Genomic DNA, 922,746 nt, shown 5'->3' on the forward strand with positions numbered 1-922,746 from the left:
GTCAAAGCAATGATTCAGTTACTGCATGGCATGTACTGCAAGTAGTTTGTGCGGGTTGGGACGGTAATTTCTGACCAGTAATTGACCCGACATAAAGAAGTGTCAGTATTTTCGTCGAACGTGGGAGCCTGTTTGTTGATTCGCGTGTTTGTTGCATTACCTCTTTTTTATTGCTTATCAGCAAGTCGAGTGTCGACTGGTCATCAAAAAAAGCGGCTGACTCAATATTTAGATATAAAAAAACCGGCCAAGGCCGGTTTTTTTCGTTTTGCGTTGTAATCAAATTTCTATTAAAGAGCTTTGATTGCAGCTGCGAAACGAGACTTATGACGTGCAGCTTTATTCTTATGAATAAGGCCTTTAGTCGCCATGCGGTCTAGAAGAGGTGTAACTTCTACAAGAGCAGCAGTTGCAGCTTCTTTATTGCCAGCTTCAATAGCTGCAATCGTTTTTTTCATGTAAGTGCGCATCATAGAACGACGGCTAGCATTGTGCTGGCGACGTTTCTCAGCTTGGATAGCGCGCTTCTTAGCAGATTTACTGTTTGCCAAGGGTCTAACTCCCAAAAACTTAGTTCGGTGACAATTTAAGGGCGAGGACTATCCCTCATTAGCGCTTAATTGTCAAATGATTTGTGCAAAAACCAATCGTAGCCAAACAAACTTTGGTATAGAAAGGTCATCGCGGTTAAGATGGCGGGGATTCTAACAGCATTTTTAGACCAATGCTAATAATTATGCTTCTAAGGGGAGGATAGTATTTATCCTTGCTTGAAAGCAATCAACCAGTGTCAGAGGTTTCTGTGAGTAAACGACTATTAAAGTCAGGCCTGATTGTCAGTGCAATGACTTTTGTTTCCCGTGTTTTGGGGCTAGTACGTGATGTAGTAGTAGCAAATTTGATGGGGGCTGGAGCAAGTGCTGACGTATTTTTCTTCGCTAATAAAATTCCTAACTTCTTACGTCGACTTTTTGCAGAAGGTGCGTTTTCTCAAGCGTTTGTTCCTGTATTAACGGAATATCACGCTGCAGGTGATAAAGATAAAACTCGAGATTTAATTGCTAAGGTGTCGGGGACACTCGGGGTATTAGTCTCTATTGTCACGGTAATTGGGGTATTGGGTTCTGGTGTGATCACTGCGATGTTTGGTGCGGGGTGGTTTATCGATTGGCTCAACGATGGCCCAGCTGCGCCAAAGTTTGAATTGGCGAGCTTTATGCTCAAGATTACCTTTCCTTACTTGTGGTTTATCACCTTTGTTGCTTTATCTGGTGCCATCCTCAATACGTTAGGTAAGTTTGCCGTCTCTTCTTTTACACCTGTGTTCTTGAACGTAATGATCATTGCGTGTGCTTGGTTTCTTGCACCTAATTTAGAACAGCCTGAAATTGGCTTAGCCATCGGTGTGTTTCTTGGGGGGCTCGTTCAATTCTTATTCCAAATGCCTTTTTTGATCAAAGCAGGGGTATTTGTTAAACCGCAGTGGGGTTGGAGAGATCCCGGTGTCGTTAAGATCCGCACATTAATGATCCCGGCTTTATTTGGTGTATCGGTCAGTCAAATCAACTTATTGTTTGATACCTTTATTGCCAGCTTCCTAGCTACAGGCTCTATCAGTTGGTTGTACTATTCAGATCGACTGCTTGAATTTCCTCTTGGCTTATTCGGTATTGCGATTGCTACCGTGATTCTTCCCGCCTTGTCGCGTAAACACGTAGATGCCCAAGGGGAAGGGTTTGCGCATACCATGGATTGGGGCGTGCGCATGGTTTTATTGCTTGGCATTCCTGCTATGTTAGGTCTTATTGTTTTAGCTAAGCCCATGTTGATGGTGCTCTTTATGCGTGGTGAGTTTTCGGCGCACGATGTTCAACAGGCATCGATGTCGTTGGTCGCGTACGCTTCTGGTTTACTAAACTTCATGCTCATTAAAGTTTTAGCTCCGGGCTATTACTCTCGCCAAGACACTAAAACGCCCGTTAAGTATGGCATTATTGCGATGCTTACTAACATGGTGTTTAACGCAATATTCGCTTATTTCTTTGGCTATATCGGTTTGGCGATGGCGACGGCATTGTCTGCTTTTGTGAACATGGCCTTGTTATATCGCGGATTGCATCTGGCTGGAGTGTATCAATTAACGAAGACAACCTTGCTGTTTAGTGGCAAATTGATTCTCTCGGGTGTGGTGATGGTGGCTGTAATTTTATGGCAATTGGAACATATGGACCAATGGCTTGAATGGGCGTTTCGCCAGAGAGCGCTGACATTAACAGCCTTGATTGGACTCGGTGGCTTTGTTTATATTGTGTCGATACTGATTTTAGGTATCCGAGTAAAACATTTAAAAGCAGCGACAGATTAATACTGATTAGTATATAATCCGTCGGTTTCACACAATAAATGATGTCAATAACAGGTTTTAGCTGGTCATAATGGAACTGATCCGAGGTATACACAATATTAAAGCACAGCATCATGGCTGTGTATTAACCATAGGTAACTTCGATGGTGTTCATTTAGGTCATCAAGAGGTTCTAAGCCAGGTGTCTAAACAAGCAGCAGCATTAGGGCTCCCTTCTGTTGTTATGACGTTTGAACCGCAGCCGATGGAATTGTTTGCTAAAGAGAAAGCGCCAGCACGTTTAACTCGCTTACGAGATAAGTACGTGCAATTGAGTAAGCTGGATATTAGTCGTTTATTGTGCGTAAACTTTAATCAGTATTTTGCCAACTTATCAGCAGAAGCATTCATTAAAGATCTGTTGGTTGATAAGCTTGGTGTGAAGTTCTTGGTGGTTGGTGACGACTTTTGCTTCGGCAAGGGGCGGACGGGTCATTTCGCTATGCTTCAAGATGCAGGCGAGAAGTATGGTTTTGAGGTGGTGAGCACCCAAAGCTATTGCTTAAACCAATTACGAGTAAGCAGTACTGAGATACGGAATGCCTTAGCAGCCAATGATTTGGCTGCCAGCGTGACCATGTTAGGGCGTGACTACAGTATCAGTGGTCGTGTTTCTCATGGTCGTAAACTTGGGAGAACCATAGGTTTTCCTACCGCTAATATTCCATTAAAGCGTTGTGTTTCTCCTGTTTCGGGAGTCTATGTTGTTGAAGCATTGGATATCGATGGTGTTCCTGTCGGTGGGGTTGCTAATATTGGACAACGACCAACGGTTAATGGTGTAAGGCAGCAATTAGAAGTGCATTTTTTTGACTTTAAAGCCGATTTATATGGTAAACAGTTAGAAGTGCGACTTCTGCACAAACTGCGCGACGAGATAAAGTTTGAATCGTTCGACGCATTAAAGAATCAAATAGAATTGGATGCTGAAGCCGCAAGGGTGTGGCTGCTTCAGCTAAAGAATTAGTCGGATGATTCCACCGATTAACATAATGTCTAACTTCGCCCAATATAACGGAATTAAGAATCGATGAGTGATTATAAAGATACCCTGAACTTACCAGAAACAGGGTTCCCAATGCGCGGCAATCTGGCAAATCGTGAACCAGAAATGCTTAAGCGTTGGTACAAAGAAGACCTTTACGGTGAAATCCGTAAGGCAAAGAAAGGTAAAAAATCTTTCGTGCTGCATGACGGCCCTCCATACGCGAACGGCGACATTCACATTGGCCACGCGCTGAACAAGATTCTTAAAGACATTATTATCAAATCTAAGACCCTTTCTGGCTTTGATGCACCGTACATCCCTGGTTGGGACTGTCACGGTCTTCCAATCGAGCTAATGGTTGAGAAGAAGAAAGGTAAGCCAGGTCAAAAGATTTCGGCTGCTGAATTCCGCGAAGAGTGTCGTAAATACGCTGCGGGCCAAGTTGAAGGTCAGAAAGAGAGCTTCAAACGTCTTGGTATCATGGGCGAGTGGGACAAACCATACCGCACGATGGATTTCGGCACTGAAGCGAACATCATTCGTTCTCTAGGCAAAATCGCAGATAAAGGTCACCTTCTTAAAGGTTTCAAACCCGTTCACTGGTGTACTGACTGTGGTTCTGCTCTGGCTGAAGCTGAAGTTGAATACAAAGATAAAGTTTCTCCATCTATCGATGTGAAATTTACAGCAGCTGACGAAGCGGCTCTTCTAGAGAAATTTACTCTAGCGGAAGGTCATGCGGGTCAAGGCGAAATCTCTATCGTTATCTGGACAACAACACCATGGACTCTGCCGGCTAACCGCGCAGTATGTCTACGTGATGATCTTGAATACGTATTGATCCAAGTTGAAGCGAATGGCGACCAGCCTGCTCAACGTATCGTTGTTGCTTCTGATCTAGCAAAAGACGTAATGGACCATGCAGGTATCGAGCATTTCCACAATCTTGGTTTTGCTACAGGTGCTGATCTTGAGCTTTCTCAGTTCAACCACCCGTTCTACGATTTTACTGTTCCTGCTGTTCTTGGCGATCACGTAACAACGGATTCAGGTACTGGTGTGGTTCACACTGCGCCTGGCCACGGTCAGGAGGATTTCGTGGTTGGTAAGAAGTACAACCTAGAAATCGCTAACCCAGTTGGTTCAAACGGCGTTTACCTGCCAGATACTGAGCTATTTGCTGGTCAGCACGTATTCAAAGCGAACGACTCTGTTTTAGACGTTCTAAAAGAGAAAGGTGCACTTCTGCATCACCACGCTTACGAGCACAGCTACCCACATTGTTGGAGACACAAAACGCCAATCATCTTCCGCGCAACACCACAATGGTTCATCTCTATGGATCAAGCTGGCCTACGTGCTAAAGCACTAGAGTCAATCAAGAATGTTGAGTGGTTGCCTGAATGGGGTCAAAGCCGTATCGAAGGTATGGTTGAAGGTCGCCCTGAGTGGTGTATCTCTCGTCAACGTACTTGGGGTGTGCCAATTGCTCTGTTCGTTCATAAAGAAACAGCTGAACTTCACCCAGAAAGCCCAGCGCTTATTGAAAAAGTTGCGAAGCTAGTTGAAGAGAAAGGCATTCAAGCTTGGTGGGATGTAGACGCTGCTGAACTTATGGGCGCAGAAGACGCTGATAAGTACGAAAAAGTAATGGATACGCTAGACGTATGGTTCGACTCCGGTGTGACGCACTTCTCAGTGGTTGACTCTCGTGAAGAGTACAACTTCCCGAACGAAGAGCGTACTCACAGTGCTGATCTTTACCTTGAAGGTTCAGACCAACACCGTGGCTGGTTCCAGTCTTCTCTAATTTCATCGATTGCGATGAAAGACGAAGCACCGTACAAGCAAGTACTCACACACGGTTTCGTGGTGGATGGTAACGGCCGTAAGATGTCTAAATCTATCGGTAACGTGGTTGCGCCTAAAGACGTCACCAACAAACTAGGTGCAGATATCCTGCGTCTATGGGTTGCTTCTACAGACTACACGGGTGAAGTGGCGGTTTCTGATGAAATCCTGAAGCGTTCAGCGGATGCTTACCGTCGTATTCGTAATACAGCTCGTTTCTTCCTAGCGAACTTGAACGGTTTCAACCCAGCAACGGACCTAGTGCCAGCAGAAGAGATGGTTGCGCTTGATCGCTGGGCGGTTGGCCGTGCTCAAGCTGCACAAGAAGAGATCGTTAAAGCATACGGCGAATACAACACTCACGGTGTGACTCAGCGTCTAATGCATTTCTGCTCTATCGAAATGGGTTCTTTCTACCTAGACGTAATTAAAGATCGTCAGTACACAGCGAAGCAGGGCAGCCATGCTCAACGCAGCTGTCAAACGGCACTTTACTACATCGTAGAAGCTCTCGTTCGTTGGATGGCGCCTATCATGTCGTTCACGGCAGATGAAATCTGGAACGAGATGCCAAGCTCTTTGCCAACAGGAGAGCAGCGTGACACGTTCGTATTCACCGGTGAGTGGTTCGAAGATCTATTCGGTCTTGCTGCTGACGAAGAGCTAAGCAACGAATTCTGGGCTGAAATTCAGTCTGTTCGTGGCGCCGTGAACAAGCTTCTTGAAGATGCTCGTAAAGAGAAAACGATCGGTGGTGCACTGCAAGCTGAAGTGACTCTATACGCTGACGACGCACTCGCGGCTAAAATCAATAAGCTAGAAGATGAACTACGTTTCGTGCTGATTACTTCTGCTGCTGTTGTTAAGCCACTGAGTGAGAAGTCTGATGCAGCGCAAGCGACAGACGTTGCTGGCCTATTCGTTGAAGTTGCGGCTACTGAAGCTGAGAAGTGTGACCGTTGCTGGCACCACACTCCAGATGTCGGTACTATCGAAGGTCATGAAAAAGTTTGTGGCCGTTGTGTGTCGAACATCGACGGTGAAGGCGAAGTGCGCAAGTTCGCATAACGATTCAGAGATAAACTGAACTTTTTGTAAAAATCATAGCCCCAGTATCAACTGGGGTTATTTTTAATTATAGGAAATGTGTTTCGCCAAGTTGAGTACTTATGACCACTTATCGTGGGTAATAATCAATACCTGCTTCGTCGATACTAGGAATAGAAATGAGTGAAGTTTCGTTAAAACAATCGGGTGTGCGTTGGTTATGGTTAGCTCTGCTGGTTTTCGTTGCAGATATTGCTATCAAGCTATTTGTTATGGACAACATGGAGTATGGCTGGGCAAACCGTATTGAGGTGCTACCATTCTTTAATTTGCTGTATGTACATAACTATGGTGCAGCATTCAGCTTTTTAAGCGATCAAGCTGGTTGGCAGCGTTGGTTGTTTACTGGTATCGCATTTGTGGTAACGGGCGTGCTGACATACTGGATGAGCAAATCACACGCGACAGAAAAGTGGAGTAATATTGCTTATGCGATCATCATTGGTGGTGCGGTTGGCAACGTGTTCGACCGTGTTGTGCATGGTTTTGTGGTTGATTACCTAGACTTCTACTGGGGTACTTACCACTGGCCGGCATTTAACTTGGCTGATATGGCGATCTGTATTGGTGCCGCGATGATCATCTTGGATAGTTTCCGCAAGAAAGACGAAAGCAACTAGCTTGAAATAGATGACTTTAAAGTCAGTCTATGACTCACAGAATAGAATAGCCCTAAGCGCTGTCGGTTGATTCCGACGGCGCTTTTTTTTATGCTTCAGTCAACAAGGAAGCAAAGTACAATGTATCCTCAAATAATAAAAAATCTAAGGAAAGTAACGTGGCAGCAATTAAAAATGATTCAGCAGTAACTCTACATTTTACGATCAAAATGAAGGATGGCTCAGTTGCCGATAGTACGGAAAATATGGGTAAACCAGCCAAGTTCGTGATGGGTGATGGTAGCTTAAGTGAGAACTTTGAAGCGTGCTTACTTGGACTTGAAACGGGGACGGAAAAGTCTATCGAACTGAAAGCCGAAGACGCGTTTGGTATGCCAAATCCAGATCATATTCACTATATGGATCGTGCTAAGTTTGTTGGCGATGCTGAAGTGGAAGTTGGCACTATCATGGCATTCTCGGGGCCGGATGGTATCGAAATTCCAGGCATTATTACCGAGATCGCAGGTGATTCTGTGACGGTTGATTTTAATCACCCGCTCGCAGGCCAAGATGTTACGTTTGACGTCAATATCTTAGCGGTAGAATAACTCTCTTAACGTTAGAATAGCACTGCCTTACAGTTGTAAGGTATCCCAGCGCTTCACTGTCTAAGCGCTTCACTGTAGAATGCGAGCCTCGCTGACGGCGAACTCTGTAGAAACAACCATAGTACCGCAGTAAATAATGAGCAATGAAATGAAAATAATGTTAGCTAATCCTCGTGGCTTTTGTGCCGGTGTCGATCGTGCGATCAGCATCGTAGAGCGCGCACTTGAAATGTATCAGCCACCGATTTATGTTCGGCATGAAGTGGTTCATAACCGTTTTGTTGTTGAAGGGCTTAAGCAACGTGGTGCTATTTTTGTCGAAGAGTTAAGTGAAGTGCCTGACGATAACATCGTGATCTTCTCGGCTCACGGTGTGTCTCAGGCGGTCCGCAAAGAAGCAAAAGAGCGCGAGTTAACGGTATTTGATGCGACCTGTCCTTTGGTGACGAAAGTTCATATGGAGGTTGCTCGAGCCAGCCGCAAACATATGGAAGTGGTACTGATTGGTCATGCTGGTCACCCAGAAGTGGAAGGTACGATGGGGCAGTACGCGAGCCAAACCGGTGGTATGTACTTGGTTGAACGACCAGAGGATGTACAGAACCTAGTAGTGAATGACCCGAGTAACCTGCACTACGTTAGCCAAACAACGCTATCAGTTGATGAAACAGCTGATGTGATTGAAGAGCTACGTCGAGTGTTCCCGGAAATTCAAGGCCCACGCAAAGACGACATCTGTTACGCAACTCAAAACCGTCAAGACGCAGTGCGAGAGATGGCGAATGACGTTGATGTGGTGATTGTAGTTGGTTCTAAGAACTCGTCTAACTCAACACGTTTAAAAGAGCTGGCTGAGAAGCTAGGCACGCCAGGCTACCTGACGGATTGCCCTGAAGACATTCAAACAGAGTGGGTTGAAGGGAAAAAGAAAATCGGTGTAACAGCCGGTGCTTCTGCGCCTGAAGAGCTGGTAAACCAAATTCTAGACCGTATTCGTGAACTGGGTGCGACTGACGTTGAAGAGATTCAAGGTTGTGAAGAGAACATGTTCTTCGAAGTGCCAAAAGAGTTACAGATTAAGCAAGTCGACTGATCTCGATTGATTTGTGACAAGATCGATTCATAAATAGTTGATTTATAAACAAGAAAAAGCCAACGTTGATGCGTTGGCTTTTTTGATCGTGCTTTGGAATAAGGCATCGAACTTGTAATGCGTTACTGGAGACCGAGTTGCTCTTTCAATGTCTTTAAGTAACGACGACTGACAGGCACTTCAAAGCCCGTCAGGGTAATGATCTCCGCTAATCCATTCTCTAACAGTTTGATCTCTTGGATCGATTTTATGTTGATCAAGTATTGGCGATGACAGCGGATCAAATCGGTTTTTTCTTCCAAGATCTTTAGCGTTAACTGTGAGGTCGCGGTTTGCGATGAGCTACGTACATGCACACCACTGATATCGGAATAAGCGCACTCGACGGTTTGGCTTGCCATGATCACTATGCGATTATGACCGATACACGGGATTTGCTCTAAGTGACAGGGAGTAATTGCTGAGATGTTCTGTTCTGGGGCTTGCTGATTTTGTTTGATGACCTTATTCAGGCGACAAACACTCTTGTTTAATCGACAAGGCTCGACGGGCTTAAGTAGGTAATCAAAAGCGTTATCTTCAAAGGCTTGAATCGCATATTGGTCGTAGGCGGTGACGAAGACCACGTAAGGCATCGTGTCTGGGTCAAGCATGCTGAGCAGTTCAATTCCGGTAACCTGCGGCATTTGGATATCCAAATACACCACATCAGGCTTGAGTAGGTTGATCTGTTTCAGTCCTTCGATCGCGTTACTCGCTTGGCCAATGATTTCCACTTCTCCGGTTTCGGTCAGCAGCTCAATCAGCTCTTCGCGAGCAAAAAGCTCATCATCGACGACTAATGCTTTTAACATCCTATAACCTTCATCTTGGTTCTATCCCTGCTTGATTCACGCTTATCTTTTAAGTGTCTGCTTCTAAATGTTTCAACTCGGAGCTATTTGTCTCCGAAAATGCCATTATTTGAGTATAGGTATGATAAAGCTCATTCGAGTAAATTGCTGTGGTTGAGATTCTATTTTTAGTGCTGAATCTTGTCCAAAGAAATTAGTCAGCCGTTTATCAACAATTTCCATACCTAATCCTACGTGATCTTGAGATGGCTTCTGATAATTGCCCGCGTTGTCTTCAACGGTTAACTTGAACCCACCTTCGAAAGCTTCGCTATAGATCTTCACTTTGCCGCCTTCCAACATATTAGAAATGCCATGTTTGATGGCATTCTCTACCAGCGGTTGCAGGGTAAAGCTCGGCAATTGAGATTCATATAACTGCGGGTCGATATCCCATTCTACTTCTAGTCGATCGGTAAAGCGTGCTTTCTCTATGGTCAGGTAAGCGTTGACGTGTGCTAGCTCGTCTTTGAGCTTCACCGTGTTGATGTTCTGCTTTAGGTTACTTCTAAAGAAGTGAGACAAGTGCTGTATTAACTCTCGTGCTTTATCTGGGTCACGACGGGTGACTGCGCTGATGGTGTTGAGCGCATTAAACAAGAAGTGTGGGTTTACTTGAGCGTGCAGCAGTTTGATTTCCGCTTGGGTGAGCAGTGTTTGCTGTAGCTGATAGTTACTAAACAGGATCTGGCTTGATAACAGCTGGGCGATGCCTTCTCCCATTGACATATTGATGGTCGAGAACAGTTTGAGTTTTGGCTCATACAACTTAATGGTACCGATCACTTCATTACCTGCACGCAGTGGAATAATCAGCGCAGAGCCCAATTTACAATTTGCAGACAGAGAGCATTGGTATGGGTTCTCTTTACCATCAAGATAGATAATGTCGTTCTGTTCCATCGAAGTGAGTGTGCTTTGCGATGAAATCGGGGTGTTGGGAATATGGTGTTCAGCACCAATGCCGACGAACGCGAGAATTTTTTCTCGATCGGTGATCGCCACGGCACCAACCTTGGTCTCTTCGTAAATGATACGCACGATTTTTTGCGCGTTATCCGAATTGAACCCGCCATGCAAAATGCCCACCGAGCGTTCTGCAATGGTCAGTGCGCGGCGTGAGAAGGTAGCCGAGTACTTCTCGAAAATGGTTTTTCGATCTTGGATGATACTCATGAACAGCGCTGCCCCAACCGAGTTAGCGATGATCATTGGCGCAGCAATATCGGAAACCAGAGCATAGGATTGTTCGAAGGGTTTTGCGACCGCCAGTAGAATCAGCATTTGAATGATCTCTGCAAACAGGGTTACCGAGAAAACCACCAACGGATTAAACAATTGGCTGGCTTTATTTTTTCTGACTAAATAAACGTGCAGCAAACCACCAATCAGCCCCTCTGCGGTGGTGGAAATTGCACAAGCTAAATCGGTAAAACCACCAAGTGAATAGCGATGGATACCGCCAGTAAAACCGACAGCAAAGCCGACAACTGGGCCGCCAAACAAGCCTCCCATTACCGCACCCATTGCGCGAGTGTTGGCGATAGCATCATTGATTTGCAATCCGAAATAGGTGCCCATAATGCAGAACAGGGAAAACAGAACATAACAGCTGACTTTATGGCTTAAGCGTGAAGAGATGCTCAATAAAGGCAGAATCAGCGGAGTTTTACTTAGCATGTAAGCGATCACTAAGTAGATACAGGTTTGTTGCAGCAAAGAGAGAATGAGTTCCATATTTTCACCTATTGAGACGCGGGTTAAGTGTAAAGCTCATTGCGTGGTAACGGTAGTTTTGCTTGTGTTTTTGTTAGTTATATCGAGCGACGATTGCTTCTCAATGTTGGGATACAGTAAAGCCCATCACAGAGGATGGGCTTTCGTCTTAATTTCCACGAATCACTGGGTGATGACGGGAGCAAGCGAAGTGTGTTTGGCTGTTCTTTTGTCTCTCTATGAAGACCTGTCTCTTTTATCAAGAGTCTGAAAGAACTAGGCAGTTTTGGTTACGCCTTTTGCTTCTTTTTCTTCTTCATCAGCAAGGTCGATATCACCTTTGCCTTTTGAAATTTTGATAACGTAAGCCGCAACACCTAATGCACTCACTACACCAATGATGGTTGAGATTTGCATTGATAGACCGAAGCCGAGTTGGCTGTTGTTCAGGATGAATGTGATACACACAGATGTCATGAACACAGCTGGAACCGTAGTTACCCAGTGTAATTTGTTGTGGCGAAGTAGGTAAGCTGAAGCGGTCCATAGCATCATCACTGCTGTGGTTTGGTTAGCAAAACCGAAATAGCGCCAGATGATACCGAAATCGACTTGAGTCAGGATGCCACCGATAACGAACAGTGGTAGAGCCATCAGTAGGCGATTACGCAGTGTTTTCTGCTCCATGTTGAAGTATTCAGCAAGAATAAGACGGCTTGAGCGGAACGCGGTATCACCAGAAGTGATAGGCAGGATAACCACACCAAGGAACGCTAGGACACCGCCGAATACACCCAGTAGACCAAATGAAGCGCTGTATACCACATTACCCGGGCCGCCGTTTGCAACCGCGTCAGATAGAGATTCAATGGAACCGAAGAAAGACAGAGCCAGTGCACACCAGATTAGAGCGATGATGCCTTCACCAATCATTGCGCCGTAGAAGACAAAGCGACCGTTTTTCTCGTTTTCCATACAACGTGCCATCAGTGGTGACTGAGTGGCGTGGAAGCCTGAGATAGCACCACAAGCGATAGTGATGAATAGAGCGGGCCATAGTGGCAGATCATTCGGATTCATGTTGGTGAACATGTCTTTCATCTCGAATCCACCCATGATTTGGTGCTCGTCAGAAAGACCAATCGCAGTGATTAGGCCAACAGACATGAAGATAAGCAGTGCACCGAACAGTGGGTAGAAGCGACCAATGATTTTATCGACAGGGACAATCGTTGCGATGATGTAGTAAGCAAAGATGATAACAACCATGGTGGTTGTAGACATCGCGAAATCAGTTTGGTCGTTGATTAGGTTAGTGATCATACCTGCAGGAGCAGAGACGAAGACCACGCCAACAAGAAGCAGTAGAACAATGGCAAAGATGTTCATAAAGTGTTTTGCGCCATTGCCTAGGTAACGTCCAGTGATGGTTGGAACTGAAGCACCACCATTACGGATAGATAACATACCTGAGAAGTAGTCGTGTACCGCACCGGCGAAGATACAACCGAGCACGATCCATAGCATTGCTGCCGGGCCGTATAGGGCACCCATGATCGGGCCGAAGATTGGACCGACACCTGCAATGTTAAGCAGTTGAACTAGGTAAACCTTTGGTGTCGACATTGGAACGTAGTCCACGCCATCTTGCTTGGTGTGAGCCGGTGTTTGACGCTTTTCATTGATACCGAAAATCTTCTCGATAAAGGCACCGTAAATAAAGTAGCCACCAATGAGTGCTGCAACACAGGTAAGAAACCACATCATAATTTGTTATCCCTGAATGTATTAATTAAGTCAGGGTGTATATTAAATAGGTGGATGAGAAGAAGCTTCCGCTATGAGAGTGAGTGGTCGAATAGCAAATTTAGTGGTGCTATAACGGATTGAGTGGTTTGGCTGGTTTGTCGTTCGGTTGGTGAGAGATCTTGAACGGTCAGTATTCCCTTAAAGGGGCAAACATCAGACAATGAGTGGACATCGGCCGGTGTTCAGCGGAGAATTACAAACAAAGGTAACGCTTCGTCAGGAAGTGGTCAGGTAAATATAAAGGACTAAAATGAAAAAAATAATCGCACTATTCGCCGTCGCATTTAGCCTTGCAGGATGCAGCGCCAATGTTCAAGATTTAGCGGCAGAAGGTAATTGGCAAGAGATTGGCTATCGTGATGGTCTCAAAGGCCATACTCAACGTTCGTATTCAGAGATGACCGAGCTTGGCAGCGTCGATCAAGCGAGCTACACAGAGGGTTACCATCTCGGTGTGACTGAGTATTGTAATCCCAACCATGCTTATCATATTGGTTTATCTGGTCAGGTGTATGAAGGTGTGTGTTCTGGCACCGAAGACGCTCAACGTTTCCGTATGGAATGGCAACGTGGCTGGGATGAGTTCTCAAACGACTATTAAGCCGAAGCTAGCGGTAAGAGCATTCAATATAAAAAGACCAGTACCGTATGTGGACTGGTCTTTTTGTATGTCGCGAGTGTCACGCTCAGAATGAGACGTTACAAAAGCAGAATCGAGATTACTGATTACTCTCGACGGCTTTTCTCAAGAAGCCATTTTGCTTATCAAGCTGATCCTTGGCCAATTCTAAATCTAGCCCTGTCAGAATCATCAAAATAGATAACTTCACATCGTAATCGGTCGCTTTCAGTGTCGACACTGCCAGTGCTCTCTCACACTCAGTGGCTTGGATAACGATACGAGCAGCACGAGCAACCAACTTTTCATTGGTCGCTTTTACGTCGACCATCAGGTTTTGGTAGCTCTTACCGATACGAATCATGCTGGCAGTGGTCAGCATATTAAGTACCAATTTTTGCGCCGTACCCGATTTTAATCGTGTTGAACCGGTTAATGCTTCGGGGCCAACCACAGGGCTAATGGCAATTTGAGCGATTTCAGCAATGGGTGAATCTGGGTTACAAGACAGCGCAACGGTCACTGCACCAACCTGATTAGCATAGTTGAGGGCACCGATTACGTAAGGCGTGCGACCACTTGCGGCAATGCCTACCACAACATCCTTTTCTGAAAACTGAATCGCTTTGAGATCTTCAATACCGAGAGTCAGTGAGTCTTCCGCGCCTTCTTTGGCTTTTAAAATCGCTTCTGGCCCACCTGCGATTAGGCCAATCACCATCTTGTCTGAAACACCGAAAGTCGGCGGACACTCGGAGGCATCTAATACTCCTAATCGACCACTGGTGCCGGCCCCCATATAGATCAATCGGCCACCGTTTTGAAAAGCATAAGCAATGTGATCCACCGCTTTAGCGATCTGTGGCAGTTCCGCTTCGATCGCTAAAGGGACTTGTTTGTCTTGTTGGTTAATCTTTTCAACCACTTGGAGAGAGGTGAGCAGATCAATATCCATAGTATCAGGGTTTCTCCCCTCCGAAACGAGGTGCGAGAGCGCTGATATGAGAGCGTCGTTACTCATAATGATCCTTAAATGATGGTTTATAATAGTTTAGTCAGCACGGTATAGCACGCCGAGAGAGGCGGCTCTGCTTGCACCTGTCACTTCAGGTAAATTGCTTGGCTGTTGATGAACATGACGTTGAGCAAGCCACGCAAAGGCCATCGCTTCCATGTAGTCGGCATCCACGCCTTTGCTAGTGGTTGAGTCAACCTCCCAACTTGGAAGCAGTTCAGACAGTCGTTTCATCAACAATGGGTTTCTTGTACCACCGCCACATACGTATAGTGCAGGTTGGTTACCTAAGCGATAGGTGTCCACTTCATTGGCTATCGTTAATGCGGTGTATTCACAAAGCGTGCGCTGAACATCTTCTGCTGCAAGATCTTTAAATTCTGTCAGTTGTTGCTCTAACCAAGGTAGGTTAAACAACTCTCTACCGGTACTTTTCGGTGGCATTTGAGATAGATAAGATTCACTTAACAGCTGTTCGAGCAAGGCTTGATTGGTTTGACCTTTCAATGCGAATTGCGCCTCACGGTCAAACTTTTCGCCAGTGTGCTTATCAACCCAAGCGTCCATCAACATATTGCCCGGGCCAGTATCATATCCCAATGTTGGTTGGTTTGGGCGCAGCACTGAAATATTTGAGATCCCCCCAATATTCAACACCACAACTGAGCTGTCTTGTGGGTGGAAAATCGTATGGTGGAAAGCGGGGACTAATGGCGCACCTTGTCCGCCTAATGCCATGTCTTTACGTCTGAAATCAGCAACCGTTTGAATCTCTGTTTTAGCGGCAATGATGTTGGCATCACCCAATTGCATGGTAAAGGGCGAATCGCCGGTTGGCTGGTGGAATACGGTTTGGCCATGATTGCCGATCGCAGTCACAGAAGAGGCTAGCGTACCTGATTTGTCGAGCAGTTGCAGAACCGCATCAGCAAACAGGTGGCCAAGCTGGTGGTCGAGTTCGCCAATCGCAATCAAATCGGTTTTCTGACCAATACACACTTCAAGCAGGCGCGCTTTGAGATCGTCAGGCATTGGGAACTCATCATGAGCAAGCAATGTAATGCTATCGCCTTCAATTGAAACTAATGCGGTATCAACGCCATCCATACTCGTTCCCGACATCACGCCAATATACAGTTCCTTATGATCCACTCTTAAGCTCTTGCGCAGCATTCCTAAACTCTTATCCAGATTGGTTTAAAAACATTGTAAAGCAAATTTAAAGAGAATAATCTCGGGAAGTTGATGAAATTGGGTTTAATAAGGGATAAATATGGGACCGTTGTGGGTTGATGTTGCAGGCTACGAACTGACCGCTGAAGACCGAGAGATTTTAGAGCATCCAACTGTAGGTGGCCTCATCTTATTTTCTCGAAACTATCACGATAGCAAACAGTTATCGGCATTAAATAAAGAGATTCGTAAAGTTGCAAAACGTCCTATTTTAATCGGCGTTGACCAAGAAGGCGGCCGAGTTCAGCGTTTTCGTGACGGCTTTTCAATTATCCCAGCGGCTCAGGAATTTGCGACTAAGAATCATGGTGAGCAGTTAGCGGAACAAGCAGGTTGGTTGATGGCGGCGGAATTGATTGCCCATGATATCGATTTGAGCTTTGCGCCAGTACTAGACAAAGGCCACGACTGCAAAGCGATTGGTAGCCGCGCGTTTGGTGAAGATATTGATACCATCGTTCGTCACAGTAGCGCTTTTATTAAGGGCATGAAGTCGGTTGGCATGGCGACAACAGGAAAGCACTTCCCTGGACACGGTGGGGTGATTGCAGACTCACACCTTGAAACGCCTTACGATCCTAGAGATGACATCTTTGACACCGATATGGCCATCTTCAAGGCGCAAATTGAAGCCGGAATATTGGATGCGATGATGCCTGCGCATGTGGTTTTCTCTCACTATGATGATCAGCCAGCGAGTGGTTCACAGTATTGGCTTCAAAAGGTATTGAAGCAACAGCTTGGATTTAGAGGCTTGGTGTTCTCTGACGATTTAACAATGGAAGGTGCTGCCATAATGGGCGGGCCAGCAGACAGAGCGAAGGCGGCTTTGAATGCCGGTTGTGATATGGTGTTGATGTGTAACAAACGAGATGCACAAATTGAGGCTCTTGATCAATTAGCGATTCAAGAGGTACCTTTAGCCAACTCATTGCTTAAAAAACACAGCTTTGATTTGCCAACTCTTCATTCGGATAGTCGATGGAAAGAGGCCTCAGAGCAAATCAAACGAATGTTAAACGCTGGGTGATAAATAAACACGCTATAAGTTTTAAGAAGGTGATATGAGAAATATCGCCTTTTTTGTATGTGTGAAGTACCGTTTAGTTCTGTTTGTACTAGGTAATGAGCTAAACAGTGCATGTATATAAAAGTTTACATCAAATGTTTTTTATTGTTTACACTTGCAATCGTTTTTATAGCTGTTATTGTGTTTTTAAAGATTGTTAGCCCATATTGATATTCAGGGTGTAAAAATAAATATACAGGTTGAGTTATGCAGAAAAGTGAATTAAGCAATGTCAATATCATCGACGAACAGGTACTGATTACTCCAGAGGAGTTAAAAGCGAAATTACCTTTGAGCGATAATGCTCGTCGTTTTATTCAAGAGTCTCGTGAAACGATTGCGAACATCATTCATAAGAAAGATCACCGTATGCTTATCGTGTGTGGACCATGTTCTATCCATGATATCGAAGCGGCGAAAGAGTATGCGAAACGCCTTAAAGCACTGTCTGAAGAACTGAGCGATCAACTGTATATTGTTATGCGAGTGTACTTTGAGAAGCCTCGTACTACGGTGGGTTGGAAAGGTTTGATCAATGACCCGCATCTAGACGGCAGTTTCGATATTGAGCATGGCCTGCATGTTGGCCGTGAGCTGCTTGTTGAACTCGCTGAGATGGAAATTCCACTAGCGACAGAAGCACTCGATCCAATCAGCCCACAATACCTAGCCGATACATTCAGCTGGGCGGCGATTGGTGCACGTACGACTGAATCTCAAACTCACCGTGAAATGGCAAGTGGTCTTTCAATGCCAATCGGTTTTAAAAACGGCACTGATGGCAACCTAGGTACGGCAATCAATGCGATGCAGGCGGCGTCTTCTAGTCACCGCTTCATGGGCATCAGCCGTGAAGGTGAGGTTGCACTGCTAACGACTCAGGGTAACCCAAATGGTCACGTTATTTTACGTGGTGGTAAGCAGACAAACTACGATTCAGTGTCAGTACATGAGTGTGAAGAAGAGTTGGGTAAGTTTGATTTAGATGCCGCGTTGATGGTGGATTGCAGTCACGCTAACTCTCGTAAAGATTTCCGTCGCCAGCCACTTGTTGCAGAAGATGTAATTCACCAAATTCGTGAAGGCAACAAGTCGATTATCGGCCTAATGATTGAGAGCCATATTAACGAAGGAAATCAGCCGTCAGATATTCCTCTCAATGAGATGAAATACGGCGTTTCTATTACCGACGCATGTATCAATTGGGAGTCAACTGAGGCACTATTGAAGCATGCACATACGGAGTTAGTTCCGTTTTTAGAAAACCGCTTGAAAGGTTAGTCAGAGTTTGAATTTAAGTGCCTCATATAATGGGGCATTTTAAGATCTGTCGCTAACGAACCTGCATCAGTGCGGGCCTTTAGATTAGCACGGGCTTATAGATGAGTAAGGAATAAAATGGCCGTTGAACTGAACGAATTACGCGACCAAATCGATGCTGTTGATAAACAAATGTTGGATTTACTGGCTCAACGCCTTGCTTTAGTCGAGAAAGTCGGCGAAGTAAAAAGTGAACATGGTTTACCTATTTATGTCCCAGAGCGTGAAGCTGCGATGCTGGCATCTCGTCGTCAAGAAGCTGAGAAAATAGGGGTTCCGCCACAGTTAATTGAAGATATTTTGCGTCGAACTATGCGTGAGTCCTATGCCAGTGAGAAAGACTCTGGCTTTAAGTGTCTTAACCCAGAGTTACGTTCAGTGGTTATCGTTGGCGGTAATGGCCAACTTGGTGGCTTGTTTGGCCGTATGTTCAAGCTCTCTGGTTACCAAGTGAAAATTCTTGGCAGCCAAGACTGGGACCGAGCCGATGAAATCTTAGAGAGTGCTGGCCTTGTGGTTGTTACGGTTCCAATTCATCTAACTGAAGGTGTGATTGCGAAGCTAGGTAACCTACCAAGCGATTGTATTCTATGTGATTTGACCTCAATTAAATCGAAACCTCTACAAGCCATGATGAACATACACCAAGGTCCAGTGGTTGGATTACACCCAATGTTTGGCCCTGATGTTCCAAGCTTAGCTAAGCAGGTGATTGTTTACAGTGATGGTCGAGGCTCCGAAAGCTACCAATGGCTACTGAATCAATTTGGTATTTGGGGCGCGAGCCTTTGCCAGATGGATGCTGCTGAACACGATCACGGCATGACTCTGATTCAAGCACTACGCCACTTCACCTCTTTTGCTTACGGATTGCACCTGAGTAAAGAGAACCCGAACATCGATCAGCTTCTGAAGCTAAGCTCGCCAATCTACCGACTTGAGATTGCGATGGTCGGTCGTCTGTTTGCTCAAGACCCGAACTTGTACGGTGATATCATTCTTTCTTCAGATGAGAACATTGAAATGATTCGACGTTTCCATCGTCGTTTCGGTGAAGCATTAGAAATCTTGGATGGCAAAGATAAAGCCAAGTTTGTTGAGAGCTTTAATCAAGTCAGTGATTGGTTTGGCGACTACTCGCAGCAGTTCTTGCAAGAGAGCCAAAGTCTTCTAAAGCAAGCTCATGATTCGATTCATCGTGGTTAAAACCCGTTTAAAATCATAAAAAAGAGCGACCAGACGGTCGCTCTTTTTGTTGGTGTGGAACGCTATCAAAGCATTTGGCCTACAGTAGTCTAAAAGCGATTAGATCATCATAGGCCAAACCAATAGGCTCTAGTTCGTCGTGATAGGTTTCTTGCTATCTTCGCTTGATACGGTGTCGATGGTCGAGCTAATGTAAGGTACGTTCGTTAGGTTGATCTGTAAGCGAACCACATTATCAATCAGTTGAACCAGTGGGCCCCATTTAACCTTTTTCTCTTTTTCGAACACGTAGTTGAAGTTTTCCGGTGTCCAATCCATCAAGTATTGAGGGTTCAGTGAACGACCAAGGAAGCGTACTTCATAATGCAAGTGTGGGCCGGTTGAGTTACCTGAGTTACCGCAGCTTGCAATCACATCACCTTTACTCACAAACTGACCGCTGCGAACTTTGAACTTTTGTAGGTGCGCGTAAGAACTCATGAAACCGAACGAGTGGCGCACAGTAATAAAGTTACCGAAGCCTTTGTTACTTGGGCGTACCGTTTCAATCACTCCATCGGCGGGCGCGACAATATCTTCACCACGCTTACACGTCAGATCGATACCAGTATGTACATGGCGTTTACCTGAAATAGGGTTAGTGCGGCTACCATAAGAAGAAGAGATACGTTGATAAGCCATCGGGCTGTCGTTTGGAATCAAACGGAACATTGTGGCTCTTACTGCTGAATCGACTGCAGCCGCATCAATACGTTCTTCTAAAGAGACATCATCAGTAAGCAGTTCCTCATCGGCAAGACCCAGTACAGATTCCACATCAAAGACGCGCTTACCAAGCAGTTGGATCGTGCTTTCTTTCTCGGTGAGTGCCTGTGATAGCGAGTGGTTGGTTTCTACCTGCTCAGCGTAAAGATCTTCAGTTTGCTCTTTTTCAACAATCAGCGTTTCAATCAACTGTTGGGCATCACCCGCTTGCAGTGCGAGTTCTTGTTTATTCTCGAAGTGCATGTATGCCATTCCGCCAATGAATAACGGCACTGAAAAGAGTGCTGTCGTGCATATGAGTACGGTTTTACGGCCGAAATAAAACGTCTGTTCCCCCTGACGAGAGGGAATCGTAATGGAAATTTTTCTAGACATGATTCTGTATTAGCTAAATGCTTCTAATCGAAAAAAGGTAGTGGCGGTATTATTCCTGACCTAAATCAGTAAGGTGTTCCATCTCTCTATAAAGCAGTTCATCGTCACCCACATTAAGCTCAATAAGGCGCTTAAGGTGGCTGATACTATCAATATCTAAATGTTCTATACGCAAACGCATTGAGGTATTGATGGTTGAGACTATCGTTGCTTCTAACTGAATATTGATATCACTGTTTTCGAGCTTAAAGCTCACTTCAACAGGAGAGTCATGGCTGAGCTGTTGCCCATCATCACATCGAAGGAGCAAACCATGAAGAGATAAGTCTTGCACTGAGCCGGATACCTTTACTTGTCCTTGTGATATTTCAGTCGGAGCTTGATAAATAACTCGTGAAAATTGACGTCTTTCAATCATAATTAATCTCTTTATATCGATGGATAACACGTAAGCCAGATATATCAAAGGCCGCTATTATTGCGGCCTTTGTTCAAAATGCAAGCGAATTTACTTAGCAATACGCTTGTATTTGATACGGTGTGGTTCAGCCGCTTGTGCGCCAAGAGTTTTCTTCAGCCACTCTGTATATTCAGTATAGTTACCTTCGTAGAAGTTAACTTGACCTTCATCGCGGTAGTCTAAGATATGGGTCGCAATACGGTCGAGGAACCAACGGTCATGCGAGATAACCATTGCACAGCCTGGGAACTCAAGCAGCGCTTCTTCAAGTGCTCGTAGTGTTTCGACATCAAGATCATTGGTTGGTTCATCGAGTAACAGTACGTTACCGCCTGCTTTGAGCAGTTTCGCTAAGTGAACACGGTTACGTTCACCACCAGAAAGCTGACCGATGATTTTCTGTTGGTCGTTGCCTTTGAAGTTGAAGCGAGAGCAGTAGGCACGTGCAGGGATTTCGAAGTTGTTGATCTTAATGATATCAGCACCTTCAGAGATCTCTTGGAATACTGTTTTTGTGTCGTCCATGCTGTCACGGAACTGATCAACAGACGCAAGCTTAACCGTTTCGCCAAGCTCAACAGTGCCTGAATCGGGCTGTTCAGCGCCACTTAGCATCTTAAACAGTGTTGATTTACCCGCACCGTTAGCACCAACGATACCGACGATAGCACCTTTAGGCATGCTGAAAGATAGGTCGTCGATAAGAACGCGATCACCAAATGACTTCGTGAGGTTCTTAACTTCAAGCACCTTGTCACCTAAACGCTCACCCGGTGGGATGAACAGTTCATTGGTTTCGTTACGCTTCTGGTATTGGCCAGTTGTCATCTCTTCAAAACGAGCCATACGAGCTTTAGACTTAGCTTGACGACCTTTAGGGTTTTGACGAACCCATTCAAGTTCTTTCTCAATCGTTTTTTGGCGCGCGCTTTCGCCCGCTTTTTCTTGCTTAAGACGCTCGTCTTTCTGCTCTAGCCAAGATGTGTAGTTACCTTGCCATGGGATACCTTCACCACGGTCAAGCTCTAGAATCCAGCCAGCAGCATTGTCTAGGAAGTAACGGTCGTGGGTAATCGCCACCACAGTACCGCTGTAATCAACTAGAAAGTGCTCAAGCCATGCTACTGATTCTGCATCCAAGTGGTTGGTTGGTTCATCAAGAAGCAGCATGTCTGGCTTTTCAAGAAGTAGACGGCAGATAGCAACACGACGACGTTCACCACCTGATAGGAACTCGATTTTCGCATCCCACTCTGGCAGACGAAGTGCATCAGCAGCACGCTCTAGTGCTGTCTCTAGGTTGTGACCGTCTTTTGCTTGAATCAGAGCTTCCAGTTCGCCTTGCTCTTTCGCAAGTGCATCGAAGTCGGCATCTGGTTCAGCGTAGGCTGCGTAAACTGCATCAATACGCTTAAGTGCGTCAGCGACGTCAGAAACCGCTTCTTCTACGATTTCACGCACGGTTTTTGATTCATCTAGTACCGGCTCTTGCGGTAGGTAACCGACTTTAAGGCCTTGTTGTGCACGAGCTTCACCATCAATATCAGTATCAATACCAGCCATGATACGCAGTAGGGTAGATTTACCTGAACCATTGAGACCTAAAACACCGATTTTAGCGCCAGGAAAAAAGCTAAGAGAAATGTCTTTAAGAATTTGACGCTTAGGTGGAACAGTTTTGCTCACCCGAGACATGGTATATACGTATTCAGCCATTGCCGATCAATCCTAATTATTGTTCAAAATTGTCGGTTATTTTATACCAATATCCCTAAAGATGTTACTCCTAGGACAGAAAAGCCATTCTTGAATCAATCCTTACCTATTATTGTCACAGTGATCATTAAAACTGTATTTAATTGGCTTTTGAGGTGGGGTGTTAAATGTTAATAATATTTAACATTCAAATCCTTTACATTTGATGTGATGTCGGGCGTAAATAGACTTCACGTATCCATACACGCACTAAGGAAAGAGCGAATGTTTTTCCGCATTGGTAATACGAAAATGGCTGTGGTTGCATCTGCAATGTTGTTTTCATTTTCACAGGCTCCGATAACGATGGCTAGCAATGCCTCAGAGCTTGAGATGCAGCGTGATGTTTATGATAGAGCGCAAGAGGTTTTAGACAACCATGATCTAAAAGCCTACTCTGTGCTGCGTAACCAAATTCAAACATACCCTTTAACACCATATACCGATTATCGAGCCTTTCTTATTGACCTTGGTGAGCGTACTCCTGCTGAAGTGGACGCTTTTATTGAAGAGAATAAAGCCTTACCGTTTTCCAATCGAATGCGCGCGCCTTATTTAGATTCATTGGCTTCTCAAAAACAGTGGAAGACAATCCTTGAGTTTCAAACGAAAGAACCGGTGGGTGAAAAATATCAATGTATCTATTACCGCGCGCATTACGAACAGGGCAATCAAGAGCTTGCCTTTAAAGGGGCTAAGCAACTTTGGTTGAGTGGTCGCGGTGTTGATGATGCCTGTACTCCTCTATTTAAGAGCTGGGACCAAGCCGGTTTAAGAACCGATAAGCTCATTCTTGATCGGATGCTGCTAGCGTTTGAAGAGAATAATGGCAAGCTGATGATCTATTTAATAAAACAATTAGATGATGATGAGTCAGTGGCTAAAGCGAAACAGATGAAGGTGTTGTTCAACCACCCTGAAGATGTGCTTACCTTCGCCAAGGAGCACCCCGCTAATCAATTCTACCAAACTCAAACACAGCTTGGTTTCGAAAAATTAGCAAGAACATCAGCGAGTCGCGCTCAAGAAGTGTTCGATGACGTTGTGGTCGCTCAAAATTTTTCCAAAGAGAAAGCACAGGAGTTAGCGGATTACTTAGCACTTCGTTTGATCAATACTGATTCTGAAGTTTTGATGGCATGGCGAGACAAAATGTTGGCTCGCTCATCACAATCGATATTGCTTGAACGACGTGCACGTTTGGCGATTCAACATGCCGATTGGGTGGGTTTGAAAGAGTGGATAGCTCGTTTGGATGATAAGCACCAAGCCTCAATCCTCTGGCAATATTGGCAGGGCAGGGCAGAAATTGCGACGGGCGATACTGACAAAGGCAATAAGCGACTATCCAATATCTTGGGTCAACGTAACTTCTACAGTGTGGCGGCAGCTAAGCAGTTAGGTCAGCCGATTCATTATCCAACCTCGACACTTAAGTTCAACGCTGAAACAGTGAAGCCATTTACCACCTCTTTGGTGCGCATTGGTGAGCTGATTGACCGAGATAAAATTGCTGCGGCGAAGAGTGAATGGCGTTGGTTACTAACTCATGCTGACAAAAATCAAAAAGCGATGCTTGCCGCGTATGCTGCGACACGAGGTTGGAATCACTTTATGGTAACGGCCAGTATCTCCGCGAAGATATGGAGTAACATCGCCTTACGTTTCCCGGTTGCTCATAAATGGTGGTTTGATTTCTACGCAGAAAAACATGACATTGATCCTATCACCTTGATGTCTTTAGCGAGACAAGAGAGTGCGATGGATTCAGAAGCTCGCTCTCCAGTTGGTGCGCGTGGCATCATGCAAATCATGCCAAAGACTGCTCAATATACCGCTAACAAGTACAAGATTAAGTACCAAGGCAGCGAGGAGCTTTATGATGTTGGTAAGAATATTGAGATTGGCAGTTATTACTTAGAGAGCTTACTTTCTCAGTATGACAATAACCGTATTCTTGCTTTTGCTGCATACAACGCGGGGCCAGGCCGTGTGAAACAATGGCGTTCACGCAGTGATGAAAAGCTCGATGCGTATGCTTTTATTGAAATGATCCCATTCAAAGAGACGCGGGGCTACGTTCAGAATATCTTGATGTTTGAGACCTACTATCGAGATATCTTGGGGGAAAAGGGACCGTTTTTAGCTCCTCATGAGGCGACCACTCAGTATTAATGGGTCACTATCAAAAGCGGTGAGTGCGAAGCATCCCCACTTTGTGTCTTTTTACATTGGATCACATTAAGTGTTGCGGTATAAAGTGTTAAACGCTTTATACCGTTAAGCGACGCTTTAAAGTCAGAATTTAAAAGTAAGTGTAGATATATGGCATCACAACCTGAATATGATAATTGGCAACAACTGATGGCAGTGGTTAAAGCGGCTGTTGAAAAAGATCAGCATGAACTATTGTTGACCATGATGATGACACCAGACGAGCGAGATGCTCTGGTCGCTCGAATTAATATCTTCTGTGAGCTGATGAAAGGCGAGCTGTCTCAAAGGCAGGTCAGTCAAATGTTGGGGGTCGGGGTTGCGACGATAACCAGAGGCTCAAATGAGCTAAAGGCTAAATCTGAACAAGAGAAAGCGGTGATCGCCGACTTATTGCTAAAGTCATCACGGAGTTAAGCGAGCACTGGAGAGTGCGAACACGAATTCGATAACAAACGCTAACTGGATGTTAGCGTTTTTTGTTTCTGATGATGATTCTCTGAATCTTTCGCCGTTTAACTGAGCATTAGATAGGAAAGTGTTCAGGATTCACAAATGGGATCAGAGCTAAGATTAGCGCTTGATGATAGACAGAACTACGTGACAGTTGGTTGTGTGTCAGGAGACCTATCGCCCCCCCTTTTTGTTTGATGTTGTCTGTTCCGAAGACTTCATCCATAACATCGCCCAACTCATTGGCATGTTCAAGCTTTGCAAGTACCGTTGGTGGTAACATCAGACTTGCGGAACGAGACTCTCCTCGTTGACCATTCGCATCAATAATCATCCAAGCAAAAGTCATATTACCTTCAATTCCCGCTTCTAACCCCACATAAAAATCGGCATTTGGTTGCGCTTGAGTGGCATTGTTCACGCGGTTGATTGCACCTTGATAGGTTTCGCTGTTGCTCATCGGTTGATCTGATACCCCACTCGCGACGTTGATGCCAGTGAATTCAAATTCTGTCTCTGGGAAAGCCGATATGAACGCACTTTTAACAGCGTTGATCTTAGCGGGATTTAGCGAAGCAATGATAACGGATTTCATTGATTAGATTCTTCTGTTCGTGAATTAAATTGAAGTTTGTGAGTTCGAAGGTTTGTCGCTTCATTCGTATCTAAGGAGTGCTGATTATGGCGTCTTCCTGACTGTTGGGGGACTTCACTGACCGTCAGTTTCTATCACATGGATAGAAACTGGCCAACGGTTCATGACGACGAGAAGTTACGACAACTTAACTTGAGTCGCCTTGATGTTCTCGCTAGGGTAACAGCCTAAGACTTTCAGATGACGAGTAATCGCCGTTAATTCTGTTATCGCTTGCTGCATGTTATCTGAATCGAGGTGTGCCTCTAAATCCACATAGAACATCTCTTCCCATGGATTACCCATAATAGGGCGAGATTCTAGCTTAGTCATGTTGATACCTAAGCGTTGCAGAATCAGCAGTGTCTCTACCAAAGAGCCCGCCTCTTGCGATGTTGACATGATGAGTGTGGTTTTGGCTGGAATCTGAGTCGATACTTCAACCGGTTTACGTGCGACAACAATAAAACGAGTGTGATTTTCTGTCTGATTCGCAATGTTACCTTGGATAGGTTGTAGGCCATAAAGCTTACCGCTCGATGCGTTGCCAATCGCTGCCACATCATCGCTATTTAGTTCTTTTACTTTTTTCATTGCATCAGCTGTGCTTGCGCAAGATTCAAGGGTGACACCATTAAGACGGCTCAAGAACTCACTGCACTGTTGATGTGGTTGTGGGTGTGAATAGAGTGTTTTGATGTCTTCTAAACGAAGATCGTTTTTCGCAACAAGGCAATGCTCAATAGGCTGAGAAAGCTCACCAACGATGTAAAGCGTCGTATGTTGCAGCAGATCGTAGACTTCGTTGATGGACCCTGAGCTCGTGTTCTCGATAGGCAGAACACCATAGTCAGCATGGCCTGACTCTACCGTTAAGGCGACTTCTTTGAAGTGATTGCAGTTTAATTCAATTAATTCCATATTCTTGCGGCTGAAATACTCGCGGCTAGCAAGGTGGGAATATGAACCTTTAGAGCCTAAAAATGCAACGCGCGCGAGCGGCTTGCGGCTTTGTGGATTCGCAAGGTTTTGCAAGTATGACTGTTGCAGTAGTACCGAGTCTTCAATGATGGTGTGAAACAGTTTGGTAATGTACTGCGCATCAAGCTCGTATTTATCTTTGCCGTTGTTAATCAGCTTAACCAGAAGTTGTTGTTCTCTTACTGCATCACGAACTGGCTTTGATGTTTCTACCTTGCTTTTAGCAACTTCGATGCTTAGCTTGCGACGTTCTGAAAGTAGCTTCAGTAGTTCGTCATCTAAATCATTAAGGCGAAGGCGGATATCATCCAGTGAAATTGAGCGGTCAGTCATAAATGTGTCCTTATAAAAAAGCCTCCCTAATGTGGGAGGCTTCTTGTTCGTTTTTGACTTGTTTTTCTAAAACGACTCAGCCTCCGATTTACGGAAGAAAAAAGAAGTCAAAAATAAACAAAGATTGAGTGTGCATAAAAAGTGATTGTTTTATGAATGTTTAAACACAATAAGCAAGCGAGCTGCGAGCGTCAAGCAAAAAAATAGCGCCCTGAGGCGCTATTTTTTAATCTGTTCTCTTTCCTTAATCGACTTCAGATTCTAACTCTTCTATTTCAGGCTTTTCAGCGCGACGTGCTTCTGGTTTATGGCGTAGCTTGTTGAGTTGACGTTCTAGTTTTTGTTCTACTTCGTTGATAGCCGCGTAGAGGTCGTCATGAATGGATGAAGCAACAAGTTGCCCTTTGGGTACAGTGAGTACCGCTTCAAATTTCTTCTTCTTGTTTGGTTCTTCACTAAAGCTCGCTTGGCAGCCAATGATATCCACTTGCCATTTATCCAGCTTTTTAAATTTGCTTTCTATGTGATCACGGATTGCAGAGGTAATGTCGATATTTTTGCCAGTGATATTCATTTTCATAGAAGTTTTCCTCTGTTGTATCCCTCATGGGTTAACTTCAGATTACGACTTTTGGGAATAAAGAATGTGATCTAGATCTTGTTCTTGTTGGGTGGGATAAGCATTAAAATCAAATGTGATCTTACGCAAGTCTTTATATATTTTTGGCGAAAAATGCTTGTTATCCTTATGAAAAACGATAACTTGGAGGCAAGGCTTCGCTAAAAATTCCATCCGTTTTTAGGGGCATCTTACAGCCCATAGAAAGTACTTGATGAAAATTCACTCAATAGTGTTGTGTGATATAGATCTCGTGTTGTAGGTGATTACGTAAGCTTCTTCAGAATCCCATCAGCAAAAGCCGCATAAATTTTTTTATGCGGCTTTTGTGTTTTTAGTTTTACCTCATACTCATACCGTTGTTCTCCAAACTCTGGGATTGAAGGGAAGTTAATCGTTGGCGTTCTGTAATCTCGCTGTACTTTCTTCTCGGATAGCATTGATGGCCTGTAGTTGCTTGTATATGACATAGTAACGGTTGATGTTGGCGACATACGTGACGGGCTCTTTACTGACATACTTTCGCGTAACGATTTCGACGTTTTTAAACCAGATGTTAGGGTTGTATCCTTTCTTCTTAGCTATCTGTCTCATTTTTCTGATCTTAGCGGGGCCTGCATTGTAAGAAGCTAAAGTGAAGTAGATTTGATTGTCTGGTGATATCGCCGGGTCGTCAAAATATCGGTCTTTGATGAAGCGCATATATTTCACCCCCGCATGGATGTTGTTATCTACCTTATGGATGTTTTTGATGTTGACGTTTTTGTCTTTGGCTGTACTCGGCAATACCTGCATCACACCAATTGCACCTCGATGAGAAACCCTGCTTTGATCCAATCCTGATTCTTGAAAACCTTGTGCAGACATCATTAAAGGATCGAATTCATACTTTTTCGAGTATTTTTCAAACACATCGGCCAGTTTCGTTACCCTGTCGACTTTATTTGGGTTGAGCGCCCGGCCTAACCAACGAGTGTTGTCGATGTATTTTTTATAGATAACATTTCCAAGTAAGGTGCCTGTTCGTGCGGTCTTGACGTATTTGTTGATCTCTTTCTTGAGTTGCGGGCTGTTTTTCCTCAATGCCCACGCTATTTGGCCATTTTCACGTAAGGGGAAATCGTGATGGATCTGAATGTTTTCCATTACGTCAGTCCACAGCTTTACTTTATGGCTATCTAGGATAGTGCCTTGTATGTAGCCTTGGTTGACGAGCTCTATCAATTCGTAGTCCTGTAGTGACTCTTCGATGAAGTGAACGTATAGGGGAGGCAAATCCAATTTATTGAGCTCTTTATTCATTTTTTGCACGCTTTCGAAATAACTCGAGCTTGCACGGATCCAAACTTCTTTGCCGCTCAATTGCTTGATATCGGTAATAGGTTCAGCTTTTTTTTCTGTGATAATGAGTTCTTTACCCTCTTTCATCATCGGATCTGAAAAATCGATGGTTCGTAATCGTTTGTCGGTGATCGTTAGGTTAGCGACAGCGATATCACCATAACCAGATTCTAAAGAGGGAAGTAGATCATCTCGTTGCACGGGGATGATTTGAACATTGAGATAGGGGTGTTTCTTATGAAGGCTCTTCTCAAAGTGATAGAGCATTTCTGCGACAATACCTTTTGGTTTGCCATCTTCTATGTAATAAAAGCCAAGATCGGCCGACACGAGTACCCGCACTGCTCCTTTGGTTTTGAGTACATCCAGATCGCCGGTATAAGGCTTGTTGCTTAATGGGGACAGTTCTAGCGCGTGGATTATTTGGCTAAATAGCACGATCCCGATAAGGAATAACAACCTACTCACATCCACACTCCGTGTTAATGTTGTGTTAAGTTTTATTTATTCAAGATACTGTGGAAAGTGGGATTCATCAAGTTGACCTGATGAATTAAAAAAGCGCGCTAAGAAATTAGCACGCTTTTGACGTCGTTATGTGGGCTGCGGATTAAGGCAGTGGGTTTAACTCAATTAACTTTTCTGTTCTTTTTATGGCGTCTTCTAGCCCAAGTTGCTTATAGGCTTCTAACTGTATTTTTAGAGACTTACGTGCAGCAATGGTGTCAGGGTAAGTTTTTTGCAGTTCTTGTGTTCTGTTTACCGTAGCAATCCAAGCTTTACGTCGTAGATAGAAGTCAGCCGTGGCTAAATCATAATCTGCCAGACGATTCTTAAGAGCAAACATGCGTTTTTGCGAATCTTCAGCGTAAGGGCTGTTAGGGAAACGTTCGAGCAATCGTTTGAAATCAGCAAAGGCAAGCTTTACGGGTTCCGGATCACGGTCACTTCGGTCGATATTAAAAAGATCATGCATGAAGTTTCTATCTTGAGCCATGTGTGTCAGACCACGCATGTATAAAATCCAGTCTTGTTTTTCATGCGTTGGGTTTAAGCGTAGGAATCGAGAAATGGTCGCAAGGCCCAGTGCTAAGTCATCATTTTTGTAGTACGCATAAATGAGATCCAATTGTACTTGTTCTGAATAGGCGCCAAATGGGTAACGAGAGTCTAGGGCTTCTAGCTTTTCAATTGCAGTAAGCCAACTACCGCTCTGCAGTGATTCTTGAGCGTCAGAGTAGAGAACCGATGGTGGTACATCTGGCACTATCTCTTCACTACTTGAACAACCAACCAAGAGTGATACGGCTAATAGACCCGATAAAGTAAGGTGTTTCATGTCAGGCGTCGATTCCTTGAATTAAATATTTCGTAAGCTCCGTTACTTTCTAACCAGTAACAGATACAATGATGCAATTATTCTATTTTATCCATACTAATGGGTATTAGTCTCACGGTTTTTAAAAAAGTTCGATATGGCTCAGCAGATAACATTAACAGACACAGTAAAAAGCAGCCAGTTAGGTCAACGTTTAGACCAAGCTGTCGCGGAACTATTTACCGATTTTTCTCGCTCTCGTATTAAAGAGTGGCTTCTTGACGGCAAAATCCAAGTGGATGGCGAAGTTATCACCAAACCGCGTGTCAAAGTTTTCGGCGGGGAAGAGATCATCCTGCAAGCTGAACTTGCAGATGAAGAGCGCTGGGAGGCACAAGATATTCCATTAAACATTGTCTATGAAGATGATGACATACTGGTTATCAATAAACCTCGAGACTTAGTCGTACACCCAGGTGCAGGCACACCGGATGGAACCATACTAAACGCATTACTTTTCCACTACCCTCAGATTGCTGAAGTGCCTCGTGCGGGTATTGTGCATCGTCTTGATAAAGACACAACAGGCCTTATGGTTGTGGCTAAAACGGTTCCAGCTCAGACTCGTCTTGTACGTGCTCTTGCTAAACGTCGCATTACTCGTGAATATGAAGCCATTGCCATTGGCAAAATGACAGCGGGTGGTGTGGTAGAAAAAGGCATTAGTCGTCATGCAACTAAACGTACTTTGATGGACGTCAATGAATTAGGTAAGCCTGCGGTCACTCACTACCGTGTTGCAGAGCACTTCCGCGAACATACTCGTATTCGTCTGCGTCTAGAAACCGGTCGTACTCACCAAATCCGTGTCCACATGTCATATATTCAGCATCCACTGTTAGGTGATATTGCATATGGTGGCCGTGCTCGTATTCCAAAAGGGGCATCTGAAGAGCTGACAACAATGATTCGTTCTTTTGATCGCCAAGCACTGCATGCTGTCATGCTTAAATTTGTTCACCCTATTACTGGTGAAGACGTTGAGTTTCACGCACCTGTGCCAAACGATATGGTTGTGATGGCTGAAGCGTTACGTGTTGATGCTCGTGAAAACAAAGAAGACGATATTTAATCATGTCGCTGATCATCCCTGACTGGAACGCGCCAAAAAACGTGAAAGCATTTGCTTCGACACGTTTTGAGGGTTGTTCTACTGGTGCGTATCAAGGATTAAACCTAGGTACGCATGTTGGGGATGATGCCTCGCTTGTTGAAAATAACAGAGCCTGGCTCAAGCAACACGCGAATATGCCTGTAGCTCCAGTGTGGCTAAACCAAACGCATTCAACAGACGTCGTTACTGTGTTAGAGCCTACGGCCGATATTCTTGATGCTGACGGTGTATTTACCACAGCTAAAGGGGTTGTGTGTTCTGCGATGACAGCCGATTGCTTACCGGTCATTTTAACGGATAGCCAAGGCACTCAAGTTGCTGCGGTTCATGCCGGTTGGCGTGGTCTTGCTGGTGGTATACTTGAAAATGCCATTGCAAAGTTTTTAAACCTAGACTCCGAGAATCAGGTCATGGCTTGGCTTGGCCCTGCAATTGGTCAAGAGGCGTTCGAGGTTGGTGACGATGTACTGGCTGCTTTTGTTGATGCCGATCCTCAAGCTAAATCAGCATTCAGAGCTAAAACTGAGCCTGGTAAATGGTTGGCAAACATGTCCCAACTTGCAACGCAACGACTGAACAAAGCTGGCGTGACTTTGGTGACAGATTCCAATCTCTGTACTTTCACGGATGCCGATGCGTTCTATTCTTATCGCCGCGATGGCATTACGGGTCGTCAGGCTACCTTTATTTGGTTGGAGTAACTTTTCACGAGTGCAACCAGCCATCCAGTTCATTTATATTTTTATATCAGCTCTATTCTTCATTCTTATCCCTTGAAAATCTGCGTTACCGTATCCATCTTCTAATCATAAGATAAACATATCTAAGAGTAGGAAGGTTGGCATGCGTCTCGATCGATTCACCAGTAAATTCCAAATTGCGATATCTGATGCTCAGTCGCTCGCATTAGGTCGTGATCACCAATATATAGAACCGGTACACCTCATGGTGTCTTTGCTTAATCAAGAGGGTAGTGCGATCCGTCCATTACTCACCATGTTGAATGTTGACGTGGTCCAACTGCGTTCAAAATTAAGTGAGATATTAGATCGGGTGCCAAAGGTGAGTGGCATCGGTGGGGATGTTCAGCTTTCTAGTGCGATGGGAGTGCTATTTAACTTGTGTGATAAGGTCGCACAAAAGCGCCAAGACAGTTACATCTCTTCAGAGGTATTCCTACTTGCAGCCATTGAAGACAAAGGGCCTTTAGGAAGTTTACTTAAAGAGCTCGGTCTTACCGAACAAAAATTATCTCAAGCTATCGAGCAAGTTCGAGGTGGTCAAAAAGTGGATGACCCGAATGCTGAAGATAGACGCCAAGCATTAGAGAAGTTCACCATTGATCTGACCGAAAGAGCAGAGCAAGGCAAGCTCGATCCTGTCATTGGTCGAGACGACGAGATTCGTCGCACAATTCAAGTACTTCAACGGCGTACTAAGAATAACCCTGTCATTATCGGTGAACCGGGTGTCGGTAAAACAGCAATAGTTGAAGGTTTAGCGCAGCGTATTATCAACAATGAAGTCCCCGAAGGTTTAAGAGGCCGACGTGTACTTTCGTTAGATATGGGCTCTTTGATTGCCGGTGCGAAATATCGTGGTGAATTCGAAGAGCGTTTAAAATCTGTGCTTAATGAATTATCGAAAGAAGAGGGCAATGTCATTCTCTTTATTGATGAAATTCATACTATGGTCGGGGCGGGTAAAGGCGAAGGCTCGATGGATGCTGGCAACATGTTAAAGCCTGCATTAGCTCGTGGTGAATTGCATTGCGTCGGCGCGACTACGCTTGATGAATATCGTCAATATCTAGAGAAAGATCCAGCATTAGAGCGTCGATTCCAAAAAGTGCTAGTGGATGAACCGACAGTTGAAGACACTGTCGCTATTCTTCGGGGGTTAAAAGAGCGCTATGAACTTCATCACCACGTGGAAATTACTGACCCTGCTATCGTAGCAGCGGCAACGCTATCACACCGTTATGTTTCAGATCGTCAATTACCAGACAAGGCGATTGATCTCATTGATGAAGCAGCTTCGAGTATTCGAATGCAGATTGACTCAAAACCTGAGTCATTAGATAAGTTGGAGCGCAAAATCATTCAATTGAAGATTGAGCAGCAAGCACTAACTAACGAAAACGACGAAGCCAGTGAAAAGCGCCTTCGTACACTGCAAGCCGAGCTTTCTGATAAAGAACGAGAATTTGCCGAACTTGAAGAAGTATGGAACGCAGAAAAAGCGGCATTATCTGGAACGCAACATATTAAATCAGAGCTAGAACAAGCTCGTATGGATATGGATTTTGCACGGCGCGCTGGTGATCTTAATCGTATGTCTGAATTGCAATATGGCCGAATCCCGGAGTTAGAAAAGCAGTTAGATCTTGCAGCTCAAGCTGAAATGCAAGAGATGACCCTATTACGTAATAAAGTGACGGACACTGAGATTGCTGATGTTCTGTCAAAGCAAACCGGGATTCCGGTTTCTAAAATGTTAGAAGCAGAAAAAGAGAAGCTTCTGAAAATGGAAGGTGTCCTGCACAAGCGTGTTATCGGGCAAGCGGAAGCGGTCGAAGTCGTTTCTAATGCGATTCGTCGTAGTCGTGCTGGTTTGTCTGACCCGAATAGGCCAATTGGTTCGTTCTTATTTCTTGGTCCTACTGGCGTCGGTAAAACAGAACTGTGTAAAACATTAGCCAATTTCATGTTCGATAGTGAAGATGCCATGGTGCGCATCGATATGTCAGAATTTATGGAAAAGCACTCAGTTGCGCGTTTAGTTGGTGCTCCTCCTGGTTACGTTGGTTATGACGAGGGTGGCTATTTAACTGAAGCTGTTCGTCGAAAACCTTATTCTGTTATTTTGCTTGATGAAGTAGAGAAAGCACATCCAGATGTTTTCAATATTCTATTGCAGGTTCTTGATGATGGGCGTTTAACCGATGGACAAGGTCGCACGGTCGACTTTAGGAATACCGTTGTGATCATGACGTCTAACCTCGGTTCATCGAGAATTCAAGAAAACTTCAATACGTTGGATTACCAAGGGATTAAAAATGAGGTTATGGAAGTGGTGGGTAAACATTTCCGACCTGAGTTTTTGAATCGTGTCGATGAAAGTGTCGTGTTCCATCCATTAGGGCAAGAGCATATTGAGTCGATTGCTGCGATTCAACTCGAGCATTTGAAAAAACGAATGGAAGGCAGCGGTTATGAACTCGAAGTTTCAGAAAAAGCACTTAAGCTAATTTCTCAAGTTGGTTTTGATCCTGTCTATGGCGCAAGACCTCTTAAAAGAGCGATTCAACAAACGGTTGAGAACCCGCTAGCGAAAGCGATATTGGCAGGAAAGGTCAATCCGGATAAAAAAGTGCAGCTATTAGTCAATAACGACCGCATTATTGCTCACCAATAGTTGAAGTAAGAATTGTAGGTACGATTAGCCGAAATTAGGGCTTAATCGTACCTATTTTAAACGTTTTGTGTGAATAGTGTTCGAACGGTCGCCGGTGGCGGCTTTTTTTCGTTTTTGGCCTTGTGCAAAGGATTATTCTCTCTATAATACGCCTCCGTTGCTAAGGATAACCAAGCGGTTTGAACTGAGTAACAAGACGGTGATAAGCATTTAAGATGCTTTGAAAAATTAGCTGGAAAAAGTGTTTGACACTGGAATCCAATTCGCTAGAATGGCCGTCCACTTCGAGAGGTGCCTTAGATAAAAGGAACGCTCAACAAGTAAAGCTCTTTAACAATTTAAACCTATCAATCTGTGTGGGCACTCGTTGATGAATATCAAAACGTTTTATCGTTAGATAAAACAGATTCTTCGGAATCAAAATTGATTTCAATGAACTGAGTGACCAATCGAGATTAAGTTTACTTAGTCTTGGCACAGTCAATTCATTATCATTCTGTTGGAATGGTAATAGCTTTAGAATTACATGTTTTTTTGTTTATTTTCGAATAGGCGAATGAATATTAGTTTTGAAGTCAGTATTCGTTGAGTCGACAAAATCTTAAATTGAAGAGTTTGATCATGGCTCAGATTGAACGCTGGCGGCAGGCCTAACACATGCAAGTCGAGCGGAAACGACACTAACAATCCTTCGGGTGCGTTAATGGGCGTCGAGCGGCGGACGGGTGAGTAATGCCTAGGAAATTGCCTTGATGTGGGGGATAACCATTGGAAACGATGGCTAATACCGCATAATGCCTACGGGCCAAAGAGGGGGACCTTCGGGCCTCTCGCGTCAAGATATGCCTAGGTGGGATTAGCTAGTTGGTGAGGTAATGGCTCACCAAGGCGACGATCCCTAGCTGGTCTGAGAGGATGATCAGCCACACTGGAACTGAGACACGGTCCAGACTCCTACGGGAGGCAGCAGTGGGGAATATTGCACAATGGGCGCAAGCCTGATGCAGCCATGCCGCGTGTATGAAGAAGGCCTTCGGGTTGTAAAGTACTTTCAGTTGTGAGGAAGGGGGTAGTGTTAATAGCGCTATCTCTTGACGTTAGCAACAGAAGAAGCACCGGCTAACTCCGTGCCAGCAGCCGCGGTAATACGGAGGGTGCGAGCGTTAATCGGAATTACTGGGCGTAAAGCGCATGCAGGTGGTTCATTAAGTCAGATGTGAAAGCCCGGGGCTCAACCTCGGAACTGCATTTGAAACTGGTGAACTAGAGTACTGTAGAGGGGGGTAGAATTTCAGGTGTAGCGGTGAAATGCGTAGAGATCTGAAGGAATACCAGTGGCGAAGGCGGCCCCCTGGACAGATACTGACACTCAGATGCGAAAGCGTGGGGAGCAAACAGGATTAGATACCCTGGTAGTCCACGCCGTAAACGATGTCTACTTGGAGGTTGTGGCCTTGAGCCGTGGCTTTCGGAGCTAACGCGTTAAGTAGACCGCCTGGGGAGTACGGTCGCAAGATTAAAACTCAAATGAATTGACGGGGGCCCGCACAAGCGGTGGAGCATGTGGTTTAATTCGATGCAACGCGAAGAACCTTACCTACTCTTGACATCCAGAGAAGCCAGTGGAGACACAGGTGTGCCTTCGGGAGCTCTGAGACAGGTGCTGCATGGCTGTCGTCAGCTCGTGTTGTGAAATGTTGGGTTAAGTCCCGCAACGAGCGCAACCCTTATCCTTGTTTGCCAGCGAGTAATGTCGGGAACTCCAGGGAGACTGCCGGTGATAAACCGGAGGAAGGTGGGGACGACGTCAAGTCATCATGGCCCTTACGAGTAGGGCTACACACGTGCTACAATGGCGCATACAGAGGGCAGCAAGCTAGCGATAGTGAGCGAATCCCAAAAAGTGCGTCGTAGTCCGGATTGGAGTCTGCAACTCGACTCCATGAAGTCGGAATCGCTAGTAATCGTGAATCAGAATGTCACGGTGAATACGTTCCCGGGCCTTGTACACACCGCCCGTCACACCATGGGAGTGGGCTGCAAAAGAAGTGGGTAGTTTAACCTTTCGGGGAGGACGCTCACCACTTTGTGGTTCATGACTGGGGTGAAGTCGTAACAAGGTAGCCCTAGGGGAACCTGGGGCTGGATCACCTCCTTATACGAAGATACTTACGATGAGTGTCCACACAGATTGATTAGGTTTAGAAAAGTTAAGAGACGATATTGGGTCTGTAGCTCAGCTGGTTAGAGCGCTCGCCTGATAAGCGGGAGGTCGGTGGTTCAAGTCCACTCAGACCCACCAATATCGACCTAGATGGGGCTATAGCTCAGCTGGGAGAGCGCCTGCCTTGCACGCAGGAGGTCTGCGGTTCGATCCCGCATAGCTCCACCATCTTTAAGCGTTCTTGTTAGATAAAAAGTCTTACGAGAGTCTTTAAAAATGGTTCAATTTATTGAATCAAGCTCTTTAACAATTTGGAAAGCTGACTGATTACTTAATTGGTTTTCACTTTAAAAAGTGAAATCAAACAGCTCAAGGCTGTGATTAAGTTAATCAAATTTAAAAGTTCTCAATGTTTATCTTTCATTAGATAAACACAACAAACACATTCAAGTGTCTTGTATTCGATTCAAACTTGTTTGAATCACAATTGAGTCCGGCAAACAGTTATTAAGAATTAACCCTTCTTAATGACAACCAAAAACCTTGGTTGCTTTTTGTCTTCACTTTTTGAAAGTGAAAGCAAATTTGTATCATACACAAGACCCTTTCGGGTTGTATGGTTAAGTGACTAAGCGTACACGGTGGATGCCTTGGCAGTCAGAGGCGATGAAAGGCGTAATAACTTGCGATAAGCCCAGATTAGGTAGTAATAACCTTTTGAGTCTGGGATTCCTGAATGGGGAAACCCACTTACATAAGTAAGTATCCTGTTGTGAATACATAGCAGCAGGAGGCAAACCGGGGGAACTGAAACATCTAAGTACCCCGAGGAAGAGAAATCAACCGAGATTCCGAAAGTAGCGGCGAGCGAAATTGGATTAGCCCTTAAGCTTTTAATGATGCAGGTGAAGAGTCTGGAAAGTCTCGCAGTAAAGGGTGATAGCCCCGTAACCGACACATCATAATCAGTGAAAACGAGTAGGGCGGGACACGTGATATCCTGTCTGAATATGGGGGGACCATCCTCCAAGGCTAAATACTACTGACTGACCGATAGTGAACCAGTACCGTGAGGGAAAGGCGAAAAGAACCCCTGTGAGGGGAGTGAAATAGAACCTGAAACCGTGTACGTACAAGCAGTAGGAGCACCTTCGTGGTGTGACTGCGTACCTTTTGTATAATGGGTCAGCGACTTAATTTTAGTAGCAAGGTTAACCGTTTAGGGGAGCCGTAGGGAAACCGAGTCTTAACTGGGCGTACAGTTGCTAGGATTAGACCCGAAACCAGGTGATCTAGCCATGGGCAGGTTGAAGGTTGAGTAACATCAACTGGAGGACCGAACCGACTAATGTTGAAAAATTAGCGGATGACTTGTGGCTAGGGGTGAAAGGCCAATCAAACCTGGAGATAGCTGGTTCTCCCCGAAAGCTATTTAGGTAGCGCCTCGGACGAATACTACTGGGGGTAGAGCACTGTTAAGGCTAGGGGGTCATCCCGACTTACCAACCCTTTGCAAACTCCGAATACCAGTAAGTACTATCCGGGAGACACACGGCGGGTGCTAACGTCCGTCGTGGAGAGGGAAACAACCCAGACCGCCAGCTAAGGTCCCAAAGTATAGCTAAGTGGGAAACGATGTGGGAAGGCTCAGACAGCCAGGATGTTGGCTTAGAAGCAGCCATCATTTAAAGAAAGCGTAATAGCTCACTGGTCGAGTCGGCCTGCGCGGAAGATGTAACGGGGCTAAGCTATACACCGAAGCTGCGGCTATGTACCTTAGGGTATGTGGGGTAGGGGAGCGTTCTGTAAGCCGTTGAAGGTGGTCTGTAAGGGCTGCTGGAGGTATCAGAAGTGCGAATGCTGACATGAGTAACGATAAAGGGAGTGAAAAACTCCCTCGCCGGAAGACCAAGGGTTCCTGTCCAACGTTAATCGGGGCAGGGTAAGTCGACTCCTAAGGCGAGGCCGAAAGGCGTAGTCGATGGGAAACGGGTTAATATTCCCGTACTTCTTACAATTGCGATGGGGGGACGGAGAAGGCTAGGTGGGCCTGGCGACGGTTGTCCAGGTTCAAGTACGTAGGCGGGTGGTTTAGGTAAATCCGGACCGCTACTAACGCTGAGATACGATGTCGAGCTACTACGGTAGTGAAGTCATTGATGCCATGCTTCCAGGAAAAGCCTCTAAGCTTCAGATTGTAAGGAATCGTACCCCAAACCGACACAGGTGGTCGGGTAGAGAATACCAAGGCGCTTGAGAGAACTCGGGTGAAGGAACTAGGCAAAATGGTACCGTAACTTCGGGAGAAGGTACGCTCTTATCAGTGAAGTCCCTTGCGGATGGAGCAGACGAGAGTCGCAGATACCAGGTGGCTGCAACTGTTTATTAAAAACACAGCACTGTGCAAAATCGTAAGATGACGTATACGGTGTGACGCCTGCCCGGTGCCGGAAGGTTAATTGATGGGGTTAGACTTCGGTCGAAGCTCTTGATCGAAGCCCCGGTAAACGGCGGCCGTAACTATAACGGTCCTAAGGTAGCGAAATTCCTTGTCGGGTAAGTTCCGACCTGCACGAATGGCGTAATGATGGCCACGCTGTCTCCACCCGAGACTCAGTGAAATTGAAATCGCTGTGAAGATGCAGTGTACCCGCGGCTAGACGGAAAGACCCCGTGAACCTTTACTACAGCTTGGCACTGAACATTGAACCTACATGTGTAGGATAGGTGGGAGACTTTGAAACCGCGTCGCTAGATGTGGTGGAGTCGTCCTTGAAATACCACCCTTGTAGTTTTGATGTTCTAACGTTGGCCCCTGAATCGGGGTTACGGACAGTGCCTGGTGGGTAGTTTGACTGGGGCGGTCTCCTCCCAAAGAGTAACGGAGGAGCACGAAGGTGGGCTAAACACGGTTGGACATCGTGTGGTTAGTGCAATGGCATAAGCCCGCTTGACTGCGAGAATGACAATTCGAGCAGGTGCGAAAGCAGGTCATAGTGATCCGGTGGTTCTGAATGGAAGGGCCATCGCTCAACGGATAAAAGGTACTCCGGGGATAACAGGCTGATACCGCCCAAGAGTTCATATCGACGGCGGTGTTTGGCACCTCGATGTCGGCTCATCACATCCTGGGGCTGAAGTCGGTCCCAAGGGTATGGCTGTTCGCCATTTAAAGTGGTACGCGAGCTGGGTTTAGAACGTCGTGAGACAGTTCGGTCCCTATCTGCCGTGGGCGTTGGAAAATTGAAAGGGGCTGCTCCTAGTACGAGAGGACCGGAGTGGACGAACCTCTGGTGTTCGGGTTGTCATGCCAATGGCATTGCCCGGTAGCTAAGTTCGGAATCGATAACCGCTGAAAGCATCTAAGCGGGAAGCGAGCCTTGAGATGAGTTTTCCCTGGCACTATAAGTGTCCTAAAGGGTTGTCGTAGACTACGACGTTGATAGGCAGGGTGTGTAAGTGCTGCGAGGCATTGAGCTAACCTGTACTAATTGCCCGTGAGGCTTAACCATACAACACCCAAGGGGTTTTGTGGGCTCAATAGAAAGACAGACCTTGAATGCGTTTGAAGAGATAGACTTTTAAATCAGTTTTCCAGATTATTTTGCCTTCAGTTTTTAAAAAACTGAAAGTAAAAGCAAAATTTGCTTGGCGACCATAGCATTGTGGACCCACCTGATTCCATGCCGAACTCAGAAGTGAAACACAATAGCGCCGATGGTAGTGTGGGGCTTCCCCATGTGAGAGTAGGACATCGCCAGGCTTTAAATTAAATCTTTAGGTTGACCGACCTGGAGATATGGACGCTCACTTAGTGAGTTGACCACTGCGGAGTGGTAGTTCAGTTGGTTAGAATACCGGCCTGTCACGCCGGGGGTCGCGGGTTCGAGTCCCGTCCACTCCGCCACTTATTCAGAGTTTCAGCTCTTTAAAACTGAAAATAGGGGTGTAGCTCCAATTGGCAGAGCAGCGGATTCCAAATCCGCGTGTTGGGAGTTCGAATCTCTCCACCCCTGCCATATTTAAGGCTCTAGCAGAAATGCTAGGGCCTTTTTGCTTTTATGTGTTGAAATCTTCAACTGGTAGAGCAGCGGATTCCCCGACTTCCCAAAAATAGCGCGTGTTGGGAGTTCGAATCTCTCCACCCCTGCCATATTTAAGGCTCTAGCAGAAATGCTAGGGCCTTTTTGCTTTTATGTGTTGAAATCTTCAACTGGTAGAGCAGCGGATTCTCCGACTTCCCAAAAACAGCGCGTGTTGGGAGTTCGAATCTCTCCACCCCTGCCATATTAATAGCAATCTGGAAAATTAACTGATCAGGTTAATCCAATCCCTTGTACACATTTTTGTGACGCGATCTTTGCACTCAAGAAATCCATTCCAAGCGCGACAGACCTTCGAAACAATGTCGCTATAATCAATGAAGTTTTGATTTGCTAGATAGTGTTGTCTATACCTAGCTTCGTAAATGATGTTGATTATGAATTGATGCAGTGTGGAATGGCATTTGTGACTGATACCAGTAGGGAAAGCTTTTATCTTGTTCCGATAGCTCAATGAATAAACTGGCGAGAACGACTCGAATATCAATTTGAAAAAGAGCTCTTCTACAATATTTATCCAATCGAGAAATCAGAATGAAAAAAAGGTTCAACTTATGGTTAAGTTGAACCTTTCTTTTTTAGGTCAAGCCTTGAATGATAACAAACTTCTCAAGTAGCTCGTCATCAGTTTCAATATGGTTTGGGTCAGTAATGATGCATTTTGTTATGGGGCATACAGACTGACATGTTGGCTTTTCATAGTGACCTTTGCACTCAGTGCATAAATCAGGATTGATCTCGAAGATGCTGTCACCCATCGAAATTGCGCCATTCGGGCATTCAGGATCACACATATCGCAGTTTATGCACTTGTCAGTAATTAACAGAGCCATTGTTTTCTTCTCAAGTAAGTCGCTTAAGTGAAAATTATTTGCCTGATGCGTTACGTGTATCTTGGCCTTCGCTCAAGTTACGCATCAGCAAGCCGTACTCGAGATCGAAATCTGCTGGTACAGGAATAAATACAAAGTGACCGTTACCTTTCGCATCGTCGACTGCTTCAGATTTACGGTTTTCCATAACTTCTAGTTTGAAAACAACGTTACCTTTCGGTGTCATCAACTCTAAGCTGTCACCAAGCAGGAACTTATTTTTCACTTCTACTTCCGCTAGGTCGCCACGGCGTTTGCCCGTGAATTCACCAACAAACTGTTGAGTGTCAGAGATAGAGTAACCGTATTCGTAGTTTTGGTATGCATCGTGTGTATGACGACGTAGGAAGCCTTCAGTGTAACCACGGTGAGCTAGGCTCTCTAGTGTACCCATTAAGCTTTCATCGAATGGTTTGCCAGCCACAGCATCGTCGATAGCTTTGCGGTAAACCTGTGCAGTACGCGCACAGTAGTAGAAAGACTTAGTGCGACCTTCAATTTTCAGAGAGTGAACCCCCATCTTAGTGAGACGCTCAACGTGTTGGATTGCACGAAGGTCTTTTGAGTTCATGATGTAAGTACCATGCTCATCTTCAAACGCAGCCATTTTCTCTTCTGGCTTGTGTGATTCAGAAAGTAGAACCACTTCGTCTGTTGGTTTACCTAGACCTAGTGTGTTGTCTGGACGTTCATCTTGAACTTCTACTTCTTGAATAGCAACACCAGTAGGATTTGCTTCAACGATCTGACCATTTTCGTCTTCTTTTGCAGCTTCGGTTTTGTATTCCCAACGACAAGCGTTAGTGCAAGTGCCTTGGTTTGGATCGCGCTTGTTCATGTAACCCGAAAGTAGGCAGCGACCAGAGTACGCCATGCAAAGAGCACCATGAACAAAGATCTCTAGTTCGGTTTCTGGACAGTGTTCGCGAATCTCTTCGATCTCTTCAAGCGATAGCTCACGAGATAGGATTACACGTTCAACGCCTTGGGTTGACCAGAACTTAACGGTCGCCCAGTTTACTGCGTTTGCTTGAACAGAAAGGTGAATTGGCATTTCAGGGAATGCTTCACGAACCATCATGATAAGACCTGGGTCCGACATGATAAGGGCGTCAGGGCCCATATCTACAACGGGTTTAAGGTCGCGAATGAATGTTTTTAATTTAGAGTTGTGCGGCTGAATGTTACATACAACATATAACTTTTTGCCTTGAGCATGAGCTTCATCGATACCAATTTGTAGGTTTTCGTGATTGAACTCGTTGTTACGAACGCGAAGGCTGTAACGTGGCTGGCCTGCGTATACTGCGTCTGCGCCATAGGCGAATGCGTAACGCATGTTTTTAAGGCTTCCTGCCGGTGATAATAGTTCAGGTACAAATGGTTTTTGTGTTGTCATTGCTTCGTTCTCTAATTCTGATTTCAAGTCAGGTTGATACCACCAAGTGATATCAAATGGGCGCAAATTTTACGCTAAAATGAGTTTGGTTGATAGCCCTAAAGGTAGCTATAACATTAACAAGAGGGGAGAGAGGCCGATATAAGCGGGAATTTGGAGAATAATAAGCTCAGGTATCGTTTGCACCTGAGCTTACCGTTTGGCTGATTAAGCGTTAGGTTGGGTTAAACCGCCTAATGACTCGTACAGGTTTGGAAGGAAAACACTGAGCTCCCCACAAAGTAGAGAGAAGTCGGCATCAAAACGCGCCGCTTGGTCTTCACGTGGAATATCGTCGTTTTCGTCTTTGAGTTCATCACTGAATTTTAGGCGCTTGATGCTGCCATCATCGGCAAGAATGAATTCAATACGATCTTGCCAGTTGATCAGCAGCTTCGTTACCATTTTGTTGGCTTCGATGTGGTTCTTAATTTCATCCGCTTCTAGTTCTTGTTTCTTAACTCGAACAATACCGCCGTCTTCTTGGATAGATTTTAATTCTGCTTCATCAAGTAGAGTGATACCTTGAGGTGTTTCGCCTGACTTCACCCATTCAGTTAACGTTGTTTCAATCGCTTGCTCAGGAATCGCCGGTACTACGGGGAGGCTGCCCATCGTTTTACGTAACAATGCCAATACATCTTCCGCTTTTTTGTAGCTGCTTGCATCAACCACGATAAAGCCTTCTTTCGGCATGATCAGCGCGTAAGTGAAGTTACTGCGGCTGAAAGCTCGAGGAAGTAGATCAATGATGATGTCTTCTTTTAGGCTGTCTTTTTCTTTCTTTTTCAGAGGTGTTCCGGACTCTGCCTCCAGCGTTTCTACTTTTGCATTCAATGAGTCTTTGATCACAGAAGCTGGCAGCATTTTCTCTTCTTTCTTTGCACAGATTAGAATGCGGTTTTCTGATACGTGCGTCATCATATCGCCGTGTCGCCCCATCGCATTTACCCAACCAAACTTCTGTTTGTCTTGGCTACCACAAGGGGTAAAACGGAACTCTTCAAGTTGTTTCTCTAGCTGATCTGCGTTGAAGTCTATATCACGATTAAAGCGATAGACGAGGCAATTCTTAAACCACATAAATATTACTCATACCTTTATCTGAAGACGCTCATCATAGGAGATTTCGCTCCATTTGTCTTTTACCTGTAATAAAAATTAAAAGTGAAATGTTTGAGACAGTTATATGAAAATTTGTTTTCAAAGGTCACAAAAGTGTCATAATTAAACCAGATAATGCAATGCGTTGATTAAATACTAAGGCTATTCAATTATGTCGAGAAGGATTCTGGTCGTTGAAGATGAAGCACCTATTCGTGAGATGCTGTGTTTCGTGCTTGAACAAAAAGGCTACCAAGCAGTCGAGGCTGAAGATTACGATACAGCAGTAAACAAGCTATGTGAACCTTTCCCAGATCTAGTATTACTAGATTGGATGCTACCAGGTGGTAGCGGGATAAACTTTATCAAGCACATGAAGCGTGAAGAGTTAACTCGCAACATTCCTGTGGTGATGCTAACGGCTCGTGGCGAAGAAGAAGATAAGGTGCGTGGTTTAGAAGTGGGCGCTGATGACTACATTACTAAGCCATTTTCACCAAAAGAACTTGTCGCTCGTCTGAAAGCGGTGATTCGCCGTGTGACACCGACGGCATTGGAAGACGTGATTGATGTACAAGGTCTTAAATTAGACCCTGTATCTCACCGCGTTACCGCAAGCGAAGGTCCTGTTGATATGGGGCCAACAGAGTTCAAAATGTTGCACTTCTTTATGACACACCAAGAGCGTGTATACAGTCGAGAGCAACTTCTGAATAACGTTTGGGGTACCAATGTTTATGTGGAAGATCGTACGGTTGATGTGCACATTCGACGTCTGCGTAAAGCGCTTGAATCAGCCGGTCATGATAAGCTAATCCAAACGGTTCGCGGCGCGGGCTACCGTTTTTCTACAAAAGCTTAGTGTGGCTTCGCTACCCAGTTTACGGAGTCCTGAATGGTTGAAAAGTTAACCTGGAAAAAGCTGGCTTGGGAGCTGGCTTTTTTTTACGCACCTTGGGTTTTAGTCGGATGGATATTCGGCTACCTACCTTGGTTACTGCTGGCTGCTACGGTATTGCAGCTCGGCTGGCATCTACATAATCAAATGCGTTTGTCCGCATGGTTGTGGGATGAGAAGCGTCTAACGCCACCATCAGGTTCTGGGAATTGGGAGTCTCTGTTCAACGGTATTTATCGTATGCAGCAGAGACAGCGTCGCAAACGTAAAGAGCTGACCAACCTGATCCGCCGTTTCAGAAACGGTGCCGAATCCCTTCCTGATGCTGTTGTGGTATTTCGCGGTGAAGGCAATATCGTTTGGTGTAACAAGCTTGCTCAGTATTTACTTGGGTTTCGCTGGCCAGACGATTCAGGGCAACCGATTTCTAACTTGATCCGCACGCCGGACTTTATCAAGTATCTTAATAAACAAGATTTTTCAGAACCGTTAGAGATGCCTTCGCCGCTTAACGTGGAACGTATGCTTGAGCTTCGTATTGTGCCGTATACCGAGGGTGAACATCTAATGGTGGTACGTGATGTTACTCAGCTAAAACAGCTAGAAGGCATGCGTCGTAATTTCTTTGCCAATGTCTCTCACGAACTGCGTACGCCAATGACTGTACTTCAGGGCTACCTTGAAATGACGGAAGATCCAGACATGATCGTTGGTCCTATGTGGCCTAAGGCTCATGGTGTGATGACCGAGCAACTGAATCGCATGAACAGCCTGGTTAATCAGCTTCTAACGCTTTCAAAAATCGAAGCAGCGCCGATGCATGAGTTGGATGAAGTCGTCAATGTTCCCGCGATGTTAGAAGTACTTGAGAAGGAAGCGGCAAGTTTAAGTGGCGATCGTGAACATAAACTTGAGTTTGATATTGATAGGAGTTTATGCGTCTTCGCTGATGAAGATCAGTTAAGAAGTGCAATATCGAATTTGGTTTATAACGCCGTGAAATACACACCACCGGGTGCAACAATTAAGGTGCGTTGGTACCAAACGAGTCAAGGGGCTCATTTGGATGTGTCAGACACCGGAGACGGTATCGAGCCACAGCATTTACATCGACTCACTGAACGTTTCTATCGCGTAGATAAAGCACGCTCACGCGATACTGGTGGCAGTGGTCTTGGCTTGGCAATTGTGAAACATGCGCTGAGTCACCATGATTCGCATTTAGAAATTCAAAGTGAAGTAGGTGTCGGTAGTCGATTCCATTTCACATTGCCAAACCGACTGACAGTATCATGAGTTGTTTGATACGTAGGATGCGTTTCCCTGCCAGCTCATTGCTCGCGTTTGTTTTAGCAACCTCTGTTCATGCCGAACAGAGTGTCGACTCTCTGCCTGATTACGCTAAGGTTTCGGGGGTTTCTGGGAGCTTATTATCGGTGGGTTCGGATACCTTGGCCGGTATGACGACATTATGGATGGAAGAGTTCAAATCTTACTACCCGAATGTGAACGCCCAAGTTCAAGCATCTGGTTCTTCCACCGCTCCTCCTGCTTTAACGGAAGGAACGGCTCAGCTTGGACCTATGAGTCGTCCAATGCGTCTACGAGAAGTTGAAGCGTTTGAAAGAGTGCATGGCTATAAGCCGACAGCGCTGCGAGTCGCTATCGATGCGATTGGCCTTTTTGTGCATCGTGATAACCCCATTGAAGGGCTAAACTTTCGTCAGATCGATGGCATATTTTCTGAAACATTGCGTTGCGGTGGTGTTAAACATATCGAAAGCTGGCAAGCGTTAGGCATTAAACAACCTTGGGCGAAACATCGCTTCCAGCTGTTTGGTCGAAACTCTGTTTCTGGTACCTATGGTTACTTTAAGCAGAACGCTTTGTGTGGCGGTGATTTCAAAAATAGAGTCAATGAGCAGCCTGGTTCTGCTTCTGTCGTTCAATCTGTCGCATCGTCAATCAGTGGGATAGGTTACTCGGGGATTGGTTATCGAGTTGCGGGCGTAAAATTAATTCCGATTGCGGAACGAGGTTCACAATACGTTCAACCAACTCGCGCCAACATTTTGAGTGGTGATTATCCATTATCGCGTTTTTTATATGTCTATGTTAACAAGCACCCTGACAAGCCGCTTTCTCCTATAGAGAGAGAGTTCCTCACTTTTATTTTCTCTAAGCAAGGCCAGAAGCTGGTAGAGGAAGACGGCTATCTGGCGATACCACCGAAGTTTGCAAAGCAAGAGTTGGCAAAGATCGGGCTATAAGGCTTGCTCACGAGTACCGCAGCCTGCTCTACAGAAACTCGACGAATCAGCTACACATGACGGGTTCTTTTTATTGAATGATATTCATCCTGTCTGTGGTTTTATTTTAAGTAATAGGGTTAATAAACTTGTTATTAGTTTCAGTTGTTTAACGTTACTTGTAATATAACTGTCATCTAAAGTACATATTATGTCAGTAGCTAGAAAAGGTAGATAAACAGATGGCTTTAGCCCAATTTTCATTGAAAGAACGTGATAAAAAAAGATGGTTGAAAGATCGTCTCGTTCGTTTTTCAGTGACATGTGGTGGTGTCAGTGTTTTAGCCGCTTTGGTATTGATCTTTGTTTATTTGGCCATCGTCATTTTACCGATTTTTTCTGACACTGGATTAGAGACAAAACAGGCCGTTAAAACCGTTAGCGTAGACAAGCCGATTGCTTTATCCGTTGATGAGTACGGTCAACATGCATTCACCATCGAAAAATCAGGCTTGGTACAATTTTGGGATTTAGGTACTCAAAATACACGCCCTTACTTTGAGCTTAATGTAGCAAGTAACCCCATCGCCTTTTCTCGAAATACCCCCTCTGAAAACTGGTTCGCCTTTGCTGATAGTGCCAGTCATATCACCCTGTTTTCTCCAGAGTATAGTGTGCCCGTATTGCAAAATGGCGGACATAAGAAGCCAAAAGTCGAGAAAATCACGCTATCTGCCCCATTCTTGAATGATAAACTATCTAATGAGGCGACGATTGCGCAGTTCGCATTCTCTAAAAGTGGACGTGAACTCACCGTTGTTGCTCAGTTAACTGACCAGCGTCTCCTTGTTAAGTGGTATCAAAGAGATCTTGCTGGTGGGTATGTTTTTAAGAAAAGCCAATGGCTATCGGACAAGTTCGGTTTACAACAACAGTTATTAGCGACACCTGATGGGCAAACGTTATATTTAAGATCTCAATCAGATTTGGTGGTATTGAAACTAACGGAAGTGGGGTTCATTGTTCGTGAAGTGATTGATCTTAGTTTGAATGACGCGAAGCACGCAGTGAAAAGTATCAACTTATTATCTGGTGCATATTCTCTGTTGGTAACGCATCAAGATGGACAGGTTTCCCAATGGTTTGATGTACTAAAAAATAAAAAACGCAGCCTGACCCATATCCGTGATTTTCAGCTCGCGGAAGAAGTGCAATTTATTTTGCCAGATACTTACCGAAAAGGTTTCTACAGTTTCTATAAGAATGGCACGTTACAAAGCCATTATACGACCAGTGAAAAGCTCTCTTTATTTGAACGAGCATTTGATAAATCACCACAATTAGCCGCCATGTCCGCTAATGAATTGCATTTGGCGACACTTATCGATGACAAAATCAGCGTGGCTAAGGTCGACAATGAATATCCAGAGATTTCATTTTCATCGCTCTGGCAAAAAGTGTGGTATGAAAGTTACCCAGAGCCTCAATATGTTTGGCAATCAACGTCGGCTAATGATAATTTTGAAGAGAAATTCAGTTTAGTTCCGATCACTTTTGGGACCATCAAGGCCGCTCTGTTTGCCATGATGTTTGCCGTACCTGTTGCGGTGCTCGGGGCCATTTATACCGCCTATTTTATGTCTCCACGAATGCGAAGAGTGGTCAAACCTTCAATTGAACTTATGGAAGCCTTACCGACGGTTATTATTGGTTTTTTGGCTGGGCTTTGGTTTGCCCCTATCGTTGAAACCCATTTGACGGCTGTTTTTTCATTAATGGTGTTGCTGCCATTGAGTACATTAGTTTCTGGGCTGGCTTGGTTCTGTTTGCCAAAGATAGTAACGAGTCGTTTTTCTAATGGTTGGCATGCGCTGATCTTGATCCCGGTATTGGTGATTACGGTGGTGGCCGTCTTTGCGGGTGGCAACAGTATCGAAGCGCTGCTGTTTAATGGTGATATTCGAACTTTCTTGGCCAGTTATGGCATCGACTTTGACCAACGTAACGCGTTAGTCGTTGGTTTTGCTATGGGGTTTGCGATTATTCCTACCATCTTCACTATTGCAGAAGATGCGATTTTTTCCGTACCTAAACACTTATCCGATGGCTCATTAGCGTTGGGAGCAACAGCGTGGCAGACCCTGATTCATGTCGTATTACTTACGGCGAGTCCAGGTATATTCTCAGCTATTATGATGGGATTAGGGCGTGCTGTTGGCGAAACGATGATTGTATTGATGGCGACCGGCAATACGCCAATCCTTGATTGGAATATTTTGGAAGGGATGAGAACATTATCGGCAACGATTGCCGTCGAATTACCAGAGTCAGAAGTGGGAGGCTCTCACTTCCGTTTACTGTTCTTAGCGGCACTCTTGCTGTTTATTTTCACGTTCGCAGTCAACTCAGTCGCAGAGTGGGTTAGACAAAGACTGAGAGATAAATATCGTGCGCTGTAGTTTTATAGGTTTCCCTCAATGTGTCTCAATGGCTTTTCGTTATTTGGCTAGCGTACCTCGTGAGCTAGGCTATTTCTTGGTTTCAGCATACCAAGAGCAGGGGCGTTGATGATGAATAAACTGAAGTCATTATTATCTTGGGTTAAATCTGGCTCTCCATGGATTTGGTTAACGGGTGGGGCGGTGAGTATTAGTATGCTTTCTGTTCTTGGCCTAATGTTACTGATTGGCTGGAAAGGGTTAACCTACTTTTGGCCGGCCCCTTTGTATCAATGGCATGTTGACTCTAAAGAGCGCTCGCTGGTTGTTGATCTTGACAAAATGGTGTCGAAGCAAGATGTGCTGGTAGGTCAGTTGTATGAGCGAAAGTACATTCCGATCGAGCAAGTACCACAAGTGCATGATCTTTTGTCTCCTCAAAATCTATCCATGGGACTAATACAGCGATTAAGCATCAAAGTCGGCAACAGAGAGCTTTATCCGGCTGATTTTGTTTCAATACTGGATATTAACTTACGAGAGCCCACAACTCCGCCTGAGTGGGCGGTGATTGAGCGAAGTCGAGGAGGGGATTTCTTTGGTAAACCGGTTGGTTTTAAAACGGCTTCAGGAACATTCTATTCGAACATTGATCAAAAGCTAGAAGACGGCTTGTTGTTTGCTGATTCGCTTCGTGAAGAAACATCACGCGTTGTCAATCAAGAGATCAGCAATGTGAGTTGGCAATTAGAAAACCTGCGTTTAGAAAAGCGTAAACTAGAACTCAATGAGTCTGTTAGTGATGACTATCTTAAAACGTATACAGAAACCAAACTCAAATTACAGCACCAATTAGACGATGCTGAAATCAAGTTAGAGCATCTCAGAACACAACTAAATGTCGAAAGTTTGCTTGTTGAAGATATGACTGGTAAGCAGGTTGAGATACCACTCAGTCATATATTGGACTATTGGTATCCCAATAAGATGTCTTACCTTGAAAAAGTAGGGCATTGGGGGAAGCAAGTGTGGAAGTTTGTATCTGAAAACCCCCGAGATTCGAACTCTGAAGGTGGTGTTTTCCCAGCCATTTTTGGTACCGTATTACTGGTGATATTAATGTCGATTGTTGTGATGCCTTTAGGGGTTGTTGCTGCGATCTATCTACATGAATACGCTCAAAGTAATGCATTAACCCGTTTAATTCGTATTGCGGTTATCAATTTAGCCGGGGTTCCGTCGATCGTTTATGGCGTTTTTGGTTTAGGCTTTTTCGTTTATACGATTGGTGGCTCTATCGATAGCCTGTTTTATGCTGAGCGATTACCGGCTCCAACATTCGGTACGCCGGGGCTACTTTGGTCGGCTCTAACCTTAGCTGTATTGACACTTCCGGTTGTGATTGTGACAACGGAAGAAGGTTTAACGCGAATTCCTAGCTCAGTGAGGCATGGCTCTTTGGCTCTCGGGGCCACTCAATTTGAGACGCTATGGCGAATTGTGTTACCGATGGCCAGCCCTGCCATTATTACGGGGTTAATCTTGGCGGTTGCGAGAGCTGCGGGTGAAGTGGCGCCATTAATGCTCGTGGGGGCGGTTAAGCTTGCCTCCAGTTTGCCTGTTGATGGTCAATTCCCCTACCTACACTTAGAACGAAAGTTCATGCATTTAGGTTTTCATATCTACGATGTGGGCTTTCAAACCTCTAATATCGAAGCTGCTCGCCCTCTCGTTTATGCGACGTCATTTTTATTGGTTACAGTGATTGTTGGGTTGAATTTAACAGCCATTAATATTCGTAATAACTTGCGTGAAAAATACCGAACCTTAGGACAAGATTAAATGTTCTCGATTAATGAAACTTTGGGTTACCAAGCACCACTTGATGTTAATAACCTAACCGATGAGCAGACGGCTATCTCTATTGAAGGGTTGAATCTTTATTATAAAGAGAGCCAAGCGCTTGATGATATCTCCATGCAAATACCGAAAGGGCAAGTAACGGCTTTTATCGGTCCATCTGGGTGTGGTAAGTCAACCTTGTTGCGCTGCATTAATCGAATGAACGATTTAGTTGAGGGCTGTAAGGTTTCAGGGAAAGTGAAGCTGCATGGTAAGAATGTGTACCACCCTAAGGTTGATGTTGCTACGTTGAGACGTCGAGTTGGAATGGTTTTCCAGCGCCCGAATCCCTTTCCTAAATCTATCTATGAGAATGTCGTTTATGGATTGAGGCTACAAGGCATGAGTAATCGGCGAGATCTGGATGACGCAGTTGAACGTTCTTTACGTGCCGCTGCATTATGGGATGAAGTTAAAGACAGATTACATGAAAATGCATTTGGTCTATCAGGCGGTCAGCAGCAGCGTTTGGTTATCGCTCGTGCGGTCGCGATCGAACCAGAAGTTTTATTGTTAGACGAACCGACATCGGCACTCGATCCTATTTCTACTTTGACAATTGAAGAGCTGATCAATGATCTGAAAACACAGTACACAGTGGTTATTGTTACTCATAACATGCAGCAGGCCGCTCGCGTGAGTGACCACACGGCTTTTATCCATATGGGTAAGTTGATCGAGTACTCAGATACGGACTCAATCTTCACGTCTCCATTGAAAAATCAAACAGAAGACTACATAACAGGTAGGTATGGCTAACCGTTTGGATTGGAGTCATCTAGAGCTAAGCCACTCTTATATCAATGGCTTGTTTCATTTCTTTTCAAGGAGCTGATATGCATTTCGGTCGCCATATTTCAGGGCAATTCAATGTCGAACTAGAGTCGATCCGTACCCATGTACTGACCATGGGGGGATTGGTGGAGCAACAACTTTCTTTCGCGATGCAAGCGCTTCACAAAGACGATGTTGAGTTGGCGAAAAAAGTCATTCGTGACGACCATAAAGTGAATGCAATGGAAGTGTCGATTGATGAGGCTTGCACGCGTATTATTGCCAAACGTCAGCCAACAGCGAAAGACCTACGTTTGATAATGGCGATCATAAAAACCATTACTGATCTCGAAAGAATTGGTGATGTGGCTTCTAAGATTGCCCAAGGTGCGATAGATATTCCTTCAACGAAAGAGCAGAAGTTTCATGTCTCTTTAGAGCCACTGTGTCGACAAGCGATCACTATGCTTCATCAGGTTTTAGATGCGTTTGCGCGAATGGATGTCGATGCTGCGGCTGAAGTGCATAAGCTCGATGATAAGCTCGATGCGGAATACGAAGCCGTGATTCGTCAGTTGATGACTTACATGATGGAAGACCCTAAGAACATTCCTAACATCTTACAAGTGATGTGGTCTGCAAGGGCGATTGAGCGGGTGGGCGATCGTTGTCAGAATATTTGTGAATACATCATCTATTTCGTTAAAGGTAAAGATGTACGCCACCTAGGTGATCAAAGCCTAGATGACGCACTGAAGTGATATGTTTATTGAGCTCATGCTCGTTTTTATTTACAACGCCTTTCTGTTATTGGTAAGAGTCATCTGTTATTGATAAGAGCTATCTGTTATCGATGAGAGCGGCCCTTACAGCGGATATCTTACTCGTGTCCGTCACGGGGATCTGATAATCATCAATGTCATCACTGCCCATTTGAGCCTTCGAATTGTTTTCCATTAGGCTCGGTCTTGTCGATTTACCGGAAAGGTGAAGAGCAGGTACTTGAGTAGCGCTTTGAATCCTTTTGGCATTCGCAGCGTTAACACCAGCCCCCGCCATGATATCAATTCGTCCATCGGCTTGCTTGACCATTGCCGCCAATACATCGATGCCTTGCTCAGCATTCACAGCAAACCCTGATGTTAGAACACGCTCACAGCCAAGTTCGATAATTCGTTCCAGTGCTACTTTATAATCCTGAAGTTGGTCAATGGCGCGGTGGAAGGTAATGCCTAATTTGAGTTGATGAGCCTTAGTTGCGAGGGTTTGCATCGTCGGCATGTCAATTTCCCCTTTCGGCGTTAATGCACCCAGTACTACCCCATTTAAACCGGCATCGGCAGCGGCTTGAATATCGTGAAGCATAGACATTACGTCATCGGCATCGAAAATGAAGTCGCCTTGTCTTGGTCTTATCATAGCGTAGACCGGAACCGACGAAATTCGAGCTGCTTGCTTCATCATTCCGAAGCTTGGAGTTAATCCGCCAAGTGCTAATGACGAGCAAAGCTCAATTCGATTCGCACCACCAGATAGGGCGTTATGCAGAGATTCTAAGTTATCGATACAGACTTCAATTTCGGTGTTCATCGTGTTTATCCGTTTAAATAGATACTGATGAAATCATAGCAATCTAGATACAGATATGAATAGGTGGTAGCAGAGGAAAATAGAGGTAAAGTTTGGGTTTAGCGCTACCTCAATTATGTATCACAAGAGACAGTTTAGGATGGAGGTTAGTGGGAAAACAAAAAGCCCGAAGCGTTAACTTCGGGCTTTTAATAGGACTTTACTTCTTAACTGATTGGCGGTGCGCTTTGCGCTATTAGCTTATGCTTTATGTCTCTTTATAGAGAGTCTTCCAACCATTAACCCGTGTTGAGTTCGGGCTTAAGAGGTCATTACTTGCTTAGGTCGTCAGCGTGCTCAGATAGGAATGCTGCAACACCTTTTGGAGATGCGTCCATACCTGATTTACCTTCTTCCCATTGTGCAGGACAAACTTCACCGTTCTTCTCGTGGAAGTTTAGTGCGTCTACCATGCGTAGCATTTCGTCGATGTTACGACCGAGTGGAAGATCGTTAACTACTTGGTGACGTACAAGACCGTCAGCGTCGATTAGGAAAGAACCACGGAAAGCAACGCCTGCTTCTGGGTGCTCAACATCGTATGCTTTGCAGATCTCGTGCTTAACGTCAGCAACAAGAGGGTATTTAACTGGACCGATACCGCCATCAGAGATAGCAGTGTTACGCCATGCGTTGTGAGAGAATTGTGAATCGATAGAAACACCGATTACTTCAACGCCTTTAGCTTGGAAATCTTCAAGACGGTTGTCGAAAGCGATCAGCTCTGAAGGACAAACGAAAGTGAAGTCTAGTGGGTAGAAGAAAACAACCGCTTTCTTACCTTTAGTGAATTCTGCGAAGTTGAAGTTATCAACGATCTCACCGTTACCTAGAACAGCTGCTGCAGTAAAGTCAGGGGCTTGACGACCTACTAGTACCATTTTGGAATCTCCTAAAAAATTAGTTGGCCCAACACATCTTTGTTTGGGCTCCTTTGTACGGGACAAACTATAGTACAATCGGTACTATAGAAAAAAGCGAATTAAATAGATTAAGCTAATCGAAAAAAGCGATGAGTGTAATCTTTGCTTAATCCTGAGGTCTGCGGACCTTTACATAACTTATCCTACTCATATTACAAAGTAATTTCATGAATAAATGGCCAAGTCTTAAGCAGCTTCACTATCTTGTTACCCTTCACGAAACTCGTCACTTTAGCGATGCTGCTGATCGCTGTTTCGTCAGTCAATCGACGTTAAGTAAAGGGATTCAAAACCTCGAAGAGTTGATTGGTTGCCCACTTTATGAGAAGAAAGATAAAAAGAGTCCTTTGGTTTTCACTCAAGCTGGTGAGCTGGTGGTTAAACATGGACGAGAGCTACTGGCAAAAGGGCAAGATCTGGTTGAACTCGGAAGTTTATGTACCGGAGACGCCATGCAAGGTCAGTTACGAGTGGGATGTATACCAACAATAGCGCCGTTCCTTTTGTGCGATTTGGTACAAGAAGTGAACCAACGCTTTCCACAGTTGAACTTACTGCTACGTGAAGATACCACGACCAACCTGTTGGCTGCGCTACGTCATGGTGATTTAGATGTGCTGATTCTGGCTTTGCCTGTCGACATCGACAATATGGAAAGCAGAGTGGTTGGGCAAGATCCTTTTCGAATGGTGATAAGTCGCAATCAAGCAGATGGTATTCGTGTGCCGATTAAATACGATGACCTGCCAGACGAATCTGTATTCTTGTTGGAGAATGAGCATTGCTTAACAGAACATGCAGTGTCGGCTTGTAAGTTAACGGATAAAGAGAAGATCAACCCGTTCACGGCAACGAGTCTTCATACGTTAGTTCAAATGGTCGCCAATGGGCTAGGTACGACCTTTATTCCTCAGATGGCGATCGACCATGGTTTGCTTGAAAATCAGAACCTTGTGGTGATCGATCCTCCAGGTCAACAGGCGCACCGAGATATTGGCCTTGTATGGCGCCCAAGCTCTTCACGCCGCGAAACCTTTCATCAGTTAGCCGATGTGGTCTCTGGGCTTCTATAATCGCCCACAATACTCCACATTGATAAACAAACCCTTCGAGCGGCTTGATTGGCCGCTCTTCTTATATCACTTCCGAGTGTTATTCAACTTCCGCTTCTTCTGGCTCGACTTCTTCTTGCAGTTCCAGCAAATTGATCGCGATGGTAACGAAATCACTGTCAGTGATAATACCGACTAATTCATGATGATCGACAACAGGCAAACAACCCACTTTGTGTTTTTGCATATAAACCGCCGACTCTTTCAACCCCGCTCGCGGCTCTACTGACATAACGCTTTTATGCATAATATCGTTGAGTGGTGTAGCCAGAGTAAATGATTGAGCTTGGGGAATGTTTTGTAAGCTAGACTCTTGAGCGGCAAGAATGTCTCGTTGTGTGACGACGCCTAATAACTTTCTGTCGGCATCAACAACGGGGATATGGCGGATGTCGAGCGCTTCCATCATGTGTTTTGCGTCGGCCAGTGAGTGTGAGCGCAATAGGGTATGAGGGTTACGAGTCATCATATCTTCAACCTTTATCATACTAACCTCCTTTTTTTATTTGTTATTATTACTATAGTTTCTTATCTAAAAAATAACTGAGAGCTAGCGCATTTTTGTATGAGTTTTCGGCCACTAATTATTAAGGTCTAAGGTGGTAATCCGTTGTACTATTTTACGCCTCATTACAATAATCCCTTTCTGTAAACCTTGCTATTGCGGCTCGTGTGCCTATACTAGCCCACTGCGAAATTTTTAGTCGTGTTTGCGATAGACTTACGGTAACGTTTTCTTTACGGTAACGATTTATTCGCGACAGTGGCTTATTCGTCAACGGCACAAATCTCATCAACTAAGACAAGACCAGACACATGCAAGTTTCAGATTTTCACTTTGATCTACCAGATGAGCTCATCGCTCGCTACCCTCAACAAGAGCGTACAGCTAGCCGTCTACTTAAATTAGACGGCAATAATGGCAACCTGGCTGATGGTTCATTTAAAGACGTTTTGGATTTGGTTGAGCCTGGCGATCTTGTCGTATTCAATAACACCCGTGTGATACCTGCTCGTGTATTTGGGCGTAAGGCTTCAGGTGGTAAGCTTGAAGTGTTAGTCGAGCGAATGCTTGATGAGAAAAGTATCCTAGCGCATGTTCGTTGTTCAAAATCACCGAAGCCGGGGACCAAGCTGTTCCTGGGTGAAAACGATGAATATGAAGCTGAAATGGTGGCGCGACATGATGCGCTGTTTGAAATCCATTTCACGTCTGATCAAAGCGTTTTAGAGATTCTTAACAGCGTGGGTCACATGCCTCTGCCTCCCTATATTGATCGCCCCGATGAAGACGCTGATAAAGAACGCTACCAGACGGTCTATAATGAGAAACCGGGGGCCGTTGCGGCGCCAACTGCAGGGCTGCACTTTGATGACAAGTTGATGGCTGACATGAAGGATAAAGGCGTTGAATTTGCTTATGTCACCCTTCACGTTGGTGCTGGTACATTCCAGCCGGTTAAAGTGGATAACATCAATGATCACCATATGCACGCTGAATACGTTGAAGTACCGCAAGACGTGGTTGATGCGGTAGCGGCGGCAAAAGCACGTGGCGGGCGTATTATTGCCGTTGGTACAACATCAGTTCGCTCCCTAGAAAGTGCTGCGCAAGATGCCTTGAAGAAAGGTACGGAGTTAGTGCCGTTCTTTGGTGATACCGATATCTTCATTTTCCCAGGGTATGAATACCAACTGATCGACTGTTTGATTACCAATTTTCACTTACCTGAATCGACACTGATTATGTTGGTGAGTGCATTTGCGGGTTATGATCATGTGATGGGCGCCTATGATCACGCAGTGAAGAGCAAATACCGCTTCTTCAGCTACGGCGATGCGATGTTCATCCACAAGAAAACAGCATAGTTTAAAGCTTGGTGACTTTACCAACTTACCAATAAAGAAAAGTATTTACGGGTGCTAGCAGTAGGCTAGGAGTCGGGCTGGTAACGGCCTAATCTCTCGCAAGGAATACGCGACCGCTCCTCATAGAACTTGCTAGATTGAACTTATGACTAGCTTAAGGTTCTGAATTATCAGTCAGATTGTTTCTCTGGCATATTGGAGGCTTCGTGAAATTAAAATACGAACTTAAGAAAACAAACAGCGGCGCACGTCGTGGCCAACTTCAGTTTGAACGCGGTAGCGTTGAAACACCAGCATTTATGCCTGTCGGTACCTACGGTACGGTGAAAGGTATGACGCCTGAAGAAGTGAAAGACACAGGTGCTGAAATTCTGCTAGGTAATACGTTCCACTTATGGTTACGTCCTGGACAAGAGATCATGAAACTGCACGGCGATTTGCACGATTTCATGAATTGGAAAGGACCGATCCTAACCGATTCAGGCGGCTTCCAAGTATTCAGCCTAGGTGCGACGCGTAAAATTACTGAAGAAGGCGTTCACTTCCGTAACCCTGTCAACGGTGACAAAATCTTCATGGACGCTGAAAAGTCGATGGAAATCCAAAAGGATCTAGGTTCAGATATCGTCATGATCTTTGATGAATGTACGCCTTATCCTGCAACGCATAAAGAAGCGAAAGACTCGATGGAGATGTCTCTCCGTTGGGCTCAGCGCTCACGTGATCACTTTGACCAACTTGAAAACCCGAATTCACTGTTCGGCATTGTTCAAGGTGGCGTGTACGAAGACCTTCGTGATATCTCCGTTAAAGGGCTAACCGAAATTGGTTTTGACGGTTATGCTGTTGGTGGTCTAGCTGTAGGCGAACCAAAAGAAGACATGCACCGTATTCTGGAACACACATGTCCTCAACTGCCTGAAGATAAGCCTCGTTACCTGATGGGTGTAGGCAAACCGGAAGATTTAGTTGAAGGTGTTCGTCGTGGTATCGACATGTTTGACTGTGTAATGCCAACGCGAAATGCTCGTAACGGCCACCTATTTGTCACTGAAGGTGTGATCAAGATCCGCAATGCGAAGCATAAAACGGATACAACACCACTAGATTCAGAGTGTGACTGTTACACTTGTCAGAACTACAGCAAATCTTACTTACACCATTTGGATCGTTGTAACGAAATCCTAGGCGCTCGACTGAACACGATTCACAACTTGCGTTTCTATCAACGAGTTATGTCTGACATTCGTCAGTCTATCGATGACGATCGTTTTGAAGAGTTCGTTGCAGAGTTCTATGCAAGAATGGGACGTGAAGTGCCACCACTAGGTAAAGAGTCTTAGTATTGCTTTTTTGCGAGCCCCATCTCTCTTCCGAGCGTTGGGGCTTGAAAATAAAGGGATGCAACCCAATTAGACAATCAATTACAAAAATATAATAGAGGATGTTTTAAATGTTTATTATTTCTCAAGCTCACGCAGCAACAGAAGGTGCACCAGCAGGCGGCGGTTTCGAAATGCTAATCATGCTAGGTATGTTCGCTGTGATCTTCTACTTCATGATCTACCGCCCACAAGCTAAGCGTGTTAAAGAGCACAAGAACCTTATGTCTTCAATGGGTAAAGGTGATGAAGTTCTGACCAGCGGTGGTCTAATCGGCAAGATTACTAAGATTGCAGAAGACAGCGACTACGTGGCTATCGAACTGAACACAAGCAATGAAGTTGTGATCAAAAAAGACTTCATTACAGCAGTGCTACCAAAAGGTACTCTGAAATCTCTATAAACAGCTAGAGGATCCTCGCTGTGCTAAACCGTTATCCGTTATGGAAGTATTTAATGGTGATGTTTACCATCGCTATTGCTGCGTTGTACGCACTTCCAAATATATACGGTGAAGATCCAGCAGTTCAAGTTACAGGGGCGCGCGGCGCCTCTGTAGATCTGTCTACGCTGGATGCTGTCACCGATGCTCTTAAAGCAGAGAGTCTTTCTACTAAATCCGTTGCTCTAGAAAACGGTTCAATTCTTGTTCGCTTTAACGATACAGATACGCAAATTAGCGCTCGTGATGTCATCACAGAAGCGTTAGGCGATGATGTTATCGTTGCTTTAAACCTTGCGGCTTCAACGCCCGATTGGCTTGAATCTATTGGTGCTGCACCAATGAAACTCGGTCTTGACCTACGTGGTGGTGTTCACTTCTTAATGGAAGTGGATATGGATGCTGCAATGGAAAAACTGGTTGGCCAACAAGAGGAAGCGTTCCGTAGTGAACTTCGTGAAGAAAAAGTGCGTTATCGTGCGATTCGCCCATTAGGTAAAGATGCGGTTGAAGTGATCTTACGTAACGAAGAGCAGCTCGCGCAAGCGAAATCGCTACTGCAATCGAAACACCAAGATATGACGTTCGTCGATTCTGCATCTAATGGTCGTTTCTCTTTGGTTGCGAACTTCACAGAGGCTCGTCTTCAAGAAATCCGTAACTACGCAGTAGAGCAAAATATTACTATTCTACGTAACCGTGTTAACGAACTGGGCGTTGCAGAACCTTTGGTTCAGCGTCAAGGTGCTAGCCGTATCGTAGTGGAATTGCCTGGTGTTCAAGACACCGCTCGCGCTAAAGAAATTTTAGGTGCTACGGCAACTCTTGAATTCCGAGAGGTGGACAGCAGTGCCGATTTGGCTGCCGCTGCTTCTGGACGAGCGCCTGCGGGTAGTGAAATCAAGCAAGATCGTGATGGTCGCCCTGTGGTACTTAAGAAGCGCGTTATCTTAGGCGGTTCTAGCATCACAGATGCAAGCTCAAGTGTTGATGAATATGGGCGCCCGCAAGTTAACATCTCGCTTGATAGCGAAGGTGGTAGCAAAATGTCGACATTCTCTCGTCAAAATATCGGTAAGCTAATGGCGACCGTATTTGCAGAGTATAAAGACAGCGGCCGTAAAACACCTGAAGGTCGAGTTATCTTAAGTAAACACGAAGAAGTGATCAACCAAGCCACGATTCAATCTGCACTTGGCCGTAACTTCCGTATTACAGGTATCGACTCAACGGCTGAAGCTCATAACCTGGCGCTTCTACTTCGTGCTGGTGCACTGATTGCACCTATCTCGATTGTTGAAGAACGTACAATTGGTCCATCTATGGGTCAACAAAACATCGATATGGGAATCATGGCGATGGTTTGGGGTATGGCTGCGGTAATGCTATTTACACTGCTTTACTACCGTACTTTCGGTCTGATTGCGAACGTTGCGCTGATGGCGAACTTGGTGTTGATCATTGGTGTGATGTCGATGATTCCTGGTGCGACCATGACGCTACCCGGTATCGCCGGTATCGTATTGACGGTCGGTATGGCTGTCGATGCCAACGTGCTTATCTTTGAGCGAATACGTGAAGAGCTTCGAGATGGACGCAGTCCACAACAAGCGATTCACCAAGGTTATGCAAACGCATTTAGCACCATCGCCGATGCCAACATCACCACGCTACTAACAGCCATCATTCTATTCGCTGTCGGTACGGGTGCGATTAAAGGCTTCGCGGTAACGTTATCTATTGGTATCTTGACTTCAATGTTTACAGCTATTGTCGGAACACGTTGTATCGTGAACCTGATGTACGGCAGTAAACGCGTTAAGAAACTGTCGATCTAAGGCTAGGAATTAATATGTTTCAGATTCTAAAAGCAGAAAAAATGATCGACTTTATGCGTTGGTCAAAGGTTGCCTTTCTATTTTCTATCTTGATGATTGGTACTGCTATCTTTACCTTAACAACGAAGTCGTTGAACTGGGGTCTAGACTTTACTGGCGGTACTTTGATTGAGGTAGGTTTTGAGCATCCTGCAAATCTACCGGATATCCGTAGTGCACTAGAAGCTGAAGGTTTCGGTGATGCAACGGTACAGAACTTTGGTTCTGCACGTGAAGTAATGGTTCGTCTGCGTCCACGTGAGGGGGTTGCTGGTGAAACGCTTGGTAATCAAATTCTGTCTGCAATTAAAGCCGGTACTGGTGAGCAAGTTGATATGCGCCGTATCGAGTTCGTTGGTCCAAACGTAGGAGACGAACTCACGGAAGCGGGTGGCCTTGCTATCTTGGTTTCTCTTATCTGTATCTTGATCTACGTTTCGGTGCGATTTGAATGGCGATTGGCAGCAGGTGCGGTATTAGCACTGGCACACGACGTTATCATTACACTGGGTGTCTTCTCTCTAATGCAAATTGAGGTGGATCTTACCATTGTGGCAGCCTTGCTGACCGTGGTTGGTTACTCCCTCAATGATACCATCGTTGTATTTGACCGGATTCGTGAGAATTTCCGTAAGATACGTAAAGGTGAAGCCGCAGAAGTATTGAACAGCTCAATCACACAAACATTGAGCCGGACATTAATCACTTCTGGCACGACGCTATTTGTAGTTATAGCTCTGTTCGCACAGGGCGGCGCTATGATTCACGGCTTCGCGACTGCACTTCTATTGGGTATTACGGTAGGTACTTACTCTTCTATCTATGTTGCATCTGCACTGGCAATGAAGTTGGGTATTACGCGTGAGCACCTCATGCCACCAAAAGTGGAAAAAGAAGGTGAGGAGTTTGACGAAATGCCTTAAGCCTCGGCTTAACAAGTTTCGTTAAACAAAAAAACCGCTAGGCAACTAGCGGTTTTTTTATGTCGGTATTTTATGGGCAAGCTTATGTATCTGAACGATGCTGCCCACTCTTTCCAAGATGAATCAAATTACATGAGTGGATGTTCTAAATGGGACAGATCTCCGTAGTGAACGAATGTTGAGTCGCAGATACAAAAAAGCCTCGCAATCGCGAGGCTTTGAAAGTCTTTGGCTCTTAATTAAAGAGCATTAACATAAGGTCTGAATTACTTCAGCATACCTTCGTTTGAGTTCTCACGAACATGCTTAAGAATTGACTTAACACCACGAGCGCTTGAAGCAACAACATTGCCAGACGTCATGTAGTCAGTACCGCCAGCAAAGTCAGTCATGATAGCACCAGCTTCACGAGCGATGAGATCACCAGCAGCTAGATCCCATGGCTTAAGGCCGAGTTCTAGGTAACCGTCAACACGGCCAGCGGCTAGGTAACATAGATCAAGAGCTGGAGAACCAGTACGACGGAAATCAGCACAATCTACGAATAGTGCTGAGATGATCTTCATGAAAGATTCAGAGTGTTGTTTTTGCTTGAATGGGAAACCAGTCGCTAGAACCGTACCTTGAAGGTCTTTAAGTTGAGTGACACGCATACGAGCATTGTTAAGTTGAGCGCCAGCGCCACGTTGAGCTGTGAATAGCTCGTTTAGCATTGGGTCATAAACACAAGCCACTTCTGTGCGACCGTTCATGCGAACAGCGATAGAAACAGAGAAGTGAGGGAAACCTTTTACAAAGTTGTTGGTGCCATCTAGTGGGTCAACGATCCATTGTACGTCAGAGTCTTTACCTTCAGTTAGGCCTGACTCTTCAGAAATAATGCTGTGCTCTGGGTAAGATGATTTGATTGTCTCAATGATCATGTACTCAGCTTCTTGAGCAATGTTCGTAACGTAATCATTGTTACCTTTTAGAGACGATTCGATCTTATCAGTTGTTTCTAGAGATTTAGCAATATGGTTGCCAGCTTTACGCGCAGCGCGTATCGCAATGTTTAGCATTGGATGCATATGGTTTTTCCCACAAGATGTTAAAGAACAGTTTAAAGCGGCGGCGAGTATACCAAAGTTTCCGCAAAAAGGAAGTGGTTATTTTTTGAACTCTTGGTTTCACATTCCGTGAAGGGTCTGACCATTTTACTTTGCTATGTGTTAATATCTCGCGATTATTTTTAAAGTGGTGTCATATAGCATGTTAGACAATGTAAAAGTCGTTCTGGTCGGTACGTCTCATTCGGGAAATATCGGTTCAGCAGCTCGCGCAATGAAAGTGATGGGTTTAAGTCAATTAGTTCTTGTCGACCCTCAATGTGAAGTTGACGAGCAGACCTTAGCACTGGCAGCGGGTGCGGGTGACATCGCAGAAAGTGCAACCATCGTTTCAACGCTTGATGAAGCGGTGAAGGATTGTGGTTTAGTGGTTGGTTCAAGTGCTCGCTCAAGAACACTTGAATGGCCAATGCTTGAGCCTCGTGAGTGCGGACAAAAGTTTGCAATTGAAGGTCAAAAGCACCCAGTTGCATTAGTGTTCGGCCGTGAACGTACTGGCTTGACTAACGATGAACTTCAAAAGTGCCACTTCCATGTATGTATCCCAGCTAACCCTGAATACAGCTCGCTAAACCTAGCGATGGCAGTACAGACTCTGAGCTACGAAGTGCGTGTCGCTCACCTTGATATGGTGGCGAGCCAATATCAGCCACAGCAACAAGATGAGTACCCTCGTCACGAAGAACTAGAAATGTTCTACGAGCACCTTGAAAAAGTGATCATTGATACCCAATTTATCTCTAAGGATAAGCCGGGTCAGGTGATGAATAAACTACGCCGTTTATTCAGCCGTGCTCGCCCAGAGTTACAAGAGATCAATACGTTGCGCGGTATTTTGACGTCGATTGAGAAGCGTCAAAAAAGCCAATAAATGCCGCATAAAGCTTAGGGATAAATACCCGACCAATATAGTCAACTAAATACTTGACCAATTTGGTCGGGTATGGGAAGATTCCATCCACATAAACAATGTGGATACGGCGTGATATGAAACTTACATCTAAAGGAAGATATGCGGTAACAGCTATGCTAGATGTAGCACTGCATTCGCAAAAAAGCCCGGTTCCTCTGGCAGACATTTCAGAGCGACAAGGCATCTCGTTATCTTACTTAGAGCAACTCTTTTCTAAGTTGCGTAAAGCGGGCTTAGTGGCTAGTGTTCGCGGACCTGGTGGTGGTTATCGCTTAGGCGCTGAAGCGCACGATATTGCTGTCGGAACAGTGATTGCTGCAGTCGATGAATCTGTTGATGCAACTAAGTGTCACGGTCGAGCTGATTGCCAAGGTGGCAGTCGTTGTTTAACGCACACTCTGTGGCGTGATTTAAGCTCCCGTATTAGCAGTTTCTTAAACGACATTACGCTCGGTGAGCTAATGAAAGATAACGAAGTTTTACAAATTTCGGATCGTCAAGATATCGATCTTGCGGTCAATAATGGTTTTGCACATAGAAATACGAGCACTACAACGATTAGTGCAGCACCTCACGGTGTTAATGCCCGCTCTTAGCGGTCAGTTTTTACATTGGAGTAGAAAATGAAACTGCCTATTTACTTTGACTATTCAGCTACATGTCCAGTCGATCCACGTGTTGCTGAAAAAATGGTTCAGTGTATGACGATGGACGGTAACTTCGGTAACCCTGCATCTCGTTCACACCGTTACGGCTGGCAGGCAGAAGAATCAGTAGATAATGCTCGTGAGCAAATTGCCGATCTACTAAATGCAGACCCACGTGAGATTGTTTTCACGTCAGGTGCTACAGAATCAGACAACCTTGCGATTAAAGGTGCCGCGCACTTTTACGAGAAGAAAGGTAAACACGTAATCACGTGTAAAACCGAACACAAAGCGGTTCTTGATCCCTGTCGCCAACTAGAGCGTGAAGGTTTTGAGGTGACTTACCTAGAGCCTGAAGCCAATGGCATCATCGATCTAGACAAGCTACAGGCAGCAATGCGTGAAGATACGGTTCTTGTTTCTATCATGCACGTAAACAACGAGATTGGTGTCATTCAAGATATTGCTGCAATCGGCGAACTGTGTCGTCCACGCAAGATCATTTTCCACGTTGATGCGGCGCAATCTGCGGGTAAAATCCCTCTAGATGTAAAAGAGATGAAAGTTGATCTTATCTCTCTTTCTGCGCACAAAGCATACGGCCCTAAAGGCATTGGTGCTTTGTACGTTCGTCGTAAGCCGCGTATTCGTCTTGAAGCGCAAATGCACGGTGGTGGCCATGAGCGTGGTTTCCGTTCTGGCACGCTTGCGACTCACCAAATCGTGGGCATGGGTGAAGCGTTTACTATCGCCAAACAAGACATGCAGAAAGATTACGACCACGCACTCGCACTTCGCGAACGCCTATTGAAAGGTGTTCAAGATCTAGAAGCAGTAACAGTAAACGGTGACTTAGACCAACGAGTACCACATAACCTTAACGTGAGCTTTGCTTTTGTTGAAGGTGAGTCTCTGCTTATGTCTTTGAAAGATCTAGCGGTATCATCGGGTTCTGCATGTACATCTGCAAGCCTAGAGCCTTCATACGTTCTACGCGCTCTTGGTTTGAACGATGAACTGGCACACAGCTCAGTACGTTTCTCATTCGGCCGTTTCACAACGGAAGAAGAAATCGACTACGCGATTGCACAAATTCGTGTAGCGGTAAATAAATTACGCGACATGTCTCCTCTATGGGATATGTATAAAGAAGGGATTGATTTGAACACGGTTGAGTGGGCTCATCACTAATCTCACGGAAATAGAGGATTCGAGGTAACTATCATGGCATATAGCGAAAAAGTAATTGACCACTACGAAAACCCACGTAACGTAGGTTCGTTTGATAAAGAAGACCCAAGTGTAGGCAGTGGCATGGTTGGCGCTCCAGCTTGTGGTGACGTAATGAAACTGCAAATCAAAGTATCTGCAGAAGGGATTATTGAAGACGCAAAATTCAAAACTTACGGTTGCGGTAGTGCAATCGCTTCTAGCTCACTCGTCACCGAGTGGGTTAAAGGTAAAAGTATTGATGAAGCTGCGGCAATCAAAAACTCTGAAATCGCAGAAGAGCTTGAGTTGCCACCAGTGAAAGTTCACTGTTCAATTCTTGCTGAAGATGCAATCAAAGCGGCGGTTGCGGATTACAAGAAGAAGCACTAATCGCTTCGACGAACGTAATCACTTTTAAAAAATAAGTAATATTTGGGAGCACCCTTTGTGCTCCCCCTGAGTTCTCAATTTATATAAAACACAAGGTTGTAGTATGGCCATCACCATGACAGATACGGCAGCGAGCCGAGTTCAAGCTTTCCTAGATAACCGTGGTAAAGGTATCGGGTTGCGCTTAGCGGTAAAAACGACTGGCTGTTCGGGTATGGCGTACGTACTAGAATTCGTTGACGAGCTTAACGAAGAAGACCAAGTGTTCGAGCATTCGGGGGTTAAGGTCATTATTGATTCAAAGAGCCTCGTTTACCTAGACGGTACTGAGCTTGATTACGTAAAAGAAGGCCTAAACGAAGGTTTTGAATTCAACAACCCTAACGCGAAAGGCGAATGCGGTTGTGGTGAGAGCTTCAATGTTTAAACGCCTCGCTCGTTAAGCGTTGTAAGCGAAGAATAAAATTAGGCTCTGGAACAAGAGCCTAAACTTAGGACCACCGTTACATGAATCATTTCGAATTATTTGGGCTACCACTTCAGTTTCAACTGGATGGTAGCCTTCTTTCTTCTCAATTTAGAGATCTGCAACGCCAATTCCATCCTGATAAATTTGCTACGGCTTCTGAGCGCGACCGCTTATTGGCCGTACAAAAAGCGGCACAAATCAATGATGCGTATCAGGTATTGAAGAATCCACTCAGCCGAGCTGAATACCTGTTAGTGCAACATGGTGAGGATATTCGTGGTGAGCAGCAGACCCTGCAAGATCCTATGTTCCTAATGGAGCAAATGGAATTGCGTGAAGAGCTTGAAGACATCGCCGACAGTTCTGATCCTGAAGATGCTTTGTTTGCATTTGAAGGAAAGGTTAGCAAGATGTATAAACAACAATTAACTGCTATCCAACAAGAACTCGATAGTGAGGCTTGGTTAGAAGCTGCAGACCGAGTGAGAAAGCTTAAATTTATTGCAAAATTAAAGAATGAAATCGAATTAGTTGAAGATCGTCTGATCGGCTAGTTTGTATAACAAGGACACCATCCATGGCACTACTTCAGATTGCAGAACCAGGGCAAAGCGCCGCTCCTCACCAGCATAAGCTTGCTGTGGGTATTGATTTAGGGACAACAAACTCGCTGGTTGCGTCAGTGCGCAGTGGCAAGGCGAGTACACTCAAAGATCCACAAGGTCGAAGTATTTTACCTTCCGTTGTTCATTACCAGTCTGAATCTTATACGACTGGCGATGAAGCGCGTGCAAATGCGCAGACAGATCCTAAAAATACCATTATCTCAATAAAGCGATTAATTGGTCGCTCACTGTCGGATATTCAACAGCGATACCCGTCTCTGCCTTATCAGTTCGAAGAGAGTGATAATGGTTTGCCAGTGATTCGTACAGAGCAAGGCAATAAAAATCCAATCCAGGTTTCTGCCGATATTCTGCGAGCGCTCGGGCAACGTGCTGAGTCTACCTTAAGTGGCGAGTTATCTGGGGCTGTGATTACGGTTCCTGCGTATTTTGATGATGCACAACGTGCGGGCACCAAAGACGCGGCGCAACTGGCTGGACTTCACGTGTTACGTCTTCTCAATGAACCCACTGCCGCTGCGATTGCTTACGGTTTGGATTCTGGTAACGAAGGCGTCATCGCTGTTTATGACTTAGGTGGTGGTACGTTTGATATCTCTATCTTGCGTTTATCGAAAGGTGTCTTTGAGGTGCTGGCTACGGGCGGAGATTCTGCATTAGGCGGCGACGACTTTGACCATTTAATTGCGGAACATTTCCAAGAGAAAATGGGCTTATCAGCGCTAACGGCGGAACAGAACCGTATTCTTCTCGATGCAGCAACAGAAGCGAAAGTTGGCTTATCTGAAGCTGAAAGTGTTGATGTTGACGTGTTAGGTTGGTCTGGTTCATTAACTCGTGAAGAGTTTGAAGAGATCATCAAACCGCTGGTTAAGAAAACACTGCTTTCTTGCCGTCGTGCACTTAAAGATGCGCAAGTTGATGCGGATGAAGTACTAGAAGTCGTGATGGTCGGCGGTTCAACTCGCACATTACTTGTACGTGAAATGGTCGGTGACTTCTTTGGTCGTACGCCACTAACCAGTATTAACCCTGATGAAGTGGTTGCGATTGGTGCATCGATTCAAGCGGATATCTTAGTCGGTAATAAGCCTGACTCTGAAATGCTACTACTGGACGTTATCCCGCTGTCTCTTGGCATTGAAACCATGGGGGGATTGGTTGAAAAGATCATCCCACGTAACACGACAATCCCTGTTGCTCGCGCACAAGAGTTTACCACGTTTAAAGACGGCCAAACGGCAATGACAGTACACACGGTACAAGGTGAGCGTGAAATGGTTGACGACTGTCGTTCACTGGCTCGTTTTGCCCTTAAAGGCATTCCACCAATGACGGCCGGTGCTGCACATATTCGTGTGACTTACCAAGTGGATGCTGACGGTCTGCTATCGGTTACCGCGATGGAGAAGAGCACCGGCGTGCAAGCTGAAATTCAAGTTAAGCCTTCTTACGGCCTAAGCGACAACGAAGTCGCTAATATGCTGAAAGATTCGATGACGTTTGCAAAAGAAGACATGCAAGCACGTGCTCTTGCTGAGCAGCGTGTAGAAGCGGATCGCGTGATCGAAGGCCTGATTGCTGCCATGCAAGCCGATGGCGATGAACTGCTTGATGAGCAAGGCAAGCAACAACTGGTTCAAGCGATTGAAGCTCTGATTGAAGTGCGTAATGGCGACAATGCTGATGCCATTGAACTCGAAATTAAGAACACCGACAAAGCAAGCCAAGACTTTGCTTCTCGTCGTATGGATAAATCAATTCGTGCTGCGCTGTCAGGTCAGTCAGTCGATAATATTTAATAGTTAGAGAATAGATAAACATGCCAAAGATTATTGTTTTACCTCACGAAGATCTATGTCCAGAAGGCGCTGTTTTAGAAGCAAAAACTGGTGAGACGGTTCTTGATGTTGCACTGAAGGCCGGTATTGGTATTGAACACGCATGTGAAAAATCGTGTGCATGTACAACATGTCACGTTGTGATTCGTGAAGGTTTTGATTCTTTAGAAGAGAGTGACGATCTAGAAGACGACATGCTAGATAAAGCATGGGGCTTAGAGATGGAATCTCGCCTTGGTTGCCAAGCTAAAGTCGCTGATACCGATCTTGTTGTTGAGATTCCAAAGTACACGTTGAATCTCGCGTCTGAAGATCATTAATCATTTAGCTAACTAAGCTAAATGTGTGAGTAAAACTGGCAGAGAATATAGATCATCACAGATAAATATAAGGAAATGTTATGAGTTTGAAGTGGATTGATTCGCGAGATATTGCGATTGAGTTATGTGATTTATATCCAGATACGGATCCTAAAGCCGTACGTTTTACCGATCTACATCAATGGGTACTGGACCTTGAAGAATTTGACGACGAGCCGAACCACTCGAATGAAAAAATTTTAGAGGCTATTATTTTGTGCTGGATGGATGAGATGGATTAGTCATGACTTCTCATGATTTGGTCGCAAGGTGGCATCAAGCCAAGGTAAAACGCAGCCAAGTTAACAATTTTTGTCAAAAAAAGCGGACCTTATGGTCCGTTTTTTTATCAACGTGACATTTTACGCCTACATAATGGTAACATCGGAGGATGGTAAAGAAATATAATCAGAATCACTCACACAGGGTGGTTCATGACAAGGAGAAATCATGTCTACACAGATGTCAGTATTTTTAAGTCAAGAAGCTGCCCAGCCTCAGTGGGGAGCAAGAGCTATTTTGTCGTTTTCTGAATCAGGCGCGACAATTCACATTGGTGAAGGCCACGATTTAGGCGCAGTTCAACGTGCTGGTCGTACGCTTGATGGGCAAGGCATCGCATTCGTTTCACTTCGTGGTGAAGGTTGGGATTTAGAAAGCGTTTGGGCTTTCCACCAAGGCTATCGTGGACCAAAGAAAAAGAATGTACTGGAATGGGATACACTTTCAGAAGCCGATCAAACTGAGCTTGAATCTCGTATTCGCGCGACGGATTGGACGCGTGACATTATCAATAAAACCGCTGAAGAAGTTGCCCCTCGCCAACTCGCGGCAATGGCGGCTGAATACATCAAGTCAGTGGCACCTGCAGGTACCGTTACAGCGAAAATCGTTAAAGATAAAGATCTCCTCACCGAAGGTTGGGAAGGCATCTACGCGGTCGGTCGCGGCTCTGAACGCACATCTGCAATGCTGCAACTGGATTTCAACCCAACCGGCGACGAAAACGCTCCTGTATTTGCTTGTTTAGTCGGTAAAGGGATTACTTTCGATTCGGGTGGTTACAGCATCAAGCCTGGTCAATTTATGACAGCGATGAAAGCTGACATGGGCGGTGCAGCAACGATTACTGGTGGATTAGGTCTGGCGATTGAACGTGGCCTGAACAAGCGCATCAAGCTTATCTTATGTTGTGCAGAGAACATGATCTCTGGTCGTGCACTGAAGCTGGGTGACATCATTACCTACAAAAATGGTAAGACGGTTGAGATCATGAACACCGATGCGGAAGGTCGCTTGGTGCTTGCTGATGGCTTAATGTACGCAAGTGCACAAAACCCAGAGCTGATCATTGATTGTGCAACGCTAACAGGCGCGGCTAAAAATGCACTAGGTAACGACTACCATGCACTATTAAGCTTTGATGATGAGTTGTCTCACCAAGCGCTAACGGCGGCAAATCAAGAGAAAGAAGGCTTATGGCCACTGCCACTTGCTGATTTCCACCGTGGCATGTTGCCTTCAAACTTTGCTGATCTTTCCAACATCAGCAGTGGTGATTACACACCAGGCGCAAGTACGGCAGCAGCCTTCCTATCTTACTTTGTCGATGACTACAAAAAGGGCTGGGTCCATATGGATTGCGCGGGGACTTACCGTAAGTCTGCAAGTGATAAGTGGGCGGCTGGCGCAACGGGGATGGGGGTTCGTACATTAGCTCGCCTTCTTATTGACCAAGCAAAATAATAATAAGAGTAAACGGCATTTCGATGCCGTTTATTCACAAACTCAGATTGAATGATCTCAGTATTTAATGACAAAAATGAAGTGAAGGAATCCCTATGGCTCTAGAAAGAACGTTCTCAATTGTTAAGCCGGATGCTGTTAAGCGTAACCTTATTGGTGAGATCTACCACCGCATTGAAAAAGCGGGCTTAGAAATTATTGCCGCAAAGATGGTTCGTCTTAATGAAGATCAAGCGAGCGGTTTCTATGCAGAACATGAAGGCAAAGAATTCTTTCCGGCTCTTAAAGAGTTTATGACTTCTGGTCCTATCATGGTTCAAGTACTTGAAGGCGAAAACGCAATTGCTCGTTATCGCGAACTCATGGGTAAAACAAACCCTGAAGAAGCGGCATGTGGCACAATTCGAGCTGATTATGCCATCAGTTTGCGTTATAACTCAGTACACGGCAGTGACAGCCCTGAATCTGCGGCTCGTGAAATCGAGTTCTTTTTTCCTGAGTCTGAAATTTGCCCGCGTCCAGCTCAATAATCGGCACTGCAAATTATTCCAAAGGCTTCACTTCGGTGAGGCCTTTTTCGTATGTGGACTTTGCATTCTCGATAATCAACTTAGTCGTCATTCCCGAGAGCAACGGAGGAGCGTAATCGGGAATCTTTTCTTTAATTTAGGTATTCTCAGACCGAACAAAACAATTGTTCAAGTTTTAACCGCTTAACTTTGAATGTCTTAGTAAACTCAGGCTTTACAGAGCTTGTTGAAGTTGCGTAAAGGCTGTACAATTCGCGCCCTTAATTATTGTTCCGTCATTGAGAGGCATCATGACCACAGCTAAAGTCAATCTACTCGATTTTGATCGTAAAGGTCTTCGTAAATTTTTCACAGAAGAACTGAATGAGAAAGCGTTTCGAGCAGAGCAAGTGATGAAGTGGATTTATCACTTCGGTGTCGATGACTTCGAAAAAATGAACAACATCAACAAGAAGCTACGCGAGAAACTGCAGCATCGCTGTGAGATTGTTGCACCGACCGTTTCTGAAGCACAGCACTCAGCAGATGGCACCATTAAATGGGCGATGAGCGTAGGTGACCAAGATGTTGAGACGGTATACATCCCAGATGGTGACCGTGCGACGCTATGTGTCTCTTCGCAAGTCGGTTGTGCACTCGAATGTAAATTTTGCTCTACCGCACAACAAGGCTTCAACCGTAACCTGAAAGTTTCAGAGATCGTTGGCCAAATCTGGCGTGCTGCTCGTGAAATCGGCCTAGAAAAAGAAACGGGTCGTCGTCCAATTACTAACGTGGTTATGATGGGAATGGGTGAACCTCTTCTCAACATGAAAAACCTTATACCATCATTAGAAATTATGCTGGATGATTTAGGGTTTTCACTGTCTAAGCGTCGTGTGACAGTATCAACGTCTGGTGTGGTTTCAGGCCTTGATCAAATGACAGACAATATCGATGTCGCATTGGCTATCTCTCTACATGCGCCTAATGATGCACTACGTAGCCAAATTATGCCGATCAATGATCGTTGGGATATCCAAGACTTCCTTGCGTCTGTTCGTCGTTACATTGCATCGTCAAATGCTAACCGCGGTAAAGTAACGGTTGAGTACGTGCTATTGGATCATGTGAATGATGACATGGACCACGCTCGTGAACTTGCAGAGCTAATGAAAGAGACACCTTGTAAGATAAATTTGATTCCATTTAATCCTTACCCGGGGTCGCCTTATAAGAAGCCAAGTAACTCTCGCATTGATCGTTTCCAAAAAACACTGATGGAATACGATTACACAGTCACAATTCGTAAAACTCGTGGCGACGATATTGATGCCGCATGTGGTCAGTTGGTTGGTGATGTTATTGACAGAACCAAGCGTACCAAAATGTTGAAAGCCGCTTCTGAAGCTAACTTAGTCGCAGGTGATGTGATTCAAGTTAAAGCGGTTTAAATACCCTTTAGATCTAAACAAGCCAGAGGGATTCCTTCTGGCTTGTTGCTTTTCTGGAAGGTGCATTTCCAATAATGGGATTTTTTTCCTCCGCTTTTTTACATTTTTCGTTAAATTTTGGACAAAACCATGAGCTGACGGTAAATTTTGTTTAAAGTGTTTTTGCCTTGCAACGGCATTCGCTTATGATTGACTCATCTTAAATTAATTTAAGTGCTCGCTTGCTACTGATCATCAACCGGTCTATTTAGGTCGACGATTTGATAAACTGGCTTCCTGATAATATTGCTCGTAACACGATGACTGATATTTGTCTTTAAGGGTTGATGATTCAAGTAGCAGAAATAATTTCATATAAAGTAGGTTGCTAGATTGAGCTTAAACGATAATAAGAAAATGCTCTCATTAACCTACGATAATACATTAGAAGTTCACCCTCTATGAACACAGAACAGAAGACACAAACACCAGAAATGGTTGTACCGGCTTTGGAAGCTGGTACATTGCTTAAAAATAAACGTAAATCTCTTGGGTTAACACAAAAACAGGTTTCTGACCGTTTGAGGTTACGCGTTACTTTGATTCAACAAATTGAAGAAAACCAATTTGAGTCAGATCAAGTCGCGACGTTTATGCGCGGCTACGTTCGTTCATACGCAAAATACGTTAACCTTGATGAGAAAGTGGTGTTGAGTGCGCTTCATCATACTGGTGATGCTCAGCATCAAGAGCAAGAAATGCTAAGCTTTTCAGGCAAGACAAAAACTCAAAAGCACAACAGTCGTATTATGCTTCTAACTTGGAGTATTTTTGCGGTTATTGCTGGTATCTCTTCACTTTGGTGGTGGCAGAATCAACAGCAAGATACCTTATCTCAGTCTTTGGTTAATACTGAAAGTTCAGAAGAACAGTTGCTAGAAAAAGCGATTGATCCTGAATTAACTTCGGTAGAGGTGATTGAAGCCGATCAAAACACAGAGGCCGCTCCAATTACTGAAAATACGACTGAAGATTCCAGTACGCTTGAGCCAGAGAAAGAGACGACAGAGATTGCCCCTGTTGCGACACAATCAGAGCCAGCAACGACTGAATCTGTGACCAACGAACTCGTGATGCAGTTCTCTGCAGATTGTTGGATCCAAGTGAAAGATGCAACGGGCAAAACCTTGTCGACAGGCATCAAAAAAGCGGGTCAGTCGCTAAATCTATCAGGAACTGCGCCATACAAAGTGATTCTGGGAGCACCAGAGGGCGTATCAATGACATTTGCAAGTGAACCTGTTGACCTTTCTGGGTATACTTCAGGCAAAGTCGCTAGAATAACCTTACCTTAGAGTTTATATGCAACACGAATCTCCTATTATTCGTCGCAAATCAACCCGTATTTATGTGGGTGATGTGCCGATCGGTGATGGTGCACCTATTGCTGTGCAATCCATGACCAACACAAGAACAACCGACGTTGCCGCGACCGTTGCTCAAATTAGAGCGTTAGAAAAAGTTGGCGCTGATATTGTTCGCGTATCTGTACCGACTATGGATGCCGCTGAAGCCTTTAAGCTAATCAAACAGCAGGTCTCTGTTCCTTTGGTTGCCGATATTCACTTCGACTACCGTATTGCCCTTAAAGTGGCAGAGTACGGCGTAGACTGTCTGCGTATCAACCCTGGTAACATTGGTAACGAAAGCCGCATTCGCTCCGTTGTGGATTGTGCTCGTGATATGAATATTCCGATTCGTATTGGTGTTAACGGCGGTTCTCTTGAGAAAGAGATCCAAGAGAAATACACAGAACCGACAGCTGAAGCGCTTGTTGAATCCGCAATGCGTCATGTCGATATCTTAGATCGCCTGAACTTTGATCAGTTTAAAGTCAGCGTTAAGGCTTCTGATGTATTCCTTGCCGTTGGCTCTTACCGTTTGCTTGCTAAGCAGATTGATCAACCTCTTCACCTGGGTATTACTGAAGCAGGCGGTGCGCGTGCTGGTTCAGTGAAGTCCGCTGTCGGTTTGGGCATGTTATTGTCTGAAGGTATCGGCGATACATTACGTATCTCGTTAGCGGCCGATCCTGTTGAAGAGATCAAAGTTGGCTTTGATATTCTCAAATCTTTGCGTATTCGCTCACGTGGTATCAACTTTATTGCTTGCCCAAGCTGTTCTCGTCAAGAGTTTGATGTAATCAACACCGTTAATGCACTTGAAGAGCGCCTAGAAGACGTGATTACCCCAATGGATGTCTCTATCATCGGTTGTGTCGTTAACGGCCCTGGTGAAGCTGAAGTGTCTCACTTAGGCCTTGCGGGTAGTGCTCGTAAGAGTGCCTTCTACGAAGACGGTAAGCGTCAGAAAGAGCGTTTTGACAACGATGACCTTGTCGACAAGCTTGAAGCGAAGATCCGAGCAAAAGCATCGGTGCTTGATAAAGCAAATCGCATTGATGTCGAAAACTTAGAAAATTAATACAACGCGATGGGGTGTGATGGTCTATTCGCACTAACACCTGGTCGTGAGAAATTATGGAATAAATACTGTGGCTAAAAATATCCAAGCAGTTCGAGGCATGAACGACTGCCTTCCAACTCAATCACCCCTGTGGCAGAAAGTAGAAAGCGCAGTTAAAAAAGTGGTGAGTGCATACGGCTACAACGAAGTACGTATGCCTATCGTTGAAGAAACGAAGCTATTTAGCCGTGCGGTTGGTGAAGAGACTGACGTTGTTTCAAAAGAGATGTACACCTTTGATGACCGTAACGGTGATAGCCTATCGCTGCGCCCGGAAGGCACAGCCGGTTGTGTTCGTTCATGTATTCAAAATAGCCTTATCAACCGTGATGAACAGCGCCTATGGTACATGGGACCAATGTTCCGTCACGAGCGTCCTCAAAAAGGTCGTTACCGTCAATTCCACCAATGTGGTGTTGAGGTGTTTGGCCTAGACGGTCCAGACGTAGACGCTGAGCTTATTATGATGACAGCACGTTTATGGCGTGAACTCGGTATCGATAAGCATGTTCGCCTAGAGCTAAACTCAATTGGTTCCCAAGAAGATCGCGTAAGCTACCGCGCTGCGCTAGTGGCTTTCTTAGAGCAACACATTGATGTGCTGGATGACGACTGCAAGCGTCGCATGCACACGAACCCTCTGCGTGTACTTGATACTAAGAACCCAGATGTTCAAGCTATTTTAGGTGATGCACCTCGATTGTCTGAATATCTAGGTGAAGAATCAAAGCAACATTTTGCGGGTTTGTGTGAACTTCTTGACGCAGTTGGTATCGAATACCAAGTTAATGAGCGTCTAGTCCGTGGCCTAGATTACTACAACCGCACCGTATTTGAGTGGATCACGGATAGCCTAGGTGCGCAAGGTACAGTCTGTGGTGGCGGCCGTTACGATGGTCTTGTCGAGCAACTAGGCGGTAAAGCGACCAATGCTGTCGGTTTTGCAATGGGGTTAGAACGTCTGGTTCTGATGATGGAAACACTCGAGCTAACAGAGGTTCGCCGCAGCGTTGATGTATACGTAGTTGCTGCTGGCGAAGGTACGATGCTCGCGGGCATGCAGTTAGCGAATCAATTACGCGACACCGTTGAAGGTGTGCGTGTGATGAACCACTTTGGTGGTGGTAACTTCAAGAAGCAATTCAAACGTGCTGATAAAGTCGGTGCTGTTGTCGCGCTGGTACTGGGTGAGAACGAAGTGGCTGACAATACCGTTGTATTAAAAGATCTGGTTGGCGGCGAGCAAGAGACCGTGTCTCAAACGGAAGTTGCAGAGAAAGTTGCTGCGCTAATCTAATCCGCCATGAGCAAACCACAATAAATACTAACGTCAGCACTATGCTGACGTTTAAAGAATTAAAGAGGACAGGAAGTGGAACTTTACGATAGCGAAGAGCAACAAGTTGAAGCCATTAAAGATTGGTGGAAAGAGAACGGCAAAGCCGTCATCTTTGGTGCGGTTATTGGTCTGGGGGGGCTATTTGGTTGGCGCTACTACCAAGATTCCGTTGTTGAAGCACGCGAAGCCGCTTCAGAAAACTACACCTCTGTTATTTCGACTCTTGCTGCTAAAGGCGTTGATGCTCAATCTGATATTCAAGCTTTCATCGACGCAAACAAAGACGCTGAGTACTCAGTACTTGCTGCGATGCAATTAGCAAAAGTACAAGTACAAGCGGGTGAGCTAGCGGCTGCACTAGAACAGCTTGAGTGGGCAAAGTCGGCCACTAAAGATGTGGCACTTGAGCCACTGCTGACTTATCGTGTCGTTCGTATCAAAGCTGAGCAAGGTGAATTTGATGCAGCATTGAAGGATCTAGAATCGCTTAAGGATGAATCTTGGAAAGGCCGAGCAGCAGAACTGCGTGGTGATATCTTACTTCGTAAAGGTGACACCGCTGCAGCTTACACCGCTTACTCTGAAGCACAGCAAGCTGCTGATGCGAGCCAAACGCTTCAAATCAAACTTGACGACCTAGCTAAATAAGGCACTTGGCATGAAGAAGATCTTTCCAAAAGTGGCGTTGTGTGCGATTGCTCTTAGCTTATTAGCTGGCTGTGCGAGCGAAGAAGACACGGTTATCATGGCTCCCTTACCAACAGTCAATAGTGAGTTCACGCCTCAACAGGAGTGGTCTACATCGGTTGGTGATGGAGTAGGTCATTATTTTTCAAAACTAACGCCAGAATTGGCTTACGGCAAAGTGTTTGTTGCAAGCCGTGAAGGTATGGTTAAAGCGCTTGACCCTGAAACAGGCAAAGAGCTGTGGAAAGTCGATCTTGAGAAAGAAGTACAGGCTCGTTTATCGGGAGGCTTAACAGCAGCATACGGTAAAGTGTTTGTTGGTTCTGAAAATGGCGAAGTGATCGCGATGGATGAATCAACGGGCGAAGAGCTGTGGCGTGTACCAGTAAAAGGCGAGGTGCTTGCCTCTCCCGCGACCGATAGCAATATGGTACTCGTTCACACGAGTCGCGGTATGATGATCGCATTAGATCAAGAGAGCGGTGAGCAAAAGTGGACAATCAGTACTGAAGTGCCAAGCTTAACACTGCGTGGTGACAGTACACCTGTTGCGGTTTCTGGTGGTGTATTCTGGGGGACAGCAAATGGTCGTTTAGCTGCTGCTATCATTGACCATGGTCAGTTAATTTGGCAACAGCCTGTCGGTACACCTAAAGGGGCAACGGAAATTGATCGCTTGGTTGATGTTGATGCATCTCCTGTCGTTCTTGGTGGTACTTTGTATACCGTTGGCATCAATGGGCAGCTGATTGCTATCGACCTTCGTTCTGGTAAGCCGATTTGGAAACGGAACTATTCGTCTGCGATCGATCTTGCCAGTGATGGTAGCCGTTTGTTTGTCGTGACAGATAAAGATCATGTGGTTGCCGTTGATGCTCGCAGTGGTACTGAACTTTGGAGTACTTCATTGCTAGAAAATCGCTTACTGACAGCTCCTGTTATTATTAACGGTTATGTCGTTGTGGGCGACAGTGAAGGTTATCTGCATTGGTTAGATCGTTCATCTGGCGAGTTTGTTGCTCAACAATTCGTTGATGATAGCGGCTTTTCAGTTGCGCCAATTGAATTACCGGAAGGCTACTTAGTGACAACTCGCAATGGCGATGTGAAGAAACTGACGATTAGCCAATAAAAGCGTGATATAATTCACAGTCGGCTCCTGGTTGGTAACAGTCAGGAGCCGTTTTGTTGTTAAAAATTAATAAACCGTGTGGTTATAGGTAAGAGTTTAAACTTGCGAACAAGTGCTTACCTATAACTACATTTAGAGAAAAATTGTAGAGGTTGTTATGGTACCTGTTGTTGCTCTAGTAGGGCGTCCAAACGTAGGAAAATCTACGTTGTTTAACCGATTGACTCGAACTCGTGATGCATTGGTTGCGGATTTCCCTGGCTTAACGCGTGACCGTAAATATGGTCACGCTCATTTCAGTGAGCATGACTTTATTGTTATTGACACTGGTGGTATCGACGGTACTGAAGAAGGCGTTGAAACGAAAATGGCTCAACAGTCGCTAGCAGCGATTGATGAAGCTGATGTCGTTCTATTTATGGTCGATGGCCGTGCAGGTCTAACACCGTCTGACGTAGCGATTGCAAAGCACCTACGTCAACTAGAAAAGCCTTCAATGCTGGTCGTAAACAAAGTTGATGGTATCGACCCTGATGCAGCAAGTGCTGACTTTTGGCAACTTGGTGTAGAAGACATGTACCAAATCGCTGCGGCGCACGGTCGTGGCGTTACAGCACTCATCGACCTTGCGCTTAATCCATTCGCAGAAGCACTAAAAGCTGAGAATGGCGAAGTAAGCGATTTGACTGAGTTTGAAGACGAAGATGAAGAAGAGCAGGTTGAATTTACTGAAGAAGAAGCTGAAGAAGAATTCAAGCGCCTTCAAGATCAACCGATCAAACTCGCGATCATTGGCCGTCCTAACGTAGGTAAATCAACGTTAACAAACCGTATTCTTGGTGAAGAGCGTGTGGTTGTTTACGATATGCCAGGTACGACTCGTGACTCTATCTACATCCCAATGCAGCGTGATGAGCGTGAATACGTTCTAATCGATACTGCGGGTGTTCGTCGTCGTAAAAACATCAACGAAACGGTAGAGAAGTTCTCAGTGGTTAAAACACTGAAAGCGATTGAAGATGCTAACGTTGTATTGCTGCTTATCGATGCTCGCGAAAACATCTCTGATCAAGATCTAAGCTTGTTAGGCTTTGCGTTGAATGCTGGTCGTTCAATTGTTATTGCCGTAAACAAGTGGGATGGCCTAGATAACGACGTTAAAGAACGCGTTAAGAAAGAGCTAGACCGTCGCTTAGGTTTCGTTGACTTCGCACGTATTCACTTTATCTCGGCACTTCACGGTACCGGTGTGGGTCACTTGTTTGAGTCTGTACAAGAAGCTTACAAGTCAGCGACGACTCGTGTTGGTACTTCGGTTCTCACTCGTATCATGAAGATGGCGACGGATGATCACCAACCGCCGATGGTTCGTGGCCGTCGTGTCAAACTGAAATACGCACACGCTGGTGGCTACAACCCACCGATTATCGTTATCCACGGTAACCAAGTTCGTAACTTGCCAGATTCATACAAACGATTTTTGATGAACTACTACCGTCGTTCACTAGAAATTATGGGTACCCCTATTCGCATTCAATTCCAGAACAGCGAGAACCCATTTGAAGCTAAGACAAACAAGCTGACAATTTCTCAAGAACGTAAACGTAAGCGTATGATGAGCATGGTTAAAGGTCGTAAGTAAACCTTTCCAATAGATTTGATACCCGAGCCTGCCTCGGGTATTTTTTTAAGCAAAATTCACGTTAAGCCATAACAATATTTTTTTATCATCATGGCTTAACGAATCCGACTAGATTCCAAAAGAAGAACGATATGACAACTAGCGATTCAATAACCTCAACGACTGCCGTCACTCCAACTATCACTCAGTTTTGCCATCAAACTTGGCAACTTGATGCTAAGGTATTGCATATTGACAGCGATGAGAGCAAAACTTATCTGATCACAGATATGACTCCTTTTCATCCTGTAAGCCATATTTGGCCAGATCATCCAGCAGACAAAGGTGTTGTGAGTATGGGTGACACGCACTACCAAGTCGAAGATTGTCTGGTTGGTGCAGTAGAACAATCCACTGGAAAACTTTTAGTATCAGCAGATATCCCTGTTAAGCGCGATACGGAAGGTTGGGCGTTCGTGGTTGTCCATCAGTTACCGCCATCCGCTTCTATGATTCATGTTGACGACGAAGTCATGTTATCCGTTGATAAAGCGTATCAAGCCAGTTTGAGCCGTGGTCATAGTGCTGGCCACATCGCTTTCTTAGCATTGAATAGAGTATTGGCTGAAAGCTACTGGCGTAAAGATGCGGACCGAAAAGATCCGTTAGGTAACTATGACTTTAATAGTTATGCGCAAGTGACCAGTTTTGTAACACCAGATCTGTGTACCGATAAGTATCGTTTAGGCAAAACTTTGAAGAAACGTGGTTTGAATGTCGCTAATATGCTGGAAAACCTTGCAGGTATTGAAGCGAATGTGAATCAAGTGATTGCTGACTGGCTTGCCGAATCAACGTCAGTCGCAATGAAGTTAGAGGGTCAGGCACTGACCGATTCTCGTTACTGGGAATGGCAACTTGATGCTGACACTTTGGTCTCCATTCCTTGTGGTGGAACCCATATTGAGCGCATGTCAGAACTTAAAGCACTATCGGTAAGGTTAACCCAGTTAGATGAGCAGCATATTGAAATGCTCACGCATGTAATTCGATGATTCAACGTATCACTCGAAATTACTTATTCTGTTTTTGTGGTTTTTAACTAACTTTTTCAGTGTGAAAGTCTGTTAAAAATTGAAATGCAGCACATGTAACTTATGCTTTCGGTGAGTGGTGATATAAATGTTCTTTTTGGGGTAGATCGCTGATCAAAATAGATAAAGCAAAAGATCAACCAATGATCTTCGATCTAACATGCCACTTATTTCGTGTGTTATTATTAACCAATAACAAGTTTGCATCAGAACAAGCATGAATCCATTGACACAATTGAAAGCTTTAGCCAATGAAACAACAATTTTTATTAGAAGGACATCGCGCGGTAAACAGTTTACTTCGAAAGCTTGCTCTTGGAATGGATCGTCAGGATTTAAACCATAAGATCATTCAGCTTACCGAACAACTTTTTGGGCAACGTGTTGCTTCAATATTACTGCTCAACTCAGAGTCGAATACCTTGCACCTCGAATGTGCTCCTAACTTGCCCGATTTTTATAATCAGCAGATAGAAGGGATCGAAATTGGTATTGGGGTCGGTTCTTGTGGAGAGGCGGCAGCACTTAAGAAAGGCGTTATTGTCTCCAATATTAATACCCATCCAAACTGGGCACCTTTTTTAACCCTAACCAATCAAGCAAACTTACACGCTTGTTGGTCAGTGCCCATAATCTCATCCCATGGCCAAGTGTTGGGTACATTCGCGATTTACAGTCGCACTCCCTCTAACCCTCATGAGTTTGAATTAGAGATCTTGGAGCTACTGGCTTCCTTGTATTCGGTAGCGTTAGAGAAGTATGAACTTGAGAACCAGCTTAATTTTTTTGCTAACCATGATTCTCTAACCCATTGCTTGAATCGCCGTGCACTGCTAAGTGAAGTTGAGAAAGTTTTAACGAAACGGTGTTTTGCGAATAAAGAGTTGGCGTGCTTGTTTGTTGATGTCGATAAATTCAAATCAATAAACGATACATTTGGTCATAGTTTTGGTGATAGGGTGCTATTGATTATCGCTAAAGTTCTTGATGAGGAAACCTCAACATGTTCTAAAGTTGGCCGTTATGGGGGGGATGAGTTTGTGGTGTTTTCTTGCTTTGATAATCAAGTCAGTGTAGTTAACTTCTATCACGGCCTACAGCGAGCCTTGGAGCAAGCACTCTTTATTAACGGCATTCAGTTTACAGTCAGTATGGGTTTTTCTTATACGAAGGATCCGGAGTCGTTAGAAGCTTTGATCGCACAAGCGGATCAGAGCATGTACCAAATCAAGCAAGCTAAATCTCAGCAGCCGTAGGTTGTAACAATAGTAATGAATTAGGAAATGCTAATGAGTGAAAATATCTGCCCTAAGTGCCAGTCGGAATTAGATTGGGATGGTAAGTACCATTGTGGAAGTTGTCAGGTCCACTTTAATAAAATTGGTTTTTGCCCAGAGTGCAACGATCAATTAGAGAAGCTTCAAGCTTGTGGGGCTGCAAGCTACTTCTGTAACGGCGATTGCAACGAACTTAAATCTAAGTCGCGAGTAAAATTCGAATTTCAACAAACTGAGTAGTCTTATCTAGCGATTGCAGGACGATAATCAGTGATGCTTTTTGAGGCCCAATATCAAGTTACTGGGCCTTTTTGGTATTATTCTGGTTGCGCTGGTATTCATGTGCACATTGTTTGTACGTTTACATGTGTCTGTTGAATTGAGAGCTAGGCCTTGGCAACTCTTGCTGTCACTTGCGATTCAATCACACCGTCTTCAACTTGGGTCGTGATCACTTCACCCACCTCCACATCGTTAATGGATGACACTGTCTTGCTCGATGCCGAATGAGTAATGCTGTAGCCACGCTTGAGGGTTGCCAGTGGGCTCACCGTCTCTAACTTCTCAGCGGCCATGGCTAAGTGGTGGCGAGTAGTCAATAAGGTCTTATCCATCGCATCCAACAGCTTTTGCTCAGAGCGTTGCAAATGCAGCTTTTGTTCACCAAGGCGTTTTACTGGCGAGTTTAACTGAAGCTGATGTTGCTTGCGCTCAACACCTTGTGCATGTTGCTTTAGGTATTGAGCCATACCACGACGCAAACGCATGTCTAAGTCATCAAGCTGCTGACTCTGCTTTTGCAGTTGATAGCTCGGGTGTTGTTTTTCTAAGCGGTATTTCAATGTTTGAGTGGATTGCGCTTGTTTGATTAACAGATGACGAATCGCACCAACTAAGCGAGCGCGTTTCGAGGCAAAGGCTTGCTCTTTATGACTGTTGTCACGGCTAACCAATTCAGCAGCGGCTGACGGCGTTGGCGCACGCATATCGGCAACGAAATCAGCGATAGTGACGTCCACTTCGTGGCCAACCGCACTGATAATCGGGATCTGGCTTGCTGCCATTGTGCGAGCAACGATCTCATTATTGAAGCACCATAAGTCTTCTAATGAACCACCGCCACGACCCACAATCAACACATCACACTCGTTGCGCTCATTGGCACGTCCAATCGCTTGAGCAATCTGAATTGCCGCTTCTTCGCCTTGAACCATGGTTGGGTAAATCACAACCGGTAATGAAGGATCGCGTCTTTTCAGGACATCAAGAATATCAAACAGCGCAGCGCCTGTTTTTGAGGTGATAACACCAACGCGTTTTGGGTGTTCAGGAAGCGGTTGTTTACTCGATTGAGCAAAGAGTCCTTCTGCTGCCAAGCTCATCTTCAGTTTTTCAAACTCTTGCTGAAGCTTACCGTCACCTTCTGGCTGCATGCTTTCGATGATCAGTTGATAGTCACCGCGTGGCTCATAAAGAGACAGACGAGCTTTAACGAGAACTTGATTGCCGTTCTGGGGCTTAAAAGTGACACGGCGGTTATTGCCACGAAACATCGCGCACTTAACTTGAGCGCGAGAGTCTTTAAGCGTGAGGTACCAGTGACCAGAGACCGGTGCCGAGAAGTTTGAGATTTCACCAACGAGCCAGACTATCCCCATTTCGTTTTCTAATAGGAGACGAACCTCTGAGTTGAGGCGAGAAACAGTGAAGATGTTTGGATTAGTCATAGAAGCACTATCTTTCCTTGAAGGAGGCTCTTTCTTGGTATCTCACAGGGCGTGAGTATGGAAGATAGCGGCAATATAATACATAGCAAGGGGGTAAATGCAAATTAAAAATACAAAAATGTGTAGCCAAGCGATTTCGCCGTGCGTATAATCCGTCTGCAATATCAAATCCAAATCACTTTATTATGCGAAACGATAAAGTTGGATTTACTCCTTTTAACACCTTTGTTGTGAGATATTGCAAATGCTACGAATCGCAAAAGAAGCTTTAACTTTTGATGACGTTTTACTCGTCCCAGCACACTCAACCGTTCTTCCGAACACCGCTGATCTTCGCACTCAGTTAACGAAAAACATTTCTTTAAACATCCCAATGATCTCTGCATCAATGGATACTGTTACGGAAGCGCGCCTAGCAATTGCCCTTGCGCAAGAAGGTGGTATTGGCTTTATTCATAAGAATATGTCAATCGAGCAGCAAGCTGAAATGGTTCGCCAGGTTAAAATTTACGAAGCGGGTGTGGTTTCTCACCCAGTAACCGTAAGTCCTGACGCGACAATCGCTGATGTTATCGCCCTTACCCAAAAACACGGCTTTGCCGGTTTCCCTGTTGTTACTGAAACAAACGAACTTGTCGGTATTATTACTGGCCGTGACGTTCGCTTTGTGACTGACCTTTCTAAGAAAGTGGATGTTGTAATGACACCTAAAGCTCGCCTTGCTTCTGTTAAAGAAGGTGCAACTCGTGAAGAAGTTCAAGAGAAAATGCACGAAGCGCGTGTTGAAAAAGTTCTTGTTGTCAATGATGACTTCCAACTGACTGGAATGATCACTGCAAAAGATTTCCACAAAGCAGAACGTAAACCAAACGCTTGTAAAGATGAGCGCGGCAGCCTACGTGTTGGTGCAGCTGTTGGTGCTGGTGCTGGTAATGAAGAGCGCGTTGCTGCTCTTGTTGAAGCGGGCGTAGACGTTCTACTTATCGACTCTTCACACGGTCACTCTGAAGGCGTACTTAACCGTATCCGCGAAACTCGCGCTGCATACCCTGATCTACAAATCATCGGTGGTAACGTCGCAACTGGCGCTGGCGCTCGTGCTCTTATCGAAGCGGGTGTTAGTGCGGTTAAAGTTGGTATCGGCCCGGGTTCAATCTGTACGACTCGTATCGTTACGGGTGTTGGTGTTCCTCAAGTAACAGCAATCGCAGACGCGGCTGAAGTGGCTAACGAATATGGTATTCCAGTAATCGCAGATGGCGGTATCCGCTTCTCTGGCGATATCTGTAAAGCTATCGTTGCTGGCGCATCTTGTGTGATGGTTGGTTCTATGTTCGCGGGTACGGAAGAAGCACCGGGTGAAGTGATTCTTTACAACGGTCGCTCGTACAAGTCTTACCGTGGTATGGGTTCTCTTGGCGCTATGTCTCAAGGTTCTTCTGACCGTTACTTCCAATCTGACAACGCTGCAGACAAGCTTGTTCCAGAAGGTATTGAAGGTCGTATCGCATACAAAGGTCGCCTCAAAGAGATCGTTCACCAACAGATGGGCGGTCTACGCTCAAGCATGGGCCTAACCGGTTCTGCAACGATTGAAGATATGCGTACTAAAGCTGAGTTTGTTCGTATCTCTGGTGCGGGTATGAAAGAATCTCACGTACACGATGTTCAAATCACAAAAGAAGCACCTAACTACCGTTTAGGTTAATAATACGTCCAAACGTTTGAATAATGTGCTGATTTAGTCGGCACATTATTTTATCTACCGCCTGTTTTGTTAAAAGTCCGATTTTCTCAAAACACGGGGTTAAAGATATCTAACGAAAACGTTTGCTTTATATCTTGAAGAGTTAATCTGAGGTGAGTAAACTCGCCTCCGTTTTATCACATAGCCAATAAGACTGCTTACAATGACTAAAAATATTCATGACCAACGTATTCTAATTCTGGACTTCGGTTCTCAATACACACAGCTAGTCGCTCGTCGTATTCGTGAGATCGGTGTTTACTGTGAACTTTGGAGCTGGGACGTAGAAGAAGCGGATATTCGTGAATTCAAACCAGACGGTATCATCCTATCTGGTGGCCCTGAAAGTGTAACGGAAGAGAACTCTCCGCGTGCACCTCAGTACGTATTTGATTCTGGTGTTCCTGTTTTCGGTATCTGCTACGGCATGCAAACCATGGCTGAGCAACTTGGCGGTAAAGTCGCAACGTCTACCGAGCGTGAGTTCGGCTACGCAGCGGTACAAGTGACGGGTGAATCGGCACTTTTCGCTGACCTTGAGTCGACTCAAGATGTTTGGATGAGCCACGGTGACAAAGTGGTTGAGATCCCTGCTGATTTCACAAAGATCGCTGAAACAGACACTTGCCCATACGCAGCAATGGCAAACGAAGAGAAGAAGTACTACGGTGTACAATTCCACCCAGAAGTAACACACACTAAGAACGGCCTAAAAATGCTAGAGAACTTCGTTCTTAATGCATGTGGTTGTGAAGGCCTGTGGACTTCAGCTTCAATCATTGAAGATGCCGTTGCACGTATTAAAGAACAAGTAGGTGACGACGAAGTTATCCTTGGTCTTTCTGGTGGTGTTGATTCATCTGTCGTTGCGATGCTGGCTCACCGCGCTATCGGCGACAAATTAACATGTGTATTTGTAGATAACGGCCTTCTTCGTCTGAACGAAGCTGAGCAGGTTATGGATATGTTCGGCAACAAGTTTGGCCTAAACATCATCAAAGTCGATGCAGAGCAACGCTTCCTTGACGCTCTAGAAGGCGAAGCTGAACCAGAAGCTAAGCGTAAGATCATCGGTCACGTATTCGTTGATATCTTCGATGAAGAGTCTAAGAAACTGAAGAATGCTAAATGGCTTGCTCAGGGTACTATCTACCCAGACGTCATTGAGTCTGCTGCATCTAAGACCGGTAAAGCACACGTAATCAAATCTCACCACAACGTTGGTGGTCTTCCTGATGATATGGAAATGGGTCTTGTTGAGCCTCTACGTGAGCTATTCAAAGATGAAGTACGTAAGATCGGTCTAGAGCTTGGTCTTCCATACAACATGCTTTACCGCCACCCATTCCCGGGTCCAGGTCTAGGTGTTCGTGTACTTGGCGAAGTGAAGAAAGAGTACTGTGATTTACTGCGTCGTGCTGATGCTATCTTCATTGAAGAGCTTCACGCTGCTGACCTTTACCACAAAGTATCTCAAGCATTCACGGTATTCCTACCAGTGCGTTCAGTGGGTGTAATGGGCGATGGCCGTAAGTACGATTGGGTAGTCTCTCTACGTGCTGTAGAAACTATCGACTTCATGACGGCTCACTGGGCACACCTACCATACGATTTCCTAGGTAAGGTATCTAACCGTATTATCAACGAAGTTAACGGCATTTCACGTGTTGTTTACGATATTTCTGGTAAGCCACCAGCCACTATCGAGTGGGAATAATCTCTTAGAGATTTAACCAACTTTGACTAAGATCTTAAGCCTCGAACTCAGTTCGGGGCTTTTTTTATTAAGACTCAAAGCATGAAGGGGCGGTAACTGACGATCAGAAAATCAATCGTTCGGAAACTCGATATCGCTTTAAGAAAACATGAGATGTACCGTTGCGTTGAACGAAACATAAAACTATCACTCGCACTTTTTATAAATTCATATCGCAACGACTAGGCCATTTCACATGTGCGGCATACTCTTTAATGGACTTATTAAGGACAGATAAGAGAATCCATCATGTTAAAAATCAAATATTTGGCAACAGTGGTTGGCTGCACATTGGCAGCACACAGTTACGCGTCTTTGAATATCCAACCTGATCCGCAAAATCCGAATGGTTACCTTGTTGAAAAGTCAGCCCTACAAGCGGCTGAACAAGCGAAAACGTCCGATCCTATGTATGCGATTTGGTCACAAGCACTGCAGACTCGCCCCAACAGTATTGTTGAAGCGATTGAGCCTGGCTTAGCCTCTAACCCCGAAAACGTGAAACGAGTCGAGCGTGTATTCCCTCAATCTGAATGGGATTTTCTCACTCAGATGGCAGCACCAGAATATACTTATACTCGCTTTTTACGTGCGATTGGTAAATTTCCCGCCTTCTGTGGAGAGTATACCGATGGCCGTGATTCCGACGCCATTTGTAAGAAATCCATTATCACGGCCTTTGCTCATTTCTCACAAGAGACGGGCGGCCATATCGCGATAGACAACACCTCTGATAACCCATTAGCTCTCGAAGAGTGGCAGCAAGCGCTGGTGCATGTTCGTGAAATGGGTTGGTCGGAAGGCCAAGAAGGTTACACCACTGGTTGTGGTCAGAACGATTGGCAGAATACTCGCTGGCCATGTGCTGCGGGGCAGGGTTACTTCGGACGTGGTGCTAAACAACTTTCTTACCATTTTAATTACGGCGCGTTCTCTGAAGTGATGTTTGATGGTGATGCGACGGTGCTTCTCAATAATCCGGGCTTAGTGGCGGACTCTTGGTTGAACTTAGCTTCTGCTATTTGGTTCTTCCTTACCCCTCAAGCCCCTAAACCCGCTATGCTGCATGTTATTGACCGCACATGGGCGCCATCTCAACGCGAATTGGATGCCGGCATTGGTTATGGGTTTGGTACCACAATCAACGTGATTAATGGTGGTATCGAGTGTGGGGAGCAGAACAAAGATAAAGGCCAACCCGTTAACCGCATTCGTTACTGGGAAGGCTTAGCAGCGCACTATGAAATTCCTATAGAAGCGGATGAAGTCAATACTTGTTGGCAGCAAACGCCTTACGGAAGCTTGAACCTCAACGGTGCAACCGATGTGCTATACACCAACTGGGATGGCAACTGGAAATACTATGCAGATCGTCCTGAAGGTAATTCGTTTGAGTGTGATCTTGTTGGTTTCCAAACGGCATACTCCGCCCTGGTGGCTGGCGATTACGAGAAGTGTGTGACCAATTTTTATGGGTCACATGCGAGTTGGCCGGAAGTGAAAGTGGTCGATAAGCTGGATCCGGTAGACCCTGGAACGGATCCTGGTGGTAATGGTTGGAGTGCGACCAAGGTTTACAACGCGGGTGACCAAGTGACTCATAATGGCGCAACCTACGAAGCGAAATGGTGGACACAAGGGGATGACCCTGCCAATGGCGGCCCTTGGAAATTAGTGGCGGGTGAGCTACCACCGCCAGTTGTAACAGACCCCGATCCAGTCGAGCCGAATCCGGTAGACCCAACACCTGTTGACCCATCGGTGTTTATCACATGGCAAGCGGGTGTTAGCCAGGTGAGTAACGGTGACAAAGTGACACATAACGGTAAGTGCTTCGTGGCCAAAAACGGCCCGGGTGTATGGGAAAGCCCGGTTCAATCGAATTGGTTTTGGGATGAAATCAGTTGTCATTAATGCCTGAACTCACCGAGTTTTTGCGCCATTAGTTTCTACTTTGAGTTATCTGACGCATTTTTAAATTAGCAAAAGCCGGAAGTATTCAACTTTCGGCTTTTTGGTCTACGCATCGAGCTGCAAATGTTGTGTTTAAGTGGGATATAACATTACCTATTATTCCGTTAGACAATATTGATGCCACCGTCGGCGGAGTGGTTATATGCTTCACGGATATCATCACGGTATAGCGATAAATAAAGAGGGCTAGGGCACGGGTCATAAAAAAGCCGCTATTAGGGCGACAGTCTCGTCAGCCTTCAAACTGGTATTTCAACCGTCATTTCTCACCACGAGGGGAGGGATTTTAGTGAGCAGAATTGGCGTATTATGACACTGTATTTTTAATGCGTGTATTTGTGCAATCTTAGTTTGCGTCTGATCTGTTACCTAATTGTGTGGTTTATCGATTAAAATTTTCTTACAACTATTATCGGTTTTTTTTAATCAATCATTTCAATAAGGTAAATTCGCAATGTCGACCAAACTAGCTAACCCAGCGCCATTAGGCTTAACGGGTTTCGGTATGACCACCATTCTTCTTAATATCCACAATGCAGGTTTCTTTCCAATGGATTCAATGATCCTTGCGATGGGTATTTTTTATGGTGGTTTGAGCCAAGTTATCGTGGGCACTATGTGTTTCAAACGTGGTGACACGTTCGGTACAACAGCGTTTACTTCTTACGGCCTATTCTGGCTGTCTTTAGTTGGATTGATTGTAATGCCTTACATGGGGCTACCAGCAAGCCCAGCAAGCTTCATGGGTTGGTACCTATTGTTATGGGGTATCTTTACCGGCTTCATGTTCATCGGTTCTCTATGCTACCCAGTAGCGAAGCAAGTGGTATTTGGTTCACTGACCATCTTGTTCTTCCTACTGGCTGCGAATCATTTCACAGGCAACGCACTGATCGGCACTATCGCTGGCTTTGAAGGTATCTTCTGTGGTGCTTCTGCTATTTACTTTGCAATGGCACAAGTGATCAACAACGAATACGGCCGTACCGTTCTGCCTATTGGTGAGAAGAAAGCACCTCAACTAGCACCTCAAGAAATTGCAGCGTAAACGCTTAATATTGAGAAAAACGGTTTATTGTGAACAATCCATCGTTTGACGAGTGACTGGTAACAGAGAAAATAAGAGGGGTTAGCCGAAATGGTTAACCCCTTTTTTATGTGCGAGGGAAAGTTCTCAATTTATTAAATCGTTCGATGTATTCAAACAATCTTAAGATGCGGGTTGCTTATCGGTTGAGTGTTTACCGCCTCTGCTTCAGGAGACTTATCGGTTTTAAACTACGCTAAAACCTTTTCTGACCAAAGCTTGAGTGAAATCCGATTGAGTATTTGGCTCACCGTGGATCAAATGCACCTCTTTTGGCTGAACAGATATCCCTTCTATAAATCGACAAAGATCCTCTTTATCCGCATGAGCCGAATAACCAGACATGCCATGGATTTGAGCGTTAACCTCAACGTCTTTGTTATCAATAACAACCTGCATTTCGCCTTGTTGCAGCTCTCGCCCGAGGGTGCCGTGCGCTTGATAGCCCGCTAAGATGACATCGGTCCTTTTATCGGCAAGTAAGGCGGATAAGTAATTCATTATTCTGCCACCCTGACACATGCCAGAAGCGGCGACCACAATCGCGGGTTCACCTGTCGACTTGAGGCGATTCACGATTTTCTTGTGCATCCGATGTCCATCAACCGTAATGCACTGCTCAAAAGCAAGGGGGTGACGTTTCATTTCTAGACGCTGCTTAGCTTCTTGTCCCCACAACTCTTTAAAGCGTCGGTAGGAGCGTGTCACTTTCTCTGCCATAGGAGAGTCGAGGATGATAGGAATATCGCGACTGAGTTGATGCTCAAAGATCAGGTGTTCGATATCAAACAGCAGCTCCTGTGTTCTGCCAATGCTAAAAGCTGGAATGAGGATAACGCCACCATCGAGTAGGGAGCGATCAATGATCGCTTTGAGACGCTCAGACCGCGTCGCAATATCATCATGTGTACTGGTGCCATAAGTGGATTCGATAAACAGATAATCGGCTTGCTGTGGTGACTTTGGATCCGGCAGCAGTGGTGTGTTACTCGGGCCCAAGTCGCCAGAAAACACAACTACTTCTTGGTTGGGTAACTTAATCTCGATATAGGCGGAACCTAAGATGTGCCCAGCAGGTTGAAAGCGAGCATGCAGAGTATTTGGCCTATGATGATCCTTTCCGTTGTTTTGCTGTTTAGACGTGATTGGAAACCATTCCCCGTAAGGCTTGGGAGCAACTAACGAATGAATTTTTTTGAGTATCAGCTTCGACTGTTTATTGCTGAGTCCTTGCAGCTTTAAGCCATCCTCAATCATTAAAGGGGCGAGTTCAGCGGTGGCTTGCGTGCAATAAATGGGTTGGTTAAATCCACTGGCAAGTAACCAAGGTAAGCGGCCAATATGATCAATGTGAGTATGGGTCAGCAGCAGAGCGTTAAGGTGGGACGTTGCAAATTCAATATCAAGAGGGCGAGCATCCGCACCTTGAAGCTTTTTATCTTGAAGATCTAAACCTTGAAAAAGGCCACAATCGATGAGCACCGCTTGGCCTGAATCTCTTAGCTCGTGACAAGATCCGGTGACGCTATGTTTGCCGCCATGGTGAATCACTTCCATTGTTTACTCCCATTGCTCGATAAAGCTGTGAACGCCTGTTTCTATTTTGCGGATAAGCGCCAGCATGTAAAACAAGAACAATGAGAGTTGCGATCCTTGAGCGTCTTTTTAAGTAATTGAGCGATGACTCAGCATGGTCGTTGTGAGTTAGTTTGTAGAAGAATGATCTGAATCCAATTCTGGGTTTTGTTGCGCCTCTAAACGAGCGATTTCGGCATCCAACGCCGCTATTTTCTCAGCCATCAATGCATGACAACGATCGGCCAACTCTCTTGCATCACTAAGCTCGTACCCTGTCACATCGATAGGCTCCAGCATCTCGGTGATCACGATGCCATTATTGGCTCGATTAAAGTCGATCTTATTGTGTGTGGTGCTGGTACACATTGGGGTGATAGGCACGCCAGCTTGAATTGCCATTCGAAAAGCGCCCGTTTTGAACGGCAGTAGTCCACGCCCTTTACTACGGGTTCCTTCTGGGTAAATCCAAACAGACAGATCTCTCTGATGAATCGCTGCAGCCACTTGCTTGATGGTATTACGCGCTTTGGACTTGTCTTCGCGATTAATCAAAATGTTACCGGTGATCCAATACAATAGGCCAAAGAAAGGTATGTACAATAAATCGCGCTTGCCTAATGAAACGGTGCGAGGTCTTAGCATTCCTGGATCGGTCGCAAAGTCCAGTATGCTTTGGTGGTTAGAGATGTAGACGCTTTTTTCGGGAGTCGGCGCATTGTCTAGGCCGCGCTGCACCAGTTTTACGCCGATGATCTTGTGGAGCTGATTGAACCAGCGGCAGAAAACGTACACATGCTTAGGGTTCTTAGGGCTAAATAAGCAGTAAACAAAAGCACATAGCGTGGTGAAAATAATAAACACCGTAGCCAAAATAATACGAAGAACAGCCAGCACAATACACTCCTTACTCACTATATGATTGCAGTGATTAAATAGTTTAGGTGTTTAAAGTTTTCACTCTATTTAACTGAATTGCAATAATTAACTGTAATAGGGGGCTATTTTTAGATTTTTATATAAAACAAGCACTAAAATGAGTGTTTGGCTTAGCAGTCAAGCTTACACGTGTTCACCAGTAATAGCTTATGATCACCAATACTGTTTATTTGGATCCGATTTTTCTACCCATTCCGGATCTTGACGCGATTCTAAGTAGAGTTGTAGGCCGTTATAAGACATAAAAGCAGCAGGACCGCCGAGGTGTTCGAAATAGTCAAAATACTCATCTTCGAGAGCACACAGGTGGGCCAAATCTTTAACCTTGTTAGCCAGCGCCCACTGAATGGCAAATACAGGCGCTATTGCCCCTAAAATATTCACCTCTTCGACGTTTGGGTTAAACATGGAATTCGCTTGCTCAAGCAATATCTCTTCTTGTTCAGACTCCTGTTGCAGCACCTCTTCGATGATCTCCGAGCGCTTGGTATTGGAGACACTCTTGTTGAGCTTGGCGATTCGCAGTGCGTAGCTAAATCGGTCTGAGGAAACGATGTCGACAAGCTGCGACAACAGCTCTTTGTCTACACCCGCTGCTTTGGTGAAATAGTCGATACATGAATTGATTGAGGCATAACGCGTACCGTCAAACTCAAAGCCACTGGTTTCGTCGTATACCTCAAGTGGGATGTCATCAACCGACAAAGGCCAGCCTTTATAATCGACGCGTTGCTTGGCAATTTGATACATCTTCCAAGCGCTGCGTCCAAACCCACCAAGTGTCGAGCCCGAGAAATCAGAATCAATAAGCTCTTGCTCCGTCCAGTTCTCACCGATGCCAAGGTGCTTAGCGTACTTGTCTATCAGAGTGTGTTTTATCTGATCGCGCACCGACCAAATTGAGGTCAGATTCTTTGAATAGTTAATTCTCGCGCACTCATTACAAGCCGGCAGTGCTATCGGTAAATGGCCAATCTTGGCAACTGCCTGCGCAGTCTTAGGAAATTCAACAACGTTACTGGAAGGTTCACCACAAAACCAACAGGTGTGGCGTAGATTGAACGGGGTATCTATGTGTGAGTATGTGTTCATTAGTCTTTATCAGCTAGGTGCTTGAGGCGAGTTAATCATCTTCAAACAATTATCTCTGTTCGCACGTCACCTTGCACCTTGTTTGTTTTTGTTTTTGTTTTTGTTTTGCTGACGAAACTGATTCACGATGTGACTCGCCTGATGACATCATTCGGTGGATATTGATATAAAACAATCACTAATGATTAAGGTTGATTGGTGTAGCTGAACTTACATGAGCTGCTAGCAATCACCCAAGCTCCCGATTACTATTGAGACAGACTCCTTACTCCAATAGCGCATATGTCCTCATCGATTCCTTTTTACGATAAAAATGCTCACATACTTTGTGAACAGTACAACTCAGTGGCGTTCGAGACGGTGCATAAAAGCTGGCAAGCTTATTGGCCTTTAGAGGGCGATAAAGTATTAGATGTCGGTGCAGGGAGCGGTCGTGATGCGCTATGGATGTACAAAGCCGGAGGTGATGTTATTGCGATAGAACCAAGTGCTTCACTACGCGAACAAGGCTCTAAATATACAGGCCCAAGTGTTACCTGGATTGATGATTCACTTCCCTCCCTTAGCCGCACCGAAAACCTCGGAATGCGTTTTGACTTGATATTGGTCAGTGCGGTTTGGATGCATCTCGCCCCGTCTCATCGAGAGCGTGCATTTAGAAAGCTGTCTAACTTACTCGCTCCAAACGGCAAGTTGGTGATCACTCTGCGTCATGGGGAGTTTCAAGACAGTCGACAAGGCTATCAAGTATCGGTTGAAGAGCTTGAGCGTTTATCAAAAAACAGTGCCTTGTTAGTTCGTCATGTCGATGATAGCCAAGATACATTGAACCGCAGTGAAGTGTGGTGGCAAACCGTGGTGATGACATTGCCAGACGATGGCTCCGGTGATTTGAACAAGGTGCGCCACATTATTGTTAATGACAACAAGTCGGCCACATACAAGTTGGCTTTGTTGAGAACATTACTGCGAATTGCGGATGCGCATTCAGGCGCTGTGATTGATCGAACGGATGGAAAAATTTCTCTACCAGTGGGTTTGGTCGCTCTATATTGGGTTAGGCAGTTTAAGCGTTTGATTGATATCGATATCGGTGGTACTGGGATTCAGCAAAATAGCAGCACAACGAAGGGACTTGGGTTCGTAAAAGAGGATGGTTGGAATAAACTCAAACACCTAAGTGCTGATGATCTAGCGATAGGCGCTATGTTTCTCGGCGATGAAGCCAAGGCTCTACAAAAGCTATTTTCACAAACGATCAGTACCATTAAATCAGGACCTGTGACTTTTATTTATCAAGGTTCGAAAGACAACCGGCTATTCGATATATACCCACCTCAGAAACGACGGAAAAATCGAGAATCGTTGGTCATTGATAGTGAGTTCTTAGCAAGCTTTGGTTATTTCGCTCTCGATGAAAGCTTGTGGGAGTGCTTTAGAATCTACCACTCTTGGATTGAACCGCTGGTGGTCAATCAATGGGTCATGGAGATGCAGCGTTTCGAGTTGAACCGACAGCGAAGTATCTCACTACAGACTTATCACGACTGCTTGGTATGGATCGATCAAAACCACGATACTCGTGATGTGCGTAAACGTGTCGAGCAACTTAGATCTAATCATGCCGACATTGTCAGCGTCTGGAGTGGAAAATCATTAAAAAATGAGTATCACGTTGATCACTGTTTGCCTTTCGCTTACTGGCCAAACAACGATAAGTGGAACCTCTTTCCAACGACGAGCAAAGAGAACCTAAGCAAAAGTGATAAAGTTCCAACCGCAGAAAAGCTGCGCTCGTCTAAGTCGCGAATTCTAGCGTGGTGGCAACTCGCATGGAACGATTCTGCTCATTTTGAACAACAATTCTTTTCAGAAGCAGTGCTTTCGCTGCCTAATATTCCACCACAGTGTCGAGATTTTGAAGAGGTGTTCGATGCAATGGGATTGCAAGTGCGTGGAGTAAAAAGCCGACTGTTGATTAGAGAGTGGCACTGATCATTAAATGGGTTAGCTATCTCAAATAGCCCTCAACAAACTCATCATCGAGAACATAATGAAATACATCGGAATTGATGGCTGCAAGGCCGGTTGGATCGCTTGGATTGTCTCTGGCAATGAGCTACCTACGTTCAAAGTGATAAACACGCTCGATGAGTTGGTTGATGATCTTACGGGATCAACAACGTTAATCGATATGCCGATTGGCTTTAGCGATTCACTGACTCCAGATAGATTATGCGATAAAGCAGCAAGGCGTTTTCTCACTAGCAAGCGTGGTTCTTCCGTGTTTCCAGTGCCGTGCCGAGAGGCGGTTTACCAAACCGATTACATTGCAGCGTGCAGCGCTAATGTGCAGCAGCTGGATAAGAAATTTTCTAAACAGACTTGGGGCATTGTGCCTAAGATCCGCGAGCTTGATGAACTCATTGAAGCTTATCCCAACCTTTCGATAAGAGAGTCACACCCTGAGGTAGTGTTTGCAGCTTTGAAAGGGGAACCGCTGACCTTTTCCAAACGAACCCAAGAAGGCAAAGAGGAACGGCTTTCTATTATTCAGCAACTCGCCCCCAAGTGGTGTGAACGCTTGTCGTTGGCCATTTCAAACACCAAACGTAAAGACGTTGCGATAGACGATATTTACGATGCGTTGGTGCTTATGTTGGTTGCCTATTACGCTCCGCAATTATCAACCTTACCAGAGCCTTCTGAGGTTGGTGAAAAAGCGGATGTCGACCAGAGTGGACGAGTTCGAGAGATTGTTTATTGGGACAAAACGCGCTAACAAAGCGTGCGCTCAACTTGGCTTAATATGCTATTTTCCAACTTATGCTATTTTCCAACATCTGCTACTTTTCACACTTACTATTTTGAGTCTTTGATATGAAACGTTTTATTGTCGGCTGGCTGGCCATTGTGCTCAGTGCTGCGAGTTATGCCCAAGTTGCCCCCATATCTCAATGGCAATGCGACATGATGAAAAAGAACAATGTCTTGAGTAGTGGTGCGCCTGTTGGTTGTGAGCGACTATCCAAAGTGGATTTCGATTTCATTAACTTCAAAGGGGAAACGCAACAGGGCAATATGATCGTGCTTGATGTGGTTGCGCCTGCTGTTGAACAAATCTTTGCAGAGCTTAAACAGCGTAATTTCCCGCTTCATTCCGCTCGCCTAATGCGTGAGTTTAAAGGTGACGACAACGCCTCAATGGACGCAAACAACAGCAGTGCGTTTAATGCTCGTCCTATCACGGGTAGAGGGGGCTGGTCGAAGCATGCTTATGGTGTGGCGATAGACATCAACCCAGTTCAAAACCCTTTCTTAGAGTTCGATGGCCACGGAACGATCACGGTAAAGCCAGCACAAGCAGCGACAAGCTATGTGAACCGTACTCGCTTTCGTGCGCGTGATGAAATAGAACGCCGTGGCATGGCTGAAAGTGTGGTGGCGCTGTTTGCCGATCACGGATTTATGATCTGGGGAGGGGATTGGAATAGCCCAATCGATACTCAGCATTTTGAGGTCGGCTCAAGAAAGTTCGTTAACCAACTGCTCTCTAAACCACAACCTGAAGCCAAAGTACTATTTGAGCGCTATATCGAATCTTATCGACAGTGTTTTAATAGCAATAAAGGCGAGGGCGCAGAAAAAGCTCGTGCTATCTGTGCCAAGAAAACCGTCAGAACTTTTTAGTGTTATGTTTACCCAGAGCCGTTTGTGCTTTTTGCATCTTTTGTTTCGATTTTTAGAGTGAGACTGAATGCGTGGACGAGCTTGAACATGGTTGAAATGGTTTCTCATGTTTCATCAATTCAGTCACTTATATCGATGTTACCTATTTGGTGTTACATCAATTTCCTACTGAAAAAGGAACTGAACCCGTGTTCGCTTATTTCTCATTCATTTAAAAAGATTGAGTTTTTATGACAACTCAATCTAAAACAAGCAAGCTGATACAGGACATTTTACTGAGCCTTACCATCTATTAATAGCGATTTTAACACATCGGGAGAAGACGGTAGCATTCCGACTTTTAAGCCAAATGGTTTGAATACTTTGTTGAGAATCTCTGTATTGTAGCTACCCCGATCGTTCTCTATATCTGAGAGTGTTTTTCTTGAGACATCGACAAGTCTTGCGAACACATCCTGTTTGAGTCCCAGTATATTAATGCGTAAACTTTTCAACGCTTGGCCTTGTGTTAGCTCTCCAAGTAATAAGTGTTTAATGATTTTGTTTGCCTCGGTTTTGCGTTCTGCTGCACTGACTGCTTTGGCGTTTTTTGAGGCTTTCGATCTAGTCGGCGTATTAAATTGCGATCGTTCTTTGGTCGAATGAATTGCATTCGTCCCAGTCTTGGACTGATGTTGATTTCGGTTTGCTCTTAGACGAGCGACCGTATCTTGTACGGACTCTTTATTGCTTGGCTTATTCATAGTAGCCCCCATTTAGTGAGCTTTTCTGATATATGATTGAGTCCAACGGCTGGCATCTCCAAGATTTGTTCTGGTACTCCTCGTAATGCTAGTCTCTGCTTTAAGTCAATGCATTTACTTGCCGTAACCTTTAGCTCTTGTAATAACACTTTCTTTGGCACGAGATCAGATAAGGTGTCTGCTATTCCGACGAAGTCGTAAGTTCCGCCCACCTCTAGTGGGGCTTTCCATTTTGTTGTTCTTGGAATGCCTTCGGGATCAGCTTTCATTGGTGCGAAGTCGTAAACGGGAGCAAGCTTTATGACGCCATCACCCTTTAAGAATGAAGTATTTCTGCCATGGTTGTCACTATTACCAAACAAGATGTTGAGTAGATCTCTCTTCACCCATTCAATGACGAAAGCTTGGGTATCAAACCTATACCCTTGGTGTTTAACCATATTGCTTTCAGTCATTTTTTCTATGAGAGCTCGGATGGTCGTTTCGTGATCAAGAGTGACCCCAGCGCCTTTGTTCAAAATGGAATACACAGATTCCATGCCAAATCTCTCTATTTGTTGATCAATAATTTGAACATCAAATCGAGGAAGCCATAAGGAAGGGTAGTTTAATCCTTCCTCCAAGCGCATACCGTCGGTGGCGATCGTTTCAACGCCCATTTCAGCTAGCTCGTGGTAGAAGTAGAACTCAGCTCTTAGAATATTACAGTCGATGGTGCTTCTTGAGCCTCTAGGGTACTTTACTAAGTAATGTAAGTCGTGGTTGCTATTGTCATCTTGGTATGGATCAATCCATATTTTTTCGCTGCCAGATCCGTGATCGAAACCATATCGGAGGATCAGTTTTGGCGCTTCACCTCCAGCCCCTGTTGCACCACCTGCGGCTGCCCCTCTTTGTTGTGCATAGTCGAGGAAATCACCGGCTCGATTTTTAACATCATCAACAGAGAAGTAGAGGTTGTCTGCTACTTTGTAGCGCTCAGGAAGAGAGTCTTTTATTCTTAAGTTACCAATAGGCGACATTGTGCCAAACTTGAGCAAAACATAGTCTTGTTCATCAGAACTAAGATCTTCAATATCTAGGTGTTTGACCCAGTATCGTCTACTAGCGCCACTAGGCATAATATCGTCTAGAAACTTTAACCATCCAGGTTTACCCATGTCATCAAAAAAGAATGAGACAGGATGGTTTAGTGAAACAGCGTGAAAGTCATCTTTATCGTGATGTTCTAGCGCATAGTCGCTGAGGTAGTTGAGTTCAGTTTCTCGGAAATTATGTTGGCTACTTTTAGGGAGTGAGATGATACCAATATCTATCCATTCACCCCTGATAAAAGCTTGTACGGTTAGTTCTTCCATCGATAACACCTCTACTTATCAATGAGTAAAACTTTACTCGTAAAGTCGTTTTTTTTCAAGTTGTGAGTGATTATTTACTCATTAATGTGTGGTGAGACTCTTTGTGAGTAAATTATTACTCATTACTTGTAAGCCAAAATTGTTGATGAGCTGAATGGATTGTTTTAGCTATGAAAGCTGCGATAGGGGGGGGCGTTAATTGTTTGTTCAAACAAAGTGGAGTGATCTGCTCCAGTAAGACTGGACACTGCATTAAGCGACATATTGTTTTTCAAAGTTAACTGGGCTTAGATACCCAAGAGCACTGTGCCTTCTTGTTCGATTATAATCAACTTCGATGTATTCAAAGAGTGCTTGACGCATCTCTTCTCGGGTCATTATCGGCTCGTATTGGACGGCTTCTACTTTCATTGAGTGGAAAAAGCTTTCAACACAAGCGTTGTCCCAGCAATTTCCCTTCCTACTCATACTTTACTTTAGATTATGAGCTGCGATTAAGTCGCGGTAGTCTTTTGAACAATATTGGCTACCTCTATAACTATATATTGGTATCAAGGTTTCTGTCGATAGAGCTTCTTTTGCAAAATTAAAACTTACATAAGACAAAACGTAAGTTTAATATCACCCACAATATTGACTAGAAAAACCTTAGTCTAAGTCCCACGAAAAGCTGACATTTACGTCCCCTTCTTCATTGGACAGCATGCTAGTTCTCAGATCGCTTTCTGGGAAGTCAGTGATATAGCATTCTACATATTGATTTCTATTGGAATGAGGGGGAGAAAGAAAGTACTCTTTTGTTCCTTTAGTGCACTTGTCGCCAGACAAAATTGTACCTTTCGACGTATTGCTTGATGCGTAGGGAGAAGGGGAGTTACTGTCATTAGTATCATATTGAGTAGTTAACTCATCTAAAAAGGTACCTTTCGCTAAACTAGGTGTCGTGATTACAAGTAGCATAATGGATAGAATTATATGATTTTTCACAATTGACGTTCCTTATTTGTGTTTCTTATAAACTCAATGATGTGACGATATCACAATAAAAACTTATCGCAAAGCGATAAGTTTTTATTGTGATATCGTCACATTCGAATTAATATGATAAAAATTGGTCAACAGAAGAGGTCTATAATGTCACACATTTCAATCAGCAATTTTAGCCGTAAGTTATTGGTTTTGTTTTGGTTATCTATGATATTTTCAATAGTGTTAAATACAGGCTTCTGGTTTGCTGCCACGATGTTTAATGTAGATTGGTTCAATTCTAGCTTTCCTATCGAAGTAACACTTCCCCTTTCTACCACCCGCTCATTACTTGGTTACTTCCCAAGTATGATATCCACTATGCTGACGGTTGCTTTGCTTTGGCAATTGATCGTGCTGTTTCGCTTGTATGACAAGGGCATCATTTTCGAACGCAAAAATACCGAGTGTTTTAAAAGGCTTAGCTATTTGCTTATTGCAACTCCTTTTGTTGAGTTGTTAAAGGACGTACTGCTTAGCTTGGTTTTGTCCTATCATGATACTAATTGGAATGTTTCATTAGAAGTCGATGATAACGATGTTACTATGATGGTAATAGGCTTTGTTGTACAAGTTATCGCAGTGGTTATGGAAAGAGCAGCTGAGTTAAAAGAAGAAAATGAGTTGACAATTTAAGTGGATACATTATGGCTATCGTAATCAATGTGGACGTAATGTTGGCGAAGCGAAAGATGCGTTCGAATGAGTTAGCAAAGCTAATTGGCATTACTGAGCAAAACTTATCGGTTCTAAAAAATGGTCGGGCAAAAGCGATAAAACTGACAACTTTAGAAGCGATATGCAAGCACTTGGACTGTCAACCTGGCGATATTCTAGAATATGTATAGGGACATCAATGTGGATAACTATTTTGGAGACTCTATAATAATCTAGTAGCCTTAGAAAACATCGAAGAAATCTATAATGGGTTTTGTTACGTAATTCAATAGAACTAAGTCAGCAACCTATGCTCTGAACATCTACCTCCCTAGCGTCGCCTCATGTCTAAACCTCGTTGAAAACAATCAACAGGAAATGCTACAACCATTCCTTATTTGTGGTTCTCTGGCTTTTTGAGGGGGTGAAAAGGTGATAACTGGGGGGCGCGCAAAGTAAACAGAACCAGCGTGGCAAGCGTAGAGTCTGACGAAAGCTACATTTGGCTGTAGATATAAGCACTCATGAAACTATTGCAGCCTAGCTAAGTTTATCGACGGTTACAGTCGGATGAGAGTGTCCTAACTTACTGAAACAAACACACGGAAGTATCCCGAGATGTCTGTTGATAGTGCTTACTTTTGGGTTCACCCTTCTCATGAAATCTAGCAATAATGGGTTGCCAGAAGTTATACGGCTCAAATAAGTATTGGAAAAGCGTTATGGTTTCCAAAGACGTCCAGTCTCAGAAACAGCGAGGTATTGAGTAAAACAGTGCCTGATGGTTGTTTAAGATATTACAATGCTCAGATAGGTGAAATTTACGTGATGATAAAAGCGTTGAACAAGCTTATTGGGGGAGGTATGCCTGAAATTCGTTGTATTGACTGAGAAATGGACAAAATGGGACGTTTCAGTCTTTAACTGCATTACACAATAAAGCTTATACGAAGTTACAGGCCGCGTAAGGTGTCTCAAAAGCGTATCTTACTGAAAAAGTAGTTAACTTATTCTTATAAAGGTCTAGTAGGTAAGGTTTTTCTCGACACCTCTCATGTATCCCATAAAGATAAATATGTTCGTATTAAGGAAGTAACTGATTAAATATCAATTTTAGCTGGGATATTTGTGTTTCATTTAATCCTTTGAACAGTTTTCCAATTTCATCAAAAAACTCGGGGCTAGCATTAGACATTAATTCAATACCATCATTGGTTAATGAGATAATTACGGATCTCTTGTCTATAGCATCATGTCTTCTCGCCACCAGGCCTTTATTATCTAGTCGCTCTATCCTGTTGGACAAAGCGCCGGATGATGGTAACAACGTGCGTTCTTTTAGTTCCTTTGCTGTCAGCTCAAATGGAATACCAGAGCGAAAAAGCGTAGCAAGAACATCAAATTCAGAAACGTTAACCCCATACCCCTTACAGAAGTTATTTCTAATGTCAGATAGTAGTGAGCCAAATCGTACAAAAAATGTAGCAAGCTCAACTGTGTCTCTATTCAGCTTCATATCTACTGAAAGCCATTGCTCTATCACTTCTTCAATGCTGATGTTCAAATTCAGTCCTTATTCTATTGATTACTGTTTTTGTGCTGTTGCTTCACAACACTTAATTTTACACCATAAACAACAATCTTCACCAACGCACCAATTACTCGAAAAAATATATAAGCCAAAGATATAACTTCAATCAGAAGAAAGATAATTATTTTGATTCCAGCCCTAACTATTATTGTAAGTATTGATAACGTTTTCATGTTGTTCCCTAATTTCATTGGCATTTGAGTCTAGCTATCAACTCTTGATGCATATAGCGATAAGTAATCGGTCAGCCTAAATTTACTTTACCAATCAGTTTAGTTTAAGTAAAGTATGTTTAAGTAAACCTAATGGAGTGTGATATGAAAATTTTTCTGGCAATGTTAGCGCCTATTCTTTGGGGGACAACTTATGCAGTAGTGTCTTCAGAATTTGTTGGCTGGTCACCGTTTGCTTTATCAGTTTGGAGAGCGCTACCGGCGGGATTTTTACTCCTATTGTTAAAACCTACATTTCCAAAGTTATCTGAATTACCTGCTTTACTATTAATCGGATTTCTTAATATCGCTCTATTTTTTGGTCTGTTATTCGCTGCGGCAATGCAGATTCCTAGCACATTGGTTGGTGTTGGCATGGTCGCTTTACCTGTTGTTGGGTTAGCGATCATGGGAATATTTCACCAAGTTAAACCTTCGGTGATTCAATTGATATCAGCACTGGTTCTAATCAGTTGCTCTACGTATTTATTTACTACCAGTTCGGTTCCAATAAGCTTAAGTGCAGTACTTCTTTTAATTGGAGCTATGACAGCTTTAATTAGTGGGAGTGTCGTCGCAAAGCATGTTATGAAAAAAATACATTGGTGGAAGCTGCTAACTTGGAAGCTGATATTTGGCGGTCTTATCTTGATTCCGATGGCTTATTGGGAAATGTCATTAAGTGGGCAGTCTTATGTTAATGCAATTCCAATTAGTGTCGAGCAGTGGGCTGCGATGACCTGGTTAACTGTAGGGTTAACTTCACTGGCTTACGGTGCTTATATCTACACTATACCGATGATCTCAACTAATGAACTAAGCTTTTTTGGAACGTTGAATCCTATTCTTGCGATGATTCTTGGTGCTACCTTGATGGGTGAGTCATTTAGCGTAATCCAAGTTTTTGTCATGGTTATAATGGTAGCTAGCAATATTATTGCTCAGTTTTTTGAGTACCGGAAAAACTTGCCAACCGAACAAGTTATTATTAATTACTGACTCTACGCAGCATTTAAACAACATAAGTGAAAATGTAGTGACACGTTGAGTTTAGTCATCAGGCTAAAGGTTTTTGATACTCAAGGTTAATTCTCTAAATGTAAATTTAATAAAATAGTTGACAGGGTTTTCCGGCTTTGTTGCGTAATTCAATGGAACTAAATCAAGAACCTACGATCTGATCAGCTACCTCCACCCTCTCTCGTAGCCCTATGCCTAAGCCTCGTTACAAAACAACCAACTGGAAGCAATACAACCAATCACTCATTAACCGTGGCTCTCTGACCTTTTGGATTGATGAAGAAGCAATAAGCGGGTGGGCGCAAAGTAAACAGAATAAGCGCGGGAAGCCGCGTCGGTTCAGTGATTTAGCTATCACGACAGCACTCATGGTGAAACGAGTTTTTCTATGCCATTGAGAGCGCTTCAAGGATTTATCGACTCGATATTTAAGTTAGCCCATGTACCGTTAAGTTGTCCGCATTACACCTGCATAAGTCGTAGAGCCAAGCAAGTTGAGGTTTCATTTAAGACTAAAACGAGAGGAGCGATACAGCACCTAGCTATTGATGCTACTGGCCTTAAGGTTTATGGCGAAGGTGAATGGAAAGTCAAAAAACATGGGACGGATGGCAAGCGTAGAGTCTGGCGAAAGCTTCATATTGCCGTCGATACCAACACTCATGAGATCATTGCCGCCGAGCTAAGTTTATCGACAGTTACAGATGGAGAAGTACTCCCTAACTTACTGAAACAAACACGCCGAAGTAACCTTGAGGTGTCTGGTGATGGCGCTACGACACGAGAGCGTGTCACGCTGCTATTAAGATTAAGGGAGCCATTGCGCTTATTCCCCCAAGAGAAGGGGCAGCCTTCTGGGAGCGTGGTCACCTTCGAAATCTCGCCGTGGGTTGCCAGAAATTATACGGCTCAAATAAGTATTGGAAAGAGCGGTATGGATACCACAAACGTTCACTCTCAGAAACAGCGATGTATCGAGTTAAACAGTTGCTAGGAGGGAAACTGAGTTTAAGAAATTACAATGCACAGGTGGGTGAAACTTACGCGATGATAAAAGCGTTGAACAAGCTTACTGGGTTAGGTATGCCTGAAACTTGTCGTGTTGACTAAAAACCAAGCAAAACGGGTTGCTCTATCTCTAAATTTAATTACGCAACAAAGCCCAGTTTGTTGGATAACCGGTCCTTAACGAGTTAGCGAAATTATCTGTAATCAGCCGGTGATCTACTTTTTTCTAAGTTAAGTCAGAACTGGTGAGTGGAAATTTCTTTTTTCTTAAAAACAACGGTATTGCAATGAGATATGTGTTTAAGATATTAAGTTGTCATCGGAACATGCATTTACATTAATCGATATCGTCGAATTAATGTAAGGGGCCCTTCATAAAGAGCATAAGTATCTACACAGATTGGTCCCATATTGAGTAATCGATTTTATAAAGGGAACTGATCCAAAATTCAATGTTCAAGAGAGTCAAGACTCGCTAAACGGTATCAGACCATTGTTAAGGAACATGTGACTGTGAATTCGACTAATGTCTTTGCGGCTAAATCATTAGAGTACAATGTAATCTTGGGCTTTTACCCAAGCAACATGGCGCTTTACCACAATGAAAAAGGGACCTTTCCTATGCTGAATAGTCCGGAGAACTGGCTGGCAAGAGCTGTAGTAAAAGAGATTCAAAGTCTCTGTGTTCTATAGCTCATGACTGGTGTCGTATCAATTCTTCTAAATATCAGAGTAAGTTCGATAAGATTTGGATATAAGTTACAAGCCACTCTATTCGTTGACGCTGATACGGGGTGGTGTATTGCTCTGGCAGGTCTGAATTTATTGACTGAGAAAGGAATTTATCAATACCGGTCTGAGGAGATTCAACCGAAAAAAGCCATTTGGACTCACTTTTTGAAAGTACTCCGTAGTAAGAACAATTACGCTTAGATAAGCATTTAGTCTACGTTGTCGGCAGGGAAGTGGATTCAGCAAAAGATCTAAGCCGCTTAGGGTCTACATATTGGCTAACGCCAACAAAAAAGAATCCACCTTCCGTCATTAAGGGCAATTTAAAACGCCCGAATCAATTGGTCGAAATCTAAATCCAGATATCAAAGGGGTGTTTCAATACAATGGAGAGAAGGTTATTTTTTGTCGGAGATACGAAGGTTGAGTTACAGAGGAAGTCGGAAACGTTGGTATCGCGAGTTCAAGAAAGTCGACATGAAGTGTGAATATTTGAGCTAACCTTGGTGGTTAGCTCCTTTTTTATTTTTTATCCGACAGCTCGAAGTGTACGCGTACCTGTAACTGAAAGGTTACCTTGTGATGCGTCTGTTATGTGATTGCTCCACCAGGCCATTAGCTTTTTACGTCGGTCTAGGTAGTCAGCTCTGTTGTACGCTTTACGTACTTCATTTGAATCAATATGAGAGAGTGCAGCCTCTATAACGTCTGAATCAAACCCTTGCTCATTGAGCGTCGTACTTGCTAAAGCTCTGAGTCCATGTGCAACTAACTTCCCTTTGTAGTTCATACGCTTTAATGCCATATTTGCTGTTTGAGGGTTGATATGAGTCTTTGGATTTCTATCTGAAGGAAAGATAAACTCACGATGACCACTGATTGGTTGCATTACATCCAATAATCCCAAGGTTTGCTCTGTGAGCGGTATCACGTGTTCTTTGCGCATTTTCATACGCTCGACAGGTACCCCCCAACATTTATTATCAAAATCAATTTCATCCCACTTAGCTCCAGCAGCTTCATTTGGGCGCGACATAGTATGAAGTTGCCATTCAATAAGACATCGAGTCGTGAGTTTTATATTGGCTTTGTTAATGGCGAGCATTAAACCAGGTAACTCTTTCGGTGTTATTGTCGGCATGTGTTTTTTCTTCGGTGTTTCAAATGCCGCCTTTATACCGGTTAGGCGGTTTGCATCCACCAGCCCTGTATTCAATGCAAAGGTCATAATCTCATTGAGACGTTGAGAAAGCCGCTTGATGGTCTCTAAGTTACCTTTGTGGGCTAGAGGCTTCATTGTATCGATAGCATGCTGAGGGCGTAGCTCTGATACTGGATACGGTCCAAGAGCGGGGAAGATATGAAGCTTAAGAGAGCTCCAAATATCATCGGCATAGTTTGGTGTTACTTTTTTTCTTTTTATTTCGAACCAATCTTTAGCGACAACTTCGAGTGTTGCGCTACGGTGGCCTTGTTGCTCTAAAGCGATTTGTTCTCGGTGTTCTTTTGGATCGATATTATCCGATAGTAGCTTTCGTGATTGTGCTCTAAGTTCACGAGCTTCAGCTAGAGAGACTTCTGGGTAGCTACCAAAGCTTAGGGTAGTACGCTTTTTGGTGTATGGTCGATAGTAATCAAATAGCCATAGTTTTGATGAATTAGGCTTTATACGGAGGACAAGCCCTTGACCATCTCGCAGGTCATAAACCTTATCTTTTGGCTTCGCTTGTTTAATTTCCGTATTGGTTAGAGGTTTCGTTGTTCTCGCCATAGCAGTACCAAAGTTAGCATTATCGAATCGGTACTGCTAAGCGTACTGCTAAAAAAATGAGCTGTCCAGAACGAGATAGGACTAGTGTGCACGCTAAGTTATTGATTTAATTTTTATTGGGTATAAAAAAAGACGCCCTAGGACGTCTTTCTCTATGAATTGGTGGGCTGGCGTAATTTGACTTTAACTTTTAACTTTATGAATTATAAGGTTATTGCTCGATTTGAGTTTTATTTATGGGTAACGAATTGGGTAACAAGTGCTTAGGATGTTAAAAAACACTGTTAGACGTTATATGACATTGAGCCTGTTATACTGTACTTTTCTTGTTGTTTTTTGAACGACAATGGTTTGCTTACTCTAGTGCAGATTGTTCTCTGTTCAGCTCCCTCTTTCACAATTTTAACAGGGAGTTCAGTTCCTCAATCTTAAGCGTTTTACATCAAATCCTTAAACTCACTATTTAGCCTTTTAATTTCGATAATATTTTCAACTTGGCATGCCGAAGTTAAATTCATAAATGTAGTGAGCAAGTTGTCACTCACGCACCACATGGAAGCAGGAGTCCTGTTGGAACTTAAGGATCAATAAGTTAACTCAGATTTAACAAGATAAAAGATTGTGCTGGGTATGGCTCTAGGTACGGGAACAAAAAATTTCATCACTACACTGCTGAGACTAGAGCTTACCCACCTGAAAATTCTTCATCAGCTTTTCATCAATGCAACTACGTAAAAACTGATTCATAGGTTGCATATTGTTCGTTGTGTAGAAGTCCAACATCAATGTGTTGAACTCTTGCTGCCTTTTAGCTGGGACATTAATAATCGGATAGCCTTTACTTAATAAAATCCCATTCATCATAAACCGTCCCGTTCGCTTATTTACATCCCAAAAAAATTGGTTTCTAGCCATTTGTAAGAAAGCCGTGATAGCTCGATCGTAAACATCGAGTTGTACGAAAACATTAGCTTCTACTTCTAACCATTTTTCATCCAACTCACTTGGAGCTGGTGGTTCATACTCTGAGCCTGTAATAGACACATACCCTGTACGAAACTTACCCCACTCCAATGCTTCCTCTTCCGCTGCAATAGAATGAAGCGTTAAAGCAGTTTCTTTGGTAAACGAAAAACTGCCATTATTAACTAACTCAAAAATACACTGCCAAGTCTTGGCTTGGTTTTGAGCCATGTTTTGATCGCTGATCCTATGCCCACCAACCGTTACCCCATCAAGAATGGTTTGCACTTCCGGTAACGTCATAGCAACGCCTTCGAGATTAACAGCGTTATACACCAAAGAAGGGACATCACGTTTTGCTAGCTGCTTTGCAAGAGGAATATTGGGAGTCATCCCCCACTTAGTATCAGTACACATGGCTTTTCTATTTGTTATTGAGTCAGAACCCTGATTATACATTGATTACTCCGACTTAGTTAGCAACTAGGTTTATGAGTAGAACCGATTAAGGTTTAGCTAGACGGCTAGCATACTGCCACATATAGCCAACAAGAACTTTACGAGTAATATTGACGCTTAGCGTGAGATATCAGAGCAAGAGGAATGCTCATCGTTGCTTTCTGTGCTTGATTACGAGAATAACAGAGCTTTACACCCTCTGGTTCATCAAGGTTTAAGTGAATAGGCCAAATGACTTCTGTCAAAGGAGTGCTGTTCGTTTCTGTCTGATAAGTAATTTCTAACCATTGCTCGGTATATAAAGCACCAAGAATACTATCAAGCTCTGGCGTCATTGCCTGCTTGGACCAATGGTGAGCACTTTTCTTATCGACGGGTAGTTTATTTAACCAACGCTTATCTCGATTCCCATCATGCAGCTTTTCAAACTGCTCAAGATAAGGAGAAATCGCTTCAAGGAAACGACTTCTTACTTTGTCTGGTAAATAATGAAGAAGCATGTTTGAGGATAAGTAGGCGACAAGAGCCGCATGGGGAAAGCCTTCTAGATAATTAGCACGATATCGCACAGCATGAGAGGTTCCCACCGTCAGAACCTCAATACCCAATAACTCTTGTAAACGCCTATTCTTTAAGATCCGCCTAACGGAGTGATAACTCGCAGATGTACCACGAGAGATGACAGTATCAGCAAGAGCTTGGTAGCCTAATGGTTGAGATGTGTGCTTGGGAATGACATCACAAAGAGTCAGTAAGAGCTCCATCGTTTTGATTGGGTGTTTATCAGGCAAAGAAGTGCCATTTTCTATTTCAAAGATGGCTTCCCAGAGTAATGACTGACTTTGCACATTATGCAAAGTTGGTTTTTTACGACGGATGAGATGATTAATCGTGATGTTAATCACAACTTAAACCTTCAACGTCAGTGTTTGCAAATAGTGCAAAGCCAATATGTAGCCTGCTTACTTCTAATTTAGGTGTAAGAGGTTCTAATGAAAAGGTCAGGTTTATGGTTAACTTTATCTTTATTTATCCTACCAACCGCAAACGCATCAATTAAGAGTGATATTGAGCAGCAGTGGCGAGTAGCTAATGAAGTCGTTAATGATGAAAGCATAAAGGTAACGATACAAGCGGCTGATTTTAACGAGGACGGTGTCTTAGATTACGCAGCTTACAGTTCGTACTTTTGCGGTAGTCAAGGATGTATTTATGACATTTATTCAAAGATTAATGGGCAGTATTGTCAAGTAGGAAAATATGACCTTGATATTGCTCTATTTGAATATCAAGGGGAGTTTAAACAATGCAGCGACAACTTTCTCTCAGTAGCGAATCAAAAGCGTTCCCCTCAAGAGCCTAAAGCAACGGACAACCAAAAGAGTCACACTTCTGAAGCGGATACTAACTATCGCAATACAGGTTTAGTTTCAATCTCTCTAAAAACGACTTATGCAAGAGATATTACGCTTCGCCAAGTTCCAATCCCGACCCTGATTATTCAAGCTGTGACTGATTCCGTTACTTTGCAAGGAGTCACTATTAATAGAGGGCACTGTCCAACGATGAGTAAAACACTGGATGGTAGGCCACTTAGCTTTTTTCCTAGCTCACTGAAATTTGGCCAAAAGAAAGCAGTAGGGTTTCGATGCTCAATTGAGGACGTATTAGAAGTAAAGGTTCATACCAATCTTGGCAATGAATCTTTTGAAGTAACCGATTAATGTGAGGCTAGTAAGTACGATGATAATAAAAAATAACGAAAAACCTTCAGTAGAATCTCTTAAAGCTTTTGTTGAAGAGGTGAGAAATTTCAAGCCTAAAGTCGCGATAATGGGGAAGTCTGGAGCAGGAAAATCAAGCTTAGTCAACGCTCTTTTTGGGGAGTCTGTTTCAACGGTAAGTGATATTGGTACTGGAACAAAAGAAGTCAATTACTTTGATTATGAAGGTATCACATTAATCGACTTTCCGGGCTTAGCAGATCTTAATAAAGAAAATGAAGCTCAATTTCTCAAAATGTACGAAGAAGAATTGAGTGATGTCGATCTGGCTTTGTGGATTATTCCTGCTAATGACCGTGCAAATGCACCTGACATTGCAATATATGAGCAGCTTTTGAAGCCTGAGCGTGAAAGAATGCCAACGATGGTTATATTATCAAAACAGGATAATGTGGGTACACCACATAAAAAGTTCTGGGATGATGATGACTTCAGGCCTACCGATAAACTTGTTCAAGCTATTCTGGAAAAAGAAAATTTGTTATCAAATGAGTTCGATCTGTCTACTCGGTATATCTCATCTGTTGCTACAGAGTATGATGATGATACGAAAGTTTATCGCTCATTTAACTTGGATGGCCTTGTCAATAAAATCGTCAGCGTGTTGCCTAATGAAAAAAAGTATGCAATCACAAGAGAAGTCGATGATAAAAATGTAACTTCAGAAACACGAATAGCTGCTGAACAGGGGCTTTGGGAATCAATGAAAAGCTTTATGGGGGATGCGTTTGATAGTGCTAAGGATGTAGCTTCTGATATCATTATCGCTTCTCTTCCTAGCGCCCTTAGTTGGGTAACAAAGAAGTTTAAATTTTGGTGAACGATAATGTTTACACTGAATAATAAGATGTTAATGTGTCAAGTTTGCGGCAAAAAAGCCACTATAGAAGTCCTTTCATTTTGTTTATTGAAACTCACGAAGTGCCCCCACTGTGGTGTTCGAGGTAAGTTACTTCCGTTGCAGTAGTCACTATCATTATCAAAAAATAACAGGTCTATATTACCTAGGTGTATCTCTATTCTTAATCGCCCGTAACGCTCTTATGCGCTGCGGGCTTTTTTGTGCCTGTAACCTAAGAGGATTGACCTATGCCTACCCAATTACCTATTGCAACCTATGAGTTTCCTGTGCCTATTACGGCCATGCAAGTACTCGAAAAAGCCGCTGATATCTTAGCTCAAAGCTTTGAAGTCGGTGATACCTATACAAACCCCAATAACGTTAAACAGTTTCTCGGTTGTAAACTCGCTCATTATGAGCGTGAAGTGTTTGCCGTGATGTTTCTGGATAACCAACATCAACTGATAGCCTTTGAAGAGCTGTTTCAAGGTACGGTGGATGCCGCTTCCGTGTATCCCCGTGAAGTCGTGAAAGCCGCGCTTAAGCATAATGCCTCAGCGGTTATATTTTCACACAATCACCCATCTGGTGTCGCAGAACCATCTCAAGCGGATAGAAAGATTACCCGCCGTCTCGTCGATGCCTTAGCGTTGATTGATGTTCGTGTACTGGACCATATAGTGATTGGCAAAGAAAGCGTCTCTTTTGCCGAGCGAGGGTGGTTGTGATGAATACTGTTGCGTCTTGCTATGACAATGAGGTGACCTTATTGCCTTCATTGGTTGAGGGTTTAAGTGCGGCGCTGGACAGTGCCCCAATACCTATCAATGTCGATAAGCTCTCCATGAACTTTCGTCATACGCCTTACTATCAAACTCGTCGTGGCACTCACCCTGTTGAAGTGCGTTTAGAGCGTCATGACAAGCAGTGGCGTGTGGTGTTTATGGCCAGCTTTGCTTATTCCGATGAAACGCACCGTAGTGTGGCACCAGAGTTGTACTTTAACTTCAAACGCGGCTGGTTTTATCAGCCAGACATCAAAGGCTGTGAGCTGGCTAGGCCTGAAGTCATGGATGTCTTGCTCAGTTGGTCTCGGATGTTTTGTCGTCAGTTAAGGGATGAACACTTTGATGATGTGAGGTTTACCGAGGTGAAAACATGATGCGGAAGAGATCGTTTTTATTGAGGCGGCCTGTCATTCTGATGGGTCGTTTTTGTTATTTTGAAAGGGAGAGTATTCATCATGTCTTATGACATTGTGTATGAACAACTGGCACTTCGCGTGCCAGAGAAAGACATCGAGCAGCAGGTGCGTCAGTTATTTACTGAGCGCTTGAATCAAGACGTGACAGCCATTAGTGACCATCAGCTTAAGCAACGTCTGTATGAGCGTTATCAATGCCTATTGAGAAGCGATGACCTCATCATGCTTCACATGTTGATAGGCTGTAGTAATCTTTTTGACCCAGACACCAATAAGCGGTGTCGTGATTGGCAGTTTTGTGGTGTCGATACGCAACATAACCTGCTGGTGAAGTACGGCTGTGATTGGTCCGCGCAAGCTGAGTCGGGAGGGTTAAAACTTAATGGCCGTGATACCAAAGCCGAGGGGTGGATACGCGTTGTGCGTCAGACATTAGACCAAGCTCGTGACTATCGTGTGATGCCACATTGTCATCGTCTTTCTGTTTGGCTGCGCTCACCGAGAGAGGCAAACGAGCGGGATGCGTATGAAGTGCTGACTGCCCACCTACGGGACTTAAATGCAGTATGGCAAGATCGTGCACGTGGTGATGAAGACGGTTTTGATGTCTCCATCACGCCAATTTCGGCGTTTGAGATGTGGCTCTTTCAACAGTTAGTGACTCGTTACCAAGGCAAGTGTTGGTTCAATGGCTCTGCACCGCCTTACCACGCTGTGAAAAAGCACGCCATCTAGCCCTTAGTCACCTCGGTCAATGACCGCTTTATCATGAGTCGCTCTGGCTCGAACTCAACCGTTCTATTTTAAATTACCTTATCTTATTGCCTGTAGGAGGGCGCATTATGTCTAAACAATTGTTAATCCGAAGCCAAATAGGGTTTCTTACCACAAACGTCAAATCGTCATTGCTGCCTGTCTCTGATGCACTGACGCAATCTCTCGTGACAACACTGGCGCATCAATTAACACAAAATGATGAGCTTGCTGATTCACTAATTGATGCTGACGGTATCATCTTTAATTTTCGAGATGCCAGTTACAGCGCTGAAAAGGGCGGTTTTCATCCTGTTGAAATTTGTCTCAATAAACACAGTGATGGAGCATGGCATTATAGCTACATCACGGACTTTGCTTATATCGGCAATCACTACCCTGAACTAGAGCGAGGACTCGATTTTGATTTCAGCCGAGGAGAATGGTTTGCCCACCACCAGCAAGGCTGGGCACCCATTAAAGAGGACAGTGCAGCAAAAGAGCTGTATCAGCTTTGGGAGCATAACTTTCTGGCGTACATAGAGATGGAAGCCTATGACCACATCACAGTGAGCCGCCAGTGATAAAGCGTATTCACTCTAACCGTCACTACCCTAATCATAACAACACCCGATAAGGCCATCTCATCTCGAGGTGGCCTTTTCATTTCACTCAACAAAAAAAGGAGACACACATGTCTTGGTATCACACGGTAGGTAAAGCTGTCGCAGGAACGGCAAGCGTCGCCGGTATTATTACTGCCGCCCCGGTCTTTGGAGCCATTGGCACCATTACGGCCGCAGGGTTTGCGGTGTCAACCGCTATTGGCACATCAGCCGCATTGATTGATAAAGCGTTAGAGGAAGACCGTCCAGATGTACCGGACTATCCAACGCCACATCACCCATTAATTACACACGAGCATTACGACGAAGAGCGATGATACACGATTAAATCCATTCAGCCACAACCATCACGGTTGTGGCTTTTTCATTTTACAGGAGCCGATTATGTCCAGAGCCTCCAATATTGAAGCCGTCTTTCTATTATTAGCCCAACTTCCTACTCGTTACTCTAAATCATTAGAGAGCTTGTGTGATGTCTCACTGGCATTAGGAATAGGGAAATCCCCTGATACGATTCGACGATGGTTGAACATCCTCGTGGATTTAGGTTATGCAGAAAAAACGCAACAAGAGGGCAAAGACAGCTTTAAACGCACTACGCCATTGCCGTGGGTCACCGCGCAATACGACAGTCTAATTTTAACGCTCACCACTCGCTACTTTGCTTGCTTACTACCTGAACGCACCAAACAGCAATATCAATCCCTGTTTAAACAGAGTGAGATGGATACCCAAGAGAGTGACACGTATCGACAGTGGCTAAAGTGCATTGAGGTGGACTTACCTACAGAGCACATGAGTTACTCCCCACACCTTGTGACCATCAAGCAAGCACTCATCCAGAAACAGACGCTGCGTTTCACCCTCGTAGGCCAGTGCCTTAACACACTCCCCATCAAGCTACGCCTAAGTACTCAAGGCTTGAGCTTGTTCTATATCGATAACCAACAACTCAAACAGACACCGATGCTCGGTGTACTGGCTGTCTATGAGCCATAAGAGAAAAGGAAACCAAAGATGCTTAGCCAATCACCACTGATATCTTCATTTAACAAGGCAGCACTGCCTATCTCTCAGGCTCTTCTGGGGATACTCAATAGCGCTCTGAGCAAACACCCAGAGCTTATTGAGAGGCATCACATCATCTATTTTAGCAATAAGCACTATTGTGCTGAGCAGGGCGGTTATCACCCAATTGAGATTGCACTCGCGCAAGGCGGTCATAACTTCTATTCCATCCTTTGCATCACGGACTCTAGCTTCAATGGATACCCTTACCCAACATTGGAGCGAGATATTGAATTCGATTTCATTCATAGCACGGTTTTTACTCGATACTCCGGCATAAAGAGCATGTCCTCTCCCAACATCGTCAAGCTCTATGCCCTATGGGAATCAACATTCATCGCGAACTTTAGAGAGGGCGCCTACAACTCAATCGAGCTGCGCAGTCACTAATTCTCATCCGTTAACACTCTACAGGCCATCTTGTTTTCAAGGTGGCCTTTTTATTGATTCATCAACAGGACACCCTAATGCCAATCACAACACAAGAGAGTCACAATGGCTCATCCAGCAATCCATCCGGTTCATTACTCACGCCAGAGGAAAGTAAAATCAAACCGCTTTCGGTATTCGTTCATTGGTCAGAATCCAGAGCCTTTGATTCTGACACCGAGTATGATTTTGCAGATTTTGAAGCTAAAGCGTTAGAAGTGGCAAAGACCAATCCATTAGGCGGGTACGATAAAACCAAAGTGACGGTCACCTTTGATAATGACCACCAGCACGAATGTCGCTTAGATTTAGGCTGTGGGGGTAATGACCAAGGATTTGCGGAGCACTGTTTAAGTACGCTCAATTACTATCATGTACACAAAGATGAAGCAGATAAGCGATGGCTGCATGACAAGCACCACCAGCAGCTCAGCCGATTCATTAGGACGTACGCACTGGACTACACGCTCGTTGACTTAGGTCGTATGCAGATTAAACAGGTCGAAGCGCAAACCAAAGCTGAGGAGACGGCGAAAGAAGAAGCCAAACAAAAGGAGCGGGAAAAAGCATGGCGCGAGCACCAACAAGCAGAGGAGGCGTTTCAAGAAACTTTGGAAGTACCGATATGTGCTAAGGGCGTGATTGTTGCCACTCTCACCGACTATGACGCTGAAATCAGTGAGCCGTATGCAGGCGAGTTTCATACCAAAACTTTGAAGACCATCATACTGGCATGGTCGAAGCACAATCGACATCTGTTTTCGGAAATGCGTAAAGCGAGTCTGAATCACCCAGAGACGGTTTTTCTTAATGACAAAGAAAAAAGTGTGGAGCATCGAGAGCGGTTTTCAATGGGAGAGGGCTACTATCTGACCGACACCAAGTATCTGCGTTACGGCTGGAAGGTAAAGAAAATCAGCTTTTATCGAACAGAAAACAAGGCGCGATACGTGCCATTAGGGGAGGTGGCGATACCAGGATAAACAAAAGAGAGGCGATCAATCCGCCTCTCTCAGGAGTGGATTTTATGTATTATTGACATTTTCATGACATAGCAAGCTGGTAAAACTTCAAAATTATATATAATGTTATAACATAACAAAAGTGCTTAAGGTTTTATTAATATGGAGTGTGGTAATAATGATTAAGGTAGATAGAAACGTATTATCAATGTCTGGCTCGGTCCGTATCGGACTGCTGTCTCCTTTAATTATCTTGCTTTGGTTGGGTATCACTTGGGCCATCTCGTTAGCATGATTACTCTTCAAGATTTAGTGATTGGTTACCAAAATAACCCGCTGTGTTGCGCGATTAGTGGTCAGATCACACAAGGCAGTTTAACAGCGATTGTCGGTTGTAATGGTAGTGGTAAAACGACCTTTTCAAAGACACTATGTGGTCTATTAGCTCCTATAGAAGGCAGTATCAACTGTTCAATCGATTTGCATAAAAATTTGGCCTGGTTACCGCAACGCTCACATATTGATCGTGATTTTCCCATCAACGTTTATGAAGTGGTGGCAATGGGATGCTGGCCAAGAAAAGGAATCATAGATTGGTTATCTTCGGATAAAAAACGCATGTTTACTGCTTTAGAGCAAGTTGGCATCTCGCATCTTGCATCTGTGAGTATCAATTCTTTGTCTGGTGGCGAATTTCAAAGAATGTTATTTGCACGTATGCTTGTGCAAGACTTGCCAGTCATGTTAATGGATGAACCTTTTGCCGCGATTGATGAGCAAACCCAACAATTATTGTTAGCATTAATAATGAAATTGCATAAACAAGGTAAGACTATCATTGCGGTACTACACGATAGTCATATTGTCAGTAATAATTTTACGCAACTTATTAAGTTTAAACGTCAAGACAACCATCAACATGTGGAATTTAGTAAAATAATGCCAACTGTTGAAAAATAGTGAAATAACCATGTCTATTCATATTTTTGATGCTTATGTCCAATTTGGATTTATGCGCCGCTCTATCTTTGCGTGTATAGCTCTTTCATTAAGTTTGCCTCCTCTTGGTATCTTTTTGCTATTAAGAAGAATGAGCTTAGTTGGGGATGCTTTATCCCATGCGGTATTACCAGGTGTAGCCATTGGGTATTTATTTTCAGGTATGTCATTGTTATTCATGGGAATTGGTGGATTTATAGCTGGTCTGTTTGTGACCTTATTATCCGGAGTGATTAGTCGTAAATCTCGGTTAAATGAAGATTCTACGTTTGCCGCTCTGTACTTAGGTTCCTTAGCGCTTGGCGTTATATTAGTGTCTTACCGGAAAAACAGTATTGACTTACTGCATTTATTATTTGGATCATTATTAGCAGTAGATAACGGCTCGTTAATTTTTATTGGTAGTGTTGTTACGATTACATTACTTGTGATTGGTTTGTTATATCGTCCTATTGTTTATGAATCATTCAATAGTAGTTTTTTTACAATTAGATCGCCTCGGTATTCAACTTATATTCATGGCTTATTTATGGGTTTAGTGGTTTTAAACTTAATCGCTGGATTCCAAGTTTTAGGCACATTAATGTCGGTAGGTTTAATGATGTTACCGGCTATCTCTGCACGGTGTTGGACCGATAGATTAATAAACATGATGATCTTATCCGTTATTATCGGAATTTTAAGCTCATTAATTGGTTTAACATGGTCTTGGTATCAATCAATACCTGCAGGTCCTGCCATTATTTTATCAGCAACCGTTTTTTTTATTGTATCTATTCTATCCGGAAATAAAAAAGGCATATTAAGACAATCATAATCAACGAGAGAGAATCAATGATGAAAGTTACAAAAGCACTTAAATATCCAAGCGTGGTATTAGCCTTAGTTTGCAGCACCTCTGTAATGGCAAAGACTGTAAATACAGTGACAAGTTTTTCTGTATTAGGTGATATAGTTCAAGAAGTGGGTGGAGAACATGTACAAGTGCTCTCATTGATTGGCCCAGATAGCGATCCACATGTTTTTTCACCAACACCAAAAGACAGTGTGACACTAAATAAAGCTGATGTTGTATTTATTAGTGGCCTTGGGTTAGAAGGGTGGATTGAGCGTCTTGTAAAAGCATCAGGGTATAAGGGACAAGTGATCACTGCGTCAAACGGAATCCAGACTCGTAGTATGATTGATGATGGTAAAACAATTGTCGATCCACATGCTTGGAATAGTATGGCAAATGGCATCATTTATGCAACTAATATTATGAACGCATTAATTGCCGCTGACCCACAGGATGCAACTTACTTTAAAGAACATGGTCAAAACTATATTGCGAAGTTGACTAAGTTAGATAACTGGGCGAAGGATACATTTAATGCAATTCCAAAAGAAAAGCGTAGAGTGTTAACTAGTCATGATGCCTTTGGTTACTTTGGTGCAGAGTATGGCGTTGAATTCTTAGCGCCACAAGGCTACTCTACAGAGTCTGAGGCAAGTACTCAAAAAGTAGCCAGCTTAATTAATCAAATTAAAGCTAAAAGTGTAAATACCTACTTCATGGAAGATCAAACCGATCCTCGATTAGTTAAACAAATTGGTGCCGCAACAAATGCTAAAGAAGGTGGAAGCTTGTTCCCTGAAGCGCTGTCTACTACAGATGTTGCCAATACCTATGCAAAAGCATTTAAGCATAATGTCACAATTATTACTGATAGTATGAAATAGTAAAATAATATGGAATAAGTAATGATAAGTTCTGTCAAATGTACACAAATTTTGCATGTGAAAATTTTGATCGTTTTAATGAGTTTTATGTCGTATTCAGCTTGGGCACACCCTCATTCATGGATTGATATGAAAACACAAGTGTTAGGTAACAACCATACGGTCACAGGTTTTAACATGCAGTGGACTTTTGACCGAATGACAACAGCTTATTTATTTGATGGGGAGGATATGTCACCTTCCCATCAAAAACAGACGTTAAATAAGATTGCTATTTCTGTTTTAGAAAAAATGATTAAATCTCATTATTTTACCAATGTAACTGATAATGGGAAAAACATATCATTTCAACCAATCGACACCGGAAAACTTACAACGGATAAAGGTAAAGCAACACTTTATTTTATAATTATGCTAAAGAAACCTTATCAGTTTAATAACAATAAATTAAAAATACAGGTTTTTGATCCAACTTATTATGTAGATATTACTTGGAATTCACAGCATGAATTTGAATTGACCAAAAATTTAAAGTCACATTGCAATGTGCAACTGATTAAGCCGCACCCTACACTAGCTCAAATTAACCGAGCGATGACGTTACCCATTGATGAAAATCCAGATTATCAATTAGGTCAGATATTTACACAGACAGTTAATTTAACCTGCCAATCATAAAGTCTAGGGCATATTATGAAAATATATAATATAAAACCATTAGCTGTAGAAGAGCGTAAAGAAAGTGTGGTAAAACCAACACTCTTGATCACCAGTGTTTTAACGCTCTCTATTTTAGCACTTTGGCATTTTTGGCCAGTAATTTTAGTTAATAGCATTCATTGGCAGAAAGTATCGTTAGATTATTTAACTGATCAGTTTTACTCTGGAGATATGCATTCAAAGTTTGTTATCGTCGGTGTGTGCTTTTTGTATGGTGTTCTTCATGCACTAGGGCCAGGGCATGGCAAGGTTGTTGTGAGCACTTATTTAGCAACAAGTAATACGAAACTTAAAGCGGGTATTTTGATTACAATCTGTGCGGCAATTATGCAGGCGATTGTTGCGATTGTCTTAGTATCGACTTTTCTTTTTGTGTTGCAAAAAACGATGCATAAATTAAATGCGACCGTGAGTGATTTCGCTGTTTATAGTGGTTGTGTTGTCGGTGTTTTAGGTTTGCAGTTAATGTATAAAGCGATTAAATTATTTTATATAGCGCACTCAACTAAGCATATAACCCAAGCTAATGGTCAATGTAGTTGTGGTCATAATCATTCACCAGATCCTGAGGAACTCTCATCAGCATCTAACTTTAAAGAGTATTTTATGATTGTGCTGAGTATTGGATTGAGACCTTGCTCTGGCGCAATTCTAGTCCTGTTTTTTGCTCATTTGACACATGTTTTTTGGGTCGGTGTCATTGGTACTTTTTTGATGTCGATCGGTACTGCTATTACAACATCAACGGTAGCATTTTTAACTGTGTCAGGAAGAAAAATTATTCAAATCTATTCGAACTTTTCCTTCCAAGTAAACATTATAATCCCAATATTTATTAAATGTTTCGCAGGGTTGTTTTTTATTATGATTGCATTGGTGTTAATTTTTACACCATCGTATGGACTTTCTCCGATACTATCCTGATTAAACTTTACAATCAGAATGGTGAATTATAGTCTGGTAAGTTATTTAATGTAAATATTGTACTATTTTGGGTAAAGTTCATCATTAGCGGTTTATAACTGAGATTTTAGCTCTCGATTTCACTTTTAAGGCTTTTGATTGATCATTTATACGGCTACATGGATTCCCCCGGTTGTCAAACATCCGCTAAACTTATGTTGATGGGTTTTGGACTGCCGCTCTACATTCGGCCTACTTATCGACGATTCGCATACGTCGTGGCCCTGATGACTTGCGCGACTGCGGTGCCTTATTCGTTAGATGACATCTAGTGTGTCCGCCGCATTAACAGGCTCTCCGCAAGTGGTCTTAACCTATCTCCATCATTAGCGTCTGCAATGACCCGGTGGTTTTAACTCTTTATGCTGCTTAAGTTTCTACTTAAGCAGCATAGTTTTCATATTCGGTTTGATTGTGTAAAAGCGACCATATAATTCGTGCGTTCTTCGCGGCAAGTGCCACTATCGCTCGGTTCATTCCTCTTCGTTCTAGAACGCCTCGACACCACTGACTTAGCTTATCTTGCTTGTCGCCAAGGTTAGCAATGACTGTCCTTGCCCCGTGAACTAATAGTGTTCGCAAGTATTTGTCGCCGTGTTTGGTTATCCGACCTAAGCGAGGCTTTCCTCCCGTCGAATATTGCTTTGGTACGAGTCCTAGCCAAGCAGAGAAATCACGGCTTTTATCAAATTGAGAACCATTGCCTATCGAAGCAAGTATCGCAGTAGCGGTTTGCGGTCCAATGCCACGAACCTTCATCACTCGTTGAACATTAGCGCTGACCTTAGCAAAAGACTCGAAGACTTGTTCAGTATCGGCGATACGTTGATTCAACTCTCCAAGGTGGTGATAAGCATCGGCAATCACCGTTCTTGCGAGATGTGGCAGTTCATTTTCTGCATCTTCAAGGATTAAGGGAACGTGTTTCATTAATGAAGAGCGGCCAACAGGAATGATTAACCCGAACTCAGAGAGTAGGGCGCGCATGCGATTCATAAGGGCGGTGCGTTCACGAACCCAATGCTCTCTCATTCTATGTACCGATAAGATGGCTTGTTGCTCGGGGGATTTTACGGGTACAAAGCGAGTTGATGGACGCTGAACAGCTTCGCATATGGCAACAGCATCATTAAGGTCGTTTTTTCCTTTAGTTCGATAAGGAATTACGTATTTAACGGCCATAATGCGGGCGTCGTGCCCAAGTTTATTGAGTGTTCTTGCCCAATAATGTGCACCACCACACGCTTCAACGCCTATACGCATGAGTGGCATATTTGCTATTGTAGTCAGTAGTTTAGAGCGAGTTACCGACTTATGAAGTATGACCTTACCATTTTGGTCTACGGCATGAAGACTGAAGTGGTTTTTAGCTAGGTCGATACCGCAGAAATAAGAATAATCAGACATAGTGCCTCCGGTGCAATTAAGTACCACATAAGTGTGGCATATCCTCGGTAGGGGGAATCCATGTCATTCGTTGTTGATCAAATCAGCTTGAGGTTCAACAACGCCATATTTGACTAATCGTTAGCTTCTAACAGGCATACCTAGTCCTATGACTTTGTTTATAGCTTTGACATTCGCCATGATTTCTCCCACTTGGGCGTTGTAACATCTCAAGCTCAATTTACCGCTGGTTAATCCTTTATATCGAGACATTGCGGTCTCAGATATTGAGCGATTGTGGTAACCAGACTCAGATTTCCACTCCGTTATTGTTCCGTTTTTAAGAGCTTCTACAGCTTCATTTCTGGGATGCCCATCTTCCCAAAGAGCTGCATTCTTTCGAGGTGGTATCAACGGAGTACAGCCCTTATTTTTCAGAGTCTCATGGCAACTTTTTGTGTCATATGCTCCATCAGCAGATACTGATCTGCTCCAGTCAGACTGGACACCGCATTAAGCGACATATTGTTTTTCAAAGTTAACTGGGCTTAGATACCCAAGAGCACTGTGCCTTCTTGTTCGATTATAATCAACTTCGATATATTCAAAAAGCGCTTGGCGCATCTCTTCTCGCGTCATTATCGGCTCGTATTGGATGGCTTCTACTTTCATTGTGTGGAAAAAGCTTTCAACACAGGCGTTATCCCAGCAATTTCCCTTCCTACTCATACTTTGTTTTAAATTATGAGCTGCGATTAAGTCTCGGTAGTCTTTTGAGCAATATTGGCTGCCTCTATCACTATGGATAATCATTCCTTCTGGCATGCCTCTGCGGAACAAAGCCATTGATAGCGCATCACAGACAAGAGTTGCGGTCATTCTTGTACTCATTGACCAACCAACGACTTGCCGTGAATACAGGTCGATAATAACAGCTAAATACATCCAGCCTTCGCTAGTCGCGAGATAGGTGATATCTCCAGCCCATTTTTGATTTGGGGCTGTCGCATTAAAGTCTTGGTCAAGCAAGTTCGGGGCAACGGGAAGCCTATGCTTACTGTCTGTCGTGCTTTTGAACTTACGGGCGGCCTTCGCAACGAGTCCCTGACGCTTCATGCTCGCGGCGATGGTTTTTACATCGTGCTTATTACCATTTTCTTCAAGTTCTTTTTGAATACGCCTTGCACCATCACGTTCCTTTTTATCATCAAAGACTTCGCGAACTTTGATATCAAGTTGCTTGCGGTGCTCGTTTCGTTGAGTGACTTTATTGCGATTATCAATCCAGTAATAAAACCCACTTCGAGAAACCCCAAACACCTTAGCCATACGGACAATCCTATATTGCATAAGGTGTTTGAGCATAAACTCATAGCAATCTACTTTAGATTTTTCGCGAAGTAGGTGGCGGCCTTTTTTACGATATCTAGCTCTTCAGCTTGCTCTGCCAATAATCGTTTGAGTTTGGCATTTTCGGTGGCGAGCTCTCTTTCTCTATCACTGACTTTCGCGTCTTTTTTGACGGCTTTACGCCATCCATAGCTCTGGGATTCATATAACGATAGCTGCCGTGCAGCCGCAGCGACCCCCACTTTCTCTGCTAACTTAAGTGCTTCAGCTTTAAATTCAGGAGCATGTTTGATTCGTGTTTTCTTAGTTGTCATTGTTCACCTCGTTAGTGATTGTACTCACTTAACTCAGTGTCCAAAACTTTTGGTGTGGATCAAAGCCCGATCACACCGCAATAGTTAACTTATTTGTATAAACTAAATTTCTTTGTCATCTCTCGAATTACTTCTGTTTCACCAAATAGACATATTCCTAAGTAATTCAGTTCTAATTCTGGCGTTTCCTTTGTCTTAGACTGTTGTACTAATGAACCACCTACAATCATGGTATTAGTAAAAACTGTAAATTTGATTCCTTGGGTAATCGCTTCTTCTCTTACCTTCCTAATTTTATTGGAGTTGTTAGCTTTCAAAACAATAAATGGGTAATGAGATATACAACGGTGTAGGTTGTTGTCCTGATCCTCATAGTCAACATAGATCGCATCATCTGATGCCAGTAAGTGCGATAAGCCAACACTAAGGTGACCGAGCACATTAACAGTACGCCCGACATCCATTTTTTTATCCAGAATCGCAACAAATCGTTTTTTCGTTTCATTTGGTAGATTATTCATTGCTTTACCTTATTGGTGATAGATTGTTCATATGGATATTAGATATATTATAGATGGCTTTACACGAAATATTCTTGCATATATTGTAATGATTGAATAAATTACGCAATAAAAGTGATGTATGGATAGATATAACGAAAGAATCTTGCAATAATTGAGTGTAAATGGAAGAGTCACAAATGCACAGTTTGCACAAAAGATAGGTCTGTCTGCATCTGCATGCTTACGCCGTGTCCAAGAGTTAGAGAGTAAAGGGATCATTAAAGGCTATCGTGTATACTTGACTCCAAAAGACTTGGTCGTGGTTTTGTTGCATACGTTACAGTTGGTCTTTCTACACATACAAGTAAAGCACAGAAAAGTTTTGAAGATGCTATTTATCTATCACACGAAGTTGTGGAATGTCATAACGTAACGGGGAGATTTGAATACTTATTACGTGTAGAAACTACAGATTTAAAAAGCTACAAAGCATTCCATTCTGACACCCTTGGAATGCTACCTCACGTAACCATGATTACAACTCATGTAGTTATGGCGTCTACCAAGGATGAGCGAGCATGAACTGACGAGAATGTAACTTTTTTATATTGCTTTTCATATTCTACAGGCGACAGTTGATTATTGGAAACATGTCTTTGATTCGCAATGTCATGGCTTGTATATTGGGCATCCTGATCTGAATGTGAGTGTTTTTTTATCGAAGAACGCCGCCATATCTCCATCAGATAGAGCGTCTAATGCTAGATGCTTCAATCATGCGTAAAAGCCACTTGGATAGACGTCAAGTACGCTGCACATTCGTCGTACAGACCAGATAGGCATATAGGCTTTTATCTTACGAATCCCCTCATAAATTTCTATATAAAACAATGATTAGACGCACATCGCTCATTCTTATCTAGTGAGTTTCGCCAAAAACACACCTGATTAAATGGATTTAATAGGAAGTTCTAACGATGCACGATGTGCAAATGCTACAGCAAAATATTGAGAATCAATACCCTGAAATTCACAAAAAATGACTTAAATATCTGATGGTTGCAACCAAAACGGTACTTGATGGCTCTGACCTCACACTTACCAAAATTGGATGAGCTCTCGACACTGATACCACTGTGAAACATGCCATCAAACGTATCGACCAATTGCTTGGTGATAGCAATCTACACCGTGAAAAAGAATCCATATATGAATGGCATGCCTTCTTTATTGGTAAGCCCCTGATTCCCTACACACTAAATAGTTATATAATTGAACAAACTATGAGGTGTCATCATGAGCGGAAAACGCTATCCAGAAGAATTTAAAATCCAGGCCGTTGAACAGGTGACTAAACAAGGTCACACACTCAGTTCTACAGCAGAGCGACTTGGCATAAGTTACAAATCTCTGTGCGATTGGGTTAAGAAATACGATAAACCAGATAAACAGTGCAAGTATGAAGATGACCAAAGTGCTGAGTTACGCAAACTGAAAGCCGAACTTAAGCGTGTTACTATGGAGAGGGACATTCTAAAGGAAGCCGCGGTGTACTTTGCAGGGGAGTCAAAGAAAAGTACACGTTCATAATTGAACGGCTCCAACGCTATCCAGTTAAAGTTGTTTGCTGTGCTCTAGGCATTGAGCGTAGTGGGTTTTACGCGTGGCGTCGTCAGCCACTCAGTGCTCGAGCCAAAGAAGACCAACGCTTACTTGGCAAAATAAAACAATTTTGTCTAGAAAGTGGATGCGTCTACGGCTATCGAAATATCACAATCGATCTGAAAAGTGATGGAGAAATCTGTGGTAAAAACCGAGTATACAGACTGATGAAATCCGCCAATATTAAAGCTATTCGTGGCTATAAGAGGCATAAGGGATTTTATTCTGGGAAAGTTGACTTGGCTGCTCCAAACCTTCTGGAACGAGAATTTATGGTCGATAAACCAGACCTACGTTGGGTAACCGACTTTACTTATATACTGACTTACGAGGGTTGGCTTACTTTACCGTTGTTATTGATTTATTCTCCAGAAAAGTCGTCGGGTGGACGATGAAAAGTAGCCCAAAAACTGATCTTGTTATTGATGCCTTGTTGATGGTGATTTGGCGTAGACGACCAAGTGAACAGGTACTCGTTCACTCAGATCAAGGCGTGCAATATACCTAGAGCGACTGGCGCAGTTTCCTAAAAGAGCACAATATGGAAATTAGCATGAGTCGAAAGGGAAACTGTCACGACAACGCCGTTGCTGAGAGTTTTTTCTCGCTGCTCAAGAAAGATAGAGTAAAGCGAAGAATTTACAAAACCCGTGATGAAGCCCGCTCTGAGATATTTGAATATATCGAGTGCTTCTACAATCCAAAACGGAATCATGGTACTAATGGTGGGCTGTCACCGAATGAGTATGAAAGACAGTATTATCAGAAACTTGAAAGTGTGTAGAGTTCTGGGGTCTTACCAGTTTGTGGTTGGACGGAAAGCGTGGTTATTTACTAAAAGTGAGCGTGGTGCCCGTAGCAGCTGCATCTTATATAGCTTTAGTTGAGATAGCTAAAGCGAATGGCTTAGTCTTAGTACTGGCAGAGTATTTGACCCATTGCTTTAAGCGACTGGCGGTCGAACCAGATAACTTAGAAGCATTGATGCCATGGAACATCAAAGGGTTAAAAGCCGTTAAGTAAGAAAGATACGGAAGGCTAATCACCTTCCGTATCTTATTGCAGTAGGGTGTTTACCGCCAGCTTACAGTATACCTAAAACCCAATATTTTGTTTTAGAATTAAGTACCGTTATCTCCGATCTGAATTAGGAAGCAAAGCTCCTTTCACCACTATGTTTCAATGATAGTTGGGAGCCTCTTCAAGAAGATTGTTCAGTTAACTTCTTGTCAGGTTCTTGAAAAGGGCTCCTACGTGTCTCAGGTAGAATTGTTGAACAGTCTATTGAGTTTGTTCTAGTAAGTGCGTTTTTAGGAAGCGATCCATTGCTTGATAACCATCAAGACGGTTTTCTAGAGAGCGAAAACCATGTCCTTCGTTTTCTTTTACTATGTATTTCACATTAACGCCACGATCACGTAATGCTTTGACGATCTGGTCTGATTCACTTTTTACTACACGTGGGTCCTGGGCACCTTGTAGGACTAACAATGGTGCTTTAATTTGATCCACATGAAACACTGGAGAGTAAGCTTTCATCATTTCTGCATCTTCAGGGTCATTTGGGTTACCCACTTGTTCATGCAGCATAGCTAGGATTGGTATCCAGTACGATGGAATAGAATTCATGAAGGTCATTAGGTTGGAAATACCAACGTAGTCAATACCACATTTGTACAGATCAGGAGTAAATGTCACGCCTGCCAATGCTGCATATCCACCATATGATGCTCCGTAAATGCACACGTCGCCATCCTTGGCATAACCTTGGTTAATCGCCCATTTTACTCCGTCAGTAATGTCGTCTTGCATCGACTGCCCCCATTGCTTGAATGACTTCTCCCAGAATTCACGTCCATAGCCAGTTGACCCTCGAAAGTTCATTTGTAGTACGGCAATACCACGGTTAGCAAATAGTTGTACTTCAGGTTGGAATCCCCAATTATCACGCTCCCACGGACCACCGTGTGGCAATACAATTAAAGGTAAGTTTTTTGCTTCACGACCTTTTGGTAGTGTTAAATAACCATGAATGGTTTCGCCATCACGAGCGGTGTAAGAAATAGGTTTCATCTTCGCCATATCTTCTGGCTTGTGCCATGGAGCATTTTCTGCCAATTTTTCTAGTATGTCTCTATCACGATCGTAATAATAATAGTTTGGACGATCAACGTCACTGTATGTAACAACAATCATCTTACGTTCGTCACGGGTCATGTTGCTGACTGCTATTTCTACTCCTGGTAACTTTTCTTGTAGACGGTTAAATGTTTTTTCGTAACCTTTATCAAGGAAGTGGTAATGAAGCTTATCGGTTACATACGAGATAGTTGTCAACTTATTGAGGGCATTTGAGTAACTTGCATTGGTCACGTCGACCTTTGGGTGAGTGAATATCTCACGAACCTCTTTGTTGGCTTTCACGTCGTACTCAACAATAGCAGATTTATCGCGGGTGATCCGAGACGCAACATACAGATTCTTATTATCTGGTGTGAACGAGATTGGTGAAAATTGATCCTTAAAAGTTAGTTTTTTTAAAGGATGAAACTCTTCGTTCACTGTATTCCGATACAGAACGGTGGTATTGACGCCGTCTGAGGTTAAAATTACACGAATATTCCCTTTATGGTCAGTTCCCCAATAACGTACGTTGCCCGGATTTTGTGCAACAAGTGTATTTTTGCCGGTTTTCAAATTATGACGATAAACATCAAATATTTGTGAATTACGTTCATTGGTTGATATAAGGATATCATCAGGTTGGTTATCTAGTGGATCGAGTACGTAAGCCTTTACCCCTGATGTAGGTGTGATGGCTTGTTCTTTGCCTGTTTTGACATTGACGGCCACAAGATAGAAATTTTCATCACCACTAGTATCGCGTGAGTAAATAATTGTGTCATCACCAACCCAATAGTAGTTATCTATATCACGTGTGGAAACTGAAGTAATGCGTTTAATGTCTTCTGGTTTTCCTATCGGATGAACAAACACGTTGCGGCGGTCTTGCCATGGTTTCATCATTGAGATGTACTCACCAGCTGGAGATATCTGGTAGTTAGATACTTCTGAATTTCGAAAGAAGTAGTCAACGGGATACTCAGGTGGAATAGTCTCGGTATTTGTGATAGCGGAGGTTTGACTGCAACCTACCAGTAGTAGTCCAAAAGCGGTAGCAAGAATGAATCGGCGAATCGTCATTGTATAATACTCCTTGTGTTGAAAATCTGCCTGTATCATTTATGTCGGTTTGAGAGGATAAATTATCATCATCAAAAAAGAGGAGAGACAAAGCAGCGAAAGAAAATCCAGAATTGAATAGATGAATAGATGAATAGATGAATAGAGCTTACCTTGTAAGCATTTTTAAATCTATACATAACGACTATACAATATTCGAACTTTCTTCCTGAAATTAACATTGGCTGGAGGTGTAGATACCATCTCTCAGAAACGACCACAAACTTAATTTAAGGTTAATTCAGACTGATATCTTGTCTGATTTTTTATAACGCCAAAACATATTTGAATTAGCTTTCTCATAGCTGCACCTAACGCTTGCATTTTTGTTTTACCAGCGGCTAATAGCCGCTTTTTTTGTGCTTTGATATCGGGATTGTATTTGCCAGCGCTAACTGCGGCCAAAAATATTTTTGACCGAATTCGAGATGGTCCAATTTTACTCAATGTGGTTCTACCTTTAAATGAGCCAGACTCATTAAGCCTTGGCGTAAGACCTACAAATGCAGCCGCTTGCTTGGCTGTTGAGAAGCTCTTAGCTGAAAATAAATACACCAGCTCTCTCGACATTACCTTTCCGATACCTACAACACTCATAAGTAAATCATGATTTTTACTCATGACGGGACAAGCCGAAATGATGACATCAATTTCACGTTCAATGTCCTTAATTTCATCATCTAAAATGTGGACAATTCGTTTAATTGATAACAGAACTCGCTCATGAGAAGCACTGATTGTGCAAGCTTCAAGTCGGTTGCTTTCTCTCAAACGATCTTTTTCCAACGCTGACAGCCTACGAACTAACGCTTTGATTGACCTTATGTTCTCGGCATCTGGTTTCCACAAAGAAGTATGCTCATATTGTGCATCACCGTATCTTGCAAGCATATATGAGTCTGATTTATCAGTTTTATGAATTAACCCTAGCGATTGAGAGAATTTCTTCGCTTTACCTGGGTTTGAAATGATGATTTGAAAACCTGACGTGTGTAAATATAAAGCGATGGCTTCATGATAAACGCCTGTAGATTCCATCGTAATGACGATTTCGTTGGGTTGGCATCTAGCTTGCCTTAACAACCAATCATTGATTATTGAATAATCGACTTTCCGATTTTTAAAACACCGAAATTTTCGACCGCTCTTGGTTTGATTTAGTAATAAACAGAAATCTAAAGAATCTTTACTCACATCAATTCCAACATTTACTCTCATATCAACGAGGCTTTGTTGCGTAATTAAATTTAGAGATAGAGCCACCCCGTTTCGCGTATTCCTTAGTCAATACGACAAGTTTCAGGCATACCTAACCCAGTAAGCTTGTTCAACGCTTTTATCATCGCGTAAGTTTCACCCACCTGTGCATTGTAATTTCTTAAGCTCAGTTGCCCTCCTAGCAACTGTTTAACTCGATACATTGCTGTTTCTGAGAGTGAACGTTTGTGGTATCCATACCGCTCTTTCCAATACTTATTTGAGCCGTATAATTTCTGGCAACCCACGGCGAGATTTCGAGGGTGACCACGCTCCCAGAAGGCTGCCCCTTCTCTTGGGGGAATAAGCGCAATGGCTCCCTTAATCTTAATAGCAGCGTGACACGCTCTCGTGTCGTAAGCGCCATCACCAGACACCTCAAGGATACTTCGGCGTGTTTGTTTCAGTAAGTTAGGGAATACTTCTCCATCTGTAACCGTCGATAAACTTAGCTCGGCGGCAATGATCTCATGAGTGTTGGTATCGACGGCAATATGAAGCTTTCTCCAGACTCTACGCTTGCCATCCGTCCCGTGTTTTTTGACTTTCCATTCACCTTCGCCATAAACCTTAAGGCCAGTTGAATCAATGGCTAGGTGTTGTATCGCTCCTCTCGTTTTAGTCTTAAATGAAACCTCAACTTGCTTGGCTCTACGACTGATGCAGGTGTAATGCGGACAACTTAACGGTACATGGGCTAACCTAAATATCGAGTCGATAAATCCTTGAAGCGCTCTCAATGGCATAGAAAAAACTCGTTTCACCATGAGTGCTGTCGTGATAGCTAAATCACTGAACCGACGCGGCCTCCCGCGCTTATTCTGTTTACTTTGCGCCCACCCGCTTATTGCTTCTTCATCAATCCAAAAGGTCAGAGAGCCACGGTTAATGAGTGATTGGTTGTATTGCTTCCAGTTGGTTGTTTTGTAACGAGGCTTAGGCATAGGGCTACGAGAGAGGGGGGAGGTAGCTGATCAGATCGTAGGTTCTTGATTTAGTTCCATTGAATTACGCAACAAAGCCTATCAACGACTCCACTTGTGCATACAGCGTCATTAGTTAATAACTAAGCGCTCGGATACCATCCAGTATTAGAGAAAGTAAAATCAGGGGATAATCTACAGCTCAATGTTAAACATTACGTGGTCAAACATCCTCACTGATTTTAGAGCTTGGAGGATAGCTAATCATCCAAAACTTCAATGGCTTTTAGATAATAAGCATTCAATTAAATAACCAAGGTTACCGTATGAACTTAAAGTCTATCGCTTTATCAATAACAACGTTATCAGCACTTGCAATGAGTGGCTGTGCGTCTAATGATGATTTAATCGCAGCACAAGAAAAACAACAGCAACAAATTACTCAACTCGAATCTCAAATCGAAAAAGTTGAGCAAAAGACGCAAAAGCAAGAGCGCGCTATTCAAATGGCGAACCAGCAAACCAATAAACTTCTGACAGACCAAGCAAAAGAGAAAGAGCAGAAGAGTATGCGCTATGTCGTAAAAGAAAACGATACATTATATAGCATTGCTAAAGAGCACCGTATGGGAGTGGATGCATTAACACAGCTTAACCCACAACTTTCTAACCCTAACCTATTGCTTATTGGGAGCACGATTAACGTTAAGTAATATTTTTTAGTAAAGACGGGGTTCTGCTGTTCAATTACCAGAACCCTATTCCTAGTTTATGAACGGCTGTGCTTAAAGGAAATACAATTTACCTTTCACCGAGCACTAAGGCTGACAGTCTTGAATAAACACAGTCGACCGAAATAAAAATGTGTGCGTGTGATACGCAGTTGTTAAAAATAACCCCCTTTTAATTACTACTTGTTCCAAAACAACGATGTCCTTCGCCATAATGCTTTGTGTCAAGCTTGGCTAAGTAAGTGGCCCTCCCATAGGCATCGAATAACTTCTCTTGCCAACCCAGTTGATTACGCCTGATCACGTATCCCGACTTATCTGGAAACTCCACCAGCGGCATGTAATTTTCCATGTCATCGGACAATGACAATAGAAATAACCTCCTCTCCATGTTCTGCATGGCTCTTGCCCAAGCCGTGTAGACTTTACCGCTCAAGTGCTCAGGATTAAGCCTCGTATAATCACCCAAGCCACTGTAGTACTCATTACTGACAATAATCATTACGTGATAATGATCTTTCTCAGCACTCTTACGCTCTCTTGCCCAAATGTAACGCACTGGACATGCGTGTACCTTTTGACCGTAACGTTGCTTACGTTTCCGTTCAGCTTCAATTTGACTGCGTAATGACTCTATAAATAACGTCATTGGATTCAAATCATAAAGAGCATAACCATCAATAGAACAGGTTGACGGCAAACGTAAATCCACTCGAAACACTAAAATACGAGCACTATGATTCGCTAATGCTTTATTAAATACCTTCTGTATTGATAACAAGTAATCCTTGTTATGTACGTATTGAGTAAATATAGGGTAATTAATATTTTCCATACCTATCCTCATTGAACTTATTCTTAACTAATATATACACGTGCATTAGCATACACCTTAGTATATATGCATTAAGGTATTATTATTGAGTTGGTATTAATGTATTGCTTTAAATGTATTACTGATTGTTAGATGTATATTACCAATAACCGACCCGAACGATAATGAAATAAACATTAAAAATCCAAACAACCATTGGTTATTATTTAAAATAGATCATTACAAACAACTCCGAAGTTAATTTATATGAGGCGTTTAATTTAAAAGGAATCTAAGAAATGAAACTATTTAAATTTATATACATCATCTTTTTGTCAACTTTACTTGCTGTAGGTTTCCTTAAACTTGCAGGACTCCCATTGATACAACCTCTTGTTCTCATTGGGTAAGCGCCCGATACATTGACTCTCAACCATGCCTAAATGTTTAGTAATGAGACATAGGCAAGGGTGGAATCGAAACCGTTGATAAATCTACTTGCTGTTTAGGTAAGTCTTGTGGATGCGCAGGAAATAGATCAATGACCTTCGTTTGGCCTACTAGCAACTGTGAGAACCGAGGGTCGGGCCCCAAATAGTCTAATGCTGCCTTTAGAGCTTTACTCTTTCGCAAACAATTGGGACCATACTGGAGAATATAGTTATTCTTGATGTACCGAGTCCCTGCATTTGCTCTTTGTGCTAACCAATTCGCTAATACCTCCGCATCAAGTACATACTGTGGGGGACTTGGTGGTGAACAAAATAGCCCCATAAACTCTGACGAATAATAGGCCACAATGTTGATGGCATCCCAGAGCGTCGAGAGCGGTATCTCTGAGAGAGTTTCATCCTCTGAGTAGACTTCAAAACAATGCAATATTGCAGCAACACGAACTGTGTTTTCAACAAGCTTAGAAGCATGGTCTTTAGCAAACTCAAATCGTCCACCTGGCTTCATGCTCGTTTCAATTTCATTTGAAATTTCCGTAAGGACCTTTTTAGCGTCATAGCAGAATTTAACGACTCTTCGTTTGCGCTCGTCGATTTCTAGTGGCAATAGCTGAAGTAATGAATAGACTCGTTCATTGAATTCATCGATTGCTTCCGTTGGAATCTTTATGCCGTACGATTGACGGTTGCCACAGTTTGAAGGCGGATAGCAGAGTAAGAAACGAGCGAAGAAGCCATTATCACGTACATCATCTGTAGATTTTGTGATAAACTTTTTCACGGTACTTACTTGAGTCATGATCGCTACGGTCAAGCGAGCATCTTCAATGATGATATCATTGCTTGATTTTCTGCTTACTCTGGTGTCTTCGCCTGACCAAAGATCGTTCAAAAAGCTAGTGTTTCTCATGAGTAGAGAATTTAGGATCTTGGCCCCTTCGCTGCTGCTAAGTATTGCATTAGCCCCCACACCTTGTAGCTCAGCCTGCAAAGCTTGCGGCGTGACGTCTTCAAACCGGATAACTCTCGGCTTAGGCGCTTGCGGCTCGTTCAATTGATGATCGACAAGCCTTTCAATGGCAATGTCTTTCTCTTCATTAGAAGCATCAAGCATTTCTTGCATTAAATACTTCTCTACCTCTCGATATTCACTTATGATTAGGGCATGCCTAACTAAGGCTCGCTTTAAGCGCTTAGTATCATCAAGCATGAACCTCTTGAGTCCTTTAATTACTTTCGATTCAAGACTCGATTTTCGCTCGCCAGAACCAGCAACAGTCAATATGTTCAAAGAAATTGGACCTGCTTTGCCTGTTAATGGATTCTCCACATCCACTAATCCCTGAAGGGAGGTTGAGGACGCGGCTAGAGCTGCCGACAAATTCATTGCGCGTGGCGTTTGAGTCATCTGCTCAAGATTGTCTAAGGCTCTAAAAATAGTAGAATCGTTTCTGAAGTAGGGCGGTACGGATTGGTAAGGAAACCAAGCTGTGCCCTGAAGGCCTATAGGAAGCACATTGCTCATTGAATGCCCCCCTCATCATCAGACTGACGCGCTCTAGTTCTAGAGTATATCCACGCATGGATTTCGGACGACAACCAACCGACAGCTCGCGAACCAAGAGCTACGGGGTTAGGAAAAGTTGAATCGTATCTGGGTGAGTTGTGATTGAGCTTGTCGTAAATAGACGATCTAGAAAGCCCCGTGATTTTTATTAGGTCATGAATACGATAGATGTGTGTGTCATTGCTATTCATTTATGTTCCTCCTATTTGTAACCAGAGAGTACACTTTAAATCAAAGCAAAAATCGAATCATCGTACTTAGGAAACTCCATAAACTCCAAAGTGGCATTAAGAACTGTTTTTTTGAAGCCCATCACAACTAAGCTATAAAACGGCGCATGGGAGTTTGGAATTAGGAAAGGCTATTGACAGGGGGCTAGTTCTATCGGTTGATTATCGTTCTCACGAACGTGCAGCACATTGCCAATGTCAAAGCCATAAGGTGAGGAATTGCTGCTAGTACAGGGGCTGTAAAGCCGAAAGTACCATAGTTGAAACCACCGACTAAAGTCGGTGGTTTCAATCTTCTAGAAATCAATGAACAATTCCGATCTAGAATGGTGTTATTGCAGCTGACCATTCAGTTTCGTCTATTGAAAAGTGCCATACAATAGCTTTTGTACTCGTTATTCGAAAAAACGACATTATCTAGTTTGTTATTTAAACTTAAATTGATCAAATGCGGTAAGATTGGTGGTTCTAAAAAAGGTTCTTCCGGTTTATCGTTACTATCTACGCTCTCACTTATCGTCACTCTCACCTTTGGATTGATAAACCGTTCATAAGCCTGCGCCTTTCTGCTAGCTTTAAGCTTTTCCTCATTTTTCAGTACGTATTTATCTATTAACTTTGCCTTTTCGCTTGATTCTTTAGTGCCCAACAAAGGATTTTTTTCATAGATAAAATGAGCAAAAGCTGCCAGAGAGCACAATATTTTATAATCCTCATTTCTATAACTCACACCTACTTTATAAAGTGAATCTTTATAATCATCTATATCTTCAACTGAAGGAAGGGAGGATAGCGAAATGCTATCCTTCAAAGCATCTTCATGTTTTTTATCACAAAAGATATCATCCATTTTCATATTCAAGAATGAGATATTACTCACTTCAGAAAATACTTTTTCTCCTTGTTGCGATATATAATACTTACCAAAAAACTTAAGACTAAAAGTGGTTCCCAGTATCCTGCGCCATTTTTCTCTTTCAGAAAAACAGCTTATCCCTATCTTATTATTTATTAATTCCTCTATATGGGAAAATGCATCAAATTCTTTTTCGCCATGCTCATCAAATAAAAAAACCAGCGGTGATTCTTTAATCTGGCATTTTCCAAAATTTATAATATTGTGTACATCAGGTAATTGCAGACTTAATTCAACCAAAAAACCTTGAGTGGCATTGTTACCAATAATTTCCGATAAGTTATAATTCAAGGGGTGTCTATATGAATTCAGTAAACAAATGGCTTCGTATGGTTTTTTATTCCATTCATCGCCATCACTACCAACACCAAACCAGAGATAGGACTGTTCAGGTGGACGGTAATAAAGTGGTATGCCTGACTTGATGGATCGTTGAAGGATGGTATCTAGTGTACTACCTAATTTTGAAATGTGAGTAAATGGCAAACCATTCTCCCCTATAAGACTGCTATTCCTGCTACAAATAGCAAAAGTAGCAGGTTATATACCAAAGTGTCGACGCAAAAAAGTTGCTTTTGTCGGCGATATCGTCTCTTTCTTCTTAGGAGCAAGAGCTTGTAACTTTCTTCCCCACACCTGCATTACAAGCAATTGCTCATCAAAGTAGTCGTAGTGATTGTAGACTCGCAACATACCAGGTAATTGATGCCTGACAGCTTTTTCGACTGCGACTATATCAAGCTTCATTTCATTGACTAAAGGATCGACGTGAAACTAAAAAGATTTATCGTTTTATCCCAAGAGCCGAATATGTTCATGAACCCTGCTAAGGGAAATACTCTCTATAATGTACAAAAAATTGAAATAACCAAAGATGTTAATTAGGGAAAATGAAAGCCTAAACATTGGCTTTCATTCCAATTTTAGATTAAACAACTAACTTAATATTTACTGTCCCTGTCACACTATAGCTCCCTCGACTAGCTTTCTCTATATGCTCACTCCACCAGCACATTACTTTACGGCGACGCTCTAGGTAGTCGGTACGATTATAGGCGCTACGAACTTGGTTTTTATCAACATGAGCAAGACAAGTCTCAATCACATCATAATCAAAACCTTGCTCATTTAGTGTCGTACTAGCTATTGAGCGCATCCCATGGGATACAAGGCGGCCACCATAGCCCATACGCTTTAGGGCGGCATTTGCCGTTTGGCTGTTACATGGTTTTTTCGGATCTTTGTCTGAAGGAAATATAAACTCTCTATGCCCACTAATCGGCTTAATGACCTCAAGTATATCAAGCATTTGGGGAGTTAAAGGAACTCGATGTTCTTTTCGTTTTTTCATTCGTTCAGCCGGAATAATCCACACCTCATTTTCTAGATCTAGTTCATCCCAACGAGCGTTACTTGCTTCAGCAGGGCGTGTAATCGTGTGTAGTTGCCATTCTAAGAGACAACGGGTCGTTTTCTTGATATTGGCGTTAGCAATGGCTTGCATTAGTTCAGGAAGCTCTTGAGGGGTAATCGCCTTCATATGTTTCTTTTCAGGTCTTTGAAAAACGGCTTTGATATTGGTTAGAGGGTTCGCATGAATAATGCCTGCGTTAACGGCGTAGCCCATAATCTCATTCATACGCTGGCTTAATCGCTTAATTGTTTCTAAGCTGCCTTTTGCCTCTATCGGACGTAGCAATTCTATCACCATAGGGGCTGTGATCTGGCTGATTGGTGTTTGGGCAAGGGTAGGGAAGATATTTCTTTCCAGAGAACGCCAAATGTCATCAGCGTAATTCTGAGTAACTTGGGTTTTCTTGAGCTTAAACCATTCGGAAGCAATATTGATAAAGGTATGCTCGGTGAGTGCTTTTTGCTGTTCTTTTTCTTGAGCTTTTTTAGTTCGGGGGTCAATACCTTCAGCTAATAGTTGTCTATGCTCGAAGTTGAGCTGTTTTGCTTTGGAGAAACTCAGGGAAGGGTAAGTGCCTAAACTCAGCTTGGCACGCTTACCAGTTTCTGGACTTGTATAAGTAGTGCGCCATGATTTAGTTCCGTTCGGCAATACACGCAGTTGTAAACCGTCACCCACAGAAATCGTGTATTCCCCCTCCTGTGGTTTTGCGTTCTTTAGCTTGGTATCCGTTATTCTACCTGTGGTCTTAGCCATTTTTACCCTCGTATAGTTACCCAATATTTTGGGTTATTTTACATTGGGTAACGTATTGGGTAAACGATAACGAATAAGTTACTGGGCGTTAAAAAACACTAATGGACGCTAAGGTATTGATCATAAAGGGTTACAGGCACAAAAAAAGACGTCCTAGGACGTCTTTAGATACTGAGTTGGTGGAGCTGGCGGGAGTTGAACCCGCGTCCAAAAATCATTCATCATTGGTACTACATGCTTAGTCGATCTTTAATTTCACCAGCAACCTGCGAACCGACACGCTAGTTAAAGGCTAACCTGAATTATAATTCGCGCTTTTCCTCTCAGGTGGGAGAATCCGCGCTAGCTAGTTTGGGTTTGATCTCTTATTGGTCCCCGTCTTACGAGCGGAAGCTAGGGTAAGAGAGCTCTGAGCAGGTTATTAAGCTGCTAGTGCGTAGTTTTCGTCGTTTGCGACTATTTTTTTGCGGCTTTTAACGTGGCCAACCGCCCCACGGCATGCACCTCAGACTTCAAAATTCCTGTCGAATCCTAAATCAGCCCCAAGTGTTATTTGCATAGTACCAGAAAAGCATTACCTGTCTAGCTCTGTGCGTTTAAGTGCTTAAAATTAGCGCAAATTACTCTTCATAATTCGTGCTTTATCTCTCGCCCAATCTTTTTCTTTCATATCAGTACGTTTATCGTGCAGCTTTTTACCTTTCGCTACGCCAACTTTAATCTTAGCCCAAGAGCGAGACCAGTATAGTGCGGTTGCGACAAGTGTCATGCCTTCACGGTTAATACGACCGATCAGGTTATCGAGTTCTTTTCTCGACATCAGTAATTTACGGATACGTGTTGGGTTCGCCACGATATGAGTACTCGCTTGAGTCAGCGGAGTGATCGTCATACCACTAATGAAAGCTTCACCATCTCGGATGTAGACGTAGCTTTCTGCGATGTTGGTTTTGCCTTCACGTAGGGATTTGACTTCCCAGCCTTGTAGCTCAAGCCCCGCTTCTATCTCATCATCGATGAAATATTCGTGGCGAGCTTTCTTATTAAGCGCAATGGTATTGCTACCGGCTTTTGATTTTGATTTATTCTTTGCCATAATGGCCCCATTATACGGATTGCACCCTAATTGGGGAATCCTTTTTATTTGCGCTCTAGCCCAATACAATTAAAATTGCAGTTTGTGTTAATGTAACGCTGTCTTTAACAGGAGTCTATATGCCAAAGGTTACTCGTTCAGCATTAGTGTCTTTTAGTGCCGACCAGATGTTCAGCTTGGTCAATGATGTTGCTCGTTATCCTGAGTTTTTGCCAGGGTGTTCTGGTTCTCGTGTGATCGAATCTTCAGATTCCGCGATGGTGGCTTCGGTTGATGTCTCTAAAGCGGGGATCAGCAAAACATTCACCACGTCGAATCGCATGGCGGATGGCGCCGAGATTTTAATGGAGCTGGTGGACGGCCCGTTTAAAAAGTTGCAGGGGGGGTGGTATTTTACTCCACTCGACGAGCAAGCGTGTAAGGTTGAACTTAAGTTGGAGTTTGAATTTTCTAGCCGCATGATTGAAATGGCATTTGGTAAGATTTTTAATGAGCTGACAAGCAATATGGTCAGTGCTTTTACTCAACGAGCAAAACAGGTTTATTAAACCATGACGATTGAATCGGATATGATCCACGTAGAGGTGGTGTTTGCGCTTCCCCATGAGCAGCGTGTATTTACCTTAGTGGTGAACAAGAACGCAACCGTTGAAGAGATTATTGCGCAGTCTGGTGTCTTAGAGTTGTACCCAGAGATCGACTTAACGAAAAACAAGGTTGGCGTATTTAGCCGCAATGTTAAGCTAGATGCGACGGTTCGTGATAAAGATCGTATCGAAATTTATCGCGCACTATTGGCTGATCCTAAAGAGATTCGCCGTAAGCGGGCTGAACAAGCCAAAGCGGCCGCAGCTAAATCGTGATACCAAACAAATTTGAGTAACAAGAGAGCTCGCGACATCGGCGAGCTTTTTTGTGCTTAGGCGATAAAGATTAACGTGTATGCTGATATGAAAAAGCCTGTTCAATGTGAACAGGCTTTTGCGATTCTTGCTTGAGGGCTTTGTTTACTCAAGCTAGCGAAGGCTTTCGAAGAACTCATCACTGGCTTTAAAATCGCCATTGATCGTGACTAAGGTACCCGCAGCACTAAACTTAACGACGAGGTTTTTCTGAATAGGGTCTTCATGGCCTTTGGTGTGGTGATAAATGTAGTACCACGTATCTGGGTAGCCATTTTCGATAAGCATAGGTGAGCCCATAACGTAACGAACTTGGGTTTTTGTCATGCCAAACTTGAGCTGATCGACCGCTTCTTGTTCAACGTAGTTACCCTGATTGATGTCAATTCGATAAACCAACTTCTCTAGTACAGAGCAACCGGTCAACATTGTTAGTGCAAGTGGAACTGCAACTAACCACTTTTTAATTCGCATAGTCTGAGATCTTTCTTCGCTAAAATACAGCCTGATAATAAACAAGCTCCAGCAAGAAGTAAAAAGCTCCTTGCCCTTTGAGCTTGTTATGACTGGCAATTTTGAATTAAGTTGCAAAATTGCCAATATTTTTCGGTAAATTATCAGAAAGTTGCTGAAGATGTAACCTAAGCGGCGATAAGTAATTCTTTTGCATTGGCGAGTGTCGACTCAGTGATCTGGCTGCCACCAAGCAGACGAGCAAGTTCTGAAATGCGTTGTTGCTCATCCAAGGTGTGCATTTGGGTCTCTGTTTTGCCTGATTTCGTGTTCTTAGCAACGAACAGTTGTTGATGCCCACAACCGGCCACTTGAGGTAGGTGGGTCACACACATCACTTGGGTCGATTCACCCAGTGTGCGCAGCATTTTCCCAACAACCGCAGCGGTTGGCCCGCTGATACCCACATCGACTTCATCGAAAATCAGGCTTGGTGTATCGACTTTTTGTGCCGTGATCACCTGAATCGCCAGTGAGATTCGTGATAACTCACCACCAGAAGCTACTTTAGCAATGGGCTGCATTGGTTGGCCTGGGTTGGTCGAAACAATGAAGGTCACGTTATCCATACCCAATGGCGATGGGTGGGTGTTGGTGTTGTTCACTTCTATTGCAAACTGCGCTTTTTCCATGCTGAGTTCGTGCATGCTTTGTGTGATCAGTTTGTTGAGCTCTTTGGCGTAACGAACGCGAGACTTGTGCAGTTTCTCTGATTTAGCAACGAACGATTGGTATTGGTGCTCAACATCGTTGGCTAATTCTTCTAGCTTTTCATCTGAGCAATCCAGTGCTTCAACTTGTTGCAATAAGTCTTGATGGTGCTTATATAACTCTTCTGGCAACACATGATGCTTGCGAGACATTGACATCACTTTTGAAAAGCGCTCTTCAACGTAAGCCATACGGCCAGGATCGACATCGATGCTGTCTAGGTAAGATCTTAATTCGTTATTGGTTTCTTCAATCTGAATGATGGCTTCAGAGAGCAGATTTGGCAGTTCAGCCAGTCTTTCATCAAGATCTGCTAACTGAATTAAGGCGTTATTGGCCGATTGCAAAATACCAAGCGCATTAACTTCTTCACCTTCATAAATAAGCTCGATAGCTTGTTGGCAGGTTGTGGCCAGCTCTCCGCTATTGGAGAGGCGCTTATGCTCTTGTTCGAGGTCTTCATATTCTTCCTCCCCAATAGATAGCTCATTTAACTCTTTGATTTGGTACTCAAGTAGTTGTTTTTGAGCTTGGTTTTGCTGGCTATTTTCACGTAACTCTTTTAAGTGGTTATCCGCTTGTCGCCATGCTTGGTAGGCATGACGAGTCGATTTTAATAGGTTCAAGTGGCCTGCGTATTGGTCAAGCATCGCCATTTGATAATCACTTTTCATTAATTGATGGTGCGCGTGTTGACCATGAATGTTGATCAACAGCTGACCCAGAGACTTCAATTGTGAAAGAGGGACAGGACTGCCGTTGATGAATGCGCGAGAACGACCTTCTTTAGAGATGGTTCTGCGTAATATGCATTCACCGCCATCCAGCAGTTCATTATCCTCTAACCAGCGGGTAGCATGCAGATTGTTCTCAAGTAAAAAAGCGGCACTGACTTCGGTTTTTTGTTCACCTTGTCGAACCATTCCTGCATCGGATCTTCCTCCAAGACATAAACCTAATGCATCGATAGCGATAGATTTACCCGCCCCCGTTTCACCGGTGATTGTTGTCATGCCTTTAGAGAGTTCTAGCTGTAAAGACTTAACAATAGCGAAATTATTAACACTTAAATGAGCCAGCATTTTTATTTACCTGTATAACTGAACAATACTGTATATAAGTTCAGTATATACTGTTTCTTTATACAGTAAAGTCGACAGGTAAAAATTTTTGTGAAGAGGATCTAAACCTTACGGGACGAGGAGTGGGTTTCTGAGTGTCATTCCATAGAGCTACAAAGGAAAGAGATCGGGAATCGGTTATCGTTTTCGACTCGCTTCGAGAGATCCCCAACTCGGTCGTGCCTCCCTCTTGAGGATGACGTTGTTTGTTTTGCTGTAGTGGCGGTGAGTCAGAAGTGTCATTCCATAGAGTGACGAAGGAGTGAGTCGGGAATCTGTTTTCGCCTCGCTTTGAGAGCTCTCCAACTCTGTTGTTCTTCCCTCTTGAGGATGACGTTGTTTGTTTTGCTGTAGTGGCGGTGAGTCAGAAGTGTCATTCCATAGAGTGACGAAGGAGTGAGTCGGGAATCTGTTTTCGCCTCGCTTTGAGAGCTCTCCAACTCTGTTGTTCTTCCCTCTTGAGGATGACGTTGTTTGTTTTGCTGTAGTGGCGGTGAGTTAGAAGTGTCACTCCATAGAGCGACGAGGGAGTGAGTCGGGAATCTGTTTTCGACTCGCTTCGAGAGATCCGCAACTCGGTCGTACCTCCCTCTCAGGAATGTCGTTGTTTGTCATGGTGTCGTGGCGGTGAGCTAGAAGTGTCATTCCATAGAGCGACGAAGGAGAGAGTAGGGAATCTGTTTTCGACTCGTTTTGAGAGATCCCCAACTCGGTCGTGCCTCCCTCTTGAGGATGACGTTGTTTGTTTGGGGGTAGTGGCGGTGAGCTAGAAGTGTCATTCCATAGAGCGACGAAGGAGTGAGTAGGGAATCTGTTTTCGACTCGTTTTGAGAGATCCGCAACTCGGTCGTACCTCCCTCTTGAGGATGACGTTGTTTGTTTTGCTGTAGTGGCGGTGAGCTAGAAGTGTCATTCCATAGAGTGACGAAGGAGTGAGTAGGGAATCTCCAAAGGCTTGGCATCTTAGTTCTTTTTTCAAACTTATTCGTCAGACACCCATCTATCATTGGTATTGCCTATGTTGAGATGGAAGGAATGGATGTGAAACAACCAGCGATATACATACTGGCTAACCCGTCGGGGAGCTGCTTATATATTGGCGTGACGAGTAATTTAAAAGCGCGAATATGGCAGCACAAAAATGGCAGTGTCGATGGATTTAGTAAGCGGTATAACATTGACCGTTTGGTCTACTTTGAGCTTTATCTCGATATCACAGACGCCATCAAAAGAGAGAAGCAACTGAAAAAGTGGAAGCGAGAATGGAAAGAGAATTTAATTGCGGAAACGAATCGTAGCTGGAGTGATTTATACGATCACTTTTGAGAGATTCCTGACTCGGTCGTGCCTCCCTCTCAGGAATGACAGAACAATCTATCTTGTTCTGTCATTTGTTATTCGGAGCTTAAAACAGCTTACTCGACCAACCGAGTTTGTTACGTAAGACGTGATAGTAGCTGTAGTCTTTAGGGTGGATCAGTTTGAGTACATTTGGGCTTTGGTAGATGTGAATCTCATCGCCGGGAGAAACTGGCAATGAAATTTGACCATCACAACTGACTTCCTGAGTTCCGCGGTTGTCCGGCGATACAATTAGCTTGATGTGACGCTTGCCATCCACCACAAGTGGTCGGCTTGAAAGGGTGTGCGGGAACATTGGCACTAAAGAGATAGCATTCAGGCTTGATGACAGAATAGGGCCGCCGCCAGAAAGTGAATAGGCGGTTGAACCTGTTGGGGTTGATACGATCAGGCCATCTGACCGTTGTGAGAAGGCGAAGCTGTCATCGATATACACTTCAAACTCGATCATGCGCGCGACTTGACCAGGGTGGAGCACGGCTTCATTGAGAGCCGCATTATGGCTTTTTATTTGGCCGTGACGATGTATCTCTGTTTCGAGTAGGAATCGCTCTTCTTCGACGAATTCTCCCTTAAGCACGTCGGTTAGCGCGCGCTGGAAGTTTTCAGGATTTAGGTCAGTTAGAAAGCCAAGGTTGCCTCGGTTAACACCAATCACTGAAATATCGAAACGTGACAAGATTCTCGCGGCACCGAGCATATTTCCATCGCCACCCACCACAATCGCGAGATCAGCCCGTTTACCTAATTCAACTAGGCTGGAAAAATGTTCTTGTGGGATATCATTCAAAATAGCGGAGAGCCGGTCGTCCACAAATACTTGATAACCCTCGGAACTTAACCACTGATAAAGCTCTCGGTGAGTCTGAATTGCTTGCTGATCTCGAGGTTTACCAATAATAGCGATGACTTCAAATGGCTTTTTCATAACGTTTCCAAACGAATTAGGCTTGAATCAAAATTCTTCATCCCCATAATAAAGGCAAGTTGAACGTCTATGCGAGTGTTTTATATCAATTTGGGGTGTAAACACACCTGTCACTGGCATTGAAAACGAATTCTGGAGAGATCATGAGCAACGAAGAAAACAAAGTCACTGAAGCAGAGCTAGATCAAATCATTGCAGAAGCAGAGAAAGTTGAAGAAGCTGAACTGAATGAAGAGTCTGTTGATGAGCAAGAAGCAAAAATTGCTCAACTAGAAGCAGCATTGCTTTCTAGCGAATCTAAAGTGAAAGAACAACAAGATTCTGTTCTTCGCGCAAAAGCTGAAGTTGAAAATATGCGTCGTCGCAGCGAGCAAGAAATTGACAAAGCGCGTAAATTCGCTTTGAACAAGTTTGCTGAAGGCCTGCTTCCTGTTATCGATAACCTTGAGCGCGCTATGCAAGCAGCAGACGCTGAGAATGAAGTGGTTAAGCCATTATACGAAGGTGTTGAACTTACGCATAAAACGTTCGTAGACACGGTTGCTAAGTTTGGTCTTAAAGAGATCAATCCTGAAGGTGAGGCGTTCAACCCTGAATTCCACCAAGCAATGTCGATTCAAGAAAGCCCTGATCACGAATCAAACACGGTGATGTTCGTGATGCAAAAAGGCTACGAGCTAAATGGTCGTGTCGTTCGTCCTGCAATGGTTATGGTTGCTAAATAATTACGTATTACGTTGCCAAGTGATTGATTGGCGCATTGACTGAGTAAGTTGCTACGACAAAATAAATCACGGGTTTACGTAAAATAAAAAGAGAGGCATCGGCCTCTCTTTTTTTGTGCCTATAGCTTGAGAGTCTATATAAATAAGCATCAAAATCGCATTGAGAATGTCATTATTTTTATTTTATCCAGATCAATAATTTGGAGCTTTATATTATGAAATTGGTTGTTAATGGCAATGTGTTTTAGTGTTGCGGTTGTAGTGTTTTTGTAAATAAGTGCTTTTAATTGTTACCTTTGTATGTAAGATTCACTGCGGTATGGCGATCTTAGTCGCACATATAACTATAAAAGTACAAATTTTAAACACAACAGACTGGAGAAGAACGATGGACAAATCGCTCTCAAGTAAGATTTTTGTAGGCTTGTTTACCGGCCTACTTATTGGTACTGCTATTCAGTACCTATTCAGCGGCATTGCTATTTTTGATACCTACTTACTCGGCACTGCTGAAGGGGCTGGTGGTATGTTCGTATCACTGATTAAGCTGCTCGTCGTACCTCTGGTATACGTATCTATTGTTTGCGGTATCGTTGAGCTCAAAGATATTCGTTCATTTGGTCGTCTTGGTGGTAAAACCTTTGGTCTTTACATTATTAATACCATCATTGCGATTTCAGCCGCGCTAACGATTGGTCTCATTTTTCAACCGGGTGCGGGTGCGAATCTGGCGGGCACGGTTTCTGAAACCGTTGCGCTGACCACAACAGAAACACCGGATATCTTCTCTCTGGTTGTGAATATCGTTCCTAGTAACCCTGTAGAAGCGTTCGCCAGCGGTGACATGCTGCAAATCATCTTTATGGCAATTTTGACCGGTCTTGCGATTCAAGCGCTTGATTCTCGTGGTGGCCCAGCGATTAAGACCTTTAAGATGGCTAATGAAATCATGATGAAGCTTATCGGTTTGGTAATGAGCCTTGCACCTTACGGTGTATTCGCGCTGATGATTCAACTGGGTGCAACACTGGATGCAGACACGCTAATGTCAGTTGCTGGCTATGTGGCGCTTGTGGTTACTATGCTTGTGTTCTGGATTTTCTTCTTCTACCCAATGATGGTAGGGGCATTCACTCGCATTTCTCCAAAGCAGTTCTTACGTGCAACTCGTGAGCAGGTTCTATTTTCACTATCGACGGCAAGTTCGAATGCGACCATTCCAGTAACCATGCGTACGTTAACTGACAAATTGAACGTATCGAAGTCAGTGGCAGGTTTCGGGGTGCCACTTGGTGCAACCATGAACATGTCTGGTGTCTCTATCTATATCGCATTAGCAACGATGTTCGTAGCTAACGCCTTTGGTCAGCCAATCAATACTGCTGACATCTTCACTCTAGGTCTAACTATCTTGTTACTGTCTATCGGTGCTGGTGGTGTTCCTGGCGGTGGTGTTGTTATGGTCGGGGTTCTATTGCACCAACTAGGCTTGCCACCAGAAGGTCTAGCGATTGTGGCGGCTGTTGACCGTATTTGTGACATGTTCTGTACTTCTTCCAACGTTGTTGGTGATACTGCGGTTAACACTATCGTTGCGAAAACGGAAGGCGAAATTGGTAAAGAAGAAGTGGAAGTAGAAGCGAAACCAGTAGAAGCTTAATCTTCAAACTATCCAAAGCTAAAAGCGAGCCCAAGGGTTCGCTTTTTGTTTTAAACGACTTATAGGTCATTCCATAGAGCGAAGAATGAGCGAGTAGGGAATCTCTAAAAATTATCTATATTGCTGTTTGAGATCCCCAACTCGTTCGTGCCTCGCTCTTGAGGATGAAAGATAACTTCGAGAGTGAGGTTGAAATGCACCTAGGTGCAATTTAGTCGCATTTCCCGACAATCTTTTTTCATTTTTTTTCAATCTTTCCCTTGAAAAGCCATTTGCCGCCCTTATCTATGGTGCATACGAAAGCAAATTACATTTGCACTTTAATTTTGTGTATTAGGGTTGATTCCCTGATTACCACCCCCACATATGTGGGTATAGCAAAAACTTAATAGAAAATATTTCGGAGATGGCCTGATGGGTAAAATCATTGGTATTGATTTAGGTACTACTAACTCTTGTGTTGCTGTTCTTGACGGCGACAAACCACGCGTAATTGAAAATGCTGAAGGCGAACGCACAACTGCATCAGTAATCGCATACACAGAAGGCGAAACGCTAGTTGGTCAACCTGCGAAACGTCAAGCTGTTACTAACCCTCAAAACACACTATTCGCTATCAAGCGTCTAATCGGTCGTCGTTTTGAAGATGAAGAAGTTCAACGCGATATCGAAATCATGCCTTTCAACATCATTAAGGCTGATAACGGTGATGCATGGGTTGAAGCGCAAGGCCAAAAAATGGCTGCTCCTCAAGTATCTGCTGAAGTTCTTAAAAAGATGAAGAAAACAGCTGAAGACTTCCTAGGCGAAGAAGTAACTGGCGCAGTAGTAACGGTTCCTGCTTACTTTAACGATGCTCAACGTCAAGCAACTAAAGATGCTGGCCGTATCGCTGGTCTAGATGTTAAACGTATCATCAACGAACCAACTGCTGCTGCTCTAGCTTACGGTCTAGACAAGCAAGGTGGTGATCGCACTATCGCTGTATACGACCTTGGTGGTGGTACATTCGATATCTCTATCATCGAAATCGATGAAGTAGAAGGCGAGAAGACTTTCGAAGTTCTTTCAACTAACGGTGACACTCACCTTGGTGGTGAAGATTTCGATAACCGCATGATCAACTACCTAGTTGATGAGTTCAAGAAAGAGCAAGGTATCGACCTTAAAACTGATCCACTAGCAATGCAGCGTGTGAAAGAAGCAGCAGAAAAAGCGAAAATCGAGCTTTCTTCTACTACTCAAACTGACGTAAACCTACCTTACGTTACGGCTGATGCGACTGGTCCTAAGCACATGAACATCAAAGTGACTCGTGCGAAGCTTGAGTCTCTAGTTGAAGACCTAGTTCAACGTTCTCTTGAGCCATTAAAAGTAGCTCTAGCAGATGCTGACCTATCTGTAGGCGAAATCACTGACGTTATCCTAGTTGGTGGTCAGACTCGTATGCCTATGGTTCAAGCTAAAGTAACTGAATTTTTCGGTAAAGAGCCACGTAAAGACGTGAACCCTGACGAAGCTGTTGCAATGGGTGCGGCTGTTCAAGGTGGTGTACTAGCGGGTGACGTTAAAGACGTTCTACTACTAGACGTTACTCCTCTATCTTTCGGTATCGAAACGATGGGCGGCGTGATGACTAAGCTTATCGAGAAAAACACAACTATCCCTACTAAAGCGGATCAAGTGTTCTCTACAGCTGAAGACAACCAAAACGCAGTAACTATCCACGTTCTTCAAGGTGAGCGTAAGCAAGCGACTTACAACAAGTCTCTTGGTCAGTTCAACCTAGAAGGTATCCAACCAGCACCACGTGGCATGCCACAAATCGAAGTAACATTCGACCTAGATGCTGATGGTATCCTGAATGTATCTGCTAAAGATAAAGCGACGGGTAAAGAGCAGAAGATCACTATCCAAGCATCAGGCGGCCTGTCTGAGGAAGAGATCGAAGCAATGGTACAAGAAGCAGAAGCTAACAAAGAAGCGGACAAAAAGTTCGAAGAGCTAGTAACTGCACGTAACCAAGCTGACCAAATGATTCACGGTACTCGTAAGCAAGTAGAAGAAGCTGGTGAAGCTCTACCTGCAGACGAGAAAGAGAAGATCGAAGCGGCTATTACGGCACTAGAAGAAGTTAAGTCTGGTAACGACAAAGAAGCTATCGACGCTAAAGTTCAAGAACTTATGCAAGCCGCTCAAAAGCTAATGGAAATTGCTCAACAACAAGCTCAAGCACAGCAAGCTGGCGCTGAAGCGGGTGAGCAACCTAAGCAAGACGACGACGTTGTTGACGCTGAGTTTGAAGAAGTTAAAGACGACAAAAAATAATTTCGTTGCAGAGTAGCCTAATTTCGTTGTCGGAAGTGCTCACCTACTAACGTAGGCTCCGCGCTTCCACTTAGGACTCAAGCTATCTGCTTAGAAATTTGTCTCAAAGACTTATTAATACGGGCGTCAGAGGTAACTCTCACGCCCGTAAATTTGTATTTAGACTTGTCGATCTAGATAATAGCTTTATTCGGTGATTCAGCCGGCAGAACTTTTATCTAGATTGATACACAGACTACTGAAGTGATCATTCGGTAGTAGCAATTATTTTGGTGACCAAGAACATGTCAAAACGTGATTTTTACGAAGTATTAGGCGTAAGCCGCGATGCATCAGAGCGCGATATTAAAAAAGCGTACAAACGCTTAGCGATGAAGTTTCACCCGGATCGTAACCAAGGTGACGATATCTCAGCCGATAAGTTTAAAGAAGTAAAAGTAGCGTACGAGACCTTAACCGATCCTCAAAAGAAAGCTGCTTATGACCAGTACGGTCACGCTGCTTTTGAACAAGGCGGTATGGGCGGCGGTGGTTTTGGCGGCGGCCAAGGTGATTTTGGCGATATTTTCGGTGACGTATTTGGTGACATCTTCGGCGGCGGTCGTCGAGGTGGTGGTCAAGCGCGTGCACAACGTGGTTCCGATTTACGTTACAACATGGAACTGACGCTAGAAGAAGCGGTTCGTGGTGTTTCTAAAGAGATCGAAGTACCAACACTGGTTGAGTGTGATATTTGTGATGGTAGCGGCGCGAAGAAAGGTTCTTCTGCGCAAACTTGTGGCACTTGTCATGGCCATGGTCAAGTACAAATGCGTCAAGGTTTCTTCGCGGTTCAACAGACTTGTCCTACTTGTAACGGTAAAGGCAAGATCATCAAGGACCCATGTAACTCTTGTCACGGTCAAGGTCGTAAACAGAAAACCAAAACACTTAACGTTAAGATCCCAGCAGGTGTTGATACTGGTGATCGCATTCGTCTATCTGGCGAAGGCGAAGCCGGTGAACATGGCGCACCAGCAGGCGACCTATACGTACAAGTACATGTAAAAGAGCACAACATCTTTGAACGTGACGGTAACAACCTTTACTGTGAAGTGCCTGTCAGCTTCTCTATGGCAGCTTTGGGCGGTGAAGTGGAAGTTCCAACCCTGGATGGTCGCGTGAACCTTAAAGTGCCAGAAGAGACACAAACGGGCCGTATGTTCCGTATGCGTGGCAAAGGCGTGAAAGGTGTTCGTGGCGGTGGTGTGGGTGACTTAATCGTTAAGCTAGTGGTTGAAACACCGGTTAAGCTAAGCTCTCGTCAAAAAGAGCTACTGCGTGAATTTGAAGATACCTGTGGTGGTGAAGCGGCAAGCAAGCATAAGCCAAAGTCTGAAGGCTTCTTCAGCGGTGTTAAAAACTTCTTCGATGACCTAACTAAGTAATCAATGCAGTACTTGGTAACTCGTTAAGCTAATTCTTAGAGTTATTGATAACATTAGAAAGCCTGCTCATGTAGCAGGCTTTTTTGTGTCTATAGATTAGAGAACAACAAGATTAGAGAACAAGATGACGAGAGAAAAAGGGGTTTAAAGCATAAAGAACGGAGATTATTGTAGATAAGATCTCACGTCTTTTTGATGGTTTGGCTCGTTACCTCCAACACGCTTCTGGTTGTGACATACCTGAGTGGTGTAATTCCAAAATATCGGTGTTTGAATCTAAGCAGTTATCTTTGGTTTGTGGTGAAAGTGGTTCAGCCTGAATCGAATAGGTGGTGCTACTCGCCGAGATCGCAAGTGTGTATCGGCGAGTATCAGTCGCGCAAAACAAGCATGTCCCGCCTGAAATTATATTCGCTGCTGCCGATGCGTAACTTCCCGAATATAAGGTTTCTATCTCTAATTGAATTTTTGTCATGTCAGCTAACGCGGTAACTCGGTGTGCCTTGATAACATGGCTAGTATAGCTTGGATACGCAATGGCACCGAGTATCCCTACGATGATGACGGCGATCAATAATTCGATCAATGTCATTCCTTTCATACTTAAGTTGTTGTTGTTGCATTTCTTTATTCGAATCATCGCGAGTAGTTTCCTTTCATCACTCTGTCTATTTTTCTCTGGTGATAGCATCAGAGCAAGACTAAATACGGTTACGCATTGGATTACATAGGAATTTGGGAAATGACTCGCGGGTTTACTTTATTAGAGCTGTTAATCACGGTATTGGTGTTATCGATACTGATCGTTGCGGCTGCCCCGAGTTTTAGTTCGGTAACTGAAACCGTCAAGATGCAGCGACTCGCGGGTGAGTTGAATGGTTTTCTTATTCAGGCCAAGTCTGAATCGGTCAACAGGAATCAAGATCTGTGGGTGCATTTCTCTATGGAAAAGAACACGGTGCAATCAACCGGAGAGTGGACGGTTTGGTTAAAGCCTACCGAGGATCTTTCTGGTGAAACTTTATTGGTGTTGTCGGGTAAGCCGTTTCGTGATGTTTCTTTTTCTCACAACTACACCGGAGAGCGCATCTCTTTTGAGAGTGTTAGAGGAAGGCCAAGCAGAGGGACGATTTATCTCTTTCCGAATGGCGCATCAAACGATCGACTGCTGATCAAGTTATCTAGCCCTCCGGGGCGAATTAAGGTTTGCGGCGAATCGAGTGCGCAGTATGGCTATGATGCGTGTTAAGGCGATAGCGGTCGCGCCTAGCAAACAACAAGGTGCATCATTGATTGAATTGATGGTGGCTGCTGTGATTGGCGTGTTCGCCATTTCGATCATTGGCAGTGTGTTCATCACTGGGCAGAGAATAGCCAAAGATAAGGGGATTGAATTATTACTGCTGCAAAACCTCACCAGTACCATGCAGGTCATGAAGGAAGATATCCAACGAGCGGGCTATGATGGTTCAAACGGTCATTCAATCAAGTTGTCCGGTGCAAGTCATACCATCCAAGTGAGTGGCGGTAGTGCGGTAGGTTTTGTCTATTACCGTGAAGGTTCTAGCAGCAATAAAAATTACCGGAATATCGTTTATCAAAAAAAGGGCACTAAGCTGCAAATATGTGAAAAAGGCACACAGGTTTCAGCTGGTCTTCCTTCTTTCAATGAAGTCACCGGGTGTTATTCGTTGTTTGATGACAGTCTCATCGAAGTGGATGAACTCGATATCCACTCGCAGGTATTAGAGAAAAATGCGATTAAAACAACACTCACAGAGATCAGTATTGCGGCTTCAATTCCAACCGCAGGTGTCTCCAAATCGATTTCAGTGACGGTTAAACAAAGGAACTGGCAATGATGACCTTCACAAAACAGTGTGGTGTAGTGACGTTATTGATTACGTCGGTGCTTTTAATGGCGGCTTTAGTGGTGACGTTAGGCACGTACCGTAGTGTTTTTCATCAAATTAAAGTGGCTCAAAATGAGGTGGAAGGGCGTAAAGCTCATTGGTTAGCTGAAGGTGGTTTAGAGTGTACTTATTCCTATTTACGGGAACTTGATAAAACCATTTTAGAGATCAAAGAGGCCAGTACACGCCCAGCCCACTTTTCAGATTGGTGCTCCCCTTATGATAATCAACCCCAAATCACCATCTCTGATAGTGTGACGGCTAAGGCTTATATCGTGAGATCGTCGAAGAGGACACAATCACTTTATAAGACAATAAAAGAAACCTCTCAGCTAGGCCGTGGGGCTATCCAGTCGACAGGCCCTATTGAACTCATTGGCACTCTGAGTCTGAAACCTACAGTAAAGGAAGAACCGATCAGAGGTAATGAATATGAATGCGTGAGTGTTACTTTTGCTGATCTTTTAACTTATCAATACGATTCTGTACATGGTGATTCAGGGCAATCGTTAGGATTAGAAGTCCTTGATCCAAGTGCGGATGGTCCGTTCTCTGGTTTTGATGGTGTGTGTGATAGCGACTATAAAACAGCGATCCCTAAAGCCAGTTCGGGAAGTCGTTATTCAATCTATGCTCCTGATTCCTATCAAGGAACCAATCCGCCGCCGTTCAAAAAAGACTTTAATCCTGATCCGAATATGAACCCGTTTTATACCTTCTTTGGTATGGCTAAGACGGATCAAAATATTGTGGACCTTTCTCAAGATACTGAACTCTTTAAACACACCATATTGACTAACGCGACAGACTGCGCAACGGAAATTATGGATCACTTTACTTTGGGACAAACCCAAGGTCTGTGGATTGAAGGTAATTGCTATGTTGATACCGCGGTTGTCGCGACAAACAATCAATCACAGCTGTTGGTGATTCAAGATGGTGCGCTCGCGTTGAGGGGGGCGATGACATACAACGGTGTGATTTATCATTTGGTCGATTATCAAAAGAGCCATGTTAAAACTCGTATCGATAACTTCTGGAAGACCCTTGCTGCTCCGAACGTATTCGCGCCTTTTATCAAAGACATCGACGACGCCAGTGTGGTTAAAAAAAGTGTCGGGATTCAATTTGCTTCTGGTTTACCTTCCGGTGGCCTTATCTTTGATTCGCCACAGGGGGTAACGACCATTGTGGGTGACATGGATTTGGATTTTCGTGCTGAGTCTAATCCAAGTGACCCACCTTCGAGTTATCAATGGAAGCGAGGATCATGGAATGATTTTTAATCAGCGAGGCTTTAGTTTGATAGAGGTGCTGATCTCTTTTCTGCTCATCGGAGTGGCGTCACTTGGGTTGGTTAAATTGCAGGTTTATGTCGAGCAAAAGTCAGAGTTTGCGATTCAAAGCATCGAAGCACTGCACTTTGCTGAAAGGCAGATGGAATTTTATCGAACTCGAGTATCGGAGATGAGTGGGGCGGTTGGGTTAATCCCTTTTTCCGATCTCAACCAAGCCCGTTATTGTCTCAATTCGACAAATTCAGCGCCCTTGTCAGGGTTATCCGGCTCAGATTATGCGATGACATGTGAAGTGACCAATGCTGATGATGCTTTATCGGGAGCTTTAAAAAATATTACGGTCACCATGACATGGCAAGATCGCATGAACCGTGCACAAAACATTCGCCTAGAGACCATGCTCTCTAAATACAGTGAGTTTGATTAAGCAACCAAGCAAACGTTTACTGGATACGAAGGCTCCCCCCCTCCTTTTTTATTGATATTTCTCTGTTCTCGGACATTGTTTGCAAGGTGGTTAATGGGATGTATAGGGTATGGTGTGCTTTGTGTTTTTATATTGTTGTGGTTGCATTGTATTTTTGCAAAATATGTCTCCATTTATGGAAAATAGTGCGGGTTCTTGTGCTTTTTAATGGTGGTTTTAATAGAATATGTGCTGTGCCAATAGGTCATGGTCCAAATGTATATTCGGCCTAAATAAAAACAACATCACATATGGAGTTCCAATGAGTAGTCAAGCCGTAAAAAAAGCCCCATCGACTGAGAATATCAGTGGTATGGATCGCTTTCTAAACTTCATTGAACGCGCCGGAAACAAAATTCCAGATCCCGCTCTGCTCTTTTTTTGGGGGCTTATTATTGTCTGGGTATTATCGGCAGTACTTTCACGTTTTACTTTTGATTTGATTCATCCTGTATCTGGCGAAGCCATTGTCGTTTCGAACTTATTGACGGGTGAGGCCTTTGCGAGCTTTTTAGCGAATATGGTGACTAACTTTACTGGGTTTGCACCTCTTGGAATCGTACTGGTTGCTATGCTAGGTGTTGGTGTTGCTGAAGCTTCAGGCTTTATTAATACCGGACTGAAAAAGATGCTCAACGTGACTCCAGCGAAGCTACTAACGCCGATGCTTATCTTAGTCGCGATTGTGTCTCACACTGCTGCAGATGCCGGTTACGTGCTGGTTATTCCTCTTGGTGGTATCATTTTCCATGCTGCGGGGCGTCACCCTCTAGCGGGTATTGCTGCGGCCTTTGCGGGTGTATCCGGTGGCTTTGCCGCGAACTTCTTGCCATCAGGTATTGATCCTCTTTTGGCTGGCTTTACACAAGAAGCCGCTCAAATTCTTGACCCAAATTACATAGTAAACCCTCTTTCCAATATCTTTTTTACCGGTTTATCTTCTCTATTAATTGTATCGATTGGTTGGTACGTCACGGATAAGATTATTTCACCACGTCTTGCGAAAACGGCGATTGATGAAGATGCAGAAGAAGCGCCAGATATGGGGTCATTTACTGAAATTGAAAGTAAGGCTTTTTCTCGCGCGGGTTGGGCTATGCTTGCTGGTATTGCAGCTTTGGTTGTTGCTTTAGTACCTGAAAGCTCACCACTTCGTTCTCCAGCGGGGGAAATTACGTCTTTTAATGCGCCAATTATGCAATCTATTGTGCCGCTTATCTTCATCCTGTTTATCATTCCAGGGGTGGTTTACGGCCGTATTGTTGGGACTTTTAAAGCGAGCGACGACATCATTAAATCGATGTCTGCAACCATGGCTACTATGGGAAGCTTTATGGTAATGGCTTTCTTTATTGCTCAGTTCTTGGTGGCTTTCTCTCAATCTAACTTGGGTACATTACTGGCGTTGTCGGGTGCTCAGTTATTGCAAGCGATGAATCTACCCGGGCAAGTGACGATTGTTGGTATGATTTTACTTACCGCATTTGTTAACTTATTGGTCGGTTCGGCTTCTGCTAAGTGGGCGCTGATTGGTCCTATTATGGTTCCAATGCTGATGGCTGTGGGTATTTCTCCTGAGCTGACTCAAGCGGCGTATCGTGTCGGGGATTCAGTGTCTAATATCATTTCTCCGATGATGGTTTTCTTCCCGTTAGTGGTTGTTTACATGCAGCGTTACGTGAAGGGTTCAGGCATTGGTTCACTCGCTTCTATGATGATGCCATACTCGATTGCAATGCTAATCGGTTGGTCTCTCTTCTTGCTGGCTTACTGGGCTCTTGGTATCCCACTGGGTATCCAAGCTCCTTACACTTACACGATGTAAGCAAAGTAAGTCTGAAAAGTAAGTCAGATAAAACCATCGAAGCCCGCACTGAAATGTGCGGGTTTTTTTTGCAAATTTTTGCTACTTTTTTTATATCCAAGATAAAGGTACTCAGCTTATACTCCGCCTTACGGCTAATTGTTGGCCGGTAAAATTAGGAAATCCAATCCACATGAAAATTCTGCTTTTAGTAGGGTTAATTGTTTTAAATGGTCTGTTTGCCATGTCAGAGATTGCACTGGTAGCAGCAAAAAATAGTCGGCTGAAACGCTTAGCTGAAAAACATCGCTCGGCTCAGGTTGCCCTTGAGCTCAAAGAAAATCCAACACGCTTCCTTTCAACCATTCAAATCGGTATTACGGTCATCGGTCTACTCAGCGGTATTGTAGGTGAAGCGACGTTATCGGCTCCACTGGCAGTTCAACTGGAGCTTTGGGGTTTAGACCCAACACAAGCGAATATCTTGTCTACTGCGGTTGTCGTGGTGGGGATTACCTATTTCGCGATTGTTGTGGGTGAGCTCGTGCCAAAACGTTTTGCTCAATCTCAAGCCGAAAATATTGCTGTGCTAGTGGCTCTACCCATCTTTTGGTTATCTAAAATTGCGACGCCATTTGTGTTTGCGTTGTCGGCTTCAACCGAGGGCATTCTTAAATTGATGGGGCGTAGCGGTGAAGAAGACAGTGTGACAGAAGATGATATTCATGCACTCGTGAAAGAGGGCTCTGAATCTGGCGTAATTGAGCGTGGTGAGCAAGAGATGATTCGCAATATATTGCAGTTGGATGATCGTCTTGTGAGCTCGTTAATGACCCCGCGAAGAGAAGTCGACTTTTTGGATATCGAGCAACCTGTTGATCAGATATTCAAGAAATTACGTTCATCAAAGCACAGTGTCTTCCCATTGTGCCAAGAACACCTCAATAAAGTGGTCGGTACGGTGTCAGCTAAAGCCTTGCTGAATCAAGCGGGCAATTTAAGTATTCAAGTTATCATGGGGCTGTCGAGATCCCCAATCTATGTTCCAGAGTCGATGAAGGCGCTGCGCTTACTGAGTTACTTTAAAGAGTCAGGGGCTGAGATGGCGTTCATCGTTGATGAATATGGTGACGTACAAGGCTTGGTCACTCATTACGACATTCTTGAAGCGATTGCTGGTGAGTTATCGAATAACCCTAAAGATCTTTGGACGGAGCAAGTAGAAGGCGGATTGCTAGTGGATGGGTTAATCCCTCTCAGTGAACTGAAGAACCGTTTAGAGCTGGCCGATTTTGAAGGTGAAAGCGAGAGTTTCCAGACCTTGAATGGCCTTGTGACTTGGTTGATAGGGCGTTTACCTGATGCTGGTGAAGTTGTTCAATATCAGCAGTGGCAGTTTGAGGTCATCTCCGTTGAAAATAACCGTATTGTGAGTGTTAAAGCGACCCCTATCGTCAGTGATTTAGACGATACTGTTGGTTAACGATTTAACGAACAAGCCATCGTTATTGTTCATCATCTCTTTATTGTTCATTATTACGAAGATTAGGTATGCTTTATGGCATACCTATTTTTGTTCTTATCCTTTGTATTCTGGAGTTTCCTTTGTCAGACCATCAATTCAGCCCTCAAGATGAAATCTTCATGCGACGCGCCATCGAGGTCGCCAAGCAAGCAGAGAAAGAGGGAGAGGTTCCGGTTGGAGCGGTGTTGGTCAAAGATGGAGCCATTATAGCGGAAGGGTGGAACCGTTCGATTGGCAGCCACGATGCCACAGCACATGCTGAAATCGAAACTTTGCGTAAAGCAGGTCAAACCTTAGAAAATTATCGCTTACTTGATACCACGTTATACGTCACGCTTGAACCTTGCCCTATGTGTGCTGGAGCTTTGTTGCATAGCCGCGTAAAACGGATCGTATTTGGTGCGCCGGATTTAAAAGCTGGGGCGGCGGGGACGGTATTGAATCTCTTCGAAAGCCAAGCTTCATACCATTATGCTGATGTTGAGCATGGTTTGTTGGAAGAAGAGTGCCGAGGACAGTTGCAGGCCTTTTTTAAGCGTCGTAGAAATGAGATAAAAGAGAAAAGGAAGCAAGACCGTTTGTTGGAAGCGCAGCGTTTAGAAGCAGACAAGGTCAGTAACAAGAGATAGCAACGAGCTTTCGGCACTCTCAATGATAAGAGTGCTAAGCAAACGTACTTGGTCATTATATTTACTCAGCAATCATCTGCATGAAAGCACGGTTGCGCCAAATGATTTTTTTCTTATTATTTGAAAGCATACGCTTACGACGGTTGGCGGCAACGGTCTTATCAAGGCGTTTCGATTTCAGTTTGTTCTTCATCATTTCAACGATTTCCTCTTGGTCGTTTGGCTTGTTAACTATGGCTTCAGTTGTAACTATGGCTTCAGTTGTAATTATTGGCGGATTGGTTCTAAGCGTTTTGCTGAGAACTTAATATTGCCTTTCTCAGCCGCTCTCATACTGAATGCAATCAAGCATCCTCTCGTTTGTGGAGTGCTGTTATAACGTTGAATGGTTACTGCAATATGACACCTCAAATTTAACGGTCACTCTGTTATTGAGTCTCTCAACGCTCACCAGTCTCTCGGGAATAAAAAAAAAGAGCAATGCGAAATGGCATTGCTCTTTTTTATTTATTTGGAAGACTCAGCGTTGTTGATTGCGGATTCAGCTGCATTGATTGTCGATTCAGCGCCAGAGGTTTCTAAAGGTGGAATAACCACTAAACCTTCAAGGTTGACCTCTTGGTCTTTATTGCGCTTATTGACATGACCAATAATACTTTGGTAATAACGGCGAATATTTTCTACGTAGTTCCTCGCTTCATCACCACGAGCGTAACCGTAACGGGTGTAGCGGTAGTATTTTCGCTGTTTTAACAGCGGCAGTCGGTCTTTTACGTCTCCCCACGCATCCGGGTCACCACCTTGTGCTTTGGTTATACGTCGAGCATCCATCATATGTCCATAACCCACATTATATGAGGCGAGGGCGAACCAGATTTTTTCATGTTGATCAATAGAGTCAGGAACTCGATTGACAATACGACGCAGGTATTCGACGCCACCTTGTACCGACTGTTTCGGATCAAGACGATTGGTTACACCGACACTTTTCGCCGTCGGTAGCGTCAACATCATCATGCCACGAACACCTGTTGGAGAGCGCGCGACAGGGTTCCAATGCGACTCTTGGTAGGCCAAAGCGGCAATCAAACGCCAGTCAAATTCTTGCGAGTACTGTTGAAATAGCGGCGACCATTTTGGCAGTTTGCTGTCCAGTGCTCGAATAAAGGCACGGGTGTCAACGTAGTCAAAGGTACCAATGTGACCGATGTATTTCTCTTCTAGTGAGGCTAGCTCACCCGATTGTTTTAGATTGCCGAAAAACTCAATCAGCAACGCATACAGGCTTTCATCTTCAGACTTCTGTAAGTACCAAGAGATCGGTTGATCTTCAGTTAACTCAAACGCTAACGCAACGTCAGGGTATAAACGCTGCGCCAGAGACAGTTCGATAGAATCAGCCACGGTAAATAAGCGCTCACCGGTCGAGACTTCTTTGAGTAGGTCATTGATATCTGCGTTCTCTACCGCGTCATAGATAAAGTCATTATGGGTGTTCTGTAGCTCTTTGAGTGTCGGTTCAAAGTGAGAGTCTTTGACCACAACCAAAGAGGGGGTCAGTGTTTCACTCGATATGGCTCCTTCGGACTCTGCGTGTTTCTTTGCAAACTTAGCCTGACGCTTATTTTCAAACTTAATCAGTTGCTTGAGGTTTCTTGGTCGCCAATGCCCCTTTTTATACACGACTTGTTGGCTGACATAATAATAAGCGGGCGCGGCGCGATAGACACGTGTCAGGTCGCTATTTTGTGTTAACCCTGTTGCGATGAGATCGATTTCACCTTTCTTTAAGGCGGGGAATAGATCGGATAGGCGATATGCAGGCCTAACCTCAAGTTTGACACCAAGCTCTTGTGAAAACTCACGAGCCAACTCGTAATCCAAACCTGCTGGGCCATCAGGACCAATGTAATAGGATAGTTGATTGTTTAGAGTGCCGACACGAAGCACACCGCGTTCTTGTATCTGCTCAAGGACACTTTTGGGATCAGATTCAATCTGGCACCCCGTTATCCCCAACAGAGCGATAACAAGCAGAAGGAATTTAGACGAAAAGGCGAGCGTAAATTTAGGCATCAAAATGAAATCTCAAAAAGTGGAAGCCCCTTTATACCAAACCCCGCAAGACTGGCAAAGCAGGTTTAATTAAACAGAGGTAAAAGTGCGGATAAATGCAGTAAAAGTGGCATTTATACAGAAAGATAAAAAAAATAACGCAAACGGTTGCTTTTGGTGTTACGTCACAAAAAGAAATGCTTTATAATGCGCTCGCATTGAAGAGGTGGGATCGGCATAGGTTTGGCAACCTTCGGGAATAGCTTCGAAGAAAACAGTTAGGTTGTTCCTATAACCCACTGAATTTATTCCAATACTACCTTAATCAACTGCATAAGAGACCTAAGCACATGAGAATTTTGCGTGGCTCCCCAGCTCTATCTGAGTTTCGTGTTAACAAGCTTTTAGAGCTTTGTCGTGAATTAAGCTTGCCTGTTACAGGTATTTACGCTGAGTTTGCCCACTTTGCTGATCTAACGGCAGACCTAGATGAGTCTGAAGTTGAGAAGCTAGAAAAGCTACTGACTTACGGTCCAACGATTGAAGAGCATGAACCAGAAGGTTTACTGCTACTTGCAACGCCACGCCCTGGCACTATCTCGCCTTGGTCTTCAAAATCAACAGATATCGCACACAACTGTGGACTGGCTAAAGTGTCACGTCTAGAGCGCGGTACTGCTTTCTACATTGAAACCTCTGCTGAACTTTCTGAACTTCAACTTGTTGAGCTAAAAGCCATTCTACACGATCGTATGATGGAAGTGGTTTTCACTGACTTCGAATCAGCGGCGGCGCTGTTCACGGTGGCTGAACCGGCCCCTTATACCGAAGTTGATCTACTGGCTGGCGGACGTAAAGCGCTTGAAAAAGCAAACGTTACCCTAGGTCTTGCACTTGCAGAAGATGAGATTGATTACCTGCTTGAAAGCTTCACTGAAAAACTCGAACGTAATCCGACTGACATTGAATTGATGATGTTTGCACAAGCGAACTCTGAACACTGTCGTCATAAAATCTTTAACGCTGATTGGACTATCGATGGCGTTAAGCAAGAAAAATCATTGTTCAAGATGATTAAAAATACGTTTGAAGTCACCCCTGATAACGTACTGTCGGCTTACAAAGATAACGCAGCAGTCATGACGGGTTCTGAAGTGGGTCGTTTCTTCCCAGATCCAGAAACTCGCCAGTACAACTACCATCAAGAGAAAACACACATATTGATGAAAGTTGAAACGCACAACCACCCAACGGCGATTTCTCCATGGCCGGGTGCATCAACAGGTTCAGGCGGTGAAATCCGTGATGAAGGCGCAACCGGTATTGGTGGTAAGCCAAAAGCGGGTCTTGTGGCGTTCTCTGTATCTAACCTTAAGATCCCGAACTTTGTTCAACCTTGGGAAACTGACTTTGGCAAGCCAAGCCGTATCGTTACTGCTCTGGATATCATGCTTGAAGGTCCTCTTGGTGGCGCGGCATTCAACAACGAATTTGGTCGTCCAAACCTACTTGGCTACTTCCGTACTTACGAAGAGAAAGTCAACTCTCACGCCGGTGAAGAAGTGCGTGGTTACCACAAACCAATCATGCTGGCTGGTGGTCTTGGTAACATCCGTGATGAGCACGTTCAGAAGAAAGAGATCCCAGTAGGAGCAAGCCTAATCGTTCTTGGCGGTCCTGCGATGAACATCGGCCTTGGCGGCGGTGCGGCATCTTCAATGGATTCGGGTTCTTCTTCTGAAGATCTTGATTTCGCTTCTGTACAACGTGAAAACCCAGAAATGGAGCGTCGTTGTCAGGAAGTGATCGACCGTTGTTGGCAGCTAGGTGATGCGAACCCAATCGCATTCATCCACGATGTGGGCGCGGGTGGTATCTCGAATGCACTTCCTGAGCTAGTAGACGATGGTGAGCGTGGCGGTATCTTCAACCTACGTGATGTACCAAACGATGAGCCGGGCATGAGCCCACTTGAGATCTGGTGTAACGAATCTCAAGAGCGTTACGTAATGGCCGTTGCTGATAAAGACATGGCAACATTCGACGCGATTTGTAAGCGTGAACGTGCACCATACGCAGTGGTGGGTAAAGCAACGGAAGAGCGTGAACTTAAACTAGAAGATTCACACTTCGACAACACGCCAATCGACATGCCAATGGACATCCTGTTAGGTAAAACGCCTAAGATGCACCGTGACGCGAAAACGCTAAAAGCAAACAACCCTGCGATTGACCGTTCTGGCATCGAAATGAACGAAGCGGTTGACCGTGTTCTTCGCCTACCAACAGTCGCAGAGAAAACATTCCTTATCACCATCGGTGACCGCTCGGTAACAGGCCTTGTCGCTCGTGACCAAATGGTTGGCCCATGGCAGGTTCCTGTTGCTAACTGTGCGGTAACGGCAGCAAGCTATGACTCTTACCACGGTGAAGCGATGTCTCTTGGTGAGCGTACGCCAGTGGCATTGCTAGACTTCGGCGCATCGGCTCGCCTAGCGGTTGGTGAAGCAATCACAAACATCGCAGCGACTAACATCGGCGATATCAAACACATTAAACTGTCGGCGAACTGGATGTCTCCAGCGGGTCACCCCGGTGAAGATGCCGGTCTTTACGAAGCGGTGAAAGCCGTCGGTGAAGAATTATGTCCAGCACTGGGTCTAACTATCCCTGTGGGTAAAGACTCAATGTCGATGAAGACTAAGTGGGAAGAGAATGGCGAGCAGAAAGAAGTCACGTCTCCGCTATCTCTTGTTATCACTGCGTTCGCACGTGTTGAAGACGTTCGTAAGACGATTACGCCTCAACTGCGCACTGACAAAGGTGACACTTCACTGGTTCTTATCGACCTAGGTAACGGCAAAAACCGTCTAGGTGCGACAGCACTTGCACAGGTTTACAAGCAGCTTGGTGATAAGCCAGCAGACGTAGACAACGCAGCGCAACTAAAAGGTTTCTACGAAGGTGTTCAAGCACTGGTAGCGAACGATCAAGTTGTCGCTTACCACGATAAAGGTGACGGTGGTCTATTGGTAACGCTAGCAGAAATGGCGTTCGCAGGTCACTGTGGTATTAATGCTGATATTGCGGCGCTTTTATCTGCATCAGAGAATAGCGAAGATACGCTTGCGGCACTATTCAACGAAGAGCTCGGTGCTGTCATCCAAGTGCGTAACGATGATTTAGATGCGGTTCTTTCTACTCTTGCGGCTCATGGCCTAGATACGTGTTCACACGTAATTGGCAGCGTTGTTGGTGAAGGGGAAGCGTCTGATGAGCTAGTGATTAAGTCTGGTGAGTCTGTAGTAATTGAACGTAACCGTACTGAACTACGTACTATCTGGGCTGAAACCACGCACAAGATGCAAGGTCTACGTGATAACCCAGTATGTGCAGACCAAGAACACGAAGCGAAGAAAGACAACTCAGACCCAGGTCTGAACGTGAAACTGAGCTTTGACGTAAACGAAGATATCGCTGCTCCTTATATTAATAAAGGCGCGAAACCTAAAATGGCGATTCTACGTGAGCAGGGTGTTAACTCTCACGTTGAAATGGCAGCAGCATTTGACCGTGCAGGCTTCGAAGCAACCGACATTCACATGAGCGATATCCTCACGGGTCAAGCAGTTCTAGAAGAGTACAACGGCCTTGTGGCTTGTGGTGGTTTCTCTTACGGTGACGTACTAGGCGCGGGTGAAGGTTGGGCTAAGTCGGTTCTGTTTAACGATTCGACTCGTGACCAGTTTGAAAACTTCTTCAAACGTGAAGATACCTTCTCTCTCGGTGTGTGTAACGGTTGTCAGATGTTGTCAAACCTGCGTGAACTTATCCCGGGTGCAGAGTACTGGCCACGTTTTGTTCGCAATGAATCTGAGCGTTTCGAAGCGCGTTTCAGCCTAGTTGAGGTTCAGAAGTCTGACTCTGTCTTCTTCAACGGCATGGAAGGCTCTCGTATGCCAATCGCCGTTTCTCACGGTGAAGGCCGCGTAGAAGTGCGTGACAACGACCACCTAAACGCGATAGAAAACTCAGGTACGGTTGCTCTTCGTTACGTTGATAACAACGGTAACCCAACGCAGCAATACCCGAACAACCCGAACGGTTCACCAAACGCTATCACGGGTTTAACGACGACAGATGGCCGCGTGACTATCATGATGCCGCACCCAGAGCGTGTATTCCGTACCGTTGCAAACTCTTGGTCTCCAGAAGGTTGGGGCGAGAATGGCGCTTGGATGCGTATGTTCCAAAACGCACGTAAGAATGTGGGTTAATCACTTTCTTACTAGCCGCATTAATCTAGGCTAGGTTATGCAAAAATGAAAAGCGCAGATCGAAAGGTCTGCGCTTTTTTATCGTCTATTGCTTTTTCGGCGGCTTTCTGATGAAAAAAAGCCGCTGGATTTAACCCCAACGGCTTTATATGTTCTAGCATCTAGCATCTAGCATCTAGCATCTAGCATCTAGCATCTAGCGCTTAGATTAGTTGTTGCTGTGTAGCTCGCTGTTCAGTTCAATAGCAGACTTGTTTGCAATACATTCGATTTGGCCAGTCACAGAGTTACGACGGAACAGCAGATCAGAAACGCCAGCGAGGTCGCGAGCTTTGATGATTTCTACTTCGTTGCCTTCTTTATCTAGCATACGAACCTTAGTACCCGCAGTCACGTAAAGACCAGACTCAACCGTGCAACGGTCGCCCATAGGGAAGCCAAGACCCGCGTTTGCACCTAGTAGGCAGTTTTCGCCGATAGAGATAACCATAGTACCGCCACCAGACAGAGTACCCATGATCGAAGCGCCGCCGCCGATGTCTGAACCGTTACCGACAACAACACCTGCAGAGATACGACCTTCAACCATGCTCACGCCAGTTGTACCAGCATTGAAGTTGATGAAACCTTCGTGCATGACTGTTGTGCCTTCGCCCACATGTGCGCCAAGACGAACACGAGAGGTGTCAGCAATACGAATACCTGTTGGTACCACGTAATCGACCATTTTAGGGAACTTGTCTACGCAATCTACAGACAGAGCGCGACCCGCAAGGCGAGCTTCGATTTGACGCTCAGCTAGCTCTGGAAGATCGATAGGGCCTTCGTTTGTCCATGCGATGTTGTGCAGTAGACCGAAGATGCCGTCCAGTACCGTACCGTGTGGTTGTACTAGGCGGTTAGAGATAAGTTGTAGCTTGAGGAACCCTTCAGCCACTGATGCTGGCTTGTCGTCCGTTGCAAGAATAACCAGCACAAGTGGCTGTTCAGACGCTGCCGCTTTTTCTGCGAAGGATGCATTAGCTGCATCATCGTTTGCTGCGAATGCTTTCGCCAGTTCTGCGCTTTGTGCAGCAGAGATTTCGATAGCTTGGTTGCCTTCAGTGTAACCTGCAACTTCACCAATCGCTGAGACTAAAGCGTCGCTTGGGTTGAGATGTGGGTTAGGGAAGAACGCTTCAATGATTTTATTGTCGCGATTTTTGGTTGCCGTACCGAAGGCTAGTGAAAAGTAAGCCATGTTGAATCTCCATGTGTTGAGTCTTGATTTTGCTATTTATAACAATGGCTCAAATAAAAAGCGTTGCCGTTAGCAAAGTTAATTTAATGACATTCATCATAAAGAGAGCGCCCTCGTTATGAAAGGGCGCATTGGGATAAAGTCTGTAAAATGATATTGCTTGTCTTTTAAGAGATAGTTTCTCGAAATGAGAAATGAGAAATGAGAAATGAGTGCTGACAGGTACACTTGTTATCGAACGGAGCCACGATCATCGTCTTACAGAACGACTATCGCCTCACGGGCTCCTTATCTTGGTACTTTTATGACTAGCACCTCTAAATAAAGAGCGCTTTATAAGCCTGCTCTATCCCTTCAATTAACATCTGCATACCGATAACGGCAAGGATCAACCCCATCATTCGGGTTATCACATTTAATGCACTTGGGCCGACAGCTTTCACGAAGCGTTCGCCAAACACAAACAGCACGTAGGTTAAGGTACACAGTAGGCCAAAGGCGACGATGGTAATGACGGTTTCGTAAATCCCCTCTGTACTCGCAAAATTCATCGCGGTAGCAATGGTGCCAGGGCCAGCCAGTATCGGCATAGCGAGTGGTGATACGGCGATACTGAGTGCGGCATCTTGTTGAGCGTCTGAGTTGACCTTCTCTTTTGCCTTCGAGTGTGTTGAGTCACCTTGCAGCATGTGAAAGCCAATCAAGAACACTAGGATCCCGCCTGTGATGCGAAGTGCGTAAAGTGTGATACCAAACAGGTCGAAGATCAGTTTGCCAGAAATGGCAAAAGTACTGACGATGATAAAAGCGAGTAGTACTGAGCGGAAAGCGATCGATTTTACCGTTTCTCTATCATTATCACCGGTTAATCCGAGAAAGATTGGTGTATTGGCGACAGGGTTCATAATAGCAAAGAAGCCCATGAACACGGTAATGGTATGAATGATGAGCTCTTTCATATTATTCCTTCGAAAAGATTCAGTTAAATACCGATGGCTTGTGTATTTAATCTTAGTGACAAATCATCTTTAGACATAGATAGTAGAGCAATAGTGGATAAAAAACAGCCAACATAAGGCGGGCTCTTTGGTTTTAGTGATAGGCGTAGCGTTTTGGTCTTCCGCTAGGATCGATTAACGGTTTTTTTCGGTAGGTTCAGGCATTTCCCGCTTGTTGTTCGGCGCTTTGAGATTCGCTAATGTCGTCGTTAGCATGAGCTCATCATATCAATGAAGTATAAAAAAACGCCAATAACGGACTCTGATGGGAGAGGTTATTGGCGTTTTTTAGAGAAAGGTATCAGCTAGTTATGCTGCATCTTCTTCTGCATCTTCAACAGCTTCAAGCTTCTTCGCTTTTTTCGGAGCGGGTTTGCGCTTAGCACCTAATGCGTAAAGCACTTCTTCTTTGTTCTTCGCTAGATACATAGCAAGTTCTTCTTGCTTGCCTTCATCTTCAACTAAATCGCTTTTGCTTAACAGTTCAAAAAGCTCATCAGCCATATCCAGCATTTTGTCGTATGCGTCAGCTTCGGCTTTAGAGGTAAAAGTCATTTTCTCTTCTCCGTTGCGTTCCACCACGTACTTGACGATAACAGCCATGGTTAATCCTCTAAGTTTGATAAATTTTACTGGCTTTTTATACAGTTTATGATGTGAAAAGTCCAGTTGATGGCCGAACTATGCGGCCTCAATCTTGATGTGTAGCCCAGTCTTCACAATAACTCATGAAAGATTTCAGCAGTGGGCTTTGATATTTGTCTTTGTGGACCAGTATCCAGAATCGGCGTTTCATGTCGAGTGGGACATCGAGTACTTTAACTCGGCCGGAATCAATCGCTCGTTGTGCGGCTAATCGTGATAAACAGGCAAGCCCAAGCCCAGCAGATACCGAATTGATAATCGCTTCTGTGGTGTTGAGCTCAAAGGATTCATACCAGTGCTCGATACGCGGCGCGACGGTACGCAGGAAAAACTCTCGAGTCCCTGATCCTGATTCACGCAGAATCCAGTGACTGCCTTCTAAATCTTGTAATGAAACTTTATTCTGTGACACCAGAGGGTGTTGATTACTCACGATAATACACATTTCATCGCTACTGAACTGACTAGAGAGCAGCTCTGGATGGAGCGTTTTTCCTTCAATTAACGCGATATCCAGTTCGTAATCCACCAACTTTTGGCAGATCAAGGCACTGTTTGAAATGAATAAACTTTGATCTTGATGCTGAGTGAGCTCACGAAAACCAGACAAAATAAACGGCGCAACCTGATTACCAATCGTGTCGCTCGCACCAACCTTTAGATTGCCGCTTAAGGGTTGATCATCTCGGAACAAAACATCAATACCAGCAGCACGATGTAATATCTCATCCGCTAAAGGGAGTAACTTATGTCCCTCTTGGTTGAGAATCAATCGGTTGTTGACCCGGTCAAATAGCGAGTGGCCGAGTTGTTTTTCCATTTCGCTTAGCGCCATGCTGACAGCGGCCTTAGATAGAAACAGAGCCTCAGAGGCCGCCGTCAATGTCGAGTGCTGGGTAATAGTGACAAATACTTTGAGTTGTTTGATTGAAATATTGGCCATCAGCTTCCTAGCTTTACATGAGGGGAGAAATTTATGTTTAGTTTTTATAAACGCTTGTTATATATAATTGGATATTATTTAACGAAGTGCAAGCTTATTATGGCTTCAACAAGCTGATGATTTCACAAGTTTAGTGGATTAAGTTTAAGAGAGGCTGACATGATTCAACGTATTAAATATCGATTAACCGGTGCTCCAACACCTATGGCTGGGTTAGCTCTTGCCATTGCCAGCTTAGGTTGGTGTTGGGATGGGGTTTTAACTACACAAGGTATTTTACCCACTCCGGGCTTGGTGCAGTGGTCCAGTGCCGCTATTGCGGCAGTGTTACTTCTTGTTTTAGCTGTGAAGTTTCTGATTCACGGTCACTTATTACGTGAAGATCTTGCTCACCCCGTTGTTGGAAGTGTTGTGCCAACATTCGCGATGGGGTGTATGGTCGTGTCGGCTTCGTTAGCGCCAATCTCTCCATTCTTACAAGAAGCGCTGTGGTTAGTTTCGGTTGCTTTACATGTCGTGTTCTTAGTGAGTTTCTTATACCACAGAGCAAAACAGTTTGAGATTCACCACATGGTGCCAAGTTGGTTTGTCCCTCCGATTGGTATTATCGTCGCAGATGTGTCTTTCTCAGGTAATCCAACCTTAGAGCCCGTTGCGAATGCTGTGTTGATGTTCGGTTTGTGGGCTTATGCTGTTATGTTGCCTCTCATGGTTTATCGTCTGATCTTCTCTGACGAAGTGCCTGATGGAGCAAAACCAACGATTGCGATTATGGCCGCGCCAGCCAGTCTATCTTTAGCCGGCTACCTAACGGTTTCTGTGAATCCATCGCCGGTTATCATCGGTCTATTGTTTGGTATTGCAGTGCTAATGACGCTCATCATTTATGTAGCATTTTTCAAACTACTACGCTTACCATTTAGCCCAGGTTATGCGGCGTTTACCTTCCCCATGGTGATTGGTGCAACGGCCTTGTTAAAATTGGCAGCATGGATGCAAGTACAAGGGATTGAAGCACATTACATCAACCAAGTGTTCAGCCTAGCGTATCTTGAACTCATCGTTGCTACTGGGGTGGTTGGTTATGTCGCCGTTCGTTATTACATGAATTACAAACCTCATCGTGTTCTAAGCGTGGTAGCCGGTAGATTGTAATCTGCATTAGTTCAAAAGATAAACGGACCTTAAGTTTTCAGTATTTCATCAGCTTATATTGCTAATCCAAACTCAGCACTTATGCTAATCTGGCTTTATATTGTGGCAAGATTAGCGTGAGTGCACTTTGTTTACTGTTTACCATTCCAATAAAGTTGATACTTTAAAAATTCTTCTCGTTCACTTAATCAAAAGTGAGCCTTTAGCCAATCCTTTCGAAAAAGAGCAAATCTTGGTGCAGAGCCCGGGTATGTCTCAATGGCTTAAGATGGAACTCGCTAAAGAGTTTGGTGTAGCAGCAAATATCGATTTTCCTCTTCCTGCGACTTTCATTTGGGATATGTTTACCCAAGTGCTTCCTGATGTACCGAAACGCAGTGCTTTTAACAAAGAAGCGATGACGTGGAAGCTGATGAGTTTGCTACCCGCTAAGCTTGACGACCCTGATTTTTTACCCCTACAGCGCTATCTTGAAAACGACGAAGACAGCTCTAAGTTGTACCAATTAGCCGAAAAAATTGCCGATATTTTCGATGGCTACTTAGTGTATCGACCTGAATGGATGGCGATGTGGGAAGCGGGAGAGCCCGTTGCAGAACTGATCGATGATGAGGGACAGCAAGAGCACCCTTGGCAACCTATATTGTGGCAAGCGCTCTATGAGCAAACGCTGTCCCAAGGCCAATCTAAATACCACCGTGGCAACTTGTATCACGACTTCATTGAAGCGCTAGCCAATCAACAAGGTCAACTGCAGCACCTACCTAAACGCCTGTTTGTGTTTGGTATTTCTTCGTTACCGCCTCGTTATATGGACGCGTTGAAAGCACTCGGTGATCAGATTGATGTTCATTTGATGTTTACCAACCCCTGTCAGCATTACTGGGGCGATATTCGTGACCGTAAATACTTGGCAAGAGTCGAAGCGCAGCGCCGCAAGCAGTTTGCTCTGGTTGATGGTCTACCTCAGCTTGAAGGCGAAGCCTCACCGTTGAAAGATGGCATTGAAGCCAATATTGAAGACGAACTGCATACCAGCCAAGCTGTCGGTAATAGCTTGTTGGCGTCTATGGGTAAATTAGGCAGGGATAACCTGTTCTTGCTATCTCAATCAGACAGCGAAGAGCACGAATTCTTTATTGATGTTGAGAGAGACAGCCTACTGCATCAGCTGCAAGCCGATATTCTCCAGCTAGAAGAACATCAAGACGACCACATCTTAGATTCCAGCCACCATAAACAGGTGGTTGAACTGGGTGACCGCTCGCTGACCGTGCACGCTTGTCACAGCCCAATGCGTGAGGTTGAAGTTCTTCATGATCAGCTGTTGGCGATGTTTGATGCCGACCCGACCCTGAAACCACGCGATATCATCGTGATGGTGTCTGACATTAATGCTTATAGCCCAGCGATTCAGGCGGTATTTGGTAATGCCCCAGGTGAGCGTTATATCCCTTACTCGATCTCGGATAGAACCGCCGACCAAGAAAGCCCAATTCTGACCGCCTTCATGCAGTTGGTCGCGCTACCGAATACGCGTTGTTTAGCGTCTGAGTTGTTAGAGCTGTTAGAAATCCCAGCAATGATGGCGCGTTTTGGTATTGATGAGTTTCAATTCGAGCAAGCCAAGCAGTGGGTTGAAGAAGCGGGCATCCGTTGGGGTGTCGACTCTTCTACCGCAACGGAATTTGATCTACCTGCAACCGAGCAAAATACGTGGTTGTTTGGTATCCAGCGCATGTTACTGGGCTATGCGATGTCCGATTCTGCGGGTTTATTTGAAACCGAACACTCTCCGATTGCCGCTTATAACGAAGTTCAAGGCATTAACGCCGAACTTGCGGGTAAGTTAGCGCACTTTATCGATCGTATCGCTCATTACCGACAGCGCCTGACTGAAACTCAATCGATCGATATGTGGCGTGAAACCTTGCTGACAATGATGGATGATTTCTTTGCGGTTGAGCTGGAAGGCGAGGTAGTACTTAAGTCGATTCGTGATGCACTTTCACAACTGAACGAACAGCTTGATGATGCCTTGTACGAGCAAGAACTGTCGCCAAGCATTATCTACCAGTACTTGAATAATAAACTGTCGGGTGCGCGTATTAGCCAACGCTTCTTAGCGGGGCAAGTTAACTTTTGCACTCTGATGCCGATGCGTTCCATTCCGTTCAAAACCGTCTGTTTGTTAGGTATGAATGATGGCGTTTATCCTCGCTCAATGCCTCCTGAGGGTTTTGATTTAATCAACGGACGCTCTCGGCCGGGTGACCGTTCTCGTCGTGATGATGACCGTTACCTATTCTTAGAAGCGATACTGTCGGCGCAAGAGTGTCTGTACATCAGTTATGTCGGCCGTTCGATTCAAGACAATACTGAGCGAGTGCCGTCGGTGCTGGTTTCTGAGTTGATGGAATACTGCCAGCAGAACTACTGTTTAAGCGAAGACCAAGCCTTACCAAGTGATGACTCAGGTATTAAGCTGACTCAAGCGATCAGCTTTGAACACACCATGACACCGTTCAGCCCAGCTGCGTTTACTCAAGGTGATGCGAGCCATGTGCTGAGTTACGCCAAAGAGTGGCTTCCAGCGGCTAACCGTTCCGGTGAACGCAGTGGTGAATTCAACCGTGCATTGGATGATTATTTGTTGGGGGCAACGTATCCGTTAGAACTCGACTTGGTTGAGTTGCAGCGTTTCTGGCGTTTACCGGTGCAGTACTTCTTTAATCGTCGCCTAAAAGTGGTGTTTGAACCGCCACTTCCTGTAATGGAAGACGATGAACCGTTTGTACTTAATGGCCTAGAGAGTTTCCAACTTAAAGATGCGCTGTTGCAAGTGTTGCTGGAGCACCCAGAAGGTGCAGATGAAGCCGTTCGACAGTTTGTCTCTGAGCAAAAAGCGCAAGGTCGATTACCGATTGGCGCTTTCGGTGATATCGAATTTGAAACCAACCGTGTGCAAGCAGAAGACTTAGCCAAAGAGATTCGATTTGTCAGCGGTTCACCACAGCAAGATCTTGAAGTGAATATCGAATTTGATGTATTGGGTGAAGGTAAGCCTGTTCGTATGATGGGGTGGTTAACTCAAAACTATCAATCAGGTTTAGTGCGTTTTCGTAGCGGAAAAATCCGCGCTCAAGATTACTTAGCGGCTTGGATTGACCATTTGTGTTGTGCGGTGATGGGGCATGGAAAAAGCACCCATATTATTGGTTACGACAGAAAAGAAGGTGTGGTTCATCAAACGCTACAACCGATTGGTGATGCGCAGCAGGCAAAGAGTTTGCTGGCTGAGCTAGTGCGATTGTTTTATCAGGGTATGACCACACCATTGCCGTACTTTCCGAAAACGGCATTAGCTGGGGTTGAAGCGGGTTTTAGCCGTGGTAAATGGGTCGATGATGAAGAAAAATCACTCAAGAAAATGGCTGATACCTTTAATGACAGCTTCGCCTTTACGGGCGAGGGCAGAGATACTTACATCTCTCGAATCTGGCCTAAGTGGGATGATGAACTGGCTGCTCAGTCGCGTCTGTATTCGACGCTTGTGTTGCAAGCGGCCAGACTGGCCGCTGCCGATCTGGAAGATCAGGAGTAAGTCATGGTGATCCGTAAGATCGCCAACGATACGAGCGGTAAAGCGATGCGCTTATCAAAAGATTCGCGGAAGTTGGGCGTAGACTCGATAAAAGCGATAGAAAACGGATTGCAGGAAGTCTGGGTACAGGAAATAAAGTGGCCGCCAGTAAATCATTATTAGTGTAGGGCGTTTGCTGTACGGCCACAGGTCAGAGGGACCATTATTCTGTGGTTCAAAGTTACGCATGAGTATAAAACTCTTAAGCGCTTCCGAACTCGTGGCCGCATAGTAGCGAGTCGATCGGAATGGGTCCGTGAGTGAGATCGCACTAACTATTAACTAATTTGTGTGGGCGTTAATTGAATGACGTTTTCCATGTTAGGTCACGTTTGTAACAATACATTTATCAGAAGGCAGTAAGGCATGACGACCACAAGCAGTGTTCAGGTAATTGCTCCAAAAACACTCGATACGATGACGTTTCCACTTCATGGTGCGCGTTTAATTGAAGCATCGGCCGGTACGGGGAAAACATTCACCATTGCTGGCTTGTACTTGCGCTTACTGCTCGGACACGGTACGGCCGCGCCGCAAGGTGATCTGACGGAAGCCACTCGACATCATGAGCCACTCACCGTAGACCAAATACTGGTGGTGACTTTTACTGAAGCAGCAACCGCAGAGCTACGTGATCGTATTCGTGCGCGAATTCATGATGCACGCATTGCGTTTGCACGTGGGCAAAGTGACGACCCGGTGATTGCGCCTTTGTTACAAGCCATCGATGATCATGCTGGCGCGGCGAAAACCCTACTTAACGCAGAAAGACAAATGGATGAGGCTGCGGTCTACACCATTCACGGTTTCTGTCAACGGATGTTGACTCAAAATGCCTTCGAGTCTGGAAGCCGTTTTGACAATGAATTTGTAACCGATGAAAGCCATCTGAAAGCGCAAGTGGTCGCCGATTACTGGCGTAAGCAGTTTTACCCGCTACCTATTCAACTGGCAGGTGAGGTTCGCAATATCTGGGGTTCCCCTGCTGCGTTATTAGCGGACGTAAATCGTTATTTAACGGGGTCTCCGCTCAAGTTGACAGTCGATGCGATGTCGGGCGACCTGCAAACTCTGCACAATCAAAACTTAGATAAAGTGAAGCAACTTAAGGCGTTGTGGTGTGAATCTGAAGCGGATTTTTTAGCTTTGATCTCTGGATCGGATGTGAATAAGCGCAGCTACACCAAGAAGTCTTTGCCGACTTGGTTAGAAGCGGTAACAGCATGGGCGCAGAGCGACACCCATGATTACCAGTTCCCAGATAAATTAGAGAAGTTCTCACAAGCCACTCTAAGCGAAAAAACAGCAAAAGGTACCGCACCTCAACACGTGGTGTTTGAGGCGATTGAGGAGTTCTTAAACTCTCCTGCAGACCTGAAAGCCCCGTTATTGGCACATGCGATCACCCATTGTCGAACTATGTTAGCCAAGGCTAAGCAGCAGAAGCAGTGGTTATCATTTGATGATTTGCTGACTCAGTTATCCGCGTCGATTGATGTCGATGAGCAATCCCTGCTGGTGGAGAGAATCCGCACCTTATACCCAGTCGCGATGATCGATGAATTCCAAGATACCGATCCGCTGCAGTACAGTATTTTTAGCCGAATCTATCTTGATAATCCGCAGTGTGGTCTGTTTATGATCGGTGACCCTAAACAGGCTATTTACGGATTCCGTGGCGCAGACATCTTTACCTATATCAAGGCGAGAAACCAAGTTAGTGCTCACTATACGTTAGGCACTAACTGGCGTTCGAGTGCTGACATGGTCAGTGCGGTAAACCAAGTGTTTATGAATTCGGATAGCCCGTTTATCTACGACCAAGACATTCCATTTTTGCCCGTCGCAGCCAGTCCATCGGCCGACAAACGCCAATGGGTGATGAATGGTCAAACTCAGCATGCACTGACCTTTTGGCTGCAGGATGCAGAAGATAAGCCATTGCCGAAAGGCGAATATCACAAAGCCATGGCCGAGGCGACCGCCAGTCAAATTCAAACCATTCTGACTGCATCTCAAAATCAACAGGCCTATTTTGATAACGGCAAAAAACAACATGCCGTGAATGCGGGTGATATTGCTGTCTTAGTTCGAACCGGTAGTGAAGGTCGCCTGATCAAGAACGCACTATCGGAGCAAGGCATCGCGAGTGTGTATTTGTCGAACCGAGACAGTGTATTCACCAGTTTGGTCGCGCAAGATATTCAGCGTTTGTTGCAGGCGGTGCTGACGCCTGAAAATGACCGTGCATTGCGCGCCAGTTTAGCGTCGGAATTGTTTGCTCTGGATGCGGCCTCATTGGACGAACTCAACAATGATGAAGTGGTATGGGAAAACGTCGTTAACGAGTTTAGAGAATATCGTAAGTTGTGGCTACAGCGTGGCGTGTTACCCATGCTGCGCAGCGTGATCAGTAAACGACATCTCGCGGAACGCTTACTGGAAGAAGAAAATGGTGAGCGCTCACTTACTGATTTGATGCACATTGGCGAATTGCTACAGCAAGCCAGGCAAGAGCTCGACAGTGACTATGGTTTGTTGCGTTGGTTGGCAGAAGCGATTTCCGATGCTCAAAATGGTTTAGGCGGCAATGAAGATGACATTCAACGCCTTGAATCAGAAAGAAACTTGGTTCAAATCGTTACCATTCACAAATCAAAAGGCTTGGAATATGATCTCGTATTTTTGCCGTTTGTCGCGAGCTACCGTGAAGCGAGCGAAGGCAAGTTCTACGATCATGATTCAGATACCACAGTACTGGATATCACTGGCAGCGATAGTGCCTTAGCACAAGCCGATAAAGAGCGATTGGCGGAAGACTTACGCTTGATTTACGTGGCGCTGACTCGTGCAGTATATGGCTGTTTCATTGGCATGGCACCGCTACGTAAAGGGCGTTCAACCAAAGAGCCAACTGGCGTTCACTTGAGTGCTATGGGCTATTTGGTTCAAAACGGACAAGAGCAAGGCATTGCCGAGTTGCATCAAGCTCTATCGGCAATTGAGGGTAAGAATTCAAGTGTATTACTGTCTGAAACACCTACCGCTCACCAACAAATTTTTGTGCAAACAGAGCAAGTGAGTGACGACTTACAGGCCAATGAACTCAAGACTTCAATTGACCGAGCTTGGCGTATCACCAGTTACTCAGGGTTAGTCAAACAGGGCAGTCACGGTGCGAGCCATGATGCGACTATTGAGGTGTCTGGTTTCGATATTGACTCGGCGGATGAACAAGACGAGTCGGAATTGATTGAGCCTGAACGTTCGATATTCACATTCCCTCGCGGCGCTCGTCCGGGCACTTTCTTACACACCCTATTTGAGGATGTTGAATTTACTGAGCCTGCAACCAGCGAACATAATACGCAAGTCATCACTCACTTATTAGAGTCCGAACAATACGAACTCGAGTGGTTACCCGTGCTTCAACAGCTTGTCGATACGGTGCTGAACACCGCGTTGGATGGCAAAAATCTAAAACTTAGCGAGAAAGACTCAACGCAACGCTTAGTCGAGATGGAATTCTTGTTGCCGATCGAAGTGTTAGCCGCATCGGAATTGAATCAAACCATTCAGTACCATGATCCGCTATCAGCAAAAGCCGGCGACTTAGGCTTCCAGACCGTGCAAGGCATGCTGAAAGGCTTCATCGATTTAGTGTTTGAACATCAAGGTAAATACTATGTTCTTGACTGGAAATCGAATCATTTAGGTGATGATGTTGCCGTCTACCATGGTGAAGCATTGAAATCGGCGATGGCCGACCATCGTTACGATCTTCAATATCAAATCTATGCGTTGGCACTGCACCGCTTCCTGCGCAGCCGCGTTGCAGATTACAGCTATGAGCTCCATTTTGGTGGGGTTTATTACTTGTTCTTAAGAGGAATGGACGGTCAATCACAACAAGGTATTTTCTCGGCGAAACCCACATTGGCTTTGCTCGATGAAATGGATCAATTGATTGACGGTAAAGTGATAGACAGACGCTCAGTACAATTGAATGACGGTGAAAGTGGACAGATGGGGCTTTTATAATGATAACGACTATGCAAAATGCGAACACGGTAAAGCCTGTTTCACTTATCCCTGATCAGCTTATGGATATACTTAATTTCCTAGCAGATAAGGGTTCGATTCGCCAATTGGATTATCAATTTGCCCGTTTTATTGCGCAGCAAGCCACGAGTCATTCTCAAGAGATTGGCTTTCTGGCTGGCGTTGTAAGCCATGAATTAGGCAAGGGGCACATTTGTACTCAGCTTATACAGCAGCATACGATAGGCCCTGCACAAACGGCAGATATAGCCCAGTTACTTGGGTTGTACGGTGAAACGGCGCTGCAATTGAATCAAAAGCTATTAGGTATTGATTGGGTGACTGTTTTGCAATCATCTAACCTCGTTGGCGCAACTAATGACTGTGTTAAGCCTCTGATGTTTGATGGACGGCGCGTCTACTTACAGCGTTACTGGAACTATGAGGTTGTGCTGGCTGACACCTTAAATCGTTTAAGTAAGCCGGTAGAGTTCAATATTGAACAGAAAAAGGCGCTGACGGAAACACTCAATCAGCTTTTCGCACGTAGTTATCACTTTCTGTTTAACGCCTTAACCAAGGCCGAAGAAAACCAACAAACTTCGCAGGTGTTACGCCAACAGTTGGTGTGTGACCATCTTGATATTGTTGATGAACAGGCTCTAGATTGGGGGGCAATCGACCAAGCTATTGTACACGTTAAGCAAGTGACAGACTTAGATGTACTGGACGGCTTGGTTCCGTTATCGGCATGTTTGAACTGGCAAAAAGTCGCCGCAGCGGTAGCGCTGAGTCGTCGCTTTGCGGTGATTTCCGGTGGGCCGGGTACCGGTAAAACCACCACGGTAACCAAATTACTGTCGGCGATGGTTGAGCAATCTCTCAGCCAAGGAAAAACACCGACGATTAAGCTGGTGGCTCCGACGGGTAAAGCGGCAGCACGTTTAACAGAGTCGATTGGTAAAGCGATTGAGCAGCTGCCTTTAGCGCCTGAAGTTAAGGCCAACATACCGACAGAATCCAGTACTTTACATCGATTACTCGGTGCGATTCCTAATCGAGCGGAATTCAGACATAACCGACGCAATCCACTTCATCTGGATATCTTGGTGGTGGACGAAGCTTCAATGGTCGATCTGTCGATGATGTATAAGCTGGTGGATGCACTTCCTGAGCACGCAAGGCTCATCTTATTGGGTGATAAAGACCAACTTGCTTCAGTAGAGGCAGGTGCTGTGCTCGGTGATATCTGTTCGTTCAACTCAGCAGGGTACAGCACAGCGCAAGGCAATTTAATTGCAGAGATGACTGGCTTTGATGCGATAGCCAAACCGAGGCAAGTCAAAGGTGGATTGATGAATCCACCTGCGATTGCAGACAGTTTATGCATGCTGCAGAAGAGTTATCGTTTCGATGCACGCTCCGGTATCGGTCAACTGGCCAAAGCGATCAATAACGGCTCTGCTAATCAGGTCGATCAAGTGTTTGCGAAAGGGTTTGCGGATATTGAGAATCATCCCTTGTCGAGTGACAGCTATAACTTGATGCTGCGTACCTTGGTTAATGAGTATGGTGTGTATCTCAACCGAATGAATGTGCCGCTAGAAGAGCTAGAGACCCAAGAAGCACGCGCAAAATCGGTTCTTGACCTGTTTAGTCAGTGTCGATTGTTGTGCTCCATTCGTGAAGGGGACTTTGGTGTTAAAGGTCTCAATCATAGAATTGAAAGGGCGCTTGCCGCAAGACGTTTAGTGAATCCGCATAACGATGAGCTTTGGTATCATGGGCGCCCAGTCATGGTGACGCGCAATGATCATGGCTTGGGTTTGTACAATGGTGATATTGGCATTTGTATGCTTGAAGCCGACTCAACGAATCTAGAGTCAAATGAGGCGAATGCCACGCCTCGACTGAAGGTCTATTTTGAGTTGCCAGATGGCAGCGTGAAAGCGGTACTACCAAGCCGAGTGCCTGATCATGAAACGGCTTATGCGATGACGATACACAAATCTCAAGGTAGTGAATTTGATCTGACCTTAATGATCTTGCCGCCAGATTTCAGCCCTATTTTAACGCGAGAGCTTATCTATACCGGTATTACACGCGCAAAGAAACGACTGATGATATTCAGCGATACAAACGTGTTGAAACGTGGGATTAAGGTGAAAACAGAGCGGGTCAGTGGGTTAGGCCGTCGCTTAACGAACTAGTGGTTAATGGCCGCGAGAAAGGGCTTGAATTTAGAGCGAGATAAACACAAAGCAACCATCCCTGGTTGCTTTGAACGTGATTAAGACTCTTTGCTTAAAAACGCTCGAGTAAACGATATGTGGTTTATCTTGTACTTTGCTTGGCAATTCAAAATAAACTCTTTTAGATTCTCGCTCACAGGGAACACGCAGTGTACGTCTAGCCCTTCTAAGAATTGGTTATCAGCCATATCCCAAAAACTTTGCAGCGAGTTACAAACAATGGTTCTCATATCAATGTTGCTCTTTTTGCTGTCTATATTAACGAGCAGAGCTAATGTTAGCGTGCTGACCGTCAACGGGTATAGCAATCCGTGCAGTGACCACCACAATGAGTTCGATACGACCATTTAGATGGCAATTCCAATAAAAACATTTGTTAATATTATTAAAGCGCAGAAATTCTATACAATTAATTGCGTGAGTGGAAGTGCATATTTTATTAATTTCACATAGTAAACGATTACATGTGCAATTATTTTTCTATAAATTTGAGAACTTGATCAATAAATTTATTTATACATTTAGCGCTAAGATCTTAGAGTTTCTCTGATAGTTGTATAGACCTTGTTTTTTCATCGGTAACTCATCCACCCCTATTTCGTAAAAGCCCTGCTCGCGGAACCAATGAAGACTGTGCGTAGTAAGCACAAATATTTGCTCGATATTGAGAGATTTGGATTGATGACGCATGTAATCCAGCAGTATCTGTCCACGGTCTCCATCTCGGTAATCTGGGTGGATAGCCACGCAGGCCATCTCTGCCATGTGATCTTCTGGGTAAGCATATAACGCAGCGCAACCAATAATCAGTCCATCTTTTTCGATGATAGTAAAACGGTGGATCTCTTGTTCTAACTGTTCTCTTGAACGGCGAACGAGGATGCCTTGTTCTTCTAATGGACGAATCAGGTCAAAGATGCCACCAATATCATCAATTTGTGCTTGCCTTACTTGCTCGGCACTCGCCATGACCACTTGAGTTCCAATACCATCAAAAGAGAACAGCTCTTGGATTAATGCACCGTCCACTTTATAGCTGATTAGATGGCAACGAGGTACACCTGCCCGGCAAGCGGCAATCGCCCCCTTTAAAAAACGCAGTGTGCCAGTGCTCATGTCTTCGGCAGGGTTTTGAGATTGAGTTAGGCGTTGTAGTATTTGTTTGGCGTCTGTTGGGAAAAGTTCGGCGAGCACATTTCCGTTTTGATCCATCACCCCCTGTTCGGAGCAAAAGCCAATCAGCTTGTCGGCTTCTAAACGAATAGCGACTTGAGTCGCGACCTCTTCAGAAAGTAAGTTAAAGCTTTCCCCAGTGACGGAACTGGCAATCGGGCCGAGCAAGACGATAGAGCCTTGGTTAAGCGCACGATTAATCCCTTCAATGTCGATGCGACGAATGCGTCCGCTGTGACAGTAATCCGTACCGTCATCCACACCTAGCGGCTGAGCGGTAATGAAGTTACCACTCATCACATTGAGTTGAGTACCAGCCATCGGGGTGTTATTGAGACTCATTGAAAGCCGAGCCGTGATAGCAAGTTGCAATTGGCCAGCAGCCTGCATCGCAACCCCCAAAGAATATTCGTCAGTGACCCTAATATTCTTGTGATAAGGCGTATGGCAATCTTGTTTTGCCAACAGTTGATTGATCTGTGGCCTTGCTCCATGGACGAGAACAATCTTTACCCCAAGACTGTGGAGCAGAGCAATATCATTAATAATGTTGCCAAAATTTCTATCAGCAACCGCTTCGCCTCCCAGCATAATGACCATGGTTTTGCCACGGTGCGCATTGACGTAAGGGGTTGATTGTCTAAAGCCTTTTACTAGCGCTGTACTTCTTAATTTCACAGAACAAGTCCATTTGTTTATTTATTCGATAATTTAGCATTTAAATTCACTTTCAAACAACCTGTTTTTGATGTGAAGAGCAAACTATTCTTATCGAGATTCCATTATCTGAGCGGTCTCAGTGTCAAAGGTGCACGGCGTCATTATGAGTAGCCTCTGAGTGCAGCAAGCTCTTGCACACAGAATAAGAACGATGAAATAACCCAAGGTCTCGCTCTCGACAGCAAGGCACAGCAACGAAAGCAATTTAATTTGAATCACACATTATGTGATGGGTGAATTTGTACTGAATATCAGTAGTGTGTCGGTGTGGGGGATCGGTTATCTTATTGTAAACTCTTACAATCTAAGATTGTGTTATCGGGCCATTTTTGTCATCCTCGCGGCATAGAATTTTTAGGATAATTTTTGTGATTAAAAAATGGCTTCCCCTTGTTGCCGCCTCTTTCTTATTTGGCTGTGCTCAAACAACCGATCGCGCTCAACAACATCTTGATGGTGAGTTTCCTCGTATCTTAAATAAGGTCGATCTGGTTGAATCCAATAAACCAAGAGACTACACCGCCTTTGCCGAACAAGCTGAGATAGTGGTTTCAAAATCGCCTTCGATGGCTAAGATCTACGGACCGCTTTATCAGCAACTCAATGAATGGGCGATGCTAAGTGGTGATCCTAGCGAACTCGCGAACTTTGGCATTCAAACTGCTCAACTTGGTGGGGGGGATAAGCAAGGTAATGTTTTATTTACAGGCTACTTTTCGCCTGTGATGGAACTGCGCCATGAAGCGAATGAAGATTACCGATTCCCGGTTTATGGCCTTCCTGATTGTGATAAAGAGTGCCCAACTCGTGAAGAGATCTACAACGGTGCACTAGAAGGTCAAGGTCTTGAGCTCGGTTACGCTGCAAATCGTATTGATCCGTTTATGATGGAAGTGCAGGGCAGTGGCTTTGTTCACTTTGGTGACGACGATACGCTTAAATATTTCGCTTATGCTGGTAAGAACAACAAAGCTTACGTGAGTATAGGTCGAGTATTGATCGATCGAGGCTTAGTTCCACGTGAAAAAATGTCGCTAAAAGCCATCAAAGAGTGGGTACTGGCAAACGATCCTGAAGTGGTCAAAGAGTTGCTTGAGCAAAACCCTTCTTTTGTTTTCTTTAGTTCCAGAGAAGACTTGTCGGTGATGGGCAGTGCCGGTATTCCATTATTACCCATGGCCGCGGTCGCTGGGGACCGATCTATTCTTCCGATGGGAACGCCAATTCTGGCAGAGGTTCCACTATTGAATGCTGATGGTACTTGGAGCGGCGCGCACCAATTAAGACTGTTATTGGTTTTGGATACGGGCGGCGCGGTTAAGCAAAACCATTTGGATCTCTATCATGGTATGGGCCCACGAGCGGGTACTGAAGCCGGTCATTACAAACATTTTGGTCGAGTGTGGAAACTTGGCTTAGATGGCAGCGCAACCGAAGCGCCTTGGGCTTTACCTCCTGAGAAGATCGAGTAAATGAGAATGAAATAGGGCATTGAAAGCGAATCGCTAATCCCCTAGACTTTTTATTCAAGAGTGCGTATAAAACGCACTCTTTTCTTTTTCTCAGAAATAAATTGGCGGCAATAATGCGTGAATTGACCACTCCTGCTTCAGAAAACTATGACCAACGATTTGGTGGCACTCGTCGCCTATATGGCAATAGTGAAGTCGACATACTCAGAGCCGCACACGTGTGTGTGATCGGTATTGGTGGGGTAGGTTCGTGGGCGGTTGAAGCGCTTGCTCGTACTGGTTTAGGTGAGCTGACTTTGATCGATATGGATGATGTATGTGTGACCAACATCAACCGTCAGATTCATGCTATGTCGGGTACCGTCGGTAAGAGTAAAATCGAAGTGATGGCTGAGCGCGTTAAGTTGATTAACCCTGAGTGTAAAGTTAACCTGATTGACGACTTCATCGGGCCTGACAATCAGGCTGAATATCTATCGAAAGAGTTCGATTTTGTGTTAGATGCGATTGATAGCATGAAAGCTAAGGCTTCACTGCTGGCCTATTGTCGTAGCAACAAAATCAAAGTGATCACCACAGGTGGTGCGGGTGGTCAAATCGATCCGACTCAAATCAAGGTGGCCGATCTGACGAAGACGATTCAAGATCCGCTCGCGAAGAAGCTCAAAGATACCCTTCGTCGTCATCATAACTTCCCGAAGAACCCAGCACGTAAGTTTGGTATCGATTGTGTGTTCTCAACTGAACAGCTGAAATACCCTCAAGCTGACGGCAGCGTATGTGCTGCGAAAGCGACAGCAGAAGGTCCAAAACGCATGGATTGTGCGACGGGTTTTGGTGCAGCAACGGTTGTAACGGCGACATTTGGTTTTGTGGCGGTTTCGCGTATTGTCGAAAAGCTGATTCAAAAGCACGCTAAGTAATCTCTTCTACTCAATTAAAAATCGACTGGATATTAAAATGACCACATTCCCAAGCTCTCCGTTCGGCACTGAAATTACCCATGATGATATTGTCGCGAAAATGCAGACATTCAGCGGCTGGGAAGACCGTTATCGGCAAGTGATTCAATGGGGTAAGAAACTGCCAACGATGCCTGATGAACTGAAAAGTGAGCAGGTGATTGTCTCTGGTTGTGAAAGCCAAGTGTGGTTGGTTTCTCAAAATATCGACGGTGTTTGGCGCTTTTGTGCTGATTCTGATGCGCGTATCGTTCGCGGCCTGATTGCCTTAGTGATGGCTGCGTATGATGGAAAAACATCAGAGCAGGTTCAAGCGTTCGATATTGATGGTTACTTTGAACAAATCGGTCTAATTACCCATTTAAGCCCATCTCGCGGGAACGGCTTAAAAGCGATTGTTGCTCAAATCCAAGAGCTAAGTGCTTAACATCTCTTAGGTACACAGAAACAAAAAGGGTTGACGCTAAACGCCAACCCTAAATAATGTCGCTACTCGCTACTCGCTACTCGCTACTCGCTACTCGCTACTCGCTACTCGCTACTCGCTACTCGCTACTCGCTACTCGCTACTCGCTACTCGCTAAAGCATATCAACGGCTTTTTCTATCGCCGCGACGAGCTTTTCAACATCATCCATGTTGTTGTAAATACCAAATGAAATTCGAACCGTTCCTTTCACATTAAGTGCATCCATTAATGGGTGAGCACAATGATGTCCTGCACGTACTGCGATACCTTGCTGATCCAGTAGGGTCGCGATATCTTGATGGTGAACGCCATCCATCACAAAAGTAATCACACTTGCGTTGGGTTGATACCCTAAAATCTGAATGTCATCCAGTTTACTGAGCGAAAGATAAGTCTCGTGTTGTAGTTGGTGGATATGATTTTCGATATCTTGTTGTGCAAACCCACTCAACCATTCTATTGCAGTGCTTAATGCTATCGCTCCTGCTACATTTGGTGTGCCCGCTTCGAATTTGCCAGGCAGTTCAGAAAAAGTAGTGCCAGAGAAAGAGACGCGCTCAACCATTTTGCCACCACCGTGCCAAGGGGGCATGGCTTCGAGCAGTTCTAGTTTGCCGTAAAGTACGCCAATCCCCGCGGGTGCGTAGAGTTTGTGGCCTGAGAATACGTAGAAATCCGCACCTAAAGCAGTAACATCAGTCGGCTCATGAACGATTCCTTGCGCGCCATCGACCACCACAATGGCATTCATCTTGTGTGCTTTTTCGATGACGGCTTCAATTGGTTGACGAGAACCTGTCACGTTGGTTATCTGAGCTAATGCAACAATCTTGGTTTGTTCATTTAATCGATCAGCAAAGGCTGTTAGGTCAAATTCGCACTCCGATGTCATTGGTACTTTAACAACTTTAGCCCCGGTCTGTTGTGCCACAATTTGCCAAGGCACAATGTTGGCGTGATGCTCCATTTCGCTGACCAAGATCTCATCGCCGGGCTGAAGGGTGCTTCTTGCATACGTTTGAGCAATTAGGTTGAGTGCTTCGGTGGCTCCGCGAGTCCAGATGATCTCTTTCGATGATGTCGCCCCTATAAATTGGGCGACTTTGTCTCTGGCTGCTTCAAATTGACTGGTCGCGTTCGCTGTTAAGCTATGGCTGCCACGGTGAACATTGGCATTTTGTTTGGAGTAATATTGGCTAATGGCATCAATCACAACCTGAGGTTTTTGTGTGGTGGCCGCGCTGTCTAAGTAAATCAATGGTTGTTGATTGATGGTTTGTGATAGCGCAGGGAACTGCTCTCGGATGTGATTGATATCAAGCATCTATTCTTACCTAAAATCTTGAAAATTGGTGCTAGCGTTATGCTTAGCGGTATTGTTATTTTATCGCGACTTGTAAACCGTTGCTGACTAATCTTGCTGACTAATCTTGCTGATTCCAGCGATTTTCTTGCTCTTTGACCTGAGCGAACAGCTTTTGGTTAACCGGAACGTCGATCTGATGTTTAAGCGCTGTTTTTATTAGGTATCCAGTGATGAAGTCGACCTCTGTTTTGCGCTGGTAAAACATATCCTGCTTCATGGATGAGTTGTTTTGCGCTGTGGCTTGGATGACCTGTTTGACGCTTGCGGCTAATTCGTCGAATGAACAAGTGATCCCTTTGGCTTGCATAACCTGTGTGAGCTCTTTAATGATAGAGCTTAAAACACCTTCAAACTTTTGATCTGCAAGCGCACCATTCTTGATTTGTTCCAACCCAGTGAGTGGGTTGATGGCACAATTGATGGCAAGTTTAGTCCATAGTGCGGTTTTTATCTCTGGGTTCCAACTCACGGCAGGGAGAGCGTTATCTAATACATCGACTAAAAACGTACACTGCTGACCCGTTTGGTTAAAAGCACCCAATTGGGTTTGGCCCAATCCAGTATGAGAGACACGATAACGGTCCGGTTTGAATGCCGCTTGAGTGGTGGTCGCCAAGATTACCGGATGCGCATTAATGTGAGTAGCGATCTTATCGACCGCGCCCATTCCGTTGTGCAGGAACATGAGAATAGTGTCTGAGTCGAGATATGGAAGTAACGAAATAGAGGCTTCTTCGACTTGCCAAGCTTTGACCGTGAAGATCACCAAGTCACTTGCTGCTAGCTTTTCGATATTGTTATTACTGAAGGGAAGGGAAGCTTGTCCATCAAGCGATAAATCAATTGTGGTGTCAGTGGCGCGACTCCACAAAGAGACATTATGACCAGCTTGAAGCAGTTTTATCGCCCATAAAGAGCCGATGGCTCCGGGCCCAACAATCGTGATGTTCACAGCAATACCGAGATAAGAAAGTGATGCTGCAAGGATAACGAGGCATTAAATGAAAGCAATAAAAAATGGCACCCGAGGGTGCCATTTAGGAAACTTTCTTAGAAGTTCGATTAGAACTTGTAAGTGACAGCTACGTAGTGACCGAAACCAGAAGATTTCAGAGCGTCGCTATCTTTGATGCCATATACGTCTTTGTAGGCTTTAAGACCGTAACCGACTGCGAAACGATCTGAGTGCCAGTAGATACCGTTAAACATCGCACCACCGTTACTCGCTGTAACGTATTCGTCTTTCATACCAAATTGGTAGTCGATGTAACCTTGGTAAGAGATGAATGAACCATTTTCGAAGAAGTAGAATGGTTTGAACCAGTTTGCAGAGATTTGGTAACCGTTCCAGTCTTTACGGTTGCCATCGTAAGTACCGTAAAGGTTTACGCCAACTTTACCAAACCATGGAACCATCACGTCAGAACCAAGACCAATTTTCTGGTTGTTCACAGAGAATGGGTTAGTTTTGTAATCTGTACCATCCCACTCCATTAACGAAGCAACGTATAGTTCTTGTACTGGGCCGAAAGATAAATCTTTACCAGTTAGACCATCAATCGACATGCGTGGCGCAAATTTCATGAAAATCTTAGGAGAGCCAACTTTATCGCTGCCTTTGTCTGACGTTAGGTTGAATACGTCAACGTAACCGTAAAGATCAAAGATCCCAGAGCGACCACCAAATTCCATCTCTAGGTAATCATGAGTTGATTCACCAGGAAGCTCGTCGATAGCACCCATAAGGTTGAACTGCATCCATTTGTAGTCGTTCTTATGGATGTCGCCGTCAGAATAATCTGCTGCCATTACTGGAGTCGATGCCGCTGCAAGTAGGCCAAGAGTTAAAAGTGATTTACGCATAATGGAACTCTCTATGTTTGAAATAAGTAACCCGCTAATTTGTGCGTGTTGTATATGTCCGAATGCCGAGCATAATAGCGATTTTGTTCTCAAATAAAAGTGAGACAGAGTGAAAAATACAATTATTAAGGTGAGTGTGATCACACTAATAACCTAAAAAACGGAACTATTACGTGGCACTGCATACTGATGCACCACGAATTTTATTGATTTTGTGAAATCAGAATAATTTATAGTTAAATAGCTGAATTATCGATCTACGCAAACGATTTCACTAAATGTCGTGACATATGTAGCAAAATCAACAGTATTTCTTCCCAAGCGTTTTATTGCAAAAAATGGCTTATTTACTTCACTTTTCTATCCAGTTTTTGATCCATTTGTAATCCACTTCGTAGTGAAGTCTGAATCAATGGATGGACAAATCATTTGATGACTGACTAGGAGTTTTAACCTAGCTATTTTTTGAATCACGAAAAATTACAGACAGTTCACTGCACTATGTTTTGAGGCGGTTGTTATAGATGGGTTACTGGATCTATCTTCTGTGTATGAGCTGGTCTAATTTTTTTGGAGAGAAGACCAATGAAATATTCACCGATATTCGTTGTGGCAATGTCAGCCCTGTTCATTGCTGGGTGTGATGATGATCCAACAACACAACTTCAAGCTGTGCACGCATCGCCAGATGCTCCTCGAGCTAATATTGTGGTAAACAGCCAAGCTCGCTGGAGCGGTGTCGATTATGCTCAAGCATCCGGATACGCTTCGGTCGATCAGGGCCAAACCACTCTGCAAGTCGACGTGCAACTCCAAGGTGAGGGCGTCGCGACTGTGATACCTCAAAGCCAATTCGATTTGACTGGTGATTTAGATTACACCGTCATGGTGGTCGGCGATGCTGATGGTTCTAACAACCCTGTGGAGGCACTAGTGGTGACACGCCCTGCAGCGGGAACAGCAACCCGTTCCAGTTCTGATGTGCAAATTGTCCACGCGGCAACAGGGGTTGGAGACGTGAACTTATATGTAACGGCACCGAATGATCCATTGGGCACCCCACTTGGTACTCTAGGCTATAAGGACTTTACCGACGTGCTCAATATTCCTGCAGGGCAATATCGAGTGAGATTAGAAACCGTGAGTGGCAGTGCCATTGCTTTTGACTCTGGAGAAATCACTCTGTCTGGCGGTAGTGAGCTAACCATTGCGGCGGTACCAAGAGCGGACTCCAACAGTGCATCTCCAGTCAAATTGATGGTGATGGATGGTCAAGGTTCATCTTTAATCTACGATAAGGCAGAAACGGCGGAAGTAAGAGTCGGGCATTTAGTTGATGGCGCACCGGCTGTCGATGTGTTTGTTAACTCAGCTCAGTTTGCTCCTCTTGATGCTCTGATGTTTAAACAGGTTCGTGGCTTTTTAGACTTGGCTGTAGGTAGTTACGATATTGATATATACGAAACGGCAACGACAAATCCAACATTGATCGATGTCGATGGTTTAGCCGTGTTTGCTGGTATGGATTACAGTATTTATGCGGTAGGGACAGTAAGCCCACTGAATTTGGAAACATTGGTCGTTCCTGAGAATCGACGACCTGTTGCTACCAGTGCTGTGTTGAACATTACTCATGCTGCGGCTAATCCAATTGCAGCGTCGGTTGATATTTACTTGACTGAAAACGTGGGTATCTCTGGTAGCACGCCTGCGCTGAGTGATGTGAAATTTAAAGATTACGCGAATGGTATTTATGTTGCTGCAGGGTCTTACTACGTGACGATAACGGTGGCAGGCCAACCATCGGTTGTAGCCATTGATTCTGCCCCTGCTACCTTGGCTGATGGTGTTGTTTATCAAGTGGTGGCGATTGACGATTCGATGGGAACTGGGTTTGACCTCATTGTGAGTGAAACGACAGATTAGCTCTGATGTCTCTTAAGATAGAAAGTAAAAGAGGGCAGCTCAGTACTGCCCTTTTACTATTATCCTTGATCTTACTATTACTCTTGATTGTGTTTGGCTTTTTCGAGTAAATCCGTGAAAAAATGGCGTAACGAATAGAGCATGATCAAGCTTGGAATGACCATCAATGAAGTCAGTATAAAGAAGGTTGACCAATCATTGAGATAATCGACAAGCTCTCCGCTCAAAGAGGCTAATGTCGTTCGGCCTAAGTTTCCCAGTGATGCAAGCAGTGCGTATTGGGTGGCAGAGAATGCTTGGCCTGTCACCATTGTAAGAAAAGAGACGAACGCGACCGTAGAGAAGGCAGACGTAAAGTTATCAACCATCAGAGTAGCCAAGAACAAGTGTTCATTTGGGCCAACATGAGCAATCCAAGCAAACATCAGATTACTTGCCGACATCGCTATACCACCGATCATGAGCCCTCGAACAATGCCAAACTTCACGTTGACCATACTGCCCATCAGCGTAAATAACATGGTGAGCCCCCAACCGATTAATTTTGAATAGTAACCGATCTGCTCATTGGAAAAGCCAACCTCTTTATAAAAGGTGATAGACATTCTTCCCAAGAAGGCTTCACCTATCTTAAATAAAAATACGAAAAGGATTAACGTTAAAGCGACTCTAAATCCATTACGCTTGAAGAAATCAAGGAAAGGTTCTGCAACGGTAACGGTAAGCCAGACAAGAATAGGGTTGCCTACGATCTTACTATGACGACGTTCAGCTTCTGCTTGTAAGCGATCTCGTTTTGTTTTTGGTTCCCCAACCAATACAGTGAACAGCATTAGAAGCGCAACAATGCCAGCCATCCCGTAATAGACACCATTCCAACCAATAACATCGGCGTTAACAAAGGCGAGATAGCCAGGTAGTGAATAACCTGTCCACCAGCCGATGACCGCCATAGCTGAGGCTTGAGGGAGTTTCGATGTGTCAGATTTTGGAAACGTGTCAATCCGAAAGGCGTCGATTGCGATATCTTGAGTTGATGATGCAATCGCGATACCCAATGCCAACATTGAGGCTAGAACAAGGTCATTAGCTGGGTTTACCCCGGCAATGAAAAGCGTACAGATCAAGACTAAGCTTTGGCAGAGGAAAATCCAACTGCGTCGTTGGCCTAACATCGCATGCAGGATTGGCAGTTTTACGCGGTCTACTAATGGTGCCCATAAAAAGTTAATGGCATAGACCGCGAATACGCTACCAAAATAACCAATAGCTGTGCGAGTTAAGCCTGCATCTTTTAGCCAACCAGACATGTTGGATCCGATCAGAACCCACGGGAAGCCACTCGAACAACCTAGCATAAACACCCAAAGTAAGCGTTTATCGAGGTAACTACGAAAAGTCTGCATCCACGTAAGAGAGGGAGTGCCTGATGACATAGGGCGTCCTTGTATAGAAAAACACCCTTAAGGAGTTAAGGGCGTTTAATAAGATTACTTAAGAAGGGTTACTTTGGTGATGACAATTGGGGCGACAGGGATATCTGACATACGACCCATGCGCTTGGTTGGTATGGTGGCCATTTTTTGAACAACATCAAAGCCCTCAGTGACTGTGCCAAACACTGCGTAACCTGGGTTATTGCCTTTTGCGTTTAAAAAATCGTTATCAACCAAGTTAATGAAGAACTGACGAGTTGCAGAATCAGGCGCATTGGTACGAGCCATTGCCACTGTTGCAGTGTTGTTCTTCAGACCATTGCGGCCTTCATTCTTGATTGGAGCATAAGTCGACTGTTGATTCATCTCTTGATCGAAGCCGCCACCCTGTGCCATAAAGCCAGGAATAACACGGTGGAAGATGGTGCCTTCGTAGCTGCCGTCTGCCACGTATTTTAGGAAGTTCTCAGTCGTAACCGGAGCTTGCTCTTGGTTAAGCTCAATAGTGAAGTTGCCTAATGTTGTTTCCACATTCACTTTAGGCCCCGCCCAAACGCTTAGGCTCACAAGCATTAATGCTATAGACGATAAAATACGGCCCATTAGAAACGTTCCTTCATGTAATTTTGTAGCTCTTCATCGTTAGCGATTTCAGTCAGAACTAGGTTAATCACGTCATTAAGAACCTTAGAGATATCATCATTTGATGCGCTCAATGCCCCCGTACGCGTTGCCGTACCTTTGAATGTTTTTACTAGCTTACCTTGCGGGGTTTCAGCCGTGACTTGAAGTGTCACTTTGCCGTCCATTTGGTTTTCTAGTATGGTGTGATTAACAGTAACAAGTGCCTCTTGAATCTCTAAAACAACGGAGTTTTCACTGTTGACGCTTGCACGATAACCTTGAGATTCCAGTTGTTTTGCGAGAGTGTTTTCGAGTGAAATGCGCATGTTTCTTTTAGCGTGAATCGGCTGAATATTAGAATGACCACTATCAACTAACGCGACATATTGAGCTGCGCGAACATCTTTACTGGTTAGCGTATAGGTTTTGTCTTGCACAAGGTTACTTGAGCTTAGTGAAGCTTCTGGCATTACGTCGATCTGTTCTTGCTTAGGAGCTGAACATGCAGTCAAAGCCATAATAGAGGCCACCAAAATCAGTTTTTTCATTCCTTTATCCTTTCTAAATTCACACCAGAAGCTCGGTATCTTAAATTTTTAAAACAGTCTACTGCCTATTTGTTAAAATTAGCAGGTTCTCTTGTTGCTTGTAATATCTCAAATTTTTGGTTTAGTTCAAGCGTTTCAACGTTCGCTTCACCAAATAGTCTTGCTAATTTGACATCGTATCCGAGGTGTCGGTTGCCAATAACGATTAATTTCCCCCCATTACTGAGAACATGCTTTGCATCACAGAACATTTGCCACGCAATGTGATCGGTAATCGCTTGTTGCTGATGAAATGGAGGATTACACATGACGAGGTAAGTGCTGTTTTTCTTAAAACCATCTAAACAGTTGTTGGCGATAAACTGGAAGTTGCCTTCTTCACCAAGGTTATCCTTGACGTTTTGGCGTGCTGATTCCACGGCCATAAAGCTTTCATCCACACAAGTAATACGAGCTTGTGGGTTCAATTGTCCTGCTTTGACACTCAATACACCGTTGCCACACCCAAGATCAATGATATGACGTAGTTCGGGATCTTGAGGGATATGATCTAGCATATAGCGAGCACCTTGATCGAGAGCTTCCCCTGAGTAAACATTGGGTAAATTTTTCAGGCGGATATCTTCTCCGTCTACATCCCATTCAACAAAGGGTTCTACTGTTTGAATTGGCTGGCAGTTTGGAGAAGAGAATACAAGGCGGTGCTTTTTCTTAGCCAGAGAGGTTTTGGTTTCACCGAGATACTTTTCAAACAGATTAAGCGTTGAAGTGTGGATTTCTTTGACTTTATTGACTCCGATAACTTGGCAACCTTCAGGCAACGCTTGGCGCAATTGGCTCAATTGCCAGATCAGGTGACGATTGGTCTTAGGCAGTTGCATAATCACCAGATCAATTCCGTGTGGGATGTTATCCATTGTGTTCAAGAAATTGACACGATTACTTTGATTGCGCTGTAAGTTTTTTAGTGTACCTCGGTGAGAGATAAACGAATCACTCATCATGGTGACATCATGATCTTTCGAGAACCAAGTTGAAAGAGCGCCAAAACTGTCGTTCATGATCAGAATGTGTTTGCCTGGTTCAAGATTCATCTCTTCTACATGGCTAATGATGTATTCGTCGCCCGCATCCCAAGCTTGAAGCGTTTCATTTGAACGTTTAGGAAAACGATGTAAGGTCAAGGTTCTATCGTGAAGGGTAAGTTCGGTTTTCATTACTTGAGATACTTATATTGGAATTAACCAATATATTGTCTCAAATGCGGACAGAACAAGATAGAAAAAACTCCACCAAGCCGATGCGGTTCGCTATGTAACACTCAGACAGTTGACTCTTTAGGGGGTATACTCAGTTAATAGTAAGGCCAATATGTTATTAAGGAATCATAATGATCCAAGAAGTTATCGAAACAAAATTGCAAAGTGAGTTTTCACCAAGTCATTTGAACGTGGTAAACGAAAGCTTTATGCACAATGTTCCGGCCGGTTCTGAGAGTCATTTTAAAGTGATCGTTGTCAGTGATGTGTTTGAAGGTTTACGCCTTATTGCTCGTCATCGAGCGGTAAATAAAGCACTTTCAGAAGAGCTAGCGAACCATATTCATGCATTATCCATTCACACTTATACACAAGATGAATGGAGTAAGCAGTTAAATAATGTGCCAGATAGCCCAATGTGTATGGGTGGTAGTAAGTCATAAAGCGAACGCATATCGAGAAGGTGGATATACCACCTTTTTTGTTGTCAAAGTTATACATTTTCCGTTCTTATATCATCGAGAATGATGGTCAAATTAAATCGCAATAAATACCTACAATAAGTGATGTTTCTATTAACAGTGTTTCAACATAACTCATAAAATATGAGTTTGTGACAGAGTATTAATCTCTTGTTTAAAACACGATTCAAAAGCTATTTTATCTGTGCGGCTCGTCAAATTTATACATATTTGAGAGGCCATATACTTCAAATCTTGCCAAATAAAGACCGCATTCAAGTTATTGATCATGGCGTCAAGTTGTCAAAAAATGCTAGAATACCGCACCTGATAAATCTCTCATGATTCTAGTGATGAGTTTATTAAGATAATGTTGCGATTTTGGTATCTCAAATTTACCAAAACCCGACACTCTAATGTCGTGTCTAAGGGCGATTTTTAAACGCCCTGAATTTACGCAATTAAAAGAATCTTTTTCCCGATAAAGTAGTGCAAGTGCGTATGATTACAATAAAGAAGGGTTTGGATCTTCCTATCGCAGGAACTCCATCCCAGGTGATTAATGATGGTAAGTCCATCACTAAAGTCGCCTTGCTTGGCGAAGAGTACGTTGGTATGCGTCCTACGATGCATGCTCGCGTTGGTGATGAAGTGAAGAAAGGCCAAGTTCTTTTTGCAGATAAAAAGAACCCAGGTGTTGTATTTACTTCTCCAGCAAGCGGTAAAGTTATTGAAGTGAACCGTGGTGCTAAGCGTGTTCTTCAATCCGTCGTGATTGAAGTCGCAGGCAATGAGCAAATCACGTTCAATAGCTATGAAGCTAACCAATTAACCAGTCTTGACCGTGAAACGGTTAAAACTCAGTTAGTTGAGTCTGGCGCATGGACCGCTTTGCGTACTCGTCCGTTCAGCAAGGTTCCAGCTATTGATTCTGAAACTCAGGCTATTTTCGTTACTGCTATGGATACCAATCCGTTAGCAGCTGAGCCAGAATTAATCATTAATGAGCAATCTGATGCTTTCGTTGCTGGTTTAGATCTTCTTTCAACTCTGACTAACGGTAAAGTGTACGTTTGTAAAAAAGGTACGAGTTTACCTCGTTCAGGTCAGTCTAACGTTGAAGAACATGTTTTTGATGGCCCACACCCTGCAGGTCTTGCAGGCACGCATATGCATTTCCTATACCCAGTAAATGCACAAAATGTAGCGTGGAGCATTAACTATCAAGACGTTATCGCATTCGGTAAACTTTTCCTAACGGGCGAAATTTACTCTGAGCGTGTTGTTTCTCTGGCAGGTCCAGTGGTGAATAACCCACGTCTAGTTCGTACTCAAATTGGTGCTAGCCTTGAAGAGTTAACGGACAATGAGTTAATGCCAGGTGAAGTTCGTCTTATTTCTGGTTCTGTGTTAGCTGGTGTTCATGCATCAGGTCCCCATGCTTACCTTGGCCGTTACCATCAGCAGGTTTCCGTTCTTCGTGAAGGTCGTGATAAAGAGCTATTCGGCTGGGCTATGCCGGGCAAGAACAAGTTCTCTGTTACTCGGTCATTCCTTGGTCACATGTTTAAAGGTCAGTTGTTCAACATGACAACGACAACAAACGGCAGTGATCGCGCGATGGTTCCAATTGGTAACTACGAGAAGGTCATGCCATTAGATATGGAGCCGACTTTGCTGCTTCGTGATCTATGCGCTGGTGACGTTGATAGTGCGCAAGCACTTGGTGCACTAGAGCTAGATGAAGAAGATTTAGCACTGTGTACCTTTGTATGTCCAGGTAAGTACGAGTACGGTCAGCTACTTCGTGAATGCCTAGATACAATTGTGAAGGAAGGGTAATTTTCATGGGCCTTAAAAAGTTTATTGAAGACATCGAGCATCATTTTGAACCCGGTGGTAAGCATGAAACGTGGTTTGCGCTTTACGAAGCTGCAGCAACACTTTTCTACACACCAGGTACTGTTACAAAGAAAAGCTCGCATGTCCGTGATAGCGTCGACTTAAAACGCATCATGATCATGGTTTGGCTTGCGGTATTCCCAGCAATGTTCTGGGGTATGTACAACGCAGGCGGACAAGCTATCGCCGCACTAAACCACATGTATTCCGGTGCTGAACTGGTTTCTATCATTGATGGTAACTGGCACTACTGGTTCACCGAAATGCTAGGAGCCACCTTAGGTTCCGATGCAGGTTGGGGCAGTAAGATGCTCTTGGGTGCGACTTACTTCCTACCTATCTATGCAACGGTATTTCTCGTTGGTGGTTTCTGGGAAGTACTGTTTTGTATGGTGCGTAAGCATGAAGTCAACGAAGGTTTCTTTGTTACTTCTATCTTATTTGCGCTTATTGTTCCGCCAACGCTTCCTCTTTGGCAAGCGGCTCTGGGTATTACTTTCGGTGTTGTTGTTGCCAAAGAGATCTTTGGTGGCACGGGTCGTAACTTCTTGAACCCTGCGCTTGCCGGTCGTGCGTTCCTATTCTTTGCATACCCTGCACAGATTTCAGGTGACGTAGTTTGGACTGCTGCTGACGGTTTTTCTGGTGCAACGGCTCTTAGCCAATGGGCTCAAGGCGGTGGTAGTGCACTAATGAACGTAACATCGGGTGAAGCAATCACTTGGATGGATGCATTCGTTGGTAACATTCCTGGTTCTATCGGTGAAGTTTCAACGCTTGCACTTATGATTGGTGCAGCAATGATCGTTTACATGGGCATTGCTTCATGGCGCATCATTGCGGGTGTTATGGTCGGTATGATTGCAGTATCAACACTATTTAACGTGATTGGTTCTGACACGAACGCAATGTTTAGCATGCCTTGGCATTGGCACCTAGTTTTAGGTGGCTTCGCATTCGGTATGTTCTTCATGGCGACTGACCCAGTATCGGCTTCATTTACCAATAAAGGTAAGTGGTGGTACGGCATCCTCATCGGCGCAATGTGTGTAATGATTCGTGTCGTTAACCCGGCATATCCAGAAGGCATGATGCTTGCGATTCTATTCGCAAACCTATTTGCTCCTCTGTTTGACCACGTTGTAATCGAGAAGAACATTAAGCGGAGACTAGCGCGCTATGGCAAGCAATAACGATAGCATTAAAAAGACGCTGTTTGTTGTTATCGCATTGAGCTTAGTGTGCTCAATTATCGTTTCAACAGCTGCAGTTGTTCTTAAACCTAAGCAACAAGCTAACGCAGTTCTGGATCAGCAAACTAAGATCCTTGAAGTTGCGGGTATCGAACTTGATGGTGATATTCCAGCGTTGTACGCAGAGAACATCGAACCACGTTTAGTTGATCTTGCGACGGGTGATTTCATTGATGGTGATGCTGCTGCATACGACCAACGTAAAGCGGCAAAAGATCCAGCTCAGTCAATCAAGCTTTCAGCTGGAGATGACGTTGCTAAGATCATTCGCCGTGCTAATACGGGTACGGTATACCTAGTGAAAGATGGTGCTGAGACGTCTAAAGTTATCATCCCTATCCATGGTAACGGTCTTTGGTCAATGATGTACGCATTCGTTGCGGTAGAAACTGATGGCAACACAGTTGCTGGTATCACTTACTACGAGCAAGGTGAAACTCCTGGGCTTGGTGGTGAAGTTGAAAACCCAACTTGGCGTGCTCAATTCGTTGGTAAGAAACTGTTTGATGAAAACCACAAACCCGCTATTAAGATAGTTAAAGGTGGCGCTCCTCAAGGTTCTGAGCACGGTGTTGATGGCCTTTCAGGTGCAACATTGACCAGCGTTGGCGTTCAACATACATTTGACTTCTGGTTAGGTGATATGGGCTTTGGTCCGTTCCTAGCAAAAGTTCGTGACGGAGGTCTGAACTAATGTCTAGTGCAAAAGAAATTAAAAAGAGCATCTTAGCGCCTGTGTTGGACAACAACCCAATCGCGTTACAGGTTCTTGGTGTGTGTTCTGCTCTGGCGGTAACCACTAAATTAGAAACAGCTTTTGTTATGACTATCGCGGTAATGTTCGTTACTGCCTTGTCGAACTTCTTCGTTTCTTTGATCCGTAATCACATTCCTAACAGTGTGCGTATCATCGTTCAGATGGCAATTATCGCATCATTAGTAATCGTGGTAGACCAAGTGCTTAAAGCATACCTATACGATATCTCTAAGCAGTTATCTGTATTCGTAGGCCTAATCATTACTAACTGTATTGTTATGGGACGCGCGGAAGCATTCGCCATGAAGTCTGCACCAATCCCATCTTTTATTGATGGTATTGGTAACGGCCTTGGTTATGGTTTCGTTCTGATCACTGTTGGTTTCTTCCGTGAGCTTCTAGGCTCTGGCAAACTATTTGGTATGGAAGTATTACCTCTAGTGAGCAACGGTGGTTGGTATCAGCCAAACGGCTTGATGCTTCTAGCACCTTCTGCGTTCTTCCTAATTGGTTTCATGATTTGGGCAATTCGTGTGTTCAAACCAGAACAAGTAGAAGCGAAGGGGTAAGGTAGTCATGGAACATTATATTAGTCTGCTGGTTAAATCGATTTTCATCGAAAACATGGCGCTTTCTTTCTTCCTAGGTATGTGTACATTCCTAGCGGTATCTAAGAAAGTTAAAACTTCTTTTGGTCTTGGTGTTGCGGTCGTTGTCGTACTTACCATCGCTGTGCCTGTAAACAACCTTGTTTACACACACATCCTGAAAGAAAACGCGCTTGTTGAAGGTGTCGATTTAAGTTTCCTTAACTTCATCGCATTCATCGGTGTTATCGCAGCACTTGTACAAATCCTAGAGATGGTTCTAGACCGTTTCTTCCCACCTTTGTACAACGCACTGGGTATCTTCCTGCCACTGATCACAGTTAACTGTGCAATCTTTGGTGGTGTATCTTTCATGGTAACGCGTGATTACAACTTTGCTGAATCCGTTGTTTACGGCTTCGGTTCTGGTGTCGGTTGGATGTTAGCTATCGTTGCTCTTGCGGGTATCCGTGAGAAGATGAAGTACTCTGACGTACCTCCAGGTCTACGTGGCCTTGGTATCACGTTCATTACTGTTGGTCTGATGGCGTTAGGCTTTATGTCTTTCTCTGGTGTTCAACTGTAGGGTAAGCACCCAGTAATAAGGAATAACAAATGCAAAGCATTATTCTTGGCGTAGCGATGTTTACCATTATTGTATTGGCTTTAGTACTAGTGATTCTGTTCGCTAAGTCTAAGCTAGTACCATCAGGTGACATCACTATTTCAGTAAACGGCGACCCTGAAAAGGCGATCGTTACTCAACCTGGTAGCAAGCTACTTGGTGCCCTTGCTGGCGCTGGTATCTTCGTATCGTCTGCTTGTGGTGGCGGTGGCTCTTGTGGTCAGTGTCGTGTGAAAGTTAAGTCTGGTGGTGGCGACATCCTGCCGACTGAACTTGATCACATCACAAAAGGCGAAGCTCGCGAAGGCGAACGTCTTGCATGTCAAGTTGCGATGAAAACGGACATGGAGATTGAACTAGACGAAGATATCTTTGGTGTTAAAAAGTGGGAATGTACTGTTATCTCGAATAACAACGAAGCGACTTTCATCAAAGAATTGGCTCTAGCGATCCCTGAAGGTGAAGAAGTACCTTTCCGCGCGGGTGGTTACATTCAGATTGAAGCTGAACCACATCACGTGAAATACGCAGATTACGATATTCCTGAGGAATACCGTGGTGACTGGGATAAGTTCAACCTATTCCGTTACGAGTCTATCGTTAAAGAACATTCAATCCGTGCTTACTCAATGGCTTCATACCCAGAAGAGAAAGGCATCATCAAGTTGAACGTTCGTATCGCGACTCCGCCGCCAAACAACCCAGACGTAGCTCCAGGTGTGATGTCTTCATACATCTGGTCTCTTAAGCCTGGTGACAAGTGTACTATTTCTGGTCCATTTGGTGAGTTCTTTGCTAAAGACACAGACAATGAAATGGTATTCATCGGTGGTGGTGCAGGTATGGCGCCTATGCGTTCTCATATCTTCGACCAACTTAAGCGTCTTAAGTCTACTCGTAAGATGTCTTACTGGTATGGCGCACGTTCTAAGCGTGAGATGTTCTACATTGAAGATTTCGATGGCCTAGCGGCTGCAAACGAAAACTTCGTGTGGCACTGTGCACTGTCTGATCCTCAACCAGAGGACAACTGGGACGGTTACACTGGTTTCATCCACAACGTACTGTACGAAAACTATCTGAAGGATCACGAAGCTCCTGAAGATTGTGAGTACTACATGTGTGGTCCACCGATGATGAACGCAGCTGTTATCGGCATGCTGAAAGATCTTGGTGTAGAAGATGAAAACATCCTATTAGATGACTTTGGTGGTTGATCCATTTAAGTGATTGATATTATGGCTGACTCTTACGAGTCAGCCATTTGTTTTTCTAAGACTTTCTTTAACAATACAATGGCTTATATAAGAAAGAGTAAGACGTTAAAATGTCCGTATTTACTCTTATTTTTTGTTATATAAACCCTCAACATTAGACAGGAGTAAGCAAGTGAGAATTTGGCTTGTTGCATTCACTTCTTTGATTTTTCTTGCTGGCTGCGAAAAGCCAATAGAGCAAGTACATTTAAGTGGCCCAACGATGGGTACCAGTTATAATATTAAGTACATCAATAGTGATGAGTTACCTGAATCTAAAGAGATTCATACCGAGATTGATCGCATACTTGAAGATGTTAACGATAAGATGTCAACATATCGCGATGACTCAGAGTTAAGTCGCTTTAATCAATACAAAGGTTCGGACGCATTCAAAGTGTCTGAGCAAATGGCGACTGTCGTGAAAGAAGCGATTCGTTTGAACGGTCTTACTCAAGGTGCATTGGATGTGACTGTGGGCCCTTTGGTCAATTTGTGGGGCTTTGGCCCTGAAGCACGTCGAGACATCGTTCCAACAGAAGAAGAGCTTGCCGCTCGTAAAGCAAGAGTGGGGATTCAGCACTTAAGCATTAAGGGCAATATGCTGAGTAAGGATCTACCTGATCTGTATGTTGATCTTTCGACTATTGCTAAAGGTTGGGGAGTTGATGTGGTTGCTGACTACCTTGATTCCATTGGAATTCATGACTATATGGTTGAAGTTGGTGGTGAAATTCGCTTAAAAGGTCTTAACCGTGACGGTGTCGGTTGGCGTATCGCCATTGAAAAACCCACTGTAGATAAGCGTACTGTTCAAGAAATCATCGAACCGGGCGATATGGCGATTGCCACATCTGGTGATTACCGTAACTATTTTGAACGTGACGGTGTTCGATATTCGCACATCATCAATCCAGAAACCGGTAATCCAATTCGTCACAAAGTGGTTTCTGTTACTGTTTTAAATTCGTCGTCAATGACAGCGGACGGTTTATCGACTGGTCTTATGGTCTTAGGCGAGAAGAAAGGAATGGAAGTTGCTAATCAATATGGCATCCCTGCATTCATGATCGTAAAAACAGCCGATGGCTTTAAAGAAATGGCTTCAGAAGCCTTTAAGCCATATTTAGGTAAATAAGGTAAGCGAGATAATTATGAATACATTTCTGATTACATTTGGTGTTTTTCTTGCTGTCATCGCAGCGATGTCCATTGGCTATATTATCCAAAAGAAAGTGGTGAAAGGGAGCTGTGGTGGTTTAGGAGCGGTCGGTATCGATAAAGTATGCAACTGTCCTGAACCTTGTGATGCGCGTAAAAAGCGCGAAGCACGTGAAGCATACCGTGAAGAGAGACTGGCGGAGCGCCAGCAGAAAGAAGCATCTTGGAATAAAGACCGTATTGCTTAACTGACGAATGCTGAGCCGATGTTATCGAGCTCCTCAAAATGCAAAGAGCTCAAAACCTAGTGTTTGAGCTCTTTTTCATTTTAGGCCGCTATGACGGTTTTCTGTTACTGGGATTTGGATAAGTTCTCGGTGAGGGGGATGTAGGCTATTCACTGGTACTTTCCCCCCAATTTGTTAATCGCTATACTGTATGTAACAACAGTTATGGTGGTTTATGACAACGAAAATCATTCATGTAGATCTTGATTGCTATTATGCAGCAGTAGAGGCGAGAGACAATCCCTCTCTACGAGGTATACCACTCGCTATCGGCGGCTCTCAATATGGTCGAGGGGTACTTTCAACATGTAATTATGAAGCCAGAAAATTTGGAATTCGCTCCGCAATGCCGACGGGACAAGCGCTTAAGTTATGCCCTAATTTAACGGTTGTTCCAGGTGACATGGAAAAATACAAATCGGTGTCTAAGCAAATACAGGCTATTTTTTTGCGTTATACGGATGTAATTGAGCCTTTATCGTTAGATGAAGCCTACTTAGATGTGACGGGTTCCCCTTACTTCAATGGGTCTGCAACCTTAATTGCGCAAGATATAAGGAAGACGATTGAGACGGAGTTACAGTTGACGGCTAGTGCTGGGGTTGCTCCGATTAAATTTGTCGCGAAAATCGCCTCTGACATTAACAAGCCGAATGGTATTTGTGTGATTCCCCCGGATCAAATAGAGAGCTTTGTTGAGGAGCTTTCGTTAGGTAAGATCCCCGGCGTTGGGAAAGTAACGCTGGAAAAACTTAATAAGTTAGGCCTTTATAAAGGGAGGGATGTAAAAGCGTACGAGCAGAGCTTGTTACTCAAGCAGTTTGGTAAGTTTGGCCAATCTTTATGGGAAAAGTGTCACGGGATTGATAACAGAGAAATAGAAACATCAAGAGTGCGGAAGTCTGTTGGGGTTGAAAAAACATTCAATACGGACATTTTTACTCAACAAGAGTGTCATAGTGCTATCGAGCGTTTATACCCATCTTTATTAAGCCGGCTTGAAAAGGCATCCCCAGAGAAAAAGATCATAAAACAAGGAATGAAATTAAAGTTTGATGATTTTAAACAAACCACCGTCGAGCATAAAAAAAACACTTTAGATAAAGTGTTTTTCAATGAATTGTTGGAAGAGGCATTAAAACGACAGAAAGGCCGAGGGATTCGTCTCATCGGATTGAGCGTGGGGTTAGACACGGAACAAAAAAACAAAGAGCAAATGAGTTTTGATTGGTAGAGGGAGCCTTATCTTGGTAGACGTTTCACTAATGCTAGAGTGTCACTGAATGGCTGCTGTTCGAGCTTTCCGTAACCGACCATTTTGCTGGCTTTTAGTTTTGTTGAAAGCGGAGTGGCTATCCCACATAAAAAGCGAGTAATAGCTTCATCGGTAATCAACGGTTGGCTCTTTGCTGCAAATTCATGAATCCACGCCAGCACGGTTTTATCATCTACGGGTTCAATATCGACGGTAGGTAATATCGCAATTTCTCCTCGACATACCGAGCAATGACCACAGTTTTTTGGGGCTTGGTCATCGGCAAAATAGCTCGCAAGGCGTGAGCTTAGGCAAGTATCCGCCTCAAAGAAATTCAGCATTTGGTTAAGGCGGTTTATCTCACTGTGCTCTTTTGCTTTAAATAACTCAGTAAGGCGCTCTGACAGTTGCATCATATCTTCAGAAGTATTGTGGATCGCGTAGACATCGGTGATCTGCTTGCTCTCCAGTTCAATCCAACCTTGTTCATTGAAGTAGTCGATAGCCGCAATCACACGCTGACGATCGGCTTGGAAGTGCGTCCAAAGCGCATCAAAATCGACTTGGCACCACACTCTTGCTTGCGGAGAGCATTGGAAAATCGCTTCGACAAATTGACGACGCTCACTTTGAAATTGCTCTGTGATCTGCTGTTTCGGGCGAATGAACTTAAATTTGTAGTCTGCGAAGTAGCTGTACTTCGGCTCGATCACGCCTTCAATTTCCAGATACACCAGTAGTGTTTTTAGCGGTAATTGACGAATGTTGGATTCACGTGACAGCTGGTTAAGCATGATCTCCCATTGATTCGAGCCAGAAGCGCGAATGTTTTGATTTTCGTAGATCTCTTTTAATACCGCTTGGATCGATATATTGTCTGGCGTATCACCAAAAACGAAGTTCTCGAGTGTGCTTAAACCATGTTTGTTAGCGAGTAAAATACATTCAGACGCTTGCCCATCTCGACCTGCTCGCCCAATTTCTTGCGAGTAGTTCTCTATCGATTTTGGTAAGTCAAAGTGAATAACTCTACGAATATTGGATTTGTCGACCCCCATACCAAACGCAATCGTGGCGACAATACAATTGACATCATCGGTCATAAATTGGTGTTGAATGGCATCTCTATTTTCTGGCTTAAGACCCGCATGATAAGCCACAGCATTAACGCCAGCATTACGAAGTTGTTGAGCGACCATCTCTGCCGTTTGTTGAAGGGTGACATAAACAATAGTCGGAGCGAGAGAAGCTTGGTTAACCACATTGCACAAGGTTTCTAGCTTGCTGGTTTGTTCACAAGGTTGAATCGACAGGTCGAGGTTTTGACGATAGAAACCCGTCACCACAACGCGCTCTTCATCAATTTCAAACTTTGACTTCATGTCTTGGATAACCGAGGTGGTTGCGGTGGCTGTCAGTAGCAGAACCTGAGGAATATTGAGCTGTTTTTGGTACTGAGGAAGCTTCAGGTAATCGGGTCTGAAGTTGTGTCCCCACTCTGAAATACAGTGCGCTTCATCGACCACAAGCAGTGAGATCGGCACTTGGGAGATAAACTGACGAAAGCGTTCGTTCTTCAAACGTTCAACGGAAATCATTAGGATCTTGGTGTCGCCGTTACGTACAGACTGCATTACCTGTTGAGTGGTTTGTCTATCTTGGCTTGATTCGATGGCGGCAGCACTGATGCCTTTACTGTGCAAGAAGCTAAGTTGGTCTTTCATTAATGCCAACAGGGGCGATATCACCAAGGTTAAGTGTGGTAACTCTAAGGCGGGTAATTGATAGCAAAGCGATTTACCTGAGCCCGTCGGGAATATCGCTGCAGTGGAGTGCCCCGATAGAACATTATCAATGACTTGCTTTTGCCCATGACGTAGTGAATCGAATCCGAATACTTGTTTTAGCTTCTGCTCAATCATTTATGCTCTACCTGAATTATGAAGTATCGTTTGGGTGCTAAAGCGGGTGCTTATCTAAGATAGCATCACTTAACGGATCAAATGCCTTGCACCTGATTGTACCTAATTCTATTCTGTAGCTCCTATAGAAAAGCACGCCAAAAGTATGATTAAGTCTGAGCTTCGCCAAATAATTTTAGAGCAACTCGAATCCCGATTACGTATCGCACAATCTGCGACTCAACGCGCGATTGATGCGGCGACCGATGAAGAGACTGTGCCTGAGCATAAGTACGATACATTGGCACTAGAAGCGTCGTATCTTGCACATGGTCAAGCGATGAGAGTGCAAGAGTGTGAAGAGGATATTCAGTGTTATCGTCACTTAGTGCTGCGTGATAGTGAAAAGGTTACAGTGAGCAGTTATGTCGTGGTCATTGACGAACATGATCAATATAAACACTTTTTTATGGGACCAAGAGTCGGAGGACTTTCTGTTGTGTGGAATCATCATGACGTTGTTATCGTAACGGCAAATGCCCCATTTGGTCAGGCTCTAATGGGAAAAAGCGTTGGTGACGAGGTTGAATTTATGGTCGCTGAAAAACAGTTTTACTATGAAGTGATATCTGTCGAGTGATCTTGAGATATTAGACGTTTCTCTGACAAAGAGCGATGAACCAAGGGTATAGTAATTCGTCAGATTGATGAGAGAATGTTATGAAAAGCAATGTATTTATGAAAAACAGTGTATTAATCGCATCGTTAACAGCAGCCATCGCTGTTGTGAGTCTGCCTACTTATGCGGCGCAATGTCGAATTGATTTAAAAAATGAATTACACATCGATGACAATAAAGTCGAAATTCATCAGGTCAATGGTGATACCGCCATTTTTGATGGTAATAATGACTTGTATATTCATGGCGAAAAGGTTGAGCTTGACGCTAACCAACAAGCCGCTATCGAAAAGTACCGCGAGACCATGAGTGAATACCTACCTCGAGCCAAAAAAATGGCTAACGATAGCCTAGCATTAGCCGATGACGTTATTGATGAGATTGCCGCCGGTTTAGATGCCCCAGAATCGTTTGATAACGTAAAAGAATCAATGAAAACGTATATGACTGAACTCGAAGCCCGTTATTACAAAGGTGGCGAGTTAGTGCTGCCTGCCGATAGTTTTGACTCGATGGCGAGTGGTTGGTCTGAAGATTTTAAAAAGGCTAAGGAGATCTTTAATCGCGAGTTTATCGCCAGTGCTTTTAATGTGATGTCAGAAAAGATGAAGCAAGAGGGCGGGCTAAACTTTTCTGAACTGGCGGACAAAATGGCTGAATTAAAGCTAAAAGTTCAAGAGCGAATGAAAGAACACTCTCAACAAGTCGAAGAGGAAGCGAATGATTTCTGTGATTCTCTGGATGAGATGGCAGAGCAAGAGCAAGAGTTACATAAGATCGTTCCGAATCTAAAAGACTACCAAGTATTCACGATCTAATTTGAGTTTTGTTATGAATGAAAAAGGCGCTCAACCAATGGGGAGAGCGCCTTTTTTCATTTAGAATGAGCGTTAGATATCGATTACTTGATTTCCATACCTTGAGCTTGTAGGTCTGCGTGGTAAGACGAACGTACAAACGGCCCACACGCTGCGTGAGTAAAGCCTAGCTCTAATGCTATCTCTTTTAGCTCATCAAACTCTGAAGGCGGTACATAGCGTTCTACGGGCAAGTGGTGGCGGCTTGGTGCTAGGTATTGGCCTAGTGTCAGCATGGTTACGCCATGTTCGCGAAGGTCTTTGAGTACTTGGATGATCTCTTCTTTGGTCTCACCAAGCCCCATCATTACCCCTGATTTTGTAGGAATATCAGGATGCTGCTCTTTGAATTTCTTCAGTAGATTCAGTGACCACTTGTAGTTCGCACCTGGACGCGCTTTACGGTATAGACGTGGCGCTGTCTCTAGGTTGTGGTTGAAAACATCGGGTGGGTTGTCTTTCAGTAGTTCAAGAGCCACGTCCATACGACCACGGAAGTCTGGCACTAATGTTTCGATGCGAATATTTGGGTTTAGTTCGCGAATCTCACGATTACAGTCAGCGAAATGTTGCGCACCACCATCACGTAAGTCATCACGATCAACGGAAGTGATGACGACGTACTTCAGTTTCATGTCTTGAATTGTCTTAGCCAGTTTCTTCGGCTCTTCGGCTTCAGGAGCAACAGGGCGACCATGAGCGACATCACAGAACGGGCAGCGACGAGTACAGATAGCGCCAAGAATCATAAACGTTGCCGTACCGTGGTTGAAACACTCGGCTAGGTTAGGACAAGACGCTTCTTCACATACGGAGTGCAGGTTATTTTTGCGCATTGCTGATTTGATTTCTTGGATACGATGGCTGTCTGAAGGAAGTTTAATCTTCATCCATTCCGGCTTACGTAGTACTTCTTTCTGTTCAGCAGGCATATTCTTTACGGGAATTAATGCCATTTTGTCAGCGTCACGATATTTAACGCCTTTTTCCATTTGGATTGGTTTGCTCATGATTTTATGCTTCTGCTGTAATGTTACTGGTGGCTTGAATGTCTACTTGGTCATAGCCGAGTAGCTCTACGAGCTCTTGTATTAACTGTTGCTCAACGTTTTCTAGTTCACTTGGTCCGCCGAGTTGGCTTACCTGTGCCATTTCCATACCTTGATAACCACATGGGTTAATACGTAGGAATGGAGACAGGTCCATATCGACGTTGAGTGCTAGCCCATGGAACGAGCAGCCACGTCGAATACGTAATCCGAGTGAACAGATTTTCTTGCCATCGACATACACACCCGGAGCGTCAGGTCGGGCTGTAGAATCTATATTGTAAGCGTTCAGAGTATTGATTACGAGATTCTCAATATGAGTCACTAAATCACGCACTCCGAATTTTTTGCGGCGGATGTTAATCAGAAAGTAAGCCACTAATTGGCCAGGGCCATGGTAAGTCACTTGGCCACCGCGATCGCTTTGAATGACAGGGATATCACCGGCGTTGAGTATGTGCTCAGCTTTGCCTGCTTGTCCTTGAGTAAAGACAGGGTTGTGTTCAACCAACCAAACTTGGTCTACATCTTCATCCGTGCGTTCGTCTGTGAACCTATGCATGGCTTTCCATACTGGTTCGTAATCCTGACGGCCTAATTTTTTTACGATTAGCTTATTTTGCAAAATTGCACTCCCTCAAGGATTAATAAAGTGAACGCATTATAAACGCGAAACTGGTTTCTAACTACAGACGGACTGCAAGGTTTTTCAACTTTCTTTGTATTTATTGAAAATTCAGTTGAATGAATTTGACGTCAATAGGGGGCTTTAAACAAAAACAGCGGCAATAAGCCGCTGTTTTTCATGTGTCATCGGAGATTACAGTACCATACGAACGATTTCGATCTCACCGAGTTCTTTATACAGCGTTTCGACTTGCTCAATTGATGTCGCAGTAATATTGATAGAAACTGAGTGGTAGTTGCCTTTTGCACTCGGTTTTAGCGTTGGGCTGTAGTCACCAGGAGCATGACGCTGGATCACTTCTAGTACTAACTCAGTCAGCTCTGGTTTAGCGTAGCCCATTACTTTGTAAGTGAATGAACAAGGGAACTCTAAGAGGTCTTTTAGTTTTGCATCAGAATTGATGTTCATGATTAGCTCCAAAAGGCTAGACTCTCGCAAATTGGCGAAATGTCGATAAAAAGCGTGTTCGGTCAACAGACACGAGTAATAAGGCGGAATATTACGTGTAAATATCACCGAACTCAAGATCAACAAAAGCCGCACATGGCGGCTTTTGTTTAACTGAAGAGTAAATTATGAGCTTACTCATCCAGTTAGTTTTGCAATAAGCGAGTCTATTGCTTAGAACAAACTTTTGACTTATTTAGAATAAACCTTTGAACAGCAGTACTAGGTAGTCCCATAGGCGGCTAAATAGGCTACCTTGGTCTACATCTTCAAGTGCGAGCAGTGGGTATTCTGCAACGTCTTCACCATCTACTTGGTAGAACAGCTTACCGACAACATCGCCCTTACTGATTGGTGCTTCTAGCTCTTTATCAAGAACGAAGCTTGCTTTTAGGTTCTTGGCTTGGCCACGAGGTAGAGTCACGAACGTATCTTCATCCACACCTAAAGCAACCGTGTCTTGGCTACCCATCCAAATTTTCTCATCAACGAAAGTTTCACCCGCTTTATGTGGTGCAACTGTTTCGAAGAAACGGAAACCATAGCTCAGTAGCTTCTTGCTTTCTGTTTTACGAGCGTTAGCACTTTTCGTGCCCATCACCACAGCAACTAGGCGCATTTTACCTTCTGTTGCTGAGCTTACTAGGTTAAATCCAGCATGGCTGGTATGGCCTGTCTTAATGCCATCCACGTTCATGCTTTTATCCCACAACAAACCATTTCGGTTGTATTGGGTAATACCGTTGTAAGTGAATTTTTTCTGTGAATAGATTCGATACTCGTCAGGGACGTCACGAATTAGGGCTTGACCCAGTAGCGCCATATCATAAGGCGTTGAGCGTAGGTTTGGGTTATCTAGACCATGAACATTTGCAAAGTGCGTGTTGTCCATACCGATAGAGCTTGCCCAAGCGTTCATTAGGTCAACGAACGCATCTTCAGAGCCTGCAATATGCTCAGCCATCGCCACACAGGCGTCGTTACCTGATTGGATGATAATGCCTTGGTTCAACTCTTTAACTTTAACCGTTGTACCAACTTCGATGAACATCTTAGATGAGTCTGGGAAATTTTTAGCCCAAGCGTTTTCACTGATCACTACATCGTCGTCTGAGGTGATGTTGCCACGTTTTAGCTCTTGGCCAATGACGTAGCTTGTCATCATCTTGGTTAAACTTGCTGGAGAAAGTTGAGTGTTCATCTCTTTCTCTGCTAGTACTTTACCCGAATGGTAATCCATCAAAACAAAACCCTTAGCGGCGATTTGTGGTGCATCAGGTACAACAATTGGAGCGGCGAATGACGATGTCGCTATCGTTGCTGAAAGTGCAACAGAAGTAGCAAAAATCGATTTAACAAGTTTATTAGATTTTTTCATTTTGAATGCAATTATTTGGTGAACTATTGGTATATTAACAGAATCACTCTGTCACACCAGAGCGTTGATTACCAGAAGTAACTTTTAAGTTAATTAGCGATTTAGCGTCTGTTTTTTTATATAAGCTGACGGGTAACCCATTAACTTAACTTGTTTTAACTTCTCTTGAGTCAGAGCATAGTCATGAAATGGCCCAAGCATTAATCGGTAGTTGTCGTCATTTGACTGCAAGAAGGTGGCTACTGCTAGTTTTTCACCGAGATCTTTGGCTAACTTCTCTGTTCTATCTTTATAAGAAGACGTGGCGACCTGAATAATAAATTGCGGTAAAGTGGCCTTTTTATTTACGTCGTTTGGCATCGCAACAGTGATGACCTCAATCTCGACATTTGCAGTGCCTGTTCTCAATACATCGAGTTTGTAAGCTGCCGCATAACTAAGATCAATGATTCGCCCTTCATGAAATGGGCCGCGGTCATTGATACGAACAATTGTCGTTTTGTTGTTATCGGTGTTGGTTACTTTTACATAGCTTGGAATAGGCAATGTTTTGTGTGCTGCCGACATGGAATACATGTCGTAGATCTCGCCATTTGAGGTTAAGTGGCCATGAAATTTTTTACCGTACCAGGATGCTTTGCCTCGCTCTTTAAACCCTTCCGCTTTTTTGACTATTTTATAGTCTTTACCCCGCAGAGTGTAATCACTATTCCCCCCTAAACTGTATGGTTCATATTGAGGGTGAGCATCCTCTATGTGCTCCACTGAAATAGGAGAATCGGGCGCAATATCAGCGTCGATATCATAGCGACCGCTGGGCTTATTTGAAGAACAACCATTGATGAAAATAGCAAGGCCAACAATAGAGACTATTTTTTTGATTGGCAGTGTATCAGCCAAGATGTTTTTTTTTGGAGACGTTAAAGTAGACATCGATTAGGTCGCCTTTGAGAATGCTTTTCTGTGTGTATGAATTGACATTAAAATACCAAAGCCCGCCATCAAGGTAACCATTGAAGTACCGCCATAACTGACTAGAGGAAGAGGGACGCCCACGACGGGCAGAATGCCACTCACCATGCCAATGTTTACGAAAATATAGACAAAGAAACTCAGTACAATACTGCCGCCCATCATTCGACCAAATGCGGTTTGAGCTTGGCTGGCAAGTACTAAACCGCGTCCAATAATGAACAGATAGATGGCGAGTAAGCACAAAATGCCGATCATGCCCCATTCTTCAGCAATCACGGCAAAAATAAAGTCAGTGTGTCGTTCTGGAATGAACTCCAATTGAGATTGAGTGCCCTGTAGCCAGCCTTTTCCTGAGATACCCCCGGAGCCTATCGCTATTTTACTCTGGATAATGTGGTAACCCGCTCCTAATGGATCGGACTCAGGATTAAAAAGGGTTCTTACGCGTACTTTTTGATATTCGCGCATCAAGAAAAACCACAAAATGGGAATAAACCCACCCAGTGCAATTGCCGCACTGGCGATGATCTTCCAGCTAATACCTGCAAGGAATATCACGAATATACCGGACGCAGCGATAAGGATAGAGGTGCCTAAATCAGGTTGCTTTGCGATTAAAATCGTCGGTACAAACACCATCACGAGAGAGATCGCTAACGTTTGGAAAGTCGGTGGAAGCGAGCGCTTACCGATAAATCGCGCCAACATTAAAGGTACGGCTAGCTTTAATAACTCGGAAGGTTGAAATCGAACAAAACCGAAATTCAGCCAGCGCTGAGCGCCTTTAGAGGCTTCACCAAAGAACAGTACGCCGAGTAGCAAAATGACCCCTCCAGCAAATAATAAGGGAGCTAAGCTTTCATAGGTTCGCGGTGAGATTTGAGCCAAGAAGATCATCACACCGAGAGACAGAGCCATGCGCATCGCCTGACGATCCATCATTACAAGGCTTTTTCCGCTTGCGCTGTACATGATCAGTAGGGCAAAGCCCATTAAAACCAGAATGCCAAGCAAGAGTGGTAGGTCGATATGCAGCCTTTCAAATAGAGCTCTATTTCGTCCAGTTGATGGATCAAGTTTCATTATTTTATTGCCTTACTTTCATAATCATCTGCAAGGATAATATGGTCTAAAATTCTTCTTACTACCGGGCCGCCATTTGACGAACCGCCACCGGCGTTCTCTAGAACGATAGTCACAACCGCTTCAGGAGCCTCAAAAGGTGCATAACCGGTAAAGAGAGCGTGATCGCGTAAGTGCTCCGCGATTTCGTCTGCGTTGTACTCTTCATCTTCTTTTAGGCCGAATACCTGTGCTGTACCGGATTTACCTGCAGTTTGGTAAGACATCTTCTGGAATGAGCGCCTTGCCGTACCTTTCTTACCATGGTTAGCCCGTCGCATGCCTTCCTGAGCGATTTCCCAATACTTTTTCTTAACGCCGGTCAGCGGTGGGTAAGTTTCAATGTCCGACATGACTTGTTCATCGAACGGGCGACTGTTATCTATGGTTGCACGCAATAGATGAGGGGCTCTGACTTCCCCTTCATTAACTAATACTGATGTCGCTTTTGCAATCTGCATAGGGGTCGCAGTCCAGTAACCTTGACCAATGCCAACGGGGATGGTGTCACCTTGGTACCAAGGCACACGGTGTCTTGCCATCTTCCAATCACGGGTTGGCATATTGGCTTTACTCTCTTCATAGATATCGATGCCAGTATAATCACCAAATCCGAACATCATCATCCATTTAGATATGCGATCAATACCAAGATCGTAAGCTATTTGGTAAAAGAAAGTATCCACCGACTCTTCAATCGCTTTTTCTATATCAACCACGCCGTGTCCCCAGCGTAGCCAATCACGGAATGGTCTTGTTTTTGAGTTAGGGATCTTCCAATAACCTGGGTCATTACGCGTTGTCTTCGGTGTAATAACGCCTTCTTGCAAAGCAGCAACTGCAATGAAGGGCTTGATCGTCGAAGCTGGTGGATAGATCCCTAGCGTTGCACGGTTAACCAAAGGTCGGTCTTTGTCTTGAAGCAGCGCGTTATAACCTTTAGACGAAATACCATGTACGAATGCATTTGGGTCGTAGCTTGGACTCGACACCATGGCTAATACGCCATTGTCTTTCGGGTCGAGAACAATGGCTGAACCACGGCGGTTATCCAGTAATTTATGTACATACAGCTGCAGTTTGATATCCAAATTGAGCACGATATCTTTACCCGGAACTGAAGGGACAAACTTCAGGGTGCGGATCACTCGTCCACGGCTGTTGACTTCGACTTCTTGATAGCCCGCGGTACCGTGCAGTATGTCTTCGTAGTAGCGCTCAATGCCAAGTTTACCGATGTCGCGAGTCGCTTGGTAATTTGCGTCTTTTTCTTCTCTCGCTAAGCGTTGCATATCACGATCATTGATGCGAGATACGTAGCCGATTACATGAGTCAGCACATCACCATAAGGGTAGAAACGTTTCAATGTTCCTGTTACTTCAACGCCAGGAAATTTGTGTTGATTTGCAGAAAAGACGGCCACTTGCTCTTCGGTCAGCTGATTTAAAATCGGGACTGATTTAAAGCGTCGTGAATTCAGACGCTCACGATTAAAGCGTTCGATACGTTCTGGTGGGATCTCGATTAACGCTTGTAAGCGACGCAGCGTCCCCTCCATATCTTGAATTTTTTCAGGTATGATTTCCAGGTTGAAAACAGGGCGGTTTTCGGCCAAAAGCACCCCATTTCGGTCGTAAATTAAACCTCGGGTAGGGGCAATTGGAACGACCTTAATTCGGTTATCGTTCGATCGTGTTTTATAGTCCTGATATTGATTGATCTGGATATGGTACAGGTTAGCCACCAATATCGACATCATCACAATGATCCCTATAAACGCAACAAAAGCACGGCCAGTAAATAGTCGTGCTTCTGCTTTGTAATCACGGATTTGGCTACGTTTACGTAACATTAACGGATTATTCTCGATGATAAGGGTGGTTAGCTGTGATACTCCAAGCTCGATACAAGCTTTCGGCCATGATCACGCGTACTAATGGGTGAGGAAGCGTCAGTGCTGATAAAGACCAGCTTTGGTCTGCTGCCGATTTACAAGCTGGTGCTAATCCTTCAGGGCCCCCAATAAGGATAGACACATCACGTCCATCCAACTTCCAACTTTCTAGCTGCTCAGCCAGTTGAGGGGTATCCCACTTTCTACCTGGGATATCAAGCGTGACAATGCGGTTACCTTTTGGAACCGCAGCCAGCATGGCTTCGCCTTCTTTTTGAAGAATGCGTGCAATGTCGGCATTTTTACCGCGCTTTCCTGCCGTGATCTCAACGAGCTCTAATGGCATATCGTGAGGGAAGCGGCGTTTGTATTCTTGAAACCCTTCTTCAACCCACTTTGGCATTTTTGTACCAACTGCGATTAACTGGATCTTCAAAGCTTAGCCCCAAAGTTTTTCGAGTTGGTACAGTTCACGATGCTCTTCTTGCATAACGTGAAGCATGCTTGTGCCCATATCTAGAACAACCCATTCACCTTCTTGCTGGCCGTCCATACCGAGTGGTTGCATACCCGCTTTACGCACTTCATCAGCAACATGCTGTGCAATAGAGGCAACATGGCGTTTCGAGGTGCCAGTACAAACAATCATGTAATCAGTCACACTTGATTTACCTTCGACATCGATAGTCACAATCGATTCTGCTTTCATGTCGTCGGCTTTGTCGGCAAGAAAATCTTTTAATTCTTCACGTAACACGGGGTGTTCCTTTAATCTGAATTTAGCTTTGTTTAGGATCTATTGACCCTAGAATATAACACGCTTTTATACGTGAGATGGTATTGAAGCTGAAGGGAGACAAAACTCCACACTCAACTGATGAATTAGTGGCCAAGGCGACTGCTCATACTGGGTTTTTGTGATCAATTCAGCTTGAGTAAGCAACGCAAACAGGGAGTGTAATTGAGACATTGAAACTCTAGTTAGCGCCGCGTTATAAAGAGGCTTCTTTGATTGCCAGATACGCTGTTTCTCGAAGACCTGACCAATCGGCATCTGCTGCATTTGTTGCTGCATTTGTAATAGCAAAACAAGCTCACGTTGTACGCTACGCAGTAAAATAACGGGCTCAATACCTTCCGCTTCCAATTGTCTTAGAATTCGTTGTGCTCGATTCCCTTTACCTGCCAGTAGGGCGTCACTCCAATGGAATGGAGTAAAATGGTTATGTCGGCTTAGTGACTCTTGAAGGCGGACTAATGTGAGCTTTCCATCGGGATACTGAAGCGCCAATTTTTCTAAGCTTTGTGTCAGAGCAAAAAGATTGCCTTCGTGCCATTGCGCGAGCATCTGAATGGCTTCAGGATCGGGTGATAAACCGATTTTACGGCAGCGTGCTTGGACAAACTGAGGTAATCGACCGACATCTGGCGTTAAACAGCTTACCCAATGCCCTTGGTTCGAGAGTGCCTTAAACCATTTAGCATTCTCCTGAGCCTTCGTCAGTTTCGTTCCTATTAATATCAATAAGATATCGTTGTGGATATGCTCAGAAATCGCGAGTAATTCTTTCGCTATCGCCGCATTAACCCCAGATTCCGGCAGCTCAAGCTCGATGATCTGGCGACTTGAAAATAGGCTCAGTGCTTGAGTACAGTCGTAGACTTGATTCCAATCTAGACTGCTATCAATTGCAAAGCGGTGACGTTCTTCGAAGCCTTGTTGTTTTGCCGCTTGTTGAATCGCTTCTCGGCTCTCTTGCAGCAGTAGTGGCTCGTTACCAAAAATGAGGTAAACATGACTCAACTGTTTAGCGAGTTGCTCAGACAAGCGGTCAGCAAAAATACGCATCAAATAGACCTATTATTCAACAGATTCAATTGATTGTGATTGATCGGTTGAGCTTGAAGTGCTCTCAACGTCGTCAATTTCGATGTTCTTGATGTCATACTGCTGCTCAAGGTCTTTCACTTGTACGTTTTCCAAAGCTTCATGCTCCATGCTCCCTGCCGCAATCGTGGCTTTCAATCGAGCCATCTGACGAAGGATCTGGCTTGTCGCAAGTTTTCGCATTTCATCTTCGATCATGTCTCGTTCAACCGATTTCGCGAGTGCGGTTAACGGGTTATCAAGATAACTACGGGTTACACTGGTTGAGAATGTTTTTGAGCCAATTTCAGGAATCGTTACTCGATATGAAGCTCGAAATGTTAGTTCTTTCTCTGCTGCACGAGTGTTTTGGTAGAGAGACAGCGTTCTCTCACCAACGCTCTCACTAATAATATGCAGGTTAGGGGTGTTCTCAGCCGGTGGCACAATTTCAACATCATTCAGACGCAGTTGACCTTTCATCATACGCGTAAACGTACTGTATTGGTCGTAACTGGTTACTGAGATCTTGTTAAGCTCTTCAGGCACTGAGTAATCACCACGTAGGTGGAAACCACACGCACTTAATAGGCTAACGGTTAAAACAACAACAGTAACTTTCAATGAAGATAGTGAAATCAGGCGCATTATTGGATGGCTCTCATGACGGTAGAATACTTATTTAAAAGCTTTAGTTTGTTTGAGTGGTTAGGCTCAAGTCTAAAGCGCTTAAATAAGTAGACAGGGTAATTAGTTACCCTGTCTACAGACTGCTTTTGATGAATTAAGTTCGTTAATTCTTTAGCAATGGCATTGTGCTAACAAAATTAGTTAGCAACGATGTTTAGAAGCTTACCGGGTACGAAGATAACTTTACGAATCGTTAAGCCATCTAGGAACTTCTTAGCGTTCTCATCGTTTAGACCAAGCTCACGAACTTGCTCTTCTGTGGCATCTGCAGCAACCGTTAGTTTCGCACGTAGCTTACCGTTGATCATGACAACGATCGTTTTCTCGTCTTCAACTAGCGCTTTCTCATCGAAAGTTGGCCATGTTGCTGAGTCTACGTTTGATTCACCAAGCGCAATCCACATTTCGTATGAGATGTGTGGAGTCATTGGGTAAAGCATGCGAACCACGGCTTTAAGTGCTTCGTCAAGAATGGCACGGTCTTGTGCTGATTCTTGTGGCGCTTTCGCTAGCTTGTTCATCAGTTCCATGATCGCAGCGATTGCTGTGTTGAACGTTTGGCGTCGGCCAATATCGTCCGTTACTTTCGCGATGGTCTTGTGGACATCACGACGCAGTGCTTTTTGGTCGCCAGATAGCGCAGAAGCATCAACCGATTCAGCCACCCCTTTAGAAGAGTGAGCGTGAACCAGTTTCCATACACGTTTAAGGAAGCGGTTTGCCCCTTCAACACCAGATTCTTGCCATTCAAGCGTCATATCAGCAGGTGATGCAAACATCATGAATAGACGCACTGTATCTGCACCGTACTTGTCGACCATCTCTTGTGGGTCGATACCGTTATTCTTAGACTTAGACATTTTGATCATGCCTGAGTGCTCTACGTCACGGCCTTGGTTGTCGACGGCTTTTTCAATGCGACCTTTTGCGTCACGTTCAACTGTGACATCTGTCGGTGCAATCCACTCTTTAGTGCCTTTGTCGTTTTCGTGATAGAACGCGTCAGCCAGAACCATGCCTTGACATAGCAGTTGCTTGAACGGTTCGTCAGACGTTACGTAACCCGCATCACGCAGAAGCTTGTGGAAGAAACGAGAGTAAAGCAGGTGCATACAAGCGTGTTCGATACCACCAACGTATTGGTCAACGGGTAGCCAGTAGTTTGCTTTTTCAGGATCTAGAATGTCGTCAGCTTGTGGTGAACAGTAACGTGCGTAGTACCATGAAGACTCCATGAACGTATCGAACGTATCCGTCTCACGGAGAGCAGGTTCGCCATTGAATGTGGTTTCAGCCCAAGACTTGTCTGCCTTGATAGGGCTCGTTACGCCATCCATTACCACGTCTTCAGGTAGAATAACGGGCAGTTGGTCCGCGGGTACTGGGTGAACTTGACCGTCTTCAGTAGTGACCATTGGGATTGGCGCACCCCAGTAACGCTGACGAGAAACGCCCCAGTCACGTAGACGGAAGTTTACTGTCTTCTTACCTTTGCCTTCAGCTTCAAGCTTCGTAGCGATTGCATCGAATGCTTCTTGGAATGCAAGGCCATCGAATTCACCAGAGTCGAACAGGACACCTTTTTCAGTGTAAGCCGCTTCAGACACATCCAGTTCAGAACCGTCTTCAGGTTTGATGACTGGGATGATATCGATGCCGTACTTAGTTGCGAACTCGTAGTCACGTTGATCGTGAGCAGGAACCGCCATTACCGCACCTGTGCCGTAATCCATAAGTACGAAGTTTGCTACGTATACAGGAACAACACGACCGTTAAGAGGGTGGATAGCCGTTAGGCCGGTATCCATACCTTTCTTTTCCATCGTTGCAAGTTCAGCTTCAGCGACTTTAGTGTTACGACACTCTTCAACGAAGGCCGCAAGTTCTGGGTTGCTCTTCGCTGCTTTCTCTGCCAGAGGGTGACCAGCTGCGATACCTACGTAAGTGACGCCCATCAGTGTATCTGGACGTGTTGTGTAGACTTCTAATGGTGTTTCTTCGCCGTTAACAGCGAAAGATAGCTCAACACCTTCAGAGCGACCGATCCAGTTGCGCTGCATGGTCTTAACCATTTCAGGCCAACCTTCAAGGTTGTCTAGATCGTCGAGTAGCTCTTGAGCGTATTCAGTGATTTTAATGAACCACTGTGGAATTTTCTTTTGCTCTACCGGCGTATCACAACGCCAGCAGCAACCATCTTCTACTTGCTCATTTGCCAGAACCGTTTGGTCATTTGGGCACCAGTTCACAGAAGAAGTCTTCTTGTAAACGAGGCCTTGTTGGTAAAGCTTAGTGAAGAACTCTTGCTCCCAACGGTAGTACTCAGGCGTACAGGTTGCGAATTCACGGTTCCAGTCGTAACCAAAGCCTAGAAGTTTAAGCTGGTTCTTCATGTACTCAATATTTTCGTAAGTCCATGGTGCCGGTGCTGTGTTGTTTTTAACTGCTGCGTTTTCAGCAGGCAGGCCGAACGCATCCCAACCAATTGGTTGCATTACGTTTTTGCCTTGTAGACGTTGAAAGCGAGATACCACATCACCGATGGTGTAGTTACGCACGTGGCCCATGTGCAGTCGGCCACTTGGGTAAGGGAACATAGAAAGACAGTAGAATTTTTCTTTGTTTGGGTCTTCACTTACAACGAAAGTCTCGCTGTTATCCCAGTGTTGTTGAACCTTTTGTTCAATCTCTTGCGGGTTATATTGTTCTTGCATCGATGGTATCCGGTTATCTTGGAATTTGTGAGTTCGGTTAGAACAGAATCTTACAGATCATCATAGAATACCTAAAGGAGCTGAGTACAACAATAGTTATACCCTGCATACTTGCAGTTGTAGTCTGGTTGATGGCCTAAATTTCATCTAATTGCTAAGAAGAGCTATGCTAAAAGGTATGAATTACATTTGTTTGTTAAAGGTTTGTAATCTTAAGGAGGTCGTTTATGTCGATAAAAAAAACGCTCTATGAAGACGTCGTTGAAGAGGTCATTGAAACGCTGAAGCATAGTCCTGAAGAGCTCAACCACAAAATTGAAACGTCAGGTAAATTCGCCCAAGCCGCCAATGACATGACAAAAGATGAGCTTGCATTAATTTCCGCTTACGTAAAGTCGGATTTAAAAGAGTTCTCCGAAAGCTATGAAGAGAGTAAGAGTAGTCCATTTTATTTGATGATTACGGACTCTATTTGGCAGGGGTTACTCGATATTACTGATCGTACTAAGGTGGAGTGGGTTGAATTATTTCAAGATCTGGAGCAACAAGGGTTATACCAAGCAAATGAGGTTATTGGACTCGGCACCCTGATATGTGATGATTGTGGGCATCAAACTGAATACAACCATCCAACGACGATCATTCCATGCATTAAATGTGGTTCTAAAGGGTTTAGTCGTAAAGCCCTTAAGCCGTAAGCTCCTGAACCATAGCATATCAAGGTAAAACAACAGTAATAAAAAAGGGTTGACCCAGCCAGTCAACCCTCAAATCACTTTTCTACGAATGTCTAATCTAGCTTTTTGGCTTTCTTATTACCCAACCAATCACCAAGCTGAGCATCGCCCAGATATACAGTGGCCAAGTACCGACTGTGTGGTAAGGCGTTTGACCATCTGTTGAAATGAGTTCAGCTTTCAGTACTGCCGTTTCAAACTGAGGTATCTGCTTGATGATGTTGCCTTTGTAATCGGTTACGGCCGTCACCCCATTGTTAGTCGAGCGAATAACGGGTTTACCAAGCTCCAGAGCGCGCATCTGTGCGATCTCCATATGTTGTAATGGCCCAATCGAATGTCCAAACCAAGTATCGTTAGAAAGCGTTAAAATGAAGTCGGTATCATCCGTTACGCTTTGCCTTACTTGCTCATTAAAGATGATTTCGTAACACAATGCAGGAGCCAAGTGTCGTCCATTAGCTACGATGTTTGGTTGAACAAAGTCGCCACGGCTGAACGATGACATCGGCAAGTTAAATAATGGTGCTAATGGGCGTAAGATCTTTTCAAACGGCACAAACTCACCAAACGGCAAAAGGTGATGTTTATGATAGCGTTCGTCTGGGTCGTAGCTGTAGTCACCATAAGGATTCACCCCTAGAGAAAGGATACTGTTGTAGTATTTTTTATCTTCAGACTGATTAAGCACACCTGTGATGATCGAGCTGTTGTTCATCTTCGCTGCGCTATCTAAGTTACGTAGGAAAGATGGGATCTCGACTTCAAACGCGGGAATTGCAGCTTCAGGCCAAATGATGATATCCGCATCCCAGTTTTCTCTGCTTAGGTCGGTATATTTCATCATGGTTGGCCAGCGATGACTTGGTAACCATTTGCTGTCTTGATCGATGTTGCCTTGTATTAAAACGACAGACGTAGTTTTCTCAGGGTTTGGCGTGACCCAATCGATATTTCGAATACCAAAACCGGTACTAAATACGACAGCAGGGATGAGGCCAACACTCCATCGTTTGTTGATCACCATATAGGCAAGTGCAGAGGCGGAAACAATCACAGCCAGAGTCACTAACTCGACGCCGCCAAGCGGTGCAAATGACCCCAAAGGCGAATCGATTTGGCTGTAGCCTAACCAAAGCCAAGGGAAGCCCGTCATGACCCATCCGCGTAACCAATCACTGATTAGCCACAGGACTGGAGCTGCTAGGAAAAAGCGGCTTAAGTTATTGGTCGGGAAGTACTTGTTCAAGCTCCAGGTAAACAGACCAGAATAAACGGCTAGGTAGCCAATGAGCAATGCCATCAAAAAGAGGTTGGCGGCCTGGGGCATACCGCCAAAATGTTCAATACTGACGTAAACCCAACTGACGCCCGTTGTAAATTGACCTAAACCCCAAGCGTAACCAATCCAAAGTGCGTGTTTAGGCGAACGGTTATGGATCAGTAGCAGCAGTAATGCGGGGCTGAGAATCGCAAGAGGCCATATTGAGTATGGTGCGAATGAAAGAGTGGTTATAGCGCCAACAAAAACGGCCGCAAGCGGCCGTAATAGGCGATGAATAAAGGTATTAGTCATCTGATTTCTGTCATCTCTTTAGAGAGAAGTTGTTATTCTTCGATAGTCGGAAGAGGCTGCTCGTCAGGAATGGTTACCTGAAGCTGAATCACACGACGGTTATCTGCGGATGTTATTTTGAAATGGTAGTTATCGATTTCTACAATTTCGCCACGAACCGGCAAGTGACCGAGTGCTGTCATGACCATCCCACCGATTGTATCCACTTCGTCATCATTGAAGGCTGTGTTAAACGTATCGTTGAACTCTTCAATGGTTGTTAAAGCTTTAACAGAGAAAGTATGCTTACTCAGCTTACGAATATCTAGCTCTTCCTCATCGTCGAACTCGTCTTCAATTTCACCAACGATTTCTTCGAGGATATCTTCAATGGTTACTAGGCCAGAGACACCGCCAAACTCATCGACAACGATAGACATGTGATAACGCTCTTCTTGGAACTCCTTCAGTAGGCGATCAACACGCTTACTTTCAGGAACAACAACAACAGGGCGAATCACTTGTTCGATGTCAAATGGAGCACTGTCTGAACCTAAGTACTTAAGTAGGTCCTTCGCTAATAGAATGCCTTCAACATGGTCTTTGTCTTCACTGATCACTGGGTAGCGAGAGTGTTGAGCATCAGTAATCAGCGCAATCAATGTGTCTAAGTCATCGGTGCGTTCAACTGTAACCATTTGAGATCGAGGCAGCATAATATCGCGGACTCGCATCTCTGAAATTTCCATAACACCCTCGAGCATGTCGCGCGTGTCGTGGTCAATTAGGTCATTGATTTCTGAGTCGCGAATTACATCGACGAGCTCTTGGCGATCTTTCATCTCACCTTGAAATAGTTGGCCTAGGCGTTCAAAGAAGGACTTTCTACTCGGACCTTCAGATTTTTTACTTCCCTCAGAAGTGGGGGGGTTACCTTCGTTCATGATTTCTCAAAAAATAACGCTATCAGAAGTGTGATAGCACACATCACAACTCAGATTCCTGTAAAAATAACAGGTTCGATGAGTTATTGTTTCTCTGCAATCTACTTAACTAGAATCAATTTATTTTTCTAGAATATAAGGGTCTTCAAACCCCATAGCTTGCATGATTTCTGTTTCGAGTGACTCCATCTCTTCAGCTTCATCATCTTCGATATGATCATAACCTAGCAGATGCAGGCTGCCATGTACAACCATATGAGCCCAGTGTGCTAGCAGAGGCTTATTTTGCTCTTCTGCTTCTTTTTCGACAACTTGGCGGCAGATAATAAGGTCGCCCAGTAGATCTAAATCGATCCCTGGAGGAGCCTCGAATGGAAAAGACAGCACGTTAGTTGGCTTGTCTTTTCCACGATATTCATGGTTGAGTTGGTGGCTTTCTTTGGTATCTACGATACGAACCGTCAACTCGGCGTTCTCTTGAAACTGAGGAATTGTCTTGTTTAGCCAAAGCTGAATATCCTGTTTGGTTGGAAGACCTTGCTCATTTTCGACCGCTAATTGTAGGTCTAGTTCAATAGACATCTATTTATCACCTTGCTCTGTAATTACAGAGCTATTTTGTGTTGCTAATTGTGTCGTAACCGCCTGCTGAGCCTCAAGAAGTTTAGCTTCGCGCTCTTCACGTTTGCGCTTTTCAAACTCTTTACGCTCTTTTTGGTCTTTTGCTTCCCATTTTTCGTACGCATTGACGATACGAGCTACTACAGGGTGGCGAACGACGTCTTCGGACATGAAGAAGTTAAAGCTAATGTCATCCACTTCGCTCAGTACTTCTGTTGCATGACGTAAGCCTGATTTAGCCCCACGAGGCAAATCGATTTGCGTGATATCACCGGTGATCACGGCTCGTGAGTTAAAGCCAATACGGGTTAAGAACATTTTCATCTGTTCTACCGTGGTGTTTTGGCTCTCATCAAGAATGATAAACGCATCATTCAATGTTCGACCACGCATGTAAGCCAGTGGCGCGACTTCAATTACGTTACGCTCAATCAGCTTTTCAACACGCTCAAAGCCGAGCATTTCAAACAGTGCATCGTAAAGTGGACGCAAATAGGGGTCGACTTTCTGGCTTAAATCACCCGGTAAGAAACCAAGTTTCTCACCAGCTTCAACAGCAGGACGAGTGAGTAGGATTCGGCGAACCTCTTGGCGTTCAAGTGCATCAACGGCTGCCGCAACAGCTAAGTACGTTTTACCGGTACCTGCCGGCCCAATACCAAAGGTGATGTCATGGGTGACCATGTTCATTAGGTATTGGGCTTGGTTTGGGGTACGAGGTTTGATGATGCCTTTCTTGGTCTTAATCGTCACTTCTTTGCCATAGTCAATTTCCGACTCGGCATGCTGTTCCAAAATACCAGATTCTGTGATCGCCAGATGCACTTGCTCGGGTTCGATATCAATTATCTTGCCTTTAACTGGAGCCGTTTCCACATAGAGGTGTTTGATGATGTCTAAAGCCGCGGCTGTCGTATGAGGTTTACCAACCATCGTGAAGAAGTTGCTGCGGTAATTAATCTCAACACCTAGGCGACGCTCAAGATGCTTGATGTTGTCGTCGAATGGGCCACACAAACTTGCTAAACGTTGGTTGTCGGCAGGTTCTAGATTGATCTCTAAAGTAACGATTTTATTGCTCAAATTAGCCTCTCATTTTGTATCACTTGCTCTTAAATAAGAAAAAGAGCAAGAAGCCCGATTTAGACCGGGCTTCTGATGGTGATTCCCTATTTCTAAGATGGTCACTCAGTTAGGTAATTTCAAGCTTTGTGTTTGCACTTTGTGCTCAAACCGTAGTATTGCCTATGGCGTAAATGTCGCGACACCTAGGTCGTCTTCACGTTTTGTTTTTTCCATCATTTCTGCAGGAGTCATTACAACGCGTAAGCCCATGTCTTTTTCGGTACGGACTAATTCACCACGTAGTGAGTTGGTGTAAACCTCAGTGATCTTCACGTCGACGAATTGACCGATAAGATCAGCCGAACCTTCGAAGTTCACAACACGGCTGTTTTCAGTTCGGCCACGCAGTTCCATTAGGTTCTTTCTTGATGGACCTTCAACAAGAATACGTTGTTCCGTGCCTAACATTAGACGAGAAAAACGCATCGCTTGTGTGTTTATCGTTTGCTGCAGTTCGTACAGACGCTCTTTCTTCTCTTGTTCTGGTACATCACATGGGTAGTCTGCTGCCGGTGTTCCTGGACGAGGAGAGAAGACAAAGCTGAAGCTCATATCGAAATCCACTTCTTTAATCAGTTTCATCGTATCTTGGAAGTCTTGCTTAGTTTCACCAGGGAAGCCAACAATAAAGTCCGAGCTGATCTGAATGTCAGGGCGAGCTTTACGCAGTTTACGGATGATAGATTTGTATTCGATTGCAGTGTGTGGACGCTTCATCATCGTGAGAATACGGTCACTACCACTTTGAACTGGTAAGTGTAAGAAACTCACCAGTTCAGGCGTGTCTTTATACACCTCAATGATGTCGTCACCAAATTCGAGTGGGTGGCTTGTCGTGAAACGAATGCGGTCGATACCATCGATAGAAGCCACAAGGCGAAGAAGCTCAGCAAATGAACAGATCTCACCCTCATGAGTTGGGCCACGGTATGCGTTGACGTTCTGCCCAAGTAGGTTTACTTCACGTACGCCTTGCTCGGCAAGTTGTGCGATTTCGAACAAAACGTCATCCATCGGACGGCTCACTTCTTCACCACGTGTGTATGGTACAACGCAGTAAGTGCAGTATTTAGAACAGCCTTCCATAATAGACACGAATGCCGTCGCTCCGTCTGCTTTTGGCTCCGGTAGGTTATCGAACTTTTCGATCTCTGGGAACGAGATGTCCATTACTGGCTTTTCGTTAGACAGTGATGATTTAATCATCTCTGGCAGACGGTGTAATGTTTGTGGACCAAAGATAACGTCGACATAAGGTGCACGTTGGCGAATATGATCGCCTTCTTGAGTTGCTACACAGCCACCCACACCGATCACGACACCTTCTTTTTTATCCTTTAGCGTTTTCCAACGACCAAGCTGGTGGAATACTTTTTCTTGTGCTTTTTCGCGAATAGAACAAGTATTCAATAGGAGTACGTCTGCTTCCTCAGGTACATCTGTTAGCTCATAGCCATTTGCAGCGTTAAGCAGGTCGGCCATTTTTGATGAATCGTATTCATTCATCTGACAGCCCCAAGTTTTAATTAGCAGTTTCTTACTCATTTTTTGTTCGCTCGATCGTTAGTTTAATTTAAGGGAGCAAATCGCCCAGTTTTTATCCGCAAGCCTGTTTGTCATAGTCAGGTATTGATTTGATGACGGCTCTAGCGGCAAGCGGCGTATTGTACTGGTTTAAAAACCGACTGACTAGTGGTCTGATTAAATCTCTTCGCAAGTGGTTTCTATTATCGTTGGCGCTATACCCTATAAGGGATCGCGCTTTTTTCAAATAAGGTTTTTGGTTACAAGTTAGTTATGAAAAAGTACAATCAAAAACAGTCAAAGAATCAAATTGATAAGTACAAAATATGAACAATTACGACGTTGTGGTCGTCGGTGGTGGCATGATTGGTGCGGCAACGGCGATTGGTCTTGCTAAACAAGGGTTGCGTGTTGCGGTCATTGAAGGCTTTTCTCCGGAAGCTTTCCATCAGTCACAAGCGATGGATATCCGTGTATCTGCGATTTCTCAAGCATCCGCTGATTTGCTCGAAGAGCTCGGTGCGTGGCAGAGTATTGCTGCAATGCGTATTTGTTCTTATAAGCGCTTAGAAACGTGGGAGCACTCTGAGTGTCGCACTCGGTTTAATGCCGAATCTCTTGATTTACCTCGTTTGGGTTACATCATTGAGAATCGATTAATTCAATTGGGTTTATGGGCTCAGTTTGATACCTACGACAATTTAACGCTGTTGTGCCCAGAGAAGTTAGACACTATCGAGTTTGGTAAAACCAACATCGTCAAACTTCAATCCGGTTTGCAAGTATCAGCACAGTGGGTGGTTGGTGCGGATGGTGCAAATTCCAAAGTTCGACAGCAAGCCGGGATAGGAATTACGGCTTGGGATTACCGACAACACTGTATGCTTATCAATGTCGCAACGACGTTACCGCAGCAAGACATTACTTGGCAGCAGTTTTTACCAAGTGGCCCTCGCTCATTCCTGCCATTGTGTTCGCTCATGTCTGAAGGTAAAGAGGTGGGGCAAGGGTCTTTAGTATGGTATGACTCACCGTCTCGCATTCAGCAACTTTCTGCGATGAGCCCAGAAAAATTACGGGATGAAGTCCTCGCTCATTTTCCTTCTGAGTTGGGGGATATCAAAGTGTTGAATGCAGGTTCATTCCCTCTAACGCGACGTCATGCTCAATCCTATTCGAAGAATAACTGTATTCTTGTCGGGGACTCTGCACATACGATTAACCCTCTAGCAGGACAGGGGGTTAACTTAGGCTTTAAAGATGTGGCAGCACTATTGGATATCAGCAAAGAGAAAGGTGAATTGAGTCAATCGGTGACGAGGCGCTATGAAGTGATGAGAAGAGGCGACAATCTACTTATGCAAAGCGGAATGGACTTTTTCTACAAAGCCTTTAGTAATGACATTGGCCCACTCAAGTTTGTACGTAATGCCGCGCTAAAACTTGCAGAGAACTCTGGGCCGATTAAAGCTCAAGTCTTGAAATACGCCTTGGGGCTGTGATTGATTCGTTCAAATGACTGAGCGATACAAAAGAAGGAGAGCAGAGGCTCTCCTTTTTTATTGGGGTGCTTATGGTTGCTGAGTGACACAAACGGGCACATCAATCTCTAAAGAGTAGCCCGTATAGATGAGAGAGCCATCTTGAATATTTCGTCTGAATGAAGTGAGGTTATTGGAGTGCTGGTTGGCGGCGATAAGCCATTTCCCATCGTCAGTTATATGGAAGTCTCTTGGGAATTTACCTTCAGTGTCGTAGCTATCAATGAAAGTCAGCTTTTGAGTCTCAGAATCGACTTTGAAGCTGCTGATTCTTGATTGGTGTCGACATGACACATAAAGGAATTGCTCATCAGGCGATAGCTTAATCGCAGCTGCGGCTTCTCCCTTCTCCATATTAGGCAATGCATCAATCTCTTCCACTACATTCCAAATGCCTAAAACCTTGTCCAAAATCAGTAATGTTTCAGAGAGTTCACAGACCACATAGGCTCTGTCTTCAGCTTTGTTAAAGATTAAATGGCGAGGTCCATTGCCGGCTGGCACTTTGATGGACTGCATTGGCTCATCAAGGAACTCCTCTTGCTCTTCGTCAAAGCAATAGAAGTTGATGCGATCGGTGCCGAGATCGACGGTCACAAATTGTGGTGAGTTTTTTAAGAACAGGCATTGATGAGCGTGTGGGCTGGTTTGTCTCTCTTTGTTCGGTCCTGAACCAAGCATCTTGATTGTTTTAAGTCGTCTATCGATATTGCCATTGATATTTAAGCTAAAGATATCGAATGTCCCTGTTGAATATTGCGATGTAATAGCAAACTTATTGTGGGGATCTATCGCAATATGGCAGGGGTGCTCGCCTGAAATTAGCCCGCTATTGGGTGCTACTTTTGAATCAGTATTAGGTATATGGATTAGCTGTGGTTGTCTATTCTGGTCTACTTCTGAAGCGGTATAGATCCCAAGCTTTGTCGTGGTAACAAACGAGGGATTAGAACATGCAACGATAAGCTCTAAAGGTAACAGCGCTCCCATTTCTCGATCTAACTGAGTTTGATATACACCTTGGCTGTTACTTGGAGAATCTGTGTAGCAACCGATCATTAAAGGGAGATATTTCATAGGTCGTCATACTCGGTTAGAAAATAGAGCAGACATTGTCTAATAAAATTACAGAAAAAGTGAGGCTATATAAGAGAATACTTGGTGACTTGGCTTGCAGATTTACATCTTTCAGATAAAACAAAACCCAGCTAAAAAGCCGGGTTCTATTAAATAATGGTGCGGTCGGAGAGACTTGAACTCTCACACCTCTCGGCGCCAGAACCTAAATCTGGTGCGTCTACCAATTCCGCCACGACCGCAGCAAATCTTTATAGTCATATCAATATTGGTGGTTCGATATAACGTTGTCTTCTTATTTAAAGAAAAAGTGGTGGCTACTGCGGGATTTGAACCTGCGACCCCATCATTATGAGTGATGTGCTCTAACCAACTGAGCTAAGTAGCCATAATAAATCGAATAGATTCACTATTTGTTCTCTAATGAAAGAGAAATAATGGTGCGGTCGGAGAGACTTGAACTCTCACACCTCTCGGCGCCAGAACCTAAATCTGGTGCGTCTACCAATTCCGCCACGACCGCAGCAAAGCTTTTACTCTAGCGAAGAGTATAGTTAAGAAGACTTATGGTTTGTCTAAGTAACGTTGTAGTGGCTGGGCTACCTGGATTCGAACCAGGGAATGCTGGCATCAAAAGCCAGTGCCTTACCGCTTGGCGATAGCCCAACAATAATATCAATTAAGATATCTAAATAATGGTGCGGTCGGAGAGACTTGAACTCTCACACCTCTCGGCGCCAGAACCTAAATCTGGTGCGTCTACCAATTCCGCCACGACCGCAGCAAATCTTTATAGTCATATCGAATATTGGTGATTCAATATGACGTTGTTTGTTCTTCTTTCATAAAGAAAGAATGGTGGCTACTGCGGGATTTGAACCTGCGACCCCATCATTATGAGTGATGTGCTCTAACCAACTGAGCTAAGTAGCCATAATAAATCGAATAGATTCACTATTTGTTCTCTAATGAAAGAGAAATAATGGTGCGGTCGGAGAGACTTGAACTCTCACACCTCTCGGCGCCAGAACCTAAATCTGGTGCGTCTACCAATTCCGCCACGACCGCAGCAAAGCTTTTACTCTAGCGAAGAGTATAGTTAAGAAGACTTATGGTTTGTCTAAGTAACGTTGTAGTGGCTGGGCTACCTGGATTCGAACCAGGGAATGCTGGCATCAAAAGCCAGTGCCTTACCGCTTGGCGATAGCCCAACAATGATATCAATTAAGATATCTAAATAATGGTGCGGTCGGAGAGACTTGAACTCTCACACCTCTCGGCGCCAGAACCTAAATCTGGTGCGTCTACCAATTCCGCCACGACCGCAGCAAAGCTTTTACTCTAGCGAAGAGTATAGTTAAGAAGACTTATGGTTTGTCTAAGTAACGTTGTAATGGCTGGGCTACCTGGATTCGAACCAGGGAATGCTGGCATCAAAAGCCAGTGCCTTACCGCTTGGCGATAGCCCAACAGGATATCAATTAAGATATCTAAATAATGGTGCGGTCGGAGAGACTTGAACTCTCACACCTCTCGGCGCCAGAACCTAAATCTGGTGCGTCTACCAATTCCGCCACGACCGCAGCAAAGCTTTTACTCTAGCGAAGAGTATAGTTATATCGACATTGGTGATTCGAAATAACGTTGTGCTCTTAGTTAACTACTTAAGTAATTAAACAAAGAGTTTAAATAGTGGCTGGGCTACCTGGATTCGAACCAGGGAATGCTGGCATCAAAAGCCAGTGCCTTACCGCTTGGCGATAGCCCAACAATGATATCAATTAAGATATCTAAATAATGGTGCGGTCGGAGAGACTTGAACTCTCACACCTCTCGGCGCCAGAACCTAAATCTGGTGCGTCTACCAATTCCGCCACGACCGCAGCAAAGCTTTTACTCTAGCGAAGAGTATAGTTAAGAAGACTTATGGTTTGTCTAAGTAACGTTGTAATGGCTGGGCTACCTGGATTCGAACCAGGGAATGCTGGCATCAAAAGCCAGTGCCTTACCGCTTGGCGATAGCCCAACAGGATATCAATTAAGACATCTAAATAATGGTGCGGTCGGAGAGACTTGAACTCTCACACCTCTCGGCGCCAGAACCTAAATCTGGTGCGTCTACCAATTCCGCCACGACCGCAGCAAATCTTTATAGTCATATCGAATATTGGTGATTCAATATGACGTTGTTTGTTCTTCTTCTTTCATAAAGAAAGAATGGTGGCTACTGCGGGATTTGAACCTGCGACCCCATCATTATGAGTGATGTGCTCTAACCAACTGAGCTAAGTAGCCATCTGAGAGCGAAGTAATATAATATAATCTCGCTTTCAATGCCATTATCTTTTTCTAGACAATGCCATTTGAATTGTGGCTGGGCTACCTGGATTCGAACCAGGGAATGCTGGCATCAAAAGCCAGTGCCTTACCGCTTGGCGATAGCCCAACAATGATATCAATTAAGACATCTCAATATGGTGCGGTCGGAGAGACTTGAACTCTCACACCTCTCGGCGCCAGAACCTAAATCTGGTGCGTCTACCAATTCCGCCACGACCGCTTTATTTTCCTAAAAACTCTTTATTGTTAAGACAATCTATCTAACCACAAACAGAGTGCTTAGGAAATGGTGGCTACTGCGGGATTTGAACCTGCGACCCCATCATTATGAGTGATGTGCTCTAACCAACTGAGCTAAGTAGCCATTTCCAAATTGTGGTTCATTTCAAAGCCTCTCAGCTTCGTTGTGAACGGGGCGCATTATGCGGAGTTGAGCGAAACCCGTCAACTTTTTTTTTGAATAAATCACGAATAAACATCTGTTCGGTTTCTTTTTAGGCAAAGAGACGTATTTGTCGACAAAAAACAGACCTAAAAGACGATATATAGAGGAAGTTAAGCTTCTGATACGAGATTGTTGGGATAGGGGAAAAACAAAAAGGCCAGTGAATTCACTGGCCTTTTTATTAGATGTTTAATCAGAATTATACGTTGAAGCGGAAGTGAACAACGTCACCATCTTTAACGATGTATTCCTTACCTTCAAGACGCCATTTCCCAGCTTCTTTAGCGCCGCTTTCACCGTTAAATTCGATGAAATGATCGAAGCCAACGACTTCAGCTCGGATGAAACCTTTCTCGAAGTCGGTGTGGATCTTACCCGCGGCTTGTGGTGCTGTTGCACCTACAGGGATGGTCCAAGCGCGAACTTCTTTTACACCAGCAGTGAAGTAAGTTTGAAGAGTCAGTAGTTCGTAACCAGAGCGGATCACTCGATTAAGACCTGGTTCTTCGATCCCCATATCTGCTAGGAACTCTTCGCGGTCTTCGTCATCAAGCTCAGACAGTTCAGATTCGATAGCTGCACAAACGGCAACAACAACGTTGTTTTCGTTTTCAGCGTATTCACGAACAGCATCTAAGTAAGGGTTATTTTCGAAACCGTCTTCCGCTACGTTTGCGATGTACATTGTTGGCTTAAGCGTTAGGAAGTTTAGGTAGCCGATTGCTGCCGCTTCTTCTTTGCTGAGTTCAACAGTACGCGCCATACCACCTTCAGTGAGCACTGGAAGGAGTTTTTCTAGTACGGTGATTTCGAATTTAGCGTCTTTGTCGCCGCCTTTTGCTTTCTTCGCGTTACGTTGAATTGCACGTTCACAGCTGTCTAAATCGGCCAGTGCAAGTTCAAGGTTGATCACTTCGATATCTTCGATTGGAGATACTTTACCCGCAACGTGGACAATGTTTTCATTTTCAAAGCAGCGTACAACGTGACCGATAGCATCAGTTTCGCGGATGTTAGCTAGGAATTTGTTACCAAGACCTTCACCTTTAGATGCGCCAGCAACGAGGCCTGCGATATCTACGAATTCCATTGTCGTTGGAAGGATCTTCTGTGGATTAACAATTTTTGCTAATGCATCTAAGCGTAGATCGGGAACCGGAACGATACCTGTGTTTGGTTCGATCGTACAAAATGGAAAGTTTGCTGCTTCGATGCCTGCTTTAGTCAGTGCGTTAAACAGAGTTGACTTACCAACGTTTGGTAGACCAACGATGCCACATTTAAAACCCATGATATAAACCTTATTCTGCTTTGAACGTATGTAAGCGATTTTGTGCTTTTGGTAGGCCATCTTTTAATAAGATGTCTAGGCTGCGAACCGATTCGTCAACGACGGCCTCGATACACTCTTGCTCTTTTTGAGGAGCTTTGCCTAATACATAACCTGCAACTTTATCTTTGTGTCCTGGATGGCCGATGCCTAATCTAAGACGATAGAATTCTTTATTGTTACCCTGCTTGCTGATGATGTCTTTCAGACCATTGTGTCCACCATGCCCCCCCCCTTTTTTAAACTTTCCAATACCAGGAGGTAGATCTAACTCATCGTGAGCGACCATGATCTCTTCTGGTTTAATTTGGTAGAACTTTGCTAAGGCTGCAACGGCTTTGCCTGACAAGTTCATAAAAGTCGTTGGGATCAGCAAACGAAGATCTTCACCGTGAACCATGATACGACCCGTTAGGCCAAAGAACTTTGGTTCGTTCTTCAGCGTTACGTTATGTACACGTGCTAATTCTTCCACGACCCAAGCCCCCGCATTGTGGCGAGTTTTGGCGTATTCTGGACCTGGATTAGCCAGTCCAACGAGAAGTTTTATTTGTTGGCTCAAGGTATGGATCTCTCTTGGGATTTCAAAAAGCGCCGTATGATATCACAGTTTATGAAAAAGGTGCGAGCTAGCTGATAGCGACGCGATTATTCCTGCTTGTGATAATTAGCAATGCAATATGACTTAGACATAAAAAAAGCACTTCATTGAATGAAGTGCTTAATGTCTTTCTCTAACGCGTTTCTAAAACTAAGCTTTTGTAAAAAACAAAAAGGCTTTGATTAGTTGAACATCGCTGAGATTGATTCTTCGTTGCTGATACGACGAATCGCTTCAGCAAGCATGCGAGAAAGGCTAAGTGTTGTCACTTTACCCGTCGCAGCCATCTCTGGAGATAGAGAGATAGAATCCGTTACGATCACTTGGTCTAGAACAGAGTTCTTGATGTTGTTCGCAGCAGTACCAGAGAAAACCGCGTGAGTTGCGTAAGCGAATACACGCTTAGCACCGCGCTCTTTAAGCGCTTCAGCAGCTTTACATAGTGTGCCGCCCGTATCGATCATGTCATCAACGATAACACAGTCACGGCCTTCAACATCACCGATTAGGTTCATTACTTCAGAAACGTTAGCACGTGGACGACGCTTATCAACGATAGCGATGTCAACATCCCCTAGCGCTTTAGCCGTTGCACGAGCACGTACAACACCACCAAGGTCTGGAGAAACCACGACTGGGTTTTCTAGGCCACGGTTCGCCATATCTTCTAGAAGAACGGGTGTACCGAAGATGTTATCAACAGGTACATCGAAGAAGCCTTGGATTTGCTCTGCGTGTAGGTCGATAGTAAGAACGCGGTCAACGCCAACGTTAGAAAGGAAATCAGCAACAACTTTTGCAGTGATTGGCACACGAGCAGAACGTACACGACGATCTTGACGGGCATAACCGAAGTAAGGGATTACAGCAGTAATACGGCCAGCAGAAGCACGGCGCATTGCGTCAATCATTACCACCAACTCCATAAGGTTGTCATTGGTTGGTGCACAAGTTGATTGAATCAGGAATACATCGCTACCACGAACGTTTTCATTGATTTGAACAGCGACTTCGCCATCAGAAAAACGGTCTACAGTAGCATCGCCAAGAGAGATGTATAGACGGTCAGCAATACGTTGGGCTAGTTCAGGTGTTGCGTTACCAGCAAATAGCTTCATATCAGGCACGGTGGAAACCTCGGGTTGCGTCCAGTTTTAAATAGATTGTGGGTGGGCTGATTGGTATTCAGCCAGAGTTTCTTTTAAAGGCGAAACGTTTCGTCCTTTCGCGATAAACGCGGAAACTGTGTCAGGCAGTTGTTCTAGTAATGATTCGGCTTCTTGTTTATTGCTAAATTCAGCAAAAACGCATGAACCCGTACCAGTCAATCTCGACGGCGCGTATTGTAGCAGCCATGAAAGTTGCTTATCAACCTCTGGGTACAGCATTCGTACAATTTTTTCGCAATCGTTTACGTATTCCTGCTTGAGAAGTGTTGATAGTGCGCGTTTTGGCGTATTTCGAGTTAATTCTGGATGTGTGAATATGTCGACAGTTGCTATGCTCACTTGTGGTTTGACGACGAGGTACCATTTTTCGTCTGGAGTCGCCAATGATAACTGTTCGCCAACCCCTTCAGCAAAAGCGGCGTGTCCTCTAACAAACACCGGTACGTCAGCACCAAGCGTTAATCCTATTTCCGCCAATTGGTCCTCTGATAGATCGAGTTGCCATAAATGATTTAGGGCAACTAGCACTGTAGCTGCATTTGAAGAGCCGCCACCAATGCCTCCTCCCATGGGTAAGACTTTCTTGAGTTCAATATCGGCACCAAACGATGTTGAAGTGTAGTGCTGAAGCGCTGTAGCAGCTTTCCAGATAAGGTTGTCTTCTAGTGCTACGTTAGGAATTTCGGGCGTTATCGTAATTGAATTCGATGCTTTATTCGCCGTCACCGTCAGTTCATCGCCAAAGTCGACAAACTGGAACAGAGTTTGAAGCTCGTGATAGCCATTATCACGTCGGCCTGTGATGTAAAGAAATAGATTCAGCTTGGCAGGGGAGGGCCAGAGTGTTGGCGTAGTAATCATTTGTTCAGTGTCCACTTGGAAACGATAATGTTGATTTTGTTCTGGTCTTGCTTGAAGGCTAATCGAGTCGGGAGGGGAATGATCTCTACTCTTGCATTGCCTTCATCAGAGCGTTGTGACCTTGGTATCTCCGTATTTTGATAGCGATCAAAATGTAGAGTCCATAGTTGATTATCGACCTGCTTAGAGAGTGATTCAAGCGTATTAGAGTCGTTTAATTGGTAAGCATCAGCTTGCTCTGGGATACCAAGGAACCATTGTGGCAAATGATCAATTGGGATCAGTAAACCTGTCAGTTGCTCAACCAGAACGGTAGCACTGGCGTCGGTAAACACTCGATCATCATAGGTCACGACTTTAGCGCCTGATGAGTCAATGGTTAGGTTCAATGCGGTTTGACCAAGAAAGGTTGTTAACCTCAATTGGCTCTGGTTCGATGAGTGTTTCCACATGAAGTTAAGGCTTTGGCGTTGCGCTGGGGAGATATAAGCGAGTTTGCCAGAGGCTTGGTAGCTTTCTATCTGTAGAAGCTGATTTTGGTAACTTTGCCACTCAACACTGGTGGGTTGTTCTGGGATAGACGAGCAACCCACCATGATTATGGTCATAAAAAGAAGAAACGTGATTTTGCGAAGCTTGCTCATATTTGCTCACAACTTGTTCAAATTTATCTAAAAAACGCTTCAACTATAGCATTGAATTCACGAAGTCAGGAAAACAAATCCCGCTTGCTCTTTAAATAGAGTCATGCATCAAGTAAAATTCGCCTCTTGTTTCCATTCCTTGATCGAGAACTTCTGATACATGTCTTTGCTTGCCGTAGGTATCAATCACAATACAGCGTCGGTTGAATTGCGAGAAAAAGTTGCTTTTGGTCCAGACAAATTGTCTGAGGCACTTAAGCAACTTAACGCAAATGCACACGTGAATGGAAGTGTCATACTTTCAACCTGTAATCGCACTGAAATTTATTGTGACGTCAAAGGCGTAGCAAAAAATCAGCTCATTGATTGGTTGTCTGAATTTCATCAAATTAACCCGGAAGAATTAAAACCGAGTATTTATATCCATGAAGAGCAAGCTGCGATTAAACACTTAATGCGCGTTGCTTGTGGGTTAGACTCACTGGTTTTAGGTGAACCGCAAATCTTAGGCCAAGTAAAGCAAGCTTATATGGATTCGCGGGAGAACCAATCTGTGGATGCTTCCATGGAAAAGCTGTTCCAAAAATCATTCTCTGTAGCAAAACGTGTTCGAACTGAAACGGAAATCGGCGGTAGTGCGGTTTCTGTGGCCTATGCTGCTTGTACGTTAGCTAAGCACATTTTTGAATCTATTACAGAGTTGACGGTGTTACTGGTTGGTGCGGGTGAGACGATTGAGTTGGTGTCAAAGCATCTTTCTGCGAATGGTTGTGCCAAAATGATAGTGGCCAACCGAACTCGTGAACGAGCTTTGGGTCTTGCTGAAGAGTTTGGGGCTGAAGTGATCAGCTTGAATGAAATTCCCGACCATCTGCATAGAGCGGATATCGTGATCAGCTCCACCGCAAGTCCGCTGCCTATTATTGGTAAAGGGATGGTCGAGAGTGCGCTCGAAAGAAGAAAGCACCAACCCATGTTGTTGGTTGATATTGCCGTTCCACGCGACGTAGAGTCTGAGGTCGGTAAGTTGAACGACGCGTACCTATACTCAGTCGATGATCTGCAATCGATTGTTGACGGTAATATTGAGCAACGTAGAGTTGAAGCGATTCAAGCCGAAGCGATAGTCAGTGAGGAAAGTACCGCGTTCATGAGTTGGATGCGATCGCTAGAAGCCGTTGACAGTATCCGTGACTATCGTAAATCGGCCAATGAAATCCGAGAAGAATTATTGAGTAAGAGTTTGCAATCACTTGCCGCTGGCGGTGACCCTGAAAAAGTCTTACTTGAACTAAGCAATAAGCTCACAAACAAATTGATCCATGCTCCAACGCGTGCACTTCAAAGTGCCGCAGAGCAAGGAGAACCTGCAAAATTAACGGTCATTAGACAGAGTTTGGGACTAGAAAACCCTCAATAATATACGACCCCTATTAAGATAAGACATTATGAAAGCCTCGATTCTAACAAAGCTTGAAACACTGGTTGAACGCTATGAAGAAGTTCAACATCTACTTGGTGATCCCGATGTACTTGGGAATCAAGACAAATTCCGTGCCTTGTCAAAAGAGTATTCTCAATTAGAAGAGGTGACGGGATGCTTTAAATCATACCAGCAAGCTCAAGAAGATTTAGAAGCTGCTGAAGAGATGGCAAATGAAGACGACGCAGAGATGCGTGAAATGGCTCAAGAAGAAATCAAAGATGCGAAAGCGAACATTGAACGTCTGACTGATGAGCTACAAATTCTTCTTATTCCAAAAGATCCAAACGATGAACGTAACTGTTTCTTAGAGATTCGTGCCGGTGCGGGTGGTGATGAAGCGGGTATCTTTGCGGGTAACCTTTTCCGTATGTACTCTAAATTTGCTGAGAAAAAAGGCTGGCGCGTCGAAGTGATGAGCAGCAATGTTTCAGAGCAGGGCGGCTTTAAAGAGATGATCGCTAAAATCAGTGGCGACAGTGTGTACGGTACCATGAAGTTCGAGTCTGGCGGTCACCGTGTGCAACGTGTACCGGAGACTGAATCTCAAGGTCGAGTTCATACGTCAGCGTGTACGGTTGCAGTGATGCCAGAGATCCCTGAAGCGGATCTACCAGAAATTAAAGCGGGCGATCTGAAAATTGATACTTTCCGTGCATCTGGCGCGGGTGGTCAGCACGTTAACACCACGGATTCAGCTATTCGTATTACGCACTTACCTACTGGTACGGTAGTCGAATGTCAAGATGAGCGTTCTCAGCATAAAAATAAAGCGAAAGCGATGGCTGTTCTCGCGGCTCGTATCGTTCAAGCTGAAGAGGAGCGTCGTGCTGCTGCGATTTCAGATACACGTCGAAACCTACTCGGTTCTGGTGACCGTAGTGACCGTATTCGTACCTACAACTACCCACAAGGTCGTGTTTCTGATCACCGAATTAACCTCACGATCTATCGTTTGAATGAAGTATTGGAAGGTGATATGCAGAGTCTGCTTGATCCTGTTCTACAAGAGCATCAAGCTGACCAACTCGCGGCACTTGCCGAACAACATTAATGACCATGCAGTCGGTATATACGCTTGAAAGTGCGTTAAAGTCAGCAATCGCACAACTACAAGAGGGTGAAAATACATCACCCTCGATTGATGCAGCGGTGCTGCTTTGCCATGTCTTAGATAAACCAAGGTCTTACCTGCTGACTTGGCCTGAAAAGCATCTATCTTTAGAGCAAGAATCTGAATTTAATGCCCTTCTAAAGCGCCGTCTCACGGGGGAGCCTGTTGCTTATATTGTGGGTGAACGTGAGTTTTGGTCATTGCCGTTAAAAGTCTCTCCTGCGACATTGATCCCGCGGCCCGATACCGAGCGTTTAGTTGAAGTGGTGTTAGACAAAACGTATGGCAAACAAGGGGCGATTCTCGATTTAGGGACTGGTACCGGTGCGATTGCTTTGGCACTGGCATCGGAGCTGCCGAACCGACAAGTGACAGGGATTGATCTTCGCCCTGAAGCACAAGAAATCGCGATAGAAAACGCGCAACGGCTAAATATTACGAATGCCACATTTTTGCATGGCAGTTGGTTTGAGCCTTTAATTTCAGAGCATTCTGAAGTGAGCGATGTTAAGTTCTCTTTGATCGTCTCTAATCCACCTTACATTGAAAAAAATGATCCTCATTTATCTCAAGGTGATGTGCGTTTTGAACCGATTACAGCGTTAGTTGCAGAAGAGAAAGGTTTAGCTGATATTCGGTACATTGCTGAAAACGCACGAAGTTTTTTAGAAAACGAAGGTTGGTTGGCATTTGAACACGGCTATGACCAAGGTTTGGCGGTACGTGAAATCATGCAGACACTGGGTTATGTCGATATTGTGACAGAGAAAGACTACGGTGGTAATGACCGGGTGACATTGGGTCGTTACGACTTCTAGCTTGTTCTTTTCTACTGGCTGATAGGGTCAATAGAGAATCGGTTTGGACGAATTTGATACATTTAGCTCGATAATGCATTTAACGCAGAAATACAGGGCATTAACGGGTATTGTTTGGTTCGTGTTAACGAATGCACATATAAAAATATAAAGGAATACCATGTACGAAGGTTTAAAACATTTTCACCTATTAACGATAGCTCTAAGCGCGCTACTGCTTTCGATTCGTTTCGCTCTGATGATGGCGAATTCACCGATGCTGAAACACCCTTTCTTACAGCGTTTTCCTCATATTAATGACTCGTTACTGCTGTTATCGGGTATTGGTTTAATTTTTATGACGGGCTTTATTCCGTTTACCCCTGCTGCTCCCTGGTTAACAGAAAAACTGACCTGTGTAATGGCTTACATCGCATTAGGTTTCTTCGCGCTTAAATTAGGTCAGAACAAGTTATTGAGAGTGTTCTCATTTTTCGGAGCTCTAGGTTGGTTAGTGATGGCTGGAAAAATCGCGATGACGAAAACACCAACATTTTTCGGTTAATGATCTCCTTATTTCGGTTAACTATCTATGTACGAATTTTTTGATGAAGACTTTGACCAGCTAGAATTAGCGGAAGGTGCATTGATCTTAAACAAAGCGATTAATCCAGAGACTCAAGATCGTTGGGCTGAGCAAGAGCTAGCAAGGTTGTTAAAAGAAGCTGAGTTGACTTTGGTGGATGAAACCAATGAACAGCAAAAGTTTGAATCTTTTATCCGACTGTTTTTCTATGAGTGGGGTTTTGCTGGAGATAAAGACGCATACTTCTCTTCGGAGAACGCATTTCTCGATAAAGTGCTTGAGAGAAAGAAAGGGATTCCGGTAAGTCTTGGAGCTATCTTTCTTTTTCTGGGTCGCAAGCTAGGGTTTCCTGTTGAGGGAGTCTCTTTTCCGACTCAGTTTCTCCTTAAGATCAGTTGGTATGGTCAAACTCCGGTCTATATTAACCCTTACAATGGTGAGTATGTCGGTGAGCAAACGTTGCGAGCATGGCTTATTGGTCATAATGGACCACTCGCGAAACTAAAAAGCGATCATTTGAAAGTTGCCGACCACCCAACAATTATTGGGAAGTGGTTAGCGTTAATCAAAAGTGCACTGCTGCGGGAAGAGCATTATACGCTGGCGTTAAAGTGCACAGACCTTGCTTTAACATTTGTCCCCGATGATCCTTATGAAATCCGCGATCGTGGTTTTATTTATCAACAATTGGATTGTCATCAGGTTGCTGTAGCCGATTATCAATATTTTATCGCTCAGTGTCCAAATGACCCGGCATCTGAGTTATTGAAATCTCAAGTGAACGCCATGAACGAAAAGACCGTGGTTGTTCACTAATCCGTAATTATTTAGAGAGAATATCATGGAACAGAAGACAGTTTATATTGGCGATATGCCAATTGCTAACGACAAGCCATTTACGCTATTTGCAGGCATGAATGTTCTTGAATCTCGCGATCTTGCAATGCAGATCTGTGAGCACTACGTGAAGGTAACAGAGAAGTTGGGTATCCCTTATGTATTTAAGGCGTCTTTTGACAAAGCGAACCGCAGCTCTGTTCATTCATACCGTGGTCCAGGTATGGAGGAAGGTCTTAAAATCTTCCAAGAGTTGAAAGATACATTTGGCGTGAAGATCATCACTGATATTCACACTGAAGCACAAGCTCAGCCTGTTGCTGATGTGGTTGATGTCATCCAACTTCCTGCCTTCCTTGCTCGTCAAACTGACCTTGTCGAAGCGATGGCTAAGACAGGTTCGGTTATCAATGTGAAGAAGCCTCAGTTCATGAGCCCTGATCAAGTGGGTAATATCGTTGATAAATTTGCGGAATGTGGCAACGAAAATATCATTCTTTGTGAACGTGGCTCTTGCATGGGTTATGACAACCTCGTTGTTGATATGCTGGGTTTTGGTGTCATGAAAAAAGTATCAAACGGCAGTCCAATCATTTTTGATGTGACACACGCGCTGCAAATGCGTGACCCATCAGGTGCTGCATCTGGTGGTCGTCGTGAGCAAACGGTTGAACTTGCTAAAGCGGGCCTTGCTACTGGTGTTGCTGGTCTGTTTCTTGAGGCGCATCCAAACCCTGATCAAGCGCGTTGTGATGGTCCGTCGGCCCTACCTCTAGATAAACTAGAGCCGTTCTTGAAGCAAATGAAAGCGCTTGATGACCTTATTAAAGGCTTCGAGCACATTGATATAAAGTAATCCGAAGACGGTTATTTAACACTGATCAAAACCATAAACGCCTACTTTTAGAAGTGGGCGTTTTTTTATCTTAAAGAGAGTGCTGAGTTCGTTTTTTGGATTTAACGGGTTGTAATTGAAGCATTTAATATCTACTGAGTTGAACATATGAGTGTGACGCCTGTCTTGTTAATCGCAAATTATAGATATGCATCACATTTTCTAGGTAAACGATTGCTTGTGATGCAGGGGAAGTTTGAGTGCAATCTCATAAATTTGTTACACTCAACTCGTGATCTATGCGTGACCAATTCGACAGAAACATGAAATCGTCGTGTTACATCGAGCATGTTAATTTAAAATAACTCACGTTGAAGTCTTATTGTTCGCACTCTAATAAGGGGGCGCAATAGGTCATAAAAAAGCAGTGGATTCCCCTAAAAAGTTCAAAGGTATGACAATGAAGCAACGCCTTATTCTAAAGACAGCACTCAGTGCTGCAATCCTAGCGACACTTGCTGGGTGTGCATCTCAATCAACTCATGATTGGAAGCAAGACCAAACTTACAAGCTTACTATCCTGCACACAAATGACAATCATGGTCGTTTCTGGCAGAACAAATATGGCGAGTACGGCATGTCTGCACGTAAAACGCTTGTTGATCAAATTCGTGCAGAAGTTAAAGCTGAAGGCGGTAGCGTATTGCTTTTATCTGGTGGTGACATTAACACGGGTGTACCAGAATCAGATCTGCTGGATGCTGAACCGGATTTTAAAGGGATGAATAAAATTGGTTACGATGCGATGGCATTAGGTAACCACGAGTTTGATAACGCACCAGACGTACTTAAAAAACAGATTGACTGGGCTAACTTCCCGGTATTGTCGGCAAACATTTACGATAAAGCGACAGGCAAACGTAAGTTCCAAGCTTACGAGATACTAGAAAAGCAAGGTATTAAAATTGCGATTATCGGTCTAACAACGGAAGATACAGCAAAAATTGGTAACCCTGAGTTTATTGCCGGTATCGATTTCCGTGACCCGAAAGAAGAAGCGAAGAAATTGATCGCAGAACTTAAAGAGACTGAGAAACCAGATTTGATTTTTGCTGTGACTCACATGGGTCACTACGAAAATGGTCAACGTGGCATCAACGCTCCGGGTGATGTAGCACTGGCACGTTACCTAAATGAAGGCGATCTAGATATGATCGTGGGCGGTCATTCCCAAGAGCCTGTCTGTATGGAAGGCCCGAACGTTGTAAATAAAAACTTCAAGCCGGGTGATGAATGTAAACCTGATATTCAAAACGGTACTTATATCGTTCAAGCTCACGAATGGGGTAAGTATGTAGGTCGTGCTGATTACGAATTCCGCAACGGTGAGTTGAAAATGGTGAGCTACAATCTAGTCCCTGTTAACCTTAAGAAAACCATTAATGTTGATGGCAAGAAAGAACGTGTGCTGATTCAAGATAAAATCGAGCAAGACCCAGAGATGCTTAATTTCTTGCGCCCTTTCCAAGAGCAAGGTAAAGCACAGCTAGATGTTAAAATTGCAGAAACAAACGGTAAGCTTGAAGGTGATCGTGATGTCGTTCGTTTCCAACAGACTAATCTAGGTCGTTTGATCGCAACCGCTCATATGGAAAGAGCAAAAGCAGACTTCGCAGTGATGAACTCGGGTGGTGTGCGTGACTCAATCGAAGCTGGCAATGTCACTTACAAAGATGTGCTGAAGGTTCAACCTTTTGCAAACATCGTGACTTACACAGACATGACTGGTAAAGACGTGCTGGATTACCTAAATGTTGTTGCGACGAAACCTGTCGACTCTGGTGCTTATGCGCAGTTTGCTGGCATTTCAATGACCGTCGCAAACGGTAAAGTATCGAATGTATTCATCGGTGGTAAGCAGCTTCGTTTAGATGAAACATACCGTTTCACAGTGCCAAGTTTCAACGCGGCAGGTGGTGACGGCTATCCTAAACTAACGGATAACCCAGGTTACGTGAATACCGGTTTTGTGGATGCTGAAGTACTAAAAGAGTACCTAGAAAAGAACAGCCCTGTTGACGTGAATAAATTTGCACCTTCAGGTCAAATTGTTTACAAATAACTGAATCAATAGGTGTGAAAGTAGATTGACTCTAGCACCATGATAAATTTAACTAAAGCGACGCTAAGGCGTCGCTTTTTGTTTATCTATCGTTTGGACTTGTTATGACCCCAGCAATCAATCTTGCCAAGAAAAAGAAAATTCCTCATACCGTGCATCAGTATCATCACGATGCGAATAATACCAATTATGGCTTAGAAGCGGTTGAAGCGTTGGGGCAGGATCCTCAACGTGTATTCAAAACACTTTTATTTTGTTTGAACGGTGTTGCTAAAGATTTAGCAGTGGCCGTTATTCCAGTCGATCAAAAGCTAAACCTCAAGCTTGCAGCAAAAGCGGCGAAAGGTAAAAAAGCAGAGATGGCGAATCCTGATATTGCACAGAAAACCACGGGTTATGTGGTGGGGGGAATCAGCCCACTTGGTCAGAAGAAAGCCTTACCGACCTTTGTTCACTCGACGGCCACCAGTTTTGAAACGATATGTGTGAGTGCAGGGAAGCGAGGACTAGAAATTGAATTAGCCCCACAAGACTTAGCACTGCTGACTCGCGGCCAGTTTGCAGATCTATGTTTGTAGATTGCCGTCGTTATGGCGATAAGATTATCGAATGACAAATAGAAACGCCCACTAGGCTAACCGAGTGGGCGTTTCTATATCGAGTGTCAATCCTGAAATGTGTTTGCACATTGAGGATGAATGGTGACTACTTCTTCAGGCCTAAAGTACCGCCAACACGCTTGGGTGCCGGTTTGTTTTGTCTGTTTGAATCTGACTTACTGCTGCTATGGTTGCGATTGCGATCTGAACGGTTTTTGTCTGAATTTGGACGCTCTGAACGAGAGTTCGATTTCCAGTTTTCGGTGTTGCCACCCGTTTCATTATTCGACGAATTACGGCCACGCTTCGAGTTTGGCGCGTGACGGAATTCATCCGCATTGTTACCGCGGTAAGTGCGCGTGCGGTTCTCGTTTTGATTGCGGCGCGCTGTTGAAGTTTGGTTCTCTTCACGGCTGTCAAACAGCTTCGCGTCAGTCGCTTTACGAATACGTTGACCTTTTGCGTTCACTTTTGACGCATCCTCAGTACTGACTGAGCCTTCACACATCGCCAAGATCTCAGTGATCTCTGCGTCGCTTAGATAGCGCCATTTCCCGTTAGGAATGCCGTCTAGTGAGATGTTCATAATACGAACGCGGCGCAACTTAAAGACTTCGTAACCCAATGCCTCACACATACGGCGAATTTGGCGGTTAAGGCCTTGCGTTAATGTGATTCGGAACGAAAACTTGGTCTCTTTCTCTACTTTACAGGGTAAAGTAACCGTATCAAGAATAGGCACACCAGCGCCCATTTGCTTCAAGAACTCCGTTGTAATCGGCTTATCGACACGTACCACATATTCTTTCTCGTGGTTATTACCGGCACGTAGGATTTTGTTTACGATGTCGCCGTCATTGGTCAAGAAGATAAGGCCGTCAGAGGGCTTATCTAGGCGACCAATCGGGAAGATGCGTTTGTGGTGGCCGATGAAGTCGACGATGTTGCCAGGAATATCACGCTCAGTTGTACAGGTAATGCCCGTCGGTTTATTGAGGGCAATATAGATCGGCTTCTCTTTTGAACGTACCGGTTTATTGTCGATCTCAACATCATCACCAGGCAAGACTTTCGTCCCCATCTCAGGGATCTTACCATTAATAGTGACTCGCCCTGCATCGATCAGTTTATCGGCTTCACGACGTGAACAAAAACCAGTTTCACTGATGTATTTATTAAGGCGTTTAGCTTGGGATTCTTGTGACATGATATTCTCTTAGCGTTTCACAACGGAAATATAGATAAGCAAAAAGCAACTATGGACAGTTGCTTTTGCGTTTTAATTGGTTAACTGGCGCAATTTTAACATTTAGTGTGGGCTTCGGCACTAAATATCTATTTCGCTGTTTAATATGCTTAACAGATCAATATGCTGAACAGAATGCTCGAAGAAGATGGCCTCTTTTTTACTCAGTTTTTGCTGGTTTAGCGAGTTCGCTTTTGGTGACGCTCTCTATTTTCTAGTTTTTTGTCATTACTTTTTCTAAGCATGACATAAACAGCACCAGTGCCACCATGAAAGGGTTGTGCTGAGTGAACACATTGAACATCATTAATTTGCGACAACCAATTGGCCACATAGCTTTTCATCATGGCTGGTGGGTTCGAACGTTCACCCTTACCATGAACAATGATGACGGTGCGAACATCCATTCTTAGACACTGGCGTAAAAATGAAAGCACTTCGTTACGCGCATCTTTTAATGTTTTCCGATGGAGATCGAGCTTGGCTTGAATGGGGTACTTACCTAAGCGCAGCTTTTTATACACGCCTTCTTGAACGCCGTCTTTTTTATACTCAATAACGTCTTCAGGTTTCAACATCGGGGCGTAGTCGAGAGAGAGGTAATCTTTTTCATCCTCTGACAGCCACATCGCCGCTTCACGCTTTGCCAGTTGAGACTCGGTTACTCGATGCACTTTTTGATGCTCAGCGGTGTCATGGTCGATACGTTTGACATCGCCCATCATTTCTTGGAATAGATCTAAGTCGTTATCATGAGACATAGTGTTTATCTCAAGTTGGAGAAGGATTGGTTAAGTATACCTAAGTTGGTATTGGGTTTAAAAATGAAAAAACAGAAGTGGTGAGAGAAGTCTATTCTGGTGTAAAGCGTGAGGACGCTTTTCAGAAAGAGATGGCATTTATTGATGGCGGTCGGTTTTTCGGCATATTGGCCTCTATCTTGTACGTCTTTTGTTCTAACGGATAATGATTGTAAAAAAGAGTGGAAAAAGCGCTTGCGGATAAATTTAGAATCCGTATTATACGCTTCATCGACAGGCAATTAGCTTGTTAGATGTCTCGGTGAATAGCGCAGCTTGGTAGCGCATCTGGTTTGGGACCAGAGGGTCGGGGGTTCGAATCCCTCTTCACCGACCACATTAAGAAAAAGGCTCCTCAGAAATGAGGAGCCTTTTTCGTTTCTTCTCTTTGCGTTGCGAGATCTCATCGCAGGGTATCTAGTCTCTCAACGCTTTGTTTTTTCTGTGTACGGCTTACTTACGATCGGAAAATTGGCATTGCGCTGGTTGGCTTTGTGACTGTTGAGTAACATTGAACCCTTTCTCTTCTAATCGCTGCAAAAGGTTGCCTTCTCCAATTAGATGCAAGGCGCCAACCACGACCAAGTAGCTTCCTTTTGGGGTGAGTTTCCAATCATTGGCCGATAGTTTGTTTGCCCAGTCTATATTGCGATCAGTTAAGAATGCTTTCTCCAGTTCTGGTGACATCTCAGACAACTCTGCGAAGTCTGACAGGTTGACTAAATCACCGGCTTTCCAACTTTCAATTAGGCAATGAGCCACACGATCAGCTTGGTCAAACTCATTGAGGCTGCTGACTAACCACTCCTTACCGTCATCCTTTTGTTTTGTCATCAGATCGATTTGGAATTGAAGAGGCTCTAAACTGATCAGCGGAATATCTTGGGTGGTCGCTTTGTGGACTAGCGAGGCATCAACACCGTCGGCAGAACCATACCCCAGGTTCTTTAACTGTTGCATTTGTATCGAAAGAGAAGTTGCCCAAGGCGGTGAGATGAGCAGTTGTTGCGTCGGCATACCGAGTGATTTTGATATGTCGGTTAATAATTGCAGCTGTTCTGTATTGAGTACATCGGCAGTCGTGAGTTTATTGTGGGGATACACGATGCCATCAGACTTTCTGATGTCCGTTTCGATCACTAACCCATCACTGTTTTTTAGTGCGTCGGTGATTGCTAAAGGAAGTGGGTACATACTCTCGTCCCCAACGTGCACCGAACCCAAAATAGTGAGAGTTACCCCCTCTTTTTTTGCCTGCCAATAAAGAGGCTCAGCGACCGCTTGCTGTGCTGAACAAGCGAGAGTGAGTAACATAAGGGACAAAAATGCGCGCAAATAAAACTCCTTAGGGAATATAAACTCGTTAAAAGAAAATTGACGGCGTTTTTTAACGGTTTTTTTTGAGGACGATGTCACGTTGTTTGTACGAAAAGTATAACAACCTAAGCAAGCGCTTAAACCTTTCTCTCTATTAACGGCTCTATTTTATTCAATCCTTTAAAAAGAGTGTGATTCAATTCTCAATTTTTACGTCAAAATAAAACTGACGTAAGTGTCGTTTGGCATAACTATCTGATTTTTATTTGATTAATTTTATCACTGTTTTTGGGATTTGAAGCCGATCACTGTATTTACTTAATTTAATTCACGGCAAAAAATAAGCCCATATAGTTTATTTAACTTTTGAAGCGCTCCACTTTGCTTCTTACTCGATTTTTAAATTTATGGGTGAATACGATGTTGAAGAGAAACTTACTATCGGTCGCGGTATTGGCGGGTTTGGCGGGTTGTGCGGTGACACAAGCGCCAGAACAAAAGGTGGTGAATACACTGGCTGATAACCTGGATGTGCAATACGAAATCTTGACCAACCACGGTGCAAACGAAGGCATGGCTTGTCAGGACTTAGGCGCAGAGTGGGCGTCATGCAATAAAGTTAACATGACGCTAACTAATGATGGTGAAGCGATTGACTCAAAAGATTGGGCCATCTACTTCCACAGCATTCGTCTTATCTTAGATGTTGATAATGAACAGTTTAAAATCACTCGTGTAACCGGTGACTTACACAAGCTAGAACCAACAGAAAAATTTGACGGCTTTGCGGCGGGTGAAGAAGTGATTCTTCCACTAACTAGCGAGTACTGGCAACTGTTTGAAACCGACTTTATGCCTGGCGCATTTGTAACAGCGCCAAACGCCGAACCTAAGATGATCGCTTCATTGAACACGGAAGATGTCGCGTCGTTTGTAACCGGTTTAGAAGGCAACAACCTTAAGCGTACACCGGATGACAACAACGTCATGGCGACGGCTGTTACGCGTTTCGAAAAGAATGCGGATCTAGCAACGCAAGACGTATCCACCACTTTACTACCAACGCCAATGTCGGTAGAAGCCGGTGAAGGTTCAGTCAGCATTGCTGGTGGTATTGCTCTACCTAAAGACGCATTCGATGCTGAGCAATTCGCAGCAATTGAAGAACGTGCAGATGTGGTAAACGTAGATGTGAGTGGCGACCTACCTGTGAGTGTTGCTGTTGTTCCTACTCAGTTTACGGGTGATTTAGCGAAATCTGGCGCTTATGAACTCAGCATCTCGGAAGAGGGGATTGCAATTAAAGCGTTTGATAAAACAGGCGCTTTCTACGCAGTTCAGTCTATTTTTGGCCTAATAGACAGTCAGAACGCTGAATCATTACCACAACTGTCGATCCAAGATGCGCCACGCTTTGACTACCGTGGTGTGATGGTGGATGTTGCTCGAAACTTCCACTCAAAAGATGCCATCCTAGCGACGCTGGATCAAATGGCAGCCTACAAGATGAACAAACTGCACCTTCACTTAACGGATGATGAAGGTTGGCGTTTAGAAATCCCAGGTTTACCAGAGCTAACGGATGTGGGGTCTAATCGTTGTTTCGATTTGGAAGAGCAAAGCTGTTTACTGCCTCAGCTAGGTTCAGGTCCAACAACAGACAACTTCGGCTCTGGTTTCTTTAGTAAAGCGGATTACGTCGAGATCTTAAGCTACGCAAAAGCGCGCAGCATCGAAGTTATCCCAGAGATTGATATGCCAGCACACGCTCGTTCTGCTGTGGTATCAATGGAAGCACGTTACACTCGCCTAATGGCGGAAGGGAAAGAAGCGGAAGCGAACGAATACCGTCTGATGGATCCACAAGATACATCGAACGTGACCACGGTTCAGTTCTACGATAAGCAAAGCTTCATTAACCCATGTATGGAATCGTCGACTCACTTTGTTGATAAAGTGATCTCTGAAGTGGCAGCAATGCACCAAGAAGCGGGTGTTCCGCTAACGACTTGGCACTTTGGTGGCGATGAAGCGAAAAACATTAAGTTAGGCGCTGGCTTACAAGATATTAATGCAGAAGACAAAGTGGCATGGAAAGGTAACATTGATTTATCTAAGCAAGATAAGCCGTTCCAACAGTCTCCACAATGTCAGAAATTAATTGTTGACGGTACAGTCAGCGATTTCGGTCACCTGCCAAGCCACTTTGCAGAAGAGGTGTCTAAAATTGTGGCAGAGAAGGGCATTCCACACTTCCAAGCGTGGCAAGATGGCCTGAAATACAGTGAAGGTGAAGAAGCGTTTGCAACAGAAAGTACGCGCGTTAACTTCTGGGATGTTCTTTACTGGGGCGGAACTTCATCCGTTTACGACTGGTCTGCGAAAGGTTATGACGTCATTGTTTCTAACCCAGATTACGTATACATGGATATGCCATACGAAGTAGACGCAGCAGAACGTGGTTACTACTGGGCAACGCGTGCAACCGACACTCGTAAGATGTTTGGCTTTGCTCCAGAGAACATGCCACAAAACGCAGAAACGTCATTAGACCGCGATGGCAATGGTTTCTCTGGTAAAGGTGAGATTGAAGCGAAACCTTTCTACGGTTTATCAGCGCAACTTTGGTCTGAAACCGTACGTACCGATGAGCAGTATGAATACATGGTATTCCCACGCGTTCTTGCTGCAGCTGAGCGAGCATGGCACCGAGCGGATTGGGAAAACGACTACAAAGTGGGGGTTGAGTACTCTCAAGATACTGACTTAGTGAATAAGCAGGCTCTAAACAGTGACTTTAATCGTTTCGCGAATATTGTTGGCCAACGTGAGCTGGCTAAGCTTGAAAAGGCGGGTATCGATTACCGACTGCCAGTTCCGGGTGCAAAAGTGGTTGATGGCAAGCTTGCAATGAACGTTCAATTCCCTGGTGTAGAGCTTCAATACTCAACGGATGGTGAACATTGGCTGACTTATGATGAGCAGCAACGTCCATTGGTTTCTGGTGAAACGTACATCCGCTCCATCTCTGAAAGTGGCCAGAAAGTCAGTCGAGTGACTTCGGTTAAATAATCAATAAGTAACATTAATAGAAAAGCTCTCTAGCTTTTATCTGACTTAGATAAAAAGCGGGAGCTTTTTCCGTCTCAGTCATGTTGGGTGTTTGTTTTAAATTGAAATACCTAGACACTGTCTTTGTTTATATCGTCAACAATGCACACAAAGTGACTTTCGTCGCAAAAGTGACGCGCTTCTCATTATTCTCATTGAAAAATAAGTCTCTCATAAAAAACTCTAAATTCGGTGTGACTGAACCATCTTAATCCAGTTTTTTTAGCATGAAATAACGTGATCTCGATCTGTTATTTTTATCATTTAGCTTTTTATGATTTTTTTATGTTTTTAAGTGATTGTTTTTTAACGTGTAAATAACTTTTTATTTTTTTATAGTGAGAGAGATCACTCTACTTATACTTTTATTTTGAAACGCAAATTAATTCGAGCAACATAGATTTCATGCCAGGAAGGCTATCAATTACTCAAGCGGTGAAGGTGTATGATATACCGAAGATATGCCGCTAAAAATCAAACTAAGGCAGTTTACTATGAAAAAAATTATCGCTCTAAGTGCACTTTCTCTTGCTTTCGCTTCTAGTGCTTTTGCTGGTTCTTCTTACGTTACAGGTAACGTTCAATTACACTCTGATTTCCAACCAAACGTGAGTTCTACTCTAGAAGCCGGTCACACGTTTGATTCAGGTACAACGCTACTAACTGAGTTCGATGGTATTTCACTTGGTAAATACGATGATGCTGCTCTTCAGGATAAGAACATCGGGAACTCGCCATACATCACTTTAGGTGTTGAGCAAATGTACCACGTCAACGATAACCTATGGGTTGCTATTGGTTACCACCACCTACTGAATAACGGTGAAACGGTTCAGTACCGCCCACTAGTTAAGATTGGTTACAACTTCGATAACGGTATTTCTATCAGTAACCGTACTCGTTACCACGCAATGGAAGACAGCAAAGCCGATGACCAAACTCGTTTTGATAACCGCATTGCTTACGCAGTAAATGATGAATTATCTCTAAGCTACAACAACGTATACGTTATTAGTGATGCTGACAACACAATGGACCACGAGCTTCGTGCTACATGGACTCGCCAAGGTGTTCAACCTTACTTTGAGTACCGTAACCAAGCTGATAATGCAAACAACGCATTCGTATTCGGTGCTTCTTACGGCTTCTAAGCCGATTCACTTGGCTACTTAGTCGATAAGATGATTAGCCAAATGAGCTTCTTAGCTAAATCGTTTTTTTGTTCAATAACGTCTTAGCTAATTAGCGAGAGGAGCATAGCGGTACTAACAGCCCGGTTGGTACCGCAAAAAATTGCTTTACTGCCCAAGACAAAGAGCCTAGAAAGAAAATCCGGTATTGGTTTTTCTTTCTAGGCTCTATCTTTATGGCTTCTTTAATATTGCTTGGTGTCAGTTCTTTTGTGCTCTACTTTCCGTTGTAGTGGCGGTATTCAAATTTCTGACCTTGCTTATTAAACGCATACACCGAGTACTCGTCTTTCTTATCGCCATACTCCATACCTGATGATCCTATAGGCATACCCGGAACGGCTAAGCCAATCGCGTTGTTTGGTGGGTTATCTAAAAATGCTTTGACGTCTTCTGGTGAAATATGACCCTCAAATACGTAACCGTTGATCTCTGCTGTGTGGCAGGCGGTGAGTTCTGACGGTATCCCCATTTTTTGTTTGATTGGGTTCATGTCATTATGGAGTTTCTCTGTGACATTGAAACCAGCATCTCTCATATGCTCAGTCCATTGTGTACAACAGCCGCAGTTTGGTGATTTATGGTTGATCACATCGGTAGCTAAAGCTTGGCCTGAAATGACAGCGAGTGCCGTAAGCGTCATAAGTTTACGAATCATGGTTAACCTCGTGAATGTGGTGTTTAGTAATATTGGAATGAGTGGGTTTGAACAATCTCAGCCGATTGGCATTGCTGACAACAGTAATTGACGACATCGCCATTGCCGCACCTGCCACGACAGGGCTGAGCATAAAGCCGAAAAATGGGTAAAGCACGCCGGCCGCGATGGGAATACCGAGCGAGTTGTAAATGAAGGCTCCAAACAGGTTTTGTTTCATATTTCTCACCGTCGCTTGGGATAGCTCGATCGCGTTGCTGACCGATAATGGCGATGAGTTAAGGAGTGTCATTTGTGCACTTTCGATCGCGACATCACTGCCACTGCCCATTGCGATACCTATATCTGCTTGAGCAAGAGCGGGGGCGTCGTTAATGCCGTCTCCGACCATAGCGACACTCTTATATTGCTGCTGAAGCTGAACAATGTGTTGCGCTTTCTGATCAGGAAGCACTTCCGAGATAACTTCGTCTATACCCACGATATGACCAATTGCTTGAGCTACAGAGTCGTTGTCGCCTGTTAACAGTACAGTGTGAATTCCAGCGGATTTCAGTTGAGCTATCGCCTGTTTGCTGTCTACTTTTAATGCGTCTGAAATGCCCAATATGCCTTCCAGTTTTTGGTCAATCACGACGAAAATAGGAGTCCATGCTTGCGAGCGGCAAAGCTCGATAAAATCGGCACCAATGTCGGTATTAATGCCTAATTGGGCTAGGTATTTAAGCGAGCCAACTTGCACGTTCTTACCGTTAATCGTTGCTTGAACCCCAAGCCCTCGTTGGTTCTCAAATTGGCGGTATGGGAGAGCTGAAATGTCCAAACTCTCTGCATATTGGCAAACGGCTTTGGCGAGTGGGTGCTCAGAACCTACTTCTACTGAGTAAGCGTAAGCCAGTAATTCTTGTTCCGTTAGATTAGAGTAAAAAGCTTGTTGGACGGTTGGTTTGCCTTGGGTTAACGTGCCTGTTTTGTCAAACACAACCGCATCAATCTTGCTGGCAGACTGTAATACATCCGCATCTTTAATAAGAACCCCAAACTCAGCCGCTTTACCCACGCCAACCGTAATCGAAAGCGGTGTCGCTAGGCCTAATGCACAAGGACAAGCGATGATCAGTACGGTGGTTGATACCACTAACATGTAACTGGCGCTTGGTTGCGGCCCCACAAAAAACCAAACTAAGGCGGCAACGACTGCGATTGTGACGACAACCGGAACGAAAACAGCTGAGATAGAATCGGCTAGCTTAGCAATCGCCGGTTTACTGCTTTGTGCTTGGCGTACCATCTGAATGATTCGAGCCAGCATGGTACTTGAACCAATCCCTGTCGCCTCAATGATCAGGCTACCATCACCATTTATGGTGCCAGCAGAAACGCCATCATTAATTGATTTAACGTTGGGCAGTGGTTCACCGGTCAGCATCGATTCATCGATATAAGATTCCCCCGATACCACCACACCATCAACCGGTATTTTTTCTCCGGGTTTTACTCGAACTTGCATGCCGACTTGGATCGCTTCTACGGCGATGGTTTGATCTTTGCCATCGACGATAACCACCGCTTTTTGAGGCTGTAAGTTGATCAGGGCTTGTAACGATTTTGTGGTCCGCGCTTTGGCCTTAGCTTCAATGTAGTGCCCTAAAGAGATAAGGCCGATAATCATCGCACTGGCTTCAAAGTAAACATGACGGGATGCTTCAGGAAACCATGATGGAATCAGTACCACCAGCATAGAATAGAACCATGCTGCGCCAGTACCTAAGGCGACCAAAGTATCCATGGTCGCGCGTTTATGCATGAGAGACTGCCAAGCATTAGTGAAGAAACTACGACCTGAGGTAGCCAGCAGTATGAAACAAACGACACCAACCAAGCCCCAAGCCAGTTGCTCGTTAAATGTAGTAATGGTCATGCTGCCGCCAAATAGGCCCCATGCCATTAACGGAGCACCGATAACCAGCGCGCTAACGGAATTTTTTAGGAAAGCTTTTTGGGTGCGAAATTGTTGCTCTTGTTGTTTTTGTTGTTGAGTTGCCATGTCATCAACAAACTCGGCACCATAACCGGCTGATTTCACAGACTCTATTAGTGCGTTTTCGATGACGTCTCGAGTTTTTGAGGTAAAAATCAAAGCGGTTTGTTCTGCCAGGTTGATCTGAGCTTGGTCAACGAACTCGTTCTTTTTCAGTGCTTTTTCTACAGAAGAAACACAACTCGCACACGTCATTCCCTCAATCACAAGGTGATAGGTATATTGGCTAGCGGCAGGTTTAGCCGCTTTGGGTTCTACTGACGTCGGTTTTTTCGTTTCTTCTGAATCTGAACTTGGTAAAAGCTCATCCGTGGCAGAGTCGGAGGTTGCCTGATAGCCAACACTTTCAACTACCTCAATCACTTCTGATTCTGAAAGCAGGGTCACCAGCGATAATTCATGCTTGCTGACGGCTAGGTTTGAGGCTTGTTCGGTTTGCTCAAGAGCTTGTGTCAGTTTGTTGACACACTTACCACAGTTAAGACCTGAGAGCGAAAAATGCAGCTTATTGCCCATGCTATAACCCAGAGTCGTTAATTGCTCGCTGAGTTGAGCGTAACTAAATGGAGTCGAAATATCGATGTAGGTCGGTGATATATCATTGATCGTTGTGTTGTCGAGATCGGCAAACAATGTGCGAACTTTCTTCGCACAACCCATGCAATTTAGGCCGTTGAGCGCGGTTGTGTAATGGTTCATATCGATACCTCCAATTCTCATCTATGCCTAACATAAACCTTCCTGTAAGGGTAAGGTCAAACATAAATTCAAGAATTTTGTCTTAGTGGTCTATGAAGGGGGGAGCTAAGTTTGTGGAATGGGCGAGAGTGGAAGAAAAGCATGACTATAATCGACTGGTTTCGGTTGTCGGTTTGTAGGTCGAGGCAGAATTTGACCTGTCTACACAGGCTTTCGTACAAGATAAGCGCATTAATCATTCACTACTGATTGTAGATTTAAACGTTGGTGATAAAATAGCGCCCAAAATTTAGTGATATTTGTTGATTACAGGTTTTGTAATGATGAGCACTAAAAGAATCACCTACATAATCAAGGTATTTAAATGACGGTTAAAACTCGTTTTGCTCCTAGCCCAACTGGCTATCTTCACGTTGGTGGTGCACGTACTGCACTTTACTCTTGGCTATTCGCTAAAAACCAAGGCGGTGAATTCGTTCTGCGTATCGAAGACACAGACCTTGAGCGTAACTCTCAAGAAGCGGTTGATGCAATTCTAGAAGGCATGCAATGGATGGGTATGGAATGGGATGAAGGTCCTTACTACCAATCTCAGCGTTTTGACCGTTACAACGAAATGGTTGATAAGCTACTAGCTGAAGACAAAGCATTCAAATGCTATGCGTCTAAAGAACTGCTTGATGAAATTCGAGCAGAGCAAGAAGCAAATAAAGAGATGGCTCGTTACGATGCGAATCACCCTAAAATTGTTGCAGCAAACGAAGCAGCAAAAGAAGGTGATGCGTGCGTTATCCGTTTCCGTAACCCTAAAGAAGGCAGCGTAGTTTTTGATGACCAAATCCGTGGTCGCATTGAAATTGCGAACAGCCAACTTGATGACCTCATCATTCGTCGTACAGACGGTGCACCAACATACAACTTCGTAGTGGTAGTGGATGACTGGGATATGGGTATTACACACGTTGTTCGTGGTGAAGACCACATCAACAACACACCTCGTCAAATCAACATCTATGAAGCACTAGGCGCGCCAGTGCCAACTTTCGCTCACTGTGCAATGATTCTTGGTGACGACGGTGCGAAACTGTCTAAGCGTCACGGTGCTGTATCGGTAATGCAATACCGCGACGAAGGTTACCTACCAAATGCACTCAACAACTACCTCGTTCGTTTAGGGTGGTCTCACGGTGACCAAGAGATCTTCTCTCAAGAAGAGATGATTGAATTCTTCAGCCTGAATGCTATCAGCAAGTCTGCTTCTGCATTCAACACGGAAAAGCTGCGTTGGTTGAACAACCACTACATCAAGACTTCTGAGCCTGAGTACGTTGCGAAATACCTGCAATGGCACCTAGACGCACAGAAGATCGACACAACCAATGGCCCAGCGATCACTGAAGTGATCAAGCTCGTTGGCGAGCGTTGTAATACGCTTATCGAACTTGCCGAGCAATCTCGTTACTTCTACGAAGACTTCTCTGAGTTTGAAGCGGGCGCAGCGAAGAAGCATCTACGTGGCGTGGCTAAAGGCCCACTAGAGCTTGCTCTTGCGAAGGTTGAAGTGCTTGAAGATTTCACTACTGCAAACATCAAAGAGGGTGTGATTGCTGCCGTATGTGAAGAGCTAGAGATCGGTATGGGTAAAATCGGTATGCCACTTCGCGTAGCAGTAACTGGCGGTGGTCAGTCTCCTTCTGTTGATGCCGTGATGGAGCTTGTGGGTAAAGAGCGGGTAATCGCTCGCATCAAGATGGCTCTTGAGTTCATCGCTGAGCGTGAAGCTAACGCTTAATTGAGCAATCGCTAGATTTAGAAAAGGGTCAGTAACTTAGTTGCTGACCCTTTTTATTTGCCTCGAATTTTATCTTACTAATGTTTAGATTTTTTTGAAGATGATAGAAGTGTTGATGCCGCCAAAGGCAAAGTTGTTGCTCATCAGATAGTTAACATCCAATTCGCGGCCTAAGCCTGTAATGTAGTCAAGCTTGCCACACTGTTCATCGATGTTCTCAAGGTTTAAGGTTGGACTGAACCAACCGCTGTGCATCATCTCTAAACTTAACCAAGCTTCAATGGCACCACACGCGCCAAGCGTATGACCAAAGTAGCTTTTCAATGAGCTGATCGGCACTTCACCGAAAATATTGGCCGTCGCATTACTCTCTGCAATATCGCCTTTTTCGGTTGCCGTGCCGTGCGCAGAAACATAGCCAATCTTCTCAGCTGGAAGCTGTGCGTCTTTCAGCGCTTTCTCCATACAAATTTGCATGGTTTCCATTTGCGGTTGGGTTACATGAGCAGCATCGCAGTTGCTAGCAAAACCAATGATTTCTGCGTAGATCTTTGCACCACGAGCGACAGCATGTTCATACTCTTCAAGTATCAGCGTGCCTGCACCCTCACCAATAACAAGGCCGTCGCGATCACGATCATATGGACTTGGAGACTTCTTTGGTGTGTCGTTTTTTAAACTGGTCGCAAAAAGGGTATCGAAAACGGCAGATTCAGTTGGGCATAGCTCTTCACCACCACCAGCCACCATCACGGTTTGGTAGCCGTGCTTAATGGCTTCATAGGCATAACCAATCGCCTGGCTTCCTGAAGTACACGCACTGCTGGTGGGAATCACGCGGCCGCGCAGACCGAAGAAGAGACCCACGTTTACCGCAGCGGTGTGTGGCATCATTTGAACGTAAGTGGTTGCTGTGATCGCTCGTGTCGACTTATCGTTCAGCATCACGCCAAACGCACCAATGGCGTCGGTACTGCCGGTTGAAGAACCGTAAGCGATACCCGTCTCACCATTGGTCAACACATCGTGACCAATTAAGCCGGCTTGCTCTAATGCATTCTCAGTAGCAACCGTTGCTAGGCGTGATACACGGCCCATGCCACGCACTTGTTTACGCTTATAGTGTTTTGGCAGCTGGAAGTCATTAATTGGCGCGGCAAGCTTAGTGTTGAGACCATCGTACTGCTCAAAGTTTGGCATATATTGGGTGGCGTTTTCACAGGCTTTTAGTTTCGGCTCGATCTGCTGCCAGTCATTACCAAAGGCAGTAACACCAGACATGCCCGTTACAACGACGCGGCGGGTCATACTAAGCCTCCATTAACGGATATGACTTGGCGAGTGACGTAACCTGCAATATCAGACATTAAGTAGCTCACTAGGCCTGCGACTTCTTCTGACTCGCCCATTCGGCGCAGTGGTACTTGAGGAAGAGCATGATCTTTCACGTGTTCGTCAACCATACCGGTATCGATTAAGCCAGGAGCCACGCAGTTAACGGTGATTTTGCGTTTTGCGAGCTCTAAAGCCAAAGACTTAGTCGCGCCAATTACACCGGCTTTTGCCGCCGCATAGTTAGTTTGACCGCGGTTACCCATGATGCCAGATACCGACGCTAGAGTGACAATACGACCGCCTTTGCGTTTTTGAACCATAGGCATCACACACGGGTGGAGCACATTGTAGAAGCTGTCGAGGTTGGTGTGAATCACGCCGTCCCACTCTTCTTCAGTCATCGCAGGAAATGCCGTGTCACGAGTAATGCCCGCGTTGTTCACTACACCATAGTAAGCGCCGTGTTCAGCGATATCAGACTCAAGCTTTTCGCGACACTCGCTGCGGTTGCTGATATCAAATTGGATAAGACGACCTGATCCACCCAGTTCGGTGATCGACTGCAGCGTCTCTTCTGCACCTTGCTTGTCACTCATGTAATGAACGGCGATTTCAAATCCGTCGTTCGCGAGTTGAATAGCGATCGCTTTACCAATGCCTTTGCTGGCACCAGTGACTAAAACCTGACGAGTCATGATGGGCTCCTAGTTTTCATTTCTTGTAATTTTTGTTCGGTTGGTACGTAGACGTTGAGTTGGCATTGAGCCACTAGCTCACCTTGGTCTTCAACTCTGGCAGTGAACACGGCCATGCCATTGTCTTCCATTAGTTGCTCGGCATAGATATCAAGGGTCTGACCTTGAGTAAATTCATCACACAGTGACTTGTAGCGACGAGAACCGAGTAAGAAACCGATGGGTGGAGTGGTGTCATTTTTCAGTGCATGGTATCCAGACCACGCAGCAACAGACTGTGCCATAAACTCGATACCAACATAAGCTGGGACCGTTTGTGATTCGGCATTAAAGAACAGATTATGAGCACCAATATCGACTTGGCAGTGGATCGACAACGGCTCTACGCTGATTGCACGATCGATTAATATCATCGGTTCATCGTGAGGGAGGAGTTGCTCTACAGAAGGGATATCAGTCATTTACGACACCAAAAATCAGGCTAATGTTGTTACCACCAAAAGCAAACGAGTTGCTTAAGATGTTCTTTACTTTAAGTTTCTGGGTACAGTTTACCAAATCAATCTCAATATCTTCAGCTTTATCCTGACATTTTTGTAAGGGAAGCGGTAAGTCATACTTTAAAATATGCCATGCAATGGCGGCTTCTATCGCACTGGCGGCTCCAAGAGTATGCCCGGTAAGCGGCTTGGTGGAGCTGACGGGAACCTTGTTTGCAAAAATACGATGAATGGCTTTGCTTTCCATAGAATCATTGAGTGGCGTTGCGGTGCCATGGGCATTGATGTACCCAATGTCTTCTGCTTGTAACTGCGCTGAATCTAATGCTTTTCTCATTGCTTGCTCGGCGCCGTTTCCTTCAGGGTGAGGTGCTGAAATGTGGTGTGCATCGGAGCTATCACCGCATCCAAGTAAAGCGATGTTCGCTGTGTTTTGGGGAGAACTCCCCCCCATCAGCTTTGTTTTACTGAGCAACATAAATGCGGCGGCTTCACCGATGTTGATGCCGTCCCTAGTTGCGCTAAAAGGCTTACAATCGGTCGTTGATAGTGCTTCAAGACCATGAAAACCATTGAGTGTTAGTTTACATAAGGTATCGACCCCACCCACTAAGACAGCCTCAACCATCCCAGAATCTAACAAGCGCTGTGCGGTAAGAAATGCCCGACCACTCGATGAGCAAGCCGTTGAAATAACGTAACTTGGGCCGGTTAATGAACAGTGTTGGCTGATGAACTCCGAGGTATTCCCCAACTCTTGCTTAAAATAATGGTAATCCTCAGGAAATGTGTTGTGCGTCAGTTTGTTTTTGAAAGCCGCTTCGCCATCGGAGATCCCTGATGTGCTAGTACCAATAACCACAGCAATTCTATCCGCACCAAATTGCGTTTTCGCTTGCTCGATAGAATCTTTGATTTGATTGAGAGCCGATAGTGCGAGCTGGTTGTTACGAGAGGCGTATTGAGCTTGGTTTGATGGTATTTGGGGCAGTTTTTCTGATATTTTGCCCACGACAGTTTGCTTACCATCGTTGAGCATATTCTCCACTTTAACCATGTTGGATTTGCACTCATTTTTGAGGCAACCATGAATATCAGCGATGCTTGAGCCTAATGCTGAATGGAAACCACAGTCTTGGATGTAAATAGGCATAGTGTTCAGCTCTTACTTGGGTTGTCAGTAATCGTTGAGTTCAACGTTTGAATGGTGATGGTGTAACCTTGGAGTAAGTGTTTGAAAATAATGTCTCCCGATACTTTGGGTTCTCCAGTGGTTGCTTGATAATCAATTCGAATAATGGCTTGTTGGTTGTCGTCAAACACGGTTCTTGTTGTCTGAGTATCGACTAAATGCCAACCGATGTTTTGCAATGGTTTTGCCCAAGCTTCAGCGGGCCATAGGGTCAACATTAAATTAAATAGCACCTGTTCCGGTTGTGGCAAAGCCGCCCCAAGCCCAGATAAAATCTGAGTATCAATTTGTTGATTTTGATATTGCAGCGACAGGATACGAGTTCCCCAAGAAGAAAAACCAGCCAAAACGACTTTCCCTTCTGTAATTTCAACTTGAACAGGTAGCTGTTGTGTATCGTTTTGCCACGTAGCACTGATGAGCTGGCTAGCGATGAGGGAGTATCCGAGCTGATCCGGCTGCGGAAGTGCTAATTGGATATCATCATTGATGAACACACTTGCCCCCGTTGGTTGCTGAGAGGTCATCGAACAAGCACTGAGTACAAGCCCTACGACCATGGCGAATGTTATCTTCAGTATCTTTATCATCGAGAAGTCTCACGAGAGGTTTGCCTTTCTATGGCATGGTTGGTGTTGAGTGCGAGTGGCGAAAGCAGCCATGCCACAAAAATACCCGTCAGGACGGTAATACCGAAACTGTGAATGGCGTGAGTCTGACTCAGTGACAATAAGCCAAATGAAAGCAGCGTTGTGAGGCCAGATAAGGTGATCGCTAATAAGGTACTTAATGACTTCTTCTGCTCTGCAAAGAACAGAGTGTAGTCAATGCCAATCCCTAAAATCAGGATCAGACCAAGCAAGTTAAATAGGTTCAGTGTCGAACCTAAAATACCGGTCACCGCTAAACCTGCCACTCCAGCAATCAATGACGGTAAAAGCATCAGCAGACTTTGCTTAACTCCGTAACGCCAACCTAAAACCATGCCAATGACCGCAAATGCGATTAATAATAACTCGGTGATTTTGACGCGGTACTCAGCAAAAAGGGATGAGATTTCATCGGCTTTGTTGAGGAATCGAACACCTTGCTGCTGGGCGAAGCTTGAATTCAGCCATTGCGAGAATTGATCTGAGTTTGTGACGTCTTTAATTAAAATAACGGATGCCGCTTGCCCATTGATCGGGGTCAGCCACAGTGGTCGAACCGGCTCTGACACCGGAGATGCCAAAAACTCATTCAGGGTGATCGGTTGATATTTTGGTAGCTCGGGGAAGCTCGGCCAACCCAGTGTTGTTTGTAATTGGGTGCTTTGGTTGGCATAAAGTTGCTTAACCAATTGATAGTTATTGTATTGCTCTTGTTTGCTGGGTAGGTGTTGATTGATGCTGCGATACCCAGAGATGCCTTGTCGATCGACTAACGCATCTAATTCAGTACTGATCAGGGTTAATTTTTCGAGTAACGCCTGATTATTTTTGGCCGTGATCAGTAACATATTTTGCGCATTGCCTAAGCCTGAGAGTTCGGCGATGGCTTGTTCTTGTTGTTTTAGGTGTTCAGGCATTGCCTGCAATTGTCGAATGTCATCGTCGTAGCGAACGAGGCTGAGCGATGCCACGCTTAAGATCGTGACGACCAATGGTAAGCCGATTCTGAACTTAGGTTGGCTCCATAAATTGAGCCAAGTTAGCCAAAGTGTCGCAAAGGGAAGCGGGCGATCTTGGCTTGGTTTCGCGGCTAAAATAGGGTACCAACACACCACACTGGCGTAAGCGGCGATAAGGCCAATCGACGAAAATAAAGCCAGTTGCTGTAAGCCGGGAAAAGGTGCAACCAGCAAGCCTAAATAGCCGATTAAGCTGGTGAGTAGGCCCAATGTGATGGCGACGAAGATATGCTTTAGACCTTTGTCACTTTGCCATTGATTACCCGCCGCCAAACGGTCGGTTAAAAAGTGAAAAGAGTAATCGATGGATACGCCTATCAAGCTTGCTCCGAACACTAAGCTGAACAGATGAATCTTGCCGAAGATAGCGACGGTGCTTACCAAGGCGACTAATAACCCCGTACTGATTGAAAGCAAAGATAAAGTCAGTGGAAGGGCACTACGAAACGTTAACCACACTAATAAAATAACACCAGCCAGTGAACCTAAGCCGATAGTGCTGATTTCTGATTTCGCGCTTTGAGTTCCATAATTGGCGTAAAAAACCACACCAGTATGTTGAATTTTGACGTTAAATTGCTTCTCGATGCCTCGCTCTAAATCGTCGAGCGCGGGCAGTTGTTCTTGAAGGGCCAAGCTGTAGGGAGAGCCTGCTAACGTTGCGGTAACCAGAATGTGTGACTGGCCTTTTGACTGCGCCGTTAGGTAGCCATCTTTAATCCCAAAGTTGCTCGAACGGGTGCCAACTGCACTGATGTAGTCGCGAAACAATAAAAATGGGTCATGGGTCAGCTCCGCTGCCGTAACGCCTGAAAATGGATTGTACAATGACTGAATCACATGTTGAGCTCGTGACTCTGGTGAGTGAGTGAGAGTCTCTTGTTGAGATTGGGTTAACAGTTGAGCTCGGTGACGAAAATAGAAGTGACTCCATTGGCTTTGTGTGCTGGCGTTGATCTTGCCTTGAACATGTTGAAACAGCGTAGGCTTTCCTGAAGAAGGATTTTGATTGAGCGAGTTCTCAAAGGCTTTGGTCGCCGCTATGGTGTTGTTGATGTCAGAACTGCTCAAGACAAACACCACTTGCTCGCTCATTGAGTTGGAAATCTGTTGAAAGGCTTGCTCTACCATCGGATCTTGCTGATTTTCTGGCAGCAATTTCATAATGTTGCTTTCAATCGGTACTGAGGAAGAAAAAGCGAACTGTTTGACCAATAATCCGCTAAATAGCATGACAACCACAAGCCAAACAAGGGCAAGGCTAGAGTTGGAATTGTTGCGCTTCAGCATCTGATAGTCTTTCCGGTTGATGGCTTAACTGACTAAATTCGATCACCGTGCTGTCTCCACGAATCTCTTTTAACTCAATACGTTCGATATCATGCTTGCCTTGTAGTGTGATGGCTTCGAACACGGCATTCATCGGTGCACTTTTAGGCGTTAGGGTCAGTTTCCATAGCGTGTTATCTACATTAGCAGTAGAGCTTTGCTGAGTTGTTGGCTCAAATGACAGTGAAAATTGCTCTTGAAGCTTTTTGGTATCACCGTGGAACACGGATAAGAAGACATGGCTGAAATAAAATGCCATCGGGTTTTCTTTATCTGTGATGATTTTAGCGGGTTGATCGGCAAACTTTTGGCTCAGTTTGTTATTGGTCAGCACCAAGCTCACAGGAAAGGGGGTGACTTGTGTCCAGAGCAAGCCGTTCGATTTATCTAATAGGAATGAACCTTGTGATATCAGCGGCTGAGCGAACATGTCCATATTGCGTGTTTGAGTAAAACTACCCCGAACCATGCTGTTTGCGCTGAGTACGGTTTGCAGTTCTGAAAGAGAACCGACGGCACTTGTATTTTCAGTCGCGATGGCAAAGTTACTCGCCATTATTGAGGCAAGCCCTAGTAGCGCAATGCTGATTTGCTTACGTCCATGTTTAAACAGACTCATGTTTCACCTGCTGCTGTGTGTGAGATACCTGCGATTGATGCTCTGCCGGTTGGGACAAGCAACCAAACTGGTGCCAGTGCTCGACTTTATTGGTAAACACTTTTGGCGAAGCGAAGCGCATTTCTTGCTCTTCGATGGTTACCGCCACCTGTATGGTGTGAGCACGTGTCATCCGCGCACCTGTGTTTGCATCGTGGATCTCGTAGTCAACGCGCAAGCGGTTTTCCCATTCGGTCAACTTAGCTGATACCTTGATCTGATGATTAAACGGTATCGCCTTAATGTATTTTACACGTGTATCGATGATCGGCCACATGTAGCCAGAATCCTTCATCTCATGATAGTTGTACTTAATCTTATTCATCATGATGCTCCTGACTTCTTCAAAAAAACGAAAGTAGTTGCCATGATAGATCACGCCCATAGGGTCGGCATCTTGGAATGAGGTGACTAAAGTCACCTCAGATTGTAATGGATGAAGGATCTCTGACATAAACCGTTCTCAACAATATTGCGTAAAGGGTGGCTACTTTATGAAGTTAGCTACTTTATGAGGTTAGCGACGCTATGAGTAAAGTGGCCAATGCTGACTTTGAATACGAGCAATGAAGTGGCGTAGATCGTCTTCAAGCGGACGATCCTCGACAATAAACTCAAACTCTTTCAATACTTCGTCGCGAATGTGCTTTAGGTTTTTACTCATATGGCGCTCATCCAACTCATTTTGGCGTTTACGAAGCTCAAGCGCTTGTGTACCAGCCAGAAGTGATGCAGCGGCAACTTGCTCGGTCAGTTCAAGAACACGTAAGCAATCACGAGCGGCAATGGTTCCCATGCTAACTTTATCTTGGTTGTGACACTCAGTTGAACGAGAGAACACACTTGCTGGCATAGTGTGTTTCAATGCTTCAGCTGTCCAAGCTGACACGCCAATCTGTACCGCTTTGAAGCCGTGGTTAATTGGTTTGCGTTCGCCTTCTGCACCGGTTAGGTTGAATGGCAAACCATTATTGAACTTGTAATCCATCAACTGCGCCATTTGGCGGTCAAGTAGGTCGGCAAGGTTGGCGACTGCTGTTTTTAGCGTGTCCATTGCCATTGCAATATGCCCACCATAGAAGTGCCCACCGTGCAGTATGCGCTCATTATCACCGTCGATGATTGGGTTGTCGTTGGCACTGTTGAGTTCATTCTCGATCATTTGACGTAGCCAAGGTAGAGCGTCTTGGACAACACCGATCACATGCGGAGCACAACGTAGCGAGTAACGATCTTGTAGACGGTCACTATTACGTGGCGGGCGATCAGCTTGAAGGTCGTCGCGCAGCCACGATGCAATTTGTTGTTGGCCAGGGTGAGGTTTCACTGCGAATAGAGCTTCATCGAAGTGGAAGTCATTACCCTGCATACCCACTGACACCATCGCCGTGATTTTTGTCGACAGTTGAGCTAGGTATTCTGCACGTTTGTAGGCGATACAAGCGAGAGCGGTCATCACTGATGTACCGTTCATCAGTGCTAAGCCTTCTTTAGGCTTGAGCTTGATAGGGCGAATGCCGAGCTCTTTATAGACGTCACTGGTTGGGCGAACTTCGCCTTTATAAATAACATCGCGCTCACCAATCAGGGCCGCTGCCAGATAAGATAAAGGTGTTAGGTCGCCACTGGCCCCCACCGATCCTTCTTGAGGGATACGTGGAGAGATATCTTGATTGATTAGCGTGACGATTTGATTCAGTAGATCGTGAGTAACACCGGATACCCCTTGTGATAATGAACAAAGTCGCGTTGCAAGTACTGCTCGAGCTTGTTCGTGAGACAGGATTTCACCTAAACCACAACCGTGAAAGCGCGTGAGATGCAGTGGTAATTCATCAACAAGGTTGGGTGGAATGGCAACAGTACATGAGTCTCCATAGCCTGTTGTGACCCCATAGATCACGCCTTCTTCTTTTAGTAAGCGCTCTAGAAACGCGACACCGCGGTCGATTTTAGAGGTAAATTTGTCGCAGGTATTCATCGAGGCTTTTGCGCCTTGAGAGATAGCGACAACATCTTCAATAGTGAGACGTTCTGCACCAAAGGTGATGCTATTTGGATTCTTTTTCGTCATGGTGCTGGTTGCTCAATGTCCAAAAGTTATAAAAGTTGTACCACTGAAGCGGCGCTTTCAGTGTGTAGTGTTGAAGTCGGTCTGCGTATTGCTGCACGACTTGTTGTAAAGATTGTTCGCGAACGTTTCTTGGTAGCGCTATCTTGTCGCTAAAATGCTCGAAATAGACATTAAAATGTGGCTTAGGTTGTGAGTCGTCACGCAGTCCAAACAATAAAAATACGGGGGCTTTGAGGACTGAGGCTAACATAAATGGCCCCTGAGGGAAGGGGGCTTGTTTGCCCAAGAATTCAGCCCATACTGAACGACTCTCTTTGCTGGTGGAGGTTCTATCGCCAACAATCACAATCCATTCGCCTTGCTCCAACTTCTGTTGTAACAAGATAGCCGTATCCGGCCCCATCGAAGTTACCTGAATCAGGTTCAAATCAGACTGCGGGTTAACCGCTTTCATTACGGAATTAAAACGTTCGGCGTGTTCTGTAAAAACCAGCGCGTTGATTTTGATGTTTGAGTGCCTACGACCCAAAGCTCGACACAGTTCAATATTGCCAAGGTGAGATCCCAGGATTAGCACACCTTGCTTATTGGCCACCATGCTTTCGAACTGATCTTGGCCATGGATGGTCAGGTTATCGACTGAGAAATCACCTTTCCATGCTGCGAGCTTGTCTAACATGGTATGACCAAAAGAAAGTAGGTGGTTATAGCTGGTTAACTCCGCGGGTAACGCTATATTCTGCTGCTCTGCGTACGCTTTTAATTGGAATAGATATTGTTCAGAAGCATTTCGCGCGCGTTTGCCCGTTAAGTGGTAGTAACACATCACACCACGCAAGATCAGGTTGAATACACTGCGACCTAGTAGGGTGTAAACAGCCAGCAGTAACTTGATGCCAAGTACGGTACCGCGTTCTTGAGTGCGAGACCAATGGGGTTGTTCTGACGCGTTGTTGTTTGATTCAGCCAAGAAATCTTGGGTTTGACCACTTTTAGTAGAATCGGATTTGAAATGACGAGCTATCAGCTTGGGTGCTCTTGGCAGCATGCCAAAGAACAATCGTGTGTGCATCCAGCTGATTTTTACATTATCCCACAGTGCATCAAAATGAGAGACGCCGTTTTCAGGATAGATAACGCGCGTTTCAATAAAGTCGATGTCGCAGCCTTCCCAATACAGACGGACCAGAACCTCGATATCAAAGTCCATTCTCGATCCCACATCGTATTTGTTGAGTACCGCTTGAGTTTGGTTTATCGGATAGGCTCGAAAGCCACACATACTGTCTTTGATCGATAGAGATAGGGTCTCTATCCACACCCAGATGTGTGTTGCGTAGCGTCCGTAAAGCCTAGCTTTAGGCACACTCTCGTCATAGACGGGTTGGCCTGATATCAGGCGTTGTGGGCGCTCTTGAGACGCTTGGATTAATGCGGGCAAGGCTTCTAGATCGTGTTGACCGTCAGCATCAATCTGAATAGCGTGGCTAAAGCCAAGTGCTTGTGCTTTCTTAATGCCAGCTTTTACTGCACCGCCTTTTCCTTGGTTGTGCTTAAGTGTCACCAGAGTGACATTTGAGTTATCAGCAAGGGGAGTCAAAAACTGTTTGGTCTCGAGTTCACTCCCATCATCAACAATAATGATCGGAAGCTCGAAATTAAGAAGTGATGAGACCACCGAGGGCATGGTTGCGCCGTGGTTAAAGCACGGAATTAGGAAGCAAGCCTTGTAGTTGCTTTCGCTTGCTGCGTGTTGAGAAACAGCCTCGTTCGGAGTGCTATTCACTTTTCTCTCCCAGCTTCATTTTGCCTGAAGAGTGGGTCTGTTCGCCGTGGTTCGAGGTGTAGCTGAAGCTCAGTTTATTTTTGTCGGCGTCCCACTTGAGTGATAGCTGAATGGTTGAGTCAGGTAGGATCGGCTCTTGGAACTTGATGACCTCCATGCCTTTAAAAAAACCTGGGACACTCATTTCTTGCACAGCATAGTGGAGCGCCCAATCAATCTGAGTAACACCCGGAAGAATAGGGAAGCGCTTGAAGTGCCCCTTAAAATCGGTGATGTCTCCGCTAACATGGAGAGTCAGAGTCGATTCCTTCTCTGTAGTGTCAACAGCAATAACGTTTGGCTTTCTCTTATTCATAGCGGGTGCTTAGAATCCTTAGGCTGAAAATGGGTGTTGTGACAAAAATATAAAAAGACAGTCTCAGTGTAAAACACGATAAGCGATTTCTATGATTTTACGAGTTGCTCTATGTGAGAGGTTAATCGCTTGCCTTGGCTGTTAAGGGGAATCTCATCAACCACACGATACTTTCTCGGGATTGCAATTGGCTCTAACCATTTTCTGAGCTCTGAACGTAGCATCAACCAGAACTTGCCTTTACTCATGGCCGCAAGTGTCGCTCGGCCTTCATCGGATAATACCAAAACTGACGCTAAGATTAAGCGTTGCGGCTCTTCAAATGGAATCACCACACATTCACTTATCCAAGGCAGTTGTTCTAGTCGCTTTTCGACTTCAACCAGTGATACTCGTTTTTCTTCTATTTTGATCACTCGATCGGTTCGCCCTTTCAATACAAATTGATTTTTTGAGATCATTTCGCACTCATCAGCCGTTTGATACCAGTTGTTTTTGTCGATGTATGGCGACAATAACTTAATGCAATTCTCACTGTTAAGCTTAGCCTCAATACAGTCAAAAAGCTGCCAAGGTGTTTGAGCGCTCTCTTGCTGACGGAATGCAATGCCGCCGGTCTCAGTGCTACCGAACACCTCGATAGGTAATTGACCAAGCAGGCTGCGAGCTTGGTGAGCCGATTCGGTTGGCAACGGGCCGCCTGAAGAAAACACCCCCGCTAGGCGCGCGGACTTTGTTTCGTGCTTCAATCGTTTGAGCAGAGCAGGGCTGCTGATCAACACGCTGTTTTTATTGGCATGAGACAGAATTTGTTCAGGGTACTCAAGGTTGTGTCGAGCAAATGGAACGCCGGAGCAGAGCGGCCATAAGAGTCGAAACAACAGGCCATAGATATGTTGGTGTGAGACCGTGCTGTGGATTTGATTACTCTTTAGCATCTCGCCCCAATTTTTATTTAATTGAGCGGTCTCAATATCGAGGTGTTCTAATGTTTTATTGATTGCCTTGGGGCTGCCGCTTGAACCTGAGGTAAACAGGGTTAATTGGACCTTTGATAAATCAATGAGAGCGAGAGCGTTTGCTCGAAATGTCGATGTTTTGGTGTTTGAATCCAACAGTGTTTGGATATTGCGAACGTCATCAACCTCTACGGTTCCAATCGAATTATCGACCAGCAGGCAATCAAAATGTTCACTTAACTCGGCCAGTGCACAAGGTTGGTAGTTGCCCGGTAAGATGATGTGTTTGTTGCTGATAGCCGATGCCAAAAAGGCCACCGAAAATAAGTAGCTGTCTTCGGTGCAAATTGCAACTCGTTGAAAAGGGGATGAAGATAAAAGGTGTACGAGTTGAGAGAAGTCGTCGTTAAATGTTTGCCATGTAATTTCGCTATTGTCATCAAAGCAGACAATCGATTCAGGGGCTCTGGTTTGATGGAGAAGCTCAGATAACGAGATGTAAGATACGGTTTGGGTCATAACAATTTAACTCTGACGAATGCGCTGCCTTACTATCCACTCTCCGGCAAAGAGTAACCCTGCGAATAAATAGCTGAGTAAGCCATTGTATAGGGTCCATATTTCAAGAGATTGAAAGCAGGTATAAAGGGCAATAGAGCCATTGATAACAAAGAATAGGCACCAAACTTTGGTGACTTTCCGAGTGTAATCAATGCCACTTTGCGGTAGTTCCGGCTCTTGGAGGCGAGCAAGGCGTTCGATAATGGTTTGCGGTTGCCAAAGGCTTGAAGCGAACACCGTTAACATACAAACATTAACGATGACCGGATAATAGGTTAACCAGCCATGTTGCTTAAAGGTTAACCCTAATGCCAGTAGAATAATGCCGGCACTGCCACTTATCCAAGCTAAGTGTTTTAACTCTTTGATCTTGGCCTGACCACCTGTGAAAATACGGACAGCAAAGATAACGGCTAAGACGAGCCCAACGGTTTGGAGCCCAAACTTGTTGAGCCCAAAGTAAACCGCGATTGGATAAGTGAACAGTACGATTGCCGACAATAAAGTCAGCAGAGGACGCATTATGCGTCCTTCATGAGTTCAACCACAGAGTTAACAACGTCATTGACGGTGCGTACTGCTTTGAACTCTTCTGGTTTGATCTTTTGGCCTGTTACATTCTGTAGGTGAACAACCAAATCAACCGCATCAATACTGTCGAGATCTAAGTCGAGATAAAGATGAGCTTCTGGAGTGATATCTTCAGCATCAAGCTCGAACAACTCAATCAGTGTATCTTTGACCTGGTTGTATACTTCTTGTTGGTTCGTTTGTGTCATAAGAGCTACCTAGTTGTTCGTTTGAGATGAGATGTAGTTCGCTAGGTTTTCAACCGAGGCAAAATGTTGGCGAGTGTTCGAATCGTCGGCATCAATAACAATGTTGTACTTTTTCTTGATAGCAAGACCCAGTTCTAACGCATCAATCGAATCTAACCCAAGTCCATCTGCAAATAGTGGTGCTTCAGTCTCAATTTCATCAATACTCATGTCTTCAAGATTTAATGCATCGATGATCAGTTGTTTCAGTTCGTTGTGTAATGTTTCCACTTTGGCCTACTTAATACTTTATTTAAATGCTGCTTTAAGGGGGATTCTACATTATGTGATGTATTTTAAAAATGCGATATCGCCAGTTGTTTTATTGAAACGCTAAATACTTTCTTCTGAGGGGAAAATCGTTTGTGCAAGATGATGATTAAGACGTCTTGCTGCTGAAGTTAAGTTATTCGAGCTTGTAATAAAGGGTGCGACTTCTATTTTACCTTTCACCGCGATATGAAAAAAGGGCTTTGTCGTTGGAACTTGATACCATTTTTTCTCTTTGGTTAAGAATGTCGGAGAAACCGTAATATGAATCACGCGCAAATCGGTTTGTGTTCGAGTGGCAATTTGCGCGGCCCCACGTTGTAAGGATGGTTTAATTCCGGGCGTTGTGCGAGTTCCTTCGGGAAAAACCAGCAGCACATTGCCACGTGAGAAACGTTCTTCACAGCGCTCTAAAAGATCGTCAGGGGCTTGGTTAGGTATATAACCGGCCGCTTTGACAATCCTTTTCATAAAAGGGTTTTTCCATATCGCGGCTTTTACGAGACAGTCACACTGAGGCAGTTGGGAGGCGATCAACACATAATCAATTAAGCTTGGGTGATTGGCCACGATGATGCAGTTGCGATCTTCTCGGAGCCGTTCAGCACCATCAATTCGGTAATCAATTGCGCCCGTAAACTTCATGATCTGGCAAAAAACATGGAATGAGAAACGAATCAATCGTTGTGCTTTAAGCTCTCTTTTAATGGTATTGGGAGTGGTTAGCGCGATAGCGGGTAAGATTAAGAAGCTTAATACTAAGCCGCCTAGACCAAAGATGGTAAAGCAGAGCCCTGTCGCGAACACTCGCCAATATTGGTCGACTTTGCTCATCGTGCTATTCCCGGTTTTTCGTTATTTACCCATGACCAAACTTGGTGTGTGCCTGCAATTGTCCAATAAGGGGGATCTAACAGGATATGCTGTAGAGCTTGCAAGCCTTGTGGCAATTCTGTGGTTGATCTTTCTTTGGTTACGGTTCTTGATACTGAGTAGTCATTCCCTGAGGTGATCACCAAACCCAAAGCATAATCGGTATAATTTTGCGTTTCGAACTCTTGATAGAGCTCAGGCAAAGGTTGGTCAAAGTCTATCACGAGTACACGGTGTGATGGGTGCTGGTGAAGGTAAAGATAAGCTTCCATCAGTGCACAATGGAAAGTATCTTGCCCTGCGGCTATTGAGGTCAGTGGAATCGGTGCTTGGGCAGCAATCGTGGTGAGTCCCGCTGCGGTATTGTGTACTGACTGAGAAAACGCCATTGGTGAAGCGTCATCGCCGTCTAATATCGATTGAATTAATAGGGCGGTTCTGTGTAACTCACCATGCCGACTGGCAAAGACCAGATAATCAATCGAAGTGTCTTTTAATAGAGTCAATGCGGTTTGGACAGCAAGCTTACTTAGCACACTCATGCGACGACGCATCATCGGCGGGATGGCTTTAAATTCAGTGGTGCCATTGTCTGGCCAAGCTAAATTAGCGCTCCACCTCTTCCAGTCGACATCGGAATTGAGCCCTGCAGAATTGGCCGTCCATTTCTCAATATTAAACGACATTAATTGTGATTGATTTGACATAGAGTATTGATTTGCTTTGAGTCTGACTAAATACTAGGGTGTTCATAAATAAACACAGAATAAGAAATTTAAATGAAATTACTAAAAATAGCCGTTTCAATGATATTCATATTTGTTCTTGCTGGTTGCGGGCGTGTTCACCTGTAATGAATGTTGAGGATACTCCAGTTGCACTGAATCTTCAAAGTAAACAGGTGAAATCAGCCATTTATGAATCGGCGGAAAAGCGAGGTTGGTTGGTTTCAGAAATAAAGCCAGGTTTGATCCGTGCTGAATTGTATGTGCGTTCACACCACGCTGTGGTTGAAATTCCTTATAGTAATAAGTTTTACTCTATTCTTTACGTTACATCAGAGAATTTGAAGTATGACGATGGTGAAATACACCGTAATTACAACCGCTGGGTTAATAACTTAAACGTTGATATTAAACGTAAGCTGGCACAAATGGCAGCTGAGTAACTTCCTCTTAATTTTAAAGTTAGGTTTTTCGTGTCGGAATATAAATTAGATCCATTCAATGCATTAGAGGCAAAAACAGAAGCGCAAAAATTGTCTTTCGCTCCTATTGTTTTTCATACTGCTCGTACACTCCGTGATTTAGGTATTTTAAAAGCGTTAGATAATTCGGGTAACGGTGGCTTACCTGCAGAGACGATCTCTGAAATAACGGGGATATCCGAGTACGGCGTTAAAGTTCTGCTCGATATGGCGTTAAGTGCGCATATTGTTACTTGGGATAAGCCTAACTATAAAATGGCCAACCTTGGTTTCTATCTTCTGCACGATGGTATGACCAACGCAAACATGGATTTTACCGCTGATGTTTGTTACGCCGCGATGATGCATTTAACCGAAGCCATTGAAGAAGGCACACCAGCAGGCTTGAAAGAGCTAGGAGATTGGGAAACCATTTACCAAGGTTTGTCTCAATTGCCAGAAAAAGCAAAAGAGAGCTGGTTCAAGTTCGACCACTTCTATTCGGACCGTTCGTTCCCTGTGTTGCTCGAGAAAGTCTTCAGCAAGAAACCTAAATCGCTGGTGGATATCGGTGGTAACACGGGTAAGTGGGCGATGCAGTGTTGTCATCATGATTCGGACGTTGAGGTGACGATTGTAGATTTGCCACAGCAACTAGAAATGGCGATGGCAAACGCGGCAAAGCATGGTCATCAAGATAGAGTAACGCCATTCCCCGCTAACATGCTCGATAAACAGCAAGCATTGCCAACGGGCGCCGATGTGTGGTGGATGAGTCAGTTTCTGGACTGTTTCTCGCCAATGGAGATTCTGAGCATATTAAAGCGTGTTCGCTCTCATATGTCAGAGGAGGCGACTGTCTATATTCTTGAACTGTTTTGGGATGCACAGAAATACGATGCGGCTTCTTATAGCTTAAATGCGACGTCTCTCTACTTTACCTGCTTGGCCAACGGCAACAGTCGCTTTTACCGCAGTGAAGATTTCTTAGAGATCGTTGAAGAAGCGGGCTTCGAAGTGGTGACCCGTACGGATGATATTGGCCTTGGCCACACGCTTCTTGAATTGAAAGCGGGCGAGCAATAAAAAATAACAAACATGGCTTAAATTAATGAAAAAACTAGCAACTCAAGTGGTGATCATTGGAGCAGGGCCTTCTGGGTCTATTGCTGCGTCTTTGTTACACCAAAAAGGTATCGACGTTCGAGTGATTGAAAAGAGCCTATTTCCGCGTTTTTCTATTGGTGAAAGCCTATTACCAGCTTGTATGGAAGTGATTGAACAGGCTGGGATGACTGACGCAGTAATCAACGCCAACTTTCAATACAAAGATGGCGCTGCCTTTCGCAAAAAGGGTGTTTATACGGCGTTCAATTTTGAAGATAAGTTCTCTTCTGGTCCAGGAACCACGTTTCAGGTTCAGCGAGGTGCCTTTGATAAGGTATTAGCTGATAGTGCCGAAGTGCAAGGCGTTGCCATTGATTACCAGCATGAGTTGGTGGGCATTCATTTTGCCGAAGATAGCACTGTTTTAGAGGTGCAAGAGCTTAATGGAGAGCGCTATCAGCTAGAAGCGCAATATGTATTGGATGGCAGTGGCTTTGGTCGAGTGTTACCGAAAATGCTTAACTTGGAAGAGCCGTCATCACTTCCTCCACGCAAAGCTATTTTTACGCACATTAACGATCATATTGCTGAGGTGGATTCCGACTTAGAATATGATCGCAATAAAATACTTATCTCTGTGCACCCAACCAACCCTGATGTTTGGTATTGGTTGATTCCGTTTAGCAACGGTGTCTCGTCATTTGGTGTAGTCGGAGAGCCTGAGTTTTTTGAGTCCTATCCAGAAGACAAAATTGCTGCGATTAAACAACTGGCAATGGAAGAGCCTGGTTTAGCCGAGATTCTGGCAAATGCAGAGTATCCGAACCCAGCCGGTGACATCGGTGGCTATTCTGCCAATGTAAAACATCTGGCGACGGATAAGTACGCGTTGCTTGGCAATGCTGGTGAGTTCCTTGACCCGGTATTTTCATCCGGCGTGACAATTGCGATGAAGTCGGCTCAGTTTGCGGTTGAGTGTGTGGAAAAGCAGCTTAACGGTGAAAAAGTCGATTGGGAACGCGAGTATGCGGATCCGTTGATGGTTGGTGTCAACACTTTTAGAACGTATGTCGAGGGGTGGTATTCAGGTACTTTGCAGGATGTGATTTTCTATCAGGATCCAAACCCAAAGATTAAGCAAATGGTGTGCTCTATTTTGGCCGGCTACGCATGGGATCAAACCAATCCTTATGTTAAAGAGTCAAAACGCCGATTGACAACACTGGCTGAGATATGTCGAAGCTAGAGGTATGTAGCCATATGCGAGAAGTGTTAAGCCCGTTAATCTAACTATAAAAACAGCCGCGATGACGGCTGTTTTTATATCTGCTCAGTCTGGGTCACGGATTCTATTTTAAGTTAATACTGTTCAATCGACCCATAAAGATAAGGAGCTCTATCACATCTTTGTGGGCATCAAGCAGGGCGCGTTTGGTTTGGCTGTAGGCTGCAAGTCGTCCGTGTTTCTTTATAGAACAGACCTTTGTTTTGTATTTGTAATCGCCATTCTCAGAAAATACGCGCCACTTAGCGATATAGCATTCGTCTCTATGCTCGGGATCCGTTTGAGTCGGGTTTGGCTTGAATACTATTTTAGGTTCTAAACTATGCGGCAAGCGCGTCATTAAATAGGGATCTTTAAGGACTTTTGGCCAAAATTTCCCCCACAGCTCTCTGCCGAGTTCATCTCTCAATTTAATGGTTTTTTTTAGTGCTTTCTTTTCACCCAAACGAACAAAACCGACAGAACGATGTAAGACTGTATCATCTGGGGTATGAATATGGATTTTAAAAGCGGTCTTGCCTTTTGATATAAAGCGATAACCGGTCGCACCAATGAGATTATTCTGGTTCATAGTTTGCTAAATGATGATTATGTTATTAATAAGATTACGACAAATACGCTAAAACCGAAACTCATCATCATGAAAAAATAAAGCCTTAACAACAGTGCTAAGGCTTTATTCAACAGTATGATTGTCGCTAACTACATGATTTTCTGCATGACATCGCCAATTTGAATACTTGCGGCAAGGCTTGGTTGATCAATCGTGAGTTCCGCTTCGTTTTCGTATACGCGAGAAACCGTCAATGTGATATCACTTTGCGATACTTTGTTACGTGGTAAGCCTCTTTGGTCGATAAATGAACCCGTATGCCACAATTTAAGTTTGTCACCTTGCTGTACGCCATGTATTCGACCTAAATCAATGGTGACAGTGTTGTCAAAAACCGCGGCCACTTCCGGAAGTGTAATCTTACATGACACTTCAGATTCCAAGTCCAACATAATATCGCGGCTGACGCGAAGCAACATATTGCCGTAGGTGGATGACCAGAAACGAGCACTACGCGTATCGACTTCACTGGTCTTAGCAAATGGCCACTTTGCCACTTCACGGTAGTTACGGCTGTAAACTTGCTGTCCTGTTTTACCATCAAATACTTGCATTTCTAACGCAAACTGGCGGTTGATGATGTCGTCTTTTAAAAGTTTAGATTCCACCGTTGCGGTTAAATCGGTAATCTCGCCTCCAATAATGTATTGTGCGCCGGTGTCTTGAGCGATCATCTTGATGACTTCTGGTCGACGTTTATCTATTTCGTAATTTGTCGTGCCGACAGAAACAAAGCTGCGTGATTCTTGTGCCAGTTGTCGGTCAATGATATGGCTGAAATCATCTCCGATGTTATAAACCCTTCCCATCACGGCTTGTTGAGGGGAGGTGACATCAATGTTCCCGACCAAAAATGTCTTTTTGTATTGGTTGTCATGGCAAGCATTTGCCGAAGGGTAGATATCGATTCTTGCGGTGACCGTTAAATTGCCACCGCGAGTCTTCTCTTTTTCAACTAATATGTAGCGTACTTCGTGGTTGGTAAACTGGAACTCTTTTTTGTTCGAATCTAGATAGGGCGTAAGGTTAGATATACTGCCAATATCGGCACCTGAAAACTGCACGGCCTTATATAGGGCGTCTTCTAGCGCGTGGATCCTTGCGGTTTCTTCCGACGATACGATGGTTGCAGTGCCGGTAACCTCATACCAAGAGGCATGAGCATTGAAACTTATTGTTATCAGTGAACTTATTGAAAATAAGTAAGAAATTATTTTTTTCATTTATTCGTTACCAGTTGGGTATAAATATTGCTTAACAAATAACTATAAGCTTGAAGCTGACTTAAGTGCGTTTTTCTTAATCTGAACCATTAGTGAAAAGCAAAGACTGTTCCAACATTGTAATCCATTGAAAAGAATAATGGTGAGAACATGTTAATACAGTAAGCACGAAATATATCTGGAGATAAGAGAATGAAAAAATGGCTCGTAGTAATGAGTGTCATGTTAATGACATCATGCGCTTATTCGCCAATCTATAACGGTAAGTCTGAATACTCAGGCAGCCAGTTTATGTTGATGGACAGCCCTCGTCATACCATGGATTTTTTCGTGGAAAGTATGACCGAAGATTTGATTATTTCGAATACCGGTATTTCAGCAAGAACACCGATTGCGATCACCTCTTTTGTTGATCTACAGCATATGGACACCACAAACTGGCTTGGAAACTCAGTATCAGAAGGTTTTATTCACCAGTTTCAGCGTCGAGGTTTCAAGGTTGTTGATTTTAAAACAACAGGTTCTATCCAAGTTACTCACCAAGGTGACTTTGCACTCAGCCGTGATTGGAAAGATCTCGCTCAAGAGCAAGATGTCCAATATGTTTTGACGGGAACGATGCTTCGCCAAGAAGGCGGTGTTCTAGTGAATGCTCGCGTGGTTGGAATGCAAACTCGTATTGTGGTTGCTTCAGCGCAAGGTTTCTTACCCGCAGATCGTATCGGTCGTGACCTCGATACCCTGAACAGCATTCGAACTCAAGATGGTGTGATTATTCGTTCGGACCCAACGATCACTCAGCCTTATACTGTGATTCTTCGCCCTTAGGAGTTTGAAATGAAGAAGTTAATATTTGTTGTTGCTGCTTTATTGCTTGTGGGTTGTCAGCCTATTCAAAGTATGAGAACAGACGATTCTTTGGTTGCTGTTGGTTACGCAAGTATCAGTGAGCAAAAAGGACGTACCGACGAAGAGAAACGTATCCGTGCGATGAGAGCGTCTAAGGTTGATGCTTACCGTGAACTTGCGGAACAAGTCTATGGCATGCGAGTGAGTGGCCGAGCTGAACTTGAAGATCAACGTCTTGGTATCGAACGAACTTCAGGTGCAGTTGATGGTGTCATTCGTGGAGCCGAAGTGGTGCGCAGTTACCCGGTTGGCGATAGTTACGTCACAGAGCTTCAGTTAGATATCCGTAAAATGAACCAGCTACGTAGTTACGGTGAAGTTCAAGCCGTACCAGAGAAGAGACAGAAAACATTATTCTAGATTCATGAGGATTTTGTTTCAGGTTCTTTGAGTTATATGAATGGCGACTCGTTTTCCAGATGGCGTAGCGGCAATCATTAACAGTCAATAAAATAAAGCGGCAAGTATGAAAATACTTGCCGCTTTTGTGTCTTTGCGGGTTTGTTGACGTATTTTATAGGGGCGTAAAAATGCTGGCTAAGAGCTAAGAGCTAAGAGCTAAGAGCTAAGAGCTAAGAGCTAAGAGCTAAGAGCTAAGAGTTAAGTGTGAGATAAAAAGCAGGACTCGTGAAGGGGGGCTAGGCTTTTATATTGGTTCCCAGAGTTGAAATCGTATGGGTTTGACCACCGGCATTGTAAGTCATACCAATCTTTCCGTGGCTTTGCTGCATCATGTTGCTGAGTTTTTTGAAGCTAAGGTGTGCTCGATTCAGTGCTTCACCATTGACGAGATTCGATTGATGACAATCATGAACTATGGACTTGATTGTCTTGACTAACTCGACAAGTTCCGGATTTTCGGTGAGTTCTGAGATATTACTATGGGCTGCAATGCGCTGATCGGTCAACCGAAGTTGTTCGACAAGGACTACTTTTTCTTTGGCGATTCGCTCAATATCGTTTGATTGTCGGCTAGTGATAGCAATTTTCTCTGAATTCAATAATTCAGATAAGGCTTTGGCATTTTGAAGTTGAAAATTAACTAAATCTGCTAGTGCCGCCATAATGTAAACCTATTTATAACCTCATGTACTTTAAGACAATAACTTCAATTGAAAGTGAGTATTGTCTTAAAAGCTTTTTAATTCATGTCCAAATTTTGTCATGCTGTCGGCCAGTTTTTCCGGATCGACAGTGTATGAACCATTGGCTATCGCTTCTTTGATCGCTGCGACTTTTGCTGAGTCAAAGCTTGGCTGTGCTGCCATATCTTGATGGAGTTGACCTATCGCTTTGCCTTGCTTGCTCAGTGAAACCGCATCTTTGCTTGCGGGTGATTTCGCTGCAACATCGGAGCGTGATGCCTCAGAGCTAGAATTAGAACGTACTGCTGATCGGTTTGTGGTCGTTAGGGTTTGCCCTGAACGAATCGTATCAATGCCAGCCATAGTTAAGCCTTTTTTCAAAAAATGGGAACCTGTACAGTCAATATCGACCTAGGGTTCAATTACTTTAGCAATTTTTCGCCTAATAGTCGAAAAAGGACAAAACTCCGCAGCCGTAATATTCAGCACGAGCTTGAGAGTAAACTAACCGGCTATTGCTACTCATTTAGAACTGGACTGTGACTTCAGACATATTGGTCACAATCCCCTCGATTATACGCTGTGATTTGTCATTTTTCACTCTGACTTGATCGCCCATTGAGCCATCGGTGAGAGCGGTCCCTTTTGTGGTAATGCTCATGCCACCTTTTACTGCTTGTATGATCACTTTCTCGTTTCGACAGACAACGCAAATATCGCCCCTTTCAACGACCTCTCCTGGTCTCAAGTTCTTTTTTACTTTGGCGCCAACGACTTGTTGCGGAGTGGTGAAACCTTGACGACGAAACTTATTAAGAGAAATCATGTCGATGGTAACATCATATTGACCAACGATTTCACCTCTTGAGATTGAACGAGTCGTGGTCACGAGTGGCACCGACATAGAGAGTCGTACCGGCACATACACTTGCCATTCATCGGGTATACATTGTACTAAAACCGTGATACTACTTCGGGTGTTAGTGGTTGTTGACGCGCTGGTTTTAAGAGGAGTCGGGCAGTGAGTTGCTCTAATTCTTGAGTCAATATTGGCCGGATTGACAAAGAGTTCGCCGCCTTGTGGCTGTTCAACCGTATCAAGAATGTGTTGTTTCGCAGCCGATTGAATCATTTCAATTTGCTCTGGGGTAGCCGCTTGTATAAAAAAACTAAACAATATTGATAAAATGCCGATAAACTTAGCGACAGTTTTAAATGCAGCTCTACACATTGCTATGGAAAAATTAGGCAGATTTGTTTTATAATACATTATCCTGTTTCTCAAGTGGTTCGTAGCCTGCAGTAGACTAACACTTTTTATTCAAAAAAGTTTGATATGGAGATGAGCTCATGACGGGTATTCTTGATTCAGTGAATCAGCGTACGCAACTCGTCGGTCAAAACCGATTAGAATTACTAACCTTTCGCCTAATGGGCCGTCAGCGTTACGGCATTAATGTCTTTAAAGTAAAAGAAGTGCTTCAATGCCCTAAGCTGACAAAAATGCCGAATTTGAACCCACTGGTTAAAGGTGTAGCACACATTCGCGGGCAAACAATCTCTGTGATCGATTTGAGCTTAGCGACGGGGGGACGCCCGACCGTAGATGTTGAAAAGTGTTTTGTGGTTATCTCTGAGTTTAACCGAACCATTCAAGGTTTCTTGGTCAGTTCAGTAGAACGCATTATTAACATGCACTGGGAATCGATTCTTCCACCGCCGGATGGAGCAGGTCGAGCGAACTATCTGACCGCAGTAACCAACATTGATAATGAATTGGTAGAAATTCTGGATGTTGAAAAAATCCTTGCAGAAATTTCTCCTGTTGATGAAACAATGGACAGCAAGATTGCTGAAGATATTGCGAAAGTAGAACAAGAGAAACCACTGGTTCGCCGTATCTTAATTGCTGACGATTCAACGGTTGCTCGTAAGCAAGTGCAACGAGCGATTGAATCCATCGGTTTTGAGGTTATCTCAGCGAAAGATGGTAAAGACGCCTATGAGAAACTGATGAAGATGTCATCAGAAGGCAGTATTTATGACCAGATTTCATTGGTTATTTCTGATATCGAAATGCCAGAAATGGATGGATACACGTTGACTGCTGAGATTCGTCGTCATGCTGAACTCAAAGATCTATACGTAATTTTACACTCATCATTGAGTGGTGTATTTAACCAAGCCATGGTTGAGCGTGTTGGAGCCAACTCCTTTATCGCTAAATTCAATCCTGATGAGCTTGGTGCAGCGGTTAAAGCTGCGTTAACTAACTAAAAGAGACATTAATGACTGCTATAACAATAAGTGATCAAGAGTATCGCGATTTCAGCCGTTTCTTAGAATCTCAATGTGGCATTGTATTAGGTGACAGCAAACAGTATTTAGTGCGCAGCCGTTTAAGCCCATTAGTAACCAAATTTAATGTAGCTTCGCTATCTGATTTGTTAAGAGATGTTGTAACAGGACGAAACCGAGAGTTGCGAGTGGCAGCTGTGGATGCGATGACGACGAATGAGACACTTTGGTTCCGAGATACTTACCCGTTTGCTGTTTTGGCGGATAAGCTTCTGCCGGAAATAGCGGCAAATAAACGTCCTATTAAAATTTGGTCTGCGGCAAGCTCTTCAGGACAAGAAGCATACTCAATGGCAATGACGATTCTTGAGACTCAAGCGCGTAAGCCGGGTATGTTGCCAAACGTGTCTATCACGGGTACGGATATATCTGCAAGCATGTTGGATATGTGTCGAAAAGGTGTTTATGACAACTTAGCGCTAGGGCGAGGCCTTTCTCCTGAGCGACGTCGTGCTTTCTTTGAAGATGCGGGTGATGGTCGCATGAAAGTCAAAGATAATTTAAAGCGCATGGTGAACTTCCGTCCACAGAACTTGATGGATAGCTATGCATTGTTAGGTAAGTTCGACATCATTTTCTGTCGTAATGTGTTGATATACTTCTCGCCTGACATGAAGTCAAAGGTGCTGAATCAGATGGCTAACAGCCTTAATCCTGGTGGTTATCTGTTGTTGGGCGCGTCAGAATCACTAACCGGCTTAACGGATCGTTTTGAAATGGTTCGCTGTAATCCAGGCATCATCTATAAATTAAAGTAATTATTAGCACACATTATAAGGTGTGGCGTTACTGCCTAAATTTGAAACCCAGCTCAGCGCTGGGTTTTCTTTTTTCTGCTTAACCTATATCTTTAAGTTAGAGCGACATTCCAATCGACTCTATTTTTGGCTTGTATATTGCTAGTTGGTATGTGAGTTATCTATGAAATGATTTGTCCTTAGCGGGTCTTTAAAAGTTGGTATAGATATTGCTTTTATTTCATAACAGTCAGTTCTTGAGTTGAGGTTTACATGGCTATTTCTTTTGATAATGCTTTAGGCATTCACCAATACACAGTAGGTGTACGTGAACGTAATGCTGAGGTGATTTCTACGAATATCGCACAAGCAAACACGCCTGGGTATAAAGCAAAGGGACTGGACTTTAATAAATCACTGCAAGCGGCAAGCTCTGGGGCAAGTATTGGTCTTAGTCGCACAGACGGTCGGCATATTTCTGCCTCAACAACAGTGAATGGGGAAACGAAGTATCGAATTCCTACTCAGCCTGATACTGGAGATGGCAACACGGTTGATTTGGATTTGGAAAGAAACCTTTTCATGCAAAACCAAATTAGGCATCAAGCTTCTCTCGATTTTCTAGGCAGTAAGTTCAAGAATTTAACTAAAGCGATTAAAGGGGAATAATTAGATGAGCTTATTTAATGTATTCAATGTCACTGGTTCTGCGATGAGTGCTGAATCTGTTCGTCTAAATACAACCTCAAGCAACCTTGCCAACGCGGGCAGTGTAAGCAGCTCTGCTGAAGAAACTTACAAGGCGCGTCACGCAGTGTTCGGAGCTGAGTTAAACCGGGCAAGTAATAGCGATTATACCGTGCCGGTGAAAGTTCTCGGTATCGTAGAAAGCGATAAGCCGCTAAGTGCGGAGTACAATCCAGATCATCCATTAGCGAACGATGAAGGCTATATCTATAAGCCTAATGTGAATGTTATGGAAGAGATGGCAAATATGATTTCGGCATCACGTGCGTACCAAACAAATGTACAGGTTGCCGACTCGAGTAAACAAATGCTGCTGCGTACGCTGCAGATGGGTCAATAAGGATAAGGAGGTAGCATATGGCTGGAATCAACAACAATGTTGGTCAAAGCGGCTTGTCCTATGTTGACCAGCTAAAGAGTCTTCAAGATGGCGCTAAGAAGCCCGACGAAACAACAGGTAAACAAGATCTTAAACAAGAAGATTTTTTATCTTTGTTAACTAAGCAACTTGCACAACAAGACCCTTTCAAGCCGGTTAGCAATGACCAGATGATTGCGCAAATGGCTTCATTTGCGACCGTAGACGGTATTGGCAAAATGAATACACAGTTTGAAAGCTTGAATTCATCAATGACCTCTAACCAAGCATTACAAGCCTCTTCTTTAGTGGGACGAGATGTATTGGTTCCTGGTGCGGCAGGCGTAAAACCTGGTGATGGCGGTATGGCGGCTATGGTTAAGCTTCCTCAAGCAATGGACAATGTTATCGTCCGTGTTGAGAACGAAGTTGGCCAGTTGGTTCGCACCTTTGATATCGGATCTAAACCATCAGGTGATACACGTGTTGAATGGGACGGAAAAGACGAAGACGGTAATCCATTGCCGGCTGGTAAATACAATGTGAAAGCGTCGGGTTTACTGGATGGCGAGAACACCGAGTTCCAAGTGTCGAGTTATGCGAACGTGAACAGTGTGCTTCTTGGTAAGGGTGATGGCAACGTACTACTCAATCTGGCTGGTTTCACATCGCCAGTACGACTTGCTGAAGTACTCGAAGTAGGTAAAGCGTAGCTTTTGATAAAGTAACGATGCTAGCTAGATAGATTAGGAGAATATTGGAATGTCATATGTAGCTTTAAGCGGTCTATCCGCTGCACAATTAGACTTGAATACAACCAGTAACAACATTGCGAATGCAAACACATTTGGCTTTAAAGAGTCTCGTGCCGAGTTCGGCGATGTGTATTCAAACTCGTTGTTCACTAATGCAAAAACAGCGTCAGGCGGCGGTGCACAAGTTGGTCAAGTGGCACAGCAATTTCATGAAGGTTCAAGTATTTATACGAATAACCCAATGGACTTACGTGTCAGTGGAACGGGTTTCTTTGCGGTGTCGAAAGACCGTATGGTGCCAGAGACCAACGAACTAACACGTAATGGTGCCTTTCACCTAAATAAAGACAACTACATGGTTACGGCTAACGATGAGTTTCTTTTAGGTTACGATGTCGATCCTACTTCTGGTGAGGTGCTTTCTTACGCACCAAAGCCTTTGGACATTCCAGCTGAGTTTGGTAAGCCTAAACAGACAGAAAACATTGAAGTAGGAGTGAACCTTCCTGCAAACGGTGATCTTAAAGATCCTGCTGCGTTTAACTTCAAAGATCCTGACACCTATAATCGTGCAACATCTTCGACGGTATACGATTCTATGGGGCAGTCTTACAAGTTAACGACTTACTACCTGAAAGATCAGACTCAACCCAATACTTGGCAGGCCTACTACACCATGGCGGATGAAAATGGTGAGAAGCCAGTGAACATTGCTGGTGGTGATGCGACGAATGCTCGAGGACACGTTGGTCACACTATGAAGTTTAATAATGACGGCACATTAGCAAGCCTCAATAATGGTCAGCCAATTAAATCTGAAGCATTAGGCGCTGGTGCTAACCCAATTGATTTGAATGGTGCTGATCCCACTCAAGTACTTAATTTTGGGCTAGAGTCTTCAACTCAGTTTGCTGCTCCTTTTGAACTCACTAAGTTTGATGAAGATGGTGCGACAACCGGTTTCTTAACCAAAATCGATTTTGATGAGTACGGCAGTGTTCTAGGGACTTACTCAAATGGTGAAAACGTGATGCTTGGTCGTGTAGGCTTGGTTCGTGTACCTAATGAGCAAGGTCTAGACAAGAAAGGCAGTACCCAGTGGGACTCGACTAACACATCGGGCGCAAAAATTTGGGGTGAATCAAACAAAGGTTCATTTGGTAGTATCAACAATGGTTCGCTAGAGCAGTCTAATATCGATATGACTCAAGAACTGGTGGATTTGATTTCTGCTCAACGTAACTTCCAAGCGAACTCGCGTTCTTTAGAAGTACACAACCAATTACAACAGAATATTCTTCAGATTCGCTAATCATTTCGAACGTCTGAATCCTCTGCAAATACCCAAGTCAATGTTATTGAGTTGGGTATTGTCGTTTGCCTTCCTATTTGCCACCCTGATTGCCGCACAGTGATATCACTGGCAACAATTCTTCCTTAATGATCGTTTAATGATCATTCTTTCTATTTTATTTATTTAACTTATTGATAAATAACACTTAAAAATATTGGCATAATGTTTGCTTTATTAGTCTCAGAAGATGATTTTTGGAGCAAAATTATGGATCGCGCACTGTTTCTTGCCATGAGTGGCGCTAAGCAAAACATGCAAGCTTTGCAGCTACGTGCAAACAACCTTGCCAACGTCAGTACAACGGGTTTCCGTGCTGATTTAGCACAAGCTCGTTCGATGCAAGCATACGGTGAAGGTTTGCCGACTCGTGTTTTCGCTATGACAGAGCGTCCGGGACATAATTTTTCGCAAGGTAGTGTGATCACCACTGGTCGAGATCTCGACGTTACGATTCAAGGGGATGGTTGGATTTCAGTTATGGACAAAACCGGCAGTGAAGGTTTAACGCGTAACGGTAACCTAAAGATCAGCTCAAATGGTTTGCTCACCAACGCCAGCGGCCACTTGGTATTAGGTGAAAACGACGCACCCATTACGATCCCTATTCCGGTCAGTAAAGTCGAAATTGGCACCGACGGAACCGTTTCCGTCATTCCACAAGGCGCGCCAGCTGAAGAATTAGCTGCGGTAGGCCGTATTAAACTTGTACGTCCAGACAACCAAAGTTTGTTTAAAGATACGAATGGTCTATTCCGTTCGAAGAACCCAGATCAGGCATACGAAGCAGATGCAGGGGTAACCTTGTTAAAAGGTGCTATCGAAGGCAGTAACGTCAATGCTGTCGGTGAAATGACCAGCCTCATTGACTTACAACGTCAGTTTGAAATGCAGGTCAAAATGATGAGCACTGCAGAGAAAATGGACAAGGCGTCCGATTCACTGCTTCGTATGAGCTAATAGAATTTAAAGGAAATTGCTATGCAACCAGCATTATGGGTAAGTAAAACAGGGTTAGACGCCCAGCAAACCAATATATCAACCATTTCAAACAACCTTGCCAACGCATCCACTATTGGTTTTAAAAAGAGTCGTGCGGTGTTTGAAGATCTGTTCTATCAGAATATCAATCAGCCGGGTGGACAGTCGTCTCAAAATACTGAATTGCCAAGCGGGCTGATGTTAGGTGCAGGTTCTAAAGTCGTGGCAACTCAAAAAGTGCACACTCACGGTAATGCACAAACGACCTCGAACAGTCTCGATATGATGATCGAAGGTGATGGTTTCTTCCAAGTTGAAATGCCAGATGGCGAGACAGGCTACAGTCGAAATGGTCAGTTCACGCTTAACGGTGATGGCGCTATCGTAACATCGGGACAAGGTTATGCTTTGCAACCAGAAATTGTTATTCCTGAAGATGCAATTTCAGTGACAGTCGGTAACGATGGTGAAGTTTCAGTTCGTTTACGAGGCCAGCAAAACAACGTTGTGGTCGGGCAGATTACTATTACTGATTTTGTAAACCCTGGTGGTTTAGAACCGGTTGGGCAAAACCTTTACTTGCCTACAGGTGCAAGTGGCGATCCGCAAGAGGGCGTGCCGGGTTTCGATGGCTTAGGTAATATCCGTCAGTCGATGCTTGAAACATCGAACGTAAACGTAACCGAAGAGTTGGTTAATATGATCGAGGCTCAACGAGTATACGAAATGAATTCGAAAGTCATCTCGACCGTCGATAAGATGATGGGCTTTATTAATCAACAGTTGTAATTGGTTTATCAACTGATTACTTGTTTTCATCCATTGACGTGTTTTTTATCACTGCTGAGAGTAGATCGCCATGAAACGTATTTTTTGTTTAGCTCTGTTGATGTCTATGACAGGCTGTTCTGTATTGACGCCTATTGAAACTCCAGCGACAGAAACCGCAACCACAGTGGTTGATGCTGTAGAAGGGGATAAGTCGTCTGAAGAGAGCTCTGGTATTCTCGATACGCTTCGTAATCGAACCGATCCGGTTGCTGGTGATCCTGCATGGGCACCAATCAATCCAAAGCAGAAACCAGAACATTATGCGGCGGCCACCGGTTCACTGTTCAATGTTAACCACATTGGCAGTATGTATGACGACTCAAAACCTCACGGCATTGGTGACATCATTACAGTGGCGTTGGATGAAAATACTCGAGCGACCAAGAAAGCCAACGCAGACATGTCTAAGTCGAATGATGCATCGATGGAGCCACTGGCTGTGGGTGGTCAAGAGCTGTCTATCGATAAATACAACTTCTCCTACGATCTGAGCAACACCAACACCTTTGCTGGTGATGCGTCAGCCAATCAAAGTAACAGTATCAGCGGTTACATTACCGTTGAAGTCATCGAAGTGTTAGCCAATGGTAACCTCGTGGTTCGTGGTGAAAAATGGATGACATTGAACACCGGTGATGAGTATATCCGCCTAAGTGGCACCATTCGTCCTGAAGATATTGACTTCGAAAATACCATCGCTTCAAACCGTGTTTCTAACGCACGAATTCAGTACTCAGGGACTGGCGTGCAAAAAGATATGCAAGAGCCTGGATTCTTGGCACGATTCTTTAATGTATCACTGTAGAGCTTGAGAGGGTGTCGATATACTGACAGCTTCTATCACGCAGCCCTATTTAGTTAAGCCATTATAAATTAAAGCAATACAGACAGGTTACTCAATGAAAAAACTGACACTCGTACTATTCGGCATGCTATTTCTTGCCACCAGTGCCCATGCTGCGCGTATCAAAGACGTGGCAAAAGTGGCGGGTGTTCGTAGTAACCAACTTGTTGGTTACGGTTTGGTGACGGGTTTGCCGGGTACTGGTGAGACAACTCCCTTTACCGATCAAACGTTTAACGCGATGCTGCAAAATTTTGGCATTCAATTGCCGCCTGGCACTAAGCCAAAAACCAAAAACGTAGCGGCAGTCATTGTGACCGCTGAACTGCCGGCATTCTCTAAGCAGGGCCAAGAAGTTGACGTAACCGTTTCTTCTATCGGTTCAGCAAAAAGCCTGCGTGGTGGTACCTTGCTGCAGACCTTCCTGAAAGGTCTAGACGGTCAAGTGTATGCGGTAGCGCAGGGTAACTTGGTGGTCAGTGGCTTTAGTGCACAAGGTAACGACGGTTCTAAGATTGTCGGTAACAACCCTAACGTCGGTATCATCTCTAGCGGTGCGACAGTCGAGCAAGAGATCCCAACCCCATTTGGTCGTGGCGACTACATCACCTTTAACCTAATCCAATCTGACTTCACGACAGCTCAACGTTTAGCTGATGCAGTGAATAATTTTCTAGGCCCACAAATGGCGTCTGCGGTAGATTCCGTTTCAGTAAAAGTACGTGCTCCTCGGGAAATTAGTCAACGTGTGGCTTTCTTATCTGCTATCGAAAACATTGAATTCGACCCCGCAGAAGGTTCTGCAAAAATCATCGTGAACTCTCGTACTGGTACTATCGTTGTTGGTAAGCATGTTCGCCTGAAATCGGCAGCGGTTACCCACGGTGGTATGACAGTAGCAATAAAAGAAAACCTCAATGTTAGCCAGCCCAATGCATTCTCTGGTGGTCAAACGGTGGTGACTCCGGATTCTGATATCGAAGTAACAGAAGCTGATGGCAAGATGTTCAAGTTTGAACCGGGTTTAACGCTCGATGATTTGGTTCGCGCAGTCAATGAAGTTGGCGCTGCCCCCTCTGATCTCATGGCCATTCTTCAAGCACTGAAACAAGCCGGTGCGATTGAAGGTCAATTGATCATTATTTAAGGAGTAAAGCATGATTAAAAATAACAACGATATCGGCTTTATTCATGACATCGGTAGCCTCGATCGTCTTCGTCAACAAGCAATCAATGGTGATGAAGGCAGTGAGAAAGAAGCATTAACCGCTGCAGCAAAACAGTTTGAATCTATTTTTACATCGATGCTATTTAAGTCGATGCGCGATGCGAACTCAACGTTTAAATCCGACCTTTTGAATAGTCAAAACGAGCAATTCTATCGTCAGATGCAAGATGACCAAATGGCGAGTGAGTTAAGTGCATCGGGTTCATTAGGCCTTGCAGATATGATTGTTGCTCAACTTAGTTCAGGTCAAACGAGTGATGCATCTGAAGAAAAGATTCGTAGTGAAGGTTTTGATACTTCACTACAAAGGCCTCGATTCTCCGGTCGTTCAGAAGAGAGCGCATCGAATGTTCAACCAGCGCTAGCGGATGCGGCAACCAAAAAACCGGTTTCCTTCGATTCGCCTGAATCGTTTGTCAAGTCAATGAGACCTTATGCTGAAAAAGCTGCGAGCGCACTCGGTGTGGATCCATCGTTGCTATTAGCTCAAGCAGCTCTTGAAACAGGTTGGGGGTCTAAAATGGTTAAAAACTCTTTGGGCAACAGTCATAACCTATTTAACATCAAAGCGGATAGAAGTTGGAAGGGCGATAAAGTTGCGACTCAAACGCTTGAGTATCAAGGCAAAACAGCGGTCAAAGAGTCGGCCTCTTTCCGTTCTTACCCTAGTTTCGAAGACAGTTTTAACGACTATGTTAAGTTCTTAAATGAAAACCCAAGGTACAACACCGCACTTCAACATCAGGGGAATGCAGAGAACTTCATTAACGGTATCCATCAAGCGGGTTATGCAACAGACCCTGGCTATGCGAATAAGGTATTACGAGTGAAAGCCAAAATTGATCAGATGGATTAGAGTATAAATTGCACATCTAGGGCTTGCCATTGGCAAGCTTTTTTTGTTTTTTAATGCCAGATTTATGTGATTATGCGTTCCCTTTCTTTGTCGTTCTTTACTCCGTTTTATCGCTAGCAACACTGAGTTATTTGTTGGCATATAACTTGCTTTTATTGTAATGGTTAATCAGCACATCCTGATTTTGTTACGTTTTTTGGGGGCATTATGGCGTCGGATCTTTTGAATGTAGGAGCACAAAGTGTTCTTACGGCTCAAAGACAGTTGAACACCACCGGTCATAACATTTCTAACGCCAACACAGAGGGCTATAGCCGCCAATCTGTGATCCAAGGTACGAACGACCCACGACAGTTCGGTGGTCAAACTTACGGTATGGGCGTGCATGTGGACAATGTTCGCCGCTCTTGGGATCAGTTTGCCGTCAAAGAACTTAATCTATCGACAACCAATGCCGCTAATAAGAGTGATAATGAGGCTAACCTCGACTTATTATCTGGAATGTTGTCATCGGTTGCTTCAAAGAAAATTCCAGAAAACCTTAATGAGTGGTTTGATTCTGTTAAAACATTGGCGGATACCCCGAATGATGTGGGTGCGCGTCAAGTGGTGTTGGAAGATGCAGGGCAGATCAGCAAAACATTAAATGAGTTTCATGAAACAGTACGGCAACAGTCTGAATCTACGAATAAAAAGTTAGATATGGGTATTAAACGACTGAACCAGCTCGCCTACGAGATTCGTGATGTACAGCGTTTAATGATGCGAACTCCAGGGCCTCATAATGACCTACTAGATAAACATGAAAAGCTGATTAATGAGCTTTCTGGTTATACCAAAGTGACCGTGACGCCACGTTCTAATGCCGAAGGGTTTAATGTTCATATCGGGAACGGCCATACCTTGGTCTCTGGCAGTGAAGCAAGCCAATTAAAAATGATTGATGGAGTACCGGATGCTCATCAACGTCGTTTGGCGATTGTCGAAGGCAAGTCTTTGAAACCGATCACAAGCCGTGACATTGATGGAAAAATTGGGGCCATGTTAGACATGCGAGACGAACATATTCCAGCCGTCATGGACGAATTGGGTCGTTTGGCGACCGCTTTTTCATATGAAGTTAATGCGTTGCAATCGCAAGGCCTGGATCTTGATGGCAATGTTGGTAAAAACTTGTTTACCGATGTGAACTCTGAGCGAGTAGCGAAATCTCGTGTAACGGCCAGTGGACCATCTAAGGCGGATATCGCGGTATATATCGATAAAATATCGGCCCTAAAAGGCGGCGAATATGGCCTGAGGTATGATGGCAGCGATTACATCGTAACGAAGCCGAATGGCGAAGCCGTTAAAGTGGGTGTCAATTCAAGTGACAACTCTTTTTATCTCGATGGGATGCGAGTCGAGGTGCGCAATCCGCCTGAAATCGGAGAAAAATTACTGTTGCGTCCAACCCGTAATTTTGCGGCTCAAATACAAATAGAAACGGAAGATCCGCGAGACATTGCCGCGCAAAGCTATGAGGCGTCCACGACATTTGCCAAAGGGACGGCTGATTTTAATATTTTAGCGGCCGGTCAACTGCGTGAGTTTGAAGTCGTTGTGTCGCCAAAAGGAGAACAGTTCGCGGTAACCGATCCTAAGGGTAACATTCTAATGCAGCCTCAACCGTACCCGCCCAAAGGGCCTGTGACCATCAATGGCACAACGTTTGAGTTGACTTCGGGGGCTCTGGCAAACGATAAGTTTACCGTCAATCTGGTCCCATCTGAAGGTGATAATGGCAACTTGCGTAAGCTACAAAATCTACAAACTGGAAAACTACTGAACAATGGTGAGTCTACGATTTTAGATATTTACCATAACTTAAATACCAATACGGGTTTAAAGGCTTCAACGGCAAACCGTTTGAGCGATATGGCGACATTGGAAAAAGAGTCAGCCCAAGAGCGGATAGCTTCGGTATCGGGAGTAAACCTCGATGAAGAAGCGGCAAATATGATGAAATTTCAGCAAGCGTACATGGCTTCTTCTCGCATCATGCAAGCGGCCAACGATACGTTCAATACTATTTTAGCTCTGAGGTAGGAGGTATAAATGTTGAGTCGTATTTCTAGCTTCCATAATTATCAATCTGTTCAGAATGACTTGCGCCGTCAAGAGAACAAGATACATCACAACCAAGCACAATTGGCTTCAGGCAAGAAGTTACAATCGCCAAGTGATGATCCTCTGGCAATCCATTATATACAAAATATTGGGCAGCAATCCGAGCAGTTAAAACAATATATTGACGCGATCACACTGGTTCGAAATCGTCTAGAACATCATGAAGTTATGCTCGCTAACTCAGAAGAGTTCGCTGATGGCGCTAAACGAACGGTAATGGAAATGATCAACGGTTCACTTTCACCGGATGATCGTTTGGCAAAGAGGCGTGAAATTCAAGAGATAGCGAATAATTTTCTACACTTAGCTAATTCTCAAGATGAGTCGGGTAACTACACTTTCGCAGGGACTAAACCGAAAAATCAACCTTTCTTTCGAGATAACGAAGGGAAGGTGACCTATCATGGTGATGACTATCAACGCAAGATGCGTGTGGCGAGTAGCTATGAAATGGCGATGAATGATCCGGGCAGTAAGTTATTTATGGAAATCGATAACCCCTTCGGCGATTACGAACCTCAGTATGAACTGGAGCCAGCCTCTGAATTGTTATTGGAGCGAGCAACCAATACGGCTAAAGATGACTCAACGTATAAAGTCACGTTTGTAGATATGCAGACGGGTAAGTTCGCCTATCAGCTTGAAAAAGACGGCAAAGTGGTGGCGGCAGAAGATTTTGATCCTTCTACTGGTATTCAATATGAAGGGTTGAATATTCAGATTAAAGGTCAAATCACCAAAGGTGACTCGATTACGTTAGAGCCAAGGGAAACATTTTCGATTTTTGACACGTTCAAAGAAGCGATAGAGCAGGCCGAAAAACCCGTATCGGATTCATCGGCAACCGCAAAATTGCAACAGGTGACCGAAGAATTTAATGCCGCCTTTATCCATTTAACAAAGGCGCGAACCGATGTCGGTGCGCGTTTGAGTACGCTTGATATTCAAGAGCAACAACATGAAGATTTTAAGTTGTCTTTAGCGAAAGCCAAAAGCAATTTCGAAGATTTAGATTATTCGAAAGCGATCATTGAATTCAATGAAAACTCTCGTGCATTACAAGCTTCACAACTCGCGTTTGGTAAAACCAAAGATCTCACCTTGTTTAATTACATTTAGTGGTGGGTTAACGCTCGATAGAAGTCGATTCTTTGCCATATGTGCTATGCCTTATGTGCGAATTGCTTCACATTGACTGGTTTTTACACCGGACGCAACAGGGATTGATATCAGCGGCAAAAGCGGCAATGAGTGTACGAACGCGATTTAGACGCTTCAGTTATTATGCAATGTTATCTTTGATGTTTTTTGTTTAAGCTGTTGATTTTTATGTTTTTATAAAAATAATCAATTGATTTTAAAACTTGGCATATAACTTGTATCTATATTGTCATGATTGATTTATACAGTTCTTAAGCCTTGAAATGGGCTTAACGAGTAATACACGGTCAGTGCTTATCCATATGAGAGTAAAGCTGACCGCTTCGCAGAAACTTTGCGAACTCATAAGGAGAGCAAAATGGCTATCAATGTAAATACTAACGTTTCGGCTATGACAGCACAGCGTTATCTGAATAAAGCGTCTAATGATCTAGCGACTTCGATGGAGCGTTTATCATCGGGCCAAAAAATCAATAGTGCCAAAGATGATGCGGCAGGCCTGCAAATCTCGAATCGCTTAACGTCACAGTCTCGTGGCCTTGATGTCGCAATGCGTAATGCCAATGACGGTATTTCAATTGCTCAAACGGCTGAAGGCGCGATGAACGAATCAACCAACATATTACAGCGTATGCGTGATCTCGCGATTCAATCATCAAACGGCACGAACTCGCCAGCTGAGCGTACAGCACTAAACGAAGAGTCAACGGCACTTCAAGATGAGCTAAACCGTATCGCAGAAACGACATCTTTTGGTGGCCGTCGTCTATTAAACGGTTCATTTGGTGATGCTTCATTCCAGATTGGTTCTAACTCAGGCGAAGCGATGATTATGTCGTTAACCAGTATACGTGCCGATGATCCTCGAATGGGAGGGACGACGTTTGATTCAGAAAATGCTAAAGACAAGAGCTGGGAAGTGCCACCGAAAGCAAGCGATATCAAATTTGAATTCACAACCAAAGCAGGTGAAGACATTGTTCTAGATATCAACGCCAAAGCGGGTGACGATATTGAAGAATTGGCGACGTACATTAATGGTCAATCTGATTTAGTGAATGCATCGGTGACAGAAGAAGGGCGTTTGCAACTTTTTGTTGCTGAACCTGATCTGGAAGGGGCAATGTCTATCTCGGGTGGTCTAGCGTCTGAGTTAGGCATTAAGAGCGAAGGTCGTCCTACATCAGTTCAAGATATAAGCTTAACCACTGTTGCCGGTTCACAAAACGCAATCAGTGTGATTGATTCCGCAATGCAGTACGTCGATTCTCAGCGAGCCGATTTGGGTGCAAAACAGAACCGTCTAAGCCACAGTATTAGTAACTTGGCGAACGTTCAAGAGAATGTGGACGCTTCAAATAGCCGAATCAAAGATACGGACTTTGCGAAAGAAACGACGCAAATGACCAAATCACAAATTCTGCAACAAGCAGGTACTTCAATACTTGCTCAAGCAAAACAGTTGCCTAACTCTGCATTATCATTATTGCAATAGTTATTGGTTGAACTTGTTGCTCGTGTTCAGACGTGAGCCATGCAACAAGCGAAACTGGCAAGCATACTTACTATTGAATGTTTAGCTCTCTCATCTCTCACCTGCTATCCATTTTTACAGTAAGAATGCAACGGCAAGTCGGAAATGTGTTCATTTCTCGATGATCTCCACACAAGCTCTGACGCGCCAACTAGCCCCGGTTCTCTCAAAGGAAAAGGGGCTTTTTTCTATCTTTCTTATTTGTCCTTCTGCTTTTTATTCTTCGTTATCCCCCGACTTAACCCATCGACACTGCGCTCGTTTTTCGTCTCTGAAATAGCGGATCTATACGAAGCTGAAAGGTTCTGTGATCGTTCATTTTTAGATGTTGGCGAATAGGTGACACCATTCGTGTTTTTTTTGGTCAATTTGATGGCTTTTTACGTTTGAATCTTCAGAGGTAATGTTTAAGTGTGATTTATTTAAGTTTTTGATAGTTATAAGTTTAATATTTATTTTGTGTTTTTTTTAAAATTTATCTAAAGCTTCGGACTTTCGCGCCGTTATTAAAAGTAACTTTGAGAGAACTACTTGGTTTTCCGAGACGTCGGAAACCGTTATACCGGAAAATCAATTGGAGAAATCACCATGGCAGTGAATGTAAATACCAACGTTTCAGCGATGACAGCGCAACGTTACCTAAACAGCGCAAACAACGCACAACAAACATCAATGGAACGCTTATCTTCAGGTTCTAAAATCAACAGCGCGAAAGATGACGCTGCGGGTCTACAAATCTCTAACCGTTTGAATGTTCAGAGCCGCGGTCTTGATGTTGCGGTACGTAACGCAAATGATGGTATCTCTATTGCACAAACCGCGGAAGGTGCAATGAACGAGACAACTAACATCTTGCAACGCATGCGTGATTTGTCTCTACAATCTTCAAATGGCTCGAACTCAAAATCTGAGCGTGTTGCGATTCAAGAAGAAGTCACAGCACTGAACGACGAACTTAACCGTATCGCAGAAACGACGTCTTTCGGCGGTAACAAGCTACTTAACGGTACTGCCGGTACTCGCTCATTCCAAATCGGCGCGGATAGCGGTGAAGCGGTTATGCTTGAACTGAAAGGCATGCGTTCTGATAACGCACAAATGGGTGGTAAGAGCTACCAAACTGAGAACGCGAAAGACAAAAACTGGAACGTTCAAGCTGGCTCTAACGATTTGAAAATGTCTTTCACTGATAACTTTGGTCAAGCACAAGAAATCGATATCAACGCAAAAGCGGGTGACGATATTGAAGAGCTTGCGACGTACATCAACGGTCAACAAGACTCAATCAAAGCGTCTGTCACTGAAGATGGCAAGTTACAATTGTTTGGCGGCAGCAATAAAGTGACTGGCGATGTCTCTTTCTCTGGCGGTCTAGCGGGTGAGCTAGGCATGCAACCGGGCAAAGATGTCACCGTTGATTCGATTGACGTAACGACGGTTGGCGGCGCACAAGAGTCTGTAGCGATTATTGATACGGCCCTGAAATATGTAGATAGTACTCGTGCTGAACTGGGTGCTTTCCAAAACCGTTTCGAGCACGCTATCAGTAATTTAGATAACATTAACGAGAACGTTAACGCATCTAAGAGCCGCATTAAAGATACCGATTTCGCGAAAGAAACGACTCAGATGACGAAGTCTCAGATCCTTTCTCAAGCTTCAAGTTCGATTCTTGCTCAAGCGAAACAAGCACCGAACGCAGCCCTTAGCCTGCTCGGTTAATCGATTGAAAAGCCGCGTTGACTATAAGCGTTGTTGATCACAAGCGTGAACGCTAGGCTTCCACAAATTGGCTCGTGGTGAGAGATGAGCGCTAAACAAACCCAGCTTCGGCTGGGTTTTTTATTGCCTACTGTTTAGTCAATGAAGAGTTTTGGTTTTTATGTGCGACGATACACTTATCAATAAGTGGAGATAGTCAATGTTAGTACGTGTCGCTCGATTAATTGAATCTTGGCCACATTTTTCTTTGCTGTTGAAAATAAAACGAAAATAATGACATTTTTTATTAAAGCTTCCAATTAAGTGGCCGTTAAAGGGATTGAGAGAAATGATATGTACTGATGTAAGGTGAGAGAGACATTGGTACATAAAAAATTGATATGTATTTGTGTGAGGTGAGAGTCACACAAATACATTAAAAATGCCTAAAGGAGATCAACTATGGCGATTAATGTAAGCACTAATGTGTCTGCAATGACGGCTCAGCGTTACCTAAACAACGCGGCTGAAGGTACTCAAAAATCAATGGAGCGTTTGTCTTCTGGCTATAAAATCAATAGCGCAAAAGATGATGCTGCAGGCCTACAAATTTCTAACCGCTTAACGTCGCAAAGCCGTGGCCTAGACATGGCTGTGAAGAATGCGAATGACGGTATCTCTATTGCACAGACCGCTGAAGGTGCAATGAATGAGTCAACCAACATCCTGCAACGTATGCGTGACCTTTCTCTTCAATCTTCAAATGGTTCAAACACTAAATCTGAACGTGTTGCGATCCAAGAAGAAGTCTCTGCGTTAAACAAAGAACTGAACCGTATCGCAGAAACCACCTCTTTTGGTGGTAATAAGCTGCTTAACGGCACTTACGGCAGTCAGTCATTCCAAATCGGTGCAGATTCCGGTGAAGCAGTGATGCTTTCCATGACAAACATGCGTACCGACACTCAAGGTATGGGCGGTAAAAGTTATACTGTTGAAGAAGGCAAAGATTCATCTTGGCGCGTAGGTGCTGGTGCTGATTTGACTATCAAATACAACGATAAGTTTGGTGACGCACACGAGTTGACGCTTGCTGCGAAGGAAGGCAACGACATTGAAGAGCTAGCGACTTACATTAATGGTCAAAGCCAAGATGTTAAAGCGTCTGTAGGTGAAGGTGGTAAACTGCAACTTTTCGCTTCAAGTCAAAAAGTTGACGGTGATGTTGCCTTCGGTGGCAGTCTTGCTAGTGAGTTAGGTATCGGTGCGGGTAAAGACGTCACTGTTAATGATATCGATGTTACTTCGGTTGCGGGTGCAAACGAAGCGGTATCTATCATTGATGGAGCGTTAAAATCTGTGGATAGTAGCCGTGCTTCTCTTGGTGCTTTCCAAAACCGTTTCGATCATGCAATCAGCAACTTAGATAACATCAACGAAAACGTTAATGCATCTAAGAGTCGTATCAAAGATACCGATTATGCGAAAGAAACAACGGCTATGACCAAGTCGCAAATCCTACAACAAGCGAGTACTTCTATCTTAGCTCAAGCAAAACAGTCACCATCAGCAGCTCTAAGCTTATTGGGCTAAACTTATCTCGGTAAGTAGCGGTAAGCTCTACTTTAGGTAGGGTTTTACTGTTTGGCTTATAGAAGGAGGGAGGGAGAGTGTTATGGAAATATCATCCAACGCATCGAACATCCAGCCTTATGGCTCACCTAATGGCACTAAATTTGCAAGCGATAAAGGTAGTAGTGCATCGAGCATTTCACGGCTGAAAGAAGCAAGAACTTATGGCGTGGTAGAAACATCGAAAGAAGAAGCTACCGAAGCTGCGAGTCAATTAGCTCACGATAGACAAGAGTTAAATGATAAAGAGCGAGTCAAGATGGTCGAGAAGGTAAACGAGTTTATCTCCTCTATCAACAAGGGTGTTGCTTTTAAAGTTGATGAAGAGTCAGGCAGGGATGTGGTGACCATTTATGAGACCACAACGGGTGATATTATTCGCCAGATCCCCGATGAAGAAATGCTTGAGATTTTGAGGCGCCTAGCAGCCCAAGCCTCAAATGGTGGAATACTGGAGGCTAAGGTTTAAGTCGTATTATTGAGGTGGTTTAATGAGTATTGGCCCAATGGGGGGTTCGTCTGGCATGGATATCAACACCATGGTCAGCAAAATTGTTGATTCGGAGCGTGTACCCAAACAGCAGCGAATCGATAATGAACGAGCGCGAATCGATACCAGTATTAGTGCCTATGGAAGACTCAGAGAATCCCTTGATTCGATGAAAAACCTGATGACAAACTTTCGTCAAGAAAAAGCTTTCGCTGCGCGAACAGTAGAGAGCACCGATGAAGGACTTGTGTCTGCAACTGCGACTACCGAAGCGATCGCTGGCAAATATGCCATCGATGTGTTGCAGCTTGCCCAAAGCCATAAAGTGGCTTCTGATGTGCTATCAGAGGACATGAAATTTGGCCCAGGTAAGCTGCAGGTTTCGCTTGGCGATGACAGCTTTGATGTGCAAGTGGGTGACCGTTCGAAACTTATCGACGTCGTTCGCAGTATCAATGGCTCAGACAACAACCCAGGCGTTCGTGCATCTATTATCAATGATGTTGAAGGTCCTCGACTTATTGTCGCTTCGAACCAATCAGGTTCAGATCAGCAGATCAGCATTAATGTCGAGTCTGACGCTGATAATCCTCTCAAAAAACTTGAATACAAAACTCTTGAAGAGCGTGCTAAAGCGCTAGAGAAAGCGCGCCTTGCTGCTCAAGAGATTCTTTCCCAGCCCGCCCCCGGGCAAGATATTGCACCCTTAGACAAGTCTATTGAGGCAAGTGGTAACCAAATTCCGCCGTCAAAAGCTCAAGCCGATAAGGGGACAGATGACAGTCTTAGTTACGGTGAACAAGCGGCCGCCGATGGACAGGCAGCTTTAGACGCAGCTCAGGCTGCAACATTATTGAAGCCTGAAGACAGGATTCCAGGTTGGACTAAAACAGCTTCAGGTACACTTTTAGATTCATATTACTCTCCAGCCCCCGAGCTTGATGAAAAAGCCATAGAGAAAGCGTCGGATGTCTCTGGTTGGTCAAATGCCGCATCAGGTACGCTGACGGATTCTTATGTGACGCCGAAAGAGGCCCAGGCAAAACTAGAAGCAGAACAAGCGCGTATCGAAGAAAAGGCCGCAACAGAAAAAGCGGAACTGCAAGAGAAAGTTAAAACTGGCGAATTGACCGCTGAACAAGCTAAAGATATCGAGCGTGCGAAATTAGATCCAGAAGAGCGTGAGCGCTTAGATAAGATAGACAAAGCGCAAGCTGACCTTATTCAGGCTCAACAGTCTTTTGATCACTACAGTGGTATGACTGAAGTACAAGCGGGACAAGATTCGAAGGTTGTGCTCGATGGCGTAGCCCAGCTTTCAAGTAAAAACAACGTGATTGAAGATGCTATTGAAGGGATTGATATCACGTTGAAAGGAAAAACACCCAAAGATAAGCCACCGACAGAAATTGGTGTAGAGTACGACCGAAATCGTGTTCGCCAAGATATTGAGGCTTTTGTTAATTCTTATAATCAGTTTTATCAAACCTCAAAAAGTTTGGCTGGCGTTGATCCCGCGACGGGGCAAAAAGGCCCACTCTCTGGCGACAGTGCGGTACGTAACGCCGACTCGCGTTTGAAAAGTGTATTCTCATCAAGTGTTGAAGGGGCTCCTGTGAACCTCAAGTCTTTGACTGAGTTTGGTATTACGACCACAAGACAAGGTTCGTTAGAAATAAACTACGATATGCTCGACCGTCAACTGAACAATAACTTTGATAAGTTGGGGGAGTTCTTTGGTGGTAACAATGGTTTCGCTAAAAAAGTGGAAGATGCGATTCAAGGCATTACCGGATTTACTGGTTCTATTCGCACTCGAGAAAAGAGCTTGGTAGAACAAAACTATCGTTTGGCCGATGATCAAAGCGCACTCGATCGCCGCATGGCGAGCCTTGAGAGTCGCACGCACTCAAAGTTCGCTGCGATGCAAGATGCGACTGGGAAGATGCAATCTCAATTGGGTAGCATGATGAATGCACTAGGTTAGTAAATGAACAATCAGCTCAAAGCGCTTTGTGAACTCGATCAATTAATAATATCCCAACTTGAATTAAGCGAAATTAATGCTGAAGAAATAACGCAGCTTGTCGATAACAGAGAACAGTTATTGCAAAACGTACTTCGATTAATCGATTTATACCCTGACGTTAAGCAAAGTCCCGAGTGGTGTGATGCCATTTCGAGAACCCAAAAATTGGTCGAATTGATGCAGTCCGAGACTGGCCGGTTAGGTAAAACCCTACATAAATACCGACACGGTGCCAAATCAGTTCAGCAATATAAAAAGTTTTTATAAAAAGAGGTTTACTATGCGCGGTTCTTTACAGGCATATAAAAAGGTATCAGTGGATAGTCAACTAACGGCTGCTTCACCGCATAAAATTGTACAAATGTTAATGGCAGGGGCTATTGAGCGTTTGATTCAAGGCAAAGCGGCGATGCAAGCTGGCAATATCCCGGTAAAAGGAGAGCGACTGGGTAAGGCGCTCGATATCATTATTAGCCTACGCAGTTGCCTATCTATGGCCGACGGTGGCGACATTGCTAAAAACCTAGATCAACTTTATGAGTACATGATCACACAAATTTCTGCGGCAAATCACAAAAATGATCCCCAGCCTATCGATGAGGTTATTGATATCATCCGCGAAATTAAGAGTGCATGGGACCAAATCCCGAATGAATATCACAATTTAACGTCTGCTGATGTAGGTATTTAAAGAAGAACTGCTGTTTTAGCCAATCTCATTTCCTCTAATTGGTTGGTTGCCTTATTTTTTTATTCAAATAAAATAGAAGCCATTAGATAGCCTAATGGCTTTTTTTCGTTGTTGATTACCGAAACTTGTCTTCGTGATATATAATTATTGATACTTTCCTCATTTTATCGATGACATTGTTCATGGTCTTCCTCATCGAACCCAAATAAAGGCAATAATTCCTACTTATGCAAGGTTTGACAAAACTGCTTGTCGTTGATGATAATGCCCAATATCGTCACAACTTAAGCACCATATTAGAGTTTGTAGGAGAAAGCTGCGAAGTTGTTAGCTCTGAACAAGCACACAAGGTTGATTGGTCACTTCCGTGGGCCGGCTGTATTGTCGGTTCAGTTAAAAGTAACGATTTCAACACACTACTCAATGAAAAGCTTGTTCATGCCAGTCACATACCTTTACTGGTTATTAGTCACAATCATCACCAGGTTGATGAGCTTACGAACTTTGTTGGCGAACTCGAACTGCCACTTAATTACCCACAATTAAGTGATGCATTAAGACACTGTAAAGAATTCTTAGGACGCAAAGGTGTTCAAGTAGCATCGACTTCACGCAAGAATACTTTGTTTCGCAGCCTAGTTGGACAAAGTGCAGGTATCCAAGAGGTACGCCACCTCATTGAACAAGTTTCTTCTACGGAAGCGAATGTATTGATTCTTGGGGAGTCAGGCACGGGGAAGGAAGTGGTAGCGCGTAATGTTCACTATCACTCTAAACGCCGTTCAGGGCCTTTTGTACCAGTGAACTGCGGTGCGATCCCACCTGATTTGCTCGAAAGTGAACTGTTTGGTCATGAGAAGGGCGCGTTTACCGGGGCGATTACCGCTCGTAAAGGTCGCTTTGAATTGGCCGAGGGTGGCACGCTGTTTCTGGATGAAATTGGCGATATGCCAATGACGATGCAAGTGAAGTTATTACGTGTATTACAAGAGCGATGCTTTGAGCGTGTCGGAGGAAATAACACGATTCAAGTTGATGTTCGAGTGATTGCTGCCACACACCGTAATCTTGAAAATATGATCGATGATGATTCGTTTCGTGAAGATCTTTATTATCGCTTGAACGTATTCCCGATTGAAATGCCGGCACTTCAAGACCGTAAAGAAGATATTCCTTTGCTGCTTCAAGAGCTGATGACCCGAATGGAAGCGGAAGGGAGTATGCCTATCTGTTTCACGGCTCGTGCGATTAATTCTTTGATGGAGCATTATTGGCCAGGTAATGTACGTGAATTGGCAAACTTGGTGGAGCGAATGGTTATTCTTTATCCTAATAGCTTGGTCGATGTCAATCACCTTCCAACAAAGTATCGTTACAGTGATATTCCTGAATTCCAACCAGAGTTTAATAGTGTTGTTCCAGAGGAAGAGCTGGAGCGTGATGCATTGGCTGAGTTGTTTTCTGAGGATTTCAGTTTTGAACGGCAAGATGATATTGCTGACAATGTGAATGCTCCTCAAGAGTTACCGCCAGAAGGGGTTAACCTGAAAGAGTTACTTGCCGATCTGGAAGTGAATATGATCAGTCAGGCCTTGGAAGCGCAAGGAGGAATCGTAGCTCGTGCGGCTGATATGCTTGGAATGCGCAGAACTACTCTGGTTGAGAAAATGCGTAAGTATAATTTGCAACGTTAGTTCGTTTTTACCGTCAGAGGCAAACAATAAAACTAGCGTGCATTGTGGCTATTAAACACTCTAGTGAGCGAACCGATGAACTATCGTCGGGTGTTTAGATGAAGAATATAGCAAATAGCCTGGTTCGCATTGTGTGTGTCAGGCTGTTTTAGTCTTTGAGGCAAATTTTTGACATGCAATTATCGAATCAACCAGAAAACCAATCACACTTAGATTCTGTTGAGCAGCAAGTTGAACGCTATAAGCAAGTACTCGATGTGATGCCCGCTGGTGTCATCTTGTTAGATACGCAAGGTGAAGTGAGAGAAGCGAACCCAGAAGCGCACCGTATCCTCGGCGTTGAATTAGTGGGTGAGAAGTGGTTTTCTGTCATTCAAAGTGCCTTTGACCCAAAAGATGACGATGGTCATGAGATCTCATTGAAGAACGGCCGAAAAGTGCGTTTGGCGATTTCAGCCTCTACGACCGGTCAGCTTATATTGATTACCGACCTGACAGAAACACGTCTGCTGCAATCTCGTGTTAGTGATCTTCAACGTTTGTCGTCATTAGGCAGGATGGTGGCTTCGCTTGCACATCAGGTTCGTACTCCACTTTCTAGCGCAATGCTGTATGCATCAAACCTTGCCGCACCCAACCTACCACTTACAACAAAAACACGTTTTCAATCTAAGCTTATGGATAGACTCCATGATTTAGAGAAACAAGTGAATGATATGTTGTTGTTTGCTAAAGGTGGTGATAATAAAGTAGTTAAGCCATTTACTGTCACTGAGTTGATCTCGGAATTTCATCCCATGGTCGAGGCCGCATTAAAAACCAACCAGATTGATTATTGTCAAGAGGTCGAGAGTGAAGGTACTCAAATGTTTGGCAACGCAAATGCGATTGCTTCAGCTTTAAGTAATCTGGTTTTGAATGCGGTTCAAATTGCCGGTAAAGAATCGCAGATAGATGTTTTCTTTCGGCCAGTAAACGGCGAGCTTAAGATATCTGTACAAGACAGTGGGCCCGGCGTACCGAAAGCGCTTCAAAGTAAAATTATGGAACCATTCTTTACCACCCGTTCACAAGGTACAGGCTTGGGCTTAGCCGTTGTACAAATGGTTTGTCGCGCACATGAAGGCCGACTGGAATTGATCTCAGAAGAAGGTGACGGGGCATGTTTTACTATGTGCTTACCATTGGAAAGACAACTTTCAACTGAAGATTAATACGTTTTAATAGAATTATACTGGAGAATCTTATGGCTCAAAGTAAAGTGTTAATCGTCGAAGATGATGAAGGTCTACGCGAAGCCCTTGTCGATACTCTCGCGCTTGCAGGTTATGAATGGCTAGAAGCGGATTGTGCGGAAGATGCTCTAGTTAAGTTAAAATCTAACTCTGTTGATATTGTTGTTTCTGATGTTCAAATGGCAGGCATGGGGGGGTTGACGTTATTAAGAAACATTAAGCAGCATTGGCCCAACCTGCCTGTATTATTGATGACAGCGTACGCTAATATTGAAGATGCAGTTGCGGCAATGAGAGAAGGTGCGATTGATTACATGGCGAAGCCATTCGCCCCTGAAGTTCTGTTGAACATGGTCAGTCGCTATGCACCCATTAAATCGGATGATAATGGTGATGCCATTGTTGCTGATGAAAAAAGTATTAAATTAATGATGTTGGCTGATAAAGTCGCAAAAACGGATGCTAACGTCATGGTGTTGGGCCCCAGTGGTTCAGGTAAAGAAGTGATGTCTCGTTATATTCACAATGCCTCAAACCGTAAAGACGGCCCATTTATTGCGATTAACTGCGCCGCGATCCCAGACAACATGCTAGAAGCAACACTGTTCGGATATGAAAAAGGTGCCTTTACTGGTGCGATTCAAGCTTGTCCTGGTAAGTTTGAACAAGCACAGGGCGGTACTATTTTATTGGATGAGATCAGTGAAATGGATCTTGGCCTGCAAGCTAAATTATTACGTGTATTGCAAGAGCGTGAAGTGGAGCGCTTGGGGAGCCGCAAGAGTATCAAGCTTGATGTTCGCGTGTTAGCGACCAGTAACCGTGATTTAAAACAGTATGTGTCTGAAGGCAACTTCCGAGAAGACCTATACTACCGACTGAATGTTTTTCCTATTTCATGGCCGCCTCTTTGTGAGCGTAAAGGGGATATTGAGCCTTTAGCTAAGCACCTGGTTGAACGCCATTGCACCAAACTCGGTATGCCGGTCCCTGTCGTGTCAGCGCTGGCCATTCATAAGCTTGTCAATTATCCGTGGCCGGGTAACGTTCGTGAATTAGATAATGTCATCCAACGAGCGTTAATTTTGAGCGAGCAAGATCATATATCGGGTGAGCATATTCTTCTTGAAGGCGTTGATTGGCAAGATGCAAGCGGGTTACAGCACATTGTTGAAGGTAATGATGTTGCCGCGCCAGACATTAAGCCTATTGCGGAAGTTAATCCAATTTACAAAGCCGTTGCGAGCAGTGAGGGGCTTGGTAATGAGCTTAGAGATCAAGAGTATGCAATCATTCTTGAAACGTTGATCGCTTGCAATGGTCGACGTAAAGATATGGCTGAAAAGTTAGGAATTAGCCCCCGCACATTACGTTATAAGTTAGCTAAAATGCGCGATGCTGGAATAGATATCCCAAACTGAGGACAGATTAATAGTGCTAGCCTTCTGACTATTGTAGTACGATGTCTAGTCAAATCATGTCTGGCACGCTAATTGCTCTGTCAATAATACAGCGAAATAGATGGTCATTTTTTTGACTTCCGAGGTAGTAAATGAGAATAGATGGTTTACAAGGCGAAATGCAAGCAATGATGGTTGAAGCTGCCAGTGCCCGTCCCACTACAACGGGGCAAGCAGTCGGTGCAGATTTTGGCAACATGCTGACTCAGGCCATCAATAATGTGAACTCATTACAAAAGACCTCGGGTGATCTTCAAACGCGTTTTGATAGTGGTGACCAAAGCGTGTCCCTATCCGATGTTATGATTGCTCGTAATAAATCGAGTGTGGCTTTTGAGGCGACGATTCAAATTAGAAATAAATTGGTCGAATCGTACAAACAGCTGATGAATATGCCGGTATAAGTTAGGTAGTTAAATAGTGGCAGATAATAGTCAAACAACAGATTTAGCCGTAAGTGACAGCAACGACCACGCCCTTATTGCGCGATCTGAGCTCGACGAAGAAGGGCAAAATCCTGATCTGGGTGAACGCAGTTCGTCTAAGTTCGATATGGCCGTGGGTGATCTCGACTTACTTCGTCAGGTCGTCTTAGTCCTTTCCATCTCAATTTGTGTTGCGCTTATAGTGATGCTTTTTTTCTGGGTAAAAGAGCCAGAAATGCGTCCATTAGGAGCGTATGAAACAGAAGAGTTGATCCCCGTTCTTGATTACTTAGATCAACAAAAAATCGAGTACGCTCTTGAGGGGAATACGATTTCAGTGCCTGCGAGTGAGTACAACTCTTTGAAGTTGAATATGGTACGAGCGGGGTTAAATCAAGAACGTAATGCCGGTGATGATATCCTCATGCAAGATATGGGGTTCGGTGTATCACAACGTTTAGAAAAAGAGCGTCTTAAATTAAGTCGTGAACGACAACTTGCAAAAGCCATTGAGCAAATGCAACAGGTGCGTAAAGCTCAGGTTTTATTAGCGTTACCAAAACAAAGTGTGTTTGTTCGCCACAATCAAGAAGCTTCTGCTTCGGTGTTCCTAACACTGAGAACCGGCAACAACCTTAAGCAACAAGAAGTGGATTCTGTTGTGGATATGGTGGCGAGTGCGGTTCCGGGAATGAAAACCTCACGAATTACGGTGACCGATCAACATGGTCGACTTCTGAACTCAGGCTCTCAAGATCCGATGTCAACAGCGCGCCGTAAAGAACATGAATTAGAGCGCAACCAAGAACAAGCGCTGCGTGAGAAAATTGACTCCGTTTTGATTCCTATCTTGGGTTTTGGCAACTATACCGCTCAGGTTGATATTCAGCTCGACTTTAGCGCGGTAGAGCAAACGAGCAAACGCTATGATCCGAACACGCCGGCGACACGCAGTGAATATACCTTAGAAGACTACAATAACGGGAATACTGTCGCTGGTATTCCGGGAGCCTTGAGCAATCAGCCGCCTGCTTCGGCCACCATTCCTCAGGATGTTGCCCAGATGAAAAATGGTGCGACAGGGCAAGGCTCAGTTCACAAAGAAGCAACTCGAAATTTTGAGTTAGACACCACGATCAGCCATGAACGAAAACAGAGCGGCGCAGTTAATCGTCAGACAGTATCGGTGGCAATCAAAGACCATCAATCCGTGAACCCAGACACGGGTGAAGTGGTTCATACGCCCATTCCTGAGAGTGAAATTAATGCGATTCGTCAGGTGCTTATTGGTACGGTAGGGTTTGATGAAAGCCGTGGTGATTTACTTAACGTGTTGAGTATGCAGTTTGCGCCTCAAGTCGTTGATGTTGTGCCAGATGTGCCAATTTGGGAAAACCCGAGCTTTAATAATTGGGTTCGTTGGTTTGCGAGTGCCCTTGTTATTATTGTGGTTATTTTGGTGCTTGTTCGCCCTGCTATGAAAAAACTGCTCAATCCAGCAGCCGATGATGATGAGCAAATGTACGGCCCTGATGGCATGCCAATTGGTGCTGACGGTGAAACCAGCTTAATTGGTGGTGATATTGAAGGGGGAGAGTTGTTTGAATTTGGCTCAAGTATCGACTTACCAAACCTTCATAAAGATGAAGATGTATTGAAAGCAGTGCGTGCACTTGTCGCGAATGAACCCGAGCTAGCAGCTCAAGTAGTTAAGAATTGGATGGCAGATGGCTAACGAAATTGTTCCACAACAAACCGAAGGCGGTGAAGTGCTTGATGTTGCTGGCGTGGATATCACTTCTATCTCTGGTGATGAGCGTGCTGCGATCTTGTTGCTCAGTTTAAACGAAGAAGATGCTGCTGGTATTATTCGTCATTTAGAGCCAAAGCAGGTTCAACGTGTGGGTAGTGCCATGGCACGCGCTGCGGATTTGTCTCAGGAAAAAGTGGGTGCGGTTCACCGTGCTTTCTTAGATGATATTCAAAAGTACACCAATATTGGCATGGGCAGTGAAGATTTCATGCGTAACGCACTGGTGGCGGCTTTGGGTGAAGACAAAGCGAATAACCTTGTCGATCAAATTCTACTTGGCACTGGATCGAAAGGTTTGGACTCACTTAAATGGATGGACCCTCGTCAGGTCGCGAGTATCATCATCAACGAGCATCCTCAGATCCAAACCATTGTTTTGTCGTACCTTGATGCTGATCAATCGGCTGAGATCCTGTCTCAGTTCCCAGAACGCGTTCGTCTTGATTTGATGATGCGTATTGCTAACCTAGAAGAAGTTCAACCTTCAGCACTTGCTGAACTGAATGAAATCATGGAGAAACAATTTGCGGGTCAAGCGGGTGCTCAAGCAGCGAAAATTGGTGGTCTGAAAGCCGCTGCTGAGATCATGAACTACATGGACAATAACGTGGAAGGCGTCTTGATGGATCAAATCCGCGATCAAGACGAAGACATGGCAACCCAGATTCAAGATCTTATGTTTGTCTTTGAAAACCTTATTGAAGTGGATGATCAAGGTGTTCAACGACTGCTGCGTGATGTTCCACAGGACGTTCTTCAGAAAGCGCTTAAGGGTGCTGATGAAGGTTTACGCGAGAAGATCTATAAGAATATGTCAAAACGTGCGGCTGATATGATGAGAGACGATATTGAGGCGATGCCGCCAGTGAAAGTCTCTGATGTGGAAGCGGCTCAAAAAGAGATATTGGGTATTGCAAGGAAGATGGCCGACAGTGGCGAGATCATGCTGTCAGGTGGCGCCGACGAGTTCCTTTAATACAGAAATCTCCAAAGCCCCACTCTGTTGGGGCTTTTCTTTATCCAATCTCGAACCACAGATTAACGAAGTCTAACCGATTGAATTTACAATACAGTTTGACTCACTCATAGATAGGTACTGATATGTCAGGTGATAGAAAACGCGGCTTCCTGCGCCCCGAAGAAGATAATACGGTTGCCCAACCTCAGAAATGGGGGCTGCCTGACTACACCTCTGATGTGAATAAACAAGCCAAAGAAACCGCCTTTAACTATGATCCTGGCTGGATGCCTACGGTTGAAGAAGCCATCGAAGATGAAGCGTTGATTTTGACTGAAGAGCAAATCGAATTGATCAAGAAAGGCGCTTATCAGGAAGGGTTTCACCAAGGGCAAGAGGCTGGCTTCAAGCAGGGCTATGAAAAAGGCAAAGAAGAAGGGTTTACCGCAGGTCATCAAGAGGGCAACGAAGCCGGTAAGCTTGAAGGCGTTACGGCTGGACAAGAATACATTCAACAACAAGTGGCTATCTTTATGGGGCTTGCTAACCAATTTGCTCAGCCGTTGGAACTCATGAATGCTCAGGTTGAAAAGCAACTGGTCGACATGGTGCTGACCATGGTCAAAGAAGTGGTGCATGTTGAAGTACAAACCAACCAACAAATCATCTTGGATAGCGTCAAAGAATCGGTCGAGTCATTGCCTATTTCTGGTCACGCGATCACTCTGAAGTTGAACCCTGAAGATGTCGCCATTATTCGCTCTGCCTATGGTGAAACAGAATTGGATTGTCGTAATTGGGAGTTGGTCGCGGAACCCGCCCTTAACCGTGGTGATGTTCAAATCGAAGCGGGTGAGTCGAGTGTTAACTATCGTATGGAAGAGCGCATCAAGAACGTCATTCAAAACTTCTGTGGTGTAAACCGCTATCAGGGGCATGAATAATGCTCGAGCTTGCGGATCGCCTGAGTCAATACAAAGTCGAAGGGCTAAAGTCCCGACCAATTGCATCCGGTAAATTGGTGCGTGTGGTTGGTCTAACACTCGAAGCGACTGGCTGTAAAGCGCCAATCGGTAGCTTGTGTTTAGTTGAAACGATGTCTGGTCAAATGGAAGCTGAAGTCGTGGGCTTCTCTGGTGATAACCTTTTTTTGATGCCAAGTGAGCAAATTACCGGGATCTTACCCGGCGCTCGTGTGACTCCGTTGACGTCAGAGAGCGGTATTCCTGTTGGAATGGAGTTGCTTGGACGTGTTATCGATGGTGTGGGTAACCCACTTGATGGGTTAGGACCGATTTACACCGAGCAACGCGCTTCATTTAATGCGGAGCCAATTAACCCCTTAGCGCGTAAGCCTATTTCTGAGCCGCTTGATGTTGGCTTGAAAGCGATCAATGGTTTGCTTACCGTTGGTAAAGGGCAACGTATTGGTTTGTTTGCTGGATCGGGTGTTGGTAAGTCGGTCACGCTTGGTATGATGACTCGAGGTACTACCGCGCAAGTGGTTGTGGTCGGGCTTATTGGTGAGCGTGGACGAGAAGTAAAAGAATTTATTGAAGAAATTCTTGGTGAAGATGGGCGTAAACGTTCGGTTGTTGTTGCCGCACCGGCGGATTCTTCGCCATTGATGCGCTTAAAAGGCTGTCAAACCGCGCTAGCGGTTGCAGAATACTTCCGAGATCAAGGTTTAGATGTTCTATTATTGATGGACTCGTTGACGCGTTTTGCTCAAGCACAACGTGAAATTGCTTTGTCTGTGGGTGAGCCGCCAGCAACCAAAGGTTATCCACCATCGGTATTTGCTAAACTTCCCGCATTGGTTGAACGTGCTGGTAACGGTAATGATGAACAAGGTTCTATCACCGCTTTCTTTACCGTTTTAACCGAAGGTGATGATTTACAAGATCCTATTGCGGATGCGTCGCGAGCGATTCTTGATGGTCATATTGTGCTGTCACGTGAGATGGCTGATGCCGGTCATTACCCTGCGATTGATGTAGAGAAATCGGTCAGTCGTGTTATGCCTCAAATCACGACAGAAGAGCACGTTTTGATGTCGAAAGCGGTGCGACAAGTGCTGTCTATTTGCCGAAAAAATCAAGATTTAGTTTCGATTGGTGCTTATAAGGCGGGCACCGATCCTGCCATTGATAGTGCCTTCACCCTGAAGCCGAGATTAGATGAATACTTGCAACAGAAGATGAAAGAAACCGTGCCATACGACATGTGCGTCAATATGTTGAAACATGTATTAGGGGGGTAACGGGTGAATAAGGTCAGCCATGGATAACGCACTAGAATTTCTTCTCGAGCAAGCGAAAGACAAAGAGAATCAAGCGGTATTAGCGCTCAATAAAGCAAATACTGAATTAGAAGGGTATTATGAGCAGGTCGCACAGATCGAAAAATATCGACTGGATTATTGCCAACAACTGGTCGACCGTGGCAAAGCGGGTTTGACGGCCAGTCAGTATGGTCACTTAAATCGTTTTTTAACTCAATTGGATGAGACGCTCTCAAAGCAAAGAGAAGCGGAACATCATTTTAAAAATCAGGTCGATAACTGCCAAAACTACTGGATGGAGTTGCGTAAAAAGCGTAAGTCTTACGAGTGGCTAATGGAAAAAAAGCAGAAAGAGAAAGTAAAATTGCAAGATCAAAGAGAACAAAAGCAAATGGATGAGTTCTCAACTCTGCTCTACAGCCGAAAGAAGGTGTGACCCTTAGTTACGATTGACATCAATGTTGTGCGTCAGGGGGGATGAAAAAATATAGGCATGTTTCTTGCTGCATTACTACAAAACTGCGTTTTATGCCCTTAATGGTATGAAAAGCCCCCGACTTTCTTTTTGTTGCCTAACAAAGTGGCGGCAAAGCTAGTAGATAGAGCTTGTATATATGAATGTTAGTCTTTCTTCAAATTCAGCGACCAGCAAAACGTCACCGTTGTTGGACTCCGGTTCTGCTTCTTCCAAGGTAGAAGAGACCGGTGATTCAAAAGGTTTCTTTGAGTCTTTTAAAGAAGCGCTCGGCTTTGAAGAAAGTGATAGCAAAGCTGCAGTAAAAGACACAGCAACCGCCTTAAAATCCGAAGAAAAACAGACGATTGACGGCGAACCTTCAGCGGATAAGACCAACGATGATTCAGCTGAGGCTAGCGAAGAGCAAACTAAGCAAGCGACGGGTGTTGAAAATACGACGACGGATAAAATAGCCACTGAACAAACATCCGATCAGGATTCAGAGTCGAAAGCCAAAGCTTCCTCGACTTCGTCGGATGACGGAACGTTAGCTGCGGTTCCGAATCAAGGTGTCCAATCTGAGCAAACAGCGGTCGATAGCGATTCTGACGGGCCGAAGGTTCAGGGTGCATCTCAAGCTAATGCAGCAATGAGCGAAGGCAATAAGTTGCTTGATCAGTTGGATGAGGCAAGCAAAACACTGAAGCAACCAACAAACGGCAAAGGCTTGCCCCAACAAGCTCAAATGGGTCAAGTTCAAGGCGATATTTCAGGAGCTCCTGCTGCTGGTGTTTCTGATAGCAATGCCGTGGACAACATGGCACAACAAACAAATGCAGCCAATCAAGAGAAGAGTCTTGAAGTCGATTCTGAAATTGCTGTACTTACCGGTGGTAAGGGGGTTTCTCAGTTGACGGATACTGAAATTCGACAGTTAATGGATAAAGGTATCACCCCAGAGCAAATTGAAGCGAGTATGAGCAGAGAACTGAGCCAAAAGAATACGGTCAGTGGGCGAGCTGTAGATCAGAGCCAAGCTCTGTCAGCGGCAGATATTGAACTTGCCAAGCAGGTCGATGCTCAAACCAAAGCGCTCAACCAACTGAATGAACAAATTGAATCAGAACAATCGGTTGTCGATGGATTGGTTCAAAAGCAACAAAGTGGCGCTACATTGACGGTTGATGAACAAGCTGCTCTGGCGACTGCGACCGCAAATTTAGACTTGTTGAATCAACAGTTAGTCAATGTTCAGCAGCAAGCAAAGGCTTTACTGAGCCAAGATCCGAACGAGAGCAGCCTATCTGGTAAGCCAGTCGCCATTGATTGGGATAATACGGATTCAAATGAAACTAAAGCGGTCGCTTCGGCAGCATCAACAGCGGCCGTAGCGACGGCAACACAGCAAGTGTCAGCGCAGGCAGCTTCTCAATCAACCAACAATGCGTTCACGGATAAAGCGGCAATGCAACATGCCAGTAACGCACATGCGGCAGCTCAGCAATTGGTGTCTCAACAAGGGAATGCAGCCACAACACCGCAGCAAACCGCTTTGGATCCAAGTCTAGCAGCGCAAAACCCTGTGATGAATGCCGCGTCAGCAGCCACAAAAGCAGGCTCGACGGAAGCAATTCTTAAAGCGGAAGCTGGTGTCGAAGCACTGTCTGGTTTGGGTAAGGCAGGGACTAAAGAAGATTCTAAAGACTCGTCCTTGGCCCAGCAGATCGCTTCTGCGGCTGGCGTACAAGGAACAGCAACGGTTGGTTCAGCACCGACACGAGCAGAAATTCAAGCTGCCCAACAGGTGCCTTTGCAGCTCACTAAAGAGCTCGCCAATGAGCAAGTGGCTGAAAAAATACAAATGATGATGTCTAAGAACCTTAAGAGTTTGGATATTCGTCTCGACCCACCCGAATTGGGTCATATGAAAATCAGAATGACCATGAATAATGATGTGGCGAACGTGCACTTTACAGTGACGAATCAACAAGCGAGAGATGTGATTGACCAAACATTACCTCGCTTGAGAGAAATGTTTGCTCAACAAGGTATACAGCTTGCTGATTCGTCAGTTCAGCAACAGAACTCTGGTCAAGGGCAAGAGAGATATAGCCATGGTGAGCAACAAACAGGCTCTAACCGCACAAATGGTACTCAAGGTGCGGAAAACCTTGATAGCGGCAGCAATCTTGAATTGAATGTCGCATCAAAGCGTGATGGAATCAGTTATTATGCCTAATATCAGCGCATAACAAGCTCATTAAAAGAATAGGACGTTAGGAAACAATATGTCTGAAGAACAAGATCCAGCTAAAAAGAAAAGTAAGCTTCCTATTATCATTATTGCCGTTGTCGTTGTATTGCTCGGAGTTGGCGCAGCACTGTTCTTTTTCCTCGGTTCCGATGATGGTAGTGTTTCTGAATCACAGTCGCAGCCCGTTAACACGGTCGTCGCTGTAGAACCTGTGATGTATGTTAATATTCCTCAACCCTTTTTGTTCAATGTTACGGGTGATAAAAAAGATCGTCTCGTTCAAATAAAAGTACAGCTCATGGTTCGTGGAAGTAAGAATGAAGATTTAGCTCGCTACCATACGCCGCTCATCGAAAGTACGTTACTGGCAACATTTGCGTCTGCAACGGTTGATCAATTGCGCTCCCTAACAGGACGAGTTGAACTGCGTGACAAGGCGACGGAAGATATTAAAGCAAGCCTAACTCAAGCTGTTGGCCTGCCTGTGATTGAAAAAGTGCTATTCACTGACTTCGTAATTCAATAGGTAATTTGTGACCGATTTATTAAGCCAAGACGAAATTGATGCGCTGTTACACGGCGTTGATGATGTTGACGACGTTGAAGATGCTGTAGAAACCGAAAATGAAAATGCAATCAATTTCGACTTCTCATCTCAAGATCGAATCGTCCGTGGTCGAATGCCGACCCTTGAACTTATTAACGAGCGTTTTGCTCGTCATATGCGCATTAGTTTGTTCAATATGTTGCGTAAAACGGCTGAGGTGTCGATCAACGGCGTACAAATGATGAAGTTTGGTGAGTACCAAAATACATTGTATGTTCCGACCAGTTTAAACATGGTTCGTTTTCGTCCATTAAAAGGGACGGCGCTGATCACCATGGAAGCCCGTCTTGTCTTTATTCTCGTAGAGAACTTCTTTGGGGGGGATGGCCGCTTTCACGCTAAGATTGAAGGTCGTGAGTTTACGCCCACCGAGAGACGAATTATTCAGTTACTGCTAAAAATTGTTTTTGAAGACTACCGGGAAGCATGGTCTCCCGTGATGGGGGTTGAGTTTGAGTATTTAGATTCTGAAGTGAATCCAAGTATGGCGAACATTGTGAGCCCAACAGAAGTCATTGTTGTGAGTTCATTTCACATTGAAGTGGATGGCGGTGGTGGTGATTTCCATGTGGTCATGCCTTACTCAATGGTAGAGCCGATTCGTGAATTGTTGGATGCCGGTGTTCAATCAGACAAAATGGAAACCGATGTTCGCTGGAGCTCTGCACTGCGTGATGAAATCATGGATGTGCCTGTCAACTTTCGAGTTAACCTGCTAGAGCAAGACATTTCTCTGCGTGACCTTATGGAGCTGCGCCCTGGTGATGTCATTCCAATGAAAATGCCTGAACACGCGACGATGTTCGTCGAAGAACTGCCGACTTATCGTGTGAAAATGGGACGTTCAGGCGAGAAGCTCGCAGTACAGATTTCTGAAAAAATTCAAAGACCGCATGTGGTTAAAACTGATCTCGCGTTTTTAGGTAAAGACTTAATGTCGGAACTCGAAAATAGCGACGATAACGAATAGCAAAATAGATAAAGTATAGGAATTGGCAATGGAACCTAGTGAAGATCAAAAGCTGGCAGATGAATGGGCTGCAGCACTTGGTGAAGACCCTTTAGCGCCGTCAATTGATGTCGATGATGTACTGGCAGCCCCACTTGACGAGCTAACCGATTCATCGACTCCGATTTCTGAAGATGAGCGCCGCAAGCTCGATACCATTATGGATATCCCTGTGACCATTTCGATGGAAGTAGGACGCTCTCAGATCAGTATTCGAAACTTACTTCAACTCAATCAAGGTTCGGTTGTTGAGCTGGATAGAATCGCAGGTGAATCACTGGATGTAATGGTTAATGGTACTTTGATCGCTCATGGTGAAGTGGTTGTCGTCAATGATAAGTTTGGTATTCGTTTGACGGACGTTATTAGCCAAACAGAAAGAATTAAGAAGCTTCGCTAATGCGTTTTACGTCTGAGCGATGGATTGGGGCCGGGCTATTTTGCTTTCCCACGATGGCATTTGCCGCCACGCCTCCCTCTCTGGATTTAGCGACCACTTTCGGGTCGCTAATTTTCGTTATAGCATTCATCTTATTGATTGCTTGGTTATTGAAGCGAATGCAAGTACCGGCTATGTCTAAGCAACAAGGCTTAGCGATTGTGAGGCAAATTCCGGTAGGAACGAAAGAGCGTATTGCTATTGTTCAAGCGGGTGATGAACAGTTCTTGGTTGGTATTACCACGCAGTCCATTCAGTTGCTCTCTAAGCTTGATAAACCTCTCACTCAGGAGATGCTGGAAAGAAGTTCATTTTCAAGTCAGCTTTCCCAACTAATGAAAAAAGATGCAAACAAATAACCGGCTTTTAAACTCATCTTACTGTTGCCAAACCGGCGCTTTCCGAGCGGCGAAAGTGCTGCTGGTTCAGCTTATTTTTCTCTGTACTCTTGTATTCAGTGTGTCGGTATCAGCACAGGCTGAAGACGGCACGGTCATTCCCGCCAATGTCGCAGGTTCAGAGTCAGTAACCACCAGTACTATGGAACAAGGCCAATCCAAATCGCAAACCATGACGACGGGTAGCTTGACTGGGAATGGCGGGGGTATTCCAGCCTTCACCATGACGACCAACGCGAACGGTGGGGAAGATTACTCTATCAATTTGCAAATATTGGCCTTAATGACCATGCTCGGCTTTTTGCCGGCGATGGTGATTTTGATGACCTCGTTTACCCGAATTGTGGTGGTCATGTCTATCTTGCGCCAGGCAATGGGTCTACAACAAACGCCTTCAAACCAAGTGATTATTGGTATTGCGATATTTTTGACCTTTTTCATAATGTCCCCTGTGATCAATCAGGTAAATGAACAAGCGGTTCAGCCTTATCTTAATGAACAAATATCAGCAAGACAGGCATTTGATGTTGCCCAAGCCCCAATTAAGTCTTTCATGCTTAAGCAGACTCGACTTAAAGATCTTGAGACCTTTGTGGATATGTCGGGATCAGAAGTGAGTAATCCTGAAGATGTATCTATGGCCGTTCTCATTCCTGCGTTTATCACCTCTGAGCTGAAAACGGCATTTCAGATCGGTTTTATGTTGTTCTTGCCTTTCCTTATCATTGACTTGGTGGTTGCCTCTGTATTGATGGCTATGGGGATGATGATGCTGTCACCGATGATTGTGTCACTGCCGTTTAAGTTGATGTTATTTGTTCTTGTTGATGGTTGGAACTTGATACTCTCGACACTCGCCGGCAGTTTTGTCGTGTAGCTGGGGGTATCATGAATCCTGAAATATTCGTCGAATTGTTCCGAGACGCACTTTGGATGGTATTAATCATGGTTTGCGCCATTATTATTCCTAGCCTATTGATCGGTCTAGTTGTCGCTGTCTTTCAAGCCGCCACATCCATCAACGAACAAACGCTAAGCTTTTTGCCGCGTTTAATCGTGACGTTGTTAGCCTTGATGATGTTTGCGCATTGGATGACACAGATGATGATGGAGTTCTTTTTCGAGATCATTGAACGCTTACCACAAGTTTTGTATTAAACCGATATGGAATTCCCGACGAGCCTAGTACTAGAGTGGTTAGCCAATTATTTTTGGCCGTACACTCGTATCTCAGCCATGCTGATGGTTATGTCGGTAACAGGGGCACGTTTTGTTTCCCCTCGTATTCGTCTGTATTTAGGTTTGGCGATTACCTTTGCCGTAATGCCTGCGATCCCCGCAGTGCCTAAAGACATTGAACTGCTGTCCTTCCAAGGTTTTTTAACGGTCTTTGAGCAAATTGTCATTGGTGTTGCCATGGGATTTGTCACCCAGTTCATGCTTCAAACTTTCGTTATGCTTGGTCAGATTCTGGGTATGCAATCGAGTTTGGGTTTCGCTTCCATGGTCGATCCAGCTAATGGTCAGAATACACCGGTGCTCGGTCAGTTGTTTATGCTGCTAGCGACCCTGTTTTTTTTAGCAACGGATGGTCACTTGAAAATGCTGCAATTGGTGGTGTTTAGCTTTAAGACTTTACCGATTGGTAGTGGCTCTCTAACGGCGGTGGATTTCAGAGAACTGGCACTGTGGCTTGGCATTATGTTCAAAACGGCATTATCAATGTCATTATCGGGCATCATTGCCCTGTTAACGATTAACCTTTCATTTGGTGTAATGACGCGTGCCGCACCTCAACTTAATATATTTTCTTTGGGTTTTGCATTTGCGCTACTCGTAGGTCTATTGATTTGTTGGTATATCCTTAGCGGTTTGTATGGGCACTATGAGCTATTCTGGATGCAAGGCGAACAACAGATATGTCGTCTCATCCGATTAGAATGTTAGGAGACTGAAATGGCAGAGTCAGACGGTCAAGAACGTACCGAAGACGCCACGCCCAAGCGCTTGCAACAGGCCAAAGAAAAAGGTCAGGTTGCAAGATCAAAAGAGCTTGCGTCGGCGTCGGTGTTGATTGTAGGGGCGATTGCCTTGATGTGGTTTGGTGATTCGATGGCGAAAGCTTTGTTCGAGGCCATGCAACGTCTATTTTCACTAAGCCGTGATGAAGTATTTAATACCAATAAGCTTCTAGAAATAGTCGGTGGCGCGTTGGTGAACCTATTCTACCCATTGTTCTTGATTCTGATAACCTTATTCGTTGCTGCAGTGATCGGTGCAGCTGGAGTTGGCGGAGTTAGCTTTTCAATGCAAGCGGCGATGCCTAAGGCGTCTAAGTTAAATCCATTGAGTGGTATTAAACGGATGTTTGGCCTGCAAAGTTGGGTTGAACTGTTGAAATCTATTCTGAAAGTAGCGCTCGTTTCTGGGATGGCTATTTATCTTATTCACGCTTCTCAGCACGATTTGATGCAACTGAGCATCGAGGTGTACCCACAGAATATATTCCATGCTCTGGATATTTTACTTAACTTTATTCTTCTTATTAGTTGCTCTTTGTTAATTGTTGTCGCTATTGATATCCCGTTTCAGATCTGGCAGCACGCCGATCAGCTGAAGATGACTAAACAAGAAGTGAAAGATGAGTTTAAAGACACGGAAGGGAAACCTGAAGTGAAAGGTCGAATTCGAATGTTGCAACGGGAAGCGGCCCAACGTCGTATGATGGCTGATGTTCCACAAGCTGATGTGATAGTGACCAATCCTGAACACTTTTCGGTGGCTTTGCGTTATAAGCAGAATCAAGACAAAGCGCCAATAGTGGTCGCCAAAGGGGTTGACCATATGGCGATGAAAATTCGTGAAATTGCGCGTGAGAATGATATCTATATTATTCCAGCTCCCCCATTAGCGAGGGCGCTTTACCACACCACAGAACTCGAACAACAAATTCCTGACGGTTTGTTTACGGCGGTGGCACAAATACTTGCTTATGTGTTTCAGCTTAAACAGTATCGAAAAAAAGGGGGGGAGAGGCCAAAGTTACAAGATTCCAATATGTCGATCCCACCCGATATGCGCTATTAGATCAATTGCTTGAGCTGAGAGCGATGAACACGGATAATGGCGTTATCATCGCGCCTTCTTTTTTTGATCGAGTGGCGATAAATTGACGAGATAGGTTGGTATAATGTTTGCTATATCAATTGTGAATATAATAACCCCGATCATTACCACCGGTTCATTATAAAGCCGTGTATTATAAACCCATGTTTTCTAAACCATAGAAGCATAGCTTGGACCTGAGCCTCAATCAGCTTGGCGAGAGAGCGACAATATAGTGAAACTGCCTAGATTTATGAAATTCTCCCTGCCTTTTGCGGACAAGCTACCTAAAATTCCTAATCGAGCGATGCCTGCAATTGGTGCGCCTGTCATGGTACTTGCAACGCTTGCTATGGTGGTGTTGCCGATTCCAGCTTTCTTGTTGGATATGTTCTTCACCTTTAATATTGCACTGTCTATGGTTGTGCTATTGGTTTCGGTTTATACCCGCAGGCCTTTAGATTTCGCAGCATTCCCCACGGTCTTGCTCATCGCGACTCTGCTTCGCTTGGCCTTGAACGTTGCTTCGACCCGAGTGGTATTGCTCCATGGTCATGAAGGTGGTGATGCTGCCGGTAACGTTATTGAAGCCTTCGGTAACGTGGTGATTGGTGGTAACTATGCGGTTGGTTTGGTGGTGTTTTTGATCTTGATGATCATCAACTTTATGGTGGTCACCAAAGGTGCGGGTCGGATATCGGAAGTCAGTGCACGTTTTACCTTGGATGCTTTACCGGGTAAGCAGATGGCAATTGATGCCGATTTGAATGCGGGTTTGATCGATCAAGAACAGGCTCGTACCCGCCGCTTTGAAGTGACTAAAGAAGCCGACTTTTACGGTTCAATGGACGGTGCATCTAAGTTTGTTAAAGGGGATGCGATTGCCGGTATCTTGATCTTGTTCATCAATATCATTGGTGGTTTGAGCATTGGTATGGTCCAGTTTAACCTTGGTTTTGGTGAAGCCATCGAGATCTATACATTACTGACGATTGGTGACGGCCTGGTTGCACAAATTCCTTCACTGCTGCTTTCTATCGCTGCTGCGATGATGGTGACGCGTCAGAATACCGATGAAGACATGGGACAACAACTCGTCTTCCAAATGTTTGATAATCCCAAATCCTTAATGATCACAGCGGGTATCCTTGGAATTATGGGGATTGTACCTGGTATGCCGCACTTCTCATTTTTAAGTCTCGCTGCGGTTGCAGGCGCTGGGGCGTACTTTATTGATAAAAAACATAAGAAAAAAGCGCAAGACCAAAATCTACCAGCAACCATTGAAGCAAAAGGAGAGCAAGGCTCTCAGAAAGAACTCTCTTGGGATGATGTTCAGCCGGTCGATATTATTGGCTTGGAAGTGGGGTATCGTTTAATTCCTCTGGTCGATCGAGATCAAGGGGGTGAACTGCTTGAGCGAGTGAAAGGGGTACGTAAAAAGCTGTCTCAAGATTTTGGTTTCTTGATCCCAGCTGTGCATATTCGCGATAACCTTGAGCTAACGCCAAACAGTTACCGAATTACGTTGATGGGAGTGGCGGTTGGTGAGGCTGAGATCAAGCCTGACATGGAACTCGCCATCAATCCCGGTCAAGTTTACGGGATAATCGATGGTGAGCCGACGATTGACCCTGCATTTGGCCTTGAAGCCGTGTGGATCCGTGAAGAGCAACGTGAACACGCACAAGCCTTAGGTTACACGGTTGTGGATTCATCAACCGTGTTGGCAACGCATCTTAGTCAGTTGTTAACGAACAATGCATCGCAGCTGATTGGTCACGAGGAAGTGCAGAACTTGCTTGAAATGCTTAGTCGTTCTACGCCCAAGCTCGTTGAAGGTTTTGTGCCAGAGCAACTGTCGCTTGGTGTTGTAGTGAAAGTGCTACAAAACCTGTTAAATGAAGCCATTCCCATTCGAGATATACGAACAATCGTCCAAACTTTGTCGGAATATTCAGGTAAGAGTCAAGAACCTGACATACTCACTGCCGCAGTTCGCATTTCATTAAAACGACTAATTGTTCAAGAAATCAATGGTATAGAGCCAGAGTTACCTGTCATTACCCTAATTCCAGAGTTGGAGCAAATTTTGCATCAGACGATGCAGGCCTCTGGCGGGGAATCTGCAGGAATTGAACCAGGTTTAGCCGAACGTTTACAAACATCTCTCAGCCAAGCGACACAAGAACAAGAGCTGAAGGGAGAGCCCGCGGTGCTACTGACCTCTGGTGTATTACGTTCGACGTTGGCTAAATTCGTGAAAAACACGATCCCAAACTTGAGAGTGTTATCTTATCAAGAGATACCGGACGAAAAGCAGATACGCATAGTACAAGCTGTTGGTAATTAAACCGCCTAATTAGAACGGACGAACGAATTGAAAATTAAACGATTTTTTGCAAAAGATATGCGAACAGCTCTGCTCCAAGTCAAAGAAGAGCTTGGTTCAGAAGCCGTGATCATGTCAAATAAAAAGGTCGCTGGTGGCGTAGAAATTGTTGCTGCTATTGATGGTGAATCGAGCCCATCAACAACGAGTTCACGGTTAAATAAACCCCAACAGCCTGCGCAAAGTCAGTATACGCAAATGGCCGCGCCCGCAGCACCGGTAGGGCGTCGTCAACTAGACGATGACAAGGTTAGCCTACAGACGAGTGCTGAAGGCGGACGCTCAATGACCAAGCGCTTTGCGAATATGCTCAAACAATACAGTCATGGTGCCGATGAAAACTCACAACATCGTGCTGAAAATGAAGACTCGTTGTCAGCGCTGTTGAATCGTCAGTCCGGGAGCAATCGTCAGTTAACGGGTAACCAACAGTCTAACGGCCGTCTCGACTCTGCATTTGCTCGTGAAACGGGTCTATCTCAATTAATTGCCGAAGATCGCAGAGTCGATCGTCCAGCGCCTCGTCTTGATCCTACTCGTTACGATCGTCATCGTGAGGGGGGGCAATCCAAAGGTACAGATACCGAGATGGAAACAATGCGCGAAGAGATGACCTCTATTCGTCGCTTGTTAGAACATCAAGTATCAGGATTAATGTGGCAAGAAGTTGAGCGTCGTGAACCTCTGCGAGCAATGTTAATTAAGCGTCTTGAGCGTATGGGGGTTTCTGCCGAGCTTGCGGATCAAATGGCTTGTTACATTCCTGAAGACACTAAACCTGCTCGCGCTTGGAAGGCATTGCTAGCCTTGGTCGCGGACCAGATTTCAGTGACACAAACCGATATTTTAAAACGCGGTGGTATTGTGGCCTTATTAGGTCCGACTGGTGTGGGTAAAACAACGACCGTTGCAAAGCTAGCGGCAAGAGCCGCAATGGAATATGGTGCAGACAATGTCGCACTGGTGACAACAGATACTTATCGTATCGGGGCGCATGAGCAGCTATCAATTTATGGTAGAATTATGGGTTGTCCGGTAAGAGTTGCTAAAGATTCTAGTGAATTGGCCGATGTTATATATCAGTTGCGTAATCGTCGCCTGATTTTGGTCGATACTGCAGGCATGGGACAACGAGATGTTCGCCTATCTGAACAGTTAGACACCTTGATGCAAGAGAGTGGTTCCGTTATCAATAGTTACCTTGTGTTGCCAGCAACGGCACAACGTAAAGTGCTGCAAGAAACCATTGAACACTTTAGACGAATCCCGTTGTCGGGGTGCATCATGACTAAGCTGGATGAATCCTTAAGTCTAGGTGAATTCATCAGTGTCGTAATACAAAATGCATTACCAGTTGCTTACATAGCAAATGGTCAACGAGTTCCTGAAGATATTGTTATTGCTCAGCCAAAGTACATGATGGCTAAGGCCAATGAGTTATTAGAAAAATCTACAGAGAATGAACCTCATTACTGGAATAGCGATTCTGAAGGGCTCTAGGCGGCGGATAAATATGAATGAAAATATGATACATGATCAAGCTAGCGGCCTCCGTCGCTTAACCAAGCCTTCACTCACAAAAGTTATCGCTGTAACCGGTGGTAAGGGAGGCGTTGGTAAATCTAATGTAACGTTAGGTATGGCTATTTGTATGGCGCGCCAAGGCAAAAAAGTCATGGTATTGGATGCCGACTTAGGGCTAGCCAACGTCGATATTATGCTAGGCATTCGCTCTAAACGAAATCTCGGGCACGTGTTGGCTGGTGAATGTGAGCTTAAAGATGCGATTGTCGAAGGGCCGCACGGAATTAGAATTATTCCTGCAACGTCAGGCACGCAGAGCATGACTGAATTGTCGCATGCTCAACATGCGGGGTTGATTCGTGCCTTTGGTTCGCTTGAAGACGAGATGGATATCTTGCTTGTCGATACAGCCGCCGGTATTTCTGATATGGTGATCAGCTTCTCAAGAGCGGCGCAGGATGTAGTTGTGGTCGTGTGTGATGAACCAACGTCAATTACGGATGCTTATGCCTTAATTAAGCTCTTGAGTCGAGAACATCAAGTTCAGCGATTCAAAGTTGTCGCCAATATGGTCAGAAGCTATCGCGAAGGGCGAGAATTATTTGCAAAATTGACTTTGGTCACAGAGCGTTTCTTAAATGTGAACCTCGAACTCGTAGCATGTATTCCTTTAGATGATAAAGTACGTCAAGCCGTGAAGAGACAGAAAATTGTAGTCGATGCATTTCCTCGCTCTCCTGCGGCATTAGCAATCAGTTCATTGTCAAATAAGGCATTGACCTGGCCAATCCCTAAAACACCAAGTGGGCATTTGGAGTTTTTTGTTGAAAGATTACTGAATCGTACTGAATTTGTAGAGGACCCATTTGGTGAATAAAGCGCTTACTTACGATCAACATGCTAATCACAATAGCCAGCAGGCTTTTTTTGAGAAGTACTCTGTGTTGGTTAAACGTATCGCTCATCACTTGCTGGGGCGATTACCGCCGAATGTGTTGGTTGATGATTTGATTCAAGCTGGCATGATCGGCTTGATTGAAGCTCAACAAAATTATGATGGTACTAAAGGGGCTAGCTTTGAGACATATGCTGGGATCCGAATTCGCGGGGCGATGTTAGATGACATACGTCGTGGAGATTGGGTGCCGAGATCGGTTCATAAAAACAATCGTGAAATCAGCAGTGCAATCGCGGAGTTGGAGGGGATTCTCAACCGCGACCCTAGTGATGTCGAAGTGGCGAAGCACATGGGACTCAGTTTAGAGCAGTATCACAGTGCTTTAACGGATATTAATTGCTCAAGACTGGTCGGAATCGAAGATTTAGGCGTCTCAGATGATGTAATATCTCCGAATGAGGACTCTCAAGACAACGCACCTTTTCAAGGCGTCGCCGATGAGTCTTTTCGTCAAGCTTTGATCGATTCAATAAAACAACTTCCAGAAAGAGAAGGCCTTGTGCTTTCACTTTATTATGATGAAGAACTCAATTTAAAAGAGATAGGGGAAATATTAGGTGTCAGCGAGTCTCGTGTCAGCCAAATATTGAGCCAATCTATGCAGCGTCTACGCACTAAGTTAAGTGCTTGGACACAGAACGACTAACAACACTGATCTTATTCAGTGGAGGCTAATTTGAACAAAAACATGAAAATTCTCATTGTTGATGACTTTTCAACGATGCGCCGAATTGTTAAAAACCTACTTCGTGATCTAGGTTTCAACAATACTCAAGAAGCAGATGATGGCTTGACCGCATTACCTATGCTGAAAAAAGGCGAATTTGATTTCGTGGTAACGGACTGGAACATGCCCGGTATGCAAGGTATTGACTTGCTTAAACACATTCGTGCAGATGCAGAACTTAAGCATCTACCTGTGCTGATGATCACAGCAGAGGCGAAGCGTGAGCAAATCATTGAAGCCGCACAAGCAGGTGTTAATGGTTACATTGTGAAGCCTTTCACTGCAGCCACGCTGAAAGAGAAACTTGATAAGATTTTTGATCGCTTATAAGCGATCAATACGTTTTAGGAATTTCTGGATAAACACTGACTGAACCGTTCTCTGTCTATCTCGATAACCTAAGCGAACGAAGTATGCGGAGTAAGGCTAAACTCAGGATGATTTCATTAGCACAAGCAAAACAATTAGTAGAACTGCTTGAAAACGATGAACAGCAAGATGCTGATTCTCTTGTTAGAAGTATTTATGAAGACAATTTTAGTCTTCAAGACAACCCAATGCTTCAAGAAATAGGTAGTTTGACTCGCGATCTTCACGATTCTTTGACTCAATTTAATTTCGATGAACGCATTAGCGTCATCGCAAATGATGAAATCCCTGACGCAAGGGATCGCCTTCAATACGTCATAGATAAAACAGAAGTTGCGGCGAATAAAACGATGGACGCTGTTGATTGCTGCATGCCAATAGCGGACAACCTACACGAGGGTCTACTTCAAGTGAGGCCTCAATGGAATGAACTGATGCATGGCCGCATTGAGCTGGCACAATTTAAAGCTTTATGTCACCGCATTGATGGATTGCTTGTCCAAGTAGAAGGCGACAGTACTGAACTACGCGGACAATTGACTGAAATCTTGATGGCTCAGGATTTCCAAGATTTAACTGGGCAGATAATTAGCAAAGTTATTACCTTGGTAAATGAGGTGGAAGGACGTTTGGTCGAGATTCTCACGGTATTCGGTGCGAATCAAAAAGAGCCAACTCCAGAGTCAGAGAAGAAAGCATCGATTGCTCCTGAAGGTCCAATTATGAACCCAGAAGAGCGTGAAGATGCTGTTGCATCTCAAGATGAAGTCGACGATTTGTTATCCAGTCTTGGATTTTAAAGGTAACCTATGAGCTACGATTTAGACGAAGATATTCTTCAGGACTTTTTAGTCGAAGCAGGAGAAATCCTTGAACTCTTATCAGAACAACTGGTAGAGCTTGAGAATAACCCTGACGACAAAGACTTATTAAATGCTATTTTCCGTGGTTTCCATACAGTGAAAGGGGGTGCTGGTTTCCTAGCATTAACTGAACTGGTGGATACTTGTCATGGTGCTGAGAATGTTTTCGACATTCTAAGAAACGGCCAACGTAGCGTAACGTCAGGTTTGATGGATACCATGCTACAAGCTCTCGATACCGTCAATGTGCAGTTTCAAGCCGTGCAAGATTCGGAGCCTTTAGTTCCCGCTGAACAAGCTTTATTGGATGAACTTCATCGTCTCTGCAAACCACAGTCTGCCGAGGAAGTGGCACCAGTAGAATCCCCATCACAGGTCATCCCTGAACCTATTGTTGAAGCGCCTGCGGTACCTGAACCGGTTGTTGACAGCTCAAATATCAATGCCTCTTCAGTCGATGATATCTCTGAAGATGAGTTTGAACGCTTGCTTGATGAGCTTCACGGTAAAGGTGGTTCACCAACAGCGCCTTCTGCACCAACACCGTCGCCAGCACCCGCTGCACCTCAGCCTGTTGCTGACAGTGGTGATATTACTGATGACGAATTTGAAAAATTATTAGATGAACTGCACGGCGCGGGTAACAGCCCGACAGCGGCAAGTTCAACGCCTCCTCCTCCGCCAGCGCCTCCCGCAGCACCTGTTTCGGCGATGTCTGAAGGCGATGATCTGATGACTGACGAAGAGTTTGAGAAGTTACTTGACCAGTTACATGGTTCAGGTAATGGCCCAACTCTTGAAGAGCTAGACGTGGCAACTAAACCAGCCGCTGTGAAGCCCGAGATCACAGCTCCTGTAGCAAAAGCAGCTCCTAAACCTCAGCAATCAGCCGTTGCTGAAGTGAAAGAAACACCGACGAAATCAGAAGCAAAAGTGCCAGCGAAGAAGCAGCAAGCTGACGCAACAGTGCGCGTTGATACGTCAACCCTTGATACCATCATGAATATGGTGGGTGAGCTTGTCTTGGTTCGCAATCGACTGGTCAGCCTTGGCCTGAACAGTGATGATGAAGAAATGGAGAAAGCCGTCTCTAACTTAGACGTTGTGACAGCGGATCTTCAAGGTGCGGTAATGAAGACCCGCATGCAGCCGATCAAGAAAGTATTTGGCCGTTTCCCTCGAGTTGTTCGTGATCTTGCTCGTACTTTAAACAAAGACATCGTTCTTGAAATGCGTGGTGAAGAAACGGATCTTGATAAAAACTTAGTGGAAGCACTGGCCGATCCCCTGATTCACTTAGTAAGAAACTCTGTCGACCATGGTATTGAAATGCCGGACGACCGTGTTGTTGCAGGTAAGTCTAGAACGGGTAAAGTGATTCTTTCTGCCTCTCAAGAAGGTGACCACATTGAATTGGCTATCGTTGATGACGGTGGCGGTATGGACCCTGATAAGCTTCGAGCTATCGCGGTTAAACGTGGTTTGATGGATGAAGACGCCGCGTCTCGCTTATCAAATAAAGAGTGTTTTAACCTAATTTTTGCTCCTGGCTTCTCCAGCAAAGAGAAGATCTCAGATATCTCTGGTCGTGGTGTGGGTATGGACGTTGTGAAAACAGCGATCAACACACTGAATGGCTCAATTGACATTGATTCAGAGATGGGACAGGGCACCAAGATCACGATCAAAGTTCCACTGACTTTAGCCATTTTACCGACCTTGATGGTTGGTGTAGCTGGTCACCCATTCGCGTTGCCTTTGGCATCGGTAAACGAAATTTTCCACCTAGATTTAAGTCGCACTAACGTGGTTGATGGTCAGCTGACTATCATCGTTCGCGATAAATCTATCCCGTTGTTCTATTTACAAAACTGGCTTGCACCTAAAGCGGGTATTGTCGAACTGCGTAAAGGGCACGGCCATGTTGTTATCGTACAACTGGGTAGCCAACGTGTTGGTTTTGTTGTCGATACGCTTATCGGCCAAGAAGAAGTTGTTATCAAGCCACTTGATAAGCTACTGCAAGGCACGCCAGGAATGGCAGGCGCGACAATTACAAGTGACGGACACATTGCATTGATTCTTGATGTGCCGGACTTGTTGAAGCAGTACGCAGCTGCGTCAAGAATTTAATTTAAGGATAAATATGGCGATTAAAGTATTAGTTGTTGATGATTCGAGTTTTTTTCGACGTCGCGTTAGTGAGATCATCAACTCAGAGGCTCGCCTAGAAGTCATCGATGTAGCAGTAAACGGCAAAGAGGCCGTTGAGAAAGCCAAAAAGTTAAGACCCGATGTTATTACGATGGATATTGAAATGCCGGTCATGGATGGCATCACCGCTGTTCGTGAAATTATGGCCGCGTCGCCTACGCCTATTTTGATGTTTTCATCGTTAACACATGATGGTGCGAAAGCAACATTGGATGCTTTGGATGCAGGTGCTCTCGACTTCTTACCTAAGAAGTTTGAAGACATCGCACGTAACCGCGACGATGCAGTTGCATTGCTTCAACAGCGCGTAATTCAGATTGCTGCAAAGCGTGCATTTATGCGTCGTGCTCCTATTGCGCCGAGAGCGACAGCAACGACTTCAACTTCAACGCCATTACGCCAACCAATAACAGCCGCTACTTCGGTTGCTAAACCTACAGTTGCGGCGACAGCGAAATTCAGAGCTTCAGGTAAGAAGTATCAATTAACTGCCATTGGTACTTCGACTGGCGGCCCTGTTGCACTACAGAAAATTTTGACGCACATTCCGGCTCATTATCCACATCCGATTGTGTTGGTTCAGCATATGCCTGCTACGTTTACTGCCGCTTTTGCTAACCGTCTGAACAGCCTATGTAAGATTGAAGTTCGTGAAGCGCAAGATGGAGATATGTTGAAAGCTGGTGTGGCGTATCTTGCTCCGGGTGGTAAACAGATGATGGTGGATGGCAGAGCCGGTTCGGCACGTCTAAGAATTATCGATGGCGGCGACCGCATGAACTACAAGCCTTGTGTGGATGTCACATTCGGCTCTGCTGCAAAGATCTACGGCGACAAAGTGTTGTCTATGATACTGACCGGTATGGGCGCAGATGGTCGAGAAGGTTCGCGTATGTTGAAAACTGCGGGCTCGACGATTTGGGCACAAGATGAAGATAGTTGTGTTGTATATGGTATGCCTCAAGCGGTAGCAAAAGCGGGCATTTCTACTGAAGACCTACCTCTCGACCGCATTGCGGAAAGGATCTTGGTTGAAGTTGGCTTAGCTTAGGTAAATCGACATGATTGTTTGGAGTGTTGCAAACCAAAAAGGTGGTGTTGGTAAAACGACTACGACCGTGACTCTAGCAGGTTTACTTGCGTTGAAGGGGCACCGTGTTCTGTTGGTTGATACTGACCCACATGCATCACTGACCACCTATCTGGGTTACGACTCAGATACGGTGGAATCGAGCCTGTTTGATCTGTTCCAGTTGCGTGAGTTTACCGCGCAGACGGTAAGACCTTTGCTTTTACAAACGGAAGTCGAAGGTATTGATATTATTCCTGCACATATGTCATTAGCGACATTAGATCGTGTGATGGGAAATCGAAGTGGTATGGGATTGATCTTGAAGCGCGCTTTAGTGGCTTTGCAAAGTGACTATGACTACGTGCTTATTGACTGTCCGCCCATTCTGGGTGTCATGATGGTCAATGCTTTGGCGGCGAGTGATCGTATTTTGATTCCTGTACAGACTGAGTTTTTGGCAATGAAGGGCTTAGAGCGCATGATTCGCACTTTATCCATCATGCAGAAGTCTCGTAAAACACCGTTTAAAGTGACGATTATACCGACGATGTACGATAAACGGACCAGAGCATCACTACAAACACTCACTCAGCTTAAAGATGATTACCCGAACCAAGTTTGGACATCTGCCGTACCGATTGATACCAAGTTTCGAGATGCGAGCTTAAAACGTTTGCCAGCCTCTCACTTTGCGTCGGGTAGTCGCGGTGTATTTGCTTATAAACAATTGCTTATTTATCTTGAGAGGTTAGCGATAAATGAGCGTGAATAACGAATTAACAGAGACACGACAAAGTCTATCGAGTGAACAAGCGCTGGATGATTATTTCACTTCGCTATTGGGCGAAGAAAATAGTGAACCGGATGCGTTTTTTGTTGACCAGTCTATCGAACTGTCTCAACCTGAAGAGCCAGAGCCAGAGCCAGAGCCAGAGCCAGAGCCAGAGCCAGAGCCAGAGCCAGAGCCAGAGCCAGAGCCAGAGCCAGAGCCAGAGCCAGAGCCACAATTGACGAATCATTATTCGACTTATGCAGAACTGCGTTCCGCTGAGTTTGATGTGCCTAATCTTGAGGATGTTCAAAGGTTACTGAGTCGTTTAGAAGCGACTAATGTTGTTGATGAACTGAACCTCGATGAGTTGATGGATCAGAACACCCAGAAAATCGCCCAGCAAGCAGACATGCAAATGTTTGATGCCACGGTTGAGTCTGTTCAAGTGTTTGAAGAGCCGGAGATTCAAGATTGGAATCTTCCAGAACCTGATTTATCCATTGCTGAAGAGTCACCTGTTGAATCGCAGCAAATTGAAGAGTTACAAGCTGAACCGTTAGAAACGGAACAAGTAGAATTTAAGGCTGTTGAGTCGAAACTTGACGCTCCTGAGCCAGAGACCGTTATTGAACCTGAAACTCAAGCAGGAGGTGCTGACCAGTTGACCTCTTGGGAAAGTACGGTTCGCACAGAAGACTTTCAAGTCTTGTATTTTGATGTAAACGGCGTGACCTTTGCGGTGCCACTTGATGAGCTTGGCGGCATCCATCGCCTTGAAGAGTTAAGTCATATTATTGGTAAGCCAGCTTGGTATTTGGGCTTGCAAACCAAGCATGACAGTCAACTCGATGTGGTTGATACAGCCAAGTGGGTGATGTCAGAAAAGCTATCGAATGACGAATATAAAGAAAACTATCAATATATAGTGATGCTTGGGGAAAGCTTATGGGGGCTTGCGGGCACCGAGCTTAAAGGTACCGAACTGCTGAATTCAGATAAAGTACGTTGGCGAGAAACGGCAGGCAAACGTCCATGGCTCGCTGGTATGGTTAAAGAAAAAATGTGTGCTTTGATTCATGTTGAAGCACTAATCGCTATGCTCAATGCAGGGCTAGATGTAAAAGCATTAAGCTAGTAACAAGCATTAGGCTAACAATAAACGCATTAAGTTAATAATAGTGGTCGGTAACGACGGCAAGAGGATTATTTATGTCTCATATGAGTGAAGTTGAAGTAAGAAAAGATCAAACAAATGATGAAGTACTTCAATGGGTGACATTCCAACTGGAAGAAGAAACGTACGGCATCAACGTCATGCAAGTGCGTGAAGTACTGCGTTACAGCGAAATTGCTCCAGTACCGGGTGCTCCAGATTACGTTTTGGGTATTATCAACCTACGTGGTAACGTTGTGACTGTTATCGACACTCGCTCTCGCTTTGGTTTGATGCAAGGTGAAATCACAGACAATACTCGTATCATCGTTATTGAATCTGAGCGTCAAGTCATCGGCATCCTAGTCGATAGCGTTGCTGAAGTGGTTTACCTACGTTCTTCTGAAATCGACACAACGCCAAGTGTCGGCACGGATGAAAGTGCTAAGTTCATTCAAGGTGTCAGCAACCGTGATGGCAAGCTGCTTATCTTAGTAGATCTAAACAAACTACTAAGCGAAGACGAATGGGATGAGATGGCTCACCTGTAATGTTTGAAGCGCTTCCTTTAAGCCCTGTCGCTCTGATATCAGGCGTTGGGGTTTTTACGTTATTCATCGTGATTTTGATTAGCAAAGTAAAACGTGCGATTCAAAAGCAGCTCGATAAGTCACGCCTGCAAGTTGGTCACTTGGAAAAGGAGCTTCAAAAATCAAGTAAGCAATTGCTTGAGGTTCGCTCTGTGGTGGTTGGCCTTGGTCAAAAAGTAACGGAACAACAAGATCTGATAAAGCATCTGAATGAACGTATTGTTGAGTTGGAACATGCGGACACTGATGGACGTTTGTACACACGTGCAACGAAAATGGTTCAGCTAGGCGCTGGGATTAACGAATTGATCGAAGAGTGTGAGTTGCCTAAAGCAGAGGCTGAGCTAATGATGTCGTTACAGAATAAGCTGACAGGCAAAGAAAAAATCCCTTCGTTGAGAAGTGATCCCTCCTCGTTTAAAGATCAACCCGCGGTCACTCATGATCGTAAAGGCCCATCTCGACGTCGTTGAATTGAGTGCTGACAGCACTTTAATACAGGTGTTTATCGTGTATTCCTCAAAAAAGAAGCTACGGCTTCTTTTTTTGTGCCCATCTGTATTTTATAGAACGATGTTTGTAAGTGATTGTATCTGAAGTGATATTTTGTTTGTTGTTAAATATGTGTCAATTGTGATGTGATGGTAACAGTTTCTTACGGGTTTGTTCTCTCGAAAACGTCAAGTTCTGTTTTGTGTCCATATTGGTGTGCTACTATAGCACTCTCTTTACTTAACCAAATTTACCTATGTTAGATGTTTCAAATTTAACTGCTATTCGCGACGACAGGGTTCTGTTCGAATCGTTGTCTTTTCAATTGAAACCCGGGGAATTGGTTCAAGTTGAAGGTCGAAATGGTACCGGAAAAACAACATTGCTTAGGATCATCGCAGGTTTGGGTGACCGTGATGACGGCACTGTCTCTTGGGATGGTGAGTTGATTGAATCTAGCCGAGATACCTATCATCAGAATTTACTTTTTCTTGGCCATCAAACGGGTGTTAAACGTGAGTTGAGTGCCTATGAAAATCTAAGTTTTTATCAGTCGATTCATCGCACAGGAGTGGGCAAAGAAGAGCTCTATCACGCCTTGGCTCAAGTCGGTCTTGCGGGGAGAGAAGATGTACCTGCCGGTCAGCTTTCCGCAGGTCAACAACGCCGTGTGGCATTGGCCCGTCTTTGGCTAAGTAAGCAAAGGTTGTGGATTTTAGACGAACCGCTGACTGCAATAGATAAGCAGGGCGTAAAAGTTCTCGAATCTCTTTTTTCTCAGCATGCTGAAAATGGGGGTATTGTGCTGCTAACTACCCATCAAGATATGTTTGCTGATAGCCCGAAACTCAGAAAAATAAAATTGGGTGAGTGATATGATCTCTTCAATGACCACGATTATTCGACGTGAACTGCTGATTGCGTTTCGACGCCAAGCAGATATTTTTAACCCTTTGTGGTTCTTTATTATTGTTATTACTCTTTTTCCATTGAGTATTGGCCCAGAGCCAAACTTACTTGCTCGCATTGCTGCGGGCATTGTCTGGGTAGCGGCTTTACTTTCGGCATTACTCTCTCTAGAGCGTCTTTTTCGTGATGACTTTCAAGATGGCGCACTCGAGCAAATGATGTTGATGCCCATCCCATTGCAGTTGGTTGTATTGTCCAAGGTTATCGCACACTGGTTGTTGACTGGGCTACCATTAATTTTGATCAGTCCTCTACTCGCGGTATTGCTGTCTTTGGATTTTGATACTTGGTTATCCGTTGTCTTAACATTATTGGTTGGTACACCAATACTAAGCTTTATCGGTGCGATTGGGGTCGCTTTAACGGTAGGGCTACAAAAAGGGGGAGTGCTATTAAGCCTGTTAATCTTGCCGCTTTACATCCCCATTTTGATCTTCGCGACGTCAGCGATTGACGCTGCGGCTTTGGGGGTTGCGTACAACGGGCAGTTGGCGGTACTTGGGGCAATGTTAATGGGCGCAATGACGTTGACGCCTTTTGCAATCAGCGCCGCACTTCGAGTGAGTGTGAACTAATAGCGGTACTGTTATCGTATAGCTAAGTTGAATCAATCGTCTTGTTTGAATTTATTGCGTCAGCAAAACGGAAAGTAAGACAAATTAATTATTATCATTATAGCTTTAATAGCTGTAAGCAATATGAAGTAAGAGTGAGATTACAACATGTGGAAATGGCTCCATCCCTATGCCAAAGCAGAAACTTCTTATCAGCTTGCTGGTAAACTTCTGCCATGGTTTTCGATCCTAGCGCTATTGTGCCTATCCGTTGGTACCGTGTGGGGGCTTGCATTTGCGCCTTCTGATTACCAACAAGGTGATAGTTTTCGAATCATTTACATCCATGTTCCGTCTGCAATCTGGTCGATGGGCGTTTACATGTCGATGGCGATTGCTGCCTTTATCGGCTTGGTATGGCAGGTAAGGCTATCAGATATGGCTGCGTTGGCGATGGCGCCTATTGGTGCTGTATTTACCTTCATTGCGTTACTAACCGGCGCTGTTTGGGGGAAACCAATGTGGGGGGCTTGGTGGGTTTGGGATGCGCGTTTAACCTCAGAGCTGATTCTTCTATTCCTGTACTTGGGTGTGATTGCACTGCACCACGCTTTTGACGACCAAAAAACAGCAGCCAAAGCGGCAGGCATTTTGGCTATCGTTGGTGTCATCAACCTACCGATTATTCACTTTTCAGTAGAGTGGTGGAACACACTACACCAAGGTGCGACGATCACTAAGTTCGATAAGCCATCCATTTCAAGTGATATGTTATGGCCGCTTCTTCTTAATATCTTTGGCTTCGCCTTTTTCTTTGGTGCTGTGACTATGGTTCGTTTTAGAAACGAAATTATTAACAAAGAAAGTCACCGTCCGTGGGTTCGCAAGCTTGCGGCTGAAAAAGCGTAGTAGGGTAGGAAATTATATTATGTATTTTGAATCTTTAAGTGATTTCTTTGCCATGGGAGGCTATGCCTCATATGTATGGAGTGCATTTGGAATCACATTCCTCACGATGATCATTTTAGTGGTCGTAAGCGTTCGTCGTGGTAAGCAATTACTGAATGAAGTACAAGCTAAGATTGATCGTCAAGCTCGTATTGATGCAGCAAAAAATATGGAGAACACGCTATGAACCCGAGGCGCAAAAAGAGGCTAGGTATTGTCTTAGCGATCTTTTTTGGTATCAGTGCGACGGTTGGATTAATGGTTTACGCACTTAATCAGAATATGGATCTGTTCTATACACCTACTGAGCTGGTGAATGGCAAAGACGGTAAAAAGCCTGAAGTCGGTCAACGCTTACGTATTGGTGGTATGGTCGTCGTCGGTTCTGTCAAACGTGACAACGAATCACTGCGTGTCAGCTTCGATTTAGCTGATGTTGGCCCTAAGGTGACCATCTTATACGATGGTATCCTTCCTGATCTTTTCCGTGAAGGCCAAGGTATTGTTGCTCAGGGCGTTCTTAAAGATGCCACAACAATAGAAGCGTTTGAGGTGTTGGCAAAGCACGATGAAGAGTACATGCCAGCTGAAATTGCGGAAGCAATGAAGAAAACCCATGAGCCTTTGCAATACACGACTGAACAAAAAGAAGGAAATGCTCAATGATAGCCGAGATCGGCCATTTTGCGATGATCCTATCCTTGGGATTAGCATTGCTACTCAGTGTGCTCCCATTGTATGGGGCCGCTCGAAACAACACATTATTGATGAACAGCGCACGTCCATTGTCGTGGGGCATGTTCGGATTCTTAGCCATTTCGTTCTTTATTTTGTGTTACGCGTTTTACACGAATGATTTTACGATTCAATACGTAGCCAGTAATTCGAATAGCCAGCTTCCTTGGTACTATCGCATTACGGCGGTTTGGGGCGCTCATGAAGGTTCATTGCTGCTTTGGGTTCTTATCCAAGCCGGTTGGACGGTCGCGGTCGCGACCTTTAGCCGTGGCATGCCTCAAGAGTCTGTGGCTCGAGTATTGGCAATCATGGGTTTGATTACGGTCGGCTTTTTACTGTTCATTATCATCACGTCTAACCCGTTTCTACGTACATTGCCTTACTTTCCAGTCGATGGCCGTGACTTGAACCCGTTGTTGCAAGATCCGGGTTTGATTATTCACCCGCCTATGCTTTACATGGGTTACGTTGGTTTCTCTGTTGCGTTCTCTTTCGCCATTGCTTCTCTAATGACCGGCCGTTTAGATACGGCGTGGGCTCGTTGGTCTCGTCCTTGGACTATTGCGGCTTGGTTATTTCTAACAGTAGGTATTGCACTGGGTTCATGGTGGGCTTACTACGAACTTGGCTGGGGTGGCTGGTGGTTCTGGGATCCAGTAGAAAACGCTTCTTTCATGCCTTGGTTAGCGGGTACTGCACTGATGCACTCATTAGCAGTAACCGAAAAACGAGGCACGTTTAAAGCTTGGACAGTATTGCTGGCTATTTCGGCATTCTCACTGAGCTTACTCGGTACATTCTTAGTTCGTTCGGGCATCTTAGTATCGGTTCACGCATTTGCATCGGATCCTGCTCGCGGTATGTTTATTCTGGGTTTCTTGGTGTTTGTGATCGGTGGTTCACTGCTGTTGTTTGCAGTGAAAGGTGCATCAGTTCGTGTTCGTGGAAACTTTGATTTGGTTTCTCGTGAAAACGCACTGCTTGGTAACAACATCTTATTGATTGCAGCGCTTGTCGTTGTATTAGTCGGTACGCTACTGCCATTAGTTCACAAACAGTTAGGCTTGGGCTCGGTATCTATCGGTGCACCATTCTTTGATATGTTGTTCTTCTGGCTCATGATCCCGTTCTCTTTCCTACTGGGTATCGGTCCACTGATCCGTTGGAAACGCGACAACTTGTCTAAGTTGATTAAGCCAATGATCATTTCGGGCATTTTCTCGCTAGGTTTAAGCGCGCTAATGGTGACACTGCTGGCAGATCGCTTCAGTGGTACTGCTTTCGCTGGGTGGGTGATGTCATTCTGGATCATCTTCATGCATGGTTTTGAACTGCATGAGCGTGCGACTCACCGTCATACCTTCCTGAAGGGGCTCACTAAGCTGCCTCGTAGTCACTGGGCAATGATGTGTGGTCACATTGGTTTAGCGGTGACTGTGATTGGTATCGCGATGGTGCAAAACTACAGCATCGAACGCGATGTACGTCTGGCGCCAGGTGAAAGCTACCAACTTGAAGAGTACAGTTTCCTATTTACAGGTGTTCGTGACAAAGATGGTCCTAATTACGATGGTTACATTGCTGACTTTGACATTACCAAAGACGGCAAATACATCAACACGCTTCATGCTGAAAAACGTTTCTATACCACCGCTAAGTCTATGATGACTGAAGCGGCGATTGACCGTGGCGTAACTCGTGATCTATACATCGCAATGGGTGAGCGTTTAGACGACAACAAATCTTGGGCAGTACGTGTTTATTACAAACCATTTGTACGATGGATCTGGGCGGGCTCATTGATTATGTCGATTGGTGGTGTTATCGCGATGAGTGATCGTCGTTACCGTTTCCGTAAGCCAACGAAAAAGTCGGCTCAAGAGCAGGAGGCTTAATTCGAATGAACAAAAAGATTTTATTCATTCCTTTGATTGCGTTTATGGTTCTCGCTGGAATCTTTGCAACGCAATTGATGCGCAACCAGTCGGGCGACGACCCGACTAAGCTTGAATCCGTATTGATTGGTAAGCCTGTTCCCAAGTTCGGTCTGGAAGATTTGGAGCAACCTGGTAAGTTTCATGATCAAGCGATCTTTAAAGGTGAGCCATTGCTTCTTAATGTTTGGGCGACTTGGTGCCCGACTTGTTATGCAGAGCATTCCTATTTGAATAAGCTCGCAGATCAAGGCGTTAAAATTATTGGCCTTAACTACAAAGATGATCGCAATAAAGCAATCAATTGGTTAAACGAGTTGGGTAACCCTTATCTTATTAGTTTGTTTGACGGGAACGGCATGCTAGGGCTTGATCTCGGTGTGTATGGCGCACCTGAGACGTTCTTAATTGATGCGAACGGTGTGATTCGTTATCGCCATGTGGGTGACGTGAATCCAACGAATTGGGCAGCAACGCTTGAACCGATGTACCAAAAGTTGTTGGAGGAAGCGAAATGATCAAAAAGGTACTGATTGCTCTGTTCACGACGTTGGCCATTTGTGCATCGGTTTCGGCTACGCCTATCGAATTTCATGAATTTGATAACGTTGATCAAGAACAGCAGTTCAAAGAGTTGAGCCACACACTTCGTTGTCCTAAATGTCAGAACAACACAATCGCAGATTCGAATGCTGAGTTAGCGGTCGATTTGCGCCAAAAAGTGTATGAGATGACAAAAGACGGCAAATCAAAGCAAGACATTATTGATTACATGATTGCTCGTTACGGTAATTTTGTGACCTACAATCCGCCGTTGACATTAGCTACATCAATCCTTTGGCTTGGCCCGTTTGCGGTGGTTGTGTTTGGATTTGGTCTGATCATTTTACGAAGTAGAAAGTCAAAAGCAGTAGAGTCAGACAAAGACTGGGATGCAAACAAAGAAGCACGTTTAAAAGCGTTACTCGACGAAGAGAACGACGGAGATAAACAGTAATGACTCTATTTTGGATTTCTACCATTATCCTTTCGTTAGCGGCGATTTTACTGATTGTTTTGCCTTTCATTAATAAGAAAGCAAACGATGATCAAAGGCTTCGTGACGAGTTGAATAAAGCGTTCTATAAAGATCGTTTAGTTGAGTTAGAGGTTGAAGCTGAAGAAGGCCTTGTTGATAACCAACAGGAGCTGATCGCTGATCTTAAGCAATCTTTACTTGATGATGTTCCGGAGCAGAAAGAGGTCAAGCAAGCCGCCATTTCTACCGTTTCTGTCGTGGTACCTTCCGTTATTCTTGTTCTGGTCGTGACTTATGGAATGTACTTTAAGTTTGGCGCATTGGATAAAGTGCAACACTGGCAAGATGTGACTTCAAACCTTCCTGAGTTGTCCAAAAAGCTTATGTCATCAGAAGGCGGAGCGCTAACAGATGATGAATTAGAAGATTTGACGTTGGCACTGCGCACGCGTCTTCATTACCAACCACAAGATTCAACCGGTTGGTTGCTGCTTGGACGAATTGCTCTTGCCAATCGCGATGCTGAAACCGCCAAAGATTCGATGGAGCGCGCGTACAAGCTTGAGCCGAATAATCAAGATGTTCAGTTAGGTTTTGCTCAAGCACTGATGCTTTCGCCTGATGAAGCGGATCAAAACCAAGCGCGTTTGATTTTGAGTCGTTTGATTCAAAACGACTACGTCGACTTACGTGTATTTTCACTGCTCGCGTTCGATGCATTCGAACGTCAAGATTACCCAAGTGCTGTTAAATATTGGAGCATCATGCAGCAGATGATTGGTCCACAAGACAGTCGCTATGAGATGTTGTCACGCAGTATAGAAAGTGCGCAGAAGAAAATGGGGGATACCATGGGGGTCGCTCAAGGTAAGAGTGTGGCAGTCACCCTTGAGCTGGCAAGCGACATTAATGTCGATCCTAAGTCGGTACTGGTTGTCTCCGTCCACAGAGCCGATGGTTCGCCAATGCCGGTAGCTGCAGCGCGTTATCCGCTGGGGACTTTCCCTCGGACTGTTGTACTGGATGATGACAATAGCATGATGGAAGGACAGAAATTGTCTAGCCTTGAAACTTTGATGGTTAGAGCTAGGCTTGATAGTGACGGTAACGTTTCAACCCGAGAGGGTGATTGGTATGGTGAGAGTGACGTGGTTGAACTGGGGTCACCCGTTACCATTGACATCAATAAACAATATTGATCATGACTTTGCATAAGTGTTAACTATTCCGATTTAGCGACAAACGGTATAGACTTATGCAAACAATTGAGGTCAGCGATTGCTGGCCTCTCTTATTATTATACCAAGCGAGGGTGAGCCGTGGCTTACTGCGATTGGTATTGTTATTCCTTATGGAAAAGGTGTTATGTCTATCCGTGTTTTAAGACTTTCGGGTTTACTCGTTATCGCAAGCTTTATGGTGGGCTGTTCTAGCGCACCAGAAGAGAGCCAGAGTGAAGGGAACGTTGCAGCGTCTGAATATGTCAAAGAGTCTCACCCCAACGATCCTTTTGAAAGTTTCAACCGAGCGATGTGGGACATCAACTATGAGTATTTAGATCCTTATTTGGTTCGCCCTGTGTCTCTTGCTTATGCTGACTATACACCGGTACCTGTTCGTTCTGGCATCTCCAACTTTTTAGCTAACCTAGATGAACCATCGAGCATCGTGAACAACCTAATGATGGGCAATGGCGAAAAAGCACTCGACCATTTTAACCGTTTTTGGTTGAACTCTACGTTTGGTCTTTTAGGGTTAATTGATATTGCTAGCGAAGCGGGTATCACTAAGTATGACGAAAAATCGTTTGCTGATGCGATTGGCCATTACGGGGTTGGGAATGGACCGTACTTCATGGTGCCGGGTTATGGGCCGATTACCACTCGTCAAGTGGCCGAGCAAGTGGATAGCTTGTATGTTCCTTTATCCTTTTTGAATTTTTGGGCGAGTGTAGGTAAGTGGGCGTTTGAAGGTATGGAGAAACGAGCTCGGTACGTACCTCAGGAGTCACTATTGGAAGACTCTCCGGACCCATATGCGTTAACACGAGATGTTTACCTTCAACGTCGTGACTTTAAAGCCGAGATCGCTCCTGAAGACGTTGATCTGGAAGAAGAAGACCTCATTGACGGATACCTAGAAGATTACTAGAAACACGATTTAGAAAATCGATAAAAGAAAGGCTCGATGTTGAAAACAACATCGAGCCTTTTTAATGTTTGTTAGTTTAAGTCAGTAAACAGTTTAGAAACGGTAGTTCGCTTGGATACCCACTAGCCAGATGCTCCCTGTTGCCTCGCCTTCGAAGCTGCCACCAAATAAATCAGCGGCTGGATCTTTTTCATGCATCTTAGCGTCTTTCGCTAGGATGTAAGTAAAGCCTGCATCTAGAGTCAGTTGCTCAGACCATTGGTAGCCGGCACCAATACTTAACCAAGTACGATCTGTTTCTGGAATCGTCGCTGTACGATGCTCTTCACTTACTGCTGAAGTATCGTATGCGATACCAGAGCGTAGAGCCAGTTTAGGTGTCATTTGGTAAGTGGTACCAATGGCAAAACGGTAGTTGTCTTCCCAGTTTTCTTGTTTGATGTCTTGTGAGCTCGCAGGTCCAAACTCAGGAATGTCGGCAACAAGTTCTTTAAAGCTGCTCCAATTCGTCCAGTTGACACTTGCGTGCAGCGCGACTTTTTCTGTTAGTTGATGAAAACTCGCTAGCTCAGCTGTCGCTGGTAATGCGAGTTGCAGTGAACCGTTATATTGTGATTTCACCGGCGTGCCTAAACGCGTAGCTACAGCGTCAAAGCCTACGCCTTTTGCATGGCCTTCAAGTGTAAGGTTGACTTCTGACTTGTAGGTAAAGCCTAGGCGGTTATTCTCGTTGATCTGCCAAGCCGTACCAACTTGCCAACCCCATGCCGTATCATCGCCTTCCATGTATTTTAAAGCAGTGCCTACAGGTAAAGGAACTAGAGAGTTCGCCGCTGATGCCGCACCGAAGTGACCATCAGCCATTACGTAGCGAAGGCCACCACCAATAGATACGCTGTCTAGAACTTGGTAAGCAGCATTTAGGTTAAGCTCCATTGTGGTCACTTTTGCTTCGTTACCGTGGTTTGCGCCACCGAAGTCTTTACCTAGGTCTGTTTCCATACCGTAGTTCGTACCCGCAGCAAAGCCCAATGCAAACTTGTCGTTGTACTTATGAGAAACATAAAAGTTTGGAATGACTGCACTGTGGGCAAAATCGCTAGAATTTGATGGAGTAGATTGTCCCATCATAGACGTAGAAGTACCGTCGATGTCGATGTTTGGATCAACATAGATAGCACCAACCGAAACCTGAGTACCTTCTAGGTAAGTCAGCATTGCAGGGTTACGCCATTGTGCGTCTGCACCGTCAGCCATTGCCGCTTCACCTGCGTATGCACGTCCTAGGCCTGTTGCTGAGTATTCGGCTAGTTGAAAACCAGCGGCGTAAGTTGCGGAAGATACCGAAAATAGTCCAGCTGCCACTGCTGCACATAGAAGAGTTTTATTCATTTTCATTGTTATGTTCGCTGAATCATAAGTGTTTAGTGGCGTGATTCTACGTTTAGAGTCATTACTTTAAAAATGTAATTCGAACAAAATGGTGTTTTAGGGATTAAATGAGTAAATTTGGTTAATTACTAGAGAAATCATCTGAATGTTTCGGTTGTGTTGTGAAGTTTGAGCGTACACTTGTAGTCATAATTTACCCTTCGAGGCTACAGCTGTAAGCCTAAATTGATGCTAGTCAGTGATTTAGGCAATAAAAAAGGGTCGCATCAAGCGACCCTTTGGGATTGATAGCTTAGCTTATATTAGAAGCTACGGCTGTACTGTAGACCAAACAGAATAGCATCAGCGTGCGTTGTTGCTGTTAGTGGAGTACCTGCAGAGTTTTCTTCAACTTTTACATCATCACCTAATAGGTATGTGAAACCTAAATCAACATTAGAAGCTGTGTCGATGTGGTATGTGAAACCCGCAGATAACCATTGACGATCAGAATCTGGAACAGAGATAGAAGTTAGTGAATCTTGTGCACTCGTGTCGTACATGTAACCAGCACGAAGTGTCCAATCAGTGTTTAGGTAGTAAGTACCACCAATCGCATAGTGCCAGCCATCTTGCCATTTGTAATCTTTTTGGTAAACACCACCATTTGCTTGCGCAAGTCCCGCAGCGATCGTTGACTTCGTTGTGCTAAGGTTTTCAAAATCGATTGAGTCAAATGCGCTCCAACCTATCCACTGCACAGAGTAGTGAACTGCGAACTTGGTGTCTTTAATTTTGTGGTAACCAGAGAATTCAGCGATGTCAGGTAGAGGAAGTGTAATCTCTTGACCATCATCATCTTCTGCTGTGAACTCTGGACTGTAACGGTAAGATAGACCAAAACGGTTATTTTCATCGAGCTCGTAAACGGTACCGATGTTGAAGCCAACTGCCCAACCCGTTGCAGCGTCGACGTCCAGAAGAGGTGTTCCTAAAGGAATATTACCAGCTTGCATGCCGACACCTGAAGTACGTTTCATTGTACCTTGGCCATAGATAAGATCTAAGCCAGCACCAAAGCTCCATTGGTCATTCAGACGGTAAGAGCCCGCTAGACCAAAGTTGATGCTCTTAACGTCAGTTAAGCCACCGTATTCAGCTGCAGGGTAGCTGTCTTCAAACTCTGTTTTAGTACCAAAATTTGAGTAAGCGTTCACACCCCAAGCAAATTGGTCATTGACTGGAACGATTAAGTGGATGTTAGGAGCGATTGACGTGTCACCCACATCATCTGTATCACCAACCGGAACTGCACCACCAACGTAATTTACGTCTTTAACTTCGATCATAGAAGTGATGCTTTCAAAACCAAGAGAAAGCTCCGTTTTGTCAAACAGTGCCATTGCCGCTGGGTTACGTGCCATTACTGACGCGTTATCTGCGATGACGGCATCACCAGCGAAAGCACGGCCGATGCCCGTTGCTGATTGTGCGTTAAGTTGGAAACCGGCTGCCATCGCTTGCGAAGATGCCAGTGTGATTGTTACTGCTAAAAGAGACTTTTTAAACAGACGCGTGTTGTTGGTAGTCATGCATTTATTCCTTTATATATCCGCCTCTACAGGGCGATTAATTTGAGCAATTGCTCAATGGTGGCTGATCCTATTCGCAAGTATACGATATACAAATCCGACCATTGGAGATTTTGAGTGGAAAATTATGGAAATGACGTCTATCTGGCACGAAAATGGTGATAAATGCTGTTTTTTAGAGTTTTAAATCTAAAGTTATTGGGTTGGTGAATGATTTTCGGTTTATTGATACACAAAGCCCAGCGATATCAAGAATATAATCGCTGGGCCTTTTATTACGGGGTTTTGAGAGCACATTAGCTCATTGGTTTAATCATTTTTGTCAGCTTTTCGGCGATCTTAGTCACGTCTTCGCCCTTTTCTCCGACAAGGATGAGACTGCTGCCATCGATGGGGGTTATTGAACCAGACATGCCTTTTTCATCAAAGTCGAGGGATTTTTCTGTTGGAATCCCGGTTAAAAACAGTGTTACTTTGCCTTTTTCACCTTGAAAAACCATGTGAATTGCGTTGGACTTTCCGAAACCACAATGGTTTAGGTAATAAACGTGATAGGGAAAATCTTCATCAAACTGAAATGAAAATGGGTTCATCTTGGCATTGATTTGCTGTGATGTGACTTGTTCATCCAGTACATTCACAAAGCTATTTTCATCAATAACATGTTTGATTGCTGTATCTGCCAAGCTTGCTTGGGCGGGTGACACGAGTGCACTCTTCCAGTTAATTTGGCCAACCAATAAACCGGCAACGAATGCTACAGACGCGGCCATCGTTATTGCTCGTCGAGCAAAAGTCGGTCTTACGACATTGCTTTCTTCACTGGAGGGTTGATTGAACAGAATACGATCAGCGAGATCGTCTGGTACATCCACATTCATCGCAGAGTGGATCTGTTTATCAAGTGATAGTACGTCGTCTAAGAAGTGACTATTGGTTTGACTGTTTGCTGCCGCATCAATGATATCTGGTGTGCGTTGTTTAGGTTCCGACAATACACGACGACGAAATTCCAAATCATCCATTATGTTGCCCCCTCTCTGCCTCTTCTCTATCCAACTTCTCTTTCAACTGGTTTCGAGCTCTGAATAAACGTGTCATTACCGTGTTTTTGTTGAGATCGAGAATATCGGCGATCTCATCACCACTAAATCCCCCAATCACTTGCAAGAAGAGAGGTTCACGATAATCGACTTCGAGTTTCATGATCTGTACTTGCAACCATTGGTGCTGATGGTGTGGGTCATCACTGACACTAGCATCGTTACTGTGATCGTCGATATCGACCAGATCAAATTGTTTGCGTTCAAAGCGTCGAGCATTCTCGCGTCTCAAGATGGTAATTAGCCAAGACTTAGCGGCTTTTTCATCTTGTAGGCTATCGAGTGACTTCCATGCGCGAAGGCAAGTCTCCTGTACTAAATCTTCGGCGATGCTTTTGTCTTTGCACAACCAATAGGCGTAGCGAAAGAGGTCACGATGATAGGCTCGTACGAGCGCTTCGTATTTTCTTTGTTTGTCCATATCAGAGTTGACCGGACGCCTGCTTGTTTTCTTTCCAAACATTTTTATTATTGACACACGAGCCTCCATAATTGCTCTGCGTACAGTTATCCTCTATACGTTGTGCTTCGTTTTTATATTTTTTAGAGTTAACGCCCGGCAGGAAATCGTAAAATCACATTAAAATTGATCTACTTCAAAATTTAAGGCCTCGAACAAGTTATAGTACATCTTGTCGTCTAGTTAGTCATTCGTGACTAGCATGTTGAGCAAGACGACACTTCCTTTTGAAGGCTGACTTTACTTTCTCCTAATCAGGAAACTGATTATTTCAATTGGCGTTAAGTTAATTGCTTTATATACATTCCGACCACACAACTTCGTGTGGTTTTTTTTTGCCTCAAGAAATCATTCCCTACATTGCGATAACAGTTTTGGCTTACAATAGTTTAGTCTCTTACGACAACCTTTCCCCAAAAAAGGTTCGCCTGAATGTGCAGTTATATTTTCAAACAGTGAGATACTCGTATCACGTTTATTTAAACGCTTGTTTGATTTAATTAACAACTTCTTTACAATACCTCAGGTCAGACCTCTTAACTCAAAGGAGAAACCATGGGCAAACAGGAAGTCAAAACACGTTCCGGAGAACGTGTCGCCGTTGTCGCTGGATTACGAACCCCATTCGCTCGTCAGAGCACAGAATTTAGTCAAGTGCCCGCTGTTGACCTTGGCAAAATGGTTGTGAGCGAGATGCTTGCCCGAACGGATGTTGATCCTGCACTCATTGAACAAGTTGTGTTCGGTCAAGTGGTGCAGATGCCGGAGGCACCGAATATTGCGCGTGAAATTGTGCTTGGTACAGGCATGGATATTAATACCGATGCTTACAGTGTGACGCGTGCTTGTGCAACGAGTTTTCAAGCTGCTGTTAACGTGACCGAAAGTATAATGGCAGGCACGATTGATGTCGGTATTGCGGGTGGTGCGGATTCTTCTTCTGTATTGCCAATTGGTGTTTCGAAGAAGCTCGCGGCAAACCTATTGGCGTTAAGCAAAACGAAAACGCTAGGTCAAAAGCTGAAGATTCTTAAAACACTTTCAGTTAAAGATCTGATGCCAGTACCACCGGCGGTAGCCGAATACTCGACAGGCCTATCCATGGGACAAACGGCCGAGCAGATGGCTAAGACCCATGGTATTACTCGCGAAGCTCAAGATGCACTGGCTCACCGTTCTCACTCGTTGGCTTCTCAAGCATGGAAAGAAGGCAAGATTCAAGACGAAGTGATGACGGCATTCCCTGCGCCTTATAAAAACTACCTCGCGGAAGACAACAATATTCGCCATGACTCAACGGTTGAAGGCTACGCTAAGCTGCGTCCTGCTTTTGATAGAAAGTACGGCAGTGTAACCGCTGCCAATGCTACGCCGCTGACTGATGGCGGTGCGGCGGTGATGTTGATGCGCGAAGGTAAAGCGAAGGAGCTAGGCTTAGAAGTGCTTGGCTATATTCGTGGTTATGCGTTCTCAGCAATTGGTGTTGAAACGGATATGTTGATGGGGCCAACGTACGCGACCGCTCAAGTACTAAAGAACACCGGTCTAGAGTTATCTGATCTAACCTTGATTGAGATGCACGAAGCATTTGCAGCACAAGTGTTGGCTAACGTTAAAATGTTCGCCAGCGATGAGTTTGCTCAGAAGAACCTTGGCCGCGACAAAGCGATTGGTGAGATTGATATGGAGAAGTTCAACGTGCTGGGTAGTTCCATTGCTTATGGACACCCGTTTGCGGCGACAGGGGCGCGAATGATGACTCAAACACTGCGTGAACTGAAACGTCGCGGTGGCGGCTTGGCACTGAACACGGCGTGTGCGGCTGGTGGTTTAGGTGCAGCAATGATCTTGGAGGTGGAATAATGTCTACGACTCTTGATGCAACAACAGAAAAAGAAATCGTCGCTCAACCCGATTCAACGTCTGCGACTGAATCAACCAAAAACAAAGCGACAGCGTTCTCTCTTAATATCGATGAACAAGATATTGCATGGCTTGCGATCGATGTGCCAAACGAGAAAATGAACACGCTGCAAGCGGCTTTTGCTGAAGAAATGAAAGCCATCTTCGAGCAACTCAAAGAAAAGCAGAGCCGAATTAAGGGTTTAATCGTTCATTCTCTCAAGCCAGATAACTTTATCGCGGGTGCGGATGTACGAATGCTGGATGCGTGTAAAACGGCTGATGAAGCACAGTCTTTAGCTCGCCAAGGGCAGGAGATGTTTCAAACACTTTCAGATCTTCCGTACCCTGTCGTCGCAGCAATACATGGTCCATGTTTAGGCGGCGGGTTAGAACTGGCTCTTGCGTGTGATTACCGGGTATGTACCGATTCAGACCAAACCCGTCTTGGCCTGCCAGAAGTTCAGTTAGGTTTATTGCCTGGCTCTGGTGGCACACAGCGCCTTCCTCGTCTAATTGGTTTGCTGCCATCACTCGATCTTATTCTAACGGGTAAACAACTGCGTGCTAAGAAAGCAAAATCACTTGGGGTTGTGGATGCTTGTGTACCTGAAACCATCTTGCTTGAAGTGGCTAAAAGCTATGTTGAAAAGAATTCAGGTGGCAAAAAAGGTAAGCGTCTTGCGTCTAAAAAACGGGCTTCAGCCAAAGAAAAACTGATTTCACGTACTGGGTTGGGGCGCAAAGTGATTTTTGAACAAGCTTCTAAGAAGACAAATCAGAAAACACGCGGCAATTACCCAGCAGCAGATGCGATCCTCGATGTGATTCGTTATGGCTTGGAGAATGGCTTTGATAAAGGCCTTCACTATGAAGCGAAGCGTTTCTCAGAACTGGTGATGACTGCTGAATCCAAAGCCCTGCGTTCGATTTTCTTTGCAACCACGGAAATGAAAAAAGAACACGGCGCAGACGCAGAACCGAAAGCGGTGAAACGTATTGGTGTGCTAGGCGGCGGTCTAATGGGTGCAGGTATTAGTCATGTGAGTGTGGCAAAAGCGAAAGTGCCAGTGCGTATTAAAGATGTATCAAATGAAGGTGTGCTTAATGCGCTTAACTACAACTATCAGTTGTTCGATAAGCAGCGTAAACGTCGAATTTTGAGTAGAGCGGGTCTTGAAAGTAAGATGCTTCAGTTGGCTGGTGGTATCGACTTTACCAGCTTTAACCACACCGACGTGGTGATTGAAGCCGTGTTTGAAGATCTTGAGCTTAAGCAATCAATGGTTGCGGACATTGAAGCCAATGCTAAGCCAGAGACAATCTTTGCGACTAATACGTCTTCTTTGCCAATCCATAAGATTGCAGAGAAGGCGCTGCGACCAGAAAATGTGGTTGGCCTGCATTACTTCAGCCCTGCCGAAAAAATGCCGCTGGTTGAAGTTATTCCTCATGAAACAACGTCAGAAGAGACGATTTCGACAGTGGTTGCATTAGCGAAGAAGCAAGGTAAAACCCCAATTGTTGTTAAAGATACGGCTGGCTTCTATGTGAACCGTATTCTTGCGCCGTACATGAACGAAGCGGCGCATCTGTTATTGGCGAATGAGCCGATTGAAAAACTTGATAGCGCATTATTGGACTTCGGTTTTCCGGTCGGCCCGATCACCTTGCTCGATGAAGTGGGGGTTGATATTGGTGCGAAGATCATTCCGATTTTAGTCAATGAGCTTGGCAACCGTTTCCAAGGCCCAGATGTGTTCGATGTTCTTTTGAATGACAACCGTAAAGGCCGTAAGAGTGGTAAAGGTTTCTATACTTACAAGGGCAAAAAGAAGGAAGTCGATAAGTCAGTTTACAAGCTGCTTAAGCTGCAACCGGAACCTAAGTTGAGCGATAACGACATTGCTCTGCGTTGTGTGTTACCCATGCTGAATGAAGCGGTCCGTTGTCTTGATGACGGTATTATTCGCAGCCCTCGTGATGGTGATATCGGTGCGATTTTCGGTATCGGTTTCCCGCCATTTTTAGGTGGCCCGTTCCGCTATATGGATCAAGTCGGCATTAAATCTCTGGTTGAGATGATGAACGACTTCGCGAAGAAATACGGTGATCGTTTTGCGCCATGTGATGGTCTGTTAACGCGTGCTGGTTTGGATGACTCTTTCTACAAGTAACTTTCTCGCGCGCTGATGATGAAGCCCGCATCAAACGATTGATGCGGGCTTTTTATTGAGTGTCGATTTATCATTTATCCGTGAAGATCGTAGTCTTTAGGGCGTAATTGAAATTCATCAATAGAGCCAATTTCCACCCCGACGGATAATTTTTCTTCAGTGTCGTGAGCGTTACCTTGTGCGTGCATAATTAGACGATTCGCCGTACGTGGTTTGAGCTGGTTGACCACAAAACGGATCATATCAGAGCGAGTTAGCCCTTTTAGCTCTTCAAGCACACGTTCTCTTTGGTTGAATTCGACGTCTTTATTGCCAATCGCCACCCATAAGCGCTGAGCACGTCCTCGCAATGTGGTATCTGGGGTTGAAATCTGATTCCATAAGCCCCGTTTACTGCTGTGCCATTGATAATCATTAAGTTCCAACAACACCATGTAAAAGGCATTGAGGAATTCATCAATCGAAGCGAGTAGGTCGACCGGGGCCGCATTGGGTGACTGCACGTACAATACAATACCGGGATGGCGATTGAGTGGCATATTCCCAGTCCCAACCATATAACCTAGCTGTTGTTTGGTACGTATTTCATGGAAGAAAGTCGCCGACATGAGGTGATTGGCTAATGAATATAGTGCAATGCTGTTAGGTAAGGTATCGGGACATTGATAATAGACCACAATCGCAGAATCATCTTGATTGCAGGCGACTTCACGTTGAAAGCTGCCGTTTTCGCCAAGCATGATCAATGGGCGTAGTGACTCTTCGTAGGCTTGGCCTTGAACACGCAGCGCATCTTTTAGGTTTTCAGCCATCTTGTGGGCATCGTTTTTTTGCCAGTCACCATAGACAAACATTTCTATGTGCAGTTCGGCCAAAATCGCTTGCACAAAAGAAGACAGTTCATCCACCTCTATCGTTTCTAATGCTTCAATTAAAACGGAATAGGGCGGATTATTGGGCTGAAGTATTCCAGTCATCGTATTAAACAGCTGCGAAATAGGCCGATCTTGTGATGTGTTATTCCAGTTTCTGAGCAGCTGATTTTTAATTGTTGTGAAGCGTGCCGGACTAAAGTCGCGAGCTTGGAAACGTTCAATAATCATGTTGAGCAGTTGTGGCTGCTTCTCGCTGAACCCTGAAAGCGTGAGCGTAACACCGCCCTGATGGGTATACATGTTGTAACCCATGCCGGCAATCTCAGCTTGATACGTATCTTTTTCAAGCGAGTCTAAGAACATCTCAACACAGACGCGTGTCTTAACGATGTTTCTTGGGCTTGATACCGAATGTGGGCTGTCGATGGCAATATACACGACACCTTTGGGTACTCGAAACTGGTGGTCTTGCAGGTGCCACAATTTAAAGCCGTCGAGCTGTTCCAACAATTGTGGGTATTGAGTGTCATCTTCGAGCTCTTTTGGGTCTAACTCATAGCAAATAAACGGGTTTTTACTTGGCAGTTCAAACTTCCAGCCGGGGTTGATACTCGTAAAACATTGGGTTTGTTCTGGGCTAAAAGGCGTGACAGAGTAGGGGGTAAAGTACCATTTTGCTTTTCTATCATATTCGAAGCCTTGGGCAATGATGGTTGCACGCATATTGTCGACGGATAAGTAGGGAAGTAAAGAGCGTTGTAACTCTTCGTCAAAGTGCGACATCTTATAATCGCCATACACCACATCTTGTTCTTGGTAGTGCTGCATGTTGATCACAAGATGACTGACGATATCAAGCGGCCTTGCTGGCTCTTGAAAGCGGAATGCGGATTCTAAAACAGCACGTTTTTCTAAGTAGCGCCACTCTTCAATCCCTTGCTGTTCAATGAGCTTGATGTATTGGAAGACGGCTTGGATGATGCTGTCGGTTTTTGTTAAACCCTTCATCGTCAATGAACAATTGACGGTGAAGTCACGGTAGTTACTGCTGCTTGCTCCGCCTCCCGCTGATAGGGAGGTAATCCAACCTTTCTCTTTGAGTTGCATCATTAAGCTGCCTTCACCTTCATAACCTAAAAGATGGGCAAAGAACGACAAGGGTTTAATGCCGTAGTGTGCATCCATATTCGGCATCGGGAAGGTTAAGATAAGTTTTCGTACTTCTTTTATCGGCTCAACACGGACTTGAATACCCGTGCTTAGCTCGCCAACAATCGGCACTTCAACCTTTTTGCCTTGTAAGTGGTGATTGGGAATTGAGCTAAAACGTTTTTCCACCCAGCTTTGCATCTCATCTAATGACTGATTGCCAGACAGTGTCAGCGTCATCAAGTCAGCAGAGTACTGTTGCTGGTGGAAAGCTAAGATCTCTTGTCGAATCGTCTCACCGTTTCTGTCACCCAAGGTATCGATATTACCGACAGAAAATTTTGAGAATGGATGATTGTGGTTCACTAACTCTTTGGTCACCTGATACAAGCGGCGAGAATCGTCATTGAGTTTCATTTTATATTCGGAATCAACGGCTTGACGCTCTTTATCTAACGCTTCCTCATTGAACAAGGGAGCAGTAAAAAACTGGCTAAAGCGATCGAGTGCGCTTTTAAATGCATTTAATTCAACATCAAAAAAGAAGCAAGTATGTTCTGTTCCCGTCCAAGCATTGTTACTGCCACCATGTTGGCTGATAAAGCTTTGGAATTCCCCGATCTTTGGATACTTTTCTGTTCCCAAAAAGAGCATATGCTCTAAATAATGAGCTAAGCCCTCTCTATCTGAAGGGTCATCAAAGTGCCCGACATTCACTGCGAGTGCGGCAGCCGCTTTTTGAGCGTTCTGATCGTGAACTAGCAGTACTCGTAATCCGTTATTTAGTGTTAGGTAACGGTATTGATGTTCATCGTTGGGGCTTAAATGCACAGGAGCATCTCCAGATAAGGTAGTTTTTAAATTATGTACTCGATGATTCGGCGTGCAAACCTAGAAATCATATTTTGGGATATGAAAGGCTTTTTGGCGACTTCAACAGACTTTTATCGATTTTTATCAGTGATTTATTTTCTTTTACCAAGATTGTTAAGAAAGTCGAACTCTTTAGCAAGTGACTTGATATAATTATTTATATAGACTTTGCTTTCTCTGGATGGAGAGACCAACGCTAAGTAGCGTATCGCTGATATGGGATATATCGACTTTCGACATGTTACGAAGACAGGACTGAACATGAAAATATTCATAATGCGCCACGGAGAAGCAGAACATTTTGCTAACTCTGACGCTGAACGAGCGTTAACAAAGCGCGGTAAAATCGCGTCTCTTGCTGTGGCTCAAGCAGCCGCTGAGCAAGGGTTTAATCAGTTCGATAAAGTGCTTGTCAGCCCATATTTAAGGGCACAAGAAACGTGGTTAGAGATCTCTCAGGTGTTTTCCGGAAAGAAAGTCGAAATCAGTGATGATATTACCCCTTATGGTATATCCAGTGATGTGTTCGATTTGACTCTAGCGCTGGCCGACGTAGAAAAGCTTGAGACCATTTTATTTGTTTCTCATTTACCTCTTGTGGGCTATTTAACGGCAGAGTTTGTGACTGGTATGGCTCCACCTATGTTCCCAACTTCAGGGCTAGCTTGTATTGAATTCGACCTTGAGAAACAAACTGGTGAGTTACTTTTTAACATCAATCGATAGTTCAGGTTGATACGACTTTTAAAAGTGAAAGATCAGCGAGAAAAGGGCATCTCAATGGTTTGAGATGCCCTTTTTGTTTTTTGATATGAGGATGAATTCGTAAACCTGAATTACTTATCAGGAACGGCAAGCAGTACCAACAGCGCACCATGACCACCGAACTCTAACGGTGCTTGGTGAAAAGCCATAACATCAGGGTGCTGTGCTAACCACAACGGTACTTTTTGTTTAAGAATATGCTTACCAATACCGTGTTGTACACAAGCACAGGCGACACTCTCTTTAACGCAGTGAGCGATCATGGCTCCCAGCTCGCGCTTTGCTTCTTGCTGTGTCATACCATGCATATCGAGATAGACGTCAGGCACGTAAACCCCACGGCGTAGTCGCTTGACTTCATATTTAGAGACATCATCACGCGAATAACGCGTTGGACCCTCTTCGCTAAGGTGCGGAATGAACTCATCCGAGAAATAAAACTCGCTATCACTGGCTTGTCTTGTTGTTCGAGTCATTTCTTTTTGCTTTGCATCTCTTTTTGGCTGCTGGATTATGGTATCCTGTTGCAACTTTTTAACGCCCTTTACTGCCTCGCTGAACAGGGCGAAATCGTCATCAAAGTTGGTGTCTTTTTTGCTCATCAGGTTATGAATTCTAATTAGAAACGTAATTAGCAGTATTGTAGCGCTTTTCGGAGACAATTTTGGATAAGATTTTTGTAGAAGAAGCGGTATCAGAACTACACACGCTTCAAGATGTGATTCGTTGGACCGTTAGCCGCTTTAACGCAGCGGGCTTATTTTATGGTCACGGTACGGATAACGCGTGGGATGAGGCGGTACAACTTATTTTGCCTACTCTTTATCTACCGATTGATGTTCCAGCGCATGTGATGAACTCTCGTTTAACGAGTAGTGAACGTTTACGCATCGTTGAGCGCGTGATTAAGCGTATCAATGATCGCACTCCAACCGCTTATCTAACCAATAAAGCTTGGTTCTGTGGTCTTGAGTTTTTTGTTGATGAACGCGTGCTTGTGCCTCGTTCGCCAATTGGTGAGTTGATCGAAGCTCAGTTTCAACCATGGTTAACTGAAGAGCCAATCCGCATCATGGATATGTGTACGGGCAGTGGTTGTATTGCTATTGCTTGTGCTCACGCATTTCCTGACGCTGAAGTCGATGCGATTGATATTTCTACTGATGCATTGCAAGTGGCTGAGCAGAACATCCAAGATCACGGTATGGATCAACAAGTGTTTCCAATCCGTTCCGATCTTTTCCGCGATTTGCCAAAAGAAAAATATAACCTGATCGTATCAAATCCACCTTACGTGGACGAAGAAGATATGAACAGCTTGCCTGATGAGTTTACTCATGAGCCGGAGCTTGGCCTAGCAGCAGGGACTGACGGACTTAAATTGGTTCGCCGTATCTTGGCTGACGCACCAGATTACCTAACAGAGAATGGTATTCTGATCTGTGAAGTGGGCAACTCAATGGTTCACATGATGGAGCAGTATCCAGAGCTTCCATTTACTTGGATCGAATTCTCAAACGGTGGTCACGGTGTCTTCATGATCACTCGCGAGCAGCTCGTCGCTCATGCAGACGAGTTCTCTATCTACAAAGGCTAGGTTGCTGCTCGTTTTTAGCTTAAAGATAAAGCTTGAAACTTCAGGTTAGAACTTTGTAAGGCGTTCTATTTTAGTCGTTTAAATTTAAACGCTGTGCAGCGATGCATGGCGTTTTTTATTGCCGAAATTTAGCAGGGAAGGTATCTACAAAAGCAGAACTCGCTCAATATTCAGTTGCTTAATATAAATAGCTATTGCATATTAATGCTCAATGTTTAGCCTGTTTAGTGAGTTAAGGAGAATTCGCGATGAGCTTTGATACATGGATTTATTATTTGTTGGCAGTGTTGATTTTAACCGCCTCACCGGGGCCAAGCTCTTTGTTGTGTATGACTAAGGGGGTGCAATCGGGCTTCACGCTATCGATATTCACGGCCTTGGGGAGCTTAACAGCCATTACCGGGATCCTAACCTTATCATTTACCGGTTTAGGGGTAATCATTGCCTCGTCGGAAGTGGTATTTAACGTAATTAAATGGACCGGTGCAGCTTATCTTATTTATCTCGGTTGGAAGTCGCTACGCTCTAGCCAACAAGATTACGAGCAGCAACCTAATCAAACCAGCGTTTCTCAATCCGTTAAAGAAAGCGCTGCGCAGCATTATTTAAGTGGTTTTATTGTTGGTGCAAGTAATCCCAAAGCTATCCTGTTTTTTACCGCACTTTTCCCTCAGTTTATCGATCCATCGATCGCACTATTCCCTCAGTTTATCGTGTTTGCTTTGACCTTCGCTGTGATGGAATTGTCTTGGTTGTTGGTGTATGCCTATTTAGGGGCCAAATCGTCAAATTGGTTATTCGCTAAAGGTCGAGCTAAGGTTTTTAATCGCGTTACTGGAGGCGTGTTTATTGGGGCCGGAGCATTGCTTTCGACGACAAGTCGAGCATAGCGTGTTGATTTATCAAATGACTAAAGAGTGACCGAAGTTTCTTGGTACTGTCATAAAAGGTTAACACTAATATGCTTGCTGATATCGGCATAAAGTCGATATATTGGTGTTACACCATCACGTTCTCGAGGAGAGATATATGCAGCATCAAGAAATGATTCAACACAGTCACTTTGGCGTTATCAGTCGCATTTGGATTTTCTCTACCCTTTCTCTTGTGGGTATTCTTACTCTAATGTAGTCAGCTTCATGGCTCTATATTTTCAGTTTTTATTATGAACTCACTTGTTAAAAAGTCTTCAAAGTCAGAACTCTTTCTCTTATAAATGTGGCTTTTCTCATCAGGTTAGCCACTTAACTTTTCCTAAGTCATTTTCTTCTAGTCGTCACTCCCTTCAGTCTGCTTCTTCTCTTAAGTCACTACTTTCTTGCAGTGGATTAGTTTGTCACCTTCTCGCGATAAAGAGCGCCATCACACTTCTGAAGTTGTTATCAAATTGTGATAATCTTAAATTATCTTTCATCTACAGTGTGCCTCTCATGTCTGTTTGGGATTCTATTTCATTTAACAATCGATTTACGGCATTACCTCGACGGTTCTATACCCCAGTTCAACCGACACCGCTATGCAATGTCCAATGGCTTGCTTGGAATCACGCTCTGGCGAGTGAACTCGGTTTTCCGTTGTTTGAGGCTGTCTCTGAGGAGCTATTGGAGACGTTGTCTGGCAATGTTGAATCTGAGCCATTTTCTCCGCTAGCCATGAAATACGCAGGCCATCAGTTTGGCTCTTATAATCCCGATTTAGGTGATGGAAGAGGGCTGCTATTAGCACAAGTTGTTGCTAAAAGTGGTGAAACGTTCGACTTACACCTCAAAGGTGCAGGTAAAACACCCTATTCGCGTATGGGCGATGGCCGTGCGGTTATTCGTTCAACGGTGCGTGAGTATCTGTGTAGCGAAGCGATGGCGGGGCTACATATCCCAACCACTCGCGCATTAGCTATGATGACCAGTGACACGCCGGTTTACCGTGAGAAGCAAGAGAGAGGCGCATTACTGGTGCGTGTTTCCGAATCACACATCCGCTTTGGCCACTTTGAGCACCTGTTTTATACCAATCAGTTGGCTGAGCATAAGTTGCTTGCTGATAAAGTGATTGAATGGCATTTCCCGGAGTGTATTGATCAAGAAAAACCCTACGCTGCAATGTTTAATGAGATTGTTGATCGTACTGCGGAAATGATCGCGTTGTGGCAAGCAAATGGCTTTGCTCACGGGGTGATGAACACTGATAATATGTCGATCATCGGACAAACCTTCGATTATGGCCCGTTCGCCTTCCTTGATGAATATGTCCCTCGTTTGATCTGTAATCACTCAGATTACCAAGGCCGCTATGCCTTTAATCAGCAACCAAGAATCGGGCTTTGGAATCTGTCGGCATTGGCTCACTCACTTTCTCCACTGATCGATAAGGCCGATTTAGAGGCCGCTTTAGAGCAGTATGAGCCGCAAATGAATGGTTATTTCAGCCAGATGATGCGTCGTAAGTTGGGCTTGCTTTCGAAACAGCACGGTGACAGTCGCTTGTTTGCATCTATGTTCGAGCTGATGTCGCAAAACAAAGTCGATTACCCGAGGTTCTTTAGAACGTTGTCGAACCTAGATACTTTACCGCCACAAGATGCGATTGATTTGGTTATTGATCGAGAGGCCGCAAAGCGATGGTTGGATCATTACTTGCAGCGTTGTGAGTTGGAAGAACGTTCAGTGACAGAACGCTGTGAAAAGATGAGGCAGGTAAATCCGAAATATATCCTCAGAAACTACTTAGCTCAACTTGCGATAGATAAAGCGGAGCGCGGTGATAGCAGTGACATTGAGGCATTAATGGTGGTGCTGGCAGACCCTTATGCCGAACACCCTGACTATGAACACCTCGCCGCGTTACCACCTGAGTGGGGCAAAGCGATGGAAATTAGCTGTTCATCTTAACTTTTTGCTTGTCACCATTTTTTATTACGGACGAAAAGGGATCAATAAACGAGATAAATGCGTTAACAGCAAGAATATCGCGATTTAGTCTCCGTTAGCTCTATAAAGCTGACGGAGAACAGCGTAGGATCGAACGACTTTAGATCAAAAACTAGCTTGCACTTCGGTGCATAAACAGAAGAATACATGAAACTAACAGCAAAACCCTCCGCGAGTAACGCTTTACTTATTTCTATTACGACACCGGATTTCAAAGGTGACGAAGCAAAAGAGTCTCTTGCCGAACTTGCTCGCTTAGTGTCAACCTTAGGGTTTAAAGTCGTCGGCACGCAAGCGCAACATCACAGTTCATCGCAAAGACAAAATGTGTTGGGGGCCGGTAAGCTTGCTGAAATCGCACACCTGACAGGATACAAAGGCTCAATTGAAGAGGCAGAAGATGAAGACTTCCTTGATGAGTCAGGTCTGTTTGATTCTGAACTCGATGAGTTAGATTTTGACGATCTTCCAACGGGTGATTTTCAATACGGTACTGCTGATGTTGTGGTCTTTGACTGTGATTTGAGCCCGTCTCAACTTCGTAATGTTGAGGCTCACTTAGGTGTCGAAGTGTTTGACCGCACAGGAATCATCATTGAGATTTTTAGCCGCCACGCTCGTACTCGTACCGCACGCCTGCAAGTGGAAATTGCTCGTCTAAATTACCTAGTCCCTCGACTGCGTGAAGTGGGTGAGGGCGACAAAGAGCGCCAAATGGGTCAGGGCGCGGGTGAAACTTCATTAGAGCTAGACCGTCGTAAAGTTCGTGACCAAATTGCTGCACTTAAACGTGAGTTAGTGAGCGTACAAGATGAAATGAAGAACCGACGCACTAAGCGTGCGGAGCTTTTCACTGTCGCTTTAGTGGGTTACACCAATGCCGGTAAATCTTCGATGATGCGCGCAATGACGGCAACCGAAGTGGTGGGTGAAGATAAACTGTTCGCAACGCTCGACACCACGGTTCGTGCGCTTCAGCCAATCACTCAACCGCGTATCTTGGTTTCAGACACGGTGGGGTTCATCAAGAAACTGCCTCATGATCTTGTTGCTTCATTCCACTCAACGTTAGCTGAAGCGCATGATGCTTCACTGCTTCTGTATGTGGTTGATGCTTCTGACGTTTCTTTTCGTGCTCAGCTTGATGTCGTACACGACGTGTTGGCACAAGTGGGCGTTGAAGGCAGTGAAAAGCTATTAGTACTGAATAAGTGCGATAGATTAAGTGAAGAGCAACAGCGAGCACTGATTGAAGAGTTCCCGGAGGCGATGTTAACGTCGACTCGTGATCCGTTAGATATCGCCAAACTGCACAAGTATATCGTTGGTATTGCAGAAGAAGGGATGATCGAAGAAGAGATCACGATTCCTTATTCGGGACAAAGTATCATCGGTGAGATTCGCTCCAACATGAGTGTGATTAAAGAAGAGTACGACTACGAACACATCAAACTTACCGTTCGTTCAAGTGCCATAGATTTAGCACGACTGAAAAAGCGTATGCAGAACACTTAATCCTCAATCAAGTTGACATACCAACGGCCCTTCATTTGGGCCGTTATTGTACCTAGCCCTCATTCACCATTGATGCAGTGTTGGTCAAATCCTACCCATTTACAAATCTTTAATGTGTCATTTCCCACCCATAAATTTTATTCGCAAGTTGACGACCAAAGCCGGTAGATCTTATGAAGCCTTGTGGTTAAAGGCTTGTTAATGTTTTGTGTTAATGTGGCGCGTTAATTGCCTTAGTGAAAGCACGCAGTTCCCATTGAAGGGCTGCTTTGTTTACTAAGGAGAATAATAATGTTTAAGCCGCTTACCCTGCTGTCTGTCTCTGCTCTGGCGCTCACAAGTTTTCATGCTGCTGCAAACTGTGATCCTGGTGAAATCGTAATTAAATTCAGTCATGTAACCAATACCGATAAGCACCCGAAAGGCATCGCCGCTTCTTTACTGGAAGAGCGAGTAAACACAGAAATGAATGGCAAAGCTTGTATGCAAGTTTTCCCTAACTCAACGCTTTACGATGATAACAAGGTACTGGAAGCCCTGTTAAATGGTGATGTTCAAATGGCGGCACCATCGCTGTCTAAATTTGAAAAGTTCACTAAGAAATACCGCATTTTTGACCTTCCGTTCTTGTTTGAAGATGTCGCCGCCGTTGACCGTTTTCAAAACTCAGAATCTGGTGAAAAACTGAAGAACGCGATGAAGCGCCGTGGCTTGCAAGGTCTCGCGTTTTGGCACAATGGTATGAAACAGATGTCGGCGAACAAACCTCTGATCAGCCCTGAAGATGCCAAAGGGTTGAAATTCCGTGTGCAAGCATCAGACGTCTTGGTGGCTCAGTTTGAACAACTAGGCGCTAACCCACAGAAGATGTCTTTCAAAGAAGTGTACGGTGGCCTACAAACGAAAGTTATCGATGGCCAGGAGAACACATGGTCAAACATCTACGGTAAGAAGTTCTTTGAAGTACAAGACGGTGTGACGGAAACCAATCACGGCATATTGGATTACCTAGTGGTAACGTCCAATGACTTCTGGAAAGGCCTACCTGAAGATGTACGCACACAGCTTGGTACTATCGTAAAAGAAGTGTCTGAGGCTCGTAACGCTGAATCTTCAAAAGTTAACCTAGCGAACAAAAACAACATCATCGAAGCGGGTGGTGAGGTTCGTACACTGACGCCTGAACAGCGTGAAGCATGGGTAGTTGCACTTCAACCAGTATGGAAGAAGTTTGAAAAAGACATCGGTTCAGACCTTATCGATGCCGCGTTAGCCTCAAACCAATAACACCGCTAAGGGAGTGGCGCGTATTCGTCACTCCTTATTAAAACAATGATAAGCGGAGTCAATTATGGAAAAGCCTCAAATGGAACAACCCAATTCTAGCCAATCAGCACGGGAAACCTCTCTTTTTTCCAAAGTCGGAAGAGTTACGGATGTGATTGAAGAGTCATTAATCGCATTTTTTCTTGGCGCAATGACGCTACTTACTTTTGCTAATGTGGTATTTCGATACGCATTCAATGACAACATCTTATGGGCACTGGAACTGACCGTGTTCATGTTTGCTTGGATGGTGTTAGTGGGCGCATCTTATGGCGTTAAAAAACACTTCCACATCGGTGTTGATGTGATCATCAACCTTGCCCCAGAAAAGCTACGCAAAGTGTATGCGCTCATCGCTGTGACGAGCTGCCTAGCATTTTCAATCTTACTTCTTATCGGCTCTTGGAATTACTGGTACCCATTCGCGACCGATCGCGCATGGTATGAGACTGATGATATTCCAATGCCAGAGATGCTTCAGTTTCTTGCTGACTGGCTGAATGAAGGCGAGCGATACGAGAAACTGCCACGTTTTATTCCTTATATGGCGCTGCCGATTGGTATGGCAATGCTGACGTTCCGTTTTGCTCAAGTTGCTTACCAAGTAGTAACAGGTAAGCTTGATCGGATGATTGCTGGCCACGAAGCCGAAGAAGAGCTGGATGCGTTGAAAGCGGGCGTGCTAGCGGGCTCTGACGAAGATGCGACAGCGGTATTGAATTCGACTCCGCAGAACAAAGCGAATGAGTCGAGTACAAAATCTAACGGTAAGGAAGACTAATCATGGCAATGTTATTTCTATTTTTAATGGTCATTGCTTTCATGTTGGTCGGTGTACCAATTGCAATTTCCCTCGGTTTATCGAGCGTAATATTCTTATTGATGCATTCAGATGCGTCATTAGCTTCAGTCGCACAAACGCTGTTTAATGCTTTTGCAGGCCACTACACACTGTTAGCGATTCCTTTCTTTATTTTGGCCTCTAGCTTCATGTCTACGGGTGGTGTGGCGAAACGTATTATCCGTTTTGCTATCGCGATGGTCGGTTGGTTCCGCGGCGGCTTGGCGATGGCGTCGGTTGTGGCCTGTATGATGTTCGCAGCCCTTTCTGGTTCATCTCCTGCAACGGTAGTGGCGATCGGTAGTATCGTTATCGCAGGTATGATCAAAAACGGTTATTCAAAAGAGTTCGCGGCAGGGGTTATCTGTAACGCAGGTACGTTGGGGATCTTGATTCCACCGTCCATCGTGATGGTGGTATACGCAGCGGCGACCGATGTATCGGTCGGGCGTATGTTCCTCGGTGGTGTGATTCCTGGTCTGCTGGCGGGTGTGATGCTAATGATTGCTATCTACATTGCAGCTCGTATTAAGAAAATTCCGGCCCAGCCATTTGTGGGCTGGGGTGAGATGTTCGCAGCTGCGAAAGATGCGAGTTGGGGCTTGCTACTGATTGTTATTATTTTAGGTGGTATCTACGGCGGTATCTTTACTCCGACAGAAGCGGCGGCCGTCGCAGCGGTGTATGCCTTCTTTATTGCCAACTTTATCTACAAAGATATGGGGCCGTTTGCGGACAAGAAAAACACAAAACCAGCGTTGGTGAAAGTGTTGCAAACGTTTTTCCACAAAGACACCAAAGACACGCTTTACGATGCAGGTAAGCTGACGATCATGCTGCTGTTTATCATTGCCAACGCTCTGATTCTTAAGCATGTACTGACCGAAGAACGCATTCCTCAAATGATCACTGAGTCTATGCTCTCTGCAGGCTTAGGGCCGATCACCTTCTTGATTGTAGTGAACGTTTTACTCTTGATTGGTGGGCAGTTCATGGAGCCATCAGGCTTGCTGATCATCGTTGCGCCATTGGTATTCCCAATCGCTATTGCACTCGGTATCGACCCAATCCACCTTGGTATCATGATGGTAGTGAACATGGAGATAGGGATGATAACGCCGCCTGTCGGGCTCAATTTGTTTGTGACCGCAGGGGTCGCCAAGATGTCGATGATGAACGTGGTAAAAGCGGCACTGCCTTGGGTCGGCGTGATGTTCTTATTCCTGATTATCGTCACTTACGTGCCGTGGGTATCAACATGGTTACCGACCACATTGATGGGGCCTGAGATCATCACTAAGTAGAGAGTTAAGTCATAACAAAAAGTGAGGAGGTATCATACCTCCTCATCGACATTCTTACCGAAGTATGAATGAGGGTCCTTCTGTTGATAGAGGGCTCTTTTGGCTTCTAATTCGGGTGTATTTAAATCAACATGTTGATCGACGTAATACACCCCATCGATCTCAAACGTATCGGCTATTGAGGGAACTCTGGTTTTCTCACCCATAACCACTCCTTAATCATATTGAAAATGCCTTTAGGTATTTGCCACTAAATGCATCAGTATTCATATTAATTGTAGGAGATCTTACTTATATATCGAATTTAATTTTCATTTTGTCGGTATGATTCTTTCGTTAGTTGGTGTTTTTGCATTTTGTCATAAAGGGTTTTACGTGGGAGTTTTAGCCGCTTCATGGTGTTCTTTATGCTGCCGTTACATTCAATAAGCGCTTGCTTTAACGTGTTTTTCTCAAAATCAGAGACCAGCTTTGCGAGCGACAAGTCTTGGGTTGATCCCGTTGTACTGTCTGGTAAATGAGAGAGCTTGCCCAAAAGAACAAAACGCTCGGCTGTATTTCTTAGTTCGCGGACGTTTCCCGGCCAGTCATGAGCTAAAAGCGCGTGCAGTTCATTTTGTGGAAGGGCTGGGGCTGTTTTGCCGTAACGCGCGGCAGCGACCAATAAAAAGTGGTGGAAGAGTGCAGGAATATCTTCTTGACGAGCTCTTAATGGTGGCAGATCGAGAGTAACGACATTGAGTCGATAATAGAGATCTTGGCGGAAAGTGCCTTCTTCAGCGGCTTTCTTTAGGTCGACTTTAGTGGCCGCAATTACTCGAATGTCTAGAGGGACTAAACCGTTTGAGCCAACCCTTTCGATGACGCGTTCTTGCAATACACGTAATAGTCGAATTTGTGCTTGCATCGGCATGGACTCAATTTCATCTAAGAAGAGAGTTCCGCCTTGAGCAAACTCGAATTTACCCACTCGCTTGCTTTCTGCGCCAGTGAATGCCCCTTTCTCATGACCATAAAGTTCACTCTCAATCAGGTTTTCAGGAACTGCGCCACAATTGACCGCGACAAAGTTTTGTTCTCGTCGGCTGCTTTGCTCGTGCAGAGAGCGTGCGACCAACTCTTTGCCGGTGCCTGTTTCACCAAATAACAAAATATCGGCGTTGGTGTCGGCAACGTGAGTGATGATAGACCGTAACTCAGTCATTGATTGCGTGTCACCAATGATCCTTGGCCCCAGTGCTTGGCTAGCTTTAAGCGAACGCTTTAATTCAAGGTTCTCAAGAGTAAGTTGGCGTTTTTCTATCGCTCGTTTGGTGGTTTCTATTAGGCGTTCATTGGCGAAAGGTTTTTCAATGAAGTCGTAGGCGCCGTATTGGATTGCTTGAACCGCCATCGAAATATCGCCGTGACCCGTAATCATAATCACCGGGATCTCTTTGTCTTTGTGCATCACTGTATTGAGCAGATCATGGCCGGAAAGCCCGGGTAAACAGATATCAGTGATGATGACGTGAGGTAAGCCGTTTTCTTGAATCGCGAGCAGAGCAGACTCCGCATCGGTAAAGAATTCCGCATCAATGCCAGCGAGCTCAAAGCTCTGTTCAATGGCCATTCTTAGGTCGGATTCATCATCAATGAAATAGACGTAACACATAGTGATTCCTTTACTTCTTTGTTTTCTGATTATCGCTGAGTTTTTTGTTTGTTGGTTTACTTGCTTGTTAAATCGCTAGCTTAATCTCAGTCTGTTGTTTGTTGTTTGTTGTTTGTTGTTTGTTGTTTGTTGTTTGTTGTTTGTGTGGTGGTGCTTTTTCTTACTGTTCTTGTTCAACAAGGGGCAACTCTATGCTGAATCGAGCACCACCTTGAGGGCTGATACCTGTCACGAGTTTGCCGTTGATCCCGCTGATTATTTGTTGAGAAATCGAGAGGCCCAGTCCAAGGCCGTTTTTCTTGGTGGTATGGAAAGGTTCAAAAAAGTGTCCGCTTGAAGGGGAAGTAAAGCCAGGCCCGTTATCATCGATATGAATCAGCAAGGTATTGGCTTGTTGTTGATTAGATTCCCGAATCTCTAACAGAATCGCTAATTGTTTGTCGTCTTGTTGTTCCATTGCCTGAATTGCGTTGGTTAGCAGATTAATGACCACTTGCTCCAGTTGAATGGCATTGGCAAGCACGCAAGCATTAAAGGTTTCAGGGAGTGCGTTGATCTTAACTCGTTCACTCTTAAGTTGTGGTTTCATCAGCTCTTTCGAGGAGAGTAAAATAGGGAGTATTTGCAACGTATGGAGCTCTTCTGCGGTGGATTTTTTGGCAAAGGAGCGAAGCTGATGGCTTATCTTAGCCATGCGATCAGTGAGCGATGATATCCGTGATAGGTTGTCATCCACACGGTCGATTTTGTTTTTCGCAAGAAACACTCGACCATTGTCTGCGTAGCTGCGAATCGCGGCGAGTGGGTTATTCAGCTCGTGGCTGATACCCGCAGACATTTGACCTAAGACCGCCAATTTAGCCGCTTGAATCAGTTCATCTTGCGTTTGTCTGAGTACACGCTCGGTTTCGATACGTTGTTTGATCTCTATATGAAGTTCAGAGGTTCGTTCGAGTACTTGAAACTCAAGTTTTTGCTTGGCTTCAGATTGCAGCCTATCGATTTGAGCGCGTCTTTGTTGTCGATGGTGATTGAGTAGTATCGTCAGATAAATGATTGCAAAGATAAGGCTTAAAATCACAAGGTAAGCAACCAAGTCCCACCAAACTAAGTGGGTTGGAGAAAATACCCGTATGGTGAGTTTCGGTGCGGCTAGCAAGCGTGAAGAGCTAAAAAACTGCTCTTGGACAAGTTGGTGTGGTGACTCAATACGACTGGTGGCACTGTCTAAGTCGCCGGAAAAATGCAGGCTGTCTATTTTTGTATCGAGATACTGCCTGCTTTCTTGAATTCGAGAGTGTTGTTGTTCGCTTAGTGGTTGAAGGCTTTTGAACAGCCACTCAGGCTTACTCGACATAAAGACAATTTGGTCTTTATCGTCAGCAACAAAAATACTCTGTTTACCTTGCCAACTGGCCTCTATCAGCGATAAATCCATCTTGACAACAATGACGCCAATAATCTCAGCAGCATAGGAGACGGGGTAAGAATAATAGTAGCCTCGCTTTCCTGAGGTTGAGCCCAGTGCAAAGTATTGGTTTTCATTGCCAATAATCGCTTCTTGAAAGTAGGGGCGGAACGCAAAGTTACGACCAACAAAAGAACGTGATCGCTTCCAGTTACTGGCAGCAATGGTGGTGCCGAGGCTGTCTAATAGATAGGTATCGGAGGCTTGAATCACCGAGTTTACGTGTTCTAGGTAACGATTAGTGAGTTCGATTTGCGCAGAGTTATTGGGAGCGTGCAGGGCATCAACCAGCTCTTTGTCTTTTGAAAGCAGTTCTGGAATGTGCGCGAACTTGTCCAATTGATTGGAAATATGGACTGAAAATCGGTCCAGTTGAGATTGGTGATCATGTAATAAACGTTGATGGCTTGTGCTCCACACCCAGTGACCTCCCACAACCACCAGCAAGCAGTAGGCAATGAGTAGCATTAAAGGGGGGCTCAATACTCGAAACATGAAAGCTCTCCGCTAATTCTCAGTAAAGAATACATCTGTATTTTCTCGTTTATGAAAGCAATCTGCGGCCGTTTTTGCTTCATGTCGAGAGGCTCAGATTTTGCTAGGTTAAGGCTTTGTAACGGAGATTGTTGAAAAAGTTATCGACTCTGAGGGGTAAAACAAGAGCAAGATCTCTTTTTAAGGTTTTTAGTAAAAAAAGGGCTCGATTCCCTTGAAAAAGTCGCTATTGTCCCCATTTCTGTTGTGCTAAGTGATGTTTTTATCGTTTTTTTATCATTTAGTTGTACGAATTTAGAGTATTCATCATCAAGCAGAGGTGAACGGCTCGACAGAGATTAAACAGATCGCTAGAATGTCGCGTCTAAAATTTCTGTCCTGAGGCTAATCGGAGATACCTTTCTTGTTTTTGAAAACAAGCTTTACAGCTTTTTATCCGTGCGTGAGAACGCCACTTTTAATAAACATGTGAAGAGCGAAGATATCGCTGATTAGTCTGGTGTTTAGTTGAATAATCAATTCAAACATCAATGCTCGATTTTAAATTAGGTGTTCGGATAGAGCACTACACAAGGATGCAGCCAACAACATCGGCTTTTTAATTAAAGCTAAGTTACGGCTCATATGCTCAGATTACTGAGCCAGTTTTGAGGTTTATATAATGCAAGTTACTGTTGAAACGCTAGAAGGCCTAGAGCGCCGTCTTAATATTACTGTTCCTGCTGCTAACATCGAAGATGCTGTTACAGCTGAACTACGCAACATCGCGAAAAACCGTCGTTTCGATGGTTTCCGTAAAGGCAAAGTGCCAATGAAGATGGTTGCTAAAATGTACGGCAAAGCAGTACGTCAAGACGTGATGGGCGAAGTAATGCAACGTCACTTCATCGAAGCGATCGTTAAAGAGAAAATTAACCCAGCTGGCGCACCAACTTTCGCACCAGTTGAAAACAACGAAGGCGCTGACCTAGTATTCAACGCAACTTTTGAAGTTTACCCAGAAGTTGAGCTGAAAGGTCTAGAAAACATCACTGTTGAGAAGCCAGCAGTAGAAGTTAAAGACGCTGACGTTGAAGAGATGATCGAAACGCTACGTAAGCAACAAGCAACTTGGACTGAAGTGGACGCTGCTGCTGAAGCTGGTTCTCGTGCAACTATCGACTTCGTTGGTTCTATCGACGGTGAAGAGTTCGAAGGCGGCAAAGCTGAGAACTTCCCACTAGAGATGGGCGCTGGTCGCATGATCCCTGGCTTCGAAGACGGTATCGTTGGTAAAACAGCAGGTATGGAATTCGAAATCGACGTAAACTTCCCAGAAGATTACCACGCTGAAAACCTAAAAGGTAAAGCGGCTAAGTTCTCTATCAAGCTGAACAAAGTTGAAGCTCGTGAACTTCCTGAACTGAACGAAGAATTCGTTTCTAAGTTCGGTGCAGCTAACGGCGTTGAAGGTCTTAAAGCTGAAGTTCGTAAGAACATGGAGCGTGAGCTTAAGCAAGCTGTTAAGAACCGCATCAAAGAGCAAGCTATCGACGGTCTAGTTAACGAAAACAACATCGACGTACCTTCTGCTCTTATCGATCAAGAAATCGGTGTTCTACGTCAACAAGCGGCTCAACGTTTCGGTGGCAACACTGAAGCTGCTGACCAACTTCCACGTGAGCTGTTCGAAGAGCAAGCTAAACGTCGCGTCGTTGTCGGTCTTCTTCTTGGTGAAGTAATTAAGACTGAAGAGCTAAAAGCTGACGACGAGAAAGTGAAAGCTATCATCGAAGAGATGGCGACAGCATACGAAGATCCAACAGAAGTTATTGCTTACTACGAGCAAAACGAGCAAATGATGAACAACATGCGCAATGTTGCTCTAGAAGAGCAAGCTATTGATGCAATCATCGCTAAAGCTCAAGTTTCTGATAAAGAAGTTAGCTTCAACGAGCTAATGAATCAGCAACCTGCTTAATATAGTAATATCTGACGTAGAAGGTTGACGTACGGTCAACAATTCTGCTAACAATGGTCCGTATGATTTAATCATTCGGGCCATTTATTTTAGGGACATAAGAATATGAGCTACCAAGAAAAAAATACAATGCCATCGATTATGGACGCACTAGTTCCTATGGTGGTTGAACAGAGTTCCCGTGGTGAACGTTCTTACGATATTTATTCTCGTCTATTAAAAGAACGTATCATTTTCTTAACCGGTCAAGTGGAAGACCACATGGCAAATCTTGTCGTGGCTCAACTGCTTTTCTTGGAATCAGAAAACCCAGACAAAGATATCTATCTTTACATCAACTCACCTGGCGGTAGCGTAACAGCAGGCATGTCTATCTATGACACCATGCAGTTCATCAAGCCAAACGTGAGCACAGTATGTATGGGCCAAGCTTGCTCTATGGGTGCATTCTTACTTGCGGGTGGTACTCCAGGTAAGCGTCACGTGCTTCCAAACTCACGCGTCATGATTCACCAGCCACTTGGCGGTTTCCAAGGGCAAGCGTCTGATATTCAAATTCATGCGCAAGAGATCCTAACGATCAAACAAAAGCTAAACAAACTATTGGCAGAGCATACCGGTCAGCCTCTAGAAGTTGTTGAGCGTGATACGGATCGTGATAATTTTATGTCTGCTGATCAAGCAGTAGAATACGGTTTGGTGGATTCAGTTCTTAATCACCGCGGTCAATAATTGCCGGGCAATTGTTTGACGCAAAGTGATTCAAATTGATATACACTCAAACATAAAGAGTAAAGGCTAAGAGGTTAGCGAATGACAGATAAAAGCAAAGAGGGTAGTAGCGGTAAACTGCTTTACTGCTCTTTCTGTGGCAAAAGCCAACACGAAGTTCGCAAGTTAATCGCAGGTCCTTCTGTTTACATTTGTGATGAATGTGTCGATCTTTGTAACGACATTATTCGTGAAGAAATTAAGGATGTTCTTCCTAAGAAAGAATCAGAATCGTTGCCAACGCCGCGTGAGATTCGAGAGCATCTTGACGACTATGTAATCGGTCAAGAATACGCGAAGAAAGTGCTAGCAGTTGCAGTATATAATCACTACAAGCGTTTGCGTAACGGTGATACGACAGCTGAAGGCGTAGAGCTAGGTAAGAGTAACATTCTTCTTATTGGTCCTACGGGTAGTGGTAAAACACTGCTGGCTGAAACATTGGCTCGTTTCCTAGACGTCCCTTTCACAATGGCAGATGCAACGACACTAACCGAAGCGGGTTATGTGGGTGAAGATGTTGAAAACATCATCCAGAAGTTGCTTCAAAAATGTGATTATGACGTAGCAAAAGCGGAACGCGGCATTGTTTACATCGATGAAATTGATAAAATTTCTCGTAAAGCTGAAAACCCATCAATCACACGTGACGTGTCTGGTGAAGGTGTACAGCAAGCGCTGTTAAAACTTGTTGAAGGTACTGTGGCTTCAGTTCCACCTCAAGGTGGTCGTAAGCATCCACAGCAAGAGTTCTTGCAAGTGGACACATCTAAGATCCTATTCATCTGTGGTGGTGCGTTTGCCGGCCTAGATAAAGTGATTGAGCAACGTGTAGAAACAGGTTCAGGTATCGGATTTGGCGCTGAAGTGCGTTCTAAAGATGAAACGAAGACTATCGGTGAATTGTTCACTCAAGTAGAACCTGAAGATCTCGTGAAGTATGGTCTTATCCCTGAGTTCATCGGTCGTCTACCTGTTACAACAACACTGACGGAGCTTGATGAAGAAGCGCTAATCCAAATCCTGTGTGAGCCAAAGAATGCACTGACAAAACAGTATGCAGCACTATTTGAGCTTGAGGATACAGAGTTAGAATTCCGCGAAGATGCACTACGTGCCATTGCTAAGAAAGCGATGAACCGTAAAACAGGTGCTCGTGGTCTACGCTCTATTTTGGAGGGTGTTCTACTAGAAACTATGTACGAACTGCCATCTTCAACAGATGTGAGCAAGGTTGTGATTGATGAGGCAGTAATTAATGGTGAGTCAGAACCACTATTGATTTACAGCAACTCAGACAATCAAATGGCTGTTGCTGAGTAGGTCTTTTTTAGACGACACACTCAAATCGAAAAAGGAGGTAAGCAATTACCTCCTTTTTTTTATTCTTCCATTGAATCCAGTCGTTTAAGCCCCATATACTGCTTTATAAGTTAAAGCGGAAGAGAGAAATATATGAACTTGGAACGTTCCGAGCGTATCGAAATCCCCGTGCTACCTCTACGTGATGTAGTGGTTTACCCACACATGGTTATTCCATTGTTTGTCGGTCGTGAAAAATCGATTACTTGCCTTGAATCGGCAATGGAAGCGAACAAACAAGTACTACTTGTCGCGCAGAAAGAAGCGGACACTGATGAGCCTTCAATCGACGACCTATTTAATGTAGGTACAGTTGCTACTATTCTTCAGCTACTCAAGCTCCCTGATGGTACGGTAAAAGTACTTGTCGAAGGTCAGCAGCGTGCAAAAATTCACCAATTCAAAGAGAGTGAGTTTTTCTTAGCCGATGCCGAATACGTTGTTACTTCAGAACTTGACGAAAAAGAACAAGAAGTGGTGGTTCGCAGTGCGATCAATCAATTCGAAGGCTTTATTAAGCTAAACAAAAAGATTCCGCCAGAGGTTCTAACGTCTCTGAATGGTATTGATGAGGCGGCTCGCCTTGCTGATACCATTGCCGCGCACATGCCACTTAAATTGGTCGACAAGCAGCACGTTCTAGAAATTTTAGATGTCACTGAACGTTTGGAATTTTTAATGGGCCAAATGGAGTCAGAAATTGACATCCTGCAAGTTGAAAAACGCATCCGTGGCCGCGTTAAGAAGCAAATGGAAAAGTCTCAGCGCGAGTACTACCTGAATGAGCAAATGAAAGCGATTCAGAAAGAACTGGGCGAGATGGATGACGCACCCGATGAGTTCGAGACTCTCAAGAAGAAGATCGAAGATTCGAAGATGCCTCAAGAAGCTCGTGAGAAAACTGAGCAAGAACTGCAAAAACTGAAAATGATGTCGCCAATGTCTGCTGAAGCAACAGTAGTACGTAGCTACATTGATTGGATGGTTGGCGTTCCTTGGGCTAAGCGTTCAAAGGTTAAAAAGAATTTAGCGAAAGCGGAAGAGATCTTAAACGAAGATCACTACGGCTTGGAGCGTGTTAAAGAACGTATTCTTGAGTACTTGGCAGTACAAAACCGTATCAACAAGCTAAAAGGTCCAATCCTTTGTCTTGTCGGTCCTCCTGGTGTCGGTAAAACCTCGCTAGGTCGTTCGATTGCAGCGGCAACGGGCCGTAAATACACTCGTATGGCACTGGGTGGTGTACGTGACGAAGCGGAAATCCGCGGTCACCGTCGTACGTATATCGGTTCACTTCCGGGTAAATTAATCCAGAAAATGTCGAAAGTTGGCGTTAAGAACCCACTGTTCCTATTAGATGAAATCGATAAGATGTCTTCTGATATGCGTGGCGACCCATCTTCAGCGCTGCTAGAAGTACTCGATCCTGAGCAAAACAACGCATTCAACGATCACTATCTAGAAGTCGATTACGATCTGTCTGATGTGATGTTTGTTGCAACATCGAATTCGATGGACATACCGGGTCCACTGTTGGACCGTATGGAAGTGATTCGCCTGTCGGGCTACACCGAAGATGAAAAGCTGAACATTGCTAAGAGCCACTTATTGGACAAGCAAGTTCAACGCAACGGTCTTAAGCCTCATGAGATTGAAATTGAAGACTCGGCAATTATCGGCATCATTCGCTATTACACACGTGAAGCGGGTGTACGTAATCTAGAACGAGAGATCTCTAAGATCTGTCGTAAAGCCGTGAAAAATATCTTACTAGACAGTAGCCTCAAGTCTGTGACGGTTAACATGGATAACTTGAAAGAGTATCTGGGCGTTCAACGTCATGACTTTGGCAAGGCCGATGAGAGTAACCGTATTGGTCAAGTAACGGGTTTAGCGTGGACTCAAGTGGGTGGTGACCTGCTGACTATCGAAACGGAATCAATGCCAGGTAAAGGTAAGTTAACGCAAACCGGTTCTCTTGGCGATGTGATGAAAGAGTCGATTCAAGCGGCCATGACCGTGGTTCGTTCTCGCGCTGAAAACCTGGGTATTAACTCCGACTTTTACGAGAAGCGTGATATCCATGTTCACGTTCCGGAAGGGGCAACACCAAAAGATGGTCCTAGCGCGGGTATCGCCATGTGTACGGCACTGGTGTCTAGCTTAACGGGCAATCCTGTGAAAGCTGAAGTGGGAATGACGGGTGAAATAACCTTACGTGGTGAAGTGTTGCCTATTGGTGGCTTGAAAGAAAAACTGCTTGCAGCGCACCGTGGCGGCATCAAAACCGTCTTGATTCCAAAAGATAACGAGCGTGATTTGGAAGAAATTCCTGACAATGTCATTGCTGACTTACAAGTGATCCCAGTCCAATGGATTGATGAAGTGCTTAAGGTCGCGCTAGAACGAGATCCGTCTGGGGTCGAGTTTGACGTGAAAAAATAGTGATGCATAGCAAAAATAAGTAAAGAATTACGCTGATAGCCTCAAAAAGGCTTGTCAGCGTTTTTTTTGGACGCTAAGTTATTCCACTAAGGCGGCAACCCCTTTTGTAATAAGGCTTGCGGCTAAATTAAAACCAAAATGGAACGTACAGTCATCAATAAATCTTCACAGATGACACATAGGGGAAAAACAGTGAATAAAACACAACTAGTAGAATCAATCGCAGAAAACGCAGATCTTTCTAAAGCTTCAGCGGGTCGCGCTCTTGACGCTTTCATCGAAGCCGTTGGCACAACACTACAATCAGGCGACCAAGTAGCACTTGTTGGCTTTGGTACTTTCAGTGTTCGTACTCGTGCTGCTCGCACTGGCCGTAACCCAAAAACAGGTGATGAGATCCAAATCGCAGAAGCGAAAGTACCTGGCTTTAAAGCGGGTAAAGCACTGAAAGATGCATGTAACTAATTTTACTGCCAAACCTTGAACTTGATGAGAGGAAGGCGCAGTAACATGCGTTTACTGTTTGAAAAATGATGTTTCATTCTTAAACAGTATATGTGCAAAGCACATTGAACTTATTTAAATTATGCGCATCCTACTGATGCGCATTTCTTTTTCTGATAATATCGCGTGAATAGACTTTTATTTTGAAGCCAATGCTTCATATCCGGAGAGCACTTAAATTATGATGGATCGATTACGCGAAGGCGTGAATGGCATCGCGGTAAAAATTATCCTTGGGTTGATTATCCTGTCATTCGTATTTGCCGGTATAGGCAGTTACATCACCGGTGGCAGTAACAACGCAGCAGCTAAAGTTGGCAACACAGAAATTGCTCGTGGTGAGTTTGAGCAAGCGTATCAAAATGAACGCAATCGCATGCAATCTCAATTGGGCGATTACTTTGCTCAAATGCTTGCCGACCCAGCATACGTAGAGTCTTTTCGTAAATCCGTTCTTGATCGTATGGTCAATGATGCTCTACTACAACAGCAAGCTGAAGCTCTAGGCTTAAGAATCAGTGATGCTCAAATCCGCACAACGATTTTAGAAATGCCTCAATTCCAAACCGCGGGTCAATTTGACCAAGACGTGTACCAAGCGGCATTACGTCGTGCAGGTTTCAGTGCAGAAAGCTTCGCCGAATACATGCGTCGCGACCTCATGCGCAATCAGCTTGTGACGGCCCTACAAGGCAGTGAATTCGCTCTTCAAGGTGAGATCGATGCTCAGAGCAAGCTTATTGCCCAAACTCGTGATATTCGCACGGTGAGCCTTTCGGTTGCTGATCTAGCAAAAGGTATCAAGCTGACTGACGAACAGATCGAACAGTATTACAATGAAAACCCTCAGGCATACACTCGCCCAGAGCAAGCTAAGGTGTCTTACATTGAACTGTCATCTGAAGCGCTAAAATCACAGATTAAAATTAGCGATGAAGAAGCTCAAAAATATTACCAAGAGCATCTAGACAAGTATTCAACTCAAGAGCAACGTAAAGTTAGCCACATCCTTGTTCAAGGTGATGATAAAGCGAAAGCTCAAGCGATCCTCGATGAGCTAAATGGTGGTGCTGACTTTGCCAAGTTAGCTGAAGAGAAATCTGACGACTTCGGCAGTGCAGATGCAGGTGGTGACCTAGGTTGGATTGAACGTGATGTTATGGACCCAGCCTTCGAAAAAGCGGCTTTTGCGCTAAAGAATATTGGTGACATGACGGGTTTAGTTAAATCTGAATTTGGTTATCACATCATCAAACTAGATGAATTAAAAGCATCTCAAGTTAAGCCTTACACAGAGGTTGCCGCAGAGATCAAACAAGAACTGCTTGATCAGCATGCTGTAGATGAATTCTACGAAAAGCAAACTCAACTCGAAAAAGTCGCGTTTGAATTCCCAGACTCTTTAGACGATTCGGCTGAAGCTATCAACGCGAAAATCATAACGACGGATTTCATTTCTCAAGCTGATGCGCCGGAGTTGTTGAAAACCCCCGCGGTAATGCAAGCTATCTTGAGTCCTGAAGTGAAAGAAGATGGTCTGAACTCTGAAGTTATCGAAGTGGCTCCTGAGCATGTGATTGTTGTTCGCGTCGAAGATACTCGTGACGAGGCGGTTCTTCCTTTAGAAGAAGTCAAAGCGCAAGTTGTGGCGTCTTTGTCTGCTGAAAAAGCGGAGCAACAAGCGGTTGAGCTTGGTGCTTCTCTAGTGAAGGAACTTAAGCAAGGCAATAAAGCACCATTGGCGGCTAATCATCTAGAGTTTACTGAACTTAAAACGATAGATCGTAATTCTCCATTAGCGGCTTCTGTATTTGCTCTACCTAAGCCAGAGAAAGGACAAGTTGTGTTCGGTCAATCTAAAGACCAGGACGGTAATATCATTGTGGTTGAGCTTTCTAAAGTAACAGCTCAAATCAACCCGGCTTACAGCACTCAAATTGGTGCTCAATTAGAGCGAGTTGGGAATCAACAAGATTTGACTAACATATTAAACGTACTGCGTAAAAACACGGACATTGAATACTACGTTGTGGGTCAAGGTCAGTAATGGTTTGATGACTCAGTAGCAGGAATGATGTGATAGCTTGTTACTGAGAATCAAAGCAAGACCTTTGCTTTATAAATTAGGTTTATTCGATAAATCAAATTTGTGAACTAGCAAACACCTAGATGAAAACAAGATGTCTAACAAAGCGGGTCACTCAAGTGACCCGCTTTATTTTTGTCTAGGCATTGTGTTATCTGACGCAGTAAATGCATACGTTACCTTTTTTAAACAAAGGAGCGGTTTATGCGCACAATATATTCAACATTACTTCTTTCATTCCTGATGACCATTAATTTTGCCGTGTTAGCTGAGAGCCCAACCAAGGCTGAGCTTTATGATGGCATTGAGGTCACCGTCAATATCAATACTGCGACAGCTGAGGAGCTCTCTGCACTATTGGTTGGTGTGGGTGACAAGAAAGCCCAAGAGATCGTTGATTATCGAGAGCAGCACGGTGCATTTATAGCCGCGAGTGATTTGGTGAATGTGAAAGGAATTGGCGAAGCTACGGTCGAAAAAAATCGTGAGCGAATTCAACTTTAATTTGAGAGCGTGAAAGGGCTACTTTCTACCCGGCAACCATAACCACACAGCCATGAAGCCCCCTGTAATCGCACCTGCTAGGTGGGCTTCAATGGCCACTCGAGCACCAATCAGTGCGGCAGTGGTACTCGAAGGGCCAACAAAGTGTTCCCAAGCGATCTTAGCGACTAATCCCAACACTAATAGCCAACTGGATTTTCTGCCGCTTAAAGCCTCTCTGAGCGCGAATAAGCCAAACAGTCCATGTAAGGTGCCAGATAGCCCCACATAGATTTGAATGCTTGAAAATAACAGTGCTAACCCAGTAGTGAAACTAATGACGAGTAAACCAAGCGTGAGTTGTTTTTTACTCGGTTGAAACAGATAGCTGATGATCCACAAGCCGGCTAGGTTCATCAGAAGGTGTGAGTAGTTGGTATGTGAAAAGTTTCCTGTTAGGATCCGCCACCATTGCCCATCGGCAATTGCATGGTTATCCCAAACGACCCAAGCTTGTATTGGCTCAAGTTGGAATAAGACGCATAAAAGTGAAGTGAACATTAAAACAGGGTACACATTAAATCCATGTCTCGTTATTGCCCCCAATGCAGCAAAGCGTTGAAAGCTTGTATTTGTCAGTGGGTGACACCACTTGAATCGAATGTAGAGCTTATCATTCTTCAGCATCCATCAGAAGAGCATCGTCCGATGGGAACGGCGCGTATCCTCTCTTTATCTTTAAATAACAGCGTGACGATTGTCGGGGAAGACTTTTCTCACAATGAACAGTTGAATGCGTTGCTGGATGATCAACAGTACCAACATGTGATTTTATACCCAAGTGAACACTCTGTGTCGGTTGAATCTATGACACACCCAAGTAAGCCACTGCGAGTGATTTTATTGGATGGGACATGGAAGAAGGCATTCAAGATGTGGCAGGTGTCGCGTAACTTGCACTCGTTGAGTACGGTTCACTTACCCAAAGCTCTCAAGGGTAACTATCGAATTCGCAAAGCTCCTAGTGAAAACAGCCTTTCAACTGTCGAAGCTGGCTATCATTTATTGAGCTTGTTGGAAAGTGATGGCGATTTTAGCTCGCTGTTAACGGCATTCGATCAAATGATTCAGTTTCAAATCAATCAAATGCCGCCAGGTGTTTTCGAGAAAAATTACTTAGATTAAGGCGCTTTAGTCGAGCGAGCCAGCAATCAAAACTCGCTATGAGCCGAAAACAGTTGTTGATGCATTTTTTGTGCAAGGTCATCGGTCATCGAGGAGACGTAATCGGCAATTACGCGCATTTTTCTTGAATCGTCTTGGTGTTGTAACCATTGCCTCTTGATAGGGAGCGGTAATAAACGTTCTGGATCGGCGCTGAATGCTTCAAACATGTCCATAATGATCTGTTGGCCTTTGTACTCAATAATTTGAACTTGAGGAACTTGGATAACAAACTCGCTAACAAAGTGTTTTAGCCTATCAAGTGTGCCGTCCATGCTCGGTTCAAGCTCAGCATTGTATGCCAATAGCACATTCTCAAAGTTGGCATCCACTCGCTTAATCGAGATACTGGTTAACAGTGCGTTGACTATCCCGCCAATCGCATCCTTTCGACGATACTGTTCACCAGAAAACAGCATCTCAGTAATCGAATCTAGGTGTTCACAAATCCAAGGAGCGGCCATCTCTTTCAGTTGAGGATAAGCCGATTCGACCCATTGAGTTTTGGTGACAGAACCAAGCACAATCGCATCTTCTAAATCGTGCACGCCATACGCGATGTCATCAGCCAACTCCATGATCGAACAATCAAGTGATTTGTATTTGGTTTTGTTGTGTTCAAGTGGCTCGGTGTGTAATTTTCTTTTCTGTTTTAGAAGCTGCTGGTCGTTGCTTGAAAGCGGCTTAAGTACCCAATTAAACAGCGCTTGATCATGATCGTAGATGCCTTTGGCTGGCATCCAATCTTTGGCTCGGAGCTGTCGTTGATGCTTTACCGGTTCAGATTGAGACTTAGCTTGAACTTCGCTCAACAGAGAAGGGTACTTAATGAGACCGAGCAGAGTGCGTCGAGACAGATTCATCCCGTGATGTTCGGTATAAGGTTCGAGCTGCGTGACAATACGAAACGTTTGGGCATTGCCCTCAAAACCGCCGTGGTCACGCATCATGTAATTCAGTGCGACCTCCCCGCCATGCCCATAAGGAGGGTGACCAATGTCGTGCGCTAAACACAATGAATCAATCAAACTGTCTGAGGGTAATAAGTCTCGAAACTCGGGTTGTTTTTTTTTCAACTGAGCGACAATGCCAGTCCCAAGTTGTGCAGCTTCCAGCGAATGGGTCAGCCGAGTGCGGTGGAAATCATTGATCGTGGTGCCATGGATTTGGGTTTTTGCTTGTAGGCGACGAAAGGCTGCTGAGTGAAGTATGCGTGCACGATCGCGTTGGTACGGGCTACGGTGGTCATCACGTCTTATTTTATGCTCATCGTCGTTTCGATGTTGCCATTCTTGTTCGAGTTCAAATATGGGGTCGAGTTGGACTGTCAAAATAGCACCTATCAATCTGATTTAATTCGCCAATGACACTCAAGTTATACCCAGCTAGCTAATTTCGTCTAGTGATAATTCAAAACTTGGTGCAAAAGTGGTAAGGAAATAATCCATTTCTGGGCTTTTACGCTGTTCGAGTGTTTCTTCCAATCGTCGTTTAGCTTGTTCGTATTCGTGATTGCCCGCACTGAGTTCTTCCAAGCATTTCAAGTAAGCACAGATGGTGTCAGCCTGCTTGACGATGCTTTGTTCTTCTTTACTCGCAGTACCAGATATTAAGAAGGGGGCGAAGTCGTCTCGGAACTCTTCTGGCAACATCGAAAGCAGTCTTTGTTCTGCTGCGGCTTCTATCTTCTTATACTCTTGTGCAATGTCCGGGTTGTAGTATTTAACTGGCGTTGGCAAATCCCCCGTCAGTACCTCACTGGTATCGTGGTACATGCCAAGCAGAGCAATGTGCTCGGGGTTAAGCTGACCATCAAACTTCTTGTTTTTGATCAGCGCCAAAGCGTGTGCCACGAAAGCAACCTGTAGGCTATGTTCTGAAATGTTCTCGCTTGAGACTGAGCGCATTAGAGGCCAGCGCTGGATGAGCTTCATGCGTGCGAGGTGGGCGAAGAAATGGCTCTGCTTCATAAGTGTCCTTTTTAAAGAGTGCTCCACTCGTATTTTGTGTTTACACAGGCATACGAGACAGCGGATACAAAAAAGGCTCCCAAACAGGAGCCTTTTAAGCATAGAAGTGATTGATTACAAGTTAAAGTCTTTTAAAACAGCAAATTGTAGCCATCTTTCTTTGTGCTCATTAACCTTCGATGAGGTCGTCTTGGCTGTAAGTCTGTAAGAAGCGCTCTAGACGACCAATCGCGATTTCCAGATCTTCAATGTGTGGCAGAGTCACAATGCGGAAGTGGTCCGGTTTCGGCCAATTGAAGCCGGTACCTTGAACCAGTAGCACCTTCTCTTGCTTAAGGAGGTCGAGCACAAATTTCTGATCGTCTTTGATGTTGTACATGTTAGTGTCAATCTTAGGGAACAGGTACATCGCGCCTTTCGGTTTCACACAAGAAACACCAGGGATTTTATTGATCAGCTCCCATGCGCGATCGCGTTGTTCAAGCAGTCGACCACCTGGAAGAATCAGCTCATTGATACTCTGGTAACCGCCGAGTGCGGTTTGGATAGCGTGTTGCATTGGCACATTGGCACATAAACGCATCGAGGCCAGCATTTCTAGCCCTTCTATATAGCCTTTTGCTAGGTGTTTAGGACCGGTTAAGAACATCCAACCGCCACGGAAACCGCACACACGGTAAGCTTTAGACAGGCCATTGAACGTGACCATTAGCACATCTTCAGCAAGCGTGGCGACGGAAGTATGCACGGCACCATCGTAAAGTACTTTGTCGTAGATCTCATCCGCGAAGATGATCAAACCATGTTCACGAGCAATTTCGACAACTTGCAGTAGGAAATCACGGCTGTATACCGCACCCGTTGGGTTGTTCGGGTTGATCAGCACGATGCCGCGCGTCTTTGGTGAAATCTTCGCGCGCATGTCGTCTAGGTCTGGATACCAATCGGCATCTTCATCACACATATAGTGAACCGGTGTACCACCAGAAAGCGCAACAGACGCTGTCCATAGGGGGTAATCCGGAGCGGGAACTAAGATTTCATCGCCATTATCAAGTAGCGCCTGCATCGACATAACGATAAGCTCTGATGCCCCGTTGCCAATGTAAACGTCTTCTACATCAAGGTTACGTAGACCTTTTTTCTGATAGTGCTGCACAACCGCTTTACGAGCGGAATAGATGCCTTTTGAGTCACAGTAACCTTGCGATGTTGGAAGGTTACGGATTACGTCAACAAGGATTTCATCAGGGGCGTCAAAACCAAATGGGGCGGGATTCCCAATGTTAAGCTTTAGTATTTTATGTCCTTCTTCCTCCATGCGTTTAGCATGTTTGAGTACAGGCCCTCTTATTTCATAGCATACGCTGTTGAGTTTTGACGACATCCCGATATTTTGCATTGTCGATTTCCTGAAATTAATTTAAATACTTTATTAAAGTACCGCAAAATAGGGTTTGATAGAATAAAAATCTGATAAATACCGTATTTTAGTAATCACTGTTTTCTGAATTTTAAAGAATCACTTTCTTTGTTGTTGGCTAAGATGAATAAAGGGTCAGGATCGGTTAAAATCAGAGGAATGTTGAAAAGACAAAGTACAATCTTGATCTAAGTGGGTGCAGCCCATAAAGTATCAAATTGATATAATAATAATTTAGATGTGAACGAGGTCGATTTGTCACATTTCCAGCAAACTATCTCCGCTTTGATTGAGCGAGTAAAAAATGCCCAAGCAAGCGAAGTGCGTTGTGTTGAAGTTCTCACGCAAAAACCATCGTTTGCATGTATTGAATGGCTTCATGCTCAACCGCTCTTTCCGAAGTTTTACTGGCAGTCACGCGACACTCGTGAAGAGATTGTCGCACTCGGACAGTTGCATACCTTTTCTGATCCAGCTCCAGCCTATGCTATTCTTGGTGAAGATCAACGGATCTGGGGGGGGCGCTCGTTTGACGGGCATACTGCAAAAAACCGCCGTTGTATGGAGTCGTTTTTCTTTCTTCCTCAGGTTGAATTGATTCGCTTTGACAACACTTGGTCACTCGCGGTTAACTTATCTCCCGATCGTGTAGCTTCGATCAATGCATTAAATAAGCTTTCTGTTGAAGCCGCGATATTGGCGCCACTGACGGCTCATATCAAGCAGATTAATCATGTTCCAGAACGAGAACAGTGGGGGGGCTTAGTCGATAAAGTGCTGAAAGGCATCAGCGATGAAGAGTACAAAAAAGTGGTTTTGGCTCGTAAAACCACGCTACAGCTTGATGCTCCTATTTGCGCCGCTCAACTGCTTAAAGCCAGCTATCTGCAAAACCATCATAGCTTCCACTTTATGTTGGTATTGGATTCCAAACACAGCTTTATTGGCTCAACGCCAGAGCGCTTATATAGCCGACATGGTACGGAGCTCGATACCGAAGCGCTTGCTGGAACCATTGGTCGCGGAGAGAACGCTACTGAGGATATGGAACTGGCCAGCTGGCTTTCTCAGGACAGTAAAAACCTCAATGAAAACCAGTATGTGGTCGACGATATCATTGAGCGTCTTACGCCTTACTCCCAATCGGTGAATGTTGAAAAAGAGGCTCGTCTGGTTCGTTTGCGCAAGGTCCAACATTTAAAACGCAATATTCACGCGCTGCTTCATTCGGGAGTTAATGGTGTCCAGTTGTTGAGTTCATTACAGCCGACGGCTGCAGTAGCAGGCTTACCTCGTAAAGAAGCGATGGACTTCATACTTGAACATGAACCCTTTGCAAGGGGATGGTATGCAGGCTCCGTGGGTTATATCAGTCATCAGCGAGCGGAATTCTGTGTCGCGATTCGCAGTGCCTTGGTTGTAAACGATCAAGTACAACTGTTCGCGGGTGCTGGGATTGTGCCAGGGTCGATCGCTGAACATGAGTGGCAAGAGTTGAACAAGAAGACGTCGACTTTGCTCAGTTTAATTTCCGACCACCCACCATTAGGTGTGGCGTCATGAATCACGACCAAGCCGTATTAAATAGAGTTTGGTGCCACACGTTACTTGAAGAACTTGTACGCAATGGTGTTGAGCATGTATGTGTTGCGCCAGGCTCTCGTTCCACCCCGTTAACGCTTGAAGCCGAAGCCAACCCCAAGTTAACCTTACACACACACTTTGATGAGCGTGGTCTCGGATTCTTAGCTTTAGGCATAGCAAAAGCCAGCAACAGCCCCGTGGTCGTGATTGTGACATCGGGTACTGCGGTTGCGAATTTATTGCCTGCGACGGCTGAATCAGGGCTGACACGAGAGAAGCTGATCTTGCTGACCTCTGATAGACCGATCGACTTGGTCGATTGTGGTGCCAATCAAGCGATTCAACAGCATGGTATCTTCTCAAACCATGTTGAAACAGCGTTAAACCTACCAAGCCCAACCACACAAGTTTCTTTGAACTGGCTCCTGACATCGGTTGATAACGCACTCGCTAAGCAACGCAGTGTCGGTGGCGCCATTCACATCAATTGCCCGTTTCCAGAACCGCTCTATTCTAACAATAGCGCTGAGATGTATGGCGAATACACGGCCAGTATTGCAAGATGGAAAGCATCGGCAAGTCCATACTCTAATCGGTGTCTGCCTAATAATTTGCATACTCAACCTGTCGTCGCGGGTGATTATGTTGCGCGAAAAGGTGTCATAATTATTGGTTCTATCGACAACGCAGCGGCGAGAAAAGCGACACAGTTTGCTTGTGCTTTGGGTTGGCCTATTTTTTGTGACCCGCAATCCGGCGTGAGCAGTGATTGGAAGCATTATGATCTGTGGTTGCAGAGTGATTCAGTTAAAGATCAACTTAACCCGTGTGATTTCATTCTTCAATTCGGTGAGCGCATCGTTTCTAAGCGATTGAACCAATGGATTAAGTCACAAGCCGCTTCATTTGATTGCACTCAATATGTTGTGGTTTCACCAGATGCACATCGTATAAATCAAGATCATCTCCCTCAAACTCATATTGTTGCCAATATCGAGTCATGGATATCCGAACAACACCTACCAACCTTATTAGGCCAACATGCGGGTTGGGGGGCGTCTTTAATCGAGGTGGCAAATTCTGTTCAGCAACTGGCACTCGCGCAAATATCCAATAATGACCAGTTGACGGAACTGAGCGTGGCAGTCGACTTGTCGTCTAGACTAAAAGACAGAGAGCTGTTTGTGGGAAACAGCTTGATGGTAAGGCTGGTGGATATGCTGTCCTCTATATCTGCGAATCAAGTTTACAGTAATCGTGGCGCATCGGGCATTGATGGGTTGGTGGCAACGGCTGCGGGTGTGGTGAAAGCCAACCGGAACCCGTTATTGATGTTGATTGGCGATACCTCTTTGCTCTACGATCTCAACTCACTGGCTCTGCTGACTCATCATTTAACGCCAGTGGTTATTGTGGTGACCAACAATGACGGCGGTGCGATTTTTGATTTGTTGCCGGTACCAGAGCAACAAAAACAGTCGCTTTATCAAATGCCTCATGGTTTTAGCTTTGAACATGCCGCAGCGCAATTCCAACTTGGTTACGCAGCCCCAGAAACCTTGAACTGCTATCAAAATATCATTGAACAACATTTCGAAAAGGGTCAGGGTACCTTGCTCGTGGAAGTTAAAACGCCTCCCGAACAAGCGTCTACTTTGCTGAAACAATTCAGTTCAATGCTTACCGAGGCATTAGCCTAAGGACTTCACATGCTTTACTCCAATTATTACCCAGCGGTACAAGAATCTTCTGACAAACCTTTACTTGTTTTTTTACATGGTTTACTTGGGAGTGCGGATGATTGGAGTGCATGTCGTCCATTCCTTGCAGACTTTCCTCTGCTTTGTATTGATTTACCCGGACACGGACAAAGTCGCTTTACCGATCCGGTCGGGTTTGAGCATTGCTGTAAGAAAATTGTCCAATGTATAACATCTCAGCTGGCACTCAACAATTTTCCTGCCGATTATCCTATCGTGGTGATTGGTTATTCGATGGGCGGAAGGCTTGCCATGTATGGGGTGACAAGCCCTTGCTTCGAGACGCTCAACCTAAAGAAAGTCATTATTGAAGGCGGCAACTTTGGCTTGGAATGCGAAGAAGAAAGAGCACAAAGGTTAGTACATGATACGCAGTGGGCTGTTCGCTTTGCGCAGCAGTCGATCGAAGATGTTTTAGACGATTGGTATCAACAAAGCGTCTTTTCTTCACTAAATCATGAGCAAAGACAAACTTTGGTTATAAAGCGTAGTGGTAACCTTGGAGTATCCGTCGCAAATATGTTGTTATCTACTTCATTAGCTAAGCAACCGGATTTACGTGCCACATTGAAATCTCATGAGCATTTATTGCATTACGTATGTGGGGAAAAAGATCGTAAATTCATGGAGCTAGCAGAGAATAGTGGCTTTGAATATAGCCAGGTAAATCACGCTGGGCATAATGTACATTTTGAACAACCCGAGCTGTTTTCAAACCTGATCATTCAATGTATAACCAGTCGTCACTGAACTGATTGAACGATTATTTCGTATCAAGCGCGATTAAAATATGAGCAACACCGTCACGACTATTCGTTAGTCGTGCCCTCTAATAGAACAATGGAAATCACCATGGCTAAAACAGTAGGCATCACAGAAGAAGAACTTTACGCAGCCGTTAACTGGCGCGATGAGAGCAGTCAATTTGAAGATATTCAGTACCACAAATCAGATGATGGTATTGCCAAAATCACGATTGCTCGCCCTCAAGTACACAATGCGTTCCGTCCACAAACCGTTAAAGAGATGATCAATGCTCTGGCTGATGCGCGTTATGATGAAAAGGTTGGTGTTATCATTTTAACGGGCCTTGGTGAGAAGGCGTTCTGTTCTGGTGGTGACCAAAGTATTCGTGGTGACTACGGCGGCTACCAAGATGATTCAGGTACACACCACCTGAACGTACTTGATTTCCAACGTCAAATTCGTACTTGTCCAAAGCCTGTAATTGCTGCGGTATCGGGTTGGGCAGTCGGTGGCGGTCATGTACTTCACATGATGGCAGACCTGACTATTGCTGCTGAAAACGCACAGTTTGGTCAAACGGGTCCAAAAGTGGGGTCATTCGATGGCGGTTGGGGCGCGTCTTACATGGCTCGTATCGTTGGTCAAAAGAAAGCGCGTGAAATCTGGTTCTTGTGTCGCTTTTACGATGCTCAAGAAGCACTGGACATGGGCCTTGTAAACACCGTTGTTCCTGTTGCTGACCTAGAAAAAGAGACCGTTCGTTGGTGTCGTGAAGTTCTACAACACAGCCCAATGGCACTGCGTTGCTTGAAAGCGGCACTGAACGCGGACTGTGATGGTCAAGCCGGTCTGCAAGAGTTGGCAGGTAATGCAACCATGATGTTCTATATGACAGAGGAAGGCCAAGAAGGCCGCAACGCATTCAATGAGAAACGTCGACCTGACTTCGACAAATTCCCGCGTAACCCATAGTCTTGCTCCTGTTCAAAATGAGTCGCTAATAGCGGCTCGTTTTATTTTGATGCTCCCTCGCTTTTAGGACATTTTATGAACTCAATAAATTCTCAGCGTCACGCTAAACTTTACCGTTATCAATTGCCTATGGATAGTGGCGTGATTCTTCGTGACAATAAGTTGAACGAACGCGTTGGTTATATCATCCAACTTGAGTGTGATGGTAAAACGGGTTTTGGTGAAGTCGCACCTTTACCGGGGTTTAGCCAAGAAGATGCAGAGCAAGCCGGTATTCAGCTTCAACATCAATTAGAGCTTTGGATTAACCATAACCCTCAAACACCACTTGATGAATTATACCCTTCTGTTGCCTTCGGTTTTTCGATGGCGATGATGGAATTACGAGGCGATCTTAACGTTGAAGGTAATTACCAAGCCGCACCTTTGTGTACTGGTGACCCTGATGAGTTGATCCCTGTACTCAATGAGATGCAAGGCGAGAAAGTAGCTAAGGTCAAAGTTGGGCTTTATGAAGCGATTCGTGATGGTATGCTGGTCAGCTTATTTCTTGAGTCGATCCCTGATTTGACCCTAAGGCTTGACGCCAACCGTGCGTGGAAACCAGAAAAGGCCAAACAATTCATTAAGTACGTTTCGCCGTCGCTGCGTCAGCGTATCAGTTTTATTGAAGAGCCATGCCAAAAACCTGAAGACAGCTTAGCGTTTGCTATTGACCATGGTGTCGCGATCGCGTGGGATGAAACATTGCAAGAAGCCGTGCGCAGTCCAGAGTTTGATCTTAGCGACCTGACAGGGGCTAAAGCAGTCGTGATCAAGCCAACGCTCATTGGTTCTGTTGAGCGTTGTGTGGCACTTATTGAGCGTGCACAGCAGCTTGGAATGAAACCTGTATTGAGTTCAAGCATTGAGTCGAGCCTAGGTCTGACTCAGATTGCTCGTCTGGCGCAGCAGCATCTGCCAAATGAAGTGCCGGGACTGGATACCATTGGTTTGTTCAAGCAGCAGTTAGAGATTGCTTGGCCCGGTTGTCAGTTGCCCGTCTCCACGCTTGAACAGCAGGCGTTGATTTGGTCTTCTTAGATCGAGTTCTTTCATTACTTCAGTATATTATTTGGTTATTCTATGATGCGCTCACAAACTAATCATCACCCGCTCTGGTTACTGTGGGCGCAACAGAACCCGCGTCAAACCGCGTTAGTGACCCCTAACCGCGAATACACTTGGCAACAAGTCTCTGTGTTAGTGAGTGAGTACCAACAACGGTTATCTGAGCAAGGTTTATCGGTAGGTGATGTACTGACGATTGTCGGTAAGAATCAAGCGGAAGTGCTTCTTGTTTATCTTGCTTCATTACACCTAGGTGTGGTTTGTGCCTTTACCATGCCTCAACCGAAAGCGCGTTTAACGCAAAAGCTCGATTCCTTATATCAAGCAGCTCAACAGAGCTACCTTTGGCTATTGGACAGTAGCGGGATAGAGCAATCAGAGACTGTTGATTTGAATAGTCAGTTGGTGACTTTGCCTTACTTACATGAAGTGAAGGGCGATGCTGCTGATGGTCATCGGATAACAACACCTCAAGAGTCTAACTTCAATCCGCAAAACTTAGCGAGCCTCGTATTCACTTCAGGTTCTACCGGAAACCCGAAAGCGGTAGCGCATACGTTGCAGCAGCACCTATGTTCAGCTCAGGGACTGCTCGACGTTTTTCAGTTTGCACAAAATGACATATGGCTGCTGAGTTTGCCTATGTACCATGTCTCGGGATTAGCGATAGTCCACCGTTGGCTGGCCGCTGGTGGTTGCATCAAAATAGGCAATGGCGAACTTGAAAAAGACATCGAAGGTTGCAGTCATGCATCATTGGTTGCTACTCAGCTACATCGATTATTAAAGAGTAAGCAACCACTTACGTTAACTCATGTACTGTTGGGTGGCAGCGATATACCAGAAGCACTTGGGCTTGAAGCTCAACAGATGGGTATCCAAACTTGGCTTGGATATGGCATGACAGAAGCGGCTTCGACAGTAACCGCAAAGCCAGTTGATGCTCACCACAATGCGGGTTGTGTGCTTAACCATCGTCAGTTAAAAATTGAAGGTCAACGTATTTATATTGGCGGCAACACGCTTGCTTCCGGTTATTACTATCAAGGTGCGTTAACACCATTGGTGGATGACCAAGGGTGGTTTGACACTAAAGATCTCGGCGAATGGGATGGCGAACAAGTGTCGATTATTGGCCGTGCAGACAATCAATTTATTTCCGGTGGTGAGAATATCCACTGTGAAGAAATAGAACGAGCCCTCATCCGATTACCTGAAGTGACACAGGCTTTTGTGGTTCCTGTTGAAGACAGTGAATTTGGATTTCGGCCCGTCGCCATTGTTGACTGTGACGAACTACCGGATAAAAAGTGGTTTGCAGATCAACTACAAAGTAGCCTAGAACGATTTAAGTTTCCGATTGAGTACTATCAAATACCTAAGCAAGAACAGCAGGGCATTAAGGTATCGAGAGCGGGATTGGCGCTTTGGCTATCACAGAACAGGGAATCAAGATAAGTGTGCTCGGTAAGGCCAAATGAAGATGCGGTAAGTGGCCTACGGTTAGTTAATTTAGCAATTAGATAGTTCAAAACAGAATTTATTATCTTTATAACCATCCATCATAATAAGCCCCATAAATAACGGATTATAGAATAAGGTCTTATTATGAAAATTACCCTCATCATCGCGGTTCTGTTGCAAATCGGCCAAGCAGTGATGTCGTCGGGGTTGACGAGATCCTTAGCTGAATTCACGGCATTTGTTTTAGTTATCACACTTGTTTTGATGAAAAAAGAGAGTAAGAAAAGTGATAAGCCGTTATTTGATTAATGTTCGTGACAACCGATGTTCGTTAAAACCAATATTCGTTAAAATCAATATTCGTTACAGAAAGTATTGGTTACAACAATGATTGGATACAAAAAGGCAAAGTGTAAATACGCTTTGCCTTTTTTGTCGTTTGTAAATTCATAGGTTCGAATAGCTTGTTAACTTAGCTACGTTTTTCAGCGGATTAGGCAAGCGTTAACCACGCTAATGAACCCGTAGAAATCATCACCCACAAGGTAATGCCAAACATCAATGGCTTTGGCCCTGCAGCTTTGAGCTTCTCAACCGAAATACCACAACCAATCAAAAATAGGCACACCACAAGTACGTGTTTCGATACATTAAAGATCCCTTGATAAATTACGTCAAACTGCGGCATGACATCGCTGATGAAGATCGCAGCACAATAGAACAAAATGAAATAAGGGATGGTGATTTTTTTCTGATCGTTTCTAAAAATGATCGAACTGATGAAAGCAACGGGGACTATCCAAAGTGCGCGAGCTAACTTCAGCGTTGTTGCTGTTGTCAGTGCTTCTTCGCCATAAGCAGATGCCGCGCCGACAACTGAAGAGGTGTCATGAATGGCAATAGCAGCCCATGTACCGAACGTTTGTTGGCTTAGCTCAAGGGCATGACCAATCATTGGGAATAAGAATAAAGCGACTGAGTTGAGCACAAACACCGTAGCGAGCGCTAATCCAATCTGTTCATCGTCAGCTTTGATTGCGGGTGCGACTGCTGCAATGGCACTGCCACCGCAAATCGCGGTACCAGAAGCAATAAGGTAACCTGTGATGCGATCCAACCCCATTTTTTTTGCTAAGACCCAACCAATGACTAACGTACCGACGATGGTTGTAACAATCAAACCAATACCATCACCCGTTACCGCTAGCGCCTTTTCAAATTGAATGCCAAAACCTAAACCGACAATCGAGTAGGCTAATAGTTTTTTTGTGAGTTTTCCGACTTCTAGGTGTTGAGGCACTAAACCGAGGCTCGCAAGAAGAAAGCCGATAACAAGTGCGGTCGGCGAGCTTACCCAAGGGGTTAAACAAAAGAGAGCAGCAAGATAAAACGGAACAGATTTTGTGAGTGTCATTATGGTTGGATTGTCTTTTCTAATGGTGGCAGCGTAGTAGGGCACTATACGCTTAAGCCAATGGTAAGTAAGTCTAAATGAATTGAACAAACGTTAAGATAAACTAAACGTTTGTTCATGACCTGAATTTTAGTGGATATCGAACACTTATTGCCATCGCCCACGCAGTTTAGCAACCGCCTGGCGTAGAAGCTCGCAAGACGCTTCATTTGGTGAAATCGGTTTGCCTGCTTCTATCTCTAGCTTAGTCCAAAAACGAGTGGGTAATCCTTTACACGCACGCCCTTTATAGCGGCTAAAGTAACTGCCCCATAACCCTTTCAGTGCCATTGGGATCACCGGAACGGGAGAGCGTTTGATGATCAGCTCCATACCACGCATGAACTCGGCCACTTCTCCATCACTCGTGAGTTGACCTTCTGGGAAGATACATACGATGTGCCCCTCGTGCAGCGCTTGCTCGACCTCTTTGAAAGCGTGACGAATCGAGCGTCGATTCGTTGATGAGATAGGAATAACCCCCGCTCGTCTCAAGAAGCGCCTTAAGGGAGGAAGATTGGCATAGTCCTCTTCCATAACAAAGCGAATCAAGCGTGGGCATACCGCACTCAGAAGCAGTGCATCCATATAACTCACATGGTTACAGACGATTAATGCCCCGCCTTTTTCGGGTAGGTGATCCAAGTTCTTATGCTTTACTCGATACATGCTGTGAGTGACTACCCACATCAAGAATCGGAACGCATAAATAGGCACCTGATAAAACAGGTAAAGCATCACTAAGGTGTTCAATAATGCTAAAAACACAAACAGTTGAGGAATGGAAAGCTCAAGCACACTCAGGCAAAGAATACCCAGAATGGCACTCCCTACCATAAACAGCGAGTTGTAGATGTTGAGACCCGCGATAACTTGTGCTCGCTCATTTGGTTTCGCTCGTAACTGCATTAAGGAATACAACGGAACAATAAAGATACCGCCGGAAACACCAAGCAGTAGCAGGTAACTGAAGAGCGGCCATAGCTCGGAATACGTTACAAATTGGTAGAATGAGTGAAAATGAGGTAGAGATTCAGGAATTGATAGTGCCATCAATAGACCGAATATAGAGATCCCCATGCAGCCTATAGGCACTATGCCAATTTCAATTCTGTGGTTGGACAGTTTGTCACACGTTAACGAACCAATGGCAATGCCAACAGAGAATAGTGCTAACAGAAAGGCGACCGAACTTTCTGTCCCATTCAGATAAAGGCGAGTGAAATTTGGAAACTGAGTCAAGTAAGCCGCACCAAGGAACCAGAACCAACTGATTGACATGAGCGCTTGAAAAGTCGAACGATCTTTTTTGGCAATTGCGAGTGTGCTGCGGGTTAACTTGATGGGTTGCCACTTCACTTTTAATGCTGGTGCATTGCTGGGGGCTTCAGGAATGAAACAGCTTGATATATAACCAAAAATTGCAAATAAAACAATGCACACAGCGGCAATAAGCTTAGCGTTTTCTTCGGATGCAATTATCCCCGCGCTTAAGGTGCCAATTAGGATCGCTAAAAATGTACCAGTCTCGACGAGGGCATTACCGGACACCAGTTCTTTGGTCTTTAACTGTTGTGGGAGTAGTGCGTACTTAACCGGGCCAAAAAAGGCGCTTTGCGTTCCCATCAGAAAAAGCAAGAGAAGTAATATTCCGTAGCTTTCGTAGATAAGTCCGACAGCACCCAGTGACATAATCACGACTTCGAGCATCTTCACCTTACGAATAAACCAAGACTTTTCGTACTTATCTGCTAGTACGCCTGCTAAAGCAGAAAATAGAAAGAAGGGAAGAATGAATAGGCCAGCGGCTAAATTAATGAACAAATTTTTAGAAATAGGTAGCGTATCAGCGCTTGCGAAAGCAACAAATAATAACAGAATATTTTTAAAGACGTTGTCATTAAACGCACCCAGAAACTGGGTGATAAAGTAGGGTAGAAACCTTTTTTGCGTTAACAGCGAAGATGGGCTGCTGTTGTTCATTCTCGTTCCTTGGATGATTACCAGCGGGTTAAGTAGTTTGAAATAAGGTTATTAATCAATTCCTTACCATCAATAGGCTCTGAGGCGAAAAACTTATCATCAACGCTGAGTAGAGTGATTCCATGCACGCCAGCCCATAATACCCGGCTGGCTTTGAGCACTTCGCTTTCAGTATGCTCCGGCTCGATTGCCACAAGCAACTGTTCTAGCATGCTGGTCATCATATCGATTCGGTTTGACTGCCACTCTGGAAGGTTCTCGCCATTCATGTTGTGCTCGAAGATAAGTTGCCAGCGGTTCGGGTGCTTTTGCGCGTAGTCGTGGTAGCAATAAGCGAGATTGAATAACGCTTGTTGAGGGCTGCTTGATTGTTCTACGACAGAAGCCGATTCAGCGGCGAGCTCATCTAATGTTTGAGCGACAACGTGCAGCAGCAGAAGGTTGTAGTTGCCAAATACATTCACCAATGTACTGGGCACATAGCCAATCATGTTGGCAATTTTTCGTAAACTTAACTCGTGATAGGAGTGCTGTTCTAAAAAAACCGTTACGGTATCTAAGGTCAACTGAACCAATTGTTCTCGAGTATGATCGTTTCTTCGTGCCATGATTCGTTTCTAGTAAATGAACATCGTTCATTATCTTATATGCAGCCTTTGATGGCCGTCAATCCTTTCGCCAATTCAGCCCACAATTAATAACCGCAATATTATGATACATATGTGAACATCGTGAACATTTCATTGTGCTTTGTTAAAGAGTATGATTAACGCGTCGAAAGATAAAGAACCCTTTAAAGGATAATAATGAAACGATTTTTCTCACTAGTCGCGATTCTGATGGTATCAGTTGCGGTGACACCAATCGCGGAAGCGAAAAGATTTGGTGGTGGTAAGTCTTTTGGTAAGAGTTTCAAAACGGCTCCTGCTCCTAAACAGCAACACCAGAACACTAACTCGATCCGTCAAGATCAAACAGGTAAGAACACCGCGGCTAATTCAAGTAAGAAAGGCCTTATGGGCGGTCTGCTAGGCGGTTTACTTGCGGGCGGTCTATTAGCGGCATTCTTTGGTGGTGCATTTGAAGGTATCCAGTTTATGGATATCCTGATCATGGGTTTGATTGCTTTCTTAGCGTTCAAATTCCTACGAGGAATGTTGGGTGCGAAACAAGGCTCCATGAATCAGGAGCGCGGCCAACAGCCAGCTTTTGGTAGTATGGGACAAAACAAGTTTGAATCATCACAGCAAAAGCCAAATGTTCACAACTTCGAGCAAGCGCCAACTCAACCTCAAGGTGCTGCGAGCGGTTTTGGTTTTGGTGCGCAAAGCGATGTTCCGCATAACTACCCACCGGGTTTTGATCAAGCAGCTTTCATCAATGGTTCTCGTGAGCACTACCGTATATTACAAGGTGCATGGAACCACAATGAGCTAAGTACGATTGAAGAATACGTGTCTCCAAGTCTATTTGAAGACCTAAAATCTGAGCGTAGCAAGCTAGATGGTGATCAGCATACCGACGTAATGTACGTTGATGCTGAAATCGTTCGTGCTGACCATGACGGCAGCAAAGCACAGCTAAGCCTACAGTTTAGTGGGCGTTACCGTGATTCAGCGGAAGGTATTGAAGAAGATATCACCGATATTTGGCATTTAGAGCGTGATCTTACGACTCAAAATGCACCTTGGCTAATCGTGGGTATTCAAGGTTAACCTCGATAGCTAACGAATAATGAGTTAATTCGGTATTACTTTGATTATTGAAAGCCCCTACAGAGAAATCGGTAGGGGCTTTTTTGTGTGCTGAGGGTAGCAAGCCAGTCATAACTAGGTTCTTAGAACGGCTACTTCTCTGTTTTGATAGAGAGATTCAAATTTGAGAGGCAGTACTTTGAAAGCGGACATTTGTCCTCAATGCTTTGTGCCATTACTCCTTATGATTGCGCCAACAAAACAAATAAGGAAACATTATGACTGCACATATTGCTGGCACTGCTGAGGATTTCGCATCTACAGTAATTATGCCGGGTGACCCACTACGAGCGAAATACATTGCTGAAACCTACTTAGAAGACGCAAAACTCGTGACTGATATTCGAAACATGCTTGGATACACTGGCTATTACAAAGGGCAGCGCATCTCAGTTATGGGGCATGGCATGGGTGTACCATCAATGGTTCTCTATGGTCATGAACTGATTAATGACTTCGGTGTTAAGCGCATTATTCGTATCGGCAGTGTTGGTGCAACGCAGAAAAATGTCATGATGCGTGATGTGATTTTGGCACAAGCTGCCGGTACAGACTCTCCAACTAATGCCAAGCGCAGCAGTGGCTATCACATGGCGACATCGGCAACGTTTGAGCTTTTACATAATGCTTACCTTTCAGCAAAAGAGAAGAATATAGATGTTAAAGTTGGCAACGTGTTTACTGGCGACCTTTATTACGATCCTGATGAAGATCTTATCCCTGCCTTAGAGCGTTTTGGGGTGCTTGGTATCGATATGGAAGTTGCAGGCTTATACGGGCTAGCACAACAATTTGGTATTGAGTCATTAGCGATCCTGACGGTGTCTGATCATTGTATCACGGGTGAGGAGACCACCGCAGAAGAGCGTCAGCTTTCATTCAACAACATGATTGAAATTGCTCTAGAAACGGCAATCAAAGCTTAAGCCTGTGTGGAGGGCTTAAAGTTAAGCTCTCCCAAATTAAAACATCTAACCTACGAGCCCTTGGAGTGAACAATGAAAAATAAAATGACACTCACTGCTATCAGTTTCCTCGCTAATTTCGTTATGGCGGGCTTTGCGACACAATTTGGTATGTTGGTCGAGCCAATAGCCAATGCATTTAACGCGAATGTAAATGAAGTAGCATCAATATTTTCTTTATTAAATGGTGGAGCACTAGCCGGCACTATTGCGGCTTTCTTCTTAATTGAAAAAGTCGGTATTAAACGCATGACGGTGTTGTGCTATGGCATTATCGCACTGTCCTCATTAGGCCTTTACATTGCACCTTCGTTATCGATCGTGATGTTATGTATGGCTATTATTGGTTTTTGTGGAGGTGTTGGTCTGTGTATCGCTGGTACTATTGTCGTTTCATTATGGAAAGACAAAATTCAGAGCACAATGTTAGTGGTACAAGACGCGACATTTAACATTGCAGGTGTTGTGTTCCCAATGATCACCACTTACGCACTTACTAATGCAATGAATTGGAGCATCAGTTACTTGAGTGTTGGCGTGGTTGCATTGGCAACAATGTTTATCGCTTTGCTGACTAACTTCAATCAATGTGGTGATGAAAGCGCAACACAAACTGAATCAAAGTCTGAATGGAACTTCGGCATTATTAGTGGTGGTATCGGACTATTCTTAGGAATGCTTGCCCTTTATACTTTCTTAACTTGGGCTCCAATGTTTGTGAAAGAGAAGTTCGATATTCCATTTGAACAAGCGGGTAACATTATTACTCAGTATTGGTCAGCAGCGTTGGTTGGTGCTTTAGTTTCGACTGTCATTGTGTCGCGTATGAAGATTCAGTACTTCTTATTGACGATCATTACACTTGCAATGGTGATAACGAGCGTCATCGTTACTACAAATCAACTAGAATGGCTCTCTTACCTGACTTATGGTTACGGGTTTGCTTGTGCTGCACTTTATAATGCTTTCATTGCTTATGGTGTGTCATTTGTTCGCAATGCATCAAGTAAGAATGTTTCTTATATATTGGTTAGCGGCAGTGCTGGTGCAATGTTTAGCCCTGCGATTAGCTCTATGATGGAAAGTATTGTTGGCTTACAAACAGTTATGTATGCCATCCCTGCAATATATGCTGTTGTATTGGTGATGCTTATTGCATCTACAAAGTACAAAGCAAGCCAATCCAATCAAACTCAAACTGCATAAATAGTTATCGGTTTAAGCGACACTGAAAAGGTCTGTATTTGTGCAGGCCTTTATTGCTCCGCAAATTTTTTAAGCCCTTCTAGATCAAGAATCCTTAGTCCTTTCTTTTCTTTAGCAATAAAACCTTTGCTCTCAAGCTCTTTCACCGCGCGGCGGTAGACTCTATCAGTCGTAGCGAAGCGTTCCGCTTCAAGATAGTTCTTTTGAAAGCCATCGACGGGTAAGTCATTCAAATATTGATGATAAATATCGTAGGCAACATTATAAGTAATCGGATATAGAAGACGCCTTGTTAGGATCTCGACCGTGTCTTGATAGTCAATAGCGATAGCGCTAGCGAAATAGAGAGAAAGCCTAGGTTGTTCTAACAAGTACTTCTTTAGCTTTTGAGCATCAATGATAGATACGTTAACGGGCTCGATTGGCATAATATCCATTTGGCATCGGTATCCTGTAAAGAATTCCATTTCCCCGAAGACTTGTTGCTCACACTCAAGAGTACCTAACAAAAATGTTTTACCGTTGCGAGCTGTCATTCCCATGGAAACTCTTCCAGAATCAACAAGGTAAAGGTTATCTACATGCTCTCCTTGAGTTAATAACTTCTCATTTTCCTCAAATATTCTGCTCGTACAAATACAATCACGAATGGTTTGTTCGATTAGTTGCTTGTCTTCGGTCCACTCAGTTTCGAAGCGACCTTTTCCTAGGGTTTGTAGCTGCATATTTGATTTTAATTCAGTTGTTGAGAGAAGTTTCTCAACTTGGGTGATAGGTTATCAAGATCGTTGAACGAGAAAGGTAACGGGTACAGTGAAATATTATACACAGCAACGAAAAAAGCCAACTCAATGAGTTGGCTTTTCGATTTTCCAATTAAGGAGAATATGGTGGAGGGAGACGGATTCGAACCATCGAAGGCAGTGCCGGCAGATTTACAGTCTGCTCCCTTTGGCCACTCGGGAACCCCTCCAGGGTGTGTCTTACTCTTCACAAAGTAAGCCTAAATTGATGTTTTCCCATAAGCCCATCAACTAGGTTGTTCTCTTAACTCTTAAAAGAGGCAAGAAGAATATGGTGGAGGGAGACGGATTCGAACCATCGAAGGCAGTGCCGGCAGATTTACAGTCTGCTCCCTTTGGCCACTCGGGAACCCCTCCAGGGTGTGTCTTACTCTTCACAAAGTAAGCCTAAATTGATGTTTTCCCATAAGCCCATCAACTAGGTTGTTCTCTTAACTCTTAAAAGAGGCAAGAAGAATATGGTGGAGGGAGACGGATTCGAACCATCGAAGGCAGTGCCGGCAGATTTACAGTCTGCTCCCTTTGGCCACTCGGGAACCCCTCCAGGGTGTGTCTTACTTTTCACAAAGTAAGCCTAAATTGATGTTTTCCCATAAGCCCATCAACTAGGTTGTTCTCTTAACTCTTAAAAGAGGTAAGAAGAATATGGTGGAGGGAGACGGATTCGAACCATCGAAGGCAGTGCCGGCAGATTTACAGTCTGCTCCCTTTGGCCACTCGGGAACCCCTCCAGGGTGTGTCTTACTTTTCACAAAGTAAGCCTAAATTGATGTTTTCCCATAAGCCCATCAATCAGGTTGTTCTCTTAACTCTCAAAAGAGCGAAGAAGAATATGGTGGAGGGAGACGGATTCGAACCATCGAAGGCAGTGCCGGCAGATTTACAGTCTGCTCCCTTTGGCCACTCGGGAACCCCTCCAGGGTGTGTCTTACTCTTCACAAAGTAAGCCTAAATTGATGTTTTCCCATAAGCCCATCAACTAGGTTGTTCTCTTAACTCTTAAAAGAGGTAAGAGGAATATGGTGGAGGGAGACGGATTCGAACCATCGAAGGCAGTGCCGGCAGATTTACAGCCTGCTCCCTTTGGCCACTCGGGAACCCCTCCAGGGTGTTTTTCCTAACTCATAATGGATAGGCTAAAGAGATGTTTTTCCCAACGCATCTCTCAAGTTCGGGTCGCATCATAGCAAACACGTTAAACCTGTAAAGGGTTTTTCTTATGGTTTTGTGTTAAATGCTGTCTTTTTGGGCAAAGATGGCGAAAAGTACGCATATTGCTCGTGAAGTGAACATTCGAGCTTAGGTTGGCGTAATAATAGGTAACACCTTGAGAAAATTAGCTTTCTGCAGTGTGTTTGGTTTGTTAAATTCGTAATGGAACGTAAATGGAATTTAATTTAGATTTACATTTCTTGACGTTACAGCATTCATCTGTTGATAGAATACCGCTACTTCCATTTATAGATACTAAATCTTACTGCAGACTATTATTATGAAGCAAACATCTGTTTTAACCCTACTTAGCTTGTCGATTTTCATGGCGTCTCCAGCCGCACTTGCAAAGCGTCAGGGGTCTAGCACAGTGACGGTTGTTACTGAGCCTGTTGCTATTCACCAAGTTAACCAGTCTCTCTCTTTGGTTGGCAAGTTAGAAGCTGAACAATCGGTCATTATCACTTCTGAAGTGGCTGGTCGAGTTGATGCTATCAATGTCAAAGCGAATCAAGATGTCACCAAAGGGCAGATGTTGGTTCAGTTAGATGACACTAAAGCGAAAGCCGCAGTGACAGAAGCACAAGCGTACCTAAAAGACGAGCAACGTAAGTTAGCGGAATTTCAACGGCTAGTGAAACGTAACGCGATCACGCAAACTGAAATTGATGCTCAGAAAACGAACGTCGAGATCGCCAATGCTCGTTTGGCTGCGGCCAATGCTAATCTTAGCGATCTGCACATCACGGCACCTTTTTCGGGTACGGTCGGTTTTATCGACTTTAGCCGCGGTAAAATGGTGACCGCTGGGACGGAACTCGTCACCCTAGATGACCTCTCAGTAATGCAATTAGATCTACAAATCCCGGAGCGCTACCTTTCCAAATTGTCGAAAGGCATGAAAGTAACGGCTCGTACCAGTGCGTGGGGCGAGACTGAATTCATCGGTACTGTGGTCGGCATTGACACCCGTATCAATAGCGATACGCTAAATTTACGAGTTCGAATCCACTTTGACAACAATCATGATTACTTGAAGCCGGGCATGTTAGTGGAAGCGGATATGGATTTCCCTTCAGTTGAAGCGCCGATTATTCCAGTTCAAGCGCTTGAGTATTCAGGAACTAAACGTTTTGTTTATGTGATTGGTGATGATAATAAAGCGGTTCGTACCGAAGTCTTTCTCGGTGCGCGTATCGATAACGAAGTCGTGATTGAAAAAGGCATCGAGATTGGTCAGAAAATCGTGGTGCAAGGTATCGTGAACATGCGTGACGGTGTGTTGGTGCAAGAGCTAGCCGTGGATCGCTTAGTTGATGCTGAAAGTGATAACAAACCACAAGAAGGCGCAAACTAATGTTGTTATCTGATGTTTCAGTCAAGAGACCTGTGGCTGCTGTTGTACTGAGCTTGCTGTTGGTTGTGTTTGGTCTGGTCTCTTTCAATAAGCTTTCCGTCCGTGAGATGCCAGACATTGAAAGCCCTGTAGTATCAATCAGTACTCGTTATCAAGGGGCATCGGCGACGATTATTGAAAACCAAATAACCGCTAACCTTGAAGACCAGTTATCAGGCATTAGTGGTATCGATGAGATCGAATCCACGACGCGTAATAGTATGTCGCGCATCACGATTACTTTCGAACTCGGTTACGACCTGAATACGGGGATAAGTGATGTACGTGATGCTGTTGCTCGTGCTAAGCGTTCGTTACCCGAAGAGGCCGAAGACCCTATTGTTTTTAAAAATAACGGCAGCGGCGAAGCATCGGTTTATATCAACTTAAGTTCAAGTAAAATGGACCGAACGCAGTTAACCGATTACACCGAACGTGTATTGGTAGACCGCTTTAGTTTGATTTCGGGGGTCAGCTCAGTCGATATCTCCGGTGGCTTATACAAAGTCATGTATGTGAAGCTAAAGCCAGCGCTAATGGCGGGCCGTGGTGTTACCGCGTCTGATATTACTGCGGCGTTAAAAAGTGAAAACATTGAAAGCCCGGGTGGTGAAGTTCGCAACGATGCGATCGTAATGTCGGTTCGTACGGCTCGTCCTTATAAGGAAGTGAAAGATTTCCAATATTTGGTGGTTAAACGAGCAACAGATAATACACCTATCTATTTGAAAGATGTTGCGGATGTGTACCTTGGTGCGGAAAACGAAAACTCGACGTTTAAAAGTGATGGTGTTGTTAATGTCAGTTTGGGTATCGTGCCTCAATCCGATGCAAACCCATTGGAAGTTGCCGACTTAGTACATAAAGAAGTTGATGCTATTCAAAAGTTTTTACCTGCCGGTACTCGTTTGGCTATCGACTATGATTCAACGGTATTTATCGACCGATCGATCTCTGAGGTCTATAGCACACTCTTTATCACCGGTGGTTTAGTGATTCTTGTGCTTTATATCTTCATTGGTCAAGCACGCGCGACATTAATTCCTGCGGTGACCGTTCCGGTATCTCTGATTTCGTCATTCATTGCAGCGTATTACTTCGGCTTCTCTATCAACTTGATTACGTTGATGGCACTTATCTTATCGATAGGTCTGGTGGTGGATGACGCCATCGTGGTGGTTGAAAACATTTTCCACCATATTGAACGGGGTGAATCACCACTGCTTGCTGCTTATAAAGGTACGCGTGAAGTCGGCTTCGCTGTTATCGCAACCACTTTAGTGCTGGTTATGGTCTTCCTACCCATTTCCTTTATGGATGGCATGGTCGGCCTACTGTTTACCGAGTTCTCTGTGTTACTTGCGATGTCGGTGATATTTTCATCGCTAGTGGCACTGACACTAACGCCGGTTTTAGGCAGTAAAATTCTGAAAGCGAATGTGAAACCTAATCGTTTTAATTTATTTATTGAGCGTGTCTTTAGCAAGTTAGAACTGAGGTATAAAGCGGCACTGCGTCATGCGCTATCTTGGCGTTGGGCTGCTCCCGTAATTATTCTCGCGTGTATGGGGGGGAGCTATGGCTTGATGCAACAAGTTCCTTCACAACTGACTCCGCAAGAGGACCGAGGTGTTATCTTTGCGTTTGTCCGTGGAGCGGATGCCACCAGTTATAACCGCATGTCTGGCAACATGGACATCGTTGAAGAGCGTTTGATGCCTCTACTTGGTCAAGGGTTCTTAAAGTCATTCAGTATCCAATCGCCAGCGTTTGGTGGTAATGCCGGAGATCAAACCGGCTTTGTTATTATGATTTTGGATGATTGGGACGAGCGTGATCTGACGGCCCAAGAAGCTTTAAACGAAGTTCGCCAATCCTTGAGTGGCATTCCTGATGTTCGGGTATTCCCATTCATGCCAGGCTTTAGAGGTGGCTCAAGTGAACCGGTGCAATTTGTATTGGGTGGTTCTGATTATTCTGAACTTCAAAAGTGGGCAGAGATCTTAAAGCAAGCAGCGGAAGATTCTCCCATCATGGAAGGGGCGGGTATTGATTACTCTGAAAAAACACCTGAGTTAGTGGTAACGGTAGACAAACAACGAGCGGCCGAATTGGGCGTCAGTGTTTCTGACATTTCAGATACACTAGAAATTATGCTGGGCGGGCGCAGTGAAACCACCTTTGCTGATCGTGGTGAAGAGTACGATGTTTACTTGCGTGGTGATGAAAACAGCTTTAATAACGCGAACGATTTAAGCCAAATCTACATGCGAACTCAGTCTGGCGAGCTAGTAACACTGGATACACTGACACACATTGAAGAAGTGGCATCATCGATTCGCTTGTCACACTACAATAAGCAAAAATCGGTGACCATCACAGCGAACCTGATGGACGGTTACACATTAGGTGATGCGCTGGATTTTCTTGATAAGCAAGCGATTGAGCAACTGCCCGGTGATATCTCGGTCAGCTATTCGGGTGAATCAAAAGACTTCAAAGAGAATCAATCGAGTATCTTGGTGGTGTTTGCGTTAGCGATGTTGGTCGCTTACTTAGTCTTGGCCGCGCAGTTTGAAAGCTTTATTAACCCACTTGTGGTGATGTTTACAGTTCCGATGGGGATATTCGGTGGCTTTTTAGGTCTAGTGTTGATGCACCAAGGTTTAAACGTTTACAGTCAGATTGGGATGATCATGTTGATCGGAATGGTGACGAAAAACGGGATCTTGATTGTCGAATTTGCTAACCAGTTGCGTGATCGAGGTATTGAGTTTGAGAAAGCAATCGTAGACGCTTCAGCAAGACGTTTACGGCCAATATTGATGACGGCGTTTACCACATTAGCCGGAGCTATCCCATTGATTACTTCTACGGGCGCAGGCTATGAAAGTCGAGTGGCTGTGGGTACGGTTATCTTCTTCGGTATGGGGTTCGCTACCTTGGTCACTCTGTTCGTTATTCCTGCGATGTACCGTTTGATTTCCGGCTCGACCCGTTCTCCAGGGCACGTGGAAGCGGAGCTGAATAAAGAGCTGAGCCATGACAACGTGGGAAGAACCACTCACGGTTAATACTCTCAGAACCATGTAACAACACGGAATCGTGTCACAATATTGAAAAGCCTGCGTTTGCTCCTAGCGAATGGCAGGCTTTTTTTGTATAACAAACAGAGCTCAATAAATGAATACAATAAATCGAATAAAGGAAAGTAAAGTGGCTGAATTTAAATACAAAGATCTTTCTCAAGAAGAGCAAGACAAGCTGGATGCAGCGACCTTTCGTCGTCTGTTAACACACCTAGATGATAACAAAGACGTGCAGAACATTGACCTGATGATCTTAGCGGGCTTCTGTCGTAACTGTTTCAGTAAGTGGTACAAAGCGGAAGCCGAGCAACAAGGCCTAGACTTGAATATCGATGACGCACGTGAGCGCGTATATGGCATGACTTACGATGAGTGGAAACAAAACCATCAACCTAAAGCAACACCAGAGCAACTGGCCGCCTTTGAAGCGAAACAGAAGCCAGAGTGATTTTTTCGCAAGTGTTTGATTAATTTAAACAAAAAAGAGCCTGTCAAGGGCTCTTTTTTATTGTGGCATCGGTGGTTACTCGGTGGTTATGCCAGTTCACCCGTTTGCGAGAAAGCTTCTAGCTTCGCTGCATAAGGTTGTAGGTCACCGATATTCAGATTTACCCACTCGTCATTGAAGTAAGTGTCTAGGTAACGCTCACCGCTGTCACACAGTAAAGTCACGATAGAGCCTGTTTCGCCACGCGCTTTCATCTCACTGGCTAGCTGAAGCACACCGTACATGTTAGTACCGGTAGATGCGCCAACCTTGCGACCAAGAATGTCAGATAACCAATGTGTCGTTGCGATACTGGCTGCGTCTGGGATTTTACGCATTTCGTCAACCACACCAGCAATGAAGCTTGGTTCTGCTCGTGGGCGACCAATGCCTTCAATCTTACTGAATGTACTGCCTTTCACGTTCGCATTGCCGGTTTGGAAGTATTCGTGGAATACCGAGTTCTCAGGGTCGACAACACAAAGCTTAGTTTCATGCTGTTGGTAGCGAATGAAGCGGCCAATCGTCGCTGAAGTACCGCCAGTACCTGGGCTCATGACAACCCAAGTTGGCACTGGGTGATCTTCCATCTGCATTTGATTGAAAATCGAGTTGGCGATGTTGTTGTTACCACGCCAGTCGGTTGCGCGCTCAGCGTAAGTAAATTGGTCCATATAGTGACCATTCAGCTCTTCGGCTAAACGACGAGATTCATCGTAAATCTCATCAGATCGGTCAACGAGATGTGCTTGGCCGCCGTAGAATTCTATCTGCTCAATCTTCTTCTTCGCTGTGCATTTTGGCATTACGGCAATAAACGGCAGGCCAAGTAGGCGAGCAAAGTACGCTTCAGATACCGCAGTGCTACCTGATGAAGATTCAATGATTGTTGTTTCTGGGCCAACCCAACCGTTACAGATAGCATATAAGAATAGAGAACGCGCTAAACGGTGCTTTAAAGAACCGGTTGGGTGTGTGCTTTCATCTTTAAGGTAAACATCAATGCCTTCGATACTTGGTAGATCGAGCTTGATAAGGTGCGTATCCGCTGAGCGTTGGTAGTCGGCTTCAATTTTACGAATTGCGTTGTTAATCCATTGATGGTCAGTGCACATAAGCGTTCTCCTGATCGAGTGTAGGAATTCTTTGTAATAGGTATGGTACTAATTTATCTATAACCCGAGAGAAAAACTTTGCCATATTTGCTTTGTTTTGCTTAAATTGTAGAAAATTATTCTCTTTAAATTCGATTTGGTGAAAGTGTGATAGATGCCGTAGATAAAAAAATATTAGGGTTACTGCAAGAAGACAGCACGCTGTCATTGAACGATATTTCGGAAGCGGTCAATCTCACCACAACGCCTTGTTGGAAAAGGCTTAAACGGCTCGAAGAGAACGGTATTATTGAGAAAAGAGTCGCACTGCTGAATCCGGAAAAACTGGATCTTTCCTTTACTGCTTTCGTATTAGTGAAAACCAGTGATCATTCTCATGAGTGGTATGGTCGTTTTGTGAGTACGGTGTCGGAATTTTCTGAAGTGATGGAGTTTTATCGTATGGCAGGTGAGTACGATTATATGATGAAGGTTCAAGTGAAAGACATGAAGCGTTTTGATGATTTCTATAAGCGCTTGGTCAATAGCATTGAAGGTATTTCCAATGTGACCTCGACGTTTGCGATGGAACCATTGAAGTATACGACAGCGCTTCCCCTCTAACTCTGAGTTTAATATCAACATTATTATGGTTTAATGTTCGCCTCTGCGATTAAAAAGGAAGATCCATGTTTGCAAAAGTTTCGACGGCTATCCAATTGGTATTAGCGATCGCTATTTTTTATTTAGGCTACTCCATCTACTCATTGACCAATAAAGTCGGGGAGATCGTCGACACTTATCCGCAGGTGATCAAAGACGTATCGGTATTGACTAAGGATTTGAAAGTTGAAGAGTGGTTAGCATTTGCTGAACATTTGGATGAACTTGCTCCTCACGTATTAGACACCGTTGAAAATGTCAGACAAACGGTTGAACAAGTCAATCAAACCGTTTCATCCGTCGATAAAAAAATACCGACGATTTTGGATGAAGTGAAAAATGTCCGAACAGAAGTTGAGCAGGTAAGGACGGATGTCATCCCCCCAACATTGGCGGAATTAAAACACTATCGTGAGGATGTGATGCCGCCAATGCTTGCTGAAAGTAAATCCTACCGCGAGCAAACCATCCCCGTCATTATTTCTGAATCCCAAAAGCTAAGGGCTGAAGTACCGCCGATTTTGGTGCAAGCAAATGCGCTTGCTGATAAGGGGGAAGCACTGGCTCAAGGGGCTGCGGAAGGGGCAGTGAAAGGGGTTGTGTTATCGCCATTTAACCTGTTGCGAGATGCCAGTGATGGCATCAAAACACGGGTGCAGAGTGAATTCGAATCAACGTCTGAGAGTGAATAGCGTTTACGAGTTATGGCTTTCGCCTTGTGGTGAGAATGACAAAAAAGAGGCTAGATATACCTAGCCTCTTTTTTTACTTAACGGATGCTTATTTGGGTATCCACAACCGCTATCTACACAAAGTGCAGTTTATTGCTTAGTGCAGTTTATTACTCTGTGCCGTTTATTATTTAGTGAAGCGCATTACACCTTCTTGTACTGCCGTTGCCACTAACTCACCTTTTTGGTTAAAGATCTCACCGCGTACTAGCCCGCGAGTGTTCGCCGCTGTCGGGCTTTCAATCGCATAAAGTAGCCATTCATCCATCTTAAACGGTCGGTGAAACCAAATAGAGTGGTCAATTGTCGCCACCTGAAAATTTGGCGTCATAATCGACACCTCATGAGGATGAAGCGCCGTCACTAAGAATCCCCAATCAGATGCGTATGCTAACAAATACTGGTGAATTAATTGGTTGTCTGGCAGCGCACCGTTCGCTCTTATCCAAAGGTACTGTTTTGCTTCCGCCTTTTTAGGTTTTAGTGGGTTAACGACAGTGACAGGGCGCATCTCAATCGGCTTTTCACCACAAAAGGTTTTACGCAGCTTCTCGGGTAAAAATTCGGCGATATGACTTGCGAGTTCCGTTTCTGATGCAAAATTCTCGGGACCCGGGATATCAGGGATTGTGTTTTGGTGTTCGAAACCCGGCGCATCGGCATGATAAGAAGCGGTTAGATAGAAAATAGGGCGACCATTTTGAATGGCTTTAACACGACGAGTACTAAAACTGCGTCCATCTCTTAGGTTTTCCACATCATAGATAATCGGTTTCTCTGGGTCGCCAGGGTATAGAAAATAACTATGGAACGAATGAACACTACGGTCGTCTTGAACAGTATAGCGAGCAGCAGAAAGCGCTTGTCCCAACACTTGACCACCGTAAACCTGTGGTAGACCTAGATTCTCACTTTGCCCACGGAATAAACCCTCTTCTAGTTTTTCTAGCTGAAGTAAACTTAGTAATTCTTGTAAAGGTTGACTCATCGCCAGCATTCCTTTTCGTAAAATGAGTGTCAGATTAGTGCGATAATCGATTAGTTTAGTCAAATATCTGTTAATAAATCATAGGGTTTCGAGACAGAATATGAAAGCTCTCTTATAATTAAGCCGTAGATTTGTCGATTCCGACAAACATGTTGAGAGAAATTAAATATGAAAAAGACTCTAATTTTAATTATGTCTTTATTATCGTTTGGTCTACTTGTTGGTTGCCAAACAACATCAGAAACCAACGCTTCTCAAGAGACCGTAGCAGAGTTTACTCAAGCAATTTCAGGAACCGTAAGCTACCGCGAAAGAATCGCCTTGCCAGAAAACGCGATCATTACCGTCACCCTAGAAGATATTTCACTTGCTGACGCACCATCAACGATTATCGCAACTCAAGAATTTACGGCTGACGGCAAGCAAGTGCCTTTCGCGTTTGAGTTAGCTTATGATAACGACAAGATTCAAGCGAATCACCGTTACAACATACGTGCATCGATTCATGTTGATGGCAAACTGCGTTTCACGACAGATACCATAAAATCAGTGATTACCGACGTAGAAAACACGCAACAAGCAGACTTACGCTTGGTCAGTGTTCGTTAATGGTCAGTGGAAGCCAATACTAAGGCATTTTGATTGATGTGTTTCGATGAATGGCAGCTCTAGGGCTGCCATTTGTATATTCTGAGTTTGACTTTTCCTGCGTCATTAACTTCAATGCCCTCTTCGATAAGATGCTTTTTTTGTCGACCAAACGAATCACCTTTCAAAGAGATCTCGCCTTTACTGTTGATCACCCGATACCAAGGCAGTTTGCTACCTTCTGGCAGGTTTCCCAACGCTTTACCAACCTGTCGTGCATAGCCCGGAAAACCTGAAAAACGTGCTATGTCTCCATAAGTGGTGACTTTCCCATAAGGAATTTGGTGAATCACAGCAAAGATTTGGCTTAAAAATTGGTCCATACTAAATGTTCCTAGTTCATAAATACCAATCACAGTAAGTGTTCAAAAATAGCGCAGGGAAAAAGCTTGAGAGCAAGACAGATTTTTTCGATAAGTAGTTATTCTACAGTCAAAAAATCTAACGAGGTTATCGAGTTTTTTAACAAGCTAGGGTGACCCGTTAATTACTACGATTGGTATGGTACCACGGATCGGTAGAAGGAGAGGGCTATGGTATTTACAACATTTCAATTCTTGATAACCACATTATTAGCGGTTGTCTGTGCCAGAGCAATCAGTTTAAGCGAGGGAGATATCCCCGTACTAGCAATGGTCATCCCTGCTTTATGGATCTTACCGCAGGGGGGCATCGCAGGATTAGTTTTGCTTGTTTCCATGACGATTTATGGCTTAACGCTACCCCTGCAACCTATCACACTTTCTGTCAGTGCATGGGTGTTATTCCCACTGCTTATGGTCATTTTTTCTAAACGAAGTAGTTTGTCGGTCGTGATGACATCTGGCTTGATCGTAACGACTTTGCAGGTCGGAATCATGGTGACACAATCAGCCGGTAAGCTTGGTGGCACTCCTTGGGCAACGGCGTTACAAATTTTCGCCATTATTATGATTTGGTGGGCAGCAAATCACCTTAAACCCGCCAGTCGACACAGTTGGTGGTCATTGATTTTGATACTCCCATTATGGATAGCCGACTTGCCTTACGCGGCTTTGGTTGCTTTGTGTGTGACAGGTATTATGGCATCGATGGAAGCATTAACGCGTTTGAAAACTTTTCGTTGGAACAAACTATTGTGTTGGACTTTACCCACCGCCGGGTTTGCTGCGTTAGTGATTACACCAAGCATCGATGTGCCAAGCTCGGTATTTGTGGTGTGGTTGTGTTTATTAGGGACAGCATGGATGACCGATTACATCATTCGCACCGAAGATAACGAAGACATCGATATCTAACACGATAGAAATCCAAGTTCTTCTAGCGTTAGTAAATGGTGGTTTTACCTACGATTCTTTCATGGTTTGAATAAAGGATAAGCACTTAGACCGCAATTGTTTAAAAATAGGTGGGAAGGGCTTGCAATGGTTGCTGTGATGCTTAATAATCCAGTCACTCTTTAAGGCAAGCCTTTAAGAAAAAGAATCTATGGGGGCCTGGTCCTCCCGCAACAATAACTTGTGAACTCGGTCAGGCCCGGAAGGGAGCAGCCGCAGCAAGCGACTTGTGTGCCGGGATGTGGCTGGGTTCCCACCCATTTGAAGCCTGCAATATATGTTCGCATAAATTGCAGGCTTTCTTCATATTTGCACCATAAGTCTTCATAGTCTATTTTTTTGTTGTAGGTTTACAACAAAAGTGATTTTGCTATGTACGACCAAACTAAAAAATCATCAGCTGTTCACAACATTTGTAAATTCATGAGCTTGAAAAATGACTCAGTTGTTCGAACAATGTCCATGCTTGAGTATGATTTTTGTTTTCATGCTGAATACAATCCTCAAATAGTTAGATATGAATCTCAGCCACATGGGTTTGAGTACTACTTCAATGGGCGCTACTGCCGCTATACACCAGACTTCCAGCTTTTCGATAGCATAAATACGCCTTCTCTGATTGAAGTAAAGCATTCAAGTCAGATCCTTAAACCAGATTTTCGAGCAAGGTTTAAAGAAAAGCAGCTTATCGCTCAAGCTGAGTATGGAAAAAAACTCATCTTAGTGACCGAGAAGCAGATTCGAACAGGTTTTCTACTTAGTAACCTTAAATTACTCCATGGCTATTCAGGGATTCGTACAATCACTGACATTCAAAAACATGTGCTTCAGTTTGTTCAAGCTAATAGAAGCGTGACCCTTCATCATCTTTCACACCAACTTAAAATCTCTCCAGATGAAACACTAACAGCAGCTTTGTGCTGGCTATCTTCAGGTGAAATACAAACAGATTTTAATCAGAAAAAATTTGATTTAGAAAATTCTGTTTGGTGCTAGCCAATGAGTGATGATCTCTTTGGTTTTAGTGATGAATTTAATAGCTTCGACAATGATGTAGCTGATGATAAAACGCTTTCGACAGAATTTTTAGCAGAAGACGAAAATTTTGAATTGGCATTTAGTGACTTGCCAAACAAAGATACGGCATTGTTTCGTTTGGATCTAATTCGTTATTTGGAAAGGCGCGTAAAAGGAGGTTGGACGCCCAAAAACCTAGATAAGCTCTTGGAAGAGTATGCTCTGTTGAAGAAAACTTCGGTCCCATCATCCAGAACGATAGCTGATTGGAAAAAGCTTTATTACGAGTCAGGTAAAGATGTAACGTCTCTTATTCCTGGGCATAGCAAAAAAGGAAACAGAAAACTAAAGAACGATTCGTCTGATTTAGTTACAGAAGCGATTCAAACCAAGTTTCTGACCAAAGAGCGAGTATCAGTTTGGAACAAATGAATGTTTGTTGTGATCGGTTATATATGAGTTCTAGCCCTTCAGTGCGGAGCTAGATAACTATTAGTTTCACCATGCAATTTGACCAAGCTAAATCACATTAGTTTTTATTTATAGGGAAGTTTCGTATATAGGCGATTGCGACCACTCGATTTACGCAACGAAGTAGTAGTAATGGTTAAGTCGCTGAATCGGCGTAGGTTAGCTCGTTTGCCTTATTTGCTTCAACTCGGCTATCGTTTCTCATCAATCGAAAAGGTCAGAGAGTCTCGGTTGATTGGGGCTATGTTGGACTGTTTCCAGTCAGTTGTTTTGTAACGATGCTTCGGCATAGGGTTACGACAATTAACTGATGTAGCCCCCGTTCAGATTATAGCTTCTTGAAATGGTACCGTCGATTTGAACAACAAAGCCCATTCTTGTTGACCACTACACATCGAACTACGCAACATAACCGATACGTGTCTCGCATGACGGTGAAATCATTAATTTTATCAACACATTTTATTGCCTTGTGACACGCAAACAAATTCTACTAAGGGTGTGATTATTCTATTTCTGATTTTAATGGATGAAGTAATAATAACACTGCCCCTGTAGGTTGCAATGAACAAAAATTCTGTTTCTTTAGTCAATAGTAAAATTTCCGGGCTGTCTTATGGGCCTTTGTCAAAGGCGGAAGTAACCCATGAACTAGGGCAATTTTTAGAGGTAATGGCCAAATGTGCCAAACGTAGGGAACTTAATCTTGCTTCGTTCCTCCATTGGATAAAACCAGCAGTAATTCACAGGCAATACAAGTTCTTAAAGCTATCAAGTGACATTGGATTTACTGGATACGTTATATGGGCTTGGGTTGATGATTTAACGCTATCTCATTATATGACTCAGCCTAGATTCTCACTTAAACCAATGAACTGGAATGAAGGAAGTAATCTGATCGTTGTTGACTGGTTCGTAGAGAAAAATAGAGCAAGCCAGTTAAAAGAACTATATAAGCATTTCGTTTCCTCTACAAAATTAGATAGGCATGACATTTATGTTTGTATTCGAGATGAACAAGGAAATGTCATCAAAACGAATAAGCGGAGTATATATGGCTACTGAACTCCTTAAAACACATAAGTGTTCTGGAAAAGATAATACACCGTATGTTGATAAATATTTACCTAAAGAATCCTTTGTTCTATTTGATACCTACAAAATAAAAGACAGTGAAGTCGTTTGGATCAATAAAAATCTCGTTAAAGAATATGGAATTGAACTTGATGAAGACGCCATTAAACATGAGTTGATCGAGAACTTTAGCTACGTATCAAAAGGCTATGCCAAGAAAACTAAAATTGTAACTAATGACAAGAAAGCATTCATGGCTGATCAGTACGGTTCCCGACACGAAATATGCAATGGTGGCAGCGCAAGGTGTGGATTAAATGGCCATTTTCAAATCAAAGGGATTGGGCGTAATCCGTTAGTCGCCGCAAATATGTCTGAAAGTCATTCACACGGCAAGTTGTTTATCGATGAAGCGATCAGTGAAGCCATTTGGGGCGAAATCTGCCACAAGCACCTGCCTTACGGATCTGTAAGAACACTCGCCATAATAAAAACGAACGTAAAGCATAAATTTGGATATTTAGATGACACACCTAATAAGCATTGCGCCTTAGCGATAAGGGAAGTATCTGTACGCCCTGCCCATTTTGAGCGTTGCACCTTCTTTTGGCCAGAGGAACGATACAGTTACCTTCGTGATAATGACGCAAATCGCGTAAGAAAGGCCGTTCCTTATCTCTCAAATTTGTTGTTAGGCGATAATCAAAACGCCTCCCTACGCGATTCCCTCAATACAGTGATCTATCGACTCGCGTGTCAGATTGCAGCGTCAAGAGTCAAGGGCATCCCACACGGTTCTCTAACGAGCTCAAATATTTCGGTTGATGGTCGATTCTTAGATTTTGGCACAATAACAGCAGTGCCTGATTTCGGAAACTATGTTCTGGCAAATGGTGTTGGGGCCGTATGGGATGACCATGAACTTATCGAATCCTGGCTCATTAACTTCATTGACACGCTCAATCACTACTCAAAAGGTGGATTGACATTAAGTCAAATAAGAGATTACTCATCGGAGTTTTCGAAATTACTTGATGAGTACGAGAACAAATTCTTGTTATCTGAATTAGGTATCGGGGAACACTCAATATCGAATCTCGATAAAGCAGGCCTTTTAAAAGTGCGCCTAAAAAGTGAGGAGCGAAGGTTTATTACTCGCTTTAATGACGAAGACTTTCGTAAGAACGTTCTCTTCGAAGCGAAAGCTCTCGGTCTCGATGTTAAGTCTGTAGGGTTCCCCTTACGAAAGGCTAAATATTCATCTTTTACCATGCTTCAGGGGCACTTGCATACACAGTACGACTATCAATCTGTTAGTCAACTTATTAACAGTTACTTATCATAAGTGGGATAATTATGGTTGATGTAATCGAAGTGATTTTAATCGCTACTTCTTTACTTTCATTTATTACAACTTTAGTTTTATTTGGGTGCTATAAGCTCAAGAAATCAAATTCAAGTCATGATAGTGATCCGACCGTCTCTGTGTTTTTGCCTTTTTATAATGAAAACGAAGAGCATTTAGTCTGTGCACTGAGCAAGTTAAACAAACAAACCTACTCAAGAAAAATTCAGATTATTGTTATTGATGATGGCTCGACAAATGATGTAATTGTTGGTGTTAAGGAATGGATTGCAAATACCGAGGTTAACCATGACTTCCAGATTGTTGAAAGGGAAACCAATGGTGGTAGAAAAGGGTTTGCTTTAGATCACGTGTTAGAACTTGGCATAGCTAAGGGGGAGGTGTACGTCGTGGTAGACAGTGATACCTATATTGAGCCCAATGGTATTTATGAACTGGTAACTAAACTTTGGTCTGATAAAAAATATGCTGCCGTGTGCGGTTATATTACGCCGGAAAACCATAAAGACAGTTTCATTGGAAAACTGCAACACTATGAGCATATTAGCTTTTACGGCGCGATCAGAGCCGCACAAGACAAACTTGGTTGTGTTCCCGTATTGGCCGGCGCATTTGTGGCCCACCGCGCATCAGCAGTGAAAAAGCTAGGTGGTTGGAGCGAGTGGTTAGTCGAAGACATTGCCTGGTGCTGGAAGGCAATATCAAATGGGTATCGAACAGGTTACGCTCCCAAAGCAAAGGCAACTACGCAGTGCCCAACTGATGCCAAGGGTCTCTTCAATCAACGTCGACGTTGGGCACGTGGCCGAGTAGAAGCTTATACTGAAGCTTGGAAGACACATTGGGTAGCGGGCTTGTGTGCATCTCCTTGGTTTCTATTAACAGCAGCACAATACATATTTCCATCAAGCATTATTTTACTTGGGTTTATGGTTGTAATGGGAATTTGGATTCCAATCTTGATCGGCGGTGCCAATATAATTATCTACTTCTTGCTAGTGAAGTCATATATAAGAGATTTTGATTTGTCTAATGACTTGTCAAATAACCAGGTGTTCAAAGCACCAATATATTCAGCATTATTGGAGTCTATTACATGGCTACCAAACTTACTTGGATATTCTGATGAACTTCTGGGTAAGAAAAAAGGATGGTTAACAAGATAGTTTCTATGAGCGCAGTACTCTTTTACTGTAATTAAAATATAAGGAAATTAACATGTACAATTTGAATGCCGAAGAAATCATGATGGTTGATGGCGGTGGGGATGGTGCTGCTCTTATAGGTCCAGCTGTTCGTGGAATTGCCAAGTGGGCTGCTGGAGGGATGGCATGGGAGGTTGCAACAAACCCAGGTAGTCAGGGTTTCAATAACGGTACACAAAATATCAGTGGCAATGGATATATGGGAAATGGTTTGCAAACGGGGGGAGGGATGGCAGGTTCACCTACTGGTGGCCAAGGTTACGGTTATTAAATAATTAGTAAATTAAAGATAGGAAGCTCTGCGCTTCTTATCTTTTAGGACGTTTTATGTTAAATATAATTCAACCTTATAATTCAAAATTTTCTTATATAGCTAAGGCTTCGCTATTAGCGATTGTTTTAACTTATATTAATGGATATGTATTAATGCATGGTTTTATTGGTGATGAATTAATGAATGTTACCAATGTTCCTGTGAAAGAGATTTCTTTTTTCTCCATATTAGGTTTGGTGATTTTTTCTCCAATAGTCGAAACGTGTCTAGTGTTTATATGTTTTTCTATTTTAAATTTAATACCAATTATAAACAGCTCAGTACGTGCCATAATATGTACGCTCGCCATGTCTTTCCTTCATCATTTAACAATTGATTATTGGGGTTTTTTTGTTGTCCCTGTATTTTATATTATGAGTGTTTCTTATCAACATTGGGCAGTCAGTTCGGTCGATGACGCACTAGAGGTATGTCTTATAATTCATGCACTATATAACCTTTCAATATTGGTTATTATATTTATTAGTGATTTTGTTCTTAATTGAGCATTAATTTGACCATCAAGGTGCCTGTCATAACTGTATGGATTATTAAGTGGTGAACATAATGAAAATTAAAAGAATTGAAAGTTTTAATGATTTTTTGTCAGTTAATTGGGCTTTGATGAATAATTGTAATTATAAATGTAATTACTGCCATTCTGACCTCAATAGTGGAACAATTAAATCGCCATCATATGAAGTTGTAATTAAATTTGTAGAGAAATTAATAGAGCGAGCAAGATTGCAAGGAATTCGACCGTACTTTGAATTTGGAGGTGGTGAAGTTACGTTACTTAGATATTTTAGTAAACTCATCAGCTATATTTATGAAAATGGCGGATTAGTCACGACAGTTTCTAATGGGTCAAAGCCACTAATATGGTGGCAAAAGCACGCTCAATACTTGAACGGTGTAAGCCTCAGTTATCATATTAATGATCTTAAAAGTGAGTTTCATTTTATTGAGGTATCCAAAGTCCTTGAGGCTTCTCAAGCTACTCGTTTTCACGTCAACATTATGATGGTTCCTGATCGGTTTGATGATTGCTTAGCGTTTGCAAACAGGCTAAAACAGGAGGTCCGTTGCTCTATTGCTCTTCAGCCACTTTTTGAAGGTTTTGGGCATGGTGGAATTACCAAGAAATATCCGTATACGCCTGAACAAGAGCAAGTTATGAAAGACTTTCGCGGCCGACCAGAGCTTAAAACACTTCCGCCATCAATGGCTGAATTAGAAGTGCATTATGTTGATGGTACAACCAAAAATCTGTCTACTTTTGATTTAATCGCCAATGATCAAACAAATTTTATTGGCTGGGACTGTTACGCTGGTATTGATAGTTTAGTTGTTACATTCAGTGGCGACATCTACCGTTCTTGGTGTATGCAGGATGGCCCGATTGGCTCCATCTATGACGAAAACATTGAACTTCCTACTAAACCCACTAAATGCAGGACTAAAATTTGCCAATGCGGTGTTGATTTGTCAGCAAAAAAAGTGAATACAAAGTTGATTTCAAATAAACAACAAGAAATTGCAGTGACTCAGCTCTAGTCTGTTTGTTTAGGGAAAGGATGACCCGTGGTAGCAAGAGCCAAACATTTATATCGGCCAGAGTATTTCGAGGCGCAGAAATCAGACCATCAAGGATCTATTTTGATTGATGCATCATTGAATCAGTACCTATTCGCAGGTGCATCTGTGTTCGTTTTGATGACTATTATCTTTTTCGTTGTTTTTGCCGAGTACACCCGTAGAGATACTCTAAACGGTGTGGTTAGTCCGACAGGGGGCATTGTCAAAGTGCAGGCAAATGATGAAGGATACGCCGAAAAAGTCTTTGTAAGTGAAGGTCAAAAGATACTCGCTGGTGAACCGTTGTATGAGATAAAAACTGAGCGATATGATGAGTTTGGTCAAGGTGTTAAACAGCGAATTGTCTCCACGATTGAAAATCAAATTGCTTTGTTAAATGAACGCCGAAATAAAGAAGTAGAAAAGTCGCAACACCAGCGAGAGGTTATCGATGATGACCTGATACTTTTATCTGAAGAGGCAGGCATTCTCAACGTAGTCGTTGATCTATCTGAACAGGAGTTAAGCCTTGCTCAAAGTTTGGTTGATAAACAGCAAGTGTTGGTTAACAAGCAGTTCATCTCTGCCATCGAACTTCAAAGGCAAAAGCTTGAGCTAATTACGCTAGAAGCTAAGGTGCAAACCCAGCGGCTAAGTCTACAGCGATTAGTGAGAGAACAAGCCAAACTCGAAGAAACTAAAAGCACGCTCCAGCTAGAGCTCGACATTACCCTGCAAGAAATTGATCGCCAGCTTCAGCAAATTGCTCAAAACAAAATTGAATACTTTTACCAAACGGATACCCAGATAGTATCGCCGATTAACGGTGTGGTTGCGTCAATTTTCGTTAAGGAAGGTCATTCAGTTAACACAGGTCAACCGCTTCTTGTTGTTATCCCAGAGGGAGAAGAGCCAGTTGTTGTTGAGTTGTACGCACCGAGTCGCAGCATAGGTTTTATTCAAGAAGGCCAAGATGTCCGCTTGCGGTTCGATGCGTTCCCTTATGAAAAGTTTGGCGTACAACAAGGTGTTATCTCATCGATATCAAAATCTGCTGTCACCGCTGAGATGCTGCCCAATAGCCCATTGATACAAAGCCAGCTTTCGCGCACTTATGGTGGCGTTGGTTTGTACCAAGTGAGAGTAAAACTCGATAAACCGACTATTACGGTTTATGGGGAGGAGCAAATGTTTGTGCCTGGAATGACATTGACCGCAGATATTGAACTGGACACACGTAAGGTATACGAGTGGCTGTTAGAGCCTTTGTATACCATCAAGGGGCGAATGTAATCATGCATGCAGAAGGGTTGATAGACTGGGGGTGGGGAAAGAAGCTCCCTTTAATCCGACAAACAGAAAAGGCGGAATGTGGTATTGCATGCCTCGCGATGGTTGCTGATTGGCATGGTTATAAAACTGATTTGCGATCGCTAAGGGCAAAATGCGGTATTACCCAGCATGGGATTTCATTTACGCGGCTCATTGAGTGCAGTGCACTTATTAAGCTTTCAGGTCGCGCGGTACGTTTAGATCTACATGAGTTGGAGCAATTAGCAACACCTTGCATTTTACATTGGAATCTCAATCATTTCGTTGTGTTAAAAAAAGCGAGTGGCAAGAAAATTGAAATTCACGATCCAGCCAACGGTGCATTGACACTGAGTCATGATGAGGTCAATAAGCATTTCACAGGCATCGCGCTTGAACTAACACCGACCCACGACTTTGAGGAAAAAGTTGAAAGCAAAGCGGTTAGGCTATCAACTCTAATTGGTAAAACCGTTGGCCTTAAAGGAGCACTAGGTCGAATCTTTGTGTTCGCATTGGTTTTAGAGGTGTTAGCCCTTACTTTGCCGATCTTTAACCAAATTGTGATTGATGAAGTGTTGGTTGGGTATGACAAAAATCTTCTTGTACTTGTCATTGGAGCCATACTTATGGTTACCGCGACGCAAACCTTAATCGGCCTTGCTCAGCAATGGGCGACAATCAAGCTATCCGTGAATTTCAACATGCAGTGGGCGGCAAATGTTTTCCATCATTTGTTTCGATTACCTATAGATTGGTTTGAAAAACGGGATATCGGGAGCATTAGTGCTAAATTCTCAGCTGTGGATGTTATTCAACAAACGTTAACGACTAGCGCTATTCAGGCCCTACTCGATTTAGTGTTAGTAGTTGGTACACTGTCGGTTATGTTGGTTTACAGTCCTCAGCTGTCCTTCATAGCGATCGCTGCAGCGGTAGGCTACATCGCTTTAAGGTTCGCGTGGTTTGGTGCCTTTAAACGCGCAGAGGAAAATACTTGGGAAGCTAGCACTCAAGAAGAAAGCTACTTCATAGAGACAGTTCGAGGAGTATTGAGCTTAAGAGTTAACGGGACGCTACCATGGCGTGAGTCTTCTTGGCGAAATCTCAATATCAATCGCAGAAACGCCCAGCTACACGAGCAAAAGCTTGGAATGATCTACAATACAATGAATGTAACGATTGTTAGTCTTGTTTCCGCGACGGTTCTCTGGTTTGGCGCAAACTTAGTATTGGACGGACTTTTTACCATCGGTATGCTCATGGCTTTCCTTTCATATCAAGGTCGATTCTCTGCCAGTATTAGTTCACTAATCGATAAGTACTTCGAGTTTAAGATGTTATCGGTGTACAACGAACGTTTAGCGGATATCGTCTTAACTGAGAAAGAAATAGAAAGTGTTCCTGATACCTTGGGGTTGCCCGTTGTAACCAATAATCCAAGCGATACAGTTATCGAGTTTGACAACGTTTTATTCTCTTACGGGAAAGATCAGCCTCCAATTCTTAACGGTGCCAGTTTCAGTGTAAAAAGTAATGAGATTGTTGCGTTAGTTGGGCCGTCTGGTTGTGGTAAGTCAACAATATCTAAACTGTTATTGGGTATTTATTCGGTTACGTCGGGTAGCATTAATTATTTTGGTAATAAGTCGACAGCCTCTAAATCTCTAAGAACTCAAGTCGGTGCGGTATTGCAAGAAGACCAACTGTTTAGCGGTTCAATTATCGAAAATATCACTTTCTTCGCTGGCGATTTAGATGAAGAGTGGCTAGTCGAGTGTGCCCGCAGGGCTGGTGTTCATGATGACATTGAACGTCTCAATATGGGCTACCACACTCTGGTTGGAGAGATGGGGTCTAGCCTTTCAGGAGGCCAAAAACAAAGAATTCTCATTGCGAGAGCGCTGTATAAAAAACCTAAATTTCTAGTATTGGACGAGGCAACGAGTAGCTTAGATATCTACACGGAGTCGTTTGTTTGTCAGATGTTTAAAGAGATCAATATCCCTATTTTAATGATTGCTCACCGTCCAGAGACGATAGCATCGGCTGATCGAGTACTACTCATGGAAGGTGGTCTAGTTCAGGAAATCCCAAATAACTTTAAGCAGGAAGCTCAAGATGTATAACCACGAAAGAATACTCTGTCCAGATAATCATTCGGCGTTATCTGAAGTTGAATTAATGGAACAATATGGTAAGTATTTTGGCTCGGATAATTGGGTAACATTTTCTGGGTGCCCTTCGATAACATTGACTAAAGTCGGCTTAAATGAATTCGAAGGTTTGCCAAGTGGTAGTGAAGTAATCTCAATTGGTTCTGGATGTTACATAGAATCATCTCATTTTCCGGCCTTTCCTTCTGGTGTCACCAAACTGACAAGTGTTTCTGTAAACAACAGGCCATTTGGCAAAATAGTCATTGGCACAGGATGTGTACTCCAAGGTACTTCTATCTGTGCTTACGACAAAGTTTCAATAGGAAACAATGTGATTTTTGGCCCTAATACCGTGATTATGGACTGTAGCGGCCATGCTCTTTCAAAGCGAGGTCATCCGGATGAACTTAATGAGCTTAAAGCAGAGCCAGTCACCATTGGCAATGACGTTTGGATCGGTTACGGGTGCATTGTTCTTCCTGGGGTGAAGATTGGTGACGGTGCGGTTATTGGAGCAGGTAGCGTTGTGACGAAAGACATTCCAGCCAACTGCATGGCTGCTGGCAACCCATGCACTGTTAAAAAAATAGAATTAAACTAATAGAAAATGGAGCTCAGAAAATGAGGTTAGTTTCCCTCTCGATATTATCACTAGCATTGTTGTCGGGTTGTAGCAGTACCCCAATTATTTTCATGCCCGAGCACAATGTGACGGTTTCTGGAACGACGCTTGTTTTTGACGGTCCCATATCTGGCAATAGCGTTTTGGAAGCATTAAGAGTTGTTCGAAACTCTGGTGTAGAGATTGAAAAGCTTAGAATAACTAGCCCTGGCGGTGATGTGCCTTCGGGTATCGAACTTGGGTATTTCATCAAAGAAAATAATTTGAACGTTGAAGTTGATAAACTTTGTTTTTCTGCATGTGCAAATTATGTCATTCCAGCTGCAAAAACTGTCATAATTAAAGAAGGCTCTCTTATTGGTTGGCACGGAGGGCCAAGACAGTCAGATGAGCTTTGGTATGCTTCGTCACCCTCTAGTAATAAAGAAGAGTTAATAAAGTTTATATCTCGGCTACGCGAAAAAGAAGATGCATTTTTCGAGTACATTAATGTTGACCCAGACATCACAGTCTATGGTCAAACTAGTTCAGAAAAATGTCAACTAACAAAGGAAACGCACGGGTGGTACTACTCAATAAGAGATTTGGCTAAAATGGGTGTTCCTAACGTAGTTATAAATGGTGAGCTAGCCTCTTCGATTGAATATCAAGGTGATACAATTAATGCTTGTTTGATGCCAGAACTCAAAGGCATATGAAATGTAAAAACTCTGTGATTAACCATTGTTAGCGCTTGTTTAAAATGGTCCTGTCTATCAGTTCTCGCACCCGCAGAGCCGTTACTTGCAGCATGAGCCTTGCTAACTAGACTACGAAGCTTTACGGTTTCAGCATCAATTTTTGTAGAGCGTTTTCGCCAGTAGTTATAACTGCTTCGATGAACATTGAAAACTTCACATAGTATTTTTACGCTGTGGCTCTGCTTGAGCTTCTTGATTATCAAGAATTGTTCAGTGAGTCTGACATCAACAGAGCCGTGGCTTTTTTTAATATTTCATTATGCTCTTCAAGACGAGCTAACTTCTTTTTTAGTTCACGAATTTCAATTTGCTCAGGCGTCATTGGTGATGCTTTAGGTGTCTTTCCCTGGCGTTCCGATTTTAATTGACGCACCCACTTATCCATCGTGGATTTCCCAACATTCATGGCTTGAGCAGCCTCTGTCACTGAGTAGTTCTGATCTAGGACTAGTTGAGCTGCTTCTAATTTGAATTCAGCACTAAATAGTCGTCTTGTACGTTTTTTCATAGTGTCACCTGTTAACTTATGAGGTGATGATATCACCTCTAACTAAGTGACCAAATTCACCGTACCACTACACTTGTTCAACGGCCTGGATTTTAAATTCTTCTGGGTAGCGTTTTCCGCTCATGATGACACCTCATAGTTTGTTCAATTATATAACTATTTAGTGTGTAGGGAATCGGGGGCTTACCATTATGAGCGGCTTTTTGCTTTCTGGCGCTCGCCAAATTCTCTTCAAATATTACCCATCTCTTTGGTTAGAAATTGTTTTCTCTCGCTCTGTAGGCTTGGTATTCCCTTATACCTTGAGTAAGATGACCCGAACCCCCTTAGTTTTTATGGAATTATGACTGAGTTATTTGAGCAAAAAAATTTGCAGCCTTTGTACATTCAAGTCGCGGGAGAGTTAAAGCGCGAGATTGATAAAGGCACTTATCCTGCGGGCAGTAAGCTACCGTCTGAAAATCAGCTGGTGGACCTGCTGAAAGTCAGCCGGGTAACGGTGCGTAAAGCGTTACAGCAACTCAATGATGGTGGTTACATCTTTTCAGAGAAAGGAAAGGGCAGCTTTGTTAAATCCAATAAACTGCGTCACGATTTTCTTTCCATGTCTGGTTTGGCGCAGGAAGCTGCGGGCGCAGGGTTAGAGGCGACTAATATTGTTGATGCCTTTGAGGTGCAGCCTGCGGATGAGCTTGTCGCTCAGAAACTCAATATTTCGCCTGGTGAGCCCGTTAACTTTGCGCGTCGTTTACGATTGGTAAATGAACAAGTCGTCTCATTTGAAGAGTTTTATATCCCTCGAGTGCTGTTGCCTAACCTCACAGAAGAAGATCTTAAGGGATCTAAGTTCGAATATTTGAGCCGTCACGGTATTGAGATGATCAAGACGCAACAAAAACTGTTGCCGGCTCTGCCCGACGCCACCGTTCAGCAGTTATTGGATGTTGGGGAGCTTGACCCTATCTTGATTAACCAATCACAAAACTACTATGAAGAACAGAAAATATACGAGTATTCAACGGTTTACTATAAATCTAGCTTGTATGATTTTGAGATAACCGCACGAGTCTAGAGAATGTCGAATAGCCCACGTTTGTGGGCTATTTTTTTATCTATAGGTTTTGAATGTAAGCAATCTTATGCATTTCCAATAAATAACAAGTGTGACGAATAACAAAAAAACGACAGTGAAAAATACAACCTGTATCCAACTTGTATTATTGTAAATACAAGTTGAATACAGGTTGTTATTTCTTTGCACTCTTTGGAGACGAAAATTATGGCGCGAGATGCGAAAGTTGTAGCGAATAGAGTTATGGCCTTACTGGGAGGTGAGGGCAATATCGCACAACTGAATCACTGTGCAACACGACTGCGTGTTGTGGCCAAGGACGATGAACAAGTCGATGCTGAAGGACTCAGCGCAACAGAAGGTGTACACGGGTACTTCTTCCAAAATGGTCAGCACCAAGTGATCTTGGGTACCGGATTTGTGGGTAAGGTTTTTGCCATTATGAAAGGCAATGAAGCCATTGAAGAAGCCCCACAAACTGAAGAGAAAAAAGACAAAGTCAGCACGTTCCAAACAGTAACACGTACTTTCTCTGACATCTTTGTTGCCATCATCCCAGCGTTGGTAGCAACCGGCTTACTTATGGGCTTGCGTGGGCTGTTGGTTAACGGCTTCGGTATTGAACTGTCTCCACAGTTGAATACGTTGTCTCAAGTTTTAACCGATACTGCCTTCATCTTTATCCCAGTGTTGGTGACATGGTCTGCCATGCGAGTGTTTGGCGGTAATCCAGTGCTCGGTATTGTATTGGGCTTGATGCTGGTGGCACCGCAACTCGCCAATAAATGGGATGTCGCCTTTGGTAACGCCGAAGCGATGATGATTCCATTCATGGGCTACGAAATTGCGGTGACTGGTTTACAAAGCTCGATTCTTCCTGCGGTGTTTATGGGTTGGTTTGCTGCCTTAGTTGAGCGCACATCACGCAAACACATCCCTGAAGTTCTGGATTTGATTCTGACACCATTTATTACCTTGTTGGTCTCTTTGATTGCTGGCTTGGTGTTCGTTGGTCCAATCCTACTCGGCATTGAAAAACTCATTACCGAAGCCGTGCTCTACTTCTTACAAATGCCATATGGCATTGGTGGCTTGATTTATGGCGGCGCAATTCAATTCATGGCGGTAACAGGTATGCACCACACCATCGTGCCTATCACTATTGCGATGGTGACAGACACTGGCTTTGACTACATCAACCCATTGGGTACTGCTGCAATCGCAGGCCAGTTTGGTGCGGCAATGGCGGTGATGTCGATGCAGACAGACAAAGTGAAGCGTACAGGTATGTTTGGCGCTGCGTTGCCAGCCCTGTTCGGTATCACTGAACCAGCGATGTTCGCGATTACTCTACCTCGCGTTAAACCGTTCTTGTATGGCTGTGTTGGTGGTGCATTAGGCGGCTGTTTGGGCGCGATTGCGGGTATCGGCTCTGCGGGTACAGGCGCAACTATGTTACCGGGCATTCTGCTTTACCTTGGCGGCGGTCTAGGAATGTATGTGCTTGTTATGTTGGTCGGTGCGGCTTCTGCTTTCGCATTAACAAAGCTGCTTTACAAAGAGCCTAAATAATTTTTTTACCACCCATTTGAGTGAATATCTTTTTCTTGGAGTTGTTATGGATTTTTCTAAACGTCAAAACCGCTTTGTCCGAATTCACGAGGTGAGCGAGGAGTATTTGGCGGATATTGAGCACAAAACACAAACAGACCCGTTTTACCCAAGCTACCACATCGCACCAAAGCACGGCCTGTTGAATGACCCGAATGGTTTGAGTTACTTCAATGGCGAGCACCATATTTTCTACCAGTGGTTCCCGCTTGGCCCAGTGCACGGTTTGAAGCACTGGTACCACGTATCGACCAAAGATTTCGTGAACTTTACTGACCGCGGTATCGCGATGTACCCAGACCAAGATTACGACCATCATGGTTGTTATACCGGTGTTGGTGTACCACACGATGACCAGTTGTACATTTTCTACACGGCGAACTTGAAAAAGGAGAATGATCAACGTCATCCGACTCAAGTTCTCGCGATTATGGACAAGCAAGGTCACGTGGAAAAGAAAGGCGTAGTCGTGGATTTCGATCCAAATGCCTACACTGGAGAGATTCGTGACCCAGTGCTGGTTTGTCGTGACAACGATTATCACATGTTGATTGGCGCTCAAGATCACAACGAAAAGGGCACGCTGGCTTATTATCACGGCAACGCTATTGATGATTACCACCATATGGGTGACATCGATGTGGGTCTCGAAGACTTTGGCTATATGTGGGAGTGTCCGAATTACTACGAAACCGATGAAAACGGGGTTTATATCTTCTCACCTCAAGGCGTGAACTCAGATAATAAGTACGATCTTAAGAACGTCTTCTCCGTGGTTTACATGGTCGGTGAACGTATTGATTTTGAATCAAAAGTCTTCAACAACCAAGGCTACCGTGAGCTTGACAAAGGCTTCGATTTCTACGCGCCACAAACTTATCTGGATGACCAACAACGTCGCATCCTTATTGGCTGGCTGGGTAACTCAAAAAGTGACTACCCAACCGATAAGAATGGCTGGGCACACATGTTGACTCTGCCACGTGAGTTGACGATTGATGGTAGCTTCCTAATTCAGACACCACTGAAAGAGCTTGAAGCGCTGCGTCAAAACTCAGTGGATGTTGAAGGCTCTACACCGGTGGCATTAACGTCACGTTCGTTTGAGTTAGAACTGAATGTAGATGAGTCTTTCACGCTGACTCTGGCTAACCAGAAAGGTGAGCAAATGGTGTTCCAAGGTGATCGCGATGAGCTGATTCTGGACCGCTCTCAAGTTTCTCACCTACATGCAGAAGCGTACGGTACTGTTCGTTACGCACAGCGCCTAGAGCAAGCACAAACCATTCGCGTTTTTGTCGATAACTCAGCGATTGAAATTTTTGCTGACAACGGGAAAACAGTGTTCACCTCTCGAATCTTCATCGATGAGTTGTCTCTGGTCACGCTCGATAATGCGACTGGTACACTGCATTACATGTCTGCGATACAGGCTACTCGCTAGCCACCAATAAATTATTCCAAAACAAAAAAACAAGGCCCTCGTCGGGGAGGGCCTCTTATTACCAAAATATAGGGTTTAGCATGAAAAATACACTAAAAATGTCGCTCGCTGCGGCTTCAGTAATGGCTGCAATGACAGCGAACGCTGGAATCAGCATTGTTGATAACGAAAAAGGTAACTTCTTTGTCGGCGGCAATGTGGAGTTGAACTTCAATTTTCAAGATCGTGAGTCTAACCGAGATGGCGATAATGAATTTAACCAAGATGGTCGCGTATTGATTGAATTCGCAGGAGAAAAATATACCAGCAATGATCATTATGTTGGTGTAAAAGCACAACCGCTATTTACAACCACCGGTGACGTAGTCCTGGATGATGCATATTTTGAGTTTGGTAAAAAGGAAAGTTGGGCAATAAAAGCTGGACGTTTTGAGGCTTACGATATGTTCCCTGTTGGGCTTGATGTATTCCTAGAATACTCAGGTGACACAGCTAACGACCTTTATTCAGACGGTGCAGCTTACACGTACCAAGCGAAAGAGGCGCGTGGTCGCGGCTCAGACGGCCAAATCATGTATAGCCAAACTTTTGGCAACTTGTATGTTGAAGTCGGCGCAATGCTAGGTGACCGCTCTAACTTGTTCGATGGCGGCATTGAAGGTAAATACCACAGCGAGCAAATTGACACAGTTAAAGATTCATTCCTAGTTCGCCCAGTTGTGGCTTACCAAATGGGTGACTTCAAGGTAGCCGCTTCGGTGGAAACCAACCTAGTTTCAGACGCGATTGTGGCGAACGGTGTTGATATCTCGGATCGAACAGGCTATGGCTTAACGGGTAACTGGTCCAGCGGTGATTGGAGTGTTAATACGAACGTTGCTTACATGGATGCTGTAGACGAAAACAACCTAACAGCCGGTGTTAATGCACTCTGGAATAACTTTGGCTTAGGCTACATTCACGCTAAAAATGAGTATGAAAACAAAGAGTTTTCTTCTTGGGCTGAAGGCGACGTAAACGTATCAACTTGGTATGCATCTTACGCATTCCGTGATGTACTTGAAGTACAAGATTTTTCAATCCTTCTAGGTACATACTACACGATGGTGGATAACAAACTGGACCAACAATCGGACGCATCAGCCTTTGCTGAAGAAAACGATTTCGGTGCTCGTGTACGTCTGTTCTACGAATTCTAATTTAAGCGTCGTTACTAGAGGCAAAGTGATATGAACAAGGTTTGGGTAACTGGAGATGCTGTTGTGGACTTGATTCCAGATGGCGAGACTCGTTATTTAAAATGTCCAGGTGGCGCACCAGCAAACGTTGCTGTGGCAATCTCTCGATTGGGCGGTGATACTGCTTTCTTTGGTCGAGTGGGGCAAGATCCACTAGGGCGCTTTATGAAGCAAACCCTAACAGATGAGAAGGTGAATACCGATGACATGCTGCTGGATGAAGCTCAGCGAACATCTACAGTGATTGTCGATTTAGATGATGATGGTGAACGCAGCTTTACCTTTATGGTTAAGCCAAGTGCCGACCAATTTTTCAGCGTCGAAGACATCCCAACATTTGCATCTGGGCAATGGATGCACAGCTGTTCTATCGCTTTAGCTAACGAGCCATCACGCAGCACAACGCTTGAAGCGATGAAGCGAATGAAATCAGCAGGCGGCTTCATCAGCTTTGACCCTAACTTAAGGGAAGAGGTATGGGCAGATTCATCTCAGATCCAAGAGGTGGTGATGAGTGCTGTTAATCTGGCAGATGTGGTGAAGTTTTCTGAAGAGGAACTGACGTTCCTGACAGGTACTGACACTCTCGATTCGGCTTTGGACGCATTAAATGCGGTACCTAACAAGTTGATAATTGTGACGCTAGGCGCTCGTGGTGCATTGGCTGTTTACAATGGTGAACGCCGAGTCATTGAGGGCACTAAGGTTGAGCAAGTCATTGATACAACAGGCGCAGGTGATGCGTTTGTTGGTGGCTTGCTAGCGAAGCTGTCTCAGAATGCTGACTGGCGATCATGGCCTCAGGTCGAAACTGCCGTGCACTGGGGTAACGGCTGTGGCGCACTTGCGACGACGCAAAAAGGGGCGATGACGGCATTACCATCCTTTGAAAAGCTAACTAAATTAGTCGGGAAGTAGTGAATGCTGCCTCACAACGCTTGACCTATAAAGCTGCTCTTAATGAGCGGCTTTTTGCTATCTGAAGTTTGCCTTTTTCTTGTTCAAAAACGTTCAAGTTTTCTTAGTTCGCTGGCAACACCACTGCCGACGCTTCTTCGTCCGAATCTTCCTTGTCTTCTACTTGGTCAGCAACCCAATCAATTGTCTTTGTTAGATAAAGCTTATTGGTTTCGGTGTCACACCAACTCTTGGATAATCCTCTTCGATTGAATTCACTGCCAATTGCTGCGAGTGTCTGGTTACTTGAGCGCCCGTAATACAAGGTGTCACAAAGTTGCAGATTCGACATCGATTGTGGGTATGTATTAACCGACGAGGAGTTCATGCTCAGTGCTTTGGATTGATTATGAGTGCATCCTGTTAGGCTCAGGAAAAAGAAAAGGATCAGTGTATTTTTCATGTTGTATCAAGTCTGTTGCCGATGATTTGAAGACAGTATTGGCATGTATGATTAAATTATTGTCAATTTTTTGCCAACTAGTTATAGACCAAGACTTTCCTCCCAGTTAGAAAGCGTTATTCAGCCATCGACAAAAACGGTATTAACAAACAAAAGCGCAATTTTGTACAAAAGTTGAAAGAGACTATAGAGTAGACTGATAAGTCGCTCGATAATCAACAGGCTTGGAAATTGTTATGGAGAATAAGAAACGTTCTAAAGAAAAGGCCGAGTATAAGATAACGGAAGAGCTCGGTGGCCTTGAAATTCTTGATGCTGAATACGAAAAGCAGAACTTCTCGCGTCACAGCCACGAGGGCTACACGCTAGGAGTCATCGAGCAGGGCGCTCAGCGTTTCTATCGAACGGGTGGGCATCATATTGCGCCACAAAATGCGATTATTCTGGTCAATGCCGACGAAGTTCATAGCGGTCACTCTGCCACTGAAGGCGGTTGGGCGTATCGAGCCATGTATCCACTCCCAGAGCAACTTGCCAAGATCACTCAAGAGCTAAACCTACCGAATTACGGCGCGCCTTATTTCCCAAGAGCGGTTGTTGAAGACCCTGAACTCGCCAATCAATTGAGATTAGTCTTCAACACAATTGATGAATCTGCCAATCGCTTGTTAAGAGAAACTTTGATGTATGGGATGTTGGTTAAGCTGATTAGTCGACACGGAAAATCGCCGCTTAATCCTCAACTCGATGGGAAAACTCAGCGCCAACTTGTTTTGGTGAAAGAGTTTTTAGATGATTTTCCACAAGCCGATGTGTCCTTAGACGAGCTATCCAGCCTAGCGGCTTTGAGCCCGTTCCACTTAGTGCGTTCTTTTCAGAAAGAGTTCGGCCTTCCACCTCATGCCTATCAGATTCAATCACGGCTAAGACTTGCTCGTAAGCTATTGAATCAAGGACATACTATTTCAGATGCCGCTCAAGAGTGTGGTTTTCATGATCAAAGCCATTTTCATCGACACTTCAAAAAGGCCAATGGCTATACGCCGGGGCAATACATCAAAATGCTCTAAATTGGCGTGGTTAAGTGCAGCTAAGTGTGGCGAACAAGGGGGATGAAATCGAGCAAGTTTATACAATCTAACCGACTCAACTCTTCTTACATTGAATAGCGAATGTGAAGAGAGAAAAGAATGATATGAGTAGTAAAAAAATGGATAGACGAACACAGTTATGGAAGGGCGTTTTAGCGGGAATGCCTTTGAGTATTGCGGTCATCCCTTGGGGAATTCTAGCGGGCTCATATGCGATAGATGCTGGGTTGAATCCGCTTCAAGCGCAAGCGATGTCGGCTGTTTTATTTGCTGGCTCAGCGCAACTTGTCGCTGCAGGTATGTTCAAAGCGGGTATTGGTTTAGGCACCATGTTGTTGACCACACTGTTCATCACATCAAGGCACTTTCTGTATAGTGTATCGATGCGTGACAAAATCAGCCATCTTCCTGCGCGTTGGCGTTTATTACTCGGTTTTTGGCTCACCGACGAGCTGTTCGCGATTTGTAGTGGGCAGTCTCAGCAAGAGTTTAATCATTGGTACGCTGCGGGCGTAGGTGGCGGTTTTTACCTCGTCTGGAATATCGCGAGCTTTGTTGGCATTGTTGCGGGAAGCCAAATTCCTTCACTCAATGAAATTGGTCTCGACTTTGCGGTCGCAGCAACCTTTATCGCCTTGGTGTTCCCATTAATTCGAACTTTACCTGTCGTGGTGTGTGTGGTGGTTTCACTGGTCACTTCGGTCGCCATGTCGGTTAACAATATTGAGGGTGGGCTAATGATTGCAGCGATTACTGGTATGTTAGCGGGCTTTTTCAGCGAATCGTTCCAAGAGCAAAACAACGGTAACAAGACAATCGTGGAGGGGAAATAGAGATGATTTGGATAACGATATTGCTTATGACTGCGATTGTTTTCTTTAGTCGGTATTTTTTTCTTGAGCCTGCAATCCCGCTTCGACTCAACCAAACTACGCGTCGACTGTTACACTATTCAAGCCCTGCGGTGCTGACTGCGATTTGGGGGCCTATTGTATTTTCTCCGCAACAAACATTTTGGCCAAGCCTGGAAAACCCTTACTTGATAGGTGCGGTGGTTACAGGTCTGCTGATTTGGAAAACAGGCAATGTGCTACTTACTATCGGCGTCAGTATGGGCGTGTTTTTGCTCTATAACCTCGTTGCCGTTGATTACCTTTTCTCTTGAGCTTAGATTTTATGTTTCTCCCAAAAATGTAAGGGGCCAGGTCTTGCCTTCTGTTCTGAATGGTCTAGTTTTTTTAGGCCGTTTTTGTTTAGGATAGGTGGTGAGTAGACCATTATGGAATGGTTGATGATAAATCAAACAACGTTAAACCCGTTTGAGAAGATATGTTTAACCGTATCGGACGAGGGGGGACGGGAAAGTAACGAAAGTTCTTAGATATTAAATACCGACAATTACTCTCGGTATTTAAGTGAACGACAAAGCACCTTGGTGAGCGCAATGACCGTTTTATTTTAGCTAAAACGTCAGTGTCCCCAATTTTCCACATATATCCACGATCTCTTATCTTATAAATATAAGAGTCCTTCTTGAAATAAATTTTATGAAATCATTTAGGAAATGGAATTAATTTGAATTAAATACGTCTAACTCTAGGTTGTTTAATATGGTGTTATTATATGGTAACACTTTGTTAATATCTACCTGTTACTAATTTCCCCATTTTGTTAAGAGAGTAATAATGAGACTGTTTTTTTGTTTAATATTTAGTGTTCTTAGTTTTTTAGGGGTGTTTGGACTTGCTGCATTATATATTGCTTATTAGTTTAGACTTAACATTAAATAAGAAAAGCCCTAATAAATAGGGCTTGTTTTTATCTGGAATAATAAAAAATTAGTTCTTGTGAATTAATTCTATTTACTTTTTTCGTCTAGCTTGGCTTTTATTATTGGATATAGTTTTTCGTATGGCAGGTAACCGGGCAGCAATGTGCCATCAATTAACATTGCTGGTGTACCTTGAACACCGAGTTTTGTAAACAAGTTATAGTTTTCAGCAACTTCAATCGATATCTCACTGTTTGAAGAAACGTCGTCGGCTACTTTGTTCTTGTTGGCTACTTTCATTATCGATCGAAGGTTGTGAATTCCAGGCTTACTGATCAACATCTCTTCAACAGCTTTGTATTTTGCTTTGTCATTGTTCCAGACATTGATTCCAAAAGTTGCTGAGTTTACTGCTGAATCTCTCTCCTTTAGAGGGACATAAATACTTATCACCTTAATGTCATTAGGGAAATGATCCGCTATTTTTCGAAGAACAGGATCTAACTTTTTGCACCACGGGCAACTATAATCAGTCATGTTTACGATCGTCAGTTTTGGATGCTCGGAACCATACCAAGGGTGGTGTGGGTTGTTATAAATAAAGTCATGGCTCTCGGCTAACGTTTTATCGAAGCTACTTTGTTGATCTATATAAGCAGCCAGACTGTCATGAACCGAATCGATAATACCTTCATTTTGTTCTAACATCTGTGTTATTTCGGCAAGCTTTTCTTGCTTTGTCATTGCGTAAGTGACGGGTGAGAAAGCCAGTGTAACTAATATACATTTTGTGATGATGCTTTTTGTTATGAATTTCATATTTTTCCTCTTAATACTTAGCTAACCACAGTCGGGCTGCGATGCCCATTGGCGTAGTAATTCCAGAAGTAACACTTGTTACTTTTCCATCATTAATCACAATGAGTGTTGGCGTTAAGGAGATCCCCCAATCGCGTGCTATTTTGCTTTGAGTGTCATTAATGTTGTCGTAGCTATATCCTTTAGCGTTCATGTAACGCCGAACTCTTTCATCTTTACCCGAAGTCAGTGATACACCAACAACGGGATAGCTTGATGAAAGCCAATCAACCACCGGTGTCACAAATTTGCAGGCCACGCACCATGTGGTCCAAAAATAAACCAATACTGGCTCTTTCTTACTCATTTCAATTACATCTATCGGTTTACCGGATAACGACATTCCGACCATTGGCGGAACGTTCTGCATTGGAACGTCTTTTGTACGCCAATAATCAACACCAAAGACCACGACCAACGCAAACAAGGTATACAGCAATGCCGAGCTCAACTTCTGCTTTTTGGTCTGAGGTTTTGCCTTAGATTTTTTTCTCGTCATTCGTCATCACCTCTTGCCTTCTCAATGGCTTCCATCACCGCATCACTGGTTAAGATGACAGGAAGCTCAATACCTTCCGGAGCATTAGGGCCATAAACCATATTGAACGGAACACCGAACCGGTTATGATCTTGTAGGTATGACGTGACACTATCACTTGGGACTGTCCAATCGCCCTCCATCGGCACTACATCACCTTCAGTCAATGCGCTGTAGACCGGATCTTGTAAAAGAACACCTATCTTGTTTGCTTTACAAGTCACACACCAATCAGCGGTGACATCAACAAAAACCACTTGGCCATTAGCAACATGCTCATCAATGATTTCGGTGGACAACGCTTCCCACTCAGGTTCTGGTGGCAGCATTTTGGATGTTGCTTTTTCGACAAATAACGAAGCAGAGATAACACTCACCAGCAGCAAGGCAACAGCCCCCGCAGTCTTGATTCCATGCACTTGAATCAATCTGACAAGCAATAGGCCAACACTGACCGCCAGTATTACGTATAGCCACAATTGAGGGACATGAGGTCGAAGTAAGCTAAAGAGCCAAACGCTAGTGATTAGCATCATTCCGCCGAATAGGTATTTAACACGGTTCATCCATGCCCCTGGTTTAGGCAGCGCCAAAGCTATCGATGGGAATGCAGCAACGATAATCCATGGAAGCGCCATACCAACGGCAAGTGCTGTGAAAATGCCAAACATCGTCGGGATAGTCGTGGCGAGGGCAAAGGCGACTGCTGTCCCAAGAAATGGAGCAGAGCATGGTGTAGCCAATAGCGTTGCGAACATACCTTGAGTAAAGTGCCCGACGTAGCTACTGTCGCCCTTGGTTGCCATCCATGTATTTGCATTTGATGAAAGACGAATCTCGAAAAGCCCTAACATGTTGGCGCTGAAAAGAGCGGTGATGATAAACATCCCACCGATAAACCAGCCATTTTGGAACTGAATTCCCCAACCGATAACGCTGCCTGAAACTTTTAACACAGCCAAGAAAGTGGCGATTAACCAGAAGGATGCGAGGATACCACTCGCAGATGCTAGGAATTGGAACCTAACTTGTTTTCTTGCCATGCCTTGAGCAGAAATAACCCCACTCAATTTCATTCCAAGCACAGGGAATACACAGGGCATGATGGTGAGAATCAACCCACCTACTAGCGCCAAAAGTACCATACTTATCATGGAGCTATTACCCACTATGCCGTTGGCAACAGTGGCTGGGTATTCTACGATGAAGTCTTTGTCTTTGATACTTACACGGATGTGTTGGTTGTTGAGATCGGGTGTGCCCATCCAGCTACTTACATCGTAAGTTGCAATGACTTGGTTATCTTCAATTTCAATGTGAGGAATACCAAAGTCTGCATCTTGCATTTCATCTGAATCACCATCTACGATTACATCAGGTGCCGTCCAGCCAATTTGATGCGTAGCAATAACTTGAAGTTGTGACTTGCGAGCATCCCAAATCGTAGATGTTCCCTCTACAAGTGGTGACTCTTTCGGCACTTCGCTCATTGCTTCTGCGTAGACAAGCATCGCGTCGTTATTTACGGTCATATCACTTGGGTTAAACACCAAGTTGATATCAAAATCCGTGAGAATACATATGGTGGTACATGAAGACATCGTCAGTACCGCATTCAGCTCAACAGGTTTGTTCATATCATCAATATGAAGATTCATCGGGAAGATGATGTTGTGCTTGTAGCCTAGCGTATCTATGCCGAGCAAATTGAAGCGTTGAGGAAACTTCCAAAACCATTGCAGTTGCGAAACGTTCTTAGAGTTCTCTGTCCATTTGATCTTGGGCGCAATGCCGCCTTCACCAGGACTTCTCCAGTAAGTTTTCCATTCATCAGAAAGGTTCACTTCCAGATAACCCGCCGCGGTTTTATCTTTTTTATTAATTTGTCCTGTCATGACAAAACGCGTTTCTATATACGGATGTAACTTGTCTTGCATCCAACCCGTGGTAACCGGAGTCATCGATTCGCTCGCACTTGCGTTCACAGTGAATGTTGAACACAGCGCAACGAATAGCCAAAGCACAACAAAGTGCAATGACATTTTGCTTTTAGGCATGTCTAATTTTTCCTTAAAAATGAATAATATGAGTGTTAGTTAAACGCTCTTATTCTCATTCTTTAAAGACACAGACCTTGAGATGGATGCGCCTACCCTTGTGAAGGATTGGCTCAGTGAATGGAGGGAAATATGGGACAGTACTTAGCAGCCACGATACGACGACAATGAGTATGAAGTACGTGAATATAGCTTGATCATTGATTTGGTGGTGATCAAAATTTATCAGGTGTTCTGATAGCTCACATTTATGGATGGATTGATCGTCTTTGGATTGAGATGCCTCATCAATAAAACCGCTACCATCATCAACCTTGTTTACCTGTAGAGCACTAGAAATCGTAGAATCACTGTTTTCATCGTTTACTTTGCAACTTTGAATAAAACTCATATTACTGGCGAGACAGAAACAGATAACCCAACCCACTAATAATAGTGCGCGAAGAGTTAGCTGATGTGTGTTTCGACTTGAGATCATATCTAAACTGCAGATGTCTTGTGATGGTAAACGTAGCAATACGACTTAACTAAAACAATAAAGTTCAATTTTTTCGTATGGCCAATAATTTTCATGAATCAAAGCGATTGAATGTCGGAGATAGCTTATCCAAAAAACTGGATAAATGAAAATGAGTCATTTCCTTGGTATTGGCTAGCATCTAGATTGTCTGGTCAACTTTCTCGCGAATAACCAATTTCGATTGGGTTAATCCGCACCAGTCGTTTTGGGTACTCGTTTAGTGACTGACTATTCTGTAGCAATTTATGAGTTGCTAATACTTGCTTTTTCAAAATACACTTCTGTCCAAAGGTGTGCTACGCACATGTCCATCATGTTTTTCGATAGACTGATTGGAATGTGGTCATTGTTAAGTTGTTACCCAAACATGCAGACTTTCGGTGCAGAGTTATAAAGGATTAATGTGCAAGCATTACATCTGAAGCCAGCAATATATGTTCGCATAACTTGCTGGCTTGCTTCATATTTGTATCCTCAGTTTTCAACGTCACTGGTGATGCAAAGATGCTTAATCAAATCACTAAGCGGCGGTTTTTGCTCTTGTTAACTTCTTTGTTTGACGGTGAGTTAATACAAACAGAATGCTTAATGTCGCTACGTATACAATAAGTTGCGCTAAGCTTGGTTTTTCTGTGTACCCAAACATTACGTGAATAAATAGACCAAACCAATTTGAATGGTGATCAAGCAGGGCGGTGCTATTCCATAATGGATTGATGAGCGGATTAATGAGCCCCGCAGAAGTAAACTTACTTACGGCATTTATGGCCATACCGGCGGCTAAAAATGACATCAATACAGCAAAGAAATTGAATACTTTACCAAGGTTGATTTTAATGAAGCCAAAGTACATAGCAACGCCAGCTACAATCGCACCTACCGATCCCATTAAGCTTCCACTTAGTATTGAAGCCCCGGTGGTTTCGCTATCGCTGGTTAAGCCTAAAAGAAATAATACAACTTCAATACCTTCACGGAACACACAAAAGAAAGCGACTAAACTTAGCGAAAATAAAGGTTTATTGTTTTCTTTGATATCATTCACTGAAGCTTTGATATCTTGAGAAGCTTTCATTCCGTTTGATTTCATCCAAATAACGGTATAACCAATTAAAATACTCGATAACGCGAGGATGATTCCCCCGGTCATTTTCCCCTCAATTAATGCCGTAATTGTTGCGTTGTTTAACGCGATAATCGCGAGTAATAAAGAGATAAGGATTCCAGTTCCAGTCCCTCCTAAAATCCATTTTGAGCTCTTGGCTATCTCTTTTGTTGCGGCTAAAAGCAAAGAAACAATAATGGCCATTTCTAAGCCTTCTCTAAATACAATGGTCATACTGGCGAACACAATAACACCCTATTTTGTTAAGTAAGTTAATGCATGATAATGCAAGTTATTATCAATTGCATTTGTGTTTATGGAAACTTATATTGACAAAACAGGCCAAACTTGACGACTTTGCAGAATTGCTCTTATAAAAAAACACCGTTTTTCAGCGGTGTTTTGTTTAGGAGCGAAGTGGTACGGTTATTGTTGTACTACTTGATTTTTGAGATGCGTACTTTCGTATCATAGAATACGGCAGACCCACCGACCTTATCTATCAGGCCCATGTTGGTCACATCCGGATCGGTTCGCATTATTGGGTTTAGGTTGAAACCGGCTTTGCGTTGCTTACTTCCTTCTATCACGACACCGTCAACTTCATAGTTAGAAGCCCCATAGCCATTGTGACCAAAGCCTACAATGAAGCTGATTGCATCCTCGGCTATGCCTTCGCGAAGTTTGACTTCAGCCTCTCGAACTCCATTCACACTCTCAATTTTGATCATGTCACCCGTTTTAAGCCCTTTCTCTTCACCAGTTCGCTTGTTTATTTCTGCGTAGTTTGTTGGTGTTATTTGGCGGATAGAGCTGGCAGCAGCGAGTCGTGAGTGACTTTGTAGTGCTGACTTTCTTGTTAGGATCGTCATATCAAAGCCTGCATCAAGAGAGGACAGTGGCTTGTTAAGTGCGGTCATAGGTTGCGTGTAAACCGCATGCCCTTTGAACTTTTCACCTGTCATACTATCAATGGTCGTTGCGACTTTTTCTGAGTACATCGAGATGCAACTGTCGTATTTGTGAGTGAGTTGCTCTCCTTTACGACGATTATTTACCGACTCAAACAGGCCTCCACGGCTAATCGTGAATAGCACATCTAGCCACTCATTGGCTTTTAGCGTGCTCTTATGCTGTTGGTAGAATTCGTCAAGTCCAGTGATTCTTAACTCTTCATCAGTGATCTCTGGAATGTTGCCAAAATTGTGTGCAAGGTTAGCGACTCCCTTGATGTAATAATCCGACATCGTATTGAGTGGCCATAGCTTGCCGTTGCTGTCTGGAATAGCATTAGGACCAAAGCCGGGCATGTTCAGTTCAATGGCAACATCGATGAGGAATTGTTCATAGCTCATGTGATGACCCGCCGGTGTTTTATCCGTAATCGGTTCAACCACAGGAGTTCGAACAGCGGTTCCTTTTACTAGCGTGGCTTCCATCATCGGGTGGTGAACATACTGCTCTAAGTACATTAGGTCAGGGATCACGTAATCGGCATACGCTGAACTGTCGCCAATCACGATGTCTGAAGCAATCAGAAGAGGGACTTGCTCAGGATCTGAGATGCTGGCGATGATTTCATCTCGCCCTGTTGATGGTGTTGAGTACAGCGGTGTACACATGTGCCAGAGTAGAATGTCAGCCTTGTAAGGGTATCCCTCGATAAGTGATGGGATGATTTCACTGAATACGTCTTTAGTTAACGGGAACCAAGGGCGAGAGGCTGGGTATGGGTTTTGTCCATTATCTACCTTTTGCTTGTATTCGTGAGAATCCTCATACGCCATTCTCTCACGAGTAATGTGTAGACCTTTTGGAGATGTTTTTAAGTTCGGGATGGTCTTGAGATCGTAAGCACCAGCGTTGTAATCGAAACCGCCGCCGCCAACCGAGATGCCGCCCGTCCAGTTCATGTTGCCCATCATTACGTTGATTTGATTAATCAAGAAACCGGTGTAGTACCCATTTGGGTGTTGTGCTATCCCACGATAGAACTCGACCGCTGATTTGCGTCCGGCTTTGGCGATACCATTTGCTAGCCATTCTAGTTTCTCAATTTCAACACCGCTCTGCTCACTGTACTCTGCCATAGTTTGGCTAAACACAGACTCTTTTAGGAGTGAGAAAGAGGTCGCGACTTTATTTCCGTTGAGCTCGCCTTTGAATTCAATGTCTGCGATGTCGACTGTATCGAAAGGTACGATATTCCCGTGTTCATCGGCAACCAGATTTTTGCCATTCTGGCGTGCAAAATGACCGGTTTCGAGATCGATTAAGTATGATGCATTTGTGTACGACAGTTCACCGTAACGCTTCGCTGATTTTTGGGTTGGGTGGCTGAGGTAGCTGCGATTAAACCCATCGCTTTCAATCAGTGCTCGTAGGATTGCAGCTGCAATTGCTCCGTCTGTGCCAATTTTAGGACAAACCCAGTGCATATTGGGTGAGGTCTGCACTGTACGTGGGAGCACAGGGTCTACAACAGTGATTTGAGCGCCTTTTACTCTCGCTTCTGCACTGTATTTACCCATGGTTTGCATTGGGAAGTTCGCTTCACCAGGGGCGGTGCCGAAGAAGATCATGAACTCGGATTCAGTGATGTCGGCTTTGGCGTTATGTTTGCCTCCGTAAACTTCACCGGTCGCAATGTGGTGCGATAGTTCACAGATGTTTGTGTGTTCGTAATTATTAACGGTACCGAACGAGTTGCAGAATCGACTTTGGAAGTCTTTGCGGCTCTTAACGATACGACCTGCTTGGAGTACAAACTTATTGCTCTTAAAACCGTAGTCGGGGTTTTGTGGGTCAATTAAAGTCTCTCGCTCTTGGTACAGGTGTTTAAAGCCTCTTACCTCGAGATTCTGACTCTTAGGATCGGTTGTGTCCGCGAATATTTTTCCGCCGTGCACGGTGTCGGAGATGAGTTCCTTCCAAGTGATCGTTTTCCACTTGCCTTCTCCACGTTTACCAACACGTTTTAGTGGTGCGGTAATTCGATATTTGTCGTATAGAGTTTCTATCCCTGCATTACCACGAGCACAAACGGTGCCCACGGCTGCAGCGGTAGCAGAAATCGGTGTGGTGATGTCGGTAAAATCAATCTTCGTATTCGGGTGGTAAGGATTACCTGTAATGCGTTCGATGGTTCCCGTTGTATTGTTGATTTTTACACGCAAGCCACACTCTGAGTGGCATTGGAGACAGGTGGTGTGCTTTACGCAATAGTCATTGGCAATGTCGTGTTTGCCAAGTTCGTTCATGCGCCATTCAACATTGTCTGAGTTACCGTATGCTTTGTAGTTTACCGGTTCTCCGTTTTTGCTCATTGTTAGTGTACGAGCAAAGATGTCAGAGTAGGCAAGGCCACCCGTTGCGATGCCAAGGCACGCAGCACCTTTGAGAACTTTACGTCTATCCATCTTATTTATCCTCGATTTTTTTAACAAGAGCAGGAACAGCAAGCAATAGGGCGCAGAATACGCCGCCTGCTAGTAGTAGAGATGCTGCGGTATAGAAGAATTCATGCCCTTCAGGGGAGAATAATGAGATACCGGCACCGTGAGGGCTTATCCCTTCACCACCGACAAGTAAGCAGTATCGAACGAAGTAAGCACTGATGCCGGATAGTATCAATGCTAGTAGAGTGCTGGCGCGTGATCGGCCAGTAAGCATGAAGACGAGAGCAAGCGTAAAACCACCGACGGCAAGCCATTCGAGATTGGCGAAGTGAGTATCTAGAAGCGCTTTAGACAGTCTAACTTCAGAGCCTGAGAATTTAACGGCCCACCAGTTCACGAGCAGTAGGAATGTGACGTTGACGAAGACTGCTGTGCGTAAGATGTCGGTACGCGTGCTATTCGGCTCTTTAGACAGTGCATTAAATAGCAAAGAACCCACGGTTAAACCCGTTAGTGAAGTGAGGACCACACTTAGTGGTGAGTTCCATAGCGCGACGCCATGCTCATTCATCATCCAGATACCAGAGTACGCAGGTAAGAATAGACCTAGGGCGATAATACCTGCACGAAGTGGGTTGAATAGTTTTTCTAATAGGGCGTTGTACGGGGCAAAGACCGACAGTAATAGTAATCCCATGAAAGCTGGGATGGCGGGTACACCGTATTTGATGATAGATCCGTTCCAGTTTTCCCATCCACTTGTGAAGCCGTAAATCAATCGACCTTGTTGTTGAACTTCAGCGAGTACGTTTAGGGTTGCACAAAGGGCTAGAACAACAGCCACGATCTGAGGAATGTAGTTTTTACTTGGCTTTTTATTTGAAATAGCCCAAGTCACACCGAGTCCACCTGCGATCCCTGCTAAAAGCGAGTAGTTGACAAAGAGAAGACCAAAAGGCATTTGGTTCGATACATTGATAATATTAATCATTGGTTGCCCCTTTGAACGTCAGTTCGGTATCGTCTGTATTTCGCTCTAAATCCAATAGCCAAGTATTTGGCTCGATTTCACCATTGGTGATCTCAGGGTGGGTTAGGCTAATATAAAACACGTTCGGTTTGGTGCTGGCACTTGGTTTTAAGACGGAAACGGCATTTTCGGCAATCAGTTTACTGACGGGACTGTCTGGATCATTAAGATCACCAAAGACTCGTGCACCGCCCACGCAAGTTTCCTGGCAGGCGGGAAGTAGCCCTTCGTCTAGACGGTGTGCACAGAAGGTGCACTTATCGGCAATCTTTGTTTCAGTGTTAATGAAGCGAGCACCGTATGGGCAAGCTGTCACGCATGAACCACATCCCCAACATTTGTCTGAGTCAACGAGCACTATGCCATCGTCTCGCTTGAAAGTGGCGCCTGTGGGGCAAACTGGGATACAGCTTGGCGTCTCACAGTGATTGCAGAGCCCTGGTACGAATGAGCGTTTGGTGTCTGGGTAGGTGTTGATTTCAACATCGCTTACCCACGTTCTGAATTGTCCTACTGGCGCATTATTCTCAAACTTACATGCAACGGTACAGGCTTGGCATCCTACGCAGCGTCTCAAGTCGACAACCATTCCCCATCGTTTTCCTGTGTGTTTCGATTTCTTCAGGGTTGGCGAGGGTTGCGATGCGACTGCGGATGTTGCTGCGGCAGTTGCTATCGAGCCTATTGAACCGCTGAGGAAATGACGTCTTGTTATATTGTTACTGGCCATTATTTATTCTCAAAGTGGATTTGTTGATAATTATGTTATCAGTTGAGAAAGTGGCTAAATTGATCTGAACACTTGCATCGTCTTTCGACGATGAAAACTTAGATTACCCTGTGAAAGGTGGGGTAAGGTTATTTGGGGCTCACAATGGCCGCGCTCCAATAGTTCAGGACACCTCTAAGTTTGCTCTGCTCCAAATTTTATATAATAGGAGAATGAATACCGATTTTTGTGTAGCATATAGCAATCTTAAACCTAACCTAGGCTCTAATTTTATGAAATGTCGAATGATAAATATATTAATTCCTATTGCGCTCTTTGTATCGAGTTATAGTTTTGCCTCAAGTGATGTCGTTAATAACTTCTCTCACATAGGGTTTGGTTATAAAGGTGCTAGTTTTAAGTCTGGATCTTTGAAAGCTTATCTCGATGATGAATATAACAATAAAGATAAAAAGGCAATGGGAGGGCTGTACTTGGATGTTAGCGCTCAAGTCGCTGATTATGTATATATCGAAGGAAAGACTGATTTTTTAACTCGGTTTAGTTCTGAGGTTGATAGTTGGCAAGCGGGTGGGGGCATTATTGGTCGATTGGGCGACGCAATGGCAAGTTCTTTATCTTGCGGTGCAATAAACTATCGTGCTGATAGTGATTATAGTGCTTCATATTCAGAACGAGGGACGTACTGTCAGGTAATGGTTAGGAAACAAATTGCGAATCATTGGTTGATGGGAGTCTCTTATCAACACGATTTTTTAGATATAGCAAGAGACGAGGTGAAGCTGAAAAATGTTTTTCAGTTTGGCTCTGTATTTGGATTGGTCGCTAATTTAGAGTATGCAGAACGAGATCAGGCGGAAGTCGGTTATGAATTAGGGGTGCAATTTTCCTTTTAAGAGTCCTTAACAACATGAGGTACGTTTAATGAGCTTCGTTATTTTTTGCACTTCAACTGTCGTCGGTAAGTAAAAAAACGTTAAGTGTAAGATCTAAATAGGAAAAACATTTAAAGAAAATATTGTCTTCAATGGAAGGTGAATCTATGTTCATAAGGTATTCATGCGCTTTCCTGCTGAACAACATTTAGATTTCTCTATCTACAGAATGTAAAATGGTCAAAATGTTTTCATTTTAATTAATAAAGTTAACGACATGTATCGAGGTGTATTTTTCGTTTATGAATACAAAACAAGCCCTGAAAATTGCAGAAGACGGCTATGCACCATTATTTAAAACGATGGATTTTCTTCTAATAAATCTGTCTTTGGTCATTATTATCAATACGGTATTTGCTGATGAGACCGCAATTGATGTTGCAGAAGCGTTTTTTGTCGCGGTATTCTTTTTACTGTTTGGTGAGTATTGCCATTTATACCGAGTTCACATTCGTCGGCGTCTTGACTCTTCTATTGTTCGAATTATCGCGACAGCTTCCCTTACTCTAATTGCGATGGAAGTTGTTAAATATAACATTGGGGGGTTAGCCGGGAGTCAAATAAGCCATTTTCGGGGTGGCTTCTATTATTTTTGGTTTACCTGCGCGATGTTATCCACCATTTTAATTCGAGTGATAGCCTTTTCGATCTATCGACAGTGCTTTACAAAATACAAAAAGGTAAAGCGAATCGCAATTGTTGGGTTGTCACCAGCGGCGATCGCTTTGGAAAAGCAATTACAGATTTTCTATCGGCGACAGGACATAGAAATTGAATTGTATGATGATCGAAACGAAGAGCGATTTGGCTACATGATCAAATCACGTTACGCCGGTAACGTTGATCTGCTGATTGAAAAGGCACAAAGCAACCAAATTGATGAAGTTTATATTGCGTTACCTATGGTGGCAAAAGAGCGAATAATTCACTGTTTAACACGATTATCTGACACAACAGTCGATACTTTTATGGTTCCAGATCTATACAGCTATAACCTTTCGGCCTCCCAATTTAAGGCGGTTGGTAATGTACAAGCGTTAAGTATTTTCGGTACGCCATTTGATGGAATCGGCGGGATAATTAAGCGTATCGAAGATATTGTCTTAGCGAGTCTCATTTTACTCTTTATTACCCCTGTTCTGGTTGCGGTGGCGATCGGAGTCAAACTCAGCTCTAAAGGACCGATCTTATTTAAACAGTATCGCTATGGGTTGGGGGGTAAACAGATCAAGGTATGGAAATTTCGCTCGATGAATGTGATGGAGAATGGCGAAGATTTTAAACAGGCAACACAATCGGACCCAAGAGTCACCAAATTTGGTGCTTTTATTCGTCGTACATCATTAGATGAACTGCCACAATTTTTCAATGTGTTGCAAGGTTCCATGTCTATCGTTGGCCCTAGACCCCATGCCGTTGCACATAATGAGCAGTATCGAAAGATCGTCTCTAACTACATGGTTAGACATAAAATAAAGCCAGGTATTACTGGCTGGGCGCAAATTAATGGCTACCGTGGAGAGACAGAAACTGTCGATAAAATGAGTAAGCGGGTTGAATATGACATTGCTTATTTACAGGGTTGGTCACTTTGATTGGACATTAAAATCGTGTTTCTAACAATATTTAAAGGGTTTGTTAGTGAAAAGGCATACTAGCCTAGCCAGCATCAGCGCTGTGGTTTTGCTGGGTTTGGTTAGCTACACTTGTCAGGCTGAACTTACGCCTAAGTCACATATCACTGTCGCCGGTATTGATGTCCAGTCACGGGTCGGCGTTGAGTATGGTCAGGATTCAAATGTGACCTATCAAGTTAACCCTATGAACGAGATGGATTCCGCATATACCACGTTAACGCCATATTTGCGTGCAGTCGGTGAGCGTGGGCAGGATCGATACCTGTTGGTGTACTCTGGTGAGTATTCACGTTACGACAATGCAAGCGATGATGATTACACCGACCACTTTTTAATGTTTCAATCTTCGTTGAGGTTTGGGCTTAAGCACAGTCTGAATTGGTTTATTCAGCAAGATTGGGGGCATGAAGAAAGAGGCACAGAGCTAACGGAAGGTTTTAACCCCACTCAGTTTAATGCTTTTGGTGTGAAAACACCGTTACAGAATAAGTTTTTCAATAGCGAACTACGATACAGCTATGGGGCGCCAGAGGGGCGAGGGAAGTTAGACTTTGCCTGGCAAATTAAAGATATCACTTATGACAAGTTGGACGAAATACAAGGTGCGGATAGTGATTTTTATCATTATGTCAAGGAGCAGGAGTGGCAAGAAAATACCCTCACAGCCGAGCTGTTTGATCAGTACTCATCGCGTACACGATTCCGATATAGTCTCATTAGCAATTTACGAAAATACGAAACGAATCCGGCTAAGGACTCTGCAGAAAATTATGCTCTCGTCGGATTCAAGTCTCATCGAACGGGAAAATTGACCTTAGAGGCCGATGTAGCGTGGTTGTATAAACGCTTTACGAATAACAGCCAAGCACAATCTTTCAGCGGTCTAAATTGGGACGCCAATATGAACTGGCAACCTGTCAAACATTCAGAATGGTCGCTTTATGGCTGGCGAAGAGTTAAGGATCCTACCGAAGAAGGCGGTTATATTCTGCACACTAAAGTGGGTGTGTCGTGGAAACACCATTGGTGGGTTGAGCGGTTTAGCACCAAGCTTGATTATGGAAGAGAAGTCGATGATTATCGGATACAACAGAACGATAGAAAGGATGATTTAGATGTTGCATCGGTTACCTTGGGGTATGATTTTCGGCCATCAATTCGGCTCGAGTTGAACTACCAATTTGCCCGCAAACGTTCTAATTCCGATGACGTGAAATTTTTTATTAACGATAGCTCCAAACGCTCAGTAAAGCGCCACCTTGGCTATGACAAAAGTACAATTGGACTGACACTAAAGGTACAGATTTAGATATGAATATAATAAAGCTACTGTTACTGGCTTGCTGTGTATTGATTAGCAGTATCAGTTTCGCCGAAACCGATACCACGGCGGCACCTGAAAAAGAAGTGCAAAGTGCAGCTCCCGTGGTGTCTACTAGCGGCCACCCGTCCATTGATAATGAGACACGAAAGTATTTTTTACGACCAGGGGATATGATACGAATCTGGGTGTATGGAGAAGAAGAGATGTCGATGTCTCTAAAAATAAGTAAGCGCGGTGTTATTAATTTCCCTTTTATCGGCCTCGTGCAGCTCTCTGGACAAACAACCGATGCGATTGAGCAAGATATTGAAACTCGTTTAAAAGACGGGTTTGTTTTATCGCCAATGGTGAGTGTTACTATGGAAGAGTTCCGTAAATTTTACCTTCTCGGGGAAGTTGAGAACCCTAATGGCTATGAATATGAGCCACAACTGACGGTTGAACAAGCGATTGCCATGGCTGGTGGTTTCACTGACCGGGCTGATGAAAGTGATATTAACATTCGGCCATCAGGGCAAAAAGAGATGATAAAGAATGTCGAAATGACAGATCCTGTCTATCCGGGCGATGTTGTTATTGTCGAGAAGAGTTTTTTCTAAGGTGAGAAATTAATGATAAAACATGGTAAATCTCTGGAAAGCAACGTTAATTTTACGCCGCTTTTGACCGCCTTGAAAAATCATGGACTTAAACTGTTACTGGTTACTGCTGTTGTTACAGGACTCAGTTTACCGGTGATTTGGTCAATGACGGATAAATACGTTTCGACGGCGACGGTATTGATAAAAGCGCAATCAGACAATGTGTCACCCATAGATCCGATAGAAAATTATGACTCTGCTCGTTCACAGTACTACGAAACTCAATTTAGCCTTATGCAATCCAGAGTGGTGTTAGTCAAAGCCGTCGAGGCGATGGCGTTGCAAAAAAATGAACAATTTAATGGAGCAATGCTCGCCGATAATGGAGATTGGACATTATCTAGAGAGTTACGCATTAATCATGCAGTGAAAGAGCTGCAACGGCATTTAACCTTTACTTTAGTGCGCTTAACTCAATTGGTTTATGTCTCTTATGAATCTGCCAGCCCACAACAGGCATCAATGATAGCCAATGGGGTAGCAAAAGCCTTTATTGATTATACGGTGGAGCAAAAAATAGCAAGGACACAACAAGCTAAACTATGGAATCAGCAACAGCTTGATGTACTCAAGAAGCAAATTCGTCAGCAAAAGCAAGAGATAGATGCATTTTTGCAAAGAGAAGGGTTGCTGACTTTTCGTGGTGTTGATGGCTTTCAAACAGAAGAGCTCGTTATTATTACGAATAAATTGGCGGATGCAAAAGAGCGACGTTTAGCCTCACAAGCCAATTATGAATTAGTGAATAAATATATGAAAGATCATAATACTGATCTTTCCTCGATGCCCGATTTTTCTTCTCACCCTCAGCTACAAGATCTGAGAATTGCGCTTATACAAGCAACAAGAAAACTATCCGAGCTGACTCGACGATATGGCCCGAAACATATTAAAGTGATTGAAGCTAATGCTGAAATAAAGGTGATTCAGAAGCAAACGGCACAGTTGCTTAATGAATTGAGCCAAGGGCTTCAACAAAAATATCAAGCCGATCTTATCAAAGAAAATCACTATAAATCGCTTTTAGCTTTGCATAAAAAGGATTTCTCTGCACTAGCCAGTAAGCGCGAGCATTATGACGGTTTGATGGCCGATCTTACTCAAAAGCAATCCCTGTATGAGCAGCTTTATTTGCGCACTACCGAACATGCTCTTAATACTACGTATAGGGAACAAGACGCACGTATTTATGATCCGGCAGTGGTCAGTGATCGCCCTGCGAAACCGAATAAGCCGTTGTTAGTTGTGATGGTCAGTATAATGACAATGATAATCGGTGCTTTGATTATCATTATTCGGGCTGCCACCAAGCAAACAATAGCAACACTTGCACAGTTGGAAGAAAAATTTGGGTTGATTCCACTCACGGATATGCCCGTATTTACTGGTGAGCCGATGTCGACATGGGCATTAGGTAAACAAATTTTCTCTAACCAATATGCGAACGAGATCGGCAATGGGGCCTATACTGCTCTATCGTTAGCTCGCCCTAAAAGCCAATGCGTAGGTGTTGTATCGTCATACCGAAAAGAAGGGGCAACAACAACGGCATTGTTATTGGCTGCGGCAGTAAGTGAAGTGAAATCAACCCTATTACTCGATTTGGATTATCGAGGAGACGGTGAGTTCACGAAAGATATTATTGCGGACAGCGATACCATTGAGTCAGGCGACCAAGAGGAAGTGGCTGGATTCAGTCAACTCGTGTTGAATCAATTGGGTTCGATACAAACCGGAACTGAAAACAGTGCTTCATTATCACACGGCCCATCATCACTCGATATTGATCAAATCATTCAGCCTCTATCATCGGGACTGTCTTATCTTGCTCCGGGCATTCTGGCTGAATCGCCATTAACGTTTTTTTCTCGTCCAGAGTGTGAGTCTGCATTGAGGGCACTTCGTCAGCGTTTCGATACTGTCATTATTAAGCTTCCAGCGCTGAATGATAGTAAGGATACACAGCTCTTATTGCGCTTTTTGGATAGCTTGATTGTCGTGGTTAAATCTGAGAAACATACGGCGAGTGAAATAAAGCAACAGTTGAATAAATTATCACCGTTGTTGAATGAGCCTGCTTTTGGCGTGCTTAATCAAGTGAGTGACGACCGGATTGTTGGTGAAGAATCTCTGCGTTTTATTGCTCAGGGTAGCATGGATATACTCAAGCTCGACGAGGCGTCTTAGTGAGTTTGCTTAAGAGCATTTCTACTATTGCGACATCATCGATATTGTCTCAGCTAATTGGGGCTGGATCGATATGGTTGATTTCGCATTGGTACGGGATGTCGGAAGTTGGGTCGTACGCGTTAACGTATAGTATTGCCTTAATAGGTGCACAAGTTTGTACCTTTGCTTCACAACTACTCTTACCAAAACAACCGTTCAATGAGCTAGGGCAAAATCTCTCTTTTTGTTTTTGGTTTAGTGTTTGTGCATCGCTGGTTTATTCGGCGAGCATCGCATGGTTTTTTGATCGTCCTATTCTTCAAATTCTAATTTTAACCTTGGCGCATGCATGGGTTTTGATCTCTGAGAATTTATTACTTAGAGACCAGAAGATGACCTTGCTCGCGTTACAAAGAACATCCATTTCGATGTTGGTATTGTTACTGATTTCTATCAGTGGAGACTTGAGTACATTCTATTGGGCTTGGGGTGCATCATTGTTGGTGTACATGCTGCTATGTATTGGTTACTCGCTACCAAAAAGCCTGATGAATATGAAATTATTCTCGCTTTCACCTGTGTCTCCGTTCTTCCGTAAACACAAGCATCATATTGTCAAAGTTGGCAGCGCGGAGGTTTTGGCTATGGTGACGAATAATTTACCGGTTATTCTCATTAACGTTTGGTTCAGTCCGGTTGTCGCTGGTTATTACGCGGTAGTAAGCCGCTTTTGCTTGGCGCCGATTGTGATTGTTGGCAATGCCGTCAGAAACTCTATTTTTTCCAGTTGGTCCGTCGATTTTCGACACAGTCAGTTCAATTACGCCGAGTTTTCAAAGGTGCGCCGGTTGCTCTTTGTATTAGGAACGGTAGCCGTAGTAGGAGTCTTTATTTTTTATCCGATAGTGATGCAGTTGGGTTTTAATGCTGAATGGGTCGCTTCAGTGCCAACGTCTCGCTATCTGTTGCCGTATTTGTTTATGGCATTAGCTGTCTGCCCATTGACCGTACTTGAATTGGTTTATGGTTCGCCTAGGTACTTTCTCCGTATTCAGCTAGAGCAATTTGTGGTGGTGTTATTGGCTTTTGGTGCACTGCCATTTCTTATCCATGACTATGCGTATTCGGTGATCGCCTTCTCAGTACTCTCTTCGATTCGATATCTGTTTATCTATGTCAAAGTAAACAAAACGGCTGTGCAACTTCGTCGCACGATGGAGATGGCTTGAAGATTAATAACGGCTTTTTTTTACAGGTTTACGCCTTTGTTACGTTGGTTATTTGCGGGTTAGTGCAGTATTTGACCGGAGTCGGGGCTGTGCTTTGGTTACCGTTTGTTGCGGCCTTCGCGATGGTGATATTGCGATTGATGCAAACCAATTATGAGGCGGTTAAGTTCGATAACATAGAAATCATACTCACTGTGCTGTTGGTGGGGGCCTATACGTTGATCTTAGTATCGACCTTTTTGCAAAGCGGACTGACGGTGACCATTGTCGGTTGGAAGAACGAACTCGCGTTGTCGCTTATTTTTCTATGTTTGCTGTTGGGGTTTATCCGAGAGTCGCAGCTTTACCGCGTGGTGCAGACGTTATATTGGATTTTCTATCTGCAATTCCCCGTTATCTTGTATCAGATTTTCGTTGTCGTCCCGCAACGTGTGGCTTTTAAAGGTCCATTTGAAAAGTGGGACTCTGTGGTTGGGACGTTTGGCGGTGATCCTATGGGTGGGGGGAACACGGCAGCGCTAGGGCTATTCTGTTTACTTATAATGCTTCTTAAGTTATCTGAATTTAGACATGGTGTCGTGAGTCGACTCAATATGATAGGGCATATTGTTGCTGCGTTCATTTTGTGTGTGCTTGGTGAAGTTAAGTTTGTCATTTTGCTTGCCCCTGTACTGCTGGTTTTTGTTTGGCTATGCCCCAGTTATGTTTATGGTGTTAGGCAGCAAGATATAAAGAAAGTATTTCTTATGGTTTGTGCGATGGCAGCATTGGTTCTATTCGCCATCGTGGTGCTTGCCGCCTCATATGCAACTACCTTCAATACTGCCCCTGACCATGGTGCTCTTCAGGTGTTTTGGGACTCCTTAGAGTATATCTATGACTCAAATTACATCTTACCGACGGGAGAATTAGGGCGCATGACCACGTTGTTCTTTTGGTTGGATAATAATCAGCTTTATGGTTGGTCTAGTGTGTGGTTTGGCTATGGATTAAATGCCACCAACCACGGTAGCTCGGTCGCGCCTGGTTTCTTAAACCAAATATTTAACGTGCTTCTCGATTCTACGTCGCTCAGCATGATGTTGTGGGAGTTTGGTGTCGTTGGACTTATCCTATTTTTATGTCCGATGTTACTGGTGCTCAAGGTATCGATGCCCAAGGAAGTGCTCAAGCGTGAGCAGCTATCGACACAAGATATTCAACTGCTCTCTTGGCAACCCGCGTTTATTGCGTTTAGCGTTGCAGGCTTATTAAGCCTACCTTACAGTCAAATCTTGATGTTGGTGCCTATGTTGCAGTTTCTTTTCTATTTATCACTGGGTGCAAGCCTCGTGATACGCAAGTCTGTTATTCAGTCGGGAGCAAGGTTATGAGTCATTTACCTAGAATTACCGTGATCATCAAAACACTCAATGAACAAGACGGTATTGCTGCAACGATTAAAAGTGTGCAAAGTCATCTCAGTCATTACCAATATGATGTCATTGTTGCCGACAGCTTATCCGAAGATGATACGCAAAAAATCGCGTTAGAAAATGGCGCTAAAGTGGTGACGTTAGTGAATAAGAAGGATCGCTGCTGCGGCGTAGGTCCTCAACTTGGCTACTTATACAGTACCGGTGATTATCTGCTGCTATTGGATGGCGATATGTGTTTGCAAGACGGGTTCATTGATGAGGCGATAAATTTTCTGGAAAAAGAACCGACTTACGCCGCGGTGGCTGGGACGGTTGAAATGGATGAAGCGAATAGCTATGAATTTAAGTCTCGTCAACAAAGGCATCATAAAATATACCCGACGGGGGATTGCAATCATCTCGCTGGAGGTGGGTTGTATCGAGCGAGTGCTGTCAAGGATATCGGTTATCTAACACATCGTACGTTACATGCCTATGAGGAAGCAGAGCTTGGTATGAGGCTTCAATACGCGGGGTACAAATTACATCGCTTGGATGCCCCATTTTTCCACCATACCTCTTATGACATGCCGACATTAACGCTACTGCGCTATCGTTGGAAGCGGGGTTATTTGTTTGCGTCAGGTGAGTTATTAAAGAGTGCGTTTGGTCAAGCGTATTTTCGACAAGCGGTACGTGTGGTTCGGAATGAGCTGATTTTTGCTTGTTATCTCGCTTGGTTAATGTTGGTGTTGCTCGTGGGCAATGTGTCTGTGTTGGTGATGAGTCTGTTGCCACTGCTGCTCTTCTTTATAATGAAAGCGTTGAAAAATCGCTCGATAAAGGATGGAGCGCTGAGCGTTGTTAATTTAACGGTGTTTGCTGCGGGCTTAGTCAATGGGTTATTGTCACCGATTAAAGATCCGAATCAACCCCCGCAACATAAAGTGATCGAGCGAGAACCATGATGAAAGTGTTAATGGTCAATAAGTTTTTTTTCTTAAAGGGCGGCGCTGAAACGGTCTTTTTTCAAGAAAGAGAGATGCTGATTGAGCGAGGGTTTTCGGTCATCGACTTTGCAATGGTCCACAATGACAATGTCATTTCGGACTACAGTGCGAATTTTGTCGATAATGTGGATTACCACGCCAACACCGGTTTGCTCAGTGCATTGAAAACAGCAGTACGGTTTGTCCATAACACCGAAGCGTGTGAAAAGCTTTCCGAATTAATTGCCGCAGAGCAACCCGATATCGTCCATTTTCACAACATTTACCATCAGTTGACGCCTTCCATCATCAAGGTGGCCAAACAGGCGGGATGTAAAACGGTTCTCACGGCTCATGATACTAAAATCGCCTGCCCGAGTTATACCATGTATCGCGATGGGCAGACCTGTGAAGCTTGCTTGCAAGGCAGTGTATTTAATGCGTTAAAGTATCGATGCCAGCAAGGCTCATGGTTTAAAAGTGGTTTGCTTGTTGCAGAAGCGATGTATCAATCGCTTGCTCAGAACTATCAATCACTGGATGTGATCATTTCACCGAGTCAGTTTTTAGCCAATATCATTCGTCGCAAGCTTCCTACGAATAGAATTGAAGTCATTGTTAATGGAATTGATGAGAACGTTGATCAGCAAGGTGTGGCTGATCATCGATATTTCTTGTATTTAGGGCGGTTGAGTCAGGAAAAAGGCGTGGCAACAATGATCGCGGCTTACGAGCTATCTAACCAATCAATACCATTAAGAATAGTCGGTACAGGACCACTTACTGACACTTTGTCTGGCAGACAGAGTAAGGTTGAGTGGTTAGGATTTAAAACAGGCCATGAGTTGCACTCACTGATTAAGCAAGCCAGTGCGGTGATTGTCCCTTCTGAATGCTATGAAAACTGTTCAATGTCTGTTCTTGAGGCTATGTCATACGGCAAGCCTATTATCGGTGCGAACATCGGAGGTATCCCCGAGCAAGTTCGAGATGGAAAAGAAGGGCGTTTATTTGAAGCGGGTAATGCTCATGATCTTGCCAGTGTGATGAATGAATTTGCGGAAAATCCAGAGCTAACACAGCACTACGGCGAACAAGCGAGGCAAAGGTTAGAGTCGGGTTACTCATTGAGTTCACATCATCGACAGTTAGTGGATTTGTATCAACGTTTATTAGGTCAACCATCATGAAAATAACCGTATTAGGAACGCGTGGCATTCCTGATGTGTTAGGGGGTGTCGAAACACACTGTCAGCACCTTTATCCTCTTCTTGTTGAGCAAGGGTTTGAGGTAGAGGTTATCGCGCGCTCTCCTTATGTCACTTATAAAACAGCGAGTTATCAAGGGGTCAAAACTAAGGCTCTGTGGGCACCTAAAAAAACGTCTTTGGAAGCTATCGTTCATTCGACTCTTGCGGCATTGTCAACCTTAACCGATGGTTCTAACGTGGTACATGTTCATGCAATCGGCCCTGGTCTAGTCGTGCCGTTATTACGTTTGATGGGAAAGAAAGTGGTATTCACTCACCATGGTCCAGATTATCAGCGAGAGAAATGGGGAAAGTTAGCCAAAGTTGTTTTGAAGCTTGGCGAGCGTTTTGCCGTCAACTATGCCAATGAAGTCATTGTCATATCAGAAGTGATCAATGACCTGATTAAACGCTCTTATCAAAGATATGATGCCAATCTTATTTTTAATGGCGTCAACGCTCCAAAGGCTGTGGCTGAGGAGGCGGTACAATGCACATTAGAGCGCTATCAGTTATCCGCACGTGGATATATTGTCGCGGTGGGGCGTTTTGTTGAAGAAAAAGGCTTCCATGATCTTCTTCAAGCTTACGCAAAATCTAAGCTTGATATGCCACTGGTGTTGGTCGGGGATAGCGACCATGAAAGTGCATACAGCCGTTCGTTGAAACAAGCGGCGAAGGATATCCCTGGTGTAATACTGACTGGTTTTCTTAAAGGGGAAGCGCTACAAGTTGTCTTCTCTCAAGCAAAAATGTTCGTAATGCCTTCTTATCATGAAGGTTTACCGATTGCACTGCTAGAGGCGATGTCGTATTCGTTGCCTGTGGTAGTGAGTGATATTGCCCCTAATTGCGCGGTTGAACTGGATTCGGATTGCTATTTTTCGGTCAAGAATATCGACGAATTATCACAGACAATACAGAAAAGGTGTGTGATGCCATTACAAGAATATTCCCCCCTATTAGAACGATATGACTGGCATAAAATCGCGAATCAAACGGCGGACGTTTATAATAAAGTAGTGGGAAATAAGCGTGACTGAGCGTACTAATCAAAATAATGGCACGGCTGAGCCCGAAAAGAGTCGTGCGGTGACCCAGTTTTACCGAGTTTTGCAGCAAGAAACTCAAGAAAGCTTGAGTGAAGAGCAAAAGTTAGCCATTGAAAAAGCGGTGAATCAAGTTGGCTTAGTCGCAAAGCACTCTGTCGATATCCGTAAAAGTTTTCCTTGGTTTGGCAAGCGATTCTATGTGGTATTTCTGAGTGGACGTGATCATCGTGCTGCGGCACGTCAAGGTGAGTCGAAATGGTTAGCTTACCTAACGACGATATGCCTCACCATGTTTGTCCTTACGGGGGTGATGCTCTCTTTGTTGGCATTGTATTTGTTAAAGTCGGCGTTAGGCATTGACTTGTTCAAGAATTTTTCACTAGGGATATGGGATTGGTTTCAATCACTGTAAGGGAGCCGCGGGAGTGGTCAATGACAAAAAATAAACAAGTGCAAAGAGCCGTTCGATGGTCGTGTTCATGGTTATACCTATTGGTTTTCGTCAGCCTTGTAGCCTCTAAAGTCTATGCTGACGAAGGGGGAGAAAAAGTCACGCCAATTACGGCACTTAATACACTGATCACCAATCCCGGTATCGGGGTGGAAACGTTCCATGATGGTTGGGGCACGGACTTAACTCTTGAACAATATCCAGCGTCGGGAATTGGATATTATCGGTACTATTGGAGTGAGCTTGAGCCAAGCGAAGGTGAGTACAATTTTGCTCTTATTGATCGCTTGCTTGAAAATAACACCAAGCAGTCACGACGAGTCGCTTTGCGCTTTATGGCGCTTGACGAACCATCTTCAGGCACAAAAATCCCACAATGGCTTATCGATAAGGGGATTGCAGGGCAGTGGGTTGAAAATGGAAAAACCTTCGTGGCTGATCTTGATGACCCAACATACCTCTCCTATGTTGAAAAGTTACTCCGTGCTTTTGGTCAACGTTACGATGATGACTTGCGGCTTGCTCAGATTGACATCGGCATGGTGGGCTCTTGGGGGGAGTGGCATAACAGTAACTTTCCTGATCTCGAGCCTCTGCACAGTCGATATTCAGATCAGCAGTTAAATACGTTCGTTGATTTGTATTTTTCGGCATTTCCAAATACGGCCAAATTGATGTTAATTGGTGGAGGGTCTTCTCTGTCTTACGCTATTGAAAAAGGCGCAGGGTGGCGCGCCGATTGCTGGGGTGATTGGCATCATTTTTCTCCGACTTGGAGCCATATGGGAGATGACTACCCGTATAGAATTCAACAAGCAAAAGCGCAAACGCCATTATTCGATACCGCTTGGCAGCGCGAGCCGGTTAGTTTCGAAGTGTGTGGTAACATGCGTGGCTGGTGGACGACACAACATTATACGAGAGAGCAAGTCGCAGCGTCATTGGACTGGGCGATTAGCCACCACGCAAGCAGTCTTAATTTGAAATCGACACCGATTCCCGAGCAGTACCGTGATTTATTAGATAAAGCGTTACTAAAGATTGGGTATCGTTTCCGAGTTGATTCGATTCGTCATTCAGCTCGCGTGTTGGCGGGGCATCATCTCTCTCTGACAACCCATATTGTTAACGATGGCGTGGCACCAACGTACCAACCTTCTTATGCGTATTATCGGTTAGTAAACAGCAGCGGTAAGGTCGTGTCTATTGGAAAAGACCGCACCAGCAGCGAAACGTGGCTTCCTGGATTATATCAATCGACGGTAAACCTCTCATTGCCGATGGCACTAAAAGCCGGCCGCTACTATGTCGAAATAGCCGTGAGCGAAAGTCTTGACAGCAAACCTGTAAATTTGGCGAATACAGGAAAGCTGGCGGATGGGTGGTATCGTTTAAGTGACGTTATCGTTAAAGAGTCACAACAATAATCGCATGACTTTTGATGTGCTTTGTCGGTGCATTATTCATGGGCAGCCTCGAATTCAAGCTCGCCACGGAATCCGTGGCGGCATGGGTATCGAGTTTTACAGTTTTGGTTAGGAGTCAGTTTGGCTAAGAAATATTATGTGGTTTGGAAAGGTCGTACAGCGGGCATTTTTTCCACTTGGAACGAGTGTAAAGCACAAGTTGATGGTTTTGCTGGCGCGAGATATAAATCGTTTCCAACACTCAACGACGCTGAGTCTGCATTCGGTGGTAAAACCTCTTTGACGTCTAGCGCCGCGAAGCCAAGCTCAACGGGCAGAGCAACGAAAGCGAAGGTGCCACCGCTTTCGGAACAACAAATCACGGATATGCCTTTTGATATTAAAATCTTCACTGACGGGGCTTGTGAACCCAATCCTGGAGAAGCGGGAACGGGGATAGCGGTTTACCAACACAACCAGTTAACAGAATTGTGGTATGGCTTGTATCAGCCTGTGGGCACCAACAATACCGCCGAGTTACACGGGCTTAAGCAAGCGTTTATACTCGCGAAAGAGAAGCTCAATGCGGGTTTGTCTGTTGCGATTTATTGTGACTCCAAATACTCGATAGATTGCATTACTCTGTGGGCAACGGGTTGGGAGAAAAAGGGTTGGACCAAGTCGGGCGGCGAGATTAAAAACCTCGATATTATTCAACCTGCGTATGCTCTTTACCAAGAATTGGCATCAAAAATTACGATTTATCATGTGAACGGTCACGTGGGCATTGAAGGCAATGAATTGGCCGATAGAATGTCGATTGTGGCTATCTCATCGAAAGAGCAACAAATGGTTCCATATCGTGATATCGAAGATATTGCCTCTATTTTGGCACTGCGAGCCGGCTAAACGGGAAACCTATCGATGACCTTGATATTCATTGGTAGGTGTTTCGCCCATTTCTTTATTTTTACGCCTGTCTTTAGGTTGGGTCTTCAATCCATTGCGACAACTGCTGAGCTTGTTTTATCGAATTAAAGTACTTGGTCACACGTTGTCTCGCTTTTAACCCCATCTCGGTTTTGTCATTGCTGCTTAATTGCGCAAAACGTTCAATCGCTTCTCTTAATTCCTCAACGTTCTTTTCACTAACCACAAAACCAGTCTCTGGTGAGACGATCTCTTTGCAGCCCATGATGTTGGTTGTAATAACGGGTGTGCCGACAGCCATCGCTTCTTTTAGCACTAACGGCCCAGTATCGACACAACCTGTTTCTGAAAAACAGAATGGTGCGATGAGGCTATCGTAGTGCGACAGGTTTTCTTTGACCCACTCGTGAGATTTGGCGCCAAGAAAGGTCACATTTTGGGTGAGTCCTTGCTCTTCTACCTGTAATTTTAATGGTTGTTCTAAATCGCCAGTGCCGATAATGTCGAGGTGAATATCGAGAGGTTCGGCAATCGGTGCTAATGCATCAATCAGATGGTGGATACCTTTTTGTTCAACCAATCGACCAAGGAAAACTAAGCGTAACTGCTTCGCTTCGGTCTTTTTGCGCAATTGGAACTGTTGGGTATTTACTCCGCAGTGCAAGAGCTTAACATTGCCGTTGGCCATGCTCTTGAAGTCTCTGAGCATGTCTTTGCACACTGCGACCACAAAATCACTCGAAGAAATTTTCTGTTGAATGTCATAAGCGAATTCGTAAACATCGTGACCGTGAGCCACGAACGAACAAGTGATGTTCAACAGCTTTGCAGCAACAATCGCGTGAGCAGCGGTGTGTTGGCAGAAGTGTGCGTGTACGTGGTCTATCTCTTTCTCGGAGAGTTGCAGCGCCAATTTGAATCCATAAGCGAGCAATGATTTTTTAGGCAAACTGGTTTGCTTGGAAACAAAGGATACTGCCCTGATAAAGCCGGTCCAATTGATGTTTGTGAGTTGACTCATTCGAACATCTCGACCAATTTCCACAATATCATAATCAAACGACTTTTCGCTCTCTTCTCTGTCAAATGTCATCACGCAAACATCGTGTCCACAGGCATTAACAGAATCAACTTCTGTTTGAATAAAGGTCTCACTGAGTACTGGATAAGTGGGGGCTATAAAGGCTACTTTCTTCATTCTTTGCTCCTTCGAATATTACGCAATAAAGCAATAAAGCAAGATACGAACCAAGATCAAAGGGTGCGCTGGGAGGACTTTTTGATTGCTTTCTTAAGGTTATCCCGCCAGATGTGGTCAGTTTTATCAAATTGATAATCAAATTGGAATTATGATGATCTTCTTCCGTTTTCCTTGTTCGTCATTTTGAGAATAGCTGCGTAGGTGGTTGTATATGAAAGCAATTTAGTCGTGTGGGTTGTCGGCATAGAACGTGCAAAGTTAGTTGTATACCGTATCAATCAGAGGCGTCAGCATGGCTACAGTGAGCGTTATTATTCCCACCTACAATTGTTTGGATTATCTGCCGAAAGCCATTGGCAGTGTGATCAAGCAAACCCATCAAGATATCGAGATCATTATTATTGATGACAACAGTAATGATGGAACGTCTACTTATCTCGCGTCGATTGATGATGAACGCATCATTAAACTATCCACCTTAGGGGTGGGAGCGCCTCAAGCAAGAAACCTTGGCATAGAAAAAGCTTCTGGTGAGTACATCGCTTTTTTAGATGCTGACGACTTTTGGTATCCAGACAAAATCGAGCGACAACTCGAATTTCATCAACGATACCCAGATCTTGCGATGAGTTTTACTAACTACGAACACCTGACTGAAGATTATCAAGTGATCGTCGATTGCTTTAGTTACTGGTCGCAGTTTCAAGAGCAAGATGAGTTGTTTATCAACATCCAGAACCCGCTGGAGTTCATCATCGAAAACAATGTGATTGGTACATCGACGGTCATGGTCAAAGGCAATGTTTTTTCTCAAACTGGCACTTTCAACGCTGATGTTAAGTATGGAGAAGATTGGGACCTATGGCTGCGAATGAGTGAAAACCATCAGATTGGTGTGTTGAACTCAGTGCAGGTTGGTTACTTGATGAGAGCGAGCTCCGTGACCCAAACAGACAGTCTTAAATTGAGAAATTTGCAGTCTATAGAAACCATCCTGCAACGTTATCAAAATGACCGTCAACAATGGAACCTGCCAACGTCCAGTTTTAAAATTGCCAACGCTAGAATACTAGAAGGCTACGCTGACTATTACAGAGGCTTACAGCAGAACCGACGGGCCATCTTTTATAGCATCCGCTCTTTAGCGCTGGCTCCGCAAAAAAGAACCTTACGACACTTTTTCGGAGACTGTAAGAGTTTCCTAACGCTTGCATGTTAGGGAACGGATGATGTCCATGGGTTCATTAAAACAGTCGGCCTATTACGCCATTGGTATCGTGATGATGAAAGGGATCTCACTGGTGATGATCCCCTATATCACCCATAAAATGACGTTAGTCGAATACGGCTCCTTAGAGGTCATCGTGTTGTTGGCTGACATCGGGACGATCCTTTTTAGTTTTGGGATTGTTGAGGCCATGTATCGATATGTGGGCGTCGCTGAGGGTGAAGAGAAGAGAAAGCTGGTCTCGAACTGTTTCACATTGAGTGTTTTGGTCTGTGTGCTAGGAGGCGCTTTAATTGCTCTTAGTATGCCCCTGTTGTTGCTGATGCTGCCCGTTGAGTTCCAGCCTTATCAAATCCTACTTCTTCTGATCCCAACCATGCTCGATGGCGCAATTTCTATTCCGCTAACACTGATGCGAATGAATGCGATGGCAAAACGCTTTTGCATGCTCAATGTCATGAAGGCAAGTGTGCAAGCCGCAATGACGTTTGCATTGCTTGAAGCGGGGTATGGTATTGATGGTGTGTTGATTTCTTCTGCCGTTTCTAGCGTGTTGTTGATGTTGTGTTTATTGCGCTATCAATGGCAAGAGATGGGCGCATTTGGCAGCTTTAAGTACTCAGTTAAGATCCTAAAGTTTGGATTGCCCACGTTAGTCGGTGGTGCTTCGATGTACATGATTACGGGGTTAGACCGATGGGTGATGGCAAGTTTCGTTGGTGTCGAAGAACTGGCGATTTATGCGGTCAGTGGCAAATTTGCGTTGATCCTTGGATTGTTGCTGCAACCTTATGCGCTTTGGTGGTTTCCAAATCGGGTGGCCATGCTGCAACAATCTGATGGTCAGAAAGCGTGTGCGGATAGAGCGCTGGTCGGCGTTAATCTGGCTATTGTATTGGGGGGTTTGATGATCCTGACTGTGCCGGGTTTTATTACTTTGATTTTGCCAAGCAGTTATCAATATGCGGGTACCCTCGTCGTCGCACTCTTGGCGATTGGCGTGATTAAGAACGCAGGGGATTACCTCAACCTTGGTTGTTTCAGCGGTGATTCAAGCCAATCACAAATGTGGATACAAGGCGGTTGCGCGATCTTGGCTGCGATTGGTTATTTTGTGGTGACACCGATTTATGGTGTGTGGGGCGTTGTGGCAGTGCTTTGCGGTATCTACCTATTGCGGTTACTGCTCTTATATCTCGTCAGCCAAAGCATGGAGCCGTTACCTTATCAACACAAAAAATGGATAGTGGCGTTAAGCATTTCGATAGTGGCTATCGTGTGTGACCGCCTGATGGGTTTAGCACTGGTGAATGTGCCTGATTTTATTTTAGGAAGCTTTGTCGCTGTCATAACGCTGGTGGCCTTTGTTCGATACTCAGTGATCGTTATTCCTCAAACTGTGCTTGATCGATTTGTTGTTGGCAAACGTTCATCGGCAAATTGAACCGACGCTCTCTAAGTCGTCGCTTTTTTTGATAAATGAAGGTAAGGCGTCACTAATTCTTTTATGTTCACTTTTGCACCAAGACGAGCGGCCAGTAAGTACATACCGCCAATCTTTCGGTGTAGGAATAGGGCATCGGCTGGCGGTGTATGCCAATATTCTTGCTCCATACTCAAAATGGTCCCTGCTTCACGAAGCCTTTGTGCTAAACCACTGGCTTTGAAGTCGTAATCTTCGTCGACAAGCATGGGTTCACATGCCATTTTCACTAAGTTGAGAATCGCTTGGCGCTGAGCTGGGAGAATGGTCTCGCTAAAGAAGCCGATCTGCTCTAAGCCCAGGTTGAGGCCTTGTTCATCGTGGTTGATCACAGAAGTAAAAGCCAAGCGATAACCATCACTGAAGCGGTCGCTGTATTCACGTGTTGCCCCAAAATCTAACAGGCCAATCTGATGAGTGTGTTCAACGTAAAGGTAGTTAGCAAAATTGGGGTCGGTCTGCACCATTTTAAAGTCGAACAACTCTCTGAACATCAGTTCAAGCAAGCTACGCATCACAAAGTCACGAGTGCTTTGGTCATGGCCTTCTATTTGTTCAATAGAAACACCTTCAATGAAGTCCATCGCGAGTATCGATTCTGCCGAGATTTGAGGGTGGATTTTGGGTACTACAAAATGAGTGTGCTCTTTAAGTGCATGATAGTAACGTGTTGCGTAGTCAGCCTCACGAGCATAATCGGCTTCGTCGTGGAGCTGCTTTTTTGCTTCTTCTAATAAGCCTTTATAATCAACCGTTTTGGGTATCAAACCCACGATGTTAAGTAGTGTGCCTACGTTGTTGACATCACTGTCGATGCTTTTGCGAATGCCAGGGTATTGAACTTTAACCGCTAATTTGTCTCCAGCGTCACTATAAGCTTGGTGGACTTGGCCTATGGAGGCACTGGCGATCGGTTTAAAGTTAAAGGTGATAAAGTTTGCTTTCCAACTGTCACCCAGTGCGTTTTCTAACACTTGGTTGAGTTGTTTCGCCGGCAATGGGTCGGCATCGGAACGCAAGCGGCTCAGAATGTTCGCGAGTTCAGGTTCAAGAATATCACCCGCGTCCATTGATAACATTTGGCCTAGTTTCATGGCTGCGCCACGCAAATGAGCCAGTTGATCGGTGAGGCGAGCAATGTTTTTGGGTGTCAGCATTAATTCTTTAGCGCTAGGACGGTTGCCTTTCGCGAGTTGCTTGGTGCCTTCCGTTATCACGTTACCTGCAACTCTGGTCGCTAACGACGCAAATTTACTGAATCTCGCCATTCGATGTGTGGGAAGGTTGCTCTCTTTTGCCGACATAAAGGTTCTCTCTTGGGATTGAGGTACACTAAAAATGTTTTGAATTGCTGTACTGTACAATGTTTAGTTGGGTAACCGTTCCTTTGTTTGTGATGACTCGTATGCAGGTTAGCACCATTAATAAGCTGGTGTTGTGGGGCGGTAATCAAACAACTAAGGACAAAGACACGCTGTCTGCCGGGTTAAAGTGGGTGACCGCTATGTGGGTATTCACCGCATGGCTGAGCCTCATTTCTACCAAACCGCCGTTGGTCTGACTTAAGTAAAAACTATTTAATGCAGCCGTGTACATTGCAGCGCGACTTTCCTGTTAGCCAGAAGGAGACTTTGTATCGGTTGTTAGCAAAACGCAGATAACACCAGTCAGCCAATGGTTTGAATATCGCCCAACGCAATGGGGCATACAGCCAACCCTTACCAACCAACTTCCACGCTTGGTAGGTCGCGTCCAACCCCAACAGCAATTGCCCGTTCTTATCGAGGGCATGCAATATCGTGTTAGCCGCGTTTGCATCAATCTGTGGATAGTCTGAAAACGCGTCACTGTATATGTTGATAGTTTGAATCTTATTCTCGGTATCATGCTTTGCAAGTGCCGCCATCTCTTTGGCGCACAGTGGGCATGTCCCATCGTAAAATATCGTTAATGCAGTCATTGCTTCCCTTACTCTTTATCTGTTCCTCTTTGTACGGGAGGGATTCTTTAGTGGATCATTTGGGTTAGTTATTCGACACTGTCATCATGACGAATATTTTACGGTAAAACCCGTGCCTTCACATTTTGAGAGTTTATACGCAATGACCACAAAGTTAATCACCCGTTTCATTATCACTTTTTCTGCCCTGTTGCTAAGTGGTTGCGTGAGCTACAGCGTTACTGAACAAGAAATGACGAACTACCTGCAAGATTCGGTGATGTTAGAACAAGAAGTCGGTGTGCAAAACGTTATGTATGCACAAGTGGCGGTTGATGACTTAGCGGTGCAAATTGGTCGAGCTGATGCCGAGCGAGTGTCTGTTCTGGCGAATACCAATGCAAAGGTTCAAGTGTTTAACATGCCAAACATGGGGCTAGATCTGGATATCGAATTCAGCGCGATTCCCGAATATGACCAAGAGAGTGGAGAGGTCTACTTAAAGTCTCTGCGTCTAGAGCGCTTTGAAGAAAAAGATAAACAGCTTTCGCCTGAGGTCGCCAAACTACTTAAGCCTGCCGTTTCTATGATTGGCTTTGCTTTGTCCCAGTCACCGGTTTACAAACTGGATAGTAATAAAGTGCAAGAGCTATTGATTAAGTCATCTCAGCCCAATCTCGTGATTAAAGATAACAAATTGGTTATCCAACTGTTTGATTAGTGGCTTCTCTATTCAATCCCGTCAGTGGCTATCGTTTCCATGGACAGGAGAGCCATGGCTAACATTGTACATTTAACGATAGGGCAACTCTCTGATCACAGGGTAGTTCTCTGAGCGTAGTAGTCTTTCTGTTAAATTTTCAAATCATCGAATCCAATACATTCGATACTGTTGTCTTTGAGCCATTGTTGTAAAACCGAGTTAGTTAGAAGGGCGTGTTCTTCCGTTCGTTTCGTGTGATAGCTAGATAGTGACCTAAGCTCGTGACTGGCAAAAAGTGATGGATGACACATTAATTCAAGTACACCGTTAGGCATTGTAGCTTGGTAGCTCAGCAATAAATCCTGCAGGCCATTAAGCGATACGCCTTCGTCAAAGAAGCGTATGTCGAAAGCATCAGGTGTTGGTACACGCAGTGCATCTTGCCCACTCACGATATTATCGATTCGTCGAACGGGTAGGCCGATTTCATTGGCTGTTCGAGTAAACGCCGCTTTAAGAGGTTGGAAAACACCACCAAAGTGATGGCTGTCGATATGGTTTATTTTCAAACCTGCTGCAATCGCTGCTTGATATTGCGCCTTAATCTCAAGTGCTACTTCCTCTTCGACGATGTCTGTTTTGTTGAGTAGCGTTGATTTATCAAAAAAATCACCTCGGCTATCCACGAGACTTGGCACTAGCTTTGGGGCGCTAACGGGTTTACCTGCTGTGACCGTAAAGTGAAGGCCTACTTCAGGAACCAAGCCTTGGTGGTAAAGTTCGATGGCGTGTTGTGTACCTGGTTGGTTCATCATGATAGTGGTTGATTTCACGATACCCGCTTGTAAACAATCGACGATGCCATCGTTTACGCTTTCGGTGAGGCCGAAATCATCGGCGTTGAGTATGAGTTTCACTGTTGACCCTTATGACAAGTTAGGTTCTAGGTTTAATCGTTTTGAATGAGTTTAGTGCTCGCGGAGTGAAAAGACTTAAAATTATTCTCATAATAAAAAGTGCGCTCGCTTGACCAAGTTTGTCTTGGTCTTTAAGAGAGTCTTGCGAGTCCATATTCACAGAGATAAGATTTATTCATTACGTGATGTAATCTATAGGGTAAGCGACTACGTTTACAAACCAGAATTAACGGGCCATGCATTATTGAGAGTAATTTATGGGGTTATTTGAGAACAGGCAACAAACACTGTCATTGCTGCATACATTCAGCGTTGCAGCCAAACATTTGAGCTTTACTTTGGCGGCCGATGAGCTGTTTTTGACTCAGGGTGGGGTAAGTCATCGTATTAAAAAACTGGAGCAACAGCTTAGATTCAGTTTGTTTGTGCGCAAAACTCGTAAATTGGAACTCACACCCGAAGGACAAAGGGTCTTATCAATGCTCAACGCCTCTTTCGAGTCGATATTTTCTGAACTCGTGGATATCCAAACGGGTGAATTGAGTGGTGAATTATATATCGCAACTTCTCCTTATTTTGCTGCGTCTTGGCTGATGCCACGCTTACCTGAATTTAGAAAGCTGTATCCTAATCTGAGCATTAAACTTCACACCAAGCAGAACCAATCTGACTTCCAATTTGAACCTTATGATGTGGCGATTTTTTATGGCAAAGGCCACTACCCTAATCATTACAGTGAGCGCTTGTTTTCAGGGACTAGAACGCCGGTATGCAGCCCTGAATATGCCAAGATGCTAGGATTCGAAGCATTAAACGATGGGATTTTTGCTCTGGATAAGCCAAGTATTGATAACTTGGTCCTGAAAGAGAGGCTACAAGCTTTAGCTAAGGTACGCTTTATTCATAGTGGTGGTGTCTCTGCTTGGCAGCGTTGGTTAGCAGAAGCTCAAAGTGATGTAGATTGCACCTTGATGTGCGATTACTACAGTGATAGTCGTCTCGCAATGGATGCTGCAATGTTATCGATGGGAGTTGTATTAGGGCGCTTAGAGTTCATGAAGCCGCAGATTGAACAGGGGTTGCTAGTGGCTCCATTCATGAATATTGAGTCTGATAAGGGCTATGATTTGGTGTGCCCGAAAGGCATGGAGCAGCGAACCAAGTTCCAGGTATTTGCTCTATGGGCGAAGCAGCAGTTATCAGGCGAAGCCGTCTAGACAAAGGCGAATTAAAGGTCTAGTTTGGGAGTTCATTTACTAAAAGAGAGGTGAATTATGTTCAGCCATGTTTTTCTTGGTACCGAAGATATTACGCGCGCGAAGTCTTTCTATGACCCCATCATGAAAGTGCTGGGCTATAGTGAAGGTTCTGTTGACCCTAAAGGGCGCTGTATTTATGTCAGCCAAACGGGCATATTAGGTTTAACTAAACCGATTGATGGTCAGCCAGCAACACACGGTAATGGTATGACCATCGGTTTTCTCGCATCATCTCCCGAGTTGGTGGACGAATGGCATCGTGTCGGTGTCGAAAACGGGGGTACAAGTATTGAAAACGGCCCCGGAGTGAGAGGCTCTGATGCGCGTCGTCTTTATATAGCCTATCTGCGAGATCCTGATGGAAACAAGATCTGTGCAACTCACTTTATGCCATAGTGGCGTATAATTAGGCTGGGTTGATGGTTTAGGGCTTGCGAATCAGAGCGCTAAACTTGCTCTTTTTTCCTAAAGACTCGCACCTATTGCAAAGGATCTGCTAGATGACATCGAGTGAATTGTTTTATGAGAGTTTTAAGCGTTGCCGGATTGACCAAGAATTCTTGGAGAGTTTTTTAGCGGATTTTTGCAAGCATAATCCAAGGTTTTCAGAACGCTTTGAAAACATAGGGTTAGAGCAACAAACTAAAATGCTTAAAGCTTCGATTATCCTCATCCACAACTCTGTCGGTCTGCCGAGTGTGCGAAATTCGGTGAGGAAGTTGGGTAAAAGACATAAAGATTTAGGGTTGAATATTTCGGAACAAGAGCTCAACGAGTGGTTTCAGTCATTGCTCAATACCGTTAAGAAATACGATCCTCATTATGATGCTCAGGTTGAACAAGCTTGGACTGAAACATTCGATGTTGGTCTCAAGATCATGAAAAAAGAGTGTGTGGTCTGAACCAAAATGTGTAACGAAGTAAGCCTCGTCTAACGAGAGGCTTACTCAGTTTTTCTACTCAATTAAAAGGTAAAGCCTGCTTGGATACTTACTACCGAGTCAGCGGTATACCAACCAGTACTTCCTCCGAACTCATACCAATCAAATCCAGCTCGAGTCACAAACTTGGAGTGGCCGAAAACGGGTTTTAGTGACTTGTATTCTGCGCCGATACTGTAAGTTAAGCCAAGAGCACCATGGGACCCTTTGTGGACTTCATTATTATCGCTAGATAGGAACACCAATTTGGTGTCTGAGTGTGAAAAAGCGCCCGCCTTACCATAAACAGCGAAGTTTTCGCTGAAGCTGTGCTTATACATAGGTGTTAATGAAAGCATTAAAGAATCGAACTCTTGCTCTGTTTTAAAGATCCTTCTCTTCAGTGCTAATAACAAGTAATGTCGATTCAATATACCAATTGCTTTGAACGATCTGGCTACCTAGTGTGAACTGAGCGCCAACGTCACCGCTATCCACCCAATGCGTACATTTCATTTGATGCAAAAGCTGAAGTTGATGCGATGCCGGTAACCGAGGCAATCGTAAGACCCGCTAAGATTAATTTTTTTCATTGTTTCCACTCTGGTTTGTAAATTTCGGGGAGGATTAAATGAACGATGTGCAGGAGTTACTCTGTGATTTTATGGGTTTTCTTTGAGGGAGGGCGGTATATGTTTCACGAAGAAAAACCTCTGGCGACGGAGGTCATCGCCAGAGATCAGAATCAATTGAGGCTTACGTTTTAATAGAAATTAAATCCAAACGACCTATGTTGGGCTGGCCTAGCTTCTAACACGTTACGAGAATCGAATTAAAAGTGAGCAGCCCAACCAATCAGGAACCCTTGCGATGCGGTATCGTATTCAAAGGTACCCTTGTTTTCGTAATCAACCCAGGTCGATTTGTAGGCAACATTTAAGTCAGACCAACTGTTTATCTGGTATCTAAGTCCAGTTAAGAGAGATGAGGTAAAGTTGGTGTCACTACTAAGCCCTGCATCAATGGTTGCATGAAACTTCCAATCCTTATTGATCTGCGTTATCCATCTCACACCTATTTGGTAATCAACCCAATCTTCATCGAGTGATCGGTCTGTACTTAGCTTGCCACCTGAGCCGTAAAGCTTGGCATCAATGTCGTTATCCCACCAACGAAGCCCAAACAGATAATCAATCGTGCCAAAATCGTATTGGTAGCGCTTAAACCCCTTCACATCTAAAACACCTTGTCGGATATCAAGGTTGCCCCTCAATACCTCTAGGTTGCTACCTAACACTGAGTTTGTTTTTCCGCTTAACTTCATGAAGCTGTAGTCAATGTAATAGCCCCACTGATTGTCATGGATACCCTCTAAACGCACCATTGCGGTCATATCAAGATGATCCATAATGAATGCAGGATCAACATCGACATCTGCTGACAAGCCACCAATGGTACTGTCTCCGCGGATATTGAGGGCAAGCGCGTAAATTTCGAAGCTATGTTGCCACTTTTTTGTATCCGCTTGTGAACTTGCTTCCTGAGTATTTACGGTTGAACTTGCAGCCAATGCTGATGCGAGTAGGTAACGCCATTTAGCCATATTGATATCCTTATCTTCGATGTGAAATAGCACGAATGTGAATGTGTGTTTTAACTATCCATTTTTCACTTATGCAACTTGTATATTGCTGATTGTAGACTATGTTTTTTAAAAGGAGCCGCATTAAAAGAGTAAGGATATGAAGCCACAGAGCATTTTTTTGTTCGTCGCTGTTTTGGGTTTAACACCGATTGCGTTGTCGTACGGTTATGCCCCCGTTGTCTCACTTGATTATCTTTTAGGAATTGATGCTAGCCCTATTAATGTCACTCATATCTTTCGTGCCGTGATGGGGTTGTACTTAGCGTTGGCTCTGTTTTGGATAGCAGGGGCATTACTAAAGAAATACCGACTGCCAGCACTCTACAGTTTGGTGGTCTTCATGTTGGGTTTGGCTGCTGGTCGAGTCATTAGCTTGTTGATAGATGGCATGCCTCACTGGTTACTTGTCGTCTATCTACTATTGGAGCTTGGCTTTGGTTTGGTAGGAATAAAAATGGTTCACAAAGAGCAACCTGAAACAGTATAAGGACATTCTATGAAAAGGATTTTCCACCTTGTTGTGATGAGTGTGTTGAGTAGCTTTTCGCTATCGGCATGGTCAGCACAAGAGCAACCGAATATTTTTGTTATCTTCACGGATGATATTGGGATATCAAATCTGAGTGCTTATCACAATGGTGTGATGAGTAGTGAAACACCGAACATCGATAGTATTGCTGAAAAGGGCATGCTACTGACAGATTATTACGCTCAGCCTTCTTGTACGGCGGGTCGTTCTGCATTCTTAACGGGTCAACTTCCTGTGCGAACAGGCATGCACTCAGTCGGATTGCCGGGAGGCCCAGTGGGTTTGAGTGCAGACACACCAACGCTTCCTGAAATTCTTAAAACCATGGGTTATGTTACGGGTCAGTTTGGTAAAAACCACCTCGGTGACCGAGATGAATTCCTACCGACAATGCACGGTTTTGATGAGTATTGGGGTTGGTTGTATCACTTGAATGCAATGGAATACACCGAAGATCCAGATTGGCCAAAAGATGGCTCTTTGGATGCCTTTGCACCTCGTAATGTTATTTACGCAAGATCAGACGGTAAAGGTGGTCAAACGATCGAAGACGATGGTGCATTGTCGATCGAGCGTATGCGTACCCTCGATGACGAAGTGAATAAACACGCGATCAACTTCATCGAAAGGGCGGTTGAAGCGGATAAGCCCTTCTTCACTTGGTACTGTCCATCACGTGGTCACGTCTGGACGCACCTGTCACCTGAATACGAAGCGATGCTTGGCCAAAATGGTTGGGGACTTCAAGAAGTGGTCATGAAAGATCTTGATGATCATGTCGGTGAGATGATGGCGAAAATGGAAGAGCTCGGTATTGCCGACAACACCATCATCATTTTCACTGCCGATAACGGCCCAGAGATCATGACTTGGCCCGATGGCGGTATGACACCTTATCGAGGTGAAAAAGGCACAACTTGGGAAGGTGGCGTAAGAGCACCTGCACTGGTTAGCTGGCCGGGTAAAATCCCTGCGGGTACTGTAGGCAATGGCATCTTTGATGGTATGGACTGGTTACCCACTCTGGTCGCTGCGGCTGGTGGTCCACCGGATCTAAAAGAGAAACTGTTGAAAGGTCACGATGGCTTTAAAGCGCACCTTGATGGTTACAACCAAGTGGATATGCTGACTAAAAAAGGCGAGTCAAACCGTAAAGAGATCTACTACTACGAACGAGATCAGCTGCAAGCGGTTCGTGTTGGTGATTGGAAGGCGCATTTCATCGTGCAAAACCACGGTTGGAGTGGTCCTAAAGAAGAGTTAAACGCTCCGTTACTGTTTAACTTACGTCGTGACCCATACGAGCGAGCGGCAGAAGAGTCGGGTATGTACCTAAAATGGATGGGACAAAAAATGTGGGCATTTGGTCCTGCACAAGCTGCTGTACAACAACATCTAGCAACCTTTCAAGAGTGGCCTCCAGTAACACCTGACTCTCCGGCAGAGAAGACCGGTGGTGTAGGTAACTAGTTAAATATCATAAAAAATCCCGCTCACACAGAGCGGGATTTTTATTTGAATGCGTCTTAACGTTGGTTTTATTTTAGCGTCGTTTTTCGTTCAATAAACTTCACGGGTACCATCAGCTTAACTAAGCTGGTGTCTTGCTCTTGAATCTGGCCAACAACAATTTTCACGGATTCACGAGCAAGGCGTTTGAAATCTTGCTTGAAAGTAGTGAGTTGGTAGTTTAACCATTGAGTCTGTGGGATATCATCAAAGCCAATCACTTGAAGATCTTCTGGGATACGCAGGTTGAACTCTAAGCGCGCCACATCCATTACTGCCATCGCGAGGTTATCTGTCGCACAGAAAATCGCTTGAGGATGTGTGGGTTCTGAAAACAGAGTCCGAATGGTATCTAGAGCATCAAGGTAGTCATAGTCAGCTTCAATAACACGAGCTTGTTGGCCAGTGAGGTCTTCGAATTCAGAGCAAAAGCCCGATTCACGCTCACCGTTGGTGTAGGTCGGAACATTACCGGTTAGGTAAACCGCTGACTTTGTTCCTACGCTATGCAAATGCTGAGCGGCAACTTGGCCAGCGGCGTAGTTATCGCTCACTACATGGCTACTTTTCGTCCCTTCAACCACACGTGCGTACTGAACAATAGGGATGTCGAACTCTTCACACTCTTCATAAAGCGACTTATTAAAGGTCGCAGAAGCAGCAATCACGCCATCAACTCGGTATTGGAAGATATTAGGAATCGAGTGGTTGTCGTTATCATCCACTTGCCAAGGAATCAACACCGCAGAGTACCCCTGTTTTTGCAGCTCTGTGGAGATAAGCTGCAGAGTTTTCATGTGGATAGGGTAGTCGGCATCTGGGAAAACGAGGCCAATCAATTTGGATTCATTTGTCGTCAGACTGCGGGCAAAGGCATTGGGACGATAATTCAACGATTTGGCTGCATCGAACACTTTTTGCTTGGTCTTTTCAGACACTGAACTGCCCGGAACAAATACGCGAGATACCGTTGATTGAGAAACGCCAGCAAGTTTAGCGACATCTTTAGAGGTGACGGTTGGCTTTGACGCCGTGGAGTGTTTTGGAGAGCTCATAGACCATACTTTTGAAGCAAATTGACTGTGCACAGAGTAACATCATTAGGTACGTATTCATAAAGTAATACCAAGGAATGGCATGAAAAATAAGGAATAATGTCTATTTTGAATTTTATGTTGGGTATAACCCATTCTCTGTATTGGTAAAACAGTATGATGACAGAGGTAGTGATAAAAAGCTCTGCGTAAGAGCAGAGCTTTAGATTACGAATTTACCCATAAAATGAGCAACATGCCGCTAAGCCGCTGGTTATTTAAACCATAAGCCATTAGAAGTAGTAACGAATACCTGCAGCAAATTGGTCATCGCTATTTTCGTAGTGGCTACCAACAGACTTGTCGTTACCATTATCAAACTGGTATTCCGTCCAAACTAAGAATTTATTCTTCTTAAAGTGGTACTCAAGGCCTGGGATAATTAACTGACGTTTGTAGCCATTGGCGTTGTTATCAGTATCCGTCAAGTAGTTAACGTTAAATAGCGCAGGAAAAACGCTTGAGAACAAGGCGGAAATTTTCGATAAGTAGTTATTCTACAATCAAAATTTCTAACGACGTTATCGAGTGTTTTAACAAGCTAGGGTGAGCAGTTATTTACTACGATTGGTATCAGTTGTTAGTGGAGCAATAATGAATGGGTTGGAGCACTGACTAGGAGCGAGAAGGCTCTCCTAGTACGGTACGCGTAGCAACCTAAAGTCAATGTCTGTTTAGGTTGCTACTGTTTCTTTTTAAACTTTTGGCTTTTATCGTTTGTATTAAAGCGTCTCGATTACAGCGTTGGGTTCATGATGCTTGAAGTACGCTCGAACACATCTAGACCTTGCTGTTGTAGCCAGTAAGGAAGGTCGATAAGAACCCAGTTCTCAGACAGCTTATCACCGTCGCGGTAGTAAACGTCAACCACTTGCATGTTTGCACGTACTTCACCGCCCGTCATACCTAAGAAGCCACCTGTTGGTGTATTTGATAGGTTTGGCCAACCGAAGAAACAAGAGAAGTTACCTTCAGCGAAACGACAAACGTGGCCGTTGAACTTCTTATCTTTCAAGTTGTTGCGGAAAGGAAGTTGGTGCTGTTGTTGGTAGCGAGGAATGGTGTAAGACGCGCCGATACCACATGGGCCGTACCAAATCATGTCTTTTGACCAGCTCTTCGCGAGTACTTCTGGTGGGCAACCCATCGCGCCGCTGTCGTTAAGAGCCGACAAGTCATCAACCATTTTGTTGACTAGAGCCAGCGTTGCAACGCCTTCTTCTGGAGCCGCATCTTCGAATAACAGACCATCGTGGTTACGTGGGCCAGGGTAGACGAAGTGCTTACCCGTTGATGGTGGCAGTGGGTAGCAACCCGCTTGATCCATCATGCCTAGTAGGTCTAGGAAGAGGCCTGTTTTTGTGATTTTGCCATCAACCACACAGTTAAATTCTGCGTAGCGAACGTTCATGATCTTGCCCGTTGGGCGCATGCCTAGGTATTCAGCGTCGAATAGACCCATGAAGTGACCCATGCTCATTACCCAAATCTCATCTGGGTTGATTTCGTTGTTGCCGCCGATGAAGATATCTTGACGACGTTGCATACGAGTCATTGACTTCATCATTGGCGCCCAGAATACGTCAGCGGCTGCTTGTGCGCCTTCTTGCTCACGGAATGGATAAACACCGCGCCATAAGTAATCTTCAGACGTGTGTGCTTTTAAAACTTCAGCAACGTTCTCGTGAGTTGCGTTTTCCATTGCATCGAAATACTCACGAACAATGCGTTTAGCTTCTTGATATTTAGACATAATAATTTCTCTTTGTGTTGTCGAGCCAACATTCGGAACAGGACTCGATTGGGATTTTGTTACCGGCTGATTTTTCAGCTGGCTTTAAATTTTTCGTACTTGAATTTCAGCGTATGAGTATCGAATTAAGCTTTTGCTGTTTCTGCTTTTTTGCTTTTATCGAAGATGCCGCCTTTCAGTGTTTCTGGTAGAGATAGCCACAGTAGACCCGCTACAATCCATACGATTGGCGAGCCCCACATTGCTGTCTCAAGATCGGAGCGTGCTTGGATGAAGACCAGCACCATAGGAGCCCACATGCCGATGATACGGCCACCGTGGAACAGTGCTGCACCGAAGCTACGTAAGTGAGCTGGGAACAATTCAGAGAAGTAACCACCCCATACCGCAGAAGCAGACAGACCAAAGTTGTAGATAAGACCAAGGATAGCGAGCATGTTTAGGCTGCCGATCATCATATCGCTTGGTGCAACGAAGAATACTGAAGCCATTACACCCGCAAGGATGAAACCAAACGCGTTTACTTTACGACCGTATTTATCAGCGATCGCTCCCCATACCCAAGCACCGAACAGAGAACCGAAAGCTGAGATAGAGAAGATGATGCCGATAGTTGCGCCGTCAAATTGACGAACTTCTTTTAGGTACGTTGTTACAAAGCCAGAAAAGAATTGGTAACCATAGAAGTTAAGACCAGCCAGTAATAGACATGTAATCGTTAACTTGCGGTATGGCGCGCTGATCATTTCACCCCAAGAACCTTTTTTCGCTTCGGTGACTTCGCCTGCGGCATTTGTGGTCGCTTGTTGATCTTCTTCACCATACGCGATCACTTTCTTGTCGCTAGGTAGGATGAACATCATCAGTGCAGCCGCGACGAGAGGAGGAATACCACCTACCCACATTAGGCTCTGCCAAGGTGCATCAACGCTCGAAATAAACGCTGCATACGCACCCATTGCCATTAGAGCAACCGAGAACATTGAAGAAGCGAATGCGGTTAACTTACCGCGAACCGACGGTGTGAATAGGCCGATCATCAGGCTTACCGCTACCGTGAAGTAACCACCTAAAGAAATACCAATGATGAAACGCATCGCTGCCCACATGGCGTAGTCAGTAAACATCATGTTGATGATGGTTGCGCCGCCGTTCAGTGCTGTGATGACAATAAGAGTTGATTTCTTACCAAAGTTTGATGCCACCCAGGCACAGCTTAGAGCACCAATAAGCGCACCAATCGACTGCCATGTATAGAACTGTGCGGTGTCCGCTAAGTTAATGCCATCATAAGCATCTACGATGTAGGGGCGTACGTAGTCAATAATTACAAAGTTATAACAATAGAAAAAGTAGCCAACTAGAATTGCAAGATAAGCAGCTACCCTTTGAATCATAGGAACTTCGCTCATGTGTTTTTTAGTAGTCATGACCGATAAACCTTTATTTTTGATAGGGTGTTTTTAGTTTTGATTTATGTGTAGTGGTCATTACTGTTCACTACACCGCATTCATTTCGGTAGAGATAATAGAATTTTTATGGTTATTAGTTCCGTGATCAAAGTCAATTTTAAAATGAGTGCGTACCCATTTTGTATATTTTGGTGATCTTGATCTCATTCGATCGTAATTTGCATTTCATTGAGTGTTTTCGAGGTTGTATTTACAATCTTAGTGACAATAATCACACTTACTATGAGTTTTTGAAGGAAGTTATTCTTTTTTGAGTACTATTGGATGCGAATATATCGCCAAATCAAATAAACGGAATCTAAAATGGTTACGTACTCAAGTGTGGTGGTTATTGCTCTTTATGTAATAACGACATTATTTATCAGTTATTTAGTTAATAAGCGTTCAAGCTCTAGTGGCGACTTTTCAACGGGTGGAAAGCAGTTCGGCTGGTTTACCGCAGGTGTGTCGATTCTTGCGACTTATATTAGTGCGATGACGTTTGTAGGCATGCCGGGTTGGGTTTACCGTTCCGGTCTAGAAGCGATGAGTGTCCACTTAAATTACCCAATAGTGATTTTTTTCACTGTGGTTTTCTTTGTTCCGGTTTTTTATAAACTCGGCCTGACCTCGATCTACGAATATTTAGAGCATCGTTTTGGTGTGGTGGCTCGTACCATTAATTCCGTTGTATTTATTGTGGTTCAGTGTATTTCGGCTGGGGTTATTCTGTATGCGGTTGCCCTGATCTTAGTGCAAGTGCTTCCGATTGGTATTTTTGAAGCGATCATCTATATCAGTTTGTTTACTGCTTTGTATACGTATTCGGGGGGGATTTCGACTGTAATATGGACAGATCTGCTTCAGTCTGCGGTGCTTATTATTGGTAGCATTGCCATTTTTGTCTTATTACTCATGCAGATTAATAGCGGAGATACGGTGTCTCCCGAGCATCTAAATATCATTAATCTGGATTTTGATTTCGGTGTTGATACCACATTGTGGGCAGGCGTAGTGGCCGTCAGCTTCTTACATCTAAGTGTGTATGGTACTAACCAATTAATTATTCAAAGAACCCTCGCGACAAAAAATGTGGAGATGGCGCAAAAGTCGATGCTGCTTTGTGGCTACGGTGCGTTCTTTATTTATCTTTTTTTTGCCGTGATGGGCGTCTTACTCAGTGTCTTTTACCAAGATCAAAGTTTTGAAAACAGCAATGAAGTCATTCTCGATTTTGTGTTCAACCATACTAATCCAATCATTGTTGGGCTGGTGATTTCAGCCTTGTCGGCTGCGGCAATGTCGACGTTGGATTCCACTTACAACTCTATGGCAACGGTCGCGACGTTCGATTTCTATAAACGCTTTTTCTGCAAGCAAGCTTCGGATGCGCATTACGAATCGGTGGCAAGAAAAATGAGTCTTGTGGCCGCCGTTCTGGTTATTGTCCCGGCTTTGTTGGCGGTCTCGAACGAGTCTGTGCTGAAAACCATTGCGAGTTTAACCTCTATTTTTGTCGGTATTCGCCTTGGTTCTTTCATTCTCGGTCTGTTTTTCAAAAACGCCAATGAAAAAGGTGTGATTGCTGGCAGTATTGGGAGCGTCATCGGGGTGTTTATTGCTAAATACAGTGGCATTGCTTGGCCTTGGTTAGCATTGCTGGGCACTGCGATTTTCTTAGTTTTAGGTGTAGTCGTCAGTCGCTTCTGGGGAAAAGTCAATGAACAACAACAGGCATTTATCGCCACGCAGAAGCACTTATTTGCAAAGCCTGCTGCCAGCCATTACGGCTTGCTTGTGTTCGCTGTTATTACGATAGCGGTTTGTACGGTTATTCCTGATTGGCTTTATGCTGCTCTTTCTTAATGGTTTAAAATTTAACTGGTAAATGTATGCTGTCCATTTTTGATATCTACAAAATTGGTGTGGGTCCCTCTAGTTCACACACCAATGGCCCAATGATTGCGGGTTTTCATTTCACTCAATTGATCGCCGATAGAATCACAGATGTGGTTCGTGTTCAGGTCGATCTCTATGGTTCATTGTCGTTAACTGGGATCGGACACCACACGGATAGAGCGACGATTTTAGGCTTGCTCGGTAATAAACCCGATACCATAAAAATAAGCAGTGCCAATCAAGCCATGCGTTTTGCTATAGACAGTGGACAAATGCGGTTGAGTGGCTGTCGCACCATTGGCTTTAATTATCAAACAGACATGCTATTTCACGAAGACAATCTACCTTTGCATGAAAACGGGATGATGATTACCGCATTTGATCAAAGTGGAAACGTGATTGTTGATGAAACCTATTACTCGATTGGAGGTGGCTTTATTGCCACCGCCGATGAACTGCAAAGTGGTTGTCAGAGCCAACCGACGGAGGTGATGTTCCCATTTAGCAGTGCCGATGAAATGCTCGCGCAGGCGGATAAGAATGGCATGAGCTTGGGGGGCATGATTTTACAAAATGAAGAGGCTTTTCAAAGCTCAGATGCTATTTCAGAAAAGGTCGATCAAATTTGGCGCGTGATGACTCGTTGTATGGAGCGTGGCTTTGAAACCGAAGGCATTCTTGATGGTGGTTTGAACGTGACACGCCGAGCGCCAAATTTGTTGAAAAAACTTGAAGCGAATGCCGCGGTTGAAAATGATCCAATGGAAATCATGGATTGGATCAACTTGTTTGCGTTTGCGGTCAGCGAAGAAAATGCCGCAGGTGGCCAGGTGGTGACATCACCCACCAATGGCGCGGCGGGTGTTATTCCTGCCGTATTGATGTATTACCACCGCTTTATTAAAGAGCTTGATACCAAGCAGTTAAAAGACTTTTTAGCTGTATCGGGGGCGATCGGGATTTTGTATAAAACCAATGCGTCGATTTCCGGTGCGGAAGTTGGGTGCCAAGGTGAAGTCGGTGTGTCCTCATCAATGGCCGCTGCCGGTTTAACGGCGTTACGCGGTGGCAGTAATGAACAGATTTGTATTGCCGCAGAAATCGCAATGGAGCACTCATTGGGTATGACATGTGATCCTATTGGTGGCTTGGTGCAAGTGCCGTGTATTGAGCGAAACGCGATGGGGGCAATGAAAGCCATTAACGCTTCACGCATGGCGCTTAAACGTAACAGTAAATCTCTAATATCCTTGGATAAGGTTATCGAAACCATGTACCAAACGGGCAAAGATATGAACAAGAAGTATCGTGAAACATCACTCGGTGGGCTTGCACTAATTCACCTAGCTGCACCGTGTGAGTAATCTGAGGTTACACTCACGAGGCCAATAAGAAAGCCCAACTGTACTCGATTGTCGATATCGTAGTCGGTTGGGCTTTCTGTTTTTAAGAGATTTCTGCCGCAGCTCCCTAACCGGTATTCACACTGGAAATCTTCAGATTCTAGATGTTGATAATTTAATGTTATCATTAATATAAATTATGATAATTTCAGTTAATTGATATCTATCCATATACTCTCTTCATCGAAACGAAACATCGAAGTTAGCTTTCTAAAAGCACACCGCTAAAAACAAATTTGGAGACAGTTATGAAAATGAATCACGTTGGTATCATGGTTGGCGATATGGACAAAGCCGTTGAGTTCTACACTCAGGCGCTGGGCCTAAAAATCGTAATGAACAACACCAAAGTTATTGAAGAACGCGAAACCGCCATTGGCCGTATGTGTATTGCTGTATTTGGTGAAGGTTTCAAAGGCTTTAACATTGCACACTTAGTGACTAGCGATGGTATCGGTGTTGAGATGTTTGAAATGAAAGATCGTCAAGAACGTCACGAAGTCGATTTCACTCGCCTGGGCATCTTTCATTTCTGTTTGCAAACAGACGACTTCGCGGGCGTCATTGAGCGCACTGAACAGTACGGGGGTAAGGTTCGCATGGATATTATGCGTTACCACCCAGAAGATGACAGCAAACAAGCGAAAATGGTTTACCTAGAAGACCCGTTTGGCAACTTATTTGAACTTTACTCGCATACATACGAAGAGACGTACGCGACTGACTACGAGTAACCGTGTTTCCCTATCTGTCGCAAGGTAGATAGGGCATCCCTATTTAAAGACGATGGAGATTAATCTAGTGATAGGGCAAACATAACGGATCCGGTCATGGTTTGAAGGTTAACTTCTCTGATTAAGCAAACAGAACCCATTGAGTCAGTATCTTGGGCTTTTGACATTGGCCTGAGGATATTGTCAAAATGTGATGAACAGTGGTCATACAAGAATGGGGATTGGATATAAAGTCAGTAAGTCAAACCCATCACAGATGTCTTATTGGACACAAGATTTTAACTAACTCGCTCGTGGATTCAATAATGGGGAATCATGCAACGTTGGCTCGGTCTTCTTGTGCGATATGGCAGATTGGTGCTTCGAACAAGAAGGTAGAACAGCGTTGAATAAGCTATGATGGAAGTACATAAACGACTGAATCATTGACGGTTATATGAACTATCTCGATGGATTTTACGTAAGACTAATGACGTAAGTTAACGCTCTCACATGGCTGACATGAATCCCTATTAAACTAAGTTGAGGTTAGGATGAAGAAGATATTATTACTGTTGAGTGTGATTTTATTAGCCGGATGCGTAGGTATGCCGAAAACGGTAAAACCGGTTCAACAGTTTGAATTGGATCGATACCTCGGCAAATGGTATGAAGTGGCTCGTTTGGATCACTCGTTTGAGCGTGGTTTAGATAACATCAGCGCGGAGTACAGCCTGCGTGATGATGGCGGCGTGAAGGTGATTAATCGTGGCTATTCTGTTGAGAAAGGTGAATGGAACGAAGCAGAAGGTAAAGCATATTTTGTAGAAGGCAATGATCAGGGGTATTTGAAAGTGTCGTTCTTCGGGCCATTCTACGGTGCTTATGTGGTGTTTGAACTGGACAAAGAAGGCTACCAATACGCGTTTGTTTCTGGTCCTGATACTGATTATTTATGGCTGCTTTCTAGAACACCAGAGGTGGCTCCTGAGGTTATGGATAAGTTTAAAGCGATGTCGAAAGAGCGTGGCTTTAATACAGATGAACTTATCTTTGTGGAACACGATAACTGAGTCTACATCGATTAAAAACATCGAGATTACGTTAACAAAGGCACAAATGATTATTTCATTAGTGCCTTTTTTGTATCGCTTAGTGGGTACCATCTAAAATCTCATAACAAAAATTTATCACAATGAGAATTTTTAATAATTTCATGGATTTATGAGTGTTGAGTAGTATCCCTAGCAACAGAGAAATAGGTGGCCTCAAGGTAAACCTAAACGAACACTACTTAGCTTTATAGGACCAGTTAGCTTGATACGATGCACCTGAAATGCCAAAAGCATTTAAAACGGCCGTTCGTGAAGCTTACGATGGTGTCCTTATTTATGCGGGTAAATACGATAGCGAGCGTGCTGATAAAGCTGTTGCGGAAGGTGTAACTGATATGGTTGGCTTTGGTCGTCCATTCGTTGCTAACCCAGATTTACCTGCTCGTATTCAAAATGGTTATCCATTTGCGGCGCACGATCCAAACACATTGTTCGGTGGTGCTGAAAAAGGTTTAACGGATTACCCAGAATACGCAGGCTAAAAACAGCTGTCTGAAGCAGAGTATTGAGATAGTATCTTGATCCTGTTGAATGTTTATAAAAAACAACCTTGCAGAGTCGGGTTGTTTTTTTGTTATTGGAACAAGTTAAATGATGAACGTGAAAGCGATGCGTGGAGAACTTTACCTTCTATTGGCTACCCTGCTCGCTGGGGTGGGGTGGATTGCTTCTAAGTTGGTGGTATTGGAAATGCCAGGGCCGGTGTTCATTGGTGTGCGATTCTTTGTCGCGAGTTTGATTCTTCTGCCATTTTGTATTCACCATATTCGTAAACTTTCGCTTAAGCAGATACTTTCTCTATGCGGAGTGGGCTTGTTGTTGTCGGCCTCATTGCAGGTATGGGTGTTTGCGGTGTCGGTGGCAGAAGGCTTGTCGGAAGGGGCGTTTATCATGAGCCTAGCCATGATCATTGCCCCGTTTGTGTCTTGGATTCTGTTTCGAGTTAAGCCTAATCGCGCGTTTTGGATGTCTTTTCCGATCGCGATTATCGGCATGTTATTGCTGACCTTGGGTCACGGTTGGCGTGTTGAACAGAGTCAGATTTACTTCCTGTTAGCATCGATGTTGTTGTCTGTTCATTTTGTGATGAACAAGCGTGTGATTACCAATATCAAACCTATCGCATCAATCTGCGTGCAGTTGTTTGTGGTGGGCGTAAGTGGTTTAGCCTTTGCTTCTATGACGACTCAACCGGAGTTTGAAATAACCCAAACCTTAGTCTTTTGGTTCACTGTGTCTGCGGTGATTGCGACGTCTATTCGTTACTTGCTGCAAACGGTCGGTCAGCACTCTGTAAACATGGAAGTGGCGGCATTGATCATGATTCTTGAGCCCGTGTGGACGCTGCTGTTAAGTGTCAATGTGCTTGGTGAAAATGTTGAGATGCAAAAGCTGATCGGTGGGGCGGTGATCATTGCTTCACTATTTTGCTATATAAAATGGTCGAGACGAAAATAAAACACTCGGCGCAGGGCTGAGTGTTGAACAAGACTTATCGAGTGCAGAACAAAGATTAGATTCTGCGAGTAACACTTGTAAAGGGTGTCACCGTACTTATCGTTAGTAACGACTCGAATACGGGCTTTGAATACAGGGGTAAAGTCGACCCCTTACCCCCTAGTCTCTCACGCTCCCTTCTTCTCCTTGTGTCATCAATTTAAGGACAAGAAAGCAGGCCGGTGACATTAGTCGCGAACCGTGACTTTAGTAATCACAATATCTTCACAAGGTACATCTTCGTGTCCCCAGCGAGTGGTCGTTGGTGCTAATGCAATTTTATTGACGACATCCATTCCCGCTGACACCTTGCCAAATACCGCGTAACCCCAGCCAGCATTAGTCGTTGAAGTGTGATCGAGGAAGTCGTTGTTATCAAGGTTGATGAAGAATTGTGCCGTTGCAGAATGTGGTGCATCCGTGCGCGCCATTGCCACAGAGCCAATCACATTCGTTAAGCCACGGTTGGCTTCGTTGACGATGGGGGCTCGAGTCGGTTTTTCTGTAATGTCGATAGTGTGGCCACCACCTTGAATCATGAAACCGTTAATCACACGGTGAAATGTCGTGCCTTCGTAGAAGCCGTCTTGGCAGTATTTAAGGAAGTTTTTTGACGTTACTGGCGCTTTTTCAAGGTTCAGTTCAATTTCGATGTCGCCAAAACGAGTCGTTAGGATGATCATAAATGTGCCCATATTTGAGTACTATCAAGTAGTAGATCGCTGAATAGGGTGCTGTATATGAAAAATCACAGGGGATGCCAGTACTGGATGTCGTGTGGTGAGTGAACGTATTTTTGTTTCAGACAGTACGTTTTGTTCCTGTTGGTGCTTTGTCTCTATCGTTAGGCCGATGGTATTGCTTACTTGCCGCTGGCGAACTTTGCTCCAGAGGCGCAAACTATGATTGGCTGGAAACATTGTTATGGGGTGCGAACACCTATCAATACTGTGGTTCGCGTATTGAACCCGGGAGGGGGGCGCTTAGGGCTGCGTGGCAGTTTTCACCCTTGATTTCCACAGCTGCACGCTGAAGTGGAGCATGTGATTGGTAACCAATCCCACTCGGTGATTTCATTTAAAGGCATGAATGGTGAGTCGGAATATAATCCGAAAGTGAGCCAAACCGTATGGATGAGCTTTCCTGAAAAAGTCAAAAATAAGGGTTACTTCACCCGCATCAATCGATGCATTTTGTCTTCAAATCTAATCTCAATAATTTGTGATACTTTCATTTTTTCTACACGCTCAAGCATTTTAGCGTGATAATTGCGTTTTTTCATCCACTCTAGAGGTTCTTTAAAACTATCTTCGTTAATCACAAATGACTGATCAGTAATGGCGTCTTCAATGATATGAACAACCCAAATTCGTGATTGGAAGTCTAACAATTGATTGAAGTAGGTTTTTAGCTTTGAGTGATACTTGGACAGACAGCTTTGATCTGATGATTGAGAAGGCATCTTGGACCGTATTTGAACGATGAAAAGCAAAAAAAGATTATAGCGCTTAAAGGTGAGCCTTGTCAGGCTTATGTTTTTTTTATGCCGTTAAAGTGCTCGCAAGCCTTTTGCAACCTTGCTTTATTGTGTCAGTAGGTTTCACCTATCAATAAAATTGTTGAAATCCATTTAGTAAAATCAAGATTTTAGACAACAATTAGGTTATCGGGATAGGAAAGACATAACGGAAAGTATTTAGGGAGATCACTATGCATTCAATAAAAGTGAAAGATTACATGACGCCGCAGGTGGTGACATTCACTCCTGATATGCCATTAAGTGTCGCTTTAGACAGAGTGATGCGCAGCCATCACATGGGTGGCCCGGTAATGGGTGAAAACGAGGAAGTGATTGGTTTTCTTTCGGAGCAAGACTTGCTGGAGAAGTTGGTTAAGGTGAGTTATTTCTGCCAAGATACACACATTGTCGGCGATTGCATGTACCAAGAGGTGTTATCGGTATCGCCGGACTTATCCATTATAGAACTGGCGGATATGATGCAAGTTGGAAAACCTAAAGCGTACCCAGTTATCGACAATAAAAAGCTGGTGGGAATGATCACAAGAACGGATGTTCTGAAAGCCATTGGCAAGAACTTAGATGAATGTTTTAAACATCAGGTGTAGTCGAGTGTTAACAAGTATGGTTTTTACCTGTACCCTAAAATAAAGAAAGGCGCATTGGCGCCTTTTTTCTTTTGAAGTTTAAGTCTCTCTCTGAAGAACTTTTCTTTGAAGGCCTTAAAATTATGGAGTTTTAGCTTGTGATGTTTCAGCTTTTGGAGGTTTCATGTCAAATCAAACTGCAAAGTTTGTAGAAGGTTCCACGATGCGCCATATCTTGGTGATGTCGGGAGCTGGCTCTGTAGGTTTGATGGCCTTATTTGTTGTCGATTTACTCGACATGTTGTTCATCAGTATGTTAGGACAAGTAGAACTGGCAGCCGCAGTTGGCTTTGCTGGAACACTGACTTTCTTTTCGACTTCTGTGTCGATAGGTACTTCCATTGCGATGGGCGCTTTAGTGTCCAAAGCCATTGGCTCTAAAGATAAAGATAAAGCTCGAAACCTCAGTACCAGTATTCTGTTAACCGCGTTTGTGATCAGTTCGATAGTGACTGCGGTTATGTTTGCTTATATTCCGGAGTTATTGGCTGCGATTGGTGCTAAAGGTGTCGCGGCTGAGCGAGCGCAAGCTTACTTGCAAATTCTGTTGCCGAGTGGCCCCTTTCTTGCCCTAGCGATGGCTGCGGGTGCGGGATTAAGAGCTGCAGGCGATGCTAAGCGTTCGATGTGGGCGACGTTGTCAGGCGGTATTGTTAATGCGATCTTAGACCCTCTGTTTATTTTTGGCTTTGGGTGGAACATTGAAGGGGCGGCAATTGCTTCTGTTGTGGCGCGTTTCTCGGTACTGTTATTTTCACTTTATCCATTAATGCGTAGCCACCAGCTTGTTGCTCCCCCTTCTTTGGTGCAGTGGCGTCTTCATCTGCGCCCGATTCTGGCCATTGCCATTCCTGCTATTATCACCAATACAGCAACGCCGATTGGTAATGCAATCGTGACCACTGGTATTGCACAATACGGTGAGGATTTTGTTGCTGGTTTCGCGGTTATTGGTCGTTTGACACCAGTGTGTTTCGCTGTGATCTTCGCGTTATCCGGTGCTGTGGGACCAATCATTGGCCAAAACTTTGGTGCCGAGCGTATGGATAGAGTTAAAGAAACCCTGAATAACTCTTTGTTGGTTACCACGGCTTACACCATCGCGGTCTGTATTCTTTTGTACTTTGTTCAAGATTACGTGATCCAAGGCTTTAGCCTTCAGGGCGATGCCGCCATTATTGTGGCGGCTTTCTGTACTTATGTTGCTGTGACTTTTACGTTTAACGGTGCACTCTTTGTCGCGAATACTTCTTTCAATAACCTAGGTAAACCGTTGTATTCAACCGCTCTGAATCTAGGTAAAGCGACATTAGGTACACTGCCATTCGTATACTTGGGCTCACAATGGTATGGCGCGCTGGGTGTGTTGTATGGACAAGCTTTCGGTAATGTGTTGTTTGGTTTGTTAGGCATATTGGTGCTTCGTTATCATATCGCCGAGTTGATGCAAGGTTCTGAAGTCGATCGTGGAGAAGAGGACGTGTCTATCGTGAGTTTGAATACACAACCTTTCTGCTCTCATGATGCGGTTTTGATTGATGATGTCTCAGCAAATAGAGACGAGACTGTTGATCTTAAGACGCGGTAACACAGTGTAATAACATCAATAGCTATTGATAAAAATCGAAGAGATTGAAAACTTCTTCTTGACCTTGGAGTTACCTCCAAGGTTTATACTTTTAAGGCGATTAAGGTTTGGTTGCTCACCCTACTGGCAACAACCTTGAGGCTTTGGAGTATTAAGGAGATACATTATGTGCGCAAAACATGCAGCGTGCCGCTCAGCAAAAGTGGACGTTCAACCTCAAGCGGTGGAAGCAAGTTGCTCTCGCCCTAAAATTTCAAGCATTACAGCAGCTGGTACATCATCCGGTTGTTGTAGCGCTTCTGCTGCTCCGTCATCGTCTGGAGATGATTGTTGTAGTTCGTCGGATAGTGGAGAAGAAGACAGTCAGTCCTCAACTTTATCTCTCGACGCTCAGTTTTCTAAAAGTTGGTTGGTGGCCGGAATGGACTGCCCAGCTTGTGCAAGAAAAGTAGAAAACGCGATCAGTAACATCGATGGTGTTATTCAAGTGAAGGTTCTCTTTGCTACCGAGAAACTGGTTGTTAAATTTGACAATGAAAGTCTTGCCGACACCATTGAACAGGTCTCTATCAAAACGGGTTTCCCTCTTACGGAAGTCGGTTCGAAGAAAGAAAAACAACAACCTGAGACTTTTTGGCAAGCTCATATCCAACCTAATTTACAGATTATCGCGATTGCAGCCGCAATGCTGTTTGCGGCGCTTCTGAAAAATACCTCTCCTCAATTAAGCGAAGGCTTGTTTACGGTAACTTGTCTGCTGGGTTTATATCCGGTAGCGAAAAAAGCGGTTCAGCTGGCACGTTCAGGTACACCGTTTGCTATTGAAACTTTAATGAGTGTTGCCGCGCTGGGTGCTTTGTACCTTGGCGAAACCGCGGAAGCGGCGATGGTTCTATTACTGTTTTTGATTGGTGAGCGCTTAGAAGCGTTTGCTTCATCTAGAGCAAGAAGTGGCGTTCAAGCGCTAATGGCATTGGTACCAGAAAACGCAACCAAGATCATCAACGGCGAACGTGTCGACGTTGCCGTCAGTGAACTGGTTCCTGGTGATGTGATTGAAGTCGCGGCGGGTTCTCGTTTACCGGCTGACGGTCAACTGATTACAGACGCGGCAAGCTTTGATGAAAGTGCGTTAACCGGTGAATCTGTTCCTGTTGAACATATCGAAGGCAATAGCATCATGGCTGGCGCTGTGGTGGTGGATAAAGTGGTTCGCATCACCATTACTTCAAAACAAGGTGAGAACGCGATCGACCGAATTCTACATCTGATTGAAGAAGCAGAGTCACGTAAAGCACCACTAGAGCGATTCCTCGATAAGTTTAGCCGTTGGTACACACCGCTAATGATGGTAGTGGCTCTGTTGGTCATCATCACGCCACCATTGTTGTTTGCACAGCCATGGGAAACCTGGGTATACCGTGGCCTAGCGCTATTGTTGATCGCTTGTCCGTGTGCCTTGGTTATCTCGACGCCAGCGGCGATTACTTCTGGTCTAGCGTCAGCGGCGAAACGTGGTGCGCTCATTAAAGGTGGCGCAGCGTTAGAGCAGCTTGGTAAGATTCAAACCATCGCTTTTGATAAGACGGGTACACTGACTGAGGGTAAACCTCAGGTAACCGATATTCAGGCACTATCGGGTTGGCAACAAGATGCGATGTTGCGTGTGGTTGGGGCGATTGAAGTTGGCTCTACTCACCCATTGGCGCAGTCACTTGTCGCTAAAGTAAAAGATCTGAATATTGAGATTCCTGAATCACACAATAAGACCGCGCTTATCGGTAGTGGTGTTGAAGGTGATGTTGATGGTGTTAAGTATCAGGTTCTGTCGCCGTCTAAAGTCACGTTCGATCTTGGTGCCGATGTGGTTTCTCAGGTAGAAGCATTAGAAGGCGAGGGCAAGACGGTTGTGGTGGCTCTTGAACTTAAATCAACAGAGCAAGCGACGACAGTGATTGGTCTGATTGCTTGGCAAGATACGTTACGCAGTGACGCTAAGCTTGCGATTGAACGACTTAATGACTTAGGTATTCAATCTATCATGCTGACTGGCGATAACCCGCGCAGTGCAGCAGCGATCAGTAGCAAGATTGGTATGCAGTACAAGGCAAGCCTATTGCCAAGCGACAAGGTATCTTATGTTGAAGAGTTGTCTCAACAGTCGCACGTAGCAATGGTCGGTGATGGCATTAATGATGCGCCAGCAATGAAAACGGCGAATGTCGGCATCGCGATGGGCGGTGGCACGGATGTCGCTTTGGAAACGGCGGATTCTGCGCTGACTCATAACCGTTTAACTGAGCTACCAGCGATGATTGAACTGTCGCAAGCGACCATGAACAATATCCGTCAAAACGTAGCCCTTGCGCTTGGTTTGAAGGGCGTATTCTTGGTGACCAGCTTGCTAGGTATTACTGGCTTATGGGTGGCAGTTTTAGCGGATAGTGGTGCGACAGCTTTGGTGACATTAAACGCTCTGCGTCTGCTTCGTTTCAAATCTAAAGCGGATTAAGCTCAGTTTACTGATATGGATTAGCCTTATTCAATGCGGCTAATAGAGAACACATCTAATATAAAAGCGCCTTTAGCGGTAATACGTTAAAGGCGCTTTTTATCTCATTAGTATGCAACATAGGCGTTCGGATTGCTTATTTTTGTGATGCAAATCGGTTTTTTGTGAAACTTGGATATTTGTTGCGACCATTCATGTGACACGTATCACTTCATTTTGTCATCAGCTTGGTTAAAGTGTGTTGGTACCCCACGAATTTACTATGAGCTTAAATAAGGGTAAAAAGCCCAATAAGCCAAAAGGAGCGAACTATGTCTCAAGCTGTTTTCCACTTAGGTGTTACTGAAGCCGATCTTAACGGTGCTACTCTTGCGATCATCCCTGGTGATCCTGCTCGTGTGCAAAAAATTGCAGAAGAGATGGAGAATCCAGTATTCCTTGCTAGTCACCGTGAATACACGCTTTACCGCGCAGAGCTAGACGGCAAGCCAGTTGTTGTATGTTCAACCGGTATTGGTGGTCCATCGACTTCTATCGCCGTTGAAGAGCTTGCTCAACTGGGTGTTCGCACTTTCCTACGTGTTGGTACGACTGGTGCTATCCAACCACACGTAAACGTGGGTGACATGATTGTTTCTACAGGTTCTGTTCGTCTAGACGGCGCTAGCCTACACTTTGCTCCAATGGAGTTCCCAGCAGTGGCTGACTTTGAAGTTGCCACAGCAATGAAAGCGGCAGTTGAAGAATCAGGCGCAGCCGTTCACATGGGCGTAACAGCTTCCAGCGATACCTTCTACCCAGGTCAAGAGCGTTACGACACCTTCTCTGGTCGCGTGGTTAAGCGTTTCCAAGGTTCTATGCAAGAATGGCAAGACATGGGCGTTCTGAACTTTGAAATGGAATCGGCAACATTACTCACAATGTGTGCAAGTTCTGGTTTGAAAGCCGGTTGCGTTGCGGGTGTGATCATCAACCGTACTCAAAAAGAGATTCCCGATCACGATACGTTAAAAGTAACGGAAGCGCGTTCAATCAAAGTGGTTGTAGAAGCAGCTCGTAAAATGCTTTAACACTTAAATTGAATTCAAATTTTAACAATGGTCGCATCGAATGATGCGGCCATTTTTTGTTGGGACAAAAGATATTAAAGATACAAAACGTGAAAGCTAAGCAGTATATAGGACTGTCAAAGAGTGGAGAGCGATAAAGGCGAATGGCCTCATCGGTCATTCGCCTTTATCGTTTGATTTTAGAAGGCCTTATAGTGCGACCGTTTTAGCATTCTAAATCTTCACAACCACCTGCAGCGATAAACCATGCCGTTAGGTGTGTTTTCAGGTCTTTTAATTCATCTGGGCCAATTAATGCAAGCCCGAGATCTTCTGCGCGTGTAATGTCATTGTGACGAAGAGGTCTAAAGCTGACCAACATTGCACGTGCTTGTAGGCCTCCTAGCAGATCTCTCAGCGATTCCAGCTTGTACAAGGTGTCATCACCATCATCGCGCATGCCTTTAGTCTTACATTCGATGATGTGCAGCTTATTATTGACGACTGATGCCACATCCAGCTCATTACGAACTTCGCGTTCACCTAATTGGCGGTATACTTGAACATTCAGAGAGCGATCTTGAATGGTCGGCATATCATCTTGGATTTGCTTCACGGTGCTGTGAACCAGAGTCTCCAGCCATTCACCATTAGAAAAACGTCGCGCGTCTTCGTTAGAAAACGTCAGAATTCCCTTGTCATAAGTCGCAATTTTCGCTTCCACTAAATCATCCAACAACATGTTCAGTTCACGATAACCTTGTTGTTTCTCTGATAGCTCGACATCCAGTTTCTGTTCTTTACGGCAGGTGGTCGCGAGGTAGTTTAACGTCGCAAGCCCTGGGCCTAACTCGAGTGCGTTACTTGCCCAGCGCTCGCCAAGATCGTAAAGTTTTTGATCCAATTGTGGTGATAACTGTACATCGCTGAATTCCCCACGAGCACCAAATACCGTTAGGTAGTCGTCGATAGTGATCCGGTCTTGTACTTGCGAATCTTCTTTAGCATTGGGGTAAAGCCAACATAGCTTGTCGCTGTTTGGCTCAACAACGAAAATTGGCCAATGATAAGTCCGGAATACCTCATACACCGAAAGAAGGCGGTGTCGAAGACCACAACTTGCGTTGAGCCTGACTTGTTGACCTCGTGCTTTGAGGTCTTCCGCTAATGTCTGGATAGATTCTTTGATAATTGAAGTGTTGACGATGGTAGGAATTTCGTAAAATTCACTCGTGATGTCGCGCTTCTGTAAAACGCTTTTTAAGCGTTGATACATACTGGTTTGATTGTTATCGCCGATAAATACGATATGAGAACTCTTCGTACGGTAATCGAGCAGCGGTGTGAGCAAGCGAATGGGGTCTTGATCGATAATGCCAACATGAACAGACATAGAAATTCCTTATTAGCGGCTTACTCATAAAAGTGAAAGAAAAAACGGAAAGCAGCAAGCCATAATAACCATATGATGACAAAGATCATAAAAAACAAGGGCAACTTTTGATAAAAGTTGCCCTTGTTCAATTAGTTATCATTATTGGGTTAGATATACCAATATTTTAGGTCAATATCTATTGATTGGGTCTTTATCTATAGTTTGAATTGATGTACTAAATCACCTTGTTGTTTGGCAAGTACGGTTAGATTTTGGCTTGCTTCAGCAATCGATGACATCGCCTGATAGCTGGCGTCAGCGATGTGGTTGATGCCTTCGATATTACGAGCTATATCGCCGGAAGTTTCACTCTGTTCGGCCGCGGCTTGAGAGATGTGTGTACTCATATGGCTGATTTCTAGAATTAATGCCTGAATCTCTTCCATTGCATTGTTGGCACTGGAAGCCTGCTCAACAGACATGTCCATATCACTCATACAACTTTCTATTACGTTACTCGCGCTTTTCGAGCTTGTTTGTAGATTACTGATCATGGTCTCGATTTCAGCGGTGGATTGTGTGGTTTTTTGTGCCAGCACTCGAACTTCATCAGCCACTACAGCAAATCCCCGTCCTTGTTCACCAGCACGCGCGGCCTCAATTGCAGCATTCAGCGCCAATAGGTTGGTTTGTTCAGCGATGCCTCGGATGACGTCAAGAATCGAGCCAATTTGGCTACTCATTTGTTGCAATTCACCGACAGCACCAACAGACTCATTCAAGCGAGCTTCAAGCTGATTGATGGTGCTGATGTTGGTGCTCATGATCTGGCGACCGGATTCTGATGCGGACTCAACTTGTTGGACCATGGTTAATGAGCTTTGCGCGCTATTTGCGACTTCTTGTACTGAATGGGACATTTCAGTCATTGCTGTTGCGACGGTTGCTGTTTGCTCACGTTGGTTGTTCAGTTGAACCTGAGTCTCTGAAGAGGTTGTTTGATTGACGCTTGCGGTTTTGGTCAGAGCATCTGAAGCATCGTTCAACTTAACCAATATGTTGTGTAAGTTATCTGCCAATGTGTTGATATGTCCGCTCACCCTGCTGAACTCGTTGTTGTAACGAATATCGATACGCTGAGTCATGTCGCCTTCCGATAGGCCTTCAAGCGTTTTCAGAATACGAGTTAATGGCTCTCTTACGCTGTTCGCGATGTGGTAACCGATAGCACCTGCAAATAGTGTTACAACGATGCCGATAGTAATGGCATTGAACAGGCCTTTGTCGTAGATGCTGCTCGCCTCTGCTAATGAAGCGTTAAGTTGTTCGTCTGCAGTAACGTTGAATGAATCCAATACCGTCATCGCTTGATCAACTTCAATGGCTAGGTTAGCGATGTTGACGTATAACGCTTGTTTCGCTTTTAGGTAATTGTTGTGCTTGTCCAGCACGCCACCTCTTTGACCGACGTCTTTCGTGAATTTTTTTACTGGTTCATCAAACACATCTTTAAGTGCGGGCAGTTGTGCTGCTAAGCCTCGGTATGCGTAGTTTAAGTGAGTAACGGCTTTTTTATTCTGGTTTACGGCTTTTTGTACGAATGACACATCAGAGCTTGCTAATGCGTCAGATGTGATCACTTCAGCGTCCTGCAATTTAATGAAATAGCTTTTTGCCATCACTTTTACAGAGATACTCTTTTGATCGGCAATGTAATCTTTCATGCCAACCGTTAATTCTGAATGCAGACGTTGAAAATCACGCGATGCTTTTTGGACTTGTTCCTGTGCTTCAAACATCGCCGCGTAATTGTTCATTGCTTCATCAGCTTCAGCGAAGTAACGCGCTTCCATTGCTCTTAGTTGAGCGATACGCTCGATAAGTGAGGGGGTGTTTTGACTCGCTGCTTCTAAGCGACCAAGCATTTTTGAAAATGAATCTTGTGATGCAGCAAATTCTGTGCGCATTGCAGACATGCGTTCAGCATTTTGGGTGGTGAGATAATCTTTAAATGATTTATCAGCAGAAAGCAATTGAACACTTGTTTGATTTGAAAGGGTAACCAGTGGTAGTGATGTTTCTGAGACACTCTTAAAATTGTGATGTATTTGATTCATGCTGTTCATCATGATGATTATCGTGACGGCAAACATGATGATGATCAGTGCGAAACCGGCGTACATACGCTTGATCACAGATCCCTTCATGGTTTTCTCCCTAAATAAAATGCAGACCTAATAGCAGGTCAAAGTAAAACTAACAAAATTGTTGGTATTTTATTGAGGTCGACTCACGCATTTTATGACGCACACGTCAAAAATAACTCTCAGCTTTAATCAACACGCTATTCTTGAGAGTCAATACTCATTTTTTTTGATTTGAACGGTGTTTTTTATTATGCTTTAAGTCGGATTTATTGTGGTTTGTTGCGGCATAGCGCATACTTAAAACATTAAGAAAAAAGTGTTTTATCGGAGAAGAACATGGCTGAAGAAACCATCTTTAGTAAGATCATTAATAAAGAAATCCCTACCGATCTACTTTATCAAGACGACCTAGTAACGGCGTTTCGTGATATCAACCCACGCGCTCCTAGTCATATTTTAATTATCCCAAATAAGCTTATTCCGACAACCAATGATGTCGAACTCGAAGATGAAGCGATGATGGGACGTATGTTTACCGTAGCTCGTAAACTCGCCAAAGAAGAAGGCATTGCAGAGGATGGCTATCGTCTTATTGTGAATTGTAATTCTCATGGTGGCCAAGAGGTGTATCATATTCATATGCACTTGGTTGGTGGTCGGCCGCTTGGTCCACTGTTAATGAGCTAGCTGAACAATTTGTAGTTTGTATGCCAACTTTAAGTTGTATCTGTTGTCTCTATATAGGCATAGCTTATCGTTATGCCTATTGAGTAGGATATTCACTCGCTTAAGCTCTTTTTGCCCCGTTTCGTTTTGTATAATGAAACGACTCAAGTTGGCATTTTAAACATGTACGGAGACGATAAGTGAAGCAACCGTTTAGATTCGCGTCCATCGCCTTGTTGTCAGCTTTGACCGTGGGTTGTGCCAGTATGTCGGCAGGAAGTTTGTTCAGTCATTACAGCGCGCAAAATAAAGCGATATACCAAGCCGTAAAATCTGGAGACTATTCAGAGGCTCAACAAAAATTACCCGATTACGCGGCTGGCGACATCCTTGATAATTTTGAAAGGGGCAGAATTAATCTACTTGATCAAAAGTATCCGGAGAGTAAATCTTCGTTTGAGTTGGCCGATCAAGCGGTCAAAGATCAACAAAATAAAGCGGTGATATCGATTTCTGACAGCGCAACCAGTGTAGGGGCGTTGGCGGTAAATGATAATATTACCGAGTATGTGCCACCCGATTACGAGTTAGGTTTTCTTCATCTTTACCTGGGGTTAAATTACCTAAAGAAAAACGATTTAGAAGGTGCGGTGATTGAAATGCGTCGCGCCAACCAAGTGCAAGAACAAGCGAAGAAACAACGTGAATCTGAGTTAGAAAGAGCGGCCAGCGATGCGAGACAGCAAGGGTTGTCTGCTAATGTCGGCAGCATCCTTGCGAATTATCCAGACGCGGGCAAAAAGCTGCAGTCTGTTCAGAATGCGTATTTGATGTTTTTGTCGGGTTTGCTTTATGAAGCCTCCAACGATCTTAATAGCGCTTATGTCGATTATCGCCGAGCTCTGGCTGTGATGCCTGACAACCAAGAAATCATCGACAGAACGATGGCAACCGCCACGCGTTTAGGCATGCGACAAGATTTAGCTGCATTGAAAAAGCGTTACAAGCCATCATCTAAGCTTGATAAAGGTCAAGGTCGTGTGATTGTTTTGCAAGAGCAGAGCGCTGTTCAAGCGATGGACAGTTGGCGATTGGATTTACCGGTTTATGACAGTCGTGACCGAGGGGCAATATACTCTCTTGCGCTGCCATATTATGCGAAGCAAAACATGGAGCGATTCTCTGCCTTGCGAATCAGTGGACAACCGTTACCAGAACACTTGATCACTGATGTCAATGCGATGGCGCAGAACGATTTATCGGAACGAATGACGAGTATTGTTATTCGCCAAGCGTTGCGAGTGGTCGCGAAAGATCGTATTCGTAAAGAAGCAGCCAAGGGCGATGATGTTGGCAACCTCTTGTTTAATGTGTGGAACACACTGACAGAGCAACCGGATACGCGCAGTTGGCAATCTTTACCTGCTGAGGTTAAGAGCAGCACGTTTGTAGCAAATAGCGGTCAATATACGTTAGAAGCAGGCGCTATAACGTATGATTTTGATATTCGTGAAGGGCAGACCACCTTGGTTTGGGTTTCTCGACAAGGGAACAACGCAACAATGTGGCATAAACAGCTAGGGAGGCTGTAATGAAAAAGTGGTTAGTGAGCTTAGTCGCGGTTATGACATTTATGGTTCTGGCCGGTTGTGCTGATAATACAGCGGGCGTCAGGGTAGATAGCTTGACTCAGAATGTATTCTTTGGAGACAAGGTATTAGGCAGCCGGTTAATCGTTGACGATATTCGGACCGATCAAGTTAATGGTCATACAAGAGGTATTGTTCGTTTAAGCAGTGACTATAAAGGTGACCAAAATATCCTTTACCGTTTTTACTGGTATGACGATGCGGGCCTTGAGGTCAACCTAAAGCAAGGACCTTGGAAGCAAGCGATTGTTCGTGGTTTCGAAAGTCTTTCGCTGTCTGAAGTGTCGGTAAACCCGAACGCAACTCAATTTCGAGTTCAGTTCCGAGAGCAGTAAGTCAGATTTTGATAAGCGGATCTATTGATTCGCCAAAACAACTATTTAAGAGTAAGGGTGTGGCCCCACTCAGTGATAATTTGAGGAAGTAAAATGAAAAAGAGTGTCATTGCGCTACTAGGTTTAGCGGTTATTTTAGGCGGTTGTTCAAATAAGGTAAGTTATGGCGATGCACAAGCTGTAGAAACCACGACAATCGATTTTGGTTCAACTGACCTTCAAAAGATTGCAGGTGAAATGGTTGATAGCATGATGGCTTCTGGTTCTGTAGCCTATCTCACTCGTGAACAACGTCCAATCGTGTTCGTAGAGCGAATCAAGAATAAAACCAGTGAGCACATCGATACAGAATCAATCACGGACACCATCAGTACAAAAATGCTCAACTCTGGTAAGTTCCGTTTCGTTGATATGGATCGTGTCGAGTCTGTTCGTGAACAACTGAATTTCCAAAACAATGATGAGCTTGTAAATCAAAGCTCAGCGATTCAATTCGGTAAGATGGTTGGTGCGCAATACATGTTGTACGGCAATCTATCAAGCATCGTGAAGAAAGACGGCAGCGACGAAGATGTATACTACAAGATGACGATGCGTCTTATGGATCTTGAGTCGGGTTTGATTGAATGGGCTGATGAAACTGAAATCCGTAAGCAACAATCTAAGAGCCTACTGGGTCTCTAATTTCGCTTACTTGCCCTCTAAGTCACTATTGACAGCGCTTAGCTAGGTCATAGGCCAATGTGGGGCATTGCGTGTTATTAATGAAAAGACACTGGCTTTTTGGTCAGTGTCTTTTTTGTAGGGCAATGAAGACATTGATAGGGAATAAGTAATGGCAATTTTTTCTTGGTCTGAAGCCAAACTTCTTGATACCAGTTTGAGTTCGCTTGATGGTTACTTTTCTGATCCCCCAATCCGAGCGCAGACGCTGACTGGTGGTTTGACCAATCGCTGTTGGAAGTTGGTTTTAGTTGATGGCACTGAGTATGTTTGGCGTCCTATCACACCGATAACTAAAGCGTTCTTCATTTCGCGTCATGAAGAATATCAAGTGCTCTCGGCAATAGAACGTCTTGGTATTGGGCCAAGTCCTATCGTGGTGAATGATCTGGGGTTATTGGTTGAGTGGATTGCTGGCGATACGCTCTATGAAGGTTTAGAGCTTGATGATTTGCTGAAAACACTGATCTCAGTGCATTTGGTTAACACGAAACGATTGCCTCTCCAACCATTCTGTTTTACGGCGCGAGTTGATCATTACTGGTTGCAGCTTGATGCGATTCATAAGACGGAAACTTGCACCCAAATATATCAAGAGTGGCGTATACCTCCCAGTATCCCAAGTGTTGATTTGTCTTTGTGTCATTTTGATCTCGGTGGCTATAATCTCGTGAGAAGCCACGAGGGGATTAAAGTCATTGATTGGGAATATGCGGCGCTTGCAGACCCTAGGCTTGACTTAACATTAACGATTTCGGCTGCCCGCGTGTCTGTCACTGAAGCGGTTCAAACGTATTGTCAGTTACGCGGCATTCATGACGTTCAACCTTGGCTTAAGGGGGTAGAGGCGTGGTTACCACGAAGTAGAATGATGGCAATGTTATGGTATTTACTCGCCCATCAATTGTGGGGCGATGAAATTTACCTGGATGAAGCAGAGGTACTCTGCCGTACTTTCTGTAGTTAGGATCACGTTTAGGAAGTGAAAAATATAATTTCGGGGTTCTTCTCTTTAAAACCTTATTTTTCATGTTAGATTTATCTAAGCGTACCAGCATTCAACGGAGGAGGTACAAATGATCATTTACCTGCATGGCTTCGATTCTACAAGCCCTGGCAATCACGAAAAAGTACTGCAGTTGCAATTCATTGATGATGACGTTCGTTTCGTTAACTACAGTACTTTGCATCCCAAACATGATATGCAACATCTCCTAAAAGAAGTGCATAAAGTGATTGAACAATCTGATGATCCTCACCCAATTATCTGTGGTGTAGGGTTAGGTGGTTTTTGGTCTGAGCGCATCGGTTTCTTGTGTGGTATTAAGCAAGTGGTCTTCAACCCTAACCTACAGCCAGAAAAAAATATGGTTGGTCGAATTGATCGTCCAGAAGAATATGAAGACATCGCAACTAAGTGCGTCGCTCAGTATCGTATGAAAAACAAGGGACGTTGTTTAGTGATACTTTCACGTGAAGATGAAATTCACGATAACACTAAAACCGCAGCTGCACTTGAAGACTACTACGATATTATTTGGGATGAGAAAGAGAGTCATAAATTCAAAAAGATCTCTCAACACGTTCAAGCCATGAAAGCGTTTAAAAACGCGTAATCACTTCGATTTATTATAAAAGCAGTACTCATAGGAGTGCTGCTTTTTTACATCTAAACCCTAAAGACTGTTATGGACAAATCGTTGCATATTTTTTATCGATAACTTTGCTCCCACGTTAGTCGTTTCGTGACGAATCCTCTTTGAGAGTAAGGATTTTAGTTGCGGTCATCTTTTTGCTCTATATAATGTTCTGAAATAAAATATTTTGATAAATATCAAAAAAAATTGAGAGCGAGTGAGAAAACTTGCCCATAATTTGTGTTCTGCCTCTCAGGTAGCCACTTTTTTATCCGCGTGAGCAAAGTAGCAAGCCAATGTTTGTTGCTTGTAACCCCTCTAACTACTCGGTGAACTGTCGTTTTCTTTCGCGGTTATTCCGTAGGACACAACCTCTTTAAGAAGGCTGAGTAGAGACATAGAATTTATCGGTTGGAGTGATCGAGCCGAACCCCATTTATTCATTTTGTAGAGGATTGTCATTGTGACCAAAATTATCGTAGTAGGCGGCGGTGCTGGTGGTTTAGAACTAGCGACGAAACTAGGTCGAACTTTAGGCCGAAAAAAACGCGCCCAGATTACTCTGGTTGACCGTAAAGCAAGTCACCTATGGAAACCGTTACTTCATGAAGTGGCAACCGGTTCATTGGATGAGGGTGTTGACGCGTTAAGTTACCGTGCACACGCAAAAAACCATTACTTCGATTTTCAAATGGGTAGCTTGAATGACATCGATCGTGAGCGTAAAGTGATTGTTCTGAGCGCGCTGAAAGATGAACATGGTGAGCTGCTTATGCCAAGCCGTGAACTTGAATACGATATTCTTGTTATGGCACTCGGCTCTACATCGAACGACTTCAACACTCCTGGCGTTCGTGATAACTGTATTTTCCTTGATAGCCCAGAACAAGCTCACCGTTTCCGTACTGAAATGAACAACCAGTTCTTAAAGCTTCATGCCAAGAACGGTCAAGGTACGGTGGATATCGCGATTGTTGGTGCTGGTGCAACCGGTGTTGAGCTGTCTGCCGAGCTGCACAATGCAGTCAAAGAGCTACGTACTTACGGTTTTGGTGACCTAGATTCAAGTAAGCTGAACGTGAACCTCGTGGAAGCGGGTGAGCGTATTCTCCCAGCTCTACCACCTCGCATTTCAAGCGCAGCACACTCTGAGTTAACGAAACTTGGTGTAAACGTTCGTACTAATACTATGGTGACTCAGGCTGACTCTGAAGGTCTAACAACCAAAGATGGCGACAAGATCCAAGCTCAAATTATGGTTTGGGCAGCTGGTATCAAAGCCCCTGATTTTATAAAAGATATTGGTGATCTTGAAACGAACCGTATTAACCAGCTTATTGTGAAAGACACGTTGCAAACGACACTTGACGATAATATTTTTGTTATCGGTGATTTAGCACAATGTACACAAGCAGATGGTTCATTTGTTCCACCGCGTGCGCAAGCGGCCCATCAAATGGCAAGTTGTGCATTCAACAACATTATTGCGACGCTCAACGGCCGAGATCTTAAAAATTACGTTTACAAAGATAACGGCTCGCTTGTTTCTCTCAGTCGTTTCTCGACAGTAGGTAGCTTGATGGGTAACCTGACTAAAGGGTCAATGATGGTTGAAGGTCGTATTGCTCGTGTGGTGTACATATCTCTGTATCGAATGCACCAAGTTGCGCTTCACGGTATCATTAAAACGTCGTTAATGATGTTGGTTGGCCGTATTAACCGTGTGCTTCGTCCAAACCTGAAGCTTCACTAATCAGTTAAGCTCTGCGACAAATAGAATAAAAAAGAGCTCTTCGGAGCTCTTTTTTTGATCGTGTTGAAAACGTGACTTTCGAACGGTTGAATACAGTTCAGCTAAGATGTTGGCGGTATTACTGAATAAACGACGCCATCTCGGGGCTTACCGTTAAAGAGGTACCGGTTTTTGGCGATGGTTTCTCGTTCAGCGCCACAGCTCTCGATGAGTTTTTGACTAGGCAAGTTGTTTGTATCGCAGACAATCTCTAAACGCGTTAATTTAAGTTGGGCAAAGCAAAACTCAAATAGGGCATGAACGGCTTCTTTTGCGATACCTTGCCTTTGAAATTCATCCCCAACCCAATACCCTAAGCTTGCCATATTAAAGGTGTGGTAGAGTTCATTGATCGCGACCATACCGACTAACTTATTGTCTTTTCGTTCAAAGATACCAAAGCCAAATGAATCAGCTTTGACCCAGTTTAAGCGCGTCGCCAGAATGAATTTTTCTGATTCTACGATAGAAAATTCGCTGTGGCACCAGTCGAGCCATGGTAACAAACTGGGGGATGACTGAATCAGTTGAGACAATTCTTGGGCCTCAGAGGCTTCAATGATTTTGAGGCTAAGATTTTGTGTATGGATCTGAAAACTAGGACTCATAGGAGTTACCAATTAACATTATGAATGCTCATAAAACGCCCTCACAATGGAGGGCGTTTAGGGTTAATTATATTGTTAATTCTCAATACAAATATAGTGGAGCGCTGAACCTAACAACTTATTGTGCAACGCGTCGAACTTGAATCACCATCCCAAACAGTGGGTGGTCAAGGTAGTGAGTCTCTGTACTGCGCATACGACGTTTTTGATTCATACGGTAGCTCTTTAGGAACTCTTCAACTTCCACCGTTGGTGAAATCTCGGTTAAGTTACCGACTTGAACATTGCTTTCTGCTCCACTGACTGGTGAATCCAGTTCGATTTGTGGCTCTTTTAAGGTGACTTCACGAACGCTCGGTGCTTTTAAATCTAATGTTGTTTCAGCATATAGGTAGTGCTGCACGTAGATTTGTAACTTTCCGTCTAGTTCGTACAGTGGTTTATCAATGGTTTCTTCTTTGAAGCCATCAACCTCTGTTTTGGCTGAGGCCCCTTTTTGAGAGCCGTCAGGGTTAAAGTCTTTAGAGAAGTCTTTGCCTGCTTGAATATGGAAAATAGGAGCAGAGCTCTTCCCTTGGTCGCCTTGACGCCAAGCTTTATGGAAAAGAACTTTAAAACCTGCATGTTGGCGCAACTTATCTTTTTGAGGCGTCAGTTTGTATTCCGAGTAGGGAAGCATCTTAACGCCTTTCTTCGCGCGGTATTGGGTATCTTGAAATGCCCCGACATTCTCTAGAGAAATTTTTGGCAGGGTATTTGGCCAAGATTCATTCACTTTTTCTGCATCAACAGCGCGCTTAAAAATGATCACTTCTATATCAAATTGTCTCTGTGCCAAACTTGGCAGTGAGACGAACAATAGTAGCAGTGGGATCAGTCTTTTCATTTTTACTCCATCTTCCTGCCGAACTAACGGCTGGATAATTTATAGGTGCAGTGGGTTGGGCCTTAAGCTGAAGGCAGTAAGTTCTGTCTGAATTCGCCCAATAAATCACTAACAAATTGAATTCGTTTTCGTCTGTCGACCAATGGTATCGTAAACTTGAACTTTGTTGGACCTTCCATTGAAAACTTTTGCGGTTGAGATTGCAACAGTTTAACAAGGTAGGCCGGGTTTATGTCAGCATCCGGGTAGAATTCTAAGAATCCACCCTTGTCGTGAGCTTCGATTTTCTTCGCTTTGATGGACGCGGCTGCTAATTTGAGTTCTGAAATTGACAACAGGTTTTTGGTTGCATCGGGAAGAGAACCAAAGCGATCAATTAACTCGACTTTCAACTCGGCCAATTCGTCTGTATCGCTGACACTTGCAATGCGTTTGTAGGTAGATAAGCGCGTGTTAATGTCTGGGATATAGTCGTCTGGTAACAGTGCTGGCAGCCGCATTTCTATCTCGGTTTGCTCACGCAATAAGTCATCAAGTGAAGGCTCTCGACCTTCTTTTAGGGCCTCAACGGCTTGTTCAAGCATTTCCATATAGAGTGTGAAGCCAACCGACTGGATTTGACCACTCTGTTCATCACCCAACAGTTCACCCGCGCCACGAATCTCTAAATCGTGAGTTGCTAGGGTAAAGCCTGCGCCCAGATCTTCTAGAGAAGCAATGGCGTCCAATCGTTTGATTGCGTCCTTGGTCATCGCTTTCGGGTGTGGTGTTAGCATGTACGCATAAGCTTGATGGTGCGAACGACCCACACGACCACGTAATTGATGCAGTTGTGCTAAACCAAGGTTATCGGCTCTGTCCATTATAATGGTATTTGCGGTGGGTACATCGATACCGGTTTCAATGATGGTGGTACATACCAGTAGGTTAAAACGCTGGTGGTAGAAGTCATTCATGATGCGTTCTAGTTCGCGTTCTCGCATTTGACCATGTGCCACGGTTACGCGGGCCTCTGGAATCAACTTCTGTAAAGACTCGGCGGTTTTCTCTATGGTGTCGACTTGGTTGTGCAGGAAGTAAACTTGACCACCACGCATGATTTCACGCAAAACGGCTTCTCTTACTACCGCATCGTCACTCTCACGAACAAAGGTTTTTATTGCTAAGCGGCGTGCTGGTGGGGTTGCGATGATCGAAAGATCGCGCATGCCACTCATTGCCATATTCAGCGTTCGAGGAATCGGTGTAGCGGTTAGAGTGAGGATATCGACATCCGCCCGCATGGCCTTCACTTTCTCTTTCTGGCGAACGCCAAAACGGTGCTCTTCATCGACAACCAGCAACCCCAGGTCTTTGAACTTTATTTCACTTGAAAGTAGCTTGTGAGTGCCCACTAAGATATCAACCTTACCGTCGGCGACATCTTGCATGATTAACTTTTGCTCTTTAGCTGATTTGAATCGAGAAAGCACTTCAACACGAATCGGTAAGTTAGCGAAGCGGTCGCGGAAGTTTTCGAAGTGTTGTTGAGCAAGTAGGGTCGTTGGTACCAACACCGCAACTTGTTTGTTGTTGTCGGTACAAACAAACGCGGCGCGCATCGCGACTTCTGTTTTACCAAAACCCACATCACCACACACTAAGCGGTCCATGGCTTTTGCTTGGCACATATCAGACATAACGGCATTGATCGCCATGGCTTGGTCATCGGTTTCTTCAAATGGGAAACCTGATTTGAAGGTTGCGTATTGGCCTCGGTCGAGTACAAATTTATAGCCGGGTTTTAGCTCGCGCTTGGCGTAAACATCGAGTAGCTCTGCTGCAACGTCACGGACTTTTTCAGCCGCGCGTTTGCGCGCTTTTTGCCAGGCTTCACCACCTAGCCGATGCAGTGGTGCAGAATCTTCAGCACCACCAGAATAGCGACCAATAAGGTTTAAAGAAGCGACGGGTACGTATAACTTGGCATCATTTTGATACTCAAGTGTGACGTATTCGGTTTTCATGCCACCGGCTTCGAGTGTTTGCAGGCCAATATAACGACCAATACCGTGATCAATGTGAACGACGGGCTGACCGGGTTTGAGTTCAGCAAGGTGACGGATTACGGTGTCGCTGTTAACACTCTTTTTATCTTTCTTGCGGCGTTGAATAACGCGATCGCCTAATAAATCGCTTTCACAAATAAGAGCGATATTCTGAGCTTGATGGATAAATCCGTGCTCGGCAGAACCTAATATCAGACTGAACTTTTCTTTAGCTTCAAGGGCTGCATCAAGGTTTGTCATTTCGCTTGGACGAACTTTGATGCCGCTAAGCAATTCGCTCAGTGCTTCACGTCGGCCTTCTGACTCAACCGAAAACACGACTTTTCCGTCGAAGGCTTCAGTGAACTTTCTTAGGTTTGCGAGTGGTTCTTTATTCTGATGTTGAACACTGAGATCCGGTAGAGAGATAATCGGAAGATTGGTCCGTCCGGCTTTCTCTTCAATTGGATCTAAGCTCAGACTGACCTGTGGTTTCTGTTTAAAATGGGCGAAAAGTTCGTCTTTTTGTAGCCAAAGCTGTTCCGGTTTGAGCAGTGGTCGCAATGGGTCGACAACGCGTTGTTCGTATCGATGAGCAACATCAGTGAGGAAAGTATCGATGGCGGTTTCAACATCACCTAACACTAATATTTGCGACTCATCAGCAATGTAATCGAACAAGGTTTCGGTATAGTCAAAGAAGAGAGGCTGCCAGTATTCGATACCAGCAGGCCAGGTTCCTTTAGAAACCTGCATATATATTGATTCGGGCTCACGGCGTGCATCGAACTGCTGGCGCCAGCGAATCCGGAAATCTTCGATGGCACTTTCAGAGGTTGGAAATTCATGAGCAGGCAACAGTCGGATCTCGGAGATATCTTCGATCGAGCGTTGGTTCTCAGGGTCGAAAGTTCGAATCGTATCGATCTCGTCATCGAAAAAATCGATACGATACGGATCTTTACTGCCCATCGGGAACAGGTCAAGAATCGATCCTCGACTCGCATACTCACCCGGGCCAAACACCTGATCGACATAACGATAGCCAGATTTTTCAAGTTGAAGACGCAGCTTTTCTAACGAGTAGAGATCACCCGTTTTTACCATCAGGGTATGCTGTAATAAAAATTCACGCGGAGATTGGCGTTGCAGTAATGTGCTGATTGGTGCGATTGTGATGCCATCTTTTTGAGTTGGCAGAGCATAAAGGCGCGCGATACGATCTGAAATAATCTCTTGATGTGGTGAGAAGCTGTCGTAAGGCAGCGTTTCCCAATCAGGGAACAGTGCGACTTCAGCCTGAGTGAATTGTTCAATTTCAGATTGAAGTTTAAGCGCAATTTGTGGGTCCGGAACCGCCAATAAGGTATGGCTGTTGTGTTGCTCCGCGAGTTTGGCAATGGCAAGAGCGAGAGACGAACCGACTAAGTTACCGATGTGTTTCTTGTCACCGGCTCCTTTGAGTAGAGGTAGCGTGAAAATGGAATGTTTAGTCATGTTAATTTACTTGTTATCTCGTACTAGGGAGCGTTGACGCAAGAGCTTTTGTTGTTGATGGAGGGCGGCTTTGATAAGCAAGTCTTGGTCGGCATCACGAAGATGAGCATAGTTAAATTTGATTTCGAAACCTGAGTCTTTTGGTTCGCTCGCAAAGACTTCAGCATAGCAATAAATAGCCGCCGCAGGCTGCTCGAGAAAAAGCTTGGCCTTTACTAAGCGGCCAAGTTCTAAATCGGTCTTGGCAAAACAGGAAAATTGACTCGCACCGAATGAGTATGTGTGAGTACGGAATTTCTCATCATCTTGTTGCGACAGCATAAAGCTCAATAAGAGGTTTAATTTGGAGTTTTGCGTATCCAATAAATTGATGACGTTCTTCAAGTTACTGTTTTTGAGTTCCGCGCGCGCACTGTCGGCTAATAAGTCCAATTGGCTAAATTCACTCGCCACAACAAACGGGGCAGGGATCTCGGATTCAAATTGAATTTGAGAAGGTAAAGTGAAATTACTTTCCATTGGTTCAATATTCACAGTGAGGCAGTGGTGAACGGTGAAAAACTCTGGTGCTGTCATGCGCTAGTTCCTTGAAATGATGTATTGATTATCGCTATGTGGCCGTAGTAATCAAGGTTAGATAATTGAAAGTCACAAATAGTTGTTTGAAATGCCGATATTTGACAATGTTCTGTTTTTCAAGACTAACTAATTGAGTTAATTCACTCTATATTTTCAATTACCCCCTACACAGTCACCGTAATACCCGTTACATTAGCCTGCATCCCTTTTTGATGGTTCAAAGTATGTTTCATCCTATTTCAATTTTTGTTGGCCTGCGTTATTTGAAAGGCCGTTCAGGTGATCGCTTTAGCCGTTTTGTTTCTTACATGTCGACGGCAGGTATCACCATTGGTGTGCTCTCTTTGATCACGGTTTTATCGGTCATGAATGGATTCGAAGCGCAGTTAAAAGACCGAATTCTTGGTGTCTTGCCTCAAGCTGTCGTTTATGAACAAGGCGGAACCACGCAGCTCTCAGAGCAAGCCCCTAGCTTTGCAAAGCAAATGTCGCTAGACGGTCATGTCGAACCGATTGTACGCAGCGAGGCGGTTATTCAAAGTTCGGCTCAATTGTCGGCGGGCCTGTTGATTGGTATCGAACCCCATTCCGATGACCCTCTTCGCGGCCACTTAATTGCCGGTCAGTTATCTTCACTGAAAGCTGGGCAATATCAAGTGTTCCTTGGCCATACTTTGGCGAGAAACTTGAAGGTATCTATGGGCGATAAAGTTCGCTTAATGGTGACCAGCGCGAGCCAATACACGCCACTGGGACGTATCCCTAGCCAACGAAATTTTACCGTGGCCGGCATTTTTAATACGGGCTCGGATATTGATGCGCAACTGATGATGACAGACATTCAAGATGCCGGGCGTTTGTTGCGTTACAAGTCTGATACGATCTCAGGCTGGAGACTGTTTTTTGATGACCCGTTTGAAGTGGCAGAACTCTCAAATCAACCGTTACCAGAGGGATGGTTATGGAGTGATTGGCGCGATCAACGTGGCGAGCTATTTCAAGCTGTTGGTATGGAAAAAAATATGATGGGCTTGATGCTTGGGCTGATCGTCGGTGTTGCTGCATTTAATATCATCTCAGCTCTGATTATGGTGGTGATGGAGAAGCAATCCGAAGTTGCAATTTTAAAAACCCAGGGCATGACCGATGGTCAAGTGATGGGGATATTTATGGTTCAAGGGGCGAGTAGCGGCGTGATTGGCGCCCTATCGGGTGGTGCATTAGGCGTTATCTTAGCGATGAACCTCAATACAGTATTAGAGGTGATGGGTGTGGCTTTATTCTCATTTGGTGGTCAGCTACCTATTTTAATTAATCCGGTTCAAATCGCCGTTGTTGTGGTTCTGGCTATCGCACTTAGCTTGATTGCTACACTGTTCCCTTCTTATCGTGCATCGTCTGTGAAACCTGCTGAGGCCCTTCGTTATGAGTAATTTTCTTCAATGTAATGATATCCGTAAAACGTACCGTGAAGGCTCGCTCGATACGGAAGTACTCAAGGGGGTCAGCTTTGACATCGAGAAAGGGGAACTGGTTGCTATCATTGGTACATCCGGTTCCGGTAAAAGTACGCTATTGCATATTTTAGGAGCGTTAGATGACGCTTCTGACGGTAGCGTAAGCTTTCTTGGTCGAGACTTAGCGTCTTTAAGTTCAAATCAGCAAGCCAAGCTTCGTAATCAACATCTTGGTTTTGTGTACCAGTTCCATCATCTGCTTTCTGATTTTTCAGCGCTGGAAAATGTGGCGATGCCGCTTTTGATTGGTGGCGAGAAGCCAGCGAAAGCCAAACAAGAAGCGCAGCGTTTACTGGATAAAGTTGGCTTGAGTCATCGCGTCGACCACCGACCTTCAGAGCTTTCTGGTGGTGAGAGACAACGTGTGGCAATCGCACGAGCATTAGTGAATAAGCCCGCTTTGGTTTTGGCTGATGAACCGACCGGTAACCTTGATCACAACACCGCGCTTTCTATTTATGATTTAATGCGTGAACTTAATCGTGAATACGATACGGCATTTTTGGTTGTCACTCATGATGGTGAGTTGGCTGGAAAGATGGACCGCCAACTGCATATGCAAGATGGTTTGTTGGTTCATGTTGAAAAAGAGGGGATCTAAGTGTTTTCTTCTTTATCTCTATTGATTGGTGGACGATTTAGCCGAGCTAAACAGCGGGACAAGATGGTGTCATTCATCTCTTTGTCTTCAACCATTGGTATTGCTGTTGGTGTTGCCGTGATCATTATTGGCTTGTCTGCGATGAATGGTTTTGAACGAGAGCTTGAATCTCGAGTGCTTTCTGTTATTCCTCATGGGGAGTTTGAGGGCGTGCAAAAACCGATAACGCGCTGGAAGCATGTTATTGAGCAGTCGGTGAAGCACGACAAAGTCGTTGCGGCCGCACCTTATGTGAAAATTACAGCGCTTGCTGAAAAAGGTAAGGCGCTAAAAGCGATCGAAGTTCGAGGGGTTGACCCTCAGCTTGAGCGACAGGTATCGAGCTTATCAAGATTTATCGACAAAAAGGCTTGGAGTGAGTTTAAGGCTGGGCAACAACAAATCATTTTAGGGGCTGGTGTCGCAAACGTGCTTGGCGCGCAGGTGGGCGATTATCTGACTCTGATGATCCCAACGGTTAATGGCTCAGTAAAAGTACAGGCACCGAAGCGTGTTCGAGTAAAAGTCGTTGGTTTGTTGACGCTTAATGGCCAGATAGATCATAACCTAGCGTTGATTCCACTCGGCGATGCTCAAGTTTACGCCAACTTAGGTGAAGCGGTAACGGGCGTTGCTTTGAAAGTCACGGATGTGCTGAATGCGAATGCCATTATACGTGAGGTCGGTAATCAGCTGGATGTGTATGTGTACTTGCGCAGTTGGCAACAGAAGTTTGGTTTCTTATACCGAGATATCCAGTTGGTTCGTACCATTATGTATTTGGTGATGGTTCTTGTGATCGGTGTCGCCTGTTTCAACATTGTTTCTACTTTGATGATGGCGGTAAAAGACAGAGCATCAGAGATCGCAATTTTAAGAACAATGGGCGCATCGGATGGCCTTGTGAAGCGCATTTTTGTTTGGCAGGGCGTGTTTTCGGGGGTGTTAGGCAGTTTAGTTGGCAGTGTAATCGGTGTCTTGGTGGCACTTAACCTCACCTCGCTGATCAAAGGACTCGAAAAGCTGATTAACCATCAATTTTTATCCGGCGATATCTACTTTGTTGATTTCTTACCATCACAACTGAATGTGATGGATGTTGTTGTTGTCTCAGGTACGGCAATTGTTTTAAGCATACTGGCGACGTGGTATCCGGCATCGCGAGCGGCTAAGTTAAATCCAGCCTCGGTGCTCAGTTCCAAATAACAGATCATGTGATGAAATGACACAGACAAAAAAAGGATCCCGAAAGGGATCCTTTTTTATTGAATTCAAACCGCGTTGTTTACGACTTTGGTTACATCTCTATCTTGTAGAAATCATCCGTTTGCCTGATTTTTGTAGGAGTACGCTTTTGGTAACGCATCGACAACGATAGGTTAACGAACAAGAATAAGTGACTTAGTACCTTGCTTGTCGTTTCTTCCAACTTCTTACCACTGAGTAACGCCATAAACCGCGAATACCAAAGTAGCCAACCATGGCTGAAACTACGCCACAAATCAGACAACCCAGCAAGAACGGAGGCCCTATCGTACTCATTTGCGCCAAGATGAAATTCCAAGACAATTCAAAATGAAAGGCTTGAGGCGGTACGTGCATAACGAGCGCACCGATCTTATAAGCAAAGTAGAAGAGTACTGGCATGGTTACAGGGTTGCTTACCCAAACAAGTGCCACTGCCAATGGCAGGTTTACACCGCATGCGACAGCAAGTCCGGCAGACATAATCATTTGACTCGGTAGAGGGACAAACGCCATGAATAACCCAACAGCAAACGCACCTGCCGCAGAGCGACGGTTAAGACACCATAAGTTGGGGTTGTACAAAACATTGCCAAAAACCTTCAATGCTTTCTGACGCTTGATCAGCTCATGGTCAGGCATAAATCGTTTTATAAACTTTCTTGGCATAGGAGGAAGCTACTCTCTTGTTTAACACTTGGTTCTTGATTTCCTTCGCTGCGACGATTGTGTCAGCGAGCTTTTGGCCTGTGATACCACATTGGTTTTGGGCACCGTTGATGCTGTTGTTACTTTTAGCATCAACAAAGTATAGCGTTTTCCGGAGTGCAAGGGGGTCAGTTACAGCATTGATACTGGTTATTTGCCTAGGGAATACGATTGAAATACAAACTAATCGATTATTTCAATCAGGACAGAATACTACCATAAATGCGATGGTTGTTAGTCTTTTTAGTAAAAATAGCCATGGTTTTGAAAGTGTAATAGTGGTTAGATCAATTGGTGGTGAAAAATTAATCACCCCTCAGTTGGTTAAGTTGAGGTTATTTACGCCTTTTAAGTTAACGCTTGGTGATAATGTCTACTTGTCGGCTTCAATAACCCCGGTTTTGGGTAAACTTAATGAAGCCGGCTTTGATTTGGAAAGGCATCTGTTCAGTGGGGGAGTGGTGGCTAACGCAACCTACCGAACAGATACAAAATATAGAATTCATTCTAGTACCAGTTTACGTTCTCTGTGGTTTGAAAGCCGTCTGCAAAGGTTAAGTCAGCTAGCGAATACCGATCTTATTATTGCTCTGAGTTTTGGTTATCGAGACCTTATTGAGCCTCAGCGATGGGACTTGCTAAAAAGCAGTGGGCTAATTCACTTGATGGCGATTTCGGGACTCCATGTTGGGATTGCTTTTGGTATCGGCTATCAATTGGGGACGGCCATTCGATTGATATCAGGCTCACTGATCTGGCTGCCCACTCTTTTTGGCCTTGGTTTAGCCTACTTCTATAGTTGGTTTGCAGGATTTACTTTGCCGACACTCAGAGCTCTGGTGATGTGTGTTCTCGCAAGCTATTTTTTGTGGCGAGGTCAAAATGTCAGTTTGATTCGCTATGTGGCATTGAGCTTGTGTGTGGTTCTGTTGATTTGGCCGTTCTCAGCTTTGTCGAGTAGCTTCTGGTTATCCTTTGGTGCATTGGGCGCGGTACTCTATATAACACTAAACGGTAACTTATCGTCTTCAAACTCGACCTTTATCAGCCGATTGTTAAAGCTCATCAAGATTCAGATTATGCTGACATTATTGATTGCTCCCTTTTCGATGCTGTTTTTTAAAGGGGTCAGTCTGATCTCAGTCTTTTACAACTTACTTCTGTTGCCGTGGGTGTCGATAGTGACCATCCCCTTGTTATTCTTAGCGATGTTTCTGAGCTTAATCTCCGAGCTTTTGTTTGCGGTCAATGGTTCTATTGATAGCCTTGCCGAAAAGCTTTGGGTATGGGTCGATCTATCGCTAGCGCCCCTCGTATTTAGTCTCCCTTTCTCCGAACCGTTTTGGCTTCAAGTTGATGATCACACGATCGAAGTATCGGTATTCCTGATCTTATTTTTCGGTTTTGTTAGCCGATACTTGAACTCAAAGCTATCAATATTCGTCATCCTCGTGTTCTTGTTGGGGTGGGAGTTTGGCAAGTTCAAACAAGACAGATTAACCATTGACGTTTTGGATGTCGGGCATGGATTGTCCGTGGTTTTAGAAAAGAACCATCAAGTTGTGGTTTACGATCTTGGCAATGCTTGGCCGGGTGGGTCGATTGTCGAGTCCCTGTTGATTCCTACCTTAAATAATAGAGGTATCAGTCGTATTGATGGGGTAATCGTGAGCCATTTTGATTCTGACCATGCTGGTGGTTATCCGGCGCTACTTGAGAACTATACACCGACGTGGATAAGAGCCAGTCAGAGTGCGAATGAGCCAACACAATCGACGGCTCCAGTTCAGCCGAGCATTCAAGCATGTACTCTTGGAGAAGTGTGGACATGGCAAGGGGTGACTTTTGAAGTGATGTGGCCTCCGAAACGTGTAAAAAGAGCATATAATCCACACTCTTGCGTGGTTCGTATATCGGAGGTTAATGCCAAGTTTTCGATGTTGCTGACGGGGGATATCGAACTTGTGAGTGAGTGGTTGCTTGCTCGCGCAGGAGAGCGTCTCCGTAGTGACGTGATGCTGGTCCCGCATCATGGCAGTAATACATCGTCTATTCGGGCATTTATTGAGACCGTTTCACCTAAATTGGCGATCGCTTCTTTAGCCAAAGGTAATCAATGGGGAATGCCGAGTAAATCGGTTATTGAACGTTATCAAGCTGCGGGAAGTGTTTGGCTTGATACTGGAGAAAGCGGACAAATAACCATCACCCTTGCTCCAGAAGGTTGGCAATATCATACGATTAGAGAACAACAAGGCAGGCAGTGGTATAGGCAGATGCTCCGTAAGGGAGTAGAATAGATAGATTATTGTGAGAAAATTAAGCGATTCTATGTCAACACAAACAGATGAAACTACCTGGGGCACATTTAAAAGGCTTTGGACTTATATTCGACTATATAAAGCTGGCCTTGGTGTTGCGGTAATTGCGCTTATTATAAATGCCGTTTCTGATACTTATATGATTTCCTTACTAAAGCCGTTACTCGATGAAGGCTTTGGTAACGCGGAATCTGATTTTTTACGTACGCTGCCAATCATTATCTTTGGCATGATGTTCATCCGTGGTGCAAGTGGCTTTGTCTCAACCTATTGCTTGAGTTGGGTCTCTGGCAATGTGGTCATGGAAATTCGACGTAAAATTTTTAGTCATTTCATGCATATGCCAGTGTCTTTTTTTGATAAAGAACAGACTGGTGCACTGTTATCTCGAATTACTTATGATTCAGAGCAAGTTTCCGCTGCAACCAGTAAAGCTTTGGTCAGTATTGTTCGTGAAGGGGCTAGCATCATTGGTTTATTGACGCTTATGTTCTGGAATAGCTGGCAGTTATCGTTAGTTCTATTTGCGGTTGCTCCTTTTGTGGCTTGGGCCATTAGTATTGTATCGAAGCGATTTAGAAAAATTTCTAAGAACATGCAAACCAGCATGGGTAATGTTGCATCTTCAGCAGAACAGATGCTCAAAGGTCACAAGGTGGTGCTCACTTACGGTGGTCAAAATCTAGAAAAGCACCGTTTTGATAAAGTTAGCAACCAAATGCGACAACAGAGCATGAAGCTAGTCACGGCTCAAGCTGCAGCTAACCCTGTGATTCAAATGATCGCTTCTATTGCGATTGTTATTGTTCTTTATCTTGCTAGTGTTGACTCTATCAAAGCCGAGTTAACGGCAGGTTCGTTTACGGTTGTGTTCTCAGCGATGTTTGGTTTACTGCGCCCACTGAAATCCTTAACTAACGTAACCTCTGAGTTCCAACGTGGTATGGCGGCGAGCACGACTTTATTTGGTTTGATGGACTTAGATACAGAACAAAACAAAGGTACGTTGAAACCGAAAACCGTGAGTGGTGATGTGGCTGTTAAAGATGTGACGTTTACTTATCAAGGTACCGAGAAACCTGCACTCAATCAGGTGAGTTTTAATATACCGAGTGGTAAGACCGTTGCACTTGTTGGGCGTTCAGGCTCAGGTAAGAGTACCATTGCCAACTTATTTACTCGTTTTTATGACGTAGACTCAGGCTCTATTGAGCTGGATGGTCACGACATTCGTGATTACGAATTGAGGAATCTACGTGAGCATTTTGCCCTTGTTTCTCAAAATGTACACCTGTTCAATGACACTGTGGCAAACAACATTGCCTACGCAGCCGAAGAAAAATATTCTCGTGAACAGATAGAACATGCGGCGAAACTTGCTCACGCCACAGAGTTTATCGAAGGCATGGAAAATGGCATCGATACAATAGTTGGTGAGAATGGTGCAAGCCTATCTGGAGGCCAACGACAACGTATTGCGATTGCCAGGGCGCTATTAAGAGAGGCACCCGTGTTGATTCTTGATGAAGCTACGTCGGCATTGGATACCGAATCTGAAAGAGCGATACAGTCTGCGTTAGAAGTGTTGCAAAAAGATAAGACTGTGTTGGTGATTGCTCACCGACTGTCGACCATCGAGCAAGCTGATGAGATATTAGTGGTTGATGATGGTCGTATTATTGAAAGAGGTGCTCACGACGAGCTGATTAAACGTGATGGCGCTTATGCCCAATTGCATCGAATTCAGTTCAGCGGATAAGATTAGGTTTTGTTGTGATCGAAAAAATTTGGTTTAACAATCATCCGTTAAAGTACCTTCTTTGGCCGCTGTTGTGGCCATTGAGTCTGCTGTTTAAAATGATCAGTACTCAACGTCGTTCAGCTTATCGATCAGGCAAGAAAGAAACCTATCGCCCGCCTTTACCTGTCATTGTTGTTGGTAATATCACCGCTGGCGGTAACGGTAAAACCCCCGTTGTGATCTGGTTGGTTGAGATGTTGCAAGCCAATGGGCTCAATCCTGGGGTGGTTTCTCGAGGGTATGGTGCAAAAGCACCTAATTATCCGTTAGTGTTAAACGAGAATACGCCCGCTGAACATTCGGGGGATGAACCTAGGTTAATTCGCAAGCGAACAGGAGCACCTGTCGCCGTTGATCCTGTTCGTGCAAATGCCGTAAAGGCTTTGCTGAAAGAAGGGGTGAATGTCATTATCACTGATGATGGACTTCAGCATTATGCCCTAGAACGCGATATTGAATTTGCTGTTATCGATGGTGTTAGACGTTTTGGCAGTGAGTGTCTAATTCCTTTAGGTCCATTACGAGAGCCTGTTTCACGCTTAAATGACGTCGATTTTTTGGTGAATAATGGCGGTCAAACGCAAGGGCGAGAGCTTTCAATGTCTTTGTTGCCGAGTGAAGCTGTTAATCTAATGACCGGCCAGAAAAAGCCAGTTGCAGACCTACCAAAGTTGGTGGCTTTTGCTGGTATAGGTCACCCGCCCCGATTTTTTAAAACATTAGAAGATCTTGATGGTGATGTGATTTTCACACAGGGTTTCGCCGACCATCAAGATTTTGACCAAGATGAACTTCATGCCTTAGCAAACAAAGGTATGAACCTGATTATGACAGAAAAAGACGCTGTTAAATGTGAAGACTACGCGCAAGAAAACTGGTGGTATCTTCCAGTTTCAGCGCAGTTTGATGAGCATTCACAACAGCAAATTTTAAAAAGAATAAAAGAGGTTATGGAATACTATGGATCACCGTCTACTTGAGATCGTTGCTTGCCCTGTATGTAAAGGTAAACTCACTTTTGACAAGGATAAGCAAGAGCTTGTTTGTAAAATTGATCGCCTTGCTTACCCAATTAAAGAGGGTATTCCTGTTCTTTTAGAACCTGAAGCTCGCACCGTTTCTATGGATGAGGGCAAGTAATGTCTTATACGGTTGTTATACCTGCAAGATACCAATCGAGTCGTTTACCAGGGAAGCCATTAGCTGATATTGGCGGAAAGCCGATGATTCAATGGGTATACGAACAGTCAATGAAGGCGGGAGCGGATAAGGTTATTATTGCTACTGATGATGCTCGCGTTGAGAAGGCGGCTAACGCATTCGGTGCGACCGTTTGTATGACTTCTCCGAATCATGAATCAGGCACAGAGCGTTTAGCTGAAGTGATTAAAGTGATGAACATTCCGGATGATCATATTATCGTAAATGTTCAAGGTGATGAGCCTCTTATTCCGCCAGTCATTATTAGGCAGGTGGCAAATAATTTGGCAAATAGCACAGCACCGATGGCAACGCTAGGTGTGAAAATTACTCATGCTGATGAAGTGTTTAACCCTAATGCAGTGAAAGTCGTGACCGATAAAGACGGTTATGCACTGTACTTTAGCCGTGCAACCATTCCTTGGGATCGCGATGCTTATGCGAACAATGGTACGGCTGCGGAGTCTCCTTTGCTGCGTCATGTTGGGATCTACGCTTATCGCGCGGGTTTTATCAATACTTACATCAATTGGGAACCAAGTCCCCTTGAGCGTATTGAGTGCCTAGAGCAACTACGAGTGCTGTGGTATGGAGAGAAAATCCATGTCGATGTTGCGGCTGAAGCGCCGGCTGCGGGGGTGGATACGCCAGAAGACTTAGAAGCCGTTCGCGCCATTATCGGTTAAGTTTTTTATCCATCGCATCAACGTTACATAGCCTCGCTTTTTGCGGGGCTTTTTCATGCCGATCGAGAGTATATAATCTTTGTAAGTTGATATCGATTGATATTAGAACGCTTGCGTATTGTTATGCAGCATCAACCCTGAATTATCTGAGAATTACCTCGCTCGACTTTCAATTTTTCTTTATAATATGCCGCCTATAATGTAATGGCGATCGGCTAATACAGAATACAAATTACGACAAAACGTGGAGTAAAAGATGCCTTCTCAAAGCCCAGTGATTACGGTTGATGGACCAAGTGGTGCAGGTAAAGGTACCCTGTGTATGTTACTAGCAGACAAGCTAGGTTTTCATCTTTTAGACTCAGGTGCGATATATCGCGTACTGGCTTTAGCGGCCATTCATCACGGTGTGGATACTGAATCAGAAGACGCCTTGGTACCGCTTGCTACTCATCTCGACGTACAGTTTATTGCTGAAGGTGACTTGGTAAAGGTTATCTTAGAAGGTGAAGATGTGTCTGGTGAACTTCGTAAAGAAGAGACGGGCATGGCGGCTTCAAAAGTTGCAGCCTTACCTCGAGTTCGTGAAGCTCTGCTGCGTCGTCAGCGTGCTTTTAGCACAGCGCCTGGTTTGGTCGCAGACGGTCGTGATATGGGAACCGTTGTATTTAAGGAAGCAGAAGCGAAAATCTTTTTAGATGCCAGTGCTGAAGAGCGTGCTAGCCGCCGCCTTAAACAGTTGCAACAGAAGGGGTTAGATGTTAAATTTGACGACCTTTTGAGCGAGATCCAAGAGCGAGACGACCGAGATCGTAATCGCCCAGTTGCGCCGTTACGCCCAGCTGAGGATGCGCTTGTGCTTGATTCTACCTCGATGAATATCGAACAGGTAGTCGAGAAAGCACTACACTATATTGAATCGAAACTGGCTGGGTAATGTTGCCGAGCTAGTACGAGCGTTGGTCGCAAGGATGATGACTGGCGAATTTATCAACCCCATGCGGTAGGATACCCATGGACGTTTAATAATTGAAGATTAAATAATGACTGAATCTTTTGCTCAACTCTTTGAAGAGTTTCTATCTGAAACTGAATTCCAACAAGGCAGTATCGTTAAAGGTACTGTAGTAGCTATCGAGAACGGTTTCGTTCTTGTAGATGCTGGTCTTAAGTCTGAATCTGCTATCCCAGCTGAACAGTTCAAGAACGCTGCTGGCGAACTTGAAGTTGAAATTGGTGCTGAAGTAGACGTAGCTCTAGACGCTGTTGAAGATGGTTTCGGTGAGACTCAACTTTCTCGTGAGAAAGCTAAGCGTCATGAAGCTTGGATCGTACTTGAGAAAGCTTGTGAAGAAGCTGAAACTGTTGTTGGTATCATCAACGGTAAAGTGAAAGGCGGTTTCACTGTTGAACTTAACGGTATCCGTGCTTTCCTTCCTGGTTCTCTAGTAGACGTACGTCCTATCCGTGACACTGCTCACCTAGAAAACAAAGAGCTAGAGTTCAAAGTAATCAAGCTAGACCAGAAGCGTAACAACGTTGTTGTTTCTCGTCGTGCTGTTATCGAATCTGAAAACAGTGTTGAGCGTGACGAACTTCTTGAAACTCTACAAGAAGGTACTGAAGTTAAAGGTATCGTTAAGAACCTTACTGACTACGGTGCATTCGTTGATCTTGGCGGTGTTGACGGTCTTCTACATATCACAGATATGGCTTGGAAGCGTGTTAAGCACCCATCAGAGATCGTTAACGTTGGTGACGAAATCCTAGTTAAAGTTCTTAAGTTCGATCGTGAGCGCACTCGTGTTTCACTAGGTCTTAAGCAACTTGGCGAAGATCCATGGGTAGCAATCGCTAAACGTTACCCAGAAGGTCACAAACTTTCTGGTCGTGTTACAAACCTAACTGACTACGGCTGCTTCGTTGAAATCGAAGAAGGCGTTGAAGGTCTAGTACACGTTTCTGAAATGGATTGGACTAACAAGAACATCCACCCTTCTAAAGTTGTTAATGTTGGCGACGAAGTTGAGGTTATGGTTCTTGATATCGACGAAGAGCGTCGTCGTATCTCTCTAGGTCTGAAACAGTGTAAAGCTAACCCATGGCAGTCATTTGCAGAAATGCAAGCTAAGGGCGACAAAGTTACTGGTAAGATCAAGTCTATCACTGACTTTGGTATCTTCATCGGTCTAGAAGGCGGTATCGACGGTCTAGTACACCTATCTGACATTTCTTGGAACGCTGCAGGCGAAGAAGCTGTACGTGAATACAAGAAAGGCGACGAAATCTCTGCTGTTGTTCTAGCAGTAGATGCAGAGCGTGAGCGTATTTCTCTTGGCGTTAAGCAAATGGAAAACGACCCGTTCAACGCATACGTTGCTGACAACAAGAAAGGTGTTCTTGTAAACGGTACTGTTACTGCAGTTGACGCGAAAGGCGCTACTATCGAGCTAATCGAAGGCGTTGAAGGTTACATCCGCGCTTCTGAAGTTTCTCGCGACCGTATCGAAGATGCATCTCTAATCTTAAGCGTTGGTGACAGCGTTGAAGCGAAGTTCACTGGTGTAGACCGTAAGAACCGCGTAATCAACCTATCTATCAAAGCTAAAGATGAAGCTGATGAGCAAGAAGCAATGGCTTCACTGAACAAGTCTGAAGAAGGCGCGTTCGGTAACGCAATGGCAGACGCATTCAAAGCTGCTAAAGGCGAATAATAGCTTCTCGTTAAGAGAATTATAGCTATATAGCCAAGAAAGGAGCCTTACGGCTCCTTTTTTTTTGCTTATTTTCCTGATAGGTCTATAATTTCTAAAAAGAAAACCAACGAGGGTACCTATGACTAAGTCTGAATTGATTGAAAGACTGTGCGCTGAGCAAACGCACCTTTCTGCAAAAGAAATTGAAGACGCTGTAAAAGACATTTTAGAGCATATGGCTTCAACACTAGAAAGTGGTGATCGAATCGAAATTCGCGGCTTTGGCAGTTTTTCTCTGCATTACCGTGAACCTCGTGTTGGACGTAACCCAAAAACAGGTGATAAGGTTGAGTTAGAAGGTAAATACGTTCCTCACTTTAAACCAGGTAAAGAGCTACGTGAGCGTGTAAACTCAGGGCTGTAGCCTACTGTTCGGAATCAAGAAAAGCGGCATACTATAATGTATGCCGCTTTTTTATGACCATAATATGGTGGTCTGATTAGTAATTTTCCTGCATAATCGTACAGCTTACTAACTAATGAGTGTGAACTATGAAAGTTATCAAAATTATAAAAATAGTCGCTGTTATCGCCCTTTTCCTAATTGCATTGGCTCTAGGCTCTCAAAACCAAACGACGGTAAACTTTAATTATCTGCTCGCACAGGGTGATTTTCACTTATCAAGTTTATTGGGCGTCGTATTTGTTTCAGGCTTTGCTCTTGCTTGGTTAGTTTTCGGTAACATGCACATGCGATCTCAACTCAAAATTCATCGTTTGAAAAAACAACTTAATAAGCAATCAAAGCAGGTCGCTGCTGATACTAAAGCTTAAAGGCAGTATTGAATGTTAGAGTTACTGTTCTTACTTTTACCTATTGCAGCCGCTTACGGTTGGTATATGGGTAATCGTAATGCTCAGCAAGAAAAACAGAAACAATCACACCAGATCTCCCGTCAGTATGTGATGGGTTTGAACTTATTACTGTCGGACCAATCTGATAAAGCCGTTGATCATTTTATTGAACTGCTTCAAGTTGACAATGAAACCATTGATACGCACTTAGCGTTAGGCAACTTGTTCCGCTCAAGAGGTGAAGTCGACCGTGCTATTCGCATTCACCAAAACCTCATCTCTCGTTCGGGGCTTACCCTCGACCAAAAAAATCTTGCCTTACAACAATTAGCTAAAGACTATATGGCCTCTGGCTTTCTCGACCGTGCTGAAAAAATATTCGAACAACTAGTTGATGAGCCAGATCATAAAGAAGGGGCTTTACGACAACTGGTGGCGATTTATCAGCAAACCCGAGAATGGAGCAAAGCCATTCACTACGGAAATATCCTCGTCAAGCTTGGTAAAAAAAAGGTGAGAATGCGTGCCACAGTGGCGCATTTTTGGTGTGAGCTTGCGATGCAAGAGCAAGCCGGCGGTAACCGCGCTAAAGCGTTTCAACATTTCAAAAAGGCACTTTCGGAAGACCCAAAATGCGTTCGTGCAAGTATTGCTTTAGGCAAGTTTCATTTAGCAAATGAAGATTATCAAAAGACAATTACTTGTTTAGAGGCCGTTCTGGAGCAAGATATTGATTTTATCAGTGAGGTGTTGCCAACCCTTGCTGAGTGTTACCACAAGCTTGGGCAAGAAGCGCAACTTGTTGAATTCCTCAAAGCCTGTATACATAAGAATGCCGGTGTATCCGCGGAATTGATGCTAGCTCAACTCGTTGCTCATCATGAAGATATTGGTTCAGCTCAAGAGCTGTTAACCAAGCAGCTGGTTAAAAACCCAACCATGAAAGGCTTTTATCGACTGATTGATTACCACCTAGCAGAAGCCGAAGAAGGTCGAGCGAAAGAAAGCTTAACCACTCTTCAATCTATGGTCGGTGAGCAATTGAAGGTTAAACCCCACTACCGTTGCCGCAAGTGTGGATTTTCGACACATGCCATGTATTGGCACTGTCCTTCATGTAAAGGGTGGGGGACGATTAAGCCTATTCGTGGGCTTGATGGTGAATAGATTTGTGGTCATTTTACGACCCAATTATTAATTGCAGCTTTCGGGCTGCATTTTTGTGATTGTTATTTATTACCTATTTAGGTGATTAAAAATTTTTAGAAAGTTAACTGCGTTAGGAGATGAAATGAACGACCCAAAAATCATTGTGGCCTTGGATTATGATAACCAAGCGGATGCGTTAGCCTTTGTCGATCGTATTGACCCGGCATCTTGCCGCTTAAAAGTAGGCAAAGAGATGTTTACTTTGTTTGGCCCTGAATTTGTTCGTGAATTACACAAACGTGGTTTCTCTGTATTTTTGGACCTTAAGTTCCACGATATCCCGAACACATGTTCAAAAGCTGTTCGTGCAGCTGCTGAACTGGGTGTTTGGATGGTGAATGTTCACGCTAGTGGCGGTGAGCGCATGATGACGGCTTCTCGCGAAATCTTAGAACCTTATGGCAAAGAGCGTCCACTGTTAATCGGTGTAACGGTACTAACCAGTATGGAGCAATCTGATTTATCGGGTATCGGTCTGGATCTTGAACCACAACAACAGGTGATGCGCTTAGCTTCTCTAACGAAAAACTCAGGTTTAGACGGTGTTGTATGTTCTGCACAAGAGGCTTCTTTGCTTAAAGGTGCACTTGGTCAGGAGTTCAAGCTTGTGACTCCAGGTATTCGTCCTGTTGGCGCGGATGTTGGTGACCAGAAGCGTATCATGACGCCTTCTAAAGCGATTGAATCAGGTTCAGACTACCTTGTTATTGGCCGTCCTATTACGCAAGCGATAGACCCTGCTGCTGTACTTGCAGAGATCAACGGTACGTTAGCTTAAGTCTTCTATATTTAGATTGAGATACAAATAAAGAAGGCTAGCAAATTGCTAGCCTTAATTTTTAGTCTGGATTCGTATTAACGGTACTGCATGTTTAATGTGGAGCTTAAACCGGAGCACCACTATGGAATTTGAAGTCGCTGTCGCTTGAAGTGATGAGATCGGCTTCTACCTGCGCAAAGTGAGCAATACGCTCTGAAATATCTTTGCCTGCGATCTGTTCAGCTAGCTCAAGGTAATCTTGATAGTGACGGGCTTCTGAGCGAAGTAGAGACACGTAAAATTTCTCCATGTCTTCTTCCAAAAAAGGAGCCAGTTTAGCGAATCGTTCACAAGAGCGAGCTTCAATAAACGCGCCGATGATAAGTTTATCAACCAGAGCATCGGGTTCGTAAGTCTTAACTTGCTTGATCAAGCCTTTAGCGTAACGACCCGCCTCGATTGGTTGGTAAGCCACACCTTTCTTTACCATTAATTCCATGACTTGATAAAAGTGATGCAACTCTTCTTTAATGAGTAGCACCATTTTATCAATCAGGTCTGCACCGTAATTACAGCCTTCTTTTGCTGTAATTTGCTTCGATACGTTACTTTTACCACGCAGTGACTCTAAGTCGCCGATACGACGATATGCAAATTGCTCGTAGGGTAAAATCCACTCATTCAGTTGTTTCGCACTTTCTTTATCAACGGCATATTTACGGATTAGGAATAAAGCACTTTGTGCAGCTTTCAGCTCGCAAAGCATGTGATCACGTAGAATGATGTGAAGGTTTTCAGGTTTCTTAGCTTTGTCTATCCATGAATCTGGTGTTTCAGCTTTAAGAAAAGAGTGTATTGGTGCTAATAATTCTTGATACATGGGCGGGGCAAGTTTGTTGATAATGCGGGATTTTATCACAGCTCATAGGATCTCCCTATACGGAGAAAGGAAATTCACTCGCAACAAAAAAGCCGACCATTTAATGCAAATGAAGCGGCCTTGTTATATTCAGGGTCTAGACCGTTACCATTTCTTCTTCTGACCGAAGAGAGCATCCATGTCGTCGTCACGCTCTTTAGATTCAATTTGCTGTAAATCATGTGCATTTTTATCTTGGCGTTTCTGATCAAGGTCGTTGAGCATCTGCTGAAGCTTTCCTTTTGCTTGAGTAGAGTATGCATCGTTTTTGGTTGCTAATGCATCAATGCCTTTACGCAATAACTGAATGGCCGTTCCCGGCTGCCCGCGAGAGATCGAGTCATTTGCACGTTTGATAACATTTTCGATGTTGATACGAATCTGAATTGTTTCTAGACGAGCGTTCTCAACCACAAAAGATTGAGTTTCAAAGCGGCCTTTATTGTGTTCGTTGCGTACTGTTTCGCGTAGGCGTTTCACTAGCTTAAGCATCATGATTGCCTGCTTATCACTGCTAGGAACACGGAACGAGGTACTTTCACCACCTTGGTAGTTCTCTTTCAGCTGAGTGATTTGCTGCTTCACGCTTTCAATTCGTTGGGCGAGCTGCTTATTTTTAGGATCGAGTTGATGCATGTTTTCTAATGCATCAAGAATTCTATTGTTTAAGCATACAAGAAGATCTTGACTAAAAGGCATGTGATGCGCATTGCCAATCAGCTCTTCTGTTCCATCGATAATGGTTAGATAACGAGATGCTTCCTGTTTCTTCGCTGTTTCTACCTTAACTTTGTATTGAAGCATGATGTTGTAACCCAAAACCAACACCAAAAGAACGGCGACTAAGGCAATTATTAAACCAATATTCATATATTTGTGTCTACTTGTTATTTTCTAAAGCTAACAGGAGAGAATACACGATTCCATTGTGTATAGGCACTCGTAAATTACAATAACTGATTATCTCTTGTTAAGCGCAATCAGCAATCAAAATTTGCTAACTAATCTATGAGAATGAGGAGTGAGTAGCAAAGAGATACTGATATTCTAGTTTGTTGGGTTATAAAAACTCAATTTATCTGTCATTTTAATGTTTGAAGCGTTATAACTATTAATTATATTACACGAGACTATAGCGCTTTCTTTGCAAATAACTTAGCACTGAAACGAGTAAAGGATTACGAGGTTAAATATGAAGCTACAGCAATTGAAGTACATTGTTGAGGTTGTAAACCATAACCTAAATGTTTCTGCAACGGCAGAGAGTTTATACACTTCTCAGCCTGGCATTAGTAAACAAGTTCGATTACTAGAAGACGAATTAGGTATTCAGATTTTTGAACGCAGCGGTAAGCATTTAACGCAAGTAACCCCAGCGGGTGAAGATATCATTCGGATTTCTCAAGAGATCTTGGCTCGTGTTGAGAGTATTAAAGCTGTTGCCGGTGAGTATACTCATCCTGAGATGGGTACATTGAATATTTCAACGACTCACACACAAGCTCGTTATGCACTCCCTGATGTCATTAAGGGCTTCACAGCGCGTTACCCAAAAGTATCACTTCATATGCACCAAGGCACACCTAGCCAAATGTCAGAAGCCGTTGCTAAAGGGACCGCGAATTTTGCGATTGCCACGGAAGCACTTCACCTCTATCAAGATGCTATTATGCTGCCTTGTTATCACTGGAATCGTTCTATAGTTGTGACACAAGATCACCCTCTGGCACAAAAACGTAATATTACGATTGAAGATCTTGCCGCTTATTCTCTTGTTACCTATGTCTTTGGGTTTACGGGCCGTTCTGAATTAGATACCGCCTTCAATAAAGTGGGTTTGACACCTCGTGTGGTATTCACTGCAACGGATGCGGATGTCATTAAAACTTACGTTCGTATGGGTATTGGCGTCGGGGTAATCGCCAGTATGGCCATTGACCAAGAACAAGATTCTGATTTGGTTGCTATCGATGCTAGCCATTTATTTGGTGCAAGCACCACGAGTATTGGCTTCAGAAAAGGCACTTTCTTGCGTTCTTATATGTTTGACTTTATGGAACGTTTTGCCCCTCATTTGACTCGTCCAGTTGTGGAGCAAGCTATTTCTCTTAAATCAAATGATGAGATAGAAGCCATGTTTAAAGATATTGAACTGCCGGTTCGATAGGCCTCAACCTTGCTTACCTAAGTTGCTCTTCTGCCTGTTATACGTTTCTAGGCGATTTTTCGTTATGACTTAACTTACTGATAAAACGCGACTCCTTTTTGGGGTCGCTCTTTTGCTGTCGCATCTTTCTATTTTTGCCTCTTGCCCCTACAATCCACGTACGATAGGGGGAAGCATGTATTCACGATTTACAATACTCGATTTATTTTTGTTAGAGCACCAAGCTTATTGGCGGTCAGAGCCTTTCCACCTGTGTCAAACCCAACAGCAGCCATGGAAAAAGATCAATCGCCCGCTCGTTGATTGGTTAGATAGTTTAAATAAGGAAAACATTCAAACTCTAAAAGATCAGCCCCAACTTTTGGTTGAGGAATTGACTCGCTTCTTTCCTCAATTAGATACGGCTAAGCAAACTGTCCAGTTCGAAAGGACGGCTCTGATAGGGTTAGATCTTCCACGTAGTACTGCTGATGGTGTTCCCGGGAGAAAGTTACAACAAATTATGGCGATGGGAGAGGCGGCCCTTGAACATCACCAGGGTAAAGAGTGGCTCGAGTGGTGTGCTGGTAAGGGCTTTCTTGGCAGAATTCTATCTCAACAATCGAACCAAAAAGTCACCAGCTTTGAGTGGCAGCAATCGTTATGTGAGAGTGGGCAAAAAATTGCTGATGACCACCAGTTAAAGATGAACTTTGTACAAGGTGATGCGTTTTCAGATGACGCTGATGACGTGTTTAACTCAAACCAACATGCGGTTGCTCTTCATGCCTGTGGTGACCTTCATGTCGAGTTAGTTAAAAAGTGTGTCACACACGGGCTTCCTGCTGTGACGATTTCCCCTTGCTGTTACCATCTCATTCGTGATGAAACCTATCAACCTATGTCATCCGTCGCGAAAAACTCGACACTAACATTAAGTCGGAGTGACTTAAGAATCCCACTTCAAGAAACCGTCACTGGCGGTGAAAGAGTAAAGAGACATCGTCAGTTAGAGATGAGCTATCGTTTGGGTTTTAGCCAACTGCTTAAGGTTGAACTTCATATTGACGAATATATTCCTGTACCGAGCATTAGAAAATCAGAGTTAGCTGGGGGTTTTGAATCATTCTGCCGCTGGGCAGTTGAAGTAAAAGAAATATCGTTGGGAGCAGACGTTGATTTTGAATTCTATTTAGCCCAAGGCGAGAAGCTTTTCTGGGAAATGGAAAAACTGAGTTTGGTTCAACAGGCCTTTCGACGACCGTTAGAGGTTTGGTTGGCTTTGGATCGCGCAATTTATCTACAAGAACAAGGCTATGAAGTATCAATTGAAGCATTTTGTGAGCGCAGTGTGACCCCTCGAAACTTGTTAATTCATGGAACCAAGATTGAAGGCTAAATTGAAACAGAGCGAATGATCGTAGAATAGAGCTCGTTAAGGATAGCTTGCGGTCGATCGTATTGGCGAGATTAAAAAGCCAGTTCGACTTGTGGGTCTGTACTGGCTTTTTAGCTTGCGAGTCGTATTTATTGAATGCCATTCAGAGGTTCATGGCCTCCAAATAGGCGGTTCTATAAATGACGAGCTGGGCAAACGTAATTAGTTAAACATTGCAATAGCGTTCGCTGGCTCTACGTATTCGAGGTTAAAGCTTTCCGCAACTTCTTTACAAGTCACTTTACCGTGGATGACGTTTAGACCTTCAAGGAAGCCTTTATCCGATAGAAGTGCTTCGCGGTAACCTTTGTTCGCCAGCTTAACAATATATGGTAGTGTTGCATTGTTCAGCGCGTAAGTTGAGGTACGAGCAACGGCACCTGGCATGTTAGCAACACAGTAATGAACGACGTCATCAACGATGTAAGTTGGATCGGCGTGAGTGGTTGCGTGTGAAGTCTCGAAGCAACCGCCTTGGTCGATTGCAACATCAACAACAGCTGAGCCAGGTTTCATTCTAGCAATGTGTTCTTTGGTAACCAATTTGGGAGCGGCAGCACCAGGGATGAGTACAGCACCAATGACTAGGTCTGCCTCTAGCACATGCTTCTCAATCGCATCTTCAGTAGAATAAACCACTTTAGCGCGACCTTGGAATTCTTCATCAAGACGACGCAGTGTGTCTACGTTACGATCAAGAATAGTGACATCTGCGCGAAGGCCAACGGCCATACGTGCTGCGTTAGCACCAACCACACCACCGCCAACAACAACAACTTTCGCAGGTTCAACACCTGGAACACCGCCGAGAAGAAGACCGCAACCACCGTTAGACTTCTCTAATGTTTGTGCACCTGCTTGAATAGACATGCGACCAGCCACCTCAGACATTGGTGCTAATAGTGGCAAGCGACCCATATTATCTGTTACAGTCTCATAGGCTACGCAGACAGCTTTGCTCTTGATAAGCTCTTCAGTTTGTGGAAAATCTGGTGCAAGGTGTAAATAAGTAAATAATATTTGCCCTTCGCGAAGCATAGCTCGCTCGACAGCTTGAGGTTCTTTAACCTTTACAATCATCTCTGCTTTCGCAAAAACGTCAGCAGCAGTAGGAAGAATGGATGCGCCTACAGCGATGTAATCATCGTCTGAAAAACCGATACCAGTACCGGCATTGGTTTCGACAAAAACTTGGTGACTATGTGAGATTAGTTCTCTCACACTAGCAGGGGTCATACCAACGCGGTATTCGTGGTTCTTGATTTCCTTAGGTACGCCAATGATCATCCTGACTCCTTATCATATTATGGTTGTTTTATCTATTTGTAGGGTAATTCTGTCGAATTAATATCTAGTATAGATAGGTTTAAGTAAAATTTGATGCTGAATATTGAAAAGTTGTAGTATATTTTTTTGCAAGGAAGTAATAAGGTGGAATAAAAAATGGCAGACAATTATAAGAAGCCGTCCAAGGAACTAGATCGTATTGACCGCAACATTCTTAATGAGTTGCAAAAAGACGGTCGTATCTCAAACGTTGAACTCTCAAAACGAGTCGGACTTTCTCCAACTCCATGTCTTGAGCGTGTTCGTCGTTTAGAACGTCAAGGTTACATTACTGGGTACACAGCCTTACTGAACCCACAGTACCTTGATGCTTCACTGTTAGTGTTTGTTGAAATTACATTGAACCGTGGTGCGCCAGATGTGTTTGAACAATTCAACACTGCGGTGCAGAAACTGGATGACATCCAAGAGTGTCATTTAGTGTCGGGTGATTTTGACTATCTTCTAAAAACACGTGTATCGGATATGGGTGCTTACCGTAAGTTGCTTGGTGACACGTTACTGCGTCTACCAGGCGTAAACGACACTCGAACTTACGTTGTAATGGAAGAAGTGAAACAATCTAATCAACTTGTGATTAAAACTCGTTAACCTCGGTTGGTGAAAATGAAAGAAAGCGGACATTTGTTCCGCTTTCTTGCTTTCTGGAATTGGGTTTTTCTGTTTGATATGGTTAAATCACCAGTGGTTTCATAGAAATGAGAGGGCTGGACCTCTCGTAACATTTTTATTTCGTTCAATTATTAAGTTGGTTTATGTTCAAGCACAGCAGTAATAAAGTAGAAACAATCATTAAAACGAGTGAAGAGCCTCAGTCTCCTCGTTTGAACGGTTCTCAACGTCTCAAAGAGTGCAGCCTGATTTTGGGTGTTCTCTTCTCTATTCTACTTGCCGTTGCGTTATTCACTTTTAACCCTGCGGATCCATCATGGTCGCAAACGGCATGGGGTGGGGATATTCAAAATGCAGGTGGTTACTTAGGTGCATGGTTGGCGGATACGCTTTTCTTTGTGTTTGGCTCTCTGGCCTATCCACTGCCGATCCTCGTGACGGTTGCCGCTTGGGTTCTGTTCCGCAAACGTAATGAAGACGAGCCGATCGATTTTATGCTGTGGGGCACTCGCTTACTTGGTTTGACCGTCCTTATTCTTACTAGTTGCGGTTTAGCCGACATCAACTTTGATGATATTTGGTACTTTTCGTCAGGCGGTGTGGTTGGTGACGTACTATCGAGTCTTGCACTTCCCATATTAAATCTTCTTGGCAGTACGTTAGTTCTTCTTTTCTTGTGGGGGGCTGGCTTTACTCTACTTACGGGTATTTCTTGGTTAAGCATCGTTGACTGGTTGGGTGAATGTGCTATCCAACTCTTTACGTCAGTTGTTAATAAAATCCGTAGACAAGATCAAGAGTTGATCGAACCTGAACTAAAAGAATCTGCAGACCGAGCTCTTCCCGCGATAGAAAACTATGCCGATGTAACAGAAGAGAAAAAAGAAGTGGAGCAAGAGCAATGGGATCCAGCGATGAGTTTCTCTGCGACCAATGAATCTTCGGATGCAGCAGTCGATGTATTAGACAATGGTCATGAACCCTCTAAGCGCCAATACAATATTCACATGCCTGTCGATACTCAGGTTAAGCAAGATGTTTTGGTTCAACCAGAACCAGAACTTGAACCAGAACGTGTCGCTGACCCTATGCCTTCAGCACCAATCTACCATGCACCTGAAGAAACCTTACAAGAAGGTGTTGAGCGTTCAAAACAGTTGAATGCAACGATAGAACAACTAGAAAATGCAGCAATATATGACAATGATCTCGCAGAGCAAAGTCAGAGTGATCCTCACGAACCTCAAGTCACACCACAACCATATGTGCAGACTGAGCAACCGGGAATGCCCGTTGATTTTGACAGCGTTGAGTCAACAGGAGAGGGGATTCCAGAACAGAATAGCGAGCTTGATTCGCAAGATGTTCAACCCGAGTCTCTGTATGCTTCACCTTTAGGTGAGTCAGAGTTCACTGTCGAAGGGGATTTCTCTGCACAATCTTCACCGTTTGATGTCGCGGAAGAGCAAAGCGATGAACAAGGTTCAGATCTTGAATTCGAACAGACTCAAGATGAGTTAACGAACGCAGCATTAACCAACGAGTCGTTTGAGTCCTTCTCATCTCAAGAAGAACATTCAGAGCCTGAGCAGCTAACAGCGCAGAGCTTAGAATCAGACGTTGACCTTCCTTGGGAAGAGGTAGCGGAAGAAGAGGCTGTGCATCCAGACCAAGATGTTGCGGCATTCCAGAACCTTGTTTCTGAAGCTCAAGCGAATATGGCAGCGACACAAAATCCGTTTTTAGTTCAGCAAGATGTTAATTTACCGAAACCAGCGGAACCACTGCCTACGCTTGAACTGCTGTTCCGTCCTGAAAAACGTGAAACCTTCATTGATCGTGATGCGCTAGAGGCCATCGCTCGTTTGGTTGAATCGAAATTAGCCGATTACAAAATCAAGGCCGATGTGGTTGATATTTTCCCTGGCCCAGTGATCACTCGATTCGAGCTCGATCTGGCTCCCGGAGTGAAAGTCAGCCGTATCTCTGGCCTTTCTATGGATTTAGCGCGTTCACTTTCTGCATTGGCAGTACGTGTCGTAGAGGTGATACCGGGTAAACCTTATGTGGGCTTAGAGCTGCCGAATATGAGTCGTCAAACGGTATTCTTCTCAGATGTGGTTGCTAGCCCTCAGTTCCAAGAAGCAAAATCACCAACGACAGTGGTTCTCGGACAAGACATCGCTGGTGAAGCTGTGATTGCTGATCTATCGAAAATGCCTCACGTTCTGGTTGCAGGTACAACCGGTTCTGGTAAGTCAGTCGGTGTAAACGTAATGATTCTGAGTATGCTTTACAAAGCATCACCGGAAGATGTTCGATTTATCATGATCGACCCGAAAATGCTTGAGCTATCGATTTATGAGGGGATACCACATCTATTGTCTGAAGTGGTGACTGACATGAAAGATGCATCGAACGCCCTTCGTTGGTGTGTCGGCGAAATGGAACGTCGCTATAAACTGATGTCAGCGCTGGGTGTTCGTAACATTAAGGGCTATAACGATAAGCTTAAGATGGCGGCAGATGCGGGCCACCCAATTCACGATCCTCTTTGGAAACCGGGTGACAGCATGGACCCTGAAGCGCCACTGCTTGAAAAACTGCCTTACATCGTAGTTATCGTTGATGAATTTGCTGACCTGATTATGGTGGTCGGTAAGAAGGTCGAAGAGCTGATTGCCCGTTTGGCACAAAAAGCACGTGCGGCGGGTGTACACTTAATTCTCGCGACGCAACGTCCGTCCGTCGATGTCATTACCGGTCTTATTAAAGCTAATATTCCAACCCGTGTGGCCTTTACCGTATCAACCAAAACGGACTCTCGTACTATTCTTGACCAAGGTGGTGCGGAATCATTGTTGGGTATGGGTGATATGCTTTACTTGCCGCCGGGTTCTAGTCATACAACGCGTGTTCACGGTGCTTTTGCATCGGATGATGATGTGCACGCTGTGGTGAATAACTGGAAGGCGCGTGGCAAACCAAACTATATAGATGAGATCACTAACGGTGAACAAACCCCAGAAACCTTGCTTCCGGGTGAGAAGATGGAAGGTGATGAAGAGGTTGATCCTCTGTTTGATCAAGTGGTAGAACACGTGGTGCATTCACGTCGTGGTTCAGTCTCCGGCGTACAACGTCGATTCAAAATTGGCTACAACCGTGCCGCACGAATTGTCGAGCAACTTGAAGCTCAAGGTATTGTCAGTGCTCCGGGGCATAACGGTAACCGTGAAGTTTTGGCGCCTGCGCCACCCAAAGATCAGTTCTAGTAGGAACTGATTTCCATTAAGTCGGTCAAATCGAAAATATGACCGACTTATGTTCTAACAGGATTATTGATGAAAAAAGTATTCGCACTTTTATTTATGAGCTTCTCAGTGTTTGCTTCTCCGAAAGAAGAGTTGAGTAGCCGTTTGGCATTAAACGCAGGCTTTAGCGCTGACTTTAAACAAGTCGTAACCAGCCCTGATGGTGATGTCGTTATGGAAGGTCAGGGCACGGTAGAGATTGCACGCCCAAGTTTATTTCGTTGGGAAACGACTCTTCCGGATGAAAACTTGTTAGTATCTGATGGTCAAAGCTTGTGGTATTACAGCCCGTTCATTGAGCAAGTCAGTATTTACTGGCAAGAGCAGGCCACATCTCAAACACCGTTTGTTCTGCTGACGCGAAATAAAGAAAGTGATTGGGATAATTACACTGTGTCGCAAGCGGGTGATCAATTTACCTTAACACCAACGGCTGTCGATTCTAATCAGGGTGACTTCCAGATTAAGATCACTGACAAGGGCATTGTTGAGGGCTTTAATGTGATTGAGCAAGATGGTCAAATAGGTGCATTTACCTTTAGCAATGTTGACTTAGGTAAACCCGCGACCAATCGTTTTACTTTTGTGGTTCCGAAAGGTGTCGAGGTCGACGACCAAAGAAACTGATCCAAATGAGTCGATCGTTGGATCGTAAGTCGATAGGCGTTAATGCCATCAACGAATCAAGAGATTGCAATTGAGTAATTACAGCTTAGATTTTGCAGGGGACGAAGATTTTCGTCCCCTTGCTGCTCGTATGAGGCCTGAAACGGTCGAACAGTACATAGGTCAGCAGCATATATTAGGCCCAGGTAAACCACTTCGCAGAGCATTGGAAGCGGGCCATATTCACTCGATGATTTTATGGGGGCCTCCGGGCACCGGCAAAACCACGTTAGCGGAAGTGGCAGCAAACTATGCTAATGCAGAAGTTGAACGCGTATCGGCGGTAACTTCGGGCGTAAAAGACATTCGTATTGCGATTGAAAAAGCGCGTGAGAACAAGCAAGCAGGGCGCAGAACCATCCTGTTTGTAGACGAAGTCCATCGCTTTAACAAAAGTCAGCAAGATGCTTTTCTGCCTCATATCGAAGATGGCACCGTGACCTTTATTGGTGCGACGACAGAAAACCCTTCTTTTGAATTGAACAACGCTTTGTTGTCACGTGCGCGTGTCTACAAACTGACGTCCCTGAATACCGATGATATCTCACTCGTGATTCGCCAAGCGATTGAAGATAAGCAACGCGGGTTAGGTGATGTGTCGGCTGATTTTGCTGATAATGTCTTAGATCGCCTCGCTGAACTGGTTAATGGTGACGCGCGTATGTCGCTCAACTATCTTGAGCTTTTATATGACATGGCAGAAGACAACGATAAAGGCGAGAAGGCGATAACTTTGCAGTTGCTGGCTGAAGTGGCTGGTGAGAAAGTCGCTCGCTTCGATAATAAGGGCGATATTTGGTACGACCTAATATCGGCGGTTCATAAGTCAATTCGTGGCTCAAACCCGGATGCGGCCTTGTACTGGTCTGCGCGAATGATTGCTGCTGGCTGCGATCCTTTGTATATCGTAAGGCGTTTGCTGGCGATTGCTTCTGAAGATATCGGTAACGCTGACCCTCGTGCCATGCAGGTCGCGATGTCGGCTTGGGATTGCTTCACGCGGATTGGCCCTGCTGAAGGGGAGCGTGCGATTGCACAGGCGGTAGTCTATCTCGCGTGTGCACCAAAGAGTAATGCGGTTTACACCGCGTGGAAGCAAGCCCTAACAGATGCGCACAACCTTCCTGAATATGAAGTCCCTCATCATTTACGAAATGCACCGACAACTTTGATGAAGGACATGGGCTACGGGCAAGAATACCGTTATGCTCATGATGAACCAGGAGCCTACGCGGCGGGGGAAAAATATCTCCCTCCTGAAATGGGAGAGAAGCAATACTATTTCCCAACAAAACGAGGCTTAGAGACCAAAATAGGTGAGAAACTAGATTATCTGGCGGATTTGGACGCAAAAAGCCCACAAAAACGCTATGAAAAGTAGTCTTTTTTGGATATCGTTACCTAGTCATAAAATTTCAATTAAATCGTTATAAATTGGTCGAAATAGCACCAGTTTTAGGGGTTTAGCAGTGATTCAGTAGCAAACTACTGAATATTCAAATAACTAAAGCATAGGATTAGCAATGCTGGATTCTAAATTACTTCGAGCTGAGCTGGATGAAACAGCGGCAAAATTAGCACGTCGAGGCTTCACCCTTGATGTAGAGACAATTCGTGAACTTGAAGAAAAACGTAAGTCCCTTCAGATGAAAACTGAAGAGCTACAAGCGTTACGTAACTCTCGATCGAAGTCCATTGGTCAAGCGAAAGCAAAAGGCGACCATGAAGAAGCTGAGCGTATCCTTGCAGAAGTAGGCAACTTAGGCGCAGAACTAGACCAAGCTAAAGTAGCATTGGCTGATCTTCAATCTGAGCTAGAAACGATCACCATGTCGATTCCTAACCTACCGGATGCAGAAGTGCCAGATGGTAAAGATGAAGACGACAACGTAGAAGTTTCTCGTTGGGGGCAACCTAAGACTTACGATTTTGAAGTGAAAGATCACGTCGATCTTGGCGAAATGTCTGGCGGTCTTGATTTTGCTAGCGCAGTTAAAATCTCGGGTTCTCGTTTCATCGTGATGAAAGGCAAATTTGCACGCCTACACCGTGCTATTGCTCAGTTCATGCTGGACCTTCACACTGATGAGCACGGCTACACTGAAATGTACGTACCGTACCTAGTGAATCACGATAGCCTTTACGGTACTGGTCAACTTCCTAAGTTCGGCGAAGACTTGTTCCACACAAGCCCACTAACTGAGCAAGTCAGTGACGTACCTCTTAAGACGCTATCGCTTATCCCTACTGCGGAAGTACCGGTAACGAACATGGTTCGTGACACGATTACTGATGAAGCTGAACTGCCACTTAAGATGACAGCTCACACGCCATGTTTCCGTTCTGAAGCGGGTTCTTATGGTCGTGACACTCGTGGTCTTATCCGTATGCACCAATTCGACAAAGTTGAATTAGTACAAATCACTAAACCAGAAGACTCAATGGCAGCGCTTGAAGAGCTAACGGGTCACGCTGAGAAAGTACTTCAACTTCTAGAGCTTCCTTACCGTAAAGTGATTCTATGTACAGGTGACATGGGCTTCGGCTCTGCGAAAACTTACGACTTAGAAGTATGGGTTCCAGCACAAGAGACTTACCGTGAAATTTCTTCTTGTTCAAACATGTGGGATTTCCAAGCGCGTCGTATGCAAGCTCGTTTCCGTCGTAAAGGCGAAAAGAAACCTGAACTTGTGCACACACTAAACGGTTCTGGTCTTGCTGTGGGTCGTACTATGGTTGCTATCCTTGAAAACAACCAAGAAGCTGACGGCCGTATTGCTATCCCAGCAGTACTTCAGCCATATATGGGCGGATTAACGCACATCGGTTAATTATCACGTCTAACGTGAATCATGATTTAGAAGCCCAGCTATATGCTGGGCTTTTTTATATCGGTATTAATGTTCTATCTTCTTAAATCAATATATCTAATCGGCACCTTAGCGCCAGTTTGATTTTAGAGTTCAACTATCTGCAATAGTTTGAAAACACTCTGGTGTGCACAGTGCTGTGTCGATGGCATTGACGAGTGCAAGGATTTCTTCTGGGTTTGAGATAAAGGGAGGCATCATATAAATCAACTTACCAAACGGACGGATCCAAACGCCTTGCTCTACAAAGTGAGCTTGAATGGCTTCCATATCGACGGGTATGTGAGTTTCAACGACGCCAATCGCGCCTAACCAACGCACGTCTTTAACCAGTTCATGTTCTCGCAACGGTGGTAACAACTCAGAAAAGAGCTGTTCAATCTGTTGAGTCTGATTTTTCCAATGGCCTTGCTCGATGATGGATAAACTTGCCGCACCGACTGCGCAAGCCAATGGGTTGCCCATAAAGGTTGGCCCGTGCATAAAGCAGCCTGCTTCACCGCCACATACCGTGTCAGCAACTTCTTTACTCGCAAGCGTCGCTGACAATGTCATATAGCCACCAGTTAAAGCTTTGCCTACGCATAATATGTCCGGTTGAACATCGGCATGCTCACAAGCGAACAGTTTCCCTGTGCGGCCAAATCCGGTCGCAATCTCATCCAAGATCAGCAATACGTTGAATTCATCACACAGCAAGCGAACTTGTTTTAGGAACTCAGGGTGGTAGATGCGCATGCCGCCAGCCCCTTGAACGATAGGCTCTAAGATCACCGCAGCGACCTCTTGATGGTGTGCTGCCAGCTTTTCTCGAAAACTATCGATGTCACTTGAGTTCCACTCATCCCAAAAGCCTGTTTTTGGCGAATCAGCGAAAATATGTTCCGGCAAAAAGCCTTTGTAGAGGCTGTGCATCGAGTTGTCAGGGTCGGTCACTGACATCGCCGCAAAGGTATCACCGTGGTAGCCATCTCTTAGTGTGAGGAACTTTGAACGAGGTTGTCCTTTAGCGTGCCAATATTGCAGTGCCATCTTGAGGCTAACCTCTACGGCGACTGAACCTGAATCGGCCAAAAATACATGCTCAAGATTACTTGGCGCGAGATTCAAAAGCTTCTTACATAGATCGATAGCGGGTTGGTGGGTGATGCCACCAAACATAACGTGTGAAACCTTATCGATTTGGCTGTGAGCTGCAGCATTTAGCTCAGGGTGATTGTAGCCGTGGATGGTTGACCACCAAGATGACATACCATCAATAATTCGTTTTCCGCCTTCTAATTCTAGGTAAACACCGTCTGCGTTGGTGACTGGATAGCAGGTCAGAGGTGTTAACGTTGATGTGTAGGGATGCCAGATATGCTGGCGATCAAAGGCGAGATCCATAGTAACTTCCATTCTTGGTGTGATTAAAAAATAATCAGATGTAAACTTTTGATATTATCAATGTGTTGACAGTCTAAAGCTTGTCGGTAGACTAGCCAAGCATAAATGCAATCTCTATTGATAGAGATGAAACATCAAATAATAAAAAAGGATCGACACGTGGAAGTTCGTCATGACTGGACAGTCGCTGAAGTAACAGCGCTGCTTGAAAAACCGTTTATGGATTTAATGTTTGAAGCTCAAGTGGTTCATAGACAGTACCAAGAGCACAACCACGTGCAGGTGAGTACGCTTCTATCGATTAAGACCGGTGCTTGCCCTGAAGATTGTAAGTACTGCCCTCAAAGTGCTCACTACCGAACGGATGTTAACAAAGAACGTTTGATGGAAGTTGAGCGTGTTTTGGATGCGGCGCAAAAAGCGAAGAACGCAGGCTCGACTCGCTTCTGTATGGGGGCGGCGTGGAAAAATCCGAAAGAACGCGATATGCCTCACCTGACTGACATGATCAAAGGTGTGAAAGAGATGGGTTTAGAAACTTGTATGACATTAGGTATGTTAACGCCAGAGCAAGCCGGCGAGCTAGCGGATGCAGGTTTGGATTACTACAACCACAATCTTGATACGTCTCCGGAATTTTACGGCAGCATCATCACCACTCGTACTTACCAAGATCGTTTAGATACGCTATCTCACGTGCGTGATGCCGGTATGAAGATCTGTTCTGGTGGCATTATTGGTATGGGCGAAAGTACCAATGACCGTGCAGGCCTGCTAGTAGAGCTAGCGAACCTTCCGGTACACCCTGAGAGTGTGCCAATCAACATGCTCGTGAAAGTGAAAGGCACACCGATGGAAAACGTCGATGATGTTGAATCTTTTGACTTCATTAAGTTGATTGCGATTGCTCGTATCATGATGCCAATGTCTGCGGTTCGTCTATCTGCAGGTCGCGAGAATATGAATGAACAGATGCAAGCGATGTGCTTCATGGCTGGCGCGAACTCTATCTTCTACGGTTGTAAGTTACTGACTACGCCAAACCCAGATGAAGACACGGATATGCAGCTGTTTAAGAAGTTAGGTATCAACAGCCAACAAGTGGCTCAGAAGCCGGATGAAATTCAAGAAAACGAACTGTTAGATCAAGTGGTGGAGCGCGTTGCTGCTCGTCCAACGAAAGATGACATGTTTTACGATGCCACTGTTTAAATCTCGTATTAAAACAGCGCTTGCGCATCGCCGTGAGCAAGGGCTAACTCGTCAACTCAAGGTACTCGAAAACAGTAATGGTTCTTTGCTTACTTGCGCAGGTTCTCGCTTCATTAATTTTTCGAGTAATGATTACTTAGGCTTGGCGAACGATCCTGAATTGGTGGAGGCGTGGCAAGCAGGACTTTCTCAATATGGTGCTGGCAGTGCAGCATCGCCATTGGTCACGGGGTTTAGTGCTGCCCATCGAAATTTAGAAGCTCAGCTGTGTGAATGGTTGGGCTTTGAACGTGCCATTCTCTTTAGCTCTGGCTTCAGTGCGAACCAAGCCTTGTTGTTTTCTCTGCTTGAAAAAGACGACGCTCTGCTGCAAGACAAGCTTAATCACGCCTCTTTGATGGAAGCGGGGATGCTTTGTCCTGCAACCATGAAACGCTTTAAGCACAATGATACGCAGCACCTAGAATCGTTATTAGGTCGGTCTTCACAGTCTCTAGTCGTCACTGAAGGCGTATTCAGCATGGATGGTGACCAAGCGCCTCTCGAACATATCTCTAGCCTGACTAATCAATACGATAGTTGGCTGGTGGTAGATGATGCTCATGGTATCGGTGTGCTCGGTGAGCAAGGGGCAGGGAGCTGCGATGCGGCACAAATCTCACCTGATCTCTTGGTGGTGACCTTTGGTAAAGCATTTGGCCTTTCTGGTGCAGCGATCCTTTGTTCGTCTGAGGTCGGTGACTACTTAACTCAGTTCGCTCGTCATCATGTGTATTCGACGGCGATGCCTCCTTCACAAGCTGTAGCTTTGTCCCATGCGTGTCTGATGCTTCAAAAGCAAGAATGGCGTCGTGAGAAGCTTGCTGAACTGGGGGCTCTCTATGCAGAGCAGATGAGCGGCTTGAAAGGCTTTGTGGATACTCAGACTCCGATTAAGCCATTTGTGATAGGTGAAGATCAGGCGGCATTATCTATAGCTGAAGAGTTAAAGCAAAACCAAGTTTGGGTGACCGCAATAAGGCCACCAACGGTTCCGTCAGGCACTGCTCGTTTACGAATTACGTTAACGGCCAATCACAGTCAGAAACAAATTCTTCAGTTAACTGATTCACTGCGTCAAGCAATAGAACGAAATATCGAATCAAGCTTTGAATCGAATATTGAAACAAACATCGAATCAAATAGTGAGACTCAGTAAATGTCACAAGAAGCCGTAGTGCATAATTACGTAACCCACGATAAGTGTGCGATTGCTGAAGCCTTCGGAAAAGCGGCAACAACGTACGATAAACACGCAAAGTTTCAGCGGGAGGTCGGGCACCGATTACTGGATAAGCTACCGAGCGATCTCTCGGGCTTAAAAGTGCTCGATTTAGGTTGTGGGACGGGCTATTTCTCCGAGCAGATGGTTATGCGTGGTGCTGAAGTCGTGTGCGCTGATCTTTCTGGTGGCATGTTAGAAAGGGCAGAGCAGCGTTGTGGTGCATCGGTCTCTCTATATCAACAAGCAGATGCTGAACAATTGCCGTTTGAAGATGGATGTTTTGACATTGTTTTTTCTAGCTTAGCACTGCAATGGTGTGATGATTTATCCTCGCCTTTGAAGGAGATGAAGCGTGTTTCAGCTAATGGAGGATGTGTGATTTTCTCAACATTGCTTGATGGGTCTTTGTTTGAACTGGAAAACTCATGGTCAAAAATTGACTCACATCAACACGTTAACCGTTTTATCACAATCAATCAGGTAAAAATTGCGTTAGCGCAATCTAGCTGTAAGTCTCATCAACTAGACTTGCCCACCATCACGGTTTGGTATGATACAGCGTTTGAATTGATGCGCGACCTTAAAGGTATCGGTGCTAATCACGTAAGTGGGCGCTCACAAGGTTTAACAAGTCGACGTATGTTGCAGCTTGTTGAACGGGAATATCAAGAGTTTAAAAATCATCAAGGTTTCTTACCAGCAACATATCAAGTTTGTTTAGGGGTTATTCAATTATGATTGATGCATTATTCATTGCAGGTACGGATACCGAAGTGGGAAAAACAGTGGTTTCAAAAGCGATTCTTCAAGCTTTGGCCGCTCAAGATCTATCAACCATTGGTTATAAGCCAGTAGCTGCTGGATGTGAACAGTACCCTGAAGGGCTACGTAACAGTGATGCATTGCATCTGCAAGAAGCGGCGACGCAAAATATTGCCTACGAAGACGTTAATCCGTACGCACTATTACTACCAACGTCGCCTCATATCGCAGCAAAGCATGACGGCGTAGTGATGGATGAAACTCTGTTATCTACAAAGCTAGAACAGCATAAGCGAAACTCTGACATCGTTTTAGTTGAAGGTGCTGGCGGTTGGCGTGTGCCGGTTTCAGATGATGAATACCTGTCTAGCTGGGTGAAAAAAGAGCAGTTGCCAGTGGTACTGACTGTCGGCATTAAACTGGGCTGTTTGAGTCATGCTCTACTGACTGCAGAAGCGATTCGTGCCGATGGCTTAAACTTGGTTGGTTGGGTTGCAAACCGTATCAACCCAGGCACTGAGCACTATGCTGATATTATTGCGATGCTTGAAGACAAGCTAGGTGCACCGAAGTTAGGTGAAATTCCTTACGTGCCAAAAGTGAAGTCTAAGAACATTGGTAAGTATATTAATGTACAACCATTGCTTGATCTTTAAATCCCAAGTTATATGTTAAACAAGCAAAGGGGCTGCAATAGCAGCCCCTTTGCTTTGTTAAGCCTTTAGACCATAAATTTATAAAAAAATCGGTCTGTTATATAAGTAAATATGGGTTAATGTTCTTTTGTGAGTCCCATTAGTGCTTGCTGTGTTTCTGTGATTTTTGTTTGTGCCGTTTGCGGTGTTAGGAGTCCAATCTGCTTTTTCGCTTCTTCTTCAGTAATCCCTAGGTGACAGCACAATAAATCGATAGCCATTTGAGTGTTAGTACCTTCGACCATGCTCCTTCCCTCTTTGTTCATGGAATAGCCAATAAATCATCTATAGTTACTGTAAACGAATTGTTATATTGACACCATACGACTTAGGTCTAATAGAGCATGCCTACTCGAATCTGGTCTCGTAATCAAATGTTGCAATTTAATGCTTAACCTTGTTCTCCTAATCTAAGACTATATGTATGAGTATCTATCAGTCTTCAAGGTTGGAATCAATTGCTGCCTACCTTGTTTATAACAATAAGTTTAATAAAAACAGCTTTCATGCGGAGATAAGTAATGAAGCGAGTAATGTTGTTCCTTGCAACCAACCTTGCGGTTGTATTGGTGCTAAGTGTTGTTCTTAATATTGTATACGCAGTTACCGGTATGCAACCTGGCAGCCTGTCTGGTTTACTGTTAATGGCTGCGGTATTCGGTTTTGGCGGCTCTTTCATCTCATTAATGATGTCAAAAAAAATGGCGCTTCGTTCAGTGGGCGGTATGGTCATTGAAAGCCCGCGTAACGAAACAGAACACTGGTTGATGGAGACGGTAAGCCGTCAAGCTCAACAAGTTGGTATTGGTATGCCGACAGTGGCGATCTACGATTCGCCAGACATCAACGCATTTGCAACTGGCGCTAAGCGCGACGATTCATTGGTCGCAGTATCAACAGGCCTGCTACACAACATGACGCGTGATGAAGCTGAAGCGGTATTGGCTCACGAAGTTAGCCACATCGCAAACGGCGACATGGTGACAATGACGCTAATGCAAGGTGTTGTGAACACGTTCGTTATCTTCCTTTCTCGTTTCATTGCTAACATTGTGGCGTCGAACGACAACGAAGAAGAGGGTGGTAGCAACATGATGGTCTACTTCGGAGTGTCTATGGTGTTGGAGTTGGTATTTGGTTTCTTAGCGAGCTTCATCACCATGTGGTACAGCCGTCATCGTGAATTCCATGCTGATGCAGGTGCAGCGCACTTGGTAGGTAAAGAGAAGATGATTGCTGCACTAGAGCGTCTAAAGGTGAGCCACGAGCCACAACTAGAGGGTTCTATGATGGCATTTGGTATCAACGGTAAACGTTCTCTAACAGAGCTTCTAATGAGCCACCCACCGCTTGATAAGCGTATTGCTTCTCTACGTAACATGTAATCTCTAATATATTGAGAGAGTGTTAAAGGCTTCCTACGGGGAGCCTTTTTTGATCGTGGTTTAAGTGGCGATAGGAAGGAATGTGGTTTGCCTACTCTGAGAGCTTAGGTCGATCAAAGTGAGGTGACAGGTAGGGTTTGTGTTCTTGTTTGGTAAGTCTGTGTCTGGGCATGTTATTGCACGTAATAAAAAGGCTTCCACATGGGAAGCCTTAGTATATTCTGCAATTCGAAATTCGAAAATTACAGCTTGTCAGTTAGCTCGACAGCTTGACCGATGTAGTTCGCTGGTGTCATCTCTTTTAGACGAACTTTCTCGTCTGCAGGGATCTCAAGACCATCGATGAATGCACGCATACCTTCGCCATCGACACGTTTACCACGAGTCAATTCTTTGAGCTTCTCGTATGGTTTCTCGATGCCGTAACGACGCATTACCGTTTGTACTGGTTCAGCCAATACTTCCCAGTTTTTGTCGAGTTCAGCAAGTAGTGCATCACGGTTAACTTCTAGCTTGCTAATACCCTTCAGAGTTGAAGTGTATGCAATGATTGCGTAGCCCACACCGACACCTAGGTTACGAAGAACCGTAGAGTCAGTTAGGTCACGTTGCCAGCGAGAAACTGGAAGTTTTTGTGCTAGGTGGCTAAATACAGCGTTGGCTAGGCCAAGGTTGCCTTCAGAGTTTTCGAAGTCAATTGGGTTAACTTTGTGCGGCATTGTAGAAGAACCGATTTCGCCAGCAATAGTCTTCTGTTTGAAGTGACCAAGAGCGATATAGCCCCAAACGTCACGGTCGAAGTCTAGAAGAATCGTGTTGAAACGAGCAACAGCATCAAATAGCTCAGCGATGTAATCGTGAGGTTCGATTTGAGTTGTGTACGGGTTCCAAGTTACGCCAAGAGATTCAGTGATGAACTCTTCGCTGAACTGGTGCCAGTTAACTTCTGGGTATGCAGAAAGGTGTGCGTTGTAGTTACCTACAGCACCGTTGATTTTCGCTAGGATCTCAACGCTTTCGATTTGCTTGAATTGACGTTCCATACGGTACGCAACGTTAGCCATCTCTTTACCCATCGTAGAAGGAGAAGCTGGCTGGCCGTGTGTGCGAGAAAGAAGAGGAATATCACGGTACTCGTTCGCAAGAGCTTTGATAGCATCAATAACGTTACGAATTTCTGGAAGAATCACAGTGTCACGAGCTTCTTTAAGCATAAGTGCGTGAGACGTGTTGTTGATGTCTTCAGAAGTACATGCAAAGTGAATGAATTCGTTTACAGCGTGAAGCTCAGGAACGCCTGCTACTTTCTCTTTCAAGAAGTATTCTACGGCTTTCACGTCGTGGTTTGTTGTGCGCTCGATCTCTTTGATACGTAGAGCGTCTTCTTCGCTGAAGTTAGCGGCGAGTTCATCAAGAAACTGGTTAGCTTCTGCACTGAACGCTGGTACTTCTTTGATTGCATCAGTAGCTGCAAGCTTTTGTAACCAACGAATTTCAACGATAGAGCGGTACTTTAGTAGGCCAAACTCACTAAAGATGCTGCGTAATGCAATAGTCTTACTTCCGTAACGGCCGTCTACTGGTGAAACAGCAGTCAATGCTGACAGTTCCATGGTGTTCTCCTGAATTGAGTTTTCTAAATTTTGAGAGGTTTATACCAGTAACAATCTCAATTGTCACGCACATTGCGCAAACGTTTGCGTGAGAGTTGTATTGATACAAAAAACAAGCTCGCGACGAGGCGCGAGCTAATAAGTTACATTCGAGCTAATAGGATTTGAGCCTGCTCGATCATCTTCTTGCGACCGAAGATAAGGTGACGACGTTTGCCGCCAACTTGACGCCATAGAACAGCACTTCGAATCCCTGAGAGTAGTAGGGCGCGAACCTTGTGTTGGCTCGAGGTTTGTTGAAGTACCGCTGGTGTACCAGAAACCTGAATACGAGGGCCGATTGGGCTTACAACATCAAGGTAGATGCTCGCTAGGTTGCTGATCATTTGTTCATCAAACAAGTCGAAATGTTCACTCTGGCGCTCTGCTGTTTGAATGCGGTCACCAAGCTGAGACATAGAATCGTTGCGAGATGATAGCTTACGTTCAAGCGCCATTAAGCTGATGATGTAACGAGTAATATCGCTACCAGCAGGAGTACTATCGATACCTTTTACTAGGCACTCAAGCCCAAGTTTTAGGTTAGCTTCACGCCCAAAAACACCCACAGTGTTCGCTGGGTTAGTGTTCAAAATAGCACTGAGTGAAGCTTCGAAGGCATCTTTATCACAATGGCCGTCTTTCGCTACTTGTTGAACCAAAGCCACAGCTTGGCAAATTCCGGCGAAAGCAATGGTACGGTCATAAAGTGTATTAGCCACGTAGTAACTCCTAGTTGTCTTCTATCGTTTGTCGTTCGATCAGTTAGATGCGTTTTTCGATGATACCACCACCAAGACATACGTCATCTTGGTAGAATACTGCAGACTGACCAGGGGTCACTGCGATTTGTGGCTCGTCAAAAATAACCTTAATGTTCTCGTCATCAATTGGGATGATTGTACAAGGAATATCGGTTTGACGGTAACGTGTTTTTACCGTGCATGTCATAACTTCAGTAATTGGTGCGCGATTTACCCAATGAAGCTGAGAAGCGATCAAACCTTCTGATTTTAGAAGTGGGTGATCCTTACCTTGTACGGCAATCAGAACATTACGCTTAAGATCTTTTTCACCAACAAACCAGGGTTCTTCATTTCCGCCACCACCTTTGGTGCCACCGATATGTAGGCCTTTACGCTGACCAAGCGTGTGGTACATCAAACCTTGATGTTGACCAATCACTTTGCCCTCTGGCGTTTCGATATTACCGGGTTGAGCGGGTAGGTATTTGCCAAGGAACTCTGTGAACTTACGCTCACCGATAAAACAGATACCTGTTGAATCTTTCTTCTTCGCGGTGATTAAGTCTTGCTCTTCAGCAATGCGTCGAACTTCAGGCTTCTCTAGTTCACCAACTGGGAATAGGCTGCGCGCAACTTGATCTGAGCTTAGTGTGTAAAGGAAGTAGCTTTGGTCTTTGTTGCTGTCTAGACCGCGTAGCATTTCTGGTTTAACGCCAGCCTCTAGTTCTTCTTGAGTCGGGAAAGTACGACGAACATAGTGACCCATCGCAATGTAGTCTGCGTCTAGTACTTCATCGGCAAACTCTAAGAATGCTTTGAATTTGATTTCTTTGTTACAAAGAATATCTGGGTTAGGCGTACGGCCTGCTTTGTATTCCGCAAGGAAGTATTCAAATACGTTGTCCCAGTATTCTGCAGCAAAGTTGATAGTGTGAAGGTGGATACCTAGTTTGTCACATACCGCTTGAGCATCAGCAAGATCTTCAGCTGCTGTGCAGTATTCTTCGTTATCGTCTTCTTCCCAGTTTTTCATGAAAAGGCCTTCTACCTGATAGCCTTGTTGCTGAAGAAGATACGCCGATACTGACGAATCTACACCGCCGGACATACCGACAATTACTTTCTTTTCGCTGTTTCCAGAGCTGATATCTGACATGTCTAAACACCGTTACTATTACTTGGTCGCAGATTCTAACAGAAAGAGAAACGCCGTGACAGATCCGAGACCGGAATCACAGTTTCATTTGCACAAATAGTGCGCTGAGTTTGTTAGGAATCGCATGAGAGCGAGGTGAGTCGCTAGGATGTCAGAAGTATATGTGGCATAGTCGCTCGAAATCCAAGACCTGAGATAAAAAAATGTCTGAACAAAACGAATTTATGCAAGAAGAGCAGTTGATTGAAATTATTGAAAATCAGCTAGAAGACGGCCAGCCAATTAAGGTAAAAGAGACGTTAATGCGTTTAATGATGACGGGTACTCCCCGTGAAGAGGCAATTGCGGCGATGGCATGTGCACTGGCTGTTGAAGTCTTTGATGTAATGAAAAATGGCGCAGAGTTCAATCAAAAACGTTACGCAGAGCATTTGGGCATGTTGCCAGATTTAAGCTTTATGGAAGGCGAATAAAAAAATAACCCAGCAAACGTTTGCTATAGTTTGAAAGATTGCCGCGTTAAATATAGCGCGGTAGAATCCGCCACCTATTTCCCCTTGACTTAGACTAGCCCTATGAAATTCCCTGGACAACGTAAATCAAAGCACTATTTTCCGGTTCACGCTCGTGACCCTTTAGTGAGCCAAGCTCAAACGAGCAAAAGAATGTCACGCACTCATATTATCGGTATTGACCAGACTCTGGTAGATATTGAAGCAAAAGTGCATTCTGATCTGATCGAAAAATACGGCTTAAGTAAGGGACACTCACTGGTTATTGGTGATGAAGCGGCGGAGTCTTTATATCTAGAATTGAAAGAGCAGTGCCTGATCACCAATGAATACGCTGGTGGCACAATTGGTAACACATTACACAACTACTCAGTGTTGGCAGATGACCGTTCTACTCTACTTGGTGTCATGAGCCAAGATATTAAGATTGGTAGTTACGGTTACCGCTATTTATGTAATACATCAAGCAGAATGGATCTGAACCATTTACAAGGGGTCGATGGCGCAATTGGTCGCTGCTTTGCATTAATTACAGAAGACGGTGAACGTACTTTCGCTATTAGCGAAGGACAAATGAACCAATTAAAACCAGAGAGCATTCCTGAAAAAATCTTCAAAAGTGCGTCTGCTTTAGTGTTAACCGCTTATTTAGTTCGTTGTAAGCCAGGTGACCCGATGCCTGAAGCAACAATGAAAGCGATCGAATACGCGAAGAAATACGATGTGCCAGTAGTTCTTACACTAGGTACTAAGTTTGTTATTCAAGATGATCCAGAATTCTGGAAAGATTTCTTAGAGCAACATGTCACGGTTGTGGCAATGAATGAAGACGAAGCGGAAGCATTAACGGGTGAAAGCGATCCGCTTGCTGCTTCAGATAAAGCGCTAGAGTGGGTAGACTTGGTTTTATGTACAGCTGGCCCTGTTGGCCTCTTTATGGCCGGTTACACGGAAGATGCCGCGAAGCGTGAAACGTCACTGCCTTTACTTCCTGGTTCAATTGCTGAATTTAACCGTTTTGAATTTAGCCGTCCTGCACATAAAGATTTATGTGAAAACCCAATTAAAGTGTATTCGCACATTGCGCCATACATGGGGGGACCAGAAAAAATCAAAAATACCAATGGTGCAGGGGATGCCGCTTTGTCGGCTTTATTGCATGATATGGCTGCAAATAAGTACCACAAAGAAAATGTGCCAAATTCGAGTAAGCATCAGCATTCATTCTTGACGTATTCATCTTTCTCACAAGTTTGTAAATATTCAAACCGTGCAAGTTACGAAGTGTTAGTTCAGCACTCACCTCGTTTATCTCGTGGCCTCCCTGAAAGAGAAGATAGTTTAGAAGAAGCTTACTGGGAAAGATAAGATACTTTTATCCATATTATTTATATACCCGATAAGAGGTATATAAAAAAAGGCCCCAAAGGGGCCTTTTTTGTTTCTAAATATTTCAAACTCACCATTAATATTTACATTGGCAGTTTTAATATTAATTATCTTGCTTAGTGCGTAACTGAGTAAAGACTAATTAAATAAGATATTTAGATAGCAAACTCTTCTAGAGATTTACCTGCATCGAGTTGCTCTTGGATAGCTGAAGGCGTACGGCCTTGACCTGTCCACGTTTTTTCATTGCCATTGCCATCTACATATTTGTATTTAGCTGGACGTGGCGCACGTTTAGCTGTTTTTGTTTTGGCTTCGCCAGAAAGTGCCGCAATAAGATCTGCAACATCAATTCCGTCTTTTGCAATCTGTTCAGCTATAGCAGAAAGCTTCGCTTCTTGCTCTGCTTTAGCCGCGCGTTCTTCAGCTTCAGACTCTTGACGCTCTTGTACAACAATAGTCAGCTTGTCTAGTGCTTCCTCTAATTGCTCAAGAGTTAATTCACGTGAGAATGCACGAAGGCTACGGATGTTCAATAAAGTTTTTGTTAATTCAGACATGATATTTCCCATCAAGATAAAATAAATAATACAGCTAATAATAAACAGAGCTTGGGAATAAAACAAATAGTATTTCTCGTATTACATGCCTAAATATATAAAGTGGGATGAATATTTGAAATCGACGGGTATCTTCTATTGTATTAATAACAATTGTTAATATTATCTAAAACAATGATATGTGACTGATCGAGTAATTACATTATGCATACTGCTCTTCAACAGAGATGTTCTTTATTGAAACGCTATTTTCTCAGAATGATATGTTGCATTGTTACTCTTGATGGGTACAATTACGGCTACCTGATGCGGTGCTTTGGTTGATTGGTTGTTAAACTCTGGTTGACACGGTTAATAATGTTATCGCACGTAGAGGTGCAACTATAAAGAGTAGTTTTCGTTGGGGTGATGCCAATGAACGGGAATGGAAGGTGTAGTTGCCGAAGTCAATTGTATATCTAAGCAATTTGCTGGGGTTGTGCTCAATAGGTACAACACTGCCATAGTCTTAATTTTAAACTATGGAGCGCTACTGTAGGGTTGGGTGAAGTGTTCACTTCCCTTTCGCTTAGTTCAACATGAGCTTGGTCAGCCGTATCAAGTTTGTCTGCAGTAGATCTCTAGCCAAATAAAAAACTGGTTTTTGAAGATCATGAATTTAATAGATTTTGCAACATCACCCTTATCTTTACTCCCACCACTGGTGGCTTTAAGTCTTGCTATTGTTACTCGCCGTGTATTGGTTTCTTTGGGGGTCGGTATCGTTATGGGTGCGATTCTACTTGCTGATTACTCAGTAGGTAACGCAGCTAGCTACGTGTTTACCAAAGTGTCTGGTGTGTTCATTGAAGATGGTGGCATTAACACTTGGAACATGAGCATCGTCGCATTCCTCATTATTCTTGGAATGACAACGGCTCTATTAACACTGTCTGGTGGTACTCGCGCATTCGCAGAGTGGGCACAAACTCGTGTTAAGAGCAAACGTGGTTCCAAGCTACTGGCTGCTTTCTTAGGCGTATTCATCTTTGTAGACGATTATTTCAATAGCTTAGCGGTAGGTGCGATCTCTCGCCCTGTAACTGACCGTTTCTACGTATCTCGCGCTAAGCTTGCTTATATTCTCGATTCTACTGCAGCGCCAATGTGTGTGATCATGCCGGCATCTAGCTGGGGGGCTTACATCATTACTATTGTCGGGGGCATCTTAGTTACCCATGGTGTGACAGAATATTCAGCTCTTGGGGCTTACGTTCGTATGATACCAATGAACTTTTACGCGGTGTTTGCTCTATTAATGGTGTTTGCCGTTTCATGGTTTGGTCTCGATGTAGGTAAAATGCGTGAGCATGAGATCGAAGCATCACAAGGTCGTGGCTTTGACGGCGAAAACGATCAAAAGCAAGCTCATGATCTACATGACGATCTCGATATTCAAGAGAGTGAAAATGGTTCTGTTTCTGACCTAGTCATGCCTATCATATTGCTGATCGTAGCGACGATTGCTGCAATGCTATACACAGGTGGACAAGCGCTTACTGCTGATGGTCAAGCATTTAATCTTTTAGGTGCTTTTGAAAATACGGATGTAGGTAAGTCTCTTGTTTACGGTGGTGTTGTCGGCCTGCTCGTTGCACTCTGGACAGTATTGAAGCAGAAGTTGCCTATGGCTGATATCGCAAGAACAATGTGGATTGGTGCAAGCTCAATGTTTGGCGCTATTCTGATTCTTGTGTTTGCATGGACTATTGGTTCTGTTATCGGCGACATGAAAACCGGTGCTTACTTATCGTCTCTTGTTACCGGCAATATTGATTACCATTGGCTACCTGTTATTTTGTTCCTTCTTGCTGGCGTAATGGCATTCTCGACAGGTACATCATGGGGTACATTCGGCATTATGCTTCCTATCGCAGGTGATATGGCTGCAGCCTCTGACATCGCATTCATCTTACCTATGTTAAGTGCGGTTCTTGCGGGTTCTGTGTTTGGTGATCACTGTTCTCCAATCTCAGACACAACGATTCTGTCTTCTACTGGTGCGCGTTGTAACCATATTGACCACGTATCGACTCAGCTCCCATATGCACTGTTGGTCGCTCTCGTATCGTGTATTGGTTTCATTACCTTAGGTATGACATCGTCAACGGGTATTGCTTTCGGTGCCGCATCACTTACATTTGTCGCAGTATGTTTTGCATTGGCTTATTTCTCTCGTTGTAAAATGCCAACGAGTAAAAGCTAATCATCACTTGATTGAGTAATTAAAGGGAGGCTTCGGCTTCCTTTTTTTATGCCAATTAAATTAATTTTAACTTTAGTGAAAAAAGTTAAAATTAATGGTTGAAAAAGGATGCCAGCTTAGTTAGTGTGGATACAACAAAGTAAAGAACCTAAGAGTTAATAAGTATGCGTAAGTTAGTCATGAACATTCATCACCATCATCACCCTATCTAGTCTTTCGGGGAGATTTACGTATACCCGGGAGCCAGAATTCTCCCGGTGGTTAAGTCAAAAGAATTTAGATTTAAACCCTCGGGATGACACAGTCTTCCGGGGGTTTTTTAGTTTTATAGCTTATAAATAATCAATAAATTCAAATATTTGCACAGGGAAACAGCAATGCAGACACAACGCCTCAGAATCGCAATTCAAAAAAAAGGTCGCTTAAGTAAAGAGTGTCAAGACTTACTTAAAAAGTGTGGTGTTAAATTTAACATCTTGGGTGAGCGGTTGGTGGTTCACTCACTAAATATGCCAATCGACCTATTATTAGTCCGTGATGACGATATTCCAGGTCTGATTATGGACGGTGTAGTTGACCTTGGCTTCATCGGTGAAAATGAGCTAGAAGAAGTTCGTCTAGATCGTGTTGCTCTAAAAGAGCCTTCAGAGTTTCGCACACTACGTCGCTTAGACTTCGGTGGCTGTCGCCTTTCTATTGCAATCAATAAAGATGAAGAATACAACGGCCCTCAAGATCTTGCAGGCAAACGTATTGCGACAACGTACCCACAACTACTTAAAGCTTACATGGACGAGCAGGGTGTTGAATTCAGCACTTGTATGTTAACAGGCTCGGTTGAAGTTGCTCCTCGTGCAGGTCTAGCAGACGCGATCGCAGATTTGGTTTCTACCGGTGCAACGCTCGAAGCAAACGGCCTAAAAGAAGCAGAAGCTATCTTCCAATCGAAAGCAACACTGATTCAACGTGTTGGTGAGTTCGACGCAGACAAAACGGCATTGATTGAAAAGCTACTGACTCGTATGCAGGGTGTTCAACAAGCGAAAGAGTCGAAGTACATTATGCTTCACGCGCCAACCTCTCAGCTAGAAAAAATCAAAGCGTTATTGCCTGGAGCCGAAGACCCTACTGTGCTTCCATTATCGACGGATAAAGACAAAGTGGCCGTTCACCTAGTAAGTACTGAGAATTTGTTCTGGGAAACGATGGAACAGCTCAAAGAGTTGGGTGCAAGCTCGATTCTAGTATTACCAATCGAAAAAATGATGGGGTAGTGACAATGAGAACTGTTGTTTGGCAATCTTTAAGTGAATCTCAGCAAGACTCAGTATTAGAGCGTCCAGCTATTACTGAAGGCGCAAACATCACCGCGACTGTTTCTGATGTTATTGCAAAAGTACGAAATGAAGGCGATGCCGCACTCAAAGAACTGACTGCAAAATTTGATGGCGTGACCCCTAAAAATATTCGAGTGACTTCGGGTGAGATTGAAGAGGCGTGTACTCGCCTCACTCCGGAAATGAAGCAAGCGTTAGAGCAAGCTTATAGCAATATTGCCAAGTTTCACGAAGCTCAGAAGCCTCAGCCAATTAAGGTTGAAACGCAACCTGGCGTTTTGTGTGAGCAGGTAACGCGCGCGATTAATACGGTTGGTCTTTATATTCCAGGTGGTAGTGCGCCACTTCCGTCAACGGTTCTTATGTTGGGTGTACCTGCTCAGATCGCAGGTTGTCGTAAGGTTGTCTTGTGTTCGCCTCCGCCTATTGCCGATGAAATTTTGTATGTTGCTAAACTGTGCAACATCGACGAGGTTTACAATGTCGGTGGTGCTCAAGCGGTGGCCGCAATGGCTTACGGTACTGACAGTGTTGCGAAGGTTGATAAGATTTTCGGCCCGGGTAATGCGTACGTGACTGAAGCGAAGCGCCAAGTGAGCAATGACTTCCGTGGTGCTGCGATTGATATGCCTGCAGGCCCATCAGAAGTCATGGTCATTGCAGATGAAACGGCAGACGCAGATTTCATCGCGGCAGACTTATTAAGCCAAGCTGAGCACGGCCCTGACTCACAAGTGGTATTGGTCACACCGTCGCCAATTGTGGCAGACCAAGTAACCGAAGCGGTGCAGAAACAACTGAAAGAGTTGTCTCGTGCTAACATCGCTCAGCAAGCATTGGCATCTAGCCTGATTATCATTGCTGAATCCATCACTCAAGCGATCGCAATTTCGAATTTCTATGGCCCTGAGCACTTAATTGTTCAAACCAAGAATCCACGTGAATTGTTGCCATTACTGGATAATGCTGGGTCTATCTTCCTCGGTGACTGGTCTCCTGAATCTGCCGGTGATTATGCATCAGGCACAAACCACGTATTGCCAACTTATGGTTACACCAAAACGTATTCGAGCCTAGGGTTAGCAGATTTTTCAAAGCGTATGACAGTACAAGAGCTCACAGCCGAGGGCTTGAAAGGCTTAGCACCAACAGTTGTGACGATGGCGGAAGCTGAGGGGTTGGATGCGCATAAGCGTGCTGTGACTATCCGAGTTGAAAAGTTAAATAAAGCGAAGTAGGGGTGGAGTATGGAAAAGTTAGCAAGAAAGCAAGTTCAGGCTCTAACACCTTACTTATCGGCAAGACGCATTGGTGGTAGCGGAGATGTATGGCTCAATGCCAACGAATCTCCATTTGATAATGAGTACAACTTAAATCTGTCTCGTTTAAATCGCTACAGCGAATGTCAGCCGCCAGAGTTGATCGATGCTTACGCACAATACGCAGGTGTGAAACCAGAGCAAACGCTGACAACACGTGGTGCAGATGAAGGTATCGAGTTACTGATTCGTGCGTTCTGTGAGCCGAACGAAGACGCTATTCTTTACTGCCCACCCACTTACGGTATGTACGCAATCAGCGCAGAGACGATCGGTGTTGAGCGTAAAGTTGTGCCTCTAACCGCTGAATGGCAATTGGATCTTCCAGCTATTGAAGCTCAACTCGACAACGTAAAAGTGGTGTTTGTTTGTAGCCCAAATAACCCAACCGGTAATTTGGTTGATCGCAAAGACATCATCAAGTTGCTTGACATGACACAAGATAAAGCGATTGTGGTGATGGATGAAGCGTACATCGATTTTTGTCCAGAAGCATCAACCGTTGATTTGCTTGAGCAATATCCAAATCTCGCGATTCTACGCACTTTGTCGAAGGCCTTTGCTTTGGCTGGCTTACGTTGTGGTTTTACGCTAGCAAACAAAGAGCTTATCGATGTTCTGTTAAAAGTGATCGCGCCTTATCCAGTGCCAATCCCTGTTGCTGACATCGCCGTTCAAGCACTTTCAGAGCAAGGACTAGCGCGAGCTAAGTTCCAGGTTTTGGATTTAAGTGCTAACCGAGCGTATTTGCAAGCGGGTCTATTAGGCATGCCTCAAGTGACGGTATTTGATGGCTGGGGTAACTACCTACTGGTTAAATTCCCGAACGGCGATGCGCTATTTAAAGCGGCTTGGGATACGGGCATCATCTTACGTAATTCACCCATTGAAGACTGTGTTCGTATTAGTATTGGTAACCGCGAAGAGTGCGAAAAGACACTTGGATTCATTCGTAACTTTTATCAGTAACGAAAGGCTTACCAGTCATAACATTTGCCAGTTTGATTTGATTTATCGGGCTGGCAAGTGAAACCAATATTTCGGGTTAGCGTTTGATTTTAGCTAGGCCACCAGATTTAAAATTAAAAGGAAGTTCAAGTGAGTAAACAACAGAAAATACTTTTTATAGACCGCGACGGCACTTTAATTGTTGAGCCGCCAGTTGACTTTCAAGTAGACCGTTTAGACAAGCTAAAATTCGAACCGCTTGTGATTCCTAGCCTACTGGCGTTGCAAGATGCTGGATACCGCTTAGTGATGGTCACTAACCAAGATGGCCTAGGTACCGATAGCTACCCACAAGAAGATTTCGATGCGCCACACAATATGATGATGGAGTTCTTCGAATCTCAAGGCGTTAAGTTTGATGACGTGCTTATTTGCCCTCACTTTGACGAAGACAACTGCTCTTGCCGCAAGCCTAAATTAGGTATGGTTAAAGAGTATCTACAGGGCGGTAAAGTTGATTTTCAACATTCGGTTGTGATCGGTGATCGAATGACGGATCTACAGCTTGCTGAGAATATGGCGATCCGTGGGATTCAATATGGCCCGGACGCGGCAACCGAAGGTACACTTAACTGGCCACAAATCGTTAAAGATCTGACGGTTAACGCGCGTGTTGCTGAAGTGGTTCGAACAACGAAAGAAACGGATATCAAGGTTGCAGTCAACCTTGATGAAACCGGGGGAAACAAGATCGACACGGGTATGGGGTTCTTCGACCACATGCTTGATCAAATCGCGACACACGGTGGTTTCCAAATGAACCTGACTGTGAAGGGCGACTTGCACATCGATGATCACCACACAGTAGAAGATACTGCTCTGGCTTTAGGCCAAGCATTGAAAGATGCACTGGGTGACAAACGTGGCATTGGCCGTTTCGGTTTCAGCTTGCCAATGGATGAGTGCTTAGCTCAGTGTGCGCTAGACCTCTCTGGTCGCCCATACTTGAAATTCGATGCTAAGTTCAGCCGCGAGCAAGTGGGTGATCTTTCAACTGAGATGGTGGTGCACTTCTTCCGTTCTCTAACCGATACATTGGCTTGTACGTTACACCTGTCTTCTGATGGCAATAATGATCACCACATCATTGAGAGCCTGTTTAAAGCATTTGGTCGAACACTTCGTCAAGCAATCAAAGTTGAAGGTAACGAGTTACCAAGCAGCAAAGGCGTTCTGTAAGGGATCGGTATGAAAGAGCAAAAAGTCGTTATTATTGATACGGGTTGTGCCAACGTTTCATCGGTGAAGTTTGCGATTGAACGCCTGGGCTATGCAGTTGAAATTTCAAAAGAACCACAAGTGGTGCTTGCTGCCGACAAGCTGTTCCTACCCGGTGTAGGTACTGCAAGTGAAGCGATGAAAAACCTGCAAGAGCGTGATCTTGTTAGCCTTGTGAAGCAAGTAGAGAAGCCTCTGCTTGGTATCTGTTTAGGTATGCAGTTGTTAGGCAAGCTGTCTCAAGAGAAAGGACAAAAGGCTGACGAGTTAGTGGAATGTTTAGGCTTGTGTGAGGGGGAGGTTCGTTTACTTGAAACCGGTGATTTGCCACTACCACACATGGGTTGGAACACCGTAACCGCAACACCGAATCACCCTCTATTTAAAGATATTGAAGAAGGTGAGTACTTCTACTTCGTTCATAGCTTCGCAATGCCCGTGGGTGACTACACCATCGCACAATGTGATTACGGCAACCCGTTCACAGCAGCAGTGCAAAGTGGTAACTATTACGGTGTTCAGTTCCACCCAGAGCGCTCTTCGAAAGCTGGCTCTAAGCTGATTCAGAACTTCTTGGAATTGTAATAAGGATTAGGCGGCGATCTCGCTGCCATGATAAGGAATGTAAATGATTATTCCCGCGTTAGATTTAATTGAAGGCCAAGTAGTTCGCTTATTCCAAGGGGATTACGGGCAAGTAACAGAATACAAAGTCGATCCAGCAGAGCAGTTTAATCTGTATCACCAAGCTGGCGCTGGTTGGCTGCACCTTGTTGACTTAACGGGCGCAAAAGACACCACCGCTCGTCAGTTAGACTTGATTGCTAAGCTACTGGCTAGCACGCCTGCGAACATCCAGATTGGTGGTGGCGTGCGTAACGAGCAAGATGTCGTTGATCTGCTAGAAGCTGGCGCACAGCGCGTTGTGGTTGGTTCTACAGCCGTTAAGCAACCTGAGTTGGTTAAAGGTTGGATGGAGAAATATGGCGCGGAAAAAATCGTGCTTGCTCTGGATATCAACATTGACGAAAGCGGCACACGTAAAGTCGCGATTTCTGGTTGGCAAGAAGATTCAGGCGTGACCATTGAAGCACTAATTGAAGACTATCTGACGGTGGGTCTAAAACACGTTCTGTGTACCGATATTTCACGTGACGGCACATTAGAAGGATCAAACGTAGAGCTTTACGTTGATCTTTGTAAGCAGTATCCACAAGTGCAATTCCAGTCATCGGGTGGCATTGGCAGCCTAGCTGATATCGAAGCACTGAAAGGCAGTGGTGTTGCGGGTGTCATTGTGGGTCGCGCGCTGCTTGATGGCAAGTTTACCGCAGAGGAGGCATTTGCATGTTGGCAAAGCGAATAATCCCTTGTTTGGATGTCCGTGACGGACAAGTGGTTAAGGGCGTTCAGTTCCGCAACCACGAAATTATTGGTGACATCGTTCCGCTAGCACAACGCTACGCAGAAGAGGGCGCTGATGAATTAGTATTTTATGACATCACCGCATCAAGCGATGGCCGTGTGGTCGATAAAAGCTGGGTGAAACGTGTCGCAGAAGTGATCGATATTCCTTTCTGTGTCGCTGGTGGCATAAAATCAGCGGAAGACGCAGCGCGCATTCTTGAGTTTGGCGCGGATAAAGTATCGATCAACTCACCGGCTTTGGCTAATCCACAATTGATCACTGACCTTGCGGATAAGTTCGGCGTGCAGTGTATCGTTGTTGGTATCGATTCATACTTCGACAAAGAAACCGGTAAGTATCAGGTTTACCAATTTACCGGCGATGAAGCGCGTACTAAAGCAACCAAATGGGAAACCAAAGATTGGGTGCAGGAAGTACAGAAGCGTGGCGCAGGTGAGATTGTGTTAAACATGATGAACCAAGATGGTGTTCGCAACGGCTATGACATCGATCAGTTAAACATGGTGCGTGAAGTGTGTAATGTGCCATTGATTGCCTCTGGTGGCGCAGGCGCGATGGAACACTTTGCGGAAGCCTATAAGAAGACCAACGTGGATGGAGCACTTGCCGCTTCGGTATTCCATAAGCAAGTCATCAATATTGGTGAACTTAAACAGTATTTAAAACAACAAGGTGTCGAGGTGCGACTATGAGTTTTGAACCCGTAAACTTATCAAAAACAGAAGTAGGCGCATTGTCAGAGCGTATTGATTGGGAAAAAGTAGAGGGTTTAGTGCCAGCTATTGTTCAAGATTACCAATCGAGCCAAGTGTTAATGATGGGATACATGAACCCAGCAGCACTTGAGAAAACAGGCGAAACTGGGCAAGTGACGTTTTTCTCTCGCACCAAAGAACGTCTTTGGACCAAAGGTGAAACGTCGGGAAACGTATTGCAATTGCAAAACATTGCTTTGGACTGTGACAATGATACCTTGTTGGTTAAGGTTAATCCCATTGGCCCAACGTGCCACACAGGTACCACAACGTGCTGGGATGGAGATAAGCAAGAAGAAACACAGATGGTGTGGCTTCATCAGCTTGAGCAGCTATTGGCTGCCCGCAAGGACGCAGACCCTGAGTCTTCTTATACTGCCAGTCTATATGCCCGTGGCACCAAACGTATTTCGCAAAAAGTGGGTGAAGAAGGCGTTGAAGTCGCGCTTGCGGCGACGTCGGGCGATAAGGCGGAGTTAGTGTGTGAATCAGCAGATTTGATTTACCACTTGATGGTTCTTCTTCAAGACCAAGGCTTATCGATGAACGACGTGGTGAACAAATTAAAAGAGCGCCATAAGTAAGCTCTCTTTGGGTTAATCGAACCACGAAAAAGAGAGATAAAAGCTCCGTAAATAACCATGTTTACGGGGCTTTTTTAGCGTTCCATCCTGAGTGTATTTCTTCACCTTTCGGCCTCGTCATTGCGAGGATTCTAAGCGACATCAGGAATCTCTTCTCTTAATCAGACTTCCTAGTCGTACGAGTTACCCGCAGCACTTCTTATACTTCTTTCTACTACCACAGATGCATGGGTCATTACGGCCGATCTTGAAGCTTTCAACCGTTTGGTTTAAGCGAATATCGATTTCTGGTTGCGTAGTTTCTTCTTGCTCTGGGAACTCACCGTCGATATAGAACCATAGGCCGTTTTCACGAATGAAACGAGAGCGCTCTTGCATGCAGTATTGTGCGCCGTCTTCATTGAAGTAAGCTTTAAATTCAACAAAGCCTTCGTCTTGGTGCGAGCCTGCCGTAGTATCGATGACCTCTAGGCCAGACCAATCACTGTCGATCGATTCTGCGATGCCTTCTCTTTGTGCTTCGGCATTGCAGTTAGGGTGATAAGTCGCCACAACATAGTCAACTAAACCCAACACGTGCGCTGAATAACGCGAGCGCATTAATTGCTCAGGCGTTTCAACGGCACTGTGGTTAAGGTGCGCTGATTCACAGCACTGTTGGTAAGTATTATTGCTACCGCATGGGCATAAAGACATTGTCAAATCCTATAAAAATGGCCTCGATTAAGAGGCCATAAATGAATGCGTGCAGTGTATCAAGAAACGCTCGCTCACCAAAGATCAGTTTCTATTGAAGTGATTGAGTGACGCGAACTACTTCAAAGCAGGGGATAAAAGTTCTTGAGACCAAGAGGTCGCTTCGTTATAGGTTTGGCCGAGTTGCTCTTCGCCTAGTTTGAGCAGTTTACATATGCGAGTTGCTTCATCCCATCGGGCTTGCTCATAAGCAATAATCATCGCTAAGACGGCCCCTAATACCCCTTTTCGTTGTATCAGAGCCTCTTTTATCTCTTCATCAATCGGTACAGAATCTAACACCTGCTTTAATGGTTGATCGAAGAGTGAATCGAGTAGCGAGAACATACCGGTTAAAAAGGCTTGCCCTGGCTCAATTTTCACGTTCATCTTTGTGACTAATAGTTCGCATTGACGAGCACGCAGCACCGCTAATCCATAGAGTGAATCGGGCTTATCTTCTTTTGCTGATGCAATAGCCACAAGAGAAACGAATTTACGTAGCTTTTGTTCGCCAAGGAAAATTAGCGCTTGGCGGAATGAGCGAATCGTTGTTGCTGATTCACTCGCGGAGTTTACATACGCAAGTAGCTTATAAGACAGAGTGACATCTAGGGTAATTAGACGTTCTACTTCAACGAAGTCGATAGGATCTTTAGCGATCTCTTTCAATAGCTGAACGATAGTTAAAAATGCGGGATTCAGCTTTCGAGTTTGAATCATCTCTGGTTTACTAAAAAAATAACCCTGGAAGTAGGTGAACCCGGCTTGGTTTGCTTCTTGATACTCATCGTAAGTTTCTACTTTTTCTGCCAGAAACTTGATATCTAACCCTTTTAAAGAGTTCATAAACATTGAAGCTTTTGCTATTGAGACTAAACGAATGTCAAACTTGATAATTGACACGTAGGGCAAGAAACGTTTCCAAGATTTGCTTGGCACAAAGTCGTCCAATGCAATGGTGTAGCCTGCATCATAGATGGTCTTTATCGCTTGAAGTAATTCGTCTGTCGGTTCGCAGTCTTCAAGAATCTCAACAACGAGACTATCCTTGGGGAACAAGGTTGGAACTAAGTTAATCAGGCTTGCATAAGGGAAGTTAACGAACCCAAGCTTATCACCCAACGTATTGTAGTGGGTTGACAAGAAATGGTCGGAAAGCAGGCGACTAGTAGCGAGCTCAGGCTCTACCTCAGGGAAAGTATTTTTAGGACCATCCCTGAATAGCAACTCGTAACCTATAGTTTTCTTGCTCGTGTCGAGTATTGGCTGACGTGCTACGTATGAATATTTCAACTTAGTACTGTGTTCGGTTTCTTTTTAATAAAGAGATAATATCTAATTTGGTAAAAATTACTAGATACAATCCAAGAAAGTCTGACCAATAATAGTAATTAAAGTGAAAGTTTAAGAGTGGCGGTGAAAGCTATTGCTAAACTCACGCTTCTGTAGTTCAAAATTCTCTGGAGTAAACAACAGCACTGAACCCTGCGTATACCAATCACCCAGTACAATGCGGGTTTTATCGTAACCATTCGCATTAAAGATATGGATATTTGGACGATGGGTATGGCCGTGGATCATAATATTCACGTGGTGTCGTTCCATGACATTTTCGACTTCTTGTTGTGTCACGTCCATGATGTCGAGAGATTTAGTCTGCTTGTCTTCATTAATATCAGACTGAACTTTAGAGACGATTTTCTTTTTGATGAAGAATGGAATTCGATTGAAGACCCATTGTAGCCAAGGTTGGTGTACTTTCTCACGAAAGGCGAGATATTTTACATCTTCGGTACATAAGGTATCACCATGTAATACCACCGCTTTTTGCCCATAGATATCGATCGTCGATACTTCGTCTAAGAGCTGAACACCGGTTTGTTTGGCAAATTTTTTACCCACTAAAAAGTCGCGGTTACCCTGAGTGAAATAACAAGGAACTCCGGATTTGACTAAGTCGATAAAGGCCTGACGAATGGAATTGGCGAACTCACTTTTATCGTCGTCACCAATCCAGAATTCGAACAGATCGCCTAACACGTAGAGTGCATCGGCCTCTACCGCTTCGTTTTTCATGAAGGTTAGGAAGCAATCGGTAATATCTTGTCGTGATGGTGCGAGGTGTAGGTCTGATATAAAATATGTTTTCATAGGTCTAAAAAAGGGAGCGATTCGCTCCCTGTATCCTGGTTTTATCGGCTGATCAATTATTAATACTAGGGCGTGTTGACCTTTGGCGGTTAAATTTTGTTCTAGATCAACACATCCTAACCGATAGCAAGTAATTAAGCTTCGATTGTTGTACCCGTGATGATCACTTCTTCTAGAGGTACGTCTTGGTGCATACCCATAGAACCAGTGCTAACACCTTTAATCTTGTTCACGATGTCCATGCCTTCAACCACTTCAGCGAATACACAGTAGCCCCAACCGTCTAGGCTTTCGCTACGGAAGTTTAGGAAAGAGTTGTCGTTAACGTTGATGAAGAACTGAGAGCTCGCTGAATGCGGTTCCATAGTACGAGCCATTGCTAGCGTACCAACTTTGTTCGCAAGACCGTTGTTTGCTTCATTTTTGATTGTTGCACGAGTCGTTTTTTCTTTCAGGCCAGAAGTCATGCCGCCGCCTTGAATCATGAAACCATCGATAACACGGTGGAATAGTGTGTTGTCGTAGAAACCGTCACGGCAATACTGTAGAAAGTTTGCGCTTGTTTCTGGTGCTTTTTCTTCGTTAAGTTGAACTTTGATATCACCAAAATTTGTGTGAAGGATGATCATGATTGTTACCTTACTGTCTTTTTAATATGAAGTTCGAATTCTAGCGCATGTTGGCGGACTTTCAAATCATCAAATCATCTACTTAACTCGGTTGTTTGAGGGAATTCCGGCTTTGGGGGATTACCTAATAACGTATGAATTGTTATACTTACCCTCTTATTTTGATTAATACACAAATATAGATAGAGATCATGCTAAAAATTTATAACACACTCACAAGGCAGAAAGAGGAATTCAAACCAATTACAGCTGGCAAAGTCGGCATGTATGTCTGTGGGGTAACCATCTACGATCTCTGTCATATTGGTCATGGCCGAACGTTTGTTTCTTTTGATGTTGTGACTCGTTACCTTCGTTATCTTGGTTACGATTTGAACTTCGTTCGCAACATCACAGATATCGATGACAAGATCATCAAGCGTGCCAACGAAAACGGTGAGTCTTGTGAATCTCTGACTGAGCGTCTGATCGGTGAAATGCACGCTGACTTCGATGCGTTGAACATGAAGCGTCCAGACGTTGAGCCTCGTGCAACGGAATTCATCACGGAAATCATTGAGCTTGTTGAAAAGCTGATTGAGCGTGATTTTGCTTATGTAGCAAGCAACGGCGATGTGATGTTCGAAGTGAAGAAGTTTGATGAATACGGCAAGCTTTCAAAGCAAGACTTAGAGCAACTGCAAGCAGGCGCTCGTGTTGATGTTGATTCTGCAAAACGTAGCCCGTTAGATTTTGTTCTTTGGAAGATGTCTAAGCCAGGTGAGCCAACATGGGAATCACCATGGGGTCCAGGTCGTCCAGGTTGGCACATCGAATGTTCAGCAATGAACTCGTCTATTCTTGGTAATCACTTCGATATCCACGGTGGTGGTTCAGATCTACAGTTCCCGCACCACGAGAACGAAATCGCACAATCTTGCTGCGCGCACGGCACTCAGTATGTAAATACTTGGATGCACAGTGGCATGGTGATGGTCGACAAAGAGAAAATGTCTAAATCACTGGGTAATTTCTTCACTATTCGTGACGTGCTAGCACATTACGATGCTGAAACAGTACGTTACTTCCTAATGTCTGGCCACTACCGTAGTCAATTGAACTACAGCGAAGACAATTTAAATCAAGCGCGTGCATCGTTAGAGCGTCTGTACACATCACTTCGAGGCCTAGATCGAACAGCGGCTCCCGCTGGTGGTCAAGAATATGTAACTCGATTCTCTATGGCAATGAACGACGATTTCAATACACCTGAAGCGTATTCTGTGTTGTTTGAAATGGCACGTGAAATCAACCGTATCAAGACAGAGAGCATCGAAAAAGCGAGTGCTCTCGGTGCATTGATGCGTGAACTTGCCGACATCATTGGTATTCTTCATCAAGATCCAGAAGCTTTCCTTAAAGGTGATGCTGCGGGTAACGACAGCGAAGTAGCAGAAATTGAAGGCCTTATTAAACTACGTAATGATTCACGTGCCTCTAAAGACTGGGCTAATGCTGATCTTGCTCGTGACAAGTTAAATGAGTTGGGTATTGTTCTGGAAGATGGTCCAGAAGGTACGACTTGGCGTCGTAAGTAAATCTTATAAGAAGGGCTGATTTTCAGCCCTTTTTTCTAGTACACATTCTTTAATGTCACCTTTGCTTTTATCTTCAACTTTTAATTAACAGGAATATTTCTGTGGCCCAGATGTATTTTTATTACTCCGCAATGAATGCGGGTAAATCAACAACACTTCTTCAATCTTCATTCAACTATCGAGAGCGAGGCATGACGCCCGTGATCTTCACAGCAGCGTTAGATGATCGCTACGGTATCGGCAAGGTCAGCTCTCGAATTGGTCTACAATCTGAAGCTCAGCTGTTTAAAAATGACACGGATATGTTTGAAGCAATTCAAACGCTTAATGAAGAAGAGAAGCGCCATTGTGTTTTGATCGACGAGTGTCAGTTCTTGTCAAAAGAACAGGTGTACCAACTCACAGAAGTGGTTGATAAACTACATATCCCTGTACTCTGTTACGGCTTACGTACCGATTTCTTGGGAGAGCTGTTTGAAGGTAGTCGTTACTTACTTTCTTGGGCAGACAAACTTGTGGAGTTGAAAACCATTTGTCATTGTGGTCGTAAAGCTAATATGGTTATTCGTACCGATGAACACGGTGTGGCGATTGCCGAAGGTGACCAAGTGGCTATTGGTGGTAATGACCAATATGTTTCTGCATGTCGTTTGCACTACAAAGAAGCGTTAGGTAAATAAACGGCTTCTTGGTCTCTTTCCTAAAATGAACAGCGCAAAAACGTCATCTAAAGTGAAAATCTGAGAATAAGAAAACGGTGGCCAAGTGCCACCGTTTTTGCTTTTAGAACGGGATGATTTGGTTACTTAAAGTGTTATTCAAACCCCAATTTCTTCAACGTTTGGTAAGCGTATTCAACGTTGTCTGGGATAGGCATATCAATCTGAAACCCTTTGGATGGGTATGATTTGATTCGTTCAAAGTCAGCAAGTAGCGCGCCTAACACCATATCTAATGGTAACTCTTCGTTAAAGTAATCAACCCAGTTTTGCCATTGTGACGTGACTTGAATCTCGGTCGCTTTGTCTGGCCACTGTTTAGTAAAAGTCGCATAGGTTCGTTTTTCCATAAATGGCTTTTGAACTAAGGTCAGTCGTTTTGGAAATAGCCCTCGTTCTGTCAGTAGCTTGTGGGTAAAACGTACATTTTCACCGGTATTGGTTGCATGCTTTTCAATAATAATGTCTGATTTAGACACGCCGCAGTCTCTGGCAATTTCGGCAAATGTTTCTGCTTCTGAGCAATCAAATTTCCCTTCAGTAAAGCGTCCCACACCACCGGAAAAAACGATGTAAGGCGCGACTTTTTGATGATAAAGCTCGGCCGCATATTCAGCGACTCGGGTATCGTTACTGCACAATACAAAAATACAGTCTGAAGGCTCAACTTTATGGCCCATCGACATGAAATTCCAAAGGGTGTCAACTGCGCGATGGAGCATCACTGTAGATGGTTTGTCTAAAGAAGATTGAGTGGGAGATTGTTTAGTCATAAAGCGCCTCCAGTGTGGAATTGAATTTAAATGAGTAACCTAAATCGAGGAGCTTTTTCGAGGAGACCCGTTTGTCTGGAGTATCGACAATCGGTGGAAGCGGCTCGCGGCTATTCACACTCTTGAGTGCGGCGGCGTAAAATTCAGCTTTACTGACCGTATTGGGCGTCGTTACGTTAACCACTTCATTGTGCAGTTGCTCAATAGCGAAATTGACCGAACCAATGGCATCGTCAAGATGAAGCATATTTGCAGGTGCTTGAGAGCTAACCTGTTTTAATTTACTTGCGAATCTTGATGGGTGGCGGTTTGGGCCAATTAAACCGCTGAAACGAAGGATAGTGAAATCGAGCCCTGAATCCATCACCAACTGCTCAGCTTGCAGCATCACTCGTGCGTTATCGGAAAATGAAGGTGTGTGTTTGTTTTCTGAGGTGAGAAGGGCGAACGAGGCATCTTGTTCATGCAATACACAGGGTTTGTTTGGGTATACCGTGGTTGAGCTGATCATAATGAGCTTGTTAATCTTTGCTCTCAGACATGCATCAGTGAGTTGCCGCCAGTACTCGGCATATTGCGTACCTGCTCCTTTTCTAAAGCCAGGAGGGAAGCTACCAATCACAATCTTCGCATTGCTTTTGCATAAAAGCGAAGAGAGTCGCTCAATAGTCTGCTCAGGCTCTGATGAACTAAAGCTAAACTCTTCACAGGGGATTCGTTCGTTACCAATGGTGCGGGCACCTGCTTTGGTGGTTTTTGTTACCACCACTTGGTGACCATGTTTCACTAAATGTGTCGACAAAGGTACACCTAGCCATCCTGCTCCGACGATAAATATAGAAGCCATACGTTCCTCACTGTGGTTGGTACAAGCCTAACAAAGCTTTGGCTCAAAATGAAAAAACTCCACGGCCGAGGCAAGTGGAGTTTAGGCTAGAACTTAAGAGTTTTAGCTTAGTATGCGGATTAACTTATCTGCGCGTTCGGCCATCTCGATACCTTCATCTGTTAGATAACCACCGTCTGGCAGAGTACACAGGTTTTTTTCGAATAGGCGCTTAACAGCGTCTTGAGTTTCTTGGGCTGCTTCTTGATGAACTTTGATACCAGTCGCGGCACTGCTCAAGTCAAATTGAAGAAGGAGGTTTAATTCAGCAATATGTTTAGCGTTGTACTTCATAATTAACCTATAAATTCATAACGTTCTCTCTTTCCACAATAGTGCGCATTGACCGCTCAGGCAATAGCAAATAAAAAGAATTGATAAGTGATCCCGAATTGGTCGATTAATCATCGTCGGGTGGTTTTTTTTTGGTTAGGTTGGGTGATTTATGCTCACTTAAGTCATCAGTGATGTTTATTGCTATACGGTTGTAATATATTATGGCGAGACATAGATTGCGTTGAGCAAATATTGTATTAAAAGGATGGGCAATTAGTGAGAGCGAACAAAGTAGCATTAGTTGTTAGTATGCTATTTGCTATCGCAGGGTGTCAGAGCACACCCTCAAAGCAGACAGATGCAAATCAAGTTACAAATAAGGATAATGAGTCTGCAACAGGCATTCATTCTTTTCATCATGTTCAAAGCGTGCATGCTGAGTGGGAGTCTAAGCTCAAACACCATGCCCAGTGGTCTATTTATGCTCCCGAAAATTACAATGAACTTTTAGACGCATGGGACGATGCTGAAAGTATTTATGCGGACCTATTGAAAGACGAAACTCGCCTAACTAAAAGTTACTCCATTTTTTCAAGCTTAACTTACGCTGAAGCTTTTGATGAAAACATCGCGTTGGTTAAGTCAAACTATGAGTCGATTTTAGCACTGAAGAAGAAGGCTGACCGAGTGTTAGCGGATTCGATTGTACAAATGGATTACCTTAAGTTTCTTGGTGCAGATACTCTGTTTACATCGAGCTATAAGCGGTTGTATTCAGAATATAGTGAGTTGTTTGAGTACGTGTTAGTCGATGAGCTAGAAGATGCTCAAGAAGCGCAGGTGGAATTTCTTAATCACGCTCGTTTGCTCGAAGTTAAAGTCGCGTATAAGAAATACATAGAACCTCTGAAAAATGAATTAGAGTCTTTAGAAGATGACGATTTTGATGATGTTGTTCCACTGACCTTTGCGAAAGCCGCTTTTCAAATTGCATTAGCAGAGGCGCAAGTAAAAGCCAGCCCACGAGAAAAATCGATCATTGAAGACGCCGTTCATGCTGCTGAGTTCGAATTGAGTCACATGCGTAGTGTTGCTCATGAAGTCAAAGCTCTTGCGAATGTGAAAGGTGATGAGTTCGAACAATCGGTATTGAATATGGAGAGTCATTTACTCAGTATCTCAAAAGCGGTCAATGGCGAAGATTATCGTGATGTTGTTCTGCGCCTTCAATCTCAGAAGATTGTGGCTAGCATCAAAGCATTGAAAAGCGAGAATCAACAGCAAAGGCTGCAACTGTCTGAGGCGAAGGAAAGGCGTGAGTTATTAGATGCACAGATAATGAAGAGTGACGCTCACATAAAGAGCCTAGAAGAGTTGGTGGACACCTTGAAAAGCGTAGGGAGTAAAGGTACCAATCAAAGTGACACTGATATGACATCTTCGAACCTTGCCTTGGAAAGAAAAGATCAAGCGCAATAATGCGTATCGGAAGTGTGATGGAAGTTCCATTTTAATCCCGGAAATCTTTGTATTTGTGATTAAGTTAAAAGCGCCTAGGGCGCTTTTTTACTTTCTGTTGATCTAAATCAAAATATCGAAATAATGGCTTTCAGAAAGTCATTGTTGTGTTTGTTTTTCTTCTTTTTATTTGTAAGGCATTGATAATTAAGGTTAAGTTTTTATCCTGTTGATGATTTCTCATTCATCAGACTTCTCTTTTTAGTATTAAAGCCGTATGAAATTTCAATACCACTGACGGTTTTGTATTTTCTTTATTGCGAACGGCTTTTTGAGCATGAAATAGCTCTTGAATTCGGCAATGAAAGAGTGGATTATCTTGCTCCCGAAAACATGTTTCAAAATGTAAATTATCATGAATCTAAACCAATTTGACTCACTATTACCGCCACAAATGGCCGAGCGCGCTGCTGATATCGGCGTAGGTAAAGCAACAAAAGATCCAATGAAATCTCTTCTTTTAGCGATTTCCGCGGGTATCCATATCGGTATTGCGTTTGTGTTCTACACTATCGTAACCACAGGAGCTGGTGATTTTCCGTGGGGTATGACTCGCTTATTGGGTGGCCTGGCATTTAGCTTAGGCTTGATTCTCGTTGTCGTAACCGGCGGGGAGCTATTTACAAGTTCTGTTTTAACGTTGGTGGCGCGCGCAAGCGGCAAGATCACTTGGAAAACGTTAATTAAAAACTGGGCTACAGTTTATATCGGTAACTTGATTGGTGCGCTGTTGCTAGTGGCCTGCATGCTTCTGACAAAACAATACATGCTCGACCATGGTCAAGTTGGTTTGAATGCAATGGCGATTTCCCAACACAAACTGCATCATGGTTTTATCCAAGCTGTCGCGCTCGGTATCATGTGTAACGTATTAGTTTGTATCGCAGTATGGATGACGTTCAGTGGACGTACACTGACTGACAAAATCACGGTCATGATTTTGCCTGTTGCGATGTTTGTATCGTCTGGTTTTGAGCACTGTATTGCGAATATGTTCCAAGTACCATTGGCCATAGGCATCAAAACGTTTGCTCCGGCGTCTTTCTGGACCATGACGGGTGCAAACCCTGCGGACTATGTTGATTTGAATTTGATTGATTTTTTAACGAACAACTTATTACCTGTTACTTTGGGTAATATCATCGGTGGCGGCATATTTGTCGGTATGTGGTATTGGTTAATCTACTTACGTGATTAATTCAGACGCATTGATAACTCGATACTGATTGATAATCTTTAAAAACGGCCTGCATTGCAGGCCGTTTTTATTTGTGGAAAACCACGTCAGCCTCGCTTTAAATTATTGTGTGAAGGCTCAATAGTGCAAGCTCAGTCAGAATGCCTATGTCTCTGAAATTGTGAAAGGTTTAGTGTGATAAGTCTTTTGCCGAGTCAAAGTGGGTAAAAAAGAATCGACATTGGTTTGGTTATCCACAGTTTCTGTGGATAACCTGTTCCAAATTCAGTGAGTAAACCGATCGTTGTGAAGTGAGAGCCTAGTTTGTTGGCTGTATTCGGGCGAGAACCCGCCCTTGTTTGGTCAGAGATGTCTTTAATGTTAAGTGAAGTGAAAGAGCCAAAGAACAGCTCATCATTACGAAAATAGCCAACATGATCATCAGTTGATACTTGATCGCAATCATTGGTGAAGCCCCGCCTAAAATCTGCCCCGTCATCATGCCTGGAAGCGTCACTAAGCCTGTCGTTGCCATAGAAGCCATAATCGGAGACATCGCCTTTTGTATCGCCGTACGTACAAAAGGCGCCGCGGCATAGGCTGGAGAGGCACCTAAAGCAATTGCCGCTTCGTATTCTGATTTCTGTGTGTCAAAAGCACCAAATAAGTTCTGCAAAGCGACAATATTACTGCTCAAGCTATTCCCTAATAACATGCCTGCGATAGGGATAAGATATTGCGCGTTCAAAATAGGGGTCGGTTTAATGATGAAAAAGCAGATAAACAAGACAATCGGTATACAAGTTACCGTAAGGCTAACGGCGACAGGTGCTAAAAGTAGGCTCCTTGGTAGCCGAGTTTTTTCAACAATCGAGCTTGCGCCGACGATAATCATCGCAAATAACCACAGTAAATTGACCCATAAACTATTCAAGGTGAACAAGTATTCTAGGTAAAGTCCAACCAAAAATAGCTGAATAACCATACGAATTATGCTGATAGAAGCCTCTTTGCCAAGGCCGAGTTTTAACTTGTGGTTGATGGTAATGGGTAGCAAGAGAAGTGAACTGAAGAACAATAATTGCCACCAAGAAATATCAATAACGTTTTGCATAGTGCTTCCTTTTAAGTGGATACACATGATATCTGAAAGGGCTAAATGATGCATTTTTGTTTCTTCTCTGCCGACCAAAACAGATTATATTCTTTAACAAGTACGATACAAAATATTGGTGGTTTTCACCCTTTTTAACTAATACTTAGTAGGTGAAAAACTAATTCCTGTTACATCAATGTGGTCTCTTTGTTGTTTTTTAACAAATGTAGAGAACACTTAATTCTTCATATTTATTAATACTTTTTAATAAGTTTGTTTAACTGAAAACAACTCTGGATGACCTCAAAAAAGTGTTGATTAGCAAGGGCTATAAAGGGACATTTGATTGAACCCTTCTTTGAGTATGGTCTAAAATTCACTGTTAGATACTCAAGAACTTTAGCCCCTTAGAATGGGTTACTCGAAATTACTAAATACAAAATAGGCAAAATGTATGAGTGATGTTAATAAAATTGAAACTGGCGAAAAGTGTTCGTTGGAATGGAAGTCTTTCCTTTTCATTGCGGTGGTTCTCTTTCCAATCTTAAGTGTGGCTTTTGTTGGAGGTTACGGCTTCATTGTTTGGGCTCTACAAGTGTTTGTATTCGGTCCTCCAGGTGCACATGGTGGCATGTAGTGCCCTCTTGCTATCCCATTTTTAATAGAACTATTTTTTAAGAGAGCTAAACATGAAATCATTTTTAGTTAAATTATGGCGCACAATGACTCGCCCAGCGGTACACATCAGTCTTGGTGTACTCACTATGGGTGGCTTTATTGCCGGTGTTATTTTTTGGGGCGGTTTTAACACAGCTCTGGAACACACAAATACAGAAGAGTTCTGTGTAAGCTGTCACACCATGCGTGACAATGTATACGTAGAACTGCAAGAAACGGTTCACTGGAAAAACACTTCTGGTGTACGTGCTACTTGTCCGGACTGTCACGTTCCACACGAATGGACAGCAAAAATCGCTCGTAAGATGCAAGCATCTAAAGAAGTCTTCGCTCAAGTCTTTGGTGACCTAGATACACCTGAGAAATTTGAAGCTCGTCGTATCGAATTGGCTAAGCACGAATGGGATCGTTTCTCTTCGAACAAATCTCTAGAGTGTAAAAACTGCCACAACTACGATTCAATGGATTTCGACAACATGCGCCCAACAGCGCGTATCCAGATGAAGAATGCGGCAGAGCGTGACCAAAGCTGTGTTGACTGTCATAAAGGTATTGCACACAACCTTCCATTAGATATGGCAGCAGCAAGCGGTATTGTTGGTGAGCTAGAAAATGTAGCAAGTCACACATCTTACGCAAATGGTTCTGATGTGATCTCAATTCGTCACCTACCAATGTACACAGATGAGACGGCTGAAGTTGAAGCGGGTCTACTAAGCCCTGCAAGTAAAGTTGCGGTGATCGACGAAAAAGGCGACATGATCAAGGTTCAGATCGACGGTTGGCGTAAAGCGAAAGGCTTTGGTCGTGTAATCCAAGAAGACTTCGGTATGAACATCTCGACGGCAATCTTGACGAAAGAAGTATCTCAAAGTGACGTAATCACTGTTGGTGAGAAGAAAGAAGATGAGCTAACTGGTCTTCCTTGGGAAGAAGTTAACCTAGCACTTTGGATGAAGAAAGAGTCTATGGTTGATAACTTCGATCCAATCTGGAACGCAGCTGGTCAAGCGTACCAATCTAACTGTTCAACGTGTCACTCACAGCCAGATGAAGCGCACTTCAGCGCTAACGGTTGGGTAGGCATGCTAGATGGTATGATTGCGTTCGTTAACTTCGATACAGATACAGAAGCACTTGTTCTTAAGTATCTACAGAAGCACTCATCAGATTTTTCTGAAGGCCATCACTAATAAGACGTCAATTGGAGTAACACAATGGCAATTACAAGAAGAAGTTTTCTGAAAGGTGTCGCTACTACAAGTGCGGCATCGGTTATCGGTCCAAGCTTATTGGCGTCGGCATCAGCGTCTGCTGCAGAAACAGACGGCGCGTGGAAAGTCTCTGGTTCTCACTGGGGTGCATTCCGAGCTCGTGTTTATGCGGGTAAAGTACAAGAAATTAAACCTCTAGAAATCGATCAGCACCCAACAGAGATGTTGAAAGGTATTAAAGGTATTATCTACAGCCCATCACGTGTGCGTTACCCAATGGTTCGCCTCGATTGGTTGAAGAAGCATAAGTACAGCGCAGACACGCGTGGTAACAACCGCTTTATTCGTGTGACTTGGGATGAAGCGCTAGATCTTGTTTACCGCGAGTTAGAGCGCGTACAGAAAGATTACGGTCCATGGGCGCTTCACACCGGTCAAACAGGTTGGAGACAAACCGGTCAGTTCCACAGTTGTACGAACCACATGCAACGTGCAATGGCACTTCACGGTTACTCTGTGAAGAAAATCGGTGACTACTCAACCGGTGCCGGTCAAACGATCATGCCTTACGTGCTAGGTTCGACTGAAGTTTATGCACAAGGTACATCTTGGGAACTTATCCTCGAAAACAGTGACAACATTGTGCTTTGGGGTAACGATCCAGTTAAGAACCTGCAAGTAGGTTGGACATGTGAGACTCATGAGTCGTTCGCATACCTAGAACAGCTGAAAGAAAAAGTTGCTAACAAAGAGATCAACGTTGTTTCTGTTGACCCTGTTAAAAACAAAACAGGCCGTTACCTAGAAAACGAGCAAATGTACATCAACCCACAAACTGATGTGGCGTTCATGCTGGGTGTTGCTCACGTTCTTTACAACGAAGATCTATACGACAAGAAGTTCATCGAAACTTACTGTCTCGGTTTTGAAGACTTCATCAAGTACGTTCAAGGTGAAACGAAAGACAAAGTTGAGAAGACGCCAGAATGGGCTTCTGCTATCTGTGGCGCAAGCGCGGACTCTATCCGTAACTTCGCTAAGATGCTGGTTAATGGTCGTACGCAGATTCTTGTTGGTTGGAGTATCCAGCGTCAAGAGCACGGTGAACAGCCTTACTGGATGTGTGCAGTTATCGCAGCAATGGTTGGCCAAATTGGTCTACCTGGCGGTGGTATCTCTTACGGTCACCACTACTCTGGTATCGGTGTCTCTTCAACTGGCTTCGCTGCTCCGGGTTCATTCCCACTGAATATCGACCAAGGTCAATCGCCTAAGTACACCAACACAGATTATAACGGTTACAGCCGCGTAATCCCAGTTGCTCGTTGGGTTGATAGCTTGCTAGAGCCAGGTAAGAAGATCAAAGCAAACGGCGCAACAGTGACACTGCCTGACATCAAGATGATGGTCTTCAGTGGTAACAACCCGTGGCACCACCACCAAGATCGCAACAAGATGCGTAAAGCATTCAAGAGCCTACAAACGGTAGTGGCTGTTGATTTCGCTTGGACTGCAACTTGTCGTCACTCTGACATCGTGCTGCCAGCATGTACTCAGTGGGAACGTAACGATATTGATGGTTACGGCGCCTACTCTGGCCGTGGTTTGATCGCAATGCACAAGCTAGTCGATCCTCTGTTCCAGTCTAAGACTGACTTCGAGATCATGTCTAGCCTGACTAAGCGTTGGGGTCGTTACGACGATTACACGCGTGGTATGGACGAAATGCAGTGGGTTAAATCTCTGTATGATGAATGTCGTGCGGAAAACCAAGGCAAGTTCGAAATGCCAGAGTTTGCTGAGTTCTGGGAGAAAGGTTTCCTAGACTTCGGTAAAGGTAAGCCATGGACTCGTCACGCTTCATTCCGTGAAGACCCAGAGATCAACGCACTAGGTACGCCTTCTGGTTTCATCGAAATCACAAGCCGTACTGTTGGCAACATGGGTTACGAGCACTGTCAAGAACACCCAATGTGGTTCGAGAAATCTGAACGTTCCCACGGTGGTCCAGGCTCTGATAAACACCCGTACTGGCTACAATCTTGTCACCCAGACAAGCGTCTTCACTCTCAGATGTGTGAATCTGAAGAGTGGCGAGCGACTTACGCGGTACAAGGCCGTGAGCCAATCTACATCAACCCAGTAGATGCCAAGAAGAAAGGCATCAAAGATGGCGATGTAGTACGTGTGTTCAACGACCGAGGTCAACTACTAGCAGGTGCTGTTCTAATGGATAGTTACGCTCCTGGTGTTGTTCGTATCGAAGAAGGTGCTTGGTACGGCCCGATCAACGAGAAAGTGGGGGCGCTAGATACATACGGCGATCCAAACACACTGACTCAAGATATCGGTACGTCTGAACTGGCTCAAGCAACGTCAGCAAACACATGTTTGGTAGACTTCGAGAAGTTCCAAGGCAAACTGCCTCCAGTCACTTCATTCGGTGGTCCAATCGAAGTTTCTTAAGTCTTGCACCTAAGAACCAAGATTAGCGCTTGAATTAAAGCCCCTGTAAGTATCTTTACAGGGGCTTTTTGTTTTTGTGGTCCCGGCCTTTTTATCGATTGTTACTATTTGGGAAACTTACGAAACATGACCAATCTAAAAAAATAGGGTAAAATGTGGCTAATAAAGAGAGGCTCTATAGGTAGAGTCATAATTGTTAGTGTAATAGGAAGAAACATGATTTTAGTTGTTGGTCACAAAAACCCTGATAGTGACAGTATTTGTAGTGCGTTAGTTGCAACAGAGCTTCTTAAAGCTCGTGGCGAGGAAGCGACACCAATTCGCCAAGGCGAGATCAACCGCGAAACTCAACACATTCTAGAAGTCGCTGGTGCTGAAAAGCCAGAGCTTCGTACTTCTGTTGCTGGTGAGAAAATCTGGCTAGTAGACTACTCAGACCTAGCACAAGCACCCGATGATGTTGCTGATGCAGAGATCGTAGGTATTGTCGATCACCACCGTCTAGGCGACGTGATGACAGTCAACCCAATGGAAGCTTGGATCTGGCCTGTGGGTTGTACAAACACTGTACTTTTCAACATGTTCAAGATTGAAGGTCACGCAATCTCTCAACAAATCGCTAAACTAATGATGTCTGCAATTCTTTCAGACACTGTTGGCTTCGCTTCTCCAACTTGTACTCAAAAAGACAAAGACGCCGTTGCTGAGCTTGCTGAAATCGCTGGCGTAACTGACGTTGATGCATTCATTAAAGCGCTTCTAATCGCTAAGACAAACATCGAAGGTCTATCGGCTGCACAGCTAGTAGAAAAAGACCTGAAAGGCTACCCATTCAACGGTCGCGATGTTGTTGTTGGTCAAGTTGAACTTGCGACTCTTGAGCAAGTAGATGGCATGATTGAAGCGCTAGAAGCGGATCTTGAAGAGCGTTGTGAGAAAGATGGTCTAGCGTTCGCTGCGGTAATGCTAACAGACATCACGACTGCTCAAACTCGTCTTCTATACAAAGGTGAGTGGGCTGAGAAATTGGTTAAGCATGAGAAAGACGGCGTATTGATGATGGAAAATACATTAAGTCGTAAGAAGCAAGGCTGGCCTTGGCTACAAGGTGAGCTTGTTTAACCAAGTCGCTTAATAATAAACGCCTGCTACTTTAGCAGGCGTTTTTCTTTGAAGTAGACTTTCTTCTTCATCGATAGTGTTTGAAGTTAAAAACACTCGGCATAAAATAGCTTTAAGAACAAAGTTACTGACTAAAGTAGGAAATCAAGATGACTACACAGCTAGACGATAAAAAAATCGCTGAAATCAACAAGTATACCGGCGAGCAACGCCTGAAATACTGTGTGAAAGAGATCGTAGCAAACCGTGAAGTATGGATCTTAACCGATGAACACGGTTGTGTAATGCTGAATACAGAAGATGAAGATTGTGTACCAGTATGGCCAAATCAAGAGTTCGCAGAATCATGGGCAACGGGTGATTGGTCTGAGTGTAAAGCTGAGTCTATTTCGTTGAACAAATGGCACAGTCGCTGGACCAACGGTCTAGAAGACGACGAGCTTGCTGTTGTGGTATTCCCTAACGAGCAAGAAGAAGGCGTTATCTTATTCCCGGATGAGTTCGACTTCGAATTGAAAAAGCAGGCTGCTAAGCGTTAATACAGTCACATCGTGAGCCAGCGTTGCCTTTGTTAGGCAGCGCTATCTTTCCGTTATCTCATCTCGGTTGTTTCCAACGTATTTTCGTTAATACCCAATCCATTGATACAGCATAGATTTTTCCCTAAACTTTAATTGTTATGGTGATGGAGGGGGAGGGGCTATAGGTTATGGTTCGGTGCTTTGAAGAAATGGCTTTCCACTAGTCTTTGTGTGATCTGATGGTTCGGTTGAGACAACACCTGTTGAGTTTCACCTGCTTCCACGACGTGACCTTCGTGCATAACGATGATTTTATCGGTGATATGTTTAATAATTCCAATATGTTGAGATACATACACGAATGATACGCCCATCTCTTCTTGCAGTTCTAAGAAGAGATTGATTATCTGTGAGCGCATCGCCATATCCAACCCATTCAATGCTTCGTCAGCAACAATGATTGAGGGCTGAAGAATCAAAGCTCGCGCCAAACATACCCTTTGTTTCTGGCCTGCAGCAAGCATTTGAGGATAGAAATAAGCGTGTTCAGGTAACAGGCCAACGCGTAATAATGTATCTTTTACACGATGCATTCGAGCTTCCGAAGACATATTGGTGTTTCGCTTTAAGGGGCCTTCAAGAATGCGGCCAATTTGAATTCGTGGGTTTAATGATGTATTCGGATCCTGGAAGATCATACGAATGAGCTTACAACGAGTCGAGTAATCTTTGTGTTCGAGCTTTTCTCCATTCACGCGGATCTCGCCACCTGTCGGCTCAACCATCCCCGCCAGCATTCTTGCTAATGTTGACTTACCAGAACCATTTTGTCCGATAAAACCAATCGTCTGTCCGGCTTCCAAAGTAAAGCTTACCGGTTTTACTACCTGATGAATCTTTTTGCGGAAAAGACCAGAGCGAGTTGTAAAGTTTTTAGATAAGTCACTGACTTCTAATAAGGCACTCATTATTTCTTTTTCTTCTCCATATTCAAAGGGAAGTGACAATTGAACTTATGATTTTTGATTCGTTGAGTATATGGGATCTCTACACACTGTCTCTGTGCGTATGGACAACGGGGTCCCAATCGACAGCCAATCGGCAAATGTTGCAGTGGCGGAATCGACCCTGGCAATGACTGAAGCTTTTCTTTGTGAGGGATCCAGTCATTAAAATCGGGCATCGCTTTTAGTAATGCGACAGTATAAGGGTGCTTTGGTGTCTCTAAGAGTTTCTGAGTATCAGCTGATTCGACCGATTGACCACAGTACATCACGGTAATGCGAGTTGCCCATTGAGTGATAGTCGTTAAATCATGGCCGATCAGTATGATGGTCGTGTTATTGACCTGGTTCATTCGGCTCAATAGACGCAATATTTGAGACTGGGTTATAGGGTCTAAATCGTTGGTAGGCTCATCGGCTATCAGTACTTTCGGTTTTGCGGCAATAGCCATTGCGATCATGACCTTTTGACACTCACCGTCTGTTAACTCATAAGGGTAACTGTCCATTAAACGTGAGTGATGCTTGATACCGACTTTATGCAGTAGCGCGATGGCCTGTTTTTTACGCCATTTAAATCGTTGCCACCAGCGCCCGTCAAACGCGTAAGATGGTATTGCTTCTATCAGTTGATGTCCCACTTTTTCTGAGGGGTCAAGACAAGAGGAAGGCTCTTGGAAGATCATCGCAATATCGCGCGCAATCACTCGACGTCGCTCTTTTGGAGTCAGTTGTAGCAGATCGATATTACCTAAGCGCATTCGGTCAGCAGAGACTTTCCAGCCCTCTTTACAAACCCCAACAATGGCTTTCGCGACCAAACTTTTACCTGAGCCAGATTCACCAACGAGACCGCGAATTTCCCCTTCATTCAGAGTAATACTCATTCGGTCGACGGCTCGAACCATCCCCTGAGGGGTTTCAATCTCAATAGTCAGATGTCGAATGTCAAGTAACGGCATTATTCGATTCCTGCATTTAGTGCTTGGCGAACACCTTCACCGACAAGGTTGACCACAATCACTGTGAACATAATAGCGAGGCCGGGCAGAGTCACTGTCCATGGTGCAAGGTAAATCAGCTCCACTGAATCCCCTAAGATCGCTCCCCACTCAGCACTTGGAGCTTGGGCGCCAAGGCCTAAGAAGCCTAAAGCTGTGATGTCGAGAATCGCCACTGACAGTGCCAACGTAATTTCAAGGGCTATGACGGTGAGAATATTAGGAACGATAGAGTTCCAAAGCAGATAGAAATTGTTTGCTCCATCAAGTCGAGAGGCCAGAATATAATCTTTCTCGACTTCTGCATGTACGGCAATGTAGACCGAACGAATAAATCGCGGTATCAATGCCAAACATATGGCAAGCAAAATATTAAATTCACCAAGGCCAAGAAACGCGACAAAAATAATCGCGAGTAACAGAGAGGGAATCGACATCACAGTATCAAGCAAGTGGTTGAGCGTGCTTGATACGAGGCCACGAGTCATGCCGGCGAGGACACCAATCAGACACCCGATTACAGCTGCGATGAAAGTAATGATAACAGCGGCACCAAAGGTTAACTGGGAACCGATAATCAGCCGAGACAGTATATCTCTGCCCAAATCATCAGTGCCGAGAAAATATTCAACTGTACCCGTTGGATCCCAAGATGGAGGGGTCAAAAGGTGCCCGGTTTGTTCTTGAGAGTCATGGGGTGCTAACCAAGGCGAAGTGACCGTCACTAGGATTATGATGATTAAGCACCACAACCCAAACATGGCGAGATTGTTGGCACGGAAACTGCGCCAGAAACGTTCAAACTGGGTAGGAACTTGTTCTTCTTGGTAGACGTTATTTGTTAGCATACCATTCCTTCCTTACCAGTGGATTCACCATTGCGCCTAACAGATCTGAGAGAATGTTTGCAGTCAACACTAGGGTACCTACCACAATGACGCCAGCTTGAATCGAAACGTAATCTTGATTAGATAGCGCATCCAATAACCAGCGTCCAATCCCTGGCCAGTTAAAGATAGATTCGGTGATGATTGCGAGTGTTAACATACTCGATAGCTGAACACCGACCTTCGGAATGATAGGTGGGATCGCATTTCTTAATACGTGCTGCGTGACGATCTCTCTTGTTGAAAGACCTTTAATTCGTGCAGCGCGGATGTAGTTTTGTTTCATTACCTCGGCCACTGATGCACGCATCAGTCGAATAACCTGAGTCGTTGGCGCTAATGCTAACACGAGGCAAGGTAAGGCCATATGTTCGATAACACTTTGCAATGCTTGTGCTCGGTATCGACCCTCTGAGAAAAACGCATCAACAATTGCAAACCCTGTGACGTGTTCAATCTCATAAAGCAGATCGTACCGGCCACCAACGGGAAATATTTTAAAATGGAGCGAAAATACCATGATCATGAGCAAGGCGACCCAAAATATAGGCGCAGAGTAGCCAGCCATAGAGGTAAACGAGATGGTTGTATCGACAAATTTTCCTTGTCTCATACCAGCAATAGTACCAAAAGGTATCCCGACGAAGAGTGCGAGCACAAAGGCAAAGAAGCACAGTTCTAGCGTTGCGGGGAAGACGACCGCGAGTTCATCGATAATTGGTACATTATGTTTACTGAGGCCAAAATTCAGTGTCGATAATTCCGTTATATAGCTAATCCAACCAGGCCAGAAATCTTGAATTGCCCAAGGTGATTGTTGGCCTAGTCTTAACAAAGAGAAGCCAACTAAAGTGAGGATCGCAAGAGTAATAATAAATAAATTGACTCGTCTTAATGTATACCAAAACATCAGTTCACCTCTCTTCTGACGTTATCAAAAGGTTGAGCATTGAACGGGCTCTGTTTGAAGCCAGTCAGTGAACTATCGTGTACACGAAATTGCACACCGTGAGCGAGGGGGATCACAGGAACTTCTTCATTCAATATATTTTGGGCTTGATAATATAAGTTTGCACGGTGCCTATGTTGATTGATCTCCAGCGCCAAATCTAGAAGGAAATCAAAGTCAGAATTACACCACATCGAGACATTGAGTCCGGCGCGTTCAGAACTGCATGAGAGCAGAGGGCGCAAGAAATTATCGGGGTCACCGGTATTACCGATCCAACCTGTGAGAAGTAGGTCTGTTGAACCAATAGAGGAAAGCTGGGTGCGATCGAAGCGATCGTCAGTGTAGAGCTTCAAGGTGATACCGATATCTGCCAAGTTCGCTTGGATCAACTCTGCCGTTTTTCTCGGACTAGGGTTGTAAGCTCTAGGCTCTAGAGGCACCCACATTGACAGTTCTAATCCGGGTTTAACTCCCGCGTCTTTAAGCAGTGCTACTGCGTAGTTTCGGTCATAGCGAACTTGTACGCTGTCTTTTTGATATGCCCAAGAGGTAGGAGGCAGTAATGAATATGCTTTAGTGCCCGTACCGTAGTAAACCGAGTCAAGAATATTTTGACGGTTGATGGCCAAGTTTAGTGCTTTACGGACTCGAGAATCCCGCAGTGCTGGGCGTTCGGTATTAAGCGCAATAAAAGAGACATTAACAGCAGGCGTCACCGATATTTGTAACTCTTTATTCGCTTGAATAATGGGGATCTGGCTAGAAATGGGTGAATTTAATACATCACATTCATGGCGAAGAAGCTTAGCCAGCGTGCCCGTTCCACGTTGTGACGTGTCGAATACAACTTGGTCCATTTTCACGTCACCCTTCCAATAATTCTTGTTCTTTTTCAGGCGCACTAAGTCATTGATTTTGTATTCATCTAAGTAGAAAGGACCGGTGCCGACAGGCTTGGAATCGATCTCATTTTTCTCGTCCGCAACGATCAGTTTATCAGCGTATTCTTTAGAGTGAATGACCGCGTAGCTGGTGGCTATATTGTTGAGAAATGAGTTGTCTGGATGGCTTAGTTGAAATTTTACGGTTAAATCGTCAAGCGCTGTGACATCGACAATTAGATTTTGGAAGTCGATTCCTGCAAACCAAGGGTACAAGCCCCCCCCCACATAATGGAATGGGTTCGAATTATCAATAATGCGTTTAAAACTAAAAACGACATCTTGAGCGTTCATACTGCGGGTAGGGGTAAACCATTCCGTGGTTTGGAACGCAACATTAGGGCGAAGAGTGAAGGTGTACTCTGTACCTGACTCATCAACAGACCAACGGCTTGCCAAGTTCTCTTTTGGTCGGTAGGTCATCGGATCCAGGATGAGCAAGGTATCGAAGATTTGAGGGCTTAACGATTCTGAAGTGATGCCACTATCAACCAATTGCGGGTTGAAAGTACTAGGATCGCCTTGACCGCAATAAATGAACCCTTTTTCACGAATTTTATCGTGATCTACGCTCTCACCACATCCTGCTAACAAGCTCAGCGTCAAGATACTTAGTGATAGTCTTATTAGTGCTTTCATAAAAAGAAATACTTTTCGAAACGAGGCACAAGAGAAGCCTCAAGATCCGGATAATTTAACATTATATTTATTCGGCTCCAAATAATAATCCCGTGTGGGTTGCTATTTATCGTTTGCTTGTCCAACAATCGCGTACTTCCTCACCATTCCTCTTAATTGGTTGTAGGTTAACCCAAGTAATTCAGCGGCTTGTTTCTGGTTATACTTACTTTGTGCTAAGGCTTGATTGAGCAGTTGAATATCTTGTTGTTCTTGCCAAGCTTTATAGTCGAGAGGCAAAGAAAAAGAGTTCTCTGATGAAGTATGGTTGTTGGTTGGCTCATTGCCAATTGTCTGAGCGAAATCTTGGTCACGCTTCCATGGTGGCTGAAATGGATTAAAGACCAAGTATTCAATAGGGTAGGGGTTCTTGCCATGTTGGTAGATCGCGCGCTCTACCACGTTTTTGAGTTCTCGAACGTTTCCGGGCCATGAGTAATCGAGCAATGCGCTCACTGCCGATGGCGCAAAGCCAACAAAGAGATCCAGTTCGAGTTCTCTACACATTTTGATGGCGTAATACTCGGCAAGCAAGGTGATATCTTCTTTTCTTTCACGAAGAGGCGGTATGGTAATGACATCAAAAGCTAGCCTGTCTAAAAGGTCAGGCCTAAATTCTCCTTTAAGTGCCATTGCGGGTAAGTCGGCGTTGGTGGCACAGACTAGCCTCACATTGGCACTTAATACTTTTTGGCCTCCAACACGCTCGTACTGACCATATTCAATCACGCGCAATAGCTTTTCTTGAACGGCAAGTGGCGTTGTTGCTAACTCATCCAAAAATAGGGTTCCGTTTTCTGCTCTTTCGAAACGCCCTTGATGGCGACCTTTTGAACCGGTAAATGCCCCTGATTCGTGACCAAACAATTCAGAATCAATCAAGCCTTCGCTAAGCGTTGAACAGTTTAAGGCGATCAAGGGGTGATCCCAGCGCCTCGAAAGGTAATGCAACCTTTGAGCAATCAGCTCTTTACCCGTCCCGCGCTCTCCAATAATCAAAATGGGTCTTTCGATGGGGGCGAGTTGAGACACTTTATCTAAAACAGAGAGAAAGCTAGGGGATTCACCGATAAGATTCTGCTGCATAGTGGGTCCTTGTGAGACTTGAGCGCGAATGGATATGTGTTGAGCGTGCTTTATTTGAATCGCTTGAAATAAGAGAGCAGTGGTGAAAAAAACCAATACTTGGCTAAATTCATCATAGCATGGTTAGAGCGTATTACCATTTGATTGTAACACAATGATAATACTAGGTTTAAAGTTTGGCGCACTATTTGCTTTACTTAAAGTAGCTTTAAACAACAGCTTAAATTATGGGCGAGTGAGTGGATCTGTTGAATCACGATTTTAAACACATTTGTCATTATGGTTATTAAGGAGTTCCTCATGGGTATTTTTTCTCGCTTTGCAGACATAGTAAATTCAAACATCAGTGCATTATTAGATAAGGCTGAAGATCCTGAAAAGATGATTCGCCTGATTATCCAAGAGATGGAAGACACACTGGTTGAGGTTCGAACGAATTCGGCAAAAGCCATCGCGGATAAGAAAGAGCTTGCGCGCAAAGTAGACGCTATCGAAACTCAGATTCTCGATTGGCAAAACAAAGCGACCCTAGCGCTAATCAAGCAACGTGAAGATCTGGCAAGAGCGGCTTTAATCGAAAAACAGAAACTGGAAGAGATCATCAAAAGCTTTCACACAGAGCAAACTTTGGTTCATGAAACCATCGAAAAGCTCACCAGCGAGATTGGCAAACTTGAAACTAAAATTGCCGAAACTCGTGCGAAACAGCAAGCATTAATGATCCGTAATCATGCTGCGAGCAATCGTCGTGATGTTCAAAAACATCTGCATTCAAGCAAAACCCAAGAAGCAATGACCAAATTTGAGCAATTCTCGCGTAAAGTGGATGAATTAGAAGCGGAAGCGGACGTTTACGCCAAAACGGGTAATGCCAAATCTTTAGATCAAGAGTTTGCTGAGCTACAAGCTCAAGATGAAATCGAAAAAGAGTTGGCGAAATTGAAGCAACAAGTTGAAAAACGCGATCAATAATTTAGGAGTTTTCTATGTCAACATTTCTAATTGCAGGTCCATTAATAGTCTTCTTGATCTTTGTGGCTCCGCTATGGCTATTCTTACATTACCGCAGCAAGAAAAAATCCAGTAACGGTCTGTCAGAGAAAGATCTTCAGCGCCTGCATAAGCTTTCTGCGCAAGCTGAATCGATGCAAGAACGCGTGAAAACACTAGAAAAAATATTGGATGCGGAGTCGCCTAACTGGAGACGAAACTATGAATAGAGAACTGTATCGGGATCCCATTAACGGCAAATTGTCTGGCGTATGTGCGGGTTTAGCGAACTACTTTGGCCTTGAAGTTTGGTTGGTTCGAATTTTAGTGATTTCAGCCGCGCTCTTGGGCGGCAGTTTCCTTGTCTTGCTCGCGTATTTAGCTTTGACATTGATGATTGAAAAACAGCCTGCTCGTTACGTCGATAAAATGAAAGCGAAACAAGAGCACACGCTCAAGCAAAAACCGTGGGAGAAAGGCCAGACAGCAGAATCATTATTGGATACGTTAGAGAGTGACTTTCAACAGTTAGAGACTCGTACGCGTAATATAGAAGCTTACGTAACCTCAGATACTTTCAACGTTGAACGCGCATTTAAAGACATGTAGCGGAACATCTTAAAATGAATTGATAATGGTTTAGGAAAATTTATCCCAAGCCGTTATTTTTTTTAATAATTTTGTCTAAATAAACATTGTGATAACTGGTAACTTACATTTGATTAATCTATGTTGTAATAATACGTATTAATATGGATCAACATCAATGTATAGAGCCTACGCTGTCCTATTGGCAACCTTATTGGGGTTGTCTGGGTGTGGTAAGAAGCTTCCTCCCGTACCTGACCCCGATTCTAGACCCGCTAAACTTTTCACTGTCTCAGTGGGCAACAATGCCTTTGAGCGTTCCTTTCCTGCGACCACTGAAGCCGGTGATAAGGCAGTGCTTGCATTTCGTGTCCCAGGGTTATTGCAAACCATCGACGTCACTTCTGGGCAAAGGGTTAGCAAGGGCGATAGACTTGCAACGCTTAATCCTGATGAATACCAACTACTCGAGAAGCAAGCGAGAGCCAACTTTAAGCTTGCTGATGTTCAATATCAACGTTCCATCAAGTTACGTAAAGATCGTGTGGTGTCGGAGCAAGATTTTGATCAAGCGAAAGCCAATCACAATTCGGCAAGAGCCCTGTTTAACCAGGCCAAAGCAAACCTTCGCTACACCACTCTCGTTGCACCGTACGATGGCACCATCTCTATTATTCCAGCTGAAAATCATGAATACATTGCAGCTAAACAAGGCGTAATGAATATTCAAACCAATCAAATACTCAAAGTCGTCTTCTTATTGCCCGATCAACTTATTACACGCTTTTCTTCAGGGTTTGAGACGGATGCTACGATGGTATTTGATGCGTTCCCTGACAATTCTTACGTTCTAACGTTCCAAGAAATCGATACTGAAGCTGATCCGAAAACGGGCTCATACAAAGTCACCATGGTCATGGAAAGACCCAATGATGTCGGTATTTTGCCGGGCATGTCTGGCACGGTTAATTTGGTTTCAGCACTAACAGCGGCGACGAAAATTCCAACGTCGGCAATGATGACCAATGGAGATGAGGTGTCAGTATGGCGCGTGAATAGTGACGGCATTGTTGAAAACGTGCCCATTGTGATTGATGACAAGCGTCATATTGTGTCAGGTCTAAACGATGGCGATCGTGTTGTGGTTTCGGGTGTTAATGGTCTTGAAGCGGGTGTCAAAGTTCGTGAGTGGATCAAGGAGAGGGGGCTATAACATGAAAACGCTAAAAGTAGTCGTAGGACTGTCATGCTTGGCTTTAGTGACGGCTTGTGAAGATAAACAAGTGGTGGTCGTCGATAGCACTCCCTTGGTCAAAGCGATTGAGATCTCGGTCATCGATTTTAGCGATAAGCTCTATTTTCCGGCCGTCGCTAATGCCGCAGAGAAAGCGCACCTCAGTTTTCGAGTTGCAGGTGAAATAAATAAGCTGGATGTGAAAGAGGGTGAACGCGTATCTAAAGGAGACATAATTGCAGAGCTAGACCCAACCGATTATCAATTAGATGTGGACAATGCTCAGGCGAGATACACCGTAATAAATAGTCAATACCAACGTTCAAGCCCATTGGTAAAAAAAGGTTTATTAGCCAAGTCTCAGTTTGATGAAATTGCAGCTCAACGTCAAATTGCGTACGCCGAACTTGAATTGGCAACATTGCGTTTGTCGTTCACGAAACTTCGAGCTCCTGTCGATGGGATTATTTCTAGAGTCAGTGTCGATCAGTATGAAAATATTCAGGTTGGCCAACAGGTTGTCAATATCCACAGTGTGGAAGATGTCGAAGTGGTGATACAACTTCCCGATCAAATTTATGTCAATCAACCTAATGAAACACTGCACTCGAATGTTGAAGCCGTGGTGAGAGTGCCAAGCGGTAATGAGTACACCGCGAGTATTAAAGAGTTCACGACCGAGCCAGATCCCAGTACCGGTACCTTTACCGTGACACTTGCGTTACCTATGCCAGCCGATGATTTGATTCTTGACGGTATGGCGGTTGAAGTGACGTCAAGCGGACGCGACATCGGTTTGGATTTGAAAGCAGGAGTATTGGTTCCCATTGAGGCGGTGTTTAATGGCGATGGCGATGAGTTAACGCGCCAGAACTCTTATGTGTGGGTGGTTAACGGCGACAATACCGTCTCGAAGCAACAAGTGGTGTTAGGAAAAGCAAATCAGAAAACATTGCAGATAATGAAAGGATTAGAAACGGGGCAGCATGTCGTTGTTGCAGGCGTATCGCGATTGCGAGATGGGATGACCGTGGAAGTATTGTCTCAGGAGACGAACAATGAGTGAAGTAAATAACAAGCCTCAAAATGACGATCAACAGGGTGATGATCAGATCACAGGTGTGGCTTCTTACTTTATACGTAACAAAGTCATTAGTTGGATGCTATCTCTGATCTTTCTTATTGGTGGTGTTTCTGCGTTCTTCGGTCTGGGTCGTTTAGAAGATCCTGCCTTTACCATCAAAGATGCAATGGTTGTCACCTCGTATCCCGGAGCAACGCCTCAGCAGGTGGAAGAGGAAGTGACTTACCCACTAGAAAAAGCGATTCAACAGCTTACCTATGTCGACGAAGTGAACTCTATCTCTAGCCGTGGCCTGTCTCAGGTAACGGTGACGATGAAGAATAACTATGGCCCGGACGATCTTCCGCAAATTTGGGATGAACTTCGCCGAAAAGTGAATGATCTTAAGGTTGAACTGCCACCCGGCGTCAATGATCCTCAAGTCATCGATGACTTCGGTGACGTTTACGGGATTTTGCTGGCGGTGACGGGTGATGGTTATAGCTACAAAGAGCTGCTCGATTACATTGATTACCTAAGGCGAGAGCTTGAGTTGGTCGATGGAGTCAGTAAGGTCTCCGTTTCTGGCCAACAGCAAGAGCAAGTGTTCATTGAGATATCGATGAAACGAATAAGCTCTCTAGGTCTCTCTCCAAGCACAGTATTCAACCTTTTATCGACTCAAAACATTGTATCAAGTGCTGGTGCGGTCAGAATTGGCGACGAATACATTCGAATCCATCCAACGGGTGAGTTCCAGAATGTTGAACAGCTTGGAGATTTGATTCTGACAGAAGGTGGCGCTCAAGGTCTCATCTATCTCAAAGATGTGGCAAATGTCACCCGTGGTTATGTTGAAGTTCCCAGTAACATCATCGGCTATAACGGCAAGCTCGCACTCAACCTTGGTGTCTCTTTTGCGCAAGGGGTCAACGTGGTTGCAGTTGGCGAAGCCTTTGATCGAAGACTGGCCGAGCTAAAATATCAACAGCCTGTCGGCATTGACATTTCTGAGGTTTATAACCAGCCCAAAGAGGTGGATAAATCGGTCAGTGGATTTGTGGTGAGTTTAGGACAGGCGGTTGCGATCGTCATCATAGTGTTACTGTTCTTTATGGGGCTAAGATCGGGATTGCTGATCGGATTGATATTGCTGTTGACCGTTTTCGGCACCTTTATTTTCATGCAGTATTTCAAAATCGACCTTCAACGTATTTCACTGGGCGCATTGGTTATTGCCTTGGGGATGCTGGTGGATAACGCCATTGTGGTGGTGGAAGGGATATTGATCGGCACGCAGAAGGGGCGGACCCGAATGCAGGCTGCCACCGATATCGTAACCCAAACTAAATGGCCACTGTTGGGGGCGACTGTTATTGCGGTAACGGCTTTTGCTCCAATTGGTTTGTCTGAAGATGCAACGGGCGAATACTGTGGCACCTTGTTTACGGTTCTACTTATCTCCTTGATGCTGAGTTGGTTTACTGCCATCTCGCTCACGCCGTTCTTTGCCGACCTCTTCTTCAGAGGCCAGAAGGTTGACCCCAATAATGACGGCAAAGACCCATACAACGGGATGGTTTTTGTTATCTATAAAAACTTCCTTGAGTTCTGTATGAAACGCGCGTGGCTAACCATGATCGTTTTGGTCATTGGTTTAGGTGCAAGTGTTTACGGTTTTGGTTTTGTGAAACAAGCCTTCTTCCCCTCTTCAACAACACCTATGTTCCAAGTGGATGTTTGGATGCCAGAAGGTACCGATATTCGTGCGACCAATACCAAGCTTAAAGTGCTTGAGAGTTGGTTAGCTAAGCAGGATGAAGTTGAACATATCACGACAACCGCGGGTAAAGGCCTGCAACGTTTCATGCTGACTTATACGCCAGAGAAAAGTTACAGTGCATACGGCGAGATAACGGTTCGTGTGAAGAGCTACGAAGTACTTGAAGGGCTAATGAAACGCTTCCGTGATCATGTAAATGGTCAGTTCCCAGAGATCGACTACAAGCTTAAACAGATCGAATTAGGTCCTGGTGGCGGTGCGAAAATTGAAGCGCGAATTGTGGGTTCTGATCCAACGGTTTTACGTTCAATCGCTGCTCAAGTGATGGACATTATGCGAGCTGATGAAGGCGCGTTTAACGTTCGTCACGATTGGCGTGAAAGAACGAAGGTATTAGCGCCGCAATTCAATGAAAGCCAAGCGCGTCGTTATGGTATTACCAAATCTGACGTTGATGATTTCTTAGCGATGTCTTTTTCGGGTAAGTCGATTGGTGTGTACCGTGATGGTACGACGCTAATGCCTATTGTGGCGCGTTTACCTGAAGATGAACGTGTCGATATCCGTAATATTGAAGGTATGAAGATCTGGAGCCCTGCATTAAATGAATACATTCCCCTGCAACAAGTCACGTTAGGTTATGAGCTAGAATGGGAAGATCCACTGATCATCCGTAAAAACCGTAAGCGTATGCTGACAGTGATGGCGGACCCGGATCTACTGGGTGAAGAAACAGCGTCGACTCTACAGAAACGTTTACAACCCCAAATTGAAGCGATTGAGATGCCACCAGGTTACTCACTGGAATGGGGAGGGGAATATGAGTCGTCAGCCGATGCTCAGGCCTCATTATTTACCACTATGCCTTTGGGTTATTTGTTTATGTTCTTGATTACCGTGTTCTTGTTTAACTCGGTAAAAGAACCACTGATTGTTTGGCTAACGGTGCCATTGGCGTTGATAGGGGTTACAACGGGATTACTGGCCTTAAATACCCCATTTGGTTTCATGGCACTGTTGGGCTTCTTGAGCTTATCTGGCATGCTACTCAAAAATGGTATCGTACTGCTTGATCAAATTGAAATCGAAATGAAATCAGGTAAAGATCCCTATATCGCGATTGTTGATGCAGCGTTAAGCCGTGTCCGTCCTGTGTGCATGGCGGCGATCACTACCATTCTTGGTATGATCCCTTTATTGCCAGATATCTTCTTCAAACCAATGGCGGTTACCATCATGTTTGGTTTGGGGTTTGCAACAGTGTTGACGCTGATCGTAGTACCTGTTCTGTATCGCTTATTTCACAAAATCGAAGTCAATTAACCTTTGAAAGAAAGCCCTAATTTAGGGCTTTCTTTTTATCTGTAACGATGGAAAGGGACCATAGATATGGAAACAAGTTCAGCCGATAAAACATGTGCATGGGCGCTTAAACACGAACTTGAAAGGGAGTATCACGATAAGGAGTGGGGCGTACCTGTTTACGATGACCAAATATTGTTTGAGTTCATTACCTTAGAGGGGGCACAAGCGGGTCTTAGCTGGATTACGATCCTCAAAAAGCGTGAAGGCTATCGTGCCGCATTTGATGATTACGACCTCAACAAGTTAGCTGAGTTCAATGAAGACAACGTGCCACACATCATTGAACATTTCGATGTGGTTAAACACAAGGGTAAGATTGCGTCGGTATACAATAATGCACGAGCGACGCTTGAATTACAGAGAGAGTTCGGTTCTCTATCAAATGCCTTATGGCAATTTGTCGACAACAAGGTGGTTGATAATCCGTGGACTGAGATGTCTCAAGTTCCGGCTTCTACTGAGCAATCTAAAGCAATGAGCAAGTTTTTGAAGAAAAGAGGTTTTAAGTTTGTGGGGGAAACCATCTGTTACGCGTTTATGCAAGCAACCGGTATGGTGAATGACCATGTGCAAGGCTGCCCTCGAAAATAAACGTATCATCCATTTTATGGTGAGAAATGATGCCGTAGGAGCGAAGGTTTTAATGGCTCCGTTTTACAGAAAAGGCAGGATATCCCTGCCTTTTTTCAACGATTGATTTTACATTTAGGTTAAATCAGAGCGCTGTATCGCTCTAAACCGGCTTTGAGATCGGCAATCAGGTCATCGACATCCTCTAAGCCAATATGGACGCGGATTAAGGTACCTTCGAAATTAGGATTGGCTACAGTTCTCAAACTGTCAAAGCTGTTGGGTTCATTAGCGAGAATCAAACTCTCAAAGCCGCCCCATGAGTAACCCATACTAAAGTGCGTCATCCCATCAAGCAGTGCCGTGGTAGCTTGAGTATTTGAGCTTTTTAACACAAAAGAGAACAAGCCATTGCCACCCGTGAAATCGCGTTTAAAGAACTCATGGCCTGGGCAAGATTCAAGAGCTGGGTGACGTACATGGTCGACTTCTGGACGAGTTTCTAACCATTTCGCTACTTTCAAGCTATTCTCTGCGTGTTGGCGTAGTCGAACATCAAGTGTACGAATGCCACGAAGTGCAAGGTAAGCATCATCAGGTGAGACACATTGCCCCATCAAGTAACTCTGCTCTCTTAACTGGTCCCAACATTTCTCATTGGCGACAGCAGTACCTAACATCACATCAGAGTGACCAACAATGTATTTGGTTGCGGCTTGGATTGAAATATCAACGCCAAAATCAAACGCTGAGAAGTTAACACCTGCAGCCCAAGTGTTATCAAGCATAACGATAATCTCATGCTCGTGGGCAATACGCGCAAGCGTTGGAATGTCTTGAACTTCCATGGTGACTGAACCCGGAGACTCGGTAAACAACACTTTGGTGTTTGGTTGGATGAGGCCTTGAATACCTTCACCAATAGTCGGTGGGTAGTAGGTGGTCTCTACCCCCATCTTCTTCATGATGGTGTCACAAAAATCGCGAGTAGGTTCGTAACAAGTGTCGACCATCAAAATATGATCACCGGTTTCTACAAAAGAGAGGAGGGCATTCGAAATAGCAGCGGTCCCACAAGGGTACAGTGCACACCCCGCCCCGCCCTCTATTTCAACCATTGCATCTTGAAAAGCAAAGTGTGTATTTGTTCCACGACGTCCGTAAAAAAGTGTTTTGTTAGCACGATTTATCGTAGCTTTGCGTTTTTCTTCTACTGAGTTAAACACAACAGTTGAAGCGCGTTGCACTGGTGGGTTAACAACACCATTCGTCCACTTCTTATCACGACCTGCGGTGATGAGCTTAGTGGTTTTGTTCTCGGACATACTGTGAATTCCTTATCAATCGGTTATGCCCTATTTAAAACATGCGAGTAGCCATTAAAGCAAGAGGATAACGTGAGTTTTTACTGTTTTTATTCCGCATTTTAATATTTTCCGCCTTTGAGAGGAAAACGTTAAAAAGCGAACGGTAGGAGGGGAGCCGGAATCATCGTCAGTCGGCGAACTTACGAATTTTAAAGCAATGGGTTAAATAAATAGAACAATCTTTCAAAAAAGCGATTGCGTAAGTTTCGTTGCTCCCAAATATCTAATTCCACTGGATGAGACGATTCAATATAGGATTGTTGTAGATCAAATAATTGTTTGGTGAAATGCACATCATCAACAGCAAGCGTCACTTCAAAGTTAAGCCATAGGCTACGCATGTCGATGTTGACGGTACCAATTAAGCAAAACTCCTCATCGATTACTACCGATTTTGTGTGAAGAAGGCCACCGTAAAACTCGTAGACTTTTACGCCAGCTTCAAGCAGTTCAGTATAGAAGGCACGAGATGCCCATTTGACCATCAATGAGTCATTATTATGGGGGATGATAAGCTCTACTTTGACCCCACGCTGAGCGGTCATCTTAAGCGTCTCAAGCAAGTCGGCACTTGGAACAAAATAGGGGGTGGTGATCCGAACAGAACGATTCGCCTGATTGATGGCAATGGTCAACACTTGTAAGATCAAATATTCGGGCATGCCCGGCCCGGACGGAACCACCTGAACAGGGTGGTGTGTCATTATTTCTTCAATCGGACATTCAGGCAAATCGGGAAGAATTCGCTCGCCTGTTTCAACTTCCCAATCCCAGCCATGGATAGCCGACAGCACGTTAACGGTCGGACCGGTCACTCGAACCATGACGTCGATCCATTGACCAACCCCTGAACTCTGTTTGAAATGCGCGGGATCGACCATATTCATTGAACCAGTATAGGCGATGGATTCGTCGATCACGATGATCTTACGATGCTGTCTTAAATCTAAGCGTCGTAAAAAAATACGCCATGGGCTGACTTCCAGAGCTTGTACGACTTGGACTCCCGCGTTCTCCATCATTGATCGCCAATGACTTTTGAAAAAACGAGGGCTGCCGGCTGAATCCAGTAACACCTTAACATCGACGCCGCGTTTAGCCGCGCGAATAAGGGCGGACGCTACAGAGTCGGTTAGGCCTCCGGGATGCCAAATATAGAAAACCATCTTGATACTGGTTTGTGCATTTTCTATGTCTTCAATGATTGAGTGTAGGATCTCGTTGGGTGACGCTTGTAATGATAGCGTGTTACCACTAAGTGCCGGTATCCCCATTCTATTGTTACAGAGTTCATCAATTTTGTGGATTGGAGAACCGACTTCGCCGGGAAGGTGAACTTGGCAATCATTTAATTGGCGAAACCAAGCCTCGAAAGGAGCAAACATGTGATGTGCGCGCTCAGCTCTTTTTCGGCCTAGATTTAGCTCGCCGAATAGGAAATAACAAGCGACGCCAACAATTGGGATAATGTAGATAACCATTAGCCACGCAAGCGAAACGCTAACAGAGCGTCGTTTTAGTACGACACGAAACGTTACACCGGCTACGAGAACCCAGTACAAGCCAACAGAAGCTAAAGTTAAAAAATGGTAGAGCTTTTCCACATCGAATACTCGAAAAAAGGGATAGCTAGATAGTAATGCTATTTCATGGATATGGGAATTTAACGAATCAACTATTTACAAAATGGAGTGAGGATGTAGCTCAAGTTTCAGTTGTTAAATTTAGGTTAACAAGGTAGGAAAACGATTGCTTTGTGCGAAAGTTCGCCATTCGACCATAAGCTTTTACATAGGTAACGAAATATGTACGGTTCGGACTTCCAATTTTATTCTTAAACTGGTTTACTTGCTAAATAATGAGCGTCAACCAAATTTTTAGGTGTGTAAACTTTTTTTTACGCCTTATCTTTTTAAAGACGCCACCCAAAGCAATACATAACATCATATAACACAAAAGTTTGGAGTACACGTGGCTACGAGTAATACACCCACAACACCCCGCGATACCTGGGGTTCGAAGTTAGGATTCGTAATGGCTGCAGCAGGTTCTGCTGTTGGTCTTGGTAACATTTGGAAATTTCCATACACAGCAGGCGAAAGTGGCGGCGGTGCCTTTGTTGCGATTTACCTGTTTTTTGTAATATTTATCGGTTTTAGTGTCATGCTAACTGAATTTGCGATTGGTCGTCATACGCAAAAATCAGCAGTAGGTGCATTTAAATCAACAGACCGTCGTTGGACATTCGCTGGTGTTATTGGTGTGATCAGTGGCTTGCTTATTATGGGTTTTTACCCAGTCGTTGGCGGGTGGTCAATTGCTTACATTGGTAAAGTTGCGGGCGGTCTTCTTGATACACCTGAAGTGATCGGTGATAGCTTTGGTGGCTTTATCTCGGATCCAGTTCAGCCCTTAATGTGGATGGGCTTATACTTATTGCTGAACGTCGTCATCGTGATGAAAGGTATCTCGGGTGGTATTGAGAAAGCCGGCAAAGTTTTGATGCCACTTCTTTTTATTATCCTTATTGTTGTGTCAATTAAAGGCATCATGCTTCCGGGTGCGATGGCGGGCCTTGAATTCCTATTCAGCCCAGACTTTTCTAAAGTTGATAGCAACGTTATCTTAGCGGCGCTAGGCCAAGCATTCTTCTCTTTGAGCCTTGGTATGGGTTGTATGATGACATACGGTTCTTACCTTAAGAAGAAAGAGAACTTAATTCAGACTACGGCAATGGTAACAGCAATGGATACTGGTGTTGCTATTCTTGCTGGCATCGCAATGTTCCCTGCTATGTTCGCATTCGGCATGGAGCCTGCGGCAGGACCTGGTTTGGTCTTTGTTGTCGTTCCTCAGCTATTTGCTGAAATGGGTGGCGTAATTGGTCTTATTTTTGCTCTGATGTTCTTCGTTGGTTTGAGTGTTGCTGCACTCACTTCTTCAGTCTCTTTGCTGGAAGTTGTGGTGGCTTACCTAATCGATGAGAAAGGCATGAAACGTGTAACGGCTGTGCTGTCTGCAAGTGTCGTTATGGCGATTCTATGTATCTTCGCTTCTCTGTCACTTGGTGGCTTTGGTCCAACGCTGTTTGATACAGGCGCATTTGATATCTTCGATCTACTAACGGATAAGATTTTCCTTGCTGTTGGCGGTATGTTGGTATGTATCTTCGCTGGCTGGAGACTTAACCGTGCCGATTTAGAGAAAGAAATTACCAACGATGGTGAGCTTTCTTTCCCTCTATTCGGTTTGTGGTACACGCTTGTTAAGTTTATCATCCCTGTGGCTATCGCAATTGTTGCGTTCATGGGTATCTCTTCTGGCTTCGAAAGCGGTAAGGGTGCAATCATGTTACTGGGTATTGGTATCATCGCTGTCGCTGCATTATTTTCTAAAAAGTTTTAATTGCAGTCAGTTAAGTCAATAAAAACGGAAGCGAAAGGCTTCCGTTTTTTTATGCCTAATACTTAATTATCAGCGAAAAATAAAAAACGAGGCTCACTAAAGTTATCCGTCATCTAGCCGATATAATGAGTATTGAGGACTGTTTGAGTCGGTGTTTTTATTTAAGAAGGTTTAGTGTGAAATTATCTGTAAGAAAGAAACTTTATTTAGGGTTTGGGGCAATATTAGCGGTGCTAATAGCGTTGGCGAGCGTTGTGTGGTTAGAAGTAAGTAACGCATATAAGAGCGCCGATGAAGTTAGAACGGATGATGTTCCCGGTACCATCACTTACCTTCTATTGATTGATGACGCTGGAGATGTATACCGTGATGCGTTGGCAACGCTCACACAAGTTGATAATGCATCAAACGATTATCGTTCGAGTAAGCATGATTTTGCACAGTCTATTGAACAAATAAAACAGCTAGAAAGCCGTGGCTCAGATGATTATCGTCGAATCCAGAAAATCGAAGACTTGATGGCGAATTTTACTCAAGTATTTGAAAATAAGCTTATGCCGATGATTCACGATGACGTGGCGATGTTGTCCAATATTAAGCAGCTGAGAACCCTGTACGAACAAAACCTGATTCCAATTGAGACTATGCTAAGTCAAGCTTCTGCGAGTGAGAGAAAGGACACCGGTCTATCTTTGTCAACTTTAACCGATTCACTTAAAGCTATTGAGCGATCCATCATGACATTGTCGGCGATCGCTATTTTGTTTGGTTGTGGTATCGCATTTCTATTGTCTCGTTCTATTACTAACCGTTTAACTCGTGTTGAACAAGTTGCGCGACGAGTAGCAAATGGTGACCTGACAGCCGAGAATATCGTTGATGATTCCGGTGATGAGTTAGCGGATCTGGCGATGTCTGTTAATCAGATGCAAAAATCACTAGTCAGTCTTTTGAAGTCGATCTCTTCTGTCACTCATCAAGTTCAATCGGTGACCGGTGAGCTATCATCCATCAGTCACGACATTGTTTCTGGTGCTTCCGCTCAAGCGGATAAGGCTCACTTGATTGCAACGGCAGCTGAAGAGCTAAGTTTGACTATATCTGAAGTCGCGCAACAAGGCACTTCTACTTATGAAGAAGCTCGTCGCTCTGAAACGTCTGCAGAAGATGGCCGCAACGTGATTGTTGAGATGGTGGCGAGTATTCAGCAAGTGTCGACTCAAATGAGCGATATGTCTCTGCAAATGAATACACTGGGTTCACACGGTGAGCAGATTGGCAGCGTGATTAAAGTCATTGAAGATATTGCTGAGCAAACCAACCTATTAGCTTTGAATGCAGCCATTGAAGCGGCGCGTGCGGGTGAGTTTGGACGTGGTTTTGCGGTTGTAGCGGATGAAGTTCGAGCGCTAGCTGAGAGAACCACGAAAGCCACACAAGAAGTGTCTGGCATTATTCAGTCGATTCAATCCGGAACACAAGAAGCGGTCACCTTTACTCAAGATAACTGCCGCTTGGTTGAGATTGGGGTCGAGCAAAGTTCCGGAGCGGTTTCAGCATTGGAAGCAATTGTCAGCGGTGCAGGTAACGTGCAAAGTATGATTAACTCTATCGCGACAGCAGCCGAAGAACAGACAGCGGTAACGAAAGAAATTGCAGCCGATATTACCGCGATCAGTGACATCTCTGAACAGTCATTACAGCTGGCTACCCGCAGCTCTGAAAACACTTTAGGTTTGAATGCAAAAGTTGCTGAGCTAGAAGCCTTGGTTAATAAGTTCAAACTTGCTTAATTCGCATTGGAAGGGATAGAGACCTAACCGTGTAAGTGGACGATGGAAAGAGAAGCCCAATGATTCAATATTTATTGAGTGAGTTGGGCTTTTTCGTTGCTGGAATCTGGGTTCAGACGCGGTATACTCCACGCTCTACAATGGAGCTAGCCTTGACATGTTCGATATTCTTCTGAACCACTCTGATTTTTTACTTATCAATAAGCATCCTGGAGTCAGCGTCCACAAAGACGATGGCGATACCATGTTGCTTCAAGAAGTTGCTAATGCAATCAATGAGCCTAAGCTGTATCTGGTTCATCGACTTGATAAAATGACCTCAGGTATTCTGCTGCTGGCAAAAAATGCGTCGGCGGCGAGCGAGCTTTCACAGCTATTTGCAAAGCGTGAAGTAGAAAAATACTACCTTGCGATTGGTTCTAAGAAGCCAAAGAAAAAGCAAGGTTTGATCTCAGGAGACATGGAGCGTTCACGACGCTCAAGTTGGAAACTTCTGACATCCAAAGAGAACCCTGCGATCACGCAGTTTTTATCCGCAACAGCTGACCCCGGTGAGCGTCTACTTTTATGTAAACCCTATACAGGGCGAACTCACCAGATCCGTGTCGCGATGAAGTCGATCGGCTCAGCCATTGTTGGTGACCCTATTTATAATCCATCGAGTGAGGCTGACAGAGGTTATCTGCATGCCTTCGCGATTCGATTTACCTATCAATCACAAGCCTACGAATATGTCTGCGATCCAAGAAGCCTAAACTCCTTGGGTGAGAAGTGGCATCAGGAAACCGTGTCGTACGGTTTGGACCGTTGGCTTGAACCTTGGTCATTAACGTGGCCAAAGCTAAACACTAAGTGAGTGAAATAATGGAAGCATCAGCTTTACCTCTGTTTTTTAGTCATATTGAACAGCAACTGAATGAAGTACCAAACGAACTACGTCGTATTTTTCACGGCCGCGGTAAGTTTTGGCCTGGGCTCGAACAACTGACATGTGACTGGGTTGATGGACAGCTACTGGTTAACGTGTTTAAAGAGGTAGACGACGAATTCTTGTCATCTCTAAAAGCGGGGTTGGTTGAACTTACTAACAAAGATATATGGCAATCAAAGCCGGGCACAAGCATTGTTCTGCAACACCGTTATGCCGATGGTGCACCTTCAGAGGTTCTATGGGGTGAACTCAATGACTCTCCGGTTGTGGTTGAGCATGGTCTTAAATACCAATTAGACATTGGCCGTAATCAGAACTTCGGTTTGTTTCTAGACATGCGTCATGGTCGCCAATGGGTACAAGATAATGCTAAGGATAAGAACGTTCTTAACCTGTTCGCATACACTTGTGGCTTCTCAGTAGCGGCTATCGCTGGTGGTGCTCGTCAATGCATGAACGTGGATATGTCTCGTGGCTCGCTAAACAAAGGCCGCGATAACCACCGTCTGAATGATCACGATATGCGCTCGGTTAATTTCCTTGGCTACGATATCTTTAAGTCGTGGGGGAAAATCAATAAAGGCGGCCCTTACGAGCTCGTTATCATCGATCCGCCGTCGTTCCAAAAAGGCAGCTTTGCTTTAACTAAAGACTACAAAAAAATCTTACGTCGTTTACCTGAGCTTTTAACAGAAGGTGGAGAAGTGATTGCTTGTGTGAACTCACCGGCAGTATCACCAAACTTCCTGATTGAGACGATGGCAGAAGAAGCACCAAGCGTTGAATTCGTTGAACGTCTGGACAACCCGCCTGAGTTTGTCGATGTCGACCTTGATTCAAGCTTGAAGGTGTTGAGATTTAAAATTAGCGCTTCTGCAGATGCCTAATTAGGTTTAAGTATTAGCTAGAATATAACAACGCCGCTCATCTGAGCGGCGTTTTTTTCTATGAGGAATCACGACTCTAGTATTAGGTGGTTTGATTCTTGAGTGTCTGGAACCCAAAATAGATACGCATAAATGTGGTTAGCCAACACGCCGCACCAAAGGTGTAAGCGATGACCGCAAAGTGCTCGGGCCAAATACAGAACGCGATGAAACAGGCGATGGTTTCTGTGCCTTCGGTTAATCCTGACATGTAGTAGAGAGACTTATGTTTATAGACGGGGTTTTCGATGCCTCGTTTGCCCGCCATAACGGCAAACGCTAAAAAGCTACTGCCTGTGCCAATAAAAGAGAAGATCAAAAATGCACCGGCAATGGCGTTGTGTTCAGGGTTGGCAATCACAAAACCAAATGGGATTAATGAGTAGAAAAGGAAATCGAGACTGATGTCAAGAAACCCCCCCGCGTCGCTAATGCCTTGGATTCGAGCTAACGCCCCATCCAGCCCATCACACACTCTGTTAAAGACGATAAAGCCTAAAGCCCACTCGTATTGCTCAAATGCCAATGCCGGAAACGCTAAGCACCCGACCAGAAAGCCAAATAGGGTAGTTTGATTCGCTTTGATACCAAATTGATTCAATAATTTTGCTGATTGGTTCAATGGCCACTTAATGACCTTGATGGCGTACTTATCCAGCATTGTTACTCCTCCATGGCCAAGACAGTACTTCTGCCCCTTGAGGCACGTCAGCTTCGTCGTGCGTGACCATTAGTGTTGGGATATTCGCTTTGGTCAGTTGTTCAAACACCCAATCGCGAAATTGCGCTCTTAATTCTTGGTCCAGTTTACTGAACGGTTCGTCAAGCAGGGCGAGTTTCGGCTTGGCTAGTAACATACGAGTTAAGCTGATTCTGGCGCGTTGACCACCAGATATTTGATCGGGGAAAGACTCAGCCAAGTGAGTCAGTTCAATGTCTTCTAATGCGTCCATTGCTTGCTGTTGGCGAGCGGAACCTTTAACAGAGTTAGGTAACGAAAAAGCCAAGTTTTCCCATACTTTGAGGTGCGGAAACAACAAGTCATCTTGAAATAAAATACCGACTTCACGTTGATGTGAAGGCTGGTTATCCAACGGAATGTCGTTTAACACAATGGTGCCTGAATATGAAAACTCTTCACTTAAGTGACCCGCAATCGCATCCAGTAAGGTTGACTTTCCGCAACCACTCGGCCCCATCAAAGCCAGTATTTGGCCAGATTCCAATGTTACGTTTAGCGCTGAGAACAGCGAATTCCCATCGGTTTTACGGATGGTGAGGTCGTTGAGGTACAGACTCATTACTTAGTAAACCTTTAAAAGTAAGACGGCGATATCTAAGTTGAAGTCGGTTGACTCCTATCGCTAGAGAGAAAAAGAATAGGGGTAATAAAGCCTGCCAGAGCGCATAGATTGCGGTTACTCTGCGGTCGAAGCCACTCGAAAGGGCGACCGCTTCTGTCGTGATAGTACTGACGCGCCCGGCACCGAGTATTAACGTTGGTAGGTACTGAGCGAAACTGACACTAATCCCAACGGCCCAGGCAAAAGCGATAGCGGGCAGCAAAATAGGCAGCTTAATCGAACACCAACTTTGAAACGGTGATTTACCTAAGCTTAGCGAGGCTTTAATCAGACCATTGTTGAAGCTTTTCCATGGGCCGTCCAAAGACAGATATACAAATGGGAAAGCAAAGAAAACATGCGCCCAAATCACCCAAAACTGATAGGCACTGCTGCCGATGTATAGCGTAGTGATTTGCAGACCAAACAATACCGAGAGTTGAGGTATTAACATAGGGATAGCGATAATAAAGCCCGGAACTTGCCATTTGTATTTCATTTGGTATTCGTGAGCAATTAGTGCAAGTAACAAAGCAACGGATGCGGCAATAAGACCGATCCACAAGCTTTGGCCAATGGTACCTAGGATGCTGTCCCACTCATACTCCCAAAATTGTATTGTGTATTGGCTCGGTAATATGTCCGGAAAACGCCAACGTTGGGCAATGCTCCAGATCATCATCAATGGAAAAATGAAGAGTGACAATGCCGTAAGAGCAGAAAAGATCGCTTTCCCGGGTAAACGCCCCCCAGTTCTACCTGAATACTGCCAAGTTCTACAGTGCTTGATAATGACCCATTCAATGAAACGAGCAAAGACGATGGTAAGCGATGCCAAGCCAAACAAAACAATCGCACCAGCGGCGGCCCGTGGTAATAAATTAAGGTTTGAGTCGTTAAACCATTGCCATACTAAGGTGGCAAAAGTCGGCGGGTTGGTCGGGCCAATAATCAATGCAATATCGACAACCGATACGCTATAAGCGAGCACAGCCAGCATTGGGAAACGAAGCTTAGTAAACCATTGTGGAAAAATACATTTCCACCAGATCTGAGCACGGTTATAACCCAGCGATGCACTGACCTTAGTGATACGTTCTACATCAATTTGCTGCAGTATCGATATGCTCATCAGCAATAAGAAGGGGACTTCCTTGAGTGCGAGCATAATGATTAAGCCGAACGCGTATGGATCTTTTACCAATAACGCCAGTTCAGAGCTGGTAGCAGACTCGCCGAGCAAGTGATGTACGGCTCTTGCGCCAAGCCCCGTTGGGCTAAACAGAAAAGCAAAGCCGATAGCGAAAGCCACATGCGGAATGGCAAGCATTGGTGATAGCGTTAACTCAATTTTTCTCCAAAACTTGTTTCCCCAAGAGGCTTGAAGAATGCAAAAGGTTAGGAAGCAGGCAATATAGCTGCTTGCAATCGCTGAACCTAGGCTTAAGCCAATAGAGTGCCAAGCCCCTTCCCATTGAAAGACTTGGCTAAAACCGTTGAGTGTTGGCTTCTCTAAACCTAGTGGCGGGATGAAACTCAACGAAGAAGCGATCACTCCCGCTATCCCAGGGATTGTTGGGATAATGCACACTGCTATAACGACTAAATATAGGGCGCGTAACATTAAATTTAGTTACCGTATCGCTTTAGCCATTCGTTTTCGAGCGCGGTTTGCCAACTTGGGTGAGGTTCATCAACCGACTTGAATTGCTGAGTGTGTTTAGCGCTACCTGTTAGGTACTGACTACTTAATACTGAAGGGTCGCCCCAAATATTCAGGTCACCTTTGCGCGATTGAGCTTGAGGGCTAAGTAAAAAGTTGATTGTGACCAATGCGCCTGCAGAAGAGTGAGCATTCCAAGGAATGGCTAAGAAGTGAATGTTAGAAAGCGCTCCACTTTCTAGCGCATAAGCTTTGGTGCTTTTTGCCAGTTTACCACTCGCTTGAGCAGAAAAAACCGCATTGGGGTTGAATGTGATCGCGAGATCGATTTGCCCGTCATCAAGAAGTTGAATACTCTCAGAGGTGCCCGCTGGGAACTGTTTACCACCACGCCAAGCGACTTTATGGAATTTATCTAAGTACGCCCATAGTGGAGCGGTAATAGTTTGGAAATCGTCATTTGAAACTGGCTTAGACAGCGCGGGGCTATTGTTGGTCAGCTCAATGAGTAGTGATTTGATGAAGCTAGTACCGTGGAATTCAGGTGGTCGAGGATAGCTTAGGCGATTGGGAAAAGCTTGTGCGTAACTTAACATCTCTGAAAATGATTGTGGTGGGTTGTGTAATGTTTTTTGATCATGAATGAACACCAGTTGCCCCACGCCCCAAGGTGCTTCTAAACCTTCGGTTGGTTCTGAGAAGTCGACATCTATCGGCAGAGACTTATCGACGTATTGCCAGTTTGGAAGTGATTGAGTAAATGGACCGAATAGCAGGTGATTGTTTTTCAGTGAACGGAAGTTTTCACCGTTAATCCATACAATATCAACGCTGCCTTCACTGTCCTTTCCTGCGGCTTTCTCAGCAATCAAACGAGTGGTTGTTTCCGCGATGTCTGTGACTTTTACGTGCTTTAAAGTCACGCCATATTCACTTTTTAACTGCTTGCCCGCCCACTGAATGTAACGGTTGATCTCTTGGCTACCGCCCCAGGCATGAAAGTAAACCGTTTGCCCTTTGGCCCGCTGTTCGATTTGGTTCCAGTTGTCGGTTGCTGACATTATTTCATCAGCATATACCGTCGTGCTGTATGCAACGGTTGCCATGACTCCTAACGTACTTACTATTTTGTTCATAAACTTTTCCATTTGGTCGTGAACGGGCAAGGGCATTGTGTTTCTGAATTCCCTAACAGTTATTCTATCTGTTTCTGAAATAATTTCTAATTCAGCAGTAAATTCAATCAATTACTTGAGGAACTTTTGCCATCCTATCAACAGACCGAGAAACCCGTGAATTTATTGCATCGAAATGAGAGGTTTTTGAGGTTTATTGAAAGTTGGTAAGAAAAGTAGGCGATGCGTGTCAATTTTTGAGGGAGAGTGAAGGCAAGCTGGCAATAAAAAAGGAGCGATAGGGCTCCTTTAATCAATATTGGTATTCGATGACGGGTTAGTTTACCCAGTCACGAATGATGTACGTTAGCGTATGTACATCGTTTTTCAGTACTAGCGTATCGTTTGTTAGTGTTACGTCGCTCCACTTGCTTAGAGTCGCAGAAACCGACTGTTCCATTTCCATCGTAGAGCCATGGCACATTTTCATTGTCATACCCATCTGCTTGATACGGAATTGACCGTCTTTCAGTTCGCCTTGACCGAAGAAGTTGTTACAACCAGCCATGCCGTTTGCCGTCAGCTTCTCGCCGATCTCTAGACGAGGGGCGGCTTGATCTTTGCTTTTCTCAATGTCCTTGCCATCAATTTGCGCCAATTCCCAATTATGGTGTTGGAGAGCGGTTGGTGTTACTTGAGTCGCGTTGTTACCTGTGGTTGTACATGCTGCTAACATCATAGGTAAAGCGGCTACTGCTAGTAATTTTTTTGAACTAAACTTCATGTGAAAAGGCTCCAAAGGAAAAACGAAGTTACTGGAAAAGGGTAACTTGATAGAGTGAAATTATAGTTAACCACACACTGTATGTGTCAGTATAAGGTTATAGTTTAGTATGAATTCTATAAGTTCGATGACTCATTTATTGCTGATTACTGAATGAGTGGGCCTGGTTTCGATTGATAAGGAGGCATGGTGGAGCAGTTAGAGTTTTTCAAAGTTCCAAACCCTTGTGTTGGGGTGTGTTCAAGTGATGACAAAGGTTATTGCCACGGTTGTATGCGTAAAAGAAATGAGCGTTTCAATTGGATGTCAATGACGCCATCTGAGCAACTGCATGTCATTAAGCTATGTCGCCAGCGCTACAGAAGAAAAATAATGAAGCAAAAAAGCGTGGTTGATCATTCGGTTGACGAAGAGGGCAATACCAGTCCCCAAAGCGATCTTTTTGGCTAGAGAGGTAGTATTAAGGTTTTATTTAACTCCGAAGTAACTATTACTTTACATAATGGTTGGGGTGTAATATTAAGGTAGATACCTTTGTATCTGAGGGAGTGGTGTCGGTATGAATAAAAAGAACGCAAAACTCAAAAAAGCGCCAGTCAAAGCACTGGACAGAAAACCGATTGGGGCGAAAGATGACCCTGAAGAGGCCCCGCGTGATTGGCATTCGATGTCAGAAGAAGAACGAATGGAAATCCTTTCTCACCTTTCAGACATGCCTTTCCAATAATATCACTGGTTCTTCAGAGTCTTTCTTAACGCTCGATTCTCAGAAATAAAAATGCGACTAAACAAACATGTGATTCGCTTTTGTTACACCACGATGGTATGTACAAAATGTATCATTGGCCTCGGTGGTTTTACTGTGAATTTTAATGTTGGTTATCACTTCTACAGCCCCAGCATCGTAACAAGCTTGTTCCGCCTTTTTAACGATATCGAGTAGTTGGTTGAGTTCACCTTTCATTGTGGTTTCCATCGCGCCAATTTGAAAAGGCACATCGGCTGCTTTCACAACTTCAATCGCTTTATCAACCACTTCGAAGTTGTTGCCTTCTTTAACTCGAGGGATCACTTGAAAGGCAACCATTACTTCTGTTTCTCTTTTTAACTCAGACACTTTCTGCTTACTCAATGATAGGAAATTGTTGCAGATGATAGGTTAATGCGGAGACAAATTCCACAGCCAACTAAGCAACTTTCATGGCAATGAAGCGCGATGTAGGTTTACTTGCTACCCCAGTGGTCGCTCACCCAACCACCAATATGCTCATCAAAATGACAGCCACTGAACCGTTGGTTACGTTCCACCGAGTTGTCAGAGTCACCTTTGTTGTCTATTAGGTTTTGTATGTAGTTTGCCATCGGGTCATTGGAACGTTGACGATCTCGGCGGGTTGCCACTTCCTTGATCAGTTGTAATCGATATGTAGAGCTAGCACGTTTCATTCCAATGACCTCCTGTTGTAAACACTAATAGAAAAATTTAGTTGTCGGACATTGAGGCGTCAATGTGAATTTATAGTATTTTTTTTGAGTAACCAAGAATCAATACGTTGGCATCATAATTCACAACAGAGTCATTTAAGTTGGCATCTTTACGGAAGCTTTTTTTGAGGTTGGAGAGGTTTGTTGCATATAAAAAAGCCCAGTGCACACTGAGCTGATTGTTCTTTTTCTGATTATTTTGAGCTATTTGGTTTGCTTTTAAATTGCTTAATGCTCTTCTTTTTAGCTGTTCTTCGGTTCGCCATTTTATCTTTAGGTGGACGCTTGCGAGTTATCGCATCAGATGCAGGTTGGTCTGTAACAGGAAAACCTTCTAATGGTTGCAGCACTAGCGGCTTATTGGTTAGGGTGCGAATCGCATTCAGGTAATCAGTTTCGCTGTGGCTAACCAGAGAGATCGCGCAGCCAGTACTTCCTGCTCTTGCTGTGCGACCAACGCGGTGTACGTAAGTTGCTGAGTGAGAGGGCAATTCGAAGTTAATCACGACAGGTAACTGATCAATATGGATGCCTCTAGCCATGACGTCGGTCGCGATAAGCACACGAGTCTCGCCATTTTTGAAACTGTCTAATGCTTGCTCTCTTTCTTCTTGGCGCTTATTTCCATGTAACGCACTGACACTGATTTTGGCTTTATTTAATCGCTTGGTTAATGTATCGGCATTGTCTTTTGCGCCAATAAATACCAACACTTGTGGCCATGTGTGTCGGTTGAGTAGGGCAATGAGTGCTTGAGCTTTACTGCCTTTGTTCACTAAGTACAGGGTTTCTTCGATAGTCGCGACCACGCTGTTTTCTTGATGTGTCGTGACTTTAATTGGATTTGAAAGAAGCGCTTCCGCTTGCCCCACTAATTCGGGAGGAAGTGTTGCAGAGAACAACAGTGACTGGCGTTTGCTAGGCAGTGCTGCGGTAATCGTTTGAATATCGGGCCAAAAGCCCATGTCGATCAGGCGATCAGCTTCATCAAGAACCAATGATAGACACTGAGCTACATCCAGTTCACCACTTTTAATTAAAGCAAGTAGGCGGCCTGGTGTCGCGATGGCTAATTGTGGTTTAGGCGTTAATTGTTGCTGTTGATCATCCGTATTCACGCCTCCCGTTAGCGTTACCAATTTGATATCGAGTGCTGTTGCGATCGGTTCTAAAGATTCGGTCACTTGAGATGCAAGCTCACGCGTTGGAACAATGATAAGCGCTTGCAGTTCATGTACATCTTGGTTGATGTTATTCAGTAAAGGTAAGCCGAACGCCAATGTTTTTCCGCTGCCTGTCTGCGCTAATGCGAGAATGTCTTTTTTCGCAATAATGACAGGAATGGCTGCTTGTTGTATCTCTGTCGGTTTACGGAATTGAGAAGAGATGGTAGCCACAATTTTTGAGCTAAGAGTGAGTGTATCAAATGACATAACTGAACCCAGTATCAAAATAGATGTGGAGTTTAACAGGAGGATAAAAGTTAGAGAATGAGTTTTGTTCCCTGACTGAACAAACTTATTAGATTTCTACAAGACGACGTATTGATGAGGCTACATTGGCAAGATTTCAGGGCAACATCTTCAGAATAAGTCGAAAGTCGTGACTTATATGATTCACCTCTCATTTTTTTTATAATTTGAGGCGATATTGTGTTTTTCTGCTTTATTGCTTAAAACATCCGCTTGTCAATTGGATATAATCAATAGCTATTAATGATTAATTTTCTGAATGTGTCCTTTTTTGACCAACGTATTCAACAACCGATATTGATTATGAGTTTTAGAAAGAGACGGAGAGTCACTGATGTGTGAAGATTCATTCACCCAAAAACGCCAATTTTATCGCTTAAAGTACCCCAAAAGGGCACGTCCGGTGATGCGAATTAAGGATGAACTTTTTCATGTCAGTGAAGTTTCTGAAAAAGGTATACGTCTGATTATGAGCAAGCTGAATCCTGTTTATCGTGGCCTCTCTATGGTGGGTTCCTTGAGGCTGCATAGTAATTATAATATTGATATTTCAGGATCTGTGTTGCGACAAGAAGGTGACGAAGTGATCATTAAACTGTCAAAAGGTCCAAGCTTTAAAGATATGGTGTCTGAGCAAAGACGCATCAGGCAACGATACCCTGTGTTTTTTGCAAGCTTAAGAGTGGCTTAAAAGCGACTGACGTTAGATTCCTTAAGGCGCAAATCGCTCATTCTAAGCAGAGATTAAAAAGCCCAGCACTTTCACAAGTGCTGGGCTTTGTTCTATCAATCAAACTAGATACAGGGACAAACTTAGAGCTTAGTGACTTTATAGCTCGTCTACTGTTGCCCAAACCGCGGCTAGCATGTCGTGACCAAACGCGACACTGCGCTCTGGAGACCAGCCGTAAAGTTCGTCAGCATGGCTGATGTGATCTTTGAATGGCATCTCGACAGTATAAGCCAAACACTTAAACTGCTCACCAATCCAGTTTGTGCCAACTGTCATATTCGCTTTACCAGGTTCGTCTTTATCGTAACCAAATTCATCTTGGAACTCTGGTGTGATCGTTAGCAGTGCCTGCTTGAAGTGGTTCTCTAGCTTCGCGATGCGCTCGTTGTAAGAAGGTGTGCCTTCGCTACCCGCGACAAAGTTATATGGAATCGCTTCGTCGCCGTGAATGTCTAAGCACAGGTCAACGCCCGTTTCTAACATGCGTTCGCGAACAAGGAATACCTCTGGGCTGCGCTCCATCGATGGTGACTGCCATTCACGGTTCAGGTTTACACCAATCGCGTTAGTGCGCAGGTGACCGCGGATGCTGCCATCTGGGTTCATGTTTGGTACAACGCGGAACACAACGCTGTCTAGAAGAGAGCGACCGACGGTATCTGTTTCATCAAGCAGGCGTTGTAGCAGGCCTTCGATTAGCCATTCAGCCATCGTTTCGCCCGGGTGTTGGCGACCAATAACCCAAATGTTTTTCTTCTCTTCACTTGGCTCGCCAATAGTGAGCAAAGTGATGTCGTTGTTGTCTAGTGTGTGACCCAGAGTTTCGAGCTTACAAGCTGGGTGCGTTTGCGCGCTGTGCAGAAGATCTTGGTGACGATCGTATGAGTACGGTGCGAAGTACGCGAAGTACATTGAATCGTGCTCAGGGATGATATCAAAGCTTAAGATATCGCCATCGAACTGAGACGGAATACGGAACCACTCTTCACGGTCATACGATGCAACGACATCGTAATCTTTCCAGCCTTCAGGGTAGGCAGATGTTGCTAATTGACCGATTTCAAAATGGTGAGCTTGTTGAGCTTCGCTTTCTAAACGAAAGTGAAACCATTGAGAGATTTCAGTCTGGTTGTCTGCTGGGATAGTCAGTTGAATGTTTTGTGGTGAATCTGCTGAAACGACGTGAATGTTGCCGCTTTCAAAATTGCTGAAAATTTTCATTGTAGTTCTTATCTCGTAGTTGAGTTGCCGTAAGATTAGCACACTTTTTTTTCGAGAAAACCACTAACGAAATCGTCACCAGATGTAATTTGAACTTGAAGTGATCTTTTTAACTCTTTGAGGCTTATAGATAAAACATCAATAAACTGGGCAGGAAAGTACCATGAATCGAATTAATCCCAAAAAATTACTCCACAGTAAATGGACAGCGGTTAGCCCGGTAAAGAGAGAAAAGCACTTTATGGTCACAGAAGTCGAATTCGAAGAAGGGGAGGTTATTCGTTGTTTCATCGAGGCGGTGATGACCAAGCGACAAGAAGCCATCAATTGGCGGGATTTGACTGACAATGGTCATTGGCTTCCAGGTTGGAAGTAAGAGCCTGAAGTAAAGAGGGGTAAAGAGGAGTAAAGCGCCGCTCCACGTTTAACGGCTCGCCCCCGTTCGTAATTGCCAGTATTTGAGCCCTTCTAATACACCTTCAGCGTGTGTGGCTCTGCTGGTGTACACATTGTCTCGATCAGACAAGTGAGCGACCTCAGGGTAATGGTTCGCCACCAATATTGAGTTTACGCCCTTTATGGTCAGCATAGCGGTATCGTTGGCAGAATCGCCGGCCACGCACACTTCCTCAACGCTCAACTTGTGTTGTTTAAGTAGATGATGAATTGCTGTGGCCTTATTAACACCTCTAGGCGTGATATCTAAGTACCAATCGTGAGAGTAGGTGAGGTGTACATCTACCCCGTGCAATTTTAAGCTCGATTCGATCTGCTCGTACTGAGGGTCTGAAAGTTTCCCTTCAAAGGTTATTTTATAATCACCCTGATGGTTTTCGATACGTTCGCCCATGAAATCGAGTGGGGCAAGTGCTGACTCAACCTTTGATTTGTTCCAAGAAGATTCTAATTGGTTATGCCAAATATGATCAGGTTTTTGGGAGTGATTGTGATGAATTCTGGTGCCTACATCGCTGATAATACTGTGTGGCTTCGGGTAGTTGTTAGAGGCTAAGCCAACTCGGATTGAGGGCAGCGTTCTACCCGTCGCGATGATAAAGCGGATATCGGGTTGTTTTGTTAAGTAGTCAAATAGCCGATTAACACCATGAGAAGAGCCGCCATCAAGCGTACCGTCAAAGTCACATACCAGCATTTTTATCATTAGAATTCCTTGTCCTTTTCTTTCATTTATTTCAGAAAGAGTGTCCATTTACGCTTTAAAGGATGGCTCAGTAATGAGCACTCTACAAGGTGTGTTTCAGCTCAGAGAGCCTACATTTGATAGTTTGTAGCAAGTATCACAGTTGGTGCTGTGTTTTGATCTTCTGGATAGTGAAATCAAATGAGCATTCGTTGACTTTAGGCGATTCGCCTTTGATTCATAGGCAGAGGAAAGTGCGAACTTTATCTTGTTACAGAGCGTGCTGCCTGATTTTTAATGACCTTCTAATGGCAAAAAATGGTTAGTATTGAAATTATTTGTGTACAAATGACTTATTCTCATTTTTAACCTGTCTGGCCGATTGTTGGCTAGAATGTAAAATAAATATTTAACAACCCATTTGTCAGCGGTATGCAATCGCGATTAGAGTTTATTTATTTATTTTTCAGTGTGTTGCTGTGTATTTTGTTGTTGTTAAACCATGTTTCTCTTGGTTTTCTTGATGCTGATATCTGTTATTTACGGTACGGCATCTCTTGATTTAGTCTGGCCGATTAATTAGAGTGCTAAGTGTTTTTCGAGTTTAAATGAACTATTTTTAAGTTTAAGTAACCGTTTTTAAGTTTAAAAAACTAAGAAAGGATTAGATTTTATGGATCCCATACTGGAAGTTAAGGGACTGTACAAGGTGTTTGGTGAAGACACCGACCGTGCTTTTACGATGATTGATAAAGGCGCAAACAAAGACAAAATTTTTGAAGAAACCGGTCTAACGATCGGCGTTAATGATGTTTCTCTTACTATTCAAGAAGGTGAGATTTTCGTCATAATGGGCTTGTCAGGATCGGGCAAATCAACCTTAGTTCGCCTTCTGAATCGCCTAATCGAACCTACCAAAGGTCATGTGCACCTTCGAGGCAAAGACATTGCCCATATCTCAGAAGATGAACTGCGCGAAGTTCGTCGTAATAACATCTCCATGGTTTTCCAAAATTTTGCACTGATGCCTCATATGACAGTGATTGAAAACGCCGCGTTCGGTCTCGAGTTGGCGGGTATCGAAGTCGACAAACGTAAACAGTCTGCATTTGAAGCGCTCGAGCGAGTCGGTCTCGGACCTTATTCAGAATCGTATCCAGATGAATTATCCGGTGGTATGAAACAGCGTGTTGGTTTGGCACGTGCTCTAGCATGTGACCCCGATATCTTGTTAATGGATGAAGCGTTCTCTGCACTCGACCCTTTGATTCGTACGGAAATGCAAGACGAGTTAATTCGACTTCAAAATGACGATAAAAGAACCATTGTTTTTATCTCGCACGATTTGGATGAAGCGATGCGCATTGGTGACCGAATTGCGATTATGCAAAATGGCGAAGTGGTTCAAGTGGGGACGCCTGACGAGATCTTAACTAGCCCTGCGAATGACTACGTTGAAGCCTTCTTCCGTGGTGTCAATATCGCGAGTACTCTTACGGTGAAAGATATTGCGCGCAAGAAGCCAGCAGCAGTATTTAAGAAATCTGAGCACGACGGTCCTGCTTCTGCTCTACAAATTTTGATGGATAACGACCGTGAATACGGCATCGTTGTTGAGAAAAACAGTCTTTACTCAGGCATTGTGTCCATTGACTCCCTTCGAAAAGCCCAAAAAGAGAGAAGCTCTTTAGTTAGCGCGCAGCTTGCTGATGGATTAACGCTCAATCCGGATTTACCAATCAATGATGTGCTCGGTCTTGTTGGTGGGGTGCCTTATTCCGTACCTGTTGTGGATGATAACGGCAATTACTTTGGTGTGGTGACTAAATCACGACTGTTACAAACCTTGGATAAGGGGTAAATCATGTCATCGGAACAAACAAATAATGACCCATGGTCTCAGTCTGCTCCCGTCGCTCAAACCGCGAGTGACCCTTGGGGCCAAGCGGCTGATACTTCACCCTCAGCCGATTGGCTCAGCAGTGAAACGGTAGACGTTACTCCATTTGATCCACTGAACCCTTTTGCTGACGCTGTACTGCCCGTCGATACCTGGGTTGAGTCTGGGCTGAATTGGCTCGTTGATCACGGACGCCCATTGTTTCAGACAATACGTGTGCCTATCGATTTTATTTTAAGCTCATTTGAAACGGCCTTGACCTCTACGCCGGCGCCATTCATGCTCATCATTTTGTTTCTAGTCGCATGGCAGTTTTCAAACCTGAAGTTGGGTGTAGCGACAGCTGTATCTTTGACTTTCATTGGTTTGATTGGCGCTTGGTCCGAAGCGATGACGACCTTGTCATTGGTTATGACGTCGGTCTTCTTCTGTTTGTTGATTGGCTTACCCATGGGGATATGGCTCGCCCGCAGCAATACCGCGGCCAAATTTGTACGCCCAATTCTGGATGCGATGCAAACGACGCCTGCCTTCGTTTATCTCGTGCCCATTGTGATGTTGTTTGGTATCGGCAATGTGCCGGGCGTGGTGGTGACCATCATATTCGCACTTCCTCCTGTTGTACGTTTGACAATCTTGGGTATTCAGCAAGTACCTGAAGAATTGATCGAAGCGGGTCACTCATTCGGTGCCAGCAAAAAGCAGATGCTTTACCGAATTCAACTACCACTTGCACTGCCAACCATCATGGCGGGCGTGAACCAAACACTGATGTTATCGTTATCGATGGTGGTTATAGCCTCAATGATCGCAGTCGGGGGTTTAGGTCAAATGGTACTGAGAGGTATTGGTCGTTTAGATATGGGATTGGCTGCTGTTGGTGGCTTGGGCATCGTTATTCTTGCCATCTTACTTGACCGCATCACCCAAGTATTGGGCGCAAATGCAGGCAATACAAAATTACGCTGGTATCACATGGGGCCAGTCTCCATGGTACTTAAAGCGCTAAATCGCGGAAAACAATCAGAATTACAATTAAGGAAAAACATCAATGGATAATTCATGGAAGAGCATACTTACTGCTAGCATCGTTTCTACATTAGCGGTATCAACGAACGTGTGGGCGGCAAGCTTACCCGGTGAGGGGGTTTCGGTTCAGCCTGTTCAATCTTCTGTCGCTGAAGAAACATTTCAAACGTTGATCGTTAACCGTGCTCTAGAAGAATTGGGTTACGATGTAAAAGCAACACAAGAAGTCGACTACAACGTCGCTTACACCTCTATCGCAAAGGGTGATGCAACGTTCCTAGCTGTCGGTTGGTTCCCGCTTCATGCTGATAAATACAAAATGGCGGGTGGTGATGATAAATTCTACCGTAAAGGTCAGTACGTTAGTGGTGCAGCACAAGGGTACCTAATTGATAAAAAAACGGCTGAAAAGTACAACATCACTAACATTGGTCAGTTGGCTGATCCTAAAATTGCAAAATTGTTTGATGCAAACGGTGATGGTAAAGCAGACCTTACGGGCTGCAACCCAGGTTGGGGTTGTGAAATGGTTATCGAGCATCAACTTTCAGCATTTAAACTGAACGACACCGTCACTCATAATCAAGGTAACTATGCCGCTATCATTGCTGACACCATTTCACGTTACCAAAAGGGTGAGCCCATCCTTTACTACACTTGGACACCATACTGGGTGAGTGGTGTATTGGTTCCAAATAAGGATGTTGTATGGTTAGAAGTTCCATTCTCCTCTCTTCCTGGCGATCGTGCTAATGTCGATACCACTTTACCTAATGGCAAAAACTACGGCTTTGAAATGAACTCAATGCGTATTATTGCTAATAAAGAGTTTGCAAAAAACAACCCGGCAGCAGCGAAGCTTTTTGAAATCATGAAGCTGAATATCAACGATGTTAGTGCTCAGAATATGATGATGAGTAAAGGTAAAAACAGCTCTGCTGATATCGAAGCGCACGTCAATGGTTGGATAAAAGCAAACCAGAAAACGTTTGATGCTTGGATTGCAGAATCAAAAAAAGCGGCGCTTTAATTCGATAGTCAGATCGTGTTTAGTGTCTGTGTAGAGTCATTGAGCCGCTTTCAAATGAAGTGACAAGACGAAAAGAATAATGATTTCAAAGCCAGTCTTCCTATTTGGAAGACTGGCTTTTTTTGGGTCTGATGTAGGACTCGCGTGTAAGCATCGCTAAATGTGCGACCTTGGCTTTCTGTCATTTGCTAAGCTAAGCGTCAAACTTCGTCATCAACACGAAATTGAATTTCAGTGTCCATGAGTAACTCTTAACTTGACGTGTGTACAAATGTTAGCGCTGGAGTTGAGCGAGGGCAGTTAACAAACGACTAAGGCAGATTCACAACGCTTGGCGCCATAACTTCAATTTACTCTTTACTAAACAAGAACGATTATATTGATCAACATTTTCTAATGTGGAAGCTCATGCAAAGCCAGTTTCTCTGGAGTGCCAATATGCAAAATAACAACAAGGTTATCATCGAAGATAATGAAAATGATAAAACAGAACTTTTGATTAGTCATTACAACTAGTATCATTGTTGTTGCATTAGTGCCTTACTTGATAAATTAACTTTGTCTGTTAAACAGTTACATTAGCGATGAATCATGTCCAACGAATATAACAAGTACTTAATAGATCAACTGGAAGAGTTGGTCGAAAAACATAAATACAGTGACGTGATACTCAAAAAAATTGATGCCGTTTTAGCTTCTCGTCGAGTTAGAAAACGCAATACAGATCTGCGAGTTCGTATTAAAACCATTCGGACTGTCGCTAAAAACAATGTTCATCAAGCGTCTAAGACCCCAGAAAATCAACCTATAAAGAGTGAACTGATGAGAAATAGCGACGCGCCGATTGTCTATCCCGGCAACTTTCTTGTTTCTGCTTTTGAAGGGATGCGGCAGAGGCTACTAGATACGTCTGGTGGTCGTTCTCGGTTGCTGAATTTGGACCAGAACGGGCGGTCATTTGTTCGTGTTGTCGATGAACTACCAGACCAGTTGATGAAATTGTTGATGTCTGAAAGGGCTATGAATGTCGCGCCAGTTCCAGAGCCGACATCAACACAACTTGTCGAACATGGCTTTCTTCGATGGGACGATGAGCTTGAAAAATTCATTGAGCTTAAAAAACAGCCTGATGCTAAGCAGTGGGCGGGTATTATTGGTATTCACAATAGCTTTGAATTGCCGCGAGATTCGGAACATGTTGACGATAACAGGCACTCAGATTTGGATCTCCAATCGCTGCTTTTTGAAGCAGAGCTGAACAACTGCCTGAAAAAGCTGTCGACAGATGCCAGAACTGCTATTGATGAAACCGGAAACAACATTCTTTTCTTGTGTTTGGGCTTTCTCGAGTGGGTTGAGCAAGAAGAAGGCGGTAGAAAGCGTTTAGCCCCGCTTTACATGGTGCCAGTCAGTATTACAAAGCACTTTCAAAATGGCCTAGCGGTATACCGCCTGCAGTACACCGGAGAGGATATTATTCCAAATCTGGTGCTTCGTGAAAAACTTCAGCAAGAGTTTGGTCTCACTCTCCCTGAAATTACCGAACCAGATAGCGACGATAAGCTACTTACACCTGAAAAGTATTTTCAAGAAGTTAGCGCGCTACTTGCCAGAAAAAGTAACGATAAAACGGTTCGACTTTGGCAGGTACGTCGCTTTGGCACCCTAGCTACTCTTAGCTTGGGCAAGCTTCTGATGTACAAAGACCTCGACCCAAGAAAATGGCCGGAAGGTGAGGGCAATATTCTTCAGCATGAGGTCTTTCGTCGGTTCTTCCAAGATGAAGCTAGGCAAGTTGAGTTCCGTGGTGAAGCGAAAAGTTATGTACTCGATGAAATAGATAACGTTCACCAAAGCTTCCCCATGATTGAAGATGCGGACAGCTCTCAAATGAGCGCACTTATCGATGTGATGAAAGGTAAGAATCTCGTCATTGAGGGACCGCCCGGCACCGGTAAATCCCAAACAATTACTAATATTCTAGCCGCTGCCATGGCCCAGGGGAAAAGTGTCCTTTTCGTGGCGGAGAAACAAGCGGCACTGGAAGTGGTTAAGCGCCGTATGGATAAAGCGGGCCTTGGCGATTTTTGTCTTGATCTACACAGCGACGGGGCGAAAAAACGCCTTGTGTTGGATGACTTTAACCAGCGTATTGCGAACTCTCCTAGCTTCAAATATTCAACAGCTGAATATGAACGCCAAGTTGAGCGTTATGAACGCGCTCGTGAGAAGCTGCAGAGTTATGTCCAAATGATTAATGCGGAGTGGAAACACACCGGATTGACCATTCACGAGATACTGATGGCGGCGACTCGCTACAGTAGCGAATGTTCCAATCTGAAGTTTCAAGATATTGCCCCTGATGACCTCTCTGGCGAAACGTTCAACCGTGTCATCCTAGATGAAAAAATCGATCAGTTAACGCAATTTTATGACTATCTACATCGTGTTAGTCAGCAGCTTGATGATAGTGACAATTGGTGCTCTCACCCTTGGTATGGTGCCACGAACAAAGCACTATCTGGAGTAGATCCAGAAGACGTGGTTCGACAGCTCCAGCAATGGGATTTCAGCCTCATAAACTGGCTGAATGAGTTCATAGACCAGTGCAATTCATTCGATCTGAACCCTGATTATCACTTGATGAAAGCTGAGGCATTTGTCAGCTCTTGGGCTGACATTCCAGCTCCTAAAGGAGATGAGCTTTTCACTGCAATAGAGCAAATTACGCCTGAATCGCTTGAAGAGCTCGATGGCTATTTGGCTCTCTATCAATCTATTGCGGAAGGCTATGGTTACCTAAAAAAACACTTCGTAAAAGATGTCATTGAAAACCTAGACAGCGTTGAAGATATTGAACTCGCAATGCGTGGGCTGGCCGAGCTGGGCGTAGATAGAACGCTTGGATTTAGTGAGCTGGCGAGAACCTTAAGCTCCTTACAGGTTGCTATCGACACGTGTGCGAAAATTGACGTAGTCCGAAGCGAAATGGCTCCTCATTTACCCCAGGCTGCGCAAAAACTATTGGGATGCAGCAGACAAGGTTTGAATGAGTTGGATACGTTTGTTCGTCTGTCCTGTGAAATGCCACCAGCCAATCTCTCTTTGAGAAACGAACTTTGGGATAGCGAAGAGCTAGCCTGTGAATTGGGAAGCTTGGAGCAACGAGTACAATCGCTGAGTGATGAAAAGCGTACACTGAGTGAGAGCTTGGATACAGAAGCTTTACCCTCTGTTGAGTTGTTAAAACGCTATGCAGAAGCCTATAGAAACAAGGGCCTGTTTTCGTGGCTTTCGCCTACGTGGCGAGAAGCGAAAAAAGCAGTTTTAGGGTTTAAAAAGTCTGGAAGTCATTCAAACCAAGATATTGCAGTCCTGTTAGAAAGAGTCGCTACTTGGTCTGAGGAAAGTAATACGTTTCTCAACGACACTAAATTCCGCTCGTTGCTTCAGGAGCATTTCCAAGGCGCAGAAACCGACGTAGCGAAGATTCGCTCCATGGTCGAGTGGTATCAGAAAGTTCGAGCGGAATATGGTATTGGTTTTGGGCGTCGAGTACCGCTTGCTCAGGCTTTGTTCTCGCTTCCTTCAGAGCTTATTAGGGGAATAAACACACTAAATAGCGATGGCCTTCGACAGCAAATCGACTCGTTTAACCAAGCTCTGAGAAGGCTTGCATTGGTTTACCCTAAAATGGCTGTGTTTGCTGCGGAAGACATCGATTTTACGTCTGACAACAAGCCGCTCGAAAATGCAAAAGTTGAAATTGAGAAAAAGCTGTTTTCATGCCAGCGATTTCTTGTCGATGCCAATATGTCCCAAGAGTTACTTTGGGAGGGAATCACCTCGGCCAAACAACTCGATTCTCGAGTTAAGTCATTCCTAAATCAGGGGCTGGATGAAAGGTATTTTGGCAACGATGCACTTCTATCGGTACCAGTCTCTGGTCATGTCTCTCCAGAGCTTTCTCGTATCACGGCAACGATGGATTTCGTTGAGGAGCTTTATGATCGCTGTTCTTCTCCTGACATTATTTCTCTCGTAAAGCAATGTTCAAACATTGAGTCCATCGCTGAGTTAAGAAAAGTAGGCTCTGAGCTTGAAGCTCTCATGCGACGTGCTCAATACGATGAGTCAGTGTTTTTTGAACAGGTGGGCGGAAATCGCGAACAGTGGTTTGAATACTGTGGATTCGAATTAAAGCACGTCATTGATCGCAACGCAAAAGCGATCAAAAGTGGGGAGTGGCTGGATGGCTGGATCAAGTATCTGTTTGCTAAAGCCCGTATGGAGAAAGGTGGATACTCTCGGCTAAATCAATACTTGAGCCAGAGTAGCTGCTCGCTTAAACAGGCTCAAAATGCTCTTAAGTTCGCGACTTATCAGATGCTAGCTCGAGCAATATACAAAGAGCGTCCTGAACTGACTCAAATGTCCGGCCATGAGCAGGCCGCAATTCAGCAACAGTTTGCTAAATATGATGAAGAGCTAAAAATTCTGCAGAGAAAACGTGTCGCTGCTTTAGCTAGTGATAGACACATTCCGAGCGGAACAAGAGGGGCTAAGGTTGCAAGCTACACGGAAGATGCACTGCTAGACCATGAGATTAAGAAAAAGACGCGTCATATTTCTATACGCAATCTGGTGACTCGTGCAGGCTCAACTCTTGTGGGATACAAGCCCTGCTTCATGATGAGCCCGATGGCCGTTGCCAAGTATATTCCGCCGGGCAGTATCACTTTCGACATCGTAGTGATGGATGAGGCTTCGCAGGTGAAGCCTCAGGATGCGCTTAGCTGTTTTGCCCGTGGTAAACAAATTGTAGTGGTGGGTGACTCCAAGCAGCTGCCACCTACGTCATTCTTTGAAAAAACAGTGTCGAATGATTCGGAAGATGACCAAGAGGACGTTGGCGTAATTGATGATGCAGAGAGCATTCTTGATGCAGTGAGTGATCACTTCAGGAAGAGACAACTTAAATGGCATTACCGTTCGCGGCATGAAAGCCTGATAGCATTTTCTAACCACCGTTTCTACGACAGCAGCTTGGTTGTATTCCCATCCCCTTGGGGGCAATCGGATGAATTTGGTATCAAATTCAATCACGTCCCAGAAGGACAGTTTTTGAACAGTGTTAACCACGGCGAATCTCATGCCGTTGTCGCTGCGATTAGGGAGCACCTGCTTTCAAAATCATCAGAGAGCCTTGGTGTGGTCGCAATGAACTCCAAACAACGCGATTACATTGAAGCGGATTTAGAGCGCCTGATTGGCAAAGATAAGCTTTTGCGCGAGGCGTATGAATTAAATCAACACAGTGACGACCCTCTATTTATCAAAAACCTGGAAAACGTTCAGGGTGATGAACGCGATGTGATTTTTATATCGTTCACATACGGGCCTCAGGAGAAAGGTGCGGCAAATATTCCCCAACGCTTTGGTCCAATAAACAGTGCAAGTGGTTGGCGACGACTGAACGTTCTGTTTACTCGTGCTAAGAAACGCATCCAAATCTACAGCTCAATGACAGCTGATCAAATTGTTTTGAATGAAAGCAGCAGCTTGGGCGTTACTTCGCTGAAGGGGTATTTAAAGTATGCTCAGCATGGTCAGCTGATTGGGCATGATGGTGTTCAACAGAAAGAACCTGATAGTGACTTTGAAATTTCGGTCATGGACGCCTTGGCCAGAAAGGGCTTTGAATGTGTCCCGCAAGTAGGAGTTTCAGGGTTCTTCATAGATATTTCTGTGCGAGACCCTGGGATGCCAGGTAGATACCTAATGGGGATTGAATGTGACGGGGCAACTTATCACAGCAGTAAATCCACGCGTGACAGAGACCGAGTAAGACAAGGTGTTCTTGAAGGATTGGGCTGGAATATTCGCCGGATATGGTCAACGGATTGGTTTAAACATCCTGAGGCTGAGTTGAAACCCATTGTTGAAGAGCTCAAAAGGCTTTCTACACCTATTAAGCAGCAAACCAGCACGGAATCGATGTCTGAAGTTAAAGAGGAGCCAACAGAGGAATTGAGATATAAAGCAGCGAGAACGCTAGAGGAAGCTCTAACTCGCTACAAATTGGTCATTGAAAAAAAGTATCCATATACTGAGCTTCATGAGAAGTTGCTGCGTCCAGATATGATTGAACACTTGATTATGGACAGGCCAATGACTCATGAGGAGTTTACGTTGAGAGTGCCTGCTTATCTTAGACAGAATACTTCTGCTAAAGAGGCGGCGGACTATCTCGATGATGTTTTGGAGATTATCACGGACTACGAAAGCATTGAGTCTTTCTCCTTAACCAGCCAAGAGATGTCCTCGTGATTATGCACTTTGTCTATCAAGTTAATTCAAGTAGGAGCACTAGTAAGCCAAGGTGGATTTATCAAGGTAGAAAAGCCAGACATAGTTTAGATCTACAAATTGGGCTTGGTATATGTTTCGGCTAAAGTTTTATCACCTCAACTCAATCATGCTCAATACATGAGCATGGTTAACTATCTTTCAGTTGGGAAGAACTTGGGTAAAGGCCGGAATGATCTGCACCATTAAAAATGAACAAAACTAAGCGACGTTCCATACCTGTAGTTATTCATTTCTTACTAATTTAGCAAAGTCGCTAAGAAACTTCTGTCCAGAGTCTTCATAGACCTGACGTTTTACGCGTGGCACTTATCTCTCAAAGTGCCTGCTAGTTCAGTTCTGCCCCATTCCTACTTAGAGTTATTGCTCTTCACTAAACAAACACGATTATATTGACCAACATTGTCTAATGATAGAAGCTAATGCACAGTCAGCTTCCTTGAAGGTAATATGGATAGTAATAGCAAGGATATCTACAAAATCATATATCCAAACAGCAAGATCTACATCGGGAAAATATATTACGATCAGTATCAACTAATGGGGAAGTGCTAAAAGTGGTGTGATTGCTGAGAATTTCAATTTTGAACAAAGGATGAATATGACTATTCACCGAGAAATCATATTCTCTTCTGATAGCGTTGATGAGGTCAACAAGAAAGAAACTGAGCTGATTCGCCAGTACAACTCTAACAACCCTGATATTAAGTATAATCGATGTCCAAAGTACAAACGATAGATGCGCCTATCTCCTTTCTTACCTCCCCGACTAAGACTTGCCAATTACAGTAGGTTGGGGGTAGGTCAAAGTAGTGACGTTAATAATCAAGATGCTGATAAAAACGCCCGTCAAAAAAGTTAATAATAACAACGACAACGTTGATTAGGATATTACGACTAGCTGCCTATGTTGTTCTGATTAGTTAAGTTGATTGGCGAATCATCAACTTTGTACTGAGCTCAATTTTATGGTTGGTTTCCTGTTCTTCAATCAATTTAACTAACATAGTCGCTGCTTGCGAACCTAGCTGGAATATTGGGGTGTCAACTGTTGTCAATCCTACCGGTAACATATCACTATTTGGGATGTTATCGAAACCAGCAACAGCGATGTCAGTCGGTATCATGAGGCCTTTCTCCAACAAGGCTTTCATCGCACCGATAGCCATCAAATCAGACGCCGCAAATACCGCGTCAAAATCTATGCTCTCCATCTCAGACACAATACGGTATGCATCTTCCTGATAGTAATCCGCTTTATAAGCCCAACTATCGTCATACTCGATGCCGTTATCCAACAGTGCCTGGCGGTATCCTTCGAAACGATCACGCGCGGCCTTGATCACATCCAATTTACCGAGGAACATGATTTTTCGGTAACCGCTCTCTATTAGATACTGTGTCATCCGGTAGGCTGATTGGTAGTGTTCCACCAGCACGGCATTAACAGCTATGTCTTGCAGAGCACGGGCAATAGAAACAATCGGTACACGGTGGTCGAACAGGGACAGGAATTGCTCATCGGGCATACGGGTACCCCAAATCAATATACCGTCATACAGGTTGGAGTTGAGCTCTCCTTGGATGAAAGCTAATTCGTTATCGGCATTGGCCATTCGCAAGGTCAACTCGTAACCGTGCTCACTCAACGCCGATCCAATACCGTTGACCAATTTGTAGATATACGGATTGGTCAGGTACTCATAATCAGGGCCAGAAATTACCAGGCAAATATGTTTAGTCGACTTGCTAGCCAGCATTTTTGCTGCACGGTTCGGGACATAATTAAGCGAATTCGCGGCTTCCATCACCTTGGTTTTGGTCGCTTCGCTCACCCGGTTCTTATTATTCAGTACATACGACACCGTTACTGCCGAAACACCTGCCACTTTGGCAATATCTTTTAATGTCGCTGCCATTTACTACTCCACTGCCTCGGCCTAAATTCCTAATCTTCAATCTAGGCTTCAGCGTTCTACCTCAAAAACTGCCTGCTTAACGACATCCTGCACACTATTCAGCGAATGAACACCTCAGCTGTTGGCATTATACCGAAACATGAGCCAGCGCACAAAGCAACACTCGGCAACTTTAACAAGATCACACTTTCATAGGGAAAACGTTTCAACTCTTTTCCGCATTGATTACTTTATTTCAAACCTGCTTAAGCGTTTAAGCAGGCAAAAGAACGATTCATTGAATGAGAGTAACAGGCATGAATGACACCTTTGAAACCCGTCAGTATGAGATTGTTGTTGTCGGCGGTGGGATCTCCGGCGTGTGTGCAGCATTGGCCGCTGCCCGCCACGGTGCGAAAGTCGCACTGATCCAAAACCGCTCTGTATTGGGCGGCAATGCCAGCTCTGAGGTACGGATGCACATTTGCGGCGCTGACTACCATGCCAGTAAGCAAAATGCCCGCGAAACAGGGATCGTCGAAGAGATCTTGCTCGATAACCGCTTGGTCAATCCGCAACACTCTTTTTCAGTGCTCGATACCGTGCTGTGGGAAAAAGTCACCTTCCAAGATAATTTAGACCTGTTCCTCAATACCCATATGACAGATGTGCAGATGGAAGGCGACCGCATCGTTTCGCTCAAAGCCGAGCAGACAACAACAGAGCGCCGCTATGAGTTCTTCGCCAACAACTTTGTCGATACCTCTGGCGATGCCGTTCTGGCTCATCGTGCCGGTGCTGATATCCGTACGGGCCGAGAAGCCAGCCACGAATACAATGAAGAGCTCGCCCCAGCGCAGGCTGATGATGTCATGATGGGCAACACCCTGATGTTCGAATCCAAGGACATGGGATACCCGGTACCGTTCAAGAAGCCGAGCTGGGCCAACACCTACAGCGAAGAAGATCTTAAAGATCGCAGCCACAGAGATATCACTGCCGGATACTGGTGGATCGAACTGGGCGGCACCGAGCTCAACACCACCCGTGACGGCGAAGTGATTCGCGACGAACTGCTCAAGGCGGTGTACGGCATTTGGGATCACATCAAGAACGGCGGTGACCATGGCGCAGACAACTATGTGTTGGACTGGGTCGGCATGCTTCCAGGCAAGCGTGACAGTCGGCGAGTACTGGGTGACTACGTGCTTAATGCCAATGATCTGTTCGGTGCCCGGGTATTCGAAGATACCGTCGCCTACGGAGGCTGGCCGATGGATATGCACGTTAAGGACGGACTGAAAAGCAAAGAGTCGCCAACCAAGTGGATCGAAACCAACGACATGTACTCGATCCCATACCGCAGCCTGTATTCCCGCAATATCAGCAATCTGTTTGTCGGAGGCCGCAACATCAGCGCCTCACACATGGCTTTCGGCTCGACCCGCGTCATGGCAACCTGCGGCGTGATCGGCCAGGCAATAGGTACGGCTGCTGCTCTGACGGTCGAGAAATCCCTCAGCCCACGCGACGTCAATGAGCACATCCGAGAGCTGCAATACCGCCTGCTCAAAGATGACTGCTACCTGTTTGGCGTCCAAGATACGGATCCAAACAACCTAGCCTTGCAAGCCAAGGTTTCTGCCTCTTCAGAGCAAGCAGGCTTTGAAGCAAGCAAGGTGATAAACGGTTACCAGCGTAATATTGGTGACCAGCAGAATTTGTGGGTTTCCCAGCCACTTACAGCAGACGGCGAAACGCTCACGCTGGAGTTCGGCGATACCATCAATACCTCTAAAGTGATCATCAACTTCGACTCCAACCTGTCGAACGAAATCATGATCACCATCTCCAAGCCTAACAAAGCAGCCCAACGAGAAGGCTTCCCGCTGGAGATCGTCAAAGACTACCGCATTGACTACCTACTTGGCGGCCAAGTCGTCCACCAGCACGCGGTAACCGACAATAGCCTACGCCATAACAAAATCGCCCTTGCCGAGACTGTCGAATGTGACGCTATTCAGATCACAGTAACAGCAACCCATGGCGATCCTTGTGCCCGAATTTTCGAAGTTAAAGTATTCTAATAACTAGATAGGAATGAAACGATGAGCATCTTAGACATAGTAGTCCTCATAGCCTTCCTGGCCGGTATGGTCGGAATTGGCTACTGGTCCTCCAAACGGATGACCAACAGTTCCGAAATGTTTTCTGCCGGCGGGAAATCGCCGTGGTGGATGTCAGGTATTTCGGCCTACATGACCATGTTCTCAGCCGGTACCTTCGTGGTATGGGGCGGCGTAGCCTACCGCCTTGGTGTGGTTGCCATTACCGTTTGTATGAGCATGGGTGTAGCCGCCCTTATCGCTGGCTATTTTTTTGCCGGAAAATGGAAAGAGTCCGGCGCCACTTCTGCTGCAGAATTCGTTGGTGAGAAATACGGCCGTGGCGTACTGCAAATGTACACCTGGCTGGGTATCGTCACCCGTATTATCGGTGTCTCGGTTGCACTTTACTCGGTAGCCGTGATTGTCAGCCCGCTGCTCCCGGTCTCGCCTGACAATTTCTTTGCCGATGACAATGGCTTCTTCAGTGTCAACTGGCTGATAATCATCGTCGGTACGGTGATTATCCTCTATACCTTCCTCGGTGGCCTGTGGGCGGTACTGTTGACTGATTTCACCCAATTTGTGGTGCTGATGCTGTCAGTCTGCTTGATCTTACCGATGATTTACAGCTTGGGCGGCGGCAGCGAAAACATTATTGCCAACCTGCCAGAAGGAAACCTGTCGTTCTTCAACAGCAGCTATACCCAAATCTTCATCTTCGGCTGGATCTTGGTGCATGTGTTCAAGGTCGGCGGTGAGTGGGCTTTCGTCCAGCGCCACCTGTGTGTCGAATCGCCAAAAGATGCCCGCAAAGCCTCTTACTTGTTCGGTGCGCTATACATCATCACCCCGGTACTGTGGATGCTACCGCCGATTATCTACAGCACCATCAATCCTGATGCCAACCCAGAGCAGGCATATATCCTGTCGGCGCAAGCGGCACTGCCGATCGGTATGCTAGGCCTAGTGGTATCATCAATGCTTGCAGCCACGGCAAGTATGGCATCGTCCGAGCTTAACGTGTTCTCCGGCGCCCTAACTACCGAGTTCTACGGCAAGCGCATCAACCCGCAAGCCAACGATGAGCAGATGATGAGAGTCGGCCGTCTGGTGACCATCATGCTGGGCTTGCTGGTGATTGGCATCAGTATCTCCATCCCTTACTTGGGCGGTGCAGAGAAACTGATTGTCAGCATTACCAGCCTGTTCGTCGGTCCGATGGTGATGCCAACCCTGTGGGCACTGTTTGTCGGTAAGGTCACCAAGCTCCACGCCTACCTGACCGTTGTTGTCACTGCGGGTATTGGCTTCCTGCTCCAGTTTGTCCTATCGAAGATTGACTGGATTGCCGCCAACATGGGCGTCATGAATCAGGCTGTCGGTTTGTTGGTTCCGCTAGCAATGCTACTAGTAGCAAATAGCATCATGAAGATGAAGAAAAGCTGAGTTCTATCGTTAACCAATTGAAACTATGACTTTTTTGTGATCGTTAATGCTTATGTTTAAATAAATAGTTAATTAGTACAAAGAGGGCCGAACGTGGAAACGTTTGATTCCCTCTTTTACAGCGCAAACAAGCAATGTTGTTGTGGTACTGCAGTGGATAAGGGATTTTGGCCTGCTATTGTCGGCTGGTTGTATAGTTGCAGTACGATAAGTAATCAGAAAAAACAGGTAGCTCCATAGATCGTAACTCGGAATTGTCCAGAAACGCTTTAGACAGTTTTTCCTATAGTTGAATTTGGTTAGAAATACGCCCTAGTACCAATAAAAACTACTGTATAAGTCCACTATTCATCTACACTTAATCCACCCAAAAATGATGTGGTTATTGTGGGCTTGGGTAAAGTGGCTAAGTTTCAGTAAGTTGGAGAGAATTGAGAGCGTTTTTGAGGGCTCAAAAACGGTGAAACCCCGATGTTGGTAGCATCGGGGTTTCGAATTTCTAGATTTCTCGACTGGTAAGATCGATTATCTTTTCTATGCAGAAGGCTTGGATTTATCCAATCTTATTCCTTGGTAGGGAATTAGATACGGATGAAGTCCATGTGCTCAACTTTAGGCTTGAACGCGTGACGTTGAACGTCTTGTGGCTTAACCTTAACTTCTGCGCCGTCAATCACTAGAGTGATTGCTTCGTAGAATTCAGGCTTATCCATTTGGTTGATCACGTCAGCGTGAACAAGTTCGATAGCTACAGCTTCAGCTTCGCCACCGTAGATTACTGCTGGGAATTTACCAGCGTGACGTAGGCGGCGGCTCGCACCTTTACCTAGTTCAGTACGTACTACTGCTTCAAATTTCATAGTTTTACTCTCAAATTAGTAAAAATTAACTTCACACCTCAATGCGACCTTGAGTGTGTGGTAATGCTTAGGCATGAACGAGTTCGTGCTTAAGCGAGCGCGGATACTAACATTACATTGCAATATGAGCAAGTAAGAAGCTTATTCCCAAGGTAATTTCCTTGTTCAAATGCTTTTTATATCCTGTTTACGCTCTTAACTCGGGGGATGAATGTTCTGTAAATTTATGAAGCCAGTGAGACTTTGAGTATTAGAGAGGCTTTTAAGCCACCCATTGAGCTTTTGCTAAGAGTTAAGCTACCCCGATAACTGTGCGCCATCTCATTGACGATATTGAGCCCTAAGCCTGTACCTGGCGTGGTTTCATCAAGGCGTACTCCACGCTTGGTCACCTGTTCGAGTTTCTCTTTTGGAATGCCTAAGCCATCATCTTCAATGATCAGTTCAACATTACCGTCGGTGAGCACGTTGCTGTGTACGCGAATAACTCCGTCGGCCCATTTGTAGCTGTTTTCAAGCAAGTTTCCAATCATTTCATCGAGGTCGGTTTTTTCTACAGCCACCTCAAGCTCGGAATCTAACTCGTTGATCACTGTGATATCGTTAGCGGCATAAACTTTATCAAATGCCATTGCAATCGCTTCTACACGCTCAGAAGGTGAAGACTTCACTGACAGGATATTCATTGCACCTGCCATGCGTGCGCGGCCGAGATGGTAGTCTATTTGGCTTTGAATCTGATGGATTGGTTGTTGTAATAGTGTCTTCTCGTTCTCTGGCAGCATTTCGGTTTCATTTTTCAGAACCGACAATGGCGTTTTTAATGCATGAGACAGGTTTCCTGCATGGTTCCGGGCTCGTTCTAACAATTCTTGATAATGGAAGAGCAGGGCATTAAGGTCAGAAACTAATGGAGAGACCTCTTTTGGGTAGTTACCACTTAAACCTTGCTGTTCGCCTTTTCTTAGCATCACAAGTTCCCGTTGCATTTTATTGAGCGGCAGTAGCGACCAGCTGACTTGAATACCTATCAACATCAATACGCCAATGAACAATAGCATTAGGATTAACCATACTTGGCCTGTCAGTTCAGCTAAGGTTGATTCTAATGGGGCTTCATCGATACCAATAGTGATGGTGATGGGGTCGATGAGCTCAGGTAGGTAGATGTCTTGTTCGATATAAATGAGCTTCTCTTTTTCAGGTCCTTTGATGGATGTGTGAATAGGCGATCGCTTGATGGTGAGGTCTTTGTCCCATAAAGAGCGAGAACGAATGATTTGATCTTGCGTCGCGGCGCGCCAATAAAGACCGCTGTAAGGTTGGTTAAATCTCGGATCAGACAGGCGCTCCGCCATGATTAGGCTACCACTTGAGTTGGTCTCTATATTAGCGGTCAACTCATCCAGGGTGAGGCTGAGTTGCTGCTTCATATCATCGACGAGATAGTCATGAACTAGCTTTGGTATGCCAATACCTGCCGCTAATATCATGGCTCCTAACCAAAAAGCCGCAGCGAGGAGCAAGCGGCTTTTGAGGCTGATGTTTTTAAGCGTTCTTTTTTCTAAATTCATACGTTACCCGCCGGATTTTACTCATTTTGTATCAGAGCTTCGACAATCAGCACAAGCGGTCCATTGACTGGAGAAAATACTACCCAGCATTGAGTTGATAGCCTAGGCCACGAACCGTTTTGATGATCTTTGGTGCGATTTTTTTACGAATGCGTCCGATAAACACTTCGACGGTGTTTGAGTCGCGATCGAAGTCTTGCTTGTAGATATGCTCAACTAACTCAGTGCGCGAGATAACCTTATTTTGGTTGTGCATGAAGTACGCCACCACTTTGTATTCTAGCGCTGTTAGGCTAACCGCTTGACCTTGCCAAAGTACTTTTGAACTGCGTGTATCTAGGCTTAAATCGCCGATCTGTAGAATAGGCGCTGCACTGCCTGATGCTCGGCGCAACTGTGCACGGATTCGAGCAATCAGTTCGACCATTTCGAATGGCTTGGTTAGGTAATCATCTGCGCCTGCATTCAGGCCTTCAACACGCTGAGTTAAGGTGTCTCGTGCACTTAAAATAACAACGGGTGTGTTGATGTTTTCGTCTCGAATGCCTTTCAATACGGTTAAACCATCTAACTTTGGCAAGCCGAGATCGAGCACGATGGCATCCCACTCTTCTGATGTTGCGCGATAGAGTGCATCAATACCATCTTGAGAAAGTTCTGGAACCCAATCTGCTCTCTCTAATGTTTCAATGATTTGTTGTCCCAAACGAGGTTCGTCTTCAACGACTAAAATTTTCATGATTGTTCTTCTTCATTTTTGTAGTAATTATTTGTCGTGTTTAATGGCATCTTTAAAATTTCGACCTTTAATCATGATCATTTCCATCGTTTCGGCGTTGTATTGCACTTTGATGATGTTGTTTTGGTGATTAATCTTAAGCTCATACACCCAAATATCATCGTCTTCTTCTAGTTCGACTTTGATAATTCGGCCATAAAGATCGTTTTCGACGGCTGCATACATTTCAGAAAAAGGGCGAATATATCCCTTTTTTACGGCTTGATAGACTTCGTCTTGATCCTCTTCGAATTCGATATGAGTGCCGACCTTATGGACATCTTGTACTAACTCATGGCCATTATGATCGGAGCTGGCCCATACACAGGCAGAAGAAAAGAAGCCTAAACATATAGAAAACAATGAAATCATAGCTTTACTAAACATAGCGAATCCTAGAGAAGGTTGACAATGTTCAGTATAAAAAAATGATTCTGAACAGAAAGTGAACCTGATTAATTATGAGAATTTGATACACAAAAAATAGATAATCAACGTTGTTGAAGTTCGTCTTCGAATATTTTATCTCTCATTTTCCAAAAGCGTCCTACTTTACGCGCAATCACGAATTGAGGTGGGCGAAATCGATGTTGGTGGGCGACCACTTTAGTTGGGGAAGTTTCTTCGAAAGGACGGTGTCTGTCAGCAAGGTGAGGGCGAACAAACTGATCCTTGAATGTCTGCTTTTGCTTCTTTGTGGTTAATGACCAGAATTCATGCACTTGCGCTTGGTTTTCACCACGATAGGTGACTTTAAGTTGTGTCTTACCTTTTTCGTCTTTGAGTACATTAAGGTCCATCTCTAAGCATTCAAATACGAGGGCGTCTTTTAAATTTAACGCTTCTTTGAGCTTTTTGTCGGGGTCAACTAAAGTGGCATCGCACTCATGACAAATACGCGCGGCAATGTCGTTATCAGCTCCGCATTCACCACAATACTTGGCGCGGAAGCGATACCCACAGTGTTCGCGTTCTCTGGTGTCTTCGTCGGTAAAGTAGCCCTGGCACTTGCGGCCAAAGTGTTCGAGTAGGAAGCCATTGCTGTCTAGTTTGCCCCAAAAGTTGTTATTGAAGCCACAAGCTGGGCAGGGAATGGTGATGATCTCACTGTCGGAATCCGGCTTAGGATCACCGACTTCAGGTTGGTAGAGGTCGTAACTGTTGCCCGCGTAGTCGAGTACCAAACACGCCTTTTTACCCGGCGATAAGCGTAATCCACGGCCAACGATTTGTTGGTATAAACTGATGGATTCAGTTGGCCGTAAAATCGCAATGAGATCCACATGTGGGGCATCGAAGCCTGTGGTTAATACTGACACGTTAACTAAGAACTTTATTTTACGTTCTTTGAAATCGTTGATGATTTGGTCTCGTTCGAGGGTTGGTGTTTCGCCGATGACGATGGATGATTCACTTTCGGGCAGTAAACCGAGGATCTCTTGAGCGTGTCTAACGGTCGCAGCAAATACCATGATGCCGACTTTGTCTTTGGCCAGCTCGATGATCTGGTCGACAATCTGTGGCGTCGCGCGTTTAGATTGTTCGATAACCATGTCGAGTTCGGCTTCTTTGTAGCGACCGGTGCTCGCTGGCTTGAGCTGTGAAAAGTCATAACTTAAAACGGGGGCATCAATCATGTGGGCTGGCGTGAGAAAGCCTTCGTCTAATAGGTAGCGAATTGGGAGTTCGAAAATACAGTCTCTGAAAAAACGAGGCTCTTCAGAACGAACTTGGCCACGTGTGTGATATTGATAAATCCAACCCATCCCAAGACGATACGGGGTCGCAGTCAGGCCGAGCACTTTGATTCCCGGATTGTTTTCACGTAAGTGAGAGATGACTTTTTGATAGCTACTGGTTTTTTCATCGGGCACACGGTGGCATTCATCGATAACCAACAGTGAAAATTGGTTTGAGAATGAATCGAGATTTCGCACCACAGATTGTACTGAAGCAAACACCACTTGTTGGTCGGTCTCTTTTCTCCCTAAACCGGCTGAGAAAATTGAGCCTTTTAACCCGTAACCTTCATACTTTTCATGATTCTGTTCAACCAACTCTTTTACGTGAGCCAGTACCAACACTCGACCTTTCGCAAGCCTTGCCAATTCAGCAATTACAAGGCTTTTCCCAGCACCAGTCGGAAGCACGAGAACAGCCGGAGTTTGGTGTTTTCTGAAGTAATGAATCACGGATTTGACGGAGTCTGCTTGGTATGGTCGGAGTGTATACATAAGGTGTCTTGTGTGATGAAAAACAAATAGTGTGAAATAGCTCAACTATTTGAGCAAAGGTGACTATAATACCCGACTTAGATTAGTTGAGGTATTCATGCGTTTAGATAAATTTCTGTGCGATGCGTTAGGCGTCACTCGAAGAGAAGCAACACACTTATTAAAGTCAAAAGCAGTGACAGTGAATGATGTCATTCAAAAAAGCGGCTCACTTAAGGTAACACAAGAGTGCGTGGTGGAATGGCAAGGCAATGAACTGAATGTTCACGGCCCACGTTATATCATGCTTTATAAGCCAGAAGGTTTTGTTTGTTCGCATGAAGATGGTGCAAATCGTATTGCATTTGAATTACTCGATGAAATCAAAATGGATAAGTTGCATTTTGCGGGTCGCTTAGATGTCGATACCACTGGCCTAGTGTTGATTACTGACGACGGGAAGTGGTCTCACCGTATTACGTCACCAAAGCATAAATGCGCAAAAACATACCGTGTATGGCTTGTTGAGCCTGTTGAAGACGATTACGTTGAAAAATTCAAAGAGGGCATCCAGCTTAAGAGCGAAGAAGGCCTGACACTGCCGGCACACCTTGATGTTCGTGCAGAGCGCGAAGTGCTTCTAACCATTTATGAAGGTAAATATCACCAAGTTAAGCGTATGTTTGCCGCGCTTGGTAACAAGGTTGAAGCTCTACACCGTGAGCGTATCGGTGAGATCGAGATGGACGAATCTTTGGAGTTGGGTGAATACCGTTACCTAACGCAAGAAGAAGTGGACTCTATCTGGAAGTAATCCTTTCTATTTAATGTGGCTGACCAAGGATAGCGTCGGTTGATGATGTTGACTGGTACTAGGAAAGTCTCAGCCAATCTTTTGACTTGCGTACTCACGCCAGTCCCTAGTTTTTAGTATTCGTTGAACATTCGGAGAACCATGCAAACATCGACCTCTCAAAGCCCTAACTCTCAACCAGAAACGCCTCAATTAGGTTTGGTGCTGTTTTTGATTTTAGGTGCGATTGGCGCCTTGACGCCGCTCGCGATTGATATGTATTTACCAGCGATGCCGACCATTGCCAAAGATCTTGGTGTCACCGCCGGTGAGGTGCAAATCACACTCACAGCTTATACCGCAGGCTTCGCATTGGGCCAGTTGCTTCACGGTCCTTTGGCGGACAGTTATGGTCGTAAACCTGTGCTGTTGATTGGTGTAATTTTGTTTGCAGTGGCTGCGGTGGTCAGTGCGACTACACATGGTATTGAAGCTCTGACGTTAGTTCGCATGGCTCAAGGTTTTGCCGGTGCTGCGGCAGCCGTCATCATTCAAGCGATTGTGCGTGATATGTTTGACCGTGAAGACTTCGCGAGAACCATGTCTTTCGTTACTTTGGTGATGACGGTTGCGCCTCTGGTCGCTCCAATGATCGGTGGTTACTTGGCAGTGTGGTTTGGTTGGCGTTCAATTTTTTGGGTGCTGGCTATTTTTGCGGTGATCGTTATTTTAGCGGTATTGATGAAAATTCCCGAGACATTGCCGCCAAAGAGTCGTCAACCACTGCGCTTTAAAACGACGCTCCGAAATTATGCCCGCTTGTGTAAAAACCCGACGGCCATGGGGTTGATTTTATCTGGTGCGTTCTCTTTCTCAGGGATGTTTGCATTCCTCACTGCTGGCTCTTTTGTCTACATTGATATCTATGGCGTACGCCCTGACTTGTTTGGTTACCTATTTGGTTTGAACATTGTTGCGATGATACTCATGACGACAATTAATGGACGAATCGTTAAGAAGGTTGGTTCTCACGCTATGTTGCGAGCCGCGTTAATTATTCAATTACTGGCGGGCTTAGGCTTACTCTTTGGTTGGGTGTTGGATCTCGGACTTTGGGGAATTGTGCCGTTTGTGATGTTATTTATTGGCACCATTTCGACAATAGGCAGTAATTCTATGGGCCTATTGCTCAGTGGTTATCCAAACATGGCGGGCACGGCTTCATCGCTTGCGGGGACATTAAGATTTGGTACCGGTTCTGTCGTTGGGGCTATCGTTGCGATACTGCCAAGCGACAGTGCTGGGTCTATGGCTATGGTAATGGCTGCCTGTGCAGTATTGTCAGCATTACTCTATTGGACATTAGGAAAGAAGGCATAATGTCAAAATACTATATTGAAATTCAAAAGTTAGTGAATGATGCGTTGGGCGAGCTTTACGCTCTGCATCAAGCTGGCAAAGCGGTTGATGCGCCGATTGCGAATAACCTTTACTTGGTTCGTTGGGTAACGAAGGCGATTAAGGCTCAATCTTATGATCGTGTGGTTGTGCCTGATTTGGTGCGTTGGCAGAAACAGGGCCGATCACAAGGCAACAATGCTGATTTGACCTTTACCTTCAAACGTATTTCTGCATTTTACGGTAAATTCTTCCCGGAAGGCGAACAGCCAAAAGCGTTGAAAGACAGCGATGTTGAAGCCTTTATGGATAAGATGTACGAGATGGGTTGGAGCGTATCGAGCGAAGATGAGCTAACAACGGGCGGCAAAATTCAGTTTTTCACGGATGGAGAACACTCTTTTGCGCTTTGTGGCAAACAGTGTGACGACTCATTTGACGGCGAGTTGATGGTGAAACCAATGAACTGGTTTGTTCGTGGTAATCATGCGGAGTTTATTCAAGCTGCGATGGAAGCCGGTTTCATGCTTCACAAAGTTACAGACTATAAGTCTGCGGTAAAGTACCACGGTGAGTACATTGTGTATCCTGGCAACCAAGGTAATCAACTGGCTGAGATTCCAATTAGCGTTATTGGGTAATCTCGTAACCATTGAAATGATAAAGACCGCCTAACGGGCGGTCTTTTTCTAGCTATGGGGTATGAAGGGGAGTCGTACTTACTTGCTTTTAATCTCTTTGCTCCTCGACACTCGAATCCCGTATCTGCTTTTATTCTTTTCTCATCTTGTCACCCGTATCTCGCATCTGCTCTTGTGCCTGCTTCTCTATCGCCTTCACCATGCCTTTAAAAATAAAGAGATGAGCAGGCATCATCACGAACCAATAAAGCAGCCCAGAGAACCCTTTTGGGTGCCACCAAGCTGAGATATTGAGAGAGCGAGTGTCACCATGGTCAGATACAGTAATTTCAAGTCGCCCGAGACCAGGGCCTTTCATCCCAAATAGCAGCGATAAAAACTGATTCTTCTCACAGCGAATGACTTTCCATGAATCGATTTTATCTCCAACCTTTAAGTGAGGTCCTTCAGGCGATTGTCGAATTGGAATACCGCCGCCGAAAAGAACATCTAACCATTCTCGCGTACGCCATAAAGCATTGGCAAAAAAATATCCCTGCTTAGGGCTGCCGATTTGTTGAGCGACGTCCCAAAGCGAGGCTAATGAGGCCGTCGATGTGATGGTTGCGTCGGTTTTCTTAGGGTAGTAACCGTATCCGGCCTGCCAACGTTTGAACGCCGTTTTATCAAACCCCCACACATTACTTTTGACGAAATTTCCTTCGGCGTGAATCGCTTGCTCAACCATGCTCTCGAATGAGACAAGCTTTTGAGGGTATTTTTCTCTAATAGTGGTCGAACTGGCGATGAAATCGTGCTTTAAGCCAGCAAGAAGAGCCCGGCCAATGTTAGATGGAACAGAAGTCACCACACCGAGCCAATAGGAAGCAATCTTAGGTGTGAGCAGTGATGTCGCCCAAAGCCGAAGTGGACGATCGGCTGTTTTGGCAATATGAGCAAACTGATTCCGATAAGAGATAATATCTGGGCCGCCGACTTCGAAGGTTTGGTTTTCTGTTGGTGTCTCTTGTGCCAGTTTTAGTAGGTAATAGTTAAGGTTCTGTAAGGCTATTGGGTTGGCTTTGGAGTCGACCCACTTGGGTGCAATCATGATGGGTAAGTTGTATACGAAATCTCGCATGATCTCGAACGCTGCAGAGCCTGGGCCAATGATCACGCCAGCTTGAAGTTCGGTCACGGGTACCGGGCCTTTACGAAGCAGTTCTCCGGTTTTCTTTCTTGCCTGAAGGTGATCAGAATCACCGGTCTGAGGCTGAAGGGAGCTTAGGTAGATGACGTGTTGATTCTTTGGCCCAAGCGCTGAAACAAAGTTACGTGCCAAGCTCAGTTCATAGTCAATGAAGTCATGACCTTCAGCCATTCCATGCACCAAGAAAAAGATAAGATCGAAGTCGGGAACGAGTGCCTGTGTCGCGGCTTTATCCACCAGGTCGAGATACTTAAGTGATAAATTGTCGTGAGGTTCGGTTCGAGCGGTTAAATAATCGATATGCCTTGCAGCGGCTGTGACGTGATACCCTTGTTCTAATAATAAGGGGAGGAGCTGCGAGCCAACATATCCAGAAGCGCCTAATACTAGTACTTTCTTCATCGTTACTCCATTTATCTTTGTGGTTAAAAACCGAACATGGATATAATAGCGCGATATATCTCTTTATTCATCAATACGTTCCGTTTGGGTATCTTTATGTTGATCTCTTCTATCATTCATCACACTCGTGGCGATTTTATTCGTAAGCTTATTGCGATTGCTGTGCCTATTACTTTGCAGAGTATTATGTTTTCAAGCCGAGGGTTGGTGGATGTGTTGATGTTAGGTCAACTTGGTGAAGCTGATATTGCAGCCGTGGGGGTTGCTAGCCGGGCGATGTTTGTAACGACCATTATGCTGGTGGGTGTTACCACGGGTGGTGCTCTGCTAACGGCTCAATATTGGGGGGCGGGTAACCGACAAGGTGTGAGAGAAAGTACTGCGCTGACCTGGCTGGTTTCGACACTGTTTGCGTTGCTGACAATTGTTTTATTCGTTTCTTTTCCTAAACAAATCATGGGCTTGACGACCCGATCTCAAGAAATCATCAGCCTAGGCGTTGAATACATCGTTATCACTTCATTTAGCATGTTAACGGTATCTTATGTCAGCAGTATGACTGTGGGCTTAAGGGCGATGCATAGGCCGGGGCTCAGCACTTTCTTCAGTGGGATCGGTATTTTATCGAATGTATTCTTAAACTGGGTTTTGATTTTTGGTCATTTTGGCTTTCCGGCTCTTGGGGTCAAAGGGGCGGCGATTGCAACGCTATTGAGCGGCCTAATTGAAGCGATAACCTTATTTGGCTACCTCTATGGTTCAAAGCACTTACTGGCTTTCAAGTTCTGCGATATTCAAACTGCCGCGACGATAGAAAAAGTGGTTCGTTTCTTAAAGCTATCACTTCCTACCACCTTTAACTTTTTCGCGTGGGCGGGAGGGCTGTTTGCTTATCAAGCGATCATGGGGCAATCGGGGGTGCAAGGTTTGACCGCTCTCTCGGTCATGACGCCTGTTGAGTCTATTTCGTTGAGCTTATTGATCGGCATGTCGAATGCCGCGGCTGTTTTAGTGGGTAACCAACTGGGTGCGAAAAATAATGAAGCGGTTTACTATCAAGCATTAGGTTTAACGATACTGTGTTTCTTTACTAATGTTGTCGTGGCGATCTTCCTGTATTTTATGCAAACACCAATACTTAATGCTTTCAGTGCGTTGACGGAAGAAACCAGAGCTCTTTCAGAGAAGTTTATGTTCATTTTAAGTGTTGGAATCGTCATCCGCTCAATCCCAATGACCGTGATCGTGGGGGTGCTGAGGGCTGGGGGGGATGTGAAGTTCTGCCTTTATCAAGACCTTATCGCACAATGGGTGATTGGCATTCCTGTGGCAGCCATCGCTGCTATTTATTTTAAACTCGCACCGGAATGGGTATATTTGCTGTTTCTTACTGAAGCGGTCATGAAGTGGGGGGGCTCGCTTTATCGTATGAAAACAAGGAAATGGATTAATAATTTAATAGGAAGTTGAACTCGGATCTATCAATTGTATGACTTTATCGTTGATGTGATCTATCTTTCAAAATACTTTCTCCTAACAGGGAATTAGTGTAGATTCTCATTCCAAATTCTAACTAATGTGAGCTGTTTAATGTTAAAACTGTCTGACCTATGTAAAGGCTATGTCGATGGGGGGGAGTTCCACCCTGTTTTACAAGGTGCTGAGTTAACATTAAATCAAGGCGATCAACTCGCATTAATGGGAGAAAGCGGTTCAGGTAAAAGTACATTGTTGAATCTCATCGCGGGTCTCGATCTTGTCGATTCAGGTGAAATTGTTTTCCCAAACTTCAATATGCATGATTCTACCGAAAGTTGCCGTACTGCATACCGTCGTAATAATATTGGGCATATCTTCCAACAATTTAACTTACTGCCGACACTTAATATTGCCGATAACATCCGTTTCTGTCGTCAACTAAAAGGGTTACCGGAAGATAAAGGGTTATGGAGGCAGATTTTGTCTGCACTCGATTTAATGCCTTTGCTTGGACGTTACCCAGAAGAGGCGTCAGGTGGGCAGCAACAACGAGCGGCCATCGCTCGTGCTTTGTATATGGAACCCAAAATCTTGTTGGCTGATGAACCTACGGGAAGCTTAGATGAGCGTAATGCCGAAGCTGTGATGCGTTTGTTAACCTCTTTGACCCGTCAGTTAGAATGTACTTTGTTGCTTGTTACGCACAGTGAAAAAGTCGCATTGCATATGGATGGTCGGATCCGGCTACAAGGAGGGCAACTGCATGTTATGGCCCGTAGTTAAGGCACTACTCGGCCATTATCGGCGTTATCCGCTTCAGGTTCTTTTGGTATGGCTTGGTTTAACCCTCGGTGTATCGCTTTTGGTTGGCGTTACGGCCATCAATGAGCATGCTAAACAGAGTTATGCGCATGGCGAAAGGCTTTTTTCGAATCCGCTCCCATATCGGATCCGACCAAAACACAATGCCAATAAAATCCCACAAGGCTTCTATATTCAACTTCGCCGTGAAGGCTTTCAACAGTGCTCTCCTTTTGATTACCATCGTATCACTGACGAAAATGGCGCGAACTTTATGTTAATAGGCTTAGACCCTGTGTCTATGCTTCAACTTCAACCCAGTGTTGCTTTAAAAGATCTCGTCACTCTAAACCTAATGAAGCCACCATACCCTATTCTGGTCAGTGATGATCTCGCTGAGTACATGGAGTGGGCGAATGGAGACTATCTCCATCTTATGGATGGCTCGAAATTAGGGCCCATTTTTGTTGATCATCATAACTTTATCAACGGTACTCGGCTGATTGCTGATATTTCATTGCTCCGAATGCTTAAACGCAGTGCAGGGCTTTCTGTTATTGCTTGTTCAGATATGCCACCAGAAAAACTGGAACGCCTTAAGAATATGCTGCCAAACGGATTGACAATTACTCGGACCTCAAAGGCGGAACTTGAGTCGCTAACCAGTGCTTTTCACTTGAATTTAACGGCGATGGGTATGTTGGCGTTTGTCGTGGGTTTGTTCATTTTTTATCAGGCTATGTCACTGTCATTTATTCAACGTCAGCCATTAGTTGGAATCTTAAGGCAAACCGGTGTATCGGGTTGGCAGCTTGCCAAAGCACTTTGTTTAGAGTTGTTGCTCTTGGTCGTCATTAGCTGGATCTGCGGTAACATATTTGGCGTGATGTTAGCGAATCAACTATTACCTGCGGTTTCTTCAAGTTTAGGGGATCTCTACGATGCGGATGTGGGCTTAACACTGAGTTGGGATTGGCGCTGGAGTGGTTATAGTTTACTCATGACCTTGCTTGGCACTGCATTAGCGTGCACTTGGCCCTTGGTCCGTTTGTTGAAATCTCAACCTATTCGTTTAACTTCTCGATTGTCCTTAATGCGTTTCGCTGGTACTGAGTTTACTTGGCAAGCGTTGCTTGGTTGTGGCTTTTGTGTCGCTGCAGTTGCTGTGTATCAAGCGCCTCAAACTCAAGAAACGGGGTTTGTGATTATCGCGCTGATGCTTGTGAGCGTGGCACTGTTTACACCTTTCTTGATGTGGAAATTATTCAACAGTTTGTCTTACTCATTACGTTGGGTGCGCGCTCGCTGGTTTTTTGCCGATGCAGCCTCAAGCATGAGTTACCGTGGTGTCGCGACGATGGCCTTTATGTTGGCGTTATCGGCTAATATTGGTGTTGAAACCATGGTGGGCAGTTTTAGAGACACCACCGATAAATGGTTAACACAGCGTTTAGCTGCCGATCTTTATATCTATCCAACCAACAACGCAGCGCCTCGCTTGAGTAACTGGCTATCAGAGCAACCAGAGGTTGAGTCTGTTTGGTGGCGTTGGGAAAAAGACGTTACGTCCCCTGTAGGGAATATTCAGGTTGTGAGTACAGGGCCATCTGAAGGGGAATTAGAAGCACTAACGATTAAGTTAGGTATACCCAATTATTGGTATCATTTACATCACTCTAAAGGTGTGTTGATCAGCGAGTCAATGTCGCTCAAATTGGGTATTCGCCCCGGTGATTATATCGATCTTTACGATAACCTTGGTTCAGGTTGGCAGGTTGTCGGCGTTTATTATGATTATGGAAATCCATATAATCAGGTCATGATGTCTCATCGAAACTGGCTGAATGGATTTGCCGGAAAGGGAAATGTGGGGCTTGGCGTTAGATTAAAAGACGATGTGAATGCGCGCGGTTTGCGTGGTCGTTTAGAGAGTGTGTTCAGGCTTGGTTCAGAACGTATTTTTGATAATAACAACATCCACAGCCAAGCAATGCGTGTGTTTGATCGAACATTTGCCATTGCCGACACATTGGGCAATATCACGTTAGTCATTGCAGTCTTCGGTATTTTCTTTGCTACCGTTGCTGGGGAAGTATCACGCCAAAGGCATATTTCATTGCAACGTTGTTTAGGGGTTTCCGCGAAAGAGCTTATCTTAACCGGTAGCCTACAATTATTTGTATTTGGACTCATCTCTTCCTTGGTGGCAGTGCCACTTGGTTTGGCTCTGGCAAATTTAGTGGTTGATATCGTTATTAAGCAGTCTTTTGGCTGGTCACTCGAGTTACAAGTGATTCCATGGAACTATTTGATGACATTTGCGTGGGCGATGGCCGCGTTAATGCTTGCCGGTGCTTTACCTGTGATAAGAATCATTCGGAACACGCCGATGAAATCATTGAGGGATGCGCTTTAATATGCTTCAACGAAATAGACCTACCAAGTACAGACGTCGATTTTTCTCCTCTCTATTATTGATGAGTTTCTTCGGTGCTATTTTAGGAATTTGGGCTTATTCTTCCTATTCTGCCGACGTTGACGAAAAGGCTGGAAACGAAGTTAACTCAATACTGGTTAACGAACACTTCAATGTATTCGAGCCTGTGTTACCCGGCCGTAGCGTCGCATTACCGCGTGACTTCCAGTTCCACCCCGAGTATCAACATGAGTGGTGGCACTACTTTGCATCTTTAAAAGATGATCGTGGTAAACAGTACTCTGTTCAATGGAGTTTTTTTCGTGTGGCAACCGATGAGCGTGAAACGCCGGGGTGGCAAAGTCCGCAAATTTACATTTCAAATATCGTCATTTCCTCTGAATCCAAAGTTTGGAAAGAGCAGCGTTTAGCGCGTGGTGGTATTGGTCAAGCGGGAATGACGAATGGCCCATTTAGAATTTGGATTGATAATTGGAGTTGGCGGGGGCTAGGGAACACTCCGTTTCCTGGGCGTCTGCACGTGAAAACGGATAGCTTTGGTCTTGAGCTGAATACTGTGACTAAAGGGCCTTATGTGCTCAACGGCGATAATGGCTATCAGAAAAAACACGATTTGCTGCCTATCGCCTCTTATAGCTTTAGTGCTCCATTTTTGTCTTTAAGTGGTGTGTTAAATCTAGACGGTGTCGCAAAGAAAGTGGCAGGGACTGCGTGGGTAAATAAAGAGTGGGGCAGTGGCTTGCTCGGCATGGGTCAACAGGGTTGGGATTGGTTTGTGTTTAATTTGGATGATGGAACTGCATTGAGTATCAGTCGCTACCGTCACAATAAGCAGTTACCGTATGTTTTTGGTACCTTAGCGACCCGGTCTGGTCAAGTTTACCAGTTAACGGAATCTGATATCTCGATGAAGCCATTGAAGAAGACGACGTTGTTTAACGGTAAAAGAATGCCCTTACAATGGGTTATTAGTGTTCCTAAGTATGAGATAAACCTGACTACGCGTATTAAACGTAAGGATATGTGGTTACCATTTGTCATACCCTATTGGGAAGGGCCAATTACGGCGAATGGAAGCCATAATGCGACGGGATTTATGCAGTTAACTGGCTATTAAAAATCACCTAAGGCTATCATTTGATAGCCTTTTTTTATATTTTTGTATCTTCAATTCTCGAATTAATTCTGCATACATCATCCATGTTCTCATCTATACTTGGCTCATGTTGTGTAATAATGACTATGGTATATACGACATATTGTTTGTTATTTGTAGGAAAAACCGAAGTTAAACATCCGAAGAAGTGATTATCTATCGATAACGCTAGGATATAAACTCCTCTCAATACTTTGTAATTCGTTTATTTCAATAATAAATATAAGGGCGAAATCATGACAGACGTCATCCGTGACTTCTTTAAAATGGAATCTGCTGGCGGCATCATACTAGTCATCGCTGCGGCGATCGCAATGTTTGTAGCAAACTCACCACTGAACGAAATGTACCAAGGTGTACTTCACAGTTACGTTCTTGGTATGTCGGTATCTCACTGGATTAACGATGGCTTAATGGCTGTCTTCTTCCTTCTAATCGGCTTAGAAGTTAAGCGCGAACTTTTAGAAGGCGCATTAAAGTCTAAAGAGACGGCAATCTTCCCCGCTATCGCAGCGGTGGGCGGTATGCTAGCTCCTGCACTTATTTACGTGCTATTCAATTCAAGTAACCCTGAAGCGCTTCAAGGTTGGGCTATCCCAGCAGCAACGGATATCGCATTCGCATTGGGTATTATGGCGCTTCTTGGTAACCGTGTACCGGTAAGCTTGAAAGTATTCCTACTCGCGCTGGCAATTATCGATGACTTAGGTGTTGTTGTTATCATTGCACTGTTCTACTCAGGTGATCTATCGACGCTTGCACTTACCGTTGGCTTTATCGCAACGGGTGTACTGTTCATGCTAAACAACAAGCGTGTGACTAAACTGAGTGTTTACCTTATTGTTGGTGCCATTCTGTGGTTCGCAGTATTGAAATCAGGTGTTCATGCAACATTGGCAGGTGTAGTCATTGGTTTTGCTATCCCACTGAAAGGTAATAAAGGGGAGCGCTCTCCGCTGAAACACCTAGAGCATGCATTACACCCATACGTAGCGTTTGCAATTTTACCAATCTTCGCATTTGCAAACGCCGGTATCTCACTGGAAGGCATCTCACTTTCAAACCTTACAGGCATGCTACCGCTTGGTATTGCGATGGGTCTGTTGGTCGGTAAGCCTCTGGGTATCTTCCTCTTCAGCTGGGGCGCGGTGAAAACGGGTATAGCTAAGCTTCCTGAAGGTGTGAACTTCATGAACATCTTCGCGGTATCGGTGCTGTGTGGTATCGGCTTTACGATGTCTATCTTTATTTCATCACTCGCATTTGGACCAACGAACGCCGATTTTGATACGCTCGCTCGATTAGGTATTCTGATGGGGTCAACGACTGCGGCTATCTTAGGTTACTTCCTGCTAAGAACTTCACTACCGAAGACTAAGCGACAAGAAGTAAAGCTATAGTCGGCAACAGGCTCGACAAATAGTAAAAAGCCGTGATGGGTCACCCTATCGCGGCTTTATTGATCTTGTCGCTCAGTTATCTTTGTAAGATGTCTGGCGACCTTTAAGTGACAATGTCACGCTATTTTTCTAGCGTGGTAAAAATGGTCCATTCTTCAACGATCTGTTCACTTAACCCAACAACGGTCGCTGTTACCTTACGGTTCAGCGCATGTGAAGTAGGGTCATCACCATCGTTTTCTAATCGTTCTTCACCATAGCCGACAATTCGCACGCGTTCTGGATCAATACCATTCGCAAGTAACTCGTCTTGAACATTGTTTGCTCGCTTTTTTGACAACTCTAAGTTGTATTCGTTGGAGCCCACTTTACTCGCGTAACCTTGGATTTCAATTGAAGCGCTTTTATAGGTTTCGAGGAACTCTGCCATGGTAGTGATTTGATCAGAAAAAATTGGATTCACTTCAAATGAGTCATGAGCAAAAAGTATTTTTAGTTGTCTAACTTCTTCTGCACGAATGGTTTCGCCACAGCCATCATTGTCGACTTGTGACGCTTCAGGCGTTCCTGGGCAGGTATCACGCGCGTTGACCACGCCATCTTTGTCATCATCTTGCAGATCTGCAATCTGTTCTGCTTCAGGTGTTTCGATATAAGCCTCTTCCTGCTGGCTTGAACAGGCAAACAAAGTCATTGTTAATACGGGAAGTAATAAGTAGGTTATTTTCATCATTAATACTCCACGGCCGTGGTCCACTCTTCTGGAATATCGACCAGTAGAGCATTCAATAAAGAACCCGTTGCGTTCATCACACGGTATTTAGCGTACTGCTCAGAGTAATGAGCATCGAGGTAATCTTTACGGGCTTCAAATAGTTCGTTTTCAGTGTTGAGCAAGTCAAGCAGAGTCCGTTTGCCTATTCGGTATTGTTTTTCATAAGCGATAACGGTCTCTGACGCTGAATCAACATGATCAGATAAGAAGTTCTTTTGTTGTAACGTTAGATCCAATGCACTCCATGAGAGACGAAGACCTTCTTCCACTTGGCGATAAGCGCGATCTCTCAAATCTTTTGCCTTATTCAGTTGGTAAGCCGCGGCTTCCGAGTTAGCACTGTCGGTACCACCGTTATACAAGTTATATCGCATTCTTAACATTGCGAGCGTTTCTTGACTAGAGCCTTCATCACCGCCCGCGTCGTCACGCCATGATTGAGATGCTTCAAAGGAGAAAGTAGGGTAATTCACCCCTTTAGATTGCTTGTATTGAAAGTGCGCGGCATCAACATCTGCAGACGCCACTTTTATGACTGGGTGATTGTCCAGAGCATCAACAATGGCATCTGTTAATGATAAGGGAATCATTGCAATATCGGCTCTCGGGTATATTAGTCCCAGTGGTTCTTGACCAACCACTCGTCTAAATTGGGTGTGAGTATCGATCAAATTATTCTGTGCGGCCAATAAGTTACCGTGAGCTTTTGCTATCCTAGCTTCAACCTGTGATACATCGGCGGTTGATCCGATACCTGAAACAGCGCGCTTTTTGATGTCTTTATAGATTTTTTTATGCACAGCTAGGTTGCTTTCCGAGAGGGCTAAAATCTCCGTTGCTTTTACTGCATCTAAATAGATTTGGGTAACTTCTAGCGCTTTGTCTTCGGCATCTGCTATCAATTGCAAACGAACCGATTCGGCTTCTGCTGCTGTACGATCCATATCGTTTAGAGTCGATGATCCATCCCACAGTAGTTGAGTTAGGGATAGGGTTGCTTCCTTTCTGGTGAGGTCGGTGTCGGGGCCATTGTTGGGGGCGGGATTTATCCCTTCATAACCAATCCCAGCATCTAGGTCGATACTGGGTCTGTAAGCTCCGCCAGCGGCATCATTTCGACTTCGTACACTCACATATTCGTTAAAGATACTTTTTATCTCAGGGTTTGTTGCTAGCGTGATAGCAACAGCCTGCTCCAAAGTTTGGGCTGAAACGGGTGTGATGGCTATGCAGCAGCTTAAAACTGACAACTTAAACAATCTCAAAGTAGTTCTCCTTCCACTTACTAGTCGCTTTCTCAAGGATAAGAGCAATGAGTGATAAATGATTAACCTTGTTAAACGAAGCTTAGGACATATGTTAGGGAAATGAGAAATTTGTTGTTTTTTTTTCAACGTAAGTCGCTATTGCGATTGATTAATTTAAACCGCATCAAATTTCCGCACGATTAGTGAGTTGATTGTCAATAGCGTAGCGACTAGATTTACTGTAGGAAATAGCCACAGCGCAGAGTGGGATTGGTTCGCGTTTGGCATGTTCTGGGCAGAAGTGGGAATATGGATATGGGAAATATCAACCTTAATATACTCGGTCTTGCTAGCGGGAGTGTAGTACTCGACGCTCAGGGTCAAGTTAGACGTTTGTCTTTGGGCGAACAACCAACTGCTAGCGACGTCATTATCAGCGTGGGGACGAGCGAAGAGAGTGTGCCAAGTGTATCTGCACGTTTTGTCGATAACCAGGGACAACAAAATGTGCTAGAGACTGATGATGCGATCGCTCAAGTTCAGCGTGCAATTGAAGAAGGGTTTGATCCGACGGAATTAGGAGAAGAATTTGATACTGCAGCGGGTGAGCAAGGATCAAGCTTGACCAACAGCGGTAGGATTGAACGTACGGGAGCTGAAACTCAAGCTGCCACAAATTTTGAAACTGACGGGTTCGAGTCTCAAGGATTGTCCGAAACTCAAAGCCTTGCTCTTTTTGATATCATCGCTTTTGCGCTTATTTCTGGTGAAGCGAACGTTATTGAGTTTGAGCTAGATGAACCCATTGAAACTGGAGGCGCTTTAACGAGTGATGATCCGGATGTTACTTTCGTCGCCAAGGATGTGGAAGGAGAGAATGGATTGGGAACCTTTGTCGTCAACGAGGATGGAACGTGGGCCTTTGTTGCCAACAGTCCGTTTGATGAACTTGCCAGCGGTGAACAAATTCAAGATACGACGACAGTACAAACTTCCGATGGAGGCGAACAAGTCATCACAGTCACGATAATTGGTACTGATGATGCAGCTGTCGCGACTGATGACTCGGGCAGTGTAACTGAGGACGTTGATGTAGATGAAGTCACCAATCAATTAGTGACGTCTGGTCAGATCGTGATTACAGATATAGACAATGACACACCTACCTTTTCAGATGACGGCGAGTTTAACCTGATAGGTTCAACAAACGACTCACAGCTGGGCGTATTGAGCATCGCCCCCGATGGTGCTTGGACTTACGTAGTCAACAACGATGATGTTCAGTACTTAGATGACGATGAATTCGTTACTGAGGTTTATACCGTGACGGCCAGTGACGGTACTACGAGCGAAGTGACCATCACTATTAACGGTGCCGACGACCCCTCGGATATAACCGTAGGTGAAGGTGATTCAGACACTGGTGAAGTGACTGAGGATGTCGACGTTGCTCCTGAGAGTAACGACTTGATGGCGACGGGAACATTGACGATCACCGATGTTGATGCCAATGATGTCGCGGCTTTTGACCCCAACGGAACATTTAATCCAGAAGGCTCAACCAATGAGACCGCGTTGGGTATGTTGACGATTACCGACGATGGCGAATGGACGTATGTCGTAGATAACGATGATGTTCAATATCTTGATGACGATGAGTTTGTCACCGAGGTTTACACGGTTACTGCGATTGACGGAACCACAAGTGAAGTGACCATCACCATCAACGGTGCCGATGATCCGTCTGAGATCACCGTTGGTGAAGGGGACTCTGACACGGGAGAGGTGACGGAAGATGTCGATGTCGATCCGGAGAGTAATGACTTGATGGCGACGGGAACACTGACGATTACTGATGTCGACACGAGTGACATGCCCGCCTTTAAACCTAATGGTGTGTTTACCCCTATTGGGTCTACTTATGCACTTGCTTTGGGTATGTTAACGATTACTCCAGAGGGTGCATGGAGCTATGTCGTTGATAACGATGCGGTTCAATACTTGAATGATGATGACACGGTTATTGAAAGATATGTGGTAACCGCGATTGATGGTGTAGAGCATGTTATCGAGATAACAATCAATGGTGTCAATGACGCGCCTCAAGCGACCAGCTTTACGGTCGTCAATGATGAAGACGCGATCATACCAATCCTCTTCGATTCTGAAGATGGCGGTATGCCTGATTACATCTCGGATATAGAAGATGACCATGACGACATTCCACTTAATATTCGGATAGAAAGCTTGCCAACCAACGGCAGCCTTTTGTATACCGACGAAAATGGCGTCACGAGAGAAATTGTACAGTCTGATGTTGATAGCGGTGAGTTGTTTGTTCCGAACAATATCAGTTTTGTCGCTGGGCCTGGAGAGATGTTTGAAATGGGCTTTAGTGGTGATCCAGAGGATATGCCAGAGCTTGTTGATGGTTTCTATAATTGGGGGGTAGCAGTTTCACCAACAGAGAGGCTTATTACGCTCAATAACGGCAATACAATTACAGTAACGATTGAAGACAACAATAATAAACCGTTGAAACAGTATCAAGGTGAACAATCTCATGTTGGTTTTGGGATAGGGGATACCGATGGTAGAGGTATGAACAAGCAGGAGACCTTGATCCTCGACTTTACCAATAATCCATTAGAGATTGTTGATTTTGGTTTAGACGGTTTGGGTGGCTCATTTAACACTGATAGTAATGTTTATGTTGAAGTGCTCTATACCTTTGCTGATGGCACGACTCAGACGGAGCAATATCAAAAAGATCCAGGGGATACCGGGAATAGCCAAATTCTGTATGATTTTAGTTATTCTTCACCAGACAATCCGATTGTTGGGATGGCGCTGTCATCGACGGGGGGCAGTTGGGAGTTGCGCTATGTTCAAGGTAACGAGGCGGTAACTGAAGACCCGCAGTTTGATTATGTCGCGGTCGACTCTAATGGTGCAGAAAGCACGGTAGAGACGGTCACCATCGATATCGAAGATCCGCAGCAATACAACGTTATTAGTGCTGCGAGTAATGACCCCTTGTATGCCGAGTCCGGTAACGATCTGTTTATTGGTGACAGCGGAGATAACATTTTCATTTGGCTAGACTCTGCGCTCGATAATAGCACCGATATTGTTAAAGATTTTGAGCTTTACGTGAATAGTTCTGGGGATCTCATTGATCTCAGTGATTTGCTCGAAGACCCTCAAGATGAGACTCAAATGGCAGCGTTACTTGATTCGATAGAGGTCACTGTCGATGGAGAAGATATTTCGTTGTCGATTCCAATCAATGGAGGGGATGATGTCCAAACTATCGTTGTTGAGGGGATTGCAACCGAACTGGGTGGTTCGATTGACCTAGGTAATGACCTGGCTGTGCTGGGAGAACTGATCAAAAATGATGCTGCTTAAGTAGATAACGTGAACGGTTCTAATGCCTACGTAAGAAAAGCCCACATCTGGACTGGCCCTCAATGGTTGGACAACCAATTCTTGGGGGCTTTTTTTGTGGCGAGATTTATGCAAAGAAAAGGTATCGGAATAACGGATAAAAAAAAGCCCAAACCAATTCGGTTTGGGCGGATACAAGTATAGGAGTTAACAAGGAAAATGCAGTGGTGAGAGAGCAGGGAAGAGACAAGTTTGACGGCCTGTTAAACTTCGAAATACTCTGCTTTCTACTTAATTTATGACTCTCCATTTCTATTTCAGTTCCAATAAAATTCATTAATTTTTCGTTTTTTTGTAAACACTCATTGATTCAATTGGTTAGCACCAAATTCACCTAACTGGTACGACCAATCTGCGAAAATGTGATGTTGCCTGCTTGTTGAATAAATGTGTCAATAGTATATTTCAAACAGTTGTTTAATACGAGTGATTGAAATGGCACCGAGAAGCACCACCAAAGACAAAATCTTAGACGTGGCTGAAAGTTTATTTGCTGAGCACGGTTTTAATGACACCTCATTACGTACTATTACGAGTAAAGCCAATGTCAACTTAGCTTCAGTGAACTATCACTTCGGTGATAAGAAGACTCTGGTTCGTGCAGTACTCAATCGATACTTAGAAGCATTCATGCCGGCACTTCAAGATGCCTTAGTGAACTTAAACTTAAATGAAACGTATTCTATGAGTGACGTGTTTGAGTCTTTAAGGCAACCGCTAAGAGCACTGAATGATGTTAGACCCAATGGTACGAGTCGCTTCATGTTGCTTATTGGTCGTGGTTATACCGATGTACAAGGTCACTTGCGTTGGTTCATCACTACTCGTTATAGCGAAGTACTTTCTCTGTTTACGACGTCCGTAATCAAAGCGAATCCAAGTCTCACTCAAGAACAGTTATTTTGGCGATTACACTTCACCCTAGGGGCTTGTGTATTCACCATGGCATCCAGTCAAGCTCTGGTCGAAATTGCAGAGAGTGACTATGACAGAAAGATAGAAGCCAAGGCTGTGGTCGATATTCTTATCCCATATTTAGCCGCTGGCATGTCAGCTGAAGAATAAAACAATAAAAAGCGAAACATTCACAACCAATATAGTGAACAAAAGGATCTGAACTATGAGCTCTCTACGACAAAAATGGGTAAGTGACCCAGCTTTTAAACTCTTTAAAAAAGTACTACCGCCACTATCAAGCACCGAGAAAGAAGCGATGGAAGCGGGTAGCGTGTGGTGGGATGGAGAGCTGTTTTCTGGTAAACCAGATTTTTCTAAGCTGCATCAATATCCGAAACCTCAGCTGACGACCGAAGAGCAATCGTTCATGGATAATGAACTTGAAACTCTGCTCGCGATGCTTGATGACCACAAAATTGTCAAAGAAGACCGAGATCTTCCAAAGGAAGTTTGGGATTTTTTACGCAAAGAACGTTTCTTCTCGCTCATTATTGCGAAAGAGTACGGCGGTCGTGAATTCTCAGCGCATGCAAACTCTACCATCGTAACCAAGATTGCGACGCGTAGTATCAGTACCGCAGTGTCGGTCATGGTTCCAAACTCTCTTGGCCCGGGTGAGTTACTGTCTCACTATGGTACGCAAGATCAAAAAGACTATTGGCTGCCTCGTTTAGCTGACGGTACTGATATCCCATGTTTTGCGCTAACTGGCCCAGAAGCCGGTTCTGATGCGGGTGGTATTCCTGATGTCGGTACGGTGTGTATGGGGATGCATGAAGGCAAAGAGACACTCGGTATTAAGCTTAACTGGAACAAGCGTTACATCACGTTAGCGCCCGTAGCAACGGTATTGGGGTTGGCCTTCAAACTGCACGATCCAGAACATTTGCTGGGTGGTAAAGAAGACATTGGTATTACTTGTGCGCTTATCCCAGCAAACCATGAAGGTGTTGTGATTGGTGAGCGTCATGATCCACTTGGCCTTGCATTTATGAATGGTCCTACACGTGGTCACGACGTATTTATTCCTATGGAGTGGCTAATCGGTGGCGCAGATTACGCAGGTAAAGGCTGGCGTATGCTGGTGGAATGTCTGTCTGCAGGCCGTGGTATCTCATTACCAGCACTGGGTACGGCTATGGGCCACCTAACAGCGAAAACAACAGGTGCGTACGCTTACGTTCGTAAGCAATTCGGCATGTCGATAGGTAAATTTGAAGGTGTTGCTGAGAGCCTAGGCCGTATTGGTGGCTTAACGTATCTACTAGAAGCGACTCGCACATTGACGACGACATCGTTAGATATGAAAGAGAAGCCGGGAATCATCACCGCTATCGCTAAATACCACATGACAGAGATGGCGCGTACTATTCTCAATGACTCAATGGATATTCATTCAGGTCGTGCAATCCAAGATGGTCCGATGAACTATTTGGCTGCGCCTTACCTCGGTATCCCGGTTGCAATTACAGTCGAAGGTGCGAACATTCTGACCCGTAACCTGATGATCTTTGGTCAAGGTGCGACACGTTGTCACCCATACGTGTTAAGTGAAATGGAAGCAGCAGCAAACCCAGATGAGAAGCAAGGAGCGAAAGATTTTGATAACTTGTTATTCAAGCACATTTCTCATGCTACTAAGAACACATTCGGCGCGTTCGGTGCGGCACTAACAGGCTCTAAGTTCATTAAAGCCGACATGAGTGGCCCGACAAAACCTTACTACCAAGATCTTACTCGTTTGAGTCGTGGTCTTGCAGTAAGTGCGGATTTTGCAATGCTAACGCTAGGCGGTGAGTTGAAACGGAAAGAGCTTATTTCTGCTCGTTTGGGGGATGGCTTAAGTTACCTGTATATGGCGTCTGCTGCGCTTAAGAAATATGAAGACGAAGGTCGTCAGCACGCTGACTTAGACTACGTACACTACGCCGTTCAACACTGTTTCTATCACGCGGCCAAATCGCTACAAGAAGCGTACAGAAACTTCCCAAATAAGATGGTAGGGAAAGTACTGAAAGGGCTAGTCTTCCCTGTTGGTAACCACTTCGAGAAACCAAGTGATAACCTAACGGTACAGTTGGCTGAAAGCTTGATGACTCCCGGGGCACACCGTGAGCGTCTGACGCATCTTTGCTATATTGGCAAGGAAGAGGATGATAGTGTTGGCCTGATGGAGAACGCATTCAATGCGATGTACAGCATTAAACCGCTAGAGCGTAAGATCTTTAAAGCGGTGAAAGAGGGTAAAGTCGCGCGTAAAGGCTTGTTAGCTGATAAACTGGCTCAAGCGCTTGCTACTGATGTGCTGACACAAGAAGAAGTCGACCAAATTATGGCTGCTGATAAACTGCGCTACGCAGCGATTCAAGTTGACCACTTCAGTCATGACTATAGTGAAACTTTGACGCGAAAAGAGTTAAAACCTAAGCTAAATAGCGTTGCTTAGATAAATCGTTTATAAAGGGCACCTAATCAGGTGCCTTTTTCGTTTTTGGCGTTCAGTCACAAAAGATATGTTAATAAATGGTGGCTGAGTCAGCAAATATCAGTTTAGTGCTCCAACCACTTGCGTTTTCACCATATTTTTACAGAAATTAGATGCCATTTGCGTACGAAACTTTTATCCTTACCCTGATTTTTTAAGGAAGTTGAATATGATCATCAAACCTCGAATTCGCGGATTCATCTGTACGACAACACATCCAGTCGGTTGTGAAGCTAATGTAAAAGAACAAATTGCTTACACAAAAGCTCAAGGCCCAATCGCAAACGCACCTAAACGTGTCCTCGTTGTTGGCTCTTCAAGTGGCTACGGCTTGTCTTCACGTATTGCGGCTGCATTTGGTGGCGGCGCTTCAACGATCGGTGTTTTCTTTGAGAAAGCCGGTACTGAGAAAAAGCCGGGCACAGCTGGCTTTTACAACTCAGCAGCGTTCGACAAGCTAGCAAAAGAAGAAGGCCTGTATTCAAAAAGCCTGAACGGTGATGCTTTCTCTAACGAAGCAAAACAGAAAACGATTGACTTGATCAAAGAAGATCTAGGTCAAATCGATATGGTTGTGTACTCACTGGCGTCTCCAGTGCGTAAAATGCCAGAGACTGGCGAAGTGATTCGCTCTGCTCTAAAACCAATCGGTGAAACATACACATCAACCGCTGTTGATACCAACAAAGACTTGATCATTGAAGCCAGTGTTGAGCCTGCGTCTGAACAAGAGATCAAAGACACTGTGACGGTCATGGGCGGTGAAGATTGGGAACTTTGGATTAACGCTCTATCTGAGGCCGGCGTTTTAGCTGACGGTTGTAAGACTGTTGCTTACAGCTACATCGGTACGGAACTAACGTGGCCAATCTACTGGGATGGCGCACTAGGAAAAGCGAAGATGGATCTAGACCGTGCAGCATCAGCGCTTAACGAGAAACTAGGCCAAACGGGCGGTACTGCAAACGTGGCGGTTCTTAAGTCTGTTGTGACTCAAGCAAGCTCTGCAATCCCTGTTATGCCTCTTTACATCGCTATGGTGTTCAAGAAGATGCGTGAAGAAGGCATTCACGAAGGTTGTATGGAACAGATCTTCCGCATGTTTAGCCAACGTCTATACAAAGAAGATGGCAGCGCAGCAGAGGTTGATGAAGTGAACCGCCTACGTCTAGATGACTTAGAACTTCGCGAAGACATTCAGGATCACTGTCGTAACCTATGGCCTCAAATCACAACTGAAAACCTAAAAGAACTGACGGACTACGTAGAGTACAAAGAAGAGTTCTTAAAGCTATTCGGTTTCGGTGTTGAAGGGGTTGATTACGACGCTGAGGTTAACCCTGCCGTTGAATTTGATGTGGTTGATATCTAATTCGAACGATTGAATAAAAATGAATTAGGCGCTCATTGAGCGCCTATTTTTTTGCCTGTCGTTTGAGAAAAGAAGTATAAAGCTACGTGATGAGATAGAAGACTACCGGGTAATAAAAATGCACGAGTCCAAAGGTGGACTCGTGCATTCGAAATATCAAAGCAAGTTCTGCTTAAGCGTGGTTGAAACTAACCGATAATAATGATGAAGGTTCCGGCTAAGGTCATCAAGATATTGGCTATCGCATAAGTGCCAGCGTAACCGAGAGCTGGAATCGTTGAGCGAGCGTGGTCATTTACGATGTCCATCGCAGGAGCACAGGTTCGAGCGCCAATGATCGCACCAAATAATAGAGCACGGTTCATCTTCAGCACATAAGCGCCCACTAAATAAGCGAAGATAACGGGTAAAACACTTACAACTAGAGCAATACCGATCACCTGTGGGCCCACTTGGGTTATGTGTTCAAACATTTTGCCGCCGGCGCTTAAGCCAATGCCGACCATGAAGAACATTAAACCGAGGTCTTTGACCATGTTCAATGCACCTTGAGGAACGTAACCAAAGGTCGGGTGGTTGGCTCGTAAGAAGCCAAGCATGATCCCCGACAACAGAAGGCCAACAGCATTACCTAAACCAAATGAAACTTGACCGAATGTCATGGTGATCAAACCGAATAAAATACCCAGAATGAAGAAGCTACAGAACGCCATCAAGTCTGCCATTTGGCTGTGGATCGAGATGAAACCAATTTTTTCAGCTAAACCATGAACTCGGCTCTTTTCGCCACTGACTTGCAGTACATCTCCTTTAGAAAGCACGATGTTTAAGTCCATCGGCATCTCTATTTGAGCTCTTACTACACGGTTAAGGAAACAACCATACTCAGAAAGGTTTAAGTCTGAGAGGCGCTTACCTGCGATACTGTCGCTCTTAACGACGATCTCTTCTTCCACAATGCGTAGATCGAGAAGGTTGCGGTCAAAAACTTCTTTACCGTTACGGAAACTTGGGTCAAGACGTGCGTGACTGTCTGGAAAACCGACTAAAGCAATCTCGTCACCTTCTTGCAGAATCGCATCACCATCGGGGTGGGCAAGAATGCCGTTACGACGAATACGTTCAATGTAACAACCAGTTTGGCGATAGATCCCTAATTCACGCAAGTTCTTACCGTCGGTCCAAGAGATAAGTTCTTGACCTACACGATAAGCTCGGATGATTGGAAGATAGACCTTACGTTGCCCTGATGCTCCAAGCCCTCGTTCTTGAGCAATTTGCTCTGCTGAGTCATGCAAGTTGACCTTTTGAAGCTTTGGAATAAGGCGGGCAAACAGAATCATACTGATTAAGCCAACTAAGTAAGCCATGGCATAGCCAACAGAGAGGTTTTCGATGATCTGGCCTAAATCCATATTTCTAGGTAATTCAGCAAGCCCAGAGTTAAGCGCATCTTGAGCGCCAACCAATATTGGTGTTGCCGTTAACGCCCCTGCCATCATGCCTGCGGATAAGCCAAATCCTAACCCAAGATAGTGACTACTGAAATAAGTCAAAGCGGTAGCAGTAGAAAGAACCACAAGGCTAAGAATAAGATAGTGCTTGCCGTCTCTGAAGAAAATGCCGAAGAAGTTTGGCCCAGCTTCAATACCGACACAGTAGATAAACAGCATAAAGCCTATAGTGAGACCATCTGCATTAAAAGAGAAGCCAAGGTGGCCCATTATAAGGGAAGTAATCAGAACACCGATTGAGTTACCCAGTTGGAGGCTACCGAAACGAATTTTACCAATGGCTAAACCAATCGATAAAACAACAAAGATAAGAAGGATAGGATTTTGCTCTAGCAGTAAAACAACGTCGATATTCACAGTGGTCGCTCAATAATTGGCGTGAAACACAGGGTAAGTTTGGGAGGTGAATTGTATCTAAATATAAATAAATTATAAGCGATATTTTGCTAATTTACTTGATTTTAACCTTATTCTTATTCCACATGAAAATGGGTCATAAAAAAAGCTCGCTATCGTGAGCGAGCTTTCTATCAATCGTACACTCTAACACCTAAATGGGTTAGCGATTTAAGGCCTAAGCCTCGATTCTAATTTGAGAAATCCTAGTTTAGTCGAACAGCCCTAGGTTCTCTTTTGCGTATGCTTCAAACTCTGTGCAACCACCGATGTGATCTTGATCGATGAAGATTTGTGGTACTGTGTCTACAGGCTTACCTACCGTTTTCTCTAGGTCAGCTTTGCTGATGCCTTCAGCGTGAATATCAACGTAACGGTAGTTGAAGTCATCGCGTTTCGCTTTAAGAGTTTCAGCATGCTCTTTTGCACGAACACAGAATGGGCAACCAGGGCGACCAAAAATAACTACAAACATTTCATTTCTCCTAAATACGGGATGAGGCTCGTTAACTCGATTAGGTTAACTATTCTTTAGTGAATGCCACTCAACATTTCTTAAAACCAACTATGCCTCAATGCCATGGGGAAATAAAGATGGAATTGCCTCTTAATACAATAGGTTTGGTCTATCAGAGCAAATTATAGTCACACAGAGGTGCCGGTTGTTTTCTCGTGCTTCTTTAATTTGAGACACCATATAGACAATAGTGCTGAAGTGGTGGGATTCAAGATCCTACTGTAAAATTAAGCTTCCGATTATTCACTCTCTATCGCTGATAATCACGTTCTTGAAAGCGTATTCGTTGACCTCTCATTTTCTAAATACAAAAAAACGGAGCGTAGGGCTCCGTTTGTTATTCAACTCGTGTCTCGTTGACATCTTACCAAGATTAGAACTGAGAATATTTCTCGTAACGTGAATCACGAAGTGACTCTTTCACACGCTTTAGATTTTCTCTGAAACCAGAACCACGACGCAGAGTAAAGCCAGTCGCTAACACATCAATAACGGTCATTTGAACCACGCGACTTGCCATAGGCATATACACGTCAGTGTCTTCTGGTACATCTAGAGATATTGAGAGAGAGCTTGCTTTATCTAGTGGTGAATCCTTTGCGGTGATAGCGATAACAGTAGCACCATTTTCACGAGCTAAGTTCGCAATCTCAACTTGGCTTTTGGTTCGGCCAGTATGAGAGATTAGAACGATAACATCGTTGTCACTGCAGTTAATACAGCTCATTCGTTGCATCACAATATCTTCAAAACACGAGATTGGGATGTTAAAACGAATGAATTTGTTTTGAGCGTCTTTTGCTACTGCAGAAGATGCGCCTAAACCAAAGAACGAAATGCGTTTAGCTTGAGTCAGTAAATCAACAGCTCGATTTACTTGCATAGCGTCTAGACTGTTTTTCGCAACGTCCAGACAAGCCATCGTTGATTCGAAAATCTTATGGGTATAAGCATCAGGGCCATCATCTTCTTCAACATTACGGTTAACGTAAGGAGTACCGTTGGCCAAACTTTGAGCCAAATGAAGTTTGAAGTCTGGGAAGCCCTTCGTGTCTAAACGACGACAGAAGCGGTTAACGGTAGGTTCACTTACGTCAGCCATTTTGGCTAGAGTCGCAATACTAGAATGAATGGCAGTTTGAGGCGAAGCCATGATGACTTCGGCTACCTTACGCTCAGACTTGCTGAAATTTTCCAGATTTTTTTGTATTTTTTCTAATGTATTCATAGTGTTCACAAGGGTATAGAGAACAACTTGCTAGTTAATATCTTTTGACCAGGGGGTATGGCTGAAACAAATATCAGTAAAACATGACTCAAGGTATTCTTTGCCATGTAAATACCGTTGCTTCAAATAGATATCAAGCTAACTAGCACCATAGAGTTAGTATAAACCTAACATACTCTTTACTAATACAAAAACAGGGCATGAATGCTTAAGAACATGACAAACTTCAACAAAATTTTGGAAAACTACAGAACTGGAAGAGGTTTTGTTCAAAAAGAAGGCAAATTGAGTGTGAACTGACAGCTTAGTTACATCAAAAAGAAAGAAATTTTCAATTTGATGCAACTAAAGTTGAATGGTTAGGCATTGATTTTCTCGACCAGTTGCGTGATTTTACTCATCAGATTCGGTGCAAGAGTTGAGATTTCACGCTGCTCTTCAAGTACAGAAGAAAGAATGTCATTGCCCGTTAATGGGTTTGCTAACACCACACGGAAAACGATGATTGGTTGTTGTGTCCAAACTTCAGGATTCAAACGAGTTCGTGAAACAAAAGAGCGCCCCGTTTCGCGTTGCTTTTTCTGAATGAATTTGGTGAGCTCGTTCAACAGTTCATTAAGCTCTACACGATCTTTCATGTTGGCTTTCACAAGAGCGGCTTTAACTGGCTCGGGAACGTAGCGGTAAGTTAACAGACAAAGCTCAGGTTCTGAGACCAGCTCAAAATCACGTTGTCGTTTAATCAGATCAGCAAAATAGCGCGCTTTGTTGATGCTTTGGTCAATCAGCAGTTCATAGCCTGGACGGCTGATAATATGCATAGAGGCATAAACAAGCATGGCCATGCCGGAACGAGAGCCTTCTAAAGTGTGACTACCCAAATCTTTAGAACCCTTACGCAAAATATATTGAGCGTGATGTTCGATGGCTGTCATCGCATCTGGATTTTTAAACAAAACCATGCCCGCACCCATAGGGATATAAAGCTGTTTATGCGCATCAATCGTGACAGAGTCGGCGAGCTCAATACCATCGAGTAGGTGACGGTGGTTGTTCGACATCAGCGTTGCGCCGCCCCAAGCGGCATCCACATGGAAGTGACAATCTGACTCGGCACATATTTTAGCAATATCCTTTAGTGGATCGATATTACCCGTTTCTGTTGTACCAGCCACGCCAATAACTGCGAAAGGTTTGATCTTGTTCTGTTTAAGTTGGTCTATCTTAAGTCGCAGATCGTCGGTGCAAATGCGGTTGTTATTATCTGTTTTAACCGATACCAGGCCGTCTTGACCTATTCCAAGTACATCCGCGGCTTTTTTTAGAGAGTAGTGGCCACGTTCAGAGACTAAGATGGCAAGGCCTTCATAGTCATAGTGCTTCATGGCTTTAAATAACCCTTCTTTCTCGACGCCTTTAAACGACCCTTTTGCTTTGAGTGCGTTGTTACGTGCGACCCAAAGTGCGGTGATATTTGCAATGGTACCGCCAGAACAAAATGCACCTAAAGAGTGATTTGCGCTGTGCATCCAACGCGAATAAAACGCGTCGTTATCTTGATAAATCAAGCGGTGAAGCATACCTAGGACTTGACGTTCTAGTGGGGTGAAGGCTTTCGATGTCTCGATTTTTACTAGATTTTGATTCAACGCAATCATAATTTTAGAGAGCGGCATCAAGAAATATGGAAGGGCAGACGTCATATGACCAATAAAGCTTGGCGATGATGTATGTACCGAATGAGATACGAGAGAATCGAGAAGATGCTCAGTATGTTTAGAAACAAACTCAGGCTGCTCGGGGATATGAGCATTTGAAAAATCTTTCTCAATGTCACGAAGCGGCTTTTCTTCAGCCACAATGTGTTCACGTAAGAATTGATTTAGGTTTCGTGAAAGTTTGTCTTCAATTTGAGTGAGTGTTGAATCTGGGCCTTCAGGTACCGTGAAGATACGTAAAAGACTGTCGAAGCTAACATCTGCTGTTTTTTGTTCCGTAACCATAGCAAGCGAGTTATTTTTTTTTATATTGACGCGAGCGAGACAATCTAAACGAAAACGGGAACAATGTCCCGTCTTAATTACGAAATCCGACGTCTCAAATGACCTAACAAATGAGGGGCTATTGGCATTTGATCGCTTCAAGTTTCGTCATCGACTGGTTGTAGCGTTGCAACGCTGTGTCGATTTGCTTCGGATGACTGAGTAGTTCTGCAAAGGCTGAACGTAGCTCATAGTTTTGTTCATGAGGTGTTGATTGACGGTCGTCAAACGTTGTTTTTGCTATTTTGCCAAGCTCGTCATCTCGTATTGAGAGCACTTTAATATCGTGTTGTTCTAGTTGTAACCAACCTTCTATCGGCTGCTCAGTGGCCACTTTACTCGGATCGTTGACGAGGTAGTAATGTACCGCTGCACGGTTGAGTTCAAAGTGATGCTTGCGACCTTCTAGAAACCACTCACTGACCTCTGTTAACTGCGGGTATTGCTGAGAGGTTAAAGTTGCAAGATCGGCATACCAATCTAAAGAAGCGTCGATGTATGCATCGTATTTTTTCGCTTGGCATTGATTGATTTCTGACATTGAATCTGCAGCAAAAGAGAAAGTAGAGGTTGAAGCTAGCAGCAATGCGACGCAAAGGCGTTTCATAGTGGTTCCTTTTGTAAGTTTATTCTTTTTAGAATGTTGTCGTTACAGAGTACCGTGAGCATTATTTGTTGAGCAATGACACTGACTGTTTTTGTGCTTAGGTAACTGTCTTTGTATCGTAGGTGTGGTGTTCGCGATTCATTCTAATCTAAAACAATCAACATTCCTGCGATCTAGTTAGCAAGAGATATAAAGAACAGCATCAAGATAGGAACCAGCAAACTTAATATAAAGCCACTGACAATGGCGATAGGGACGCATCGAACGCCGCCCGTAGTTTGGATGACGGGTAAGGTGAAGTCCATGGCTGTCGCGCCAGCATAACCAATCGAGGTGCATGGGTAGCGACGAATAAGGATTGGAATCAGCACTAAGGCCACCAACTCTCTAAGTAACTCTAGCATGAATGATGCACCGCCATAAACCGGTCCGAAAGCGTCCCCCATTAAGATTCCAGACAGTGAATACCAGCCAAACCCTGAAGACATCGCCAAGGCTTTGAACATCGAAATATCAAGTATATAAGCGGCGAGCACACCACCTAACATAGAAGTGATGATAATGGTGACTGCGATAACCATGCCGTGTTTGTTGAGTAAGATCTGACGAAGTGTCAGGCCGCTATTACGCAGTTGAATGCCGATAAAGAACAGCAGAATAAACAGAATCCACCCGCTTGCGGTATCAACCCAATCAAGGCTGATAGGCAGTATTAGACCAGCAATAAGACCAGACCCCACCACAAAGATCAGTTTGGCTGACTCCATTGCCATCGAAGAGAGTGGCAGCTTCTTTTGGCTACGGTCCGTTTTGAGTGGCAGTAGTTTATCGATCGTAGGAAGCGCGATTAGGTTACAAGCGCTTAAACAGACAAAGAAGGTGACGGTATAGAAAAGGATTGTCTGCAAATTACTGCTTAGGTTATCCAGTGCTGCTAAACTTAACCCCATCAGTGATAGAATTACGTAGATCAATCGCGACGTCGAACGGTTAATCAATTCCAGTGTCTGACTGTTTGACACAGAAAAAAGATACCCCACGACAAGTGGCGAAAATATAAAGATCATCCCTGTAAACATGCTTTCTCCATTGCATTTACTTCATGTTTTACTTACTGAGCAATTTAACGGTGACTTAGAAGCCGCTCGCGCTGATCACGTCGTTAAGTTTTGAGTTAAAGTCATGTTCACTCAAGTTACTTAATTGATAAAGGACTTCGGCACCCGTCACATTGAGTTCAACTTCGTGATCATCGATATTCTCGTCGTTATTTCTAAATAGGAGTAGGTGGTTTGCTATTCGTGCAATGTCTAAATAAGACACTTCGCGTTGCTCTTTTCTATTGATGGTATTGCTGCACACATCGATGAAGTCGCTATCGAAACCCCAACGATTGAGTACCAATTTACTGGTTGCAGAACATTGGCCCTGGAAGATTTGTAAGGCGATATCGTGGTCCAAATAATTGCCGTTTTTGGTATAGAGGTGGTATTCATTAACCAAACAGAACAGACCAATGTCAGCCAATAATCCCACGAGCAAAGACTTTTCGTGCTCAAGGTAGCGATACTCAATAGGGGAGAGCTCTTTGAAGCTGTTAGTCACCAGCACCATAGTAGCGCCAAGCCTTCTTGATACCGATGCACTTTGAGCTAATAACTGATTACACTCTTTGTTAAGGTCGATAGAATACTTGAGTTGCTCAATTGCTTGAGCCGTTACGATGTCGCGCACTCTTGATATACCAAGACGTGATACTGCCGTCATAACATCTACACAGGTAATGTTGCATCGATTAAAGACAACAGAGTTCGCAATACGAATCACGATAGCGGTAAGGCCTGGGTCCTCCAGTAAGCAATCTGCAATTTCGGCAATCCCTGTTGAATCTAAGGGACACAGCTTTTGAATTTTTAGAACAACCTCAGGAATGGGAGGAAGTGTAATTTTTCCTGCTGAGATAGAATGCCCAACAAGTTGAGCAAACTCTGATTCTAGACCCTTCAGGAGGAGAGCCTTATTTTGTGGTAGCCAGAAAAACGATAAATGATTCATATAAAAAGTAAAAACATGTATGTGTAAGCATTTTACAAGTCGTGATGCGACGAGGCAATACTCACAGCATGATATAAACGGGAATAATTCAAAGGGACACATCACTCATCCTGAGTGTTTTCGCATTATTTGATAGCTTACTGTGATGTTAATCATGAATTTGTGAGATACACAATTGATTGATGTGAACTAAGTCCTGACTTATTTTTCTTTTCAAAGTATCATTTATCAAAAGGTGAAAAACGAAAATATAATATTCACCTAAATAAAAAACAGACTAAAATTTTTCGCATAAAAAGCTGCTTATCTGGTGATCAACCTTATCGGGGTAATTTGATTAAGGATCAACGGATATGACCGAGACAGCATTTATTAATTACATAAATCAATTTGGTGAGCATCAAAAACGTTCTATGTTTGGAGGTATTGGCCTCTTTCAAAATGACGCGATGTTCGCTCTGTTGAGTGAAGGTTGTTTATTCATTAGAGGTGGCAAGTCATTAGATAAAAAGCTGACAGATTTTGATTGTGAAAAGTATCGCCATGTAAAAAAACAAACAACAGCGACCGTAAACTACTACGATATTACAAACCTTTTTACATGCCAACACCCTGAATTGGATAGCATCATTAGAACTTCAATTGATAATTCAATTCAACAGCGTTGCTTCAAAAAGTCATCCGCAAGCCGCAGATTAAGAGACCTTCCGAACATGCAACTTACTTTGGAGCGTATGGTTAAAAAGGCGGGTGTAGATGATGTTTCAATGTTCATGCAATTAGGTGCTCCAGAGGTGTTTAATAAGGTTCGTGAGGCGTACGGAAACGATGTTGACCTAAAACTGCTTTGGAAATTTGCTGGTGCTATTGATGGTATTCACTGGAAATTGTTACAAGAGCCACGTAAGCAACAATTATTAAACAGCTGTCATTAAAGAAGTTATCCTTATATGTTGAAGATTACTGATAAGAAAAAACCGAGGGCGTGCCTCGGTTTTTTTGTTTCTGTCTTCGTTCTATTTATTTGAAGACTGACTGCTGATTAAGTATCAGTACTTGAAACGAGCAGTAAACATGAGTTGTTCACCGTAGAAATCATTGATACGAGCTTCAGCACCTAAAGAGAACAACTCGGTAGAGTGGAAACGTGCATAAACAGAGCCTGTCCAATCGTCATTGTCTTCGATAGAAACGTAACCAGCTTTACCGCCAACTTCGAGTTGCGGACCAAGCCATTGACGAACACCAACGTTGATTTCCATACCGATATCCGTTGAGCTTGAGTGTTCAGGTCGAACGATACGCGCCAACATTTCACCGGTTAGATCTGCCCAGTTATTAATCGGGGCGTGAAAACCAAGACCTACAGCAGAGTCGTAATCGCTTTCAAATTCCGAATCAATGCGCGCTACGGCGTGTGCATTCGGGTGGATTGACTTACTGAACGCACCACCAAATGTGACTGGGCTTGCCCCAATGCGTGCTTCAAAGTAATCGTAGCTGAAGTTGCTCATCACTTGTGGTTGTTCATCAACTGCTAGCGCTTGACTAGAAGCCAATAACATAGCGGTAGTAAGTAGTATTTTGCGCATAACGACCGTAAACCTTTATTTAGTGTTAATCCTTTTGGTTTGAGAAAATCAGGCAAACCATAAATGTTGGGACAGTTTAATCTAACTCTCAGAAAATTAATCTATTAAAATATAAATCACTAGTTGTTTGATTAAAAAAACACCGAATTAAGCGCCAATCTGCTACTGATGTCTCATGTTTAGCGCTCTTCAACCATGATTAAGCGTAAACCGTCCAAGTTAGAGCCGATGGTTACTCACCAAAACTTGTTCGCTTTTCTGCCATTGAAGTCAGTATACGCTCGGTATCGAGTATTGAAGTCCAATTGAGTAATTTCTTGTCATTGGCGATGACATAGTCAGTCAGTTGTTGAATAAGGGTTTCTCTAAGTTGATCGCCTTGCCAAGGTTTAGAGATGTAGAAATCCAACGCAGCATTATTAATAGCGGTTACTGTATCTTCTAGCCCTGCCTGTCCTGTAAGCAGCAGCTTGCGTGTTGGCTTGGTAGAATCGCGCTGGTTGAGTTCGATTAAAAAATCAATGCCCGTTTTTTCTGGCATGATGTGATCACATAAAATTAAAGCGAGCTTAATGCCATTTTGACCCATCTCTTTGATTACTTGCTCTGCTTCATCGACCGATTCCGCACCTTCAACAATAAAGTCATCTTCAAATACCGCTAAGTCTTGAAGGACGCTATTGAGAACTTCGGGTTCATCATCGACACATAAAATTAGATACTTATTCATGAGGTACTCCTTCTTGTTTGAATGGAAGCCACACTTGCATGTGAGTATGGCTGCCTACCTCAGACTCCACCAAAATAAATCCTTGATGGGCCGACACGATTTGTTGAGAAATAGATAACCCAATACCTAAGCCAAAGTTGCCTTCTTTCTTTGTTGTGAAGTTTGGATTGAAAATCGTTTTGATGTCTTTTGGGGCGATACCATGGCCAGTGTCCGATATTTGAACGACGAGAAAATGGCCGTCATCATTGATTTGTTGAGAGGTGGTGATTGTCACTTTACCTCGTTCCGATAGAGCATCAAGTGCGTTAGAGATAAGGTTCGTCCATACCTGCTGAAGCGCGAGCGACTGGCACAATAATGGTGGCAAATTGGTATCGTAGTGTTTTTCAAGTTGGTGGTGCTTAAGTCGATTTTCAAAAATGACTAATGTATCTTCAAGGCCTTCGTGGATGTCAGCATAGTGGCGCACTTCTTCATCCTCTCGGGCGTAGCTTTTTAAGCTTTTCACCATGTCAGCAATACGTTTGCTGCAAACTTGAATCGAGCGTATCGAGTTCCCTACGTAGTGGTAATGCTCTAAATCGTTGAGCAGCTCCTTGCCCGCAATCGGTGCATCTTTTAAGGTCGTTAATACTTCAGCGTCTTGGTTCAGATTGAGTCGCACGGTTTTTTTTGCTAGCACACGATCATCAATGGTAGATGTAAGCTGTCTAACGAGTTCTCTCTCTTGAGATGTGGATAACGGTTTCGCTAATTTAGAATGCGTTAACACGTCTATCCCTTTATTTGATTCTTTGAGAGAGGAGCTATTGAGTATCTGATCAAGATGGGTAGACAAGGTTTCAATACTTCTTAATATCGCGGCAATGGGATTGTTTAGCTCATGCGCAACTCCTGCCACGAGCTGACCCAGCATCGCCATCTTCTCTTGTTCGATTAATTGTTGGTGAGCGAATTCCAATGATTCAAGCGTTTGCTGAAGCTTGATCTTATTCGTGATGCTTCTTTGTAAGCGTCGATTGAAATGACGAAGCAATAGATTGGTAAAGAGCGGCAACAGGGTGTTGTTTGAATGCATGACCTGAGCGAAGCTATCTTTATCGAGCTTAATGACTTGCGCTTGAGTTAGAGTTATTGCTGTTGAAAAAGAAGGTTCACCCGTTACGAATGACATCCCCCCGACAATGTTGCCTTTGGAGTGCCGAACGACCTCTCGCTGTTGCCCTAATTCGTCCTTTTTATAGAGTGCGACTTCACCTTCAATGAGCAACCATAAAAAGCGATTGTCTTCACCTTCAACAGTCAGCAAATGTTCTGGTGAGTAATCTCGAATCGCTTTGGTTTTATCATCTTTCGAGAAAACGTCTTGTAATGCTCTGACTACACGCTCTGCCAGAGCATGATCTGAAAGTTGATGGTAGTCGTGAATAAAGCCCGATTGGAACGAGTGAATTTTTTGTTCGATGTGCGCTCTGAGCAGTCGCTGTTGATCCAATGTGTCGCTATAAGCCAACAAATTATCCGAGTCGTATTGGATCACAAAAGAGGTCAGTTCTTTCTGCGCAGATTTGAACAGTACTTGATCTTGTACTGGCTTGGTAAGGCAATGATTAAGCCGTCCTTCGTTGACCGCAGTTAAAATGGAGTCAATGTCTGATGAAGCACTGACTAATATCGTTCTTGCGATATTGCTATGGGGGAGCTGTTCAAGTTCAATCAGAAATTGTACACCATTAAATTCAGAATGGTGATGAGAGATCACAAGAGCAACCGTTTGTTGATCATCGTGGATATCTTTTAATGCGTGATGTGCATCTTCGATGTTTTCGGCAGTATAAATGTCGAACACAGAAGACAAGGGAGCCAACTCCGATCGTATTCTTTCAATGCTAACCGGATTATTATCCAAACAAATAACAGCGTATTGATTCACGTCTTAACCTTAGTCGTAGCCACCTTTCTAGCTTATCAAGAAGTACCGTACAAGGATGAGAGCCAATCGGTAATTTGCTGAGTAAATTGAAGTATTGAGCAATAGACTGATTTAACTCAATGTTCCTTGTTAGCCATTGATGGGTTAGACTAAAAATAACAGACCAGTGTAGAAAGAGAACTCATGGAACAGTTAAGAAAAATTGGTGCAATCGGCGGAGCAATTTCATTGGTACTTTGTTGGCCGTTAGCGGTAGGGCAAATTGGGGAAAATGCCATTACTGATGGTATTGCCAAGCTCAATAATTCAAGTATCCAAGCTGAGATCGTGGAATACGATCGCGGTTACTTATCTTCAAATGTCAAAACCCGTCTAACGGTGACAGATGAAAACCTCAAAGAGCAACTTGCGCAGGACGGGATGCCGACGGAGTTTGTTATCAACAGCGTGGTGAGTCATGGTTTGGTGAGCCTGAATGCGGTTTCGACACTTGAAAATAAAGACAGTGTTCCTGTGACGCTGACGACCAGTACTGAGTTAAATGGCAACACCGATTTCAACTTTGAGCTAAGCCAGTTTAATTACCAAGGCTCAGATCATAACAACACTTCGGTCTCTATCACTAAGTCTCTGTTATCCGGACATGCCACAGTATTAGGACAGGTTGATTACACACTGTCAGTACCTTCTGTTCAAATTGACTTTGAAAACGGTGAAGAGGTGACACTGTCTAACCTAAAAGGTGTAGGTTCAGGGCAGCAAGCGAAAGGGTATTGGTTAGGCACACAAAACTTTACCATTGACCGTTTCTTGATATCTGATTCAGCAATGCAACCGTTCGTGACCATTGAAAATTCTAAGTACGATTTTGAGTCACACCTTGATGAAACGACCAAGCGTTTGCGCAGTAATCTGAAATTAGATATCGCCAATATTGAGACCAACGAAGGTCAAGTGAACAACTTAAACGTCGATTTTGAAATATCAAAATTGGATAGCCAATCATTTGAGAAAATCGTTGAAATTTACCAATCAAATCCGGTTCTGAATCAAGAAGACGTTGCCGAGATGATTCCTTTTATCGATACCTTGTTTGCTAAAGGCTTTGAGCTTTCTATGAATAATATTTCATTAGAGCTAGGTAAAGGACAGTTTGAATCTAAATGGATCGTGAGTGTCCCCGAAGGAACTGAAAAAATCAGTAGCAACCCTTCGCTGATCTTACCTGCGTTAACCGGTCATGTTCATTCGAGCTTCTCAAACGAGCTTGTTGAAGAGTATCCTTTCATACATGAAGGTATCGATGAATTGATCGTGATGGAAATGATCAAGGAAACGGAAAGTGGTTATGAAATCAATGCTGATTTAAAAGATGGAAATCTAGTGTTTGAAAGTGGACAAAAAATGCCATTAATGGCGCTTCTAATGTCTTCATTGGTTCAATAAAAAGAGTTGGGTTTAATATGGATAGAGGGATCTAACCGGTTAAGCTAAACATTTTATAGGGTACGAAACAAAAGAGGTCTTAAGACCTCTTTTGTTGTTTTTATGTTGGTTAAAACATGGTATTACTTGCATGGTTATTATTTAGCAGGAGCAATTATCCCCATGGAACTTACATTAGATAACGTATTCAATTTTAGTGCTGGCCCAGCGGCACTACCTAAACCGGTGATGAAACAAGCACAACTTGACTTCATTAATTGGAATGGTTTAGGGACTTCCGTTATGGAAATCAGTCATCGCAGCAAAGAGTTTATTCAAGTTGCTGATGAGTCTGAACAAGACCTACGTGATCTTCTGAACATCCCAGACAACTATAAAGTTCTTTTCTGTCAGGGGGGCGCTCGTGCTCAATTCGCAGCTGTACCTCTAAACCTTCTTGGTGATGCAAAGAAGGCGACTTATATCGATGCGGGTTACTGGGCTGAAAGCGCAGTAACAGAGGCAAAAAAATACTGCGAAATCGATGTGTTCAACGCGAAAACGTTGGTTGATGGTAAGGCGGCGGTTGTCCCAGTTAAAGATTGGAAAATCGATCCAGAAGCGGCGTACGTTCACTTTTGTCCGAATGAAACCATTGATGGTATTGAGATCAGTGAGCTACCGCAGACCGATAAGCCCATCGTCGCTGACATGTCGTCTAACATCTTATCTCGTAAGATTGATGTGTCTCAATATGGAGTTATCTACGCGGGAGCTCAAAAAAATATTGGCCCAGCGGGGCTCTGTATAGCCATCGTACGTGACGATCTACTCGATCTTGCAAATGAAGTATTGCCTAGCGTTTTGAATTACAAAGTGCTTGCTGAAAAAGACTCTATGTTCAATACGCCGCCGACTTATGCTTGGTATTTATCAGGCCTTGTGTTCAAGTGGTTAAAATCTGAAGGCGGTGTTGAAGCCATTGAATTGGTGAATAAAGAGAAAGCGGCCTTACTTTACAATGCGATTGATGGCTCTACTTTCTATAAGAACGACGTTCACGCCGCGAACCGTTCAAGAATGAATGTCCCGTTCCAACTCGCGAAGCCTGAACTAGATGGTAAGTTCTTAGAATTGGCTGACGCTGCGGGTTTGAAATCGTTAAAAGGTCATAGAGCTGTCGGTGGAATGAGAGCGTCACTTTACAACGCTATGTCTCTGGAAGGGGTGCAAGCACTAGTCCGCTTTATGAAAGATTTTGAAGCGAAATACGCTTAATTGATTAGAATGAAAGAATAAAAAATGCCGCAGATGCGGCATTTTTTATAACAACAAAGCGTGTTTTTTTAGATTTGTACTCAAGCGTTTGAGCACCCATGAGAAATTAGCTAATTCTTAAAGCCAGAAATCTTTTAAAGGCATGTCACCATTATAATGATGAGCAATCTGCGCTTGGAGCAGTTCAGCGGTTGCAATTGCATCTGTCAGCGCATGGTGTGGCGTGTAGTCGGGTAAGTGATACCGACGGCGACTCTGGCCCAGCCTTACTGAAGCTGGTTTCTTACCTTTGAGCTTATTCCAAAAGCCGCCAGCCAATTTATGTTGAATTTGGGATTCAATTTCTAGCGTATCTAACACCGGAAATTCAATACCTTCACCGAGTCTTACTTTTAATGCATTGTTTAAAAAATCCCGCTCAATGCGTCGGTAGTGAACCACGGGAATATGCCCGGCCATTGCATCTAAAATTTCTTCGAGTACTTCGCTGAGATCGGGCGCATCAATGATGTCATTATGGGTGATTCCGTGGATGACTACCGATTCTTCCTTCAACTTTTGCTTAGGTCTCAGTGTCCAATGCCTAGCTTGTCGTAGATAAATACGATTGAGTGTGAAAGGCACCAAGCCGATAGTAATGATGCCATCTTTGGCTGGATTTAAGCCGGTGGTTTCAAAATCGACCGCTAAAAAGCGCACTTCCGATAGAGGCGTCTCTGGTTCGGGAAGTGGTTCACTATAGAAATTTTTTAATCGTTCGTCCTTCGAACGCTCCAATTTTTGCTGAAATTTATAAGGCCAGTCAACCGCAGGAGTGCGAAATAGTTTATTCATAGCGCCTACTTAAACTTATTGCTAGCTTGATAACGGAACTTAAGGAAGTTTTGCGCATTACTTAAGATTTGGAATGCATCCTTTAGGTTACGACGTTCAAAATCTGACAGGTTTTCCGGTTCAATGTTGTTATCAGGCTCGGCATTATCATCAACGTCGTTTGCTTGGTGACGGATACGAACCAGAGAGATAAACTCCATCGCATCTTTGAGATCTTGCGCTCGGCCTTTTGGTAGAATACCTGCATCGATAATGTCATCTAAGCGTTCAAATGAGTTCTTAGAGCGAGAGCCTACCGCGAGAGCGTGAACACGAATCAAATCGGCCAGTGGCGCAGTACCACGACGCTTAAGGTTGATTGAGTTATTATGGCGACCATCTTTCTCCATTACGAAATCTTTGAAGAAACCGAGCGGCGGTGTGCGGTTGAGCGCGTTACGCGCCAGACACGCTAAGAAGCGGTTGTTCTTACGGGCGCGTCGAACAATAAAGCTGTTTAATTGTTCCGCCCATTTCAAACGGCCATAAACACCATCTAAGTCGAAGAAGATTGAAGCATTCAACAGCGCTTTCGGGTTTGGATCATCAATCCAATCGGCAAAGCACTCTTCCCATTGGCGACGAGTCATACGCCACGTTGGGTTGGTTGCCATGATGTCACCAGTACAGTACACATAGCCACACTGATCTAAGCCGTCACAAATGAAGGTCGACAGCTCTTCAAAGTACTTACCGTGCTTATTTTCGTCATAGGTATCATCAAGAATAATCGCGTTATCTTGGTCAGTAACCAGCAACTGCTCATCACGCCCCATAGAGCCAAGAGCGAGGAAACAATAAGGAATAGGAGCCTTGCCCAATTTCTCTTCGCCCAACTCGATAATACGTTGTTTAAAGCTGCGGCCAATTACCGACATCGCGGTACCTACCATGTGGGCATTAGCATCTTCGTTAACCAAGCGCACAAAGCTGTCTTTCACTTGCTCGGAAAGTACCTTCAGATCGTCGATACTATGTTGCTGGAAAATACTGCTTACCAATAACAGTGAGTTTTGAGACTCGTAGCGAACAATATCGGTCGCTTCGATAATGCCGATGGGCTTCTTATCTTTAAGTACCGGTAAGTGGTGGGCGTTATAACGGAGCATGGTCATCATGGCTTCGTAAACGTAGGCGTTGTGGTCGAGTGAGATAACCTCTGGTGTCATCACGCTGGATACTTCATCCGATGGGTCGAGACCTTCGGCGAGTACGCGCGTACATAAATCTCGGTCGGTAATGATGCCAATCACTGGCGTTGAGTCATCTTCATCATCTTCAACGATATCTGAGTCGATGATCAGTAAAGAGGAAACATTATCTTGTGCCATCATGGTGGCAGCTTGCTGAATGGTGCACGTTTTTTCGATCATTGGCGCTTCGCTGGTTAACAGCGTTTTGACTTTGGATGTTGTTAGGTCGTTAGCGTCGTTGCTGTCTGAATTGGCTTGGCGTAGTCGCGCGTTATCTTCTACTTCTACGAAATCGGCAAAGGAGTCGTAGTTGTCGTAGAGCTCTTGGAAAATAGGCTCAGGAATGCAATAGAGCAGGGTGTCTTCCGTCGCTTTCACTGGGAAGCGAACCTTGTTGTTGGTCAGTAGACCCATTTGACCGAACAAGTGGCCTTCATCAAGGCGGTTATAGAGTTCGCCTTTACGACGGTAGACTTCTACTTCGCCACTTCTAACGATGTATAAATCATGAATTTGATCACCAAAGTGAATGATAGGGGTATCTTGGCGGTAATAAGAAATTTCCACGCTACTGGTCACTTTTGCCAACATCTCCTCTGGGAGTTCAGTGAAAGGGGGGTATTGTGCCAGAAAGTTTTGAATCTCTAATAACTCAGCATCCATAATGATCATCCATTGGTTTGTATGATTTCATGGTACAACATTTGATAATAATTTGCCGTCACAAATCAATCTGTGAGCTAAAACCTTTTTAAAGTCTTATGGATAGACTAACCTTTCAATTAAGGGAGTGATGGTTTGAGGGGGATAAAATGTCGAAGTGGAAGCTGAGTTTTGTATCTGCGGTTTTTCTGTTTTCTCCAAGTTTGTGGGCTGAGGAGCACCGTATGGATGTTCTTGATTATGACCATATATATGCCACCGCTCATTCGGGCAGTTTAAATGAAGATGCGGGTGGAAATAGCAATGCATCATCATTTGGATTGGGGGGGAGTTATACCATAAACGACGATTGGTTGTTGTTAGGCGACTACAGTGCACGTTTTATTCACCCAGATGAGAGTACCACTCGAATCGATACACTAATGGCGGGCGCTGGCTATCGTTATGGTATTAAGAAAGACTTGGATATTGTGGCTTCTTATCTGCTCGGTATGACTAAAGGCGAGGTCGAGGTTAATCGTACTAATGAAACCTTAGAGTCGGACACGCAATTTGTTCAAGGTCTGAAAGCCGAACTCAACTATGGCTTTGCGAAACGTTGGATTGCCAACGGGAGTGTGCAACTCAACCGAAGTGATCTGTTTGATGAAGAGATCTATCACTTAGGTTTACGCTATCTCGTGACCAACAAGTTTGCGATTGGTGGATCATACCAACATCGAGATGGTGAGAGCAGCAAAGGGGTGAGTGAAAGAACCAATGAGCTAGGTGTTGAGTTCTTCCTAGAATACTGACTGACAAAGTATTTAAACCTGAACGTCGAGAGACAAAAAAGCCAGCGAGGTTGAAGTCGCTGGCTTTTGCATTTCTATCGGTCTGCAAGTACAGGCTGCGCTTTACGATTAAAGAACCGCTGCGATACCTTTACATAGAGGACCCATGTTTGACTTAGTCATGCCAGCTACGCTGATGCGGCCAGAACCAACAATGTAGATAGCGAATTCGTCTTTCAGGCGAGTGACTTGCTCTTTGCTTAGGCCAGAGAAAGAGAACATGCCGTTTTGACGTTCGATGAAGGTGAAGTCTGCATCAACACCTTCTGATTTCAGTGTTATTACGAACAGTTCTCGCATCTCTTGGATACGGTCGCGCATTTCTGCGACTTCAGCTTCCCATTCAGCACGTAGATCCGCATCACCAAGGATGTGAGTTACGACAGCACTGCCGTGCGCTGGTGGGTTAGAGTAGATAGAGCGGATGATGCTCTTAACTTGAGAGAATGCTGTCGTTGCTACGTCTGCAGATTCTGCAACCAGAGTGAATGCACCCACACGCTCGTTGTACAAGCCAAAGTTCTTAGAGAATGAGCTAGCAACAAGGATCTCTTTGTTGTACTGAGCAAAAACGCGCAAGCCAGCTGCGTCTTCTTCAACGCCTTTTGCAAAACCTTGGTAAGCAAAATCGAATAGAGGAAGCAGTTTTTTCTCAGCAACCAACTTCGCTAACACTTCCCATTCATCGGCAGTTGGGTCGATACCTGTTGGGTTGTGGCAGCAGCCGTGAAGTAGCACGATATCGCCTTCAGAAGCTTTCTCTAGGTCAGCCACCATACCTGCGAAGTCTTTGTCTTTGGTTTCAGCGTTGTAGTAGCTGTATTGAGCCGTCTCGATGCCCGCCGCAGCGAAAACGCCATTGTGGTTAGCCCAAGTTGGATTACTGATCCAGATTTTTACGTCGCCCAGTTGGCGTTTGATGAATTCACCCGCTACGCGAAGTGCTCCTGTACCACCTGGTGCTTGTGCTGTTTTTGCGCGTTGAGACGTAACGATCTCTGCGTCTGAACCGAAAAGAAGTTTCTGAACCGCTAGAGCGTATTCAGCGGTACCTTCAATGGTTAGGTAAGATTTGGTTTTTTCGTTTTCAAGAAGTGCAGCTTCTGCTTTCTTTACTGTTTTAAGTATAGGTGTTTGGCCATCTTCATTTTTATAGATGCCAACACCAAGGTTGATCTTCTCTGAGCGAGAGTCATTTTTAAACTCTTCAGTAAGGCCGAGGATAGGGTCGGCGGGAGCCGCTAACACTTTTTCAAACATAATTTTCATCCATGTCAATTGGGAGGGGAATATTGAATTCCCTCTTTTATACCTTTCAACGTGGCTCGGTACAACTGTAAATGGAGAGTAAATTTAGATAAATGACAGATATTTCTGAGTAGATGGCTGAAAGAGAAAAAAATTTAAGTTTCGTTGTCTAGGGGCCTTGGAATGACAACGCAAATTTGTTGAGTATGTAATGTTAAGTGAGTCACAAAAATGATATGCAACTGATTATATATGGGGTGGTCAATCATGTGATGTGGGTTCCGAAATGGTTTTCTGACCAAATTGTACTTAACTGAAGAATGCACAAGCAATGAATTTGGCTATGAGTATATTAATCAAGGAGTAGAGGATGAACTTTAAATTGAGGATAGGGACATTACTGGTATCAACAGCACTGATCGTAGGGTGTTGGAGTGATGATGAGACGATATCAACGGAGTCATCAAGTACCGATGACACCACGGTTGACACCACCACTTTTGCGGGTACGTTACTTGTGCCTGAATCTACAGAGATTAGAAGTGCAAGGGCCCTTAACAGAAAGCTAAACATATCAAGTTACAGTGCTGAATGCCCTAATGTACCGGCTGGTTACCGACCAATGTCGAGTGCGATCGTTGCTATTGAAGATTCTGTTAGTGGTCAGGTTGGTGATACAACGACAACAGATCGCTGTGGGTCTTTTGTCATCGAAGTTCCTGTTGATAGCGCTGACACCGAAGGGTATGTCATTGCAGCGACAGCCGATGGTTATAAGGCGCTGAAAGCGAATGCCGCAAACTTCCAGCAATCAGGGACGACTCCAAATACAAGTGTTGTAGCTTCGACTATTCCTTCCAATGCAACTTATGTCATCAGTGCGATGCAAAAGGCTGGAGGCAGTGAGTTTATTTTCTCCATTACAGACTCTGTAACCAATAATGCGGTCATTCAGTTGTCTAAAGATTCTTTCTTGTTAGAAATTAATGGTTTACCGGCTAATTTTTTATCGTTAAACACTTCTGAACAACTTGCTGTGTCCACTTCAAATGTTCTCGCATTGGATGCGAGTGGTTCTATGTTTGCCAATGAATTTGATGAAAGCGTTGATCCACCGGTCGCAATTATTGATGGGGATGGTAATCCTGTAACGTTACTTCAGTTAACAGCATCGGCAGCACATCAATTTATCACTGAAAAAGCAGACGCAGACGAGGTTGCCGTTGTACCTTTTGATCACAACGTAGAGTTGATTGATAACACACTTTTGGCAAACTACTCAATGACTGACAGTGACAGTACCAATGTTACCTATAATTACTCCGATTCTGGCTTCGTTACGAGTAAAGCGAACTTACATTTTTCTGTAGATATGTATAACGCGTTCTCGCCGCTATGGAATGATTTTAGTCGGTACGATGAAAAACACGCCGATCGTACTGATCCTGTATCTTCTCTAAATGAGAACTATAGGTGGAGTGGTGGTACGCAATTAGAGGGCGCTATTAATGATTCTGTTGCATTAGCTTCAGCCAGAAGCAATACGCTCAAACGCATATTCGTAATGACTGATGGAAACAGTTCATTTACGGACCGTGATGGCGTTGTTGCTGCGGCATTACAAAACTCGATTCCTGTGAATGCTATTTCGGTTGGTAGTGGTGCGAATATTGCCGATTTGTCAGTTATTGCTGAAGAAACCGGCGGTGCGTTCTTTGAGTTGACTGATGCGATAAATATTGCTGGGATTTATTCATCTCTGCAAACTTCAGTGAAGTTTTCTTATGTCGCTTACTTGGGTATTCCACTTCAAGCGGGTGATGTTATTAAATTGACGTTAGACCTTAATGGCGAAACAGTGATTAGAACAATAGCTCTATAGATTATTAAATAAAAGTGGCGCTAGAAGCGCCACTTTTGGTCTATTGCCCACCTTGCCTTGCCTACGTCGTGCATAAAACGGGTTTGTTTTAGAGGTCTGTTCGCTAGGTTGGGGCAGGGGGTATTGCAGTATTTTATGAAGATACTTGAATAGCCACGGTCGAGGCTATTCAGTCTATGTTCTGGGGCAGAATCGCGAGTGATTCAGTTCACTGTCTGCTTTACCCCGTTACTTTTTTAGATTGATTTCAGCTTCAATCGAGCCTGTTTCAATTTCAGGGTGTGAGGCTAGTTTGTCAACGGCCCACTGGTTAATGTGTTTCAGAATAGCAGACACCGCGTGTTTTTCTGTTGGTGCCTGATCTTGATCGACATCGAGTTTTTGCTTTGGATGTGAGCCTGTCGCATCTTCAGCAATGTGGAGCCAATCTGGGTGCCAGTAATATGGCTGGCCACTCGGTGTTGTCCAACTGTGAACACCGTTTGACTCTCCTTTGTAACTTAACTGGTCTGCTTCTACTTTTTTCATTGTTGTCTCACATGTTTTGGGATTACGTCAAATTATTGAAGCGTGGAGCAAACTTGACTCTCGCTTTAAGTACAAACTTAGCAAAGCTTACAAAGTTATCCGTGAAGTATTTCACATATTTATTGAAATTCTAGGTAATTATATGGATAGCAATAATTGTTGTTGATGTAAGTTATAACATTGACAGACGCAGAATGTGTCGAGAGGGTACACACTGACACCGTGTTTAATCTTGTAACTGTGCGCCTAACGCGAGCGCCACTTTTAGTCTATTACCCATCTTGATAAGTTGCCGCAATCGAAACAAATTTTTCTTCAACAGTTAAGAACGCGTCGACGACGGTTGGGTCAAAATGGTGTCCTTTTCCTTCTAAGATGATGGCTCGCGCTTTCTCATGGCTAAAGGCTTCTTTATAGACTCGTTTAGAGATCAAGGCGTCGTATACGTCGGCAAGTGCCATCAAGCGGCCGGACAGAGGAATATCTTCACCAGACAACTGATTAGGATAACCGCTACCATTCCATTTCTCATGGTGAGTCAGAGATATCTCTTTTGCGACGCTTAAGAAAGAGCTACTCCCTAACTGCTTTTCAGCAATAGACAACGCTTCAGCACCAATCGCAGGGTGACTTTTCATTATTTCAAACTCTTCGTCCGTCAATTTGCCCGGCTTCAATAAAATGTGATCAGGAATTCCCACTTTGCCTACATCGTGCAAAGGCGCAGATTTGTAGAGCAGCTCGATGTAGTTTGGTGTTAATAAGCTTGAGTGTGTTTTTGACTTGCTGAGCTCTTCTGCGAGTACCTTTACGTATTCTTGAGTTCTTAAAATATGTGCGCCTGTTTCATTGTCTCGAGACTCAGCAAGGGCACATAAGCTTACAATTGCAACGTCACGTGTGGTTTTGACTTCGTTTTGCGTAATTTCAAGGTAATCAAGCATGGTGTTGGTCATAGATGCCATTGAACCAAGCTCGTTGTAGAAGAAAATAGGTAAGCGAACCCCTTGCTCGCCATTGGTGACTTTACTTAATGCGTGCTCTTGACTTAGGAGAATACGCTTAATCAGCTGGCTCCAAAGCGTCATGATGGTTATTGCATATCCACCCAGCACTATTGCCAAATAAATAAGCTCTTTGATCACGCTCATCTTGCCTGTGCCATCTAAGAAGCGATCAGGGTTGTGCTCTAGCCAAAAGGTGTCTTTTACGGCAATCATCGTCAACATTGTCGTCAGTGTTACCAAAAGTATGACGACTAAACTAATCATTTGCTTAACCAACGAACTTCTTTCACCAGACAGTTGGAAGTCAAATTGTCCCGTCATTTCCATTCTATCCATTTGTCTGAGTTTGGCGTTCAATTGGAGAATGGCTCCGGTAAAGAAGCCGAATAGGCTCATACCAAACAGCACCTTCATATTACTAACGATGGTGAATTCGTAGATTAAGTTATAGTAGAGAGCGAAAGGGACACTTGCAGCAAAAAATAGCAAGGTATCGAGTTGCGCGAATCGACCTTGCTCGACTAAGGCATGTTGCGCCAATAGATAACGACGTGTGAGCCATAATAAGACAAATACAATACTGACTTGTGTGAAAGTCTCTAACGCTGTTAAGCTCTCGAGCATAGGGCATACCCGACTCCCGTATGTGGCAAACAGCACGCCCGCGATGACGTATAATTTAGTCGTTAGCGATTGATTGTAATTTGAAGTATCCATCGATAAGCCTTTATAACTTAACTGGTCTGCTTCTACTTTTTTCATTGTTGTCTCGCATGCTTATTGGATTAAGTCAAATTATTGAAGCGTGAAGTAAACTTGGCTATCTCCATAAGTATAAACTTAGCAAAGCTTACAAACTTATGTGTGAAATATTTCATGTATTTATTGAAATTCTAGGTAATCATACGGATAGAAACAATGGTTGCTGATGTAAGTTATAACATTGACAGACGCAGAATGTGTCGAGAGGGTACACACTGACACCGTGTTTAATCTTGTAACTGTGCGCCTAACACGAGCTCTAATTTATTGAGAGATCGCGATGTCTAAAATGAAGGTGGCAATCTTTGCGCGCACTATAAAGAGGTGAGCAACCCACATCACGACTCACCTCTGAAGGACTCGTTTTTACTGGTGGCATATCGTTGCTTCGTTGTCCCTAAACAAAAAAACCTCCGCAATAGCGGAGGTTTTTATTTGTTCTGAACTTTTAATATCGAATGGGTATTCGAATTAGAAGTTTGCAGAGCGTGGCGTACGTGGGAATGGAATCACGTCACGAACGTTGCCCATACCTGTTACATAAGAGACGAGACGCTCGAAACCAAGACCGAAACCAGCGTGTGGCACTGTACCGTATTTACGTAGGTCGCGGTACCAGCTCATGTGCTCAGGGTCGATACCCATAGCAATCATACGCTCGTCTAGAATGTCTAGACGCTCTTCACGTTGTGCACCACCGATGATTTCACCAATGCCTGGTGCAAGTACATCCATTGCTGCAACGGTTTTGCCGTCGTCGTTTAAGCGCATGTAGAAAGCTTTGATGTCTTTCGGGTAGTTCTTAACGATAACCGGTGCTTTAAAGTGCTCTTCCGCTAGGTAACGCTCATGCTCAGAAGACATGTCGATGCCCCACTCAACGTCGAATTCAAATTTCTTACCAGAGTCTAGTAGGATTTGGATTGCGTCAGTGTAGTCAACTTGTGCGAAATCAGCGTTAACGAATTGCTCTAGACGAGTAATTGCTTGTTTGTCGATACGAGAAGCGAAGAACTCAAGGTCGTCGCGGCGCTCTTCAAGAACCGCAGCGAAAACGTACTTAAGCATGTCTTCAGCCAGTTTTGCTACGTCGTTAAGATCAGCAAACGCAACTTCAGGCTCAACCATCCAAAACTCCGCGAGGTGGCGGCTTGTGTTTGAGTTTTCAGCACGGAACGTAGGACCGAACGTGTAAACTTTGCTTAGTGCACAAGCGTAAGCTTCCGCATTAAGTTGCCCAGATACGGTTAGGAATGTCTCTTTACCGAAGAAATCTTCGTTGAAGTCTACGTCGCCTTTTTCAGTGCGTGGTAGGTTTTCCATGTCTAGTGTTGAAACACGGAACATTTCACCAGCGCCTTCTGCATCCGATGCAGTAATAAGTGGAGCCGAAGTCCAGAAGAAGCCTTGCTCGTGGTAGAAACGGTGAATCGCTTGAGATAGACAGTTACGTACACGTGCTACTGCGCCAATCACGTTTGTACGTGGGCGTAGGTGAGCCACTTCACGAAGGTATTCGATAGAATGACGTGTCTTAGCCATTGGGTAAGTGTCAGCGTCTTCAACCCAACCGACAACTTTAACGTCAGTTACTGCGAGTTCGAAGTCTTGACCTTTCGCAGGAGACTCAACAATCTTGCCTGTTACTTCAACGGAGCAGCCAGTCGTTAGCTTTAATACTTCATTTTCGTAATTATTAAGATTATTAGGAACCACGGCCTGAATCGGGTCGAAACAAGAGCCGTCATAAATGGCAAGGAAAGAGATTCCAGCTTTGGAATCACGACGTGAACGGATCCAGCCGCGAACAGTGACTTCACTGTCTACCGCTAGCTTGCCGCCAAGTACGTCTGTTACAGGCGCGTAAGTCATGTTGATTACATTCTCCATTGAGGGACAAATTCAACTCAATGTCTCTAGCACAATTGCAAATAAACAGATATTTGCACAATAATTAGTCGAAACATTGAGTTGTATAAACTTTTTAAATCGATGGAACATATTACCTGTCATATCGACAGCTTCAACCTTTATTCTTGCTTGGTGACAGAAATATTGTGTCTACTGACGAGAAATACGTTTTAGGGGGTGTTTTTTGTTCGATCTTAACATCACGTCCGCCTTTATGTTTTCTTTAGGGTAATGATTGAATGGGAGGTGTATTTGTGGAATCTTTGTTTTTGATAATGATAGTGTCATTGTATTGAGACTCACTCTATATTGGCGCGGCTTAAGTCACATTGGGCTTGATCACCTTTTTAACTACCCATTAAAGCAACAATAGGAGTTTAATATCTACGTGTTAATTACGCCGCCTTAACCCCTGCATCCTCTCTACACCCGCATTTTTCGAGCTCTCGCTCATTAAAGAAAAACAGTCGATCAAATTATGTCTGAACAAGGCAGGACTGGCTGTACAAGTAAAAGAGAATTACATGCTAAATTATTTAAAAAAACACTGGTTATCAAACGTTAAAGGAGATTTATTATCTGGGATTGTGGTAGCACTCGCGTTAATTCCTGAAGCTATCGCATTTTCAATTATTGCAGGCGTCGACCCTAAGGTAGGACTCTATGCCTCTTTCTGTATTTGTGTCGTGACCGCTTTGGTTGGCAGTCGCCCAGGAATGATTTCCGGTGCAACTGGCGCTATGGCGTTGTTAATGGTGACCTTAGTGAGAGAACACGGGTTAGAATATCTACTCGCTGCGTCATTTCTTGCTGGTGTCATTCAAATCGCGGCTGGGTATCTTAAACTTGGCAACCTGATGAACTTTGTTTCCAAATCGGTGATTACTGGATTTGTTAACGCACTCGCCATCTTAATTTTCATGGCCCAACTTCCTGAATTGATCAACGTTCCTTCGAGCGTTTACGTGTTAGTTGCTTTGGGTTTAGCGATCATCTATCTGCTTCCCTATTTTCCGAAGTTTGGTCGTGCAATACCTTCTCCTTTAGTGGCGATTGTTGTCCTGACAATCATCAGCCTATTATTTGGTTTAGATGTCAGAACGATTGGTGATATGGGCAAACTTCCCGATTCACTGCCTGTGTTCTTGATTCCAAACATTCCATTGACCTTTGATACGCTCTCGACCATTCTTCCATATTCTATTGCTCTATCTCTTGTTGGTTTATTGGAATCATTGATGACAGCGACAATAGTGGATGACCTGACAGATACTGAAAGTAATAAAAACAATGAGTGTAAAGGGCAGGGCGTTGCAAATATCGTGGCTTCCTTTTTTGGTGGCATGGCGGGTTGTGCGATGATTGGTCAGTCGATCATTAACATCAAATCAGGCGGCTTAACTCGATTATCCAGCATGATTGCAGGGGTTGGTTTGTTATTAATGGTAGTGTTTGTCTCTGATTGGTTGAAGCTGATACCGATGGCGGCTCTCGTGTCTGTGATGATCATGGTTTCAATCGGTACATTCTCATGGCGCTCCATTGTTGAACTCAAAGATCATACCCTCCCTACAAACGTAACCATGCTCGCGACCGTGGCAGTTGTTGTGTTTACCCACAATCTCGCGATAGGTGTTGCAGTTGGTGTGGTGTTATCGGCTCTGTTCTATGCTCATGCTAGCAAATCGATGGTCTTCATCTCAGATGAGGTGGTAACCAACGAACGACACACCACTCACCGAGTGAAAGGTCACGTATTCTTTGCTTCTTCTGATGCTTTTGTCGACTTGTTCGATTATGACAATGCGACACCTCTGGTGACTATCGACATTTCTGATGCTTCGTTCCTAGATAATACCTCGGTAGAGGCACTTGATAAGGTCGTATTTAAGTTCCGTAAAAAAGGCGCTGAGGTTAAGGTTTCAGGAATGGATACTGTGAGTGAGAATCTCATATTGAAACATGCAATGTATCATAAGCACCAAGACTTAACCGCGGTTTCGATTACACACTAAGCTATGGTTTATATAGGGATTACAATCCTAAATTAACAGGCTAAGAACTTAAAGCGCTCATGATAGAGCGCTTTTTTGTGGGTGAGGTTTCTGTATTGAACTGCACCTAGTTTTGACAGAAGGGAATGGTTGATCTTACGCCGAATCGTTGTTGCTAAAAGGGCGCATGGTCGTGATAGAACTTGTAGTGTGCAGTGGTTTTACGTAAAATTGCCTGTCATTTTTTAGCCTGAGAAACACAATGAGATCTGAGTTATACAAAGAGTTTATGTTTGAAGCTGCCCACTATCTTCCACACGTTCCTGAGGGGCACAAGTGCGGTCGTTTGCATGGTCACTCTTTTCTTGTTCGTTTATACGTAGAAGGCGAAGTCGATCCACATACAGGCTGGATAGTCGACTTTTCTGAAATCAAAGCTGTATTCAAACCCATTTACGACCGTCTCGATCACTACTACTTGAACGACATTAAAGGCTTAGAGAATCCAACGAGTGAAGTCTTGGCTAAATGGATCTGGAACGAGCTAAAACCAGACTTGCCGCTTTTAAGCAAAGTTGAGATTAAAGAAACCTGTACCGCTGGTTGTATTTACCGCGGTGAATAAGGTTCTAATGTTGTCATTTTGAGACGACAGAATCTTGAATGCTAGAGTCTTCAAGATTATAGCTTTCAAGGTACAATGAAACGAAAGGGCGCTTAGTAAGAGCGCTTTTTTTGTACCTGTATATCTGCTCTCGGGGTTATGTAGACAAAACTTGTGCTAATAGGTGAGTGTTTTTATGGGACGAATATTTTATTCGTAATAAATGTTGTTTCCTCCCGGTTGGTGGTCAATTTGTATCCAAAAGGCTATTTTGTTTAATTTAAAAGCAAAAATTGCGCTTATAGCGTTGTGTTTCTAGGCTCATTCGATAAGATGAAAAGACCTCTATGATAGAGGTAGGACAGCAACGGATACGCTGTTTCAAATGCTATGGAATGTGACTTATTGGACACATACATGAAATTCAAGATTACATCACCGATTATCGAACCTACGGAAGGTTCGCCACATCAGTTTACGCTCACTTACGCTTCTCGTTTTACCTCTTTTAAGACAAGCTCTCCTTTGAACGCCCTGTTCGACTTCGCCTCTGCACGCTTCTTTACCGTTTATCGCTCCTATTGTTATTCGTTTTATAACTTTATTGCTATCTGACTTCCTTTACCATCCTCGCGATGGACGAAGATTCACACCTATAAAAACGAAACAAATAAGTTAAAGACAATGAATATTAAAATGATGGGTAGCTCCCTAATTATCGCTGGTACCGCTCTCGGTGCTGGTATGCTTGCGATCCCAATGGTATTAGCTCAATTCGGATTGCTTTACGGCACACTGTTGATGGTACTGATCTGCTTCGGTACGACTTACGCAGCCTTACTACTTCTAGAAGCAACCATCAAAGCGGGTGGCGGTCTAGGATTAAACTCGATTGCCCGAAAAACCTTGGGTAAAAAAGGTCAGTTGCTTACCAACGGTTTGCTATACGCGTTATTGATTTGCCTATTAATGGCTTACATTCTGGGGGCAGGTGACTTGCTGAGTAAGTTACTGTCTAACTTTGGCGTTGAGATTACCGCGACCACCAGCCAAATCGTGTTTACCGTACTGGCGGGTGCTGTCGTTGCGAGTGGTACGGGGGTGATTGATAAACTGAACCGCGTATTGTTTTTTATTATGCTAGCCAGCTTGTTTGCCACCATGGCGTTTTTGGCACCAAGCATGACTCAAGAGAACCTGATGCAGGTCACCAGTCATGACCATGTTAGCCTCATCAAAACCAGTGCAATTTTGTTCACCAGTTTTGGCTTTATGGTGGTGATTCCTACCTTGGTTTCTTACAATCACGAGGCAACAGATAGACAGCTACGTAATATGGTGATCGTCGGTTCTTTGATCCCATTAGTGTGTTATCTATGCTGGCTATTTGCTGTGGTTGGTAACCTGAGTGAAGCGCAATTTAGAAGCTTTAAGAATGTCTCAGATTTGATGGCAGCGTTCGAGGCTCAGTCCCCTTGGGTGGGTAACATCCTCTCTACTTTTACAGGTTTAGCCTTGTTGACCTCTTTCTTTGGTGTAGCGATGGCGCTGTTCAACCAGAATAAAGACATGTTTAACCAAAACACAGCGGTCACTTATTGCGTTAGTTTTATCTTGCCTCTGGTGGGGTCATTGCTTGCTGCAGATAAATTTTTACAAGTGCTGAACTACGCAGGCATCATCTTGGTATTCTTAGCTGTGTTTATTCCTTTAGTGATGGTTCATAAGCAGCGTTTTATGAAAATCTCTGACGATAGATACCAAGCCGAAGGTGGCAGAACAATGATGTTATTCTCGTTGCTGTTTGGTTGTTTTTTGCTAATCTCGCAAGTGATTTAATCGAGCGAGAACTAGGGCAAGCAATAGAGCGGCAATATTGATATATCGATAGAAAGGAACACAGTGATGTTCCTTTTCATTTGGTTACCTAGCGATGGCTACGGTCTAGAAAGTATAGATAGATTAGTTTTATCTCTAAAATATTATCCAATGGATGCAGATATGATTTTTCAGTGCATATTATGTTAAACGCTTGGTTTTTATATGCCATTTCAACAAATCAAAAGGTCATAAAAGACCATTCTTCTATATCCTATTGCTATAACGAAAGAGTTGGTGGATATTAAGTATATTGCGTTGCCAAAATGTCGGGGGACATCATGGATAAACAGGAAGAGACGCGAGTAGAGTTTGATTACACAACATTTCTTGGCGCCTCATGCAGTAAAAAATGGACTTTTTTGGAAGCTTTGACCACTATTGCGCCAATATTCAGTACTGTCTGGAGAGATAGCATTAAAGAGCTTGCCACTCCTGAAGATCGCTTATGGCAGATGGCGTTGAAATCGATGTCTACGCGTAAAAGTGATGAGTCAAATATTGTCACTTTGCTTAAACTTGCTAAGCTCGAAGGTATCAATGAACTCAAAGTGGTTATGCCATACTCTCTTGAAGAAGAGCAGATAGCGTATATCGAATCACGCAGTCATCTCGTCATTGCAGGTAATACAGGGGAAGAGTTTACTATTAAGCTGTAATCTCTCAGTATTGCTTAGCTCAAAGAAGATGAAAATGTACCTATAGAAAGGGCCTCAATATAGAGGCCCTTTTTGGTATTTAGGTGTATTTCACAGTCAGGTCGTGATTAATCGATTAGTCCGTAGTCAGAACGCAGTACATCGATGATCTCTTGCTTAGGATTCTCGCTTAGTATGATCTCTGCTCCTGTGATTTTCGCGGCAATATCAAGGTAAGTCCGCGACAGAGACATTAATGAATCCAGAGGGAGTTCATTATCTCGAGCTAATGCTTCACGCTCTGGCATACGCTCTTTGTTCAATAGAATATCAGCATCAGGGAAGTAGTTAAGCAAGAACTGACGGAAGCCTTCTTTTGAATTCTCAATGATGTTGCCGTTGTTGTATTCCTGAGTATCCCAAATGCGAGATGAATCTGGCGTACCGACTTCATCCATGTAGATAAGCTTTTCTTTGCCTTGAGCATCGTTGACGTAGCCAAACTCAAATTTGGTATCAACAAAGGTTTGGTCTACTTTTGCTAGCGCTTGGCTGATGACGTTGAAGCCTTCTTTAAGAAGTTTTTCGTAATGCGCGATGTCGCTTGCTTGAGTAAAGTTGAATGCTGCGAAGTTATCTTCGATGTTGTTACGTGTGATGTTCACATCGTCAGCTTCTGGAACGCCAGGAATACCTTTCAGAATCCCTTTTGTTGAAGGCGTGATCAGTAGCTCAGGCAACTTCTTGTCTTTCTCAAGGCCTTCAGGCATCTCGATACCACAGAATTCACGTTCGCCGTTTGCGTATGCACGCCACATTGAACCAGTGATGTATTGACGACAAATCGCTTCGATCATGACTGGGCGAGCTTTTTGTACAATCCATACGAACGGGTGAGGGATATCAAGAATATGACTGTCAGCAAGTCCGTTGTCTTTAAACAATTTGAACCAATGGTTAGAGATAGCATTCAGAGCCGCTCCCTTACCTGGAACACCTTTAAGATTTCCTTCACCACGCCAGATACAATCAAATGCAGAGATACGGTCACTGATCACCATGATTGCTAAAGGCGCATCTGGTGCTACATCGTAGCCTTTCTCTTTAATTAGTCGTTGGCTATCTTCTTCAGTTAACCAGTAGACCGAACGAACCTTGCCACTGTGGACAGGTTTATCAGTACGGATTGGTAGGTCATCATTTACGGCAAGAACTTGATCAGCAAGGCTCATTTAGACATTCCTATCTTTTATCAAACGTCATACAGAGAAGTGCGGTGTGCACATGATTAGACGGGCATTATACCCAATCTACTCTTTGCTTCCAGAGAAAAAGCAAACGATTGCTAAATCTGTTGTTTAAATAAAAACCCCCGCCTAACAATCCGCTAAAAAATTGGCGAATTGTAGGGCAGGGGAAGGCAGTATATTTGGACTGTGTTTTGGAGCTGTGTTTGTTCGCTAAATTGTTAAGCAATATGGCTTAGTGAATACGCTCTGAATTTGCATCCATAAAGAAGACTTCACATTGAAAGCGTAACCCTAATGTTCTTAGGTACTGTTGACTGAACTGATCAATCGATGCACTTGCAACAATCGCACTCGCATTCTTAGAGCGGATTGCTTTCTCGACAGTCTCTACCTCAGTCATTTGATGAGAGGCTTTCATATGAATAACGCGGTCGCAGCAAACATTATGTTGCTTAAGCTGCTTAGCCGATGGTCTTGGTGTTTGAGCCGTAAACAGTAACCATTGATGTTGATTGGACAGCAACGCCATTCTTGCAAACAACGCTTCCTCGTTTGAATTTTTGCTTTTACGAGAAACTGATGTAAATGCGCAGTGAACTAGCGGGCTAGAGTGTTGTGCTTTAACGTGTGCTTGAATCATTTTGCTGTCCTTATATACATGCTGTATGCGTATACAGTAGTTTTAGTTGCTTATAAGATCAAGCGTTTTTTGCGGGATTATTGGACGATTTCGTCTGAGATTATGGATGAAAAACAATTAAATTATTGAAATTATTAGGTAAATTAAATTTGAATGAATTTGCTGTTTTGTCTCATAAGTTGAAAAAAATGTGAGCTTTATACAGGTGTTTACAGGGTTTTTGATAGGTAAGTACTGTGTACACCTGCATAGAAGGGAGAAGCTCTAAAATCAGAGGCACAAAAAAAGCGCCTTAAGCGCTTTCTTATATTTCAACGGTATTGCCTATCTCAATGTCGCTTGGGACAGTTTTGCTCTCATTTCCATTTCACCAATGTTGAATTGGCGAACATCAATGGTTGCAATATCATTGCACTCTTTACATGCATGATGCCACTTACCATCTAAGTAATCGTGCTTTTTTACTAGGCTTGGCTTTTTGCACCAATCACAAACGCCTTCTACTGCGAACATATTTTCTCCTCACCTGTATATGTCAGGTGTATTTTCGGTGCAAATTATGACATAAGTCATCCCGATTAGTTAATAGTTTGTTACCCGTTTTTGAGAGGGGGATCGATTGCCGAAGTAATAAAATCGGTATCTTTGTGGGCTTAGAAAATGAAGTTACGTGCTTATTTACAATTGGGTAACATTTTGTAAGATGGTTTTTAGCGCATTGTTCAAACGTTTCATTTCTTCGTCACATCCGTGACCATCTGGGTGATATATTTTAGATAGCTGTTTGTATCGAAACTTGATGCTTTTTTGGTCGGGAATTGAACTGGGTGTGTACCCAAATAGCGCGCAGGCTACCTGTAAATGACTCAGACCTTGACTGTTTTTCTGCTTCTTTAATTCGTGGAACATAGTGTGCAGTTGTCGTTTTTGCTGCTTAATCGTAAGGTCCTTCGAGTTAAGTTGTGCTTTAAGCGATTGTTGTTGCTGTAGTGTATCCCTCGGCTCTAGAGCGTATCTTTTTCTCGAGACAACGAGAGTCGAAATGATACTGATAATGGCAATTAACACGGCTAATGCTGCGCTAATCAGATAATCTGAATGCGTTAGGTTAGAACGTGCTACTTGCTCTCTAGAGGATTGAATGATCGGGATGGTACTGGGTTGATTGGTGTTGGCTTCAGCATTAACGTTGTCATTGAGCTGCTCTATCGAAGAAATTTGCTTTGCCCGTTGTTGGTTGAATTGTGCTTCCAGAACACGGTTGTAACCCTCTTCGGCAGCAGGATTGTTTTTTACGGCCACTTCGTACCACAGCAGTGCTAAATCTAATGGTTGAAGTTGGGGGAAGTGTTTTTCTTTAGACAAGTCTTCGTAGATTTTAGCGACCTCTAACGGTGCTTGTTTGTTGCCTTGTAGCGCCGCTTTAATAAACCATTCCAATGCGAGTTGGTTATTTTGTTCGACCCCCGTTCCTGCAGCGTACAACTTGGCAAGTTTAAATTGCGCATCTGAATGACCACTGTCCGCTGATTGCTGATACCAATAGATGGCATCATCCATATTTTTAGGGGTACCCGTACCCAATTCATACGATTGGGCCAATTGATACTGGGCAACGGGATCTTGGTTTTGAGCACTCTGCTTCAACTCAACATCGCTGTTGGCATAAGCCATTTGTGTTATCGAGAAGATGACGATTAGAAATAGAGTTCTAATACGTACTGATTTCAGAGTGTCTAATGTAAAAAGCAAGAGATAAGCCCTGTGTCGATATTTTATTAGTCGTAAACATTGTGCTGAATGTTAAGTTGTGTCGCTTCTAATAAACATGAAACCGTCATGCACTACGATTTGGCGATTTTTTTTGCAGCTTGAGCTCCGGCTACTGGGCGATTAACCGACAACTTACGCCCTTTTTTCAAGCCAACTTCATAGTCTGCGGTGAGATTTTTCATCGCCTCTCTGAGTTGCTGTTTGAAAGTTTCACGATCGATATTTTTGAACTCTTTATCAATGTAATTATTGATCTTGTTGTTAGATTCATCGTCAGGGGTAATCGTTGGCAGTTTTTCAAGTGCCCCTTCAACCCAACCTGATACAAATGAATTTACGCGGCGAGTCACCTCTAACGATCCCGTTCCTGAACCTGCAAAACTATTCCGGAACTGACCGGTATGTTCATTCAACTCACGATAAATAATATCGAAAGCAAAGGCTGCGAAAATAGCGCGATCAGCTTCACCAATGAATTCAACACGCTTAAGGCCTTTGTGGTTCAGTAATACGGCTTCCACGCCAAACTTGGTATTGATACCGCGAATAACACGCAGCAACGTAGAACTGATATTGGCAGGTAACAGGTGGCTGGACTGAGTTTTCCCCATCTTGATAAATTCAATATCGTCTTTTTCAAGACCATATTTCAACATCAAGTTATGCGCCATTTTTATCGCATTAGCAGCTTCATTGACGTTTGCAGAGTTACCAAGTTCAAGGCATTTAGCTATTTTCTTTAGGGCTTTTTTTTTATCCATCGGCGACTTAATCATGACCACAAATTTTCAAAAGTCCGACATTTTACATGTTTCAGTAACAGAAAGCCAAAACTCTCTTGATGAAAAAAGAGAGAGGGAAAACAATAAGCAGTTTGGTGAGACAAATAAAAACGCCATCATGGGGATGATTGGCGTTTACGATACGATCTATGGGGAAACACTAGCGTTTTTGCAAACTAGATCCCAAGTTCATCGAGTAGATCGGCGGCAGAATCATTACCCGCATTATAAGTTGGTTGGTTTGCTTGCTGCATTTTTCTCTGAGTTGCTTCTAGAATGCTGTCTGGACTCTCGTCCTCAGCAATTTCAAATTCTTCTAATTGGATGAATTCTGTTTTATCCATAGCAAGTTCTAAGTAGAAAATGTGGTTATTTTGGGTAGAGAACGTGACACGACGAGCTTGTGGGCGATCTAGGTTGGTATCAACAGAAAGGTTGACTTGTTTGTTGAGTGCGAGCATTTTCGGTTGGTTCTGCGTAATATTGGTTTGCAGTTCCTTGCGAATCTTGTTTGTGAAATCACCCACCAGTTGGTTCATCAACTCACCTAGCACATCGCCAACTTCATCTGAAGTATGAAGTACCGCAAGTTCATTTTCTGGCATGCCCATATTACGCATGTAATTGGTGTAGATCTCTAGTGCAGCCTTTGACGTAAAATTGATAACGACAAGGCCTGAGAAGCCGCCGTCAAATAAGACGAAGCAACCAAAATCTGGCTTTAGACTTGTCTTGTTTATTTTTTGAACCATGGCTGAATAGGACACCTGAGAGGCCGTCGCTGAAGTGAGTACGCTTGAGACTGATTGGCATAGCTTAAGAAGAATATCTTCAGTGGTGACCGTTTTGTTCTTTTTCATTGTGATGTGCTCGTGGAGGTGTCTTAAACAAAATGTTATTCAATATATTACTATTTATTGAAGACAAAAGTGACAATTTATCCATTGTTGCACCGAGATTCTGATTTGATCACCTTTTTATATCAACTTAATAGTAGTAAAGTGACCAAATTCAAAAAAAATCATAAAAATTTTCAGATAACCCAATGCTGATTGGATCAGCGAAGTAGGGGCAGGACGCAAATGTTACCAAGACTTCAACTCAATGCTGATGTCGATCCAGTAGTTGTACGCTTTTTAGATGAACTAAAAACGGCGGGCTTTACTGGCGACATTGAATCTCAATATTCTAGCCGTTTGGCTGCTGCGACTGATAACAGTGTCTATCAGCAATTGCCGCAGGCTGTCATTCTGCCAAAAACAACTCATGATGTTGTGTTGATCGGCAAAGTGGGTGCTAAATCCGCCTACGAACGCGTGACTTTTTCCCCTCGCGGTGGTGGGACTGGAACTAATGGCCAATCCCTAACGAAAGGTATCGTGGTTGATCTATCGCGTTACATGAATCAAGTTCTTGAGATCAATGAGGTTGAGGGATGGGTAAGAGTTCAGTCGGGCATCGTTAAAGATCAATTGAACGACGCTGTGCGTCCGTACGGTTACTTTTTCTCTCCAGATCTCTCTACCAGCAACCGCGCCACTTTAGGTGGCATGATCAATACCGATGCTTCAGGGCAGGGGTCATTGAAGTACGGTAAAACCTCTGATCATGTTTTGTCGGTACAAGCGGTTTTAGTGGACGGTTCGTGCTTAGAATCTGACTTATCAAATGGCTTGCCGACCGAGGGTGAGTTTGCTCATCATGCGCTTGCGGTGACGGAAGCGGTTTGCCGAGACAAGCGCGCTCAAATCTTAGATAAATTTCCTCCGCTGAACCGCTTCCTAACAGGCTATGACCTAAAGAATGCAATCAACGAACAAGATGACAGCTTTGATCTGACTCGCGTTTTATGTGGCGCTGAAGGTTCTTTAGCATTCATCACGGAAGCAAAGCTCAACCTCACGCCGATTCCGAAAGCGCGCACACTGGTCAACGTGAAGTACAATACGTTTGACTCTGCGCTGCGTCATGCGCCATTTATGGTGGACGCCCTCGCGCTCTCTGTTGAAACGGTGGATTCAAGAGTATTGAACCTTGCTAAGCAAGACATTGTTTGGCATACCGTGAGTGACTTGCTGACGGACGTTCCTAACAAAGAGATGCTTGGCATCAATATGGTTGAGTTTGCAGGCCAAGATGAAGCGGAAGTGGAGCAACTCGTTCAAGCACTGACAGCCCAACTTGAAACCATGGTCGAGAGTGAAGAAGGCGGTGTGATTGGCTTTCAAGTGTGCAGTGATTTAGCCAGTATTGGTCGAATCTACAACATGCGTAAAAAAGCGGTGGGTCTATTAGGGGCGGCAAAAGGTCGAGCTAAGCCTGTCGCTTTTGCGGAAGATACCTGCGTACCACCGGAAAACTTGGCAGACTTTATCTCTGAATTTAGAGAATTACTCGATTCAAAAGCGTTGAATTACGGCATGTTTGGTCATGTTGATGCTGGTGTGTTACACGTTCGTCCAGCATTGGATCTGTGTGACCCGACGCAAGAAGCATTAATGCACGAAGTCTCCGATGAAGTGGTTAAGTTAGTAGCGAAATACGGTGGCTTGATGTGGGGTGAGCACGGTAAAGGTTTTCGTTCTGAATACGGGCCAGAATTTTTTGGTGAAGAACTGTATACCGAGCTAAGGCGCATCAAAGCGGCATTTGATCCACACAATAAGATGAATCCAGGCAAGATTTGTACACCATTAGAAAGTGACGCTGAATTGGTAAAAGTAACGGATACTAAGCGTGGATTCTATGATCGTCAGATCGCGGTACAAGTTCGTGATAGCTTCAAGCAGGCTATGGAATGTAATGGTAATGGCTTGTGCTTCAACTACGATACCAGTTCGCCAATGTGCCCGTCGATGAAAGTCACGGCAGATCGTCGTCATTCACCTAAAGGCCGTGCGGGCTTGGTAAGGGAATGGTTACGTCAACTGACTGAGCAAGGTGTGGATATTCTCGATCTTGAGCAAGAAGTGCTCAAGGACAACACCCCAGTTAAAACGATGGTTGATCGTGTTCGTAACACAATGAATAAGCGCAATGAATACGATTTTTCTCATGAAGTTTATGAAGCGATGAATGGTTGTCTTGCGTGTAAAGCGTGCGCGAGCCAATGTCCAATCAAAGTGGATGTTCCAAGCTTCCGTTCTCGGTTCTTAAACATCTATTACTCACGTTATCAACGCCCAGTAAAGGATTATTTGGTCGCAAATATTGAAATGATGCTGCCTTTGATGGCCAAGGCGCCCAAAGTTGTGAATGCTGTTTTAGGTCAAAAGTGGATTCAGACGACTACGGCCAAAACGGTGGGTTATATCGATGCACCGCTGATGTCAGTGCCGACACTAACAAATCGTCTGGCGAGTAAAGAACGACAACTTTTTGATCGACAATATCTAGAAGGGCTCTCTTCTGAACAGAAGAAACAGCATGTGTTGATCGTTCAAGATCCGTTTACAAGCTTCTATGATGCCGATGTGGTTGAAGACTTTGTGACCTTGGCTGAGAAACTTGGCAAAACACCAGTGTTGCTGCCGTTTAAACCCAATGGCAAAGCACTGCACATTAAAGGCTTCTTAAGTCGTTTTGCGCGAGAGGCAAAATCAACGTCTGATTTCTTGTCGATGGTGGCTGATATTGGTATTCCTTTAGTTGGTGTTGATCCTGCACTTGTACTTTGTTATCGCGATGAATATGTCGAGATTTTAGAGAAAAAACGGGGCGACTTTGATGTGCTTACCGTTCATGAGTGGTTACTGCCACTGTTAGGTGAGTTCGAAGCGCGCTCTTCAAGTAACGAAATGTGGTACTTGTTCGCGCACTGCACTGAAAAGACGAAAATGCCAAATGCTGAAAAAGAGTGGGGGGCTATTTTTAAACACTTTGGTGCGGCGTTAACCAGCGTTCCTGTCGGGTGTTGTGGTATGGCTGGCACATTTGGTCACGAAGTTGATAAGTTGCAAATGTCAAAAGACATATACGGCTTAAGTTGGAAGCCTCAAATGCAAGACTTACCGAAAGAACGTTGCTTAGTCACAGGTTACTCTTGTCGTAGCCAAGTGAAACGCCTCGAAGGCGAAAAGCTTGCACACCCTTTACAGGCGTTAGCCGCTATTCTTTAATGTATTTAGCCCAGCCATTGCTGGGCTTTTTTCTAAGCTAACAAAGGAATGTTAATAAGGGAAAATATGAAGTTTCTAGAGTTAAAAGCCCCACCCGTTGCTCTGTTTATACTGGTATTAGTCGCTTCTTACTTCAGTGCTCATTACCTGACTATAGGGGTAATATTGTGGCCCTATAAGATCATCGTTCTGGGGGCCGGAATCGTATTGAGTGGTGTGATCGGGTTATCAGGCATATGGGAGTTTCGAAAGCAGAAAACCACCGTTAATCCGATCAAAGTTGACACCGCTTCTTCAGTGGTGGACAGTGGAATCTTTGGCTACACGCGAAATCCAATGTATCTAGGGCTATTCATTTTACTGTTTTGCTTTGGCTACTTCTTCCAAAACCTATTCAGTGTTTTGCTCAGTTTTGTATTCGTAATATACATGAATCAGTTCCAAATTAAGCCAGAAGAGCGTGCTCTAGAGCAATTATTTGGTGCAGAATATGTTGATTATAAACAAAAGGTTAGACGCTGGATTTAGTGCAGGCTTGAGTGGCTTAATAACCGAAATAAAAAAGCCCAGCTTGAGATTATCAAGCTGGGCTTTATTGATCTTGTTCTAGACTTATTTACATCGAGATGTGTAAATAAGGATGCTGATTAAGCGGCGGCTGCGAATTGAGCTAGAAACATCTCTTTACGCTCGTTGAAGCGGTTTACTAAATCGTCGACAGAAGCTTGGTCGTATGGCTTAAGGCCACTTGCGACCATGCGCTTTACGCCCTTACCGACGATTTCTCCGTTTTCTTTAAACTCAAAGTTTAAGGTAACGAGGCCACGCTTGCCTTCAACATCAAAAGTCGCACCAGAGAATTCAACTTCTGGATGAGACAGGTCTAGGCGAGTAAATTCAACTTCCATGCTCTCGTAAATCACAAGAGGACGCTGGCAGTTGATCATCATCTGTTGTTCTTCCATCAGAGGAACCATGATGTGTGGGAAGTTCATGCCAGAGAACTTAACGTAGTTGGTTACTACGTGCTCGATGAACGCTTGGTCGTGGCTCTTCTCACCTTCACAAGACATGTGCAGGTACTCTTTGCCTTTCTCGTCAACCAGTGAGCTTTCTTTTTCACATTTGTTGTCAACACTTAGCGCAATACCATTACCCACCATACCAGAAAAATTAAAACGCATTTTTTGGCTGATGCCTTCTTTTTGTAAAAGCACTGCAAACAAAAGATCGCCAGGCACGCAGAAGCGCTTATTGTCTTCATCGTGAATTGGATTGAAGTCAGCGGCTACTTTTTTAGCAAAGTGGCTAGCTTGTTCACGAGTGAATTGAAATTGATTGTCTTCAGTAGAAAAGTAAGGTGTCAGAAACATAGTATCGCTATAGGTGATCAAATCTGCTGAGGATTATAGCTAACTAACTTCGTTCTAATGGTCTATCCAGTTAACTTTGCTTTTATATCAGTCAATTAGATAAATACGTTGGATGGTATGTGACGATTTTAAGGGAGATATGGCCTTTGGCTCAATGCAACAAGGGCTAATCGATAGCCCTTGTTTATATACCCCTTTAATGGTGTTGTTTACAATGTTTTTGCTTTAAAAGCTACACAAAGTGCCTTCTGGCATTAGGTGATTATGAACGGATAATTTGAGCAATAAATTTGCTTGTTCAATATCCGGTGCAAAATATCTGTCTTTGTCGTAGAAGCTGACTTTTTCACGCAAAATCTGTTTCGCTTCTTCCACGCGAGGAGAAGATAGATGCGGAGCGCGGAAGTCTAACCCTTGTGCCGCGGCCAAATATTCTACTGCCAATATCCCACGGGTATTTTCAGCCATGTATCTCAGCCTACGTGCCGCAAAGGTGGCCATTGAGACATGGTCTTCTTGGTTAGCCGAGGTTGGAAGGCTGTCGATTGATGCGGGGTGAGCTAAGGTTTTGTTCTCACTCGCCAGTGCCGCCGAGGTGACTTGAGCAATCATGAAACCGGAGTTCACGCCGCCGTTATCGACCAAGAAAGGTGGAAGTTTGCTTAGCGCGCTATCAATCAGCAGCGCCATTCTTCGTTCAGACAGGCTGCCGATCTCAGCAATCGCCAATGCAAGGTTATCGGCGGCCATCGCGACGGGTTCTGCGTGAAAGTTACCGCCTGAAATGATGTCGCCATCGTCAGCGAAAACTAACGGGTTGTCGGATACAGCATTCGCTTCAATCGTTAAAGTCTCTGCTGAGTTACGAATCTGCTGTAAACAAGCCCCCATCACTTGAGGTTGGCAACGTAGCGAGTAAGGGTCTTGAACCTTTTCACAGCCAGTGTGTGATTCACCAATTTCACTTTTTTGATCAAGCATATGACGGTAAGCCAGCGCAGCATCCATTTGACCACGATGACCACGAACGCGATGAATTCGAGGGTCAAACGGGCGACGACTACCGAGTGCAGCTTCAACAGACATTGCACCACACACAGTCGCAGACGCAAACAAGTCTTCTGCTGCGAATAGACCTTCTAATGCAAAGGCAGTCGATGCTTGTGTGCCGTTTAACAGCGCCAAACCTTCTTTAGGTGCGAGCGTAATAGGCTCCAACCCTGCGATCTGCATCGCTTCTAACCCCGTGATGATCTTGCCGTTATGGCGAGCTTGGCCTTCACCGAGCAGAACAGTACTCATGTGGGCGAGGGGAGCAAGGTCTCCAGAGGCACCAACGGATCCTTTTTGTGGAACACATGGGTAAACCTGTGCATTCACCAGATCGATAAGAGCATTAATCACCTTGAGGCGAATCCCTGAGTAACCGCGAGACAAGCTGTTAATCTTCAATACCATCATCAAACGCACGGTTTCATCAGACATAAATTTTCCAATGCCCGCTGCGTGAGAAAGTACGATACTTTTTTGTAGAACTTCAAGATCTTCCGGCGCAATTTTGGTGTTTGCTAGTAAGCCAAAACCCGTGTTGATGCCATACACAGTGCGATCTTCAGCAATCACTTGCTCGACAACGTGCATGCTCGCTTCAATATCAGGGATTGCAGCAGGATCCAGCGATAGGTTCACAGGGCTACGGCTGATTTTACGAAGTTCAGATAGGCCAAGAAGTCCTGGTTTAAGTAATAAGTTCAACATGTTCTCTCCAGACATTAAAGGCGACGAAGTTCTTCGTTTAGCATAGGTAAATCAAGTTTCTGCTCTTTAGCACACTGCTTGGCAATATCGTAACCCGCATCTGCATGACGCATTACGCCGGTTGCTGGGTCATTGTGAAGAACGCGAGCAATACGTTGCGAAGCGTCTTCACTACCGTCACAACAAATCACCATGCCCGAGTGTTGTGAGAAGCCCATGCCAACGCCGCCACCGTGGTGCAGAGAAACCCAAGTTGCGCCGCCAGCTGTGTTCAGAAGGGCGTTCAATAGAGGCCAATCTGAAACTGCATCAGAGCCATCCATCATGCCTTCTGTTTCACGGTTCGGGCTCGCAACTGAACCTGAATCTAGGTGGTCACGACCGATAACAACGGGTGCTTTGAGTTCGCCATTTTTGACCATTTCATTGAATGCTTGGCCTAAGCGTTCACGGTCTTTCAAACCCACCCAACAGATACGAGCGGGTAGGCCTTGGAACTGGATGCGTTCACGCGCCATATCTAGCCAGTTATGTAGATGTGGGTTGTCTGGAATCAGTTCTTTTACTTTTTGGTCTGTTTTGTAGATATCTTCTGGATCACCCGACAGGGCTGCCCAACGGAACGGCCCGATGCCTTCACAGAATAAAGGACGAATATAGGCAGGTACGAAACCTGGGAAATCAAATGCGTTTTCCACACCTTCTTCCAGTGCCATTTGGCGAATGTTATTACCGTAATCCACCGTTGCTGCGCCGCGATATTGTAGGTCTAGCATGGCTTGAACTTGAATCGCCATCGATTGTTTCGCGGTTTTCACGACTTTTGCTTCATCAATGGTGCGTTCTTGTGCGGCTTTCTCCATCGTCCAGCCTTGCGGCAAGTAGCCGTTCAAAGGATCGTGAGCAGAGGTCTGGTCAGTCACCACATCCGGTGTGATATTTCGTTCCACTAACTCAGGGAATACGTCTGCCGCGTTACCTAATAAGCCAACAGAGATAGGTGTTGCTGACTCTTTAATCATAGCCATTGCTTCATCTAAGCTGGTGGCTTTTTGGTCTACATAGCCGGTACGCAAGCGATAGTCGATTCTTGATTCATCACATTCCACGGCGATCATTGAGAAGCCAGCCATGGTCGCCGCGAGAGGTTGAGCACCACCCATGCCACCAAGACCGCCCGTTAGAACCCACTTACCGTTCGCTTCACCTTGGAAGTGCTTCTTGGCAATCGCAACAAATGTCTCATAAGTACCTTGGACGATACCTTGTGAGCCAATATAGATCCAGCTACCTGCGGTCATTTGGCCGTACATCATCAAGCCCTCTTTATCGAGCTCATTGAAGTGTTCCCAGTTGGCCCAATGTGGGACAAGGTTCGAGTTGGCGATCAGTACGCGAGGCGCGTTTTTATGAGTTGGGAATACGCCTACCGGTTTACCTGATTGAACAAGCAGCGTTTGGTCGTCTTCTAAGCGCTCTAATACTTCAACAATCTTGTCATAACATTTCCAGTCACGTGCTGCACGACCAATACCGCCATACACAACCAGTGCATGTGGGTGTTCAGCCACATCAGGGTCTAGGTTGTTCATTAACATACGCAGTGGTGCTTCGGTTAACCAAGATTTTGCGCGCAAAGTGGTACCATGAGGTGCGCGAATTTCACGAGTCGTGTCGAGACGAGGGTCACTGTTGTGCTGTTCCGCCATTTTAGATTTCCTTCTGTTTCACGTTATATCGTTGTAGTTTTAGTTTTAGTTTTAGTTATCGGTATAGCTGGGTGAGTCGCCTGCCATTGCACTGGCAATATCCCAACATAAACGCGCCGCTAATCGAGCCGTTTGGCCATCGACGTCGTAGTTTGGGTTATATTCCGCAATGTCCGCGATAATCAGTTTTTCGCTGTGTTGGTATATCTGTTCTAGAAAAGGAGCGAGTGCTTCATAACTCACGCCTCGTGCCGCTGGAGCGCTCACGCCCGGCGCTGTCGCAGCTGGGAATACGTCGAGGTCGATAGTGAGGTAGAGGTAATCACAGTCAGTGATGAATTTTTGCAACTTGACCAGTTGAGTGACTTGATTCACTAGGGTCATATTGCGGTCGAGCTCATACCAAACACTGAGTTGGTCGGCTTTGTTAAATAGCGCTTGGGTATTACTGGCCGCGCTAACGCCAAGACAAGCGTAATGAAACGGCCATTGATGTCTGTGGCAGTAGTCACTTATCTGGTTAAAAGGCGTGCCAGAGCTTGGTTTAACGTCGGCGATGTCGCTTTCAAATTCACGAAGATCAAAGTGAGCATCAAAGTTAACGATGCCTATTTTAGGTTTGTGTTCAGGTTGATCTTGGTGAAGGCGTTCAGCGAGGCCTTGGAACGACGCCCAAGCCACTTCGTGACCACCGCCAAGGGTAATCACTTTGTTAGTTGATAGAGCATTGGCAATCACAGAAGCACACTGTGTTTGGCTGACTTCTAACTGACCATCATTGCACTCAATATCACCGAGATCGGCAATGTGTGCATCACTGTGCCAAGCCATATTCGCCAGAGCTTGGCGGATCAAGTTAGGTGCTTGTTTCGCGCCCCCGCGTCCTTTATTTCTTGCAACACCGGCATCGCTGGCAAAGCCAACCAAGGCGATAGCACCGTCAGTCAGTGCGTCACTTAAATCACTACTTTGTACTTGCTTGGTAATGTGATGAACGCGAGTACCGAGTGCGCCATCTTCAAGATCATTACGTCCGGTCCACACAAAGTTATGTACGGTTTCTGCGTTTTTTTGAATGCCGTTGGATTTAGATTGAGTCATGACACACCTCGCCATTAACGATGCGTCTATGCAGATGAGCAATACCGATTTGATAGCTTAGATCGGCAGGGTGATCGATATTCCAGATAGCTAAATCAGCGGCATAACCGATGTCGACTTTGCCTTTAGTTTGGGAGTCACCAATGGCAGCGGCAGCGTTACAAGTGACACCACGCAATGCTTCTTCAGGTGTCGTACCAAACAGGGTGCAGCTCATGTTCATCATCAGTGTTAAATCAGCAAAGGGTGAAGTGCCGGGGTTTAAGTCGGTCGCGATCGCCATTGGAACGTTGTGTTCACGAAGTCGGGCAACGGGTGGCTGTTGGGTTTCTTTCAAGAAGTAGAAAGCACCGGGTAATAACGTGGCTACTGTGCCGGATTTTGCCAGTGCTTTTACCCCGGTTTCATCAAGGTATTCAACATGGTCGACAGAGAGTGCACCGTATTTTGCTGCAAGTGCGCTGCCGCCCAAATTCGAAAGCTGCTCAGTGTGGCCTTTTATCGCGAGTCCATGAGCTTTGGCTGCTGCAAAGATTCGTTCGGTTTGCTCTAGGTTGAAGCCGATAGATTCGCAGAATACGTCAACCGCATCGGCTAGGCCTTGCTCTGCGACTTTAGGAATGATCTCTTGGCAAACCAAATCAACGTAGCGATCTGGCTGTTCTTTATATTCGGGCGGCACAGCATGGGCGGCAAGGAGAGTGGTGGTGATCTTAATTCGGCGATGATTCTCTAACGCTTTAGCTGCACGTAACATCTTAAGTTCATCATTAAGTGTTAAACCATAGCCGGATTTTACTTCAATACTGGTTACGCCACTTCTTAATAAGCCATCAAGCCTTGGCAACGCCATTTCAACCAGTTCGGACTCCAGTGCTGCGCGTGTTGCAGTGACTGTCGCTAGAATACCGCCGCCTTGTTTAGCGATGTCGGTGTAACAGACACCATTCAAACGTTGCTCAAACTCATTAGCACGATTACCCGCAAATATGAGATGAGTGTGGCAATCAATCAATCCAGGGGTGACAAGTTTGTTTTTGCAGTCGTAGGTATCGTAATCCAAAGAACCATCAATGCTTATTTGCTCTAACTCAGTCGTAAGTACGCCTTGGTTTGAACAAGAGATAGACACGATCTTACCGTCTTCGATCACGATATCTTGAGGGGAAGAGGGCTGATAACCATCGGCTCCCGGGCTCATTGAGACCACTCGTGCATTTTTAAGGATTAAATTCATAATCGCCTAGTTCTTTGCTAATCATAAAATGTATATACAAATAAATAAGCTAAACGCTGACCTTAATCAAGTTGATGTTGCGAAAATGTGACCGGCGATCGGGATGATGTTCTTAATCTAGAAGTATCTTGGAGCTTAATTTGTACTTGGATCCCGGATGGTAGAGTAATGCAAAGCTGATTAAACGATCTTTACTCCATGTTCTTCTATTCAAAAGTAGGCAAGGCTCTGATTCAGATAGCTTTAATGACGTTCTAATTTGAGAGTCTGGAATAATGGCTTCAACCGTGTGTTCAATGGCACTCAATGGGCAACTTTTTGAAAGGTATTGATTGGGAGTTGAGGTTGAAAAATCTTGCTCTAGGTAGCTAGGGGCTGCTTGAGAGCTCACCCAGCGCACTTCCAGTTGTATCGGCGTGTTGTCGGCAAAGTGGATGATTTCACTATAGAACACTTCTGCATTGATCATCACACCTAACCGTGTAGCCGTGCTTTCATCAGCCTTGATGCTCTCGTGTTTGATAACTTGGCTTGTATACGTTTGACCTCGGTCTGTGATCTCTTGCGCGATGTTGTTGATATCAAGCAGCGGAGATTGTGCTTTTTCGTTTGGTTCACAGACAAAAGTCCCCAGCCTTGGTTTCCGGATCAGCTTGCCTTCAGATACCAGATCTCGAATGGCTTTATTAACCGTCATTCGACTCACATTGAACTGCTCGGTGAGTTCGAGTTCGGTGGTTATCTGGTCACCCACTGGCCAGTGACCACTGGTGATTTTGTCATCAATGAACTGTTTTATCTGTAGGTAGAGTGGCGCTTTCGACATAATGAAACCTTATTTGACTATACAAATAGAGTAGCGGAATTTTTCATGATTTCAATACTTTCTCTGGTAATGTGCGGTCGTTCTATAAGGATGGGGTAAATATCGAGGACACTTAACCGTATAGTTTGATAGCGCGGTGGGACGAACATTGTTATTTCATATAATTTCGTTACAATGTTCGGCTACTCACAAAGGGGGGCATCTGTATTTGCTTCTATGTGGGTATCTTTATTATGCATATATCTCCGATCAACATACTGGTTGATTGAAAAACATATATTAAACATTTTCATGTGTTGCTTGGTGTGCAACACCACTGTAAAGGACAAATAATGCCAATTATTACTCTTCCTGACGGCAGTCAGCGTCAATTTGACAACCCTGTATCAACGCTAGATGTTGCCCTATCAATCGGTCCTGGCCTTGCGAAAGCAACCATTGCTGGTCGTGTAGACGGCGAGCGTGTTGATGCTTGTGATCTTATCGAAAACGATGCAAGCCTTGAAATCATCACAGCTAAAGATGAAGTTGATGGCCTTGAGATCGTGCGTCACTCTTGTGCTCACCTTTTAGGCCACGCGGTTAAGCAGCTTTTTCCAGAAGCGAAAATGGCGATCGGTCCTACTATCGATAACGGTTTCTACTACGATATCGATCTTGAGCACTCTCTAACGCAAGAAGATCTAGAAAAGATCGAAAAGCGCATGAAAGAGCTAGCGAAGACCAAGTACCAGGTTGTTAAGAAGAAAGTTAGCTGGCAGGAAGCGCGCGACGCATTCGAAGCTCGCGGCGAGACTTACAAGATTGAAATCTTGGACGAGAACGTTTCTAAAGACGATCGTCCAGGCCTGTACCATCACGAAGAATACATCGATATGTGTCGTGGTCCACACGTGCCTAACATGAGCTTCTGTCAGCACTTCACTCTACTTAACGTAGCGGGTGCATACTGGCGTGGTAACAGTGACAACAAGATGCTTCAACGTATCTACGGCACTGCATTCCACGACAAGAAGGCGCTTAAAGCTCACCTTGTGCGTCTAGAAGAAGCGGCTAAACGTGACCACCGTAAAATCGGTAAAGCGCTTGACCTATTCCACATGCAGCAAGAAGCACCAGGCATGGTGTTCTGGCACCACAACGGTTGGACTATCTTCCGTGAGCTAGAAGTCTTTATTCGTCAAAAACTGACTGAGTACGATTACCAAGAAGTTAAAGGCCCATTAATGATGGACCGTGTTCTTTGGGAACGCTCTGGTCACTGGGATAAGTACGCTGAAGCGATGTTCACTACTTCTTCAGAGAACCGTGAATACGCTATCAAGCCAATGAACTGTCCTGGTCACGTTCAAATCTTCAACCAAGGTTTGAAGTCTTACCGTGATCTACCGTTACGTATGGCTGAGTTTGGCTCATGTCACCGTAACGAGCCGTCTGGCGCACTTCACGGCATTATGCGTGTTCGTGGCTTCACTCAAGATGATGCTCACGTATTCTGTACAGAAGACCAAGTTCAACAAGAAGTAAAAGCTTGTATTGAAATGGTTTACGATACTTACAAAACTTTCGGCTTCGATAGCATTGTTGTGAAGCTGTCTACTCGTCCAGAACAGCGTGTGGGTTCAGACGAAATGTGGGACCGTGCAGAGGCTGATCTTAAGCAAGCGCTAGAGGCAATGGACATTGCATATGAGATTCAAGAAGGCGAGGGTGCGTTCTACGGACCTAAGATTGAATTTACTTTGCATGATTGTTTGGACCGCGCTTGGCAATGTGGTACAGTGCAGCTCGATTTTGCATTACCAGAACGTTTAGGTGCGACTTACGTAGGTGAAGATAACGAGCGTCACACGCCAGTTATGATCCACCGCGCGATTTTAGGTTCACTGGAGCGCTTCATTGGTATTCTTATTGAAGAATATGCTGGCTTCTTCCCAACGTGGTTGGCGCCAGAACAAGCAGTTGTAATGGGTATTACAGACAAACAGTCTGAATATGTACAAGAAATTACGAAAAAACTGCAAAAAAGTGGATTTAGAGTCAAAGCAGACTTGAGAAATGAGAAGATTGGCTTTAAAATCCGCGAACATACTTTGAAACGTGTACCGTTCATGCTTGTGTGTGGTGACCAAGAAATGGAAGCCGGCGAAATTGCAGTACGGACTCGTAAAGGTAAAGACCTTGGCAAATTTAAAGTGGATGACTTTATTTCATACATCCAAGCCGAGGTTTCAAGCCGTAAGCTCAATCTGGAGGAATAGCTATTAAAGGCGGAAGACGTGGCCAACAACCGGCCAAACAAAACCAGCACCGTTTAAACGGTGACATTCGTGGCGTTCGTGAAGTGCGTCTAACTGGCGCTGACGGCGAAGCTGTTGGTGTGGTTTCAATCGCTGAAGCGATGGAAGCAGCAAATGAAGCTGGTATGGATCTTGTAGAGATCAGCCCTAACGCCGAGCCGCCAGTTTGTCGTGTGATGGACTACGGTAAGTTCCTCTTCGAGAAGAGCAAAGCTGCGAAAGAGCAGAAGAAGAAGCAAAAGCAGGTTCAGATCAAGGAAATTAAATTCCGACCTGGAACTGATATTGGAGACTATCAGGTAAAACTACGCAACCTGACTGGTTTCCTAGAAGACGGCAACAAAGTGAAGGTAACAATTCGCTTCCGTGGCCGCGAAATGGCTCACCAAGAAATCGGTGTTGACGTTCTTAATCGTTTGAAAGCGGATACTGAAGAATTTGCAGTAGTCGAATCTTTCCCAACGAGAATTGAAGGTCGCCAGATGATCATGGTGTTGGCCCCTAAAAAGAAGTAATTAACGGCTTTACAAGTAATTAAACCCTGCAGCCTCAGGTTGCGGGGTTTTATTCGCCCTAATTACTATGTTATTAACAACTCAACAATGCGGAGTTATTCATCATGCCTAAGATGAAAACCAACAAAGGTGCTGCTAAGCGTTTCCAGAAAACTGCTGGTGGTATTAAGTTTAAGCACGCTGGTAAACGTCACATCCTGACTAAGCGTACTACTAAGAACAAGCGTCAGCTTCGTCCGAACTCGATCCTTCCTAAATGTGAAGTTGCTCAAGTTCTACGTATGATGCCATACGCTTAATTCTTTTTAGTTTATAAATTCGTTTAGTTTAGGAGAAGCATAATGCCTCGCGTAAAACGTGGTGTACAAGCTCGTGCACGTCATAAGAAAGTTCTAAAACAAGCTAAAGGTTACTACGGAGCACGTTCACGTGTTTACCGCGTAGCTTTCCAAGCAGTTACCAAAGCTGGTCAATACGCTTACCGTGACCGTCGCAACAAGAAACGTCAATTCCGTCAACTTTGGATTGCACGTATCAACGCGGCATCTCGTCAAAATGGTCTATCTTACAGCCGTTTCATCAATGGCCTTAAGAAAGCATCTATCGAGATCGACCGTAAGATTCTTGCTGACATCGCAGTATTCGACAAAGCAGCATTTGCTGTTCTAGTTGAAAAAGCGAAAGCATCTCTATAATTTAGAGTTAGCTTAAAGGTTTAAGAAAAGGAGAACTTCGGTTCTCCTTTTTTATTGCCTGCAGTTTGGCTTTTAAAGATTCCCAACTCCTTCCTTCGTCAGTCTTGGGTATGACGTTATCAATTTCCGTATCTAATTTTTATTCGCTTGAACAAGCATTCTGGTATATAAACATCTACCTAACCTTTTAATGTTAAGCGACCGAGATAAATGACCGCACCGACGACTATGACGTTCTTCGAACGTTTTGAAACTGACATCCTTTCTGGCAAGAAGACGATTACTATTCGCGATGAATCTGAGCGTGACTACCAGCCAGGCAGTGTTGTGGAAGTATCAACGCTAGAGCAAGGACGTGTGTTCTGTCATCTTAAGATCATCAGCGTTGAGCCAATTTTGTTTGATGACTTAGGTGAGTTCCATGCTCAGCAAGAGAACATGACGCTGCAAGTACTGAAAGACGTGATTCAAGATATCTATCCGGGTATCTCTCAACTGTACGTAGTTTCTTACGAGCTTGTTTAAGAAGCGTGATTGAGCATCCAGTGTACAAGTGAGTCTGGGTTGCGATTAGAGAGGGAGTTGTTGATGAATGAATTACAGGCTGGCTGTGTTCTACCGATAATGCTTCAGCTTTATTGTCGCGAGCAGACGGATCAGCCGTTAATCACTCGAAAGGATCTCGACAGTGCTCTTTATGAGAGTGAAGGCTTTTTAGCGTGGCGCGAAACAAAGCGTGACTTCACTGTCAGTGATATCGAGAACCGAGTGTGGGTGAAGAGTTGCCCCGGCGGTTACATTACTGAAGTACACTTCTATGCTGACGGTTCTTTGATTGAATATCGTTTGTTCGATCGATTTGAAACGACAGGGCAGTGGCAGTTAAAAGATGGCTTGTTACACGTCGAGATTTTAAAGGGTGAGAACCGCTACCAGTTTGCTGTTGTGGCTCGTGCTGACCTTAATATTCACTCTGCGGTGGAATATAAAAATGGTGAGCTGCATTCGTATTTGAAATTGGTGCAGGCTGAGCGTTAATCCTTTTTAGCCGACCTTGCTTGCCCATGAAAATAAGTGATGTTCCAATAACAACAAAGCCAACAGTGATGTTGGCTTTGTTGTTTTCAATTCGACCGAGTACTTCTAATCAACGCGCTATTAAGCTATTAAGCTATTAAGCCATTAAGCCATTAAGCCATTAAGCTTCTAAGTTCGCTAGTTGACTATAAAGCTCGCTGTCTTGATCTTGCTTTGCACAAACCGTTAGTAGGTCTTCAATAAAGTACTTTAATGCGCGAGCTTCGATACGACGAATACCTTGTTGCTGTTCTTCAGTTAGGTAGCCGTAGATAGTCGCAGCGCCAAAGTCACCAAAGATCATTTGACCTTGCTCGTTCACTAAAGTGTTGTGAGCGTATAGATCACCATGACAGACTTTGTTGGCATGCAAGTGTTCAAACACATCAATCATCTGTTCGGTAATGCTATTGATCTGAGTAATTGAAAGCTCAAAGCCTTCGTTGAAGGTATCGCGAGTGCAGCTTTCTAGAGTAGGGGGCAAACCTAGGTTGTAATAGTTGCTCGGGATAAGCTCCATCACCAATGCTAGGTAGTCTGACTCGTCGACTTGAGCGATAGACTTCACTAGGTTGCTATGATGACCAGCCTGCAAACACGCTTCGAGCTCATCGTGTGGGTAGCCGTCGCTTGTTACTTCACCTTTAAATACTTTTACAGCGACTTCCTGTGGGAAATCAAAATCACCGTTCAACCAGCTAGCATGTGAAATTACCCCAGACGCGCCTTGGCCCAGCACTTGATTGAGTGAGTAGCATTGTGAGCTTACGGCAGGCACGCAATCTAAGCTGCTTGGGTGTTTGCAAAACGGGTTACCCGCAAACGCTAACCAAGCCAGTTTTGGTAGCTTGATAAGGAACTCTGGGAATTCAGTCAGTTGGTTTGCAGACAGACGAACCAGCTCAAGGTTGGATAGGTTTTCCATGCTTTCTGGCAAAACGCGAATCTTGTTGCCTGCTAATGCCAGTTTCTGTAGTCGTGGTCTTTCACCTAGTGAGCTAGGCAGAATCTCAATCTCATTGTCGGTCAGAATTAACCAACGTAATTGAGTCGGCAGAGACTGCTCGCTAACGGTTTTGATTCGATTGGTTTTGAAGCCAACCATTTCAAGCTTAGGAAGTGACCCCAGAACATCAGGCAGGTGCGTAAACAGATTATTTGACGCGAAGATAATACGCAGGTTTGTCAACTGTGATAACTCTTCCGGTAAATCTGACAGTTGATTGCCTGAAAGGTCTAGAATTTCAAGAGAATCGGCAAGTTCCAAGATCTCCAAAGGAAACCCGGTGAGACCTTCTGACAGTTTTAAGCGCTTAATCCCTTTGAGTTGCCCTGATTTTAGTTGTTCTAGAGTATGCAAACCTTAGCCTTATCAATAGATGTTCGAGGCGCGTAGTTTACTTGTCTCAATCGAGAAAGGCGAGCTTCCGTCTTGATGTTCAAGGTTCGTTGGGGAACTTATGACTTCAGACTCCCGATGGCTCGCCAACACATATCAAAGCTATCGTTGATGCACTTCGATGTTTGCTCTGGCGAAGACTCACTTTGTTCAATCAGCCAGTTGGCACAAATCAAAAAGTGACTATGGATAAAGTGCCTCACAAGGTTAATGTCTAACACCATTAATTCACCATCTTCTTGCCCTAGCAAAATGATCTCGTCTAGCGATGCGAACATCTGTGAAACAATCACTTCTCGAGTTTGAGTCGTTGGGTCGAAATGAACATTGGTGAAGAACTTCATCGCAACCGGATTTGCTAATGCCCACTCAATCCCTGTGAACCACATGCACTTAAAGGCTTGGTAGCGATCTTCTACTGCCACATCAGTGTGCAGTTGAAGGGTCGAGAATAGCTCTAGCTTCAGCTCGCGAAACAGTTCATCAATCAATAGAGATTTGTTTTCGAAGTGGTGGAACAACGTCGCTTTTGCCACGCCGGCTGTTTTCGCTATTTGTCCGGTAGATGTGCCCTCTAGCCCTTGTTGAGAGAAAAGCAGGAGTGCAGCATCTAGGATTTTTTGTCTTTTGGTGATCATCTATTGAGTACTTTGAACATCAGTTTCTTGATTGGGTTGTGGTATGGAGGATGCATTAATTTGGTGAAGTTGATTTTTCCTCTACTTAGCACAGTTTTAGCATGACTAAAGGTCTTGAAGCCTTCAATGCCGTGATAATGTCCCATGCCTGAAGGGCCAATGCCACCGAACGGCGCGTCTTCTGCTGCCACATGTACCAAAGAGTCGTTAATACATACACCGCCAGAGTGGGTGTTTGATAAAAACGTGTCTTGGGTTTCTTTATTATGGCTCATTAAGTACAGAGCGAGTGGGCGTTCTCTTTCTGTGATGTAGTTTATCGCTTCTTCAATAGAATCATAAGGCACGATAGGCAGAACAGGACCAAACAGCTCTTCTTGCATCGCAACCATGTCATCGCTCACTTTGGTGAGAAGGTGTGGTGTCATTCTGTGGTTTAGATCGTCTTGCGCTTGTTCGGTGACGGTGTGAATCATCGCCCCTTTCGCTTGTGCGTCTTCGATGACACCCTTCAAGCGATTGTATTGGCGCATGTTGACCACAGAGGTTAAGTCTTTGCTCTCAATCCCCGCTTTATAAAGTTTCTTGAAATAACGCTTGTAGGCTGTGATGAACTCGTCCGTTTTTTCTCGCGGCAATAAGATGTAATCAGGCGCTACACAAATTTGGCCAGCGTTTAAGCTTTTTGCAAACAGGATGCGTTCAACGGCGTCAGCCACATCAAAATCGGGGGCAATAATGGTTGGCGATTTACCGCCCAATTCCAAGGTAACTGGCGTTAAGTTGTTAGCCGCAGCTCTCATGACGTGTTTACCTACCGCGCTTGAGCCTGTGAATAGGATATGGTCAAACGGCAGCTGGCTAAATTGAGCGGAAACGTCAGCTTCGCCTTCGATAATTGCAACCTGATCTTCACTAAAGCCTTCAGCCAACATCGCTTTTAAAACACGGTTGGTCGCCGGAGTAAATTCTGACATCTTGAGCATCGCAGTGTTGCCTGCAGCTAGCGCAGTAATAAGAGGACCTAAAGAGAGCATGATTGGGAAGTTCCAAGGAACAATGATACCGACAACGCCTAAAGGCTGATAATGCACCGTGATCTTAGCTGGTGTCAGCATCAAACCAGCTTTGCGGCGTGATGGCTTCAACCACTTCTTTAAGTTCTTACCACTGTAATTGATTTGATGAAGAGAAGGGGTGATATCAGCAATCAAGCTGTCGTATTTTGCTCGATGACCATAATCCTTAGATACCGCCTCAATCAATTGACCTTGATAGCGCATTAACAACGCTTTGAGTAGCGAGAGGTCTTTTCTTCTCTTCTCAAGTGTGGGGTTAGCATGATTTCGGTAGTAGTCTTTTTGTCGGTTGAACATTTGAGCCATGTCATTGGTGCTCGATGTGTTGGGTTCAAGGTTTAGATTATGGTCCATAGTATCCCCTAAATTCGAAAACTGACCGACTGGTTGGTCAGTTGAAGTTACAAGTAGACGCGAGGGATTGCAAGGTTAATAGTCAAAAAAGAAGCGCCACTTAATACGCGTTAGTCTTCTTTTTAGACTAAAATCTTCCAATAGCTTACTTGAGACTTTAACTCCGATTGTCGACAAGTAAGTGTAATCGTAACCATTAATATCAATGGTTGGACTCGTTCTTCATAATATCGGTTAATGCAGCTAACAAATCGTTTTTAAACGCTTTTTGTTGGGTTATACCTCGCTATTCCTAAGAGGTATCTTCTGTCGATGGCCCTATAGTGTGAGGTCTCTAGAATTGGAAAATTCGGTTAATTTGGAACGCATCCGTGCTGAGTATAATGTGAAGCACTGGAGCCAAGGTTTTTATGGGATTGATGATAATGGCGAGGTGTATGTTTCACCGAGTGAAACCGATCATCAAGTTCCGCTCAGTCAGATCGTAAAACAGTTAGAGCAGCGAAATATTGGTTTGCCTGCTCTTGTGCGTTTTCCTCAAATAGTGCATCAACGTGTGCACAATATCTGTAACGCATTTAACCAAGCTATCGACGAATATCAGTACGACAACCGTTACTTGCTTGTTTACCCGATTAAAGTGAACCAGCAAAAAGAAGTCGTTGATGAGATCTTAGCCAGCCAAGCTCAATTAGAGCAGAAGCAGCTTGGTCTAGAGGCGGGCAGTAAGCCAGAACTATTAGCGGTATTGGCGCTGGCTCAAAAAGCAAGCTCAGTGATCGTATGCAACGGTTATAAAGACAGAGAATACATCCGTCTTGCGCTGATTGGTGAAAAACTAGGACACAAGGTTTTTATCGTTCTAGAGAAGCTATCAGAGCTTGATCTTGTGATGTCTGAAGCGAAAGCACTTGGCGTGAAACCGCGTTTAGGTTTACGCATTCGTCTTGCTTCTCAAGGTGCAGGTAAATGGCAAGCCAGTGGTGGCGAGAAGTCGAAGTTCGGCTTGTCTGCATCACAAGTACTGACCGTTATTGAACGCTTGAAAGCAGAAAATCAACTCGATGTTCTGGAATTAGTGCATTTCCATCTTGGCTCACAAATGGCCAATATTCGTGATGTGCGAAATGGCGTGAGTGAAGCGGCTCGTTTCTACTGTGAACTGCGTGATATCGGTGCTCAGTTGAAATACCTGGATGTGGGTGGTGGTTTGGCGGTGGACTATGATGGCACACGCAGTCAGTCTTCAAACTCAATGAACTACGGCTTACTTGAGTACGCGCGGAACATCGTGATGACAGTCGGGGATATTTGTCAGCTCTACAATCAACCACAACCTGTGATTATTTCAGAATCGGGTCGTTCATTGACTGCGCACCATGCCGTGTTAGTGACTAACGTGATTGGTACTGAGAGCTATTCCCCAGAAAGCATGGCGGCGCCAGAAGCAGATGCACCTCTGTTGCTACACAACATGTGGAAAAACTTCTTAGAGTTAGATGCTGGCAATGATGACCGCGCGTTGATTGAGATCTACAACGACACGCAAAGTGATATCGCAGAAGCACACAACCAATTTGCGACAGGCATGTTGAATCTTCAGCACCGTGCTTGGGCGGAGCAGATGTCTTTGCGTATTAACTACGAACTTAGCTCACGAATGAGCACTAAGAACCGCTACCATCGTCCTATTTTGGATGAGTTGAGTGAGCGTTTAGCCGACAAGTTCTTCGTGAACTTCTCGTTGTTCCAGTCTTTACCAGATGCTTGGGGTATCGATCAGGTGTTCCCTGTATTGCCTCTAAGTGGTTTGGATAATGCAGACGAGCGACGCGCGGTAGTACTGGATATCACATGTGACTCTGACGGCACGATTGACCAGTATGTTGATGGTCAAGGTATTGAAACAACGTTGCCAGTTCCAGCATGGAACCCAGATGAACCTTACCTGATGGGTTTCTTCTTAGTAGGCGCATACCAAGAGATCTTGGGTGATATGCATAACCTATTTGGTGATACGCACAGTGTCGTGGTGAATGTTGATGAAAGCGGTGAAGCGAACATCGATTACATCAACGAAGGCGACACGGTTGAAGACATGATGCGTTATGTTCATATCGATATGGACTTGATTCGTCAGAACTACAAAGAATTAGTCACGGCGAAAGTACCAGCTCAAGAGCAGCAAAGTGTACTGGAAGAGTTAGAGCAAGGCTTGATGGGTTACACCTATCTTGAGGATTTTTAATGAACGATCTATTTACCAAACCCGATTATTCGCTGTACTCCAATGCGATGACGTTTATGCGTCGTCCATTGGTACAGAACCCAATCGACAATGATGCGGATGTGGTTGTGTTGGGCGCGCCGTTAGATATGGCGACATCGGGGCGACCGGGTGCTCGTATGGGACCTGATGCGATTCGTCGTGCATCAGTTAACTTGGCGTGGGAGGGTAAAAAATTCCCTTGGGACTTCAATGTATTTGAACACACCTCGGTCATTGATGCTGGCGATCTTGTGTTTGATTGTGGTGATGCCGAAGACTTAACGCAGCGTTTAGAAGCGGCGGCCGATGCGATCCTAAACAGCGGAAAAACATTGCTAGGTTTAGGTGGTGATCACTTCATTACACTGCCTTTGCTAAGAGCATACGGCAAGAAGTACGGTGAGATGGCTCTGATTCACTTCGACGCGCACACTGATACTTACAGTCAGGGCAGTCGTTATGATCACGGCACCATGTTCTACCATGCGCCAAATGAAGGTTTAATTTCACCTGAACATTCAGTGCAAATTGGTATTCGTACAGAGTACAAGCAGGAAGGTCATGGCTTTAATGTTATTAACGCGATGCAAGCGAACGACATGAGCGTTGACGAGATCATTGCTCAAGTGAAAGGCATTGTCGGTGATAAGCCCGTTTACCTAACGTTTGATATCGACTGTCTGGATCCTGCTTTTGCTCCGGGTACGGGCACACCAGTATGCGGTGGTTTGAATTCCGATAAAGTGCTGAAAATCATTCGCGGCCTGCAAGGCATCAACATGGTTGGCATGGACGTTGTAGAAGTTTCTCCAGCGTATGACCAAAGCGAGATTACGGCACTGGCTGGTGCGACGATTGCTCTTGAGTTGCTTTATGTTTGGACGGCAAATCGCTTCGCGAAATCCTAACTTTCATGGCTAAAGCATAACGTTGCATAATAATTTGCAAGCCCATCAGGTTTTACTTGGTGGGCTTTTTTGATTTTGACGTATGTGAACCCCTGATTTTGTAAAAATTGGCTTCTTAACACAGATTTGGCACTTCTTATGGTGAAGACTACGCTTAATAGTAAATAAATAATTAAAAAAAGGTTAAATAATTCTCTTTTTTCAAGCGGATTCACGAAACCAGGCATGGCGTTAACCAGAGTTTAAGAAAAGCTCGGGGCGTAAATAGAATCATTTTCGTAAATACAGAGATCTGCACAACGACAAAGAATGGTGCTTTGTGACTGCGGGGGGATATATGGATATTCAAGTTTTGAGCCAGGCGGCGGTAGTGGAAGCAGTGAATGGAGAAGTCATCGCCGTTAAGCCTGATGGTAGTGCTAGAAAGATTGCAGTAGGTGATATCATCCGTGGAAATGAGATCGTGATTACTGCCAATGGATCTGAACTGATACTCGGTGTACAAAACAATGCGATTCCAATTGCAGATAATTGTGTCAGTTGTGTCGATGAGAACGGTGCTTGGACCGCGGTTCCTGTTGCTGGGGAGGTCAATGTTGATTTAGAAAAAGTGGACGCAGGAACGTTTACTGACGATGACTTTACGGCTATCCAACAGGCTATTTTAGGTGGTGCCGATCCAACCCAAATCCTCGAAGCTACGGCTGCTGGTGGTGGATTAGGCTCTGCAAACGCCGGCTTTGTCACTATTGATTATAACTACACACAAACTCAGCCATCGACATTCTTTGAAACTTCAGGCTTAGCAGAACGAAGCGTTGCTCAAGACAGAGAAGAGTTCAGAACCATAACTCGCTCATCGGGCGGTCAATCAATCAGTGAAGTGCTCACTGAAGGCTCTATTTCTGGCAATACTTATCCCCAATCTATTACAACAACCGAAACGATTATTGCAGGTAGTCTAGCGCTAGCCCCTGACTCTTTTGCCCCAGAAGTACAGTCCCTCGCTTCGCTACTCAACGAGCTAAACAGTGATATCAGCTCAAGTGGTCAGCCCGTTACGTTTACTTACGATGCGGCGACCAATGCTATCGTGGGGGTTCAAGGTTCCGACGAAGTACTGCGTATCGATATTGACGTTGTCAGTGTTGGCAATAACGTTGAGCTTTCACTGGCCACGACGATTTCTCAACCCATTGATCACGTAACGTCAGTTGGCGGTGGTCAGGTTTCCTATATCGGCGATCAAATCAACATCACTTTTGATATTCAAGGTCAAGACACCGCCGGAAATCCACTAGTAACGCCAATCAATGCGCAAGTTGCCGTGGTTGATGGGGGCGATCCGTCTGCTGAAAGTGTGAATATCAGTAACGTAGAAACAAGCAATGTTCCAATAGAAGGGACATTCTCCAATATTGGCAGTGATAACCTTCAATCCGCCGTTTTTGATGCGAGTGCGTTGGACCAATTTGATGGAATACTCAGCGATAATCAAAATACGCTTGCAAGGCTATCTGATGATGGGACAACGCTCACTTTGTCCATTCAAGGCCGAGGTGAGGTTGTTCTTACTATCTCGCTAGATACCGATGGTACCTATAAATTTGAGCAGTTTAATCCGATAGAACAAGTGGGTACCGATTCACTGACGTTCGATTTACCGATCACGATTACCGATTTCGATCAAGATGTGGTTACCAATAACATCAACATTGTTATCTCTGATGGTGATAGCCCAGTCATTACCAATGTCGACAGTATTAGTGTCGATGAAGCCGGCATCATTGGAGGATCACAAGAGGGAACCGCGCCCGTAGCGGGGAGCGGAAGTATCACTGCCGATGTTTTCGAAAGCGACATCATCGATCATTATGAACTGGAGCCGACGGAATTTAATACGGGTGGCACCTTGGTTTCTCATGGTGAGGCGGTGCTACTCGAGTTGGTTGATGAAACCAATGGTGTTAGAACTTACGAAGGCTATGTCGAGGTCAATGGATCGAGAATTACTGTCTTTGACGTTAAAATTGATAGCCCTTCATTGGGTAACTACGAATTTAATTTGTATGAAGATCTTTCGCACCAAGGCGCTGAAGAAGCGTTATTAACTTTTGCACTGCCAATTTATGCGGTGGACGCGGACGGCGATAGGTCTGCGTTATCCAGTGGTTCAAGTACACCAGAAGCCGCCCAGATTCTTATCAACGTTAAAGATGATGTTGTTGAACTCGTTGATAAGGTTGAATCAGTCACTGAGCCGACCTTAGCTGGCGATACGGTTGTTTCGTATAATTTATTCAACTTCGAAGGCGCTGATGGTTCAACCATTCAATCATTTAACTATGGTGGTGTTGATTATCCGCTAGATCAGAGCTTACTGCCAGATGCTGCTCAAACATTCAGTTTTACTGAGGGTGTGGTAACCATCTCACTGAATGGCGACTTTAGCTTTGAAGTTGCGCGCGATATTGACCACACAAACAGTGAAACCATCGTCAAACAGTTCTCATTTTTAGCTGAAGATGGTGATGGAGACACGGACACTTCAACGCTTGAGCTAAGTATCACTGACGGCCAAGATCCAATCATTGATTTGATCCCACCTGTTACTCTCTCAGAAACCAACCTTGCTGATGGATCTTCGCCAAGCGGAAGTGCGGTCAGCACTACCGAGACGATTACCTTTACCGCTGGTAGTGATGATGTCGCTAAATTTCGTATTGAACCAACGGAATTCAATGTCGGTGGGACACTGGAATCGAATGGGTTTGTGGTCGAGATAAAAGAAGACTCTGCTAATCCGGGGACTTACATCGGTTTTATTACCAACGGTTCTGGCTCTGAAATCCCAGTGTTCACCATTAGTTTTTCTGCTACTACGTTAGGTGAATACACCTTTACTTTACTAGAAGCGTTAGACCATGTGGATGGCCTAGATAAAAACGATCTAAGCTTTGAACTTCCAGTTTATGCGGTAGACAGCGATGGCGATGACTCATTGGTGTCTCAGCTTAATGTGACCATCGGTGATGACGTTCAAATCATGCAAGACGGCACGTTAGATATCATCGAGCCAAATCTTGCTGACGGCACGGTAACAACCAACACCATTGATGTAATGCCTGATCAAAGTGCAGATGGCGCGACCATCACTCAGTTCACTTATGACGGTGTCGTCAACACACTCGATCAAAGCATTTCAGGCGAGCAGCAGTTTAACTTCGCAGAAGGTAGCTTGTTCATCACCCTTGAAGGCGACATGCGTTTCGAGCCCAACCGTGATCTCGACCATACCACGAGCGAAGATATCGTGAAGTCGATTGTGGTGACCTCAAGCGACTTCGATAAAGATTCGGTGACTTCAACGGTTACATTGACGATCACCGATGGCGATATCCCAACCATTGATGTTATTCCAACCGTTAGCTTATCTGAAACGAATCTGAGTGATGGCTCGAACCCGAGTGGTAGCGCGGTTAGTCAAACCGAGACCATTACCTTTACCAACCAAAGTGACGATGTTGCGAAGTTCCGTTTAGAACCGAGTGAATTTAACGTTGGCGATTCTCTTACGTCCGATGGTCTGGTTATCGAGCTTAGAGAAGAACCTGCGGGGTCGGGTAATTATATCGGTTTCACGACTGATATTTCGAATACTGAAACTACCGTTTTCACTCTTGATTTCAGCAGTACTAATTTGGGTGAATACACCTTTACGCTTCTCGAAGCGATTGACCACACGGCGATTCAAGGCAATAACGACCTCACATTCAACTTGCCAGTTTACGCCGTCGATAGCGACGGTGACGATTCTCTGATGTCTCCGTTGGCGGTGACGATCACCGATGACGTTCAAGTGATGGTCAATAGCTCACTCAATATTGAAGAGCCAACGGTTGCGGATTTAGCGGCAGGCACGCCGACCACGACAACGGTTAATGTTCTCGATGAACAAGGCGCTGATGGAACGACCATTACTCAGTTTACTTATGATGGTGGCGCGGTACTAACACTTGACCAAAGCGATACGGGTGAACAGAAGTTTGATGTTGCTGAGGGTTCGCTGTATATCACCCTGCAAGGCGACGTGCGTTTCGAGCCTAATCGCAATCTCGACCACACTGGTGGAGACATTGTTAAATCGATAGTGGTGACTTCAAGCGATTCTGATAACGATCTTGTTTCCTCAACGGTTACGCTGACCATTATCGATGGCGATATTCCAACCATTGATAATGTACCAAGTGTTACGCTATCTGAATCCAATCTGAGTGATGGCTCTGCTCCAAGCGGCAGTGCGGTCAGTCAAACTGAGACGATTACCTTCACCAACCAAAGTGATGACGTGACGAGTTTCCGTATTGAACCTACTGAGTTCAATATTGGTGGCCTTCTAAAATCGAATGGACTGACGGTTGAGCTGAAAGTCGACCCAAGTACGCCGGGTGGCTACATCGGCTTTGTGACGACGGCGGCTAATGTTGAAACGAACGTGTTCACGATGAGTTTTTCGGATACCAATATCGGTCAATACACCTTCACACTGTTGGAAGCGTTAGATCACGTTGATGGGCTAGCAAATAACAACCTAAGCTTTGACCTGCCGGTTTACGCTGTTGATAAAGATGGTGATGATTCTCTGGTGTCTCAACTCAATGTGACTATCGGTGATGATGTCCAAATCATGCAAAACGGCACATTAGATATCGTTGAACCGAATGTTGCTGATTTGGCTGGTGGCACTGTAACGACCAATACCATCGATGTGATGCCAACGCAAAGTGCGGACGGCGCGACCATCACTCAGTTCACCTACGATGGTCAACTTCGAACACTGGATCAAACTGACAATGGCGAGCAACAGTTTAGCTTCACGGAAGGTGAGTTATTCATCACTCTTCAAGGTGAAGTGCGTTTTGAGCCAAATCGTAATTTAGACCACACAGCGAGCGAAGACATCGTGAAGTCAATTGTGGTGACTTCAAGTGACTTCGATAACGATCCAGTGACAGCAACGGTTACGCTGACCATTACTGATGGTGATATCCCAACCATCGATGCAGTGCCAAGCGTTACTCTATCTGAAACTAACCTTAGCGATGGCTCTAGTCCGAGCGGTAGCGCAGTCAGTCAAACTGAGACGATTACTTTCACTAACCAAAGTGATGATGTGACAAGTTTCCGCATTGAACCCACTGAGTTTAATGTCGGTGGTGCACTGAAATCGAATGGTTTTGCGGTCGAGATAAAAGAAGACTCTGCTAATCCGGGCACTTACATCGGTTTTATTACCAACGGTTCGAGCGCTGAAGTCCCCGTGTTTACCATTAGCTTCTCTTCAACCACGTTAGGTGAATACACTTTCACTCTACTTGAAGCGCTAGATCATGCTGATGGCCTAGATAATAACGATTTGAGCTTTGATCTGCCTGTTTACGCGGTAGACAGCGATGGTGATGATTCACTGGTATCGCAGCTTAATGTAACGATTGGTGATGATGTTCAAATCATGCAAGGTGGTGCGCTCAATATTACCGAGCCGACCGTCGCTGATTTAGCGGCAGGTACACCGACCACGGCCACTTTTGATGTCATGCCAGACCAAAGTGCTGACGGCGCGACCGTCACTCAGTTCACTTATGATGGCGTCGTAAACACCCTCGATCAAAGCATTTCAAGCGAACAACAGTTTATCTTCGCGGAAGGTAAATTGTACATTACTCTCGAAGGTGAAGTTCGCTTTGAGCCTAATCGAGATCTTGACCATACGGCCGGCGACATTGTTAAGTCGATCGTGGTGACCTCAAGCGATTTCGACAAAGACTCAGTCACTTCAACCGTTACGTTAACAATCACCGATGGTGAGATTCCAACCATTGATGTTATTCCAACGGTTAGCTTATCTGAAACGAACCTGACGGATGGTTCAGCCCCAAGTGGCAGCGCAGTAAGTCAAACCGAGACCATCACCTTTACTAATCAAAGTGATGATGTGGTTCGCTTCCGCCTTGAACCAACAGAGTTCAATACCAACGATGCACTTACATCGAATGGTTTAGCGGTTGAACTGCGCGAAGATCCGCAAGGGTCGGGCAACTACATCGGATTTACCACCAGTTCGTCTAATGTAGAGACAACAGTATTTACGTTGAGTTTTTCTGGGACAACCTTAGGTGAATACACCTTTACCTTAATTGAAGCCTTGGCTCATCAAGATGCACGTGGCAACAACGACCTGAGTTTTGATCTGCCTGTGTATGCGGTGGATAGTGACGGCGACGATTCGTTAGTCTCTCAGCTTGGCGTGACGATTGGTGATGATGTGCAGTTGATGCAAGGCGGCACAATAACCAGTCGCGAGCCTGCGGGAGCAGTCGAAACATCGAATATTCTGGACGTGATGCCCAATCAGAGCGCAGATGGAGCAAAAATCACGTCATTTGTGTTTGATGGAAACAGTGCAGAAAGCCTTGATCTCAATGTGAATGGCGAGCAAGAGTTTGTGTTCACTGAAGGTTCTGTATTTATTACCACAGAAGGTGAGATACGATTCGAGCCTGTGCGAAATCAAGATCACACGAGTGGTGATATTACCAAGACGATTGTTGTTACATCTACTGACCTTGATGGCGATATCGTTTCATCTACCGTGACATTGAAGATTACCGATGGTGATCTTCCAACGATCGATTTAGTCCCGGGAATTACGCTCTCAGAAGTGGATCTCGCTGACGGTTCTTCGTCAACCGGTAATCCAGTGACGATGACTCAAGTTATTACCTACACCGAGGGTAGTGATGACGTAAGTCACTTCAGAATTGACCCAGTACAGTTCAACACATCTGGAGCTTTAAAGTCCAATGGCTTAGAGGTTGAGATAAAAGAGCAGCCAGCGAATTCTGGTAACTACATTGGCTTCGTCAAGGACGGTTCTAACGTAGAAAGCAACGTCTTCACGATCAGTTTCTCGACAACCAATCTAGGGCAATACACGTTCACACTGCTTGAAGCGTTAGACCATGCAGATGGATTACAAAACAATACTTTAAGCTTCGATGTCCCTGTTTTAGCGGTTGATAGCGATGGTGATGATTCTGTAATGTCGCCAATGACCGTGGTGATCACCGATGATGTACAAGGCGTACAAGATGGGGTGCTCAGTATCACTGAGCCTTCACTGGCTGATACAGCAGCAGGTACGCCAACCACGCCTATAATCGACGTTATGCCGACACAGAGTGCTGATGGCGCGAAAGTGACTCAGTTTATCTACGATGGCGGCACGGCTGTGACGTTAGACCCAACTGTATCTACGGAACAAGTTTTTACCGTAACCGATGGTTTACTGTACATCACGATTGAAGGTGAAGTGCGCTTTGAACCAAGCCGAAATCTAGACCATTCATCTGGCGATATCGTGAGAACGATAGTCGTGACGACCAGTGACTTTGATAACGATACCGATACCGCGGATGTCACTTTGACGATCAAAGACGGAATCAATCCCGTGATCGATCTAGTGCCAGATATTAACCTATCGGAAGTGGGTCTTGCTGATGGCTCTATGCCGAGTGGTTCGGCGGTGAGCTCGACACAAACAATCACTTATACCGTGGGTAGTGATGATTTAAGCCACTTTAGAATTGCAAGCAACGAGTTCAATCCTGGCGATCTACTCAAATCAAATGGTCTTGTTGTCCAGCTAAAAGAAGATCCGTCTTCTCCAGGTGACTATATTGGCTATACCGATGATGGGGCAGGTAACGTAACCGATGTTTTCACCATTAGCTTTGATAGTGTAAATAAAGGGCAGTTCACCTATACCTTGATTGAGGCGCTCGATCACCTTGACGGGGTTCTTTATAACGACCTGGCTTTCAGCCTACCTGTTTACGCCGTGGATACCGATGGGGACGATTCGGTTAAACGCGATGTCATGGTGACGATACAAGATGACATTCAACAGATGCAAGATGGCACCTTAACCATTACTGAACCTAATTCTGGCTCGCCAACGACGGCTACCGTTGATGTCATGCCGTTACCAAGTGCTGACGGTGCGACCATTACTCAGTTTACTTTTGGAGGTGGCCCTGCGATCACCTTGGATCAAACTAACAATGGCGAGCAAGAGTTTACCTTCACGGAAGGCTCACTGTTTGTCACGCTAAGCGGTGATGTAAGATTCGAACCAAACCGAAATCTAGACCATTCAGCAGGCGACATTGTTAAATCGATTGTGTTTACGTCTTCTGACTTTGATAAAGACACCTTTTCATCAACAGTCACGCTTACGATTGTTGATGGCGATGGGCCAACAATCAACGTTGTGCCAAGTGTCAGCTTGTCGGAAAGCTTACTTGCGGATGGTTCGACACCGAGCGGAACGCCGGTCAGTGTGACGCAAACTATCACCTCGCTAGCGAGCAGTGATGACATCGGAAAAATAGTCGTCGAAGTTGGGCTGTTCAATACCAACGGCGTGTTGAAGTCTGATGGCCTCGAATTGAGTTTACGTGAGGAGCCTGTGGGTTCTGGCGACTACATTGCGTTTACTACGGATGGTTCGGGTGGTGAGAAAATCATATTCACCCTAGATTTTGATGATACTAATCCTAGCCAGTACACGTTTACGCTGCTTGAGCGTTTGGACCACGTTGATGGTTTAGGAAGCAACGATCTGAGCTTTGATCTCTCTGTTTACGCAGAAGATACCGATGGTGATATTTCAGCGTCTAAGCCGCTTACTGTCACCATTACCGATGATGTCCAGTTAATGCAGTCTGGTGTGCTTAACATCACTGAACCAAGCACCGGGACACCGACCTCGACCACATTTGATGTGATGCCAGCACAAAGTGCAGATGGTGCCACAATCACTAAGTTTACCTATGGCAGCCAGCCAGAATCGTCTCTGGTACAAAGCAATACTGGAGAACAAGAGTTTGTATTTGCAGAAGGTTCTTTGTTTATCACGCTTGAAGGTGATGTGCGTTTTGAACCTAACCGCAATTTAGACCACTCTGGTGGCGATATCGTCAAGACCATTACGGTGACATCTGAAGATAAAGATGGCGATATCGTAATGTCTACCGTGACATTAACGATTGCCGATGGCGCGCCACCAACTATTGATACCGTACCGACTGTCGCGTTGGAAGAAGCCAATCTGATGGATGGTTCTTCACCGGCATTACCTGTTAGCCAAACTGAAACCATTACTTTCACCGCTGGAAGTGACGATGTGAGCCACTTCCGTATTGATACCACTCAATTCAACACGTCTGGCGACCTTAAGGCAGATGGTTTGGTGGTTCAGCTAAAAGAAGATCCTGCCAACAGTGGAAACTATCTTGGTTTCGTAGAAAGTGGGGGTGTCCAAACGGACATTTTCACCATTACCTTTAGTAGTGTGGCGCTAGGCGAATACACGTTCACTTTATTGGAAGAGCTCGATCATTTGCCAGTACAAGGCAATAACAATCAAATCTTCACCTTGCCAGTGATCGCAGTCGATAAAGACAACACTGACTCAGCGGTGAAACCGCTCACCGTGACCATTACTGATGATGTGCCAACCATCACTGATACGAGTGTTGCAAGTACGTTTGTCGTTGATGAAGACGATTTAGGCTCTGTTGTTGCTCAAGCGACTGGCTCGTTTGTGACTACAGAAGGTGCAGACCAAGTTGAGGTTTACGAACTACGCAATATCTCAACTCTGGAAGCGACGCTATCGTCTGGCAACGACGGTATTAAGATCACTGAGATCACCGGTGCAGCAAACGCGACCACCTATCAAGGGGCAACGGACCCTGGTGGAACGCCAATTTTCACGTTAGTGCTGACGGATGACGGTGCTTACACGTTTACCTTGCTTGGCCCTCTCAATCATGCCACTACACCGAGCAATCTTGATACATTAACCATACCGTTTGATGTTGTAGCGGTTGATGGTGATGGTGACGACTCTAACCAATATGTATTGCCAATCGAAGTACTTGATGATGCACCAGTAATGAGTGCGCCAACCGGTGAAACAGTGGTCGATGAAGACGATCTTGCTGGCATCGGTTCCGATCAATCGGAAGATACCAAGATTAATGGGCTGTTCAGCGTCGATGAAGGTGCTGATAGCGTGGTGAAGTATGAACTGGTTGATGAAGATTTGGTTCTGACGGGTTTAACCTCCGATGGAGAAAGCTTAGAGTGGCTAGCTGTTTCACAAAGCGGTACCGCATTTACTTACGTAGCTCAAACTGCAACCAGTAATGAAGCGGTGTTTGAGATTATTTTCGATACCTCGGATAACAGCTATCAATTTGAATTGTTTAAAGCACTTAAACACCCTGACGGTGCAGGTGAAAACGCGATTGACCTTAACTTTTCTGTTGTGGCAGAAGATTTCGACCAAGACCAATCGAATGCTATCGATCTGAAAATCTCGGTGATGGATGATGTTCCTCTGGTCACAACACAATCGATTACTCGTATTGAAGGCCAGAACTACAACGGCTCTAAAGTTAACATGTTTGCTAACGCGACCGATGTCGGCGCTGATGGAGCAGTGCTGAGCCGAATTGAAGGCATGACTAGCAATGGCAGTGACATTGTTTTTCGTGCTGGAAATAGCGGTCCTTACAGTGATGGTTTCGATTTAAACAGTGGCACACAACAAGTTCGTGTTTATGAACAAACTAATGACGTTAGTGGTATCGTAACCAGAGAGCTGGGTCTATTACGTATTAACTCAAATGGTGAAATTGAATTCAGAGCCAACGGGTATCTAGACCACGATGGCGAAACCATCGACTTCTCTATCAATGTGATCGCTACCGATGGCGATTCTGATATTTCATCGACGCCGTTAGATATTACGATTACGGATAGAGATTCAACTGCAATCTCATTGAAAGTAACCACGTTTGAGGATGCGGGCAGAGATTCAACGATACCTTATGCAACAGGCGATTCGCCGACGCTTGAAAATATTCAAGACAACCAGAGTGGTTTGCCTAATGCGCCAGCGCAAGTTGCACTGCAAGTTAACTTGTATGACCAAGATAATAACGAGTCTATTGGCCAACTGACGATTCAAAACAGCAATCACAGAGGGACGTTTTATTACTTTGATGGTGCTGAGTATCATAAGCTAACGACTCAACCCAACGGTGACATCTTATTTGGTCCTCCAGAGATGCAACAAAGCTTTGCTCCAAATCCGAATGAGGCAAGGCAGACCATCGCGACCATCGATAATTTGTTCTTTGTACCAGACCAAAACTTTGGTTCAAATAACAATGGCGTGCGCATTAACTATCAACTCGACATTGATAACAATGGTACGCTTGACCACAGCGTAAACTCAAACTTCAGAATTGAGATTGAAGCGGTAGCGGATATTGCAACATGGGATGACGCCAATAGCACTTATCAGTATCAAGTGAATGAAGATCAAGACAACGTGACGTTGCAGTTGAATGCGGATTCGCAAGATAACAGCCGCACCGAGACGATGACTTATGAACTGGAAGCCGTTCAAGGGGATGGGAAGTTTGAACTGCTTGATCAAAATGGCACAGTACTAACGCCGGTGAATGGTGTTTACATTATTGCAGCTGGTGATATCAATAGCACAGTCGTCAATCCGATCGATAACTTCTCAGGACAAATTGAGTTCAAAGCGACAGCCATTACCGAAGAGACACTGAACCCATATGATGATTCAGCCAACGGTGGCTTAGATAAAACGACGGCGCGTTCTGTTGAACAAAATATCATTATTGACGTGACTGCTGATGCCGATCCTGGAAAATTCAGTGTGAATCGTATCAAGATCAACGAAGACAATATCGATGATCCAAATTACATTGGAGCTTTGGACAACAAAGATGCGTTCACGCTAGATGAAGTCATCACCATGACAGGGTCTGTGGATACCGATGGTTCTGAAGAGTTGTTCGTTCGAATCAGCAATATTACTGAAGGCGCGGTACTCTACTTATTAGGCACCACGACGGTTGTTCCAACAGTCACGATTAATGGCATCAATTATCAGGAAGTCGCGTACGCCGACTTAGCCAATGTTGAGATCGTTCCAGCCAAAAACAGTAATGTCGATTTTACTTTCGAAGTAACAGGTGTGGTCAAAGATACCGCGAACCTTTCTACAGGGGCGCAAGTCGATGAAGAAATCCTCGGTACCAAAACCGTTAACGTTGAAGTGAAGGGTGTTGCGGACATTCCTTATGGTGGTACGAATGGCACAGCATGGAGTGCCATTACAGATGGCACTGCGTCTGGCGTTCAAACCACTATTCAAGAGAGTCAAAACGGTGATAGCTTCGCCGAACTTGACTTCACGGTGTTGTCGGGTGAAAGAAAGCCGGATTCGGGAACAACACCATTACCGGACGATGGCTCAGAGTCCATAACCGTCATCCTTTCGGGGATTCCTGATGGTGTGATTCTCGAAGATGGCGACGGTACAGTGATTGATCTGAACTTTGTCGGTTATGAAACTGGAGCGGACGGTAGCCCGGATCTGTCAAAACCTATCTATGAAGCCAACATTACTGATGCGGGTAAAACCTCAGGAATTCGCATCAGACCGGTCGATTCTTCAACAGAGAATATTCATATTCAAGGTAAAGTGATCGTGACCGAAAATGATGGTCATACGCTTACGTTTGACCAAGAAGTGCGAGTGCTAGTCGAACCTAGAATTGATACCTCGGTGACGTACAGCACCGTCACTAATGGCGATGAAGATACGGCGATCAGTATTGATTGGCACCCAGAGGGTACTGACTATATTGATGATGATGAGCATTTCACTTCTATTGCCATCAGTGCCATTCCGACAGATGTTGAAAGTGTTGTGGTTAATGGCGATGTAACTTGGGTTTACGATGCCTCCGCTGGCACTTTAACCATCATGCCTAAGAGTGGCCAGACGGCTGAAGAGTTTACTCAAATTGCGCTGAACAATAATTTTATTCAGATAACACCCGCACAAGATTCAAGCACCGACTTTATCCTTAGTACGGTGGTCATGATCGAAGAGCGCGATCATGAGTATGTTAATGCAACGGATCCAGGTCAGGGTATTGCTACTGCTACTATCAATGGTTCTATTGAAGTACGTGTGAGACCCGTCGTTGAACCTGGAGATGCCGACAACAAGATTGTCGTTTCAAACGAAGATGGCTCTGGCGATCTCACTACGATTACGGCTGATGCCAATGGCGTTATTAAATTTACGACCAATAGTGATAACACTTCAATTACCGATGAATACGTCGTTCGATACCAGGAAACCGATTTAAGCACAGTCGAAGAGCAAGTCGATGAAGTTATCGTTCAATTGACTAACACAGACGGCAGTGCGTTATCGGATGATATTTTGGGGCAGTTGTTAGTAACAGGCGCTTCGTATGAAGGTGGTGGGCGTTGGGTTGTGACCAATGAAGACGCTTTCAGTGTCAGTGCTCCGAATGGATTAGATTTTACTCCTGGCAATGATGCTGACGACGTTGTCGGCAACTTCAATGATATTAAGATGACACTCTACACATTAGTCTCGGATCCCGGTGATGCTAACAATGAGTCCTCTGTTCAAGTACAACGCAATGGTGAAGTCACGCTTTCTTACCCCGAAGTGTTGACGGCTCCAGATAAAGTGGCGGCAGATATTGCGGTAGTACCCGATAGTGTCATTGACGCTGTTGAAGATGTTCAGCTTGATCTTGGCGCAGCCCTAAACGGCATTGTAAGCTTTACTGGGCGAGATGACTCTCCTGACCAAGTGACGGTGATCATTGATGGCACGCTAGTGATTAATGCCAGTACATCATTCCCAATTAGCCTGTCGGGAAGAAGTGATGTTGACTTTGTGAACGGGAAATATGTTTACGAGACAACCGTCGAGCAAGGTGTCGCTGTCGATTCATCTGGCTTGTTACTGAATCTACCCGCCGACTACTCTGGTGACTTTAGGTTACCAATCACCATCGTGACCAAAGATACACAGTCTGGTGATGAAAAAACTCTAGTGACTGAAGTTATCATCAAAGTCGCACCAGATGCTGAGACGGATCCAACGATTGAGGTCAATGTCGTGGGTTCTCTTGATGATGCCTTTAATCCTGTTGATACCGACGGTCAAGCTGGGCAAGATCCAGTCGGTTACGAAGACACCTATATTCAGCTTGACTTCAATTCGACCATTTCGGATCAGGTTTCCGGCGTCGAAGGTGGCCAAGAAGCATTTACGTCCATTACTTTAACGTTGGACGACCCTTCTATAGGTGCATTCTATGACAGCACGGGTACTTCATTAGGCATATCGGTGACGTTCAGTGAAGCGGAGATCAATGCGGGTGCGTTAGATAACGTCTTATTTCGACCTGCGCCAAACTACCCAACAGGCAATGACGTTAATCAGGTGCAAGTGAATGTTAGCGGGACAGTTACCGATACTGCGACCTACAATGACACCGCTTCCCCGATAGGCAACGTGGTCGATTCTGATACTTTCTCTACCAGTGTCAACTTTGAAGTCGTACCTGTGGTGGATGATGTGTCTGTCACTGGTCCGGGTAGCGATCCTGATGTTATCGAGATTACGGGGATGGAAGACCAGCTCATTTCATTGTCAGGTACAGGCCCTGTATCGATTGCCCTGACTGACCTTGATGGTTCAGAGCAGTTCGTTTCGATTAAATTTACGGGTGTGCCAGATGGCTTCTTAATGAGTGCAGATACTACCTCGGCTTACACTGTGAAAAACAATGGTGGCGGTGAGTGGAGTGTTCAACTGCCTCAAGCTGCTAGGCTGACGTTCGATCTGAGTGAGCTATCTGTCTTACCACCTAAAAACTTCAGTGGTACGGCTGAGTTTGGTGTTCAAGTGTTTACGCAAGAGTCTTTGCTAGGCGTACCAACTGCCGCGGCAAACTTACCAAGTTTCAAACTGCATGTGGTGCCAGTGGGTGATGATGTTGATACTAACCCGACCAATTCTGTTACAGGTAGTGAAGGTCAAAACATTGATATCGAAATCAATGCAACGATTTTGGATAAAGAGCTTTCGGCAACCGGAAACGGAACGTATAGCGAAAATGCTGCTGAAACACTTCGAGTAGAAGTTGTGGGCGTTCCTCAAGATGCCGCTATCTATTACCCAGACGGAACGACCTTGGGAAGCTATGATTCAACGACACAGATCTGGACGTTGGATGTACTAGCACAGTCGCTCGATAAGATCGTATTCAATTCAGGTGAACACAACAGCGATACTGGTAATGTTTTGGGCATTAATGGCCCATTACAAATTACGGTTCGTTCTGTGGATACCGACGCAGACAACACAGAATACTTAGGTACACCGACCAGCTTCACTGTTGATTTAGTGGTTGATCCTATCAACGATCAACCAACGTTTGTGAACGTCACCAATATTGAAACATCAGAAGACATCAGCGTTGCCATCGACAACTTTAGTCTCTACGACGTCGACGCAAATTTTGATAACCCAGACGCTCCGTATGAGCTGACGCTTCAAGTCGACCAAACATTGCCGGGAGCACAAGGTGTATTTGAGTTTACAAGCTCACCTGATGTGACGTTTGTATTGCAGCCGGATGGCTCTCTGGTGATTACAGGTAAAGAAGTGGATATCAATACTGCACTGAGCAGTGGGGCGGTGACGTTCAAGCCTGACCCAGACCAGAATTACCTCAACCAGAATGGTTTAGTCACGATAAAGGCAACATTGGATGATGGTGGTAATAACGGTCTGATTGATGCTGGAGATCCGAATACCGCTCAAACCAATCAAACGACCTTCACCATTAAAGTGACGGAAGTGAATGATGCTCCTGTAGCGACAGACGTTGATTTAGGTTTGATTGCTGAGGAAGGCCAACTTGTTATCATTGAAAGTGACTTAATTGCCGCAAGCTCTGATGTCGAGAACCATAATCTCACCGTCACCAGTGTTACCCTTACGCAAGGACAAGGGCAACTACAGCGCTTTGATAACGTGGGAGGTGCTGATGATCCTGCGATTACCGGTCCATACTGGGTATTTACCGCAGCTGATGAATATAACGGTGACGTTAAGTTCACCTATACCATAGAGGATGACGGTACCACCAATGGCGCCAATGACTTCTTAAGCGATACGGCGGAGATCACCGTGACAGTGGAAGGAGTGAACGATACGCCGGTTGTTAATGGTAGCGGTATCACAACGGTGATTGACGAAGACGCCGGTCAGTTAATCAGTGGCATTAATGTGAGTGATCCAGATTATGTGAATACATTCTCGAATGACCTGATGACGGTCACGCTGACTGTCGACTACGGTACATTGAATGTATCGCTTCCGACAGGAACCACAGTGGTGGTCAACGGCAATAATACCGGATCGGTCGTATTAGTTGGTACTTTGAGCGATCTCAATGCACTAATTGATACACCAATTAGCCCCAATGGCGTTTACCTTGATGCAAGTCTCTCTCCAACCAATAGTATAGGCTTAGAAGTCATCGCCAAAGATAGCGGAAACCCTTCGGGTATCGCAATAGAGACAGCACCTGTCGTTTACAACATTGCGGTGACGCCCGTCGCCAATGCGCCAACGCTGTCTATTGATACGGCAGCGAATTATGTGAGAAACATTACTGCGAGCCAGTCTGTCAGTGCGAGTGGTATTCCTTTGGTAGGCATTATCGCGGCCTTAACGGACATCACCGAAGAGCTAACGCTGCACATTAGTGATGTCCCAGCGGGTGCTCAAATCACCAGTGACGTTGGCTCTGTGACTGACCTCGGAGGGGGTGTTTGGGTTGCGACTGCGGATGCAATTGATAGCCTAAAGGCGGTTGGTCTCGCTCAAAATCCGGGTAATTACACGTTTAAAGTTGAGGCGGTTTCTGAAGAGACCGACAACAATGATACCGCAACATCGGCTTCAATAGACCTCAATCTGAATATTGTATCTGACGCGGTCGATATTAACTTGGCTTCGGAAAGCGATGATGTACAACTGCTTGCGGGCACAAACGCGACTGACCTAATCGCGGGCTCTGGCAATGACCGACTGGAAGGGGGAGCCGGTGACGATACACTGGTTGGCGGTGCTGGTAACGATATACTGATTGGCGGTGGAGGCTCAGATATTTTGACAGGTGGCGACGGTATGGATTCGTTTGTCTGGTTGAACATTGAAGATGGCGTAGAAGATACCATTACCGACTTTAACCTTTCCGAGGATGATCAAATTGACTTGAGAGAAGTACTTCCTGAATTGAAAGATGCCACGGTGAATATGGCGACGCTGCTGCAACATGTCGGTGCGAAAGTGGAGGGTAATGATGTAGAGCTAACTATTAACCCTGATGGTTTAGGTTCTACTGAACAAGTGATTGTGGTCGAAGATCTTGCGCCTCAACTAACGTTAACGAGTACTATGCCTTCAGATATTCTTGATGCGCTAGTGCAACAAAATGTGATCACTCATGGTTAACGATGGATGGCGTACTGTGAGTCGTTAGAAATGAACAGTTAAACCTGAACGAAAGAGGCCAGCAGCGATGCTGGCCTCTTTTTTATCACCATCAGAATTAAGATTATTTTAGTGAGTTATGGATCAGGAACTCATCTTCAACGCCTTTCAATTTCATTTCATCCATCATGAAATTGACGGTGTTCAACAAGCGCTGCTCACCTTTAGGAATCAGGTAACCGAATTGACCATTGGTGAAAGGGGTTTCACAGCGAGCGGCTTCAAGGCGCTTGTCTGTCACTTGATAAAACAGGCCCTCTGGGGTTTCGGTGACCATCACATCGATTTTGCCTTCTGCAACGGCTTTTGGCACATCGAGATTGTTGTCGAAGCGCGTGAAGGTCGCATTTTTCAAATGACTGTCTGCAAAAGCCTCGTTGGTTCCGCCAATGTTCACACCTACGCGAACAGAAGAGCGGTTTACTTTCTCTAGGCTGTTGTACTGCTCTACCTTGCCTTTCGCCACTAAGAAACACTTACCAAAGGTCATGTAACCTTGAGTTTGTTCCGCGTTGAGTTGGCGTTGCATTTTTCGCGTGATACCACCCATTGCGATGTCGTACTTGTCGCTATCGAGATCGGTCAGTAGATTTTTCCATTGGGTAGGAACGATTTTTAACTCTACCCCCAATTGTTCTGCAAAATACTTAGCGACGTCGATGTCATAACCGGAATACGTTTTGCCATCGAAATAAGAAAAAGGTTTGTAGTCGCCAGTCGTGCCCACTCGAAGTACGCCCGATTTTTGAATGTCTTGTAATTGGTCAGCTTGTGCTACACCAGAAAGCGAAAGAACAATGGAAGCAAGTAATAGTGATGTTTTTTTCATTATGATTATCTGTTGTGTTTGTCTTATTACTAAAAGTAACAGAAAGAGAATCAAAAAGAGATCAAACCATTGGAAGAGTTGGGAAAAAGATAAATATAGAGGAGAGTATCAGGGGGAAAGCAGAACGATAAGCGTACTAGGATGACCCGTTATTTACTACGATTGGTATGATTTGTCGATAACAACAAAAATCCCATGCTATCAAATTGATAACATGGGATTCATTTTAAACGTTAGCGGTTACTTCATTACTTAGTAATGCGCGTTTTGCCTGTCTTCGCTGCAGATTTTGATGCATTAACCAACAGGATACCAACGGTTAGGACCATTGAACCACAAAGTAGGAACAACAAGCGTCCTGTCGGTTCGTTTGGAATCAAAGCCATTGCTAGGATACCGAAACCCGCTAAGCTGATAAGGTTCCCAAGCATTGAACGTTGTTTCGTATCGAGGTTTTGTTGCTCTTCACCTTCTGCGATAAGCGGCGTATTCCAGTTAGTGAACAGTTGGTCTACTTCTTTCTCACGCTCTGGCGTTAGGCCTTTATAGAAGCGAGAAGATAAGATGAAGTAACCACCAGTGAACACGACGTGAGCAGCTAAGCTTAGACCCACTTTTAAGTCGCTCCATTCACGACCCGAAAGAGCGGTGTCTAGGCCAAATAAATGTTCTACATCTTTTGCTTCAAGCGAGATTCCGAATATGTAAGAAACCAAGCCACCCACAATTAATGTCGACCACCCCGACCAGTCTGGCGTCTTGCGAATCCACATACCAAGTAATACAGGGATAAGCATAGGGAAGCCAATTAATGCCCCCACGTTCATTACGATATCGAACAAGCTCAAGTGACGTAGAGAGTTAATAAACAAACCAATAGCGATGATGATAACACCCATCATAATAGTGGTTATCTTACTGACGATGACCAGTTCTTTCTGCGTCGCATTTTGGCGAAGAATAGGGCTGTAGAAGTTCATGACAAAGATACCAGCATTACGGTTCAAACCTGAATCCATAGAAGACATCGTTGCAGCGAACATTGCTGACATAAGCAGACCAACCATACCGGCTGGCATAACATGTTGAACGAATGCTAAGTAAGCAGCATCACCGGCTTTGTCACCCATTGAAGCGTACTCAAGGGCAAAGTCTGGCATGAATGCACTCACATACCAAGGTGGTAGGAACCAAATTAGTGGGCCAATAATCATCAGAATACACGCAAGGCCTGCTGCTTTACGGGCATTTTCACTGTCTTTTGCGCAGAGGTAACGATAAGCGTTGATGCTGTTGTTCATAACGCCGAACTGCTTCACGAAAATGAACACAACCCAAAGGATGAAGATGCTCATGTAGTTTAGGTTGTTACCTAACATGAAGTCGCCGTCGAAGTTAGCAACGATGTTAGTTAAGCCGCCACCGTGGAAGTAAGCTGCTACCGCACAAGTGATGGTCACGGCCATGATGACAAGCATTTGCATGAAGTCAGAAGCAACAACCGCCCAAGAGCCGCCCGTTACTGCCATCAATACCAGAACCAGACCCGTTACCACAATGGTTGCTTCCATTGGGATGTTGAATACCGCTGCTACAAAGATCGCGAGACCGTTTAGCCAAATACCTGCAGAGATAAGGCTGTCCGGCATACCTGCCCATGTGAAGAACTGTTCAGACGTTTTACCAAAGCGCTGACGAATAGCTTCGATCGCCGTTACCACACGAAGTTGGCGGAACTTTGGAGCGAAGTACATATAGTTCATGAAGTAGCCAAAAGCATTGGCTAAGAATAGGATTACAATAACGAAACCGTCATTGAACGCGCGTCCTGCGGCACCTGTAAACGTCCATGCTGAAAACTGTGTCATGAAGGCTGTTGCACCAACCATCCACCACAACATTTTGCCGCCTCCTCTAAAGTAATCACTAGTCGATGTGGTGAACTTACGGAACATCCAACCAATCGCGATTAAAAAGAGGAAGTAGGCGAGAACAACAAAAGTATCAATAGTCATCTTTTCAGCCTTTTAAATATCATAATTAACTGGAACCTAGGTTACTCTGTTTATGAGTTTATTTGTACTACAATATGTCTTTATCGTGATCTGAACCGCATGTTTGCTTTATTGTTTTATTGCATATAGGCCATTTAAAGCGCTTTTTCTTGAGTTTTATGGGCTAAGGCGTGTTGTTGTTTGCAAATCACTGATTATTTATTTTGGCTATTATAATAATACAAATAAGCGGTATTCGCTAATCACTGAACTCGCGAAGAGTGTTGATGAAGAGGGCTCAAAATTGAAAGAAATATGATTAAAAATAAAAGAAACCTATTCATCGTCTCTTATGCGTAAAAAAGCGAGCTCTGGGCTCGCTTTTTTGATTAAAAGGTAAATAAATATCTATTTATTCACAAATTCAACCGCATCACGAACCAGTTTACCTAGTTCATCCCACTTACCTTCGTCGATAAGTTTAGTTGGAACCATCCAAGTACCGCCACACGCAAGTACAGAAGGGATCGATAGGTATTCATCTACATTCTTCAAGCTTACACCGCCTGTCGGCATGAACTTTACAGGGTAAACCGCTGTTAGTGCTTTAAGCATACCAGTACCACCAGACGGTTCAGCTGGGAAGAATTTCAACGTGCGAAGACCCATTTCCATCGCTTGCTCAACTAGGCTCGGGTTATTAACACCCGGTACGATTGCAACACCTTTGTCGATACAGTATTGAACAGTACGTGGGTTAAAACCTGGGCTTACGATGAAATCAACACCAGCTTCGATAGATGCGTCAACTTGCTCGTTAGTCAGTACAGTACCTGAACCGATTAGCATGTCTGGGAATTCTTTACGCATGATGCGAATCGCTTCGATTGCACATTCTGTACGTAGCGTGATTTCTGCACAAGGCATGCCGTTTTCAACCAACGCTTTACCTAGAGGGATAGCGTCTTCAGCACGGTTGATCGCGATGACAGGAATTACTTTTAGGTTTGCTAGTTGTTCATTTAATGTCGTCATGAATTCTTTCTCACGTTAAATGTGGGCCTGCTTTCAACTAAGCAACCCCTTGATTAATAGTTAAAGTGCGTAATTATAGAGACAGATCAGGCGTCGCTTCTCGAGGAATGATAGCACCTGGATGCTGAATTACGGTTCCTGCCACAATATGACCTGAAAATGCAGCATCACGAGCACTACCGCCGCTCAAGCGCTTGGCCAAGAAGCCTGCACTGAACGAGTCGCCAGCGGCAGTCGTATCAACGATGTTGTCTACTGGATTTGGCGCAACGTATTGTGCGTTTTGGCTTTCAACCACTAAGCAGTCTTTCGCGCCACGTTTAATAACAATTTCTTTCACGCCACACTCAGATGTACGTGCTAAACACTGTTCAATGCTTTCGTCGCCGTACAACTCTTGTTCGTCATCGAACGTCAATAGAGCGGTGTCAGTGTACTTCAACATCTTCAAATACCAATAGATAGCTTCTTCTTGGTTTTCCCAAAGTTTAGGTCGGTAGTTATTGTCGAAGAATACTTGACCGCCTTGAACCTTGAATTTGTCTAAGAAGTTAAAGAGCTGTGTACGCCCATTCTCTGTTAGGATTGCAAGCGTAATGCCACTTAGATAAATCGCATCAAAAGTGAGTAACTTATCAAGTAGAGCTGGCGTGTCTTGCTGATCAAACATGAACTTCGCGGCAGCATCACTACGCCAGTAGTGGAAGCTGCGTTCACCCGTTTCATCGGTCTCGATGTAGTAAAGCCCGGGTTGTTTGTGATCAAGCTGAGCGATTAAGCTCGTGTCGATGCCTTCTGCTTGCCACTTTTCTAACATATCAGCACTGAATGGGTCAGAACCTAATGCCGTCACATAACTGGTGTTGATATCTTGCTCTTTAGTTAAGCGCGACAGGTAAAGTGCTGTATTTAGTGTATCGCCACCGAAACTTTGCTTAAGCCCGTCTTGTTTCTTTTGTAGCTCAACCATGCACTCGCCAATGATCGCGATGTTTAATGATTTCATATGCTTACCTTAGCAACTGAGGTTGCGCTCGTTATTATTTTAGGAAATCTTCACGCGCAGGGTTGAAGATATCAAGAAGGATGCTGTCTTGCTCTAGTGCAACCGCACCGTGCATCATGTGTTTACGGGCGAAGTAAGCATCGCCTTCTTTAAGCACTTTCTTCTCCCCATCAATTTCAGCTTCGAAGCTGCCACGAACCACATAACCGATTTGGTCGTGGATCTCGTGGGTATGGGGATGGCCAATAGCGCCTTTATCAAAACATAGGTGTACAGCCATAAGATCGTCAGTATAAGCAACGATTTTACGTTTAATTCCGCCGCCAAGTTCTTCCCATGGGTTTTCATCTAAAATAAAGAAAGCGTTCATTGTGTGTCTCCTAATCGGTTTAAATCGGTAAAAATACTATTGAGCATTATCATAAGATAATAAGTTTAATTGTAATACAATACATCTACAATAGTGTGACATTGATCAGCTGATACTTGATATGACGAAAATAAATCAACAAATTAACAAATGTCTGCTATGGATTGTTTGTTATCATAATCAATAGTTTACGGGTGATTGTGTGATTCTGCTCATCATTTGGCGACGAATGGGTATGAATAAACCTCATATTGTATTACTTTATGTGAAGTTTAAGAATTTAATCAAAGTTTAAAAATAGATAAACTCTTCATTGAGGGTGACAAAGAATATGACGACTAAACCAGTATTGTTGACTGAAGCAGAAATCGAGCAGCTTCATCTTGAAGTGGGCCGTTCTAGCTTAATGGGCAAAACCATTGCAGCAAACGCGAAAGATCTAGAAGCATTCATGCGTTTACCTATTGATGTCCCAGGACATGGTGAAGCAGGGGGTTACGAACATAACCGCCATAAACAAAATTACACGTACATGAATTTAGCTGGTCGCATGTTTTTGATCACTAAAGAGCAAAAGTACGCAGACTTCGTTACAGACTTACTAGAAGTGTACGCAGACAAGTACCTAACGTTTGATTACCACGTACAAAAAAACACCAACCCAACAGGACGTTTGTTTCATCAAATCCTGAATGAACACTGCTGGTTAATGTTCTCCAGTTTGGCTTACTCTTGCGTTGCTTCAACATTGACACAAGAGCAGCGTGACAACATTGAGTCTCGCATTTTTGAACCCATGCTAGAAATGTTCACCGTTAAGTACGCACACGACTTCGACCGTATCCACAACCACGGCATTTGGGCCGTCGCTGCTGTCGGTATTTGTGGTCTTGCTCTTGGCAAGCGTGAGTACCTTGAAATGTCAGTGTATGGCATTGACCGTAATGATACTGGCGGTTTCTTAGCGCAAGTTTCTCAGCTGTTTGCACCTTCTGGCTACTATATGGAAGGTCCTTACTATCACCGTTATGCGATTCGTCCAACGTGTGTGTTCGCTGAAGTGATCCACCGTCATATGCCTGAAGTGGATATCTACAACTACAAAGGTGGCGTGATTGGTAACACAGTACAAGCGATGCTTGCGACGGCTTACCCGAACGGTGAATTCCCGGCTCTGAATGATGCTTCTCGTACTATGGGTATCACAGACATGGGTGTTCAGGTTGCAGTCAGTGTTTACAGCAAGCATTACTCTTCTGAGAACGGCGTTGACCAAAACATTCTTGGTATGGCGAAGATTCAAGATGCAGTATGGATGCACCCATGTGGTCTTGAGCTATCTAAAGCCTACGAAGCTGCTTCTGCAGAGAAAGAAATTGGCATGCCTTTCTGGCCAAGTGTTGAATTGAACGAAGGCCCTGAGGGTCACAACGGCGCGCAAGGTTTTATCCGCATGCAGGATAAGAAAGGCGACGTTTCTCAACTTGTTATGAACTACGGCCAACACGGCATGGGTCACGGCAACTTTGATACGCTGGGTATTTCTTTCTTCAACCGAGGTCAAGAAGTGCTACGCGAATACGGCTTCTGTCGTTGGGTGAACGTTGAGCCTAAATTCGGCGGCCGTTACCTAGACGAAAACAAATCTTACGCTCGTCAAACAATTGCACATAACGCAGTAACGATTGATGAAAAATGTCAGAACAACTTTGAGGTTGAGCGCGCGGATGCAGTACATGGCTTGCCACACTTCTTCAAAGTAGAAGACGAGCAAATCAATGGCATGAGCGCATTTGCTAACGATCATTACGAAGGTTTTGACATGCAACGCAGCGTGTTCATGCTTAACCTTGAAGAATTAGAATCTCCGCTATTGATCGATCTATACCGCTTAGATTCAGAAAAGGGTGGCGAAGGCGAGCATCAATACGATTACTCACACCAATATCAAGGTCAGATTGTTCGCACTAACTTTGAATACCAAGCAAACAAAGAGCTGAACACTTTAGGTGAAGACTTCGGTTACCAACACCTATGGAACGTGGCAAGCGGTGAAGTGAAGGGCACAGCACTGGTCAGCTGGCTACAAAACAACACCTACTACACGTGGCTAGGCGCAACGTCTAACGATAATGCGGAAGTGATCTTTACTCGCACTGGCGCGAATGACCCAAGCTTCAACCTACGTTCAGAGCCTGCGTTTATTCTCCGCAGCAAAGGTGAAACAACACTGTTTGCTTCTGTTGTTGAAACGCACGGTTACTTCAACGAAGAATTCGAGCAATCAGTGAATGCACGTGGTGTTGTGAAAGACATCAAAGTAGTGGCTCACACGAATATCGGTTCGGTAGTTGAGATCACCACAGAGAAATCAAACGTGACAGTGATGATCAGCAACCAACTTGGCGCGACTGATAGCACTGAACACAAAGTAGAGCTGAACGGCAAAGTATACAGCTGGACAGGCTTCTACTCAGTAGAAACAACTTTAAACCCAGAATTAGCAAGCACAGCAGAGCAGGGGAAATAATAATGAGCTATCAACCACTTTTACTTAACTTTGATGAAGCCGCAGAGCTTCGTAAAGAACTTGGCAAGGATAGCCTTTTAGGTAACGCACTGACTCGCGACATTAAACAAACTGACGCTTACATGGCGGAAGTTGGCATTGAAGTACCCGGTCACGGTGAAGGCGGCGGTTACGAGCACAACCGTCACAAGCAAAACTACATCCATATGGATCTAGCAGGCCGTTTGTTCCTTATCACGGAAGAAACAAAGTACCGTGATTACATCGTTGATATGCTCACTGCATACGCGACGGTGTACCCAACACTTGAAAGCAACGTCAGCCGTGACTCTAACCCTCCGGGTAAGCTGTTCCACCAAACGTTGAACGAGAATATGTGGATGCTCTACGCTTCTTGTGCGTACAGCTGTATTTACCACACCATATCTGAAGAGCAAAAGCGTCTGATCGAAGATGATCTGCTTAAGCAAATGATCGAAATGTTCGTTGTGACTTACGCACACGACTTCGATATCGTACACAACCACGGCTTATGGGCAGTGGCTGCAGTCGGTATTTGTGGCTACGCAATCAACGACCAAGAGTCGGTAGACAAAGCGCTTTACGGCTTGAAACTAGATAAAGTCAGCGGCGGTTTCTTAGCGCAACTTGACCAACTGTTTTCGCCAGACGGCTACTACATGGAAGGTCCTTACTACCACCGTTTTTCGCTACGTCCAATTTACTTGTTCGCAGAAGCGATTGAACGTCGTCAGCCTGAAGTCGGCATCTATGAATTCAACGATTCCGTGATCAAGACAACGTCTTACTCGGTATTCAAAACCGCATTCCCAGACGGTACATTGCCAGCTCTGAACGATTCATCGAAGACAATCTCTATCAACGATGAAGGCGTTATCATGGCAACGTCTGTGTGTTACCACCGTTACGAGCAGACAGAAACTCTGCTTGGTATGGCGAATCACCAACAAGATGTTTGGGTTCATGCTTCGGGTAAAACACTGTCTGACGCGGTTGATGCAGCTGACGACATCAAAGCATTCAACTGGGGCAGCCTGTTTGTCACCGACGGCCCTAAAGGCGAAAAAGGCGGTGTGAGCATCCTTCGTCACCGTGATGAGCAAGACGGCGACCCTAAGACTGCAGATACCATGGCGTTGATCTGGTTTGGTCAGCACGGCTCAGACCACCAGTATCACTCTGCGTTAGACCACGGTCACTACGATGGTCTGCATCTAAGCGTATTCAACCGTGGCCACGAAGTGCTGCACGATTACGGCTTCGGTCGCTGGGTAAACGTTGAGCCTAAGTTTGGCGGTCGTTACATCCCAGAGAACAAGTCTTACTGTAAGCAGACGGTTGCTCACAACACAGTCACGGTTGATCAGAAAACACAGAACAACTTCAACACAGCATTGGCTGAGTCTAAGTTTGGTCAGAAGCACTTCTTCGTAGCAGACGACCAGTCTCTGCAAGGCATGAGTGGCACCATTTCTGAGTACTACACGGGCGTAGACATGCAACGCAGCGTGATTCTTGCTGATCTGCCTGAGTTCGAAAAACCGCTCGTGATCGATGTGTACCGCATCGAAGCTGACGCTGAGCACCAGTACGACTTACCTGTTCACCATTCTGGTCAGATCATCCGTACGGACTTTGATTACCACATGGAAAAAACGCTTAAGCCGTTAGGTGAAGACAACGGTTACCAGCACTTATGGAACCTTGCTTCAGGCAAAGTAAACGAAGAAGGTTCTCTAGTAAGCTGGTTACATGACAGCAGCTACTACAGCCTAGTAACCAGCGCGAATGCGGGCAGTGAAGTGATTTTTGCTCGCACAGGGGCGAACGATCCAGATTTCAACCTTAAGAGTGAACCAGCGCTGATCTTACGTCAGTCTGGTCAAAACCACGTGTTTGCTTCTGTACTCGAAACGCATGGTTACTTTAACGAGTCTATCGAAGCCTCTGTGGGTGCTCGTGGCCTAGTTAAATCAGTATCGGTTGTCGGTCATAACAGTGTCGGAACGGTTATTCGCATTGAGACGACTTCTGGTAACACTTACCACTACGGTATTTCAAACCAAGCTGAAGACGCGCAGCAAGCCACTCACACTGTTGAGTTTGCGGGTGAGATATACTCGTGGCAAGGATCATTTGCTCAACTGTAAATGATTGACACGCAAGTTGTTTAACGACGGCTTGTGTTGATGTGGAGCTTTGCGGGAACGAAGCATCACATTGAATTCAGTCGTGATTGCAAAATTGTTCGTTGATACCCACAACGACTGAATACATCGGGAATAAGTTAAACCGAGTCACTCACTACGAGTTGCTCGGTTTTTTTATGTCTGAAAAGCATGAGTGGATAGATGGTGGGTATGTGTGCTCTTTGCTCAATTGGCTGTCGGTTGAAATACTGTTATAGTGAAACTTAAATCAAACAAAAACATAACATATAAAATAAGTGAACTTATGGTTACCACTTTTAATTCTATTTCGGGTTCGAAGCGCAGCCTGCACGTACAAGTAGCGCGTGAAATCGCTCGTGGAATCTTGTCTGGCGAATTGCCACAAGGTTCTATTATTCCTGGTGAAATGGCGTTGTGTGAACAGTTTAGTATCAGCCGAACGGCACTTCGCGAAGCAGTTAAACTATTGACCTCTAAAGGTCTATTAGAGTCCCGCCCGAAAATCGGTACTCGTGTAGTAGACCGTGCATACTGGAACTTCCTTGATCCTCAACTGATAGAGTGGATGGACGGCCTAACTGACATAGACCAATTTTGTTCACAGTTCTTAGGTCTTCGTCGTGCAATTGAACCTGAAGCGTGTGCACTAGCGGCAAAATTTGCGACGGCTGAGCAACGTATTGAGCTGTCGGAAATCTTTCAAAAAATGGTCGAAGTGGATGAAGCTGAAGTGTTTGATCAAGAGCGTTGGACTGACATTGACACTCGTTTCCATAGCTTGATCTTCAATGCGACAGGTAATGATTTTTACCTGCCATTCGGTAACATTTTGACGACTATGTTCGTTAACTTCATTGTGCACTCTTCTGAAGAAGGCAGCACATGTATCAATGAACACCGTAGAATTTATGAAGCAATCATGGCCGGTGACAGTGACAAAGCACGTTTAATGTCAACAGCGCACTTACAAGATGCCAATCACCGCTTAGTACCGGTTAGTTAAACAGGGTTTTGAATCTGATTTGAGCCACTGACAGGCTTGTTTATACCATTTAAAAGGTATGCCACGCGCATGCCTTTTTTGTTAAATATCTCCAAGGCTTTTCTTAGCCGAGTTTCCTCGTTATTAAACCCCTCACTCGCTTTAAGTGCTGGCTCCGCTTTGGTACCAAGCTGAATATTGAAGCGATGCAGTGTTAAAACAAGCATTTAATGCCGAAATCTCTAAGTATTATTGTCTGATTAATCGGGTGGGGGAGGTGTGGATGTAAGAGTCGTTGTTATTCTGCAAGGCTTGATCGCCATATGTGTTAGGTTTTCTTTACTATTAAGTTTTGGAATTACAATAATCGCCTTAAGTTATTGATTTTAATTGATTCGTTTGTTTTTGTGGTTGGTTTTATGTTTGCCGATTTAAATCAGTAATGAATTGTCGATATTCCATCCTATGTCATATATATACTTAACTTAACCTATTAAAATCAGATCATCATCACTTATTTAGATTATTGTACTACAAATGAGTCTTGATGTTTCCTATAGTATTTGTAACAAATTACTCCGGACAAAGGATACACGATGGAACTCAACACGATTATTGTCGGCATTTATTTCCTATTCTTGATTGCGATAGGTTGGATGTTTAGAACATTTACCAGCACTACAAGTGATTACTTCCGCGGGGGCGGTAACATGTTGTGGTGGATGGTTGGTGCTACCGCCTTTATGACCCAGTTTAGTGCATGGACATTTACCGGTGCAGCAGGCAAAGCCTATAACGATGGGTTTGCTGTAGGGGTCATTTTCGTCGCCAACGCATTTGGTTACTTCATGAACTTTGCATATTTCGCTCCAAAGTTCCGCCAACTACGTGTAGTAACGGTCATTGAGGCCATTCGTATGCGTTTCGGTACGACCAATGAACAAGTCTTCACTTGGTCTTCAATGCCAAACAGTGTTGTTTCTGCAGGTGTATGGTTAAACGCACTAGCAATCATCGCTTCTGGTATTTTTGGCTTCGACATGACAGCAACAATCTGGATTACTGGTTTGGTTGTATTGGCAATGTCAGTAACCGGTGGTTCATGGGCGGTAATCGCATCTGATTTCATGCAGATGGTTATCATCATGGCGGTGACTGTGACGTGTGCTGTTGTTGCGGTTGTTCAAGGTGGCGGCATTGGTGAAATTGTGCATAACTTCCCAGTAGGGGACGGTGGTACTTTCCTTGCTGGTAATAATCTTAATTACCTCAGCATCTTCAGTATTTGGGCATTCTTCATTTTTGTTAAGCAATTCTCTATCACGAACAACATGCTTAACTCTTACCGCTACCTAGCGGCGAAAGACTCAAAGAACGCGAAGAAAGCGGCTCTATTAGCATGTGTACTCATGCTTGGCGGTGTCTTCATTTGGTTCATGCCTTCTTGGTTCATTGCCGGTCAAGGTGTCGACTTAGCTGCAGTTTACCCAGAGGCTGGTAACAAAGCTGGTGACTTTGCCTACCTATACTTCGTACAAGAGTACATGCCAGCAGGTATGGTTGGCCTTCTTGTTGCAGCGATGTTTGCCGCAACAATGTCTTCAATGGACTCTGGTCTAAACCGTAACTCAGGTATCTTTGTTAAGAACTTCTATGAAACGATTGTTCGTAAGGGCAACGCAAGTGAGAAAGAGCTGGTAACGGTTTCTAAGATTACTTCTGCCGTATTTGGTATCGCTATTATTCTTATCGCACAGTTCATCAACTCGCTTAAAGGTTTGAGCTTGTTCGATACTATGATGTATGTAGGCGCACTTATCGGCTTCCCAATGACAATTCCTGCATTCCTTGGCTTCTTCATTAAGAAGACTCCGGATTGGGCTGGTTGGGGTACGCTGGTCGTGGGTGGTTTTGTTTCTTACTACGTAGGTTTTGTTATTAACCCTGAGATGGTTTCGTCTATTTTTGGGCTAGAAGAGCTAACAAGCCGTGAATGGTCTGATGTTAAAGTGGCGATTGGTCTAGTCAGTCACATTGCTCTGACGGGTGGTTTCTTCATGCTATCTACTCTGTTCTACAAGCCATTAACTGAAAAACGTCAAGCAGATGTAGATAAGTTCTTTAGTAACCTAGAGACACCACTTGTCTCTGAGTCTGCAGAACAGAAAGTTCTAGATAACAAGCAACGTCAGATGCTTGGCAAACTTATCGCAGTAGCTGGCGTTGGTGTTATGCTGATGGCACTGCTTCCAAACCCAATGTGGGGGCGTTTCGTCTTCATCTTATGTGGTTTGATAGTGGGCGGCGTTGGTATGCTACTTGTCAAAGCTGTCGATGATGGCGGCAAGCAAGCAAAAGCTGCAACGCAAGGCTAATCATCGCAAAGGTCATAAATAGAATAATGCGACGAGCCGAGAGGACGTCGCATTTTTTTTGCTCTACGAAACAGGCAAATTGTCAGGTGAATATATCTGACCTAAATCACGAAAACTGTACAAATTGGTTCAATCGAATCGAAATACATCCAATTGTCCTACAATAGGATGTATATTATTGCTTAATTCCTTTCAATCAACTTGAAGATAAGTGAGTTAGAATGAGCGACCAAAAATCTCTTGATGCAATCAGGAAGATGAAGCTGGAGAATGATACTTCAGCAGGTAATCTTGTAGACCTACTTCCTATCGAAGTACAGAAGCGTGACTTCGATCTATCATTCCTAGACAACTTGAGCGAAGCGCGTCCACGCCTTCTTGTTCAAGCTGATCAGTTAGAAGAATTCAAAGCGAAAGTGAAAGCCGATGAAGCTCACTGCATGTTTGATGATTTCTACAACAATTCGACGGTTAAGTTCCTTGAGACTGCTCCTTTTGAAGAGCCTCAAGCGTACCCAGCAGAGACAGTAGGTAAAGCTTCTCTGTGGCGCCCTTACTGGCGTCAAATGTACGTTGATTGTCAAATGGCACTGAACGCAACACGCAACTTAGCGATTGCTGGTGTGGTAAAAGAAGACGAAGTGCTCATTGCTAAAGCAAAAGCTTGGACTCTAAAGCTGTCTACGTACGATCCTGAAGGCGTAACTTCTCGTGGCTATAACGATGAAGCGGCTTTCCGTGTCATCGCAGCGATGGCTTGGGGTTACGACTGGCTACACGGCTACTTCACCGATGAAGAACGTCAGCAAGTTCAAGATGCTTTGATTGAGCGTCTAGACGAAATCATGCACCACCTGAAAGTGACGGTTGATCTATTGAACAACCCTCTAAACAGCCACGGTGTTCGTTCTATCTCTTCTGCTATCATCCCAACGTGTATTGCGCTTTACCACGATCACCCGAAAGCAGGTGAGTACATTGCATACGCACTCGAATACTACGCGGTACACTACCCACCATGGGGCGGTGAAGACGGTGGTTGGGCTGAAGGCCCAGACTACTGGAACACGCAAACTGCATTCTTAGGCGAAGCATTCGACCTACTAAAAGCCTACTGTGGCGTAGACATGTTCAATAAGACATTCTACGAAAACACCGGTGACTTCCCGCTTTACTGTATGCCGGTTCACTCTAAGCGCGCGAGCTTCTGTGACCAGTCGTCAATTGGTGATTTCCCAGGTTTAAAACTGGCTTATAACATCAAGCACTACGCAGGTGTTAACCAGAAGCCTGAGTACGTTTGGTACTACAACCAGCTTAAAGGTCGTGATACTGAAGCACACACCAAATTCTACAACTTCGGTTGGTGGGACTTTGGCTACGACGATCTTCGCTTCAACATCCTATGGGATGCACCTGAAGAGAAAGCGCCATCGAACGATCCACTGTTGAAAGTCTTTCCAATTACGGGTTGGGCTGCATTCCACAACAAGATGACTGAGCGTGATAACCATATTCACATGGTATTCAAGTGTTCTCCGTTTGGCTCAATCAGCCATTCTCATGGCGACCAAAACGCATTCACGTTGCATGCATTCGGTGAAACACTAGCGTCAATCACGGGCTACTACGGTGGTTTCGGTGTTGATATGCACACAAAATGGCGTCGTCAAACGTTCTCTAAAAACCTGCCACTATTTGGCGGTAAAGGCCAATACGGCGAGAACAAGAACACGGGTTACGAAAACCATCAAGATCGCTTCTGTATTGAAGCGGGCGGCACTATCTCTGACTTCGACACTGAATCTGACGTAAAGATGGTTGAAGGTGATGCAACAGCATCTTACCAGTACTTCGTTCCTGAAATCGAATCTTACAAGCGTAAGATCTGGTTTGTTCAAGGTAAAGTATTCGTAATGCAAGACAAGGCAACGCTTTCTGAAGAGAAAGACATGACTTGGCTAATGCACACAACCTTCGCAAACGAAGTGGCAGACAAATCTTTCATTATTCGTGGCGAAGTGGCGCACCTAGACGTAAACTTCATCAACGAGTCTGCGGATAACATCACTGCAGTTAAGAACGTGGAAGGTTTTGGCGAAGTTGACCCATACGAGTTCAAAGATCTCGAGGTCCACCGTCATGTTGAAGTGGAATTCAAGCCTTCTAAAGAGCACAACATCCTGACGCTTCTTGTTCCGAACAAGAACGAAGGCGAGCAAGTTGAAGTGTCTCACAAGCTTGAAGGCAACACGCTACTGCTAAATGTTGACGGTGAAACGGTTTCAATCGAACTGTAATTCGCTGAAGTAACAGAAGCTAGATATTAAAAACTCCGAGTGAAAGCTCGGAGTTTTTTTGTGGTATATAGTTCCTGGAAGGACAAAGCGTGCCCGATATTTTCTCGTAAAGTGAACCCCGGTCACAACTTGCGTCTAACCCTCGAATCAATGCCCTAAAACTATTGCGTAACAAGAGAGACGTCGTTATTATAATGAGCATATAATCATACAATACTATATTTGGAGTTTGAACATGACTAAACCTGTAATCGGTTTCATTGGCCTAGGTCTTATGGGCGGCAACATGGTTGAAAACCTACAAAAGCGCGGCTACCACGTAAACGTAATGGATCTAAGCGCTGAAGCGGTTGCTCGCGTTACCGATCGCGGCAATGCAACGGCATTCACTTCAGCGAAAGAACTAGCAGCGGCAAGTGACATCGTTCAGTTTTGTCTGACAACTTCTGCTGTTGTTGAAAAAATCGTTTACGGCGAAGATGGCGTTCTAGCGGGCATCAAAGAAGGTGCTGTAGTTGTAGACTTCGGTACTTCTATCCCTGCTTCTACTAAGCAAATCGGCGCAGCTCTTGCTGAAAAAGGCGCGGGCATGATCGACGCACCTCTAGGTCGTACTCCTGCACACGCTAAAGATGGTCTTCTGAACATCATGGCGGCTGGTGACATGGACACTTTCAATAAAGTTAAACCTGTTCTTGAAGAGCAAGGCGAAAACGTATTCCACCTAGGCGCTCTAGGTTCTGGTCACGTGACAAAGCTTGTAAACAACTTCATGGGTATGACGACTGTTGCGACTATGTCTCAAGCTTTCGCTGTTGCTCAACGCGCTGGTGTTGATGGCCAACAACTGTTTGACATCATGTCTGCAGGTCCATCTAACTCTCCGTTCATGCAATTCTGTAAGTTCTACGCGGTAGACGGCGAAGAGAAGCTAGGTTTCTCTGTTGCTAACGCAAACAAAGACCTTGGTTACTTCCTTGCTCTTTGTGAAGAGCTAGGCACTGAGTCTCTAATCGCTCAAGGTACTGCAACTAGCCTACAAGCTGCGGTTGACGCAGGCATGGGTAACAATGACGTACCTGTTATCTTCGACTACTTCGTAAAACTAGAGAAGTAATTGACGTACGACCTCGCTAGGGTATTGCCTGTCTTTTCGGCGGCGATCTCTCAGCGAGGTTCGTTTTTTCTGCACTATCCATTTCCTCGTTAAAATCTTCGACTTCCAGCATTTTACTTGCACCTATTCAAGTTCTCTACCACTCTTTTACAGCCTCTATTCCTTCTCTCTAATCTATTTCTATCTGTAAATTCAAAACCTTTTAGCGACCAACTTGTTACCCAGCTTTTTCTTTGCAAGCTTAAAACCAGCGCACTTACGCGATAGTTGGTGTTGCTTTAATGCTGATCGACTATCGGACTTAAAAAGAAAGTAAAAAAAACCCACACAGCTGGTGACTGTGTGGGCATGTTCGGACGAGCCGTCTGGAAAAAAATGCGCAATAGTAAGTGAAAAACGAATAACGAGAACCCCCGACAGTTTCTACGTTAACGTGTTCTAAGACCTCAAAGCCGCTGCTTCGATTATCACTTTGAATTGAACAAAAGCATCCAGAAAGAACTTAAGTTATGATTCAAATACACCATACAACAAGACTTATTGTATTACAAATAAAAGTTAATATTGGAAGCTCTTGTGTGTCATTAGATGGTGGAAGTGTGAGCTAAGGCTCACTTTTCGGCTCGGTGAGGTAAAGAAGAGCTGCTGAACCGTTGTTGACAGTCACATGGCGAGTTAATGGATAAAAACGGTTGAGTTTAGAGTGGCCTTTATGCGTTGTTCTTGAGTCTAGCTCTACGCAACATTCTTTCATTTCACTTCATTAGTCGCATCTCACATTCTGACAAAGCGACAATTGACATAAAATAGTACAAATATACATAATCACACTACTTTTATATAGATAAGTGAGATAAATGTGAATAAGTCAATCTTCGTCTTGGTACTCGCTTCGCTTACGTATGGCTGCGGTGGAAGCAGTTCCAGTGACCCAAGTGCCAGCGGTGCTCCTCCTGTATCTAATAAACCAGGTGCGTCTCATGGTGTTGTTGCTCCCTATGAGATTGCCAAGTATCAAAATATCCTTGCTAGCTCAGATTTTCAGGTGTCAGATCCTAAGGGAGAGGAGGGCAACAAAACGTCACCCGTAAAAGCCGGTAACTTCCAAGGTTATGTCAGTGACTATTTTTATGCAGATGAAGAGACTGAGAATCTTATCTTCAAAATGGCGAACTACAAGATGCGTTCTGAAATTCGTGAGGGAGACAACTTTCGTATCAATGAAGCGGGCGTGAGACGCACTCTACATGCGGAAATAAGCCTGCCGGATATTCAGCATGCAATGGCGAGCTCTCCTGCTGAACATGATGAAGTGACACTGCTACAGATCCACAATGAGGGCACCGACGAGAGTGGCACAGGTTACCTTCCTCACCCATTATTGCGTGTAGTGTGGGAGCAAGAACGAGATGGTCTCACCGGTCACTATTGGGCTGTCATGAAAAACAATGCGATTGACTGTAGCAGTGCTGCTGACTCTTTGGACTGTTACGCCAATTCCTATAACCGCTACGATTTGGGCGAGGCGGATCTTGATCGTTTCACAAAATTTGATCTTTCTATTTATGAAAACACCCTTTCGGTCAAAGTGAACGATGAAGTGAAAGTCGATGAAGACATCACTTATTGGCAGCATCTACTGAGTTACTTTAAAGCGGGCATCTATAATCAATTTGAAAATGGCGAAGCCACGGCTTACTTTAAGGCGCTTAGATACACCATCACACAAGTCAACGGTTCAAATGATTGGGACATTAATGATTGGAAGTTGACGATTCCTGCGAGTAAAGACTCTTGGTATGGAAGTGGGGGTGACAGTGCCGCTGAACTAGAACCTGAGCGTTGTGAGTCGAACAAAGACCTCCTTGCTAATGATCGTGATGTCTATGACAGTAAGATTGGTCTCTCTTATTTCAATGTTGATGAAGGAAGAATGCACTTTAGAGCGGATATGGGGTATGGCACCTCTACACAAAACTCTAACTATATTCGTTCTGAGTTAAGGGAGTTGTACCAAAGCCGTGCTCAACCAGATTGCAGTACCAGCGATAAGGATACAAGTTGGTATCTGAACGATACAAGAACGCATGTCAGTAATCATGAGTTAACCGCCACCTTACGAATTGACGCGCATCCAGATATCACCAGTCAGGACCCGAAAGTGATAGTAGGGCAAATTCATGGGTGGAAGATCAGCCAAGCTCTGGTCAAACTGGTTTGGGAAGGGAGTCATAAGCCAGTGCGCATGGTCATGAACTCTAAGTTTAAACGTGATAATCAATCTTGCAGCGATTGCGAACCGTTTAGTGTCGCATTAGGTACTTATCCTGCGGGTGTTGAATGGCGATATACTATCCGTGCCGATCAAAATGGTCTTTATCTTGCCACTCATGATGGGGATGGAAGAAACACGATTGAGCATTTCCTTGGATGGGGTCAAGAGTATAAAGATGGCGACACCGTTTCGCTAACACCGGATTGGGCATCACCGGATATTGCTTTTTATTTTAAAGCGGGCATCTATCCTCAATTTAAACCGAATAGTGCATATAAAGGTGAGATATTTGATGTGAGCTTTAGCTCTCTCAGAGTCGACCACTTTTGATTGGCTGAATGCTAAATAGTGACAGTGAAGACCGTATTTGTTTCTAGCAATGCGGTCTTTTTCTTTGATGAACCAGCGATCATTGTGGGGTCTTCAGTGAAAAACGTCGGAATTTTCTCGCTCAAAATCGTTCATTTTTCCGTTTTTTTGAGGGGAAGTTTTGGTTCTTTTATCCTTAAAACTTATCTACTTTTTTTTAATTAATCGGAAATGTGATCCAGTTAAAGTATAGCGGAACGGAAAGTGTCCCTAGTCTCATTTATCCAACTAAGCGTTTTATTTGTATTATAAGATTATGTAAGATTTTTGTGTTATCGCAAATAACGAGAGATTAAATGCTGTATAGCGCGTGTTTGCTGATCTAACTTTTACTGACGAACGCGGCCTCCGTATTATCATAATGGATTGAATATGAAACAAATTACTCTAAAAACTTTACTTGCCTCTTCCATCATACTCGCAGCGGGTTGCGCGAGCACCACGCCCCCTAATGCTGATTTTCCGAATAATAAAGAAAGTGGTGAAGCGATTCTGACGCCAGTAGCGATGACAGCGAGCAGTCACGATGGCAATGGCCCTGATCGCTTGTTTGACCAAGATCTAACAACACGATGGTCATCGGCAGGTGACGGCGAATGGGCCATGTTGGATTATGGTTCAGTGCAAGAATTTGACGCGGTTCAAGCTTCATTCAGTAAAGGAAATGAACGTCAATCCAAATTCGATATTCAAGTCAGTGTTGATGGTGAAAACTGGACAACCGTACTTGAAAATCAAATGAGCTCAGGTAAGGCAATCGGTCTAGAGCGTTTCCAGTTTGAGCCAGCGGTTAAAGCGCGTTACGTTAAATATGTGGGCCACGGCAATACCAAAAATGGTTGGAACAGTGTCACTGAACTCGCTGCGGTGAACTGTAACGTTAACGCTTGTCCTGCTAGTCATATCATTACTCCAGACGTCGTGGCCGCAGAACAAGCAATGATCGCTGAAATGAAAGCGGCGGAAAAAGCACGTAAAGAAGCTCGTAAAGATCTACGTTCGGGGAACTTCGGTGTAGCAGCCGTTTACCCTTGTGATACGACCGTTAAATGTGACACGCGCAGTGTGTTGCCCGTACCGACGGGCTTACCTAGCACACCGGTGGCAGGTAATGCGCCGAGTGAGAACTTTGATATGACTCATTGGTACTTATCGCAACCATTCGATCATGATAAAAATGGCAGACCTGATGATGTGTCTGAGTGGAATCTTGCAAACGGCTACCAACACCCAGAGGTTTTCTACACAGCAGACGATGGCGGTCTTGTATTCAAGGCTTACGTAAAAGGTGTGCGTACCTCTAAAAATACCAAGTACGCCCGTACTGAACTTCGTGAAATGATGCGTCGTGGTGATCAGTCTATCAGCACTCAAGGTGTTAACAAGAACAACTGGGTATTCTCAAGCGCACCTGAAGCAGACCTAAAAGCTGCGGGTGGTATTGACGGAGTGCTAGAAGCCACGTTAAAAATCGATCACGCGACAACGACAGGTAATGCGAATGAAGTCGGTCGCTTTATCATCGGTCAGATTCACGATCAAAACGATGAGCCAATTCGTCTGTACTACCGTAAGTTGCCAAACCAAGCAACGGGTGCGGTTTACTTTGCACATGAAAGCCAAGACGCGACAAAAGAGGACTTCTATCCTCTCGTTGGCGACATGACGGCTGAAGTGGGGGACGATGGTATCGCGCTTGGCGAAGTGTTTAGCTACCGCATTGACGTGAAAGGCAACACGATGACAGTTACGCTAATGCGTGAAGGTAAAGACGATGTGGTACAAGTGGTTGATATGAGCAACAGCGGTTACGACGTAGGTGGCAAGTACATGTACTTCAAAGCCGGTGTTTACAACCAAAACATCAGTGGCGATCTAGACGATTACTCACAAGCGACTTTCTACCAGCTAGATGTATCTCACGATCAATACCAAAAGTAATCTAATCATATAGCGTATAGCCTCCAACTGTTCGAGTTCGGAGGCTTTTTTGTGCTTGCTATTTGGTTAAAAACGCTCGTAACTTAAGCGTGGTTAAGAGCGTGGTAGCAATGATATTCAAGGTGAATTATGGGACTAGATCAGCAACAAATGTTTGTTTGTAACTTGCACTCGTCTGTAGTTCTTGTTTTATCCATTGGTTAAATGGACTAAAGTCAGAGTGAACTGGCCAAAAAATAGAGGCCACGATTCTCTTACCAAAAAAATCGGGAGGGTCTGTAATTACTTTGAGTGAACTGTCGCCTTCAATACGGAACATGGGTAAAAAGGCGATGCCTTTTTGGGCCTTACATAGGTCGATAATGGTAGCGAAATCGTCAAGCCGCCATAAATTATATGAAGTGATCTTGGATAAATTCAACAATTCTTCACACCCATCCATCAATAGAATGCGTTGCGATGAAGTTTGATTTGTAGAATAAGCTAAGTCTTCGTGAGCAACCCACCAACAGTTGACATGAAATAACTCTTCAACGTTAAAGTCGTTGTTCGTTTTATGGTACGGATTACCTAATGCTAGATCTATCTTTCCTTCGTTAATATAATTTCCTAAAATAACGCTTGGTTTCGTTACAACCACTAAATCGACATTAGGAAACGTTTCCGAAAATCTGGCTAGTGTATCTTTGACATCTTTATTGAATACCAACGGGTCTATGCCCACACGGAAAACAATTTGATCTGATACATTCATTTGTGCTGCAATTGTCGCCAATTCGCGATATTTCGAAACAATAGGTAAAGATAACTGGAACAGGCGCTCGCCTTTCTGTGTCAGCCAGACTTTAGAGTGCTGTCTATTAAATAAATTGAAGCCTAGATCTGATTCAAGATTTTGAACCGCTGTACTCACCGTTGACTGAGATTTACCAAGCTTACGTGCAGCGGAACTAAATGAACCTTCCTCAACTACCGATATAAACGAAACAATATTTTCGAAATGCAGTTTCATGGTTAGATAAGCCTTTAGCGCAGGATAATTATTTTTATTATTCGATGCACAATAACGTTATGATTTCTATTTTTCAACTTGTTTTATAAAAACATTCAGTTAGTTATAGAAAGCCAGAGCGTAACTATAGATTATTTGAATGTCATGATAGGTTAGCTATTACATTTATTTCATGGATGTTAATTTGTTGTTTTCTAATGTTATTGGGTTTTATGTGTTGTGATTGTAATTAAGGTGTAAGTTGTATGATATTTGTTTTTTTAACATACAGAGCTTGGTGAGTGAATGGTTTAGGATCTGTATTGTCTTAATTTCGTTTATGTTGTTGAAAAGTACGATAATTAATAAAAATACAACAAACACCAAACTTAAAAAAGTGTGACATTGCTCGCATAATTGGGCTTTATTAAACATTTTGTTACAGGTTGGTTGGTAGGTGGGATTTTATTTAAGTTGTTGTATTTTATTGATTTTGTGTTGCTCTAACTAGCTCTATTATCTATTTTTTGATTGTTTTATATTCTAACTATAGATTAAGTCGATAGGGGTTATTTTTCATCCGGCTAACAAAATGACATAACATACCCATGAATTCTCATATGACGATAGGAACAAAAAATTGATTACTAAACTATATGTAAAAACAAGCGTATTTTTATCACAATTCAAGAATGACGAGCGTGGTGTAACGGCGATTGAATATGGTCTAATCGGTGTGGCAATGGCTGTTTTGTTGACGACTGCGTTAGGTGATGGTGGCTTTATTGGTAAACTGTCAGCTGCATTCACAAAAATCGCAACTACGCTTACTAATGCTACTGGTAGCTAAGCTCAGTAATATAATAAAGATAATTGAGCCAGACCTGTGTATTCATTGGTCTGGCTCAATTAATTTAGAGTTTAAATAAGAATCACTCTACCATAATCTTGGGGGTTTTCTGATTTTGAGCCATGAATGGTACTTGTTCGTTTTACTGATAATGTGTATATACGTGTCTTCTGTCGATTTTCTTTATCGCAAAATACATAATCATGCGTTGTTGGTTTTGCTCTTGTTTCAGTGTTTTTTTTCTCCATTAGATATTCACGTTACCACCTTTTTGCTGATGTTAGGGGTTGGGCTAATACTTTATGCGTTGATTTGGATTGGGGCGGGTGATATTAAATACGCTGCTGTGTTATCACTGACAATCCCTCTCAACGAGTTACATTGGGCCTATATTATGACGGCTTTTGCTGGTGGTTTTTTATCGCTTGGTTATTTAATCAGCAGAAAACTAATAAGTAACACGTCGAATAGCCAGGAAGGAATCCCGTACGGGATAGCCATTAGTGTGGGATTTTACTTAGTAATTTTAACTCAAAATACGCCACATATTTAAACAAACAAAAATAGGCACATTATGAGATCTAGACTGGTATTACTGATTGCTATTGTTGCTTTGGTCGTAGGGGCGATAGGCGTGGTCGACTTATTCAAAAGTAAACCCGAGCCGACCGTTGCTACGGAGCAAGTGATTGACAATAAAAACGAAGAGCATGTTGCGGTTTGGATGACCACTCAAGCTTATGAAAGAGGGGAAGCCATCAGCGCGCAAGGCGTTGTTAAAAAACAACTCCCCCTTAGTGAAGCGTTAACGTTTGGCGTCAGAGAAGACACTGAAATCGAATTGTCTCCCTCCATTTTACTGAATCGAAGCCTCAAGCCAGGCGATGCCGTGTTACCTGAGTATCAAGTGGAGCCAGGAGAGCCTGGATATATCGATCTTTTGGTAACAGAAGGTATGACGTTATACCCACTTGAAGTGAGCGATAAAAACCTCATTAACGATTACATCCGTCCTGGTTCCTTTATCGATATTCTTACTGTGAGCTCCCCTAACGATAACTTAGCAAAAAACGCTGAGAAGCCGGAACGTTTTAAAGGCATGAGAGCGTCAATGTTCCTCAAACACGTCAAAGTACTTAACATCGGGGGTACTTCCGACAGCAACAGTGCTGTTACTGCGCTAGCTCCAACAAAAGAAGACGGACTAGCCACTGTGGTGGTTGAGGTCACCCCGGATGACTTAGCCAAACTTGCTTTGGCGCAACGAACAATGCATATCGAAATATATCGAAGCCAAACTTATAAGCACCATGGTGACATTGAAGTGCGCAATATTATCGATAATTATACCGGTATCGAAGAGTTACGCGGTAACGTAAATAACCCTCGAGAGGCTTTGTAATTATAATGCAACATCCAATCAAGCAAGCGCTACGTATTTTTCTGGCATCTCTGTTGATTAGCTTATTTTGCACTACAAATGCTTTGGCTGCTGATCGTTCCATTACGCTTAATGATGGTCAGCACATTCAATTAAAAATGCCGATCGGAAAAGTGTTTATTAGTAACCCCGATATCGCGGACTACAAGATCATTAATGACAATACTTTGGTGGTGTTTGCTAAGGGAGTTGGGCAGTCACGCCTGATTGTCTATGGAGTTAATGACGATGTGTTGCTTTCGGATCGCATTGTTGTCGATTTGGATCTAACGGATGTTCGACGCCAACTTAAATTTCATTTTCCTGACGCCAAAGTCAAGGTTCAGTCGGTTGGAGAACAAGTCGCAGTGAGCGGTGTTGTCGATTCAGAGGGGACTCGTGACGATATCTACCGCTTAGTTGCCAGCTTGCTGGGGCGCAAAAAAATTGAGAAATGGAATAAAATTGAAAAGTTAGAGTTCAAATCAGACAACTCAGATTATGAAGAACCAGAGAGTATGGTTTTTTCCCGTAATATGACTTGGGAAGGGATCATCGAACGCATAGAAGTCGCCACGACGCAGCAAGTCAACGTTAAAATATCGGTGGCTCAGGTAACGGATTCATTTGGAAAAACGGTCGGTGTTGACTGGAGTTCGGTGGGTTCAAGCGTTGGTGAATTTGTTTTCGATCAATTTGATGCTTCAAATCTAAGCACGTTAATCACCGCGTTAGGCAACGATCAGATTGCTGAAGTCTTAGCCGAACCCAACTTAACGGTGTTGTCCGGAGAATCCGCGAGTTTTCTTGTTGGGGGGGAAGTACCGGTTATCGTACAGACGAACAATAATGTAAACATCACTTTTAAAGAGTTCGGTATTAAGCTCGATCTCACTGCGAAAGTACTTAGCCAAGATAAAATTCGAATGCAGTTAGCACCCGAAGTCAGTGAGATCGAAAGTTATGTTGAAGCGGCGGGCGTAAAAGTACCTCAACTCTCTTCACGACGTGCGATGACGACAGTAGAACTGGCCGATGGCGATAGTTTCATTCTTGGTGGCTTGATGAGCAGTACCGATTTGGAAAAAATGCAAAAAATTCCTTTAATCGGCGATATACCCGTACTGGGAGCCGCTTTTAGAAAAGCAACGACAGAACGCAAGCGCACGGAATTAATTATTGTGGCAACCGTGAATTTAGTTGAGCCGATGAAACCGCAAGACGTTCAACTTCCTTACATCAAAAAGACTTCTACATTGTCTCGTTGGCTCAATATCCACACTAATGACAAGTTAGTGACGTCATCTGATGCCACAATTCGCCTATTGTCACAAGGAGGGTTTATTCAATGAAAAAACTGGTATTGATGGCTCTATTTTCTTTGTCGCTTTTGGGGTGTACTTCAGAGCGATATTTTGGTGGTAATGGTGCTGAAGCATTGGTGTATAAAGAGCACCACAGTTTCGAATTTTCAATAAAAAACCGTAACGAAACGGCGAAGCAGTTACACGCCTTGATTGATGACATTGAAGCATTGGATAAAGAAGCCACTTATGTGGTGGACTATAAATCAACACGCAGTAAAAAGATGTTAGAGAAGATTTTCGACCAGTACCCGTCGCATATCATTGCGCCTAAAAGAGTCGTTTATCGCAATTCCGTTCTGTTATCGAATGACTTAAAGATTCAAGTAACTTTACGTCGATTGAAGACTCAACAATGTAAACCTGCGCAAATTCAAACCGACTTAGGACAACCAGACTGCTTTGTTGAATCAATGCGTCTGAAACAAGTGTCTTACAAGTCTAGACTGGTAGGTGAATAACGATGTTCGACCTGACTAAAGCATTAACAACAAAAGCGAAAGAAGAGCCGGTAGTCACGACCGGTGTTTTAGGCTGCACGCTGTTTTATCAAACACAAGAGTGCGTGAACCTTATTCAGGAAGTGTTTCGCTTTGAAGGTTGGAACGAACCTGAGTGCCTAAAAGTTAGCGCGGGTTTGACTAAATTAACCGAGAAACAAAACAGCCATATCATCATTCTAGAATTTAATGAATCACGTAATGTTGTCGAAGATGTTAAAGCCTTTGCCAGCAAACTGCCCACACACCAAGGGGTGATTGTTATTGGTAAAGAAGACGCGATATCGACGTTGCGTTCTCTTAAAGATATGGGTTTTTACTATGTATTTTGGCCGGTAAATAAGCAAGAATTCGCGGATTTCTTAAACCATGTTAGTAAAAATCTTAAGACTTTTTCAGGAGTTAGTGAGAAACGTAAAGCCAAACGAGTGGCTGTTGTTGGCTCAAAAGGTGGCGTAGGTGCGTCATTTATTACCACTGAGTTGAGTTCACTGTTGGCGACTCAAGGTACAGATACCATTGTTGTCGACCATCAATACACAGATACCAATATTGATATATTACTGGGCTTAAAAGAATTTACCCCCCGTACGATTGATGAATTTACTGCGCCATTGCATGAGATGGATGGAGAAGGCGCGTTGAGTTATTTATTCAGCGCACGAAAAAACCTTCGTCTGTTAGCGATTGATGGTGACATGAGTCAGGTAGATATTCTCAATTACAATCAAACACTTTGTGATCTTTTATCTCGAAATACCAACTTCATTGTTGAAGATTTTTCTGGGGGGGTGGACTTTAAAGTTGAACCTCAACTTTTAGTTGAAAACTTTGATGTGGTTGTGTTGGTTTTGGATGCGTCAGTATCTTCGGTGAGAAGTGCGAAACGCTTGTATGAAAAAATCACCAACTTGCAACTCACGTTATCATCTCGAACTCGAGTCATCACAGTCGTGAACTACCATCGTCCTGAAAACGCTTATGTGCTACAAAAGCCTGACATAATCAAATACTTAGGTTCAAAGGTCGATCTGGAAATTAATTACTGTAAATCGTTATCGCATATCGTCATTGATGGCAAACGAGGGCACAAGCACGATCGTCAAATCGGTCGTTCTATGGATTTATTGGTTAAATCGATTAATGGCCTGCCAGTGGATCAAAAGGGCATGGGTTCGTGGTTGAAGAAGGTGCGTGTTAAATGAGTTCTAACAAAGAGCTATACCTTGCGTTTCGTGGACAGATATTTGAAGCATTAGATGCTGAAGCGGTTCAAAAAATGAGCCGTCGAGAGTTGGAATCACAAATACAAGCGGCGGTTGATCTGCTCGCTAACAGTTATCAACGGCCAATCACTTCGATGATGAAGTCGGGCTTAGTCAAAAGTTTGATCGATGAGCTGTTTGGGTTAGGGCCCTTACAACCGTTGGTCGAAGATCAATCCATCTCCGATATTATGGTGAACGGACCCAACAATATCTTTTTTGAACGACACGGCAAGGTTCAAAAGTCTGACGTGACGTTTGTGAACGAAGAGCAGCTATTAGCCATTGCTAAGCGTATCGCATCACGTGTTGGGCGACGAGTTGATGAACTTTCTCCGACCGTCGATGCGCGACTTGATGATGGCAGCCGGGTAAACATCGTTATTCCACCGATTGCTCTGGATGGCACGTCGATTTCTATACGTAAGTTTAGAGAACAAAACATCGGTTTTGAAGACTTGATTGGTTTTGGTTCTATGTCTCCAGAGATGGCAAGAGTGTTAATGATAGCCTCTCGTTGTCGTATGAATGTGTTGATTTCTGGCGGGACTGGTTCGGGTAAAACCACACTGCTTAATGCGCTTTCTCAGTACATCGCAGAAGATGAACGTATTGTCACTATTGAGGATGCCGCTGAATTGCGTTTGCAACAGCCGAACTTGGTTCGTTTGGAAACACGATCTTCGAGTGTTGAACAGACAGGTGCAGTGACCCAACGAGAATTAGTTATCAATGCACTCCGTATGCGTCCTGATCGAATTATTCTTGGTGAGTGTCGTGGCTCTGAAGCGTTCGAAATGCTACAAGCTATGAATACTGGTCATGATGGGTCAATGTCTACCTTGCACGCCAATACACCTAGAGATGCGATTGCGCGTGTCGAATCGATGGTCATGATGGCGAATTTGAATCAACCCCTTGATGCGATTCGAAGAACAATCGTGAGTGCCGTTCAAATGATTGTTCAGGTGAACAGACTGCGTGATGGTTCCCGTAAAATTACCAGTATTTCGGAAATTGTTGGTCTTGAAGGCGATAGTGTGGTGATAGAGGAGATCTATCGTTTCCGTTATGACGAGGCGCATTTTGGTGACACCGTCAAAGGTGACTTTGCCACCAACGGTATTATGCAACGCTCTGAGCTAGTGAAGAAAGCCCAATTCTTCGGGCTTTATGATGAGCTTATGGCCTCGTTTAAGGGGGGATAGCATGCTTTGGTTGTCGCTTATTCTCTTTGCCATTGTTCTTTTTTTGGTCAGAGACTCAAAGGTCAGAAAAGTTGATCATTTTTTCAACATTGAACAAGCTGAAGCGGAAAGCTTCAATGCAATCAACATTAAATCTCTGGTAAAAAAACAAAGTTGGCAGAAGTTCAAAGAGTCAACCTCACCAACGTTGATGATTTTAGGTCCGCGTTCTTTTTTATATATCGGCCTGTATGTTGTGGTCTGCATCATTGTATCTTGGTACTTCGTGGTGAAGTTACTCTTGATGACAAACATGATGTTAATCCTTGGCTTATCTTTATTGGCTACGTTCTTTGGTTATCGCTTCTTGGTTACCAAAAGACGACGAGATTTTGAGAATACGTTCCCCGATGCTTTGAACATTATGATGAGTTCGGTTACGGCGGGTGAAAGTTTGATGCAAGCCATCAGTTATGTTGGCGAAATCATGGACAACGCTGTAGGCCGAGAGTTCAAACTCATGGGAGAGCGATTGAAACTGGGTGAATCTCCGGAAGTTGCACTTCAGCGCTCGTGCAAAAACTATCCCTATCCTGAGTTCTTATTTTTTACCGTCACCCTTAGGGCCAATATCGCTCGAGGGGGGCAACTTAAAGGTGTGTTAGCGAGACTGATTCGTGTCTTAGTTGAGGCGCGAACACTAGAAAAAAAGAAGATGGCAATGACCTCGGAAGCTCGGATCTCAGCAAAGATTGTCGCCGCCATTCCTGTGATTTTTATGCTTCTGCTCAATTATGTGAGCCCTGATAATGTGCATTTCATTTTATATGACCCTGCCGGCCGAATTGTCCTTTTCTATGTGTTGGGGAGTGAGTTTTTGGGGTTGTTCATTATTTGGCTCTTAGTGAGAGGTGTACGTACATGATGTTATTGGCAGCCCTCATTGTTTTGTTTTTATCACTCCTGTTTCTGATATTTGATTCTATTCGCGCAGAGCAAAGACGCTATAAGATCGCGGTTTACTTAACCGGAGACAGCGTTCGTTCACCCTCTCACTTGAATCGCTTTTTTGTTCGGTTTGGTAAGGAGCATCGGCGCGAACTGGAACAAAAAATGATAGAGGCAGGGTATTACAACACTGAATGGGCAAAGTTTTATTTTCCTGCCAAGTTGTTAGTTCTGGGCATTGTCTCGGTGTCGATGCTGTTAATCGATATGCCGATGAATAATAAACTGTTGGTGGTGGTATTTAGCCTTATTGGCGTTATTGTCGTACCCGATGCACTGCTTAGTATGAGACGCAAGCTTCTGATTAATAGAACTTCAGCTCAGATGCCGTATTTGCTTGATATGATGGCGCTTTGTGTGCAAACCGGTATGACGATAGAAGCCGCATTAGCCTATTTAGCCAAAGAACTTGCTGAGTTTGACTCTGACCTTTGTTATCAAATTAAGCGCACCTCGGACTCGGCAAAAATACACGGTTTAGATAAGGCACTGAATGATTTGGGTGAGCGGATCCCCACGCCTGAGGTACGAAGTTTTGTGCTGACACTCATTCAAAACTTACAATATGGTACATCAGTCTCTCAGGTATTGAGTGATCTCGCCGAAGACATGCGAAAAGCGCAAATACTGACTGTAGAAGAAAAGGTAGGCAAGCTTTCAGCGAAGATGAGTGTTCCTTTGATCCTCTTGATTATGTTTCCGATCGTAATATTGATTCTTGCACCAGGTGTGATGCAAATGTCACTGAATTTTGGAGGATAAGCTGTGTTAGGAAAACGTATTATTTTAGCTTTGTTAACGTTGAGCGTTTTAGCTGGCTGTGAATCAACGCCTGCACAACAGAGGCTGGAACCCGATGATGTTGCGAGTATGGAAAAAGTCAAAAATTACGATGGCTTAATCAGTCACTACAAATCCGAGTTAAAAAAAGGCTCTCAAGATAGAGAAATAAAAGAAAAACTGGCATGGGCCTATTTTTATAAAGGTGACTTAGAATCAGCCAATTTCTATGTTCAGTACTTAAAAAAAGAAGGGGTTGAAAATTCGAATTTGTACCAGTTAGAAGGGCAAGTGTTTGATGCGAAAAACGATACTGAAAATGCCATCTCTTCTTACAAGTCTTCCATCAAAGTGGGCAATCAAACGGGTCAAATTCATGTTTTACTCGGTGTGGCGTACACCAAAGCAGGAAGATACAAAGAGGCCTATCAAGAACTTGATAAGGCGCGCTTGCGTGGCTTTGACGATATCGCGATTAAGAACAACATTGCCATGATTCATATGGCAAAGGGGGAGTTCGATCAGGCAATTGAAACATTAGTCCCTATTTTAAAACAAGATCCCGGAAACAAGATCGTAAAAGCAAATCTTGCTGTTGCGCTCATGAAAACTCACAAAGTCGAGTCAGCAAAAAAATTACTCAAAGGTGACTTTTCGGACCAAGAGCTTCAGAGCATAGCCACAGAATTGGCTCAAAAATAGGGTTTAGTGATGAGATGTTTTTATCGGCAAAAAGGAGCGACATCGATTGAGTTCGTGTTGGGCGCAATCGCTTTGTTTTTTGTCACTTTTACGATTTTCGAATCGAGTTACCAAATTTATATTGTGAACATGACGGAATATTCTCTTAGAGAAACCATTAGGAACACAAAAATATATGAAGGTAAAAGCATTAATCAGCAATATGAAAATAAGTTTAAAGCGCTTATCGAGGACAATAATAGCTTATGGCATTTCCTCATTGATCGTTCACGGTTCTCGATACAAGGTAAATATTTCAAAAACTATTCCGACTTTATCGCCAACAGAGGATATTCAGCGCAAGACTTAGACTCTTCTTATGTTCTTGCAGAGATCACGGTGACTTACCGTTACTCGCCAGTGATTAAATTCTCAGGATCGTCTGATAAAAATATTTCGCGCACTATGGTGCTGAATTTAGAGCATGAGGGCTGGAAAGATGACACTCAGTAGCCTAAATATAATGGGTCTAAAGCGTCAGCGCGGCTCGTTTACCATCGAATTGGTATTCGTCATCATAGCGCTGGGCGGCATCTACTTGTTTGCTGCAGACTTAAGTTATCAACTGCTTGTGCGAGCAAAGCTCGATCGATCAAGTTTTGCTTTAGTCAATATCATAAAAGAGCGATCTCGTTATTTTGAGGGTGAGGTGCTAGCCGGAAAAAACCTCTCTGTGACCAATGCAGAGCTACGAGATTTAACCACAGTCGCCAGTCGAATGCTGGATACACCACCGGAAGATGTGGCCATCAAAGTCGAGTCATTAATAAATAAGCGTAATGTGGCTGAGTTTTCCAGTCATAAGTTTAGGAGCTTACAGTGCAACTCCGATTCTATTCTCGAACATGCCGATTTAGCCCCTGTCGAAAAAGGAAAGGTTTATCCATTATATCGAGTCACTCTTTGTGAAGAAAATCGTTCTTGGCTCAAGCCCTTCTTTGATGGTGGTACTAAATCAATGGTTAAGATTGCCTCTTCGTCAATAATGCCAGGGAGATGATATGAGAATACCAAGATATCAGTATTCAAGCTCAAGCCTGCAAAAACAGAAAGGGGTGGCCGCGGTCTGGATGGGCTTATTGCTCGTGCCTATCATGGGCGTTACCTTTTGGGCGGTTGAAGGTACACGATATGTGCAAGAAACCAGTCGGCTAAGAGATTCAGCAGAGGCCGCAGCATTAGCGGTGACGATTCAGGATCAGCCGAATACGGCGAATTCTTTGGCTAAAAAATATGTCGACAATTATGTCCGAGACATCAAATCAAAGAAACTGTCTGCCGTCAGAGTTCATCAAGCAGAAGATGAGGGGGCGGGAGTCCTTGAGTACATCCAATATACCGTAAACGCACAAACGACCCATGATTCTTGGTTTGTGAGTAGTTTCATTCCTTCGTTTGAGGCGCAACAGACACTCGCTGGCCGTTCGTTAGCGAGAAAGTACCCGGTATACCTAGGGGATAACAATATCGATATTGTTTTTGTCTCGGATTTTTCAGGATCGATGAAAGACAGATGGGGCCAACATCGACATAGAAAAATTGACGACTTGAAAACGGCCATTAATCGAATATCGGATAAGATTCTTTGTTCATCGACTCGTCGACAACTCGTCAATGGTCATTGGAAAGAAGTGTGTGATGAGCCAGGGCCACAGTCGGCCAGCGATAAATTGCTTAACCGAGTCGGCTTTGTGCCCTATAACGTACGAACCAGAGAAGTAGCCCCTGGAAATCAAGTGCATGTGACAAGTCAGTTGAGTTATAAAAATAACTATCGAACCTACACTTCATCGTATTCGTATAATGATGTTGATTGGAATGCCTGGAGAGGAAAAACAAGGCAACAGGTAAACAGCTGTGCTCGTTGGCAATCATACTGTTATAACCCAAGAGCAGAAAATCATGAGTACGCTAAGCGGGTAAAAGATGTCCTTGATTCCAGCCGATCTAACGTTGCAGATGTCTATAACTATGTTGATATTCCGTCTACAGTGAATACCATGTTAACCGACAAATCATTATTGAAGTCTAACTACTACAGTGTGACGGGCGTGAATTTATTCAATGGGTTTGGTGACCAAGATGTATCACAGTTTCACAACATTCGGCTTACCAATAAGCGAACAGATTTGAATCCGATTTCCACTATGTGGGCTAACGGTGGTACTAACGCTTACCAAGGCATATTGAGGGGCTCTCAAATCTTAAATGAGGGTAACCCTCATAGTTCCGTTCAAGAAGATCAGCAAGCTTATAATAAGAAAATTAAGATGTTACTGATTCTAAGTGATGGACAGGAATCACCCAATAACAACATTCTTCGACAACTTGTAAGCTCGGGCATGTGCAACAAAGCAAGACAAGAGATCCCCGGTCTATACATAGGGATTATCGGTATCAACTTTCGAGCTTCTCAACAAAGTGGCTTTCAAGACTGTGTTATCGACTCGCAGGAAGACATCATCGATGTATCTAACCTAGATGAGTTGATTGAAAAGATAGAAAAACTCATCCGTAAAGGTTCAAAAACGAGCGGAATAACTAAGTTGTACTAGAGGACAATATGAGAAATTTAGTAATGGGTGCAGTCATCATCTCGACATTACCGTTTAGCTTTGCTGTCAATGCTAAAGATGGCGTTAGTGAATACTGTGACACTGCGTTCAGTGAATACCAACATAGTGTCATTGTCGATGATATTGTCGGTGTCGCTCAGCATCGACAGGGCTTTCTGCAGATAACACAGAAGTCTGACAACAGCGAGTTAAAGCAAGCGCTGCAGAAACAGTCAAACTTAGGTTTGGAACAGTCGCGATGTAAGACTTGGATCAGCAACCAAGAACGACACGGGTTGTTAGCACGCCTTCATTTTGGCTTTGACCAATACAACTTAACGCCCATGGGGAATAAAGCATTAAATGAGTTAGCCGATTCGTTAAAAGTGACCAATAGTCCGATTACCGTGTATGGACACACTGACAAAACGGGTTCTAAAGGTTACAATCAAGCACTTGGCCTCAAGAGAGCATTGACTACGTCCGATGGTTTAGTCTCGAAAGGCGTTGAAAAAAATCGTATTGTTGTTCGATCATTTGGTGAAACTAAACCGATTGCTTCTAACGCTACGTCGGAAGGTCGAGCGAAAAATCGACGCTCAGAAATTTGGTCTTCTGAGGAAAAACAGTGAAAATAGAAATTGGTATCAAATTATAGAACTTCACCTTACTACTCGAGCTAGGGTGAAGTATTAGAAATTGCGGTAGGGTGGGTAGTATTAGAGTGGCAATGAATAAATATAAGACAGCAATAGCCATCATGGCGGTTGTAGGGTGGAGTGGTGTAGTAGCAGCATCCGAGCTCATTGACTTTAATGAGCAGGATAAACTAAACAACATCAATGCCTCCTATGAGCAACAATACGGATCATTGAATATTGATGAGAGCATTTCGCATTACAACGAGTTAAACACTGAAATTGAATCAAACAAGATCAAGTTAGAAAGCAGTATTGATATGATCAAATCTGACTCGACCCGTTTAAAAGACAAATTGATCGATGGTGTATACGACGAATCTCTAATACTGACCTTACGAAATATGTCAGCCAAAGTGAACTCAATGAAAACGGACATTGAGACGGCTGGAAAATTGCTCGTAGAAACAAAACAGCAACTCTCAAACAAACAGCAGAAGGCAAGTCAATTTGAGCGAGAAAAGAGTGATGCGCTTCTTTCTCTCTACGAACAGATCAAGTCTCGTCATCTGGACGAATCAAAACGTGTGATTAATGACTCTTATTCTGGTCGCTTACAGTGCAACGTTTCTGAAAGCCTTTCTACCTGTGTGAACAGAAATTTACCGTCCATCAAGAACGCGTTCGTTCTGAGTAAAGGCGGATTATCGCGTATTAAACTGACAAATTTTCGAGTGATTGACGCAACCCAAAAATTAAATGGTGATCTTTCATTTACAGCCGATGCCAGCTATAAACACAATTACAGTGCAAATACGGAAGTTGAGCTTAGACAAGCGTTGGGCTTGGATAAGGTCCGCTTTGTGTTCCGTTCAAATTCACCACAAACGGTTTTCTATATAAATGACCAAGAAGTCGGTTCTGGAGAAAGGGTCGATGTGGCGGGCAATTACGTGGGTATTTATAATGTTCGTGTCACGAATGGCGATAAAAGACAGTCACTTAAGTTAAATCTTGAGAATGGTGGCGATTACTTTTTCCCATTTTCAAGCCTAGTGAGCACCCCCAAAGCATCCCCAAATAAGGTCATCACGGAAGGGGCGAACAAGCCTCATAAGTCACAAGCCAGCACTGGATTTTCTAAGAGCATTTTACAGCCTCGCACCGCTGAGACAGTAAAGTCGCCAGGGAAAAAAGAGACAAATCAATACGCAAATAAAGTGCTCTACAAAGATAAAGCGTTTACTTATCTTATTCCTAAGCTGAGAGAAAATAGCAAAACTCAAGATGTTTTCTTAAATCGTGCTGACGCGACGCAATATTGCGAACGTTTATCGTCGAGTTTACCGAGTCAAACCGCTTATGAATATCTAGCACAAAATGCACATCTCGTTTCTGGAAGTTACTGGACTAAACAAGGTCAAGTCTACTCCTTTGGTCAGGGCGGAAAGCATGATAAGACCTCTGAGAATAAATTTATTTGTCTACTCAATATGAGCTAAGATTAATGACTGTGGCAGTTCCTGTTTGAGAATATACTTTTTGAAGGGAATATCTCGGGAATATCTCGGGGATATCTACATTACTCAAGAGTACGTCTTTTAAAGCCCATAATTAAATAAGGAGTCGCATACCGCGGCTCTTTTTTTTGCCAATCTTTTGTCATCTAATGAGAATAAGCCATTCCAAAATAGACTTAACTCGCGCTGAAATAAAACTAGAATAGTGAGAGGTAATTAAGAGCAGACATATTACCTTCGGGTTATTTGATGACGGATAGACAGTGAACGATCAAAGGAAGAGGAACAATATGCATTACGATGTATTTAATGGCGATGCAGACGGTATTATAGCGTTGTTGCAATTGCGCTTAAGTGAGCCGAAAGAGAGTGAGCTGATTACCGGTGTGAAGCGAGATATTCAGTTGGTTGCTCAAGTGGTTGAGCAAATAGCCGAGCGGGACAATCGAGCTGATGTGACATCTGCAACGATCTTAGATGTGTCGATGGAGAAAAATAGATCGGCATTGCGCGCACTGCTTGATGCGAATATTGACGTTTTTTATTGCGATCATCATCGTACAGGAGATGTACCGGTTTCTCGTCACCTTGATACGTTAATTAATACTTCTCCCGAATGTTGTACGAGCTTGTTGATAAACCAGAAGTTGGACGGTGCGTATGTGACATGGGCTATCGCCGCTGCCTTTGGTGACAACCTTAAAGCGGTTGCTATGCAGCTAGCGTTCGACAATGGATTGGATCAAGCCGACATTGATTTTTTGCAAGAGCTTGGCACTCTAGTCAATTACAACGGTTATGGTAGCACATTGAGTGATTTACATGTCACACCCGCTGAACTCTACCGAACGCTTTACCAGTATCCAAACCCATTTGAGCTTTTGACGGATAAAGCGTCGATATTTTATCGTCTTCGTGATGCCTATCATATTGATCGCCAACAGCTATCGAGCCTTGTTGCGACCTATGAGAGTGAAGTAGTTCGAGTGTTTGAACTGCCGAGTGAAAGTTGGGCGCGTCGTATCAGTGGTGTATTTGGCAATGATCTCGTTAATCAAGACCCTTATCGAGCACAAGCGGTGCTCACCCAAAACCAAGAGGGTGAGTCGTATACCGTTAGCTTGCGAGCACCATTATCAAACCGGATTGGGGCTGATGAAATTTGTTCCCGTTTTGATACGGGTGGCGGACGAAAAGCCGCTGCAGGAATTAATCAGCTGCATGAAATGAACAAAGCTCATTTTATCTCATGCATTGAGAGTTACTATTCAGCATGCAGTGAAGCGAAATAAACGATAAAAGAGAGGCCAATGTGCCTCTCTTTTTAACGATGAGTCGCTCAAAATGACACCGTACGCTGGCTTTACATCGGCATTGGTGTACACGTCGTTTCAAGGCAACGTTATGTCAGGCTGTTTTATCACTCAATTAACCGTCGCTTTTCGGCAAAGTGTCTTGCGCTTTTACGCAAATAACCAACGCGTTGCCAGACACATTATCCCACGGCAACAACTTATCGTAATCGTGTTCGAAAAGGTGAACCTCAAAATTAGGCTCGACCATTTCAATCAATTCTTTGAACGAGAAAGCCACCATAGGATGTTCATCATTCCATACCTGAGTGTTGCCTGCGCTCGTCTTTTCAATACTCAGTTTTAGCGCTTGTCTATTGCCTTCGCCAGAATAGTACCAACCAGAACGGAAAGTGAAAGCATCTTGTTGTTGGTTCGTTGTGTGTCGAACAAATAGCTCATTATTGATCTCATCTTTGTCAACTACGTTAAAGCAAAATACGCCGCCGGGTTTCAGCGCGTTGTGAACGCTTGCCATGCAGGCTTTAAAATTCTCAATGCCATCGTTGTAATGGATGGAATATAAGAAGCAAGTGATCAGATCCAGTGGTTCAGCTACGGTAAAATTACTCATGTTCTGCACTGAAAAGCTGGCTTCTGGACAGCGAACTTGAGCGATGTCTAACATTGGCTTGTTGAGATCAAGGCCACTACTTTGGTAGCCGTAGTCAATGAAATGACGAACGTGAGGGCCTGTGCCGCAACCAAGATCTAAGTGACTTTTCCCATTGTTTCCGAAAATTTGATGTAGCCGGCGAATACAGTTACTTTGCGCTTGGTAGTCAATATCGACACACATTAAATCATAGTAACTCGATAGGTCGGTGTAGAGTGCGTTGGCGGACATAATGGCCTACAGCATTAGCTGAAAAAAGTGGGGTGGCGCATAGTAAACTAGAACGTCAAAATAACAAGCGAATCTTTGTTGCTGGCAGCGATTGTTGAGGGTTTACTTCATGCGTATTGGGTTGTAGTGCGGAACTCTAATGGAACAAACACCGCGAGAGCAATCCAGAGAAATGGGGCGGTAATAAATATGAACATAGTCGATGATGAGTTTGGTTCACACTGTTGATGAGTAACCCGTTACGCCGAGTGGCATGATCAGGCTTTTTATGTAGCCAAAGCGCTTTGATAAAAAAGAATTGTGCGAACTATTTTGGTAGATTACAGGTATTACAGATATCCAGTGAGCCGCAATGAAAATTCTTCACACCTCCGATTGGCATCTTGGCCAAAACTTCTACAATAAAAGTCGTAAAAACGAGCATGAACGTTTTTTACAATGGTTGTTAGAGCAAGTTTCTGAGCATGATATCGACGCGATTATCGTCGCGGGTGATATTTTCGATACCAGCACACCACCCAGTTATGCCCGTGAGATGTACAACAAGTTTGTTGTCGACTCGAATAATATCGGCTGCCAGTTGGTGCTATTAGGCGGTAACCACGATTCCGTATCTGTGCTTAAAGAAACACAGCCATTATTGAAGTGCATGGGCGCGGATGTGATCCCCAACACGAATGACGATTATGCGACTCAGGTTGTTGAATTGAAGGGCAAGAGCGGCAAGGTTGAGGCTTTAGTCTGTGCAACTCCTTTCATTCGCCCGCGCGATGTTTTAACTAGCCAAGCGGGTGTGTCGGGGGTTGAGCGTCAGAAGCAACTGGGCGCTGCGATTCAGCAGCACTATCAAGGTGTCTACGATGCAGCAGTCGAAAAACGCAAGACTTTAGCGAACAGTGAAACCATGCCCATCATCGCCACAGGGCATTTAACAGCAATGGGGGTCAAGCAGTCTGATTCGGTGCGGGATATCTATGTTGGCAATTTAGATGGTTTTGCTGCCGACGGTTTCCCAAATGCTGATTACATCGCACTTGGCCATATTCATCGTCCTCAAGTGGTCGCGAAACGTGAATACATTCGCTACTGCGGGTCACCCATTCCGCTCAGTTTTGACGAGCTTAAATCGCAAAAGCAGGTGTGTATGGTTGAGTTTGAGCAAGGCGAACGTACCATTTCTCAACTTGATGTTCCTAACTTCCAACCCTTGGCTGAAATCAAAGGCGACTTGAGCGAGATTGAGTCTCAACTGAATCAATATACGGGGTTGGAAGAGGGGCAAAGCGTGTGGTTGTCGATTGAGGTTCATGCACAAGACTACCTATCAGATTTGCAAGAACGCATGCGAGCCTTAACCGAAGGCCTAAACGTTGAAGTGCTGCAGTTAAGAAGAGCAAGAGAGCGCCGTAACCAAGTGTTAGCGCGAGAATCAGCGGAAACCTTAGCGGAACTCACACCCATGGATGTGTTTGAAAAACGTATCGCACTCGAAGTGTTTGAAAGTGAGACAGAGAAAGCACGCTTAGAAAGAATGACGATCAAGTTCAAGCAAGTGATTGCTGAAGTGTCTCACGGAACTGACGATTTAAACGGTACGGAAGAGTAATCAAGAATGAAAATCTTAAGCTTAGAATTTGAAAACCTGAACGCTTTGAAAGGTCGTTGGAAACTCGATTTTACACAGTCACCTTTTGCTGAAAACGGGTTGTTTGCGATCACAGGTCCCACAGGTGCGGGCAAAACCACCATTCTTGATGCGATTTGTTTGGCACTGTTTCACCGTACGCCACGCTTGAAAAGCATTGCCAAAGGCACCAACGAGCTGATGACGCGTGGCACGGGTGAATGTTTTGCTGAGATTGAATTTGAAGTTAAAGGGAAAACGTACCGTTCGAACTTCCATCATAAACGAGCTCGCGGCAAGCACGATGGTGCACTGCAAACGCCAACGTGTGAGTTTGCAGATGCAGATAGCGATGCAGTTCTAGAAACGCAGCTGACTAAGAAAATCAAGATGGTTGAATCCGTCACGGGTTTGGATTTTTCTCGCTTCACTAAGTCGATCATGTTGTCACAAGGCGAGTTTGCCGCTTTCTTGAATGCCAATGCAAATGATCGAGCGGAACTGCTTGAAGAGCTGACCGGCACCGAAGTTTACAGCCTGATTTCAGAACGGATCTATGATCACTTCAAATCGAGCGAAGAGTCTCTCAATCATCTAAAAGCTAAGGCTGAAGGGGTCAGCTTGCTATCAGACGAGCAGATTCAAGCGCTACTCACTGAACGGGATAAACGAGAAACCGAACAAACCGTATTAGCTCAACAACTGGTTGAATGGAACGCGCATTTAAGCTGGTGGAAAGATATCACCAAAGCCGACTTTGCGATCGTTAATGGCGAACAGGACTTAAAACAGGCGCAAGATACGCTTTCAGACAACCAACCCTCTCTGGATCGTTTAGCGAAAAGCGAGCCCGCAGAAAAGCTACGCCCATTGTATAAAGATGTGCAGCGCAGCGATCAAGAAGTGCAAGCGATTCAAGCAAACCTTGAAAGCAGTACCAAAAGATTTGCTCAGCGAAATGCCGAGAAATCAGCCGCTAGCGACAAGCTTAAAACACAAAACGTGTTGGTTGAGCAAGTAAAACAACAACAACAAGAGCAAGAAAAAATTATTGAGCATGTTCGACCGCTTGATACCCAGATTTCGGTACTTAAAGATAAACAAGTTGCCGTTGATAAAAACGTTAACATACTGAATGAACGAGATATTGAACAGCGCCATAAACACGCGGTATTGAGTAAAACTCTTGCTGCTGTTCAACAACAACAAGAGCGCGATGCCCAGTATTTAGCAACCCATCAAGCCGATAAGCACTTCGAAAAATACCTAGGCCAATGGCAGGCTAAGGTTGACCAAGTTCGAACACTTGAAAAGCAACACAGTGAATTACTCAAGGGCGTTCAACGTGCGAATCAAGCGCTAGATGCACAACAAACGTTAGTCCAAACCTCTCATGAGGCGAAACTCGCACAAGATAAAACATTCACAGAGCGGGTGGTAGTTGAGAATAATGCCAAGCTTGAACTGGAATCATTGCAACAACAGACAAGTGAAGTGGTATTGAATGCGAATAAAGATCTGCTTGAGTATTGGAGCCGTCATACTCATACCTTAGTTGATATTCATCAAGGCTACTTGCAAGCCACTCAACGTATCGAAGTTAAACATGCAGAGCTTGCCAACAAGCTTCAGTTGTCAGATACCTTGACCAAAGAGCGTGAAGTTCTGCTTGAGCGTTACCAAAGCAACAAAACATCACTCGAACGCTTAACTCGCTTAATTGATCAAGAAGGTGAACTCGCAAAGTATCGTGCTGCGCTGAAGCCAGGAATGGATTGTCCTTTATGTGGATCAGCCCATCATGCGATTGAACCGTCCCAAGATCTGACGGATCTGATGTTACAAAAAGAACGTGAAGAGGCCGATCTCGCACTTATTCAAAAAGAGGGCACAGAACATCGGCAGCAGTTGGATTCGCTTGCGCCAATCATCAATGGGCTTAAAGACGAACTTCAACGCGCACAGGCTGATGTTGAACAAAGCAGGGAAAATTGGGCAAACACCCTCAGTAAACTTGAGCAGGCCCAAGCGAGTTTTGCATCTCAAGAGGCGACGCTAACTATCACGCTACCGCTTATTGAATCTGTAGGAGATAGTCAAACAGTCAGTGTGTTTGTTGAATCGTGTGAGCAACAACTTAACGACGTCATTCGTCAATTGCGTGCAATGGCTGACGCGAGTCATGCGTACCTTGAAGCTGAAAAACAACGTACAACGGCAAGTATGATGGTCGAAAAAGCCCAGTCTAACTTAGCGTTAGCACAACAGCGGCTGACGGATTTAACCCTGCAATCGCAAGCTCAGCATGAACAAGCTGAAAAGTGCGCTCAATCCAAAGCGGAGCAGTGGACGGCACTCAAAGAGAGTATTGTGAACGCCTCGATTGACGCGCCAGAACTCGAACTCATTGACGCTTGGTTTTCCCAAAAACAGCAAGCCTCTAACCTTTGGCAAACCACTAAACAGCAACAGGATGACTGCGATAAACAGTTAATTAGTCTGCGTGCTGAACTAAAATCGCTTGATGACAAGTTGGAATCGCTCACCAGAGAGATCGCTAGCTCAAATCAAGAGTTAGAAACATTAACCCAAGAGTTAGCATCAATCACTGAATCAAGATCTGAGTTATTTGGTGACAATGACGTCCAATCAGCGATTCAAGCGATAAAACAAAAAATGAGTGACGCTGTCACTAAATTGGAGGTGTCGCAAGCTGAATTTAACCGTTGTGAACTCGACCATAGAGCCGAACAAACCAAGCTCACGGGGTATACCGAAGAACTGGCGGCGAAACAGCAAGCACAAGTAGAGGTGAAACAGTTGTGGGAACAGGCGTTAGCATCGAGCCCTTTTGCAAATGATGCTGATTTTGAGTCTGCATTACTGGATGAAACAGTAATCACACAGTTGAAAAGTCTGAAGAAGAGACTTGAAGAAGCCATCGTCAGCGCACAGGCGAGATTGAGCAGTGCTAAAGCGAATAAAGTTGAGTTACTCAGTCATGAAAAAGCCACAACGTGGAGTGCCTTACCGCAAAGTGAGGTAGAACTGGCAACGGCGGAATGTCAAAACGAACAGCAAAATCATGCGACTCAAATTGGTGCCATTTCTGCCAACCTAGAGACTGATCGACAGAATCGTAGCAATCAACAAGATTTGTTCAAACAGATCGAAGAACAGCAGTTGGAGTTTGATGATATCTCACGTCTGAACTCACTTATCGGTTCTAAGAACGGCGATAAATTCCGTAAGTTTGCTCAAGGCTTAACACTTGAAAACTTGGTGTATCTCGCTAATAAGCAGTTGCAACGTTTACATGGCCGCTATGAGTTAAAACGCAAAGCCGATGACGGGTTAGAACTGCAAGTGGTGGATACTTGGCAGGGCGATGTGATGCGTGATACTAAAACCTTATCCGGTGGCGAAAGTTTCTTGGTGAGCTTGGCTCTGGCATTGGCGCTCTCTGATCTTGTGAGTCACAAAACCAGTATTGATTCTCTGTTCCTTGATGAAGGTTTCGGCACACTAGACAGTGATACCTTGGATATTGCCCTGAATGCGTTAGATAACTTAAACGCGTCAGGCAAGATGATTGGTGTGATCAGCCATGTTGAAGCATTGAAAGAGCGTGTACCTGTTCAACTGAAAGTGACCAAGCACTCTGGCTTAGGCTTCAGTGAGATGGAGAAGCAGTACAAAGTTGTTGCTTAGATTCTAGTCCTGTTCATCAGCGCAGAAATAGAAACAGAGTTAGATGAAGCAGATCCCCGACTCAGTCGTTCCTCCTTCTCGAGGATGACGGAGTCGGGCGTTGTCATCAATCACTACGCCGTCACTCCTTAAAGTCAGGAGCGATCAAAAAGTAGCCGTCATTCCCCAAAGTAAGAAACGAACGTAATAAGGAATCTGGGTTTGTTGGTATTACTTTTGTCATTCCCCAAAGTGAGGAATTTCTACTGGACGTAGAAAGTGAACGCATCGACGAGGAGGGGCCATGCACAAGAAACCATATCTACCGACTAAGACATGCCCAGTTTGTCAAAAACCATTCGCATGGCGTAAGAAGTGGCAGCGTGGTTGGGAAACGGTAATTTATTGTTCGGAACGCTGTCGTCGGCAAAAAACGAAATCGACATAATCTGTCTCTATTTAACCATCTACAGATAATAACCACTCATTTAACGAGTTAATATTTAATCTGCAAGGTAACTCATGTATAAAGGCGACATGAAGATACCTAAAAGAATACAACCTTTAGTTGACGATGGTTTAGTCGACGAGGTGACAAGCCAACTTATGAGTGGCAAAGAAGCCTCGGTGTACATAGTACGCTGCGGTGACACGATCCGCTGTGCCAAAGTTTATAAAGAGATAAGCCAGCGCAGTTTTAAGAAAGCGACAGCCTATCGAGAAGGGCGTAAAGTCCGCAATAGTCGTCGTGCTAGAGCCATGGAAAAAGGTTCGGGTTTCGGTCGCGAACAACAAGAAAAAATATGGCAAAGTGCCGAAGTTGATGCCTTGTATAAGCTTGCGGAGGCGGGAGTACGCGTGCCTCAACCTTTTGGTTGTTTCGATGGTGTGTTACTCATGGAGTTGGTTACCGATGACGATGGTTATGTCGCACCAAGGCTCAACGACGTGGTGATGCCCGCAGAGCAAGCGATCGAAGACCACGCCGTGATGATGACTTACGTGGTTAAAATGTTGTGTGTTGGTTTGATCCATGGTGACTTGTCTGAATTCAACGTGCTTGTGGATGAGTATGGTCCAGTTATCATTGATTTACCGCAAGCCGTTGATGCTTCTGCCAATAATAATGCAGAATGGATGTTGACTCGTGATGTTAATAATATCCGTGATTATTACGCTCAGTTCGCGCCGGAACTCGCAAAGACAGAGTACGCTAAGGAAATGTGGGCGCTGTATGAGAAAGGTGAGCTAAAGCCAGACACCAAGCTAACGGGCGAGTTTACAGAAACTGACGAATTAGCGGATATTGAAGCGATAATGCAAGAAATAGACGCAGCAAGAGTGGAAGAGCAACACCGCCGCGAACGCGCTAAAGAAGAAAAAGAAGGGGTCGACGACAGCAAGTTTAATTGGTCTGAGTAAAGGCCTGTTTCAAACAACACAGGTGTTGAACTCTGTCTGTTTTGCTGACGTAATGTTATTGAACCCTGTCGCTTCTTTGTGATCACAAAACCCAATAGAGCAACAACTCTGTTGGGTTTTTCTTTATTACTGACTACCACGTTAATTGCTTACCATCATAGGCATAAAAATGGCCACTCTTCTCCGGTGTTGCACTGCTGATCATATCTATCAGTCGATGGGCGACGTAACTGGAATCAAAGAGTTTTCCTTTTGGCACATTGGTTTGAAAAGGCTTTGACAGTGCGGTATTGGTTGTCCCGGGGTGCAGTGCTAATACAGTTCCTTTTTTGAGGGTTCGTTTCCATTCAATCGACATGGTTTTAATGAACATGTTCAATGCAGCCTTCGATGAACGATAGCTGTACCAACCGCCTAATCGATTATCTGAAATGCTGCCGACCTTAGCAGACACGACCGCGAACTTCGGATTGTCGCTCAATTTCAAAAGAGGGGTGAAATGCTTGGCTAATAGTAAGCTCGGCAAGGTGTTTACTGAGATGTTTTTTAGGAAAAATTCAGGGTCGATAGACGATAGGTTCCTTTCTGGTCCAAGGTCTGGAGTGTGCAGCATACCGACGCAGTTTATCAACCAATCAAGTCGTTCAAACTGAGAACTCAAGCGCTCGATATCAGCTTCGTGGGTGGCGTCGATTTTATGCCAGTTCAAGCGTCTGTGCTCTAAGTTAGGTTGCTGAGAGTGATAAGTCGCGTCTACATATACATCAAGAAAATCAAATCGAGAGAGCTCAGATAATAGGTGTTTAACCACAGCGAAACCAATACCACCACTGCCGCCGACGACCAAAATATGTAATCTGAGTTGCTCCACCATTATAAGTTCTCCAAGTTTGTCATTCGTTGTTCCGCGGTATCGAGTATCGCTTGTTGGTCTTGCTCGTCCATGTTGTCCCAAGACCGATATAACATGCCCATACGTGGGTTGCGGTTTAACGCATCGCGGTGCCGGTTCATAAAGCGCCAGTACAAGCTATTGAAAGGGCAAGATTGCTCGCCACTGCGCTCTTTTATCTTGTAGTGACAGCCTTTGCAGTAGTCGCTCATGCGGTTGATATAGGAACCGCTGGCAGAGTATGGTTTGGTTCCGACGATCCCGCCATCCGCAAACAGTGCCATACCTCGCGTATTTGGCATTTCAACCCACTCAATCGCATCGACATAAATGCCAAGGTACCAATTGTCGACTTGGTCAGGGTCTATGCCTGTGATTAAGCAGAAGTTGCCGGTGATCATTAACCTTTGGATGTGGTGCGCGTAAGCGAATTCAAGGGATTGGTTAATGGCATGCTGCATGCAGTTCATCTTGGTTTGTCCGTCCCAAAAGTAATGGGGCAGGTTATTGCTTGCTGAATAATGGTTTTTATTGGCGTACGTAGGCATGTTCGCCCAATAAACGGCGCGTATGTACTCTCGCCAACCGAGTATTTGGCGTACAAACCCTTCGACCTGTGCAATATTGATGTTTGTTTTATCTGGAGTACGGTCTTGAGAACAGGAAGCTTGATAGGCCGACAGTGCTGCATCCATCACTTCTTTAGGGCTTAGCAGTTTACTGTTTAACGAGAACGAAATGCGGCTATGGTACAAGCTCCATTTTGCATCGTGTTCTGTCGTCATCGCATCTTGAAATTGCCCAAATAACGGTAAGCAGACTTGGCAGAAATGAGCGAGCAGAGACAAGCTTTGTGCGCGGTTCACCGGCCATAATAATTGGCTACCGACTTGACCAAGGGTTTGCACTTGGTGGCGTTCGATACGCTGCAAAATACCGGTTATGTCATTGGTAAATATCAGAGGCTGAGGCAGGTTTTCGATGTCTTGCTTCTTGAGCTTGTTTCGATTGTTCGCGTCGTAATTCCATTTGCCACCAACGGGCTTTCCGTCTTCTAGCAAAATGTCGAAACGCTTTCTCATTCGGCGATAGAAGTGCTCCATCATGATGTGTTTGTCTTTTGGAAACTGTTGTTCGATCTCTTCGAATGGAAAAAGGAAGTGTTCGGTATCACAACAACCTTTGGTCGCATTGGTGAGCTTGAGCTTGTTCATCTGCTCTAGAAGGCGATATTCATCTGGCCTTTGATATTCGAATTTCTCTGCGCCGAACTTGTGTACATAGTGCTTTAGAAGTGTATCTAGGTTTTCAAATTGCGTGGTATCGTCAAGAGTTAGGTGGAGTACCTGATGACCTTGTTCTTTAAGTGCGTCGGCGAAGTAACCCATCGCGCAGAAAAACGCGGCCACTTTTTGAATATGAGATGCAACGTAATCGGTTTCTTGTTTGAGCTCAGCAATGATGTAAATAACGTCATTGTTAACCTGTCGAAACCATGAGTGCTCTATGTTTAGCTGGTCTCCTAATAGAAATCGTACCGTTTTAAAGTTCATAATGCTTCCTGGATTGTGAGGCTTTTTATGCCTGAGTTACCGCCGGTCCATTGATTAATGAAAGCATAGTTTGGATCAGTACGTTATCGTTGGCTGTTGAGTCGTTGGTGAAAAGAGAGATTAAACTTATTCATTGCTTTCAGTCGTTGTTAACTAGTAAGCGTTTACGAGTTGATAAAGCGTTAAGATCATAAATGAATACTGAGCGTTAATGTTAGAAAATGCAGATGCTGGAAAGGAATATAAGCCAACCAATCATACCGAGAGAGGTTGGCAATACAGGCTGGGTTTCTAAAGGCCGTATTTATTCCATAGGTACAACGAGAATATCGATAGGGGAAGTATCGATGATCTGTTTAGAATGGGAGATGAGCTTATGCCAGAAATCATGATGATGGCCGCATAGCAATAGGTCGACGCCGTTTGCTTCGATGACATTTTTTAGCTTATCGTTCAAGTCACCCGTTCCTACGAAAATGTGCTTGATTGGGTGCTTGGCGTAGGCTTCAAACTCTTTTAAATGTTTAACGGCATCGTTATTGATGGGTACATCTCCATCATTTCCTTGTATATCAACGAGTTCTGGGTAAATTTCTCCATGCGTACCATCGATATAAACAAACGAAATACCAGCCTCCAGTTTATCCGCGAAGAAGGTCGCTCTATCAATGAGAATCTTGGTGTCGTCAGACAGTTCAAGTGCGACCAGAATATGTCGGTAATCCATGATTAAAGCCTCTTGTTGTGAGTTATGTAACAAGCATAGTTTCTGTAGGCGCAAATGATATCGAAGAGATCTCATATTGCATAAAATCATCATGCAATGTTCTTCTAAGCACGATTGTATTTATATCGCTTTGATTGATAAGAAATTTACAAAAGGTTGATATAGTGGATGGAGCGCTAGCTTATGCTATTCGCTAGGCTTGATAGCTCAATGCGCCAATAATGAAGAGGCCCCAATGACCGTACTACTGACCATTCCCACTCGAACATTAGGTTTCGATTACGATATTGAGATCCTAGATTGGTCTCAAAAACTCGGCGGCTTTCATGTGTTTGAAGATGGCAGACGACCGCTTGATGGGGGAATTGGTTTAAGTCTCAATCTTATTGAGCAGTTTGATGTGAATGGGCGTTGGTTAAATTCATTGCCTGCGCGTTATCGTGAAATCACCGACGACTTTCCAGAGTACCAATACCAGATGCTGTGGCTTGCAGCGAATACCTATGAAGCTGCGCAACTGCTTGAATTAAGGCCTGTTATTTTGGCGTTGATCTGCATGAAATACAGCGTCGACAATCAGAAAGCATTGGCACTGAGTCGCTTAGGACAGAAGAAGATCTTGGCCAAACTGGGCTTAGACAGCAGCAAGGCGACACTCAAATTCATCGACAAACTAGAACTTCATTACAACGTTGGTGATGAACTCGACCACATTGTTCGCATTCTCGAACCGCTGCAAAGACGAGTTCTTAAATTCAAACATTACTCAAAAGTCGGATATACAGCCTTGCGTCTGGACCAAGTTCATCCATTTCTAACCGGCAGTCGATTAGGGATTGCAATGGTGGAAGAGGGGCGACTGAATGCACCGTCGAAGATGGCGATGTTCCAAGATGCGATATTGCTAGGACAAGATTTGGAGATGGATGATCCGCTGCGCGCCATTACTAGCCAAAACTCATTTGCGATGTTTGAACAACTTCATGATCGCTGGACGGAGCAACGTCAATTACGTCGTTTAGAGGGGAGTAGCCCCGCGGATAAAGACATCCCTTATCCCGTTCCTTTACTCGGTAATGACAACATTCATCCAATCACTGATTATTATGACCTCAAACAAGAGAGCATTGAACAAAAGCACTCTATTTGTGTGTACCATAATCGAATCATGAGCGATCGCTATCTGGTATTTCGTATGTTTAAACCTCAGCGATTGACCATAGGTTTACGCCGTGTTCCCAGTAAAGCTTTTCCGTTTGAGATTGACCAAATTTGTGGAAAACAAAGTGCACCACCAACGGAGGCTGCAAGACAAGTTATCCACGATTGGTTAGAGGCGAGTAAGCTGCACCGAAAACAAAAACTAGAATGCGATTGCCGCTAAATCAAACAACTCGACGCGGATTGAAGCGATTAATACGATTTATTGCGGCAGTGGTTGAGCGCAAAGCTTATATTGACTAAAATGGCGCACATTTTTATTTACGTACATACAGGTAACGAACATGAGCGATACCAATTCAAAACCCACTTTACCAGATCATCTAGCAGGTAACCCACGCAGCCCATACCACGTAGCTGAGTGTTTCGAATACCCAATCGGTATTCGTTTAAATGGTAAAGAGCGTACTGATGTTGAAGAATACTGCATCAGTGAAGGTTGGGTGAAGATCCCTTCACCTAAGGCGCTTGATCGCCGTGGTCAGCCTATGCTTATTACCCTAAAAGGCACAGTAGAAGCGTTCTACATCGAAGAATAATCACTCGTGTTATTCACTGATAGAGAGTGACTCAGCGATTTTTAATCAGGGTCTAGATCAATCTAGGCCCTTTTTATTGCTTCGCTTTTGGATTGTTTTCTAATACTGACGACCTTGATTGATGCGTTACTCAATAGAATATAGTCTTTGACCGCACGGGGCGCGTTAGATGACCCGTATATGAAGCAAAATGAGTTTTGATACGTTGATGTGATAAACAGAACTTTAAAAGGTCAGCGTTTAAGACAAACTTGAAGGGCGGCTGTCTTTCATTAACACGTCGAGTTTTCTTTGCGCTTTTTTCGTATCTTGTAAATCCACCACTTCAATCATCTCGCACTCGTCTCTTACCATCTCATTGATTAAGCTTGGGTAGTGACGGCAATCTTCAGGGCGGTCTAAATAAATACTGCACGCATATTTCGCTTGGGTATTTTTATCTTTGGTTGGAACAACCTCTAGAAACGGGCATCGAGTCAGGCGTTCGCCAGATTGCGGATCAAACCAGATCTCACTACCACGAACGTATTCAAAAATGTCAGGGTTGAACAGTTCCCACAAATCAATCTCTTTTTGAGTTGCGGCAAGGTCACCATCTCCATATTTGATACAGCATTTCCCACATTGATTACAATTTTTCATTATTGACTTCATTGGTTGGTGAGCATTGATCATGTTACCACTGATGCGATGGTTGAGTTTGTTGTTCATTATAAAAATTCTAGGCAGAGCATCTTTCATCAGGTCATTAATGGCCACTTATCTCGGCAATACCACTGCTATCGAGGTGGCGAACAGTGATACAATTTGTGCTCCACTCGTGATTCAAACGTTCGCTCGTTATTCAGATAAAGGCACACAATGAGAACCGTATACACCACCGAAGGCAACATTAACGCAAAGAAACAGAAAGACGCTTACCCCAAATTGGCGCTATGTGACAATTGCGTGTGTGACTATGTCGTGATTGATCAAGGCGAACGCACTTATCAGCCTTGTGCAAAATGTGGTGCCGACGATTAATGCGCCTTGATAAATACCTTTGTAAAAGCACGGACCTAACCAAGTCAGAAGCCGTTGAGAAAATTCATCGTGGTGAAGTTAGCGTCAACAGCGAAACCGTATTTGATGAATCCATTCAGGTTCATGAAAACAATACTATCTTGCTAAAGGGTAACGCATTAACGCTCAGAGCATTTCGATACATATTGATGCACAAACCTGCGGCAACCATCTGTTCAAATATCGATGAAGTTTATCCATCGTTGTTAAATTACCTTGAGATAGATAAACCATCCGAATTGCATATGGCAGGGCGGTTAGACGCTGACACCACGGGTTTAGTGTTAATCACCGACGATGGTCGTTGGTCTTTTAACATCACATCGCCAACCAAATCGTGTAAAAAGGTTTATCGTGTGACCTTGTTACGAGATATCAAAGACGACGTTGCTGAGCGGTTCAAAGTGGGGGTTCAATTACAAGGGGAGGTTAATCCAACGCGCCCCGCAGAGCTGGAGGTTATTAGCCCAAAAGAGGTGTTATTGACTATCACAGAAGGTAAGTTTCATCAGGTTAAGCGAATGTTTGCTGCCGTCGGAAACCGCGTGGTGAAGCTTCACCGAGAGCAAATCGGCGAGATCCGTTTAGACGTGCAACAAGGCGAATGGCGATATCTCACCGAAGACGAAATAGTCTCTTTTAACCAATAATTTAAAACGAATAGGCTTGTATTCAAGTTAGTGTCGGCTTTACATTATCCTCATGTCGTTTATACCGAGAGTCGGTTGTCATTCAATAGGGTTAAATATGGATATACAGAAGGTCACTGCTGCCGAGGTTTTGCCGATTAGGCATCAAGTTCTTTGGCCTGAAAAATCCCCTGAATTTTGTAAAGTAGAAGGCGATGAATTTGCCATTCATTACGGGGCATTTGTTCACGGAAAATTGGTTTGTGTCGCCTCGGTTTATCAACACGACCATGAAGCGAGACTCAGAAAATTCGCTACACTGCCTGAATATCAAGGTCAAGGGATCGGCTCTAAGGTAATAGAACACTTAATTTATGATTTAAAGCGAGCGCAAGTGAGCGACTTCTGGTGTGATGCTCGAACTTCAGCACTTTCATTTTATCAAAGGTTTGGGCTCAGCGTTGAAGGTGATGAGTTTCAAAAATCAGGTGTGTCTTATTTCAAAATGTCAGTTTCGTGGGATAAGTCGCCACAAACATGACAATCGATTTAAGTCAGCTGGCCATTCGGTTTAAGACGGTGATACGCACCGTCTCATTGTCTTTCATTTCATCATTCTTCGGCAGGCGTGCGAATTAGACATGAGTGCAAAGCCCTTGTTGTCTTGGTTAAGGGAGACTTTTCAATAGACTCGAATCTAAAGGTTATCCTTTCTGATTTTAACTTTGTCACAGCAAAACGGTTCTATGGATAGGTTCTCGCGACCTTTTAAGTCGGCATTGGTCATGAATCGGTATTTTATTCGATCGAACCACCCATTAACATAATCGCAATCATTCGACTTAATCATCTCTAATACTTGTGAAAAATCGATATAGCGAAAATCATATTTTACTACGAGAAGGCTCTCATTTAACGTAACATCGTCAATGTACAAGTTGTTTTTTAAATAGCAGAGTAGCTTCTCTTGAGTATGTTTTGGCCCTAGGAGTCGGCATTTATGTTGATGTACAAATTGGCTATTCATAGAAACCCTTATCGCAACAGAGAAAGTAAAAGCACGAAGAGATCAGCCTAAAGAGGGAGCACTTTGGCGGTTGATTGCTGCACCCCATCATAAGCGACTCATCACATTGAACATTCTTTGAATCTTAAACCTTCCACTTAATGTAAGGTCAAGTTTTTTTCCTACACTATTTCTGACCACTTACTGACTGAGTTTGGTTAATCCAAAAAAAAACGGGAAGACCTTAATGATCTTCCCGTCAGTGATGAGGTTACTTATGGTGCTATCGGCAGTTTGAGTAACAAGCCTTATGCACAACACTTCTTGTATTTCTTACCGCTACCGCAAGAACATGGATCGTTTCGGTTAGGGGTCTTTTCAAACGTCATCGTTTTTGGTTTGTTGAGCAGCGTATCAAGCTCGATGGTGTTCTCTTCTTTGTCTGCGTCGACGGTAACCGTCACGAAGATAGTGTTTTCAGCGGCCAGTGCTTCAACTTCAGCTTTGCGCGCTTCAGTTGGCACCATGACTGCGATTGGCGATTCTTCAGTACCCGCTTTTACATCACGGTTGACGTTGTAGCCAGCAAGAACATGGTTCTGTCTTGTTTCGATACGGCCTTTGAAAAATAGTTTCGACATTGGGTACTCATTAAAAATGTTGAATGGCGCTATTTTTAATGGCGATAGCGCAATGGAGCGGCGATTATACGCATATATTGCGATTGATAAAGCAGTGATGTGAGTAAAGAGGGGTGGTTTTTGTGGGTTAGCAATGGCGACCTCGTTAGCTTTGCACTGATTTGGTTAATGTCGAAATTTAAGGCAATAAGATTTCGCTTAATAGGTTTTCGAATGATAGATTTAAATTATTAACTTAAACAAAGATATAGTGTATGAAGCCAGTTCGAGTACGAAGGCATCATTTGCTGCTTTCTTCTGTGACTGGCTCATTGATGACATTGTGGCGAGTGATTGGGTCTTTGGGCTTTACACTAAGATAAACCGTTTAACTTTAAACACTGAATAAAAGTACCTAACGAAAAGAACCAAACTAAGAGTACCAACATGAAAAACTATTTTGAGAGTCCGTTTGTCGGAAAGTCACTCAAAGAACAAGTGACCAACCCAAACATCATCGTGGGTGAACACAGCTATTACTCGGGTTATTACCACAACCACAGTTTTGATGATTGCGCGCGTTACTTATTAGCGGATAGAACCGACATCGACAAGCTGATCATCGGCAGTTACTGCTCGATTGGTTCTGGCGCTGTGTTTATGATGGCGGGTAACCAAGGTCATCAAAATCAGTGGGTGAGTACCTTCCCATTCTTCTATCAAGACGACGAGAAGTTTGAAGATGCGATAGACGGCTTTGAACGCTCGGGTGATACCGTGATTGGCAATGATGTATGGATTGGCACCGAAGCCATGATCATGAGTGGTGTTAAGGTTGGCGACGGGGCAATCATCGCAAGTCGAGCGGTGGTAACTAAAGATGTGCCACCTTATTCGATTGTCGGTTCAAACCCTGCGCGTCATATCCGTTATCGCTTCAATGAGACTGAAATCGCTCAGCTATTGGAAATGCAATGGTGGCAGTGGAGCGAAGAGCAGATCAAAGGCGCGATGTCGCTAATGTGTTCATCCGATATCGACGGGCTTTACCAATACTGGAAAGCGCTCAAGTAATCGCTGTTCCCAGAGCGCTTTTGTCACCGAATTCTCTTAGAACAGCCAAAAATGCAATCTTGCTTGGTTTCATTCCACAATGGGTATTGCTTCATTACTTGGCTGTAGAGCTGGCTTTCGAGAAGCGATCTTAACCAACGACCTACGTTTTGGTATTCCGATTGTACAAACCATTTTTTTTCGACTCGCACAAACTGGCTGACAAAAGGCATCACCGCGAAGTCGGCTAAGCTTGGCGTTTGGCCAAAAAAGTAGGGTTGATCGGTGAGTCGTGCTTCTAACTGGCCGATAAAGGCTTCGCAGGCTTGTCGACGTTGTTCAACATCGATATTTCGATAACGAACAGACGCACGATACTTTTCTAAGTGACCAATAAACTCATCATCGTAGGTTTTAATAAGTTGTTGAACTTGCTTGCTAAGTGTTGGATTGCTTGAACGAAGAAGATCTTGAGGATCGTTTTGTTGAAGTGCCCAGTTCATCACATCCAAGCTCTGTTCAATGACTTGTCCATTGGGCAACACCAATATCGGAACCGTCCCTTTTGGCGAACTGGCCAATAGTTCGCGAGGCTTGTCTTTGGTTACAATTTCTCGAAGTAATACTTGTTGTTGTGATAGTGCGATACCCATCCGTCCACGCATTGCATAAGGGCAACGGCGTAAGGAATAGAGAATAGGTAGGTCGGCTTCATTCTGCATATTGAGGTCGTTTAGTTTGAAAAGAGTGGTTAGGTGGTAAAGAGAACGTGATATAGGTAGAATACTCGGCTTAAAAATTATAAGTAAGTGAGCGACTTCAAAAATGAGCAGAAAGATTGAGTTATTAGCCCCTGGTGGCGATGTTGAGGCAATTAAAGCTGCCATCGTAGCAGGTGCTAATGCGGTTTATTGTGGCTTAGACACCTTCAATGCTCGTAATCGAGCCTCTAACCTGTCGTTAGATGAATTGAACGGTGTTATTCGCCTTGCTCATGAATACGGTTGTGAAGTGTTTTTAACTCTTAATGTGGTGCTGTTGGAGCATGAAATTAAGAGCATAACTAAACTGTTGAACCAATTGGTGAACACCAAAGTTGATGGCATTATCGTGCAAGATCTTGGCTTGTTCGATTTGATTAATAAGTATTTTCCATCACTGGATGTTCACGCATCAACCCAGTTAACCACGCACAATGAAGGTCAGATCAAATTCTTGTCTAAGATTGGTGCAACGCGCGTTAACTTGTCTCGAGAACTAAACCTGCCAGAAATAAAGATGTTAACGCAAGTGGCGCACGATCATGATGTGCTAACAGAAGTGTTCGTACACGGTGCTCTGTGTATCGCTTTTTCTGGTCAATGTTACTCAAGCTCTGTGAGTGTTGGTAACTCTGGTAACCGTGGTCGTTGTAGCCAAGCGTGTCGTGATGAATACGAAATCACCAACGCGGGTAATAAGTACCCACTCAACCTAAAAGATAACTCCGCTTACTACGACTTACCTGAACTGGTTGACGCGAAAGTTGACTCGCTAAAAGTCGAAGGTCGTATTAAAGGCGCACACTACGTATACACAGTCATTGATACGTGGCGTAAACAGATCGATAGCTTTGTCGAAAGTGGGTTGTTGATCGAAGACGATTCAAACCTACACAAAGTATTCAACCGTGATTTCACGAACTCTTTCTTAAAGGGCAACCTTACCAAAGACATGTTCATCGATAACCCGCGCGACAACAGCATGAACTACGCGATTGAGAAAGCGGCGAAGCAGAACAACGAAATCTCAGTTGTGCAAATTCAAGAAGTGACCAGCGATCTCTATGAAGCTAAAAATGCGCTAGGTAGCGAAATGCGCGACAAGATCGAGTTCCTTGATATTCGTAAAACACCGGTGTCATTGTCGTTTAGCGCGAAACTGGGTCAACCATTCACGGTGACAGTGAACACACCAAAAGAAAACTTTACGCTTCAATCTCAATCGTTATTGGCAACAGCTAAAGAGACTGCGATTACTCAGGCGTTACTTGAAAAGCGTTTCAAGTCAGTGAAGAGTGCTGTTCATACGCTTGAAAACTGTAACTACGACAACTTAGATGAAGGTCTGATTCTTCCTTTGAAAGAAGTGTCGGTCTTAAAAGACGAAATCGATTTCATCTTAAACGGATCTGTGAAAGTGATTAAGCACGTTGAAGTGCCGGCGCTTCCACAACATCCTAAGGTGAACGAAAAGCCAACCATGTCGATGTTGATCGCGGATGTAGAAGATTTACACCTGTGTGATGTCACTGATGCCGATGTTTACTTCAAACTACCAGAAAGCTTTAAGAAGCGTTGTAATAAGTACATCTATATCTTAGCGACAAACCCACGCTTGATTCCTTGGTTCCCTGCGGTATTGATTGGTAAAGACTATGACGAAGCCGTTCGCATTCTTGAAGAAGTGAAACCGCCACGTATTGTGACTAACAACACGGGTATCGCTTACAAAGCTTATGAAATGGGTATCGAGTGGGTTGCAGGCCCGTTTATGAATACCACCAACTCTCACGCATTACTCACTCTAAAAGAAGAGCTTAATTGTGCCGGTGCGTTCATTTCGAACGAGATCAACAAAGGTCAGATTCGTCATATTCGCCGCCCAGAGAACTTCAAATTGTTCTATAGTATCTACCATCCGATCTTGATGATGACCAGCCGCCAATGTTTCTTCCAAAGAACCGTGGGTTGCAACAAACCAAGCATTGAAGCAGGTTGTATGCTGAAGTGTGAGAAAGCGACCACGATAACGAACGTGAAGGGCATCTCTTTTGCTGTTGATAAGCAGAAGGGCGGTTACCCAAGCATTTACAATCACGAGCAGTTCTTAAACCCTCAGGCTGTAACGGATTTTTCTGGTCTGTTTGACGAGTTTTTTATCGACCTAACTAATATTGGTGCGGGTTCGAAAGAAGTGAAAGACAAAGTTGAGTTAATTAAGCAATTTGAAGGCTTAATTAATGGAGTAGCAGGTTCACAGCAGAATCTAGAGCAGCTTGTAGAGGTTCGGACCAATACGCAATACGTACAAGGGCTATAGGGAATACGCTTTAAGAGCTCCGGTACTCAGAGGTTAATATTTAGGTATGGGCGTGGTGCTTGTTAGGTATGCAAACCTCTAGATAAAAAAGGCCATTCAATTGAGTGGCCTTGTTAAATTGGGTTATCAAAAAGTGTACATAACGAAAGGTGCGCTGAGGTATAGGGTTTAAGCTGTGGTCACGTCTTGTTTGAAGCAAGGGGTTTTCAACGTATTCATCTTTTCGATTTCATTGGTTAAACGCAGTGAAAGTAGTGCTTTTTGGTTAGAGGCAAAATCAAACATAACGATGGTGGCGTTGCCAATCGTTGTGAGTTTTTGCTGTGCTTTACTGACAATCGCGTATTCCATGGTGAAGCGATCATCTTGAATGTTTGTAACGCGAGAGCCGATCATCAGTGTGTCTGGGTAGGTGACGGGGCGAAAATACTTACAGTAAGTGTCACCAAGAACTGGACCAACTTTGGTCATCGCCATCTCTTCCATCAGTTCAACGTGCTTAAAAAAATCTAAGCGAGCGGTCTCGAAGTAACGAAAATAGACGGCATTATTAACGTGATTAAGCGCGTCCATTTCCCCCCAAGCGACAGGAATTTCGGTAATTACCGGGTAGTCGGATAATAGTGCTTCCATGCAAACTCTCTTATTGTTATTGGCTTATCCTTAAGCAGAATAAGTGGTTATTGGAATCAAAATCCTACCGTTAAATTAACAAAACTGCAACATGTGTGTTTAAGTTTTTGAAGCTTGAAACGACACAATCTTAGAGACTTCGCCTTTCGTTATTTAGTGACGAGTTCACACCATTTTTAAGGCCAATTTGGCATTTTCGACTTAGGTTTTAGCCGTAAAAGCATTCTCTGCCAACACGAAAAAAGCCCACAGGAGTGGGCTTTCGTAGCTTTAACGACTTTTTAAGTAAGTCTTTGAATGCATTAGTTCGCGTTGAGAGGGTCTTCTGCCACAACCGCAGAGAATGTATTTGAGTTATAGGGTGAACTTTTTAAATCAGTACCAAGACTGTAGTTCTCATAATCATCAGAAAAGATGACATTTGTGCCTGCCGTATCCGAATACACTTGATAGTCGTCGACGAATAAAGTGGTGTCGGCTGTGTTACTGTTTGACGAGAACCTAATGGCGGTCGCGGTCACTTCTACGCCGGGTGTGACGTTGTGTGACGTGTAAGGGCCGTACTCAGTGCCATTGATTTTGACAGAGTAAGTCCCGGCTGCACTTAAACTGGATGTATCCCAAGACATTTCAAGGTCAAGCCAGGTACCAGGAGTAAAGGTTGTTAGTTGATCACTTTCACCACGGAGTGTAATTTTTCCTTCGTCAATTCTTAATTCCCCAATTAAAGAACTGGTAGAGTTGGCTGTATCAAAGAGAGAAACATAAGCCGATTCGGTTTCAGCTACGTCATAGTACATAGACACTTTATGTGTACCTGTCGTCATTCCGGAATCAAACTTGTAACGTAATTCCCCGGTGTCGCTCGTATCCGTATCAGTAATCGCTGCAACTTGATTGTCGGTTGGCTGTGAAGTGTCTGGCTGATTCGTACCGCCATCAACAACAACCGTTGCTTCGGCCGTATTGTTATTGTACGGGTCGCCCGACAAAACGTGACCATTAGGGTAACTATCAAAGTTATCGGCAAACACTAATTCATCGGTGGTTGTGTCATTGGAATAAACTTTCAAGTTGTCGGCGTTTAGCTCGTAATTTGTCGTATTAGAAGTGTCACCAAGTTTGAGCGCTATGACGGTAACGGCATTTTTGTCAACCGATTCAAAGCCGTTGCCGTTATTGTCGTATACGGTGTCATTGACTTTAAATGTGTAGTAGCCACTTTCCCAACTTAATTCCACAGCGAGATCCTCGCCTAAGTTATAAGTACCCACTGGCTGATCTGAAACTTGAGGTTTACCATCAACAAGGACATTTGAACGATAGAAAATCTGCCCAGCATTGAATATCACCTCACCGTGCAGGTTAATGTTAGAGGTGCCCGAACCGTAAAGACTGATATAGGCGTTATCTCCGTTGCCATTAGCTGCTTGTGCTGAGTCTGGGTCAACCTGATAGATGAGATCAACAGTGACTTTTCCTGATTCGATACTATCTACAGTCGCGCCTGTGCTGTTGTCTGACAGCTTTAAACGTAACTCACCGACATCATTTTTCGCACCATTATTGTTGGTGTCGAGTATCTGAACATAGCCATTGATACCGTTTGCTGCATTCGCTTGGATAATGGCATCTTGTACATTCCCAGTTTCTGTCTGATCTGAACCTGAATAAGCAATACCCGTTGAGCTATCTGAAATGATGAGGGCACCTGAGTCATCGAAAGTGAATGTACCATCTAAGATTTCAAGCGTTGATGAACCCGTTTCATAGTAAGTGAAAGATACCGTACCTGCATCTTCATCATAATTATTGGTCGAAGCACTTGCGTCCTTAATGGTATAAGTGCCTAAGTTATCGTCGTCATCATAGTACTTATGGTGACCATCTTCTTGGAAAACATAGACGTTGGGTAAATCGGCGTTTGACGATGCGGCTATTGAAGAAGAATTGCCATCGCCAATTTTCCAGTACCCCGTCGTTAACACGGATTTTTGGCTATCTGGAGTGTTCGGGTCCGTTGGAATAGGTAGACCATCACTATTACAACCAAAGAGTAAACCGGTTGAAAGAGTGACCGCTATAGCGACTTTAGAAATCTGCATAAAATATTCTCTTTATGATATTTAAACCATATGTAAATTACATAGGAAATAGATAATGAATAGTCGTTAAATATTTTATTAGCGCAAAACTAATAGCTATTTAAACAGACTATCCTTTTAAAGAAATTAATTAAATATGCCCCAAAATTTGACAAGAGGAAGGGGGGGATTTAATAAATTGACTATTTTCTACTTAGAACGAATAAGCAACGCCCACACGGTATTTTGCTTCACGATCTTTTGAAGATGAACTGATATCAGAAGACCAAATTTCTGCAAATGGTTTCCAAGATCCGAATTTGTAGTTTACTTTTAGCCCAGCATCCCATTCCCAGTCATCGCTATTATATAGAAGTACGTTATCCAAAGATTTTACGTAGTTAGCTTCGTAAGCGAGTCCGAGTTTAGGTAACGATTTTATTTTATAAGCGCCGGTTAATGTGATTTTAGATTTTTGAGCCGACTCTAAACGTTCACCGGTCTCTGAATCTCTATCACCAAATTGGGTGTGATTACGGAAGTCAGAATATTCATGACGGTAACGAATAGCGGTCGTTAAGCCCATCTCTGCTTTATAGCCAACACGGAATTGTGGTTTGTAAGTGACCTTTTTCATTTTCCAGTCACCATCGTTAGCATTAGGCTCATCCCAATCCCAAGCAATAGGCATCCCCATTTGTAAGTACCAATTGTTGTTTATTTCATAGGTAGCAGTATTGTCGATTTCCAAACCATAGATGTACCAATTGCCGTTGTAGAAACTCTGGCTGTTCGCTGACTTAACAGATTTTGAATCTTCATCGTAGTATGAATCATCAGTGTGGAACTTCAGTTCTAAGCCCGTAGAGTGTTTCCACTTATCGGATAGTTTAAAACTTTCACCCAGTTTAACTCGATGTTGATGACGAGCATCGACGTGATCTGTATCACCATTCGTTTTTGTATAATCCGTCGCTGCACGATATTCGTAACGATAATCTAGAGTTGCGGCAGTAGCGGTGCCCGCTAAAAGAGTACAAGCTACTGTAGCTGCTATTTTTGTAACTGAATGCATACCTTTGTCTCACTATTATTTTTTAGTCTGGATATATCCAATATACCCTTGGCTCACAAACCAATATCATAGATGATATTAAATTAATGTATGACAAATATGATATTTATTTTGGAGGGAAATTTCTGTGAGGCCTATCGTAAAATCCGGAGTGATGAGCAACTATGCGGCGAAATGCAATGAATGTCTCAATTTCTGGCGGATAAGTTAAACCATTCATGATGCACTTCTCATATTCATTACTCTTGCTAATTTACGCATCTGTATGTGTTAAAATAAGACAAATACTAGGGTGTGCTTAGGTTTTACGCCTGATTTATGCGTTATCTGGCTAAATCATCACGCTTAAAGGCATGAATATAAGTATTTGCTAAAAGATTAAAGCCAACTTTATTGATGGTTTATTTAAGTCGAAGAGAAAATATTTACTATTCAAATGTGATTTATGTACTGAGAGTGTGCTCGGTATCGGTTTAAAATAGAGGATGAGTCATGTTTAAGAAAAACATATTATCAGTGGCATTATTAGCAACGGTACCAATGGTTACTTTTGCTAATAACGGTGTTTCTTACCCTGTGCCAGCAGATAAATTCGATATGAATAATTGGAAAATAACGATACCTTCAGATATTAATAAAGATGGTCGAGTTGATGAAATAGAAGGTGTAGCAATGTTGAGCTACTCACACAGTGATTTCTTTCATCTTGATAAGGATGGAAGCTTAGTCTTTGAAGTTCAAAATCAAGCGATCACTACGATAAACTCAAAAAATGCACGTTCTGAATTACGCCAAATGCCGCGTGGCGCAGATTTTTCGATTAATACGGACGACAAAGCCAACCAGTGGGCATTATCAAGTCATCCGTCTGCCAATGAGTACAGTGCCGTTGGTGGAACCTTAGAAGCGACATTAAAAGTTAATCACGTTTCGATGAATGCCAAGTTTCCTGAAAGGTACGCCGCTTATTCGGTGGTTGTCGGCCAAATACACGCGAAGAAACACGATGATCTTATTAAAGCAAAAACCGGCTTTGGTTATGGTAACGAACCTCTAAAGATCTTTTATAAAAAGTTTCCGGGTCAAGAAACGGGCTCTGTATTTTGGAACTACGAAAGAAACCTAGAAAAGAATGATCCTAACCGTGCCGATATTGCTTACCCTGTTTGGGGGAATACTTGGGAAAACCAAGCGGATCCTGGAAAAGCAGGCATTGCGTTGGGCGAAGAGTTTAGCTATCGAGTGGAAGTTGAAGGCACGATGATGCATCTGACTTTTGAATCGGCTGGTCACGATACCGTTAAGTATGACATTGATTTGAGTAAGGGCATTGATGAGCTTGATTCATCAAGGGGCTATGCTGAAGATGATTTCTACTTCAAAGCGGGTGCGTACGGACAATGCAGTGTTAACGACTCTCACCCTGTCTGGGGGCCGGGTTGTGCTGGCACTGGAAACTTCGCCGTTGATAAAAAGAATGGTGATTACAATAGTGTTACCTTCTCGGCACTTAAGCTTAATGGTAAATAAATAGCCTAATGGCCAATAAATAAGCCGTAACAAACAACATTGTAGATAAATAAAAACCACTTAGCGGAACGTTAAGTGGTTTTTTCGCGTTAAAACACAGGTATTTTATGGTGTTGGTGGCTTTGTTGCGTAATTCAATGGAACTAAATCAAGAACCTACGATCTGATCAGCTACCTCCCCCCTCTCTCGTAGCCCTATGCCTAAGCCTCGTTACAAAACAACCAACTGGAAGCAATACAACCAATCACTCATTAACCGTGGCTCTCTGACCTTTTGGATTGATGAAGAAGCAATAAGCGGGTGGGCGCAAAGTAAACAGAATAAGCGCGGGAGGCCGCGTCGGTTCAGTGATTTAGCTATCACGACAGCACTCATGGTGAAACGAGTTTTTTCTATGCCATTGAGAGCGCTTCAAGGATTTATCGACTCGATATTTAGGTTAGCCCATGTACCGTTAAGTTGTCCGCATTACACCTGCATCAGTCGTAGAGCCAAGCAAGTTGAGGTTTCATTTAAGACTAAAACGAGAGGAGCGATACAACACCTAGCCATTGATTCAACTGGCCTTAAGGTTTATGGCGAAGGTGAATGGAAAGTCAAAAAACACGGGACGGATGGCAAGCGTAGAGTCTGGAGAAAGCTTCATATTGCCGTCGATACCAACACTCATGAGATCATTGCCGCCGAGCTAAGTTTATCGACGGTTACAGATGGAGAAGTATTCCCTAACTTACTGAAACAAACACGCCGAAGTATCCTTGAGGTGTCTGGTGATGGCGCTTACGACACGAGAGCGTGTCACGCTGCTATTAAGATTAAGGGAGCCATTGCGCTTATTCCCCCAAGAGAAGGGGCAGCCTTCTGGGAGCGTGGTCACCCTCGAAATCTCGCCGTGGGTTGCCAGAAATTATACGGCTCAAATAAGTATTGGAAAGAGCGGTATGGATACCACAAACGTTCACTCTCAGAAACAGCAATGTATCGAGTTAAACAGTTGCTAGGAGGGCAACTGAGCTTAAGAAATTACAATGCACAGGTGGGTGAAACTTACGCGATGATAAAAGCGTTGAACAAGCTTACTGGGTTAGGTATGCCTGAAACTTGTCGTATTGACTAAGGAATACGCGAAACGGGGTGGCTCTATCTCTAAATTTAATTACGCAACAAAGCCGGTGTTGGTCGTTCTATTTTGTAAAAAATACAACCTGACCAAAGGGAAGCTTGTATTCGACGATATTGAGCTTAAGTTACAGTAAGCAATCATTTCTAGTCATACATCAACTCATTGGCTTTGTCCGCATCAAACTCTTTCAAAGATTTACGCGCTAAGTGGCGGAACGGCAGCGCTTTAATGATCTCTTCGAATGGCTGAATAGCAAATGCCCAAAATATTGATCCATCTAACCCCAAGATAATCAAAGCACATAATGGGATTGAAATTACCCACTGGCCGGTAAAGTTAATTTTGAATACATCCGTGGTTTTCCCTAGTGCTCTTAATATGTTTCCGTGAACCGTGTTGTAGCCTCGAACAATGGGTAACACGATGTAGAGTGGGGCAATAAGCGATAACGCTTGATAAGTCGAAGGATCCAGTGCTGGATAAATATCAGCAATCACTAAACTTAAACCGGCAAACATCACCGCACAAACAATAGAAATACCCACCGCAATATCAATACTGGTATCCACATTTTTTGTTAAATCGTCTATTTTTTTTGAACCAATAGCTTGGCTAATGGTGATCGCAGAAGATTGAGCCCAAGCGGTAATAAATTGAGTTCCTGCTCGTATCCATGGCATGACCAAGGTGATTGCCACGTAGGCATTGATATTGAGCTGTGAATACAATAGTTGATAGACGGTGATACCGATAGACAGCATAACCACATTGGCCGCGACTGGAAATATCTCGATGAAATGACGACGAATGTTGTAAATGAACTCCGATTTCTTAGCCTCCACTTTCAGTGAAACAAAAGAATCGAAATGGACACACAAAACCAGATACAGCAGACGAATGGTGATAGCCATAACACTACCGAGGGCGGCACCCTGAACACCGATACCTTCAAAGGTTGAATAACCATGAATAAGCGTATACGAGAGTAGGGCGTTAATCGGCAGTTCGATCAAGTAACCCTTAAAAGGAATTTTGGTTCGCCCCAAGGCATTAAATTGAGCGATGATTACCTGTGTGACAGCGGTGAATAGAATGAGATATTTTGCAATGTCCAGATAGTGTCTGATTTCCAGATGAAGGTTTTTATCGTCGGTTAAGGATTGAATCAAAGGTTGATCGAAAAAAGTAAGCAAGAACCAAAATATCGTTGCCAATCCTAAGTTAATGAACAGGCCCGACCAAAAAGCTTTAGCAAGAGAAGATTTTACACCAGAGCCGACAGCACGACTCAGCACCAGTTGCGTACCATTCGCGAGTGCCATTTGGATCCCTAATACAAAGGAGATGATGGTCGTTGCAATACCCATTGCGGCGAGAGGCGTTTCACCAAGTGGAGAGATAAGCAGGGTGTCGATCATCAACATCGACTGCATCAGCAACCCATTTAAGGCGAGAGGCCAGGCGAGAGAGAAATTTTTCCTAACGTATGACTGCGAAGACACAAGCAATACCTTATATGTCTAACCGTAAGCTTTTTATAAATGATCTAAGTTCACCGATTGAAAATCAAACACTACGGTAATTGATGGTTAAAATAAAATCGTTGATTCGATAGCGCTAATGGTCAAAATATGGCTGAATCTTGCGTCAGAGCACCTCGGTTTTGATGCGCGATAATCACAATCATTCGATCTTGGTTAATTGATGGATAATTCAACTTGAGACAATTTTTGGTTTTCATCATCCAGTAATACTCGAGAAGCTATTCGTGCTTGTTGCTCATTGCCCGACATAATCGCATCGTATATGGCTTTGTGTTCTTCAAGGCAGAAGTGACCGCCTTCAGCTGAATGGTCGATAAACTGTTTGAAAATCGTCGATAGAATGTTTGTGAATGGAATGTAAAACTGATTACCCGTTGATAAAAAGATGGTCTGATGAAAAAGGTGGTCATGCGTTGTCCATTCTTCATAATCAAAGCTGTTTGCTGCCATGGTCATCTTTTGAAATAAAATTGAGAGTTCTTTTCGTTGCTGGACGGTAGCATTGGTTGCTGCCAACGCACACGCTTCTGGGTCAATGGCCTTTCTTAAGCCTAAAAATTGAGATAAGAAGGGTTTAGTGTCTTCTAAATCTTGAATCCAATACAGTAATTGTGGATCTAAGAAATGCCATTGTGTTCTCGGCTTGATATGAGTACCTACTTTCGGTTTTGACTCAATCAATCCTTTTGCAGAAAGTAGCTTGGTTGATTCTCTAAGGGCAGTTCTGCTCACACCAAAGATATCGCACAGCTCCATCTCACTGGGTAATTTTTGATTTTCTTGTAACTCACCAGACAAAATCTTACGCGCAATTTGCCTTGCCACTTGAACGTGAATTCGGCGGCTTGAATCTTCCACCAATGTAAATATTGACATTTAAACCACCTGAAATTGAAAAACAAAAAACAGACTGAATACTGTTAAGGCTACACCAGAGGAAGACTTGTCATTAGAGTGTATTTGCTTTTAAAAGTGCTAAAGAACAGAGTCTCTTTGAGAATAGGGCTCTTATAATTATTAAATATTACAATAACACTTGTAATATTCAAGGACGTTTCTTACAAAACCGATCAATAAAGCCACAAATAGCGATAGCAAGACTGGTTTTGTGATTTACCGCATAAAAAAATGGCATGAATACGAATTATTTGTATGTCTAAGCTGTTCAATTTTTTTTGGTGACATTAATCTTTACAAGATGGACGGTATCTTGTTCTAGCCTTTATTCCCTGTGACCTCACGTTCTTCTTATACTTAGTTGGAGCGGATATAAATCAATGCTATAGTCTGAGTTAAATAATACATATCTAATAAGTAAGCAGACTAATGGCTGGTTCTTTTCATTCAATTTCAGGCTCTAAGCGAAGCCTTCATGTGCAAGTTGCACGTGAAATCGCTCGTGGTGTTTTGTCGGGCAATTTGCCTCAAGGTTCGATTATTCCGGGTGAAATGGCTCTTTGTGAGCAATTCGGTATCAGTAGAACGGCTTTAAGAGAAGCGGTTAAACTTCTCACATCTAAAGGCCTACTCGAGTCTCGACCTAAGATTGGTACGCGTGTTGTTGACCGTGCGTTCTGGAATTTCCTAGACCCACAATTGATTGAATGGATGGATGGTTTGGCTGACACTGACCAATTCTGTCAACAATTTTTGGGGTTGCGTCGTGCGATTGAACCGGAAGCGTGTGCTTTAGCCGCCCAGTTTGCTAGTGCTGAACAGCGTATTGAATTATCGGGTATTTTCCAGAAAATGGTAGAGATCTCGAGTGCAGAAGAGTTTAATCAAGAAAATTGGTTAGATATCGATATGAAATTTCATAGTCTTATCTTCAACGCAACAGGTAACGACTTCTATCTACCATTTGGCAATATCTTAACGACGATGTTTGTTAACTTTATTGCTCATTCTTCGGAAGAAGGGAGCACATGTATTGATGAGCATCGCCAAATCTATGAAGCCATTATGGCGGGTAACAGTGATAAGGCGCGTCAAGCATCAGCAAGTCATTTGTTAGAAACGAATCACCGATTACCTGTGGCTAGTTAGTTGTTTTAAATAATTTTTTATTGATATTTTATCGGGTTACCCCTCACTATCGAGTGGCATAATCCGCTGAATCAACACTGATTGAGAGACTGACTATTTGAAAAGCACGTTGAAACGTGCTTTTTTTATGCCCAAAATTGATAAAAATCTGATCAACACCTAAATATTTAAACGATTGTTTTCTGTTTTGTTGAAAGCGCTAGTAACTCACATTGTTGGTTATATAATAATACTAATTAAATTAATGCGAGTTTGATTATGCCTCAGTCTCTATTGCCAAACATTCTTCAGTTCATCGGTCAGATAGACCCTTTCGATAAGATCCCTAAACAAGCGCTTCGAGAACTTGCTTCGAACGTTCAGATTACTTATCTCGGAAAAGGCGATGTGGTTGATCTGTGTGAATCGGGTAAAGAAAAGTCACTCTATATTATTCGTACGGGGTCAATGGAGCAAAGAAAATCCGATGGTGTACTCCGCGCGCGTTTAGGCACTGAAGACTTATTTGGCTTCACGTTCTTAGATTCTGAAGTTAATGATGAGAAAGGCTATCGAGCGATCGCCATTGAAAGCACCTTACTTTACATCATTCCACACTCGGCACTTCAAACACTGTTTAAAGCGTTTCCAAGTTGTGCAGAACACTTTGCTTCTCAAGCTCAAGTGCGCTTGAAATCTGCACTGAATGTGGTGTGGTCAAATAAAGAAAAAGGCTTATTCATTCGTAAAGTGTCTGATGTTGCAAGTGGACAGGTGGCGATTGTTAACGCCAAACAGACGATCCAGTCGGTCGCATTTGAAATGCTCCATCAACGCTCACCCTGTGCTGTGATTTATGAAGGTGACGCCATTGTTGGTTTGATTACTGACCGAGATATGACCAAGCGAGTGATTGCGCATGGTGTCAGTACGGACAACTTGATTTCTGAGGTGATGACTCATTCTCCGCTTACGGTTAAACCGGATGATTTGGTGTTGCACGCTGCATCTATCATGATGCAGTTTAATATCCGCAACTTGCCAGTAGTGAAAGAGAATAAAGTCGTTGGCTTACTGACCACGTCACACCTAGTCCAAAATCATCGAGTACAGGCGATATTTTTAATCGAGAAGATTAAGTATTCGGGTAGTGTGAAAACCCTATCTTCGTTCACTTCTGAACGCCAAGCTATTTTTGAGGCGCTGGTGGAAGGTAAAGTTGCACCGGAAACGGTCGGTAAAGTTATGACCATGATCATGGATGCCTATACACGGCGATTGATTCAGATTGCGATTGACAAATTAGGCCCGCCCCCTTGTGAGTTTTCTTGGATTGTTGCGGGTTCACATGCGCGGAATGAAGTGCACATGTTATCGGATCAAGACAGCGCGATTGTATTATCTGATGATGCGAACGAGAGTGACCGTATTTATTTTAAACACTTAGCTATGATGGTAACCAATGGCTTGGCAAGTTGTGACTATCCCTTGTGTCCAGGTAAATTTATGGCAGCGACACCTAAATGGTGTCAGCCACTGAGCGTTTGGAAGCATTACTATAAGAAGTGGGTAGCGAACCCTGAATATGAGCGCTTGCTGAACATCAGTGTGTTTTTAGAGATTCGTACTATCTATGGTAACAGTGAATTTGAAGGCATTCTTCGTGAAGAGTTGCACTCCAATATTCGTAACAATCGAGAATTTCTCAGTACGTTGGTGAGAGATGCCGTGAACACCAATCCACCACTGGGCATTTTTAACAGCTTGGTGCTAGAGAAGTCCGGTGAGAACAAGAAAACACTGAATGTGAAAAAATACGCAATTAACTTGATTATTGATCTTGCGCGTATATACGGATTAGCCGTTGAATGTGATTTGTCTGCAACCGATGAACGATTTACTGCTGCGAATGAGAAAGGCATGCTCAGTGACGACGCATTTAAAAATATACTCGGTGCTTACCAATACATTTTATCTTTCCGCTTTGGTCATCAACTTGAAGCGTTGAAGAATGGGGAGGTGCCAGACAATAACATTAATCCGGATAGTTTTGGCAGCTTTGAACGTAAGCACTTGAAAGATGCTTTTAGGATCATCGCTGATCTCCAAGATGTGGTTAAGATTCGTTTCGGAGCGCGTTAATGAAAGCACGGTTAAATTATTTTCATCCACTTGAGCGAATTAAACGCAAGCGCAAGCAATACTTAAATTCGGTAAAATTACCTGAAGCGTTGCATGATCTTGTTGAACAGCCCTGCCCGGAGATAACGGATAAGGCTAAAGATATTGATTACATTGTGTTAGATCTTGAAACAACAGGCTTAGACAGTGAACAAGATCTCATCCTATCGATGGGGTGGGTTTATGTAGTTAACGGGCGAATCGATTTAGCTTCGGCCAAGCATATCTATCTTAATAATGACTCACAGATCAATGCAGAAACCGCAGTCATCAACCATATTACGCCAAAAATGTTGGAAGAGGGTGTAAGTATTCACGATGCAATGCTAACCTTTTTTGAAGCAGCAAAAGGCAAGATCATTGTCGCGCACGCTTGCATTGTGGAAGAGCGCTTTATAAATCAATATCTACTTAGATGCTACGGGCTTAGGGTCGTTCCTTTACTTTGGTTAGATACGTTGTGTATTGAAAAAACGCTAGAGAAAGCCATCAGTAATCATCAAGAAGTGGACTTAACGCTAGCCGGTTCGCGACAACGGTATGGGCTCCCCGAATACAACAGTCATAATGCGTTAGTGGATGCGGTCTCGACTGCGGAATTACTTTTAGCTCAACAAAAGCGAGTGGTGCCTAACGATGAAGTGACCCTTTCACTTTTATATCGGATCAGTCGCTAGGTCAGCAATTCTACCTTTCATTATTCATTGGAAATAATGAAAAATAAGCCAGCGATTAAGCTGGCTTTCATTTCGGTTTCAGAGCATGACGATCGTCATATTCTCTTGGTCTTTCGGATTACCTGTCGATTAAAAGCTGTAAGTAATACCGACACGGCTACGTAGTTGACGGTCTCGGCTGTCTTGAACATTACCGAACTCAACGTACGGGCGCCAGTTCCAGTCAGCTTCTTTATAACCAACTTTCATGTTGTAATCCCACTCGTTGTCAGCACCGCCACCACCGGTCCATTCGTTGTTTGCAAAGTCTTCAGCGTAGTTAGCTTCAAAGCCGAACTGCCAAGCATTCCAATTGTAATCAATATTTCCGGTGACTTTACTGCGGTTCTTATTTTCGTTTGACGAACCGGAAGTGTAGTCACGAAACTCATGACGGTAGCGAAGCTTGGCTTTCACTCCGGAGTCGAAAGCGTACTGGACACGAACTTGCGGCTTGTAGGTTATGCTGTCAGAGCCAAACGAGACAGGCATACTAGGTTGGATTAACCAGTGCTCGTCAATCTTGAATTTGTAGCCGTATTCGAACTCGCTGCCTGCTGCAGCCCATTCCGAAAAAGGTTTGCCTTTTTGTTTCATTTCCACGCCGAAGAAGTGGTTATCAACCGAGCCACCAATTTTTATGCGACTTGCCCAACTTTCAGAGCCATGTTTGTACTCTTGACGTGCGTCTAATGAAGCGGCTGTCACGCTGCTAGCAAAAAGCGTTGCTACGATCGCTAAAGTAATTTTGTTTTTTATCATTTTCTTCTTTCCACTGTGTCTAACTAAAAAATGGGTTAAATGTTTGCCATTGAGGCTTTGTTATCTTGTATTTCACGCTTTAGGTCAGTCGTTTTGCATGCGTAACAAGGCGACTTCAGTTTATGTTTATTGGATCATCAGGAGCCTATCGTTATCCATTTCAGCCATAGATGTACAAGTTTGTTTTGAAATAAAATATTACAAATATATTAGCGGATTTGTAGGAAAGCGATCTGTGAATTAGATCGTATAGTTGTCTTAAAATCACTAAAAAACATACGACAATGCCACCCTGGACTTAAGTTGTTGTTTTAAAATGGTTTATATTATTTTGCCTGTAGGCCGTCTATCAATAAATGTGCGCTACAGCAAAAAATAGAAATTTTTGATGTCATTTTGAATTGTAATACATTATGATTTATGTTGTCGTCCAAGCATGGCATTGTGATTCCAAATGTTGACGTGATGTGAATAGATCAATTGATGGTTTGCGCGTGCACTTGCAAGAATGATTTAACAAGATGAGGTAATCGAAACCCTCGATTAAAGAAGGTTTGAAATGTTATTGATGATGGTGTGATGCCGCTTGCTACGCAGAAGTGATGTGAGTTAGGTAGTCGCTCTTGTGCTAAATCGATAGCAAAACGAAATCGTTGAAGTGCTCACATAAGCATTTTGATTATTGCTCCCAACTATTTTAATTATAACTTCTTCTTTCGTGATAAAGGAAAGGGGACGGTAGTGAAGATCTGCCTTTACGCTCATGTTGATACAGGCAACATGGGCGTTTTTTTTGCCTAATGTTTATATGACTATCGTTGAATAACTACGACAGTGTCATTTATGATGGGGTGCTCTGAGTGCTTTTCATTCACTAAGCGTCGATAGGTGAGGGCGGTGAAACCTATATCGTTCTCTGTGAGTTCAAGTGATGGAGATGTGGGTCGATGTAGTTGACTCTGAAATATCCAGAATGACTTTAAACAGAATAACAGGGCATTCATGAAAGAATGCCCATTATATGATGTCGCTTAATTAGCTTTGAGTGGGCATCCAAACCTGTTTGGAGGTGATTTTTTGATCTTTAAAAGTGAGTTCTTCAACCTTATCTCCGTTCTGGTTCCAGCGCGTTAATATTCCATCTGCAATTTCACCATCATCAAATTTGGTTTGACTCGCCTTCTTACCATTCGGATAGTAATCGGTTTCTAATCCATCCTTTAGTCCTTTGCTGTAGTGTGCAGTCAGGCTCTTTTCACCGTTTGAATACCATCGAGATACCACACCTGAGAGCTGATTATCTTTATAATGGAGTTCTGCTTTTTTCTGCCCATTAGGATACCAAGTCTCAGCTTTACCTTGTAATTGACCTTTTTCGTAATTCACTTTAGACGCGATTTGGCCATTCGGGTACCAGTTCGTTTCTAAACCAAGCTCTAAGCCATCAGCAAACTGAGCTTGAGTCGCGATTTGTCCATTATCGAACTTCTCTTCAAACTGACCGGTGAAGGGTTTTGTATGGTTAACTTGATAAGCCACGCCGTGACGCATTTGCAAATAGTCAACAGTATTATCGCTGGTGGCTGCATAGCTCATAGAAGACATCGAACTAAGAGCAATCAAGATAGGGATGTATTTCTTCATAATGACACCTTTTTAATGGATGAGATAAAGTGTAATCGGCGTGTTAAAAGCATTCCATTTTCGTGAAGAACTGTCAGTATTTATTATTGGTTTTCAAGTTTTCACTATTCGCGGCTAAACGCAGGGAACTTTTTGAAGAAACTTCTGACATGAAATGACAGGTTATTTATATTACGAATGTTTCCGATGGGCTTATCTTTACCGGCATTATTCAACCGTATTTTCATGTGTATTTTGCGTAATGAAGGATAGATGTTAGTGATGCCGAACGTATTCGCTCAGCATGATCTCTATTTGTGAGGAGAGGCTAGAGTTATTTTTATCTTTCCACAACTCTTTGAGCCACGTTCGTTTAATCGCTAAAAATAAAATACGCGGTGAGTACTTGATTAAACTAACTCAGCGCTAAGATTTGTATTTATGCAGTAGATCCCAAGGAATATGACAGAGATGGTGGTCCTCTGGAAAATGGCTTAAGTGGTGTTGGTGAATCTTATCACTTGGCACATAGTTGGTTAGCGGCTTAATTTCGAGAGCGATTCGGTCAGCATCATTCCGTGATGCGATATAGTGCTTGGCCTCGATTAAGTGTTTCATGTTGCCACTGTATACGCCTGTGCGATACTTTTCTCCAACGTCACTTCCTTGCTTGTTCACGCTGTATGGATCGATGATTTCAAATAAGTGCTCCATCAGTATCGCAACAGACGTGACACACGGGTTAAAGTCGATTTTTACGCACTCTGCGTAACCATCATAGCTTTCACTTACCGTTTTCCCTTTTTGGATCTGAGGTGATCTGCCATTAGCACGGCCGGCTTCGGTGTTGATGACGCCGGGCACGTATTTGATAAATTCTTGTACCCCCCACAAGCACCCGCCTGCTAAATAAATCTGTTCCATACGATTCGTTCAATTCTCTGTATTTGTTTTTGATGGCTTATAGATTCATAACATAGGCAGAAACAGCCACCAAGTTCTCACCATATTAATCGTTTGAAGTATACTTAAATGGGCGGTGGAATCGTACCTATAAAACGAACACTGATCATTGTGGCAGCAATGTCGCTGATTAAACTATGTGAAAAGGCTTTCTAAATTAAGCAACCAGACGGTCAAACAGGCGATCGAAAATGAAACTGTTTAAAGAGTAAATTAGATAGCTTGATTAGACGTTGCTATAGCTCAATGCAAGGGTTTAGTGCTATGGAATTCGAAACATGAGTGATTTATGGATCCATTAACGCAGGGCGTGTTAGGCGCTGCTTTGTCACAATCGGCAAGCAAAAAACAACATTTGGTTGTTGCTGGGATATTAGGTTTATTCTCTGGATTGGCGCCAGATTTAGATGCACTGATTAAGTCTCAAAGTGACCCTTTGTTGGCTTTGGAATTTCATCGACAATTTACCCACTCACTTTTTTTCATCCCCATTGGCAGTTTGATCTGCGCTTTGGTTCTGCATCTTCTCATTGCAAAAAGGCGTGGACTTTCTTTCCAACAAAGCTGGCTGTTTTGTGCTCTGGGTTATGGCACTCATGCACTGTTAGACGCTTGTACCACTTATGGTACGCAGTTACTTTGGCCTTTCACCAACGCGCGTTTTGCTTGGAACACCATATCAATCATCGATCCCGTTTATACGCTTCCCATCTTAATTTTACTTGTGTGTGCAACGTTGAAACGAGCGCCTTGGCTCGCGCGTGTCGCGTTTGCTTGGGCGCTAATTTATCCAACATTAGGGATGATTCAGCGAGATAGGGCAGAGGCAGTTGGGTGGCAATTAGCGGATCAAAGACAACACACACCGATTCGATTAGAGGCAAAACCAAGCTTTGCTAATATCTTGGTATGGAAAGTGGTCTACGAAACAGAGGCTCAATATCATGTAGACGCAGTGCGGGTTGGCACATCGGTAAACGTATATCCCGGAGAGTCGATTGCGAAGCTGAATGTTAGCAGGGATTTTCCTTGGCTTGACCCTGATTCTCAACAAGCCAAAGACATTGAACGTTTCCGCTGGTTCTCGAATGGTTACATTGCTCAGGACCCAACAGACGATCTGCGTATTATCGATGTCCGATATTCAATTGTACCGAATCAAATAAAAGCACTTTGGAGCATCAAGCTATCAAAAGCAGTTGATGCAAACACGCATGTAAAATACGAAACGCATAGAGACAACACACCTGAGTCGAGACAGATCTTTTGGGGTATGTTGAAAGGGGATTCACGATCGAGTTCTGAAGAGTAAAAAGGCTGAGTCAGATGACCTGCTCAGCCTTTGTTGTCCGGTTACTCAGTGGAAAATCATAAATAACGGTTTCTTAGGTGGTCTTTGAAGCACTGAGCATTCAAGATTTCACCGGTTGCACCTTTCACCAAGTCATCAGTGGTCAGCAGGCTGCCTTTACTCCAAATGCTTGATTCTAACCAAGTGAAGATAGGCGACAGATCACCGCTTTCAATCACAGCGTTCACATCCACCGTTTGCTTCATTGAAGCCATGAACTGAGCCGCGTACATCGCGCCTAGTGTGTAAGATGGGAAGTAGCCGAATGCGCCATCTGTCCAATGAATATCTTGCATACAACCGTTAGTGAAATTGCCTTGAGTGCTTAAGCCAAGGTATGACTCCATCTTGGTATTCCATAATTCTGGAACGTCCGTGTGTTTGATCTTGCCGTTGATCAAGTCACGCTCAATCTCGTAACGTAAAATCACGTGTGCTGGGTAGGTCAGCTCATCGGCATCGACACGGATGAAGTCTTTCTTCACGCGCGTGTATATTTTCTGAAAATTGTCTTTCTCAAATTCAGATCCAGAGAATTGTTGCCCCGCGAGGTTTGCTAAGTGCCCAATGAACGGGTCGCTGCGGCCGACTTGCATCTCAAAGAACAAAGATTGAGACTCATGGATACCCATAGAACGAGCTTGACCGGCAGGTTGGCCTGCTAGATGTTTTGGTAAGCCTTGCTCATAACGCGCATGCCCTGTTTCATGCACAATACCCATTAAGCTTTGAACGAACTCCGCTTCGTCGTATCGGGTTGTGATGCGTACGTCTGAAGGCACGCCGCCACAGAATGGGTGAACACTTTCATCTAGTCGGCCGTGTTCAAAATCGAACTGAAGCAGCTTCATCACTTCTAAACCTAATGCTTTCTGTTTCTCGGTCGAATAGATACCAGATGGTGCGTTAAATTGCTCGCTCGATTGTTTTTCGATCACTTCGTCAATCAGGTTTGGTAGCCAGGTTTTAACGTCTGCAAACAAGATATCAAGCGAAGCAGAGTTGGTACCCGGTTCATAGATATCAAGCATGGCGTCATAAGGGGTTAGATTGGCCGCATCGGCGCGGATCTGCGCTTCTTCACGAGACAGTTCAACCACTTCACGCCAGTTCTTTTCGAATCCCACCCAGTCGTTGTTACTACGTTGGCTACGCCACGCATACTCACACTTTGAACCCGCTAGAGATTTCGCTTCAACCAGTTTTTCTGGAAGTAGGTTCGCTTGTTGCCATTGGCGTTTAATTTCACGTAGAGACGATTGTTGCTCGCCATTTAGCGCTTCGTTTTCAGCGTCTGCAATCCAATCGCCAAGCTGTGGCTGAGTCATTAATCCGTGAATATGAACCGAGAGTTCGGCCATGGCTTCGCTGCGTGCTTGATTACCCCCCGATGGCATCATTGAAGCTTGATCCCAACCACAAATAGCGGCTAGGTGCTGAAAGCGTGAACATTGTTGAGAATGTTCGACTAGTTTTTTGAATGCGCTCATTTGACGACTCTTGATTTGGTTTCGTTGAATGATCCATAAGGTTGTATCAGTTTAAGGAGCATCGAGATATTTTGTACGTTAAAGCAGAGGTTATTTGACTTTGCCTTATCGGTTATTCTTGCGAGCAGAACATATCGCCTAAACAGCGTAAGACAATGTTATGTCAGTCGTTTACTCGTTGTTAACCCGTATCAATGAACCATTGTGCACAAAATTCGTGAGTTGTATAGCAGATGACAATTGCTGCTTGCGAATTGATTCGATACACGGTATTGATGATAGATTATTGAATAAGAATGACGGTGATATGGATATTTTAAACTTTGAGGCATTTCTAATTGCCATCACTATTTTGACACTGACACCGGGTTTAGATACCGCCTTGGTGATTCGCAATACCAGCCGATCTGGCTTTGCTGACGGTTGTATGACGAGCTTTGGTATTTGCAGCGGCCTTTATGTACATGCCTTTTTCTCTGCTGTAGGTATTTCTGCGCTGCTTACTCAATCAGCTGAACTCTTTCAAGCTGTTAAAATGGTGGGGGCGGTTTATTTGATATGGCTTGGTTTAGGCAGTTTACGAGCGTTGATGAAAAATGGCGGGGGAATGAAGGTCGACGTACAAGTTCACCGAGCATACAGTGCTAAGCGTTCTCTGCGTGAAGGCTTTTTATCTAATGTGCTTAATCCAAAAACGGCGGTTTTCTATTTGGCCTTTTTACCTCAGTTTGTTAATCCAGAAGGTTCACCGTTAGTGCAGTCTATGCTGATGGCGTCGGTACACTTTGTGATTGCGATGGTGTGGCAATGTGGTTTGGCCGGCGCGCTTAACTCGGCGAAAAACTTGCTTAAGAACGCCAGTTTTATGAAATGGATGGAGGGCGTGACCGGTATGGTGCTGGTTGGTCTAGGTGTGACGCTGTTAATGGAAAAGCGGGTATAGAAAGCAAAGGCCATTAAGAGTTACGTTAGACATTTTATAGTGATTAAAAACGTAGAAAGCCCACGGTATTGTGGGCTTTTTGTTGTGTCTTGTAATTTAGCTTACGCTTTGACCGCTTCGCTATGGTTTGAAGAAGCTAAAGGTTTAAAGAATAGCTTGGTTTCTTCGATGACGACGTGGCGTAGCAAGATAAGCCCAATAAGGTTTGGAATGGCCATTAAGCCATTCACGATATCGGCTATTATCCAGATCACGTCGAGCTTTAAAAAGGCACCAGAAGCGACTAATGCAATGAAGATGATCTTGTAAGGTAATACCGCTTTGGTACCGAGCAAGAACACAACGCAGCGCTCACCATAATAGTTCCAACCTAAAATCGTTGTAAATGCAAAGAAGATTAGGCCGACCGAAACCAACATAGGGCCAAGGGTGTCAGCGTTCAAACCAACAGCGAATGCATGAGTAGTCATTGCTGCGCCAGAAAGGTCGGTTTGCCAAGCGCCCGTTAAGATTAGCGCTAAACCAGTCATCGTACAGATAATGATGGTATCGAAGAAAGTACCTGTCATCGAGATCAGGCCTTGTCTCACACAAGAATCAGTTTTGGCCGCTGCGGCTGCTATCGGCGCACTACCTAGGCCGGATTCGTTCGAGAATACGCCACGAGCGATACCAGATTGAATGGCAAGCATGATGCTAGCGCCAAAGAAACCACCTGTTGCAGCTGTGTTAGTAAACGCAGAGGTTACCACAAGAGTGAGAGCATTGAGTAATTGGTCTGCGTTCAAAACCAAAACACTTAAACATGTAATGATGTACAAGATGGCCATAGTGGGTACCACCTTTCCAGCCACTTTAGCGATAGATTGAATACCACCAATTGTCACCACCGCCACTAATATCGTGAGAACAACCGCTGACATTTCACGCGAGGCACCAAATGAGATTTGAGTTGCATCTAAGATCGCGTTGACTTGTGGGAAGGTGCCAATACCGAAGCAAGCAACTCCTAGTGCAAAGACGGCGAACATGACGGCTAAGATTCGAGAGCCAACGCCGTATTGCAGGTAATACATAGGGCCGCCAACCATTTCGCCATTACTATCGGTTCTGCGGTATTTAACAGCAAGTAGACATTCTGCGTATTTGGTCGCCATCCCAAATACAGCAGCAAGCCACATCCAGAATAGGGCGCCTGGGCCACCCATCTTGATTGCGGTCGCGACACCAACGATGTTACCAGTACCAATAGTCGCAGAGAGTGCTGTACACAAAGCGGCGAAACTCGATACGTCACCCGTACCAGATTTGTCTTTGCGGAACACCATTTTTAGTGCCGTTGGAAGGTGTCTAAATTGAAGTAAGCCTAAGCGAAAAGTAAAGTAGATACCTGTACCCACGAGCAAAATAAGCAGTGGGGGGCCCCAAACGAATTGGTTGATGGTTTGTAGTGTAGCTTGTAGGTGGTTCATAGATTCCCCTTAATAAATTAAAAATTTAAGGAGAAGAGGGAAGGCAGTGCCGATCGCAAGGATCGAGAGCACTACTTAATACATACGGATTTCTGGATAGAATTCTTTTGTTAATTAAGGCTGTTGCTTTCCACTCCTCTGTCCTTTTGCCTGAGAGTTTCACTTAGCGAATCACTTATAGATAAGTAACGGGCACTAAGCTTGCTCCTTCGGCGACCGATTTCTACAACTAAGTAGTACGGTTCTCTCCAGAGGTTCCTCCAACGACAGTCCTCACTTTTCTGGATTTCTCCAGCATAAAGCACCTGAAAGATTTACTTCTTCGGCGGGTCAATCTAACCAAATGTTAAAGTTTGGTTAAAAACCACTCTCCTGCAGTCTTCATCGGAACAATTACCCAAATAACTAGGTAATCTGCAAGCGTATCCTAGATCATATAAAATGTGATGTCAGCTATAAAATGTCTGTTTGCGTAAATCTTGTTCAACTAAATGATCAAACAACGAGTCTCTGACGTAACTTGTTTATTTAAATGGTATAAAATAAAGAAACAAGGAGGAGTTATGACTCGATTAATCGCGATTGTTTTTTTATTGGCTTTGGCATTTGTACTGTTTCGTTACCGGACAAACGAAAAATTGCAAAAATGGGTAGTGATAGTGATTGTGAGTAGTTTCCTTTTGTATACTGCCAGCCTGATGATTTTGGAGTTAACTCGTTAAATCTATAAGTAGATAGAATGAGTGAACCAAGCTTAAGCGTTTCTAACTTAAGCAATAGGTTAAACGTAGCTTCTAGAATTAGTGACCGTGTAACGTTAGATGAATTTTTTGGGGAGTACCCGCAGTGAACCAGCAATCTGAACAAAGTGAACAAGATGATGTGGTTGTTATTGAAGAACGTGATAAGCGCAGTCAGCTCTATATTGGTATTGCTGCGGTTATAGGTTTGGCGTTAGGCGGTTTAATCGGTTCTACAGTCACGGCTTCGAAGTGGGAGTCGACTTATCAGGTACTCGAAACACGGTATCAAGAGTTAAGTGACAGCAAAACACAATTGGTGTCATCAGTTGAAGCGAAAGTGGCGAATGTTGATACTGAAATTGATGGGAAAGTAGAAGCTGCATTATTGCAGCAAACAGAAAAGCATCAAAAAGAGCTCCAAGATCTCGCTAAACAGTCCGCGGTATTAGAGAAAGTGAACTTGTCGCTAGAGCAGCAACTCAATGAACAAAAGCAAACGTTAGAAAAAACCGATCAAGACAATAAGAAACTGAAACGTCAAGTTGACATGCAGTCCACATTGTTTGAGCGCTCACGTGAGCTTTTCCAAAAAGAATTCCAGATATCTCAAGAACTTGCAAAACTTAAAAAAGAAAGAGATGAGCTTGATAAAAAGCTGGGTTCATTGAAAACGGCGTGTGATGTTTTCTTAGATGGCACGTCATGGGATTCGAAATCTGACGCTTGTGAAAAGCAAGATAACGCAAACTCTCGACTGAGTGATATCAGGCAAATGATTGAGGTTCACAACATGGATCTCAAACAAATCAAAGCGCTTGAGGAAGAGATGGGTTTATGATCTGAGAGCCTTCCAACCTTAAGTTAGTGTGACCATCAACAGCCCAACGCCCACATTACACACGGTGATGTGGGCGTTTTGCGTTGTATCGGGATCGTAGGAGCGGTGCTTTTTATTATTTGGCTATTGGGGTCTTTTCATTGTTTACTTCGATATTTATGAATAGTTACGTATCACCATAACCATATGTTACTGGTGGTCGATTAAATGATTTCGCATACATTATTTAGGCATCGAAACGGTTAGCCATAATACTGGTGATTGAAGTAAAAAAATCCCCACAAGCATGGCCAGTAGGGATTTTAGATATGTTGCAGACTGTTCTCGCTTTCTCAAGCAAAGGGGATTCCAAAATTTTTAGAACAGTAAAGACTGTCAATCAGTGATTGATGAGACGCCTATTTCTCGTAAGTTTTGATTTCACCTGATTTAACACGAGCAACAAATGATTGCAGTTCTTTTTTCACCACAGGCATTAAAAAGTAAAGACCAAGAATGTTGAAGATAGACATTGCAAAGATAGCGGCATCAGAGAAGTCGATTACCGCGCCGAATTGAATCGTCGCACCGATAACAACAAACACACAGAACATCAGTTTGAAAATCAGTTCCGTTGTTTTGCCTTCACCAAATAGGTAAGTCCAAGCCTTAAGCCCATAGTATGACCAAGAGATCATGGTAGAAAATGCAAACATGATGACGGCGAGAGCGAGTGTGTATTTAAACACTTCTGCCGTTGCAGTAAAGGAGGCGGCAGTCAGCGTCACACCGGTTAAACCAGAACCATCGAACGGACCTACGTTTAAGCCAGCAATAGTGATAACCAGTGCGGTCATGGTACAAATGATCACCGTATCAACAAACGGTTCTAATAGTGATACGAGACCTTCGGTGATTGGCTCTTTTGTTTTAACCGCTGAGTGAGCGATTGCCGCTGAACCAACTCCCGCTTCGTTTGAGAATGTTGCACGTTTCAGACCTTGAATTAACGCACCAATAAACCCGCCAACAACCCCTTCACCAGTAAATGCACCGGTAAAGATTGCGTTGAATGCAGGACCAACTTGATCAAGGTTAGAACCGATCACAATAAGCGCCATACCGATATACAGAGCAGCCATCCAAGGAACCACTTTTTCCGTTACCGATGCTATCGACGGCATACCACCAACAATCACCGAAAACACTAAGCTTGCGAGCACAAGTCCGGTGAGAACACCGTATTCACTAGGGACATCAAATGCGTAAGTTAACATGGCGTGTGCTTGGTTCGCTTGGAACATGTTACCGCCACCCAATGCGCCTAAAATACACATCAGTGCGAAACCAATCGCGAGCACTTTGCCCAGTCCACCTAAACCTCTTTCACCAAGCCCTTGGCTTAGGTAGTACATTGGACCGCCTGAAACCACACCGGAAGGTAGGATAGTTCGGTATTTTACACCTAAGGTACACTCACAGAACTTAGAAGCCATACCCAGAAGGCCACACAAGATCATCCAGAATGTCGCGCCAGGACCACCAATCGCAAGTGCAGCCCCCACACCGGCAATGTTACCAAGCCCGACCGTGCCAGAAAGTGCGGTTGTTAACGCTTGAAAGTGAGAAACTTCGCCATCTTCTTTCGAGTTAGGGTCGGTATACTTACCTTTGATAATGTCTATCGCCATGCCGACACGTTTAAATTGAACAAAGCCAAAATAAAGTGTGAAGATAATAGCAGCGAGCAAGAGCCAACCAACAATGATTGGGAAGTTTGCTTCGCCAATCGGTACACTCTTAAATATCAGCCCAACGAACCAACCTGTGTATTCGTTGAAAAATCCATCAACATTTTGACTTAAGTTACTGATAGATTGGTTAAATGATCCTTCTTCTGCAAATGCACTGGAACTAAACAATAATATAAACCCAAAAAATAATTCACGTATGTTTTTCATGGTTTTCCCTGTCTTTTTAATAAATTATGTTTGTTGCTGTTGTGTTTTTTTTCTCATTAATTTGTATATATCGGTGGTTTATCTACTTCATTCGACCGCAAAATAAACGGCTGTAGCTAGGTCGAAAAACGAAACAAATATAACTACGGGTGTTGCTTTATATGGATATCCTTTTGGTATGTACGTTAATAAGGCTATGGCGCTCGGGCTAACAAATCCCACGGACAATCCTATAGATAAAAATAATGCCAACAAAGAAATTTTCACAATAATTTTACAATTGTTCGGGTTTTGTCATATTTGGGAATAAGCTGATGTCTTTTGAGTTGGAAAAGGCATATGCAGTTGTGGTTATAGAGGCGAGCCTAGGAGGGGAAGGGTGATGGGTTATCGGCAGGTTGCTGAGCTGAATATTCGATATGTTTTGGCGGAGTATAACCACATGAAGGTTGAGGATGTATTCAGCTTTGAGGATATCAAAAAAGCCCTTTATCAGAGCTTTTTTGATGATTTCAGCGTACGGAACGTCTAATACTTAGAACTTAGAACTAAAGGGCGTGATGTTTGCTGCCATGACTATTGCCAACCGTTCCTTTCGTTGATTTTTGGTAGAGTTTAAGTGCCAATAACGCCCCCCAAAAAGCGACTTGCCCCCATAGCAATGTCCACTGAGAGGCCACATCTTGCCAAGACGCTCCCATCTGATTGAGCGCCAAAAAACCTTGAATTGCGGGTGTACTTGGAAACAGTTGTGATAACAAGATTAACCATTCAGGCATCATTTCAACGGGCCAGATAAAGCCAGATGAGAAAATGAGCGGCATCGAACTGATTAACACCACAACCGTAACTAACTCTCTTCTTGGTACTAGCTCACCGATACAAATCCCAATCAAGCAGCTCGATAATAAGAAGGGCAGCAGTAACGTTAAAATCTGTGTTGTTGAAGCGAGTAAATTAATTCCATACATCGAGAAGCTTGCGCCGAAGTAATACATGGATAAAAAATAATAGATGCCGACTAAGGTACAACAACGAGCTAGCATCAGTTTTGCGGGAGAGGTTTTACTCCAATAACCAAACGTTGATTGAGCGTTTTGTGTGGCGCCAACTAAACCTGATGCCATGGCTAGAGTTTGTTGCAGGATCAACACGAATACCGCAGGAACGACGTAATCGATGTAGCCCATGCGACTATTAAACGTTGGTTTCAGGTTCAAGCTGAATGCACTGTAGCCTTTCGCTGCCGACTCTAAAGGCACACCTTCGACTAACAAATGACTGACCTTAACTTGTGCTGCTAAGGTGCCACCTGCCTTGGCAAGCCCTTCAACGATGGTCCCGTAGACTAAGAAGTAAGAAGCATCACCAGCGTAAGAAAGTGTCGGACTTTTGCCTAGCAGCAAGTCTTTATAGAAATCTTTAGGGATGACGATGAATCCACCAATCTCTTGGTTAAGAACCGCTTGCTTGGCGTCCTCAATGGTTGAATCTCGACGTACCAAGTCGATCTGAGAGGTGGCATCTACCATTCGCTCTAACTGGTAGCTGCTTTTACTTTTGTCCAAGTTCACCACCGACGCTTTCAATTGTTTAGGCACTTGATTTGCGTAGGGCAGTGGGTATAAGAATGAATAGAAGAGCACGCCGCCAAACACAGTTAGAAGCACAACAGGATTGCGAAGAACCGCGAACAGTTCTTGTTTTAGCAGTTGAGTAAAGCTCACTGTTTGGCTCCTTGTGGCGTTGGTTGTTCAGGCTGTGGTAATCGTGCTAAGTGCTTCTTGATCAACAATATAACCATGAAAGCCGGAACGGCATACCACAACATAGAAGTGAGGCTGATGAGTGATTGTGCTGCACTTACACCATAGCTCGATTGCGCGGTCTGGACTTCGATATAGTGACTGACAGGTAATAAGCTTCGCCAAATCTGAGCGGCTGTGTTCATGTCTGATACCGGGAAGGTTATCCCCATAAACGCAAAACTTGGGGCGGTGAAGGCACCTGCAAAACTCATGGCTCTTGCAGGGTCAAGCGTCAAAAAGAAAAACAAACACCCCATGATGATACAACTGATAACGGTGAATAGTTGGGCAACGGTTAATGCCATAAAACTCCCATTGAATGGCCAGTCGAGTAGGCGATAGAACCAGAAGCTAAACGCAATACCGAACATCAAAAATAGCGCAACATAAGGCGCTAATGTTGATACTAACGACTTCATTGGAGAGTTTGATAACCACGCTTTAAGCCCACGAGCTCGAACGTTTGCAGTTAAAACCAATATTGTGCCAACGACGATCATGATCTGCCAGAGTGCTGGAATCACAGCAGATACCAAGAACTGCGCGTAGCTGGTGTTTTTGTTAAACAGTGGTGTGATTTGGCTTTGTATGGTAACCGCTTGCCCTAATGCGGATTGGATCGTGGTATTACCGTGTGAAAGCTGTTTAATCACTTCAACTTGTGCATTGAACGTGCCTTGGGCGTGTAACAAGGCGGAGTTCACCAGTTTCCCGATCAGGATAAATTGGCTGTTGTAGAACACAGAGACTTGTGGATTTAAACCTAAGTAGATATCTCGGTCAAAGTGCTTAGGGATGACAACATAGCCATAGATATTACGCTCAATCATCGCCTTTGCGGCTTCACTTGCAGAGCTGTATCTCTGTGTCACTTGCAGCGTTGGTGACGCATCAACAAGGCGTGTGAACTGTTGTGAAATTTGACTGTGTTCAAGATCTACCACCGCAATCGGTAAATCGCGAGCGATGCCTTGTGAAAAAATCAGCCAAATACTCGCTGCAAGAAGTAAAGGGACCCAAGTTAAGCACGATAACAACCACTTGTCTTTGCGGACAATCGCCCATTGTCTGAGTAAGGCACTGGTTACGTTGCGGCGATCTTGTGTGTGAGAGTTAGTCGACATAACTCACCTAAAGCTCAACCACAAGGCTCATACCCATTCGTAATGTCTCGTCGGTATCAATAGGGCGAGCTTCTACTTCAAACGTGCGTAAATCAAAACCTTGAGCGGCATCTGTTGAACGCCAAGTGGCAAAATCACCCATTACAGCAATATGAGTCACTGCAAAGGTCACCGATTTGTCTAGTGCTGGAAGGTAAGCCTCAAACTGAGTGCCTTTCTTGAAGTGTTTCAACATGTCTTCGCGAACATTGAGCAAAGCCCACGCATCGTTGGTGTCAATAACAGTAACCACAGGGAATCCTTGTGGTGCGAGCTCACCGCTGCTTAATAGTACTTGAGAAACTTCACCATTAAACCAACTGTGGATCTGCGTGTCTTTTGCATAAGCTTCAACTTCCGCTACTGCGCCGGCTGCCATTCGTGCTTTTTGAGTCGCCGCCACTTTGGTTTCATCGCGAGCACCTTCTTGTGCTAATTGGTACATTTGGAAGGCGGCACTTTCTGTGTATTTCGCCGCTTGCCATTGTGTTTTGGCCTCGTCACGTTTCTGTTCTGCAACGACGCCATCGTTATAGAGGTTATTCACGCGTTGGTAGGTTTTATTCATTAGGTTGGCGGCAGCTTTGGCTTTTAACCATTGATCTTTAGCGGCTTGAATTTGCTGAGTACGAGCGCCATTCTCAGCTTGTTTTGCCAATGCCCCCGCGGCTTTTTGCCCCGCTTTTGCTTGTTCTAGTTTTGCATCAATTTCAGGGCTAAGAAGAGAGAAGATCAATTCGCCTTTTTCTACAGAATCTCCCTTACGTACAAATACTTGGTCTATTCGTCCGGGAACTTTTGAAGAGATAGTGTATTGCTGAGCGTCGATCTGGCCTTGTAATTTAATCGGTTGCGGCTGATATGCTTGGTAAAAACTGTAGCCGACCCAGCCAATAATGCCGATACCAACTAAAGATAGAAGAAGGGGCTTAATAGGTTTCATGGATTATCCTTTTGACTGGCTATCAGTGTCTGCTTTTGTATCGAAATCAGACGAAACGGAAGACGTTAAGTAACTTGAGTAAGCATTCATTTCGCTGGTGAGCGCTAAAAGCTTGTTGAGAGAGATTAGGTATTTGAACTGCGCAGCAGACTGTTGTGTTTTAATGCTCGCAAGGTAGAGTTCAGCATCAACCACTTCTAACGAGTTAGAAAGCCCTTGAGTGAATGCTTTTTTACGAAGTGATAGGTTCTCTTGGGCCAAAGAGAGACTCGAGTTAAGGCCTTGAACCTCTTCAATCGCTTGCTTGGCTTCAAGGTAAGTCTTTTGGACCAATAAAGTGAGATCTTGCTTCGCTTGCGACTTAAGGAACTTAACTTGTGAAACTGCACTATGAGCGGCGGCGACCTTGCCAGTACGGCCAGATGTATCAAGCAGCGGTATATTGACACCGATACCAACCAACCAATCGGGTTTCATTTGGCTGGCTAAAGAGTCATCTTCATAGAGGCTGTAATCACCGTAAAGGTACACCTCTGGGTAGTATTTTCCTTTCTCGGCTTTAATTAAGCTGCTGGCTTGTTTCTCTTTTGCATCAAGGATCTTAAGGCCGGGGTAGGTCATGAGGGTTTGATCAATGAACACATCCATATCGGGTAGGTTCTTGTTGATAAACAAATGTTCAGCAGGCTCAACACGTTGGCTTTGACCAAGTATTTGGGTCAAAGCGAGTTGAGCAATTTTAAGGTCATTCTCCGCTTTCCTGCGTTCGACAATGGCTTTATCGAGGGATGCTTCGGCTTGCAGGCGTTCTACTCGTGCGATTTGACCTTGTTGTTCAAGCTTGATGGCAAAATCACGGTGCTGAGTTAAGCCTGTTTCAACCGCTTGACGTGTTTTCACGACGTCTTCCGCTAAAATCACGGAGAAGTAATATTTACTTAAGTCTTCGTAGCGAGCTTGCTTCTCCATCAGAAATTGGCTTTGCGCTTCTTCGCTTTTACCTTCTGCGGCATTTTGCGCAGCGCTAATGCGACCACCAGTAAAGATAGGCCACACCGCGCGAATGGAAGAGCTAAAGATATCTTGTTCGGTAATGGTCGAGGTCACACCGCCAAGTAAGCCTGCAAATGCTGGTGGTATTGGAAATAGCAGTCCACTCAGGCTGTCACTAAACTGTTCACCATTGATGGTCACATCATCATCAAGGTGCGTGTAGTTTGCCCCTAAAGTGATCGAAGGGAGGTTAAGGCTATTTGTTGATTTCTGAAGGTGTTGATAACGTTCAACATTGGCTTGTTGAGCTGCAAGTGAGTTGTTGTTTTTTTGTAATATTTGCCACGCTTCAGAAAAAGTGATCGGGGCTGCATAGCTTGGCGAACTCATGACGCTGAGAAGCATGCTGGTGAGCGCAAAGTGTCGGAATTTTGGTTTGATCATCTGCATTAAATACCAATTAGAGTATTAACTCTAATGTTAACAGGGCAACAGTCATTTGTCTTGATTAGATTGTCTCACACTTGGAGGAAGTCTCATAACTCGTTAATCAAGTGTAAATAAGAGTGAGTGATGCGGCTTCAAAGACAAATGAAACTTAAAAAGCACGCAGAAGCGTGCTCTATAAGTTCAGTATAGAAATGTTTTACAAAATGAATCAAGAGGCTTACTTAAAGCTAGGACAATGGTGATCGGCGCGCCACACCAATTGTCTTGAACCTTGCATCGTTTGTAATAAATCTCTTCCTGACATTTGTGGAAATGCTAGCAATACCTTGAGATCAAGAGGGGAGGTGCCTTCTCTCTCATAAGCTCTTACGTGAGTAAAAGTCGAGTGTAAGTGGTTGAACAGCATCGTCTTAGTAAGACAAATTCCAAAGTTATCGCGTTTCATTGTCTGGTTTCCTTTTCAACAATGTTGATACGTTATGTTTTTTATCCTGTTTCTATTGGACGTCGCTACTGATCGACATTTATTACCCATCAATATTCTATTATTGGGTACAGCCTTGATCAGGCGGCTCTGAGTTGTCAGCTAGCCTATTTTGTAAATTAGGGATGTGTCATGAGGTTGGATAGTAAACCTGTTTATTCAACATTCGTCGCGGCTAGCGTGCAACTTTTAGGTATCGAAGCGTCCTGTGAGTAAAACTGTGTTGCTTTTTTGTTAATTTAAATTTCTATTTAAAGCGCAGTCTGAAAATCATGACTTCTGGCTTTACAGTAAGAAATTTCTTCATATGCAACCATTATAATTGTATTTATTTTAAACAATCTAAAAACACCTAAAACCTGAGTGATCTAGCTCAATATTTACTCGTTTATTTTGGGTTTTTAAGTTAACTCGTTCTAAAAGTGAACGGTTGATTTGTCTGAACAGCGTATAAGAGTCATCAATTAACCATTTGCTCAATTATTTAGTTGAGTCACAGTCACAAATTCGCGTACCAAGAAAATTCCTGCAGTTAACTTGCTGTTAACATTGTTCGTCTAGCATGAGGGGCGATGGATTCTAATAATGTGCTCCATGTTCTATCTGAAGAAACTCAGTAAATTTCGTAACAGTAAGACGCGATTTGGAGTGGTTGATGACAACCGGTGAATTAGCGGGTTTCATTTTCGGTATCCTTTCTCTCTGTTCACTCCATCGACCAGATGCCATTCTATTTTTATGACGAGGCTTACCAGTGCTTGTTTCGTACCCCCTCTGACTTTTTTAACTTTACAATGGCTATAATTTGTTCGCAGTAAGTTAATATTTAATCGATTGCTTCTACATAGGTTGATGTAAATCAAATAGTCATAGACAATACGGTCCTGAATAGAGGTGATAGTTTTCACCCTCGTTTACCAAACGCATTCTCAAATTTAATAGGCGCTTACTATTGATGTAATAGTTAAGACCTATTATCTATTTTCGTATGTCGCTGATACCTTTGGCGAATACTAAAAACCTTGTTTTTATAGGAAAGATGATGGTAATACCTGAAAACAGCAGCATCGTTATTTTTGGTGCGTCGGGAGATCTAACTTACCGCAAGTTAATTCCTGCTCTATACCACTTGTATGCTAGCAATCAACTACCAGAATCCTTTGCGATTCTTGGAGTGAGCCGTACTGAGTACAGCGATGAGTCTTACCGTGAGAAGCTGAAGAAGTCTCTTCTGGAAATGGAAAAAACTGAACCTGAGACGCTGAATGCATTCATTGAACATCTGCATTACCAAGCGATCAACACTTCAGATGTAGACGACTATGCTCGTTTAGCACAACGTCTAGACAAGCTTGAGCAAGACTACCAATTCGAAAACCATAACACTCTGTTCTACTTGGCAACCCCGCCAAGCCTATACGGTGTGATTCCAGCAAACCTTGCTGCGCATGGCCTCAACGATGAATCGAACGGCTGGCGTCGTCTGATCATCGAGAAGCCATTTGGTTACGACTTAGCATCAGCTCAAGCGTTGGATGAAGAGATCCATCATCACTTCCAAGAACACCAGATCTACCGTATCGACCATTACCTTGGTAAAGAGACGGTTCAAAACCTTCTAGTGCTTCGTTTCTCAAACGCGATGTTTGAACCACTGTGGAACCGTAACTTCATTGATTACGTTGAAATCACAGGTGCTGAGTTCCTTGGCGTTGAAGAGCGTGGCGGATACTACGACGGTTCTGGCGCAGTTCGCGACATGTTCCAAAACCACCTGCTACAAGTGTTAGCAATGGTGGGTATGGAGCCGCCTGCACAAATTAACGCGGATTCTATCCGTGATGAAGTGGTTAAAGTGCTTCAGTGTCTGAAACCATTAGAAGAAGATGATCTACGTAAAGACTTAGTATTAGGTCAGTACACAGCATCAGATGTTCGTGGTCAGCACCTACTCGGTTACCGTGAAGAGCATGGTGTAGCGGATGATTCTCGTACCGAGACTTACATCGGCTTGAAAGCGCACATCAATAACTGGCGTTGGAATGGTGTTCCTTTCTACGTACGTACGGGTAAACGCTTACCAACACGTGTGACTGAAATCGTGATTCACTTTAAGAACACACCACACCCAGTATTTGGTCAAGATGCACCAGAGAACAAGCTGATTATCCGTATCCAACCAGATGAAGGTATTCAGATGAGCTTTGGTTTGAAAGAGCCAGGCGCAGGCTTCAAAGCAAAAGAAGTGAAAATGAACTTCTCTTACTCTGATTTGCCTGAAACTCAGATGCTGACGGCTTATGAGCGTCTTCTTCTTGATGCACTGAACGGTGATGCAACGCTGTTTGCACGTACCGATGCGGTAGAAGCCTGTTGGAAGTACGTTCAACCAATCTTAGACTTCAAGCAAGATCCTCAAGCACTGTTTGGCTATGCTTGTGGTACTTGGGGCCCACAGGAAGCGGATGAACTTCTGCAACGTGATGGCCGCGCATGGCGTTTCCCATGCAAAAACTTAACAGATACGGATTACTGCGAACTATGATCAATCACAAGATCTTTGCAACGCCTGAACTGGTTGTTGAAAACCTAGCAAATGAAATGAAAGCATACAGCGAGCAGGGCAAACCTGTTCACATTTCACTGTCTGGTGGCAGCACGCCAAAAATGCTTTTCAAGCTTTTAGCACAGGCGCCTTACGCCGAAGGTATTCAATGGAATAACCTTCACTTCTGGTGGGGCGACGAACGTTGCGTTGCACCAGACGACGCTGAAAGTAACTTCGGTGAAGCGAATGCATTGTTGTTTACTCAAGTAAACCTTCCTGCTGAAAACATCCACCGCATCCGTGGTGAAGATGAACCAAAAGCAGAAGCAGAGCGTTTCGCAAAAGAGATGGCAGACGTAATCCCAACAGAAAACGGCACGCCTATATTCGATTGGATTCTGCTTGGTGTTGGCGCAGATGGCCACACAGCTTCACTATTCCCGGGTGCAACCAACTACCAAGATGAGAACCTATCGGTATTAGCTTCTCACCCTGAGTCTGGTCAAATCCGTGTTTCTAAAACAGCGAAAGTTTTAGAAGCAGCAAAACGAATCAGCTACCTAGTACTGGGTGCAGGTAAAGTTGAGATCGTTAAAGAAATTCATACAACTCCTGCTTCAGAACTGCCTTACCCGGCAGCGAAAATCCAGTCTCAAACTGGCGAAACAGAGTGGTTCCTAGATTCAAATGCAGCAAGTGCTATCGCATAAGTGCGAATAGCCGCAAGGAGATAAAATAATGAAAGGTGATATCGGTGTAATTGGCCTAGCAGTAATGGGTCAAAACCTTATCCTAAATATGAACGACCACGGCTTCAAAGTTGTGGCTCATAACCGTACTGCTGCTAAAGTAGACGAGTTCCTAGAAGGCCCAGCTAAAGGGACTAACATTGTTGGTGCTTACTCTCTAGAAGAGCTGGTTGAGAAACTAGAAGCGCCACGTAAAGTGATGCTTATGGTTCGTGCTGGTGACGTTGTAGACACGTTCATCGAAAACCTAATCCCGCTTCTAGACGAAGGCGACATCATCATTGATGGAGGTAACACTAACTACCCAGACACTAACCGTCGTGTAGCGCATTGTCGTGAAAAAGGCATCCACTTCATCGGTACTGGTGTATCTGGTGGTGAAGAAGGTGCTCGCTTCGGTCCTTCAATCATGCCAGGCGGCGCGGCTGAAGCTTGGGAAGCGGTTAAGCCAATCTTCCAAGGTATCTCTGCAAAAACTGACGCGGGTGAGCCTTGTTGTGACTGGGTTGGTAACGACGGTGCTGGTCACTTCGTTAAGATGGTACACAACGGTATCGAATACGGTGACATGCAGCTTATCACTGAAGCATACCAGTTCATGAAAGATGGACTAGGTATGTCTGCTGACGAGATGCAAGCCGTATTCGCTGACTGGAACAAGACTGAGCTAGACAGCTACCTAGTTGAAATCACGGCTGACATCCTTGGTTACAAAGATGAAGACGGCGAAGCGCTCGTTGAGAAGATCCTAGACACGGCAGGCCAAAAAGGTACGGGTAAGTGGACGGGTATCAACGCACTAGACCTAGGTATCCCACTGACTCTAATCTCTGAGTCTGTATTCTCTCGTTGCCTGTCTGCTCTTAAAGACCAACGTGTTGAAGCTGAAGCTTTGTTTGAGAAGACAATCACTCCAGTTGAAGGTGACAAGCAAGAGTGGGTTGATGCACTACGTCAAGCTCTACTGGCTTCTAAGATCATCTCTTACGCTCAAGGTTTCATGCTAATGCGTGAAGCGTCGAACGAAAACGGCTGGGACCTAAACTACGGTAACGTAGCGCTAATGTGGCGTGGTGGTTGTATCATCCGCAGCGCATTCCTAGGCAACATCCGTGATGCGTACGAAGCAAACCCAGACATCGCGTTCTTAGGTTCTGACGAGTACTTCAAAAACATCCTACAAGGCAGCCTAGTGGCATGGCGTAAAGTAGCAGCGAAATCTCTAGAGTCTGGTATCCCAATGCCATGTACGATTTCTGCGCTATCTTTCCTAGACGGTTACACAACTGCACGTCTACCCGCGAACCTGCTTCAAGCTCAGCGTGACTACTTCGGTGCTCACACTTACGAGCGTACTGACCGTCCACGTGGTGAATTCTTCCACACAAACTGGACGGGTACAGGCGGCGACACAGCGTCTACTACTTACGACGTGTAATCGTTAGTTAGAATCCATTGAGAGCACATTTGTTCTTTCAGCTATAAACTCGAAAACAAAAGGATGCCGATTGGCATCCTTTTTTGTTAGCTCTGCAAGAGAGTGATGTAAATCAAATTTAATACAACCCGTTACGCAAATGCAGCTTGTGGACTTTGTACATCTCGGTACTGCTCTCGTATCGACATGAAGTCATCTAGGTTTTGTTTTAACGCCTCGACACATTCTGGGTCGAACATCGAACCGTTGTGCGTTTCAATGTATCTCATCACCTCATCAGGTGACCAGGCTCGTTTGTACACTCGCTTACTGATTAGAGCATCGAACACATCAGCCAGCGTTACGATTCGTGCTTCTAGCGGTATTTCAGTTTTGCTTAAACCATCGGGCAGCCCTTTACCATCAAAACGTTCGTGGTGATGACGCACGATATTCTTAATGAATTGTGCTTCCTCACAACACAGTGAGTTGTCGTGAAATAGGGAGAGTACATCGTTGATCATCTCTTCACCATATAAAGTGTGATTGTTCATGATGGCTCGCTCTTCTGCAGTGAAGCGACCTGTGCTGAACAAAATCTTGTCTGGAATTCGGTACTTTCCTATGTCATGAAAAGGTGCGTATAAGCGAATCCGATGGATGAATTGAGGGGAGATTTCATTGTTGCTGTGAGACATCGTCCGGGCCAGTTGCTCGCTGTATTTACCCATACGAATCAAGTGCTCTTTGGTTTCAGGGTCACGTGCATGACCAATGTTCAGCGCTATGGTTAATGAACATTGAAAGTGACGCTGTCGTTCGATTAATTGAATAAATAGGGTTGAAACCAGCTGAGCTAAGTAAGCAATATCACATAAAACCAATTGATTAGAAAAGAATTCGGTAGACGATGCATTGATAAAAACAAACCCAAAATTCTTATTTTGGTAGTGGATAGGTGCTGTATAACTGCTCTTGTGACCAAGTTCCAACAAGCCCAATATTGGTTTTGTTGGTGGTAGTGAATTAAGGTCATTCACAATTCGATTTTCTAAAGATTCTGCGATTCGAGATAACGAGCATGTAGCTTTAAGAGTTTGTTCTGTATAGGTATTTTTTATTTTATCGGAAAGGGTATCCGCAACGAAATAATTTGAAACTTTACTCTCATGGCAGAGTACGACCGAAAGTCGAGATAGGCTGGGGTGATACTCACAAGCGAGTCGGAAAAGATCATCTACGATGTCAATAATGTCTTTATCTTGAGCGGCGACTCTATTGAGTTGAGAATGGTCAAACATCTTGTATCCTTTATTTTTATTATTGTTTGCTCGTGTTATTTTTTTGTGTCGGTATCAATTGAAAAGTAGCATAGCGTACTGATAAAATGGAAATGTCATCACTAGGTAAATAGTTATTTAATAACACAATTATCACTTTTGTGAACGTTACCTTCTTTCGTTGAATAAACTGAAGAATCGACTGGCTAAAAGGGCAAGATTTCATGACCATTTTGCAATTAAATGAAAAGATAAATAGGATAACTCACATGCTTTATGCCATCATAAAGGCATAAATAAGGGCAATGGATGTAATGCCCAAGTGATTGAGCTAGAAATGGTCAGTGATGATGGTGTTCTAGAGTAAATTCAAGGCCTTTAGTTGCCTTGAAAAAGGTAATGTTATGACTGAAGAAGAAAGAATCGAACTGCAACAAAATAACCCGCTACACGGCTTAAAGCTTGAAACCATGATCACTGAATTAGTGGATCATTATGGTTGGGAAATTTTAGATGCGGCAATGCGTATGAACTGCTTTAACACTAAACCTACAGTGGCCAGTGCAGTTAAATACCTGAAGAAAACCGAATGGGCTCGTGAGAAGGTTGAAAACTTCTACCTTTACCGTTTCAAGCGCATGCCTAAAGCATCGGACATTGAGTACCAGATGCCGCCGCGTTCACGTACATTCCGCCACGGGCTAGAGCCACGTGAGCCAATGGAATTAACGGTTGAGTCTATCCACGCTTCTCAAGCTAAAGCGGCATCTGCATTTAAAGAGCGCCGCGGCGGCAACGGTCGAAACTTTCGTCGTTAAAAAATAATGGTGTCGCATAATTAATACGCCTAATTAGACAAGCGAAAAACACAAAAGGAGCCTATGAGCTCCTTTTTTAATTTGTGCGATTTAAACTGTAAATGGCTAAGCTTCGCGGTTGTTTCTTTGATTCTTCCAAAGATCGGTGAGATAAACGATCGCACTGACCAGTAAGAATAGCGCTGACACAGAAAACAGAGCGGGCATTTTTAGGATCCACGCGAACGTGGCAGCAAGAAAAGCGACAAAGCAAATGAGTCGACTTGATGACATGACATGACCGAGTTTAGTGTTCATAACGCCTCCTAATGAAGTCTCATTTTCGACAGGAGAATTATCCCATCTTTGGCCAAGTAAAGACTAAAAAACAGTCTAAATTGTTATCAAATTTGCTAATTGAAGGACTCGTCTCACACATTTTGGCTTGGCTATTTTATAAGCAATAAAATAGCGAAATTGATATGATAAGGGTGTAGTCTTTTTGCTTTATCTTTCCTGTTGCAAGCCTTGTTACACCGAATGTCTAGTGAACATAAAACCGAGTTGGTATAGAAAAAGTAAGCGGTTAATCTGCCCCAATGATCGTCTGCGACCCTATCGGTCAAATGACTTGTAAACCAGGTGTATCCATATATGACGGATGGTGTGGGACATAGGAATAAGGGCGATAGAACCTGAAGAGTTATTTACTGCTCCCCGCCTTCGCGGGGAGGGTGGGGCTCTTAATCTACGTTTTTCACATCAATGCTTGGTGTGTATTCATGCATTGAGTCAAACTGTAGGTATTGATATAGGTCGTTGCTGAGTGACTCTTTAGTAAACTCAAAGTACTCTTCCACGGTTGGGAAGCGGCCCATAATTGATACCACGGTCGCTAACTCTGCCGATGCAAGGTATACATTTGCACCTTGACCAAGGCGGTTAGGGAAGTTTCGGGTTGAAGTCGATACTGCGGTGCAGCCAGTTGCAACACGTGCTTGGTTACCCATGCATAGTGAGCAGCCAGGGATTTCAATCTGTGCCCCTGCGCGAGCATAGCTTGATTTTATACCTTCTTCAGTTAGCTTACGGTCGTCCATTTTGGTTGGTGGAGCAAGCCATAATTTTGCTTTAGTTCGCTCGCTGGCAAATTTATCTAAGATAGCCGAGCTGGCGCGGAAGTGACCGATATTGGTCATGCACGAGCCGATAAAGGCTTCATCTACGTCGGTACCCGCAACATCGCTTAGTCGTGCGGCTTTGTCGGGGTCGTTTGGACAACATACTACTGGTTCAGTTATTTCGGCTAAATCGATTTCAATAACTTCAGCATATTGTGCGTCTGCATCCGCTTGTAGTAGAGATGGTTTTGCTAACCATGCTTGAATGTCTTGTACACGTCCCGCCAGCGTTTCCGCATGACCATAGCCTTCACGGATCATCCACTCCAGCATTGCCACATTAGATTTCGCGTGAGTGATTACCTTCTCGATGTTTAGCTTGATAGTACAAGCTGCGGCTGAACGCTCGGCACTGGCATCGGTTAGTTCAAAGGCTTGGTCAACGGTTAGGTGATCCAATCCTTCAATTTCAATGATGCGGCCATTAAATACGTTTTTCTTGTTTGACGAATCGGTATTGAGTAGGCCAAGTTCAATGGCTTTTAGTGGAATCGAATGCACAAGATCGCGCAGTGTAATACCTGGCTGCATTTTACCTTTAAAGCGTACTAATACTGATTCAGGCATAGTCAAAGGCATAGTGCCGGTTGCTGCCGCGTAGGCGACAAGACCAGAGCCTGCTGGGAACGAAATGCCTACTGGGAATCGAGTATGAGAGTCGCCACCTGTACCAACGGTATCCGGTACTAACATACGGTTTAACCAAGAGTGAATTACACCGTCGCCCGGACGAAGTGCTACGCCGCGGCGGCTTTCAAAAAACTCCGGCAGGTTTTGGTGTAGTGCGACATCCACAGGTTTTGGATATGCAGCGGTATGACAGAAGGACTGCATAACTAGCGGTGCAGAGAATGACAGACATGCCAGATCTTTTATCTCATCGCGAGTCATACCACCTGTAGTATCTTGCGAGCCTACCGTTGTGGTTTTGGGTTCACAGAATTGGTCAGGAAGAACGCCTTCAACACCACATGCTTTCCCTACCATTTTTTGCGCTAGGGTATAGCCATGGTTAGGTGCTGTCGCTGTTTCATCAAGGAAGATCTCTAATTGAGGTTTACCCAAATATTCACGCGCGGTCTGAGTAAGACGGCGTCCGATAAGGTAAGGAATTCGGCCGCCCGCCCGAACCTCGTTTAGCAGGCCATACTTAAGGGTGAACTCAGAAATTACCTGATTAGCGGCGTTTTCTATCTTGCCTACATGGGGGTGAATTATGATGGTTTCACCGTGTTGAATCTTGCTTACGTCACACTGAATCGGTAGTGCGCCAGAGTCTTCTAGGGTTGCGAAGAAAATCGGAGCAATGTTGTTAGCGAGAACTACGCCCCCGGTGCGCTTGTTCGGAACAAATGGAATGTCTTCACCGAAGTGCCAGATAAGCGAGTTTGCTGCTGATTTACGGCTAGAACCTGTACCTACAACATCACCGACAAAAGCAATCGGTCGTGGTTGGGATTTAGCTTGATTGATTTGTGTAATGCAACCAACTACACCATCTTCATCAGGGTGAATCCCCTTGCGCGCATTCTTGTACATAGCTTGAGCATGCAATGGGATGTCTGGTCGGGTAAAGGCATCTTGAGCCGGTGACAAGTCATCGGTATTGGTTTCTCCATCAACTCTAAATACGCTCATTTCGATGGTATCGGCTATCGCTGGACGCGCTTGAAACCATTCTGCCTCAGCCCAAGACTCAATGACTTGTTGTGCCAATATATTGCCCATGCTGGCAAGCTTAGCAACCTTGGTAAACTCGTCATAGATCATTACTATGTGCTTAAGCGCCTTAGCAGCAAAGTTTGCGATTGCGTCAAGCTCTAGAGCTTGAATAAGGTAGCCAACATTGTAACCACCTTGCATGGTGCCGAGCAGTTTTATTGCTTTTTCTGAGGTTAGAAGAGGGCTGTTGCTCTCTCCAGTCGCGAACTTCCACAGATATTCCGCTTTGACGCGAGCTGCGTCATCAACACCACATGGGGTCATATGGGTAATGAGTTCAAGCAAGTGTTTGTCTTGTTGCTTAGTATTACCTTGCGCTAAAGCTTGCAAGAAATGTTCAACTTCAGAAACGGTCAAGCTAGGGGCTGCCACTCCAAGCGCTTTACGCTGTGCGATTTTTTCTAAATATCCTTGATACATGGATAACCTCAAATAATATAAAACTGTGGATTAGCTAAATAGCGATAGAACTAGGTGTAGACCTTCACCAAGAATTGAGAAGTCTGTAGTTGAGTAAGTCGTTGGAGCGGTAACACCTGCATCATGAATAGGCTGGAATACGATGCCAGAGCCGATGATAGAGATGAAACCACATGCCAATGAGCCCAAGACACAACCGCGTACACCACCGGTAGCGTTACCGATAATGCCTGCACCACCACCACTTGCGAAAGTGAAGAGTAGTGAAGGAACAATCACTGGTAGACCAAATAGAGGCAAAGAAACCATCGCCACGAATCCTGCCATGGTGCAGCAGATAAAGCCTACAAATACCGCGTTCTTCGAGTATGGGAATAAGCTGTAGATTTCAACAGCAGGAACCCCATTCTTGATTAGCTTGTCTGAAATCCCTTTAAATGCAGGGATTAACTCTTCAACGAACATATGTACACCTTTGGTTAGCGTGAATACACCACCTGCGAAGTAACCCGACTGCTTTAGAAGGAAAAGAAATACGTTCTCGTGACCGTGTTTAGCGCTAGCGTTGGCGAGGATCTGTACGTTGTCAAAACCTGCTACCGCACTCGATATAAGGAAGAACGCTAGCATTACGATGAAGTTTGACGTGTTTTTGTCTGCTAGGAAGCCGATAGCGGTTGGCATTGTCATCTGCTCGATATCATTTTCCTTGTTACCAAATTTGTCGCCAAGAAAGCCCGCAAGCATATAGCTGGTTGAGCCAAATTGACCGATTGAGAAGTCACCATTGGCACGAAGTGGATCACAATCTTTGATTTTGCGACAGTAGCCAACCAATAGAGATGGACTGATAACACACCATGCCCCGGTAATTACTGCACCGATTATCGCAGATTGAGTAATACTAAAGCCGTGTAATATTGAAATAAGCGCAAGACAAGAGACCATAAAGAATACGTGGTGACCGGAAAGTACAACGTATTTCAATGGGGTAAGGCGTGCAAAAACTAGGTTTAATGCCATTGCACCGATAAGACCAAAGGCGATGGCTGAGCCGAATTCACGACCAAGTTGTACAATCGCTTCAACGATGATGACTTCGTTGTTTGGTACGATACCTTCCACATGGAAAGCCATCATGAAGATCTTAGAGAACTCTTTTAAAGAAGGAGAGATCATCAATTTTGCCGCGGCAAATAACAGGATGAAACCGATGAAGGTTTTGGTTACCGAAACGATAGTATCGTTGGCACTTTTCCCCTGAATTAGGCAGCCAACCAGTGTGAATAAAGATACGAGGATAGAGGCATCTTTAAGTAGTTCAATTATTGTATCGAGCATGTTTCTGTCCGTTTGATTAAAGTTGGGTTAATTTAATCCCTGTATCAAAGTTAAAGTTTGATTAGAGTAGGGTATATACCAGCCTTTAATGTTGATAATGAATTTTATGAATTTAATCCGCTTTTTGGTTATTACATGATTGAAAAAAAAGCCGGCTCTCACCGGCAAAGAGGGAAAATTCAAAAAAGGGTAAAAAGTTAAACGACTTGTTGTGTGTATGAAATGACGAAATCATCATTAACAAGTGCATTTGATTTAATCTTGTCGCTAATAATATCTACAGATGTTTGTTTGCTATTAATTAGAGCGATAGAGATTTCATCATTTGGTTCGATGAAGTTCGTTTCGCCCCAAGTGGTATAGTTTGGGGCGCCGCAGAATACGACGATTTCTTCCGGGTAACCGGCAGCTTCAAGTTGAGGAAGGATTTCACGAAGAATACCTTCTGATTGCTGGTTGTTTACTGTCTCTGTTAGCCAATCGCACATCTCTGTGTAAAAGATTTTTAGCTCAGATGGATCCGCAATTGGGGTGTAATCTAGATACTCCCCGTCACGCTTGATGATAGAGATAAGCTTGTACTCAGCGGTGAATTTTTCGAGCTTGCTGATCTGCCACCAGTGTGTTGCTAAGCCTTTAGATGCCTCTCCCCACGTCTTACGCTCGGCAATCTTCTGTGCGCCTTCAAGCTTACGAATGGTCATGTCGTTACCCACAGTTATAGCGTTTGGTGTGAACTTGGCAACTTTGTTATCTGCATACTCAACCTCGAATTTTACTACGAATTCTGGCTCAGCTTGGATGTTAGTACCGTGTGGTGGGAAGGCGATTTTCTCACCAGTAGAAATAGTGCGCTCGGTTAGGCCGTTAACAACAAACACACCATTTGGAAGGTTTGATTCGGCTACTTTTTCAGCACCAGAAAGGTGTCCTGAAAAGTTGCCAATAATACCTAAGCTAAAACATTTCATAATTATATCCTAAACATTGGAGTTTATATTTTTAATATTAAATGGTAATTAATATTTAAATCTTATTAGTTGAAAATACTTTCCATTATAGAAATTAACCAGATTGCAGATAAACAATCGGCACTTCCACCTGGGGATAAGTTTTTTTCTACGAATTTAATATCAAGCTGATGCAGTTGATTATTAAGCTGACTAGAATCTAAATTTGATTCTAAAATAATTGTTGCTTGCGCTTTTGCATAATTAAGTCCAGTTAATCCACCTCGCTTAATTAGACAGCTATCATCATTAATACTGATGCAGCTCAGCAGTGCCATTTTTAAGGCGTGCTGTTTGGTATGGCCATCTCGTTTGGCTCGTTTATAGGTATTTAGGCCCTGCATTAAAGTCGGGAAGCCAGCTTCAGCTTCACCTCGAATACCGGTAACACCATGCTGGGTAAACGCCTGCTCACCAGCTGTTTTACTCTTGGTGTTATTGAGCTCTCCGGTTAGCCCTTTACACATTTTGTGTACTGTGTTTTGTAGGTGTAGCGGAGAAATCTTGATGTCTTGTACTGTCATAAACCCAAGGGCGGCGCACAATACGCCAAGGATAAATATTGCACCTTTATGGGTGTTCACTTGTTTAGTCGCTTGCAGCATGTGTTGCTCTGCCTGAACGCCAATTGGGCGCAGGGATGCGAGTAACTGAGTTAAATCATCTCCAGTAAAGGAGAGACCGAGCTGCGCAAACTCCACCATAAAAGGTTTTAATGTCATTGCACTGACACGGAAGGTCTCAATATTCATATCACAGTGCGAACCTACAGACAGTGCGGTGACTAGCCCAGGCTTGGGATGCAGATTTGCTTCAACCAATAACGCTTGGCTTGCCAACTCACCAATAATACTGGCGAGTGGGTGTGAGTTTTGCTTGCGAGGCTGATGGTTATTCATTTGAACATCTCCAGCACTGCACTTCGCAGCTGTAATGGAGTGTGGGCTTGACTGCGAGCACAGGCCTTAGCTGAGTTGTCACATACGATGCATTTTCTTCGATCAAAGCCAAGTTTGGTGCGAGATAGCGGTTTGCCATCTTCGGCTATAACATCAATATCCATAAGGCGACCTAACGGCAGTGAATTTTCTAAGTTAACCATAGCCTGCTTAATATCATCACTGCTGTGATGGTTAAGCCCGACTAAGTAGTGGAAGCCAGCCTTATGGTGGAATTGTTGTTTCTTGATGATGTTTAAGGGAGTGCTGTTACACCAATTATCGATAGCCAAACAGCCTTGTAGGAACACTCGTGATGTCGCTTCATTAACCTTCACATTTCCCATCATGTTGACGGTAAAACTGATTAGTTGTGGAGCTTTCAGTTGTTGCCAAGCACGCTGGATAGCGAAGATGCGATCACGAAATTCCATTATATCTTTGGCGGTAATAGGCACTCCCTCAAACATTATTTTGCTACCTGTTTGATCTGGTCTAGCAAAGAACCATCACGGTAACGCACATTGGCTACGATTTTATCGGCGTATGCAATCGGTGCAGATGTGCCGACCAGAAGCTCCGCTCGTTGTTGAAGTTCTTCAATAGCAAAGGTTTGAATCCCTTGTGCTTCAAGGCGAGCTTTGACTTCTTCACGAGCAGGATTAACAGCAACACCGTGGTCAGTAACGAGCACATCGATTGATTCACCAGGAGTAACAGTGTTGAGTACGCGTTTAACCAATGTTGGGATGCGACCTCGAACTAGTGGGGCAACCACAACCGTCAATTTTGCACCTGCAGCGGCATCACAGTGACCACCTGAAGCTCCGCGAATTACCCCATCAGAACCGGTGATAACATTAACGTTAAAGTCAGTATCGATCTCTAGTGCAGATAGGATAACAACGTCAAGCTGGTCAACCGTAGCGCCTTTACTTGAAGGATTCGCGTATTGGTTAGCACTGATTTCAATATGGTTTGGGTTACGACCTAAGCTGTCTGCGGCGTGAGCATCAAAAGATTGCACATCCATAAGCTTCTTGATTAAACCTTTCTCATGAAGATCGACCATCGTTGCTGTAATGCCACCTAGACCAAAAGAGGCGGTGATGTCATTACGCACCATTTTCGATTCAAGGAAGCGAGTTACTGCTAAAGAAGCACCGCCAGACCCGGTTTGGATACTAAATCCATCTTCAAAGTAACCAGAGTGTTCAATCACATCAGCCGCTTTACGAGCAATAAGCAGTTCTCGCGGGTTAGTCGTCATACGGGTTGCACCACCACCAATCTTCGATGGGTCACCAACACGCTCTACAACGACTACGCTATCGACTTGGTCTTGGGTAAGCGAAGCTGGTGAGTGCGGGTAATCCATCAGCTGTTCGGTTAATACAACAACGTGCTTCGCATATTGGGCATCTACCATGGCATAGCCAAGAGAGCCACAACGAGATTTGCCAACCATAGCGTTTGCATTACCAAAGCTGTCTGCTGATGGTGTACCAAGGAAAGCCACATCGATGCTTAGTTCACCAGTTTGGACCAAGTGAACACGGCCACCGTGTGAGTGTATTTCAACCGGCGTTTCCATGATGCCAGCGCTGATTTCATCAGCAAGTCGACCACGAATACCTGAAGTAAAGATCTTAGAGATAACGCCAGAACGCACATGTTCAACCAAAGGTGCGTGGCAATCGGTCAATGAGCTTGATGCCAGAGTCAGGTGTTTGAAACCCATGCTCGCTATGGTAGCGAGTACGTCATTGATGAGTACATCACCAGCACGAAATGCGTGGTGAAAAGAGATAGTATCTCCATCTTTTAGGCCCGATGCTACGATCGCATCTTTGAGATCAGAGCGAAGCTTTCTATTTTGTTTGATAGATTCCATGATTATTCCTCTCTGATACCAGATTTAGCTCGTTCAAGTACTAGGCGAGCTCGTTCGATGATAGGGGCATCGACCATTTTTCCGTTGAGAGATGCCACACCGAGGCCTTTAGCTTCTGCATCCGCAGCGGCTTGAATTACCGCATTTGCGTGTTTTACTTCAGCTGATGTTGGCGCGTATAGGTTGTGTAAAAGCTCAATCTGACGCGGGTTAACCAAAGATTTACCATCAAAGCCAAGTTGCTTGATGTGCTCTGCTTCTTTTAGGAATCCTTCGGTGTTGTTAGCATCAGAGTAAACGGTATCGAAGCACTGAATACCGGCCGCACGAGCTGCTTGTAGGATAGAGCAGCGAGCAAATAGAAGTTCTGTCCCCTCTGGTGTACGGTTGGTTTTGATGTCGCGAACATAGTCTTCTGCACCAAGGGCGATACCGATTAGGCGTTTTGATGCAAAAGCGATCTCTTTGGCGTTGGTGATCCCCATTGCAGATTCGATAGCAGCTAGCATCTTAGTCGAACCAACTTCGCGCCCAGATGCTTGTTCTGCTTCTGCAATTGCTTGTTCCATATCGATAACATCTTGTGCGGAATCGGTTTTGGCTAGGCGAACCACGTCAACACCAGCAGTCACTACTGCGTTTACGTCAGCACGGCCCCATTTTGAGTCCAGCGCGTTGACACGAACTACGGTCTCAATATCTTGATAAAGAGGATGGCGCAGTGCGTTGAAAAGGATCAGACGAGCGGTATCTTTCTCACGAAGAGAGACGCTGTCTTCAAGGTCAAACATGATGGCATCAGCATCATAGATAAAGGTGTTGGACACCATGGCTGCATTCGACGAAGGAACGAACAGCATTGAACGACGCATCTTCATACGATCTTCTCCCATGGTAGGACTTGTTGTTTCGCACCGCGAAGGGCCGTCGCTTGTACGCGAGCAGTGATAATACAGTCTAGCGCTCCAGAATCAGTGATACGCCACTGACCGTTGGTCACGTTAAGTTTGTTCAATTCACCACGAACGTGTTGTTCAATTGCATCTCGAAATTGTATTGCTGAAGAGCTAACCCATAGTGAAAATTCTTCACTTGGTTCAACTTCAACAAACAAGTCTGAGCTTTCTAGGGTGCCAGCAACCGCTGACTCACATATTTTCATTTCAGCCTCGTTAGATTTGTAGCGCATAGCCACATTTTTCAATTAGATAATTAATAGTGGTAATAGGGAGAAGGTTGACTATTGAAGACGCGGTTTGGGATAGCTGGCGCCTTGCTGTCGAAGCCGAAATACAGCTTCCTTCTGTATTTAGTCGTTCAAGCTCGGTGACTTGAATTTGAGGTGGAAGGTTCTGCTTCATTACGCCGTTGTAGTTATTGGTTACGGCGCAGTTTGGTTCACTGCCGACGAATCTGTGAGTGATAGCGAGGCTCGGAGCGATATATTTCTTAAATACTTCACAATCTATCTCGGCGTGCAGTTGATTCACCAAGCCACTCTTTTTCAAAAAGTAAGAGGGGAAAGTACGGCGGCTGATGATGAACTCATTGCCTGCGTGAACTGTGATATTCGAGAGATGTGATGTGCCTTGTTTGACCATGGCAAAGCGATCTACAAAAGAGAATTCTTGGTCGTTGTCATTGACGACAAAGATGTGTAGCCAATCGCACTGGCTTGCTGATTGCTCTGCAATATAAGCATGTCCTTTGGTGAATGGATTAGCATTAATTACAACCACCCCGATTTTATCGCCAGATACACGCTGTTTCCGTAGATCATCTTGTAGTTGTTGCAGCTTGTCTGGACGATTGATAAGCAGCACTGAGTTGCGATTTAGTGAGGTCAAAGGGGTAAAGCCCATAGACTCAAAGATGGTTACCTTATCTGGGGTGGTGAAGATAGACAGACTCTTACGGCCAAGTTGGTGGGCGGTTAGCAGTATCTCAGTGACCATGCTGCGTGATAGCCCTTCGCCTTTAAATGCCTCTTTAATTGCAAAGTACTTAACTATGTTGCCGACCAAAGCAACACAGCCTACCAACTCGTTATCTTCGCGATGGGCAGTACAGAAATATTCAGCATCCCCCTCATAACGCAGTCCTTGCGTATCTAATAGCTCCTTTATGTCATCTAAATTGATGATAGATTGTGCGTTTGTAATTGCTATATTCATTTGGATACCCCATCTCTTGCGTTCAGTTTCGCTCAATTAGGGAAAGTAAAAGCTTGATCAAAATCAATTTCGCCAGGCGCGCAAATGCAGCTAATAAATTTAATGAATTTAAATACCTGCTTGATTGTGCTAGCCACTCATCTTGGTAATCTATAGTTCTCTGATGTCGGAAATGTTCATCCTGTGATTTATGCTTAGTTGGCAAAGTGCGAAGAGTTAAGTTTGCAAAGAGAGTAATTGTTGGAAGGAAGGCGTGATGAAATTTAAAATACGAATTTTAGTGATTCAGTCGTTAGTAGCCGTGTTGATAGCTATTTTTTGTGTGTTTACGACTTTGGGCGCAATTGACTCCGTTCTGTCTAACGACCGTATGCACGAGTCTCGAAATTTAGCTATGGTGTTAGCGGTAAACTCCGTAGTGGTACAGGCGACTAAACAAAAAGACACTCGCGCGCTGGACTCGTTTTTTCGGCACGCGACACATATTCAGTCTGACTATGTGGTCATCACCACTGAAGATGGCACTAGGCTATATCATACCGATCCAGCCAAAGAGATCGGTAAGGTTCAAGGAGAGAGTTTTCAAAGGGTAATGCGTGGTGAGGTTGTGACTCTATACCATACTGGACTGTCGGGACTTGGTATAAAGACACGCGCGCCAATTTATGACAATCATGAGATTGTAGGCATGGTGTCAGTCGGGTATTTGGAGAGCCATGTTCATTCTCTTGCAACTCAATATCTTGTTCAAACAATCATGTTAGCTGTTGTGTTGCTGTTATCTATGCTGCTGTTCTCGTGGATGTTTTCAAATTACGTACAACAGCAGCTATCCGGTATGACGCCAGCTCAAATAGCGCGCGCATTTCGTCTACGCATTGGTATTTTGAACTCGGTTGCTGAGGGAGTCATTGCGGTCGATACTTCGGGTAAGATCATGGTTATTAACAAGAGTGCCATAAATATTCTAGGTATAGAAAAACTGAGAGAATCCTTATTTGATAGCCATGTTTCAGAACACTGTTATCCGAGTGATCTTTTTATACCACAAGCAGAAGAAGAGGTGAGTGAAACCACAGTTAATATCAACGGGGAAACTCTACTAGCCTCGCGCACCATAATGCGCGATGAACAAAAGATTATAGGTTATGTGGTGAGTTTCAGACCACGAAATACGCCTGCTATGCTGCAGCTTATGGTGCGTCAGGTGGCGAAGGAGCGCGATGCGATGCGGGTGGTGACGCATGAGTATGCGAATAACATGGCGGTAGTGTCAGGTATGTTAGAGATGCAGATGTATGAGCAGGCCCTTAAATTTATTCATAAGGAAAATAACGTGCTCCAGCAGGATCTTTCGCAGATTACGGGCCATTTTCACCCTATGGTAGCAGCGCTTATTCTGAGCAAAAAACACCGTTCATCCGAGCTTGGGTATAAACTTACTATTGTTGAAGGTTCAAGCTTACGTTTAAATAACTCGCCTTTAACTGCCGATGAAGTTGCGACTATCCTCGGTAATCTGTTAGACAATGCTTATGAAGCGATAGCCAAAACTCATCGTAAAGAGGGAGAGATTGAGTTATTTGTCACTGATGTAGGTAAAGAGATCGTCATTGAGGTATACGATAATGGAATAGGCATTAGTGATGATAAAAAAGATAAAATCTTTAGAGACAGATTTACCAGTAAAGAAGAAGATGCCGCTATGCATGGAGTAGGATTGGCGTTAATCCACGGTTTGGTAACTCGTGCTGGTGGGGATATCGTTGTTGAGGATAATGAGCCAAATGGAACGGTAATTGGTCTGTTTGTCCCGAAACTGGAGAATGAAAGTGATAAATAAGATAAAGACGCTGGTGGTTGAGGATAAGCTAGAGTTGGCAGAAATGATCGCCGCCTATATAGGGCAGAATCCTTACTATGAGGTGGTCGGGATAGCATCGACGTTAGCCGATGCTAAGTTTTTGCAAAACACCATGCAACCCCATCTCATTATCTTGGACAACTACCTACCAGATGGCAGTGGCATAGAATGGCTGAGACGACTGAGAACCAGCTCAGCTTCTGATGTGGATGTTATCTTGCTGACCGCCACCTCGGATGCGCAGAACGTTACTTCGGGCATTAGGTTAGGCGCTTTTGACTATTTGATAAAACCGTTAGCCCTTATTTCATTTAATGATGTATTGAATCGTTTCCGAGATTACTATCGGACCATAAATGGTAAGACGGAGTTAAAGCAGTCTGAAGTGAATCGAGCCTATGGAGTACGCCGCGATAGTAAAGTGGTTGATGAGTTACCTAAGAATATTGACCAATTAACACTGCAACGCGTGATAGAAGCGTTCGGCTCCGAAACTGAACAGACCTCTGATTCAGTTAGTGGTTTAGTTGGAGTGAGTAAAACAACTGCACGGCGTTATCTTGAATATGCAGTGAACCTTGGATTTCTTGAAGCGAGTGTCTCTTATGGTAGTGTAGGCAGACCGACACGTATCTATAAAAAAGTCGGTTAGATAAATAATTATTCGTTCAGTTTTTTAGAAACTCGGATTTTCAATTTTAGTGACCACTATAAAAGTGGCTGAGTTGTACAGTTCTATAAATGAAAGGCGCAGATGAATGCGTCTTTTTTTTTATCTTGAGTTTATATGTACAAGCGTTAGACCGGTAAGACGTTTAAAAATTGAAAGAAGCAGAGAAAGTAGGTGAATTGATAGCAATTTTGTTCAATAACGGGTTTTAAAGTTTCGGTACTTTAGTGTTTTAGCAAAAGAATAGACGAAACAATTATGGAACCATTATGGATAGCTATGTTCACATTTGCGATGATTGGAGCTGTGTCCCCCGGGCCGGTAAATATCGTGGCAACCAGCACTTCGGCTAATTACGGGCTAAAGACTTCGTTGTGGTATGTATTAGGAGCAAGTATTACTTATGCCACTATCGTCTTCTGTTCGGGGAGTCTATTGCGATTTTTGGCCATTGGGATTCCAGATATTGCATGGTTAATGAAAATTGTAGGGACACTTTTTTTACTCTATCTCGCAAAGAAAATTGCTTTTGCGCCATATCAAAGTATTGAATCTATTTCGCAAGACAAAGCCCCTAATGCGTGGCAGGGCGCATTTTTGCAATGTATAAATCCTAAGGCTTGGTTAGTTGCGATGTCGGGTATTAGTTTGTATGTTGTCGATCAGCCATCCTCTTACATCGCACTGCTGATCTTTACCATGATATCTCTAGCTGCATGTTTAGTGGGGGTAGCGAGTTGGGCATTTTTAGGGCAGGCGATAAGAAAGGTATTACACTCTGAGGTAAAGCAGACAATGTTCAACCGAGGTATGGCTGGACTACTCGTGGTTTCGATAGCAAGTATTTGGCTATAAGGAGAATGACATGGCGAAGGAACGCACGGTCGCTTTTAAGCAAAGCACCTTGTTGCCAAACATAGAAATTAGAATAGCGGATAGATCGAGCGCATGCTACGACGCACATTCTCACGATGAATTTTCGTTTGGTGTTATTCAGCAAGGCGCTGCTCAGTACCGCAACCTAGGTTCGCAACACCAAATAGGGGGTGGCGATATTGTTACTATTAACCCCGCAGATATTCGTTCTTGCAATCCTGCTACAGTAAGTTGGTCTTACAACATGCTATTTGTGGATACTCATTGGATGGGTAATATCCAACAGCAAATAACAGGAGATAGACAAAACGATTATTGTGCGTTTTTGCACAATTACGAGAGAGGATACGAGGTTAGAAACAGCTTTCAACGCCTTTACACTTCTCTTGTCAATGGTCATTCCTATCTCGAGGCCGAAACTCATTTTTATGGTTTTATTGAAGAATGTTTCCAACAGCCGAACCCCGATACTTTGCGTGCAACGTCCGTGTTACCTCACCTTCAGCGCGTAAAAGAAAAACTATTGGATAACGTTGAATACAACTTGCGCTTGTCTGAGATCGCGGATGAGGTGGGCGTTAGTCAATATCATCTTATTCGTAGTTTCAAACGGTTCTATGGGTTATCACCGCATGCGTATTTACTTGATGAGCGGATTAAACGTGCGAAATCCATGCTTAAGATGGGGCAAACAATTGTCGACACTTCAAACGCGCTCGGTTTTTCTGATCAAGCGCATTTTCAACGTAATTTTAAGAGGAGGGTGGCAGTAACACCAAGGGTTTATCAATCCTTTTTCCTCTGATTTTATTATTGCATTCTGCTCGTTTCTAAATCCTACCTTAGTCTAAATTGTCGACAATTTTCTTGATTGTCGACAATTTAGTCATGTATGCTGTTTTATTGTTGCTAAATTGTTAATGTTTTGGGGCGACAATTAGAGGTGAGCTGCATGAATATGAATACTGCGATAAAAGATCTCAGCTTAAGTGCAAACACAAAAACACGTGTGAGCGATAAAGAGAACACTAAATCAGAAAACCTCACTGAGTATCTCGTAGAGGCGATTGTTAACGGTGAATTACCACCGGGCAGTAAGATCTCGGAGCCTGAATTGGCTAAACGCTTTGAAGTCAGTCGAGGCCCATTACGTGAAGCGATAATGCGAGTTGAAGGACTTGGCCTGATCGAACGCATTCCTCATGTTGGCGCGCGAGTTATTACCTTTTCGGCAGACAAACTACTCGAGTTATACGCAGTGCGAGAGGCATTGGAAGGTATGGCGGCTCGCTTAGCAGCAAGACATATCACACAAGAAGAGCTTGTCGGGCTTGAAGGGTTATTGTCGACACACTCAAAACACATCGATGAAGTCGAAGGGTCTTCTTACTTTCATCAACATGGGGATTTCGATTTCCATTACCGCATTATTAAAGCGAGTCGTAACAGTAAACTCATTTCGTTGTTGTGTGACGAGCTTTATCACCTATTACGCATGTATCGCTACCAATCGCCAAGAGCACAGTCTCGTCCAAAAGAGGCGCTCGATGAACACAAATACATCCTACAGGCGATTCGTAATCGTGATGAAGAGCTAGCAGAAATGCTAATGCGACGACACATCTCGGGTAGTCGATTGCTAATAGAACAACAAATTCAATCCAAAGATCTTGAATAACGGGCGACTGGTATTTGCTAACGGTTCTTCGCTGGCGAGAGCTAAACATCAGCAGTCAGAAAGCTTAGAAATTAACAATGAACAGGGAGCGTCATTATGAAGTTATCAGCAGGAGCTAAGTTCCGACAAGCTGTGCAAGACAACGACCCATTGCAGATCGTCGGTACGGTGAATCCGTATTGCGCGATGATGGCAAAGAACTTGGGGCATCAGGCGATCTATTTGTCTGGCGGAGGCATCGCCAATGCGTCTTACGGTTTGCCTGATTTAGGTATTACGACATTGAACGATGTGTTGGTCGATGTTGAACGTATTACTAACGCATGTGATCTGCCATTGCTGGTGGATATCGATACGGGTTTTGGTGGCGCATTCAATATTGCACGTACCATTCGATCTATGGAAAAAGCGGGTGCCGCTGCAATTCATATGGAAGACCAAGTCGCGCAGAAACGCTGTGGTCATCGACCCAATAAAGCGATTGTGAGCCAACAAGAGATGGTCGATAGAGTCAAAGCGGCAACCGATGCGAGAACCGATGACAGCTTTGTGATTATGGCGCGTACCGATGCATTGGCGGTTGAAGGCATTGATAGCGCGATTGAGCGAGCGATAGCTTGTGTTCAAGCGGGCGCAGACATGATCTTCCCCGAGGCGATGAATCAACTCGATCAATACGTGAAGTTCTCGGCAGCGCTGAAATCAGCAACGGGTAAGCACGTGCCTATCTTGGCCAACATCACCGAATTTGGCCAAACACCACTCTACAACTGTAACGAGTTAGCTCAATCAAGTGTCGACATGGTGCTTTACCCATTGAGTGCATTCCGCGCGATGAATAAAGCGGCGGAGAATGTTTACAAGCATTTGTTAATTGAAGGCAATCAAGAAGCTCTATTGGATTCAATGCAAACCCGTAAAGAGCTTTACGAACACCTGAATTACCACGACTACGAGAACAAGCTTGATCAGTTGTTTTCAAGCGAAGGGTAAACCGGTTTCAATTAATCAAAAATCAACTTAATCCAATAACGTGAAAGGGTTCGTCGCCATATCCAGTATCGATGATAAAGATCATCGGACATATAAACAGGCAGCACCAAAGAGTGCAGGCGACTAACACAGAAAAGGAGTTCACCATGTCTGTATCTTTGAGTGATAAAGCCGCTGTCGAAAAGGCTTCAACAGAAAACCAACAACCAAGTGAAAAACCAGCTAGCGCACCTGCAATCGGTGGTGCTGGTCTACGTGGCCAGAGTGCGGGAACCACGGCGCTATGTACGGTCGGAAAATCAGGAACCGGTTTAACCTACCGTGGTTATGATATTACCGATCTTGCTAATCATGCTCAGTTCGAAGAAGTGGCCCACCTGCTACTAAGAGGTCATTTACCCAATGAAAAAGAGCTAGACGATTACAAAACATTGTTGATTGGTCTGCGCGGCTTACCTCAACCTTTGAAAGCTGCACTAGAGCTTATCCCTGCAGACGCTCATCCAATGGATGTGATGAGAACGGGCTGTTCAATGCTAGGTAATCTAGATCAAGAGTCTGATTTTTCTGAGCAACTGTCCGCGACCGAACGAATGCTCGCACTTTTCCCTGCGATTATTTGTTACTGGTATCGCTTTAGCCATGATGGCGTGCGCATTGACACTGAAGATCAAAGCGAAGCGTGTCTGGGTGGCTACTTCTTGAAAATGCTAACAGACAAAACTCCAAGTGAACTTCATAAGAAGGTGATGCACTGCTCGCTCACCCTATACGCGGAACATGAGTTTAATGCTTCAACCTTTGCCGCTCGTGTGTGTGCATCAACACTGTCGGATATCCACTCTTGTGTCACCGCAGCGATTGGTACGTTGAGAGGTCCTTTACATGGTGGTGCGAATGAAGCGGCGATGGAAATGATCCAAGATTGGCAAACCGCTGATGAAGCAGAAACGAACATCATGCAGATGCTTGCTAACAAAGACAAAATCATGGGCTTCGGTCATGCCATTTATCGTGAAAGCGACCCACGAAATGCGCTCATCAAGCGTTGGTCAAAAGAGCTAGCTCAAGAGGTGGGAGATAAGCAGTTTTACGCCGTTTCTGAGCGTGTTGAAGCGGTAATGAAGCGCGAGAAGGGACTGTTTTGTAACGCAGATTTTTTCCACGCGTCGGCTTACCACTTCATGGACATTCCAACCAAGTTGTTTACTCCGATCTTCGTGATGAGCCGCCTGACGGGGTGGGCTGCACACGTGTTTGAGCAAAGAGAAAACAATCGAATTATTCGTCCAAGTGCAGACTACACCGGGCCAGAGCATCAAGACTGGCTACCAATCCATTTACGTTAGTCCTCTATATCGAGCCGACTTATATCTCGAGGTGACTTTCTCTTCATGTGATAAGGCCTCGAGAACCAACGAATAGAATTTAACAGATAATGGTGGATGTATGTCTGATGTAAAACTTGAAAGAAACCAAGATCTTGATGAAAACAAGTATCGAAAGGTTCTACCGGGAACGGGTTTAGAATATTTCGATACTCGTGAAGCGATAGAAACGATATCCCCGGGCAGTTATAAAACCTTGCCTTATACGTCACGAGTATTGGCAGAGCAATTGATAAGAAACTGTGACCCTGTAACTCTAGGTCGCAGCTTAAAACAGATCATTGAACGAAAGAGTGACTTAGATTTTCCTTGGTATCCTGCGCGCGTGGTGTGTCATGACATTCTTGGCCAAACAGCTCTAGTAGATTTGGCGGGATTAAGAGACGCGATTGCCGACCAAGGCGGCGACCCTGCCAAGGTTAACCCAGTGGTCGAAACCCAACTGATTGTTGACCATTCGCTGGCAGTGGAACATGCGGGTTTTGAGAACCAAGCGTTTGATAAAAACCGCGCGATTGAAGAGCGTAGAAACGAAGACCGTTTTCATTTTATTGAATGGTGTAAAACCGCGTTTAAAAACGTGAGTGTGATCCCTGCTGGTAACGGGATCATGCACCAGATTAACTTGGAGAAAATGTCTCCGGTGATTCAATCCAAAGAAGGCATCGCGTTTCCTGATACTTGTGTCGGCACAGACAGCCATACACCGCACGTTGATGCTCTGGGCGTTATTGCGATTGGTGTGGGCGGCTTGGAAGCAGAAACTGTGATGCTCGGTCGTCCGTCAATGATGCGTTTGCCTGATATTGTCGGCGTTAAACTGACGGGTCAACGACAAGAAGGGATAACCGCAACGGATATTGTGCTGGCGATTACTGAGTTTCTTCGTAATCAGAGAGTGATCTCAAGCTATTTGGAATTCTTCGGTGAGGGGGCTCGTGCGCTGACCATTGGTGACCGCGCAACCATCTCCAACATGACGCCGGAATACGGTGCGACTGCGGGTATGTTCTACATCGATGAGCAGACTATTCAATATCTCAAGCTTACAGGGCGAGAGCCAGAACAGGTTGAATTAGTTGAACGCTACGCTAAGCAAACTGGGCTATGGGCTGACGCTCTCGATTCTGCTCAATATGAGCGTGTACTTGAGTTTGATTTGTCGAAGGTTGAGCGTAATCTTGCAGGGCCATCCAATCCCCATCGTCGTTTGCCAACCAGAGAGCTGGCTGAACAAGGTATCAGTCAAACATCTTGGAAAGAGCAGCATGCTAAACAGTACAGCGATGATCAGATGCCTGATGGTGCCGTAATCATCGCAGCGATTACCTCTTGTACTAACACCAGTAATCCAAGAAATGTGGTCGCCGCGGCATTGGTGGCTAAGAAAGCCAATCAACTTGGATTAGTTCGTAAGCCGTGGGTGAAAACATCATTTGCGCCGGGTTCTAAAGTTGCCAAGCTCTATCTCGAGTCGGCAGGTTTGCTTCCTGAACTTGAACAATTAGGCTTCGGTATCGTCGGCTATGCATGTACTACCTGCAACGGAATGAGCGGGGCTTTGGATCCGAAAATCCAACAAGAGATCATCGACCGCGACCTCTATTCAACCGCTGTGTTATCGGGGAATCGAAACTTTGATGGTCGAATCCATCCCTATGCCAAACAAGCGTTTTTAGCCTCACCGCCATTGGTGGTTGCTTATGCTTTAGCGGGTACGATTCGCTTTGATATCGAGAAAGACAGCTTAGGCACTGACATCAACGGCAAGCCAATCTACTTAAGTGATTTATGGCCGAGTGATGCCGAGATCGATGCGGTTGTCGGTGAACATGTTAAGCCTCAGCAATTCCAACAAATCTACCTAAAAATGTTCCAGCCGGACGAGGATCAGGTAACGACAGCACCGCTTTATGACTGGCGACCTCAAAGTACCTATATTCGTAGACCACCTTATTGGGAAGGGGCTTTGGCGGGAGAACGAAGCCTATCTGGTATGAGACCTTTGGCTATTCTGGGGGACAACATCACGACCGATCACTTGTCTCCATCAAATGCGATTCTCGCTTCGAGCGCGGCGGGGGAATACCTTACCAAAATGCAAGTGCCGGAAGAGGACTTTAACTCTTACGCGACCCATCGAGGTGATCACTTAACCGCGCAACGAGCAACATTCGCCAACCCTAAGCTGTTTAACGAAATGGTGAAGGACGCTGGAGAAGTCGTGCAAGGTTCATTGGCACGAGTTGAGCCAGAAGGACAGGTTACGCGAATGTGGGAAGCGATAGAAACCTATATGAATCGCAAGCAACCCTTGATTGTCGTTGCTGGCGCGGATTACGGACAAGGCTCATCACGTGACTGGGCAGCCAAAGGGGTGCGTTTAGCGGGTGTTGAAGTGATTGTGGCTGAAGGGTTTGAACGAATCCACAGAACCAACTTGGTTGGCATGGGCGTATTGCCTCTGCAATTCAAAGTAGGAACCAATCGCAATACCTTAGAGTTGGATGGCACCGAGCTTTACGACGTGTACGGCGACATTGAAGCGGGTTCTGATTTGGCTTTAGTGATTACTCGCAAAAACGGTGAAAAGCTTGATGTTCCCGTGACCTGTCGACTAGACACCGCGGACGAAGTGAATGTGTACAGCGCTGGTGGTGTGTTGCAACGTTTCGCCAAAGACTTTCTTGCAAATTAGGAGCTAGGTATGAACATCAAACAGATTAAAGTACCTGCTACTTACATGCGGGGCGGAACAAGCAAAGGTGTCTTTTTCAACCTAAGTGACTTACCTGAAGCTGCGCAAGTCGCCGGAGAAGCACGAGACGCATTACTTCTGCGTGTGATTGGCAGCCCGGACCCTTATGGCAAGCAAACTGATGGTATGGGTGGTGCAACATCCAGCACCAGTAAAACTGTTATTGTTTCGAAAAGCAGTAAAACCGATCACGATGTTGATTACCTATTCGGCCAAGTAGCAATAGACAAGCCGTTCGTTGATTGGAGCGGTAACTGCGGCAATTTGTCTGCTGCAGTGGGCCCATTTGCTATTCATAGTGGCCTCGTCGATTCGAATCGCATTCCAGAAAACGGTGTGGTCGAGGTGCGAGTATGGCAAGTGAATATAGAGAAAACCATTATTGTTCATGTGCCTATCGCTGATGGGGAAGTCCAAGAGTTGGGTGACTTTGAACTCGACGGTGTGACGTTCCCCGCCGCGGAGATCCAAGTTGATTTTCTAGACCCAGCCGATGCGAGTGGCTCTATGTTTCCGACAGGGAATGTTGTCGATTTTTTAGATGTTCCCGATTTGGGTTGCATCAAAGCGACATACATTAATGCTGGGATACCCACCATTTTTGTGGATGCTGAATCGGTGGGTTACCAAGGCACCGAACTTCAATCCGATATCAATAGTGATACTAAAGCCTTGGCTCGGTTTGAGTCGATACGAGCCCATGGTGCAGTAGTGATGGGACTTATTGATTCACTAGAACAAGCTAAATCACGCCAGCACACTCCTAAGGTGGCCTTTGTAGCTAAGCCTCAAGCGTATCAAGCTTCCAGTGGAAAAGTGGTTGCTGCCGAAGATACTGACCTTCTGGTGCGTGCTTTGTCGATGGGGCAACTGCATCACGCCATGATGGGGACAGCTGCGGTCGCCATTGCTTCAGCGGCAAGTGTGGCAGGCACCTTAGTTAACTTGGCAGCCGGTGAGGGAGGTCGTGATTTTGTGACCTTTGGCCATCCTTCGGGAACTTTAAAAGTAGGGGCTAAAGCAATCCAAACAGAAACAGGCTGGAAAATTGAGAGGGCGTTTATGAGTCGCAGTGCCCGAGTGATCATGGAAGGTGTTATTCGGGTGCCTTTTCCCAAGTAAAGCGCAGCTGTGGTGGTTTTCATCGAAAAAACGAGATTAAAACATCGGATTCATTCAATAGCTTGTATCGATACGAGCGACCAGTAAACTAGACGCACTGAGATATTAATTGAGTTTGAGAAGTATACTTGTCATGAAGGTTACATTAAGGGCTGCAAAGCACTCGGATTTGGAACAACTTAACGAGTTAATGTTCGATCTCCACCATCACCACCATCTTGCGAGCCCAGAGCACTTTAAAACGGCAGAAGAGATTGAGCAGGAAAAAAGCATTGCACGATACTTGGACGATCCTGAATGCTTAGTTTATGTGGCATTAAAAGGCGAGCTCGTTGTTGGCTTTATCTCAGGACATTTTTGTGAACTCATCTCAACGGTGAGTAAACCTGTGCCTATGGGGAGTGTCGATGAACTGTTTGTGTTACCTGATTATCGAAAAGAATCGATAGCTGAAAAGTTATTTAGCAAAGTTGAAGCGACTTTTGATGATTATGGGGTTGAACAAATTTTTGTAGAAGTTTGGGACTTTAATTCACCTGCCAAGGACTTCTATCAAAAAATGGGGTTCACCCCTCACATTCAATGGATGAGAAAGGCTTTGCACAAAACATAGACAGCGATTTTGTGTGGTTTTGATTACACTAGGTAGGATGCTTTAGCAGTTTTAAATTTCTTCTATTATTTATTAGGCAAATTCGTTGGTTATTCGATATCTATTCGTTTTCATACTGTCTCTTTTGAGTACGACTTCCGTTTGGGCAAACAACACTTTGCCCGATCATATCGCTGGCGCTTTGTGTGTGGTGCGCGCTGATAACCAAATTGTGTTGGTTGATGAGTTGATCACAGGCCAATTGTCTTTACCGGGAGGTACGGTTGTTTCTGGTGAGCCGCCAGCGGTCGCCGCGCAACGTGAAACCTGGGAAGAAGCGGGTTTGTCCGTCACTGTTGGTGATGTATTGGGGTATACCGATAGTGCCGTTGTGTATGACTGTATCTCGGATTCTGAAGTGATCAGTTACAAAGCTCGAAATGAGTTAGGTGGCTTTGAGCTGCCTATTTGGTTTGCCCCTCATTACGGCGTCGAAGTCAGCCGAGCGATGTTACTTCCACCGAGTGAGTTGCAAGCTCACCAATACCGCTATCCCGATCAGTGGTCTGAGATTAACGAGCTGTTTTTATCTGCGACAGATCAACCCGTGACGTATGTGACTGAGTTGGTGGGCGCGGCACCCAAAGTTCATCAGGTTGAATTAGGTTGGATTGTATCGCTTCAAAATGCATTCGAAAAGATGCCAAGCGTGTTTGCGAATACTGTGTTGTTGACTGACCTGATAGCGAAACCATGGGTTTTCATTGTGATATTACCACTCATAGCCTGGTACTTTGGTCGTCACTTCGCGTTGAAGTTTGGCTTTACTTTGATCTCGGTAACATTGCTGACTTTAATCGCGCACCAAGGCTTTGGTTTTCCACGTCCACACGCTTACTTGCCAACATTGAAACTGGTGATGAGCAGTGGATATAGCTTCCCAAGCTTGCTGGCTGCCTTGTGGGTTAGTTTAAGCTTGTTAGTGTTTTGGAAGTTAAAGTGTTTGTTAGAGCAGAAATCGATATTGATAGTGCTCGCAGGTCTACTGTGGATCATGCTATTTAAGTCTTATTCAGGTAGTGCGTTCTTTAGTGATGTCTTAATGGGCGGTATATTAGGCGCATTAACGACGTGGCATATTGTCAGATTAGATGCTAAACCTGATGTTGATATTAGTGCCTTATTGAGCTCTAAAGGTGTTTGGTGGGCATTGTGCTTACTGTCGATCGTTCTCACGATGATATGGCCACTGCCAACCTTCTCTTTCTGGGTGGCTATTTTGATGACGATTGCATGTTTAGTGACGTTAACAGATTCGAAGCCTTTGGTCGGCCAGTTCTCATTTAAGATCGTGGTTGGAGTGATGGCGATGTTGCTAGCGGGAAATCTGCTGATTAGCTGGGCAGGAAGTTTTGTCTCTTTCAGTGGTATTGCTTCGTTTATTATTGAAACGTTACGCTTCCCAATCTTGATTCTGTTTGGTGTGGTGGCATTTCGTCTGCCATGGAAAAGAGAGTAATCGGCTCGACTAACATAAAATCAAAAAGGCTGTGCAGTGCACAGCCTTTGTCATTTATGCAACAAGCAACAAGCAACAATTCACACTAGAGCCTGTTGAGCGTTTATGAGTTGAAGATAAACTTCTCAATCGCGACTGCGACACCATGGTCGTCGTTGCTCGCTGTGATGTGATCCGCCAGTTTCTTGGTCTCTTCCATTGCGTTGTCCATGGCAATGCCAAGGCCTGCATATTCAAGCATATGGTGATCGTTTTCAGCGTCACCCATGCAGATGACTTCTTCTGCTTTAATACCCAAATGCTTAGCTATCGCCTCAATACCGACACCCTTATTTGATTTCGGGTTTAGGAACTCTAAGAAGAATGGTGCACTTTGCACGATAGTAAACTGAGTCTTAAGCGCTTGTGGCAACTTGCCGATGATTTCAGTCAGCTTACTTGGTTCGGCGACAATCATGGTCTTGATGATTTCGTGGTCATCTTCGAGCTGAGAAAAGTCGAACTCGGTGATATCTAAGCCATTAATACGCGCTTCAATACCAGTGTACTCATTGTTCTCAGGTGTGATTAAGCCGTGAACCTTGCTGAAAGCATGAACATAACCCCCAAGCTGTTCAGCGAGGGCAGCAATCTCTTTTGCGGCTTTACCGTTGCTGATCTCACTGTGAATGATCTCTTTTGTCGATACGTTCTGAACCATTGAGCCGTTGTAGAAGAGGACAAAGTCATCGTCACCGTTAATTGAAAGCTCATCGAGTTTACTTTGCATACCTTCTAAAGGGCGGCCAGACGCGAGAACCACTTTCACACCGGCAGCTCGAGCTTTGGCAATCGCATCTTTGTTCTCTTGAGAAATCACTTTTTCACTGTTGAGTAGTGTGCCATCCATATCAAGAGCAATCAGTTTGTACATGTTGTTCCTTACTAAAAAATAAAAGCTAACGAAATCTAATAAGTGAAAGGATAAGGGAACTTCAAACTTCAGGCTATGCCTTTGATCAACTCATTTACCCGTACTCATTTGTTTGACCAAAAGAGGTAAGTGCTTTAAGGTCTGCGGTTGATTAATTTCATCAAATGATTGAGCTGAGGAAAAGTTGTACAAGATTAATGAAATGTTTGAAACCATTCAGGGTGAGGGCGTGTTTACGGGCGTTCCTGCTGTTTTTGTCCGTCTGCAAATTTGCCCAGTCGGCTGTTCTTGGTGTGATACCAAACAGACCTGGGAAGCCTTACCCGAAGATGAAACCAGCCTTGGCGATATTATGGTTAAGACACAAGATTCACCCACTTGGTCAGCAATCGATGCTCAAGGAATCGTGAATGAATATATCAAGCAAGGTTACACTGCTAAGCACATTGTGATAACCGGCGGTGAGCCGTGCATTTATGATCTTGTTCCTTTGACTGAAGCATTTGAGCAACACGGTTGTCGCTGTCAGATTGAGACTAGCGGAACATCAGAAGTACAAGCCACATCGGGTACTTGGGTTACGGTGTCACCAAAGGTGGCGATGAAAGCGAAGCTAGAAATCTTAGATAGCGCCTTACAACGTGCTAACGAAATTAAGCATCCAGTCGGTACAAGCAAAGATATCGAACAACTTGACGGTTTATTGGAGCGGGCAGCGGTTCCTAGCGACACTGTCGTTGCACTGCAACCCATCAGCCAAAAAGACCGCGCGACTCAACTTTGTATTGATACCTGCATTGAGCGCAATTGGCGCTTATCAATCCAAACTCACAAATATTTGAGCATCGCATAAGTTGTATTTTTACTAGACAAGATAAGTCGTTAGTAGAAGGTTTTCGTAAGGATTTAAGATGAAAAAAGCAGTGGTAGTATTCAGTGGTGGCCAAGACTCGACAACGTGTCTTGTTCAAGCATTAAAAGAGTATGATGAAGTTCATGCGATTACGTTTGATTATGGTCAGCGCCATCGACTTGAGATTGAAGTCGCTCAGTCATTGTCGAAAGAGCTTGGTGTGAAAGCGCACAAAGTGATGGATGTGACTCTGTTGAATGAACTGGCTATCAGTTCTCTGACTCGTGACGATATTCCAGTGTCTCATGAGCTACAAGAGAATGGGTTGCCGAACTCATTTGTTCCAGGGCGTAATATTCTGTTTTTAACTCTAGCGGGGATTTACGCTTACCAAATCGGTGCTGAAACCGTGATTACCGGTGTGTGTGAAACAGATTTCTCGGGTTACCCTGATTGTCGTAATGACTTTGTGAAGGCGATGAACTCAGCACTTGTACAAGGTATGGATAAGCCGCTTGATATCAAAACACCGCTAATGTGGCTTAACAAGGCCGAAACATGGGCGTTGGCAGATCAATACTCTGCACTTGAGTTGGTTCGCAATAAAACACTGACTTGTTACAACGGCATTGTTGGTGATGGCTGTGGCGATTGCCCGGCATGTGAACTGCGTAAAGTTGGCCTTAACGATTACCTAGGTGATCGCGAAAGCATTATGGCTGAGTTGGTTCGTAAACAGGTTGAGAGTAAATAGCGTCCGACCGTTTAAACCGCCATGTTATGGGGTAAGGGCTTAGTCTCGACAGTGACTTGTTGTCGATGATAGCTTCGATTTATTCGTTATATTAATCGAGAGCTTTTGATGCGATATATCGAGTTTGTTGATGAATATCAGTCGTGCGTGTTCGCACGACTGATAGTCGAAATTAAATGTATAATTTCGCTAAATCAGAAGGTTCGAGTTCTTTGCCTTCTAATGCTGCATTCCAGTTAGTGCCAACAAGAACGCCGTCTTCTGCAAGCGTAAGTAGCCAATCTTCGACAAAGATGTCTAGTGGGATTTCTAAAACTTCAAAATCAGCCCACTCTTCAACGTTATGAGTTTGAGCATCTTCTTTTGAAGACCAAAAAGGCATTACTTCGCTGTTTTCGAACTCACTTGAGTCACATGCTAGCCAACCTTCTTCGTTACGAAGGCCCCATACCAATTTAGTTTCTTGTGTTTCAGAAACGAATAGCTCTAGATTTGTTTGAATATCAGCGGTAAGTTTGCTCATGGATTAATTCTCTATGTTGATAACATAGCAAGGTTAACATTATAGTCGGCTTAGGTATATGCTATTTAAGGAATTGTAAGGAAACTGAAACGTCATCTCAAAACAACGTTTCAGTTATGTGTGTAGAATATATTCACTTATTAATTTTTGTGAATATATGCCATTCTTCTTTGATATTGCCTTTAAACCCAACGACGGAGGCGACGACTTTCCGGTTTAATGCGTGATCGATTTGGGTTCCCTGATTGTCGAAAGCAGTGTCTCCGAATCCAATAATAGTCACTCTCGATGGCTCTATGCCATTGCTTATCAGGGCTCGTCTAACATTTGATGCTCTTTCTTTGGATAGATCTAAGTTATGCTCCGTATTTCCGACTTTGCTTGCGTAGCCGTGTAAACGAATGGTGGTGTTCCTATAACGCTTGAGAAACGCCGCCATCTGGCGAATTTGCCCAAGAAATACCGGGTTTATTTCTGTTGAGTTGTTGGCAAATAAAATATGCAGTTCTTTCTGCTCAGTAGATTCGAAGTACGAACCACAACCATCATTATCTATCTCAGCTCTAAGTGGTGTACCTATACATAGATCTCGAGCATTGATAACACCATCATTATCATCATCTTCAAGATCATAACTTTGTGGGATATCGGGCAGTGCACGATATTCAAACTCATCCTTGCTTGGTTCAGCTAAAATGTTGGTTGATGCAGCCATTAAACAGAATGGGAATACAGTTTTTAACAGTTTCATTAATATTCCACCTTTTCATTCCATGCTTGAGGCGTATCGACACGTAGCCCTGTCAGTAAGTTGCCTGTCGCATTCATGACTCGATACTTCGCATATTGTTCGTCATACTTGGCGTCTAAGTAACCTTTGCGCGCTTCAAAGAGTTCATTTTCAGTATTCAATAAATCCAGAAGTGTTCGTTTACCAATGCGGTATTGCTTTTCGTAGGAGATAACGGTGTCTGACGCAGAATCTACGTGATCGGATAGAAACTCTTTCTGTTGGACCGTCAAATCAAGAGCACTCCATGACAAACGTAGGCTTTCTTCTACATTGCGAAATGTGCTTTCACGAAGATCTTTGGATTTATTGAGTTGATAGGCTGCACTTTCTGCACGGTCTTGATCCGCGCCCCCGTTATACAGGTTATATCTTAAGCGGACCATTGCAGAAAACTCATCACTGCTTCCTTTGTTTCCACCAGCATCGTCACGCCAAGTTTGAGCGGCTTCGAAAGAAATGGTCGGGTAGTTTGTACTTTTAGATTGTTTGTATTGGAAGCGAGCGGAATCGACATCTGCTAGGGCAATTTTGATAACGGGATGTTGGTTAAAAGCTTTCGCAAGAGCGCCATCTACAGTGTATGGAATCGCTCCAATATCTGCGCGAGGAAATACTAAACCTAAAGGGGCTTGGCCAACAATGCGTTTAAATTGAGTATGTGTATCAAACAAATTGTTTTGTGCTGCAAGTAAATTACCATGTGCTTTGGCGATACGAGCTTCAACTTGAGACATGTCTGCTGTCGAGCCTATACCCGATTCAACACGTTTTTGAATATCTTTGTAGATCTCTTTGTGCTTGGCTAAGTTATTTTCAGAAAGAGACAGAACTTCATAAGCTTTGACTGCATCTAGGTATATTTTTGTCACTTCAAGCGCTATATCTTGGGCGTCTGAGAGTAATTGGTAACGAACCGATTCAGTGTCTGCTGCTGTACGATCAATGTCGTTTGATGTGTTTGCACCATCCCAAATGAGTTGAGTCAACGTCACGGTTGCCTCTTTACGCGTTAGGTTTGTCGAGTTCTGATTTGTCACTAGATCGGTGTGTTCATAGCCAATTCCAGCATCTAGATCGATACTTGGCCGGTAAGCTCCGCCTGAAGCATCGTTGATATAACGCTTACTTAAGTATTCACTATAAGCACTTTTGATTTCTGGGTTACTTTCTAGTGTCAAAGCGACAGCTTGCTCCAGAGTTTGCGCTTTTGCCACAAAGGTCATTGCTATCGCGAGCCCTAATATAGTTGTTTGAATCCTATTCAATTTCCCTCTCCAAAATGAATTGCATCTAAATGTTAATTTTTCTGAATACTATATAAAATACAAATGAAACACCAAAAAAATCACGTAAAACAAAGATGGCGTACATGGTTGGTTGCTTTTTTGTTAGTTATTTACCGTGCGATTTGCGTTGTGTTTTAAAGTGATATTTCTGATGTTGGCTTTATTATTTTTAGAAATACAATAACTTAAGCGGTTGATTGCGGTGGGTGTAATGTCGTCAGATGCGACCGTTGTCATCAAAATGTATTAATCTTTGTTAACTATTTTTTTCATAGCTATGCATTATGTAACCTTGAGTGTTATATTTTGGCTAATATTATGGAAACAATGTCACTATTTTGACGTGGCTTACCAACATGGGTTTTAGAGGTTTATATGGATATGACAACATTGAATTTGGGTGGTGCATTGGCACTTGGCCAGCGCATTGTTCTCTCGGTAGATGGTACGATTAAAGTCTTAGATGAAGAACAACCACTGCAAGCCGGGGATGTTGTCCTTGAATCGTCAAGTGACCCCGATACTCCTCAGCTTTCGGCGACCCGCTTTTCACCAGAAGACGGTGGAGAAGTTGAACTTGACCAAGATATCGCGAATATCTTTACCGCATTAGAAGAAGGCCAAGATCCAACGGTGTTAAGTGAAGAGTTCGCTACCGCTGCTGGTCAAAATGGTTCTAGCTTGAGTACAAGTGGAACTATCGAGCGAAATGGTGAAGAAACTATCCCGGGTACTGAATTCATCACCACAGGATTTGAAGCGCTAGGTATGTCTCGAACTCAAAGTCTTAGCCTTCTTGATGCTTTCCGTTCGTTCAATCAATCTCCTAACTTTGTCGATAACAATAATGTATCTGTTGAAGATACGATCTCCTTCTCCACAAATGAAGACACTCGAGTCAATGGCACCTTGTCAGCTTTAGACCAAGATGGTGATTCCCTATCTTTCGCAAAAGCGACCGATCCTTTAAATGGTACTGTCGTCGTCGATGAAAACGGTGATTGGACTTACACCCCCAATGAGAACTATAACGGTGATGACAGCTTTACGGTTGTTGTCTCTGACGGAGAAGGTGGTACTGACACGGTTACGGTTAACATTGGCGTAACGCCTGTGAATGATGCACCAGTGGCTGAACCAAAAGAGGATTCGTTATTTGAAGGGCAGGTTATTACCGGATCGCTTAGTGCGACAGATGTTGATCTTCCTGAAGGTGAGTTACTGGCTTTTACCACGGATTCTGATGTTGATGGTTTAGAACTCAATCTAGATGGTACATATACTTTCGACGCGTCTTCTTACGAGCGCTTGGCTGAAGGAGAGCGCATTGTTATCCAAGTCCCCGTATCCGTTACAGACGATCTAGGTGCGACCGATACCACTCTATTGACCATTACCGTTACTGGTACTAATGACACACCAGTGGTCGATATGGTTAACACCGGCAGTGTGAAAGAAGACACTGACTTGTCAGACACCAATACATTGAGCACATCAGGTGCGTTAACGTTCAGTGATGTTGACACGAATGACACACCGCAAGTGACGTTTACAGAAAAGGGTTTAGCAAGTTGGACGGGCGGGGTATTAACGTCCGAACAGGCAAGTAAATTGGCAGACGGCTTCGCGTTGGTAGACGGTAAATGGACCTATGACGTTGCAAACAGTGATATCAATTTTTTGGCTGAAGGTGAAAGCATCACTTTGAAGTTTGATGTGACCGTTGATGATGGTAATACCAATGGATCAGTAACCGAGACGGTAACCATCACCATTAACGGTACTAACGACACACCAGTGGTCGATATGGTTAACACCGGCAGTGTGAAAGAAGACACTGACTTGTCAGACACCAATACATTGAGCACATCAGGTACGTTAACATTCAGTGATGTTGACACGAATGACACACCGCAAGTGACGTTTACAGAAAAGGGTTTAGCAAGTTGGACGGGCGGGGTATTAACGTCCGAACAGGCAAGTAAATTGGCAGACGGCTTCGCGTTGGCAGACGGTAAATGGACCTATGACGTTGCAAACAGTGATATCAACTTCTTGGCTGAAGGTGAAAGTATCACTTTGAAGTTTGATGTGACCGTTGATGATGGTAATACCAATGGATCAGTAACCGAGACGGTAACCATCACCATTAACGGTACTAACGATGGTCCCGTGGCAATTGATGATACGTACCAAGCTTATAGTGAGACGCTGCTTTTCTCTGAGTCGTTTGAAAACATGACAAGTACTGGTCGCTGGACGGTGATTAGCGGTGATCAGCTTGACGACTGGAGTGCAACTCAGGGTCTAGAAATTCAACATGAAAGTGTGGTCAATAAGGCCTCCGACGGCGAATATATCGCTGAGCTTGATGCTTATCAAAATACAGCGATCACAACAAGTATTGATACATCTGGTCAAGATAGCATGCGCGTTGATTTTGACTACAACCCTCGTAGAGATGGTAATTCATCTTCAGATATGACCTTTAAAGTCGGTGATACCTTGGTTACCGTTCACGCAGATGGGACGCTGTCGGGTGCTGATGGGCTTAATGTTCAAATTGGTCAACCTGATGTCAATGGTTGGTATCGCATCACGGCGGAGTTTGAAGTTCATGAGGATATGACTGATCTCACGTTTGCCGGTGCTGGGGCTTCAGACAGTTATGGCGCACTGTTAGATAACATTACAGTAACAGGTGTCACCCAACCCCAACTTGTTACTGAAGAAGACCAACCGATCACGATTTCTTTTGCTGAGCTGTTGGCGAACGATACTGACGTTGATGGTGATGAGCTTTCGATAGTCGAGGGTTCAATCACTTCAGTGACTAACGGTACGCTTTCCGTTGATTATAACGACAAGACAATCACATTCATGCCGTCTCAAGACTACAACGGCGAGGCTACTTTTACGTATCAAGTAACCGATGGCCATGGTGGTACGGAGCAAGCCGTCGTGACTATCAACGTTAAACCCGTTAACGATGCCCCAGAGTTCATGAATGAAAATGGGACTAACGGTGGCTATGAGTTTGGTTATGATGAAGGTATTGATGACTCTACCGTTATTGGCACGGTAGCTGCGGAAGATATCGATAATACTCAGAGCGAGCTTTCATTTAGTTTCCAGTCTGGTAACGAACAAGGTTGGTTTGAGATCGATAACCAAGGACGCATTACATTGACCAGTGCTGGTGTCGCGTCGTTAGCGAATGATTTTGATATTAAGTCTAATATCCATAACCTCGTTGTGACGGTCAGTGATGGGACGGATAGTGTTGATACAACGGTGAAGCTAACAGAAGATAACTTGAATGATGAGGATACTAAGTTTGATTCAGACAACGTTATGTTCAACTACCAAGAGAACCTCGCGCCTAACGTGACCATAGGTACTGTTACTGCGACGGATAAAGATGGAAGTAATATCACTTACTCAATTGAACAAGGTGACAATCTATATATTGAAGATAAGCCGTTGTATCAGGTTGATCCTCATACCGGTGAGATTAGCCTGACTGAAGAAGGTGCCGTCGCTTTTACTAACGACTATGAGAGCTCGGGTAACTCTCACTTAATTAAAGTGACAGCGACAGGTACTGACGGTAAGGGTGAACCTACGGTTGGCACCATAAGTGTGACTCTCAATGAAGCTGACGATGAATCAGATAATAAGCCTCAAGCTGAGGACTTTAGTGTCTCGCTCGATGCTCAGGGTAAGTCGAGCATCCTGTTCGATTCTAGCGATGAATCCAGCGATCAAATCAGTGACAAAGAAGACGATCGAGCCAATATTCAACTTGGCGTGATCATCACAGAGTTGCCTGACTCCGGTACTCTCTATTACGTCAATGAAAATAACGTTAAGACTGAAGTCATCATTGGAGAGAAGTATGATGATCCTAACCGTATCGTTTATGAAGATGACCAAGAGTCAACAGGGTTCTTCTTAGGTGTTGATGACACATCCACATTAGATAAGGGGCCCCATAGCACTGCAGAGTTCCATAACTGGGGGGATGAAGTCGATGCGTATACTCGCGAACTAAAGTTTGACAATGGTGATGTGGTCACTATTACTTCTGAAGGTCGAAATAACCTTGATGCTAAGCCGTTAGTACAAAACAACAGTCAGCAAGGCCACATGGGTTTCGGTATTGCATCGACGAACCGCGGTATTCACCAAGACGAGGCGATCAAGATTGATTTTTCTTCTCGTCCAGCAGACTCAGTAACGGTTGGCCTAAGTGGTTTAGGCGGTTGGTTCGCCCCAAATGCTGATGATAGTATTCAATCAAGAGCTGAGATTACCGTTACCTTTGATTATGGTGATGGCATCACAGAAGAAAAAACCTTCCTTTATGACGACACTCATAATAATCAAAATGTCACGATTGTTGCACCTGAAGGTGCTGAGATAGTTTCAGTTGAAGCAAGTACACAAGGCCCTGGCAACTGGGAACTGACTTCTCTTGAAACTAAGGCGTCAGATTCATTTGAATATAAAGCGGTAGACAGTGATGGTAACGAAAGTGACATTAAGACGGTTACTATTGATAAGTCTGGCGACCTGACAGCGAATAACGACCCGCAAAGCTTCGAAGTTAAACTGGGTGAATTCAGTGAAGACAATGACTCTCCATGGTCGGTTGAAGGCGCTGAGCTAAATGCTAGCTTCAATGGCCAAGATAGAGACTTTGCACACAGCGGTATTAAGATTGGTGTTGCCGGTCAAGTCGGTGGATTGGGCGCTCAGATCGAATATGATCGTGCCGAACAGCAGTCTGAGAAGTTTGAAATCCACTTAGACAACCCGGCGACTCAATTTACCTTCTCAGTATCTAACCTGTTTAAAAACGAAGGTAATGACGGTAATTTCACTGATAACCATGAACAAGGTAGCTGGGTTGCGTACCTCAATGGTGTAGCGGTTGCGGGTGATACGTTTATTGCTGAAGACGGTAACAATAAAGGTACTTACGAAATAACACCGCTTGGTCCAGATGGTACTCCAATCGCGTTTGATACTGTGGTATTTGAAGCAACTGAGTATTCTAACCAAGCAACGCATGATAATGATGCGTCAGATTATTTCCTTACGGGTTTTAAAGCCTCTAGTGAAGGCGCATATGCCGTTAATCAAGGCGGCATTCTTGAGATTCCGACATCGAAGCTTGCTGGTCTTATCGGTTCCGAGCTTCTTAATAATGATATCGATTCCGATGGTGACAATCTACGTATTACCTATGTATACGGTGAAACGGAAGGTAATGCGTACATTAAAGATGGCATCGTATACTTTGATTTAACTGGCGATGATTTTGTCGGTGAAACAACGTTTAAATATCAGATTACTGATGATAATGGCCAAGTAGCGAGTGCTGAAGTTAATGTTATCGTCAACCCTCTGCCGACTCCTGCTAGTGTAGCGTCTGTAGACCTGTTAGCAGACTCAGTCATTGAAGGTGATGACCTTGGCTTCAAAGTAACTCTAGACTCGAGTGCGCTTGTTGAAACTCAGCTCGATGTAAGGTTTGGTAAAGATACCGATGATGCACAAGATTCTGGTAATGAGAAAGATCTCGACCTTAGCAAACTTGGTTTCACAAATGGTGTTACTTATGACGAGCAAAGCGGCAAACTGATTGTCCCCGTCGGCGTTAAAGGTTTCGCCGTTCTTATCCCTACGCTGGTTGATGGCGTCCATGAGCTTGACGAAAGCTACAGCTTAACAGTCGATGGTGTATCTGACACTGGCATCATCGAAAACGTTGATACGATTGAGCTAACGGTTGAGGGTGTTGCCGACGTCGCTGAAGGCTCGAATGCAGTCTTCGAAGTCAGTCTAAATAATCCGTCTTCAGAGAATATCGACGTATCGCTAGCCATTTCTCTTACTGGCAATGCCACTTCTGCGGAAACGAGGGACTTCAAAGATATCGGTGAGCTATACACGGTGTACTATTTGCAGCCACAACTGTCCGGTGAGGTAAAGCGTGTTGATCTTGATGTCGTGATTAAGGATGGTAAACCAACGGTTACTATCCCTAGTGGCGAAACAGAGATTGTTGTTGAAGTGGCAACAAAAGATGACCTTATATTTGAAGGGGGTGAAGACTTTAACCTGGTTGTTACTGACGAGTCTGGTTATATATCAAATGGCTCTGACTCAGATCAAGTCACTATTTTGGATGATGGTTCTGATCCAGATGGCCCTGATGGTCCACAAGTTAACAATGATGATCGTCCAATCGTTCAAAGCATTAGCGACATTGAAATTGAAGAAGGCCTGTCTGGAACGTTTATTGTAGAGCTTTCAAATCACAGCGAATCGATAACCACAATTGAAATGTCTCTAAATGATGGCTCTGCTGTGAGTGCAGATGGTCAACCCACAGAGGGTGACTTTAATGGATCTCGTGTAGTCGTTACGTTTGGCCAAGGGGCTGATAAGTACAGCGAAACTGTCGAGGTTATTAATGGTAAGTTTGTCGTTAGCGTTCCTGAAGGGCATGACTCATTTGCAGTTGAAGTTGCAACTAACCAAGATACGCATTCCGATAACAATGAGATGTTCTCTATTTCAGGCAATGCTCCTCATCAGCAAGACGCGGTGACGGGTGTTGCTACAATTGTCGACAACGAAGCACCAATGGTCGACCTCAATGGGGCGCTCTACGATATTGAGTATGTCAGTGAAGGCGCTGGCTACAGCAATGTCTTTGGTTACTATATCAATGACGACTCGGGTGAAAAGCCACTTCACGTACTGGTTTCTAATAGTAACGACCCAAGTCTCTCTCCAGGTACTTTGTTAGATTCCCCGTTGGCTTCGATTGATAACCTCGAGTTCTTCTTAATTCCAAATGGCTTCAATAAGATTGATAGCGATAAACTCGATGACCTTAAAGTCAATGACCAAGGTCAGTTAGTTGTCGATGGTGTTGTTCAATCGGGTATTCCAGTTTATAGATCGACTGACGAAGAGCATCAGATCTCAACCTCGGTTGATAGTGACGGCAATCTAGTATTGAGTTTTGATGACCAAAAAGGCCAAGGTAACGACGATAATGACTTCAACGATCTGGTTATTAAAGTCAGCAAGGTTGATACAGATGGCATTGACGATAACTCGGCATACGTTGAGGGCGAAGCCGCGGCTATCGCCGATATCAACGCTGATGTTTTTGACGATAAAGACATCATCAAATCGATGAACGTTACGCTAATCAATGCTAAAGAGGGTGACAATTTAACGTGGCCTGAGAATAGTGGCTTCAATGTCTCGAAATCAGTGAATGGGACTTTAATCGCACTCGTTATTAGTCATCCATCTGGTGATGTTTCTGCCCATGAGTTTGAAGCGTTCTTGAAGTCGATTCGATTTGTAAATAGTAGCGATACGCCTGATGAAGAAACACGCTTAGTTGAGGTAACGGTTTCTGACGGTGTTAACCAGTCTGAAACCGCTACAGCGTCAATTTCTGTGACCGGTACTGATGAATTATCGTTCAGCAATGTGGCCGGTATAGAAGATCAGTTTATAGACCTAAATATGAGTGTTGCTGACGCCTTAACGTCGGTTAGCACGATAGAGCTGTCAGGTATTCCACAAGGTGCAATTATCGTCGTTGGTGGCGTTGAGTCTACAGTGGATAACAGTGGCACTGTTATTGTTGGTATTGATGATATTGCATCCGTTAAAGTGAAAGCGTTAGAGCATAGTGATGTTAACTTTGAGATTTCAGTAACAGCTAAAGACGCTGATCAACAGACTGTAGAAACGGGTCGTATTCACGTTGATGTTCACCCTGATGCGGACAAACCTACACTGGTTATCGGTGACTTTGAGAAAGTAGCCGCGATCGATTTTGAAGATGTAGAGATAACGTCAGGCTCTTGGGATAGTGACATTGAAATAAATAACGTCAAGGGTACATCGACCATTGGCGAGTGGAACACGTCTAATTCCGGTAAACATGTTGAAGTGGGTACAGAAGGAACTTACTTAACTGGCTCGTCAGACAATAAAGTGATGGAGATTGAAGGCGAAGTAGGAGACAAAGTTCTCTATACCGATATGGACCTTGTCGCTGGTCGCTTCTACAATTTTAAATTCGATATTGCTGCGAGAGACGATGTTAATCCTTCAGACTCCGACATGGAGGTATCGCTCTTTAAATTAGATGATTCTGGTAATCCCATTGAGAGCAGTAAAGTAACACTTTATGACTTTATCGCTGAGCGACAAGGTAGTGGTTGGCAAGAGGGAACGTTCACGTTACCCGTTGAAGATTCTGGTAAATACCGCCTTGTATTAGAAGCAGACGAAGCAGACTCTACAGGAGCAATAATTGATAATATTCAATTTACTGCGGTTGATAACTATGGTTACGAAGATTCATTTATCAAACTTAGCGAGATTAGTTCTTCGTTGGTGGATGCGACAGACGGATCTGAGACTCTTACTGTAGAGTTGGAAGGCCTTCCTGTTGGTTCATTGTTAGTTGATGGAACGCATACGTATACCGTCACAGAGGCCGGCCGAATTGATGTTACTGGTTGGGATCTAGCAGAACTTCAGATCAAGGTATTAGACCCTAGCACTTTTGACATTAAGGTCATCGCAACGGCGACAGAGACGGACACCAACAAGGATGATGATGTTCACGGAGAGCACGGTGATCTTGGTGGCAAGTTGGCTAATGCGTCTGAAGCGACAATTAATGTTACCGTTCTTGAGCGCCCTCAAGGCCCGGATAGTACCAATGAGCATCCAATTGCAAAAGACTTTTTAGTTTCTTCGGATACTAATGTTGCAAGTATTAACTTCGCGCCAAATGCGACCGATACTGAAGATGATGCTAGCAGTACCGATAGTAAGCACACTTCGGTACGAATTGAAGAGTTGCCAGAGTATGGCAAGCTCTATGAGGTTAATGAACAAGGTGAGGTTATTGGTGATGCGCTAGCCGTCGGTACAATTGTTTTAGATAGCGCGAATGTTATTTACGTGGCTAACGATATCGATGATATCGAGATTGGCAGTGACTTTACTGACGTTAATTTTGTTGTGGATAATGAGTTAAACCAGAAAAACAATCAGCCAGGAGTCGATCGCTTAGATCTAGATGGTGTGGTCGTTGCTGGTGGTTTGTTTGACGGTTCAATGTTCACCGATGGAAACGCAACGATCAAATATGACCACAACCCTAATCAGTTAGGGGTATTTGTTCACACGAGCCACGATAGTGGAACAGGCTCTGAAACTGGCATCGGCGAGTACATTTCTTTTGCTTCAGATAGGGGGAATATTTCTTCAGCAGAGATTTATTTATCTAGCGTGCAAGGTTTACTTGGCAATGGCAATGGCAACAATCAACAATCGACAGCCAAGCTCGTTGCCTATCTATTTGATAACGGACAACAGGTTGGTGGCCCCATCGAATTACCGTTGGAAAACGTCAATCATAGTGCTCATACGGCAAGTGTTGATGTTAGCTCGGATTCTGTCACCTTTGATGAAGTTAGACTGGCGGTAGTTAACCCGAGTAACTCAGGGCAAGGTGCAGGGTTTAATGTTTCCGCTATTGAGTTTGACGTTAATGGTGTTGTGGGTATTCAAGATGACTTTAAGTATTCCGCTGTTGACTCGAAACCACAAGACAGTCTATCTCAAGGCACGGTTACGATTAACGCCACCTCGATTATCGGTGCGGTTGCCAGTGGTATCGATCATGTTACAGTAACGGGTAACAATATGGTTTGGAATCAGTCGGCTGCACATACTTGGGAAACAGAGTCCAGCTCTCTGTTAGGCTATGATGAGCTTGACGGCGCGATTATCAATGTGGGTGTTGGCGGTGACAGTGTCAATATGGGCGCTGGTTCTGATACGGTTTATATGGGCGATAGTATCGTTCCAGGCATGGATCAGAATGTTAATCTCGATAACCAGAACGCAGCGATAGATAGACTTATTCATGCTGATATAAACGGAAGTACAGCGACTACTGCTGATGATATGACTTATGGTGATGAAGATTACCATCACAAGTTGGAAAGTTATTCTAACGCAGGTGTAGATATCGTTCAAAGTGGTGGTGGTAACGACACTGTATACGGTGAGGAAGGGGTCGATCTTATTTTTGGTGGTACTGGCCATGATGTTCTCAACGGTGGATCAGGGGATGATGCTGTCCGTGGTGGTTCGGGGAACGATACGCTTGTTGGTGGGTTGGGTGATGACATTTTAGTTGGAGATGATGGTGCCGACTTATTTCAATGGGTCGATCAGCCATTCCAAGGTGATGTTGATAAAATTACTGACTTTGCTCTAGGTGAAGATCATCTTGATATCTCTCAATTATTGCCGACAGAAAATTCGATGTCTGATCTTCTTGAGCATATCACGATTGAAAAAGTCGATAATGGTGGTGACAAAGGTTTGGTTATTACTATTTCTGAGGATGCCAATAGTGATGGTCAAACGCAAACGATCATTCTCGATAATACGGGTAATCAGTTTGATTCTGTGAACGTTCAAGGTGATGGTCGTGTAATGAGTAGTGACCTGAGTCATTTGGTTAATCAACTCTTTGTCAACTTGCCGGATTAAAAACAGAAAAGGGCCGAAAGGCCCTTTTTAATACGTTTGTTGGTGAGAAAATCTCAAGTTTAAATCACTTTACAAGCAAAGCCCTTCAGGTAGAAACCTTCGGGATAGGCGGTATCTGTCAGGTGGTCGGCAGCTTGCTCGAAGCGCTCAACGAATTTAACGGTGCGGCCAGCATCGAGCGCCGCATCGGCGATAATTTTCTGGAATAAGTCAGTACCCATTAAGCCAGAGCAAGAGTAGGTGAGGAGAGTGCCACCCGGTTTCAGGATTTGCATCGCAAGCATGTTCACGTCTTTGTAGCCGTTAGCGCCTGATGTTAGGTTATTCTTGCTTGAAACAAACTTTGGTGGATCCATGATCACTACGTCAAACTTAGTGCCTTGATCACGGTACTCTCGAAGCAGCTTGAAGACATCAGCATTTAGGAACACGGCGCGTTTTTTCGAGATGTCAAATTCGTTAAGCTCAGCGTTGAATTTTGCGGTATCAAGAGCGAGTTGAGATACATCAGCGTTGATCACTCGCTTCGCGTCGCCTTTAAGTGCGTAGAGGCCAAATCCCCCCGTGTATGAGAAACAGTTAAGGACATCTTTGCCTTTAACGTACTTCATTGACTCTTTACGGCTATCACGCTGATCCATGTAGAAGCCAGTTTTATGGCCTTCCATAATGTTCACGCTGATTTTAACGCCATTCTCTTCAATTACAATTGACTTCGGTGGCTCTTCACCGTGAAGAACGCCAACAATCTGTTCTAGGCCTTCTTTTTTACGAACCGCTACGTCTGAACGTTCGTAGATGTTGCAGTCAGGGAAGCACTCGATTAACGCTTCTACTAATATGCTTTTGTTAAATTCAGCGCCTGCACTCAGCAGTTGGCAAACAAGGAAGTCTTGATATTTGTCGATTGTGATACCCGGCAAGCCATCAGACTCTGCTGCGGTTAGCCGGTAGCCCGTTAGACCATCACGCTTAATGATATCTTCACGCAGTGACTGTGCATCTTTAATTCTTTTTATGAAAAATGCTTTATTAATTTCTTCTTTTTCAAATGTCCAAACACGAGCACGAATTTGAGAAGCCGGAGAGTATGCTGCTTTCGCAAGCCATTGACCATTTTGAGCATATACGTCTACAGTTTCACCTTGTTTTGGTTCGCCTTCGACCTTATCGATACCGCGTGAAAATACCCAAGGGTGTTTGCGGCGTAGTGATTTATCTCGGCCTTTAGCTAGATGAATTGAAGGAGTCATAATTTACTCTGTTGGTTGAAATTTGCAGGAGACGTATTGTCGGGGAAGTGAATTTGAAAAGCAAATAAGAAAGGGCTACAGAAGCAGCCCAAGTATCAATATTTTAATGTCCCGATGTTTAATGGTTATGCTTTGAGGCCAGTTAGTAGGCCTTCCATCGTGTCGCTCTGCTTACGAAGTTGATCAACATTGGAGTTACTCTTGCTGATCATTTGACAGATGCTGTCAGATTGATGGCGAATCTCTGACACGCTTTGTGCAATATTGTCTGCGACCACACCTTGCTCTTCAGCCGCCGTTGCGATTTGAGTACTACTATCTGCAATCGATTGATTCTTTTCAGCCAAAGAGTCAATCTCAATATTGACTTCAGACATCAATGTTTGGCCTTGACTGGCGTTATGGACCGTCACATCCATCAACTTTGTCAGTGACTGACTATTGCGCTGCAAGGATTCGATCATGCTTTGAATTTCAACCGTTGCTTGTTGAGTTCGTCCGGCAAGGGCACGAACTTCGTCCGCAACAACAGCAAAACCTCGACCTTGCTCACCAGCACGAGCGGCTTCAATCGCTGCGTTCAATGCAAGTAAGTTGGTCTGTTCTGAAATACTATTGATGGTGGCGACCACTTCATCGATTTGTGCAGCGTTAGCATCAAGCTCTTCCACCGCTTTCGAAGCTGATTGGATCTCGTTAGATAGGTTAGAGATAGAGTCTAAAGTATTAGAAACCTTAAGTTGTCCATTTTGTGCGACACCACGAGCATCCAGCGTTTGAGAGCTCGACTCATGGGCAAGAGTCGCGACTTCCCGGATGGTAGCGGCCATTTGTTCCGTAGCACTTGCTAGGCTATTTAAATGCTCTTGCTGGTTACTGGAAATGTCGGAGCTTTGCAGAGTCGATTGGTTTAAATCTGAACTGATCTGCTGCATGAGAGCGACAGATTCTTGGATAGATAACACCATCTTTTGTTCGCGTTTGGCGACCTTATCGATAGTAATTGCAATGTCACTGAACTCATCACGGACTGGGAAATAGTTCATTCGGCAAGTTAAGTCGCCATTCGCTAGGGTGTTCAAAGCTTTGTTCATCGAGAACATGGCTCCACCTATGAACGTCATGATGTAATAAACGCCCAGTGCAATAAGTGATAGGGTCACGGCGATGATAGAAATGTGTGTTGTAGTTAGCGCTGACCAAAGGTTCTGATCCGGATTTGCGACTAAACTGAAAGCGCCATTCATGACTGGTATTGAACCAACACCATAACCTAAAGAAATCGTTGAAGAATGGCTAACAAGTTGAGCAACTTGCTCTTGAGTGAGCTGACCGGCTTCGATAAGTCCTTTAATTAATATTACTTCTTCTTGGTAAAGGTGAACGAGTAATGCGTCTGCAGCGCTATCTAAAACGAGGGTTAGTATGACCAAAGCGACAACCGGTAATAAGAAGAGTAGATAGAACTTTTCTTGGATTTTTAGGTGAATGAGATATTTATCAATCCAACGAAATGGGATTTCTTTCATAATTGTTATACTCGAAGTAAGTCCACAAACAAGCGGTAAATGTATAGATAGCTGACTATATCATTCATATAATTTATGAGGCAACGTTATGAGAAATTCACGATTTATATTTGTCGTATCAGGCATAGTTCAGTGTGTTGGTTTCCGATATCACACCCGCAAACAGGCACAAGCTTTGGGTATATCGGGTTATGCTAAGAATTTGAGTGATGGGCGAGTCGAAGTGTTAGCCGTGGGAGATATCGTGCAGATCAATACGTTGTATGATTGGTTACAAATAGGCCCTGCAAGTGCAAAAGTCGACCGTGTTATTAAGCGAGAAATTGAAGACACTAATGAGCAGATGTTCAGTTCGGGAGAGTTTAAAATACTGTAGTTAGCGTACTACAGTATTGACCTTGAAAGTAATCTAAAGCGGTTTAAGCTTTACAAGCATTTTGCTGGTTTAGGCAACCCTGCGAGCTTGGTTGCTTGTTTAGCGGGGCCTTTCTTGAATAATTTGAACAGGTACTTACTGTTACCTTTCTCTGGGCCGTGCGCTTTTTCCATTGCTTTAACGAGCATACGAACTGCTGGAGAGGTGTTGAACTCTTCGTAAAAGCTTCTTACAAAATGCACGACTTCCAAGTGTGCATCCGTCAGCTCAATCGCTTCGTCTTGAGCTAAAATTTCAATCATACCTTCTTCCCATTGCGTGTGGTCCAATAGGTAGCCTTGAGCGTCGGTTTCAATTTGTTTACCGTTGTATTCAAACATGTTTAGTCCAGAATCAGTTTAACTCAGCAAATAGGGTACATGACCACGTTTATCTTTCTCAAGAAATAATGTCGTTATCGCTCGAAATATTGTTTCCATAGATACAAAAAGCCCAAGAGAGACACTCTTGGGCTTGATTTTCAATGAACGATAATTAGTCGTTACTGTTCATCACACCTAAGATACTGAGTAGGCTGATGAAGATATTGTAGATTGACACATACAAGCTGATCGTTGCTGAGATGTAGTTTGTTTCACCACCACGGATGATGCTTTGCGTTGTTAGCAAGATAACACCTGTTGAAAACAGGATGAACATACCACTCATTGCTAATGACAGTATAGGCATCTGTAGGAAGATGTTTGCAATCATACCGACTAGCAGCACAACGAAACCAGCCATTAGCATACCATTAAGGAACGATAGGTCGCGTTTAGTAGTCAGTGCATAAGCTGACGCCGCCATAAATGCAAGCGCAGTACCGCCTAGTGCAGTTAGGATAACATCACCCATACCGGCACCAACGTACATGTTTAAAATTGGACCGATGGTGTAGCCTAAGAAACCTGTAAATAAGAACGTAAATACAAGACCCATGCCGTTGTCACGGTTCTTTTCTGTAAGGAAAAGTAGGCCATAGAAACCAACCAGCATGACAATTAGCCCCGGGCGAGGCAGGTTCATCGCCATAGATACGCCTGCTACTACAGCAGACCAAAGGAGTGTCATCGACAGTAGAGCGTAGGTATTACGCAATACTTTGTTGGTTTGCAAAGCACTTTCTTGAGATGCTGTACGTGAAAACATAGGGCTGTTCATAATCTTCCTCGTAAGGTGACTTCAATAGTAATAGTTGTTAGTACACTTATGGGACTGGAAGTTCCATAAATCAAGTCTTTCATTCCTTTTCTATACTTAAAATAATAATCAAAATAGCCGTTTAAGTATCTCTCAATATGTAACAAATTGTTGATGATGTTTCATGGTTACAACTTTCAGAAGCTTTAATAACGAAGAGGCGACCGGAGCCGCCTCTGTCGATAGCTGAATAGTATCACATTAATGATGTAGGATTTGGCTTAAGAAGTTTTGTGTTCTGTCCGATTTTGGGTTTTCAAAGAAATCGATTGGGTTATTTTCTTCAATAATTTCTCCCGCATCCATAAAGATCACTCTGTCGGCGACTTCTTTAGCAAAACCCATCTCGTGAGTAACACACAGCATGGTCATACCTTCTTCTGCAAGCTCAACCATTACGTCTAACACCTCTCGTACCATCTCTGGGTCGAGTGCTGATGTAGGTTCATCAAACAACATGACTTGAGGGTTCATACATAAAGAACGAGCAATAGCGACACGCTGTTGTTGACCACCTGAAAGCTGGCCTGGGAACTTGTCAGCTTGCTCAGGGATTTTTACGCGCTCAAGGTACTTCATTGCAATCGCTTCTGCTTCTTCTTTCGGCATCTTTTTCACCCAGATAGGGGCCAGAGTACAGTTCTCTAATACCGTCAGATGTGGAAACAGATTGAAGTGCTGGAAACACATCCCTACATCACGGCGAACAGCTTCGATGTTCTTTAGATCTTCTGTTAATTCATTACCTGAAACGAAGATATGGCCTTTTTGGTGCTCCTCTAATCGGTTGATACAGCGGATCATCGTTGATTTACCAGAGCCTGAAGGGCCACAAATAACGATTTTCTCGCCTTTTTTAACTTCTAGATTGATATTCTTAAGTACGTGGAATTCACCGTACCATTTGTTCATGTCTTTCAACTCGATCATAAGACCTTGAGAGTTGTTTTCTGTCTGCTGCGTCATAATACGTCCTTGATCTTGTTCATTATCGTTTGTGACCGGTGTGAAGTCTGTTTTCTAGCCATATCGAATATCTCGACATGCCAAAACAAAACACCCAGAACACTAACGCGACAAATACATAACTTTCTGTTGAATATCCAAGCCATTCAGGGTCGGTATTCGCGGCTTGGCCAATCCCAAGTACATCAAACATACCAATAATCAAAACAAGACTGGTATCTTTGAACAAACCAATGAAGGTGTTCACAATTGAAGGAATCGTGATTTTAAGAGCTTGAGGCAGAATGATAAGCCCAGTCTTTTTCCAGTAGCTCAATCCGAGAGCATCAGCGGCTTCGTATTGGCCTTTTGGTATTGCTTGTAAACCACCACGAATGACTTCAGCCATGTAAGCGGCGCTGAATAGGACAACCCCAACAAGTGCCCTGATCAGCTTATCGGTTTCTGTCCCTTCTGATAAAAAGAGTGGCAGCATTACTGAAGCCATGAATAGAACGGTAATCAGCGGTACGCCACGCCAAATTTCGATGTATACAGTACACATACTGCGAATGATCGGCATCTCTGAGCGACGCCCAAGAGCAAGTGCAACACCAATAGGCAGTGACACGACAATACCAACAAGTGCGATGATCAGTGTAACCAGTAGACCACCCCATTTATGGGTATCAACAACTTCCAGTCCAAAGACACCTCCGTATAGCAAGCCTGCAATGATAAATGGGTAGATGTTAACGAAGAACAACCAAATCCACGTACGTTTAGGTGTTTTTTCATAAGCCAGTAAGGCCACAAAAATAGCTAACGTTGCGTAGAATAGGCGAGGTCGCCACAGTTCCGCTTCAGGGTAGAAGCCATACATGAATTGGTCCCAACGAACGCTAATAAAAACCCAACAAGCGCCATCGCTTGTACAGGCATCACGTGTGGTTCCTATCCAGTCAGCACTGATGAATGCCCAATCCGCGACTGCCCACAGAAGGGTAAAAGCAAAGTAAGCAAGAACCACAGTGACGACGCTGTTAACGGGTCCATTAAACAGATTTTTTCTTAACCAACCGACTGGCCCAACGGTATTCGCTGGAGGCGGAAGATCAGGTTGAAATTGATGTGTACTCATCTTATCTCTCCACCAACGCTACTTTGCGATTGTATATGTTCATTAGAGCGGACGTTAATAGGCTCAAGGTCAGGTAGACACCCATTGTCATCGCGATTACTTCGATAGCTTGTCCTGTTTGGTTCAGTGTTGTTCCTGCAAATACAGAGACAAGATCCGGGTAACCAATGGCCATCGCAAGTGATGAGTTTTTGGTCAAGTTTAAATACTGACTGGTTAGTGGTGGGATAATAATTCTTAATGCTTGTGGGATAATGACAAGCTTAAGGGTTCTCGCTCGTGGGATTCCAAGAGACATAGCAGCCTCAGTTTGCCCATGATTTACCGCATTAATACCAGAACGCACAATCTCGGCAATGAACGCCGCTGTGTAGATACTTAAAGCAAGCATCAATGCTGCAAGTTCAGGGATTACGCTAATACCACCCTTGAAGTTAAACCCTTTCAAAACAGGGTAATCCGCAGAGATAGGCATACCCATAACAAAGTAAGTTACCAACGGTAAGCCTAAAATTAACGCTGCGGCAATTCGCAACATCGGTGTTTGTTGGCCGGTCAGTTTCTGTTTGTTATTGGCCCAAATGTTGATAATAAACGTAGCGATGATACCGGCAATCAATGATGCAATGACAATGCTACTGCCTTGCTCTAATACTGGAGCTGGGAAGTACAACCCACGTACGTTCAAGAAAATGGCTTCACCTAGGCTCATGCTTTGACGAGCAGAAGGCAAGGCTTGTAGAACGGCGAAGTACCAGAAAAAGATTTGTAAAAGAAGAGGGATATTTCGGAATATCTCGATGTAGACAGCTGCAAAACGGCTAACTAACCAATTTGAAGAAAGTCTAGCGATACCCATACTAAAGCCCAGTACCGTGGCTAACATAATGCCGAGTACTGAAACCAAAGCGGTATTGAGGAGACCGACAAAGAATGTACGACCGTATGAGAAGGTTTCGTCGTATTCAATCAGTGTTAAGCCGATACCAAAACCAGCTTCTTGAGACAGAAAATCAAAACCAGTGGTGATACCACGGGAGTCTAAGTTAGTGAGTGCGTTAGTTACAATCGTGTAAAAGAAAGCACAAAGCGCTCCGACAGCGATAATTTGGAAAATGATGGAGCGAAACGTTGGGTTGTAAAAAAGGTTGGTACTTTTGGGCTGTGGCTTTGCCTGAGTTGGAGACGTCGTGTCATTAGGTTTCATACTGCTATAACCTCAAATCCATTTAATAAATAGGGCGGACAAGCCGCCCTCATTGATGCTTGGAGATTTATTAACGGATTGGTGGAGCGTACATAAAGCCGCCCGCATTCCATAGTGCGTTTACGCCTCGAGAGATTTGCAGTGGTGAACCTGTACCCACCGTGCGTTCGAAGCTCTCACCGTAGTTACCAACTTGCTTAATGACTTGGTAACCCCAATCGTCACGAATGCCTAGGCCTTTTCCTTTAGGACCGTCAACACCAAGAATACGTTTGATGTTTGGATCTTTTGACTTGAGCATTTCATCAGCATTCTTCGAAGAGATACCGTACTCTTCCGCATTAATCATTGCTGAAAGTGTCCATTTAGCAACGTTAAACCATTTATCATCATCTTGACGAACAACAGGACCTAGCGGCTCTTTAGAGATGATTTCAGGAAGTACCTGTGCGGATTTAGGATCGGCTAGATTCAAGCGAAGTGCGTATAGACCAGATTGGTCTGTGGTAAGAACATCACAACGCCCGGCATCAAAACCTTTCGATGTCTGTGCTGCCGTATCGAATACCACTGGCTTGTAAGACATGCCGCTGTTACGGAAGTAATCGGCTAGGTTAAGTTCAGTTGTTGTACCTGATTGAACACATACTGAAGCGCCATCAAGTTCTCGAGCACTTGTTAGACCAAGTTCTTTTTTAACCATGAAGCCTTGACCATCGTAGTAGTTAACGCCCACGAAGTTCAAACCTAGAGCAGTATCACGATGCAGTGTCCATGTTGTGTTTCGTGATAGTACGTCAATCTCACCAGATTGTAGCGCAGTGAAACGTTCTTTCGCTGTTAACGGTACATACTTAACTTTGCTCTTATCACCGAGTACCGCCGCTGCAAGAGCTTGACAATACTCAACATCGATTCCTTCCCATTCACCTTTTGAGTTAGGGTTAGAGAACCCTGGAAGACCTGTACTGACACCACAAGTTAAAAATCCTTGAGATGTGACTTTATCCAGAGTGCTTTCTGCCGCTGATGCCGATGTTGCCATCATCGCAGTTGATGCCGCTACCACTGAAGCAAGAAGTGTTAGTTTATTTGTCATTTGTATCCTTCCTTGTTAACCAGGTGACACCTGATACTCGTGCTCATTTGAGTTTCTTGTATGTGTTGCGTTGTCTATGACCTTGTTGTTCAAATTAAACGAGTTGCATTTTGCAAATGAAACCGTGCGCGATTTAAACAACTGTTTATAAGGTTAGGAAAGGATTCGTGGTTTCACAAATGTATAATTTAAAAAGAATTTTGAGTGAAATCACAAATCCGAACACAATTAGGATGACGAAATGTTAACTCGATGTAAATAGTGCAACGTATCACACAATTGGTGCAACAAGATTTAGGTTTTTATATTGATAATTGACTGGGGGAATGTTCTGAGTTTGTGTTGTTAAAGCGAAGCATTAGACTTGAAAAAGGTTAAAATTTGGTTAAAAAATATTTTTATTGTACTTGGATAGTTATTAATATGCTCCAAATTTGGTAGCATGGATGAATAGTTATTTAAGTCGTATCAAGGAAGAACATGCGTTATTTCCCGATGTTTTTGGATGTAGAGAATAAGCCCATTTTAGTGGTGGGTGGTGGTGAAGTTGCTTGCCGTAAAGTCGATAGCTTGTTGCGAGCCGGGGCAAGTGTAACGTTGGTATCTCCTAAGGTCGCGCCTTACTTAAAGCAATTAATTGATGATGGAAAACTTCATTGGATTCAAAATTTCTACTCGTCACAAATAATATCGAAAAATTACTTGCAGGTTTGGGCGACAACAGACAATCCAAGCTTGAATCACCAAGTGTATAATGATGCGAAAAAACTGGGCATTCTAGTCAATGTCGTTGACGATCTCCCTTACTGCGACTTCATCACACCTTCGATGATAAATCGCGGAAGAATCCAAATTGCCATCTCTAGTGGTGGTGCATCACCTGTTTTAGTAAGAAATATCAGAGAAAAACTCGAAACGGTATTGCCACAAAATATAGGCTTGATAGCAGACTTCGGTGCATCAAAACGCAATTCAATCAAAGCGTCATTTCCAACCGTCGACGAGCGTCGTAAGTTTTGGGAGCGTTTCTTGTCATCCAGCTTTATCGAGCAGGTGAATGACAGAGAGCAGTTAGAGCTTTACTACCAGCAAGCGGTAACCGAAGGCGTAGATAGCGAAGGGCAGGTCACTTGGATTGAATTCGAGCAAGACGTCGAATTGCTGTCTATGAAGGCTTTGCGTTTGATGCAAGAAGCAGAGCTCGTACTTTCATCGAGCGATTGTCCATTTGAATTTATCGACCTGTGCCGCCGAGATGCAGAAAGAGAGAGCTACGCCAACAGCGGAGAGCTATCAACCAAGCTTGAGCAAGCAAGAGCAGAGAAATTACGAGTGTGTGTGTTTATTCCACCAGCAAGCGTAGAGTTCAATCTGCTGGTCGGCAAAGATCTAAAATTGTCAGCAGCCCAAGTACTCAGTTGAGGTAGTTGCTTCTAGTTGAAATGAGAGCTTTCTGGCTGGTTGAAATCGGCTAGAGGCTCGGAATAAAACTAAAACTGGACACAGATAAATAAAAAGCCACTTCCTATAAAGAAGTGGCTTTCTGCTATTTCAAACACGACATTGTGCTGATGAATGAGCAACCCAAATTGGCGGTCGCTCTAATTCAAAAATTAGTCGCGGAAGTTGTCAAACTGGAAAGGTTGACCAAGTTCACCGCTGCGAACTAGAGCCATAACAGCTTGTAGGTCATCACGCTTCTTACCTGTTACACGAACTTTGTCGCCTTGGATAGAAGCTTGAACTTTAACTTTGTTGTCTTTGATTAGCTTAACGATCTTCTTAGCGACATCAGTTTCAATACCTTGCTTAAAGATAACCGTTTGGTGCCAAGTGCGACCTGTTTGGTCTGCCGCTTTTGCTTCCATCGCGTTTGGATCAACATTGCGCTTTGTTAGGTTGCTACGAAGGATATCGCGCATTTGCTTCAGTTGAAAATCGTCTTGAGCAGTCAATTTTACTGATTCATCTTTGTAATCAAAGCTTGCTTCAACGCCGCGAAAATCGAAACGAGTCGATAGTTCACGGTTTGCGTTGTCTACCGCGTTACGCAGTTCTACTGCTTCTACTTCAGAGATAATGTCAAATGATGGCATTGTGTTGTTTCCTTAAGCTAAGTTTCTATCTTTAATTGCTGTTGCAAGCATGTCTAGCATTGTTGCAGTATCTTCCCAGCTTAGGCATGGATCAGTAATCGATTTGCCATATTCTAGGTTGTTGATGTCTGTCATTGGCTGGTTGCCTTCAATAATGAAGCTTTCTGCCATGATGCCTGCAATTTGGTTCTTGTTCGATTTGATCTGCTCACAAATGTCTTGTGCAACTTCTAACTGTTTACGGTGTTGTTTCTGACAGTTAGCGTGGCTAAAGTCGACAACTAAACGTTGAGGCAGGTCGAATTCAGCCAGTTGCTTACACGCAGTATCTACAGATTCAGCGTCGAAGTTAGGGCCTTTATCACCACCACGTAGAATAACGTGACCGTATGGGTTGCCAGAAGTACGGTAAACCGTCATGCGGCCGTTCTTATCTGGAGAGTAGAAGTAGTGTGAAGCATGCGCAGCACGAATTGCATCGATAGCAATCTTGATGTTGCCGTTGGTCGCGTTTTTGAAGCCAACTGGGCAAGACAGTGCAGAAGCCATTTCACGGTGAATCTGAGATTCAGTTGTACGAGCGCCAATCGCGCCCCAAGTGATAAGGTCTGCAATGTACTGACCTGTGATCATATCAAGGAACTCAGTCGCGGTAGCTAGGCCAAGCTTGTTGATGTCGAGTAGAAGTTTACGAGCTTTGTTTAGGCCGGTTTCAAGTGCGTATGAACCATCAAGATTCGGATCAGTAATCAACCCCTTCCAACCGACAACAGTACGAGGTTTCTCGAAGTAGGTTCTCATGACCACGAACAGTTCATCTTTATACTGGTCTTGAATCTGACTTAAGCGCTCAGCGTAATCGAGTGCTGCTTCTGTATCGTGAACAGAACATGGGCCAACGATGACTAATAGGCGGTCATCACGACCTGTTAAGATATCTTCAATTTGGCGGCGAGAATTTTTAATGCGCTCTGCAACGTCGTCAGTAATAGGGTGTGCATTGCCTAGTTCGGCAGGAGTTGGCATAGGACCCAGAGCTTGGGTTCTCAACTCATCAGTTTTTAATGGCATGTGATAGCTTTTTTATTCTATTGCGAAGTGGTTAAGATAACGGAATTGAACAGAGGAATAAACTCTCTTAAGTCAAAGTTATCTCTGTTATTGCTAATATTCTAATTTTTATCAGCAGGCCTGCGTCAAATGAGGGATTTTCACTTGTATTAACAGGCAGCTATCGGTATTTTCGTTTGAACACAACATAAAAATGCTGGAGCAGCAATGACTCAAGAAAATCAAAGCACTTTGCACCCAGGACTGGTTTTAGGTGATGTGCTGCCTTCTTATAACGCTAATAATAATGCCAACCACTTATACGTTTCATTATCAGAATTGGTGATGGATCGTGTCTTTTACCATCCAAGTATCGAAAGTCATTTAGATACACTGACTGATATTGAAAAAACATCCTTAAATACGATCCTTGGCGATAAAACTGTCGATGAGCATTTTATTTCAACCTTGGTGATTGCTATCCAAGCTGCGGTTCAGCCAAATCACACTTCTGTACGTATCGCATTAAGCAGTGCAGACAGCCATGGCTTCCGTTCGTTGCTTGGCGGGAACTGTGAAGCTGAGGAGGTTAACCCTGCACTAGGCGTTCGCGGCGTTGCTCGTTACGCGACGCCAGAGTACAGCAAGGCTTTCGCTTTAGAGTGTCAGGTTATTAAAACGTTGCGAGAGCAGGGTATTAACGTTGAAGTGGTTGTGCCGTATGTACGAGCATTAAGCGATGCCGCTAAGATTATTGACCTGCTTGCCGAGCAAGGCTTACCACGTGGTCTGAATGGTTTGAAAGTACTGTTCTCGTGTGATGTGCCGTCTGCCGTGCTATTGAGCGAACGTTTACTGCATTACTTTGATGGTGTGGTTGTGAATGTTGATAGCTTAGCGTCTTTCACTTTAGGTATAGATAAGCACAATGAAGTTCAACGACATGCTTTTGACCCTCAAAACGAGGCCGTCATTATTTTATTGAGTATGATTGTGAAAGCAACCCTGAACGCGAAGAAGCCAATACTGATGGTGACTCAAGGTTTGGTTGACTACCCGCGCCTACAAAGCTTCATCGCTGATCTAGAAGGGGTCGAAACGGTCGTGACTGCGTAATCGGTTTGTTGTCTAAGTCACTCAACTGGCTGTATCCGTTTATTTGAAGCGCTAAAGCTTTGAGAATGAAAGAGATATCATGATGCGATGATATCTCTTTTTTATAACATTTTTTTGACATCCCTAACGCTGTTCGATTAACTGGTCTGATGACTAACTTGATTAGGTGATTCAAATGTTGACCCCTCTACAAAAAGCAAATGTCTACTTGAGCATGTTTGGTTTCTTTAAAGTGCCTCTGATCTGGTTATGTCGACCAAAACTGCTCGCTTTGGACAACCAACATGTTGAAGTCAAAATTCCGCTTAAAAGACGCACCAAGAACCACCTGAATAGCATGTATTTTGGTGTTTTAGCTGTAGGTGCCGATGTCGCAGGCGGTTTTCTTGCGATGAGCAAATCTCAGCAGCAAGGTGAAAAGATTTCGTTGGCATTTAAAGAGGTGACAGGGAAGTTCTTAAAGCGCCCAGAAGGTGACGTACACTTCACTTGCAACGATGGTGAGTTGATCAATAGAATGCTGGCTGAAACTTTGTCTACTGGCGAGCGAGTCAATCATCCAGTGACCATTATCGCGACTTGTCCGTCTTTGCATGGCGACGAACCAATGGCGGAGTTCACGTTAACACTTTCGATTAAAAAAGTTCCGTCTAGAAAATAGCTCGGAAATATGCACCTGAAGAGGGCGGTTCAATAGAAGGTTATCATTGAACAAATGAGAAGAGTGGTATGTGAATTGAACATCCACATACCGGAACAAGATTAAGATTCTTGAGTTATTTGCTCGATATCCACGATCTTTGAACGGTTCATTACAATCTTCCAACGGTAATAGGTCGGTTCATTATCGTGATTGTTCTCTTTAATGATCAGGTTGAGTAGGTGGCGCTTTTCGACAGATTCACGACTTACTTGCCCTTCATTCAAGCGGTAAATCTTATTTGAGCTTTTGTCCATCAAGCGTGTTAGCGATCTTAAGCTTATTGATAACGTTTCACGAGTTTCTTCATAGCCACTCATGAACGTCGATGTCGACATTTCAGTATGAGATCGATAATGCAAAATTTGTTCTTCACGTTGTACGACACGCTTCTTACGTATGGCTTGAATCCGGTCTGCTAGCTTAGAAAAACTTGCGTAATCCAACCATTCTAACTTATGACCGACAGATTTATTGGTTGTCGGGTCAAAGTAGCGGCGCTTCCATTTTGGTTTACCTTTGCGAAGCCAGCGCCAAAGAATATCCCTTAAGTCATCTTTGAATATTTCGCGCAATGCATAAATGAAGGACATCGCCACGATGAAAGAGGCGGTGATCTCCCCAAGGAAATCACGAGCCAATATAACCGTCGTGGTGACGACGACCATGACCAAACCGGTCGCGATACCTTTCACGGCCCGTTTGACGTTTTTACCCATTGATGTGGTTTTTTCTTTCAATACGATAGGGTGTTCAATCAAACGGCGCAACAATCTCATTTTGTTGCTTAGACGAGTGATGTCCTCTCTAACTTTTGCTGAGTTGTAACGATTCAGTTTACGGTGAGCGGTTTCTTTCTCGCAAAGCGTTAAAAGTCTCTCTTTGATGGTCGAATATTCACTACCACGAGGCATGTGTGAAACCAGCGATAAAAACTTTTGCTCAGTGTACCAAGAAAGATAGTTATCAATATTTGCGTAGTAACGTTTGAGGTTCTCTTCGTAAGGAATACTTCGGCGAAGCTTTTTTAGTATGTCTAACGCGAGTTCAATCACTTCATCGACATCGTCTTCTGTTACGTCGTCACTATTGGTTTTATTCAAAGCGCTGACGGCTTTGTCCAACGCAATGACATATTGGTATGCAAACAAACTCAAGCTTACACGATATTGTGTCGTCGATAAGTGGCCCCGTTTGGCTAAACGGCTATGTACTAGCGGTAGCAGCGTTTTATCACTGTAGTAAGTTCTCTTCTGAATAATAGAGCTGTAAAAGAATGCATTTTCAGAAAGCACTTCTGGAGTGAGGCCAAGTTCACCGGGAATGAAGAGATAAACGTCCATATCAAGCTTTTTGGTTTTCGCCATCGCATGGTTAATTTTAATGGTTATCGCATCTTGTTTATCAACGGTGATCAACGATGTCTCCTAAAATATAAAAATATAAAAATATGAATGAAACTAGCGAAAGCATATCAGAGATCACGTATAATCACCGCCAAATTTAAAGTAGAGACAATCTTGATGATTAATATTGGTCAAATAAACAATCTAGAAGTAGTAAAACAAGCAGACTTCGGTGTATTCCTTGACGCTAGCGACTATGGAACCGTGTTGCTTCCGAAGCGGTTTACTCCTGAAGGTGTTGAAATTGGTCAAAAGCTAGACGTGTTCTTATACATTGATTCTGATAACCAAATCGCCGCAACCACTGAAAAACCCATCGCTCAAGTCGGGCAGTTTGGCCTAATGACGGTCGAAGGTGTCAACAGCACCGGAGCATTTATGAACTGGGGCGTGAAAGGTAAAGACCTATTGGTTCCTTTCAGTGAGCAACGCGGCCGTTTAAACGAAGGCCAATCAATCTTAGTATATGTGTATATTGATAAAGCATCGAGCCGTATTGTAGGTACCACAAAGTTCAACAAGTGGTTAGACAAAACCCCTGCAACTTATGAGCGCAATGAACAAGTAGAACTTATCATCGCTGAACGCAGCCAGTTGGGCTATAAAGCGATCGTGAATGGAGAGCACTGGGGGATGATTTTCCCATCAGACATCATCGGTAAGTTGTTCATCGGTAAAACGCTGAAAGGGTATGTTAAAAATGTTCGTGAAGAAGACGGTAAGATTGACTTGTCGCTTCAGAAGATTGGTGTCGCGAAAATGGATGATCTAAGCACTAAGATTCTTGATCTGCTTGAGAAGAAAGGCGGTTTCTTACCTCTGAATGACAAGTCTTCACCTGAAGCGATTTTCTCTGCATTTAGAACCAGCAAAGGTACGTTCAAGAAGACGATTGGTGGTTTGTACAAATCTGGCAAGATCACTATCGATAAAGAAGGCATCAGCTTAGTTAAATAAGCGATCCATTCGGTCAAAAAAGCCCAAACATTTAACGTTGTTTGGGCTTTTTGTTTTTCTCTGTACTGTGGCGAGTTTTAATCGGGTGACTAGAAAAGGTTTTTGTCGCGTACGAGTTCGCGTGGTAAACCGTTCTTCACTCGGTTGCCAACCCACTTACCAAGGCCGATGATTGCGCCGTTGTATTTTACTAGCACTTCGCCTTTGCCTGATAAGTTTTCAGGGCGGACGTCGCGTCCCATGAACCATTCACGAGCGTCTTCGATGCTAAGGTCGACGATGTTAGCTTCATTACCCGTCGCGAGCGTTGTCGCAACTTGGTGTTGCCAGCGATAACCTTTTTTATGGGTTTCAGCGATCTTGATTCCCATACGAGAGAAGCGAAACTCACCGATCATAGGCTCTAGCGCTTTAGGAAATAGCCAAACGTCGTTGTCGCGAATCCAAACTTGAGTATCGCTTGGCAATTCGATATCGAGAGTATTCACTAGCTGTTCAGCGACATCTTGCTGAACTTTCTTTGACGCTTTTTCAAATGGGAATTTACCCAGACGTTTTTTAACGTCTGGTGGATTCACAGACGCGAGCTTACGGATACGAGCAACAAAGAAACCTTCCGAGTCATACACCTGTGGGAAGATGTGAAGAAAGCCTTCTTCGGTCGTGGTTGCTTTTGCGTTGTCGAATAGTGATTCAAGAGATTCAAACTCAACCGCATCACCAAAGGTTTCTTTTAGGTGGTGACACACTTGTTGGTTTTCTTCGGTGCTCAAGGTACACGTTGAATAAACCAGCACACCATCAGGCTTGAGAGCATGGAATGCACTTTCAATCAGATCTTTCTGTGTGTTCGCAATATCGACCACTGATTGATACGTCCAGTTTTTCATCGCATCGGCGTCTTTACGAATCGTACCTTCGCCAGAGCAGGGGGCATCTAACAATACGGCATCGAATTGTTCGGGTAGCCAACCTCCGAACACGCGCCCATCAAAATTACTCAGTGCGGCATTACGGACACCACAACGTTCAATGTTAGCGTGAAGGACTTTCACACGGCTTGCCGCGTATTCATTAGCAACCAACACGCCACGATTATGCATTAGCGCGGCTATTTGCGTTGTTTTGGAGCCGGGTGCCGCCGCCGTATCGAGCACCGATTGGTAGTCTGCATCACCTTGGAAAAGTGCTGAAGGTGGCATCATAGAGCTGGCTTCTTGGATGTAAAAAAGACCAGACATATGTTCAGCCGTATTGCCTAATGGCGTTTCACTTTCATCTGCGGAAATCCAAAATCCTGTTTCGCACCAAGGCACACTCTCCAGTTCCCAACCTTTGTCTTTCGCACGGATGAGGAAGTCTTCGACACTGATCTTCAATGTGTTGACTCGAATGCTTTTACGCAGTGGCTTTTGACAAGATGCGACAAAAGAAGCCATATCTAGATGACTTGGCATGATCGCTTCGATGTGCGTTAGAAATTCTTCTGGGATATATACGTTAGCGTGCAAAAGGGTATCTCGAATTATTGCATTAATGTTGGGAGTTTAAAGCAAAATGAGGCTGCCCTAAACCATATTTACGGTAAACAACAAAAATGCAGCCTAATGGCTGCATTTTGATGAAGAATTAATCTTGGTGGAACGTCAGGAGGCGCTCTATGGATGAGGAATCGCGGTTCGCCATGATTTCCACTCATCTTCGGCTTTAGGGTAGAGGTAGAAAGACTGATCTTCGCTTGCCAGTGGCTGAAGTTCGCTCGTCGGTGGCGTTGAGAATGTAATGCCCCCTCTTAATAAACTGTCTACCGTACCTGCTTTGATGTTCGCACCAGATAAGCCAATGGAAACATCAACTCCAGACACATTCCAGAAAATGCTGTTGGAACGAATCAAATACGCAAACTCCGGTTTTATTTGAATGGTTGAGATAATACGGTCTGCAAACTCGCCCAGATGCACATCGATCACAGAACCGACTTCTAATTCTCGGAACAGAATTGGTGTGCCTTCAGATACCGAGCCTCGCGTTTCGCTTTGTAGCTGGAATATCTTGCCTTCAGGCTGAGCGGGACCTTTACTCAGTTTGAACTTGGTCACTTTATTGCCTTTACCTGGCTCTACCTTGATGTACTTAGTGATTAAGGCCGAAACGTTCTTAATGCCATTTAGGCCAATCTGCGGTTCTGCTAACCAGAAGTGGCTATTTGAAACCGCAATTTTGTCGACATATTCAGGTAAAATTCGGGCCGTAATTTCAATACCACCGGTGTTAAAGTTGGGGACAACTAAGGTGACTTCACCAACCTTCACTCCTTGATATTTGATTGCCATACCTTTGCTGACTTCTTGATTGCCAGAAGAGGTGATTGTAATCGCGCGGCCAAATTTTCGAGCGGATTTAGAGTCTTTATAAAGCTTCCATGCATCTCCGATTTTGTTGTCGATCCCTGGCAGAGAATCAAAAGCAATACCACCTTGAATAAGAGTTTTTACCGGCGCAGCTTTAATACTAATTCCTGACAGCGACGCATCAACCTCAACGCCTGAACGGTTCCAGAAAACGGTATTCTTATTGAGTAAATGTGTATAACGATTTTCGATTGTGACTTTAATTTTTACCCCACCATCGGCAAGTTGGAAATCAGCAATGCTACCTACTTGTAGGTTACGGTAGAGGAGTGGGCTTCCTTTCGAGATTGAAGGTAATTCACTCGCAAATAACGAAAGCGTTTTGGAACCAGACTGATTGAACTTAGCGATTTCTGCTAACGATTTACTTTGGAAAAGCTGATAGTCCGTTCGAGCTTCAGGTTTACCTTCACTCACAAAACTGATAGAACCAGTCAGAAGTTGTTTTGCTGGTGGAACCGTAACGCTCAAACCTGACTCGGTAAGTTCTGCGGTCGCGCTGCCTGTCACAAAGAAACGGTTGCGGCTTTTGATTAGGTGAGCATATTTGTTATCGATAAGCACATCCATAAACACTTCGTGTTTGTCGGATCCCGTCCCCACACCATCGACCAAGCCTACTTGGATGATAGATCCAACAGCAATGCCTTTATAAAGTACTTGAGCACCGACATCTAAACCAAATGAATTGTTAGAGGTAAGACGAATAGCGATCGACTGCTCTTGTTCTTGACTCAATTCGTTTTTGCGGATTGCAGTAAATCGACGTGCTTTTTCACCTTCGCCAGGCACTAAGGTTAAAAAATTACCCGTGACTAAATTGGCAATGTTTTTCATGCCAGTGAGCGATAATTCTGCTTCTTCTAACACAAATTTACTGCCACTATTTAACAGGTCACTGAATGCCGGTTGGATAGCGGCAGATGCGACGACATTTTCACGCCCTTCGCTTAGCGATAGATCGGTGATTTGGCCGATTTCGATACCGCGATACATGATTGGAGCGCCAGTAGTGCTGATCTTATTGTCATCTGGTAAAGCGATTTTGATTGAGATGCCTCGACCCGCTGTTTTCAAATCTGGGTAAAGTTTGAATTTAGTGTTCATCTTAACGGGTTGCCCTTCTCCAGGAGAGTCAACCGCAATCGAACCACCAAGCAGTGCGCTTAGGCTCTCTAAGCGAACGTCAACACCAGAAAAACCAATACTGGCACCTAGGCCACTCACATTCCAAAAACGGCTCTGGTCGGTAATGATATGGCTGTATTCGTCTTTAATTGACGCTTGAATTGTAATGGATTTAGCATCGTCGCTTAATTGGTAGTTATAAACCTCACCAATTGGGATTTTACGGTAAACGATTTGAGAACCCACAGATACGCCCCCAAGGTCTTTGGTCGTCAGCGATATATTGAGTCCATCAGAAGCCAATAAATCAGAAGGCGATGAATCTAATGCGTGAAATATGGTTTCTGGCTCTTGTTCGGTTTCACTTGGGTGAATAGCAATATAATTACCCGAAACTAATGCGTCTAACCCTGAGATGCCAGATAAGCTTGCGGTCGGTTTGACTAGCCAAAAACGAGTACCTTTTGAGAGTAACTTCTTCGCTTCAGGATAGATGTCAGCATCCACATAGATACTTGATAGATCTTTGGATAAGTTGATGTCGCGCACCATACCTACCTCTAAGCCTTGGTAACGAATCGTCGTTCGACCGGCGACTAAACCGGCGGCATCCGAGAAGTATATCTGCACACGTTGCCCAGCATCGTGTATTGATTTCATGACTAACCAACCAGCTAATGCGACGGTTAGTATTGGCAGAATCCACAAAGGTGAAATGCCTTTGTTTTTCCTGACTTCTGGTGAGTATGACGTTTGTGATGGGTTATCGTTGTTCATTCACTGACTCATCTTTAGAGGTATAGTTATCCCAAATTAGCCTAGGATCTAAGCTTTCCGCAGCCAGCATCGTAAGAACAACAACGACACCAAAAGCGACGGCACCATAACCTGGTGTAAAGTTTAAAATTTGTCCACGGTCGACCAAGGTCATCATTATCGAAATAACGAACAGGTCCATTACCGACCATTTCCCAATCCATTTCACAATGAAATAGATGGTCATACGTTGCCTATGGTAAACCGCGCGCTTCATCTTGATACAAATTAAGATGTAGGCGAGACCCAGTATTTTAGCGACAGGCACAATGATGCTGGCAATGAAAATGATCGCGGCGATGCCATACATGTCGCTATTGATCAGCGAAGCGACACCGGAAATGATGGTGTCTTCGAGTCGCTGTCCATTGGTTATAAGGATAGAAATAGGAATAACGTTAGCCGGTATGATAGCCACTGACGCAGCGAAAAGCAGAGCCCATGTCTTTTGTATAGAGTAGGGCTTACGGTGATATAAGTCATGGTGGCAACGAACACAAACATGCCCATTTGGTTGAGACAGGTGGCAATGGTGGCAGTGTACATTCTTACTTTCAGTAAAAGTGTAGTCAGATTCTTTCACCCAAGCCTCCCAGTAGCGACGCACACTGATACGGCTGACCAGTAAGACACTGAAAAGCTGGAGTAGAATTAGGCCAACTAAGCCAGGGCCCACGAAAATGTCGGAGTAATCTTGCAGTTTGAAACATGAGACAGCCACGCTCACCAAAAACACATCGAACATCATCCAATGCTTGAGTGTTTGAATAATAGCTAATGCATAACGAAAGGGGGTGAATATCTTAAAACGCAGTGATACATGGCTAATGAGTACCGAGGTACAAACAAGCAGCGGGGCGATTGAACTGCAAAATAAGATCAGTAAGCCTAACAGAGGGAAGCCTTCACTCATCAAAGTAAAAACACCCGATGGTAACGTCGCTGGAATCATGACACCAATCAGCCGAATACTGATGAATTCGAAGAAATGAGAGGGAATAAACAGCAATAAGCAGGTAATCGCGATGGCTAGGTTACCAGATAGACTCGGCGTACCACCTTTATAAAGTTGAGTACCGCATCTTGGGCAGTAAGCCGATTTCCCTAAAGGAATGTCCAATTTCTCTACGGGAAGTTCGCAGCCCTGACACAAACGTATAGAGCGACTGTCACACTGATGTTTTGTTGACAAAGAGTTGGTTAAGGATGGAGAGGTCACGCGACCTCCCGCATTGAAACGACAATCCGGCATTTAATCGGACTCAAGTACGTACACCCATATACATCAGGCGTGCGACTGCACACTGCCATAGAGTGTTTGATAGAGTCCTTGTTGTTCAACCAATTCACCATGTGTTCCCGTTTGTGTGACTTGTCCATCTTCCAAAACATAGATTAGATCGGCTTGTTTCACCGCTGATAATCGATGAGCCACAATCAAAGTTGTGCGATCTTTCAAAAACTCGCTCAATGCCTTGTGAAGTGCTGACTCTGTTGCTGTATCCAGTGCCGATGTCGCTTCATCAAGAATAACAAACTTAGGATTACTCAGCACCATGCGAGCGATGGCTAAGCGTTGTCGTTGACCGCCAGACAGTCGAACGCCATTCCTACCAATTTGCGTATCCAAGCCATGACTCAGTTGTTTGATGACATCTTGCATTTGCGAGACTTCAAGCGCGCGCCACAACGACATTTCATCGTATTCAGCACCAAGGGTCAGATTATGCCTCAATGTATCGTTAAAGAGTATAGGTTGTTGTAAAACAACGGCAATTTGATTGCGTATTACATCAAAGCTGATGTCGTCGGTGGTTTCACCGTTATAGCGAATGCAACCAGAGTCTGCTTGATAGACCCCAATCAGCAACTGGATTAAGGTCGATTTACCACCGCCACTTGCGCCGACCAGAGCCACTTTCTTACCTGCTGGTATATGCAGCGATAGCTTATTTAAAACAGTGTTTTCTAATGTGTAAGAGAATGTAACACCTTCGATATCGACGGTCACTTCTTGATCATCATTAAATGGGTTTACTTTGCTGATTGGGCGCTTCTCTTCTTCTAGTTGCAGAAGATCGTTGATGCGCTGCAGTGCCGCTTTCGCGCTATACCAAGAGAATTGAATCCCTAGCAATTCTTGAACAGGGCCTAACATAAACCATAAGTAGCCGAACACCGCAAAAATCTGACCGATGGTTAAGTCGCTGAATAGCACCATTAGCATAGCGACGGCACGAAAAAGCTCGAACCCTAATAAGAAGAGTAGAAACGAAACACGGCCAGCAGCTTCAGATTGCCAAGCGTATTTGTCGGCATCGATTCTGACTTGGTTTGCTTGCACTTTAAGTTCATCGAGAAAAATGCGTTCTTTGTTTGCCGCTCTTAGTTGATAAATGCCATCTAAGGTCTCGACTAAGCGGTTTTGAAAGCGTTCAAAAGATTGATTTTCGTATTTTTTAAGATGTTTGACCCTACTGCCTAGTTTACGGGAGAAATAAATGACAACAGGATTAACCAGTAAGATAAAGAGCCCTAATCGCCACTCTAACCAAAGTAAAACGATGGCCGTTCCAAGCACAGTTAAAAAGCTGATGATAAATTTTGACAGGGTAGAACCAATAAATTTATCAATGGTCTCAATATCGGTAATCAAATGCGCATTGATACCGCCACTGCCTTTGGTCTCGTATTGCCGAATACTGATACGGCCAAGCTTATCTATCATCTTGCTGCGCATTTGATAGGTAATTGTCTTGGACACGAGCGTAAACTGACGGCCTTGCAGAATATTCAACGCTTGGCTAACGGAGCGCATGATAATCACTAACAACAACGTGAGTGCTATATAGCCAGTCGGTGTTTGTAACGAAGAAGGAAGTAGGTGGTCCATCATCTCTAAGCCTGAAGCGGGCTTATCAAGTAATACTTCATCGACCATTAATGGCATCAGCAACGGGATAGGAACACTAATGAGCGTTGCAACAATAGCAATAATGTTAGCAAACAGTAATTTGGACTTGTGTTTTTTTACTTGAGTTATCAACCAAGAACGGCTAATAGTATCTTCTGAATTGTTCATTATAATGAGAATAAGTCCTATTTGGATTGATAGCCGCATTCTACTGCGTTCTCTTGATAATGGAAGCCTCGATTTAATTGGAAGTTAATATGAAAATAGAACATTACCAGCGCTTAACCAAGCAAGCCATTGCATTAATTGAATCAGAAACCGATCTAACTGCTAATCTTGCTAATATCAGTTCATTATTGTTCATGGAGTTGGATGAGCTGAATTGGGCGGGTTTCTATTTAATGAAGCAAGGCATGGCTCAGGGAAAAGATGAACTTGTGTTAGGACCCTTTCAAGGCAAACCAGCTTGTGTTCGCATACCTGTAGGGCGTGGCGTGTGTGGAACGGCGGTTGCAACGAACAGCGTTCAACGTATTTACGATGTTCATGAGTTTGAAGGTCATATTGCTTGTGACGCTGCGAGTAACTCTGAAATCGTTATTCCTTTCTCGATTGATGGGAAAATAGCGGGTGTTCTTGATATCGATAGCCCAAATGTTGGTCGTTTTTCTCAAATCGATGAAGATGGACTGACATTTTTCATGGCAGAAGTAGAAAAGCTGCTTAATTCGCATACGAACAAGGCATAAATTATTCTCTTAGTGTGGTTTTTCCCAAGCATCTCTCTATAATACGTAAAAATATTTTCTTAATGCTCGCGGAAAACCGCAAAAACCAGGAACCCACATGGAAAACACTGAAAAGTTAAAAAACAGCAAAGAAGTTATCGCATATATTGCTGAATGTTTCCCTAAATGCTTTACTTTAGAAGGTGAGGCAAAACCACTTAAAATTGGTATTTTTCAAGATCTTGCTGAACGTCTAAATGAAGACGAAAAAGTCAGTAAGACTCAGCTTCGTGCAGCGTTAAGACAGTACACATCATCATGGCGTTACCTGCACGGCGTAAAAGCGGGCGCAGAACGTGTTGACCTAGACGGCAACGCATGTGGCACATTAGAAGAAGAGCACGTTGAACACGCTAAAGCGACACTTGCAGAAAGCAAAGCGAAAGTTCAAGCTCGTCGTAAAGAACAAGCACAAAAAGCGCGTGAAGAAGGCAAAGCAAAACCTAAAGCGAAGAAAGCTCAACCGCCTCGTCGTCAAGCGCCTAAAGCTCCAAAAGTAGAAAAGCCTGTTGAAACACGCGCTTTGAACGCTGACGAATTCATCGCTGGCAAAGAAGTAAATGTGAACATGGGTAAAGGAAACATGGCTGCGACCATTGTTGAAATCAATAAGCAAGATGTGCGTGTTCAGTTAGCAAACGGCCTACAAATGGTTGTTAAAGCGGAGCACTTGCGCGCTTAAAGGAGATACTCCTACGCATGAAATGCCGTTCAAAATTGACACTGATTGCTGCTAGCTTTTGGCTAGTAGCTTCAGCGCAGGCTCTCGAAGCCAAATTAAATCAGGATGATTTGCCTATACTCGCTCCTGAGGTTCAACACGAAACAGCAAGTAAACGTGTCACCTCTCGATTTACTCGTTCTCATTATAAACACTTCAATCTCAACGATAATTTTTCTCAAGCTATCTTTAACCGTTATTTAGGGATGCTGGATTATAATCGTAATATTTTCACACAAGCTGATATTGATTCACTCGCATCTTCATCTACGCAAATCGATGATCAACTGAAAGCGGGTAATAATCAGATCGCATTCGATGTCTATAATTTGTCTATGCGGAAGCGTTTTGAACGTTTTCAATATGCATTGTCTCTGCTCGATACCGAAATTAAGTTTGATACCGATGAAAGTATAGAGCTCGATCGCAGTAAAGCTGAATGGCCAAAAGATATCGCTGAAGTGAATGAACTTTGGAGAAAACGTGTTAAATACGATGCGTTGAATCTAAAACTTACGGGTAAAAAATGGCCTGAAATTCAAGAGATCTTGGAAAAGCGTTACAACAATGCGATGAAGCGTATTACGCAATCGCATAATGAAGATGCTTTCCAGATTTATATGAACGCCTTCGCGCGTGAAGTCGATCCGCATACCAGTTACCTTTCTCCAAGAAATGCAGAGCAATTCCAATCTGAGATGAATCTATCTCTAGAAGGTATTGGTGCTGTACTTCAGATGACAGACGACTACACCGTGATTCGCTCTTTAGTGGCTGGTGGCCCTGCGTCAAACAGCAAACAATTGAGCGATGGCGACCGTATTGTTGGCGTTGGTCAAGATGGCGAAGAGATGGTTGATGTTATCGGCTGGCGTTTAGACGATGTAGTGCAATTAATTAAAGGACCGAAAGGGACCAAAGTTAAGCTACAGATCTTGCCAGATGGTAAAGATGCAAAAAGTCACGTTGTCACAATCGTGCGCGATAAGATTCGTTTAGAAGACCGTGCTGTTAAATCTGAAGTGATTGAGCAAGATGGCAAGAAGATTGGTGTACTAGAAGTACCAAGTTTCTATGTTGGCCTTTCTAAAGATACCGATAAATTGATCACTGAGCTTAAAGGGCAAGGTGTCGAAGGTATTATTGTTGATCTGAGAAACAATGGTGGTGGCGCACTCACGGAAGCTACCGAACTCTCTGGTTTGTTTATTAAAGAGGGACCTGTCGTTCAGGTGCGTGATAGCTATGGTCGTGTCAAAGTGAACAGTGATACGGATGGCAAGATCAGTTACCAAGGCCCGTTAACGGTATTGATAAATCGTTACAGTGCTTCAGCATCCGAGATCTTTGCAGCAGCGATGCAAGATTATGGTCGTGCAGTTATCCTTGGCGAAAACTCTTTTGGTAAAGGGACTGTGCAACAGCATCGGTCGTTAAACCATATCTATGATTTATTCGATAAAGAGTTGGGTTACGTTCAATATACCATCCAGAAATTCTATCGAATCAATGGTGGAAGTACGCAAAACAAAGGTGTAGTGCCTGATATTGCTTACCCAAGCCCGATTGATCCAGCAGATACAGGGGAGAGTGTTGAAGGTAATGCTTTGCCTTGGGATAGTATTGATAAGGCGAATTACTCCAAGTTACAACGTAACGATAAAGAGATCGCCTCTCTAACAACTAAACACCAAACTCGCATTAAGACGGATATGGAATTTGGTTTTATCGCGCAAGATATTGCAAAATATAAAGCAGATAAAGATGATAACTACCTTTCTCTCAATGAAAAGGTACGCCAGAAAGAGAGTGATGATGCGGATGCACTGCGTCTAGAGCGTATCAATCAACGTCAAAAAGCGGCTAAATTAGAGCCCTTTAAGACATTAGATGATGTACCTAAAGACTATGAAGCCCCAGATGCTTATCTTGATGAGTCCGTCGCTATCATGTTGGATATGATCAAGAAATAGATCAAGTTTCTGTTGAATCACTTAAGATCAAAAAGCGAGCCTCGGCTCGCTTTTTTGTGTTTGTTACTTAGCAGTAATTTCTTGTTATATATACTGATTATCTTTCTTTTTGCTTTCTATTCTTATTATCATCTCGCTCGATTTTATAAGTTATAATGACAATTAAGTTACTTTGTATTTAAAATTTAGTGACTTGGGTCATGTTTTTTTAGCATTATCTTCATTGCGTGCCTAAGCTTAATGAAAACGAGGGGGCGCTTATGAAACAGATTCTACTGTTTTTATCTTGTGTAAGTTTTATTGCTTTTGCGAGCGAAGGAGCTCCAAGCGGTCAACAATCAAAAAGCGATAGTAATCTGTCCTATTTTGACCTTCCTTTGTTGCTTGGTGATTGGTATTTGATGAATCCAAACCCTAGGCAAGGTAGTGAAAACTTCCGAACAATAAAGCTTACCCTTAATTCTAACTACTCATTTACTATTGACATACAGAAGAAAGATTACAGTGTCGATCACTGGGAAGGTCTGTATAACGCTAATGAAGACACGCTAATTCTTGGTTTGAACACGTCTGAGCCACAGGTTTACGCTTACAGCAGTAATCATAATATGCTGAACTTAAATGGTGTCATGTTCACCAAAGCCTTACCGAATGCTCTGGCGGGAATTTGGTCTAGTGCGGAGCTTTCAGGAAGCGATTTGCGGGCGAGCAATATCCAAAAAATGGATCTCGTGCTTCAGCCGGACTTTGTGTTTATGTTTCGAGTGTCTGATGAAGTGGGAAGTGAGGTTGTTCGTCGAGGCGTTTATTACACAGAAGGTGATCAATTGGTGCTTCTATATGAAAATGGCGAACATGGCACCCGTTATACACTGAACAGTGATGTATTGACTCTTCAAGGTGAAGAGGGAGACATGTTTGCAGTGCTAAAACGAATTCAATAACCTTATTACTTCCTAAATGAATGAATATTCAAAGCTTGTTACTCGATTATTTGTTGCGTAGTCACTTATCTATAATATGGTTTTTAGGTCACTTTATAGACGTTCATGTCTGGTTTGATTAATAAAACAGTAAAAAAAGGAGGCATTTTTCTACAATGCCTCCTTTTTTTGATATTCCTCTTGTGTTCTTGGCGTTCAACCTTTAGAAATAGACAGTTAACTTTAAATTACGTATCACGTTCAAAAGGAACTCGTCATGGCACACATACCTCAAGCCAAGTATCGTAAAGATTATCAATCACCATCTCACACTATCTCTGAAATCGATCTTACTTTCGATTTGTACGATTCAGCATCCATCATTACGGCGGTGTCTAGTGTTAAGCAAGAGAAAGATAGCTCGAGCTTAGTACTTGATGGTGAAGGCTTGAAGTTGGTTTCTGTGTTGGTAGAAGGTAAAGAGTGGACTCAATACGAGCTGTCTGAAACTCAACTGACACTGAACGATTTACCAAAACAATTCGCACTTACGATCGTGACCGAAGTTAACCCTGAAGGAAACACGGCACTAGAAGGGTTGTACAAGTCGGGTGGTGCTTTCTGTACACAATGTGAAGCGGAAGGTTTCCGTCGTATTACTTATTACATGGACCGCCCAGATGTATTGGCGAAATTCACGACAACGGTTATCGCGGACAAAGCAGAAAATCCATTCCTACTCAGTAATGGTAACCGTATAGACGAAGGTGAAGCTGAAAACGGTCGTCACTGGGTTAAATGGCAAGACCCACACCCAAAACCAGCTTACTTGTTTGCACTGGTTGCCGGCGACTTTGATGTACTTCGTGATGCTTACACCACGCAATCGGGTCGCAAAGTCGACCTCGAAATCTTTGTCGACAAAGGCAATCTAGACAGAGCTAACCACGCGATGGTTTCTCTGATTAACTCAATGAAGTGGGATGAAGAGCGCTTCAACCTAGAATACGACTTAGACATCTATATGATCGTAGCCGTAGATTTCTTCAACATGGGGGCGATGGAAAACAAAGGCTTGAATGTATTCAACTCTAAGTTTGTTTTAGCAAACGACCAAACGGCAACGGATACCGATTACCTAGGTATCGAAGCGGTAATCGGTCACGAATATTTCCATAACTGGACCGGAAACCGAGTCACTTGTCGTGATTGGTTCCAGTTGAGCTTGAAAGAAGGCTTAACCGTATTCCGTGATCAAGAGTTCTCATCTGATCTTGGTTCTCGCGCAGTAAACCGAATCAACAATGTTCGTATTATTCGCGGGCCACAATTCGCTGAAGACGCAAGTCCAATGTCTCACCCAATTCGCCCTGACAAAGTAATCGAAATGAATAATTTCTATACTTTAACGGTATATGAAAAGGGCAGTGAAGTGATCAGAATGATCCACACATTGCTGGGTGAAGACGGTTTTCAAAAAGGCATGAAGCTTTACTTTGAACGTCACGATGGCACAGCCGCAACCTGTGAAGATTTCGTAGCGGCAATGGAAGACGCATCGGGTGTTGACCTGTCTCAATTCCGTTTGTGGTACAGCCAATCTGGCACGCCGACGCTCTCTGTTGAAAGCCATTACGATGCAGAGAAAAAAGAGTACACGTTAACCACTCGCCAAGTAACGTCTCCAACGCATGAGCAAACGGAAAAGCAGGCTCTGCATATTCCATTAGATATTGAGCTATACGCGGCTTCCGGTGATGTGATTGAGTTACAGTGTAATGGAAAGCCTGTTCATAATGTATTAGATGTGAAAGAAGCAGAGCAAACGTTCGTATTTGAGAATGTTAATGAGCTGCCTGTACCATCTTTGCTGCGCGAGTTTTCTGCGCCAGTGAAACTTGAATATAACTATTCCGATGACGAGTTGATCTTCCTAATGGTGCATGCTCGTAATGAGTTCTCTCGTTGGGATGCCGGGCAAATGCTGCTAGCGAAATACATACGCAGTAACGTAGAGAACGTTCAACAAGGCCTAAAATTTGCTCTTTGTTCTAGAGTGGTGGATGCATTCCGAGGCGTACTGCTAAGTGATACATTAGAACCTGCGTTTATTGCTGAGATGCTTTCATTACCAAGTCACAATGAAGTGTCTGGTTGGTATGAACGTGTGGATATTGATGCGGTCGCATCTGTGCTTAACTCAATGAAAATAACACTAGCTTCAGAACTTGAAGACGAGTTAGCGGCGGTTTTTCACAGCAATGCTTTGACCGAATACACGATTGACCATGATTCCATTGGTAAGCGTACTTTGCGTAAGGTGTGTTTGAGCTACTTGGCTCATACAGAGCAAGGTAATGATTTGGTTGTTGCTATGTACCAGCAAGCTAACAACATGACAGACACAATGGCAGCAATGGCGGCGGCAAACAGCGCACAACTAGCATGTCGTGAAACCTTAATGGCTGATTACAGCGACAAGTGGAAACACGATGGTCTGGTGATGGACAAATGGTTTGCTCTTCAAGGAACAAATCCTAGTTCAAATGCACTTGAAGTCATCAAAGCATCGATGTCGCACCAAGCGTTCAGTTTGAAAAACCCAAATCGAACTCGGAACTTAGTGGGGACGTTCTTAAATATGAACCCAGTTCAATTCCATGATAAATCAGGTCAAGGTTACGCGTTTGCTGGTGAGATCTTGCGTGAACTGAACAGCAGCAACCCACAAGTCGCTTCACGTTTAATCGATCCGCTATTAAAGTTCCGTAAGTACGATGATGAGCGCCAAGCTCTGATTAAAAAAGAACTTGAAACGCTTAAGAACATGGACAATTTAGCTAAAGATCTATTTGAGAAAGTGAATAAAGCACTCGACGTTTAGAGCAATGCGAAAAACATGAAACTGAATCAGTGGTAGAGTCATCTGCCACTGATTTTTTCGCTCCCACTTAATGTGTTAACGCCAAGTTTCAAACACTCTTTTTAAACGCGACACTTTATTAATTTTTGGCCATTTATTCCCAAAACCACCGATACTGTATTTATATGCAGGTGCTATATGAATTACTACATTTTCCGACTTAACATTTCATATCAACAGTTTTTAGCCAGTTATTCAGGGGCGGCGAGTAGAGTACAAGTGATAACCACGACGGGGTTGCGCTTAGAGTTACCTGCAACTCGTTTTAGACCATTTCTTACACAAATAGGGGTTAGAGGTCAATTTAGGCTAATAACTGACCAAAAAAATAAGTTTATTAAGTTAGAAGCTCTATAAAGCCTGATGTAACGAGTGGTTAAAAGGAATCTTAATCACATAATCAAACATTTCATCTCCTCTCGCCATTAAAACAATTAACGATTTATCAATAATGCTTTTACAATAAATGAATGCATTACCTTTGCTTAACTCGTTAGTAGAAAAGAGCACAACGACTCAATTCAAACACCCGCTTAAGTAATCCTCTAAAAAAATATAATTCTAATTGTGGAGTGTGACTATGACCGCACGTGAAACTGTGGTTCCAGTTTTGCTTGAAAAAGTGTACAAACTGATTCAAGACAAACTTGACCTTGCTCATCGACCTCTCGTAACTCAACTTGCCCAACACCTGTTTAGTAACGTTTCTCATGACGACCTGACTCAGAGAAACGAATCCGATTTATATGGTGCTGTAGTAAGCTTATGGCACCACATCAATGAAAAGAAACCCGACGAAATCTCGGTCCGCGTTTTTAACCCGACAGTCAGTCGCCAAGGTTGGCAATCTACTCATACTATCGTTGAGATAGTGGTTCCCGATAGTCCGTTTCTTGTTGACTCTGTGAAAATGGCATTAACTCGCCTCGATCTCTCTTCTCATCTTATGCTTCATAACCCAACCCAGATTTCGCGTTCCGATTCGGGCAGAGTGGTTGGTGTGAGTAATAATGACGGCGTGTTCCAATCATTGTTCCATATTGAAGTTGACCGCCTGAGCAGTAAACCAGAGATGGCAGCGCTTAAAACAGAACTTCTCGATATTTTTACCGACACCCGTTTAGTGGTGAACGATTGGTTGAAAATGGTAGAAAAACTCACAGAAGTGACCGATCAAGTTGAGCAGCAAAAAGAGAGCATCCCAGTAGATGCACAGCGTTTTGATGAAACGCTGGCGTTCCTTCGTTGGTTAGGTGAGCACAACTTTACGTTTATGGGCTACAAGGAGTATGACCTTGTTTCTGTTAATGGGGATACCGAACTGCAACCGACCAAAGATAAAGGTCTTGGTTTGTTCTCGAATTCAGATCGTGTGAGAAACGTTAAGCTGTCTGAATTTTCTGATTCGGCACGTCTTGAAGCGAAAAAGCCTTATGTACTTATCGTAACCAAGGGTAACACAGCGTCACGCATTCACCGTCCGGCTTACAATGACTACATCGGCATTAAGAAATTCGATAAGAACGGAAAAGTGATCGGTGAACATCGATTTACTGGCCTTTACACATCTGCTGTTTATAACCACACCGTTGAAACCATTCCACTGGTTCGAGAAAAAGTACAACGTATCCTAGATGCAAGTGGTTATCGTAAGGGCTCGTACTCTTACAAAGCCTTGCACAACATTCTTGAAAACTACCCGCGTGATGAATTGCTTCAAGCGAGAGAAGAAGAGCTGCTTGAAGTGGGGACTGGCGTAGTACAAATGCAAGATCGTGACCTTCTGCGGTTGTTTGTTCGTAAAGACCCATTTGGCCGTTTTTTCAGTTGCATGGTTTACGTGACAAAAGATCGTTACAACACTGAGCTTCGTCGCGACACCCAACGCATTTTGAAGCAGTACTTTGGTTGCAAAGAAGAAGTCGAATTCACAACCTACTTCTCTGAAAGCCCATTGGCGAGAACGCACTATATTGTTCGCGTTGAAAACAACAACATGGATGTGGACGTGAAAACAATAGAGCAGAATTTAATGGAAGTATCGTCTACGTGGGATGACCGCCTGTCTGAATCGATCATTGCAAACTTTGGTGAAAGTAACGGTCTGCCATTGTCGAAAGAGTACATGCGGGCATTCCCACGTTCGTACAAAGAAGACATAATGCCGGGCTCAGCTGTTGCTGATATCGAACGTTTAGAAGCGCTCAGTGAAGACAATAAACTCGACATGCTGTTTTACCGCCCTCAAGAAGAGGCGGTAGATTCAAAAGCTGTTCGTTTGAAGTTGTTCTACCACAGTGATGAGCCTATTCACCTTTCTGAGGTGATGCCTATGCTTGAAAACTTTGGCCTGCGTGTTATTGGTGAATCTCCATATGAAGTGCGTAAAACCAACGGTGTGACATATTGGATCCTTGATTTCTCTATGCTGCATAAGAGCGATAAGACGATTGATCTTCGTGAAGCTCGCGATCTTTTTCAGCAAGCCTTTGCGGCAATTTGGGAGGGCGAGTTAGACAGCGATGGTTTTAACCGCTTAGTACTTGGCGCTGGGCTTTCTGGCCGTGAAATCTCAATTTTACGCGCCTATGCTCGGTACATGCGCCAAGTAGGTTTCCCATTCAGTCAACAATACATTGAAGATACGTTATCTCATTACCCCGATCTCGCAAAAGAGTTAGTGAGCTTGTTTGGCAAGCGTTTTGACCCAAAACTGAAGGGCAGCGCGAAAGGCCAGCAAGATCTTATCAAGAAGATCACTGAACAACTGGATCATGTCGAAAGCTTGGATGATGATCGTATCATTCGTCGCTATATGGAAATGATCACTGCTACGCTTCGTACTAACTACTACCAAGTAGATGAGCACAAACAGTCTAAACCTTGGTTGGCCCTGAAAATGAGACCAAGTGAGATTCCAGACATCCCAGCACCGGTTCCTGCGTTTGAGATCTTCGTTTACGCACCAGACATTGAAGGGGTGCATCTACGTGGCGGCAAAGTCGCACGTGGTGGTTTACGTTGGTCAGATCGTCAAGAAGACTTCCGTACTGAAATTTTAGGCCTAGTTAAAGCGCAACAAGTTAAAAACACCGTTATCGTTCCGGTTGGTGCTAAAGGTGGTTTCGTTTGTAAGCGTCAACACACTATGTCTGGCCGAGACGAGATCTTTGCTGAAGGTCAACGCTGCTACAAGCGCTTCATCCGTGCATTACTCGACGTTTCAGATAACATCATTGAAGGTGAGGTTATCCCACCTAAGAGCGTTGTTCGTCACGATGAAGATGACCCGTATTTGGTTGTAGCCGCGGATAAAGGCACTGCTACATTCTCAGATTTAGCGAACTCAGTAGCGGAAGAGTACAACTTCTGGCTAGGTGATGCGTTTGCTTCTGGTGGCTCTAACGGTTACGACCACAAAGCGATGGGGATCACAGCGAAAGGAGGTTGGGAATCCGTTAAACGCCACTTCCGCGAAATGGGCATCAACTGTCAAAATACAGATTTCACCGCCATTGGTGTGGGTGATATGGCTGGCGACGTATTTGGTAACGGTATGTTGCTATCTAAGCACATTCGCTTACAAGCGGCGTTTAACCACATGCATATCTTCATTGACCCAAACCCAGAATCGGCATCTAGTTGGGTAGAGCGTGAGCGTCTGTTTAATCTGCCTCGCTCAAGCTGGGAAGATTACAATAAAGACCTGATTTCTCAAGGTGGTGGTGTTTTCTCTCGCCGAGCGAAGTCTATCTCTCTGACACCTGAAATTCAGAAAATGCTCGGTACCAAGAAAGCATCAATGGCGCCAAACGATTTGATCAAAGCGATCTTGTCTATGGCGGTTGATCTCCTTTGGAACGGCGGCATTGGTACTTATGTTAAGTCTTCTAGCGAGACTCATACTGATGTGGGTGACCGTGCAAATGACGTGCTTCGTATTGATGGTCGAGACCTGAAAGCTAAGGTTGTTGGCGAAGGCGGTAACTTGGGAATGACTCAATTGGGTCGTATTGAATACGCGCTAACGGGCGGCCGAGTGAATACTGACTTTGTGGATAACGTTGGTGGTGTCGATTGCTCGGACAACGAAGTCAACATTAAGATCTTCTTGAATGGCTTGGTGTCTAACGGTGACCTGACTATTAAGCAACGCAATCAAGTTTTAGAATCCATGGAAGACGAAGTGGGCGAAATCGTACTAGACGACGCTTACTGCCAAGCTGAATCTATTTCGGTTACTGAGCATCAAGGCGTTGACTTAGTGAAAGAACAGATCCGCTTTATTCACACAATGGAGAAAGCGGGGTATTTAGACCGTGGTTTAGAATACATCCCTGATGATGAAACGTTGCTAGAGCGCGAGAAGCAAGGTCAAGCACTTACAAGACCAGAGCTTTCGGTACTTATTGCTTATGGAAAAATGGTGCTCAAGGAAGATCTCGTTCACGATGATATTACAAATGATGAGTTCCATGCTCAACAATTGATGCAATATTTCCCGACAGAGTTACGCCGTAACTACTCTCAGCACATGGATAACCATCCACTACGAGCTGAGATCATTGCGACAGCGCTTGCTAACCAAATGGTTAACGAGATGGGTTGTAACTTCGTGACTCGCTTGCAAGAGGAGACCGGTGCAAATATTGTTGATATTGCGAATGCTTATGCGGCATCACGTGAAATTTATGGGCTGGGTAAGGTGATCAAGAGCATTCGAGAATTGGACAACATTTCTAGTTCTGAAGCTCAATACGAATTGCTTTACCATGTTCGACGTACCCTTCGTCGCCTGTCACGCTGGTTGCTAAGAAACCGCACGGGTAAACAGTCAGTGAATGCATTGATTGAGCGTTATCAAGGTGATGTCGTTGCGATTACTGACAAGCTGGATGAAAACCTAGTGACTTCTGAAGTGGAAGAGCACAAAGCAATGGCGCAATTATGGATTGATCAAGGTGTCAACGCTGAACTGGCAAATTCAGTGGCACGTTTATCGAGTTTGTACTCAGCACTGGATATATCCACAGTGGCTCGTGAAACGGGTAAAACAGTCCAACAAGCGTCTAAGCTTTACTTCAACCTTGGTGACCGTTTATCTCTCCATTGGTTCTTAAAACAAATTAATGGTCAAGCCGTCGATAACAACTGGCAAGCACTGGCGCGTGCAGCATTTAGAGAAGATCTGGATTGGCAGCAACGCCAACTAACGGGCCAAGTCCTTAACTGTGGTTGTGCTTCAGACATTGATGTGATTAAAGCGCTTGATGACTGGATGGAAAGTAACTCGGTTTCTCTACATCGTTGGGAAAGCATTCTAAACGAATTCAAAGTGGGTGCGGTTCATGAGTTTGCTAAGTTTTCAGTAGCACTGCGTGAACTGATGCTATTGAATCTAAACTGCATGTCGAAAGACTAATCACGAGATAAAACGAAAGAGTATAAGGGCAGGCCATATGGTCTGCCTTATTTGTTTCATCAAAGTCGAAAGGTTCAATGAGGGCAATACGGTTGAGCTGACAAAGTAAAATCACGCTATGGTATCAATGAGACCATCTCGTTTCTGACGAGTAGATACGGTATCGTTTGCTTAATAAAGAACCTCATTCGATAAAAAACAAGATTATATTACCCCTACAGACAGTAATTGATTGAATAGTTGACTAAATAAGTAAATAATAACGCCCCGTTTACACGGGGCTTTTTTCTATCGGAGGCACAATGCTTTACCGTCTAGCCAGAACTGGCTTTTTCCAACTTGATGCCGAAAAGGCACATGATCTTGCAATTCAAAATTTCAAGCGCTTCACTGGCACACCTATTGATCTTTTGTATCGCCAAAAATTACCTCATCGACCTGTAGAGTGCATGGGTCTTACTTTTAAAAACCCAGTTGGCCTTGCTGCAGGCCTAGATAAAAACGGCGAATGTATCGATGCATTTGGCGCTATGGGTTTTGGTTTCGTCGAAGTAGGAACGGTCACTCCGCGCCCACAAACAGGTAACGACAAACCTCGCATATTTCGTCTAATTGAAGCTGAAGGTATTATCAATCGTATGGGTTTTAATAACCTTGGCGTTGATAACCTGATTGAGAATGTTAAGAAGTCAAACTATGATGGCATCTTAGGTATCAATATCGGTAAAAATAAAGACACACCAATTGAAAAGGGCGCAGAAGATTACTTAATCTGTATGGAGAAGGTATATCAATACGCAGGCTACATTGCTGTGAACATCTCTTCACCAAACACTCCAGGACTTCGTTCTTTACAGTACGGTGAGGCCCTAGATGAGCTGTTGTCTGAACTTAAAGCAAAACAATCAGAACTCGAAGAGAAGCATGGTAAATATGTTCCTCTTGCTCTTAAGATTGCTCCGGATCTCAGTGACGATGAAATTAGCCAAATTTGTGGATCGCTAATCAAAAACAAGATCGATGGTGTGATCGCAACAAACACAACATTGGATCGTAGTATCGTTGAGGGTATGAAGCATTGCGACGAGGCGGGGGGGCTTAGTGGACGTCCGGTTCAATTGCGCAGCACAGAAGTGGTTCGCAAACTTTATGAAGAGTTGGGTGATCAACTACCGATCATTGGGGTAGGTGGTGTTGACTCTTATGTTTCAGCAAAAGAGAAACTGATGGCTGGCGCAAAGCTTGTCCAAGTTTACTCTGGTTTTATCTATAAAGGTCCAGGCCTGGTTCGTGACATCGTTAAAAATCTATAGTCTTTATAGGTAAATCTATATTACGGTATCACCTTGAAAAAAGAGACACTGTCACTCATTGAGTTATAGAGAAAAGCGATAAGAAAGAGGAATTCATTTCCTCTTTTTTTTTGCCTATTGCTTAGTAGAATTATCGTAATTGAAGGTAATTTTGCGTTTTACCTAACTGAATGGTTCAACAGTGTGAGACGAAATGATGCTTAAACCTAGCGATACATGGAGTTGGTATTACGATGAGCAGCAATGTTCATTGATGCTAGATCTCGGAGAGGAGATGATTTTTAAAACGAATCTGGTTCGCAACAAGCTGGTGGACTGCGCGTTTAAAAATAATCAATTCACTGTCGATGATGCCTCATCTTATCAAACCTTTAAAGAACAAATTTCGGGCTTAGAACTGTCTGAGCCACGCCAAGCCGAACTCGCTCTGTATTGCGTGGCTGCAAAGCGTTTCCATAAGCCTGTGCAGCCAAAGAGCTGGTTCTTCGATTTACAAGGTACAGGCCATGAATGCCCTCAAGAAGGGGATATTGTACAAATGAATAATGAGCATAGCTTAGGGTATTTCATTGTATTAGAAGTGGGAGAGTGTGCGAGCCTATGTGCATTTGTCGACCTAGAAGAGTTTCTGCTTACACCTTCAAAAGGGTTACGCTTTGGTGACTCGATTAAAGTCATGCACGATAGAATGATAGACGCGAACGCTATCCTTCATCAAACGCCTATTGCAATGGTAGGCTAACCGCCAATCTAGAGCATCATTTCCAAAGACTACGACGCAAAGCAACATCTCTTCCTCATAATCGGCTGAATAGCCGATTTTTTTGTGCTTAAAAAAGACTATTTCAACAGGTACGGTATGGTTTATTCATTTAAATGACGTTGTTCCCTCATCTAATACGTAATAAATGTGTCTTTTTTAACCTCAATTTCGGCCAATTCTCTGACTATCAATCGTAGATTCCCTCTTTTTATTCCCTGTTTGAGGGCTTTTGTTGGAAACTTTCAGCCTTAACTTCTGTCTGGTATATACCAAAAAAGAGGTGAATATAAATTCACTTCGTGGTTAGAGATTAAGGATGTGTGTTGTTTCTATAACATTGAGAGTGAACGTGTTGTAAGGGATGACGGGTAAGCGAACGCTTCGTCGTTGAGTGTTTGCTAAGCAGTTAGTCGAAAGATTCAATGAAAAGACGAGTTTAGTGTGATGTTCTAGTAGCAAAATCAGGTATAATCGAACTCATTTTTACCAATAAAAGAACACTATGAATCAATATCTAGCGGTTACCTCAAACGGCCTTGAGAATTTATTAGTTGAAGAACTCACCCAATTAGGGATTACAAACGCAAAACCTGTTCAAGCAGGTGTTAAATTCAAAGCCACCAATGAGCAAATTTATCGTTGTTGTTTGTGGAGCCGTTTGGCTTCTCGATTTGTACGTGTCCTTTCAGAATTCACGTGTATGGATGATATGGATCTTTATCTATCAACCACCGCGGTTAACTGGGTAAACCAATTCCATAGCTCTAAGCGTTTCGTTGTTGACTTCAATGGTACGAACAACGAAATCCGTAATAGCCAATACGGTGCGATGAAAGTGAAAGATGCCGTTGTGGATTGCTTCGAGAAGAAATCTCTACCTCGTCCTTCTATCAGTAAAGAGAACCCAGACATTCGAATTCATGTTCGTCTACATCGTGATAAAGCGATTCTTGGTGTTGATATGGTGGGAAGCGGTCTTCATCAACGTGGTTACCGTCCAGAGTCAGGTCGCGCACCTTTGCGTGAAACACTTGCTGCAGCGATTCTTCTTCGTATTGGCTGGGATGCGACTAAGCCTTTCCTAGACCCTATGTGTGGTTCAGGTACGTTAGTGATTGAAGCGGCAATGATGGCTGCCAACATGGCTCCAGGTGTTAAACGCCAGAAGTGGTGTTTTGAATCACTAGAAGATTTCGAACCAGAGCTTTGGGCTGAAGTGAAAGCTGAAGCGAACGTTCAAGGCCGTCGTGGTGTAAAGAAAGTAGAATGTAAGTTCTATGGCTATGACAATGACGAACGCATGATCAAAACAGCGCGTGACAATGCTCGTCGTGCTGGTGTTGAAGAGTTGATTGAATTCGAAGTAGGTGATGCGGCAAAACTTAAGCGTCCTACCGAGTTTACTGATGGTGTGATTGTTTCTAACCCACCATATGGTGAGCGTCTTGGTACAGAGCCGGGTCTTATTGCTCTTTACACAGCATTCGGCGCGCAGCTTAAAGCGGAATTTGGCGGTTGTAACGCGTCGATTTTCTCTAGTTCAGACGAATTACTGAGCTGCTTACGCATGCGTGCAGACAAACAGTTCAAATTGAACAACGGTGCGTTACCGTGTCACCAAAAGAACTACTCAATTTCAGATCGTCCGATGTCAGAACGTCCAACGGGCGAACAAGAACCGCTGATTGCGCCTGACTTTGCAAACCGTCTTAAAAAGAACATCGGTAAAATTGGCAAGTGGGCTAAGAAAGAGCAATTAGATTGTTACCGTATCTACGATGCTGACTTACCAGAATACAATGTAGCGATTGACGTATACCCAGGGCACCTTGTGATTCAAGAATACGCTGCGCCTAAAGATGTACCGGAAGACAAAGCTAAACGTCGTCTAACCGATATTATCCGTGCTTCTATTCAAGTCACGGGCGTTGAAGCAAACAACGTGGTTCTTAAGGTTCGCCAGAAGCAGAAAGGCCGTTCTCAATATCAAAAAATGGCTCAAGACTCATCTAACCTAGAAGTGAACGAATACGGCGTTAAGTTGATTGTTAATCTTCATGATTATCTAGATACAGGCTTGTTCTTAGATCATAAGATCACTCGTCGCCGTATCGGTGAGATGGCTGCTGGCAAAGACTTCCTCAACCTGTTTGCTTACACGGGCAGTGCATCTGTTCATGCAGCTGTCGGTGGTGCACGCTCTACAACAACGGTTGATATGTCTAATACCTACCTTGAGTGGGCAAAACAGAACATGGAGCTTAACGGTCGAGTTGGTCGTCAACATCAGTTTGTTCAAGCTGACTGCTTACAGTGGTTGGTTAAAGAGCAGGGTTCTTACGACCTGATCTTTATTGATCCGCCAACGTTCTCAAACTCTAAGCGTATGGATCAATCTTTCGATGTTCAACGTGATCACATTCAGTTGATGGAAAACCTTAAGCGTCTGCTTCGTGAAGAAGGCACGATTGTGTTCTCTAACAACAAGCGTCACTTCAAAATGGATCTAGAAGGTCTAGAAGCGTTAGGTCTTAAAGCTCAGAATATCTCAGCTAAGACGCTTCCATTGGACTTTTCTCGCAATAAGCACATTCATAACTGCTGGTTGATTACTCATAAGTAGTTAAGAGATTGTATAAGGATATAGTGTGCTGACTCTCTACAGTACAGAAGGGTGCCATCTATGTGAGATGGCATTCCAACTCACGGAACAGTTAAACATTAGCCATCACGTCGACGTTGTCGACATTGCATTTGATGATGCGCTCTTTTCCCGTTACGGGGTCACTATTCCGGTGCTCAAATTTGAAAGCTCTGATTTTTCTCAAAGCTCAGAGCTTAACTGGCCATTTGGCTTGTTAGAACTTAATGATTGGTTAAAGAAGAATGGCATTACTTACAATTCATAATGGGCAATTAGCGTTTGGCGATCACCCGTTATTAGATCGTGCAGACTTTGCACTGCAAGAAAACGAACGTGTGTGTTTAGTAGGGCGCAATGGTGCTGGTAAGTCTACGTTGATGAAAATCCTGTCTGGGAACATCATCATGGACGACGGCAAGATGCAAATCACGCAAGATGTGGTTGTGTCTCGCCTTGAGCAAGATCCCCCGCGTAATGAAGAAGGCACCGTTTATGATTATGTTGCTGGTGGCCTAGCGGAAATCGGCGAACAGTTGAAGATCTACCATGATCTTCTGGATCTCATCGGTACTGACCCGAGTGAAAAGAACCTAAACCGTCTTACTCGTGTGCAAGAGCAACTGGATCATGCGAACGCATGGCGCTTTGAAGATCGCGTAAGTAACGTAATGGCGGCGCTTAAACTGACGGCTGAAACAAAACTGACTGATTTATCTGGTGGTTGGCAGCGTAAAGCGGCGCTTGCTCGTGCGCTTGTATGTGACCCAGACGTGCTTCTACTCGACGAACCGACTAACCACTTGGATGTTGCGACAATCGAATGGTTAGAAGGCTTCCTGAAAGACTTCCGTGGTTCAATCATCTTTATCTCGCATGACCGTGCGTTCATTAAATCGATGGCAACTCGCATCGTTGATCTTGATCGCGGCAAACTGAGTTCTTTCCCGGGTGACTATGACAACTACTTGTTAGATAAAGAAGAAGCGTTACGTGTTGAAGAGATGCAGAACGCTGAATTCGATAAGAAGCTAGCTCAAGAAGAAGTATGGATTCGTCAGGGCATTAAAGCGCGTCGTACGCGTAATGAAGGCCGTGTTCGTGCGCTTAAAAAATTACGTGAAGAGCGCCAAGCGCGTCGTGAAGTGCAGGGTAAAGCGAACATCCAAATCGATACATCTTCACGCTCAGGTAAAATCGTATTTGAAGCAGAGAATCTTAACTTTGGCTTCGAAGGCAAAGAGATTGTTAAAGACTTCAGCTTCAACATCATGCGCGGTGATCGTATCGCACTTATCGGGCCAAATGGTTGTGGTAAGAGTACGGTACTCAAGCTGCTTCTTGACCAGCTTAAGCCAGATTCAGGTCGTCTGCATTGTGGTACCAAGCTTGAAGTGGCTTACTTCGACCAATACCGCGAAATTCTAGACCCAGAAAAGTCTGTAATTGATAACCTAGCGGATGGTAAGCAAGAAGTGACGGTTGGCGGGCGTGAGCGTCATGCACTGAGTTATTTGCAAGATTTCTTGTTCTCGCCTAAACGTGCTCGTACACCGGTTAAAGCGTTGTCCGGTGGTGAGAAAAACCGTCTTCTATTGGCTCGGATTTTCCTTAAATCGAATAACTTATTGATTCTCGATGAGCCAACCAACGATCTAGATATCGAAACTTTGGAACTTTTAGAAGATTTGCTTGCCAACTATGAGGGTACGCTTCTTTTAGTGAGCCACGATCGTCAGTTTGTCGATAACACGGTTATGACAAGTTGGATCTTTGAAGGCAATGGCGTTATTGAGGAATTTGTTGGTGGTTACCACGATGCTCAGCAGCAAAGAAAGCAAGCATTAGAGTACCGACAGGTTGAAAAGCCATCAAAGCCTGAGAAAGTAGTTGAGGAAACTCCCAAAACTGCGCCAGTTAAGGCTAAACCTAAGAAGTTATCGTATAAGCTACAACGAGAACTCGAAGCGCTACCAATGCGTTTAGAAGAATTGGAAACTCAAATTGAAACTCTTCAGCAAGAAGTCAATGATCCTAGCTTCTTTTCAAAATCTGTAGAGCAGACACAACCCGTTTTAGATAAGCTATCTGCAGCCGAGCAGGAGCTTGACGTTGCTTTTGAGCGTTGGGAAGAGCTCGAAGCACTACAACAGGAAAGTTAAGAAGTAATAATGACGTGTACTAAATTTAAATTAACCACAGTTGCAGCATTCGTTTTTGCTGCAACTAACGCGAACGCTGCGCTTTATAAGGTAGTGGAAGTAACGCCTTCTTTTGCTGATGAACCTGAAATATCTGAGATATTTGGTGTCGCAATTCAGCCAGGCAAAGCTGTCAACGTTAATGCAGTATTGCCAGCATTACCTGATGATGAGTTACTTCTAGGCTGTTTTGATTCTAATGCAACTAACTGTGCGGATAGTACATTTAAACTGGCTGGTGAAACTCGTAATGCTATTGAAGGTGTGAGTTATCGTGAAGAAGTGCCTTTCGCTATGGATGCGGCATTTCAATATATTCAAAACAGAGACGACTTTTATGATTATTGTCGACGTGAGCTTAAATACTCAACATGTGAAAGTTGGGCCGATGAACATTGGAGCACTTGGGATAAAGAGCGCAACTTAAGTTATGTTAATGCGAAAGCCTTTATCGAAGGTGGAAGTACATATGAAAGTCGTAATACAGTAATCAACGCTTTAGATATTGACGCTAAACCGTTAGGCATCAAATCTGAAGGCGACATCCGACATAATGCGATGTTCACAACTCCAAGTGGGCCTACAGGTACTTCGGAAACTCGTGCTTGGCAAGCGATAAAGACAAGTAATGGCACGGTATATAATGTAGGTAGTGTCTCTAAGAAAGGACCGACAACAAACACTTCAGATACAACGTTTAGTTCTAAAGCCGCGATCTGGGACGGTACAACAACACAAGACATTGATTGGGTAAGAAATGGTAACGCTCAAGAAGGTGATTTCTTTGCCCAAGGCAGTATGCGATCAATCGCGATTGATGAGTCTAAGTCTATATTCTATGGTGTCGGTTATAATACGGCCAATGGCAGTGGAAGCCTCCAAGATATGAATGCTTCTGTATTCATTAGTAAATCTTTGGATTTAGCTGACAGCAGTAATACATGGACAACTAAAATTATCAGTGGCGCAGAAGTTAAGTCTGGGTCTTCAAACGACGATGCTCGATACAGTAACTCCGTTGCAACTGACATCAACGATAATTTACTTGCTGTCGGTTATGCTAAGCGTAACGGTTATGTGCCAGAAAAAGGCAGTGCGGGTAACAAAATATTTGTTGTACCTGACGCATCTGCATCAACACCAACCGCGACATTTTTATCCGGTGGCATCTTCTTTAATGGTGCGAGCGGTGAAGCTAAAGCGGTCAATAACTATAATGAAATTGTTGGTCAAGTTGATGCTGAAACGATTCGTGAAGTCGATGGCAGTGAACGTAGGCATCGAGGCTTTATTTACCCATACGAAGTTAAGTCGTCGAAAAATGAGCGTCGTGTAGATATCTTCAATGGACAGGCTTGGTGGCTCGATGATCTCACCAATGATGGCAACGCTTCGGGAGATAACAACAAGTTCCGAATTATTGATGCGACAGATATTAATGATGCCGGTGTTATCTCTGCGACTGCTATCAAATGTACGGTAGGCGGAAAAACTCAACCGTATGATACAACATCTCATAACTCTTACTGTGGTGGTGCAGCCTCTAACGCGGTTGAAGAAGTGGTTGCGGTTAAGCTAATCCCAATTGCTGGCAATACAAAAGCTGATATACAGCCACGTAGCACTGATACTGAGAAAGTCGGTCGCCAAGGCGGTAGTCTGGGCTGGTTTACTTTGACTGTTCTTGGCTTGTTAGGGTTCCGTCGAAAATTTAAATAATTTTATCTCTTGAGCCCGAGTTCACAATTCTGGATTCGGGCTTTTTTTCACCTTGAGAAAATTTAAAAATTGGTCAATTCTTTATATTGGATTTAAAACTCCGCAAAGCTGTAATCATTATATGTTAGTTAATCAACACCCGTATGAGGACTGCACTATGAAGAGACAAAAGCGTGATCGACTAGAACGAGCACAATCTCAAGGCTACAAAGCTGGTTTAAATGGTAGGTCGCAAGAAGCTTGCCCATACAGCCAAATGGACTCTCGGTCTTATTGGCTCGGTGGTTGGCGTGATGCCAAAGATGATAAGCATTCAGGTCTCTATAAGTAGATAGGGCGAACATATTTGAAGGTCAAGGCTCTAACTGTTGTGAGCAACAACAGTTAGAGCCTTGTTGGTTTATGAGCTACATTAAACTTTAGAAAGAATGGTTTTAAAGCGATTTAGTAACATAACGGGTGGATACAGCACGAAGTAAGGATATTTGCCACCACTTAATGCACTATAACTAAATGTATTGATGTAAAAATAAAGCAGCCATTAGCTGCTTTATTAAAAAATACGATTAAACTAAAACGCTGACGTATCTTGGAAAAGGCCAACTTTCAAATCTTTAGCCACATAGATTTCTTTACCATCTACAAGTACGCGACCGTCAGCAAGGCCCATAACAAGGCGACGGTTAACCACACGTTTCATGTGAATTTCGTAAGTGACTTTTTTAGCAGTCGGTAAAATTTGGCCAGTAAATTTTACTTCACCAACACCCAGAGCACGGCCTTTACCTTTGCCGCCAACCCAACCAAGGTAGAAGCCAACAAGCTGCCACATTGCGTCTAGGCCGAGGCAACCAGGCATTACCGGATCACCAGGAAAGTGGCAATCAAAGAACCATAGGTCAGGAGTAATATCCAGCTCAGCAAGAATCAAACCTTTACCGAAATCACCTTCAGTTTCAGACATTTTAGTGATGCGGTCCATCATCAACATGTTGGGTGCTGGTAGTTGAGGACCTTCTGGCCATAGTTCGCCTTGGCTTGATGCTAGAAGCTCTTCGCGAGTGTAAGAATCACGTTTGTTTTGCATTATCAATTACTCCGATTTTTGATAGGTGCATATTAGTGAACAGGTGTACGCTAAACAAGTCCGATCAGTACTAGACAAACCAGTTTCTAATGCGTTCAACAATTCCAATAGGGGGTTCATGTCTTTCAAAATTTTCAATACGTTCTGCTATTTTGCTTAGAACGCTTTCTTGTTCATCGTCTCTAAATGGTTTGTTCATGATGAGAGGAATTGCTTCATCTACATTAGAGACTGACCAAATGTGGAATTCTTTGTTTTTTATGCTTTCAATTAGGTCTGGCTTAAGAGCTAGATGTCTTAAGTTAGATCTTGGAAGAATCACGCCTTGCTCGCCAGTTAGCCCATGATGTTTACAAACATGATAAAAGCCTTCGATCTTTTCATTTAACCCACCGACGGCTTGCACTCGACCAAACTGGTCAACAGCGCCTGTCACGGCAATTTGTTGATTGATTGGGTATTCAGATAGAGCGCTCACCAAAGAACACAGCTCTGCAAGCGAGGCACTGTCACCATCAACTTCGCAATATGACTGTTCAAAAACGACAGAAGCAGAATATGGAAAGGGGTCTTCTAAATTCATAGAGCTGCTTAAGAAAGCTTGCATGATCATCATGCCTTTAGCGTGAAGGTTTCCACCAAGCTCAGCCTTTCGTTCAACATCGGCAATATCACCATCGCCAAAGTGAATAACACACGAAATTCGCGCCGGTTCACCATAAGATATAGGGTGTCCTGGAACATCGATAACGGTAAGGCCGTTGACTTGACCAACTTGTTCGCCTTCGGTTTCGATTATAACTTGCCCATCTCTGATATCATCAAGAGCACGCTCTGGCAGATAAGATTCACGGTTGTATTTATGCTGCTGTGCTAATTGGATATGCTCAATATCAATGTCACCGTTGTCCGCTTCAACCAATGCCTCACTCAATAATGCATTGTGCCAAATAGGACAAAGTGGAATATAACTTTGGTCCTCGGTCTCTCTGGCCCCAGCGGTAAGAATGGCCGTCAATGCTTGCTGTGTAATCTTTGGAAGCTTATAGCGCTGTTGCAACCATTTAAGATAACCAAGGTATTGAGGGAGCGTATCGTGGGAAAGTTTGATGTCTTGTTCAATTTCGCTAAATAGACAAAACCCCGTTTGAATATCACTGTCGAGGTAGTCAAGATCACCTAATTGTGCTCTGTCTCCGACAACAATGAGCTTAATGTTGTAGGTAAGAGGCAATGTAGATGATTGGTTTAGGTGTTCAGGGTTACTACTGATCGGCTCTATCGCTTCACCAAGTAGGGCTGATTTTAATAACAGCCAGCTGCCAGGGTTCGCTAATATCAAGTTAGCAGAAACGATCAAGTAGCCGTTGTTTGCCCTTGCCAGTAACCCCGGTTTTGTCGCGATAATCTTACCGTCTTTTGATTGCACTTGATCAAATAGACATACCGCATTTAAAGATTCAGTTTTTATAACCGGCTGAGTAGGATCATCTAATTCAGAGATTAAAGATTCAACAATCATTTGACGATAAATAGAATTATCGGAAGCGTTTACAAGTAAAACACGAGAAAGGTTAGATAAACGGACAAAGCGGACTAATGCGTCTCTGAATCTGTGTTGAATGCTTGAAAATGCGAGAGGCGAAATGTCGGGGAATTGCTCTAATTGAGCGCTATATTCGTCGTACTGAGGCGTAACATGTCGCCAATCTACTTGAGTCATTTAGTTTTCTGATTGAGATAATAAGGTAGGGAGTATATAGAAAAACTGATCTCGCTTGTAGTTCTATGTTGCACTTACTCGTTACTGAACGCATATAAGTATGATCTTGGTCTATTCTTTGAAGACAATAAATTGTTACCCCGCACTTTTTGGGTTACGCTGTCACCTGAAGCAACTATCGAGATGAGACATGAAATATCAGCAGCTTGAAAACTTAGAATGTGGTTGGAAATGGAAATATCTAGTCAAGAAATGGAAAGAAGGTGAATCTATCACCTGCCATATTGATTCAAGTGAAGCTGACGTTGCCGTGCAAGCCTTACTCAAGTTAGAGCATCAACCCACTGGTGTTCTTGAGTGGATCTCAAACAACATGGCTCCTGAGATCGATAACAAGCTAAAACAAGCGATCAGAGCGAAGCGAAAACGTCATTTTAATGCAGAACAAGTCCATACCAAGAAAAAATCGATTGACCTTGATTATCGTGTATGGGAAAAGCTTTCACAACGAGCGAATGAGTTGGATTGCACGTTATCAGATGCCATTGAGTATTTGGTGAGTGAGGCCTCTCGTAGTGAACAAGCAAGTAAGAAAGTGACTAGTATCAAAGAAGACCTGAGTAAGCTTCTTTTTGACGACAAATAATCATTAATGGTAGTGGTGGTATAATGATGTACGTAATTTTAATTGGCGCAATAGTGATTTTTTGGCTCGTAGCCATTGATAGACCCGTGTTAAAAATAAAATTCAATGATGGATCTATCGAACAGGTTAAAGGACACCTCCCACCGGGTTTCAAGCATAACCTTCAAGCCATTGGTCATCAGAATGCCTTTAAAGGGCAACTTAAAGTCTATGCTAAGCGTTCTGGCTACCATCTCAAATTCACTAAAGATATACCTAAAAGTGTACAACAACGTATTCGCAACGTGTTTCCACACAATGGCTTTAAAGCAAAGGGGTCAAAGCGGGCATAACGGCTGAAAGTTGCACCTAGGCTTGAATTTGTCATACTTTGTTGGTCCTCAACCCACTGAAACCGCCGTCATACTGTCCTCTACTTTTATCATAAATAGAGAACGTTATGAGATATCTAGTATTTTTGTTCTATTTCTTATCTTCAGTTGTCGTTTCCGATGACGCGCTAATTAACCCTGTAGCACAAAAGATAAAAGCCTCTATTATTAAAGGCCTCAATAAAGATAATGTTGAACTTAATGGTTATTGTGATCTGATGATTGAGATGAGGCATTCGAAAGGCTATGCGAAAATTAAAAAGGTTAGGGCATCTGGCGATAGCAAAGCGTGTAAGCATGCGAAAAATTATTTACCTAAAAGGAAAAAGTACAAATACAGTTTTCCCGAAAAGTACATTCGCCTCCACTTAACTGAATAACTCACCTTAGAGCACTATAACTTGTAGCTTCTGATTTCATTAAAACAATTTCGTGAACCCATCTCTAACTTCTATTAATATAACGTTTATTATAAAGACAAAACATGTAGGCAAGAATATTTTTGGTTAAGGAGACGTTGAGGTTGTTGTTAGATAGTAGGAATCATTCGGCTGAGGTGATTGAGATATCGAGAAAGGTCTCTATCAATGTTGAAGCTCGTTTCAGCCGATGGCTCATCTCATCGGAGTATAAGCTTGACCAGTCAACAGTCGACTCGTTACTGAGTTTAGAAAATCGGTATTGTGATAGCGTCATATTTGATGAGTCTGATCGAGTCTCTTACAATCAACGTATTTTATTGCGTTGTGAACAGGATAGAGTTAATGCTCGCCGCGAAAAAGTGGCCGCGAAACAGCAAACATTGCGCTACGTCATCGATGATGTCAGCAATACCGCATCTGAGCTTATGCTTGCAAAGCTTCAAGGAACCTTAATTAGCTCGTTGTTCACACATTTACCCGATTATAATCAATTTGCGAGTGTGGCTTATTCTCCATCCTTAAGCTTTCCTAAACTCCATGAAATATCAGCAAAAAGCAGAACATTGAGCATGAGCTTAAATGAATTTGTTTCCAACCGTGAGTTCACTGAAAAATACGGTAAGAAATCCAAGATAGTCTTAGATCCTAAAGTGGCTGCTCGACAGATAGGCATAGATAATTGCCGCTTACTATTTCCGTTACTCATGAGCCAGCAATTGATTAAGTGGAATGACAATAACATCAAGCATATCACGCCTAAAGTTTGGCAACATTTAGTCGTCACAGCCAATGCCACACGTATTCGACTTGAAGAGACAACAGTTAAAAATCCTGATGTTGGGATCCTTCTCGGAGTGTTAAGAGTGCTGCCTTTATTTCTGATTTGTAACCACTTTACTTCAACGTTTGAAGATGCATTGGTTAAAACTATGCTCGGATATCGAGATGCCAGTGACAGACATGATGAATATTATGCTTGTACAGAAGTTCTTCCAAACACCAAGTTCCTTGAAGCCATGGTAGAGCAATTGGAGCTTAAGTTACTGGAAAGGCTTATCGAATTTATAGATTGGACGCCGAGTAATCAGTATATAAAACTGGCTCTTTTTGAAGAAATCAATGATATTCCTGCACTTGAACGAACGGTTTATGGCACAGCGCTCGCTCAAGGTAGAAAATTCTCGATATTTGAAGCGTTAGATAACAGCGGCCTTTTTAATGTTAAACATATCCCGTACTGGTTCTCGACTGTACAAATATCCACTCCGACGGTATCGAAACTTCGAAGTAGAGTGCCAGGCAAGTTGACTACGATGATGTAGAAAACAATAGATGCAGAGCACAACACGCTTAACGAACATGATAACTATTTTGTTGCACTGTCACTTATAATCGTCATTTTAATAAAGACTTTAGAGCGAGATTCTATAGTTAGACTCAACGCAAGTCGAATCCTGAACAGCATAGCTCGCGTCAGAAACACTGTCCGTGGGGCAAATTTTCATAAACCGTTCATTGGCCAAAACAAACTCACGAACAAGTAATTCAAAGTCGATCTCTACTGACTAGTGATGCAGAGAGAGGCACGACGCGACTGGAAATTCTGGGTAACGAAAGAAGCTAACATGTTCAGACTTCAACACAGAACCACATTCAATGGATTCTATGGATTAAAGTGTTTAGTTGTCACGCTGACCGCAACGAAAATCCAGAGATTAAGCAGATGTGGGCACACATTGCAAAAAAGTACAACGGGCTAGGATTAAACGCGATTTCAATGACTTGTACAGGATTAGTGTTGATGGCAGCCACTCCAAATAAAGCACTACCTCAGTGCGTATTATGTATATTATGTTAAATTGTATCTGAGGTTTATAGTGTTTGACCTTATATGTAATACCCTGCCTTTACCGAGTTAAGATTGTATTTAACACTTAGGCTATTTACCATAAAATACCTAATAAACATATTTCCTAATCTTCGATTAAGAATATGTTTATTAGATCTTAAGCATTAATCTATTAATCGCTTCTGTTATTTCTTGCGTTCTTACTGGCTTAGTCACGAAATCATTCATTCCTACGGCCAAACACGAAAGTCGATCTTCTCTTGATGTGTGTGCTGTTAGTGCGACAATTGGAGTTTTGATGTTTAACTCTCTTATGTATTTAGTTGTCGTTAAACCATCCATAACTGGCATAGACACATCCATCAAGATAATGTCGATTGGGTCCTTGTCTCTTTCAATAAAGTTAATGGCTTCTTCACCATTACTGACAATGAAAACGTTATGGCCTTGTCGTGTTAATATGAGCTTAATCACCATTTGATTCGTTGGGTTGTCTTCGACAACTAAAACTGAATAGCAGTTTCTGAGTTCTCTTGAGGAGCTTTTCTCTTCATCGTGAGCTAGATTGTTCGTTACTCGAGTAAGAATCGGTAACTGTACCTCGAATTTCGATCCTTTTCCTGGCTCACTCTCTACCGATATGCGTCCATTCATCAGTTCTACCAGTCGCTTGGTTATCGCCAAGCCCAAACCAGTACCACCAAATCTACGTGTGATTGTACTATCAGCTTGCACGAATGGACTGAACAACGACGAACGTTGCTGCGAATTGATGCCAATCCCAGTGTCTTCTACTGAGATATAAAACGAGCTCGCTTGGGATTGAATAGAAACATGAACATGTCCATGCTCAGTAAACTTAATCGCGTTACCGATCAGGTTAAATAAAATTTGAGCTAAGCGGCTTGGATCGATGTAATGAAGTTCACCTCCAGAGATGTCGCTGGTTACCATTAGTGCCAACCCTTTATTGTCAGCAGCCTTCTTTTGTTCAGAAATAACAAAAGTTACAGTGTCTCTTACGTTGCTCCATTGAGGTGTCAGCGAAAAGCATCCTGATTCGATTTTTGAGAAATCCAGTACGTCACTGATGATCGCTAACAAAAGTTCAGACGATGTACTCATATTAAACAGTATTGTGCACTGTTCTTGATTTAACTGGGTGGAGTTTAGCGTTTCTATCAAGCCGATTATTGCGTTCAGTGGTGTTCTTAATTCATGGCTCATCATCGCTAAGAATTCAGACTTTGCCCTATTCGCTCTTTCAGCCTCTTTTCTGGCTGTAACTAGTTCTGCCGTACGTTCTCGGACAGTGGCTTCAAGCTTTTCCTTGTTTTCAATATCAAAAATTGCTCTCTCAATGAGTGGGCGAAAACGGTTTAAGGTCGCTTTGGTTTCGATACTAAAATGTTTGGGGTTGGAATGAATAAAAATGATAACAGATTGTGTTAATCCGCTATTAATACCTGTAATTAGTACTGAATTGATTTGATCGAGAATTATCGGATGCAAAGAATTGAATTCACCCAAAGATCTTGGTTCAAAAAGAATGGCGCATTCACCATTTATGACCCGTGATAATTTACCACAATCCGTCCAATCAACCAGTTCAAAGACTTTGTTATTGGTCAATAGAGTTTTGAATTTACCTTCTTTTCCTCCCCTTGATACGACAATAAAGTCGTCAAATTTAATGTACTTCCTTAATACTAATTCAAGGCTTGAGAATATCTCAGATATGTTACTCGCCTTACTGATTGCCGAGATAGTTGATAAAATAACCCTATTCTCTTCGGCTAATTTTCGTTCGCGCGATTTTGATTTTTGCAGTTCAATACGAGCTTCTTGTAGTGCTTCTTGACCTTGAGAACCCATTACATTTTTAACCTATAGAACGTTGCAGATGACACCATTAAATTGCCATGCGCATTCTCACCACCAGATAGTCTCCCTTGCTCACCAAAAGTAAATGGGCAAATATACGGAAGACCATTAAGAGCGTGGTTTATCTGCCTACAGACTTCATCCATGTCTTGTTTAAGCGTTAGCATTGGTCCTGCACAAAATATATTAATTGCGCCTAGTTTCTCTTCAAGAGCCATATCGTTGTAGTTACCTGAATGAATGATATTAGCCGCTCGGCTGATCAGTTGTTGCTTAGATCCCTGCATTAAATAGATGGTGTCGCCTTCATTTATATCGGTGAAGAGTTCGATCCCGTCACACTCGGTTTCTCTGATTGAGTGGGATAATTTGAAATATGGATAGTCGTATGAAGAGCCGACTTTCCTACCCAGTGGATAGACAGAGGACTTTTCAAATATATAACCGTCATCACTGCCACCTAAGTGAAAATTCGTCCATTCGTTATAAACGGTGACAGCTGGCCTGTGGTCTATCTCCAACAATATTCGGTTTCTTACTTTGGTCACGGTACCTGAGTAACGTGTAGGTGTATGACCTGCACTAAAAGATGAGTAAATAGACTGAGAAGAAAATAATACTGTTAATGATATTCCATTGATAGACAGCGAATCTTCGGTAAAAATGCTCCAATTCCCAGACACCTGATTATCTGCAGCGCTGCCACCAATAATAGGCACTTCAGTACCGAATTTCCTGTCGATGGCTGCCATTACCTTCTCTTCATTGCCTGGCGTGGAATGAAGAAGGATAAGATCTGGGATTTCACCTTCTCGGTTAGCGTTCTTGAGTGCTTTATCGATAGCACAGAAGGTACTTCGGTCTATAGAGTCTGCAAAGTGTTCAATTCCTGTACCGTAAGCGTTGATCCCCGAGTCATAAATGATGAGAACCCCAATCACTGGACCAGAATGAAACCCAGTTTCAGTCATAATACCGTGACAAGTGGTACAACCATGTATCGGAGTGTTAGGAAGTGCATCCACCAAATATTTCTGCACAGCGAGTGTCGAGTACTCTTCTGTGCAATAACAAATAAGACAAGCAATATCCTCGAGTTTTTCTGCCTCGCTGAGCAACTCTTTAACGGCTATCTTATCATCTAAGGAATAAGATACTTTTGATAGAAATTTCATAGAATCTTGAAAAATTTACTCATAGTCTCTTTATAACACTTATAAGCACTATGTTTCACTAATCCCGGTATTTTTCCATCGAAATAATCGAGGAGCTACTAACATTTTGAACGGTCACTCTTGAAAGATTTTCACATTAAATGTAACTGCCTGTTGTGTAAATGTAACAAGCATTGACGGTGTCTTATCGCTCGTTTGCAATAGCCAATTCGATGGTTCTTTTTCTTCCAAAATACCGTTGCCATTATAGCCAATAGAGAATGCCCCTATTTCCGACGCTTTAATGGAATACCCCAAGTCATTGTCCAAAATCAAAATGCTATGCTTATCAGTTCCAATTTCACAAGGCTTTGAAACTATGCACTTTATTGTTTCGTTATTCTCATGGTTTATCGTTCTCCAAATAAATGCTGTTATCAAGACAGCCAACATGATGATTATTTGAACAAGCCTTGCTTTTGTTAGCTTTTGTGCCGCCATTTTTATCTCGATTCCTTGTAACAAAGTTCAAAGTTTTTAAATAAAAAATCAATTCCTGACCATGCGTAAGGTTACTACTCTGTCATTGATTTGTTAATTCACGTATAGTGTTGCGTTGAAAATGCCACTTTTTTTTAAAATCAGCAAGTGGAAATAACGCCCTGAATAGGTTGAATTTCCTTTTCTAATTTGGGTGGCATTACGACGTGAGTCGTGTTGGAAGTAAAGTGTAGTAAATAAGAAATTGGAAGCATGCAAATGAGCCAAGAAAAGCAGCTTGAACAAAACTACAACTATACGGTCGTCCGTCAATTTACCCTAGTTACCATTCTGTGGGGAATTGTCGGTATGGGCGTTGGTGTTTTGATTGCCGCTCAATTAGTTTGGCCACAGCTAAACTTTGATACGCCGTGGCTGACGTACAGTCGTTTACGTCCCCTGCATACTAATGCGGTTATTTTTGCGTTCGGTACAAGTGCGCTGTTTGCAACATCATATTATGTTGTGCAACGTACCTGTCAAACGCGTCTCTTCGGTGGTCCTCTCGTAGCCTTTACCTTTTGGGGTTGGCAAGCGATTATCCTATCCGCTGCAATAACTTTACCGTTAGGCTTGACCTCGGGTAAAGAGTACGCAGAACTAGAATGGCCAATCGATATTGCGATTACTCTTGTATGGGTAGCTTATGCGATCGTGTTCTTCGGAACCATGATTAAACGTAAGACATCACACATATACGTCGCAAACTGGTTCTTCGGAGCCTTCATCATCACAGTTGCTGTGTTGCACATCGTTAACAGCTTAGCTGTTCCAGTCTCTGCGTTTAAGTCGTACTCGATTTATTCCGGTGCGATTGATGCAATGGTGCAATGGTGGTACGGACACAATGCGGTAGGCTTCCTATTGACAGCTGGTTTCCTTGGTATGATGTACTATTTCGTACCTAAACAAGCTGGTCGCCCCGTTTACTCTTACCGTTTGTCTATCGTTCACTTCTGGGCTCTTGTCTCTCTTTATATTTGGGCTGGCCCTCACCACCTACATTACACGGCACTTCCAGACTGGACACAGTCTCTCGGTATGGTGATGTCATTGGTTCTGTTTGCTCCTTCTTGGGGTGGCATGATCAACGGAATTATGACCCTGTCTGGTGCATGGCACAAACTTCGTTACGATCCTATCTTACGTTTTTTAATCGTCTCTTTATCATTTTACGGTATGTCGACTTTCGAAGGTCCGATGATGGCAATTAAAACCGTTAACGCACTGTCTCACTACACGGATTGGACAATTGGTCACGTTCACTCTGGTGCGTTAGGTTGGGTTGCAATGGTTTCAATTGGTTCTATTTACCACTTGGTACCTAAATTGTTTGGTCAAGAACGTATGTATTCTGTATCCCTAATCAACGTGCACTTCTGGTTAGCAACGATTGGTACGGTTTTTTACATTGTTGCTATGTGGATATCAGGTGTAATGCAAGGCTTGATGTGGCGTGCAGTCAATTCTGATGGAACATTGACGTACAGTTTTGTTGAATCTGTTGAAGCGTCTTACCCGTTCTACTTTGTCCGTTTCTTAGGGGGAGGTATCTTCCTACTCGGTATGTTCTTAATGGCATACAATACGTACAAAACGATTTCAGCACCACAAGATAGCCTCAAAGCTATCCCTCAACCGGCTTAAGGAGATTGAGAATGAGCTCAAATTCAAATAATCGCCATGAGTTAGTAGAGAAGAATGTTGGCCTACTCGCAATCTTGATCGTTATCGCGATCAGTTTTGGTGCTTTGGTCGAAATTACCCCTCTTATTTTCCAAAAACAGACTACGGAACCTGTAGATAATTTACGCGTTTACTCTGCTCTGGAAATGGAAGGTCGTGATGTTTATATCCGCGAAGGTTGTAACGTATGTCACAGCCAAATGATTCGTCCTTTCCGCTCTGAAACTGAACGTTACGGTCACTACTCTGTCGCTGGCGAAAGTGTTTGGGAGCACCCATTCCTATGGGGTTCTAAGCGTACAGGCCCAGATCTGGCGCGTGTTGGTGAACGTTACTCTGATGAGTGGCACCGGGTTCACCTTATCGACCCTCGTGAACTGGTTCCCGAATCCAACATGCCTGGTTTTCCATGGCTTGCTGAGAACGTACTTGATGGCAAATTGACTCAACAGAAGCTTGAACTCTTCCGTAATCAATTTGGTGTGCCTTACACAGATGAACAAATTGCTAACGCGAAACAAGATGTTGAAGGAAAAACAGAGATGGATGCAATCATCGCGTACCTTCAATCGCTTGGCCACGCAATGAAATAAGGAATAATTATGGACATTATTACATTTCAAAGTGTTTGGACTGTGACTGTTTTTGCTTGCTTCATTGGCATCGTTTGGTGGGCATATGGCAAGAATCGTAAATCACGTTTCGACGAAGATGCGAACCTTGTGTTTGCAGACGATGAGCCTGCAACAAGTTCTAAAAATCAAGGAGTGACAAAGTAATGAGTACATTCTGGAGTATCTGGGTTAGTGCGATTACGATTGGTACCCTAATTGGTTGTGTGGTCCTACTTCGTTGGTGTTTTAAAGATCGAACTGGCGTAGAAGAAGGTCAGGATATGGGCCATGAATACGACGGTATTCGTGAGCTTAATAACCCCCTTCCAAAGTGGTGGACATATCTTTTCATTAGCACCATTGTATTTGCGGCGGTTTACCTTGCTCTATACCCAGGTCTTGGTAATTTTAAAGGCTTACTGGGTTGGACAAGTTCAAACCAAGACGTTCGTAACATTGAAGAGTCTCGATCTGCAATCGCAGCCGCACAAGCAAACAAACAGCTAGATGCATACGCGAAAGAGCTTGATGATGCAGACACCTACTTTGGTGAAGCATTCAGAAAGTTGGCTTATGACGAGAATGGTTTGCGTTCTGTTCCTGATATCGCATCAGATGCAGATGCAATAAAAGTGGGTCAGCGTTTATTCCTGCAAAACTGTTCTCAGTGCCATGGCTCTGACGCCCGAGGTCAGAAAGGTTTTCCTAACCTTACTGATAATGCATGGCTATATGGAGGGGAACCGCAAGCGATTGTCACGACACTCATGCACGGTCGTATCGGCCAAATGCCAGCATGGAAAGATGCGTTAGGTGAGCAAGGCGTTAAAGAAGTGGTTAGCTACACACTTAGCCTTTCAGGTCGTAGTGTGAATGCACGAGAGGCGGAAGCGGGTAAAGCACGCTTCGTTGTGTGTGCTGCGTGTCACGGTACTGACGGTAAGGGTAACCCTGCTGTAGGTGCCCCCGATCTAACAGACCGTAACTGGTTATTCGGTGATTCTCGTGCGGATGTGACTGAAACAGTCATGAATGGGCGCTCTGGTGTCATGCCCGCTTGGAAAGACATTCTAGGCGAAGACAAAGTTCAATTAGTCGCATCATATGTATGGAGCCTAAGTAACTCGGACGATGAGTAACAAACAAAAGACAGCCTCTTTCTAGAGGTTGTCTTTCCTTTAATTTATAACGCCTTCTTCTTATTCTTTTTTGAGATTTTTTTTATGGTAAAGCCTTGGTATAAACAGTTTTGGCCGTGGTTCTTAATCGCGCTGCCAGCGACAGTCGTGATCTGGACGATCTTAACGGTGATTGTATTCTCACAAAACTCTGTCGACTTAGTCACTGAGGATTACTATAAAAAAGGAAAAGGTATTAATGTCGACATTTCAAAAGTAAATATTTCAAAAGAACTGGGGCTATCCGCAGCCATTAACGAGAGAGGCAATTCTGTTATCATTACTCTCAATAAAGGCAAGCTTGAACACTTCCCTGCAATTAACGCAATGTTCGTACACCGCACACTTCCTGATCGCGATTTTACTCAGATGCTTACCGCCGATGCGACAGGCAATTACACCCTAACTTTGGACCATGAGATGCAAGGTCCATGGTTTATTGAGCTTTCCCCACATGATTCTGAATGGTTATTACAAGGCAGAATGAACTTTCCAATTAATACA

At 44.2% G+C, this 922,746-nt stretch carries 767 protein-coding genes, 30 tRNA genes, 3 rRNA genes, 2 other RNA genes, 22 pseudogenes, 2 riboswitches and 2 other annotated features (2 of these 828 running past the window's edge); of the genes and pseudogenes, 493 read left to right on the plus strand and 331 right to left on the minus strand.

Features of this window, described 5'->3' with window-relative positions:
• Positions 1–45, plus strand: the end of a protein-coding gene (locus OCU36_RS02615) for an ArsR/SmtB family transcription factor (protein WP_261838919.1). It extends 249 nt beyond the left edge of the window; only the last 45 of its 294 coding nucleotides appear in the window; its start codon lies off the left edge, out of view; its stop codon occupies positions 43–45.
• A 245-nt stretch (positions 46–290) separates the two neighbouring features.
• On the opposite strand, the gene rpsT is transcribed toward OCU36_RS02615, so the two are convergent.
• Positions 291–551, minus strand: a complete 261-nt coding sequence (rpsT, locus tag OCU36_RS02620) for a 30S ribosomal protein S20 (RefSeq protein WP_012603273.1) — start codon at positions 549–551, stop codon at positions 291–293.
• A 251-nt stretch (positions 552–802) separates the two neighbouring features.
• Here rpsT and murJ point away from each other — a divergent pair, with 251 nt between their 5' ends.
• From murJ to ispH, 6 genes are all read left to right on the plus strand, one after another.
• Complete coding sequence (murJ, locus tag OCU36_RS02625; RefSeq protein ID WP_315972663.1) at positions 803–2,365, plus strand: murein biosynthesis integral membrane protein MurJ; 1,563 nt, start codon at positions 803–805, stop codon at positions 2,363–2,365.
• Between the two features lie 70 nt (positions 2,366–2,435).
• Complete coding sequence (ribF, locus tag OCU36_RS02630; protein WP_261838921.1) at positions 2,436–3,371, plus strand: bifunctional riboflavin kinase/FAD synthetase; 936 nt, start codon at positions 2,436–2,438, stop codon at positions 3,369–3,371.
• Between the two features lie 63 nt (positions 3,372–3,434).
• A complete protein-coding gene (ileS, locus tag OCU36_RS02635) occupies positions 3,435–6,311 on the plus strand; it encodes an isoleucine--tRNA ligase (RefSeq protein WP_261838922.1) in 2,877 nt (958 codons plus the stop codon).
• Between the two features lie 158 nt (positions 6,312–6,469).
• On the plus strand, positions 6,470–6,970 hold the full coding sequence (gene lspA, locus OCU36_RS02640) for a signal peptidase II (RefSeq protein WP_261838923.1): 501 nt from the start codon (positions 6,470–6,472) through the stop codon (positions 6,968–6,970).
• Between the two features lie 158 nt (positions 6,971–7,128).
• Positions 7,129–7,560 carry an FKBP-type peptidyl-prolyl cis-trans isomerase gene (gene fkpB, locus OCU36_RS02645; protein ID WP_261838924.1) on the plus strand — a complete coding sequence of 144 codons (432 nt, stop codon included), beginning with the start codon at positions 7,129–7,131 and terminating at the stop codon, positions 7,558–7,560.
• 136 nt (positions 7,561–7,696) lie between these two features.
• Positions 7,697–8,653: a 4-hydroxy-3-methylbut-2-enyl diphosphate reductase gene (gene ispH / locus OCU36_RS02650; protein ID WP_261838925.1), complete on the plus strand. Its 957-nt coding sequence runs from the start codon at positions 7,697–7,699 to the stop codon at positions 8,651–8,653.
• Positions 8,654–8,775: 122 nt separating this feature from the next.
• On the opposite strand, the gene btsR is transcribed toward ispH, so the two are convergent.
• The 3 genes from btsR to OCU36_RS02665 form a co-directional block, all read right to left on the minus strand.
• A complete protein-coding gene (btsR, locus tag OCU36_RS02655) occupies positions 8,776–9,507 on the minus strand; it encodes a two-component system response regulator BtsR (RefSeq protein WP_261838926.1) in 732 nt (243 codons plus the stop codon).
• 105 nt (positions 9,508–9,612) lie between these two features.
• The gene (locus OCU36_RS02660; protein ID WP_261838927.1) at positions 9,613–11,283 is read right to left on the minus strand and encodes a sensor histidine kinase; all 1,671 of its coding nucleotides are present in this window, start codon (positions 11,281–11,283) and stop codon (positions 9,613–9,615) included.
• A 255-nt stretch (positions 11,284–11,538) separates the two neighbouring features.
• Positions 11,539–13,029: a carbon starvation CstA family protein gene (locus tag OCU36_RS02665; protein ID WP_261838928.1), complete on the minus strand. Its 1,491-nt coding sequence runs from the start codon at positions 13,027–13,029 to the stop codon at positions 11,539–11,541.
• 292 nt (positions 13,030–13,321) lie between these two features.
• Between OCU36_RS02665 and OCU36_RS02670 the strand changes: the two genes are divergently transcribed.
• A complete protein-coding gene (locus tag OCU36_RS02670) occupies positions 13,322–13,672 on the plus strand; it encodes a DUF2799 domain-containing protein (protein WP_261838929.1) in 351 nt (116 codons plus the stop codon).
• 118 nt (positions 13,673–13,790) lie between these two features.
• Here the strand turns inward: OCU36_RS02670 and murQ are convergent, their stop codons facing one another.
• Positions 13,791–14,711, minus strand: a complete 921-nt coding sequence (gene murQ, locus OCU36_RS02675; protein WP_261838930.1) for an N-acetylmuramic acid 6-phosphate etherase — start codon at positions 14,709–14,711, stop codon at positions 13,791–13,793.
• Between the two features lie 30 nt (positions 14,712–14,741).
• Positions 14,742–15,857, minus strand: coding sequence for an anhydro-N-acetylmuramic acid kinase (locus tag OCU36_RS02680; RefSeq protein WP_261838931.1), 1,116 nt, complete (start codon positions 15,855–15,857; stop codon positions 14,742–14,744).
• 121 nt (positions 15,858–15,978) lie between these two features.
• Here OCU36_RS02680 and nagZ point away from each other — a divergent pair, with 121 nt between their 5' ends.
• From nagZ to tyrA, 3 genes are all read left to right on the plus strand, one after another.
• The gene (gene nagZ / locus OCU36_RS02685) at positions 15,979–16,968 is read left to right on the plus strand and encodes a beta-N-acetylhexosaminidase (protein WP_261838932.1); all 990 of its coding nucleotides are present in this window, start codon (positions 15,979–15,981) and stop codon (positions 16,966–16,968) included.
• 246 nt (positions 16,969–17,214) lie between these two features.
• Positions 17,215–18,288 carry a 3-deoxy-7-phosphoheptulonate synthase gene (locus tag OCU36_RS02690; RefSeq protein WP_261838933.1) on the plus strand — a complete coding sequence of 358 codons (1,074 nt, stop codon included), beginning with the start codon at positions 17,215–17,217 and terminating at the stop codon, positions 18,286–18,288.
• Between the two features lie 117 nt (positions 18,289–18,405).
• Positions 18,406–19,533, plus strand: a complete 1,128-nt coding sequence (gene tyrA, locus OCU36_RS02695; protein ID WP_261838934.1) for a bifunctional chorismate mutase/prephenate dehydrogenase — start codon at positions 18,406–18,408, stop codon at positions 19,531–19,533.
• 129 nt (positions 19,534–19,662) lie between these two features.
• On the opposite strand, the gene OCU36_RS02700 is transcribed toward tyrA, so the two are convergent.
• The 3 genes from OCU36_RS02700 to ettA form a co-directional block, all read right to left on the minus strand.
• Positions 19,663–20,673, minus strand: coding sequence for a M23 family metallopeptidase (locus tag OCU36_RS02700; protein ID WP_261838935.1), 1,011 nt, complete (start codon positions 20,671–20,673; stop codon positions 19,663–19,665).
• Positions 20,674–20,722: 49 nt separating this feature from the next.
• Complete coding sequence (locus OCU36_RS02705; protein WP_261838936.1) at positions 20,723–21,091, minus strand: PilZ domain-containing protein; 369 nt, start codon at positions 21,089–21,091, stop codon at positions 20,723–20,725.
• A 90-nt stretch (positions 21,092–21,181) separates the two neighbouring features.
• A complete protein-coding gene (gene ettA / locus OCU36_RS02710) occupies positions 21,182–22,849 on the minus strand; it encodes an energy-dependent translational throttle protein EttA (protein ID WP_261838937.1) in 1,668 nt (555 codons plus the stop codon).
• 264 nt (positions 22,850–23,113) lie between these two features.
• Between ettA and OCU36_RS02715 the strand changes: the two genes are divergently transcribed.
• Both OCU36_RS02715 and trpR read left to right on the plus strand, forming a co-directional pair.
• Positions 23,114–25,063: a transglycosylase SLT domain-containing protein gene (locus OCU36_RS02715; protein WP_261838938.1), complete on the plus strand. Its 1,950-nt coding sequence runs from the start codon at positions 23,114–23,116 to the stop codon at positions 25,061–25,063.
• A 150-nt stretch (positions 25,064–25,213) separates the two neighbouring features.
• The gene (gene trpR, locus OCU36_RS02720; RefSeq protein ID WP_261838939.1) at positions 25,214–25,519 is read left to right on the plus strand and encodes a trp operon repressor; all 306 of its coding nucleotides are present in this window, start codon (positions 25,214–25,216) and stop codon (positions 25,517–25,519) included.
• 109 nt (positions 25,520–25,628) lie between these two features.
• Here trpR and yjjX read toward each other — a convergent pair whose 3' ends face one another.
• From yjjX to OCU36_RS02745, 5 genes are all read right to left on the minus strand, one after another.
• Positions 25,629–26,150 (minus strand): inosine/xanthosine triphosphatase, encoded by a 522-nt coding sequence (yjjX, locus tag OCU36_RS02725; RefSeq protein ID WP_261838940.1) that lies wholly within the window; start codon positions 26,148–26,150, stop codon positions 25,629–25,631.
• A 177-nt stretch (positions 26,151–26,327) separates the two neighbouring features.
• The gene (gene pheA / locus OCU36_RS02730) at positions 26,328–27,503 is read right to left on the minus strand and encodes a prephenate dehydratase (protein WP_261838941.1); all 1,176 of its coding nucleotides are present in this window, start codon (positions 27,501–27,503) and stop codon (positions 26,328–26,330) included.
• A gap of 12 nt (positions 27,504–27,515) precedes the next feature.
• Positions 27,516–27,637 (minus strand) — a sequence feature (Phe leader region).
• A 110-nt stretch (positions 27,638–27,747) separates the two neighbouring features.
• The gene (hpf, locus tag OCU36_RS02735) at positions 27,748–28,083 is read right to left on the minus strand and encodes a ribosome hibernation-promoting factor, HPF/YfiA family (RefSeq protein WP_261838942.1); all 336 of its coding nucleotides are present in this window, start codon (positions 28,081–28,083) and stop codon (positions 27,748–27,750) included.
• 429 nt (positions 28,084–28,512) lie between these two features.
• Positions 28,513–29,937, minus strand: coding sequence for an MltF family protein (locus OCU36_RS02740; RefSeq protein WP_315972664.1), 1,425 nt, complete (start codon positions 29,935–29,937; stop codon positions 28,513–28,515).
• Between the two features lie 136 nt (positions 29,938–30,073).
• Positions 30,074–30,802 (minus strand): outer membrane protein assembly factor BamD, encoded by a 729-nt coding sequence (locus OCU36_RS02745; protein WP_261838943.1) that lies wholly within the window; start codon positions 30,800–30,802, stop codon positions 30,074–30,076.
• 136 nt (positions 30,803–30,938) lie between these two features.
• On the opposite strand from OCU36_RS02745, the gene rluD reads away from it, so the two are divergent.
• From rluD to OCU36_RS02800, 11 genes and pseudogenes are all read left to right on the plus strand, one after another.
• Positions 30,939–31,913 carry a 23S rRNA pseudouridine(1911/1915/1917) synthase RluD gene (gene rluD, locus OCU36_RS02750; RefSeq protein ID WP_261838944.1) on the plus strand — a complete coding sequence of 325 codons (975 nt, stop codon included), beginning with the start codon at positions 30,939–30,941 and terminating at the stop codon, positions 31,911–31,913.
• 2 nt (positions 31,914–31,915) lie between these two features.
• A complete protein-coding gene (gene pgeF / locus OCU36_RS02755; RefSeq protein WP_261838945.1) occupies positions 31,916–32,656 on the plus strand; it encodes a peptidoglycan editing factor PgeF in 741 nt (246 codons plus the stop codon).
• 142 nt (positions 32,657–32,798) lie between these two features.
• On the plus strand, positions 32,799–35,372 hold the full coding sequence (gene clpB, locus OCU36_RS02760) for an ATP-dependent chaperone ClpB (RefSeq protein ID WP_261838946.1): 2,574 nt from the start codon (positions 32,799–32,801) through the stop codon (positions 35,370–35,372).
• Positions 35,373–35,975: 603 nt separating this feature from the next.
• Positions 35,976–37,530: ribosomal RNA gene (locus OCU36_RS02765) — 16S ribosomal RNA — on the plus strand.
• 67 nt (positions 37,531–37,597) lie between these two features.
• Positions 37,598–37,674 (plus strand) — tRNA-Ile (locus tag OCU36_RS02770).
• 14 nt (positions 37,675–37,688) lie between these two features.
• Positions 37,689–37,764, plus strand: a tRNA-Ala gene (locus OCU36_RS02775).
• Between the two features lie 390 nt (positions 37,765–38,154).
• A 23S ribosomal RNA gene (locus OCU36_RS02780) occupies positions 38,155–41,048 on the plus strand.
• Between the two features lie 135 nt (positions 41,049–41,183).
• Positions 41,184–41,299, plus strand: a 5S ribosomal RNA gene (gene rrf, locus OCU36_RS02785).
• The 16S, 23S and 5S rRNA genes sit together here with 4 tRNA genes alongside, the layout of an rRNA operon.
• Positions 41,300–41,366: 67 nt before the next feature.
• A tRNA-Asp gene (locus tag OCU36_RS02790) sits at positions 41,367–41,443 on the plus strand.
• 35 nt (positions 41,444–41,478) lie between these two features.
• A tRNA-Trp gene (locus tag OCU36_RS02795) sits at positions 41,479–41,555 on the plus strand.
• Between the two features lie 436 nt (positions 41,556–41,991).
• Positions 41,992–42,177 (plus strand): annotated as a pseudogene (locus OCU36_RS02800) (hypothetical protein); the annotation flags it as partial.
• 40 nt (positions 42,178–42,217) lie between these two features.
• Here the strand turns inward: OCU36_RS02800 and OCU36_RS02805 are convergent.
• The 3 genes from OCU36_RS02805 to rdgC all read right to left on the minus strand — a co-directional run bounded on the left by OCU36_RS02805 (position 42,218) and on the right by rdgC (position 45,032).
• A complete protein-coding gene (locus tag OCU36_RS02805; RefSeq protein ID WP_261838947.1) occupies positions 42,218–42,472 on the minus strand; it encodes a YfhL family 4Fe-4S dicluster ferredoxin in 255 nt (84 codons plus the stop codon).
• Positions 42,473–42,506: 34 nt separating this feature from the next.
• Positions 42,507–43,910, minus strand: a complete 1,404-nt coding sequence (trhP, locus tag OCU36_RS02810; RefSeq protein ID WP_261838948.1) for a prephenate-dependent tRNA uridine(34) hydroxylase TrhP — start codon at positions 43,908–43,910, stop codon at positions 42,507–42,509.
• Positions 43,911–44,117: 207 nt separating this feature from the next.
• Positions 44,118–45,032: a recombination-associated protein RdgC gene (gene rdgC / locus OCU36_RS02815; protein WP_261838949.1), complete on the minus strand. Its 915-nt coding sequence runs from the start codon at positions 45,030–45,032 to the stop codon at positions 44,118–44,120.
• A 193-nt stretch (positions 45,033–45,225) separates the two neighbouring features.
• On the opposite strand from rdgC, the gene phoB reads away from it, so the two are divergent.
• From phoB to phoU, 7 genes are all read left to right on the plus strand, one after another.
• The gene (gene phoB, locus OCU36_RS02820; protein WP_004735064.1) at positions 45,226–45,915 is read left to right on the plus strand and encodes a phosphate regulon transcriptional regulator PhoB; all 690 of its coding nucleotides are present in this window, start codon (positions 45,226–45,228) and stop codon (positions 45,913–45,915) included.
• A gap of 33 nt (positions 45,916–45,948) precedes the next feature.
• Entirely contained in the window at positions 45,949–47,247 is a 1,299-nt protein-coding gene (phoR, locus tag OCU36_RS02825) for a phosphate regulon sensor histidine kinase PhoR (RefSeq protein ID WP_261838950.1), read from the plus strand.
• A gap of 17 nt (positions 47,248–47,264) precedes the next feature.
• Positions 47,265–48,221 (plus strand): PstS family phosphate ABC transporter substrate-binding protein, encoded by a 957-nt coding sequence (locus OCU36_RS02830; protein ID WP_261839676.1) that lies wholly within the window; start codon positions 47,265–47,267, stop codon positions 48,219–48,221.
• A gap of 221 nt (positions 48,222–48,442) precedes the next feature.
• Positions 48,443–50,659 carry an ABC transporter permease subunit gene (locus OCU36_RS02835; RefSeq protein WP_261838951.1) on the plus strand — a complete coding sequence of 739 codons (2,217 nt, stop codon included), beginning with the start codon at positions 48,443–48,445 and terminating at the stop codon, positions 50,657–50,659.
• 111 nt (positions 50,660–50,770) lie between these two features.
• A complete protein-coding gene (gene pstA, locus OCU36_RS02840; RefSeq protein WP_261839677.1) occupies positions 50,771–52,480 on the plus strand; it encodes a phosphate ABC transporter permease PstA in 1,710 nt (569 codons plus the stop codon).
• Complete coding sequence (pstB, locus tag OCU36_RS02845; protein ID WP_261838952.1) at positions 52,481–53,299, plus strand: phosphate ABC transporter ATP-binding protein PstB; 819 nt, start codon at positions 52,481–52,483, stop codon at positions 53,297–53,299.
• A 77-nt stretch (positions 53,300–53,376) separates the two neighbouring features.
• Positions 53,377–54,075, plus strand: a complete 699-nt coding sequence (phoU, locus tag OCU36_RS02850) for a phosphate signaling complex protein PhoU (protein WP_017098086.1) — start codon at positions 53,377–53,379, stop codon at positions 54,073–54,075.
• 79 nt (positions 54,076–54,154) lie between these two features.
• Here phoU and OCU36_RS02855 read toward each other — a convergent pair whose 3' ends face one another.
• Together OCU36_RS02855 and OCU36_RS02860 are read right to left on the minus strand one after the other, a co-directional pair.
• Entirely contained in the window at positions 54,155–54,904 is a 750-nt protein-coding gene (locus OCU36_RS02855) for a copper homeostasis protein CutC (protein ID WP_261838953.1), read from the minus strand.
• Positions 54,905–55,215: 311 nt separating this feature from the next.
• The gene (locus tag OCU36_RS02860; protein ID WP_261838954.1) at positions 55,216–55,824 is read right to left on the minus strand and encodes a peroxiredoxin C; all 609 of its coding nucleotides are present in this window, start codon (positions 55,822–55,824) and stop codon (positions 55,216–55,218) included.
• Between the two features lie 209 nt (positions 55,825–56,033).
• On the opposite strand from OCU36_RS02860, the gene OCU36_RS02865 reads away from it, so the two are divergent.
• Complete coding sequence (locus OCU36_RS02865) at positions 56,034–56,939, plus strand: hydrogen peroxide-inducible genes activator (protein WP_261838955.1); 906 nt, start codon at positions 56,034–56,036, stop codon at positions 56,937–56,939.
• Positions 56,940–57,018: 79 nt separating this feature from the next.
• Here the strand turns inward: OCU36_RS02865 and OCU36_RS02870 are convergent, their stop codons facing one another.
• Entirely contained in the window at positions 57,019–57,465 is a 447-nt protein-coding gene (locus tag OCU36_RS02870; protein ID WP_261838956.1) for a CBS domain-containing protein, read from the minus strand.
• Between the two features lie 329 nt (positions 57,466–57,794).
• Here OCU36_RS02870 and queA point away from each other — a divergent pair, with 329 nt between their 5' ends.
• The 5 genes from queA (at position 57,795) to secF (ending at position 63,472) form a co-directional block, all read left to right on the plus strand.
• Positions 57,795–58,847, plus strand: a complete 1,053-nt coding sequence (gene queA / locus OCU36_RS02875; RefSeq protein ID WP_261838957.1) for a tRNA preQ1(34) S-adenosylmethionine ribosyltransferase-isomerase QueA — start codon at positions 57,795–57,797, stop codon at positions 58,845–58,847.
• A gap of 206 nt (positions 58,848–59,053) precedes the next feature.
• The gene (tgt, locus tag OCU36_RS02880) at positions 59,054–60,190 is read left to right on the plus strand and encodes a tRNA guanosine(34) transglycosylase Tgt (RefSeq protein WP_261838958.1); all 1,137 of its coding nucleotides are present in this window, start codon (positions 59,054–59,056) and stop codon (positions 60,188–60,190) included.
• Positions 60,191–60,300: 110 nt separating this feature from the next.
• Complete coding sequence (gene yajC, locus OCU36_RS02885; RefSeq protein ID WP_261838959.1) at positions 60,301–60,633, plus strand: preprotein translocase subunit YajC; 333 nt, start codon at positions 60,301–60,303, stop codon at positions 60,631–60,633.
• Between the two features lie 20 nt (positions 60,634–60,653).
• Complete coding sequence (secD, locus tag OCU36_RS02890) at positions 60,654–62,510, plus strand: protein translocase subunit SecD (protein WP_261838960.1); 1,857 nt, start codon at positions 60,654–60,656, stop codon at positions 62,508–62,510.
• Between the two features lie 14 nt (positions 62,511–62,524).
• Positions 62,525–63,472, plus strand: a complete 948-nt coding sequence (gene secF, locus OCU36_RS02895; RefSeq protein WP_261838961.1) for a protein translocase subunit SecF — start codon at positions 62,525–62,527, stop codon at positions 63,470–63,472.
• Positions 63,473–63,738: 266 nt separating this feature from the next.
• On the opposite strand, the gene suhB is transcribed toward secF, so the two are convergent.
• Positions 63,739–64,542: an inositol-1-monophosphatase gene (suhB, locus tag OCU36_RS02900; RefSeq protein ID WP_261838962.1), complete on the minus strand. Its 804-nt coding sequence runs from the start codon at positions 64,540–64,542 to the stop codon at positions 63,739–63,741.
• Between the two features lie 181 nt (positions 64,543–64,723).
• On the opposite strand from suhB, the gene trmJ reads away from it, so the two are divergent.
• From trmJ to OCU36_RS03005, 22 genes and pseudogenes are all read left to right on the plus strand, one after another.
• Positions 64,724–65,452, plus strand: a complete 729-nt coding sequence (gene trmJ, locus OCU36_RS02905) for a tRNA (cytosine(32)/uridine(32)-2'-O)-methyltransferase TrmJ (protein WP_261838963.1) — start codon at positions 64,724–64,726, stop codon at positions 65,450–65,452.
• Between the two features lie 116 nt (positions 65,453–65,568).
• The gene (gene iscR, locus OCU36_RS02910) at positions 65,569–66,090 is read left to right on the plus strand and encodes a Fe-S cluster assembly transcriptional regulator IscR (RefSeq protein WP_261838964.1); all 522 of its coding nucleotides are present in this window, start codon (positions 65,569–65,571) and stop codon (positions 66,088–66,090) included.
• A 27-nt stretch (positions 66,091–66,117) separates the two neighbouring features.
• Complete coding sequence (locus tag OCU36_RS02915) at positions 66,118–67,332, plus strand: IscS subfamily cysteine desulfurase (protein ID WP_261838965.1); 1,215 nt, start codon at positions 66,118–66,120, stop codon at positions 67,330–67,332.
• A 33-nt stretch (positions 67,333–67,365) separates the two neighbouring features.
• The gene (gene iscU, locus OCU36_RS02920; RefSeq protein WP_004735094.1) at positions 67,366–67,743 is read left to right on the plus strand and encodes a Fe-S cluster assembly scaffold IscU; all 378 of its coding nucleotides are present in this window, start codon (positions 67,366–67,368) and stop codon (positions 67,741–67,743) included.
• Between the two features lie 103 nt (positions 67,744–67,846).
• Complete coding sequence (gene iscA, locus OCU36_RS02925) at positions 67,847–68,170, plus strand: iron-sulfur cluster assembly protein IscA (RefSeq protein ID WP_261838966.1); 324 nt, start codon at positions 67,847–67,849, stop codon at positions 68,168–68,170.
• A gap of 80 nt (positions 68,171–68,250) precedes the next feature.
• A complete protein-coding gene (gene hscB / locus OCU36_RS02930; RefSeq protein WP_261838967.1) occupies positions 68,251–68,766 on the plus strand; it encodes a co-chaperone HscB in 516 nt (171 codons plus the stop codon).
• Between the two features lie 23 nt (positions 68,767–68,789).
• Complete coding sequence (gene hscA / locus OCU36_RS02935) at positions 68,790–70,640, plus strand: Fe-S protein assembly chaperone HscA (RefSeq protein ID WP_261838968.1); 1,851 nt, start codon at positions 68,790–68,792, stop codon at positions 70,638–70,640.
• A gap of 20 nt (positions 70,641–70,660) precedes the next feature.
• Positions 70,661–70,999: an ISC system 2Fe-2S type ferredoxin gene (gene fdx, locus OCU36_RS02940; protein ID WP_010440525.1), complete on the plus strand. Its 339-nt coding sequence runs from the start codon at positions 70,661–70,663 to the stop codon at positions 70,997–70,999.
• An 80-nt stretch (positions 71,000–71,079) separates the two neighbouring features.
• Positions 71,080–71,280: a Fe-S cluster assembly protein IscX gene (iscX, locus tag OCU36_RS02945; protein ID WP_261838969.1), complete on the plus strand. Its 201-nt coding sequence runs from the start codon at positions 71,080–71,082 to the stop codon at positions 71,278–71,280.
• Between the two features lie 208 nt (positions 71,281–71,488).
• The gene (gene pepB / locus OCU36_RS02950) at positions 71,489–72,784 is read left to right on the plus strand and encodes an aminopeptidase PepB (RefSeq protein WP_261838970.1); all 1,296 of its coding nucleotides are present in this window, start codon (positions 71,489–71,491) and stop codon (positions 72,782–72,784) included.
• 95 nt (positions 72,785–72,879) lie between these two features.
• Entirely contained in the window at positions 72,880–73,314 is a 435-nt protein-coding gene (gene ndk / locus OCU36_RS02955) for a nucleoside-diphosphate kinase (protein WP_261838971.1), read from the plus strand.
• Between the two features lie 290 nt (positions 73,315–73,604).
• Positions 73,605–74,747, plus strand: coding sequence for a bifunctional tRNA (adenosine(37)-C2)-methyltransferase TrmG/ribosomal RNA large subunit methyltransferase RlmN (locus OCU36_RS02960; RefSeq protein ID WP_261838972.1), 1,143 nt, complete (start codon positions 73,605–73,607; stop codon positions 74,745–74,747).
• Between the two features lie 440 nt (positions 74,748–75,187).
• Positions 75,188–75,778, plus strand: a pseudogene (locus OCU36_RS02965) (helix-turn-helix domain-containing protein); the annotation flags it as partial.
• Between the two features lie 51 nt (positions 75,779–75,829).
• Positions 75,830–76,081, plus strand: a pseudogene (locus OCU36_RS20060) (RodZ domain-containing protein); the annotation flags it as partial.
• Between the two features lie 7 nt (positions 76,082–76,088).
• Positions 76,089–77,210 (plus strand): flavodoxin-dependent (E)-4-hydroxy-3-methylbut-2-enyl-diphosphate synthase, encoded by a 1,122-nt coding sequence (gene ispG / locus OCU36_RS02970; protein WP_261838974.1) that lies wholly within the window; start codon positions 76,089–76,091, stop codon positions 77,208–77,210.
• A gap of 70 nt (positions 77,211–77,280) precedes the next feature.
• Positions 77,281–78,549 carry a histidine--tRNA ligase gene (hisS, locus tag OCU36_RS02975; RefSeq protein WP_261838975.1) on the plus strand — a complete coding sequence of 423 codons (1,269 nt, stop codon included), beginning with the start codon at positions 77,281–77,283 and terminating at the stop codon, positions 78,547–78,549.
• Positions 78,550–78,624: 75 nt separating this feature from the next.
• Positions 78,625–79,239, plus strand: coding sequence for a YfgM family protein (locus tag OCU36_RS02980; protein WP_261838976.1), 615 nt, complete (start codon positions 78,625–78,627; stop codon positions 79,237–79,239).
• A gap of 10 nt (positions 79,240–79,249) precedes the next feature.
• Positions 79,250–80,410 carry an outer membrane protein assembly factor BamB gene (gene bamB, locus OCU36_RS02985; protein WP_261838977.1) on the plus strand — a complete coding sequence of 387 codons (1,161 nt, stop codon included), beginning with the start codon at positions 79,250–79,252 and terminating at the stop codon, positions 80,408–80,410.
• Between the two features lie 157 nt (positions 80,411–80,567).
• Entirely contained in the window at positions 80,568–82,052 is a 1,485-nt protein-coding gene (der, locus tag OCU36_RS02990; RefSeq protein WP_261838978.1) for a ribosome biogenesis GTPase Der, read from the plus strand.
• A gap of 131 nt (positions 82,053–82,183) precedes the next feature.
• Positions 82,184–83,086: an alanine--tRNA ligase gene (locus tag OCU36_RS02995; protein WP_261838979.1), complete on the plus strand. Its 903-nt coding sequence runs from the start codon at positions 82,184–82,186 to the stop codon at positions 83,084–83,086.
• Positions 83,087–83,376: 290 nt separating this feature from the next.
• On the plus strand, positions 83,377–84,381 hold the full coding sequence (locus tag OCU36_RS03000; protein WP_261838980.1) for a sensor domain-containing diguanylate cyclase: 1,005 nt from the start codon (positions 83,377–83,379) through the stop codon (positions 84,379–84,381).
• Positions 84,382–84,414: 33 nt separating this feature from the next.
• The gene (locus OCU36_RS03005) at positions 84,415–84,642 is read left to right on the plus strand and encodes a zinc ribbon domain-containing protein (RefSeq protein WP_261838981.1); all 228 of its coding nucleotides are present in this window, start codon (positions 84,415–84,417) and stop codon (positions 84,640–84,642) included.
• A 146-nt stretch (positions 84,643–84,788) separates the two neighbouring features.
• On the opposite strand, the gene xseA is transcribed toward OCU36_RS03005, so the two are convergent.
• Positions 84,789–86,129 carry an exodeoxyribonuclease VII large subunit gene (gene xseA / locus OCU36_RS03010; RefSeq protein WP_261838982.1) on the minus strand — a complete coding sequence of 447 codons (1,341 nt, stop codon included), beginning with the start codon at positions 86,127–86,129 and terminating at the stop codon, positions 84,789–84,791.
• A gap of 244 nt (positions 86,130–86,373) precedes the next feature.
• Here xseA and guaB point away from each other — a divergent pair, with 244 nt between their 5' ends.
• The 4 genes from guaB (at position 86,374) to OCU36_RS03030 (ending at position 92,654) form a co-directional block, all read left to right on the plus strand.
• Positions 86,374–87,837 (plus strand): IMP dehydrogenase, encoded by a 1,464-nt coding sequence (gene guaB / locus OCU36_RS03015; protein WP_261838983.1) that lies wholly within the window; start codon positions 86,374–86,376, stop codon positions 87,835–87,837.
• Between the two features lie 202 nt (positions 87,838–88,039).
• A complete protein-coding gene (gene guaA / locus OCU36_RS03020) occupies positions 88,040–89,593 on the plus strand; it encodes a glutamine-hydrolyzing GMP synthase (RefSeq protein ID WP_261838984.1) in 1,554 nt (517 codons plus the stop codon).
• Positions 89,594–89,881: 288 nt separating this feature from the next.
• Complete coding sequence (locus OCU36_RS03025; protein WP_261838985.1) at positions 89,882–91,546, plus strand: chitinase; 1,665 nt, start codon at positions 89,882–89,884, stop codon at positions 91,544–91,546.
• A gap of 514 nt (positions 91,547–92,060) precedes the next feature.
• Positions 92,061–92,654, plus strand: a complete 594-nt coding sequence (locus tag OCU36_RS03030; RefSeq protein WP_261838986.1) for an acetate uptake transporter — start codon at positions 92,061–92,063, stop codon at positions 92,652–92,654.
• A 225-nt stretch (positions 92,655–92,879) separates the two neighbouring features.
• On the opposite strand, the gene OCU36_RS03035 is transcribed toward OCU36_RS03030, so the two are convergent.
• From OCU36_RS03035 to OCU36_RS03045, 3 genes are all read right to left on the minus strand, one after another.
• Positions 92,880–94,250: an MBL fold metallo-hydrolase gene (locus OCU36_RS03035; protein WP_261838987.1), complete on the minus strand. Its 1,371-nt coding sequence runs from the start codon at positions 94,248–94,250 to the stop codon at positions 92,880–92,882.
• A gap of 147 nt (positions 94,251–94,397) precedes the next feature.
• Entirely contained in the window at positions 94,398–95,165 is a 768-nt protein-coding gene (locus tag OCU36_RS03040) for a 1-acylglycerol-3-phosphate O-acyltransferase (protein ID WP_261838988.1), read from the minus strand.
• Between the two features lie 195 nt (positions 95,166–95,360).
• A complete protein-coding gene (locus OCU36_RS03045; protein ID WP_261838989.1) occupies positions 95,361–96,299 on the minus strand; it encodes a hypothetical protein in 939 nt (312 codons plus the stop codon).
• 282 nt (positions 96,300–96,581) lie between these two features.
• Between OCU36_RS03045 and OCU36_RS03050 the strand changes: the two genes are divergently transcribed.
• The 3 genes from OCU36_RS03050 (at position 96,582) to OCU36_RS03060 (ending at position 99,989) form a co-directional block, all read left to right on the plus strand.
• Positions 96,582–98,294, plus strand: a complete 1,713-nt coding sequence (locus tag OCU36_RS03050) for a class I SAM-dependent methyltransferase (protein WP_261838990.1) — start codon at positions 96,582–96,584, stop codon at positions 98,292–98,294.
• Positions 98,295–98,352: 58 nt separating this feature from the next.
• Complete coding sequence (locus OCU36_RS03055) at positions 98,353–99,081, plus strand: DUF429 domain-containing protein (RefSeq protein ID WP_261838991.1); 729 nt, start codon at positions 98,353–98,355, stop codon at positions 99,079–99,081.
• A 98-nt stretch (positions 99,082–99,179) separates the two neighbouring features.
• Entirely contained in the window at positions 99,180–99,989 is an 810-nt protein-coding gene (locus OCU36_RS03060) for a M15 family metallopeptidase (RefSeq protein WP_261838992.1), read from the plus strand.
• Positions 99,990–100,261: 272 nt separating this feature from the next.
• Here OCU36_RS03060 and OCU36_RS03065 read toward each other — a convergent pair whose 3' ends face one another.
• The 3 genes and pseudogenes from OCU36_RS03065 to OCU36_RS03075 form a co-directional block, all read right to left on the minus strand.
• Positions 100,262–100,744, minus strand: a complete 483-nt coding sequence (locus OCU36_RS03065) for a helix-turn-helix transcriptional regulator (RefSeq protein WP_261838993.1) — start codon at positions 100,742–100,744, stop codon at positions 100,262–100,264.
• Entirely contained in the window at positions 100,729–102,090 is a 1,362-nt protein-coding gene (locus OCU36_RS03070; RefSeq protein ID WP_261838994.1) for a type II toxin-antitoxin system HipA family toxin, read from the minus strand. The genes OCU36_RS03065 and OCU36_RS03070 overlap by 16 nt, the downstream gene beginning before the upstream one ends.
• Positions 102,091–102,342: 252 nt before the next feature.
• Positions 102,343–102,636 (minus strand): annotated as a pseudogene (locus OCU36_RS03075) (IS3 family transposase); the annotation flags it as partial.
• Between the two features lie 588 nt (positions 102,637–103,224).
• Between OCU36_RS03075 and OCU36_RS03080 the strand changes: the two are divergent.
• The 3 genes and pseudogenes from OCU36_RS03080 to OCU36_RS03090 all read left to right on the plus strand — a co-directional run.
• On the plus strand, positions 103,225–103,752 hold the full coding sequence (locus tag OCU36_RS03080; RefSeq protein ID WP_261838995.1) for a DUF2975 domain-containing protein: 528 nt from the start codon (positions 103,225–103,227) through the stop codon (positions 103,750–103,752).
• A gap of 11 nt (positions 103,753–103,763) precedes the next feature.
• The gene (locus OCU36_RS03085) at positions 103,764–103,964 is read left to right on the plus strand and encodes a helix-turn-helix domain-containing protein (RefSeq protein ID WP_261838996.1); all 201 of its coding nucleotides are present in this window, start codon (positions 103,764–103,766) and stop codon (positions 103,962–103,964) included.
• Between the two features lie 266 nt (positions 103,965–104,230).
• Positions 104,231–104,664 (plus strand): annotated as a pseudogene (locus OCU36_RS03090) (IS5/IS1182 family transposase); the annotation flags it as partial.
• Positions 104,665–104,857: 193 nt separating this feature from the next.
• Here the strand turns inward: OCU36_RS03090 and OCU36_RS03095 are convergent.
• A complete protein-coding gene (locus OCU36_RS03095; protein ID WP_261838997.1) occupies positions 104,858–105,337 on the minus strand; it encodes a MarR family winged helix-turn-helix transcriptional regulator in 480 nt (159 codons plus the stop codon).
• Between the two features lie 14 nt (positions 105,338–105,351).
• Positions 105,352–105,537, minus strand: coding sequence for a hypothetical protein (locus OCU36_RS03100; protein WP_261838998.1), 186 nt, complete (start codon positions 105,535–105,537; stop codon positions 105,352–105,354).
• Between the two features lie 144 nt (positions 105,538–105,681).
• Between OCU36_RS03100 and OCU36_RS03105 the strand changes: the two genes are divergently transcribed.
• The 3 genes and pseudogenes from OCU36_RS03105 to OCU36_RS03115 all read left to right on the plus strand — a co-directional run.
• Positions 105,682–106,575, plus strand: a complete 894-nt coding sequence (locus OCU36_RS03105; protein ID WP_261838999.1) for a DMT family transporter — start codon at positions 105,682–105,684, stop codon at positions 106,573–106,575.
• A gap of 212 nt (positions 106,576–106,787) precedes the next feature.
• A pseudogene (locus OCU36_RS03110) lies at positions 106,788–107,706 on the plus strand (IS5 family transposase).
• A gap of 345 nt (positions 107,707–108,051) precedes the next feature.
• Positions 108,052–108,812, plus strand: a pseudogene (locus OCU36_RS03115) (IS4-like element ISPpr4 family transposase); the annotation flags it as partial.
• Between the two features lie 53 nt (positions 108,813–108,865).
• Here the strand turns inward: OCU36_RS03115 and OCU36_RS03120 are convergent.
• The 3 genes from OCU36_RS03120 to OCU36_RS03130 form a co-directional block, all read right to left on the minus strand.
• Entirely contained in the window at positions 108,866–110,107 is a 1,242-nt protein-coding gene (locus tag OCU36_RS03120; protein ID WP_261839000.1) for an integrase domain-containing protein, read from the minus strand.
• Positions 110,108–110,785: 678 nt separating this feature from the next.
• The gene (locus tag OCU36_RS03125) at positions 110,786–111,487 is read right to left on the minus strand and encodes a Fic family protein (RefSeq protein WP_261839001.1); all 702 of its coding nucleotides are present in this window, start codon (positions 111,485–111,487) and stop codon (positions 110,786–110,788) included.
• 140 nt (positions 111,488–111,627) lie between these two features.
• Complete coding sequence (locus OCU36_RS03130) at positions 111,628–112,434, minus strand: hypothetical protein (RefSeq protein ID WP_261839002.1); 807 nt, start codon at positions 112,432–112,434, stop codon at positions 111,628–111,630.
• Positions 112,435–112,521: 87 nt separating this feature from the next.
• On the opposite strand from OCU36_RS03130, the gene OCU36_RS03135 reads away from it, so the two are divergent.
• From OCU36_RS03135 to OCU36_RS03205, 15 genes are all read left to right on the plus strand, one after another.
• Complete coding sequence (locus OCU36_RS03135; RefSeq protein WP_261839003.1) at positions 112,522–113,253, plus strand: hypothetical protein; 732 nt, start codon at positions 112,522–112,524, stop codon at positions 113,251–113,253.
• A 1-nt stretch (position 113,254) separates the two neighbouring features.
• The gene (locus OCU36_RS03140) at positions 113,255–114,133 is read left to right on the plus strand and encodes a GTPase family protein (RefSeq protein ID WP_261839004.1); all 879 of its coding nucleotides are present in this window, start codon (positions 113,255–113,257) and stop codon (positions 114,131–114,133) included.
• Between the two features lie 269 nt (positions 114,134–114,402).
• Entirely contained in the window at positions 114,403–114,882 is a 480-nt protein-coding gene (gene radC / locus OCU36_RS03145; RefSeq protein ID WP_261839005.1) for a RadC family protein, read from the plus strand.
• Positions 114,882–115,316 (plus strand): DUF2787 domain-containing protein, encoded by a 435-nt coding sequence (locus OCU36_RS03150; protein WP_261839006.1) that lies wholly within the window; start codon positions 114,882–114,884, stop codon positions 115,314–115,316. Before radC ends, OCU36_RS03150 begins: the two co-directional genes overlap by 1 nt.
• A gap of 81 nt (positions 115,317–115,397) precedes the next feature.
• On the plus strand, positions 115,398–116,093 hold the full coding sequence (locus OCU36_RS03155; RefSeq protein ID WP_261839007.1) for a hypothetical protein: 696 nt from the start codon (positions 115,398–115,400) through the stop codon (positions 116,091–116,093).
• A gap of 107 nt (positions 116,094–116,200) precedes the next feature.
• Positions 116,201–116,695 carry a DUF2787 domain-containing protein gene (locus tag OCU36_RS03160; protein WP_261839008.1) on the plus strand — a complete coding sequence of 165 codons (495 nt, stop codon included), beginning with the start codon at positions 116,201–116,203 and terminating at the stop codon, positions 116,693–116,695.
• A gap of 110 nt (positions 116,696–116,805) precedes the next feature.
• Positions 116,806–117,054: a hypothetical protein gene (locus tag OCU36_RS03165; RefSeq protein ID WP_132981062.1), complete on the plus strand. Its 249-nt coding sequence runs from the start codon at positions 116,806–116,808 to the stop codon at positions 117,052–117,054.
• Positions 117,055–117,121: 67 nt separating this feature from the next.
• Positions 117,122–117,736 (plus strand): hypothetical protein, encoded by a 615-nt coding sequence (locus OCU36_RS03170; RefSeq protein WP_261839009.1) that lies wholly within the window; start codon positions 117,122–117,124, stop codon positions 117,734–117,736.
• An 18-nt stretch (positions 117,737–117,754) separates the two neighbouring features.
• The gene (locus OCU36_RS03175; protein WP_261839010.1) at positions 117,755–118,195 is read left to right on the plus strand and encodes a DUF2787 domain-containing protein; all 441 of its coding nucleotides are present in this window, start codon (positions 117,755–117,757) and stop codon (positions 118,193–118,195) included.
• Between the two features lie 77 nt (positions 118,196–118,272).
• Positions 118,273–119,217 carry an LPD25 domain-containing protein gene (locus OCU36_RS03180; protein WP_261839011.1) on the plus strand — a complete coding sequence of 315 codons (945 nt, stop codon included), beginning with the start codon at positions 118,273–118,275 and terminating at the stop codon, positions 119,215–119,217.
• Positions 119,218–119,487: 270 nt separating this feature from the next.
• On the plus strand, positions 119,488–120,156 hold the full coding sequence (locus OCU36_RS03185; protein ID WP_261839012.1) for a metal ABC transporter ATP-binding protein: 669 nt from the start codon (positions 119,488–119,490) through the stop codon (positions 120,154–120,156).
• A 10-nt stretch (positions 120,157–120,166) separates the two neighbouring features.
• Complete coding sequence (locus OCU36_RS03190) at positions 120,167–121,012, plus strand: metal ABC transporter permease (protein WP_261839013.1); 846 nt, start codon at positions 120,167–120,169, stop codon at positions 121,010–121,012.
• A 17-nt stretch (positions 121,013–121,029) separates the two neighbouring features.
• Positions 121,030–121,917: a metal ABC transporter solute-binding protein, Zn/Mn family gene (locus OCU36_RS03195; protein ID WP_261839014.1), complete on the plus strand. Its 888-nt coding sequence runs from the start codon at positions 121,030–121,032 to the stop codon at positions 121,915–121,917.
• Positions 121,918–121,938: 21 nt separating this feature from the next.
• Positions 121,939–122,595 (plus strand): DUF1007 family protein, encoded by a 657-nt coding sequence (locus OCU36_RS03200; RefSeq protein WP_261839015.1) that lies wholly within the window; start codon positions 121,939–121,941, stop codon positions 122,593–122,595.
• Positions 122,596–122,610: 15 nt separating this feature from the next.
• The gene (locus tag OCU36_RS03205) at positions 122,611–123,561 is read left to right on the plus strand and encodes a nickel/cobalt transporter (RefSeq protein ID WP_261839016.1); all 951 of its coding nucleotides are present in this window, start codon (positions 122,611–122,613) and stop codon (positions 123,559–123,561) included.
• A 420-nt stretch (positions 123,562–123,981) separates the two neighbouring features.
• Here the strand turns inward: OCU36_RS03205 and OCU36_RS03210 are convergent, their stop codons facing one another.
• The 4 genes and pseudogenes from OCU36_RS03210 to OCU36_RS03225 form a co-directional block, all read right to left on the minus strand.
• Positions 123,982–125,007: an IS110-like element ISVisp6 family transposase gene (locus OCU36_RS03210; protein WP_261839017.1), complete on the minus strand. Its 1,026-nt coding sequence runs from the start codon at positions 125,005–125,007 to the stop codon at positions 123,982–123,984.
• A 120-nt stretch (positions 125,008–125,127) separates the two neighbouring features.
• A pseudogene (locus OCU36_RS03215) lies at positions 125,128–125,472 on the minus strand (transposase); the annotation flags it as partial.
• 27 nt (positions 125,473–125,499) lie between these two features.
• Positions 125,500–126,650, minus strand: a protein-coding gene (locus tag OCU36_RS03220) for an IS3 family transposase (RefSeq protein ID WP_261839018.1) whose coding sequence is annotated in 2 segments (ribosomal slippage) — positions 125,500–126,407 and positions 126,407–126,650 — 1,152 coding nt in all. Because the reading frame shifts where the segments join, the coding sequence is not laid out codon by codon here.
• Positions 126,651–126,739: 89 nt separating this feature from the next.
• Positions 126,740–127,171 carry a DUF2000 domain-containing protein gene (locus OCU36_RS03225; protein WP_261839019.1) on the minus strand — a complete coding sequence of 144 codons (432 nt, stop codon included), beginning with the start codon at positions 127,169–127,171 and terminating at the stop codon, positions 126,740–126,742.
• Positions 127,172–127,325: 154 nt separating this feature from the next.
• Between OCU36_RS03225 and OCU36_RS03230 the strand changes: the two are divergent.
• Positions 127,326–127,735, plus strand: a pseudogene (locus tag OCU36_RS03230) (Lrp/AsnC family transcriptional regulator).
• On the opposite strand, the pseudogene OCU36_RS20150 reads toward OCU36_RS03230, so the two are convergent.
• Positions 127,696–127,924: pseudogene (locus OCU36_RS20150) on the minus strand (hypothetical protein); the annotation flags it as partial. The pseudogenes OCU36_RS03230 and OCU36_RS20150 sit on opposite strands and share 40 nt — an antisense overlap.
• Positions 127,925–128,449: 525 nt before the next feature.
• Here OCU36_RS20150 and OCU36_RS03235 point away from each other — a divergent pair.
• A pseudogene (locus OCU36_RS03235) lies at positions 128,450–129,599 on the plus strand (IS3 family transposase).
• Between the two features lie 65 nt (positions 129,600–129,664).
• A complete protein-coding gene (locus OCU36_RS03240) occupies positions 129,665–129,838 on the plus strand; it encodes a transposase domain-containing protein (RefSeq protein WP_261839020.1) in 174 nt (57 codons plus the stop codon).
• Between the two features lie 258 nt (positions 129,839–130,096).
• Here the strand turns inward: OCU36_RS03240 and OCU36_RS03245 are convergent, their stop codons facing one another.
• From OCU36_RS03245 to OCU36_RS03255, 3 genes are all read right to left on the minus strand, one after another.
• Positions 130,097–132,019 carry an alpha/beta hydrolase family protein gene (locus OCU36_RS03245; protein ID WP_261839021.1) on the minus strand — a complete coding sequence of 641 codons (1,923 nt, stop codon included), beginning with the start codon at positions 132,017–132,019 and terminating at the stop codon, positions 130,097–130,099.
• A 264-nt stretch (positions 132,020–132,283) separates the two neighbouring features.
• On the minus strand, positions 132,284–133,252 hold the full coding sequence (locus tag OCU36_RS03250) for an IS110 family RNA-guided transposase (protein ID WP_261839022.1): 969 nt from the start codon (positions 133,250–133,252) through the stop codon (positions 132,284–132,286).
• Between the two features lie 86 nt (positions 133,253–133,338).
• Positions 133,339–134,259 (minus strand): IS5 family transposase, encoded by a 921-nt coding sequence (locus OCU36_RS03255; protein ID WP_261839023.1) that lies wholly within the window; start codon positions 134,257–134,259, stop codon positions 133,339–133,341.
• A gap of 305 nt (positions 134,260–134,564) precedes the next feature.
• On the opposite strand from OCU36_RS03255, the gene OCU36_RS03260 reads away from it, so the two are divergent.
• Positions 134,565–134,951: a LysM peptidoglycan-binding domain-containing protein gene (locus OCU36_RS03260; protein WP_261839024.1), complete on the plus strand. Its 387-nt coding sequence runs from the start codon at positions 134,565–134,567 to the stop codon at positions 134,949–134,951.
• 190 nt (positions 134,952–135,141) lie between these two features.
• Here OCU36_RS03260 and OCU36_RS03265 read toward each other — a convergent pair whose 3' ends face one another.
• From OCU36_RS03265 to smpB, 8 genes and pseudogenes are all read right to left on the minus strand, one after another.
• Positions 135,142–135,804 (minus strand): inovirus Gp2 family protein, encoded by a 663-nt coding sequence (locus tag OCU36_RS03265; protein WP_261839025.1) that lies wholly within the window; start codon positions 135,802–135,804, stop codon positions 135,142–135,144.
• A gap of 426 nt (positions 135,805–136,230) precedes the next feature.
• Complete coding sequence (locus tag OCU36_RS03270; protein WP_261839026.1) at positions 136,231–137,760, minus strand: YfjI family protein; 1,530 nt, start codon at positions 137,758–137,760, stop codon at positions 136,231–136,233.
• A complete protein-coding gene (locus tag OCU36_RS03275) occupies positions 137,757–137,993 on the minus strand; it encodes a helix-turn-helix transcriptional regulator (protein WP_261839027.1) in 237 nt (78 codons plus the stop codon). The genes OCU36_RS03270 and OCU36_RS03275 overlap by 4 nt, the downstream gene beginning before the upstream one ends.
• A 388-nt stretch (positions 137,994–138,381) precedes the next feature.
• Entirely contained in the window at positions 138,382–139,434 is a 1,053-nt protein-coding gene (locus OCU36_RS03280; RefSeq protein WP_261839028.1) for a hypothetical protein, read from the minus strand.
• Positions 139,435–139,488: 54 nt separating this feature from the next.
• Positions 139,489–139,701, minus strand: a pseudogene (locus tag OCU36_RS03285) (hypothetical protein); the annotation flags it as partial.
• Between the two features lie 175 nt (positions 139,702–139,876).
• A complete protein-coding gene (locus OCU36_RS03290) occupies positions 139,877–141,118 on the minus strand; it encodes an integrase domain-containing protein (RefSeq protein ID WP_261839029.1) in 1,242 nt (413 codons plus the stop codon).
• Positions 141,119–141,295: 177 nt separating this feature from the next.
• Positions 141,296–141,662: a transfer-messenger RNA gene (gene ssrA, locus OCU36_RS03295) on the minus strand.
• 66 nt (positions 141,663–141,728) lie between these two features.
• Complete coding sequence (gene smpB / locus OCU36_RS03300; RefSeq protein ID WP_004735156.1) at positions 141,729–142,214, minus strand: SsrA-binding protein SmpB; 486 nt, start codon at positions 142,212–142,214, stop codon at positions 141,729–141,731.
• Between the two features lie 119 nt (positions 142,215–142,333).
• On the opposite strand from smpB, the gene OCU36_RS03305 reads away from it, so the two are divergent.
• Positions 142,334–142,762 carry an SRPBCC family protein gene (locus OCU36_RS03305; RefSeq protein ID WP_017062793.1) on the plus strand — a complete coding sequence of 143 codons (429 nt, stop codon included), beginning with the start codon at positions 142,334–142,336 and terminating at the stop codon, positions 142,760–142,762.
• Between the two features lie 3 nt (positions 142,763–142,765).
• Positions 142,766–143,077 carry an RnfH family protein gene (locus OCU36_RS03310; RefSeq protein ID WP_102312307.1) on the plus strand — a complete coding sequence of 104 codons (312 nt, stop codon included), beginning with the start codon at positions 142,766–142,768 and terminating at the stop codon, positions 143,075–143,077.
• Between the two features lie 153 nt (positions 143,078–143,230).
• On the opposite strand, the gene bamE is transcribed toward OCU36_RS03310, so the two are convergent.
• Both bamE and recN read right to left on the minus strand, forming a co-directional pair.
• Entirely contained in the window at positions 143,231–143,590 is a 360-nt protein-coding gene (gene bamE, locus OCU36_RS03315; protein WP_261839030.1) for an outer membrane protein assembly factor BamE, read from the minus strand.
• A gap of 167 nt (positions 143,591–143,757) precedes the next feature.
• Complete coding sequence (gene recN / locus OCU36_RS03320; protein WP_261839031.1) at positions 143,758–145,422, minus strand: DNA repair protein RecN; 1,665 nt, start codon at positions 145,420–145,422, stop codon at positions 143,758–143,760.
• 1,074 nt (positions 145,423–146,496) lie between these two features.
• Here recN and OCU36_RS03325 point away from each other — a divergent pair.
• On the plus strand, positions 146,497–146,787 hold the full coding sequence (locus OCU36_RS03325) for a GIY-YIG nuclease family protein (protein WP_261839032.1): 291 nt from the start codon (positions 146,497–146,499) through the stop codon (positions 146,785–146,787).
• Between the two features lie 79 nt (positions 146,788–146,866).
• Here the strand turns inward: OCU36_RS03325 and nadK are convergent, their stop codons facing one another.
• Positions 146,867–147,751, minus strand: a complete 885-nt coding sequence (nadK, locus tag OCU36_RS03330) for an NAD(+) kinase (protein ID WP_261839033.1) — start codon at positions 147,749–147,751, stop codon at positions 146,867–146,869.
• 143 nt (positions 147,752–147,894) lie between these two features.
• On the opposite strand from nadK, the gene grpE reads away from it, so the two are divergent.
• The 4 genes from grpE (at position 147,895) to dnaJ (ending at position 153,891) form a co-directional block, all read left to right on the plus strand.
• A complete protein-coding gene (gene grpE, locus OCU36_RS03335) occupies positions 147,895–148,476 on the plus strand; it encodes a nucleotide exchange factor GrpE (RefSeq protein WP_261839034.1) in 582 nt (193 codons plus the stop codon).
• Positions 148,477–148,864: 388 nt separating this feature from the next.
• Positions 148,865–150,136 carry a dicarboxylate/amino acid:cation symporter gene (locus OCU36_RS03340; RefSeq protein WP_261839035.1) on the plus strand — a complete coding sequence of 424 codons (1,272 nt, stop codon included), beginning with the start codon at positions 148,865–148,867 and terminating at the stop codon, positions 150,134–150,136.
• 414 nt (positions 150,137–150,550) lie between these two features.
• Positions 150,551–152,464 carry a molecular chaperone DnaK gene (gene dnaK, locus OCU36_RS03345; protein WP_261839036.1) on the plus strand — a complete coding sequence of 638 codons (1,914 nt, stop codon included), beginning with the start codon at positions 150,551–150,553 and terminating at the stop codon, positions 152,462–152,464.
• Positions 152,465–152,748: 284 nt separating this feature from the next.
• Positions 152,749–153,891: a molecular chaperone DnaJ gene (gene dnaJ, locus OCU36_RS03350; protein ID WP_261839037.1), complete on the plus strand. Its 1,143-nt coding sequence runs from the start codon at positions 152,749–152,751 to the stop codon at positions 153,889–153,891.
• Positions 153,892–154,099: 208 nt separating this feature from the next.
• Here the strand turns inward: dnaJ and OCU36_RS03355 are convergent, their stop codons facing one another.
• Positions 154,100–154,531, minus strand: a complete 432-nt coding sequence (locus OCU36_RS03355) for a type IV pilin protein (RefSeq protein ID WP_290334690.1) — start codon at positions 154,529–154,531, stop codon at positions 154,100–154,102.
• A gap of 102 nt (positions 154,532–154,633) precedes the next feature.
• Between OCU36_RS03355 and OCU36_RS03360 the strand changes: the two genes are divergently transcribed.
• The 7 genes from OCU36_RS03360 (at position 154,634) to tadA (ending at position 161,526) form a co-directional block, all read left to right on the plus strand.
• A complete protein-coding gene (locus OCU36_RS03360) occupies positions 154,634–155,140 on the plus strand; it encodes a GspH/FimT family pseudopilin (protein ID WP_261839038.1) in 507 nt (168 codons plus the stop codon).
• Positions 155,121–155,753: a PilW family protein gene (locus tag OCU36_RS03365; RefSeq protein ID WP_261839039.1), complete on the plus strand. Its 633-nt coding sequence runs from the start codon at positions 155,121–155,123 to the stop codon at positions 155,751–155,753. Before OCU36_RS03360 ends, OCU36_RS03365 begins: the two co-directional genes overlap by 20 nt.
• Positions 155,750–157,090 carry a hypothetical protein gene (locus tag OCU36_RS03370; protein WP_261839040.1) on the plus strand — a complete coding sequence of 447 codons (1,341 nt, stop codon included), beginning with the start codon at positions 155,750–155,752 and terminating at the stop codon, positions 157,088–157,090. The genes OCU36_RS03365 and OCU36_RS03370 overlap by 4 nt, the downstream gene beginning before the upstream one ends.
• Positions 157,080–157,529, plus strand: coding sequence for a prepilin-type N-terminal cleavage/methylation domain-containing protein (locus OCU36_RS03375; protein WP_261839041.1), 450 nt, complete (start codon positions 157,080–157,082; stop codon positions 157,527–157,529). The genes OCU36_RS03370 and OCU36_RS03375 overlap by 11 nt, the downstream gene beginning before the upstream one ends.
• 301 nt (positions 157,530–157,830) lie before the next feature.
• Entirely contained in the window at positions 157,831–159,393 is a 1,563-nt protein-coding gene (locus tag OCU36_RS03380; RefSeq protein WP_261839042.1) for an AbgT family transporter, read from the plus strand.
• A 172-nt stretch (positions 159,394–159,565) separates the two neighbouring features.
• Positions 159,566–160,855 carry a hemolysin family protein gene (locus tag OCU36_RS03385; RefSeq protein ID WP_261839043.1) on the plus strand — a complete coding sequence of 430 codons (1,290 nt, stop codon included), beginning with the start codon at positions 159,566–159,568 and terminating at the stop codon, positions 160,853–160,855.
• Positions 160,856–160,923: 68 nt separating this feature from the next.
• Positions 160,924–161,526: a tRNA adenosine(34) deaminase TadA gene (gene tadA / locus OCU36_RS03390; protein ID WP_261839044.1), complete on the plus strand. Its 603-nt coding sequence runs from the start codon at positions 160,924–160,926 to the stop codon at positions 161,524–161,526.
• A gap of 61 nt (positions 161,527–161,587) precedes the next feature.
• Here the strand turns inward: tadA and OCU36_RS03395 are convergent, their stop codons facing one another.
• Entirely contained in the window at positions 161,588–161,722 is a 135-nt protein-coding gene (locus OCU36_RS03395; RefSeq protein ID WP_010438952.1) for a hypothetical protein, read from the minus strand.
• A gap of 311 nt (positions 161,723–162,033) precedes the next feature.
• Positions 162,034–163,602 (minus strand): membrane-bound lytic murein transglycosylase MltF, encoded by a 1,569-nt coding sequence (mltF, locus tag OCU36_RS03400; RefSeq protein ID WP_261839045.1) that lies wholly within the window; start codon positions 163,600–163,602, stop codon positions 162,034–162,036.
• A gap of 329 nt (positions 163,603–163,931) precedes the next feature.
• On the opposite strand from mltF, the gene purL reads away from it, so the two are divergent.
• On the plus strand, positions 163,932–167,858 hold the full coding sequence (gene purL, locus OCU36_RS03405; protein WP_261839046.1) for a phosphoribosylformylglycinamidine synthase: 3,927 nt from the start codon (positions 163,932–163,934) through the stop codon (positions 167,856–167,858).
• Positions 167,859–168,066: 208 nt separating this feature from the next.
• Here the strand turns inward: purL and dapD are convergent, their stop codons facing one another.
• The 4 genes from dapD to OCU36_RS03425 form a co-directional block, all read right to left on the minus strand.
• Positions 168,067–169,098, minus strand: a complete 1,032-nt coding sequence (gene dapD / locus OCU36_RS03410) for a 2,3,4,5-tetrahydropyridine-2,6-dicarboxylate N-succinyltransferase (protein ID WP_261839047.1) — start codon at positions 169,096–169,098, stop codon at positions 168,067–168,069.
• Between the two features lie 317 nt (positions 169,099–169,415).
• Entirely contained in the window at positions 169,416–170,057 is a 642-nt protein-coding gene (locus tag OCU36_RS03415) for a MarC family protein (protein WP_261839048.1), read from the minus strand.
• A 348-nt stretch (positions 170,058–170,405) separates the two neighbouring features.
• Positions 170,406–170,699, minus strand: a complete 294-nt coding sequence (locus tag OCU36_RS03420) for a YebG family protein (protein ID WP_046224544.1) — start codon at positions 170,697–170,699, stop codon at positions 170,406–170,408.
• A gap of 88 nt (positions 170,700–170,787) precedes the next feature.
• The gene (locus OCU36_RS03425) at positions 170,788–171,684 is read right to left on the minus strand and encodes a LysR family transcriptional regulator (RefSeq protein WP_261839049.1); all 897 of its coding nucleotides are present in this window, start codon (positions 171,682–171,684) and stop codon (positions 170,788–170,790) included.
• Positions 171,685–171,843: 159 nt separating this feature from the next.
• Between OCU36_RS03425 and OCU36_RS03430 the strand changes: the two genes are divergently transcribed.
• The 4 genes from OCU36_RS03430 (at position 171,844) to recD (ending at position 182,733) form a co-directional block, all read left to right on the plus strand.
• On the plus strand, positions 171,844–172,839 hold the full coding sequence (locus OCU36_RS03430; RefSeq protein ID WP_446697404.1) for a TDT family transporter: 996 nt from the start codon (positions 171,844–171,846) through the stop codon (positions 172,837–172,839).
• A gap of 127 nt (positions 172,840–172,966) precedes the next feature.
• Entirely contained in the window at positions 172,967–176,443 is a 3,477-nt protein-coding gene (gene recC, locus OCU36_RS03435; protein WP_261839050.1) for an exodeoxyribonuclease V subunit gamma, read from the plus strand.
• A 405-nt stretch (positions 176,444–176,848) separates the two neighbouring features.
• A complete protein-coding gene (gene recB, locus OCU36_RS03440; protein ID WP_261839051.1) occupies positions 176,849–180,523 on the plus strand; it encodes an exodeoxyribonuclease V subunit beta in 3,675 nt (1,224 codons plus the stop codon).
• Entirely contained in the window at positions 180,523–182,733 is a 2,211-nt protein-coding gene (gene recD / locus OCU36_RS03445; protein WP_261839052.1) for an exodeoxyribonuclease V subunit alpha, read from the plus strand. The genes recB and recD overlap by 1 nt, the downstream gene beginning before the upstream one ends.
• Before the next feature lie 80 nt (positions 182,734–182,813).
• Here recD and OCU36_RS03450 read toward each other — a convergent pair whose 3' ends face one another.
• Both OCU36_RS03450 and argA read right to left on the minus strand, forming a co-directional pair.
• Positions 182,814–183,005, minus strand: a complete 192-nt coding sequence (locus tag OCU36_RS03450; RefSeq protein ID WP_004735192.1) for a hypothetical protein — start codon at positions 183,003–183,005, stop codon at positions 182,814–182,816.
• A gap of 283 nt (positions 183,006–183,288) precedes the next feature.
• Positions 183,289–184,626 carry an amino-acid N-acetyltransferase gene (argA, locus tag OCU36_RS03455; RefSeq protein WP_261839053.1) on the minus strand — a complete coding sequence of 446 codons (1,338 nt, stop codon included), beginning with the start codon at positions 184,624–184,626 and terminating at the stop codon, positions 183,289–183,291.
• Positions 184,627–185,027: 401 nt separating this feature from the next.
• On the opposite strand from argA, the gene mltA reads away from it, so the two are divergent.
• The 3 genes from mltA to csdE all read left to right on the plus strand — a co-directional run bounded on the left by mltA (position 185,028) and on the right by csdE (position 187,529).
• A complete protein-coding gene (mltA, locus tag OCU36_RS03460; RefSeq protein ID WP_261839680.1) occupies positions 185,028–186,140 on the plus strand; it encodes a murein transglycosylase A in 1,113 nt (370 codons plus the stop codon).
• A 113-nt stretch (positions 186,141–186,253) separates the two neighbouring features.
• Positions 186,254–187,063, plus strand: a complete 810-nt coding sequence (gene tcdA, locus OCU36_RS03465; RefSeq protein ID WP_017059899.1) for a tRNA cyclic N6-threonylcarbamoyladenosine(37) synthase TcdA — start codon at positions 186,254–186,256, stop codon at positions 187,061–187,063.
• A 37-nt stretch (positions 187,064–187,100) separates the two neighbouring features.
• Complete coding sequence (gene csdE / locus OCU36_RS03470; RefSeq protein WP_261839054.1) at positions 187,101–187,529, plus strand: cysteine desulfurase sulfur acceptor subunit CsdE; 429 nt, start codon at positions 187,101–187,103, stop codon at positions 187,527–187,529.
• 153 nt (positions 187,530–187,682) lie between these two features.
• Here csdE and csdA read toward each other — a convergent pair whose 3' ends face one another.
• The 3 genes from csdA to OCU36_RS03485 all read right to left on the minus strand — a co-directional run bounded on the left by csdA (position 187,683) and on the right by OCU36_RS03485 (position 190,799).
• On the minus strand, positions 187,683–188,894 hold the full coding sequence (gene csdA / locus OCU36_RS03475; protein WP_261839055.1) for a cysteine desulfurase CsdA: 1,212 nt from the start codon (positions 188,892–188,894) through the stop codon (positions 187,683–187,685).
• A 100-nt stretch (positions 188,895–188,994) separates the two neighbouring features.
• Positions 188,995–189,888: a 2-dehydropantoate 2-reductase gene (gene panE, locus OCU36_RS03480; protein ID WP_261839056.1), complete on the minus strand. Its 894-nt coding sequence runs from the start codon at positions 189,886–189,888 to the stop codon at positions 188,995–188,997.
• 110 nt (positions 189,889–189,998) lie between these two features.
• A complete protein-coding gene (locus OCU36_RS03485) occupies positions 189,999–190,799 on the minus strand; it encodes a nucleoside-specific channel-forming Tsx family protein (RefSeq protein WP_261839057.1) in 801 nt (266 codons plus the stop codon).
• A 585-nt stretch (positions 190,800–191,384) separates the two neighbouring features.
• On the opposite strand from OCU36_RS03485, the gene OCU36_RS03490 reads away from it, so the two are divergent.
• Entirely contained in the window at positions 191,385–192,725 is a 1,341-nt protein-coding gene (locus OCU36_RS03490; RefSeq protein WP_261839058.1) for a DUF4397 domain-containing protein, read from the plus strand.
• 77 nt (positions 192,726–192,802) lie between these two features.
• Here the strand turns inward: OCU36_RS03490 and OCU36_RS03495 are convergent, their stop codons facing one another.
• The 4 genes from OCU36_RS03495 to OCU36_RS03510 all read right to left on the minus strand — a co-directional run bounded on the left by OCU36_RS03495 (position 192,803) and on the right by OCU36_RS03510 (position 196,550).
• Positions 192,803–194,161, minus strand: a complete 1,359-nt coding sequence (locus OCU36_RS03495) for an AmpG family muropeptide MFS transporter (protein WP_261839059.1) — start codon at positions 194,159–194,161, stop codon at positions 192,803–192,805.
• 54 nt (positions 194,162–194,215) lie between these two features.
• Complete coding sequence (locus OCU36_RS03500; RefSeq protein ID WP_261839060.1) at positions 194,216–194,764, minus strand: peptidylprolyl isomerase; 549 nt, start codon at positions 194,762–194,764, stop codon at positions 194,216–194,218.
• The gene (locus OCU36_RS03505) at positions 194,764–195,333 is read right to left on the minus strand and encodes a YajG family lipoprotein (RefSeq protein WP_261839061.1); all 570 of its coding nucleotides are present in this window, start codon (positions 195,331–195,333) and stop codon (positions 194,764–194,766) included. Before OCU36_RS03505 ends, OCU36_RS03500 begins: the two co-directional genes overlap by 1 nt.
• Positions 195,334–195,398: 65 nt before the next feature.
• The gene (locus tag OCU36_RS03510; protein ID WP_261839062.1) at positions 195,399–196,550 is read right to left on the minus strand and encodes a methyltransferase; all 1,152 of its coding nucleotides are present in this window, start codon (positions 196,548–196,550) and stop codon (positions 195,399–195,401) included.
• A 173-nt stretch (positions 196,551–196,723) separates the two neighbouring features.
• Here OCU36_RS03510 and bolA point away from each other — a divergent pair, with 173 nt between their 5' ends.
• The 10 genes from bolA to dinB all read left to right on the plus strand — a co-directional run bounded on the left by bolA (position 196,724) and on the right by dinB (position 206,115).
• Positions 196,724–197,035, plus strand: a complete 312-nt coding sequence (gene bolA, locus OCU36_RS03515; protein ID WP_261839063.1) for a transcriptional regulator BolA — start codon at positions 196,724–196,726, stop codon at positions 197,033–197,035.
• A 519-nt stretch (positions 197,036–197,554) separates the two neighbouring features.
• On the plus strand, positions 197,555–198,895 hold the full coding sequence (locus OCU36_RS03520) for a Na(+)-translocating NADH-quinone reductase subunit A (RefSeq protein WP_261839064.1): 1,341 nt from the start codon (positions 197,555–197,557) through the stop codon (positions 198,893–198,895).
• A 5-nt stretch (positions 198,896–198,900) separates the two neighbouring features.
• Entirely contained in the window at positions 198,901–200,148 is a 1,248-nt protein-coding gene (locus tag OCU36_RS03525) for an NADH:ubiquinone reductase (Na(+)-transporting) subunit B (protein WP_261839065.1), read from the plus strand.
• Positions 200,135–200,902: a Na(+)-translocating NADH-quinone reductase subunit C gene (locus OCU36_RS03530; RefSeq protein ID WP_261839066.1), complete on the plus strand. Its 768-nt coding sequence runs from the start codon at positions 200,135–200,137 to the stop codon at positions 200,900–200,902. Before OCU36_RS03525 ends, OCU36_RS03530 begins: the two co-directional genes overlap by 14 nt.
• Positions 200,902–201,534 carry an NADH:ubiquinone reductase (Na(+)-transporting) subunit D gene (locus tag OCU36_RS03535; RefSeq protein ID WP_261839067.1) on the plus strand — a complete coding sequence of 211 codons (633 nt, stop codon included), beginning with the start codon at positions 200,902–200,904 and terminating at the stop codon, positions 201,532–201,534. The genes OCU36_RS03530 and OCU36_RS03535 overlap by 1 nt, the downstream gene beginning before the upstream one ends.
• A 7-nt stretch (positions 201,535–201,541) precedes the next feature.
• On the plus strand, positions 201,542–202,138 hold the full coding sequence (gene nqrE, locus OCU36_RS03540; protein WP_009848375.1) for an NADH:ubiquinone reductase (Na(+)-transporting) subunit E: 597 nt from the start codon (positions 201,542–201,544) through the stop codon (positions 202,136–202,138).
• 29 nt (positions 202,139–202,167) lie between these two features.
• Positions 202,168–203,394, plus strand: a complete 1,227-nt coding sequence (nqrF, locus tag OCU36_RS03545) for an NADH:ubiquinone reductase (Na(+)-transporting) subunit F (protein WP_063522726.1) — start codon at positions 202,168–202,170, stop codon at positions 203,392–203,394.
• A gap of 172 nt (positions 203,395–203,566) precedes the next feature.
• Positions 203,567–204,571 (plus strand): FAD:protein FMN transferase, encoded by a 1,005-nt coding sequence (locus OCU36_RS03550; RefSeq protein WP_261839068.1) that lies wholly within the window; start codon positions 203,567–203,569, stop codon positions 204,569–204,571.
• Positions 204,572–204,587: 16 nt separating this feature from the next.
• The gene (gene nqrM, locus OCU36_RS03555; protein ID WP_261839069.1) at positions 204,588–204,842 is read left to right on the plus strand and encodes a (Na+)-NQR maturation NqrM; all 255 of its coding nucleotides are present in this window, start codon (positions 204,588–204,590) and stop codon (positions 204,840–204,842) included.
• A 214-nt stretch (positions 204,843–205,056) separates the two neighbouring features.
• Positions 205,057–206,115 (plus strand): DNA polymerase IV, encoded by a 1,059-nt coding sequence (gene dinB, locus OCU36_RS03560; protein WP_261839070.1) that lies wholly within the window; start codon positions 205,057–205,059, stop codon positions 206,113–206,115.
• Positions 206,116–206,123: 8 nt separating this feature from the next.
• On the opposite strand, the gene OCU36_RS03565 is transcribed toward dinB, so the two are convergent.
• Entirely contained in the window at positions 206,124–208,058 is a 1,935-nt protein-coding gene (locus OCU36_RS03565; RefSeq protein ID WP_261839071.1) for a RecQ family ATP-dependent DNA helicase, read from the minus strand.
• 145 nt (positions 208,059–208,203) lie between these two features.
• Between OCU36_RS03565 and OCU36_RS03570 the strand changes: the two genes are divergently transcribed.
• Together OCU36_RS03570 and OCU36_RS03575 are read left to right on the plus strand one after the other, a co-directional pair.
• Positions 208,204–208,677 carry a GreA/GreB family elongation factor gene (locus OCU36_RS03570; RefSeq protein ID WP_261839072.1) on the plus strand — a complete coding sequence of 158 codons (474 nt, stop codon included), beginning with the start codon at positions 208,204–208,206 and terminating at the stop codon, positions 208,675–208,677.
• A gap of 80 nt (positions 208,678–208,757) precedes the next feature.
• Positions 208,758–209,534, plus strand: coding sequence for a YggN family protein (locus tag OCU36_RS03575; RefSeq protein ID WP_261839073.1), 777 nt, complete (start codon positions 208,758–208,760; stop codon positions 209,532–209,534).
• 83 nt (positions 209,535–209,617) lie between these two features.
• Here the strand turns inward: OCU36_RS03575 and lipA are convergent, their stop codons facing one another.
• From lipA to leuS, 12 genes are all read right to left on the minus strand, one after another.
• Positions 209,618–210,583 (minus strand): lipoyl synthase, encoded by a 966-nt coding sequence (lipA, locus tag OCU36_RS03580; RefSeq protein ID WP_261839074.1) that lies wholly within the window; start codon positions 210,581–210,583, stop codon positions 209,618–209,620.
• Between the two features lie 4 nt (positions 210,584–210,587).
• Positions 210,588–211,247 carry a lipoyl(octanoyl) transferase LipB gene (gene lipB / locus OCU36_RS03585; protein ID WP_261839075.1) on the minus strand — a complete coding sequence of 220 codons (660 nt, stop codon included), beginning with the start codon at positions 211,245–211,247 and terminating at the stop codon, positions 210,588–210,590.
• Positions 211,248–211,442: 195 nt separating this feature from the next.
• Entirely contained in the window at positions 211,443–211,721 is a 279-nt protein-coding gene (gene ybeD, locus OCU36_RS03590) for a DUF493 family protein YbeD (protein ID WP_029223108.1), read from the minus strand.
• 232 nt (positions 211,722–211,953) lie between these two features.
• Positions 211,954–213,135, minus strand: coding sequence for a serine hydrolase (locus OCU36_RS03595; RefSeq protein WP_261839076.1), 1,182 nt, complete (start codon positions 213,133–213,135; stop codon positions 211,954–211,956).
• Positions 213,136–213,228: 93 nt separating this feature from the next.
• Positions 213,229–214,068, minus strand: a complete 840-nt coding sequence (locus OCU36_RS03600) for a septal ring lytic transglycosylase RlpA family protein (RefSeq protein WP_261839077.1) — start codon at positions 214,066–214,068, stop codon at positions 213,229–213,231.
• A gap of 3 nt (positions 214,069–214,071) precedes the next feature.
• Positions 214,072–215,193 carry a rod shape-determining protein RodA gene (gene rodA / locus OCU36_RS03605; protein WP_261839078.1) on the minus strand — a complete coding sequence of 374 codons (1,122 nt, stop codon included), beginning with the start codon at positions 215,191–215,193 and terminating at the stop codon, positions 214,072–214,074.
• Positions 215,193–217,085, minus strand: coding sequence for a penicillin-binding protein 2 (gene mrdA / locus OCU36_RS03610; protein WP_261839079.1), 1,893 nt, complete (start codon positions 217,083–217,085; stop codon positions 215,193–215,195). Before mrdA ends, rodA begins: the two co-directional genes overlap by 1 nt.
• Before the next feature lie 7 nt (positions 217,086–217,092).
• Positions 217,093–217,563 carry a 23S rRNA (pseudouridine(1915)-N(3))-methyltransferase RlmH gene (gene rlmH, locus OCU36_RS03615; protein WP_261839080.1) on the minus strand — a complete coding sequence of 157 codons (471 nt, stop codon included), beginning with the start codon at positions 217,561–217,563 and terminating at the stop codon, positions 217,093–217,095.
• Between the two features lie 3 nt (positions 217,564–217,566).
• Positions 217,567–217,884, minus strand: coding sequence for a ribosome silencing factor (gene rsfS / locus OCU36_RS03620; protein ID WP_004735247.1), 318 nt, complete (start codon positions 217,882–217,884; stop codon positions 217,567–217,569).
• A gap of 66 nt (positions 217,885–217,950) precedes the next feature.
• Positions 217,951–218,976 carry a DNA polymerase III subunit delta gene (gene holA, locus OCU36_RS03625; RefSeq protein ID WP_261839081.1) on the minus strand — a complete coding sequence of 342 codons (1,026 nt, stop codon included), beginning with the start codon at positions 218,974–218,976 and terminating at the stop codon, positions 217,951–217,953.
• A gap of 12 nt (positions 218,977–218,988) precedes the next feature.
• Positions 218,989–219,642 carry an LPS-assembly lipoprotein LptE gene (locus OCU36_RS03630; RefSeq protein ID WP_261839082.1) on the minus strand — a complete coding sequence of 218 codons (654 nt, stop codon included), beginning with the start codon at positions 219,640–219,642 and terminating at the stop codon, positions 218,989–218,991.
• Positions 219,643–219,821: 179 nt separating this feature from the next.
• Positions 219,822–222,398 carry a leucine--tRNA ligase gene (gene leuS, locus OCU36_RS03635; RefSeq protein WP_261839083.1) on the minus strand — a complete coding sequence of 859 codons (2,577 nt, stop codon included), beginning with the start codon at positions 222,396–222,398 and terminating at the stop codon, positions 219,822–219,824.
• A 227-nt stretch (positions 222,399–222,625) separates the two neighbouring features.
• On the opposite strand from leuS, the gene OCU36_RS03640 reads away from it, so the two are divergent.
• A complete protein-coding gene (locus tag OCU36_RS03640) occupies positions 222,626–223,096 on the plus strand; it encodes a zinc ribbon-containing protein (protein ID WP_261839084.1) in 471 nt (156 codons plus the stop codon).
• Between the two features lie 97 nt (positions 223,097–223,193).
• On the opposite strand, the gene lnt is transcribed toward OCU36_RS03640, so the two are convergent.
• The 5 genes from lnt to miaB all read right to left on the minus strand — a co-directional run bounded on the left by lnt (position 223,194) and on the right by miaB (position 228,925).
• The gene (gene lnt, locus OCU36_RS03645) at positions 223,194–224,711 is read right to left on the minus strand and encodes an apolipoprotein N-acyltransferase (protein ID WP_261839085.1); all 1,518 of its coding nucleotides are present in this window, start codon (positions 224,709–224,711) and stop codon (positions 223,194–223,196) included.
• A 32-nt stretch (positions 224,712–224,743) separates the two neighbouring features.
• Positions 224,744–225,634 (minus strand): CNNM family magnesium/cobalt transport protein CorC, encoded by an 891-nt coding sequence (gene corC / locus OCU36_RS03650; RefSeq protein ID WP_261839086.1) that lies wholly within the window; start codon positions 225,632–225,634, stop codon positions 224,744–224,746.
• 120 nt (positions 225,635–225,754) lie between these two features.
• Positions 225,755–226,216 carry an rRNA maturation RNase YbeY gene (ybeY, locus tag OCU36_RS03655; RefSeq protein WP_261839087.1) on the minus strand — a complete coding sequence of 154 codons (462 nt, stop codon included), beginning with the start codon at positions 226,214–226,216 and terminating at the stop codon, positions 225,755–225,757.
• Positions 226,217–227,338: a PhoH family protein gene (locus OCU36_RS03660; RefSeq protein WP_261839088.1), complete on the minus strand. Its 1,122-nt coding sequence runs from the start codon at positions 227,336–227,338 to the stop codon at positions 226,217–226,219.
• Positions 227,339–227,500: 162 nt separating this feature from the next.
• Positions 227,501–228,925, minus strand: a complete 1,425-nt coding sequence (gene miaB, locus OCU36_RS03665; RefSeq protein WP_261839089.1) for a tRNA (N6-isopentenyl adenosine(37)-C2)-methylthiotransferase MiaB — start codon at positions 228,923–228,925, stop codon at positions 227,501–227,503.
• Between the two features lie 305 nt (positions 228,926–229,230).
• On the opposite strand from miaB, the gene OCU36_RS03670 reads away from it, so the two are divergent.
• Entirely contained in the window at positions 229,231–230,406 is a 1,176-nt protein-coding gene (locus OCU36_RS03670) for a 2-octaprenyl-3-methyl-6-methoxy-1,4-benzoquinol hydroxylase (RefSeq protein WP_261839090.1), read from the plus strand.
• A 69-nt stretch (positions 230,407–230,475) separates the two neighbouring features.
• On the opposite strand, the gene OCU36_RS03675 is transcribed toward OCU36_RS03670, so the two are convergent.
• The 25 genes from OCU36_RS03675 to lolB form a co-directional block, all read right to left on the minus strand.
• The gene (locus tag OCU36_RS03675) at positions 230,476–231,522 is read right to left on the minus strand and encodes a lactonase family protein (protein WP_261839091.1); all 1,047 of its coding nucleotides are present in this window, start codon (positions 231,520–231,522) and stop codon (positions 230,476–230,478) included.
• A 157-nt stretch (positions 231,523–231,679) separates the two neighbouring features.
• Positions 231,680–231,764: transfer RNA gene (locus OCU36_RS03680), tRNA-Leu, on the minus strand.
• Positions 231,765–231,833: 69 nt separating this feature from the next.
• Positions 231,834–231,910 (minus strand) — tRNA-Met (locus OCU36_RS03685).
• A gap of 50 nt (positions 231,911–231,960) precedes the next feature.
• Positions 231,961–232,045 (minus strand) — tRNA-Leu (locus OCU36_RS03690).
• A 68-nt stretch (positions 232,046–232,113) separates the two neighbouring features.
• Positions 232,114–232,188: transfer RNA gene (locus OCU36_RS03695), tRNA-Gln, on the minus strand.
• 30 nt (positions 232,189–232,218) lie between these two features.
• A tRNA-Leu gene (locus tag OCU36_RS03700) sits at positions 232,219–232,303 on the minus strand.
• Between the two features lie 75 nt (positions 232,304–232,378).
• Positions 232,379–232,455: transfer RNA gene (locus OCU36_RS03705), tRNA-Met, on the minus strand.
• Positions 232,456–232,505: 50 nt separating this feature from the next.
• Positions 232,506–232,590, minus strand: a tRNA-Leu gene (locus OCU36_RS03710).
• 68 nt (positions 232,591–232,658) lie between these two features.
• Positions 232,659–232,733: transfer RNA gene (locus OCU36_RS03715), tRNA-Gln, on the minus strand.
• A 30-nt stretch (positions 232,734–232,763) separates the two neighbouring features.
• Positions 232,764–232,848 (minus strand) — tRNA-Leu (locus OCU36_RS03720).
• Between the two features lie 68 nt (positions 232,849–232,916).
• Positions 232,917–232,991: transfer RNA gene (locus OCU36_RS03725), tRNA-Gln, on the minus strand.
• A 29-nt stretch (positions 232,992–233,020) separates the two neighbouring features.
• Positions 233,021–233,105 (minus strand) — tRNA-Leu (locus tag OCU36_RS03730).
• A 110-nt stretch (positions 233,106–233,215) separates the two neighbouring features.
• A tRNA-Gln gene (locus OCU36_RS03735) sits at positions 233,216–233,290 on the minus strand.
• Between the two features lie 30 nt (positions 233,291–233,320).
• Positions 233,321–233,405: transfer RNA gene (locus tag OCU36_RS03740), tRNA-Leu, on the minus strand.
• Positions 233,406–233,473: 68 nt separating this feature from the next.
• Positions 233,474–233,548 (minus strand) — tRNA-Gln (locus OCU36_RS03745).
• A gap of 29 nt (positions 233,549–233,577) precedes the next feature.
• A tRNA-Leu gene (locus tag OCU36_RS03750) sits at positions 233,578–233,662 on the minus strand.
• A 78-nt stretch (positions 233,663–233,740) separates the two neighbouring features.
• Positions 233,741–233,817, minus strand: a tRNA-Met gene (locus OCU36_RS03755).
• Between the two features lie 76 nt (positions 233,818–233,893).
• Positions 233,894–233,968, minus strand: a tRNA-Gln gene (locus tag OCU36_RS03760).
• A 29-nt stretch (positions 233,969–233,997) separates the two neighbouring features.
• A tRNA-Leu gene (locus tag OCU36_RS03765) sits at positions 233,998–234,082 on the minus strand.
• Positions 234,083–234,149: 67 nt separating this feature from the next.
• Positions 234,150–234,226 (minus strand) — tRNA-Met (locus OCU36_RS03770).
• 280 nt (positions 234,227–234,506) lie between these two features.
• On the minus strand, positions 234,507–235,598 hold the full coding sequence (gene ychF / locus OCU36_RS03775; protein WP_261839092.1) for a redox-regulated ATPase YchF: 1,092 nt from the start codon (positions 235,596–235,598) through the stop codon (positions 234,507–234,509).
• A 10-nt stretch (positions 235,599–235,608) separates the two neighbouring features.
• Positions 235,609–236,199, minus strand: coding sequence for an aminoacyl-tRNA hydrolase (gene pth / locus OCU36_RS03780; RefSeq protein WP_004739815.1), 591 nt, complete (start codon positions 236,197–236,199; stop codon positions 235,609–235,611).
• A gap of 221 nt (positions 236,200–236,420) precedes the next feature.
• Positions 236,421–237,365 (minus strand): ribose-phosphate pyrophosphokinase, encoded by a 945-nt coding sequence (locus tag OCU36_RS03785; protein ID WP_004739814.1) that lies wholly within the window; start codon positions 237,363–237,365, stop codon positions 236,421–236,423.
• 27 nt (positions 237,366–237,392) lie between these two features.
• Positions 237,393–238,268, minus strand: coding sequence for a 4-(cytidine 5'-diphospho)-2-C-methyl-D-erythritol kinase (ispE, locus tag OCU36_RS03790; RefSeq protein WP_261839093.1), 876 nt, complete (start codon positions 238,266–238,268; stop codon positions 237,393–237,395).
• Complete coding sequence (lolB, locus tag OCU36_RS03795) at positions 238,265–238,912, minus strand: lipoprotein insertase outer membrane protein LolB (RefSeq protein ID WP_261839094.1); 648 nt, start codon at positions 238,910–238,912, stop codon at positions 238,265–238,267. Before lolB ends, ispE begins: the two co-directional genes overlap by 4 nt.
• A gap of 160 nt (positions 238,913–239,072) precedes the next feature.
• On the opposite strand from lolB, the gene hemA reads away from it, so the two are divergent.
• The 8 genes from hemA to ybaK all read left to right on the plus strand — a co-directional run bounded on the left by hemA (position 239,073) and on the right by ybaK (position 247,264).
• Positions 239,073–240,332, plus strand: a complete 1,260-nt coding sequence (gene hemA, locus OCU36_RS03800; protein ID WP_261839095.1) for a glutamyl-tRNA reductase — start codon at positions 239,073–239,075, stop codon at positions 240,330–240,332.
• Positions 240,333–240,360: 28 nt separating this feature from the next.
• Positions 240,361–241,449, plus strand: a complete 1,089-nt coding sequence (prfA, locus tag OCU36_RS03805) for a peptide chain release factor 1 (RefSeq protein WP_261839096.1) — start codon at positions 240,361–240,363, stop codon at positions 241,447–241,449.
• Between the two features lie 5 nt (positions 241,450–241,454).
• The gene (gene prmC / locus OCU36_RS03810; protein WP_261839097.1) at positions 241,455–242,327 is read left to right on the plus strand and encodes a peptide chain release factor N(5)-glutamine methyltransferase; all 873 of its coding nucleotides are present in this window, start codon (positions 241,455–241,457) and stop codon (positions 242,325–242,327) included.
• A gap of 160 nt (positions 242,328–242,487) precedes the next feature.
• A complete protein-coding gene (locus tag OCU36_RS03815) occupies positions 242,488–242,871 on the plus strand; it encodes a SirB2 family protein (RefSeq protein WP_261839098.1) in 384 nt (127 codons plus the stop codon).
• A 27-nt stretch (positions 242,872–242,898) separates the two neighbouring features.
• Positions 242,899–243,708, plus strand: coding sequence for a SirB1 family protein (locus OCU36_RS03820; RefSeq protein ID WP_261839099.1), 810 nt, complete (start codon positions 242,899–242,901; stop codon positions 243,706–243,708).
• A 25-nt stretch (positions 243,709–243,733) separates the two neighbouring features.
• Positions 243,734–244,585, plus strand: a complete 852-nt coding sequence (gene kdsA / locus OCU36_RS03825) for a 3-deoxy-8-phosphooctulonate synthase (protein ID WP_261839100.1) — start codon at positions 243,734–243,736, stop codon at positions 244,583–244,585.
• A gap of 439 nt (positions 244,586–245,024) precedes the next feature.
• Positions 245,025–246,686 (plus strand): bifunctional UDP-sugar hydrolase/5'-nucleotidase UshA, encoded by a 1,662-nt coding sequence (ushA, locus tag OCU36_RS03830; protein WP_261839101.1) that lies wholly within the window; start codon positions 245,025–245,027, stop codon positions 246,684–246,686.
• Positions 246,687–246,790: 104 nt separating this feature from the next.
• Entirely contained in the window at positions 246,791–247,264 is a 474-nt protein-coding gene (gene ybaK / locus OCU36_RS03835) for a Cys-tRNA(Pro) deacylase (RefSeq protein ID WP_261839102.1), read from the plus strand.
• A gap of 127 nt (positions 247,265–247,391) precedes the next feature.
• Here ybaK and rluF read toward each other — a convergent pair whose 3' ends face one another.
• Both rluF and smrA read right to left on the minus strand, forming a co-directional pair.
• Positions 247,392–248,492, minus strand: coding sequence for a 23S rRNA pseudouridine(2604) synthase RluF (gene rluF / locus OCU36_RS03840; RefSeq protein WP_261839103.1), 1,101 nt, complete (start codon positions 248,490–248,492; stop codon positions 247,392–247,394).
• Positions 248,493–248,710: 218 nt separating this feature from the next.
• The gene (gene smrA / locus OCU36_RS03845) at positions 248,711–249,292 is read right to left on the minus strand and encodes a DNA endonuclease SmrA (protein ID WP_261839104.1); all 582 of its coding nucleotides are present in this window, start codon (positions 249,290–249,292) and stop codon (positions 248,711–248,713) included.
• Positions 249,293–249,591: 299 nt separating this feature from the next.
• Here smrA and OCU36_RS03850 point away from each other — a divergent pair.
• Positions 249,592–249,668 (plus strand) — tRNA-Pro (locus OCU36_RS03850).
• 116 nt (positions 249,669–249,784) lie between these two features.
• Here the strand turns inward: OCU36_RS03850 and OCU36_RS03855 are convergent.
• Positions 249,785–250,666: a TraB/GumN family protein gene (locus tag OCU36_RS03855; protein WP_261839105.1), complete on the minus strand. Its 882-nt coding sequence runs from the start codon at positions 250,664–250,666 to the stop codon at positions 249,785–249,787.
• A 402-nt stretch (positions 250,667–251,068) separates the two neighbouring features.
• Here OCU36_RS03855 and OCU36_RS03860 point away from each other — a divergent pair, with 402 nt between their 5' ends.
• Together OCU36_RS03860 and OCU36_RS03865 are read left to right on the plus strand one after the other, a co-directional pair.
• Complete coding sequence (locus OCU36_RS03860; protein ID WP_261839106.1) at positions 251,069–253,720, plus strand: beta-N-acetylhexosaminidase; 2,652 nt, start codon at positions 251,069–251,071, stop codon at positions 253,718–253,720.
• Between the two features lie 533 nt (positions 253,721–254,253).
• The gene (locus OCU36_RS03865; RefSeq protein WP_261839107.1) at positions 254,254–254,910 is read left to right on the plus strand and encodes an oligogalacturonate-specific porin KdgM family protein; all 657 of its coding nucleotides are present in this window, start codon (positions 254,254–254,256) and stop codon (positions 254,908–254,910) included.
• Positions 254,911–255,166: 256 nt separating this feature from the next.
• Here OCU36_RS03865 and OCU36_RS03870 read toward each other — a convergent pair whose 3' ends face one another.
• Positions 255,167–255,607, minus strand: coding sequence for a DUF411 domain-containing protein (locus tag OCU36_RS03870; RefSeq protein ID WP_261839108.1), 441 nt, complete (start codon positions 255,605–255,607; stop codon positions 255,167–255,169).
• Positions 255,597–258,381: pseudogene (locus tag OCU36_RS03875) on the minus strand (heavy metal translocating P-type ATPase). The gene OCU36_RS03870 and the pseudogene OCU36_RS03875 overlap by 11 nt, the downstream one beginning before the upstream one ends.
• Before the next feature lie 330 nt (positions 258,382–258,711).
• Between OCU36_RS03875 and gltX the strand changes: the two are divergent.
• The gene (gene gltX, locus OCU36_RS03880) at positions 258,712–260,139 is read left to right on the plus strand and encodes a glutamate--tRNA ligase (RefSeq protein ID WP_261839110.1); all 1,428 of its coding nucleotides are present in this window, start codon (positions 258,712–258,714) and stop codon (positions 260,137–260,139) included.
• 84 nt (positions 260,140–260,223) lie between these two features.
• On the opposite strand, the gene OCU36_RS03885 is transcribed toward gltX, so the two are convergent.
• The 17 genes from OCU36_RS03885 to OCU36_RS03965 form a co-directional block, all read right to left on the minus strand.
• A complete protein-coding gene (locus tag OCU36_RS03885) occupies positions 260,224–261,447 on the minus strand; it encodes a beta-ketoacyl-ACP synthase (RefSeq protein WP_261839111.1) in 1,224 nt (407 codons plus the stop codon).
• Complete coding sequence (locus OCU36_RS03890) at positions 261,444–262,169, minus strand: 3-ketoacyl-ACP reductase FabG2 (RefSeq protein WP_261839112.1); 726 nt, start codon at positions 262,167–262,169, stop codon at positions 261,444–261,446. The genes OCU36_RS03885 and OCU36_RS03890 overlap by 4 nt, the downstream gene beginning before the upstream one ends.
• Positions 262,166–262,630 carry a hotdog family protein gene (locus OCU36_RS03895; protein ID WP_261839113.1) on the minus strand — a complete coding sequence of 155 codons (465 nt, stop codon included), beginning with the start codon at positions 262,628–262,630 and terminating at the stop codon, positions 262,166–262,168. The genes OCU36_RS03890 and OCU36_RS03895 overlap by 4 nt, the downstream gene beginning before the upstream one ends.
• Positions 262,623–263,822 carry a beta-ketoacyl-[acyl-carrier-protein] synthase family protein gene (locus tag OCU36_RS03900; protein ID WP_261839114.1) on the minus strand — a complete coding sequence of 400 codons (1,200 nt, stop codon included), beginning with the start codon at positions 263,820–263,822 and terminating at the stop codon, positions 262,623–262,625. The genes OCU36_RS03895 and OCU36_RS03900 overlap by 8 nt, the downstream gene beginning before the upstream one ends.
• Positions 263,823–263,827: 5 nt before the next feature.
• Positions 263,828–264,451, minus strand: a complete 624-nt coding sequence (locus tag OCU36_RS03905) for a DUF3261 domain-containing protein (RefSeq protein ID WP_261839115.1) — start codon at positions 264,449–264,451, stop codon at positions 263,828–263,830.
• Positions 264,448–266,820 carry an MMPL family transporter gene (locus tag OCU36_RS03910; RefSeq protein WP_261839116.1) on the minus strand — a complete coding sequence of 791 codons (2,373 nt, stop codon included), beginning with the start codon at positions 266,818–266,820 and terminating at the stop codon, positions 264,448–264,450. The genes OCU36_RS03905 and OCU36_RS03910 overlap by 4 nt, the downstream gene beginning before the upstream one ends.
• Positions 266,792–267,478 carry a LolA family protein gene (locus tag OCU36_RS03915; RefSeq protein WP_261839117.1) on the minus strand — a complete coding sequence of 229 codons (687 nt, stop codon included), beginning with the start codon at positions 267,476–267,478 and terminating at the stop codon, positions 266,792–266,794. The genes OCU36_RS03910 and OCU36_RS03915 overlap by 29 nt, the downstream gene beginning before the upstream one ends.
• Positions 267,465–267,971 carry an acyl-CoA thioesterase gene (locus OCU36_RS03920; protein ID WP_261839118.1) on the minus strand — a complete coding sequence of 169 codons (507 nt, stop codon included), beginning with the start codon at positions 267,969–267,971 and terminating at the stop codon, positions 267,465–267,467. The genes OCU36_RS03915 and OCU36_RS03920 overlap by 14 nt, the downstream gene beginning before the upstream one ends.
• Before the next feature lie 72 nt (positions 267,972–268,043).
• A complete protein-coding gene (locus OCU36_RS03925; protein WP_261839119.1) occupies positions 268,044–269,591 on the minus strand; it encodes an HAL/PAL/TAL family ammonia-lyase in 1,548 nt (515 codons plus the stop codon).
• On the minus strand, positions 269,569–271,377 hold the full coding sequence (locus OCU36_RS03930; protein WP_261839120.1) for a glycosyltransferase family 2 protein: 1,809 nt from the start codon (positions 271,375–271,377) through the stop codon (positions 269,569–269,571). Before OCU36_RS03930 ends, OCU36_RS03925 begins: the two co-directional genes overlap by 23 nt.
• The gene (locus tag OCU36_RS03935) at positions 271,370–271,732 is read right to left on the minus strand and encodes an ApeI family dehydratase (protein ID WP_261839121.1); all 363 of its coding nucleotides are present in this window, start codon (positions 271,730–271,732) and stop codon (positions 271,370–271,372) included. The genes OCU36_RS03930 and OCU36_RS03935 overlap by 8 nt, the downstream gene beginning before the upstream one ends.
• Positions 271,733–271,821: 89 nt before the next feature.
• Positions 271,822–273,210, minus strand: a complete 1,389-nt coding sequence (locus OCU36_RS03940) for an AMP-binding protein (protein ID WP_261839122.1) — start codon at positions 273,208–273,210, stop codon at positions 271,822–271,824.
• Between the two features lie 6 nt (positions 273,211–273,216).
• Complete coding sequence (locus tag OCU36_RS03945) at positions 273,217–273,774, minus strand: COG4648 family protein (protein ID WP_261839123.1); 558 nt, start codon at positions 273,772–273,774, stop codon at positions 273,217–273,219.
• Positions 273,774–274,031, minus strand: a complete 258-nt coding sequence (locus OCU36_RS03950) for an acyl carrier protein (RefSeq protein ID WP_261839124.1) — start codon at positions 274,029–274,031, stop codon at positions 273,774–273,776. The genes OCU36_RS03945 and OCU36_RS03950 overlap by 1 nt, the downstream gene beginning before the upstream one ends.
• A gap of 9 nt (positions 274,032–274,040) precedes the next feature.
• Positions 274,041–274,301: a phosphopantetheine-binding protein gene (locus tag OCU36_RS03955; RefSeq protein WP_261839125.1), complete on the minus strand. Its 261-nt coding sequence runs from the start codon at positions 274,299–274,301 to the stop codon at positions 274,041–274,043.
• A gap of 102 nt (positions 274,302–274,403) precedes the next feature.
• Positions 274,404–275,174 (minus strand): lysophospholipid acyltransferase family protein, encoded by a 771-nt coding sequence (locus tag OCU36_RS03960; protein WP_261839126.1) that lies wholly within the window; start codon positions 275,172–275,174, stop codon positions 274,404–274,406.
• The gene (locus tag OCU36_RS03965; protein WP_261839127.1) at positions 275,171–275,920 is read right to left on the minus strand and encodes a beta-ketoacyl synthase chain length factor; all 750 of its coding nucleotides are present in this window, start codon (positions 275,918–275,920) and stop codon (positions 275,171–275,173) included. Before OCU36_RS03965 ends, OCU36_RS03960 begins: the two co-directional genes overlap by 4 nt.
• 72 nt (positions 275,921–275,992) lie before the next feature.
• Here OCU36_RS03965 and OCU36_RS03970 point away from each other — a divergent pair.
• From OCU36_RS03970 to OCU36_RS03980, 3 genes and pseudogenes are all read left to right on the plus strand, one after another.
• A pseudogene (locus OCU36_RS03970) lies at positions 275,993–276,381 on the plus strand (hypothetical protein).
• A gap of 30 nt (positions 276,382–276,411) precedes the next feature.
• Complete coding sequence (locus tag OCU36_RS03975; RefSeq protein ID WP_261839128.1) at positions 276,412–277,485, plus strand: methyltransferase; 1,074 nt, start codon at positions 276,412–276,414, stop codon at positions 277,483–277,485.
• 25 nt (positions 277,486–277,510) lie between these two features.
• A complete protein-coding gene (locus tag OCU36_RS03980; RefSeq protein WP_261839129.1) occupies positions 277,511–278,752 on the plus strand; it encodes an NAD(P)/FAD-dependent oxidoreductase in 1,242 nt (413 codons plus the stop codon).
• A gap of 103 nt (positions 278,753–278,855) precedes the next feature.
• Here OCU36_RS03980 and OCU36_RS03985 read toward each other — a convergent pair whose 3' ends face one another.
• The gene (locus tag OCU36_RS03985; protein ID WP_261839130.1) at positions 278,856–279,362 is read right to left on the minus strand and encodes a Fe3+-citrate ABC transporter substrate-binding protein; all 507 of its coding nucleotides are present in this window, start codon (positions 279,360–279,362) and stop codon (positions 278,856–278,858) included.
• Positions 279,363–279,493: 131 nt separating this feature from the next.
• Positions 279,494–280,627 (minus strand): flagellar assembly protein FlgT, encoded by a 1,134-nt coding sequence (locus OCU36_RS03990; protein ID WP_261839131.1) that lies wholly within the window; start codon positions 280,625–280,627, stop codon positions 279,494–279,496.
• Positions 280,628–280,819: 192 nt separating this feature from the next.
• Between OCU36_RS03990 and OCU36_RS03995 the strand changes: the two genes are divergently transcribed.
• Entirely contained in the window at positions 280,820–281,455 is a 636-nt protein-coding gene (locus tag OCU36_RS03995) for a FlgO family outer membrane protein (RefSeq protein ID WP_261839132.1), read from the plus strand.
• Between the two features lie 9 nt (positions 281,456–281,464).
• Complete coding sequence (gene flgP / locus OCU36_RS04000; RefSeq protein WP_261839133.1) at positions 281,465–281,896, plus strand: flagellar assembly lipoprotein FlgP; 432 nt, start codon at positions 281,465–281,467, stop codon at positions 281,894–281,896.
• A gap of 278 nt (positions 281,897–282,174) precedes the next feature.
• Here the strand turns inward: flgP and OCU36_RS04005 are convergent, their stop codons facing one another.
• The 3 genes from OCU36_RS04005 to flgA form a co-directional block, all read right to left on the minus strand.
• Positions 282,175–282,600 carry a flagella synthesis protein FlgN gene (locus tag OCU36_RS04005; protein ID WP_261839134.1) on the minus strand — a complete coding sequence of 142 codons (426 nt, stop codon included), beginning with the start codon at positions 282,598–282,600 and terminating at the stop codon, positions 282,175–282,177.
• Between the two features lie 66 nt (positions 282,601–282,666).
• Positions 282,667–282,984: a flagellar biosynthesis anti-sigma factor FlgM gene (flgM, locus tag OCU36_RS04010; protein ID WP_261839135.1), complete on the minus strand. Its 318-nt coding sequence runs from the start codon at positions 282,982–282,984 to the stop codon at positions 282,667–282,669.
• 163 nt (positions 282,985–283,147) lie between these two features.
• Positions 283,148–283,894, minus strand: coding sequence for a flagellar basal body P-ring formation chaperone FlgA (gene flgA, locus OCU36_RS04015; protein ID WP_261839681.1), 747 nt, complete (start codon positions 283,892–283,894; stop codon positions 283,148–283,150).
• A 77-nt stretch (positions 283,895–283,971) separates the two neighbouring features.
• Here flgA and OCU36_RS04020 point away from each other — a divergent pair, with 77 nt between their 5' ends.
• The 60 genes from OCU36_RS04020 to OCU36_RS04315 all read left to right on the plus strand — a co-directional run bounded on the left by OCU36_RS04020 (position 283,972) and on the right by OCU36_RS04315 (position 344,650).
• Positions 283,972–284,898, plus strand: coding sequence for a chemotaxis protein CheV (locus OCU36_RS04020; protein WP_261839136.1), 927 nt, complete (start codon positions 283,972–283,974; stop codon positions 284,896–284,898).
• Between the two features lie 11 nt (positions 284,899–284,909).
• On the plus strand, positions 284,910–285,737 hold the full coding sequence (locus OCU36_RS04025; protein ID WP_261839137.1) for a protein-glutamate O-methyltransferase: 828 nt from the start codon (positions 284,910–284,912) through the stop codon (positions 285,735–285,737).
• A 252-nt stretch (positions 285,738–285,989) separates the two neighbouring features.
• Positions 285,990–286,385, plus strand: coding sequence for a flagellar basal body rod protein FlgB (gene flgB, locus OCU36_RS04030; RefSeq protein WP_261839138.1), 396 nt, complete (start codon positions 285,990–285,992; stop codon positions 286,383–286,385).
• 4 nt (positions 286,386–286,389) lie between these two features.
• Positions 286,390–286,803: a flagellar basal body rod protein FlgC gene (flgC, locus tag OCU36_RS04035; protein ID WP_261839139.1), complete on the plus strand. Its 414-nt coding sequence runs from the start codon at positions 286,390–286,392 to the stop codon at positions 286,801–286,803.
• Positions 286,804–286,820: 17 nt separating this feature from the next.
• Complete coding sequence (gene flgD, locus OCU36_RS04040) at positions 286,821–287,534, plus strand: flagellar hook assembly protein FlgD (RefSeq protein WP_261839140.1); 714 nt, start codon at positions 286,821–286,823, stop codon at positions 287,532–287,534.
• A gap of 49 nt (positions 287,535–287,583) precedes the next feature.
• On the plus strand, positions 287,584–288,888 hold the full coding sequence (gene flgE, locus OCU36_RS04045) for a flagellar hook protein FlgE (RefSeq protein WP_261839141.1): 1,305 nt from the start codon (positions 287,584–287,586) through the stop codon (positions 288,886–288,888).
• A gap of 249 nt (positions 288,889–289,137) precedes the next feature.
• Complete coding sequence (gene flgF / locus OCU36_RS04050) at positions 289,138–289,887, plus strand: flagellar basal-body rod protein FlgF (RefSeq protein WP_261839142.1); 750 nt, start codon at positions 289,138–289,140, stop codon at positions 289,885–289,887.
• Positions 289,888–289,908: 21 nt separating this feature from the next.
• On the plus strand, positions 289,909–290,697 hold the full coding sequence (gene flgG, locus OCU36_RS04055; RefSeq protein WP_261839143.1) for a flagellar basal-body rod protein FlgG: 789 nt from the start codon (positions 289,909–289,911) through the stop codon (positions 290,695–290,697).
• A 70-nt stretch (positions 290,698–290,767) separates the two neighbouring features.
• Positions 290,768–291,544 carry a flagellar basal body L-ring protein FlgH gene (gene flgH / locus OCU36_RS04060; RefSeq protein ID WP_261839144.1) on the plus strand — a complete coding sequence of 259 codons (777 nt, stop codon included), beginning with the start codon at positions 290,768–290,770 and terminating at the stop codon, positions 291,542–291,544.
• 94 nt (positions 291,545–291,638) lie between these two features.
• Positions 291,639–292,730: a flagellar basal body P-ring protein FlgI gene (locus OCU36_RS04065; RefSeq protein WP_261839145.1), complete on the plus strand. Its 1,092-nt coding sequence runs from the start codon at positions 291,639–291,641 to the stop codon at positions 292,728–292,730.
• A gap of 10 nt (positions 292,731–292,740) precedes the next feature.
• Positions 292,741–293,667: a flagellar assembly peptidoglycan hydrolase FlgJ gene (gene flgJ / locus OCU36_RS04070; RefSeq protein WP_261839146.1), complete on the plus strand. Its 927-nt coding sequence runs from the start codon at positions 292,741–292,743 to the stop codon at positions 293,665–293,667.
• Between the two features lie 207 nt (positions 293,668–293,874).
• Complete coding sequence (flgK, locus tag OCU36_RS04075; protein ID WP_261839147.1) at positions 293,875–295,755, plus strand: flagellar hook-associated protein FlgK; 1,881 nt, start codon at positions 293,875–293,877, stop codon at positions 295,753–295,755.
• Positions 295,756–295,764: 9 nt separating this feature from the next.
• Entirely contained in the window at positions 295,765–296,955 is a 1,191-nt protein-coding gene (flgL, locus tag OCU36_RS04080; protein ID WP_261839148.1) for a flagellar hook-associated protein FlgL, read from the plus strand.
• Positions 296,956–297,355: 400 nt separating this feature from the next.
• Positions 297,356–298,492: a flagellin gene (locus tag OCU36_RS04085; RefSeq protein ID WP_261839149.1), complete on the plus strand. Its 1,137-nt coding sequence runs from the start codon at positions 297,356–297,358 to the stop codon at positions 298,490–298,492.
• Between the two features lie 627 nt (positions 298,493–299,119).
• Positions 299,120–300,253 (plus strand): flagellin, encoded by a 1,134-nt coding sequence (locus OCU36_RS04090; protein ID WP_261837832.1) that lies wholly within the window; start codon positions 299,120–299,122, stop codon positions 300,251–300,253.
• 441 nt (positions 300,254–300,694) lie between these two features.
• Positions 300,695–301,825, plus strand: a complete 1,131-nt coding sequence (locus OCU36_RS04095) for a flagellin (protein WP_261839150.1) — start codon at positions 300,695–300,697, stop codon at positions 301,823–301,825.
• 82 nt (positions 301,826–301,907) lie between these two features.
• A complete protein-coding gene (flaG, locus tag OCU36_RS04100; RefSeq protein ID WP_261839151.1) occupies positions 301,908–302,333 on the plus strand; it encodes a flagellar protein FlaG in 426 nt (141 codons plus the stop codon).
• Positions 302,334–302,355: 22 nt separating this feature from the next.
• A complete protein-coding gene (fliD, locus tag OCU36_RS04105) occupies positions 302,356–304,341 on the plus strand; it encodes a flagellar filament capping protein FliD (RefSeq protein WP_261839152.1) in 1,986 nt (661 codons plus the stop codon).
• 3 nt (positions 304,342–304,344) lie between these two features.
• Positions 304,345–304,650 carry a flagellar protein FliT gene (locus OCU36_RS04110; RefSeq protein WP_261839153.1) on the plus strand — a complete coding sequence of 102 codons (306 nt, stop codon included), beginning with the start codon at positions 304,345–304,347 and terminating at the stop codon, positions 304,648–304,650.
• A 13-nt stretch (positions 304,651–304,663) separates the two neighbouring features.
• Entirely contained in the window at positions 304,664–305,074 is a 411-nt protein-coding gene (fliS, locus tag OCU36_RS04115) for a flagellar export chaperone FliS (protein WP_261839154.1), read from the plus strand.
• Positions 305,075–305,301: 227 nt separating this feature from the next.
• A complete protein-coding gene (locus OCU36_RS04120) occupies positions 305,302–306,768 on the plus strand; it encodes a sigma-54 dependent transcriptional regulator (protein ID WP_261839155.1) in 1,467 nt (488 codons plus the stop codon).
• 173 nt (positions 306,769–306,941) lie between these two features.
• Positions 306,942–307,982, plus strand: coding sequence for a sensor histidine kinase (locus OCU36_RS04125; RefSeq protein WP_261839156.1), 1,041 nt, complete (start codon positions 306,942–306,944; stop codon positions 307,980–307,982).
• Between the two features lie 32 nt (positions 307,983–308,014).
• The gene (locus OCU36_RS04130; RefSeq protein WP_261839157.1) at positions 308,015–309,424 is read left to right on the plus strand and encodes a sigma-54-dependent transcriptional regulator; all 1,410 of its coding nucleotides are present in this window, start codon (positions 308,015–308,017) and stop codon (positions 309,422–309,424) included.
• A gap of 131 nt (positions 309,425–309,555) precedes the next feature.
• Positions 309,556–309,867 (plus strand): flagellar hook-basal body complex protein FliE, encoded by a 312-nt coding sequence (fliE, locus tag OCU36_RS04135; protein ID WP_261839158.1) that lies wholly within the window; start codon positions 309,556–309,558, stop codon positions 309,865–309,867.
• 16 nt (positions 309,868–309,883) lie between these two features.
• Positions 309,884–311,623, plus strand: a complete 1,740-nt coding sequence (fliF, locus tag OCU36_RS04140; protein ID WP_261839159.1) for a flagellar basal-body MS-ring/collar protein FliF — start codon at positions 309,884–309,886, stop codon at positions 311,621–311,623.
• Positions 311,616–312,677 carry a flagellar motor switch protein FliG gene (fliG, locus tag OCU36_RS04145; RefSeq protein ID WP_261839160.1) on the plus strand — a complete coding sequence of 354 codons (1,062 nt, stop codon included), beginning with the start codon at positions 311,616–311,618 and terminating at the stop codon, positions 312,675–312,677. The genes fliF and fliG overlap by 8 nt, the downstream gene beginning before the upstream one ends.
• 125 nt (positions 312,678–312,802) lie before the next feature.
• On the plus strand, positions 312,803–313,603 hold the full coding sequence (gene fliH / locus OCU36_RS04150) for a flagellar assembly protein FliH (RefSeq protein ID WP_261839161.1): 801 nt from the start codon (positions 312,803–312,805) through the stop codon (positions 313,601–313,603).
• Positions 313,603–314,922, plus strand: coding sequence for a flagellar protein export ATPase FliI (gene fliI / locus OCU36_RS04155; protein ID WP_261839162.1), 1,320 nt, complete (start codon positions 313,603–313,605; stop codon positions 314,920–314,922). Before fliH ends, fliI begins: the two co-directional genes overlap by 1 nt.
• Positions 314,923–314,941: 19 nt before the next feature.
• Entirely contained in the window at positions 314,942–315,379 is a 438-nt protein-coding gene (gene fliJ / locus OCU36_RS04160) for a flagellar export protein FliJ (RefSeq protein WP_261839163.1), read from the plus strand.
• 178 nt (positions 315,380–315,557) lie between these two features.
• Positions 315,558–317,639: a flagellar hook-length control protein FliK gene (locus tag OCU36_RS04165; protein ID WP_261839164.1), complete on the plus strand. Its 2,082-nt coding sequence runs from the start codon at positions 315,558–315,560 to the stop codon at positions 317,637–317,639.
• Between the two features lie 49 nt (positions 317,640–317,688).
• A complete protein-coding gene (fliL, locus tag OCU36_RS04170; RefSeq protein WP_261839165.1) occupies positions 317,689–318,180 on the plus strand; it encodes a flagellar basal body-associated protein FliL in 492 nt (163 codons plus the stop codon).
• Positions 318,181–318,187: 7 nt separating this feature from the next.
• Positions 318,188–319,231 carry a flagellar motor switch protein FliM gene (gene fliM, locus OCU36_RS04175; RefSeq protein ID WP_261839166.1) on the plus strand — a complete coding sequence of 348 codons (1,044 nt, stop codon included), beginning with the start codon at positions 318,188–318,190 and terminating at the stop codon, positions 319,229–319,231.
• A gap of 28 nt (positions 319,232–319,259) precedes the next feature.
• Positions 319,260–319,670, plus strand: a complete 411-nt coding sequence (fliN, locus tag OCU36_RS04180) for a flagellar motor switch protein FliN (protein WP_261839167.1) — start codon at positions 319,260–319,262, stop codon at positions 319,668–319,670.
• Positions 319,670–320,068, plus strand: coding sequence for a flagellar biosynthetic protein FliO (gene fliO, locus OCU36_RS04185; RefSeq protein WP_261839168.1), 399 nt, complete (start codon positions 319,670–319,672; stop codon positions 320,066–320,068). The genes fliN and fliO overlap by 1 nt, the downstream gene beginning before the upstream one ends.
• Positions 320,055–320,984 carry a flagellar type III secretion system pore protein FliP gene (fliP, locus tag OCU36_RS04190; protein WP_261839169.1) on the plus strand — a complete coding sequence of 310 codons (930 nt, stop codon included), beginning with the start codon at positions 320,055–320,057 and terminating at the stop codon, positions 320,982–320,984. The genes fliO and fliP overlap by 14 nt, the downstream gene beginning before the upstream one ends.
• 11 nt (positions 320,985–320,995) lie before the next feature.
• Positions 320,996–321,265 (plus strand): flagellar biosynthesis protein FliQ, encoded by a 270-nt coding sequence (fliQ, locus tag OCU36_RS04195; protein WP_261839170.1) that lies wholly within the window; start codon positions 320,996–320,998, stop codon positions 321,263–321,265.
• Between the two features lie 6 nt (positions 321,266–321,271).
• Positions 321,272–322,054: a flagellar biosynthetic protein FliR gene (gene fliR, locus OCU36_RS04200; protein ID WP_261839171.1), complete on the plus strand. Its 783-nt coding sequence runs from the start codon at positions 321,272–321,274 to the stop codon at positions 322,052–322,054.
• A 9-nt stretch (positions 322,055–322,063) separates the two neighbouring features.
• Positions 322,064–323,194 (plus strand): flagellar biosynthesis protein FlhB, encoded by a 1,131-nt coding sequence (flhB, locus tag OCU36_RS04205; protein WP_261839172.1) that lies wholly within the window; start codon positions 322,064–322,066, stop codon positions 323,192–323,194.
• A gap of 271 nt (positions 323,195–323,465) precedes the next feature.
• Positions 323,466–325,565, plus strand: a complete 2,100-nt coding sequence (flhA, locus tag OCU36_RS04210) for a flagellar biosynthesis protein FlhA (protein ID WP_261839682.1) — start codon at positions 323,466–323,468, stop codon at positions 325,563–325,565.
• 27 nt (positions 325,566–325,592) lie between these two features.
• Entirely contained in the window at positions 325,593–327,104 is a 1,512-nt protein-coding gene (gene flhF / locus OCU36_RS04215) for a flagellar biosynthesis protein FlhF (RefSeq protein WP_261839173.1), read from the plus strand.
• A gap of 13 nt (positions 327,105–327,117) precedes the next feature.
• Positions 327,118–328,005: a MinD/ParA family protein gene (locus tag OCU36_RS04220; RefSeq protein ID WP_261839174.1), complete on the plus strand. Its 888-nt coding sequence runs from the start codon at positions 327,118–327,120 to the stop codon at positions 328,003–328,005.
• Entirely contained in the window at positions 327,998–328,732 is a 735-nt protein-coding gene (locus OCU36_RS04225; RefSeq protein ID WP_261839175.1) for an RNA polymerase sigma factor FliA, read from the plus strand. The genes OCU36_RS04220 and OCU36_RS04225 overlap by 8 nt, the downstream gene beginning before the upstream one ends.
• Positions 328,733–328,774: 42 nt before the next feature.
• Complete coding sequence (gene cheY / locus OCU36_RS04230) at positions 328,775–329,143, plus strand: chemotaxis response regulator CheY (RefSeq protein WP_016767062.1); 369 nt, start codon at positions 328,775–328,777, stop codon at positions 329,141–329,143.
• A 107-nt stretch (positions 329,144–329,250) separates the two neighbouring features.
• Complete coding sequence (locus OCU36_RS04235; RefSeq protein WP_261839176.1) at positions 329,251–329,982, plus strand: protein phosphatase CheZ; 732 nt, start codon at positions 329,251–329,253, stop codon at positions 329,980–329,982.
• A 9-nt stretch (positions 329,983–329,991) separates the two neighbouring features.
• Positions 329,992–332,178: a chemotaxis protein CheA gene (locus OCU36_RS04240; RefSeq protein WP_261839177.1), complete on the plus strand. Its 2,187-nt coding sequence runs from the start codon at positions 329,992–329,994 to the stop codon at positions 332,176–332,178.
• Positions 332,179–332,191: 13 nt separating this feature from the next.
• Positions 332,192–333,310: a protein-glutamate methylesterase/protein-glutamine glutaminase gene (locus tag OCU36_RS04245; protein WP_261839178.1), complete on the plus strand. Its 1,119-nt coding sequence runs from the start codon at positions 332,192–332,194 to the stop codon at positions 333,308–333,310.
• 10 nt (positions 333,311–333,320) lie between these two features.
• Positions 333,321–334,103: a ParA family protein gene (locus tag OCU36_RS04250; RefSeq protein ID WP_261839179.1), complete on the plus strand. Its 783-nt coding sequence runs from the start codon at positions 333,321–333,323 to the stop codon at positions 334,101–334,103.
• Positions 334,090–335,238 (plus strand): chemotaxis protein CheW, encoded by a 1,149-nt coding sequence (locus OCU36_RS04255; RefSeq protein WP_261839180.1) that lies wholly within the window; start codon positions 334,090–334,092, stop codon positions 335,236–335,238. The genes OCU36_RS04250 and OCU36_RS04255 overlap by 14 nt, the downstream gene beginning before the upstream one ends.
• A gap of 74 nt (positions 335,239–335,312) precedes the next feature.
• A complete protein-coding gene (locus OCU36_RS04260) occupies positions 335,313–335,807 on the plus strand; it encodes a chemotaxis protein CheW (protein ID WP_009848530.1) in 495 nt (164 codons plus the stop codon).
• Positions 335,807–336,319: a DUF2802 domain-containing protein gene (locus OCU36_RS04265; RefSeq protein ID WP_261839181.1), complete on the plus strand. Its 513-nt coding sequence runs from the start codon at positions 335,807–335,809 to the stop codon at positions 336,317–336,319. Before OCU36_RS04260 ends, OCU36_RS04265 begins: the two co-directional genes overlap by 1 nt.
• Before the next feature lie 275 nt (positions 336,320–336,594).
• Positions 336,595–337,212, plus strand: a complete 618-nt coding sequence (gene ccmA / locus OCU36_RS04270) for a cytochrome c biogenesis heme-transporting ATPase CcmA (protein WP_261839182.1) — start codon at positions 336,595–336,597, stop codon at positions 337,210–337,212.
• 1 nt (position 337,213) lies between these two features.
• Positions 337,214–337,882 (plus strand): heme exporter protein CcmB, encoded by a 669-nt coding sequence (gene ccmB, locus OCU36_RS04275; RefSeq protein ID WP_261839183.1) that lies wholly within the window; start codon positions 337,214–337,216, stop codon positions 337,880–337,882.
• A gap of 147 nt (positions 337,883–338,029) precedes the next feature.
• Positions 338,030–338,770 (plus strand): heme ABC transporter permease, encoded by a 741-nt coding sequence (locus OCU36_RS04280; RefSeq protein ID WP_261839184.1) that lies wholly within the window; start codon positions 338,030–338,032, stop codon positions 338,768–338,770.
• A 19-nt stretch (positions 338,771–338,789) separates the two neighbouring features.
• The gene (gene ccmD, locus OCU36_RS04285; RefSeq protein ID WP_261839185.1) at positions 338,790–338,996 is read left to right on the plus strand and encodes a heme exporter protein CcmD; all 207 of its coding nucleotides are present in this window, start codon (positions 338,790–338,792) and stop codon (positions 338,994–338,996) included.
• A complete protein-coding gene (gene ccmE, locus OCU36_RS04290) occupies positions 338,993–339,475 on the plus strand; it encodes a cytochrome c maturation protein CcmE (protein ID WP_261839186.1) in 483 nt (160 codons plus the stop codon). The genes ccmD and ccmE overlap by 4 nt, the downstream gene beginning before the upstream one ends.
• Positions 339,472–341,442, plus strand: a complete 1,971-nt coding sequence (locus OCU36_RS04295; RefSeq protein WP_261839187.1) for a heme lyase CcmF/NrfE family subunit — start codon at positions 339,472–339,474, stop codon at positions 341,440–341,442. The genes ccmE and OCU36_RS04295 overlap by 4 nt, the downstream gene beginning before the upstream one ends.
• A 5-nt stretch (positions 341,443–341,447) precedes the next feature.
• The gene (locus tag OCU36_RS04300; protein WP_261839188.1) at positions 341,448–341,999 is read left to right on the plus strand and encodes a DsbE family thiol:disulfide interchange protein; all 552 of its coding nucleotides are present in this window, start codon (positions 341,448–341,450) and stop codon (positions 341,997–341,999) included.
• Positions 341,996–342,478, plus strand: coding sequence for a cytochrome c-type biogenesis protein (locus OCU36_RS04305; RefSeq protein WP_261839189.1), 483 nt, complete (start codon positions 341,996–341,998; stop codon positions 342,476–342,478). Before OCU36_RS04300 ends, OCU36_RS04305 begins: the two co-directional genes overlap by 4 nt.
• Positions 342,478–343,698, plus strand: a complete 1,221-nt coding sequence (ccmI, locus tag OCU36_RS04310; protein ID WP_261839190.1) for a c-type cytochrome biogenesis protein CcmI — start codon at positions 342,478–342,480, stop codon at positions 343,696–343,698. Before OCU36_RS04305 ends, ccmI begins: the two co-directional genes overlap by 1 nt.
• Before the next feature lie 166 nt (positions 343,699–343,864).
• Positions 343,865–344,650 carry an MlaA family lipoprotein gene (locus OCU36_RS04315; RefSeq protein WP_261839191.1) on the plus strand — a complete coding sequence of 262 codons (786 nt, stop codon included), beginning with the start codon at positions 343,865–343,867 and terminating at the stop codon, positions 344,648–344,650.
• Positions 344,651–344,743: 93 nt separating this feature from the next.
• Here OCU36_RS04315 and OCU36_RS04320 read toward each other — a convergent pair whose 3' ends face one another.
• From OCU36_RS04320 to OCU36_RS04335, 4 genes are all read right to left on the minus strand, one after another.
• Positions 344,744–346,048 carry an outer membrane protein transport protein gene (locus OCU36_RS04320; RefSeq protein ID WP_261839192.1) on the minus strand — a complete coding sequence of 435 codons (1,305 nt, stop codon included), beginning with the start codon at positions 346,046–346,048 and terminating at the stop codon, positions 344,744–344,746.
• Positions 346,049–346,344: 296 nt separating this feature from the next.
• Positions 346,345–347,613: an outer membrane protein transport protein gene (locus tag OCU36_RS04325; protein ID WP_261839193.1), complete on the minus strand. Its 1,269-nt coding sequence runs from the start codon at positions 347,611–347,613 to the stop codon at positions 346,345–346,347.
• A 296-nt stretch (positions 347,614–347,909) separates the two neighbouring features.
• Positions 347,910–348,638, minus strand: a complete 729-nt coding sequence (locus tag OCU36_RS04330; protein ID WP_261839194.1) for a DUF3379 domain-containing protein — start codon at positions 348,636–348,638, stop codon at positions 347,910–347,912.
• Complete coding sequence (locus tag OCU36_RS04335; protein WP_261839683.1) at positions 348,631–349,179, minus strand: sigma-70 family RNA polymerase sigma factor; 549 nt, start codon at positions 349,177–349,179, stop codon at positions 348,631–348,633. Before OCU36_RS04335 ends, OCU36_RS04330 begins: the two co-directional genes overlap by 8 nt.
• A gap of 552 nt (positions 349,180–349,731) precedes the next feature.
• Between OCU36_RS04335 and fadI the strand changes: the two genes are divergently transcribed.
• Positions 349,732–351,039, plus strand: coding sequence for an acetyl-CoA C-acyltransferase FadI (gene fadI, locus OCU36_RS04340; protein WP_261839195.1), 1,308 nt, complete (start codon positions 349,732–349,734; stop codon positions 351,037–351,039).
• A complete protein-coding gene (gene fadJ / locus OCU36_RS04345; protein WP_261839196.1) occupies positions 351,039–353,255 on the plus strand; it encodes a fatty acid oxidation complex subunit alpha FadJ in 2,217 nt (738 codons plus the stop codon). Before fadI ends, fadJ begins: the two co-directional genes overlap by 1 nt.
• Positions 353,256–353,329: 74 nt before the next feature.
• On the opposite strand, the gene OCU36_RS04350 is transcribed toward fadJ, so the two are convergent.
• The gene (locus tag OCU36_RS04350) at positions 353,330–356,110 is read right to left on the minus strand and encodes an insulinase family protein (RefSeq protein ID WP_261839197.1); all 2,781 of its coding nucleotides are present in this window, start codon (positions 356,108–356,110) and stop codon (positions 353,330–353,332) included.
• Between the two features lie 303 nt (positions 356,111–356,413).
• Here OCU36_RS04350 and sixA point away from each other — a divergent pair, with 303 nt between their 5' ends.
• The gene (gene sixA / locus OCU36_RS04355) at positions 356,414–356,878 is read left to right on the plus strand and encodes a phosphohistidine phosphatase SixA (protein WP_261839198.1); all 465 of its coding nucleotides are present in this window, start codon (positions 356,414–356,416) and stop codon (positions 356,876–356,878) included.
• 110 nt (positions 356,879–356,988) lie between these two features.
• Here the strand turns inward: sixA and smrB are convergent, their stop codons facing one another.
• Positions 356,989–357,519, minus strand: a complete 531-nt coding sequence (gene smrB, locus OCU36_RS04360; RefSeq protein ID WP_261839199.1) for an endonuclease SmrB — start codon at positions 357,517–357,519, stop codon at positions 356,989–356,991.
• A 62-nt stretch (positions 357,520–357,581) separates the two neighbouring features.
• Between smrB and prmB the strand changes: the two genes are divergently transcribed.
• From prmB to OCU36_RS04395, 7 genes are all read left to right on the plus strand, one after another.
• A complete protein-coding gene (gene prmB, locus OCU36_RS04365; RefSeq protein ID WP_261839200.1) occupies positions 357,582–358,514 on the plus strand; it encodes a 50S ribosomal protein L3 N(5)-glutamine methyltransferase in 933 nt (310 codons plus the stop codon).
• Between the two features lie 248 nt (positions 358,515–358,762).
• Complete coding sequence (locus OCU36_RS04370) at positions 358,763–359,404, plus strand: LysE family translocator (protein ID WP_261839201.1); 642 nt, start codon at positions 358,763–358,765, stop codon at positions 359,402–359,404.
• A 540-nt stretch (positions 359,405–359,944) separates the two neighbouring features.
• The gene (locus tag OCU36_RS04375) at positions 359,945–361,402 is read left to right on the plus strand and encodes a protein adenylyltransferase SelO (protein ID WP_261839202.1); all 1,458 of its coding nucleotides are present in this window, start codon (positions 359,945–359,947) and stop codon (positions 361,400–361,402) included.
• Between the two features lie 186 nt (positions 361,403–361,588).
• Positions 361,589–362,956 (plus strand): GTPase HflX, encoded by a 1,368-nt coding sequence (gene hflX / locus OCU36_RS04380; RefSeq protein WP_261839203.1) that lies wholly within the window; start codon positions 361,589–361,591, stop codon positions 362,954–362,956.
• Between the two features lie 291 nt (positions 362,957–363,247).
• Positions 363,248–364,243 carry a TRAP transporter substrate-binding protein gene (locus tag OCU36_RS04385; RefSeq protein ID WP_261839204.1) on the plus strand — a complete coding sequence of 332 codons (996 nt, stop codon included), beginning with the start codon at positions 363,248–363,250 and terminating at the stop codon, positions 364,241–364,243.
• Positions 364,244–364,307: 64 nt separating this feature from the next.
• Positions 364,308–365,063 (plus strand): TRAP transporter small permease, encoded by a 756-nt coding sequence (locus OCU36_RS04390; protein ID WP_261839205.1) that lies wholly within the window; start codon positions 364,308–364,310, stop codon positions 365,061–365,063.
• Positions 365,064–365,065: 2 nt separating this feature from the next.
• Complete coding sequence (locus OCU36_RS04395) at positions 365,066–366,427, plus strand: TRAP transporter large permease (RefSeq protein WP_261839206.1); 1,362 nt, start codon at positions 365,066–365,068, stop codon at positions 366,425–366,427.
• Positions 366,428–366,459: 32 nt separating this feature from the next.
• Here OCU36_RS04395 and OCU36_RS04400 read toward each other — a convergent pair whose 3' ends face one another.
• From OCU36_RS04400 to OCU36_RS04410, 3 genes are all read right to left on the minus strand, one after another.
• The gene (locus tag OCU36_RS04400; protein WP_261839207.1) at positions 366,460–366,633 is read right to left on the minus strand and encodes a hypothetical protein; all 174 of its coding nucleotides are present in this window, start codon (positions 366,631–366,633) and stop codon (positions 366,460–366,462) included.
• 98 nt (positions 366,634–366,731) lie between these two features.
• Positions 366,732–368,081 (minus strand): sigma-54-dependent transcriptional regulator, encoded by a 1,350-nt coding sequence (locus OCU36_RS04405; RefSeq protein ID WP_261839208.1) that lies wholly within the window; start codon positions 368,079–368,081, stop codon positions 366,732–366,734.
• Positions 368,082–368,241: 160 nt separating this feature from the next.
• Complete coding sequence (locus tag OCU36_RS04410; protein WP_261839209.1) at positions 368,242–370,044, minus strand: sensor histidine kinase; 1,803 nt, start codon at positions 370,042–370,044, stop codon at positions 368,242–368,244.
• 159 nt (positions 370,045–370,203) lie between these two features.
• Here OCU36_RS04410 and OCU36_RS20025 point away from each other — a divergent pair.
• The 8 genes and pseudogenes from OCU36_RS20025 to OCU36_RS04445 form a co-directional block, all read left to right on the plus strand.
• Positions 370,204–370,386, plus strand: a pseudogene (locus tag OCU36_RS20025) (hypothetical protein); the annotation flags it as partial.
• Positions 370,387–370,705: 319 nt separating this feature from the next.
• A complete protein-coding gene (gene tig, locus OCU36_RS04415; protein ID WP_261839210.1) occupies positions 370,706–372,004 on the plus strand; it encodes a trigger factor in 1,299 nt (432 codons plus the stop codon).
• Positions 372,005–372,109: 105 nt separating this feature from the next.
• Positions 372,110–372,736 carry an ATP-dependent Clp endopeptidase proteolytic subunit ClpP gene (clpP, locus tag OCU36_RS04420; protein WP_261839211.1) on the plus strand — a complete coding sequence of 209 codons (627 nt, stop codon included), beginning with the start codon at positions 372,110–372,112 and terminating at the stop codon, positions 372,734–372,736.
• A gap of 81 nt (positions 372,737–372,817) precedes the next feature.
• Positions 372,818–374,098 carry an ATP-dependent protease ATP-binding subunit ClpX gene (gene clpX, locus OCU36_RS04425; protein ID WP_261839212.1) on the plus strand — a complete coding sequence of 427 codons (1,281 nt, stop codon included), beginning with the start codon at positions 372,818–372,820 and terminating at the stop codon, positions 374,096–374,098.
• 132 nt (positions 374,099–374,230) lie between these two features.
• Positions 374,231–376,582, plus strand: coding sequence for an endopeptidase La (gene lon, locus OCU36_RS04430; RefSeq protein ID WP_261839213.1), 2,352 nt, complete (start codon positions 374,231–374,233; stop codon positions 376,580–376,582).
• A gap of 171 nt (positions 376,583–376,753) precedes the next feature.
• Positions 376,754–377,047, plus strand: a complete 294-nt coding sequence (locus tag OCU36_RS04435) for an HU family DNA-binding protein (protein WP_261839684.1) — start codon at positions 376,754–376,756, stop codon at positions 377,045–377,047.
• Positions 377,048–377,267: 220 nt separating this feature from the next.
• Positions 377,268–379,133 carry a peptidylprolyl isomerase gene (ppiD, locus tag OCU36_RS04440; RefSeq protein ID WP_261839214.1) on the plus strand — a complete coding sequence of 622 codons (1,866 nt, stop codon included), beginning with the start codon at positions 377,268–377,270 and terminating at the stop codon, positions 379,131–379,133.
• A gap of 243 nt (positions 379,134–379,376) precedes the next feature.
• A complete protein-coding gene (locus OCU36_RS04445) occupies positions 379,377–379,676 on the plus strand; it encodes a ComEA family DNA-binding protein (protein WP_261839215.1) in 300 nt (99 codons plus the stop codon).
• Positions 379,677–379,694: 18 nt separating this feature from the next.
• Here OCU36_RS04445 and rrtA read toward each other — a convergent pair whose 3' ends face one another.
• Positions 379,695–380,231 (minus strand): rhombosortase, encoded by a 537-nt coding sequence (gene rrtA, locus OCU36_RS04450; protein ID WP_261839216.1) that lies wholly within the window; start codon positions 380,229–380,231, stop codon positions 379,695–379,697.
• A 9-nt stretch (positions 380,232–380,240) separates the two neighbouring features.
• Between rrtA and OCU36_RS04455 the strand changes: the two genes are divergently transcribed.
• Positions 380,241–380,840, plus strand: coding sequence for a tRNA-uridine aminocarboxypropyltransferase (locus OCU36_RS04455; RefSeq protein ID WP_261839217.1), 600 nt, complete (start codon positions 380,241–380,243; stop codon positions 380,838–380,840).
• 26 nt (positions 380,841–380,866) lie between these two features.
• Here OCU36_RS04455 and OCU36_RS04460 read toward each other — a convergent pair whose 3' ends face one another.
• From OCU36_RS04460 to OCU36_RS04470, 3 genes are all read right to left on the minus strand, one after another.
• The gene (locus OCU36_RS04460; protein WP_261839218.1) at positions 380,867–382,210 is read right to left on the minus strand and encodes an anti-phage deoxyguanosine triphosphatase; all 1,344 of its coding nucleotides are present in this window, start codon (positions 382,208–382,210) and stop codon (positions 380,867–380,869) included.
• A 54-nt stretch (positions 382,211–382,264) separates the two neighbouring features.
• Positions 382,265–382,849: a 5'-deoxynucleotidase gene (gene yfbR, locus OCU36_RS04465; protein WP_017060613.1), complete on the minus strand. Its 585-nt coding sequence runs from the start codon at positions 382,847–382,849 to the stop codon at positions 382,265–382,267.
• 169 nt (positions 382,850–383,018) lie between these two features.
• Entirely contained in the window at positions 383,019–384,251 is a 1,233-nt protein-coding gene (locus OCU36_RS04470) for a pyridoxal phosphate-dependent aminotransferase (protein ID WP_261839219.1), read from the minus strand.
• 276 nt (positions 384,252–384,527) lie between these two features.
• Here OCU36_RS04470 and OCU36_RS04475 point away from each other — a divergent pair, with 276 nt between their 5' ends.
• From OCU36_RS04475 to OCU36_RS04505, 7 genes are all read left to right on the plus strand, one after another.
• Positions 384,528–385,835, plus strand: coding sequence for an isochorismate synthase (locus tag OCU36_RS04475; RefSeq protein WP_261839220.1), 1,308 nt, complete (start codon positions 384,528–384,530; stop codon positions 385,833–385,835).
• Entirely contained in the window at positions 385,832–387,556 is a 1,725-nt protein-coding gene (gene menD, locus OCU36_RS04480) for a 2-succinyl-5-enolpyruvyl-6-hydroxy-3-cyclohexene-1-carboxylic-acid synthase (protein WP_261839221.1), read from the plus strand. The genes OCU36_RS04475 and menD overlap by 4 nt, the downstream gene beginning before the upstream one ends.
• A 9-nt stretch (positions 387,557–387,565) precedes the next feature.
• Positions 387,566–388,366, plus strand: a complete 801-nt coding sequence (gene menH, locus OCU36_RS04485; RefSeq protein WP_261839222.1) for a 2-succinyl-6-hydroxy-2,4-cyclohexadiene-1-carboxylate synthase — start codon at positions 387,566–387,568, stop codon at positions 388,364–388,366.
• Positions 388,367–388,468: 102 nt separating this feature from the next.
• Positions 388,469–389,335 (plus strand): 1,4-dihydroxy-2-naphthoyl-CoA synthase, encoded by an 867-nt coding sequence (gene menB / locus OCU36_RS04490; protein ID WP_010439547.1) that lies wholly within the window; start codon positions 388,469–388,471, stop codon positions 389,333–389,335.
• A gap of 75 nt (positions 389,336–389,410) precedes the next feature.
• Complete coding sequence (menC, locus tag OCU36_RS04495; RefSeq protein ID WP_261839223.1) at positions 389,411–390,418, plus strand: o-succinylbenzoate synthase; 1,008 nt, start codon at positions 389,411–389,413, stop codon at positions 390,416–390,418.
• A 42-nt stretch (positions 390,419–390,460) separates the two neighbouring features.
• The gene (gene menE / locus OCU36_RS04500; protein WP_261839224.1) at positions 390,461–391,903 is read left to right on the plus strand and encodes an o-succinylbenzoate--CoA ligase; all 1,443 of its coding nucleotides are present in this window, start codon (positions 390,461–390,463) and stop codon (positions 391,901–391,903) included.
• A gap of 150 nt (positions 391,904–392,053) precedes the next feature.
• Positions 392,054–392,218 carry a hypothetical protein gene (locus OCU36_RS04505; RefSeq protein WP_261839225.1) on the plus strand — a complete coding sequence of 55 codons (165 nt, stop codon included), beginning with the start codon at positions 392,054–392,056 and terminating at the stop codon, positions 392,216–392,218.
• 184 nt (positions 392,219–392,402) lie between these two features.
• On the opposite strand, the gene OCU36_RS04510 is transcribed toward OCU36_RS04505, so the two are convergent.
• The 3 genes from OCU36_RS04510 to OCU36_RS04520 all read right to left on the minus strand — a co-directional run bounded on the left by OCU36_RS04510 (position 392,403) and on the right by OCU36_RS04520 (position 395,953).
• Entirely contained in the window at positions 392,403–393,323 is a 921-nt protein-coding gene (locus tag OCU36_RS04510; RefSeq protein ID WP_261839226.1) for a YeiH family protein, read from the minus strand.
• A gap of 147 nt (positions 393,324–393,470) precedes the next feature.
• Positions 393,471–395,345, minus strand: coding sequence for an MFS transporter (locus OCU36_RS04515; RefSeq protein ID WP_261839227.1), 1,875 nt, complete (start codon positions 395,343–395,345; stop codon positions 393,471–393,473).
• A gap of 17 nt (positions 395,346–395,362) precedes the next feature.
• Entirely contained in the window at positions 395,363–395,953 is a 591-nt protein-coding gene (locus OCU36_RS04520) for a TetR/AcrR family transcriptional regulator (RefSeq protein WP_261839228.1), read from the minus strand.
• A gap of 198 nt (positions 395,954–396,151) precedes the next feature.
• Here OCU36_RS04520 and OCU36_RS04525 point away from each other — a divergent pair, with 198 nt between their 5' ends.
• The 3 genes from OCU36_RS04525 (at position 396,152) to tsgA (ending at position 399,270) form a co-directional block, all read left to right on the plus strand.
• Entirely contained in the window at positions 396,152–397,060 is a 909-nt protein-coding gene (locus tag OCU36_RS04525) for a Tim44 domain-containing protein (protein ID WP_261839229.1), read from the plus strand.
• 257 nt (positions 397,061–397,317) lie between these two features.
• Positions 397,318–398,025, plus strand: a complete 708-nt coding sequence (gene deoD / locus OCU36_RS04530) for a purine-nucleoside phosphorylase (protein ID WP_061033645.1) — start codon at positions 397,318–397,320, stop codon at positions 398,023–398,025.
• A 72-nt stretch (positions 398,026–398,097) separates the two neighbouring features.
• Positions 398,098–399,270 (plus strand): MFS transporter TsgA, encoded by a 1,173-nt coding sequence (tsgA, locus tag OCU36_RS04535; protein ID WP_086970545.1) that lies wholly within the window; start codon positions 398,098–398,100, stop codon positions 399,268–399,270.
• A gap of 50 nt (positions 399,271–399,320) precedes the next feature.
• On the opposite strand, the gene OCU36_RS04540 is transcribed toward tsgA, so the two are convergent.
• The 7 genes from OCU36_RS04540 to OCU36_RS04570 form a co-directional block, all read right to left on the minus strand.
• A complete protein-coding gene (locus OCU36_RS04540) occupies positions 399,321–399,995 on the minus strand; it encodes a Crp/Fnr family transcriptional regulator (RefSeq protein ID WP_193841713.1) in 675 nt (224 codons plus the stop codon).
• Between the two features lie 163 nt (positions 399,996–400,158).
• Positions 400,159–400,243, minus strand: a tRNA-Tyr gene (locus OCU36_RS04545).
• Positions 400,244–400,345: 102 nt separating this feature from the next.
• Positions 400,346–400,430, minus strand: a tRNA-Tyr gene (locus OCU36_RS04550).
• A gap of 102 nt (positions 400,431–400,532) precedes the next feature.
• A tRNA-Tyr gene (locus OCU36_RS04555) sits at positions 400,533–400,617 on the minus strand.
• A gap of 102 nt (positions 400,618–400,719) precedes the next feature.
• Positions 400,720–400,804: transfer RNA gene (locus tag OCU36_RS04560), tRNA-Tyr, on the minus strand.
• 102 nt (positions 400,805–400,906) lie between these two features.
• Positions 400,907–400,991: transfer RNA gene (locus tag OCU36_RS04565), tRNA-Tyr, on the minus strand.
• A 102-nt stretch (positions 400,992–401,093) separates the two neighbouring features.
• Positions 401,094–401,178, minus strand: a tRNA-Tyr gene (locus OCU36_RS04570).
• A 387-nt stretch (positions 401,179–401,565) separates the two neighbouring features.
• Here OCU36_RS04570 and OCU36_RS04575 point away from each other — a divergent pair.
• The 3 genes from OCU36_RS04575 (at position 401,566) to OCU36_RS04585 (ending at position 406,218) form a co-directional block, all read left to right on the plus strand.
• On the plus strand, positions 401,566–402,642 hold the full coding sequence (locus OCU36_RS04575) for an efflux RND transporter periplasmic adaptor subunit (protein WP_261839230.1): 1,077 nt from the start codon (positions 401,566–401,568) through the stop codon (positions 402,640–402,642).
• The gene (gene vexH / locus OCU36_RS04580; protein ID WP_261839231.1) at positions 402,642–405,755 is read left to right on the plus strand and encodes a vibriobactin export RND transporter permease subunit VexH; all 3,114 of its coding nucleotides are present in this window, start codon (positions 402,642–402,644) and stop codon (positions 405,753–405,755) included. Before OCU36_RS04575 ends, vexH begins: the two co-directional genes overlap by 1 nt.
• A 142-nt stretch (positions 405,756–405,897) precedes the next feature.
• A complete protein-coding gene (locus OCU36_RS04585; protein ID WP_261839232.1) occupies positions 405,898–406,218 on the plus strand; it encodes a DUF1244 domain-containing protein in 321 nt (106 codons plus the stop codon).
• Positions 406,219–406,304: 86 nt separating this feature from the next.
• Here OCU36_RS04585 and OCU36_RS04590 read toward each other — a convergent pair whose 3' ends face one another.
• On the minus strand, positions 406,305–407,372 hold the full coding sequence (locus OCU36_RS04590; RefSeq protein WP_261839233.1) for a PLP-dependent cysteine synthase family protein: 1,068 nt from the start codon (positions 407,370–407,372) through the stop codon (positions 406,305–406,307).
• 147 nt (positions 407,373–407,519) lie between these two features.
• Here OCU36_RS04590 and OCU36_RS04595 point away from each other — a divergent pair, with 147 nt between their 5' ends.
• Together OCU36_RS04595 and OCU36_RS04600 are read left to right on the plus strand one after the other, a co-directional pair.
• Positions 407,520–407,975: an Lrp/AsnC family transcriptional regulator gene (locus tag OCU36_RS04595; protein WP_261839234.1), complete on the plus strand. Its 456-nt coding sequence runs from the start codon at positions 407,520–407,522 to the stop codon at positions 407,973–407,975.
• A gap of 65 nt (positions 407,976–408,040) precedes the next feature.
• Complete coding sequence (locus OCU36_RS04600) at positions 408,041–408,706, plus strand: hypothetical protein (RefSeq protein ID WP_261839235.1); 666 nt, start codon at positions 408,041–408,043, stop codon at positions 408,704–408,706.
• Positions 408,707–408,872: 166 nt separating this feature from the next.
• On the opposite strand, the gene tesB is transcribed toward OCU36_RS04600, so the two are convergent.
• Complete coding sequence (gene tesB / locus OCU36_RS04605; RefSeq protein WP_261839236.1) at positions 408,873–409,733, minus strand: acyl-CoA thioesterase II; 861 nt, start codon at positions 409,731–409,733, stop codon at positions 408,873–408,875.
• A gap of 168 nt (positions 409,734–409,901) precedes the next feature.
• Between tesB and OCU36_RS04610 the strand changes: the two genes are divergently transcribed.
• Complete coding sequence (locus tag OCU36_RS04610; RefSeq protein ID WP_261839237.1) at positions 409,902–410,342, plus strand: YbaY family lipoprotein; 441 nt, start codon at positions 409,902–409,904, stop codon at positions 410,340–410,342.
• 59 nt (positions 410,343–410,401) lie between these two features.
• Here OCU36_RS04610 and OCU36_RS04615 read toward each other — a convergent pair whose 3' ends face one another.
• Positions 410,402–410,704 (minus strand): MGMT family protein, encoded by a 303-nt coding sequence (locus tag OCU36_RS04615; protein ID WP_261839238.1) that lies wholly within the window; start codon positions 410,702–410,704, stop codon positions 410,402–410,404.
• A gap of 210 nt (positions 410,705–410,914) precedes the next feature.
• Here OCU36_RS04615 and OCU36_RS04620 point away from each other — a divergent pair, with 210 nt between their 5' ends.
• The 14 genes from OCU36_RS04620 to OCU36_RS04690 all read left to right on the plus strand — a co-directional run bounded on the left by OCU36_RS04620 (position 410,915) and on the right by OCU36_RS04690 (position 423,511).
• On the plus strand, positions 410,915–411,658 hold the full coding sequence (locus tag OCU36_RS04620; protein WP_261839239.1) for a VP0952 family biofilm-associated protein: 744 nt from the start codon (positions 410,915–410,917) through the stop codon (positions 411,656–411,658).
• A 196-nt stretch (positions 411,659–411,854) separates the two neighbouring features.
• Positions 411,855–411,951: signal recognition particle sRNA small type (gene ffs, locus OCU36_RS04625), an RNA gene on the plus strand.
• 118 nt (positions 411,952–412,069) lie between these two features.
• Positions 412,070–412,693, plus strand: a complete 624-nt coding sequence (locus tag OCU36_RS04630) for a TnsA endonuclease N-terminal domain-containing protein (RefSeq protein WP_261839240.1) — start codon at positions 412,070–412,072, stop codon at positions 412,691–412,693.
• A 3-nt stretch (positions 412,694–412,696) separates the two neighbouring features.
• On the plus strand, positions 412,697–413,146 hold the full coding sequence (locus OCU36_RS04635; RefSeq protein ID WP_261839241.1) for a hypothetical protein: 450 nt from the start codon (positions 412,697–412,699) through the stop codon (positions 413,144–413,146).
• A gap of 603 nt (positions 413,147–413,749) precedes the next feature.
• Positions 413,750–414,250 (plus strand): toxin-activating lysine-acyltransferase, encoded by a 501-nt coding sequence (locus OCU36_RS04645; protein WP_261839242.1) that lies wholly within the window; start codon positions 413,750–413,752, stop codon positions 414,248–414,250.
• Positions 414,240–415,604 (plus strand): protein adenylyltransferase SelO family protein, encoded by a 1,365-nt coding sequence (locus OCU36_RS04650; protein WP_261839243.1) that lies wholly within the window; start codon positions 414,240–414,242, stop codon positions 415,602–415,604. The genes OCU36_RS04645 and OCU36_RS04650 overlap by 11 nt, the downstream gene beginning before the upstream one ends.
• An 11-nt stretch (positions 415,605–415,615) precedes the next feature.
• Positions 415,616–416,791 (plus strand): glycosyltransferase family 2 protein, encoded by a 1,176-nt coding sequence (locus OCU36_RS04655; RefSeq protein ID WP_261839244.1) that lies wholly within the window; start codon positions 415,616–415,618, stop codon positions 416,789–416,791.
• Positions 416,792–416,843: 52 nt separating this feature from the next.
• Positions 416,844–417,101, plus strand: coding sequence for a hypothetical protein (locus OCU36_RS04660; RefSeq protein ID WP_261839245.1), 258 nt, complete (start codon positions 416,844–416,846; stop codon positions 417,099–417,101).
• 56 nt (positions 417,102–417,157) lie between these two features.
• Complete coding sequence (locus tag OCU36_RS04665; protein ID WP_261839246.1) at positions 417,158–417,649, plus strand: hypothetical protein; 492 nt, start codon at positions 417,158–417,160, stop codon at positions 417,647–417,649.
• A 61-nt stretch (positions 417,650–417,710) separates the two neighbouring features.
• Entirely contained in the window at positions 417,711–418,700 is a 990-nt protein-coding gene (locus OCU36_RS04670; RefSeq protein WP_261839247.1) for a radical SAM protein, read from the plus strand.
• Positions 418,701–418,727: 27 nt separating this feature from the next.
• Positions 418,728–420,014 (plus strand): HlyD family secretion protein, encoded by a 1,287-nt coding sequence (locus tag OCU36_RS04675; protein ID WP_261839248.1) that lies wholly within the window; start codon positions 418,728–418,730, stop codon positions 420,012–420,014.
• A gap of 2 nt (positions 420,015–420,016) precedes the next feature.
• Positions 420,017–422,161, plus strand: a complete 2,145-nt coding sequence (locus OCU36_RS04680; RefSeq protein WP_261839685.1) for a peptidase domain-containing ABC transporter — start codon at positions 420,017–420,019, stop codon at positions 422,159–422,161.
• On the plus strand, positions 422,154–422,792 hold the full coding sequence (locus OCU36_RS04685) for an acyltransferase (RefSeq protein ID WP_261839249.1): 639 nt from the start codon (positions 422,154–422,156) through the stop codon (positions 422,790–422,792). Before OCU36_RS04680 ends, OCU36_RS04685 begins: the two co-directional genes overlap by 8 nt.
• Before the next feature lie 20 nt (positions 422,793–422,812).
• On the plus strand, positions 422,813–423,511 hold the full coding sequence (locus OCU36_RS04690) for a hypothetical protein (protein ID WP_261839250.1): 699 nt from the start codon (positions 422,813–422,815) through the stop codon (positions 423,509–423,511).
• Positions 423,512–423,570: 59 nt separating this feature from the next.
• Here OCU36_RS04690 and OCU36_RS04695 read toward each other — a convergent pair.
• A pseudogene (locus OCU36_RS04695) lies at positions 423,571–424,061 on the minus strand (transposase); the annotation flags it as partial.
• A gap of 343 nt (positions 424,062–424,404) precedes the next feature.
• Between OCU36_RS04695 and OCU36_RS04700 the strand changes: the two are divergent.
• The 5 genes from OCU36_RS04700 to OCU36_RS04720 all read left to right on the plus strand — a co-directional run bounded on the left by OCU36_RS04700 (position 424,405) and on the right by OCU36_RS04720 (position 430,344).
• Positions 424,405–425,133 (plus strand): GntR family transcriptional regulator, encoded by a 729-nt coding sequence (locus OCU36_RS04700; protein ID WP_261839251.1) that lies wholly within the window; start codon positions 424,405–424,407, stop codon positions 425,131–425,133.
• Positions 425,134–425,340: 207 nt separating this feature from the next.
• Entirely contained in the window at positions 425,341–426,705 is a 1,365-nt protein-coding gene (locus tag OCU36_RS04705; RefSeq protein ID WP_261839252.1) for a PTS transporter subunit EIIC, read from the plus strand.
• Positions 426,706–426,751: 46 nt separating this feature from the next.
• Positions 426,752–428,188: a sucrose-6-phosphate hydrolase gene (locus OCU36_RS04710; RefSeq protein WP_261839253.1), complete on the plus strand. Its 1,437-nt coding sequence runs from the start codon at positions 426,752–426,754 to the stop codon at positions 428,186–428,188.
• 80 nt (positions 428,189–428,268) lie between these two features.
• Positions 428,269–429,387 carry a carbohydrate porin gene (locus tag OCU36_RS04715; RefSeq protein ID WP_261839254.1) on the plus strand — a complete coding sequence of 373 codons (1,119 nt, stop codon included), beginning with the start codon at positions 428,269–428,271 and terminating at the stop codon, positions 429,385–429,387.
• 30 nt (positions 429,388–429,417) lie between these two features.
• Positions 429,418–430,344, plus strand: coding sequence for an aminoimidazole riboside kinase (locus tag OCU36_RS04720; RefSeq protein WP_261839255.1), 927 nt, complete (start codon positions 429,418–429,420; stop codon positions 430,342–430,344).
• A gap of 103 nt (positions 430,345–430,447) precedes the next feature.
• Here OCU36_RS04720 and OCU36_RS04725 read toward each other — a convergent pair whose 3' ends face one another.
• Positions 430,448–430,786, minus strand: a complete 339-nt coding sequence (locus tag OCU36_RS04725) for a hypothetical protein (RefSeq protein WP_050650325.1) — start codon at positions 430,784–430,786, stop codon at positions 430,448–430,450.
• 236 nt (positions 430,787–431,022) lie between these two features.
• On the opposite strand from OCU36_RS04725, the gene OCU36_RS04730 reads away from it, so the two are divergent.
• The 3 genes from OCU36_RS04730 (at position 431,023) to OCU36_RS04740 (ending at position 433,042) form a co-directional block, all read left to right on the plus strand.
• Positions 431,023–431,856, plus strand: a complete 834-nt coding sequence (locus OCU36_RS04730) for an AraC family transcriptional regulator (protein WP_261839256.1) — start codon at positions 431,023–431,025, stop codon at positions 431,854–431,856.
• 125 nt (positions 431,857–431,981) lie between these two features.
• Positions 431,982–432,710 carry an AzlC family ABC transporter permease gene (locus OCU36_RS04735; RefSeq protein ID WP_261839257.1) on the plus strand — a complete coding sequence of 243 codons (729 nt, stop codon included), beginning with the start codon at positions 431,982–431,984 and terminating at the stop codon, positions 432,708–432,710.
• Between the two features lie 2 nt (positions 432,711–432,712).
• The gene (locus OCU36_RS04740; RefSeq protein WP_261839258.1) at positions 432,713–433,042 is read left to right on the plus strand and encodes an AzlD domain-containing protein; all 330 of its coding nucleotides are present in this window, start codon (positions 432,713–432,715) and stop codon (positions 433,040–433,042) included.
• A gap of 693 nt (positions 433,043–433,735) precedes the next feature.
• Here OCU36_RS04740 and OCU36_RS04745 read toward each other — a convergent pair.
• The 7 genes from OCU36_RS04745 to dsrO all read right to left on the minus strand — a co-directional run bounded on the left by OCU36_RS04745 (position 433,736) and on the right by dsrO (position 443,884).
• The gene (locus OCU36_RS04745; protein WP_261839259.1) at positions 433,736–434,467 is read right to left on the minus strand and encodes a DsbA family protein; all 732 of its coding nucleotides are present in this window, start codon (positions 434,465–434,467) and stop codon (positions 433,736–433,738) included.
• A gap of 10 nt (positions 434,468–434,477) precedes the next feature.
• Complete coding sequence (locus tag OCU36_RS04750) at positions 434,478–435,005, minus strand: protein disulfide oxidoreductase (RefSeq protein ID WP_261839260.1); 528 nt, start codon at positions 435,003–435,005, stop codon at positions 434,478–434,480.
• A complete protein-coding gene (locus tag OCU36_RS04755; RefSeq protein ID WP_261839261.1) occupies positions 435,002–437,101 on the minus strand; it encodes a protein-disulfide reductase DsbD family protein in 2,100 nt (699 codons plus the stop codon). Before OCU36_RS04755 ends, OCU36_RS04750 begins: the two co-directional genes overlap by 4 nt.
• Positions 437,102–438,141: 1,040 nt before the next feature.
• Positions 438,142–438,972 (minus strand): FTR1 family iron permease, encoded by an 831-nt coding sequence (locus tag OCU36_RS04760; RefSeq protein ID WP_261839262.1) that lies wholly within the window; start codon positions 438,970–438,972, stop codon positions 438,142–438,144.
• Positions 438,973–439,163: 191 nt separating this feature from the next.
• Positions 439,164–442,145, minus strand: a complete 2,982-nt coding sequence (locus OCU36_RS04765) for a molybdopterin dinucleotide binding domain-containing protein (protein ID WP_261839263.1) — start codon at positions 442,143–442,145, stop codon at positions 439,164–439,166.
• Between the two features lies 1 nt (position 442,146).
• Positions 442,147–443,115 (minus strand): hypothetical protein, encoded by a 969-nt coding sequence (locus tag OCU36_RS04770; protein WP_261839264.1) that lies wholly within the window; start codon positions 443,113–443,115, stop codon positions 442,147–442,149.
• The gene (dsrO, locus tag OCU36_RS04775) at positions 443,108–443,884 is read right to left on the minus strand and encodes a sulfate reduction electron transfer complex DsrMKJOP subunit DsrO (protein WP_261839265.1); all 777 of its coding nucleotides are present in this window, start codon (positions 443,882–443,884) and stop codon (positions 443,108–443,110) included. Before dsrO ends, OCU36_RS04770 begins: the two co-directional genes overlap by 8 nt.
• 284 nt (positions 443,885–444,168) lie before the next feature.
• Between dsrO and OCU36_RS04780 the strand changes: the two genes are divergently transcribed.
• The 13 genes and pseudogenes from OCU36_RS04780 (at position 444,169) to OCU36_RS04840 (ending at position 459,273) form a co-directional block, all read left to right on the plus strand.
• The gene (locus OCU36_RS04780; RefSeq protein ID WP_261839266.1) at positions 444,169–444,780 is read left to right on the plus strand and encodes a hypothetical protein; all 612 of its coding nucleotides are present in this window, start codon (positions 444,169–444,171) and stop codon (positions 444,778–444,780) included.
• Between the two features lie 281 nt (positions 444,781–445,061).
• Positions 445,062–446,477: pseudogene (locus OCU36_RS04785) on the plus strand (undecaprenyl-phosphate glucose phosphotransferase).
• Entirely contained in the window at positions 446,461–447,765 is a 1,305-nt protein-coding gene (locus OCU36_RS04790; protein WP_261839267.1) for an outer membrane beta-barrel protein, read from the plus strand. Before OCU36_RS04785 ends, OCU36_RS04790 begins: the two are co-directional and overlap by 17 nt.
• A 2-nt stretch (positions 447,766–447,767) precedes the next feature.
• Positions 447,768–448,379 carry a polysaccharide biosynthesis/export family protein gene (locus OCU36_RS04795; RefSeq protein WP_390207198.1) on the plus strand — a complete coding sequence of 204 codons (612 nt, stop codon included), beginning with the start codon at positions 447,768–447,770 and terminating at the stop codon, positions 448,377–448,379.
• A gap of 12 nt (positions 448,380–448,391) precedes the next feature.
• The gene (locus OCU36_RS04800) at positions 448,392–450,608 is read left to right on the plus strand and encodes an exopolysaccharide transport family protein (protein ID WP_261839268.1); all 2,217 of its coding nucleotides are present in this window, start codon (positions 448,392–448,394) and stop codon (positions 450,606–450,608) included.
• On the plus strand, positions 450,608–451,819 hold the full coding sequence (locus OCU36_RS04805) for a lipopolysaccharide biosynthesis protein (protein ID WP_261839269.1): 1,212 nt from the start codon (positions 450,608–450,610) through the stop codon (positions 451,817–451,819). Before OCU36_RS04800 ends, OCU36_RS04805 begins: the two co-directional genes overlap by 1 nt.
• A complete protein-coding gene (locus OCU36_RS04810; protein WP_261839270.1) occupies positions 451,816–453,192 on the plus strand; it encodes a capsular biosynthesis protein in 1,377 nt (458 codons plus the stop codon). The genes OCU36_RS04805 and OCU36_RS04810 overlap by 4 nt, the downstream gene beginning before the upstream one ends.
• Positions 453,189–454,184: a glycosyltransferase gene (locus OCU36_RS04815; protein ID WP_261839271.1), complete on the plus strand. Its 996-nt coding sequence runs from the start codon at positions 453,189–453,191 to the stop codon at positions 454,182–454,184. Before OCU36_RS04810 ends, OCU36_RS04815 begins: the two co-directional genes overlap by 4 nt.
• Positions 454,184–455,395 carry a glycosyltransferase family 4 protein gene (locus tag OCU36_RS04820; protein ID WP_261839687.1) on the plus strand — a complete coding sequence of 404 codons (1,212 nt, stop codon included), beginning with the start codon at positions 454,184–454,186 and terminating at the stop codon, positions 455,393–455,395. Before OCU36_RS04815 ends, OCU36_RS04820 begins: the two co-directional genes overlap by 1 nt.
• Positions 455,392–456,498 carry a glycosyltransferase family 4 protein gene (locus tag OCU36_RS04825; protein WP_261839272.1) on the plus strand — a complete coding sequence of 369 codons (1,107 nt, stop codon included), beginning with the start codon at positions 455,392–455,394 and terminating at the stop codon, positions 456,496–456,498. The genes OCU36_RS04820 and OCU36_RS04825 overlap by 4 nt, the downstream gene beginning before the upstream one ends.
• Positions 456,491–456,919 (plus strand): hypothetical protein, encoded by a 429-nt coding sequence (locus OCU36_RS04830; RefSeq protein ID WP_261839273.1) that lies wholly within the window; start codon positions 456,491–456,493, stop codon positions 456,917–456,919. The genes OCU36_RS04825 and OCU36_RS04830 overlap by 8 nt, the downstream gene beginning before the upstream one ends.
• A gap of 20 nt (positions 456,920–456,939) precedes the next feature.
• Positions 456,940–458,385 carry a DUF4832 domain-containing protein gene (locus OCU36_RS04835; RefSeq protein WP_261839274.1) on the plus strand — a complete coding sequence of 482 codons (1,446 nt, stop codon included), beginning with the start codon at positions 456,940–456,942 and terminating at the stop codon, positions 458,383–458,385.
• Positions 458,386–458,505: 120 nt separating this feature from the next.
• The gene (locus OCU36_RS04840; protein WP_261839275.1) at positions 458,506–459,273 is read left to right on the plus strand and encodes a ribonuclease H family protein; all 768 of its coding nucleotides are present in this window, start codon (positions 458,506–458,508) and stop codon (positions 459,271–459,273) included.
• 73 nt (positions 459,274–459,346) lie between these two features.
• Here the strand turns inward: OCU36_RS04840 and OCU36_RS04845 are convergent, their stop codons facing one another.
• Positions 459,347–460,492, minus strand: coding sequence for a glycosyltransferase family 4 protein (locus OCU36_RS04845; protein WP_261839276.1), 1,146 nt, complete (start codon positions 460,490–460,492; stop codon positions 459,347–459,349).
• A gap of 295 nt (positions 460,493–460,787) precedes the next feature.
• Here OCU36_RS04845 and OCU36_RS04850 point away from each other — a divergent pair, with 295 nt between their 5' ends.
• Together OCU36_RS04850 and OCU36_RS04855 are read left to right on the plus strand one after the other, a co-directional pair.
• The gene (locus tag OCU36_RS04850) at positions 460,788–461,714 is read left to right on the plus strand and encodes a glycosyltransferase family 2 protein (RefSeq protein ID WP_261839277.1); all 927 of its coding nucleotides are present in this window, start codon (positions 460,788–460,790) and stop codon (positions 461,712–461,714) included.
• 16 nt (positions 461,715–461,730) lie between these two features.
• Entirely contained in the window at positions 461,731–463,167 is a 1,437-nt protein-coding gene (locus OCU36_RS04855; RefSeq protein ID WP_261839278.1) for a lipopolysaccharide biosynthesis protein, read from the plus strand.
• A gap of 11 nt (positions 463,168–463,178) precedes the next feature.
• Here the strand turns inward: OCU36_RS04855 and OCU36_RS04860 are convergent, their stop codons facing one another.
• Positions 463,179–464,510 carry an ABC1 kinase family protein gene (locus OCU36_RS04860; protein ID WP_261839279.1) on the minus strand — a complete coding sequence of 444 codons (1,332 nt, stop codon included), beginning with the start codon at positions 464,508–464,510 and terminating at the stop codon, positions 463,179–463,181.
• A gap of 59 nt (positions 464,511–464,569) precedes the next feature.
• Here OCU36_RS04860 and OCU36_RS04865 point away from each other — a divergent pair, with 59 nt between their 5' ends.
• Positions 464,570–464,767: a hypothetical protein gene (locus OCU36_RS04865; RefSeq protein ID WP_261839280.1), complete on the plus strand. Its 198-nt coding sequence runs from the start codon at positions 464,570–464,572 to the stop codon at positions 464,765–464,767.
• 12 nt (positions 464,768–464,779) lie between these two features.
• Here OCU36_RS04865 and OCU36_RS04870 read toward each other — a convergent pair whose 3' ends face one another.
• Positions 464,780–465,166, minus strand: coding sequence for a thiol-disulfide oxidoreductase DCC family protein (locus OCU36_RS04870; protein WP_261839281.1), 387 nt, complete (start codon positions 465,164–465,166; stop codon positions 464,780–464,782).
• A gap of 142 nt (positions 465,167–465,308) precedes the next feature.
• On the opposite strand from OCU36_RS04870, the gene OCU36_RS04875 reads away from it, so the two are divergent.
• Positions 465,309–465,866, plus strand: a complete 558-nt coding sequence (locus OCU36_RS04875) for a DUF1439 domain-containing protein (RefSeq protein ID WP_261839282.1) — start codon at positions 465,309–465,311, stop codon at positions 465,864–465,866.
• 131 nt (positions 465,867–465,997) lie between these two features.
• Here the strand turns inward: OCU36_RS04875 and OCU36_RS04880 are convergent, their stop codons facing one another.
• Complete coding sequence (locus tag OCU36_RS04880) at positions 465,998–466,765, minus strand: carbohydrate deacetylase (protein WP_261839283.1); 768 nt, start codon at positions 466,763–466,765, stop codon at positions 465,998–466,000.
• Between the two features lie 257 nt (positions 466,766–467,022).
• On the opposite strand from OCU36_RS04880, the gene OCU36_RS04885 reads away from it, so the two are divergent.
• The 3 genes from OCU36_RS04885 to OCU36_RS04895 all read left to right on the plus strand — a co-directional run bounded on the left by OCU36_RS04885 (position 467,023) and on the right by OCU36_RS04895 (position 468,926).
• Positions 467,023–467,982, plus strand: a complete 960-nt coding sequence (locus OCU36_RS04885) for a LysR substrate-binding domain-containing protein (RefSeq protein ID WP_261839284.1) — start codon at positions 467,023–467,025, stop codon at positions 467,980–467,982.
• Between the two features lie 57 nt (positions 467,983–468,039).
• Positions 468,040–468,420, plus strand: coding sequence for a VOC family protein (locus OCU36_RS04890; protein WP_261839285.1), 381 nt, complete (start codon positions 468,040–468,042; stop codon positions 468,418–468,420).
• A 104-nt stretch (positions 468,421–468,524) separates the two neighbouring features.
• A complete protein-coding gene (locus OCU36_RS04895; RefSeq protein ID WP_261839286.1) occupies positions 468,525–468,926 on the plus strand; it encodes a globin in 402 nt (133 codons plus the stop codon).
• A gap of 62 nt (positions 468,927–468,988) precedes the next feature.
• Here the strand turns inward: OCU36_RS04895 and OCU36_RS20030 are convergent.
• Together OCU36_RS20030 and OCU36_RS04905 are read right to left on the minus strand one after the other, a co-directional pair.
• Positions 468,989–469,524 (minus strand): annotated as a pseudogene (locus OCU36_RS20030) (hypothetical protein).
• 252 nt (positions 469,525–469,776) lie between these two features.
• Positions 469,777–470,547: a DUF481 domain-containing protein gene (locus tag OCU36_RS04905; protein WP_261839288.1), complete on the minus strand. Its 771-nt coding sequence runs from the start codon at positions 470,545–470,547 to the stop codon at positions 469,777–469,779.
• A 139-nt stretch (positions 470,548–470,686) separates the two neighbouring features.
• Between OCU36_RS04905 and OCU36_RS04910 the strand changes: the two genes are divergently transcribed.
• Together OCU36_RS04910 and OCU36_RS04915 are read left to right on the plus strand one after the other, a co-directional pair.
• Positions 470,687–471,076: a DUF4345 domain-containing protein gene (locus tag OCU36_RS04910; RefSeq protein ID WP_261839289.1), complete on the plus strand. Its 390-nt coding sequence runs from the start codon at positions 470,687–470,689 to the stop codon at positions 471,074–471,076.
• A gap of 9 nt (positions 471,077–471,085) precedes the next feature.
• Positions 471,086–472,588 carry an arylsulfatase gene (locus OCU36_RS04915; RefSeq protein ID WP_261839290.1) on the plus strand — a complete coding sequence of 501 codons (1,503 nt, stop codon included), beginning with the start codon at positions 471,086–471,088 and terminating at the stop codon, positions 472,586–472,588.
• Positions 472,589–472,656: 68 nt separating this feature from the next.
• Here the strand turns inward: OCU36_RS04915 and OCU36_RS04920 are convergent, their stop codons facing one another.
• The 4 genes and pseudogenes from OCU36_RS04920 to OCU36_RS04935 form a co-directional block, all read right to left on the minus strand.
• The gene (locus tag OCU36_RS04920; RefSeq protein WP_261839291.1) at positions 472,657–473,682 is read right to left on the minus strand and encodes a LacI family DNA-binding transcriptional regulator; all 1,026 of its coding nucleotides are present in this window, start codon (positions 473,680–473,682) and stop codon (positions 472,657–472,659) included.
• Between the two features lie 272 nt (positions 473,683–473,954).
• Positions 473,955–474,164 (minus strand): annotated as a pseudogene (locus OCU36_RS04925) (porin); the annotation flags it as partial.
• A 293-nt stretch (positions 474,165–474,457) separates the two neighbouring features.
• Positions 474,458–475,474, minus strand: coding sequence for a nuclear transport factor 2 family protein (locus OCU36_RS04930; RefSeq protein ID WP_261839292.1), 1,017 nt, complete (start codon positions 475,472–475,474; stop codon positions 474,458–474,460).
• A gap of 125 nt (positions 475,475–475,599) precedes the next feature.
• Positions 475,600–476,904, minus strand: a complete 1,305-nt coding sequence (locus OCU36_RS04935) for an MFS transporter (RefSeq protein WP_261839293.1) — start codon at positions 476,902–476,904, stop codon at positions 475,600–475,602.
• A 346-nt stretch (positions 476,905–477,250) separates the two neighbouring features.
• Between OCU36_RS04935 and OCU36_RS04940 the strand changes: the two genes are divergently transcribed.
• The 6 genes and pseudogenes from OCU36_RS04940 to OCU36_RS04965 all read left to right on the plus strand — a co-directional run bounded on the left by OCU36_RS04940 (position 477,251) and on the right by OCU36_RS04965 (position 483,514).
• Positions 477,251–478,792 (plus strand): sodium:solute symporter family transporter, encoded by a 1,542-nt coding sequence (locus OCU36_RS04940; protein ID WP_261839294.1) that lies wholly within the window; start codon positions 477,251–477,253, stop codon positions 478,790–478,792.
• 26 nt (positions 478,793–478,818) lie between these two features.
• The gene (locus tag OCU36_RS04945) at positions 478,819–480,189 is read left to right on the plus strand and encodes an L-serine ammonia-lyase (RefSeq protein ID WP_261839295.1); all 1,371 of its coding nucleotides are present in this window, start codon (positions 478,819–478,821) and stop codon (positions 480,187–480,189) included.
• A gap of 287 nt (positions 480,190–480,476) precedes the next feature.
• The gene (locus tag OCU36_RS04950; RefSeq protein ID WP_261839296.1) at positions 480,477–480,962 is read left to right on the plus strand and encodes a VOC family protein; all 486 of its coding nucleotides are present in this window, start codon (positions 480,477–480,479) and stop codon (positions 480,960–480,962) included.
• A gap of 533 nt (positions 480,963–481,495) precedes the next feature.
• Entirely contained in the window at positions 481,496–482,014 is a 519-nt protein-coding gene (locus OCU36_RS04955) for a lipocalin family protein (protein WP_261839297.1), read from the plus strand.
• A gap of 251 nt (positions 482,015–482,265) precedes the next feature.
• Positions 482,266–482,538, plus strand: a pseudogene (locus OCU36_RS04960) (oxidoreductase); the annotation flags it as partial.
• Between the two features lie 109 nt (positions 482,539–482,647).
• Positions 482,648–483,514: a DMT family transporter gene (locus OCU36_RS04965; protein ID WP_261839298.1), complete on the plus strand. Its 867-nt coding sequence runs from the start codon at positions 482,648–482,650 to the stop codon at positions 483,512–483,514.
• A gap of 227 nt (positions 483,515–483,741) precedes the next feature.
• Here OCU36_RS04965 and OCU36_RS04970 read toward each other — a convergent pair whose 3' ends face one another.
• Positions 483,742–484,236 (minus strand): peptidylprolyl isomerase, encoded by a 495-nt coding sequence (locus OCU36_RS04970; protein ID WP_261839299.1) that lies wholly within the window; start codon positions 484,234–484,236, stop codon positions 483,742–483,744.
• Between the two features lie 168 nt (positions 484,237–484,404).
• On the opposite strand from OCU36_RS04970, the pseudogene OCU36_RS04975 reads away from it, so the two are divergent.
• Positions 484,405–484,713, plus strand: a pseudogene (locus OCU36_RS04975) (glycosyl transferase family protein); the annotation flags it as partial.
• A gap of 5 nt (positions 484,714–484,718) precedes the next feature.
• Here the strand turns inward: OCU36_RS04975 and OCU36_RS04980 are convergent.
• Complete coding sequence (locus OCU36_RS04980; RefSeq protein WP_261839300.1) at positions 484,719–485,015, minus strand: hypothetical protein; 297 nt, start codon at positions 485,013–485,015, stop codon at positions 484,719–484,721.
• A gap of 248 nt (positions 485,016–485,263) precedes the next feature.
• On the opposite strand from OCU36_RS04980, the gene OCU36_RS04985 reads away from it, so the two are divergent.
• From OCU36_RS04985 to udp, 4 genes are all read left to right on the plus strand, one after another.
• The gene (locus OCU36_RS04985; protein ID WP_261839301.1) at positions 485,264–485,680 is read left to right on the plus strand and encodes a CBS domain-containing protein; all 417 of its coding nucleotides are present in this window, start codon (positions 485,264–485,266) and stop codon (positions 485,678–485,680) included.
• A gap of 163 nt (positions 485,681–485,843) precedes the next feature.
• Complete coding sequence (locus OCU36_RS04990; protein ID WP_261839302.1) at positions 485,844–487,307, plus strand: MATE family efflux transporter; 1,464 nt, start codon at positions 485,844–485,846, stop codon at positions 487,305–487,307.
• Between the two features lie 166 nt (positions 487,308–487,473).
• Complete coding sequence (locus OCU36_RS04995) at positions 487,474–489,819, plus strand: zinc/cadmium/mercury/lead-transporting ATPase (protein ID WP_261839303.1); 2,346 nt, start codon at positions 487,474–487,476, stop codon at positions 489,817–489,819.
• A 311-nt stretch (positions 489,820–490,130) separates the two neighbouring features.
• Positions 490,131–490,889 (plus strand): uridine phosphorylase, encoded by a 759-nt coding sequence (udp, locus tag OCU36_RS05000; protein ID WP_061018938.1) that lies wholly within the window; start codon positions 490,131–490,133, stop codon positions 490,887–490,889.
• A gap of 205 nt (positions 490,890–491,094) precedes the next feature.
• Here udp and OCU36_RS05005 read toward each other — a convergent pair whose 3' ends face one another.
• A complete protein-coding gene (locus OCU36_RS05005; protein WP_261839304.1) occupies positions 491,095–492,261 on the minus strand; it encodes a DUF1887 family protein in 1,167 nt (388 codons plus the stop codon).
• Between the two features lie 197 nt (positions 492,262–492,458).
• On the minus strand, positions 492,459–494,450 hold the full coding sequence (locus OCU36_RS05010; RefSeq protein ID WP_261839305.1) for a methyl-accepting chemotaxis protein: 1,992 nt from the start codon (positions 494,448–494,450) through the stop codon (positions 492,459–492,461).
• 276 nt (positions 494,451–494,726) lie between these two features.
• Between OCU36_RS05010 and hinT the strand changes: the two genes are divergently transcribed.
• The 7 genes from hinT (at position 494,727) to OCU36_RS05045 (ending at position 501,153) form a co-directional block, all read left to right on the plus strand.
• On the plus strand, positions 494,727–495,077 hold the full coding sequence (gene hinT, locus OCU36_RS05015) for a purine nucleoside phosphoramidase (RefSeq protein WP_261839306.1): 351 nt from the start codon (positions 494,727–494,729) through the stop codon (positions 495,075–495,077).
• Positions 495,078–495,256: 179 nt separating this feature from the next.
• The gene (locus OCU36_RS05020; protein ID WP_261839307.1) at positions 495,257–496,648 is read left to right on the plus strand and encodes a COG3014 family protein; all 1,392 of its coding nucleotides are present in this window, start codon (positions 495,257–495,259) and stop codon (positions 496,646–496,648) included.
• Positions 496,648–497,040, plus strand: a complete 393-nt coding sequence (locus OCU36_RS05025; protein WP_261839308.1) for a YcfL family protein — start codon at positions 496,648–496,650, stop codon at positions 497,038–497,040. The genes OCU36_RS05020 and OCU36_RS05025 overlap by 1 nt, the downstream gene beginning before the upstream one ends.
• A 93-nt stretch (positions 497,041–497,133) precedes the next feature.
• A complete protein-coding gene (gene lpoB / locus OCU36_RS05030; protein ID WP_261839309.1) occupies positions 497,134–497,724 on the plus strand; it encodes a penicillin-binding protein activator LpoB in 591 nt (196 codons plus the stop codon).
• A gap of 151 nt (positions 497,725–497,875) precedes the next feature.
• Positions 497,876–498,730 carry a phosphotransferase gene (locus OCU36_RS05035; protein WP_261839310.1) on the plus strand — a complete coding sequence of 285 codons (855 nt, stop codon included), beginning with the start codon at positions 497,876–497,878 and terminating at the stop codon, positions 498,728–498,730.
• A gap of 109 nt (positions 498,731–498,839) precedes the next feature.
• Positions 498,840–499,379 carry an alpha/beta hydrolase YcfP gene (gene ycfP, locus OCU36_RS05040; RefSeq protein ID WP_261839311.1) on the plus strand — a complete coding sequence of 180 codons (540 nt, stop codon included), beginning with the start codon at positions 498,840–498,842 and terminating at the stop codon, positions 499,377–499,379.
• Between the two features lie 484 nt (positions 499,380–499,863).
• Entirely contained in the window at positions 499,864–501,153 is a 1,290-nt protein-coding gene (locus tag OCU36_RS05045) for an NAD(P)/FAD-dependent oxidoreductase (RefSeq protein ID WP_261839312.1), read from the plus strand.
• Between the two features lie 101 nt (positions 501,154–501,254).
• On the opposite strand, the gene OCU36_RS05050 is transcribed toward OCU36_RS05045, so the two are convergent.
• From OCU36_RS05050 to OCU36_RS05065, 4 genes are all read right to left on the minus strand, one after another.
• Complete coding sequence (locus OCU36_RS05050) at positions 501,255–501,800, minus strand: GNAT family N-acetyltransferase (RefSeq protein WP_261839313.1); 546 nt, start codon at positions 501,798–501,800, stop codon at positions 501,255–501,257.
• Positions 501,801–501,918: 118 nt separating this feature from the next.
• Positions 501,919–502,686, minus strand: coding sequence for a peptidoglycan binding protein CsiV (locus OCU36_RS05055; RefSeq protein ID WP_261839314.1), 768 nt, complete (start codon positions 502,684–502,686; stop codon positions 501,919–501,921).
• Between the two features lie 62 nt (positions 502,687–502,748).
• Positions 502,749–506,210 (minus strand): transcription-repair coupling factor, encoded by a 3,462-nt coding sequence (gene mfd, locus OCU36_RS05060; RefSeq protein ID WP_261839315.1) that lies wholly within the window; start codon positions 506,208–506,210, stop codon positions 502,749–502,751.
• A 6-nt stretch (positions 506,211–506,216) separates the two neighbouring features.
• Entirely contained in the window at positions 506,217–506,786 is a 570-nt protein-coding gene (locus OCU36_RS05065; protein WP_261839316.1) for a PilZ domain-containing protein, read from the minus strand.
• Between the two features lie 227 nt (positions 506,787–507,013).
• On the opposite strand from OCU36_RS05065, the gene lolC reads away from it, so the two are divergent.
• Genes lolC through lolE form a run of 3 tightly spaced genes read left to right on the plus strand, consistent with a single transcriptional unit; the run spans position 507,014 to position 510,152 of the window.
• Positions 507,014–508,222 (plus strand): lipoprotein-releasing ABC transporter permease subunit LolC, encoded by a 1,209-nt coding sequence (lolC, locus tag OCU36_RS05070; protein ID WP_261839317.1) that lies wholly within the window; start codon positions 507,014–507,016, stop codon positions 508,220–508,222.
• A complete protein-coding gene (gene lolD / locus OCU36_RS05075) occupies positions 508,215–508,907 on the plus strand; it encodes a lipoprotein-releasing ABC transporter ATP-binding protein LolD (RefSeq protein ID WP_261839318.1) in 693 nt (230 codons plus the stop codon). The genes lolC and lolD overlap by 8 nt, the downstream gene beginning before the upstream one ends.
• A complete protein-coding gene (gene lolE / locus OCU36_RS05080) occupies positions 508,908–510,152 on the plus strand; it encodes a lipoprotein-releasing ABC transporter permease subunit LolE (RefSeq protein WP_261839319.1) in 1,245 nt (414 codons plus the stop codon).
• A gap of 195 nt (positions 510,153–510,347) precedes the next feature.
• Here lolE and OCU36_RS05085 read toward each other — a convergent pair whose 3' ends face one another.
• On the minus strand, positions 510,348–510,860 hold the full coding sequence (locus OCU36_RS05085) for a DUF2062 domain-containing protein (RefSeq protein WP_261839320.1): 513 nt from the start codon (positions 510,858–510,860) through the stop codon (positions 510,348–510,350).
• Positions 510,861–511,075: 215 nt separating this feature from the next.
• On the opposite strand from OCU36_RS05085, the gene OCU36_RS05090 reads away from it, so the two are divergent.
• From OCU36_RS05090 to pyrF, 11 genes are all read left to right on the plus strand, one after another.
• The gene (locus OCU36_RS05090) at positions 511,076–513,199 is read left to right on the plus strand and encodes a DNA internalization-related competence protein ComEC/Rec2 (protein ID WP_261839688.1); all 2,124 of its coding nucleotides are present in this window, start codon (positions 511,076–511,078) and stop codon (positions 513,197–513,199) included.
• Between the two features lie 31 nt (positions 513,200–513,230).
• On the plus strand, positions 513,231–514,979 hold the full coding sequence (msbA, locus tag OCU36_RS05095; protein WP_261839321.1) for a lipid A ABC transporter ATP-binding protein/permease MsbA: 1,749 nt from the start codon (positions 513,231–513,233) through the stop codon (positions 514,977–514,979).
• Between the two features lie 14 nt (positions 514,980–514,993).
• On the plus strand, positions 514,994–516,001 hold the full coding sequence (gene lpxK / locus OCU36_RS05100; RefSeq protein WP_261839322.1) for a tetraacyldisaccharide 4'-kinase: 1,008 nt from the start codon (positions 514,994–514,996) through the stop codon (positions 515,999–516,001).
• Positions 515,982–516,161, plus strand: a complete 180-nt coding sequence (locus OCU36_RS05105) for a Trm112 family protein (RefSeq protein ID WP_004736429.1) — start codon at positions 515,982–515,984, stop codon at positions 516,159–516,161. The genes lpxK and OCU36_RS05105 overlap by 20 nt, the downstream gene beginning before the upstream one ends.
• Positions 516,161–516,907 carry a 3-deoxy-manno-octulosonate cytidylyltransferase gene (gene kdsB, locus OCU36_RS05110; protein WP_261839323.1) on the plus strand — a complete coding sequence of 249 codons (747 nt, stop codon included), beginning with the start codon at positions 516,161–516,163 and terminating at the stop codon, positions 516,905–516,907. Before OCU36_RS05105 ends, kdsB begins: the two co-directional genes overlap by 1 nt.
• A 256-nt stretch (positions 516,908–517,163) precedes the next feature.
• Complete coding sequence (gene cmk / locus OCU36_RS05115; protein ID WP_261839324.1) at positions 517,164–517,844, plus strand: (d)CMP kinase; 681 nt, start codon at positions 517,164–517,166, stop codon at positions 517,842–517,844.
• A 106-nt stretch (positions 517,845–517,950) separates the two neighbouring features.
• Positions 517,951–519,621, plus strand: a complete 1,671-nt coding sequence (gene rpsA, locus OCU36_RS05120; RefSeq protein ID WP_261839325.1) for a 30S ribosomal protein S1 — start codon at positions 517,951–517,953, stop codon at positions 519,619–519,621.
• Positions 519,622–519,742: 121 nt separating this feature from the next.
• Positions 519,743–520,027 (plus strand): integration host factor subunit beta, encoded by a 285-nt coding sequence (ihfB, locus tag OCU36_RS05125; RefSeq protein ID WP_010439923.1) that lies wholly within the window; start codon positions 519,743–519,745, stop codon positions 520,025–520,027.
• 137 nt (positions 520,028–520,164) lie between these two features.
• Positions 520,165–520,437: a LapA family protein gene (locus OCU36_RS05130; protein ID WP_017066774.1), complete on the plus strand. Its 273-nt coding sequence runs from the start codon at positions 520,165–520,167 to the stop codon at positions 520,435–520,437.
• 12 nt (positions 520,438–520,449) lie between these two features.
• Entirely contained in the window at positions 520,450–521,625 is a 1,176-nt protein-coding gene (gene lapB, locus OCU36_RS05135) for a lipopolysaccharide assembly protein LapB (RefSeq protein WP_261839326.1), read from the plus strand.
• A gap of 124 nt (positions 521,626–521,749) precedes the next feature.
• On the plus strand, positions 521,750–522,445 hold the full coding sequence (gene pyrF / locus OCU36_RS05140) for an orotidine-5'-phosphate decarboxylase (RefSeq protein ID WP_261839327.1): 696 nt from the start codon (positions 521,750–521,752) through the stop codon (positions 522,443–522,445).
• A gap of 106 nt (positions 522,446–522,551) precedes the next feature.
• Here pyrF and miaE read toward each other — a convergent pair whose 3' ends face one another.
• Together miaE and OCU36_RS05150 are read right to left on the minus strand one after the other, a co-directional pair.
• Positions 522,552–523,346: a tRNA isopentenyl-2-thiomethyl-A-37 hydroxylase MiaE gene (gene miaE, locus OCU36_RS05145; protein WP_290334647.1), complete on the minus strand. Its 795-nt coding sequence runs from the start codon at positions 523,344–523,346 to the stop codon at positions 522,552–522,554.
• Between the two features lie 105 nt (positions 523,347–523,451).
• Positions 523,452–524,216 (minus strand): DNA repair protein, encoded by a 765-nt coding sequence (locus tag OCU36_RS05150; protein WP_261839329.1) that lies wholly within the window; start codon positions 524,214–524,216, stop codon positions 523,452–523,454.
• Between the two features lie 322 nt (positions 524,217–524,538).
• Here OCU36_RS05150 and cysB point away from each other — a divergent pair, with 322 nt between their 5' ends.
• The gene (gene cysB / locus OCU36_RS05155) at positions 524,539–525,513 is read left to right on the plus strand and encodes an HTH-type transcriptional regulator CysB (RefSeq protein ID WP_261839330.1); all 975 of its coding nucleotides are present in this window, start codon (positions 524,539–524,541) and stop codon (positions 525,511–525,513) included.
• 175 nt (positions 525,514–525,688) lie between these two features.
• Positions 525,689–526,891 (plus strand): SAM-dependent methyltransferase, encoded by a 1,203-nt coding sequence (locus OCU36_RS05160; RefSeq protein WP_261839331.1) that lies wholly within the window; start codon positions 525,689–525,691, stop codon positions 526,889–526,891.
• A 201-nt stretch (positions 526,892–527,092) separates the two neighbouring features.
• On the opposite strand, the gene ald is transcribed toward OCU36_RS05160, so the two are convergent.
• Entirely contained in the window at positions 527,093–528,217 is a 1,125-nt protein-coding gene (gene ald / locus OCU36_RS05165) for an alanine dehydrogenase (protein ID WP_261839332.1), read from the minus strand.
• Positions 528,218–528,373: 156 nt separating this feature from the next.
• Between ald and lrp the strand changes: the two genes are divergently transcribed.
• From lrp to serS, 5 genes are all read left to right on the plus strand, one after another.
• Positions 528,374–528,868, plus strand: coding sequence for a leucine-responsive transcriptional regulator Lrp (gene lrp / locus OCU36_RS05170; protein ID WP_261839333.1), 495 nt, complete (start codon positions 528,374–528,376; stop codon positions 528,866–528,868).
• Between the two features lie 164 nt (positions 528,869–529,032).
• Positions 529,033–532,164 (plus strand): DNA translocase FtsK 4TM domain-containing protein, encoded by a 3,132-nt coding sequence (locus OCU36_RS05175; protein ID WP_261839334.1) that lies wholly within the window; start codon positions 529,033–529,035, stop codon positions 532,162–532,164.
• A 69-nt stretch (positions 532,165–532,233) separates the two neighbouring features.
• A complete protein-coding gene (gene lolA / locus OCU36_RS05180) occupies positions 532,234–532,830 on the plus strand; it encodes an outer membrane lipoprotein chaperone LolA (protein ID WP_261839335.1) in 597 nt (198 codons plus the stop codon).
• Between the two features lie 64 nt (positions 532,831–532,894).
• Positions 532,895–534,250, plus strand: coding sequence for a replication-associated recombination protein A (locus OCU36_RS05185; protein WP_239847007.1), 1,356 nt, complete (start codon positions 532,895–532,897; stop codon positions 534,248–534,250).
• Positions 534,251–534,392: 142 nt separating this feature from the next.
• A complete protein-coding gene (serS, locus tag OCU36_RS05190) occupies positions 534,393–535,700 on the plus strand; it encodes a serine--tRNA ligase (RefSeq protein WP_261839336.1) in 1,308 nt (435 codons plus the stop codon).
• Positions 535,701–535,832: 132 nt separating this feature from the next.
• On the opposite strand, the gene bioA is transcribed toward serS, so the two are convergent.
• Positions 535,833–537,125 carry an adenosylmethionine--8-amino-7-oxononanoate transaminase gene (gene bioA / locus OCU36_RS05195; protein ID WP_261839337.1) on the minus strand — a complete coding sequence of 431 codons (1,293 nt, stop codon included), beginning with the start codon at positions 537,123–537,125 and terminating at the stop codon, positions 535,833–535,835.
• A gap of 159 nt (positions 537,126–537,284) precedes the next feature.
• Between bioA and bioB the strand changes: the two genes are divergently transcribed.
• From bioB to bioD, 4 genes are read left to right on the plus strand one after another with little or no spacing between them, the layout of a single operon-like run.
• Positions 537,285–538,337: a biotin synthase BioB gene (gene bioB / locus OCU36_RS05200; RefSeq protein WP_261839338.1), complete on the plus strand. Its 1,053-nt coding sequence runs from the start codon at positions 537,285–537,287 to the stop codon at positions 538,335–538,337.
• A complete protein-coding gene (gene bioF, locus OCU36_RS05205) occupies positions 538,324–539,535 on the plus strand; it encodes an 8-amino-7-oxononanoate synthase (protein WP_261839339.1) in 1,212 nt (403 codons plus the stop codon). The genes bioB and bioF overlap by 14 nt, the downstream gene beginning before the upstream one ends.
• Positions 539,536–540,339, plus strand: coding sequence for a malonyl-ACP O-methyltransferase BioC (gene bioC / locus OCU36_RS05210; RefSeq protein ID WP_261839340.1), 804 nt, complete (start codon positions 539,536–539,538; stop codon positions 540,337–540,339). It abuts the gene before it with no gap.
• Positions 540,336–541,019, plus strand: a complete 684-nt coding sequence (gene bioD, locus OCU36_RS05215; protein WP_261839341.1) for a dethiobiotin synthase — start codon at positions 540,336–540,338, stop codon at positions 541,017–541,019. Before bioC ends, bioD begins: the two co-directional genes overlap by 4 nt.
• 116 nt (positions 541,020–541,135) lie before the next feature.
• Here the strand turns inward: bioD and OCU36_RS05220 are convergent, their stop codons facing one another.
• Complete coding sequence (locus OCU36_RS05220; protein WP_261839342.1) at positions 541,136–541,303, minus strand: hypothetical protein; 168 nt, start codon at positions 541,301–541,303, stop codon at positions 541,136–541,138.
• Positions 541,304–541,579: 276 nt separating this feature from the next.
• Here OCU36_RS05220 and htpX point away from each other — a divergent pair, with 276 nt between their 5' ends.
• Positions 541,580–542,443: a protease HtpX gene (gene htpX / locus OCU36_RS05225; RefSeq protein ID WP_261839343.1), complete on the plus strand. Its 864-nt coding sequence runs from the start codon at positions 541,580–541,582 to the stop codon at positions 542,441–542,443.
• A 242-nt stretch (positions 542,444–542,685) separates the two neighbouring features.
• Here htpX and purB read toward each other — a convergent pair whose 3' ends face one another.
• From purB to mnmA, 3 genes are all read right to left on the minus strand, one after another.
• Positions 542,686–544,056, minus strand: a complete 1,371-nt coding sequence (purB, locus tag OCU36_RS05230; protein ID WP_261839344.1) for an adenylosuccinate lyase — start codon at positions 544,054–544,056, stop codon at positions 542,686–542,688.
• 143 nt (positions 544,057–544,199) lie between these two features.
• On the minus strand, positions 544,200–544,817 hold the full coding sequence (gene hflD, locus OCU36_RS05235) for a high frequency lysogenization protein HflD (RefSeq protein ID WP_061031766.1): 618 nt from the start codon (positions 544,815–544,817) through the stop codon (positions 544,200–544,202).
• Between the two features lie 43 nt (positions 544,818–544,860).
• Positions 544,861–545,997 carry a tRNA 2-thiouridine(34) synthase MnmA gene (gene mnmA / locus OCU36_RS05240; RefSeq protein ID WP_261839345.1) on the minus strand — a complete coding sequence of 379 codons (1,137 nt, stop codon included), beginning with the start codon at positions 545,995–545,997 and terminating at the stop codon, positions 544,861–544,863.
• 203 nt (positions 545,998–546,200) lie between these two features.
• Between mnmA and OCU36_RS05245 the strand changes: the two genes are divergently transcribed.
• Both OCU36_RS05245 and OCU36_RS05250 read left to right on the plus strand, forming a co-directional pair.
• A complete protein-coding gene (locus OCU36_RS05245; RefSeq protein WP_261839346.1) occupies positions 546,201–546,470 on the plus strand; it encodes a hypothetical protein in 270 nt (89 codons plus the stop codon).
• Positions 546,471–546,572: 102 nt separating this feature from the next.
• Positions 546,573–547,877 carry an inosine/guanosine kinase gene (locus OCU36_RS05250; RefSeq protein ID WP_261839347.1) on the plus strand — a complete coding sequence of 435 codons (1,305 nt, stop codon included), beginning with the start codon at positions 546,573–546,575 and terminating at the stop codon, positions 547,875–547,877.
• Between the two features lie 176 nt (positions 547,878–548,053).
• Here OCU36_RS05250 and OCU36_RS05255 read toward each other — a convergent pair whose 3' ends face one another.
• Positions 548,054–548,458: an H-NS family histone-like protein gene (locus OCU36_RS05255; RefSeq protein WP_261839348.1), complete on the minus strand. Its 405-nt coding sequence runs from the start codon at positions 548,456–548,458 to the stop codon at positions 548,054–548,056.
• Positions 548,459–548,820: 362 nt separating this feature from the next.
• A riboswitch (Lysine riboswitch) is annotated at positions 548,821–548,998 on the plus strand.
• A gap of 112 nt (positions 548,999–549,110) precedes the next feature.
• Here OCU36_RS05255 and OCU36_RS05260 point away from each other — a divergent pair.
• The 9 genes from OCU36_RS05260 to hisIE all read left to right on the plus strand — a co-directional run bounded on the left by OCU36_RS05260 (position 549,111) and on the right by hisIE (position 558,353).
• The gene (locus OCU36_RS05260; protein ID WP_261839349.1) at positions 549,111–550,703 is read left to right on the plus strand and encodes a Na+/H+ antiporter NhaC family protein; all 1,593 of its coding nucleotides are present in this window, start codon (positions 549,111–549,113) and stop codon (positions 550,701–550,703) included.
• A 187-nt stretch (positions 550,704–550,890) separates the two neighbouring features.
• Positions 550,891–551,027, plus strand: a sequence feature (His leader region).
• A 53-nt stretch (positions 551,028–551,080) separates the two neighbouring features.
• On the plus strand, positions 551,081–551,977 hold the full coding sequence (gene hisG, locus OCU36_RS05265; RefSeq protein WP_261839350.1) for an ATP phosphoribosyltransferase: 897 nt from the start codon (positions 551,081–551,083) through the stop codon (positions 551,975–551,977).
• A complete protein-coding gene (hisD, locus tag OCU36_RS05270) occupies positions 551,977–553,278 on the plus strand; it encodes a histidinol dehydrogenase (protein ID WP_261839351.1) in 1,302 nt (433 codons plus the stop codon). Before hisG ends, hisD begins: the two co-directional genes overlap by 1 nt.
• A gap of 9 nt (positions 553,279–553,287) precedes the next feature.
• Complete coding sequence (gene hisC / locus OCU36_RS05275; RefSeq protein ID WP_261839352.1) at positions 553,288–554,328, plus strand: histidinol-phosphate transaminase; 1,041 nt, start codon at positions 553,288–553,290, stop codon at positions 554,326–554,328.
• Between the two features lie 129 nt (positions 554,329–554,457).
• Positions 554,458–555,546, plus strand: coding sequence for a bifunctional histidinol-phosphatase/imidazoleglycerol-phosphate dehydratase HisB (gene hisB, locus OCU36_RS05280; protein WP_261839353.1), 1,089 nt, complete (start codon positions 554,458–554,460; stop codon positions 555,544–555,546).
• A gap of 9 nt (positions 555,547–555,555) precedes the next feature.
• Positions 555,556–556,170, plus strand: a complete 615-nt coding sequence (hisH, locus tag OCU36_RS05285) for an imidazole glycerol phosphate synthase subunit HisH (RefSeq protein ID WP_261839354.1) — start codon at positions 555,556–555,558, stop codon at positions 556,168–556,170.
• Positions 556,171–556,213: 43 nt separating this feature from the next.
• Positions 556,214–556,951 carry a 1-(5-phosphoribosyl)-5-[(5-phosphoribosylamino)methylideneamino]imidazole-4-carboxamide isomerase gene (gene hisA / locus OCU36_RS05290; RefSeq protein ID WP_012604374.1) on the plus strand — a complete coding sequence of 246 codons (738 nt, stop codon included), beginning with the start codon at positions 556,214–556,216 and terminating at the stop codon, positions 556,949–556,951.
• Entirely contained in the window at positions 556,933–557,706 is a 774-nt protein-coding gene (gene hisF, locus OCU36_RS05295; RefSeq protein ID WP_261839355.1) for an imidazole glycerol phosphate synthase subunit HisF, read from the plus strand. The genes hisA and hisF overlap by 19 nt, the downstream gene beginning before the upstream one ends.
• Positions 557,703–558,353 (plus strand): bifunctional phosphoribosyl-AMP cyclohydrolase/phosphoribosyl-ATP diphosphatase HisIE, encoded by a 651-nt coding sequence (hisIE, locus tag OCU36_RS05300; protein ID WP_261839356.1) that lies wholly within the window; start codon positions 557,703–557,705, stop codon positions 558,351–558,353. Before hisF ends, hisIE begins: the two co-directional genes overlap by 4 nt.
• 183 nt (positions 558,354–558,536) lie before the next feature.
• Here the strand turns inward: hisIE and OCU36_RS05305 are convergent, their stop codons facing one another.
• The 4 genes from OCU36_RS05305 to OCU36_RS05320 form a co-directional block, all read right to left on the minus strand.
• Complete coding sequence (locus OCU36_RS05305) at positions 558,537–559,049, minus strand: YchJ family protein (protein ID WP_261839357.1); 513 nt, start codon at positions 559,047–559,049, stop codon at positions 558,537–558,539.
• A 117-nt stretch (positions 559,050–559,166) separates the two neighbouring features.
• Positions 559,167–560,384, minus strand: a complete 1,218-nt coding sequence (locus OCU36_RS05310) for an EAL and HDOD domain-containing protein (protein ID WP_261839358.1) — start codon at positions 560,382–560,384, stop codon at positions 559,167–559,169.
• Between the two features lie 111 nt (positions 560,385–560,495).
• The gene (lpxH, locus tag OCU36_RS05315) at positions 560,496–561,242 is read right to left on the minus strand and encodes a UDP-2,3-diacylglucosamine diphosphatase (RefSeq protein ID WP_261839359.1); all 747 of its coding nucleotides are present in this window, start codon (positions 561,240–561,242) and stop codon (positions 560,496–560,498) included.
• Positions 561,243–561,376: 134 nt separating this feature from the next.
• Positions 561,377–561,871, minus strand: coding sequence for a peptidylprolyl isomerase (locus OCU36_RS05320; protein ID WP_010440028.1), 495 nt, complete (start codon positions 561,869–561,871; stop codon positions 561,377–561,379).
• A gap of 191 nt (positions 561,872–562,062) precedes the next feature.
• Between OCU36_RS05320 and cysS the strand changes: the two genes are divergently transcribed.
• Both cysS and OCU36_RS05330 read left to right on the plus strand, forming a co-directional pair.
• Positions 562,063–563,448 carry a cysteine--tRNA ligase gene (cysS, locus tag OCU36_RS05325; protein ID WP_261839360.1) on the plus strand — a complete coding sequence of 462 codons (1,386 nt, stop codon included), beginning with the start codon at positions 562,063–562,065 and terminating at the stop codon, positions 563,446–563,448.
• Positions 563,449–563,549: 101 nt separating this feature from the next.
• On the plus strand, positions 563,550–564,128 hold the full coding sequence (locus OCU36_RS05330) for a thymidine kinase (protein ID WP_261839361.1): 579 nt from the start codon (positions 563,550–563,552) through the stop codon (positions 564,126–564,128).
• Between the two features lie 134 nt (positions 564,129–564,262).
• Here OCU36_RS05330 and OCU36_RS05335 read toward each other — a convergent pair whose 3' ends face one another.
• The 3 genes from OCU36_RS05335 to OCU36_RS05345 form a co-directional block, all read right to left on the minus strand.
• The gene (locus OCU36_RS05335; protein WP_261839362.1) at positions 564,263–564,940 is read right to left on the minus strand and encodes a YdcF family protein; all 678 of its coding nucleotides are present in this window, start codon (positions 564,938–564,940) and stop codon (positions 564,263–564,265) included.
• Positions 564,933–565,787 carry an NAD(P)H-binding protein gene (locus OCU36_RS05340; RefSeq protein ID WP_261839363.1) on the minus strand — a complete coding sequence of 285 codons (855 nt, stop codon included), beginning with the start codon at positions 565,785–565,787 and terminating at the stop codon, positions 564,933–564,935. The genes OCU36_RS05335 and OCU36_RS05340 overlap by 8 nt, the downstream gene beginning before the upstream one ends.
• Before the next feature lie 102 nt (positions 565,788–565,889).
• Positions 565,890–566,120 carry a TIGR02647 family protein gene (locus OCU36_RS05345; protein WP_261839364.1) on the minus strand — a complete coding sequence of 77 codons (231 nt, stop codon included), beginning with the start codon at positions 566,118–566,120 and terminating at the stop codon, positions 565,890–565,892.
• Positions 566,121–566,378: 258 nt separating this feature from the next.
• On the opposite strand from OCU36_RS05345, the gene OCU36_RS05350 reads away from it, so the two are divergent.
• Together OCU36_RS05350 and focA are read left to right on the plus strand one after the other, a co-directional pair.
• A complete protein-coding gene (locus OCU36_RS05350) occupies positions 566,379–567,581 on the plus strand; it encodes an ATPase (protein ID WP_261839365.1) in 1,203 nt (400 codons plus the stop codon).
• Between the two features lie 394 nt (positions 567,582–567,975).
• The gene (gene focA / locus OCU36_RS05355; protein ID WP_261839366.1) at positions 567,976–568,818 is read left to right on the plus strand and encodes a formate transporter FocA; all 843 of its coding nucleotides are present in this window, start codon (positions 567,976–567,978) and stop codon (positions 568,816–568,818) included.
• 298 nt (positions 568,819–569,116) lie between these two features.
• Here focA and OCU36_RS05360 read toward each other — a convergent pair whose 3' ends face one another.
• Entirely contained in the window at positions 569,117–569,911 is a 795-nt protein-coding gene (locus OCU36_RS05360) for an ABC transporter permease (RefSeq protein WP_261839367.1), read from the minus strand.
• A gap of 436 nt (positions 569,912–570,347) precedes the next feature.
• Between OCU36_RS05360 and torE the strand changes: the two genes are divergently transcribed.
• The 5 genes from torE (at position 570,348) to OCU36_RS05385 (ending at position 575,912) form a co-directional block, all read left to right on the plus strand.
• Entirely contained in the window at positions 570,348–570,530 is a 183-nt protein-coding gene (gene torE / locus OCU36_RS05365) for a trimethylamine N-oxide reductase system protein TorE (protein WP_261839368.1), read from the plus strand.
• 52 nt (positions 570,531–570,582) lie between these two features.
• Positions 570,583–571,764 (plus strand): pentaheme c-type cytochrome TorC, encoded by a 1,182-nt coding sequence (torC, locus tag OCU36_RS05370; protein WP_261839369.1) that lies wholly within the window; start codon positions 570,583–570,585, stop codon positions 571,762–571,764.
• 24 nt (positions 571,765–571,788) lie between these two features.
• Positions 571,789–574,251, plus strand: coding sequence for a trimethylamine-N-oxide reductase TorA (gene torA / locus OCU36_RS05375; protein ID WP_261839370.1), 2,463 nt, complete (start codon positions 571,789–571,791; stop codon positions 574,249–574,251).
• A gap of 216 nt (positions 574,252–574,467) precedes the next feature.
• A complete protein-coding gene (locus tag OCU36_RS05380) occupies positions 574,468–575,373 on the plus strand; it encodes a manganese-dependent inorganic pyrophosphatase (RefSeq protein ID WP_017060302.1) in 906 nt (301 codons plus the stop codon).
• Positions 575,374–575,522: 149 nt separating this feature from the next.
• Positions 575,523–575,912 (plus strand): DUF2750 domain-containing protein, encoded by a 390-nt coding sequence (locus OCU36_RS05385; protein ID WP_004734596.1) that lies wholly within the window; start codon positions 575,523–575,525, stop codon positions 575,910–575,912.
• A gap of 161 nt (positions 575,913–576,073) precedes the next feature.
• On the opposite strand, the gene OCU36_RS05390 is transcribed toward OCU36_RS05385, so the two are convergent.
• The 6 genes from OCU36_RS05390 to pspF all read right to left on the minus strand — a co-directional run bounded on the left by OCU36_RS05390 (position 576,074) and on the right by pspF (position 582,443).
• Positions 576,074–576,862 (minus strand): peptide ABC transporter ATP-binding protein, encoded by a 789-nt coding sequence (locus OCU36_RS05390; RefSeq protein ID WP_261839371.1) that lies wholly within the window; start codon positions 576,860–576,862, stop codon positions 576,074–576,076.
• The gene (locus OCU36_RS05395; protein WP_261839372.1) at positions 576,862–577,860 is read right to left on the minus strand and encodes a peptide ABC transporter ATP-binding protein; all 999 of its coding nucleotides are present in this window, start codon (positions 577,858–577,860) and stop codon (positions 576,862–576,864) included. The genes OCU36_RS05390 and OCU36_RS05395 overlap by 1 nt, the downstream gene beginning before the upstream one ends.
• A complete protein-coding gene (gene sapC, locus OCU36_RS05400; protein WP_261839373.1) occupies positions 577,860–578,747 on the minus strand; it encodes a putrescine export ABC transporter permease SapC in 888 nt (295 codons plus the stop codon). Before sapC ends, OCU36_RS05395 begins: the two co-directional genes overlap by 1 nt.
• Entirely contained in the window at positions 578,734–579,696 is a 963-nt protein-coding gene (locus OCU36_RS05405) for an ABC transporter permease (RefSeq protein WP_261839374.1), read from the minus strand. The genes sapC and OCU36_RS05405 overlap by 14 nt, the downstream gene beginning before the upstream one ends.
• The gene (gene sapA, locus OCU36_RS05410) at positions 579,696–581,318 is read right to left on the minus strand and encodes an ABC transporter substrate-binding protein SapA (protein WP_261839375.1); all 1,623 of its coding nucleotides are present in this window, start codon (positions 581,316–581,318) and stop codon (positions 579,696–579,698) included. Before sapA ends, OCU36_RS05405 begins: the two co-directional genes overlap by 1 nt.
• A gap of 102 nt (positions 581,319–581,420) precedes the next feature.
• Positions 581,421–582,443: a phage shock protein operon transcriptional activator gene (gene pspF, locus OCU36_RS05415; protein ID WP_261839376.1), complete on the minus strand. Its 1,023-nt coding sequence runs from the start codon at positions 582,441–582,443 to the stop codon at positions 581,421–581,423.
• Between the two features lie 300 nt (positions 582,444–582,743).
• Between pspF and pspA the strand changes: the two genes are divergently transcribed.
• The 7 genes from pspA (at position 582,744) to OCU36_RS05450 (ending at position 590,057) form a co-directional block, all read left to right on the plus strand.
• A complete protein-coding gene (pspA, locus tag OCU36_RS05420) occupies positions 582,744–583,415 on the plus strand; it encodes a phage shock protein PspA (protein ID WP_261839377.1) in 672 nt (223 codons plus the stop codon).
• A gap of 14 nt (positions 583,416–583,429) precedes the next feature.
• Positions 583,430–583,663, plus strand: coding sequence for an envelope stress response membrane protein PspB (pspB, locus tag OCU36_RS05425; RefSeq protein WP_261839378.1), 234 nt, complete (start codon positions 583,430–583,432; stop codon positions 583,661–583,663).
• Positions 583,656–584,042 carry an envelope stress response membrane protein PspC gene (gene pspC, locus OCU36_RS05430; protein WP_261839379.1) on the plus strand — a complete coding sequence of 129 codons (387 nt, stop codon included), beginning with the start codon at positions 583,656–583,658 and terminating at the stop codon, positions 584,040–584,042. The genes pspB and pspC overlap by 8 nt, the downstream gene beginning before the upstream one ends.
• Before the next feature lie 157 nt (positions 584,043–584,199).
• Positions 584,200–585,234, plus strand: a complete 1,035-nt coding sequence (locus OCU36_RS05435; RefSeq protein WP_261839380.1) for an efflux RND transporter periplasmic adaptor subunit — start codon at positions 584,200–584,202, stop codon at positions 585,232–585,234.
• 1 nt (position 585,235) lies between these two features.
• Positions 585,236–586,321: an efflux RND transporter periplasmic adaptor subunit gene (locus tag OCU36_RS05440; RefSeq protein WP_261839381.1), complete on the plus strand. Its 1,086-nt coding sequence runs from the start codon at positions 585,236–585,238 to the stop codon at positions 586,319–586,321.
• Positions 586,314–589,424 (plus strand): efflux RND transporter permease subunit, encoded by a 3,111-nt coding sequence (locus OCU36_RS05445; protein ID WP_261839382.1) that lies wholly within the window; start codon positions 586,314–586,316, stop codon positions 589,422–589,424. The genes OCU36_RS05440 and OCU36_RS05445 overlap by 8 nt, the downstream gene beginning before the upstream one ends.
• A 66-nt stretch (positions 589,425–589,490) precedes the next feature.
• Positions 589,491–590,057 carry a DNA-3-methyladenine glycosylase I gene (locus OCU36_RS05450; RefSeq protein ID WP_261839383.1) on the plus strand — a complete coding sequence of 189 codons (567 nt, stop codon included), beginning with the start codon at positions 589,491–589,493 and terminating at the stop codon, positions 590,055–590,057.
• A 119-nt stretch (positions 590,058–590,176) separates the two neighbouring features.
• Here OCU36_RS05450 and OCU36_RS05455 read toward each other — a convergent pair whose 3' ends face one another.
• Both OCU36_RS05455 and cls read right to left on the minus strand, forming a co-directional pair.
• A complete protein-coding gene (locus OCU36_RS05455; protein WP_261839384.1) occupies positions 590,177–591,361 on the minus strand; it encodes a cystathionine beta-lyase in 1,185 nt (394 codons plus the stop codon).
• A 191-nt stretch (positions 591,362–591,552) separates the two neighbouring features.
• The gene (gene cls, locus OCU36_RS05460) at positions 591,553–593,007 is read right to left on the minus strand and encodes a cardiolipin synthase (protein ID WP_261839385.1); all 1,455 of its coding nucleotides are present in this window, start codon (positions 593,005–593,007) and stop codon (positions 591,553–591,555) included.
• A gap of 367 nt (positions 593,008–593,374) precedes the next feature.
• On the opposite strand from cls, the gene OCU36_RS05465 reads away from it, so the two are divergent.
• The 4 genes from OCU36_RS05465 (at position 593,375) to OCU36_RS05480 (ending at position 598,419) form a co-directional block, all read left to right on the plus strand.
• Positions 593,375–594,808: a sodium-dependent transporter gene (locus OCU36_RS05465; RefSeq protein WP_261839386.1), complete on the plus strand. Its 1,434-nt coding sequence runs from the start codon at positions 593,375–593,377 to the stop codon at positions 594,806–594,808.
• Positions 594,809–594,984: 176 nt separating this feature from the next.
• On the plus strand, positions 594,985–596,601 hold the full coding sequence (locus OCU36_RS05470) for a methyl-accepting chemotaxis protein (protein ID WP_261839387.1): 1,617 nt from the start codon (positions 594,985–594,987) through the stop codon (positions 596,599–596,601).
• A 157-nt stretch (positions 596,602–596,758) separates the two neighbouring features.
• Complete coding sequence (locus OCU36_RS05475) at positions 596,759–597,457, plus strand: TIGR01621 family pseudouridine synthase (RefSeq protein WP_261839388.1); 699 nt, start codon at positions 596,759–596,761, stop codon at positions 597,455–597,457.
• Positions 597,458–597,465: 8 nt separating this feature from the next.
• On the plus strand, positions 597,466–598,419 hold the full coding sequence (locus OCU36_RS05480) for a class I SAM-dependent methyltransferase (RefSeq protein WP_261839389.1): 954 nt from the start codon (positions 597,466–597,468) through the stop codon (positions 598,417–598,419).
• A gap of 82 nt (positions 598,420–598,501) precedes the next feature.
• Here the strand turns inward: OCU36_RS05480 and OCU36_RS05485 are convergent, their stop codons facing one another.
• The 5 genes from OCU36_RS05485 to OCU36_RS05505 all read right to left on the minus strand — a co-directional run bounded on the left by OCU36_RS05485 (position 598,502) and on the right by OCU36_RS05505 (position 603,363).
• Positions 598,502–599,119: a CDP-alcohol phosphatidyltransferase family protein gene (locus tag OCU36_RS05485; protein WP_261839390.1), complete on the minus strand. Its 618-nt coding sequence runs from the start codon at positions 599,117–599,119 to the stop codon at positions 598,502–598,504.
• A complete protein-coding gene (locus tag OCU36_RS05490) occupies positions 599,109–599,759 on the minus strand; it encodes an ATP-binding cassette domain-containing protein (RefSeq protein ID WP_261839391.1) in 651 nt (216 codons plus the stop codon). The genes OCU36_RS05485 and OCU36_RS05490 overlap by 11 nt, the downstream gene beginning before the upstream one ends.
• Positions 599,725–601,425, minus strand: coding sequence for an ABC transporter permease (locus tag OCU36_RS05495; protein ID WP_261839392.1), 1,701 nt, complete (start codon positions 601,423–601,425; stop codon positions 599,725–599,727). The genes OCU36_RS05490 and OCU36_RS05495 overlap by 35 nt, the downstream gene beginning before the upstream one ends.
• 5 nt (positions 601,426–601,430) lie before the next feature.
• Positions 601,431–602,600: an ABC transporter substrate-binding protein gene (locus tag OCU36_RS05500; RefSeq protein WP_261839393.1), complete on the minus strand. Its 1,170-nt coding sequence runs from the start codon at positions 602,598–602,600 to the stop codon at positions 601,431–601,433.
• Between the two features lie 316 nt (positions 602,601–602,916).
• Positions 602,917–603,363, minus strand: a complete 447-nt coding sequence (locus tag OCU36_RS05505) for an META domain-containing protein (protein WP_261839394.1) — start codon at positions 603,361–603,363, stop codon at positions 602,917–602,919.
• 186 nt (positions 603,364–603,549) lie between these two features.
• Between OCU36_RS05505 and OCU36_RS05510 the strand changes: the two genes are divergently transcribed.
• Both OCU36_RS05510 and OCU36_RS05515 read left to right on the plus strand, forming a co-directional pair.
• Entirely contained in the window at positions 603,550–603,813 is a 264-nt protein-coding gene (locus OCU36_RS05510) for a DUF1289 domain-containing protein (RefSeq protein ID WP_261839395.1), read from the plus strand.
• 109 nt (positions 603,814–603,922) lie between these two features.
• Entirely contained in the window at positions 603,923–604,090 is a 168-nt protein-coding gene (locus OCU36_RS05515) for a hypothetical protein (protein ID WP_261839396.1), read from the plus strand.
• A gap of 57 nt (positions 604,091–604,147) precedes the next feature.
• Here the strand turns inward: OCU36_RS05515 and OCU36_RS05520 are convergent, their stop codons facing one another.
• From OCU36_RS05520 to OCU36_RS05530, 3 genes are all read right to left on the minus strand, one after another.
• Complete coding sequence (locus OCU36_RS05520) at positions 604,148–604,450, minus strand: thiamine-binding protein (protein ID WP_261839689.1); 303 nt, start codon at positions 604,448–604,450, stop codon at positions 604,148–604,150.
• 137 nt (positions 604,451–604,587) lie between these two features.
• On the minus strand, positions 604,588–604,809 hold the full coding sequence (locus OCU36_RS05525; RefSeq protein WP_261839397.1) for a hypothetical protein: 222 nt from the start codon (positions 604,807–604,809) through the stop codon (positions 604,588–604,590).
• Positions 604,810–605,042: 233 nt separating this feature from the next.
• Positions 605,043–606,281 carry a DEAD/DEAH box helicase gene (locus tag OCU36_RS05530; protein WP_261839398.1) on the minus strand — a complete coding sequence of 413 codons (1,239 nt, stop codon included), beginning with the start codon at positions 606,279–606,281 and terminating at the stop codon, positions 605,043–605,045.
• 373 nt (positions 606,282–606,654) lie between these two features.
• Between OCU36_RS05530 and OCU36_RS05535 the strand changes: the two genes are divergently transcribed.
• Positions 606,655–607,011, plus strand: coding sequence for a PilZ domain-containing protein (locus OCU36_RS05535; RefSeq protein WP_261839399.1), 357 nt, complete (start codon positions 606,655–606,657; stop codon positions 607,009–607,011).
• A gap of 138 nt (positions 607,012–607,149) precedes the next feature.
• Here the strand turns inward: OCU36_RS05535 and OCU36_RS05540 are convergent, their stop codons facing one another.
• The gene (locus tag OCU36_RS05540; protein WP_261839400.1) at positions 607,150–608,274 is read right to left on the minus strand and encodes a M14 family metallopeptidase; all 1,125 of its coding nucleotides are present in this window, start codon (positions 608,272–608,274) and stop codon (positions 607,150–607,152) included.
• A 163-nt stretch (positions 608,275–608,437) separates the two neighbouring features.
• Here OCU36_RS05540 and OCU36_RS05545 point away from each other — a divergent pair, with 163 nt between their 5' ends.
• Positions 608,438–608,650 (plus strand): TIGR02450 family Trp-rich protein, encoded by a 213-nt coding sequence (locus OCU36_RS05545; RefSeq protein ID WP_261839401.1) that lies wholly within the window; start codon positions 608,438–608,440, stop codon positions 608,648–608,650.
• A gap of 48 nt (positions 608,651–608,698) precedes the next feature.
• Here OCU36_RS05545 and OCU36_RS05550 read toward each other — a convergent pair whose 3' ends face one another.
• On the minus strand, positions 608,699–609,436 hold the full coding sequence (locus OCU36_RS05550) for an HAD family hydrolase (RefSeq protein ID WP_261839402.1): 738 nt from the start codon (positions 609,434–609,436) through the stop codon (positions 608,699–608,701).
• 652 nt (positions 609,437–610,088) lie between these two features.
• Between OCU36_RS05550 and proV the strand changes: the two genes are divergently transcribed.
• From proV to OCU36_RS05575, 5 genes are all read left to right on the plus strand, one after another.
• Positions 610,089–611,276 carry a glycine betaine/L-proline ABC transporter ATP-binding protein ProV gene (proV, locus tag OCU36_RS05555; protein WP_261839403.1) on the plus strand — a complete coding sequence of 396 codons (1,188 nt, stop codon included), beginning with the start codon at positions 610,089–610,091 and terminating at the stop codon, positions 611,274–611,276.
• 3 nt (positions 611,277–611,279) lie between these two features.
• Positions 611,280–612,374 (plus strand): glycine betaine/L-proline ABC transporter permease ProW, encoded by a 1,095-nt coding sequence (proW, locus tag OCU36_RS05560; RefSeq protein ID WP_261839404.1) that lies wholly within the window; start codon positions 611,280–611,282, stop codon positions 612,372–612,374.
• The gene (gene proX, locus OCU36_RS05565) at positions 612,367–613,374 is read left to right on the plus strand and encodes a glycine betaine/L-proline ABC transporter substrate-binding protein ProX (protein WP_261839405.1); all 1,008 of its coding nucleotides are present in this window, start codon (positions 612,367–612,369) and stop codon (positions 613,372–613,374) included. Before proW ends, proX begins: the two co-directional genes overlap by 8 nt.
• A 591-nt stretch (positions 613,375–613,965) precedes the next feature.
• On the plus strand, positions 613,966–619,704 hold the full coding sequence (gene hhe / locus OCU36_RS05570; RefSeq protein WP_261839406.1) for a DUF4011 domain-containing anti-phage protein Hhe: 5,739 nt from the start codon (positions 613,966–613,968) through the stop codon (positions 619,702–619,704).
• 640 nt (positions 619,705–620,344) lie between these two features.
• The gene (locus OCU36_RS05575) at positions 620,345–620,482 is read left to right on the plus strand and encodes a GIY-YIG nuclease family protein (RefSeq protein ID WP_261839407.1); all 138 of its coding nucleotides are present in this window, start codon (positions 620,345–620,347) and stop codon (positions 620,480–620,482) included.
• A gap of 184 nt (positions 620,483–620,666) precedes the next feature.
• Here the strand turns inward: OCU36_RS05575 and OCU36_RS05580 are convergent, their stop codons facing one another.
• A complete protein-coding gene (locus OCU36_RS05580; protein WP_261839408.1) occupies positions 620,667–621,662 on the minus strand; it encodes a LacI family DNA-binding transcriptional regulator in 996 nt (331 codons plus the stop codon).
• A gap of 296 nt (positions 621,663–621,958) precedes the next feature.
• Between OCU36_RS05580 and OCU36_RS05585 the strand changes: the two genes are divergently transcribed.
• Complete coding sequence (locus tag OCU36_RS05585) at positions 621,959–623,728, plus strand: FAD-dependent oxidoreductase (protein ID WP_261839409.1); 1,770 nt, start codon at positions 621,959–621,961, stop codon at positions 623,726–623,728.
• Between the two features lie 21 nt (positions 623,729–623,749).
• On the plus strand, positions 623,750–625,195 hold the full coding sequence (locus OCU36_RS05590) for a sodium:solute symporter family transporter (RefSeq protein WP_261839410.1): 1,446 nt from the start codon (positions 623,750–623,752) through the stop codon (positions 625,193–625,195).
• A 581-nt stretch (positions 625,196–625,776) separates the two neighbouring features.
• Here OCU36_RS05590 and rplY read toward each other — a convergent pair.
• The 5 genes from rplY to OCU36_RS05615 all read right to left on the minus strand — a co-directional run bounded on the left by rplY (position 625,777) and on the right by OCU36_RS05615 (position 630,641).
• Positions 625,777–626,055, minus strand: a complete 279-nt coding sequence (rplY, locus tag OCU36_RS05595) for a 50S ribosomal protein L25 (RefSeq protein WP_261839411.1) — start codon at positions 626,053–626,055, stop codon at positions 625,777–625,779.
• A 224-nt stretch (positions 626,056–626,279) separates the two neighbouring features.
• The gene (locus OCU36_RS05600) at positions 626,280–627,629 is read right to left on the minus strand and encodes an ATP-binding protein (RefSeq protein WP_261839412.1); all 1,350 of its coding nucleotides are present in this window, start codon (positions 627,627–627,629) and stop codon (positions 626,280–626,282) included.
• A 79-nt stretch (positions 627,630–627,708) separates the two neighbouring features.
• Positions 627,709–628,368 (minus strand): response regulator transcription factor, encoded by a 660-nt coding sequence (locus OCU36_RS05605; protein ID WP_261839413.1) that lies wholly within the window; start codon positions 628,366–628,368, stop codon positions 627,709–627,711.
• A gap of 27 nt (positions 628,369–628,395) precedes the next feature.
• Positions 628,396–628,794 carry a PepSY domain-containing protein gene (locus tag OCU36_RS05610; protein WP_261839414.1) on the minus strand — a complete coding sequence of 133 codons (399 nt, stop codon included), beginning with the start codon at positions 628,792–628,794 and terminating at the stop codon, positions 628,396–628,398.
• A 104-nt stretch (positions 628,795–628,898) separates the two neighbouring features.
• Entirely contained in the window at positions 628,899–630,641 is a 1,743-nt protein-coding gene (locus OCU36_RS05615) for a DEAD/DEAH box helicase (protein ID WP_261839415.1), read from the minus strand.
• 97 nt (positions 630,642–630,738) lie between these two features.
• On the opposite strand from OCU36_RS05615, the gene rsuA reads away from it, so the two are divergent.
• The 3 genes from rsuA to OCU36_RS05630 all read left to right on the plus strand — a co-directional run bounded on the left by rsuA (position 630,739) and on the right by OCU36_RS05630 (position 633,452).
• Entirely contained in the window at positions 630,739–631,434 is a 696-nt protein-coding gene (gene rsuA, locus OCU36_RS05620; RefSeq protein ID WP_261839416.1) for a 16S rRNA pseudouridine(516) synthase RsuA, read from the plus strand.
• A 141-nt stretch (positions 631,435–631,575) separates the two neighbouring features.
• Complete coding sequence (locus OCU36_RS05625) at positions 631,576–632,793, plus strand: Bcr/CflA family multidrug efflux MFS transporter (protein WP_261839417.1); 1,218 nt, start codon at positions 631,576–631,578, stop codon at positions 632,791–632,793.
• The gene (locus tag OCU36_RS05630) at positions 632,793–633,452 is read left to right on the plus strand and encodes a DUF2913 family protein (protein ID WP_261839418.1); all 660 of its coding nucleotides are present in this window, start codon (positions 632,793–632,795) and stop codon (positions 633,450–633,452) included. The genes OCU36_RS05625 and OCU36_RS05630 overlap by 1 nt, the downstream gene beginning before the upstream one ends.
• A gap of 130 nt (positions 633,453–633,582) precedes the next feature.
• Here the strand turns inward: OCU36_RS05630 and OCU36_RS05635 are convergent, their stop codons facing one another.
• A complete protein-coding gene (locus OCU36_RS05635) occupies positions 633,583–635,043 on the minus strand; it encodes an SDR family oxidoreductase (protein WP_261839419.1) in 1,461 nt (486 codons plus the stop codon).
• Positions 635,044–635,139: 96 nt separating this feature from the next.
• Between OCU36_RS05635 and OCU36_RS05640 the strand changes: the two genes are divergently transcribed.
• The 5 genes from OCU36_RS05640 (at position 635,140) to nhaA (ending at position 642,316) form a co-directional block, all read left to right on the plus strand.
• Positions 635,140–636,513, plus strand: a complete 1,374-nt coding sequence (locus tag OCU36_RS05640) for an MATE family efflux transporter (protein ID WP_261839690.1) — start codon at positions 635,140–635,142, stop codon at positions 636,511–636,513.
• 120 nt (positions 636,514–636,633) lie between these two features.
• Positions 636,634–637,305, plus strand: coding sequence for an ABC transporter ATP-binding protein (locus OCU36_RS05645; RefSeq protein ID WP_261839420.1), 672 nt, complete (start codon positions 636,634–636,636; stop codon positions 637,303–637,305).
• Complete coding sequence (locus OCU36_RS05650; RefSeq protein ID WP_261839421.1) at positions 637,286–639,739, plus strand: ABC transporter permease; 2,454 nt, start codon at positions 637,286–637,288, stop codon at positions 639,737–639,739. The genes OCU36_RS05645 and OCU36_RS05650 overlap by 20 nt, the downstream gene beginning before the upstream one ends.
• Positions 639,729–640,877, plus strand: a complete 1,149-nt coding sequence (locus OCU36_RS05655; RefSeq protein ID WP_261839422.1) for a lipocalin-like domain-containing protein — start codon at positions 639,729–639,731, stop codon at positions 640,875–640,877. The genes OCU36_RS05650 and OCU36_RS05655 overlap by 11 nt, the downstream gene beginning before the upstream one ends.
• A 275-nt stretch (positions 640,878–641,152) precedes the next feature.
• Complete coding sequence (gene nhaA / locus OCU36_RS05660) at positions 641,153–642,316, plus strand: Na+/H+ antiporter NhaA (protein WP_261839423.1); 1,164 nt, start codon at positions 641,153–641,155, stop codon at positions 642,314–642,316.
• Between the two features lie 121 nt (positions 642,317–642,437).
• Here the strand turns inward: nhaA and OCU36_RS05665 are convergent, their stop codons facing one another.
• Together OCU36_RS05665 and OCU36_RS05670 are read right to left on the minus strand one after the other, a co-directional pair.
• Complete coding sequence (locus tag OCU36_RS05665) at positions 642,438–643,049, minus strand: OmpA family protein (protein ID WP_261839424.1); 612 nt, start codon at positions 643,047–643,049, stop codon at positions 642,438–642,440.
• Positions 643,049–644,356 carry a TolC family outer membrane protein gene (locus OCU36_RS05670; protein ID WP_261839425.1) on the minus strand — a complete coding sequence of 436 codons (1,308 nt, stop codon included), beginning with the start codon at positions 644,354–644,356 and terminating at the stop codon, positions 643,049–643,051. The genes OCU36_RS05665 and OCU36_RS05670 overlap by 1 nt, the downstream gene beginning before the upstream one ends.
• A 297-nt stretch (positions 644,357–644,653) precedes the next feature.
• On the opposite strand from OCU36_RS05670, the gene OCU36_RS05675 reads away from it, so the two are divergent.
• The 4 genes from OCU36_RS05675 to fabV all read left to right on the plus strand — a co-directional run bounded on the left by OCU36_RS05675 (position 644,654) and on the right by fabV (position 652,602).
• Positions 644,654–647,749 (plus strand): VCBS domain-containing protein, encoded by a 3,096-nt coding sequence (locus OCU36_RS05675; protein ID WP_261839426.1) that lies wholly within the window; start codon positions 644,654–644,656, stop codon positions 647,747–647,749.
• Between the two features lie 474 nt (positions 647,750–648,223).
• A complete protein-coding gene (locus OCU36_RS05680; RefSeq protein ID WP_261839427.1) occupies positions 648,224–648,853 on the plus strand; it encodes a TetR/AcrR family transcriptional regulator in 630 nt (209 codons plus the stop codon).
• A gap of 55 nt (positions 648,854–648,908) precedes the next feature.
• On the plus strand, positions 648,909–651,191 hold the full coding sequence (locus tag OCU36_RS05685) for an acyl-CoA dehydrogenase (RefSeq protein WP_261839428.1): 2,283 nt from the start codon (positions 648,909–648,911) through the stop codon (positions 651,189–651,191).
• A 208-nt stretch (positions 651,192–651,399) separates the two neighbouring features.
• Positions 651,400–652,602 carry an enoyl-ACP reductase FabV gene (gene fabV / locus OCU36_RS05690; RefSeq protein ID WP_261839429.1) on the plus strand — a complete coding sequence of 401 codons (1,203 nt, stop codon included), beginning with the start codon at positions 651,400–651,402 and terminating at the stop codon, positions 652,600–652,602.
• Positions 652,603–652,790: 188 nt separating this feature from the next.
• Here the strand turns inward: fabV and OCU36_RS05695 are convergent, their stop codons facing one another.
• The 7 genes from OCU36_RS05695 to OCU36_RS05725 form a co-directional block, all read right to left on the minus strand.
• Positions 652,791–654,473 carry an aspartate:alanine antiporter gene (locus OCU36_RS05695; RefSeq protein WP_261839430.1) on the minus strand — a complete coding sequence of 561 codons (1,683 nt, stop codon included), beginning with the start codon at positions 654,471–654,473 and terminating at the stop codon, positions 652,791–652,793.
• Between the two features lie 250 nt (positions 654,474–654,723).
• On the minus strand, positions 654,724–654,987 hold the full coding sequence (locus OCU36_RS05700; RefSeq protein WP_261839431.1) for a GrxA family glutaredoxin: 264 nt from the start codon (positions 654,985–654,987) through the stop codon (positions 654,724–654,726).
• 415 nt (positions 654,988–655,402) lie between these two features.
• The gene (locus OCU36_RS05705) at positions 655,403–656,257 is read right to left on the minus strand and encodes a MurR/RpiR family transcriptional regulator (protein ID WP_261839432.1); all 855 of its coding nucleotides are present in this window, start codon (positions 656,255–656,257) and stop codon (positions 655,403–655,405) included.
• 359 nt (positions 656,258–656,616) lie between these two features.
• Entirely contained in the window at positions 656,617–658,260 is a 1,644-nt protein-coding gene (panP, locus tag OCU36_RS05710; RefSeq protein WP_261839433.1) for a pyridoxal-dependent aspartate 1-decarboxylase PanP, read from the minus strand.
• Between the two features lie 118 nt (positions 658,261–658,378).
• Positions 658,379–658,906, minus strand: coding sequence for a hypothetical protein (locus tag OCU36_RS05715; protein ID WP_261839434.1), 528 nt, complete (start codon positions 658,904–658,906; stop codon positions 658,379–658,381).
• Between the two features lie 173 nt (positions 658,907–659,079).
• Complete coding sequence (locus OCU36_RS05720) at positions 659,080–659,985, minus strand: lysine exporter LysO family protein (RefSeq protein ID WP_261839435.1); 906 nt, start codon at positions 659,983–659,985, stop codon at positions 659,080–659,082.
• 55 nt (positions 659,986–660,040) lie between these two features.
• Positions 660,041–660,961: an HDOD domain-containing protein gene (locus tag OCU36_RS05725; protein ID WP_261839436.1), complete on the minus strand. Its 921-nt coding sequence runs from the start codon at positions 660,959–660,961 to the stop codon at positions 660,041–660,043.
• Positions 660,962–661,314: 353 nt separating this feature from the next.
• Between OCU36_RS05725 and OCU36_RS05730 the strand changes: the two genes are divergently transcribed.
• Positions 661,315–661,896: a TfoX/Sxy family DNA transformation protein gene (locus OCU36_RS05730; RefSeq protein ID WP_261839437.1), complete on the plus strand. Its 582-nt coding sequence runs from the start codon at positions 661,315–661,317 to the stop codon at positions 661,894–661,896.
• A gap of 114 nt (positions 661,897–662,010) precedes the next feature.
• On the opposite strand, the gene OCU36_RS05735 is transcribed toward OCU36_RS05730, so the two are convergent.
• The 3 genes from OCU36_RS05735 to OCU36_RS05745 all read right to left on the minus strand — a co-directional run bounded on the left by OCU36_RS05735 (position 662,011) and on the right by OCU36_RS05745 (position 665,219).
• Entirely contained in the window at positions 662,011–662,553 is a 543-nt protein-coding gene (locus OCU36_RS05735; RefSeq protein ID WP_261839438.1) for a hypothetical protein, read from the minus strand.
• Positions 662,554–662,785: 232 nt separating this feature from the next.
• Positions 662,786–663,283 (minus strand): response regulator, encoded by a 498-nt coding sequence (locus OCU36_RS05740; RefSeq protein WP_261839439.1) that lies wholly within the window; start codon positions 663,281–663,283, stop codon positions 662,786–662,788.
• Complete coding sequence (locus OCU36_RS05745; protein WP_261839440.1) at positions 663,276–665,219, minus strand: ATP-binding protein; 1,944 nt, start codon at positions 665,217–665,219, stop codon at positions 663,276–663,278. Before OCU36_RS05745 ends, OCU36_RS05740 begins: the two co-directional genes overlap by 8 nt.
• Before the next feature lie 183 nt (positions 665,220–665,402).
• Here OCU36_RS05745 and OCU36_RS05750 point away from each other — a divergent pair, with 183 nt between their 5' ends.
• Both OCU36_RS05750 and serC read left to right on the plus strand, forming a co-directional pair.
• Complete coding sequence (locus OCU36_RS05750) at positions 665,403–666,665, plus strand: YdgA family protein (RefSeq protein WP_261839441.1); 1,263 nt, start codon at positions 665,403–665,405, stop codon at positions 666,663–666,665.
• A gap of 162 nt (positions 666,666–666,827) precedes the next feature.
• Positions 666,828–667,922, plus strand: a complete 1,095-nt coding sequence (gene serC, locus OCU36_RS05755) for a 3-phosphoserine/phosphohydroxythreonine transaminase (protein WP_261839442.1) — start codon at positions 666,828–666,830, stop codon at positions 667,920–667,922.
• 117 nt (positions 667,923–668,039) lie between these two features.
• Here serC and OCU36_RS05760 read toward each other — a convergent pair whose 3' ends face one another.
• Positions 668,040–668,756: a 3'-5' exonuclease gene (locus OCU36_RS05760; protein ID WP_261839443.1), complete on the minus strand. Its 717-nt coding sequence runs from the start codon at positions 668,754–668,756 to the stop codon at positions 668,040–668,042.
• 5 nt (positions 668,757–668,761) lie between these two features.
• Complete coding sequence (locus tag OCU36_RS05765) at positions 668,762–670,651, minus strand: putative nucleotidyltransferase substrate binding domain-containing protein (RefSeq protein ID WP_261839444.1); 1,890 nt, start codon at positions 670,649–670,651, stop codon at positions 668,762–668,764.
• A 149-nt stretch (positions 670,652–670,800) separates the two neighbouring features.
• On the opposite strand from OCU36_RS05765, the gene OCU36_RS05770 reads away from it, so the two are divergent.
• On the plus strand, positions 670,801–671,445 hold the full coding sequence (locus OCU36_RS05770; RefSeq protein ID WP_261839445.1) for an outer membrane beta-barrel protein: 645 nt from the start codon (positions 670,801–670,803) through the stop codon (positions 671,443–671,445).
• 108 nt (positions 671,446–671,553) lie between these two features.
• Here the strand turns inward: OCU36_RS05770 and OCU36_RS05775 are convergent, their stop codons facing one another.
• Complete coding sequence (locus tag OCU36_RS05775) at positions 671,554–672,744, minus strand: amino acid aminotransferase (protein WP_261839446.1); 1,191 nt, start codon at positions 672,742–672,744, stop codon at positions 671,554–671,556.
• 358 nt (positions 672,745–673,102) lie between these two features.
• Here OCU36_RS05775 and OCU36_RS05780 point away from each other — a divergent pair, with 358 nt between their 5' ends.
• Positions 673,103–674,614, plus strand: a complete 1,512-nt coding sequence (locus OCU36_RS05780) for a vWA domain-containing protein (protein ID WP_261839447.1) — start codon at positions 673,103–673,105, stop codon at positions 674,612–674,614.
• A gap of 228 nt (positions 674,615–674,842) precedes the next feature.
• Here OCU36_RS05780 and OCU36_RS05785 read toward each other — a convergent pair whose 3' ends face one another.
• The 3 genes from OCU36_RS05785 to asnS form a co-directional block, all read right to left on the minus strand.
• Positions 674,843–675,142 carry a hypothetical protein gene (locus OCU36_RS05785; protein WP_261839448.1) on the minus strand — a complete coding sequence of 100 codons (300 nt, stop codon included), beginning with the start codon at positions 675,140–675,142 and terminating at the stop codon, positions 674,843–674,845.
• Between the two features lie 272 nt (positions 675,143–675,414).
• Positions 675,415–676,911 (minus strand): HD-GYP domain-containing protein, encoded by a 1,497-nt coding sequence (locus OCU36_RS05790; protein ID WP_261839449.1) that lies wholly within the window; start codon positions 676,909–676,911, stop codon positions 675,415–675,417.
• 471 nt (positions 676,912–677,382) lie between these two features.
• Positions 677,383–678,783, minus strand: a complete 1,401-nt coding sequence (asnS, locus tag OCU36_RS05795) for an asparagine--tRNA ligase (RefSeq protein ID WP_261839450.1) — start codon at positions 678,781–678,783, stop codon at positions 677,383–677,385.
• Positions 678,784–679,346: 563 nt separating this feature from the next.
• Here asnS and OCU36_RS05800 point away from each other — a divergent pair.
• The 5 genes from OCU36_RS05800 to OCU36_RS05820 all read left to right on the plus strand — a co-directional run bounded on the left by OCU36_RS05800 (position 679,347) and on the right by OCU36_RS05820 (position 683,957).
• A complete protein-coding gene (locus OCU36_RS05800) occupies positions 679,347–680,837 on the plus strand; it encodes a SulP family inorganic anion transporter (RefSeq protein WP_261839451.1) in 1,491 nt (496 codons plus the stop codon).
• A 241-nt stretch (positions 680,838–681,078) separates the two neighbouring features.
• Positions 681,079–681,441 (plus strand): 6-carboxytetrahydropterin synthase QueD, encoded by a 363-nt coding sequence (queD, locus tag OCU36_RS05805; protein ID WP_261839452.1) that lies wholly within the window; start codon positions 681,079–681,081, stop codon positions 681,439–681,441.
• A 396-nt stretch (positions 681,442–681,837) separates the two neighbouring features.
• Complete coding sequence (locus tag OCU36_RS05810) at positions 681,838–682,035, plus strand: hypothetical protein (protein ID WP_261839453.1); 198 nt, start codon at positions 681,838–681,840, stop codon at positions 682,033–682,035.
• An 81-nt stretch (positions 682,036–682,116) separates the two neighbouring features.
• Entirely contained in the window at positions 682,117–683,259 is a 1,143-nt protein-coding gene (locus tag OCU36_RS05815) for an amino acid permease (RefSeq protein WP_261839691.1), read from the plus strand.
• A gap of 320 nt (positions 683,260–683,579) precedes the next feature.
• Positions 683,580–683,957 (plus strand): transporter, encoded by a 378-nt coding sequence (locus tag OCU36_RS05820; RefSeq protein WP_261839454.1) that lies wholly within the window; start codon positions 683,580–683,582, stop codon positions 683,955–683,957.
• A 107-nt stretch (positions 683,958–684,064) separates the two neighbouring features.
• Here the strand turns inward: OCU36_RS05820 and OCU36_RS05825 are convergent, their stop codons facing one another.
• From OCU36_RS05825 to OCU36_RS05850, 6 genes are all read right to left on the minus strand, one after another.
• Positions 684,065–685,168 carry a phosphoribosylaminoimidazolesuccinocarboxamide synthase gene (locus OCU36_RS05825; RefSeq protein WP_261839455.1) on the minus strand — a complete coding sequence of 368 codons (1,104 nt, stop codon included), beginning with the start codon at positions 685,166–685,168 and terminating at the stop codon, positions 684,065–684,067.
• 250 nt (positions 685,169–685,418) lie between these two features.
• Complete coding sequence (locus OCU36_RS05830) at positions 685,419–685,826, minus strand: SulA-like leucine-rich domain-containing protein (protein ID WP_017055178.1); 408 nt, start codon at positions 685,824–685,826, stop codon at positions 685,419–685,421.
• Positions 685,827–686,150: 324 nt separating this feature from the next.
• Positions 686,151–686,339: a hypothetical protein gene (locus OCU36_RS05835; protein WP_261839456.1), complete on the minus strand. Its 189-nt coding sequence runs from the start codon at positions 686,337–686,339 to the stop codon at positions 686,151–686,153.
• A gap of 165 nt (positions 686,340–686,504) precedes the next feature.
• Complete coding sequence (locus tag OCU36_RS05840) at positions 686,505–687,500, minus strand: J domain-containing protein (RefSeq protein ID WP_261839692.1); 996 nt, start codon at positions 687,498–687,500, stop codon at positions 686,505–686,507.
• Positions 687,501–687,670: 170 nt separating this feature from the next.
• Positions 687,671–688,360 carry a DUF2786 domain-containing protein gene (locus OCU36_RS05845; protein ID WP_261839457.1) on the minus strand — a complete coding sequence of 230 codons (690 nt, stop codon included), beginning with the start codon at positions 688,358–688,360 and terminating at the stop codon, positions 687,671–687,673.
• A 197-nt stretch (positions 688,361–688,557) separates the two neighbouring features.
• A complete protein-coding gene (locus OCU36_RS05850; protein ID WP_261839458.1) occupies positions 688,558–689,241 on the minus strand; it encodes a DUF3334 family protein in 684 nt (227 codons plus the stop codon).
• Between the two features lie 222 nt (positions 689,242–689,463).
• Here OCU36_RS05850 and ydiJ point away from each other — a divergent pair, with 222 nt between their 5' ends.
• Positions 689,464–692,499 (plus strand): D-2-hydroxyglutarate dehydrogenase YdiJ, encoded by a 3,036-nt coding sequence (ydiJ, locus tag OCU36_RS05855; protein ID WP_261839459.1) that lies wholly within the window; start codon positions 689,464–689,466, stop codon positions 692,497–692,499.
• A gap of 66 nt (positions 692,500–692,565) precedes the next feature.
• Entirely contained in the window at positions 692,566–693,027 is a 462-nt protein-coding gene (locus OCU36_RS05860; protein WP_261839460.1) for a methyltransferase family protein, read from the plus strand.
• Between the two features lie 119 nt (positions 693,028–693,146).
• Here OCU36_RS05860 and OCU36_RS05865 read toward each other — a convergent pair whose 3' ends face one another.
• The 6 genes from OCU36_RS05865 to hutC all read right to left on the minus strand — a co-directional run bounded on the left by OCU36_RS05865 (position 693,147) and on the right by hutC (position 700,503).
• Positions 693,147–693,872, minus strand: a complete 726-nt coding sequence (locus OCU36_RS05865; RefSeq protein ID WP_261839461.1) for a DUF3581 domain-containing protein — start codon at positions 693,870–693,872, stop codon at positions 693,147–693,149.
• A 225-nt stretch (positions 693,873–694,097) separates the two neighbouring features.
• Complete coding sequence (gene hutH, locus OCU36_RS05870) at positions 694,098–695,630, minus strand: histidine ammonia-lyase (RefSeq protein WP_261839462.1); 1,533 nt, start codon at positions 695,628–695,630, stop codon at positions 694,098–694,100.
• Between the two features lie 14 nt (positions 695,631–695,644).
• Positions 695,645–697,339: a urocanate hydratase gene (hutU, locus tag OCU36_RS05875; protein WP_261839463.1), complete on the minus strand. Its 1,695-nt coding sequence runs from the start codon at positions 697,337–697,339 to the stop codon at positions 695,645–695,647.
• A gap of 51 nt (positions 697,340–697,390) precedes the next feature.
• A complete protein-coding gene (hutG, locus tag OCU36_RS05880) occupies positions 697,391–698,440 on the minus strand; it encodes a formimidoylglutamase (RefSeq protein ID WP_261839464.1) in 1,050 nt (349 codons plus the stop codon).
• A complete protein-coding gene (gene hutI, locus OCU36_RS05885; protein ID WP_261839465.1) occupies positions 698,427–699,677 on the minus strand; it encodes an imidazolonepropionase in 1,251 nt (416 codons plus the stop codon). Before hutI ends, hutG begins: the two co-directional genes overlap by 14 nt.
• 112 nt (positions 699,678–699,789) lie before the next feature.
• On the minus strand, positions 699,790–700,503 hold the full coding sequence (hutC, locus tag OCU36_RS05890; RefSeq protein ID WP_261839466.1) for a histidine utilization repressor: 714 nt from the start codon (positions 700,501–700,503) through the stop codon (positions 699,790–699,792).
• Between the two features lie 332 nt (positions 700,504–700,835).
• Between hutC and thrS the strand changes: the two genes are divergently transcribed.
• The 6 genes from thrS (at position 700,836) to OCU36_RS05920 (ending at position 705,051) form a co-directional block, all read left to right on the plus strand.
• A complete protein-coding gene (thrS, locus tag OCU36_RS05895; RefSeq protein WP_261839467.1) occupies positions 700,836–702,764 on the plus strand; it encodes a threonine--tRNA ligase in 1,929 nt (642 codons plus the stop codon).
• A 2-nt stretch (positions 702,765–702,766) separates the two neighbouring features.
• Complete coding sequence (gene infC / locus OCU36_RS05900) at positions 702,767–703,318, plus strand: translation initiation factor IF-3 (protein WP_076654893.1); 552 nt, start codon at positions 702,767–702,769, stop codon at positions 703,316–703,318.
• Between the two features lie 104 nt (positions 703,319–703,422).
• The gene (gene rpmI, locus OCU36_RS05905; protein WP_004738430.1) at positions 703,423–703,617 is read left to right on the plus strand and encodes a 50S ribosomal protein L35; all 195 of its coding nucleotides are present in this window, start codon (positions 703,423–703,425) and stop codon (positions 703,615–703,617) included.
• A gap of 42 nt (positions 703,618–703,659) precedes the next feature.
• The gene (gene rplT / locus OCU36_RS05910) at positions 703,660–704,013 is read left to right on the plus strand and encodes a 50S ribosomal protein L20 (protein WP_004733517.1); all 354 of its coding nucleotides are present in this window, start codon (positions 703,660–703,662) and stop codon (positions 704,011–704,013) included.
• Between the two features lie 210 nt (positions 704,014–704,223).
• Positions 704,224–704,538, plus strand: coding sequence for a N(4)-acetylcytidine aminohydrolase (yqfB, locus tag OCU36_RS05915; RefSeq protein ID WP_261839468.1), 315 nt, complete (start codon positions 704,224–704,226; stop codon positions 704,536–704,538).
• Positions 704,539–704,601: 63 nt separating this feature from the next.
• Positions 704,602–705,051 carry a hypothetical protein gene (locus OCU36_RS05920; protein WP_261839469.1) on the plus strand — a complete coding sequence of 150 codons (450 nt, stop codon included), beginning with the start codon at positions 704,602–704,604 and terminating at the stop codon, positions 705,049–705,051.
• A 160-nt stretch (positions 705,052–705,211) separates the two neighbouring features.
• Here the strand turns inward: OCU36_RS05920 and OCU36_RS05925 are convergent, their stop codons facing one another.
• The 3 genes from OCU36_RS05925 to OCU36_RS05935 form a co-directional block, all read right to left on the minus strand.
• On the minus strand, positions 705,212–706,450 hold the full coding sequence (locus tag OCU36_RS05925; RefSeq protein ID WP_261839470.1) for a leucine-rich repeat-containing protein kinase family protein: 1,239 nt from the start codon (positions 706,448–706,450) through the stop codon (positions 705,212–705,214).
• Positions 706,451–706,548: 98 nt separating this feature from the next.
• Positions 706,549–707,127, minus strand: coding sequence for a TetR/AcrR family transcriptional regulator (locus OCU36_RS05930; protein WP_261839471.1), 579 nt, complete (start codon positions 707,125–707,127; stop codon positions 706,549–706,551).
• Entirely contained in the window at positions 707,124–708,560 is a 1,437-nt protein-coding gene (locus OCU36_RS05935) for a coniferyl aldehyde dehydrogenase (RefSeq protein WP_261839472.1), read from the minus strand. The genes OCU36_RS05930 and OCU36_RS05935 overlap by 4 nt, the downstream gene beginning before the upstream one ends.
• 358 nt (positions 708,561–708,918) lie before the next feature.
• Between OCU36_RS05935 and speA the strand changes: the two genes are divergently transcribed.
• The 3 genes from speA to OCU36_RS05950 all read left to right on the plus strand — a co-directional run bounded on the left by speA (position 708,919) and on the right by OCU36_RS05950 (position 729,273).
• Positions 708,919–710,808, plus strand: a complete 1,890-nt coding sequence (gene speA / locus OCU36_RS05940; protein ID WP_261839693.1) for an arginine decarboxylase — start codon at positions 708,919–708,921, stop codon at positions 710,806–710,808.
• Positions 710,808–711,737, plus strand: a complete 930-nt coding sequence (speB, locus tag OCU36_RS05945; RefSeq protein ID WP_261839473.1) for an agmatinase — start codon at positions 710,808–710,810, stop codon at positions 711,735–711,737. The genes speA and speB overlap by 1 nt, the downstream gene beginning before the upstream one ends.
• A gap of 337 nt (positions 711,738–712,074) precedes the next feature.
• Positions 712,075–729,273, plus strand: coding sequence for a retention module-containing protein (locus OCU36_RS05950; protein WP_261839474.1), 17,199 nt, complete (start codon positions 712,075–712,077; stop codon positions 729,271–729,273).
• A gap of 103 nt (positions 729,274–729,376) precedes the next feature.
• Here OCU36_RS05950 and OCU36_RS05955 read toward each other — a convergent pair whose 3' ends face one another.
• From OCU36_RS05955 to OCU36_RS05975, 5 genes are all read right to left on the minus strand, one after another.
• Entirely contained in the window at positions 729,377–730,141 is a 765-nt protein-coding gene (locus tag OCU36_RS05955; protein WP_261839475.1) for a transporter substrate-binding domain-containing protein, read from the minus strand.
• A gap of 248 nt (positions 730,142–730,389) precedes the next feature.
• Complete coding sequence (locus OCU36_RS05960; protein ID WP_261839476.1) at positions 730,390–732,156, minus strand: sodium:solute symporter family protein; 1,767 nt, start codon at positions 732,154–732,156, stop codon at positions 730,390–730,392.
• Between the two features lie 387 nt (positions 732,157–732,543).
• Positions 732,544–733,170 (minus strand): bifunctional 4-hydroxy-2-oxoglutarate aldolase/2-dehydro-3-deoxy-phosphogluconate aldolase, encoded by a 627-nt coding sequence (locus OCU36_RS05965; RefSeq protein WP_261839477.1) that lies wholly within the window; start codon positions 733,168–733,170, stop codon positions 732,544–732,546.
• A gap of 73 nt (positions 733,171–733,243) precedes the next feature.
• On the minus strand, positions 733,244–734,176 hold the full coding sequence (locus OCU36_RS05970) for a 2-dehydro-3-deoxygluconokinase (RefSeq protein ID WP_261839478.1): 933 nt from the start codon (positions 734,174–734,176) through the stop codon (positions 733,244–733,246).
• 34 nt (positions 734,177–734,210) lie between these two features.
• Positions 734,211–734,546 carry a cupin domain-containing protein gene (locus OCU36_RS05975; RefSeq protein WP_261839479.1) on the minus strand — a complete coding sequence of 112 codons (336 nt, stop codon included), beginning with the start codon at positions 734,544–734,546 and terminating at the stop codon, positions 734,211–734,213.
• Between the two features lie 331 nt (positions 734,547–734,877).
• Here OCU36_RS05975 and OCU36_RS05980 point away from each other — a divergent pair, with 331 nt between their 5' ends.
• The 8 genes from OCU36_RS05980 to OCU36_RS06015 all read left to right on the plus strand — a co-directional run bounded on the left by OCU36_RS05980 (position 734,878) and on the right by OCU36_RS06015 (position 750,627).
• Positions 734,878–737,076, plus strand: coding sequence for a heparinase II/III domain-containing protein (locus OCU36_RS05980; protein WP_261839480.1), 2,199 nt, complete (start codon positions 734,878–734,880; stop codon positions 737,074–737,076).
• A 2-nt stretch (positions 737,077–737,078) separates the two neighbouring features.
• Entirely contained in the window at positions 737,079–739,247 is a 2,169-nt protein-coding gene (locus OCU36_RS05985; protein WP_261839481.1) for a heparinase II/III domain-containing protein, read from the plus strand.
• Between the two features lie 304 nt (positions 739,248–739,551).
• Complete coding sequence (locus OCU36_RS05990; protein ID WP_261839482.1) at positions 739,552–740,271, plus strand: FadR/GntR family transcriptional regulator; 720 nt, start codon at positions 739,552–739,554, stop codon at positions 740,269–740,271.
• A gap of 575 nt (positions 740,272–740,846) precedes the next feature.
• Positions 740,847–742,625 (plus strand): sodium:solute symporter family transporter, encoded by a 1,779-nt coding sequence (locus OCU36_RS05995; protein WP_261839483.1) that lies wholly within the window; start codon positions 740,847–740,849, stop codon positions 742,623–742,625.
• 221 nt (positions 742,626–742,846) lie between these two features.
• Positions 742,847–744,925: a DUF4962 domain-containing protein gene (locus tag OCU36_RS06000; protein WP_261839484.1), complete on the plus strand. Its 2,079-nt coding sequence runs from the start codon at positions 742,847–742,849 to the stop codon at positions 744,923–744,925.
• A 235-nt stretch (positions 744,926–745,160) separates the two neighbouring features.
• The gene (locus tag OCU36_RS06005; RefSeq protein WP_261839485.1) at positions 745,161–746,042 is read left to right on the plus strand and encodes an NAD(P)-dependent oxidoreductase; all 882 of its coding nucleotides are present in this window, start codon (positions 745,161–745,163) and stop codon (positions 746,040–746,042) included.
• Positions 746,043–746,901: 859 nt separating this feature from the next.
• Positions 746,902–748,647, plus strand: a complete 1,746-nt coding sequence (locus OCU36_RS06010; protein WP_261839486.1) for a polysaccharide lyase family 7 protein — start codon at positions 746,902–746,904, stop codon at positions 748,645–748,647.
• 411 nt (positions 748,648–749,058) lie between these two features.
• Positions 749,059–750,627: a polysaccharide lyase family 7 protein gene (locus OCU36_RS06015; protein WP_261839487.1), complete on the plus strand. Its 1,569-nt coding sequence runs from the start codon at positions 749,059–749,061 to the stop codon at positions 750,625–750,627.
• A gap of 127 nt (positions 750,628–750,754) precedes the next feature.
• On the opposite strand, the gene OCU36_RS06020 is transcribed toward OCU36_RS06015, so the two are convergent.
• On the minus strand, positions 750,755–751,639 hold the full coding sequence (locus tag OCU36_RS06020; protein ID WP_261839488.1) for a LysR family transcriptional regulator: 885 nt from the start codon (positions 751,637–751,639) through the stop codon (positions 750,755–750,757).
• Between the two features lie 619 nt (positions 751,640–752,258).
• Between OCU36_RS06020 and OCU36_RS06025 the strand changes: the two genes are divergently transcribed.
• The 16 genes from OCU36_RS06025 to OCU36_RS06100 all read left to right on the plus strand — a co-directional run bounded on the left by OCU36_RS06025 (position 752,259) and on the right by OCU36_RS06100 (position 766,738).
• Entirely contained in the window at positions 752,259–752,468 is a 210-nt protein-coding gene (locus tag OCU36_RS06025) for a Flp family type IVb pilin (protein ID WP_261839489.1), read from the plus strand.
• Positions 752,469–752,619: 151 nt separating this feature from the next.
• Positions 752,620–753,021 carry an A24 family peptidase gene (locus OCU36_RS06030; protein WP_261839694.1) on the plus strand — a complete coding sequence of 134 codons (402 nt, stop codon included), beginning with the start codon at positions 752,620–752,622 and terminating at the stop codon, positions 753,019–753,021.
• A 21-nt stretch (positions 753,022–753,042) separates the two neighbouring features.
• Entirely contained in the window at positions 753,043–753,870 is an 828-nt protein-coding gene (gene cpaB, locus OCU36_RS06035; RefSeq protein WP_261839490.1) for a Flp pilus assembly protein CpaB, read from the plus strand.
• Between the two features lie 5 nt (positions 753,871–753,875).
• Complete coding sequence (locus OCU36_RS06040) at positions 753,876–755,240, plus strand: type II and III secretion system protein family protein (RefSeq protein ID WP_372041609.1); 1,365 nt, start codon at positions 753,876–753,878, stop codon at positions 755,238–755,240.
• A complete protein-coding gene (locus OCU36_RS06045) occupies positions 755,237–755,713 on the plus strand; it encodes a hypothetical protein (RefSeq protein WP_261839491.1) in 477 nt (158 codons plus the stop codon). Before OCU36_RS06040 ends, OCU36_RS06045 begins: the two co-directional genes overlap by 4 nt.
• 2 nt (positions 755,714–755,715) lie before the next feature.
• Complete coding sequence (locus OCU36_RS06050; RefSeq protein WP_261839492.1) at positions 755,716–756,957, plus strand: AAA family ATPase; 1,242 nt, start codon at positions 755,716–755,718, stop codon at positions 756,955–756,957.
• The gene (locus OCU36_RS06055; RefSeq protein WP_261839493.1) at positions 756,954–758,225 is read left to right on the plus strand and encodes a CpaF family protein; all 1,272 of its coding nucleotides are present in this window, start codon (positions 756,954–756,956) and stop codon (positions 758,223–758,225) included. The genes OCU36_RS06050 and OCU36_RS06055 overlap by 4 nt, the downstream gene beginning before the upstream one ends.
• 1 nt (position 758,226) lies before the next feature.
• Positions 758,227–759,129, plus strand: coding sequence for a type II secretion system F family protein (locus OCU36_RS06060; protein ID WP_261839494.1), 903 nt, complete (start codon positions 758,227–758,229; stop codon positions 759,127–759,129).
• Positions 759,126–759,974, plus strand: a complete 849-nt coding sequence (locus OCU36_RS06065; protein WP_261839495.1) for a type II secretion system F family protein — start codon at positions 759,126–759,128, stop codon at positions 759,972–759,974. Before OCU36_RS06060 ends, OCU36_RS06065 begins: the two co-directional genes overlap by 4 nt.
• A 3-nt stretch (positions 759,975–759,977) precedes the next feature.
• Positions 759,978–760,694 carry a tetratricopeptide repeat protein gene (locus OCU36_RS06070; RefSeq protein WP_261839496.1) on the plus strand — a complete coding sequence of 239 codons (717 nt, stop codon included), beginning with the start codon at positions 759,978–759,980 and terminating at the stop codon, positions 760,692–760,694.
• Between the two features lie 9 nt (positions 760,695–760,703).
• Positions 760,704–761,186, plus strand: coding sequence for a TadE/TadG family type IV pilus assembly protein (locus OCU36_RS06075; RefSeq protein WP_261839497.1), 483 nt, complete (start codon positions 760,704–760,706; stop codon positions 761,184–761,186).
• On the plus strand, positions 761,173–761,733 hold the full coding sequence (gene tadF, locus OCU36_RS06080) for a tight adherence pilus pseudopilin TadF (RefSeq protein WP_261839498.1): 561 nt from the start codon (positions 761,173–761,175) through the stop codon (positions 761,731–761,733). The genes OCU36_RS06075 and tadF overlap by 14 nt, the downstream gene beginning before the upstream one ends.
• A gap of 1 nt (position 761,734) precedes the next feature.
• Positions 761,735–763,288 carry a TadE/TadG family type IV pilus assembly protein gene (locus OCU36_RS06085; RefSeq protein ID WP_261839499.1) on the plus strand — a complete coding sequence of 518 codons (1,554 nt, stop codon included), beginning with the start codon at positions 761,735–761,737 and terminating at the stop codon, positions 763,286–763,288.
• Positions 763,289–763,296: 8 nt separating this feature from the next.
• Positions 763,297–763,920 carry an OmpA family protein gene (locus tag OCU36_RS06090; protein ID WP_261839500.1) on the plus strand — a complete coding sequence of 208 codons (624 nt, stop codon included), beginning with the start codon at positions 763,297–763,299 and terminating at the stop codon, positions 763,918–763,920.
• A gap of 98 nt (positions 763,921–764,018) precedes the next feature.
• Positions 764,019–765,428, plus strand: coding sequence for a hypothetical protein (locus OCU36_RS06095; protein WP_261839501.1), 1,410 nt, complete (start codon positions 764,019–764,021; stop codon positions 765,426–765,428).
• A gap of 308 nt (positions 765,429–765,736) precedes the next feature.
• Positions 765,737–766,738 (plus strand): DHH family phosphoesterase, encoded by a 1,002-nt coding sequence (locus tag OCU36_RS06100; RefSeq protein ID WP_261839502.1) that lies wholly within the window; start codon positions 765,737–765,739, stop codon positions 766,736–766,738.
• Positions 766,739–766,874: 136 nt separating this feature from the next.
• Here the strand turns inward: OCU36_RS06100 and OCU36_RS06105 are convergent, their stop codons facing one another.
• Positions 766,875–767,645 carry a class I SAM-dependent DNA methyltransferase gene (locus OCU36_RS06105; RefSeq protein WP_261839503.1) on the minus strand — a complete coding sequence of 257 codons (771 nt, stop codon included), beginning with the start codon at positions 767,643–767,645 and terminating at the stop codon, positions 766,875–766,877.
• A 352-nt stretch (positions 767,646–767,997) separates the two neighbouring features.
• Between OCU36_RS06105 and sbcD the strand changes: the two genes are divergently transcribed.
• The 4 genes from sbcD to OCU36_RS06125 all read left to right on the plus strand — a co-directional run bounded on the left by sbcD (position 767,998) and on the right by OCU36_RS06125 (position 774,381).
• The gene (gene sbcD, locus OCU36_RS06110) at positions 767,998–769,251 is read left to right on the plus strand and encodes an exonuclease subunit SbcD (RefSeq protein ID WP_261839504.1); all 1,254 of its coding nucleotides are present in this window, start codon (positions 767,998–768,000) and stop codon (positions 769,249–769,251) included.
• A 6-nt stretch (positions 769,252–769,257) separates the two neighbouring features.
• Complete coding sequence (locus tag OCU36_RS06115; protein ID WP_261839505.1) at positions 769,258–772,980, plus strand: SbcC/MukB-like Walker B domain-containing protein; 3,723 nt, start codon at positions 769,258–769,260, stop codon at positions 772,978–772,980.
• Positions 772,981–773,263: 283 nt separating this feature from the next.
• The gene (locus OCU36_RS06120) at positions 773,264–773,407 is read left to right on the plus strand and encodes a DUF2256 domain-containing protein (RefSeq protein ID WP_261839506.1); all 144 of its coding nucleotides are present in this window, start codon (positions 773,264–773,266) and stop codon (positions 773,405–773,407) included.
• 89 nt (positions 773,408–773,496) lie between these two features.
• Positions 773,497–774,381: a PA4780 family RIO1-like protein kinase gene (locus tag OCU36_RS06125; protein WP_290334878.1), complete on the plus strand. Its 885-nt coding sequence runs from the start codon at positions 773,497–773,499 to the stop codon at positions 774,379–774,381.
• 133 nt (positions 774,382–774,514) lie between these two features.
• Here OCU36_RS06125 and OCU36_RS06130 read toward each other — a convergent pair whose 3' ends face one another.
• The 3 genes from OCU36_RS06130 to OCU36_RS06140 all read right to left on the minus strand — a co-directional run bounded on the left by OCU36_RS06130 (position 774,515) and on the right by OCU36_RS06140 (position 777,553).
• The gene (locus tag OCU36_RS06130) at positions 774,515–775,255 is read right to left on the minus strand and encodes an SDR family oxidoreductase (RefSeq protein WP_261839508.1); all 741 of its coding nucleotides are present in this window, start codon (positions 775,253–775,255) and stop codon (positions 774,515–774,517) included.
• A complete protein-coding gene (locus OCU36_RS06135; protein WP_261839509.1) occupies positions 775,255–776,826 on the minus strand; it encodes a cryptochrome/photolyase family protein in 1,572 nt (523 codons plus the stop codon). The genes OCU36_RS06130 and OCU36_RS06135 overlap by 1 nt, the downstream gene beginning before the upstream one ends.
• Before the next feature lie 304 nt (positions 776,827–777,130).
• On the minus strand, positions 777,131–777,553 hold the full coding sequence (locus tag OCU36_RS06140; protein ID WP_261839510.1) for a universal stress protein: 423 nt from the start codon (positions 777,551–777,553) through the stop codon (positions 777,131–777,133).
• Positions 777,554–777,788: 235 nt separating this feature from the next.
• Here OCU36_RS06140 and OCU36_RS06145 point away from each other — a divergent pair, with 235 nt between their 5' ends.
• Complete coding sequence (locus tag OCU36_RS06145) at positions 777,789–778,937, plus strand: hypothetical protein (protein WP_261839511.1); 1,149 nt, start codon at positions 777,789–777,791, stop codon at positions 778,935–778,937.
• 121 nt (positions 778,938–779,058) lie between these two features.
• Positions 779,059–779,313: a DUF3297 family protein gene (locus OCU36_RS06150; RefSeq protein WP_261839512.1), complete on the plus strand. Its 255-nt coding sequence runs from the start codon at positions 779,059–779,061 to the stop codon at positions 779,311–779,313.
• 240 nt (positions 779,314–779,553) lie between these two features.
• Here OCU36_RS06150 and OCU36_RS06155 read toward each other — a convergent pair whose 3' ends face one another.
• On the minus strand, positions 779,554–779,955 hold the full coding sequence (locus tag OCU36_RS06155) for a YkgJ family cysteine cluster protein (RefSeq protein WP_261839696.1): 402 nt from the start codon (positions 779,953–779,955) through the stop codon (positions 779,554–779,556).
• Between the two features lie 219 nt (positions 779,956–780,174).
• On the opposite strand from OCU36_RS06155, the gene OCU36_RS06160 reads away from it, so the two are divergent.
• The 3 genes from OCU36_RS06160 (at position 780,175) to OCU36_RS06170 (ending at position 781,545) form a co-directional block, all read left to right on the plus strand.
• Positions 780,175–780,336, plus strand: a complete 162-nt coding sequence (locus tag OCU36_RS06160) for a hypothetical protein (RefSeq protein ID WP_261839513.1) — start codon at positions 780,175–780,177, stop codon at positions 780,334–780,336.
• Positions 780,309–781,025 (plus strand): pseudouridine synthase, encoded by a 717-nt coding sequence (locus tag OCU36_RS06165; RefSeq protein ID WP_261839514.1) that lies wholly within the window; start codon positions 780,309–780,311, stop codon positions 781,023–781,025. Before OCU36_RS06160 ends, OCU36_RS06165 begins: the two co-directional genes overlap by 28 nt.
• A gap of 97 nt (positions 781,026–781,122) precedes the next feature.
• The gene (locus tag OCU36_RS06170; protein WP_261839515.1) at positions 781,123–781,545 is read left to right on the plus strand and encodes a GNAT family N-acetyltransferase; all 423 of its coding nucleotides are present in this window, start codon (positions 781,123–781,125) and stop codon (positions 781,543–781,545) included.
• 773 nt (positions 781,546–782,318) lie between these two features.
• On the opposite strand, the gene OCU36_RS06175 is transcribed toward OCU36_RS06170, so the two are convergent.
• On the minus strand, positions 782,319–782,651 hold the full coding sequence (locus tag OCU36_RS06175) for a PBPRA1643 family SWIM/SEC-C metal-binding motif protein (protein ID WP_261839516.1): 333 nt from the start codon (positions 782,649–782,651) through the stop codon (positions 782,319–782,321).
• 426 nt (positions 782,652–783,077) lie between these two features.
• Between OCU36_RS06175 and catB the strand changes: the two genes are divergently transcribed.
• A complete protein-coding gene (gene catB / locus OCU36_RS06180; protein ID WP_261839517.1) occupies positions 783,078–783,704 on the plus strand; it encodes a type B chloramphenicol O-acetyltransferase in 627 nt (208 codons plus the stop codon).
• Positions 783,705–783,727: 23 nt separating this feature from the next.
• Here catB and OCU36_RS06185 read toward each other — a convergent pair whose 3' ends face one another.
• Positions 783,728–784,336 (minus strand): glutathione S-transferase, encoded by a 609-nt coding sequence (locus OCU36_RS06185; RefSeq protein WP_261839697.1) that lies wholly within the window; start codon positions 784,334–784,336, stop codon positions 783,728–783,730.
• A gap of 172 nt (positions 784,337–784,508) precedes the next feature.
• Here OCU36_RS06185 and OCU36_RS06190 point away from each other — a divergent pair, with 172 nt between their 5' ends.
• The gene (locus OCU36_RS06190) at positions 784,509–786,764 is read left to right on the plus strand and encodes a peptidase U32 family protein (RefSeq protein WP_261839518.1); all 2,256 of its coding nucleotides are present in this window, start codon (positions 784,509–784,511) and stop codon (positions 786,762–786,764) included.
• A 168-nt stretch (positions 786,765–786,932) separates the two neighbouring features.
• Here the strand turns inward: OCU36_RS06190 and OCU36_RS06195 are convergent, their stop codons facing one another.
• The 3 genes from OCU36_RS06195 to OCU36_RS06205 form a co-directional block, all read right to left on the minus strand.
• Positions 786,933–787,397: an acyl-CoA thioesterase gene (locus OCU36_RS06195; protein ID WP_261839519.1), complete on the minus strand. Its 465-nt coding sequence runs from the start codon at positions 787,395–787,397 to the stop codon at positions 786,933–786,935.
• Between the two features lie 302 nt (positions 787,398–787,699).
• Entirely contained in the window at positions 787,700–789,502 is a 1,803-nt protein-coding gene (locus tag OCU36_RS06200; RefSeq protein ID WP_261839520.1) for a hypothetical protein, read from the minus strand.
• Positions 789,503–789,695: 193 nt separating this feature from the next.
• A complete protein-coding gene (locus OCU36_RS06205) occupies positions 789,696–790,556 on the minus strand; it encodes an oligogalacturonate-specific porin KdgM family protein (protein ID WP_261839521.1) in 861 nt (286 codons plus the stop codon).
• Between the two features lie 492 nt (positions 790,557–791,048).
• On the opposite strand from OCU36_RS06205, the gene OCU36_RS06210 reads away from it, so the two are divergent.
• Both OCU36_RS06210 and OCU36_RS06215 read left to right on the plus strand, forming a co-directional pair.
• Entirely contained in the window at positions 791,049–792,086 is a 1,038-nt protein-coding gene (locus OCU36_RS06210) for a polysaccharide lyase family 7 protein (RefSeq protein WP_261839522.1), read from the plus strand.
• 197 nt (positions 792,087–792,283) lie between these two features.
• Complete coding sequence (locus tag OCU36_RS06215; RefSeq protein ID WP_261839023.1) at positions 792,284–793,204, plus strand: IS5 family transposase; 921 nt, start codon at positions 792,284–792,286, stop codon at positions 793,202–793,204.
• Positions 793,205–793,353: 149 nt separating this feature from the next.
• Here OCU36_RS06215 and OCU36_RS06220 read toward each other — a convergent pair whose 3' ends face one another.
• A complete protein-coding gene (locus OCU36_RS06220) occupies positions 793,354–794,643 on the minus strand; it encodes an MATE family efflux transporter (protein WP_261839523.1) in 1,290 nt (429 codons plus the stop codon).
• Positions 794,644–794,907: 264 nt separating this feature from the next.
• Positions 794,908–795,630, minus strand: coding sequence for a FadR/GntR family transcriptional regulator (locus OCU36_RS06225; protein WP_261839524.1), 723 nt, complete (start codon positions 795,628–795,630; stop codon positions 794,908–794,910).
• A 450-nt stretch (positions 795,631–796,080) separates the two neighbouring features.
• Between OCU36_RS06225 and OCU36_RS06230 the strand changes: the two genes are divergently transcribed.
• The 3 genes from OCU36_RS06230 (at position 796,081) to OCU36_RS06240 (ending at position 799,637) form a co-directional block, all read left to right on the plus strand.
• Complete coding sequence (locus OCU36_RS06230; RefSeq protein WP_261839525.1) at positions 796,081–796,800, plus strand: FadR/GntR family transcriptional regulator; 720 nt, start codon at positions 796,081–796,083, stop codon at positions 796,798–796,800.
• A gap of 258 nt (positions 796,801–797,058) precedes the next feature.
• Positions 797,059–798,921 (plus strand): DUF294 nucleotidyltransferase-like domain-containing protein, encoded by a 1,863-nt coding sequence (locus OCU36_RS06235; protein ID WP_261839526.1) that lies wholly within the window; start codon positions 797,059–797,061, stop codon positions 798,919–798,921.
• Entirely contained in the window at positions 798,921–799,637 is a 717-nt protein-coding gene (locus tag OCU36_RS06240; RefSeq protein ID WP_261839527.1) for a 3'-5' exonuclease, read from the plus strand. Before OCU36_RS06235 ends, OCU36_RS06240 begins: the two co-directional genes overlap by 1 nt.
• A 129-nt stretch (positions 799,638–799,766) precedes the next feature.
• Here the strand turns inward: OCU36_RS06240 and OCU36_RS06245 are convergent, their stop codons facing one another.
• The 3 genes from OCU36_RS06245 to OCU36_RS06255 all read right to left on the minus strand — a co-directional run bounded on the left by OCU36_RS06245 (position 799,767) and on the right by OCU36_RS06255 (position 802,985).
• Positions 799,767–800,438, minus strand: a complete 672-nt coding sequence (locus OCU36_RS06245; protein WP_261839528.1) for an oligogalacturonate-specific porin KdgM family protein — start codon at positions 800,436–800,438, stop codon at positions 799,767–799,769.
• A gap of 1,035 nt (positions 800,439–801,473) precedes the next feature.
• The gene (locus OCU36_RS06250; RefSeq protein ID WP_261839529.1) at positions 801,474–802,082 is read right to left on the minus strand and encodes a toxin-antitoxin system YwqK family antitoxin; all 609 of its coding nucleotides are present in this window, start codon (positions 802,080–802,082) and stop codon (positions 801,474–801,476) included.
• 405 nt (positions 802,083–802,487) lie between these two features.
• A complete protein-coding gene (locus OCU36_RS06255; RefSeq protein WP_261839530.1) occupies positions 802,488–802,985 on the minus strand; it encodes a peptide-methionine (S)-S-oxide reductase in 498 nt (165 codons plus the stop codon).
• Positions 802,986–803,313: 328 nt separating this feature from the next.
• Between OCU36_RS06255 and OCU36_RS06260 the strand changes: the two genes are divergently transcribed.
• On the plus strand, positions 803,314–804,336 hold the full coding sequence (locus OCU36_RS06260; RefSeq protein ID WP_261839531.1) for a metal-dependent hydrolase: 1,023 nt from the start codon (positions 803,314–803,316) through the stop codon (positions 804,334–804,336).
• 56 nt (positions 804,337–804,392) lie between these two features.
• Here OCU36_RS06260 and OCU36_RS06265 read toward each other — a convergent pair whose 3' ends face one another.
• The gene (locus OCU36_RS06265) at positions 804,393–805,865 is read right to left on the minus strand and encodes a carboxypeptidase M32 (protein WP_261839532.1); all 1,473 of its coding nucleotides are present in this window, start codon (positions 805,863–805,865) and stop codon (positions 804,393–804,395) included.
• Between the two features lie 307 nt (positions 805,866–806,172).
• Here OCU36_RS06265 and OCU36_RS06270 point away from each other — a divergent pair, with 307 nt between their 5' ends.
• Positions 806,173–806,808, plus strand: a complete 636-nt coding sequence (locus tag OCU36_RS06270) for a LysE family translocator (protein WP_261839533.1) — start codon at positions 806,173–806,175, stop codon at positions 806,806–806,808.
• 101 nt (positions 806,809–806,909) lie between these two features.
• Here the strand turns inward: OCU36_RS06270 and OCU36_RS06275 are convergent, their stop codons facing one another.
• Positions 806,910–808,280: an alanine/glycine:cation symporter family protein gene (locus OCU36_RS06275; RefSeq protein WP_261839534.1), complete on the minus strand. Its 1,371-nt coding sequence runs from the start codon at positions 808,278–808,280 to the stop codon at positions 806,910–806,912.
• Positions 808,281–808,408: 128 nt separating this feature from the next.
• Positions 808,409–808,542: riboswitch (glycine riboswitch) on the minus strand.
• Between the two features lie 584 nt (positions 808,543–809,126).
• Here OCU36_RS06275 and OCU36_RS06280 point away from each other — a divergent pair.
• On the plus strand, positions 809,127–809,861 hold the full coding sequence (locus OCU36_RS06280) for a chromosome partitioning protein ParA (protein WP_261839535.1): 735 nt from the start codon (positions 809,127–809,129) through the stop codon (positions 809,859–809,861).
• 398 nt (positions 809,862–810,259) lie between these two features.
• Here the strand turns inward: OCU36_RS06280 and OCU36_RS06285 are convergent, their stop codons facing one another.
• From OCU36_RS06285 to OCU36_RS06310, 6 genes are all read right to left on the minus strand, one after another.
• Entirely contained in the window at positions 810,260–811,801 is a 1,542-nt protein-coding gene (locus OCU36_RS06285; RefSeq protein ID WP_261839536.1) for an alanine/glycine:cation symporter family protein, read from the minus strand.
• Between the two features lie 548 nt (positions 811,802–812,349).
• Positions 812,350–813,528, minus strand: a complete 1,179-nt coding sequence (locus tag OCU36_RS06290; RefSeq protein WP_261839537.1) for an ABC transporter permease — start codon at positions 813,526–813,528, stop codon at positions 812,350–812,352.
• Positions 813,525–814,733: an ABC transporter permease gene (locus OCU36_RS06295; protein WP_261839538.1), complete on the minus strand. Its 1,209-nt coding sequence runs from the start codon at positions 814,731–814,733 to the stop codon at positions 813,525–813,527. The genes OCU36_RS06290 and OCU36_RS06295 overlap by 4 nt, the downstream gene beginning before the upstream one ends.
• A 7-nt stretch (positions 814,734–814,740) precedes the next feature.
• The gene (locus OCU36_RS06300; RefSeq protein ID WP_261839539.1) at positions 814,741–815,715 is read right to left on the minus strand and encodes an HlyD family secretion protein; all 975 of its coding nucleotides are present in this window, start codon (positions 815,713–815,715) and stop codon (positions 814,741–814,743) included.
• 3 nt (positions 815,716–815,718) lie between these two features.
• Entirely contained in the window at positions 815,719–817,158 is a 1,440-nt protein-coding gene (locus OCU36_RS06305) for a TolC family protein (protein WP_261839540.1), read from the minus strand.
• Between the two features lie 217 nt (positions 817,159–817,375).
• Entirely contained in the window at positions 817,376–817,603 is a 228-nt protein-coding gene (locus tag OCU36_RS06310) for a hypothetical protein (RefSeq protein ID WP_261839541.1), read from the minus strand.
• Positions 817,604–818,684: 1,081 nt separating this feature from the next.
• On the opposite strand from OCU36_RS06310, the gene zwf reads away from it, so the two are divergent.
• From zwf to gnd, 3 genes are read left to right on the plus strand one after another with little or no spacing between them, the layout of a single operon-like run.
• Positions 818,685–820,187, plus strand: coding sequence for a glucose-6-phosphate dehydrogenase (gene zwf, locus OCU36_RS06315; RefSeq protein WP_261839698.1), 1,503 nt, complete (start codon positions 818,685–818,687; stop codon positions 820,185–820,187).
• Positions 820,184–820,900 carry a 6-phosphogluconolactonase gene (pgl, locus tag OCU36_RS06320; protein ID WP_261839542.1) on the plus strand — a complete coding sequence of 239 codons (717 nt, stop codon included), beginning with the start codon at positions 820,184–820,186 and terminating at the stop codon, positions 820,898–820,900. The genes zwf and pgl overlap by 4 nt, the downstream gene beginning before the upstream one ends.
• A 28-nt stretch (positions 820,901–820,928) precedes the next feature.
• Positions 820,929–822,377: a decarboxylating NADP(+)-dependent phosphogluconate dehydrogenase gene (gene gnd / locus OCU36_RS06325; protein ID WP_017059712.1), complete on the plus strand. Its 1,449-nt coding sequence runs from the start codon at positions 820,929–820,931 to the stop codon at positions 822,375–822,377.
• A gap of 131 nt (positions 822,378–822,508) precedes the next feature.
• On the opposite strand, the gene OCU36_RS06330 is transcribed toward gnd, so the two are convergent.
• Positions 822,509–823,657, minus strand: a complete 1,149-nt coding sequence (locus tag OCU36_RS06330) for an HD-GYP domain-containing protein (protein WP_261839543.1) — start codon at positions 823,655–823,657, stop codon at positions 822,509–822,511.
• A 383-nt stretch (positions 823,658–824,040) separates the two neighbouring features.
• On the opposite strand from OCU36_RS06330, the gene OCU36_RS06335 reads away from it, so the two are divergent.
• Entirely contained in the window at positions 824,041–824,454 is a 414-nt protein-coding gene (locus OCU36_RS06335) for a VF530 family protein (RefSeq protein WP_010438513.1), read from the plus strand.
• Between the two features lie 105 nt (positions 824,455–824,559).
• On the opposite strand, the gene OCU36_RS06340 is transcribed toward OCU36_RS06335, so the two are convergent.
• From OCU36_RS06340 to citC, 10 genes are all read right to left on the minus strand, one after another.
• Complete coding sequence (locus OCU36_RS06340) at positions 824,560–824,751, minus strand: hypothetical protein (protein WP_261839544.1); 192 nt, start codon at positions 824,749–824,751, stop codon at positions 824,560–824,562.
• A 425-nt stretch (positions 824,752–825,176) separates the two neighbouring features.
• Positions 825,177–827,756 (minus strand): bifunctional aconitate hydratase 2/2-methylisocitrate dehydratase, encoded by a 2,580-nt coding sequence (locus OCU36_RS06345; protein WP_261839545.1) that lies wholly within the window; start codon positions 827,754–827,756, stop codon positions 825,177–825,179.
• Positions 827,757–827,786: 30 nt separating this feature from the next.
• The gene (locus tag OCU36_RS06350; protein WP_261839546.1) at positions 827,787–829,097 is read right to left on the minus strand and encodes a PTS transporter subunit IIC; all 1,311 of its coding nucleotides are present in this window, start codon (positions 829,095–829,097) and stop codon (positions 827,787–827,789) included.
• A gap of 197 nt (positions 829,098–829,294) precedes the next feature.
• The gene (locus tag OCU36_RS06355; protein ID WP_261839547.1) at positions 829,295–830,068 is read right to left on the minus strand and encodes a DUF5718 family protein; all 774 of its coding nucleotides are present in this window, start codon (positions 830,066–830,068) and stop codon (positions 829,295–829,297) included.
• A gap of 65 nt (positions 830,069–830,133) precedes the next feature.
• Positions 830,134–831,006: a triphosphoribosyl-dephospho-CoA synthase CitG gene (gene citG / locus OCU36_RS06360; protein ID WP_261839548.1), complete on the minus strand. Its 873-nt coding sequence runs from the start codon at positions 831,004–831,006 to the stop codon at positions 830,134–830,136.
• Positions 831,003–831,515 (minus strand): citrate lyase holo-[acyl-carrier protein] synthase, encoded by a 513-nt coding sequence (citX, locus tag OCU36_RS06365; protein WP_261839549.1) that lies wholly within the window; start codon positions 831,513–831,515, stop codon positions 831,003–831,005. The genes citG and citX overlap by 4 nt, the downstream gene beginning before the upstream one ends.
• Positions 831,515–832,939: a citrate lyase subunit alpha gene (gene citF / locus OCU36_RS06370; protein ID WP_261839550.1), complete on the minus strand. Its 1,425-nt coding sequence runs from the start codon at positions 832,937–832,939 to the stop codon at positions 831,515–831,517. The genes citX and citF overlap by 1 nt, the downstream gene beginning before the upstream one ends.
• A gap of 2 nt (positions 832,940–832,941) precedes the next feature.
• The gene (gene citE, locus OCU36_RS06375) at positions 832,942–833,817 is read right to left on the minus strand and encodes a citrate (pro-3S)-lyase subunit beta (RefSeq protein WP_261839551.1); all 876 of its coding nucleotides are present in this window, start codon (positions 833,815–833,817) and stop codon (positions 832,942–832,944) included.
• Positions 833,814–834,101 carry a citrate lyase acyl carrier protein gene (gene citD, locus OCU36_RS06380; protein WP_261839552.1) on the minus strand — a complete coding sequence of 96 codons (288 nt, stop codon included), beginning with the start codon at positions 834,099–834,101 and terminating at the stop codon, positions 833,814–833,816. Before citD ends, citE begins: the two co-directional genes overlap by 4 nt.
• 10 nt (positions 834,102–834,111) lie before the next feature.
• A complete protein-coding gene (gene citC, locus OCU36_RS06385) occupies positions 834,112–835,113 on the minus strand; it encodes a [citrate (pro-3S)-lyase] ligase (RefSeq protein WP_261839553.1) in 1,002 nt (333 codons plus the stop codon).
• 256 nt (positions 835,114–835,369) lie between these two features.
• Here citC and OCU36_RS06390 point away from each other — a divergent pair, with 256 nt between their 5' ends.
• The 11 genes from OCU36_RS06390 (at position 835,370) to OCU36_RS06440 (ending at position 848,573) form a co-directional block, all read left to right on the plus strand.
• Positions 835,370–836,956 (plus strand): ATP-binding protein, encoded by a 1,587-nt coding sequence (locus tag OCU36_RS06390; protein ID WP_261839554.1) that lies wholly within the window; start codon positions 835,370–835,372, stop codon positions 836,954–836,956.
• Positions 836,946–837,629, plus strand: a complete 684-nt coding sequence (locus tag OCU36_RS06395) for a response regulator (RefSeq protein WP_261839555.1) — start codon at positions 836,946–836,948, stop codon at positions 837,627–837,629. The genes OCU36_RS06390 and OCU36_RS06395 overlap by 11 nt, the downstream gene beginning before the upstream one ends.
• Positions 837,630–837,905: 276 nt before the next feature.
• Positions 837,906–838,502: a LysE family translocator gene (locus OCU36_RS06400; protein ID WP_261839556.1), complete on the plus strand. Its 597-nt coding sequence runs from the start codon at positions 837,906–837,908 to the stop codon at positions 838,500–838,502.
• A gap of 10 nt (positions 838,503–838,512) precedes the next feature.
• On the plus strand, positions 838,513–839,328 hold the full coding sequence (locus tag OCU36_RS06405) for an AraC family transcriptional regulator (RefSeq protein WP_261839557.1): 816 nt from the start codon (positions 838,513–838,515) through the stop codon (positions 839,326–839,328).
• 153 nt (positions 839,329–839,481) lie between these two features.
• Complete coding sequence (locus tag OCU36_RS06410; RefSeq protein WP_261839699.1) at positions 839,482–840,201, plus strand: GntR family transcriptional regulator; 720 nt, start codon at positions 839,482–839,484, stop codon at positions 840,199–840,201.
• Between the two features lie 96 nt (positions 840,202–840,297).
• Complete coding sequence (gene prpB / locus OCU36_RS06415; RefSeq protein ID WP_261839558.1) at positions 840,298–841,194, plus strand: methylisocitrate lyase; 897 nt, start codon at positions 840,298–840,300, stop codon at positions 841,192–841,194.
• Positions 841,195–841,340: 146 nt separating this feature from the next.
• Positions 841,341–842,543, plus strand: a complete 1,203-nt coding sequence (prpC, locus tag OCU36_RS06420) for a bifunctional 2-methylcitrate synthase/citrate synthase (RefSeq protein WP_261839559.1) — start codon at positions 841,341–841,343, stop codon at positions 842,541–842,543.
• Positions 842,544–842,643: 100 nt separating this feature from the next.
• The gene (gene acnD, locus OCU36_RS06425) at positions 842,644–845,280 is read left to right on the plus strand and encodes a Fe/S-dependent 2-methylisocitrate dehydratase AcnD (protein WP_261839560.1); all 2,637 of its coding nucleotides are present in this window, start codon (positions 842,644–842,646) and stop codon (positions 845,278–845,280) included.
• A 9-nt stretch (positions 845,281–845,289) separates the two neighbouring features.
• A complete protein-coding gene (gene prpF, locus OCU36_RS06430; RefSeq protein WP_261839561.1) occupies positions 845,290–846,462 on the plus strand; it encodes a 2-methylaconitate cis-trans isomerase PrpF in 1,173 nt (390 codons plus the stop codon).
• A gap of 133 nt (positions 846,463–846,595) precedes the next feature.
• Positions 846,596–847,075 carry a GNAT family N-acetyltransferase gene (locus OCU36_RS06435; protein ID WP_261839562.1) on the plus strand — a complete coding sequence of 160 codons (480 nt, stop codon included), beginning with the start codon at positions 846,596–846,598 and terminating at the stop codon, positions 847,073–847,075.
• An 85-nt stretch (positions 847,076–847,160) separates the two neighbouring features.
• Positions 847,161–848,573: a bifunctional NUDIX hydrolase/phosphatase PAP2 family protein gene (locus OCU36_RS06440; RefSeq protein ID WP_261839563.1), complete on the plus strand. Its 1,413-nt coding sequence runs from the start codon at positions 847,161–847,163 to the stop codon at positions 848,571–848,573.
• A gap of 103 nt (positions 848,574–848,676) precedes the next feature.
• On the opposite strand, the gene OCU36_RS06445 is transcribed toward OCU36_RS06440, so the two are convergent.
• On the minus strand, positions 848,677–849,486 hold the full coding sequence (locus OCU36_RS06445) for a Cof-type HAD-IIB family hydrolase (RefSeq protein ID WP_261839564.1): 810 nt from the start codon (positions 849,484–849,486) through the stop codon (positions 848,677–848,679).
• Positions 849,487–849,670: 184 nt separating this feature from the next.
• Here OCU36_RS06445 and queE point away from each other — a divergent pair, with 184 nt between their 5' ends.
• A complete protein-coding gene (queE, locus tag OCU36_RS06450; RefSeq protein WP_315972665.1) occupies positions 849,671–850,339 on the plus strand; it encodes a 7-carboxy-7-deazaguanine synthase QueE in 669 nt (222 codons plus the stop codon).
• A 58-nt stretch (positions 850,340–850,397) separates the two neighbouring features.
• Positions 850,398–851,093: a 7-cyano-7-deazaguanine synthase QueC gene (queC, locus tag OCU36_RS06455; protein WP_261839566.1), complete on the plus strand. Its 696-nt coding sequence runs from the start codon at positions 850,398–850,400 to the stop codon at positions 851,091–851,093.
• A gap of 172 nt (positions 851,094–851,265) precedes the next feature.
• On the opposite strand, the gene OCU36_RS06460 is transcribed toward queC, so the two are convergent.
• The 3 genes from OCU36_RS06460 to OCU36_RS06470 all read right to left on the minus strand — a co-directional run bounded on the left by OCU36_RS06460 (position 851,266) and on the right by OCU36_RS06470 (position 853,674).
• A complete protein-coding gene (locus OCU36_RS06460) occupies positions 851,266–851,616 on the minus strand; it encodes a DUF2750 domain-containing protein (protein WP_261839567.1) in 351 nt (116 codons plus the stop codon).
• Positions 851,617–851,749: 133 nt separating this feature from the next.
• Positions 851,750–852,367, minus strand: a complete 618-nt coding sequence (locus OCU36_RS06465) for an OmpA family protein (protein ID WP_261839568.1) — start codon at positions 852,365–852,367, stop codon at positions 851,750–851,752.
• Positions 852,367–853,674: a TolC family outer membrane protein gene (locus OCU36_RS06470; protein WP_446697406.1), complete on the minus strand. Its 1,308-nt coding sequence runs from the start codon at positions 853,672–853,674 to the stop codon at positions 852,367–852,369. Before OCU36_RS06470 ends, OCU36_RS06465 begins: the two co-directional genes overlap by 1 nt.
• Positions 853,675–854,070: 396 nt before the next feature.
• Between OCU36_RS06470 and OCU36_RS06475 the strand changes: the two genes are divergently transcribed.
• Entirely contained in the window at positions 854,071–864,318 is a 10,248-nt protein-coding gene (locus OCU36_RS06475) for a tandem-95 repeat protein (protein WP_261839569.1), read from the plus strand.
• A gap of 59 nt (positions 864,319–864,377) precedes the next feature.
• Here the strand turns inward: OCU36_RS06475 and OCU36_RS06480 are convergent, their stop codons facing one another.
• Both OCU36_RS06480 and OCU36_RS06485 read right to left on the minus strand, forming a co-directional pair.
• Complete coding sequence (locus OCU36_RS06480; protein ID WP_261839570.1) at positions 864,378–865,571, minus strand: class I SAM-dependent methyltransferase; 1,194 nt, start codon at positions 865,569–865,571, stop codon at positions 864,378–864,380.
• Between the two features lie 125 nt (positions 865,572–865,696).
• On the minus strand, positions 865,697–867,100 hold the full coding sequence (locus tag OCU36_RS06485) for a methyl-accepting chemotaxis protein (RefSeq protein WP_261839571.1): 1,404 nt from the start codon (positions 867,098–867,100) through the stop codon (positions 865,697–865,699).
• 88 nt (positions 867,101–867,188) lie between these two features.
• Between OCU36_RS06485 and yccX the strand changes: the two genes are divergently transcribed.
• Positions 867,189–867,476, plus strand: a complete 288-nt coding sequence (gene yccX, locus OCU36_RS06490) for an acylphosphatase (RefSeq protein WP_261839572.1) — start codon at positions 867,189–867,191, stop codon at positions 867,474–867,476.
• 50 nt (positions 867,477–867,526) lie between these two features.
• On the opposite strand, the gene OCU36_RS06495 is transcribed toward yccX, so the two are convergent.
• The 6 genes from OCU36_RS06495 to OCU36_RS06520 form a co-directional block, all read right to left on the minus strand.
• Entirely contained in the window at positions 867,527–867,856 is a 330-nt protein-coding gene (locus OCU36_RS06495; RefSeq protein ID WP_261839573.1) for a TusE/DsrC/DsvC family sulfur relay protein, read from the minus strand.
• Positions 867,857–868,010: 154 nt separating this feature from the next.
• Positions 868,011–868,676, minus strand: coding sequence for a Bax inhibitor-1/YccA family protein (locus OCU36_RS06500; RefSeq protein ID WP_261839574.1), 666 nt, complete (start codon positions 868,674–868,676; stop codon positions 868,011–868,013).
• A gap of 240 nt (positions 868,677–868,916) precedes the next feature.
• Complete coding sequence (locus tag OCU36_RS06505; protein WP_261839575.1) at positions 868,917–869,681, minus strand: amino acid ABC transporter ATP-binding protein; 765 nt, start codon at positions 869,679–869,681, stop codon at positions 868,917–868,919.
• 22 nt (positions 869,682–869,703) lie between these two features.
• A complete protein-coding gene (locus OCU36_RS06510) occupies positions 869,704–870,801 on the minus strand; it encodes an amino acid ABC transporter permease (protein ID WP_261839576.1) in 1,098 nt (365 codons plus the stop codon).
• Position 870,802: 1 nt separating this feature from the next.
• Positions 870,803–872,008, minus strand: a complete 1,206-nt coding sequence (locus OCU36_RS06515; protein WP_261839577.1) for an amino acid ABC transporter permease — start codon at positions 872,006–872,008, stop codon at positions 870,803–870,805.
• 70 nt (positions 872,009–872,078) lie between these two features.
• Entirely contained in the window at positions 872,079–873,107 is a 1,029-nt protein-coding gene (locus OCU36_RS06520; protein WP_261839578.1) for an amino acid ABC transporter substrate-binding protein, read from the minus strand.
• Positions 873,108–873,587: 480 nt separating this feature from the next.
• On the opposite strand from OCU36_RS06520, the gene OCU36_RS06525 reads away from it, so the two are divergent.
• Positions 873,588–874,529: a precorrin-2 dehydrogenase/sirohydrochlorin ferrochelatase family protein gene (locus OCU36_RS06525; protein ID WP_261839579.1), complete on the plus strand. Its 942-nt coding sequence runs from the start codon at positions 873,588–873,590 to the stop codon at positions 874,527–874,529.
• 191 nt (positions 874,530–874,720) lie between these two features.
• On the opposite strand, the gene OCU36_RS06530 is transcribed toward OCU36_RS06525, so the two are convergent.
• Complete coding sequence (locus OCU36_RS06530; protein ID WP_004733632.1) at positions 874,721–875,203, minus strand: YajQ family cyclic di-GMP-binding protein; 483 nt, start codon at positions 875,201–875,203, stop codon at positions 874,721–874,723.
• Positions 875,204–875,215: 12 nt separating this feature from the next.
• Positions 875,216–876,274, minus strand: a complete 1,059-nt coding sequence (locus OCU36_RS06535) for a 3-deoxy-7-phosphoheptulonate synthase (protein WP_261839580.1) — start codon at positions 876,272–876,274, stop codon at positions 875,216–875,218.
• A 207-nt stretch (positions 876,275–876,481) separates the two neighbouring features.
• Here OCU36_RS06535 and OCU36_RS06540 point away from each other — a divergent pair, with 207 nt between their 5' ends.
• Together OCU36_RS06540 and OCU36_RS06545 are read left to right on the plus strand one after the other, a co-directional pair.
• The gene (locus OCU36_RS06540) at positions 876,482–877,369 is read left to right on the plus strand and encodes a putative PEP-binding protein (protein ID WP_261839581.1); all 888 of its coding nucleotides are present in this window, start codon (positions 876,482–876,484) and stop codon (positions 877,367–877,369) included.
• Positions 877,370–877,544: 175 nt separating this feature from the next.
• A complete protein-coding gene (locus OCU36_RS06545; protein WP_261839582.1) occupies positions 877,545–878,030 on the plus strand; it encodes a PaaI family thioesterase in 486 nt (161 codons plus the stop codon).
• A 101-nt stretch (positions 878,031–878,131) separates the two neighbouring features.
• Here OCU36_RS06545 and OCU36_RS06550 read toward each other — a convergent pair whose 3' ends face one another.
• The gene (locus OCU36_RS06550) at positions 878,132–879,487 is read right to left on the minus strand and encodes a hypothetical protein (protein ID WP_261839583.1); all 1,356 of its coding nucleotides are present in this window, start codon (positions 879,485–879,487) and stop codon (positions 878,132–878,134) included.
• Positions 879,488–879,523: 36 nt separating this feature from the next.
• On the opposite strand from OCU36_RS06550, the gene OCU36_RS06555 reads away from it, so the two are divergent.
• Positions 879,524–880,432: a CvfB family protein gene (locus OCU36_RS06555; RefSeq protein WP_261839584.1), complete on the plus strand. Its 909-nt coding sequence runs from the start codon at positions 879,524–879,526 to the stop codon at positions 880,430–880,432.
• A gap of 89 nt (positions 880,433–880,521) precedes the next feature.
• Here the strand turns inward: OCU36_RS06555 and rsmF are convergent, their stop codons facing one another.
• The 4 genes from rsmF to OCU36_RS06575 all read right to left on the minus strand — a co-directional run bounded on the left by rsmF (position 880,522) and on the right by OCU36_RS06575 (position 887,869).
• On the minus strand, positions 880,522–881,943 hold the full coding sequence (rsmF, locus tag OCU36_RS06560) for a 16S rRNA (cytosine(1407)-C(5))-methyltransferase RsmF (RefSeq protein WP_261839585.1): 1,422 nt from the start codon (positions 881,941–881,943) through the stop codon (positions 880,522–880,524).
• Positions 881,944–882,090: 147 nt separating this feature from the next.
• Positions 882,091–884,748, minus strand: coding sequence for an MlaD family protein (locus OCU36_RS06565; RefSeq protein WP_261839586.1), 2,658 nt, complete (start codon positions 884,746–884,748; stop codon positions 882,091–882,093).
• Positions 884,735–886,039, minus strand: coding sequence for a paraquat-inducible protein A (locus tag OCU36_RS06570; RefSeq protein WP_261839587.1), 1,305 nt, complete (start codon positions 886,037–886,039; stop codon positions 884,735–884,737). Before OCU36_RS06570 ends, OCU36_RS06565 begins: the two co-directional genes overlap by 14 nt.
• A 33-nt stretch (positions 886,040–886,072) precedes the next feature.
• Entirely contained in the window at positions 886,073–887,869 is a 1,797-nt protein-coding gene (locus OCU36_RS06575) for an ABC transporter ATP-binding protein (RefSeq protein WP_261839588.1), read from the minus strand.
• 89 nt (positions 887,870–887,958) lie between these two features.
• Between OCU36_RS06575 and OCU36_RS06580 the strand changes: the two genes are divergently transcribed.
• The 14 genes from OCU36_RS06580 (at position 887,959) to rmf (ending at position 909,419) form a co-directional block, all read left to right on the plus strand.
• Positions 887,959–888,450 carry a GAF domain-containing protein gene (locus OCU36_RS06580; RefSeq protein ID WP_261839589.1) on the plus strand — a complete coding sequence of 164 codons (492 nt, stop codon included), beginning with the start codon at positions 887,959–887,961 and terminating at the stop codon, positions 888,448–888,450.
• 97 nt (positions 888,451–888,547) lie between these two features.
• On the plus strand, positions 888,548–889,171 hold the full coding sequence (gene proQ, locus OCU36_RS06585; RefSeq protein WP_261839590.1) for an RNA chaperone ProQ: 624 nt from the start codon (positions 888,548–888,550) through the stop codon (positions 889,169–889,171).
• A gap of 17 nt (positions 889,172–889,188) precedes the next feature.
• Positions 889,189–891,183, plus strand: a complete 1,995-nt coding sequence (gene prc, locus OCU36_RS06590; RefSeq protein WP_261839591.1) for a carboxy terminal-processing peptidase — start codon at positions 889,189–889,191, stop codon at positions 891,181–891,183.
• Positions 891,184–891,443: 260 nt separating this feature from the next.
• Complete coding sequence (locus OCU36_RS06595) at positions 891,444–892,127, plus strand: hypothetical protein (RefSeq protein ID WP_261839592.1); 684 nt, start codon at positions 891,444–891,446, stop codon at positions 892,125–892,127.
• Between the two features lie 256 nt (positions 892,128–892,383).
• Positions 892,384–894,990: an aminopeptidase N gene (pepN, locus tag OCU36_RS06600; protein ID WP_261839593.1), complete on the plus strand. Its 2,607-nt coding sequence runs from the start codon at positions 892,384–892,386 to the stop codon at positions 894,988–894,990.
• 177 nt (positions 894,991–895,167) lie between these two features.
• A complete protein-coding gene (locus OCU36_RS06605) occupies positions 895,168–895,386 on the plus strand; it encodes a DUF2835 domain-containing protein (protein WP_261839594.1) in 219 nt (72 codons plus the stop codon).
• Positions 895,387–895,609: 223 nt separating this feature from the next.
• Positions 895,610–900,451: an NAD-glutamate dehydrogenase gene (locus OCU36_RS06610; protein ID WP_261839595.1), complete on the plus strand. Its 4,842-nt coding sequence runs from the start codon at positions 895,610–895,612 to the stop codon at positions 900,449–900,451.
• Positions 900,452–900,753: 302 nt separating this feature from the next.
• Entirely contained in the window at positions 900,754–901,764 is a 1,011-nt protein-coding gene (gene pyrD / locus OCU36_RS06615; RefSeq protein WP_261839596.1) for a quinone-dependent dihydroorotate dehydrogenase, read from the plus strand.
• A 193-nt stretch (positions 901,765–901,957) separates the two neighbouring features.
• Positions 901,958–902,506: a cell division protein ZapC gene (locus tag OCU36_RS06620; protein WP_261839597.1), complete on the plus strand. Its 549-nt coding sequence runs from the start codon at positions 901,958–901,960 to the stop codon at positions 902,504–902,506.
• 523 nt (positions 902,507–903,029) lie between these two features.
• Positions 903,030–905,150 (plus strand): bifunctional 23S rRNA (guanine(2069)-N(7))-methyltransferase RlmK/23S rRNA (guanine(2445)-N(2))-methyltransferase RlmL, encoded by a 2,121-nt coding sequence (rlmKL, locus tag OCU36_RS06625; RefSeq protein WP_261839598.1) that lies wholly within the window; start codon positions 903,030–903,032, stop codon positions 905,148–905,150.
• Between the two features lie 67 nt (positions 905,151–905,217).
• Positions 905,218–905,436: a glutaredoxin family protein gene (locus OCU36_RS06630; protein WP_261839701.1), complete on the plus strand. Its 219-nt coding sequence runs from the start codon at positions 905,218–905,220 to the stop codon at positions 905,434–905,436.
• The gene (locus tag OCU36_RS06635) at positions 905,414–907,330 is read left to right on the plus strand and encodes an ABC transporter ATP-binding protein (protein WP_261839599.1); all 1,917 of its coding nucleotides are present in this window, start codon (positions 905,414–905,416) and stop codon (positions 907,328–907,330) included. Before OCU36_RS06630 ends, OCU36_RS06635 begins: the two co-directional genes overlap by 23 nt.
• Positions 907,331–907,339: 9 nt before the next feature.
• On the plus strand, positions 907,340–909,088 hold the full coding sequence (locus OCU36_RS06640) for a DUF3466 family protein (RefSeq protein ID WP_261839600.1): 1,749 nt from the start codon (positions 907,340–907,342) through the stop codon (positions 909,086–909,088).
• Positions 909,089–909,245: 157 nt separating this feature from the next.
• Positions 909,246–909,419, plus strand: coding sequence for a ribosome modulation factor (gene rmf / locus OCU36_RS06645; RefSeq protein ID WP_017057234.1), 174 nt, complete (start codon positions 909,246–909,248; stop codon positions 909,417–909,419).
• A gap of 240 nt (positions 909,420–909,659) precedes the next feature.
• Here rmf and fabA read toward each other — a convergent pair whose 3' ends face one another.
• Positions 909,660–910,175 (minus strand): bifunctional 3-hydroxydecanoyl-ACP dehydratase/trans-2-decenoyl-ACP isomerase, encoded by a 516-nt coding sequence (gene fabA / locus OCU36_RS06650; RefSeq protein ID WP_029223508.1) that lies wholly within the window; start codon positions 910,173–910,175, stop codon positions 909,660–909,662.
• Positions 910,176–910,245: 70 nt separating this feature from the next.
• Positions 910,246–911,898 (minus strand): Lon protease family protein, encoded by a 1,653-nt coding sequence (locus OCU36_RS06655; RefSeq protein ID WP_261839601.1) that lies wholly within the window; start codon positions 911,896–911,898, stop codon positions 910,246–910,248.
• Between the two features lie 190 nt (positions 911,899–912,088).
• Here OCU36_RS06655 and matP point away from each other — a divergent pair, with 190 nt between their 5' ends.
• The 5 genes and pseudogenes from matP to OCU36_RS06680 form a co-directional block, all read left to right on the plus strand.
• Positions 912,089–912,544 (plus strand): macrodomain Ter protein MatP, encoded by a 456-nt coding sequence (gene matP, locus OCU36_RS06660; protein ID WP_261839602.1) that lies wholly within the window; start codon positions 912,089–912,091, stop codon positions 912,542–912,544.
• A gap of 23 nt (positions 912,545–912,567) precedes the next feature.
• Entirely contained in the window at positions 912,568–912,876 is a 309-nt protein-coding gene (locus OCU36_RS06665; protein ID WP_261839603.1) for a DUF3634 family protein, read from the plus strand.
• 107 nt (positions 912,877–912,983) lie between these two features.
• A complete protein-coding gene (locus OCU36_RS06670; RefSeq protein ID WP_261839604.1) occupies positions 912,984–913,295 on the plus strand; it encodes a hypothetical protein in 312 nt (103 codons plus the stop codon).
• Between the two features lie 143 nt (positions 913,296–913,438).
• Positions 913,439–914,659 (plus strand): hypothetical protein, encoded by a 1,221-nt coding sequence (locus OCU36_RS06675; protein ID WP_261839605.1) that lies wholly within the window; start codon positions 913,439–913,441, stop codon positions 914,657–914,659.
• 353 nt (positions 914,660–915,012) lie between these two features.
• Positions 915,013–915,195, plus strand: a pseudogene (locus OCU36_RS06680) (DUF3693 domain-containing protein); the annotation flags it as partial.
• A gap of 141 nt (positions 915,196–915,336) precedes the next feature.
• On the opposite strand, the gene OCU36_RS06685 reads toward OCU36_RS06680, so the two are convergent.
• From OCU36_RS06685 to OCU36_RS06695, 3 genes are all read right to left on the minus strand, one after another.
• The gene (locus tag OCU36_RS06685; protein WP_261839606.1) at positions 915,337–917,061 is read right to left on the minus strand and encodes an ATP-binding protein; all 1,725 of its coding nucleotides are present in this window, start codon (positions 917,059–917,061) and stop codon (positions 915,337–915,339) included.
• A complete protein-coding gene (locus OCU36_RS06690) occupies positions 917,061–918,245 on the minus strand; it encodes an FIST signal transduction protein (protein WP_261839607.1) in 1,185 nt (394 codons plus the stop codon). The genes OCU36_RS06685 and OCU36_RS06690 overlap by 1 nt, the downstream gene beginning before the upstream one ends.
• 114 nt (positions 918,246–918,359) lie before the next feature.
• On the minus strand, positions 918,360–918,725 hold the full coding sequence (locus OCU36_RS06695) for a hypothetical protein (RefSeq protein ID WP_261839608.1): 366 nt from the start codon (positions 918,723–918,725) through the stop codon (positions 918,360–918,362).
• A gap of 252 nt (positions 918,726–918,977) precedes the next feature.
• On the opposite strand from OCU36_RS06695, the gene ccoN reads away from it, so the two are divergent.
• The 5 genes from ccoN to OCU36_RS06720 all read left to right on the plus strand — a co-directional run.
• On the plus strand, positions 918,978–920,411 hold the full coding sequence (ccoN, locus tag OCU36_RS06700; RefSeq protein ID WP_261839609.1) for a cytochrome-c oxidase, cbb3-type subunit I: 1,434 nt from the start codon (positions 918,978–918,980) through the stop codon (positions 920,409–920,411).
• Positions 920,412–920,422: 11 nt separating this feature from the next.
• Positions 920,423–921,043, plus strand: coding sequence for a cytochrome-c oxidase, cbb3-type subunit II (ccoO, locus tag OCU36_RS06705; protein ID WP_261839610.1), 621 nt, complete (start codon positions 920,423–920,425; stop codon positions 921,041–921,043).
• Between the two features lie 9 nt (positions 921,044–921,052).
• Positions 921,053–921,229 carry a CcoQ/FixQ family Cbb3-type cytochrome c oxidase assembly chaperone gene (locus tag OCU36_RS06710; protein ID WP_009846708.1) on the plus strand — a complete coding sequence of 59 codons (177 nt, stop codon included), beginning with the start codon at positions 921,053–921,055 and terminating at the stop codon, positions 921,227–921,229.
• Positions 921,229–922,203, plus strand: coding sequence for a cytochrome-c oxidase, cbb3-type subunit III (ccoP, locus tag OCU36_RS06715; protein ID WP_261839611.1), 975 nt, complete (start codon positions 921,229–921,231; stop codon positions 922,201–922,203). The genes OCU36_RS06710 and ccoP overlap by 1 nt, the downstream gene beginning before the upstream one ends.
• Before the next feature lie 84 nt (positions 922,204–922,287).
• A protein-coding gene (locus OCU36_RS06720; RefSeq protein ID WP_261839612.1) for a FixH family protein crosses the window boundary here: on the plus strand, positions 922,288–922,746 show its 5' portion. Its footprint extends 21 nt past the window's final position; 459 of the gene's 480 nt are visible here — the first part of the coding sequence; it begins with the start codon at positions 922,288–922,290; the stop codon falls past the right edge of the window.

The sequence above is a fragment of the Vibrio artabrorum genome, from assembly GCF_024347295.1.
In the GTDB taxonomy this organism is placed as follows: domain Bacteria; phylum Pseudomonadota; class Gammaproteobacteria; order Enterobacterales; family Vibrionaceae; genus Vibrio; species Vibrio artabrorum.

Bases quoted from the DNA above. Each gene is read 5' to 3' on its own strand.
- ribF (WP_261838921.1), top strand. From the start codon at position 2,436: ATGGAACTGATCCGAGGTATACACAATATTAAAGCACAGCATCATGGC.
- ileS (WP_261838922.1), top strand. From the start codon at position 3,435: ATGAGTGATTATAAAGATACCCTGAACTTACCAGAAACAGGGTTCCCA.
- lspA (WP_261838923.1), top strand. From the start codon at position 6,470: ATGAGTGAAGTTTCGTTAAAACAATCGGGTGTGCGTTGGTTATGGTTA.
- ispH (WP_261838925.1), top strand. From the start codon at position 7,697: ATGAGCAATGAAATGAAAATAATGTTAGCTAATCCTCGTGGCTTTTGT.
- btsR (WP_261838926.1), bottom strand. From the start codon at position 9,507: ATGTTAAAAGCATTAGTCGTCGATGATGAGCTTTTTGCTCGCGAAGAG.
- OCU36_RS02660 (WP_261838927.1), bottom strand. From the start codon at position 11,283: ATGGAACTCATTCTCTCTTTGCTGCAACAAACCTGTATCTACTTAGTG.
- OCU36_RS02665 (WP_261838928.1), bottom strand. From the start codon at position 13,029: ATGATGTGGTTTCTTACCTGTGTTGCAGCACTCATTGGTGGCTACTTT.
- OCU36_RS02670 (WP_261838929.1), top strand. From the start codon at position 13,322: ATGAAAAAAATAATCGCACTATTCGCCGTCGCATTTAGCCTTGCAGGA.
- murQ (WP_261838930.1), bottom strand. From the start codon at position 14,711: ATGAGTAACGACGCTCTCATATCAGCGCTCTCGCACCTCGTTTCGGAG.
- nagZ (WP_261838932.1), top strand. From the start codon at position 15,979: ATGGGACCGTTGTGGGTTGATGTTGCAGGCTACGAACTGACCGCTGAA.
- OCU36_RS02690 (WP_261838933.1), top strand. From the start codon at position 17,215: ATGCAGAAAAGTGAATTAAGCAATGTCAATATCATCGACGAACAGGTA.
- tyrA (WP_261838934.1), top strand. From the start codon at position 18,406: ATGGCCGTTGAACTGAACGAATTACGCGACCAAATCGATGCTGTTGAT.
- OCU36_RS02700 (WP_261838935.1), bottom strand. From the start codon at position 20,673: ATGTCTAGAAAAATTTCCATTACGATTCCCTCTCGTCAGGGGGAACAG.
- OCU36_RS02705 (WP_261838936.1), bottom strand. From the start codon at position 21,091: ATGATTGAAAGACGTCAATTTTCACGAGTTATTTATCAAGCTCCGACT.
- ettA (WP_261838937.1), bottom strand. From the start codon at position 22,849: ATGGCTGAATACGTATATACCATGTCTCGGGTGAGCAAAACTGTTCCA.
- OCU36_RS02715 (WP_261838938.1), top strand. From the start codon at position 23,114: ATGTTTTTCCGCATTGGTAATACGAAAATGGCTGTGGTTGCATCTGCA.
- trpR (WP_261838939.1), top strand. From the start codon at position 25,214: ATGGCATCACAACCTGAATATGATAATTGGCAACAACTGATGGCAGTG.
- yjjX (WP_261838940.1), bottom strand. From the start codon at position 26,150: ATGAAATCCGTTATCATTGCTTCGCTAAATCCCGCTAAGATCAACGCT.
- pheA (WP_261838941.1), bottom strand. From the start codon at position 27,503: ATGACTGACCGCTCAATTTCACTGGATGATATCCGCCTTCGCCTTAAT.
- hpf (WP_261838942.1), bottom strand. From the start codon at position 28,083: ATGAAAATGAATATCACTGGCAAAAATATCGACATTACCTCTGCAATC.
- OCU36_RS02745 (WP_261838943.1), bottom strand. From the start codon at position 30,802: ATGAAACACCTTACTTTATCGGGTCTATTAGCCGTATCACTCTTGGTT.
- rluD (WP_261838944.1), top strand. From the start codon at position 30,939: ATGGCTCAGCAGATAACATTAACAGACACAGTAAAAAGCAGCCAGTTA.
- pgeF (WP_261838945.1), top strand. From the start codon at position 31,916: ATGTCGCTGATCATCCCTGACTGGAACGCGCCAAAAAACGTGAAAGCA.
- clpB (WP_261838946.1), top strand. From the start codon at position 32,799: ATGCGTCTCGATCGATTCACCAGTAAATTCCAAATTGCGATATCTGAT.
- OCU36_RS02805 (WP_261838947.1), bottom strand. From the start codon at position 42,472: ATGGCTCTGTTAATTACTGACAAGTGCATAAACTGCGATATGTGTGAT.
- trhP (WP_261838948.1), bottom strand. From the start codon at position 43,910: ATGACAACACAAAAACCATTTGTACCTGAACTATTATCACCGGCAGGA.
- rdgC (WP_261838949.1), bottom strand. From the start codon at position 45,032: ATGTGGTTTAAGAATTGCCTCGTCTATCGCTTTAATCGTGATATAGAC.
- phoB (WP_004735064.1), top strand. From the start codon at position 45,226: ATGTCGAGAAGGATTCTGGTCGTTGAAGATGAAGCACCTATTCGTGAG.
- phoR (WP_261838950.1), top strand. From the start codon at position 45,949: ATGGTTGAAAAGTTAACCTGGAAAAAGCTGGCTTGGGAGCTGGCTTTT.
- OCU36_RS02830 (WP_261839676.1), top strand. From the start codon at position 47,265: ATGCGTTTCCCTGCCAGCTCATTGCTCGCGTTTGTTTTAGCAACCTCT.
- OCU36_RS02835 (WP_261838951.1), top strand. From the start codon at position 48,443: ATGGCTTTAGCCCAATTTTCATTGAAAGAACGTGATAAAAAAAGATGG.
- pstA (WP_261839677.1), top strand. From the start codon at position 50,771: ATGAATAAACTGAAGTCATTATTATCTTGGGTTAAATCTGGCTCTCCA.
- pstB (WP_261838952.1), top strand. From the start codon at position 52,481: ATGTTCTCGATTAATGAAACTTTGGGTTACCAAGCACCACTTGATGTT.
- phoU (WP_017098086.1), top strand. From the start codon at position 53,377: ATGCATTTCGGTCGCCATATTTCAGGGCAATTCAATGTCGAACTAGAG.
- OCU36_RS02855 (WP_261838953.1), bottom strand. From the start codon at position 54,904: ATGAACACCGAAATTGAAGTCTGTATCGATAACTTAGAATCTCTGCAT.
- OCU36_RS02860 (WP_261838954.1), bottom strand. From the start codon at position 55,824: ATGGTACTAGTAGGTCGTCAAGCCCCTGACTTTACTGCAGCAGCTGTT.
- OCU36_RS02865 (WP_261838955.1), top strand. From the start codon at position 56,034: ATGAATAAATGGCCAAGTCTTAAGCAGCTTCACTATCTTGTTACCCTT.
- OCU36_RS02870 (WP_261838956.1), bottom strand. From the start codon at position 57,465: ATGATAAAGGTTGAAGATATGATGACTCGTAACCCTCATACCCTATTG.
- queA (WP_261838957.1), top strand. From the start codon at position 57,795: ATGCAAGTTTCAGATTTTCACTTTGATCTACCAGATGAGCTCATCGCT.
- yajC (WP_261838959.1), top strand. From the start codon at position 60,301: ATGTTTATTATTTCTCAAGCTCACGCAGCAACAGAAGGTGCACCAGCA.
- secF (WP_261838961.1), top strand. From the start codon at position 62,525: ATGTTTCAGATTCTAAAAGCAGAAAAAATGATCGACTTTATGCGTTGG.
- suhB (WP_261838962.1), bottom strand. From the start codon at position 64,542: ATGCATCCAATGCTAAACATTGCGATACGCGCTGCGCGTAAAGCTGGC.
- trmJ (WP_261838963.1), top strand. From the start codon at position 64,724: ATGTTAGACAATGTAAAAGTCGTTCTGGTCGGTACGTCTCATTCGGGA.
- iscR (WP_261838964.1), top strand. From the start codon at position 65,569: ATGAAACTTACATCTAAAGGAAGATATGCGGTAACAGCTATGCTAGAT.
- OCU36_RS02915 (WP_261838965.1), top strand. From the start codon at position 66,118: ATGAAACTGCCTATTTACTTTGACTATTCAGCTACATGTCCAGTCGAT.
- iscU (WP_004735094.1), top strand. From the start codon at position 67,366: ATGGCATATAGCGAAAAAGTAATTGACCACTACGAAAACCCACGTAAC.
- iscA (WP_261838966.1), top strand. From the start codon at position 67,847: ATGGCCATCACCATGACAGATACGGCAGCGAGCCGAGTTCAAGCTTTC.
- hscB (WP_261838967.1), top strand. From the start codon at position 68,251: ATGAATCATTTCGAATTATTTGGGCTACCACTTCAGTTTCAACTGGAT.
- hscA (WP_261838968.1), top strand. From the start codon at position 68,790: ATGGCACTACTTCAGATTGCAGAACCAGGGCAAAGCGCCGCTCCTCAC.
- fdx (WP_010440525.1), top strand. From the start codon at position 70,661: ATGCCAAAGATTATTGTTTTACCTCACGAAGATCTATGTCCAGAAGGC.
- iscX (WP_261838969.1), top strand. From the start codon at position 71,080: ATGAGTTTGAAGTGGATTGATTCGCGAGATATTGCGATTGAGTTATGT.
- pepB (WP_261838970.1), top strand. From the start codon at position 71,489: ATGTCTACACAGATGTCAGTATTTTTAAGTCAAGAAGCTGCCCAGCCT.
- ndk (WP_261838971.1), top strand. From the start codon at position 72,880: ATGGCTCTAGAAAGAACGTTCTCAATTGTTAAGCCGGATGCTGTTAAG.
- OCU36_RS02960 (WP_261838972.1), top strand. From the start codon at position 73,605: ATGACCACAGCTAAAGTCAATCTACTCGATTTTGATCGTAAAGGTCTT.
- ispG (WP_261838974.1), top strand. From the start codon at position 76,089: ATGCAACACGAATCTCCTATTATTCGTCGCAAATCAACCCGTATTTAT.
- bamB (WP_261838977.1), top strand. From the start codon at position 79,250: ATGAAGAAGATCTTTCCAAAAGTGGCGTTGTGTGCGATTGCTCTTAGC.
- der (WP_261838978.1), top strand. From the start codon at position 80,568: ATGGTACCTGTTGTTGCTCTAGTAGGGCGTCCAAACGTAGGAAAATCT.
- OCU36_RS02995 (WP_261838979.1), top strand. From the start codon at position 82,184: ATGACAACTAGCGATTCAATAACCTCAACGACTGCCGTCACTCCAACT.
- OCU36_RS03000 (WP_261838980.1), top strand. From the start codon at position 83,377: ATGAAACAACAATTTTTATTAGAAGGACATCGCGCGGTAAACAGTTTA.
- OCU36_RS03005 (WP_261838981.1), top strand. From the start codon at position 84,415: ATGAGTGAAAATATCTGCCCTAAGTGCCAGTCGGAATTAGATTGGGAT.
- xseA (WP_261838982.1), bottom strand. From the start codon at position 86,129: ATGACTAATCCAAACATCTTCACTGTTTCTCGCCTCAACTCAGAGGTT.
- guaB (WP_261838983.1), top strand. From the start codon at position 86,374: ATGCTACGAATCGCAAAAGAAGCTTTAACTTTTGATGACGTTTTACTC.
- guaA (WP_261838984.1), top strand. From the start codon at position 88,040: ATGACTAAAAATATTCATGACCAACGTATTCTAATTCTGGACTTCGGT.
- OCU36_RS03025 (WP_261838985.1), top strand. From the start codon at position 89,882: ATGTTAAAAATCAAATATTTGGCAACAGTGGTTGGCTGCACATTGGCA.
- OCU36_RS03030 (WP_261838986.1), top strand. From the start codon at position 92,061: ATGTCGACCAAACTAGCTAACCCAGCGCCATTAGGCTTAACGGGTTTC.
- OCU36_RS03035 (WP_261838987.1), bottom strand. From the start codon at position 94,250: ATGGAAGTGATTCACCATGGCGGCAAACATAGCGTCACCGGATCTTGT.
- OCU36_RS03045 (WP_261838989.1), bottom strand. From the start codon at position 96,299: ATGAACACATACTCACACATAGATACCCCGTTCAATCTACGCCACACC.
- OCU36_RS03050 (WP_261838990.1), top strand. From the start codon at position 96,582: ATGTCCTCATCGATTCCTTTTTACGATAAAAATGCTCACATACTTTGT.
- OCU36_RS03055 (WP_261838991.1), top strand. From the start codon at position 98,353: ATGAAATACATCGGAATTGATGGCTGCAAGGCCGGTTGGATCGCTTGG.
- OCU36_RS03060 (WP_261838992.1), top strand. From the start codon at position 99,180: ATGAAACGTTTTATTGTCGGCTGGCTGGCCATTGTGCTCAGTGCTGCG.
- OCU36_RS03065 (WP_261838993.1), bottom strand. From the start codon at position 100,744: ATGGGGGCTACTATGAATAAGCCAAGCAATAAAGAGTCCGTACAAGAT.
- OCU36_RS03070 (WP_261838994.1), bottom strand. From the start codon at position 102,090: ATGGAAGAACTAACCGTACAAGCTTTTATCAGGGGTGAATGGATAGAT.
- OCU36_RS03080 (WP_261838995.1), top strand. From the start codon at position 103,225: ATGTCACACATTTCAATCAGCAATTTTAGCCGTAAGTTATTGGTTTTG.
- OCU36_RS03085 (WP_261838996.1), top strand. From the start codon at position 103,764: ATGGCTATCGTAATCAATGTGGACGTAATGTTGGCGAAGCGAAAGATG.
- OCU36_RS03100 (WP_261838998.1), bottom strand. From the start codon at position 105,537: ATGAAAACGTTATCAATACTTACAATAATAGTTAGGGCTGGAATCAAA.
- OCU36_RS03105 (WP_261838999.1), top strand. From the start codon at position 105,682: ATGAAAATTTTTCTGGCAATGTTAGCGCCTATTCTTTGGGGGACAACT.
- OCU36_RS03120 (WP_261839000.1), bottom strand. From the start codon at position 110,107: ATGGCGAGAACAACGAAACCTCTAACCAATACGGAAATTAAACAAGCG.
- OCU36_RS03125 (WP_261839001.1), bottom strand. From the start codon at position 111,487: ATGTGTACTGATACTAAGTGGGGGATGACTCCCAATATTCCTCTTGCA.
- OCU36_RS03135 (WP_261839003.1), top strand. From the start codon at position 112,522: ATGAAAAGGTCAGGTTTATGGTTAACTTTATCTTTATTTATCCTACCA.
- radC (WP_261839005.1), top strand. From the start codon at position 114,403: ATGCCTACCCAATTACCTATTGCAACCTATGAGTTTCCTGTGCCTATT.
- OCU36_RS03150 (WP_261839006.1), top strand. From the start codon at position 114,882: ATGAATACTGTTGCGTCTTGCTATGACAATGAGGTGACCTTATTGCCT.
- OCU36_RS03155 (WP_261839007.1), top strand. From the start codon at position 115,398: ATGTCTTATGACATTGTGTATGAACAACTGGCACTTCGCGTGCCAGAG.
- OCU36_RS03160 (WP_261839008.1), top strand. From the start codon at position 116,201: ATGTCTAAACAATTGTTAATCCGAAGCCAAATAGGGTTTCTTACCACA.
- OCU36_RS03165 (WP_132981062.1), top strand. From the start codon at position 116,806: ATGTCTTGGTATCACACGGTAGGTAAAGCTGTCGCAGGAACGGCAAGC.
- OCU36_RS03170 (WP_261839009.1), top strand. From the start codon at position 117,122: ATGTCCAGAGCCTCCAATATTGAAGCCGTCTTTCTATTATTAGCCCAA.
- OCU36_RS03175 (WP_261839010.1), top strand. From the start codon at position 117,755: ATGCTTAGCCAATCACCACTGATATCTTCATTTAACAAGGCAGCACTG.
- OCU36_RS03180 (WP_261839011.1), top strand. From the start codon at position 118,273: ATGCCAATCACAACACAAGAGAGTCACAATGGCTCATCCAGCAATCCA.
- OCU36_RS03185 (WP_261839012.1), top strand. From the start codon at position 119,488: ATGATTACTCTTCAAGATTTAGTGATTGGTTACCAAAATAACCCGCTG.
- OCU36_RS03190 (WP_261839013.1), top strand. From the start codon at position 120,167: ATGTCTATTCATATTTTTGATGCTTATGTCCAATTTGGATTTATGCGC.
- OCU36_RS03195 (WP_261839014.1), top strand. From the start codon at position 121,030: ATGATGAAAGTTACAAAAGCACTTAAATATCCAAGCGTGGTATTAGCC.
- OCU36_RS03200 (WP_261839015.1), top strand. From the start codon at position 121,939: ATGATAAGTTCTGTCAAATGTACACAAATTTTGCATGTGAAAATTTTG.
- OCU36_RS03205 (WP_261839016.1), top strand. From the start codon at position 122,611: ATGAAAATATATAATATAAAACCATTAGCTGTAGAAGAGCGTAAAGAA.
- OCU36_RS03210 (WP_261839017.1), bottom strand. From the start codon at position 125,007: ATGTCTGATTATTCTTATTTCTGCGGTATCGACCTAGCTAAAAACCAC.
- OCU36_RS03225 (WP_261839019.1), bottom strand. From the start codon at position 127,171: ATGAATAATCTACCAAATGAAACGAAAAAACGATTTGTTGCGATTCTG.
- OCU36_RS03245 (WP_261839021.1), bottom strand. From the start codon at position 132,019: ATGACGATTCGCCGATTCATTCTTGCTACCGCTTTTGGACTACTACTG.
- OCU36_RS03255 (WP_261839023.1), bottom strand. From the start codon at position 134,259: ATGCCTAAGCCTCGTTACAAAACAACCAACTGGAAGCAATACAACCAA.
- OCU36_RS03260 (WP_261839024.1), top strand. From the start codon at position 134,565: ATGAACTTAAAGTCTATCGCTTTATCAATAACAACGTTATCAGCACTT.
- OCU36_RS03265 (WP_261839025.1), bottom strand. From the start codon at position 135,804: ATGGAAAATATTAATTACCCTATATTTACTCAATACGTACATAACAAG.
- OCU36_RS03270 (WP_261839026.1), bottom strand. From the start codon at position 137,760: ATGAGCAATGTGCTTCCTATAGGCCTTCAGGGCACAGCTTGGTTTCCT.
- OCU36_RS03275 (WP_261839027.1), bottom strand. From the start codon at position 137,993: ATGAATAGCAATGACACACACATCTATCGTATTCATGACCTAATAAAA.
- OCU36_RS03290 (WP_261839029.1), bottom strand. From the start codon at position 141,118: ATGGCTAAGACCACAGGTAGAATAACGGATACCAAGCTAAAGAACGCA.
- smpB (WP_004735156.1), bottom strand. From the start codon at position 142,214: ATGGCAAAGAATAAATCAAAATCAAAAGCCGGTAGCAATACCATTGCG.
- OCU36_RS03305 (WP_017062793.1), top strand. From the start codon at position 142,334: ATGCCAAAGGTTACTCGTTCAGCATTAGTGTCTTTTAGTGCCGACCAG.
- OCU36_RS03310 (WP_102312307.1), top strand. From the start codon at position 142,766: ATGACGATTGAATCGGATATGATCCACGTAGAGGTGGTGTTTGCGCTT.
- bamE (WP_261839030.1), bottom strand. From the start codon at position 143,590: ATGCGAATTAAAAAGTGGTTAGTTGCAGTTCCACTTGCACTAACAATG.
- recN (WP_261839031.1), bottom strand. From the start codon at position 145,422: ATGCTGGCTCATTTAAGTGTTAATAATTTCGCTATTGTTAAGTCTTTA.
- OCU36_RS03325 (WP_261839032.1), top strand. From the start codon at position 146,497: ATGGATGTGAAACAACCAGCGATATACATACTGGCTAACCCGTCGGGG.
- nadK (WP_261839033.1), bottom strand. From the start codon at position 147,751: ATGAAAAAGCCATTTGAAGTCATCGCTATTATTGGTAAACCTCGAGAT.
- grpE (WP_261839034.1), top strand. From the start codon at position 147,895: ATGAGCAACGAAGAAAACAAAGTCACTGAAGCAGAGCTAGATCAAATC.
- OCU36_RS03340 (WP_261839035.1), top strand. From the start codon at position 148,865: ATGGACAAATCGCTCTCAAGTAAGATTTTTGTAGGCTTGTTTACCGGC.
- dnaK (WP_261839036.1), top strand. From the start codon at position 150,551: ATGGGTAAAATCATTGGTATTGATTTAGGTACTACTAACTCTTGTGTT.
- dnaJ (WP_261839037.1), top strand. From the start codon at position 152,749: ATGTCAAAACGTGATTTTTACGAAGTATTAGGCGTAAGCCGCGATGCA.
- OCU36_RS03355 (WP_290334690.1), bottom strand. From the start codon at position 154,531: ATGATTCGAATAAAGAAATGCAACAACAACAACTTAAGTATGAAAGGA.
- OCU36_RS03360 (WP_261839038.1), top strand. From the start codon at position 154,634: ATGACTCGCGGGTTTACTTTATTAGAGCTGTTAATCACGGTATTGGTG.
- OCU36_RS03365 (WP_261839039.1), top strand. From the start codon at position 155,121: ATGGCTATGATGCGTGTTAAGGCGATAGCGGTCGCGCCTAGCAAACAA.
- OCU36_RS03370 (WP_261839040.1), top strand. From the start codon at position 155,750: ATGATGACCTTCACAAAACAGTGTGGTGTAGTGACGTTATTGATTACG.
- OCU36_RS03375 (WP_261839041.1), top strand. From the start codon at position 157,080: ATGATTTTTAATCAGCGAGGCTTTAGTTTGATAGAGGTGCTGATCTCT.
- OCU36_RS03380 (WP_261839042.1), top strand. From the start codon at position 157,831: ATGAGTAGTCAAGCCGTAAAAAAAGCCCCATCGACTGAGAATATCAGT.
- OCU36_RS03385 (WP_261839043.1), top strand. From the start codon at position 159,566: ATGAAAATTCTGCTTTTAGTAGGGTTAATTGTTTTAAATGGTCTGTTT.
- tadA (WP_261839044.1), top strand. From the start codon at position 160,924: ATGCTTTATGGCATACCTATTTTTGTTCTTATCCTTTGTATTCTGGAG.
- OCU36_RS03395 (WP_010438952.1), bottom strand. From the start codon at position 161,722: ATGATGAAGAACAAACTGAAATCGAAACGCCTTGATAAGACCGTTGCC.
- mltF (WP_261839045.1), bottom strand. From the start codon at position 163,602: ATGCCTAAATTTACGCTCGCCTTTTCGTCTAAATTCCTTCTGCTTGTT.
- purL (WP_261839046.1), top strand. From the start codon at position 163,932: ATGAGAATTTTGCGTGGCTCCCCAGCTCTATCTGAGTTTCGTGTTAAC.
- dapD (WP_261839047.1), bottom strand. From the start codon at position 169,098: ATGGCTTACTTTTCACTAGCCTTCGGTACGGCAACCAAAAATCGCGAC.
- OCU36_RS03415 (WP_261839048.1), bottom strand. From the start codon at position 170,057: ATGAAAGAGCTCATCATTCATACCATTACCGTGTTCATGGGCTTCTTT.
- OCU36_RS03420 (WP_046224544.1), bottom strand. From the start codon at position 170,699: ATGGCTGTTATCGTCAAGTACGTGGTGGAACGCAACGGAGAAGAGAAA.
- OCU36_RS03425 (WP_261839049.1), bottom strand. From the start codon at position 171,684: ATGGCCAATATTTCAATCAAACAACTCAAAGTATTTGTCACTATTACC.
- OCU36_RS03430 (WP_446697404.1), top strand. From the start codon at position 171,844: ATGATTCAACGTATTAAATATCGATTAACCGGTGCTCCAACACCTATG.
- recB (WP_261839051.1), top strand. From the start codon at position 176,849: ATGACGACCACAAGCAGTGTTCAGGTAATTGCTCCAAAAACACTCGAT.
- recD (WP_261839052.1), top strand. From the start codon at position 180,523: ATGATAACGACTATGCAAAATGCGAACACGGTAAAGCCTGTTTCACTT.
- OCU36_RS03450 (WP_004735192.1), bottom strand. From the start codon at position 183,005: ATGAGAACCATTGTTTGTAACTCGCTGCAAAGTTTTTGGGATATGGCT.
- tcdA (WP_017059899.1), top strand. From the start codon at position 186,254: ATGCGTGAATTGACCACTCCTGCTTCAGAAAACTATGACCAACGATTT.
- csdE (WP_261839054.1), top strand. From the start codon at position 187,101: ATGACCACATTCCCAAGCTCTCCGTTCGGCACTGAAATTACCCATGAT.
- csdA (WP_261839055.1), bottom strand. From the start codon at position 188,894: ATGCTTGATATCAATCACATCCGAGAGCAGTTCCCTGCGCTATCACAA.
- OCU36_RS03485 (WP_261839057.1), bottom strand. From the start codon at position 190,799: ATGCGTAAATCACTTTTAACTCTTGGCCTACTTGCAGCGGCATCGACT.
- OCU36_RS03490 (WP_261839058.1), top strand. From the start codon at position 191,385: ATGAAATATTCACCGATATTCGTTGTGGCAATGTCAGCCCTGTTCATT.
- OCU36_RS03495 (WP_261839059.1), bottom strand. From the start codon at position 194,161: ATGTCATCAGGCACTCCCTCTCTTACGTGGATGCAGACTTTTCGTAGT.
- OCU36_RS03500 (WP_261839060.1), bottom strand. From the start codon at position 194,764: ATGGGCCGTATTTTATCGTCTATAGCATTAATGCTTGTGAGCCTAAGC.
- OCU36_RS03505 (WP_261839061.1), bottom strand. From the start codon at position 195,333: ATGAAAAAACTGATTTTGGTGGCCTCTATTATGGCTTTGACTGCATGT.
- OCU36_RS03510 (WP_261839062.1), bottom strand. From the start codon at position 196,550: ATGAAAACCGAACTTACCCTTCACGATAGAACCTTGACCTTACATCGT.
- bolA (WP_261839063.1), top strand. From the start codon at position 196,724: ATGATCCAAGAAGTTATCGAAACAAAATTGCAAAGTGAGTTTTCACCA.
- OCU36_RS03520 (WP_261839064.1), top strand. From the start codon at position 197,555: ATGATTACAATAAAGAAGGGTTTGGATCTTCCTATCGCAGGAACTCCA.
- OCU36_RS03525 (WP_261839065.1), top strand. From the start codon at position 198,901: ATGGGCCTTAAAAAGTTTATTGAAGACATCGAGCATCATTTTGAACCC.
- OCU36_RS03530 (WP_261839066.1), top strand. From the start codon at position 200,135: ATGGCAAGCAATAACGATAGCATTAAAAAGACGCTGTTTGTTGTTATC.
- OCU36_RS03535 (WP_261839067.1), top strand. From the start codon at position 200,902: ATGTCTAGTGCAAAAGAAATTAAAAAGAGCATCTTAGCGCCTGTGTTG.
- nqrE (WP_009848375.1), top strand. From the start codon at position 201,542: ATGGAACATTATATTAGTCTGCTGGTTAAATCGATTTTCATCGAAAAC.
- nqrF (WP_063522726.1), top strand. From the start codon at position 202,168: ATGCAAAGCATTATTCTTGGCGTAGCGATGTTTACCATTATTGTATTG.
- nqrM (WP_261839069.1), top strand. From the start codon at position 204,588: ATGAATACATTTCTGATTACATTTGGTGTTTTTCTTGCTGTCATCGCA.
- dinB (WP_261839070.1), top strand. From the start codon at position 205,057: ATGACAACGAAAATCATTCATGTAGATCTTGATTGCTATTATGCAGCA.
- OCU36_RS03565 (WP_261839071.1), bottom strand. From the start codon at position 208,058: ATGATTGAGCAGAAGCTAAAACAAGTATTCGGATTCGATTCACTACGT.
- OCU36_RS03570 (WP_261839072.1), top strand. From the start codon at position 208,204: ATGATTAAGTCTGAGCTTCGCCAAATAATTTTAGAGCAACTCGAATCC.
- OCU36_RS03575 (WP_261839073.1), top strand. From the start codon at position 208,758: ATGAAAAGCAATGTATTTATGAAAAACAGTGTATTAATCGCATCGTTA.
- lipA (WP_261839074.1), bottom strand. From the start codon at position 210,583: ATGAGCAAACCAATCCAAATGGAAAAAGGCGTTAAATATCGTGACGCT.
- OCU36_RS03595 (WP_261839076.1), bottom strand. From the start codon at position 213,135: ATGAAAAAATCTAATAAACTTGTTAAATCGATTTTTGCTACTTCTGTT.
- OCU36_RS03600 (WP_261839077.1), bottom strand. From the start codon at position 214,068: ATGTCTACTTTAACGTCTCCAAAAAAAAACATCTTGGCTGATACACTG.
- rodA (WP_261839078.1), bottom strand. From the start codon at position 215,193: ATGAAACTTGATCCATCAACTGGACGAAATAGAGCTCTATTTGAAAGG.
- mrdA (WP_261839079.1), bottom strand. From the start codon at position 217,085: ATGTTACGTAAACGTAGCCAAATCCGTGATTACAAAGCAGAAGCACGA.
- holA (WP_261839081.1), bottom strand. From the start codon at position 218,976: ATGCGTATTTTTGCTGACCGCTTGTCTGAGCAACTCGCTAAACAGTTG.
- OCU36_RS03630 (WP_261839082.1), bottom strand. From the start codon at position 219,642: ATGCGCCTGATTTCACTATCTTCATTGAAAGTTACTGTTGTTGTTTTA.
- leuS (WP_261839083.1), bottom strand. From the start codon at position 222,398: ATGCAAGAACAATATAACCCGCAAGAGATTGAACAAAAGGTTCAACAA.
- OCU36_RS03640 (WP_261839084.1), top strand. From the start codon at position 222,626: ATGTCGATAAAAAAAACGCTCTATGAAGACGTCGTTGAAGAGGTCATT.
- lnt (WP_261839085.1), bottom strand. From the start codon at position 224,711: ATGACTAATACCTTTATTCATCGCCTATTACGGCCGCTTGCGGCCGTT.
- corC (WP_261839086.1), bottom strand. From the start codon at position 225,634: ATGAACGAAGGTAACCCCCCCACTTCTGAGGGAAGTAAAAAATCTGAA.
- ybeY (WP_261839087.1), bottom strand. From the start codon at position 226,216: ATGTCTATTGAACTAGACCTACAATTAGCGGTCGAAAATGAGCAAGGT.
- miaB (WP_261839089.1), bottom strand. From the start codon at position 228,925: ATGAGTAAGAAACTGCTAATTAAAACTTGGGGCTGTCAGATGAATGAA.
- OCU36_RS03670 (WP_261839090.1), top strand. From the start codon at position 229,231: ATGAACAATTACGACGTTGTGGTCGTCGGTGGTGGCATGATTGGTGCG.
- OCU36_RS03675 (WP_261839091.1), bottom strand. From the start codon at position 231,522: ATGAAATATCTCCCTTTAATGATCGGTTGCTACACAGATTCTCCAAGT.
- ychF (WP_261839092.1), bottom strand. From the start codon at position 235,598: ATGGGTTTTAAATGTGGCATCGTTGGTCTACCAAACGTTGGTAAGTCA.
- ispE (WP_261839093.1), bottom strand. From the start codon at position 238,268: ATGATTACTACGCCAACACTCTGGCCCTCCCCTGCCAAGCTGAATCTA.
- lolB (WP_261839094.1), bottom strand. From the start codon at position 238,912: ATGAGCAAGCTTCGCAAAATCACGTTTCTTCTTTTTATGACCATAATC.
- hemA (WP_261839095.1), top strand. From the start codon at position 239,073: ATGTCTTTGCTTGCCGTAGGTATCAATCACAATACAGCGTCGGTTGAA.
- prfA (WP_261839096.1), top strand. From the start codon at position 240,361: ATGAAAGCCTCGATTCTAACAAAGCTTGAAACACTGGTTGAACGCTAT.
- prmC (WP_261839097.1), top strand. From the start codon at position 241,455: ATGCAGTCGGTATATACGCTTGAAAGTGCGTTAAAGTCAGCAATCGCA.
- OCU36_RS03815 (WP_261839098.1), top strand. From the start codon at position 242,488: ATGTACGAAGGTTTAAAACATTTTCACCTATTAACGATAGCTCTAAGC.
- OCU36_RS03820 (WP_261839099.1), top strand. From the start codon at position 242,899: ATGTACGAATTTTTTGATGAAGACTTTGACCAGCTAGAATTAGCGGAA.
- kdsA (WP_261839100.1), top strand. From the start codon at position 243,734: ATGGAACAGAAGACAGTTTATATTGGCGATATGCCAATTGCTAACGAC.
- ushA (WP_261839101.1), top strand. From the start codon at position 245,025: ATGAAGCAACGCCTTATTCTAAAGACAGCACTCAGTGCTGCAATCCTA.
- ybaK (WP_261839102.1), top strand. From the start codon at position 246,791: ATGACCCCAGCAATCAATCTTGCCAAGAAAAAGAAAATTCCTCATACC.
- rluF (WP_261839103.1), bottom strand. From the start codon at position 248,492: ATGTCACAAGAATCCCAAGCTAAACGCCTTAATAAATACATCAGTGAA.
- smrA (WP_261839104.1), bottom strand. From the start codon at position 249,292: ATGTCTCATGATAACGACTTAGATCTATTCCAAGAAATGATGGGCGAT.
- OCU36_RS03860 (WP_261839106.1), top strand. From the start codon at position 251,069: ATGTTGAAGAGAAACTTACTATCGGTCGCGGTATTGGCGGGTTTGGCG.
- OCU36_RS03865 (WP_261839107.1), top strand. From the start codon at position 254,254: ATGAAAAAAATTATCGCTCTAAGTGCACTTTCTCTTGCTTTCGCTTCT.
- OCU36_RS03870 (WP_261839108.1), bottom strand. From the start codon at position 255,607: ATGATTCGTAAACTTATGACGCTTACGGCACTCGCTGTCATTTCAGGC.
- gltX (WP_261839110.1), top strand. From the start codon at position 258,712: ATGACGGTTAAAACTCGTTTTGCTCCTAGCCCAACTGGCTATCTTCAC.
- OCU36_RS03885 (WP_261839111.1), bottom strand. From the start codon at position 261,447: ATGACCCGCCGCGTCGTTGTAACGGGCATGTCTGGTGTTACTGCCTTT.
- OCU36_RS03890 (WP_261839112.1), bottom strand. From the start codon at position 262,169: ATGACTCGTCAGGTTTTAGTCACTGGTGCCAGCAAAGGCATTGGTAAA.
- OCU36_RS03895 (WP_261839113.1), bottom strand. From the start codon at position 262,630: ATGACTGATATCCCTTCTGTAGAGCAACTCCTCCCTCACGATGAACCG.
- OCU36_RS03900 (WP_261839114.1), bottom strand. From the start codon at position 263,822: ATGCCTATTTACATCCAAGACTGTGGTTTCCATTCAGCATTAGGCTCA.
- OCU36_RS03905 (WP_261839115.1), bottom strand. From the start codon at position 264,451: ATGATAAAGATACTGAAGATAACATTCGCCATGGTCGTAGGGCTTGTA.
- OCU36_RS03910 (WP_261839116.1), bottom strand. From the start codon at position 266,820: ATGCTGAAGCGCAACAATTCCAACTCTAGCCTTGCCCTTGTTTGGCTT.
- OCU36_RS03915 (WP_261839117.1), bottom strand. From the start codon at position 267,478: ATGAGTCTGTTTAAACATGGACGTAAGCAAATCAGCATTGCGCTACTA.
- OCU36_RS03920 (WP_261839118.1), bottom strand. From the start codon at position 267,971: ATGTCAGAGATCCTTCATCCATTACAATCTGAGGTGACTTTAGTCACC.
- OCU36_RS03925 (WP_261839119.1), bottom strand. From the start codon at position 269,591: ATGACGAAAAAGAATCCAAATAGCATCACCTTTGGTGCAGAACGTCTC.
- OCU36_RS03935 (WP_261839121.1), bottom strand. From the start codon at position 271,732: ATGAATAAGAGAAAGCCAAACGTTATTGCTGTTGACACTACAGAGAAG.
- OCU36_RS03940 (WP_261839122.1), bottom strand. From the start codon at position 273,210: ATGACCCAAACCGTATCTTACATCTCGTTATCTGAGCTTCTCCATCAA.
- OCU36_RS03945 (WP_261839123.1), bottom strand. From the start codon at position 273,774: ATGCGTCCTCTGCTGACTTTATTGTCGGCAATCGTACTGTTCACTTAT.
- OCU36_RS03950 (WP_261839124.1), bottom strand. From the start codon at position 274,031: ATGACACAAACGAACCAACAAGAAGTATACAACCAGGTCAAAGATACA.
- OCU36_RS03960 (WP_261839126.1), bottom strand. From the start codon at position 275,174: ATGAGCAAAGTCGACCAATATTGGCGAGTGTTCGCGACAGGGCTCTGC.
- OCU36_RS03965 (WP_261839127.1), bottom strand. From the start codon at position 275,920: ATGTCAAATCAATCACAATTAATGTCGTTTAATATTGAGAAATGGACG.
- OCU36_RS03980 (WP_261839129.1), top strand. From the start codon at position 277,511: ATGAAAAAACTAGCAACTCAAGTGGTGATCATTGGAGCAGGGCCTTCT.
- OCU36_RS03985 (WP_261839130.1), bottom strand. From the start codon at position 279,362: ATGAACCAGAATAATCTCATTGGTGCGACCGGTTATCGCTTTATATCA.
- OCU36_RS03990 (WP_261839131.1), bottom strand. From the start codon at position 280,627: ATGAAAAAAATAATTTCTTACTTATTTTCAATAAGTTCACTGATAACA.
- OCU36_RS03995 (WP_261839132.1), top strand. From the start codon at position 280,820: ATGAAAAAATGGCTCGTAGTAATGAGTGTCATGTTAATGACATCATGC.
- flgP (WP_261839133.1), top strand. From the start codon at position 281,465: ATGAAGAAGTTAATATTTGTTGTTGCTGCTTTATTGCTTGTGGGTTGT.
- OCU36_RS04005 (WP_261839134.1), bottom strand. From the start codon at position 282,600: ATGGCGGCACTAGCAGATTTAGTTAATTTTCAACTTCAAAATGCCAAA.
- flgM (WP_261839135.1), bottom strand. From the start codon at position 282,984: ATGGCTGGCATTGATACGATTCGTTCAGGGCAAACCCTAACGACCACA.
- OCU36_RS04020 (WP_261839136.1), top strand. From the start codon at position 283,972: ATGACGGGTATTCTTGATTCAGTGAATCAGCGTACGCAACTCGTCGGT.
- OCU36_RS04025 (WP_261839137.1), top strand. From the start codon at position 284,910: ATGACTGCTATAACAATAAGTGATCAAGAGTATCGCGATTTCAGCCGT.
- flgB (WP_261839138.1), top strand. From the start codon at position 285,990: ATGGCTATTTCTTTTGATAATGCTTTAGGCATTCACCAATACACAGTA.
- flgC (WP_261839139.1), top strand. From the start codon at position 286,390: ATGAGCTTATTTAATGTATTCAATGTCACTGGTTCTGCGATGAGTGCT.
- flgD (WP_261839140.1), top strand. From the start codon at position 286,821: ATGGCTGGAATCAACAACAATGTTGGTCAAAGCGGCTTGTCCTATGTT.
- flgE (WP_261839141.1), top strand. From the start codon at position 287,584: ATGTCATATGTAGCTTTAAGCGGTCTATCCGCTGCACAATTAGACTTG.
- flgF (WP_261839142.1), top strand. From the start codon at position 289,138: ATGGATCGCGCACTGTTTCTTGCCATGAGTGGCGCTAAGCAAAACATG.
- flgG (WP_261839143.1), top strand. From the start codon at position 289,909: ATGCAACCAGCATTATGGGTAAGTAAAACAGGGTTAGACGCCCAGCAA.
- flgH (WP_261839144.1), top strand. From the start codon at position 290,768: ATGAAACGTATTTTTTGTTTAGCTCTGTTGATGTCTATGACAGGCTGT.
- OCU36_RS04065 (WP_261839145.1), top strand. From the start codon at position 291,639: ATGAAAAAACTGACACTCGTACTATTCGGCATGCTATTTCTTGCCACC.
- flgJ (WP_261839146.1), top strand. From the start codon at position 292,741: ATGATTAAAAATAACAACGATATCGGCTTTATTCATGACATCGGTAGC.
- flgK (WP_261839147.1), top strand. From the start codon at position 293,875: ATGGCGTCGGATCTTTTGAATGTAGGAGCACAAAGTGTTCTTACGGCT.
- flgL (WP_261839148.1), top strand. From the start codon at position 295,765: ATGTTGAGTCGTATTTCTAGCTTCCATAATTATCAATCTGTTCAGAAT.
- OCU36_RS04085 (WP_261839149.1), top strand. From the start codon at position 297,356: ATGGCTATCAATGTAAATACTAACGTTTCGGCTATGACAGCACAGCGT.
- OCU36_RS04090 (WP_261837832.1), top strand. From the start codon at position 299,120: ATGGCAGTGAATGTAAATACCAACGTTTCAGCGATGACAGCGCAACGT.
- OCU36_RS04095 (WP_261839150.1), top strand. From the start codon at position 300,695: ATGGCGATTAATGTAAGCACTAATGTGTCTGCAATGACGGCTCAGCGT.
- flaG (WP_261839151.1), top strand. From the start codon at position 301,908: ATGGAAATATCATCCAACGCATCGAACATCCAGCCTTATGGCTCACCT.
- fliD (WP_261839152.1), top strand. From the start codon at position 302,356: ATGAGTATTGGCCCAATGGGGGGTTCGTCTGGCATGGATATCAACACC.
- OCU36_RS04110 (WP_261839153.1), top strand. From the start codon at position 304,345: ATGAACAATCAGCTCAAAGCGCTTTGTGAACTCGATCAATTAATAATA.
- fliS (WP_261839154.1), top strand. From the start codon at position 304,664: ATGCGCGGTTCTTTACAGGCATATAAAAAGGTATCAGTGGATAGTCAA.
- OCU36_RS04120 (WP_261839155.1), top strand. From the start codon at position 305,302: ATGCAAGGTTTGACAAAACTGCTTGTCGTTGATGATAATGCCCAATAT.
- OCU36_RS04125 (WP_261839156.1), top strand. From the start codon at position 306,942: ATGCAATTATCGAATCAACCAGAAAACCAATCACACTTAGATTCTGTT.
- OCU36_RS04130 (WP_261839157.1), top strand. From the start codon at position 308,015: ATGGCTCAAAGTAAAGTGTTAATCGTCGAAGATGATGAAGGTCTACGC.
- fliE (WP_261839158.1), top strand. From the start codon at position 309,556: ATGAGAATAGATGGTTTACAAGGCGAAATGCAAGCAATGATGGTTGAA.
- fliG (WP_261839160.1), top strand. From the start codon at position 311,616: ATGGCTAACGAAATTGTTCCACAACAAACCGAAGGCGGTGAAGTGCTT.
- fliH (WP_261839161.1), top strand. From the start codon at position 312,803: ATGTCAGGTGATAGAAAACGCGGCTTCCTGCGCCCCGAAGAAGATAAT.
- fliI (WP_261839162.1), top strand. From the start codon at position 313,603: ATGCTCGAGCTTGCGGATCGCCTGAGTCAATACAAAGTCGAAGGGCTA.
- fliJ (WP_261839163.1), top strand. From the start codon at position 314,942: ATGGATAACGCACTAGAATTTCTTCTCGAGCAAGCGAAAGACAAAGAG.
- OCU36_RS04165 (WP_261839164.1), top strand. From the start codon at position 315,558: ATGAATGTTAGTCTTTCTTCAAATTCAGCGACCAGCAAAACGTCACCG.
- fliL (WP_261839165.1), top strand. From the start codon at position 317,689: ATGTCTGAAGAACAAGATCCAGCTAAAAAGAAAAGTAAGCTTCCTATT.
- fliN (WP_261839167.1), top strand. From the start codon at position 319,260: ATGGAACCTAGTGAAGATCAAAAGCTGGCAGATGAATGGGCTGCAGCA.
- fliO (WP_261839168.1), top strand. From the start codon at position 319,670: ATGCGTTTTACGTCTGAGCGATGGATTGGGGCCGGGCTATTTTGCTTT.
- fliP (WP_261839169.1), top strand. From the start codon at position 320,055: ATGCAAACAAATAACCGGCTTTTAAACTCATCTTACTGTTGCCAAACC.
- fliQ (WP_261839170.1), top strand. From the start codon at position 320,996: ATGAATCCTGAAATATTCGTCGAATTGTTCCGAGACGCACTTTGGATG.
- fliR (WP_261839171.1), top strand. From the start codon at position 321,272: ATGGAATTCCCGACGAGCCTAGTACTAGAGTGGTTAGCCAATTATTTT.
- flhB (WP_261839172.1), top strand. From the start codon at position 322,064: ATGGCAGAGTCAGACGGTCAAGAACGTACCGAAGACGCCACGCCCAAG.
- flhA (WP_261839682.1), top strand. From the start codon at position 323,466: ATGAAATTCTCCCTGCCTTTTGCGGACAAGCTACCTAAAATTCCTAAT.
- OCU36_RS04220 (WP_261839174.1), top strand. From the start codon at position 327,118: ATGAATGAAAATATGATACATGATCAAGCTAGCGGCCTCCGTCGCTTA.
- cheY (WP_016767062.1), top strand. From the start codon at position 328,775: ATGAAAATTCTCATTGTTGATGACTTTTCAACGATGCGCCGAATTGTT.
- OCU36_RS04235 (WP_261839176.1), top strand. From the start codon at position 329,251: ATGATTTCATTAGCACAAGCAAAACAATTAGTAGAACTGCTTGAAAAC.
- OCU36_RS04240 (WP_261839177.1), top strand. From the start codon at position 329,992: ATGAGCTACGATTTAGACGAAGATATTCTTCAGGACTTTTTAGTCGAA.
- OCU36_RS04245 (WP_261839178.1), top strand. From the start codon at position 332,192: ATGGCGATTAAAGTATTAGTTGTTGATGATTCGAGTTTTTTTCGACGT.
- OCU36_RS04250 (WP_261839179.1), top strand. From the start codon at position 333,321: ATGATTGTTTGGAGTGTTGCAAACCAAAAAGGTGGTGTTGGTAAAACG.
- OCU36_RS04255 (WP_261839180.1), top strand. From the start codon at position 334,090: ATGAGCGTGAATAACGAATTAACAGAGACACGACAAAGTCTATCGAGT.
- OCU36_RS04260 (WP_009848530.1), top strand. From the start codon at position 335,313: ATGTCTCATATGAGTGAAGTTGAAGTAAGAAAAGATCAAACAAATGAT.
- OCU36_RS04265 (WP_261839181.1), top strand. From the start codon at position 335,807: ATGTTTGAAGCGCTTCCTTTAAGCCCTGTCGCTCTGATATCAGGCGTT.
- ccmA (WP_261839182.1), top strand. From the start codon at position 336,595: ATGTTAGATGTTTCAAATTTAACTGCTATTCGCGACGACAGGGTTCTG.
- ccmB (WP_261839183.1), top strand. From the start codon at position 337,214: ATGATCTCTTCAATGACCACGATTATTCGACGTGAACTGCTGATTGCG.
- OCU36_RS04280 (WP_261839184.1), top strand. From the start codon at position 338,030: ATGTGGAAATGGCTCCATCCCTATGCCAAAGCAGAAACTTCTTATCAG.
- ccmD (WP_261839185.1), top strand. From the start codon at position 338,790: ATGTATTTTGAATCTTTAAGTGATTTCTTTGCCATGGGAGGCTATGCC.
- ccmE (WP_261839186.1), top strand. From the start codon at position 338,993: ATGAACCCGAGGCGCAAAAAGAGGCTAGGTATTGTCTTAGCGATCTTT.
- OCU36_RS04295 (WP_261839187.1), top strand. From the start codon at position 339,472: ATGATAGCCGAGATCGGCCATTTTGCGATGATCCTATCCTTGGGATTA.
- OCU36_RS04300 (WP_261839188.1), top strand. From the start codon at position 341,448: ATGAACAAAAAGATTTTATTCATTCCTTTGATTGCGTTTATGGTTCTC.
- OCU36_RS04305 (WP_261839189.1), top strand. From the start codon at position 341,996: ATGATCAAAAAGGTACTGATTGCTCTGTTCACGACGTTGGCCATTTGT.
- ccmI (WP_261839190.1), top strand. From the start codon at position 342,478: ATGACTCTATTTTGGATTTCTACCATTATCCTTTCGTTAGCGGCGATT.
- OCU36_RS04315 (WP_261839191.1), top strand. From the start codon at position 343,865: ATGTCTATCCGTGTTTTAAGACTTTCGGGTTTACTCGTTATCGCAAGC.
- OCU36_RS04320 (WP_261839192.1), bottom strand. From the start codon at position 346,048: ATGAAAATGAATAAAACTCTTCTATGTGCAGCAGTGGCAGCTGGACTA.
- OCU36_RS04325 (WP_261839193.1), bottom strand. From the start codon at position 347,613: ATGACTACCAACAACACGCGTCTGTTTAAAAAGTCTCTTTTAGCAGTA.
- OCU36_RS04330 (WP_261839194.1), bottom strand. From the start codon at position 348,638: ATGGATGATTTGGAATTTCGTCGTCGTGTATTGTCGGAACCTAAACAA.
- OCU36_RS04335 (WP_261839683.1), bottom strand. From the start codon at position 349,179: ATGTTTGGAAAGAAAACAAGCAGGCGTCCGGTCAACTCTGATATGGAC.
- fadI (WP_261839195.1), top strand. From the start codon at position 349,732: ATGGGCAAACAGGAAGTCAAAACACGTTCCGGAGAACGTGTCGCCGTT.
- fadJ (WP_261839196.1), top strand. From the start codon at position 351,039: ATGTCTACGACTCTTGATGCAACAACAGAAAAAGAAATCGTCGCTCAA.
- sixA (WP_261839198.1), top strand. From the start codon at position 356,414: ATGAAAATATTCATAATGCGCCACGGAGAAGCAGAACATTTTGCTAAC.
- smrB (WP_261839199.1), bottom strand. From the start codon at position 357,519: ATGAGCAAAAAAGACACCAACTTTGATGACGATTTCGCCCTGTTCAGC.
- OCU36_RS04370 (WP_261839201.1), top strand. From the start codon at position 358,763: ATGAGCTTTGATACATGGATTTATTATTTGTTGGCAGTGTTGATTTTA.
- OCU36_RS04375 (WP_261839202.1), top strand. From the start codon at position 359,945: ATGTCTGTTTGGGATTCTATTTCATTTAACAATCGATTTACGGCATTA.
- hflX (WP_261839203.1), top strand. From the start codon at position 361,589: ATGAAACTAACAGCAAAACCCTCCGCGAGTAACGCTTTACTTATTTCT.
- OCU36_RS04385 (WP_261839204.1), top strand. From the start codon at position 363,248: ATGTTTAAGCCGCTTACCCTGCTGTCTGTCTCTGCTCTGGCGCTCACA.
- OCU36_RS04390 (WP_261839205.1), top strand. From the start codon at position 364,308: ATGGAAAAGCCTCAAATGGAACAACCCAATTCTAGCCAATCAGCACGG.
- OCU36_RS04395 (WP_261839206.1), top strand. From the start codon at position 365,066: ATGGCAATGTTATTTCTATTTTTAATGGTCATTGCTTTCATGTTGGTC.
- OCU36_RS04400 (WP_261839207.1), bottom strand. From the start codon at position 366,633: ATGGGTGAGAAAACCAGAGTTCCCTCAATAGCCGATACGTTTGAGATC.
- OCU36_RS04405 (WP_261839208.1), bottom strand. From the start codon at position 368,081: ATGTGTTACGTCTATTTCATTGATGATGAATCCGACCTAAGAATGGCC.
- OCU36_RS04410 (WP_261839209.1), bottom strand. From the start codon at position 370,044: ATGTTTCGAGTATTGAGCCCCCCTTTAATGCTACTCATTGCCTACTGC.
- tig (WP_261839210.1), top strand. From the start codon at position 370,706: ATGCAAGTTACTGTTGAAACGCTAGAAGGCCTAGAGCGCCGTCTTAAT.
- clpP (WP_261839211.1), top strand. From the start codon at position 372,110: ATGAGCTACCAAGAAAAAAATACAATGCCATCGATTATGGACGCACTA.
- clpX (WP_261839212.1), top strand. From the start codon at position 372,818: ATGACAGATAAAAGCAAAGAGGGTAGTAGCGGTAAACTGCTTTACTGC.
- lon (WP_261839213.1), top strand. From the start codon at position 374,231: ATGAACTTGGAACGTTCCGAGCGTATCGAAATCCCCGTGCTACCTCTA.
- OCU36_RS04435 (WP_261839684.1), top strand. From the start codon at position 376,754: ATGACACATAGGGGAAAAACAGTGAATAAAACACAACTAGTAGAATCA.
- ppiD (WP_261839214.1), top strand. From the start codon at position 377,268: ATGATGGATCGATTACGCGAAGGCGTGAATGGCATCGCGGTAAAAATT.
- OCU36_RS04445 (WP_261839215.1), top strand. From the start codon at position 379,377: ATGCGCACAATATATTCAACATTACTTCTTTCATTCCTGATGACCATT.
- OCU36_RS04455 (WP_261839217.1), top strand. From the start codon at position 380,241: ATGTCTCGTTATTGCCCCCAATGCAGCAAAGCGTTGAAAGCTTGTATT.
- yfbR (WP_017060613.1), bottom strand. From the start codon at position 382,849: ATGAAGCAGAGCCATTTCTTCGCCCACCTCGCACGCATGAAGCTCATC.
- OCU36_RS04470 (WP_261839219.1), bottom strand. From the start codon at position 384,251: ATGCAAAATATCGGGATGTCGTCAAAACTCAACAGCGTATGCTATGAA.
- menD (WP_261839221.1), top strand. From the start codon at position 385,832: ATGAATCACGACCAAGCCGTATTAAATAGAGTTTGGTGCCACACGTTA.
- menH (WP_261839222.1), top strand. From the start codon at position 387,566: ATGCTTTACTCCAATTATTACCCAGCGGTACAAGAATCTTCTGACAAA.
- menB (WP_010439547.1), top strand. From the start codon at position 388,469: ATGGCTAAAACAGTAGGCATCACAGAAGAAGAACTTTACGCAGCCGTT.
- menC (WP_261839223.1), top strand. From the start codon at position 389,411: ATGAACTCAATAAATTCTCAGCGTCACGCTAAACTTTACCGTTATCAA.
- menE (WP_261839224.1), top strand. From the start codon at position 390,461: ATGATGCGCTCACAAACTAATCATCACCCGCTCTGGTTACTGTGGGCG.
- OCU36_RS04505 (WP_261839225.1), top strand. From the start codon at position 392,054: ATGAAAATTACCCTCATCATCGCGGTTCTGTTGCAAATCGGCCAAGCA.
- OCU36_RS04510 (WP_261839226.1), bottom strand. From the start codon at position 393,323: ATGACACTCACAAAATCTGTTCCGTTTTATCTTGCTGCTCTCTTTTGT.
- OCU36_RS04515 (WP_261839227.1), bottom strand. From the start codon at position 395,345: ATGAACAACAGCAGCCCATCTTCGCTGTTAACGCAAAAAAGGTTTCTA.
- OCU36_RS04520 (WP_261839228.1), bottom strand. From the start codon at position 395,953: ATGGCACGAAGAAACGATCATACTCGAGAACAATTGGTTCAGTTGACC.
- OCU36_RS04525 (WP_261839229.1), top strand. From the start codon at position 396,152: ATGAAACGATTTTTCTCACTAGTCGCGATTCTGATGGTATCAGTTGCG.
- deoD (WP_061033645.1), top strand. From the start codon at position 397,318: ATGACTGCACATATTGCTGGCACTGCTGAGGATTTCGCATCTACAGTA.
- tsgA (WP_086970545.1), top strand. From the start codon at position 398,098: ATGAAAAATAAAATGACACTCACTGCTATCAGTTTCCTCGCTAATTTC.
- OCU36_RS04540 (WP_193841713.1), bottom strand. From the start codon at position 399,995: ATGCAGCTACAAACCCTAGGAAAAGGTCGCTTCGAAACTGAGTGGACC.
- OCU36_RS04575 (WP_261839230.1), top strand. From the start codon at position 401,566: ATGAAGCAAACATCTGTTTTAACCCTACTTAGCTTGTCGATTTTCATG.
- vexH (WP_261839231.1), top strand. From the start codon at position 402,642: ATGTTGTTATCTGATGTTTCAGTCAAGAGACCTGTGGCTGCTGTTGTA.
- OCU36_RS04590 (WP_261839233.1), bottom strand. From the start codon at position 407,372: ATGTGCACTGACCATCAATGGATTAACAACGCAATTCGTAAAATTGAA.
- OCU36_RS04600 (WP_261839235.1), top strand. From the start codon at position 408,041: ATGTTTGCAAAAGTTTCGACGGCTATCCAATTGGTATTAGCGATCGCT.
- tesB (WP_261839236.1), bottom strand. From the start codon at position 409,733: ATGAGTCAACCTTTACAAGAATTACTAAGTTTACTTCAGCTAGAAAAA.
- OCU36_RS04610 (WP_261839237.1), top strand. From the start codon at position 409,902: ATGAAAAAGACTCTAATTTTAATTATGTCTTTATTATCGTTTGGTCTA.
- OCU36_RS04615 (WP_261839238.1), bottom strand. From the start codon at position 410,704: ATGGACCAATTTTTAAGCCAAATCTTTGCTGTGATTCACCAAATTCCT.
- OCU36_RS04620 (WP_261839239.1), top strand. From the start codon at position 410,915: ATGGTATTTACAACATTTCAATTCTTGATAACCACATTATTAGCGGTT.
- OCU36_RS04630 (WP_261839240.1), top strand. From the start codon at position 412,070: ATGTACGACCAAACTAAAAAATCATCAGCTGTTCACAACATTTGTAAA.
- OCU36_RS04635 (WP_261839241.1), top strand. From the start codon at position 412,697: ATGAGTGATGATCTCTTTGGTTTTAGTGATGAATTTAATAGCTTCGAC.
- OCU36_RS04645 (WP_261839242.1), top strand. From the start codon at position 413,750: ATGAACAAAAATTCTGTTTCTTTAGTCAATAGTAAAATTTCCGGGCTG.
- OCU36_RS04650 (WP_261839243.1), top strand. From the start codon at position 414,240: ATGGCTACTGAACTCCTTAAAACACATAAGTGTTCTGGAAAAGATAAT.
- OCU36_RS04655 (WP_261839244.1), top strand. From the start codon at position 415,616: ATGGTTGATGTAATCGAAGTGATTTTAATCGCTACTTCTTTACTTTCA.
- OCU36_RS04660 (WP_261839245.1), top strand. From the start codon at position 416,844: ATGTACAATTTGAATGCCGAAGAAATCATGATGGTTGATGGCGGTGGG.
- OCU36_RS04665 (WP_261839246.1), top strand. From the start codon at position 417,158: ATGTTAAATATAATTCAACCTTATAATTCAAAATTTTCTTATATAGCT.
- OCU36_RS04670 (WP_261839247.1), top strand. From the start codon at position 417,711: ATGAAAATTAAAAGAATTGAAAGTTTTAATGATTTTTTGTCAGTTAAT.
- OCU36_RS04680 (WP_261839685.1), top strand. From the start codon at position 420,017: ATGCATGCAGAAGGGTTGATAGACTGGGGGTGGGGAAAGAAGCTCCCT.
- OCU36_RS04685 (WP_261839249.1), top strand. From the start codon at position 422,154: ATGTATAACCACGAAAGAATACTCTGTCCAGATAATCATTCGGCGTTA.
- OCU36_RS04690 (WP_261839250.1), top strand. From the start codon at position 422,813: ATGAGGTTAGTTTCCCTCTCGATATTATCACTAGCATTGTTGTCGGGT.
- OCU36_RS04700 (WP_261839251.1), top strand. From the start codon at position 424,405: ATGACTGAGTTATTTGAGCAAAAAAATTTGCAGCCTTTGTACATTCAA.
- OCU36_RS04705 (WP_261839252.1), top strand. From the start codon at position 425,341: ATGGCGCGAGATGCGAAAGTTGTAGCGAATAGAGTTATGGCCTTACTG.
- OCU36_RS04710 (WP_261839253.1), top strand. From the start codon at position 426,752: ATGGATTTTTCTAAACGTCAAAACCGCTTTGTCCGAATTCACGAGGTG.
- OCU36_RS04715 (WP_261839254.1), top strand. From the start codon at position 428,269: ATGAAAAATACACTAAAAATGTCGCTCGCTGCGGCTTCAGTAATGGCT.
- OCU36_RS04720 (WP_261839255.1), top strand. From the start codon at position 429,418: ATGAACAAGGTTTGGGTAACTGGAGATGCTGTTGTGGACTTGATTCCA.
- OCU36_RS04725 (WP_050650325.1), bottom strand. From the start codon at position 430,786: ATGAAAAATACACTGATCCTTTTCTTTTTCCTGAGCCTAACAGGATGC.
- OCU36_RS04730 (WP_261839256.1), top strand. From the start codon at position 431,023: ATGGAGAATAAGAAACGTTCTAAAGAAAAGGCCGAGTATAAGATAACG.
- OCU36_RS04735 (WP_261839257.1), top strand. From the start codon at position 431,982: ATGAGTAGTAAAAAAATGGATAGACGAACACAGTTATGGAAGGGCGTT.
- OCU36_RS04740 (WP_261839258.1), top strand. From the start codon at position 432,713: ATGATTTGGATAACGATATTGCTTATGACTGCGATTGTTTTCTTTAGT.
- OCU36_RS04745 (WP_261839259.1), bottom strand. From the start codon at position 434,467: ATGAAATTCATAACAAAAAGCATCATCACAAAATGTATATTAGTTACA.
- OCU36_RS04750 (WP_261839260.1), bottom strand. From the start codon at position 435,005: ATGACGAGAAAAAAATCTAAGGCAAAACCTCAGACCAAAAAGCAGAAG.
- OCU36_RS04755 (WP_261839261.1), bottom strand. From the start codon at position 437,101: ATGCCTAAAAGCAAAATGTCATTGCACTTTGTTGTGCTTTGGCTATTC.
- OCU36_RS04765 (WP_261839263.1), bottom strand. From the start codon at position 442,145: ATGGATAGACGTAAAGTTCTCAAAGGTGCTGCGTGCCTTGGCATCGCA.
- OCU36_RS04770 (WP_261839264.1), bottom strand. From the start codon at position 443,115: ATGATTAATATTATCAATGTATCGAACCAAATGCCTTTTGGTCTTCTC.
- dsrO (WP_261839265.1), bottom strand. From the start codon at position 443,884: ATGGCCAGTAACAATATAACAAGACGTCATTTCCTCAGCGGTTCAATA.
- OCU36_RS04780 (WP_261839266.1), top strand. From the start codon at position 444,169: ATGATAAATATATTAATTCCTATTGCGCTCTTTGTATCGAGTTATAGT.
- OCU36_RS04795 (WP_390207198.1), top strand. From the start codon at position 447,768: ATGAATATAATAAAGCTACTGTTACTGGCTTGCTGTGTATTGATTAGC.
- OCU36_RS04800 (WP_261839268.1), top strand. From the start codon at position 448,392: ATGATAAAACATGGTAAATCTCTGGAAAGCAACGTTAATTTTACGCCG.
- OCU36_RS04815 (WP_261839271.1), top strand. From the start codon at position 453,189: ATGAGTCATTTACCTAGAATTACCGTGATCATCAAAACACTCAATGAA.
- OCU36_RS04820 (WP_261839687.1), top strand. From the start codon at position 454,184: ATGAAAGTGTTAATGGTCAATAAGTTTTTTTTCTTAAAGGGCGGCGCT.
- OCU36_RS04825 (WP_261839272.1), top strand. From the start codon at position 455,392: ATGAAAATAACCGTATTAGGAACGCGTGGCATTCCTGATGTGTTAGGG.
- OCU36_RS04835 (WP_261839274.1), top strand. From the start codon at position 456,940: ATGACAAAAAATAAACAAGTGCAAAGAGCCGTTCGATGGTCGTGTTCA.
- OCU36_RS04845 (WP_261839276.1), bottom strand. From the start codon at position 460,492: ATGAAGAAAGTAGCCTTTATAGCCCCCACTTATCCAGTACTCAGTGAG.
- OCU36_RS04850 (WP_261839277.1), top strand. From the start codon at position 460,788: ATGGCTACAGTGAGCGTTATTATTCCCACCTACAATTGTTTGGATTAT.
- OCU36_RS04855 (WP_261839278.1), top strand. From the start codon at position 461,731: ATGGGTTCATTAAAACAGTCGGCCTATTACGCCATTGGTATCGTGATG.
- OCU36_RS04860 (WP_261839279.1), bottom strand. From the start codon at position 464,510: ATGTCGGCAAAAGAGAGCAACCTTCCCACACATCGAATGGCGAGATTC.
- OCU36_RS04865 (WP_261839280.1), top strand. From the start codon at position 464,570: ATGTTTAGTTGGGTAACCGTTCCTTTGTTTGTGATGACTCGTATGCAG.
- OCU36_RS04870 (WP_261839281.1), bottom strand. From the start codon at position 465,166: ATGACTGCATTAACGATATTTTACGATGGGACATGCCCACTGTGCGCC.
- OCU36_RS04875 (WP_261839282.1), top strand. From the start codon at position 465,309: ATGACCACAAAGTTAATCACCCGTTTCATTATCACTTTTTCTGCCCTG.
- OCU36_RS04885 (WP_261839284.1), top strand. From the start codon at position 467,023: ATGGGGTTATTTGAGAACAGGCAACAAACACTGTCATTGCTGCATACA.
- OCU36_RS04890 (WP_261839285.1), top strand. From the start codon at position 468,040: ATGTTCAGCCATGTTTTTCTTGGTACCGAAGATATTACGCGCGCGAAG.
- OCU36_RS04895 (WP_261839286.1), top strand. From the start codon at position 468,525: ATGACATCGAGTGAATTGTTTTATGAGAGTTTTAAGCGTTGCCGGATT.
- OCU36_RS04905 (WP_261839288.1), bottom strand. From the start codon at position 470,547: ATGGCTAAATGGCGTTACCTACTCGCATCAGCATTGGCTGCAAGTTCA.
- OCU36_RS04910 (WP_261839289.1), top strand. From the start codon at position 470,687: ATGAAGCCACAGAGCATTTTTTTGTTCGTCGCTGTTTTGGGTTTAACA.
- OCU36_RS04915 (WP_261839290.1), top strand. From the start codon at position 471,086: ATGAAAAGGATTTTCCACCTTGTTGTGATGAGTGTGTTGAGTAGCTTT.
- OCU36_RS04920 (WP_261839291.1), bottom strand. From the start codon at position 473,682: ATGAGCTCTCCAAAACACTCCACGGCGTCAAAGCCAACCGTCACCTCT.
- OCU36_RS04930 (WP_261839292.1), bottom strand. From the start codon at position 475,474: ATGTCTAAATATCAAGAAGCTAAACGCATTGTTCGTGAGTATTTCGAT.
- OCU36_RS04935 (WP_261839293.1), bottom strand. From the start codon at position 476,904: ATGACTACTAAAAAACACATGAGCGAAGTTCCTATGATTCAAAGGGTA.
- OCU36_RS04940 (WP_261839294.1), top strand. From the start codon at position 477,251: ATGGTTACGTACTCAAGTGTGGTGGTTATTGCTCTTTATGTAATAACG.
- OCU36_RS04945 (WP_261839295.1), top strand. From the start codon at position 478,819: ATGCTGTCCATTTTTGATATCTACAAAATTGGTGTGGGTCCCTCTAGT.
- OCU36_RS04950 (WP_261839296.1), top strand. From the start codon at position 480,477: ATGAAAATGAATCACGTTGGTATCATGGTTGGCGATATGGACAAAGCC.
- OCU36_RS04955 (WP_261839297.1), top strand. From the start codon at position 481,496: ATGAAGAAGATATTATTACTGTTGAGTGTGATTTTATTAGCCGGATGC.
- OCU36_RS04965 (WP_261839298.1), top strand. From the start codon at position 482,648: ATGATGAACGTGAAAGCGATGCGTGGAGAACTTTACCTTCTATTGGCT.
- OCU36_RS04970 (WP_261839299.1), bottom strand. From the start codon at position 484,236: ATGATCATCCTAACGACTCGTTTTGGCGACATCGAAATTGAACTGAAC.
- OCU36_RS04980 (WP_261839300.1), bottom strand. From the start codon at position 485,015: ATGCCTTCTCAATCATCAGATCAAAGCTGTCTGTCCAAGTATCACTCA.
- OCU36_RS04985 (WP_261839301.1), top strand. From the start codon at position 485,264: ATGCATTCAATAAAAGTGAAAGATTACATGACGCCGCAGGTGGTGACA.
- OCU36_RS04990 (WP_261839302.1), top strand. From the start codon at position 485,844: ATGTCAAATCAAACTGCAAAGTTTGTAGAAGGTTCCACGATGCGCCAT.
- OCU36_RS04995 (WP_261839303.1), top strand. From the start codon at position 487,474: ATGTGCGCAAAACATGCAGCGTGCCGCTCAGCAAAAGTGGACGTTCAA.
- udp (WP_061018938.1), top strand. From the start codon at position 490,131: ATGTCTCAAGCTGTTTTCCACTTAGGTGTTACTGAAGCCGATCTTAAC.
- OCU36_RS05005 (WP_261839304.1), bottom strand. From the start codon at position 492,261: ATGTCTGTTCATGTTGGCATTATCGATCAAGACCCCATTCGCTTGCTC.
- OCU36_RS05010 (WP_261839305.1), bottom strand. From the start codon at position 494,450: ATGAAGGGATCTGTGATCAAGCGTATGTACGCCGGTTTCGCACTGATC.
- hinT (WP_261839306.1), top strand. From the start codon at position 494,727: ATGGCTGAAGAAACCATCTTTAGTAAGATCATTAATAAAGAAATCCCT.
- OCU36_RS05025 (WP_261839308.1), top strand. From the start codon at position 496,648: ATGAAAAAGTGGTTAGTGAGCTTAGTCGCGGTTATGACATTTATGGTT.
- lpoB (WP_261839309.1), top strand. From the start codon at position 497,134: ATGAAAAAGAGTGTCATTGCGCTACTAGGTTTAGCGGTTATTTTAGGC.
- OCU36_RS05035 (WP_261839310.1), top strand. From the start codon at position 497,876: ATGGCAATTTTTTCTTGGTCTGAAGCCAAACTTCTTGATACCAGTTTG.
- ycfP (WP_261839311.1), top strand. From the start codon at position 498,840: ATGATCATTTACCTGCATGGCTTCGATTCTACAAGCCCTGGCAATCAC.
- OCU36_RS05050 (WP_261839313.1), bottom strand. From the start codon at position 501,800: ATGAGTCCTAGTTTTCAGATCCATACACAAAATCTTAGCCTCAAAATC.
- OCU36_RS05055 (WP_261839314.1), bottom strand. From the start codon at position 502,686: ATGAAAAGACTGATCCCACTGCTACTATTGTTCGTCTCACTGCCAAGT.
- mfd (WP_261839315.1), bottom strand. From the start codon at position 506,210: ATGACTAAACATTCCATTTTCACGCTACCTCTACTCAAAGGAGCCGGT.
- OCU36_RS05065 (WP_261839316.1), bottom strand. From the start codon at position 506,786: ATGACAGCACCAGAGTTTTTCACCGTTCACCACTGCCTCACTGTGAAT.
- lolC (WP_261839317.1), top strand. From the start codon at position 507,014: ATGTTTCATCCTATTTCAATTTTTGTTGGCCTGCGTTATTTGAAAGGC.
- lolD (WP_261839318.1), top strand. From the start codon at position 508,215: ATGAGTAATTTTCTTCAATGTAATGATATCCGTAAAACGTACCGTGAA.
- OCU36_RS05085 (WP_261839320.1), bottom strand. From the start codon at position 510,860: ATGCCAAGAAAGTTTATAAAACGATTTATGCCTGACCATGAGCTGATC.
- msbA (WP_261839321.1), top strand. From the start codon at position 513,231: ATGTCAACACAAACAGATGAAACTACCTGGGGCACATTTAAAAGGCTT.
- OCU36_RS05105 (WP_004736429.1), top strand. From the start codon at position 515,982: ATGGATCACCGTCTACTTGAGATCGTTGCTTGCCCTGTATGTAAAGGT.
- kdsB (WP_261839323.1), top strand. From the start codon at position 516,161: ATGTCTTATACGGTTGTTATACCTGCAAGATACCAATCGAGTCGTTTA.
- cmk (WP_261839324.1), top strand. From the start codon at position 517,164: ATGCCTTCTCAAAGCCCAGTGATTACGGTTGATGGACCAAGTGGTGCA.
- rpsA (WP_261839325.1), top strand. From the start codon at position 517,951: ATGACTGAATCTTTTGCTCAACTCTTTGAAGAGTTTCTATCTGAAACT.
- ihfB (WP_010439923.1), top strand. From the start codon at position 519,743: ATGACTAAGTCTGAATTGATTGAAAGACTGTGCGCTGAGCAAACGCAC.
- lapB (WP_261839326.1), top strand. From the start codon at position 520,450: ATGTTAGAGTTACTGTTCTTACTTTTACCTATTGCAGCCGCTTACGGT.
- pyrF (WP_261839327.1), top strand. From the start codon at position 521,750: ATGAACGACCCAAAAATCATTGTGGCCTTGGATTATGATAACCAAGCG.
- OCU36_RS05150 (WP_261839329.1), bottom strand. From the start codon at position 524,216: ATGAATATTGGTTTAATAATTGCCTTAGTCGCCGTTCTTTTGGTGTTG.
- cysB (WP_261839330.1), top strand. From the start codon at position 524,539: ATGAAGCTACAGCAATTGAAGTACATTGTTGAGGTTGTAAACCATAAC.
- OCU36_RS05160 (WP_261839331.1), top strand. From the start codon at position 525,689: ATGTATTCACGATTTACAATACTCGATTTATTTTTGTTAGAGCACCAA.
- ald (WP_261839332.1), bottom strand. From the start codon at position 528,217: ATGATCATTGGCGTACCTAAGGAAATCAAGAACCACGAATACCGCGTT.
- lrp (WP_261839333.1), top strand. From the start codon at position 528,374: ATGGCAGACAATTATAAGAAGCCGTCCAAGGAACTAGATCGTATTGAC.
- OCU36_RS05175 (WP_261839334.1), top strand. From the start codon at position 529,033: ATGTTCAAGCACAGCAGTAATAAAGTAGAAACAATCATTAAAACGAGT.
- lolA (WP_261839335.1), top strand. From the start codon at position 532,234: ATGAAAAAAGTATTCGCACTTTTATTTATGAGCTTCTCAGTGTTTGCT.
- serS (WP_261839336.1), top strand. From the start codon at position 534,393: ATGCTGGATTCTAAATTACTTCGAGCTGAGCTGGATGAAACAGCGGCA.
- bioA (WP_261839337.1), bottom strand. From the start codon at position 537,125: ATGGATCTCGCCTTTGATCGCCAGCATATCTGGCATCCCTACACATCA.
- bioF (WP_261839339.1), top strand. From the start codon at position 538,324: ATGCCACTGTTTAAATCTCGTATTAAAACAGCGCTTGCGCATCGCCGT.
- bioC (WP_261839340.1), top strand. From the start codon at position 539,536: ATGTCACAAGAAGCCGTAGTGCATAATTACGTAACCCACGATAAGTGT.
- bioD (WP_261839341.1), top strand. From the start codon at position 540,336: ATGATTGATGCATTATTCATTGCAGGTACGGATACCGAAGTGGGAAAA.
- OCU36_RS05220 (WP_261839342.1), bottom strand. From the start codon at position 541,303: ATGGTCGAAGGTACTAACACTCAAATGGCTATCGATTTATTGTGCTGT.
- htpX (WP_261839343.1), top strand. From the start codon at position 541,580: ATGAAGCGAGTAATGTTGTTCCTTGCAACCAACCTTGCGGTTGTATTG.
- purB (WP_261839344.1), bottom strand. From the start codon at position 544,056: ATGGAACTGTCAGCATTGACTGCTGTTTCACCAGTAGACGGCCGTTAC.
- mnmA (WP_261839345.1), bottom strand. From the start codon at position 545,997: ATGTCAGATATCAGCTCTGGAAACAGCGAAAAGAAAGTAATTGTCGGT.
- OCU36_RS05245 (WP_261839346.1), top strand. From the start codon at position 546,201: ATGTCTGAACAAAACGAATTTATGCAAGAAGAGCAGTTGATTGAAATT.
- OCU36_RS05250 (WP_261839347.1), top strand. From the start codon at position 546,573: ATGAAATTCCCTGGACAACGTAAATCAAAGCACTATTTTCCGGTTCAC.
- OCU36_RS05255 (WP_261839348.1), bottom strand. From the start codon at position 548,458: ATGTCTGAATTAACAAAAACTTTATTGAACATCCGTAGCCTTCGTGCA.
- OCU36_RS05260 (WP_261839349.1), top strand. From the start codon at position 549,111: ATGAATTTAATAGATTTTGCAACATCACCCTTATCTTTACTCCCACCA.
- hisG (WP_261839350.1), top strand. From the start codon at position 551,081: ATGCAGACACAACGCCTCAGAATCGCAATTCAAAAAAAAGGTCGCTTA.
- hisC (WP_261839352.1), top strand. From the start codon at position 553,288: ATGGAAAAGTTAGCAAGAAAGCAAGTTCAGGCTCTAACACCTTACTTA.
- hisH (WP_261839354.1), top strand. From the start codon at position 555,556: ATGAAAGAGCAAAAAGTCGTTATTATTGATACGGGTTGTGCCAACGTT.
- hisA (WP_012604374.1), top strand. From the start codon at position 556,214: ATGATTATTCCCGCGTTAGATTTAATTGAAGGCCAAGTAGTTCGCTTA.
- hisF (WP_261839355.1), top strand. From the start codon at position 556,933: ATGTTGGCAAAGCGAATAATCCCTTGTTTGGATGTCCGTGACGGACAA.
- hisIE (WP_261839356.1), top strand. From the start codon at position 557,703: ATGAGTTTTGAACCCGTAAACTTATCAAAAACAGAAGTAGGCGCATTG.
- OCU36_RS05305 (WP_261839357.1), bottom strand. From the start codon at position 559,049: ATGTCTTTATGCCCATGCGGTAGCAATAATACTTACCAACAGTGCTGT.
- lpxH (WP_261839359.1), bottom strand. From the start codon at position 561,242: ATGAAAACATATTTTATATCAGACCTACACCTCGCACCATCACGACAA.
- OCU36_RS05320 (WP_010440028.1), bottom strand. From the start codon at position 561,871: ATGATCATCCTTCACACAAATTTTGGTGATATCAAAGTTCAACTTAAC.
- cysS (WP_261839360.1), top strand. From the start codon at position 562,063: ATGCTAAAAATTTATAACACACTCACAAGGCAGAAAGAGGAATTCAAA.
- OCU36_RS05335 (WP_261839362.1), bottom strand. From the start codon at position 564,940: ATGACTAAACAATCTCCCACTCAATCTTCTTTAGACAAACCATCTACA.
- OCU36_RS05340 (WP_261839363.1), bottom strand. From the start codon at position 565,787: ATGGCTTCTATATTTATCGTCGGAGCAGGATGGCTAGGTGTACCTTTG.
- OCU36_RS05345 (WP_261839364.1), bottom strand. From the start codon at position 566,120: ATGAAGTACAACGCTAAACATATTGCTGAATTAAACCTCCTTCTTCAA.
- focA (WP_261839366.1), top strand. From the start codon at position 567,976: ATGAATCTAAACCAATTTGACTCACTATTACCGCCACAAATGGCCGAG.
- OCU36_RS05360 (WP_261839367.1), bottom strand. From the start codon at position 569,911: ATGCAAAACGTTATTGATATTTCTTGGTGGCAATTATTGTTCTTCAGT.
- torE (WP_261839368.1), top strand. From the start codon at position 570,348: ATGAGTGATGTTAATAAAATTGAAACTGGCGAAAAGTGTTCGTTGGAA.
- torC (WP_261839369.1), top strand. From the start codon at position 570,583: ATGAAATCATTTTTAGTTAAATTATGGCGCACAATGACTCGCCCAGCG.
- torA (WP_261839370.1), top strand. From the start codon at position 571,789: ATGGCAATTACAAGAAGAAGTTTTCTGAAAGGTGTCGCTACTACAAGT.
- OCU36_RS05380 (WP_017060302.1), top strand. From the start codon at position 574,468: ATGATTTTAGTTGTTGGTCACAAAAACCCTGATAGTGACAGTATTTGT.
- OCU36_RS05385 (WP_004734596.1), top strand. From the start codon at position 575,523: ATGACTACACAGCTAGACGATAAAAAAATCGCTGAAATCAACAAGTAT.
- OCU36_RS05390 (WP_261839371.1), bottom strand. From the start codon at position 576,862: ATGAGTGCCTTATTAGAAGTCAGTGACTTATCTAAAAACTTTACAACT.
- OCU36_RS05395 (WP_261839372.1), bottom strand. From the start codon at position 577,860: ATGCCGTTACTTGACATTCGACATCTGACTATTGAGATTGAAACCCCT.
- sapC (WP_261839373.1), bottom strand. From the start codon at position 578,747: ATGCTAACAAATAACGTCTACCAAGAAGAACAAGTTCCTACCCAGTTT.
- OCU36_RS05405 (WP_261839374.1), bottom strand. From the start codon at position 579,696: ATGTTTTGGTATACATTAAGACGAGTCAATTTATTTATTATTACTCTT.
- sapA (WP_261839375.1), bottom strand. From the start codon at position 581,318: ATGAAAGCACTAATAAGACTATCACTAAGTATCTTGACGCTGAGCTTG.
- pspF (WP_261839376.1), bottom strand. From the start codon at position 582,443: ATGCAGCAGAATCTTATCGGTGAATCCCCTAGCTTTCTCTCTGTTTTA.
- pspA (WP_261839377.1), top strand. From the start codon at position 582,744: ATGGGTATTTTTTCTCGCTTTGCAGACATAGTAAATTCAAACATCAGT.
- pspB (WP_261839378.1), top strand. From the start codon at position 583,430: ATGTCAACATTTCTAATTGCAGGTCCATTAATAGTCTTCTTGATCTTT.
- pspC (WP_261839379.1), top strand. From the start codon at position 583,656: ATGAATAGAGAACTGTATCGGGATCCCATTAACGGCAAATTGTCTGGC.
- OCU36_RS05435 (WP_261839380.1), top strand. From the start codon at position 584,200: ATGTATAGAGCCTACGCTGTCCTATTGGCAACCTTATTGGGGTTGTCT.
- OCU36_RS05440 (WP_261839381.1), top strand. From the start codon at position 585,236: ATGAAAACGCTAAAAGTAGTCGTAGGACTGTCATGCTTGGCTTTAGTG.
- OCU36_RS05445 (WP_261839382.1), top strand. From the start codon at position 586,314: ATGAGTGAAGTAAATAACAAGCCTCAAAATGACGATCAACAGGGTGAT.
- OCU36_RS05450 (WP_261839383.1), top strand. From the start codon at position 589,491: ATGGAAACAAGTTCAGCCGATAAAACATGTGCATGGGCGCTTAAACAC.
- OCU36_RS05455 (WP_261839384.1), bottom strand. From the start codon at position 591,361: ATGTCCGAGAACAAAACCACTAAGCTCATCACCGCAGGTCGTGATAAG.
- OCU36_RS05475 (WP_261839388.1), top strand. From the start codon at position 596,759: ATGTTCGATATTCTTCTGAACCACTCTGATTTTTTACTTATCAATAAG.
- OCU36_RS05480 (WP_261839389.1), top strand. From the start codon at position 597,466: ATGGAAGCATCAGCTTTACCTCTGTTTTTTAGTCATATTGAACAGCAA.
- OCU36_RS05485 (WP_261839390.1), bottom strand. From the start codon at position 599,119: ATGCTGGATAAGTACGCCATCAAGGTCATTAAGTGGCCATTGAACCAA.
- OCU36_RS05490 (WP_261839391.1), bottom strand. From the start codon at position 599,759: ATGAGTCTGTACCTCAACGACCTCACCATCCGTAAAACCGATGGGAAT.
- OCU36_RS05495 (WP_261839392.1), bottom strand. From the start codon at position 601,425: ATGTTACGCGCCCTATATTTAGTCGTTATAGCAGTGTGCATTATCCCA.
- OCU36_RS05500 (WP_261839393.1), bottom strand. From the start codon at position 602,600: ATGAACAAAATAGTAAGTACGTTAGGAGTCATGGCAACCGTTGCATAC.
- OCU36_RS05505 (WP_261839394.1), bottom strand. From the start codon at position 603,363: ATGAAGTTTAGTTCAAAAAAATTACTAGCAGTAGCCGCTTTACCTATG.
- OCU36_RS05510 (WP_261839395.1), top strand. From the start codon at position 603,550: ATGGTGGAGCAGTTAGAGTTTTTCAAAGTTCCAAACCCTTGTGTTGGG.
- OCU36_RS05515 (WP_261839396.1), top strand. From the start codon at position 603,923: ATGAATAAAAAGAACGCAAAACTCAAAAAAGCGCCAGTCAAAGCACTG.
- OCU36_RS05520 (WP_261839689.1), bottom strand. From the start codon at position 604,450: ATGGTTGCCTTTCAAGTGATCCCTCGAGTTAAAGAAGGCAACAACTTC.
- OCU36_RS05525 (WP_261839397.1), bottom strand. From the start codon at position 604,809: ATGAAACGTGCTAGCTCTACATATCGATTACAACTGATCAAGGAAGTG.
- OCU36_RS05530 (WP_261839398.1), bottom strand. From the start codon at position 606,281: ATGTCATTTGATACACTCACTCTTAGCTCAAAAATTGTGGCTACCATC.
- OCU36_RS05535 (WP_261839399.1), top strand. From the start codon at position 606,655: ATGTGTGAAGATTCATTCACCCAAAAACGCCAATTTTATCGCTTAAAG.
- OCU36_RS05540 (WP_261839400.1), bottom strand. From the start codon at position 608,274: ATGAAAATTTTCAGCAATTTTGAAAGCGGCAACATTCACGTCGTTTCA.
- OCU36_RS05545 (WP_261839401.1), top strand. From the start codon at position 608,438: ATGAATCGAATTAATCCCAAAAAATTACTCCACAGTAAATGGACAGCG.
- OCU36_RS05550 (WP_261839402.1), bottom strand. From the start codon at position 609,436: ATGATAAAAATGCTGGTATGTGACTTTGACGGTACGCTTGATGGCGGC.
- proV (WP_261839403.1), top strand. From the start codon at position 610,089: ATGGATCCCATACTGGAAGTTAAGGGACTGTACAAGGTGTTTGGTGAA.
- proW (WP_261839404.1), top strand. From the start codon at position 611,280: ATGTCATCGGAACAAACAAATAATGACCCATGGTCTCAGTCTGCTCCC.
- proX (WP_261839405.1), top strand. From the start codon at position 612,367: ATGGATAATTCATGGAAGAGCATACTTACTGCTAGCATCGTTTCTACA.
- hhe (WP_261839406.1), top strand. From the start codon at position 613,966: ATGTCCAACGAATATAACAAGTACTTAATAGATCAACTGGAAGAGTTG.
- OCU36_RS05575 (WP_261839407.1), top strand. From the start codon at position 620,345: ATGACTATTCACCGAGAAATCATATTCTCTTCTGATAGCGTTGATGAG.
- OCU36_RS05580 (WP_261839408.1), bottom strand. From the start codon at position 621,662: ATGGCAGCGACATTAAAAGATATTGCCAAAGTGGCAGGTGTTTCGGCA.
- OCU36_RS05585 (WP_261839409.1), top strand. From the start codon at position 621,959: ATGAATGACACCTTTGAAACCCGTCAGTATGAGATTGTTGTTGTCGGC.
- OCU36_RS05590 (WP_261839410.1), top strand. From the start codon at position 623,750: ATGAGCATCTTAGACATAGTAGTCCTCATAGCCTTCCTGGCCGGTATG.
- rplY (WP_261839411.1), bottom strand. From the start codon at position 626,055: ATGAAATTTGAAGCAGTAGTACGTACTGAACTAGGTAAAGGTGCGAGC.
- OCU36_RS05600 (WP_261839412.1), bottom strand. From the start codon at position 627,629: ATGAATTTAGAAAAAAGAACGCTTAAAAACATCAGCCTCAAAAGCCGC.
- OCU36_RS05605 (WP_261839413.1), bottom strand. From the start codon at position 628,368: ATGAAAATTTTAGTCGTTGAAGACGAACCTCGTTTGGGACAACAAATC.
- OCU36_RS05610 (WP_261839414.1), bottom strand. From the start codon at position 628,794: ATGTTTAGTAAAGCTATGATTTCATTGTTTTCTATATGTTTAGGCTTC.
- OCU36_RS05615 (WP_261839415.1), bottom strand. From the start codon at position 630,641: ATGTATACACTCCGACCATACCAAGCAGACTCCGTCAAATCCGTGATT.
- rsuA (WP_261839416.1), top strand. From the start codon at position 630,739: ATGCGTTTAGATAAATTTCTGTGCGATGCGTTAGGCGTCACTCGAAGA.
- OCU36_RS05625 (WP_261839417.1), top strand. From the start codon at position 631,576: ATGCAAACATCGACCTCTCAAAGCCCTAACTCTCAACCAGAAACGCCT.
- OCU36_RS05630 (WP_261839418.1), top strand. From the start codon at position 632,793: ATGTCAAAATACTATATTGAAATTCAAAAGTTAGTGAATGATGCGTTG.
- OCU36_RS05635 (WP_261839419.1), bottom strand. From the start codon at position 635,043: ATGAAGAAAGTACTAGTATTAGGCGCTTCTGGATATGTTGGCTCGCAG.
- OCU36_RS05640 (WP_261839690.1), top strand. From the start codon at position 635,140: ATGTTGATCTCTTCTATCATTCATCACACTCGTGGCGATTTTATTCGT.
- OCU36_RS05645 (WP_261839420.1), top strand. From the start codon at position 636,634: ATGTTAAAACTGTCTGACCTATGTAAAGGCTATGTCGATGGGGGGGAG.
- OCU36_RS05650 (WP_261839421.1), top strand. From the start codon at position 637,286: ATGTTATGGCCCGTAGTTAAGGCACTACTCGGCCATTATCGGCGTTAT.
- OCU36_RS05655 (WP_261839422.1), top strand. From the start codon at position 639,729: ATGCGCTTTAATATGCTTCAACGAAATAGACCTACCAAGTACAGACGT.
- nhaA (WP_261839423.1), top strand. From the start codon at position 641,153: ATGACAGACGTCATCCGTGACTTCTTTAAAATGGAATCTGCTGGCGGC.
- OCU36_RS05665 (WP_261839424.1), bottom strand. From the start codon at position 643,049: ATGATGAAAATAACCTACTTATTACTTCCCGTATTAACAATGACTTTG.
- OCU36_RS05675 (WP_261839426.1), top strand. From the start codon at position 644,654: ATGGGAAATATCAACCTTAATATACTCGGTCTTGCTAGCGGGAGTGTA.
- OCU36_RS05680 (WP_261839427.1), top strand. From the start codon at position 648,224: ATGGCACCGAGAAGCACCACCAAAGACAAAATCTTAGACGTGGCTGAA.
- OCU36_RS05685 (WP_261839428.1), top strand. From the start codon at position 648,909: ATGAGCTCTCTACGACAAAAATGGGTAAGTGACCCAGCTTTTAAACTC.
- fabV (WP_261839429.1), top strand. From the start codon at position 651,400: ATGATCATCAAACCTCGAATTCGCGGATTCATCTGTACGACAACACAT.
- OCU36_RS05700 (WP_261839431.1), bottom strand. From the start codon at position 654,987: ATGTTTGTAGTTATTTTTGGTCGCCCTGGTTGCCCATTCTGTGTTCGT.
- OCU36_RS05705 (WP_261839432.1), bottom strand. From the start codon at position 656,257: ATGAATACATTAGAAAAAATACAAAAAAATCTGGAAAATTTCAGCAAG.
- panP (WP_261839433.1), bottom strand. From the start codon at position 658,260: ATGGTTACGGAACAAAAAACAGCAGATGTTAGCTTCGACAGTCTTTTA.
- OCU36_RS05715 (WP_261839434.1), bottom strand. From the start codon at position 658,906: ATGAAACGCCTTTGCGTCGCATTGCTGCTAGCTTCAACCTCTACTTTC.
- OCU36_RS05720 (WP_261839435.1), bottom strand. From the start codon at position 659,985: ATGTTTACAGGGATGATCTTTATATTTTCGCCACTTGTCGTGGGGTAT.
- OCU36_RS05725 (WP_261839436.1), bottom strand. From the start codon at position 660,961: ATGAATCATTTATCGTTTTTCTGGCTACCACAAAATAAGGCTCTCCTC.
- OCU36_RS05730 (WP_261839437.1), top strand. From the start codon at position 661,315: ATGACCGAGACAGCATTTATTAATTACATAAATCAATTTGGTGAGCAT.
- OCU36_RS05735 (WP_261839438.1), bottom strand. From the start codon at position 662,553: ATGCGCAAAATACTACTTACTACCGCTATGTTATTGGCTTCTAGTCAA.
- OCU36_RS05740 (WP_261839439.1), bottom strand. From the start codon at position 663,283: ATGAATAAGTATCTAATTTTATGTGTCGATGATGAACCCGAAGTTCTC.
- OCU36_RS05750 (WP_261839441.1), top strand. From the start codon at position 665,403: ATGGAACAGTTAAGAAAAATTGGTGCAATCGGCGGAGCAATTTCATTG.
- serC (WP_261839442.1), top strand. From the start codon at position 666,828: ATGGAACTTACATTAGATAACGTATTCAATTTTAGTGCTGGCCCAGCG.
- OCU36_RS05760 (WP_261839443.1), bottom strand. From the start codon at position 668,756: ATGAATAAACTATTTCGCACTCCTGCGGTTGACTGGCCTTATAAATTT.
- OCU36_RS05765 (WP_261839444.1), bottom strand. From the start codon at position 670,651: ATGGATGCTGAGTTATTAGAGATTCAAAACTTTCTGGCACAATACCCC.
- OCU36_RS05770 (WP_261839445.1), top strand. From the start codon at position 670,801: ATGTCGAAGTGGAAGCTGAGTTTTGTATCTGCGGTTTTTCTGTTTTCT.
- OCU36_RS05775 (WP_261839446.1), bottom strand. From the start codon at position 672,744: ATGTTTGAAAAAGTGTTAGCGGCTCCCGCCGACCCTATCCTCGGCCTT.
- OCU36_RS05780 (WP_261839447.1), top strand. From the start codon at position 673,103: ATGAACTTTAAATTGAGGATAGGGACATTACTGGTATCAACAGCACTG.
- OCU36_RS05785 (WP_261839448.1), bottom strand. From the start codon at position 675,142: ATGAAAAAAGTAGAAGCAGACCAGTTAAGTTACAAAGGAGAGTCAAAC.
- OCU36_RS05790 (WP_261839449.1), bottom strand. From the start codon at position 676,911: ATGAAAAAAGTAGAAGCAGACCAGTTAAGTTATAAAGGCTTATCGATG.
- asnS (WP_261839450.1), bottom strand. From the start codon at position 678,783: ATGACTTACGCGCCTGTAACAGACGTACTTGGCGGCAAGCTAGCGGTA.
- OCU36_RS05800 (WP_261839451.1), top strand. From the start codon at position 679,347: ATGCTAAATTATTTAAAAAAACACTGGTTATCAAACGTTAAAGGAGAT.
- queD (WP_261839452.1), top strand. From the start codon at position 681,079: ATGAGATCTGAGTTATACAAAGAGTTTATGTTTGAAGCTGCCCACTAT.
- OCU36_RS05810 (WP_261839453.1), top strand. From the start codon at position 681,838: ATGAAATTCAAGATTACATCACCGATTATCGAACCTACGGAAGGTTCG.
- OCU36_RS05815 (WP_261839691.1), top strand. From the start codon at position 682,117: ATGATGGGTAGCTCCCTAATTATCGCTGGTACCGCTCTCGGTGCTGGT.
- OCU36_RS05820 (WP_261839454.1), top strand. From the start codon at position 683,580: ATGGATAAACAGGAAGAGACGCGAGTAGAGTTTGATTACACAACATTT.
- OCU36_RS05825 (WP_261839455.1), bottom strand. From the start codon at position 685,168: ATGAGCCTTGCTGATCAAGTTCTTGCCGTAAATGATGACCTACCAATC.
- OCU36_RS05830 (WP_017055178.1), bottom strand. From the start codon at position 685,826: ATGATTCAAGCACACGTTAAAGCACAACACTCTAGCCCGCTAGTTCAC.
- OCU36_RS05835 (WP_261839456.1), bottom strand. From the start codon at position 686,339: ATGTTCGCAGTAGAAGGCGTTTGTGATTGGTGCAAAAAGCCAAGCCTA.
- OCU36_RS05840 (WP_261839692.1), bottom strand. From the start codon at position 687,500: ATGGCTTATGCCAACAGCGATGTTGAGTTGAAGCAGAGTGCTCAAAAC.
- OCU36_RS05845 (WP_261839457.1), bottom strand. From the start codon at position 688,360: ATGGATAAAAAAAAAGCCCTAAAGAAAATAGCTAAATGCCTTGAACTT.
- OCU36_RS05850 (WP_261839458.1), bottom strand. From the start codon at position 689,241: ATGAAAAAGAACAAAACGGTCACCACTGAAGATATTCTTCTTAAGCTA.
- ydiJ (WP_261839459.1), top strand. From the start codon at position 689,464: ATGTTACCAAGACTTCAACTCAATGCTGATGTCGATCCAGTAGTTGTA.
- OCU36_RS05860 (WP_261839460.1), top strand. From the start codon at position 692,566: ATGAAGTTTCTAGAGTTAAAAGCCCCACCCGTTGCTCTGTTTATACTG.
- OCU36_RS05865 (WP_261839461.1), bottom strand. From the start codon at position 693,872: ATGTTTCTGACACCTTACTTTTCTACTGAAGACAATCAATTTCAATTC.
- hutH (WP_261839462.1), bottom strand. From the start codon at position 695,630: ATGTTGAACTTATTACTTAAACCAGGACTTCTTGGCCTATCTGAACTT.
- hutU (WP_261839463.1), bottom strand. From the start codon at position 697,339: ATGGCGGAACAGCACAACAGTGACCCTCGTCTCGACACGACTCGTGAA.
- hutG (WP_261839464.1), bottom strand. From the start codon at position 698,440: ATGACTCAATCTAAATCCAACGGCATTCAAAAAAACGCAGAAACCGTA.
- hutI (WP_261839465.1), bottom strand. From the start codon at position 699,677: ATGAATTTAATCCTTAAAAATGCACGAGTGGTCTCAATGAGCCCGGGA.
- hutC (WP_261839466.1), bottom strand. From the start codon at position 700,503: ATGTCGAAAGCGCCACTCTACCTACAGATAAAACAGTTCATTGATGAC.
- thrS (WP_261839467.1), top strand. From the start codon at position 700,836: ATGCCAATTATTACTCTTCCTGACGGCAGTCAGCGTCAATTTGACAAC.
- rpmI (WP_004738430.1), top strand. From the start codon at position 703,423: ATGCCTAAGATGAAAACCAACAAAGGTGCTGCTAAGCGTTTCCAGAAA.
- rplT (WP_004733517.1), top strand. From the start codon at position 703,660: ATGCCTCGCGTAAAACGTGGTGTACAAGCTCGTGCACGTCATAAGAAA.
- yqfB (WP_261839468.1), top strand. From the start codon at position 704,224: ATGACCGCACCGACGACTATGACGTTCTTCGAACGTTTTGAAACTGAC.
- OCU36_RS05920 (WP_261839469.1), top strand. From the start codon at position 704,602: ATGAATGAATTACAGGCTGGCTGTGTTCTACCGATAATGCTTCAGCTT.
- OCU36_RS05930 (WP_261839471.1), bottom strand. From the start codon at position 707,127: ATGATCACCAAAAGACAAAAAATCCTAGATGCTGCACTCCTGCTTTTC.
- OCU36_RS05935 (WP_261839472.1), bottom strand. From the start codon at position 708,560: ATGGACCATAATCTAAACCTTGAACCCAACACATCGAGCACCAATGAC.
- speB (WP_261839473.1), top strand. From the start codon at position 710,808: ATGAACGATCTATTTACCAAACCCGATTATTCGCTGTACTCCAATGCG.
- OCU36_RS05950 (WP_261839474.1), top strand. From the start codon at position 712,075: ATGGATATTCAAGTTTTGAGCCAGGCGGCGGTAGTGGAAGCAGTGAAT.
- OCU36_RS05955 (WP_261839475.1), bottom strand. From the start codon at position 730,141: ATGAAAAAAACATCACTATTACTTGCTTCCATTGTTCTTTCGCTTTCT.
- OCU36_RS05960 (WP_261839476.1), bottom strand. From the start codon at position 732,156: ATGACTATTGATACTTTTGTTGTTCTCGCCTACTTCCTCTTTTTAATC.
- OCU36_RS05965 (WP_261839477.1), bottom strand. From the start codon at position 733,170: ATGACGACATTAAATGAACAACTAGCAAACCTAAAAGTAATTCCTGTC.
- OCU36_RS05970 (WP_261839478.1), bottom strand. From the start codon at position 734,176: ATGAAATCATTAAACATCGCGATCATTGGCGAGTGCATGGTTGAGCTA.
- OCU36_RS05975 (WP_261839479.1), bottom strand. From the start codon at position 734,546: ATGAACGCTTTCTTTATTTTAGATGAAAACCCATGGGAAGAACTTGGC.
- OCU36_RS05980 (WP_261839480.1), top strand. From the start codon at position 734,878: ATGACGACTAAACCAGTATTGTTGACTGAAGCAGAAATCGAGCAGCTT.
- OCU36_RS05985 (WP_261839481.1), top strand. From the start codon at position 737,079: ATGAGCTATCAACCACTTTTACTTAACTTTGATGAAGCCGCAGAGCTT.
- OCU36_RS05990 (WP_261839482.1), top strand. From the start codon at position 739,552: ATGGTTACCACTTTTAATTCTATTTCGGGTTCGAAGCGCAGCCTGCAC.
- OCU36_RS05995 (WP_261839483.1), top strand. From the start codon at position 740,847: ATGGAACTCAACACGATTATTGTCGGCATTTATTTCCTATTCTTGATT.
- OCU36_RS06000 (WP_261839484.1), top strand. From the start codon at position 742,847: ATGAGCGACCAAAAATCTCTTGATGCAATCAGGAAGATGAAGCTGGAG.
- OCU36_RS06005 (WP_261839485.1), top strand. From the start codon at position 745,161: ATGACTAAACCTGTAATCGGTTTCATTGGCCTAGGTCTTATGGGCGGC.
- OCU36_RS06015 (WP_261839487.1), top strand. From the start codon at position 749,059: ATGAAACAAATTACTCTAAAAACTTTACTTGCCTCTTCCATCATACTC.
- OCU36_RS06020 (WP_261839488.1), bottom strand. From the start codon at position 751,639: ATGAAACTGCATTTCGAAAATATTGTTTCGTTTATATCGGTAGTTGAG.
- OCU36_RS06030 (WP_261839694.1), top strand. From the start codon at position 752,620: ATGTGTATATACGTGTCTTCTGTCGATTTTCTTTATCGCAAAATACAT.
- cpaB (WP_261839490.1), top strand. From the start codon at position 753,043: ATGAGATCTAGACTGGTATTACTGATTGCTATTGTTGCTTTGGTCGTA.
- OCU36_RS06040 (WP_372041609.1), top strand. From the start codon at position 753,876: ATGCAACATCCAATCAAGCAAGCGCTACGTATTTTTCTGGCATCTCTG.
- OCU36_RS06045 (WP_261839491.1), top strand. From the start codon at position 755,237: ATGAAAAAACTGGTATTGATGGCTCTATTTTCTTTGTCGCTTTTGGGG.
- OCU36_RS06050 (WP_261839492.1), top strand. From the start codon at position 755,716: ATGTTCGACCTGACTAAAGCATTAACAACAAAAGCGAAAGAAGAGCCG.
- OCU36_RS06055 (WP_261839493.1), top strand. From the start codon at position 756,954: ATGAGTTCTAACAAAGAGCTATACCTTGCGTTTCGTGGACAGATATTT.
- OCU36_RS06060 (WP_261839494.1), top strand. From the start codon at position 758,227: ATGCTTTGGTTGTCGCTTATTCTCTTTGCCATTGTTCTTTTTTTGGTC.
- OCU36_RS06065 (WP_261839495.1), top strand. From the start codon at position 759,126: ATGATGTTATTGGCAGCCCTCATTGTTTTGTTTTTATCACTCCTGTTT.
- OCU36_RS06075 (WP_261839497.1), top strand. From the start codon at position 760,704: ATGAGATGTTTTTATCGGCAAAAAGGAGCGACATCGATTGAGTTCGTG.
- tadF (WP_261839498.1), top strand. From the start codon at position 761,173: ATGACACTCAGTAGCCTAAATATAATGGGTCTAAAGCGTCAGCGCGGC.
- OCU36_RS06085 (WP_261839499.1), top strand. From the start codon at position 761,735: ATGAGAATACCAAGATATCAGTATTCAAGCTCAAGCCTGCAAAAACAG.
- OCU36_RS06090 (WP_261839500.1), top strand. From the start codon at position 763,297: ATGAGAAATTTAGTAATGGGTGCAGTCATCATCTCGACATTACCGTTT.
- OCU36_RS06095 (WP_261839501.1), top strand. From the start codon at position 764,019: ATGAATAAATATAAGACAGCAATAGCCATCATGGCGGTTGTAGGGTGG.
- OCU36_RS06100 (WP_261839502.1), top strand. From the start codon at position 765,737: ATGCATTACGATGTATTTAATGGCGATGCAGACGGTATTATAGCGTTG.
- OCU36_RS06105 (WP_261839503.1), bottom strand. From the start codon at position 767,645: ATGTCCGCCAACGCACTCTACACCGACCTATCGAGTTACTATGATTTA.
- sbcD (WP_261839504.1), top strand. From the start codon at position 767,998: ATGAAAATTCTTCACACCTCCGATTGGCATCTTGGCCAAAACTTCTAC.
- OCU36_RS06115 (WP_261839505.1), top strand. From the start codon at position 769,258: ATGAAAATCTTAAGCTTAGAATTTGAAAACCTGAACGCTTTGAAAGGT.
- OCU36_RS06120 (WP_261839506.1), top strand. From the start codon at position 773,264: ATGCACAAGAAACCATATCTACCGACTAAGACATGCCCAGTTTGTCAA.
- OCU36_RS06125 (WP_290334878.1), top strand. From the start codon at position 773,497: ATGAAGATACCTAAAAGAATACAACCTTTAGTTGACGATGGTTTAGTC.
- OCU36_RS06130 (WP_261839508.1), bottom strand. From the start codon at position 775,255: ATGGTGGAGCAACTCAGATTACATATTTTGGTCGTCGGCGGCAGTGGT.
- OCU36_RS06135 (WP_261839509.1), bottom strand. From the start codon at position 776,826: ATGAACTTTAAAACGGTACGATTTCTATTAGGAGACCAGCTAAACATA.
- OCU36_RS06140 (WP_261839510.1), bottom strand. From the start codon at position 777,553: ATGGATTACCGACATATTCTGGTCGCACTTGAACTGTCTGACGACACC.
- OCU36_RS06145 (WP_261839511.1), top strand. From the start codon at position 777,789: ATGACCGTACTACTGACCATTCCCACTCGAACATTAGGTTTCGATTAC.
- OCU36_RS06150 (WP_261839512.1), top strand. From the start codon at position 779,059: ATGAGCGATACCAATTCAAAACCCACTTTACCAGATCATCTAGCAGGT.
- OCU36_RS06155 (WP_261839696.1), bottom strand. From the start codon at position 779,955: ATGAAAAATTGTAATCAATGTGGGAAATGCTGTATCAAATATGGAGAT.
- OCU36_RS06160 (WP_261839513.1), top strand. From the start codon at position 780,175: ATGAGAACCGTATACACCACCGAAGGCAACATTAACGCAAAGAAACAG.
- OCU36_RS06170 (WP_261839515.1), top strand. From the start codon at position 781,123: ATGGATATACAGAAGGTCACTGCTGCCGAGGTTTTGCCGATTAGGCAT.
- OCU36_RS06175 (WP_261839516.1), bottom strand. From the start codon at position 782,651: ATGTCGAAACTATTTTTCAAAGGCCGTATCGAAACAAGACAGAACCAT.
- catB (WP_261839517.1), top strand. From the start codon at position 783,078: ATGAAAAACTATTTTGAGAGTCCGTTTGTCGGAAAGTCACTCAAAGAA.
- OCU36_RS06185 (WP_261839697.1), bottom strand. From the start codon at position 784,336: ATGGGTATCGCACTATCACAACAACAAGTATTACTTCGAGAAATTGTA.
- OCU36_RS06190 (WP_261839518.1), top strand. From the start codon at position 784,509: ATGAGCAGAAAGATTGAGTTATTAGCCCCTGGTGGCGATGTTGAGGCA.
- OCU36_RS06195 (WP_261839519.1), bottom strand. From the start codon at position 787,397: ATGGAAGCACTATTATCCGACTACCCGGTAATTACCGAAATTCCTGTC.
- OCU36_RS06200 (WP_261839520.1), bottom strand. From the start codon at position 789,502: ATGCAGATTTCTAAAGTCGCTATAGCGGTCACTCTTTCAACCGGTTTA.
- OCU36_RS06205 (WP_261839521.1), bottom strand. From the start codon at position 790,556: ATGCATTCAGTTACAAAAATAGCAGCTACAGTAGCTTGTACTCTTTTA.
- OCU36_RS06210 (WP_261839522.1), top strand. From the start codon at position 791,049: ATGTTTAAGAAAAACATATTATCAGTGGCATTATTAGCAACGGTACCA.
- OCU36_RS06215 (WP_261839023.1), top strand. From the start codon at position 792,284: ATGCCTAAGCCTCGTTACAAAACAACCAACTGGAAGCAATACAACCAA.
- OCU36_RS06220 (WP_261839523.1), bottom strand. From the start codon at position 794,643: ATGCAGTCGATGTTGATGATCGACACCCTGCTTATCTCTCCACTTGGT.
- OCU36_RS06225 (WP_261839524.1), bottom strand. From the start codon at position 795,630: ATGTCAATATTTACATTGGTGGAAGATTCAAGCCGCCGAATTCACGTT.
- OCU36_RS06230 (WP_261839525.1), top strand. From the start codon at position 796,081: ATGGCTGGTTCTTTTCATTCAATTTCAGGCTCTAAGCGAAGCCTTCAT.
- OCU36_RS06235 (WP_261839526.1), top strand. From the start codon at position 797,059: ATGCCTCAGTCTCTATTGCCAAACATTCTTCAGTTCATCGGTCAGATA.
- OCU36_RS06240 (WP_261839527.1), top strand. From the start codon at position 798,921: ATGAAAGCACGGTTAAATTATTTTCATCCACTTGAGCGAATTAAACGC.
- OCU36_RS06245 (WP_261839528.1), bottom strand. From the start codon at position 800,438: ATGATAAAAAACAAAATTACTTTAGCGATCGTAGCAACGCTTTTTGCT.
- OCU36_RS06250 (WP_261839529.1), bottom strand. From the start codon at position 802,082: ATGAAGAAATACATCCCTATCTTGATTGCTCTTAGTTCGATGTCTTCT.
- OCU36_RS06255 (WP_261839530.1), bottom strand. From the start codon at position 802,985: ATGGAACAGATTTATTTAGCAGGCGGGTGCTTGTGGGGGGTACAAGAA.
- OCU36_RS06260 (WP_261839531.1), top strand. From the start codon at position 803,314: ATGGATCCATTAACGCAGGGCGTGTTAGGCGCTGCTTTGTCACAATCG.
- OCU36_RS06265 (WP_261839532.1), bottom strand. From the start codon at position 805,865: ATGAGCGCATTCAAAAAACTAGTCGAACATTCTCAACAATGTTCACGC.
- OCU36_RS06270 (WP_261839533.1), top strand. From the start codon at position 806,173: ATGGATATTTTAAACTTTGAGGCATTTCTAATTGCCATCACTATTTTG.
- OCU36_RS06275 (WP_261839534.1), bottom strand. From the start codon at position 808,280: ATGAACCACCTACAAGCTACACTACAAACCATCAACCAATTCGTTTGG.
- OCU36_RS06285 (WP_261839536.1), bottom strand. From the start codon at position 811,801: ATGAAAAACATACGTGAATTATTTTTTGGGTTTATATTATTGTTTAGT.
- OCU36_RS06295 (WP_261839538.1), bottom strand. From the start codon at position 814,733: ATGTCGACTAACTCTCACACACAAGATCGCCGCAACGTAACCAGTGCC.
- OCU36_RS06300 (WP_261839539.1), bottom strand. From the start codon at position 815,715: ATGAAACCTATTAAGCCCCTTCTTCTATCTTTAGTTGGTATCGGCATT.
- OCU36_RS06305 (WP_261839540.1), bottom strand. From the start codon at position 817,158: ATGCAGATGATCAAACCAAAATTCCGACACTTTGCGCTCACCAGCATG.
- OCU36_RS06310 (WP_261839541.1), bottom strand. From the start codon at position 817,603: ATGAAACGCGATAACTTTGGAATTTGTCTTACTAAGACGATGCTGTTC.
- zwf (WP_261839698.1), top strand. From the start codon at position 818,685: ATGGTAATACCTGAAAACAGCAGCATCGTTATTTTTGGTGCGTCGGGA.
- pgl (WP_261839542.1), top strand. From the start codon at position 820,184: ATGATCAATCACAAGATCTTTGCAACGCCTGAACTGGTTGTTGAAAAC.
- gnd (WP_017059712.1), top strand. From the start codon at position 820,929: ATGAAAGGTGATATCGGTGTAATTGGCCTAGCAGTAATGGGTCAAAAC.
- OCU36_RS06330 (WP_261839543.1), bottom strand. From the start codon at position 823,657: ATGTTTGACCATTCTCAACTCAATAGAGTCGCCGCTCAAGATAAAGAC.
- OCU36_RS06335 (WP_010438513.1), top strand. From the start codon at position 824,041: ATGACTGAAGAAGAAAGAATCGAACTGCAACAAAATAACCCGCTACAC.
- OCU36_RS06340 (WP_261839544.1), bottom strand. From the start codon at position 824,751: ATGAACACTAAACTCGGTCATGTCATGTCATCAAGTCGACTCATTTGC.
- OCU36_RS06345 (WP_261839545.1), bottom strand. From the start codon at position 827,756: ATGTATCAAGGATATTTAGAAAAAATCGCACAGCGTAAAGCGCTTGGA.
- OCU36_RS06350 (WP_261839546.1), bottom strand. From the start codon at position 829,097: ATGCTCGATACAATAATTGAACTACTTAAAGATGCCTCTATCCTCGTA.
- OCU36_RS06355 (WP_261839547.1), bottom strand. From the start codon at position 830,068: ATGAAATGTTTTAGCTTAGGTATTATTGGCAACTTTTCAGGACACCTT.
- citG (WP_261839548.1), bottom strand. From the start codon at position 831,006: ATGAATAACCATCAGCCTCGCAAGCAAAACTCACACCCACTCGCCAGT.
- citX (WP_261839549.1), bottom strand. From the start codon at position 831,515: ATGTTTGAGGGAGTGCCTATTACCGCCAAAGATATAATGGAATTTCGT.
- citF (WP_261839550.1), bottom strand. From the start codon at position 832,939: ATGGAATCTATCAAACAAAATAGAAAGCTTCGCTCTGATCTCAAAGAT.
- citE (WP_261839551.1), bottom strand. From the start codon at position 833,817: ATGAAGATGCGTCGTTCAATGCTGTTCGTTCCTTCGTCGAATGCAGCC.
- citD (WP_261839552.1), bottom strand. From the start codon at position 834,101: ATGAAAATATGTGAGTCAGCGGTTGCTGGCACCCTAGAAAGCTCAGAC.
- citC (WP_261839553.1), bottom strand. From the start codon at position 835,113: ATGAATATAGCAATTACAAACGCACAATCTATCATCAATTTAGATGAC.
- OCU36_RS06390 (WP_261839554.1), top strand. From the start codon at position 835,370: ATGAAATTTAAAATACGAATTTTAGTGATTCAGTCGTTAGTAGCCGTG.
- OCU36_RS06400 (WP_261839556.1), top strand. From the start codon at position 837,906: ATGGAACCATTATGGATAGCTATGTTCACATTTGCGATGATTGGAGCT.
- OCU36_RS06405 (WP_261839557.1), top strand. From the start codon at position 838,513: ATGGCGAAGGAACGCACGGTCGCTTTTAAGCAAAGCACCTTGTTGCCA.
- OCU36_RS06410 (WP_261839699.1), top strand. From the start codon at position 839,482: ATGAATACTGCGATAAAAGATCTCAGCTTAAGTGCAAACACAAAAACA.
- prpB (WP_261839558.1), top strand. From the start codon at position 840,298: ATGAAGTTATCAGCAGGAGCTAAGTTCCGACAAGCTGTGCAAGACAAC.
- prpC (WP_261839559.1), top strand. From the start codon at position 841,341: ATGTCTGTATCTTTGAGTGATAAAGCCGCTGTCGAAAAGGCTTCAACA.
- acnD (WP_261839560.1), top strand. From the start codon at position 842,644: ATGTCTGATGTAAAACTTGAAAGAAACCAAGATCTTGATGAAAACAAG.
- prpF (WP_261839561.1), top strand. From the start codon at position 845,290: ATGAACATCAAACAGATTAAAGTACCTGCTACTTACATGCGGGGCGGA.
- OCU36_RS06435 (WP_261839562.1), top strand. From the start codon at position 846,596: ATGAAGGTTACATTAAGGGCTGCAAAGCACTCGGATTTGGAACAACTT.
- OCU36_RS06445 (WP_261839564.1), bottom strand. From the start codon at position 849,486: ATGTACAAACTGATTGCTCTTGATATGGATGGCACACTACTCAACAGT.
- queC (WP_261839566.1), top strand. From the start codon at position 850,398: ATGAAAAAAGCAGTGGTAGTATTCAGTGGTGGCCAAGACTCGACAACG.
- OCU36_RS06460 (WP_261839567.1), bottom strand. From the start codon at position 851,616: ATGAGCAAACTTACCGCTGATATTCAAACAAATCTAGAGCTATTCGTT.
- OCU36_RS06465 (WP_261839568.1), bottom strand. From the start codon at position 852,367: ATGAAACTGTTAAAAACTGTATTCCCATTCTGTTTAATGGCTGCATCA.
- OCU36_RS06475 (WP_261839569.1), top strand. From the start codon at position 854,071: ATGGATATGACAACATTGAATTTGGGTGGTGCATTGGCACTTGGCCAG.
- OCU36_RS06480 (WP_261839570.1), bottom strand. From the start codon at position 865,571: ATGACTCCTTCAATTCATCTAGCTAAAGGCCGAGATAAATCACTACGC.
- OCU36_RS06485 (WP_261839571.1), bottom strand. From the start codon at position 867,100: ATGAAAGAAATCCCATTTCGTTGGATTGATAAATATCTCATTCACCTA.
- yccX (WP_261839572.1), top strand. From the start codon at position 867,189: ATGAGAAATTCACGATTTATATTTGTCGTATCAGGCATAGTTCAGTGT.
- OCU36_RS06495 (WP_261839573.1), bottom strand. From the start codon at position 867,856: ATGTTTGAATACAACGGTAAACAAATTGAAACCGACGCTCAAGGCTAC.
- OCU36_RS06500 (WP_261839574.1), bottom strand. From the start codon at position 868,676: ATGAACAGCCCTATGTTTTCACGTACAGCATCTCAAGAAAGTGCTTTG.
- OCU36_RS06505 (WP_261839575.1), bottom strand. From the start codon at position 869,681: ATGACGCAGCAGACAGAAAACAACTCTCAAGGTCTTATGATCGAGTTG.
- OCU36_RS06510 (WP_261839576.1), bottom strand. From the start codon at position 870,801: ATGAGTACACATCAATTTCAACCTGATCTTCCGCCTCCAGCGAATACC.
- OCU36_RS06515 (WP_261839577.1), bottom strand. From the start codon at position 872,008: ATGAAACCTAATGACACGACGTCTCCAACTCAGGCAAAGCCACAGCCC.
- OCU36_RS06520 (WP_261839578.1), bottom strand. From the start codon at position 873,107: ATGACAAATAAACTAACACTTCTTGCTTCAGTGGTAGCGGCATCAACT.
- OCU36_RS06525 (WP_261839579.1), top strand. From the start codon at position 873,588: ATGCGTTATTTCCCGATGTTTTTGGATGTAGAGAATAAGCCCATTTTA.
- OCU36_RS06530 (WP_004733632.1), bottom strand. From the start codon at position 875,203: ATGCCATCATTTGACATTATCTCTGAAGTAGAAGCAGTAGAACTGCGT.
- OCU36_RS06535 (WP_261839580.1), bottom strand. From the start codon at position 876,274: ATGCCATTAAAAACTGATGAGTTGAGAACCCAAGCTCTGGGTCCTATG.
- OCU36_RS06540 (WP_261839581.1), top strand. From the start codon at position 876,482: ATGACTCAAGAAAATCAAAGCACTTTGCACCCAGGACTGGTTTTAGGT.
- OCU36_RS06545 (WP_261839582.1), top strand. From the start codon at position 877,545: ATGTTGACCCCTCTACAAAAAGCAAATGTCTACTTGAGCATGTTTGGT.
- OCU36_RS06555 (WP_261839584.1), top strand. From the start codon at position 879,524: ATGAAACTAGCGAAAGCATATCAGAGATCACGTATAATCACCGCCAAA.
- OCU36_RS06565 (WP_261839586.1), bottom strand. From the start codon at position 884,748: ATGAACAACGATAACCCATCACAAACGTCATACTCACCAGAAGTCAGG.
- OCU36_RS06570 (WP_261839587.1), bottom strand. From the start codon at position 886,039: ATGCCGGATTGTCGTTTCAATGCGGGAGGTCGCGTGACCTCTCCATCC.
- OCU36_RS06575 (WP_261839588.1), bottom strand. From the start codon at position 887,869: ATGAACAATTCAGAAGATACTATTAGCCGTTCTTGGTTGATAACTCAA.
- OCU36_RS06580 (WP_261839589.1), top strand. From the start codon at position 887,959: ATGAAAATAGAACATTACCAGCGCTTAACCAAGCAAGCCATTGCATTA.
- proQ (WP_261839590.1), top strand. From the start codon at position 888,548: ATGGAAAACACTGAAAAGTTAAAAAACAGCAAAGAAGTTATCGCATAT.
- prc (WP_261839591.1), top strand. From the start codon at position 889,189: ATGAAATGCCGTTCAAAATTGACACTGATTGCTGCTAGCTTTTGGCTA.
- OCU36_RS06595 (WP_261839592.1), top strand. From the start codon at position 891,444: ATGAAACAGATTCTACTGTTTTTATCTTGTGTAAGTTTTATTGCTTTT.
- pepN (WP_261839593.1), top strand. From the start codon at position 892,384: ATGGCACACATACCTCAAGCCAAGTATCGTAAAGATTATCAATCACCA.
- OCU36_RS06605 (WP_261839594.1), top strand. From the start codon at position 895,168: ATGAATTACTACATTTTCCGACTTAACATTTCATATCAACAGTTTTTA.
- OCU36_RS06610 (WP_261839595.1), top strand. From the start codon at position 895,610: ATGACCGCACGTGAAACTGTGGTTCCAGTTTTGCTTGAAAAAGTGTAC.
- pyrD (WP_261839596.1), top strand. From the start codon at position 900,754: ATGCTTTACCGTCTAGCCAGAACTGGCTTTTTCCAACTTGATGCCGAA.
- OCU36_RS06620 (WP_261839597.1), top strand. From the start codon at position 901,958: ATGATGCTTAAACCTAGCGATACATGGAGTTGGTATTACGATGAGCAG.
- rlmKL (WP_261839598.1), top strand. From the start codon at position 903,030: ATGAATCAATATCTAGCGGTTACCTCAAACGGCCTTGAGAATTTATTA.
- OCU36_RS06630 (WP_261839701.1), top strand. From the start codon at position 905,218: ATGGCATTCCAACTCACGGAACAGTTAAACATTAGCCATCACGTCGAC.
- OCU36_RS06635 (WP_261839599.1), top strand. From the start codon at position 905,414: ATGGCATTACTTACAATTCATAATGGGCAATTAGCGTTTGGCGATCAC.
- OCU36_RS06640 (WP_261839600.1), top strand. From the start codon at position 907,340: ATGACGTGTACTAAATTTAAATTAACCACAGTTGCAGCATTCGTTTTT.
- rmf (WP_017057234.1), top strand. From the start codon at position 909,246: ATGAAGAGACAAAAGCGTGATCGACTAGAACGAGCACAATCTCAAGGC.
- fabA (WP_029223508.1), bottom strand. From the start codon at position 910,175: ATGCAAAACAAACGTGATTCTTACACTCGCGAAGAGCTTCTAGCATCA.
- OCU36_RS06655 (WP_261839601.1), bottom strand. From the start codon at position 911,898: ATGACTCAAGTAGATTGGCGACATGTTACGCCTCAGTACGACGAATAT.
- matP (WP_261839602.1), top strand. From the start codon at position 912,089: ATGAAATATCAGCAGCTTGAAAACTTAGAATGTGGTTGGAAATGGAAA.
- OCU36_RS06665 (WP_261839603.1), top strand. From the start codon at position 912,568: ATGATGTACGTAATTTTAATTGGCGCAATAGTGATTTTTTGGCTCGTA.
- OCU36_RS06670 (WP_261839604.1), top strand. From the start codon at position 912,984: ATGAGATATCTAGTATTTTTGTTCTATTTCTTATCTTCAGTTGTCGTT.
- OCU36_RS06685 (WP_261839606.1), bottom strand. From the start codon at position 917,061: ATGGGTTCTCAAGGTCAAGAAGCACTACAAGAAGCTCGTATTGAACTG.
- OCU36_RS06690 (WP_261839607.1), bottom strand. From the start codon at position 918,245: ATGAAATTTCTATCAAAAGTATCTTATTCCTTAGATGATAAGATAGCC.
- OCU36_RS06695 (WP_261839608.1), bottom strand. From the start codon at position 918,725: ATGGCGGCACAAAAGCTAACAAAAGCAAGGCTTGTTCAAATAATCATC.
- ccoN (WP_261839609.1), top strand. From the start codon at position 918,978: ATGCAAATGAGCCAAGAAAAGCAGCTTGAACAAAACTACAACTATACG.
- ccoO (WP_261839610.1), top strand. From the start codon at position 920,423: ATGAGCTCAAATTCAAATAATCGCCATGAGTTAGTAGAGAAGAATGTT.
- OCU36_RS06710 (WP_009846708.1), top strand. From the start codon at position 921,053: ATGGACATTATTACATTTCAAAGTGTTTGGACTGTGACTGTTTTTGCT.
- ccoP (WP_261839611.1), top strand. From the start codon at position 921,229: ATGAGTACATTCTGGAGTATCTGGGTTAGTGCGATTACGATTGGTACC.